819 protein-coding genes, 8 tRNA genes, 1 other RNA gene, 9 pseudogenes, 1 CRISPR repeat array and 1 riboswitch (2 of these 839 cut by a window edge) are annotated in these 922,746 nt (G+C 33.5%); of the genes and pseudogenes, 352 read left to right on the forward strand and 485 right to left on the reverse strand.

Annotated elements, in window-relative coordinates:
- From AMQ68_RS02460 to AMQ68_RS02500, 9 genes are all read right to left on the reverse strand, one after another.
- Nucleotides 1–747: the 5' portion of a bifunctional helix-turn-helix transcriptional regulator/GNAT family N-acetyltransferase gene (locus AMQ68_RS02460; RefSeq protein ID WP_054509035.1), read on the reverse strand. The gene continues 210 nt to the left of window position 1, outside the view; the window shows 747 of its 957 coding nt (coding positions 1–747); the start codon lies at nt 745–747; the stop codon falls past the left edge of the window.
- A gap of 21 nt (nt 748–768) precedes the next feature.
- Complete coding sequence (gene panB, locus AMQ68_RS02465) at nt 769–1,587, reverse strand: 3-methyl-2-oxobutanoate hydroxymethyltransferase (RefSeq protein WP_054509036.1); 819 nt, start codon at nt 1,585–1,587, stop codon at nt 769–771.
- Between the two features lie 165 nt (nt 1,588–1,752).
- The gene (locus tag AMQ68_RS02470) at nt 1,753–2,520 is read right to left on the reverse strand and encodes a hypothetical protein (protein WP_054509037.1); all 768 of its coding nucleotides are present in this window, start codon (nt 2,518–2,520) and stop codon (nt 1,753–1,755) included.
- Between the two features lie 46 nt (nt 2,521–2,566).
- A complete protein-coding gene (locus tag AMQ68_RS02475; RefSeq protein WP_054509038.1) occupies nt 2,567–3,109 on the reverse strand; it encodes a hypothetical protein in 543 nt (180 codons plus the stop codon).
- A gap of 520 nt (nt 3,110–3,629) precedes the next feature.
- Nucleotides 3,630–4,460 carry a universal stress protein gene (locus tag AMQ68_RS02480; protein ID WP_054509039.1) on the reverse strand — a complete coding sequence of 277 codons (831 nt, stop codon included), beginning with the start codon at nt 4,458–4,460 and terminating at the stop codon, nt 3,630–3,632.
- Nucleotides 4,461–4,509: 49 nt separating this feature from the next.
- Nucleotides 4,510–5,907, reverse strand: a complete 1,398-nt coding sequence (locus AMQ68_RS02485) for an inorganic phosphate transporter (protein ID WP_054509996.1) — start codon at nt 5,905–5,907, stop codon at nt 4,510–4,512.
- A gap of 353 nt (nt 5,908–6,260) precedes the next feature.
- A complete protein-coding gene (locus tag AMQ68_RS25030; protein ID WP_054509040.1) occupies nt 6,261–6,431 on the reverse strand; it encodes a lmo0937 family membrane protein in 171 nt (56 codons plus the stop codon).
- A gap of 302 nt (nt 6,432–6,733) precedes the next feature.
- On the reverse strand, nt 6,734–7,108 hold the full coding sequence (locus AMQ68_RS02495; RefSeq protein WP_054509041.1) for a hypothetical protein: 375 nt from the start codon (nt 7,106–7,108) through the stop codon (nt 6,734–6,736).
- Between the two features lie 210 nt (nt 7,109–7,318).
- Nucleotides 7,319–8,275 (reverse strand): helix-turn-helix transcriptional regulator, encoded by a 957-nt coding sequence (locus AMQ68_RS02500; protein ID WP_054509042.1) that lies wholly within the window; start codon nt 8,273–8,275, stop codon nt 7,319–7,321.
- Between the two features lie 88 nt (nt 8,276–8,363).
- On the opposite strand from AMQ68_RS02500, the gene AMQ68_RS02505 reads away from it, so the two are divergent.
- From AMQ68_RS02505 to AMQ68_RS02520, 4 genes are all read left to right on the forward strand, one after another.
- A complete protein-coding gene (locus AMQ68_RS02505) occupies nt 8,364–9,983 on the forward strand; it encodes an FAD-dependent monooxygenase (protein ID WP_054509043.1) in 1,620 nt (539 codons plus the stop codon).
- Nucleotides 9,984–10,127: 144 nt separating this feature from the next.
- Nucleotides 10,128–10,394: a hypothetical protein gene (locus AMQ68_RS02510; RefSeq protein ID WP_123905585.1), complete on the forward strand. Its 267-nt coding sequence runs from the start codon at nt 10,128–10,130 to the stop codon at nt 10,392–10,394.
- 173 nt (nt 10,395–10,567) lie between these two features.
- Nucleotides 10,568–12,904 (forward strand): TonB-dependent receptor, encoded by a 2,337-nt coding sequence (locus AMQ68_RS02515; protein WP_054509045.1) that lies wholly within the window; start codon nt 10,568–10,570, stop codon nt 12,902–12,904.
- Between the two features lie 3 nt (nt 12,905–12,907).
- Nucleotides 12,908–13,714 carry a DUF4249 domain-containing protein gene (locus AMQ68_RS02520; RefSeq protein ID WP_054509046.1) on the forward strand — a complete coding sequence of 269 codons (807 nt, stop codon included), beginning with the start codon at nt 12,908–12,910 and terminating at the stop codon, nt 13,712–13,714.
- Between the two features lie 198 nt (nt 13,715–13,912).
- Here AMQ68_RS02520 and AMQ68_RS02525 read toward each other — a convergent pair whose 3' ends face one another.
- Nucleotides 13,913–14,908 carry an SDR family oxidoreductase gene (locus AMQ68_RS02525; RefSeq protein ID WP_054509047.1) on the reverse strand — a complete coding sequence of 332 codons (996 nt, stop codon included), beginning with the start codon at nt 14,906–14,908 and terminating at the stop codon, nt 13,913–13,915.
- A gap of 246 nt (nt 14,909–15,154) precedes the next feature.
- On the opposite strand from AMQ68_RS02525, the gene AMQ68_RS02530 reads away from it, so the two are divergent.
- The 6 genes from AMQ68_RS02530 to AMQ68_RS02555 all read left to right on the forward strand — a co-directional run bounded on the left by AMQ68_RS02530 (nt 15,155) and on the right by AMQ68_RS02555 (nt 21,478).
- Nucleotides 15,155–15,976, forward strand: a complete 822-nt coding sequence (locus AMQ68_RS02530; RefSeq protein WP_054509048.1) for an AraC family transcriptional regulator — start codon at nt 15,155–15,157, stop codon at nt 15,974–15,976.
- Between the two features lie 57 nt (nt 15,977–16,033).
- On the forward strand, nt 16,034–16,459 hold the full coding sequence (locus AMQ68_RS02535; RefSeq protein ID WP_054509049.1) for a VOC family protein: 426 nt from the start codon (nt 16,034–16,036) through the stop codon (nt 16,457–16,459).
- 82 nt (nt 16,460–16,541) lie between these two features.
- Complete coding sequence (locus tag AMQ68_RS02540) at nt 16,542–17,399, forward strand: AraC family transcriptional regulator (protein ID WP_054509050.1); 858 nt, start codon at nt 16,542–16,544, stop codon at nt 17,397–17,399.
- Nucleotides 17,400–17,476: 77 nt separating this feature from the next.
- Complete coding sequence (locus AMQ68_RS02545) at nt 17,477–18,598, forward strand: FAD-dependent monooxygenase (RefSeq protein WP_054509997.1); 1,122 nt, start codon at nt 17,477–17,479, stop codon at nt 18,596–18,598.
- A 774-nt stretch (nt 18,599–19,372) separates the two neighbouring features.
- Nucleotides 19,373–20,230 (forward strand): DMT family transporter, encoded by an 858-nt coding sequence (locus tag AMQ68_RS02550; RefSeq protein ID WP_054509051.1) that lies wholly within the window; start codon nt 19,373–19,375, stop codon nt 20,228–20,230.
- Between the two features lie 114 nt (nt 20,231–20,344).
- A complete protein-coding gene (locus tag AMQ68_RS02555) occupies nt 20,345–21,478 on the forward strand; it encodes an NAD(P)/FAD-dependent oxidoreductase (RefSeq protein ID WP_071254646.1) in 1,134 nt (377 codons plus the stop codon).
- A gap of 53 nt (nt 21,479–21,531) precedes the next feature.
- On the opposite strand, the gene AMQ68_RS02560 is transcribed toward AMQ68_RS02555, so the two are convergent.
- Nucleotides 21,532–22,026, reverse strand: a complete 495-nt coding sequence (locus tag AMQ68_RS02560) for a hypothetical protein (RefSeq protein ID WP_054509053.1) — start codon at nt 22,024–22,026, stop codon at nt 21,532–21,534.
- Between the two features lie 233 nt (nt 22,027–22,259).
- Here AMQ68_RS02560 and dapB point away from each other — a divergent pair, with 233 nt between their 5' ends.
- The gene (dapB, locus tag AMQ68_RS02565; RefSeq protein ID WP_054509054.1) at nt 22,260–23,060 is read left to right on the forward strand and encodes a 4-hydroxy-tetrahydrodipicolinate reductase; all 801 of its coding nucleotides are present in this window, start codon (nt 22,260–22,262) and stop codon (nt 23,058–23,060) included.
- Between the two features lie 86 nt (nt 23,061–23,146).
- Here the strand turns inward: dapB and AMQ68_RS02570 are convergent, their stop codons facing one another.
- The gene (locus AMQ68_RS02570) at nt 23,147–23,827 is read right to left on the reverse strand and encodes a LexA family transcriptional regulator (RefSeq protein ID WP_054509055.1); all 681 of its coding nucleotides are present in this window, start codon (nt 23,825–23,827) and stop codon (nt 23,147–23,149) included.
- Nucleotides 23,828–24,163: 336 nt separating this feature from the next.
- Between AMQ68_RS02570 and AMQ68_RS02575 the strand changes: the two genes are divergently transcribed.
- From AMQ68_RS02575 to AMQ68_RS02635, 13 genes are all read left to right on the forward strand, one after another.
- Nucleotides 24,164–25,555: a PLP-dependent aminotransferase family protein gene (locus tag AMQ68_RS02575; protein ID WP_054509056.1), complete on the forward strand. Its 1,392-nt coding sequence runs from the start codon at nt 24,164–24,166 to the stop codon at nt 25,553–25,555.
- A 241-nt stretch (nt 25,556–25,796) separates the two neighbouring features.
- Nucleotides 25,797–26,549, forward strand: a complete 753-nt coding sequence (locus AMQ68_RS02580; protein WP_054509057.1) for a transporter substrate-binding domain-containing protein — start codon at nt 25,797–25,799, stop codon at nt 26,547–26,549.
- Nucleotides 26,550–26,595: 46 nt separating this feature from the next.
- Nucleotides 26,596–27,069, forward strand: a complete 474-nt coding sequence (locus AMQ68_RS02585) for a RidA family protein (RefSeq protein WP_198408873.1) — start codon at nt 26,596–26,598, stop codon at nt 27,067–27,069.
- Between the two features lie 11 nt (nt 27,070–27,080).
- Nucleotides 27,081–27,587, forward strand: a complete 507-nt coding sequence (locus tag AMQ68_RS02590) for a GNAT family N-acetyltransferase (protein ID WP_054509059.1) — start codon at nt 27,081–27,083, stop codon at nt 27,585–27,587.
- A gap of 172 nt (nt 27,588–27,759) precedes the next feature.
- A complete protein-coding gene (locus AMQ68_RS02595) occupies nt 27,760–28,374 on the forward strand; it encodes a response regulator transcription factor (RefSeq protein WP_082383948.1) in 615 nt (204 codons plus the stop codon).
- Nucleotides 28,375–28,727: 353 nt separating this feature from the next.
- The gene (locus AMQ68_RS02600) at nt 28,728–29,597 is read left to right on the forward strand and encodes a DMT family transporter (RefSeq protein WP_054509060.1); all 870 of its coding nucleotides are present in this window, start codon (nt 28,728–28,730) and stop codon (nt 29,595–29,597) included.
- A 121-nt stretch (nt 29,598–29,718) separates the two neighbouring features.
- The gene (locus tag AMQ68_RS02605) at nt 29,719–30,042 is read left to right on the forward strand and encodes a helix-turn-helix transcriptional regulator (RefSeq protein ID WP_054509061.1); all 324 of its coding nucleotides are present in this window, start codon (nt 29,719–29,721) and stop codon (nt 30,040–30,042) included.
- Nucleotides 30,043–30,047: 5 nt separating this feature from the next.
- A complete protein-coding gene (locus AMQ68_RS02610) occupies nt 30,048–30,518 on the forward strand; it encodes an SRPBCC domain-containing protein (RefSeq protein ID WP_054509062.1) in 471 nt (156 codons plus the stop codon).
- A 40-nt stretch (nt 30,519–30,558) separates the two neighbouring features.
- A complete protein-coding gene (locus AMQ68_RS02615; RefSeq protein WP_054509063.1) occupies nt 30,559–31,137 on the forward strand; it encodes a YdeI family protein in 579 nt (192 codons plus the stop codon).
- Between the two features lie 18 nt (nt 31,138–31,155).
- Nucleotides 31,156–31,545, forward strand: a complete 390-nt coding sequence (locus AMQ68_RS02620) for a DoxX family protein (RefSeq protein ID WP_054509064.1) — start codon at nt 31,156–31,158, stop codon at nt 31,543–31,545.
- Between the two features lie 50 nt (nt 31,546–31,595).
- Entirely contained in the window at nt 31,596–32,156 is a 561-nt protein-coding gene (locus tag AMQ68_RS02625; RefSeq protein ID WP_054509065.1) for a DUF4256 domain-containing protein, read from the forward strand.
- Nucleotides 32,157–32,355: 199 nt separating this feature from the next.
- On the forward strand, nt 32,356–33,393 hold the full coding sequence (locus tag AMQ68_RS02630) for an aldehyde reductase (RefSeq protein ID WP_054509066.1): 1,038 nt from the start codon (nt 32,356–32,358) through the stop codon (nt 33,391–33,393).
- On the forward strand, nt 33,390–34,169 hold the full coding sequence (locus AMQ68_RS02635; RefSeq protein ID WP_054509067.1) for an AraC family transcriptional regulator: 780 nt from the start codon (nt 33,390–33,392) through the stop codon (nt 34,167–34,169). Before AMQ68_RS02630 ends, AMQ68_RS02635 begins: the two co-directional genes overlap by 4 nt.
- A gap of 89 nt (nt 34,170–34,258) precedes the next feature.
- Here the strand turns inward: AMQ68_RS02635 and AMQ68_RS02640 are convergent, their stop codons facing one another.
- Nucleotides 34,259–35,218, reverse strand: coding sequence for a hypothetical protein (locus AMQ68_RS02640; protein WP_054509068.1), 960 nt, complete (start codon nt 35,216–35,218; stop codon nt 34,259–34,261).
- A 260-nt stretch (nt 35,219–35,478) separates the two neighbouring features.
- Here AMQ68_RS02640 and AMQ68_RS02645 point away from each other — a divergent pair, with 260 nt between their 5' ends.
- Together AMQ68_RS02645 and AMQ68_RS02650 are read left to right on the forward strand one after the other, a co-directional pair.
- On the forward strand, nt 35,479–35,976 hold the full coding sequence (locus AMQ68_RS02645; RefSeq protein ID WP_054509069.1) for a hypothetical protein: 498 nt from the start codon (nt 35,479–35,481) through the stop codon (nt 35,974–35,976).
- 95 nt (nt 35,977–36,071) lie between these two features.
- A complete protein-coding gene (locus AMQ68_RS02650; RefSeq protein WP_054509070.1) occupies nt 36,072–36,395 on the forward strand; it encodes a hypothetical protein in 324 nt (107 codons plus the stop codon).
- 45 nt (nt 36,396–36,440) lie between these two features.
- On the opposite strand, the gene AMQ68_RS02655 is transcribed toward AMQ68_RS02650, so the two are convergent.
- Entirely contained in the window at nt 36,441–37,466 is a 1,026-nt protein-coding gene (locus tag AMQ68_RS02655; protein ID WP_054509071.1) for a low specificity L-threonine aldolase, read from the reverse strand.
- An 85-nt stretch (nt 37,467–37,551) separates the two neighbouring features.
- On the opposite strand from AMQ68_RS02655, the gene AMQ68_RS02660 reads away from it, so the two are divergent.
- Nucleotides 37,552–38,205, forward strand: a complete 654-nt coding sequence (locus AMQ68_RS02660; RefSeq protein WP_054509072.1) for a metal-dependent transcriptional regulator — start codon at nt 37,552–37,554, stop codon at nt 38,203–38,205.
- An 85-nt stretch (nt 38,206–38,290) separates the two neighbouring features.
- On the opposite strand, the gene AMQ68_RS02665 is transcribed toward AMQ68_RS02660, so the two are convergent.
- The 4 genes from AMQ68_RS02665 to AMQ68_RS02680 all read right to left on the reverse strand — a co-directional run bounded on the left by AMQ68_RS02665 (nt 38,291) and on the right by AMQ68_RS02680 (nt 42,658).
- Nucleotides 38,291–39,469: an aminotransferase class V-fold PLP-dependent enzyme gene (locus AMQ68_RS02665; protein WP_054509998.1), complete on the reverse strand. Its 1,179-nt coding sequence runs from the start codon at nt 39,467–39,469 to the stop codon at nt 38,291–38,293.
- Between the two features lie 151 nt (nt 39,470–39,620).
- On the reverse strand, nt 39,621–40,760 hold the full coding sequence (locus tag AMQ68_RS02670; RefSeq protein ID WP_054509073.1) for a hypothetical protein: 1,140 nt from the start codon (nt 40,758–40,760) through the stop codon (nt 39,621–39,623).
- 24 nt (nt 40,761–40,784) lie between these two features.
- Nucleotides 40,785–41,687, reverse strand: a complete 903-nt coding sequence (locus AMQ68_RS02675; RefSeq protein WP_054509074.1) for a TssN family type VI secretion system protein — start codon at nt 41,685–41,687, stop codon at nt 40,785–40,787.
- A 53-nt stretch (nt 41,688–41,740) separates the two neighbouring features.
- Nucleotides 41,741–42,658 (reverse strand): type VI secretion system baseplate subunit TssG, encoded by a 918-nt coding sequence (locus AMQ68_RS02680; RefSeq protein ID WP_241775036.1) that lies wholly within the window; start codon nt 42,656–42,658, stop codon nt 41,741–41,743.
- A 440-nt stretch (nt 42,659–43,098) separates the two neighbouring features.
- Between AMQ68_RS02680 and AMQ68_RS02685 the strand changes: the two are divergent.
- The 4 genes and pseudogenes from AMQ68_RS02685 (at nt 43,099) to AMQ68_RS02700 (ending at nt 47,239) form a co-directional block, all read left to right on the forward strand.
- A pseudogene (locus AMQ68_RS02685) lies at nt 43,099–43,889 on the forward strand (S1/P1 nuclease).
- Between the two features lie 305 nt (nt 43,890–44,194).
- Entirely contained in the window at nt 44,195–45,061 is an 867-nt protein-coding gene (locus AMQ68_RS02690; protein WP_027385416.1) for an RNA polymerase sigma factor RpoD/SigA, read from the forward strand.
- 146 nt (nt 45,062–45,207) lie between these two features.
- The gene (locus tag AMQ68_RS02695; protein WP_054509076.1) at nt 45,208–46,431 is read left to right on the forward strand and encodes a hypothetical protein; all 1,224 of its coding nucleotides are present in this window, start codon (nt 45,208–45,210) and stop codon (nt 46,429–46,431) included.
- Nucleotides 46,432–46,447: 16 nt separating this feature from the next.
- The gene (locus AMQ68_RS02700) at nt 46,448–47,239 is read left to right on the forward strand and encodes a hypothetical protein (protein ID WP_054509999.1); all 792 of its coding nucleotides are present in this window, start codon (nt 46,448–46,450) and stop codon (nt 47,237–47,239) included.
- Nucleotides 47,240–47,348: 109 nt separating this feature from the next.
- Here AMQ68_RS02700 and AMQ68_RS02705 read toward each other — a convergent pair whose 3' ends face one another.
- Nucleotides 47,349–48,824 (reverse strand): PLP-dependent aminotransferase family protein, encoded by a 1,476-nt coding sequence (locus AMQ68_RS02705; protein WP_054509077.1) that lies wholly within the window; start codon nt 48,822–48,824, stop codon nt 47,349–47,351.
- A gap of 66 nt (nt 48,825–48,890) precedes the next feature.
- Here AMQ68_RS02705 and AMQ68_RS02710 point away from each other — a divergent pair, with 66 nt between their 5' ends.
- The 4 genes from AMQ68_RS02710 (at nt 48,891) to AMQ68_RS02725 (ending at nt 51,539) form a co-directional block, all read left to right on the forward strand.
- Nucleotides 48,891–49,343, forward strand: a complete 453-nt coding sequence (locus AMQ68_RS02710) for a GNAT family N-acetyltransferase (RefSeq protein ID WP_054509078.1) — start codon at nt 48,891–48,893, stop codon at nt 49,341–49,343.
- 85 nt (nt 49,344–49,428) lie between these two features.
- Complete coding sequence (locus AMQ68_RS02715; RefSeq protein WP_054509079.1) at nt 49,429–49,923, forward strand: GNAT family N-acetyltransferase; 495 nt, start codon at nt 49,429–49,431, stop codon at nt 49,921–49,923.
- Nucleotides 49,924–49,956: 33 nt separating this feature from the next.
- Nucleotides 49,957–51,075 carry an FAD-dependent monooxygenase gene (locus AMQ68_RS02720; protein WP_054509080.1) on the forward strand — a complete coding sequence of 373 codons (1,119 nt, stop codon included), beginning with the start codon at nt 49,957–49,959 and terminating at the stop codon, nt 51,073–51,075.
- Nucleotides 51,075–51,539, forward strand: a complete 465-nt coding sequence (locus AMQ68_RS02725; protein WP_054509081.1) for a hypothetical protein — start codon at nt 51,075–51,077, stop codon at nt 51,537–51,539. Before AMQ68_RS02720 ends, AMQ68_RS02725 begins: the two co-directional genes overlap by 1 nt.
- A 13-nt stretch (nt 51,540–51,552) precedes the next feature.
- On the opposite strand, the gene AMQ68_RS02730 is transcribed toward AMQ68_RS02725, so the two are convergent.
- The 9 genes from AMQ68_RS02730 to AMQ68_RS02770 form a co-directional block, all read right to left on the reverse strand.
- Nucleotides 51,553–54,339: a multicopper oxidase domain-containing protein gene (locus AMQ68_RS02730; RefSeq protein WP_054509082.1), complete on the reverse strand. Its 2,787-nt coding sequence runs from the start codon at nt 54,337–54,339 to the stop codon at nt 51,553–51,555.
- Nucleotides 54,340–54,427: 88 nt separating this feature from the next.
- Entirely contained in the window at nt 54,428–54,901 is a 474-nt protein-coding gene (locus AMQ68_RS02735; protein ID WP_054509083.1) for a DUF3347 domain-containing protein, read from the reverse strand.
- Nucleotides 54,902–55,006: 105 nt separating this feature from the next.
- Complete coding sequence (locus tag AMQ68_RS02740) at nt 55,007–55,384, reverse strand: hypothetical protein (RefSeq protein WP_054509084.1); 378 nt, start codon at nt 55,382–55,384, stop codon at nt 55,007–55,009.
- Nucleotides 55,385–55,592: 208 nt separating this feature from the next.
- Nucleotides 55,593–57,812 carry a TonB-dependent siderophore receptor gene (locus tag AMQ68_RS02745; RefSeq protein WP_054509085.1) on the reverse strand — a complete coding sequence of 740 codons (2,220 nt, stop codon included), beginning with the start codon at nt 57,810–57,812 and terminating at the stop codon, nt 55,593–55,595.
- A 176-nt stretch (nt 57,813–57,988) separates the two neighbouring features.
- Nucleotides 57,989–58,798 carry a 3-deoxy-8-phosphooctulonate synthase gene (gene kdsA, locus AMQ68_RS02750; protein WP_054509086.1) on the reverse strand — a complete coding sequence of 270 codons (810 nt, stop codon included), beginning with the start codon at nt 58,796–58,798 and terminating at the stop codon, nt 57,989–57,991.
- Nucleotides 58,799–58,949: 151 nt separating this feature from the next.
- Nucleotides 58,950–59,363 carry a thioesterase family protein gene (locus AMQ68_RS02755; RefSeq protein ID WP_054509087.1) on the reverse strand — a complete coding sequence of 138 codons (414 nt, stop codon included), beginning with the start codon at nt 59,361–59,363 and terminating at the stop codon, nt 58,950–58,952.
- Between the two features lie 110 nt (nt 59,364–59,473).
- Complete coding sequence (locus AMQ68_RS02760; protein ID WP_054509088.1) at nt 59,474–60,001, reverse strand: DUF1697 domain-containing protein; 528 nt, start codon at nt 59,999–60,001, stop codon at nt 59,474–59,476.
- An 11-nt stretch (nt 60,002–60,012) separates the two neighbouring features.
- The gene (locus tag AMQ68_RS02765) at nt 60,013–61,365 is read right to left on the reverse strand and encodes a hypothetical protein (RefSeq protein WP_054509089.1); all 1,353 of its coding nucleotides are present in this window, start codon (nt 61,363–61,365) and stop codon (nt 60,013–60,015) included.
- A 20-nt stretch (nt 61,366–61,385) separates the two neighbouring features.
- Nucleotides 61,386–64,871 carry a DUF2723 domain-containing protein gene (locus AMQ68_RS02770; RefSeq protein WP_054509090.1) on the reverse strand — a complete coding sequence of 1,162 codons (3,486 nt, stop codon included), beginning with the start codon at nt 64,869–64,871 and terminating at the stop codon, nt 61,386–61,388.
- 222 nt (nt 64,872–65,093) lie between these two features.
- Here AMQ68_RS02770 and AMQ68_RS02775 point away from each other — a divergent pair, with 222 nt between their 5' ends.
- From AMQ68_RS02775 to AMQ68_RS02790, 4 genes are all read left to right on the forward strand, one after another.
- On the forward strand, nt 65,094–66,131 hold the full coding sequence (locus tag AMQ68_RS02775) for a PLP-dependent cysteine synthase family protein (RefSeq protein WP_054509091.1): 1,038 nt from the start codon (nt 65,094–65,096) through the stop codon (nt 66,129–66,131).
- 74 nt (nt 66,132–66,205) lie between these two features.
- Complete coding sequence (locus tag AMQ68_RS02780) at nt 66,206–67,468, forward strand: pyridoxal phosphate-dependent aminotransferase family protein (RefSeq protein ID WP_054509092.1); 1,263 nt, start codon at nt 66,206–66,208, stop codon at nt 67,466–67,468.
- A 73-nt stretch (nt 67,469–67,541) separates the two neighbouring features.
- Nucleotides 67,542–68,429 (forward strand): DMT family transporter, encoded by an 888-nt coding sequence (locus tag AMQ68_RS02785; RefSeq protein ID WP_054509093.1) that lies wholly within the window; start codon nt 67,542–67,544, stop codon nt 68,427–68,429.
- Between the two features lie 57 nt (nt 68,430–68,486).
- The gene (locus tag AMQ68_RS02790; protein ID WP_054509094.1) at nt 68,487–70,676 is read left to right on the forward strand and encodes a radical SAM protein; all 2,190 of its coding nucleotides are present in this window, start codon (nt 68,487–68,489) and stop codon (nt 70,674–70,676) included.
- A 441-nt stretch (nt 70,677–71,117) separates the two neighbouring features.
- Here the strand turns inward: AMQ68_RS02790 and AMQ68_RS02795 are convergent, their stop codons facing one another.
- The 3 genes from AMQ68_RS02795 to atpD form a co-directional block, all read right to left on the reverse strand.
- Nucleotides 71,118–71,939 (reverse strand): hypothetical protein, encoded by an 822-nt coding sequence (locus AMQ68_RS02795; RefSeq protein ID WP_054509095.1) that lies wholly within the window; start codon nt 71,937–71,939, stop codon nt 71,118–71,120.
- 80 nt (nt 71,940–72,019) lie between these two features.
- On the reverse strand, nt 72,020–72,307 hold the full coding sequence (locus tag AMQ68_RS02800; RefSeq protein ID WP_054509096.1) for a F0F1 ATP synthase subunit epsilon: 288 nt from the start codon (nt 72,305–72,307) through the stop codon (nt 72,020–72,022).
- A gap of 56 nt (nt 72,308–72,363) precedes the next feature.
- On the reverse strand, nt 72,364–73,872 hold the full coding sequence (gene atpD / locus AMQ68_RS02805; protein ID WP_054510000.1) for a F0F1 ATP synthase subunit beta: 1,509 nt from the start codon (nt 73,870–73,872) through the stop codon (nt 72,364–72,366).
- Nucleotides 73,873–74,219: 347 nt separating this feature from the next.
- Between atpD and AMQ68_RS02810 the strand changes: the two genes are divergently transcribed.
- Entirely contained in the window at nt 74,220–75,140 is a 921-nt protein-coding gene (locus tag AMQ68_RS02810) for a bifunctional riboflavin kinase/FAD synthetase (RefSeq protein WP_054509097.1), read from the forward strand.
- A gap of 46 nt (nt 75,141–75,186) precedes the next feature.
- Here the strand turns inward: AMQ68_RS02810 and AMQ68_RS02815 are convergent, their stop codons facing one another.
- The 3 genes from AMQ68_RS02815 to AMQ68_RS02825 all read right to left on the reverse strand — a co-directional run bounded on the left by AMQ68_RS02815 (nt 75,187) and on the right by AMQ68_RS02825 (nt 76,910).
- Nucleotides 75,187–75,690, reverse strand: coding sequence for a hypothetical protein (locus AMQ68_RS02815; protein WP_054509098.1), 504 nt, complete (start codon nt 75,688–75,690; stop codon nt 75,187–75,189).
- 197 nt (nt 75,691–75,887) lie between these two features.
- Nucleotides 75,888–76,391 (reverse strand): YbaY family lipoprotein, encoded by a 504-nt coding sequence (locus AMQ68_RS02820; protein WP_241775037.1) that lies wholly within the window; start codon nt 76,389–76,391, stop codon nt 75,888–75,890.
- Between the two features lie 162 nt (nt 76,392–76,553).
- Complete coding sequence (locus AMQ68_RS02825) at nt 76,554–76,910, reverse strand: MmcQ/YjbR family DNA-binding protein (RefSeq protein WP_054509099.1); 357 nt, start codon at nt 76,908–76,910, stop codon at nt 76,554–76,556.
- Nucleotides 76,911–77,122: 212 nt separating this feature from the next.
- On the opposite strand from AMQ68_RS02825, the gene AMQ68_RS02830 reads away from it, so the two are divergent.
- Nucleotides 77,123–77,779: an NAD(P)H-binding protein gene (locus AMQ68_RS02830; RefSeq protein WP_054509100.1), complete on the forward strand. Its 657-nt coding sequence runs from the start codon at nt 77,123–77,125 to the stop codon at nt 77,777–77,779.
- A 167-nt stretch (nt 77,780–77,946) separates the two neighbouring features.
- Here the strand turns inward: AMQ68_RS02830 and AMQ68_RS02835 are convergent, their stop codons facing one another.
- The 21 genes from AMQ68_RS02835 to AMQ68_RS02935 all read right to left on the reverse strand — a co-directional run bounded on the left by AMQ68_RS02835 (nt 77,947) and on the right by AMQ68_RS02935 (nt 104,631).
- Nucleotides 77,947–78,741 (reverse strand): lipopolysaccharide assembly protein LapB, encoded by a 795-nt coding sequence (locus AMQ68_RS02835; RefSeq protein WP_123905586.1) that lies wholly within the window; start codon nt 78,739–78,741, stop codon nt 77,947–77,949.
- Between the two features lie 62 nt (nt 78,742–78,803).
- On the reverse strand, nt 78,804–79,382 hold the full coding sequence (locus tag AMQ68_RS02840) for a glutathione peroxidase (RefSeq protein ID WP_054509102.1): 579 nt from the start codon (nt 79,380–79,382) through the stop codon (nt 78,804–78,806).
- A 46-nt stretch (nt 79,383–79,428) separates the two neighbouring features.
- A complete protein-coding gene (locus AMQ68_RS02845) occupies nt 79,429–80,091 on the reverse strand; it encodes a histidine kinase (RefSeq protein WP_054509103.1) in 663 nt (220 codons plus the stop codon).
- Nucleotides 80,092–80,488: 397 nt separating this feature from the next.
- Nucleotides 80,489–81,211, reverse strand: a complete 723-nt coding sequence (kdsB, locus tag AMQ68_RS02850; RefSeq protein WP_054509104.1) for a 3-deoxy-manno-octulosonate cytidylyltransferase — start codon at nt 81,209–81,211, stop codon at nt 80,489–80,491.
- Between the two features lie 48 nt (nt 81,212–81,259).
- A complete protein-coding gene (locus AMQ68_RS02855) occupies nt 81,260–82,240 on the reverse strand; it encodes a phosphatase PAP2 family protein (RefSeq protein ID WP_369678595.1) in 981 nt (326 codons plus the stop codon).
- 133 nt (nt 82,241–82,373) lie between these two features.
- On the reverse strand, nt 82,374–83,627 hold the full coding sequence (locus AMQ68_RS02860) for a pyridoxal phosphate-dependent aminotransferase (protein WP_054510003.1): 1,254 nt from the start codon (nt 83,625–83,627) through the stop codon (nt 82,374–82,376).
- Between the two features lie 99 nt (nt 83,628–83,726).
- Nucleotides 83,727–85,442 (reverse strand): phospho-sugar mutase, encoded by a 1,716-nt coding sequence (locus AMQ68_RS02865; protein ID WP_054509105.1) that lies wholly within the window; start codon nt 85,440–85,442, stop codon nt 83,727–83,729.
- Nucleotides 85,443–85,591: 149 nt separating this feature from the next.
- On the reverse strand, nt 85,592–86,293 hold the full coding sequence (locus AMQ68_RS02870; RefSeq protein WP_054509106.1) for a DUF2807 domain-containing protein: 702 nt from the start codon (nt 86,291–86,293) through the stop codon (nt 85,592–85,594).
- Between the two features lie 583 nt (nt 86,294–86,876).
- Nucleotides 86,877–88,766 (reverse strand): family 2A encapsulin nanocompartment cargo protein cysteine desulfurase, encoded by a 1,890-nt coding sequence (locus AMQ68_RS02875; RefSeq protein ID WP_054509107.1) that lies wholly within the window; start codon nt 88,764–88,766, stop codon nt 86,877–86,879.
- Nucleotides 88,750–89,676: a family 2A encapsulin nanocompartment shell protein gene (locus AMQ68_RS02880; RefSeq protein WP_054509108.1), complete on the reverse strand. Its 927-nt coding sequence runs from the start codon at nt 89,674–89,676 to the stop codon at nt 88,750–88,752. Before AMQ68_RS02880 ends, AMQ68_RS02875 begins: the two co-directional genes overlap by 17 nt.
- A gap of 332 nt (nt 89,677–90,008) precedes the next feature.
- On the reverse strand, nt 90,009–90,989 hold the full coding sequence (locus AMQ68_RS02885) for a DUF2931 family protein (protein WP_241775038.1): 981 nt from the start codon (nt 90,987–90,989) through the stop codon (nt 90,009–90,011).
- 76 nt (nt 90,990–91,065) lie between these two features.
- Nucleotides 91,066–93,420, reverse strand: a complete 2,355-nt coding sequence (locus AMQ68_RS02890) for a DUF2235 domain-containing protein (protein WP_054509110.1) — start codon at nt 93,418–93,420, stop codon at nt 91,066–91,068.
- A gap of 104 nt (nt 93,421–93,524) precedes the next feature.
- Nucleotides 93,525–94,097 (reverse strand): hypothetical protein, encoded by a 573-nt coding sequence (locus tag AMQ68_RS02895; protein WP_054509111.1) that lies wholly within the window; start codon nt 94,095–94,097, stop codon nt 93,525–93,527.
- 6 nt (nt 94,098–94,103) lie between these two features.
- Nucleotides 94,104–95,030 carry a hypothetical protein gene (locus tag AMQ68_RS02900; RefSeq protein WP_054509112.1) on the reverse strand — a complete coding sequence of 309 codons (927 nt, stop codon included), beginning with the start codon at nt 95,028–95,030 and terminating at the stop codon, nt 94,104–94,106.
- Nucleotides 95,031–95,103: 73 nt separating this feature from the next.
- Nucleotides 95,104–95,448, reverse strand: a complete 345-nt coding sequence (locus tag AMQ68_RS02905; protein WP_123905587.1) for a hypothetical protein — start codon at nt 95,446–95,448, stop codon at nt 95,104–95,106.
- Between the two features lie 195 nt (nt 95,449–95,643).
- Nucleotides 95,644–96,438: a hypothetical protein gene (locus AMQ68_RS02910; protein ID WP_054509114.1), complete on the reverse strand. Its 795-nt coding sequence runs from the start codon at nt 96,436–96,438 to the stop codon at nt 95,644–95,646.
- A complete protein-coding gene (locus tag AMQ68_RS24785) occupies nt 96,435–97,718 on the reverse strand; it encodes a DUF4280 domain-containing protein (protein ID WP_082383950.1) in 1,284 nt (427 codons plus the stop codon). Before AMQ68_RS24785 ends, AMQ68_RS02910 begins: the two co-directional genes overlap by 4 nt.
- Before the next feature lie 326 nt (nt 97,719–98,044).
- Nucleotides 98,045–99,010 (reverse strand): hypothetical protein, encoded by a 966-nt coding sequence (locus tag AMQ68_RS02920; RefSeq protein ID WP_054509115.1) that lies wholly within the window; start codon nt 99,008–99,010, stop codon nt 98,045–98,047.
- 138 nt (nt 99,011–99,148) lie between these two features.
- Entirely contained in the window at nt 99,149–102,823 is a 3,675-nt protein-coding gene (locus AMQ68_RS02925; RefSeq protein WP_054509116.1) for a DEAD/DEAH box helicase, read from the reverse strand.
- A gap of 235 nt (nt 102,824–103,058) precedes the next feature.
- Nucleotides 103,059–104,009, reverse strand: a complete 951-nt coding sequence (locus AMQ68_RS02930; protein ID WP_054509117.1) for a glycosyltransferase family 2 protein — start codon at nt 104,007–104,009, stop codon at nt 103,059–103,061.
- A gap of 16 nt (nt 104,010–104,025) precedes the next feature.
- The gene (locus AMQ68_RS02935; protein WP_054509118.1) at nt 104,026–104,631 is read right to left on the reverse strand and encodes a DUF4199 domain-containing protein; all 606 of its coding nucleotides are present in this window, start codon (nt 104,629–104,631) and stop codon (nt 104,026–104,028) included.
- Nucleotides 104,632–104,762: 131 nt separating this feature from the next.
- Here AMQ68_RS02935 and ffs point away from each other — a divergent pair.
- An RNA gene (gene ffs, locus AMQ68_RS24680) (signal recognition particle sRNA small type) lies at nt 104,763–104,860 on the forward strand.
- A 104-nt stretch (nt 104,861–104,964) separates the two neighbouring features.
- Here the strand turns inward: ffs and AMQ68_RS02940 are convergent.
- The 5 genes from AMQ68_RS02940 to gyrA form a co-directional block, all read right to left on the reverse strand.
- Nucleotides 104,965–105,651, reverse strand: a complete 687-nt coding sequence (locus AMQ68_RS02940) for a metal-dependent hydrolase (RefSeq protein ID WP_054509119.1) — start codon at nt 105,649–105,651, stop codon at nt 104,965–104,967.
- Between the two features lie 181 nt (nt 105,652–105,832).
- On the reverse strand, nt 105,833–106,762 hold the full coding sequence (gene menA, locus AMQ68_RS02945; RefSeq protein ID WP_054509120.1) for a 1,4-dihydroxy-2-naphthoate octaprenyltransferase: 930 nt from the start codon (nt 106,760–106,762) through the stop codon (nt 105,833–105,835).
- Between the two features lie 71 nt (nt 106,763–106,833).
- Nucleotides 106,834–107,670: a 1,4-dihydroxy-2-naphthoyl-CoA synthase gene (locus AMQ68_RS02950; RefSeq protein ID WP_054509121.1), complete on the reverse strand. Its 837-nt coding sequence runs from the start codon at nt 107,668–107,670 to the stop codon at nt 106,834–106,836.
- Nucleotides 107,671–108,203: 533 nt separating this feature from the next.
- Nucleotides 108,204–109,247 carry a tetratricopeptide repeat protein gene (locus tag AMQ68_RS02955; protein ID WP_054509122.1) on the reverse strand — a complete coding sequence of 348 codons (1,044 nt, stop codon included), beginning with the start codon at nt 109,245–109,247 and terminating at the stop codon, nt 108,204–108,206.
- Nucleotides 109,248–109,275: 28 nt separating this feature from the next.
- On the reverse strand, nt 109,276–111,864 hold the full coding sequence (gene gyrA, locus AMQ68_RS02960) for a DNA gyrase subunit A (RefSeq protein ID WP_054509123.1): 2,589 nt from the start codon (nt 111,862–111,864) through the stop codon (nt 109,276–109,278).
- Between the two features lie 148 nt (nt 111,865–112,012).
- Between gyrA and AMQ68_RS02965 the strand changes: the two genes are divergently transcribed.
- A complete protein-coding gene (locus AMQ68_RS02965; protein WP_054509124.1) occupies nt 112,013–112,327 on the forward strand; it encodes a DUF4286 family protein in 315 nt (104 codons plus the stop codon).
- Between the two features lie 120 nt (nt 112,328–112,447).
- Here the strand turns inward: AMQ68_RS02965 and AMQ68_RS25035 are convergent, their stop codons facing one another.
- The 3 genes from AMQ68_RS25035 to AMQ68_RS02975 all read right to left on the reverse strand — a co-directional run bounded on the left by AMQ68_RS25035 (nt 112,448) and on the right by AMQ68_RS02975 (nt 113,876).
- Nucleotides 112,448–112,744, reverse strand: coding sequence for a hypothetical protein (locus AMQ68_RS25035; protein WP_123905589.1), 297 nt, complete (start codon nt 112,742–112,744; stop codon nt 112,448–112,450).
- A 119-nt stretch (nt 112,745–112,863) separates the two neighbouring features.
- A complete protein-coding gene (locus tag AMQ68_RS02970) occupies nt 112,864–113,358 on the reverse strand; it encodes a GNAT family N-acetyltransferase (protein ID WP_054509125.1) in 495 nt (164 codons plus the stop codon).
- A gap of 5 nt (nt 113,359–113,363) precedes the next feature.
- Nucleotides 113,364–113,876, reverse strand: coding sequence for a DUF421 domain-containing protein (locus AMQ68_RS02975; protein WP_073294145.1), 513 nt, complete (start codon nt 113,874–113,876; stop codon nt 113,364–113,366).
- Between the two features lie 354 nt (nt 113,877–114,230).
- On the opposite strand from AMQ68_RS02975, the gene AMQ68_RS02980 reads away from it, so the two are divergent.
- On the forward strand, nt 114,231–114,800 hold the full coding sequence (locus AMQ68_RS02980) for a hypothetical protein (protein ID WP_054509127.1): 570 nt from the start codon (nt 114,231–114,233) through the stop codon (nt 114,798–114,800).
- Between the two features lie 55 nt (nt 114,801–114,855).
- Here AMQ68_RS02980 and AMQ68_RS24790 read toward each other — a convergent pair whose 3' ends face one another.
- From AMQ68_RS24790 to AMQ68_RS03015, 8 genes are all read right to left on the reverse strand, one after another.
- The gene (locus AMQ68_RS24790) at nt 114,856–114,990 is read right to left on the reverse strand and encodes a bacteriocin (protein ID WP_082383951.1); all 135 of its coding nucleotides are present in this window, start codon (nt 114,988–114,990) and stop codon (nt 114,856–114,858) included.
- Between the two features lie 305 nt (nt 114,991–115,295).
- Nucleotides 115,296–115,700 carry a hypothetical protein gene (locus AMQ68_RS02985; protein WP_054509128.1) on the reverse strand — a complete coding sequence of 135 codons (405 nt, stop codon included), beginning with the start codon at nt 115,698–115,700 and terminating at the stop codon, nt 115,296–115,298.
- A gap of 185 nt (nt 115,701–115,885) precedes the next feature.
- Complete coding sequence (locus tag AMQ68_RS02990; RefSeq protein WP_054509129.1) at nt 115,886–116,812, reverse strand: HNH endonuclease; 927 nt, start codon at nt 116,810–116,812, stop codon at nt 115,886–115,888.
- A gap of 150 nt (nt 116,813–116,962) precedes the next feature.
- Entirely contained in the window at nt 116,963–118,897 is a 1,935-nt protein-coding gene (locus AMQ68_RS02995; protein WP_054509130.1) for a hypothetical protein, read from the reverse strand.
- Nucleotides 118,898–118,975: 78 nt separating this feature from the next.
- Nucleotides 118,976–121,807 carry an excinuclease ABC subunit UvrA gene (gene uvrA, locus AMQ68_RS03000; RefSeq protein WP_054509131.1) on the reverse strand — a complete coding sequence of 944 codons (2,832 nt, stop codon included), beginning with the start codon at nt 121,805–121,807 and terminating at the stop codon, nt 118,976–118,978.
- A 331-nt stretch (nt 121,808–122,138) separates the two neighbouring features.
- The gene (locus AMQ68_RS03005; protein ID WP_054509132.1) at nt 122,139–124,022 is read right to left on the reverse strand and encodes a type VI secretion system baseplate subunit TssF; all 1,884 of its coding nucleotides are present in this window, start codon (nt 124,020–124,022) and stop codon (nt 122,139–122,141) included.
- Between the two features lie 22 nt (nt 124,023–124,044).
- Complete coding sequence (locus AMQ68_RS03010; RefSeq protein ID WP_054509133.1) at nt 124,045–124,485, reverse strand: GPW/gp25 family protein; 441 nt, start codon at nt 124,483–124,485, stop codon at nt 124,045–124,047.
- A gap of 235 nt (nt 124,486–124,720) precedes the next feature.
- Nucleotides 124,721–126,217, reverse strand: a complete 1,497-nt coding sequence (locus AMQ68_RS03015) for a hypothetical protein (protein ID WP_054509134.1) — start codon at nt 126,215–126,217, stop codon at nt 124,721–124,723.
- A 513-nt stretch (nt 126,218–126,730) separates the two neighbouring features.
- Here AMQ68_RS03015 and AMQ68_RS25040 point away from each other — a divergent pair.
- The 3 genes from AMQ68_RS25040 (at nt 126,731) to AMQ68_RS03025 (ending at nt 128,850) form a co-directional block, all read left to right on the forward strand.
- The gene (locus AMQ68_RS25040; RefSeq protein ID WP_123905590.1) at nt 126,731–126,937 is read left to right on the forward strand and encodes a hypothetical protein; all 207 of its coding nucleotides are present in this window, start codon (nt 126,731–126,733) and stop codon (nt 126,935–126,937) included.
- Nucleotides 126,938–127,090: 153 nt separating this feature from the next.
- Complete coding sequence (locus AMQ68_RS03020; RefSeq protein WP_123905591.1) at nt 127,091–127,840, forward strand: hypothetical protein; 750 nt, start codon at nt 127,091–127,093, stop codon at nt 127,838–127,840.
- Nucleotides 127,841–128,034: 194 nt separating this feature from the next.
- Nucleotides 128,035–128,850 (forward strand): T9SS type A sorting domain-containing protein, encoded by an 816-nt coding sequence (locus AMQ68_RS03025; protein WP_082383952.1) that lies wholly within the window; start codon nt 128,035–128,037, stop codon nt 128,848–128,850.
- 332 nt (nt 128,851–129,182) lie between these two features.
- Here AMQ68_RS03025 and AMQ68_RS03030 read toward each other — a convergent pair whose 3' ends face one another.
- The gene (locus AMQ68_RS03030) at nt 129,183–130,592 is read right to left on the reverse strand and encodes an APC family permease (protein WP_054509137.1); all 1,410 of its coding nucleotides are present in this window, start codon (nt 130,590–130,592) and stop codon (nt 129,183–129,185) included.
- Between the two features lie 143 nt (nt 130,593–130,735).
- Here AMQ68_RS03030 and AMQ68_RS03035 point away from each other — a divergent pair, with 143 nt between their 5' ends.
- Nucleotides 130,736–131,245, forward strand: coding sequence for a DUF4920 domain-containing protein (locus AMQ68_RS03035; RefSeq protein ID WP_054510004.1), 510 nt, complete (start codon nt 130,736–130,738; stop codon nt 131,243–131,245).
- A gap of 68 nt (nt 131,246–131,313) precedes the next feature.
- Here the strand turns inward: AMQ68_RS03035 and AMQ68_RS03040 are convergent, their stop codons facing one another.
- Nucleotides 131,314–132,423 carry a M14 family zinc carboxypeptidase gene (locus AMQ68_RS03040; RefSeq protein WP_054509138.1) on the reverse strand — a complete coding sequence of 370 codons (1,110 nt, stop codon included), beginning with the start codon at nt 132,421–132,423 and terminating at the stop codon, nt 131,314–131,316.
- 824 nt (nt 132,424–133,247) lie between these two features.
- On the opposite strand from AMQ68_RS03040, the gene AMQ68_RS03045 reads away from it, so the two are divergent.
- Nucleotides 133,248–133,793, forward strand: coding sequence for a helix-turn-helix transcriptional regulator (locus AMQ68_RS03045; protein WP_054509139.1), 546 nt, complete (start codon nt 133,248–133,250; stop codon nt 133,791–133,793).
- Between the two features lie 1,405 nt (nt 133,794–135,198).
- On the opposite strand, the gene AMQ68_RS03055 is transcribed toward AMQ68_RS03045, so the two are convergent.
- From AMQ68_RS03055 to AMQ68_RS03080, 6 genes are all read right to left on the reverse strand, one after another.
- Complete coding sequence (locus AMQ68_RS03055; protein WP_054509141.1) at nt 135,199–136,368, reverse strand: proline dehydrogenase family protein; 1,170 nt, start codon at nt 136,366–136,368, stop codon at nt 135,199–135,201.
- Between the two features lie 65 nt (nt 136,369–136,433).
- Nucleotides 136,434–137,363 carry a UbiA family prenyltransferase gene (locus AMQ68_RS03060; protein ID WP_054509142.1) on the reverse strand — a complete coding sequence of 310 codons (930 nt, stop codon included), beginning with the start codon at nt 137,361–137,363 and terminating at the stop codon, nt 136,434–136,436.
- An 11-nt stretch (nt 137,364–137,374) separates the two neighbouring features.
- Complete coding sequence (locus AMQ68_RS03065) at nt 137,375–138,301, reverse strand: mevalonate kinase (RefSeq protein ID WP_054509143.1); 927 nt, start codon at nt 138,299–138,301, stop codon at nt 137,375–137,377.
- A 192-nt stretch (nt 138,302–138,493) separates the two neighbouring features.
- A complete protein-coding gene (locus AMQ68_RS03070; protein ID WP_054509144.1) occupies nt 138,494–140,653 on the reverse strand; it encodes a M12 family metallo-peptidase in 2,160 nt (719 codons plus the stop codon).
- 136 nt (nt 140,654–140,789) lie between these two features.
- Nucleotides 140,790–142,280, reverse strand: coding sequence for an MFS transporter (locus AMQ68_RS03075; RefSeq protein ID WP_054509145.1), 1,491 nt, complete (start codon nt 142,278–142,280; stop codon nt 140,790–140,792).
- A 128-nt stretch (nt 142,281–142,408) separates the two neighbouring features.
- The gene (locus AMQ68_RS03080; RefSeq protein WP_054509146.1) at nt 142,409–143,266 is read right to left on the reverse strand and encodes an SDR family oxidoreductase; all 858 of its coding nucleotides are present in this window, start codon (nt 143,264–143,266) and stop codon (nt 142,409–142,411) included.
- Nucleotides 143,267–143,452: 186 nt separating this feature from the next.
- Between AMQ68_RS03080 and tnpA (AMQ68_RS03085) the strand changes: the two genes are divergently transcribed.
- Nucleotides 143,453–143,887, forward strand: a complete 435-nt coding sequence (gene tnpA, locus AMQ68_RS03085; RefSeq protein ID WP_054509147.1) for an IS200/IS605 family transposase — start codon at nt 143,453–143,455, stop codon at nt 143,885–143,887.
- Between the two features lie 65 nt (nt 143,888–143,952).
- Here tnpA (AMQ68_RS03085) and AMQ68_RS03090 read toward each other — a convergent pair whose 3' ends face one another.
- From AMQ68_RS03090 to AMQ68_RS03115, 6 genes are all read right to left on the reverse strand, one after another.
- Complete coding sequence (locus tag AMQ68_RS03090) at nt 143,953–144,531, reverse strand: Crp/Fnr family transcriptional regulator (RefSeq protein WP_054509148.1); 579 nt, start codon at nt 144,529–144,531, stop codon at nt 143,953–143,955.
- 119 nt (nt 144,532–144,650) lie between these two features.
- Nucleotides 144,651–145,829 carry an acetyl-CoA C-acyltransferase gene (locus AMQ68_RS03095; protein WP_054509149.1) on the reverse strand — a complete coding sequence of 393 codons (1,179 nt, stop codon included), beginning with the start codon at nt 145,827–145,829 and terminating at the stop codon, nt 144,651–144,653.
- A 50-nt stretch (nt 145,830–145,879) separates the two neighbouring features.
- Complete coding sequence (locus AMQ68_RS03100) at nt 145,880–146,329, reverse strand: hypothetical protein (protein WP_054509150.1); 450 nt, start codon at nt 146,327–146,329, stop codon at nt 145,880–145,882.
- Nucleotides 146,326–146,727 carry a hypothetical protein gene (locus tag AMQ68_RS03105; protein ID WP_054509151.1) on the reverse strand — a complete coding sequence of 134 codons (402 nt, stop codon included), beginning with the start codon at nt 146,725–146,727 and terminating at the stop codon, nt 146,326–146,328. Before AMQ68_RS03105 ends, AMQ68_RS03100 begins: the two co-directional genes overlap by 4 nt.
- A gap of 353 nt (nt 146,728–147,080) precedes the next feature.
- Nucleotides 147,081–148,463: a nucleoside permease gene (locus tag AMQ68_RS03110; protein WP_054509152.1), complete on the reverse strand. Its 1,383-nt coding sequence runs from the start codon at nt 148,461–148,463 to the stop codon at nt 147,081–147,083.
- Between the two features lie 21 nt (nt 148,464–148,484).
- Entirely contained in the window at nt 148,485–149,084 is a 600-nt protein-coding gene (locus tag AMQ68_RS03115) for a bifunctional nuclease family protein (RefSeq protein WP_054509153.1), read from the reverse strand.
- Nucleotides 149,085–149,446: 362 nt separating this feature from the next.
- Between AMQ68_RS03115 and AMQ68_RS03120 the strand changes: the two genes are divergently transcribed.
- On the forward strand, nt 149,447–150,238 hold the full coding sequence (locus AMQ68_RS03120) for a hypothetical protein (protein WP_054509154.1): 792 nt from the start codon (nt 149,447–149,449) through the stop codon (nt 150,236–150,238).
- A gap of 146 nt (nt 150,239–150,384) precedes the next feature.
- Here AMQ68_RS03120 and AMQ68_RS03125 read toward each other — a convergent pair whose 3' ends face one another.
- The 19 genes from AMQ68_RS03125 to atpB form a co-directional block, all read right to left on the reverse strand.
- Nucleotides 150,385–151,332 carry an electron transfer flavoprotein subunit alpha/FixB family protein gene (locus AMQ68_RS03125; RefSeq protein WP_054509155.1) on the reverse strand — a complete coding sequence of 316 codons (948 nt, stop codon included), beginning with the start codon at nt 151,330–151,332 and terminating at the stop codon, nt 150,385–150,387.
- A gap of 42 nt (nt 151,333–151,374) precedes the next feature.
- Nucleotides 151,375–152,121 carry an electron transfer flavoprotein subunit beta/FixA family protein gene (locus tag AMQ68_RS03130; RefSeq protein WP_054509156.1) on the reverse strand — a complete coding sequence of 249 codons (747 nt, stop codon included), beginning with the start codon at nt 152,119–152,121 and terminating at the stop codon, nt 151,375–151,377.
- 151 nt (nt 152,122–152,272) lie between these two features.
- Nucleotides 152,273–152,980, reverse strand: coding sequence for an SDR family oxidoreductase (locus AMQ68_RS03135; protein WP_054509157.1), 708 nt, complete (start codon nt 152,978–152,980; stop codon nt 152,273–152,275).
- A 170-nt stretch (nt 152,981–153,150) separates the two neighbouring features.
- A complete protein-coding gene (locus AMQ68_RS03140; RefSeq protein ID WP_054509158.1) occupies nt 153,151–154,530 on the reverse strand; it encodes a dipeptidase in 1,380 nt (459 codons plus the stop codon).
- A gap of 161 nt (nt 154,531–154,691) precedes the next feature.
- Nucleotides 154,692–154,967 carry a hypothetical protein gene (locus tag AMQ68_RS03145; RefSeq protein ID WP_054509159.1) on the reverse strand — a complete coding sequence of 92 codons (276 nt, stop codon included), beginning with the start codon at nt 154,965–154,967 and terminating at the stop codon, nt 154,692–154,694.
- 55 nt (nt 154,968–155,022) lie between these two features.
- Nucleotides 155,023–156,219 carry a class I SAM-dependent methyltransferase gene (locus tag AMQ68_RS03150; RefSeq protein WP_082383953.1) on the reverse strand — a complete coding sequence of 399 codons (1,197 nt, stop codon included), beginning with the start codon at nt 156,217–156,219 and terminating at the stop codon, nt 155,023–155,025.
- Nucleotides 156,220–156,299: 80 nt separating this feature from the next.
- Nucleotides 156,300–156,740, reverse strand: coding sequence for a DinB family protein (locus AMQ68_RS03155; protein WP_054509160.1), 441 nt, complete (start codon nt 156,738–156,740; stop codon nt 156,300–156,302).
- On the reverse strand, nt 156,740–157,903 hold the full coding sequence (locus AMQ68_RS03160) for a methylmalonyl-CoA mutase family protein (protein WP_054509161.1): 1,164 nt from the start codon (nt 157,901–157,903) through the stop codon (nt 156,740–156,742). Before AMQ68_RS03160 ends, AMQ68_RS03155 begins: the two co-directional genes overlap by 1 nt.
- Nucleotides 157,904–158,003: 100 nt before the next feature.
- Nucleotides 158,004–158,360: a septum formation initiator family protein gene (locus tag AMQ68_RS03165; protein ID WP_054509162.1), complete on the reverse strand. Its 357-nt coding sequence runs from the start codon at nt 158,358–158,360 to the stop codon at nt 158,004–158,006.
- A gap of 1 nt (nt 158,361) precedes the next feature.
- Complete coding sequence (gene udk / locus AMQ68_RS03170) at nt 158,362–158,976, reverse strand: uridine kinase (protein ID WP_054509163.1); 615 nt, start codon at nt 158,974–158,976, stop codon at nt 158,362–158,364.
- Between the two features lie 132 nt (nt 158,977–159,108).
- On the reverse strand, nt 159,109–160,953 hold the full coding sequence (locus tag AMQ68_RS03175; protein ID WP_054509164.1) for a T9SS type A sorting domain-containing protein: 1,845 nt from the start codon (nt 160,951–160,953) through the stop codon (nt 159,109–159,111).
- A 131-nt stretch (nt 160,954–161,084) separates the two neighbouring features.
- Complete coding sequence (locus AMQ68_RS03180) at nt 161,085–161,390, reverse strand: ATP-dependent Clp protease adaptor ClpS (protein WP_054509165.1); 306 nt, start codon at nt 161,388–161,390, stop codon at nt 161,085–161,087.
- A 13-nt stretch (nt 161,391–161,403) separates the two neighbouring features.
- Nucleotides 161,404–162,762, reverse strand: coding sequence for a hemolysin family protein (locus tag AMQ68_RS03185; RefSeq protein WP_054509166.1), 1,359 nt, complete (start codon nt 162,760–162,762; stop codon nt 161,404–161,406).
- A gap of 104 nt (nt 162,763–162,866) precedes the next feature.
- Nucleotides 162,867–163,736 (reverse strand): ATP synthase F1 subunit gamma, encoded by an 870-nt coding sequence (gene atpG / locus AMQ68_RS03190; protein ID WP_054509167.1) that lies wholly within the window; start codon nt 163,734–163,736, stop codon nt 162,867–162,869.
- An 84-nt stretch (nt 163,737–163,820) separates the two neighbouring features.
- A complete protein-coding gene (gene atpA / locus AMQ68_RS03195) occupies nt 163,821–165,398 on the reverse strand; it encodes a F0F1 ATP synthase subunit alpha (RefSeq protein WP_054509168.1) in 1,578 nt (525 codons plus the stop codon).
- Nucleotides 165,399–165,416: 18 nt separating this feature from the next.
- A complete protein-coding gene (gene atpH / locus AMQ68_RS03200) occupies nt 165,417–165,956 on the reverse strand; it encodes an ATP synthase F1 subunit delta (protein ID WP_054509169.1) in 540 nt (179 codons plus the stop codon).
- Between the two features lie 2 nt (nt 165,957–165,958).
- Entirely contained in the window at nt 165,959–166,456 is a 498-nt protein-coding gene (locus AMQ68_RS03205) for a F0F1 ATP synthase subunit B (RefSeq protein WP_054509170.1), read from the reverse strand.
- Nucleotides 166,457–166,540: 84 nt separating this feature from the next.
- Entirely contained in the window at nt 166,541–166,735 is a 195-nt protein-coding gene (gene atpE, locus AMQ68_RS03210; protein ID WP_002979108.1) for an ATP synthase F0 subunit C, read from the reverse strand.
- A 49-nt stretch (nt 166,736–166,784) separates the two neighbouring features.
- Nucleotides 166,785–167,885, reverse strand: coding sequence for a F0F1 ATP synthase subunit A (gene atpB / locus AMQ68_RS03215; protein ID WP_054509171.1), 1,101 nt, complete (start codon nt 167,883–167,885; stop codon nt 166,785–166,787).
- Between the two features lie 626 nt (nt 167,886–168,511).
- On the opposite strand from atpB, the gene ffh reads away from it, so the two are divergent.
- Nucleotides 168,512–169,870: a signal recognition particle protein gene (gene ffh / locus AMQ68_RS03225; protein WP_054509173.1), complete on the forward strand. Its 1,359-nt coding sequence runs from the start codon at nt 168,512–168,514 to the stop codon at nt 169,868–169,870.
- Between the two features lie 82 nt (nt 169,871–169,952).
- Here the strand turns inward: ffh and AMQ68_RS03230 are convergent, their stop codons facing one another.
- The 8 genes from AMQ68_RS03230 to AMQ68_RS03260 all read right to left on the reverse strand — a co-directional run bounded on the left by AMQ68_RS03230 (nt 169,953) and on the right by AMQ68_RS03260 (nt 175,441).
- Nucleotides 169,953–170,618, reverse strand: coding sequence for an OmpW family outer membrane protein (locus tag AMQ68_RS03230; RefSeq protein ID WP_054509174.1), 666 nt, complete (start codon nt 170,616–170,618; stop codon nt 169,953–169,955).
- A 72-nt stretch (nt 170,619–170,690) separates the two neighbouring features.
- Entirely contained in the window at nt 170,691–171,209 is a 519-nt protein-coding gene (locus tag AMQ68_RS03235) for an outer membrane protein (protein ID WP_241775039.1), read from the reverse strand.
- Nucleotides 171,209–171,358, reverse strand: coding sequence for a hypothetical protein (locus AMQ68_RS25490; protein WP_241775040.1), 150 nt, complete (start codon nt 171,356–171,358; stop codon nt 171,209–171,211). The genes AMQ68_RS03235 and AMQ68_RS25490 overlap by 1 nt, the downstream gene beginning before the upstream one ends.
- A gap of 83 nt (nt 171,359–171,441) precedes the next feature.
- Entirely contained in the window at nt 171,442–172,098 is a 657-nt protein-coding gene (locus AMQ68_RS03240) for an outer membrane protein (RefSeq protein ID WP_054509175.1), read from the reverse strand.
- Between the two features lie 210 nt (nt 172,099–172,308).
- The gene (locus AMQ68_RS03245; protein WP_054509176.1) at nt 172,309–172,803 is read right to left on the reverse strand and encodes a hypothetical protein; all 495 of its coding nucleotides are present in this window, start codon (nt 172,801–172,803) and stop codon (nt 172,309–172,311) included.
- A 141-nt stretch (nt 172,804–172,944) separates the two neighbouring features.
- Nucleotides 172,945–173,607 (reverse strand): porin family protein, encoded by a 663-nt coding sequence (locus AMQ68_RS03250; RefSeq protein ID WP_054509177.1) that lies wholly within the window; start codon nt 173,605–173,607, stop codon nt 172,945–172,947.
- A gap of 133 nt (nt 173,608–173,740) precedes the next feature.
- Nucleotides 173,741–174,385, reverse strand: a complete 645-nt coding sequence (locus AMQ68_RS03255; RefSeq protein ID WP_054509178.1) for a porin family protein — start codon at nt 174,383–174,385, stop codon at nt 173,741–173,743.
- Nucleotides 174,386–174,484: 99 nt separating this feature from the next.
- A complete protein-coding gene (locus AMQ68_RS03260) occupies nt 174,485–175,441 on the reverse strand; it encodes a PhoH family protein (RefSeq protein ID WP_054509179.1) in 957 nt (318 codons plus the stop codon).
- A 211-nt stretch (nt 175,442–175,652) separates the two neighbouring features.
- On the opposite strand from AMQ68_RS03260, the gene AMQ68_RS03265 reads away from it, so the two are divergent.
- The 8 genes from AMQ68_RS03265 to rplI all read left to right on the forward strand — a co-directional run bounded on the left by AMQ68_RS03265 (nt 175,653) and on the right by rplI (nt 182,318).
- Entirely contained in the window at nt 175,653–176,153 is a 501-nt protein-coding gene (locus AMQ68_RS03265) for a DUF1440 domain-containing protein (protein WP_054509180.1), read from the forward strand.
- Nucleotides 176,154–176,353: 200 nt separating this feature from the next.
- The gene (locus AMQ68_RS03270) at nt 176,354–177,181 is read left to right on the forward strand and encodes an S-adenosyl-l-methionine hydroxide adenosyltransferase family protein (protein WP_054509181.1); all 828 of its coding nucleotides are present in this window, start codon (nt 176,354–176,356) and stop codon (nt 177,179–177,181) included.
- Nucleotides 177,182–177,244: 63 nt separating this feature from the next.
- Nucleotides 177,245–178,552, forward strand: coding sequence for a dihydrolipoamide acetyltransferase family protein (locus tag AMQ68_RS03275; protein ID WP_054509182.1), 1,308 nt, complete (start codon nt 177,245–177,247; stop codon nt 178,550–178,552).
- 139 nt (nt 178,553–178,691) lie between these two features.
- On the forward strand, nt 178,692–179,318 hold the full coding sequence (locus tag AMQ68_RS03280; RefSeq protein ID WP_054509183.1) for a hypothetical protein: 627 nt from the start codon (nt 178,692–178,694) through the stop codon (nt 179,316–179,318).
- Between the two features lie 42 nt (nt 179,319–179,360).
- Nucleotides 179,361–180,716, forward strand: coding sequence for a chloride channel protein (locus tag AMQ68_RS03285; RefSeq protein ID WP_054509184.1), 1,356 nt, complete (start codon nt 179,361–179,363; stop codon nt 180,714–180,716).
- 285 nt (nt 180,717–181,001) lie between these two features.
- Nucleotides 181,002–181,343 (forward strand): 30S ribosomal protein S6, encoded by a 342-nt coding sequence (gene rpsF / locus AMQ68_RS03290; RefSeq protein ID WP_054509185.1) that lies wholly within the window; start codon nt 181,002–181,004, stop codon nt 181,341–181,343.
- A gap of 32 nt (nt 181,344–181,375) precedes the next feature.
- The gene (gene rpsR, locus AMQ68_RS03295; RefSeq protein ID WP_027382072.1) at nt 181,376–181,678 is read left to right on the forward strand and encodes a 30S ribosomal protein S18; all 303 of its coding nucleotides are present in this window, start codon (nt 181,376–181,378) and stop codon (nt 181,676–181,678) included.
- A gap of 118 nt (nt 181,679–181,796) precedes the next feature.
- The gene (rplI, locus tag AMQ68_RS03300; protein ID WP_054509186.1) at nt 181,797–182,318 is read left to right on the forward strand and encodes a 50S ribosomal protein L9; all 522 of its coding nucleotides are present in this window, start codon (nt 181,797–181,799) and stop codon (nt 182,316–182,318) included.
- Between the two features lie 495 nt (nt 182,319–182,813).
- Here rplI and AMQ68_RS03305 read toward each other — a convergent pair whose 3' ends face one another.
- Complete coding sequence (locus tag AMQ68_RS03305; RefSeq protein WP_241775041.1) at nt 182,814–183,677, reverse strand: AraC family transcriptional regulator; 864 nt, start codon at nt 183,675–183,677, stop codon at nt 182,814–182,816.
- Nucleotides 183,678–183,751: 74 nt separating this feature from the next.
- Here AMQ68_RS03305 and AMQ68_RS03310 point away from each other — a divergent pair, with 74 nt between their 5' ends.
- The 4 genes from AMQ68_RS03310 (at nt 183,752) to AMQ68_RS03325 (ending at nt 189,345) form a co-directional block, all read left to right on the forward strand.
- Entirely contained in the window at nt 183,752–185,089 is a 1,338-nt protein-coding gene (locus AMQ68_RS03310; protein ID WP_241775042.1) for a TolC family protein, read from the forward strand.
- 6 nt (nt 185,090–185,095) lie between these two features.
- Nucleotides 185,096–186,142 (forward strand): HlyD family secretion protein, encoded by a 1,047-nt coding sequence (locus AMQ68_RS03315; protein WP_054509188.1) that lies wholly within the window; start codon nt 185,096–185,098, stop codon nt 186,140–186,142.
- Between the two features lie 236 nt (nt 186,143–186,378).
- Nucleotides 186,379–187,941: a hypothetical protein gene (locus tag AMQ68_RS03320; RefSeq protein WP_054509189.1), complete on the forward strand. Its 1,563-nt coding sequence runs from the start codon at nt 186,379–186,381 to the stop codon at nt 187,939–187,941.
- 42 nt (nt 187,942–187,983) lie between these two features.
- Nucleotides 187,984–189,345, forward strand: a complete 1,362-nt coding sequence (locus AMQ68_RS03325) for an aldehyde dehydrogenase (RefSeq protein ID WP_054509190.1) — start codon at nt 187,984–187,986, stop codon at nt 189,343–189,345.
- A gap of 39 nt (nt 189,346–189,384) precedes the next feature.
- Here the strand turns inward: AMQ68_RS03325 and AMQ68_RS03330 are convergent, their stop codons facing one another.
- Complete coding sequence (locus tag AMQ68_RS03330; protein ID WP_123905638.1) at nt 189,385–189,876, reverse strand: thioredoxin family protein; 492 nt, start codon at nt 189,874–189,876, stop codon at nt 189,385–189,387.
- Between the two features lie 133 nt (nt 189,877–190,009).
- Here AMQ68_RS03330 and AMQ68_RS03335 point away from each other — a divergent pair, with 133 nt between their 5' ends.
- The 3 genes from AMQ68_RS03335 to AMQ68_RS03345 all read left to right on the forward strand — a co-directional run bounded on the left by AMQ68_RS03335 (nt 190,010) and on the right by AMQ68_RS03345 (nt 192,529).
- Nucleotides 190,010–190,894, forward strand: a complete 885-nt coding sequence (locus AMQ68_RS03335; protein WP_054509192.1) for a lysophospholipid acyltransferase family protein — start codon at nt 190,010–190,012, stop codon at nt 190,892–190,894.
- A gap of 6 nt (nt 190,895–190,900) precedes the next feature.
- Nucleotides 190,901–191,869 carry a glycosyltransferase family 2 protein gene (locus tag AMQ68_RS03340; RefSeq protein ID WP_054509193.1) on the forward strand — a complete coding sequence of 323 codons (969 nt, stop codon included), beginning with the start codon at nt 190,901–190,903 and terminating at the stop codon, nt 191,867–191,869.
- 105 nt (nt 191,870–191,974) lie between these two features.
- On the forward strand, nt 191,975–192,529 hold the full coding sequence (locus tag AMQ68_RS03345) for a 3'-5' exonuclease (protein ID WP_054509194.1): 555 nt from the start codon (nt 191,975–191,977) through the stop codon (nt 192,527–192,529).
- 190 nt (nt 192,530–192,719) lie between these two features.
- Here the strand turns inward: AMQ68_RS03345 and apaG are convergent, their stop codons facing one another.
- The 8 genes from apaG to glgB form a co-directional block, all read right to left on the reverse strand.
- Nucleotides 192,720–193,094, reverse strand: a complete 375-nt coding sequence (gene apaG / locus AMQ68_RS03350; RefSeq protein WP_241775043.1) for a Co2+/Mg2+ efflux protein ApaG — start codon at nt 193,092–193,094, stop codon at nt 192,720–192,722.
- Between the two features lie 92 nt (nt 193,095–193,186).
- The gene (gene odhB / locus AMQ68_RS03355) at nt 193,187–194,434 is read right to left on the reverse strand and encodes a 2-oxoglutarate dehydrogenase complex dihydrolipoyllysine-residue succinyltransferase (protein ID WP_054509196.1); all 1,248 of its coding nucleotides are present in this window, start codon (nt 194,432–194,434) and stop codon (nt 193,187–193,189) included.
- A gap of 39 nt (nt 194,435–194,473) precedes the next feature.
- Nucleotides 194,474–197,290: a 2-oxoglutarate dehydrogenase E1 component gene (locus AMQ68_RS03360; protein ID WP_054509197.1), complete on the reverse strand. Its 2,817-nt coding sequence runs from the start codon at nt 197,288–197,290 to the stop codon at nt 194,474–194,476.
- Nucleotides 197,291–197,413: 123 nt separating this feature from the next.
- A complete protein-coding gene (locus tag AMQ68_RS03365; protein WP_054509198.1) occupies nt 197,414–198,454 on the reverse strand; it encodes an SRPBCC domain-containing protein in 1,041 nt (346 codons plus the stop codon).
- A gap of 69 nt (nt 198,455–198,523) precedes the next feature.
- Nucleotides 198,524–199,792, reverse strand: coding sequence for a glucose-1-phosphate adenylyltransferase (locus AMQ68_RS03370; RefSeq protein ID WP_054509199.1), 1,269 nt, complete (start codon nt 199,790–199,792; stop codon nt 198,524–198,526).
- 69 nt (nt 199,793–199,861) lie between these two features.
- Nucleotides 199,862–200,197: a hypothetical protein gene (locus AMQ68_RS03375; protein ID WP_123905592.1), complete on the reverse strand. Its 336-nt coding sequence runs from the start codon at nt 200,195–200,197 to the stop codon at nt 199,862–199,864.
- Between the two features lie 86 nt (nt 200,198–200,283).
- Nucleotides 200,284–201,690, reverse strand: coding sequence for a glycogen synthase (locus tag AMQ68_RS03380; protein ID WP_054509201.1), 1,407 nt, complete (start codon nt 201,688–201,690; stop codon nt 200,284–200,286).
- Between the two features lie 3 nt (nt 201,691–201,693).
- Nucleotides 201,694–203,643, reverse strand: a complete 1,950-nt coding sequence (gene glgB / locus AMQ68_RS03385) for a 1,4-alpha-glucan branching protein GlgB (RefSeq protein WP_054509202.1) — start codon at nt 203,641–203,643, stop codon at nt 201,694–201,696.
- Between the two features lie 211 nt (nt 203,644–203,854).
- Here glgB and AMQ68_RS03390 point away from each other — a divergent pair, with 211 nt between their 5' ends.
- From AMQ68_RS03390 to AMQ68_RS03430, 9 genes are all read left to right on the forward strand, one after another.
- Nucleotides 203,855–204,979, forward strand: coding sequence for an alpha/beta hydrolase-fold protein (locus AMQ68_RS03390; RefSeq protein ID WP_241775044.1), 1,125 nt, complete (start codon nt 203,855–203,857; stop codon nt 204,977–204,979).
- 64 nt (nt 204,980–205,043) lie between these two features.
- On the forward strand, nt 205,044–206,459 hold the full coding sequence (locus tag AMQ68_RS03395) for a M17 family metallopeptidase (protein ID WP_054509204.1): 1,416 nt from the start codon (nt 205,044–205,046) through the stop codon (nt 206,457–206,459).
- A 141-nt stretch (nt 206,460–206,600) separates the two neighbouring features.
- A complete protein-coding gene (locus AMQ68_RS03400; protein ID WP_054509205.1) occupies nt 206,601–207,812 on the forward strand; it encodes an acetyl-CoA carboxylase biotin carboxylase subunit family protein in 1,212 nt (403 codons plus the stop codon).
- Between the two features lie 230 nt (nt 207,813–208,042).
- Nucleotides 208,043–208,756: an alpha/beta hydrolase-fold protein gene (locus AMQ68_RS03405; RefSeq protein ID WP_054509206.1), complete on the forward strand. Its 714-nt coding sequence runs from the start codon at nt 208,043–208,045 to the stop codon at nt 208,754–208,756.
- A gap of 46 nt (nt 208,757–208,802) precedes the next feature.
- Nucleotides 208,803–209,756, forward strand: a complete 954-nt coding sequence (locus AMQ68_RS03410; protein WP_054509207.1) for a RimK family alpha-L-glutamate ligase — start codon at nt 208,803–208,805, stop codon at nt 209,754–209,756.
- Between the two features lie 25 nt (nt 209,757–209,781).
- Nucleotides 209,782–210,900, forward strand: coding sequence for a carboxylate-amine ligase (locus tag AMQ68_RS03415; RefSeq protein ID WP_054509208.1), 1,119 nt, complete (start codon nt 209,782–209,784; stop codon nt 210,898–210,900).
- A 35-nt stretch (nt 210,901–210,935) separates the two neighbouring features.
- Nucleotides 210,936–211,769 carry a type 1 glutamine amidotransferase gene (locus AMQ68_RS03420; protein ID WP_054509209.1) on the forward strand — a complete coding sequence of 278 codons (834 nt, stop codon included), beginning with the start codon at nt 210,936–210,938 and terminating at the stop codon, nt 211,767–211,769.
- 166 nt (nt 211,770–211,935) lie between these two features.
- Complete coding sequence (locus tag AMQ68_RS03425) at nt 211,936–213,120, forward strand: hypothetical protein (protein WP_054510007.1); 1,185 nt, start codon at nt 211,936–211,938, stop codon at nt 213,118–213,120.
- A 16-nt stretch (nt 213,121–213,136) separates the two neighbouring features.
- Nucleotides 213,137–213,583, forward strand: a complete 447-nt coding sequence (locus AMQ68_RS03430) for a hypothetical protein (protein WP_123905594.1) — start codon at nt 213,137–213,139, stop codon at nt 213,581–213,583.
- Between the two features lie 67 nt (nt 213,584–213,650).
- Here the strand turns inward: AMQ68_RS03430 and cphA are convergent, their stop codons facing one another.
- Nucleotides 213,651–216,281, reverse strand: a complete 2,631-nt coding sequence (gene cphA / locus AMQ68_RS03435; RefSeq protein WP_054509211.1) for a cyanophycin synthetase — start codon at nt 216,279–216,281, stop codon at nt 213,651–213,653.
- A 201-nt stretch (nt 216,282–216,482) separates the two neighbouring features.
- Between cphA and AMQ68_RS03440 the strand changes: the two genes are divergently transcribed.
- The 3 genes from AMQ68_RS03440 (at nt 216,483) to AMQ68_RS03450 (ending at nt 218,648) form a co-directional block, all read left to right on the forward strand.
- Nucleotides 216,483–217,370, forward strand: a complete 888-nt coding sequence (locus AMQ68_RS03440; protein ID WP_054510008.1) for a cyanophycinase — start codon at nt 216,483–216,485, stop codon at nt 217,368–217,370.
- A 93-nt stretch (nt 217,371–217,463) separates the two neighbouring features.
- On the forward strand, nt 217,464–218,306 hold the full coding sequence (locus AMQ68_RS03445; RefSeq protein ID WP_054509212.1) for an isoaspartyl peptidase/L-asparaginase: 843 nt from the start codon (nt 217,464–217,466) through the stop codon (nt 218,304–218,306).
- Between the two features lie 105 nt (nt 218,307–218,411).
- A complete protein-coding gene (locus AMQ68_RS03450; protein WP_054509213.1) occupies nt 218,412–218,648 on the forward strand; it encodes a YtxH domain-containing protein in 237 nt (78 codons plus the stop codon).
- 49 nt (nt 218,649–218,697) lie between these two features.
- Here AMQ68_RS03450 and AMQ68_RS03455 read toward each other — a convergent pair whose 3' ends face one another.
- From AMQ68_RS03455 to AMQ68_RS03470, 4 genes are all read right to left on the reverse strand, one after another.
- A complete protein-coding gene (locus tag AMQ68_RS03455; protein WP_082383954.1) occupies nt 218,698–219,495 on the reverse strand; it encodes a bifunctional 2-polyprenyl-6-hydroxyphenol methylase/3-demethylubiquinol 3-O-methyltransferase UbiG in 798 nt (265 codons plus the stop codon).
- A 153-nt stretch (nt 219,496–219,648) separates the two neighbouring features.
- Complete coding sequence (locus tag AMQ68_RS03460) at nt 219,649–220,383, reverse strand: hypothetical protein (RefSeq protein ID WP_054509215.1); 735 nt, start codon at nt 220,381–220,383, stop codon at nt 219,649–219,651.
- Nucleotides 220,380–220,919 carry a PH domain-containing protein gene (locus AMQ68_RS03465; protein ID WP_054509216.1) on the reverse strand — a complete coding sequence of 180 codons (540 nt, stop codon included), beginning with the start codon at nt 220,917–220,919 and terminating at the stop codon, nt 220,380–220,382. The genes AMQ68_RS03460 and AMQ68_RS03465 overlap by 4 nt, the downstream gene beginning before the upstream one ends.
- Nucleotides 220,920–220,989: 70 nt before the next feature.
- Nucleotides 220,990–221,646: a GNAT family N-acetyltransferase gene (locus tag AMQ68_RS03470; RefSeq protein WP_054509217.1), complete on the reverse strand. Its 657-nt coding sequence runs from the start codon at nt 221,644–221,646 to the stop codon at nt 220,990–220,992.
- A gap of 420 nt (nt 221,647–222,066) precedes the next feature.
- On the opposite strand from AMQ68_RS03470, the gene AMQ68_RS03475 reads away from it, so the two are divergent.
- The gene (locus tag AMQ68_RS03475; RefSeq protein ID WP_054509218.1) at nt 222,067–223,008 is read left to right on the forward strand and encodes a ketopantoate reductase family protein; all 942 of its coding nucleotides are present in this window, start codon (nt 222,067–222,069) and stop codon (nt 223,006–223,008) included.
- A 73-nt stretch (nt 223,009–223,081) separates the two neighbouring features.
- Here AMQ68_RS03475 and hisS read toward each other — a convergent pair whose 3' ends face one another.
- The 13 genes from hisS to AMQ68_RS03540 all read right to left on the reverse strand — a co-directional run bounded on the left by hisS (nt 223,082) and on the right by AMQ68_RS03540 (nt 235,230).
- A complete protein-coding gene (gene hisS, locus AMQ68_RS03480) occupies nt 223,082–224,431 on the reverse strand; it encodes a histidine--tRNA ligase (RefSeq protein WP_054509219.1) in 1,350 nt (449 codons plus the stop codon).
- Nucleotides 224,432–224,820: 389 nt separating this feature from the next.
- Nucleotides 224,821–225,297 (reverse strand): HRDC domain-containing protein, encoded by a 477-nt coding sequence (locus AMQ68_RS03485; protein ID WP_241775045.1) that lies wholly within the window; start codon nt 225,295–225,297, stop codon nt 224,821–224,823.
- Nucleotides 225,297–225,629, reverse strand: a complete 333-nt coding sequence (locus AMQ68_RS03490; protein WP_054509220.1) for a single-stranded DNA-binding protein — start codon at nt 225,627–225,629, stop codon at nt 225,297–225,299. The genes AMQ68_RS03485 and AMQ68_RS03490 overlap by 1 nt, the downstream gene beginning before the upstream one ends.
- Nucleotides 225,630–225,911: 282 nt before the next feature.
- Nucleotides 225,912–226,793 carry a peroxiredoxin gene (locus tag AMQ68_RS03495; protein WP_082383955.1) on the reverse strand — a complete coding sequence of 294 codons (882 nt, stop codon included), beginning with the start codon at nt 226,791–226,793 and terminating at the stop codon, nt 225,912–225,914.
- Nucleotides 226,794–226,967: 174 nt separating this feature from the next.
- Nucleotides 226,968–227,348: a hypothetical protein gene (locus AMQ68_RS03500; RefSeq protein ID WP_054509222.1), complete on the reverse strand. Its 381-nt coding sequence runs from the start codon at nt 227,346–227,348 to the stop codon at nt 226,968–226,970.
- Nucleotides 227,349–227,418: 70 nt separating this feature from the next.
- Nucleotides 227,419–227,682, reverse strand: coding sequence for a hypothetical protein (locus AMQ68_RS25045; RefSeq protein WP_123905595.1), 264 nt, complete (start codon nt 227,680–227,682; stop codon nt 227,419–227,421).
- A 201-nt stretch (nt 227,683–227,883) separates the two neighbouring features.
- The gene (locus AMQ68_RS03510; RefSeq protein WP_082383956.1) at nt 227,884–228,756 is read right to left on the reverse strand and encodes a M48 family metallopeptidase; all 873 of its coding nucleotides are present in this window, start codon (nt 228,754–228,756) and stop codon (nt 227,884–227,886) included.
- An 8-nt stretch (nt 228,757–228,764) separates the two neighbouring features.
- Nucleotides 228,765–230,033, reverse strand: coding sequence for a hypothetical protein (locus tag AMQ68_RS03515; protein WP_054509225.1), 1,269 nt, complete (start codon nt 230,031–230,033; stop codon nt 228,765–228,767).
- A gap of 254 nt (nt 230,034–230,287) precedes the next feature.
- Nucleotides 230,288–230,926: a hypothetical protein gene (locus tag AMQ68_RS03520; protein WP_123905596.1), complete on the reverse strand. Its 639-nt coding sequence runs from the start codon at nt 230,924–230,926 to the stop codon at nt 230,288–230,290.
- 9 nt (nt 230,927–230,935) lie between these two features.
- Entirely contained in the window at nt 230,936–231,211 is a 276-nt protein-coding gene (locus tag AMQ68_RS03525) for a M23 family metallopeptidase (RefSeq protein WP_054509227.1), read from the reverse strand.
- 458 nt (nt 231,212–231,669) lie between these two features.
- Nucleotides 231,670–233,622, reverse strand: a complete 1,953-nt coding sequence (locus AMQ68_RS03530; protein ID WP_054509228.1) for a hypothetical protein — start codon at nt 233,620–233,622, stop codon at nt 231,670–231,672.
- 14 nt (nt 233,623–233,636) lie between these two features.
- Nucleotides 233,637–234,140, reverse strand: coding sequence for a DUF4280 domain-containing protein (locus tag AMQ68_RS03535; RefSeq protein WP_054509229.1), 504 nt, complete (start codon nt 234,138–234,140; stop codon nt 233,637–233,639).
- A 43-nt stretch (nt 234,141–234,183) separates the two neighbouring features.
- Nucleotides 234,184–235,230 carry a hypothetical protein gene (locus AMQ68_RS03540; protein WP_054509230.1) on the reverse strand — a complete coding sequence of 349 codons (1,047 nt, stop codon included), beginning with the start codon at nt 235,228–235,230 and terminating at the stop codon, nt 234,184–234,186.
- Between the two features lie 161 nt (nt 235,231–235,391).
- On the opposite strand from AMQ68_RS03540, the gene AMQ68_RS03545 reads away from it, so the two are divergent.
- The 12 genes from AMQ68_RS03545 (at nt 235,392) to AMQ68_RS03600 (ending at nt 243,033) form a co-directional block, all read left to right on the forward strand.
- Nucleotides 235,392–236,297 (forward strand): arginase family protein, encoded by a 906-nt coding sequence (locus AMQ68_RS03545; protein ID WP_054509231.1) that lies wholly within the window; start codon nt 235,392–235,394, stop codon nt 236,295–236,297.
- Nucleotides 236,298–236,897 carry an HPP family protein gene (locus tag AMQ68_RS03550; RefSeq protein ID WP_054509232.1) on the forward strand — a complete coding sequence of 200 codons (600 nt, stop codon included), beginning with the start codon at nt 236,298–236,300 and terminating at the stop codon, nt 236,895–236,897.
- A 6-nt stretch (nt 236,898–236,903) separates the two neighbouring features.
- Nucleotides 236,904–237,248: a hypothetical protein gene (locus AMQ68_RS03555; protein ID WP_054509233.1), complete on the forward strand. Its 345-nt coding sequence runs from the start codon at nt 236,904–236,906 to the stop codon at nt 237,246–237,248.
- A gap of 24 nt (nt 237,249–237,272) precedes the next feature.
- Complete coding sequence (locus tag AMQ68_RS03560) at nt 237,273–238,184, forward strand: TIGR01777 family oxidoreductase (RefSeq protein ID WP_241775046.1); 912 nt, start codon at nt 237,273–237,275, stop codon at nt 238,182–238,184.
- 18 nt (nt 238,185–238,202) lie between these two features.
- The gene (locus tag AMQ68_RS03565) at nt 238,203–238,775 is read left to right on the forward strand and encodes a hypothetical protein (RefSeq protein ID WP_123905597.1); all 573 of its coding nucleotides are present in this window, start codon (nt 238,203–238,205) and stop codon (nt 238,773–238,775) included.
- A 58-nt stretch (nt 238,776–238,833) separates the two neighbouring features.
- The gene (nudK, locus tag AMQ68_RS03570) at nt 238,834–239,415 is read left to right on the forward strand and encodes a GDP-mannose pyrophosphatase NudK (protein WP_054509235.1); all 582 of its coding nucleotides are present in this window, start codon (nt 238,834–238,836) and stop codon (nt 239,413–239,415) included.
- An 18-nt stretch (nt 239,416–239,433) separates the two neighbouring features.
- Nucleotides 239,434–240,036, forward strand: a complete 603-nt coding sequence (locus tag AMQ68_RS03575; protein WP_054509236.1) for a hypothetical protein — start codon at nt 239,434–239,436, stop codon at nt 240,034–240,036.
- 176 nt (nt 240,037–240,212) lie between these two features.
- Nucleotides 240,213–240,593 carry a hypothetical protein gene (locus AMQ68_RS03580; protein WP_241775047.1) on the forward strand — a complete coding sequence of 127 codons (381 nt, stop codon included), beginning with the start codon at nt 240,213–240,215 and terminating at the stop codon, nt 240,591–240,593.
- Between the two features lie 13 nt (nt 240,594–240,606).
- Nucleotides 240,607–240,990: a hypothetical protein gene (locus AMQ68_RS03585; protein WP_054509238.1), complete on the forward strand. Its 384-nt coding sequence runs from the start codon at nt 240,607–240,609 to the stop codon at nt 240,988–240,990.
- A 185-nt stretch (nt 240,991–241,175) separates the two neighbouring features.
- On the forward strand, nt 241,176–241,940 hold the full coding sequence (locus AMQ68_RS03590) for a hypothetical protein (protein ID WP_054509239.1): 765 nt from the start codon (nt 241,176–241,178) through the stop codon (nt 241,938–241,940).
- Nucleotides 241,941–242,041: 101 nt separating this feature from the next.
- Nucleotides 242,042–242,425 carry a VOC family protein gene (locus tag AMQ68_RS03595; RefSeq protein WP_054509240.1) on the forward strand — a complete coding sequence of 128 codons (384 nt, stop codon included), beginning with the start codon at nt 242,042–242,044 and terminating at the stop codon, nt 242,423–242,425.
- A 77-nt stretch (nt 242,426–242,502) separates the two neighbouring features.
- The gene (locus AMQ68_RS03600; protein ID WP_071254650.1) at nt 242,503–243,033 is read left to right on the forward strand and encodes a Crp/Fnr family transcriptional regulator; all 531 of its coding nucleotides are present in this window, start codon (nt 242,503–242,505) and stop codon (nt 243,031–243,033) included.
- Nucleotides 243,034–243,493: 460 nt separating this feature from the next.
- On the opposite strand, the gene AMQ68_RS03605 is transcribed toward AMQ68_RS03600, so the two are convergent.
- Nucleotides 243,494–243,955 carry an Lrp/AsnC family transcriptional regulator gene (locus AMQ68_RS03605; protein ID WP_054509241.1) on the reverse strand — a complete coding sequence of 154 codons (462 nt, stop codon included), beginning with the start codon at nt 243,953–243,955 and terminating at the stop codon, nt 243,494–243,496.
- Nucleotides 243,956–244,108: 153 nt separating this feature from the next.
- A riboswitch (cobalamin riboswitch) is annotated at nt 244,109–244,294 on the forward strand.
- Between the two features lie 420 nt (nt 244,295–244,714).
- On the opposite strand from AMQ68_RS03605, the gene metE reads away from it, so the two are divergent.
- The 5 genes from metE (at nt 244,715) to AMQ68_RS03630 (ending at nt 249,541) form a co-directional block, all read left to right on the forward strand.
- On the forward strand, nt 244,715–247,030 hold the full coding sequence (gene metE, locus AMQ68_RS03610) for a 5-methyltetrahydropteroyltriglutamate--homocysteine S-methyltransferase (RefSeq protein WP_054509242.1): 2,316 nt from the start codon (nt 244,715–244,717) through the stop codon (nt 247,028–247,030).
- Between the two features lie 100 nt (nt 247,031–247,130).
- Nucleotides 247,131–247,778: a hypothetical protein gene (locus AMQ68_RS03615; protein WP_054509243.1), complete on the forward strand. Its 648-nt coding sequence runs from the start codon at nt 247,131–247,133 to the stop codon at nt 247,776–247,778.
- A gap of 97 nt (nt 247,779–247,875) precedes the next feature.
- Entirely contained in the window at nt 247,876–248,133 is a 258-nt protein-coding gene (locus AMQ68_RS03620; protein WP_369678599.1) for a hypothetical protein, read from the forward strand.
- Nucleotides 248,134–248,157: 24 nt separating this feature from the next.
- The gene (locus AMQ68_RS03625; RefSeq protein ID WP_054509244.1) at nt 248,158–248,937 is read left to right on the forward strand and encodes a hypothetical protein; all 780 of its coding nucleotides are present in this window, start codon (nt 248,158–248,160) and stop codon (nt 248,935–248,937) included.
- Nucleotides 248,938–249,094: 157 nt separating this feature from the next.
- A complete protein-coding gene (locus AMQ68_RS03630) occupies nt 249,095–249,541 on the forward strand; it encodes a KTSC domain-containing protein (RefSeq protein WP_054509245.1) in 447 nt (148 codons plus the stop codon).
- A gap of 1,112 nt (nt 249,542–250,653) precedes the next feature.
- Here the strand turns inward: AMQ68_RS03630 and AMQ68_RS03635 are convergent.
- From AMQ68_RS03635 to AMQ68_RS03650, 4 genes are all read right to left on the reverse strand, one after another.
- On the reverse strand, nt 250,654–253,839 hold the full coding sequence (locus tag AMQ68_RS03635) for an efflux RND transporter permease subunit (RefSeq protein ID WP_054509246.1): 3,186 nt from the start codon (nt 253,837–253,839) through the stop codon (nt 250,654–250,656).
- A 7-nt stretch (nt 253,840–253,846) separates the two neighbouring features.
- Nucleotides 253,847–254,908: an efflux RND transporter periplasmic adaptor subunit gene (locus tag AMQ68_RS03640; RefSeq protein WP_054509247.1), complete on the reverse strand. Its 1,062-nt coding sequence runs from the start codon at nt 254,906–254,908 to the stop codon at nt 253,847–253,849.
- Nucleotides 254,909–254,918: 10 nt separating this feature from the next.
- A complete protein-coding gene (locus tag AMQ68_RS03645; protein WP_054509248.1) occupies nt 254,919–256,271 on the reverse strand; it encodes a TolC family protein in 1,353 nt (450 codons plus the stop codon).
- Between the two features lie 97 nt (nt 256,272–256,368).
- A complete protein-coding gene (locus AMQ68_RS03650; protein ID WP_054509249.1) occupies nt 256,369–256,962 on the reverse strand; it encodes a TetR/AcrR family transcriptional regulator in 594 nt (197 codons plus the stop codon).
- Between the two features lie 181 nt (nt 256,963–257,143).
- Here AMQ68_RS03650 and AMQ68_RS03655 point away from each other — a divergent pair, with 181 nt between their 5' ends.
- On the forward strand, nt 257,144–260,470 hold the full coding sequence (locus tag AMQ68_RS03655; protein ID WP_054509250.1) for a T9SS type B sorting domain-containing protein: 3,327 nt from the start codon (nt 257,144–257,146) through the stop codon (nt 260,468–260,470).
- A gap of 158 nt (nt 260,471–260,628) precedes the next feature.
- On the forward strand, nt 260,629–261,612 hold the full coding sequence (locus tag AMQ68_RS03660; protein WP_054509251.1) for a lipopolysaccharide assembly protein LapB: 984 nt from the start codon (nt 260,629–260,631) through the stop codon (nt 261,610–261,612).
- A 36-nt stretch (nt 261,613–261,648) separates the two neighbouring features.
- On the opposite strand, the gene AMQ68_RS03665 is transcribed toward AMQ68_RS03660, so the two are convergent.
- The 6 genes and pseudogenes from AMQ68_RS03665 to recQ all read right to left on the reverse strand — a co-directional run bounded on the left by AMQ68_RS03665 (nt 261,649) and on the right by recQ (nt 269,003).
- Complete coding sequence (locus tag AMQ68_RS03665; RefSeq protein WP_054509252.1) at nt 261,649–262,473, reverse strand: S1 RNA-binding domain-containing protein; 825 nt, start codon at nt 262,471–262,473, stop codon at nt 261,649–261,651.
- Nucleotides 262,474–262,659: 186 nt separating this feature from the next.
- Nucleotides 262,660–263,514, reverse strand: a complete 855-nt coding sequence (locus AMQ68_RS03670) for a DUF4476 domain-containing protein (protein WP_054509253.1) — start codon at nt 263,512–263,514, stop codon at nt 262,660–262,662.
- 104 nt (nt 263,515–263,618) lie between these two features.
- Entirely contained in the window at nt 263,619–265,022 is a 1,404-nt protein-coding gene (gene lpdA / locus AMQ68_RS03675; RefSeq protein ID WP_054509254.1) for a dihydrolipoyl dehydrogenase, read from the reverse strand.
- A 220-nt stretch (nt 265,023–265,242) separates the two neighbouring features.
- Entirely contained in the window at nt 265,243–265,593 is a 351-nt protein-coding gene (locus tag AMQ68_RS03680) for a hypothetical protein (protein ID WP_054509255.1), read from the reverse strand.
- An 80-nt stretch (nt 265,594–265,673) separates the two neighbouring features.
- Nucleotides 265,674–266,759, reverse strand: coding sequence for a glycosyltransferase (locus AMQ68_RS03685; RefSeq protein ID WP_054509256.1), 1,086 nt, complete (start codon nt 266,757–266,759; stop codon nt 265,674–265,676).
- Between the two features lie 40 nt (nt 266,760–266,799).
- Nucleotides 266,800–269,003, reverse strand: a pseudogene (gene recQ, locus AMQ68_RS03690) (DNA helicase RecQ).
- Between the two features lie 161 nt (nt 269,004–269,164).
- Between recQ and AMQ68_RS03695 the strand changes: the two are divergent.
- The 6 genes from AMQ68_RS03695 to AMQ68_RS03720 all read left to right on the forward strand — a co-directional run bounded on the left by AMQ68_RS03695 (nt 269,165) and on the right by AMQ68_RS03720 (nt 276,150).
- Nucleotides 269,165–270,124: an SIS domain-containing protein gene (locus tag AMQ68_RS03695; protein WP_054509257.1), complete on the forward strand. Its 960-nt coding sequence runs from the start codon at nt 269,165–269,167 to the stop codon at nt 270,122–270,124.
- A 53-nt stretch (nt 270,125–270,177) separates the two neighbouring features.
- Nucleotides 270,178–270,675 carry a hypothetical protein gene (locus AMQ68_RS03700; RefSeq protein WP_054509258.1) on the forward strand — a complete coding sequence of 166 codons (498 nt, stop codon included), beginning with the start codon at nt 270,178–270,180 and terminating at the stop codon, nt 270,673–270,675.
- A gap of 70 nt (nt 270,676–270,745) precedes the next feature.
- The gene (tatC, locus tag AMQ68_RS03705) at nt 270,746–271,579 is read left to right on the forward strand and encodes a twin-arginine translocase subunit TatC (RefSeq protein WP_175549562.1); all 834 of its coding nucleotides are present in this window, start codon (nt 270,746–270,748) and stop codon (nt 271,577–271,579) included.
- Nucleotides 271,580–271,673: 94 nt separating this feature from the next.
- Nucleotides 271,674–272,177: a MepB family protein gene (locus AMQ68_RS03710; protein ID WP_054509259.1), complete on the forward strand. Its 504-nt coding sequence runs from the start codon at nt 271,674–271,676 to the stop codon at nt 272,175–272,177.
- 199 nt (nt 272,178–272,376) lie between these two features.
- Nucleotides 272,377–274,008, forward strand: a complete 1,632-nt coding sequence (locus tag AMQ68_RS03715) for a M1 family metallopeptidase (RefSeq protein ID WP_054509260.1) — start codon at nt 272,377–272,379, stop codon at nt 274,006–274,008.
- 285 nt (nt 274,009–274,293) lie between these two features.
- The gene (locus tag AMQ68_RS03720) at nt 274,294–276,150 is read left to right on the forward strand and encodes a peptidase M61 (RefSeq protein ID WP_054509261.1); all 1,857 of its coding nucleotides are present in this window, start codon (nt 274,294–274,296) and stop codon (nt 276,148–276,150) included.
- 161 nt (nt 276,151–276,311) lie between these two features.
- On the opposite strand, the gene AMQ68_RS03725 is transcribed toward AMQ68_RS03720, so the two are convergent.
- From AMQ68_RS03725 to pepE, 4 genes are all read right to left on the reverse strand, one after another.
- Nucleotides 276,312–277,481: a HAMP domain-containing sensor histidine kinase gene (locus tag AMQ68_RS03725; protein WP_054509262.1), complete on the reverse strand. Its 1,170-nt coding sequence runs from the start codon at nt 277,479–277,481 to the stop codon at nt 276,312–276,314.
- A 5-nt stretch (nt 277,482–277,486) separates the two neighbouring features.
- Nucleotides 277,487–278,860 carry a D-alanyl-D-alanine carboxypeptidase/D-alanyl-D-alanine-endopeptidase gene (dacB, locus tag AMQ68_RS03730; protein WP_054509263.1) on the reverse strand — a complete coding sequence of 458 codons (1,374 nt, stop codon included), beginning with the start codon at nt 278,858–278,860 and terminating at the stop codon, nt 277,487–277,489.
- Between the two features lie 199 nt (nt 278,861–279,059).
- Entirely contained in the window at nt 279,060–279,665 is a 606-nt protein-coding gene (locus AMQ68_RS03735; protein ID WP_054509264.1) for a hypothetical protein, read from the reverse strand.
- Entirely contained in the window at nt 279,637–280,329 is a 693-nt protein-coding gene (gene pepE / locus AMQ68_RS03740; RefSeq protein ID WP_054509265.1) for a dipeptidase PepE, read from the reverse strand. The genes AMQ68_RS03735 and pepE overlap by 29 nt, the downstream gene beginning before the upstream one ends.
- 197 nt (nt 280,330–280,526) lie before the next feature.
- On the opposite strand from pepE, the gene AMQ68_RS03745 reads away from it, so the two are divergent.
- Entirely contained in the window at nt 280,527–281,087 is a 561-nt protein-coding gene (locus tag AMQ68_RS03745; protein WP_054509266.1) for a hypothetical protein, read from the forward strand.
- 44 nt (nt 281,088–281,131) lie between these two features.
- Here the strand turns inward: AMQ68_RS03745 and AMQ68_RS25495 are convergent, their stop codons facing one another.
- Together AMQ68_RS25495 and AMQ68_RS25500 are read right to left on the reverse strand one after the other, a co-directional pair.
- A complete protein-coding gene (locus AMQ68_RS25495) occupies nt 281,132–281,380 on the reverse strand; it encodes a YdeI/OmpD-associated family protein (RefSeq protein ID WP_241775048.1) in 249 nt (82 codons plus the stop codon).
- Between the two features lie 31 nt (nt 281,381–281,411).
- Nucleotides 281,412–281,672: a DUF1905 domain-containing protein gene (locus tag AMQ68_RS25500; protein WP_241775049.1), complete on the reverse strand. Its 261-nt coding sequence runs from the start codon at nt 281,670–281,672 to the stop codon at nt 281,412–281,414.
- 143 nt (nt 281,673–281,815) lie between these two features.
- On the opposite strand from AMQ68_RS25500, the gene fsa reads away from it, so the two are divergent.
- The gene (gene fsa / locus AMQ68_RS03755) at nt 281,816–282,469 is read left to right on the forward strand and encodes a fructose-6-phosphate aldolase (protein ID WP_054509267.1); all 654 of its coding nucleotides are present in this window, start codon (nt 281,816–281,818) and stop codon (nt 282,467–282,469) included.
- A 55-nt stretch (nt 282,470–282,524) separates the two neighbouring features.
- Here the strand turns inward: fsa and AMQ68_RS03760 are convergent, their stop codons facing one another.
- The 6 genes from AMQ68_RS03760 to AMQ68_RS03785 form a co-directional block, all read right to left on the reverse strand.
- Entirely contained in the window at nt 282,525–283,364 is an 840-nt protein-coding gene (locus tag AMQ68_RS03760) for a GLPGLI family protein (RefSeq protein ID WP_054509268.1), read from the reverse strand.
- Nucleotides 283,365–283,385: 21 nt separating this feature from the next.
- The gene (locus tag AMQ68_RS03765) at nt 283,386–283,949 is read right to left on the reverse strand and encodes a sugar O-acetyltransferase (RefSeq protein WP_054509269.1); all 564 of its coding nucleotides are present in this window, start codon (nt 283,947–283,949) and stop codon (nt 283,386–283,388) included.
- Between the two features lie 108 nt (nt 283,950–284,057).
- Nucleotides 284,058–284,924: a GLPGLI family protein gene (locus tag AMQ68_RS03770; protein WP_071254653.1), complete on the reverse strand. Its 867-nt coding sequence runs from the start codon at nt 284,922–284,924 to the stop codon at nt 284,058–284,060.
- A 99-nt stretch (nt 284,925–285,023) separates the two neighbouring features.
- Nucleotides 285,024–285,929, reverse strand: a complete 906-nt coding sequence (locus AMQ68_RS03775; protein ID WP_054509271.1) for a GLPGLI family protein — start codon at nt 285,927–285,929, stop codon at nt 285,024–285,026.
- A gap of 59 nt (nt 285,930–285,988) precedes the next feature.
- Nucleotides 285,989–287,602 carry a M56 family metallopeptidase gene (locus tag AMQ68_RS03780; protein WP_054509272.1) on the reverse strand — a complete coding sequence of 538 codons (1,614 nt, stop codon included), beginning with the start codon at nt 287,600–287,602 and terminating at the stop codon, nt 285,989–285,991.
- 2 nt (nt 287,603–287,604) lie between these two features.
- A complete protein-coding gene (locus AMQ68_RS03785; protein WP_054510013.1) occupies nt 287,605–287,970 on the reverse strand; it encodes a BlaI/MecI/CopY family transcriptional regulator in 366 nt (121 codons plus the stop codon).
- Nucleotides 287,971–288,308: 338 nt separating this feature from the next.
- Between AMQ68_RS03785 and AMQ68_RS03790 the strand changes: the two genes are divergently transcribed.
- From AMQ68_RS03790 to AMQ68_RS03810, 5 genes are all read left to right on the forward strand, one after another.
- Nucleotides 288,309–288,890, forward strand: coding sequence for a hypothetical protein (locus AMQ68_RS03790; protein WP_054509273.1), 582 nt, complete (start codon nt 288,309–288,311; stop codon nt 288,888–288,890).
- A 548-nt stretch (nt 288,891–289,438) separates the two neighbouring features.
- Nucleotides 289,439–290,452, forward strand: coding sequence for a hypothetical protein (locus AMQ68_RS03795; RefSeq protein WP_054509274.1), 1,014 nt, complete (start codon nt 289,439–289,441; stop codon nt 290,450–290,452).
- A gap of 29 nt (nt 290,453–290,481) precedes the next feature.
- Nucleotides 290,482–291,510 carry a hypothetical protein gene (locus AMQ68_RS03800; RefSeq protein WP_054509275.1) on the forward strand — a complete coding sequence of 343 codons (1,029 nt, stop codon included), beginning with the start codon at nt 290,482–290,484 and terminating at the stop codon, nt 291,508–291,510.
- A gap of 84 nt (nt 291,511–291,594) precedes the next feature.
- Nucleotides 291,595–291,948: a hypothetical protein gene (locus tag AMQ68_RS03805; protein WP_054509276.1), complete on the forward strand. Its 354-nt coding sequence runs from the start codon at nt 291,595–291,597 to the stop codon at nt 291,946–291,948.
- Nucleotides 291,949–291,976: 28 nt separating this feature from the next.
- A complete protein-coding gene (locus AMQ68_RS03810) occupies nt 291,977–292,921 on the forward strand; it encodes a transposase (RefSeq protein WP_054509277.1) in 945 nt (314 codons plus the stop codon).
- A 145-nt stretch (nt 292,922–293,066) separates the two neighbouring features.
- Here AMQ68_RS03810 and AMQ68_RS03815 read toward each other — a convergent pair.
- The 6 genes from AMQ68_RS03815 to AMQ68_RS03840 all read right to left on the reverse strand — a co-directional run bounded on the left by AMQ68_RS03815 (nt 293,067) and on the right by AMQ68_RS03840 (nt 293,704).
- Nucleotides 293,067–293,139: transfer RNA gene (locus AMQ68_RS03815), tRNA-Met, on the reverse strand.
- Between the two features lie 41 nt (nt 293,140–293,180).
- Nucleotides 293,181–293,253, reverse strand: a tRNA-Met gene (locus AMQ68_RS03820).
- A 40-nt stretch (nt 293,254–293,293) separates the two neighbouring features.
- Nucleotides 293,294–293,366 (reverse strand) — tRNA-Met (locus AMQ68_RS03825).
- A gap of 40 nt (nt 293,367–293,406) precedes the next feature.
- Nucleotides 293,407–293,479: transfer RNA gene (locus AMQ68_RS03830), tRNA-Met, on the reverse strand.
- A 39-nt stretch (nt 293,480–293,518) separates the two neighbouring features.
- Nucleotides 293,519–293,591 (reverse strand) — tRNA-Met (locus AMQ68_RS03835).
- Nucleotides 293,592–293,631: 40 nt separating this feature from the next.
- A tRNA-Met gene (locus tag AMQ68_RS03840) sits at nt 293,632–293,704 on the reverse strand.
- Between the two features lie 101 nt (nt 293,705–293,805).
- Here AMQ68_RS03840 and AMQ68_RS03845 point away from each other — a divergent pair.
- The 5 genes from AMQ68_RS03845 to AMQ68_RS03865 are packed head-to-tail and all read left to right on the forward strand — an operon-like array spanning nt 293,806 to nt 297,122.
- Entirely contained in the window at nt 293,806–294,417 is a 612-nt protein-coding gene (locus AMQ68_RS03845) for an L-threonylcarbamoyladenylate synthase (RefSeq protein ID WP_054509278.1), read from the forward strand.
- Between the two features lie 23 nt (nt 294,418–294,440).
- Nucleotides 294,441–295,142, forward strand: a complete 702-nt coding sequence (locus tag AMQ68_RS03850; RefSeq protein WP_082383958.1) for a CPBP family intramembrane glutamic endopeptidase — start codon at nt 294,441–294,443, stop codon at nt 295,140–295,142.
- Nucleotides 295,143–295,147: 5 nt separating this feature from the next.
- Entirely contained in the window at nt 295,148–295,906 is a 759-nt protein-coding gene (gene yaaA, locus AMQ68_RS03855; RefSeq protein ID WP_054509280.1) for a peroxide stress protein YaaA, read from the forward strand.
- The gene (gene prmC, locus AMQ68_RS03860; RefSeq protein ID WP_054509281.1) at nt 295,906–296,757 is read left to right on the forward strand and encodes a peptide chain release factor N(5)-glutamine methyltransferase; all 852 of its coding nucleotides are present in this window, start codon (nt 295,906–295,908) and stop codon (nt 296,755–296,757) included. The genes yaaA and prmC overlap by 1 nt, the downstream gene beginning before the upstream one ends.
- Nucleotides 296,758–296,762: 5 nt before the next feature.
- The gene (locus tag AMQ68_RS03865) at nt 296,763–297,122 is read left to right on the forward strand and encodes a DUF4180 domain-containing protein (protein ID WP_054509282.1); all 360 of its coding nucleotides are present in this window, start codon (nt 296,763–296,765) and stop codon (nt 297,120–297,122) included.
- Between the two features lie 20 nt (nt 297,123–297,142).
- Here AMQ68_RS03865 and rhaM read toward each other — a convergent pair whose 3' ends face one another.
- From rhaM to AMQ68_RS24795, 3 genes are read right to left on the reverse strand one after another with little or no spacing between them, the layout of a single operon-like run.
- Nucleotides 297,143–297,460 carry an L-rhamnose mutarotase gene (gene rhaM, locus AMQ68_RS03870; RefSeq protein WP_054509283.1) on the reverse strand — a complete coding sequence of 106 codons (318 nt, stop codon included), beginning with the start codon at nt 297,458–297,460 and terminating at the stop codon, nt 297,143–297,145.
- 56 nt (nt 297,461–297,516) lie between these two features.
- Entirely contained in the window at nt 297,517–298,794 is a 1,278-nt protein-coding gene (locus AMQ68_RS03875; protein WP_054509284.1) for a cytosine permease, read from the reverse strand.
- Entirely contained in the window at nt 298,784–299,980 is a 1,197-nt protein-coding gene (locus tag AMQ68_RS24795) for an isochorismatase family protein (protein ID WP_082383959.1), read from the reverse strand. Before AMQ68_RS24795 ends, AMQ68_RS03875 begins: the two co-directional genes overlap by 11 nt.
- A gap of 446 nt (nt 299,981–300,426) precedes the next feature.
- Between AMQ68_RS24795 and AMQ68_RS03885 the strand changes: the two genes are divergently transcribed.
- Entirely contained in the window at nt 300,427–302,928 is a 2,502-nt protein-coding gene (locus AMQ68_RS03885; RefSeq protein ID WP_054509285.1) for a T9SS type A sorting domain-containing protein, read from the forward strand.
- Between the two features lie 56 nt (nt 302,929–302,984).
- On the opposite strand, the gene AMQ68_RS03890 is transcribed toward AMQ68_RS03885, so the two are convergent.
- The 8 genes from AMQ68_RS03890 to AMQ68_RS03925 form a co-directional block, all read right to left on the reverse strand.
- Nucleotides 302,985–303,950, reverse strand: a complete 966-nt coding sequence (locus AMQ68_RS03890) for an NAD-dependent epimerase/dehydratase family protein (protein WP_054509286.1) — start codon at nt 303,948–303,950, stop codon at nt 302,985–302,987.
- Complete coding sequence (locus AMQ68_RS03895; RefSeq protein WP_082383960.1) at nt 303,947–304,735, reverse strand: SDR family oxidoreductase; 789 nt, start codon at nt 304,733–304,735, stop codon at nt 303,947–303,949. The genes AMQ68_RS03890 and AMQ68_RS03895 overlap by 4 nt, the downstream gene beginning before the upstream one ends.
- 141 nt (nt 304,736–304,876) lie before the next feature.
- Complete coding sequence (locus AMQ68_RS03900; RefSeq protein ID WP_054509287.1) at nt 304,877–305,992, reverse strand: AraC family transcriptional regulator; 1,116 nt, start codon at nt 305,990–305,992, stop codon at nt 304,877–304,879.
- Nucleotides 305,993–306,022: 30 nt separating this feature from the next.
- Nucleotides 306,023–306,664 carry a rhomboid family intramembrane serine protease gene (locus AMQ68_RS03905; protein WP_054510015.1) on the reverse strand — a complete coding sequence of 214 codons (642 nt, stop codon included), beginning with the start codon at nt 306,662–306,664 and terminating at the stop codon, nt 306,023–306,025.
- Nucleotides 306,665–306,671: 7 nt separating this feature from the next.
- Complete coding sequence (locus AMQ68_RS03910; RefSeq protein WP_123905598.1) at nt 306,672–307,232, reverse strand: hypothetical protein; 561 nt, start codon at nt 307,230–307,232, stop codon at nt 306,672–306,674.
- 11 nt (nt 307,233–307,243) lie between these two features.
- Nucleotides 307,244–309,829 carry a DNA gyrase/topoisomerase IV subunit A gene (locus tag AMQ68_RS03915; RefSeq protein ID WP_054509289.1) on the reverse strand — a complete coding sequence of 862 codons (2,586 nt, stop codon included), beginning with the start codon at nt 309,827–309,829 and terminating at the stop codon, nt 307,244–307,246.
- Entirely contained in the window at nt 309,807–310,316 is a 510-nt protein-coding gene (locus tag AMQ68_RS03920; RefSeq protein WP_054509290.1) for a hypothetical protein, read from the reverse strand. The genes AMQ68_RS03915 and AMQ68_RS03920 overlap by 23 nt, the downstream gene beginning before the upstream one ends.
- 52 nt (nt 310,317–310,368) lie before the next feature.
- On the reverse strand, nt 310,369–312,246 hold the full coding sequence (locus tag AMQ68_RS03925; RefSeq protein ID WP_054509291.1) for a DNA topoisomerase IV subunit B: 1,878 nt from the start codon (nt 312,244–312,246) through the stop codon (nt 310,369–310,371).
- A 218-nt stretch (nt 312,247–312,464) separates the two neighbouring features.
- Between AMQ68_RS03925 and AMQ68_RS03930 the strand changes: the two genes are divergently transcribed.
- The 6 genes from AMQ68_RS03930 to AMQ68_RS03950 all read left to right on the forward strand — a co-directional run bounded on the left by AMQ68_RS03930 (nt 312,465) and on the right by AMQ68_RS03950 (nt 320,824).
- Nucleotides 312,465–315,326 carry a histidine kinase gene (locus tag AMQ68_RS03930; protein WP_123905599.1) on the forward strand — a complete coding sequence of 954 codons (2,862 nt, stop codon included), beginning with the start codon at nt 312,465–312,467 and terminating at the stop codon, nt 315,324–315,326.
- Nucleotides 315,295–316,029, forward strand: coding sequence for a LytTR family DNA-binding domain-containing protein (locus AMQ68_RS03935; protein WP_054509293.1), 735 nt, complete (start codon nt 315,295–315,297; stop codon nt 316,027–316,029). The genes AMQ68_RS03930 and AMQ68_RS03935 overlap by 32 nt, the downstream gene beginning before the upstream one ends.
- 98 nt (nt 316,030–316,127) lie before the next feature.
- Entirely contained in the window at nt 316,128–316,298 is a 171-nt protein-coding gene (locus AMQ68_RS25240) for a hypothetical protein (protein WP_160317958.1), read from the forward strand.
- A 269-nt stretch (nt 316,299–316,567) separates the two neighbouring features.
- Entirely contained in the window at nt 316,568–317,797 is a 1,230-nt protein-coding gene (locus AMQ68_RS03940; RefSeq protein ID WP_160317959.1) for a T9SS type A sorting domain-containing protein, read from the forward strand.
- A 349-nt stretch (nt 317,798–318,146) separates the two neighbouring features.
- The gene (locus tag AMQ68_RS03945; protein ID WP_054509295.1) at nt 318,147–319,490 is read left to right on the forward strand and encodes a DUF3472 domain-containing protein; all 1,344 of its coding nucleotides are present in this window, start codon (nt 318,147–318,149) and stop codon (nt 319,488–319,490) included.
- A 185-nt stretch (nt 319,491–319,675) separates the two neighbouring features.
- Nucleotides 319,676–320,824 carry a methionine aminotransferase gene (locus tag AMQ68_RS03950; protein ID WP_054509296.1) on the forward strand — a complete coding sequence of 383 codons (1,149 nt, stop codon included), beginning with the start codon at nt 319,676–319,678 and terminating at the stop codon, nt 320,822–320,824.
- Nucleotides 320,825–320,949: 125 nt separating this feature from the next.
- Here the strand turns inward: AMQ68_RS03950 and AMQ68_RS03955 are convergent, their stop codons facing one another.
- Nucleotides 320,950–321,714, reverse strand: a complete 765-nt coding sequence (locus tag AMQ68_RS03955) for an SDR family NAD(P)-dependent oxidoreductase (RefSeq protein ID WP_054510016.1) — start codon at nt 321,712–321,714, stop codon at nt 320,950–320,952.
- A gap of 87 nt (nt 321,715–321,801) precedes the next feature.
- Nucleotides 321,802–322,740, reverse strand: coding sequence for an AraC family transcriptional regulator (locus AMQ68_RS03960; protein WP_054509297.1), 939 nt, complete (start codon nt 322,738–322,740; stop codon nt 321,802–321,804).
- Between the two features lie 150 nt (nt 322,741–322,890).
- Here AMQ68_RS03960 and AMQ68_RS03965 point away from each other — a divergent pair, with 150 nt between their 5' ends.
- Nucleotides 322,891–323,073 (forward strand): hypothetical protein, encoded by a 183-nt coding sequence (locus AMQ68_RS03965; RefSeq protein ID WP_054509298.1) that lies wholly within the window; start codon nt 322,891–322,893, stop codon nt 323,071–323,073.
- A 404-nt stretch (nt 323,074–323,477) separates the two neighbouring features.
- On the opposite strand, the gene AMQ68_RS03970 is transcribed toward AMQ68_RS03965, so the two are convergent.
- The 3 genes from AMQ68_RS03970 to AMQ68_RS03980 all read right to left on the reverse strand — a co-directional run bounded on the left by AMQ68_RS03970 (nt 323,478) and on the right by AMQ68_RS03980 (nt 326,438).
- On the reverse strand, nt 323,478–324,557 hold the full coding sequence (locus tag AMQ68_RS03970; RefSeq protein ID WP_054509299.1) for a hypothetical protein: 1,080 nt from the start codon (nt 324,555–324,557) through the stop codon (nt 323,478–323,480).
- A 92-nt stretch (nt 324,558–324,649) separates the two neighbouring features.
- On the reverse strand, nt 324,650–325,741 hold the full coding sequence (gene ychF / locus AMQ68_RS03975) for a redox-regulated ATPase YchF (RefSeq protein WP_054509300.1): 1,092 nt from the start codon (nt 325,739–325,741) through the stop codon (nt 324,650–324,652).
- A 145-nt stretch (nt 325,742–325,886) separates the two neighbouring features.
- Nucleotides 325,887–326,438 (reverse strand): ferritin, encoded by a 552-nt coding sequence (locus AMQ68_RS03980; RefSeq protein WP_054509301.1) that lies wholly within the window; start codon nt 326,436–326,438, stop codon nt 325,887–325,889.
- A gap of 313 nt (nt 326,439–326,751) precedes the next feature.
- On the opposite strand from AMQ68_RS03980, the gene AMQ68_RS25245 reads away from it, so the two are divergent.
- Entirely contained in the window at nt 326,752–326,922 is a 171-nt protein-coding gene (locus AMQ68_RS25245; RefSeq protein ID WP_160317960.1) for a hypothetical protein, read from the forward strand.
- Nucleotides 326,923–327,071: 149 nt separating this feature from the next.
- Here the strand turns inward: AMQ68_RS25245 and AMQ68_RS03985 are convergent, their stop codons facing one another.
- Nucleotides 327,072–328,676: a glycoside hydrolase family 10 protein gene (locus tag AMQ68_RS03985; RefSeq protein ID WP_369678601.1), complete on the reverse strand. Its 1,605-nt coding sequence runs from the start codon at nt 328,674–328,676 to the stop codon at nt 327,072–327,074.
- Nucleotides 328,677–328,813: 137 nt separating this feature from the next.
- The gene (gene typA, locus AMQ68_RS03990; protein WP_054509303.1) at nt 328,814–330,619 is read right to left on the reverse strand and encodes a translational GTPase TypA; all 1,806 of its coding nucleotides are present in this window, start codon (nt 330,617–330,619) and stop codon (nt 328,814–328,816) included.
- Between the two features lie 289 nt (nt 330,620–330,908).
- On the opposite strand from typA, the gene AMQ68_RS03995 reads away from it, so the two are divergent.
- Nucleotides 330,909–332,423, forward strand: coding sequence for a right-handed parallel beta-helix repeat-containing protein (locus tag AMQ68_RS03995; RefSeq protein WP_054509304.1), 1,515 nt, complete (start codon nt 330,909–330,911; stop codon nt 332,421–332,423).
- Nucleotides 332,424–332,458: 35 nt separating this feature from the next.
- Here AMQ68_RS03995 and AMQ68_RS04000 read toward each other — a convergent pair whose 3' ends face one another.
- A complete protein-coding gene (locus AMQ68_RS04000; protein ID WP_054509305.1) occupies nt 332,459–332,722 on the reverse strand; it encodes a DUF1294 domain-containing protein in 264 nt (87 codons plus the stop codon).
- A 344-nt stretch (nt 332,723–333,066) separates the two neighbouring features.
- Here AMQ68_RS04000 and AMQ68_RS04005 point away from each other — a divergent pair, with 344 nt between their 5' ends.
- Nucleotides 333,067–333,423, forward strand: coding sequence for a hypothetical protein (locus tag AMQ68_RS04005; RefSeq protein ID WP_054509306.1), 357 nt, complete (start codon nt 333,067–333,069; stop codon nt 333,421–333,423).
- 121 nt (nt 333,424–333,544) lie between these two features.
- Here AMQ68_RS04005 and AMQ68_RS04010 read toward each other — a convergent pair whose 3' ends face one another.
- Nucleotides 333,545–334,222 (reverse strand): YceI family protein, encoded by a 678-nt coding sequence (locus AMQ68_RS04010; protein ID WP_054509307.1) that lies wholly within the window; start codon nt 334,220–334,222, stop codon nt 333,545–333,547.
- 236 nt (nt 334,223–334,458) lie between these two features.
- On the opposite strand from AMQ68_RS04010, the gene AMQ68_RS04015 reads away from it, so the two are divergent.
- The 3 genes from AMQ68_RS04015 (at nt 334,459) to AMQ68_RS04025 (ending at nt 338,043) form a co-directional block, all read left to right on the forward strand.
- Entirely contained in the window at nt 334,459–336,582 is a 2,124-nt protein-coding gene (locus AMQ68_RS04015; RefSeq protein ID WP_054509308.1) for a Tex family protein, read from the forward strand.
- Between the two features lie 56 nt (nt 336,583–336,638).
- Nucleotides 336,639–337,274, forward strand: coding sequence for an HAD family hydrolase (locus AMQ68_RS04020; protein WP_054509309.1), 636 nt, complete (start codon nt 336,639–336,641; stop codon nt 337,272–337,274).
- Between the two features lie 211 nt (nt 337,275–337,485).
- Nucleotides 337,486–338,043 carry an RDD family protein gene (locus AMQ68_RS04025; protein ID WP_054509310.1) on the forward strand — a complete coding sequence of 186 codons (558 nt, stop codon included), beginning with the start codon at nt 337,486–337,488 and terminating at the stop codon, nt 338,041–338,043.
- A gap of 204 nt (nt 338,044–338,247) precedes the next feature.
- Here the strand turns inward: AMQ68_RS04025 and AMQ68_RS04030 are convergent, their stop codons facing one another.
- The 7 genes from AMQ68_RS04030 to AMQ68_RS04060 all read right to left on the reverse strand — a co-directional run bounded on the left by AMQ68_RS04030 (nt 338,248) and on the right by AMQ68_RS04060 (nt 345,430).
- On the reverse strand, nt 338,248–339,819 hold the full coding sequence (locus tag AMQ68_RS04030; RefSeq protein WP_054509311.1) for a M20/M25/M40 family metallo-hydrolase: 1,572 nt from the start codon (nt 339,817–339,819) through the stop codon (nt 338,248–338,250).
- Nucleotides 339,820–339,933: 114 nt separating this feature from the next.
- On the reverse strand, nt 339,934–340,767 hold the full coding sequence (locus tag AMQ68_RS04035; protein ID WP_054509312.1) for a GLPGLI family protein: 834 nt from the start codon (nt 340,765–340,767) through the stop codon (nt 339,934–339,936).
- 6 nt (nt 340,768–340,773) lie between these two features.
- Nucleotides 340,774–341,922: a hypothetical protein gene (locus tag AMQ68_RS04040; protein ID WP_123905600.1), complete on the reverse strand. Its 1,149-nt coding sequence runs from the start codon at nt 341,920–341,922 to the stop codon at nt 340,774–340,776.
- 225 nt (nt 341,923–342,147) lie between these two features.
- Nucleotides 342,148–342,324: a histone H1 gene (locus tag AMQ68_RS04045; RefSeq protein WP_054509314.1), complete on the reverse strand. Its 177-nt coding sequence runs from the start codon at nt 342,322–342,324 to the stop codon at nt 342,148–342,150.
- A 253-nt stretch (nt 342,325–342,577) separates the two neighbouring features.
- The gene (locus AMQ68_RS04050) at nt 342,578–343,396 is read right to left on the reverse strand and encodes an SDR family oxidoreductase (protein WP_054509315.1); all 819 of its coding nucleotides are present in this window, start codon (nt 343,394–343,396) and stop codon (nt 342,578–342,580) included.
- Nucleotides 343,397–343,804: 408 nt separating this feature from the next.
- Nucleotides 343,805–344,626 (reverse strand): SDR family oxidoreductase, encoded by an 822-nt coding sequence (locus AMQ68_RS04055; protein WP_054509316.1) that lies wholly within the window; start codon nt 344,624–344,626, stop codon nt 343,805–343,807.
- Nucleotides 344,627–344,641: 15 nt separating this feature from the next.
- Nucleotides 344,642–345,430: an AraC family transcriptional regulator gene (locus AMQ68_RS04060; protein ID WP_054509317.1), complete on the reverse strand. Its 789-nt coding sequence runs from the start codon at nt 345,428–345,430 to the stop codon at nt 344,642–344,644.
- Nucleotides 345,431–345,690: 260 nt separating this feature from the next.
- Between AMQ68_RS04060 and AMQ68_RS04065 the strand changes: the two genes are divergently transcribed.
- From AMQ68_RS04065 to AMQ68_RS04075, 3 genes are all read left to right on the forward strand, one after another.
- Nucleotides 345,691–349,032, forward strand: coding sequence for a DEAD/DEAH box helicase (locus AMQ68_RS04065; protein WP_054509318.1), 3,342 nt, complete (start codon nt 345,691–345,693; stop codon nt 349,030–349,032).
- A gap of 314 nt (nt 349,033–349,346) precedes the next feature.
- Complete coding sequence (locus tag AMQ68_RS04070) at nt 349,347–350,261, forward strand: AraC family transcriptional regulator (protein WP_054509319.1); 915 nt, start codon at nt 349,347–349,349, stop codon at nt 350,259–350,261.
- 90 nt (nt 350,262–350,351) lie between these two features.
- Nucleotides 350,352–351,560, forward strand: a complete 1,209-nt coding sequence (locus AMQ68_RS04075) for an MFS transporter (protein ID WP_241775050.1) — start codon at nt 350,352–350,354, stop codon at nt 351,558–351,560.
- 12 nt (nt 351,561–351,572) lie between these two features.
- Here the strand turns inward: AMQ68_RS04075 and AMQ68_RS04080 are convergent, their stop codons facing one another.
- Nucleotides 351,573–352,454, reverse strand: a complete 882-nt coding sequence (locus AMQ68_RS04080) for a class I SAM-dependent methyltransferase (protein ID WP_054509320.1) — start codon at nt 352,452–352,454, stop codon at nt 351,573–351,575.
- Nucleotides 352,455–352,946: 492 nt separating this feature from the next.
- Between AMQ68_RS04080 and AMQ68_RS04085 the strand changes: the two genes are divergently transcribed.
- The 3 genes from AMQ68_RS04085 to AMQ68_RS25790 all read left to right on the forward strand — a co-directional run bounded on the left by AMQ68_RS04085 (nt 352,947) and on the right by AMQ68_RS25790 (nt 354,818).
- A complete protein-coding gene (locus AMQ68_RS04085) occupies nt 352,947–353,861 on the forward strand; it encodes a sensor histidine kinase (RefSeq protein WP_160317961.1) in 915 nt (304 codons plus the stop codon).
- 3 nt (nt 353,862–353,864) lie between these two features.
- Nucleotides 353,865–354,611 (forward strand): LytTR family DNA-binding domain-containing protein, encoded by a 747-nt coding sequence (locus tag AMQ68_RS04090; protein WP_054509322.1) that lies wholly within the window; start codon nt 353,865–353,867, stop codon nt 354,609–354,611.
- 72 nt (nt 354,612–354,683) lie between these two features.
- Entirely contained in the window at nt 354,684–354,818 is a 135-nt protein-coding gene (locus AMQ68_RS25790; protein ID WP_262483890.1) for a hypothetical protein, read from the forward strand.
- 109 nt (nt 354,819–354,927) lie between these two features.
- Here the strand turns inward: AMQ68_RS25790 and AMQ68_RS04095 are convergent, their stop codons facing one another.
- From AMQ68_RS04095 to AMQ68_RS04130, 8 genes are all read right to left on the reverse strand, one after another.
- Entirely contained in the window at nt 354,928–355,320 is a 393-nt protein-coding gene (locus AMQ68_RS04095) for a hypothetical protein (RefSeq protein ID WP_054509323.1), read from the reverse strand.
- A gap of 473 nt (nt 355,321–355,793) precedes the next feature.
- Nucleotides 355,794–357,638 carry a chloride channel protein gene (locus tag AMQ68_RS04100; RefSeq protein ID WP_054509324.1) on the reverse strand — a complete coding sequence of 615 codons (1,845 nt, stop codon included), beginning with the start codon at nt 357,636–357,638 and terminating at the stop codon, nt 355,794–355,796.
- A gap of 324 nt (nt 357,639–357,962) precedes the next feature.
- Nucleotides 357,963–358,703 (reverse strand): hypothetical protein, encoded by a 741-nt coding sequence (locus AMQ68_RS04105; protein ID WP_054509325.1) that lies wholly within the window; start codon nt 358,701–358,703, stop codon nt 357,963–357,965.
- Nucleotides 358,704–359,502: 799 nt separating this feature from the next.
- On the reverse strand, nt 359,503–360,009 hold the full coding sequence (locus tag AMQ68_RS04110; protein WP_241775051.1) for a RidA family protein: 507 nt from the start codon (nt 360,007–360,009) through the stop codon (nt 359,503–359,505).
- Between the two features lie 223 nt (nt 360,010–360,232).
- Nucleotides 360,233–360,943: a 6-phosphogluconolactonase gene (gene pgl, locus AMQ68_RS04115; RefSeq protein ID WP_054509327.1), complete on the reverse strand. Its 711-nt coding sequence runs from the start codon at nt 360,941–360,943 to the stop codon at nt 360,233–360,235.
- Nucleotides 360,944–360,969: 26 nt separating this feature from the next.
- Entirely contained in the window at nt 360,970–362,451 is a 1,482-nt protein-coding gene (gene zwf, locus AMQ68_RS04120) for a glucose-6-phosphate dehydrogenase (RefSeq protein WP_054510018.1), read from the reverse strand.
- 11 nt (nt 362,452–362,462) lie between these two features.
- Nucleotides 362,463–363,881, reverse strand: a complete 1,419-nt coding sequence (gene gndA, locus AMQ68_RS04125; protein WP_054509328.1) for an NADP-dependent phosphogluconate dehydrogenase — start codon at nt 363,879–363,881, stop codon at nt 362,463–362,465.
- 617 nt (nt 363,882–364,498) lie between these two features.
- A complete protein-coding gene (locus tag AMQ68_RS04130) occupies nt 364,499–366,736 on the reverse strand; it encodes a TonB-dependent receptor (protein ID WP_054509329.1) in 2,238 nt (745 codons plus the stop codon).
- A 401-nt stretch (nt 366,737–367,137) separates the two neighbouring features.
- Here AMQ68_RS04130 and AMQ68_RS04135 point away from each other — a divergent pair, with 401 nt between their 5' ends.
- The gene (locus tag AMQ68_RS04135; RefSeq protein ID WP_054509330.1) at nt 367,138–369,510 is read left to right on the forward strand and encodes a TonB-dependent receptor; all 2,373 of its coding nucleotides are present in this window, start codon (nt 367,138–367,140) and stop codon (nt 369,508–369,510) included.
- A 23-nt stretch (nt 369,511–369,533) separates the two neighbouring features.
- Nucleotides 369,534–370,247, forward strand: a complete 714-nt coding sequence (locus tag AMQ68_RS04140) for a hypothetical protein (protein ID WP_054509331.1) — start codon at nt 369,534–369,536, stop codon at nt 370,245–370,247.
- A 263-nt stretch (nt 370,248–370,510) separates the two neighbouring features.
- Here the strand turns inward: AMQ68_RS04140 and AMQ68_RS04145 are convergent, their stop codons facing one another.
- The 6 genes from AMQ68_RS04145 to AMQ68_RS04170 all read right to left on the reverse strand — a co-directional run bounded on the left by AMQ68_RS04145 (nt 370,511) and on the right by AMQ68_RS04170 (nt 376,350).
- Nucleotides 370,511–370,927 carry an EamA family transporter gene (locus tag AMQ68_RS04145; RefSeq protein WP_054509332.1) on the reverse strand — a complete coding sequence of 139 codons (417 nt, stop codon included), beginning with the start codon at nt 370,925–370,927 and terminating at the stop codon, nt 370,511–370,513.
- Between the two features lie 21 nt (nt 370,928–370,948).
- Nucleotides 370,949–371,626 carry a phosphatase PAP2 family protein gene (locus tag AMQ68_RS04150; RefSeq protein WP_054509333.1) on the reverse strand — a complete coding sequence of 226 codons (678 nt, stop codon included), beginning with the start codon at nt 371,624–371,626 and terminating at the stop codon, nt 370,949–370,951.
- A 313-nt stretch (nt 371,627–371,939) separates the two neighbouring features.
- On the reverse strand, nt 371,940–372,458 hold the full coding sequence (locus AMQ68_RS04155; RefSeq protein WP_054509334.1) for a hypothetical protein: 519 nt from the start codon (nt 372,456–372,458) through the stop codon (nt 371,940–371,942).
- Between the two features lie 151 nt (nt 372,459–372,609).
- Nucleotides 372,610–373,494, reverse strand: a complete 885-nt coding sequence (locus tag AMQ68_RS04160) for a S9 family peptidase (protein WP_054509335.1) — start codon at nt 373,492–373,494, stop codon at nt 372,610–372,612.
- A gap of 253 nt (nt 373,495–373,747) precedes the next feature.
- Nucleotides 373,748–374,773, reverse strand: coding sequence for a S41 family peptidase (locus tag AMQ68_RS04165; RefSeq protein ID WP_082383965.1), 1,026 nt, complete (start codon nt 374,771–374,773; stop codon nt 373,748–373,750).
- Nucleotides 374,774–374,880: 107 nt separating this feature from the next.
- Complete coding sequence (locus AMQ68_RS04170; protein ID WP_160317962.1) at nt 374,881–376,350, reverse strand: serine hydrolase domain-containing protein; 1,470 nt, start codon at nt 376,348–376,350, stop codon at nt 374,881–374,883.
- A 393-nt stretch (nt 376,351–376,743) separates the two neighbouring features.
- On the opposite strand from AMQ68_RS04170, the gene AMQ68_RS04175 reads away from it, so the two are divergent.
- Together AMQ68_RS04175 and AMQ68_RS04180 are read left to right on the forward strand one after the other, a co-directional pair.
- A complete protein-coding gene (locus AMQ68_RS04175; RefSeq protein WP_054510019.1) occupies nt 376,744–376,956 on the forward strand; it encodes a hypothetical protein in 213 nt (70 codons plus the stop codon).
- A 32-nt stretch (nt 376,957–376,988) separates the two neighbouring features.
- Complete coding sequence (locus tag AMQ68_RS04180; protein WP_123905601.1) at nt 376,989–377,528, forward strand: hypothetical protein; 540 nt, start codon at nt 376,989–376,991, stop codon at nt 377,526–377,528.
- A gap of 144 nt (nt 377,529–377,672) precedes the next feature.
- On the opposite strand, the gene AMQ68_RS04185 is transcribed toward AMQ68_RS04180, so the two are convergent.
- The 27 genes from AMQ68_RS04185 to AMQ68_RS04305 all read right to left on the reverse strand — a co-directional run bounded on the left by AMQ68_RS04185 (nt 377,673) and on the right by AMQ68_RS04305 (nt 402,496).
- Nucleotides 377,673–379,667: a patatin-like phospholipase family protein gene (locus AMQ68_RS04185; protein WP_054509339.1), complete on the reverse strand. Its 1,995-nt coding sequence runs from the start codon at nt 379,665–379,667 to the stop codon at nt 377,673–377,675.
- A gap of 176 nt (nt 379,668–379,843) precedes the next feature.
- Nucleotides 379,844–380,248: a hypothetical protein gene (locus AMQ68_RS04190; protein ID WP_054509340.1), complete on the reverse strand. Its 405-nt coding sequence runs from the start codon at nt 380,246–380,248 to the stop codon at nt 379,844–379,846.
- A 152-nt stretch (nt 380,249–380,400) separates the two neighbouring features.
- The gene (locus tag AMQ68_RS04195) at nt 380,401–381,531 is read right to left on the reverse strand and encodes an alpha/beta hydrolase-fold protein (RefSeq protein WP_082383966.1); all 1,131 of its coding nucleotides are present in this window, start codon (nt 381,529–381,531) and stop codon (nt 380,401–380,403) included.
- Nucleotides 381,532–381,595: 64 nt separating this feature from the next.
- Nucleotides 381,596–382,675 (reverse strand): DUF4932 domain-containing protein, encoded by a 1,080-nt coding sequence (locus AMQ68_RS04200; protein ID WP_054509342.1) that lies wholly within the window; start codon nt 382,673–382,675, stop codon nt 381,596–381,598.
- A gap of 285 nt (nt 382,676–382,960) precedes the next feature.
- On the reverse strand, nt 382,961–383,662 hold the full coding sequence (locus tag AMQ68_RS04205) for a hypothetical protein (protein ID WP_054509343.1): 702 nt from the start codon (nt 383,660–383,662) through the stop codon (nt 382,961–382,963).
- A 143-nt stretch (nt 383,663–383,805) separates the two neighbouring features.
- Nucleotides 383,806–384,444 carry a hypothetical protein gene (locus tag AMQ68_RS04210; RefSeq protein WP_054509344.1) on the reverse strand — a complete coding sequence of 213 codons (639 nt, stop codon included), beginning with the start codon at nt 384,442–384,444 and terminating at the stop codon, nt 383,806–383,808.
- An 89-nt stretch (nt 384,445–384,533) separates the two neighbouring features.
- A complete protein-coding gene (locus AMQ68_RS04215; protein WP_054509345.1) occupies nt 384,534–384,977 on the reverse strand; it encodes a hypothetical protein in 444 nt (147 codons plus the stop codon).
- An 83-nt stretch (nt 384,978–385,060) separates the two neighbouring features.
- Nucleotides 385,061–385,687, reverse strand: a complete 627-nt coding sequence (locus tag AMQ68_RS04220; RefSeq protein WP_054509346.1) for a hypothetical protein — start codon at nt 385,685–385,687, stop codon at nt 385,061–385,063.
- A gap of 128 nt (nt 385,688–385,815) precedes the next feature.
- On the reverse strand, nt 385,816–386,448 hold the full coding sequence (locus tag AMQ68_RS04225) for a hypothetical protein (protein WP_054509347.1): 633 nt from the start codon (nt 386,446–386,448) through the stop codon (nt 385,816–385,818).
- A 92-nt stretch (nt 386,449–386,540) separates the two neighbouring features.
- Nucleotides 386,541–386,975 carry an IS200/IS605 family transposase gene (tnpA, locus tag AMQ68_RS04230; protein WP_054509348.1) on the reverse strand — a complete coding sequence of 145 codons (435 nt, stop codon included), beginning with the start codon at nt 386,973–386,975 and terminating at the stop codon, nt 386,541–386,543.
- 92 nt (nt 386,976–387,067) lie between these two features.
- Nucleotides 387,068–387,790: a hypothetical protein gene (locus tag AMQ68_RS04235; RefSeq protein WP_054509349.1), complete on the reverse strand. Its 723-nt coding sequence runs from the start codon at nt 387,788–387,790 to the stop codon at nt 387,068–387,070.
- Complete coding sequence (locus tag AMQ68_RS04240) at nt 387,787–389,895, reverse strand: hypothetical protein (RefSeq protein ID WP_054509350.1); 2,109 nt, start codon at nt 389,893–389,895, stop codon at nt 387,787–387,789. The genes AMQ68_RS04235 and AMQ68_RS04240 overlap by 4 nt, the downstream gene beginning before the upstream one ends.
- 10 nt (nt 389,896–389,905) lie before the next feature.
- Nucleotides 389,906–390,397 (reverse strand): DUF4280 domain-containing protein, encoded by a 492-nt coding sequence (locus AMQ68_RS04245; protein WP_054510020.1) that lies wholly within the window; start codon nt 390,395–390,397, stop codon nt 389,906–389,908.
- Nucleotides 390,398–390,428: 31 nt separating this feature from the next.
- Nucleotides 390,429–391,472, reverse strand: coding sequence for a hypothetical protein (locus AMQ68_RS04250; protein ID WP_123905602.1), 1,044 nt, complete (start codon nt 391,470–391,472; stop codon nt 390,429–390,431).
- 109 nt (nt 391,473–391,581) lie between these two features.
- Complete coding sequence (locus AMQ68_RS04255) at nt 391,582–391,914, reverse strand: hypothetical protein (RefSeq protein ID WP_123905603.1); 333 nt, start codon at nt 391,912–391,914, stop codon at nt 391,582–391,584.
- Between the two features lie 32 nt (nt 391,915–391,946).
- Entirely contained in the window at nt 391,947–392,546 is a 600-nt protein-coding gene (locus AMQ68_RS04260) for a DUF2931 family protein (protein WP_054509353.1), read from the reverse strand.
- 144 nt (nt 392,547–392,690) lie between these two features.
- Nucleotides 392,691–393,458 (reverse strand): hypothetical protein, encoded by a 768-nt coding sequence (locus AMQ68_RS04265; protein WP_054509354.1) that lies wholly within the window; start codon nt 393,456–393,458, stop codon nt 392,691–392,693.
- A gap of 87 nt (nt 393,459–393,545) precedes the next feature.
- Nucleotides 393,546–394,151 carry a DUF2235 domain-containing protein gene (locus tag AMQ68_RS04270; RefSeq protein WP_054509355.1) on the reverse strand — a complete coding sequence of 202 codons (606 nt, stop codon included), beginning with the start codon at nt 394,149–394,151 and terminating at the stop codon, nt 393,546–393,548.
- Between the two features lie 143 nt (nt 394,152–394,294).
- Nucleotides 394,295–394,465: a hypothetical protein gene (locus AMQ68_RS25250; protein ID WP_160317963.1), complete on the reverse strand. Its 171-nt coding sequence runs from the start codon at nt 394,463–394,465 to the stop codon at nt 394,295–394,297.
- 2 nt (nt 394,466–394,467) lie between these two features.
- Nucleotides 394,468–396,441: a type VI secretion system Vgr family protein gene (locus tag AMQ68_RS04275; protein ID WP_185113386.1), complete on the reverse strand. Its 1,974-nt coding sequence runs from the start codon at nt 396,439–396,441 to the stop codon at nt 394,468–394,470.
- A gap of 136 nt (nt 396,442–396,577) precedes the next feature.
- Complete coding sequence (gene tssD / locus AMQ68_RS24805) at nt 396,578–396,976, reverse strand: type VI secretion system tube protein TssD (protein WP_082383968.1); 399 nt, start codon at nt 396,974–396,976, stop codon at nt 396,578–396,580.
- A 313-nt stretch (nt 396,977–397,289) separates the two neighbouring features.
- Nucleotides 397,290–397,742 (reverse strand): DsrE family protein, encoded by a 453-nt coding sequence (locus AMQ68_RS04280; protein WP_054509356.1) that lies wholly within the window; start codon nt 397,740–397,742, stop codon nt 397,290–397,292.
- A 2-nt stretch (nt 397,743–397,744) separates the two neighbouring features.
- Nucleotides 397,745–398,347, reverse strand: coding sequence for a TlpA disulfide reductase family protein (locus AMQ68_RS04285; RefSeq protein WP_054509357.1), 603 nt, complete (start codon nt 398,345–398,347; stop codon nt 397,745–397,747).
- 12 nt (nt 398,348–398,359) lie between these two features.
- Complete coding sequence (locus AMQ68_RS04290; RefSeq protein WP_054509358.1) at nt 398,360–398,908, reverse strand: TlpA disulfide reductase family protein; 549 nt, start codon at nt 398,906–398,908, stop codon at nt 398,360–398,362.
- Nucleotides 398,909–399,165: 257 nt separating this feature from the next.
- On the reverse strand, nt 399,166–399,564 hold the full coding sequence (locus AMQ68_RS04295; protein WP_054509359.1) for a hypothetical protein: 399 nt from the start codon (nt 399,562–399,564) through the stop codon (nt 399,166–399,168).
- A gap of 164 nt (nt 399,565–399,728) precedes the next feature.
- Nucleotides 399,729–400,859: a hypothetical protein gene (locus AMQ68_RS04300; protein ID WP_054509360.1), complete on the reverse strand. Its 1,131-nt coding sequence runs from the start codon at nt 400,857–400,859 to the stop codon at nt 399,729–399,731.
- Complete coding sequence (locus AMQ68_RS04305; protein ID WP_123905605.1) at nt 400,856–402,496, reverse strand: helix-turn-helix transcriptional regulator; 1,641 nt, start codon at nt 402,494–402,496, stop codon at nt 400,856–400,858. Before AMQ68_RS04305 ends, AMQ68_RS04300 begins: the two co-directional genes overlap by 4 nt.
- Before the next feature lie 394 nt (nt 402,497–402,890).
- Between AMQ68_RS04305 and AMQ68_RS04310 the strand changes: the two genes are divergently transcribed.
- The 10 genes and pseudogenes from AMQ68_RS04310 to AMQ68_RS04345 all read left to right on the forward strand — a co-directional run bounded on the left by AMQ68_RS04310 (nt 402,891) and on the right by AMQ68_RS04345 (nt 417,591).
- On the forward strand, nt 402,891–405,167 hold the full coding sequence (locus AMQ68_RS04310; protein ID WP_054509362.1) for a fibronectin type III domain-containing protein: 2,277 nt from the start codon (nt 402,891–402,893) through the stop codon (nt 405,165–405,167).
- Nucleotides 405,168–405,670: 503 nt separating this feature from the next.
- Complete coding sequence (locus AMQ68_RS04315; RefSeq protein WP_054509363.1) at nt 405,671–408,751, forward strand: T9SS type B sorting domain-containing protein; 3,081 nt, start codon at nt 405,671–405,673, stop codon at nt 408,749–408,751.
- A 103-nt stretch (nt 408,752–408,854) separates the two neighbouring features.
- On the forward strand, nt 408,855–411,944 hold the full coding sequence (locus AMQ68_RS04320; RefSeq protein WP_054509364.1) for a gliding motility-associated C-terminal domain-containing protein: 3,090 nt from the start codon (nt 408,855–408,857) through the stop codon (nt 411,942–411,944).
- Between the two features lie 673 nt (nt 411,945–412,617).
- On the forward strand, nt 412,618–413,277 hold the full coding sequence (locus AMQ68_RS04325) for a TetR family transcriptional regulator C-terminal domain-containing protein (protein ID WP_054509365.1): 660 nt from the start codon (nt 412,618–412,620) through the stop codon (nt 413,275–413,277).
- Nucleotides 413,278–414,600 (forward strand): AarF/ABC1/UbiB kinase family protein, encoded by a 1,323-nt coding sequence (locus tag AMQ68_RS04330; RefSeq protein WP_054509366.1) that lies wholly within the window; start codon nt 413,278–413,280, stop codon nt 414,598–414,600.
- The gene (locus AMQ68_RS24810; protein WP_082383969.1) at nt 414,601–414,756 is read left to right on the forward strand and encodes a DUF2256 domain-containing protein; all 156 of its coding nucleotides are present in this window, start codon (nt 414,601–414,603) and stop codon (nt 414,754–414,756) included.
- Nucleotides 414,757–414,927: 171 nt separating this feature from the next.
- Nucleotides 414,928–415,209, forward strand: a pseudogene (locus tag AMQ68_RS24815) (TIGR03643 family protein).
- A 49-nt stretch (nt 415,210–415,258) separates the two neighbouring features.
- Entirely contained in the window at nt 415,259–415,957 is a 699-nt protein-coding gene (locus AMQ68_RS04335; protein ID WP_054509367.1) for an SDR family NAD(P)-dependent oxidoreductase, read from the forward strand.
- 41 nt (nt 415,958–415,998) lie between these two features.
- On the forward strand, nt 415,999–416,646 hold the full coding sequence (locus AMQ68_RS04340) for a MarR family winged helix-turn-helix transcriptional regulator (protein WP_054509368.1): 648 nt from the start codon (nt 415,999–416,001) through the stop codon (nt 416,644–416,646).
- Between the two features lie 117 nt (nt 416,647–416,763).
- Nucleotides 416,764–417,591: a hypothetical protein gene (locus AMQ68_RS04345; RefSeq protein WP_054509369.1), complete on the forward strand. Its 828-nt coding sequence runs from the start codon at nt 416,764–416,766 to the stop codon at nt 417,589–417,591.
- Between the two features lie 128 nt (nt 417,592–417,719).
- Here AMQ68_RS04345 and AMQ68_RS04350 read toward each other — a convergent pair whose 3' ends face one another.
- Nucleotides 417,720–418,202 (reverse strand): GNAT family N-acetyltransferase, encoded by a 483-nt coding sequence (locus tag AMQ68_RS04350; protein WP_054509370.1) that lies wholly within the window; start codon nt 418,200–418,202, stop codon nt 417,720–417,722.
- A 100-nt stretch (nt 418,203–418,302) separates the two neighbouring features.
- A complete protein-coding gene (locus AMQ68_RS04355; RefSeq protein ID WP_054509371.1) occupies nt 418,303–418,650 on the reverse strand; it encodes an RNA polymerase sigma factor in 348 nt (115 codons plus the stop codon).
- 653 nt (nt 418,651–419,303) lie between these two features.
- On the opposite strand from AMQ68_RS04355, the gene AMQ68_RS04360 reads away from it, so the two are divergent.
- From AMQ68_RS04360 to AMQ68_RS04370, 3 genes are all read left to right on the forward strand, one after another.
- The gene (locus AMQ68_RS04360; RefSeq protein ID WP_054509372.1) at nt 419,304–419,495 is read left to right on the forward strand and encodes a cold-shock protein; all 192 of its coding nucleotides are present in this window, start codon (nt 419,304–419,306) and stop codon (nt 419,493–419,495) included.
- Between the two features lie 91 nt (nt 419,496–419,586).
- A complete protein-coding gene (locus AMQ68_RS04365) occupies nt 419,587–419,778 on the forward strand; it encodes a cold-shock protein (RefSeq protein ID WP_054509373.1) in 192 nt (63 codons plus the stop codon).
- A 368-nt stretch (nt 419,779–420,146) separates the two neighbouring features.
- On the forward strand, nt 420,147–421,163 hold the full coding sequence (locus AMQ68_RS04370; protein WP_054509374.1) for an LLM class flavin-dependent oxidoreductase: 1,017 nt from the start codon (nt 420,147–420,149) through the stop codon (nt 421,161–421,163).
- A gap of 107 nt (nt 421,164–421,270) precedes the next feature.
- Here AMQ68_RS04370 and AMQ68_RS04375 read toward each other — a convergent pair whose 3' ends face one another.
- A complete protein-coding gene (locus tag AMQ68_RS04375) occupies nt 421,271–421,543 on the reverse strand; it encodes a hypothetical protein (RefSeq protein WP_054509375.1) in 273 nt (90 codons plus the stop codon).
- A gap of 253 nt (nt 421,544–421,796) precedes the next feature.
- On the opposite strand from AMQ68_RS04375, the gene AMQ68_RS04380 reads away from it, so the two are divergent.
- Together AMQ68_RS04380 and AMQ68_RS04385 are read left to right on the forward strand one after the other, a co-directional pair.
- Nucleotides 421,797–422,705, forward strand: coding sequence for a hypothetical protein (locus AMQ68_RS04380; RefSeq protein ID WP_054509376.1), 909 nt, complete (start codon nt 421,797–421,799; stop codon nt 422,703–422,705).
- Between the two features lie 25 nt (nt 422,706–422,730).
- Nucleotides 422,731–424,191: a glycoside hydrolase family 30 beta sandwich domain-containing protein gene (locus AMQ68_RS04385; RefSeq protein ID WP_054509377.1), complete on the forward strand. Its 1,461-nt coding sequence runs from the start codon at nt 422,731–422,733 to the stop codon at nt 424,189–424,191.
- Between the two features lie 247 nt (nt 424,192–424,438).
- On the opposite strand, the gene AMQ68_RS04390 is transcribed toward AMQ68_RS04385, so the two are convergent.
- The gene (locus tag AMQ68_RS04390) at nt 424,439–425,569 is read right to left on the reverse strand and encodes a hypothetical protein (RefSeq protein ID WP_054509378.1); all 1,131 of its coding nucleotides are present in this window, start codon (nt 425,567–425,569) and stop codon (nt 424,439–424,441) included.
- Complete coding sequence (locus AMQ68_RS04395) at nt 425,566–427,218, reverse strand: helix-turn-helix domain-containing protein (RefSeq protein WP_054509379.1); 1,653 nt, start codon at nt 427,216–427,218, stop codon at nt 425,566–425,568. Before AMQ68_RS04395 ends, AMQ68_RS04390 begins: the two co-directional genes overlap by 4 nt.
- Nucleotides 427,219–427,642: 424 nt before the next feature.
- Here AMQ68_RS04395 and AMQ68_RS04400 point away from each other — a divergent pair, with 424 nt between their 5' ends.
- The 3 genes from AMQ68_RS04400 to AMQ68_RS04410 all read left to right on the forward strand — a co-directional run bounded on the left by AMQ68_RS04400 (nt 427,643) and on the right by AMQ68_RS04410 (nt 436,520).
- On the forward strand, nt 427,643–429,913 hold the full coding sequence (locus AMQ68_RS04400) for a fibronectin type III domain-containing protein (RefSeq protein ID WP_082383970.1): 2,271 nt from the start codon (nt 427,643–427,645) through the stop codon (nt 429,911–429,913).
- 264 nt (nt 429,914–430,177) lie between these two features.
- Entirely contained in the window at nt 430,178–433,327 is a 3,150-nt protein-coding gene (locus tag AMQ68_RS04405; RefSeq protein ID WP_054509381.1) for a T9SS type B sorting domain-containing protein, read from the forward strand.
- 103 nt (nt 433,328–433,430) lie between these two features.
- A complete protein-coding gene (locus tag AMQ68_RS04410; RefSeq protein ID WP_054509364.1) occupies nt 433,431–436,520 on the forward strand; it encodes a gliding motility-associated C-terminal domain-containing protein in 3,090 nt (1,029 codons plus the stop codon).
- Between the two features lie 361 nt (nt 436,521–436,881).
- Here AMQ68_RS04410 and AMQ68_RS04415 read toward each other — a convergent pair whose 3' ends face one another.
- From AMQ68_RS04415 to AMQ68_RS04425, 3 genes are all read right to left on the reverse strand, one after another.
- Nucleotides 436,882–437,205 (reverse strand): hypothetical protein, encoded by a 324-nt coding sequence (locus AMQ68_RS04415; protein ID WP_054509382.1) that lies wholly within the window; start codon nt 437,203–437,205, stop codon nt 436,882–436,884.
- A gap of 75 nt (nt 437,206–437,280) precedes the next feature.
- Nucleotides 437,281–437,958 carry a hypothetical protein gene (locus AMQ68_RS04420; RefSeq protein ID WP_054509383.1) on the reverse strand — a complete coding sequence of 226 codons (678 nt, stop codon included), beginning with the start codon at nt 437,956–437,958 and terminating at the stop codon, nt 437,281–437,283.
- 58 nt (nt 437,959–438,016) lie between these two features.
- The gene (locus AMQ68_RS04425) at nt 438,017–438,673 is read right to left on the reverse strand and encodes a hypothetical protein (RefSeq protein WP_054509384.1); all 657 of its coding nucleotides are present in this window, start codon (nt 438,671–438,673) and stop codon (nt 438,017–438,019) included.
- A gap of 202 nt (nt 438,674–438,875) precedes the next feature.
- On the opposite strand from AMQ68_RS04425, the gene AMQ68_RS04430 reads away from it, so the two are divergent.
- A complete protein-coding gene (locus AMQ68_RS04430; protein WP_082383971.1) occupies nt 438,876–439,352 on the forward strand; it encodes a pentapeptide repeat-containing protein in 477 nt (158 codons plus the stop codon).
- 3 nt (nt 439,353–439,355) lie between these two features.
- On the opposite strand, the gene AMQ68_RS04435 is transcribed toward AMQ68_RS04430, so the two are convergent.
- The 6 genes from AMQ68_RS04435 to AMQ68_RS04470 form a co-directional block, all read right to left on the reverse strand.
- On the reverse strand, nt 439,356–439,595 hold the full coding sequence (locus AMQ68_RS04435) for a hypothetical protein (protein ID WP_123905606.1): 240 nt from the start codon (nt 439,593–439,595) through the stop codon (nt 439,356–439,358).
- Nucleotides 439,561–440,001 carry a hypothetical protein gene (locus tag AMQ68_RS04440; protein ID WP_054509387.1) on the reverse strand — a complete coding sequence of 147 codons (441 nt, stop codon included), beginning with the start codon at nt 439,999–440,001 and terminating at the stop codon, nt 439,561–439,563. Before AMQ68_RS04440 ends, AMQ68_RS04435 begins: the two co-directional genes overlap by 35 nt.
- 166 nt (nt 440,002–440,167) lie before the next feature.
- On the reverse strand, nt 440,168–440,719 hold the full coding sequence (locus tag AMQ68_RS04445; protein WP_054509388.1) for a hypothetical protein: 552 nt from the start codon (nt 440,717–440,719) through the stop codon (nt 440,168–440,170).
- Nucleotides 440,720–441,365: 646 nt separating this feature from the next.
- Nucleotides 441,366–442,001, reverse strand: coding sequence for an ankyrin repeat domain-containing protein (locus AMQ68_RS04455; protein WP_054509390.1), 636 nt, complete (start codon nt 441,999–442,001; stop codon nt 441,366–441,368).
- Nucleotides 442,002–442,082: 81 nt separating this feature from the next.
- On the reverse strand, nt 442,083–442,658 hold the full coding sequence (locus tag AMQ68_RS04460; RefSeq protein WP_054509391.1) for a hypothetical protein: 576 nt from the start codon (nt 442,656–442,658) through the stop codon (nt 442,083–442,085).
- 459 nt (nt 442,659–443,117) lie between these two features.
- Nucleotides 443,118–443,642 (reverse strand): hypothetical protein, encoded by a 525-nt coding sequence (locus AMQ68_RS04470; RefSeq protein WP_054509393.1) that lies wholly within the window; start codon nt 443,640–443,642, stop codon nt 443,118–443,120.
- A 381-nt stretch (nt 443,643–444,023) separates the two neighbouring features.
- Between AMQ68_RS04470 and AMQ68_RS04475 the strand changes: the two genes are divergently transcribed.
- The 16 genes from AMQ68_RS04475 (at nt 444,024) to AMQ68_RS04555 (ending at nt 453,939) form a co-directional block, all read left to right on the forward strand.
- Nucleotides 444,024–444,326 carry a hypothetical protein gene (locus tag AMQ68_RS04475; RefSeq protein ID WP_054509394.1) on the forward strand — a complete coding sequence of 101 codons (303 nt, stop codon included), beginning with the start codon at nt 444,024–444,026 and terminating at the stop codon, nt 444,324–444,326.
- Entirely contained in the window at nt 444,326–444,808 is a 483-nt protein-coding gene (locus tag AMQ68_RS04480) for a hypothetical protein (RefSeq protein WP_054509395.1), read from the forward strand. Before AMQ68_RS04475 ends, AMQ68_RS04480 begins: the two co-directional genes overlap by 1 nt.
- Before the next feature lie 383 nt (nt 444,809–445,191).
- Entirely contained in the window at nt 445,192–445,515 is a 324-nt protein-coding gene (locus tag AMQ68_RS24820) for a hypothetical protein (RefSeq protein WP_054509397.1), read from the forward strand.
- 93 nt (nt 445,516–445,608) lie between these two features.
- Nucleotides 445,609–446,121 carry a hypothetical protein gene (locus AMQ68_RS04495; RefSeq protein ID WP_054509398.1) on the forward strand — a complete coding sequence of 171 codons (513 nt, stop codon included), beginning with the start codon at nt 445,609–445,611 and terminating at the stop codon, nt 446,119–446,121.
- Nucleotides 446,122–446,172: 51 nt separating this feature from the next.
- The gene (locus AMQ68_RS04500) at nt 446,173–446,406 is read left to right on the forward strand and encodes a hypothetical protein (protein ID WP_054509399.1); all 234 of its coding nucleotides are present in this window, start codon (nt 446,173–446,175) and stop codon (nt 446,404–446,406) included.
- A 74-nt stretch (nt 446,407–446,480) separates the two neighbouring features.
- Nucleotides 446,481–446,777, forward strand: coding sequence for a hypothetical protein (locus AMQ68_RS04505; protein ID WP_054509400.1), 297 nt, complete (start codon nt 446,481–446,483; stop codon nt 446,775–446,777).
- 269 nt (nt 446,778–447,046) lie between these two features.
- A complete protein-coding gene (locus AMQ68_RS04510; protein WP_054509401.1) occupies nt 447,047–447,448 on the forward strand; it encodes a hypothetical protein in 402 nt (133 codons plus the stop codon).
- The gene (locus AMQ68_RS04515) at nt 447,417–447,851 is read left to right on the forward strand and encodes a hypothetical protein (RefSeq protein WP_054509402.1); all 435 of its coding nucleotides are present in this window, start codon (nt 447,417–447,419) and stop codon (nt 447,849–447,851) included. Before AMQ68_RS04510 ends, AMQ68_RS04515 begins: the two co-directional genes overlap by 32 nt.
- Nucleotides 447,851–448,117, forward strand: a complete 267-nt coding sequence (locus AMQ68_RS04520) for a hypothetical protein (protein ID WP_054509403.1) — start codon at nt 447,851–447,853, stop codon at nt 448,115–448,117. The genes AMQ68_RS04515 and AMQ68_RS04520 overlap by 1 nt, the downstream gene beginning before the upstream one ends.
- Before the next feature lie 154 nt (nt 448,118–448,271).
- Nucleotides 448,272–448,805, forward strand: coding sequence for a hypothetical protein (locus AMQ68_RS04525; protein WP_054509404.1), 534 nt, complete (start codon nt 448,272–448,274; stop codon nt 448,803–448,805).
- A gap of 159 nt (nt 448,806–448,964) precedes the next feature.
- On the forward strand, nt 448,965–449,498 hold the full coding sequence (locus AMQ68_RS04530; RefSeq protein WP_054509405.1) for a DUF4303 domain-containing protein: 534 nt from the start codon (nt 448,965–448,967) through the stop codon (nt 449,496–449,498).
- 189 nt (nt 449,499–449,687) lie between these two features.
- A complete protein-coding gene (locus tag AMQ68_RS04535) occupies nt 449,688–450,425 on the forward strand; it encodes a hypothetical protein (protein WP_054509406.1) in 738 nt (245 codons plus the stop codon).
- An 80-nt stretch (nt 450,426–450,505) separates the two neighbouring features.
- The gene (locus AMQ68_RS04540) at nt 450,506–451,303 is read left to right on the forward strand and encodes a hypothetical protein (protein ID WP_054509407.1); all 798 of its coding nucleotides are present in this window, start codon (nt 450,506–450,508) and stop codon (nt 451,301–451,303) included.
- A 44-nt stretch (nt 451,304–451,347) separates the two neighbouring features.
- The gene (locus AMQ68_RS04545) at nt 451,348–451,809 is read left to right on the forward strand and encodes a hypothetical protein (protein ID WP_054509408.1); all 462 of its coding nucleotides are present in this window, start codon (nt 451,348–451,350) and stop codon (nt 451,807–451,809) included.
- Nucleotides 451,810–452,210: 401 nt separating this feature from the next.
- On the forward strand, nt 452,211–452,744 hold the full coding sequence (locus AMQ68_RS04550; RefSeq protein WP_241775053.1) for a Crp/Fnr family transcriptional regulator: 534 nt from the start codon (nt 452,211–452,213) through the stop codon (nt 452,742–452,744).
- Nucleotides 452,745–453,180: 436 nt separating this feature from the next.
- A complete protein-coding gene (locus AMQ68_RS04555) occupies nt 453,181–453,939 on the forward strand; it encodes an SDR family NAD(P)-dependent oxidoreductase (protein WP_054509410.1) in 759 nt (252 codons plus the stop codon).
- A 225-nt stretch (nt 453,940–454,164) separates the two neighbouring features.
- On the opposite strand, the gene AMQ68_RS24830 is transcribed toward AMQ68_RS04555, so the two are convergent.
- Nucleotides 454,165–454,359 carry a transposase gene (locus tag AMQ68_RS24830; RefSeq protein WP_082383973.1) on the reverse strand — a complete coding sequence of 65 codons (195 nt, stop codon included), beginning with the start codon at nt 454,357–454,359 and terminating at the stop codon, nt 454,165–454,167.
- A gap of 567 nt (nt 454,360–454,926) precedes the next feature.
- On the opposite strand from AMQ68_RS24830, the gene AMQ68_RS04565 reads away from it, so the two are divergent.
- Nucleotides 454,927–457,002, forward strand: coding sequence for a leucine-rich repeat domain-containing protein (locus AMQ68_RS04565; RefSeq protein ID WP_054509412.1), 2,076 nt, complete (start codon nt 454,927–454,929; stop codon nt 457,000–457,002).
- Nucleotides 457,003–457,145: 143 nt separating this feature from the next.
- Nucleotides 457,146–458,282: a WG repeat-containing protein gene (locus AMQ68_RS04570; RefSeq protein WP_054509413.1), complete on the forward strand. Its 1,137-nt coding sequence runs from the start codon at nt 457,146–457,148 to the stop codon at nt 458,280–458,282.
- 310 nt (nt 458,283–458,592) lie between these two features.
- Here AMQ68_RS04570 and AMQ68_RS04575 read toward each other — a convergent pair whose 3' ends face one another.
- Complete coding sequence (locus tag AMQ68_RS04575) at nt 458,593–458,949, reverse strand: hypothetical protein (protein ID WP_123905607.1); 357 nt, start codon at nt 458,947–458,949, stop codon at nt 458,593–458,595.
- Nucleotides 458,950–459,351: 402 nt separating this feature from the next.
- Here AMQ68_RS04575 and AMQ68_RS04580 point away from each other — a divergent pair, with 402 nt between their 5' ends.
- Entirely contained in the window at nt 459,352–459,771 is a 420-nt protein-coding gene (locus AMQ68_RS04580; RefSeq protein WP_054509415.1) for a hypothetical protein, read from the forward strand.
- Nucleotides 459,772–459,837: 66 nt separating this feature from the next.
- Here AMQ68_RS04580 and AMQ68_RS04585 read toward each other — a convergent pair whose 3' ends face one another.
- Nucleotides 459,838–460,329 carry a cupin domain-containing protein gene (locus tag AMQ68_RS04585; RefSeq protein WP_198408874.1) on the reverse strand — a complete coding sequence of 164 codons (492 nt, stop codon included), beginning with the start codon at nt 460,327–460,329 and terminating at the stop codon, nt 459,838–459,840.
- A 1,121-nt stretch (nt 460,330–461,450) separates the two neighbouring features.
- Between AMQ68_RS04585 and AMQ68_RS04590 the strand changes: the two genes are divergently transcribed.
- From AMQ68_RS04590 to AMQ68_RS04605, 4 genes are all read left to right on the forward strand, one after another.
- Complete coding sequence (locus AMQ68_RS04590) at nt 461,451–462,230, forward strand: Ku protein (protein ID WP_054509416.1); 780 nt, start codon at nt 461,451–461,453, stop codon at nt 462,228–462,230.
- Between the two features lie 44 nt (nt 462,231–462,274).
- Entirely contained in the window at nt 462,275–462,886 is a 612-nt protein-coding gene (locus AMQ68_RS04595) for a DNA polymerase ligase N-terminal domain-containing protein (RefSeq protein WP_054509417.1), read from the forward strand.
- A gap of 65 nt (nt 462,887–462,951) precedes the next feature.
- Complete coding sequence (gene ligD / locus AMQ68_RS04600; RefSeq protein ID WP_054509418.1) at nt 462,952–464,814, forward strand: DNA ligase D; 1,863 nt, start codon at nt 462,952–462,954, stop codon at nt 464,812–464,814.
- Between the two features lie 127 nt (nt 464,815–464,941).
- Nucleotides 464,942–465,169, forward strand: coding sequence for a hypothetical protein (locus AMQ68_RS04605; RefSeq protein ID WP_054509419.1), 228 nt, complete (start codon nt 464,942–464,944; stop codon nt 465,167–465,169).
- A gap of 37 nt (nt 465,170–465,206) precedes the next feature.
- Here the strand turns inward: AMQ68_RS04605 and AMQ68_RS04610 are convergent, their stop codons facing one another.
- From AMQ68_RS04610 to dinB, 3 genes are all read right to left on the reverse strand, one after another.
- Nucleotides 465,207–465,404, reverse strand: coding sequence for a hypothetical protein (locus AMQ68_RS04610; RefSeq protein ID WP_054509420.1), 198 nt, complete (start codon nt 465,402–465,404; stop codon nt 465,207–465,209).
- 226 nt (nt 465,405–465,630) lie between these two features.
- Nucleotides 465,631–468,684, reverse strand: coding sequence for a DNA polymerase III subunit alpha (locus AMQ68_RS04615; RefSeq protein WP_054509421.1), 3,054 nt, complete (start codon nt 468,682–468,684; stop codon nt 465,631–465,633).
- Between the two features lie 18 nt (nt 468,685–468,702).
- Entirely contained in the window at nt 468,703–469,851 is a 1,149-nt protein-coding gene (dinB, locus tag AMQ68_RS04620; protein ID WP_054509422.1) for a DNA polymerase IV, read from the reverse strand.
- Nucleotides 469,852–469,912: 61 nt separating this feature from the next.
- Here dinB and AMQ68_RS04625 point away from each other — a divergent pair, with 61 nt between their 5' ends.
- Both AMQ68_RS04625 and AMQ68_RS04630 read left to right on the forward strand, forming a co-directional pair.
- A complete protein-coding gene (locus tag AMQ68_RS04625) occupies nt 469,913–470,692 on the forward strand; it encodes a LexA family transcriptional regulator (protein ID WP_054509423.1) in 780 nt (259 codons plus the stop codon).
- Nucleotides 470,693–471,131: 439 nt separating this feature from the next.
- On the forward strand, nt 471,132–471,527 hold the full coding sequence (locus AMQ68_RS04630) for a hypothetical protein (RefSeq protein WP_054509424.1): 396 nt from the start codon (nt 471,132–471,134) through the stop codon (nt 471,525–471,527).
- A gap of 173 nt (nt 471,528–471,700) precedes the next feature.
- On the opposite strand, the gene AMQ68_RS04635 is transcribed toward AMQ68_RS04630, so the two are convergent.
- Nucleotides 471,701–472,297, reverse strand: coding sequence for a Crp/Fnr family transcriptional regulator (locus AMQ68_RS04635; protein WP_054509425.1), 597 nt, complete (start codon nt 472,295–472,297; stop codon nt 471,701–471,703).
- 312 nt (nt 472,298–472,609) lie between these two features.
- Between AMQ68_RS04635 and AMQ68_RS04640 the strand changes: the two genes are divergently transcribed.
- From AMQ68_RS04640 to AMQ68_RS04650, 3 genes are read left to right on the forward strand one after another with little or no spacing between them, the layout of a single operon-like run.
- Complete coding sequence (locus AMQ68_RS04640; protein ID WP_054509426.1) at nt 472,610–473,404, forward strand: hypothetical protein; 795 nt, start codon at nt 472,610–472,612, stop codon at nt 473,402–473,404.
- A gap of 16 nt (nt 473,405–473,420) precedes the next feature.
- On the forward strand, nt 473,421–474,203 hold the full coding sequence (locus AMQ68_RS04645) for a hypothetical protein (RefSeq protein ID WP_054509427.1): 783 nt from the start codon (nt 473,421–473,423) through the stop codon (nt 474,201–474,203).
- Nucleotides 474,204–474,206: 3 nt separating this feature from the next.
- Nucleotides 474,207–474,998 carry a hypothetical protein gene (locus AMQ68_RS04650; RefSeq protein ID WP_123905608.1) on the forward strand — a complete coding sequence of 264 codons (792 nt, stop codon included), beginning with the start codon at nt 474,207–474,209 and terminating at the stop codon, nt 474,996–474,998.
- Nucleotides 474,999–475,661: 663 nt separating this feature from the next.
- Here AMQ68_RS04650 and AMQ68_RS25255 read toward each other — a convergent pair.
- From AMQ68_RS25255 to ribA, 3 genes are all read right to left on the reverse strand, one after another.
- Complete coding sequence (locus tag AMQ68_RS25255; RefSeq protein WP_160317965.1) at nt 475,662–475,805, reverse strand: hypothetical protein; 144 nt, start codon at nt 475,803–475,805, stop codon at nt 475,662–475,664.
- A gap of 321 nt (nt 475,806–476,126) precedes the next feature.
- Nucleotides 476,127–477,566 (reverse strand): SDR family oxidoreductase, encoded by a 1,440-nt coding sequence (locus AMQ68_RS04655; protein ID WP_054509429.1) that lies wholly within the window; start codon nt 477,564–477,566, stop codon nt 476,127–476,129.
- A gap of 55 nt (nt 477,567–477,621) precedes the next feature.
- A complete protein-coding gene (gene ribA, locus AMQ68_RS04660) occupies nt 477,622–478,212 on the reverse strand; it encodes a GTP cyclohydrolase II (RefSeq protein ID WP_054509430.1) in 591 nt (196 codons plus the stop codon).
- Nucleotides 478,213–478,308: 96 nt separating this feature from the next.
- On the opposite strand from ribA, the gene AMQ68_RS04665 reads away from it, so the two are divergent.
- Genes AMQ68_RS04665 through AMQ68_RS04690 form a run of 7 tightly spaced genes read left to right on the forward strand, consistent with a single transcriptional unit; the run spans nt 478,309 to nt 483,659 of the window.
- On the forward strand, nt 478,309–478,968 hold the full coding sequence (locus tag AMQ68_RS04665) for a TetR family transcriptional regulator C-terminal domain-containing protein (protein ID WP_054509365.1): 660 nt from the start codon (nt 478,309–478,311) through the stop codon (nt 478,966–478,968).
- Complete coding sequence (locus AMQ68_RS04670; RefSeq protein WP_054509431.1) at nt 478,969–480,291, forward strand: AarF/ABC1/UbiB kinase family protein; 1,323 nt, start codon at nt 478,969–478,971, stop codon at nt 480,289–480,291. It begins immediately after the preceding gene.
- Nucleotides 480,292–480,447, forward strand: coding sequence for a DUF2256 domain-containing protein (locus tag AMQ68_RS24835; RefSeq protein ID WP_082383974.1), 156 nt, complete (start codon nt 480,292–480,294; stop codon nt 480,445–480,447).
- 15 nt (nt 480,448–480,462) lie between these two features.
- Complete coding sequence (locus AMQ68_RS04675; protein ID WP_054509432.1) at nt 480,463–481,938, forward strand: cryptochrome/photolyase family protein; 1,476 nt, start codon at nt 480,463–480,465, stop codon at nt 481,936–481,938.
- Nucleotides 481,939–481,940: 2 nt separating this feature from the next.
- A complete protein-coding gene (locus AMQ68_RS04680; protein WP_054509433.1) occupies nt 481,941–482,222 on the forward strand; it encodes a TIGR03643 family protein in 282 nt (93 codons plus the stop codon).
- Nucleotides 482,223–482,271: 49 nt separating this feature from the next.
- Complete coding sequence (locus AMQ68_RS04685; RefSeq protein WP_054509434.1) at nt 482,272–482,970, forward strand: SDR family NAD(P)-dependent oxidoreductase; 699 nt, start codon at nt 482,272–482,274, stop codon at nt 482,968–482,970.
- Between the two features lie 41 nt (nt 482,971–483,011).
- Nucleotides 483,012–483,659: a MarR family winged helix-turn-helix transcriptional regulator gene (locus tag AMQ68_RS04690; RefSeq protein ID WP_054509435.1), complete on the forward strand. Its 648-nt coding sequence runs from the start codon at nt 483,012–483,014 to the stop codon at nt 483,657–483,659.
- A gap of 409 nt (nt 483,660–484,068) precedes the next feature.
- On the opposite strand, the gene AMQ68_RS04695 is transcribed toward AMQ68_RS04690, so the two are convergent.
- The 3 genes and pseudogenes from AMQ68_RS04695 to AMQ68_RS04700 all read right to left on the reverse strand — a co-directional run bounded on the left by AMQ68_RS04695 (nt 484,069) and on the right by AMQ68_RS04700 (nt 486,964).
- Nucleotides 484,069–484,425: a two-component system response regulator gene (locus tag AMQ68_RS04695; protein WP_054509436.1), complete on the reverse strand. Its 357-nt coding sequence runs from the start codon at nt 484,423–484,425 to the stop codon at nt 484,069–484,071.
- An 823-nt stretch (nt 484,426–485,248) separates the two neighbouring features.
- A pseudogene (gene tssD / locus AMQ68_RS24840) lies at nt 485,249–485,455 on the reverse strand (type VI secretion system tube protein TssD); the annotation flags it as partial.
- A gap of 210 nt (nt 485,456–485,665) precedes the next feature.
- On the reverse strand, nt 485,666–486,964 hold the full coding sequence (locus AMQ68_RS04700) for a tail fiber domain-containing protein (RefSeq protein ID WP_054509437.1): 1,299 nt from the start codon (nt 486,962–486,964) through the stop codon (nt 485,666–485,668).
- 521 nt (nt 486,965–487,485) lie between these two features.
- Between AMQ68_RS04700 and AMQ68_RS04705 the strand changes: the two genes are divergently transcribed.
- Nucleotides 487,486–488,121 carry a TetR/AcrR family transcriptional regulator gene (locus AMQ68_RS04705; RefSeq protein ID WP_054509438.1) on the forward strand — a complete coding sequence of 212 codons (636 nt, stop codon included), beginning with the start codon at nt 487,486–487,488 and terminating at the stop codon, nt 488,119–488,121.
- A 302-nt stretch (nt 488,122–488,423) separates the two neighbouring features.
- On the opposite strand, the gene AMQ68_RS04710 is transcribed toward AMQ68_RS04705, so the two are convergent.
- The 7 genes from AMQ68_RS04710 to AMQ68_RS04740 form a co-directional block, all read right to left on the reverse strand.
- The gene (locus tag AMQ68_RS04710; protein WP_054509439.1) at nt 488,424–490,490 is read right to left on the reverse strand and encodes a type IA DNA topoisomerase; all 2,067 of its coding nucleotides are present in this window, start codon (nt 490,488–490,490) and stop codon (nt 488,424–488,426) included.
- Nucleotides 490,487–491,920 (reverse strand): DUF3945 domain-containing protein, encoded by a 1,434-nt coding sequence (locus AMQ68_RS04715; RefSeq protein WP_054509440.1) that lies wholly within the window; start codon nt 491,918–491,920, stop codon nt 490,487–490,489. The genes AMQ68_RS04710 and AMQ68_RS04715 overlap by 4 nt, the downstream gene beginning before the upstream one ends.
- 93 nt (nt 491,921–492,013) lie before the next feature.
- Nucleotides 492,014–492,310 (reverse strand): helix-turn-helix domain-containing protein, encoded by a 297-nt coding sequence (locus tag AMQ68_RS04720; RefSeq protein ID WP_054509441.1) that lies wholly within the window; start codon nt 492,308–492,310, stop codon nt 492,014–492,016.
- On the reverse strand, nt 492,307–492,888 hold the full coding sequence (locus AMQ68_RS04725) for a hypothetical protein (protein WP_054509442.1): 582 nt from the start codon (nt 492,886–492,888) through the stop codon (nt 492,307–492,309). Before AMQ68_RS04725 ends, AMQ68_RS04720 begins: the two co-directional genes overlap by 4 nt.
- On the reverse strand, nt 492,869–493,168 hold the full coding sequence (locus AMQ68_RS04730; RefSeq protein ID WP_054509443.1) for a helix-turn-helix domain-containing protein: 300 nt from the start codon (nt 493,166–493,168) through the stop codon (nt 492,869–492,871). The genes AMQ68_RS04725 and AMQ68_RS04730 overlap by 20 nt, the downstream gene beginning before the upstream one ends.
- A 169-nt stretch (nt 493,169–493,337) precedes the next feature.
- Complete coding sequence (locus tag AMQ68_RS04735) at nt 493,338–494,183, reverse strand: RteC domain-containing protein (protein ID WP_054509444.1); 846 nt, start codon at nt 494,181–494,183, stop codon at nt 493,338–493,340.
- A gap of 47 nt (nt 494,184–494,230) precedes the next feature.
- The gene (locus AMQ68_RS04740) at nt 494,231–495,940 is read right to left on the reverse strand and encodes a helix-turn-helix domain-containing protein (RefSeq protein WP_054509445.1); all 1,710 of its coding nucleotides are present in this window, start codon (nt 495,938–495,940) and stop codon (nt 494,231–494,233) included.
- Between the two features lie 276 nt (nt 495,941–496,216).
- Between AMQ68_RS04740 and AMQ68_RS04745 the strand changes: the two genes are divergently transcribed.
- The 4 genes from AMQ68_RS04745 to AMQ68_RS04755 are packed head-to-tail and all read left to right on the forward strand — an operon-like array spanning nt 496,217 to nt 498,475.
- The gene (locus tag AMQ68_RS04745; protein WP_054509446.1) at nt 496,217–496,456 is read left to right on the forward strand and encodes a hypothetical protein; all 240 of its coding nucleotides are present in this window, start codon (nt 496,217–496,219) and stop codon (nt 496,454–496,456) included.
- Nucleotides 496,453–496,644 (forward strand): hypothetical protein, encoded by a 192-nt coding sequence (locus AMQ68_RS24845; RefSeq protein ID WP_082383976.1) that lies wholly within the window; start codon nt 496,453–496,455, stop codon nt 496,642–496,644. The genes AMQ68_RS04745 and AMQ68_RS24845 overlap by 4 nt, the downstream gene beginning before the upstream one ends.
- A 21-nt stretch (nt 496,645–496,665) precedes the next feature.
- Nucleotides 496,666–498,177: a MauE/DoxX family redox-associated membrane protein gene (locus AMQ68_RS04750; RefSeq protein WP_054509447.1), complete on the forward strand. Its 1,512-nt coding sequence runs from the start codon at nt 496,666–496,668 to the stop codon at nt 498,175–498,177.
- A 34-nt stretch (nt 498,178–498,211) separates the two neighbouring features.
- Nucleotides 498,212–498,475 (forward strand): DUF6520 family protein, encoded by a 264-nt coding sequence (locus tag AMQ68_RS04755; protein WP_054509448.1) that lies wholly within the window; start codon nt 498,212–498,214, stop codon nt 498,473–498,475.
- A 101-nt stretch (nt 498,476–498,576) separates the two neighbouring features.
- Here AMQ68_RS04755 and AMQ68_RS04760 read toward each other — a convergent pair whose 3' ends face one another.
- Together AMQ68_RS04760 and AMQ68_RS04765 are read right to left on the reverse strand one after the other, a co-directional pair.
- Nucleotides 498,577–498,987, reverse strand: coding sequence for an IclR family transcriptional regulator C-terminal domain-containing protein (locus AMQ68_RS04760; protein WP_054509449.1), 411 nt, complete (start codon nt 498,985–498,987; stop codon nt 498,577–498,579).
- Between the two features lie 24 nt (nt 498,988–499,011).
- Complete coding sequence (locus AMQ68_RS04765) at nt 499,012–499,296, reverse strand: helix-turn-helix domain-containing protein (protein WP_054509450.1); 285 nt, start codon at nt 499,294–499,296, stop codon at nt 499,012–499,014.
- Between the two features lie 95 nt (nt 499,297–499,391).
- Between AMQ68_RS04765 and AMQ68_RS04770 the strand changes: the two genes are divergently transcribed.
- A complete protein-coding gene (locus AMQ68_RS04770; protein WP_054509451.1) occupies nt 499,392–500,345 on the forward strand; it encodes an aldo/keto reductase in 954 nt (317 codons plus the stop codon).
- 594 nt (nt 500,346–500,939) lie between these two features.
- Nucleotides 500,940–503,527: a CRISPR direct-repeat array (repeat unit 47 nt; unit sequence GTTGTGAATTGCTTTCAAAAATTATTATCTTCGTGATTAATCACAGC).
- A 57-nt stretch (nt 503,528–503,584) separates the two neighbouring features.
- On the opposite strand, the gene cas2 is transcribed toward AMQ68_RS04770, so the two are convergent.
- The 5 genes from cas2 to AMQ68_RS04795 all read right to left on the reverse strand — a co-directional run bounded on the left by cas2 (nt 503,585) and on the right by AMQ68_RS04795 (nt 511,925).
- Entirely contained in the window at nt 503,585–503,923 is a 339-nt protein-coding gene (gene cas2, locus AMQ68_RS04775) for a CRISPR-associated endonuclease Cas2 (protein ID WP_054509452.1), read from the reverse strand.
- Nucleotides 503,920–504,813: a type II CRISPR-associated endonuclease Cas1 gene (cas1, locus tag AMQ68_RS04780; protein WP_054509453.1), complete on the reverse strand. Its 894-nt coding sequence runs from the start codon at nt 504,811–504,813 to the stop codon at nt 503,920–503,922. The genes cas2 and cas1 overlap by 4 nt, the downstream gene beginning before the upstream one ends.
- Nucleotides 504,814–504,823: 10 nt before the next feature.
- Nucleotides 504,824–509,038 (reverse strand): type II CRISPR RNA-guided endonuclease Cas9, encoded by a 4,215-nt coding sequence (gene cas9 / locus AMQ68_RS04785; protein ID WP_054509454.1) that lies wholly within the window; start codon nt 509,036–509,038, stop codon nt 504,824–504,826.
- A 909-nt stretch (nt 509,039–509,947) separates the two neighbouring features.
- Complete coding sequence (locus tag AMQ68_RS04790; RefSeq protein WP_054509455.1) at nt 509,948–510,931, reverse strand: helix-turn-helix domain-containing protein; 984 nt, start codon at nt 510,929–510,931, stop codon at nt 509,948–509,950.
- Nucleotides 510,932–510,941: 10 nt separating this feature from the next.
- Nucleotides 510,942–511,925: a helix-turn-helix transcriptional regulator gene (locus AMQ68_RS04795; RefSeq protein WP_054509456.1), complete on the reverse strand. Its 984-nt coding sequence runs from the start codon at nt 511,923–511,925 to the stop codon at nt 510,942–510,944.
- Between the two features lie 1,153 nt (nt 511,926–513,078).
- Here AMQ68_RS04795 and AMQ68_RS04800 point away from each other — a divergent pair.
- Together AMQ68_RS04800 and AMQ68_RS04805 are read left to right on the forward strand one after the other, a co-directional pair.
- Nucleotides 513,079–513,399 (forward strand): hypothetical protein, encoded by a 321-nt coding sequence (locus AMQ68_RS04800; protein ID WP_054509457.1) that lies wholly within the window; start codon nt 513,079–513,081, stop codon nt 513,397–513,399.
- 21 nt (nt 513,400–513,420) lie between these two features.
- A complete protein-coding gene (locus AMQ68_RS04805; RefSeq protein ID WP_054509458.1) occupies nt 513,421–514,776 on the forward strand; it encodes a hypothetical protein in 1,356 nt (451 codons plus the stop codon).
- Nucleotides 514,777–515,261: 485 nt separating this feature from the next.
- On the opposite strand, the gene AMQ68_RS04815 is transcribed toward AMQ68_RS04805, so the two are convergent.
- A complete protein-coding gene (locus AMQ68_RS04815; RefSeq protein ID WP_054509460.1) occupies nt 515,262–517,913 on the reverse strand; it encodes a glycoside hydrolase family 2 TIM barrel-domain containing protein in 2,652 nt (883 codons plus the stop codon).
- 126 nt (nt 517,914–518,039) lie between these two features.
- Here AMQ68_RS04815 and AMQ68_RS04820 point away from each other — a divergent pair, with 126 nt between their 5' ends.
- Complete coding sequence (locus tag AMQ68_RS04820) at nt 518,040–518,228, forward strand: transposase (protein WP_054509461.1); 189 nt, start codon at nt 518,040–518,042, stop codon at nt 518,226–518,228.
- 758 nt (nt 518,229–518,986) lie between these two features.
- Here the strand turns inward: AMQ68_RS04820 and AMQ68_RS25050 are convergent.
- Entirely contained in the window at nt 518,987–519,169 is a 183-nt protein-coding gene (locus tag AMQ68_RS25050) for a hypothetical protein (protein WP_123905610.1), read from the reverse strand.
- Nucleotides 519,170–519,730: 561 nt separating this feature from the next.
- Complete coding sequence (locus AMQ68_RS04830) at nt 519,731–521,203, reverse strand: hypothetical protein (protein WP_054509463.1); 1,473 nt, start codon at nt 521,201–521,203, stop codon at nt 519,731–519,733.
- Nucleotides 521,204–522,254: 1,051 nt separating this feature from the next.
- On the opposite strand from AMQ68_RS04830, the gene AMQ68_RS25505 reads away from it, so the two are divergent.
- Nucleotides 522,255–522,464: a transposase family protein gene (locus AMQ68_RS25505; protein ID WP_241775054.1), complete on the forward strand. Its 210-nt coding sequence runs from the start codon at nt 522,255–522,257 to the stop codon at nt 522,462–522,464.
- A gap of 156 nt (nt 522,465–522,620) precedes the next feature.
- Entirely contained in the window at nt 522,621–522,875 is a 255-nt protein-coding gene (locus tag AMQ68_RS25510; RefSeq protein WP_241775055.1) for an ISAs1 family transposase, read from the forward strand.
- Nucleotides 522,876–523,419: 544 nt separating this feature from the next.
- On the opposite strand, the gene AMQ68_RS04840 is transcribed toward AMQ68_RS25510, so the two are convergent.
- The 4 genes and pseudogenes from AMQ68_RS04840 to AMQ68_RS04855 all read right to left on the reverse strand — a co-directional run bounded on the left by AMQ68_RS04840 (nt 523,420) and on the right by AMQ68_RS04855 (nt 526,523).
- A complete protein-coding gene (locus tag AMQ68_RS04840; RefSeq protein WP_160317967.1) occupies nt 523,420–524,793 on the reverse strand; it encodes a hypothetical protein in 1,374 nt (457 codons plus the stop codon).
- A gap of 316 nt (nt 524,794–525,109) precedes the next feature.
- Nucleotides 525,110–525,556: pseudogene (gene tnpA / locus AMQ68_RS04845) on the reverse strand (IS200/IS605 family transposase).
- A 172-nt stretch (nt 525,557–525,728) separates the two neighbouring features.
- Nucleotides 525,729–526,040, reverse strand: coding sequence for a transposase (locus tag AMQ68_RS04850; RefSeq protein WP_054509465.1), 312 nt, complete (start codon nt 526,038–526,040; stop codon nt 525,729–525,731).
- Nucleotides 526,041–526,091: 51 nt separating this feature from the next.
- Complete coding sequence (locus tag AMQ68_RS04855; RefSeq protein WP_369678604.1) at nt 526,092–526,523, reverse strand: transposase; 432 nt, start codon at nt 526,521–526,523, stop codon at nt 526,092–526,094.
- A gap of 550 nt (nt 526,524–527,073) precedes the next feature.
- Between AMQ68_RS04855 and AMQ68_RS25260 the strand changes: the two genes are divergently transcribed.
- Together AMQ68_RS25260 and AMQ68_RS25895 are read left to right on the forward strand one after the other, a co-directional pair.
- Nucleotides 527,074–527,259 (forward strand): hypothetical protein, encoded by a 186-nt coding sequence (locus AMQ68_RS25260; protein ID WP_369678619.1) that lies wholly within the window; start codon nt 527,074–527,076, stop codon nt 527,257–527,259.
- Nucleotides 527,260–527,317: 58 nt separating this feature from the next.
- Nucleotides 527,318–527,422, forward strand: a pseudogene (locus AMQ68_RS25895) (IS3 family transposase); the annotation flags it as partial.
- A gap of 124 nt (nt 527,423–527,546) precedes the next feature.
- Here the strand turns inward: AMQ68_RS25895 and AMQ68_RS04865 are convergent.
- A complete protein-coding gene (locus AMQ68_RS04865) occupies nt 527,547–529,037 on the reverse strand; it encodes a tetratricopeptide repeat protein (protein ID WP_054509467.1) in 1,491 nt (496 codons plus the stop codon).
- A gap of 1,509 nt (nt 529,038–530,546) precedes the next feature.
- Here AMQ68_RS04865 and AMQ68_RS04870 point away from each other — a divergent pair.
- On the forward strand, nt 530,547–531,110 hold the full coding sequence (locus tag AMQ68_RS04870) for a hypothetical protein (RefSeq protein ID WP_054509468.1): 564 nt from the start codon (nt 530,547–530,549) through the stop codon (nt 531,108–531,110).
- A 277-nt stretch (nt 531,111–531,387) separates the two neighbouring features.
- Here AMQ68_RS04870 and AMQ68_RS25265 read toward each other — a convergent pair whose 3' ends face one another.
- Nucleotides 531,388–531,564, reverse strand: a complete 177-nt coding sequence (locus AMQ68_RS25265) for a hypothetical protein (protein WP_160317969.1) — start codon at nt 531,562–531,564, stop codon at nt 531,388–531,390.
- A gap of 2,164 nt (nt 531,565–533,728) precedes the next feature.
- Here AMQ68_RS25265 and AMQ68_RS04875 point away from each other — a divergent pair.
- From AMQ68_RS04875 to AMQ68_RS25900, 3 genes are all read left to right on the forward strand, one after another.
- A complete protein-coding gene (locus tag AMQ68_RS04875) occupies nt 533,729–534,622 on the forward strand; it encodes an IS4 family transposase (RefSeq protein ID WP_241775079.1) in 894 nt (297 codons plus the stop codon).
- Between the two features lie 84 nt (nt 534,623–534,706).
- The gene (locus tag AMQ68_RS04880) at nt 534,707–535,030 is read left to right on the forward strand and encodes a helix-turn-helix domain-containing protein (RefSeq protein WP_123905613.1); all 324 of its coding nucleotides are present in this window, start codon (nt 534,707–534,709) and stop codon (nt 535,028–535,030) included.
- 412 nt (nt 535,031–535,442) lie between these two features.
- Nucleotides 535,443–535,667, forward strand: a complete 225-nt coding sequence (locus AMQ68_RS25900; RefSeq protein ID WP_054509471.1) for a transposase — start codon at nt 535,443–535,445, stop codon at nt 535,665–535,667.
- Between the two features lie 835 nt (nt 535,668–536,502).
- On the opposite strand, the gene AMQ68_RS04890 is transcribed toward AMQ68_RS25900, so the two are convergent.
- The 5 genes from AMQ68_RS04890 to AMQ68_RS04910 are packed head-to-tail and all read right to left on the reverse strand — an operon-like array spanning nt 536,503 to nt 538,652.
- Entirely contained in the window at nt 536,503–536,895 is a 393-nt protein-coding gene (locus AMQ68_RS04890; protein ID WP_160317971.1) for a transposase family protein, read from the reverse strand.
- 23 nt (nt 536,896–536,918) lie between these two features.
- On the reverse strand, nt 536,919–537,365 hold the full coding sequence (locus AMQ68_RS04895; protein ID WP_054509472.1) for a transposase family protein: 447 nt from the start codon (nt 537,363–537,365) through the stop codon (nt 536,919–536,921).
- A gap of 54 nt (nt 537,366–537,419) precedes the next feature.
- Entirely contained in the window at nt 537,420–537,605 is a 186-nt protein-coding gene (locus AMQ68_RS04900; protein WP_054509473.1) for a hypothetical protein, read from the reverse strand.
- 49 nt (nt 537,606–537,654) lie between these two features.
- Nucleotides 537,655–538,260, reverse strand: a complete 606-nt coding sequence (locus AMQ68_RS04905) for an IS630 family transposase (RefSeq protein ID WP_082383980.1) — start codon at nt 538,258–538,260, stop codon at nt 537,655–537,657.
- The gene (locus AMQ68_RS04910) at nt 538,257–538,652 is read right to left on the reverse strand and encodes a helix-turn-helix domain-containing protein (protein ID WP_160317972.1); all 396 of its coding nucleotides are present in this window, start codon (nt 538,650–538,652) and stop codon (nt 538,257–538,259) included. Before AMQ68_RS04910 ends, AMQ68_RS04905 begins: the two co-directional genes overlap by 4 nt.
- Nucleotides 538,653–539,055: 403 nt before the next feature.
- Here AMQ68_RS04910 and AMQ68_RS04915 point away from each other — a divergent pair, with 403 nt between their 5' ends.
- Nucleotides 539,056–540,159 carry a hypothetical protein gene (locus AMQ68_RS04915; protein WP_054509476.1) on the forward strand — a complete coding sequence of 368 codons (1,104 nt, stop codon included), beginning with the start codon at nt 539,056–539,058 and terminating at the stop codon, nt 540,157–540,159.
- Between the two features lie 388 nt (nt 540,160–540,547).
- On the opposite strand, the gene tnpA (AMQ68_RS04920) is transcribed toward AMQ68_RS04915, so the two are convergent.
- The 7 genes and pseudogenes from tnpA (AMQ68_RS04920) to AMQ68_RS25520 all read right to left on the reverse strand — a co-directional run bounded on the left by tnpA (AMQ68_RS04920) (nt 540,548) and on the right by AMQ68_RS25520 (nt 546,963).
- The gene (gene tnpA, locus AMQ68_RS04920) at nt 540,548–540,997 is read right to left on the reverse strand and encodes an IS200/IS605 family transposase (RefSeq protein WP_054508612.1); all 450 of its coding nucleotides are present in this window, start codon (nt 540,995–540,997) and stop codon (nt 540,548–540,550) included.
- A gap of 978 nt (nt 540,998–541,975) precedes the next feature.
- Nucleotides 541,976–542,614: pseudogene (locus AMQ68_RS04925) on the reverse strand (IS630 family transposase); the annotation flags it as partial.
- 54 nt (nt 542,615–542,668) lie between these two features.
- Nucleotides 542,669–542,974, reverse strand: a complete 306-nt coding sequence (locus AMQ68_RS04930) for a helix-turn-helix domain-containing protein (protein ID WP_160317973.1) — start codon at nt 542,972–542,974, stop codon at nt 542,669–542,671.
- Nucleotides 542,975–543,551: 577 nt separating this feature from the next.
- On the reverse strand, nt 543,552–543,782 hold the full coding sequence (locus tag AMQ68_RS04935; RefSeq protein WP_054509479.1) for a hypothetical protein: 231 nt from the start codon (nt 543,780–543,782) through the stop codon (nt 543,552–543,554).
- A gap of 1,715 nt (nt 543,783–545,497) precedes the next feature.
- Nucleotides 545,498–546,064, reverse strand: a complete 567-nt coding sequence (locus tag AMQ68_RS04940) for a DUF1543 domain-containing protein (RefSeq protein WP_054509480.1) — start codon at nt 546,062–546,064, stop codon at nt 545,498–545,500.
- Between the two features lie 350 nt (nt 546,065–546,414).
- On the reverse strand, nt 546,415–546,717 hold the full coding sequence (locus AMQ68_RS25515; RefSeq protein WP_241775056.1) for a hypothetical protein: 303 nt from the start codon (nt 546,715–546,717) through the stop codon (nt 546,415–546,417).
- Nucleotides 546,718–546,747: 30 nt separating this feature from the next.
- The gene (locus AMQ68_RS25520; protein ID WP_241775057.1) at nt 546,748–546,963 is read right to left on the reverse strand and encodes a DUF1543 domain-containing protein; all 216 of its coding nucleotides are present in this window, start codon (nt 546,961–546,963) and stop codon (nt 546,748–546,750) included.
- 1,316 nt (nt 546,964–548,279) lie between these two features.
- Between AMQ68_RS25520 and AMQ68_RS04950 the strand changes: the two genes are divergently transcribed.
- The 5 genes from AMQ68_RS04950 (at nt 548,280) to AMQ68_RS04970 (ending at nt 559,447) form a co-directional block, all read left to right on the forward strand.
- A complete protein-coding gene (locus tag AMQ68_RS04950; RefSeq protein ID WP_123905614.1) occupies nt 548,280–552,215 on the forward strand; it encodes a fibronectin type III domain-containing protein in 3,936 nt (1,311 codons plus the stop codon).
- A complete protein-coding gene (locus AMQ68_RS04955) occupies nt 552,212–552,784 on the forward strand; it encodes a GEVED domain-containing protein (protein WP_054509482.1) in 573 nt (190 codons plus the stop codon). The genes AMQ68_RS04950 and AMQ68_RS04955 overlap by 4 nt, the downstream gene beginning before the upstream one ends.
- 66 nt (nt 552,785–552,850) lie before the next feature.
- A complete protein-coding gene (locus tag AMQ68_RS04960) occupies nt 552,851–555,922 on the forward strand; it encodes a T9SS type B sorting domain-containing protein (protein ID WP_054509483.1) in 3,072 nt (1,023 codons plus the stop codon).
- 68 nt (nt 555,923–555,990) lie between these two features.
- The gene (locus tag AMQ68_RS25905) at nt 555,991–558,960 is read left to right on the forward strand and encodes a gliding motility-associated C-terminal domain-containing protein (protein ID WP_369678605.1); all 2,970 of its coding nucleotides are present in this window, start codon (nt 555,991–555,993) and stop codon (nt 558,958–558,960) included.
- Between the two features lie 49 nt (nt 558,961–559,009).
- Nucleotides 559,010–559,447, forward strand: a complete 438-nt coding sequence (locus tag AMQ68_RS04970; protein ID WP_071254661.1) for a hypothetical protein — start codon at nt 559,010–559,012, stop codon at nt 559,445–559,447.
- A 714-nt stretch (nt 559,448–560,161) separates the two neighbouring features.
- Here the strand turns inward: AMQ68_RS04970 and AMQ68_RS04975 are convergent.
- Together AMQ68_RS04975 and AMQ68_RS04980 are read right to left on the reverse strand one after the other, a co-directional pair.
- Nucleotides 560,162–560,587: a transposase gene (locus tag AMQ68_RS04975; protein ID WP_054509486.1), complete on the reverse strand. Its 426-nt coding sequence runs from the start codon at nt 560,585–560,587 to the stop codon at nt 560,162–560,164.
- A gap of 349 nt (nt 560,588–560,936) precedes the next feature.
- Nucleotides 560,937–561,746, reverse strand: a complete 810-nt coding sequence (locus AMQ68_RS04980; RefSeq protein ID WP_054509487.1) for a T9SS type A sorting domain-containing protein — start codon at nt 561,744–561,746, stop codon at nt 560,937–560,939.
- Between the two features lie 218 nt (nt 561,747–561,964).
- Here AMQ68_RS04980 and AMQ68_RS04985 point away from each other — a divergent pair, with 218 nt between their 5' ends.
- Nucleotides 561,965–563,413: an IS1182 family transposase gene (locus tag AMQ68_RS04985; RefSeq protein ID WP_054509488.1), complete on the forward strand. Its 1,449-nt coding sequence runs from the start codon at nt 561,965–561,967 to the stop codon at nt 563,411–563,413.
- A 162-nt stretch (nt 563,414–563,575) separates the two neighbouring features.
- Here the strand turns inward: AMQ68_RS04985 and AMQ68_RS04990 are convergent, their stop codons facing one another.
- Nucleotides 563,576–564,457 (reverse strand): IS4 family transposase, encoded by an 882-nt coding sequence (locus AMQ68_RS04990; protein WP_160317974.1) that lies wholly within the window; start codon nt 564,455–564,457, stop codon nt 563,576–563,578.
- 997 nt (nt 564,458–565,454) lie between these two features.
- Between AMQ68_RS04990 and AMQ68_RS04995 the strand changes: the two genes are divergently transcribed.
- Nucleotides 565,455–565,901, forward strand: coding sequence for a transposase family protein (locus AMQ68_RS04995; RefSeq protein WP_054509472.1), 447 nt, complete (start codon nt 565,455–565,457; stop codon nt 565,899–565,901).
- Between the two features lie 23 nt (nt 565,902–565,924).
- Complete coding sequence (locus AMQ68_RS05000) at nt 565,925–566,317, forward strand: transposase family protein (protein ID WP_160317971.1); 393 nt, start codon at nt 565,925–565,927, stop codon at nt 566,315–566,317.
- 33 nt (nt 566,318–566,350) lie between these two features.
- Here the strand turns inward: AMQ68_RS05000 and AMQ68_RS05005 are convergent, their stop codons facing one another.
- The 3 genes from AMQ68_RS05005 to AMQ68_RS05015 form a co-directional block, all read right to left on the reverse strand.
- Nucleotides 566,351–569,017: a S9 family peptidase gene (locus AMQ68_RS05005; RefSeq protein ID WP_054509490.1), complete on the reverse strand. Its 2,667-nt coding sequence runs from the start codon at nt 569,015–569,017 to the stop codon at nt 566,351–566,353.
- Nucleotides 569,004–570,374 carry a RagB/SusD family nutrient uptake outer membrane protein gene (locus AMQ68_RS05010; RefSeq protein WP_123905615.1) on the reverse strand — a complete coding sequence of 457 codons (1,371 nt, stop codon included), beginning with the start codon at nt 570,372–570,374 and terminating at the stop codon, nt 569,004–569,006. Before AMQ68_RS05010 ends, AMQ68_RS05005 begins: the two co-directional genes overlap by 14 nt.
- Before the next feature lie 61 nt (nt 570,375–570,435).
- Nucleotides 570,436–573,447, reverse strand: coding sequence for a SusC/RagA family TonB-linked outer membrane protein (locus AMQ68_RS05015; RefSeq protein ID WP_054509492.1), 3,012 nt, complete (start codon nt 573,445–573,447; stop codon nt 570,436–570,438).
- A gap of 659 nt (nt 573,448–574,106) precedes the next feature.
- Here AMQ68_RS05015 and AMQ68_RS05020 point away from each other — a divergent pair.
- The gene (locus AMQ68_RS05020; RefSeq protein ID WP_054509493.1) at nt 574,107–574,403 is read left to right on the forward strand and encodes a helix-turn-helix transcriptional regulator; all 297 of its coding nucleotides are present in this window, start codon (nt 574,107–574,109) and stop codon (nt 574,401–574,403) included.
- Between the two features lie 105 nt (nt 574,404–574,508).
- Here AMQ68_RS05020 and AMQ68_RS25910 read toward each other — a convergent pair whose 3' ends face one another.
- A complete protein-coding gene (locus AMQ68_RS25910) occupies nt 574,509–574,565 on the reverse strand; it encodes a hypothetical protein (RefSeq protein WP_369678620.1) in 57 nt (18 codons plus the stop codon).
- A gap of 720 nt (nt 574,566–575,285) precedes the next feature.
- Here AMQ68_RS25910 and AMQ68_RS05030 point away from each other — a divergent pair.
- Both AMQ68_RS05030 and AMQ68_RS25270 read left to right on the forward strand, forming a co-directional pair.
- Nucleotides 575,286–575,510 carry a hypothetical protein gene (locus tag AMQ68_RS05030; RefSeq protein WP_054509495.1) on the forward strand — a complete coding sequence of 75 codons (225 nt, stop codon included), beginning with the start codon at nt 575,286–575,288 and terminating at the stop codon, nt 575,508–575,510.
- Nucleotides 575,511–576,121: 611 nt separating this feature from the next.
- Nucleotides 576,122–576,283 (forward strand): hypothetical protein, encoded by a 162-nt coding sequence (locus AMQ68_RS25270; RefSeq protein WP_160317975.1) that lies wholly within the window; start codon nt 576,122–576,124, stop codon nt 576,281–576,283.
- 181 nt (nt 576,284–576,464) lie between these two features.
- On the opposite strand, the gene AMQ68_RS05035 is transcribed toward AMQ68_RS25270, so the two are convergent.
- The gene (locus AMQ68_RS05035) at nt 576,465–577,352 is read right to left on the reverse strand and encodes a hypothetical protein (protein WP_054509496.1); all 888 of its coding nucleotides are present in this window, start codon (nt 577,350–577,352) and stop codon (nt 576,465–576,467) included.
- Nucleotides 577,353–577,971: 619 nt separating this feature from the next.
- Complete coding sequence (locus AMQ68_RS05040) at nt 577,972–579,270, reverse strand: DUF3945 domain-containing protein (RefSeq protein ID WP_054509497.1); 1,299 nt, start codon at nt 579,268–579,270, stop codon at nt 577,972–577,974.
- 412 nt (nt 579,271–579,682) lie between these two features.
- On the opposite strand from AMQ68_RS05040, the gene AMQ68_RS05045 reads away from it, so the two are divergent.
- Nucleotides 579,683–580,042 carry a hypothetical protein gene (locus AMQ68_RS05045; RefSeq protein ID WP_054509498.1) on the forward strand — a complete coding sequence of 120 codons (360 nt, stop codon included), beginning with the start codon at nt 579,683–579,685 and terminating at the stop codon, nt 580,040–580,042.
- Between the two features lie 427 nt (nt 580,043–580,469).
- Nucleotides 580,470–581,075: a recombinase family protein gene (locus AMQ68_RS05050; RefSeq protein ID WP_054509499.1), complete on the forward strand. Its 606-nt coding sequence runs from the start codon at nt 580,470–580,472 to the stop codon at nt 581,073–581,075.
- 216 nt (nt 581,076–581,291) lie between these two features.
- On the opposite strand, the gene AMQ68_RS05055 is transcribed toward AMQ68_RS05050, so the two are convergent.
- Complete coding sequence (locus tag AMQ68_RS05055; RefSeq protein WP_054509500.1) at nt 581,292–581,492, reverse strand: bacteriocin; 201 nt, start codon at nt 581,490–581,492, stop codon at nt 581,292–581,294.
- 811 nt (nt 581,493–582,303) lie between these two features.
- The gene (locus tag AMQ68_RS05060) at nt 582,304–583,830 is read right to left on the reverse strand and encodes a hypothetical protein (protein WP_054509501.1); all 1,527 of its coding nucleotides are present in this window, start codon (nt 583,828–583,830) and stop codon (nt 582,304–582,306) included.
- Between the two features lie 497 nt (nt 583,831–584,327).
- Between AMQ68_RS05060 and AMQ68_RS05065 the strand changes: the two genes are divergently transcribed.
- The 5 genes from AMQ68_RS05065 (at nt 584,328) to AMQ68_RS05085 (ending at nt 589,761) form a co-directional block, all read left to right on the forward strand.
- Nucleotides 584,328–584,942: a hypothetical protein gene (locus AMQ68_RS05065; protein WP_054509502.1), complete on the forward strand. Its 615-nt coding sequence runs from the start codon at nt 584,328–584,330 to the stop codon at nt 584,940–584,942.
- Nucleotides 584,876–587,650: a hypothetical protein gene (locus tag AMQ68_RS05070; protein WP_054509503.1), complete on the forward strand. Its 2,775-nt coding sequence runs from the start codon at nt 584,876–584,878 to the stop codon at nt 587,648–587,650. The genes AMQ68_RS05065 and AMQ68_RS05070 overlap by 67 nt, the downstream gene beginning before the upstream one ends.
- Nucleotides 587,551–588,516 (forward strand): T9SS type B sorting domain-containing protein, encoded by a 966-nt coding sequence (locus AMQ68_RS05075; protein ID WP_082383982.1) that lies wholly within the window; start codon nt 587,551–587,553, stop codon nt 588,514–588,516. The genes AMQ68_RS05070 and AMQ68_RS05075 overlap by 100 nt, the downstream gene beginning before the upstream one ends.
- A 265-nt stretch (nt 588,517–588,781) precedes the next feature.
- The gene (locus AMQ68_RS05080) at nt 588,782–588,985 is read left to right on the forward strand and encodes a hypothetical protein (RefSeq protein ID WP_054509505.1); all 204 of its coding nucleotides are present in this window, start codon (nt 588,782–588,784) and stop codon (nt 588,983–588,985) included.
- A 356-nt stretch (nt 588,986–589,341) separates the two neighbouring features.
- Nucleotides 589,342–589,761 carry a hypothetical protein gene (locus AMQ68_RS05085; protein WP_054509506.1) on the forward strand — a complete coding sequence of 140 codons (420 nt, stop codon included), beginning with the start codon at nt 589,342–589,344 and terminating at the stop codon, nt 589,759–589,761.
- A gap of 66 nt (nt 589,762–589,827) precedes the next feature.
- Here the strand turns inward: AMQ68_RS05085 and AMQ68_RS05090 are convergent, their stop codons facing one another.
- Nucleotides 589,828–590,319 carry a cupin domain-containing protein gene (locus AMQ68_RS05090; RefSeq protein ID WP_198408875.1) on the reverse strand — a complete coding sequence of 164 codons (492 nt, stop codon included), beginning with the start codon at nt 590,317–590,319 and terminating at the stop codon, nt 589,828–589,830.
- Between the two features lie 489 nt (nt 590,320–590,808).
- On the opposite strand from AMQ68_RS05090, the gene AMQ68_RS25875 reads away from it, so the two are divergent.
- Together AMQ68_RS25875 and AMQ68_RS05095 are read left to right on the forward strand one after the other, a co-directional pair.
- Nucleotides 590,809–591,003, forward strand: coding sequence for a hypothetical protein (locus AMQ68_RS25875; protein ID WP_082383983.1), 195 nt, complete (start codon nt 590,809–590,811; stop codon nt 591,001–591,003).
- Between the two features lie 8 nt (nt 591,004–591,011).
- Nucleotides 591,012–591,809, forward strand: a complete 798-nt coding sequence (locus tag AMQ68_RS05095; protein WP_082383984.1) for an SDR family oxidoreductase — start codon at nt 591,012–591,014, stop codon at nt 591,807–591,809.
- Between the two features lie 130 nt (nt 591,810–591,939).
- Here AMQ68_RS05095 and AMQ68_RS05100 read toward each other — a convergent pair whose 3' ends face one another.
- Nucleotides 591,940–592,350, reverse strand: a complete 411-nt coding sequence (locus AMQ68_RS05100) for a hypothetical protein (RefSeq protein WP_054509507.1) — start codon at nt 592,348–592,350, stop codon at nt 591,940–591,942.
- Between the two features lie 973 nt (nt 592,351–593,323).
- On the opposite strand from AMQ68_RS05100, the gene AMQ68_RS05105 reads away from it, so the two are divergent.
- Nucleotides 593,324–593,581: a GlsB/YeaQ/YmgE family stress response membrane protein gene (locus AMQ68_RS05105; RefSeq protein WP_054509508.1), complete on the forward strand. Its 258-nt coding sequence runs from the start codon at nt 593,324–593,326 to the stop codon at nt 593,579–593,581.
- 627 nt (nt 593,582–594,208) lie between these two features.
- Nucleotides 594,209–595,663, forward strand: a complete 1,455-nt coding sequence (ccoG, locus tag AMQ68_RS05110; protein ID WP_054509509.1) for a cytochrome c oxidase accessory protein CcoG — start codon at nt 594,209–594,211, stop codon at nt 595,661–595,663.
- Between the two features lie 175 nt (nt 595,664–595,838).
- On the opposite strand, the gene AMQ68_RS05115 is transcribed toward ccoG, so the two are convergent.
- From AMQ68_RS05115 to AMQ68_RS05165, 11 genes are all read right to left on the reverse strand, one after another.
- A complete protein-coding gene (locus AMQ68_RS05115; RefSeq protein ID WP_054509510.1) occupies nt 595,839–596,354 on the reverse strand; it encodes a CinA family protein in 516 nt (171 codons plus the stop codon).
- Nucleotides 596,355–596,438: 84 nt separating this feature from the next.
- A complete protein-coding gene (locus tag AMQ68_RS05120) occupies nt 596,439–597,053 on the reverse strand; it encodes a hypothetical protein (RefSeq protein ID WP_054509511.1) in 615 nt (204 codons plus the stop codon).
- Between the two features lie 246 nt (nt 597,054–597,299).
- Nucleotides 597,300–597,800 carry a CinA family protein gene (locus AMQ68_RS05125; protein WP_054509512.1) on the reverse strand — a complete coding sequence of 167 codons (501 nt, stop codon included), beginning with the start codon at nt 597,798–597,800 and terminating at the stop codon, nt 597,300–597,302.
- A 54-nt stretch (nt 597,801–597,854) separates the two neighbouring features.
- Nucleotides 597,855–599,021 carry a zinc-dependent alcohol dehydrogenase gene (locus tag AMQ68_RS05130; protein ID WP_054509513.1) on the reverse strand — a complete coding sequence of 389 codons (1,167 nt, stop codon included), beginning with the start codon at nt 599,019–599,021 and terminating at the stop codon, nt 597,855–597,857.
- An 82-nt stretch (nt 599,022–599,103) separates the two neighbouring features.
- Complete coding sequence (locus AMQ68_RS05135) at nt 599,104–599,436, reverse strand: CCC motif membrane protein (RefSeq protein ID WP_054509514.1); 333 nt, start codon at nt 599,434–599,436, stop codon at nt 599,104–599,106.
- Nucleotides 599,437–599,718: 282 nt separating this feature from the next.
- Complete coding sequence (locus AMQ68_RS05140) at nt 599,719–600,324, reverse strand: DUF4142 domain-containing protein (protein ID WP_054509515.1); 606 nt, start codon at nt 600,322–600,324, stop codon at nt 599,719–599,721.
- 211 nt (nt 600,325–600,535) lie between these two features.
- Complete coding sequence (locus AMQ68_RS05145; protein WP_054509516.1) at nt 600,536–601,093, reverse strand: ferritin-like domain-containing protein; 558 nt, start codon at nt 601,091–601,093, stop codon at nt 600,536–600,538.
- A gap of 32 nt (nt 601,094–601,125) precedes the next feature.
- Nucleotides 601,126–603,270 (reverse strand): catalase, encoded by a 2,145-nt coding sequence (locus tag AMQ68_RS05150; protein WP_054509517.1) that lies wholly within the window; start codon nt 603,268–603,270, stop codon nt 601,126–601,128.
- Nucleotides 603,271–603,650: 380 nt separating this feature from the next.
- Nucleotides 603,651–604,829: a hypothetical protein gene (locus AMQ68_RS05155; protein WP_054509518.1), complete on the reverse strand. Its 1,179-nt coding sequence runs from the start codon at nt 604,827–604,829 to the stop codon at nt 603,651–603,653.
- Nucleotides 604,819–605,922 (reverse strand): UDP-galactopyranose mutase, encoded by a 1,104-nt coding sequence (glf, locus tag AMQ68_RS05160; protein ID WP_054509519.1) that lies wholly within the window; start codon nt 605,920–605,922, stop codon nt 604,819–604,821. Before glf ends, AMQ68_RS05155 begins: the two co-directional genes overlap by 11 nt.
- Nucleotides 605,915–607,027, reverse strand: a complete 1,113-nt coding sequence (locus tag AMQ68_RS05165) for a glycosyltransferase (RefSeq protein ID WP_054509520.1) — start codon at nt 607,025–607,027, stop codon at nt 605,915–605,917. Before AMQ68_RS05165 ends, glf begins: the two co-directional genes overlap by 8 nt.
- A gap of 562 nt (nt 607,028–607,589) precedes the next feature.
- Between AMQ68_RS05165 and AMQ68_RS05170 the strand changes: the two genes are divergently transcribed.
- Together AMQ68_RS05170 and AMQ68_RS25795 are read left to right on the forward strand one after the other, a co-directional pair.
- Nucleotides 607,590–608,186 (forward strand): Crp/Fnr family transcriptional regulator, encoded by a 597-nt coding sequence (locus AMQ68_RS05170; protein ID WP_054509521.1) that lies wholly within the window; start codon nt 607,590–607,592, stop codon nt 608,184–608,186.
- Between the two features lie 278 nt (nt 608,187–608,464).
- Nucleotides 608,465–608,596, forward strand: coding sequence for a hypothetical protein (locus AMQ68_RS25795; RefSeq protein WP_262483892.1), 132 nt, complete (start codon nt 608,465–608,467; stop codon nt 608,594–608,596).
- A 398-nt stretch (nt 608,597–608,994) separates the two neighbouring features.
- Here AMQ68_RS25795 and AMQ68_RS05175 read toward each other — a convergent pair whose 3' ends face one another.
- The 6 genes from AMQ68_RS05175 to mobA form a co-directional block, all read right to left on the reverse strand.
- Nucleotides 608,995–609,591: a Crp/Fnr family transcriptional regulator gene (locus AMQ68_RS05175; RefSeq protein ID WP_054509522.1), complete on the reverse strand. Its 597-nt coding sequence runs from the start codon at nt 609,589–609,591 to the stop codon at nt 608,995–608,997.
- A 468-nt stretch (nt 609,592–610,059) separates the two neighbouring features.
- The gene (locus AMQ68_RS25275; protein ID WP_160317976.1) at nt 610,060–610,239 is read right to left on the reverse strand and encodes a hypothetical protein; all 180 of its coding nucleotides are present in this window, start codon (nt 610,237–610,239) and stop codon (nt 610,060–610,062) included.
- 211 nt (nt 610,240–610,450) lie between these two features.
- A complete protein-coding gene (locus AMQ68_RS05180) occupies nt 610,451–611,113 on the reverse strand; it encodes a hypothetical protein (protein ID WP_123905617.1) in 663 nt (220 codons plus the stop codon).
- Between the two features lie 719 nt (nt 611,114–611,832).
- Entirely contained in the window at nt 611,833–613,833 is a 2,001-nt protein-coding gene (gene mobC, locus AMQ68_RS05185; protein ID WP_054509524.1) for a conjugal transfer protein MobC, read from the reverse strand.
- Nucleotides 613,834–613,985: 152 nt separating this feature from the next.
- Entirely contained in the window at nt 613,986–615,278 is a 1,293-nt protein-coding gene (gene mobB, locus AMQ68_RS05190; RefSeq protein ID WP_054509525.1) for a conjugal transfer protein MobB, read from the reverse strand.
- An 8-nt stretch (nt 615,279–615,286) separates the two neighbouring features.
- Nucleotides 615,287–615,718: a conjugal transfer protein MobA gene (mobA, locus tag AMQ68_RS05195; protein ID WP_054510025.1), complete on the reverse strand. Its 432-nt coding sequence runs from the start codon at nt 615,716–615,718 to the stop codon at nt 615,287–615,289.
- Nucleotides 615,719–616,395: 677 nt separating this feature from the next.
- Between mobA and AMQ68_RS05200 the strand changes: the two genes are divergently transcribed.
- The 14 genes from AMQ68_RS05200 to AMQ68_RS05265 all read left to right on the forward strand — a co-directional run bounded on the left by AMQ68_RS05200 (nt 616,396) and on the right by AMQ68_RS05265 (nt 627,382).
- Nucleotides 616,396–617,163 (forward strand): ParA family protein, encoded by a 768-nt coding sequence (locus AMQ68_RS05200; protein ID WP_054509526.1) that lies wholly within the window; start codon nt 616,396–616,398, stop codon nt 617,161–617,163.
- A gap of 4 nt (nt 617,164–617,167) precedes the next feature.
- Nucleotides 617,168–617,599, forward strand: coding sequence for a DUF3408 domain-containing protein (locus AMQ68_RS05205; protein WP_054509527.1), 432 nt, complete (start codon nt 617,168–617,170; stop codon nt 617,597–617,599).
- 2 nt (nt 617,600–617,601) lie between these two features.
- The gene (locus AMQ68_RS05210) at nt 617,602–618,222 is read left to right on the forward strand and encodes a hypothetical protein (RefSeq protein WP_054509528.1); all 621 of its coding nucleotides are present in this window, start codon (nt 617,602–617,604) and stop codon (nt 618,220–618,222) included.
- A gap of 189 nt (nt 618,223–618,411) precedes the next feature.
- Nucleotides 618,412–618,717 (forward strand): DUF4134 domain-containing protein, encoded by a 306-nt coding sequence (locus tag AMQ68_RS05215; RefSeq protein ID WP_054510026.1) that lies wholly within the window; start codon nt 618,412–618,414, stop codon nt 618,715–618,717.
- A gap of 10 nt (nt 618,718–618,727) precedes the next feature.
- A complete protein-coding gene (locus tag AMQ68_RS05220) occupies nt 618,728–619,060 on the forward strand; it encodes a DUF4133 domain-containing protein (protein WP_054509529.1) in 333 nt (110 codons plus the stop codon).
- A complete protein-coding gene (locus tag AMQ68_RS05225; protein WP_054509530.1) occupies nt 619,057–621,564 on the forward strand; it encodes a TraG family conjugative transposon ATPase in 2,508 nt (835 codons plus the stop codon). Before AMQ68_RS05220 ends, AMQ68_RS05225 begins: the two co-directional genes overlap by 4 nt.
- A 19-nt stretch (nt 621,565–621,583) precedes the next feature.
- Nucleotides 621,584–622,216, forward strand: a complete 633-nt coding sequence (locus AMQ68_RS05230) for a DUF4141 domain-containing protein (protein ID WP_054509531.1) — start codon at nt 621,584–621,586, stop codon at nt 622,214–622,216.
- Between the two features lies 1 nt (nt 622,217).
- Nucleotides 622,218–623,210, forward strand: coding sequence for a conjugative transposon protein TraJ (gene traJ, locus AMQ68_RS05235; protein ID WP_054510027.1), 993 nt, complete (start codon nt 622,218–622,220; stop codon nt 623,208–623,210).
- Nucleotides 623,211–623,226: 16 nt separating this feature from the next.
- A complete protein-coding gene (gene traK / locus AMQ68_RS05240) occupies nt 623,227–623,850 on the forward strand; it encodes a conjugative transposon protein TraK (protein WP_054509532.1) in 624 nt (207 codons plus the stop codon).
- A 10-nt stretch (nt 623,851–623,860) separates the two neighbouring features.
- A complete protein-coding gene (locus AMQ68_RS05245; protein WP_054509533.1) occupies nt 623,861–624,142 on the forward strand; it encodes a hypothetical protein in 282 nt (93 codons plus the stop codon).
- On the forward strand, nt 624,135–625,448 hold the full coding sequence (gene traM / locus AMQ68_RS05250; protein ID WP_054509534.1) for a conjugative transposon protein TraM: 1,314 nt from the start codon (nt 624,135–624,137) through the stop codon (nt 625,446–625,448). The genes AMQ68_RS05245 and traM overlap by 8 nt, the downstream gene beginning before the upstream one ends.
- A gap of 17 nt (nt 625,449–625,465) precedes the next feature.
- Nucleotides 625,466–626,365: a conjugative transposon protein TraN gene (gene traN / locus AMQ68_RS05255; RefSeq protein WP_054509535.1), complete on the forward strand. Its 900-nt coding sequence runs from the start codon at nt 625,466–625,468 to the stop codon at nt 626,363–626,365.
- 1 nt (nt 626,366) lies between these two features.
- Nucleotides 626,367–626,924: a conjugal transfer protein TraO gene (locus tag AMQ68_RS05260; RefSeq protein WP_071254664.1), complete on the forward strand. Its 558-nt coding sequence runs from the start codon at nt 626,367–626,369 to the stop codon at nt 626,922–626,924.
- An 11-nt stretch (nt 626,925–626,935) separates the two neighbouring features.
- A complete protein-coding gene (locus AMQ68_RS05265) occupies nt 626,936–627,382 on the forward strand; it encodes a DUF3872 domain-containing protein (protein ID WP_054509537.1) in 447 nt (148 codons plus the stop codon).
- Between the two features lie 253 nt (nt 627,383–627,635).
- Here the strand turns inward: AMQ68_RS05265 and AMQ68_RS05270 are convergent, their stop codons facing one another.
- Nucleotides 627,636–628,079, reverse strand: coding sequence for a JAB domain-containing protein (locus AMQ68_RS05270; protein WP_054509538.1), 444 nt, complete (start codon nt 628,077–628,079; stop codon nt 627,636–627,638).
- A 70-nt stretch (nt 628,080–628,149) separates the two neighbouring features.
- A pseudogene (locus AMQ68_RS05275) lies at nt 628,150–629,222 on the reverse strand (DUF932 domain-containing protein).
- 679 nt (nt 629,223–629,901) lie between these two features.
- Here AMQ68_RS05275 and AMQ68_RS05280 point away from each other — a divergent pair.
- From AMQ68_RS05280 to AMQ68_RS25805, 3 genes are read left to right on the forward strand one after another with little or no spacing between them, the layout of a single operon-like run.
- On the forward strand, nt 629,902–630,120 hold the full coding sequence (locus tag AMQ68_RS05280; protein WP_123905618.1) for a hypothetical protein: 219 nt from the start codon (nt 629,902–629,904) through the stop codon (nt 630,118–630,120).
- Nucleotides 630,121–630,171: 51 nt separating this feature from the next.
- Complete coding sequence (locus AMQ68_RS25800) at nt 630,172–630,381, forward strand: recombinase family protein (protein WP_054509540.1); 210 nt, start codon at nt 630,172–630,174, stop codon at nt 630,379–630,381.
- Nucleotides 630,382–630,389: 8 nt separating this feature from the next.
- Entirely contained in the window at nt 630,390–631,301 is a 912-nt protein-coding gene (locus AMQ68_RS25805) for a recombinase family protein (RefSeq protein WP_082383985.1), read from the forward strand.
- A 396-nt stretch (nt 631,302–631,697) separates the two neighbouring features.
- On the opposite strand, the gene AMQ68_RS05295 is transcribed toward AMQ68_RS25805, so the two are convergent.
- The 3 genes from AMQ68_RS05295 to AMQ68_RS05305 form a co-directional block, all read right to left on the reverse strand.
- A tRNA-Arg gene (locus AMQ68_RS05295) sits at nt 631,698–631,771 on the reverse strand.
- Nucleotides 631,772–631,832: 61 nt separating this feature from the next.
- On the reverse strand, nt 631,833–633,599 hold the full coding sequence (locus AMQ68_RS05300) for a TonB-dependent receptor (RefSeq protein WP_054509542.1): 1,767 nt from the start codon (nt 633,597–633,599) through the stop codon (nt 631,833–631,835).
- Nucleotides 633,600–633,675: 76 nt separating this feature from the next.
- On the reverse strand, nt 633,676–636,639 hold the full coding sequence (locus AMQ68_RS05305) for a tetratricopeptide repeat protein (RefSeq protein ID WP_054509543.1): 2,964 nt from the start codon (nt 636,637–636,639) through the stop codon (nt 633,676–633,678).
- A 251-nt stretch (nt 636,640–636,890) separates the two neighbouring features.
- Here AMQ68_RS05305 and AMQ68_RS05310 point away from each other — a divergent pair, with 251 nt between their 5' ends.
- The 3 genes from AMQ68_RS05310 (at nt 636,891) to AMQ68_RS05320 (ending at nt 639,517) form a co-directional block, all read left to right on the forward strand.
- Nucleotides 636,891–638,561: an APC family permease gene (locus tag AMQ68_RS05310; RefSeq protein WP_054509544.1), complete on the forward strand. Its 1,671-nt coding sequence runs from the start codon at nt 636,891–636,893 to the stop codon at nt 638,559–638,561.
- Nucleotides 638,562–638,703: 142 nt separating this feature from the next.
- Nucleotides 638,704–639,018, forward strand: a complete 315-nt coding sequence (locus tag AMQ68_RS05315; protein WP_054509545.1) for a DUF962 domain-containing protein — start codon at nt 638,704–638,706, stop codon at nt 639,016–639,018.
- Between the two features lie 151 nt (nt 639,019–639,169).
- A complete protein-coding gene (locus AMQ68_RS05320) occupies nt 639,170–639,517 on the forward strand; it encodes a DUF4377 domain-containing protein (RefSeq protein ID WP_054509546.1) in 348 nt (115 codons plus the stop codon).
- Between the two features lie 48 nt (nt 639,518–639,565).
- On the opposite strand, the gene AMQ68_RS05325 is transcribed toward AMQ68_RS05320, so the two are convergent.
- Nucleotides 639,566–640,504 (reverse strand): SPFH domain-containing protein, encoded by a 939-nt coding sequence (locus AMQ68_RS05325; protein ID WP_054509547.1) that lies wholly within the window; start codon nt 640,502–640,504, stop codon nt 639,566–639,568.
- Between the two features lie 214 nt (nt 640,505–640,718).
- Between AMQ68_RS05325 and AMQ68_RS05330 the strand changes: the two genes are divergently transcribed.
- The 6 genes from AMQ68_RS05330 (at nt 640,719) to AMQ68_RS05355 (ending at nt 644,707) form a co-directional block, all read left to right on the forward strand.
- Nucleotides 640,719–641,291, forward strand: coding sequence for a Crp/Fnr family transcriptional regulator (locus AMQ68_RS05330; RefSeq protein WP_241775058.1), 573 nt, complete (start codon nt 640,719–640,721; stop codon nt 641,289–641,291).
- Between the two features lie 96 nt (nt 641,292–641,387).
- Nucleotides 641,388–641,921 carry a YceI family protein gene (locus AMQ68_RS05335; RefSeq protein ID WP_054509548.1) on the forward strand — a complete coding sequence of 178 codons (534 nt, stop codon included), beginning with the start codon at nt 641,388–641,390 and terminating at the stop codon, nt 641,919–641,921.
- A 282-nt stretch (nt 641,922–642,203) separates the two neighbouring features.
- A complete protein-coding gene (locus tag AMQ68_RS05340) occupies nt 642,204–642,422 on the forward strand; it encodes a 4-oxalocrotonate tautomerase family protein (RefSeq protein ID WP_054509549.1) in 219 nt (72 codons plus the stop codon).
- Nucleotides 642,423–642,429: 7 nt separating this feature from the next.
- Nucleotides 642,430–643,161 carry an SDR family NAD(P)-dependent oxidoreductase gene (locus AMQ68_RS05345; RefSeq protein ID WP_054509550.1) on the forward strand — a complete coding sequence of 244 codons (732 nt, stop codon included), beginning with the start codon at nt 642,430–642,432 and terminating at the stop codon, nt 643,159–643,161.
- A gap of 1 nt (nt 643,162) precedes the next feature.
- Nucleotides 643,163–643,615: a nuclear transport factor 2 family protein gene (locus AMQ68_RS05350; protein ID WP_054509551.1), complete on the forward strand. Its 453-nt coding sequence runs from the start codon at nt 643,163–643,165 to the stop codon at nt 643,613–643,615.
- Between the two features lie 15 nt (nt 643,616–643,630).
- The gene (locus AMQ68_RS05355) at nt 643,631–644,707 is read left to right on the forward strand and encodes a nitronate monooxygenase family protein (RefSeq protein WP_054509552.1); all 1,077 of its coding nucleotides are present in this window, start codon (nt 643,631–643,633) and stop codon (nt 644,705–644,707) included.
- A 16-nt stretch (nt 644,708–644,723) separates the two neighbouring features.
- On the opposite strand, the gene AMQ68_RS05360 is transcribed toward AMQ68_RS05355, so the two are convergent.
- Nucleotides 644,724–646,079 carry a deoxyguanosinetriphosphate triphosphohydrolase gene (locus tag AMQ68_RS05360; protein ID WP_054509553.1) on the reverse strand — a complete coding sequence of 452 codons (1,356 nt, stop codon included), beginning with the start codon at nt 646,077–646,079 and terminating at the stop codon, nt 644,724–644,726.
- Nucleotides 646,080–646,149: 70 nt separating this feature from the next.
- Between AMQ68_RS05360 and AMQ68_RS05365 the strand changes: the two genes are divergently transcribed.
- From AMQ68_RS05365 to AMQ68_RS05375, 3 genes are read left to right on the forward strand one after another with little or no spacing between them, the layout of a single operon-like run.
- A complete protein-coding gene (locus AMQ68_RS05365; RefSeq protein WP_054509554.1) occupies nt 646,150–646,884 on the forward strand; it encodes a DNA-formamidopyrimidine glycosylase family protein in 735 nt (244 codons plus the stop codon).
- A 60-nt stretch (nt 646,885–646,944) separates the two neighbouring features.
- Nucleotides 646,945–647,571, forward strand: coding sequence for a bifunctional 2-polyprenyl-6-hydroxyphenol methylase/3-demethylubiquinol 3-O-methyltransferase UbiG (locus tag AMQ68_RS05370; protein WP_054509555.1), 627 nt, complete (start codon nt 646,945–646,947; stop codon nt 647,569–647,571).
- A 21-nt stretch (nt 647,572–647,592) separates the two neighbouring features.
- Nucleotides 647,593–647,991: a nuclear transport factor 2 family protein gene (locus AMQ68_RS05375; RefSeq protein ID WP_054509556.1), complete on the forward strand. Its 399-nt coding sequence runs from the start codon at nt 647,593–647,595 to the stop codon at nt 647,989–647,991.
- A gap of 528 nt (nt 647,992–648,519) precedes the next feature.
- Here the strand turns inward: AMQ68_RS05375 and AMQ68_RS05380 are convergent.
- Entirely contained in the window at nt 648,520–649,251 is a 732-nt protein-coding gene (locus AMQ68_RS05380) for a LytTR family DNA-binding domain-containing protein (RefSeq protein ID WP_054509557.1), read from the reverse strand.
- Complete coding sequence (locus AMQ68_RS05385) at nt 649,248–650,399, reverse strand: sensor histidine kinase (RefSeq protein WP_241775059.1); 1,152 nt, start codon at nt 650,397–650,399, stop codon at nt 649,248–649,250. The genes AMQ68_RS05380 and AMQ68_RS05385 overlap by 4 nt, the downstream gene beginning before the upstream one ends.
- 118 nt (nt 650,400–650,517) lie before the next feature.
- On the opposite strand from AMQ68_RS05385, the gene AMQ68_RS05390 reads away from it, so the two are divergent.
- The 4 genes from AMQ68_RS05390 (at nt 650,518) to AMQ68_RS05405 (ending at nt 653,338) form a co-directional block, all read left to right on the forward strand.
- Nucleotides 650,518–650,946, forward strand: coding sequence for a hypothetical protein (locus tag AMQ68_RS05390; RefSeq protein ID WP_054510030.1), 429 nt, complete (start codon nt 650,518–650,520; stop codon nt 650,944–650,946).
- Nucleotides 650,947–650,948: 2 nt separating this feature from the next.
- Nucleotides 650,949–651,929, forward strand: coding sequence for a DUF6268 family outer membrane beta-barrel protein (locus AMQ68_RS05395; RefSeq protein ID WP_054509558.1), 981 nt, complete (start codon nt 650,949–650,951; stop codon nt 651,927–651,929).
- Nucleotides 651,930–652,029: 100 nt separating this feature from the next.
- A complete protein-coding gene (locus AMQ68_RS05400; protein WP_054509559.1) occupies nt 652,030–652,686 on the forward strand; it encodes a glycosyltransferase family 32 protein in 657 nt (218 codons plus the stop codon).
- A 40-nt stretch (nt 652,687–652,726) separates the two neighbouring features.
- Nucleotides 652,727–653,338: a DapH/DapD/GlmU-related protein gene (locus tag AMQ68_RS05405; protein WP_054510031.1), complete on the forward strand. Its 612-nt coding sequence runs from the start codon at nt 652,727–652,729 to the stop codon at nt 653,336–653,338.
- A gap of 209 nt (nt 653,339–653,547) precedes the next feature.
- Here the strand turns inward: AMQ68_RS05405 and AMQ68_RS05410 are convergent, their stop codons facing one another.
- Nucleotides 653,548–653,883, reverse strand: a complete 336-nt coding sequence (locus AMQ68_RS05410; protein ID WP_054509560.1) for a multidrug efflux SMR transporter — start codon at nt 653,881–653,883, stop codon at nt 653,548–653,550.
- Nucleotides 653,884–654,739: 856 nt separating this feature from the next.
- Here AMQ68_RS05410 and AMQ68_RS05415 point away from each other — a divergent pair.
- The 3 genes from AMQ68_RS05415 to AMQ68_RS05425 all read left to right on the forward strand — a co-directional run bounded on the left by AMQ68_RS05415 (nt 654,740) and on the right by AMQ68_RS05425 (nt 656,209).
- Complete coding sequence (locus AMQ68_RS05415) at nt 654,740–655,462, forward strand: AAA family ATPase (protein ID WP_054509561.1); 723 nt, start codon at nt 654,740–654,742, stop codon at nt 655,460–655,462.
- A 7-nt stretch (nt 655,463–655,469) separates the two neighbouring features.
- Complete coding sequence (locus tag AMQ68_RS05420) at nt 655,470–655,838, forward strand: hypothetical protein (RefSeq protein WP_054509562.1); 369 nt, start codon at nt 655,470–655,472, stop codon at nt 655,836–655,838.
- A gap of 149 nt (nt 655,839–655,987) precedes the next feature.
- The gene (locus AMQ68_RS05425; RefSeq protein ID WP_054509563.1) at nt 655,988–656,209 is read left to right on the forward strand and encodes a hypothetical protein; all 222 of its coding nucleotides are present in this window, start codon (nt 655,988–655,990) and stop codon (nt 656,207–656,209) included.
- Nucleotides 656,210–656,211: 2 nt separating this feature from the next.
- On the opposite strand, the gene AMQ68_RS05430 is transcribed toward AMQ68_RS05425, so the two are convergent.
- The gene (locus AMQ68_RS05430) at nt 656,212–656,523 is read right to left on the reverse strand and encodes a hypothetical protein (protein WP_054509564.1); all 312 of its coding nucleotides are present in this window, start codon (nt 656,521–656,523) and stop codon (nt 656,212–656,214) included.
- A gap of 280 nt (nt 656,524–656,803) precedes the next feature.
- On the opposite strand from AMQ68_RS05430, the gene AMQ68_RS05435 reads away from it, so the two are divergent.
- The 3 genes from AMQ68_RS05435 (at nt 656,804) to AMQ68_RS05445 (ending at nt 660,225) form a co-directional block, all read left to right on the forward strand.
- Nucleotides 656,804–658,267: a S41 family peptidase gene (locus AMQ68_RS05435; RefSeq protein WP_054509565.1), complete on the forward strand. Its 1,464-nt coding sequence runs from the start codon at nt 656,804–656,806 to the stop codon at nt 658,265–658,267.
- Nucleotides 658,268–658,549: 282 nt separating this feature from the next.
- Nucleotides 658,550–659,152, forward strand: coding sequence for an ankyrin repeat domain-containing protein (locus AMQ68_RS05440; protein ID WP_082383986.1), 603 nt, complete (start codon nt 658,550–658,552; stop codon nt 659,150–659,152).
- Between the two features lie 83 nt (nt 659,153–659,235).
- Nucleotides 659,236–660,225, forward strand: a complete 990-nt coding sequence (locus tag AMQ68_RS05445) for a PD-(D/E)XK nuclease family protein (RefSeq protein ID WP_054509567.1) — start codon at nt 659,236–659,238, stop codon at nt 660,223–660,225.
- 674 nt (nt 660,226–660,899) lie between these two features.
- Here the strand turns inward: AMQ68_RS05445 and gcvP are convergent.
- Nucleotides 660,900–663,758, reverse strand: coding sequence for an aminomethyl-transferring glycine dehydrogenase (gcvP, locus tag AMQ68_RS05450; RefSeq protein ID WP_054509568.1), 2,859 nt, complete (start codon nt 663,756–663,758; stop codon nt 660,900–660,902).
- A 534-nt stretch (nt 663,759–664,292) separates the two neighbouring features.
- On the opposite strand from gcvP, the gene AMQ68_RS05455 reads away from it, so the two are divergent.
- The gene (locus AMQ68_RS05455; RefSeq protein WP_054509569.1) at nt 664,293–665,465 is read left to right on the forward strand and encodes a DcaP family trimeric outer membrane transporter; all 1,173 of its coding nucleotides are present in this window, start codon (nt 664,293–664,295) and stop codon (nt 665,463–665,465) included.
- A gap of 282 nt (nt 665,466–665,747) precedes the next feature.
- On the opposite strand, the gene AMQ68_RS05460 is transcribed toward AMQ68_RS05455, so the two are convergent.
- The 21 genes from AMQ68_RS05460 to tpx (AMQ68_RS05560) form a co-directional block, all read right to left on the reverse strand.
- Complete coding sequence (locus AMQ68_RS05460; protein ID WP_054509570.1) at nt 665,748–666,395, reverse strand: DnaJ domain-containing protein; 648 nt, start codon at nt 666,393–666,395, stop codon at nt 665,748–665,750.
- Nucleotides 666,396–667,060: 665 nt separating this feature from the next.
- A complete protein-coding gene (locus tag AMQ68_RS05465; RefSeq protein WP_054509571.1) occupies nt 667,061–667,333 on the reverse strand; it encodes a hypothetical protein in 273 nt (90 codons plus the stop codon).
- Between the two features lie 91 nt (nt 667,334–667,424).
- Nucleotides 667,425–667,772 (reverse strand): hypothetical protein, encoded by a 348-nt coding sequence (locus AMQ68_RS05470; protein ID WP_054509572.1) that lies wholly within the window; start codon nt 667,770–667,772, stop codon nt 667,425–667,427.
- 13 nt (nt 667,773–667,785) lie between these two features.
- Nucleotides 667,786–668,340 carry an RNA polymerase sigma factor gene (locus AMQ68_RS05475; RefSeq protein WP_241775060.1) on the reverse strand — a complete coding sequence of 185 codons (555 nt, stop codon included), beginning with the start codon at nt 668,338–668,340 and terminating at the stop codon, nt 667,786–667,788.
- Nucleotides 668,341–668,640: 300 nt separating this feature from the next.
- On the reverse strand, nt 668,641–670,644 hold the full coding sequence (locus AMQ68_RS05480; RefSeq protein ID WP_054509574.1) for a S9 family peptidase: 2,004 nt from the start codon (nt 670,642–670,644) through the stop codon (nt 668,641–668,643).
- A gap of 193 nt (nt 670,645–670,837) precedes the next feature.
- Entirely contained in the window at nt 670,838–671,296 is a 459-nt protein-coding gene (locus AMQ68_RS05485; RefSeq protein ID WP_054509575.1) for a DoxX family protein, read from the reverse strand.
- A gap of 125 nt (nt 671,297–671,421) precedes the next feature.
- Nucleotides 671,422–671,868, reverse strand: coding sequence for an SRPBCC domain-containing protein (locus tag AMQ68_RS05490; protein WP_054509576.1), 447 nt, complete (start codon nt 671,866–671,868; stop codon nt 671,422–671,424).
- Nucleotides 671,869–671,987: 119 nt separating this feature from the next.
- Entirely contained in the window at nt 671,988–672,416 is a 429-nt protein-coding gene (locus tag AMQ68_RS05495) for an ATPase (protein ID WP_054509577.1), read from the reverse strand.
- A 68-nt stretch (nt 672,417–672,484) separates the two neighbouring features.
- Nucleotides 672,485–673,351, reverse strand: a complete 867-nt coding sequence (locus AMQ68_RS05500) for a VOC family protein (RefSeq protein ID WP_054509578.1) — start codon at nt 673,349–673,351, stop codon at nt 672,485–672,487.
- Between the two features lie 124 nt (nt 673,352–673,475).
- Nucleotides 673,476–673,730, reverse strand: a complete 255-nt coding sequence (locus tag AMQ68_RS05505) for a hypothetical protein (RefSeq protein ID WP_054509579.1) — start codon at nt 673,728–673,730, stop codon at nt 673,476–673,478.
- Nucleotides 673,731–673,747: 17 nt separating this feature from the next.
- Entirely contained in the window at nt 673,748–674,161 is a 414-nt protein-coding gene (locus tag AMQ68_RS05510; RefSeq protein WP_054510032.1) for an SRPBCC family protein, read from the reverse strand.
- Between the two features lie 77 nt (nt 674,162–674,238).
- A complete protein-coding gene (locus AMQ68_RS05515) occupies nt 674,239–674,670 on the reverse strand; it encodes a VOC family protein (protein WP_054509580.1) in 432 nt (143 codons plus the stop codon).
- Nucleotides 674,671–674,963: 293 nt separating this feature from the next.
- On the reverse strand, nt 674,964–675,740 hold the full coding sequence (locus AMQ68_RS05520; protein WP_054509581.1) for an alpha/beta fold hydrolase: 777 nt from the start codon (nt 675,738–675,740) through the stop codon (nt 674,964–674,966).
- Nucleotides 675,741–675,743: 3 nt separating this feature from the next.
- Nucleotides 675,744–676,268: a hypothetical protein gene (locus tag AMQ68_RS05525; protein ID WP_054509582.1), complete on the reverse strand. Its 525-nt coding sequence runs from the start codon at nt 676,266–676,268 to the stop codon at nt 675,744–675,746.
- 339 nt (nt 676,269–676,607) lie between these two features.
- Entirely contained in the window at nt 676,608–677,060 is a 453-nt protein-coding gene (locus tag AMQ68_RS05530; protein WP_054509583.1) for a hypothetical protein, read from the reverse strand.
- 235 nt (nt 677,061–677,295) lie between these two features.
- Nucleotides 677,296–677,703 carry a VOC family protein gene (locus AMQ68_RS05535; RefSeq protein ID WP_054509584.1) on the reverse strand — a complete coding sequence of 136 codons (408 nt, stop codon included), beginning with the start codon at nt 677,701–677,703 and terminating at the stop codon, nt 677,296–677,298.
- 76 nt (nt 677,704–677,779) lie between these two features.
- On the reverse strand, nt 677,780–678,370 hold the full coding sequence (locus tag AMQ68_RS05540) for a Crp/Fnr family transcriptional regulator (RefSeq protein WP_054510033.1): 591 nt from the start codon (nt 678,368–678,370) through the stop codon (nt 677,780–677,782).
- A 179-nt stretch (nt 678,371–678,549) separates the two neighbouring features.
- Nucleotides 678,550–679,761, reverse strand: coding sequence for a DUF763 domain-containing protein (locus AMQ68_RS05545; RefSeq protein WP_054509585.1), 1,212 nt, complete (start codon nt 679,759–679,761; stop codon nt 678,550–678,552).
- Between the two features lie 259 nt (nt 679,762–680,020).
- The gene (locus tag AMQ68_RS05550; RefSeq protein ID WP_054509586.1) at nt 680,021–680,383 is read right to left on the reverse strand and encodes a glyoxalase superfamily protein; all 363 of its coding nucleotides are present in this window, start codon (nt 680,381–680,383) and stop codon (nt 680,021–680,023) included.
- Nucleotides 680,384–680,500: 117 nt separating this feature from the next.
- Entirely contained in the window at nt 680,501–681,892 is a 1,392-nt protein-coding gene (locus AMQ68_RS05555; RefSeq protein WP_071254668.1) for a hypothetical protein, read from the reverse strand.
- 716 nt (nt 681,893–682,608) lie between these two features.
- Nucleotides 682,609–683,106, reverse strand: a complete 498-nt coding sequence (gene tpx / locus AMQ68_RS05560; protein ID WP_054509587.1) for a thiol peroxidase — start codon at nt 683,104–683,106, stop codon at nt 682,609–682,611.
- A 167-nt stretch (nt 683,107–683,273) separates the two neighbouring features.
- Here tpx (AMQ68_RS05560) and AMQ68_RS05565 point away from each other — a divergent pair, with 167 nt between their 5' ends.
- The 6 genes from AMQ68_RS05565 (at nt 683,274) to AMQ68_RS05590 (ending at nt 690,142) form a co-directional block, all read left to right on the forward strand.
- Complete coding sequence (locus AMQ68_RS05565) at nt 683,274–685,493, forward strand: NADP-dependent isocitrate dehydrogenase (RefSeq protein ID WP_054509588.1); 2,220 nt, start codon at nt 683,274–683,276, stop codon at nt 685,491–685,493.
- Nucleotides 685,494–685,903: 410 nt separating this feature from the next.
- A complete protein-coding gene (locus tag AMQ68_RS05570) occupies nt 685,904–686,887 on the forward strand; it encodes a heme-binding domain-containing protein (protein WP_054509589.1) in 984 nt (327 codons plus the stop codon).
- Nucleotides 686,887–687,327 carry a hypothetical protein gene (locus tag AMQ68_RS05575; protein ID WP_054509590.1) on the forward strand — a complete coding sequence of 147 codons (441 nt, stop codon included), beginning with the start codon at nt 686,887–686,889 and terminating at the stop codon, nt 687,325–687,327. The genes AMQ68_RS05570 and AMQ68_RS05575 overlap by 1 nt, the downstream gene beginning before the upstream one ends.
- A 154-nt stretch (nt 687,328–687,481) precedes the next feature.
- A complete protein-coding gene (locus AMQ68_RS05580) occupies nt 687,482–688,498 on the forward strand; it encodes a sensor histidine kinase (RefSeq protein ID WP_054509591.1) in 1,017 nt (338 codons plus the stop codon).
- On the forward strand, nt 688,479–689,246 hold the full coding sequence (locus AMQ68_RS05585; RefSeq protein ID WP_054509592.1) for a LytTR family DNA-binding domain-containing protein: 768 nt from the start codon (nt 688,479–688,481) through the stop codon (nt 689,244–689,246). The genes AMQ68_RS05580 and AMQ68_RS05585 overlap by 20 nt, the downstream gene beginning before the upstream one ends.
- A 119-nt stretch (nt 689,247–689,365) precedes the next feature.
- On the forward strand, nt 689,366–690,142 hold the full coding sequence (locus AMQ68_RS05590) for a thioredoxin family protein (protein ID WP_054509593.1): 777 nt from the start codon (nt 689,366–689,368) through the stop codon (nt 690,140–690,142).
- A gap of 262 nt (nt 690,143–690,404) precedes the next feature.
- Here AMQ68_RS05590 and AMQ68_RS05595 read toward each other — a convergent pair whose 3' ends face one another.
- The 4 genes from AMQ68_RS05595 to AMQ68_RS05610 all read right to left on the reverse strand — a co-directional run bounded on the left by AMQ68_RS05595 (nt 690,405) and on the right by AMQ68_RS05610 (nt 693,961).
- A complete protein-coding gene (locus AMQ68_RS05595) occupies nt 690,405–691,397 on the reverse strand; it encodes an MBL fold metallo-hydrolase (RefSeq protein WP_054509594.1) in 993 nt (330 codons plus the stop codon).
- An 18-nt stretch (nt 691,398–691,415) separates the two neighbouring features.
- Nucleotides 691,416–692,417, reverse strand: coding sequence for an aldo/keto reductase (locus tag AMQ68_RS05600; protein ID WP_054509595.1), 1,002 nt, complete (start codon nt 692,415–692,417; stop codon nt 691,416–691,418).
- 88 nt (nt 692,418–692,505) lie between these two features.
- The gene (locus AMQ68_RS05605) at nt 692,506–693,411 is read right to left on the reverse strand and encodes an AraC family transcriptional regulator (RefSeq protein WP_054509596.1); all 906 of its coding nucleotides are present in this window, start codon (nt 693,409–693,411) and stop codon (nt 692,506–692,508) included.
- Nucleotides 693,412–693,523: 112 nt separating this feature from the next.
- Nucleotides 693,524–693,961 (reverse strand): hypothetical protein, encoded by a 438-nt coding sequence (locus AMQ68_RS05610; RefSeq protein WP_054509597.1) that lies wholly within the window; start codon nt 693,959–693,961, stop codon nt 693,524–693,526.
- Between the two features lie 274 nt (nt 693,962–694,235).
- Here AMQ68_RS05610 and AMQ68_RS05615 point away from each other — a divergent pair, with 274 nt between their 5' ends.
- Entirely contained in the window at nt 694,236–694,523 is a 288-nt protein-coding gene (locus tag AMQ68_RS05615) for a GNAT family N-acetyltransferase (protein ID WP_054509598.1), read from the forward strand.
- Between the two features lies 1 nt (nt 694,524).
- Here the strand turns inward: AMQ68_RS05615 and AMQ68_RS05620 are convergent, their stop codons facing one another.
- The gene (locus tag AMQ68_RS05620) at nt 694,525–695,904 is read right to left on the reverse strand and encodes an MBL fold metallo-hydrolase (protein WP_082383987.1); all 1,380 of its coding nucleotides are present in this window, start codon (nt 695,902–695,904) and stop codon (nt 694,525–694,527) included.
- Between the two features lie 173 nt (nt 695,905–696,077).
- Here AMQ68_RS05620 and AMQ68_RS05625 point away from each other — a divergent pair, with 173 nt between their 5' ends.
- The 3 genes from AMQ68_RS05625 to AMQ68_RS05635 are packed head-to-tail and all read left to right on the forward strand — an operon-like array spanning nt 696,078 to nt 699,093.
- Nucleotides 696,078–697,574 (forward strand): S41 family peptidase, encoded by a 1,497-nt coding sequence (locus AMQ68_RS05625; protein WP_054509599.1) that lies wholly within the window; start codon nt 696,078–696,080, stop codon nt 697,572–697,574.
- A gap of 56 nt (nt 697,575–697,630) precedes the next feature.
- Nucleotides 697,631–698,467, forward strand: coding sequence for an AraC family transcriptional regulator (locus AMQ68_RS05630; protein WP_054509600.1), 837 nt, complete (start codon nt 697,631–697,633; stop codon nt 698,465–698,467).
- A 59-nt stretch (nt 698,468–698,526) separates the two neighbouring features.
- Entirely contained in the window at nt 698,527–699,093 is a 567-nt protein-coding gene (locus AMQ68_RS05635) for a DUF417 family protein (protein ID WP_054509601.1), read from the forward strand.
- Nucleotides 699,094–699,131: 38 nt separating this feature from the next.
- Here AMQ68_RS05635 and AMQ68_RS05640 read toward each other — a convergent pair whose 3' ends face one another.
- Both AMQ68_RS05640 and AMQ68_RS05645 read right to left on the reverse strand, forming a co-directional pair.
- Nucleotides 699,132–699,725, reverse strand: coding sequence for a hypothetical protein (locus tag AMQ68_RS05640; RefSeq protein ID WP_054509602.1), 594 nt, complete (start codon nt 699,723–699,725; stop codon nt 699,132–699,134).
- Between the two features lie 10 nt (nt 699,726–699,735).
- The gene (locus AMQ68_RS05645) at nt 699,736–700,242 is read right to left on the reverse strand and encodes an RNA polymerase sigma factor (protein WP_054509603.1); all 507 of its coding nucleotides are present in this window, start codon (nt 700,240–700,242) and stop codon (nt 699,736–699,738) included.
- A gap of 231 nt (nt 700,243–700,473) precedes the next feature.
- Between AMQ68_RS05645 and AMQ68_RS05650 the strand changes: the two genes are divergently transcribed.
- Nucleotides 700,474–700,932: a methylglyoxal synthase gene (locus AMQ68_RS05650; RefSeq protein WP_054509604.1), complete on the forward strand. Its 459-nt coding sequence runs from the start codon at nt 700,474–700,476 to the stop codon at nt 700,930–700,932.
- 341 nt (nt 700,933–701,273) lie between these two features.
- Here AMQ68_RS05650 and AMQ68_RS05655 read toward each other — a convergent pair whose 3' ends face one another.
- On the reverse strand, nt 701,274–702,902 hold the full coding sequence (locus AMQ68_RS05655; RefSeq protein ID WP_054509605.1) for an NADP-dependent glyceraldehyde-3-phosphate dehydrogenase: 1,629 nt from the start codon (nt 702,900–702,902) through the stop codon (nt 701,274–701,276).
- Between the two features lie 248 nt (nt 702,903–703,150).
- On the opposite strand from AMQ68_RS05655, the gene tpx (AMQ68_RS05660) reads away from it, so the two are divergent.
- Entirely contained in the window at nt 703,151–703,723 is a 573-nt protein-coding gene (gene tpx, locus AMQ68_RS05660; RefSeq protein ID WP_241775061.1) for a thiol peroxidase, read from the forward strand.
- A gap of 710 nt (nt 703,724–704,433) precedes the next feature.
- Here tpx (AMQ68_RS05660) and AMQ68_RS05665 read toward each other — a convergent pair.
- Together AMQ68_RS05665 and AMQ68_RS05670 are read right to left on the reverse strand one after the other, a co-directional pair.
- Nucleotides 704,434–705,222 (reverse strand): porin family protein, encoded by a 789-nt coding sequence (locus AMQ68_RS05665; RefSeq protein ID WP_054509606.1) that lies wholly within the window; start codon nt 705,220–705,222, stop codon nt 704,434–704,436.
- 1 nt (nt 705,223) lies between these two features.
- Nucleotides 705,224–706,309 (reverse strand): PCMD domain-containing protein, encoded by a 1,086-nt coding sequence (locus AMQ68_RS05670; protein WP_054509607.1) that lies wholly within the window; start codon nt 706,307–706,309, stop codon nt 705,224–705,226.
- 377 nt (nt 706,310–706,686) lie between these two features.
- Here AMQ68_RS05670 and AMQ68_RS05675 point away from each other — a divergent pair, with 377 nt between their 5' ends.
- Nucleotides 706,687–707,187, forward strand: a complete 501-nt coding sequence (locus AMQ68_RS05675; RefSeq protein WP_054509608.1) for a hypothetical protein — start codon at nt 706,687–706,689, stop codon at nt 707,185–707,187.
- A 446-nt stretch (nt 707,188–707,633) separates the two neighbouring features.
- Here the strand turns inward: AMQ68_RS05675 and AMQ68_RS05680 are convergent, their stop codons facing one another.
- The 8 genes from AMQ68_RS05680 to AMQ68_RS05715 all read right to left on the reverse strand — a co-directional run bounded on the left by AMQ68_RS05680 (nt 707,634) and on the right by AMQ68_RS05715 (nt 714,738).
- Nucleotides 707,634–708,392: an NAD(P)-binding domain-containing protein gene (locus AMQ68_RS05680; protein WP_054509609.1), complete on the reverse strand. Its 759-nt coding sequence runs from the start codon at nt 708,390–708,392 to the stop codon at nt 707,634–707,636.
- Between the two features lie 196 nt (nt 708,393–708,588).
- On the reverse strand, nt 708,589–709,608 hold the full coding sequence (locus tag AMQ68_RS05685) for a cytochrome-c peroxidase (RefSeq protein ID WP_054509610.1): 1,020 nt from the start codon (nt 709,606–709,608) through the stop codon (nt 708,589–708,591).
- 21 nt (nt 709,609–709,629) lie between these two features.
- Nucleotides 709,630–709,929, reverse strand: coding sequence for a type II toxin-antitoxin system RelE/ParE family toxin (locus tag AMQ68_RS05690; RefSeq protein WP_054509611.1), 300 nt, complete (start codon nt 709,927–709,929; stop codon nt 709,630–709,632).
- Nucleotides 709,919–710,257: a hypothetical protein gene (locus AMQ68_RS05695; protein ID WP_054509612.1), complete on the reverse strand. Its 339-nt coding sequence runs from the start codon at nt 710,255–710,257 to the stop codon at nt 709,919–709,921. Before AMQ68_RS05695 ends, AMQ68_RS05690 begins: the two co-directional genes overlap by 11 nt.
- A 217-nt stretch (nt 710,258–710,474) precedes the next feature.
- Nucleotides 710,475–712,460 carry a urocanate hydratase gene (locus tag AMQ68_RS05700; RefSeq protein ID WP_054509613.1) on the reverse strand — a complete coding sequence of 662 codons (1,986 nt, stop codon included), beginning with the start codon at nt 712,458–712,460 and terminating at the stop codon, nt 710,475–710,477.
- Between the two features lie 247 nt (nt 712,461–712,707).
- Nucleotides 712,708–713,178, reverse strand: coding sequence for a hypothetical protein (locus AMQ68_RS05705; protein WP_054509614.1), 471 nt, complete (start codon nt 713,176–713,178; stop codon nt 712,708–712,710).
- 200 nt (nt 713,179–713,378) lie between these two features.
- Nucleotides 713,379–713,672, reverse strand: a complete 294-nt coding sequence (locus AMQ68_RS05710) for a hypothetical protein (protein ID WP_054509615.1) — start codon at nt 713,670–713,672, stop codon at nt 713,379–713,381.
- A gap of 91 nt (nt 713,673–713,763) precedes the next feature.
- Nucleotides 713,764–714,738 (reverse strand): D-glycerate dehydrogenase, encoded by a 975-nt coding sequence (locus AMQ68_RS05715; RefSeq protein ID WP_054509616.1) that lies wholly within the window; start codon nt 714,736–714,738, stop codon nt 713,764–713,766.
- Between the two features lie 536 nt (nt 714,739–715,274).
- Between AMQ68_RS05715 and AMQ68_RS05720 the strand changes: the two genes are divergently transcribed.
- Together AMQ68_RS05720 and AMQ68_RS05725 are read left to right on the forward strand one after the other, a co-directional pair.
- Nucleotides 715,275–716,252, forward strand: coding sequence for a 3-oxoacyl-ACP synthase III family protein (locus AMQ68_RS05720; RefSeq protein ID WP_054509617.1), 978 nt, complete (start codon nt 715,275–715,277; stop codon nt 716,250–716,252).
- A 26-nt stretch (nt 716,253–716,278) separates the two neighbouring features.
- Complete coding sequence (locus AMQ68_RS05725; protein WP_054509618.1) at nt 716,279–717,103, forward strand: SDR family oxidoreductase; 825 nt, start codon at nt 716,279–716,281, stop codon at nt 717,101–717,103.
- A 197-nt stretch (nt 717,104–717,300) separates the two neighbouring features.
- Here AMQ68_RS05725 and AMQ68_RS05730 read toward each other — a convergent pair whose 3' ends face one another.
- Nucleotides 717,301–717,954: a protein-L-isoaspartate(D-aspartate) O-methyltransferase gene (locus tag AMQ68_RS05730; protein ID WP_054510035.1), complete on the reverse strand. Its 654-nt coding sequence runs from the start codon at nt 717,952–717,954 to the stop codon at nt 717,301–717,303.
- Between the two features lie 134 nt (nt 717,955–718,088).
- On the opposite strand from AMQ68_RS05730, the gene AMQ68_RS05735 reads away from it, so the two are divergent.
- The 6 genes from AMQ68_RS05735 (at nt 718,089) to AMQ68_RS05760 (ending at nt 723,900) form a co-directional block, all read left to right on the forward strand.
- Complete coding sequence (locus tag AMQ68_RS05735; protein WP_054509619.1) at nt 718,089–719,051, forward strand: Gfo/Idh/MocA family protein; 963 nt, start codon at nt 718,089–718,091, stop codon at nt 719,049–719,051.
- Nucleotides 719,052–719,332: 281 nt separating this feature from the next.
- On the forward strand, nt 719,333–721,063 hold the full coding sequence (locus AMQ68_RS05740; protein WP_054509620.1) for a cellulase family glycosylhydrolase: 1,731 nt from the start codon (nt 719,333–719,335) through the stop codon (nt 721,061–721,063).
- 62 nt (nt 721,064–721,125) lie between these two features.
- Nucleotides 721,126–722,004, forward strand: coding sequence for a CGA/CIA family class A beta-lactamase (bla-A, locus tag AMQ68_RS05745; protein ID WP_054509621.1), 879 nt, complete (start codon nt 721,126–721,128; stop codon nt 722,002–722,004).
- A 64-nt stretch (nt 722,005–722,068) separates the two neighbouring features.
- Nucleotides 722,069–722,479, forward strand: a complete 411-nt coding sequence (locus AMQ68_RS05750; RefSeq protein ID WP_054509622.1) for a hypothetical protein — start codon at nt 722,069–722,071, stop codon at nt 722,477–722,479.
- Nucleotides 722,480–722,492: 13 nt separating this feature from the next.
- Complete coding sequence (locus AMQ68_RS05755) at nt 722,493–723,383, forward strand: 3-hydroxybutyryl-CoA dehydrogenase (protein WP_185113392.1); 891 nt, start codon at nt 722,493–722,495, stop codon at nt 723,381–723,383.
- Between the two features lie 277 nt (nt 723,384–723,660).
- Nucleotides 723,661–723,900: a hypothetical protein gene (locus AMQ68_RS05760; protein WP_002977986.1), complete on the forward strand. Its 240-nt coding sequence runs from the start codon at nt 723,661–723,663 to the stop codon at nt 723,898–723,900.
- A gap of 48 nt (nt 723,901–723,948) precedes the next feature.
- Here the strand turns inward: AMQ68_RS05760 and AMQ68_RS05765 are convergent, their stop codons facing one another.
- The 3 genes from AMQ68_RS05765 to dnaN form a co-directional block, all read right to left on the reverse strand.
- Entirely contained in the window at nt 723,949–724,359 is a 411-nt protein-coding gene (locus AMQ68_RS05765) for an META domain-containing protein (RefSeq protein ID WP_054509624.1), read from the reverse strand.
- Nucleotides 724,360–724,694: 335 nt separating this feature from the next.
- The gene (pheT, locus tag AMQ68_RS05770; RefSeq protein ID WP_054509625.1) at nt 724,695–727,097 is read right to left on the reverse strand and encodes a phenylalanine--tRNA ligase subunit beta; all 2,403 of its coding nucleotides are present in this window, start codon (nt 727,095–727,097) and stop codon (nt 724,695–724,697) included.
- 269 nt (nt 727,098–727,366) lie between these two features.
- Complete coding sequence (gene dnaN / locus AMQ68_RS05775) at nt 727,367–728,497, reverse strand: DNA polymerase III subunit beta (protein WP_054509626.1); 1,131 nt, start codon at nt 728,495–728,497, stop codon at nt 727,367–727,369.
- Between the two features lie 197 nt (nt 728,498–728,694).
- Here dnaN and AMQ68_RS05780 point away from each other — a divergent pair, with 197 nt between their 5' ends.
- From AMQ68_RS05780 to AMQ68_RS05790, 3 genes are all read left to right on the forward strand, one after another.
- The gene (locus tag AMQ68_RS05780) at nt 728,695–729,048 is read left to right on the forward strand and encodes a diacylglycerol kinase family protein (protein ID WP_054509627.1); all 354 of its coding nucleotides are present in this window, start codon (nt 728,695–728,697) and stop codon (nt 729,046–729,048) included.
- Nucleotides 729,049–729,235: 187 nt separating this feature from the next.
- The gene (locus tag AMQ68_RS05785; RefSeq protein ID WP_054509628.1) at nt 729,236–729,610 is read left to right on the forward strand and encodes a hypothetical protein; all 375 of its coding nucleotides are present in this window, start codon (nt 729,236–729,238) and stop codon (nt 729,608–729,610) included.
- A 2-nt stretch (nt 729,611–729,612) separates the two neighbouring features.
- Nucleotides 729,613–730,167, forward strand: a complete 555-nt coding sequence (locus tag AMQ68_RS05790; protein ID WP_054509629.1) for a hypothetical protein — start codon at nt 729,613–729,615, stop codon at nt 730,165–730,167.
- Between the two features lie 48 nt (nt 730,168–730,215).
- Here the strand turns inward: AMQ68_RS05790 and AMQ68_RS05795 are convergent, their stop codons facing one another.
- The 6 genes from AMQ68_RS05795 to purB all read right to left on the reverse strand — a co-directional run bounded on the left by AMQ68_RS05795 (nt 730,216) and on the right by purB (nt 738,262).
- A complete protein-coding gene (locus AMQ68_RS05795; RefSeq protein ID WP_054509630.1) occupies nt 730,216–730,548 on the reverse strand; it encodes a gamma-glutamylcyclotransferase family protein in 333 nt (110 codons plus the stop codon).
- Nucleotides 730,548–731,177, reverse strand: coding sequence for a GDSL-type esterase/lipase family protein (locus AMQ68_RS05800; protein ID WP_082383988.1), 630 nt, complete (start codon nt 731,175–731,177; stop codon nt 730,548–730,550). Before AMQ68_RS05800 ends, AMQ68_RS05795 begins: the two co-directional genes overlap by 1 nt.
- Before the next feature lie 199 nt (nt 731,178–731,376).
- On the reverse strand, nt 731,377–731,784 hold the full coding sequence (locus tag AMQ68_RS05805) for a ribonuclease inhibitor (RefSeq protein WP_054509631.1): 408 nt from the start codon (nt 731,782–731,784) through the stop codon (nt 731,377–731,379).
- A 200-nt stretch (nt 731,785–731,984) separates the two neighbouring features.
- Entirely contained in the window at nt 731,985–735,680 is a 3,696-nt protein-coding gene (locus AMQ68_RS05810; RefSeq protein ID WP_054509632.1) for a phosphoribosylformylglycinamidine synthase, read from the reverse strand.
- Nucleotides 735,681–735,826: 146 nt separating this feature from the next.
- The gene (locus AMQ68_RS05815; protein WP_054509633.1) at nt 735,827–736,789 is read right to left on the reverse strand and encodes a WG repeat-containing protein; all 963 of its coding nucleotides are present in this window, start codon (nt 736,787–736,789) and stop codon (nt 735,827–735,829) included.
- Nucleotides 736,790–736,834: 45 nt separating this feature from the next.
- On the reverse strand, nt 736,835–738,262 hold the full coding sequence (gene purB, locus AMQ68_RS05820; protein ID WP_054509634.1) for an adenylosuccinate lyase: 1,428 nt from the start codon (nt 738,260–738,262) through the stop codon (nt 736,835–736,837).
- Between the two features lie 239 nt (nt 738,263–738,501).
- Here purB and AMQ68_RS05825 point away from each other — a divergent pair, with 239 nt between their 5' ends.
- The 3 genes from AMQ68_RS05825 to AMQ68_RS05835 all read left to right on the forward strand — a co-directional run bounded on the left by AMQ68_RS05825 (nt 738,502) and on the right by AMQ68_RS05835 (nt 741,515).
- Complete coding sequence (locus AMQ68_RS05825) at nt 738,502–739,041, forward strand: OmpH family outer membrane protein (protein ID WP_054509635.1); 540 nt, start codon at nt 738,502–738,504, stop codon at nt 739,039–739,041.
- 361 nt (nt 739,042–739,402) lie between these two features.
- On the forward strand, nt 739,403–740,278 hold the full coding sequence (locus tag AMQ68_RS05830; RefSeq protein ID WP_054509636.1) for a helix-turn-helix transcriptional regulator: 876 nt from the start codon (nt 739,403–739,405) through the stop codon (nt 740,276–740,278).
- A gap of 67 nt (nt 740,279–740,345) precedes the next feature.
- Nucleotides 740,346–741,515, forward strand: a complete 1,170-nt coding sequence (locus AMQ68_RS05835) for an iron-containing alcohol dehydrogenase (RefSeq protein ID WP_054509637.1) — start codon at nt 740,346–740,348, stop codon at nt 741,513–741,515.
- A gap of 60 nt (nt 741,516–741,575) precedes the next feature.
- Here the strand turns inward: AMQ68_RS05835 and AMQ68_RS05840 are convergent, their stop codons facing one another.
- The 11 genes from AMQ68_RS05840 to AMQ68_RS05890 all read right to left on the reverse strand — a co-directional run bounded on the left by AMQ68_RS05840 (nt 741,576) and on the right by AMQ68_RS05890 (nt 754,263).
- Complete coding sequence (locus tag AMQ68_RS05840) at nt 741,576–741,977, reverse strand: hypothetical protein (protein WP_054509638.1); 402 nt, start codon at nt 741,975–741,977, stop codon at nt 741,576–741,578.
- Between the two features lie 40 nt (nt 741,978–742,017).
- A complete protein-coding gene (locus AMQ68_RS05845) occupies nt 742,018–742,413 on the reverse strand; it encodes a hypothetical protein (protein WP_054509639.1) in 396 nt (131 codons plus the stop codon).
- A 41-nt stretch (nt 742,414–742,454) separates the two neighbouring features.
- A complete protein-coding gene (locus AMQ68_RS05850; RefSeq protein ID WP_054509640.1) occupies nt 742,455–742,853 on the reverse strand; it encodes a hypothetical protein in 399 nt (132 codons plus the stop codon).
- Nucleotides 742,854–742,879: 26 nt separating this feature from the next.
- On the reverse strand, nt 742,880–743,278 hold the full coding sequence (locus AMQ68_RS05855; protein ID WP_054509641.1) for a hypothetical protein: 399 nt from the start codon (nt 743,276–743,278) through the stop codon (nt 742,880–742,882).
- A 49-nt stretch (nt 743,279–743,327) separates the two neighbouring features.
- Nucleotides 743,328–743,726, reverse strand: a complete 399-nt coding sequence (locus tag AMQ68_RS05860; RefSeq protein ID WP_054509642.1) for a hypothetical protein — start codon at nt 743,724–743,726, stop codon at nt 743,328–743,330.
- 150 nt (nt 743,727–743,876) lie between these two features.
- Nucleotides 743,877–744,278, reverse strand: coding sequence for a hypothetical protein (locus tag AMQ68_RS05865; RefSeq protein WP_054509643.1), 402 nt, complete (start codon nt 744,276–744,278; stop codon nt 743,877–743,879).
- Nucleotides 744,279–744,924: 646 nt separating this feature from the next.
- Nucleotides 744,925–747,252 (reverse strand): beta-glucosidase BglX, encoded by a 2,328-nt coding sequence (bglX, locus tag AMQ68_RS05870; RefSeq protein WP_054509644.1) that lies wholly within the window; start codon nt 747,250–747,252, stop codon nt 744,925–744,927.
- Nucleotides 747,253–747,409: 157 nt separating this feature from the next.
- The gene (locus AMQ68_RS05875) at nt 747,410–748,117 is read right to left on the reverse strand and encodes a prolyl oligopeptidase family serine peptidase (RefSeq protein ID WP_054509645.1); all 708 of its coding nucleotides are present in this window, start codon (nt 748,115–748,117) and stop codon (nt 747,410–747,412) included.
- 428 nt (nt 748,118–748,545) lie between these two features.
- Nucleotides 748,546–749,934 carry a glucoamylase family protein gene (locus tag AMQ68_RS05880; protein WP_054509646.1) on the reverse strand — a complete coding sequence of 463 codons (1,389 nt, stop codon included), beginning with the start codon at nt 749,932–749,934 and terminating at the stop codon, nt 748,546–748,548.
- Nucleotides 749,935–750,006: 72 nt separating this feature from the next.
- Nucleotides 750,007–751,425: a RagB/SusD family nutrient uptake outer membrane protein gene (locus AMQ68_RS05885; RefSeq protein ID WP_054509647.1), complete on the reverse strand. Its 1,419-nt coding sequence runs from the start codon at nt 751,423–751,425 to the stop codon at nt 750,007–750,009.
- 12 nt (nt 751,426–751,437) lie between these two features.
- Entirely contained in the window at nt 751,438–754,263 is a 2,826-nt protein-coding gene (locus tag AMQ68_RS05890; protein ID WP_082383989.1) for a SusC/RagA family TonB-linked outer membrane protein, read from the reverse strand.
- 375 nt (nt 754,264–754,638) lie between these two features.
- Between AMQ68_RS05890 and AMQ68_RS05895 the strand changes: the two genes are divergently transcribed.
- Both AMQ68_RS05895 and AMQ68_RS05900 read left to right on the forward strand, forming a co-directional pair.
- Nucleotides 754,639–755,310 carry a DUF4197 family protein gene (locus tag AMQ68_RS05895; RefSeq protein ID WP_054509649.1) on the forward strand — a complete coding sequence of 224 codons (672 nt, stop codon included), beginning with the start codon at nt 754,639–754,641 and terminating at the stop codon, nt 755,308–755,310.
- 42 nt (nt 755,311–755,352) lie between these two features.
- Nucleotides 755,353–755,658 (forward strand): DUF493 family protein, encoded by a 306-nt coding sequence (locus AMQ68_RS05900; RefSeq protein ID WP_054509650.1) that lies wholly within the window; start codon nt 755,353–755,355, stop codon nt 755,656–755,658.
- Nucleotides 755,659–755,714: 56 nt separating this feature from the next.
- Here AMQ68_RS05900 and AMQ68_RS05905 read toward each other — a convergent pair whose 3' ends face one another.
- The 23 genes from AMQ68_RS05905 to AMQ68_RS06015 form a co-directional block, all read right to left on the reverse strand.
- Nucleotides 755,715–756,065: an ArsC/Spx/MgsR family protein gene (locus AMQ68_RS05905; RefSeq protein WP_054509651.1), complete on the reverse strand. Its 351-nt coding sequence runs from the start codon at nt 756,063–756,065 to the stop codon at nt 755,715–755,717.
- An 87-nt stretch (nt 756,066–756,152) separates the two neighbouring features.
- Nucleotides 756,153–756,767, reverse strand: coding sequence for a deoxynucleoside kinase (locus AMQ68_RS05910; RefSeq protein WP_054509652.1), 615 nt, complete (start codon nt 756,765–756,767; stop codon nt 756,153–756,155).
- Between the two features lie 35 nt (nt 756,768–756,802).
- Nucleotides 756,803–757,738: a hypothetical protein gene (locus AMQ68_RS05915; protein WP_054509653.1), complete on the reverse strand. Its 936-nt coding sequence runs from the start codon at nt 757,736–757,738 to the stop codon at nt 756,803–756,805.
- Between the two features lie 78 nt (nt 757,739–757,816).
- A complete protein-coding gene (locus AMQ68_RS05920) occupies nt 757,817–758,842 on the reverse strand; it encodes a glutaminyl-peptide cyclotransferase (protein ID WP_054509654.1) in 1,026 nt (341 codons plus the stop codon).
- 147 nt (nt 758,843–758,989) lie between these two features.
- On the reverse strand, nt 758,990–760,015 hold the full coding sequence (locus AMQ68_RS05925; protein ID WP_054509655.1) for a glutaminyl-peptide cyclotransferase: 1,026 nt from the start codon (nt 760,013–760,015) through the stop codon (nt 758,990–758,992).
- Nucleotides 760,016–760,097: 82 nt separating this feature from the next.
- Nucleotides 760,098–760,523: an SRPBCC domain-containing protein gene (locus AMQ68_RS05930; RefSeq protein WP_054509656.1), complete on the reverse strand. Its 426-nt coding sequence runs from the start codon at nt 760,521–760,523 to the stop codon at nt 760,098–760,100.
- 18 nt (nt 760,524–760,541) lie between these two features.
- The gene (locus AMQ68_RS05935) at nt 760,542–762,152 is read right to left on the reverse strand and encodes a Na+/H+ antiporter (protein ID WP_054509657.1); all 1,611 of its coding nucleotides are present in this window, start codon (nt 762,150–762,152) and stop codon (nt 760,542–760,544) included.
- Between the two features lie 167 nt (nt 762,153–762,319).
- Nucleotides 762,320–762,994: a DUF2490 domain-containing protein gene (locus AMQ68_RS05940; protein ID WP_123905619.1), complete on the reverse strand. Its 675-nt coding sequence runs from the start codon at nt 762,992–762,994 to the stop codon at nt 762,320–762,322.
- Nucleotides 762,995–763,347: 353 nt separating this feature from the next.
- Nucleotides 763,348–763,797: a VOC family protein gene (locus tag AMQ68_RS05945; RefSeq protein ID WP_054510038.1), complete on the reverse strand. Its 450-nt coding sequence runs from the start codon at nt 763,795–763,797 to the stop codon at nt 763,348–763,350.
- 156 nt (nt 763,798–763,953) lie between these two features.
- The gene (locus tag AMQ68_RS05950; RefSeq protein WP_054509658.1) at nt 763,954–764,490 is read right to left on the reverse strand and encodes an SRPBCC family protein; all 537 of its coding nucleotides are present in this window, start codon (nt 764,488–764,490) and stop codon (nt 763,954–763,956) included.
- 18 nt (nt 764,491–764,508) lie between these two features.
- Complete coding sequence (locus AMQ68_RS05955) at nt 764,509–764,880, reverse strand: VOC family protein (RefSeq protein ID WP_054509659.1); 372 nt, start codon at nt 764,878–764,880, stop codon at nt 764,509–764,511.
- Nucleotides 764,881–764,889: 9 nt separating this feature from the next.
- Entirely contained in the window at nt 764,890–765,291 is a 402-nt protein-coding gene (locus AMQ68_RS05960) for a hypothetical protein (RefSeq protein WP_054509660.1), read from the reverse strand.
- 2 nt (nt 765,292–765,293) lie between these two features.
- Complete coding sequence (locus tag AMQ68_RS05965) at nt 765,294–765,764, reverse strand: hypothetical protein (RefSeq protein WP_054509661.1); 471 nt, start codon at nt 765,762–765,764, stop codon at nt 765,294–765,296.
- Between the two features lie 15 nt (nt 765,765–765,779).
- Nucleotides 765,780–766,310 carry a hypothetical protein gene (locus AMQ68_RS05970; protein ID WP_054509662.1) on the reverse strand — a complete coding sequence of 177 codons (531 nt, stop codon included), beginning with the start codon at nt 766,308–766,310 and terminating at the stop codon, nt 765,780–765,782.
- A 4-nt stretch (nt 766,311–766,314) separates the two neighbouring features.
- On the reverse strand, nt 766,315–766,770 hold the full coding sequence (locus AMQ68_RS05975) for a DUF1569 domain-containing protein (RefSeq protein ID WP_054509663.1): 456 nt from the start codon (nt 766,768–766,770) through the stop codon (nt 766,315–766,317).
- Nucleotides 766,771–766,943: 173 nt separating this feature from the next.
- A complete protein-coding gene (locus AMQ68_RS05980) occupies nt 766,944–768,152 on the reverse strand; it encodes an ABC transporter permease (protein WP_054509664.1) in 1,209 nt (402 codons plus the stop codon).
- Between the two features lie 2 nt (nt 768,153–768,154).
- A complete protein-coding gene (locus tag AMQ68_RS05985; RefSeq protein ID WP_054509665.1) occupies nt 768,155–769,111 on the reverse strand; it encodes an HlyD family secretion protein in 957 nt (318 codons plus the stop codon).
- An 18-nt stretch (nt 769,112–769,129) separates the two neighbouring features.
- Nucleotides 769,130–770,539 carry a TolC family protein gene (locus tag AMQ68_RS05990; RefSeq protein ID WP_054509666.1) on the reverse strand — a complete coding sequence of 470 codons (1,410 nt, stop codon included), beginning with the start codon at nt 770,537–770,539 and terminating at the stop codon, nt 769,130–769,132.
- Nucleotides 770,540–771,647: 1,108 nt separating this feature from the next.
- A complete protein-coding gene (eco, locus tag AMQ68_RS05995) occupies nt 771,648–772,136 on the reverse strand; it encodes a serine protease inhibitor ecotin (protein WP_054509667.1) in 489 nt (162 codons plus the stop codon).
- Nucleotides 772,137–772,635: 499 nt separating this feature from the next.
- Nucleotides 772,636–773,142 (reverse strand): ecotin family protein, encoded by a 507-nt coding sequence (locus tag AMQ68_RS06000; RefSeq protein ID WP_054510039.1) that lies wholly within the window; start codon nt 773,140–773,142, stop codon nt 772,636–772,638.
- 412 nt (nt 773,143–773,554) lie between these two features.
- Nucleotides 773,555–774,043 (reverse strand): ecotin family protein, encoded by a 489-nt coding sequence (locus AMQ68_RS06005; RefSeq protein WP_054510040.1) that lies wholly within the window; start codon nt 774,041–774,043, stop codon nt 773,555–773,557.
- Between the two features lie 317 nt (nt 774,044–774,360).
- A complete protein-coding gene (locus tag AMQ68_RS06010; protein WP_054510041.1) occupies nt 774,361–774,861 on the reverse strand; it encodes an ecotin family protein in 501 nt (166 codons plus the stop codon).
- Nucleotides 774,862–774,896: 35 nt separating this feature from the next.
- Nucleotides 774,897–780,782 (reverse strand): alpha-2-macroglobulin, encoded by a 5,886-nt coding sequence (locus tag AMQ68_RS06015; protein WP_054510042.1) that lies wholly within the window; start codon nt 780,780–780,782, stop codon nt 774,897–774,899.
- A gap of 79 nt (nt 780,783–780,861) precedes the next feature.
- On the opposite strand from AMQ68_RS06015, the gene AMQ68_RS06020 reads away from it, so the two are divergent.
- From AMQ68_RS06020 to AMQ68_RS06035, 4 genes are all read left to right on the forward strand, one after another.
- Nucleotides 780,862–781,557 (forward strand): hypothetical protein, encoded by a 696-nt coding sequence (locus tag AMQ68_RS06020; RefSeq protein WP_241775062.1) that lies wholly within the window; start codon nt 780,862–780,864, stop codon nt 781,555–781,557.
- Nucleotides 781,558–781,560: 3 nt separating this feature from the next.
- A complete protein-coding gene (locus AMQ68_RS06025) occupies nt 781,561–782,664 on the forward strand; it encodes a DNA replication/repair protein RecF (RefSeq protein ID WP_054509669.1) in 1,104 nt (367 codons plus the stop codon).
- Between the two features lie 329 nt (nt 782,665–782,993).
- Nucleotides 782,994–783,443, forward strand: a complete 450-nt coding sequence (locus AMQ68_RS06030) for a hypothetical protein (protein ID WP_054509670.1) — start codon at nt 782,994–782,996, stop codon at nt 783,441–783,443.
- Nucleotides 783,444–783,568: 125 nt separating this feature from the next.
- Complete coding sequence (locus AMQ68_RS06035) at nt 783,569–783,862, forward strand: hypothetical protein (protein WP_054509671.1); 294 nt, start codon at nt 783,569–783,571, stop codon at nt 783,860–783,862.
- Here AMQ68_RS06035 and AMQ68_RS06040 read toward each other — a convergent pair.
- Genes AMQ68_RS06040 through AMQ68_RS06050 form a run of 3 tightly spaced genes read right to left on the reverse strand, consistent with a single transcriptional unit; the run spans nt 783,840 to nt 787,617 of the window.
- Nucleotides 783,840–785,870 (reverse strand): recombinase, encoded by a 2,031-nt coding sequence (locus AMQ68_RS06040; protein WP_054509672.1) that lies wholly within the window; start codon nt 785,868–785,870, stop codon nt 783,840–783,842. The genes AMQ68_RS06035 and AMQ68_RS06040 overlap by 23 nt on opposite strands.
- Nucleotides 785,871–785,883: 13 nt before the next feature.
- The gene (gene mtgA, locus AMQ68_RS06045; RefSeq protein WP_054509673.1) at nt 785,884–786,528 is read right to left on the reverse strand and encodes a monofunctional biosynthetic peptidoglycan transglycosylase; all 645 of its coding nucleotides are present in this window, start codon (nt 786,526–786,528) and stop codon (nt 785,884–785,886) included.
- A 42-nt stretch (nt 786,529–786,570) separates the two neighbouring features.
- Entirely contained in the window at nt 786,571–787,617 is a 1,047-nt protein-coding gene (locus AMQ68_RS06050; RefSeq protein WP_054509674.1) for an ABC transporter substrate-binding protein, read from the reverse strand.
- A 59-nt stretch (nt 787,618–787,676) separates the two neighbouring features.
- Between AMQ68_RS06050 and AMQ68_RS06055 the strand changes: the two genes are divergently transcribed.
- Nucleotides 787,677–787,750 (forward strand) — tRNA-Arg (locus AMQ68_RS06055).
- 181 nt (nt 787,751–787,931) lie between these two features.
- Here AMQ68_RS06055 and AMQ68_RS06060 read toward each other — a convergent pair.
- Entirely contained in the window at nt 787,932–788,456 is a 525-nt protein-coding gene (locus AMQ68_RS06060; RefSeq protein ID WP_054509675.1) for an antirestriction protein ArdA, read from the reverse strand.
- A gap of 987 nt (nt 788,457–789,443) precedes the next feature.
- Here AMQ68_RS06060 and AMQ68_RS25420 point away from each other — a divergent pair.
- From AMQ68_RS25420 to AMQ68_RS06120, 11 genes are all read left to right on the forward strand, one after another.
- A complete protein-coding gene (locus tag AMQ68_RS25420; protein ID WP_185113387.1) occupies nt 789,444–790,103 on the forward strand; it encodes a hypothetical protein in 660 nt (219 codons plus the stop codon).
- A 228-nt stretch (nt 790,104–790,331) separates the two neighbouring features.
- Nucleotides 790,332–792,023 carry a DUF262 domain-containing protein gene (locus AMQ68_RS06075; RefSeq protein WP_054509676.1) on the forward strand — a complete coding sequence of 564 codons (1,692 nt, stop codon included), beginning with the start codon at nt 790,332–790,334 and terminating at the stop codon, nt 792,021–792,023.
- A complete protein-coding gene (locus AMQ68_RS06080) occupies nt 792,013–794,202 on the forward strand; it encodes a DUF262 domain-containing protein (RefSeq protein WP_054509677.1) in 2,190 nt (729 codons plus the stop codon). Before AMQ68_RS06075 ends, AMQ68_RS06080 begins: the two co-directional genes overlap by 11 nt.
- Before the next feature lie 643 nt (nt 794,203–794,845).
- The gene (locus AMQ68_RS06085) at nt 794,846–795,247 is read left to right on the forward strand and encodes a hypothetical protein (protein ID WP_054509678.1); all 402 of its coding nucleotides are present in this window, start codon (nt 794,846–794,848) and stop codon (nt 795,245–795,247) included.
- Between the two features lies 1 nt (nt 795,248).
- Nucleotides 795,249–795,833 carry a hypothetical protein gene (locus tag AMQ68_RS06090; RefSeq protein ID WP_071254678.1) on the forward strand — a complete coding sequence of 195 codons (585 nt, stop codon included), beginning with the start codon at nt 795,249–795,251 and terminating at the stop codon, nt 795,831–795,833.
- A 344-nt stretch (nt 795,834–796,177) separates the two neighbouring features.
- Complete coding sequence (locus AMQ68_RS06095; protein WP_054509679.1) at nt 796,178–796,543, forward strand: hypothetical protein; 366 nt, start codon at nt 796,178–796,180, stop codon at nt 796,541–796,543.
- Nucleotides 796,544–797,230: 687 nt separating this feature from the next.
- On the forward strand, nt 797,231–798,640 hold the full coding sequence (locus tag AMQ68_RS06100; RefSeq protein ID WP_241775063.1) for a T9SS type A sorting domain-containing protein: 1,410 nt from the start codon (nt 797,231–797,233) through the stop codon (nt 798,638–798,640).
- Nucleotides 798,641–798,643: 3 nt separating this feature from the next.
- A complete protein-coding gene (locus tag AMQ68_RS06105; RefSeq protein WP_054509680.1) occupies nt 798,644–801,943 on the forward strand; it encodes a hypothetical protein in 3,300 nt (1,099 codons plus the stop codon).
- 6 nt (nt 801,944–801,949) lie between these two features.
- Nucleotides 801,950–805,528, forward strand: a complete 3,579-nt coding sequence (locus tag AMQ68_RS06110) for a DUF6443 domain-containing protein (RefSeq protein ID WP_054509681.1) — start codon at nt 801,950–801,952, stop codon at nt 805,526–805,528.
- Complete coding sequence (locus tag AMQ68_RS06115; protein ID WP_054509682.1) at nt 805,525–806,016, forward strand: hypothetical protein; 492 nt, start codon at nt 805,525–805,527, stop codon at nt 806,014–806,016. The genes AMQ68_RS06110 and AMQ68_RS06115 overlap by 4 nt, the downstream gene beginning before the upstream one ends.
- Before the next feature lie 95 nt (nt 806,017–806,111).
- Nucleotides 806,112–806,597 carry a hypothetical protein gene (locus AMQ68_RS06120; RefSeq protein WP_054509683.1) on the forward strand — a complete coding sequence of 162 codons (486 nt, stop codon included), beginning with the start codon at nt 806,112–806,114 and terminating at the stop codon, nt 806,595–806,597.
- A gap of 490 nt (nt 806,598–807,087) precedes the next feature.
- Here AMQ68_RS06120 and AMQ68_RS06130 read toward each other — a convergent pair whose 3' ends face one another.
- The 4 genes from AMQ68_RS06130 to AMQ68_RS06145 form a co-directional block, all read right to left on the reverse strand.
- Entirely contained in the window at nt 807,088–808,578 is a 1,491-nt protein-coding gene (locus AMQ68_RS06130) for a hypothetical protein (RefSeq protein WP_054509684.1), read from the reverse strand.
- 167 nt (nt 808,579–808,745) lie between these two features.
- Nucleotides 808,746–809,009 (reverse strand): helix-turn-helix domain-containing protein, encoded by a 264-nt coding sequence (locus AMQ68_RS06135; RefSeq protein WP_054509685.1) that lies wholly within the window; start codon nt 809,007–809,009, stop codon nt 808,746–808,748.
- Nucleotides 809,010–809,087: 78 nt separating this feature from the next.
- Complete coding sequence (locus AMQ68_RS06140; protein ID WP_123905620.1) at nt 809,088–810,008, reverse strand: hypothetical protein; 921 nt, start codon at nt 810,006–810,008, stop codon at nt 809,088–809,090.
- A gap of 147 nt (nt 810,009–810,155) precedes the next feature.
- Nucleotides 810,156–811,415: a hypothetical protein gene (locus AMQ68_RS06145; protein ID WP_054509687.1), complete on the reverse strand. Its 1,260-nt coding sequence runs from the start codon at nt 811,413–811,415 to the stop codon at nt 810,156–810,158.
- Between the two features lie 433 nt (nt 811,416–811,848).
- Between AMQ68_RS06145 and AMQ68_RS25540 the strand changes: the two genes are divergently transcribed.
- The 5 genes from AMQ68_RS25540 (at nt 811,849) to AMQ68_RS06170 (ending at nt 818,990) form a co-directional block, all read left to right on the forward strand.
- Nucleotides 811,849–812,088: an efflux RND transporter permease subunit gene (locus tag AMQ68_RS25540; protein ID WP_054509688.1), complete on the forward strand. Its 240-nt coding sequence runs from the start codon at nt 811,849–811,851 to the stop codon at nt 812,086–812,088.
- Nucleotides 812,089–812,120: 32 nt separating this feature from the next.
- Complete coding sequence (locus AMQ68_RS06155) at nt 812,121–812,312, forward strand: hypothetical protein (RefSeq protein WP_054509689.1); 192 nt, start codon at nt 812,121–812,123, stop codon at nt 812,310–812,312.
- 733 nt (nt 812,313–813,045) lie between these two features.
- Entirely contained in the window at nt 813,046–814,584 is a 1,539-nt protein-coding gene (locus AMQ68_RS06160) for a hypothetical protein (protein ID WP_054509690.1), read from the forward strand.
- Between the two features lie 162 nt (nt 814,585–814,746).
- The gene (locus tag AMQ68_RS06165) at nt 814,747–817,866 is read left to right on the forward strand and encodes a LodA/GoxA family CTQ-dependent oxidase (RefSeq protein ID WP_054509691.1); all 3,120 of its coding nucleotides are present in this window, start codon (nt 814,747–814,749) and stop codon (nt 817,864–817,866) included.
- A gap of 2 nt (nt 817,867–817,868) precedes the next feature.
- The gene (locus AMQ68_RS06170) at nt 817,869–818,990 is read left to right on the forward strand and encodes an NAD(P)/FAD-dependent oxidoreductase (protein ID WP_054509692.1); all 1,122 of its coding nucleotides are present in this window, start codon (nt 817,869–817,871) and stop codon (nt 818,988–818,990) included.
- Nucleotides 818,991–819,550: 560 nt separating this feature from the next.
- On the opposite strand, the gene AMQ68_RS06175 is transcribed toward AMQ68_RS06170, so the two are convergent.
- The 3 genes from AMQ68_RS06175 to AMQ68_RS06185 form a co-directional block, all read right to left on the reverse strand.
- Complete coding sequence (locus tag AMQ68_RS06175; RefSeq protein WP_054509693.1) at nt 819,551–820,069, reverse strand: DUF2911 domain-containing protein; 519 nt, start codon at nt 820,067–820,069, stop codon at nt 819,551–819,553.
- Nucleotides 820,070–820,104: 35 nt separating this feature from the next.
- Entirely contained in the window at nt 820,105–821,796 is a 1,692-nt protein-coding gene (locus tag AMQ68_RS06180; RefSeq protein ID WP_054509694.1) for a sodium:solute symporter, read from the reverse strand.
- 100 nt (nt 821,797–821,896) lie between these two features.
- Entirely contained in the window at nt 821,897–824,401 is a 2,505-nt protein-coding gene (locus AMQ68_RS06185) for a PIG-L family deacetylase (RefSeq protein ID WP_054509695.1), read from the reverse strand.
- 400 nt (nt 824,402–824,801) lie between these two features.
- Between AMQ68_RS06185 and AMQ68_RS06190 the strand changes: the two genes are divergently transcribed.
- A complete protein-coding gene (locus AMQ68_RS06190) occupies nt 824,802–826,022 on the forward strand; it encodes a hypothetical protein (RefSeq protein WP_054509696.1) in 1,221 nt (406 codons plus the stop codon).
- A 59-nt stretch (nt 826,023–826,081) separates the two neighbouring features.
- Here AMQ68_RS06190 and AMQ68_RS25280 read toward each other — a convergent pair whose 3' ends face one another.
- The gene (locus AMQ68_RS25280) at nt 826,082–826,252 is read right to left on the reverse strand and encodes a hypothetical protein (RefSeq protein WP_160317977.1); all 171 of its coding nucleotides are present in this window, start codon (nt 826,250–826,252) and stop codon (nt 826,082–826,084) included.
- Nucleotides 826,253–826,516: 264 nt separating this feature from the next.
- Here AMQ68_RS25280 and AMQ68_RS06195 point away from each other — a divergent pair, with 264 nt between their 5' ends.
- The 5 genes from AMQ68_RS06195 (at nt 826,517) to AMQ68_RS06215 (ending at nt 833,517) form a co-directional block, all read left to right on the forward strand.
- A complete protein-coding gene (locus AMQ68_RS06195; protein WP_054509697.1) occupies nt 826,517–826,750 on the forward strand; it encodes a helix-turn-helix transcriptional regulator in 234 nt (77 codons plus the stop codon).
- Between the two features lie 376 nt (nt 826,751–827,126).
- A complete protein-coding gene (locus AMQ68_RS06200; RefSeq protein ID WP_054509698.1) occupies nt 827,127–830,462 on the forward strand; it encodes a reverse transcriptase domain-containing protein in 3,336 nt (1,111 codons plus the stop codon).
- Between the two features lie 520 nt (nt 830,463–830,982).
- On the forward strand, nt 830,983–832,020 hold the full coding sequence (locus AMQ68_RS06205) for a hypothetical protein (RefSeq protein ID WP_054509699.1): 1,038 nt from the start codon (nt 830,983–830,985) through the stop codon (nt 832,018–832,020).
- A gap of 19 nt (nt 832,021–832,039) precedes the next feature.
- Complete coding sequence (locus tag AMQ68_RS06210) at nt 832,040–833,143, forward strand: putative phage abortive infection protein (protein WP_054509700.1); 1,104 nt, start codon at nt 832,040–832,042, stop codon at nt 833,141–833,143.
- Between the two features lie 191 nt (nt 833,144–833,334).
- The gene (locus tag AMQ68_RS06215; RefSeq protein WP_054509701.1) at nt 833,335–833,517 is read left to right on the forward strand and encodes a hypothetical protein; all 183 of its coding nucleotides are present in this window, start codon (nt 833,335–833,337) and stop codon (nt 833,515–833,517) included.
- Nucleotides 833,518–833,580: 63 nt separating this feature from the next.
- Here AMQ68_RS06215 and AMQ68_RS06220 read toward each other — a convergent pair whose 3' ends face one another.
- The 3 genes from AMQ68_RS06220 to AMQ68_RS06230 all read right to left on the reverse strand — a co-directional run bounded on the left by AMQ68_RS06220 (nt 833,581) and on the right by AMQ68_RS06230 (nt 836,686).
- Nucleotides 833,581–834,699 carry a serine hydrolase gene (locus AMQ68_RS06220; RefSeq protein WP_054509702.1) on the reverse strand — a complete coding sequence of 373 codons (1,119 nt, stop codon included), beginning with the start codon at nt 834,697–834,699 and terminating at the stop codon, nt 833,581–833,583.
- A 142-nt stretch (nt 834,700–834,841) separates the two neighbouring features.
- Nucleotides 834,842–835,546 (reverse strand): LytTR family DNA-binding domain-containing protein, encoded by a 705-nt coding sequence (locus AMQ68_RS06225; RefSeq protein WP_054509703.1) that lies wholly within the window; start codon nt 835,544–835,546, stop codon nt 834,842–834,844.
- Between the two features lie 66 nt (nt 835,547–835,612).
- Nucleotides 835,613–836,686 (reverse strand): sensor histidine kinase, encoded by a 1,074-nt coding sequence (locus tag AMQ68_RS06230; RefSeq protein WP_054509704.1) that lies wholly within the window; start codon nt 836,684–836,686, stop codon nt 835,613–835,615.
- Between the two features lie 296 nt (nt 836,687–836,982).
- Here AMQ68_RS06230 and AMQ68_RS06235 point away from each other — a divergent pair, with 296 nt between their 5' ends.
- The 5 genes from AMQ68_RS06235 to AMQ68_RS06255 all read left to right on the forward strand — a co-directional run bounded on the left by AMQ68_RS06235 (nt 836,983) and on the right by AMQ68_RS06255 (nt 843,018).
- Nucleotides 836,983–838,071, forward strand: coding sequence for a hypothetical protein (locus tag AMQ68_RS06235; protein ID WP_054509705.1), 1,089 nt, complete (start codon nt 836,983–836,985; stop codon nt 838,069–838,071).
- 270 nt (nt 838,072–838,341) lie between these two features.
- Nucleotides 838,342–839,880 (forward strand): tyrosinase family protein, encoded by a 1,539-nt coding sequence (locus AMQ68_RS06240; protein ID WP_054509706.1) that lies wholly within the window; start codon nt 838,342–838,344, stop codon nt 839,878–839,880.
- Nucleotides 839,881–839,882: 2 nt separating this feature from the next.
- Nucleotides 839,883–840,629: a DUF2182 domain-containing protein gene (locus tag AMQ68_RS06245; protein ID WP_054509707.1), complete on the forward strand. Its 747-nt coding sequence runs from the start codon at nt 839,883–839,885 to the stop codon at nt 840,627–840,629.
- A gap of 1,129 nt (nt 840,630–841,758) precedes the next feature.
- On the forward strand, nt 841,759–842,388 hold the full coding sequence (locus AMQ68_RS25545; RefSeq protein ID WP_241775064.1) for an AraC family transcriptional regulator: 630 nt from the start codon (nt 841,759–841,761) through the stop codon (nt 842,386–842,388).
- Between the two features lie 90 nt (nt 842,389–842,478).
- Nucleotides 842,479–843,018 (forward strand): DUF3575 domain-containing protein, encoded by a 540-nt coding sequence (locus AMQ68_RS06255; RefSeq protein ID WP_054509708.1) that lies wholly within the window; start codon nt 842,479–842,481, stop codon nt 843,016–843,018.
- 231 nt (nt 843,019–843,249) lie between these two features.
- Here the strand turns inward: AMQ68_RS06255 and AMQ68_RS06260 are convergent, their stop codons facing one another.
- From AMQ68_RS06260 to AMQ68_RS25285, 22 genes and pseudogenes are all read right to left on the reverse strand, one after another.
- The gene (locus AMQ68_RS06260; protein ID WP_071254682.1) at nt 843,250–845,205 is read right to left on the reverse strand and encodes an amidohydrolase; all 1,956 of its coding nucleotides are present in this window, start codon (nt 845,203–845,205) and stop codon (nt 843,250–843,252) included.
- A 786-nt stretch (nt 845,206–845,991) separates the two neighbouring features.
- Complete coding sequence (locus AMQ68_RS06265) at nt 845,992–850,302, reverse strand: hypothetical protein (RefSeq protein ID WP_054509710.1); 4,311 nt, start codon at nt 850,300–850,302, stop codon at nt 845,992–845,994.
- Complete coding sequence (locus AMQ68_RS06270; RefSeq protein WP_054509711.1) at nt 850,302–851,321, reverse strand: hypothetical protein; 1,020 nt, start codon at nt 851,319–851,321, stop codon at nt 850,302–850,304. The genes AMQ68_RS06265 and AMQ68_RS06270 overlap by 1 nt, the downstream gene beginning before the upstream one ends.
- Before the next feature lie 13 nt (nt 851,322–851,334).
- A complete protein-coding gene (locus AMQ68_RS06275; RefSeq protein ID WP_054509712.1) occupies nt 851,335–852,177 on the reverse strand; it encodes a hypothetical protein in 843 nt (280 codons plus the stop codon).
- Nucleotides 852,178–852,217: 40 nt separating this feature from the next.
- A pseudogene (locus AMQ68_RS25550) lies at nt 852,218–852,338 on the reverse strand (IS1595 family transposase); the annotation flags it as partial.
- A gap of 587 nt (nt 852,339–852,925) precedes the next feature.
- Nucleotides 852,926–853,366, reverse strand: coding sequence for a lysozyme (locus AMQ68_RS06280; RefSeq protein WP_054509713.1), 441 nt, complete (start codon nt 853,364–853,366; stop codon nt 852,926–852,928).
- The gene (locus tag AMQ68_RS06285; protein WP_054509714.1) at nt 853,363–853,932 is read right to left on the reverse strand and encodes a hypothetical protein; all 570 of its coding nucleotides are present in this window, start codon (nt 853,930–853,932) and stop codon (nt 853,363–853,365) included. The genes AMQ68_RS06280 and AMQ68_RS06285 overlap by 4 nt, the downstream gene beginning before the upstream one ends.
- Nucleotides 853,933–854,171: 239 nt before the next feature.
- Entirely contained in the window at nt 854,172–855,488 is a 1,317-nt protein-coding gene (locus tag AMQ68_RS06290) for an ATP-binding protein (protein ID WP_054509715.1), read from the reverse strand.
- A 162-nt stretch (nt 855,489–855,650) separates the two neighbouring features.
- Nucleotides 855,651–857,162: a hypothetical protein gene (locus AMQ68_RS06295; RefSeq protein WP_123905621.1), complete on the reverse strand. Its 1,512-nt coding sequence runs from the start codon at nt 857,160–857,162 to the stop codon at nt 855,651–855,653.
- Nucleotides 857,163–857,335: 173 nt separating this feature from the next.
- Nucleotides 857,336–858,673, reverse strand: coding sequence for a hypothetical protein (locus AMQ68_RS06300; protein WP_054509717.1), 1,338 nt, complete (start codon nt 858,671–858,673; stop codon nt 857,336–857,338).
- 43 nt (nt 858,674–858,716) lie between these two features.
- Entirely contained in the window at nt 858,717–860,585 is a 1,869-nt protein-coding gene (locus tag AMQ68_RS06305; protein WP_054509718.1) for a hypothetical protein, read from the reverse strand.
- Nucleotides 860,586–860,997: 412 nt separating this feature from the next.
- Complete coding sequence (locus AMQ68_RS06310; RefSeq protein WP_054509719.1) at nt 860,998–861,849, reverse strand: hypothetical protein; 852 nt, start codon at nt 861,847–861,849, stop codon at nt 860,998–861,000.
- A 287-nt stretch (nt 861,850–862,136) separates the two neighbouring features.
- Nucleotides 862,137–862,421 (reverse strand): hypothetical protein, encoded by a 285-nt coding sequence (locus AMQ68_RS06315; RefSeq protein WP_054509720.1) that lies wholly within the window; start codon nt 862,419–862,421, stop codon nt 862,137–862,139.
- Between the two features lie 56 nt (nt 862,422–862,477).
- Nucleotides 862,478–863,005, reverse strand: a complete 528-nt coding sequence (locus AMQ68_RS06320) for a hypothetical protein (protein ID WP_054509721.1) — start codon at nt 863,003–863,005, stop codon at nt 862,478–862,480.
- A gap of 656 nt (nt 863,006–863,661) precedes the next feature.
- Nucleotides 863,662–864,072 carry a 5-fold beta-flower protein gene (locus AMQ68_RS06325; protein WP_054509722.1) on the reverse strand — a complete coding sequence of 137 codons (411 nt, stop codon included), beginning with the start codon at nt 864,070–864,072 and terminating at the stop codon, nt 863,662–863,664.
- A gap of 137 nt (nt 864,073–864,209) precedes the next feature.
- Entirely contained in the window at nt 864,210–865,262 is a 1,053-nt protein-coding gene (locus AMQ68_RS06330; RefSeq protein ID WP_054509723.1) for a leucine-rich repeat domain-containing protein, read from the reverse strand.
- 155 nt (nt 865,263–865,417) lie between these two features.
- On the reverse strand, nt 865,418–865,972 hold the full coding sequence (locus tag AMQ68_RS06335) for an alpha-ketoglutarate-dependent dioxygenase AlkB (RefSeq protein WP_054509724.1): 555 nt from the start codon (nt 865,970–865,972) through the stop codon (nt 865,418–865,420).
- Entirely contained in the window at nt 865,962–866,429 is a 468-nt protein-coding gene (locus AMQ68_RS06340) for an SMI1/KNR4 family protein (protein WP_054509725.1), read from the reverse strand. The genes AMQ68_RS06335 and AMQ68_RS06340 overlap by 11 nt, the downstream gene beginning before the upstream one ends.
- Nucleotides 866,430–866,435: 6 nt before the next feature.
- Nucleotides 866,436–870,179, reverse strand: coding sequence for a Rossmann-like fold-containing protein (locus AMQ68_RS06345; protein WP_054509726.1), 3,744 nt, complete (start codon nt 870,177–870,179; stop codon nt 866,436–866,438).
- 334 nt (nt 870,180–870,513) lie between these two features.
- On the reverse strand, nt 870,514–870,894 hold the full coding sequence (locus AMQ68_RS06350; RefSeq protein WP_054509727.1) for a hypothetical protein: 381 nt from the start codon (nt 870,892–870,894) through the stop codon (nt 870,514–870,516).
- A 48-nt stretch (nt 870,895–870,942) separates the two neighbouring features.
- On the reverse strand, nt 870,943–871,149 hold the full coding sequence (locus AMQ68_RS06355; RefSeq protein WP_054509728.1) for a hypothetical protein: 207 nt from the start codon (nt 871,147–871,149) through the stop codon (nt 870,943–870,945).
- A gap of 346 nt (nt 871,150–871,495) precedes the next feature.
- Entirely contained in the window at nt 871,496–871,654 is a 159-nt protein-coding gene (locus tag AMQ68_RS25285; RefSeq protein WP_160317978.1) for a hypothetical protein, read from the reverse strand.
- A gap of 926 nt (nt 871,655–872,580) precedes the next feature.
- Between AMQ68_RS25285 and AMQ68_RS06360 the strand changes: the two genes are divergently transcribed.
- Nucleotides 872,581–873,243, forward strand: a complete 663-nt coding sequence (locus AMQ68_RS06360) for a S24 family peptidase (RefSeq protein ID WP_054509729.1) — start codon at nt 872,581–872,583, stop codon at nt 873,241–873,243.
- 81 nt (nt 873,244–873,324) lie between these two features.
- Here AMQ68_RS06360 and AMQ68_RS06365 read toward each other — a convergent pair whose 3' ends face one another.
- The 17 genes from AMQ68_RS06365 to AMQ68_RS06440 form a co-directional block, all read right to left on the reverse strand.
- A complete protein-coding gene (locus tag AMQ68_RS06365; RefSeq protein WP_123905622.1) occupies nt 873,325–874,095 on the reverse strand; it encodes a hypothetical protein in 771 nt (256 codons plus the stop codon).
- A 259-nt stretch (nt 874,096–874,354) separates the two neighbouring features.
- The gene (locus tag AMQ68_RS06370) at nt 874,355–877,528 is read right to left on the reverse strand and encodes a hypothetical protein (RefSeq protein WP_123905623.1); all 3,174 of its coding nucleotides are present in this window, start codon (nt 877,526–877,528) and stop codon (nt 874,355–874,357) included.
- Between the two features lie 104 nt (nt 877,529–877,632).
- Nucleotides 877,633–880,596: a PKD domain-containing protein gene (locus tag AMQ68_RS06375; protein WP_054509732.1), complete on the reverse strand. Its 2,964-nt coding sequence runs from the start codon at nt 880,594–880,596 to the stop codon at nt 877,633–877,635.
- Nucleotides 880,593–883,454, reverse strand: coding sequence for a hypothetical protein (locus AMQ68_RS06380; protein WP_054509733.1), 2,862 nt, complete (start codon nt 883,452–883,454; stop codon nt 880,593–880,595). The genes AMQ68_RS06375 and AMQ68_RS06380 overlap by 4 nt, the downstream gene beginning before the upstream one ends.
- 24 nt (nt 883,455–883,478) lie before the next feature.
- Nucleotides 883,479–886,526, reverse strand: a complete 3,048-nt coding sequence (locus tag AMQ68_RS06385; RefSeq protein ID WP_054509734.1) for a baseplate J/gp47 family protein — start codon at nt 886,524–886,526, stop codon at nt 883,479–883,481.
- A gap of 88 nt (nt 886,527–886,614) precedes the next feature.
- The gene (locus tag AMQ68_RS06390) at nt 886,615–887,025 is read right to left on the reverse strand and encodes a GPW/gp25 family protein (RefSeq protein ID WP_054509735.1); all 411 of its coding nucleotides are present in this window, start codon (nt 887,023–887,025) and stop codon (nt 886,615–886,617) included.
- Nucleotides 887,026–887,176: 151 nt separating this feature from the next.
- On the reverse strand, nt 887,177–887,467 hold the full coding sequence (locus AMQ68_RS06395) for a PAAR domain-containing protein (protein WP_054509736.1): 291 nt from the start codon (nt 887,465–887,467) through the stop codon (nt 887,177–887,179).
- Between the two features lie 5 nt (nt 887,468–887,472).
- On the reverse strand, nt 887,473–889,218 hold the full coding sequence (vgrG, locus tag AMQ68_RS06400) for a type VI secretion system tip protein VgrG (RefSeq protein ID WP_054509737.1): 1,746 nt from the start codon (nt 889,216–889,218) through the stop codon (nt 887,473–887,475).
- 1 nt (nt 889,219) lies between these two features.
- Nucleotides 889,220–889,945 (reverse strand): hypothetical protein, encoded by a 726-nt coding sequence (locus AMQ68_RS06405; protein WP_054509738.1) that lies wholly within the window; start codon nt 889,943–889,945, stop codon nt 889,220–889,222.
- Nucleotides 889,945–890,106 carry a DUF5908 family protein gene (locus AMQ68_RS25425; RefSeq protein WP_185113388.1) on the reverse strand — a complete coding sequence of 54 codons (162 nt, stop codon included), beginning with the start codon at nt 890,104–890,106 and terminating at the stop codon, nt 889,945–889,947. Before AMQ68_RS25425 ends, AMQ68_RS06405 begins: the two co-directional genes overlap by 1 nt.
- A gap of 202 nt (nt 890,107–890,308) precedes the next feature.
- Nucleotides 890,309–890,776: a phage tail protein gene (locus tag AMQ68_RS06410; RefSeq protein ID WP_054509739.1), complete on the reverse strand. Its 468-nt coding sequence runs from the start codon at nt 890,774–890,776 to the stop codon at nt 890,309–890,311.
- 2 nt (nt 890,777–890,778) lie between these two features.
- Nucleotides 890,779–891,210 (reverse strand): phage tail protein, encoded by a 432-nt coding sequence (locus tag AMQ68_RS06415; protein WP_054509740.1) that lies wholly within the window; start codon nt 891,208–891,210, stop codon nt 890,779–890,781.
- A 39-nt stretch (nt 891,211–891,249) separates the two neighbouring features.
- Nucleotides 891,250–892,629, reverse strand: a complete 1,380-nt coding sequence (locus AMQ68_RS06420; protein WP_054509741.1) for a phage tail sheath C-terminal domain-containing protein — start codon at nt 892,627–892,629, stop codon at nt 891,250–891,252.
- A 25-nt stretch (nt 892,630–892,654) separates the two neighbouring features.
- Nucleotides 892,655–893,086: a phage tail protein gene (locus AMQ68_RS06425; protein WP_054509740.1), complete on the reverse strand. Its 432-nt coding sequence runs from the start codon at nt 893,084–893,086 to the stop codon at nt 892,655–892,657.
- Nucleotides 893,087–893,125: 39 nt separating this feature from the next.
- Nucleotides 893,126–894,847 carry a phage tail sheath C-terminal domain-containing protein gene (locus AMQ68_RS25555; RefSeq protein WP_054509742.1) on the reverse strand — a complete coding sequence of 574 codons (1,722 nt, stop codon included), beginning with the start codon at nt 894,845–894,847 and terminating at the stop codon, nt 893,126–893,128.
- A gap of 75 nt (nt 894,848–894,922) precedes the next feature.
- Nucleotides 894,923–896,671 (reverse strand): phage tail sheath C-terminal domain-containing protein, encoded by a 1,749-nt coding sequence (locus AMQ68_RS06435; RefSeq protein ID WP_054509743.1) that lies wholly within the window; start codon nt 896,669–896,671, stop codon nt 894,923–894,925.
- Between the two features lie 52 nt (nt 896,672–896,723).
- Nucleotides 896,724–897,281, reverse strand: a complete 558-nt coding sequence (locus AMQ68_RS06440; protein WP_054509744.1) for a DUF4255 domain-containing protein — start codon at nt 897,279–897,281, stop codon at nt 896,724–896,726.
- A 774-nt stretch (nt 897,282–898,055) separates the two neighbouring features.
- Between AMQ68_RS06440 and AMQ68_RS06445 the strand changes: the two genes are divergently transcribed.
- From AMQ68_RS06445 to AMQ68_RS06470, 6 genes are all read left to right on the forward strand, one after another.
- Nucleotides 898,056–898,292 carry a hypothetical protein gene (locus tag AMQ68_RS06445; RefSeq protein ID WP_054509745.1) on the forward strand — a complete coding sequence of 79 codons (237 nt, stop codon included), beginning with the start codon at nt 898,056–898,058 and terminating at the stop codon, nt 898,290–898,292.
- Nucleotides 898,293–898,339: 47 nt separating this feature from the next.
- The gene (locus AMQ68_RS06450; protein WP_054509746.1) at nt 898,340–899,818 is read left to right on the forward strand and encodes a contractile injection system tape measure protein; all 1,479 of its coding nucleotides are present in this window, start codon (nt 898,340–898,342) and stop codon (nt 899,816–899,818) included.
- Between the two features lie 198 nt (nt 899,819–900,016).
- The gene (locus tag AMQ68_RS06455; RefSeq protein ID WP_054509747.1) at nt 900,017–901,399 is read left to right on the forward strand and encodes an ATP-binding protein; all 1,383 of its coding nucleotides are present in this window, start codon (nt 900,017–900,019) and stop codon (nt 901,397–901,399) included.
- Nucleotides 901,400–901,444: 45 nt separating this feature from the next.
- Nucleotides 901,445–905,233 carry a glycohydrolase toxin TNT-related protein gene (locus AMQ68_RS06460; protein ID WP_054509748.1) on the forward strand — a complete coding sequence of 1,263 codons (3,789 nt, stop codon included), beginning with the start codon at nt 901,445–901,447 and terminating at the stop codon, nt 905,231–905,233.
- A 15-nt stretch (nt 905,234–905,248) separates the two neighbouring features.
- Nucleotides 905,249–905,569 (forward strand): immunity protein Tsi6 family protein, encoded by a 321-nt coding sequence (locus tag AMQ68_RS06465; protein ID WP_054509749.1) that lies wholly within the window; start codon nt 905,249–905,251, stop codon nt 905,567–905,569.
- Between the two features lie 102 nt (nt 905,570–905,671).
- Complete coding sequence (locus tag AMQ68_RS06470; RefSeq protein ID WP_054509750.1) at nt 905,672–906,013, forward strand: hypothetical protein; 342 nt, start codon at nt 905,672–905,674, stop codon at nt 906,011–906,013.
- A gap of 141 nt (nt 906,014–906,154) precedes the next feature.
- Here AMQ68_RS06470 and AMQ68_RS06475 read toward each other — a convergent pair whose 3' ends face one another.
- Complete coding sequence (locus AMQ68_RS06475) at nt 906,155–907,657, reverse strand: adenosine kinase (RefSeq protein ID WP_054509751.1); 1,503 nt, start codon at nt 907,655–907,657, stop codon at nt 906,155–906,157.
- A 460-nt stretch (nt 907,658–908,117) separates the two neighbouring features.
- On the opposite strand from AMQ68_RS06475, the gene AMQ68_RS06480 reads away from it, so the two are divergent.
- From AMQ68_RS06480 to AMQ68_RS06510, 7 genes are all read left to right on the forward strand, one after another.
- Complete coding sequence (locus AMQ68_RS06480; RefSeq protein ID WP_054509752.1) at nt 908,118–909,353, forward strand: exonuclease SbcCD subunit D C-terminal domain-containing protein; 1,236 nt, start codon at nt 908,118–908,120, stop codon at nt 909,351–909,353.
- A 1-nt stretch (nt 909,354) separates the two neighbouring features.
- Nucleotides 909,355–913,089, forward strand: a complete 3,735-nt coding sequence (locus AMQ68_RS06485) for an AAA family ATPase (protein ID WP_054509753.1) — start codon at nt 909,355–909,357, stop codon at nt 913,087–913,089.
- 571 nt (nt 913,090–913,660) lie between these two features.
- Nucleotides 913,661–914,647: a GTP 3',8-cyclase MoaA gene (gene moaA, locus AMQ68_RS06490; RefSeq protein WP_054509754.1), complete on the forward strand. Its 987-nt coding sequence runs from the start codon at nt 913,661–913,663 to the stop codon at nt 914,645–914,647.
- Nucleotides 914,648–914,651: 4 nt separating this feature from the next.
- A complete protein-coding gene (locus AMQ68_RS06495; protein ID WP_054509755.1) occupies nt 914,652–915,857 on the forward strand; it encodes a molybdopterin molybdotransferase MoeA in 1,206 nt (401 codons plus the stop codon).
- A 67-nt stretch (nt 915,858–915,924) separates the two neighbouring features.
- Nucleotides 915,925–916,401, forward strand: coding sequence for a cyclic pyranopterin monophosphate synthase MoaC (moaC, locus tag AMQ68_RS06500; protein WP_054509756.1), 477 nt, complete (start codon nt 915,925–915,927; stop codon nt 916,399–916,401).
- Complete coding sequence (locus tag AMQ68_RS06505; RefSeq protein WP_054509757.1) at nt 916,382–916,996, forward strand: NTP transferase domain-containing protein; 615 nt, start codon at nt 916,382–916,384, stop codon at nt 916,994–916,996. The genes moaC and AMQ68_RS06505 overlap by 20 nt, the downstream gene beginning before the upstream one ends.
- 2 nt (nt 916,997–916,998) lie before the next feature.
- Nucleotides 916,999–918,051 (forward strand): HesA/MoeB/ThiF family protein, encoded by a 1,053-nt coding sequence (locus AMQ68_RS06510; protein WP_054509758.1) that lies wholly within the window; start codon nt 916,999–917,001, stop codon nt 918,049–918,051.
- Between the two features lie 313 nt (nt 918,052–918,364).
- Here the strand turns inward: AMQ68_RS06510 and AMQ68_RS06515 are convergent, their stop codons facing one another.
- The 5 genes from AMQ68_RS06515 to AMQ68_RS06535 form a co-directional block, all read right to left on the reverse strand.
- Nucleotides 918,365–918,850: a molybdopterin-dependent oxidoreductase gene (locus tag AMQ68_RS06515; protein WP_241775065.1), complete on the reverse strand. Its 486-nt coding sequence runs from the start codon at nt 918,848–918,850 to the stop codon at nt 918,365–918,367.
- Between the two features lie 100 nt (nt 918,851–918,950).
- A complete protein-coding gene (locus tag AMQ68_RS06520) occupies nt 918,951–921,308 on the reverse strand; it encodes an FdhF/YdeP family oxidoreductase (RefSeq protein WP_054509760.1) in 2,358 nt (785 codons plus the stop codon).
- Nucleotides 921,309–921,341: 33 nt separating this feature from the next.
- Nucleotides 921,342–921,692, reverse strand: coding sequence for a hypothetical protein (locus AMQ68_RS06525; protein WP_054509761.1), 351 nt, complete (start codon nt 921,690–921,692; stop codon nt 921,342–921,344).
- A gap of 40 nt (nt 921,693–921,732) precedes the next feature.
- Nucleotides 921,733–922,614, reverse strand: coding sequence for a formate dehydrogenase accessory sulfurtransferase FdhD (gene fdhD / locus AMQ68_RS06530; protein ID WP_054509762.1), 882 nt, complete (start codon nt 922,612–922,614; stop codon nt 921,733–921,735).
- Nucleotides 922,615–922,651: 37 nt separating this feature from the next.
- Nucleotides 922,652–922,746, reverse strand: partial view of a molybdenum cofactor biosynthesis protein MoaE gene (locus AMQ68_RS06535; RefSeq protein ID WP_241775066.1) — the 3' end only. Its footprint extends 325 nt past the window's final position; only the last 95 of its 420 coding nucleotides appear in the window; the start codon falls outside the window, past its right edge — the gene reads right to left on this strand; the stop codon is at nt 922,652–922,654.

A 922,746-nucleotide genomic window follows, 5' to 3' on the forward strand; every position in this document is an offset into this window, starting at 1 on the left:
TTTGGGAGATACAGCCATTTTTGCCATTTCAAAATCATAATTGCCATCATTCATTTTAATAAGAGCACAAACCCCTAAAGGCTCATTATTGTATAAAGCCACAAATATTTTTCCGCCTTTATCCAGAATATATTCCTTCGGATTGTCTAAGGCTTTGTAGTCGGCTTCTTCCATTTCAAAATGAGTAGAGATCCATTCTTCATTCAAAGCTCGGAAAGCTTCCTGATACTCGGGTTGATATTCCACGATCTGTACATCTTTACTTTCTCTGCTTTTTTTCTGATCCTGTACGCGTTTAAAAAGCGATTTCTTTTCTAACAGAAATTCCCATTCAGCTATTGCTTCCCAAAGATTATGTGAAGCTTCGGCGGTCATACTTTCAATGGCATCTTCAATATCAGCACACTGAATTTCTAGTGTTTTTGAAACTTCGATTCCTTTTTTAGTCAATCCTACAATGTTTCTTCTTTTATCATCAGATTGTAATTTTGAATGAACTAAATCTGCTGCTGTCATTTCTTTAATAATCTTCGTAACAGAAGGTTGTGAGTGACCAATTTCTTCTGCAATTTCTGTGATGGTTTTGCCTCCGTTTTCTGTCAGAATAAAAAATACAGGAAACCATTTTGGAGAAAATTCTATATTGTATAATTCATAGATCTTGGCAGCATCTTCGGTTACTTTTCCTGTGAGTAATCTCAATCTGCTTCCAATCGCCATTTTTCCTGTTCTGTTATAAAAGTCCATATTTTACTTATTGTTATTTAATTAATACCATTCATTTTCATTAGGAAAATCTCCTTCTTTTATATCTGAAATAAAATTTTTAGTAGCATCGGTCATCATCGTATGAAGATCTGCATATCGTCGCAAAAACTTTGGAGAGAATTCCTTATTCATTCCCATTACATCCTGTATAACAAGTACCTGCCCATCAACACCAACGCCTGCTCCGATACCAATCACGGGTATTTTTACTTTTTGAGCAATTTCCGTAGCCAACCTTGCCGGAATTTTTTCAAGCAGCAATCCAAAAGCGCCTAATTCTTCCATTAAGAGACAATCATTGATCAGTTTTTGAGCTTCTTCTTCATTTTTTCCTCTTACCGCATAACTTCCATATTTGTTAATAGATTGCGGCATTAAACCCAGATGAATCATTACCGGTATTCCTGCATCAATTATTTTTTTTATATCGTCTTTAATCTCTTCTCCACCTTCTATTTTTATTGCGTCAGCACCTGTTTCTCTCATCATTCGGATCGCATTTTCAAGAGACTTAAAAGGGTTGCCCGAACACGTTCCAAAAGGCATATCAACAATGATCAACGCTCTTTTAGCACCATTTACAACAGATGCAGCATAATTAATCATTTGATCGAGGGTAATCGACAGGGTAGTAGGGTTTCCAATCATTGTATTAGATGCAGAATCACCAACAATAATGGCATCAATTCCTGCTTCATCAATGATTTTTGCCATCGTATAATCATAAGCCGTTAGTACACTTATCTTTTCGCCCTGTTGTTTCATTTTGTACAAAGAACGAGTGGTGACCTTTTTATTATTTTCAGTATATGTTGACATTGTAGAAAAGCTTTGGCTTGCGGTTTAATCTTATTATATAATTAATTACATAATTAGTTATGCAAATATATAAAATAATTTTGCTTTTACTATTTTTCTACAAAAAAAGATGCCCATCAGCTGATGAACATCTTTTATAATTAAATTTATACTGTAACTAATCTATTAGAATACTTTCGCCACTAATGAATAAGGCTCTGAGAGAACATTTCCATAGATACCATAACCACAAAGACCATATAGAATCATACTAAAATTGTATGGATTGGGTTCTGCTGTCCTGTTTTCACTTGTAGATACTACGATGTAAAATCCCCATTCGCCTTTCCATGATCCTGCAACACTTTGCCAAACATTCCAATTAGCCGTTGTATAATCGGCAGTGTAAGGGTTTGCCCCATGATCGCCACTTGCATCTCCTTGCCAATGCTCATTGATTCTAAGGGTAACGTTAGTGGAAGGTTGTTGCAAGAGTCTAAATTGAAAAACATGATCAACAGTAGCCCCGCTAATGGTTTCCGCAAAGCGTACTTCCATATTGAGTTCCGGAATCATTAGCGTTGGTTTCGGAAAATTCTGTAAATAAGAGTTACGTCCTCTGTATTTCGCTTTATATATTTTAGCCCCTTCATTACTACTGGAAACTTGTTCGGTTCTATTCCATATAGGAGAAGTACTGGTTCCCTGATTGACGTACATTCCCGATGTTAATGCGGTATTTCCCGTATGGTAAATAAAAAGTCCGGTAGATGGATTAGGGATTGTAGTTGCATCACCGGTACCCGTAAGTGTATTTCTCGGAAGCAAGAGACCGTTATTAGAAGATTCTAAATGTAAAATCGCCGATGGGTCAGGGGTGGATGTTCCGATTCCGACTTGACCAAAAACAAAAGAAGCTATACCCATAGCTGTTGTTAATAAATATTTTTTCATAGTAATGAGTTTTGGTGTATTGAAGTTTTTAATGTAAAACAGATCTTTAAAACACTTCTGCTGCCAATGTGTAAGGTTCTGCAGCAGAACTTCCATAAGTTCCATATCCACAAAGTCCATACATGTTCATTGTATAATTGAACGGATTAATTCCAATAAGTCTGTTTTCGTCTGTAGATATTACGTAATAATATCCCCATTCAAAATTCCACGGAATTCCACCCACATTTTGCCAAGTATTCCAATTCGTTGGTGTAAAGGTGAGAAAGGTACCATACGAGTTATGAGTATGTCCTTGCCAATGCCCTAGTAATCTTGCTGAAACATTTACGGCAGGCGCCTGTAAAAGTCTAACTTGTAAATAATTGTCTGTTGCATCTTCTCCAAATCGCATTTCTATATTCATCTCGGGAACGATTAGCGTTGGCTTAGGGTAATTCTGTAGGATAGAGTTACGCCCTCTGTACTTGGTCTTGTAGATTTTACTTCCTTCACTACTCGTAGAACTCTGCCCAGTTCTCGTCCACACAGGAATTATAGGAGTTCCCAGATTAACATAAATACCAGCAGGTAACGCAGCATTTCCCAAATGATAAACAAGAAGACCTGTAGCCGGAGTTGGAATCGTTACCGCATCGCCAGCCCCTGTAAGCGTATTTCTGGGAGGTAAGACTTCCTTTACTGGAAGATTCTAAATGCAGGATAGAAGAAGGATCAGGACTTGAAACCCCTATGCCTACCTGAGCACTAGCAGACAGAGTAGAAAAAAAAACTCCAATTAATAAATAATACTTTTTCATAGTAATTGATTTTTGGTATTTAATGAATTATAAACTATCAATAGCTAATTTACTATTATTTTATTAATTTTATGTTAAATTAAAAATAAATTTCACAAATAAGTGATTATACTATCGTGAATACAGTTGAAAGCCTTTTATTATGCAAACAAATCTATTTATTGCATACTATAACATATCTAATGAATGTTTCCCTATTTTTATGATCCAATGATTAATTATCTATAATCCTTGCTTATGATCCACAAAAAAAGATGCCCATCATCTGATGAACATCTTTATTATAATTATGCCATTTCCTTAACATATCTATTCATGCAATACCAATATAGCCTTCACTGATTTATTTAATATCTCATTTATCGTACTGCTTGCAAATAAGCGGTAAATGATATTATGATTGTGCTTTACCAAACATAAAATATCGGTTTCATTGGTCTCAATAAAATCAATAATTCCGTTGGATGTTTTCCCTTCATCATCAATATAATTGAACTTAATTTCTACATCAGGAATTTGCTCTTTTAATTTCTTTTCGCCATTCTTTATAGATTTGGCATCCATCACTTTTTCGGCAATATGAAGGACATCGAGTCTTTTAGGATCGGTAGCTTTCAATATCTGAGTCAATGCTTTAACGTCTTTAACGGATAATTTGGTTGTTTTATAATCTGTAGCAAGAGCCACTGAAGGGGATGCAGGCAAGACACTTTCCAGAGGAACAATTAAGGTAGGAATTCTCATTTTTGTAACCACCATACTGGTATTGCTCCCCACAATCCCTTTAATTCCTGTAGCGCCCGTAATCCCCATCACTAAAAATGATACCGAATTATACTCTGTATATTTGTTGATCACCTTGCGTAAAAACCCTACATCACATACCGTTTTTATGGGTACTTCTTTATAGGTCTCATTTTGCCTGAATGTTTCTGCCCATTCTTTTAAAGCAGATCTTTTTTTAGCATAATAATCTTCAATAAAAATTGCATTATAGGTGCTGTTATTAATACCTTCTGTAGGATGTATCGCATGAATAACAGCCACTTCCATCTGTAGAATTTTGGCAAGAGACAAAGCGTAGGTCATTGCATGGCTTGCGCTGTTGGAGAAATCTGAGGCAACGAGTATCTGTTTCATTTTTTTTTTCGTGTTTTAATACTGTAAATTAATCAAAAACCTTTCTTAATTAAATAAACAAATGGAAGAATAAAAATAACAATAAAGATAAGATAATAGAAACCGGAAGGGTAAGAACCCATGCCAGACCAATACTTTTTAAGGTGCTGGGATTTAAATTATTCTTACCGCCCGAAGCCACCATAGAACCCGCAATACCACTCGATAAAACGTGGGTTGTACTTACCGGTAACCCTAAAACGGTACTGATCCCAATGGTGGAAGCAGCAACAATTTCGCTGGAAGCTCCCTGTGCATAATTTAAATGTTCATTTCCTATTTTTTCACCAATCGTTACAGCAATTCTTTTCCAACCAATCATAGTACCTAAGCCCAATGAAATAGAGATGGCAATAATAACCCAAATAGGAGCAAACTCAGTGATTTTTTTAAGTTCTGAAACCTCATGATGAAGTTCGCTGGTTGTATTTTCATCAATCGTTACTGCTTTATTTTCGTCCAACGCTTTAATAGATTTTATTAAAGTTTCTACCTGTTTTCTGAAGGTATAGGTTGCTTCTTTATTTTTCTCACTTTTTAAGTTAAGATGTACTTTTACAGCCTCAATATCTTTGTTTAGTTTCGTAAATTCTACCATGCTTTGAGTATTTGTTGAAGCAATGGTTTGCAGCGTTTTCTCCGTTTGATTTAAGGTAGAAATTATTTTTTCATTGGGAATATTATGATCAATAGCAAATTTGGCAGGCAGAAATGCAATCAATATCAACATAAAAAGTCCAACTCCTTTTTGTCCGTCATTACTTCCATGAAAAAAACTAACCAGCGTACACGTAAGAATTAAAATACCTCTAATAAGCAAAGGAGGTTTATCATTTTCACCTGTTGGAATGTGAAACAGGGCTTTGTATTTCACTACATGTTTTAAAAACAACATTAACAAAACGGCCAAACCAAAACCGATAATGGGTGACAAAATTAGAGATAATCCAATTTCTTCAGCTTTATGCCAGTTGACACCACTTCCTCCATAATACCAGGTAAATCCTAAACCGGCACCTATTAAAGCCCCAATTAAGGTATGAGAGCTGGAACACGGAATTCCTAAATACCAAGTTCCTAAATTCCAAATGATGGAAGCCAATAAAACAGCGAGTACCAAACTCGCTCCAACGGCTGTTGGCAGGCTCATGAGCGCATCCATAGGAACCAGTTTTAGTATTCCCATAGCAACAGCGATTCCACCGGTAAAAACGCCTAAGAAATTCCAGAATCCCGACCAAGGAATGGCGATAACGGGTTTAAGTGCTTTGGTATAAATTACGGTTGCTACCGCATTGGCTGTATCGTGGAATCCGTTTACAAATTCAAACGCTACTACCGCAAGCAAACAGAGTACAAAAACGGTCAAAAGCCCCGTAGTTAAACCTGATTCACCTAAAAAAGACATGATTTCATCTAAAAACATAGTGTATATGTGTGTTTCTTTACATTAAATACATCTCTGTGAGCCGGCCATCATCAATTTTTAATAATCATGAGATAGATGAATCACAATCTGGATGCATTATTATTTTGCTGAAGAGAGAACAACTGAGGCCAATCTCAACATCACCAATTTTTTTTCATCTATACAAAAGTAGGTGGTCTTTATTATTTGAATATCAATGAATAGTTAACGCTATATTACATTTTATAGGCATAATGATCAATCAGAATTTCATTTAAAGTTTTTCCACAAAAAAAAGATGTTCATCAACTGACGAACATCTTTTTATGATTTGGATTTAATTATTAAAATTTTTAATCAAGCGGTTTTCTGCCCGAAATAATATTATAAAGAATAACAATTATGGCAATGACCAATAAAATATGAATTAAATAACTACTACTTATTCCCGGTACAATTCCCAACATTCCTAAAAGCCATACGATAATACAAATGACTGCTACTAACCATAATAAACTTTTCATAATAGTAAATTTTTAAGTGATTCGGTTAAATAATAGCATATACTATGCCTTTGCTAAAAAAAATGTTTTGTTTTTTAATCAATAAAATGAAACTCACTAAAAAACAAGACCATATTGTCCGAAAAAAATCAGTATCATGAGCAGCATTGCTTTTATGGATAAAGTAAAATAAGAGTAGATTGGAATAGCATCTTAAAAAAAATCAAACCACAAAAGCATTACACTTAAGTGGTTTGATTGTAAGGTTTTTATAGAAAAGCAATGTTTGCCTTTTACATCTTCGGTTATGATCAATCAAAAAATCAGTCAGTTGATTTTAAAGCCCAACCGATCAAAGGAGCCTGCATGAAAAGCCTTCCCAATCTTTGATTATCTGTATTTAGCCCAAAAGAATCTTTCCGATTGGTATACTGTGCAATATTTCCCGGAAGAACGGCAGCAAAAAATGTTGCGACCACTTTCCCCATCGTTTTTCGATATTTCTTAGGAGTTACAATGGTTGCTGTGCCTAAAAGAATCTCCGCTATTCCTGAATAAACAACGGTATCATCTTTCGGTAAAGGAACCCAATCCGGAACCTGAGCCTGAAATTCTTTTCTGGCAAAGGTAAGGTGCCCAACGCCTGCCGTGATTAAAAATACACCAAGAGCAATTCTAGATATTTCTTTAGTTTCCATATTTTATATTTTAGTGAGTGTTACTTTTTGAAAATGGTTGAAGAACTAACATCATTAATTCTGTTCTTTATTACTTTCAAGAATAAGACCAAAATACATTGACTGTTAATTATTTAAACTCAGTTTAAGTTGTAAAAGAATTATATTAAATCATTCAATCTAATAGCTTAAAAAAAATAAGACTGCACGAGGTTTGTATCACAGCCATTTTTAAGATTGCATTAACCAATATTTTTTCGGTTTAGTTCCAATATGCTCCTCAAATACTCGTGAAAAATGGCTAAGATTAGAAAACCCTAGTCTATAACCAACTTCAGAAACAGATAATTTTTCTTCCCTTAATAGATAAGCGGCCTCATTTATTCTAATTGTTTGATAATAACTATAAATACTATTTCCAAAAATTTGCTTAAATAATCTTTTCAGTTTTGATTCACTGATACATGCAAAAGCAGCTAGTTCAGAAAGATTGGGAGGAATATCAAGTCTTGTAAGAATTTTATCTTTCACTTTATAAATCATTTGTACATCTGCAATATTTAATGAACCAATAGAGGTGTCCTTACGTTTAAGTAATTCTAATAGTAAAAGAAAAATGAGCTCTTCAGTTTTTACTTTTAGATAAAACTTCTGTAATTCTTCAATGATTTCTTTTTCAACAATTTCTGCAGCGACTTCCTGTATCTGTGGTGAAATAATTTGTTCAAATAAAAAAGGCTTATTATTTGGCATAATTGCTTGTAAAAACCAATGACCTTCTTTCAAGCCCAATAAGTCTTTCAAATATGCCGCATTTATCCCAATTATTATTGAGTTCATTTTTGTTTGTGCCGGAATAAAAAATGAGGTGTCTAAACCAGCCGAAGCCATTTGCACATAAGGCAGTTCTGCTCTGCTTGCCTCTTTTTCTCTGAAAACATTATGAAAAGCGATCATTATGGTTTCTGATCTTTGTTTATCGGCTACTATTTTAAATTTCAGATTCTTGTGAACTTCATATTGCCTTATCATCATACTCATATTAGGGTTAATGATATATCCTTTAATATGCCCTTTGCCCAAATGTTCAGGAATTTTAACTAAATCTCCCTCTACCTTACTTCCAATTGATTTTGCAATAGAAGATAAAAATAAGATACCTCCAGTTGCTTTTATTTCTAATTCCATTTTGACCGTTTAAGACTATTAATAGGTCAAATGTAGTTATTTTAACCATATAAGATGTTTTAATTTTGTGCTTATAAATATTTCAAACATGAAAAACTCATTATTGGACAACAAAAGAATAGCTATAATTGGCGGAGGACCTGTGGGATTAACTATTGCTAGACTTCTCCAAATAAAAGGAGCTGATGTTAAAGTTTATGAGCGTGATATTAATTCATCATCAAGAGTTTCGGGAGGGACTCTTGATATCCATAAAAATACGGGGCAAAAAACATTTTTAGCAGCTGGATTATTACAGAAGCTATTTGAAAATTCGAAACCGACAGGAATGTGCTCTGCTGATCTGAATGGAAAATTACTTATAACAATAAGTCCGGATAAATCTAAACCAGAAATCGACAGGCCGGTACTTCGTAAAATTTTGTTAGAAAGTTTATTGGATCATTCTGTGATTTGGAATGCTAATCTAGTAACTATCTCAAAAATAGACAGTGCTTACGAATTAATATTTGAGAATGGTCTATCAGCGACAGCAGATATAGTGATAGCAACAGATGGAAGCCGTTCCAAAACAAGAAAATTTGTTACAGATGAATTACCTCAAGAAACAGGAACTTATGTTATACAAGGAGAAATAAAGAATTTGGAAAAAGACTGCCCAAAGCTTTATGAAATCATCAATAAAAATAACTTGGCATGTGTTCAGGACAAGAAAACAATATTCTTACAAAACCGTAGCGACGGGAGTACCTGTTTTTACATCTCATTTAGAAAGACGGAACAATGGATTCTTGATGTAAGATTAGACTATACAAATATTGGCTCAGTCAATCAATTTCTTTTTAAAATTTTTAAAGATTGGAATCCTTTGTATCATGAACTTTTCAATGCATCCAATGAATACAAAGGTTTTCCTCTTCGTGTTTTCAATACAAACTATAAAAAGAAAAACCAAACCGAAAAGGTTACTTTGGCTGGAGATGCGGCTCATGCAATGACACCATTTGGAGGGATGGGAGTAAATATGGGATTAAAGGATGCTTTACTGCTTACTAATAATCTAACGGGTAATCAATTTCATTCTATTGAAGCAGCTATTAGTGACTATGAAAAAAAAATGAATGCGTACACCAAGCCTATACAAACAGAAACAAGTATCGCAGATAACAGAATTCATAAAGATTTAGAACATGCATTCTACCAAATGAAAAACAATATTAAAAATTCAATATTAAAAGTAATACAATATATAGGATTATTTTTTTTACTGCTAACGGTAGGTGTTTTTTGGGGAAACTATATTTCACTCAGCAGATCTTTTGACCAATTTTCGTTAACAGAAATAATAGCTATTGCAAAAAATATTGTTCATAATCTGGCAGTCCCGATGCGTATTCTTTCTATTGCTACTATAGTAATTATAAGTAGTACTATTTATATGTATCCAGAAAAAAAACAAAAATGGTTTTATTTTAAAATATTCAGTCTCATCTTTTTCATTTTTGCTCTACTCCTCACGATCATATATGAAGTACCAATTAATAACCAAATTATGCTATGGACAAAAGACAATGCTCCTTATAATTGGCAAGCAATAATCAGCAGGTGGCAGTCTATTAATGTACTAAGAACACTTTTTGCAGTTTTAAGCTTTCTCCTATTTACAGCGGCTGTTATCAAACCGTTTCAAAAAAACAGAAATATTTAAACCGTTAAATATAAAACAACCATTAGCAATGTGTTGAATATATGTATCTTACATTTTTTTTCAAAATATGCTATTCAAAAGAAAATAAAAACAGGACTACAGTAATTCAAAAATATTCTATCTACCTCTTAAATAAAAATAATAATGAAATTTTTAAGCTTTTTAACGATTACTTCTACAGTAATAATGACCTCTTGTACAAAAGATAATGATGAGACATGCTATGAATGCAGGCAACAGACCTATGAGGTAAAAGAAAATAATACAATGTTAGGGTCAAGTTCTTCTACCACTGTATTTTGTGATAAAAGCGAATCTGATATTAAAAAATTAGAAGCACAAAATACATATACAAAAACCGAAAATGGAACAACAAAAACTTCTACCTACCAATGCAGCTTAAAAAAATAAAAGACAATAATCATTTCTTTAAAATAAGTATAGAAATTTAAAACTCGGATTTTATAAACCTAGTTTTCTCTAAAATATTCATGATTTAACTTAAATGATAGATTAAAGTTTATTCCATATCCATAAACAGAAATTATTATAAAAAAACTCTACTACATTAAACAATAAACTGAATGCAAACATCTTTTTTTAAAATCGCGGCTGCCTCAGCTGCGCTCTGTTTCAGTACTTTAGCTGTGGCGCAGCAAAAATACTCGGTAAGCGGAACGGTAAAAGACCAAAAAAATGGGGAATTACTGATCGGGGTGACAGTAAAAGTAGCTGAAGATCCTTCGATCAACGTGGTGGCTAATGAATACGGATTTTATTCTCTATCATTGCCTGAGGGAAATTATAAAATGATTATTTCATATCCCGGCTACAAAGATTTCGAACAAGATATAAAAGTAGATCAAAATATTAAGCTGGACCTTCCTTTGAATCAGGAAGATAAAAAAGAACGAACAGCGAATATTGATGAAGTGATTATTTCCGGAGTAAAAAAAGATAAAAATCTTTCGACTGCTCAAATGGGTACGGAAACATTAAGCATCAAAAACATAGAGAAACTTCCTGTTTTATTCGGCGAAAAAGATGTGATGAAAACCATCCAGTTATTACCGGGGATTAAAAGCAATGGTGAAGGAAGCAGCGGATTCAGTGTAAGAGGAGGCGCAACAGATCAAAACTTGATATTATTAGATGAAGCTCCTGTTTATAACGCTTCACATTTATTGGGATTCTTCAGTACGTTTAACAGTGATGCTTTAAAAGATGCAAGTATTATCAAAGGAAACAGTCCGGCACAGTACGGAGGACGACTTTCTTCGGTGATGGATGTTAAAATGAAAGACGGAAATAATAAAGATTATAACGTTAATGGAGGAATCGGTTTAATCAGCAGCAGGCTGAGTGTGGAAGGGCCTATTCAAAAGGAAAAATCGTCATTCATAGTTTCAGGAAGAAGAACGTATGCCGATCTATTTCTGAGAGGAACAGATGATTTCAAAGACAGCAAGTTATACTTTTATGATCTTAATTTAAAAGCCAATTATCAGATCAACGAAAACAACCGTCTTTACCTATCCGGATATTTTGGAAGAGATGTGTTGGGAATAGGAAAGACCTTTGCAACAGATTGGGGAAATACCACAGGAACGTTACGATGGAACAGCATTATCAACAGCAAATTATTCTCTAATACGTCATTGATTTACAGTGATTATGATTATAAAATCAGTCTGGAAAGCAATGACAATACATTTGGTTTAAATTCAAAAATTCAAGACTGGAACCTGAAACAGGATTTCACTTGGTTTGCAGGAAATAAACATTCGGTTCGTTTTGGTCTGCAGTCTATTTATCATACCATTACGCCAAGCAGCGCTTCGGGAACAAGCGTGAGCAGTTTTCCAAGAAATCCGAGAAAATCATGGGAAAATGCCGTGTACATCAATGATGATTTTAAAGCCACTGAAAAGCTAACCGTTAATTATGGGTTAAGACTTTCCGGTTTCAGTGTTTTAGGAGGCGATACATTTAATACCTACGAAAACGGAAATCTTACCGACAGTAGATTTTTAGAAAAAGGGAAATTTGGAAAAACGTATGTAAATCTTGAACCAAGAATTACGGCGAATTACAGAATCAACGAGGTCAGTAGTATTAAAGGAGGATATTCTAGAAATACCCAAAACTTACACCTTTTAAGCAACAGCAGCAGCGGAAACCCTACCGATCAGTGGATTGGAAGCAGCTATACCGTGAAGCCTGAAATTGCAGATCAGATCAGTGCAGGATACAGCAGAAACTTTAAGAATAACAATTACGAAGTGAATGCAGAGATTTATTATAAATCAATGCAAAATCAAATCGACTTTAAAAATGGGGCTCAGATCTCATTTGATACCGCTGCCGATGTAGAAAGTGAACTGCTTTTCGGTAAAGGAAGAGCGTATGGTTTAGAATTAATAGCGAAAAAGAAAAGCGGAAGATTAACAGGTTGGATTTCTTACACGTTATCTAAAACAGAAAGAAAAATTGATGGCATTAACGATAACGAATGGTACAATGCAAGAATGGATAAAACCCATGACCTTTCTATCGTTGCAACGTATGAACTGAATAAAAAGTGGTCGGTTTCAGGATTATTCCTTTACAGCACAGGAAATGCCGTTACTTTCCCTACCGGAAAATATGAGTTGAACGGACAAACGATATTCCAGTACAGCAACAGAAATGCAGACAGAATGCCGGCGTATCACAGAATGGATCTAAGTGCTACGTATGAACCGGACTCTAACAAACGTTTCAAAGGTTCGTGGTCATTCGGAATTTATAATGTGTATGGTCGTGAAAATGCTTACACCATTACGTTTAAAGATAATCCTGACAATCCTGGAACAACCCAAGCTATGCAGACCTCATTATTCCGTTGGGTACCAAACATCACTTACAATTTCAAATTTTAAATCATGAAGAATACATTTTTTATTATATTATCCCTGTTGGCATTAACGTCTTGTGAAAAAGAGATCGACCTCGATCTTGACGATAAAAGCGGAACCATTGTTATTGAAGGAAATATCACCGATCAGGCTGGACCTTATACCGTGAGAATCACAAAATCGGTGGCTTTTACACAAAATAATCAATATCCTGCGATTGCAGATGCTCAGGTTGTTTTAAGTGATAACACAGGACAAACCGAGGCCTTACATTATGTAGGTGACGGAAAATACCAGACGACTGCTTTTACGGCGGTAACAGGAAGAACTTACACGATGAAAGTACAGGCTGAAGGAAAGCAGTATACGGCGCAAAGCACGATGCCTGCGGTGGTAGCTTTTGAAGGACTTACGCAGGATTCTTTTGTTTTTGGAGGTGTAACAACATATACCCTTTTACCTGTTTTTACAGATCCTGTGGCATTGGGAAACCGTTATCTTTTTAATTTTACGGTTAATAATAAACCTAAAAAGACATTCAATGTATTTTCAGATAATGTAAATAACGGATTACCTAATCAGCGACCTTTATTCCTTCCTAATGATGACAGCGATAAGGCGGATGCCGTTAAAGTAGTGGTAGGAGATACCATTCATGTTGAAATGCAGAGTATTGACAACAATATCTTTACGTTCTACAGTGCGCTTCTTCAAATTACGGGAGACAATGGAGGTGGAGTTACGCCTTCCAATCCGCCAAGTAATATTAGCAATGGCGCTTTAGGATATTTCTCGGCACACACCTCAAGCACAAAAGATTTTGTGATTCAGTAGAAAATATTTCTCTTCAATTTTTCTGAATTGAAAAGCACACAATAATAAAATCCCGACGAAAGTTGGGATTTTTTGGTTTTAAATAGGAGAGGAATTGCTATGGTAGTCTTAAACTAAATGAAGAATAAAGCGTTGAGATCAGCAACAAAAAACATCCTTCGATTTGAAAGATGTTTTTGTGACTGAGTTTTTCTATACTTAATCTTTATTTGAAGATTTGTTGGTGAATAGCATATACGCTAATCCTAAACCAACACCTGCCAACACTGCCATTTTAGTTTTCTTTGATGGCACCGGAAACATCGTTTCACCATAAATTCTGTGAGGTTCTGATGATTGGTACAAGACATTTCCGTCATCAGAAGGCGCTTTTTTAATCTTCATCATCAATCGCATTCCTGCGGAGGCTATATTCATGATTGGTTTTGGAAATAGCCCATAAACGTTCTTTAAGATCATAGAAACAGCATCTGGAAATAGATCTTTTCGTGGATTTTTTGCCAATTCAACTATTTTGGTTGCGGTATCTCTGGGATCTGCTGCAAAGGGAGGAATTTTAAAATCTAAACCTGAATATTTAGCAGAATGCATATTTCCTGTAGATCGTTGAATCTGTGGATAGAGATTGCAAATATGCACATTAGGGAAATCTGAAATTTCTCCATGAAGACATTCCATCATCCCTCGAATTCCAAATTTTGTAGCGGAATATACCGCACTGTAGGGCGCAGGCATAAATCCGCCAATCGAAACGTTATTGATAAGGATTCCTTCATTTTGTTTTTTGAAAATAGGCAATGAAGAATAGGCGCCATGCATATAGCCAAACAAATTTGTTTTAATTACCTGCTCATTGAGCTTCATCGGAATATCTTCAAATTTTCCACTAGCCATTACTCCGGCATTATTCACCCAAATATCAATTCTTCCGTTGAATTGTAAAGCAGTCTGTGCCAAATTCTCAACCTGTTCTGCAATCGAAACATCTGTAGGAACAGCAAGCGCCGCAACATCCAGGTCTCTGCATAAACTTACGGTTTCATCTAATGCCTCTTTACCTCTCGCTGCAACAACAATATTACATCCTTCAAGCGCAAAAGCTTCAGCAACTGCTCTTCCAACGCCACTGCTTCCTCCTGTAATAACAACTGTTTTTCCCCTAAGGCTTTTCTGTATGATATGGTCTGATTTCATTGTGTGAATGGTTTTTAGGATTATACTTCATTAAAAACAACCTATTATTATGCCATACACCTATAAATTTTTCATTATAATTGATTAAAATCTAAATAATTAAAACTTAGGCTTTAAAATAAGAAGGTAAAATCTTTCGCTAATAAATAAATATTTCTTCTTTATCTAATTATTTATTAATTTTGATTCCATCTGCTCAAAAAATATTTTCACCAAAACCGTAGTCAAGAACTCTAATATTTCAACATGCAACACCTAGAATTTGAACCTTCTGAAGCGCTACAAAACAGCATCCAATGTTTTTGGTATGACAGAAGAGAATTCGGAGAAGTAGAATCAAGTTTTGAAGTGGTTCCTGATGGTTATGCAGAAATTATTTTTCATTTTGGAAGTGGCTGTAGCATTGCTCACAACGGAAATATAGAGCCTTTACCTTCACCATTTATGATAGGACTTCTTAATCAACCGGCTCATTTTTATGCAAAAAACAGTTTAGAGATTATAGGAATCAGATGTTATCCGTGGAGTATTTTTGATCTGCTTGAACTTCCATCCGGTAAAGACGATGTACAGATTTTTGAACACTCTATCGCTCAACTTCAGCCTATTTTGGCTCAATATATTAAGGATGGGAAAATAGAAGAAGCCATAACTCATGTACAAAAGGAGTTCTTAAGTATACCACAAATTTTTAACGACAATACACTTTCCAAAGCAGGAAATATCATGAGAGAGACAAAGGGAACCATGTCTGTAAGTCAAATAGCTACAGAGGCACACTCAACGGTGCGTACCTTGGAAAGAAAGTTTAAACAATCGTCTGGTCATACAGTAAAAGATGTATCCGGTTTGATTCGGTTTGAGCAGGTAAGAAATCAATTATGGCTAGATCCTGAATCTAATTTAGCTGCTTTAGCCATTGAATTGGGCTATACCGATCAGGCTCATTTAAGCAGAGAATTCAAGCGCTACAGCGGTACAACACCGGCAGCATTTGCTCGAAAAGCAAAGAAAGGAAAACAAATCATCAGCAGTGATTTTATCACATTCAAACAAAAGAAAATTTAATAAAAGCTTTGCTTACGATAGGAGTTGTAAGCTAATATTCAATACTTAAAAAACAATATGGAAGACCAAAAAAATCAAACTGAGAACCCAGCTTCACCTGCTGATACCACTCCAAAAGTAACAGGAATTGGTGGGATTTTCTTTTTCACAGACAATCCAAAGGAAACAAGAGAATGGTATGCGAAAAATTTAGGATTAGATACCAACGACTGGGGTTCAACTTTTAAATCCAGAAACGTGAATAATCCAGAAGAAGTAGATTCTTTGCAATGGAGCCCTTTTAAAAGTGGAAGCGAGTATTTTGCGCCTTCAAAAAAGGAATTTATGATCAATTACAGAGTTCAGAATATTGAAGGATTGGTAAATAATCTAAAAGAAAACGGTGTCACAGTGGTGGACGAAATTGTAGCCTACGAATACGGAAAATTTGTACATATTATGGATGCAGATGGCAATAAAATAGAGCTGTGGGAACCTGCATAAATTTGCTTTAAAAAATCAAACCACAAAAGGTTCTAAAGTATGTAACAAAAACTTTTGCATCTTTTGTGGTTAAAATCATATAATGAACAAAAACAGAACATCAATTCCTGTTAATTCCATGGCTGACGAACGCAGCCCGGGCATTGTTATGGAAAGAATATCTTTTGATTATCCAATGATTGAGGAAGAGGAGAAAGAATCTCATCGGCATGATCTTCATTCATTTTTCTTGCTTGAAAAAGGCACTGTTTCCATTGAAATTGATTTTCAAAAATATGATATTAAAGAATCATCTGTCATTTACATCCATCCCGATCAGGTGCATTATACCACAGCCGTTGAGAATATAACCGTCAGTACTTTTGCACTCAACAGTGAATATCTGAATCCTGAATATCTAAAATTATTGGATGAAATCAGACCTGTAAAACCTTTACTATTAGATAAAGAAACATACTCTCTTATTTCAGAGGCTCTATCACTTTCTCTAAAATTTTATGACCGGAAAAATGAAAAACTTTATCATTCTTTATTAAAAGATAGTTGCAACACCTTGGTATCATTGGTTATTTCTCAATATTTAGAACATACTCAATCTCCGGAAAAACTATCCCGATTTGAAATTATCACCAAGGCTTTTAAACAAATTTTAGAACAGAAATATATAACTGTCAAACGTCCGGCAGATTATGCCCAGGCACTTAATATTTCGACCCCATACTTGAACGAGTGTATCAAAAATACCACGGGTTATTCTGTTTCTTATCATATTCAACAGCGTATTGTTTTAGAAGCCAAGCGCTTATTTTATCATTCAGATCAATCGGTAAAAGAAATCGCTACAGCATTAGGATATGATGATTATCCTTACTTTTCACGCCTTTTTACCAAAGTTGCAGGAATCACTCCTTTGACTTTTCGAAACAAAAACCGCGATTAGTCCAATACTTACTTTGTTCTGATATTGCAGTCCCTATTTTTACGATGTTCCTTTGTATCAACAAAAAAATAAATACAATGGAATCATTAAAAGAAAAATCAGTCCTCATTTCCGGTGCGAGTATAGCCGGACTTTCAACCGCTTATTGGATGAATAGATTAGGCTATAAAGTAACCGTAGTTGAACTCGCCAGCAAACCTCGAACTGCAGGAGCAGCGATTGATATAAAAGGTTTGGCTTCAGATATTTCTAAACGCATGGGAATTTTTGAGCAATTAAAAGCAAACAGGCTGAATGTCGAAAAGATAGAATTTAAAAATGCTGATGATATTTCAGAAGGTTCAATAGTCTTGAATGAAGATCCCGAATCTACTGATGATGAGATTGAAATTGAACGTGATCAGTTTACGCATATTTTATTTGATGAACTGAAAAAAGATGTCGAATTTATTTTCAACAATAGCATCACAGCTTTAAATGAAACACAAGACAATATACAAGCGAGTTTTAAAGAAGGTTCGCAGCGCACATTTGATTTGGTATTAGGCTGCGATGGCATTCATTCGGGAGTGAGAAAAATTTGGTTTGGTGACGAAACAGAATATTCTCATTTTATGGGAGCGTATTTTTCTATCACGATTGCCGATAAACTTTTGATTAAACAAAAAACAATGCAAATGTACAATGTGCCGGACAAGGCTATTACATTGAATGCATATAACCATAAAACCGATATTATTTTTTGCTTCTTCTCAGAAAAAGAGATTAATTATGATTACCGAAATGAAGATGAACAAAGAAAAATTATTCTGGAACAATTTGAAGGACAAAGCTGGCGAACTGCAGAATTATTAGAAGAAATTAAAAACTCCGAATTTTTTTATTTCGATAAATTCTGTCAGATCAAAATGCCATCATGGACAAAAGGCAGAGTAGCGCTGATAGGCGATGCCGGATATTGTGCTTCTCCTGCTGCAGGAATGGGCGGTTCTTTATCCATGATTGGAGCTGCAACATTAGCGGATGCATTGGAAAAATATGAAGATAATTTCACACTCGCATTTCAAGAATACAACCAAAATTTGAAACCATTTATTGAAGAAGTACAAACTACCGCAGCAATAAACATTACAGATAATTTCATCCCAAGAACGGAAGAAGCCATTCGTCAAAGAAATACGCAAATACTTAGCTTTTAAGTGTTTTATCTTGAACTTGTAAACTTTCAATTTAACCGCAAAAGAGGCAAAAGATTAAAACATGAGTATTTTAAGTTGATCATTAAACTGGAAATAAGGACACATTAGTTTTTAAAAATCTTTGATTTTTAATCTTTTAAGAACTCTTGTTCTCTAAGAATTACATAATGCTTAGCTATCCATGTACCTTTTGTTGCTTTTGCGGTTAATTTTTAAATAAACAGAAAGTCTTTATCAATAGGAACGGGTTTTAACCCGTTCAAATAAAATAGAAAACCAATCGGCTTCAGCCAAAACTTAAAAAATACTGAAAAGTCTATGGTTTTTTACTGAATGAAATGCCATTACGAACTCTAAAACGATAAGTAAGAAAAGATATTTACAGATTTTGCGGTAAAATTAATTTCAGGCGATTTGCGGACAATCATAAAAATAATTAATAAACTTATAAAATTTCAAATTGACCACAAAAGAAGCAAAAGATTAATACATTAATATTTTAAGTTGATCATTAAACTGGAAATAAGGACACATTAGTTTTTAATCTTTTTGTTTTAAAACCTTGACATGGTTCTATAGAGGCTTTATCAATAGGAACGGGGTTTTAGCCTGTTCAAAATAAAAAACATTTTTTAATCACAGGAAAATTGATTCAAAAAAGGCTATAAAAGAATTATTTTTAAGAGATTTGCATTTTAATTGGGTAATGCCATCCAATCAATAAAAAAATACTAAGCCTTCTTGATTAGTGTTTTATAATCAATTGTTTTATAAATGAAAAAATCGAATAAAGCCGTTTCCGCAGCATTGTTATCTATGGTTTGTGTCCAAGGTGGGGCTTCTATAGCAAAACAGCTGTTTCCTACAATTGGAGCAGTAGGAACAAGTGTATTAAGAATTGGCTTGTCAGCATTACTTCTTACCATCATTAATCGTCCAAAATTTTCAACATTCACCAAGCAACAATGGTTATATTGCGGCCTTTATGGGATAGGAATTGCGGCCATGAATCTGATTTTTTATTTAGCAATACAAAGAATTCCATTAGGATTGGCCGTAACAGTAGAGTTTATTGGTCCTTTATTTTTAGCCTTATCTTTATCTCGTAAATGGATAGACATTCTCTGGGGATTACTCGCCTGTGCCGGTATTTTATTGATTGTTCCGTGGCAAAGTAATAATGTAGATTTATTAGGACTTTTACTGGCTTTTCTTGCGGGTGTTTTTTGGGCAGTATATATTGTAATGGGTGGCAAAGTAGCAGGAATAATGCAAGGGAAGGACGCTGTTACCACAGGAATGCTTTTCGCCATCCTGATTATTTTACCATTTGCATTATGGGATGGGGGAGTTTTTAAACTTACACCAATACTTTTCTTAAAAGGTTTGGGCGTGGCTATTTTATCAAGCGCATTGCCTTTTTCGTTAGATTTGGTAGCATTAAAAAAACTTCCGGCAAAAACCTTTAGTATTTTAACGAGTTTACAACCTGCCTTTGCCGCATTTTCTGGATTGCTATTTTTATCAGAAAAGCTTACCCTTTTGCAATGGATCTCTGTGGCGTGTGTCATCTCTGCAAGTATGGGCGCTACAATTTTTAGTGAAAGTAAAAAAAAGCAAACCGAAATATAAAATAGTCTAACTCGATTCATTTGATTTATTTGAAAAACATATTTTGTCGCATTTATACAATCCTGTTGCATCAAGATTTCAGAATTTTGTATTCAGATACAACAACACAAAATCATGTTATTAAAGAATAAGGAAATAGCTATTATTGGTGCCGGACCGGCAGGATTAACATTAGCAAAATTACTACAACAAGAAGGAGCAGACGTAAAGGTTTATGAAAGAGATCAAGATTCACAAACCAGAATTTGGGGCGGTACCTTAGATCTACACAAAGGTTCGGGACAGGATGCTATGAAAAAAGCAGGATTACTGGAAAGTTATTATGCGAAAGCAATCCCGATGGGAAGAACTATTGCTGATGAAAAAGGCAAGGTTTTATTCGTTAAAAATCAGACACCCGAAAGCTATCACGATAATCCTGAAATCAATAGAAATGATTTAAGACAGCTTTTACTCGACAGCTTAATATCCAATACAGTGATTTGGGACAGGAAATTTACAAACCTGGAAAAAACTGACGAAAAATGGATTCTACATTTTGAAAATAATATAATTGCAACCGCAGATTTTGTGATTGGGGCAAATGGAGGAATGTCCAAAGCCAGAAAATATATAACAGATGCAGAAGTAGAATATACCGGAACTTTTATTATACAAGGCGAAGTTTTTCAGCCTGAAATACAATGCCCAGGCTTTTTTCAACTGTGTGATAATAATATATTGATGGCCGCAAATCATGGAATCAATGTAATTGCAAACCCAAATAACAACGGCGCATTAACGTATAATGTAACGTTCAGAAAACCTGAGGAATGGATTCATGAAAATAAATTAAACTTTCAAGATACAGAAAGTATGGCTACATTTCTTTCTGATATGTTAGCTGATTGGGGTGAATGCTATCATCAATTATTCCGTTCAACTTCCTTTTTTGTAGGGTTACCAACCCGTAAAATTTCTGTAGAAGATCCTTGGAAAATTAATCGTCCTTTACCGATCACATTAATTGGAGATGCTGCACACGTGATGCCTCCTTTTGCTGGTCAGGGTGCCAATACCGCATTATTGGACGCGTTAATTTTATCCGAAAATCTAACCAACGGAAGGTTTGAAACAATAGAAGATGCCATCAACAATTATGAACAGCAAATGAGAGTTTATATAAGTGAAGCACAATTAGAAACGAGTAAAAATGAAATTGCCATGCACCAACCTGGTTTTTCGTTCCAGAAAAGGTTTAGCAATTAAAATCACAATAAGTACAAAGAATATGACACGTTCTTTGTACTTACTCCTATTATTTATCCTTTTTTAATTCCAATAGTCTTTAAGGCAGTAGGCGTTAAATATATTTCATCTAGAACAGTAAACGACTCAATATCAGTAAATGTTGAACATTTTAAGTCACTCTTATTAAAAGATAATTCAATAGAATTATTATAAGATGCAACAATACGAACGATGGAATAGCCGTTGTATACAATATCAAATCCTTCAAAATAACAGTTTCGTTCTGCTATTTGATATATTCTGTTTTCCTCAAACCCAACACCATCATTTTTTTCTCCGTCATTATGCTTTAATGTTTTCCAAACGCTATAATTTTTAGGTTCTTTAAGGACATTTCCATTGGCATCTACCGGAATAAACATTCCAAGAGTTAAAGGCTGTTTTAGGAAATTAGCATAATTATTCATCAAACTTAATGTCTGAAGATCTGCATATCCTTCGTTTAAATAGTATTCAATAACAAAAGTTGTCATCGGAATCAGCTTGTGAGAAGCATCAGTCGGCATAACCAGTCAATTTTTTGGGGAAATAAATATAATATTTTTATTTCACTACCACCAATTTGTTGCTTTTAATTTTTTTTCAGTAAAAAATGAAGATAATCATCCGTAAAAAATCATACATTGTAGTTGATCGTGTTGATTAAAAATCCTTCCTCAAAAAGACAAAAAAGAAATTAAAAATAACGCGATTCAGAAAATTGATAAAGACAGACATAAACCAATTTAAACAAAATAAAATGATCAAAGTTTTTATTGCCGGAGCTACCGGATGGGCAGGCTCTGAATTAAGCAAAGGAGTTTACAAAAAAGAGGATATGAAATTAGTGGGCGCTTTATCCAGAAAGAATAAGGGTAAAAACCTCGGAGAAATTTTAAGTTTAGAAAATGCTGAAATTCCCATTTATGATGATATTGATAATGCCTTATCTGAAGTAGATTTTGATGTTTTGGTAGATTATACAAAACCTGATGTTTGCAAGAAAAATACAATTTCAGCATTAAAGAAAGGGAAAAGAGTAGTGATAGGAACATCGGGGTTAACCGCCGAAGATTATTCAGAAATAGCTACCATAGCTGAAGAGAATAATTCTTCTGTGTTAGCGGTTGGTAATTTTTCCCTAACCGTAGTTCTTCTTCAAAAGTTTTCAGAAATGGCAGCACAATACATTCCAAATTTTGAAATTATTGATTATGCACATGAAGATAAAATTGACAGCCCAAGCGGAACAGCAAGAGAATTAGCCCATCGGCTTTCCCAAGTTCAGAAACCTACGGTACATATTTCAAATGATGAATTGGTTGGGGAAAAAGACAGTCGCGGCGCCAACCTTGAAGGTGTTCAGGTGCATTCCATAAGATTACCCGGCCATGTTATTTCTATTGAAACCATCTTTGGATTAAAAGATGAGAAGCTAACCATCAGACACGATTCAGGCTCAAGTGCTGAACCTTATGTAAAAGGAGCTCTTCTGGCAATAGAAAAAGTGGGAACATTTACAGGTTTACAACGTGGATTAGATACGGTAATGGATTTTTAACAAATCAACAAAATAGGATTATCTTTCTGTTTTACAAGATATTAAAAAAGGTAAAACAGAAAGATAATTTATATAAATGGGCGTAACTAGAATTCCTCCGGAAAAATTCCTGAAGCATATTTCCATACTTCTAAAATTTCTTCAAAAGGAATTTCGTAAGGCTCATAAAATGTATTATCAGAAGCAACAGTGATAGAACCTTTATTTTTTGCCTTCAATCGTTTGTAGGTAATTCCGTCATTTGAGGTTACAAAAATGTAAGAAGTCCCTGATTTTAAATCATTGATTCCTTCCATATATTTCCCAATAATAAAAGATCCATCCTTAAAAGGAGGCATAGAATCTCCACTGGCAGGGAAGGCCCTGAACTTTCCATTTTTCAGAAAAGGTAAAGAAATAGTGTCCAGACTTTCAATATAATCAGGATCGCTATATCCTCGTAAATAGCCCATAGACGCTTTCTGAGGAATGATTTCAATACTTTCGTTTCCATTCTGATCTACCACAACAGGCAATACAATCCTGTTATCGGGAAGTTTCAGCATATCATCTAAAGGATATTTTATCAGATCTACCGAAAGCAAAAGATCAATGCTTACATGAAACAATCTTGAAATCCTGATTAATATATCAACAGGAGGTTTTGATCTGGCGTTTTCATAGGAAATATATCGTGAAGTGGTTATGGTAATTTGCTCAGACAATTCGCGCTGGGTGATTCCTAATTTACCTCGCAAAAGCCTGATGTTATCTGAAAAAATTGACATTATTAAAAATTAGATTCACAAAAATACAAATTGTTTAAAGGAGAACATCAATTTTAGGGTAAAACCTTCCCTTAATATCATAAAAAGTAAGCTATTTGGCCTTATATTCTTCGTTATTTACTTCTTCCAGCCATAAAGTGGGTCCTTTTTCTCTTCCTGTTATCGCAATAGGAACATAGAATTAATGAAAAGGAGCTCCAAGATGATAAATCACAAAGACCTTTCCGCAAGCATTATACTACCAATAGCAGGTTTTGAAACAATGTTAAAGAATATAATTTTACTATCTTGGACAGATTTATTTTTTATATATTTTTCTGTAACAGATTAATTCTTATGAAAGAACCGATTTATATCACATTTGCGAATAGAATTGCCAAAATGATTGATGATGGAATATTTAAACCGGGGGAGAAGCTACCATCGTTAAGAAACTTGCACATGAAAAAGGGATTGAGTATAGGGACTATATTGCAATCCTTTAATTATTTGATGGATAAAGGCCTGATAATCTCCAAAGAAAAGTCAGGTTATTTTGTTAATGATCGGCCTTCTGAAATACTACCCTTACCAAAAGCACTACCGGTTTCATTATCGGAAAGAAGTGTTCATATCGATCAGTTATTACAAAAACTATCTTTCGATAGCCTCAATAAAACTTTTGTATCCTTTTCTAGTTCGCTTCCGGATAACAGGTTGTTTCCTTTTAATAGTATTAAACGAGTAATTCAACAAACATCGAGAGACATTAGCGGAAGTTATTTGGGGCTTGAAAGCAGAAATGGTAACAAAAATTTACGCGAAGAAATAGCTAAAAGATCATTACTTTGGAAAGGCTTAATCCATGCTGATGAACTTGTTATTACAAATGGTACAACTGAAGCAATTCTATGCTGTTTAAAGGCAGTGACTAAACCAGGAGATACAGTTTTAGTACAAGATCCATGCTATTATGGTGTAATGCAAATTCTAGAATGCCTAAACCTAAAAGTAGCCACTATACCTTCTCATCCAACAACAGGTATATCAGTAGACAATGTAAAAGAAGCTTTTGAGAAACTTTCTATAAAAGCTTGTGTCATAGTTAGTAATTTCAATAATCCCGATGGAGCAAGTATATCTAGTGAAGCCAAAAAACAGCTTGCTGAACTGGCTAAAATAAATCATATTCCTATAATTGAAGATGATATTTACGGCGAATTGTTTTTTAAAAGTAGCAGGCCAGACACTATTAAATCCTATGACACCGATGGATGGGTGATGTATTGTAGCTCTTTTACCAAAACGCTTATTCCCGGATTTCGTATCGGTTGGTGTGCAGCAGGAAAATTTGTAGATCAAGTAGCTCGCATTAAATCAATGCACAATCATTCTACTTCAACTTTCAATCAAAGAGTTGTACTACAATTAGTAAATTCGGGGGCTTTCGAAAAGCATTTGCAAAAATTCAGATTAGAATTACATAAAAACCTAAATCATACAATTTCCATTATTGAGCAATATTTTCCAGCTGGAACCAAAATAACACGACCTAATGGAGGATTAGCTATTTGGATTGAGTTACCAGAAAGTATCAATACTTCCGATTTTCAGGAAAAAGCTATTGAGAATAACGTTTCTTTTGCACCGGGTGAAATATTTTCATCAAAAGGTGATTACCAAAATTACATCCGAATAAGTTATTGTTTTTTATGGGAAAAAAAATTGAAAATGCACTTATCAAATTAGGACGATTGCTTACTGAAGAATTGAATCAGCGATTAACGTAAAATAGTTTTCCGAATTTAAATATATGATAATTAATAAATTAGATCATAATTCTTATTCTGTTACATTAAAATATTCAAAATCTGTATCTGTTATAAACGGATTTGTATTTATAATTTTGCTGAGAGATTCATTTTGATAGAACTCAGAAAATGAAAGATACAATTTTGATATTTTTTTCAGCACACTAATCTTTACAGCTATGCAAGCACAAAATTCAACATTCAAGTGGGATAATAATAAGAAATTTAGAATCGCATATGTCGATGAACCTCCTTTCTATTGGACTGAAGGTAATCTCGTTAAGGGTGCAGATATTGAACTGGCTGAAGTCGTACTTCGAGAAATTGGTATAATATCAATCGAATATTACCACACAACATTCGAAGAACTTTTATCAGGTGTTCTGGCTGGTCGTTGGGATATGAACGTGCCAATTTTCGTAACCTCTGAACGTGTAAAAGAGGTGGCTTTCAGTTTACCAGTTTGGTCTCTTGGTGATGGTTTCGTTGTACTTAGAGGGAATCCAAAAGGATTGATAAGCTATGAGGCTGTTAAAATGAGAAGTGATGCACGATTGGGGCTCATTCCTGGACAAAAGCAATTTGATGCTGCAAAATTAACAGGGGTGAATGATAGCCAAATAATGATGTTTAATAATCAGCCCGATGCAGTTGCTGCTTTACTGGCAGGAAAAATTGATGCATTTGCAGCAACTGCGATTGGAAATAATGCAATTGCTGAAGCTAATCCAGAATTGGAATCAGTACCTCACAAAAATAGTGGAGACGGGAAATCACCTGTTGGAGCATTCTCTTTCAGTAAAGACAATAATGAACTTTTACAAGCTGTTAACGAACAACTTCGTAAATATATCGGTTCGGATGACCATCGTACAAGAATGGCAAAGTATGGAATTACTGAAACCGAAATTGACGAGGTGGTAAATAAATAACTGTACGATATAAATCAATAACATTCAAGTAATTAAACTTAGTAAGATGAAGGCAGCAATTTTGACAATATTTATTAGCCTATTAATTTCTACAACAATGGAAGCACAAAACAATAACAATCAACAAAAAACCAATCCTAAATTTAATGATATTTCTCCTTTTGGATATTCCGAGTATGTTGAAATTAATTTAGGAGCTTCAAAGATGGTTATTTTATCAGGCCAATTGGCACTTGATGAGAAAGGAAATACAGTAGGGTTAGGAAATTTTGAAGTGCAGGCAGATTATATTTTTTCTAACATCAAAAAAATCTTAGAGAAAGCTGGCGGGTCAATGAATAATATTGTAAAATTGAATAACTATTTTGTTAATATTAAAAACCTTCCGGCATATAGAACAATACGAAATAAATATATTGATACTAAGCATCCACCCGCACAGACTTCTGTAGAAGTAAAGCAGCTTTTTAGTAGTGATGTTTTATTAGAAGTTGAAGTTACAGCAATAATCAATAATTAATTTCTTTTGCTATGGAAATACAAAACGCTACAAATAACGATATTGATGAAATTTTCAGACTTTACAAAATAGCTACAGATTTTCAAAAGTCAAAGTATATCGTTCATTGGCCAGAATTTGAATTAAATCTTGTACAAACAGAAATCTCTGAAAACAGGCAATGGAAGTTAGTTATTGGTAATAAAATAGCTTGTGTTTGGGCAATAGCATTCAGCGATCCTCAAATTTGGGAAGAACTTAATAATGATTCTGCAGTTTATATTCATCGAATTGCTAGTAATCCTGAATTTAAAGGGCAAAATCTTGTGGAGCACATAGTAGCATGGGCAAAACAATATGTCTTTGATAACAAAAAAAAGTTTATCCGAATGGATACTGTTGGCGAAAACCAGGGGCTGATTAATTATTATACAAAATGCGGTTTTAGTTTTTTAGGGCTTTCCAAACTAAAAAATACAGAAGGACTTCCAGCTCATTATAATAATGCAACAGTAAGCTTATTTCAAATTGCGTTATAGGGAGTTTAATGATAAAATATTACTTTATAGAAATAAAAAACTTCGTCTTCATTATCTATCTTTATGATTAAATACAACTCATTTTATTAAAAAATAATTGTATACTTCAAAAATAAGCTATTTAACATAATAATGGATGATATTGTAAATGTCAAGCGTATAAAAGAGTATAATGATTTCAATAATGTTGAAATGCTGCATCATACATGGAACATCCTTGGGCAGAAGAATAGGAGAGTACAGCTTTTTTTCCTATGCTGTAAATGAAGCGTTGCATTTATCCGAGCAGGAAAGGAAAATCATCATGGATTGTCTTGAAAAAATAGAGTATGAGCTGAAACATGCTATAGATAAGCACAGTAAGCATTTAATTGTCTCAAATATTGAAATGTTTCTGGATTACTGCACAAGGTTTTATGACCGACAATTTATGACAAGAGATTTTGTAAATCATGGTATTATAGAAAGATTTGAAGGTTTATTAACAGGCTATTTTAGTTCTGATAAACCTTTAGAATTAGGTCTGCCAAATGTTAATTACTGTGCAGAAGAACTTAGATTATCTGCTAATTATTTTGGAGATCTTATCAAAAAAGAAACAGGCAAATCTGCTCAGGAATATATTCAACTAAAACTTATAGATGTTGCTAAGCAGCAAATGTTTGATCTTAATAAATCAATTAGTGAAATTGCGTATGAGTTAGGTTTTAAATATCCACAGCATTTTACAAGATTATTTAAGCAGAAAACAGGAATGACGCCGAATGCTTTTAGGAGCTTAAATTAGTAAAAAATAAAAAAAATTAATTTGAATTGAACGCTAAAACGAGATTCTATAAATAACTTGTTTTGAAACTGTTACTATATTCTATTTAACATAATATAAATTATAGGATTTTATTTAACTGAACATTTAAAGAGAGTATACCATATACATTCTGGAATTTTCCTAAATTTGCAGCTATATAAATAAATATGAACCACGCGAGCTGTTTGCCTCCTCCAAGATTTTAATATTTCTAAAAAGTAAATGAAGTATTTATAATTTCACGCTGATAAATTTTTATTGGCTGTCTTATAATGCTTCAGATTTAGCCAAATATTAATTTAAAATCTTGTTGTACAGACAGATCATTCTCAATGAAAAAATCATATTTATTATTGCACATTGCTGTGATACTTGCCGGGTTTACCGGTGTTTTCGGAAAACTAATATCTCTTAATGAAGGCTTATTGGTTTGGTATAGACTTCTTTTTTCAACCTTAATATTATATGCGATTTTAAAACTGCTCAGAATCGATTATACCATTTCGCATCGTGAAAAATTCCGTATAGCCAAAGTTGGCTTACTCATTACTTTGCATTGGCTGTTTTTTTATGCCAGTATAAAATATTCGAACATCTCAATTGGCGTAGTTTGTTATTGTCTCACCAGTTTTTTTACCGCTTTATTTAAACCTTTAATTGATAGAGAAAAATTTAAGGCTTCAGAACTGTTGCTGAGCGCTTTGACAATTTTTGGGATCAGTTTAATTTTTCATTTTGATTCTTCCTATCAATTAGGAATTGGCCTAGGTGTGGTATCATCAGCCTTTGGAGCATTGTATACAATTTATAACAAACGGCTGGTCAATCAATACGATGCTAAGGTTATCAATTATTATCAAATGTTTGCAGGAACCCTATGCCTAGGAGCTTTTTTGCCCATTTACCTAGTGTTCTTTCCGGCAGATAGCATAATACCTGACTTAAAAGATATGGCCTATTTGGGCGTCTTATCGCTTTTTTGTACAGTAGGCCTTTATGTGGCATTTGCAGAGGTTTTGAAGAAAATTCCTGCATTTACCGTAAATCTTACCTTCAATCTTGAGCCCATCTATGCAATCATCATGGCTCTCCTATTCTTCAATGAAAGCAAAGAGATCGGTTTGCCATTCTATGCCGGCCTATCCTTCATCGTGATTTCAGTTATTTTGCAGACATTTATTTCAATTCGTAAGAAATCATAATTTTAAAAACCTCTTGTAATAAGGCATTACAAGAGGTTTCTTATTCAAAATCAACAATTTACACCAAAATATTTGCGTAGCCAAATAACTTCATATATATTTGTAGTCAAATAGCTTCATAATGAATTTAAGACGAGATGTATTTCAGGCCATAGCAGATCCTACCAGAAGATCAATCCTTATGTTGGTTGCCACACAATCAATGACTGCAGGAGCTATTGCTTCAAATTTTGAAACTGCAAGACCCACAGTTTCAAAGCATTTACAGATTCTTACCGCATGTGAACTACTCCATCAGGAACAAAATGGGCGCGAAATTATTTATCATCTCAATCCAAATAAAATGAAAGAAATAGCCGATTTTATAGAACCTTTCCGTCAAATGTGGGATGAAAGATTCAATACGTTAGAAAGTGTAATGAAAGCCTATCAACAGAAAAAATAGAAAACATGGAACTTAAAACGAAAATACACGCTGAAGATAACAAACAGGAAATACTTATCACAAGAACGTTTGATCTGCCTTTAGAGCTATTATTCAAAGCGTACACAGAAGCCGAATTGGTTGAACAATGGATGGGAACAAATGTTTTAAAACTTGAAAATCAGCAACATGGCGGTTATCAGTTTGAAACATTAAATCCCAAAGGCGATGTTGTTTTCCGTGCCAATGGAACTATCCATGAATTTATTCTTAATCAAAGAATTACACGAACTTTTCAAATGGAAAATACGCCTTTTCCTGTTCAGTTAGAATTTTTAGAATTTGAAAAACTAACTCATGAGACAAGTAAAATAACAATCCAAACCATTTATAAATCTGTTGAATACAGAGACCAACTCCTTAAACTTCCATTTGCGCAAGGTTTAAATAAAGCACATAATCGTCTGCAGGAAATTTTTTCTACTCCTGGAAATTGATCCATTATTACTCATTACCAATCACTTATTATTTATAGATATGAATCCTAAAGTAGATTTCTTCTTTGATAAAGCCAAACAATGGCAGAAAGAATTTGAAAAGTTAAGAGCAATTGCCCTGAATACAGGACTTGATGAAGAATTAAAATGGGGATGCCCCTGCTATACCTATCGTGGCAAGAATATTTTTTTGATTCACGGGTTTAAAGAATACTGCGCGCTCCTATTCTTTAAAGGTGCATTACTGAGTGACAGCCATTCTATTTTAATTCAACAATCTGAAAATGTGCAGGCTGCAAGGCAAATCAGATTTACAGAACTGAAAGAGATTGTTGATCTGGAAAAAATCATTACAACCTATCTATTTGAAGCGCTTGAAGTAGAAAAATCAGGTATAAAAGTTGAGATGAAAGAAACGAAGCAATTTGAAATGCCTGAAGAATTTCAAAATAAATTAGATGAAAATTCAGCTTTAAAAGAAGCTTTCGAAAACCTAACTCCCGGAAGACAAAGAGCTTACCTACTCTACTTTTCTTCTGCTAAACAAGCAAAAACACGTGAGTCAAGGATTGAAAAACATATTCCCGACATTCTTATTGGTAAAGGTATAAATGATTAATTTCTAAACAATTAAATAATGGAAACACAAAATAAGTCACAAAAAAGAAATAAGATTATCTACTGGATTTTTACTCTTTGGATGTCGTTGGGAATGGTTTCAACAGCCATTGTTCAATTAATGAAAAATAAAGATGAAGTAGAAAATTTCACAAAACTAGGTTTTCCCATTTACCTGATGACCATCATCGGAATCTGGAAAATAATAGGAGTTATAGTTGCTTTAATCCCTAAATGCCCACTATTAAAAGAATGGGCCTATGCAGGATTTTTCTTTACGATGTCCGGAGCTTTGGCTTCCCATATTATTGTGGGAGATCCTGTTAGCAAAATATTCCCACCTTTGTTACTTCTAACAATTACTTGTATTTCCTGGTATTTCCGACCGGCCGACAGAAAATTTATTTAATTATTTTTGAATACATTTAAACTTCAATTTCTAACACAAATATCATCCGTATGAAAAATAATAAAAAACTCTCTTCCGAGCATACAGAAGCTTTGCTTACAACGTTGAAAATTCGTTTTGAAAAAAATATGAACCGCCATAAAGACTTAGATTGGGATAAAATTCAGCCAAGGCTAAAAGCGAATCCGGATAAACTTTGGTCTTTAAATGAAATGGAAGATACTGAAGGTGAGCCAGATGTTATTGGATATGATAAAAAAACTGAGGAATATATTTTGGTTGACTGTTCTGTAGAAAGTCCAAAACGAAGAAGTCTCTGCTATGATTATCAGGCTTGGGAAGCAAGAAAAGCTAACAAACCAGAAAGTAATGTTATTGATAAAGCCTCAGAAATGGGGGTCGAATTATTAACTGAAGAGCAATATCGTCAGCTTCAAGAGCTCGGAAAATTTGATGTAAAAACGTCAAGTTGGGTAAAAACACCATCCCATATCAGAGAATTAGGGGGCGCCATTTTCTGTGACCGTCGGTATAATACGGTTTTCATGTATCACAATGGAGCCGACTCTTATTATGCTGCAAGAGGTTTCCGGGGTTTATTAAAAGTCTGATTATAAGTTCTTTTAATTACTTACCATTATACTTTCATCCATTTTCTTTTCTTTAATTTCATAGTGTATGGAACCGATACCGTTACAGATTTCCTGTCTTGTACTAATTTAGTCTTTCAAAATAATTGTTGTATTTGGACTTTTCGGGAAAGTACCGTAAAAGCTTAATCCCGACCTTTACATTATAAATAAGCAAACAATGAAAAATTCAGAAACAGTTTTAGTAACCGGTGGAACCGGATTTTTAGGTATCCAAATACTTCTTCAGTTATTACAAAAAGGATATCAGGTAAATACAACACTTCGCTCTTTAAAAAATAAGGATAAAATAATTGAAACACTCAGAACTAATGGGATAACTTCCTTGGAGCACCTCCATTTTTTTGAAACAGAATTAACAAAAGATGATAATTGGGAACAAGCCATGAAAGGGTGTACATATGTCTTGAGCGTAGCATCACCCGTTTTTTTCGACATCCCAAAAAATGAAGATGAAGCGATACGCCCAGCGGTTGAAGGCATACTTCGAATATTAAAATTTGCTAAAAAAGAAGGCGTGAAGCGTGTCGTAATGACTTCTAGCTTCGGGGCAATAGGGTTTAGTAATACCGATAAAAATAAAGAAACCACAGAAATAGACTGGACAAATCCAAACTTAAAAGGCTTATCAATCTATGAAAAATCAAAAGGAATAGCAGAACGCACCGCTTGGGATTTCATCAATAAAGAGGGAAATCAGTTAGAATTTGCAACCATAAATCCGGTAGCAATTTTAGGACCTTCCCTAAGTCCACATATTTCCGGAAGCTTTGAACTATTAACCAATTTACTGGATGGTTCTATGAAAAAAGTACCCAATATTCCCTTAAATATTGTTGATGTAAGAGATGTTGCAGACCTTCATATTCGCGCTATGATGAATCCTAATGCAAACGGACAACGTTTTATAGCATCAGCAGATGGACAAATTTCACTCCCCGAAATTGCTAAACTGCTAAAAAATAAAATGCCTGATGCTGCATCAAAAGTATCTCAAGAAACATTGCCTAATTGGCTGATTCATCTAGCTGGTTTATTTAATTCACAAGCCAGAACGGGATCTATGTTTCTGAAAATGAGCCGTAACGTAAGCAATGCAAAAGCAAAAAACATTTTGGAATGGACACCAATTGCCAACAATGAACAGACCATTCTTGCCTCATTAGACAGTATCATTACATACAATATTACAAAATGATAAATCCCGCAAAATTACCAGAAGTAGAAATCTTAGCAGAACAATTTATTCCTGATAACGTTCTTTTTTATATTAACAAAGGAACCATGCATTGCTATGATGGGAATAATACCTATACTTTTAAAGCCGGAGAATATGCCATTGCACGAAAAAATCGATTGGCCAGATATACAATAGAAAATAATGAAGATGGTTTTCAACCTTTTATATTTTGCTTTGATGAACCATTTCTTAAAAATTTCCAAGAAAAGCATAAGATAATCTCTCCTTCTTTTAAGTCAGTTTCAACCTTTATAAAAGTAAAAAAAACAGAACGGATTCCCAATTTTATCAATTCTTTACAATCTTATTCTGATCATTCGGGTAAAATTGATACGGCATTTGAAGATGTAAAATATGAAGAATTACTTATTATACTATTACAAAATGAACCAGAACTCGCCGGGATTTTCTTTGATTTTAGAATTCCAGAAAAAATTAATCTTGAAAAATTTATGAACCACCATTTTTCCTTTAATGTAAGTATCAATAGGTTTGCATTTTTAACGGGAAGAAGTTTATCTGCATTCAAAAGAGAATTTAAAACTATTTTTAATGAAACGCCTAACCGTTGGTTGGTACAAAAACGCCTGCAGGAAGCTTATTTTCTTATTGACAAAAGTAATAAGAAACCATCTGATATTTATCTTGACTTAGGATTTGAATCTTTATCACACTTTTCTTTTGCTTTTAAAAGACAATATGGAGTTCCTCCTACTCAGATTATAAAATCATAGATTGTCAAATTCGCTTCCTTATCAATTTAAAAAATAAGGTGAGTTCGTAAACCCACCTTATTTTATAGTTAGCCAATCGATCAAAAATATTAAGAATTTTTCAACCAGGGAGATTCTACGCTCCAAAATATTATGTTAACTCCTAAATAATTTTCTGCATACTCTACAAACTCTTCTTTTGTGAAAGGTTTCTTAGTCTTTGGATTTTTATAAGTTAATGTGGGTTCCTGCACCGCCATCGCTACCAAAGGTAAATTTCCTTTATATTTGTTAAAGAACGGATACGAGTTTTTCATCTGTGCATTTTTATTGGGAACAATATCTGGCCCACCCACACCTACATTATTCTCTTTGGCAAACTCAAATAACCTAGACATATATTTATGATCATTATCCCACTCACACGGAAAGAAATTCACATACTGTAAAACATAAGATTTTTTGAAGGCACTCCGGGCAAATTTCAAATTGTCAAGCTCAGCCTGAAAATATGTATCACAACTAAAACCTGTTTTATCTCTTTTCATATCAATGTCGATTGCAGTTTCCGGCAGATTGATTCCTTGAATTTTTCCATCAAACTTTTTGGCCAACTCTCCTATCAATTTTTGAAATCTTTGTTGAACCGCAGGATTCCATTGCTGAGTTACCCATCCATTTCCAACAGGTTTGTTTTCTCCTGGATTATCAAATTGGGGAACCAATCCTCCCGTAAACTCTTTTTCATTTAATATATAATCAGGAACATATCTGGCTTTAGGTTCAAAAAAACGATCCTGAAGTTGTATAAATAATTTTCTATTCAAATGAGTTAGATATTCCAGATCTTTTTCAATTCTTGAAAAATCATAAATATCTTTCGCTGTTTCTAAAGATCTCCAATTATAAACAATTTGAACACCACCAATATCTTTCCTAGTGATCAGTTTTTCAATCTTTTGCAAATCTCCAGATGAAGTATAAATATAATTTTGCGGAGTTTCTGCTTTTAATAGATGAAGTCCAAAAATAAATAGACTAATAAAAATAATTTTAAGTAAATCTCTCATAACCATGAATTTATTATAGAATAAGTATCATTTATCGTGCCTTAATTTATTTTTCGCTGTACGGGAAATTATCCAGAAATATTTTTTTTAAGCGATTCTCAGCGATTAGGAAAATCATTCTTTTGGCATGAAATATTCAAAAAATAAAAACACAAATATTTATAAAACAAAAAATATTTTTAATCTACAAATACCGCTATTAAAAATAGTATTGGTATTTTAGCAGCACGAAATTTGAATTTAACATAATAAAAAAGGATATGAAAAAATTAGTATTATTAAGCGCATTTTCTGCTTTCTTACTGAATTGTAATAAAAAAACTGAAGTTCCTGTCCCAAAAGCTGAAACGGACTCTCTTGCAATAGTAGAACCCGTAATTGATACTTTGGGTCCTAAATCTTTTTGCTACATGGAAGTCGTTGGAAAAGACACTACTTTTGTAAGTATTGATGATAATTTAGGAACTGTTACAGGGAAAATGTATCGTAAATTCTTTGAAAAAGATCAATCTAAAGGAACCTTATCTGGAATAAAATCTGGTGATACGCTGAAATTGACTTACGAATTTGCCGCGGAAGGCAAAAAAGGCAACACAAATGATATTTATTTTCTACAAAAGAAAGATGCTATCATTGAAGGCGCTGGAGAGAGAGATGCTGAAACAGGTACTAAATACGCCAATGAAAATAAAATAAAATATGAAGGAAAAGGATACAAAATAGCTGATTGTAAATTGGTTGAGAAAGCATTAAAATAAAGACACTCGTTATTCCCTAAATATTGAAATACATTGCATGGTATTTGCTATAGTACGGGCTCACTCTCATACTAACATAAATTACAAATAACACTATGCAAAGTTTAAATTTTAAACCGTTTTCAAAGGATGAATTAATAAATGGATTGAAGAAAACGTTTCCACAATATAAAATTCAGACAAGTCTTGGAGCATTACAGGTAAGAACAAGTGGTTTTACATTAACAGGAAATGTGAAAATAAATGCAAAACCTGAAATTGGTAAAGTAACCACTGAAACCGCTTCCGATTCTGCCTTACTATATTTAATCTTTTGTTTTCCGATTGGTATTTATATGTACATGAAAAAGGAAAAGATAAAAAACCTTGAAAATGAAGTCATTGAAGGGATCAAAAAAATACTTGTCGAAGATAAATAGAAAGAAAGACAGCCTACATTGGCTGTCTTTCTTTTTATGATTATTTTATTTATTTAGAATTTCAATAAAATTATTCACTGCTTCATCACTGGTATTCCAAGAAGTGATAAGTCGGATTGCCGAATAATCTTCATCTATTTTTTTCCATACATAAAATTCAAATTCTTCAGATAAAGTATTGATCATTTCATTACTAACAATCGGAAATATCTGATTGGTATAAGTATCCGACAGAAATTGAATTCCTTTTTCCTTCATTGCATTTTTGATTTTCATAGCCTGATCATTCGCATGCTTTGCAAGATTGAAATACAAATCATCCTTCATGAGTTCCAAAAACTGAATTCCCAATAGTCTTCCTTTTGCTAATAACGCTCCTTTTTGCTTGATATTAAAAGCAAAATCTTGTTGAAGTTCCTGATTATTAATAACAATCGCCTCTCCTATCAGACCTCCATTTTTGGTAGCTCCAATATAAAAAATATCGGTTAGTTCTGCTACTTTTTCTAAGCTAAGATCACTAATTTCAGAAGTTAAACCATGCCCCAGCCTGGCTCCATCCATGAATAAGTAGAGTTTATTTTCTTTACAAAAAGTAGATAATTCTTCTAATTCTTTTGTATTATAAATAGTTCCCAACTCCGTAGAATTCGAGATATAAACCAATTTGGGCATTACCTGGTGCGGAATATTTTGATGATTTTCCAACACAGGAATAATATCAGACGGTCTTAATTTTCCATCTTCGCTTTCAATATTTAAAATTTTATGCCCTGTAGCTTCAATAGCTCCGGTTTCATTATTTAAAATATGCCCTGTAGAAGCAGATATTGCACATTGATAAGGTCTTAGAATAGAAGAAATTACAATTAAATTAGCCTGTGTTCCACCAGAAACAAAGTAAATGTCTGAATTAGGATTTTTAATCTTCTCTTTAATTAATTCTTTAGCCTCTAAAGAATAATCATCCTCGCCATAACCAGCCTGCTGATCAAAATTAGTTTGTAAAAGTGCTTGTAAAATATTCGGGTGACATCCTTCCGAATAGTCGTTTTTAAATGAAAATTTCATACAGTAAAAGTAAAAAAAGTTAAAATAACAAGAGCAGAATTTTAATAATATTTTGTTAGATTTGTATTGAAAATCATCTAACATTTTGAAAACAACATTAACAGAAGAAAATTATCTGAAAGCCTTGTTTCATTTAGTTGACAATGAAGGAAAGGTTACGATTAACGAGCTTAGCAAATTTTTAAATGTAAAAATGCCGAGTGTCAATAACATGATGAAGAAATTTGCGGATAAGAATTGGGTTATCTACGAAACCTATAAACCTTTAAGAGTTACCGACAAAGGAAAACGAGAAGCCTCTTTAGTCGTGCGTAAACACCGTCTTACCGAAATGTTTTTGGTAAAAAAAATGAATTTTGGCTGGGAAAATGTACATGAAATTGCTGAGCAACTTGAGCATGTACACTCCACTATCTTCTTTGATAAGATGGATGAGATTTTAGATTATCCAAAGTTTGATCCTCATGGAGAACCTATTCCTGATAAAGACGGAAATATTATCGCTCAGGATTTACAGAAATTGAGTTCTTGTAATGTAGGTGAAACGGTAATTTTTGCCTCTGTTACACTTTCTGATGACGCTTTTCTTAACTATTTAACAGAAAGAAAATTGCTTTTAAATACTAAAATAAAAATTATTAAAATTGAAAGTTTTGATAAATCTGTAACCGTTGAAGTAGACGGAAAACAGGAAATTTTAGGAAAAAAAGCTACAGAAAAAATATTGGTAAAAAAATAAAACTGAAGGTTTCAAGAACCTTAATTATCAATTTAACCCCTTAAGATTTATTAAGTCATTTTAAATTTTAAGGGGTTATTTTATCTTATTTCAAACTATTTTTCAAAATTTCAGAAACCGTTTCAATCTCTTCCATTGTATTGAAATAATGGGGTGAAAGTCTTACGATACCCTCTACATTTTTATTGGTGAAATCTATCAACGCTGAGTTTTTATACGTTACAGAGAAAAATACTTGGTGCTCTTTTAAAGCTTTCTGAATATTTTCAAGATCACCATCAGGTCCACAAAAAGTGATGATACTACTCAAATGATTTCCTTTATCTTGTATCTTAAATCCAGCATTTTGGAGGTTTCCTCTCAGTTTTTCCGCTAATTTTTTATTATAATTTTCAATACTGTCTAAACCAATCGTATTGGCATAGCGAATCGCTTCTGTGAAACCAAGTATTGAAGCACAAGAATTCTCCCAATGCTCGAATCTTTTTGCCGTTTTAAACAATTCGTAATCATTAAATCCAGTCCAATCTGCACCTCTTGATTCTAATAATAAAGGGGCGAAATTTTGTTCTAATATTCTGTCGGCCACATATAAAAATCCGGTTCCTCTAGGCCCACGCATAAATTTTCTACCTGTAGCAGTAAGAAAATCACAATCAATTTTTTCAACATCAACACTCATTTGTCCAACAGTTTGACAGGCATCTACTAAATATAAAATATCATACTGACGGCAAATTTTTCCCACTCCTTCAATATTTTGAACTAATCCTGAATTGGTCGGAATATGAGTTACTGCAACCAATTTTGGACGGTGTTGTTTGATCAAATTTTCTAGATCTTCCAAATCTAATTCATTATCTGAAAGATTTTTCGTTCTTATGATCTTTACATTTAATTTTTTCTGTAATGAAATAAAGGTGATCTGGTTAGAAATATAATCATCAACTGTGGTAATAATACAGTCTCCTTCTTTGAAAATAATACTTGATAAAGCTTTCGTATACGCTTCTGTAGCACTTGTTGCAAAAGCAATATTTGAAGATTTTGTATTGATTAATTTTGCTGTTTCTTCATAAAACTGTTCCAATAATCCTGCATTTCGGTTCGCTACTTCATATCCTCCGAATTGTTCTTCTTGCTGAAGATAATCAATCATGGATTGCACCACAACCTTTGGCATTAATGATGAACCGGCATTGTTTAAAAATAATTTATTATCAGATAATCCTTTTGTATCTTGTCTTATTAGGTCTATGTTCATTTTCTTATTATTTTTATCTCCCACAGATGTACAGAAATAACTATGGAAACTATTAATTAAAAATCTGTGAAAATTTAATTAAACAATTTTATACAAAAAATCCCGAATTATGATGTTCGGGACTAGATATTTTTTGAAATTGATTTTAAAATTAATCAAGAACGCTCCACCCTCTCTTCGGATTGCTATTAGAAGAAACTTCTTGCTCATTAACAATGATATTTTCTTTTCTTTGACCAATATATTCCAATTCACTCAATTTAGAGAAAATAGTTTCTAAACTTCTTAGCATCAAATTGATATCACGAAGTGGCTCTCCACAACGATGGTGTTCGTAATTGGTTTCAGCTACAAGAGATAACTGATTCAGTAACGTATGAGGCGCAATTTCACTCCATTCTAAACTGTAATTCAACATTTCTTCCAATTCTGCAGGCACCAAAACCTGAGTCGCATTATATAAATGAAGCGCTAATTTTGCGAAAGATTCAACCATAAAAATAGGCGGTTGCCCAGGAGTAATATTTCTGAATTGGAAATACATATCTCCAAAAATGGTAACCATGGTACTGCACAAATACTTAACGTTCTGAGCTAATGCTGTATTTTGATTTTTATGAGATGTTTTCTGAATGATCTTAAAAGCATATTGCTGCAGGTTCCCAATAGATTTCCCAAAACTGCTGTAATACTCCACCAAAGCAGGATGGCTTTGAATAGAAGTACAAGGTGGGATAAAATTAGAATCAATTTGGGCAATATTCCCCTTCAAATCTACTTTCCCGGCAATCAAATAATTACCTCCGGAATAGCTGCTGTTTAAAGTAGCTACTGCAACGAGTTCTATAAGATGGTTGGGTTGCGTGCTTGGATGGCGAGGGGGAATTTCTTCCGGATCTACCTCTCCAAAAGGTACTTTATCAAACGGATTTACCGAAATTAAGATATAATACTCACCATCAGGCGTTTCTTCAGTTCTGGATTTCGCCAATGATTTCACATTTACTTTTCTGTCTGCCAGCTCAACTCTATATCCCGCTAAAGTTACTGCACTGCAATGCTTTATTACTAACTGAACATCATTTGTAGCGGTATTCTGAACGTCAAAAATAGTTTTATCTGTAAACTCAGCCGGAATTGGCAAAAGTCCGTAATTATAAGTAGTAATCGCCAAAGAATTTGAATCTCTGATGGTGTCTATTAGAAAATCATCCTGATCATTCAGGTGCTTCTGGGAAACTTTCATCCCATCTACCCAATTGACTGCAAAGTGTTTTAGAGGCTGTATCATATGTAATACTTTTAAAATTTGTGATTATGATTTTTTCGTAATTCCTTCTTCTTCATGCTGGATAACCCTTTTACAAATAACCACTTCATTTTCTGAAATGCCGTTTGTTGAAATATCCATATCAAAATTAATATATCTTCTGAAGCTGAAAAACGATTTTTTTGTATAAAAAATCCAATAATAGGGTTCTTTTTCCTGATCTGATAAATGAATGATAGAACCTGGGTTTTTATGGTTGTAATCATCCACTACTCTATAAAACCAATCTCCATAGGTAACTCCCGTTGGTAAAGTTTTAGCTTTAATTCTAAATCTGTTGGCATCTTCTAAATTCTTGCTAAGCTCAACATTCAATACCATTAATCTATCAAAATCCGCTCCTTCAAAATCAGGTAATTTCTGATCCGGCGAATATCTCCATGTTTTATAAATATCAAACGGAATGCTGATAAATTGGATATAGCAGTAATAAAATACCATAGGAACAAGAAAGATCAACATACTTGTAGCCGACATTACTGCATACCCTGTTTCTTTACTCATCCAGTTGAAAATAAGATAGAAAAGATATCCTCCGAATACAATACAGGTCAATGAAAGAATAGATTCAAACAGAATGCTCATTGATAGAGAATCAATATGCTTTTTGAAATATTTATGTAATAAATTAACGTGTATAATCCCTAAAATAAGATAGATTATCTGCGCAATAAGATACCAATACGGGTTAAACAAGTTTCCTGCAAACCCAAAAAAACCAGGTAAAGCAAGGCATAAACTGCACAACAAAACGTATATAATAATTACTTTAATTTTTATGGCAGGTTTGTTTCTTCTGATTATCCCCAAGATAACCATCATGATAACTGCGATTAAAGGCATTAAAATGTATCTCAAAAAGATCCCTTTTACTGAAGAAATTTCCATTTATTTTTTTCGAATTTATATTATGTTGGTAATTGTAAATATAATAAAATATTTTACAGGAAAGTAGAGTATCCAAGGCGGTTTGAATTTCGGTCATCATCTTCCAGCATAAATGAATATTCTTTCTTCTCTGTGATAAAATTCTCTTCCACATCTACCGTTACAGGAAGGAAATAATCATATAAAGCCTGAAGTACTTTTCTGAAAGGATTTCCATCAATATACTTTTTCATATGATGATAAGGAATCGGGCCAATATTTACTACCCAATTTCTCTGCCCATCCATATGTCTGCCACTCGGAATATAAGTAACGCCCAATATTGAATTTCCCAATAACATAGAATCATTATTCTGTTCAATATTTTCGATCACATTGGGTGTAAAAGTAACTTCTACCGGCACTTGTAGGAATGCAGTCATACATCTTTCAAACCACATTTTATCTCCTCGTATCTGATGAAAAAATGGCAGAATATAAATGAAAATATAAGCATTCTGCTTGTCTAACATTTTTATCAGAGGCCAAAGTTCACTCACGGTATCCAGCAAAGTATCGGTATCGCTGGTAAGGTCAAAATCGAATTCTTTAAGCAAAGCACTGATCTCTGTAAAAAATACTTCCAACTCAAACGGACGGAAAAATTTTCTAGCATCATCTTCTACCGTTTTTTGTTTACGGATTTCCCTGACAACGCTTTCTACATTTTTTCTTGTAGCTCCTAATGATGGTGGATGAAAAAGCCCTTCAGGAAGGTAATCGTAAATACCTTCTCTATAGGTTTCTATGGTAAAAACCTCTTCATCAAAGCCTAAATAATTGCTCGAAATATTTTTAATATCTTTTAAATAAGCTCTATCATTGATCCCGATTCGTTCAATGAAAATATTACTTACCGATCTGTGATACTTCAACAAATTCACTGCTACCGCTTCTGCTTTGAAGTCTGTCTGCAGTTTATTGTAATTCATATCTACAATATTATTCTCATACATAGTGTTTCCTGTGATTATTGCTTGTAAAGGTAATATATCTCTTATTATTGAAAAAGTATTTTCTCAATAAATTTCTTCTAAAAGTACTAATTTATTGACATTAGAAAGAATAATATAGTAAATTCCGTGAAAATACGGTAAATGCGTGTATTTTATTATTTTTATTAGGTTTAATGACAAAGTTAAAATTATACATTACAATTAAATCATTAAATTTTTGTCACACTATTATCAATAGTACACTCACAATGTGTTAACCATGTAGAGCATTACTACAAGGTTCAAAAATGATTTAACGAAAATCTTTTATTTAGATTAAATTTTATTAATCTAGCAACCGTAATAAATCATTCAATTTTTTATACATTTCAGAAAGCGAGCCGTATCTTTGCAGCCTGAAAAATGTTATTTAAAAAATGAAAAGTATTTATTCTAAAATTCTGATGTTAGCATTCATCACGTCTTCACTGTATTCTTATGCATGGGGATTAACGGGGCACAGAATTATTGCAGAAATCGCAGAAAACCATTTATCTGGTAAAGCGAGAAGAGAGATCAAAAAATAATGGGGAGAGAACGTCTTGCATATTGGGCAAACTGGCCGGATTTTATTAAATCTGACACTACAGGAGCTTGGAAGCAGGCTTCAGCTTGGCATTATGTGAATATTGATCCACAGACTGATTTTAAAGCATTTGAGCAAAATTTAAAAGCTCAGGCGGGGCCAAGTCTTTACACGCAAGTGAAAACATTGTCTGCTCAGATAAAAGATGAGAAAACTTCTGAAAAAGACAGAAAAATTGCGTTAATCTTCTTAATTCACATTATGGGAGATCTTGCTCAGCCTATGCACACAGGAAGATCTGAAGATTTAGGCGGGAACAAAATTAACGTCACTTATTTTGGCGAAAAAACAAATTTACACTCCGTTTGGGATGGTAAATTAGTAGACTCTCAAAAATACAGCTACACGGAGTATTCAACATTATTGGATATTAAATCTAAGGACGAAGTAAAACAAATTCAAACAGGAACATTGGAAGACTGGTTGTATGACTCTCATAAAATTGCGAATAAAATTTATGCGCAGACTCCAGAGGGTTCAAAATTATCTTATGACTATCAATATAAATTTAATGATACGTTAGAAAGACAACTTCTTTACGGAGGATTGAGATTAGCAAAATTATTGAATGACCTTTTTTAATATAAATCGTCAATATTGAATTTTTAATTCATTTACTCTATAAAAGTGAGGCTTCGGCTTCACTTTTTTCGTTGTTAAATAATAGAAATTACACCGAATAATTAAAAAATATTAAATTTTTATTATCCTAATTTTTCCCTTTAGCCCTAACGGTTAAACTCTTATTTTCAGAGTATTAATTGTTACAATGTACGCTTTATTTTTGAAATTTATTTTAATTAAATAATAAATATTGAAACCTGTGTAACCTTTTCACCTTTTCAAACGTATAATATAATGTAACTCTATATTTGAGGATAAAATAAATGAGACAATTAAAAATCACTAAGCAGGTAACCAACAGGGAAACTGCTTCATTAGACAAGTATTTGCAGGAAATTGGTAAAGTGGAACTGATCACTGCGGACGAAGAAGTAGATTTGGCACAAAGAATACGTGCGGGCGACAGAGCTGCACTAGAGAAATTAATCAAGGCCAACCTTCGTTTCGTAGTTTCCGTATCTAAGCAATACCAAAATCAAGGTCTTTCTTTACCCGATTTAATTAATGAAGGTAACTTAGGATTAATGAAAGCGGCAAAAAGGTATGATGAAACTAGAGGTTTCAAATTTATCTCTTATGCGGTTTGGTGGATTCGTCAATCTATTTTACAGGCTTTGGCAGAACAGTCAAGAATTGTAAGATTACCATTGAATAAAATTGGTTCCATCAACAAGATCAACAAAGCATACGCTCACCTTGAACAAGAAAACGAAAGACCCCCTTCTCCGGAAGAATTGGCTGAAGTTCTTGATATGAGTGAGGAAGATATTAAAGAATCTATGAAAAACTCCGGTAGACACTTGTCTATGGATGCGCCTCTAGTAGAAGGTGAAGATTCTAATCTTTATGATGTATTGCGTTCAGGAGAATCTCCAAGTCCGGATAAAGATCTAATGCTTGAATCTCTTCAAATTGAAATTGAAAGAGCATTGAATACTTTAACTCCAAGAGAAGCTGACTTGGTAAGATTGTACTTCGGATTGAACGGAAAACACCCAATGACTTTAGAAGAAATTGGTGAAACTTTCGATCTTACAAGAGAGAGAGTACGTCAGATCAAAGAAAAAGCAATTAAGAGACTAAAACATAATACCAGAAGCAAGATCCTGAAATCTTATTTAGGTAAATAATTTTAGCGCAACAATTATTAGGCGGAGTTTGATTTTTCAAGCTCCGTTTTTTTTATGACAATATTTTAAGTATGTACAACTAATGCTATATTTGTACCTATCCAAACCTGAAGAATATAAGTAACTCCAATAACTTAACCATTAAAATGAATACTCTACCCACTGAAAATAAAATTACTAAGGATAAAAATATTCTTGTTGTTTTGCAAAATGATAAAGATATCAATCCTGAACTTCAATATCTGATTAATCATTTCTGTGGATCAGTTATTAATGAAATAAGTAACAATGTAAAAGAGGGGAAAATTTATGTATGCGGTGACATTAGCACTGTTACAGAACCTTCTCAATTAATCCATATTATAAAGGAGTTATCAATTAATTATGATAATTACAATCAAGAAAATTCAACAATAATAAGTCTTGGAGAAGTTCCAATAATTGTCAGCAACGCAGGAGTTTATTATAGAAAGTTGTTTATTGATGAAAATAATTTCGATAAGATTAAATCTGAACATGATTTTCAAGAATTAACAGAATCTAACAAAGAAAGCAAGGCTCTAAGAAAAGGAATATATCTGAGTAAAGTTAATAAAGAGGTTACTGAAAATGGGAAAGAAGCCTTTCATTATAATCTTTTAAGATGTTCTAGCAATTTAACAGGATCAACTGATAATTTTCGAGATACGGATACTAAAATTATTACGCTATTGAATGAATGCGCTCAGGAAACTTTTGAATTAAACACAGATTTGAACCATGCTTTGGTACAGATTTATGAAAACAAAAAGAAAAGTATTGATTCAGAAAAAGAAGTAAAAGCTAAAATCAAAGCCCATTCGGATAAAACTAAGGATATGCCTCAGGAAGCGCTTATTGCATTTTGCACCTTCTATGATGATTCTAATATAGAACAGATAAAACCATCAGTAACTGACAGATTTGATTGGTGTTATAAACAAACAAGCGCATTAACCAGACTTCATTTTAAGTTAAAGAAAACAGTTGATGATGATTCTCTTGAAAAGGAGTTTACTGTTATTTTATATCCTAATTCTGCATTTATAATCCCGCTATCTACCAATAGATTATATACACATGAAATCAAACCATCTATTTTGGGAGTCGATCAAATCCCAATAAGAATGGGTTATGTTGTTCGTTGTTCTAATCTGGAAGCCATGCATACAGGCGATCAAACTTATATTAAAGAAAACGATAAGCACATTAAACTTGAAAAAATGACCGCTGAACTACAAGAGGAATTAAGGAATTCTTATTACGAAGAAAATGTTTCTGAAAAAATGATAGAATATGGAAAAATCAATTTCAGTATGAATTCAGGTGATTATGAAAAACCTATATTTTAAATATAAGACAAAGAAAATGATTAACTCTGAATTTTACATAATAAAACTTCCTTTAGATAAAAATCTGTTTAATGATTTATTAACTTCCGTTGAATTTGAATCTACGGGAAAAGGCAGACTTGGAAATCATCTTGTAAAGGTGGATGATCAGAATATTCCAATTGTTAGAACAACAACCAGATACAGTATTCCCGCTGTTAGATTTTCAGAAATCCATAATACACTTGTTGATACTATTAATCATACTATTGTAACTAATCATCCAGAAATACCTGTGCAAAATTTCAATAATGCGCTAATTGAAGTATATGATTCTACTTACACTAAAATGAATTTTCATTCTGATCAGGCTTTAGATTTGGTTAATCATTCTTTTATAGGACTTTTTTCATGCTACGAACAACCGGATGAATTGGAAGAATGCCATCTGAGAAAGCTCATTGTAAAAGATAAAATAACCAATGAAGAATTTGAAATTATATTAGATCATCATTCTGTAGTTTTATTTTCATGTGAAGCCAATCAAAAATTTCAACATAAAATTATCCTGAATTCACAACCCAATTCAAAGAATAATGACAATAAATGGCTAGGAATTACATTCCGACAATCGAAAACAAATATTAAGTTTAAAAACAATCTGCCCTATTTTCCTACCGGAGAATTATTTACATTAGCTGATAAAGAGCAGGAATCAGAGTTTTTTCAACTTCGAAGCCAAGAAAATAAATCATTGAATTTCATCTATCCTAATTTGACATATACCTTAAGTACTGGAGATATCTTGGTTCCTATCAACAAAAAATAGAACTTGTATTTAGTTAAAATAAACATCTCCTTTTTGCTTCATTATTAGCCATTTGGGAAAAATGTGCTTTGTAAAAAACTAGAGCTAAAGCATAAAGATATAACCCATTCTACATCAAATCTTTTAGAATACCAATTCCCTCTTTTATATCTTCAATTGAACAAGATGCGAATCCTAATCTTATCGTGTTTTCATTAAATTTGGGATATTTATGAGCGTTACCATTGGAAATATACAACCCTTTTTTGAGTGCCCGCTTTGCTAATTTTTCAAGATCTATGTAAGAGTTAAACTTTACCCAGACAGACATTCCTCCTGCCGGAATAGTAAATTCGACATTATTTCCTAATTGATTTTTTAGTGCTCTACAAAATATGTTTCTTCTTTCTTCATATACGCCTACTGTTTTTCTGAGATAACGCTGGACGGTACCATCATTCAAAATTTCAGCCATGGCATTATCAAGAATATGATCTCCCTGCCGATCAAGCAATAACCGAACTTTAGAAAGATATTCAATAATATTTTCAGAAGCAACGAGATAACCAATTCTAAAAGCAGGAGAAAAGCTTTTGCTAAAAGAGCCACAATATATTACCATCCCGTTTTCGTCTGCACTTGCTAAAGGTAATAAAGGGCGATGAGCATAGTGAAAATCGAAATCATAATCATCTTCCAATATTATAAATCCATACTCTTTTGATAGTTGTAAAAGTTCTAGCCTTCTGTCAATTCTCATCGATACGGTTGTTGGATAATGATGATGCGGAGTTACATACACCATTCTTACCGGATGTTTTTCGCATATCTTTTTCAGATCATTCATTACAAGTCCATGCTCATCCACAGGAATCATCATGTGATTTGCTCCTGCATGTTCAAAATTAGCCTCTGCTCTTCCCCATCCGGGAAAGCCTGATACAATTACATCCCCTTTTTTTATAAGACCATTACAAACCAAATTGATTCCCATTAAAGTTCCTCTCACAGAAAGTATATTCTTAAAAGTCGTTTTTAATCCTCTGGTTTCATTTACATAGTTAGAAACAGCCTCTCTGTAATATTCGGACCCCTCAGGATAGCTGTAGCTGCCAAATTTATCATACAATCCATGCCTTGTTAGCTGTCTTCTATAAGAACGATAGAGCTCATGAAGCGGTGCCAGTTTAGGATCAGGAAAACCATCATCAAAATGAATTTTTGAGGTAACTGATGTATAGGTAGTTAAATATTTTTTTTCATCTATAGAAAATCCAGCTTGTTTCTGAGGAGATAATAAAGATGGCTTCTTAAGTATATCAGGATTATTTTCCGGAATATGAGAAGATATAAAAGTCCCCTTTCCTATAAAGCTTTCAATCCATCCCTGGGTTTCTAATTCTTCATACGCCCTACAGACCGTAATTCTGTTTATATCTAAAATATCCCCTAATATTCTGGAACTTGGTAACTTCTGATGGGGTAATAATAGACCATTTCTAATTAAGAGAAGAATATAATCAGACAACTGTAAATAAATAGCCTTATCTGATGAGCGGTTGAGTTTCAATTCATTGATGAGTTGTGTAAATATCGGACTATCCATTTTCTTTGTATTGGACTATAAATATAATCCAATGTCATCATAATTTTACATCAAAATAGAAAGAAAATGAATTATTTAATCAGAACCTCTATAGAAAGTGATTTGGATAAACTTATTGATTTATGCCAGAAACATGCAGCCTATGAAAGAGCATCCTATCATCTACAGGGGAAAAAAGAGAATCTAAAAAAAGCATTATTCTCAGAAGAAAAGGTGTTAAATTGTCTTATTGTTGAAGTATCCGGAGAAATTATTGGCTATGCCACCTATACTTTTGATTTCTCAACCTGGGATGCAGAGAAATTTATATATCTCGACTGTCTTTATTTAGAAGATGATTTTCGCAGCTATGGTATTGGTCAAGCTCTTATTGAGAAAATAGAAGAAATTGGAAAATCACAAAATTGTATAAATATGCAATGGCAAACACCGGACTTTAATGTCCGAGCAATTAAATTCTATAATAGAATTGGGGCTTCAGGAAAAGAAAAAATTAGATTTACATTACCTCTTAAATAGAATTATTGAAGATACTAAAGGAAAAATTTGGCATCAATATTCAGATAGTCCTATCTTTCGATCATAAAGAAAAATACGTTCTACAATGCAATACACCACTCAATGGCTCAACGATAAAACCCGAATTAAAGAATTGGTTGACTTCTTTATCACCCACAAAACCGAATCTTATATTTCTCACAGCGAAATAATAACCGGGCGTGCAGCAAACCCAGCTGAATGGAGCGCAAATCTGGAATCAATATTAACTGCCCAATTTAGTGAAGAAGATACTTCTACATCAAATTTAAAAATCCTAATCGCAGAAAATAATGACGGGAAAATCATAGGAATGCTTGTTTTCTATGTTATTAATAGTGGATTTAAAAGTTATGCCGTCCTTGAAGATATGCTTTTGGATCAATCGGTTCGCGGGCAATCTATTGGAAGTACATTATTGGAAAAGGCCATTCAGGAATCTAAAAACTGGTCAATCGATTTTATCTTGCTAGAAAGCGGAATTAATAATAAAGGAGCCCATCATTTTTTTGAAAAATATGGGTTTAAAAAAGTATCTGAAAATTATATGTTGACTTTATAAAAGTCTATTTTCATACAATAAAACGGTATAGTAATGAATTCAATCTCAATAATCGGAGCCGGAATTGGAGGGTTAACGCTTGGTAACATTTTAAAACAGCATCATTTAGATTTCACTATTTATGAATCTGCTCCAGCAATAAAACCTGTCGGAGCCGGAATCATGATGGCTGTCAATGCGATGCAGGTGTTTGATCAGTTAGGATTAAAAGAAAAAATTGAGACAGCAGGAAATATAATTCACGGTATTTCTATCACCGATGAAAAACTGAAACCCATAACAAAAACCAATATTTCTGAATTAGAAAAGAAATACAATTCATGCAATGTAGCCATTCACAGGGCAGAATTACAAAAGATATTGGCTGAAAATATAGGTTCCGAACATATTAAGCTTGATCATTCTTTACAGCAAATAGAAAAGAAAGAACATTATCTTTTACACTTTAAAAACGGACAAAAAATAGAAAGCAACATTGTTTTCGGAGCAGATGGAATACATTCCAACATAAGAAATCAAATCTTTGAAACAGGAACGATTAGAAATGCAAAGCAAAAATGCTGGCGTGGGCTCACTGATTTTGAACTGCCTGAAAAATATCATCATGAAGCCTTTGAAATATGGGGAAATGGAAAACGCTTTGGTTTTGTGAAACTATCAGAGAAGAAAGTATATTGGTATGCATTGATCAACGAAAAAAAATTTAATGATAATTTAAATTTGCATGATTATTTCTCTGATTTTAATCCGTTAGTTTTACATATTCTTGAATCAACCCTACAAGAAAATATTATTTTGAATGATATTATAGACCTCTCTCCCATTCCGAAATGGTATTCTGAAAACCTTTGCCTGATTGGTGATGCAGCTCATGCAACCACTCCAAATATGGGGCAAGGCGCTTGCCAGGCTATTGAAGATTCTTATATTCTTGGGAAGTTACTCGGGAAGCATAAAGACTTTAATTTCATTTTCGAGCAATTTCAAAAAATCAGAAGAAAAAAGGTCGATCATATTGTGAACACCAGTTGGAGAATCGGACAAATCTCACAATGGGAACAAGGAAATTCTCTACGTAATTTCTTTATGAGGCTTATTCCGGAAACGACCAATCAAAAATTAGTTGAAAAAATTATACATTTGGAATTATAATGATCACGGTAAAAACCTTCAAATTCGAATCTAATCTTGCCTTTACCAGTTCTTATTTAAAAGAGCAACATATTCCTCATTTTGCAGATTTAAAAACGAAATCTCTTCTTTCGGATGAAAGAACAAAAGATGAAATTTTAAAAATCATAGAAGATTTAAAAATAGATGAAACCGATGTAGAACCTGATGAAGAAATGCTTGAAGGCTATAAGGAATGGAACAAAAATAGGTATAATCCGGGACATTATACCGGAGGGAAGTCTCCTTCTTTCAATTATGACAAAAGCAATTATTTATCTTTAGGGTTTGTAACTCTTTTATCTGGATTGGCTTGTTGTATTAAATTAATTAATGAAGATCATTTTAGCAAGGCTGCTTTTTGGATATTTATTTCAATAATTTCACTCATTAGCTTTTCGTTGTTCTATCAGTATTTTAAATATAAAAAAAGGAACTCAAATTGAGTTCCTTCTGTTTTTAGTAGGTTAAGGTAAGTCCGGCTCCCCAGCCCATTTCGTTATCATAATTTCCGGAGATTGAGAACCATTTTTGTACAATATATCTCAAACCGGTTGTAAATTCGCCATCAGAATTAAGACTGAAATTCCCTCTTATCCTTCTGGAAATTGGGATATCTTCTCTGCTCAGTTCCAATAAAACCTTTCCATTTTGATCTACACTGGCATCAGCGGTCACCAACATTGGCAAAACATATTGAGCTCCCATAATAAAGGTAGCTTTGTTTTTTGACGCTTTTTGCTGCCCAAACCAGGTTTTCTTCCCATGGAAATCCATTCCCATTTCTTCTGCCATTTTTCTTTCCATGATCTCATGATTTTTCTGGATCCTGAAACCTGCATAAGGCAATGCCCACTGGAACTTTCCTAGAAATCTTCCCACTTTAAAGTTTCCATCAAAATGATCCATATTCCAATTGGTGTGAAATTCATTTAAATTAGCCCATCTTGGTCCGAACATCGTCATTGTTTCTGCATGAATTTTATTGCTTGCAACATCCAGCATTGCCATAGAACTTACCATTCTGTTGTCTTTCATAAAATCTTTCCAAGCCAGTTTTCTATTCGGAAGCTGAGGATTAGGTTTTGAATCTTCGTAGCTGAAAATCCTTCCCATTCCTGCCATCATGTGGTATAAAATATGACAGTGGAAAAACCAGTCACCATCCTGATTCGCTGCAAATTCAATGACATCTGTTTCCATCGGCATGATATCAACCACATTTTTCAATGGCGAATATTCTCCTTTTGAATTGATCAATCTAAAATCATGACCATGCAAGTGCATCGGGTGACGCATCATTGAGTTATTATAGAGCGTAATTCTTAAAATCTCCCCTTTCTTCACCAAAATTTTATCTGTCTCTGTAACGGTTTTATTGTCTAATGTCCAGAGATAATGGTTCATATTTCCTTCCAGCGTAAACTTCATTTCTCTTACATTTTCTGTAGGAAGAATGGTCTTTTCAGGAGATTTTAAAATATTATAAGATAATCTTTTAATCGGTTTTTCTTCCTTCATATTCATTTCTGAATGATTCGAATGATCTTCTTCTTTCTTGGATTCCTTTTCTTTTACCCCCATCATTTCATTCATATGTTTAGCCGTCATTTTTCGCTGACTTTCAGGAAGTTCAGGATACATTACTTCATTCATATCCATCATTTGATTTCCCATCGTCATGTTCATAGGCTTCATATTCCCGCTCATTTCCATCATTCCGTTCATCATTTTCATGCCTTCAAAAAGCATTAATCTTGGTAAATTCGGAGCTTCAATTTTTTCTCCAGAGCCTAGCCAAAGCGAAGCATGACCAATTCTATCTTCTGAAGTAGCCCGAAATTCAAAACTTTTATTTTCAGGAATGGTAACTTCAATATCATAGGTTTCAGAAACACCGACAATCAAACGGTCGACTTCAACAGGAACAACATCATTTCCGTCATTACCAACCACTCTAAATTTTCCGCCACCAAAATTCAACCAAAAATAAGTGGAAGAACCTCCATTAGCTACTCTCAGCCTTACTTTATCGCCAGCTTTTAAATTTGAATAATCAGAACTCGGCTGCCCGTTGATGAGAAATTTATCATAATACACATCACTCACATCCATTGCCTCCATTCTCTTCCATTCATTCAATGCTTTTGTTCCGAAATTTCCAGATTTTATGGCTTCCCAATAACTCTGAACAGCATTTTTCTTAATGGCATACCAATCTGTATTGGCCATGTGAAGTCTTCTTGCGATTTGCATGGGATCATCATCGCTCCAATCTCCTAATAACACTGGAATTTCTTTAGTATACTGAACTTTTGGTTCACCTTCTCTTTTATTGAAAACTAAGATTCCATTCATCCCAATCTGCTCCTGCAACCCTTGGTGGGAATGATACCAATAGGTTCCATTCTGTGAAACTTTAAATTTATATAAATGCGTTTCACCAGGTTCTACAGGTTTTGTGGTAAGATAAGGAACGCCGTCATGTTCATTGGGTAAAATCACGCCATGCCAGTGAAAACCGGTGTTCTCTTTCAGCATATTGTGAAGATAAATTTCTGCTGTGTCTCCTTCTGTAAAATATAAAGTTGGAGCCTGTAATTTACCGTTTACCGCAATTGCTCTTCGGTTTTTACCTGTAAAATTGACAATCGTATCTTTTACATACAAATCATAGCGAACTGTCTTTCCTCCAAAACTTACTTTCCCGTTTTCGGAATTTCTTTTAAAGATTGAATTTTCATTCTGATGATTTTCAGTGACTTTCTCCTCTTTGCTTTCTTTTTCAACCAGATCCATTCCGCATTTCGGGCATCTTCCGGGTTTATTGGAAATGACTTCCGCATGCATCGGACAGGTGTAAGTGCTTTGAGACTGAGATTGAGGTAAAGATTTAGATACCGTTTTAACTTCTTTGATTTTATCTGATTTTTGAACCTCCTTTGTTTTGGGTTTTGTATTTATTTTAGACTCAACCTTTGCTTTAACCTTAGTTAGAGGTGTATTTTTCTTTTTTTCTACAACTTTTGTTTCTTGTTTTAGAATAGGCTTCGCTACCGGTTTTGGAGTAACCGCAGGTTTTATAACAACTGTTTTTTTTACCAATGTCATTTTACATTTGGGACAGTCTCCAGGTTTTGAGGAAACGACTTCCGGATGCATTGGGCATGTATAAAACGTTTTTGTTGTTTGCGCGAAATTGAAAACAGAGAACAAAAATATCAGAAATAGGATTAGCTTTTTCATAATATTTCGAATTATTTGAAAATGTATAGCTTAAAGTTAATTATAATTTAAGCTATACAACTTATTGTTTTAAAAATAAGTACATTACTTATTTTATCTCTGACTTCACACTTCCACAAGTAAGCATAGAACTTCCGTAGTAAGGATTTGAGATTTGTTTTTCGTTACTCAACCAACTCGCGTCTGCCATTGGACAATATTGAACGAAGACCGGTTTAGCCGAAAGTTTGAATTCTTTCGTTAACGCAATCATATTATCTGAAAGATTAGAGAATGTTTCTCTTTGTGCTGCAATACTTCTGGCATCAGAAATTACCGTTGCATCTTTTCTAAGGACATTTAAGTTCCCTTCAGAAACTACTTTATAGTCAATCGCTGAAGCTGTTTTAATGAATTCTGCAGCTGCTTTTGAAGTTTTATCGGCATCATCAGAAGCCAACGCCGTTTTTATGGTAATATAATTTTGATACAACTTAGAAACCTGAGCATCAGATTTTGATTGTGCCGAAATAGAAATAATTGAAAATAAAGAGAATACTGCTGTAATGATATATTTTTTCATTGTTTTAAAATTTAGAATTATAATTAATAAAGAATAATTTAATATCGCCTATTGCGACACGCCATGTCGTCCGTAATGGTAACAATACCAAACGACTGACAGATTCTAAATTCTAAAATTACAATGATTTATAAAGATGCGGACCGTCCTGCGTTCAGGCGGTGCATTGATCTGAATTTGCGTAAATTTTGTAGCTGAAAAAGACCTGTCTACAAAGAAAACCTGATGATTTGGAATCTCTGAAATCTGTTTTAAAAAATCAATTTTCAAAAGATCTGATTTCTGAGAATCGTCAACTTTTACAATTTTAACTTCTGTTTTGCAACAGTCTTTCTTCGTTTTGAGACCACATTTGCTGCATAGATCATCCGTTTTTTGACCTACAGAAATCATTTCCATCATGCAATAGTGTACGCTAACAACTGCCCCGGAAGAAAATCCGAAGTAGAAAATAGAAAACAATATGGCAAGAATCTTTTTCATATGCTGTAGCAAAGGTAGAAATAAGTATTGAATGACTGTTATAAAATTCTGTGATGTTGTTACAAAATTCAGGAAACAAAAAAATCTCCTGAAATTACTCAGGAGATTTCTAATTTATTTTGTTGTTGATTTTTCTTTTTCCCACAGATCTCACTGATTTTCACAGATGATTGTGTTTTATTTTTTTAACCTAAACCCTATAACCTGATTACTTAATCTTAAATTCAAGTTTTACATTGAAGAAACGACCTGTTAAACGAACAGGAACAGGATACATTAAATTGGTATTTGCATCGGTAATCCACTGGTTGGCAACCGTATTTCTGATATTAAAGGCATTGAAAACCTGAACTCCTAAGATTAGTTCTTCAAAATTCCCCCAGAAACCGTATGTTTTCTTGTTGTCTTTTCTGTCAATGAATACTTTAGAAAGTCCAAGATCTACTCTTTTATAAGAAGGTAATGTTCTTTGGTAAGTATATGGATCTGTAAGAACCGGCGCACCTGTTGGTAATCCCATTGCATAGGTTAACGTTAGATTCACACGCATAGAAGGAAATTCAGGCATATAATCCTGATAGAACATCGCAAATCTAAACCTTTGATCTGTTGGTCTAGGAATATCTCCTCTACCGTCAATATTTTCATACACTCTGGCATAACTTGCAGATAACCAAGAATCTACTCCAGGAACAAATTCTCCGAACAATCTGGTGTCAATTCCGTATGCATATCCTGTCGCATTATTCTGACCTGAATAACGAATCCTCACATTATCCATGTAATAAGGAATCAGATTATTCATTTTCTTATAGTATAATTCTGTCGTTAATTTAAACGGCCTGTCATACATCGTAAATTCGTAATCATTCGATAAAATAGCCTGAATAGAACGCTGAGACTTAATATTCTGATTAAAATTACCATCTAAATCTTTAATCTCTTTATAGAAAGGCGACTGATAATAAATTCCTCCTGAAAGTTTGAATAACATATCACTATCCCAATCCGGTTTAATGGCAAACTGAGCTCTTGGAGAGAATATCGTTTCATTATTAAAACTCCAATGAGAAACCCTTGCTCCTGCATTTACAAAAACCTTACTGGAGCCCCAGTAAAACTTTTGAGAATACTGTGCGTAAGCAGACATTCTTGTGGGCTCAATATGATTATTCCCTGAAATATTATACATCAACTTTAAATCTTGTGGATTTCTAGGGTCAATGAACTCTTCGTGAGGCATGCTATACCCTGCAGAATCTACCAATTTCCATTCGTTGGTAAGATCTTTAAGGTTTTCTTTTTCATATTTAAATCCTACTTCAATATCTGTATTTACGTTAGGAGAAAATTTAGTTCTGAACTGCGTTCCGTAGGTTCTTACAAATAAATCATTTCTTGCATGCTCTATCTGTCCACCCGCATCGTATGAAGTGGTTGGATCTCCTGTTACAGGATCAAAAGTCTGTAGAATGTATGCAGATTGTATCGTATAATATTCTTTTTCTCTATTCTGGTAAGAAAATGCATCTAAGGTAAACTTCCACTTGTCTGATGGCTTATAATTCATAGAGAAGGTCCCCATCATATTTTTATACTTATCATCTTCTTTACCTGCATACTGCACGTTAAGATTGATAGGCCTCTGTAAAGAACCAAAATCGATACTCTGTTCTTTAGGAATCATCTCATAATCATTCTTAGAGTAATACCCTATGAATGAAAGAGAGAGCTTTTCATTGATATGATAATTAAGATACGTCTGGAAATCAAAATATCTAGGGTTAAAATTGGTATCTTCTTTTAACGTATTAAGTATCAAATTTGTATTTCTATACCTTCCTGAAAATAAAGCAGTAAACTTTTTATTCCCATTACTGTCTTTCTTTCCGGAAGCAAAACCTGTTGTTAACCTTCCTCCGATTAAACTCGCTTCCCCTGAAAGTTCAAATTTCTGAGGCTCACGATAATAAATATTTAATGCAGAAGACATTTTATCTCCGTATTTTGGTTCAAAACCTCCTGCAGAGAAATTAACGGTAGAAACCATATCAGGATTAATGATACTTAACCCCTCCTGCTGAGAATTCCTGATTAGGAAAGGTCTGTAAATTTCAATATCATTAATATAAATAAGGTTTTCATCATAGTTTCCACCACGAACCATATATTGTGAAGAAAGTTCTGTATTGGAGTTTACGGAAGGTAAGGTTTTAATAATCCCTTCAATACCTCCAGAAATACTTGCTACATTTTTAGCATCTTCTGCTTTGATTTTTACAGCAGTAAGGTCATTCGTTTTTCCTTTCACTTGTTTCTGGAAAACAATTTCCTCAATATCTGTTGTTCGTGCTGTATCTTTCTTTTTTGTTTGAGAGAACACTAACATGGGAACCATAAGGCTCAGTGGTAAAACTAGTTTTTTCAAAAGAAATGTTTTAAAATTTCAAACGTGAATATATAAATTTTATTTTAACTTATTTAAACTTTCTTTAACATTTATTAAAATGAAGTTTACATAATATTTTATATTTTTTGCTTATTAATACAAAAAAATCTAAAATAACTCAGATAAGTATAAAATTATTTGTTTGTTGTAAAGAATTACAGAATTGCTTCCCTTACTCTTGTCAACTTTTGTAACAAATCTTCTAATAAATCAAGTCTTAACATATTAGCTCCGTCTGATAACGCAGTTTCCGGAGTTGGGTGAGTTTCTATAAAGATTCCATCTGCCCCTACTGCAATACCTGCTTTTGCAACGGTCTCAATAAGATCTGGTCTACCTCCTGTTACTCCTGAGCTTTGATTAGGCTGCTGTAGAGAGTGTGTAACATCCAAAATAACAGGAGCGTATGCTCTCATGGTAGGAATTCCTCTGTAATCAACAATTAGATCTGTATATCCAAAAGAATTTCCTCTTTCGATAATTGCAACTTTTTGATTATCAGAATCAGTAATTTTCTGAACCGCGAACTTCATTGATTCCGGAGAAAGAAACTGTCCTTTTTTCAAAGAAACACATTTTCCTGTTTTTGCAGCAGCAATTAATAGATCTGTCTGACGCACTAAAAATGCTGGAATCTGCAGAACATCAACATACTGAGCCGCTAAAGCTGCATGTTCGTTCTCATGAATATCTGTAGTGGTAGGAATATTAAAAGTTTCACCCACTTTTTTAAGAATTTCCAAAGATTTTTCTTCTCCAATCGTCGTAAAAGAGTCTACTCTACTTCTGTTGGCTTTTTTGAAGCTTCCTTTGAAAATGTATGGAATGTTATATTTATTGGTTAATTCAATTACTTTTTCGGCAATTCTTAATGCCATGTCTTCACCTTCAATAATACAAGGTCCGGCAATAAGGAAAAAGTTTTTGGAATCTTTGTGATGGATATTATCTAAATACTGAATCATTTTATTATAAATTAAAAGTTCAGTAAAAATACTTATAAAGTTTCAGAATCGGAAATTATTTAAAGGTTTTACCAGAATCTATCCTTAGCTGATTATAATTCAGTATTCCAAAGTAATTAAAAACAAGAAAAATTGACGAATTGAGATTCGTTTACTCTAAAACAGAAGCATTTTCAATTATCGTTTTTAATGTTTCCGGAATAAATGGTCGCCCTCCTGTTGCGGGAACACATGTGCCTGAAAAAACTGCTTTTGTTACCACTTTATTATTCAAAATGATAGATTGCTTAAAGTGCAGTTTAGGAATATTATTTTTATCGCGGTGTAACTCACATGTTACTGTAATAACATCATCTTTCTTTAATGATCTGAGAAAGTTAATTGTATATTCAGATAAAACCATATTGACCCCATTTTTTGCTTCGTTTTCAAGATTAAAGCCTAAAATCTCGTCAATAAAAGAATGTCTGCAGTACTCCATATAAAACGGATAATACAACCCATCCATAATTCCCTGTACATCAATATGCTCATCCTTAACGGTATACTCTTTTGAATATTTCATAATAAACTATAATTAACAATAAACTTCAATAAAAGAAAAAAGTATTAGGGTAGTAATCTTTTTTCTTTTATTGAAGCGAATTTAAAAATAAACTTTGTGATATAAATGATTTAGGAGATTTTTTTCAATATTTTTTCAAAAGTATTGATATTCCTACTCGTAAACTGATCTTTCAGGTTTTTCTTTCCTAAAATTTTACCGAAAGTAGAATCTAAAGTATTTCCTTTTGAAACCTGCCAATAGAATATATTATTGATGATTTCGCCTTTTTCATGCTCTGTTTTAGCAGCACTTTCAAACTCTTTCATTAAGATATTTTCAACTTCCGGACTTCCTACAAAAGTGTAAACATGCAAATTTTCATCCTTTTTAAATGGATTATTCTTCCAGAAAGATTCGGTTTCCTGCTGAGATCTAATAAATAGAAAAGCTTCGTAAGAGAAATGTTCAGACATGGCTTTTTCAAGAATTATCTTCAACTCATCCGCTTTTTTATCAGACGAAAAAATAATATTTCCTGAAGCTAAAACTGAACTAACATCTTCCATTCCGGCATCTTTAAAAACCTGGCAAACATCAACCATTTTCATGTTGGCTCCTTTTACATTAACGCCCCGAAGAAAAGCACAGTATTTCATAGTTTACGTTTTTACCAGTAATAATTTCCTATTAATTGCATTCCGAAAGTTTGTAATAAACATAGTACATATAAGATTTTAAGTGTTCTGTTGTTATTCAATCCTTTTAAAAATAACATAAAAAATGGCACAATATACAAGCAAGCTCTTGCTGTTTCTCCTGTACCATAAGCCCCTGTAAGAAACATCACTCCCAACGCAATAATTCCTGTTAATGAAAAAACAGTGATCTGTTCATCTGAAAATAGTCCTAACGTTTCATTTTTAAAGCTAAATAATAATGCGATATAAGCAAATGAAAGAAAGATTAAAATTTCACCAATATCTTCCAATCTTGTAAAGAAATAAATAACTGGTGAATGGAATAACAAAAAACCATTGGGGTTCTCAGAATGGCTGGCCGCTCTAAAAGTCTCCCAATGGTTGCTTCCAGTAAGTTCATAACTTCCGTAGAAAAAAGCAACTGTTAGAAGAATGCAAATAATAGAGCTTAAAAAAACAGAATATTGTTTTTTGTATAACGTAAATAAAACTAAAAGTCCTAAAAACGCAAACAAAAACAGCCCTGAAAACGTTATCATATTGGTTAGGATCAAACCCGCGACACTCATTAAAATACCTACAAAGCTTAATTTATTTTTAACGAAAATGGTAGAAATTCCACATAAAAACAATAATGTGAATGTGAGAACCAAAGCATCAATAGAAACCAATAGATAGATATTCACAGAAGGAATGATGGCGAATAATATCAACAAAAATTTCCTTTTTGTTTTATCAATCCTAAAGTTTTTCATTAATAAATTCAGTAACGGAAAACTACAAAGAGAAATTATCAAAAATGATAAACTTAATCCTAATATATTTCCATTAAAAAGCTCAAGAAAAGCATAATGAATTAACGTTGTATAAGGTGGATGCGTGCGTGTATGCATCTGGAAAGACTCCAGATTGTGGTTGAAATTCAATATCCATAATCTCCAGTCTGTAATGTTGATGGCATCTGCGTAATATTGTCTTCCTTTAAAGTAAAAAGGCTGTAGAAAGGCAATATCTACATTGCCCTGCCCCATGTTCCCAAATACAATGAGTAGCGTACAGATGATGTATATCACAAAGAAGTTGAGCTTCTGATGATACTGGTAAGCCCATAGCCCTGTACCTAAAAATAATAGGCAGAATAAACTGCCTATTATTAGAAATGAGGATGGATAGATTACCGAAAACGGAAATAAAAGGTTGTTTCCGGTAAATACCACATATTTATTTATTAAAAATACCGCTACTGCTAAAAAAATCCAAGTAACGATTGCTATTAAAAAAACAGTAAAGGGAAAATTTGTTTTTTTTAAAATATTCATCATTTTTCAAAAATTCGTTTTGATTATTGTGTTGCTTTGATAATTGAAGTTGTGATCTGCTCTTCTTTTTCTTTTGAATACGTAGAGTCAAAAGGCTGCATAATATCAAAAAGATATTGGTAGAAAGGTGTGATCTTTTGAACCCCTTCAGATTCTTTCATTGCTTTCTCTTTACCCATTTCTTTAAGATTTTCAACAAATCTATTAAATTTCTTATCAATTGGCTCAATAGATTTCACCAAATAATCATAGGCTTTATCTTTTTGGCCGATCTTCGTATAAGCATCTGTAACCGCTGAAACTACTAATGAATATTCCATTGGTTTTGTTCTCATTTGTCTTCTTACAAACTGCTGTTCATAAGGAGTCAGTTTTAAATAGTAATCATACTCTTCAAAAATTCCTTTCTTAAGAACTTCTGCCAATTGCAATGCTTTTTTCTCTTGTCCGGCAACGATATATCCGTAAACCATTGAACTTAAAGAACGAGGATCATTGTATTTTTCAGCCGGAATTTCTTTTGAAGCTAAATCTAACAATTCAATTGCTTTTCCTTTTTGTCCGCTTAAAGCTAACGCCGATGCTGCTCTACTTGCAGAACTTCTGTAGCTCATAATGTTAGACGTTGCCGTTTCATCAAAATGAACATTCAGGTCTTTGAAATTACCCCATCTGAAGTTTTTAACTACATTGTATAATGAGTTCGGATCTACTCTTCCCATTTCTCCATCTGCACTTGGTGGTGTATGGATAGGAACTAATCTATAAGTGAAACCATCAAACTGAAGATATTCATCAAGATAGAAAATGTTTTCGCTATCGTAAATACCTCCTGAAGAGAAGTTAATAGGTCTTTTCCAATCAAAATTAGCTAAAATATCCAGCATAATTAAGTTGTTTTTGAAAAGTGTATTTCCTTTATACGTGATCATAATCTGATTTGCCGTATTCGGAAGATCAGCCTGATTAATGATTCCAGCTTTTAAAGCGTTGTCTTTATTTACAGGTAAAATGAATTTGTTAACCGGAAGAATATTATACTTTTCATATTTATCTTCTCCGAAATACATTTTTAAAAGTTCATTCTTTGCAGCAGAATTATGCTTAATAAAGCTCATTGCATCTTTCATCGTCATAGAATCCTGAGTAAGATACTTTCTGAATTCTGCAAATTCTGTTTCGGGTGCCCCTTGTTCTTTCAACATAGAGAAAACGCCTTCCCAATCTGATTTTTTCATCAGATAGATCTGATCATTTACTCCATCTCTGTAGTCATCGTGTGTCAATTGACTAGGTATTGCTGCTGCGTTGTAGGTTCTTCTTTTTATTTGATCGATGTTCCAAGGAGTTGATGCTAACGTAAAGTTAACTACTTTTACATCATCTCTAAAGTTTTCAGTCTCCTGAATCGCCCAAACCGGATACGTATCATTATCCCCGTACACGAATAAAATCCCTTTTTCCGGCAATGATTTCAATACAGAATAAGAATAATCATAAGAAGTATATCTGCCATGTCTGTTGTGTACATTATAGTTCTGGAAGCCCATCATAAAAGGCACTCCCAAAAGAATTACCCCAAAAGCAATATTAGCAGCGTTAGATTTTATTTTACCTTGTAAGAACCATAAAATGGCTCCCGCTCCTAAACCAATCCATATAGCAAATGCGTAGAACGAACCTACCATTGCATAATCTCTTTCTCTTGGTTCGAAAGGTTTTACTCCTGTATAGAAAATAATACCTACACTCGTTACAATAAATAGAGATAGTATTGCATAGAATCTTCCAAAATCTCTGTTTAATTGGAAAAAGAACCCGATTAAACCTAATATTAATGGTAAAAAGAAGAAGGCAACCGTACTTTCATTTTTGAATTTTGCAGGCATCGCCTCTTGGTTTCCTAATCTTGCATTATCAATAGCAGGGATTCCTGAAATCCAGTTTCCTTTCGTGTCTTCATAGCTTCCTTCAAGATCATTTTGTCTTCCTACGTAGTTCCACATTAGGTATCTTACAAAGTAATATCCGTTCTGGAACGTAAAGAAATAATCCATATTCTGAGCCAATGAAGGCTTCTGAACATTAATCAAATTATAAGGTTTTACCTTTAAATAATCTGCTGCCGTAATTGTTTTATCTTCATATTTACCCCTTAATTCGTCAAAGATCTGCTTAGCCTGAGGGCTATCTGCAACATCTTCGTTGGCATAATTGAATGTAAAATCAGGAGCTCCATACATAGAAATGTAATTGGCCATCACATCTTTATCTTCATTAAACATCCTAGGCATTAAACTTACCTGAGACTTACTGAAAACATAGTTGAATCTGTCACCCGTTTTTCTATACGTTCCTGTTTTTTCGTCTTTTTCGTAGATATCTCCCGTTTTGGTTGTCTTGAAACTTCCGTCTTCATTTTTCTCAATACCATTAGCATCAAGGAAAGCCGTATAGTTTTGACCATAAATTGTTGGCCAGTCTCCGTACTGTACTCTGTTATAATAATCCAACATTCCAATTGCAGTATCAGGATCATTAAGGTTCATTGGAGTATTGGCATTCGCTCTGATAGGAATTACCATCCAACAAGAGAAACCAATCATCATGTAAACAATAGAAAGAGCAACTGTCTGAAAAATATGTTTTTTCGCTTTTCTTGCATACTTAATCATGAAATAGCAAATAGCTACCATTACAATAAATCCTACAATCGTTCCCGAGTGGAAAGGAAGCCCTAAACCATTCACAAAGAATATCTCTAGCTTACCAAACATTGACATGATTAAAGGGAAGATGATTTTGAAAACAATAATTAAAATCCCTAGTGTAATTAAATTAGCATAGATGAAATTTTTCCACGTAAACTTATAATTTCTAGCATAATATACTAAGCATACTGCCGGAATTGCCAACATACACATCATGTGCACTCCAACAGAAAGTCCTAAAATAAAGAAAATAAGAATGATCCATCTTTCATTATCTGCTGCCTTATATTCATTCTCCCATTTGGTGATCAACCAGACTAGCAATGCCATAAACATTGAAGCCATCGAATAAACTTCCCCTTCTACTGCCGAGAACCAGAATGTATCTGAAAAGGTAAAGCATAACGCTCCTACCATTCCGGCAAACAGGATAGAAATTTCCTGATGTTTCGTAATTTCTTCAAAATCTTTGTTCAGAAGCCTTCTCACGAAATGAGTGATCGTCCAGAACAAAAATAAAATAGTAAATGCGCTAAACAATGCAGACATCGCATTGATCACGATAGAATAATTTTCACCTTTCCCTAATGCAAAAATGGCTGCCACAGCACCCACGATTTGAAATAAAGCCGCTCCGGGAGCGTGCGTTACCTCTAATTTTACAGCAGAAGAAATGTACTCACCACAATCCCAAAAACTAAAATTAGGTTCAATAGTTGATAAGTACGTGAAAAACGCAATGACGAAAATCACCCAGCCTAAAACGGTGTTCCATTGCCTAAAAGTCCAATTTTTCATAGTATTAAATCAATTACGCGAAAATAAGCCTTTTATATGATTCTATGTCGATTTTAACAAAATTTAAAAATTTTGGCTCATTATTTGTGACCATAGTAGAGCTGGATTGCAAATGAAAGAATGATTATTTACCAATAGGTACTTAGAAATCAAACAAAAGTTTAGAAATTATTTATTTTTTTGTATTTTTGCGGTCAGATTTTTATTGAAAAATAACAAATAATGAGTAATGTTTACGATAATATCCTTGGCCTAATAGGGAACACGCCTATGGTAAAGCTAAATGCTGTAACGAAAGATATTCCTGCAACCGTTTATGCCAAGTTAGAATCATATAATCCTGGACATTCCACTAAAGATAGAATAGCACTTCATATTATAGACAACGCTGAGAAAAAAGGTTTATTAAAAGAAGATTCCGTAGTTGTAGAAACTACTTCCGGAAACACAGGATTTTCTATTGCAATGGTTTGCATCATCAAAGGATATAAATGTATTCTTGCTGTAAGTGATAAAACGAAGCCCGAAAAAATTGCTTACCTTAAAGCACTTGGCGCCATTGTATATATATGTCCTGCTAATGTACCAGCAGACGATCCTAGATCATATTATGAAGTTGCCAAAAGAATTGCTTCAGAAACACCAAATTCAGTGTACATCAACCAATATTTTAATGAGTTGAATATTGATGCACACTATCAGACTACAGGTCCTGAAATTTGGGAGCAAACCGAAGGTAAGATCACTCACCTTATGGCTTGCACTGGAACAGGTGGAACGTTGTCGGGTTCAGCAAAATATTTAAAGGAAAAAAATCCGAATATCAAGATAATCGGTGTAGATGCTGATGGTTCTATTTTAAAGAGTTTCCACGAAACAGGAGAAATCCACAAAGAAGATGTTCACCCTTACCAAATTGAGGGAATGGGAAAAAACTTGATCCCTTCTGCTCTGCTTTTTGATAAAGTGGATGAATTTGTAAGAGTCAATGACGAGATGTCAGCCTACAGAACCCGTGAGATTGCTTTGAAAGAAGCTATTATGGGAGGTTATACCACCGGAGCTGTAACTCAGGGATTGATACAATATGCACAATCTCACGAGTTGACAAAGGATGACTTAGTGGTTTTAATTTATCCTGACCATGGGTCAAGATATATTACCAAAGTATACAGCGACAAATGGATGGCGGAACAAGGTTTCGTTAATAACTGTGTTCACAATTACGATGAAGTTTTTAAAACAGAATTCATCAAATAATAAATAATTTTATACAAATTAAGCCTTTTTTGTACATCACAAAAGGCTTTTTTTACTTAAACATCATTAATAAAATGTTAGATATTTTTGAACGTATTAAACAAAATCCTGGTCCGCTAGGGCAATTTGCAGATTATGCAGAAGGATATTTTGTTTTCCCAAAATTGGAGGGCCCAATTGGTCCAAGAATGAAATTTCAGGGTAAAGATGTAATTTTCTGGAGTGCAAATGATTATTTAGGACTTTGCAACCACCCGGAAGTTTTAGAAGCTGATGCCAAAGCAGCTGCAGAATTCGGAATGTTTTATCCGATGGGCGCAAGAGCAATGTCTGGTGAAACACAACAACATCAACAACTGGAAAAAGAATTAGCAGAATTCACTCAAAAAGAGGCTGCTTATTTATTGAATTTCGGTTATCAAGGGATGGTTTCAGCAATTGATGCATTGGTTACAAGACATGATGTAATTGTTTATGACGCTGATTCTCACGCTTGTATTGTAGACGGAGTTCGTTTACATATGGGCAAAAGCTTTACGTTTAAGCATAATGATATTGCAAGTTTAGAAAAAAACTTGGCGAGAGCAACTAAAGTAGCAGAAGAAAACGGAGGAGGAATTTTAGTCATTACGGAAGGTGTTTTCGGAATGAGAGGAATGCAGGGGAAATTAAAAGAGATTTGTGATCTAAAATCAAAATTCAATTTCAGATTATTGGTAGACGACGCGCACGGTTTCGGAACTTTGGGTACAACCGGAGCTGGAGCAGGTGAAGAGCAAGGTTGCCAAGACCAGATTGATGTATATTTCTCAACTTTTGCTAAATCTATGGCAGGTTTCGGAGCATTTCTTTCAGGAGATGAAACGATTATCAGATTCTTAAAATATAATCTTCGTTCTCAGATTTTTGCTAAATCTTTAACAATGCCAATGGTAATCGGAGGTTTAAAAAGATTAGAGCTGTTAAGAACGCGTCCTGAAATTAAAGCTAAACTATGGGAAAACGTAGTTAAACTTCAAAACGGGTTAAAAGAAAGAGGTTTCAACCTTGGAAACACCAATACATGTGTAACGCCTGTATTCATTAAAGGAACTACTATTGAAGCGACTCTTTTAGCGAAAGATTTAAGAGAAAATTACGGAGTATTTACCTCAGTGGTAGTATATCCTGTAATTCCAAAGGGAATGATTTTATTAAGATTAATTCCTACCGCTTCTCATACAGATTCAGAAATTAATGAAACATTAGCTGCTTTTGAGGGAATCAAAGAAAAATTAGATTCAGGTGCCTACGCAGAAATGGAAAAACAAATGAATATCGAGTACAAACAGATGTAATATCGATATCGTCATATAAACAACAAAAAAACCACTGATTATTTTCAGTGGTTTTTTATAAAATAAATAGTCAATGAAATTCAAAGGGTATGCATTAGGTATTCTATCTTCTGTGTCGTACGGTTTAATTCCGATTTTTATCTTACCTATCAAGCAGTCTAATTTTTCATTAGATATTACCTTATTCTATAGATTTTTATTTGCGGCGGTAATGGTTGGAGCTTATTTATTGTATTCCAAAGAGCGCTTTGCCATCAACAAAAGAGAAGCCTTAATATTAATTTGTTTAGGAATCTGTTATGCATTTTCTTCGGAATTTTTATTTTTAGGGTATGATTTTTTGACCCCGGGAATTGCATCAACCGCTTTATTTATTTATCCCGTGATTGTCGCGTTAATCATGTTTTTCATCTATAAAGAAAAACTGAAAAAGTCATCTGCACTCTCATTATTTCTGGCTTTTGCCGGTGTTATTGTCCTTTGTTTAAAAGGAACAGGACTAGAAATTAATTTTGCAGGATTGGGAATTGTAATGCTAAGTTCTCTTTTTTACGCATTATACATGATCATTGTCAATAAATCGAATCTGAAAATTTCAGGGTTTAAACTATCTTTTTATTCTATGATCTTTACATCATCATTTTTCATGATAAAAGCACTCGTCGGAAATCAGTCTTTTATAATTCCTGATGTAAGTACTTTTTTTAATTTGGCTGTTTTCGCATTTTTCACAACCGTTATCTCCAGTGTATGTTTGGTATTTACCATTAAATATATTGGCTCTACGCCCGCTGCTATTTTAGGGGCATTTGAACCTGTGGTTGCGGTATTGATTAGTGTTTTACTTTTCCACGAACAATTTACCCGTAATTTATTCATTGGGATTATCCTTATTGTTATAGCCGTCATCCTCAATGTGATCTCAGACAGTAGAAAGCCCAAAGAACTACAAAATGCCTAAAGCATTCATTTGTTTTCATACATTAAATATTTAAAATAACTTTGCAAAAAATTTCTTTTGAAAGATCTTCTTCTTATTACTCCGCCATTTACACAACTTAATACTCCTTATCCTGCTACCGCTTATATTAAAGGTTTTTTAAATACCAAAAATATTTCAAGCTATCAGATTGATTTGGGGATTGAAGTTATTTTAGAATTATTTTCAAAAGAAGGAATTCAGAAAATTTTCGATACACCCATTGATCTTAAAAATATTTCAGAAAATTCTCAGAGAATTTTTGCGTTAAAAGATGAATATGTAAAAACCATAGATCAGGTAATTCTCTTTTTACAGGGGAAAAATCCTACGTTGGCAAGACAGATCTGCAGCATGAATTTTTTACCGGAAGCTTCCCGTTTCAATCAGTTAGATGATATGGAATTTGCTTTCGGAAATATGGGACTTCAAGATAAAGCTAAACATTTAGCCACTTTATATTTAGAAGATTTATCCGACTATATTGTTGAAAATGTAGATTCAGATTTTGGTTTCAGCAGATATGCAGAGCGCTTAGGCAAAAGTGCCAATTCTTTTGATGAGCTTTATTTAAAACTATCAGAAGATCAAACTTTTATTGATCATATTTCATTAAAAATTCTTCATGAAAAACTAGAACTTGTACAGCCCAAATTGGTTTGTTTTTCAATTCCTTTTCCGGGAAATTTGTACTCTTCTTTTAGATGTGCCAAGTTTATTAAAGAAAATTATCCTCATATAAAAATAGCCATGGGAGGTGGTTTTCCAAACACGGAATTAAGAGAAATTAAAGATCAAAGAGTTTTTGAGTTTTTTGATTTTATTACGTTGGATGATGGTGAACTTCCGATTGAATTGCTTTGTGAAAGCGTTAATAACGAAGTAGAAACATCAGAATTCAAAAGAACTTTTTTAATTGAAAATCAAGAAGTTACTTATAAAAACAATTCAAAAAGACACGATTATAAGCAAGCAGATATCGGAACTCCCGATTATACTGATTTACAGTTAGATAAATACATTTCCGTTATTGAAATTGCCAATCCGATGCACAGTTTATGGAGCGACGGAAGATGGAATAAATTAACGATGGCGCACGGTTGCTATTGGGGAAAATGTACTTTTTGTGATATTTCTTTAGATTACATTAAAATTTACGAACCTATTTCTGCCAAAATTTTGGTAGACAGAATGGAGGAATTAATTGCCACAACTGGCGAAACAGGATTCCATTTTGTAGATGAAGCAGCCCCACCCGCTTTAATGAGAGAAGTTGCTTTGGAAATTTTACGAAGAAATCTCGTTGTGACTTGGTGGACGAATGTTCGTTTTGAAAAAAGCTTTACCAGAGATCTTTGTTTTCTATTAAAAATTTCAGGTTGTGTTGCGGTGTCAGGTGGATTGGAAGTAGCAAGTGACCGATTGCTAAAATTAATCGACAAAGGAATTTCTGTAGAACAAGTGGCTCAGGTTACCCGAAATTTTACTGAAGCGGGAATTATGGTTCATGCCTACCTGATGTACGGCTACCCTACCCAAACGATTCAGGAAACGATTGACTCTTTGGAAATGGTACGCCAGTTATTTGAAATGGGAATTTTACAAAGTGGATTTTGGCATCAGTTTGCCATGACTGCCCATTCCCCTGTTGGTTTAAATCCGGAGGAGTTTGGTGTTGTTCCTATTAAGCAAGAGATTTTATTTGCCAATAACGACATTGATTTTACAGACAAAACAGGAATAGATCATGGTAAATTTAGCTTTGGTTTAAAAAAATCTCTTTTCAATTATATGCATGGAATTAATTTTGAAATTCCACTCAATGACTGGTTTGATTTTAAAATTCCTAAAACAACCATTCATCCCGATTACATTCATGATTGTCTTTTAGATGATGGTGATTTCAAATTTAAAGGCAATTCAAAAATCATATTTTTAAGTAAAAACGTAATCGCTGAGAATTACATAAAAACAAAAAAGCAGAACTCGTGGCCGTATACACGAATTACATTCCATTTAAAAACGAATGTAATAACGGTAGATTTGGAGCAGGAAAAAGCAGAATGGCTGATAAAAGTTCTTCAGGAAAATTCGACAGATAATGCTAAAAAAATTACCCTTCAACAATTGAAGATGCAGTTTGAGGAAAATTTAGAAGACTTTGAATTATTCTGGTTTTCAAAACCGATGCAGCAGTTGAAAGATAATGGTGTTGTTTTGAGTTTGTAAGTTTATTTCCATAAAAAAGCTAATTTTTATGATTGGTATAAAGATTATAGTTAAGATGGATTACTAAAGAAATTAAGTTGAAAGTTTTTTAACGCAAAGGTTTATTATTAATTCTACATATTTAAGGGAGTAAAGAATTGAATCAATATAATTGATTCGTAAGAAGCTACCTTCATCAGCGACTTTGCCGCATCTCTTTGCCTACTTAAAAATAATAAATTTTTGTATTCAAAACTTTGCGTTAAAAAAAATTAGTGTTATACCCATTGTCTTCAACATAGTTTATAGAAATATTAGAGTCTAGATTCCTATGGAATGACAAAGTAAATAGAAAATAAAACTCTTGAAAATTAATTTTCAAGAGTTTTTTGTAAGTTTTGGATAAAGCCAATTGAATTTATCCTTATATAAACGGGCTAAAGCTCGTTCTTATTGATCATTTTATTTTTGAACACCATCTTTTACAACCTCTCCTACGGTTACTTTGTCCTGAAACTTAATAAAGGTAGGATCCATTATGGCCATTCGTTCTACGATCGCTTTATAAGTAGGAAATTTTAAAATGGAAGCTCTCCCAGACATCTCTCTGTACAGCGTAAAAGTCTTTCCTCCTGCAGTTTTAATCTGTTTAGTGGTGGTAATATATTTTCCTATATACTTACTTTTAGCATCATAGATCTCAATATCCACAAAAGTCTTTTCGGAAATAGTATCCTCAGAACCGAAACTTGCGGGTAGATTGGTAAAGTAGCCTACCGGAACACCATTGCTTATAATTTCACCTACATTATTGACCTCAATTTTAAGTCGATCAATTTTACTTCTTGTGGTGTAGGCATCCTTCGTTTTGCTATCCAATTTTCGCTTGGGTGGATTATTAAAAATATCATCCAGGGTCTTTACATTGATTCCTTTATTATCAATGATTTTCAAGTCTTTTATAGAGGTAAATACAGCCGATCGTTCTTCACCTGAAAAAGCAGATGGAGAAATATAGTCCAGATCTAATATTTTTTCTCTGTTGTAAACACGATTAAGCTTAATGTAGCTGTCTCTTACAGAATCTACGATGCTTTTATCAATAAATTGGATTGTGTATATTGGAGTTTCCTTAAGATCCAGAAAAGTATATTCATTAGACTTATTGGATATCTTGGCAACATGCACTCCATCGAGACTTACAATTCCTCTCTTGGTTTTAATATTTTGAGCGTTTACTATCATACTCAAAACTGTAAACAACATGATCATATTTCCCTTCATAGAATCAGATTTTTACAAGGCATAAAAAAAGTGTAACCAAAGTTACACTTTCTTGAAAATATATTTAGCGTTTCATTTAATTATTCGCAAAGGATGATTCCTTTATTATGATTAAATTCTACAACACCGCTTTTGATAGGATAAGAAAAAACAGATCCGTTTCCTCCTTCCTGAGTAGGTGTAAAGTTTTTAGCATATGCTTCATCAATAGAATCAGCAAAAATCTTTACATTACCTCCGATTAAAGAAGAAACAATTCCTGCGTGGTTTGTCATGATGTGAAATTCACCATTCTTTCCAGGCAACAATACAGAGTTTACTTCTCCTTCAAAAACTACGTATTCTGGTGTTAAAATTTTTATATTCATTTTAAATTGCTTTTGGCTTTTGGCTAATAGCTATTGGCTATCAGCAATTAGCATTATTATGCGTTATCAGCTAACATTTTGTCTCCTGCTGCGATCGCTTCTTCGATAGTTCCTTTCAAGTTGAAAGCAGCTTCTGGTAAGTGATCTAATTCACCGTCCATAATCATTGTAAATCCTTTGATTGTATCTTTGATATCTACTAATGATCCTTTAAGACCTGTAAACTGTTCTGCTACGTGGAAAGGCTGAGATAAGAATCTCTGAACTTTTCTAGCACGGTAAACAACAGATTTATCTTCTTCAGAAAGTTCTTCCATACCAAGGATCGCGATAATATCTTGAAGCGCTTTGTATCTTTGAAGAATTTCTTTTACTCTCTGAGCACAGTTATAATGCTCTTCACCGATAATTTCCGGAGCCAAGATTCTTGACGTTGAAGCCAATGGATCTACTGCTGGATAAATACCCAATGAAGCAATTTTTCTATCTAGTACTGTTGTTGCATCTAAGTGAGCAAACGTTGTTGCCGGAGCCGGGTCAGTTAAATCATCCGCAGGTACGTAAACCGCCTGTACTGAAGTAATTGAACCATTTTTAGTTGAAGTAATTCTCTCCTGCATCGCCCCCATTTCAGATGCCAATGTTGGTTGGTAACCTACCGCAGATGGCATACGACCAAGAAGTGCAGATACCTCAGAACCAGCTTGTGTAAAACGGAAGATGTTGTCTACGAAGAAAAGTACGTCTCTACCTTGCCCGCTTTCACCTCCATCTCTGTAGTACTCAGCTAATGTAAGACCAGAAAGTGCTACTCTAGCTCTTGCTCCTGGTGGCTCGTTCATTTGTCCGAAAACGAATGCAGCTTTAGATTCTTTCATAACCTCAAGGTCTACTTTAGAAAGATCCCAACCACCGTGTTCCATAGACTCCATGAATGCGTCACCATACTTGATGATTCCAGATTCTAGCATCTCTCTCAAAAGGTCATTTCCTTCTCTCGTTCTTTCACCTACTCCAGCGAAAACAGAAAGACCACCATGTCCTTTTGCAATATTGTTAATCAACTCCTGGATCAATACTGTTTTACCTACACCTGCACCACCGAACAACCCAATTTTACCTCCCTTTGCGTAAGGCTCAACTAAGTCGATTACTTTAATACCTGTGAATAAAACTTCTGCAGAAGTTGAAAGTTGATCAAATTTTGGAGCTGGTCTGTGAATTGGCAGACCACCTTCTTTAGAAATATTTTGAAGACCGTCGATAGCATCACCAACAACGTTGAATAGTCTTCCGTTCACAGCTTCACCAATTGGCATTGTAATAGGATTACCATATCCAATTACCTCTTGCCCTCTTTGAAGACCGTCTGTAGCGTCCATTGCGATACATCTTACTGTATCTTCACCAATATGTTGTTCTACTTCTAAGACTACTTTTTCACCGTTTCCTTTTGTAATTTCCAATGCATCATAAATACTTGGAATTGACTCCACATCTTTAAATACTACGTCGATTACAGGACCAATAATTTGAGAAATTTTTCCTTTAATTTGGTTTGCCATTGCTAAATTTTTTCTTGGTGCAAATATAATGATTCTTAGCAAACCCGCAATTGGTAAAAAAAAGATTTTTATCATGCTTTTTTCGCCCTATTAAATGTAAATTTTGATGCTTATTTTTTTGAATTTTCATTTAATTTGAATATAATAATGCGTTTTTACGACGCACTTCTCTTAAAAATAAGGTGAAATCTTTTTTATTGTTTATAATTTTCCAACAAAAAGAACGTTATAAAGCATTAGAAACCATATAATAAATAGTGTAAAATAGCATTCCCTGAAAATAAACCTTAGTATATTACTATAGATAATTTAAAGGCTTTATATTTGCAGTCAAATTTTTTTCCGTTTTGAAAGTTTTCAAGAATTTTAATGATTATTCTTCTCAAAAGCCTCTAGCATTGTCTTTAGGTATGTTTGACGGAGTGCATCTAGGGCATAAAAGTATTATCGATGAATTACAAAAAGTGGGTTCAGAGAACAATTTGGAAACTGCTATCCTTACCTTTTGGCCACATCCACGTTTTATTTTTAACCCCAATGAAGATTTAAAGCTTCTGAATACACTGGAGGAAAAAAAATCATTGATGGAAAAATATGGTATCCATAATTTATTCCTAAAAGAATTTGATGAAGAGTTTAGAAACTTAACAGGTGAAGAATTTGTTCGTCAGATTTTAGTTGAAAAACTCAACGTAAAGTATTTAATTATTGGTTACGACCATTCTTTCGGAAAAAATAAGAGTGGAAACTTTGAATTGCTTCAACAATTATCTAAAGAATTAGATTTTGAGGTTGAGCAAATGGAAGCCATCAACATTCATGAGAACAATATCAGCTCTACCAAAGTAAGAAATGCGCTTTTAACAGGTGATATTAAGGAAGCTAATGAAATGTTAGGGTACTCCTACTCTGTTTCCGGAACCGTAACGCACGGTAAGAAAATCGGAAGAACAATCGGTTATCCCACTGCCAATATCGCCACAGAATCTCTTAAGCTATTGCCTAAAAAAGGAGCTTATATTGTTGAAACTTTTGTGAAAGGTCAGCAATATAAAGGAATGCTAAGCGTGGGTACGAATCCTACTGTTAATGGGGATAAACTAACGGTTGAAGTATATATCCTTGATTTTAATGAAGATATTTACGATGAAAAGATCACCGTGAGATTCAGAGATTTCCTTCATGAAGAAATAAAGTTTGAAGGATTGGAAAAATTAATCGAAAGACTTGATGAAGATAAAAGATTAACAGAAGAATTTATCTTTTAAAAAAAACTGTTTCACACGTTGGTATGAAACAGCTCTTTAACACATTTTATTTTAGTATTTTTAAATAAACCTTTTGTAATTCTCCATTTAATTTCACCTTAGGAAATGCTTTATCATGATCAATGAATACATCTCCTTTTTCATTGGCTTTCCCGTTGCCGTCAGAATCCCATTCCGTAGAAATGTAATATTCTATACGATCTGCTGATTTTGGATCAACAAGTTTTGCGGCATCCTTAGGTACAGGTAAATCAATCGTAAACGGAACCGATTTCTGCTCATATTCTTTCTCTGCAATTAAGGTAGCTGCTGCATCTGCTAAAAGCGGATCGTGACCAAATAAACTTACCTTAAGCTTAGGATTTTTAATCGTAAAATTATCGGTTCCTGTAAATTCAATTTTTAAAATATCTTGTTTATCAGCTGTATTTGAATTTTCAGTTTTCGCCTCCGTATTCTCAGAAAGCGTTTTCTTTTCATTCGCATTACAACTTAATACGGTTACCGATAATGCTCCTGCAGCCATTAATAATGAAAGATTTTTTCTCATTTGTCTCTTTATTTTTTTGTTATTATTACCTGAACTTCCTTACAAATTGTATGCCTTAAAAAGATCGCTGTAAATTCATAGATTGTTTTCAATAAGGAAATCAATTTTGAAGGTCTTATAAAATTAACCAAAAGAATTTATCTTTTAAAATAAAAACTGTTTCACACCTTGTGTATGAAACAGTTGACTTCTATATTTTATTTTAGTATTTTCAAATAGACCTTTTGTAGTTCTCCATTTAATTTCACATTAGGAAATTCCTTATCATGGTCTATATAAATATCTCTTTTTTCACCCGCTTTACCATTTCCGTCAGAATCCCATTCTATAGAAACATAATATTTCATACGGTCTGCAGTTTTTGGATCAATACGGCTTGCTGCATCTTTAGGAATAGGCATATCAATCGTAAAAGGAACTGAGGTTTGCACATACTCTTTTTCTGTAATTAAGGTAGCCGGTGCATCTGCTAAAAGCGGATCATGAGCATATAAACTGACCTTTAATTTTGGATTTTTAATGGTAAAATTATCCGTACCTGTAAATTCTAATTTTAGATTTTCCTGATTCTCAGATGGATTTGGCTTTTCAGATTTTGCCTCAGTATTCTCAGAAAGCGGTTTCTTACCGTCCTTATCACAACTGAATACAGTTACCGATAATACTCCTGCAGCCACTAGTAATGTAAGATTTTTTCTCATTTGTATTTTATTTTTTGTTAATATCATTTTACAGCAATTCATAACAAATTTAATGCCTTTAAAAATAATTTTTATTTTTTAGTACATAAAACATTACAATAAACTAATAATCACTACCTAAAACCTTAAAAAATTGATTTAATTCAACACTATCTATTGTTTTTATGTAAAATCATTAATTTCACTTTGCACTTTTTTAGTTAAAGATTTAAATACCAAATCATAAGAATGATCAATTAATTTAAAAATCAAATCTCTTTTTAATCCATCTATAGAAACCGAATTCCAATGTGTTTTGTTCATATGGAAGGCTCCTGTGATTTGTGGATGTTGCTCACGAAGCTCTGCACTCCATTCCGGATCTGTTTTTACATTGATTCCTAATGGCTGTCTTTCTAAGCCCATTAATAAAAATATTTTCGTCCCGACCTTCATTACAAGCGTTTCATTATCAAAAGGAAAAGTTTCTGTAACTCCTTTTTTCGCAAGACAATAATCTAAAATTTCGTTGGCATCCATTTGTTTATATGTAATGAGTAATTGGTAATAATTTTATATACGCTTCGACTCCGTTCCGCATGACATTGTTAAAACTAAGCAGCTTTACCTTATCATACTTCTGAATCGAAACACGGGTTTATTATTTAAATTAAATAGTAAATTTTAATTCAAATTTAGTAAATTTAAGAAAGGAAAACGAAAGTTATCCATCGTAACGAATTACATTTATTATGAAAGCTTTAGTAATCGGCGCAACAGGTGCTACAGGAAAGGATTTGGTGAGTCAATTACTTAATGATGAAAATTTCAAGGAAGTAGATATTTTTGTAAGAAAACCTATTGATCTGCAACATGACAAACTCAATGTTCATGTTGTTAATTTTGACAAACCCGAGGAATGGAAAGATTCTGTAAAGGGAGATGTTGCCTTTTCGTGCTTAGGAACCACTTTAAAAGCGGCAGGAAGTAAAGAAGCACAACGAAAAGTTGATTTTGTTTATCAGTACGAATTTGCCAAAGCTGCTAAAGAAAATGGGGTTGATGATTATATTTTAGTGTCTGCGTACGGAGCCAATCCTCAATCAAAAATTTTCTATTCTAAAATGAAAGGTGAATTGGAAGAAGCTGTAAAACAATTACATTTCAATAAAATCACCATTTTTAAACCCGGAATGTTGGAAAGAAAAAATTCCGAAAGAACCGGAGAAGTTTTAGGAAGCAGAATTATAAAATTTGCGAATAAGTTCGGGTTGTTGGAAAGTCAGAAACCACTTCCCACAGATATTTTAGCCAAAGCAATGATTAATTCTTCTAAAATAAAGAGTAATGGTTATTCGAGTATTAAACTGGGGAATATATTTTGTTTTGCAGAGAAAAGTAATGCCTGATTTTAATGTGAAAAGTGAATAAAATCAATTTTGAATTTTACTCTATTTAATTACTGCCTTTTTATGATATAAAAGCTTCGACTCCGCTCAGCTTAACATTTCTAATACTAATCGTATGATTTGAATGCACTCAGCTGAGCAGAGTCGAAGGATATATTGTATTAAATTTAGGAGAACTCTTCTTTTAATTTCTTAGAAATTTCTTCGGCAATAGGCTTATCTTTTATTTTTTCATAAATCTGTTTAGCTTTTTTCATTAGTTTTTCATCATTCTTACTTTTCCCAACTTTTATTTGAGATAAAGCATAAAGCGCTAAATAATTATCATCTTTTTTATAGGCAGAATGTACGTCTTCAAGATAAGGTAAAGCCTCGTCATAGCTACCTTTCAGGGTGTACAACATTCCATACATATACTTTCCGTCAGCTTTCATTCCACCCGTATATTTATATAGACTTTCTGCTTCCTTAAGGTTTTCTATCCCTTTATCATAATCAGCTAGCATGATAGATGTATTGGCAATCCCATAATATCCTTCAGGATTTGTTGGGAAATATTTCACCATTTCTTCATATTTTTTTCTGGCTTCATCAGCTTTTCCAAATCTCATGAATTCAATTGCAAGATTCTGTTTAAATATCGGAGCCTTATTTTGTGCTAAGCTATCGGCAACATAATAATAAGCAATAGCATCCTCATGCTTGTTTTGTAATCTTAAAAGATATCCTGCCAGGAAAAAAGCATCACAATATTTGGGATCTTTATCTGCAGTCAAAACAAGAATATTACTTGCTTTTTCGTAAAATTCAGGATATTGAAGTGCTCTTATACCTATCTCAAAATTCTTTTTTGATTCTGATTTTTCAGGGGTACAATAATTTGTTTTTCCAAAAAAATAGCCGTCTTGCGAAAACCCTTTAATAGAAAAGATTAAAATAAAAATGATTAGTAGTTTTTTCATATTCAAAAATAAAAAAAGTGGATGAAAAACACCCACTCTGCAAAAAATATATTTTTGTTATTTTACTGCAAATACTTCGTAATCGCTTTGTCTGTGGGTTTTGTTGTACTGATAAATGTATCGATCAACTTACCGTTTTCATCAATTAAAAACTTTGTGAAGTTCCAAAGGATGGTGGTATTTTTCACACCGTTTAAGTCTTTTTCTGTTAGATACTGAAAAATAGGTGCTGTATCTTTTCCTTTTACAGAAACTTTTGCGGCTAATGGAAATGTTACGCCATAGTTTTTTTGACAGAATGCTCCAATTTCAGTGTTTGTTCCCGGTTCTTGTCCGCCAAAATTATTGGCAGGAAAACCTACAATCACCAATTTGTCTTTATACTGTTCGTATACCTTCTCAAGATCAGCGTATTGTGGGGTAAATCCACATTCAGAAGCTGTGTTCACGATAAGGATTTTCTTTCCTTTAAAGTCGGCAAAATTAATTTCTTTCCCTTCTTCTAAGGCATTAACTTTGAAATCGTATATTGTCTTTCCCATAAGTTCTTTGGTTTTAGCTTTAGACGTTTCACCTTTCTTCTGCGCGCAACTATTAAAAAAAGTTACAAAAGAAAGCAGTAATAAAAAAAACTTTTTCATTCTTATCTATTTTAGTTAGCAGTTTTGCTGCTGTTGTTTTTAGTCCTTAAAATTTAAAAATATTGGCAGGAAACACTTTATTGATATCAATTTTATTGATGAGCATTACGTAATCTCCGTCTTTTTTAGCACTTGAAGATTCTATTCTGAAAGGCATTAGCAGGCTTCCCACTTTCTTATAATCAAAATAGCTTATTGTTTCTTCTTTCTTTATTTCTTTCAAAAGCATATAGGTCTGGGTATCGAAATAGTAAAAATTCTTATTTACATTTTTCGTCAGCTCTACTTTATGACAATAGATATCTCCTACTTTTTCCTTACCTAAGTATTTAGCCTCAAAACCTTTGTTCTCCCAATCTATAAAATCGTTATCAAAACTTTCAGGAATATAGCTTGTGTATTCCTGCACTTTATTGGTAGCATAGTTCATCGCATACCCTTTAGTTCCGTCATATCCTTCTATAGCTGTATCTTTATTATTAATTGTAAGGACAGTTTTCGTAAGATTTGGGCGCTGTTGATAGATTTTGATAGGATATTCATCTTTAACTCCTAAGATTACTTTTCCCTGAAGTAATACTGAATTTAACAGTTTCCAATTTGTTAATCCTCCGGATAATTCGATGTTTTTATCTATGATTTCCTTTGCCGTCTGCGCAAAAGAGAGTTGCGAATAAATCAGGACGAAAACTAAAAGTAATTTCTTCATTAATTCAATTTATAAATTCAAATATAAGGCTTTGTAATGACTTCTTCTATTAATAATATGCTAAATGGATTGGGTGTATGGTAATTTTTTTTGTGTTGGTAGCCGAGGTTCTGTACCAACTCTTACTGTGGAGGAATCGTTATTGTTCCAGCTAGTGTATTGGTTATTATGTTTTAACAATTAAAATACACACATAACAGTTTGTCATTCTGGAAGAATCTCAACAATGATATTCATCAAAACCTTCAAAAAAGGTTCTGTATTTAAGTAAAACATAATCCTATGTGAAAAAACTCAACGTTTCTTCTATCATTTAGACACAAGGAAAAATTTATATAAATGTTTAGATTCCACACTCCACTTCGTTCCGCTCTGAATGACACAATTAAGAATCCTCTTAAATCAGCTTTCTTGCTTTTTCAAGATCTTCAGGCGTGTCAATTCCTACGCCTACGAAATTGGTTTCTATCATTTTAATCTTCATTCCATATTCTAAATAACGGATGCATTCGATCTTTTCTGAGATTTCCAATGGTTTCATCTCCAGTTTTGAAAACTGAAGTAAGGCATGTTTTCTGAAAGCATACACACCGATATGTTTAAAGTAGCTGATGTCATACGAAATTTCTCTGTGAAAAGGAATCACTGAACGACTGAAATACAGGGCAAAACCACTATTATCTGTAATTACTTTTACATTATTAGGATTCTCAACTTCTTCTTTTTCAGTGAGCTTTATTTTTAATGAGGCCAAAGAAATTTCCTGATTAACATCTTCTTTGAAGACTTCAATTAATTGTCTTAAAGGTTCCAACTTAAGAAAAGGCTCGTCTCCCTGAACATTGATAACAATATCACAATCAATACTTTGAACTGCTTCTGCAATACGATCGCTCCCTGTTTCATGTTGTCCGGTCATGACTGCTTTTCCTCCGTTATTTTCTATTTCAGTAAAAATAATTTCAGAATCTGTAGCCACAAAAACTTCATCAAAAAGACCTGTATCTACCACATTTTGATAGGTTGTAGTGATGACGGTTTTTTCGCCTAACATCTGCATTAATTTTCCTGGGAAGCGGCTTGCTTCATAACGAGCGGGAATAACAGCGATGATTTTCATTGAATAATTCTAATTTTTATAATTTTATTTAAATATAAGCCTTTCTTATTAAAAAGATAGCTTTACTCCTATCGTATTGTATTCTGAAATTCTAGAAGCTGTAACATTTAGTTTATATTTTACATGTCCGGCGCTAAACCCAGAAACAGAATATCTGTTTTTGGAAATTGTTTTTCCTATAAAATATCCCATTAACAAAGCTAAAGGATAGTCTGATGCCCAATGAACCTGACTTTGCATCATTTGAAAACACAACGCTCCTGCCAACGTATATCCGACAGGTTTTATCCAGACTGAATCAGGATAATTATCTGCAATTACCGTTAAAGCAGACACAAATGTTGTTAAATGTCCCGACGGCATGGCGTCATAATGTGGTGTATTCTTTTGAAATGCCGAAAAGCTAGGAAAAGGATTCCAATCTCCTCCGGGATTACCATTTTCTGCTGCAATGAAAGGACTTTCTCTTCCTGTAATCCTTTTAATGGTTTGTGAAAATACGCCTGATAGTATTAAACTCTCCATCAAACCACTGGCTGTCGCCTGGGCTCTGTAATCATTTTTGAGTAAACCATAGGTCGCAAAACCCACCCCTAATAGTACAACGGTAGATCCGTTTCCCAGTAGGTAAAGTCCGGCCCCGATATCTTTTGGAACTTTCACAATTCCAGCTACTTTGTTGTAGTTGTTATCGGCACTCATTCCCCATTTTTCTGCAACTTCCCTAGAATTATCTATTAATTTTTGATCAAAAGGTATCAAAATCAAAGTACTGGCCACGGCACCTCCCAAATAATAGGCATGGTCCTTTGCTACAAAATCTTTATTCGTATCGATAAAATCCTTTGGAGCCTTTGTAATAAATTCAAGAAGTTTGGGCTTGGGATACGTTCTAACAGAACCATCTTTCAAGGTATAGCTTTGAGACTGTGTTCCTTTCTCAATTTTATCAACAGCTATACTATCATTTTTTTGAGACCATACCAATACCGAGATCGGTAGTAGTAACCATCTAATTTTATTCATCATTTTATGTGTTTAATAACCGCAATTAACTGCAAGCTTATTTGATTTAGAAAGTACGGATAAATACAAAATCAAAATAATTTCATAGTCCTTCCTTTATATTCATAAGCAAACCAATTAATTGCGGATGTTTTTTTTATGCAAGCTTGTTTAGAGCATTCTCTAATTTAGGCATCATCAATTCAATTTCGCTAGTAGCCAATCCTCCTACAGAAGCACGGAACCAAGGCTCAGATTTTGCTTCTCCAAAAGCAGAGAATGGAACTAATGCTACCCCCGCATCGTTAATTAAATAGAATACTAAATCAGAAGAATTTTCAATAACAGAACCGTCCGGTTTTGTTTTTCCGATATAATCTAATTTGATCGTAAGGTACAATGCACCCATTGGCTCAATACTTTCAACAGCTAATCCTTTTCCTTTTAGATCTTGAATTCCCTGGTGAAGAACTTTCAAGCTCGCTTCCAATTTTCCTTTGAAATCGTCTACAAAAGTGTTTACATCTTCTGGGTTTTCAAAGTATTTTGCTGTTGCTTCCTGTTCCGGTTTTGGTGCCCAAGCTCCAACGTGTGTTAAAAGAGCTTTCATTTTATCAATGATAAGAGCAGGTCCGAATCCCCAACCTACACGTACTCCCGTTGCTGCTAAGCACTTAGAAATACCGTCAATATAAATTGTGTATTCTCTCATTTCTGGGAAAAGAGACACAGGGTCTACATGTTTTGCTCCAAAAGTAAGGTTAGAATAAATTTGGTCATACATTAAGTACAACGGCTTTTCATCTTCACCTCTTTTTTTGTTTTCAGCAATTACTAACTCGCAGATTTCTGAAAGTTGCGCCTCTGTAAACATAGTTCCTGTTGGATTCAATGGTGAACAAAGTGCCAATAAAACAGCTCCATCCAGGTGTGGTCTTAAATCATCTGCGGTAGGAAGAAAATTATTTTCCTGTGTTGTTTTAACTTCTACAGCATCTGCTGATGTAAGATAAGCATAGTGATTATTATTCCAAGATGGTGTAGGGTAAATTACTTTGTCCCCTTCGTCAACGATTGTTTTATAAACCGCATAGATCAAAGGTCTTGACCCTGCCGTGATTAAAATATCATTCGCATTATAATCAAGATTCCATCTTGTTTTTAAGTCTTTAGATACTTCATTTCTTAAAGATAAAAGTCCATTTGCAGGAGGATAATTTGTCAGATTGTTCTGATATGCTTTCTGAATTTCTTCCTTCAACTTTGCCGGTATCGGGTAGATATTAGAATTCAGGTCACCAATGGTAAGATTGGCTATCTCCGCTCCTTTTGCCTTTAAATCATTTACTTCATTACCAATTTTTACAATTTCAGAACCAATCAGGTTGGCTGCTAATTTTGATACTTTCACTTTATTTTTATTTAATTTATTGTAATATATCAATTTAACAATGTAACAGTCTAACAATAATTGGTATATCATTACACTGCTACATTGGTACATGTAACTTTACGTTAACTGTAAGTCGTTTTTTACTTGATTAATTTTCTCATCCAATGATTTCAGTTTATCTCTGAAATCTGCTTCAGAAGTGATGCTGTCTTTTACTGAAATATAGAATTTAATCTTTGGCTCTGTACCTGAAGGTCTTACGCAAACTTTAGTTCCATCTTGTGTATAATAGATCAATACGTTAGATTTTGGAATATCGTTCATCACTAATCTTTCATTTTTAGAAACGACAAAGTTGGTCTGCTCTTTAAAATCTTTTACTTCTTCAACCAGAGAACCCGCCAACTCTTTTGGTGGATTTTCACGGAAGTTCTTCATCATATTCTGAATTTCTTCTGCTCCATCTCTTCCTTTTCTTACCAGATTTACCAATCCTTCATAATACATTCCTGTTTCCTGATAAATTTCGATCATGTATTGGTACATCGTTCTGCCATTAGCTTTACACCAAGCAGCGATTTCACAAGCCACAAGAATACTTCCACAAGAATCTTTATCTCTAACGAAATCTCCGGTCATAAAGCCAAAACTTTCTTCCCCGCCACAAATGAATTTTTCTTTTCCTTCTGCCTCACGGATCATTTTTCCGATCCATTTAAATCCTGTAAGTCCAGCTTTACACTGCACCCCGAATTTCTGAGCAATATCAAAGAAAATATCTGAAGTTACAATCGTAGAACCAATAAATTCAGAACCTGTGATTTTATCAAGCTTTCTCCATTCATTTAAAATATAGTACGTAAGAATCGTATTGGTTTGATTCCCATTCAATAACTGCATTTCACCATCAAGATTTCTTACCGCAATTCCTAATCTGTCACCATCCGGATCTGTTCCGATCACGATGTCAGCATTTGTAATTTTGGCTAAATCCATTGCCATTTCCAATGCAGCAGGCTCTTCAGGATTTGGAGATTCTACTGTGGTGAAATTTCCACTAGGAATCATCTGTTCCTTAACAAGATCTATTTTTTTAAATCCAGCCTTTTTCAACGCTTGAGGAACCGTTGTATAGGTTGTACCGTGGATGGAAGTGAAAACAATATTTAAATTTTCTTTTCCAACGTTTTGATACGTAGAGTTTTCAATACAAGCATCGATATAAACCTCATCTTGTTCTGCGCCAATCCATTCGATCAAATCATCGTTTCCATCAAATTTAATCTCATCAAATTTCACAGAATATACTTCATTAATGATTGCTTCATCGTGTGGCGGAACAATCTGCGCTCCGTCATTCCAATATACTTTGTACCCGTTATATTCCGGTGGATTATGAGAAGCCGTTAATACAATTCCTCCATTACATTTTTTATCACGAACGGTGAAAGATAATTCAGGAGTCGGTCTGTGATCTTTGAAAAGCAATACTTTAATTCCGTTTGCCGTTAAAACATCTGCAACCAATTTTCCAAATTCCTTAGAATTGTGACGCACATCATACGCGATGGCCACCTTTATTTCTTCGTTTGGAAATTGTGTTAGCATATAATTTGCCAACCCTTGTGTAGCCTGACCTAACGTGTATTTATTTAAACGATTGGTTCCTACGCCCATAATTCCACGCATACCTCCTGTTCCGAATTCCAATTCTCTGTAAAAAGAATCTTCTAAGTCTGGAGAATTGCTCTCAATTAATGACTGTACAGCCTCTCTTGTTTCTTTATCAAATGTATCGCTTAGCCAAAGCTCTGCTTTTTCTAATGTTGTCATATGTGTATTTCGTTCTTTTATAGTTTGTAAAATTTGATTTTGAACTGTCATTTCGAGGAACGAGAAATCTATTTAATTATTACTAAACAGAGATTCTTCACTTCGCTTTCGCTCTGTTCTGAATGACAACCCGAATAAGTATCTTATACTTAATCCAGCTTTTTATTTTCTACTTTCGTGGTTTTATCTATTTTAAATGCTCTGATTGGATTATTATAATAAACAAATTTTGCAGTATTCTGAATATTCCCCTTCAATGAGTCTTTTACATTTACCTCTGCATAGTTTCCGTTTTTAGAGTCTATTTTCAGATTCGTAATTTTCCAGTAAGGAGCAATTAAACTCGCGGTATCAGAAATTTTTATTACTGCATCTTTTGTTAGTCCAAGAAAATTTGCCCGGCTCCTGTTCTGCATTTCTACTTCTGCCCTTCTCGTGTTGACTGAACCCATAAAAGTAGCGTTATTTTTTAAGTTCAATCTAAAGTTATCGGTCTTAATTTCACTTGAAATATTCATTTCTACAGAGTCTGAAATAGAAACTTTCTCCAGATTATATTTTGAATAAATGGTAACATTATAAAAATCTACCCCTTTTGTCCCTCTGCTTTCTTTGATAGAGAGTGTTTTATCTTTTACATCTACATTCAGGTTTCCGGCAACATTTGGATACGTCTCAATTTCTACGAAATTCTTTGGTCCTCTTGCATAAAATACCCGAAATTTCCCCTCCAGATCAAGATTTACAAATTCTGAAACATCGACTTCTTTTTTCTCAATATTTCCTTTTGGCGAAATTTTCCCACAAGAAACTACCACAATGAGCATCAATGTGAACAATACTTTTTTCATTCTTATTTTAAATATTCTATATACAACTGTTGTAATACCATTTCATCTTATTGAAAACTCATGAAGTTTTTAACACCTCTACGGAGCTTAAAATAATTTTACCGAACAAAAATAGTATTTAAATTTCTAAAAGGCTTACTCTTCCTACCATAAAATACCTGACAAATTTCAACTTTATTCTTAAAATCTGTTATTTTATCCATTTGAATCGGAGTATGGCATTTCGAGGAATGAGAAATCTATTTAATTAGTATTAAAAAAGAGTCTTCACTCCGCTTAGCTTTGTTCAGAATGACAAGCTTGCTGTTTTCTTTTGCTGATCTAAAAGCCTTTGTAAACCTTACTTTCAAAAATTATTTATGTTCCATTTTTTCACTTTTGAATTTGAGTTAAGGTTTAATTAAATTGAGATTCCAACAGATTTGTTTTTGCTCTGCAGAATATTTAGCTATCAGAAAAGAAAAAGCGCTTACAACGATATTTTAAAATCCGTTATAAGCGCTTACATATTCTCTGAAAAAATGAAACCTATCGAAATAGATCACTTTTTTCAGTGCCTTCTGTAGTCAGATGGTCTTTTTTATTATTTTCTAAGTTTCCACAAGACAGCGATCAGCTTATCTACATCCTCACAAGTATTATAAAAAGCAAGTGACGGACGAACTGTAGTTTCTACTCCCATTCTTCTGAGAATCGGCTGGGCACAATGATGTCCTGTCCTTACTGCAATTCCTTCCTGATTTAATGCTTTTCCTACCTCATCGTTAGAAAATCCTTTCAGCGTAAAGGATAAAACACTGGCTTTATCTGCCGCTGTTCCTATTATTCTAAGTCCGGGAATCTGTTTGATATAATAAGTAGCGTATTCCAATAATGAATGTTCATATTTTCCGATGACATCCATTCCGATTGCGGAAACATAATCAATAGCTGCTCCTAGTCCTACCGCATCAGCAATATTCCCTGTTCCTGCTTCAAAACGATTGGGAGCTTGATGGTATTGTATCTCTTCAAAAGTTACATCCTGAATCATATTTCCTCCTCCCTGCCAAGGCTCTGTTTCGTTAAGAATATGTTCTTTTCCATATAAAACCCCGATTCCTGTGGGTCCGAAAACTTTATGTCCGGAGAAAATAAACCAATCAGCATCCAGTGACTGTACATTAACCGCCATATGGGAAACAGATTGCGCTCCGTCTACCAATACTTTGGCTCCTGCTGCATGTGCCATAGCGACGATCTGATGAGCAGGGGTTACTGTTCCTAACGCATTTGAAACCTGCGTAAAGGCTACTAATTTAGTTTTATCAGACAAAAGCTTTGCAAATTCTTCAAGAATAATCTGTCCATCATCATCTACAGGAATTACTTTCAAAATCAAGCCCTTTTTATCTGCCAATCTTTTCCAGGGAACAATATTCGCATGGTGTTCCAGATTACTGACCACTATTTCATCTCCAGATTTCAGATTTTGATTTCCCCAACTCTGAGCTACAAGGTTGATGGCTTCCGTAGCTCCTCTTACAAAGATGATTTCATTCACTGAACGGGCTCCTATAAAATATCTTACTTTCTCCCTTGCCGCTTCATAAGCATCTGTGGCTCTTGCAGCCAACTCATGAGCTGCTCTGTGAATATTTGAGTTTTCATATTCATAAAACCTTGTAATTCTTTCAATAACCTTTCTGGGCTTTTGTGTCGTTGCAGCATTATCCAACCATATCAGAGGCTTTCCGTTTATTTTTTCTTGAAGAATCGGAAAATCTTTTTTTATCGCATAAGCATCAAGTACTTGAAGACCAGAAGATGTTTTAAGTTGAGAAATGTTTCCTGAAGATAGGCCATAATCATTCTTTATTTTATCTTCCAAAAAATAAAATGAGGGAATATTCTCTGTTTTACTGAAAGGTTCATAAACCGATTTTTGTCTTTGATAATCAAAATTATCCGATTTTAATATTTCCGGAAGTTCTATTAAAAAAGAATCGTATTCAAAAAATCCTGTGGACTTCTTATTTCTAAGATCAGAATTATCTAAATTATTATCACTAAAGCTTGTTTCAGGATCATTTATATTAAAATGTTCTCCCTGCCCAATATATGAAGGAGTCACTCCACTTCCTGCCACTGAAACCGGAACCCTTCCTCCATTGGAACTATGATGCAAACTTGAAATGTCAGCTTTCTCATTATTTAAGTGCTTTACATTTAATGAATCAAGACTGCTCACAGATGGAGAAGCTCCAAAACCTCCTGCCGGATAAAGGGGGAAATTTCCTGTTAATTCTGGGTAAAAATCTTGAGGCTTATTAAGGTTATTCAAAATATTTTCTGCGATCGCTTTTGCTCTGGGATGTTCTTCAGGGTTCAGTGCTATTTCTTTGGGGGCTTCATTAGGTAAAGCTTTGAATAGAGAATTCGCCAGCTCTTGAATTTCATTAATATCTGGTAATGAATTAGTATTTGTATTCATAGTAGCTATTTATGTCTACATTGTCTAAAACAGCAATAGCATCATCTACCAATACTGCTAAAGAACAATATAATGAAACAAGATAAGAAGCAATCGCACGGTCATTAATCCCTGTAAATCTTACAGATAATCCGGGAGTTTGCTCTCCTTGTAATCCCGGCTGGAATAATCCTACTACTCCCTGCTTACTTTCCCCAGTTCTCAGCAAAATAATCTTGGTTTTACCTTTTACGATAGGGAATTTATCTGATGGAATTAATGGAATTCCTCTCCATGTAATAAACTGAGAGCCAAATAAAGAAACTGTTGGAGGGGGAACTCCTCTTCTCGTACATTCTCTGCCAAAAGCTGCAATAGCCAAAGGGTGAAGTAAAAAGAATCCCGGCTCTTTCCATACTTTGGTGATTAATGCATCCAAATCATCAGGTGTCGGGCCTCCTCCGTTACGGGTTTTTATAATTTGTGAGTCTGCTACACTATGTAAAAGTCCGTAATGTTTATTGTTGATCAGCTCACTTTCCTGTCTTTCTTTGATCGTTTCAATTGCCAATCTCAACTGCTCCGATATCTGATTATAAGGTTTGCTATAAAGATCCGATACTCTGGTATGAACATCCACAATAGTTTGTACTGCCGCTAAGTTGTATTCCCTTGGGTTTTCAATATAATCCACAAAAGTTCTCGGTAATACTTTTTCATCTCTTGCAGAACAGTCTACTTCAATGTGTGAAGCATTTTTCACTTTATTTAAACGAAAAACACCCGATTCTACCGGAACCCAATTGAGTAATTGGGTAAGCCATCTGGGAGTGATCGTTTCCATCTGGGGAACGGTTCTTGTTGCAATTGCAAGATGTCTTGCTGCTACATCTCCTAATGCAGTCTGGACATAATTTTTTTCTTCTGCCATAATTGTATTTTTTATTTTTCTATCACTAAAATATACATTTTAAAATAGTCTACAAAAAAAACAGGCAATTAGATAAAAATCAACAACAAAACAGATGTTAATATTAATAATTACATATAATTAATATATAAAAATAAAACTATTCATAATTACTATTCACTAAATAATATTAAATCAATAGTCAAACAGTCAAAAAAAAATATTTTTTTCAAGCTTCTCGCAATGGTTATAAAAAAAGTTGTGTCTTTTCAATTTTAAATCAAAGATTCCTCAACCCTTATTAAAAATACACATGATAATCCTGAACTTGTACCCATGTTGTATTATTCATACTACCCTCCCCAGATCTTCACAATTTTAACCTTTTCCAATTCTATCTTTTCGCCCTTACATTCTCCATAAACTTTAATTTCATTATACATAAACGTGGGTACCAATACAATGTCTATTGGTTCATCGGGGTATTTGGCTTTGAAACCTTCAAAGACTTTCATTAATTCTTTATCATTGAAGATCATCTTTGTATTGTATTTCGTAAAGGAAATACTCGCATCATAAGGAAGTGCTGCCAGTCTGTATTCATTCTTTTCTAAATCCTGAGGATAATAGATCGTGACTTCACCGTTAAAGTAGCGTACAGATTCAAACGTAATTTTATCTTTCTCATCATAAGGATAAATTTTAAAACGGTACTTATATTTCGTTCGGTATGTATCCCATAAACCAAAGGGAATCCCATTTTTACTGATTTCTCTTCTCACGCTATCTTTAACAGCTACTTCATAAAAGGTATCAAAGAATTGATCTTGAGTTTCATCAGGATCAGGATGGGGTCTAAATTGATCTTTATCCACAAAAACTTCTTTTGCTTGAAGTTTGCAAATCTCTACCCTATGATGACCTGCTGATAACCAGACAACAATAACGCCTCCCGGGGCTGCGCCCACTGTAAAGGTATCATATGTACTATGCTTCACAGCATTATAAATACTTTCTTTGTTAGGAACATCTACTACAGAAAATCCTTTTCGGAATTCTTCCAATATTTTACCTGATGGCAAATCGGCATCTACCGTATAAAATTTCTTTTCGGCATATGCAACATAAGTAAGATTGAGATGAGTAGGGATTTTATTTCCTCCCTGTCCGGCTTCAGATCCATCATATTCCCAGCTTCCTGTGGTAGCACCAGCTTTAGGCATTCCACAAATTACTTGCTTGTTTTTATCCAGTAGCCAACCTTCATGCACCTCTATAGGATATTCTTTGGGTGCGGTTATCGTAACTGCATAAGAAAATTCAGTTTTTTCCATCACATTTGTTATTTTTTTCTGCTTTTCGCAGCTCTGCAGTATGATCAAAAATACATACCCCAGCATTATTTTTAGATTAGTGTACATCTCGTTTTCTTTTTCCGTGAACCATATTAGGCTTATTTTTACCTGTAGCAAAAGTTCCTATGCTTTCTTTGGGTGAAGCATACGTAGAATTCCAATGAAGATAGTGGTATCGTAATTTCTTTAACTCAGTATTTTTCTGTTCTGCTGCTGCGTCCATTTTTGCCTGTCCTTCCTTTTGCCTTCTCTCCCATTCTGCTTTATATTGGTTAGCGTGTGGGCTTCCTGTTTCATACACGATTGCCTGCTCCTTGTATACCTCAGCTTCTATAAATTTCATAGATTCCCCTCCTTTAAAACTATAATTCCAAAGAGTTTTCTTTATATTCTCTAAAAATATAGTGTTAGATTTTGAAAAATCCTTAAACCCTTTCAATGCATCTTGGTTAATTGGTACTTCTTTTATTCTGCAAAACTCAGCCATAATATGAAGCGGAATAAAGCTGTATTGGTTGCTTACATATTTTTTATTTCCTTCTAATCGGTAATAATTTCCAAATGCCCCTGCCATTATAATCCCTGAAGTATAAAAATCGACTTTCATTTCTTCCTTTCTAAACCAGCCCTGTGAAACAATTTTTTCTTTTAGCTTTTCAAGAGGTCCTTTGCTTTTATCCACCTCAATCCGATAAGGGTGGTTCCCGTCTCCTTCCACATAGGCACCCCCCACATCACAGTGCACCCCGGGATACGTGAGTTCAATGCCTCCTTTTTTACCACTTTCAGGGGAAACTTTTGCCACTGATGAAATATCCACCAGATCAAAATTATACCGATGTTCGTCTGCCGCTACCATATGCACCACATAATTGGCTTTATTTACATCATTTAACCCTAAATCTTTAGCATCATTCTTTTGTCTTAATCCATGATGTGGAACCGTATCATAAATACCTACAAAGCGAATGTCTATCTTGGTTTGCTCTCCCAATAAACCGGCCTCTTTTAAAAGCTGTCCCAAATATCCATAGGAAGGCATTGTTTTATGGGCATAAGATTCAGACAAAGCATATCCGAATTGGTCTTCAACTTTCGTTCGTGCAGTCTTTACCAATTCACTTGTTACAGAGGTTGTTTTAGATGGATACGCAGGATACTTCACTACATGTACAAAATGTCTTGCCGCTGCGGCTCCACGGCTAAACCCAAAGACATCAAAAGTAATCGTGCTTACATAAACATTATTTTTTCCGAAAGTATTTTCTTTAATTTTTTTGATAACATCTTTTATACTTTTACGAACCTTATCCTTAATTCCCGCACTTCCCATTCCAAAGGCCGGACCTTCTGCAGCATCATCTTTTTTGTAATCACTTTCTTCGAGTATTCCACCCTGCTTTTCTGGAGCTGAATTGGTTCCTACTCCTTCCGTATAGATTTTGAAAATAGTAATTAGATCTGCTTTATAATTTTTAAACAAAATAGCCGGATTCGACAGATCGTTTTCATAGCTGCTGTCGCGGTATTTTTCATCTCCTCTGCTTTTATATATTTCCAGGGACTTATTTTTGTCGAATACCAATCCGGTGGCATTGGGAGGATTCTTACCGTCTGCTTTCTGTTTAATTTCGGTATTGTACATATTGTTCAGCGTGCCGTCAATAAAGATTCCGAAGGTGAAATCCAAACCAATTTTTGCATCTTTCGCTATAGACTCCGGTTTTCCTACCAATACAGGGTTATTTCCTACATAGGGTTTTACCATTTGTAACAGCTGATTTTTTAATCTAAGCTGTATTTTATCTTTTACCTGATCTATGGTATTGCTGTAGAGGATTCTTGCATAAAATTCATGTTCATCTTCGTTCACATAATCCATTTTATTGAGTGTTTTCTGATACACCTGTATGTTATTGAAGGTAATACGGGCATAGCCTTTTCGGTCTACCAAAGCATCATAGGTTCCCATATTCCTTGAGGTATCTTCATCATGGCCATCCGCGTATTCATCTTCATAAATGATCACTTTTATCTTGTCGTGCATCGGAATATTTCTCGTCCGAATCACTAATTTTACAGTATCTAAATAGGCTACTGCCCTGTTAACAATCTTCTCATTATTGATATCCAGCCAGTATACTTCTAAGATCATCGGCTTGGCAGGCTGAATAAACAGCTCTATAAAATAATCGTAATCTTTACCATATAGATCTACTACTGCTATTAGTTTCAGTATTTTCCCTGCCAATGTAGGGGTAAAAGTGAAGATTCCCGTGGTATTGGAGGCCAATTCTTTACCATTATCTGTGATCTTCCATTGCTTTACTTTGGGTTTTCCCGTAGCGCCCATTATGGTATAAGTATAGCTTTCATTGGCTAATGGGTGTTTTTCTCCATGAATTATCATAATTAATAAATTTTGTGTTTGTGTTTTTTGTTCACGTAAATAATATTATTTTTCGTTCATTGTCTGTAAAGAATCCATCAGTTTAACTGAATAATTTTCAAATTTTAAATTATTAAAACCATATCGCTTTTGATATTGCTTACCCCCCAAGATTCAATATTAATACTATCCACATATAATCTTTTTGATTGATATGAAACCTTAACCTTTGAAAATATCTTTGAAGAATTCCCTTTTTCTACAGAAATAGTAAAACCGTTTTTATTGGGTACTAATTCTTGAAATATATCCGGACTATCTGCATATAAAGCGTTTTTAAAAATAGCAGTATGATCATCTATACTATTATAGATTAAAAGTAAATTGCCATAAGATTCTTCAGGAAAACAATTGCCGTAAGAACTTGTATCCATATAAAAAGGTTTAGCAATTGTCATACTGTCTTTCTTATTGAAAGGCAATCCCTTTTCCACAATATAAAATCTTGAAATAAAGAGATTGTATTTTTTAACAAAGCCTATCATATCCTTTTTACAATTTTCTTCTTTAGCAGCATATCCCGAAGGAGCAAAAATTGTATCTCCTTTTCCTGGGACATCATCTGGTTGAATTTTATTACTCTTCTTACAAGAATAAAATAAAACACATAGAATCAAGCAAACAGACACATTTTTCATATCTAATTATTTCATTTCCTGATAAATTTTCATCAATTCATTCTTACTCAACTCTATTTTTGATGATACTGAATGTGTACTTTTAGAGATTAGTTTTTCATAATCAGTTTCCTTGTTTAAGCCCACTTGCAAAAATGTTCCTGTTTCAGAATACTTATTTTGTACTAAATCCATTGTTATTTTTTTATCATCCGAAAATCTTTCATCTATCTGCCGATATATCTTATAGGACAAAATATTTTTTGTAGCATTTATCAATGTCTTTGTATATCGTATTTCATCTTTTGCCTTTTGCTCAACTGAAGATAAAACTCCATTTTTATTATAGGAATAATAAATCGTCCAATTCGTAACAATAGTTTCATTTTGGGCATTCGCTGTGGTCATTTTTGCTTTTAAGATCCTAAAATTTTTGGCTATATATTTTTGTTTTGAACTAAAATACCTAAGATTTTCTAAGTTAAAAATATCTTCTAGTAAAAAATCATCCATTACATCTACTAATTCACTCATATTTCTTTTTTCAAGTAATTCTTTTTTCAAATAAGAATAATACGCATCATTTAAAAAGAACACACTTTTATCTATATCAATCGACCTATCTTTATCAAAAAAAGTGATTTCTAGCTGTCGAGATTTATCATCAGATCCTTTTATTGTAAGGATTAATTTATTTAATGTTTTTTTGCTTAATTCATAATCAGTCACTTCAAAATACCCATCTGTTCCTGATGAACTCTTAGTATAGACTAGCACTCTTTCCTTCGAATTATTATAAGAATATATATAATAAAATGTGTCTTTCTGTTTCTCATTTAATACTTCTTTAGCTTCATAATTTTCAGCAATGCCTATACTATGAAATGATTGGCCAAATAAAAACGGTTGTAATACAAATATGAAAATATAGTTTATATATTTTTGTAGATTCATAGTATTCAATTATTTAAAGTAACTTGTTAAGCATTAACTTCCAAAATATACTTTTTAAATAGTAATAGATCTTTTATTTTTCCAAATACATTTCACTAAGATATCCATTCTTAAATACCAAATCACAAAAAGCATATCTACTATCTTTTTTAACCAGCAGCCTAAAGTGTTTTTTATCCTTCATCAAACTATAAACAGAGTTCTTAAAATATTTCCCTAAGCTTTTAATCGTTGTTTTTGTATTTAATTTTAAAAAGTTATTATTCACTTTTACTCTTAAGCTCAGATTTTTATTGGGTTTGATATACGTAATGAATATATCGTCAGGAGCATTTTCATTGTAAGTAAAAATAAAATTTTCAGAAAAGACAGTGTAAAAAATATCTTGTTCTTTACAATCATAAAATGGAATATTCATTTCCTTACCTGTATATACTTTAGCACTCGTCTTTGTATCATTAACATTTTTTTTAAAAAGAGTAAATTTAGTATACAACAAATTCTTATTGATTGTAATATCTCCAAAATCTATTGTATCATATTTAGCTTGCGCATTTAAAACAATAGAAAAAATATCAATACTATTATTCGTAACTTTTTCATTTTGAGAATATCAATTCTTTTTTATCTCGACTTTTAAATATGGATAATTATATGTCTTATTTTTCGTTTTACTAACATTTGACATATTTTCCTCTTTATAGACAGCTTTCATCACACGATTATATTTATTCCTAAAATGCATGCCTCTCAATATATATTTTTCATTTGAAGCATAATAAATAAAATCATATTGCCCATCCCTGTGGTTTACGTTATTAAGTTTTTCAGCATAAAATTCAAATAGACTTCCTCCGTCATCTTTATAATAGTTAATTTTATCTATTACATTATTTTTATACCGATAAATTCCTTTTAGTATTATTTTCTGTTTTTCAAGTTGTTCAACGGATATTATTTTAAATTTTGGAGAATACATATCATGATCCCAATCTTTTATAAAAATATCATGATTAAAATATAAACAACAATCATCATAAAATCTATTGATCGGATAAAATAACAATCCTATTTTTTGTATTTCATTTTCATTTAGTATACTATTTTTGAGGTATTTATATAATTCAGAATTTGTTTTTATCTTAAAATTAAAAGGTAATATTTTTATTGTATTTTCCTTTTCAAAAAAAATAGAAAAAGAAAAATTATCATTATTTACAGCCAAAGACTCTGAACTTTCTCTTTTTAATGTATATCTCACAGTATCATTTTTATTAATGTAAACTACTTTTTCTTTAAAAATAAATAACTCATTTAGTTCTTTTCCTTCATGTAAAGAATATACTTTGCTTTGTGCATTTAAAACAATAGAAAAAAATATCAATATTATTATTTGTAACTTTTTCATTTCTTCTGTAATTTCCAAAAAATTGTTCTACCATAGGTTGTTGTAGCAACTAACCCCTCACTTTTATTTTGTTTTGTATCATAATAAAAATATCCATTTCCCCAGTTTTCTTTATTACTGAATACACTTTGAGGAATAGAATATTTTATTTTTTTTGTACCTTTCGGTGTAGAATAATGTGTATGTTCTTGATTATTCTCTGCTAATTTAATATGAGTACCTCCATCTCCGTAGGAAATATTTGCGCCATATTTGTCAATTATTTCTTTTTTATATTTTTCATATATGTCTTTCGGAATCTTAATAAACGCATACTCCCTAAATTTCGCATGAGATATTTTACCATAGGGATTGATTTCTCCAGCTCCCCAAACAAGAAAATCATCACCATCCCATAGTTCAGCTGAATAAGAATTATCACTTCCTCCATTTAAAACATCTATTAGCGCCTTACGAGTATTAGAGTCATAAGAAGTAATATTAGAATCATCTAATTGTTTTTTATCTTTTTTAGGAACAGTTGAATAAGGAATGTATTTACTATTGCCTATAGGCTCACCTTTTTCTAATAAAATTCTTAAAGTAATTTTTTTGTGCTTTGCTCTATTTGAAGCAGTATTGCTAATGCATTTTAATTCGTTATAATCATTACTCCCCGATTCTAATTTTATTATTCCAGCTACCAAACAAAAATCTTCATGAGTAATATCTAATTTCTTTGCATTCAAAAAATCTCCCTCTTCATTTCCTTTTCCATTACAAGCATATACATCATTTGCATTCCCTTTTTTCTGATTGGTAATATTTCCTTCGTATATTCCATTGTAGTTATAATAATACCCATTGAGTTTTTCTTCCACGAACGGCATCAAATGCGCCAGCACCTCCGGTCGTGCATTGTTGACATTCTGTAGATTGGGTTCGGCTGTTTGTCCGTGAAATACGATTTCTATACTCGGTGTTCCGCTTACAGCGCAAGTTGCTTTACTGTCTTCCAATAATGCTTTTCCGCCATTGTCTACCACCGTAATTTTATCATAATAGCCTTCCCATTTTGTAACAACCGGAGCACAAGGATTATTATTCATTTTGGCACAGCTTCCAAATGTATTTTTGTCGAAGGTTGAGCCAATATCTACATTCGTCGCCGTAAGCTTACTGAGACCTTCTTTATCGTTGATGTATCGTTTGCTTTGGGTTTTCACCACCAGCTTATCGGGAGTGGTGCCGAATTGGCATTTACAGATGGCTCCCTGACATACTAAATGTTTTTCTTTCATCTTATTGTGTGTTTTTAGTATATGTTGCCCGATTGTATTTAGAATAATTTTCTTATGATTATTCTCACCATTTACATCAGGCAAATTTGATGTGTTTTTATTATTTCTATAAACCCCTTTGTTGAGCTCAAGAATAATCAGCCCTACAAAGATATTTGTGCATATAACAGCCTTTGCCCGTTATTTTGTTTGTGGATGAATCAGTAAGATGATCTCGGTACTTTTCTATTGTCAACAGAAATTGAGGATCGAAAATTGAAGTGTTTATAGCACTATGCAGAATTAAAATGTATCATCATATCAATGTGTTTTATGTGTTTGGTATATCAAATATAAGATTTTTGATGATATATTTCAATATAAACCTTACATTCTTCCTTATTATAAAACGTTGACAGATTGCCTTCTACAGAAAATATACTGTTCGTTTCCTTATCCAGTTTATAAATTAAATCCAGACAACCTTTCTCCAGCCCTACCTCTGCATTGTTTTGCTCGCCTCTTATTTGGATGACTATTTTACCCTGTTCTGTATAGGTCTTTTGCAAAGAAAAAAAAGCATCAAATGAAACCATTTCATCAATTGCAGAAAAGTAAAAACTCAGTTCTTCTTTTTTCTGATAATCAGGATAAGATCCATACAATGGTAAAAAGAAAATGGAATAAAAAATATTATAATCCAATACCTCGCGGCCGTTTCCCATATTTTTATAAAAACGATCCAGTTTTTCCATAATATCCTCTGCCGTTTTTCCTTTGTAATAGGCTTGAAGCGCAGGCAGATAATTCTTATTCCAACGGCTAAGGATCTCTTTTACATTGAGGATCTTTTCTATTTTCCCTTCATTTCCCAAAGAAAGTCTCAACGGATATAATGCTTCTCCTGCGGTCTCCATTATTTTTTCAACCATAAGCTCTACTTCAATCTCATCTACATACAATTTATGTCTCTTTACAGATACTTCATTTTCCTGTTTCTTTTGAATATCAACGAGATAGTTTATTTGAATATCAGATGGATATTGCCTGATCAATACTCCATACGTAAGAATATCGAGTGTCGCAGGCATATCAATACGTGAAATCTGAACTTGCTTTTTCTCCCAATTTCTATATTTATCTGCAGGAAGATAAAGGTATTGAATGTATTTGGGAAGCGCTTCCGGAAGGATCTCATGCAAAGCACAGTGCTGGTTATGAAAGGATATTAAATCTTCATTAGCCATATCATACTCTCTGGATAGAGCGTCAATATCTACTATATTTTCAATTTTTATGGTAATAGTTTCCATTTTGTGTATTTGTTCTTGATGTATTACTAATATCGGAAATAATATGACACCAACAAAAAACCTCAAAAAGCACAGTACTTCTTGAGGTTTTCTTTTCATTTTTTTTAACCCATTCTTTTTAAACAGTTATATTTCTATTTATCCGAACAGATCTTTTACTTCTTGGGCATTGAAAGATTTACTTTCTTCATCTACAGAAATAATACTACTCGCAATTTTTTTCTTTTTTTGCTGGAGATTGATAATTTTTTCTTCTATGGTATCTTTACAAATCATTCTGTAGGCCATGACCTGCTTTTTTTGTCCGATCCTGTAGCAACGGTCTATTGCCTGGTTTTCTACCGCAGGATTCCACCAAGGATCAATGATAAATACGTAATCTGCCTCGGTAAGATTCAGTCCGGTTCCACCTGCTTTCAAACTGATTAGAAAAACACGGATATCCTCTTGGTTTTGGAAATTTTCTACCCTGTTTTGGCGGTCTTTTGTCTGCCCATCAAGATATTCATACGTAATATTATTTTCCTCGAGTCTGTTTTTTACCAATTGCAGCATTTTCACAAAACTAGAGAAAACCAATATTTTATGATTTCCTGTTTTTTCAATGATATTTTCTATTAAAATATCCAGTTTTACAGACTCCTGAGTATATTCTTCTTTGTCTGATAATATGGCGGGACTGTTGCAGATCTGTCGTAATTTGGTAAGACCTTCCAAAATATACATTTGAGATTTTCCGATGCCGTTTTCATCAATTTTATTCAAAAGAAAATCTCGATACTGATCCTTGAAAGTATCATATACTTTACGCTGCTCTTTTTCCATCTCGCAGTAAATTATACTTTCTACTTTATCGGGTAATTCTGTTGCAACCTGTTCTTTGGTTCTTCTCAAAATAAAAGGACTGATGATTTTTGAGAGTAATTCTGAGCTTTGCACATCTTTTTCCTTATCAATAGCATCAGAAAATTCTTTTTTGAAATGGGTCATATTCCCCAGTAATCCGGGATTCACAAAATTGAATTGTGCATACAGATCAAACGTATTATTTTCAATAGGGGTTCCGGTAAGAACAACTCTGTTGTACGCTTTCAAAAGCCTGACACATTTATACCTCTTAGAATTTGGGTTCTTAATCGCCTGACTTTCATCTAAAATTAAATAATTAAAATCGATATCCTTTAAAAACTCAGCATCATTTATAATAGAGCCATAAGTGGTAATGATAATATCATATTTAGTAAACTCTGTGAGTAATTCTGCACGATTCAGTCCTGTAAAAACCAGAAGCTTAAGCGTAGGACAAAATTTATTAATTTCATTCTGCCAATTAAATATAAGCGAAGTTGGCGCAATAATCAAGGACGGATTTTTTGGCTTTCTAGTAGTTTTCAAATGTTGTAGAAAAGTGATCATCTGGAGGGTTTTCCCCAATCCCATATCATCTGCCAGGCAACCTCCTAACTGATGCGTATCTAGAAAATTAAGCCAATGCAAACCATGAATCTGATACTCCCGAAGTTTAGCTTTTATTCCTTTCGGAACAGGAACTTTTTCGATGTTTTCTATGCTCTGAATCCGTTTCTTTTTTTCATAAAGATCAATCAGGAAATCGGGTTTTTCTTCTAATTCATTATACAGCTCATCAATAATACCAAACTGGAAATTAGAAATTTGCAGCCCTTCTTTTTTTATTTCGCCCACTTTAAAATAACCGGCGAATTTATCCATCCAGTCTTTGGGCATAATACCGATGCTTCCATCTCCCAACACTACAAAATTGGATTTTTTAACGAATGCTTTCTGTAAGTCTTTTAATGAAAGCTTCTGATCTCCAAAAGAAACATCAATACTTATGTCGAACCAATCGATATCCGACTTTACAGAAACACTTATGGATGCTTTATTGAGATTATATTTAAATGATTTCAGCTCTTTAGCTCCCAATAATTTAATGTTTTGATTTCTCAATTTTTCGGAAGCCTCTAAAAACCAAAAATCTTCCATTAACTGAGATGCGTTGAGATGAAATATACCTTCTTGATCCTGAAAATCCGGATGCAGTTGTAAAAACTCTTCCCGAAGCTGGTTTTCTAAAGCTATATTACGCTCCAAATAAGAAAAACCGCCTTTTTCATTGATTGAAAAACGAAGTTCTTTGCTTTCTATATCAATTAATTTTTCAGGATATTGCACGGCAAGCGTAAAACTCACCATTTCATCTGCATCTTCAATATATACTTGCTTTTCTAAACCATTTTCATCTGTCTTGCTCTTGATATTTTTGAAATTATCAGTTTTTATCTGATATTTTTGAGACAACGGAGATAAGATTTTTTCTTTAAAAGTAATTGCATTTTTCTTAATATAATTGGTCTGCGGATGATGTATATAATACTGTAAATCTGCAGAAAAGGCCGGGCTTTTTATAGGATAAATCTCATTATCTTTCTTGATGAATAACGGAGTTATTTGCAGTTTTGAAGAGTCTGTTTTATAGGTTTGATCCCCAATTTTTATTTTCGGTTCCAACTGATAGAATAAAGGATCTTCACTAAACTGAAATACCATTTCCAATTCTTTCTCAACAATAAAAAGTGCATCTAAATTTTTACGGGTATATGTATTTCTCTCCTGATGAGCAAAAAGAGAATAGTCTTTCAGTAAAGAAATCAATTCACTAAAACTATGAATGGCCTTTGAAAAATCATCTGCCCTATCAAGTCTGTATAAAATTTTTGACAGTTTGTAGCTTTTTAAAATAACTTGTATAAACTTTTCATCATAATTATTAATACTACTATCCAAAGAATAGTAAGAAATTTCTTTGAAATGAGTCGCCAGCTCTGTTCTTTCCTTGTTAAATTTACCTGTTACAGGCACAAATCCAACAAAACCGTTCCTGTCAAATTCAAAAACTAAAGCTTCCCCGTATGCCGATTGTTTTTCAGAATCCGGTATTCTATAATTGGGTTGGTTTAATATTTTAGAAAAATCACTTTCGTAAGGAGTATCTATTCTATGAAGATTGGGAAACTTACTCGTTGCAAAGAACCCTTGATCATTAAGCTTAAAATCAAAATATTTTTGATAGTCATCCTGTAGATCGAGACCATAATCTGCTAAAAAATTTGATTTTTTATTCTCTAAGTAATTCTCATTAAAATAATCATTTCCAAATATTTGCATTATTTTTTCAAAAGCAGGATAAAGATGCTGGCAATACTTTTTTTGGAATTTCTTTTTACAAGTACAGGATACTTTTAACGTACTGTTTTTTTTGTAATAAGTAAAAGTTTGCTTTTCCCGTTCCCAATTATTCGCCTGTACAACAATACTGTTTGAAACTGCATCAATTATAAAAACTTGATGATAAGAGTTTCCTCCTCCGTTGCTCTGCAATTCTTTTCTTATTTTTTCATCATCAATGATTCCATTTTCCAACGTAAAACTCAAACTGTTATCTTCTTTTTTTAAAACATCTGCACTACTTACAAACTGAGCCTTTTGGCGGGGTTTTGTATTATCCTTTTTTTCTTCTTTAAAAATCAATGCCAATTTCTCTAAAGAAGCTACGCCATGTTTACAAATCCCATCATAATCATACGGGCAAGAGCAATCTACGGTAATGATATCATCACAATAAATCTCAATGATGTAGGGCTTCTTTGCAGAGCCTTTATATTCAAAAACAAAATTGTTATTGTTTATAGATTTTAAAACAGGATAAATTTGCATAGATCTGTTAATACTTGAAGAATTTGCATTATTCAGAATAAATTTAGCAATGTTAGAAATTTTAGTTTCAGCCATTTTTTATAGTGTTTTTATCATACAAATGAAGCCATTTAAAAGTTAAATGGCTTCATTTATTATTCACAAAAGTTTTATTTTACTCCTTACGTTTTAGGATTTCAATTCCTTGATCATAATAAATTTACCTAAAAAGAATATTCTAATTCTGCTTACTATAGCAAGGTTTTCAATACAATTAACTTAATGTTAAAGATATTTCGTTTCTTTTGTGAGTTATTTTTCAGGAAGCTACCTAAATAACTTCGTCAATATTATAATTTTTGTGTTCACGATTTGTTCTGATAATCATTTCGCCTAAAAATCCTGCGATAAAAAGCAGCGTTCCCATGATCATCATCGTTAAAGCAATGAAAAACCACGGATTATTGGTGATCAGATGACCATAAATTCCTCTTGCCACATCAATGAGTTTTGAAACTCCCAACCAAAGCGCAGAAAGAAAACCAAGGATAAACATCATGGTTCCTACCGCTCCAAAGAAATGCATGGGCCTTCCTCCAAAACGACTTACAAACCAAAGGGTTACCAAATCTAAAAAGCCACGGATAAATCTTTCCGTTCCGAATTTTGATGTTCCGTAAGGTCTTGCCTGATGTTGAACTTCTTTTTCCGTAATTCTTCTGAAACCTGCATTCGCAGCCAAAACAGGAATGTAACGGTGCATATCTCCATACACATCAATCGTTTTTACCACCTGTTTTTTATACGCTTTTAGTCCACAATTGAAATCATGAAGCTCAACGCCTGAAACTTTTCGGGCGGCTGCATTGAATAATTTTGATGGCACATTTTTCGTCATCACATTATCAAAACGCTTCTTTTTCCAACCTGAAACGATGTCGTAATTTTCTTTAATTACCATGTCGTACAACTCAGGGATTTCTTCAGGAAAATCCTGTAAATCAGCATCCATTGTGATGATTACATCTCCATTTGTTCTTTCAAAAGCAGCGTGTAATGCTTGCGATTTTCCGTAATTTTTGGAAAACTTAATTCCATGAATTTGAGGATGTTGTATTTTTAAGTTTTCGATAATACTCCACGATAAATCCGTACTTCCATCATCCACAAACCAGATTTCATAAGATAAATTATTTGTGACGCAAACAGTATTAATCCTTGAAAAAAGCTCTTCCAAAGAGTCCTCTTCATTAAGTAACGGAATAACTATAGATAGATTCATTTAATTTTAATAAAAATTATTCTTGATTTTCTTGATTTATTGGTTCCTCGTGAACACTTCTTGTTCTGAAAAATGCTCCAAAAAACAATGACAAAACTACGTAAAATATAAGAATTGCTGCAAAATATCCCGAAAAATGACTTGCCGTAAGCATATCTTTTCCTTTAACAGCTGCCGGAGTAAAACTCTGAAGTCTTTCTTTATATTTTTGGTCTAGCTCATCAATATCCTTTTGATGCTTCATAATCTTCCTTGCAGAAGTGTATTCTTTATCCAATTCAGATTTCTGAGTGTGAACATATTGGTAATTCAACAGGCTTTTTGCCTGCGGATCTACAAAATTTAAAAATGCATAAATACTGAAGATCGAAAGAATCCCTCCAATAAACATTGGAATGAATGCTCTCTTAAAAGCTTGTCTAAAATTCAGTCGGTGGTTGTTCCAATAGACTTTTACCGACCAAAATGCACCCCCTGCATATAAAAGAGGCAACACGAAAGCATTGGCTTTCAACGAAATATCAAAGTAATGTATTCCCGAGAAAAAGAAGTATACTATGAAAAAAACAATCATAGTGGCTATAAAAAGTATAATTCCTATTGTTGATGGACTTTTAGTCATGTTTAATTTTTTTGAAAAATTTTGAAAAATTATAAGTCTAAATTTCAGCAATTTAGCTTCAATAAAGGATTTTTCAGTTTATTTTTCTTTGATTTTATTTTGAAGTTTATAAAAAATTCCTACCTTTGCAACGGCAAGTCCTAAACAACCAGCTCCTAAGAACCCTCCAGGGTGGGAACGCAGCAAAGGTAATTGGTCGTAGCGGTGTGATTTAGGTAGCTTGCCATTTTTTTTATTTTAAGTTGAACAGAGGTAATTTTAGAATTATCTTTTTTTGTTTCTATACTTTTCAACATTTCAATTATCATTTTCAAATTACCTTTTACTCTTTACTTAAAATTCGAACTCCTCTCCTAACTTAGGCAATACAAGTTCTACATTTTTATCTGCAAAATGCTTCAAAGCACTTTCATGATTAATTTCAATAGCAGGGAAAGTATCAAAATGACATCCAATTACTTTTGGCGTTTTCAATAATTCTGCTGCTGCAAAAGCTGCTTTTTTCGGACACATGGTATAGTGACTTCCAATGGGTAAGATTGATAGATCAAGGTTACCGTAAAGCCTTGGAAATAGCTCCATATCTGCCATTACTCCTGTATCTCCTGCCATGTAGATGTTCTTTCCTTCAGGTAATCTGAAAATATATCCTACAGGAACGCCTCCATAGCTTCCATCCGGGAAAGAACTTGTGTGATGAGCCGGTACCATGGAAATTTTAAGATCGTCGATTTTTGCCGACCCTCCTAAGTTTACATCATCTCTGTTTTTAGCTGTCTTGAAATATCCACAAACTTCAGGAACCGCAATAATGGTAGCTTCCGGGTGAAATTGTAAAACTTCTTCCACATCTGCAATATGATCGCCGTGTGCGTGAGTTAATAAGATATAATCAATCTTTTGAGCTGAAATGTCAAATCCTGATTCTGCTTTTTTATAGTTATAAAAAGGGTCGCTCAAGATCGTTTTGTCTTTATACGTGAACAAAAAACAGTTTTGTCCTAAAAATTGTATTTTCATTTTTAAAGTTATTTTTAAATTAATTTTTAAATATTTAAACACAAATAACTCAAATATTTTCCACGAATAACACTATTAAAATTTTAGTGAAAATCTGTGTAAACATTAGTGTTATTTGTGTTTTATTTAAATGCTAAGAGCATTATGATACCTAAGTTTATAAGAGTGAAAGCCTAATTATTTATTTAAAAAAATTAAGTCCAATCGCTGTAAGAATCGCCATTGTAAATGTTAAAATTCCGACTTGTTTTAAGAACGGATCTAATTCTTTAGGCTCTTTTACGGCCATTATTTTTCTTCTCAGTTTTGCAAACGGAATCAACAGGATCATTACAATGAAAACGTAATAATTTTGCGTTTGAATAAAGCCATTCATTCCTAGAAATATCATAATCAAGATCAAAGGAAGTTGCAATAAGATCATCTCGTATACCATTGCATTTCTGAATCCTATTCTTAATGCAAAGCTGTTTTTTCCTGATAATCTATCACTTTCAATATCTCTCATATTGTTCAGGTTAATCACCGCCATACTCATCATTCCTACAGCCGCTCCCGGTAATAACATATCCCAACTGAATGTTTTTGTAAACAGAAAATAACTTCCGCAAACTGAAACCAATCCAAAAAAGATAAATACGAAAAGATCTCCTAATCCCATATATCCATAAGGTTTTTTACCAACGGTATACCCTATTGCCGCTAAAATACATGCAACACCCAATCCTATGAAAATGTAAAATTCATTCATATAATTTGGAATGAAAGCCACATACAATAAAGCAATAGTCACTACAAAAGCTAGTATAGCAACCAAGATCACCGCATTTTTCATTTGCTTTGCTGTAATTCTCCCTGAAGCTACTGCTCTGGATTCTGCTTCACTAATTCTTTTGGCATCCGTTCCTTTTACTCCGTCACCATAGTCATTAGCATAGTTTGAAAGCACCTGATACAACAAAGTTACCACCAATGCCAATGCAAAAATTTTCCAGTCCCAAAGTCCACCTTCACCCCAAAGTCTCCACTTTGCAATGAAAGCTCCCATGATAATTCCGCTTAAAGAAAGCGGTAAAGTTCTTAGCCTTGCGGCTTTTATCCAATCCTTCATATGTATAAGTAATGGGCAATTGGTAATAAGTAATGCCTATATTGCTCATTTCTTATTACCAATTACTTATGTTAAGATATCCATTTATTTTCTCCGAAGTCCGGCTTTCTTTTTTCTAAGAATGCATTTCTTCCTTCTTTTGCTTCTTCCGTCATATAAGCCAAACGCGTAGCTTCACCAGCAAATACCTGCTGACCTACCATTCCATCGTCTGTTAAGTTCATTGCGAATTTCAGCATTCTGATAGACGTTGGAGATTTAGCTAAAATTTCCTGAGCCCATTCGTAAGCCGTATCTTCTAATTCGTCGTGAGGAATTACCGCATTGACCATCCCCATTTCCAACGCTTCCTGAGCAGAATAATTTCTCCCTAAAAAGAAGATTTCACGAGCTTTTTTCTGTCCAACCATTTTTGCCAAATACGCTGAACCATAACCTCCGTCAAAACTTGTAACATCAGCATCCGTCTGTTTGAAGATAGCGTGTTCTTTGCTTGCCAACGTAAGGTCACAAACTACATGCAGTGAATGCCCACCGCCAACAGCCCATCCCGGAACAACCGCGATAACAACTTTCGGCATAAAACGAATCAAACGCTGAACTTCTAATATATTTAAACGATGTCTGCCGTCTTCCCCTACATACCCCTGCTGCCCTCTTGCTTTTTGGTCTCCTCCACTACAGAATGCCCAACCACCGTCTTTAGGACTTGGCCCTTCACCCGTAAGCAAAACAACGCCTATTGAAGAGTCTTCAGAAGCGTCATAAAAAGCATCATATAATTCTGAGGTAGTTTTTGGACGAAAAGCGTTTCGAATTTCTGGTCTGTTAAAAGCAATTCTTGCTACACCATTGCATTTTTTATACGTAATATCTTCGTATTCTTTGACGGTTTTCCACTCGATCATCTTGTAAAAATTTTCTCAAAGATACGGAATTACAGAGAATTTTAACATTGATTTTTGATGATAGTCATTGGGAAATTTGTTGATTTTTTTAGTTTGATTTAGATGATTCTGATTTTTTTTGAATACTATTAATCTAACGCTAAGAATACTAAGTATCTTTACATTATTGAAGAGGTTTTCAATTACAAAGAAAGAAGACTGGATGAATAATTTATAAAAGATAGATTTCTCCTTCGTCGAAATAACAAAACTTGTGGTTCTTTTTTTTCTCTCGTAGATTTTGCATCTTTACACAAATGATTGTGTTTATTTGTCGCATTTATATTTTTTAAGTTTTGGCTAAAGCCAAATTGTATGTTCTATTTTTCTAAACGGGCTGAAGCCCGTTCCTATTGATACGTTTTAATGATTTATTTTTTAAAAAAAATGTCGGATTCTTCTTTATGTTTTTAATTCGTTTGAAATATTAAAACAAAAAAAACCGGAACACAATTGCTCCGGTTTTGATTTTTAACCTTTAAGATTAAAAAGTATTATTTTGCCTTAGCCGAAAGTTCAGCTTCTTTAGCTTTCATTTCAGCAGCTTTTGTTGGATTTTTAGTGATATTATAAATATCTTTTAACGTTGAAACCGCATCTAAACTTGTAGGATTAGCCTGGTACCATTTTTCAGCATAAGGAAGAGCTTTGTTGAATCTCTCTTTTCTAGCTTCAATTAATTTGGTAGCATCATCCGGCTTTGTTTTTCTAAGCGCATTGATTTCTTCTACTGCTTTTGTATCGTCACCAATAGCTGTATACACTAAATTTTGATGAGCGTTATTAGATAGTTTAGGATCAGCTGAACCTAATTCAAGTGCTTTCTGGAACGAAGCTATTGCATCGTTTGTAGTTGCAGGATCTTTAGATTGCAATACTCCTAAATTATACCAATTCGTAGCATCATTAGGGTTTTTAGCCAATTGCTCCTTTAAATTCTGCATGAATTTATCTGTATTTCCAGAAGCATAAAGTGCTGTTCCCTGCAATTCTTTAAGTTTAGCATTATTTGGATATTTAGCTAATCCTTTCTCGATAATCGCAATTGCTTCATCGTGCTTCTTAGTATTTAAAAGTAGCGTAGATAACGTTTCATACAAATCTGGTTCAACACTTGGAGACTCCTCAGTTTTAAAATCAGAAAAGTCTTTTGAAGAAGATTTCTTCAATAGCTCCCAAGTACTCTTGTCATAAGGAGTAACCTTTCCTGTTTTGTTTTCTTTTGCAGTATACGTTGTCTGAACTCCTGTATATCCTGAATTAATTAATTCTTTATAGATCTTAATCGCCTCTTCGTTATTATTTGCTAAAGCATAACTCAATCCTCCATAGTACATATACGTTTTGTCGTCTTGACCATTCGTTTTCAACAAGTTATAAACTTCTAAAAACTTAGGACCAGCAACCGCATAATTTTTTACACTATAAGCATCCATTGCTGCTTTATTAGCAACCTGTAACTTAGCGTTTACATCTTCTTTTTGTCCGAAAACTAAAGCTGATGCTACGATAGCCATACCTAAAATTAGTTTCTTCATAATCACTATTTTATATTAATTGTACAATTTATTCTTCAGAATCAGAACTCCCTGCTTCCTCCGTTGTTGGGTTTTCATTTTCAACCTGAGGTGCCTGATCGTTTTCTTGGTTATCAGCTACAATTTCACTTCCTTCTTCTATTTCTTCAGAATCTTCTTCAACCTCTTTATCCATTGCAACTTTTGCGATGGCAGCGATCTCGTCATTCTTCTTAAGATTGATCATTTTAACCCCTTGCGTATTTCTACCCATCACTCTCATTTCATCCATATTCATACGGATAGCAACACCGGATTTATTGATAATCATCAATCCATCTTCATCTGTTACATTCTGAATGGCAATAAGATTTCCTGTTTTTTCGGTGATGTTTAGGGTAATAACTCCTTTTCCTCCTCTGTTGGTAATTCTATAGTCTTCTACCGCAGTTCTCTTACCATATCCTTTTTCAGATACTACAAGAACCGTTTCGTTTTCTACATCATTCACAACGATCATTCCGATAACCTCATCATTTTCTTCCATCGTAATACCACGTACTCCGATAGATCCTCTTCCTACTTCTCTTACTTTCTCTTCCGGGAAACGGATACATTTACCATTTTTAGTAGCGATCATGATCTGGGAAGTCCCATTCGTTAACCATGCTCCTAATAATTGGTCATTATCTCTAATCTCAATAGCGTTGATACCATTTACTCTTGGTCTTGAATACGCCTCAAGAGAAGTTTTCTTAATAGTACCGTTTTTAGTAATCATCACTACACTCATTTGATTGATATAGTCTATATCTTTCAGGTCGTTGGTTCTGATATATGCTTTGATCTTATCATCAGGCTCAATATTGATCAGGTTTTGAACTGCTCTACCTTTAGATATTTTAGATCCTTCTGGGATTTCAAACACCCTTAGCCAGTAACATTTACCTTTTTCAGTAAAGAACAACATATACTGGTGATTGGTTGCAGAAACGATATACTCTAAGAAATCTGAATCTCTTGTTGTTGCCGCTTTATTTCCTACACCTCCTCTACTTTGAATTTTGTATTCTGAAAGCAACGTTCTCTTTACATATCCTGCATGAGAAATTGTAAGAACTACCGCTTCATTTGGAATAATATCTTCAATAGACATTTCTCCTCCAGAATAATCGATCTCCGTTCTTCTTTCGTCACCATATTTTTCTTTAACTTCAGCTAATTCATCCTTAATAATCTGAAATCTTCTAGACTCATTCGCTAAGATATCTTCTAAGTCTTGAATTTCTTTCATGATGGTATCATACTCATCACGAATCTTATCCAATTCCATACCCGTTAAACGAGCCAAACGAAGATCTAGAATTGCCTGAGCCTGAATATCAGAAAGTTCAAATTCCTGAATTAATCCTTCTTTTGCTCCTTGAGGATTGGTACTGTTACGGATAATAGCAATCGCTTTATCTAACGAAGCCTGAGATCCGATCACTTTCATGAACCCTTCTAAGATATGAGCTCTTTCTTTCGCTTTTTTAAGCTCGTATTGAGTTCTTCTTACAATGACAATATGTCTGTGCTCAACGAAGTGGTGAATGATATCTTTTAGGTTTAATTGTTCTGGTCTACCGTGTACCAAAGCAATATTATTAACACTAAAAGAAGTCTGAAGTGAAGTATATTTATATAATAAGTTCAGAACTACATTAGGAATCGCATCATTTTTCAATTCATAAACAATACGAAGACCATTTCTGTCTGACTCATCTCTAATCTCGTAAATCCCAAGAATCTTGTCGTCTTTCACCAAATCAGCTGTTCTGGCAATCATCTCAGCTTTGTTTACCTGGTAAGGAATTTCTGTTACAATGATCGCATTTCTGTTTCCAATTTCTTCAAAACTAACTTTAGCTCTCAAAACAACTCTTCCTCTTCCTGTATGAAAAGCATCTCTTACACCATCATACCCATAGATAATCCCTCCTGTAGGGAAATCCGGAGCAATGATATGCTGCATTAATTCGTCAATAGTAATATCTCTATTGTCAATATAAGCACCAATAGCATTTACCGCTTCTGATAAGTTATGAGGAGCCATGTTTGTCGCCATCCCTACTGCAATACCTGATGTTCCGTTAACCAGAAGATTAGGGATTTTTGTAGGCATAACCGTAGGCTCAGTCATACTATCATCGAAGTTATTCTGGAAATCAACAGTCTCTTTATCTAAGTCTGAAAGAATATCATCAGAGATTTTTTTCAATCTTGCTTCCGTATAACGCATTGCTGCAGGCGGGTCACCATCCATTGATCCAAAGTTACCCTGACCATCAACCTGAGGATAACGTAAACTCCATGGCTGAGCCATTCTTACCATTGCATCGTATACTGAAGAGTCTCCGTGCGGGTGATATTTACCTAAAACATCACCAACAATTCTCGCAGATTTCAAATATTTTCTATTAGAAAAAACCCCTAATCCATACATACCATACAGCACTCTTCTATGAACGGGTTTCAAGCCATCTCTTACATCAGGTAACGCTCTTGACACGATAACCGACATCGAATAATCGATATAAGATGACTTCATTTCATCAACAATGTTGATAGGAATCAGTCTTTCTCCTTCTTTTTGCATAAACAAATTTTATTATAATGATATTCAGACCATTAGCTGTGAGCCTGAAAATTATCTATTTTGATTTTTTATTAACGTGCTAATTTACGAAAAATTTGCCGATTTTTGCCCTAGAATTTATCAACAAAATCTTAAAAATTCATAAAATATGAGCGTATTAAGTATAACTTTCCACTGCACGAAAAATAATATTGAAGAATGGGAAAATTATATGGACGAAACATTGGTTTTAATGACAGAAAACCTAATGGATGTAACCAAATATATCCTTTCTGAGGTACATAGTGAGTATATCGAAGATGGAAAAAATTATAACCTTCTTTTGATGTTTGATAATGATGATCTTCGAAATGATTTTATGGAGAGCGAACTTTTAAACATCACCGAAATCGTTGAAAATAAATTTGGAGAAGAAGTGATGATCTTCAATACTTTTCTAAATCCAAAGAAATCTAGATTTTAAATTTAAAACGAACTAAAGCCCGCTCCCATTGATGCGATTATTGTATTTACATCATTTGTCTTTACAATTACATTTTACCATAAAGCAAAAGCACTGAAAATATTCAGTGCTTTTATTTTTTTATAACCTTACCACAATTACCGGTCTGCTAGAAACATGATGCCTTCTGTATTTTTTGTGATGAGAATACCTGTGAGGTCTTTCTTGTCCGTAATAATGGTTTGGTTTATAATAATGTCTTTCAGGTCTGTGATGCCTGTATGCGACAGGTCTATAATGTGGTCTCGGCCCGTGATAATAATGTTTTGAAGGTCCATGCCCACGATGATGACGGCCTTTTTGGAGAGGTGATGCTTGATAATAAGCAAAAGAAAAAATCAGTAAGAAAAACCCTACTACTTTAGTTAGCACTTTCATAAATCAACTATTTTCAAATTACATTACGAAAACTTGCAAGACTAATGCCAATATTACTTTATTATTGAGTTATGAAGAATTTTTAAGAAACTTTATAATTCCATCAACTTAAATCTAATCTAAGAAATTATTTCGCTTCTTCTTTCATACGAGATAAGATCTTTCCATTCTCCGTTTAATTTTGCGATTTTTTTATGGAGGCCAACGTTTTTGAAACCGTTTTTTTGATGAAATCTGATGGAGGCTTCATTTTCGGGGAAGATATTGGCTTGTAAAGTCCAGAATCCGTGGCTTTCGCTATCCAAAATCATCTTTTTAAGTAAAACCGACCCTAAACCTAGTCCTTGGTATTTATTATCCAAATAAATACTCACATCTGCAACGCCTTTAAAACACTCTCTTTTACTTACATGTTTTAGTGCGCACCAGCCTACCACTTCATTACTCTCGTTTTCAAGCACCCATCTGCAATCGTTAAAAAACTCTGTATTCCAGACTTCTCTGTTCGGAACTTCTGTTTCAAAAGTAGCCATTCCTCCATCTATTCCCTGTTTGTAGATCTCCAACACTTTGGGTTCGTCATCGGGAAGCATTTCTCTTATTTCGTAATTCATTGTATTTAATGATATTTTCTTTTGTTTTTTCTTTTTATTCTTGAATAATGGGTCTGCTTATCTTTTTCATCTTCCGAGATTACGCTGATGTTTCCGTCAACTTCCAAAATAGATAATTTTACATTTTTAATTCCGTCAACGCCATGTTCACGAATAGCTTCTTCCAGTTCATCAATATTTATTTTAACATCATCTAAAGCTTTTTCATCAACTTTACCATCCTTTATCAGAATTACAGGATCTGCTTCCATAAAAGTTTTAAAAGATTGATTTGAAAACATTAATCTTTTTACAATAAAATTGGCTGCAAAAAGAACCAAAGCCGCAATTAATCCTCCCTGCAAAGAAGTATCCTGCCCCACCATTGCATTCTGAACCGCATTGGAAATCAGCAATAACAAAACCACATCTCCTGCATTAAGCTGAGAAAGCTGGTTTTTGCCAAACAACCGAATGGCTACCATCATAAAAAGGTAAACACAAAGCGAGCGGACAACTACATCTAGAATGGGATTCACAAGAATTTATTTATACTATCAAATGTATTGATTTTTATGTTTTCCTTTTAGAATAATTTCAAATTCAAACAAATCCTTTTGCTTTTAAATATAAACATTACATTTACTGCCAATCAGAGTGTCAATAATTGATGTGTGAAAATTTTAAACCATCAAGGATAATTTTAGTTGTTAAGGCGATTAAGAAAAATCTGCAGATTTCCTTAAATATGCCATCTTAAAACGAAGCTCAACCCTAATATTCTAAAAACCTTACGTAATGTTAAAAATCAAGGATGAATATAACCGACAAATACCCTGATTATTGGCATATATTTTGAAAAGTTTCCTTTTGAAAAATTAAAAACACAAATTATGAAGCAATTATTTCTTGGTTTAAGTATTTTCCTCGTTTGTATCAATTGTAAGAGAAATGAGGAACATCCAAAAATACCAAGAGCTGATGTTGAAATCACTCAAAAAATAAATACATTATACAAGACGTATGGAAAGTCCAGTGACGCCATTTATAATCAGTCAATTCCAAAATTTTTATTCTCCCATGAATTGGAAGAAACTTTTCAGGAAGCAATAGACTCCTCAAAAGCAGATATTGAAAAAGTAAAAAATAGCGATCATCCTACAGATAAACCTTTATTAATGGAAGGATCGGTTTTTACAAGTTTATACGAAGGTTACACAAGCTACACTATAAAATCAATTGATGTAAAGGAAAGTACCCAGCCCTTAGGTGCTGCCGCTGATGTTATCATTGATTTTGAAAACTCACAGGTTTCTCCAAAAATTACCTGGACCGATAAAATACATCTCGTTAATCCTTATCACGCCGGATGGAGAATTGATAATATTACATTTTCTGAGAACCTAACCGGAGAAAATAATTTAAAATCAAGTTTACAGAATTTTATCTCTGGTGCTAAATAGTGAAATCCATTTTACGATAATAAAAAAGCTGCTTGGGTTAAGCAGCTTTTGTTTTTTAAGGGCATTGAGCGATGGGAACTTCGCTGCATACCGTCTGATTTAATCTTTCACAATAGACACAGTACTTTTTCGGCTGTCCGCCATATATTGCTTTTAGTTCTTCTTTGTTGAGTTTCTTTAGATTTTTCATATTGTTTTAATTTATTTGGTTAAAGGTAGAACGGAATTTAGCCTTGCTTATTACTGTTTTATGTTTAAAAATTTTCATCTTTTGTTTTTTCTTAATACAAAAGAAATTATTACACGTAAGCATCTTCTAATCAAAAGCTCACGAAACAGAAAATCAAAGATTTTCAAAACTTAAGTGTACTTTTATGAAGTAAAATAATGAACTTTAAAATACTTAAGTGTAAAAGCTTTTGTACCATTTGTGGCAATAAAAACAAAACCACACAAATTGATTGTGCGGTTTATATATAAAAGGTTGGATGAATATTATTTATTGTTGATTTCCACGGTTACAGGCATTACATACGTATAGGCCACCATATTTTCATTTAATTTTTTGCGATCTACTTTATAGTCGAGTTCGCTTAATACGGTTTCGATTTCCTTACTTACACTTTTGCATTCTCCGTTAGAATGAACATTTACTATTTTTCCGTTTTTGGCAATATCAAATTTAACGACTGAATTTACCACGCCTTGTTTATAATCAACGTTGGTAAGATCGAAGTTCTCCATCAGTCGACTTCTTATATCATTAAAAGTATCACTTTTGGTTAATTGAATTTCCTGAATCGTATTATTTGAAGTAGTCTGAGCTTTAACCGAATTCATAACAGCAACAAACCCAAAAATAAAAACTGCAGCAACAAATGTTTGAATTTTATTTTTCATAACTCTTTGGTTTTAAATATTATAATTGAATTATTTTGTATCTCTTACCAAAGATATTAAAAATAGTTTACATTAAATTCACATATCGTTAACATTGGGTTAACATTGGGTTAACATTAAAATTCAAATGATTGAATTTCAAATAGTTAACATTTAAAAAATAATTGAAAATTTAATATTGGGAGTTAAAAGGTTTTCTTAAGCTCTTCAATGATATCATGTTTAAATTTTGAGAATGGTCTTTTATGATAATCATCTTCTTTAATTTCTATACCAAAAATCATTCTATAAACTTCTTCTTTTGATATTGAAAGTTCTTTAAATGTTTCATTCAATAAAATATTTAAATAATTTTTAGAATACTTATATCTTAAATCTAATAAATTTCGAAGTTCTTTATCCGAATAAGCATTATAGATTTCTTTTAAACATAAATCCTTAAATGTATTTTCAATTCTAATTTTAGATTTTGCATTTTCTGTTATAATATTAAGCTTAACATTATTTTCAATAAAATTTTTTTTTCTAAAACTAAAAGAAAAATTTTTATCATCTGCATTCATGAGATATGGGTGTAGATGAGTATCCAACTGAAAATGTCCGTCAAGTTTTTTACTATTACAATATGAACAAACAGGTATTAAATTGTAAAAACTTAATGCTAAGAGAGGGTACTTACTCTGACTAAAAAAATGATCATAGTCTGCTCTTAGAACCTTATTTTGAGTATCCCCAATTGTTTTCACATAGTTTCTGTTGCAATACACACAGGTATGTTGATCTAATAATTTTGCTAAAAAATATTCATTTCCTACAATTTGGCTATACTTAAAGACATCTTTAATTTCTAAAATTTTTGAATGATATTTAATATCTTTCATTCTGCCTTTTTCTTTCTTTTTTAAATAAATTAAAAACTCATCAAAATCAAAGTCTGGGATTATCTGTGGCATCAGATGACTACTGAGTTTTATTAAATCTTTTGGTTTTGATAAAATAAGATTCTTAACATCTTCTTTTATCAAGCCTAAAGAATCAATTTTTTTAATTTTATGCTTTATTGAATTATAATAGTTTAAAGCATTTATGTCTGAAGATTTTAAATTAAGCATTTTAAACTGTTTTATTATTTAATATGTTTAGCTCTTTTTGCATTCTTTCAATCTCTTTTTCTAAAATTTCTTTTCTTGGAAATTCTAAAGTTGCTTCTAAATACATTTCGTTTAACTTTTGCTTTAAGAATGGTTCGTCAATAGCTTGAATTAATTTATAATATTTTTTAAAATTTTTATGTTCCTCATCAGTTTCCTCTTTAAGCTTATTTTTAATCTTTTTTTTTTTTTTTTTGCTTTTTTATACTTATTATCTTCTAATAGCACTATTTTATCTTTAATATTTAGAATTGAATTTAACCAACTTATAATTTCTTCAATTCTATCTTTAGCAAAATTTCCAATTAAACCATCTTCAATAAAAAAACTATCAGCTAACAAATCTGTAATATTAGCTCCGAAAGTATTCATTTCGTTGAAATTTTTAGTTATAGACTTATTATTTGGGAGATTTGCTTCTAAGAATAGTACATTTTGTTTTGGGATATCAGATAATATAAATGGGGAATGTGTAATGAATAAGATATTAATATTTACACCAGAGAAGTTTAAAGTTTTTATCCCATTTAAAATTCTTTTTATAAAAGATTTTTGATATTCAGGATGAAAATACAACTCAATTTCTTCTAGGATTAAATTAAAATTATAATATTTTATTTTACCTTCCTTCTGTTTTACAGAGTATAAATTATTTAAATGATATAAAATTGAATTAATTGTAGAAATCATCTGTTTTTCTCCTGAACTTAATTGACTAAACTCAATATCATTTGTTAAGTGTAACTTAATTTTAAATATTGATGGAGGTAACATATCTAGTAAACTAGTATCGTACTTTTCTTTTAATTCAAAAATTTTTTCAGAATATCTTTGAATGTTAATTTCTTTTGTATCAAGACTTAGTTCTAAATATGAATGGTATTTGATAAAATTAAATATCTGTCTTATTTTTAACGTAATATGTGTCGAATCTCTAGAAAATTCTATTAAAAAATCATCAAATTTATTTTCCTTAAAAGTTTTAGAGTCAATATTAATGAATCTTTGAAATTCTTCATATCTAGTTACTATTTTAACTGTTTTGTAAAGAAGATACTCTATAGTGCTTTCCCATTCAGGTTGATAAAAATATTTTTCATAATTTAATCCATAAAATTCAAATAAATATTTTAATAATTTTTCTTTTTGATGTTGATTTTCAATATTATCTTTGAACTCTTTAAATTCTATAATCCTAACAATCCCATTTTTATTTTCACGAAACATAGAGTATTTATCATAATTCCCTTTTCTTAGTTCTAGGGAAATTTTTATTAGTTCTAAGGTATCGGTTATTTTTGTTGCATTTTCATTTTGCTGGAAAACATTAAATAAAAGCCTATCCATTGCTAATTCTTTTTCCGATTCTGGATCTATTATACCACCTTGTCCTCTAAAAGGATTTAGGACAATAGGTACTTGATATGCATCATTTTTATGAAATAGTGCAGTTATAAAATTTCCTATTTCACGATGATTATATGACCATAAAGAATAATTAATAACATTTGTATAAAAGAAATTTTCATTTATAAACAATTTGTAATTTTCATGATCATTAATAGGCAAAATTTCAAATTTATTATCAATCAATGAATAGAAAGAATGTTTTAATTTAGATTTATCAATTTTAATTTTATAGATTAAACCTTTATTTTCAAAATAGAATTCTAAGAATAGTTGAGGGTTATATCTTAAAAAATCAACATCTTCATATCCATTATGATTTACATTAAAACCATATAAAAATGACAAGTTATTGATTATTGCTATAAATAGTTCAACTAAAGCACTTTTCCCACTTCCATTTTTTCCAACTATTGCAGAAATATTAATGTTATCACCATATAAATTCGTGGGAATTGTTGATTCAATTTTAATATCTGAAACATCAATTAATTGTGAAAAATCAATTATTTCATTTTCTTTAGAGTCTTGGAATTCATAGTCATTATAAAATTTATAAATCCTGTTTGCTTCCAAATTTTTCAAAAATTTTTTGTTGCAACTTTCTAATGGACGTATTGCAAGTAATTTAAAGCTCATGTTTAATTAGTTTTTCCCAAAAATAAATAAAAAAACCACAATTTTCATTGTGGTTTCCCGTAATATATTTATATAATTTTACTCCAATTCCCTTTTCAAAAACTTCCCAGTCAAACTCTTCTTAGATTTTACAATTTCTTCGGGAGTTCCTTTCGCAACAATTTCACCGCCGTATTTTCCTCCTTCCGGGCCAACGTCAATAATATGGTCTGCTAATTTTATTACATCCATATTATGTTCGATAATAATGAATGAATTTCCTAGTTCTACCAATTGATTGATGGCTTCCATTAGAATTTTTACGTCTTCAAAGTGAAGTCCGGTTGTGGGTTCATCAAGAATGTATAGCGTATTTCCGGTTTGTCTTTTTGCTAATTCTGTTGCTAGCTTGATACGTTGAGCTTCTCCTCCAGAAAGTGTAGTCGATTGTTGTCCTAATGTGATATATCCCAATCCAACATCCTGTAACGTTTTTACTTTCGCAAAAATCTTAGGAATTGGCTGGAAGAAATCTACGGCTTCATCAATCGTCATATCCAATACATCAGAAATAGATTTCCCTTTGTAACGAACTTCCAGCGTTTCTCTGTTGAATCGTTTTCCGTTGCAGGTTTCACAATGAACATACACATCTGGCAAGAAATTCATTTCAATCACTTTCAAACCTCCACCCTGACAAGTTTCGCATCTTCCTCCTTTTACGTTGAAAGAAAATCTTCCCGGTTTGTACCCACGGATTTTACTTTCCGGCAATTCTGCGAAAAGGTTTCTGATGTCTGTAAACATTCCTGTGTAGGTTGCAGGATTTGAACGAGGAGTTCTTCCAATCGGGGTTTGGTCTACATCTACAATTTTGTCGATGTTTTCAAGACCCTCAATTTTCTTGTAAGGTAAAGGTTCCTGAACAGCTCTGTAAAAATGTTTGTTCAGAATCGGATATAAAGTTCCGTTAATCAAAGAAGATTTTCCACTTCCTGAAATTCCTGTCACCACCACTAATTTCCCTAATGGAATATCAAGATTAACATTTTTAAGGTTATTTCCTGTAGCTCCTTTTAGTACTATATTTTTTCCGTTCCCTTCTCTTCTTTCAGTAGGAACGACAATTTTTCTTTTTCCGGTAATATAATCGGCTGTTATGGTATCGGCTTTCAATAAGTCTTCCGGTTTTCCCTGCCAAAGAATCTCACCACCAAATTTTCCGGCTCTTGGACCAATATCCAATACCTCATCGGCTTCAAGGATCATATCTTTGTCGTGTTCTACCACCAAAACAGAATTTCCAATGTCACGAAGATTTTTTAATGAAGCAATAAGCCTTTCATTATCTCTTTGGTGCAATCCGATACTTGGTTCATCTAAAATATATAAGACATTCACCAATTGAGAACCAATCTGAGTTGCCAGACGAATTCTTTGAGATTCTCCTCCTGAAAGTGTTTTTGAGCTTCTGCTTAAACTTAAATAATCCAACCCCACATCGAGTAAGAACTGAAGTCGAGTTTCAATTTCTTTTAAGATCTCGTGAGCGATGATTTTATTTTTCTCTGAAAATTTATCTTTAATATCCGCTAACCAATCTTTGAGGTCGGCAAGACTTAATCCGTTAACCTCAGCAATATTTTTTCCATCAATCTTAAAACTTAAACTTCCCGGCTGAAGACGAGCTCCACCACACGAAGGGCAAATTTCTTCCGTCGTAAAATGTCTTTCCAATAAAATAGCTTCGTAAGATTCTCTTTCATCAATCATTTCTTCCATGAAATGAATCAAACCATCAAAACTAATTTTTATCTTCTTGGCAATTCCTGCGTATTTAAGATCTTTGTTGAATTCCTTATTGCAACCATTATATATATAGTCTAATGCTTCTTCCGGAATATCTTTAAATGGAGTTGTTAAGCCTAGTCCAAAAATCTCAAGAATACTTTTAATCTGAGACAAGATCCATTTATTAGACTTGATGTCTTCCAAAGGCAACAAACCTCCTTGGTTAATTGATAATTTAGGATTTTCTACAAAATAATCGGTGTTGATCTTTTTGATTGTTCCTAATCCTTTACAATCCGGACAGCTTCCTTTCGGAGAGTTGAATGAAAAAGTATTGGGCTCAGGCAATGCCAATGAATGTCCTGTTTCGGCATCCATTAAATTTTTTGAGAAATATTCAATTTCCTTGCTTCCTAGTTTCTGAATCCCGATCAATCCTTCTCCCATGTCCATCGCTGTTCTTAGCGATTTTTCCATTCGGGTTTCAGAAGCGGTTTCTCCGATAATCCAACGGTCGATTACAATATCGATGTCGTGGGTTTTATATCGATCCAGTTTTAGATCGTATTCAATATCTGTTAATTCACCATCAATTCTCGCTTGTCCGTATCCTTTTTTCGCCATCTGAACAAAAAGCTCGTGATAATGACCTTTTCTGGAACGTACGACAGGCGCCATCAACATTAGTTTTTCTCCTTTATAATTATCTTTGATGGTATCTAGAATTTTATCTTCCGTATAGCTTACCAATCTTTTCCCTGTGGATAATGAATAGGCATCCGAAACTCTCGCATACAAAAGACGCAGGTAATCGTACAATTCTGTAACAGTTCCTACGGTTGAACGCGGGTTTTTGTTGGTTGTTTTCTGCTCAATGGCAATTACGGGTGAAAGTCCTTCAATTTTATCTACATCAGGACGTTCTAAACCTCCTAAAAACTGACGGGCGTATGCTGAAAATGTTTCAATATAACGACGCTGACCTTCTGCAAAAATCGTATCAAAAGCCAATGAAGATTTCCCGCTTCCGGAAAGTCCGGTAATTACGACCAATTCATTACGAGGAATTTTGACATTAATGTTTTTAAGATTATGCTCTCGTGCACCGTAAACTTCTATATATTCTTTTGATTTACTCATAATTTGATGTGATCTTACCTGAAAATCACGCTGTGCAAAATTACGGAATTTTATGGAATTTTTTGTGTTAAAAAGTGTTAGATTACTTAACTACAAAAGCATGAAAATTTTGTTTTTGTTACTTTTTTTAAGTGAACGTTTTAAAGGAATAAAAAGAATCAAGCTTTAAGTGTAAAATGAAGAATAGTTTTTCCATAGCCCATCTTACAAATCTTAATGCCTTGCTGACTTTCTATAATGGCTTATTGATAAAATAAACAAAGACCGATAAAAATTACCGGTCTTTGTTATGTATCGTTTATTGGATTTCAAATATTATTTTACAAATTTCCTAAGAATCTATATCTTCATTGGTAACCTTTACCACATATTCAATTCCGTCAATCGCTTTGGAAATAATTTTATTTTTTAAAATATTAGCCATATTCTCCCAGTAAGCTCTTCCGTAAAAAGAATAGTTTTGAGGAATAATTTCAATCTCAACAGTTCTTACAAAACCTTCTTTAGGTTTGTTGCTGATCATGGTTCCTCTTTTTACCCTTACTTCTTTCAATTCGTCTTTCAGAATCATTCGGCAGTAATTTTTAACATCTTCCAGAGAGATGATCTTATCTCTTGTTGTTAAAGCATAGGTATACGCCTGAATACTCTCAGTTCCTTTTTGTTCTTCGGAGCCGCCGATACTTTCGGTAAGAAGGATAATATTCTGTGATTTTAGCTGATTGGTTAATTCTGTTCCCGGACGCATATGATTCGCCAGTTTACAATGGGTTACCCAAAATGTCGCATAAGTACTGTCAGTTTTTTCTACAGGTTCCATGATAACGTAGTTCAGCTCTTGCTTAGTGCTTCTTTTCGCGTTATTCACTTTCTGCACCATCGATTTCATTTTATCTGACATTTCATTTAAGACATTTTTCACATTATCTCTGTTTAAAAGAGAAAATGCAGCGACCTCATCTCTTGTCAGTTCCAACACATTGGCAATCATATCTACTGCATTTCTGTTGGTAAAACGTTCCATACCGCCTTTTCGAACCGTGTATAAGCCTTTTTTCAAATCCTCTGCAGGCGTAAAAGGAATCTCGGTATACCTTCTTCCTTCCCCGTCCTGAACTTCATCTACATATAAAAAGTGTTCGCCATCGTCTGTTACCAAAGGAATGTTATTCCCCATGATATCCAGACTATATTCTGTTTTCTTCCAACCTCTGTTGTAAATCGGAAAAGCATTTAAGACAAATGAAAAATTATCTAATATTTCAGAAGAAAACTGTGGAGGAAACTCGAACGTTAGCCACAGGTGACGTTTTCCTTCAATATACCTTAAGACATCATTCGTCTTTTCTCCTAAATCAAGATTTTCAGGGAGCTTTCCAGGTCCGGAAAATAAACTTGCTGAAATCCCTGTGATCTCAATGAACTTATCATGATAGATCCCTTTGATATCTTCAATAGTCTTTGTTTTGATCGACTGTTCATGAAACATCTGCTCGTACCCTTCTGCCTCGCTGCTTTTAACATACGACAATCCTTCTCTTACAAACAGAGGATTTCCGTTGCTGGTAACCGTAACATAGGGCAAAAGCTTATGCACAAAATCCAAATGCTCGAAAGCAGGATTCGAACAATACAGGCTTATATATTTAGGAAAGTTTTCGTTGGTGTATTGGCTTACGTCAATTCCAATGGTAAGCTTTCTGTAATCTTCATTTTTTGCATCAATTCGGCAAATCGGAATTTTGTTTAATCTTTCATCAATACTATAGCAACTTTTCCCCACCATCATTATTGAGGTTTGTGCTTTATTAATTTTCACATTTCCAATTGGCGTAAATGCTATGCTTAACTGCTTATCTGATTCTGCTTTTACTGTGGAAACCATTTGTTTCTTGAAAAAGAACTCTGTATGATCCAACAAAACCTCAGATGATTCTGCAGATTCCGAAGGTTCTGCAAAGGCAATGGCATGCGCCGGAATTGGATGGGTGTAAACGGAAGGCGTAAGAAGTTTGGCCAGCTTTTCTAAAATGCGGGCATTAACGGTCTGTATTTCATTGTTGGCTTTAAAAACTTCAGTACTGAACGCGTCGATCAGTAATTTAACGAAAGGATCCAAAGACTGCGGACTTTTTAGTCCCCAAACTTTAGTAGCATTCTGAAGCATTCTTGCTTTTACAGATTCTTTGGAATAAATATTCTGGTCTAAATTCATAAATTTTAATTACAATACATTTTTAATCGACAGACATGGGGCTCAAAAATAATTCTGTGGAAAAGCTGAAACGTTCTCCCGTTTCGTCCATTTTTGCATTAATGGCAATTCTCACTTTTTTCTTGATCTCGGTATGCTCTTTTGTGTCGTAGTTGTGTTCTACAAATTGTATGTACGCTTCAACCTGAGGCTGAACAATTCGGGGTTCATATTGTTGTATCTGTCTTTTAAGACTTTTAATAAAAACGCTTTCCCAAACGGCACTTGTAACTCCATTATCGAATTCCAGATTCCAAACATCGTTTCCGTAATTTTCATCATATCTGTTTTCCCCTTTTTTGGTTGTTATCATCAGCATAATGTTATGGGCAATACTTTCCCCCATACCGCAGGTATCAATACTTCCTCCCTCGGTCATTAATGTTGATGGAACAAAAGGCATTCTGTAATTTGGTGTGTCCATAAATCCTTTATTTTTTATTTCATCATAACGTTTACTTGAAACGAAATACCAAATTAAACATTTTCACGAAATAATGGGTTATTTGAAAGTAAAAATGTTGATGTGCTTTCAGGCAGACAAAAATCGTGATTAACTGTATTAATAATTACTTTCTCGTATGTTGAAAAAATTAAAAAGCCCCGACTAGCCATTGAGATAGGTTGCAATGTATAAGTTAAAAAAGCCTGCCTTATGGTTATTCAATAGCTGATATTGTAATATAAAGTTCGTTTTGATTTTTAACCCCCATTTTCTTCATCACCCTATATTTTCTGCTTTCAACAGATCTAGTGCTGGATTTACAATACAGTGAAATTTCTTTTACTTCAAAATTCATTTTTATCAAAGAACAAAAGTTAAGATCCATTATGGTAAGATCAGGATATTTTTCTTTTAGTAATCGGTAAAATGAAGGGAAATATTTTTGAAAAACCAAATAATACGAATTAATATCATTTTTAGCAAGACTAACAAGTTTTTCAATATTTTCAGTGTTTGTTATATGGTGAAGATGTGCATCTTGTAATACCTCTTCATTTTCTTTAACGGGAATATTTTTCATAAAAGCTTTTTTATAAAATAACACTCCGATTAAGGCTAGAATTAATATAAATACAATGATTCCAACATTCATAGCGTTGAAAATATTTTTTTTAGGGGGATTATTAATTTGAGAATTAATTTTATTAATCAGACTTATATTATCATATTTTTTCTTTACTTGACTAATGCTATCAGAAAGATATTTGAACTTCCAAGAATAAACAGTTGCATTTTCAAAATCTTTTAACTCATTATATGAAACAGAGATCATTGGATAGGTTTCATATAACTTATAAATACTGTTGCTTTTTTTGGCTCTTACAATAGTCTCAGAAAAATATACAACGGCCTGATGGTAGTTTTTAGATAAATTCTCTATTGCTCCTTTAATGATAAGATTTTGAATAATAGAATATTCGTTCGGAAAATTAACTAAAAGTTGATCAATCTGCTGTGTATATTTCCTGGCTTCATCAAGGTTTCCGGACAGAGCAGCCGACCACGCAAGAGATTCAAGACAATAAATTAAGGTTATTTTTTTATACTTATTAGAGTCATTAAGTTCTAGGGTTTCTGAAAGTGCTTTTTTCTTCAACAATAGTACAGCGCTCATATCAGTACTTAGCCCCAGATCATCTACTAACAGATCTGCTTGTGATAAGGTAATATAAATATCATTAATCCTTTTATTTTCTTTTGAGATATTTAGATCATTATACTCATCACATTTCTTTAAAATTTGCTGAGCTTCAATAGGATAACCTAACCTCAAAAGAGAACTTTGATATATTAACAGTAATCTGCAAAGCATATCATAATCTTCCTGTGATTTTGCAAGCGCAATTCCTTCATTGATTTTTTTTAATGACAACTCAAAGTTACCATCAAAATAATATATCCTGACTTCTTCAAAAATAGAATATGTCTGGCCATGAATAAATTTCGCTTCTTTCGATAAATAATAAATATCAGCTGCAAGGTTTAACGTTTTTTTCTTATCAACATTGCCTTTAGTATAAGTTTGATCTAGGGTTTCAATTAACTTATTGATTCTTGTAGTAGAATTCTGGGAAAATGCTTTATTTGAGCAAATAGTGAATAAAAGAAGAAATGATAATGAAATTAGATTATTGAGAATATTTTTTTTCATTCCTAGTTATGATGTGTATATACAAATATACAATGTAATTTTTAGATTAAGAAAATCTGTAATTAAGATAATGCGAGGATTTCGCCAAAATAATTTACTGTAATTGTACTGCATTTTAAAATATAAAGAAATGCCTAATATATTATTGAGGTGTTTCAAATTACTAATTAGTTTCATCTCTTATTTTACGGCTTCCATGATGTCTTTTTTTTGCATTCTAATTTTAACAAATCCAACCAAGTTCTATTACTTTTATTCTTCACTGAAACTTCCCTAAACTCAAAACCCTTGTGTTGTGGAGTTGCTTTTATTGTTCCCCATTACGTCTGTTTTACTGTTAACAAAAAGATACTGCATAGCTACTGCAATTGCTGTTGCGTATAATTATGTATAATTGCTATCGACTGCGTGAAGCGGCTTTTCAGCAATGTGATAAATTTGCATCTAAGTTTTTTTATAGTGCATGCATCAAAACGATTCTAAAAATACAAAACATCCAAAAAAAATTATTCAATGAAAAGCAAACACTCTAATCACCTTAGATATCTTGGCAAAAACAGATCACAAATAATGGCAGAGATAGGAAATCAATCTAATAATTATCTATCTGATATTTGGAGCTGCCATATTAAAACCAATTGGTTTGGAATGAAGACGCTATGGATTATCTTTTTTGAAAATGGAAAAGTTTGTAAAATCAAAATAAAAAAAACATTTTAAATCCTTTTTACTTATAATTTAAAAAAAAACATTCCTCTATCACATCCCAATTATAAACTCCCTCTTCTACCTCATAATTAATACACCCACTGCCTCGGATGTACCTGTACTCTATGCTATGATTCTAAAAACAACAATTTAAATTTATTCAAAGTGAAAAAAAATCTTATTATTTTATGCCTAATGACTGTTTCGTCTTTAGCATATTCGCAAGTTGGCATTAATACTCCAAACCCTCAAGGCACTTTCCACGTTGATGGAGCTAAAGACAATGCCGAAACAGGAACTCCTACTGCTACTCAACAAGCAAATGATTTTACCGTTACCAGTATAGGAAATGTGGGCGTTGGAACTACTGCTCCTTCCGCAAAGCTAGATGTAGTGGGTAATATAAAAATTACAGATGGGACTGAAGGAATTGGAAAAGTACTTGTTTCAGATATCAATGGTATAGCTTCTTGGCAAACCTCAACAGCAACAAAATCTCTTGTTTTAGCTACTATGGGTCTTGGTGCTAATATTTCTACTGGTGGTTTAGCAGTTCAAACAGGAAGTTTCTTAACACTAGGACCAGGCAGGTGGCTTGTAATGACAACTCAACTCGTTAATCTAACTTCAATGTCTGGAGGTTGGTTCAATGTACGAAGTACATTTTCTGATTCGTCAATGAGTACGTCTATTTCTCCGGATATTGTTACGAACGGGACGCAAGGAAGATGGATTAGTGGTATAATGAATTCCGGCACACGTTGGCATGTTATGAATGGTTCTTTAATCATTAACAACACATCGGGTGCAGATAAAACCTATTACTACTATGCATTTACAGATACAACTGGTACTGTTGATACTTTTGGAGGTAGTTGGAGTGAAAACCAATTATATGCTTTACCAATAAATTAAAAACAATTTCATCCTTAAATGCTTCATAAATTATACCCTCATAATTACAACTCGATTTATCGCTAACTAGGATTTAAAATTGATCAGACTAAACAATTATAAGCTCCCTCTTTTATTTATAATTAATGTTCCCATGTCTGATTTACCTTAGTCTATATAGGATTCTAAAAACCACAATTTAAAAATTTATTCAAATGAAAAAAATATTATTTCTTGGCTTAACGCTACTCATGATGGGTAAAGCCTCTTCTCAAATTGTATACACTCCGGTTAATCCCAACTTTGAAATAGATCTTTCTCCTACAGGAGGAAGTGCAGCCAATCTCTTTCCCATTGATTTTAATAATGACGGAGCTGTAGATTTTAATTTCAGATGGGATGTTTTCAGCGCTGGAACATATTTTATGCATATCACGAGCTCTAATTCTTATAACCCAAATAATCAGGTAATGGGTTTGGGATCTTTTAACTCGTATGGAGTACCTTATGCAATGCCTCTAAATGTAGATACAATGATTGGTTCTTCATCTGCAGGATGGATTACCGAGCCACGAGGCCCTCTCATTGGAGACGGTGAGAGCTCCAACTTTTTAGGATTAGGTGATCGTTATATCGGAGTTAGATTCTTAGTGGCTGGACAATATTATTACGGTTGGGTTCTGGTCTCTTTTGCAACCAATAAGCTTACTATCAAATCGTATGCTTACCAAAACACTCCAAATGTAGCGATTGAAGCAGGAAATAAAGGAGGATCTTTAGGCGTTGAAGATCGTAATTTGACAGACAAAGTAAAGTTATATCCTAATCCCTCTACAGAATTTGTAAAGCTATCTGGTTTGAAAGGAACGTCTCAATACAAAATTTACAATACCGAAGGCAGAATAATAAAAAGAGGTACTATTGATACTACGAATAACAAGATTATTGTATCAGAATTTGTTAATGGTACTTATGTATTGTCTGTTGAAAATAAAGATCAAAAAACCGAAATGAAATTCATGAAAAAATAATTTATCCCTCATTCAAGGTCAACTACAAAACATGCTCCCTCGTGTTTGTCCGATATTTTTTTAGCTGAAAAGGGAGCTGTTTTGTAGATATTGCAGTTATAACAAAATTTGTGTTTAGTGTTTTTGTTTCTATAATCAGAGTTTCTCTCGTTTTTTCATCGCGCGAGAAACCTGTTATAGTAATCCCAGAGACCTTCGCTCATTATTGAGCGGAGGTTTTCTGCTTAATATCTTCAAACAAATACCTCCGAAGATGTCAGGAAGTCATCAACCTGTTTTAAGAATAATAAAAAAGCTGTCCGACTTAGTCAAACAGCTTTTGAAATTTATTCTTACGTTCTATTTTTTCGATTGATAAAATAATATACCGGAAGTCCGAGAAGAACCATTACAAATCCGGGCCAGGTATATTGTTGTTTGTAAATTAAAAGTAAAATACAGAAACCAGATCCTATCAACAAATACACAATTGGAGTAATTGGATATAGCCAGGTTTTATAAGGCCTTTCTAAATCCGGTTGTTTGAATCTTAAATAAATAACTCCGAAAACGGTAATCATGTAGAATAAAACAATTACAAAAGAAATCATATCCAAAAGATTTCCGTACTGTCCGCTCAAACATAAAAGGGAAGCCCAAACTCCCTGCATCCATAAAGCGTTGGCAGGAACTTCATTTTTATTATTTTTTTCGGCTTGTTTAAAAAACATTCCGTCTTTTGCCATCGTCTGGAAAACTCTTGCGCCTGCTAAGATGAGTCCGTTGTTACATCCAAATGTAGAAACCATTACCAAAATAGCAATAATTACGGTTCCTGCACTTCCAAAAATATTGTGTGAAGCGGCAACCGCTACTCTATCATTTCCCGCAAAAGCAATCGCGTCTCTGTCTAAAGCATTCAGATAAACATAATTTACGGCGATATATAAAATCATTACAGCAGAAGTTCCGTAGATCATAGATTTTACAACATTCTTTTTAGGATTCTCTATTTCCCCTGAAACAAAAGTCACACTTTCCCAAGCTACCGAACTGAAAACAGAACCTACCATGGCTGCTGCAATTCCGCCCAACAAAGTCATTCCGCCAATCGGCTGCCAACCTTCCTTAAGAAAATTACCGCTGATATCTTTTTTAAGATTGTTAAAAGAATCATATCCGAAATTGAAGTTCTCTGCTAAATGGGAAAAATCAACCAAAATAAATCCGGCCGCTATTAAACCCAACAAGGCAATAATCTTTGATCCTGTAAAAATATTTTGCAATATCTTTCCGCTTTCGACACCTCTTGTGTTGATGTAGGTAAGTAAAACAATAATGGCGATGGCTAATATCTGAATCCAGGTGATTTTAAATTCTCCACTTTGGAAGATTGGAGCCGCATCATTAAGCGAAGGAACCAAATATGCAGTGAACTTCCCGAATGCCATGGCCACTGCAGCGATGGTACCCGTCTGAATTACCGTAAATAATCCCCAGCCATACAGAAACCCCATCTTCTTACCGAAGATCTCTTTAAGGTACGTATATTGACCTCCCGCCTTTGGATATAATGCCGAAAGCTCTCCATAGCTTATGGCTGCTGCCACTGTCATGATTCCTGTGATGACCCAGACTACGATCATCCAATATCCTGATCCGAGGTTCCGCATCATGTCTGCACTTACAATGAAGATCCCACTTCCGATCATGGAACCCATTACCAGCATGATGGCATCCCAAAGTTTTAATTTTTTTTGCATAGTCAAGTATAGGCGTCAAATATAAATAAATATGTGGTTCGTTTCGGATTTTGATTAAAATTTCGATAGAAACCTGTTTTTTATCAATTTTTTAACGATTTATGATTCAATTTTTATTAGTATTTTTGGAAAAATTATTAAAAATGAAATTCAAAGCTATAGTATTTGCAGTTGCGGTAAGCGTTTCAACGCTGGCTTTTGCACAAGAAGGAAAGAAAATGGGTCCTCCTGCAGGAAATGCAATCGTTGGGGATACTTACGGGAGCACATTAGCTTCTGGGACTGAATCTAAGGCAATCTCCGTTGACAAACTAAGCAAAAAACTTAAAAAAGAGAATAAAAAAGTAGAAAACGTTGCGATAAAAGGAAAAGTAGTTGATGTTTGCGATAAAAAAGGATGTTGGCTAACGATCCAAACTGAAGATAATTCGCAGTTCTTCGTAAAGATGAAAGATTATGCGTTTTTTGTTCCAACCGCTTTGAAAGGTAAAACGGTTGTATTGGACGGAAGTGCAGAAAGAAAAGTAACTTCTATTGACGAGCAGAAACATTATGCAGAAGATGCTAAAAAACCTCAAGCTGAAATTGACGCCATCACTACTCCAAAAGAAGAGATCAGATTTGTAGCTAACGGAATTAAAGTTGTGAACTAATCATCTTTGTCATTCTGAACGAAACGATATAAAAAACAAAAGCGGAACAATTTCTTGTTCCGCTTTTTTTAGTCTTCTATTTTGAATTCTGCGACAGCATCCAATTTCGGATATTTAGTTGCAGAAATAAATTTCTTTCCAGTACAGTCGATTTCTAGCCAACCCTTTTTTTTCTTCACATCTCCCACCTCCATCACAAAAGGAACAAAAGATATTTCGTCGTTCCCTTCCTCTATGATTTCTCGATACTGAACCGCCACATCTAAAATACATTCATGATCTGTATTTAGTTTTACATTTCTGTAAATAATATCATAATGTGTTTCCTGGTTTTCGGGAATCTCTAAATACGTTTCCCAACCTGTCGTATCAGAATTTAATTCGCTTATTGCTTTTAGTGCATAGTACAATGCAATCGTATAATATTTTCTTGTTCCTTTTCTCGTATAGTCCTCTGCGAAATGTCCGCCTTCAAATAAAATCGTAGGCATTCCCGCTTTGATGAAATTATCACCCGTGGAAGTTGGATAAAATTCATCTGAATATCTACCAATTTGATTGGGGATTAATTCTTTCAGATGATGATAAACTTCAGCAATTACCGCCATGCATTTTTTTCTGTTCTCCGTTACTGTTCGTTCTACATTTTCAGAAGGCGCCAAAAATGAAAGTGTAGCGGGATGAACTCCATCTGTTGTAAAGATTGTTCTCTGCTCATGCAAGTTCAAAGCGTAATCATATTTCTTTGAAGCCACTGCATTTTTAAGAAATTTAATTTCTTTACTCGCCTCGTTATGAAAATCTCTATTAAGATCAATATCCGAAGCATTCAATCTTGTCCATCTTTCGGAACCGTCCGGATTTAGCATAAAAATAAAATCGAGTTTAATCTTACTAAAAAGTTCGTCTTTTAATTCAGGTGCTTTTTCTAATGTTGCTAATAAATCCAATAGGGCATGAGTAGCGTTCGATTCATTTCCATGCATCTGCGACCAAGCAAGAATATTAATATTTCCTGTTCCGAGGCTTAGCATATAAATAGGTTTCTCTAAATACGATTTTCCGATCTCCTGAATATAATCGGCGAGATTGGCCTGTAGGTAAGAAAATAATTTTTCAGGGGAAATATAGCGATTAGGAAAATTAGAGTTTTCTAAATAGATGTGTTCAAAATTCATTGTGCAATAATTTACAAGAGTCAAATTTAACCAATTTCAGTCAAAAAATAAAATTAACATTTGTAAATAGAATAAACAACGCTTATTGCCAAAATGTCGGTGGATAAAATTGTGGATTACATATAATTCAACAACACATGTTCAATTAATTGAAAAGCAATAAGTTATGTAGCTTATCTCAATGATAGTTTGAAGTTTACTTGAAGTGGCTAATTGTCTATTTATCAGTATTTGAGCATAATATAATTAAACATCTACAGTGTGGATAAATACTCACAAAATTACTATATACAAATGTAAACTAACCGAATTTTGAAGTTTACTGATTATTTTCTATCCTCAATTTATGATTGAATTTAGAAATGTAATTCTAATTTAAGTCCAATGGGATCCACTCATAAAAGCTAACTTAATCCAGCTAAAAACCGGTATTTAATCAGTATTTAAAGTACATATTACAATAGTAAACTCCCTATTTATGCTTATTTACACTTACTTACCTAGACTTATGGCCAGATCCTACTATTTACAAATGAAACTTAACAAAAATAGCTTTATTAGTCAATTAACCGAAATAATTACCGCTGAACTTACTAATAAGTTATTGACTTTTTTGTGAATATCTGTCGAAAAATGAAAAACAGTCCGTGGAAAACATTTTTACAAATCTAGAAACCAGAATTTACATCATTGTAACTAACTATTTAATAAGGCGTTATACTATTTACATTTGTATTGCCTAATCGTTTACATTTGTACATTATCAAGGTTTGCATTTGTAAATTTAATTATTTACATTTGTAACGTAATTGAAAGCTTATAATATGAGTTTAAACGAAAGAATTTCAAAAGTTATAGAGTATTCTAATCTTACTCCTTCCGAATTTGCAGATGAGATAGATGTTCAGCGTTCTTCTATTTCGCATATTACTTCGGGAAGAAATAAGCCTTCATTAGAATTCATCATCAAAATAAAATCGAGTTTTCCAGAAATATTATGGGATTGGTTGGTCACCGGGGAAGGCGAAATGTTGAAATCAGATCTACCCGAAACAAGTGAAGTTTTGGAAAAAGAAGACCTCTTTGAAGAAGAAAAATCGAAGCCTACTTCCCTTCCGGATCTTTTTACAATGATGAATAAAGATGAAGATTTTGGAGCCAACGAAACAGAAATTGATGACCCAAAAGAGAGCCCTCGAGAATCATTTATAGCGCCCCAAAGTACTGCTCAGGAAAAAATATCCGATTCTCCGCGATTAGAGAAATCAAAAGATCAAATCATTAGTGAAGCTATTGGAAATCAGACCAATAAGATAAAAAGAATTGTCTTGTTCTATGAAAACGGAAAATTTGAAAGTTTTGAGCCCTAAAAGGCCAAATCAAAGAAAATAAGCAGAGCAAAATATATTTAATGACAAAAAATCAAAGCCTACTTCCCTTTCGAATCATTTTATAATGACGAATAAAGATGAAGATTTGAGCATCAAAAAAGGGTTTTTGAGAACCTTTTATAGCGTACAAAGTACTGTTTCGGATAAAATATCCCATTCTCCTCGATTAGAAAAACAAACACATAAATCATTAACTAAAATACTGTAAATCAAACCAGTACAATACAACTCATTGTTTCATCCTTCGAAATAGAAATTTTAAAGTTTTAAGCCCTAAAACACCAAATTCAAGAAAATAATCATGCTAATAATATTTGGAAAAGAGAACTTAAAACCTAATTTCTCCTTTTAAATCCTTTTATTATGATGAATAAAAAGAAAAATTTGGCTACCAATAATGCGGAAATTGAAACCTTAAAAAGAGTTATCAAAAACCTTTTATAGTGTTCTAAAAACCTAATCAAAGGATAAGAATTCGACTAAAAAATATAGGAAAAAAGAAATAAATTGCTCATTTTACCTTCCATATCTTTTTATAATGATGAACAAAAATGGAGATTTTTCCACCAATAATACAGAAATTGAAGTCTCGAAAAAGGTCTTTTTTAGTGTTTAAAAACCTAATCGAAGGATAAAAATCCAGCTAAAAAACATAGGAAAAGAGAAATAAAATGCTCATTTTACCTTCCCTATCTTTTTATAATGATGAATAAAAAGGAAAATTTTAGCGAAATTGAAGTTCAAAAACTGCTCTAGAGAAGCTTTTATAATGTCCTAAAAACCTAATCAAAGGATAAAAATCTGGCTAAAAAACATTTGGAAAAGAGAAATATAATCCTCATTTTACCTTCCGTATCTTTTTGCAATGATGAAAAAAGATGGAGATTTTTCCACCAATAATTCAGAAATTGAGCACTCAAAAGAGGACTCTCAGGAACCTTTTATAGCGCACTAGATACTACTTTGAGAAAAATATCCGATTCTCAGCGATTAGAAAAATCCAGTAATTAAAATACTTTTAATGCATTGAAAAACAGTCTAATATAATAGAATTATTGTTTTAGTCTACAAAAATGGAAAACTTGAAAATTTTTAGCCTAAAAAACCTGATCAAAGAAAATGATCAGGCTAAAAAATATTTGAAGAAGAAAACTAAAGCTATTGCTTTATATTTTTCAGCTATTACGATTAAAATGATTTACTCATTTCATTGCTTTTTCAAGGTTATACAACTAAGTTACAAAAAGAATAATTAATTCACAATATAAATTAAATTTTATTAAATCTATATTATCATATTCTGAAATTTGCTGTCTATTTTCAATATAAAATCAAAAAAATACCTCCCAGCTATTGGAAGGTATTTTGTATCTAAAGTATCAACTTATTTGCTCTTTCTTCGATCTAGCTCTTTCTTAATAAGACCTAGCTCTCTTCCTGTTTGCCCAGCTACAGAAGTGTTTTCTCTAGCTCTTCTTGTAAGATAAGGCACAACATCTTTTACAGGTCCGTAAGGAAGATATTTAGCAGCATTATATCCTTTATCAGACAAATAGAACGTGATATTATCACTCATTCCGTACAACTGTCCGAAGTAAATATGCGGATTTCCATTATCAAGAGATTTCGCTTTCATTTTATCCATAATCAGCTCAGAAGAGATCTCATTATGGGTACCAAAAAATGCTGAAACTTTATCTAAATGATTCATTACAAAATCAATACCTGAGTTGTAATTTTTATCTGAAGCTTCTTTATTAGGCTGGATAGGATCCGGATATCCTTTTTCTGCAGCTCTGGCTCTTTCCTTCTCCATGTAAGCACCACGAACGATCTTATAGCCAATAAAATAATTCTTTTCTCTGGCTCTTTGAAGATTCTCTTCCATATATTCCAATCTACCGGTTCTATACATTTGGATCGTATTCCAAACGATAGGTTTTTCCTGATTGTACTTCTCCATCATCTCTTCACATAGGTGATCAGCCGCGTCCTGCATCCAAGTTTCCTCGGCATCTACCATTACTTTTTTGTCGTGTTCATAGCAAAGTTTACATACCTCATCGAATCTTTTCACTACCCTTTCCCACTCTTCTTTTTGGCTTGATGTGAGCTCTGCATTCTTTCCAACTGCTTCATATAAATCAATTCTACCAAAGGCAGTAGGTTTAAAAACAATAAAAGGAATCGCAGGATTTCCTACAGAAAATCTTATGATATCTTTAATTTCTTTGCAAACAGCGTCAAATGTTTCTTCGTCTTCTTTACCTTCAATTGAGTAATCGAAAATACTTCCTACCCCTCTTTTAAAGAGTTGTTTCACGGCTTTCATACTTTCTTCACGCGTTTCTCCACCACAAAATTGGTCAAACAAAGTGTTTTTTACAATTCCGGTAACGAAAGGGAAATCATGATGAACAGTGAAATTAAGGATAGAAGTTCCAAGACTTGTAAGAGCGGGCTGTTCAATCATTTTGAACATCCAGTACGCTTTTCTTAACTGTGCATCAGACTTGTCTGCAAATGCAACTTTAGTATCGTTAAAAATGGGCATTCCTTTATATTAAATTTAGTGTTGCAAAGGTAAGGATAACCTTAATCTTTTTCCAACATTTTCTTCTATATTTTACCTTCAATTCCGTTCAGAAGCATTGCAATGATTCCTATAAAAACCCAAAGTCTTAATATATTGATCGTCAGAAAATTACTTTTTCTTGAAGAATTTAACAGCAAGTAAATACAAAGGATGAATATAAACAATCCCCCAGAAAAATAATAGGCCATAAAACCTGAAATCCCTGTTTTAAGAATCAATTTCATAGAAACAGCCATGGTGATCACCAGCAAAGAAATAATGATTCCTTTTGTTGTTTTAGTCTTAAAATAATTAGGTATTGTGGTGTATCCAAAGGCTTTATCTACACTTTTTGTAAGGGTATCTTTTACAATATCAATGCATAAAAGGATAAGAAAAAGGAAGATCGCCATCAACAAAACCTTCTTTGAAAAGGTCTCATAATAGACCATCATTCCAAAAAAAGGATATAGCGTAAGGCTTACAAAAGTGAGGTTATTGACGATTAAAATCCGGCTTAATTTATGACTGTAGAACCACATGAAAAATTGATAAACCACAAAAAAAGCAAAGACATTATGCGAAATTGTCCACGCAACGCCCAACGAAATAATGCTTAAAAACAAGTAAGCATAGAGAAAATATTTCTGTTTTATGAAACTTTGAATCCTCGTTCGGAAGGGTTTTACGATATGGTCTTTTTCAAAATCATAGAACTGATTGATAATTCCTCCCGCCAAAATGGTTAAAACAGTACAGAAAATAATGCCGTGAACCTTAAAATCAAAGACGAATTTTCTGAAACTTTCATCCTGATTAAAGAGGAAAAAGGTAGAAACATAGAGGGCAAAAGTGAGCAAGATGGCCACAAAAAATCGTGCACCTAAAAGAAAGCCCACGAATTGTGAAAATCTGTAAAATAGAGATTTTGAGACAAAGTTTTTTTCTTGGAAATTTTCTTTTTCAGAATTCATTCCCAATACAATTAAAATCTGTAAATCACTTCTTTATGGAAGCCGTCAAGCATTTTTTCAGCTTTTTCGTAGTCTTTAGTAAACCCTAAAATATAACCACCCCCTCCGCTTCCGCAAAGTTTTAGGTAATATGCATTAGAATCCAAGCCTTTTTTCCAGACATTAAAAATGCTTTCAGGAATCATAGGACGAAAATGTTCATAGGCCCAATGAGAAAGTTTCTTTAAATTTCTAAAGAAAGGATTCATATCTTTTTTAAGGAAAGCCTCTATACAAGCGTTATTATAACGGATAAACTCTTCTTTCAATGTTTTACGGAAACCTTCAGTTTTCATTTTTTCAAAGAAAATTTGAACCATTGGCCCGGTTTCACCTGTCATTCCAGAGTCAATTAAGAAGATGGCTCCTTTACCTTCCTGGCTTCTAGGAATCGCTACTTTGTCTACACTTTCTTTGCTTTCAATAAGAATCGGAAGATTCATGTAGCAAATAAGCGGGTCAATTCCTGAGCTTTTTCCGTGGAAATAACTCTCCATTAATCCAAAAACACTTCTCAAATCTTTAAGTTCGTCTTTAGAGATGTTTTCAGGACTGTGTTTTTTAATAGAATACCGTTCGAAAATAGCAGCTACTAAAGCGCCTGAACTCCCGATTCCGTATCCTTGCGGGATATTGCTATCGAAGAATAAGCCTTCAGAAATCTCCTGTTTAAATTTTGAAACATTGATTTCAAAACCTTTTGGAAGCTCTAAATTCAGTAAATAATCTGCGTATTTTATAAGGTGTTCATTCGATTTCTTTTCAAAATCCGAATCTAATGCTGAGAACTTGAGGGTACCTTTATAGAAACTATAAGGTAATGTCAAACCTTGGGAATCTTCAATGATTCCGTATTCTCCGAACAAAAGAATTTTTGCGTAAAATAAGGGGTTTGTCATTATATAATAAATCTTTTTTGCAAAGTTAAAATTATTCCGCTCAATATAAGCAAAATCCACGCCGAATTATAACTTATTTTAACAGAAAACGGATCCTAATTCTTAAATTAAATCTTAAAAAGTAATATAACTCTCTTAAAGATAGCAAAAAAGCCTGACATCATCAGGCTTTTATTATTAATTTTTTATAAGTTATTGCTTTATCAATTTCTTGTTTATGGTCTGTTTTTCAGTTTCAATAGAAACAACGTAATTTCCTGCTTGTATTGATGATAGATTGACATCCATTTTGTTTCCTTTTAAAGATGAAGCAGACTGTATCAATCTTCCAGATTCATTATAAATTTTATATGATTTCAATCCTTCCTTAGACGAAATTGTAACCTTATTTTTAACTGGATTGGGGAAAATATTTACTGGATTATATTTTAGATTATCATCTCCTACTGCCAAAACTCCACACGAGAAATTAGCTTTCCATCCCGTATCATTATAATCCTCATCTGATACAAATCTCACCGTAATAGCACCTGAAGAATGAGTTGATGTAAACGTACCTGGCAATGTATTCCCTGTTAATGCATTGCCATTTGTAAACATCGGAGACGCTGTGGATGGACCATTATAAATATATAAAAAATCATAATCTTTTTCTAAAGCAAACTCGGTAAACATCAATGTTAGTGCTCCTGAAGTAGGATAAAATGTCTTTACAATGGTTTCATTATTTCCATAATTTCCTACCTGGCCGCCAGTATCTGTAAACAAAGCTCCACCACACCATTCAGCATCTGTTAAGAAAATCTGTGATCTTTGGTATCCAACTGAACAATCTGTTCCGACGGATAATTTATAATAAGTAGCAGGCTGAAGATTCGTGAAATTTACCGTTTGATTACTTGTATTTCCTGATGAAACTATTGCTCCATCCATCGTTGCCATCTTATATTTCCATAATGTAGACACAGCATCTGTAATAGCTGCATTTGCTCCGTTTTGAGTGACGTTGCTTATATTTAATTCTGTAATCGTGATAGCACATGGAGTAATACAATTTTGACCTAAACACGCTTTTGAATCTACCGTATTTCTAATTAAAGCTGCCGGCTGAGGACCAAACCCGTTATTAAAACTTATACCAACCCCACTTACTAAATGACAATAACTCATAATACTTCCTTTTACAGTAGATGAAGGAATCGGACCTGTACATCCCTCGGTATACCCTATCTGCGGACCACATCCGTCAATAGCCGTAGAATTTCCGTTCCAAGAACATGAGTGCGTATGAGGAGAGCCTAATGCATGTCCCATTTCATGAGTCATAGCCTGAATGGTCCAAGAATATACCGGAACATTGTTGTACGTTTGAGAAATTCCTGAATAAGCATATCTATTAGCCCCACAAAGTGAATTAAGATAAGCAACACTTGTTGTTGCAGGTGCGTTAATCAAATGCGCCAAATCTCCATTAAAAACAGGTCTATTTACTCTAAAGTTAGAAAGATTGGCACTATATCCTGCTGTATAAGGATCGGGAGTTGTCCAGATAAAAACCTCATTTAAAGCTGTTCTGATATCATCATTGCTGTAAAGAGTAGCAATATTATTATGAATCGCTGTAATCCAATTCGTCGTCGTTGTTATATTAGAACCATTATTTTGATAAGGCGTATAACAAATCTCATAATACAACCTTACACAATTTTCGGTTAAAGCCTTTTTAACAGTAGCTGGATTATGTGAAATTTTCTGAGATTTATTTTCCTTTAATTCATCAACTCCACAAATAAAAGGATTTGCTCCGGTTAATTTAGATTCTGAATAGCTTACAAAATCATTAGAATTCTTCGCTTTCCCAAGAATTATATTTCCTAATTCTGAGGTTGAAGCAACTCCAACTATATCATTATCAAAGAAACTGAATGCTACTACAGATGAATCATCTCCTTTTACAATTCCCTGATAATACACTCCAGGAGTATAATTGGTAATTTCACCTTTATTGGTATTTACTTTAAAATCATTCGTTAGAATTTGATTCTTATATAGCTCTACTGTAACATTTTTATTTCCCTGAAAAGGAAAAGAGATTTCAATAACCTGAGGCTTATCTTTAATAATCTGTTGAAGTTCGCCAACGTTAAGACTAAGAACTGTAATATCTGTAGCTGCTCTTTTGTACTCCATAGCCTTATTGGAAGTTGTATTGACTTCAAACAAAGTATACCTTTTAAAATCTTTGTTTTGAATATGATATTCTGAAATTTTTTGAGCAATTGGCCTTAAGTTTTGAGAAAAGCCCAGCATACTGCATTGAATAATGCAAAGAAATAGAATTTTTTTAATCATATAATTTACTTTTTACAAATAAACAAAAAAAATCAGATACCTCCTTAGTATTTATCACCATATATTGAATAAAATATTTTGCAAATAAAAAAGCCATTAAATTTCTTTAATGGCTTTATAAATTCTTTATAATCAATTATAATGTATCTCTGTCTTTCATCATTTTAACTTTCATAAAACGAATTAAAACAAGACCTATTGCAAAGAATATCGTCATAGAAAGAGCTGCGATACGCATATTATTAAAGTGCTCTATTAATGTTGCAAAGATGAACGTCCCTAAAATAATCGCCAACTTTTCTAATACATCATAGAAGCTGAAAAATGTTGTATTCTCCATTGAATCTTCCGGTAAAAGTTTTGAATAAGTAGATCTAGACATTGCCTGAAGACCTCCCATTACCAAACCTACCACAGCAGCAACTCCGTAGAACTGATATTCTACTGTTGGGTTTTCTTTATTTAAGAAAAATGCCCATAAACATGCTACTATCCATAAGATAATAGCAATTGAAATCACGTTTCTGTTCCCTATTTTTTTAGATAATCTTGAGAATATAACCGCTCCTATAATCGCTTCAATCTGAATAACCAAAAGAGTTCCGATCAATTTATCCTGCGCCAGGTTGATCTCACTTTTCCCAAATAATGTTGCCATCAAGAAAATAGTCTGCATTCCTACACTGTAGAAAAAGAAACTCGACAGGAAGAATTTTAGATTTCTATCTTTAAATAATAAGTTTCCTGCTTTGAAAAGTTCATGAAAACTTTCTTTCGCAATGTCTTTATAGAAGCTGATATTATCTTTAAATACTTCGAAGAAACCTCCTTGATCTTCATGTTTTTTAAAGATATTTTTATAGTTTAATAGAACAAGGTCTTTAGGCAATTTCTCTTTAACATCTCCAAATTGAGGTAAATGTTTGAAAGTATATTGAGAAAAACCAAACCACCAAGCACCTGTTAATAAGAAACTAATTCTTGTAAATAACAATTGCTGTGCAGCTCCTTTTGCAAAAACCTGGATTAATACCAAACATAAAACTACCAATACTACAGAGCCAATATATCCGTAAACATATCCTTTCGCAGACAATGCATCCTGTTTATCCCGTGTCGCAATATCCGGTAAAAAGGAATTATAAAACACTAAACTTCCCCAGAATCCTACACTCGCTGTGATGCTGAATAGGAGCCCCAGAAAGACATTATGCATTCCTGTAAACATCGCCAATCCCATACAAGAGGTAGCTCCCAAATAACAGAAAAACTGTAAAAATGATTTTTTATTACCAATGGTATCTGCCAAAGAAGATAAAAATGGAGATAATAAAACGACGATAAAGAAGGATATCGTTAATGAATATCCGTACACCGCATCCGGCTGGTATTCTTTTCCGAAGATCTTGATCATGTGTCTTACCGGAACATCAATCCATTTTTTTGTTTCCGCTATATATTCCTTTTTTTCATACGCTGTGGTAAGAATGGAGTAATAAATTGGAAAAATAGTAGATGTAATAACCAAAGAGTACACAGAATTAGCCCAGTCATAGACCGCCCAAGCTTTCATAATCTTTGGATTATTCTTTATGTTTTGAGGTTGTTTCTTCTCAATTTCAGACATTTCAAATAAATATTAGTTGCACAAAAATATAAAAACCACAGAATATTCTGCAGTTTTTTTTATTAATTAGAATATCTCGGAAGATATGAATTATTTAAACACCATTTATTAGAAATAATTCCCTAAAATTATCCTGTATACTTTGAAACCCATTTTGCTTTTAATTCAGCTCTGGCATTGATAAATTCAACATCTGTACCTTGGGCGATAGCATCAAGTGGATACCGTAGCGGACGTGTACCTTGTTCCATATTAATCAAATTTAATACACCATCTGCAATGACCTGCGGATTCATATCAAACTCAGCCATTTTTCCGAATAAGCCGGCTCCAATTGCATTAAACATATCAGTAGCAACAGGATCATATTCCTTAGCAATTTCTGGTTTATCTGCCTGCACACCTGCTTTGCTTCCTGAATTCATTTCTGTAGGATAAACTCCCGGCTGGATTGTTACATTTTCTATGTTGAATTGCGCCAACTCATCCTGAATGGACTCCGTGATTGCTTCTACCCCAAATTTAGACGCTAAATACGGTCCCATAAAGGGCAGAGAATGTCCGCTCGCACCTGAAGTAAGATTAATAATCAACCCTGATTTTGCTTTTCTCATGCTTGGTAAAACAGCCTGATACGTACGGATAACACCATAGAAATTGACCTCAAAAAACTTCTTGATCTGATCAATAGAATACGCTTCTACCAAACCAAAACCTGATAAACCTGCATTGTTAACCAAGACATCAATATTTCCGTGTTTGGCTAATGTATTTTCAAATGCTTCTTTTACTGATTGATCATCAGCCACATCAATATCTACCACCTCTACATTGGGCAATGCCGAAAGTTCTTCAGCTACTACTTTATTTTTATCTTGGGTACCACGCATTCCTGCAATAACAGTGTGTCCTTCTTTAGATAAGGTAGCTGTCATTAATTTCCCGAATCCCGTACTTGTTCCTGTGATGAAAACTATTTTGTTCATTTTATTTTAAATCTTTTGTTTAAATGTTGAGACAAAATTAGTCACAGAATTCGCTTCGAATCCTTGATATTTAACGGGAAAAACTATTGACAATTATCAATGATATTTTATTGGTCTCAGAAATAGTTAAAACTATGTACTTTAGTGCATTTTACTTTCAGTTTCTAAAAATGTTATCTTTGTTTAGTGGATTATCAACGCAGCAATGGTCATAGTGTAAGTAGATTAACGGCACATCTTGTGTGGGTTACTAAGTATCGTTTTCCAGTTCTAGAAGGCGATATCAAATTACGCTGTCGCAGTATTTTGCTTCAAATCTGTGAAGCAGAAGATATTCGAATTTTGAAAGGAGTTGTGTCAAAAGATCATGTTCACATGCATATAGAATATCGTCCGAATCAAGATATAAGTACACTTGTTAAATTGTTCAAAGGAAGAAGTTCAAGAAAACTTCAAGTTGAATTTCCTGAATTGAAGCAGCGTTATTGGGGTCGTCATTTTTGGGCTATAGGATTTGGATGTTGGAGTACAGGTAATATCACAGATGAAATGTTGAATACCTATTTGGAGCATCATCGCAATCCCACTGATCAGGACCAAAGTAATTTTATCATTGAGTAGGTTGCATACGAATCGTGGACTTTAAGTCCACAAACCAAACCTATGGACTTTAAGTCCATAGTGGTTTAGTTTTTTGCTGATTGTGCTCTAATTCGGCTCAGTGTTTCTGCAGATATTCCCAAGTAGGAAGCAATCATATGTTGGGGAATACGATTAGCTACTGACGGAAATTGCTGAATGAAATTGTGGTATTTTTCTTCGATTGATAAGCTCATATTGGCATGTATCCTTTTTTGAGAGACAAGAAAACTTTTATGAAGAATATCATTTACCATTTTATAAAACTGAGGTATTTTTTGACAGATATATTCAAAATCATCTTTTTTAATCAATATGATTTCTGAATTTTCCAAGGCAAGAATATTGAAATCCGAAGGATTTCCTGTCGTTAAACTTTCTCTGTCGCCCGTCCAATAATTTTCAGGAGAAAAATTCATAATATGCTCCTGCCCTTTTTGATCAATCGAAAAAGTCTTCAATAAACCATTCGACACAAATGCATTATACTGCCAAACATCTCCTTCCTGCGCTAAATATTGACGTTTTTGAAGCTTTTTTAAGATGCATACATCTTTTATCAGTTCTAATTCCTGATCTGAAAGAGTAATTTTGTTTTCTAAATAATTTTTAAAATTATCGAACATTGGATGATGGTAAAATGATAACCTAAAGATAAAACATTTACACTCAAATCTAGCTTTACAACAAAAAAAATGGAGCCAAAAGACTCCATTTTTATAATTTAATCCTAAGATCTAGGGTATTACATATTTTCAATAACAATTGCAGATGCACCACCGCCTCCATTACAGATCGCTGCAGCACCATATTTTGCGTTGTTTTGTTTTAAAACATTAATCAAAGTAACAATAATTCTAGAACCTGAACTTCCCAGTGGATGTCCTAGTGCTACTGCTCCTCCATTTACGTTTACTTTAGCAGCATCTAATCCTAAGATTTTGTTGTTTGCCAAACCTACTACAGAAAAAGCTTCGTTAAATTCGAAGAAATCAATATCTGCAAGTGTTAAACCCGCTTTTTTAAGAGCAATTGGTAACGCTTTTGCAGGTGCTGTAGTAAAGTTTTCAGGCTCTTGAGCAGCATCAGCATAAGAAACGATTCTTGCTAAAGGCTTAAGACCTAGTTCTTCCATTTTCTCTTTAGAAACAAGAATTAATGCAGAAGCACCATCATTTAAAGTAGATGCATTCGCTGCTGTTACTGTTCCCTCTTCTTTTTTAAATACCGTTGGAAGCGTTGGAAGTTTATCGAATTTTACTGCTTTGTATTCTTCATCTTCAGCGAATACAATTGGATCTCCTTTTCTTTGAGGAATAGAAACAGGAACTACTTCTTCAGCAAATTTCCCTTCGCTCCAAGCTTTTGCAGATCTTTTGTAAGACTCTATTGCAAAATTATCTTGTTCTTCTCTTGTAATATTATAGTCAGTTGCACATTTTTCTGCACAAACTCCCATGTGAACTTTGTTATAAACGTCTGTAAGACCGTCTAGAACCATTCCGTCCTGCATTTTAACGTCTCCTAATTTTGTAGCGTTTCTTGCATTATAATAATGAGGAACTGAAGACATGTTTTCCATACCTCCCGCAACAATTACGTCTGCATCACCTGCTTTAATAGCCTGTGCAGCCATACTTACTGCTTTCATTCCTGAAGCACAAACTTTATTGATCGTTGTAGCGATAGTTTCATTGGAAAGTCCCGCTCCTAAAGCAACCTGACGAGCCGGAGCCTGTCCTTCACCTGCCTGTAATACGTTACCCATATAGATTTCCTGAACATTTTTAGGATCTAGACCAATTTTATCTAATGCTCCTTTTACTGCAGCCGATCCCAACTTTGTAGCCGGAACAGTTGATAAACTTCCTAAGAAACTTCCCATTGGAGTTCTTACTGCAGAAACGATGAATACTTCTTTCATGTGTATATCTTTATTTTTTCTATTTTAAACTTTAATGATAAAGCTTTCGGTTATTTTGTTTTTGCTTTTATTAAAACCAAATCAAATTGCTCATTATCAACCTTACTCTGAATTTTAATATAATTATCCTGCGTTGCTGCAATTTTATTACTAAAAACATCGCCTACTTTTATACGGTTAGCTTCCTCTGTTTTTTCAAGCACAATTAATTTATAATTACAGTCATCCACAAAAACCATACTTGATTTTATATGATCTTTCCCGTCGTTATAATACTCAGTCTGCACATTATCTTTTACGGTCATATACCAAAGATTTTTGGGATAATTAGTTCGTAGAAATGTTCCTTCCTTTATATTACTACATTTGGTAGGATTATCAACAGGCTTTTGCTGTGTTGTTTCTTTTTTAGGAGTATTAGCAGTTGTTTTTTTCTGAGCGTTCATTTGAGAAACACCCAAAAACAATACTGCAACGGAGATTATTTTTATGTACTTCATATCTGTGTTGTGTTATTTACTTTATTATTTTTTGCTAATATGATTAGAAAAGCACCTAGGAATTCAATTGCCCAGCCCCACTTTAGCTTAACAACGCCTGCAAAAGTTTCTCTCCAAGATTTAAAAGGTACAAAGCTGAAATAATCTAAAGACTGAACTTTAATAGCAATCAAACTAAGGATGAATAAAAGGATGAGAAGAACAGCAAAAGTTCTTGCGATTTTCGCACTATTATTTACAATTCCGAAAAGGGCGCCTGCCGAAAGAATCCAACAGGTAATGGCCAAAGAATGGTCTAGCTTCCAGTAATTCCAATTACCTATAATTGGAACATGGACTAAGGGTAAAAAACTCCCCACAACCACCAATAACAATCCTAATAACTGAATATTTTTCATAATTCCTAAAGTGCCAAAATACAAAAAAAAACACACTTTATATCAGTGTGTTTTAAAATCAAATTATTCGCACCCAAACAGTCGTTAGCTTCAAAATTATCATTGTAAATTTAATTATTTAACAATAAAAATGCACTTTCATTAATTAATTAAAAATTAACATTCATCTATTTAACATCTATTTTAAGTCCGTATTTGGCCGCGAGATTAATATTCTTATTAAATGTCTTTATAAAAATAAATATATTAACAATACGACGGTAAAATTTATAAAAGACCACCTGTAAAAACAAAAAAAATGCACCTTTTTCTCAAAAGTGCATTTTAGTATTTTAATAATCTGTTCAAATAAATTAATGTTTAACCATTGAAACGTCTTCCGGATCATGTTTATGTCTGAATAAAACAGCAAACAAAATCGCAAGAACGAAGGCATAAGCCGCAAAAGAAAGCCATACCTGTTGCCAATCTTTTACCATTACAATGGATGATAATGTTCCATCTGGATTTACTGCCGAATTAAAACTATTTTTAAGAATTTGTAAAAAAGTAGGATTATCCGGTGTTGTTTGTAAATACGTAGAAAGCTCCGAAGCCGTTGTAAATTTATGGGTAAAGAATTTATCGATCGCCCAACCTGCAATATAACTTCCGAAAACCGCTCCAAAACCATTAGTCATCATCATAAATAACCCTTGTGCAGAAGAACGAAGCTTTTTATCCGTTGTAGTTTCTACGAAAAGAGAGCCCGAAATATTGAAGAAATCGAAAGCCATTCCGTAAACAATACAAGAAAGGATAATTAATGATAATCCATATCCGTCCGGTACTCCATAAGCGAAGAATCCGAATCTTAATACCCAAGCAAACATAGACATTAGCATTACTTTTTTAATTCCGAATTTCTTTAAAAAGAAAGGAATTGCCAAAATAAACAAGGTCTCTGAAACCTGAGAAATAGACATGATAATGGTTGATCTTTGTACAACAAAAGAATCTGCATATTTTGGAAAATGAGCAAATTCGCTTAAGAAAACATCTCCATACGCATTCGTTAACTGCAACGCAGCTCCCAATAACATGGAAAATAAAAAGAACAACGCCATTTTAAAATTTCCAAAAAGCTTAAAAGCATCTAGTCCAAACTGCTCAATTAAAGGAGCACTTTTATCAATTAGTTTTTGCGGTGGACATTTTGGTAATGTTAATGCATAAATCCCCAATACAATGGCTGCTGCACCACCAATATAAAATTGTCCTTCCGTAGCTTTGTTTCCTGTAAGATTCGTGATCCACATGGCAACAATAAACCCAACAGTTCCCCAAACACGAATGGGAGGAAAGTCTTTCACTACATCTAGATTACTGTTTTTAAGAACTGTATAAGAAATAGAATTTGCTAATGCAATTGTTGGCATATAAAAACACATCGCAACAAGCATTATAGAAAAGAAAGAATTAGGGTCTGTACTATGTGGTAAAAAGAAAAGCGTAATCCCGTATAAGATCTGCAAAGCCGAAAAAATTCTTTCCGCATTTACCCAACGGTCAGCAATAATCCCAGTGATGGTCGGCATAAAAATAGAAGCGATCCCCATTGTTCCGAAAACAGCCCCAAACTGAGCTCCTTCCCAATGTTTTGTACCGAACCAAAAGTTAGCCATCGTAATCAGCCATGCTCCCCAGACAAAAAACTGAAGAAAACTAAGGATGGTCAATCGTAGTTTTAAATTCATAGTTAGTGTAAAATATCTCTTTTAGTCAATTTTCTTTTTCCTCCTTTTGATTTCCTCCTGAATCTCTAAAGCAGTATCATAATCTTCTTCTTTTACGGCTTCATCCAATAATTTCTGAAGCTCCTCCATAGAAAGAGATATTAAATTATCCTCAGCCTGAACAGTTTCTGAAAACGGTTGATCTTCTTTGGCAACATCTTCCAGTTCTAAGAGAATTCCGGCTTCATTTAATACTTGCTGAGTCGTAAAAATGGGAGCATCAAATCTTACTGCCATTGCTACTGCATCAGAAGTTCTGGCATCAAGAATTAATTCTTCATCATTACTCTTATTTTTGAAATTAATATTCGAAAAGAAAACACCATCTACGATCTGATAAATGATCACAGAGATCAATTCATAATTCGCAGAGGTTATAAATTTTGAAAATAAGTCGTGTGTAAGTGGACGAGGTGGATGAATATCTTTTTCTAAACCAAGAGAAATAGATTGTGCCTCGAAATTTCCTATAACAACAGGTAATTTTATGTGTGATTCTTCATGTTCCAATAACAAAGCGTACGCCCCTGATTGGGTCTGGCTGTACGATATTCCGCGAATAATTAGCTGCTTATAATCCATAGCTACAAATATAATTTAATTTTTAATTGCAGGTTTCTATTTTTAGTCAAAAATAAAAGCCTGTAAAGATACTAAATAACTGGAAAATTACAGGGATGAAAATCCCCTTAAAAGAAGTATAAAAATTAAATAAATCCATGGAATTACCAATAACTCATTATTGATTCAGAAAAAATTCAACATAAACACATTGTTACCCATTAAAATAAACTTACTAATCAGTATTTTACAGAAATACACACAACAATAACTAAGTTTGATTTAAAAATGTAAATATTATCAAATTAACTTATTTTAACACAAATAAAACAATATAAACGATTTAAATTGTGTAAATTTATAATACACAAAAACCAAAATCAATGATGAAAAATCTAATTATTTCAACAATAGTGATGATGCCTGCATTTTATATCGCTCAGGTTGGTATTAATACAGCATCCCCTACAGCTACTTTAGATGTAATCTCTAAAAATACAACAGGTAATTCTACCAACGTAGATGGCTTTATTGCTCCGCGAGTAGATCGACAAAGAGCCCAGAGTATGACGAACGTACCTACCTCAACTATTATTTATGTGAATAACATTGCTACAGGTACCCAAACAGGTACTGCAATAAATATAAACTCACCTAGTTTCTACTATTTTGACGGTAGTGTATGGCAAAAACTTGTTACCCCAGCAGCAGCGACTCAGATATTTTCTGTTGCCACTAAAAATGCGACTCAAACAATCCCCGGTGGTGGTGGGAGTGATATTACATGGCAAACCATAACAGGATCAAACGCAAATGCTATTACGCTGTCTAGTGGCAATATTATTTTACCTGCCAATAAAATATTTTTATTGCAAGGCTACGTTTCCTGGTTAAAAAGTTCAGGCGTACCTGACGCTAATGCATGGATTAAATATAATTTCGTAGATACTTCTAATACGGCAGTAGGAAGTGTTAATATGGCAGGGTTTCAAGAAGCAAGTACCGAACAGTATAAAGACGGAGGAGTAAATCCTTCTACCGCAATAATTAATACAGGAACCTCTCCCCTTACTATTAAACTAAGAACTCTTGGTACAGGAGCAGGAGGATCTTTTGATCTCAGCGCAGGATCAGGTAATAACGGTACCTGTTATATTCTTATTCAAGAACTGTAAACTAAGTTTTATAATTTAAAAAAGATAAAAGCCCGGAAAACCGAGCTTTTATCTGTATTGTTGAATGCTTATTGTAAATTTTGCTTCGCAAATGAATAAGTTTAATTAAAAACGTTAACCAGCAAGGCGAATTCACAACTCACTTTTTATCCTTTAATTGCTTTAATTTTCTCAGTTAATGCAGGAATAATCTGGAAAGCATCTCCTACTACTCCATAATCAGCAGATTTGAAGAACGGAGCTTCAGGATCACTGTTGATTACAACGATAGTTTTAGAAGAGTTTACACCAGCTAAGTGCTGAATCGCTCCCGAAATACCTACTGCGATATAAAGATTTGGAGAAATTGCTTTACCTGTCTGCCCAACGTGCTCTGTGTGAGGTCTCCAACCGATATCAGAAACTGGCTTAGAACAAGCGGTAGCAGCGCCTAAAACGTTTGCTAATTCTTCGATCATTCCCCAGTTTTCAGGACCTTTCAATCCTCTACCTGCAGAAACTACTACTTCAGCTTCTTTAAGGTCTAATTTCCCTGAACTTTGCTCGTGAGAGATCACTTTAGTATCTTCGTTAGCCACTGACAAGTTTTTCACTTCTTCAGTACCTGAAACTGCATTTTCTTTAACACCGAAAGCATTTTGAGAAACGGTAAGAATTACATTATTCCCTTCTGCTTTTGCGTGCATAAAACCTTTTCCTGAGAAAGCTCTTCTTTTCACCTGAAATGGAGAAAGACTTTCCGGAGCTGCCAACGTATTTGTAATTAAGGCAAACCCATTCATTACTGCCAACATTGGAGCGATTGAAGAAGCGTCTGTCGTGTGAGGGAAAACGATGATGTTTCCGTTAGCGACTTCACTTACAGCCTGAGCATACGCTTTAGCTGAAAAGCTTTTAAGACCTTCGTCTTTAATATTGATAACATTTGATGCCCCATATTTATACAATAAATCTGAAGAATCTGTAGGGTTTACAGAGATCGCTGTAACGGTATCTCCAGCTTGGTCTGCAACAGCCTTAGCATAAGAAACTGCCTCGAAAGCTGCTTTTTTGTAAACTCCATTTATATTTTCTGCGTATACGAATACTGCCATTGTTTTAAAATTAAATGATTAAAAAATTTAATGATTAAAAGATTAGATAACTTTAGCTTCTTCGTGAAGTAATCTTACTAATTCATCTAAATTATCCGGAGAAACAAGTTTCACAGCAGCTCTTGGAGGAACGCTATCATAAGAAACTCCCTGAACTTTCACTTCTGATGAAGTAGGTTCTACAACCTGCAAAGATTTAGTTCTTGCAGACATTATCCCTCTCATGTTTGGAATGATAAGATCTTTCTCATCTACCAATCCTTTCTGACCAGCGATTACAGCAGGTAATTTCACAGAAATAGTTTCTTTACCTCCTTCAATTTCTCTTACTGCAGTAGCTTCACTTCCGTTTACTTCTAAACCTACAGATGCATTAACGAAAGGCTGATTTAATAACTGAGCCACCATTCCTGGAACAGAACCACCGTTATAATCAATAGATTCCTTACCACAAAGAATAAGGTCATATCCACCGTTTTGAGCAACAGCAGCGATTTCTTTTGCTGTAGAATAACTATCCTGAGGATCAAGATTTACTCTTACTGCATCATTAGCACCAATTGCCAAAGCTTTTCTGATTACCGGTTCCGTCGTTACATCCCCTACATTGATTACTGTTACATTAGCTCCCTGAGACTCCTGAAGTTTAACTGCTTTTGTTAACGCAAATTCGTCTAATGGATTGATCACCCACTGAATTCCGTTTTTGTCGAAAGCAGATTTGTCTGCTGTAAAGTTAATTTTGGAAGTAGTATCCGGAACACTACTAATACAAACTAATATTTTCATGTGTACTATTTTATTGTTTCCCTTTTTATGACATAAAACTTTATCGCTTTATGCAGAGATTTTGTTTTTATTAATTCCTGTAAATATAAATAAAAAATATATTATGCATGCATAATACTTATTATTTTATTATTCAATACATTAGATGTACTTACTTGCCTGGCTGGCTTGCCCTAAACTCTATCTTACTGGGCAAAACCCTAGGATTCATCCTTAAAATATCCAATATCAGATTCCCCATATCTTCGGGCTGAATCTTCCATTCATCTTTTTCGGAAGGTACATTTCCGTTGAAATTTGTAGCCACTGATCCGGGCATAATTACGGTTGATTTAATGTTATATTTTCTTAAATCAATCATCGCTGCCTGCGTGAAACCAACGACCCCAAATTTTGAGGCATTATAGCCTGTTCCCTTTTCAAAAAAATTAGCGCCTGCCAAACTTGAAACTGTAATATAATACCCTTCAGACTTCTTTAACTCTTCAACAGAAGCTTTTAACGTATAAAAAACTCCTGTAAGGTTGGTTTCTATCATGTCATTCCACTCTTCAGCAGATAATTCGTCAACTGGCTTGAAAATCCCTAATCCGGCATTCGCAATCACAAAATCAAGTCTGCCAAACTTTTCTACCGTCTTTTTTACTGCTTCTTCTTCGTTGCCTAGAATCTTCACATCAGAAACAACTCCTATAACATGCTGTGAATATTGTTTAAGATCCTTCTCTGCTTTCTCTACATCTTCCTTTTTCCTCCCCGAAAATGCCACCGAAATATCATTTTCAAGCAAAATTTTTGCAATACCAAAACCTATTCCTTTGGTCCCTCCTGTTATATATGCGACTTTATTTTCTAACATGTCTTTGTTTTTAGTTTCCTAAAATAACAAAAACGCCCCAATTGGAGCGTTTTATCAATACTAATATTTGTCAGTAATTTTATTATTTATAACATATTGCAAAATATCCGGATATGATAATAAAAAAACGCTCTATAATAAGAGCGTTTCTATAAATATACTAAGTTTAATTACTTTGAATAATTTTCAAAAAACAACGGGATACTTTCAATTCCTTTATAGAAATTAAACAATCCGTAGTGTTCGTTTGGAGAGTGAATAGCATCAGAATCCAATCCGAATCCCATTAACACAGACTTAGCGCCTAACACCTGCTCAAACATCGCGGTAATAGGAATACTACCTCCCCCTCTGAAAGGAAGAACTTCTTTGTCGAATGTTGTTTCCATTGCATGTTTTGCAGCCAAGAATTCTTTAGTATCTGTAGGTAAAACGTAAGGCATCCCTCCATGATGTGGCGTTACTTTTACTCTTACGTTATCCGGAGCAATTTTTATAAAGTGCTTCGTGAACTTTTCTGTGATCTCTTCCGGAGTCTGATAAGGAACCAAACGCATAGAAATTTTAGCAGATGCTTTAGAAGGAATAACTGTCTTAGCGCCTTCTCCTGTGTAGCCACCCCAAATTCCGTTGCAGTCTAATGTAGGACGGATAGACGTTCTTTCCAACGTTGTATATCCTTCTTCGCCTTCTAAGCCTTCTAATCCGATAGATTTTTTGAATTCCTCTGGATTGTCCTCCAATTTATTCATCGCTTCTCTATCATCTTCTGAAACGTCTTCTACGCTATCATAGAATCCGTCAATTGTAATTTGTCCGTCTTCATCAATCAAATCAGCAATCATTCTTGAAAGAACGTGAATTGGGTTTGGAACCGCTCCACCGTACAGCCCTGAATGTAAATCTCTGTTCGGACCTTCAATCTCAACTTCCACATAGCTCAACCCTCTTAAACCTGTGGTTACCGTTGGCTGCTCATTGCTGTAAATATGAGTATCTGAAATTAAAATACAGTCGCATGATAATTTCTCTTTGTTTTCGTTCACGAAATCTCCTAAGCTTACAGAACCTACTTCTTCCTCACCTTCTAATATAAATTTAACATTACAAGGAAGAGAATTAGTCTTCATCATCGCTTCAAAAGCTTTCAGGTGCATAAAGAACTGTCCTTTATCATCAGCTGAACCTCTTGCGAAGATTGCCCCTTCAGGATGAAGTTCTGTCTTCTCGATATACGGCTCAAAAGGTGGTTTTTTCCACAGTTCTAGTGGGTCCGCAGGTTGAACATCGTAGTGTCCATATACCAACACGGTAGGTAAGTTACTGTCTAAAAACTTTTCACCAAAAACGATAGGATACCCTTTTGTCTGGCATACTTCAACATTGTCGGCTCCTGCTTTTGTAAGGTATTCTGCAACAACATCTGCACACTTCAATACGTCATCTTTATAAGCAGGGTCTGCAGAAATAGAAGGAATTCTTAGTAACTCAAATAATTCATCTACGAAACGTTGTTTGTTTTCGTTAATGTAATTTAATGTCTCTTGCATTGTAAAAATTTGTTTCGATAAAATTAAAAAATATGCCCAGCAGGGGCAAATAAAAACATATGATTTTCTCTAAGTTTGCTATCTTTTGAAAGTTAAGCGTTTAACTAAATAAAAAATATCCTACATTCCTGTAGGATACTCTTTATATTTTTCTAAAATAATTAGTGTTCAGCTTTAGCTTTATCAGCCTCTGCAGGTTTTACAGCAGCTGTACTATCTGCTTTTGGAGCTTCAGCCCCGTGTTTTTCAGCGGTAGCCGCTTCTTTATGCTCTGCAGCAGCTTCGTGACCGTGAGCTTCAGTACCTCCCTGGTGATCATCAGAATATCTCTCTGCTCCTTCTTCCAATTTAATGATATTCTTATTTCCTCCAGCTTGTATCTTTTTACAGCTTACAGCTACAGTTGCAATAGCTAAACATATAATTAATTTTCTCATGCCTAAATTTTTGATTGCCCAAAATTAAGAAAACTTGCTTTTTTCGGCAACATTTTTATATTGATTTTAAAATAATTTTACCTTTTTTGGATTGTGTAAAAATAAGGTAGTGTTCACCACCATCTTTTAATCCGTATTTCTTTTTAAGTTCTTCCGGTTTTAACGGATAATTTTTAGAGATAATATTAAACTGCTCTTTCTTTTTAATCTCCTTGCTATCAATCACTTTAACTTCAAAAACTCTTCCCGGAAAATCGGTTATTTTTTCCTCAGAGGTATAAAAGTGACTATTAGGATGAAGTTTTTTCAGATTAAATTTTTCAGAAATCAAATTAAAAATTCCTGCCTTTAAAATGGAATGATTAGGAATATAAATGTATTTTTCAGGCTCAGAATATGTTGCATTGGCATTTTCTTCGTCCCCGAACTGATATTCAAAGTCAGATTCTCCGCTTTCCAAGTTGACGCATTTGCAAATAATCTTCCCGAAATTTTCATTGGATAAGAAGACAACCACTTCTTTTACGTCATTTTTCAATGCAATAATTTCAATTCTGAAAATATTAGGCAATACGGAAACTAGGTATTTTAGATCGATCAATGGAGACAGTTTGATCACCACTTCATTTGAAATAGAAAGTAATTTTTTCTGAATTTCAAGAATATTAGGTGAAAGATCTTCCAATAAGAAGACTTTGTTTTTATTATTATCTCTTCTCGCAGGATCTAAATAAACAACGTCAAAGCTTTCCTGATTTTCAGCAAGGAAATCCTCCAGTTTATGATTGATAAATTTCGCTTTCTTTTCTAAGACAGTCCAATTGTGTTCTACAATCTCCAAAAGCTCAGAATTCTGCTCAATAAGGGTAATTTCATCAAAATTTTGAGACAGATAATAGGCATCAATTCCGAAACCACTGGTCAGATCAATGAATTTCTTTCCTTTTAAAATTTCAGATTTATACAACGCTGTTTTTTCGGAAGAAGACTGCTCTAAATTAAGTTGCGGTGGAAAAATAATTCCTTCTTTCAATAAAAACGGAAATTTCCTCTGCGCGACTTGCTTTCCTTTGATTTGTTGGACAATTTCCTGCATGGAAACCTCAGGAAATGGAGATTTTTTTAATAATAGTGAATGCAAGTCTGTGTTTAGATTTGCATTGATATAGTTTTGAATGTCTTGATTTAATACTTTATTTCCCACAGATCTGTAAGATTCTTTTATATAAAATGCTTCGACTTCGCTCAGCATGACAACGCTACAAAATGACGTTTAGTATTAGAGATGTCATGCTGAGCGAAGTCGAAGCATCCTTTTATTTTATTAGAAATTTATCTTTTATAAAAAATATAATCTGTCAATATAGGAGCAATTCCGTTTTGTTTTAATAAAGAATTGATCTGCCCTCGGTGATATGTTGAATGGTTGATGGCCTGAAAAAGCATTTCAAAAATACTGTTTTCAAACTTTGTACCTTTTGAATTTTGATATTCAATTCTTTGGTCAACATCTGAACTTTCAACAATTTGAATGCTTTTCTTAAAGTTTTGATGATTAATTTCCTGCAAATTTTCAAAAGGATTCATCTGCCAAACTTCGAAAGATGCTTCCCTTAAAACTCTTGAGTTCCAGATTTGCTGGGCATTCAACGTATGATTAATCAAACTGATCATCTTTTCATCGACCTTTTCGAGGTTTTCAGAAATAACTTTTATCATTTCTTGGTTGAAATGATAGGTATATTCAAATAAATCGATTAGTTTTTCTTTCATTATTCAAACATCTCAGCCCAACGAACAGCTTTTATTTCCTTTTCGTCATACAATTCAGCAATTGATTTTTTAACGTCTAATTTTGGATATAAATTAACTCCGATGATTTTGATCTTACCTTCTTCTACCCATTGCTGCTCTTCAATAGCCTGATTGTAGATCTTTTTCTGAAGTATTCCTTGCTTTAAAAGTTCCAGATATCCTCCAGCCTCTTCAATTTCTACAAAGAAAGCCCAAGACTTTTCTGCGATCTGCTGAGTAATATCTTCAACATAATAACTTCCGTTAGCCGCATCTTCAAAGACATTGATAATACATTCGTATGCCAAAACAATCTGCTGTTTGAAAGATATTTCTTCTGAGTTTTCAGTGCTTTTTCCGACAGCATAATTCGTGCTGTATACAGCATCTGCTCCACCAATCATTGCAGAAGCAAGTTCTAATGTTGAGCGAATAAGATTATTCTCACTGTCTACAGTTGCTTTATTTCTTAATGAAGTTTCTGCAAAAATATAAGGAATCTCATCTAATCCGTATTCTTTAGAGAGTTGGTTAAAAACCAGTTTAAAAGCTCTCAGCTTCGCTGTTTCAAAGAAATAATTTCCTCCTACCGCAATTTTGAATATTAATTTATTTACAATTTCCTGTCCGTAAACTTCTATCAGTTCTTTCGCTTTTGCCAAAGCAATCCCTAATTGCTGATAAATCGAAGCTCCGGCATTTTGATGAAGGGAAATATCAACACAAATGTTTCTTTTAAAATCTTTTGCTAATAATTCTTTTGCCAGCTGATCATCAATTGTTCCATTTTTTTCATCGAATACATCAATCAAAGAAAAATACTGATCGTTATCTTCAGGACTTATATGTTCCGCCAACTCTTTATTATGAATGAAAATTGTTTTTTCATCAAGATTTTCAACATTATGATCCAATATAAAAGCGAAAACATCATCTTCTAAGCTTTCATGATACTTTGCCACCAAATGTGTACTTTCTTCAACTTTTGGAAGGTTTACTAAAGGCTTTTGAACCGAATCGTAAAAAGGTTTCACCTCAATTCCTTCTAAATTTTCTTTTTTCAGAATGGTGTAAATATCTTCTGTCTTAAGTTGCTTTTTTACTAAATTTTCCCAGTTGGGAAAAGTATCTGTATTTGACATATCAATTATAAGTAATGAGTAATAGGTAATTAGTAATCCAATAAATCTTTAAAAATCAACTAGCAAAATGAATTGACTCATCATCATTCGCTTTTTTAAATTATTTCTTAGCAACATTTGTGCTGTCAACAACCAAAATAAAGATTTCTTCATTTGGCTTTTTCATAAAATAATTTTCTCTTGCGTATTTTTCTTTTTCCGATTTATTGTTCATTAGTTTCTTATAAAACGTGTCATTTTTTGCATATTCCGTTTTATAATATTCTAATTGTTCTTCGTATTTACTGATCTCACCATTGAGTTCATTAATAACCAAGAACGAAGTTTTATCAAAGAAAACCATCCAAACCAAGAACAGACAGATCGTAAGGAGATACTTATTAAAAATATAATTCTTAATAAATATAAAAGTCTCTGACTTAGGTTTAATTTCTTTAATAAGTTTGTTCTCTTCCATTTTAGTGTTTTCTCAACGAGTTTTTAATAACGGTAGTTAAAAAATCAATCGCTACGGAATTTTGTCTCATATTTGGAATAATAAGATCGGCCTCGTTTTTAGAGGGCTCAATAAATTCCTGATGCATTGGTTTTAAAGTAGTCTGATAACGGTGTAATACTTCACTCAAATCTCTTCCCCTTTCCTGTGTATCTCTCCTGATACGCCTTATTAACCTTTCGTCAGAGTCTGCATGCACAAATACCTTCAAATCAAACTCTTTCAATAGTTCCTTATTTGTAAGTACCAAAATACCTTCTACCACCAATACATTTTTAGGTTCTACGGTAACATGATCTCCAGTTCTGGAATGGGTTACAAAGCTATAAATAGGCTGCTCTATCGCCTCATTGTTTTTCAGCGCTTTTACGTGCTTTAGCATCAGTTCAAAATCTATAGACTTTGGGTGATCATAATTCAGTGCTTCTCTTTCTGTTAGCGTTAAATTATGATTATCATGGTAATAATTATCCTGAGATAAAATATTCATTCCTTCGATATCAAGCTGTTGAATAATTTTATCCACAACCGTAGTTTTGCCGGATCCTGTACCTCCTGCAATTCCTATTACTAGCATTCTTTTTGTTTCTATATAGTTTTTACAAATATACCATTTTAGATCAATGCAAATAAAATAATGGGCACGGAATTTATCCAATAAAAAAATCCGATGCTTAAAACACCGGATTTTAATAGAAATTATATGCTCTTATTTTTTGATAAATTTAGTGGATAAACCTAATCCTTTACTACTCAAAATATAGTTTCCTGTCTGAAGATGAGAAACATTAATTGTATTTTTACCATTATTAATCGTGGTTTCTAATACTTTTCTTCCTTCCATATTGTAGATTTCTACTTTTTCCTCTTTGTTTATTTTCATTGAAATATTTAAGATATCAGAAACGGGATTCGGATAAATTGCAATAAGTTCTTTTTTAGAAATATCATCTACACTTAACTGACAATTGTAAGCCGGTAAAACATATCCTGCAGCAGTAAACTCCTCCGTCATTACTGTAATATCTCCACATGCGAATCCGAATTGCCCCAACATGTCTATAGCAGCCTGTCTCACAGCAATTGCAGCGTTTTGTTGATTAGTGCTTGAACCCGTCATTGTTAGACCTTCTAAAAAGGCTCTATCTGTTTTTGCTCTTCCAATTCTATCATATATTCTCATTAAAGCGGAAGCCCATATTTGCCCTCTTGTATGGATTGCGCCGGATCCCGGATACAAAACGGTATAATTTGTAATTCTCCCTGACCAATATTCATTATGCCCGTCCCAACTAAACATCCAGTTATAAGCTGCTGCCGACGAAGGCCATTGACCCAAACTTCTGCTGTATGATTGCGCCCAATAGTCTCCACAACCTTCACTTAGCCCCTGAACCTGAGATAAACTTCCGTTGGTTAACCAATCATGAACACCGTGCCCTAATTCATGCAAAATAACGTCTGCATCTTCAGCATCATCTACTCCTCCTTCTCCGAATACTAATCTACCACTGCTGTAGTATGAATTATCATCACCATCCACCCCATGTGGGTCATACCACAATATTCCACCATTCGTTAGTGGTTTACATACAATATTTAATGTTTCATTGATGTAACGTAAACTGTTATCAATATGCCAATACGCATTTACAGCTTCAAATCCCTGATCATTTCTATTAAATAAGAATTGATTGGTTGCTTGGGTAAAAAGCCCTGTAGCAGGCGCCTCAAGCTCTTTGATTTCTGCATAAGATCCTTTTAACTTATATACACCTCCTGTGAAATCTAATTCTGGTATGGTCACTAACGTTCTTGCTGCATCTAAACTTGCGTTGGTAGCGTCATTATTGTCTACATATTGCCCTCCATAAGCCATCTGCATTTTAGAAAGCGGATCTGGATTGAAGATATATCCGGAGCCAGAAACAAGAACTTTCTTAGCGCTTATTTCTTTCTTTTGATTTTTTTTTGAAGGTTTTGGATTCTCGTTTTTATCATGATGATAATTAGCGATATCTTTTACGCTGATTACATTGCCGTTTTGTGCGTCTACAATTGTTTCCCAACTTCCCGGATGATCATGAGAGCTTGTAAGCACTCTGTAAACAAGCTTTGTATCTCCTGATTCGGTAAGATAAACGAAAAGTTTATTTTCTTCAAAAGTTATTTCACCTTTTGTTTTGGAAGCTACATGAGCCTTCTTAAGAGCTTCTGAATCTGTAAAAGATGGATTTGTACTGATGTCTTTTACCTCTTTTTTCAAACTTTCCGAAGAAGTATATGTGATTTTCCCCTCTTTATTAAAGTGCACTACGATTTCTGATTGAAAAACAGGCACATTTTTAATCATCTGTTGAAAACGCAGAGTCTCTCCAGCACTTCCTTTCTTTACAAAGTTTAATTGGAGTTGACTAAAGTTTTGAACGCCTAAGTTTCTGGAGTTTTCATTGATCCATTTTTTTGCAGGAGCTTCCCAAGAAGATTGCTGAGCTAATAATCCTGAGCATGAAATAACACAGCCCAGTATTAAAGAATTAATTTTTAAATTCATATTTTGTTTTTTCAAGTACTCTAAATTAACAAAATATTATGAAAACACACCTCTTATTTAATATTAATTCAACAATGAATGAATTTAGATAACGAAAATAAAAAAGCTCTAACCAATGTTAGAGCTTTACTTTATACGATTTCACTTGTTAATTCCCTTGAAAGTAGTCTTTCATGCATGGGTTTTAAAACATCCATAGATCCTGTTTTTACTGTGCACTTCCCTTTGTAATGTATCAAGATCGTGCATTGCTCGGCCTGTTCAAGAGTATGTTTGCAAATTTCCATCAGACAATCAATCACATAATCAAAAGTGTGAATGTCATCGTTATGCAAGATCAATTTATAAACATCATCCGTTTCCTCCATTACGAGTACTTCTTCTTCATATTGACGTTTCGGATCTTCGTAATCTTTTATACTGTTATAAAAAATCATTATTTAATTATTTTTAAGCTTCTCCTAATTTATCCGCGAGGTCACTAACAGAATTGGGTCCATAATAAACCAATTCTACAAGCTCTACGCTCTTATTATTCATTTTCAAAATTTTGAAATGATAATTCAATAAGTCAAATTCCTGGTTCTCTTCCGGAATGTCTTGTAATTCATGAAGAATAAGACCAGCTAATGAGTTATATTCACTTTCTTCAGAAAGAGGTAGTTTCTTCGGTAAATGTTCGTTGATCTCATCTAACGGCTGTGTAGCCTGTACCCAATAGGTATTATCAGCAATCTTATCTACCAACTTTTCTTCATCATCCTCTTCATCCTGAATTTCCCCTACCAATTCTTCTAAAATATCTTCTAGTGTAATAATACCTTCGGTACCCCCAAATTCATCGATTACAATAGCTAAATGCTGTTTCTTCTGTTGGAAAATCTTTAATAGATCTGAAATTTTCTTACTTCCAACCACAAAGAAAGGGTCACGCATTAATTCCTTAAGATCATCGTGGCTCAGCACCCCTTTTCTCTTAACAAATTCTCTGATAATTTCTTTTGTATATAAAATACCAATCACATTATCAATAGAATTAAGATAAACAGGAATTCTTGAATACCCGCTATCCATTATTTTATTAATTATTTCATTGATATCTTCCTCAAAATCAATGGATGTAATATTCTGTCTGGGAACCATGATCTGTTTTGCAGAGTGATCTGTAAAATCAAACGCGTTTTTAATGATCTCATAGTTCTCTTCTTCAATTTCTCCGCTGTCTGCACTTTGTTTTACCAAAAGCTGAAGTTCCTCAGTAGAGTGAATTTCCTGTTCCGATGCCGGGTGTATTTTTACTAATCGTAAAAAAGTATTCGACATCAAATTCATTAACCAGATAAATGGTTTAAAAACCGTATAAAAAACCCTCAATGGAACTGCTGTTGCCATTGTAGTTGCTTCCGATTTTCTGATGGCAATTGATTTTGGAATAAGCTCCCCAAATACAATATGCATCACCGTAATTAAAACAAAACTGGTTACCACTGAAATTGTGGTGATTGTTGTCTGAGCCAATTCTACTTCCAACGTATGGAAAATATTGTCTACAACATGGTGGAGAGCACTTTCTCCTACCCAACCCAACGCTAGCGATGCCAATGTGATACCTAACTGAGTAGCAGAAAGATATTCATCAAGATGCTTGATAATGTGCTCTGCCTGCTTAGCCATAGAGTTACCTTCGGCTGCCTTTAATTGGATTTGTGAGTAACGAACTTTAACAATTGAAAATTCTGCGGCTACGAAAAAGCCATTAAGTAATACTAGAAACAAGGCTAACAAAAGCCTGACTATGTCCGAGTCCATTTAGAAATTATATATATTTAATTGACTACAAAGATATACAAAATAAAAATAACAAAAAAAGCATCGAGGATGTCGATGCTTTAATATTATGTAAAATTAATTCTTTATGAATTCTTCAAAGCTTCTGCTCCTGAAACGATCTCTAGGATCTCGTTTGTAATAGCAGCCTGTCTTGCTTTGTTGTAATAGATTACTAAATCATTTTTCATAGATTGAGCATTGTCTGTTGCTTTGTGCATTGCAGTCATTCTCGCTCCATGCTCAGATGCTACAGAATCTAAAACACCTTTGAAAACCTGAGTTTTAATAGACTTTGGAATCAAATTATCTAAGATCTCAGCTTTGTTTGGTTCAAAAATATAATCTGTTTCTACTTGAGGTACTGTTACATCAACTTCTGCCATATGAATAGGAAGAACTTGCTCAGTAGTAACTTCTTGAGTAGCAGCATTAACAAATTTATTATAAATTAAATAAACTTCGTCAAACTTACCTTCCTTGAAACTGCTCATTACTGCTTCAGTAAGATTAGAAACTGCTTCGAAAGTCAAATTATCAAAAACGTTACTTCCATTAGCATATACTGTACGAGTTTTTCTTACAGCATCATGAGCTTTTTTACCAATTGTAAGAACTTCAACCTCATATTGAGCATTCTTATCAAACTGAATATTAAGTTCTTTTACAATAGATGAGTTGAAAGCACCCGCCAAACCTCTGTTTGAAGTAACAGCGATGAAAAGTACTCTTTTAACCTCTCTTTTTTGAGCATAAATAGAAACCTGATCAGGATCTGAACTAGAATTTACATTCTGGATGATCTCCTGTAGTTTTTCAGAATAAGGTCTTAACATTACGATGGCATCCTGTGCTTTTTTAAGTTTCGCTGCCGAAACCATTTTCATAGCACGTGTGATTTGCATCGTAGATGAAATTGAACTGATTCTTCCTCGTATTTCTTTTAAGTTTGCCATATTGGGTTAGTTGTTGGTTGTCGGTTGTTGGTTGCTAGTTTTAGAAAATTCCGTCAACTATCAACCAACAATCATCAACTAATTTTAGTTATATTTAGAAGCTAAATCGTTAGCCGCTTGCTTAAGAACAGCTGTAATATCGTTGTCGATCTTTCCAGCTTTAAGTGCAGCCATTGTTTCAGGATGCTTAGATCTTAAGAACGCGATATACTCAATTTGGAATTCTTTTACTTTTTTGATAGGAACGTTTCTCATTAAGTTCTCTGTACCTGCATAGATCATAGCAACTTGGCTATCTACAGGAAGTGGAGAATTTACTGGCTGCTTAAGAAGCTCTACGTTTCTTTCTCCTTTAGAGATAACTGCTAAAGTAGAAGCATCAAGATCAGAACCGAATTTAGCAAACGCTTCCAATTCTTTGTATTGAGCCTGGTCTAATTTTAGCGTACCAGAAACTTTTTTCATTGATTTGATCTGAGCGTTACCTCCTACTCTCGATACTGAGATTCCTACGTTGATTGCAGGACGAACCCCTGAGTTGAACAAGTCAGACTCCAAGAAGATCTGTCCGTCAGTAATAGAGATTACGTTTGTTGGAATATACGCAGAAACGTCACCAGCCTGAGTTTCGATAATTGGAAGTGCCGTTAATGAACCACCACCTTTTACGATTGGTCTTAAAGACTCAGGTAAGTCATTCATTTGGCTAGCAATTTTATCATCAGCGATAACTTTTGCAGCTCTTTCCAATAATCTTGAGTGAAGATAGAAAACGTCTCCAGGGTAAGCCTCACGTCCCGGTGGTCTTCTCAATAGAAGAGAAAGCTCACGATACGCTACTGCTTGTTTAGATAAATCATCATAAATGATCAATGCCGGTCTACCAGTGTCTCTGAAGAACTCACCAATAGATGCACCTGCCATTGCAGAATATACCTGCATTGGAACTGGATCTGATGCGTTAGCAGCAACGATTACAGTATACGCTAAAGCTCCTTTATCAGAAAGCGTTTTAACGATTTGTGCTACTGTAGATGCTTTCTGCCCAATTGCAACATATATACAATATACTGGTTGCCCAGCTTCAAAAAATTCTTTTTGGTTGATAATTGTATCAATAGCAACAGTAGTTTTACCTGTCTGTCTGTCACCAATGATAAGCTCTCTTTGACCTCTTCCTACAGGGATCATAGAGTCAATTGCAACGATACCTGTTTGTAAAGGCTCAGTTACCGGCTGTCTGAAGATAACTCCAGGAGCCTTTCTTTCCAATGGCATTTCGTATAATTCGCCAGCGATAGGACCTTTACCATCGATAGGGTTACCAAGAGTATCAACTACTCTACCAAGCATACCTTCTCCTACTTTAATAGAAGAGATTCTGTTTGTTCTTCTTACAGTGTCTCCCTCTCTTACTAATTTACTTTCACCAAGTAGAGCAACCCCAACGTTGTCTTCTTCAAGGTTAAGTACAATACCTTCTACATCACTAGAAAATTTCACCAACTCTCCGTATTGTACGTTTTCTAACCCGTATACACGAGCAATACCATCACCGATGGTTAAAACTGTACCTACTTCCTCAACGTTTGCATGAGTGTCGAAGTTGGCCAATTGCTGTTTTAAGATCGCAGATACTTCTGCCGGATTTATTTCTGCCATTGTATGGTTGTTTTTGTCTTAATTTAACTGAAAATCTTTTTTAATGTGATTAAGCTTAGTTTTCACAGAGGCATCTACCTGCTGATCTCCTACTCTTAAAATGTAACCTCCTAAAAGATCAGGATTTACATTTAGTTTCAAATCAAAGTTTGAACCCGCTTTTACTAAGTTTGTAGAACTTAATATCTGATCGATATTTTCTTTCGAAAGTTGAGTTGCAGTCGTAAGAGTTATTCTTTGTACCCCATTAATATCTTCAACTTTGTTGATGTATTCCTGAGCAATATTTTTCAATTGGTTTTCACGACCATGTCTGATCACCAATGTGATTAAATTTTGAGAAGAAGCCGACAAACTTTTGAAAATCTCTTTTGCTACCTCTACTTTCTTTTTAGCATCAATGTAAGGTGTTAAGAAAAATTTGTTCAAATCCGTAGATTGAGACATCAATTTCGCAACATCTTTCATTTCAGAAAATACAGTAGCTGTTTGACCTGTTTCATTCGTGAACTCAAGCAAACCCTGCGCGTATCTTTTAGCTACTTTAGATGTAAGCATTCTTAGTTAAGATTAGATTTGTTTAAATAATTTTGAACCAACTCGTTCTGAGCTTCGTTGTTGTCTAATTTTTGCTTCAAAATAGATTCAGCAATGTTTACAGATAAAGTACCAATTTGAGATTTAATGTCTGCCATTGCAGCATTTTTCTCAGCATTGATAGTTTGTTTTGCAGCTTCGATCAATTTATCTCCTTCAGTTTTAGCAGCATCTTTAGCTTCACCTACGATTCTATCTTTAATCTCTCTAGCTTCTTTAAGGATAGCATCTCTTTCGATTTTAGCTTCACGAATGATTCTTTCGTTATCTTCTTTTAATGTTTCCATTTCTTTTCTAGCCAATTTAGCTTGATTTAAAGCGTCAACAATAGAAGTTTCTCTATCATTAATAGATTTTAAAATAGGTTTCCAAGCGAATTTACCTAACAGAAATAATAGTGCTAGAAAAATAACAGACTGGATAATAAATAATCCTGATGAAAACTGATGAATTAATTCCATTATATTAATGTATAAAAAATTATTACTTTTTCTTAAATAACCATTACCTGTAACCAACCGTTACGGGTAATGGTTTAATTTTAATTAGTTTACCGCGAAAAGAGCAGCAAACGCAACACCTTCAACAAGTGCAGCAGCGATAAGCATAGCTGTTTGAATTTTTCCAGATTGTTCTGGTTGTCTAGCGATAGCTTCTAGAGCAGCAGCTCCGATTTTACCAAGACCAATACCAACACCTAATACAACGATACCAGCACCTACAATTTTAGGAATTTCCATAATATATAATTTTAAAAAATTTGTTTTACTATTTTATTTAACTTTTCTATTAGTGAGCAGCGTGATGTTCGTGCTCATGCTCTTGTACAGCCATTCCGATAAACAAAGCGGATAACATTGTAAAGATATAAGCCTGTAAGAACGCTACTAATACTTCTAATAAATAAATTACTAATGTTAAGAACGGGAATGCAATTCCTGCTGCAACATTTTTAAATACATAGATCAATCCGATCAAACTCATTACTACGATGTGTCCTGCAGTCATGTTTGCAAAAAGACGAATCATCAATGCGAAAGGCTTCGTGATTGTTCCCAATAATTCAATTGGCAACATGATCAATTTCATTGGTACAGGAACTCCCGGCATCCAGAAGATGTGTTTCCAATAATCTTTATTCGCAGAGAATGTAGTAATTAGATACGTAAGGATAGCCAAGAAGAATGTCATTGTAATATTACCTGTAACATTGATTCCGAAAGGCATTAATCCTAATACGTTTAAGAAAAGTATAAAGAAGAATACTGTTAATAGGTATCCCATGAATCTTTTATACTTGTGTCCGATGTTTGGAATAGCAACTTCGTCTCTAACAAAGATGATCAACGGCTCTAAGAATCTCGCAGCACCTGTAGGAACTACTGATTTCTTGTATGATCTCGCCATTCCTCCAAATAAAACTAAAAGAAAGATTGATACTAATATAATAATAAATACACTCTTAGTAATTGAAAGATCTAATGGCTTCTCATTAGTAGGATAACCATCTTTATCTAAATCTAATTTTCCAGTTGCGTCTGTTTTGTAGATTTTTTCGTGGTGTAATACATAATGTGAACCATCAATTTCAGTAGGCTCACCGTGGATGAATCCTTCTTTACTATTACTCATGAAAGAGTGGAAACCGTTATCATAAAAAATAACAGGAAGTGGAAAACCAATGTGGTGACCGTCTTTGTCAACCATCAATGTAAAATCGTGAGCATCTAACAAGTGATGATCGATGTACTCTCTGTTTTCTTTACTTACTTTGTCTTTTTCTGACAACTCTTGAGTTGGAGCAGCTACAGCATTCGTCTCGCCATGTTGCGCAGACACTAAACTTAATACAAAAATACTGTAGAATAAAACTGCAAATTTCTTTAACATTGATAGGTTTTTTTCGTTGTGCAAAAATAGAGTTTTTTTTCTATTTTCAATAAATAATTTTACTGTTTTTTGTCATGATTAATAAGCTTGATCGCATAATACGTAAGCAGCGTTGTCAGGACAAAATATGGTATTATAAAATGGAATTTGTACCCTGGAATCACTTCAAAATCCAATTTTTTCCTAATAAGGTACATTAATCCGAATTTTAAAAGGATCAATCCTATTACTGATAAGCCTAAAAATTCCGGTGCTACTCTATTAATTAAAATAATTAATGTGATCATCATTGCAAACATTACACTCAAAAAAAGATAAAATTTTACTATAATAATCTCGTCTAAATGAAAAACAAATTTCCACAAAGAAAAATGAATTAGAAAAGTCAAAAAGATTACTAGTACAACTAGAATATTAGGATTAAGCTTCATTATAAAATTTATTTACAGTTTACGCAGATTCCGTAAACCGATATGTATTTCTATTTTGCGCAAAAATAAGATTTTTAATTATAATACAACAGCGTTTAATCACATGATTTTATCCTTATATATAATATTACGTGTTCTATACTTTAGATGTAGCAAAAATTCCTTATTTTTGCAACCTATAATTTACAAATAAATATGTTTAATAGTTTACAGGATAAATTAGACAAGGCGCTTCAAAATATTTCCGGACGTGGAAAAATTACAGAAATCAATGTTGCGGAAACCGTAAAAGAGATTCGTAGAGCATTGGTAGATGCCGATGTTAATTATAAAGTTGCAAAAGACCTTACGAAAAGAGTTCAGGATAAAGCGTTGGGACAAAACGTTCTTACGTCTCTTACTCCAGGACAATTGATGACGAAAATCGTTCATGACGAATTGGTAGAACTAATGGGAGGCTCTCAGGAAGGAATTAATCTTTCCGGAAAACCATCTGTTATTCTTATTGCCGGTCTTCAGGGTTCTGGTAAAACCACTTTCTCCGGAAAATTAGCGAGTTATTTAAAAACGAAAAAAAATAAAAAACCTTTATTGGTAGCGTGTGACGTTTATCGTCCTGCTGCTATTGAGCAGTTGAAAGTATTGGGTGGCCAGATCGGCGTTCCCGTTTTCACTGAAGAAGGTTCTACCAACCCATCTACCATTGCTGAAAATGCAATTGCTTTTGCAAAATCAAATGGTCATGATGTGGTTATTGTGGATACTGCAGGTCGTTTAGCGATTGATGAGCAGATGATGAACGAGATTAAATCTGTTCATTATTTCATTAAACCTAACGAAACACTATTTGTAGTTGACTCAATGACTGGTCAGGATGCTGTAAACACAGCTAAAGCGTTCAACGATGCTTTGAATTTTGATGGGGTTGTTTTAACGAAATTAGATGGTGATACACGAGGTGGTGCTGCATTAACAATTCGTTCTGTTGTAGAAAAGCCAATCAAATTTATCTCTACAGGAGAAAAAATGGAAGCTTTAGATCTTTTCTACCCAGAAAGGATGGCCGATAGGATCTTAGGAATGGGAGATGTTGTTTCCCTAGTAGAAAGAGCTCAGGAGCAGTTTGACGAGGAAGAAGCTAAAAAACTTCACAAAAAAATTGCTAAAAATGAGTTTGGTTTTGATGACTTCTTAAAGCAGATCAATCAAATCAAAAAAATGGGTAATATGAAAGACTTGATGGGAATGATCCCGGGAGTTGGAAAAGCCATTAAAGATGTTGAGATCAGCGATGATGCATTCAAACATATTGAAGCAATCATTCACTCTATGACTCCGGATGAAAGAAGAAGACCTTCTATCATAAACACTCAGAGAAAACAGAGAATTGCAAAAGGTGCAGGAAGAAAAATTGAAGATGTAAACCAATTGATGAAGCAATTTGATCAAATGGGTAAAATGATGAAGATGATGCAGGGACCTCAAGGAAAGCAGATGATGCAGATGATGAGTAAAATGCCAAATATGCCGGGAATGGGCGGTATGGGAAAATAAGAAAAAGTGAAAACTTTATATAAAAGTAAAATCCGGCTCAAATTGAGTCGGATTTTTTGTTTTTATCTTTGAAATAAATTGATTATTTATCAGATTTTTGAGCTTTAGATTTAAGGAAATAAGAGAAACCTACGTTTGCACCAAAAGTATTAACCTTTGTTTTCAACTGGTTTGAAGTTCCATCAATATCTTGCTTGCTTGAGAATTGGTTGTAAGAAACTCCAACATTAATAGCCAATGATTGAGTAACCATATAATTAATACCTCCTTTTACTTTCCAAGATAACCCACCTGCTGTATTATTCGTAGAATTAGCAACTCCCATCACGGTGTCAGTAGATTTCGTTTTTTCTGTAGCAAAACCAACACCAGCTCCTAAATAAGGAACAAACTTAGTCCCGTTTACAAAATAATAAGTAGCCGTAGGCATTACGGAAAAGTTTGTACTTGTAGATTTAGATTTAAAATCAATTCCAAAGCTTCCTCCTGAAACTTTTGTAGTTGTGCTTATCAAGTCAAGATCAATCCCTACAGCCAATTTATCCATCACAAAATATCCTACTGAAGGAGTGAAAGTAATAGTAGAAACTTTAGGACCATCTGTAGATTCTCCTTCTACTTTATAAGTTCTAGTACTGTTATTAAAACCTAACCCTGTGTTTCCACTAAATACCCAATCCCCTTTAGTCATTTGTGCATTAGATAAACCAAAAAGTGCAACTGCACCAGCTAGTAATAATTTTTTCATGTTTATTAATTTAAAGTTTATATTATAGTAAAGCTCTAAGAAAATCTATGAGGCCTTTTATATTTTTAACGATTATTTAGCAAAGACATATTTAACTCCAAAAGTCACGGAAGATAAGTTTATACCAAGATTAAAATCATTAGTTCCTTTTTCCTGATCCTTAATTTTTAAGTGTCTATATCCGAACTCTCCAATAGTAGCTTCGATAGACCAGTTTTTATTAACGAAATAATCTAAACCTGGTTTAATATTAACTCCAAATGCCGTATATTTCTTTTCAATAGACATTGATTGTGTATGATAAAAACCATTCGTAGGGTCCATAAACACTGCATTCACACCCCAATTTTCCTTGCCAATTTCTACCGGAATTTCTAAGTGCCCAAAAATATATAAATTCTCGGATAAAATCCAATATTTTCTTACAAAAGGTGCTACACTAAACGAAGTTGTTTCATTCGTAAATGTTGCATGATTAGAATAAGAACTGTCTTCAGAATAAAATTCGTTTTTTGCTGATTTTCCATTATGATATCCTATACCTGTCCCAACAGCTAAATTAGGAGCTACAAAAACTCCAACAGAAGGCATTATTTTAAATACTTTAGTATCATCTTCTGTATTATTATTTTTTTCTGTGTATATCCTACTTGTCCGGAAATATATACAGTTCCTGGTTTAATCTGAGCATTTGAAAGGCTGAAAAGTGCCATAGCACTTGCCAATAATAGTTTTTTCATGTTTATTAATTTATTAATTCTTATATGTGAAAAAAGTCCTAAGAAATAAATCTTAGGACTCTATTTTTTGAATGCTTCGTTAATTATTTAGCGAAAACATACTTAACTCCGAAAGTTACAGAAGATAAGTTCAATCCAAAGTTATAGTTGTTTGTTGCATCACCATCTTTTGGCTTATAGTTGCTGTAACCTAACTCACCGATTGTAGCTTCGATAGACCAGTTTTTGTTTAAGAAATAATCTAAACCTGGCTTAACAGTAACACCAATTTGAGTGTATTTAGCTTCAGTAGAAGTAGAGTTTGTAACTACTGAGTTTCCTGTAGTAGCAACTGAACTGCTTTCAACTTCTGTTTTTCCAAACTGCATTGGTACTGCTAATTGTCCGAAAATAAATAATTTATCAGATAAAGTCCAGTATTTTCTTACGAAAGGAGCAACAACAAAAGCTGGCTTTTTAGTTACGTTTTCGTTTACAACTGTTGTGTTGAATAAAGTTGTAGTAGTTGTTGAAGTCGTTTTTTCAGTCTGGTAACCAATTCCAACACCAACTGCTAAGTTTGTGTTAACGAAATATCCTACTGTAGGTAATACGTTAAAGTTTTCTACTTTAAGATCACCTCTGTTACTTTCTTCTTGAGAATAACCAACTGATCCTGATAAATATGCAGTTCCTTTTGCAATTTGAGCATTAGATAAACCGAAAAGTGCAACAGCACCCGCTAATAATAATTTTTTCATTTTATAAAAATTTTAATACTTTCTGAGGGCAAAGTTACATTGGGCACCCTAAATATTAAAATTTGTTAATGTGATTAAAATCATTCGCAAATATTGGTGATTTCAGAGATAAAATACACTAAACAACTGTTTGTATTTTTTTAACAATCTTTTTCATAAAAAAACTACAATTCTTCAAGTGCAATCCAAAAATGGTTCTTTTTAAATATATTACTTTAAGAAGAAATTGTATCCAATATTAACAGATCCTAGGTTTCCGCTTGCTTTATACCACCCAAAATCACGTGTATTACTGATGGATTGATAGCCTAAATACAACTCTCCTTTAGATATTTGGTATCCAAACTTCGGATAAGCGTAAAAACCGCCGTCTATTTCTCCTTGAACAGAGATTCCATACCCCAAATCAAGTCCTATAAAAATAGGTATCCCCGAAAATTTATATTTCCCTGAGGCCGCTACAGGAATAAATCCAAAATCATCCCAGCTATCTTTTCCAAAAAAGTGAGAATATCCTGTGGCAAGTCCTACATCAAGTCCTTTAGTAACATTCCATAAATAGGTTCCATTTATTCCCAGTGTCAATGATGAAATGCCATTTGCATCACTTACCGGAACACCAAAATGAGCACCAAGTTTAAAACCTTCTTGTGCCTGAGCTATACTTCCTAATAAAACAAAAGCTCCTAATAATAATTTTTTCATCGCAATAATTTCAAATTGTGTAGCTTCAAAATTACCAATTCTTTTCTTATCCTCTAAATAATACTAGCAATTCTTCCCTACAAAGAAAAAGGCAAAACAAGTAATCTTGTTTTGCCTTTTATATTTTTAAATCTGGAAATATTAATTACCTCCGAATTTGAAACCTACTCCTATTTGTAAGAAGCTGTTTGTAGTTTTTTCTCCATCAATAGGATCTTTAGCTAAGTTAGAGATACCCATATTATATCTAGCATCAAAGAATAATCCGTTTTCTAACATATATTCAGCACCAACGAAAGGGGCAATGTTTAATTTATTCGTTTGATCTTTGATATCACTTTCGTCACTACCTCCAACCTCTAATCCAGGTATAATTCCTCCTAAACCAAGATCAGCAACTGTTTTAGACTTTGCAGAAAGAATATATCCGAAACTTGCACCTGCAGAAACAGACAACCCTTCAGTAATAAAATATTTAGCAGATATAGGAAGCATTAAAGTTCCAAAAGTCATTTTATTTTGGATTTTGAAAAATCCATCTTCATCTTCAACACTTTCAGTAATTTTACCTCCTAGTTGAGAATATAATATTTCTCCTTGAAGACCAAATTTATCACTGATTTTGTATTCTACAAGACCTCCAACATAAAAAGTGTGTAAAGGATCTGTACTTGCAGAACCTGTATTATCTTTATATTTAAGTGTAGACATTGAATAACCCGCTTTAGGACCAAATCTAAGTTCCTGTGCGTTTGCAGAAATTCCCATAACAGCGACTGCTGCAACTAGTAATATTTTTTTCATACCTATTAGTTTTAATTTTAAGATGCCGCAAAACTAATATTTTTTTTCTAATTAACAAATTTTAACAAAAAAAAACAACCATAACAAATTATTATCAACAAGGAACACACATTACATATTCTTTATTCAATATTTATTTTTTAATTTTAAATCCTACCCCAACTTGTAAATAACTATTTTTTAATGAATCAAATCCGCTATCCTTATTGTTTTTCGCAATGTCATAAATTCCAAAAATATATCGGGCATCAAGAAATGTTTTTCTGCTAATACGGAATTCAACCCCTAAAAATGGATTTAATTCAAAAACTTTTACATCATTCTTTATATCAATTGAATCTCCTAAAAGAGTTGAAAAAAACTTTTCGTTGTTCCTGTCCTCACTCATTGTCTCCAAGATAAAACTGGGAATTATGCCCCCGTTAATACTGAACTGTTGCGTACAATAATACTTAAGCATTAAAGGAACACTCAACTTTCCTAATGTGATCGCGTTTGTATTTTTAGAACCATCATCATCATAGAAGGTGTTCCGACCTCCTGTAGTCGAAATACTTATCTCTCCTTGTAGTGCCAGATGATTTGAAAGTTTATGTTCAGCAAAAACAGCAAGATGAAAAGAAAGTTTTCCTTTGGATACAAAATCGGAATCCGAACCTGCATAGTCCGTTTTCAAAGTAGAACGTCCTATCCCGGTTCGGATTCCAAATGTATTTTCCTGTGCATTTAAATTAATTCCTACCAACAGATGCAGGATTAAAAGTAAAAGTTTTTTCATGGTTACGTTTAATGTAAGGCTAAAATAAACTCAATTTATAGAGTTCCATTCTAGCAAAATATCATTTCACTTAAACATAACTTTTACGTAACAAAAAAATTAATCTTTTTGTCTTTTATCTTCTTCGTTGTACGCTAAAATAATTTTTCTCACAACCGGATGTCTCACCACATCTTCTTCTGTAAGATGTACAAAACCAATTTCTTTCACATCTTTTAGAATTCTCATCGCTTCTTTCAAACCAGATTGTTGTTTTGGAGGCAAATCTATTTGAGTAGGATCTCCTGTGATAATAAATTTAGCATTCATCCCCATTCTCGTTAAAAACATTTTCATTTGAGAATGAGTCGTATTTTGAGCTTCATCCAAAATTACAAAAGCGTCATCTAAAGTTCGCCCTCTCATAAAAGCCAAAGGTGCTACCTCGATGATTTTTTTTTCAATAAAACCTTCCAGTTTTTCGTGTGGAATCATATCTCGAAGCGCATCATACAAAGGCTGTAAATAAGGATCTAGCTTTTCTTTAAGATCTCCAGGTAAAAAGCCCAAACTCTCCCCTGCTTCTACGGCAGGCCTTGTTAGAACAATTCTTTTAACCTCTTTATCTCTTAATGCTCTGGCTGCTAAAGCTACACTGGTATATGTTTTACCCGTTCCTGCAGGGCCAATAGCAAAGACCATATCTTTTTTCTCAGTTTCTCTTACTAATTTTTTAAGATTGGCTGTTTTAGCTTTAATTACTTTACCATTTACTCCTTTTACGATAATATCCTGATCAAAAATCAGTTGTTTTTCATTCTCATCTTTTAACTTAAGAATATTTTCAACGTCTTTTAATTCAATCGAATTATTTTTCGAAATAAATCCTACAATATCGTCCAGTTTTAGCTTAAAAATATCTAAAGTTTCCTGGTTACCCATTGCAAAAATATAATGATCTCTTCCCGTAATTTTAAGTGTCGGAAAGCTAGATTTTATTAAATTGAAATATTGGTTATTAACGCCATAGAAGATCTTTGCATCAGTACCTTCCAAATCAAATGTTAATTCAAACATGCAAATATTTTTTATTAGAATCTAAATTTAGAGTTTTTTTTCAAATACAACTTAATGTTTTTCCCTTTAATTATTATTTTAATCATTGCTTAGCAAACCTTTTCACTTAAGTAAAACATTATGAAAACATTATCTTTTTTTACCCTAAAATAAATGAAGAAAACTAAATTATTTGTAAGTTTATAAGCCTCTAAGCAAAAATCACAAGAAAATGAAAAATCCACAAGAAAAGTTACCACTCTTTAAAGCCACATTATTAGGCGGTTTTCTCTCGGCAATTGTAAAATTTGGATGGGAGGTTCCTTTTCCTCCCCGTACTCCGGAAAGAGATTCTACCAACCCTCCTCAAGCTTTATTAGAAAAATTTGGAGTCCCGGAAAAACTATCACATTTTTCTTATCTGTACAACGAAAATGCAAGGCCTATTTTTAGTTTCATCGTTCATTTTGGATTTAGCTTTTTCTTCGCCTGGCTGTATTTTTGGCTTGCAGAACGTTACAAATCGGTTACTTTAGGATCTGGCGCACTTTATGGCATTATCATTTATGTACTCTTTCACGTTATCATCATGCCGTTAATCGGAATCGTTCCATCTCCTCTGGACCAACCTTGGGAAGAACACTTTTCCGAGCTTTTTGGTCATATTGTGTGGGCTTGGTCTATTGAAATCATCAGAGTATATGTTAAAAGCAAACAAAAATTAACCCTCTAAAAACAAAAACTTTAAAATTAAAGGGTAAAAAAAATATTTCACAATACGCTTCTTTAGCCTTACACCTTTCTTTAATTCAATTTATTAAGAAATAAATTTCTTGTACATTGTCCTATTTTAGGATATTTTTAAGTATTTAAATCCTACTTAATTCCTTTATTTTAAATAAATTTGCAATACTATCATTCTACATATACAAAATGTCAATCATTACCCTTACTTCGGATTTCGGAAATTTAGACTACAGAGTTGCTGCTATGAAAGGCAAGATTCTGTCTCTAAACCCAGAGGTTAATATTGTTGATATTACCCACGACATCCAGGCATTCAACCTTATACAAACTTCATATATCTTTAGGAATGCGCACAAATATTTTCCTAAAGGCAGTATTCATATTTTATCGGTAGACAGTTTTTTTCATAAATCAAGAAAAAATATTGTGTACAAATCGGACGGATCATACTTTTTGGCCTCCGACAATGGGCTTTTAAGTCTTATTTTCTTCGATATTAAACCAGAAGCGATTTATGAAATCACGCTAAACAGCAGATTTGATGACATCGTAAGCTTTACATCAACAGACATTTTTGTTCCTGCAGCGGTGCATTTAGCCAACGGTGGTCTTCCTGAAGTTATCGGCAGAAAAATAGATTCCGTAAAAGAACTTTTATTCCCGAAACCTGTTCATAATGAGTCAGAAAGAATGATCATTGGTGAAGTGATGTATATTGATAATTTCGGAAATATAATTTCAAATATCAACAAAGAAATTTTTGAAGTTGCCAGTAAAGGAGCTCAAAATTTCACCATAAAATTCAGAAATCTAAGCCTTTCAAAAATCTTTTTAAGCCATACGGAAGTTGTTTCCGATTGGGAAAGAGAGACAGAGTACCATGGTCAGTCGGCTGCAATTTTCAATGACAGTCAGCTTTTGGAACTTACGATCTACAAAGGCAGCAAAAAAAATGGGGCAAAATCTTTGTTTGGATTAAATGTTGGGGAAAATATTTACATCGAATTTTTCTAAAATTATACATTCCATAAAAAAACCGATTTTTTTTATATATTTGTCAAAATCTAAAAATTAAAAATGGCAGAATACAAATTATTGCTTCCTTCCATGGGAGAAGGTGTTATGGAAGCGACAATTATCACTTGGTTATTCAATGAAGGTGATAGTGTAAAAGAGGATGATTCCGTAGTAGAAATTGCAACAGATAAGGTAGATTCAGACGTTCCGACACCAGTTTCGGGGAAAATTATGAAAATCTTAAAGCAAAAAGACGAAGTTGCCAAAGTAGGTGAAGCCATTGCTATTTTAGAAATTGAAGGAGAAGGCGGAACTGCATCGTCAGAAGAAGTAAAAACGGAGGCTCCAACTTCAGCTCCAGATACTGAAACTTTAAAAACAATTGAAGGCGCCCTACAACCTACCGCTACTTCACATGTAGAATTCTCAGGAGATCTTTATTTATCACCTCTTGTAAAATCTATTGCTCAACAAGAAAACATTTCTGAAACTGAACTTAAAACCATCAAAGGAAGCGGTTTAGAAGGAAGAATTACTAAAGAAGATATTTTAGCACATGTTGCTAACAGAGGAAACCAACCTCAGGCAGCTCCTGCTCAACAAGCAGTTGTAGTGGCTAAACCAGTATCAGCTCCGGCTTCTACGGTTCCGGTTGCTGCAGGTGACGAGATCATTCCTATGGACAGAATGAGAAAAATCATCGCTGAAAACATGGTGAAAGCGAAACATATTGCACCACACGTTACTTCTTTCATCGAAACAGACGTTACCAACGTTGTAAAATGGAGAAACAAACATAAAGATATTTTCGAAAAACGTGAAGGAGAGAAATTAACTTTCATGCCAATTTTTGTAAAAGCGATTGTAAAAGCAATTCAGGATTATCCGATGATCAACGTTTCTGTAAATGGTGAGAATATCATCAAAAAGAAAAACATCAATATTGGTATGGCGACTGCCCTTCCAGACGGAAACCTTATTGTTCCTGTTATTAAAAATGCAGACCAATTATCTCTTTCAGGGTTAGCAAAAGCAATCAATGACTTAGCATACAGAGCAAGAAATAAAAAATTAAGACCTGAAGATACTCAAGGCGCAACCTACACTATTTCTAACGTAGGAAGCTTTGGAAACTTAATGGGAACTCCTATTATTCCTCAGCCTCAGGTAGCTATTTTGGCAATCGGAGCGATTGTTAAAAAACCTGCAGTTCTTGAAACTAAAGATGGTGACGTAATTGCGATCCGTCAATTAATGTTTATGTCTCACTCCTATGACCACAGAGTCGTAGACGGTTCTCTTGGAGGTATGTTCTTGAAACATGTTCATGACTATCTTCAGAACTGGGATATGAATACGGAAGTATAAATCAATACATGATTGTTCATAAGTCATAAATGATATAATTATCATGTTGAGCTTATTGAAGCATTTACATATAAACCTTCGGAATTTATTTTTCGGAGGTTTTTTATTGCTTAATTTAGACTTACCTAATATTAAAAAAATGGAACTTGATTTTAGAAAATTAGACGTCATTAAACTTTTTGATTTTTCTAAAGAGGAAGAAAGGTTAATTTTTGAAATTTATGACAAGCTAATTGAAAACTATTCTATTTCTGTGATTAACATTGAAGATTCTCCCTATAATCAATTCACTTCTAAAAGTGAAAACCCTTTAATCATACCCAAAATTTGCTATTATATCACTAATAAAAACAATACAACCGGTTTTTATCTTTTTATAATCAACAAAATAGAAACAACAGTAAAAGGAGCTCGTACAAACAATAAATTTGATACTTTACAATGTTTAGGGTTTAAAAAATTAGATGAGGACTTTAATTTCATCTCAATCAATAAGAAAAAATTTACAGATAAAATCGCAGGAATTTTTAGTAGTTTCAACATCAATTTTAAAGATGATCGAGACTTTAAAGATTTTTATGTACTGGGAAGTGATAAATATAAAACAATGGCATTTTTAAATCCTGCAAGAAAAGAAATCATCAAAAGCTTTCCGGACGAAGATTTTCATCTGGAAATTAAAAACGATATTTTAAGTTTTACCATCCCGAAAAAACTTACCTTAAATAATGCTTTAATAATTTCAGATTTCCTCGAACAAATATAAAATTCGCATTTTTAACGTATTTTAGCATCTCAAATTTAACAAATGTTGAAAATTTTTACCCTCATTCGAAGAAGTCTCAAAAAATCCTTCGACAATATCCGAAACGAACAATTGAAGTACAATCTGCTTCAGGCGATTCCTTTTTGGATTGGGTCTGTGATTACAGGCTTTGTTGCTGTGATGTATGCTAAAATTTTCGCGTGGGGAGAAAAACTGTTGGAAATCATTCTTCATTGGCATGATTGGATGATCTTTATCATTGCTCCGATTGGCTTTATACTTTCGTGGTGGCTTGTGAAAGAATTCGCGCCTAATGCTAAAGGAAGCGGAATTCCTCAGGTAATGGCCGCTGTTGAACTGGCCAATCCAAAAGAACACACCAAAATAAGAAGCCTTTTAAGCCTTAAAATCATCTTTTTCAAAATTCTTTCCTCTGTTATATTGGTGATTGGCGGAGGCGCTGTGGGACGAGAAGGCCCAACGATTCAGATCGCAGGTTCGGTTTTTAGGAAAGTCAATGAATATCTTCCCCATTGGTGGCCAAAAATATCTAAGAAAAACATGATTATGACAGGCGCTGCTGCAGGTCTTGCAGCCGCTTTTAATACTCCACTTGGCGGAATTGTATTTGCCGTTGAAGAACTCTCAAAAACACACATTAATTACTTTAAAACAGCTCTTTTTACCGCAGTTATCATTGCTGGACTAACAGCTCAGACCTTTGCTGGATCTTATTTATATCTAGGCTATCCTAAAACCCATGATGTTTCTTTAATGGTGATGTTTCCCATTATTTTAGTCGCTGGAATTTCAGGAATTATGGCGAGTCAGCTTTCAGTGACCATGCTCAAAATGAATGACTGGAAAAAAAGAAAATTGAAAACCGACAGATCAAATGTCGCTTTCCTTATTGTATGCGCTCTTTTTATAGCTTCTATAGCCTATTTTATCAATAGAGAAATTTTAGGTTCAGGAAAAGAAATCATGCAACGGGTACTTTTTACACAGAATAAACATGAAGATTGGTATGTTCCTATTTTAAGAATGCTTGGCCCTGCTCTATCTTTTACTTCTGGTGGCGCAGGTGGAATTTTTGCACCGGCCTTAGCTGCAGGAGCGAGTATAGGATCTGTTGTTTCAGGAGCAATCCACCTAACTCCAAATGAAAGCAATGTGGTTATTTTAGGCGGAATGGTTGCTTTCCTTACCGGAATTACCCGAGCTCCGTTTACTTCTGCAATTATCGTATTAGAAATGACCGACAGACATTCTTTGATTTTCCATTTGATGTTGGCAGGAATGGTTTCTTCTATTGTTTCTATTTTGGTAAGCCGCCATTCATTGTATGATGTTATAAAAGCGAATTTCTTGACGGAGATTAGAAGTAAGGAGGATTAGTTTTAGTGTTTTAGTGTTTTAGTGTTTTAGTGTTTTAGTGTTTTAGTGTTTTAGTGTTTTAGTGTTTTAGTGTTTTAGTGTTTTAGTGTTTTAGTGTTTTAGTGTTTTAGTGTTTTAGTGTTTTAGTGTTTTAGTGTGAAAATTACATACAACTGGCCATTCACGATTAACAATTCACCAATTTTATTTTATATTTTTCCGCAAATATTTACGTCATACATTGTGTATTAGAAATAAAATACATATTTTTGCACCTCGAAATAATTAACAAATTCATTTAACATTATGAACAATTACGAAACTGTTTTCATTTTAACTCCCGTTCTATCTGACGCTCAGGTGGAGGAAGCAGTGAAAAAATTTGAAGATCTTTTAAAAGAAAAGAACTGTGAAATCGTTGCTAAAGAAAACTGGGGATTAAAAAAACTAGCTTATCCGATCCAATTAAAAAAGAACGGATTCTACACTTTAATCGAGTTTAAAGGCGAAGGTACTATCGTTGCTGATCTAGAATTAGCTTTCAAACGTGACGAAAGAGTGATCCGTTACCTTACAACTAAACTTGACAAGCATGCTATTGAGTACGCTGTAACAAGAAGAACTAAAGTAAAAGTAGCTAAAGCTTAATTATTAACCCAATTTTTTAAAAAAGACAAGACATGGCAATAGATGATATGGCTAAACAAGCCTCAGCTGGAGGAGAATCAGAAGTAAAATTCTTAACTCCACTTGATATCAATACAAAATCTGAAAAGAAATATTGTAGATTCAAAAAATTCGGAATTAAGCACGTTGATTACAAAGATGCTGATTTCTTATTACAGTTCGTAAACGAACAAGGTAAAATCTTACCAAGAAGATACACTGGAACTTCTTTGAAATACCAAAGAAAAGTTTCTGCTGCTATCAAAAGAGCAAGACACCTTGCTTTGATGCCTTACGTAGCTGACTTGTTGAAATAAGCCACAACAAAAAATAAATAAAAGAAGAGAGCTCGCTTTCTTCTTTTGTTGCTGAATAAATAATTTTAATTCTAACTTGATTTTAGAGTGATCTAAAATCTAAAAAAGGACAACAACAATGGACATTATCCTAAAAAAAGACGTAGAAAACTTAGGTCTTGAATTCGATACAGTAAGCGTAAAACCAGGTTATGCTAGAAACTTCTTACTTCCTCAAGGAATTGCACTTTTAGCTACACCTAAAAACAAAGCAGCTCTAGAAGCTACTTTGGAAGCTAGAAAAGAAGAAGAAGCTAAATTAATCGCTACAGCTAACGGTGTAGTAGATCAATTGAAGAAAGCTACAGTTATCATTCCTGCAAAAGTAGGTTCTGGTGATAAATTATTCGGATCTATCAACAATGCAGATCTTTCTGCTGCTCTTGCTAAAGCTGGAGTTTCTGTAGAGAAGAAATACATCAAAATCCCAGGAAACACGATTAAGAGAACTGGTAAAGTAACTGCTAACATCAGATTACACAGAAATGTTGAGTACAACTTCGAATTCGACATCGTATCTGACGCTCCAGTAGAAGCTCCTAAACCAGCTGCTCCTAAGAAAGTAGTTGCTGTAGAAGAAACTCCTTCTGAAGAAGCTTAAGATTCTAAAGAGATTTTCTCAAATATATAAACCACTTCGTTTGAAGTGGTTTTTTTGTTTTTTATTACCAATTGCTGATTAACACTATTTTTTTTAGAAGCTTAATCCCGCTATCCTCTCATACTCCTCACGCCAGCCTTTCCAACATCAAACCCTCTCACTCTCCAAGTCCATGTTGCGGGGTAACCGTTCCTATCGGGGCTAGGGCATTCGTCGCCATCATTATTTTTTGTCATTGCGAGGAGCGAAGCGACGAAGCAATCTCTTACTGCAAAAAAATTTAATTATGTGATTAAGTTTCCACGAAGTTTGTCATTCTGGAAGAATCCAGACTTTTTTTGTAGCGACAGAATAGTAAAAATTATTATTGAGATTCCTACGGAATGACAAAGTAGATGGTGAAGTTGCAGCGCGAAGTTTATTTTGAGATTCCTTCATCACTACGCTCCTCGCAATGACACTAAAACCCTCATACACACCAACCCTCCCACTTACCTATTTCCCTCTCAATTTCTGCTGATATTCACTCGGAGCCACACCAATTACCTTTTTAAAAATATTACTGAAAGAAGACAAACTGTTATAGCCAACCATCATCGCAATCTCATACATATTATACTTTCCTTCCAACATCAGCTCTAAAGAACGGGTGATTCTTAAAGCACGCAAAAAACGAACGTAATTCATCCCTAAAATCTCTTTAAACTTTCTGGACAGGGTTCGTGTACTCATTCCAAATTCTTTTGCAGTAGATTCTATCGTAAGAGGCTTTTCAAGGTTAGCATGAACGTATTTAGCAATCTTCAATAAGGTTTCATCTTTCGGAAAAGGATGCTGCACCGGAAATGCTAAATTCTTGTCTCTCTTCTCAGGAAGAATACTTTTCAGCGCTTTGAGGAAATAATATTTTGAAGTATCATTTTTTGTGATTTTCCCATCCCAGTCTTTGGTATATAAAATCATCTCCCGAAGCAAATGACTTACCGAATACACATTAATTTCATCATAAAAGCCATTTTCATTTTCTTCCTTTTTAAAATAAAAATTATATAAATCTACTTTCGGACTTGAACTAAAGATATAATGTGGAGTTCCAGCGGGAATCCACATAAAACATCTTGCAGGAAGATACCAATGTTTTAAATCTGTAAAAACATGCACAATACCGCCCTCTGCATAGACTAATTGTGCAGATCCGTGATAATGAACATCCGTTGTTATATTTCCTGCAAGTACGTTAAATACATAAAACTCGGCATCTTCTTCTTCTACGGCTCCAAAATGACTATCATTCATAGAATAAAGGTAAGAAGAAAATTTCACATTGGCGTAAATGAACAAATCTTTTTCTGTTTTCACAAATCAGGTCTGACACTCTACCTCGTAACTTTGCACTATCAAAATCAATTTATCAAAAAACATTCAATTAAATTATGAAAATGATATTTAACGCATGTAGATATCAAGGCATTGCGTTGTGCTTATTATTAATAAGCAGCTTTCTACACTCACAAATGATAGATTATCAATCTCTAAGCTTACAACAAGCCTTGGAATTGGGTCTAAAGAATAATAAAAACATTCAGATAAGCCATTTAAAACAACAAATGTCCGAAACCAAAGAGAAAGATCTCAAAATGGAAAAATTACCGGATATTGAATTTCATACAAGCTATAATCAAGTTTCCAATCTTTTTCAACATGAGAATGGCGTATTCGGAAAAGCGACTAAATATGATATCATTAATGGAATGTATGATTTCACGCTTTCAGCTTCTATTCCGGTTTACATGGGAGGAAAAATTAAAAATACCGAGAAAAAAGCATCCATTGATACCGAAATTTCAAGTTTAAAAACACATCTCGATGAGAGACAACTTACGATGGAAATCATCACTGCTTTTCTTCAGATCCATCATTTAAAAGAACAGCAAAATTTGATCGATGATAAAATGAAAGAAGATTCTGTGAATATCAAACAGGTAAAAGCCTTAAAAGCAAACGGCGTGGTAACAGTGAATGAAGTGTTGAGAACCTCTTTACAACTTTCTAATCACAAAATGAGCTGGACAGAATTAGATAACGATATTCAAATCGCAGAACATAAATTAAAAACAATTCTTTCCCTTCCAGAAAATCAGGAAATGCACATTAATACAGAAGATCTGATCTCTGATAAAGCTGAAATTCCGTATGTAGATGAATTAACAGAAACTGCTTTAACCAAGAATGAATCTGTGGAAATGACCCACAAAAACCTTTCATTAAAGCAACTGGATCAAAAAATAACAAGAGCGAATTATTTACCTAAAATAACAGCAGGCGGAGAATATTTTTTAAAATATCCGAATATGATGTTTTTCCCTCCTGAGCCTTACGCTTACCGTTTAGGAATGATTGGAGTAAACCTTACTTATCCTATTGAAAGTTTGTATAAAAATAAATACAAAATGCAGGAAGCAAAGGAAAATATAAGCCTGGCAAAACTTCAAATCGAGGAAAATGATGAAAACGTAAGACACAATGTCTATGAAGCGTACAAAAAGTTTGAAGAAACAGATCAAAAAGTGAAAATTGCTGAAGAAGCTATTGATCAGGCGAAAGAAAACTACCGTATTGTAAGAACAAAATACATCAATAAATTAAGCTTAATTACTGAACTTATTGATGCCGACAACGCCAATCTGGAAGCACAATCCAATCTTATATCTGTAAAAATAAACCGACAACTTAAATATTACCAACTCCAATATACGATTGGAAATCTTTAAAAAACTATGGCACAGAAGCAATTAACACAAAAAGAAAAAAGAATCAATAAAACGATCACTTTATTGGCTTGGATCCTTATTATCAGCGGAATCACAGGAATGCTAAGTTTCTATCTTTTTTCGAGAAAAAATGTTACTACAAACGACGCGCAGATCGAACAATATATTACGCCTGTTTCCAGTAAAGTTTCAGGTTTCATTAAAACAATAAAATTCAACGAAAACCAATTCGTTCACAAAGGAGATACTTTGATCATCATTGATAACAGAGAATTTGTAAACCAAGTAAAAATGGCAGAAGCCAATCTGCACGCCAACTCTGAAAATATTACCACCATTCAAAGTGGGGTCAATACAAAAGAAAGTGACACCAAAATCATCGATGCAAAAATCGCCTCTGCCAAAATTGATATTTGGAGAACGGAGCAGGATTTTAAAAGATATAGAAACCTGGTTTCAGAAGATGCCGCTACCGAACAACAGTTTGAAAACGTAAAAGCGTCATATGATCAGGCAAAAGCCAATCTTTTAGCGTTGGAACAGCAAAAAAATGCTGTGAAAGCAAGCGCAAACGAACAGGAAACTAAAGTTGCTCCGGCGAAAAGTCAGATTCAACAAAGTTCTGCAAGCTTGAATAATGCTCAACTTTTCCTTTCCTACACGGTAGTTACAGCGCCTTATGATGGTTGGGTTGGAAAGAAAACAATTCAGGAAGGTCAGTTAATTAAAGAGGGTCAGGCTTTGGTTCAAATTGTAAGCAAAGAAAAGTGGATCATTGCCAATTATAAAGAAACTCAATTGGGACAAATTGATCAAAAGCAAGAAATTACGATTACCGCAGATGCTTTTCCTGATGTAGAATTTAAAGGAAAAATTGTGTCAATTTCACCTGCTTCGGGTTCTCAGTTTTCTTTAGTAAAACCAGACAATGCAACGGGAAACTTCGTCAAAATAGAACAGCGGTTTCCAGTGAAAATTATTCTTGATAACAATCAAAATAACGAAAAACTACTTTCCGGAATGAATGTTTTGGTGAGTGCGAAGAAAATATAGAGTTTGAGAGTATGAGGATTTGAGAGTTTTATGTAGTGTTAGATTTTATGTAAGGATTTTAACTTTCAAATTCCTCTTTCTCAAATTTAAAATTAACCAATTAAGTTCTTTTTTCAACGAAAAGGCTGGACTGCAAAGCCGCAAAATTGCCATTTTTTTCTTACGCATTTTGCTATTTTACCTTTTACTTTTTTTACATTTTGCTTTTCGGCCTTTTCGTTTTTATTCAATAAAAAATGCAACACAATTCAGTTTATTATAAATGGGTTCCGCAATGGCTGAAGCTGCCACTTCTTATACTGGCATTGTTTCCGCACTTGATGTTACTGTCAATCCTGCACTCCAACAGCGCTTTTACGTCCTCTTTTATGGACGTAGATCCTGATGATATTCAGTATTTACTGATGATGATGTACGGAACATTCGTGGTAACCATGTTGGTTTTACAGCGGTTTATGGCTTATTTTAGTGTAAAATATTACATTCTGCTGATGTCTTCTATTTCAGTCATCATTCTGTATGTTTTATCCGTCACTAATGATTATCATGTTATTTTATTCATCAGATTCTTAGAAGGAATTTTCGGGCTGATGGAAGGTGCTATATTTCTCCCCTTAATTGTTGCTGAATTAAAAACTAAACATGCTAAAATCATCACCTATCTTTTCATGTATACCATCATGTTAACAGGTGGAACGGTTACCACATCTTTACTAAAATCAAGCATTCAGGATTATGATTTTCAGCATATGATTTTGATGATTCTTTACTTTCATATTTTTGTTTTAATTATCGGAATTGCACTTTTCAACAGAAACAGATTTTTCCCTAAAAAACCCTTATATCAATTAGATATTACAAGTTGGTTTCTCCTTTGGGTTTGTTTACAAGCTGGAGCGTATGCCATTATTTACGGGAAAAGACTCATGTGGTTTGAATCTGATACAATCATTCTATGTCTGTTTATATTCTTAATTTCAGGCGGCTTATTTATGCTAAAACAGAGAAATTCTAAACGTCCGATTTTTCACTTTGAAGTTTTCAGTTCAAAAAATGTGATCGTGGGAATGCTTTTATTCTTCATCTTTTATTTAATTCGTTCGGGATTAAATAATGTTTACAGTATCATGGCAACCGTTTGGAAATGGCCTTGGGATTATATTGTAGACATTCAATACTGGAATGTTTTAGGAACCGTTATAGGTGTATTTTTATCCGGAATCTGTTTAATGAAAGGCGTTTCTTCAAGAATTGTATTCTTCATCGGATTTCTATTGTTAGCGATAGATTGTGCATGGTTTACCTATACTTTTTATCCCGATACCACGCTGTCAACAATTTGTCCGCCACTATTTTTACAGGGAATCGCACAAGGCTTATTATTTACGCCATTGGTATTTTTCCTAATTTCGGGAATGCCCGAAGAATACGTTTCCAATGCCACAGCTTTGGGTACTTCTACCCGTTTCTGGACAACCGCAATTGGATATGCTCTAATGCAAAATCTAATGTTATTTTTAACCTTAAAACATTCGGATACCTTAAGTTCTCAGTTAACAGATACTAATCCCGTTTTCTATTCGCAATGGAATCAAATCTTTGGAGGCAACATTGCTAAACTCCCCATTAATGATTCATTGTCGATGACGGCAGGCGCTTTTAAAGCTAAAATTACAGCGCAATCTATGTTGCTTTCGAACATGGAAATATTCACAGGATTATTTTGGTTGGCATTCATCACGGCATTGCTTTTATTACTGTATCATCCCGTAAAAATTGCCATTAGAAATATAATGTAATTTTTAGGCAGAAGATTTGCAATAATTCCTGAAATTTGATTTATGGAAATTCAGGAAATCGTATCAAAACAAAAAGAGTTTTTCAATACACAGAAAACAAAGAATCTTAAATTCAGGAAAATGTATCTTGAAAAATTAAGAGATCTGATTCTTGAAAACGAAAATCTTTTAAATGAAGCCATTGATAAAGACTTTGGTAAATCTAAATTTGATACTTTCACTACAGAACTTTCTTTCATTTTAAAGGATATTAATTATTATCTTAAAAATTTAAATGCTTTAGCCAAACCTAAAAGAGTAAGAACCAATCTCTCCAACCAAATTGGAAATAGCAAAATTTATTCTGATCCTTTAGGCTGCGTTTTAGTGATCGGTGCCTGGAATTATCCTTATCAATTGTCCCTTTCACCTATTATTGCTGCTTTAGCTGCCGGAAATTGTTGTATTCTAAAGCCAAGTGAAATAGCTGAAAACACCATGAAAGCGATGTCTAAAATCATCAATGAAAACTTTCCTCCCGAATATTTATATGTTTTTGAAGGAGGAATTGAGGAAACAACGGCGATTTTAAAATTCAAATTCGATAAAATATTTTTCACCGGAAGTACTAAAGTTGGGAAAATTATTTACCAAGCGGCGGCTGAACATTTGACTCCCGTAACCTTAGAATTAGGCGGGAAATCACCTGTCATTATAACTAAAGATGCCAATCTTGAAGTTGCAGCCAGGCGAATTGTTTGGGGTAAATTTTTAAATGCCGGACAAACCTGCGTTGCTCCGGATTATTTATTGGTGGAAGAATCTATTCATGAACAGTTTATTGAAATGCTGAGAAATCAAATTAAAGCGTTTAAATATGAACCCGGTTCTGAGCAATACACCAGAATTATTAATCAAAAGAATTTTCACCGATTAATTCAATTGATCGATAAAGAAAAAATATACTTCGGCGGAAATTACAATGAAGAAAAGTTATACATCGAACCTACAATTTTAAACAATGTACATTGGGAAGATGATGTGATGCAGGAAGAAATTTTCGGACCTATTTTACCTGTGATCTCGTTTAAAAGTTTTAATCAAATAGTAAATTATTTAATTGAACTTGAAAAACCACTTTCAGCGTATTTGTTCACCAATAATTCGGAAGAGAAAGAAGCTTTCACTCAAAAACTTTCTTTTGGCGGAGGCTGTATTAATGATGTTGTGATGCATTTAGGCAATGACAATCTTCCTTTTGGAGGTGTTGGAACTTCAGGAATGGGAAATTATCATGGAAAGTTTGGTTTTGAAACTTTTTCACATCAAAAACCTATTCTGGAAAAAGCAACCTGGGGAGAACCGAATATTAAATATCCTCCTTATTCAGAAAAAAAAATCGGCTGGATTCGAAAATTTTTATAAAAAAACAAAAAAACCGAGAAATTTTCTCGGTTTTAATTTTTATGATTTTGGAGCCCATTGATTAAAAAACTCTTTTACTTTTTCTAAGCTGTATCCTTTTTCATGCTCTAAAACATCACTCTGCTGAACGTGGATCATTTTACCATTTTTATCTAAAACAATAAATACCGGGTAACCATATTTATCTCCAGGATTTCCGTATTGAGCAAAAACCTTTTCATTTTTATTATCCGGAGAAAAATTCAAATGATAATATACATAGTTCTTATCAACAATTTCCTTTAATTCAGGAGTAGTTTGAACAAACTGATTGAAACGAAGACACCAGATACACCAATTTCCTCCTGCCTGAATCATAACGTTCTTTCCTTCTTTCTTAGCTTTAGCAATTAAAGCATTAATATCTTTTTGTGCATCTGCTTTTGCATTATAAGGCTTAGGCAGTTTTGCCTTTTCTTCTGTTGCAGCCTTTTTCTTTTGTTCTAATACCGCTGCATCTTCTTTCACTTTTTCCGTCTGTGCATACGCCATCGATCCAAATGCCAGACATAAAGCTGCAAAATATTTTATTGATCTCTTTTTCATAGTATAAAAGTAAAAAATTAATACTTATTATCAGCAAAAATGAAACTATAATTTTTTTATCACTAAATTTGCATGTTTTATGAATTTCCTTATCAAAATACTATACTTAATTTCTAGACTTCCTCTGAAAATACTCTATACATTTTCAGATATAATATTCTTTCTGAATTATTACGTCGTTGGTTATAGAAAAAAAGTAATTACCCAAAATTTGAAAAATTCTTTTCCTGAAAAATCGGAAGAGGAAATTGATGCGATCAAAAAGAAATTTTATTCCAACTTTTCAGATTATTTGGCTGAAACCATAAAATCTTTCACCATGTCTGAAACTGAAACAAAAGTGAGGATGCAGCACATCAACCAAAATTTGTTTCACGAAGCTAAAGAAGAAGGAAAAAACATTATCTTATTAGCAGGTCACGTTTTCAACTGGGAATGGATGAATACGCTGGCTACCATAGTACCACAAACAAACTGTCATCCGGTTTACAGAAAAGTGAACAGTACTTTTTGGGAAGATCAAATGAAAAAGGTCAGAAGTAAGTTCGGTAATGATGCATTGGAAGCAAATGAGGTTGTCTTAAATATTTTCAGATCTAAAAATAATGGCGATTCTATCTATCTTTTTGTAGCAGATCAAACACCGCATTTTTCACATGTCAGCTACGGATTAGAATTTCTAAACCAAAGAACTCCCGCATTTATAGGATATGATAAATTAGCCACAAGAATGGATCTTATTTTCATTTATTGTGAAATGAAGAAGGTTAAGAGAGGTTTTTATCAAATTAATTATCATCGAGTAAGACCTGACGGAGAGAAATTTGTAAAAAATGAAGTCGTGAAAAAATTCCATCAATTGTTGGAGAATACGATAAAAAAACGTCCTGATAATTATTTGTGGTCACACAGAAAATGGAAATATCAAGATTCTATTAAAGATTTTGATTCCGAAAAAATATAGATCTACATGTCAAAAAAAATAGCAGTTGCTATATTAAATTGGAACGGAAAAGCTTGGCTTGAACAATTTCTTCCAAGCGTTGTTCAGTTTTCTCAAAATGCAGAGATTTACGTCATTGATAATCTTTCAACAGATGATTCTATAGACTATCTAAGGACTCATTTTCCATTGGTTCACATTATCAAAAACAATCAGAATTTCGGCTTTGCCGGAGGTTATAATGAAGGGTTAAAGCATATTGAAGCTGAATATTATTGCTTACTCAATTCTGATGTTGAAGTCAGTGAAAACTGGATAGAGCCTGTGTTGGAATTATTTGAAACAAATGCTAAAATATCGGCTGTTCAACCTAAAATATTATCTTTTAACAATAAAAATTTCTTTGAATTTGCAGGGGCTGCTGGTGGTCTTATAGACAACCTTGGTTATCCTTATTGCAGAGGAAGAGTATTTGATGATCTGGAAGAAGACAAAGGCCAATACAATGATGAAACAGAGATTTTCTGGGCTTCGGGATGTTGCTTTTTTATCCGTTCCAAAGATTTTTGGGAACAGAAAGGGTTTGACGAAAGATTTTTTGCGCATCAGGAAGAGATTGATCTTTGTTGGAGATTAATTAATTCAGGAAAAAAAATATTTTATACCGGGAAATCTAAAGTGTATCATGTTGGAGGGGGAACTTTACATAAACAAAGTCCTCAAAAGACCTATTTAAACATCAGAAATAACCTTTCGATGATGCTTAAAAACCTACCTTTCCCTACATTAATTGGGCTAATTTTCTTCAGACTTTGTCTGGATGGCCTTGCAGGAGTTTATTTTGGATTTAAACACGGATTTCCTCATCTTTGGGCCGTTGCAAGAGCACATTTTGGTTTCTATGCACAACTTCCGGGAACTTGGAAACTTCGACAAAAACATCAAAAGGATCATTTCTATCAGTCTAAATGGTTAATTTTTAAACATTTTCTTTAGAATAAACTTGAAATTCTTTTTTAACGTTCAGTTTTATTAGAAATATTAAAATAAATTCATACATTAAACTTTTAATTCAAACCCCTTAATTCACATCTTTTCTCAATGGATTTTTGCGCAATAGATTTCGAAACAGCCACTAATGACAGAAGCTCAGCTTGCGAAGTAGGAATTTGCGTTGTAGAAAATTCTAAAATTATTGAAACGAAAACATGGTTGATAAAACCTCCCAGCTTTCCTTATTTCAGCCAGTATAACGTTGCTGTTCACGGAATTTTACCCGAGGATGTTAAAGACTCTCCCACTTTTGATGAAATTTGGTATGAGATTCAAGATATGATGTACGGAACATTAATGATTGCTCATAACGCGAGTTTTGACGCCGGAGTTCTAAGAGCATGTCTGAGTCATTATGGAATATTTACTCCAAAAATAGACTATTTATGCAGCATTCAGCTGGCTAAGAAATCATGGAATTATCTTCCTAAATATGGTTTAAAGCATCTAGCGGAATACCATCAAATAAAGTTTAAACATCATAGAGCGGGTGCCGATGCAGAAGTATGTGCAAAAATATCTTTATTAGCCTTTGAAAAGTTATTTATCACCAGCAATGAAGAGGTTTCTGATTATATGAAATTGAAGATTAAAAAGCTTTAATAAATAGCTCAAATCTAGCATAGAGTTTGTCTTTCCTTGAGCATCTGCATTTGCTTTGCAGAACCACTTTCAGTAGGTCAAATTATTATTCATTTGAATTAACTATATAAATATTACACAGCGTAAAACGGATAATAATGTTTTAATTTAAGCTATTATTTTCGGCTTTGTGTCTTAAGCATCATCACAATTAATTACTTAAAACTTCAGAAAGTAAACTGAATTTTGGAATGTCAATTTCAAAACTTTCCTGAGTGTCCATATTCTTTACTAGATATTTTCCACTCATATTCCCTACTCCGGAACGTAGCATTACGTTAGAAAAGTAAGCAAAATTTTCACCTACAGGAATCTCCGGTGTCAATCCTATTACACCATCGCCTGTAATCTCTGTGTATCCAAATCCTACGTCAAAAATTAACCATTTTCTTTTAAGAATTTTTATCGGAAACTCTCCGTCGTTTTCTATCGTTATGCTGTATTTAAAAACATAACGGTTTTCGGATGGATAACTGTTTTTACTATCATATTCAGGTATTACTGAAACTTTGATATGTGAAGTCATTTTTGAGAACATCATTTTTGTATTTGCTAAATATATACAAAAATCTCGCCTTTTTTAAGGCGAGATTATAAGATATCTTAAATTATTTATAATTATAACTCTAAGCCTCTTCTTTCGTCACCTCCCATTAATATTTCAACAGGGTTGTCGATACCTTCTTTTACTGCTACCAAGAATCCTACAGATTCTTTTCCGTCAATAATTCTGTGGTCATAAGACATTGCAACATACATCATCGGACGAATTACTACTTGTCCGTCAACCGCAACCGGTCTTTGAATGATATTGTGCATTCCTAAGATTGCAGATTGAGGTGGGTTGATAATTGGGGTAGATAACATAGATCCGAAAGTACCACCATTTGTAATAGTGAATGTACCACCTGTCATTTCATCAACAGTGATTTTTCCGTCTCTTACTTTAACAGCAAGATCTTTAATGTTAGCTTCTACTCCTTTGAAAGACATGTTTTCAGCATTTCTCAATACCGGAACCATTAATCCTTTAGGGCCTGAAACAGCAATTGAAATATCGCAGAAATCATAGTTAATTTTAAAATCTCCGTCAATTGATGCATTTACATCAGGATATAATTTTAATGCTCTTGTAACCGCTTTAGTGAAGAAAGACATGAAACCAAGTCCTACTCCGTGTTTTTGAGCAAATTCTTCTTTATATTGTTTTCTTAATCTAAAGATCTCAGACATGTCTACTTCATTGAAAGTAGTTAACATTGCTGTTTCATTCTTCACAGAAACTAATCTTGAAGCGATCTTTCTTCTAAGAACAGAAAGTTTAGTTGTTGTTGAAGCTCTAGAACCTGTAGCTGTTAAAGAGTTACCTCCCATTGCAGGAACAGCAGCTAATTCAGCGTCAGTTTTAGTGATTCTTCCGTCTCTTCCTTGTCCAGCAACTTGTGATGCGTCAATACCCTTTTCATCAAGAATTTTCTTAGCAGCAGGAGATGGAGCTCCAGAAGCATACGTTTGAGGTGCAGCAACTGGTGCAGCTGGTTTTGGAGCTTCTGTTTTTGCTGGTTCAGCAGCTTTAGGAGCCTCTTCTTGTTTTGGAGCAGCCGGCGCAGCACCTTCTGGCTTAGCAGCATCCATATCAATTAAACAAACTACCTGACCTACTTGTACTACATCACCTTCTTCAGCTTTTAAAGTAATAATTCCACTTTGTTCTGCAGGTAATTCAAGCGTTGCTTTGTCTGAGTCTACTTCAGCGATAGGTTGATCTTTTTCTACATAATCACCATCGTTTACAAGCCAAGTTGCAATTTCAACTTCTGTAATTGATTCGCCCGGTGAAGGAACTTTCATTTCTAAAATTGACATATTGAGTATTTTTTATTTTTTAATTGAGTATTATTTTAATTAAGCTGTTACAGGTCTTTTAGCAGGAGCATCGTCTCTATCGAACACTCTGTTGATCACTGCATTTTGGTTTTTCTCGAACATTTTATGACTTCCCGGAGCCGGAGCACCACTAGGAACAGGAGAAATAACCTGAATTCCTGTATCTCTGAAGTTTCTTAAGATGTAAGACCAAGCCCCCATATTTTCTGGTTCTTCCTGAGCCCAAACAATTTCTTTTTTGTTCTCATATTTATTAAAGATCGCCTCGATTGCATCATTTTGTAACGGATACAATTGTTCAAATCTTACCAAAGCAATATTTTCAGCGTTTAGTTCTTCTTTTTTAGCCAATAATTCGAAGTATAATTTACCTGAACAAAGTACTAATTTTTCTACTTTTTTAGGATCAGCAGTTGGATCGTCTAAAATCGGTTGGAAACTTCCTGTTGCAAAATCTTCCAATGGAGAAACTACTTTTGGATGTCTCAATAGAGATTTTGGACTCATTACGATCAATGGCTTTCTGAACGTCCATTTTAACTGTCTTCTTAACAAGTGGAAATAGTTAGCAGGCGAAGTAATATTCGCTACCACCATATTTTCGTTTGCACAAAGCGTTAAGAATCTTTCTAATCTTGCTGAAGAGTGCTCTGCACCCTGACCTTCAGATCCGTGAGGCAATAGCATTACCAAACCATCCTGAATTTTCCATTTTTCTTCTGCAGCCGCCAAATATTGATCAACAATAATCTGTGCTCCATTTACGAAATCTCCAAACTGAGCTTCCCAAATTGTTAATGTATTAGGAGAAACCATGGCATAACCATAATCAAATCCTAAAACTCCGTATTCAGAAAGGTGAGAATTGAAAACATCAAATCTGCTTTCAGAAACATGTCTTAATGGGATAAATTCTTCTTCAGTATCCTCAGTTTTTACTACTGCGTGTCTGTGAGAGAATGTTCCTCTTTCTACATCTTCCCCAGAAAGTCTTACATTGTGACCTTCAGTAAGCAATGTAGCATATGCTAACCACTCTCCTAATGCCCAATCTAAAGAATTTCCGTCGATTGCTTTAAGACGGTTTTCGAAAAGTCTTGTAATTTTATTAATAAAATTTTTATCAGCCGGAAGTGTTGACATTTTGATTGCCAATTCTTTCAACTTCGCTAAGTCATATTTTGTATCAACAGGTAATTGAACTGCGCCTCTTTTTCCGATAGGATAGTTTACCCAATCTTCAGACATAAACAAGTCCATTACGTTTTTCTCGATCTCTTTAGAAGCATCAAAGTCTTTATCTAAAAGCGCTTTGAAATCAGTTTCCATTTTCTTAAGAACATCGTTAGAAATAATGCTGTCGTTGATTAATTTATCTTTATAAATTTCTCTTGGATTCGGGTGCTTAGAGATTAGTTTATATAAATTAGGCTGCGTAAATCTTGGCTCATCCCCTTCGTTATGACCATATTTTCTATATCCTAATAAATCAATATAAACATCTTTTCCAAACTTCGCTCTGAAATCAGCAGCAAAATGAATGGCATGTACTACTGCTTCCGCATCGTCAGCATTTACGTGCATTACAGGAGATTCTGTAACTTTAGCAATGTCTGTACAATACGTTGAAGATCTAGCATCTGCATAGTTGGTTGTAAATGAAACCTGGTTGTTTACAACGATATGAACAGTTCCTCCTGTTTTATATCCTTCCAACGTCATCATCTGAGCCACTTCGTAAGCAATACCCTGTCCTGCCAATGCACCGTCACCGTGAATTACGATCGGTAAAATTTTAGAACTGTCTCCTTTGTATTTATCATCTATTTTAGCACGACAAATCCCTTCTACCAGAGCAGATACTGTTTCTAAGTGAGATGGGTTCGGAGTAAGGTTAATTGCCACTTCTTCTCCGGAAGCTGTTTTTATTTTTTTAGATGAACCTAAGTGATATTTAACATCACCAGAGAATACATCTTCTTCAAATTCTTTTCCTTCAAATTCTGAGAAAATCTGCTTGTAAGACTTTCCGAAAATATTAGATAAAACATTTAGTCTACCTCTGTGAGCCATTCCTAGAACAACTTCATCAACTCCTAATTGAGAAGATCTTGAAATCAATTGATCCAACGCAGGAATCAATGTTTCACCTCCTTCAAGAGAGAATCTTTTTTGTCCCACAAATTTTGTGTGAAGATAGTTTTCGAAAGCTACTGCCTGATTCAACTTCAATAAAATATCAGTTTTCTCATTAGCAGAAAGACTTGGATGGTTTTCGTTTACCTGTAACCATTTTTTGATAAAGTCTTTTTCTTCAACATTGTTGATGTAGGTATACTCAACACCGATAGAATCGCAGTAGATGCTATCTAAATGTTTGATAAGTTCCTGTAAAGTTGCAGGTTCTTTCATTCCTGTTTCAACAGCACAGTTGAACTTTGTATTTAAATCAGCCTTATCAAGACCAAAATTTTCGATATCTAAAGTCGGAGTATAGTGTCTTCTTTCTCTAACTGGATTTGTTTTGGTAAACAAATGCCCTCTCGTTCTGTAAGCCTCAATAAGGTTTACTACTTTAAATTCTTTTTTGATATGCTCAGGGACTTCGCCGTTAGCTGCTGCCTGAGATATTTGCTGTACTGCCGGAGCAACACTAGCCGGAGCTTGGATATATTGAATGTTATCGCCTTCACCGTAGTTCTCCAAAGCAAAATCGAATCCTTGAAAGAAGGATTTCCATGATGGTTCTAAAGAGTCCGGGAATTTTAAATACTGTTGGTATAAATCCTCAATTAATTGAGAATGAGCTGCGTTTAGGAATGAAAATCTGTCCATTATTACAGTTTATCTATTATTAAATTTTGTTTGTAGAATTAATGGTCAAATTTAATAAAAAAAACCGAGGTGGGACAGCCTAAAACTATTAAAAAAACTATAAAACAAATAAATATAATTAATTTACTTATAAACGGATAAAGAGAGCTTCATATTTACGTTCTGATCTTCCATAGGACGTTCGATAAAAGTCTGACGAATATCACCAAAACGCATCTCGTCTTTTTTGGCTTTTTGAATCAGTTGCTGTACAGCTTTAACCCTTCCTTCGTAGGTTCCTCTATAATACATTACATAGTTTTGGGTAGGACTTACTGACCTGAAATTAAAGTTATTATCTGTAACGCCGAACTTTTTAGATAAAGGAATTCCTAGAAAATAAGAGACTTCTTTATCTTTATAATTATCCGCATCTGTGATCATAATCGGGTACCCAAATTCGTCATCTTTTTTGCCTAAATCCATCGTTACATAATTATAAACTTTGTTATAATTCATCACAATATTTTTATAAAGCGCATCTTTTTTATTTGACGTACTGACGTTAATTCCCAATAAAAGTTTGTCTTCTTCCTTCTCAACCATCAAACTATCGTACTTTATGGCCGCCATCTGGTTGTCTTTTTCTACTTTATTCCCCAAAACATTCTTCAAGGTGACCATACTTTTATTAATATTCTCTGCAAATCGGTCTTCTGTCCAGAAATTCTCCACTCTTTTGAGCACAGATAATTTTGGGGTGTGAACGTACCAAATGATTTTCGTCTTTTCAGCAGAAACAGGTTTAAATTTAACATCCACCAATGTTGGATTTTCATTCCTATCTTCAAAAAGCTGATACCTTAGTGTTTTGTTTGGATTTTCGTATCGGATAAACATTTCTCCATCCGTATCGTTTTTTTTATCTACATAACTTATAGAACTCCCCTGCCCTTCATAAGGCGTATAATAATCTATGTCAATAGACTTAGAATTTTTAAAAAAATTATTCCAACGGGTGAAGTTCTGTAGATTATTAAATTGAGAAAAGACTTTATCCACCGGATAATCTATTTCTTTTTCTATGGTAAAGCTTTTACTTTCATCCACAAAGTAATACATGGAAGCCGCATAAGCTCCTCCCAGTACTATCGCAGTTATTGCTATGATTTTAAAAAAACGCATCACACAAAAGTAAGACAAATAAAAAAAGTGACCAATATATTGATCACTCTAGTTTTATGTTTATGCAAATTATCCGATATGCGTTCCCGGAGGAATCACGGCGTCTTTTTTCACGACTACAATTCCATCCTGTATGGAGTGGGTCCCAAAATCGCCATCGGGAAGATGTTTTCCACCGATGATCCTTACATTATCACCAATATAACAGTTCTTATCTAAAATTGCTTTCTCAATAAAACAGTACTTTCCGATTCCCATATTCGGTTTACCTTTTCTATCGTTCATCACAATTTCTGTGGTATTTTGATAGAAATCTGCTCCCATCACATAGGAATTTACGATCGTACTTCCTTTATCTATTCTTGTTCTGTTTCCAATCACGGAATTTTCAATCTTATCTGCCATGATGATACAACCGTCTCCAAAAACAGCTTTACTTACATAAGAACCGTTGATTTTAGATGGTGGAAGCATTCTCGCTCTTGTATAAATAGGCGAAGATGAAAATAAATTAAACTGAGGAAAATCCTGACAGAGATCTATATTGGCTTCATAAAAAGACTCAATTGTTCCGATATCCGTCCAGTATCCTTCAAACTGATAGCTTAATGTGGTGTATTTTCCGATGGAGTTTGGAATAATATCTTTTCCGAAATCATCTCCGGCTCCATCATCAAACATTTTTTTAAGAATCGTTTTTGTGAATATATAGATTCCCATTGAGGCTAAATATTCTTTTCCGGCTTCTTTATTCACTTCAGACACTTCAGACTTCAAACCATCCAATATATCATACCCTGGTTTTTCAACGAAAGAAGTAATGTTTCCTTCATCATCAGAACTTAAAATACCAAAACCTGTAGCATCTTTAGCATTTACCGGAATGGTTGCAATGGTAACGTCGCCTCCATGCTCAATATGAAAATTCAACATTTCCTGAAAATCCATCTGATAAAGCTGATCTCCTGAAAGAATTAAAATATACTCATAATCATACTTTTCAAGATGCTTCATAGACTGGCGAACGGCATCTGCTGTGCCCTGGTACCAGCTTTCGTTTTCTACATTCTGCTCAGCCGCCAAAATATCAACAAAACCTTTGCTGAAAATATCAAAGTGATAAGAGTTTTTGATGTGCGAATTCAAAGAAGCTGAATTGAACTGTGTAAGAACCAGAATTTTATTTAATCCTGAATTTAAACAATTCGAAATAGGAATATCAACCAACCTGTATTTTCCTGCAATAGGAACAGCCGGTTTTGATCTTGTATACGTTAAAGGAAATAATCTTGTTCCTCTTCCTCCTCCTAAAACAATGGAAATAACATTGCGATTCATAATTTATCTTGCGTTTTTATTTTAATTTTTATCCTTCTTAGTTAATTGAGTTCCTCAGCTTTATTCTCACTATTTTTTTTGAGTTTTAGCAATTTGAGATTCTAACAAATCTATCCGTTTTTGCATAGTTTGTTTGTCTTTTTGAAGTCGACGTGACCTAGTCTGATTTCTTTCAATCTCTTTCTGAAGCTTTTCTTTATTTTCAGTTTTATCTAGGTCAAGCTGTTGTGATATTATTTCTTCTTCAACTTTCCTGATTCTTTCATCCATTCTACCCACCTGTTTCTTACTAACTTCAAGATCTTTTTCAATAGAAAACATTCCATTACTATTATTCATTAATGAAAGCTTCTGATTACTCCTTATCATTTGCTGATTTTGCGTCATTAATGTTTGCCTCATCATCTGTGTTGTATTTTGAGAATACATATTAATTGAAACAAATAATACTAAACTAAAGGATATATTTTTCAAACTCAATATCATTACAACTACTTCTTATATAAAGTTATGTATTTTTCCGCAGATTTCTCCCATGCAAAATCAAAACTCATATTTGCATGTATTAAATTTTCCATCACTCCTTTTTGATTGTAGATGGCTAATGCTCTATTCATCGCATGAACGATGTCGTCTACTCCGGAATAGGTGAAATTAATTCCAGCTCCACCCGTAGAAATATCTTCAACAGTATCTCGTAAACCACCTGTATATCTTACAATAGGAACGGTTCCGTATCTCATGGAGTACATTTGATTCAATCCACAAGGCTCTACTCTTGAAGGCATTAATAAAAAGTCTGCCGAAGCATAGATCTGATGCGAAAGAAATTCTTTGTACCCAACATCCAAAGCAAAATTGGAATAGGTATAATCATATTCTTTCAATTTATTTTCAATGTAAGAATTTCCGGAACCTAAAATCATGATGTTTAATGCTCCATAACTTTGTTTAATGCTTTTCCATACTACATCAGGAAGCAAATCTGCTCCTTTCTCTGTGGCAAATCTTCCGATAAAAGCAAATAAAGGAAGTTCAGGCTTTAAACCATATTCTTTACAAAGCTTTTCTTTATTCTTCTTTTTCTGTTGGATTACGTTCTTGCTGTTAAAATTAAAATTCAACATCGGGTCAGTTTCAGGATCCCAGACTTCGGTATCAATTCCGTTGATAATTCCGTATGCCTTTGAAAATTCATCACGAACCAAGCTTTCCAAACCTCTGAAACTTACAAAAAGTTCTTCCAGATATCCTTCAGAAACCGTTGTAAAAGCAGTTGAGCATTTGATCATACTTGCCAAAGGATTGATATAACCATTCCAATCCAAGAATCCCCATTTATAGCTATCAAAAGAAGGCATATAATTTACCATTTCCCAGCTCATCATTCCCTGATACTCGCCATTATGAATAGTCCCTATGGTTTTTACTCCTTTTAAAAACTCAAATTCACGGCAATTTTCTATCATAAAAGGAACCAATCCTGTATGATAATCGTGGCAATGCAAAACGTCAGGACGAATTTTCATTGAACTTAACCAATGTAACACTCCATGCTGAAAAGCCAAAAACTGAAAACTTTCATCCTGATATCCATAAGGATTCTCTCTGTCTAAAAGTCCGGGTATTTTAACCATATATAATTCAAATCCCAAAACATCAGTTTTCTCCTTCAACACCTGAACCTGAAGCATGTTTTGTCCCTGATGAATAAATCCGTCAAAAACAACCTCAAACTCATGATCGTAAACAAAAGCTTTGTTGTACCAAGGCATTACCACCTTTGCATCAACTCCTTTTATTTTATTCTGATACTTTGGCAACGCTCCTACCACATCTGCCAACCCTCCTACTTTTGCTACCGGATAACACTCGGTGCTAAGATGATAAACTATCATTTTTTATCTTTTGTGTAATTTAATTCTATGTAATTTATACTTTTTATCTTTTTTCATTTTTAAAACAACTCCTGCAAGCGGTGGAAGTTTTAAAATTATTGAATTTAAACGATTCATCCATGGTCCAGATTGCTCTTTTATAATTTCAGGCTGTACACCACTTCCATTATATCTTTCATCATCCGAATTGAAAATAACTTCCCAATGCGTTCCTTCATTGACCCCAATTTTATAATCTAAAACCTTTGGTGTGAGATTTAAAACCACCATAAATATATTGTCCCTCCTTTTTCCCTTCCTTATATAAGTGAAAACAGAATTTTCAAGATCATCAGCTTCTACCCATTCGAAACCTGTTTTATCAAACTGATTTTCATAAAACGCAGATTCGTACCGATACAAATGGTTTAGATCTTTTACCAAAGTCTGTAATCCTTTATGAACCGGATATTTTAACAAATGCCAATCTAAACTTTGTTTAAAATTCCATTCATTTGTTTGTCCGAATTCATCTCCCATAAACAGAAGCTTTGCGCCAGGATGCGTAAACATATACACATACAGCGACCGAAGATTGGCAAACTTCTGCCATTCATCACCTACCATCTTATAGATCAAACTTGCTTTTCCGTGGACTACCTCGTCGTGAGACAAAGGCATCATATAATTTTCATTATACATATACATGGAAGCAAAAGTAAGTTTATGATGATGAAATTTTCTGCCTCCATAACCTTCTTTAAAATAATCCAATGTATCGTGCATCCAACCCATCATCCATTTCATTCCGAAACCAACTCCTCCGTCGTGAACAGGCTTTGTGAGCATTGGAAAATCTGAACTTTCTTCAGCAATGGTGATGATATTATCTCCAAACTCTTTATAAACAGCAGTATTAAATTCCTGTAAAAAAGTTTTCGCTTCAAGATTCACATTTCCTCCGTAAATATTAGGTTCCCATTCGCCTTCTTTTCGTGAATAATCGAGATGAAGCATTGAGGTTACTGCATCCACACGCAATCCATCAACATGATAACGATCTAACCAAAACATGGCGTTTGAAATTAAAAAAGACTTTACTTCATTTCTTCCATAATTGAAAATATAAGACTTCCAATCGGGATGAAAACCTTTTCTAGGATCTTCATGTTCATATAAATGGGAACCGTCAAAACGGTGCAAACCATTCGCATCACCCGGAAAATGAGATGGAACCCAATCTAAAATAACGCCAATACCATTGTTATGCAATTCATTAATTAAAAACATTAAATCCTGTGGCGAACCAAAACGCGATGTCGCTGCATAAAAACCAGTGATCTGATATCCCCAGCTCGGATCATACGGATACTCCATCACAGGCATGAATTCTACATGAGTAAAACCCATTTCTTTGATATAAGGAACGAGTTTTTTGGCAATATCCCGATAATTTAAAAATCGTTCAGGATCATCCAAATCTCTTACCCAAGAGCCCAGATGCAGTTCATACACCGAAATCGGAGCATTAAGACTGTTTACTTTCCAACGATTGTTAAGCCATTCTTTATCACCCCACTCATACCAAGTAGTAGCAACCAATGAAGCGGCCTGTCTATTTTGTTCCCAACTTAAAGCATAGGGATCACTTTTTTCTAAAATTTCTCCTCGGGGCGTTTCAACAGCATATTTATATAAAGTTCCTAATGGTAATGCAGGAATAAAGCCTTCCCAAATTCCCGATTCATCCCAGCGAGGAAACAAAATATGGTCTTTATCATTCCAATTATTGAAATCTCCTATCACCGAAACTTTTTTCGCATTGGGAGCCCAAACCGAAAAATAAACTCCTTGAATTCCTTCTTTTTCTACAGAATGCGCACCAAACATATCGTATAGCTTATAATGCTTCCCTTCTTTAAAGAGATAAACATCATGTTCAGTAAAAAGCGTATACGTTTTAACAGAATTCATCAAGTCTTTGATTAATTTTTATATAATTCTTGAAGCTACAAAAAATATCAACAAACACTATTAACTATTGTTGAAATAATTATTATGTTAATTTGATTAACTCCCTTCCTGATCAAATATATAAATTTTTTAATCTTAATTATTTATTAATTTAAAATTTTACTATAAAAAGTTTTTTATAAATTTAACTATTAAAATTTATTAAACGCACATGATGAAGTTTGAAATGTACACTGAAGAAAGTGATGACAGACCGATATATATCACAGGAAATTTCAACAACTGGAATCCTAAAGACTTTAACTACCAACTTAAACAACTGGATCTTCACCGATATTCTATCGAAATTGATGATCAGGCTCTCCCGTCTGTGATTGAGTATAAATTTACAAAAGGCGGTTGGGAAAATGTAGAATTAGACAAATACGGAAGTATTACTCCTAATAGAAAAGCAAACAAATCTTTAGGGAAAACCTCTGATATTGTTGAAAAATGGAGACTCAACTGGGGACCTTTTAAAGATGAATATTTCCCTATTGCAGAAATTATTTCGGAAGAATTTTATATTCCACAGCTTGACCGTTACCGTAAAGTCTGGGCCTTATTGCCTTACGATTATTATTTCTCCAACAAAGACTATCCTGTTTTATACCTTCAGGATGCTCAAAACCTCTTCAATGAAGGAAGTGGATATGGGAATTGGGAAATCGATAAAAAACTCTCTATTCTTGCAGAATATGGGCGTGGTGATGTTATTGTAGTGGCCATAGAACATGGAAGCGAGGAAAGAATTAAAGAATATATTTTTGATAATGATCATGTAGCCCACGGTTCTGAAGGAAAGAAATACATTCGTTTTATCACGGATACCCTGAAACCTTTTGTCGATGAAAATTACCGGACCAAAAAAGACAGAGACAATACAGGAATCGGAGGAAGTTCTCTCGGAGCATTGATCAGTATTTACAGTGGTTTTCTGTATCCCGAAGTCTATTCTAAATTATTAATTTTTTCACCTTCTCTTTGGGTTGAGCCTAATAATAATTTTCCGATGATGAATTTCAGAACCCCTTTTACCACAAAAATATATTTATACGGTGGTGCGCAGGAAGGATCTAAAATGGTAAAAAGAATTCACATTTTTGAAGAATATTTAAAGAAATGGGAGGAAAAAAAACTGTTTGATTTCGAGTTTAAAACAAGTATTAATCCTGAAGGAACACACAATGAATTTTATTGGTCACAGGAATTCCCAAGAGCTATAGAATGGCTATTTTATGACAACATAGAAAACCCTGTAGAAGTAGAGCCACAACAAAAAAGCATTAAAAATTAACAGATAAGCAAACAAAAAAAATCTAATCAGCTTAAAAATATATTATTAAATTATTACAAGACCTATGGAACTAATTAATAAAAAAAACAAAACATATACGCAAGTCTTCCAATTATTCACAGAAGAAGAGTGGACAAAAAAAGAAGGAAAATTCAATAAAAACATATCACCTTTTTTCACAGGAAAGAAAAACGAAGTCTTTATAAATGCGCATGAAGAAGGCGTTACCTATTTTATTGGTCTGGGTAAATCTACACTTCAGAATTTTGAAGCACAACAGGTAGCCCAGAAATTCTCCCAAAGTCAGAAAAAGAATTTACAGCCAGTTCCCACGTTGCTTTTAGCAGATTTCATCACAGATAAACAGTTTGAAGAATTTGTGAAAGGGCTATTAATAGGAACCTACAACTACCCTTTTGATAAAACCCATCCTTTCTGGAATGCAAAATTTGAAATCCATTTTGAGAATGTAAGCCAGAAAAAATTAAATGCAATAACCGAAAGAGTTACAGCATTATGTAACGGACAAATTGCCTGTCAGGATTGGCTAAACAAACCCGCCAATCTTAAAAACCCTGATATATTTAATTTATATCTTAAAAATTTAGCCAAGAAGAATGATTTAAAATACACCGTCTTTAACAGGAAAAAATGTGAGGAGCTAGGCTTGGGAGCTTATCTTTCTGTAAATCAAGGAAGTGCTTATGATGCTGCTTTTACCATTTTAGAGTATAAGACAAGTGTTAAAAACGCTAAAACCATTGGTCTGGTCGGAAAATGTGTATTGTTTGATACCGGAGGAGTTTCATTGAAAAACCCTGATAATATGCATTATATGAAATCTGATATGGGTGGAGCAACCGCTGTTTTAGGCGCTTTAATTTATGCTTCAGAAATGCAGCTTCCTGTAAATATTGTTGCGATTTTACCGATTACAGACAATGCTATTTCTGAAAAAGCCTTCCTTCCGAGTGATGTGATTACCGCATACAATGGAAAAACAATTGAGGTCTTAAATACCGATGCGGAAGGCAGAATGATCTTGGCAGACGGACTTTCTTATATGGCTAAAAATTTCAAAACAGATATATTGATTGACCTTGCTACATTAACAGGAAGCTCAGTAAGAATGTTCGGTGATACTTGCGGAGCCTTGTTTTCCAATAATGAAGAGCTGAAAAATCTTTTAATAAAAACCGGTGATAAAACCAATCAAAGACTATGGAATTTACCGTTATGGGACATTTGGAAAGACGATATACAATCTGATGTTGCCGATTTGAAAAACATTTCAATGAAACCTATTGGAGACTGTATTATTGCTGCAAAATTCTTAGAACAGTTTATTGAAAATCATCCAAAATGGGCCCATTTAGACATTGCCGGAGTTGCCTTTGGAAGCGTTGGATATGCCAAAGAAAAAGCTGCAACAGGCTTTGGAGTGCAGTTATTGGCCGATTTAATTGAAAATTATCACTAAAAATTAGTTTATTACAAAAAATGTCTGTATAATTGATATAGTAATTCTCAAAAACACAACAATAGACTACTTTACACAATAATTAACCAACAAAGAATCTGTTTTATTTTTGAATATTCACTAAAATTAAAAAAACATTATATGGAGGAGAAAACAATAGTATGTATTTCGTGCTATTACAAGGGCTATGATTTCATGGATGAAATGAAGAAGCTCGGTAATAAAGTAATCTTAATAACATCTGAAAATCTTAAAGAAAAAAATTGGCCGTGGGAAGCCATCGATGAGGTATTTTACATGCCGGAACTCAAACCTTCTGTTTGGAATCTTGATCATCTTATTCAGGGATTTTCTTATCTTATGCAAACCAGAAAAGTAGATGCTGTGGTGGCTTTAGATGATTATGATGTTGAAAAAGCAGCCCTCATCAGAGAAACTTTCCGCATTCCGGGAATGGGCCAAACCACTCACCGTTATTTCAGAGATAAATTGGCGATGAGACAAAAAGCAAAAGATTCTGGAATCAATGTCCCTGAGTTTACAGCAGTTTTTAATATTGACGAAGTAAATACATTTATAGAAAAGGTTCCGGATCCATGGGTGCTAAAACCACGTTCGGAAGCATCTGCCTCAGGAATTAAAAAAATAACAAACAAAGACCAACTTTGGGAAGCTTTATATGAACTTGGAGAAGAGCGTCATTTATTTCTATTGGAAAGCTTTAAACCTGGAGATGTTTATCATGTGGACAGCTTAACATTTAACAAAGAAATTGTATTTACTTCAGCATCCAAATATCTTGCCCCACCTATGGAGGTTTCTCATGAAGGTGGTGTATTCAGAACGAAAACACTAGGAAGATATTCTGATGAATTTAAAGCATTGGATGAAGTGAATGCAGATGTAATTTTAAATTTCGGATTGCTAAACGGTGCTACTCATACAGAATTTATAAGAAGTAAAGAAGATGGTAAATATTATTTCCTGGAAACTTCATCAAGAGTTGGGGGCGCTCACATCCCTGATCTGGTGGAAGCTTCAAGTAATGTTAACATCTGGAGGGAATGGGCAAAAATAGAAGATGCTCTTTTGAAAGGTAAAAAATATCAGGTATCAAAACCTACAGCCTATTATTCAGGGTTAATTATTGCTTTAATTAAAGATAGAGAACCAGATTATAATCAATTTGAATGTGAAGAAGCGGTACAATTCTTACCCATAGAATACCACGTTGGTATTGTATATAAATCCAGCGATTCTACCGTTGTGCAGGAAAGACTAGATTATGCTGCAAAAAAAATACATGCAGAATTATTAAATATCATCCCGCCTAAAAGCAAACCAACTTCATAATTCAGTGATGAATAAAGACATGAATATCAAAGAAGTCATTCCTCAATTTCTAAAAATCCCAATCTGAATAAAGCATTAGAAAATGCTAAAAACAGAGCATACAAGAAAAGGAATTATCGTTCTCGATATCCTTACAGAGGATTGATTGGGCGGAATTGAATGGATAGAATTGATATAATTCTTCTTCGATAGTAATGAAATAAAATAGTAAAACTCAAATAAGAAAAAAAATGCCTCAGATAGAACATACTGATTACTATTCAAACATATTAGGAACAAGCCTTAAAGTAGAGGTAACCGGACATTATGGGCATCCCATTATCATGTTCCCTACTTCCCAAGGGCAATATACCCAAAACCATGATTTTAACCTTAATGGAAGCATCAATTGGTTTATTGAACAAGGAAAAATAAAATTATATAATATTCAAACCATTGACAGCTGGAGTTTTTACGACAACAACATATCGCCACAGCAAAGGATTAAAAACTATGAGCGATACGTACAGTTTCTCATTCAGGAATTTGTTCCTTACATCCAAAAGCTACATAAAACCCATCGTGTAGCAGTTGCAGGAGCTAGTTTTGGAGGCTATCATGCGGCTAATTTCGCGTTTAGATTCCCTGACGTAGTTTCTCATTTATTCTGCCTTTCGGGAGCCTTCAGTATCCGTAATTTTATGGATGGATACTCTGATGAATTGGTCTATTTCAATTGCCCGAGAGAGTTCGTGAAAAATGATGAAGCCTGGAAATACAAACACATGCACATCGTATTAAGTACTTCCGATCAGGATATCTGTAAAGATAAAAACTTAGAAATGGCAGGCATCTTAAGATCAAAAGGAATTGATTTCTGGTATGATGAAAGAAAATGGATCAGCCACGACTGGGTTCTTTGGCGAATGGTCTTTCCTAAATTTATAGGAACCTTTTTCTCTTAACATTTTATAGAAAATTAAATAGTATAAAACATTAAAAACAACAATTATGGCAAAAAAAGTTGGAATTCTATTTGGGATGGAAGATACATTTCCTTGGGCATTCATAGACAAGGTAAATGAATTAGGCGGCGGAGAGATTATTGCTGAAGCAGTGACCATTGACAAATTAGAGCAAGGTGCTGATTACGGATATGCAGTAATTATAGACAGAATTTCGCAAGATGTTCCTTTCTACAGAGCGTATCTTAAAAATGCAGCATTGAACGGAACGTATGTTATCAATAATCCTTTTTGGTGGAGTGCAGACGAGAAGTTTTTCAATAATGCATTGATGTCTAAGCTGGGAATCCCTCTTCCCAAGACGGTCTTATTGCCATCGCACGAAAGACCTACAGACACTTCAGAAAAATCATTCAGAAACTTAAAATTCCCTCACGATTGGGATTATATTTTTGAATATGTAGGCTTCCCTGCTTATATGAAACCTCATGATGGTGGCGGCTGGAAAAGTGTTTACCGCGTAGAAAACCCGGAAGACCTTTGGAATAAACTGGGAGAAACCGAGCAATTGGTAATGATGGTTCAGGAAGAAATTGTTTTTGAAGATTACTACAGAGTGTATTGTTTAGGCAAGAAATATGTTCACATCATGCCTTACGAACCTAGAAATGCCCATCATTTAAGATATGCAACAACGCATCAAACGGAAGGCGCAGAACTAAAAAAATTACTCAAAGTAATTCATGATTATACAATCAAAATGAATGAAGCTTTAGGTTATGATTTCAATACTGTAGAATTTGCGATTAGAGACGGAATTCCTTATGCTATTGATTTCTGTAATCCTGCTCCTGACGCAGATATCAACTCAGTAGGGGAAGAAAACTTCGCATGGATCGTAGAACATTCAGCTAAATTAGCGATTGAAAAAGCGAAAGAATATGTTCCGGGAAAACCTAATATCTCTTGGGGAACTTTTGTAAAAGATTCCGTAAAATAAAAAAACAAAAAAACACCGAAAAAAAATGCATCAATTTACGATTGGTATCGAAGAAGAATACCAAATTATAGATGTTGAAAGCAGAGATTTAATCTCTCATGTTTCAAAAATTATTGAAGGCGGAAAAGCGGTTTTAAGTGAAAACTTAAAGCATGAAATGCATGAGTCCATGATCGAGATGGAAACCGGTATTTGCCAGAATATTCAGGAAGCACAGGCCGAACTCACCACTTTAAGAAGGCATCTTATTAAGACAGCCCACGATCAGGGACTTCGGGTTTCCGGAGGAGGAACGCATCCTTTTTCAAATTGGGAACACAACACCATTACCAATGGGGAGCGTTACAACAAAATTGTAGACGATATGGGTGATGTTGCCCGTGGAAATCTTATTTTCGGACTGCATGTGCACATCGGGATCCCAAATCGTGAAGAAGGCGTTAGAATTCAGAATGTTATGCGCTATTTTCTACCTCACGTGTATGCTCTTTCTACCAATTCCCCTTTCTGGATCGGAAGAAATACAGGGTTTAAGTCTTACAGGCAGGAAGTTTTCGTAAAGTTCCCAAGGACAGGAATACCAAGTTTCTTTAATTCTCTGGCAGAATTTGACAGCTATGTGGATCTTTTGATCAAGACCGGAACCATAGACAACGCCAAGAAAATATGGTGGGATCTGCGGGTACATCCATTCTACCCTACCATTGAGTTTAGAATTTGCGACATGCCATTAAGAATTGATGAAACCGTTTGTATGGCTGCCATTATGCAAAGTTTGGTTGCTAAAATTTATAAACTTCATCAGCAGAATTTAAGCTTTAGAAGCTATAGAAGATTGCTGTTGAACGAAAACAAATGGAGGGCTTCTAAGAGTGGAATTGACGCTCATCTTATTGATTTTGGTAAAGAAGAATCTATTCCTTATCCGCAATTATTAAAAGAACTTCTTGAGTTCATTGATGATGTTGTGGATGATCTAGGATGCAGAAAAGAAGTTGAATACGCCTGGACAATTTTAGAAAACGGAACAGGGGCCGACAGGCAACTTAGAATATTTGAAGAAACCGGTGATCTTACAAAAGTAGTAGATTATATGATCTCGGAAACGGAGTATGGCATAACACATGGCGAAACCGCTTCGTAATATTTTTGGTAACTTTGTAAAAAATATGAAGTCGTATGAAAGATATTAGAATCGCTTTATTGGATATGAATAACAACCATGTTAATCAAGGCTTTAGAAATATTAAAGAAATTTCTGAAACTTTCCAACAAAGGTCTGACGAGAATGTGACCATCACTATATTTGACGTAAGATATAAGAATGAAATTCCTAATGTAGAAGATTTTGACATCTTTATTTCCTCGGGAGGTCCCGGAGATCCGCACAGAGAAGGACTTGAATGGGAAGATAAATTTGCAACATTTCTAGATACCGTTTATGATCATAATAAATACAATGATGATAAAAAGTATATGTTCCTTATCTGCCACTCATTTCAATTGGCGAGTATTCATTGGGAACTGGGAAATATCTGCAAAAGAAAATCTTATTCTTTCGGGGTAATGCCTATTCATAAAACAGATGAAGGCAAGCAAGAATTTTTATTAAAAAATCTTCCGAATCCTTTTTATGCGGTAGATTCAAGAGCATTTCAGTTTATTGAACCTAACCATGAACGTTTCGAAGAATTAGGAATGAAAATCGTTGCGATAGAAAAATTCCGTCCACATATTAATTTGGAAAGAGCGATTATGGCGATCCGTTTTTCAGAAGAAATCTTTGGAACTCAGTTCCATCCTGAGGCTAACCCAGCAGGCATGATTGAAAACCTAAAAGACGAGAAAAATAAAGAAGCTATGATCGAGAATTATGGAATGGAAAAATATCTTGAAACCGTAGACAGAATGGATGATGAAGATAAGATTGTTCTTACACAGGCTCAGATTCTTCCAAGATTTTTGCAATTTGCAAAAAAAAACATTTTGAAGGGCGCTGAAGCCATGGTTTAAATAAAGTTCAACAGATGCTTCGACTCCGCTCAGCATGACATTTCTAATATTAACTGTCATTTTGTAGCGATATCATGTAATGAACTATTTCAAAATATTCAACAAAAAATCAATACATAAATCGAGCAATATTGCTCGATTTTTTAAAATCACAAAGAAAAAGAATATGATCTCAACATACAGAAAACAATTTAATCAGGAATTTTCTCAGGAAAAATACAGTCAATTTAAAGAGATTTTAAAACAGAAAAGTGGCATAGAGCCTTCTTTTAGAATTTCTGAAAGTCCTCTTTTTCTAACCAATGAATTTAAGGATAAGCTTCTTGATGCCAGCGAAAGTATTATTGATCAGATTAAAGCTTTATCGCCTGAAACCTTACAAAAAGCCATTCCTGAAAACTGTAAAGTTCCTAATGACACGCATCAACCTCATTTTTTTACGATAGATTTTGGAATCTGTAAAAGTGAAAACGGACAAATTGAGCCTCAATTAATAGAACTTCAGGCATTTCCATCATTGTATGCTTTTCAAAAAGTTTATGAAGATACCTTTTGTGAAGTTTACCCTTTCTTACAGGAGATTAGAAACAAAATGCCTCAGGAAGAGTTTGCAACGTATGTAAAAGAATTAATTGTAGGCAATGAAAATCCCGAAAATGTAATTCTCCTCGAAATTTTTCCAGAAAAGCAGAAAACCCTCATAGACTTCATTCTTACCGAAAAGTTACTAGGAATAAAAACCGTTTGCTTAACCAAAGTAAAGAAACAAGGAAAGAAATTATATTATGAAAATGATGGAAAATTAGTTGAGATCAAAAGAATCTATAACCGTGTTATTTTCGACGAATTAGATAGAATTCCAGATCTTACCACTGAATTTGATTTCCGTGAAGAGGTAGATGTCACTTGGGTTACCCATCCCAATTGGTTTTTTAAAATTTCAAAATTCCTTCTTCCCATGCTGAAACATCAGTTTGTTCCGAAAAGCTATTTCTTACATGAGTTCCCAGAAAGTGAAACTCTTGAAAACTTTGTTTTAAAACCTTTATTTTCATTTGCAGGAAGCGGAGTTAATCTGAATCCTACTCAGGAAATTACAGATGCTATTGAAGATAAGGAAAACTATATTTTACAAAGAAAAGTAGAATACGCCCCTCTTTTTGAAGATATCAATGGGGAATTTTCAAAAGCAGAAATCCGATTACTGTACATTTGGAGAGAAAATGATGAACGCCCTATCCTATTAGAAAATTTAGGAAGAATGACTAAAGCCGCTATGGTAAACGTTGATTTCAACAAAAAAGATGCAATTTGGATTGGAAGTTCTAATGCGTTTTTTGTGGAGGAATAGATTAATACATAAAGAAATGTGTGAAATTAGTAATGAATTAAAATTCTGTACCTGTTTAGAAATTAAGGATAAAGAATTAATAAATATTCATAAAAGATTAGAAAAATTTCATAGTAAAAAACTCCCAAAATCTAAAGAACCATTCAGTTGGATTATATACGAATATATGGGTTCTGAATACAATGATGGGATTATGGGACTTTTAAATATGCCCAGTAATAAAATTGGTTTTTCTTTGACTGAGAAATTTGTACTTGAGCAACTCAACAATAAAAATTGTTTCGATTTTGAGTATCAGCCCAAAGAAGGAGATAATTTGCAAATAAATTTCCAAAGAAATAAATCCTGGATAGAATTTTTATCATTTATATTTCGTAAAAATAATTGGGAGGTAGACTCTTACGATACTTTTACTGAAATAATTGAACCTAAAAATTATGGAATATTAAAAGTTACTCAATAACTTTTCCCCTTTTTCAAAATGAATTTCGGGCGGCTTCTTTGAAGCCGCCCGAAATTCAATATATTGATTAAAAAGATTTATCTTCTTCTAATAATTCCCTAGCCTGATATTCCTGCACCAGATCGATGGCGTTAGAAATAACATCGCTTAACGCTGTAATAAAAGCTCCTTCTTCAGCCATGCCCATGGCATGTTTTAAGGCATCAATTTCTTTAGGAATAATTTCATAGCTCACATCTTTTCCAGCCTCATTAATTCCATCAATGATCAATGCATTGATATCTTCTTCTTTTCTGCCACGAAGATGTTTCTCATTTCTGATAATGATATAATCAAACATTCTTCCGGCAATTTTACCACATAATTTGATGTCTTCATCTCTTCTGTCTCCAACTCCGGAAATAATTCCTATTTTTTTGGTAGATTCAATATTTTTAAGGAAATCTTCAATCGCTTCATATCCTGACGGGTTATGAGCAAAATCAATTAAAACTTTGAAATTTTTAAATTTGAAAACATTTAACCTTCCTGGAGTAAGTTGTGCACTTGGCAGAAAAGTTCTCAGTGAATTTGAAATATCTTCTATTCCCAACCCCTGAAGGTAACATGCTAAACTTGCAGCCAACACATTCTCAATCATGAATTTTGCTTTAGCCTCCATTGTAATAGGAAAGTCTTTTGCTTTTCCTATTCTGATCTTCCAGTCTCCTTTTTTGATCGTCACAAAACCTTCTTCATACACGCAAGTGATTTTTCCTTCTTTTGCGAATTTCTTCATGTAAGGATTGTTTTCATCCATACTGAAAATTGCCACATTGCTCTGTAGATCATTCACAATTCTCATAGAATACTCGTCATCAGCATTCATTACGCTCCATCCGTTTTTCTTAACACTGTCAAGAACTACTCTTTTTACCTTGGTTAAGTCTTTCAGGTTATGAATATCATTCATTCCTAAATGATCTTCTGTAATATTGGTTAAAACACCGATATCACATTGAGAAAAACCAAGCCCAGAACGAAGAATCCCTCCTCTGGCAGTTTCCAATACTGCAAATTCTACCGTTGGATCTTTCAGGATAAATTCAGCTGATAAAGGGCCTGTAGTATCTCCTTTCGTCAGCATTGTATTTTGAATATAGATTCCATCTGAAGTGGTAAAACCTACTCTATACCCATTATTTTTAATGATATGAGAAATCAACCTTGTTGTTGTCGTTTTACCGTTTGTTCCTGTCACCGCAATGATCGGGATGGTAAAAGGTTTTCCTGTAGGATACAGCATATCAACAACCGGAGCTGCAACGTTTCTTGGAAGCCCTTCACTTGGTGCCAAGTGCATTCTGAAACCTGGAGCTGCATTCACTTCAATGATAGCTCCACCGCTTTCTTTTAAAGGCTGCGTTAGGTTTTCAGCCATAATATCAATTCCGCAGACATCAAGACCGATGATCTTAGATATTCTTTCTGCCATCGTAATATTTTCAGGGTGAACCATGTCGGTAACATCTATAGACGTTCCTCCTGTTGAAAGATTAGCTGTTGATTTTAAATAAACAATTTCTCCTTTTTGAGGAACTGTTTCAAGCGTATAATGAAGTTTTTCAAGAAGTTCTGTTGTGTCTTTATCTACTGCAATTTCAGTTAACACATTTTCGTGGCCATAGCCTCTTCTCGGGTCTTTATTTTCTTTTTCGATTAATCGCTGGATATTTAATTCTCCGTCTCCTACAATGTGAGCAGGAACTCTTCTTGCAGCAGCAACCATTTTATTATTGATTACTAATACTCTGAAATCATATCCTGTAATATATTTTTCAACAATTACTTTATTAGAATATTTCTGAGCATGCTCCAATCCTATTTTAGAAGCTTCCCAATCGTTTACATTAATAGAAGACCCTTTTCCGTGATTTCCATCCAACGGTTTTAAAACAATCGGATATCCTATTTTTTTGATTACAAAATCCAATCCTTCTTCATCTACGATTACCTCTCCAATAGGAACAGGGATTGCAGCATCATGAAGCATTCTTTTTGTTAATTCTTTATTACATGCAATATCTACTGCAATTGAGCTTGTATTTCCTGTAATGGTCGCTTGAAATCTCTGCTGATTTACCCCATATCCCAACTGAACCAGAGAATTAGTCCCTAATCTGATCCATGGAATTTTTCTGGAAACTGCTTCTTCAACAATACTTCCGGTAGACGGGCCCAAACGAACACGTTCTCTGATTTCTTTTAATTTTTGAATACAGGCATTGATATCATATTCTCTTCCTTCAATTAAAGCTTCTGCAATCTGTACGGCTTGTTCTGCCGCATAAATTCCTGCATTTTCTTCAATATAATCAAAAACAACATTATAAATCCCCGGACTTTTTGTCTCCCTTGTTCTTCCGAACCCGGTATCCATTCCTGATAAAGTCTGAATTTCGAGAGCGATATGTTCTATAACGTGACCCATCCAGGTTCCTGTTTCCACTCTGTGAAAGAAACCACCTTGCACCCCTTCCGAGCACCTGTGTGAAAGCAAAGAAGGCATGAGCTTTTCTATCCTTTCTCTGAAACCGTCGATTTTATTGGTAGGGAAATTTTCTAATTCTTCAAGATCCAACCTCATCTGTATCAGCTTTTTCCTTCTTATACTCCAAATATTCGGACCGCGTAAAGCCTGTATCTTCTCAATTTTCATAATCAGTTTGCATTTTTCTTATTAATGATAACATATTCTAAGATCAAAGATAATGCAAAACCATAAAAAAAACTATACCACACTTGTAGATTTCTCAAAATAAAATTGAAAATTATTAATATTTCTAAAATACTCAGGATCAATTAAAATATGGCATAGATTTCGTCAAATGTTAATAATTTTTTAAATTTGCACACTATGATGAAACCAGTAGGAAAATTAATCGTTATTGGAGGCGCTGTAAACAAAGGCAGTTTTGCTGAAACCGACTACGACCAGAATATAGAAAAGAACCTCAATTTCTTTGAAAGAGGTATTCTAAGAAAAATAATTAATGAGTCTAGGCTTAAAGAAGATTCTATAATAGAAGTTATTACAACTGCTTCACAAATCCCGCAGATTGTAGGGACGGAATACAAGAAGGCTTTTGAATTTCTAGGTGCTAAAAATGTAAACATTCTTGATATTCACAACCGTGAGGAAGCGAATTCTGATGCCATGGTAGCAAGAGCTAATGCTGCCGATGTTGTCATGTTTACAGGTGGAGATCAGCTAAGGCTGACTTCTATTCTTGGCGGAACAAGATTTCACGATACAATTCTATTGAAGTATCAGGAGCAGGATTTTATTTACTCCGGAACTTCTGCAGGAGCGGCGGCGGCCTCTGAAAATATGATTTATCAGGGAAGCAGTTCTGAAGCATTGTTGAAAGGTGAGATAAAAACTACCCAAGGGTTAGGATTAATTGACAACGTAATTATCGATACTCACTTTGTTCAAAGAGGAAGAATCGGACGTTTATTTCAAGCGGTGGTTAATAATCCGAGAACGTTGGGAATTGGTTTAGGGGAAGATACCGGACTTTTTATTTATAATGATACGATGACAGCCGTAGGGTCAGGTCTTGTGATTATTGTAGATGGTAGGTTCATTAAAGATACCAACCTTACCAATATAAACCTTGGAGAGCCTATTTCTATTGATAATTTAACCGTACATGTGATGTCGATGAATGATCATTATGATCTGACGACAAAAACTTTGACTATTGAAAATTCTCAATTTAACCCGATACCGCAAGACAAATAAATTGTCAATGGTGAAATGTGAATTTTTCTTACGATAATTTTACTTATTTTTAAAATTGACAATTGACTTTTCACAATTGCCCAATACAACATTATGAAATTAATCATCCACGGCGGTTTCTTCTCAGAAAGTGACCAAAGCCATGAAGTAAAAATAGCGAAACAAGATTCATTAAAAAATATTGTTCAAAAAGCTTTTGAATATTTACAGTCAAATTCCGCATTTGATACGGTAGCGTATGCCGTTTCTCTTTTGGAAGATGATGAGCTTTATAATGCAGGAATCGGTTCCCAGATCCAAAGTGATGGCGTGATCCGCATGAGTGCTGCTATTATGGATGGTGAGACCCAAAAATTAAGTGGTGTTATCAATATTCAGGATGTGAAGAATCCTATTTTTGTGGCTAAAGACTTAATGAAGGAAGACGACAGAGTGTTAGGAGGTGAAGGCGCCAAAAGATATGCTACAGAACATGGTTTTGAAAACTTCTCTACTGAAATCCCTCAACGCCGAAAAGAATATGAAGCTAAATTAGCAAATGGCGGAAAAGGAACGGTTGGCTGTGTAGCGATTGATAAAGACGGTAAATTGGCTGTTGCTACCTCAACCGGAGGAAAAGGTTTTGAGATCCCCGGAAGAATTTCAGACTCTGCAACCGTTGCAGGAAATTATGCCAATGCTTTCTGTGCGGTAAGTTGCACAGGTGTTGGAGAGGATATTGTAAGCAATGCCACTTCTACCAAAATTGTAACCAGGGTTACAGATGGGATGACATTGGAAAATGCTTTTCATAAAACTTTTGAGGAGTTAAAAACAATTGATGGCTTTGCAGGTGCGATTGCCATTGATAAAGAAGGGAATATCTATCATCAGGATTCTTATCCTACGATGGTATTCGCAAGTTTTGATGGTGAAATTTTTAAAGTATTCAATTAAATTTTAACATAAATTTATAATTGTATTTATTTTTTTGGCACGTATTTTACTTAGTTATTAATAACAAATTTTAGTAGTAATCACAACATTCAAAAAATAGAAATCATGGGAAACAAAACAAATGGCATACTTGCTTTATTAGGATTAGGAGCTTTAGCATATTGGAAGTACAAAAAATCTACTCCGGAAGAACAACAAGCAGTAAAAGATAAAATCAATACTGCGAAAGATAACCTTAATAAATGGGGGAATGATCTTAAAAGTAAAGCAAATGACGTGGCTTCCCAAGTTCAGACCAAAGTAGACGAAGCTAAAACAAAAGCTGAAGATTCTTTAAGCTAAGACTAGTTTTTTTTAACATTCATATATAAGAAAGTCATCGTAAAATATTTTACGATGACTTTTTGTGTGCCGTTAATGCATACACCATTGGTATTTTATTTCCAAACTGTTTAATCCTCCATTTTCCTTTCTCAAACTCTTCAACTTGGTTAAAACAAGGATATGGTGACCAATCAAATTCCTGAAAATTCTCAATCGATAATCCTTTTTTAATTAAATTCTGAAGAACTTCCGATAATGGATGATTCCACGTTATATTATTCAGTACAAGATCTGCGTTTTTTTCTGCATAAGTCCCTTCGTTGGTTTCCACAATTGGTTTTTCGTTGAAATAATTATATTTCACTTCATTAAAGTCATCGTCAAACATCCAAATTACAGGATGAAACTCTGCCATAATAAATTTTCCGCCAGGCTTTAGGAAATGATGAATAACATTCGCCCACTTCTCTAAATCCGGAAGCCAGCCCACCGTTCCGTAACTTGTATACACGATATCAAATTTTTCATCCAGAACATTTGGCAAATCATATACATCCGAACAAATAAATTGGGTATCTGTTTCGCATTGTTTTGTAAGATCTCTTGCTGTTTCGATTGCTTTATCAGACAAATCTACTCCTGTAACTTTTGCACCCAATCTCGACAATGAAATAGAGTCTTGCCCAAAATGGCACTGCAAATGCAAGATGCTTTTTCCTTTAACATCTCCTAAAAGATCCAACTCAATAGAATTAAGAGAATTCCTACCTTTTAAGAATTCATCTACAAAATAGAAATCAGATTTTACATGCGTATCTACTTTGGCATTCCATGAGGTTTTATTTATTTCTAAATAGTTTTCCATGACATTAATTATTTTACTTAAATGTTTAGTTTTTTAACCACAAAAGATTAGCACATACGTTATTATTAAGTTGATCTAAAAACTACAAATAAGAACACTTAAGTTTATTTGCATCTTTTGTGGTTAGATTTTCATGGTTCACAAAGAATCAAATTATGAACCTTGAATCACATAGTTTTTACTTAAAATTCTTCTTTCTGGTTTAGTATCGTCTTCAGGTTTAAACCATACTTCGACTTTACTTCCATAATAGTCTCCCCAATCTCCTTCTTCCACAATGAAATCGTCATCAAGATTAAACTCCTTCAACTCATTCGTTGAATTGAAAACTTCAATCTGAGATTTCTTTTTAACTTCTGCCGCAGAAAGAATTCTGTTGGTATTGAAATCAAATATTTTCAAGTACACTTTTCCTTTCTCTATCTTATTAAGAAAAACATCGTATTTATAAGTTCCTGGCCTTAGATTATCATATAATAATATATCTTGTCCATTAACTTCAATCAAATCTTTCTCGCCACCAGCAGAAACCTTTAAAGGCATTGCAAATCTTGCGTTCTTAGGATTTTTTATCCCTGTATACGCTTTGTAAGGACTTTTAGGCGGGAAAAAGGCAAACATAACACCCAGCATCATGAATACACAAAAACTAAGAAGGCATTGAAAAAGTCCGTTCTTAAATTCATCCTTCTTAAAAAGTCTCGAAATCCCCAACATAAAACTAACAATGCCCACAATAAATGGAAAAGCAGAGAAAAAAGTCCAGGTAAAATTACTTATCGGCAAAATTAGAATCGTCAGCCAACAAAAAACACCAACAAATAGCGTTATAAAAGAAGTAAAATACCACCTCCAATTAAACATTTTAAAAACAACTTCCTTTATCATAATTTATTTATCAATTTTTTCTTTTGTTCTGTAAATTCTTCTTCCGTTATTACTCCGTTTTCTTTCAGTCTTCCTAACTGTTCCAGTTGATCCAATACGGAAGGTTCATTTCTAGGCTGAAAATATTCTTTTGGGCGAGACATGAAATCTCTTACCTTTTCACAAAATAATTCTGCTTCATACTTTCCAACACCGTCAATTTCGAGAATATTATCTGAGATACTTATGTCTATTGATGCCAACATCAATGATTTTTCATACTGTATAGAACTCACTTTGCTGTAAGAGAAATCCTCAACTTTTAATCCGTACATGAACTCTTTATCAATAAAAATCAATCTTCTGTCGGTAGCTACTAAAATAATATGATGTTGAGTGGTTTTATTTCTTCCTTCAACGAGATAGACAATTTTTTCATCTGTTGAAAGTACATTGGGTAATTCGCGAATTTCTTTTCTCGCAAAAAAGGTAGGATTTATATTTAATTTTTCAAGCTCGGCTTTTATTTCCTCAAGTCTTGATTTTTTTTCACTCATTTGTCTTAGTTTTTTATAATAGTTTATGGGACTAAAATACTATTTCTTTATGAAAATACTTTAATTCCGTTTAATTTTTTGATGTTTCAGATGGTATAACAATCGAAGTATAAAGGCTGTAAAGCTTCCAGCCCAATGATTCGTATAAAGATCTCCCTTGTTCAGTGGCCACTAAAAAGTGATTGGAAACATTTTTGGATAAAGCGATCTTTTCAAGCTCTTTCATTAAAAAAGTAGCGAGACCTTTTCTTTTGTGGTTTTCTTCGGTTGAAATTCTATCATACACTGCCAGATCATCGACAATAATAACACGACCGACAGAAGCTAATTCTCCATCTTTAGTAACAATTCTAACAACAAAAGTTGAATCATAATGATCAAATTCTAATTGGTAATTTTCATGCAAAGTAACATTCAGAATATTCATCGGTGGAAAACATTCCATCATGTATCCTTGTGGCTGTATGATCCATCTTTCAGGCAGACTATTTTTTAATTCTGAAGGAGAAGCGCAAACTTTTAAATATATCCAAGGTTCATTTATTGATGCTGCTAATTCAAAGAAATCCTCATTAAGCGCTGTAAAAACATAACGAGATTTCTGTGTTTCATAGCCAACATCCACTTTAAAACCAGATTTATATTGAGTGGGTAAAGGCAAGTCTCGTGATAAACTCCAGGCTTTTAGCCATTTTCCTATTATATCCTGAGAAATTTCTTTTTTCATTTATCAATTTTTCATGGTCGTATTCTATAACAAATATAGATTATAAATTTCTTGAATATTAAAATAAATCCCGACCTTTAACCTTGGCAAACCCTTTGAATAGGGAATTTAGAAATGAATTTGTTTAAACTTTCTATTTTAACCACAAATCGAAGATTCGACAGAGTCAAAAGAGACAAAAGATTAATATATTATTTATTTAAGTTCATCATGAAATGCAAACAAGAACTCATAAGCTTAAAAAATTTTTGCATATTGAGCGAAGTCGAAATATTATTCTTTTGAGAGCTTTGTTTTCAAAAGAGCTAAACTTTAAATGATTCAATAATAGCTTTTGTACCTTTTGCGGTTTAATTTTTTTATTAATTTAAACAGGCTTTATATTTAAAATTTACATTCTGGAATCATTAAAATAAATTTATGAATAAAAAACATATTGTTATCATAGGCCTTGGAGGCGTTGGAGGCTATTTTGGTTTTAAAATTAACCAAACCAATGAAACGTCACAAGAACATACAATATCATTTATCGCAAGAGGTGAAACTTATAAAAAAGTAAAGGAAGATGGATTAACATTGCTTTCTCCTGAACATCCTATCCCACTGACACGCCCCAATGCAGTTTACGAAAGCATCAGCGACATTAAAAATCCCGATCTGGTATTAATTTGTGTAAAAGAATACGATCTGGAAAGAGTTTGTGATCAGTTAAAACAAGTCATTACCAAGGAAACGATTTTGTTACCGATGATGAATGGTGTTGATATTTATGACAGAATACGAAAAATAATCCCTGAGAATATTATTTTACCATCTTGTCTGTATGTTGCCTCTCACATTAAAGAAAAAGGAATTGTGGAGCATAAAGGAAAAGCCGGAAAGCTAATCATAGGAAAAGATCCTGCGCATTTTTCTGCTTCTATCGATTGGGTCATCAATATTATCAAAGAAAGTAAAATAGATTTTGATTTTAAAGATAATTCGTTGATCGATATTTGGACAAAATTTATTTTTGTAGCAAGCTTTGGCTTGGTAACGGCTAAATACAATTCTTCAATCGGAACTGTATGTACAGATTCTTCTCAAAAAGCTGAAGCAGCTGAAATAATGAAAGAAATACAACTTATTGCAACGCAAAAAGAAATTCATCTCGGAGAAAATATCATTGATAAAACCTTTGAAAAAGCATCTACATTTCCACCCGAAACTCCAACTTCTTTGCAATTAGATATTAATTCTAAAAAAGACAACAGCGAACTAGAATTGTTTGCAGGTGCTATTATAAGATACGGAGCAGAACTAGGAATTCAGGTTCCTTCCACGCAAAAGCTCTATGATGAATTAAAAGCTAAAGTAAAATAAGCTTTAATTTAGAACTGATAAAAAAAATGAGTCTCCTCAATATTGAGAAGACTCATTTTTATGTTTTATTATTTTATCCTAAAAACTCTTCCAAAGAAACTGTTTTCTGTTCTCCGGCTTCAAGGTTTTTAAAGGTAACTGTTCCGTTTTTAATTTCTTCTTCCCCTAAGAAAACAAGGTTTTTAATTCCTTTCTTTTCAGCATAGGTAAATTGTTTATTGATTTTTGCACTTTCAGGATACAACTCTGCTGAGATTCCTTTTTCTCTTAGCTGCATGATCAGTTTTAAAGCATCCAAAGTTTCTTCACCTCCAAAATTGGCAAACAGATATTCAACTTTCGATGTAGCTTCTGCAGGGAAAAGACCTAGTTCTTCTACAACAAGATAGATTCTGTCCAGACCAAAAGAAATCCCGATTCCCGGAATGTTTTTCACCCCGAAAACTTCTGTAAGATTGTCATATCTTCCACCTCCACCGATAGAACCCATTTGAACCTCATCTGCTTTTACCTCGAAAATAGCTCCGGTATAATAATCTAATCCTCTTGCCAATGTAATGTCAAAAACAAGATTCTGAATATCTACACCAAGGCTTACAGATTTCGTCAAAACAAATTCTAATTCTTCAACTCCTTTTGTTCCTACTTCATTTCCTACAAATTTCTCTTTCAATTGAAGAAGATTTTCTAGTGCATCATCAGATTGAGTAAACAAGAAATCTAACTTATCGATAGACTCCTGAGAAATCTCTCTTTCTAATAATTCTTTAACAACGCCTTCTTTCCCGATTTTATCAAGCTTATCTAAAGCAACCGTGAAATCAATTAATTTATCTGTAATTCCTGCGTATTCTGCTAAACCAGAAAGAATTTTTCTGTTATTTAAATGAATCGTTACGGGAACTTTTAAGTCTGCAAATGATTTTAAATACAACTGAACCAAATCTACTTCCTGTAAAAGGCTTTCGCTTCCTACAACATCTGCATCACACTGATAAAACTCTCTAAACCTCCCTTTTTGAGGACGGTCTGCTCTCCAAACCGGTTGAATCTGGTAACGTTTGTAAGGGAAAGTAAGTTTCCCATGGTTCATTGCAACGAATCTTGCGAAAGGTACTGTAAGGTCATAACGAAGGGCTTTATCTGAAATTTGAGAGGTCAGTTTTTGATGACTTTTATTATCCCAATCTTCCTGATTCACTTTAGAAGTATAATCTCCTGAATTTAAAATCTTAAAAATCAAACGATCTCCTTCTTCTCCGTATTTCCCCGTCAATGTCGAAAGGTTTTCAAAGCTTGGTGTTTCCAATGGCTGGAACCCAAATAATTCGAAGTTCTTTTGTAAAATATTGATGATGTATTTTCTTCTTGAAACTTCTTCTGCTGTAAAATCTCTCGTCCCTTTTGCTAAGCTTTGCTTCATTTTATAATTGATAAATGATGATTAATAATTGATAAGTATTGCAAAAATAAGGAATTGAAAGGACTTTTTAAACTCTAAACTTGTTTAAACTTTTTATTTAACCACAAAAGAAAAAAAAGTTCAGATGATATAATATAAAGCTTATCATTAAACTGAAAAAAAAGAAAACATTAGCCTTTAAAAATCTTTGCCTATTGAGCGGAGTCGAAATATTATTCTTTTGAGAACTTTTAGTCATCTATTAAAAATTGCAAAAACATCTTTTGCCTCTTTTGCGGTTAAATTTAAAATTAGTTTCAACAGACTTTCTATGAGAAAAGTCGAAGAATCGAATCTCCAACTTTTCTTTTTTATTTTCATCATTTATGTTGTATTCGGCTAGGAAAAAATCAAATACTATCAAGGATTTCCAGTATTTCTTCGCCATAATTTTCAATTTTATGTTTTCCGAAACCTTTGATATCCAGCAATTCTTCTTTTTTCATGGGTTTATATTTCGCCACCGACATCAATTCTTTATTGGTTGCAATAAAGTAAGTGGGTAAGTTTTGCTCTTTAGCCTTTTCTGATCTCCACAATTTTAAGGCATCTAAAATTTTCTCTTCATCAAAGTTGAGCGTATCATCTTCGAGAGAATATTTAGTGGTTTTCGTTTCTTTTACGCTATTTGAGGTTTGCTTAAGCCGCAGTTCCTCAAAATACAAAACAACAGACCAATAATTTTCATCATTTACAAACGCTGTTTCTACTTTAACAATTTCATGAGATTCAAGAAAACTATCTAATGCTTTTTGATCTTGGTAAAGAAATTCTTCGGGTAATCTTATTTTAAAAACTTTTACTTTCATCATTTGTATTTTTATCATTATTTACTTCCTAAAAATAAGATCTCATCTACTTTAATCTCCGTAATATATCTCTTTACGCCATCCTTATCGTCATAAGATCTGTACGTTAATTTTCCTTCTACAGCAATCTCTTTTCCTTTGGGCACATATTTTTGAAAGATCTCTGCCGTTTTTCCAAATGCTACCAGACTGTGCCATTGCGTCTCCTCTACTTTTTCTCCTTTTGCATTGGTATAATAATCGCTTGTTGCTAATGATACACTCGCTTTTACAGCACCGCTATCGAAGTTTACTATTTCTACTTCTTTTCCTGTATGACCAATCAATGTGGTCTTGTTTCTTAGTGACATAACTTTACAATTTTTAAGATTAATACTTTAGATAAGAGACGTTCACTGTTTTCTCAAATCTCTGTTGCAAAGGTTGTTGAATCGGAAAACCAAAGTCGGTTATAAACTATTTAAATCCGTTTGTAGTCGTTTGTGATCGGATAAAAAGATCAGGCTTTTATTCAAAAAAATTCCCAATAACCTTATTCTTTCAAAGGTTATTGGGAATTTTGTATTTCAGCGATCACTTCTATACTGACTAGAAGTGATATTCGAATTTATTACTTATCCGTATTCATTAGTCTAGTTGATCTTCTTTAAAACTTCATCCAAAGAGGATGTTCTCAAAATAATTTTTCCATCATGGTCTACTATAAATATCGTTGGAGTACCGATTATCCCATAATTTTGGAAATTAGTGCCTTTTATTCCTTCATAATCGCAGAATACATCTTTCCATAAGAAGGTTTTTGCTTTCTCTTTAAATACCTTTTCCTCTTGATCTGCAGACAAAGAAATGATTCTTACCCCTTTTGCTTTGATATTATCAAGATGGCTCGGCAACTTTTGAAAAAGGATTTCACAATGGGCACATCCCGATGCATAAAATATAAGCAATGTTTTGGTATAATCTCCGTTTGCCAATTCTTTACTTTTCAGAACCGTAGTTTTATTTTGGTCTTTAATAATAAGATCTGGAGCATAAGTACCCGGAGTTCCTTTGATGTAAGACGCTAAAATACCATCGTACTTATTTATTTTTCCAGAAGCTCTTACAAGAGGTGCAAAAAAATTGATGTAGTCTTTTTTATTTTGTTGGGTCAGGAAATAGGCCAGTTTCCCAACAAAATCTGCATATTGAACAGGATCTTTTATCTTACTGTCTATGCTTTTAAAATCGTTTTTAAAATAATAAAAATCCATTATAACACTGGTCTGCAAATACACCCAAGATGAAATAATATCCGACCATTGTTCTGAACCATACAGAGCCTGCCAGTCTATTTCCTCGGCAATATATTTTATGGCACCCTTAGCATATTCTTTTTCCGAAGCTGCATTTGCAGCGTTTATATTTTTGGTGGTTGCAATTATTTGTGCAATTTTTTCGGTTTGATCAGTTTTCTGTGCATTCGACATACTACATAGGAAAGCTAAAAATAGTACTGTAATTAATTTTTTCATTTTACTATATTTTTAAAAATGGAATGGCTGACCATTCCTTCTTTTTTATTCAGAAATGTTTGACAAAGTTAGTAATATTCTTGTTGGCTAATCATTATTGAGGGTTTCTTAAAAAGGATTTGCTATTTTATTTACTCCAATGTTGCAAATTTCGAGGTGCTGGGTTTCTATAATTTATTTTACATCAAACTTTAAGAAAGTATAGGGAGCTTTACTTTTTGATCTTATAGAATTAATTAAATCCTCAGACTCAGAAATATTTGGAGATATACCATAATATTTATCTCCTCTCTTATATAAAATTAAATCTGGTGCATTAGAATTTACTATTTTTTGTTGAGGGATTACTTTACTATCATTACCATCTTTTTTATATAATTTTAAAGTGTCTCCTACAATTTTATAATCACATTTATAATTAATAAAATACCCTCCAGGAGCCTCAGTTGGAAATTGTGTTTCCATTCTTTCATCACTTTCAAAATGAATTTCACCTTCTTTCACAGTAAGTTTATACCAGCCTACTTTATTAATTATTGCATCATAATCTAGCATCGTTTTCGAATCTGTATTAAGGTAAGTTCCATACCATTGTTGTAAACCTTTTTCTACATTAGGAGAATCATTAAAAAAAAGAAATATATTCTTCTTTGAAATTCAATAAATCTACAATCTTATACGTACCCGATTTATAAAATACCACATACCAAGGATTCTTATATTTTGGAATAATTTTTAGTTCTGTTCCATTCTTATAGCTCATTATAATATCTTCATGATAATTTAAAGATTTTTTTTTCAAAGAATCTAGATATTCTGTGGCGTTTGCAAAATAAAAATTGGCGTCATCTGCAATCGTATAAAAATCATCCTTGTGTTTTTTTTTCAATTTTTCAATTTCTTTTGGACTTGGAGAAATGAATATCACACTATTCTCTTTTAAGCTTAATGTATCATTATTATTTATTACACTACTATTCTGGTTATTTTCAAATTTATTACAAGAAATAAATATGAAAGAAAATAGTAAAAATGATAATCTAAATATATTCTTCATCATTTATCTTTGCTTACTTTGAATGTGAGAATTTTAGTTTTTTATTCTATCATATACTCTCTGGGGTATTTTAGATAAATCTTTTTTCTGAAATTTCATTAAAGATAGATACTTCTGGTATACATTTTTTGCTTTTTCTTGATTATTCAAATTCCAATAAATATCTGCTATATTCAACCATGCTACAACTCTTTCTGGAAATTTGTCAATAATTTTATTTAATAGAAATACAGCATCATTATTTTTTTTATTTTCTCCTAAATAGAATGCTATATTATTATATTCTTGAATATTTTCTTCAGATAATGGCTCATTATTTATGAGTTCTTCTAAATCATTAGCATCTAAATCAAGTTTATGGTTTTTCACTAATATAGGTAACTGCTTTAATAATTCATCAGTTAATTTATATACATTATTTTCAAAAATAAAATCATGATTATTTATAAAATCAGCTTTTGCATTAGTTATAGATAAATATGTTATTTTTCTATCTGTTATATTTGCATAAGTTGCATAATTTTGAGTAAAACTATCGACAGCAATATATGGCGCTTCATAATAATCATAATTATTTTGAATACTTTCATTTAAAACTTCCCTCAATAAGTAAATCCTTTTATCTGGTGATACTATTATATTACCACAGCCATCTATAAAGTATAAATGTTTTTCAGAATTTATTTGTGAAAATTCAGAGTTATTAATTTTGAACTTTGACCATAAATTCTGATTTTGATTATAAAACGTAATGTTACCACATTTCAATTCCTGTTTTTCTTCTTTATCAGAATTTGATTTATTTAAAGCTTTTTCATGATTAACAATTTCTTTTTTATTGTTTTGTCCGTCACAACAGATCATAAATAATAAAGACAATATAATTATTACATTTTTAGTTTTCATTTATATATTTATTTTAAATGAGAATTATTTTTCATTCGATTATAACGACCTGGCATATCGGTGCCATTCCTATGCATACCGTAATCATCTAATATTTGTTTTTCATATTCTGCATGTTTTAAGCCCCAATCATTAGGACTTTGAGAAACTTTTGGATTTTTTTCAAAAAAACGATTTATTGCACTTCCCAAATCAAATTTAGTTAAAGCTGGCCTATTTACACTTTGATCTAATAGTGTGGCTTTTCCTAGTTTACTTTTTAGAATATCTTTTGCTTTAAATGCAAAATTGCTATCTGCAATTTTAACTTTTTTTGTATTTAAATGAAAGGTTTTAACAACTGTTTCATTTAATGCGACATGTAATCTTTTTATAAAATCTTCAATTTGCTTTGCTTGAAAATAAGGATCTCTCGCTGCACTTACTAAAGGTTCAACGGGAATACATTGAACTTTTTTCTTATAATTTTTAGCATTAAATCCAGCTCTAATTTTATCTTTTAATTCTTTACCTGTTATATCCTGATAGTATGCTTTCCATTTAATAATTTCTTTATTGCCATTTTTTATAACTTCCTTTTTTACATCCCAACCACAATTTTGAAATAAACTTTTAAATTTATCTGGATACTCATCTTTGAATTCATGCATTTGTATTGGAAACTCTCCATATCCTTGAGGATTTACCGTTTTTTGCATAGCTCCAACTGTGACTATTTCTGAATCATACGACTGTACTGAATCTAGTTTTCCTTCATTTTCAGACATCCCAATTATAATTTCTTTTTCTTCTAAAGTTATTTTATTCTTAGACAATAGAAGATTCCATTCGTTATAATTAGCCAGTTTTAAATCACCCCAAAAGACAGGTCCATATGTATTTCCATACTTAGTGCAGCTTATTTTATCACGATACTCTATTCCACATGTATCATTAGTTTTTTCTTTCCTTTTCTCCCTCGGCTCCTTAATAATAGCCACAGACGGACTTTTCTCCACCTCCAATTTCGGAGCAGTTTTACTTATCGGAATAACCTGTGAAGTTACATGCGTATTATCGGGTTCAATTTCTATAAAGTAGACTTGAAATTTATAGTCATACTTTTCGTTCTTAAAGTCTTCGGGGGTGATGCCTAGCTCATATATCCTTTTGGTAATAGGAACTTTAATGAAATTTTCATTACCGGGAAGTACCCATTTCTTTTCGTATATTTTATCGTAAGTTTTGTAGCCTGTTTCTTCCTCCCAGATTCTTACCGTTACATTTCTACCTTTCATGTTTTGAGTGGTAATTTTTATAATAACGGTATCGCCAACCTCAGCTTTTTCTATAGGCTGCGCTCGTTCATTGAGAAATTGGGCGTTTAGAATTTTCGCATCCGGATCAGCCTGTTTCTTTCCGTTGGATGTGATCGGGAATTTTGATTAAGATTTTAGTAAGTAGTGTTTTATTATTATAGAAGATTTATTTAAAAAGCTTTGCCGTTTATTTATTCCGAAGTTGGTAACTTCGGAGAGTAGAGAATTTTTAATTATTTTTTCTTTTCAATATAAATATATTCTTTGTCATTTTTTAGATTTTTAGGTATTTGAGAATAAGGTGCAATCTTACTTTTTTTGAATTTAAAAATAAACGTATTATCAATTAGAGAAATAGTAATATAATCTTGAATTTCAGTTATTTCCGAGTTAGCCCTTGGTTCCTTGATAAAAAATTTATCTATCACATCATTACCATTTACAATTACCGCATAATACCAGTCTGTACCAATATCACCTGTTGCTTCGATTAATATTACTTCTAATTCCTTATCTTCTTTAGATTTGTAAGAGTAGATTGTAAACCCAGGACCTTCATATTCTGAATCAGATAAGTCAATATCTGTAATCACAAGGTCTTTCTTGGTTAATATGAAACTGTTATTACTTTTTTGAGTTATTTTCAAATCTCCACTTACAAAAGAGTTTTCATCCGGAACTTCTTTAAATGGCTCAACTAAATTGATTGAAATATTCTCAATTGATTGACTGTTTTTAATATTAGTATTTTGAGTCGTTTTACTTGAATCCGTTTGTATTTGCTTTTCTTTCGAAGCTGTTTGCACATCGTATTTACAACTAATTAATATTAGCCCCAAAAGAGGGAAAAAACTTAGAAATGATTTATTCATATTAACATATTATTTTTTTGTTCTTTCTTTTTTTACATCATCTTGTATTTTCTGAACAATTGGTTTTAATCTAACAAAAAATGCAGGATTATATCTATTTGTCAATCCGCTTCCATTTTTTGTTGGCTTCATCGCTATTTCGAAATGCAAATGGGGATTAGGAACTCCACTTGCATTTCCTGAATCACCTGAAAAACAAATAGTATCTCCAGCGTCAACTTCTCCGCTTATCTTAACTGCTGATTTTAAATGTGCATATCTTAAATAAAATTTATCTGCATCCATATTAAAACCTGATCCATTTTCCTTTTCTGCTGAAAATTCTAATTTATAATCTCTTTTTGCTTTTCTTAAGTCATCACCATTAACTTCTAAAACTAAAACATTACCATATCCATTTGCTCCTTCATTTGTATAGCTTACAATCTTGCCATCTAAACATGCTTTACATGGTGTATTTATATTAGCAAAAATATCTAATCCTTGGTGATTTTTCGGAATGGCGTTACCTTTTACTATTTTAGTTCTAACTGGTCCAAAAGCTCCATTCTGTTCTTTATGAGCACCACTAGAATTATAATAAGTTCTCTGAGAATAATCAATTGGATCATGCCATTCGCTTTTGGATTTTGAATTTTCTTTTTTTACAGGTGTACACTTGTTAACTAGGAAAACACTTATTCCTTTTTCAAAATAAGATTTTGCATCTTTCCATCCAGCTAAACCCGGATTTACAATCTTTCTTATTTTTTTATATTTTCATCATTAGAAACTTTTAATGTATCTGCAACTTTCCATATTTCATGTTTTTCCCAGTATGCTATAGCACTTAAGACTGCATATTTTGCAGTTTTCACTTTATCAGGATCCTCTACTAAATCAATATATTCATTTGGAAAATATTCTTTAATATACTGTGAAGCATTTTTATAATTTTCTTTACCGGTTAATTGTTTAAGGCCTCTTCCTCTATAAATATAACCATCACCGCTAGCTTCATTTCTATTTCCGTTTCCAAATCCATTTTCATGAGCATATAAATAATTCAAAAGTCTCTTTTGTGGATTATCCATACAATATTTATCTAGTAAACCTTTTGCATTTAAATTTTTTGCTCTTTCTCCGAATACTTCAAAACATCTATTTTTTGAATATCTATAAACATCAGTTTCAACCATCCAATCTGGATTCATTCCTAAAGTTTCTGCACCTACTTGAGCAAAAAAATGAGCTTTTCTGAGACATGTATTAATATGTATTTCTTTGCCAGAATCAAAAATATATTTGTTTAAGTTATCAATTATTTCCTGTCTATAGCTTCTATGTTTAGTATATGTTCCAAATAAATTTTCTATTTGTGTTATAGTAATTTTTTCTTTGCATCTTGGACACTTTCCTTTTTCTTCCTTCTTCTCCACAATTCTCGGCTTCTTAATAATAGCCACAGACGGACTGTTCTCCACCTCCAATTTCGGAGCAGTTTTACTTATCGGAATAACTTGTGAGGTGACATGCGTATTATCAGGTTCCACTTCTATGAAGTAAACTTGAAATTTATAGTCATACTTTTCGTTTGCCATGTCCTCAGGAGTGATACCTAGCTCATAGATCCTTTTGGTAATAAGAACTTTAATGAAATTTTCATTACCGGGAAGTACCCATTTCTTTTCGTATATTTTATCGTAAGTTTTGTAGCCTGTTTCTTCCTCCCAGATTCTTACCGTTACATTTCTACCTTTCATGTTTTGAGTGGTAATTTTTATAATAACGGTATCGCCAACCTCAGCTTTTTCTATAAGTTGCCCTCGCTCATTAAGAAATTCGGCGTTTAGAATTTTCGCATCCGGATCAGCCTGTTTCTTTCCGTTGGAACTGATCTTGAATTTAGGAGTATCAGCCTTGGGTTTTGGTTTTTGAGGCTTTTCTTCGGGCGTGTTGGAACTTGTTTTTGAAGGCGGTGCTGGCGGAATGTGGGTAGGATTAGCCACGTTCACATTCGGGCTTGCTTTCATGATATGCTTAGAAACCAGCTCTGCCGTTACATAATATTCATGAGTAGGGCCTTCATCTGTATCTCCGGCGGCAATATGGGCATTGGCAATCTGTACCGCCATCGTATAGAATGGTAATCGGAAGGTTACTTCTGCAATTCCTTTTTCATTCACTTCTCCACGCAAAGGGATGGGGTTGATTTTATTCATCATATTGATAACGGGATCATGCCCTTCTCCTTTGGCATCATCTTCCCACAAGGTAAAAGAGATATAATTCCAGAACATTTCTACACAATGAGCCCTAGCAATCAGCGTATCATGATAGTTTAGGATTTTCCCTTTCGGAATCGGTTGATAATTTTCGTCTAGCAGTTCTACTCTTGTTATTTTAGCTTCTTTTGACCGTTGTGGTTTTATGAGGAGTTCACCTTTATCTTCGCCTCTTTTCACTACAATTTTAATCGCCTTACGAGAAAGACTTCTTTGTGAAAATCTAAACGTGACAGCATCTCCTACTTTATGATCCCCTTTTGATTTTTTCCAGATTCCTTTCTCCAGAATTTCGATATACCATTCTGCCTTTTTGGATAAATTAGGTTGAAAAACGTTAGGCGGAGCTGAATGATCGAAAACGGAAAGTGCATACGTTTCTATGATGCCAACGGTAGGCGTTGTATTCCCTGTTATTGTTAATTTTGTCATGATGGTAAGTCTTTTTATTCGTAATCGTTGTCTGATTCTTCCAGCTCTTCCTGAAGTTCCTGCAAATCCATAAACGGATTGATCATGGCATACGTCTTCGGATCTGCATTTCTTATATTCCTTTCATTGATCACAGAACGCTGTCCGTGGTCTTTCACCGTTATTGTACCGCCTGTGCTACACATCAGCTCTGAGATTTCTGAAAGACAAGGTTTACCATCTACTTTGGTTTTCTCATAGGTTTTTTGCCATTTTCCTGCGGCGGCAAAAGCACAGGGAAGATTTCCGCCTGATGAAGGTTTGAGTTTGCATTGTCCGAAACTGGGTCCGGGAGGATTAAATTGCAGATCATCTTCTGTAACAGCCAAATAATCGGGATTATCACCCGGATCATTAAAATAATGTCTTTGCTGAGAAGTGACTTTGAATTGTGGATATTGATTGCCTTGGTTACACTCGGCTTTGCCTTTTTGGATAACGAAATGTTTCCCGTCATGCGGGGAGGTGGATTTTTTCATAATTTGTGGTTTTTGTGTGGGTGTAAAAATCAAATATACTAAATTATTTTAAAATCCGCTGCAACTCAAATTGCATTTCTATCTCTTTATCAACAACTTGACTTCTAAAATGGGCCTCTATTTTTTGAATAGAAAAATCCTTAGCATCTACAATATATTTTGCAGAATGCTCCGCTTCGAAAGATTGGGAATACAATTCAGGAGATGGATTATCTTCTTTACAATTTGAATGTATTGACTTTCCCGTTTGCAGAATCTCTATAAACATAGGATTTTCCTGCTGCAATATTTGATGTTCTACTTCCACAACAACAGGTGGAGACAGAGGCAGCCACGAAATCTCCGTCTGATAAGTTACTGAGGTATCATAAGAACGAAAATTGATCTGATGAAAAGGGCTGAAAAGAAACTGCAGTGCCATTATCTTTTTCAAACTATGCTCAATCACCTGCGGATCTGCTATCCGATATTTCATTCGATCAATATGTGAAGCCGCCACAGAACCGTAATGATATTTTTTCAACTTTTCTAATTGAGTGATAATTTCATTCTCTTCTTTGTTCGGCTGAGCAGCCACAAAATTCCCTACTTCATCTACGATTAAGGTTACAGGATACATTATTTTAGCGATATCTGAAGCCAGACTGTTTATTTTATCGTCGGGTTCTTCACCCTCTTTTTTCCAGTTGGTCACTGAAAAATGAAAGTGGTGTTGATTATTTTCCTTCTTAGTATATTGTAAATCTATTTGATAAGCATGTTCATTTTTTGAAATATCACTTTCTACTTCACTCTGTTTTACTGCATATTCTCCACTCATTAATAGAATCGTAATAGGAAATTTCCCTTTTGGAAGAAGGTATCGTAAACTCTCCCCACGTTTCCGTATCAAAGCATTGATCTCCTCTATTTCTTTAGCGCTGGGTATACAGAATCTTTGAGAAAATCTTACCGATCCATTTTCCGGAATGCGGTCTAAGATATTACAGCGTGCATTATGATATTCCCGAAGATATTTCGGATTTTCAATGTTTATCTTTTGGGCGATAGTGTCCAGCGTTTCTCCGGATTTAATAAAATAAATAATCATAAATCAAGCGTGTTTCAATCCCAATTTAATCAATAATTTTAAAGTGACAAAATATTATAAGCCGGTTTTAAATATATAACGAATAAACACTAGATCAAGATTAATGTCTTTACAGCCGTTTGAAAACGGATAATTTTGTATCTTTGGGTAAATATTACGATATGAAAAGGGACATCAATATTTTTGAGTTTCCTCTCAATTTGGGACTGATTAAAAAACAACACGAAATTGAACCCGGCGTTAAAAAGCTTCCTGACTGGCTCAGAGCATTTGACTTTCATAAAAGAATAGATCCTAAAAATATTTTCAGATTAGAATCTCCTCCTTATGCGATGGATTTTGATGAAGAAACCCAAGTTAAAAATCCACACCAAATTATTGAATATGCGAAAAAACAATCTGAAATTATTCTAAAAAATTTCGATAAAAATATATTCAATATCATCATCGGTGGTGACTGCAGTATTTTAATTGGAAATGCAATAGCGTTGAAAAAACTGGGAAATTTCGGGCTCTTTTATCTTGATGGCCATACCGATTATATTCCACCTCAATTATCTCCGAGCGGAGGCATTGCCGGAATGGATCTAGCCATTGTTTCAGGATTAGGTCATGAAAAACTGACTAATATCGACCATCTTAAACCTTATTTTTTAGAGGAAAATATATTCTGTGTCGGAAATGCAGAAATGGATGATGAAGAGTATGTGGAACAGATTATACATTCAAAGATTCATTATTTTGATCTTGAGAATCTCAGGAAAAATGGCTTTAGAAAAACGTCTGAAGATTTTCTGCAAATGATTCATCATAACAACCTGGATGGATTTTTAATTCATTTTGATGTTGATATTTTAACAGATGAGATCATGCCGGCCGTTGATAGCAGAATGGAAGAAGGAATTGATTATAGTGATCTTAAAGAAATTCTACAACCTTTACTCAACAACGAAAAATGCTGTGGAATTGAGATTACCATTTTAGATCCCGATTATGATGAAGATGGTATTTATAGCCCAGCTTTCGTAGAGAATTTAATTCAAATTATAAAAAATAAAGAAGAATAAATGAAGAAGAGGACAATAAACAGAACATTCAGGGTTTCAAAATATGTGATTTACAAAGAAACTCTTGTTGATTATAAGGAACATTTCTGGTCGTTTTTAGGTGCATTTTTTGGAATTGGACTTATTGCATTTATCCAGTCTCATCAGCTTTTGCAAACAGAAAATGTATTTCTGATCGGTTCTTTCGGAGCATCCAGTGTATTGATCTATGGAGCCATTCAAAGTCCATTAGCACAGCCCCGAAATTTAATCGGTGGGCATGTACTTTCTGCCATTGTAGGCGTTACCGTTTATAAAATTGTTCCGGATATTATTTGGTTATCTGCACCATTAGCCGTGGCATTTTCAATTATATTAATGCAGTACACCAAAACCCTGCATCCGCCAGGTGGTGCAACAGCTTTAATTGCCGTAAGTTCAACAGGAAAAATTCCTGAATTAGGATATTGGTATGTGCTCTCCCCTGTTTTATCAGGATGTATTATATTGTTGATTGTTGCTCTGTTTTTCAATAATCTCACCCCCAATAGAAGCTACCCTACTCACAGTAGATTTATAAAGCTATTAAGAAAAAAACATACTCACAGAATGAAAAAATAAAAAATTATGAATTGTCTCGAATGCGGTGAAAAAATTATTGGCAGATCAGATAAAAAATTCTGTAATGACGCCTGCCGAAATGCCTATAATAATAAGCAGAATAAAGATTCTAATAATTTCATGCGAAATGTTAATAATAAACTTCGTAAAAATTATCGGATCTTAGGTGAACTCAATATTGATGGTAAAACAAAAACGCCTAAATCTAAATTAGATGGCTTAGGTTTTGATTTTGATTATTTCACCAATTTAAAAGTCTATAAAAACGGTTCCAAATATAAATTCATCTACGATTATGGCTATAAATTGTTAGAAGATGATTTTGTTTTGATTGTAAAAAATCAAGCGTAATAACCCCAAAACTTAAATTTAATTATGATGAAAGAAGTTGTTTTGATCACCGGAGCCAATGGAATGGTTGCCCAAGAGCTCTCGAAGATGCTTGAAAAAGAATATACCGTTCGATTTTTAACCCGAAAAAAACAACGAGATAATGATTACGAATGGGATATAAAAAAAGGAACGATTGATGAGTCTGCATTTGAAAATCTTTCTCATATTATTCATTTAGCCGGAGCTAATATTTCTGAAAAACGCTGGACTGATGAGCGAAAAAAAGAATTAATTTCAAGCCGTGTAGATTCTGCAAAGCTGCTTTTGAATACATTAAGGAACAAAAACATTATCCTTAAATCTTTCATTTCTGCTTCAGGAATTAATTACTACGGAACCATAACAACAGAAAAGATTTACACCGAAGACGATGCCGCGGGAAACGATTTCCTAAGCGAAGTTGTTGTTCTGTGGGAAAAGTCTGCTGATGATTTTAAGGAGCAAAAAATGGCTGAGCGAGTGGTAAAAATTCGTACCGCAGTGGTACTTTCCGAAAAAGAAGGTGCCTTAAAAAAAATGTTGCCTACCATCAATTTAGGTATCGGTTCGCCCCTTGGAAGTGGAAAACAATATATGCCTTGGATCCATGTGAAGGATATTTGCTCTATTTATGAATTTGCATTAAAAAATTCTCAAGTTGAAGGCGCTTATAATGCGACTTCTCCACAAGATACAACGAACGAAAATTTAACAAAGAAAATTGCTGAGGTTGTCAAAAAGCCATTGTTTATGCCAAATGTTCCCAGTTTTGTTTTAAAACTGCTATTTGGAGAATTGGCAGACGCTTTGCTGGAAGGTTCTAGAGCATCATCCCAAAAAATTCAGGAGGCAGGATTTCAGTTTAAATTCCCTGATTTAAAAGCAGCTTTGGAAGATCTGCTAGACAAAAAATAAATTAAAAATACAAAATTTATGAAACATATATTTTCATTAGCCCTTTGTTTATCATTATCAATGACCGCTTTTGCGCAGAAAAAAGAGACCTCAAATGCAAAAGATAAAATGATTGTTGAGCGTTTTAAAAATGATTACAAAAAGAAAAACTATAAAAAATTTGAAGGCAAAATATTGGTAAAAGATAATTTGGTTCAGTTTGATAATAAGGTAATCAATTATGATACATCTGATACAACCACCAAGTTACTGTTGGAAGCAGGTCTTATTTACCCTCAACTTCTGACCGATTACCAAATGGAAAAATTCCTGGATGAAACAACCGACAAAACTCAGAAAAGATTTTTAAAACTTCAAAAAGATCCCCGCGCTTCTTTTGATGTTAATAATATGAAAATCAATGATTCTGATGAACTTGTTTCTTTAAGTACAGATCCAAAAATCAAAAGATTTAAATTGGTATGCAACGACAGTAAAATTCTCGGTACTCCTATTTACATCATCGAGCTTACCAATAAAGGAGCTACAAAAGATACCTCCACCGAAGAATTCATCAAAAACTCAAAACTGACTTTCCTTCAACAGTTATAGTTGAAATAAAAGCACCTGATCCTACAAGTTTAAAAATTTAATTAAGAAGACATTGATAATGCAGAATAGCAAAATAAAAATCTTAAAGACCGAAATTTTATCCGATAACTGGTATACTTTAAATAAAATCACTTTCGAAAAAACAAACAGCAACGGTTCTGTACAAACCCAAAGCAGAGAAGCCTATGACAGAGGAAATGGCGCTACCATTTTGCTATACAATAAAGATCTGAATACCGTTATTTTAACGAAACAATTTAGATTACCTACTTACATCAACGGGAACTCAGACGGAATGCTTATTGAAACATGCGCCGGATTATTAGACAACGATAACCCCGAAGAATGCATCAAAAGAGAAACGGAAGAAGAAACTGGCTACAAGATCTCCAAAGTGGAAAAGGTTTTCGAATCGTATATGTCTCCGGGTTCGGTTACTGAAATTCTTCATTTTTTCATCGCCGAATATTCTAAGGAAATGAAAATGGCAGAAGGCGGCGGCCTTGAAGAAGAAGGAGAAGATATTGAAGTGTTAGAGCTTTCTTTTGATGAAGCGCTTACAATGATTGATACAGGAGCAATAAAAGATGCTAAAACAATTATGCTGTTGCAGCATGTGAGGGTGAAAAATATTTTATAAAACCCCGAACTAACAACCATGAAAGACCTTACAAAACTAAGATCCTTACTCTCAGTAAGTTTTCTCTTATTTCTCCTACCCTTTTTACGAACGTGTTCAGACCAATCGCTGGACAAGCTCATTCCTGTTCCTACTGAAATAGTACAGGGTAGCGAAACTTCTGAGACCGTTATTACGGACACTATTAAAGTAGAAGCACTATCTAAACAAGAAAGTGAAAAGTATTTAAAAAATGCTTTAGAAGAACGAAAAGTAAATATTCAAAAAGCAAAAGAAGAGTACACTTATAATTTTTATACCCTTTTGCTAAAAGCTTTTAAGTCTAATAACAGAACATTTGATGCATCATTATTTTCCGATTTAAATTTTTATCCATATTTAGCATTAATCCTGTTTTTTATCTCTACAATAAGCATGTTGATTCTTTCATTTTTTGAAAAAATAACCTTCATTACAATACTCGGGACTTTAAATCTTTTGTTATTAGTGACTTCCATAATTCTTTATTATGCCTGTGAAGTTGTTGTAGATCTAAACCAAATTAAAATAGGGTTTTATCTTACGTTCATCAATACATTTTTGATCATTCTTTTAACCCGAAAAATTAAAAATGGATTGTAGAAAATAGATACCGCTAAAGCAAATGTTTCCTACAAATTATAAACTAAAATTAACCCATGAAAAATAATCTTCTTTTAATTATAATTTCTTTTTTATTAAGCAATTGTAATTCTTCAAATTCAAATCCCAATCAAATATCCACAAAAAATGAAAGCAAGCTAAATACTAATAATAAGATGAACAAAGAGGACTTGATTAAGAATGTTAAGTTAGCCATCAATCCAAAATTTCAAGATTGGGTTCTTTTTAAAAATGGGACGTATATAATTTTCGATAATGCTGACACTATAAAAAGTGTTAATCATGAAGCAATAAAGCAAATGAGAGAATTCGGACCTGTATTTGCAGGTGGCCCAGCAGGTGACTTCAATACCATCCACCTAACCAAAACTGAAGGTTGGATTGTTTCAGGACATGGGTATGGCATGTATACTTATGTAAGTCCATCAGAACTTGAAAATACTGACGACCTTCAAGTGGGAATGTATGGGAGGTCTAAAAGAGATCTTGACGGAAAAAACCCTGAAGTAATTTATATAAATAGTCGTAAAAAATAATATCACTTCATAAATGGCAAAAATATCAAGGGTTCAAATTATATTTATCATCTGTTTTATCATTTTGTATTTATTACAAAGCTTTATATTAGACCCTATTATAAAAGAAAAGTATTTATCTGAGGATCTAAAACATTTTAAAACTTATTCTTGGAAATATACCGTTTCAATCTTTATAGTAATTGCAGCAATCATTATTTTTAGAATACGAAAATCGTTTAAAACGCATCAGATTCCCGGAATTATTCTGGTTCTTATATTCTTGGGAATTAGCTTCTATTTCGGAGTACACAACCTTATTGACAACACCATACTTTACATCAATTCAATAACGGAAGGTCAAAAAACCATAAAAACCTATAAAGTAATTAATCATAAAGAGGATAAAACCTTTTGATTACATAATAATGGAACCGTTCAAGATGAAAAGGATCTAGAAAAAATCAATAAAAGCAGAATCAGAAAAAATTTAAAATCTATTTTTGAATATCAAAATAATGATACCGTGAAAGTGGATTTTAATAAAGGACTCATCAACATAAACTATCTCGAATAATTTTTTCTAAATACAAAAGAATAACAATGTTTAATCCAACTCGACGAAACAGAAATATAGGCACCGAAAACCAAGGTTTTGGGCAAAATAACAAGCTTAAAATTTCTACACCTTACGGAACTTTACTCTCTTTTTATGAAAGAATTGAAAAGTATACAAAGGAGATCAGGATTATTAATAATCATGAATTTTTATTTGTCATTGAAGAAACTCGTGAAAATTCAATGCATGCATGTTCTGTTAATGATTTAGCTAACATTATTGAACACATTCCATCAGAAGATTATGGAGATTTAAAATTCATTATTTTAAGACAGCCTAAAAGAAAAGAAGAGCTCATTTCTTCAGTCTGGGGGAGATTAATTTATAGTTATGAATTTGAAAATGAATACTTTCCCGCTATCATTTTAGATACTATTGATTTAAGTAAAAAAGTAATCTGGTCTCGAAAACAAAGTATTGAAGATCAAAAAGAGTTTGAAAGACTCAAACAGGACGGACATATATTCAATGAAAATAAAAGAGAATTTATCGCTGATATAAAACCTGACCCCTCAAGAAACACGCAACTTTACAGAACATTATTGCACGAATTTGGACATTATGTTCATTACTTAGAACTGGTTGAAAGACCCGGAAATGAGGAGGAAGAAGATGAGTTAAAAGAAGCCAGAAACAATTTTTATTTCCGTCTTCCAAAAGTTGAAAAAGAGAAATTTGCCCATCAATATGCAGATGCTTTGAAAGCTAAGCTTATTCAAGAAAAAATAATCCCTCTTAAATCATTGTAAAGCTCCATTTCATAATCATTTTCACCGATCAATGTCATCGAAAAAAAACGTTTTATAAATTTGAAAATTCTTCCGAAATTTGAATGACAAATAAATAAATTATGGAAATCCACCATTTAGACCATCTCGTATTAACCGTGGCTGATATTGAAAAAACAGTTGAATTCTATACCCATATCTTGGGCTTTCAGGTCGTAACCTTCGGAGATAACAGAAAAGCATTGACTTTTGGAAATCAGAAGATTAATCTTCATCAAAAAGGCCATGAATTTGAACCCAAGGCTCAGCATCCAACTTCTGGTTCTGCAGATCTTTGTTTTATTTCGGTAACCGATATTCATGACGTTTTAAAAGAATTAAAACAGAAAAATATTGAAATCATTGAAGGCATTGTCGACAGAACAGGTGCTTTAGGCAAAATAAGATCCATTTATTTCCGCGATCCTGATGAGAATCTCATTGAAGTAAGCAACTACTTAAGTTAAATCATTCTAAATAGGACACTTAATGAAAAGGAGATTAAAAAAATAACTAATTTAGTTTAGATTATTTCCTAACACCTATGAAACTTGATGAAAAAATTCTCCCTATCATCCTCAGTAATTTTACGGAAGAAAAGTTTGGAGCCAAAGAAATTGTAATCGAAGAAGGTAAAATAGCCCGTAAATTATACTATATAAAAAAGGGAGTTACCAGAGGATGGCTTAATAATGACGGAAAAGAAATTACCTTTCAGTTTATGTTTGAAGGTGCTTTTATTTCGTCTTGGGAAAGTCTGTTCTATAATTCTCCCAGCTTATACAATATAGAAACAATAGAGCCCATTGATGTTTACAGCACCTCTCTCGAAGAATTCAGACAAAAAATGGATCTTGATCCGGATATTAAGGAGTTTTATTATGCTTCTTTAGAAAAGCGCTTACTTCAGTATCAAAAATTATTTATTTCCCGAATAAAAGACACTGCTGAACAAAGATATCATGATTTATTTTCGCAATTCCCAGAAATCATCCGCCGAATCCCACAGCATTATATTGCTTCTTATCTGGGAATTACTTCTGTTTCTTTGAGTAGAATAAGGAGTAGAAAGTGATTTAAAAACAATTGATCTTTTTAGTAAATTTTAATTAAATGAAGGTTGTAGACTATTTCATTTTGAATAATCTTATTTTCATTTGTCCTTTTACCTTGAAGCAAAAGGACCAAAAGTTCAAGACTGGAATATTCCGCTAAAAATAAATTCTGTTCACTAAAAATTCTAAAACTTGCGCGAATTTACTATTTGTTCTTCGGTTCTAAATTTGTCCCGCGCTTCAAACAATAGAATTTTTTTAACGTTCTCAGAACTCATTTTATTAACGCTACATCTTCCTAGGTCGGCCAGCATCATTACTTAGTAAATTTCGTTTGTAAAAAATATTTTTTAGACTTAAAATTGAACAAAGAATCAGCTCAATCTGTTACATCAGCGAGATAAAAAAATGTTGAATTTTGCACAATATTATCTTTTGAGATGAATAGAATCAGTAATCGGTTTTTGATTCATCAATTTTCTAAATATTCACCCCATAAATATTCTTCACTTCTGCCATTACAAAAGTACTGTGCGTGCTTCCGATAGAATCTACAGAACCTAATTTATTGAATACAAAATCTTGGTAATGTTTCATATCCCTTACCTGAACTTTTAAGAGGAAATCAAAATCTCCGGAAATATTATAGCACTCAGCTACTTCACCAATCTGTAAAATATCTTTAACGAATTCATTTCCAACAGAACGGTCATGAATTTTCAGTTTTACCTGACAAAAAACGGTGAAGCCTCGGTTCAGTTTTTCGGCTTCCAAAACGGCTGCATAATGTTTAATATAACCCTCCTGTTCGAGTCTTTTCATTCGTTCAAAAACAGGCGATGCTGAAAGATTAACTTCTTTCGCCAACTCTTTGACCGTCAATTTTGCATTCTTTTGTAGGATTCTTAACAGTTGAAGATCCTTTTCATCCAGTCTTTCCACAGAATAATATTCTTTTTTTGATTATGTTTTTCAAATTTACAGAATAATTAACTTCTAAAAATAATTAAAACAAAACAATATGCTTAATATTTAAAACAAAACCAATCAATTCACTTTATTCAATACCTTTACCCAAGATTTGTTCTTTAACATACTTCATCAAACGGAAAAGGTTTTACGTAAGGTAAATGAATAGGGAATCGTGTGAAAATCACGAACTGTCGCGCAACTGTAAGTAACAAACCAAAGGTTTTTGTCCTAGAAAATCCACTGTGCAAACGGGAAGGATGACAAAAACTGTTACAAGTCAGGAGACCTGCCTATTCCGAATTGACAATGCTTTCGCGGTTTGAAGCTTTTGGGTCATACAGATGATACTTGTGAACGTATTGGGTTTGAAATTTTAATTTAAATTGAGTTTTAATTTTGATTTAATTTTAAACGCAAAGTTTTTTTGATATAGCTTCTTATTTTTAGGGAGCAAAGATTTGCGACATTGTCGATGATGAAGCTTCTGGTTTATACGCCCGCTTCATAAAATCAATTTATTGATTAGCTCTTTGCTTTCTTAGAATATAAAGCATGTTGAATTAAAACTTTGCGTCAAAAAAACATCCATCTAATTCTATTATTTAATAGAAAAACCACGGTCTCAATGTATCTACTCTATTCCTAAAATCTTTTTCTTCTGCGACATTGCGAAGCATTCTAAAAGAACTTTTAAAATAATGATTTACTAATTAAAAAGTTTAAAAGAAAATGCAAACACACGTACTTGGCTATCCGCGTATTGGTAGCAACAGAGAACTAAAAAAAGCTTGTGAAAATTATTGGTCTGACAAAATTTCACTAAACGAATTATTAGAAGTGGGTAAAACCATCTCTCACCAAAATTGGAAATTACAGCAGGAAGCAGGAATCGATCTTATTCCATGCAATGATTTTTCATATTACGATCAGGTGTTGGATATGACATTGACCGTCGGAGCCATTCCAGAGCGTTACCAGGAGATAGCTTTCAAGAAATCTGAACTCGACCTTTATTTTGCAATGGCAAGAGGTTTCCAGAAAGACGGCTTGGACATCACCGCTATGGAAATGACCAAATGGTTTGATACCAACTACCATTATATTGTCCCTGAATTTCAGAAAAATCAGGAATTCAAATTATTCTCCAATAAAATCATCCAAGAATTTATCAGTGCAAAACAGGCAGGAATCAATGCAAAACCTGTAATTATTGGGTTGTTAACTTATTTGTTGTTAGGGAAAGAAAAAGAAGAAGGCTTTGACAAATTAGATTTAGCGCAAAACTTAATTCCGGTTTATATTCAAATTCTAAAGGAACTGGAAAATCATGGTGCAGAATATATTCAGTTTGATGAACCGTTTTTAGCATTAGATTTAACTGAAAAAGCTAAAGAAACGTATCAATCTATTTACGCAGAGATCAGAAAGCAATTTCCTCATCTGAAATTCATTGTAGCCACTTATTTTGATGGATTAAAAGATAATCTTGCCTTGGCAACTTCCCTTCCCATCGATATTTTACATATTGATTTGGTTCGTTCACCAGAGCAATTGGATGAAGTGTTATCAATCATTCCAAATTCATTAAGCCTTTCTTTAGGAATTGTGGACGGAAGAAATATCTGGAAAAATGATTTCAGTCTGTCTCTTACTTTCATTAATAAAGCCGTTCAAAAAATTGGTTCTGAAAGAATTTTCATTGCTCCGTCGTGTTCATTACTTCACGCTCCTTTCGACCTTGATTCAGAGAAAAATGAAGAGATTCTATCTCCTGAAATCAAGCAATGGTTAGCATTTGCCAAACAAAAAGTCTATGAAATTGTTACGTTAAAAAAACTCGCTTCAGAAAATCCGGATTACAATGTTTTACAAGCTTTAGCTGAAAATAAAAAGGCGATTGAAAACCGTAAAACTTCAACCTTAATTCATAATCACGACGTGAAAAACCGTGTGGAGGTAACCACTGAAGATGATGCAAAACGAAATTCTCCATTTAATGTACGAAAGGAAACTCAGCAAGAAGTTCTTCAGCTTCCATTATTTCCAACGACCACAATTGGTTCGTTTCCACAAACAAAAGAAGTGAGAACCTGGAGATCAAAATTTAAGAAAGGTGAACTGAACGCTGAACAATACGATACTTTACTGAAACAGGAAACCGAAAGAACCATCCGCTGGCAGGAGGAAATCGGGATTGATGTCTTGGTTCACGGAGAATTTGAGCGAAATGATATGGTTGAATATTTCGGGGAACAATTGTCCGGATTTGCTTTTACGCAAAACGGTTGGGTTCAAAGTTACGGAAGTCGATGTGTAAAACCGCCGGTTATTTTTGGAGATGTTCACAGACCCAATCCGATGACGGTGTATTGGTCGGAATACGCTCAATCTTTAACTCAAAAATGGGTAAAAGGAATGTTGACAGGCCCTGTTACGATTCTTCAATGGTCTTTCGTTCGTGACGATCAACCTCGTTCATTAACCTGCAAACAAATTGCTTTGGCGATTCGTGATGAGGTGAATGATTTGGAAAAAGCAGGAATCAGAATTATTCAGATTGATGAACCCGCCATTCGTGAAGGGCTTCCTTTAAGAAAATCTGACTGGCAGAATTATCTGAAATGGGCCGTTGAAGCCTTTAGAATTTCGGCAAGCGGTGTGGAAGATGCGACCCAAATTCATACGCACATGTGTTATTCTGAATTCAATGACATCATCCAAAATATAGCCGATATGGATGCCGATGTCATCACCATAGAATGCTCCAGAAGCCAGATGGAACTGTTGAATGCTTTTGCAGACTTCAAATATCCAAATGAAATTGGTCCGGGAGTTTACGACATTCATTCGCCAAGAGTTCCATCCAAAGAGGAAATGGTGGAATTGCTGAAAAAAGCACAAGCCGTAATTCCTGCACAGCAACTTTGGGTGAATCCGGATTGTGGGTTGAAAACCCGTCATTGGGATGAAACGGAGAAGGCTTTGATTGCGATGGTGGAAGCTTCGAGGGAGATGAGTAAGGAGTTTGCTTTGGAGACGCTTTAAAATTATTGATATTTTTTTCAGGAGCCTTTTGGGCTCCTGTTTTTGTTTATAATTAATATAAAATAAATATTTATTTTTGTTAAAATGAATTTAAAATTACATGAATGAAATACCTATTGCATTGGATGAAAAAATACAATGGTCAATTGATTTTGCTTGGAAAATTTGCTTATCAAAAATTAATAACAATGAAATAAAGGTTAACAAAGAGGCCTCTCTACAACTTCATTATGCAAATATCTTAAATAACATCTTGCAATTAGTAAGATTCTCTCCTGATGAAAGATTTGAGATAGAACTAGAATCATCATATATTATAAATAATAGACAAGTTATTGCAGACATTATTATAGATTACAAAGATTCAAAAATCCATAAAAAACATTCCATTGAATTAAAGTTTTATAAAAAATTGGCGTACTCAGGGAAAAACAGAGGAGGAAGTGATATATTTATGTGTGAAGTTTATAAAGATTTACATTATTCTGAGTTATATCTAATAAACAATTTTGTTTCTTTCACTACATGTTTAGTTTTAACGGATTATGAACATTTTATAAATCCTAAAAATAAAGCTTCTAAGAATTGGAGCTATGACATATCTAATAACTTCTTATCAGAAGCTAAAATATATGATACAAGCATTGGTGGTAAAAAAATATTATTTGAGTTAAAAAATCAATATTTATTTTCTTGGTTTAATCATGGTAACTTGTGGGCTTGTATTTTAAGAGCGTCAAATTCTTAATGAGCAATTTTTTTTAAATTAATTAATATTCAAATGACCACCGAAGAATTCGTAAAAAACTTCCACAAAGAAAAACAGAACATTCTCAACTCAAGTTTTGATACGCAATCAGAATACAGAACTCTTGTTTCAACAAAAATTAAATCTAGATAAATTACAAACTGAGAAATTAAAAGAAATAGTTTCTCACCTATTGACAGATAGCTTTTACACTATCTTACTTGGTTTGGATGGCTCTGCAAGTATTGGAGACAATCAGGAAAGTTTTAAAATTTATGATGAAGAAGATAACTTAATCTCTGAAGGCGGAGATTTGGAAGGACTTGCCTATGAATATTTTCATGAAAATCAATAATTTTGAAAATTATATTAAATTAAAATGAAGAGAACTATTTTGCTAATTGTTTTAGCATTGAGCCAAAGTATTTATAGTCAAAACAAACTTTTAAAATCCGATAAATTAACAACTACAGATTCTGTTAAAATAATAGGAATGTATCCCAAATGGGATAAAAATAAAACCTACGAAAAATATAATTTTATAATTACAGATAAAAAAGTTATTGATTCTTTAATAGAATCAGTTGAGTATGGAGATAATACAGAAAATGAGTGGGAAAGAAATCATTTTACTATCATTTTAACAAAAGCAAACAAGGAACTTTATAGAGTTTCTATTAGTCCAGCACTAAATAATGCACACATTAATGGTAAAAGCTACAAATTTAATATTTCCGTCTTAGAAAAACTTTCAAAAAAATATCCTTTAACTTATAAATGGTATGAAAAGGAATTTAAAACTGAACAAGAATTTAATAAGTTTAATACAGAAATATTAAAACAAGAAAAAACTTTATATGTAAGTAAACCAACTTTTATTTATGAAGGTTCTTTTGAATTACAATTCCCTAAAAATGAAATATTCTCCTCTCCTAAAGCTATTAATGATTATTTAAAACCCAAAATTGAAAAAATTGTTAATGGTAAAGAACATAGCATTTCATATATAGCAAACGAATTTAATTTAAAAAATAGAGATCAATACACTATGACAATTAATGGTCCGTACAATCTTTTTAAAGAATTAAAAGATAAAAATAGTAAAAAGGGAGAATGGGCTCCTGCAAAATTCATTGCAGTTATCTACGAAAAAGAATAATAAATTAATACTGAATAAGTTATGGCTTTTTCAATTAAAAAGCTTAATTTTGCACCCCGAAATAAGGATCATACGTATTAAATCTCCAATAAAAGTATTGTACAACATACAGGAAGGGCGATTTCATAGATGACCTTAAATCAATAAATATCTACATATGAAAAGAGTTGGTGAGCACAGAAAGCTTCTTGGGGTTGATAAAACCGTTACATTGAAAGAATTAAAAACAATTTACAGGAATACGATGAAAGATACGCATCCTGATAAATTCATCAATGACGAAGCTGGCAAACTGGAAGCTGAAGAAAAAAGCAAAACAATCATTGAAGCCTACCACTTTTTGGTGAGCATCAACCCAGAAACGCAGGAAAAATATAAAGAAGAATATACGGAAACAATCACAAAATCTAATATTCAGGATTTCTATCTTGAAAAAGCGGTCTTGAAAGTTCAGCATTTAAACGGAAAAATGTATGAATACATCGGCGTTCCAAGAAATACATATATCAAAATGGTTAACGCAGATTCGCCAAGCCGTTTTGCAAGAAGACATATTTATGGAAGCTTCATCTACAGAAAGTCTGGTGAGGTGATGGTAGATTAATTCTCCATAGACAATATAAGCGAAGGCTTCTGGTTCATTCCGGAAGCCTTTTTTATTTCAATTTCAGGAAAAATACAAGACGGGTTGATTTCTTTTATCTCTCGCTGATTTGGCGGATTACGCAGATTTAATACTTTCTGAATTTTGATTGATTTAGGAAGTTATGAATGTTTGATTAGTTAGCAAATCGCAAAGGCGCAAATTATAATGAATTCACTGTTTTTAAGGCGCAAGGATTTTATCTGTGATAAAATTGAGGATGTTATCAATAAACGTGTGATTTGTCATTTCCTAAGAATCTAAACAAGGATTTAAAATACTTAGTTTCTTTTTATCTCTCGCGGATTAGGCTGATTACGCAGATTTAATACATGCTGGATTTTGATTGACCTAGGAAGTTATGAATGCTTGCTTAGTTGGTAAATCGCAAGGACGCAAATTATAATTAATTCACTGTTTTTAAGGCGCAAGGATTTTATCTGTGATAAAATTCATGATGTTATTAATAAGCGTGTGATTTGTCATTCTGAAAGAATCTCAACAAGGATTTACAAAATAATTAGTTTCTTTTTATCCCTCGCGGATTTGGTGGATTGCGCAGATTTAATACATACTGGATTTTGATTGACTTGGGAAACTATGGATGTTTGATTAGTTGGTAAATCGCAAAGACGCAAATTATAATTAATTCACTGTTTTTAAGGCGCAAGGATTTTATCTGCGATAAAATTGATGACGTTATTAATAAGCGTGTGATTTGTCATTCTGAAAGAATCTCAACAAGGATTTAAAATACTTAGTTTCTTTTGTCTCTCGCAGATTTGGCGGATTGCGCAGATTTAATACATACTGGATTTTGATTGACTTAGCAAATTCACACTCACTTTGTCATCCCGTAGGGATCTCAACACGAATCTTTCCAAATTAATCTCTAATAATTTTGCTTAGATCCTTACTGGATGAAAGAATCTCAACAAAGACTTACAAAATAATTACAGATCCAATTTATTAAGAATTACTGCTTGAGATTGCTTCTTCGTTTCACTCATCGCAATGACAAAAAAAAGCGCACCATTTCTGATGCGCTTTTTCGGTTAATTAAGGTTGTTATATTAATCTACGTGTTTCGGGGTGTAACCGTCTTCACTTAGTTCTTTATGTACATAATCCGCTTTAATTTCAGCTTCATAGTCTATTACTTCTCCTTTTTTCATACGTCTTAGGATAGAATCAAAGATTGAATATACTACCGGTACAATAATCAAAGTAAGGAATAATGATGAAGTTAAACCTCCAATGATTACCCAAGCCAATCCTTTGTTCATCTCCGCTCCTGCTCCACTTGCCAAAGCAATTGGTAACATCCCGAAGATCATCGCAATCGTTGTCATTAAGATCGGACGAAGACGTGCGTGGTTAGCCTGAACTAAGGCATCATGTGTATTTGCTCCCGCTGCTTTTCTCGCATTGGTAAAGTCGACAATCAAGATCGCGTTCTTCGCCACCAAACCAATCAACATGATCATCCCCAACATTGTAAAGATATTCAATGAATTGGCGGTTAAGGCAAGAATTACCATTACCCCAATCATCGCTAACGGAATAGAGAACAATACCACAAATGGATATACAAAACTGTCATACAGTGAAACCATTACCAGGTATACCAATACGATCGCTGCCAATAAAGCAATACCTAACGTACCGAAGCCTTCTTCCTGATTTTCCATATCACCACCCCACATATAGTTTACACCGGCCGGTTTTTTATCACTATCCATGAATTGTTTAGACCATTCGTTAGCAACGTCTCCTACAGGACGACCCACTACTTTTGACAATACTTTTACCGATGGAGATTTATCTCTACGTTGAAGTAAACTCGGTCCTGAACTCATATCTACAGCGGCAAACTGGCTCAAACGAACTTGCTCACCTGCAGGGTTTGTAAAGATTAAGTTTTTAACATCTTCAATTGATTTTCTGTTGTTGTCAGCCAAACGGATGTTGATGTCATATTCATATTCTCCTGCTCTGTATTTTCCGTCTGTATTTCCGTTAAATGCAGTCTGCATTGTTTGTCCTACACTTGAAAGATTTAAGCCTAAAGACGCCATCTTATCACGGTCAATATTTACTCTTACTTCAGGACTTCCTGTGTCTGTTGATAATTCAGCATCTACAGATCCCGGAACTTTTTTCAATAATTCTAAGATTCTTGTTGCTTCCTTCGTTGCTGTTTCGTTATCTGCAGCGGTTACTACCATTTCAATAGGTGCATTATCTGCTCCCATTAATCCGATTGGTGCTGTTTTAAACTCAACGCCTGTGAATTTTTCTTCAAGATCACGCTTCATTTTTGCCGCGATGATGTCTGTACTTTCAGCACGCATAGACTTATCTGTTAAGATTACCTGAATCTCTGACTGATAAATGGTAGCCTGCGCTCCACCAAATCCAGAAGACTGCTGACCCACTGTTGTGATCATGTCTACTACATCTTTATTATCTCTTAAATATTTTTCAACATTTAAAGTAACCTGGTTTGTTTTTTCAATCGTTGCATCTTTAGACAATTCCATTTGAACCAAGAACTGACCACGGTCCATTTTCGGGAAGAATTCTCCACCAATGAATCCGAAAGCAACTAACATGAATGAAGAGATCAAAATAATAAACGTTACAATTACCGTCATGATTCTTCTTAATGTTGATTTCAAACACCATTCAAGGATTCCTGTGATCCAGTGGGTAAATTTATCAATCATTCTTTCGAACCAAAGGATAAATTTCTGGAACCAGTTTTTACCTGTTAAGTGCTCTAGTTTACCAAATCTTGATGACAACCAAGGGATAATCGTAAATGAAGCCAACAATGAGAATAATGTTGCAATAACTACCGTGACGCAGAACTGTGCCAAGATATTAGCTACCAATCCTGAACTCATTGCAATCGGTAAGAATACCACCACAATTACCAGGGTAATCGCCGAAACAGTAAACCCGATCTCAGAAGCACCATCATACGCTGCTCTGATCTTGCTTTTACCCATTTCCATGTGACGGTAAATGTTTTCCAATACCACAATCGCATCATCCACAAGAATACCTACAACCAATGAAAGTCCTAGTAAACTCATTAAGTTCAACGTGTATCCCATTAAGTACATTCCGATAAACGTTGCAATCAACGAGATTGGAATTGAAACCATTACAATAAATGCATTTCTGATACTGTGAAGGAATAATAGCATTACAATCGCTACCAAGATTACTGCTAAGAACAAGTCAAAGATTACGTGGTTGGCAGCTTCCAACGTAAAGTCGGTACTGTCATCTACTGTTTTAATCTTAATTCCCTGTACTTTATAATCTGTCTGTACTCTTTCAATTGTTTTCTGAATACTTTCAGAAACGGCAACCGCATTGGCATCAGACTGTTTTTTAACCTGCAATAAAATCGTAGGGTTCTGATTATATCGAGCTACTTTTTCAGTATCTTTCTGTGTATCAAAAACTGCTGCAACATCTGATAAACGAACTTGTGCTCCGTTTTTTGAAGAAATAACAAGATTGCTCATTTCTTCAATAGACTTATACTTTCCTGATAATCTAATGGTAGATTTTTCAGTTCTTGTTTTCAAAGCTCCCGTTGGGAAGTCTAAGTTTGATGAAAGAACTGCCTGCTGAACTTCACTAATAGAAAGCCCGTAACCCTGCAATTTTTTCTCATCAATATTCACCTGAATCTCTCTTTCCTGCCCACCAACAAGGTCAACTTGCGCTACCCCATTTACACGAGAGAAAATAGGCTCTATTTTTTTATCTAATAGATCGTAAAGTTCTTTACTGTTCAGTTTATCACTTGAAATACTCAACGTCATGATCGGTAAATCATCCAAAGAGAATTTATTCAGTGAAGGTGCTTTTACATCCGTCGGAAGTTCCGAAAGAATGGCATTTACTTTACGCTGAGCATCATTCAAAGCATAGTTTACATCAGCTCCATCGTTCAACTGAACCATGATTACCGATAAACTTTCATAAGATGAAGATTCTACTTTCTTTACGTTTTCCAACGATCCTACCGCATCCTCAATCTTTCGGGTAACGGAAGTTTCTACCTCCGCAGGTGAAGCTCCAGGATATATGGTGGAAATCGTAACCATATTGGTTTCAAATTTCGGAATCAATTCGTATCCCATCATGGAATAACTCAAGATCCCTCCTAACGTTAGCAATGTAAATAATACAATGACTAGCGTAGGTCTTTTAATCGATATTTCTGCTAACTTCATAGATGTACTACTTTACAATATTGATTTTTGAACCATTATCAAGGTTAATCTGTCCGCTGGTAATTACTTGCTGGCCATCATTTAGACCACTTAAAATTTGTACTTTATCTCCGTAAATTTTACCGATCGTTACTTTAACCAGTTTAGCGGTTCCGTTTTCAACAATAAATAATTGTCCTGAACTTACTCCATTTACAAAAGCTTCAGCAGGAACGGTCAACATATTCTGTGTTTCAGCACCATGATTGGTTTTGAATAAAGCTGTTGCATACATACCTGCCTTTAAGTTTCCTCTGTTCTGCACTTCAATTTCAACCGGGAAATTTAAAGAAGCATCACTTTTAGGAGCAATGAAGGTAATTCTTCCGCTGAAAGAATCTTCAGGCAATACATTTACATTAATGGGAACTTCCTGACCTAACTGGATTCTTCCAATCTGGCTTTCGTCCACCAATACAGATAATTTTAAACTGTTGATATTAACAATCTCAAACATAGAAGTACCTATAGAAACCACGGTTCCAGGTTCAACCATTTTCTTGTTAATTGTTCCACTAATCCCCGCACGGATGCTTGCATCATTTACTCTTACTCCTTGTGCTTTAACAGCTGCCTGAGCATTTTTCAACTGCAATCTTGAGTTGTCAACCTGTTGTTTAGTAACCCCTCCTGTTTTAAATGCATTTTCGTAACGTTGGTTATCAATAACAGCATTCTGTAAGTTGTTTTGAGCCTGTGCTACATCCACTTCAATGGCATCTTTTTTAATCGTTGCCAAGACTTGACCTGCAGAAACTCTTGATCCTTCCTTAACCATAACGTTCACAATACGTCCAGCAATTTCAGAAGACTGATTCATTTCCTGTTTTGGAAGAAAAGTACCGTTTGCAGAATAATCTGTATTGATGTTTTCTCTTTTTACGGTTACTACATTTACGTTAATTTTATCAACCTGCTTTGCAACTTCAGCAACTTCTGTCTTTTGCTTTTCTTTATTACCGGCAATCTTGTATGCGGCTAAACCTACAAGTACGGCTGCTACGATGATATATATTAAAGTTTTTTTCATTTCTAGTTTATTATGGGTTTTGTAATGTGTTTAATTCTCCTTTAGCTTTAATTAACTTGATCTCAGCTTGCTTATAATCTAACAATGCATTAGAATAATTTTGTTTTGCCTGTGTTAAAGCATTTTCAGAATCCAGCACTTCGGTAAGGGTTGCTAAACCATATTGATAATTAGACTGTGTATTATTCTGAACTCTTTCTGCAAGATCCACATTGTCTTTCGTGCTTTGGATATTGATGATAGAATTTTCCATATTCGTAATGGCATTCTTATAATCTAAGCTTAAAGTTAACTGCGTATTTTGGATATCCATATCTAGATCCTGAATATCAATTTCTGCCTGCTGGATTTTAGCTTTGGTAGCACCACCCGTGAAAATAGGTACATTGATATTCAAACCGATCGCTGAATAATCACTCCAAAGAACCCCATTTTTCAACCCATTGGTAAGAGGGAAATTCTTTCCTGTCCCAGCCCAACCATAATTGGCCTGAAGACTTACAGTAGGATAAAGATAAGCCTCAGTAGCTTTTTTATTGAATTGAAGAAGTTCTCTGTTTTTGGTCTTTACTTTGATTTCCAAACGATCATCCAGATTCACATTACTCGCAATAAGCTCTGGTCTTGGCTCAATGCTTTTTTCTTCCAATTCAATATCAGTTCCGATTGGAACTCCCATATAAAACTTCAATGCATTTTTTGAAAGCTCCACTGAATTGATTAATGTTTGCTTGTTTGAACCAATATTCGTTAACTGAACATTCGTACGGTCTAAGTCGATTGCTTTCGCCAAACCATTATCTACTAAGCTTTTAATAACATTTCGTACCCTTTGAGTATTCGCATAACTTGCTTCTATGGTTTTAAGGTTTTCAACTTGTACAAAAACCTGATAGTAAGCCGTTGCTACATTTTCAATGATCTGTTCATTTGTCAACTGAGCATTCAAAACATAAAATTCTCTTGTAGATTTCGCAGCTTTAAGACCAATAAAAACTCTTTGATCAAAGATAGCCTGCTGAACATTTACCACTGCACTAGAGCTCCAAGGCTGTCCCAACTGGGCAGTTATTCTTTCTCCTCCAAATTCAAGCAAAGACTGCTGAATCACCGGATTATAGGTTAAACCCGCAGTAGCACTTATCTGTGGCAATGCACTGGCTTTGGCTTCATCAATTTTATATTCAGCTTTTTTAATCTGTAAAGCAGCTCTTTTGGCTTCTGCTTTATTTTGAAGTGCCTCTTTAATAGCTTCCTGTAAAGAAACCTGCTTCTGAGCAGACACCGATGAAAAGCCGAAAATCATAAATGCAGCAGCTATCCCAATTTTTAGCTTATTTGCAGTTATACGTTTTCTTTTCATAATATTATTACTTCGTTTATTTTTTTTAATCTAATGTTCTTCGTGAGCGTTTTTATTTCTAAAGGACGATTCATTTTTAAAAATACTTTAAGCTTGTTTAATTTTTAAACAACATATTTAAAATGATCTCCTTTCTTGCTGCAATAATCTTATCAAATTTTTCATCACTTATCATAAGATTTTCCATCAATAACGGTCTGATTGCACTTGGAAACACCAATAATGAGATCATATTTAAAACAAATTGGATCGGTTCCATTTTTTCAATATTTCCCAATGCCATTTCCTTCTTTAAATCTTTGTACAATTTTTTCAGTTCATCTTCCTCAATATCTTTTTTATGACAGTTTCCCTTATTGATCTGCGAAACGATATAGGTTTCCAGATAAGGATATTGAAGGCTTGTAGACAAGCTATGCTCAATAAACTGGCTCATTTTTTCTTTGAATGGTAAATCTAAATTCTGAATGATCTTAGATTTTTCCTGCTCTACCTTCTGAGCTTCATCAAAAATAATCTGAATCAAATTATCCCTCGATCGGAAATAATAGTTGATCAGCGTTCTGTTGACTCCTGCTTCATCTGCAATTTCTTGCGTTGTAGCGTCAAACTTTCCCTTCACAAAGAATAGATGCTTTGCGGTGTCCTTGATTAATTCCTGAGTTTGATCTTTTTTCGCCTGTTTTGACATTATTGTTAAACAATTTTGTGCAAATATAAATCAATCATCTGTTTTGACAAAATTGTTAAACAAAATTATTAATGGAAATATTATGATTTGCATCAGGTTTTATAGCATACAGTTAGAGATTTATTATTTAAAACTCTTTTAGATAAAGGGTTTTTATATATTTGCCGAAAATTAATAACCCATGCGAAAAATTCTATTTTTTTTCACACTCTTTGGCTATGCTTTCCTGTTTTCACAAAGTCTGCAATGGCACTTTGAAACAAGAACCACCACAAATACAACCAAACATTTTGTACATTTCAGCGCAACAGATTCTCAAGGAAATATCTTTGTAGGTGGCAATTATGGAACCCCGTTTTCAATAGGTGTTAGTAATATTTCATTTGGTTCTGTCTCTCTTAACACCAATAGTACAGAAATGGGAAGAGCCGTTGTTGCTAAACTTGATAAAAACAAAAATGTATTATGGGTTAAGGAAATTAAATCAGATTATGTTTCATATGTTACCTCTTTGGCAGTTGATAAAATGGATAATCTTATTATTTCCGGGTATGCTGATGGAAATAATTTAAAGCTAAACCCAAATACCAATGATATTTTTGCTCAAAATAATTTTGAAGGAATTGGGTTTATTACCAAATGGGATAACAATGGTATTTTTATATTTGGAAATGTTTACCGATATGCTTCTAGCTTCACGAGTACAGTAGATGAAAATAATGATATTGTAACTTTAGGCAGATACGCAAACTACAATGGATCTTTCACAGATTTTGATCCCGATCCAAATATTGTTCATCCTTTACCAGCTCCTAATGGCTCATTCCTAATGAAAAATGCATCAAATGGAGCATTGTCTTGGGCGATTCCGATTCATACTGCAGAACTCAACTGTGTAAAGATTAATAAAAACAATGAGATAGTTGTTTTAGGAAATTACAATGGAACATTGACCATCAATTCTTCCCAATATTTTCCTGCGAATATTCCTCAGGCAACGAATAGATTCTTCTTGGCAAAATTTAGTTCTACAGGAAGTACTCAATGGCTTCAGCACTTAGCCTATGGCCCTTCAATGAACGCTGTATCAAACTCAAAAATTGCAATTGATATTAATAATAATATTTATACTGCCAACACTTTTTATGAACCACAAACTTTTAACTTCACGAATGCATCGGTAAATCTGCCTGCAGGAGGAAGAAATGTAATTTATAAAGTGAATAATAACGGACAGCACGTTTGGAATTCTGTGATTAAGGCTGATGACGGTTATGATTTTCTTACAATTGGTTTAAATACGGATAATACAATCAATTTTTTTGTAAAATATTCAGATGAAATTTTTAAAGTTATTAACGGGCATGATGGTAGCGAGGAAACGGTAAAAAGATTAGACCTGCTTCAAAATTATATTGGCTACGGCTCGCACTCATCGAGGGCTTATTATTTGAAATTTAGAAATGACGGGAAATTAATATTTAATAAAAGTGATTTTTCCACTTATTCTTTAAGTCAAAATATTGATTACGAAGGAAATATTATTAATGCCGGGAATTTTGATAGTTTTCAGGATTTTAATCCTGATCCTGATGTAAAGGAAATTGTAGCATATCAAGGTTATCAGAATTCTTTTGTCCAAAAATTTGGAAAATGTTACAATGGAACTCCCGACGGAGATAAAACACAGACTTTTTGTTCATTAACAAATCCTACGATTCAAGATCTTTATCCCAAAACTTCATATACAACTTGGTATGACTCATTGATTTCTACAACTTCTTTAGCTAGTAATACTCCATTACAAAATAACGCAACTTATTATGCCTCTGTACAAGATGAATCTTGCCCTTTTAATCCAAAAAGATTAGCGGTTAATGTGGTCATTAAAACTTCTCCGTCTCCGTTAGTTGTAAATGATTTTTATTTCTGTACGAATGTAAATGCGATGACACTTAATCAACTAAATATTAATAATAATCAAAATATTCATTTTTATGATATTAACGGAAATCTATTAAGTAATTATGCCTATATCGTTCCGGGAGCAACTTATTTTATAGCTCAATATAATAATGGATGTGAAAGTGAAAAGGTACCTTTCAAAGTATTTTCAATACAGGGAACAACACCGACAGCAAATGCAACTCAAACATTCTGCGCTACTCATCAACCCAAAATATCAGATATCCAAATCACAGGACAAAACATCAAATGGTATGATGCAGCTAACACGAGTTTACCGGTAACAACACCATTGGTAAATGGACAAACATATTATGCTTCACAAACAATAAACGGTTGTGAAAGTGGTAAAATTGCTATTCAGAGTACGGTAAACAATACGCCAAGACCAATAGCAAATGCTACTCAAGACTTTTGTGCTTCTGCAAATCCTACCCTATCCAATTTAGTGATAACAGGAGGTTCCCTGACGTTTTATAATGCTACGGGAACTACTTTGCCTAATACGACCCCACTTGTTCATGGGCAAACTTATTTTGTGACCCAAACTTTAAATGCTTGTGAATCTGAAAAATTAGCTATTGCTGTTACCCTTTCCACCAATAATGTTCCTGCTATAGACTTTTCAGATACATTATGTAACACAACCATCGCCAATACAATGATTGTGAATCTTCATTCTTACGAGGATGATATCATTAATACACCTAGTAACTATGTTTTCACTTACACAGATAATACAGGAAATATCATCGCGAACCCATCAAACTATACTTTAAATATAGGAACTACTATCATTTACGTGAAGGTGGCGACACCCGATGGCTGCTTTAAAACTGTAAGATTAAATATAACTTTAAATCCTAAACCCAAAATCAGCCTCCCTGAAAATATAGAGTTCTGTAAGGGTAAAACAATAACATTAGATGCAGGAAGTGGTTTTACTTCTTATCTATGGAATACGGGTGCAACTACCCAAACGATTATTGTTTCTACTCCCGGAACATATTCTGTAAAAGTAACCAACAACTTTGGGTGTGAAAATACGGATAATGTTCAGATCAGTTATTCCGTTCTTGCGGAAATTGTCTCTGTGAATATTAGCAATAACACCGCTACCGTAATTTTATCTGCAACGGGAAATTATGAGTATTCTCTAGATAATTTTACTTGGCAGAATTCTCATGTATTTAATAATTTAAATATGGGAGAATATACGGTATATGTGAGAACTAAAGCGGGATGTATAATTGGTGAAAAGAATTTTTCTATTTTCAATATTCCCAATGCAATGAGTCCAAACGGAGACGGAAAAAATGATAAATGGAAAATAGCAGGCCTTGAAAACTATCCTAAAACAGAAGTAAATGTTTATGATAGAAGAGGATTTTTGGTATTTAATGAAATAACAATCAAAAAAGCCTTTGAATGGGATGGAAAACTGAACGGAACTCCACTAGCTACAGGAAACTATTGGTACACCATAAAAGTTTCTGACGGAAGAATTTATACCGGTTGGTTACTCATTAAAAACAGAGAATAAACAGAGAATAAACATACACGAAATTCTAATCATTAAAAATAATACTTTTATAAAAAATTAAAATGCGATCAATATTACTTATTCTAATTGTAAGTTTTTTAAACTGCTACTCCCAAGTTGATACTAACTATCTAATTAACGATTGGTATTTATATAATATGGAAATGAAAGATGGTAGCAAACCATTTCTTCTAAAAAATATACCTGATAAAAATTATAATATTATCATTGAAAAAAACAGCTACTCATTAGTAAATGATTATACTTTATTTGATACACAAAGAAGTCTAAAATTTAATACTCATTATACCCTTGTAAAAAACATACTTGTAACATCTTCTGAATCTTCCCTTACTATAGAAAAATTAGATAAAGACAGTTTAATATTATCTCAAAACATTAAAGGATTTGAAGCCAAAGATTTGCATAAATATTTTTACGTAAGAAAAGATATCCTTCTTCAAAATTTAGAAAATAATAAAAAGGATACCTTAGTAGCAACTTCAGTGTCAGGACCGAGACCTAAATTCTCCATAACCAAAAGACATCTTAAAGATCTTACTAGACAAAAGCCTCTTCCCCTAACAGAAAGAAGTATGAATTATAGATTCAACGGAAATATATACATTAATCTACAATCAAATTCTATTAGTATTGAATTAAAAGATTACGAAAAATCTTTTATAAATAATATTGAAAAAAAATATAAAGAACTTACAAAGCTTAGCAATTGGAATTTATCATCCGTAAAACGATTTAAAATAATTAAGATACCATTTGCATTTGAAAGTTATTATGAATTAAGTGATGAAGTTGAAAGCTATGGAGAAGTCTATCATTTTTATTCAACTGACTTTAATTCTTTTCTTGATAATAGTCCCAGTCGTGAGCAACTTGCAAATTCTAATTCTTTTTTTAAAAAGGGTGTGGAAGAATATCAAAAAAATAATCTTGAACTTGCAGTTGATTTATTTGAAAAAGCATATAAAGTAAATCCTCATAATCTAGATGCTTATTATAACTCTGCATCTATTAGTTTTGCAATAGGTAAAACTGAAAAAGCCTGTAAAATACTTGAATATTTAAAACTTGAGGGGCAAAAAACAGCTGAAAATGATTATAATTCAAAATGTCAAAAATAAAACAAAACGGAGCAGAAAATTCTGCTCCGTTTTGTTTTATACTAATTTGATCTTATCATCTAAGATCTCAACAATCTTATCTTTATACAGTCCGCCAAGGGCCTTTTTAAAGTTCTTTTTACTCATTTGGAGTTCATCTTGAATCTCTTCCGGAGTAGATTTATCAGAAAGATAAAGTAACCCGTAATTGTCATTTAATTTATCCAAGATCTTTTGTTTAAACTCATCGATATTCTCAAAACCTTCAGGCTGTAAAGAAACATCAATTTTTCCATCTTCACGGATTGCTTTGATATAACCCGTTTCTTCAGATAAAGGATATAGTTTTTTGAAAACATCAGAAGTATAAATAAGTCCGATGTATTTTTTGTTGATTACCACATTCCATCCCAATTCACTTTCGTTCATTAAGATCAAATCCACTTTATCTCCTTTTTGGAAAGGCAGATCTTCATATTGAGGATTTCTTTTGAACGTTGTAGTTCCTGTGATCAAATCTAATCTTTCATCAACATACAAATAAACCAAATATCTTTTTCCTTCGATAATCTTAGACTTCTGTTGTTTATAAGGGATGAAAAGATCTTTAATGATTCCCCAATCCATAAACGCACCACTTGGTAGGCTTTGTACACAGCCCATTACTGCAAACTCTCCTACTTCTGCCAATGGAGTTTCAGTAGTCGCTTTTAATTTATTATCATCCTGATATACGAAAACTTCAATTTCTTCATCGATTTCTTTTTCTTCATGAACAAAAATTTTAGGTAAAAAAGCTTTTTCACCAGATTCGTCCGTTAATATTAATCCAGAACTTGTTTTTTCTGAAATTTTTAAAGTTTGAGTTTTCCCTAATTGCATTAATGATAAAATTAAGCGACAAAGGTACGGAAAATAATTGCTAGTTTTTGGATGACTGTGTTTGAGAGTTTGAGCTTTAAAAAGCGACCATTATAATTAAAACAGTCTTATTCTTTTAATTATAACTTAATTTAGTCTGCCAAACAAAAAAAAAAGAGAAGCAATCTACTTCTCTTTTTGATCTTGTTATTTAGCTATAAATTCCCTCAACTCGCGCTTACTACTTTCATAATCAAACGCATCGCTCACAAGAAAATATCTATTTTTATCCACACATTTTTTGTACATCGATTTGGCCAGCATCAATTTGTTCTTATCAAAACTGATAGATTTTACCAGATCTCTGATTTGCTCAGCAGTAAACTGCGAATTCCGCATCTGCTGGTTGATCATTGCAATTTTACTGTCATCAAATGGCTCATTCTTAAAAATGGAAAAAAACTGACTAAAGGTATTATTATCCATCACATTCCCTGAATTATTCCAGTTCCCTGATTGATTTCCGTAGGGATTGTTCCAAACATCATTCCAGTCATTAAAACCATAAGAATCACTTTTTACAGGATAAGAATCTAATAAATACAAGCCATTATCCGTGAAAAAGTCCAGAACTAATCTGTTATTATTTCTAAGTTGTAAAGTTGTTCGGTATAATAAAAATCCATTATCATAAATCGAGATTGGAACTCTACCCGACTGTAAATCGAAAAAACGATATTTCCCTGAACCATTTGAAATCATTTGATCACCAAGTTCCACTGTAAAATATCCCATTTCAGGAATTCTTAGAAAAACTTCTGCATATCCGTAATTTTTATTCCACTGGTAATTGGGATTTCTTCCTCTGTCATTTTGATTATTCTGATTTCTAAACCCAGAATTATTTGAATTATTATTTCTGTTATCAAAACCTTTGCTCTTTGCCGACCGCATTTCTGATACAGAGGCTTCATTTCTTAAAAGCTCACCTGCTTTTCCCGCTTCCTGTGCAAATGAATAAATTCCTGCAAAAAATAGTAAGCCAATAAAAATATTTTTCATAGATCGATTTCTTACGTCAATCTCCATTTTTGTGCCAAAAAAAAGAGAAATCAGTATTGATTTCTCTTTCTATATTTAAACGATTAAAAATTAATCAATTATAATTACATATGAATTGGTCTTTTCCCTGTAGCATCCAATGCAGCTTCTTTAATAGCTTCTGCATATGTTGGGTGCGCGTGAGAACTTCTAGCAATATCTTCAGCACTAGCACGGAATTCCATTGCAATTACACCTTCTGCAATTAAGTCGGCTGCTCTTGCTCCGATGATATGCATTCCTAAAATCTCGTCTGTTTTTTCGTCAGCAATAATTTTCACTAATCCATCAACATCACCACTTGCACGGCTTCTTCCTAATGCTCTCATTGGGAAAGATCCTACTTTAATAGCAACACCTTCTTCTTTCAACTGCTCTTCAGTTTTACCAACTCCGGCAACTTCAGGCCAAGTGTAAACGACACCAGGAATTAAGTTATAGTTAACGTGAGGTTTTTGTCCAGCCAATGTTTCAGCAACAAAAACTCCTTCTTCTTCAGCTTTGTGAGCCAACATCGCTCCTTTGATAACGTCACCAATCGCGTAGATGTTTGCAACGTTAGTCTGTAAGTGATCATTTGTTTTTACTCTTCCTCTTTCATCAAGTTCAACACCTGCTTTCTCCAATCCAAGTCCGTCTGTGAAAGGTTTTCTTCCTACAGAAACTAAACAATAATCTCCTTCTACTACAACCTCTGCTCCTTTTTTGTCTTTAGCAGTGATCTTTACGGTATCTCCGTTTCTTTCTACTGCAGAAACCGCTGTAGAAAGCATAAACTTCATTCCTTGCTTCTTAAGAACCTTTGTTAATTCTTTACTTAAAGCTCCGTCCATTGTAGGAATGATCTTGTCCATAAATTCAACAACTGTAACCTGAGCTCCTAATCTTAGGTAAACAGAACCTAATTCAAGACCGATAACTCCACCCCCGATCACCACTAAGTGCTTAGGGATTTCTTTAAGGTTTAACGCTTCTGTAGAAGTAATCACTCTTTCTTTATCTAATGTAATGAAAGGCAATGAAGACGGCTTAGAACCCGTTGCAATGATTGTATATTTAGATTCGATGGTTTCAGTAGAACCGTCGTTTTTCGTTACTTTGATCTGAGTAGCAGATTCGAAGCTTCCAACACCTTCAAAAACAGTAATTTTGTTTTTGTTCATTAGATAGCTTATTCCGTCTGTATTTTGCTTGATCACCTCGTTCTTACGCTCGATCATTCTTGCGATATCAGCTTGAGGCTCATTAATAATGATTCCGTGACCTGCAAAATTATGTTTCGCATTTTCGAAATGCTCAGAACTGTCTAGAAGCGCTTTTGAAGGAATACACCCTACATTAAGACATGTTCCTCCTAAAGTTGGATATTTTTCAATAATTGCTGTTGTGAAACCTAATTGTGCAGCACGAATGGCAGCAACATAACCACCAGGACCAGAACCGATTACGGTAACATCAAATTGACTCATGTTATTTTATGAATTTGTTTATTATTATCTTTCTTATTACTCACAAATTTACAGATAAATTGCCACACCCCCAAGTGAGTTTTGTCAAGTTTTTAAGATAGGAGCTAGATGGTAGAAGTTTAAAGTATTGAAATTATTTTCTGTTGTAAATCTCCCATTTTTTTACTCAAAGTAAAATGCTTTCGCATTATCTTCAAGCTCAAGACTTCTCACCAATGTATCATCTGTCTACATTTACCTTTCCTTCTCCAAATGTTACGACATTTTCAAAAAATGAACCTCCGTACACATACCATTCTAGGTTTTCCAGATGTTCTACAGCATTTTCAGGCGTAATTCCTGAAAGATCTTTTTTAGCTACAATCCCTTTATACCATCTCCCTGAATTAGAATCATTCTCAAATTCAACAAAGTAATGAACCCATATTCTTTGGCAAAGCTTGCACTGTTGAATTGTTACTTCTGCATTTCTTCCGTTAGTATGATCTACACCTACTTCAGAACTTCTATATTCAGTGTAGTTTTGGGTAGGTTTTTCGCAGGCACATCCTATTTTCGGGATTTTTTTCATGTATGAAAAATTGATTTTTAGATAAAATTAATAACGCCAAAGGTAAGGAAATATAAGAATTGATAAAATATCTACCGTGACTATTTATTCATCAAATCTAGCAAGACCTTTTCATATTTATCTAAAATAATATCTTTTGAAAATCTTGAACTGATTGAGTTTTTAATGGAATCTTTATCATACGTTTCATGCAGAATACTCATTACTTTTTGTGAAAAATCTTCATGATTTTCTATATCAGAAACTTCCCCATTAATACGAGGCTGAATGATTTCATTAATTCCTCCCGGACAATTATTGGCTAAAGAATAGGTTCCACAAGCCCCAGCTTCCAATAAAACATTTGGAAAGCCTTCATACCTTGAGGAAAGAATAAAGAGGTCTGCAAACTTCAGGAACTGATAAGGATTTTCCTGTCTTCCATGAAAGAAAACATTTTTTAACCCTAAGAAATCTTTCATTTGGTGTAAAATCTCTCTGTCGTTTCCATCTCCTAAAATATGGAGTAAAATATTTTCATTTTTAAGCCTTGAAAAAACTTTCAACAAATTGTCGAACCCTTTTCTGGAAGATAGATTTCCAATAGCTACAACATTTTTATAATTGTATTTAAAACTCTCAGGTTTAACAGCGGTTAATAACTTTTGATCTATAAATTCAAAATCAACAGGATTATTTATTTTAATGATTTTCTTTGACTTAATATTAAAATTTTTGGTCAAATCTTTCATCATATCATCACTCTGCGCAATGATTCTCTGATAGTTATTGTAAAAATTATAGAAAAACTTTATTTCTTTTCTCGTCACATGCTCCGTTACCACATTGGTTTCTCTTGCAATGAATTTTGTTCTCGGAAAAAGCTTGATAAACAGGGCTAAATAAGCATTTACTTCTCCAAATCCTGAAAATACAATATCTGGTTTTCTTCTATAGATTTCCCCTAAAATAGGTTTTAAAGAATGTCTGATTCTCTCTGTATTAATATCAATAATTTCAACATCTTTCTTCACAAGATTAAGGTATCCACCTTTCTTACGTAAAAGCAAAATCTTAGGCTCAAACCGATCTCGGGAAAGATGATTTGCAATGGTGGTAATAATTCTTTCTGCACCTCCGGTCTCTAGATCCGGCAGAATAAACATAACAGAAATTTTTTTCGTCATAATAAAAACCTTACCCTCAACTGGGTAAGGCAGTATTTTTTTAATTAGCTACATCACTGATAAACTTGATTCTCAACATTCTTACTTCTTCATCAGAAAGTTCATCTCCAAACTCGTCTAATAAGACTTTCATGCTGTCGCTTTCAGACTCGGTCATGAATTCCATGAAACCGTCTACGATATCTTCATCAAAATTATCTTCAATATAATAATCGATATTTAATTTTGTCCCCTGATAAACCACACTTTCCATTTCCTTTAACAATTCAGTCATTGATAAATTCTTGGCTCTTGCAATGTCTTCAAGATCAATCTTTTTGTCTGTACTTTGGATAATGAAAACTTTATGGCTTGATTTATTTGCCACCTGTTTCAGTACCATATCCTGAGTACGTTCTATGTTGTTATCTTCAACGTAAGTCTTTATAAAATCTGCAAATTCTTTACCGTATTTCTTAGCCTTTCCTTCACCAACTCCATAGATTTTAGATATTTCATCTAATCTTATCGGATACTGCACCGTCATGTCTTCCAAACTTGGATCCATGAACACCGTGTAAGGCGGAATACCGTATTTCTTTGCTACTTTTTTCTTAATTCTTTTAATTGTCCGAATAAATTTTGATCGAGACTTCCACTCGCCTGCATTTGAACCTGATCGCTTTCGGCTTTTGTTTGAGATAAATCAAATTCACGGTCTTCGGCAATTAAGAATGAATGTTCTAATTCATTATTTAAAACCAACTTCGCTTTTTCGGAAATTTTTAAAACACCATACGTTTCAATATCTTTTTGTAAGAAATTTTGAACGGTTGCCTGTCTTAAAATTGTTTTCCAGTAATTATCTGTTTCCGCTTTTCCGAAACCGAAATAAGAAGTTTGTTCTAATTTATATGATTTTGTTACGGCACTTTCCTTGCCCACAATCACAGAAATCAAATCTTTAGACTTGAATTTTTCTCCCGTCATTTTGATCAGTTCCAATACCTTTTTCAGGTCTCCTGTGGCATCTTTCAATTTGGGAGGATTGGATGCGTTATCACACATACTCGCTCCTTCACCCGTAACAGGATCAAAAATTTCGCCAAAATAATACAGAATATACTGTCTTCTGCTCATAGAAGTTTCGGCATAACCAACCACTTCATTTAAAAGCTGTAATCCAATCTCTCTTTCGGAAACAGGCTTCTGAGCCAAGAATTTTTCTAATTTCTCAATGTCTTTCGGGTCATAAAATGAAAGGCAATATCCTTCCCCTCCGTCTCTTCCTGCACGTCCGGTTTCCTGATAATAACTTTCCAACGATTTTGGAAAATCATAGTGAATCACAAATCGTACATCCGGCTTGTCAATTCCCATTCCGAATGCAATTGTAGCTACAATTACATCAGCATCTTCCATCAGGAATTTATCCTGATTGGCAACCCTGACCTTCTGGTCAAGTCCGGCATGATAAGGAAGTGCGTTAACTCCATTTACCTGTAAAAGCTGTGCAAATTCTTCCACTTTTCTACGGCTTAAACAGTAAACAATCCCTGATTTTCCTTTTCTCTGATTGATAAATTTTACGATCTCTCTGTCTACATTAACTTTCGGACGTACTTCATAGTATAAATTAGCACGGTTGAAACTTTCCTTAAACACCAATGCGTCTGTCATTCCTAATGTTTTCTGGATATCATCCTGAACTTTTGGAGTGGCAGTGGCTGTTAATGCAATTACCGGAACATCGGCAATTTTATCGATAATCGATTTTAGGTTTCTGTATTCAGGTCTGAAATCATGTCCCCATTCCGAAATACAGTGTGCCTCGTCTATAGCTACGAAAGAAATTTTCACATCTTTCAGAAACTCAAGATAATCTTCTTTGATCAGTGATTCAGGAGCTACATACAGTAGTTTTGTCCTTCCACTTTTGATATCGTCAAAAACCTGTTTGGTTTGTGTTTTGTTTAGTGATGAATTTAAAACATGCGCAACCCCTTCGTCAGACGAAAGGCCATTTACGGCATCCACTTGATTCTTCATTAATGCTATTAAAGGCGAAACCACTATTGCAGTGCCTTTGGAAATAAGAGCTGGTAGTTGGTAGCATAAAGACTTACCCCCTCCTGTCGGCATCAAAACAAATATATCCTTTCCGTCTAACAGATTTTCTATGATCTCCTCTTGTTGACCTTTAAAGGTAGAAAATCCGAAATATTTTTTCAATTCGCCTGATAAATTGGCTTTTTTTGCGCTCATCTAATTTTGTATTGCTAAATTTGCATCTATCCCAAAGTTATAAAATTTTTGCTGAAAATAAAAGCGAACGAATTTATAAAAATAAAATTTATATTAAATATTCTTTTTAAAGTATAATTTTATATCAGGAGATTTTTGTATACAACATTGTAAAAGTAAAAATGGAAAGACCGAATATCATTTCAATCGCAAAAAGCACTTTAGAAATAGAAATTTCAGAACTTGAAAAGTTAAAGAACAGAATAGACGACAATTTTGTAAAAGCAGTGGAAATTATTCACTCCGCCAAAGGAAAATTAATCGTTGTAGGAATCGGAAAATCTGCCCATGTTGGAAATAAAATTGTAGCTACATTAAACTCTACAGGCACTCCATCCCAGTTTCTTCATGCTTCAGAAGCCATTCACGGAGATCTAGGAGTGATTCAAAAACAGGATGTTGTTTTATGTATTTCTCATTCGGGAAACTCTCCTGAAATTGTAACGCTTGTTCCTTATTTAAAAGATTATTCTTCTGCTTTGATCGGAATGACGGGCAATAAAAAAAGCAAATTAGCAGAATTTTCAGAAATTATTTTGGACACTCATGTGGATATGGAGGCGTGCCCAAATAAATTAGCACCAACAAGTTCTACCACTTTACAAATGGCATTGGGAGATGCTTTAGCCATCGCTTTGATGGAATTAAATGATTTTAAAGAAAATGATTTTGCGAAATTTCATCCCGGAGGAAGCTTAGGAAAGAATTTAATCTCAAAAGTTGACGATTTTCTATCTTCTCAAAAACCTCAGGTTACTGAAGATGCTACCGTAAGAGATGTTATTATTTCTATCAGCGCATCGAGACACGGAATTACTGTGGTAACAAATGAAGATCAAATCATTGGAGTTGTTACAGACGGAGATTTAAGGAGAATGCTGATGAAAGGCGAAGATGTTTCTAAAGTTTTGGCGAAAGATATCATGTCTGCCCATCCGAAAACCATTGAAAGAAATGCATTGGCCAAGGAAGCCATGAAAATATTAAAAGAAAATAATATCGGACAGCTTATCGTAACAGAAAACGGAAAGTATTTCGGGATTATTGATCTGCATAAGTTGTTGGACGAAGGAATTAATTAAGATCAGAGTTTGAAACTGAAAAAACTTTTTCAACAAATGAAATTGAAAGCATTATGGGATTTTTCTATTTAATAAAATGGTTTCTTTCATTATTTAAAAAATATTTGGATCAACAGACAGATCCACGACCTGTAAATCATTTTAGACCTGAGGAAATTATAACTCATTATGATGACGACAGATATGATAAATATTGCAATGAACAATTTGAAATTTTAATAAAATGCCTAATTTTTTGCACTTATAATTCTAATAAATTTTGGACAATTCATTATGAAGAACCATCCTTAAGAGGGCTGAAAGATGATTTAGATGATGCATTTCGTCAAAATAGCTTAAACAGTATGTTCAGAAATAATCTGATTAGTGAAATTTTACAACCTAGATTATTATATTTCAAATTCATTATCTCAAAAATCAATGAGAATGAATGGCTTTTTGAAACAATAGATTTAGATAATGATGAACGTTGGAAATTGATAAATAGAATTGCAGAGGAACTATTGACAGGAATGAAAATTAAACAAAGAATCTATCCTGTTGAATATTAAACTTCCTTCTCTAAATTTCCCACTTTACTGAAACTTTTTTCATAAATTTGGAACTTTAAAAAATTATTCTGTGAGTGAAGGTAAAGAAATGTCCTTTCTTGGGCATATTGGAGAATTAAGAGGTCATCTTGTACGATCAATGATTGCGATCATAATTGCCGCTTTCGCTGTTGGTTTTAATATCAACTGGATCATGGACCATATCTTTTTTGGACCTACCAGAAATGATTTCCCGACATTTAGAGTGGTGAATCACTTTTCAAGAATGCTATTGGGAGATGACAGTATTCACCTTCCCAAGGAATTCCCAGTGCGTGTACAAAGGCTTTATCAGCAGTTTAATGTGATGATGTCTGTTTCTATTTTTGGAGGAATTGTAGGGGCCTTCCCTTATATTGTTTGGGAATTGTGGCGTTTCATTGGCCCGGCTTTGCATCCAAGAGAAAGAAAAAACTCAATCTTTATCATCAATGCCATTTGGATTCTTTTCATGACAGGCGTTTTATGTGGATATTTTTTAATCCTCCCTTTTGCTATTAATTTTGGGGTGATCTTCAAAATTTCAGATATTATTGTTCCGTTGTATGACTTAAGCGATTACACAACATTATTTTTACAGGTTATTTTGGGTATGGGTGTTATTTTCCTTTTCCCAATCCTTATTTATTTCCTTACAACTATTGGAATTCTGACGCCAAAATTCATGAGAACATACCGTCGCCACGCGATTGTTTTAATCATGGTTGTTGCAGCAATCATTACTCCTGCGGACGTTTTGAGTATGATTATGGCCGCTCTGCCTTTACTTTTACTATATGAGTTCAGTATTCTTATGTGTGCATATACTCAAAAAAAGGTCCTGAAGCGTGAGGGTGAAAGCAATCTTCCAACTGTTCAGAAGTAATTAAAGAAAGACTTTTAACTTAAAATTAAATAACGAAAGAGATCAAAGTTTTTAAATAAAGCTTTGATCTCTTTTTTTAAATAACAACAAGAGAATGATCAAAGAATTAAGCCGACTTGAAGATGCTATTTTGAAAACGTTACAGCTAAATCTATCAAACATTGAAACAGATTTAGAATGCGAAGAGTATTTTGGTCACAACTTCTCTCTTACTACTTTAAAAATTAAATTCCGAAAAGCTAAAATTACACCTACCAAAAACGGGCAATTTGTAACGTTGTGGAGAAGAAACTCTGAAGGGAAAACAGAACCGTTCAATGCTTCCGATAATTTTGATTTTTATATCATCGCGACAGAAAAAGGTACACAATCCGGATTTTTTATTTTTCCTAAAAAAGTATTGGCCGAAAAACAAATTCTTACCATCAATCAAAAAGAAGGCAAGCGAGGTTTTAGGGTTTACCCCAATTGGGATGAACCAGAAAGCAAGCAGGCTGAGAAAACTAAAAGCTGGCAAACGAAATATTTTATCGATATAACAGATCATAACGAGAGTTATTGTAATAAATTGAAAAATATCATTGAAGAGATTCTTTAATGAAAATTAAAACATTATTTAATCATTTCTGAGGAATCTCAACTTTTATTCGTGTAAAAATAGATTCCACATTCCGACCTGAATGACAAACTTTGTAAATACTTTGGTCAACATTACGGTCATTCTGACGAAGGAAGAATCTAAATTGCTATTTAATTATTAAAATTTTCTATTTTTGGGTAGATTAATTTAATTTCAAATGAAAAAGCTTTCATACACACTTTTATTGGCGTCAGGACTTGTTTTTGGACAATTCTTCGAAAGACCTGAACATTTCACAAAACAAGACACTTTAAAAGGTTCCAATACCAAATTTCGAAACTTTTGGGATGTAAAAAAATATGAGCTTTCCGTTGAACCTAATTTTGAACAGAGAAGCATCAAAGGAACCAACAAAATCAGTTTTGAGATTATAAAAGACGTTGTAAATCCTACCTTCCAGATTGATCTTCAACAGCCGATGAAAGCTGATAAAATAGAAGGAAGTTTCCCGATCGCTTCCTATAAACAAGACGGTGATTTCATTTTTGTTACCACTAAAAAAAGCTTTAAAAAAGGAGAAAAATATACCATTGATGTAACATATTCCGGAAATCCTGTGATTGCTAAAAATGCCCCGTGGGACGGAGGTTGGGTTTTCACGAAAGACGAAAATGGAAATCCGTGGATGAGCGTTGCCGATGAGGGAATCGGAGCATCCATATGGCTTCCTACAAAAGATATCTGGAGTGACGAACCTGACAATGGAATCGTTATGAAAATCATTACTCCTAAAGATTTGGTAGGGGTTGGAAACGGAAGATTGATCGATCAAAAAACAGAAGGAGATAAAACAACCTATACTTGGGAGGTGAAAAACCCGATCAACGCCTACTCTATCATTCCTAATATTGGAAAATATGTGAATTTCAAAGATACTTACAAGGGTGAAAAAGGAACCCTGGATCTGGATTATTGGGTATTGGGATACAATTTAGATAAAGCAAAAAAACAATTCCAGCAGGTAAAGCCAATGCTTTCTGCGTTTGAATATTGGTTTGGCCCGTATCCTTTCTATGAGGATTCTTATAAATTGGTAGACTCCCCTTATTTAGGAATGGAACATCAAAGCAATGTTGCGTACGGAAACGGTTACCAAAACGGATACCGAGGAAAAGATTATTTTGGAACCGGAATTGGTTTAAACTGGGATTATATCATCGTTCACGAAAGCGGGCACGAATGGTTTGCCAACAATATTACCGCAAAAGATCAGGCCGATATGTGGATCCACGAAAGCTTTACAACCTATTCTGAGACACTTTTTACCGAAAACTATATGGATAAAAAGTCTGCGGATATTTATGCTCAAGGCTATAGAAATAAAATAGAGAATGACGTTCCTATTATTGGAAAATATGGGGTAAGAAATGAAGGAAGCGGCGATATGTATCCCAAAGGTGCAAGTATGATTCATACCATTCGTCAGGTGATTAATAATGATGAAAAATTCAGACAGCTCTTAAGAGGATTAAGTAAAGAATTCTATCATCAAACCGTAACAACGGAACAGGTTGAAAATTATATTTCTTCAAAATCAGGCATTGATTTTTCAAGTGTCTTTAATCAATATTTAAGAACGATAAAAATTCCGACGCTGGAATATTCTCAAAAAGGAAATGAACTGAAATTCCGTTATACGGATATCGTTAAAAATCTGAAACTTCCGATTATAATTGACGGAGAACAAACCATTACTCCAACAGAAAACTGGCAGACTATAAAACTGAAAAAAAGTACTCCAATAGAATTCAATAAGAATTATTACATCAACTATAAGAAAGTACAATAAATACAAACAGGGCAAAATCGTGAAATATCGGTTTTGCCTTTTTTTATTGAAGCATTAAAGGTATTAAAGGAGCTAAGTTTAATTAAGAAAATCAAATAGATTTTAAAGGTAAAGCAATGCCAAGCTTAACATTTTTAATCCTTTAATAAAAATCTTAAAGGCTAGATTACAACGTATTGACTTATTTTAATAATTTTTAGTTTGAAACTTTAAGAAAAGTTTAATACAGCCATTCGTAACAAAATGAATTTTACAACAACTATTTAACTATAAATATTAAACTCAATGAAAAAAATAGCACTCAGTCTAGGTATTTTGGCTACTGCTTTAGTCAATGCTCAGTCTATTAAAACCAATATCGACCTTGTGAATGTAAAGGACGATAAAGTGGCCGTTACGATGGAGTTTCCGAAAATGAAATCTGGTGACATCAAGTTCCACTTCCCTAAAACCGTTCCCGGTACTTATTCTGTGGATGATTATGGAAGGTTTATAGAAGGAATTAAATTTTTCGACAATAAAGGAAAAGAACTGACTTTCAACAAAGTGAACGACAATACGTATTCTCTTAAAAACGCTCAGAACTTAACTAAAGTTACGTATTTAGTGAATGATAGTTTTGATGACGAAATGGATACTTCCAAGCATAAAGCCGTATTTTCTCCGTCAGGAACTGATATTGAGCAAGGAAAAGTATACATGATTAATACCCACGGTTTCATTGGTTATATTGATAATATGCAGGATGTGCCTTATCAATTGGTGATTCAAAAACCAACCGATTTTTACGGAACGACCGCTTTAGTGGATCAGGATAAATCTGAATCTACAGACACCTATGTTTTGGCTAATTATGCTAAAGTAACCGATTCACCATTAATGTACACAAAACCAGATTACATCACGTTCAATGCAGGCGGAATGGATCTTGTTCTGGGAGTGTATTCGCCAACAGGAAAATATAAAGCAGCAGATTTCAAAGACAATTTAGAGAAAATGGTCATTGCTCAAAAGAAATTTTTGGGTGACATGAATACCAATAAAAAATATGCGATCCTACTCTATCTTTCAGGAGGTGATGGTCCGCAGATCAAAGGTTTTGGAGCGTTGGAGCACCACGAATCTACGAGTGTTGTATTGCCTGAAATGATGCCAAAAGACGCCATCGACAAAGCGATTACCGATGTAGTTTCTCACGAGTTTTTCCACACGGTAAATCCTTTGAAAACGCATTCTGAAGAGATTCATAATTTTGATTATGCTGACCCTAAAATGTCTCAGCACCTTTGGATGTATGAAGGCGGAACAGAATATTTTGCTAATTTATTCCAAATTCAGGAAGGATTAATTGATAAAAATGAATTCTTAAAAAGAATCAACGAAAAAATTACCAATTCTAAGAACTATGACGATACCATGCCGTTTACGGTAATGAGTAAAAACGTTCTTTTAGATCAATACAAAGATCAGTACAGAAATGTATATGAAAAAGGAACTTTATTGGCGATGTGTCTTGATATTGAATTGAGAAAACTATCCAACGGTGAAATGGGTTACCGCGATATGATCAGAAAATTATCTCAGAGATTTGGTGAAAACAAACCTTTCAAAGATGATAAATTAATTGACGAGTTGGTAACCGTTACGGGCTATCCTCAAATAAAGGATTTTTACAATAAATATATTGCGGGAAGCCAACCAACGCCTTACGCAGAATATCTGAGTCAGGTAGGCGTAGAAATCAGTAAGCAAGAAACGCCACCTATTTTCTGGTTAATTAAAGACCCTAACCAAACAGGTTACAACGAGAAAAACAATACGTTTGTTTTTGATGAAAGCTCGGCGTTATCTCCTTTCGCAAAAAGCATCGGATTTAAAATTACAGATGAAGTGTTGGCATTAGACGGAAAAACCATCGATATTAAAAATGTACCCGCCTTTATCAACTATTCTAAAACCATTAAAGACGGACAAAACGTTATCGTAACTGTTTTGAGAAAAAATGGCGATAAAATGGATAAAATAGACCTTAAAGGAAAAGCTATTCTTGATAAGCTAACGATGGAAACGCTTCAATATAAAGCCAACCCAACACCGGCAGAAAAGAAATTGCAAGATCAGTGGTTAACTGGGAAGAAATAATTAAAAGTTATAGTAAATAATGAAGCGGGGAAATTTTCCTCGCTTTTTTTTGTTTTTAAACACGAATAACACAAATATTTTTTCACAAATGGCACTAACAAAAATTTGTGGTTTTATAGTGGTCAAATTTGTGCTATTCGTGTTTAAAAAAAAGTATATTCTTATCCTTTTTTAATAGTTATTCTAAAAGTAGTTCCTTTTCCAACTTCGGTCTGGGAAATTTTAATATCTCCATTATGATATTCCTGAACAACTCTTTTCGCCAAAGACAAACCTAATCCCCAACCTCTTTTCTTAGTAGAATAGCCCGGTTTAAAAGCATTTCTGGCTTGCTGTTTGGTCATTCCGCTTCCGGTATCTTTTACTTCAATGAGAATATTTTTATTTCTTTCGAAGACAAACATTTGCAACGTTCCTTCTCCTCTCATTGCATCAACCGCATTTTTAACTAAGTTTTCAATCACCCAACTCATCAGAATTTTATTATGGGGAACCAGAATATCGTATTTCGGAAGGTGTAAACTAAAATCAATTTTTCTTGAAATTCTTGTCTTTAAATAATCGAAATTCTCATCAATGGTTTTATTAAAATTCATATCATTGAGCTCAGGAACAGAACCGATCTTTGAAAACCGTTCGGAAATCGTTCGCAACCTTTCAATGTCTTTTTCGATTTCATGCACCCCTTCAGAATCCGGATTATCTAATTTCATGATTTCCATCCAGCCAATCATTGAGGATAACGGAGTTCCGATCTGGTGCGCCGTTTCTTTTGCTAAACCAGCCCAAAGATACCCTTCATCTGTCTTTTTAATGGTTCTTAACAGCCAGAATGAAAACAGCAGATAGAAAAATATAAACAACCCTAAAAAATAGGGATAATAACGTAAATTATTAAGCAGTTCTGAATTATCATAGAAAACAAGTTGTTTATCTCCATTGGCTACCTCAATTTCAAATGGAGCATAATTATTCTCCATTTTAGTAATTAGCTTTCTCATTTCTTCTGGATTACCCAATATCTCTTGCGAAATGTTTCGAGAGCTTCCATCAAATATAAAAGGCTTTTTATTTTCATCCGTTAAAATAGATGGAATTTGATCATTTTCAGTAAGAATAGCAAACAATAGTTCTTGAGTCTCAGAACTTTTTTGCTGATTATCTTGTAAAATTTTTATCGCTGTAGCAAAAACCTTTATTCTTTCAGCCTCTTTTTCTCTCAAATTTTTAATAAGAATATTTGACGAAACAATCAAAGCAATTACCATTATAGTAAGTAATGTAAACACAAACCAATTGTTCAACCTTGAAAAGAATGGACGATTTTTCATTAATTTTATTTTAAAACATTCAGAATTTTCTGCAACTCTGTACTTCCGCTCCCCTGATAATTATTGATAATAATAGAGAACACATATTTTTTACCATCTTTTCCTGTATGATAGCCTGCATAGGATTTTGTATCTCTCATGGTTCCGCTTTTCATTTTCATTCCGTTATCCTGTATAGGAAAACCATCATAATAAGATTCGAACCACGGCTGTTTTTTAGCATATAACAATGCCTGCACTTCTGCTTTTGCTGAAACATAATTCTGTGGTGAAAGTCCGCTTCCATCAGCAAAATTGATCATATTCGGATTGATTCCCTTTGATTTCCAGAATTCTTTAAGAAAAGCGACTCCGCTTTTAAAACTAGGATTTCCTTTCTTCTCTTTTCCTAGCGTTTTAATGAATGTTTCACCATACATATTGATGCTCTTTCTTAAAAACCAATATACGATTTTATCCAACGTTGGAGATTCATATGTAAGAATGACATTCGTTTTTGGGGCTTCTAAAGACGGTTTCCCTTCCAATTCGAGTTGGGAATTGGTAACTACTTTTCCTGAAAACTCAATTCCGGATTCCTTTAACCAATCCTTTACTTCAATACCTAACTGCAATGGCGGATTGGGGGTAGATCCTGAAACAGTAACCGTTTTTCCTGCAGGCAACGTTCCATTGATCAAAGCAACATGAGAGCGAGGCGCCGTAAAGATTAAACTTTGGTCTGAACTTCCGCCAGTTTTTAAATCATTCAACCATTTTACGCCTTCCAACGGATAAGAAAAGTTTTTAAAATCGGCTCCATTGATATTAATATCAAACTGATTTTCTTTCCAATTGATCCCCCAAACTCCGGCTCCATAATAATTTCCCATATCATCCCAAGGCCATCCTCCGGGAACTGTTTGATGGTCAAAATAAGAATCATCAATAATTAAATCACCGGAGATTTTTGTAATTCCCGATTTTTTAATAGCATCAATAAGTTTCTTTTTAAAATTTTCCGGTTTATAAGAGTCATAACGCCAGCTTCCCAGCGTAGGATCACCATTGGATGTAATGAAAAGATTTCCATTCAAATTTCCTCCCGAAAGCGTTCCGGAATAGCTTGAAGTAGTTTTATACGTATAATTTTTGCCTAAAGTTTCCAACGCCGCTCCGGCAGTGAATATTTTCTGCGTAGACGCTGTTGAAAGGCCTTTATTCCCTTGATATTCATAAATAAAATTTCCGCTTTCATCAGACACATAAAAAGATAAATTAGTTGCAACAGCACCTGAGGAATCCATTAAGTCTTTGGTTACTTTATCTAATTTTTGGGCTATATTTTGAGCGAAAATGAGCTGACTTGAAATCGCAAGGACCGCAAATGTTTTTTTCATTGCATTTTGTTTTTATTCTCTTGTAATGCTAAGACATCACATTCAAATGCTTCGACTTCGCTCAGCATGACATTTCTAATACTAAATGACATTTTGTAGCTTTATCGTGCTGAGCGAAGTCGAAGCATTCAATATTATTTAACTATTTGTTCAAATATAATAAAGATTACAATTTAATTCAGATTTATATAAAATTAAACTAATTTATAAAACCGGATAATTTTTCTTCTATTTTCCAATTTCCATTTTCATTTTTTACTATAACTCTTTCTCCTCCTCCACAAAGGCCACCACAATAATGACCATAACTAACAATAGCTCTTTTCTTATTTATCGAAAATAGAGGTTTACTAACAAACATAAATGAAACTTTTCCATGTAATTTATTAAATTCAGTCCAAAAAGATTGGTTATTTTTTTTATAACTCAATAACTTTTCTTTATGAATTATTCTCATATTAATAATATACTTTGGATTAAGCAAAAAATTTTCCGATTCTTCATATTGTTGCTTCATGGAAATTACATCATTCTTAGTAAAAAACTTTTTTAGTATTTTAATATCTAAATAATTATAATCCCTCTCGTTATTTTTATAATTTGGATCTTCAGTAATAATCTTTATGGTTTCTACTTTATCAATTTTTGTTTTAATTGCATAATCTATTACTCCGTATATATCAATATCCGAAATATTGGAGTTTTGAGCCTTAATATATACAGATCCTAATAATAAGTAAACTACCAAACTGTTTATGATAGTCTGGCTTTGCTTATTATAATAAACTTCCAGCTTCAATTTCATAAGGTACTTTTCCTTTTTCAAAAATTCTTGTTAATTCACTTCCTTCAACAGTAATTGTATCCCCAATTCTTCTGATCCAGTTTCCTTCACGAAGTCCAACCACTTTAAGGTCATTTTGCGTTAAGAATTCCATAATTCGGGTTTCTCTTGTTTCTCCATTATGTTTCAAATCCGGATTTGGATCTAAATAATGTGGATTCAGGTTAAAAGGAACCAAGCCCATACAGTCAAAACTTGGCGGATAAACGATTGGCATATCGTTCGTGGTTTTCATATTTTGTCCCCCAATATTACTTCCTGCGCTACAGCCTAAATAAGCTTTTCCGTTTTCTACATTTGATTTTAAAACTGACATCAAACCTTCTTCATGTAACGTTTTAACCAATAAAAATGTATTTCCACCGCCTGTAAAATAACCTTTGGCGCTATTTAATGCTTCCATTGTATCTTCAAATTCATGAAGACCTTTTACCTTGATATTAATTGTTTCGAAGAACGAACGTGCTTTTGCGGTGTAGTCCTCATGGGAAATTCCACCGGGTCTTGCATAAGGAATGAAAATAATTTCATCAATTCCTTTATATAATTGTATTAATTCTTCTCTTAAATATTCTAAATATTCTCCACCAAAAATTGTGGAAGTTGAGGCTAATATGATATTCATACCGGGAAATTATATTGATTATTAAAAAAACAGTTGAGTTACAAAGATAAACTCAAACGCGTAGGAATCAAAAATTAAGCTAAAAAAAATCGTTTATCCGTTAATATTTTCTAAAAAAACTTAAAGCTTCTAAAATTTGAGACTTTCTGGAATTATTATTGAATTTTAGATTCTAGAAATTTTAAAAATGTACGATTATGAAAATGACTAAAATTAATATCAAAAATCTATTTTTAGGTTTATTCCTTGTAGGAAGTGCTGGTTTTGCGAATGCACAAACCACTCAGACAGATACTGCCAATAGTACAACAACTACGGCTGCTACAACTCAATCTGGTAATGCTACGATTGATGGCCTTAAAAAACAAATTGAAGCTAATCCTAAAGATACAGAATCACTAGCCAAATTGGCGGGCGCTTATCAAGACGCTTCGGATTGGACCAATGCAGTAGCTACATGGAAAAAGATATCTGCTTTGTTACCCGATTGGGCTCCATCTTATTACAGTCAGGCATACGCTTATCAGGCAGGTAAAGATGATGCCAATGCAAAACTTTCTTATGAAAAATACATTGCTACGGTAAAACCGGAAGAAGTAGAACAAAATAAGAAAAATTTGGCTTACGCTTATTTCTATATCGCCTTTTCAGAACAACAGTCTGATCCTGCAAAAGCAAAAGAACATATTGCTAAATCAATACAATATGATCCTACCAATCAAGATGCTTTAAAATTAAGTAAAACTTTAAATTCATAAAGAAATTAAAATCCGGGAAATTTTCTCGGATTTTTTTATTGATTTCAATTAATCCTTTTTCCAAAAAAATCTACTTCGCCTTGCAGATGCCTGATGATCTTTTCAATATTCCTTTGAATGCTCGCTTCTGTTTTTAAATTATTGATATAACGAATCAATTCCAGTTTTCTTGAAGGAATAAGGTTTTCAAAATTTTGTACCGTGACAGGATTTTCCCTGATTGCTTTATCTAATTGAGGGTGAATGGAAATTGTTCTGTCTGCATCATCAAATTCAACAACAACTTCACACAACCACTTTTCACCTGATCACTAGGTAACTGCATCATTCAACAACAACTTCAATAATTTCATCTATTCTTCTGGGAGAATCTTTTAACATGGTTAGGTTGATGTATAACCTCCATTCTCCTAAATATCTCATTAGATTTTGTTTAAATTCTTTACCATTTACTGTTCCTTTCACAGGAATTGGACTTTTGTTTCTTCCCGAAGTTTCAAAAATTTCATTTAAAATTTCCTCAGGAATAAAAACAAAGGGATTGATACCAATGATGTTGAGTTGTGCTGTGAAATGGTTTTTCATTGAAGTAAAGTTATAAAATTGTTTTTATTTGGGATACTGAGCGAAATCGAAGCATCTCAATACACTCATAACTTCTAACCAAGATTAAAAGTTTCCCACTCAAAAAGTAATGTTTATCTTTGTATAAATAAATCTTTAAACAAATGAAATTTTTTATTGACACTGCCAATTTAGAGCAAATAAAAGAAGCAAAAGATCTTGGAATTTTAGATGGTGTAACAACCAACCCATCTTTAATGGCTAAAGAAGGAATTCAGGGAGCTGAGGCTATTAAAAATCATTATAAAGCAATTTGTGATATCGTAGACGGAGATATTTCTGCAGAAGTACTTTCTACCACTTACGAAGAAATGATCAAAGAAGGTGATGAGTTGGCTGCAATCCACCCGAATATCGTTGTGAAAATCCCAATGATTAAGGATGGTATCAAAGCATTAAAATATTTTTCAGATAAAGGAGTTAAAACGAACTGTACACTTATTTTCTCTGCAGGACAAGCTCTTTTAGCAGCAAAAGCTGGTGCAACTTACGTTTCTCCTTTCTTAGGAAGACTTGATGATATTTCTACAGACGGATTAAACCTAATCAAGGAAATCAGATTAATTTTTGATAACTATATGTATGACACTGAAATTTTAGCAGCATCTATCCGTCACCAAATGCACATTATTGACTGTGCTAAAATTGGTGCTGATGTTATTACTTCTCCACTTCCTCCAATCTTGAGTTTGTTGAGACACCCATTAACAGACAGCGGATTGGCTCAATTTATTGCAGATTCAGCGAAATTAGCTTAACATTACGCTCACTATAAAGCATAAAAAACCCGAAACTGAGTTTCGGGTTTTTGTTTTATTTCAATAAATCTAATTCTAACAAATTATTATTTTTCGCATTTTCTTCTTTCCCTTCTTTCTCTCGCATTTTCATCATCATTTCAGGCTCGATCGGTTTTCCGTTTTCGCCCATCATTATAACCTTTGTCCCTGAAGCAAGCATCTGACGTAGACCCTTTGTAGGATTGTTTCTGCTTTCTATAAACTGCTTTTTATACGTTTCCATATTGACAGGAATTACTTTAGTAAATGATTTTTTTTCACTCTCAGTGATCCAATCTTCATTTCGTTTTTTCACTTCTTTTAATACAAATGAATGAGAGTTCGTTTTATCTTCAATCTTCACAATTAAACCCGGTAGCCCATGAAACTTATACGGTCCATCCTGAATAGGAATATCTGTTACAAACCAAGCCGTCCATTTTCTTCCTCCAAAATCTAAAGTTGCTTTTTGAGCTGTAAACTCTCCTATTTTTTCTTTGTCCGGTAGAATTTTCCAGTTTTGAGGCCTGTCATCTGTCACTTTATATTTATCTATATCCAAACTATTAAAGAATAGGGTTTTATAATCCGGATAAGATTTCTCTACCACAAAAGGAATATATCCGAAGTTAATTCCTGAGAAATCATGAATACCTTTCTTAATTCTGTCTTCTCTCATAGAATCTGAGATGGCTACCTCACTACTGTAAAATTTAGATCCTTTTTTCGAAACATCGAGATACATTATCTCAGTTTTGACGTCTTTTTTGGCTGTAGAATCTGCAACGAGCCGATATTCATACGCAAAACGCTGACTTTGTGCATCAATAATAAGTACTGACAATAGAAATAATACTAAAAATATTTTTTTCATAACTTAATTTTAGAATTGTGTTTAGTTTTCGTCAATAGCTTTAACAACTTTGCACGGATTTCCTACTGCCACAACATTATCAGGAATATCTTTTGTGACAACACTTCCCGCTCCTATCACCGAATTATTTCCAATAGAAACTCCCGGTAAAACCACCACATTACCACCGAACCATACGTTATCTCCAACCGTGATGGGACGTGCATATTCAAGACCTGCATTTCTTTGTTTAACATCTAAAGGATGCCCTGCGGTATAAAAACTACAGTTGGGACCTATGAAAACATTGTCTCCAAACTTTACTGTGGCGCAATCTAAAATAACAAGATTGTGATTGGCATAAAAGTTTTCACCTACCTCAATATTATATCCGTAATCACACCAAAAATTGGGTTCTATACAGAGATTTTCTTTTGTCTTTTTAATGATTTGCTTAATCAATTCCTTTCTTTTAGGAAGGTCTGAGTTTTTGATTTGATTATATTCTAAACATAAATCTTTAATAAAAATCCGTTCATTGATTAACTCAGGGTCATAATTTGCATCGTACAATAATCCTTTTTCGCATTTTTCTTTCTCTGTCATAATTTGCTTTTTGGTATTTTTAACGCCTAAAGATAATAAAAGAAAAACAGGATGAAAAGTAGTTTCCGTCCTGTTTTTTAATTTTTAAAATTATTTTACAATAATACTTTACTGTAATAGATCAAGCTCGATAATGTTATTTTCCTTTTTTATATTATCTTTCATTTTCTTTTCCTGCTCTCTTAAGCTTTTTTCAGGATCAATAATTTTTCCCGAATTGTCTCTCATCTCAAGAATAAGTCCTTGAGCAAACATTTGTCTTTCACTTTTTATAGGATCATTACAGAAATCCTTAAAAGCTTTTTTATACTTCACTTCATTAAGCGTAATCAGTGGATTATAACGTGACTTATCTTTGGTACTTTTCCATTCATATCCGTCTGGAAGTTTTTTAATTCCTTTTAATTCAAACGAATGAGTATGCGCCGAGTCTTCAAGTTTTACAATCAATCCTGGTAACCCATGAAATTTATACGGCCCATCCTGAATAGGAAGTTCTGTTGTAAACCAAGCGATCCAATTTCTGCCCGCAAAATTACAAGTGGCTTTCTGTGCCATAAAATTTCCTATTTTTTCTTTTCCCGGGAGAATTTTCCAGTTTTGCGATCTGCTGTCTTGTATCATATACTCATCCGAACCCAAAGTGGTGAAGAAATTAACTGAATAATCAGGATACGCTTTTTCAATACTGTATCTTATTTTACCTTTAGATTGAAATCCTACAAGATTGACATCTGTATTTCCACCTTTTGTCTGCTTTTCAATAGATGCTCTCATTAAAGAGTCAGACTCGAAACGATTTTTACTATAAAACTTTGAACCTTTAGGAGAAATGTCAAGAAGCATCATCTCGGTTTCTAGCTTGTCTTTAGCAGTAGAATCAATTATATATTTATATTCATAGGTAAAGCGCTGATTTTGTGTATTTATAATCAGCCCTGACAATAGAAAGAATAACAATAGTATTTTCTTCATGCTTTAATTTGATTTTTAGTATTTTTAGCGTTTAAAGATAATAAAAACAGGATAAAAATTACTTTCTATCCTGTTCTTTACTATTAAAAATTATTTTACCTACTTCACCAAATCTGGTTCTATCGGATTGTTATTTTTAGCTAATGTTTCTTTCGTTCTCTTTTCCATTTCTCTAAATACCTGATTAGGATCTGAGATTTCTTTTCCGTCTGCCGTTCTCGTTTTAAAAACTATTTTTTGGTTAGAGTCTCCTCCGTTTTTCATCATCATTTCACGCATATTTTTGGTAGGATCATTTACATAGGCTTTCCATACCTTTCTAAACTGATCTTTTGTAACTTCAATATCCTTACCTCCCATTCCGAAAATAGTCATCCCTTGAGGCATTTGCGTCTCCTTATCGTTGGCGGGCGTCTGCACTGTTTTATTTCCAACCAACGTCATACTATGAGAACCGGTAACATCTTCAATTTTAACAATCAAGCCCGGTAAACCATAAAATTTATACGGTCCGTCCTGAAAAGGAATATCTGTCGTGAACCAAGCCGTCCATTCTCTTCCTCCGAAATTGGTGGTTGCTTTTTGGGTATTGTAAGCTCCAATTTTCTCTTTATCTGGAAGAATTTTCCATTCCGGCTTTTTATCTTCCTGAATTTTATATTGATCTGTAGAAATATTTCTAAACAAATAGGTTTTAAAATCTGGATACTGCTTAGTCACTTTATAAGAAACCTGTCCGGGTTTTTCTCTTCTATTAATACTGATATTTCCGGAACCTCCTTTCAGTTGCTTTTCAAGATCTGCTTTTGCTATAGAATCTCCTACAAATTTGTCCTGACTATAATAGTTTGATCCATCCTTAGTGATATCCAAAAGCATCATTTCTTTTTTTACATCTGCTTTATCATCAGAATTTGGAATGTACTTGTATTCATAGAAAAATCTATTGGTTTGTGCTGTTGCAAAAACACTTACAAGCAAAAAGAATAAAATATTTTTTTTCATATTTAATTGATTAAATAAAAAGCTTTGCTTACCAAAAGATCAGCAAAGCTAGGTGAACTTTATTTTTTTGTTTCGATTCTAATGTCTCCTGTTGTTTTACCGTTATCAACACGCTTATTGATATTAATATTTTCAATTTTACTAGGGCTTAAACCATCCATTTCCTGTTTTGTAACTTCTTTTCCGTCGATATAGAGCTTCATATCTGAATCTCCATCATACTTGAAGTTTTTCACTCCATTAATGGTAATATTTCCTTTTCCATCTTTTTTTATGAAATCCGCATTCATGTGTATATTAGAAAGATCTTTAGAAGCTGTTTTTAAAGAAGTATTATAGACATATACATTTTTTAAGTTGTCATTTCCAGCTATTTTTGCTACTTCTAGTCTTACTTTTTCCTCTATAATTTTTGCATTTACTCTTGCCTTCTCACCCTCTATTCTGGCTTTCTCACCTTCTCTCATTGCTTTTTCGCCTTCAATTCTTGCCTTTTCTCCATTTACTCGTGCTTTGTCACCTTCAATTCTTGCCCTTTCTCCTACTATTACTGAAATTTTTCCTATCTCTGATGAAAGCTCTCCTAATTCATCAACATTTTTTTCAAACTCTTTGGTTCCTGGTTTTAATTCATTTAAAGCTTTACTTTTTTCATTAATTTTTTTGCTTAGATCATCAAGCTTTTTCTGATGATCAGATTTTGCATACCCTTTAGTAGAAACAGGAATTTCTTTAATTTTCTCCTGTTTTACTGTATCTTTTTTAATCTGAGAAACAGCTTGCGCAATTTCTTTATTTGTTTCTTTAATCTCTTTATTTTTAGCGTTTACCATGTAGGCAAAAGCCACTAAAAATAAAACCGGCAATGCAAAAATTCTTCGCGCATACCCGAATTTGGTTTTAGGTTTTTGTAACATTTTGAGTCGTTTTTTTAGATTTGAACTTAGAAACGGACTGGTGGCAGGCAACTGTGTTCCGGAAAAGTGACTTGCTAAAAGCATCTGCGCAAATGCTTTGGTGTCCGATTGTTTTACGGCCTTTTTATCGGCCAGATATTCGTGAATTAAATTGATTTCTTTTTTAATGATATGAAAAAAAGGATTGAACCAGAAAATGGAAGTAATCACTTCAATAAAGATTTTATCAAATGAATGTTTCTGCTCAATATGCACCATCTCGTGCTGTAAAATTTGTTTCCCAATATCTGAATTCAATACAATTGTATTTTTCCAGAATAGGTTTTTAAAGTATGAAAACGGAGCTTCAGAAAGGTTGGTATGGTAAAAATTAATCCCATCAAAACTTTCTTTTTGAAATTGCTGTTTAAGCTGTTGGATCCTAAAGATCCCATAAATGAATCTTCCTAAAAAATAGAGAGAACCCAATCCCAAAGCTGAAAAAATAATTCTAAAATAAGTGTGGTCATTGTCTATATTTTTGGTTGTATTAAAATTCTGTATCTTATCTAATAGTCTGTATACATCATTATTTACCTCTATCGTAAAATCATTTACCCTGATTAAAGGCAATAATAAGGATATCAATATCGCAAACAGTAAATAAAATCTGTTGTAATGATGAAACGTCTTATCTTTTAAAGACAACTGATAGTACAAAAACATTACACCAGAAGATAAAATTACTTTTCCAAAGTATAGAACGAATGTTTCCATGACTAGTCTTTCTTTTTGAGTTCGCTTAATAACATTTCAAGATCTTCCACCGTCATCTCATTCTTTTCTACAAGAAAGGAAACGGCACTTTTATAAGAACCTTTGAAATAATTTTTCACAAGACTCTTCATTGTTTTTCCAGAATACTGCTCTTTCGTAATCAGTGGAAAATACTCATGCTGTCTTCCGTACACATTATAGTCTACGAATTCTTTGTCTTTCAATACTTTTAAAATCGTAGAAACGGTATTGGTATGCGGTTTAGGCTCTGGAAATAAATCTAAAACGTCTTTTAGAAATCCTTTTTCAAGTTTCCATAAATACTGCATCACTTGTTCTTCTGCTTTTGTTAAAGTCTGAATTTTCATATCCTGTTTCATTTATCATTAAATATGATATAAAATTGTATTAAAATCTCATATCACTAAGAAATTAGTTATACAAATGTAGAAATAAATCTGAAGCTAACAACTATTTTTTTAGTGATAAAAATATAAAAAGTATAAATAACTGAAAATCAAATGAATAAATTTCATTACAATATGTTAAATTTTTAATTGATCGAAATTATTACCTCATTAATTAGCAGTAAAATGTGACATTAGAATACAAATTCTTAAAACTTGTTAAAATTTATTAAATAAAATTAAAATCTACTTGTTTAAAGTGATAAAATATATTTATTTTAGTGCTTTAAAAATTTCTCATGAAAAGATATAATTTATTAATTGTACTATTACTACTTATTTTTAATGTAACGACTGCTCAAAAGAAAAACTCTCCTGCTGCAGATTTTGGGACTTTAAAAGAGACTAAATCCAAAATTGAAAGTACAGTGCCTATTGTTATAGGACATTTACAAACCATTGCAACTAAAGAAGGGGACAATAATATCCTTACCAACGGAAAAATTGCTTTAGGAAAAGAATATAAAAAAGTTGAGGATGAATGGCGTCTGTATAGAGGAAACATGTCTAGCTGTATTCTAAACAATTCTTCAAAAAAATCTAAAAAATGCATGGAGTATCACAATAGAATGTTCAGAGATACTATGATTAACTATAAAAATTATATCACTTACCTTACTAAAAAGAATGGATATCTTGGGGTAGAAGGTGATACTAAGATAGATTTCAAACCTGCTGAAATGGCTACTAAACTAAGCGATGCCTATTTTAACGCAAGCGACGCTGCAGCAAGAATGAAAGGCAATCAAAAGAAAGAGTTTTTAGATCAAACAAATTCTGAAGACTACAAACTAAGACCTTACGCTGAAATAGCACAATAATATAGAATCCCGCTTTAAAAGCGGGATTTTTTTTGCATCCTATCTAAAGAACTATTAGACTCCGATCATTTTCAAATCCTAATTTCTATTTTTTCTCTTTGCAAGTATTCACTACTTAATTGGGAAAAAATCACCAATCTCCTTGTTTTTAAGGAGCTTTCAAAATTCCCTTACATTATCATTCTGATTTTAAAATAATTACACAAATTACTATCATTATTTCTTTGATAAAATTTCTTTATGAAATTACTTAGTATTAAAATATTTCAATAATTGATTTCAAGCTTCAATCTTTTTTATTAAGTTTCATATCCCAGAACTCTTTTTTGGAAAAAAAATAAAAATAAAACACAGAAAAATTGTGAAAAAAGTCAAAAAAAGTTCAAATTTCATCTTGTAGTTAAATATTTCCCTCTTCTCAATACCTTATTAAAACGATGTTTTTTTATTATCGTAATATAAATATCACCATATGATGAAATAAAATATACATCGTATGGTAAAACTAAATATATTAGTAATCAGAATAAACTAAAAACCATCAAATCATGAGTAATGAAAATTTTAACACGCTTGAGCTGCTCAAAAATCAGTTTAGGTACCCTTTTCCAACATTAAAAAATCCTCATGCGGAGCTATTACAGGAAATAACAGAAAATCAATGGATTGACGGAGATTACCTATGGCTTTATGAACAAAATCCTGATCTCCGTAAGAAGTATAAAAAAACTAAAACAGCACATATTGCTGCCCAATGGTTTCCTACCGCACCACCTGAACGCTTCAAGCCTATTTGCAGACTTATGCTCTGGACCCTTTATAATGATGACCTTTATGAAGAAAGTGAACCCTGTGACATAGGCTATGTTCACGCTCAATCTATTGCAATATTAAATGGTGAGATAAATGCTGTAGACTCTGGAATACCTCTAGGAAATATGCTGGCTTCATTAAGACAGGAACTGCTGGAGTTTATACCACAGGAATCAGTATCTCGTTTTACGCGAATGATCAGTAAGTATTTTAACGGTTTGGAAACCGAATTGAATTATAAGAAAAACAAAACTTTTCCCAGTATTGCAGAATGTATAGCTTTACGTGAAAACTCCATATGCCTCTATCCTTTCTTACAGCTTACAGAGCTAGAAACAGGGATTGTTCTCCCAAAGGAAATACATGATCATCCCGTGATCCTCCGTCTGCAGACTTTGGCTTGCCACTTGGTTACTTTTTTTAATGAAGTACAATCGGTTATAAAAGATGAGGCAACAGACAGTATTTATTATAATATTGTAAAAGTGATTCAACACGAACACAATATCTCTCTAAAAGACGCATGTCTAGAAGACCTACGTCTGCATAATGAAGATCTTAAAGAATTTCTAGCACTACAATCTTCTCTTCCTGATTTTGGAATTTGGCAAGACGCTGTCGTGAACTGGGTGCATTACATGAGTATGGTTTTAAGTGGTTGGAAGAACATCTCCACAAAGCTAGGACGTTACAATGCTATGGAATTTCCACAGGCTGACGAACTAAAAGCAAAGCTAAATAAAATATAATTCCTAATTACAAAATAAAAATTAAACCTATGAAAGATGAACTAATAGTCCCTAGATGTAATTATCCCTGGCCAACAATTACCAGCCCCATTGCCAATGCTTTTGATGATGAAGAGAAAGTTTGGTTTGATAATGATTATACTTTTATTTCTGAAGAAGGAATCAAAAGATGTAAAAAACAATTACAATCTCGGGTCGCAACTTATATGAATCCAACATGTGATGATATTGATTTAATGCGCCCTTGTGCTCGTCTTATGATTTACATCACAGTTTTTGACGATTATTTTGGATTAACACCTCGAAAAGAACTCAAAATTATGGCTGATCGGGTATATGAAGTGATGCTAGGTGAGGAACCGAGACCAGACGAAATAGGAATTTTACGACAAATGGCACAAGCAAGAAAAGAATGGATAGCAAATGGAATGCCTCAATTTTTTATAGAGCGGATTTCTAAAAATTTCTATGAATTTATAATGTATGGTATGGCCGAGGAAATCCCTTTCAAACAAGCAGAAATAAGAACCTATCCTTTACTCGCTCATTATTTAAATTTTCGTCAGTATTCTATAGGAATGGGACCTTTTGGAGACTTAATAGAACCTGCTACTAATTTTGCATTGCCTGTTCATATTTATAATCATCCTATTATTCAACGTTGTAAAACATTACTTAGTATGCTTATTGTCATACAAAATGATTTCGCTTCTCTGAAAAAAGAACTCGAAATAGAAACTGAAAGTCTGAATATTATTTTCATTCTAAGTCATCAATATAAACTTTCATATCAGGAAGCATGTACTGAAGCAATGAGAATTCATGATGAATATGCTAAAGAATTAAATGACTTGCATACATCATTGCCAGATTTCGGTCAATATCAAAAGGAAGCCGATAATTATGTCTATCATATTAAATTACAAGTGAGCGGTTGTGAAAACTGGTATCATAACTCAGGAACAAAACGTTATGAAACCCAAGGGTTTATTATACCACAATATGGCAGTGAAGGAGAAGATATTGTTATCCCTCACAGTATCTTTGTACAAAAATAGTGGATAATTATACTAGATGTCTTGGCATCATCAAGGATCAGTTCCAAAACTTGGGGAGAAAATAAAAAATGATATTTTTGTAGTATGTTAAATGATGCCGAACTGCTTAAATTATTTTTACCTGAACTCTTGATTGAATATTTTGAGATTGTAAAATTTGAAGAGGAAAACAAAATTCTACATATTTACTTTGAAGAAAAAAATACAGTTCCAAAAGAATTTTCTTCGCTCATATTACAGTCAAAAGGTTTTGTTCCTGAAATTATGGTAGATGATTTTCCTCTCCGCGGAAAAACAGTGAAGCTCCACATCAGACGTAGAAGGTGGACTGATACTAAAACAGGAAACATCATTCAAAGAGATTGGAATCTTATTGCCAAAGGAACCCGCATGACACAAGATTTTGCAGAGTTCTTAAAAAAAATCAGCAGATACTAAAGCGCTTCCCTGTAAAACCATTGGTGAGATGTACGGCGTAGATGGTAGAAAATTCCAAAGACAGTACAAACAAAGCATCAGTAATTTTAAAGATTGGGAACAAAAATCGCATGCAGAAGATTGGATTCTCTACCCTGAAAACCTCTCCGAGCAGCTTTCCTTGGACGAAGTTGCCCTTTCTGATGGAGAACTGTACAGTGTTCTCACTTCCAAAAAAGCAAAAGGCAAAAAAGGTTCTCTTGTAGCTGTAATCAAAGGTACAAAAAGCAATATCATAGCTGAATATATTTTAAAAATCAGCAGAAGGTCGAGAATGAGAGTGAAAGAAATAACACTCGATATGGCTGGTTCTATGAAACTCATCGCCAAAAGATGTTTCCCCAAAGCAATACAGGTTATCGACCGTTTCCATGTTCAGAAATTAGCCATAGAAGCGTTGCAGGACATCAGGGTAAGCCATCGTTGGGAAGCTATTGAACAAGAAAATAATCTTTTGTTGGAAGCAAAGCAAAAGAAAGAAAATCTCCAAATTGAAATTTTCCTAAACGGTGACACTCGAAAGCAACTTTTGGCAAGAAGTAGATATTTACTTTATAAAACCAGAGAAAAGTGGACTCCATCACAAAAACAGAGGGCGAAAATCTTGTTCTCAGAGTATCCAGATTTAGAAAAAGCGTACAATTTATCAGATGGGCTCAGGAAAATCTATAATCAAAACATTGAAAAACCAGTAGCCATGTTAAAGTTAGCCCATTGGTTTAAAGATGTGGAAGAATCCGGATTTAAATCCTTCAATACCTTAACTAGGACAATTATATTAAACTATGATGGTATTCTCAATTATTTTAATGCTCGTAGCACGAATGCTGCAGCTGAGTCTTTCAATGCCAAAATAAAAAACTTCAGATTACAACTTAGAGGTGTGCGAGATAAATCGTTTTTCCTATTTAGATTATCTAAACTTTTTGCCTAGTCCCCAACTTTTGGTATTGATCCTTGATCCATCATCAATAAGTAAAACAATCTAGAAGTAAATGATTGCAAAATTTATATTCAACACATAAAAAATACATTCCAAAAAAAAAGAGAACCACCATGTGATTCTCTTTTAACATTAGTAGCGGGAACAGGACTCGAACCTATGACCTTCGGGTTATGAGCCCGACGAGCTACCTACTGCTCCATCCCGCGGTGTATCTTTAGAGTGTTTACCGAAAACACTTATAACTTAGTAGCGGGAACAGGACTCGAACCTATGACCTTCGGGTTATGAGCCCGACGAGCTACCTACTGCTCCATCCCGCGGTGTATCTTTAGAGTGCTTACCGAAAGCACTTAAACTTAGTAGCGGGAACAGGACTCGAACCTATGACCTTCGGGTTATGAGCCCGACGAGCTACCTACTGCTCCATCCCGCGGTGTATCTTTAGAGTGTTTACCGAAAACACTTAAACTTAGTAGCGGGAACCGGACTCGAACCGATGACCTTCGGGTTATGAGCCCGACGAGCTACCTACTGCTCCATCCCGCGGTGTATCTTTAGAGTGCTTACCGAAAACACTTAACTTAGTAGCGGGAACAGGACTCGAACCTATGACCTTCGGGTTATGAGCCCGACGAGCTACCTACTGCTCCATCCCGCGGTGTATCTTTAGAGTGTTTACCGAAAACACTTAAACTTAGTAGCGGGAACAGGACTCGAACCTATGACCTTCGGGTTATGAGCCCGACGAGCTACCTACTGCTCCATCCCGCGTTATTGGATTGCAAATGTACAACAATAATTTCAAAATCCTAATTTTTCTTTTAAATAAAGGAGTTTTATGAAAACTATTTTAATATTTGTATCTTTGTACTATGGCAAAAATATTGAAAATTTACCCAGACAACCCTCAGGAAAATCTTATAAATGAGGTTATTAAAACTTTGAATAATGGTGGATTAATTATTTATCCGTCTGATACAATTTATGCCTTAGGTTGTAATATTTTTGACATAAAAGCCATGGAAAAACTGGCTCAGCTGAAAAAAATGAAACTTGAAAAGGCTCAATTCTCTATTATTTGTAACGACCTAAGCCATCTTTCAGATTTTACAAGACCTATTGATACTTCTATTTTCAGGTTTTTAAAAAGTCACCTTCCAGGTCCTTTCACCTTTATTTTGGATGCAAACAAAAATGTTCCGTTAGCTTATAAAGGTCATAAAACAATTGGTATTCGTGTTCCCGATCATCCGATTCCGCAGCTTATTGTAGAAAAATTAGGACATCCGATTGCTTCAACCTCTATTAGAGATGATGATGAAGTATTGGAATATTCTACAGATCCAGAATTAATTGCTGAAAAATATGATCATTTGGTGGATATTGTTATTGATTCAGGCTATGGAGACAATGTAGCTTCTACCATCGTAGACTTGACTTCCGGAGAACCTGAATTAATCAGACAAGGAAAAGGAATTATTTAATTACACCTCCTCGGTCATTATCTATGAGTCTTAACGGAAAATATTCTTTAGGAATTCTACTCACTTTTGCACTACTTGCTTTAGTGATGCTATATGTATTCCCTTTTCTCACCTTGATAACCGGCACAAAAACCATGACAGCGGGTCTGTTTTTGAATAGCCGAATTGTCATTTGGGCCGTTTTATTGATAATCTTCCTTTACAGTAAGTTCATCGAAAAAAGTTCTCTTACCATTTGGAACGATAAAAAGTATCCGGTCTCATTTTATATTGGCGCAGTGGTGTGCCTTTATTTTATTTGCGCGATTGGTGGAGCGCTTTTAAACGGATTAATCTCAGTGATTACTCATGAAAAAATGAGTGATAAGCTTATTCAGCTGCAATCTATTTTTAAAAACAATTATTTTTTAATTATTTTCACCTGCTTAACGGCAGGCGTTGTAGAAGAGTATCTCATGAGAGGTTATATTCAGCCAAGAATTGAAAAAATATACAACAGTCCGTTTTTAGGAATCACCATTTCTGCCATTTTATTTGGAATTCTCCACAGCACATACGGAACCATAGGCCAGGTTGTAGGACCTTTCTTTATCGGAATCGTTTTCGCTGTATTTTATAAATTATATTCGAATATTAAAATCATTATCATGTGCCATTTTCTATTTGATTTTGTGTCTTTAATGATCATGAATTTTATTGATATTAAACATTTATCCGCTTTTTAAACAGTATGAAAATAATAACATCTCCTGCGAAATTAATGAACGTAGAAAACTCAACAGACCTTTTGAGAACTACAACCCCTAAATTCATTGAAGAAGCAGCACTTTTACAATCTCATTTAAAACTTAAATCTCCAAAATATCTTTCCGAGCTCATGGAAATATCGCCAAAACTGGCCGATGAAAACTGGGAAAGAAACCAAAAATGGAACGCAAAACCTACTGCAAAAGAATCTGCACCCGCCATGTTTGCCTTTACAGGTGAAGTATACAGAGGATTGGATGCTAAAACATTGGATAAAAATGCAGTAGACTATTTGCAAAAAAACTACAGAATACTTTCCGGATTGTATGGTTTATTGAAGCCATCTGACAAAGTAATGCTTTACAGACTAGAAATGGGCCGTAATTTCGAATTTGATCATTATAAAAATCTGTATGAATTCTGGAAAGAAAAAGTGACAGAACAATTGAATTCTGAAATGAAAAAGGATGAAGTTCTTCTCCATTTATGCAGTAATGAATATGGAAAAGTAATCGACAGGAAAAAACTGAATCACCCCGTAATCGATTTTGATTTTTATGAATTAAGAGAAGGAAAACTGAAAACAATTGTTGTGTACACAAAACATGCAAGAGGTTTGGTGGTAAGATTTTGCGCAGAAACCAATGCACAAACGTTGAATGATGTAAAAGCTTTCAATTATGAAGGGTACATGATTAACGAAGAAAAATCTACTGACACTAAACTGGTTTTCACAAGGTAATGATAATTCTAGAATATAAACAACACTTTCAAAATGAACTTTCCGAACTGTATACAGAATCGGAAAGCACTTTTTTATACTCCATTTTTATAGAGCATTTTTTAGGTCTGGATGCTTTTAATCAAAGAAGATTATCTGATCAGGAATTATTGATTGATGATGAAAATAAACTTCAAAAAGTTATTTCAGAGTTAAAAACCAATAAACCTTATCAACATATTCTAGGGGAAACCGAATTTTACGGAATGAAGTTTTTCGTAGATAAAAATGTATTGATTCCTCGTCCTGAAACGGAAGAATTATTGGAGATTGCTATTAAAAAAATTCACAATTCACAGTTTACGATTCAGAAGCTGAGAATCCTTGACATCGGAACCGGAAGCGGCGTCATTCCTTTGGTTTTAAAAAAACATTTTCCTGAAGCTGAAGTTTCCTCGATTGATTTTTCAGAAAAAGCATTGGAAGTCGCTAAAAGGAATGCCGCTTTTCATCAATTGAAAATCAATTTCATTCATGGTGATTATCTTAACTCTGAATTAACTGATTATTATGATATTATCATTTCAAATCCGCCCTATATCGGAATGGAGGAAGAGATTGAAATTGAAGATTCTGTAAAAGGATTTGAGCCTACCATGGCACTCTTCTCTCCTACTTCTGATGCGTTAATCTTTTATAGAAAAATAGCAGAAGACTCTAAGAAACATTTGAAGGAAAATGGACTTTTATTTTTAGAGATCAATCAAAAATTAGGACCCGAAACATTGAACCTTTATCAAGATTCATTTTCAGAAGTTGAGCTTATTAAAGATTTATCTGAGAATGACCGATTTGTTATTGGCGTAAAGTAATATCTATGAAAATCACAACTCACGAAATCAACCAAACCAGAATAGCAGAAGTAATTTCTGATGAAATTATCATACAAAACGCTCAAGATGGTCTAGAACTTCTGGGAAATATCTATTATCAGGATTTTGATAAAATTGTGATTTACAAAAAAAATATCACCCCTGAATTCTTTGATCTTAAAACAAGAATTGCGGGTGATATTCTTCAAAAATTTTCAAATTATCGTGTCCGTTTGGCTATTGTTGGAGATTTTAGCCAATATAAAAGCAACAGTATTAAAGATTTTATCTTCGAAAGTAATACAACTCGACACATCAATTTTATATCAACCTTAGCGGAAGCTTTAGAAAGGCTTTCAAGATAAAATAAAGAGAGTTTATTGTTTTAATTTAAATGAAAAACCTCTTTTAAAGGAATGCTTATCGGGGAATGATCCGGATTGGTTTCCATAATATCTGCCATAAAACTCCACCACTTTTTTATAATTTCAGCAGTTCCTAAATCCTGAGAACCCGAACCTTCTGAAACCGTTTGGTGAGCAAACAGGATATTAGTATCTTCATCCCAATAGATGGTATAATCTGATATGCCAGCGTTTTTTAATAACGCTTGTAGTTCGGGCCAAAGCTCATTGTGTCTTTTTTCATATTCTTTTTCACAGCCTGGCTTTAGAAACATTTTGAAGGATACTCTTTTTTTCATTATTTATTCTTTTAAACAAAAGTAGTTTCATTATTCTATAGAAATCAATTTTACAATCATTCTTTCTCAGGAACCCATTGTTCTTTCGTCTTTAATGTTAATAAATAATAAGCTCCGCCCCCAAGCAACATCGTAATCACTGCAGTAGATAAAGAAGGAATATAAACCTCTGTAATAATACCCGAAACAGCCCCTATTGCCCATGCTACAAATGCTTTTGAATTATACAAAGAACTGGCTGATGCAATACTCGCTCCCTTGCGAACAATAAACTGATCTACAATAATGATAGCGCCTATGGAGGGAATGATAACCCCCAACATAATTAACCATTTATCAAAATAAGCCCAAATGCCCGAAATGGCTATTATCGTGCCTATAATCCCTAAAACAGTCGCTGTAGATCTCATTTTTCCACCCAAAATGGCAGCCCATCCCACCGCTCCATTATACAGACAATGGGCGCAAACACTTCCTAAGTTGATCACCAAAACAATCAGTGCAAATACAGACCATGCTGCACTTCCTTTATTGGTTAAAAATAAAAATACATCAGGATTTTTCATTGCGGCTCCCGCAAGTACAGCTCCGAATATCAGCGCCACAGAATTGGCAAATGGAAAAGCAGAAAAAGTAGCAAATACCGACTCTTTGCTGTTTTTGGACCATCGGTTGAAATCACTTGTCAGTGTTCCGGAATCGAGAAACGTCCCCACTACAATCGTAAGACCTGTTCCAAAAGAAAATGCATTATTTCCTTCTGAAGAACTAATAACCTCCCACCCTACTTTAGCAATCACTTCGTAAGAAACCCAAGTGCCTACTAAAAAAAATAAAGGAGCCGAGATAATACCAATATAAGTGAGTGCTTTTATGCCAAATAACGTAAGAATTAAATAAGCAATCCCCGCCAATAGGGTAATTAAGAAAATATTACTTCCAAATGCTTGGTGAACTCTGTCTCCTACCATTCCTACTTGTACGGCAAACCACCCAATTACTAAAGTAGATAGTAATGCAGAAACCACTTTAGCACCCTTTTTTCCAAATGTAACACTGGATTGCAACGTGAAATTATATCCTTTTCGGGTCCCTAAAACGCCTAAAAGTCCAACATAGGAAAACAAAATAAAATTCCCTAATAGGATTGCCATAATTCCTTTATAAAAACCAAGACTTGTAACCAATAAAGCGCCTATAGCAGAAACAGAGATAATCATTGGAAATCCCAGCCAGATCATGGTAACAGACCATAGGCTTTTACGAGCACTCAAAGGAACTGGCGAATTTTCATATTCTGCCTCTAGATGATTTTCGTTTTTATTATTGCTCATACCCTTCTACTAAATAAGATTTAAAATCAGTGTTATAAACTCCCGAATTGATGATCGGTATAAAGATGCTGACCTGCTCTGTGGCTTCAACATCATCATTGGCGACAGAATGCACCACCTCAGCCGGAACAATGAAGGTATCTCCCGCTTTATAGGAGGTCCAAACTCCATTTAATAACAACTTTACATTTCCTTTGATAATATGTATTACTTCTGCCACATCATGGTAATGCGGTAACACCTGACCGCCGACTTCTATGCGCTCACGTAAAACCGCATTTACATTTACTTTGATCTGATTAGCAACAGTTGCTGGTAAAATTTCCTGATACGTTACCTTACGATGTACCTCAAAAGGGAGCCATGGAAGAGAATCACCTTCTAAAACTTGAGTTTCTTTAAGAGGAATGACAGATTGTATGGCCTCTGCTTTTTGTTTCAGTGCTTCTAATGCTGTTAATACTTTATCAGAGGTAGCCGTAGCTCCAAAAATACCGCCCTGCATTTTAACCATATGAATCGCTGCCAAGTAGTTGCTGTATTCTGTAGCCGCTGTAGCGTCTTCTACTAATAAGCATTCATACCCTCTATCATTGGCTTCTCTAAGCGTTGTGTGGACGCAAACATCTGCAGTAATTCCGGTTAATATTAAATTTTTAATGCCTTTATTTTTCAGAATTAAATCTAAATCTGTTGCATAAAAGCAACCTTTCCCCGGTTTTTCTATAATAATCTCATGAGCTAAAGGCGTTAATTCTTCTATGATTTGCCATCCGGGTTGGTTTCTTACTAAAATTTTTCCCATTGGACCTTCTGATCCTATTTCGGCACCAATTCCTTTGCTTCTCCATCTTTTATTATCGGGCAGATCTGATAAATTATCATCATGTCCTTCCCGTGTATGAATAATGGTAAACCCTGGTATTTCTCTGCCTAATTCAAGTAAATTTTTAATAGGCTTAATGGGTGCCTGGGTAAGAGAAATATCATACCCCATGCAATCTACATAGCCTCCTTTACCACAAAAATCTATTTGCATATCTATAATGATAAGCGCTGTATTTTCAACGGTGAAATTTTTGTTATACGGGTAATCGTAAGGAGTTGCTTTAATAATAATTTCTTCTGCATTTTCTTTCTTTTTTTCAGCAATAGGATTGCCTTCTTTTTCATTGTAATGGTTCATTTGTGTTGATTTTTAATTGTTAAAAAAAGATTTACAAATACCAACTTACTAAACTCGAGTTTAAAACAAAATAAAAAAAACCTGTTTTTAACGGTATTTTTTTGATCTTACAAAATCAGTCTATCAATTTCGGTCTGTTTTCACCGTAATGACATTTAAATTTTAACAATTTCTCAAGAATACTGTTCCTAAAAATTAAAGAGTATTTAGTCTCATTTAAAAGTCTCAATAATCCTCAAAAGCCTTCTAACAAAGACACTTTAAATGCAAAATTAACACATCTGTAATTTAACCCCTAAAACAATACACAATAATCTAATTAACAACTATTAAACAATTAATTTCACAACAAAATGATTTATATTGATAATTTATATATATTTGTGCGCAATCGATTACGCAAACAAAATCAAGTTAAAAACTAAACTCAATTAATATTATTAATCATGAAAAAATTCTTTATTTATTTCGTGCTTCTCTTCAGCTCCATGTGGCTGAAAGCGCAGGTTACCATTACCCAAGCTACGGGCTGGCTGGAAACAGCTTATATAAAATGGACTCCCATAAACGGAGTTGACAGCTATAGAGTCTATTATACAGGCGGTGGACTTACGAACAAACTTATAGACCCCCAACTTATCAGAAGTTACGGCTCTTATTTTAGAGCTGATATTTTAGGACTTAGTGCAGGAAATTACACGGTAAAAGTGGTTCCCGTGACGAACAATGTGGAAGGTCCTGAAGCAGTATCAAATACTTTAACAGTGCTTCCTCATGACAGAACAGGTTTTGCCCACAGCAACGGAAGAATTCCCGGAGCCTACAACCTCAACGGTACATTAAAATCAAATGCTGTAGTTCTTTATATTACCCAAGGAACAAAAAATACGGTTTCCCTGAACGTGACAGGAGCTAATACCAATCCTTGTGTTGGGTTACAAACTATTTTGGATGGCTTTAAAAAAGGAAATGACAGTAGACCTTTAGTTGTAAGATTAATTGGAAACATTACAGATCCTAGTTATCTGCTGAATGGCGATGCTGTTATTGAAAACAAAGGAATTGCTGCCAATTCAGTTACTTTTGAAGGTGTTGGTTCTGACGCTGTCGTGAATGGCTGGGGCGTAAGAATTAAAAATGCCACCAATGTTGAAGTTAGGAATCTCGGCTTTATGCTGACAGATGCTGCAGAAGGTGATAATCTAAGTTTACAACAGGATAACAGCTATGTTTGGGCTCACAACTGCGACTTTTTCTACGGAAAACCAGGCGGAGATGCGGATCAGGCAAAAGGCGACGGCGCATTGGATGCTAAAAAATCAACCTATATTACTTTTTCCTACAATCATTTCTGGGACAACGGGAAAAGCTGTCTTTTAGGATTAAGTGAAGGAACAACAGCCGGACTTTACATTACATATCATCACAATTGGTTTGATCATTCAGATTCAAGACATCCGCGTGTTCGTTATTATTCTGCTCATGTTTACAACAATTATTATGACGGAAACTCAAAATATGGCGTGGGATCAACTTTAGGTTCATCTGTTTTTGTAGAAGGAAATTATTTCAGAAACTGTAAATACCCTATGCTGATCTCAAAACAAGGAACAGATATCGCCAATAACTCTACAGGAACTTTTTCAGGTGAAAACGGTGGAATGATCAAAGCTTTCGATAATTATATGATCAATCAAAATGCTTTTATTCCTTACAATGCAACGAGTGCATCTGCTCAGTTTGATGCCTATGTAGCGACAACCAGAAACGAGGTATTAGGTGCAAATATCAAAGCTTTCCAAGGAAATGCAACGTATAATAATTTTGATACTAATGCTTCATTATATATCAATTCATTAGTCCCGGATTCTCCGACTGCCGCGAAAGATAAAGTAACACAATATTCAGGAAGGGTTTCTGGTGGAGACATCAATTGGGCTTTCAATAATGCTGTTGATGACACTTCCGATGCGGTAAATGCAGGATTGATGGCAGTATTACAAGGTTACACGCCTGCTCTGGTATTCGTACAAGGAGAAGCTTCAACTCCTGTGAGCTCTCAAACATTGCTTATTGCATCAAACAATGACCAAAGCGTAACATCAGGAAGTGCTATCGAACCTATGGTCTTTACATGGGGAGGAACCGCAACCGATGCTACGGTAACAGGCCTTCCCGCTTCCGGAATTCTCTTTGTGAAAAATGCCACGAACAAAACAATCACCGTATCGGGTATTCCCACTGCTGATGTAGATTTCACAATAAGCACAATGGGAACATCAGGAACTTCAGTTTCGGGAACAGGAAGTATTGCTGTAACTTCAACGGGAACGAATCCGCAAGGAAATGAAATCCATAATTTTACAGCTTCTAACTTAAGCAGTTCATTCTACTCGTTTACCTCGTCCAATATCAATTCTACAGATGGATCAACGAACTATGATGGACTAACATTAACAAAGCGCCTGAAAATTGAGTCTGCAACCACTATCAATTTTACAACCGCTGCTTCCTCATCATTAACATTGGTTTTTGATCCTACATTCAGTGGAACAGTAAAAGTAGATGGAACTTCTTATACAGCTTCTTCAGGAATTGTAATCATTCCTACCGTAAGTACAGGCTCACATTCTATCACCAAAGGAAGTGTTGCCAATTTATTTTACATCAAAACACAATATGCCTCTTCAGGGGTCTTGGGAACTCTTGAAAATAGAGTAGAAAAAGTAAAATTCTATCCCAATCCTGTAGAAACAGTTCTTTATATTTCAAATTCTGAAAAAGCTCCTGTTGAAAATCTCATTTTAATGAATAGTACAGGAGAAATCATTAAAAATATCAAAGGAAACATTCAATCTATTGATATGAGCGGATTCCAAACCGGAATCTACTTCCTTCAAGTAAAAACAAAACAAGGTATTGAAAATCACAAGATCATCAAGAAATAATTTTTAACAGCTAACCTTATATTTTTTTGACCGTCTCATTTGTTGGGGCGGTTTTTTTATTTTCTCTCCTCAAAAAAACAGACCGCATCTTCAATCGCATTTTCAATAGGCTGATATTCCATACCCAATTCATCAATTGATTTTTGATTATCGTAAAAGTTGTCGATTCTAAGGGCTTTCATATTGGTTGAACTTACGTTTGTTTTAACTTTAAATCTTCGTAAAACATCTCCAATGAACCCCAAAAAGATTAATAAAAAGTCAGGAATTGGAATCATCAACGGATTTTGATTCGTTACTGCATTTACTCGATTAAAGAATCCTTTATATTTCAAATTTTCATTGGTTAACAAATACTTCTCCCCGTTTCTTCCTTTCTCAATGGCTTTCAAAATTCCGTTGGCTACATCTTCTGCGTGAACGAAACTTTTTCCACCTTTAGGGTAGAAAACAAACTTTTTTTTCCATGCCCAAAATATAATTTTACCTGAGCTTGGTTTGCGATCATATTTTCCAATCATAAAAGTGGGATTCAGAATAATCACTTCGGTTCCTTGCTTATTTTGAAGAAGATAATTTTCGGTTTCCAATTTACTTTTAGCATAAAAAGAATGCGTGAAAGGATATTTCTGCAAACAGTTTTCAGTTCCTAATTTTTCCAAACTTCCAAAACCTAATGTATTGGCCGAACTTACAAATAGAAATCGATCAACTTGAGCATCCACAGCAAGTAAAAATAAATGAATAGTAGCATCATAATTTGTCTTTATATATTCTGTATAAGAGAGAAGATTGTGGCTGGTTTCTGCAGCAATGTGAACGAAATAGCTTACCCCTTTCAAATATTTTGAAATGTCATAGAATAAACTTCCTTCAATTAATCTCAGGTTTTTATTTTCTTCACCCAAATAGCTGCTTTTCTTGCGCACCAAAGCAATAACAAAATAACCATTTTCTAATAATTTATTAACCACATTAGCTCCCAGAAGTCCCGTAATTCCGGTGACAAAAACTTTTTTCATGCTTCTATTTCTTTTTTGATTGCAATCGTCATTAAAGGCAACGTAATCCAGATAGGTAAAACTTTCATCACAAGCCAACTAAAAGGATTCACCATAATCACCGAATCTCTTTTAAAAAGTTGATCAATACAATACCTAGCCACTTTATCAGGATCTAAAAGGGTTAATCTTCCTAAAAAGCCTTGTTTTTCAATTCTTTTGCAAACGTCATTATTGGTTTTCATGGCTCCCGGATTTACAACACTTACAAAAACATTGGTATCTTTTAATTCTTCATATAAACCTCTTGAGAAAGAATGGATAAAGGTTTTTGAAGCTGGATAAACTGTTTTAAAACCAATGGGAGAAAACGCTGCCATGCTCGAAACATTTAGAATGTATGACTGAGGCTGTTTCAATAAATTGGGAAGTAATTGATGAGTGATTAAGGAAGTTGCAGCAATATTTACCTGTAAAATAGTATTGATATAATCAGGCGTGGCATCCACAAACTTCATGGTTCCTCCCAACCCTGCATTATTAATGAGAATATGAATATCGAAGGAGTTATTCAACCATTCTGTCAGTTTAAAAATGTTTTCATTCACCGAAAGATCTACTTCATAATATTCGGTTTTTACGTGATAGCTTTCTGCAATTTCCTGACTTACTTCTTTCAGGTTTTGATCGGGAAGACTTATTAAAATTACATTGATATTTTTCTTGGCCAGACTCTCGGCAAATGCTTTCCCCAACCCCTGACTGGCTCCTGTGACCACTGCGTATGACTCTCTTTTCATTTCCATAAAGCAAATTTTATGGGACAAAAGTATCTTCAAAAAGCCTCTTTAATGTTCCAACCTATCGGAGCGAACGTCTTTTCATAAAAAAAGAACACAAAACAATCAATTAATAATCAAATGGTTAAATCTGAGAAAAGTTAAAACTTATAAACCTGAACTTATTTTTTTGAATTCAGAAGGCGTCTGATGGGTGATTTTTTTAAAGGTTGTATTAAAAGAAGTTTTAGAATTGAATCCAGACTCGTAGGCTATTCCTAAAGTCGAAAGTTTGCTACCATTATCTTTCAATAGTATTTTGGCATATTCGATTCTGTATTCATTAACATATTGGAAAAAATTCTTTTGGAATCCTGTGTTGATTACATAAGAAAGTTGATGAGTAGATACAGAAAGTATTTGAGAAAGCTTAATCAGATTCAGTTCGCTATCGAGATATGGTTTTTCAACTTTCATCACGTCTTCCAATGCTGTTTTAATTTTAGAAAGCTCTTCGTCGGAAATCAGCTTGCGTTTTACCTCTTCTTTGTCATTAGAAATATCCTCTATGGAAATCAATTCATGAAGCTGTTTTTCTTCTACAGGATAGATCTCCTTTTGTCTTAAACAATAGCATCCTACAAAATAAACAACCATCAGAAAAATGAAATTCATTAAATAATTCAGCGCATTCGCGTCATAAAAGATATTGTAGATCAAGAATATAATATTCATGACAAAGATGACTACAATAATGTGTTCGAGCCAGTTTAAATTTATCCCTTCTGTATTGGAAGAAAATAATTGAATTCTTTTCTGATGTTTTCGAATGGTAATATAAGAAAGCACTGTATAGAATAATGCCTGAGACAAAATAAGTATAAGAAAAACGATCTGAAAGACCCCATCAATATAAAAAACTACAAAACGATGAAATAGTATATTGGCTAAGAAAATAACCGGTAAAATAGCATATTTCAGATCTGAAATTTTGAATGTAAAGGCAGGGTTCGTGAAAAACAGAACACTGAAATAAAATATAATAGGCGTCAAGAACTGTATAACCTGTACAAAAAGCAACGAATGCACATCAAATTCTGAACCTTTCGCCAATGACAGAATTTCATCAAGCCAAAAGGTAGACCATAAAAATAGAAATATTCCAAACCAGGCATTTGCTTTTTTATTACCCTTTAAAGGATTGGTCAGCTCCAATAAAGAAAGTAAAACCAATGAACCATAAATAAGTATAACGATAAAATTGTTTAACTCTGTAGTGTTCATTGGTTTTATTATTTTAAAAAAGATTAATTTTTAACCTATTTTTTTCTTCACAAAGATCTCATAACTTAGGTATAATAAGGGAAGTGACATTATTCCTAAATATAAAAAGTTATTGATCGCAAGATCCGGATGCATCGCAATAGAGAATACCAATCCGAAGAATGCGCCTCCCAAATGTGCTGAATGTCCCAAATTATCCCACTGCTTTGGATTTAACATCATATAAACAGAATATCCAAAATATAATGTTCCGAAAAGCCATCCCGGTAAGAAGTTAACGCTGATTTCATTGGGAGCCATTGCTATAGAAGCAAAAATAATCCCTGAAACAGCACCTGAAGCCCCAATTGCAGAATACCAAGGTTGATTTTTATAAATAAGTAAGCTAAATAAATTCCCTAGGATCATGGATCCAAAGTAGATAATTAGAAAACCTATACTTCCAAAAAAATGAATAACCACTCCTTGAAAGAAATATAAAGACAACATATTGAAAAATAAGTGCATAAAATCAGCATGAAGAAACGCTGAACTCACCAATCTTATATATTCTTTTTTTGAATTGATTGCATTAATATTAAACTTATATTTTTCAAATAATTGAATATTATTAAGCCCCATATAACTGATGATACAGGTCACGGCAATAATTACTAAAACGATGATATTCATATTTTTTTTATTTAATTTTTTGAATCGGAAGCTCTTTTGTAGCTCCACCTTCGGAAGGAATCATGTCACTTTTAATATAAAACGTATTATTTTTGTTGTATAAAAAAAAGTCCAGATCAATTCCTGTATTTTCTCCTTCAATAATGATTTCGGGTAAAAATTTAACGGCTGTATTTTCATTATTCATTTTACCGAAACTTCCATACACATGCTGCATGACCAATTTTGTGGTATCATTCGGCTTTTCACACCAAAGATAAAAATGACCATCTTCAGGACCATCCAATACTAATTTGGCTTTCAGTTTTGTCCCATCATTTTCTCCTGCGTAATCAAGATAATCCAAATGATACTCTCCTTTCCATTTTGCAAAGTCTTTTTTATTGACTGCTTCATAGTCGGTATCTTCTTTTCTAATTTCTCCTTCTGTTGCTTCTTCGGGCTCTATTGTTTGGGCTGAATCAGCAATTTTGGTTTCCACCTTGGGTGTTTCAGTTATTTTTTCTTTTTTCTCTTTGCAGGAAAAGCCCATCATAAAGATGAGCACAGGAAATACAATTTTTTTCATGGTTTTATATTCTATTCGCTTTCAGTTTCTCCTGCATCAAACAAATCACCAATCACTCCTCCATCATCATCTGTCCCTTCAGTATTATCAGGTTCTTCATATACTTCAGGCTCTTCCTCTTCAGGTTCCGGAATGGTTACGTTGATTGTTTTTACTTTAAACTTCGTAAACTGATTACCAATAGCTTTAATTCCTTTCACCGCAATAAACTCATCGATATTAATGGTTTCAGGATCACGTTCTTTTCCTTTGTCTTTTGCAAAAGCAATCTCTGCAGTACAATTATTGGCCACAATTATATTTTCAATAAATGATTTATTATGCTCTGATGGCATAAAGGCCTGTGGATTTGTATTATTCTCTAGCAAGAATCGTTTGATAAAGTAAATTTCCTTCTCGCCATCATAGTAAATACAGGTGATGGGCTGGTTAGGTCTCCATTTTTCCAAGATCAGATATTCATCATCGAAACGGTTTCCTAAATCAAAAGAAATCAATTTAGCTTCTCCATTCCCTGTGACAATTAAAATTTTATCATCTCCTTTAAAGCTTCCGAGTAAAGTTCCTCTTCCGTCTGCATTCAATCTTCTTACCGTATCATCAAACCAAATTCTTCTTGGAGCCAACGTAGAAACGCCTTCTTCTTTAAGATCGATCTTTTTAATTGAATATTTGGTCACCAAATTCCCTTTAGAATCACGCCCTTTGATGGCTAATTCTGAGAAATCGATATCCATTTTATTTTTTCTGATTCTTGGGTTTGGCTTTAAAAGTACCGATACCGTTTCAGCTTCACCATTCGGGTTTGCTGAGAAATAAAGCGTTTCAGAGAATTTTTTATCCGATGCCAATGGGTAATCTGTATTTCTGGTTACCCCAGTTACAGAAAAACGTTTCATATAATAAGGTCCTTCTCTTCCTTCACGGTAGATCATGTTGTAAACCGTTCTCTTATCACTTTTCTTGAAAATGGCAACGTGTAAAATATCTTTTCCGATAAAAGTTTTGGCTTCCACTTTTACCACTTTCATACTTCCGTCTTTTCTGAAAGTAATAATATCATCAATATCTGAACAGTCGAATAAATACTGATCTTTTTTAAGAGAAGTTCCGATGAACCCTTCTTCAAAATTAGCATAGAATTTTTCATTGGCTACGGCAACTTTACTTGCATCAATGGTATCGAAAATTCTAAGCTCTGTTTTTCTTTCTCTATCCTTACCAAATTTCTTTTGAATATTTAAATAATAATCAATCGCATAGGTAATAAGGTGAGCCAGGTTATGTTTTACCAACTCTATCTTTCCTTCAAGAGCGGCAATATTTTCTTTAAATTTATCTAAATCGAATCTTGAAATTCTTTTAATTCTGATTTCTGTTAATCGAAGAATATCTTCCTGTGTTACTGCTCTTAACAAATGTTTCGTGTGAGGTTTTAAGCCTTTGTCAATTGTTAATAGAACATCATCCCAGGTTTCAACTTCTTCAATATCGTGGTAGATTCTGTTTTCAATGAAAATTCTTTCCAATGAAGAGAAATGCCAGTTTTCCTGCAACTCGTGAAGCTCAATCTCCAATTCTTTTTTAAGCAATGAAACCGTATGATCCGTATTCATTCTTAAAATCTCAGAAACGTTCAGGAACATCGGTTTATCCCCAACAATTACACATGCATTGGGTGAAATGGTTACCTGACAGTCTGTAAATGCATATAAAGCATCAATTGTTTTATCAGGTGAAGAGTCATTAGGAAGGTGAATAAGAATTTCTACCTTATCAGATGTATTATCTTCAATTTTTTTAATCTTGATCTTCCCTTTTTCATTTGCTTTTAAGATCGAATCAATTAAGTCGCTTGTATTCTTAGAAAAAGGAAGCTCGGTAATCACTAAAGTATGCTTATCCGTCTGCGTAATTCTCGCTCTGGCTCTCACTTTTCCTCCTCTATGACCGTCGTTATATTCAGAAACATCTAAATATCCTGCGGTTAAGAAATCAGGAAATACCTCAAACTTTTTACCTTTTAAATAGGCAACAGAAGCATTAATTAGTTCATTAAAGTTATGGGGAAGAATTTTGGTTGAAAGTCCAACACCAATTCCTTCAACTCCCTGAGCAAGAAGCAATGGGAATTTTACAGGAAGGTCTATCGGTTCATTATTTCTTCCGTCATAAGATTTTGCCCAATCTGTTGTTTTAGGGTTAAAGACAACCTCTAATGCAAAAGGCGTTAATCTTGCTTCAATATATCTCGCCGCCGCCGCAGAATCTCCTGTATAAATATTTCCCCAGTTTCCCTGAGTATCTATTAAGAGTTCTTTTTGTCCAATGGCAACCATGGCATCAGTAATAGACGCATCACCATGAGGGTGATATTTCATGGTATTTCCAACGATATTGGCAACTTTGTTGTAACGACCGTCTTCCAGCTCACGCATGGAGTGCATGATTCTTCGCTGAACAGGCTTTAAACCATCATAAACAGACGGAATTGCCCTGTCTAAAATTACATATGATGCATAATCAAGAAACCAATCTTTGTAAAGACCGGAAACTTTTTTTAAGCTTTCACCTTCATGAGAGTGTTCTTCTGTCATCTTTTATTTTTAACTCTTTTTTCTCGTTATTAGCTTTTATGACTCTACTTAAAGAGAATTTTAAATCGGTAATTTCTTTTTTTGTGAGATACGAAATTTCGTATTTTAACATCGTGGACCCACTAACTTTGCTTGAAATGGTAATATAAAGTCTTTTAATAAAGAAAATATCTATTATTTCATAGCTCAGCAGTTTGTATTTTGGGAATTCATCACTTAATGGTTTGTCTAAAAAAGGAACAATATTTCTGTTTTTAAAATTCAGGGCTTCCCCATCACTATCATATTCAAAAATCTGCCTTCCTCGTAAGTAAAAAGCAATTAATAAACCGACAGGAATAATTGGTAATAAATAGCCTTCTAATCCTAATACATTGAATCTGTATTCTTCTAATAGAAAAGCTGCAATACCAACCAAAACGCCCATTATTAATAGCGTATTCACAAAGTTATATACCGAAGCTTTGTTACGGTTACTTAATCTCATATTACTAGTGTTGTGGTTGTGATTTGGTTTTTACTTTATAAATTTATTTCATCTATCCTTCAGTTGGTATTACTTTTTTATCAATATCCGGATCTTCTACAACTAAATTATCCAGAATAAATAATTGCCTGTCTGGTGTATTTTTACCCATGTAAAACTCCAGTAACTGTTCTATGGTCTGATCTCTGCCGAGCACTACAGGCTCTAAGCGAATATCTTTACCAATGAAGTGTTTGAACTCATCGGGTGAGATCTCTCCCAATCCTTTAAATCGAGTAATTTCAGGGTTTTTACCCAACTCGTTTAATGCTTTTACTCTTTCTACCTCTGTGTAACAATATCTTGTTTCCTTTTTATTTCTTACCCTAAACAAAGGGGTTTGAAGGATATAAAGGTGTCCATTCTTAATAAGATCAGGGAAAAACTGTAAAAAGAAAGTGATCATTAACAAACGAATGTGCATCCCATCCACATCGGCATCGGTTGCAATGATAACCTGATTATATCTTAAATCTTCAAGACTTTCTTCAATATTTAAAGCGGCCTGAAGTAAGTTAAATTCTTCATTTTCATACACCACTTTCTTCGTAAGACCATAACAGTTCAAAGGCTTTCCTTTCAATGAAAATACGGCCTGCGTTTCTACCTGTCTGGATTTTGTGATAGATCCTGATGCAGAATCTCCCTCGGTAATAAAGATCTGTGTATCTCCTTTTCTTTCTGCCTTCTGATCATTATAATGCTGTCTGCAATCCCGAAGTTTTTTATTGTGAAGAGACACTTTCTTTGCTCTTTCTCTTGCTAACTTCTGAATTCCTGAAAGCTCTTTTCTTTCTCTTTCTGAAATCAATATTTTTCTCTGAATGGCTTCTGAAATTTCAGGATTTTTATGTAAGAAATTATCCAGTTTACTTTTCAGGAAATCGATGATAAATGTTCTTACCGTTGGTCCATTCGGGCCAATATCATTGGATCCTAATTTCGTTTTGGTCTGAGATTCAAAAACAGGCTCTTCCACATTAATGGAAATCGCTGCAATGATTGATTTTCTGATATCAGAAGCATCAAAATTCTTATTAAAAAATTCTCTGATCGTTTTTACATACGCTTCACGGAAGGCATTTAAGTGCGTCCCTCCCTGTGTTGTATTTTGTCCGTTAACGAATGAGAAATAGGTCTCCGTTTGAGATTTATCAGAATGGGTAATCGCCAATTCAATATCATTATCCCTCAGGTGAACAATTGGATAAAGAATTTCGCTTTCCACTTCTTCCTCTAATAAGTCTTTAAGACCATTTTCAGAATAAAATGTTTCTCCGTTAAAGATAATTTTCAATCCGGGATTCAAGTACGCATAATTACGGAGCATTCTTTCGATATACTCTTTTCTGTATTTGAAATGAAGGAAAATTTCTCCATCCGGAACAAATGAAATTTCAGTTCCGTTTCTGTCTGAAGTATCTTTTTCTTCATAGTCTTCCGTGATCATTCCACGAGAAAACTCGGCCATCTTCATTTTCCCTTCACGGAAAGATCGTACACGGAAATATTCTGAAAGGGCATTCACCGCTTTCGTACCTACCCCATTCAGACCTACCGATTTTTTGAAGGCTTTACTATCATACTTACCTCCGGTATTCATTTTGGAAACAGCGTCTACCACTTTTCCCAATGGAATTCCACGGCCAAAGTCACGAATCGCAACTTTACCGTCATCCACTTTTATTTCAATTCTTTTACCCGACTTCATCCTGAACTCATCGATAGAGTTGTCCAGAATTTCTTTAAGCAAAATATAAATACCGTCATCAGCAGATGAGCCATCTCCTAACTTCCCGATATACATTCCGGGACGTAAACGAATGTGCTCCTGCCAATCGAGGGTTCTGATATTATCTTCGGAATAGATTGGATTTATTTCTTGTGACATATATTATTTCAGCAAACATACAAAAGTACGAAATTGGACAAAATTATCCGAATTTTTTCAATTCGTTTTTTAAAGATTTTCTTCTATGTATTGTAATATTATCAATCAAACTATATATTTACAGTATTATTCAATATAATGTGAAAAAACCAACTATACTTTATTTAATTTCATTTATAATTTTCTTTTCCACATTTTTTTCAGCCCAAATTCCGGGATTGGTAAATTATAGTGAAGAAAATGGGTTAAACAGTTCTTACACGTACAGGTTGAGCCAGGACAATAATGGATTTATCTGGGTAGGAAGTGATAATGGATTATTCAGATTTGACGGAAAAGAATTTAAACAGTATAATAAAAAAGACGGCCTTAAAAATATTGACGTTCTAGCCTGTTATCCTTTATCAAACGGTGAAATTTTCATCAATCCTTTTTTGAATGATTTTGCTTATCTTAAAAATGGGAAAATCATTAATTCCGACACCAATAAAGAGCTCAGAAAAATACAGTTCGGGCATAATCCGGACATTTATATCGACAAAGAATCTCTCATTATCTACACCACTTACAATCCTAAAAATTTATACCAATATAAAAACGGAAAAGTAAGTACCATCCCTTTATACTTCAAGAATAGCCCCAATATCACAAATTATGTATTTGGTTTTGACCCATCAAACCATCTCCTCTATCTTTCTGACCAAAAGACAAACATTCAGGCTTACCATATCATCAACAAAACAATGACGCCCTGTAATATTTTCTCTGGGAAAGGCACTGCCATTTTTAGAAAAGGAGATTATTTCATTTTCAGGCATAAAAGAACAATAGAGATCTATAAAAGAGAAAATAATTTTCATTTTAAAAAGCTTCAGTCGTATACCATTAATGAAAATATTCACCAAATGATTGTCGATAAAAACTACAAAATTTGGCTTTGTCTGGAGAAAGGCGGCTCCTTATACTTTAAAGAATCCTTATTAGAATTTGATACACTACAACTGTCTACGCCTACCAGAATCTTAGACGATTATATTATCAATGATATCATGATGGATAAAGATAATAACGCTTGGTTTTCTACTCGGAACAATGGTATTTTCTTTATCGGAGATCGTTTTTTTAAAAATTACATTCATTTACCCATTAAAAATAATTCGGGATATATTACGGCTATTGCTAAAAATGACAACAACATAATTTTAGGATACAATGAAGCTAAAAGCGGAATTTTCAACTCAAAAAAGATAGAAAACATCGTCCTTGAGAAAAACCGAAAAATTGAACATAAAGCAATTTATGCGAAAGGAAACACCCTCATTTTCGGATTGAGTTTAACTCTTATTCAGTATAATATCCGTACCAGGAAAAAAGAAATTTTACGGGAATGTAACATTAAAAATATCATTCCATACACTGAGAATTCTGTTCTTCTTTGTACGAGCAATGACCTGACAGCCTATCATTACCTCAATAAAACCTTCATCGAAATCCTCAAAGAAAGAGTGTATAATGCTTTACCTTATCATCAGGACAGTATTTTTGTCGGGAGCTTTAAAGACCTCTACAAACTGAATAGTAACACCAAGAAGAAAACCCTTTTCTTAGAAGGATATTATTTTACCGACCTTAAAAAACTCAAGCAAAATGTATATGTAGGAGCAACTAATCTCAACGGAATCATTTTATTTAATAATAAAGGGATTACACGAAAAATCACAGAAAAAGAGGGGCTTCCGACCAGCCAGATCAAAAAAATAGAAGTTGAAAATGATCATACCTTTTGGGCAAGTACAAATTCAGGCCTTTGCAGAATTGAAATACAAGAGAAGCATTTTAAAATCAATAATTTCACTCAGACAGACGGGCTTCCTTCTAATGTGGTGGCGGGATGCGTAATAAAAAATGATACCGTTTATGTAGGAACTTCAAAAGGATTGGGCGTTCTTCCCATTCATGATCTTTTTACCCAACAAAAATTCATAAACAAAAAAGTAATTATCAACTCGGTTACTATTGGAAACAAAGAGTTTTTTGACAGACAACAGCACCTTACAGGACAAACTCCGGATAATAATATAAGCTTTAATCTAAGTTTTCCTGATTATAGTTCACAAGGAAAAATCAATTATAGATATAAAGTGGAAGGCTTAAATGAGAATTGGCAGATCAGCAATTCACCCATTATTACCTTTAATGCGATTCCGCCCGGAAAGTATATTTTTAAAGTCTTCGGATTGGGCTATAATGGCAAACAATCTTATATTTCGTCTGATGTGGCTTTTGAAATCAGTCCTAAATTCTGGCAAACCTGGTGGTTTAAAGTTTTCTCAATCTTGGTATTTGCCGCGATTATTTTCCTTCTTATCAACCTATATTTTCAGAAAAAACGAAATAAGAAACTAGAAAACCTTTACTACGAGAAGAAAATTGCCGAGCTTGAACTTCAGGCTATAAAAGCGCAAATCAATCCTCATTTTATTTATAATTGTCTTAATTCTATTCAGTTTTTGCTGTATAAAAAAGATTACCAGGAAACGGAAAACTATCTTGATGTTTTTTCACAAATGATCAGAAAAACGCTTCATTATTCAGAGAAAACCTTTATGCCTGTCAATGAAGAGGTCGAGTATCTATCTTTATATTTAAATATGGAAAAACTTCGCTTAAAAGACCAGTTTGAATATAAGATCACCGTTTCTGAAAAAGTAGATAAAAGCTGGATCATTCCTTCTTTATTGATACAGCCTTTCGCTGAAAATGCCCTAAAACATGGGATTGCCAATCTTAAAGACAGAAAAGGAATTATTGATATTTCATTTGATCATATTGATTCTTCGCTTTGCATAACGATTGAAGATAATGGTGTAGGCATCAACAATACATCTGAATCCATGGGGAAAATAAATTCTTTTGGGGTAAAATTATCGCAAAAAAGAATCGAAACTTTCAAACAACTTTTCGACACTCATATTATTTTAGAAATCAATAATCTTCAGGACAGCCAACAAAAACCAGGAACTCAAATTAAACTATATATAACGCCCTATGAAAACCAAAACACAAGTCTGCATCATTGATGACGAAAAAGACGGGAGAGATTACATTTCTCTTTTATTAGAAAACGAGTTTCCGGACATTCAGATCTCATTTCAGGCATCGAGTGTTGAGGAGTCTTATATTTATCTGACCAAAAATACCCCCGACATTCTTTTTCTGGATATACAGCTGAAAGACGGTACCGCTTTCGATCTTTTATCGAAGTTCAGGGAGGTTGATTCTCAGATTATATTTATTACCGCATTTGAAAATTTTGCCATTCAGGCGATAAAAAACGGCGCTACAGATTATCTTTTAAAGCCTATCAAAAAAATTGATTTTATTATTGCAGTACGTAAAGCTTTAGATAACATTAAAAAAAATAAAGGTACTTCTTCTGCTCAATATCCTTCTAAAAACAAGATAAGCCTTCCTACGCTACAGGGGTTTAAACTCACCAATATCACTGATATTATCCGCTGTGAGGCCGATTCCAGCTATACTACATTTTATCTTACCGATAAAACTAAGATCATTGTATCTAAAACATTACATGACTTTGAAGAACATCTTTCGGAGCATAATTTCTTCCGGATCCATCATAAACATCTTATCAATCTTATTCATTTAAAAGAATATCTGAAAGGCAAAGGCGGACAGGTAGTGATGACAGACAATTCTATTTTGGATGTGTCCGTTCGTAAAAAAAATGACTTTTTATATAAAATAGAACATCTGGATTAGATTACACTTATTAGAAAAACAGGCACAGTTACTGATTCCTGATTGGGAATATTTACCGTTCAGAATATTTTTGAAATCTAAATTAATTCAGAATTATTATGAAAAACGTAAAGAAATTGTCCCGAGAAGAGCTGAAATCTGTAAGCGGTGGATATTCATGCTACTGCGGAAATGATTATGCAGGAGATTTTGTTTTGGCTCAAACTTGTGTAAGTGTATGCTCTATGTGGGATATTTTAAAACCTGTGAAACCGACTAATCCTCATTAAAAATCAACCCGATTAAATCCCCAACATGCCCTGTAGACAACTGCAGGGCATTTCTATTTTTAACTATTTGGGAAATCAATAAAACTTAAACTAAATCACATTTAAGAGAAATGAATCAACACTTATTAGTGAGAACACAACACTTGTTAGTCCTCCATACCGTGATATTGAATATCCATCTACTTTTATACAACTAAATCATAAAATATTAATCCCTAAAGTTTTTGTTGATTTTTGATATATAAAATCAATCTTAGATTATGGTAAGAATGTATTTTTTAACATTTTTCGTTTTATTAGGATGTCTTTTCAATGCACAGGCTCCTTGTTCAGATTTTAATGATCCCAATAATCCTCCGGGATTGTGGACTCCGGCTCCCTATCCCAACGGGCAAGTAGGTGTTTCCAGCGGTAGCCCCAACCCTTTAGATGGAACCCAGTATATTATATTGGATGATAAATCTGGCGGTTCATGGTATATCAATCCTTCAGATTTTAAAAGTTTGGGGCAACGATTTTTAGGACAATGCCTTTATTTTGATTTTTATCTTGAAAAAGACGGTGGTTATGGTGCGCCGATTCATCCTACCATCCACATTATGGCAGGAAGCCAAATTATTTCTTTTGTAGCGAATATTACCGTAACCCCAAACAGTGGCTGGGTACGAGTACGTGCACCTATCGCCAATTGTGTAGGCGGTGTTCTGCCCAGTAACTCTGAAGGAACCTGGACGATGCCTGCCGGCATGACGTGTGCAGATTTCAATAATGTTATGAATAATTCTACCGCGGTAATGGTATCTCCAGATTATACATCAAGCCCAAGCGAAAGAGTGTATTATGATAATATCTGTGTAAAATCTTGTGATGGCTGTACGGCAGATTTCAAACTTGAAACTTCATTCAATACAACATCCGGTGCATCTACTGCCAACCTTACATTGCTTAACCCTATCCTTGTTTCTACCCCTGGAAATCCTGGAAGTACATATGCGGTAAACTGGGGTGACGGAACTGCTACACAACCTTACATCATATCTACTTTATCTCACAATTATGCTAATCCGGGAACGTATACGGTATGTGTAACTGAGTCTAGAGAGAAAAAAGTAATATGCATGAAATGTTTTACTTTCTGCTACACAAAAGACCGCCTGGCTACAAAAAATGATGCTACCCTTGATCTAAAATCACCTGTTCCGCAGCTAGAAGCAATTTCCAAAACAGAATTGAGCCAAGCCGAACAAAAAGACGTTTTTCTGGTTCCTAATCCTGCTAAAAGTTTTGTAGAAATACAAACTACCCTTTCTAAAAAAGAAATCTTATCTGTAAGAGTAATGGATGTTTCCGGAAAAGTAGTGCTTGAAAAATCTGAAAACCTTGATAGCGGCCGACAAAGTATTAAGCTAAATACCGAAAACCTGATCCAAGGAAATTATATTGTTGAAATAAAATCAAACGGAAAAACCAGTTCTCAAAAACTGATTATCTCTAAATAGATCAACACAATATTACAATAATGAAGACTATCCTGATATGGATAGTCTTTTTTTATGGATGATCTACCCTGTATAATGTAAAAATTCAAATCCAAAACCAATCCCTTGCTGGTTATTATTTTTTTCTTATATTAGAGAGAAGTAAATTAAGCTCTCCTCTATTTACTTCTTTGAAAATAGTATAACCCATTGCCATTTTAGGCATTGGAGGAAAGTATTGGCCACGCCAAACCTCTTCACAGACAGATTTTTCTAATTTAATAATTAGTTCATAATACTTTTTACAACATCACAAAAAACCAATCATCATGATGATTAACATAAAAAAACAACATTTAAAATCTCAATTATGAAAAAAACATTATTTATTCTTTCAATTTTTATAACGGCTCATGTATTCGCCCAGAACTCCGCTCCTTCCTCACATCTAACTGCTAATGATACAGGATCAGGAGATATACTTGTGCGAACAGTAAGATCTACAATCACCGCAAAAGCAACGTATTATTCTACCATGCAATGGAATGCCGGTGCAGAAGGTGGTGGCTATTGCGGATTTCAAGACTCACCGGACAAAGGGAAACTTTTCATCTTCTCTATCTGGGATCCTAGCAATCATCAACCTATTACAGCAGCCTACGAAGGACCAGGCACTATTGTAGAAAACTTTGGTGGTGAAGGAACAGGATTAAAATCTTATAATGAAGACATTAAATGGGACCTCAATGAATGGAATACGGTGATTACCCGATCTTGGGATGTCAATAATCACACCTATTTTGGTTTTTGGATATACAGAGATCATAAAAATAAATGGTACCATATGGTAACGATGGATTATCCTGTTGCCAATGTCCGTTTCAATGGAAAAACAAACTCCTTTCTGGAAGACTGGCTAGACAAAGGGGCTAAAACCAGAAGATTTGAAATAAAAAATGGATTTAAAAGATTAGTTAATGGAACATGGGAACCAATGGCTCAAGCTAATTATAGACGTAATGTAGAACCTAGATCTTCAAACTATACCAATGCTGTAGATGCCGGAATAGTTAATGGAGCTTTTTTTATGCAAAGTGGTGGAAATACAACTCCTAGTTTTACGGGAAACCCTCCTCTAACCCTCAGTCTTCCTGCAAGTGAAGTACTTTCAACGCCTAACACTCTTTTTCCTGATTTAAATTTCACCATTCAATCTTTATCAAAAAACAATATATCATGGAAAGTAGCTACATCCTCAATTCCTCAGTTTAAGTACACGATAAAAATTAACAATTCAATTGTAGCTTCCGAAGTAAATCCACAAAAAACAAGTGTCTCAATTTCTGCAAACAAGCGCGACAAAGTAGAATTAATTTTAGAAGATATTCTAGGCAGAATTGTCTCTAAAACAAAAACCATAAATTCATCGTGCAAAAGTGAGGATATTCAGACATTAAAAGCTGAAACATTTACCTTAAGTCCTAATCCTACAAAGGAATATGTAGACGTACATTCCTCCAGTCTTTCCCAAAAAGAAGCTGTGACTGTAAAACTCACCAACTCCGTAGGAAGAACACTTATTGAAAAATCAGGGAACCTAGACAGCAATCAAAATATAAGAATCAATACCGAAAATCTTCTCCCGGGAGCGTATATCGTTGAACTGAAATCTAACCAAAATATAAGTTCGAAAAAATTATTAATCTCAAAATAATCCATTCAATTTTAAAACTAAACGACTATCGAAATGCTGTCGTTTAGTTTATTATTTTGTTAGAATCTGTTTTTCAATACAACAAAAAACTTTCCGCATTAAAAAAAGCCATTATAATCTTGGAACTTTTCTACTATTTTTTGAAAAAATAAAGTAAATTCGATTTTCCTTAAAAATTTCATTCAATGATACAACTTCCTCTTTCTAAACTTTCCGATGTAGGAACCACCATTTTTAGCCAGATGACCCAATTGGCCAACGAAAATGAAGCTATTAATCTATCACAAGGGTTTCCGGATTTCATGCCTGATCTTGAGTTATTGAATCATGTAGATCACTTCATTAAAAAAGGGTTTAACCAGTATGCTCCTTTGGGCGGAATGATCGGTTTAAAGGAAGAGATCGCAAGAAAAATAGAAAACAGCCATCAGGCAACTTATCATCCGGATTCAGAAATTACAGTTACAGCAGGCGGAACTCAGGCTATCTTTACCGCCATTGCAACGTTCATTAAAAAAGGTGATGAAGTCATTATCTTTGAACCTGCTTATGATTGCTATGAACCTACGGTAGAACTTTTCGGGGGAATTGTGAAACGGTTTGAAATGAAAGCACCTGATTATGAAATCGACTGGAATGCAGTGAAAGGATTGGTGAGTGAAAAAACAAAAATGATCATTCTTAACAATCCGAATAATCCGTCTGGAAAGATTTTAAAGGAAAATGATATTCGGGAACTGATCTCTATTGTAAAAGATACTTCAATATTGATTCTAAGTGATGAAGTGTATGAAAATATTGTCTTCGATGGAAAACAACATTTAAGCATCAGTAAATATCCTGAGCTAAAAGAAAGAAGTCTTTTGGTAGCCTCTTTCGGAAAACTTTTCCATGTTACAGGCTGGAAAGTTGGGTATTGTGCGGCGCCTAAGGCTTTAACTGATGAATTCAGGAAGGTGCATCAGTTCAATGTTTTCTGTGTGAACACTCCGATTCAGCTGGCTTTGGCTGAATACATGAAAAATGATGATCATTACAATCATCTGAATCAATTCTTTCAGGAAAAAAGAGATTTTATAAGACAAGGTTTAGCCAATACCTCTTTTGAGTTACTGGATTGTGAAGGAACGTATTTCCAGGCGTTGAAATATGATAAAATTTCAGATAAAAACGATTTTGATTTTGCCAGTGAACTAACTATTACTCATAAAGTAGCCAGCGTTCCTTTTTCATCTTTCTATAAAAATAAACTGAATGAAAATGTAATACGCCTTTGTTTTGCTAAAAAACAGGAAACTCTGGAAAGGGCGATTGAAAATTTGTCGAAAATATAATTCATTTTAAAATCTCTCGGAGATGTAGCGGATCAAGCAGATGATTGTATCCAAAATCTGCGTTATTTTACATCTCCGAGAGAAAAAAGAGAGCTTCAAGTGAGGCTCTCTTATTTTATTAAATGTTATAAAAACATTCCTCCAGAAGCTTCAATTCTTTGTCCATTAATCCAACGCGCATCTTCTGTACACAAGAAAGCCACTACTCCACCGATATCATCCGGCAAACCAGCTCTTCCTAATGCTGTAATGCTTGAAATAATATCATTCATCTGTTTATCATCTCTCGTTCTACCACCTCCAAAATCAGTTTCTATAGCGCCTGGAGCTACAACATTGGCTTTGATTTTTCTTGAGCCCAATTCTTTCGCCATGTATTTTGTCAACATTTCAACTCCAGCTTTTATAGATCCGTACACAGAAGATCCCGGCAATGCAAACCTTGCTAATCCCGAAGAAACATTTACAATTCCTCCTCCATCATTAATAAAAGGCAACAACTTTTGAGTCAGGAAAAACACTCCTTTGAAATGAATGTCTACCATATCATCCAACTGATCTTCTGTAACTTCTGCAATGGGTGCATATAAAGCTGTTCCCGCGTTATTGATCAAAAAATCAATGTTTCGGCTTCCTGTATTTTCTTCCAAATGATCACCAACTGTTTTTATAAAAGCATCAAAACTTTTAATATCTTTTGTATCTAATTGATAAGCAATTGCTTTTCTACCTAATGCCTGAATTTCTTCCACTACTTTATCTGCTTCCTCCTTATTGCTTCGGTACGTAATGATGACATCAAGACCTTTCTGAGCGATTTTAAGTGCTGAGTTTTTTCCTAATCCACGGCTTCCACCGGTTACTAATGCGATTTTTGTTTGAGTATCCATTTTTTTCATTATTTTAATGAGACAAAGTTGCGGTATTTTATGATCGATGTATTTGCTTGAATCAATCTGATATTTGCAAAATTCAAATCACGAACGAAATTCTAACGGCGTAACAGTCGTTTTCCTTTTAAAGAAGTTTGAAAAATGAGCGATCTCTTCAAATCCCAGTGCATAAGATATTTCTGAGACATTCCATTTTGTTTGTTTTAATAATATTTTTGCTTCCTGAATCATTCGGTCTGCAATAAATTCAGTTGTAGTTTTCCCGGTATTCTCTTTTAATTTCTTGTTTAAATAGTTCACATGCACCGCTAACCTGTCAGCATAATCTTTTGCCGTTTTAAGTTGTAATCTTTGCTCATTAGATTCTATGGGAAATTGTCTTTCAAGCAGTTCTATAAACAAAGTAACCACTCTTAATGAGGCGTCACTGGAAGTAGACAGCTTTGTAGCCGGCTGTAATTTTTGACCATAATGAATAAGCTCTACGACATAATTTCTAATGAGATCATATTTGAATAGGTAATCTGAAGCAATTTCTTTTTTAATCTTGGTGAAAAGCTGCTCAATCTCGTTGGCCAATTCATCATCGATTTCAAATAAAGGAATATTTCCGGGCTGAAAAATTGGTAAATCTTCAAGAGAGCTTCTGGAATTATTTTTAATGAAAAAATCTTCCGTAAAAACACAAAAACTACCTGACTGGTCGGGATCTTCAGGAACCCAGTGATAAGGAACTTTTGGAGTAGCAAACAGCAGAGCATTATTTTTGATCTGAATAACTTTATCTGCATATTCTGCCCTATTTCTTCCTCGGATAAGGCTGATTTTGTAATACTTTCTTCTGTTATAAGGCATCTCAGAAGTTATCTTTATTTTCTCAATAGTCTGAGCAATATCAAAGACGTTAAAGTGCCCAATATCTTTGTGAAGACCTTTAGGAAAGATACTTTCGAGGTCCTTTCCCAATTTAGCCGTCATCTCTTTATAGAAGTCTTCCAAAGAAGCATGTGCGATTTTTTCCATGATCTATGATTTGTACAATTCAAATATATGAAGTTTTATAGACTTAAGACTTGCCTATTTTTTTCTGTTTTAAATAATTTTTCTTCATTAAGTGATTTACTATGAAATATTTATTACTTTAGCTTACATCAAATTAATAACGTGTTTACTATGAAAAATCAAAATTTAATCAACGGAAAAAAATTAACCAACAGCCAATTACGCACCATAACAGGAGGATTAATTGATTGTTTAAACGGAAATTGCCCATCAATTGATGGCTGCCCTCCAAGTGAATCAGGATGTGTAATGATTTCTAAATACTGTGGACAACCCCAATGTAGACCTAAATAAATTTAGCAATGCATAATGAATATACCGCCCAAAACTGGCGGTATTTTTTATGTTTAAATATAATTCTAATTAAATTTATCTAGCAAATGTGATTTATTAATAATAATTTTTCATAACTTCGTTTTAACTAACTCACTAAAAATCAAATACTATGAAAAGTCAACATTTAATCAATGGAAAGAAATTAAATAAAAACCAATTAAGAACTATTAAAGGAGGTTTACTAAATTGCATGGAGCCTGTCTTATGTACTACTAATCCTTGCGAACCATCTCCCTATCCTAATGGCTGTACAACGATTTCAATATCTTGTGCACAAAAAATATGTCGCCCGGAAATATTACCGTAGTTAAAATATTATATTTTCAAAATGAATACCGCTTTTTTTGAGCGGTATTTTTATTTTAAGAAACTGTGCCACCAATTAATTTAAAAATCCATTTTCCATTTTTATATTCGGCAGAATAATCGTTTGTAGAACCGCTTCCCCATGTATAAATATAAAACCGTTTAGGGTCTTTTTCATGTTTTTTAATCTTTGAAATTCCATGATGAAAAACATTAGTTACTTTTATATAATTTGTTTGCTTATTTTTTTCGTCCGAAGCAAATAGAATTCTATAATCAGGATTTACTTGATGAAAATAATCGCAATCAGTTTCAAAAACTTCAAAATAATAATGCATGTTTTTGAAATCAGGGGCTCCTGCATATTCAGGCAATAACCTCTGATAAAGTTCACTAAATTTATTTTTTTCAGATCTAAACATAGGATTAGTATCATCAAAATCATTAACCCCATCTCCATCTGTATCCTTATTTTTTGGATTAAGACCAAAACTTTTTTCAAAAATATCATTAAAACCATCTTTATCAGAATCTTTCAAAAGATCTTTAAGATTTATTTTAAATAACTTCCCATCTTCAATAGCAGAATAATCATCATATCCAGGAAGTCCGGCGACTTTTACAATTTTCACAAGACTCCCTTCAATCTGAAAAAATCCATCTTTTACAATAGGCTTATCTTGAATCTTATTAAAATAATAATGACTAAAACTTAATCCTAAAAAATACGCGAAAGGTTGATTATTTTTAATTTCCAAAAGCCAATAGCCTAATCCATTTCTTCCTAAAGCATATTTTATATTTCCATCGTTTGTTTTAAATGAATATTCAAATTGTCCGAAAAAATATTGATCAAAATCAGCAAATATTACTTTCTGATCTTTCCAACGTTTTTCATTTGCTTCAAGATTGTAAACTTTAGTTCTATATTCTGAACTGTCTTGTTTGAAGTCTCTGAATTTCTTCAAATTAATAATTTCAAGATAATCAGGTTTTTCTTCAAGAATCTGTTTTACGGTATAGGGTTTTTCTTCAACATAGCTAGACTTCTCTTCACCTTTAGTGAAACATCTCTCTTCTAAGCTTTTCGTACATGAAAAAAATAATGTAAAAACAAAAAAATATAAAAACTTCATAGTTAAAAGGTTTTTCGATGGAATGCAAAAAACGCTCCCAAAATACATTGGAAGCGTTTTTCATTTATAACTAACTTTAATATTCTCTCTAATTATACGTTGAATCTGAAGTGCATAATGTCTCCGTCTTTCACAATATATTCTTTACCTTCCACAGAAAGCTTTCCTGCTTCTTTAATTTTAACTTCAGAACCATACGTCATATAATCATCATATTTGATAACTTCAGCACGGATAAATCCTTTTTCGAAGTCTGTGTGAATTACTCCGGCAGCTTGAGGAGCAGTCCATCCTTGTCCGATTGTCCAAGCTCTTACTTCTTTTACTCCCGCCGTGAAATACGTCTGAAGTTTTAATAGATCATATGCTTTTCTGATCAAACGGTTTACACCAGGCTCAGTAAGTCCAAGCTCATCAAGGAAAATCTCTCTTTCTTCAAAAGTCTCTAATTCGTTGATGTCTGCTTCAATTTGTGCTGCCAACACAACAACTTCAGCCCCTTCATTTTTAGCCATTTCCTCGATCTTAGCGATCCATTCGTTTCCGTTTTTGATAGAATTTTCATCTACATTACAAACGTACAATACAGGCTTGTTTGTTAAAAGCTGAACATCATCAATAATTGATTTTGCAAAATCATCCATAGGAAACTCTCTTGCATTTTTACCGTCTTCGATAAATTTCTCAAGCTTTTGAAGCGTTTCGTATGTTAAAATATCATCTTTCTTTCCAGACTTGATGAATTTTTTAGCTTTTTCAACTGCTTTTGCTACCACTTCAAGGTCTTTCAACTGAAGTTCGATATCAATAATTTCTTTGTCTCTTAAAGGATCTACTGAACCTTCAACGTGAATGATATTTCCATTCTCAAAACATCTCAATACATGAACAATCGCTTCACATTCGCGAATATTTGCCAAGAACTGGTTTCCTAACCCTTCTCCTTTGCTCGCTCCTTTTACAAGACCGGCAATATCTACAATCTCCACAACTGCAGGTAAAACTCTCTCAGGCTTTACTAATTTTTCCAACTCAAACAATCTGTGATCCGGTACTGAAACAGTTCCCAAATTCGGTTCAATTGTACAAAAAGGATAGTTTGCTGATTGAGCTTTTGCGTTGCTTAAACAGTTAAAAAGAGTTGATTTACCAACATTCGGTAAGCCTACGATTCCACATTTCATATATTCTTAGCTTTTAGCAAATAGCTTTTGACTTATTGCTCGTTAAAGGTGTGCAAAGATAGTGATTTTAACATGAGTTTCATAATAAAAAAATCTGCCAATTTTTTGACAGATTTGTAATGCATTTTATTTATCTAAATTGCTTTTAAGGATTCGCTCCCGTAGCTTCCTGAGCTAAAGGTACGTCGTTGGGTGTATTGAGTAATGCTTTATCTAAAGTGAATAAAGACTCATCGGTAGCCCTGTCTCCACCGGCAATTTTTAATTTATCTATTAAACTTGATGCTAAAGTTTCCTCTTCTATTTGTTCCTGTACAAACCACTGCATGAAATTCCATGTTGCCCAGTCTTTTTCTTCTAACGCCATATTTACGATATTGTAAATAGCTGTTGTATTATCAACCTCATGTTTAAAAACACCATCAAAACAAGCGGTTAAAGAATCCGGGTCTTGTGGCGGTGCAGGAATAGCATCTACTTTCGGTTTTCCGCCTCTGTTCAATACATATTCCATGAATTTAATGGAGTGGTTTCTTTCTTCCTGTGAATGTCTGTAAAGAAAGTTGGCAATTCCCTGATAGCCTTTATCATCTGCCCAAATTCCATACGATAGAAAAATGTGAGAAGCATGAATTTCTTTATTCATTTGATTGCTTAATGCTTTTTCGATATTCTCGGAAAGTCTTTTAGTATTCATAATGTATATTTTTGTGTGATATCATTACTGATGCAAAAATGAGTCCGATAAGATTATTAATTTTAATTAAAACAAATGAAATGCATTTATAATAAACTGAAATTCATTATTTTAAATTAATAATTTATAGTTATTCTAAAATATAAAAATCGATATTACATCGATGAACATCTTCAAGAATACAAACCTCTCCAATAAAGTTTATGCAACTAACCCATAGTTCATGATTTTAGATTGATTATTATTGAGGGAAATGCGATTATTAGAATTATTCATATTTTAGAATCTTATTAACCAAATAAAAATTATTATCATGAAAAATGTAAAAAAATTAGACAGAAATGAGTTAAAAAACATTTCAGGAGGAATCGGACTGCTTGATCCGGTATGCAGGCTTATTTGTACGCTGGCAGGATCAGGACTTATTAACCTCACGCAGGTTCAGATCTTGTTATGCCCAGATTTAGACTGTTCAAATTTGTAAAGTATGCTGCAAAACAAAACCAGCTCTCTCGAACTGGTTTTGTTTAGTGTTTTTTTGATAAACAGTATATGTTTACTGTGAATCCCATCAAAATGCTTTGAATTTTCATCAATCTTCCAAAGAAGGAGAATTTTGAGATTGGGAATTCTCTACTTGATCTTTTTCGCCATGTAATCACTTTCATTTCCTAATCTGTCGATTGCTTTAATAGCAATGGCATTTAATGTTTTACCATTTTTATTTTTAGGAATATCTTTTGAAAGGGTATCTAATGTTAAAATTTCAGTTTCCCACACTCCATTATACTGAGTGAAAACGACCCATTGGAAAACATCCTTTATATTTTTATTGCTCCAGCTTGTTTGGATAGAACTTCCGTTATCATTGGTAAATAAGGTCGGAGTTTGTAACGGGACCGTTTTTATCCACGGACTTTTAGGAATCAATGCCTTTTCTTTATAAGGTCCGTTTTTCAACGTTGGCAGCATGCTTGAATTCTTCGTCAAACCTGCAATACTCCAATGAACTTCCCCAGCATCTGCACCTAAAATCTGTCTTGATAATTCGATTTGATCTTTAATTTCTGTCGGGCGGTCTGAAGATTTTATTTCAACGGTATTCAATCCCGGCCATAAATGGCGGTTCATTGTATTTTCTGATTTCCACCAGTTCAATAACGAACCGAAGGGCTGACCTTTTGATTCGATAGGCCAATACAATTGTGGCGAGAAATAGTCTACCCAGCCTTTATTCAGCCATAATTTAGCATCAGCATACAATTCGTCATATTGAGAAGAACCAACGATTCCTTCAGGGTATCCGGGCTTCCAAATTCCAAACGGACTGATCCCGAATCTTACATAATTTTTTTCAGCATGAATTTCTTTGTAGATACGCTCTACAAATTTATTTACATTATCTCTTCTCCAATCTGCTCTGGACAGGTTTCCTCCACTGCTTACATAGGCATTCCAAGTCGCATTATCAGGGAAATCTGCTCCTTTATTATAAGTAGCATAAGGATAGAAATAATCATCAAAATGTACCGCGTCGATATCATATCTTTTTACAATATCTTTCACCACATTAGAAACGTGACCTTGCGTTTTCGGATTGGCAGGATCAAACCAATACATTCCATTTTTTAACCTAACAACAATGTCTGACAATTTATTTGCCATTGATAAACTGTTTGGCGAACCACCGTTTGTATGATGCGCTCTATAAGGGTTTAACCAAACGTGAAGCTCCAATCCTCTTTTGTGCGCTTCATCAATCCAAAATTGTAACGGATCATAATTAGGATAAGGAGCCGTTCCTGTCTCTCCGGTTAAGAAATACGACCAAGGTTCCAAACTACTTGTATATAAAGCATCTGCAGAAGGTCTAACCTGGAAAATTACTGCATTGAAGTTATTATCTTTCAACATATCCAGCATACTGATCGCTTCCTGTTTTTGCTGATCTACTGATAAGTTATTTCTTGAAGGCCAGTTGATATTCGCAACACTCGCGATCCAAACCCCACGGAATTCTCTATTAATAGCCGGAAGATTTACTTTGAAAATTTCTTCTGTAGGTAAAGCTGTAACAGGCTTTGTGGTTGCTACCGGTATATTGGGTTTTGATATATTATTGTCTGGCTTTGTTGTACTTTTTGTTGGTGTTGGTCTAACGCCCGTAGTACGAACGGTTTTCGCACTGCTACACGAAGCAAGAGCGCCCAAAAATATAATAAGTTTTAAATTATTCATTCTCATAGCTTGCAAAACTACATTAAATTATTTTTTTATTCCTTAAAGATTATCTTGCCAAAATAAGCATTTTAACGTTGGGTTATAGAAAAAAAGCCTCGAAAATTCGAGGCTTTGATTGATATAGAAAAAGCTGATTATGCTTTTCCTGATCTTTCCATTCTTTTTCTTTCTTCTTCAGAAAGGATTTTCTTTCTCATACGGATGAAGTTTGGAGTTACCTCGATTGCTTCATCACCTTGGATATATTCCATACATTCTTCAAGAGAGAATAGGATTTTTGGAGCAACGCCCGTATCTTTATCTTTCCCTGAAGCACGCATGTTGTTCAATTGTTTTGCTTCAACGATGTTGATTACTAAGTCACCCGGCTTGTTTTGTTCACCGATGATCATACCTGAATAGATCTCCTCACCCGGATCAACATAAAACTTACCTCTATCTTGTAATTTCGCGATAGAATATTCTGTAGCCGGACCTTGAGTCTTACTTACCAATACTCCATTACTTCTTCCAGGAATAGCACCTTTGAAAGGCTTATATTCTGTGAAACGGTGTGCCATAATAGCCTCACCAGCAGTTGCAGTTAACATTTGAGAACGCAATCCGATCAAACCTCTTGAAGGAATTTCGAATTCCATGTGTTGCATCTCCCCTTTAGTTTCCATAACGTGAAGGTCACCTTTTCTCTGTGTAGCTAAGTCGATAACTCTAGACGCATACTCGTCCGGAACGTCTACTACCAAAGATTCATAAGGCTCACATTTTTCTCCGTCAATTTCTCTCAAGATAACCTGTGGCTGACCAATTGTCATTTCATATCCTTCTCTTCTCATTGTTTCAATTAAAACTGACAAGTGAAGAATACCTCTACCGAAAACTAGGAATGTGTTTGCATCTGCAGTTTGTTCAACTCTTAATGCTAAGTTTTTCTCTAATTCTTTAGTTAATCTTTCTTTTAGGTGATTAGAAGTTACATACTTTCCATCTTTTCCAAAGAAAGGTGAATTGTTGATAGAGAACGTCATGTTCAACGTAGGCTCATCAATAGAAGTTCTTGGCAATGGTTCAGGATTTTCAAGATCTACGAAAGAATCACCGATTTGGAAAGCGTCAAAACCTACAACAGCACAGATATCTCCAGCTTTTACTTCTGTAACTTTCTTCTTACCTAATCCTTCAAAAACGTAAAGTTCTTTTACTTTTCCTTTCAATACTTTACCGTCTGCCTGAGCTAAACCGATCCACTGAGATTCTTTGATCTCTCCTCTGATTACTTTTCCGATAGCAATTCTTCCTAAGAAAGAAGAAAAGTCTAAAGAAACGATCTGCATCTGTAAGTTTCCTTCTTCAACTTTCGGTTCTGGAACATATTCTAAGATACCATCTAATAATGGGAAAATATCTTCTGTTTTTTCTAATGAAGAGTTGAACCAACCTTCTTTTGAAGAACCGTAGAACGTTGGGAAATCCAACTGCGCTTCAGTAGCTTCAAGAGCAAAGAATAGATCAAATACTTTATCATGAACTTCGTCAGGACGACAGTTTGGTTTATCAACTTTATTGATAACAACCAATGGTCTTAATCCTAATTCTAATGCTTTCTGAAGTACGAATCTTGTTTGTGGCATTGGACCTTCAAAGGCATCCACCAACAAAATAACTCCATCAGCCATTTTTAAAACTCTCTCTACTTCCCCACCAAAATCGGCGTGACCGGGAGTATCGATTACGTTAATTTTAACGTCTTTATAAGTAACAGAAATATTTTTAGATAAAATGGTAATCCCTCTTTCTCTTTCAAGATCGTTATTATCCATTATTAATTCTCCACTGTCCTGATTTTCTCGGAAAATGTTTGTAGCATGAATAATCTTGTCCACCAAAGTCGTCTTACCGTGGTCAACGTGTGCGATAATCGCAATATTTCTAATGTTTTGCATGAATGATTTTTACGGGTGCAAAAATAGTGTTTTTTAATTAAATAATTAGTAAGATTATGTATTATTTAACAATTTAATAATGAACACGTTATTGTTTAAGCCCTAAAACGTAAACAAAATAAGGACGTTATCTCAAAATGATTATTCGAATAAATAATCCTTGTAATAGGCCTCGTAGCTTTTCTTTAAATAAGTTTTAATACGTCAAGTTCTGGCGTTGTCAGCCCGTATTTTTGTTTTAATAATTCTTGCAAGGTTATTTTAATAATTAACATCAAAAACAAAATTTATGATTACAAAACATATTCAAGATCCAAAAACAGGCGAAATGATAAGTTTAATTCCCGTGACTCATTGGTATAAGGGAACTTTAATGGAAGATTCCTTCTGTGATGAAATTATTTATTTCAAAGGAAAGCCCGAAGATTCTGATAGGTATTACAAAAGATATATTGAAGATCACATTAATGTAAAATGGTTTGGGGCAATGGGCGATGGAGGCGACGCTACGGCAAATATACAGCAAGCTTTTAATTATCTAATTGATCTTAGAAATTACAGACATATTTCAAAACCTTCTTATGATCTTTGCTGCTTTATCCCTGATGGAAAATATAAAATTGAAAACACTTTATTGTTTCCAACATCTTGTACTTTAAAAGGAGAATCAACAAATGGCACCGTATTATTTACAAACAGAAATGATATTTCCATTCTTTTCCCTTCAGAAAAAGGAGATGTATTTAATAATCGTCATAATAGGCTTGAGAGTGATCCGTACACTAATATCGGTGAAGAGTTTACTACCATATCAGATTTAACGCTTGCAGGCCCTCATTATCTCATTAATCCTTATGTAGAAAAAGGAGCCCTAGGCACAAATAACAGCGGTGTATTAATTAAAGATACAACCAAAATAAATTTAAAAAATTTATTTATCGAAGGATTTGAAACAAGTGCAATATATTCACACAAAAGTTATTACATTAACATTGATTGCTGTACTTTATTTAATAACCAGATAGGATTACTGGCAGATGGAACCAGTACAACAATATATGTTTCAAACACAACCGTTAGATTAAACGCAGTGGGGTTACTCTTACAAGATTCTTTTGCCTGCAATTTTACAAACACTATTATAGAAAGTAATGATGCGAACTATTTGAGAACAATAGACTTTAACAAATCCGCATACAATTCCAGAGATATTGGTGTAATTCTGAAAAATTGCCAAAACATTAACTTTTCAGCGTGTTATTTTGAAAATAATCTTGTAACAACAATATTAGACTCCTCTCATGAAAACACCTTCACAAATTGTTATTTCTGTCCTGACAACGGCCCTCTTGAAGCAGGCAAAATACAAAGTTATTTAGTTTGGTTCTATGGCAATAATGCTTCTGATAATAAATTTATAAATAATGACTATATAAGTTCCAAAGAAGAGTTGTATCGTTCACATAAGTTCTTTACTCAATTCAGAAGCACTTCCACAGGAAATGTTTTTGAACTAACAACTAAACAACAGTTAGACCGATTTATTTCTCAAAATCAGGATGAATTTACCGAGTACACAAACAATAATTGGAAAGCCAATGCTCCAAAGTTTTTCTGTAGCGGATCTAATGAACAATTTATAGACGTAGAAAGAAGATATATTACCGATAAAACATTTGGATCATCTTCAGAACGCCCTGTAAATAATCTTTATGGCGGACAACATTATTTTGACTCTACCTTAGGAAAGCCTATTTATTGGCAAGGAGCAAAATGGGTAAAATCTGACGGAACTGATGCTTAATTAAAAAGTAATAGCCTTATCAATTGATGAGGCTATTATTGTATTATATATTTTCCAAAAAAGTAAATGATTACAATCTGAATTAGCACAACCAATCCAAACTTCAACAGAAAAGACTGCTTCGACACTTTATGCCTGAAAACCAACATTGCAAACACAGAACCAATGGTTCCGCCCAAAAATGTAGTGAACAACAACGTGTTTTCAGAAATTCTTCTTTGGTGTCTGATTGCCTTTCTTTTGTCTAATCCAAAAACAATAAAACTGAGAAGATTGATGATTAATAATAAATAAAGCATTCCAACAAATCTAACATAAAAAAGAATAATTCAACTTGTTTAAACTTTTTTTTAACCGCAAAAGTGACAAAAGATTAACACATTAGTCACTTTAAGTTGAGCATTAAGTTACAAATAAGAGCGCATAAGTTTTTAAAAATCTTTGCATATTGAGCGGAGTCGAAATATTATTCTTTTGTAGACTTTTGCTTACTCAGTAACCAATCCTTAATAAATCAACGATAGCTTTTGATTCTTTTGCGGTTAAATTTTTAATTCGTTTAAACAGGTTCATAAAAAAACATTCTTTATTCATCATCTCATCAAGACAAAGTTTTTAAATTTGTACAATAAAAACAAAATCAATGACTGTAGAGGATTTGGCAGGAAGTTATTCTATTGAAGGCAGCAATCAGGAGGAATCTGATCAACCTTCTTACCATGGTGTATTAACTTTATCCATCGATGAAAACAACCGTATTATTGCACAATGGATTATCGGTGATCACATACAAAACGGCACAGGGTTTTATAAAGATCAAATTTTAGTTCTCAACTTTAATTATGAAGGGGATGACCAAGAAATCTATAAAGGGGTTGCAGTGTACCGTTGTTTAAGCAAGGATCTACTAGATGGTTTTTGGTCTGAGAAACATGGTAATCCTTTGTATTTGGGGAGTGAGTATTGTGTAAGGATAAAGAATTCACAGTTTTTAAATTAGCATATAAAAAAGTTTCAATACATCTTTTTTCGAAGTTATGATATTCAATATTCTTACATTATAAAACAAAAAAGCTGCTTCCAAAGAAAGCAGCTCTATAGATTATTTAAAAACCTATTAATTATTTTTTAGCTTTTACATCAACAGCAATTTCGATGTCTTTGCTGATCATCCATTCTGCAGGATCTGCTTCAGAAGTTCCGAATTTAATTCCCCAATCTGATCTGTTTACGGTAAATTTAGCCTGAATAGAAGCTGAATTGTCCGTAACATCCACTTTTGCAGGGAAAGTTACATTCACTGTTTTTCCTGATAACGTAAGGTTTCCACTTACCGTTTTATTCGCTCCAGCGATAGCATCTTTAGGTGCATCTTTTAAATCTACAACACTTGTAATTTTAAAATCAGAAGTAGGATTTTTTGCTACATCAAAGAAATCAGCACTTTTTAAGTGCGTTTCTAAGTCTGCCGGTTTTTTATCTTTTTCCGTTACCGAAGCTGGATCTACTTTAATTGAAGCCATGTCAATAACAAAGCTACCTGCAGAAAGCTGTCCTCCCTCAATGTTTAACTCACCAGACTTCACATTAGTAGTCCCCCAACGTGGTGCAAAACCTCCTTTGTGGAACGCTTTCCAGTTAACCACAGAAGTTGCTACATCCACAGGTAAAACTTCACCTTTTCCTTCTGCAACAGTTTTTTCAGTTGCAGTTGCAGCCGTATCTGCTGATTTTTCTTTGTTACATGATGTTGCTAATAAACCTACAGCAACCAATGCAATGACACTAAGTTTTTTCATATTATTAAATTGTAAAAAATTATTATTCGTTTTATTAAGATCTATCAAATTATGAATAAATAGGTCAACTCATATATTTTGATGGGTCAAAAATAGAAAAAACACCTTTTCATCCTCTTACCATACATCAAGAAATGAAAAAAGAGCCTTTCTTATCATAATTAAATCAAATATAGTAAATCTCAAAATTTAAATCGAGGGCAAAAATCCCTATTTTAGCACTTTAATTTTACAGAATGACAAATATTGAATTCATCCAAAAGATTGTAAATGCCCCTGAAAAAAGTATCAGTGCAACGCTTGAGTTACTCGCCGAAGACTGTACGATTCCTTTTATATCGCGTTACAGAAAAGACAGAACAGGAAATTTGGATGAAGTACAGATAGAACAAATTTCAAAAATCAGTAAACAGTTTGAAGAAATTGTAAAGCGAAAAGAAACGATTTTAAAATCTGTTGAAGAACAAAACGCCTTAACACCAGAGTTTAAGCAAAGAATAGAAGAAAGTTTCGATATTCAGGAGCTTGAAGATCTCTATTTACCTTTCAAAAAACGTAAGAAAACAAAAGCAGATGCTGCCAAAGAAAAAGGGCTGGAACCTTTAGCTCGGATTATTATGAGCCAGAAAAGTAATGATCTTATATTTTTGGCTTCAAAGTATCTCAATGAAAACATTGCATCCGAAGAAGAAGCCCTTCAGGGAGCAAGAGATATCATGGCAGAATGGATCAACGAAAACATGTACGTTCGTAAAAATCTCCGTAGGTTATTTCAGCGTAAAGCCTTGATTACTTCTAAAGTTGTTAAAGCCAAAAAAGATGAAGAAGGTGCACAAAAGTTTTCTCAATATTTTGAATGGGATGAGCCTTTATATAAAACTCCATCTCACAGGCTGCTTGCCATGTTAAGAGCAGAATCGGAAGGCTTTGTAAAAACAAATGTTGGCGTTGATAAAGAAGAAGCAATCGATTTTATTGAAAATGCGATCATTAAGTCCAATAATGAAAGTTCAGATCAAATTGTATTAGCCATAAAAGACAGTTATAAAAGACTATTGGAACCCGCAATTTCTAACGAAACCTTACAGGAAGCCAAAGAAAAAGCAGATAAAAAAGCCATTGAAATTTTTGCTGAAAATCTAAGTCAGTTATTATTGGCGCCGCCTTTAGGCGAAAAAAGAATTCTGGCCATTGATCCGGGATATAAAAGCGGCTGTAAAATCGTGTGTATCGACGAAAAAGGAGACTTACTCCACAACGAGACCATCTATCCTCACGCTCCACAAAACGAGTCAGGAATGGCGATGAAAAAGATCCGTTCCATGGTCAATGCATATAACATTGAAGCCATCTCTATCGGAAATGGTACTGCAAGTCGTGAAACTGAGTTCTTCATCAAAAAAATAGCATTTGATAAACCTTTGCAGGTTTTTGTAGTTTCGGAGGCCGGAGCATCGGTTTATTCTGCAAGTAAAATTGCAAGAGATGAATTTCCAAGTTATGATGTAACCGTTCGTGGTGCGGTTTCTATTGGAAGAAGATTAGCAGATCCGTTGGCTGAATTGGTTAAAATTGATGCTAAATCGATCGGAGTTGGTCAATATCAGCATGATGTAGATCAAACTCAGTTAAAAAATGAATTGGATTCTACTGTTATGAGATGCGTTAACTCGGTCGGAATCAATCTCAATACAGCAAGTAAATCATTGTTAAGTTATGTTTCCGGAATCGGAGAAAAGATGGCGGAAAACATTGTGAATTACCGCGCGGAAAACGGAGCTTTTGAAGACAGAAAACAATTGAAAAAAGTTCCTCGTTTGGGTGAAAAAGCCTATCAACAGGCCGCAGCGTTTATTAGAATTACGCATGGTAAAAATCCGTTGGATAATTCTGCTGTACATCCTGAAGCCTATAAAATTGTTGAAAAAATGGCAAAAGATCTTGGTATTAAAACCGATGAATTAATTGCCAATAAAGAGAAAATAGCCTCCATACAACCTGAAAAATACACCACTGATGATATAGGAATTTTAGGCATAAAAGATATTTTAAAAGAACTTGTAAAACCAGGTTTGGATCCTAGAAAAGCTGCGAAAGTTTTTGAATTCGATCCTAGTGTAAAAAAGATGACCGATTTGAAGATCGGAATGATTCTTCCCGGGATTGTTAATAATATTACCGCTTTCGGATGTTTTGTAGATCTTGGAATTAAAGAAAGTGGACTGGTTCATATTTCTCAGTTAAAAGAAGGTTTTGTTTCTGACGTAAATGAGATCGTAAAACTACACCAACACGTTCAGGTGAGAGTCACAGAAGTGGATGAAGCAAGAAAAAGAATTCAGTTGAGTATGATTTTATAAATTGTCCTTTGAAAAGACTCTTCAATACTATACATCAAACTAAATAACAATACATTTTGAACAAAAAAAATTTAATTTTCGATTTAGACGGAACTCTCTGGGATCCCAGAGCCACAATCATCAAAATCTGGAATGAGGTTTTAGGTGAACATCAACTGATAAAAAGGGAATTGAAGCCCGAAGATATGGACCAATATATGGGGCTGTTATTTGATGATATTTTAAAGGATATCATTCCCGGAATTTCAGATCAGCAAGTGCAGGATATTCTCTTGGAAATTGTACAGAAAGAAAATAAGATATTGCATACTCATGGCGGTATTCTGTATGAAGGAGTTGCAGAAACCCTAACGAATTTGGCAAAAACGCACAACCTTTTCATTGTAAGCAACTGCCAGGATGGATATATTGAAGCATTTTTAGAATACTATCAATTTAATCATCTATTTACAGATATTGAATCTCATGGCCGCACTAAAAAACCGAAAGCTGAGAATATAAAGCTGATTATGGAAAGAAATCATGTAAGCCTTGAAAACTCAGTGTATATTGGAGATACTCAGACAGATTATGATTCTGCGAAAGCAAATGAATTATCATTTATTTTCTGTGAATATGGCTTTGGAACATTGAATATTCCAGAATACAAACCTTCTGTTTCAAAATTTTCAGATCTGGAATTTTGTATTTAATATACAAGTCATAAAACAGCTATATTAACTTTATCAATGAGATAGTAAGCCACAACAAAAACCACCTATAAAAAAGCAAGAGCAGCTATGTTCTTGCTTTTGTTTTTTTTAAAAAAATTGAAATTTATAGATACAGTCAACATTCTTTAGGTAAACTCCATTGATAGTTTCTAAAAAACATCTAATTTTGAGTATCTAAAAGAAAAGCCATTTGAAAATATCTGAACTCAAAAAGCGAAAAACAGTCCGCCGAGCGACCCGAAATTTTGATTGGGAAGGGAATCGTATCTATAATGAATTTGAATATGATTTGCCCTATCAGACCATTTACAAAGGAAGCGAAAGAGAACGATTATTTGCAAAAATTATTGATACGCTGCCTTTCTTTCTCATCTTTTTCTTTGTATTTCATAAAATAGCGATTATAAGCATTTTACTTTCTATAGCATGTGTAATTATTGTTGGTGCTGTAAGTGAATCTTTCTTTGGAACAACACTCGGAAAGAAAATATTCAACATAAAGGTTATTGATGATGAAGGAAACTATCCTGGCTTTTTGAAATCATTAGTAAGAAATATTTTATGTCTGGCTAATTTCAATCCTGAGTTTTCAGAATGTGTTTTCAATACGGTTGCAATGGGAAAACGAACAGCCACACGAGTGAATTTCAGTATGCATTTAAATAATCAAATCTGTAAAACCCATATTGTGAAAGAAAACACAATAGATGAAATTAGAAGTTTACTCAACCAAGAACAGTCTAAATGAAAAATTAAACCACAAAAGGTACAAAAGCTATTATTGAATCATTTAAAGTTGAGCTATTTGAAAACAAAGCTTACAAAAGAATAAAAATCAAAGATTTTTTTTAAACTTATGCGTTCTTGTTTGCACTTCATGATGAGCTTAAATAAATAATATACTAATCTTTTATCTCTTTTGTGGTTAAAATAAAAAGTTTAAATAAGTTCGTTATTTAAAATCCTTAGAATCTCTTTTAGGACCTTTTACTTCAGGCCATTTAGTGATTTGCCCTTTATCATCAAGAGGCATTTCTCTTTTCTCTCTATTGGTAAATTCGGGATCTTCTGATGCCATGTAAGCCAATGATGCCGTTAAGATTACATTATTCTTCACTTCATCAAAAACAATCTTATCATACGTATCTTTCGTAGTGTGCCAAGTATAACCAAAATATCCCCAATTCAACGAACTTAGAGAAAATCCGGGCACTCCTGCCGCTACAAAAGAAGCATGATCAGATCCTCCTCCACCAGGCATTCCCGGGAAATCTGTTTTAATTTGATCTTTTACTTTTTTGGGAACTCCATTCAGCCATTTTCCGATGTAATCGTAGGAATTTACAAATCCTTGTCCGCTGATGTTCACCACTCGGCCTGTTCCGTTATCTTGGTTAAATACAGCCTGAGTACCTTTTATAATTTCAGGATTATCGGCTACAAAACCACGGGAACCATTCAAACCTTGCTCTTCACTTCCCCAAAGTCCGACAACAATGGTTCTTTTGTTATTGGGATAATATTTTTTAAGAATTCTCATCGTCTCAAGCATCGTTAAAACGCCCGTTCCGTTGTCTGTGGCACCCTGAGCACCATCCCAAGAATCAAGATGAGCAGAAAGAATTACATATTCATCCGGCTTTTCTTTTCCTTTAATAATTCCTACGGTGTTAAAAGTTTTAGCATCCGGAAGTATTTTTGACTGCGCTTCTACTTTAATTTTAGGTTTACTTCCTTTTTCAGCCATTCTGTAAAGAATTCCATAGTCTTCAACATCAATGTCAATCATTGGAATTTTACTTGTTTTTGCTCCAAAAATCCTGTTGGCTCCCATAATTCCTGTCCAGTTGGAAATCGCAATTCCGGCAGCGCCTGCTTTTTCTAATGCTTCAGGAAGCGTATTGTTATCGTATCCGACATTTTTTACATAATCACGGAAGTCTTTTGAAGCCTGTTCTTTTTCCGCTTTCAGTTTTTCATATAATTCCGGTGTTGCAAACTCTTTAATCTGCTCATCAGAACGTCCTATTTTCTGATACTGCGCCATCAAAACGATCTTTCCTTTTGCAGAAGGCAACCATTGATCAAATTCTGCTTTAGAAGAAACTTTAGGAAGCACAACTACCTCAGCTTCTATCGCTTTTTTAGTAGATGGGCTCCAAGCCAATTGGGTTGCAGATAATGATTTTACGCGAGGATATGTCATGTCTACGTGTGTGATTCCTCTTTGCCAGCCTTTCCAGGTTCCGAATTGCTGTAAATTGGCATCTACTCCCCAAGAACGAAGTTTATTAGCCGTCCATTCATTGGCGGAAAGCATTTCAGGAGTTCCTACCAAACGTGGCCCTATCCCATCAAGAAGTTCATACGCCATATCTTCAAGCTGAGAATGGTTATTTACTTCATTTACAAAATTTTCAACTACAGGATTTAGCTTTTCTTGTGAGCCGATTGTTGTCTGAGCCCATGAAAATTGTACCGCCAATACCACCGCAGGCGCTACAAAAAATCGATTTATCTTCATAATTTCATTGATTGGGATAAAGATAAAGGAATTCCTACAGAATATGAAATCATAATAATCCCGAGTCCCAATAAAATCCCCACTGATCGTAAGAAAAGTGGGGAGACTGTATGTTTATAAAGGATATTGTATCGCTTTATCAAGCTCAATGGGGTTGTTATACTTTTTTATATTTTCTTTTAATCTCAAATTTACTTCTCTTGAGTTGGCTTGGCCTACTAAAGTTCCGTCATTAAGATAATATTCATCACTTGATTTTGCACCTCCACTGGCATTTCTCAGATAATTCACCGGTGAATCATAATATTTACGTTTAGCATCTACATACTTTTCTCTGTTTACCAATATACTTTTTTGGGTTGAATAGTCTATAAATTGATTCTTTACCTCTTGATTTACTTTTTGAGACTGCACCAATTCAAACTTATAATTATTTTTATCATCATACAGCTCTACAATAAGTCCCGGAAGCCCATGAAACTTATAAGGTCCCTCCTGAAATGGAATATCCGATGTAAACCAAGCAATCCAATTTCTTCCGCCCCAATGCGCTGTCGCCTTTTGAAGATTCAGACTCTTAACTTTCTTTTTTTCATTCGTAAGCTTCCAGTCTTGGCTATCTTTGGTTTGAAGTTTAAGAATAGTTCCTTCCAACATATCGTACTCTTCGTAGTCGTTAGCTCCTAATTTATGAACCACGATATTTGAAGTATTCATTTTTAGATCTTTAGGAAAAGGAATATTATTTACAATTAAAGAATCAGCGGTAAAAAAATCTCTGATATAGTATTTAGCGTCTTTACTTCCAATATCTAAGTGGTAATTTTCTTTTGTCGTAAGGCTTTGAGTTGAATCTTTTTTATATTCCACATCATAGATAAATCTGTGCGTTTGAGATTGCGCCATACCTGTAAGAAAGCAAAAAGCAGATAAAAAAACTGTTTTCATATTGTATTATTTTTGATCGATAAATTCTTGTTCTTCTTTTGAAAGCAACATGGCAGCTGCCTTATCTTCTTTCAACGGAATATTTTTCCAGATGCCTATATTGAAATCTACTTTGGGGTCTAACCCTTTTTGATTCGTTTTTTCAAAAGTATTATAAACGACTTCTCTGTTAAATTTTTTCACATGCACTTGATCTTTATAGAAAATTGTAAAATTATCTGCCTCATATTGAGTCATGGTAGGAACATACACTCCCTCTATTTTATAAAAATCGAAGATCAAAGTAGCATCACCTAATTTATAGCCGTACTCTCTACCATCAGTTGTCGTTCTTTTTTCCGTTGGATACTCACTCTGTAAATAGGATATTTTAAGATAGGTAATCACCTTATCTTTAAGATTATAATTAAACTCACCTTCTCTTCTAATCCCATTATCTGAATTTATTTTAAAACTTACAACTTCTTCATCCCCTTCTTTCGACTTTAGAATACCTGCTTTTTTTGTACTCTTATCTTTAAGACTTTCTACGATACTGTTTAATTCAAAATTCATGAAATAACTTCCAAGCGTTTGATGTAAGACTTCGGTAGATTTTCCTGTAAAAATACTGTCAGATTGTACTCTTTTCAAGTATTTCACATTATTAAGCTGTATCTGCATAATATCATCATATCTTTTATGATAACCATCTCTATAATTATACTTATTGGCCTTACTCCAAATCTTAGCTTCGCCTATCCCCATGAAGTACAGATTGTTATTATCAAAAGTTTTCTCTTTTATAACGACATCATATAAAGACGGTTGGTCATAATACCTCTGCTGATAATTTTTTAAAACATCTTCAAAAATCTTTTTAACATCTACACTCACTATTTTCACTTCTTCAATATCCTGAACAGAAGGCTTTAGCTTAATCGCTGTATTAAAATTGCTTATTTTCTCTTTTTTAAAACCTGAAGCAGAGATTTCAAAGTTTTTGGATGATGATTCTATTGGGGCAAAGCCATCTTCATTAGTATAAACTACTTTATCTTCTAATATAATTCTGGCATTTGATATTGGATGTCCGTTTTCAGCATCCACCACTTGAATTTTTTGAGCAGAAAAGAGTCCAAAAAAAAGGACACCCAAGAAGTAAGAATTTCTCATAGGCATTTGTATTATAATTTATGATTACCGCGCAAATATAAAGGCAAAGTGTATTATAATTCAAGATATGATGAATCATTTAATAGTATTTATGAGTATTTAACTCTTCCAGAAAAATTTTAATAAAAACGCTTAAAAATTGAGGAAAATTAACAGTCTACGACAGATTGGGGGCACAAAAAAACCGACTTCAATGAAGTCGGTTTATATCGATTGTGAGATCGATTATTTTTTAGATTCTTCAACAGAAACTTTTCTGAAATCTTTGAACAATTTGCTTAGTTCTAAAGCTGATTTACGAGCTCTAGTTCCAGCAGCCTTGTTTCCCTTTTCTGCTTGTTGGTTTGCTTCAGCAGTGAATGCTTCAAATTCCGCGTTGATCTTTTCAATAAGTTCTTTCATTATTTTAAAATTTAGGGTGCAAATATAGGTTTTATGGTGGATTTTGCAATAGTTAGAGTAAAAAAAACTTCATAAATTTCGATAATTATTAAAATTTTGAATGAAAATTGAAAAATTATCCTATTTATCGGCCTACAAGCCTGTCTCTATATGAAAAAACTAACATTTGTTCGACCGTTCCCATTCTCTTATTTTTTTACAAAAAATGAGGAAATTATTTTTATTTTTCAGGCTATTTTTAGGCTAAATCATATTAACCAAATATCCCTTTCAATGTGTTCATATAATTTTCATCTGTACCGCCGTTTCTAATATCAATAAGAGGCTGCAGATCGGTACCAATTATATACCTCAGCGTATCAGTTTCATCCGTAGCCGCTTTAAAAATAGTGGCCGCCACATCATCTACTGAAGCTGTAGCTCCGCTATATATTCCTTTAAACACCTCATCCATCTTTTGTAGATAGTCTTTATAATCCGTCAATGATTCGTCAGATGCAAAATTAGCTTTTGTCGTCTGCTCAAAATTGGTATTGATACTTCCCGGTTCTATAATTTTCACTTTGATATTCTGAGCGCCCAATTCAAAAGAAAGCGATTCTAAAAATCCTTCCAGCGCAAATTTAGACGCTGCATAGACAGATACCAGAGGTACCGTTACCCTTCCTACTCCTGAAGTTACGGTAATAATATTCCCGCTTTTTTGCTTACGGAAATGAGGAAGCAAAGCTCTTGTAATTTCCATGGTTCCAAAAAGATTAATAGAAAACTGCCGCTGAATCTGTTCCGCAGTAGTCGCTTCAAATAATCCATGCTGTCCGTACCCTGCATTATTGAACAGTACATCTATTTTACCAAACTTGGCAATTGCTGTATCAATAATTTCGGCAAAAGTATCCGGCTTTTCCACATCAAGTGGCAATACCAAAATCTGATCTGAATTTTTAAGAACATTCTGTTTTTCAGGCTGCCGCATGGTAGCTACTACATTCCATTCTTTTGCTGCAAAATACAGCGCCGTTGCCTGTCCTATTCCGGAAGATGCTCCGGTGATGAATATGGTTGGTTTCATTTTTTATCGATTAATGTTAAACATATTTTTCAATCTGTTAATTCATCTTGACTTTTGATATAAAGATTATTCAACGAATTATGCCTCTTTTTTATTAAATAATGCAACCGTTTTTTTGACGCAAAGTTTTATTTACAGAATGATTTTTTTAAGTGAGCAAAGAAGAATCAACCAAGTTGATTTGATGAAGCTGTATTTTCAAGCTTTGCGAAGCAAATTTCATTTGTCTTTGCCTTCTAAAAATCAAAAGTATATAATAAAATCTTTGCGTTAAAAATAAAATTCGAACAAGTGAAAAATGTATGATGAATAAAATAAAAATATTTTTACACTACTAATAAAAGTCAAGATGAGTTCCGTAAATAAAAGGTTCTGACAATCAGAATTACCTCATTATTTTCTTTTATTTTAATTGGTTTTAAACAACTTACGCATGTGGGCAGAGAAAGTAAGATCATCCATAGAAGTTCTGTTCTTTATCCATTCTTGCGCATCAGCCCCTACTGCATAGCGAAACTGGTTGCTTCCATCCGTTGCTGCATTAAAGATTTCTTCGGCAACACTTTCCGCACTCGACATTTTTTCACCCATCGTACCAAGCAGCGCAGTAGAATCTTCAATGAAACACTGATAATCTGTCAATTCCGGATCTGCTGCAAAATGTTTTGCTGAGGTTTCATGGAAAGGCGTAGCTACTCCACCCGGCTCAATAAGTTTTAAGCTGATATTCTGTGAAGCCAATTCATAAGAAAGTGATTCTGAAAAGCCCTCCAATGCAAACTTTGAAGCCACATACATAGAGATCAAAGGAATACCGATACGTCCTCCTGCAGAGCTCACGTTGATAATACTTCCCTGCTTTTTCTTTCTGAAATAAGGAAGCACTGTACGGATTACATTCATTGTTCCAAAAACGTTAACACGGAATTGCTTTTCAATCTGTTCCGGCTGGATGGCTTCAAACACACCATATTGTCCAAAAGCGGCATTATTTACAAGAAGATCAAGACTTCCAAAACGCTCCAAGGTTTCTTTAAGACTTTTTTCAATCGTTTCCGGATATTCAAGATCCAGTTTTGTCACCAGAACATTGTCTAGTTCTGTAAGTTCTTTTTCATTTTCAGGGCTTCGCATAGATGCCACCACATTCCATCCGTTTTTAGCAAAAAGGATAGCCGAAGCTCTCCCAATTCCTGTGGAAGAGCCCGTAATTAAAACGGTCTTATTCATAAATTATATGTTGATTTAAATACTTGAAGGATTTACTCCAAATTTGTTTTTAAAAGCGAAGGAAAAGTGAGATAAGGTTTCAAAACCCACCTCCACATACACATCTTTTGATTTCATTATTTTATTGTTCAGTAGATAATAGGCTTCTTCCAGTCTTTTATGCTGTCTCCATTTATTGGGTGAGGTCTGAAAGGTCTTTTCAAAATCACGCTTAAAAGTCGCCAGACTTCTACCCGTGAGAAATGCCAACTGAGATAACGGAACATTGAACCGATAATGGGTGTTCATAAAGCCCTCAAGATTGATCTTTCCGGGAATTTCAAAATGAAATAAAATATCTTTAACATTTTTGTCATGCTGCAACAGCAGATGTATTATTTCTTTTTTCTTGAGATCAACAAGCTCCGGACTTATCTCTTTACCGAACCAAGGAAGCAATGAGAAAAAATAAGAGGTAATTAAGTCATCCTGTTTCAGTTTGAATAAACTTTCGGATACAGATTTTTGAGAGGTCAACTGATTCTGATGGGCAAAATCCTGCAACAGCTTCTCATCCAATATCACAGAAACAGCTTCAAAAGCTTCCTCCGCTGCCGGATACTTTACAAAGCGTATCAGTGCATTTTTTCGGTACAGCACCACATCACCTTTCCGATAGGTATGTTTTGTATAGCCGTCATAAGCTTCCATCTCTCCAGAAACAATATAAGACAACCCATGTTCTTTAATGAACTGCTCTCCCGATTTGCTGCTTTTAAAATAACAGGTTCGCTGTATGCCGTATAAGTTTTCGTCTTTTCTCATGTACCCTGCTTTTGGTAATACAAATGTAAAGCAGATTATTGACATCAACTTTCTTAGGAAGCTCATTTTTCATTTCGTATAACGCTCACCTATAATTACGATTAACGCGATGGAAAGAATAAAAGAAAACAAACAAATCACTCTCATTCACGTTTTTTTTTAATTCTAAAAAGAAAATATTTTTTCTCATCAATACTTTATTCCTTTTTCCAGATTTACGTAAATTCGCCTACCATTAATCATTTTTTCTGTACGTCGTCATGGAGCTTCCAAAAGAATATATTTTACCGAATACCAATATCAGTACACTTTCTACATATGAACTTTTGAAGCATACCCAAACTGCAAATTTTATAGAAAATAAAGATTTCCGAGACATCTACCCTCTTGCGTTGGAATGCAATGCCGGAGTGTTTACTAAATCAACTTCTGTCATTGATTTCCCTAACGTTTCCGTAAGTCAGGTTGGAACTTCGCTGATCACTACTTGCTCATGTGATAATGAAACCCAAAAACTCTGCGAACATCAGGCAGAAATCATTTATTGCATTCTAGAACAGAAAAACTTCCGAATCTTTTTTGATCATCATGTAAGACAAAGATCATTGATGTTAGTCGCCAAAGGTTTTGGATTAGAGAATGAAACGAATCTGGATGCTTTTTTCAACATTGAATATACCGATGGTAAACTTGATATTCAACCTAAAATAAAAGAGCTCATTCAAATAGACGAACAGGTTTTCAAACAGAATCTGCTTCCTCAACGTGTCTCTATACTAGATGAATTAGCCGTACAGAATACTGACAAAAGACAAATACTGGTCATTGGGAAACACCGTTTTTACAATCAACTGAATTTTTCATTGATGGAAGCCGATATTACCCAATCAGGAAAGGTTAAAAATCCCATTACAACCATTGATCCCATGCAGTTGATCTGGAAAGCAGAACAACCGTCAGAAATCAAATTTTACACCGCCATTATCACTTTTCAAAATAAATATAGCGAAGAGAAAAGTGCGGCAGAATTACAGGCTTTAAAACTCATCGTTCAGAACCCTTTGGACGTGGATGTTTATTATCATGACCATAATGTAGCTGAAACTATTTCTTCAAAGTCGTTGGTTCCAATTCATTTAAATATATTAAAATCAGAAATACAGCTTACCGTTTTCAAGAAAGATCCTTTTTACGAAATTACGGGAGAACTGTTATTCAATGACATTTCACTTCCCTTTAAAAACGTAGTGATCCGAAACGATTATTTTGTTTATTTTCAAAATACGCTGAGCCTGGTTGACAATCCTGATATGCTTCGTGTGATTAAGTTTTTTAAATCAAACAATGAAATATTAATCCTTCATGCATCAAAATATGAGGAATTTTTACAGACAGTTTTATCTTCATTAGAACAATATATTCATATCAATTATAGCTATATTCGCCAAGCAACTCCAGTGGAATTAGCTGAGAAAGACTTCAAGACAGAGCGCATTATCTACTTGCAACAGAAAGGCAATTTTGTATCTATTACGCCTGTTATGAGATATGGCTCGGTTGAGGTGATCGTTTATTCACGAAAACAATTATTTGATACCGATCAAAACGGAAACCAGTTCACCATAGAACGAAATCATCATGAGGAAGATCGCTTGACTTCTATCATCATGCAGCAACATTCTGAATTTGAAGAACAAATGGAAGGAACCGAGTATTTCTACCTTCATAAAGATAAATTTCTGGACGAAAACTGGTTTCTGGAAGCCTTTGAAGCATGGAAAAATGAAAAGATAACCATTCTTGGATTCAATGAATTAAAGAACAATAAACTAAACCCCAATAAAGCTAAAGTAGACATCCAGATCACCAGCGGTGTCGATTGGTTTAATGCTAAACTGGCCGTAAAATTTGGCAAAAAAGAAGCTTCATTAAAACAGGTTCACAGAGCGATCCGTAACAAATCGAAATTTATTCAGCTGGATGACGGTACCCAAGGTATTTTACCTGATGAATGGATCAATAAAATCACCCGATATTTTCAGGTGGGAGATATTGATGAAGAATTGTTGAAGATCCCGAAAATTAATTTTACAGAAATATCAAATCTCTTTGAAAAAGAAATTCTTAGTGATGAGGTACATGCAGAAATTACGGCCTATTCAAAACGCTTTTCGCAAACCAAAAACATTCCTGAAATTGCTGTCCCTGCTGAATTAAAAGCAGAATTGAGAGATTATCAACGGGACGGATTAAATTGGCTAGGTTTTCTTGACACCTTTAATTTTGGAGGTTGCCTTGCTGACGATATGGGACTGGGTAAAACCATACAGATCATCGCTTTTATTCTACATCAAAGGGAAAAATATGGATCGACAACCAACCTGATTGTTGTTCCCACTTCTTTACTCTTCAATTGGCAGGAAGAGATTGAAAAATTTGCACCTTCCATCAAAGTATTGCTTCATTATGGGGCTGATAGGAAGAAAACAACCGAGTTGATGCATCAATACGAAGTGGTTTTGATAAGTTACGGAATGCTGCTGTCGGATATTCGTTTTCTGAAAACCTTCCATTTTAATTATATTTTCCTTGATGAATCGCAGGCGATTAAAAACCCCAATTCAGAAAAATACAAAGCCTCCCGTCTTTTACAGTCGCGGAATAAAATCGTATTGACCGGAACGCCAATTGAAAACAATACTTTTGATCTGTACGGGCAACTTTCCTTTGCCTGTCCGGGATTATTGGGAAGTAAACAATATTTTAAAGATACATACGCGATTCCGATTGATAAATTTGAATATACCAAACGAGGAACCGAGCTTCAGCAGAAAATAAATCCTTTTATCCTCCGAAGAACCAAAAAGCAAGTCGCCAAAGAGCTTCCCGAAAAAACGGAAATGGTGATTTACTGTGAAATGAATGCAGAACAACGTAAGGTATACGACACTTATGAGCGTGAACTTCGTGAATTCATTTCCGCATCTACTGATGATGAAACCCTCAAAAACAGCATGCATGTTTTGACAGGATTAACCAAACTCCGACAAATTTGCAATTCTCCTGCTTTGTTAAAAGAAGGTCATTCAGGAGATAATTCTGTTAAAATAGAAATCCTGACCGAGCAGATTGAAAATAAATCGAAGGAACATAAAATCCTTGTCTTTTCTCAGTTTGTAGGCATGCTTGATTTGATTAAAGCTGAATTAGAAAAGAAAAATATCCCTTTTGAATATCTGACAGGACAAACTAAAGATCGTGGAACTAAGGTTAATAATTTTCAGACTGACGAAAATATCCGTGTGTTTTTAATCAGTTTAAAAGCCGGCGGTGTAGGGCTTAACCTTACCAAAGCAGATTATGTTTATCTCGTAGATCCTTGGTGGAATCCCGCTTCGGAAAATCAGGCGATCGACAGAAGTTATAGAATCGGACAAACCAAAAATGTAATTGCTGTTCGGTTGATCTGCTCTAATACTGTTGAAGAGAAAATCTTAAATCTTCAAAAGAAAAAAAGTAAACTTGCCCAAGGCTTAATAAAAACCAGTGAATCAAAGTTACAGGGTTTAAGTAAAAGTGATCTTTTGGAAATTTTGGAATAAAAATTTAACCACAAAAGGCGCAAAAGTTTTACTATTAATATATTTTGCATAATAATTTTCCATTTAGTTTGTCATTCCGGAGGAATTTAAACTCTCTTATAAAGAGATTGAATTACTTTGCAGAGATTCCTCCGGAATGACAAAAAGGATGCTTATATCCATTGAAAAATTGTGACTTTTGGTTCCATAAAATCTTCGATTTGTGGTAAAAAAATCACCACTTTTATAGATTATAAAATTAATAAATGATTTCATTGAAAATAATTCAAAAATAAAAGCACATTTAGTATATTTGATTTTTATAATTTTGCATCATGAGCGATCAATTAGAAACTATAGCAGATTACTACAAACGGATCAGAGAAAACAAAAATAAAATGTTTGATACTGATGATTTTGAAACAGGAAAATCGCATTTCAATATTTCTATGCGAAAGTATTGCAGTTTCAAAAGTCCTTATAACCGTAGAGATTACTATAAGATCAGTTTTATTATTGGTAAAGGAACGTTTCAATATGGGCAGCAACAATTGTATATTGATCGTCCTGCTCTATTTTTCCCTTCTCCCAATATTCCTTATTCGTGGGAATGCGACGGAGATCTTCAGGAAGGCTATTTCTGTTTGTTTAATCAGGAGTTTTTTAATGGAAATTCAGAGTTTAAATTATTCAAGAAAACCTCTCTCTTTAAAGAATGGAGCATGCCGCTTGTTTTTTTAACCGAAGAACAAACTCAGCTGGTTACCGTCTATTTTGAGCAGATGTATAAGTTGAACAACTCCTCCTACCCGTTTCGATGCAACAGTATTAAAAACCATTTGGCATCCGTTTTACACCTTGCCCTGGAAAACCGTGTGGAAGACATTGACCCTAATGAACTTCCCGCCAACATTAGATTATACCGATTGTTTGATGAGCTTCTCAACAAACAGTTTCCGTTGGATTCTCCGGCTTACCCGTTAACTTTAAAAACAGCTTCAGATTTTGCGGAGCATCTTAATGTGCATGTGAATCATTTAAATTCTTCTGTAAAATCAGTCGCCAATCTTACCACCACTCAAATCATCAAAGAAAGAATGTTTGAAGAATCTAAAAATCTATTAAAATATACCAACTGGGATATTTCGGAAATTGGGTATACACTGGGATTTGATGAACCTTCTCATTTCAATAATTTCTTTAAAAAGCATGCCAACACTTCTCCGCTTAAATTTAAGAGCACTGTTTAATTCTTTGAATTTTGTAATTTTTACTTTGTCTTTTAAAATTCATATTAATGATACTTTCTCTATTTTTGTATCGTTAAAAAATGAATAAACATGTTGTTGAAAGAAGCATCTGAAAAACGCATCAGATTAGTTACGATAATGGCCTTTATCTCGATCCCTCTTTCGGGGTTTGTAACGGACATTTATTTGCCTTCATTTCCATCGATGGCCAAAGGAATGCAGGTTTCGGAAAAAGACATCCAGATTACGTTAACATCGTATTTACTGAGTTATGGGATCTGTCAGTTATTTGTAGGAAACATCTTAGATAATATCGGACGTTACCGACCTAAATTGGTAGCCTTATTCTTTTTGATCATCAGCAGTCTTTTGATCACAATGACGAATAGTATTTTGTTGATCTGCCTCCTCCGAATTCTTCAGGGTGCTGCCGTCTCTGTTCTGGTAGTGGCGACCCGCGCAATCTTTGTAGATATTTATGATGCGGAAAAAGTGAAACACTATTTAAGTTATTTCACTATTGTCTGGTCTTGTGGACCTATTTTAGCACCGTTTCTTGGCGGTTATCTTGAAAAACTGTTTAACTGGCATGCGAATTTTTATTTCTTAGCTTTCTACGCGGGGGCCATATTTCTGTTTGAATTATTCTTCAGCGGAGAAAGTTTACCCGAGAAGAAGAAAGTCAGTTTTTCAGAAAATATCAAGCTCTATCAGATGATGTTGAAGAACCGCATTTTTATGTTGGGAATCTTTATTTTGGGATTAAGTTATTCGATTGTGATGTTGTTTAATATTACCGGACCTTTTATTATTGAAAACACCTTCCATTTCACTCCGGTTGTTATTGGATATTGTACTTTGATTTTAGGATTCTCCTGGATGATTGGCGGTTTTATAGGAAAGAAAAGAATTGCATTAGATTTTAACTCCCGTATTTTACAACCTGTTATTATACAATTGGTTTTAATAGCGAGTTTAATTGCAGTAAGTTACTTCGCACAAAGCCTTTACATTACCATTCCTTTTGCATTTTTCATCCATATTTGTTCGGGGATTTTATTTACCTCCTTTTTTACGACAAGTATGTTGTATTTCCCTAAGAATGCGGGAACAGCAGGCGGATTAATGGGTGGATTGGTGTATATCATCACTTCTCTTACGAGCTTTATTATTTCGGTAAGTGGAAACGTAAGCGAACAAAAAGATTTGGGTTGGCGATATTTTATTATAGCCTTTTTACTTTTTGGTATCATCCTTATCATGAGTAAAACATTGAAAAAAGAAAAAGCAGAGAATTAATCTCTGCTTTTTTTATATTTTTAAGTGAAGAAATAGATTTACATTTTCGGGCTCCCGGCCAACGTTCATCTTAGATTCCTCATATCCTGCCTGTTTTGCAAGATGGTACAACTGTTCTTCAGTGCGATGGTTTAGATACCAATCACCAAAAAATTCCATATATGCTCTGGTGGGATTATGATCTTCATTAAAATTACCAATAATTATTTCGCCCTCCACTTTAAGCCATTCCTTCATTCTTTTCAATAACATGATGAATGCTTTATCATCAAAGTAATCAAAAAGTCCGGCAGACCAAATGATATCAAATTTATGATCCGTGTGAAAACGAAAAATATTCTTTTTGATGAATGTAATTTTATCTAAATGAGGATGGTTTAATATTTTCGCATACAGAATGGCTTTCTCATCCATTTCAACACAAGTGGTTGCAATGTCTAATTGAGGGTTTTCATTATATAATTCATATAGGTCGCGTGCCGGCCCGCTCGCCAGATTCAAAAGAGATCCTCCTTCTTTTAAACGTTGAGATACCTTTTCCTTAAAATACTCTTTTCTGTTTCTAACCGCCTTTGCCGAAGAAATTGAGACCGTATATCTGTCCCATTTTGAAAATTTAGAGGAAACCTCTTTTGTATATAACTTATCAATAATATGAAAATCTCCCGCATAACCATGAGGTTTGGCAAAAGTGTGCCCCACTATTGATTTTTGATCTTTCAGAAATTCGCAATTGTTTTTTAAATCTGTTATTTCATTAGGCGTTAATCTGTTTTCACTCACTTGATGAACCAATCCATTAATCATCATTGTAAGTTCATCAAATTCTTCAATTACGGGACCATTATTAGAAATTATTTCATTCATTCTTTCAAGAAGTATTGCTGTTTCCATATCTTATTATTTAATTGTGAATCGTTAACTAATATCTATTATAAACTAACATTTCTACACTTCATTTGAATCGCTCATTTCATCATCCATCCTTTATTATTTACTAATTTAACGAATATTTTACACCAAATGACTTTAATTAAATATAAAATATTCATTAATTATCCATTAAAACAGGTTATAAAAAATTTGATTTAAAGGAATATAAACCTCCTCTTCATTTACCCAAAACAATATCAATCCCATTGTTGATGCCTAGAATCCTAGTGTTTGCGTATTATATTTCATCATCATTCTTACATGATCTAATATTACACCGTCAATATAGAATAGTTTTATATTGATTAATTTTAATACATACAAAAAATGAGGCAATTAATGAAAAAACACTGGAAACCCATATTGTTCAGTTTACTAGCTTATATAATTTGGGCTGTAGCGATATTGGCAATCCTTGTCATATTAAAAGGGGAACATACAACTCGGAGGCTTATGGAAATAGACAACCCTATCCATATTATCCATGTCCTCCTTAAGGGTACCATTGTTTATTATGTTCTGATTTATCTCCTCATCATTCCTTTAATAAAAACCAAGAATTGGAAAAAAATAGGTATACAAAGTTTATTATTTTTCTTAATTCTTACAACGTATGAGTATTTCTGGAATTTCGATATTATCAACCAGGGTTTTGTAGAACAAGCGTATACAAACATTTTTTTTCTATTATATACAGCCTGTTTGGATGTTTCAAAAATATTTATCGCTCTTTTTATTGCGGGTATCATAACATCATATGAAATACACAGACGCAAAGAAGAACTTGAAAAACAAAAATTAAAAGCAGAAATTTCAGCGATTAAATACCAGATCAATCCGCATTTTCTATTTAACTCACTGAGTTTTATTTATACTAAAACAGTAACTACCAACCCTGAAGCTGCCCACGCTGTACTGCTACTTTCTGAAATCATGAGTTATGCGCTGGACGAGTGGGATGAGCTTGGAAAGGTCCCCTTAGCATTAGAAGTGGAACATATGAAAAAAGTGATAGAGATGAATCAGATCAGGTTTAATCATATCCTGAACATTAAATATTCTGAACATATAGAACCTAATAATGCGTATATTCCTGCTTTGGCTTTTCTAACATTGGTGGAAAACGCTTTTAAACACGGCGACCTTAACGATGAAAACAACCATGTAACCATTCATCTGGAAGCTACAAAAAATAAGATCTATTTTCTGGTAAGTAATAAAAAGAAAAAAGGTCCAAAAGAGCCTTCCAAAGGAATAGGACTAAGTAATGTGCAACAACGTTTGCAACTGATGTACGGAACCAAACATTCCTTTACCATTAAAGAAGATGAAAATTATTATGTAAATGAAATAACTATCAACCTTTAAGTTATGATTAATTGTATTGTTGTAGATGATGAAGCTCATGCTATAGAGCTGCTAACCCTTCATATTGAACAAACCCCTTTTTTGACACTCGTGGGCACGGCTACTAATCCGGCAGAAGCACTACAGGTACTGAATACCACAGAGGTAGACTTGATCTTTCTGGATATTCAAATGCCGGGAATGTCTGGGATTGAGTTGCTGCAATTGTTGAATGACAGATATAAGGTGATTCTTACCACTGCATTCAGAGAATATGCAATGGAAGGGTTTGATCACAATGTGGTAGATTATCTTCTGAAACCTATCTTCTTCCCTAGATTTCTTAAAGCTGTACAGCGTGCACAGGAAGTAATTTCATCACCTAAAAAAGAGATAGATGATTTTATATTGGTAAAGACAGAATACAAAGGTAAACTCTTAAAAATCAAAATAAATGATATCATCTACATAGAAGGAAAAGGCAAATACGTCTGTTTTCATACCCGAGACGGAGAGCAAGTGACCGCGCTCCTTAATATCGGAGGACTTGAAGAAAAACTTCCCAGCGACCAATTTTTGAGAATCCATAAATCATTCATTATTGCTGTACCATTTATTATTATGATTCATGGAAATCTTGTGCAACTGGAATTTACAAAGAACCAAATTCCCATTGGACAAACCTACAAGGATATTTTCATGAGCCACATGATAGGGAAAGTGATCACCAATAAAAATAATGAAGGCTCTAATCCTACATCATCCATCTAATCCACTTCAAAATATTTTATAACATGTATCTTGCTTAGAGTAAATACAATAACCATCTTAAATCAATTTCATATGAGCGAAGAAGAAAAGAAAGGGAAACCTCAATTACCCAAGACCGATTTAGACAATCCTACACCCCTCACTGAAAAAGGAGGTACAAAAGGAGGAAAAATGAGTACTCCCTCTGAGGAAATTCAAAAAAAATAATTTTACTCTATACAATTGAAACCATCTGACATAAGTTTTGTTCAGATGGTTTTTTATGTGAATAATGAGCGGCTTACTCTTATTTTTACATTCAACTATTCACTGATTTCTATATCCATTCTTCCAATAAATGATACCAACGAATCTTATGATCAGATTCCAGCAAAAAAACGGCAGATGCCTTTCTTGTATTCATTTCTCCATCGGCATTTTGAGTTTCTACATATTCAGCCAACGCATGTTTATCTGAAAGCTGAATTTTTATATCTGAAACTTTAATTTCCATTTCTGAAAATCTGCCAAAAGCAGTAGGCAACCAACTGGCAAAACCGTCGTAATCCAATTCATTTCCTCTACTCCCTTTCATTTTAAAATCAGGATGGAAATTTTGCAATAAACTTGAAAGCAGAGCTTCTTTATGGGTTGTATTTTGTGTAAACCAATTTTCAATATTCTCATGAAAATCTAAAATTTCTTTTTCTACCCCTTCTTTATAATCCATTTCTTTTATATTCTTCTGATTATTGATTTTATTATTTTTAATACTGATGATTTTATTGATTTAAAATCCCATAAAAGCATTCCTGCTGCAAAAAACCTACTTCATCTTTACTAAAGCGTCTAATTAAGCATTTAATTATCACCAAATTAACAATATCAGTAGATATGCAGTACCCTTTCTTTAAGGCAAACATAATACATTTGAAATATAAATAGCAACATTTATTATTACAAAGCAGGGGCTTTTTTTCTTAAGTTTTTCATCCTTGTCCCTGCTTTAACAAAGACAAAAAGTATCTGCAAAATCTATTTGTAGTTCATATTATAAAAGAATACACTCTCATATTTGTGTTCGTGTTTTTTGTGTTGCGGGGGCAATTCCAAGCCCCTGTTTTTTATACGAAAAAAGAACTGTTTGCTACAAACAATTCTTTTCAAAATATCCTAAAAATTTTCTTTCAAGCCATTATTTCATTAATCAGAATACTCTTTTAAAAGTTGTCTATAACTCATTAAGATAGACGATTTTGAAATAAAGCCTACAAATTTATTATCCTGATCTACAACAGGGAGATTCCACACCCCGGTATCATCAAATATCTGAAGAATTTTTAACGGTTTATCTTCCGGATGAATAATGGCCGGAGGGGCTTTCATAATTTTAATAATACTCGCCGAAGTATCTGTATCCGAAAATAGAAAAGGGCGTATATCATCTATTGTAAAGATTCCGCGTAATGTTTTAACATCATCAATAACTCCGAATATATTTTTGTTTCCGTCTTTTACGAGCTCAAACAAATCTGCTATAGACGCATTTTCATTCACTGTTTCTGAAAACTTATCGATAAAATCTTCTGTTTTTAATGAAAACAATAAATTCTTGTCGTGCTTATTCGTAAAGATCTTTCCTTGATCTGCTAATGATTTCAATTCAGGAGAAATCGGAGAAAACCATTTCGCGATGAGGTATGACATCACAGAAACAATCATTAGGGGAATAAAAAGGTCATATCCAAAACTAGACTCTGCAATTAGAAAAATTGCGGTGAGCGGAGCATACAATACGCCACTCATGGCTCCTGCCATGCCTACAAGAACAAGATTGGTTACCGGAACATCCGAAAACCCAAGATGCTGACAAATCAAAGCAAATAAATAGCCTACCGTACCTCCTGCAAAAAGTGAAGGGGCAAAGTTTCCGCCATTACCACCACTAAAAATGGTAAAAGACGTAGCAAAAGCCTTTAACAGACATACTAAGATTAAAAATATAATAACTGTCCACTCCTTAATTTCAAAATATCTGAAAAAGCTGTTTTCAATAATAGAATGCGTGTTTCCGTTCGTAAAAGCCTTTACGGTATCATAGCCTTCCCCAAATAAAGGAGGGAAAAGTACACAAAGAAGGGATAAGACCGCTCCACCAAACATTGCTTTTCGCAATCGTGACATCTTAAGACCCTTTATAAAATGTTCTACTTTTTGAGAGACTACCACAAAATATCTCGCATATAATCCTGTTGCAATTCCTAAAATAAGGTAATAAGGAACGTTTTTATAATTAAAAGGTTCTCTGGTATAAAACCTGAAAAGAATATCTTCCTGAAGTAAAATTCTCGATAAAAGACTTCCGCAAACCGCAGCAACCACCAAAGGAATAAAGTCTGTAAAAACTACGCCGGTCAATAAGATTTCAAAAGCAAACATAATCCCCGCAATCGGCGCATTAAAAGCCGATGCAATTCCCGCCGCTGCTCCTGCTGCCAACAATAATGTTCTTTCTTTATAACTTAAACGATACGTCTGAGCAAAATTAGACCCGATGGCAGAACCTGTAACAGCAATTGGACTTTCTAGTCCGGCAGAACCTCCAAGCCCAACGGTAATCGCACTCTGTACGATCTGAGAATACATTTTAACAGAAGAAACAATACTTGAATTCTGTGCAATTTCATATAAAATAGCACCAATTCCTTTTCTGTCCTGTCCTTTAAATATTGTTAAAACAACGCTTGTAGTGGCTACAATTCCCAAAAAAGGAAATACAATATAAAATAAGATCTGATATTCAAAGTGAACCTCATTGGTAATAAAATAATGAATATGGTGAACAAGAGTTTTTAATACAACCCCTGCCAATCCCGCGCTACATCCCACAATAATACCCGAAAGAACGAGAAACTGATTACGGCTTAACCTGTTGCTTAGCCAATGGAGAATAAGCTCATAACTCCGTACTTTTTCAAGACCATATTTTTGAAAATCTCTTTTGAATTTTAGAAAACTTAGGTATTTTCTTTTATTATCAATTTTCACTTGTTTGAATGTTTTTTAATTCCACCATTTAGTAAGCGGGATGTAAATTTAGGGAATTAAATTGTCTTTTTTTGAGAGCATCCTCTCAATCAGTGTAAAAACCAGCGATCAGCCTTTAACACTCAAAGTACTGCTTAGAAATAAAGTTCCGACAACCAAAGGATTAAACCTATAGCTGTTCAATTTATTATTTGATTTTTATTCTATATTTTAATTAAATTTATTGGTTGAGCTATGAATTTTTCAAAATTTACGGTATAATTTTCAAACTCTTCATTACAAACGAAATCATTGTTTAGATTCCCATAAGTGATTTTAGATATATCATTCAATTCCCATTCTTTTTTTAAACTCCATAGAAAAATAAGACTTCATATCATTAAAGTTTTTAAAAATTTCAAGAACGGCACATCTTTCACTATCTATCAGATCGAGTGCAGGATATAGAAAATATATTTTCTCCTTATTAAAATAAAAAGATGGTGGTTCAGGAATTTTCTCAACCGTAGTGTCTTTATTGTAATCTACTTTTATATTTACCCCTTTAAAACGCCCGGTTCTAAAAAGAGTCCTATCGGTTCCGCTTCTAATAAGTTGATTCCAATTTATAGAGGGATTTACGACATCATACAAATTAACTTTTATTTTTTTCCTTACGTCAAAAATCCTGTAGGTAATCTCAGTTACGTGATAATCACTGGCTGTTCCACGAACAGCTCCTAAACAATAGTAATGAGTGGTAGATACAATTAAATAATCATGAATAGCAGATTCAATTTTAACTTCATGTTCTGCAATCCACTCCTCTTTTTCAGAAGGGATATAATTTAAATTATTATTGATAATTTTTTGGTATGTATGAAATTCTCTTTTAGCTTTCTTTTTTAGAGCATCTTCAATATTTGCTAAATCATATTCTGCCTTAACAAAAAAATCCTCATATATAAAGTCTTTCAGCACCTCATCTTTTAGCGCTAACCAATCGGGAACGATAGAACTGTAAGCCAAAACAACAGAATCATTTAGTTTGAAAGATTCTTCATAAGTAATCATGCTTTTTTTCATAATATTAAGTTGGACTTGGTATTTTTAAATGTAGTTATTATTGAGTAGAGATCTATTAAACAAAGAAATAGTAGAGATGGAATTAACACCTATCTATTAAATATTTCCTTACACTTATTCATATTCATCTAGCTTACAACCACTTTAACACATATCATGTAGATTTCAATTTTAAAAAGTTAACAAAAAATATATCATTAACTCTGAAAAAAATTAAGAAATAACATTACAAAGATCTACCATAAAGTAAAACTTTACCGTGTTTTTCACACTAGATTTCGATAAGAAGAAGAAAACATTCCTATTTCTTCAGAAAGAAAAAAACGCGTGATGAAAAAAAGAAACTCCAACCTCTTATAGATCTAGAGTTCATTCTTGCCTTGTAAAAAAATAGTACATAGTAATTGTATTAAAAGTAAAAAGCTTTGGAATAAAGATCAGCAGTTTTTAGAAGACGATCATTAATTCATAATATTTAATTCAGCTTCTATTGATAAACACTTTCTTAAAAACAGCCTAATAGTCTTAAAATAACGTTAAAAAGGCATACTCCCAGATTATTGGCACAATTTTTCAATAGTAAAACATAACTCATGTTTAGTTTGAGTTTTCATGGTTATTAGTTTTATCCTCTACTTCTCGTAGGGGATTTTTTGTTTTTAAGCTCCACAAGATTTTGTAATTTTTAATCTAAAGAATGTAATACCCTAAGCATCATATTTGATAAAAGTATTTGAAATAAAAAAGAGCCGGATCATGATGATGAACCGCTCTTTATTACATTAATAATTTGATTGTTTTATTTCTTAATAAAAGCAGTAGCATCCACTTCTATCAACATATCATCTAATGCTAATCTTGGAACCGGAATTAAAGTACTTGCAGGAAATTGATGATTTCCCCAGCTTTTGTGCATCTCTTCTGTCCATATCTTAAGCTTTTCCTGGTCGTGATCCACAATAAGCACTGTGACTTTAAGAACATCCTGAACTCCTAATCCATAGTCTGCCAACACGGTTTCCAAATTCTTTAAGGAATACTTAACCTGCGTTCTAAAATCTTTAGAAAGGCTATGCTTTAGATCTTCTCCACCGCTTTGTCCGGATATAAATACATATTTCCCATCAACCTCGTTGGTGGTAGAGTGAGAAAAGGCAAACGGTGTTGGATCAAAAAGCGCTTTTGGATTTTTATTGATGATTATAGTGGTATTACTTTTATCCATTATTTTGTGATGATTTGTATTTTGTGAAAAGGCAAGAAATCCTGTACAGAAGACAGACAGGCTCAATAATATACGTTTCATGATATTTTTTGTATTGAATTATTGAAGCAAATTTAGATTTCATAATTTCCAAAATCATCAACATATGTTGACGTTTCCCTATTTTATTGCTAGTAAATTTGTTGAATTTATATACTCTGAATAAATCACTGAAAGCATTATATAAAAAATGGACGAACCATTATAAATGATTCGTCCATCCTAGTATCTTTAAAATGTTTAAAGATTATATGTTTATAGTATTTTACCCTTTCGCTTTTTCATCTGTAAACAAATGAAAGCTTTCTTTTTTATCAATAAGCTGTAATGGATATAATTGAGGATTGTATGCTCCGTTCAATACTTCATTCAATGCATGCTTTTTTGATTCTCCGAATGCAACAAGCAAGATATTTTCAGCTTTGTTGATGATTGGGGCAGTCAACGTAATTCTGAACATTTCCTGAGGTTTTAGATAATATGCCGCAACCCATTTTTCCTTTTCATCTAAAATGGCTTCACCCGGAAATAAAGAAGCGGTATGACCATCGTCTCCCATTCCTAAAAGAATAAAATCAAAAACACCTTCATCACCAAGAACATTTCTAATCTGCTGCTCATATTTCACAGCATATTCTTCCGGAAGTATTCCATCCTGATACATTGGGAAAATTTGATCTTTGTTCACAGGAACTTTATCAAAAAGGGCTTCAAACGTCATCTTTGCATTGCTTTTCTCATCATCTAAAGCAACCCATCTTTCATCCACCCAAAAAAAGTACAGTTTATTCCATTCAATTTTTTCTGCATATTCCTGAGTCGCTAACAATTTAAAAATTGCCTTTGGTGAAGAACCTCCACTTAATGCGACAACAAAACGGTTATTTTTCTGAATAGATTTTTGTGAAAGATCAACAAAGGTATCTGCAGCCTTTTTATATAATTTCTCCAAATCATCAAATACGGTAATATTCATTTTCGTCTTTTTAAATTAATATAATCTTAAACCCATTTATGGCCTTGTCTTTCAACCAATGCAATACTTTCTTTCGGTCCCCAACTTCCTGCTTCATAGTTTGGAAAAGAAGAATCTTTAGTACTTTCCCATGCTTCCTGTATGGTTTTTACCACATCCCAAGCTTCTTCTACCTGATCTGAACGCATAAACAAAGTAAGATCTCCTAAAAGAGCATCCAACAGTAATGTTTCATAAGCTTCGGGAGTATCTTCCTGACAAGCGAAATTATCGAAGATCATTTCAACAGGCTTTAGAATTAATGAAAGTCCCGGTTTTTTTGTCATAAACTGCAGTCTGATATCCATCAATGGTTGAATATTAATGATCAATCTGTTAGCCGACAAATGTTGTGAACTTTCTGAGAATGTAGAATGTGGAAGCGGTTTAAACTGAATCGTAATATAAGAATGCTTCTCCTTCATTTTTTTTCCTGTACGAACGTAGAAAGGAACATCTTGCCATCTTTCGTTGTCCAGATAGAATTTTACTGCCGCAAAAGTTTCTGTATTAGAATCTTCAGCAATGCCATCTTCCTGACGATAACCTTTCGCCTCTACTCCATTTACTTTTCCTTTCCCGTATTGACCTCGTACCGCATAATGATCAACCTGATCTGCTGAAATTCTGCGAATAGATTTAAGCACATCTACTTTACGGTCTCTAATCTCCCCAGATTCCAATGAAGCAGGCGGTTCCATCGCAACCATACACAGAATCTGTAATAAGTGATTTTGAATCATATCTTTCAGTGCACCTGTTTGCTCATAGAAAGCACCTCTTGTTTCAACTCCAACCTCTTCAGCTACTGTAATTTGTACCGATTCTATATGTTTATGATCCCATAAAGGTTCAAAAATAGAATTTCCAAATCTAAATGCTAATATATTCTGTACCGTTTCTTTTCCTAAATAATGATCGATGCGGTAAATCTGCTCTTCCTCAAAAGTCTCAGCCAGCAAACTGTTCAGTTCCATTGCCGATTGTTTATCATGACCAAAAGGTTTTTCAATAATAATACGGTCTTTTTTAGCATCGGAAGCTAATGACGTATTTTTGATATGATTGGAAATGGTAGAAACAAAATTGGGACCGATTGATAAATAAAATAATCTGTTCCCTCTTGTTCCATACACCTTATCAAAATCTTCTAATTTCTGATGAAGATTCTTATAAGAACTTTCCTCATCTAATTGATTTTGAAAATACGTAATATGAGCCTGGAAACCTGCCCAATCTTCTGCAGTTATCTTTTTTCTTGAAAAACTTTCAAGATTTTCTTTAATGTAATTTTTAAAATATTCGTTGGTATTATCTGCTCTTCCCAGTGCCAAAATATTGAAACCTTTGGGCATTCTACCATCAATATATAAATTATAAAATGCCGGAAAAAGTTTTCTTTTTGCCAAATCTCCTGTAGCACCAAAAATTATGATTGTTGTTGGGTGCAAGGCTTTATTTTCATTCATTTTTCCGAATTTTAATGAGTTGCTGTTTGCCATGAAGTGTGAAAAACACCTTCTCTGTCAATTCTTTGATACGTGTGTGCTCCAAAATAATCACGTTGAGCCTGGATTAAATTTACAGGAAGTGATTCTGTGGTATAGGCATCGAAATATCCTAAAGCAGTCTGAATTCCTAAACTTGAAATTCCGTTTGAAGCAGCGAAAGATGCTGTTTTTCTCAACGAACTGATTTTATCTTTAACAATAACAGAAATATCCTGGTCTAATAAAATATTAGATAAATTAGAATCTTTAGAATACGCTGTGTAGAATTTTTCCAGCAATACTGAACGAATGATACATCCTCCTCTCCAAATTTTCACCACATCTTTTAATGGAATTTCAAATTGATATTCCTCAGATGCTTTTACCAATAAGGCTAAACCTTGTGCATAGCTTATTAAGGTCGCTAAATACAAAGCATCTCCTACTTCTTTGATAAATAATTCTATATTTTCCGGAGTTGCAATTTCATTTTTAGCATACAATTGAGAAGCCTGAACTCTCTCTTCTTTGTACGCTGATAAAATTCTTGAAGTAACGGCAATATCAATAGTCGGGATAGAAACACCAATTTCCATGGCTTGCTCGGAAGTCCATTTTCCGGTTCCTTTTGCGCCTGCTTTATCTAAAATCTGATCTACAAGAGAACCGTCTGTTAATGAATCTTTCTGGTGGAAAATATCTCTCGTGATCTCGATCAAAAATGAGTTCATCTCACCATTATTCCATTCTTTAAAGACTTGGTAAAGCTGATCGTTATTCAGGTTAGCTCCTCTTTTCAGTAAATCGTAAGCTTCACTGATGAGCTGCATGATGGCATATTCAATTCCGTTGTGGACCATTTTCACATAGTTTCCGGCAGAATCTTTCCCCATATAAGCAGTACAGGCTTCATTGTCTACTTTTGCAGAAATTGCTTCCAACATAGGTTGAAGAAGGTGGAACGCTTCCAGATCTCCCCCAGGCATAATACTAGGACCTGTTCTTGCTCCTTTTTCACCTCCGGAAACTCCCATTCCCATGAAATGTAGCTCTTTTGAAGCCAGATCAGCCACACGTCTGTTGGTGTCTTTGAAATAAGAATTCCCAGCATCTATAACGATATCACCTTTGCTTAAAAGTGGCGTAATACTCTCCAAAACTGCATCTACCGGTTTTCCCGCAGGAACCATAAGAATGATTTTCCTTGGAGTTTCCAATGCCGACACAAAATCTTCTAAAGTCACTGTACCTTTTACCTTCATTTCTGAAGTGGCACCGTCTTGTAATTCTTTTACTTTTTCTTCGTCAAGATCAAATCCTGCAATCGAAAAACCGTTATCAGCAATATTATACAGAAGATTCCTCCCCATTACTCCGAGACCAACCATCCCGTAATTATATTTATCCATTTTTATTGATATTTATATGAATTCTATTTTACGGAGTATAAAATTACGGAAATGCTAATTAGTAAAAAAATAAAAGCATGAAAAAAATCACCTATCTTTTTACATGTCACTCATTTATAAGCTGATAGTGTTTTACTATTTTTTATCGTAGTTCTAAAATTTATTTTTTTGTAAACAAGATAAAAAGATAGATGAATAAGCATAGATCATTCTGAATATTGATTTTTCTAAATTTTTAACAAAAGCGAAAAACAATATCTTTTTAACTGATTATTACATAATAAAAAACAGCATTATCGAAATAATTCGTATTATAGAATAATATCAATCCAATAAAGATTATTGTGATCAACAAATCATAAAGCTATTGACTACTAATTTCTAATTTTATTTGAACAAACTCCTTTTTAGTCCACTATATTTTTATTGGAATGGAGCTGATCCAGATTTGTTCCTTATCTCTGTTTTTATCAAAATTTTGTAGCATAAATTTCTGATCGTATTTTACTTTCTTGCTGAAATACAATTTATCATTGACGTAAATTTTTATTTTTTATGAAGCTCTTCTTAAGTAAAGAATAGATTGTTAAGAGTAAAAGTATCATAGTTCTATTGTATTAATTGCCTTGTGAAGCTCCGTTTAAATAGTCATTACTAATATCTTTTTCCTTTTTAAAATCCATTTTTCCGAACTTGTAGCTGAAACTTATTCCAAACGAACGAAGTGGTAATTCACGGACTGAATATGAGCTGTAATCATTGGTATCCACTGTTGTTACTTGCTTGATGTATTTATTAAAAGGATTGGTTGCTGTAATTCCTATACTGGCTTTTTTATTCCAAAACTGTTTTCTTGCTGCAATGCTGTAGGTGATCGACTGAGGATTTTTACCCTGTATATTTTTAGCAGCAGAATTGTAATTTCCAAACATTTCCAACATAACATCTTTTGGAAACTGATAATTCATATTTATATTGAATCGATAACGAACTCCCATATCCACATTACCAAAATAATCACTCACAATATATCTGTGAAACACCATCATATTCCCACGTATATTGAGTTTATTGCTAAAGAGAGGAACAGATCCTGATACAATACCTCCGGAATTATACTCTTTCCCAATATTATCTCTGGAAGCTACCGATACATTGGTATAATCTGTACCGTTTACGTTGTAAATTGGGTAAAAAGTCGTGATTTGTTTTAAATCCTGACTATTAATTCTTTCTGTAAGCGTTAGTGAAAGATTCGCTCCATTGCTGAAATTCTTATTATAGCCTAGCTCCATATTGTCTCCTATTTCAGGTTTCAATCCAGGATTTCCAGTTGTGATGTTATGAGGATCGCTAAAATTTAAAAACGGATTAAGCTCAGAATATTCAGGTCGTTCCACTCTTCTCGTATAGGCAAGTTTTACCGTTTCTCCACTTTCAAATTTGTGTGATAAAATGAAAGAAGGCACCAAAAGGCTATAAGCAGGAATATGGGTATTCTGATAATCTATCTTTACAGTGGTGTATTCATAGCGCGCACCAGCTCTTACATCCAGCCAATTGAATAATTGTAATGAAGAAGAAAGGTACGCCGCATACACTCCCATATCATATTTCAAGTGGTAAGATTGAAACGGATCTGATTGATATTGTCCAGATAAAGGGTCTAAAACATTGACATCCGTAGCATTGGTAATATGTTGAAGGATGGCTTTTGTTCCCATTTCAAGCGTTACTTTATCATTGATCGGCTGTACATAATCGATGGATAAATTATGCGTGTAATCTGTTCCGGGATTCCTCCCCGAAATACCATTATAAGGAGATAAACCTCCTGTTAAGCTTTGCGTTTGCAAATAATTACTATTGGGTGAGCCATAGCTTACAACATAATCTGCCGTCAGCTCCTGACCTTCTTTTTGAAATGTCTTTCTGTAGCTTAGATTTCCATCGATGGAATTAACAGAAGAACGGTTTAATGAATTTCTATAGCCAATAATCGACTGCTCACTTGAATTAGAAAGATCGGTAATATATTGCTCCTGGTTGATGAAACCAATGCTTTTGTTGGCAAAATCATTATAAGAAACAGAACCGCTTAAGGTATTGGTTTTATTAATTGACCAATCAAAACCTAAGCCTGTACGGTATCCATGTCTTTGAAAATCGGTATACCCATTTTGTAACAAACGGGTTTCATTGGTCGCTGAGTGAGAAATTCTGTCCTGAGAAAAAGGTGTTCTGGATTTCAACTGTGCATTTCCGCTGAAGAAAGCATTCAGGCTGAAATTATTATTTCTGAAATTCAGATTGACAGAACCTGTTTCAAAGCGTGTTCCTGCAGAAGCGTTTACAATTCCATTGATTCCTTTTACTTTGCTTTCATTCAGAACAATATTAATAATTCCTCCGGTTCCCTGTGCGTCGTATTTTGCTCCGGGACTTGTTACCGCTTCAATACTTTTGATCTGACTTGCTGGAATAGAAGCCAATGCATCTGCCAGGCTGTTACCAAATATACTGGAAGGTTTCCCGTTGATCAAAAATCTAACATTAGGATTCCCTTGTAATTCTACATTCCCATCAGCATCTACGGTTACCTGCGGAACTTTTCTCAAAACATCAATCGCTGCTCCGCTTTGGGAGGTTACATCATTCGCTACATTATATACAATCTTGTCAATTTTATTTTCAACAATGTTTTTTTTTCCAACAATGATTATTCCTTCTATTGTCTTAGTTCGATTTCCTGATAAGGAATCAATTGCTTTTGCAGGTATTGTTCCTGAATTTGTAGTTTGAGCATTCACCAATTGGGTAAATAATAAAATAAAAATAATTGATACTTGTTTCACAGCGTTATATAATTAAGCCACAAAAATGAAACCCAATTCTGTAAAAATTTTGAATTTATCTGAAGTATAGAAATAAAATTCTAATACTCTTTAGAATTTTAGAATATTTTCAAATCTATCATTTACGGCATTACAAAACTGATTTTACTCAATTATTAAACCTCAACTTCTCTTTTTACTGATTTTTATATTTACATTTGCAAATTATTAATATTTGGTCTAAATAAATATAATGAAAGCGAATTCCGTTTAATTAACATGAGTATACAAAAATGGCAGTTATCATTCTGCATTCCGTCGCCATTTGCCACCAGAAACTACAACATTCACCCAACACCTTAATCATTCCCTAGGAAACAAATCAAATTTGATGATTAGCTAAGGAATAAATTTTTTTAATTATGCTTAAACGATTAATTTTTTTATTTTTAATTCTCTCTTATTTTTCATCTTATGCTCAAACTAAAACAGGAAGCATCTCAGGAATCATCACTTCTGTTGATGATGAACCTCTAGAGCTTGTTTCGGTTTCGCTTCTGGAACTCAATAAAAGTACAACCACTGATATTAAAGGAAACTTTAATTTCTCTCAAATAGCACCGGGAAATTATATTGTGAAAATTCAGATGCTGGGTCTTAAAGAGCAGCAAATTCCCATTGAAGTAAAAGAGGGTGAAGATTCACCGGTAAATTATAAACTGTCTAAAGAGAATATTCAGTTATTACAGGAAGTAAGAATTGCGGGAAATAATTCTAAAGTTACCAGAAAAGAAAGCCCTTATGTTGCAAAGCTTCCCATTAAATACTTAGAAAATCCTCAGGTTTATAATATCGTCCCCAAAGAATTAATCAATCAGCAAATGGCTGTGGATCTGGGAAGTGTTTCAAAAAATGTTCCCGGTGCCGGTATTCCGATGATTGCCAATCAGGGAAGAGTAACATTCCGTTCCCGCGGATTTGATACGGAACCTAATGCCAGAAACGGAGTTGCCGGTGCCGCATTCTCCTTTTTAGACAATGCCAACCTGGAAAGAATAGAAGCCATTAAAGGACCTTCAACAACTTTATTCGGTACGCAGGTTTCAAGCAGTTACGGAGGATTATACAACAGAGTCACTAAAAAACCATACAACGGTACGGGTGGAGAAGTAAGCTATACAGGCGGAAGCTGGAATTTTAACCGATTGACTTTCGATGCCAATACGCCAATAAATCCTGATAAAACAGCATTATTAAGATTAAACGGTGCCACCACTTTCGAAAAAAGCTTTCAAGATAATGGCTTCACCAACAGTTTAGCCCTTGCACCAAGTTTTTCTTATCAGATCAACGACAGACTTTCATTATTATTAGACGTGGAATTTGGGATCGCAAAAGGAACTTCTGTGGTTCGTTTTAATCCTTATACAAAAAGTAACAAGATTCAATCTATTGCCGATATGAATTTCCCTTACAATAAAACATTTTTGGGAGATGATATCACCTACTCTACTCAAATGCTGAATATTTTTGGACAGCTAAACTATAAGATATCATCTTCATGGACGTCACAAACGATATTCTCTCGCGCAAGATCAACAATTAATGGTTATATTACCGCTTTAAACGGTCGTTCTGATACAACGCTACAACCAAGCGTTATTGTAGGAAATACCAATTTTATCGCTACCAATCTACAGCAAAATTTCATCGGTGATTTCTACATCGGGAAATTCCGTAACAGAATGGTTGTAGGGTTAGATTATTACAACAATTTCAATAATTTCGACAGAGTTACTGTGAATGCTCCGGTCGTTAATTTTGTCAATACTCCAAAAGATTACCGAGTGACAAGAGATATGCTTGATACGCTTGCCAACACCGGAACTCCACGAAAAGAAAAAAGTAGTGATAATACCTACGCCGCTTATGTTTCTGATGTTTTTGATATTACAGATCGATTAAAAGTAATGGCAAGTTTAAGAGTTGATAATTTCCATTACAATGGGGTTTATAACATTTTAACGGGTGAAACGGCTGGCGGTCTTAGTGTAAGCGGATTACAGGCAGGACCTTATACGCAAACCGCATTATCTCACAAATCCGGATTAATTTATGAAGTTTTAAAAGACAAAGTATCTCTTTTTGGAAATTATCTGAATGGATTCTTTAACATCAGCGGGGTTGATAAAAACGGAAATAACTTTATTCCTCAAAAAGGAAATCAATTAGAATTCGGAGCAAAAGCAGATTTGTTTAATCATAAACTAGTCGGAACCATTAGTTATTATGACATCAAGGTAGATCATGTTTTGAGAACAGATCCTGATGATGCCAATTTTTCAATACAAGACGGATCACAATACAGCAAAGGAGTAGAAATAGATATTACGGCCAATCCTATTGCTGGTTTAACCATTATTGCCGGATATGCTTATAACGACAGTAAGTTTACAAAATCTGACGCCTCTGTATTGAACCTTCGTCCTGCCGCTTCAGGTCCACAGAATATGTATAATTTCTGGGTAAGCTATGCGTTGACAAAAGGTAAGTTCAGTGGTTTCGGAGCAGGTTTCGGAGGTAACATCGGCAGTATGTCTTATCAAACCAACACCCAAACAGCTAAAGTGATTATCCCTTCTTATAAAATGTTTGATGCCAGCATATTTTATGATCGTCCTAAATACAGACTCGGTTTAAAAATAGATAATATTACGAGCGAAAGAGCATGGTCTGTAAGACTGACTCCTCAGGCTCCTATCCGATTTTTAGCAAGCCTTGCATTAAAATTTTAAATACCCTCTAAAAGATACCCGCTGTGAATAAGATTTTTTATTTGTTATTTTTCCTCCTACTCAGCAATTTTGCCTATGCTGATGGATATTGGTTAGAACTTGATGGTTCCGGTAAGCGCAATGATACACTCACCATAAAAATTCGTTATGGTGGGGTAAACGACGAAAAAGTGCGATACATCAAAAACGGAGATGATCTTAATAAAATGAAAAACTTCACCGTTACAGTCCTTAGCCCAAGTGGTAAAAAAATCACCGTTCCTATTCAACAGAAATATGATCATTGGATAGGATATTATATCCCAAAAGAAGACGGAATATTTCAAGTTGCCGCAATTGATACCAAGCTTCCCGTAGTTGAGCGAGAAAAAAATCTGCAAAACATTAAGCCTATACAATATTTACATGCTACCTACACGGTAAATAACGGTAAAAAATATAAAGAAGAGATGCCTTATTTATATCTATCTGTTAAGATTAAAAAAGATACTGCACTCGTTTTTCCTTTTATCAATGGCGTTCCGGTAAAAGCAGGAACTTCGATAAGAATATTTTTGCCCAATAATCAGGATATAAAAGTGACGCCTGATGATCATGGTACCGCAACATTTCCTCTATCTTTAAAAGGAAATTATCTTATCCGCCTGGATCAATATGTTGACAAAAAGGGAGTTTTTGAAAACAAGACATACTATTCGGAAAGACATCGCTATGATTATAGTCTTGAAGTTAAATAATAAAAAAAACTGTTTAAACGAATCAAAAAATTAAACCACAGAAGGTACAAAAGCTATTATTGGATCATTTAACACTTAGCTATTTTGTTTTGAAAACAAAGCTTGCAAAAGAATAATATTTCGACTCCGCTCAATATGCAAATATTTTTTTTTAACTTATGTGTTCTTTGTTTACAATTCATGGTTAACTTAAATAATGGCTAATTCTTTTGACTCTTTTGTGGTTAAAAGAAAAAAATTAAACAAGTTCATCATTTATCTAATCATTTTAAAGCCAACAATATCGTTCCTCCGATAATAAGAAGCGCTCCCATTGCTGTTTTTAAGGTCAATGTTTCTTTAAAAAAAAGTACCGCAAAAATAATGGCTATTGCTACACTTAATTTATCTACTGCCGCAACTTGCGAAACCTTCCCGATTTGTAATGCTTTAAAATAAAACAACCACGACAAACCTGTTGCCACGCCCGACAGCACCAAAAATATAATATTCTGTTTTGATAATGAACCGATTTCTTTGGCTTCTCCTTTTATCAATACAATGCTCCAAACCAATATAAGAATGATGATTGTCCTAATTCCTGTTGCAAGATTAGAATTGATATTAGACACTCCTATTTTAGCAAAAACAGCCGTGAATGCAGCAAATAGCGCTGAAAGTAATGCATAATAAATCCACATAGTAAAGGTTTTAAGTTAACATCAAAAAGCTTTTTCTTTATTATTGATACCTCCTGTATTTTCAAGATAAAAATGGGCTGCGATTACCAAAAGAATGCATCCCAGCACAAAGCCTCCTAGCACATCCGTAAACCAGTGTGCTCCTAAATAAACCCTTGATACAGCGCCAACAACTATTAAGATAACACAAATGCCTGAAAGAACAATCTTTATTTTTTTACTCAATCTATTTGTATTCATTATCATAAGAATCAGCGAACCAAAGAAAACCGTGTAAAACAAGACGTGTCCGCTTGGGAAACTTTGAAATTTGGTATCTTCAAGTAAGGTTACCAACTTGGCAGACGGACGAGGCCTGTCTATAATCACTTTGAAAAACAATCCCACCACTCCTGAAAATAAGGTAGATAATAATAAAATCGCTTCTCTTTTAAATTGTAATAAAAGTAAAGCCAACGACAAGGAAATAACGACCATTACAGAGGTGGAGGTTCTTCCAAACCAACTGATCCATATCATAAAGTTATTCATTCCTGAACTTTGATTCTCCTGGATTTCCCTTGAAATATGTAGATCTAAATACTGAGGTGGTTCCGCGATGACATACCAACTTAAAAACATAAATAGTAAGATAAGCACGGCAAAAATAACATATACAAAAGGTTCTATTTTTTTGATTTGAAAAGAGGAAAATCTCATAATTAGCATTTTATATCTGCAAAATAAAAGAATGATTCTGAATAAATTTTGAATATTGCTTAGAACCTGTGATAATTTTACTCAGGAATCATTATATGTCTAGTTGTTAATTTTTATTGAAAAGACTCAATAGGTCATGTTTGAAATTATTTTTTGATGAATGAGTTTAACGAAAAGTTGATGAATAATTTTGCTTTATTTTAAGTGGGCAAAGTGATGCGACTTCGTCGCTGATGAAGGATTTAGATAAAGATTTGAACGGTATACAAAAAATCAAACTTATAGGTTATCACAGGCTCTTATTATTGATTCATTATGCAAGTTTCCATATCTTATCATACCAATCTTTTTTACTGTTGATTGCTAATTCAAAATCAGGGTCCATTTGCATTTCCTGTATTTTATTGAAGGTATAATTTCCAATTTCTGTTAATGCAGGTTGTAGCTGAGACCAACATTTTCCTCCCTTTTGATATTCCCAATTTATAGGAAAATCAGCATGAGTCACTTCCTCAAAATCTCTGAGTTCAAAATTAGCGGGATTGCAATTTCGTTGTATCCATGTCTCGGGTTTAAACAATTCGGCTCCTTCGAGATCTCCTTCTTCAATAAGGTCTTCGTATTCTTCTTTGTCAAATGCATTGGATTGCTGCACTTCATGAATTGAATTTTGTCTGCTATCAAAATTGATAGAACTGGAGCCTGCATTTGGGTCTGTCCATATACTCACCGTATAGATTACATATTCTGGCTTTTCTGCTTTCAATTTTTCTATTGCTTTATCCACCATAGATTTCATCTCGGTAAGATAGTTTTCTTTGCTAAAAGCCATATACAGTTGTTTGATGTGATTTATATTGAATTAAATGTAGCAATTTTAAAACCATATAAAAACTTTCTCCTCAAAATAAGTAATCTGAAAGAAGATCATTGAAAAGACTTCATCATCAACAAATCCATCCGTTCCTAGTGAAAGCGATTCCCTATTTCTTATGGCTCCCTAAACCCTTCATCCATTGAATAGCGAGATTAAGGGGTTCCGGGGATTTAGAAGAAGCTGTATTATGACCTAAATCTGGAAATAAGTGATATTCATAAGGCTTACCTTGTGCTTTAAATTCATTTAGTTTATCAATTGATAACCCTACAGGAATCTGCACATCTTTGCCTCCAAAAAGCCAAAGTCCACGAATTGAAAGCTGGGCTAATGCATCACTAGGATCAGTAGCTGTGAATTGATAACGATCAGCATCGTGATGGGTATGTTCTCTTGCATCAGCTTCCGTATGCGTATCCCAAAATTGAGGTTTTCCTTCTGTGTAAAACTGAAACCTCAGCTGTTCGAGTGTTGTAACAACCGGTCCGCTAAATAATATCATAAAGCTAATTTTACTATTATTTTTAGCCGCTTTAGGAATGACCCAGCCAGCCTGACTAAAACCCATTAAACCCAACGGAACATGAACATTCGGAACATGCGCTAACAGTTCTTTGGAGGCAGCGCTCGCATCCAGGGCCAACAAATCAAGATTGGAGGAATCCACATTATTGGTGCCCACTTCCGGTCCTACATATACTCCACCTGATTTTCCAACTCCGCGTTTATCATACGTCAGCACCGCAATGCCATTTTTCGCCAAAAGTGAAGCCATTTCTATCATTCTTGTTTCCTTACCCGATCCATGAACGAGGACTACCAAGGCATGGGGATGCTGAGGTTTGTAAATCGTTCCCGCCAAATTAACCCCGCTACTCTTGAAGTTAATATCTTCCGTGGTAAAGTCGGTTTGATTGGATAATGCAATGGTCTTTTGCGCTGTTAGGCTTATGCTCAAGCAGCAAAGTAAAAGAAGGATGGAGTGTTTCATGATTTTTATTGGTAAGACTTTATGCCTCGTTTGTAATTTATTTTTTCTAACTAATTTCTAAAATTTCTACCGCAATTTTGCTGGCAGATGCTATTTCATTGAATCAAGAATCAACTATTTATTTTCAGAACAATACTATCAGACACTGCTCCTGATTGCGCAAAAGTAGTGTTTGACAAAAATATGAGAAATGAGAATAATAGAGTTTTCATGGTCAGTTTTGTAACAGGAGTGATGGTAAAAATATATCGTTTTATTTCTTCTCTTTTAACCAACTTATTGCTTTTTTAATTTTTTCATCCTGACTTAAAACCTCAAAATTATCACCGTTGGAAACCATGATATTGGGTTCAATGTTTTTAGGATAGATCTTTTTATTTCTATCTGAGGCATAATCTACGGCTAGATTAAGACCAGAATATTTATTCAATTCAAAACCTAAATTAGTGGTTGTATATCCTGCAGAAGGTTCACCAATGAGAGTAGATTTAGCTCTCCCGATGAACGTTATTGCCGTCATTTCTCTAGAGCTTGCCGTATTTCCACTTATTAAAACAGTAATAGGAAGATTTTTTTTAATGGGATATCCTTCATATTTTATCGTCGATACTTTTATGGAATCTACATAAAAAGTTCCTTCTTTAATGATCCAATCTCCATCAGGCTGATGGTTGGGCGTAATAAATCCTCCTACTCTTCCCTCACCAATCAATTCTGATAAACCGGCAATCATCGGATACATATTCCCTCCGGTATTGACTCTCAGATCAATAATCCATCCTTTAATTTTACGGTCATTTACCTTGGCGATCGCATCTTTAATGTCTTTCGCAATGCTATCCATATGCTTTGCTCCAAAATCATTATTTCCGGGAATCAGAATATAGCCAATGTCTTTTCCTATCTTTTCTGAATGTACAAATGTGTATTTCTTAGTCGCTTTTTGTATGGTATTATTTACCTGAACATCAGCCTTTTTATTCCAACCAAACGTTTTGTTTTTATAGTGTAAACTTCCATGATGATCATCTATTTGTTCAAAAATATAAGGATAGATCGGCAAAATATCTTCATAACGCTTTGCTCCGGAAGCCTTCGCATAAACATCTTTACGCAATTGTTCCCAATTAACATTTTTACTGTTTAATGCGTTGGTCTCAATAATATTCAAGCTTTTATCTAAATATGTTTTAACACTGTCAACCATACTTGTTGAGTCTCGCTGCGCCATTATGATCAATGGAAATAATAAGAATGGAAATATGAAAAATTTATACATGTTGTTTTGTAAAACGCTTTTAATATTTAGCTAAAGTAATCGTTTGTATGAATATTGATGGGGAAATTTTATGATAATTTGGTTGAGTCAAGAAATAGGCTATCTTTTTATCCTAAGATTTCTTTCAACACCTTTTTACCATTGTCATTATTAGGATTGAGTTCGATGGATTTTTTATACATTTTAATGGCATCCTCTTTTTTTCCGTGCTTTAAAAGTACTTCTCCATAACTATCATACGTATTCCAGCTTAAAGGGAAGAGAACCGTATTTTGTTTGAATGCATTTTCAGCCTCCACACTTTTGTTATTGAACATCAATGCGTACCCTAATGAATTCATTTCATCTTCATTTACATAATAATTCGCAGTATCCTTTTTTATTTTACTCAATACTTTTTCACTTGCTTTTATTCCTTTTTCGGCCAAGGCAATTCCATAAGTTTTCGCCCCACTTTTCTTTGGCTTTTCAACATTTCCTCCGTTTAAAATCGTTAAAGCATTATCTGCAATCGGAACCACATTATTGGCATTATTATCAAAAAGAATGATAGCCTGATGTTTCGTTATATTTCTAAGAAGCATGGTACGTCCTCCTGGCAAACCGCCGTCATGCTTTACAATTTCTCCCATCGAAACATCTTTTCTTGTAATCCAGCCAAGAGCATATCGTTGTACATTATCATTTCCATTACTTAGCAAAACGGGAGTAAAAGCTTCTTTTAAAGTGGCTTCGCTTAGTAATTTACCATCATATAAAGCCGCATCATATTTTAGTAAATCTTCACAAGTACTTATTAAATCTCCATGTCCCTGAAAATTGAACCTTTCCGCCACTTTAAATTCTTCAATCGTCTCAGCTCTTTGCAACTCCTCCGAGTACGGATACTTTACAATATATCTCTTGGAAAGATTTTCATCAACACGACTAAAAAAATTAGATAATGAAGTATTTTTCATTCCGGCAGGTTCGAAAATATACTTTTCCAAATAGGCTCCATAAGATAATCCTGATATTTTTTCAATAATCAATGCAAGGATATTATAATTAACATTATTATAAGAAAAATCATCTCCAGAGGTAAATACTAAGGATTTTTTCTGAGAGGTAAAAGCGGGTATCAGATCTTTATTTGTAAAAACAGTATCCGGATGTTTAGCTATTAAAGGAAAAAAGAGTGAATCGTAATTCGCTAAACCAGCCGTATGAGATAAGAGTTGTTTTATGGTAACCTTTTTATAGGGAAAGTCATTCAAAAATTTTGAAACCGGATCTTTTAATTCTAATTTCCCTTTCTCTTTGAGTTGCAAAATGGCTGTTGAAGTAAAGGTTTTGGTAATAGAAGCAATGGGAAAAGAAGAATTAGCGTTATTATTTCTTTTAGTTAAAAAATCTGCATAACCAAAAGATTTCTCGTACAGAATTTTCCCATTTTCAGCAATCAAAACATTTCCATTGAATTGTTTATTTTCGGCTAAAGCAGAAAAAAACTGATCTAGTTTTTCTTGTTTATTTTGACCTGTCACGTTTAAAAAAGCAGTAATAAACAGAGTGAATAGTATTATTTTTGGTTTCATAGGTTTTAATTTTAAGAGCATGCTTTTCAATAATTTCAAGAAAAAAAACAACCCTTTTATTTATTGAATAAACATAAGGATGCTCATTAAATAAGTCTCAAATATACTGCATCACATGAGTTCCTAAAATGATTAATAATAACCATTTATTAGTTGATTTCAATTTCTACCTTTGTCCTCTGTTATTCTCTGTCACATACCACATTAGCCCTTTATAAAGGCTTGCTCAAACAAATGAGTTAAAAACACATTGAAATCCCATGATTTTTTAATGCGTAGATAACTGCATCCAACTCGTAAACAAATTTTAATATCACAATTAATTAAAAATCAGTCACATCTCCCTATTCTAAAAGTTCTCATGTGATGATAGCAGTAAAAAACAAACTCCCTATGGAAAATAAAGAACGACACTACCAAGCATTAGCGGAAAATAAAGGTCGATTAAACGAAATTGATCTCGGCGAAATGATAGGACTTGAGGAAGATGAAACAAGGCAAATAATTGTACAGCTTCTGTCTGAACATAAAATCGAAAGTCACCAATATCAACCCTGTAATTATACTGTAATAAAGACTAAAAGCAAAGTACTGTTCAAAAAGTAAAACCATATACCTCAATACCTTAAATAAAAATTATGAAAAAAGCTATTCTTCAATCGCTGTTATTTTCCTTATCTTTTGTGGCGTGTACTCTACACAATAAAAAGAATAATGATTATGACGCTTCGCAATCTTTTTTACCGATGCAAATCGGCAATTATTGGAAGGTTGATGCGCAAAACTATACTGAAATACAGGATACCCTGAGAATTGACGGGAAATTATATTTTAAATTTTATTCTCTAATTGGTGGCGATGCGGTATCTACTACTTATCTTCGAATTGATAAAGACAATCAATTACTGGAATCTTGGCCATCCGCAGCTGGTAAGGAATATCTCCGCGCTCAATTCAATGGAAAAGTGAATGACACTTTTTTTACCCTTAATGATAAAACTGTGAATGATCATAAAGTGACCATCATTGCAAAATCCGACAAGAAAATGACTTTTTCCTATGATACGGTTTACCATCCCAACCTGAAAGGACATCCCAACACGATTAGCTACCTTAAAGGACAAGGATTGGAAGACAATTGGAATACTATAAAAATAAACGGTGTCATCATTAAATAGCTATTTATATTTTGTAATTAATAAAACGGTAAAAAAACTCAACTATTTCATAAAATAAAAAAGAGAAAATGTGAATAATTACATTTTCTCTTTTGATTTAAAAGTGACTCCAAATGTACTGTTCTTTCGTACTTCTAATCGTTGTTACCTTTTCTTCAATAGTCTTTTTGAAGCAAGATCTCTTAAAATTTCTGATACTATTTTCTGTGTTATTGCTTTCGCTGCCATACGTTTTGCAAAGAATATTCCGAGCAGTAGAAATGGTCTGGTTGCCAATGATCCCAGTTTAGATAACAGGCTTGGTCCGTACTTTTTATTGATCCAAGTTTCTGCCACCAGCTGCTTCTTTTCGGCTTCAGTATCTATTTTTTCCACAGCCTTTCTTTGCCTGTCGGTTAGCTTGGCCAATTCAGCTTCCTTCGCTAGTTGCATGGCTTCCGTAAAATCCCGGCTTTGTAACAGACTGAATATTTTATTGAATCTCTTTTTTATTTTTCCTTCCAGTTTAAAAAGCTGCTCAGGATCATATATTGGCTTTTGTGGAATATCGTAATGTGTTCGCTTCTTTATTCTTTCATCAACATTCTCACTTAACAGATGAAGATCAGGGATGATAGGCAAATAAAAAATACCGCTTCCTTCTTTTTTCTCAAATTTAAAAGCATCAATCATTGCAGCTGTCCAGTTTCTGTGGATAGGATGAATGTCATCTTTACTCGGATCTGCGCTATCTTTATAATACGGAAACGAAAAAAAGTAACGCAGGAAATTACGTGCATTATTACGCCCAAGAAAGAAATCATGCTGCCGAAAACGGATATCAAGAAAACCACCAAACGCCATTGCTGAAGCACAGGCAATGGTATCGGGAGGTCCTACAATTTTATTCTTTTCATTGGTTCTCCATTTTCTGGGAAAGATGATGCTCCTGAAATATTGAGAAGGGTCTGTTTCCAGCATTTCCCTGCGTTTTATTCTAGACTGATCCATAAGCGTCCCAATAATGGTCTGCGCGACATCAATTGCATCATTGGGTTTGGAATAAGGTTTTTCCAGTTGGGCTCGGTCCGGAAAAGGATCAATCATAATGATTCCGTAACGAGGATATCCATCAGCAGGAGTATCTTTACTTTGATGACTTAAAATACTTAACACCTCTCTATAAGGTTCGTTATTAATCGCTCCCCCATCAATCGCAATAGAGGAATATTTCTTTGGAAAATATTTCAGATGAATTTTATTTTCAGAATCAGGATTATCATTCCCAAACTCTCCTGTAACAACCCGTTTAATGGCTGTTTTTAAATACTTATCGCTTAAATGCTCTGTCTTAAATTCACGAAAAGCCAATCCGATGGGAAATGCTCCTGTGGCAATCGTAGACAGTTTTAAGATATCAGCATAAGGCTTATCGTAAGGGTTTAACCACAAATATTTATCTGTATCGGGTTTAACGCCATTATTTAAATGATATTGAGTAACAATATAATGTTCAAATGTACTGTGGTTAGGAATCACACTTTTTCGACCCGATTTTGAAATGAGCGTTTCAAAATTCACATCAAGCGGAATACCGCGAAGAAAACAATGAGAATACAGCAGCTGAAGGTCTTTAGAAATATAAGAAGGAAGTTCTGCCGTCTTTAGGGCTATGTTACAATTCTCTTTTGTATGAAACGCATTGTCGGCAATGGTATCAATAAATTTAGAGTTTAGAAGTGAACCAAACTTTCCTTCATCCAGATCATCAGTATCCCATAGTTTTTCAAATAATGGTCTTGTATCCTTTTCATTATTGTCATCCATTAGAACCCAACTGTCATACAACAGATTATTCTTTATTTCATTGGGTTCTTCGGGTTGTACTACCGGATTGATAGCGCCATTCAATGCATAAATAGCAGACATTGTTGTAGTCATTCCACCTGCTGAAGCACCACCCATGGCATCAATTCTCACACAATGTTGAGGGATTTTATCAAAATATTCTTGAAGCACCTCCCCTTTCTTTGCCTTTTCCCAAAGATCGAGTATTTCAAAAAGATAGTCCATAACTCCGGCGGTATAGCAACCTGCTGAGACAGCCCCCGCCATCGTAATTCCTAAAGAAAATATTTCAGTTTTATTTTGGTCTTCCATAAAAAGGGTATTAGCCAGCGGCAAAGTAAAGATTTTTTTACTTTATATATCTTATTCTTTTGAAGGAGAATAAACTTGTGATCATTTTATTCTGTATTAATTAAATAAGGGCTAGCTATCCTAATTGCTGTTGAGTTTTCAAGCGTTTAAACAAACTCTACCTCACTATTTTACATTTATTCCGGTACCTGATCGTATTTCCCATTGGTTGCCCTCAGAATCTCCAACTTCTTTTTTTCGGCTTCATCATCTCTTCCTCTATTTAATATGATATTGAATTCAAGAGTGGAATTGGGCACCGATTCGTAATGAAAATTTTGGGTTTTATATCCTTTTGCCATATAGGCTACACTCACTGCTATAGGAACTTCCACAGCATCAAACCCCAGCATGAAATCGCCATTTTCACCTTTTATCCAGGATACATTTCGGCTCAGCACTTCCACTTTAGCCTCTTTAATCAGTTTTCCTTTGGCATTTTTAATATGTATTTTATAGAGAATAGACCCTTGAACCTGGGCAATTGACAGACCACAAAAAAAGAAAAAAAGCAGTAATAGTAATTTTTGAAAGCGAATCATGGTATTATTTTTATGTCTCCCAAAATAATCAATTTATTCATAGAACTGATGTAAACTTTTAGCCGCATTAAAAAGTTTAAATAACCTCATCATTACTATAACTTTTAGCCTTCTATTTCATTGCAATACAATTGATCTCAAAACGATTCAACCTATTTAAATATTTTCTGCGAAAACTGGTAAAGACATCTTCTCCAAGTCAGCCATTCATGGTAGGTTTGGGGAGATTCATATTGAGAATAAGGATATTTATTTTGAGTAAGATACGTAACGATCGTTTGATTAAATCCGAAAAATCGGGCTTCTTCCTTTCCTCCAATTCCTATAAAGAAAAACGGTTTTCGCTTTGATTTTAATAAATTACTGAGAGGAAGTTCTTTAAAAGGCTGACTTTCTGTCCCTTCATAAATAACAGGACTAAAAGAACCAATGGCTGAGAAAAGCTCTGGATGATTAGCTCCAATCAACATCGCCTGATAACTTCCGCGAGAAAGGCCTGCAATGGCTTTTTTACCATTCGTTTTATATTTACTTTCGATGTAAGGAATCAGCTCCTGAACAACAATTTTATCCAGATTTTTAGTAGACAAAACCGCTCTTGGATAATCATCCGGCCTTTTTTCTTCTTCGGGATTCAGTGCAATACCATAATCCATCACGACAATCATTTCTTTTGCCTTCTTTTCCGCAAAAAGATTATCAAGAATATTCCTGATATAACCTTGCTTTTCCCAACCCGTAATATCTTCACCAGTTCCGTGATAAAGGTATAAGACCGGAAATTTTTCAGTTCCGTAATTCGGAGGAAGATATACTTTGAAATTCCTTTTTCCCAGCGTAACTTTTGAATCAAAACTATCATCCATAATTTTGCCGTGTTTTACCTTTTTCTCAAAGAAGAAATCTTCCCCGGAAGGGATCTCAATTCCGCTTGTTGGCTGGCCATAGCCAAAGTAAAGTTTTGTATTGGGATCGTTGGTGCGTTTGCCATCTACAGTAAACCAGTAATAATGAAACCCTATTTCCAGCGGCGAAGTAGAAACATTCCAAAAGCCTTCTTTATCTTTATTTATCGTAGGTTTCAGATTTTGCATCCCATCTCCTCCTTCTAAAATAACAGATTTTGCGTCCGGAAAATATACTTTAAACTGAGTTTGCCTTTCGGTATCAACTTTTGGAAATTCTTTTCCTTCCAATGCGGTTATGGAAGTTGTATAATTTTGAGAAAATACCATGGCCGAACACAAGCCAAGAATGGAAGTTATTATCTTTAAATTTTGCATTGATATGGTTTTAACATCATAGTAACCTGCTTAATCACAGGTTAGAAAACATCATTATTTCTTTCTACTTATCTGAAGGCTTTGCACTTTCTGTGAGCTCATTGATTTTAGTAATAATCATTGGGTAAAACTTCTCAAAAGAAGGAAACTGAGATCGTGAAGTTTCATAGTTTCCAAAAAGCTTTACCAGTTCGGCTGTCCAGAGAAACCCTTTATCGGTTTGTTTGGATATTTCTGCCTGTACGGCATTATCACTTTCATGATGATCCATCATATATCTTACCACACACGCCCTAACTAACGATTCATTGATTACACTGTGCCAGTCATCATACCCTTCTGCATTCAACTTTTTCTCCTCTTTTTGTAGCAAGATTTTTCCGCTACGTTCCAGGCCAACTTTAAAATCTTTATGATCAAGAAGGTGATCAATAAAAGAATGGTTGAATTCATGAATAAGATAAGTAAGATAAACATCTTTTGGATATAAAGGCTTGCTTTTCTCATTAAAAGTCCATGAACCCATTATTGCATACACCATTTTCTTACCTCCTACAGGCATAACGCTTGGCCCGTAATTGGCGCCTCCATTGGCAAGACCGATTACGACCTGATAATCAACTTCATGATCACCATAATAGTTTAAATACCAGTTTTTATCGAATTCATTAACCGATTGATCAAATGCTTCTGTTGCTTCGGCATAGACTTCTTTATGCGCATCAAAAAAATCAGAGAATTTTGTGGTTTTATAAAAAGTATTGGCCAGCTTAACAAATCTGTTGGCATCTGCTTCAGTCCATTTATCATTAAGACTATTGGCGCTTTCCTTCACTCTGATCAATTCATTGTTTTTAAACTTTAGCTGAACAGCAAGAAACATCACTTTCGAAAAGCCTATATTTTTCTTCTCGGCAAGCTCTTTGGCAAATTGCACAACCGGATCATTTTTATAAGGATCAAAATAAACATGAATATCCTTTACATACGTCTTGGCAAAGTTCATATTATATTCAGGGTTGCCTGCCAGCCTGAAAATAATACTAAAGAGCTCAACCCTCGGATCTACTTTGGACTTCACATTATCCTCTGCAAGCACAGGTGAGGAGATAGACAACAGCAATAACAAGACAATCAGTTTCATAAAAAAGGGATATTAGACTGCTGGCAAATGTATATATCCTCTACCAATCATACAAGTTATTGTTTTAGCAACTTCATAAAGGTTTAAAAGAATTATCTCTATGGGATTATAACAATGTTTTATTTCAAAATTTAGGCATTAAGTTAACATTAAATAAAAAATTTAAAACGCTAAATGGATATATTAATATTGAATTCCAAATGCCTGGTAATTATAAAAAAGATGCAAAAATTCCTGTAGCAATTTCAATTGATGACAAAGTTTCGGATTAAAATTATAAATCTATTATTTGTTGTAAAGCATATCTAAACTACGGTAAGAGATCCACTCTTTATATTTTACACTTGCTTTATCTAAAACAAAGATCTTCAACCTATTTTCATTCGGATTTTTAGAAAAATTAGCCGTATAGATTGTAAAATAAACGGTTTTATTTCCTTTATCTTCCCAAACTTGGATATTTTCCTCCATATGGTCTTTTTTAAACTCACCATTCTCATCAAGGAAGATAGGCCTTTCTTTAGTATTCACTTTCTTCTCTGCAAAATCGGGTTTATACCCTACTCTTTTTTCAATCGAGCTGATTATAGTTTCTGCATTAGAATTATTAATCAATTCCATTTCATAGCCCCATATTTTTTTATTAGTCTTTAAATAAAAAACGGAAATATTATCTGTCCCCGACTGTAAGGCATTATTAAATATTGACAGATTAATATTTTTATCTTTTGGAAATTGAAACTCTTCATAATCACCTGAAATATTATACTCATCTAAGGCATTATCATTACTACTTAGCCCTATTCCCTTTAATAAATCATTTATATTAGATCCGAATTTCAATTCTTTAAAATCAAATTCTTTCTGACTGTTATTTATCGTATTATCTATTTTATGTGCTTTAGAAGTAGTTTTCTCAGCCTTTTTTTCCTGACAATTCATTAAAACAACGCTGAAAACAATTTGGCATATGATGATCTTTTTCATTCCACTATTTTTACATTTAAATTCTTATTTCAAAAAGATATGCAGAGGTAATTAAATCAAGCATATAGTATGGTTGGTGTAACAAGATAATATTTTAAATCGACGCTAAGTTTTACAAAATATTTAATAAAAACAATCGATAATTACTTGTTAAGTATTTTACCTGTTTCATCATCTATTAAAAAACTATAATTAGGCTGAGAATACCATTCTCCCTCTACAAGTTCACTTTTGAGAACATGGATTTGATAGTATTTTTTTGGAGCAGCATCCGGAGTATCATGGCGCAATGCTACAGCTTGTCTTGTATCATAAATATCCACTTTCTTTTCTTTTAATACAATCTCACGAATCTGTTCAAAGGTGTGTTTAAAGCTTTTATCAAAATTGGTATCTTTTATTAATTTACCATTTTTATCATATTCTCTTACATATACTATTGAATTATTGAAATTCATAGTTTCATGTTTTAATGAACCTGATTGATCATAAATATAATTATACTTGAGAGGACTAAATTTTTGATCTATATTTTCCATATATTCCTTTTCATGCCCTTTTGAAGTAAAAGTTGTTCCATATTGTGTAACCACATGAAAGTCTTTTGTTTCGTAGTCATACATATCCGGATGATCAGTAATTTTTCCCTTTCCTTTATTTTTTTCAAAATTTTCAATATTGAAAATCCTTGTTTTTTTTGGATTATTTTTATCATTCGTTTTGGATTGACCATCGCAACCAATTAAAAAAAACAAAATCATTATTAAAAATACTTCTCTCATCTTTTGAAAATACTCGGATTAAAATAAATCAACGCTTAATTGAAAACAACTTTCATTAAAAAATATATTACATTACAGGAATACCTATTTTATCTATAAATTTTAAATATTTTCTGCTTATTTTCGCAGTCTGCATCTCTTTGATTTAAATAGATTAAGGAATTTTTTTTCATTAAAAATTTTTCATTAAAAAATTCTATAAAAAACTTTGTTTCTATTTTTGGTCTACAATTATCTTTTGTTGTGACTATTTTCTTTTTAATTCGTTCCATCATTTCTGGGCATAATAGAGAAAAATGGCTAACATATAAACATGTTTTTGGCATCACAGAATTTAAGATTAATAAATTATTCTGGAGCGTCCAATTTCCTTCTGATAATGATTCGCTATCAGCTGTTTTTTCATAAAAACTGAATTTATTATTTGGTAAAATTGTCAAATATCCTTTATTATCTGTGTATCTTTCTACTTTCCATGTTCCGTATTTTTTTTGGCTTTGGGCAAATACGTGAAAGCAGAAAGTAAAAATCATTAAAAGTATTAGTGATTTATTATAGAACATTATTTTTTAGTATTTCGATGGTGTTAATTTAATATAGTTTTAATCTTATTGATTTATTCGTGGATAAATATTTTACCCGTTTCATCATCTATTAGAAAACTATAATTAGGCTGAGAATACCATTCTCCACCTACAAGTTCGCTTTTGAGAACATGGATTTGATAGTATTTTTTTAGAGTAGCATCCGGAGTATCGTGGCGTAATGCTACAGCTTGCCTTGTATCATAGATATCCACTTGTTTTTCTTTTAATACGATCTCACGAATCTGTTCAAAGGTGTGTTTAAAGTTTTTGTCAAAATTGGTTTCTTTTATTAATTTACCATTTTTATCATATCCTTTTGTTACTAATACAGAATTATTAAATTCATTCATTTCGGTTTCTCTATACCCAGAAAGATCATATGTATATCTATATCTGTAAGGACTAAATTCTTTTGAAACTTCTTCTGAGTAATAATCATCTTGTTCATACTTAGACTGAACTATATATAATCCATCTTGAGTTTTATAATCATAGATATGTGGATCATCATAAATTTTACCTCTACCTTTATTTTTTTCAAAATTTTCAATATCAAATGTTTCCATTTTATCTGTAGTAGTTTTATGATTAGTTTTGGTTTGACCATCGCAACCAATTAAAACCAAAAAAATAATTATTAAAAATACTTCTCTCATCTTTTGAAAATACTAGGATTAAAATAAATCAACATTAAATTTCACACAACAATCGATAATTACTTGTTAAGTATTTTACCTGTTTCATCATCTAGAAAATAAGGTAAGAACTGGTACGAAATACTCCGTTACTTTATAACATGGTAATCAGATTTAAGAACCGTTTTACCTGTAGTTCCATCGATTAATAAATACTCCATTTTTTGCTCTCCCGTTTTATATTTTAAAAATACTTCATAATAGAAAACACCATCTTTTAAAGTTCTGCCTGCTGCAGAACCTTCACTCTTATCTTCTAAATTAATTTGATATTCTTTTTTTATTTTTTCAATTAAATCATTAATAGCAAACTTATAAGGTTTTTCATAGTCTATTTCTTTGATAAGATTGCCTTTTTCATTAAACTCTTTCCATTTACCAACATTGGTCTGATAAAAGAAATCCCCTGTTTTAATAAGAATATTACTCATATCGTATTCTTTATAAACACCCAAAGATGAACCATTTAGATTTATTCTTTCAGCATAACCATGCTTGTCGCTTTTCTCAATTAGTTGTACCAAATCTCCATTTGTCATTTTATAAAATCCCATATCATCAGTTGGTAAATTTTTGTATTTGTATAGATTGAAGCGTTCCATAGTATCTTTTTTTAAAGGATTGTTTAATGTATCTATTTTATCCGATGATAAGTTTTTTTTGTTCTGACCATCACAGCTGCTCAAAACAAACAAAATCATTATTAAAAATACTTCTCTCATCTTTTGAAAATACTAGGATTAAACTAAACCACTATGGACTTAAAGTCCATAGGTTTGGTTTGTGGACTTAAAGTCCACGATTCGTATGCAACCTACTCAATGATAAAATTACTTTGGTCCTGATCAGTGGGATTGAGATGATGCTCCAAATAGGTATTCAACATTTCATCTGTGATATTACCTGTACTCCAACATCCAAATCCTATAGCCCAAAAATGACGACCCCAATAACGCTGCTTCAATTCAGGAAATTCAACTTGAAGTTTTCTTGAACTTCTTCCTTTGAACAATTTAACAAGTGTACTTATATCTTGATTCGGACGATATTCTATATGCATGTGAACATGATCTTTTGACACAACTCCTTTCAAAATTCGAATATCTTCTGCTTCACAGATTTGAAGCAAAATACTGCGACAGCGTAATTTGATATCGCCTTCTAGAACTGGAAAACGATATTTAGTAACCCACACAAGATGTGCCGTTAATCTACTTACACTATGACCATTGCTGCGTTGATAATCCACTAAACAAAGATAACATTTTTAGAAACTGAAAGTAAAATGCACTAAAGTACATAGTTTTAACTATTTCTGAGACCAATAAATAGACCCTCAATTTATTTTTTCTTTAAAGTTTCTAAATACTTGTCAAAAGGAATTTCCCCACCTCCTTTTGTATAATAAATACTTGTAAAAAGAGTTTTTCCAGTTATCCCATCCACTAAGATATATTTCAATTCTGTAACAAGAGGTACCTTCATATCTATACTAACTTCATAATAAAAACTTCCATTTTTTGCTTTTCTTCCGGCAAATGCTTTTTCTCTTTTATCTTCTAAATCTACCTTATATTCTTTTTTTATTTTTTCAACTAAATCTTTTATAGAAAATTCATACGGCTTATTATAATCTTTCTCTTCAATTAATTTCCCATTTTCATCATATTTTTGATATGATACAGGGAATGAGTAAAAATCTTTTGAAATATTTAAAAGATTTTTACTTTTAAAAGAGTAAACTTTGATAATTTTATAAGGATTTATTTTATTACTCTTATCTACTTGGATGAAAGTTTTTGTATCTGTAAATATATTTACTCTTTCATTCGCTTTCATTAAAAATTTATTATTCTCTTCACATGGAAACTGAGAGCTACAATGTTCTGGGTCCTGCTGCCAATCTATATATTCATTTTCATTAAAATATTCCATAGTATCGTTTTTTATTGAATGAGGTATTTTATTTTTAACTGTTATACTCTTGTGTATTGATTTTTCTTTATTCTGACCATCACAATTACTTAAAATTAGCAAAAATGCTATTAAAATCATTTGTTTCATTTTTCTGAAATTTTTAAGTTAATAACATTCCATTGCCAGCGCCACGTAGAACGGGTAACCGAACGGTAGGACATCATGTTATCTGTTGATGCTCTATTGTTTGCAGCAGGCTGGAAGTGAGTAGGAATAGCACATGGAAAAATATATTTATACCCCATTTTTATTGGTCTATCATCTCGGTGTGTATGATTCAATCCCAAACCATGTAAAACTTCATGATTCAACGTACAATCATCACCTGGTACTAAAGTAAACATAATTACATTATGAATTCCTATATGGTCAACCGCACCTAATGTACCAGGATCATTGGATTCTAAACCAAATTTAAACACTGTAAAATAAGTTCTGTAACGGATATTCTTATAATTTCCGGCTGCATCTTTATCATTAAAAAATAAGCTTTGTACATCAGTATACAATGCCGGATTTCTGTAATTAGGATTGATACGGTCTACATAAGCAATAAGATTACCCCCTGAAGAATCAGTTTCTACATGTTTCCCTCCTATTTGAAAATCTGAATTGGAAGATAGATCCAAAGTTGTTTTTACAATATTTGGAATAATAAGAGCTTGGTGTAATGAATAGTACAAGTTCTCTATTTCTTTCGGACCAAAAATCCCTTTTTCTTTTCTATTATCTTGATTTGAATCCGTCCAAACATTCAATAAGACAAAATCCATTTTTTTCCTAACAGAAACATCATTCTTCAGCACTCTAATTTTCCCAGCCAATATACGTGGCATATTATTTTTTGGATAACAGTAGATTTTAATGTCTTTGTCGGAGGTCAAATCCTTTTTACAGGTTATTTTTATGGAAGTATCTGCAGAAGGTACTAAACTGTTGGTTTTGGTTTTGTCTGATAATATATTTTTATCTACGGTTAGTAAATTTTTATCATATTCAAATTCTAATCTGTCAATAGGTCCGTTTATGGCCACCAATACCTTTAACTCTGCTTCGTACTTAGGCTTTACCAGTAATGTTGCGGGCAGTGTGTCTACAAAGCTTTTAGGAAACAACGTTAAATAAGGTGCAAAATATTCTGTAACGGCATATCCTGTATTGGTAACAGGTAATCTTTGATATTGGTTTTTAAGTTTTGCATATGCTGTTCCTGTAGCCCCTCCCGTTAAATCTGAAATCCCATCCAAATATCCTCCTTCAATAATATCTGCATACGCAGGATCGTTTGATGGCGCTAAACCATTGTCTTTTTCCCGAAGCCAATCAAAACCAAATTCACCATTCCAGGTATTTAAAGGTCTGAAATATACTGCTGCCAAAGACATTCTTTCACCGGATTTTTCGGTATCCCCTATTTTTACAGGCGTATTGCTGGTAGATGTCTGCTCTCTTGTATTAGAAATTTTGTTTTTAATTCTTAAATATCTCGCATGCAAATCATCCTTGCCATCGGTAATATATTTTCCATCGGTAGATTTTACTTTCACATAAAATTCTTCTACATCACTGGGCTTTTTTATATTCCCCAGCCATCCATACGTATTTCCTAACGTTATATTTATTTCACCATCGATCACTTTTGCCATTGTATACACTGCAATATGCTGATCATCATCCACACCGCCTCCTCTTCTTACCCGTCTGAAAATATCTATTGTCACAAAATCTCCATTTAATCCTTCGGTTTCCAGCCCCAAACAGATTCTGTCTCCGTAAAAAAATTGGTGACTGCTTCGCACATCTTCGCCATCATTTATTGTAGACCATTTACTCTTTACGATCCTTGGAGGGCAATATCCTTTTACAAAAATGCCTTTAGAATTTGCGCCAGGAACTCCTAATAAGCTTGCATCAATGAAATAATGATAACTTCCGCAGAGTATTTTTGGAATTTTAAAACCAAATGTCTGAGATGATGGCAAAGTATCACTGCTCACATAATCTCTTTTATCTGTGCTCCGTACAAACCAAGTGATGGGCTGCGTTTTATCTGCAGAAGTAGCACCAGCTTCCCATTCTACTTTAAAACCTATAGTTCTATCGGGTGGAACGGTAATTCTTAGATTGGGAACAGACATCTTGATAAAGATACCACCTCCTACATATTTTATTTTATCTATACCTCTTGCCATAGTGTAAATTTTATATTATACCGTGTTCAATTCCTTTATGGGTAGGCTGTTTTTCATGCATACTTTCTGCATTCACCAACGGATTGATCTGCTGCTGTACATCCTGATCTGCATTTTTAAAATTCTGCTGACTGGCTTCAGCTCTCTGCCCATGATCTATAATCTCAATGCATGGCGTTCCGGCAATCGCACAAATGGCTTTGCTATCTTCTAAAATAATGAATCCTCCATTACTGAGCTGTACTTTATCGTAAAAGTCCTGCCATTGGGTTACCATTATTCTACACGGTGGTGGTGGAGATCCCATCCTTGTACAGTTACCAAATGTATTTTTCTCAAATGTTGCCGCTCCTATTTCTTTCGTGGTTACGATAAGTTTTTTGGAAGCATCTTTATCATTCGCATATTCTTTCTGATGCGTCAGCACTTTGAGTTTGTCCGGGATTTGTCCAAACTGGCATTTGCACATAGCACCTTGTACTACAATATGTTTTTCTGCCATAATTTTTAATCTTTTTATTTGTGTTATGTTTTTATTTTTCATCGATACATGCTACAACAACCGATATTTTTTTTCTTTCCTGTAGCATGATATCGCATTCTAAATACAGCGATTCCGGAAGTGAGGTCTTTCCGTTTAAATAATATTGAATCCTAAAAGATCCTTCTTTATTCATCACTGGATCTTCCTTTACAATCGATGAAAAAGGCGCACCGTTGATAAAATCACACCTGCTTCGTTCATCATGTAAAGTTCCATTTCCTTTTATATTGATTAAATTATATTCATCTTTTAACGGATCAATCTCCAACTCCATTTTATAATTGGGCTCTACGGCATTATTCACTAGCGGAAAACTTTCTATCCCTTCTATTTTAAAAACCTGACCGAAACTCTGATAGACTCCAAAAAACAAGGTTCTCGTGAAATAATCGTTTTTTAAAAACAGACGTAAAGTATCCGGTTCATTGAGTAATTCCTCTATTGTAAGACAATATTCATCTACTGTTTCACCATCATATTCTTTATATACTTCTTCTTTTACCTCTGCCCATCTTTGTTTAAACACCGAGGTATTTTCAATATCATTGAATTTCCCTGCTTCATCTACACTCACTTGTAGCGGGTATAAAACTTTAGATGTTTTGTAGGCTAACAGATCAGCAATCTCATTTACTTCTTCTTCATTCAGAAATAACTTTGAGATTCGGTCTATTTCAAAAAAATGCAGATTGTTTTCTGTTTTTAACCAGCGTACAGAAGTTTCATATTTCAGTTCATTTTTACGAGTTCCGTTTTCAATATTGATGGTGACTCCATATTTAGAAAAAGAATTCTCAGGTTGAAAAACCAATCTATTTCCGCTACCAAAATTGACTAATTTACTTGTATCCGTTACCGAAGTTCTTGGTATAAAAAGCTCAATCTGCCGGGTAATTTCTATCAGGATCATATCTTCTACCTCACACTGATTATTATGAAAAAACTTCAAATCATCAGCGCATAATCCGTATAAAACAGCCACGCTTTTTAAGGTTTCATCTTTTTGAACAATATGTTTATTAAATGTCTGCATATCCATGATCTGGTAATGATATTCTATTTTCTGTCTGCTGTTTTTATTTAATCGTGAAAATGTAAGGGGTCAATAATCACCATGTCCTTTTTCATAGTAGATGAGTCTATTATTTTGATTTATATTTTTTATACTTCCACCTATTCTCAGGATCAATCTTTTGTATTGGAAATTCTTTATCCCCTTGTTTTAAGACTAATCTTGTATTACTGAAATCTTCATTCATTCGAAGTATAATTTCTATCGGCTGGCTTTCATCTACTTTTTTAAATAATGAGAATATCTCATCTTCATCAAAATATCTTACTTCAAAAACTGTCTGTTCCCCATTTTTATCTTCAAATAAATAAGATAAAAGACGTGGAATTGCTCTTTGTTTAAATGGATTTTCTTTAATCGTTTCATTAAATAATGTTTCCTCTTCTCCATTATACATTTCCAAGGTTACATTTTTTAATTCATGATTAGGAATTTCTATCTTAGTTCTCCAGTTGTATTTTTTACGATATGTATCCCAAATCCCAAACTGAATTCCTTTTTCCTTATATTTTTTTCTAATTCAGAGTCATCTAATTTTCCAAATTGTTCAAAAAATTCTTTTTGAGAAACTGTAGGATTTCCCGGAACATAATCTTTCATAGAAACATGAGTTTCTTTTGCCTGGTATCGCCCTATTTCTACCTGTTGATCATTACCATACATCCAAACGACAACGACACCTCCCGGTGCTAAACCTACTACAACAGAAGAATAAGTTTCTTTTTCATTGGTTCGCCAATTAACCGTGCCTTCTTTAAATAGTTTTTTTATATTATCTACCGGCAAGTCCCAACTTCCTTTATAAAATTTATTTTCTAAAAAAGAAGCCCAAGTCACCTCCAATTTAACAGGTACTGATTTTAAATCACTCCCTTGACTATGCAGAGAGCCACTATACCCCCAGCCTGTATGAGAACTACCCGAACAAGGAATATACACATTTGTACCATCTTCAAGAAAAAGGTGCCCCTGATAAATATTCATCGGGTATAAAAGAGGGGAACTTTCCGTAGGAAGCCATTTATATTTTTCCATTTTATTTTGACATGAAATTAATGTACTGATGAAAAGTAAAATATAGATTATACTCGTTTTAAAATGCATTTTGATTTCTTTTTTGAGATTTTAATTAAAATATCTTCTCTAGAATAATATAAAGTATATGCTTTACAAGAGTTTTCATGAATTAAAAGCCATTTCGCGAAATCTTTTTATTTGTAAAGTTTCTTTATCAAATATGAAATGAGGTCTATACCCAATTTCCCCAAATCTTGAGTTCCAGTGTAGATATCTGTTTCTTAAATATATTAATAAATTATGATCCTGAACAATTAAATCAAATCTCTCCTTCGTTATCGTTTTTGCAACTAATTGTCTTTCCAACTCTTCAATCTCGATCTTCGTATGATAGGTCATCTCAGGAGCTAATCCATTGACATAATCATCAAGCCTCTTTTTAACTTTAGTTAAATCAAGCGAATAATATTCATCTTCTGTTCCATTAGGAATTTTATATGCCATATTCAAATTATCCATTTTAATCGTATTCAAATAGTTTTTATTAACCTGTTCACTCATTATATGGAGAGTAACAAAGCTGTATTTATTACTTATTTTCATTCTGTTAATATAGGTCTCAAGCCAAAAGTTTGGAGCAACAACCTCATTACTTTTAAACCAACCTTGCTCAATGAGATTATTTAAATCATTATTTAAAGCGATTGTATAATCTTCATCAGATAGACCATCTCCCAAAGCATTATCAAAATCCATAATCTGTCTATTTTCCGACATATTATGAGTATAACAACCTCCAACATCAGAATGAACACCTGGTAGAAAGAAATCTGCTCCCCCTGCAAGTCTTACTCTTGTTAATATGAAATTTTCTCTATGTTCATCTGCAGCACAGAAATGAATAATTTTTTTTGCTTTTAATGTATTCAAATTCAATTCTTCTACATTATTGTGATAATCAGGATTTACTGTGATTTCACTCGCTTTGGGATCATAAGAAGATACAGTATCATATAATCATAGAAACCTAATTTGAATGGACATATACTCTACTTTATTATTATCTAAAATAAATCCCAACAGTCCATTTTTAGGATTAGTTTGATTGACTTCATAAACAAAATTTCTTGCCGCAGCAGCCCCCCTACTAAAACCAAAAACATCTAATATAATGGTATTTACTTCAAATTTATTTTTAAGCTCATCAATTTTCTCAGCCACTATTTGACATCCTTTTTGTACTTTAGCTATTATGCCTGTACTTCCCGCGCCATAAGCAAGCCCTTTATGATTTAGTGGTTTATCTATATCCCCTTGTAAATCTTCTGTTGCAATACCTTCAATATATACTTTACCTATATATTTACTTTTATCTTCAAAATAATGATATTCCTTTCTTGCCACATTTGATAAATCATTGGTATAGCTATCATCTTTTTTATTAGAATATTCATTGTAAGCTTCTTTCTCTTCAATAGTAGGATCATATCCCGGCTCATTTCCACCAGCTTTTGTATTGCTCCTATTATTTTGTGTGCCATCAAAAAAAATTCCTATCCGGATATTTATTTGTCCTTTTGGCGGTGGTGATGGAGTATAATTTCCAAATACTACATTCGACATAATTTATTTTTAAAATTCCTTATTTTATTACTAAAGCACCAGCAAAAAAATCACTTTTTGTCTCCCGTCTAAATTTACTCGCACTTTGTTCACTACTCATAAAATGAAAATACATTTTCAAATTCTATATTTCTCACCTGCCATTACTTATGCCCATGAGACATTATTTTTTTATTGCTTGCCAAAACAAGATTTCCTTGTTTTGCTTCCGCATTGATCTTTTCTGCGATTTTTTCAACTTTTTGTCCAACCCTTAAATGATAGGAATTGTTTACTTTGATCCATATATTTTTAGCAGTTTTTCTTATAGCCATAATTAAAAAAGTTTAGATTTTTCAGCACTGTTAAATTCTACGATCTTTCCACTTTGCATGGTCATATTTTCTTTTTCGCTAAACATGGAGATCTCTCCGGCTATTTCATTAGAAGTCTCGGATTGTCTATTAAATTCTTTCTCCACCATCTCCGTTCTTGTATCTGAAGATTCTCTTATATCTCCTGCTGCATTTTGAACAATATCAACTCCTGCTGTAGAACTGATATTCTGGTTAGCTGTGCTTGAAATACTTTCACCAGCGTCCACCACAATTTCTTTTCCTGCCGTAATATTAATATTTTCGCCTGCATACAAGGTGAAGTTTTTAGGTGCATTTAAGCTTATATTTCCTTTCCCATCCATAAAATAGATGTTTCCACTAGGATCAAGAATCTTAACGCTTCCCTCTTCATCATTCATCAAAATCCGGATTCCACTTCTTGTTTGTATAGATTTTAGATGATTATTTATTCCGCCTCCTAAAGCAATTCCGCCATGGAACATTCCACCCATTACAAAAGGTCGATCAGGATGTCCATGTTGAAAATTAACCATTACCTGATCGCCAACTTCCGGAATGGCTACGTACCCTCTGTTCTGGCTAATCTGATCTGTCCCTCCAGCATCAGGACTCATCATACGGATAAAATCTGTTGTAACATTGAGCTGCCAGTCGAATCTTACCTGAACCCGACCTTGGTTTAAAGGATCGGTATTTGAAATTACTGTAGCAATCTGAGGTTCCGGTCTTGGGACATGAAATTCCGGTTTGGGCATATAGCCCGTTCCTTCGGAAATAGCTTCAAAACTTCCATTGTAATAGCCTCTTGCATCTACTTCATGAGTCGTTTCTGTAATCATAAGGGTGGTAAGATGGTGGGTTTTATTAGAATCCCGTACCCTTGTTTGAATATCAGCCACACATCCGGGATGAAGAAAAGGAATAGACGTAGACCCCGAAACATTCATCACATCAACGGCTTTGCTTCCCGAGCTACTTTTTTGGGAATATTCTACATCCAAATGAGTTGCTGCTTTTATAGGAGCCACTTGCAGAGAAGGAGTTTTATATATTTTGTTGTTGTTGGCGTAGGCTGTTTGTGCCAAATCTCCTAAATGTTGTATCGGCGTGGCCCCAGAAGTTAGCTTTTGATTCTTGCTGCTGTTATACCCATAAAATTGAGGCTTGGTATGTACAGCTTTGATCTCTACATTGAGATCACTTACATTGCTACCCTCGATTAATTGAATGCGTTTACTACTAGGCGCAGGAAGTTTTCCAAAATGCAGTACATAGCCATCATAATAGAATTGTTCTCCATAAGCTTCCGCCATTCTTGCCAGATAATTGTAATGCGTTTCGTTGTACTGACTGCTGTATAAAATTTGTGAACTGTCGTTGGTATCAACATTAATATCATAAAACTGCGTATCAATCCCTTGCTTGATGACTTCGTTGGCAATGATTCCTATATTCGCAGGCTGATCTCCCCCAAAACTTTGGGTATGATTTTCTCCGTCTAAAAAAATGGTTGGGCTGTATCCCTTAAGAACAATATTACCCAAACTTGTCTTTTTCCGACTGAAGCTTACGGAAGTGATTACACCAACAAAAGATTTCTGGGGATTGTCTTTAGCATCGGAATCTTTATATTTGAAACTAACGGTGAATCTTTTTCCTAATAGCTTATTGGCGTCTTCCAGATTTTCAGATTGTCTGTTTTCCAAACTGTCATGGGCCAACACAATTTCAAACTCATGATGTCTGACGGCACTTTGTGTTAATTTAAAATGGTTGAAATGGTTAATGGGTTTTCCGTCTGCGTGAATCTCAATTCCTACGACGCAGTTAATTCCTGATAATCTGTTTTCTGAAATAGCATCAGCATTGTTATCCGGTGTAAAAGACGATTTTCTTAATTTTGAATAATCCTCGTTAGAAGGAATTTCATTTTCATTGTTTTTGTTTTTCATTTTGGTGTTTTTTTGTTATCGAAAATAATTTTTACTATTTCATAAAATAAATACAGTATTTAAATGAAATTGGATTAAAAAGGCCATCATCAATGACAGCCTATTGTAAGTGCTAATCTCTAAATAAGCATCAATCTTAAGTAGATGGCCAAAGTCCTTCGTAAGCAGAATTACCATAATTGATTTGTTCTGCACTGATCACGAAACTGATGAGCATAGAGTTCTGATCTACTGCGTCGAAATCTACTTCATGTTGGATAACATAACCGTTCTCCCAGTTCAGGGTAATTAATGTTCCTTCTTCATGAGATTTATTGAAAGTAACTTCTCCGCTTGTTGGTTTGTATTTACCATTAAGTAAACTTTCCAGAATATCAGATTTCTCTGTAGCTTCGATGGTTAACTTAATAATTGCATTCGATGGGTCTGATGCTACACGTCCTGAAACGTCTGTAGATCTTGCGACACTGTAATTCAGTTTTAATAACTTTTGACCCTCGCTTCCGTTGAATTTTTTTCCGCCATAATTTCTAATCTTTAATTGTTAATACTGTGTTTTTCAATGTATTGTTATAACAAATATAGATACCACATTTTAATTCAAAAAACTTTTTTAGCATTATTTCATATTTTGTAGTAGTTCTACGACTAACAAGTGTTAGCTAAAAAACAATGAGTTTACTAAAAATTTATCATCTTGATCCTGTTATTCTTAAGGATAATTACTCCATTGATTTACATTTATAATAAAACAAAAAACCACCTCTTAATAACAAGGTGGTTTGTGATTTCAAACATAGCGTTTTCAATTATTTTTTAAGATTTGAGGTAACGATTGGTTATAAAATTTAAGGTTTAACAACCGCCCAGCCTTCATATTCTCTAAGGATTATTTCACCGTTGGCGCTGGGGGTATAATTCACAAAATCGAAAAGCTCGCTCTTGGCAATTTTCTTTTCTTTCAGTGTATTTTCACACATTACCATCACCACTCCTTTATCTTTCAATGCAGTAAGTGCCAATTCATAGGAATTGTCTTTTTTAAACATCTCTACACCTCCTCCAAACGCCAGTAACTCCACTTCAAGTTTCCCTTTTAATCGAGGATCTTCCAAAGCATTGCCTACATTTCTGATAATTGCTTTTATTTTGTTTTCATCAGATTCATTGATGACATACAAGGCATTATAGTGTTTCTTAGTTGCTTTTGCGACAGGATGTTCTGATATAGTTTGCTGAGCCAAATGTTTTACAGCAATAAAAGCGGTCGCCAGAAATAGTATTTTCTTTAAGTTTTTCATTTTTATTCTTTTAAAAGTTGGTCAATTTCTTGGTAGAAAGAATCTTTGCTGTAATCTGCCATCCCTGAATGACGCAATCTTATTTTTCCTTTTTTATCCAATACTACCGTTGTAGGAAGTGATCCGTTGAAATATTCTGAGGGAATATTATCATTCGGAACCAAAAAAGGAACTGTAAATTTTTCTTTTTCAAGATATGCTTTTCCGTCAGCAGTTTCATTATCAAGATTTATGGTAAGAAAAACGACATCAGCATTGGATTGATATTTTGTGTAAAATTGCTGTATTGAAGGAAACTCTGCTCTACAAGGCGGACACCAAGAAGCCCAAAAATTAATAAATACAACTTTACCTTTCAATTCAGAAGTACTGATAATTCTTCCTTTTTCATCTCGTACACTCAAGCTAACAGAAGGTGAGTCTTTATTTTCACCTTGCTGTTTTCCGCTCGTTTTTTCTTCTATTTTAGCATTAAATAATCCTGTTGAAATCGCTTGCCTCATTAACCAGGCTTTAGCATTTGGACTGACTAATAATACCACAAATAGTACTCCCAAGATTGCAGTACTCCAGTTTTTCTTGAACCATTGTTTAAACTTATCCATTTTTGTGCTCAATTATTTCTCTGTTAAGTTCTTTAGAAATTCATACACTTCAGGTCGGTCGAAGTCTGTTCCTCCTTTGATATTGGCTTCCAATTCTCCATTTTTATTAAAGATCAAAGTGGTAGGAATCGCTCCCTGAAAATATTCAGAAGGAATCTTTTTTCCTGCAATATAAACAGGCAAATCATAATTTTTACCTTTCATAAATTTTTTAGATTTCGCTATATTTCCTTCCACATCCAAGAGTACAAAAACAATATTGCTATTCCCATTAAATTTATTCTTAAGATTATTAATGGTCGGCATTTCTTCTACACATGGTCCGCACCACGTTGCCCAAAGATTGACAAAAACTACTTTTCCTTTGAGTTCTTTCAACGATACCTTTTTTCCATTTTCACCCATAAAAACCAGATCCTCATTGGTCGGATTTTCTACTTTATGAGAATGATTCGGACTTTTAAAATCGTTGATTGAAGGTTGATTGGCTTTTATTCCGAAAGAGATTAAAGCAGCACACAAGATAAAAATATTTCTTTTTTGTTTTAAAAATTTGTTCATTTTATTATTTTTTTGAGATTCTGTTTTTCCTTCTTTTGAAGGTTTTTAAGAATTTGATTAGAAAGAGAAAATGCCCCGACAACTTTGGTCATCGCATAAGAAGAAACTTCTTTTATAAAAGTTCCTGATAAAATTGATAAATTTCTCTTATTATTTTTGATGTATTAATGATTACCAGACCTCTAGGGCCGATAAAGATTAAAGAAATTAAAATCAATGTAATCTACTTATTAAAGCAGATTTTTTTGATTTCAACATCAAATGATAAGTTTGCGGTATTCTAAAAATATGGGAATTTTATTTCCTATTTTGGAAGAATCGTAAACAGGATGTTTCTGAGATGTAAGAAGCAGAAAAGCGCCTCCTAAAAAGATGAATGCAAAGGCTATAAATCCCTGAAGATCTGAAACCGAAAATGGGACATCACCATTCGATATGATGTCTTTTTCTTTACAAAAATTACATTGCCATGCAGAAGTACTGCCCGTAAATTTTTCTTTAGGAATTGATGAATTATTTTTCGAATTGGTCTGTATATTCAGAAGATTTTTAATTCCAAACTTTACAGCACACGAAGAAATCAGAATGCACAAAATGAAAACTATCCCTAAAACAGATCTCATTTTACTATTTTGATATACCTTCTGAAAACTCATTCCTACAAAAGTATATTTTTAAACAGTCCTTTCAAAAATATTAACAGTTTTTATTGTTTTAACGTTTTTCATTTCGTGTCTTTGCTTGAATAACTTTGTTTATATTAAAAAAGAAATCCATTAAAACAACAGATTACCAATCATTTAAATGCAATATTAAAAACTTAAGATCTGATCAATTCCTGAATCTCCTTATGATACTTCTTATTTTTTCTTCTTATTTTTAATGTGAAATATAAAAACAATGCAAAAACAAGCGAACCAAAAACAGCTACTGCAATGCTAAAGTAACGGTAACGAGTGTCGATCTCATGACTCTTTTTCAACATTTCCATATCTTGATTATTGATAGAGCGGTTGATAGAAACCAATTCATTTTGCTCTCTTTGAAACCTCATTTCAAAATATTTTTTACAATACACCTGATATAGATTTTGATTCCCCATCGACAGGTAATTATCAGCTATTTCTTTATAAATTCCTTCTTTAAGGGTAAGATCTCCTGTTCCCTGGCATAGAATTTCAGCTTCTTTCAATAAATTCAGCGCCTTCTGATTCTGATGTTTTTGTTTATGCATTTCAGCAAGCCCCTTCAAGGTAAATGCTTCCAAGCTTTTCGCCTTAATCAACTTGGCAAAGTAAATAGATTTCATAAAGGCAGGCCGCGCTTTTTCAGTCTGATTAAGAATAAGATAACAATATCCTATATTATAATAAACGATGCTCTGGTTATAATAGGTTTCTTTTTTTTCCTTTATTTTTTCAAAATTTTTAATGGAAATTTTAAACTTTTCAAGAGCAATTTCAGGATTCGACTGGCTTTTATAAATCATTCCGCGTACCGCATAACTTCTGGCCATTTCAAAATGTTTGAACGAAGCACTTTCCGGAACTTTCATCAGAGATTCTTCAGCTTCATCCAGCGTTTCCAAACTTTTACTGAACAGCTCCATCTGCTGATATTGTATGGCAATTAACACCAAAACATTGGTTTGCGTTTTCAGGTCATTCGTTTTTTGAGCGAGCTCTTTTGCCATCAAAATATACCGCAAAGATTCATCAAAGTCTCTTTTCGCAATATTGGCAGTAGAAATAAGAAGATAAATTGTAATGGATTTATTGATATCCTTTTCTTTTTGAATTAATTTTTTTCCAATACGTATTGCATTGTCAGGATTATTATAAATCTCCTGATTTGCTTTTTTCATCAAAGAATCATCAGAAATTTCTTGTCCATACACCGAAATCTGACCAAGCAAAGCACACAATAAAGCAATATAAAAGACTATTCTCACGATTTTTTATTTTTGGTAATTTCCTGAATATAGGTATTGGGAGACATTCCTGTTAGGGATTTAAAGACATTGGTAAATGCTCCGTGGGAAGAAAAACCCGCATATTCTGCAAGGTAACTTACTTTATAATTGAGATAGGAAGGGTTGGTTTTTAACAGTCTGGCAACATGATTGATCCTTAATTCATTAATATATCCGTTAAAGTTTTTTCCCATATTGCTATTAATAACTTCTGAGAGGTATTTTGTATTAATTCCCGTTTCGGCCGAAAGGACAGAAATAGACATGTTTTTATTTAAAAAATGATCAGATTTCTCCCATTCTTTCAGTTTTTGCAAAATTTCATCTTCTTTTGCTTTTGATATTTTAGATGAATCTTTGTCAGCCGTTTTATTCTCTTTCGCCTCTTTTTCTTTGAGTGTTTCTATCGGTATCAGTTGCTCATTCTGTTTCTGTTTTTCAAAAAAACCGAATTGTTTTTTCAGATCTTTATTCCTTCGTACTTCCGTTAAGAAATAACTAACGACTCCCACTACAAGAAGTAACACAATGATAATGATAACATTAAGCTGTCTTAATTTATTTTGTTTCTGGAATTCCAGATTTTTATTTTGATAAGTATCTACAAGCTTTACGATATACTGTATTCCTTCTTTTTTGCTGGCATCATGCTTCGTTTTCAGATCCGTATACAGTTTGTTATAGTAATGATGCTTTTCGTCATTATTGAGCGCCAGATAGCTTTTAGACATCAATTCATAGATTATAATCCTCACGTTATTATAGGGTAACCTTTCTATGTATGAAAGACTCTTTTCCAGGTTTTTTATAGAAGCATTATAATCTTCTTTTAAAAAGAAATAGCGTGATAACGTTTCATAAGCATAAGCGGACAAGAAAGCATTATTCCCATGATTATCAATATCATGAATTGTACTTTCTAACATTTTCTTTGCCTCTTCCAGCTTATTCTGTTTGATTAAGTAAGAAGAACGGAAAATCTTGTTTTCCCATCTAATAATCTTATTTTGTTCATTATGACTGTCAAGATACTGATCACTACTATCAAGGCTTTTCAGCGCCGCATTATAATTCCTGATAATCCCTGAATTAATCGCCTGAAGCTGGTATAATTTCGCCAATGTTATCCTCATTTTTGGATCTGTAGTATCGAGCAATTCATGATCTGCCAAAATACCGGAAATTATCCGTTGTGACTGATTATATAATCCTAAATTCTGATACTGATCTGCTAAATTGTACTCTCCGAAAAACTGTACAAAACGGGATAAACCTTCTTGCTGACTGTCATCTTTTTGGTTGGAAATATTTACAGACTGCATATAATTTCCCTGCATCGCATAGGCTTGGGAAACGATATTCTGCAAAACAATTTTATGTTCAATATTCTTATCACTAATCAAAAAACTTTGAGAATAAGTGATACACTCATCCGGATTTTGATATAGTTTTTGAAAAGCTTTGTCTGTTAAAATACTGAAATCAGGGGCAGATTGCCCGTTCATAAATCCTGCAAGTAAGAGGGTGAAAAATAATATTAAAATATTATTTTTTAACGTATTTTTTGATCCGTAATTGATTTTCAGTTTAATTTTATTTGATATTCCTATTATCATTCTCTCTTGCAACATCGCCACGCAAACACCTTATTTACAATATTTTAAACTTTCAACCCTTGTAAATTAAAGGAATTATGCAAGCTTATTCTTTTACGAACAACAAATATAATCTTAATATTGTTTAAACCTTTATTCCTGATTCTAAATATTAGACTTATCTGAAAAATTTCAGAAAAACCATCACCTTCCTTACGCCCTATAATTACCCATTGAAAAAAACAAAAATCAATATAATCTAATGAATGTACAGCTCAGAAAAAAAACATGATTGAACACTCATTTTACGCTAGAAAGCAAATACGATAAGAGGAAATCCAGCAAACTTCTGCAGTTATTAATGAATAAAAAAATTGAAACATAATAATATCAATTACTCTAAACTAAAATAAAAATGAGAAAGCATTACCTATTATGGATGATCTTACTTCTTCCATTTTTTAACCTGAACGCCCAAACCTACTGTGTTCCTACAGCGGGTGGAACAAGCCAGACCTATTATCTGAAAAGTGCCTCACTTTCTGACCAAGGGGCCATGTATTATGATACGACCTCTTATCAGGCTTATGTAGATAATTCCAGCAAGATGGTAACGTCTTATCCTGGTAGCACGGTCAATGTACACTTCGAATCCAGTACTACGAGTCTTAAATTTTTAGTCTGGATAGACTGGAATAATGATGGCGATTTTGATGATTTTTACGAAAACCCAGTAACATCTCCTACCCAATCTGTTGTAAACGATGTATTTTTTATACCTCCATCACAGGCTACAGGAATCTACAGAATAAGAATTGAGACCGGATCTTCATTACCTGCTCCTGTTTCTCCTTGTGGGAATAACCCATATGGGAATTTTGTAGATTTTAGTTTAAAAGTAGATCCTGCTCCTGCATGCTATGTACCCACAGGGCTTACCGCTGCTAATATTACCAATTCAGCCGCTGCCCTATCTTGGGAAGCTCCGACTTCTGCATCAGCTAATGGATATGAGTATTATTACTCTTCCACCACTACACCACCGGATAATACAACGGTACCATCAGGAAGCAGTACAACAACTTCAGCTAACATCAACGGCCTAACTTCACTTACCCAATACTATTTCTATTCAAGATCGGTATGTAGTTCAACTTCCAAAAGTGCATGGTCTTTACGTGGTACATTTAAAACAAAATGTGACCCGATGACCTCTATGTTTGAAAATTTTGATACCACACAATCTGGAGCCTATAATGCTACCTGTTGGGACAGAATAGTTCTAGGCAGCGGTTACCAGACAATTTCTTCCAACGGTGTTAACGGTACAAAAGGCATGTACCAATATGCAAGTAATATTGCTAACACAGCTATTGCGGTTCTTCCAGCGTTCAGTAATGTAAATGCAGGAACGAATTGGCTGAGATTTAAAGCTAGAGTAGGCAGTGCAGCAGGTGTATTAAATGTTGGGTATGTGACCAACGATGCAGATGCGTCTACTTTCGTAAACATTCAATCGGTAAATATCAGCAATACCGTATATCCAGGATATGAGTATACCGTAATGATTCCAACCACGGTACCTGCTAATGCCAGACTTGCCATAAGACACGCAGGAACTCCTGCTGTGAATATTTATTGGGACGAGGTATATTGGGAGCCTAAACCAACGTGTCTTCCGATCACTAATTTAACGGCATCTAATCCTACCAGTACTTCAACGGATATCGCATGGACAGCATCTCCATCATCTCCTGCAGGATATGATATCTATTACAGCCTATCCAATGCATCTCCAACGGCTGCTACTCTACCTAACATAACCAATGTGACAGCTAATCCTTACACGATTCAAAATCTTGAACCGGGTAAAACGCATTACATTTGGGTAAGAGCAAGATGCAGCAGTACCGATCAAGGCCCGTGGAGCACTGTAACTTCAGTATTAACCAACTGTGCTCCTGTTTCCACTTTATCAGAAAACTTTGATTCTTATACCCCAGGTTTAATCACCAATGTCCCTTGTTGGAAAGGAATCACTGTAGGATACTCTGACTGTATTATTAACGGAGGTTCTCCGGCAGCTTCGGGCACAAAACAAGTGTTTCAAACTTGCGTAGTGGCAGGAGATATTTCTATTGCGGTATTACCTGAATTTTCTAATGTTAGTTCGGGAACACACAGACTTAAATTTAAAGCACGTTCTTCTGTAAATACAGGAAAACTTAAAGTAGGATACGTAACAGATCCTACCAATGCAGCTTCATTCGTACTGATTCAACAATTAGATATTACGAATACTGCTTACAATGCTAATTATTACACGGTAAATATTCCTAATACGGTACCCGCTAATGCAAGACTTGCTATCCGTAATGATTTTGAAACGAGTGGAGATGCCCTTTTTTATTGGGATGATCTAAGCTGGGAAGCAGGAACATTAGGAACCAATGAAGCAGAAAATATCCCAACTGTTACGGTGTATCCTAATCCGTTCACAGATACAATCAATATTTCTGATTATACAAAAGTATCTTCTCTGGTAGTTTACGATAGCACTGGCAGACAGATCACCATGATCAACAATCCATCGTCATCTGTATCGTTGAAAAATTTATCATCAGGAATGTATATGATAAAGATGGTATTTAAAAACGGAACCAACAAAACAATTAAAGCAGTTAAAAAGTAATTATATTGTCTCTGCCAACTGTAAGTAGCAGTAATTTCGCTGCTGCTTATAAGGCAGTTACAAAAGATTATTTTATTTCGAGGATATTCATTTAATTATGCTTATTGAGTTATTCTTTATTTATGAATCCGTCAGATTTATCCATAAAAATATAGAAACCTGCTCCCTTTCTCTCTCATCTATCAACAGGAAAATACTCGGTTATTTTATGCTTTGATAATTGTCTCTCAAACACAATACTTCTGTAAAAAAACTATTTTCTCTTCTGCTTACAGGAATTATCTGTCTTTATCCATTCCTCCATGGAATGATAAATTTTATAATACCAATGGTCTACAAGAATCCTTTATTCAGAAAGAATCCAATCATAATAAAACGATTAGCACAAGATTGATCTTGTTGAAAAATAACCATTAAAAACACACTTCACCATATCCACCACATCATCAAACTGAAAATTTATGAAAAGCAAAATGTCTAATTTATAATCTTCCTTATCATTTATGAAAAGAATCTTATCTATTTTTATATTAGTACTTTGGTCTTCATTTATTTGGGCACAAAGAGATACCGAGCATTGGTTTGCCCCCATGATGTCCAGACTCAACGAATCCAACAAGCAGGCTCTGTTCTTATCTACAGACTCTCTTATTCCGTTTTCGGTAACCATTTATAACAATAATGCGCAGATTGGAACGGTTACCATCAGTAAAGGAAATCCGCAGTCTTTTGATGTTTCTACAGATCAAATGATCACAGGAAATCAGTCAGAAGTTTTTAAAGCTACAGGACGCGGACTTTATGTAAAAGGGGAAAAACCTTTTTTCTGTACATTCAGATTTTCCACCAAAAACCATGGCGAAATACTGACCTCAAAAGGAAAAGCAGGTATCGGAAACAAATTTTATGCGCTTTACGCACCAATCGCCGTTTTAGAAACCAGCAATAATTTCACTTGTGGAATTTTAGCCACAGAAGATAATACAGCCGTAACCGTATCAGGTTACAACCCTTCTGTTCAGTTCTCCAACGGAACTACAGGAGCTACCAACCCCACTATGACCTTTACCTTGAATAAAGGACAATCCTATATTATAGAAGGCAAAGGCGTAGCCGGAAACCAAACCGGGTTTATGGGAGCTAAAATTGAAGCCAATAAACCGGTAACCGTTACCAACGGGAACTTTAACGGACAAATTATCAACTCCAATAACGGAAGCGATATTTTAATGGATCAGTCGATGCCCGTAGAGCGCTTGGGAAATGAATTTGTCCTTATCAAAGGTATGGCTCCTATTGCACAAAATCTTGAAGGTGCCATGGTGCTTGCTACAGAAAATAATACCCAGGTGTATGTGAATGATGAAACAACTCCAATTGCGACTCTTAATGAAGGACAATCATACCGCATTGGATCTTCCTCATTTATGAACCAGAACAGTACAGGACATTATAATATGCGCATCCGTTCAACCAAAAACATTTACGTTTATCAGTTGATGGCAGGTCTTCAAACGATGAGTGAAGTAACCATTGGAGCGAATTATATTCCACCATTAAGCTGTTTTCTTCCCAAAAAAATAGACGAGATCGGGATGATTAATATACTGCCTTATTATACCGCAATTACTTCCATCGTTAAACTGAATATCATTACCGAAGCAGGTGCAACGGTATCTCTTAACGGAGGTCCGTTAACTCCAACACAAGGTCCGTTTCCTGTAACCGGAAACGCTAACTGGGTATCGTATACAGTTCCTAACGTCACTGGAAATATTACTGTTGAATCTACAAAGGCGGTGACCGCTGGTATAGCCGGTGGAGATGGAAATGTAGGCTATGGTGGTTACTTTGCAGGATTCTCTTCAATTCCCGTTATCTCCAAAAAGAATGGAACCTGTATTCCGGGAATGATCCTTGAAGTAGACGACAGCTATGCTTCGTATCAATGGAATTTTAATGGAAATCCAATTTCGGGAGCTACTTCCAATACCTATACCCCAACCCAACCCGGAAATTATACCGCAACAGTATCCGTAAGCGGAAGCTGCCCTCCGGCAACCACTCCGGTTTATAAAGCTTTTTCTTGTGTCGTTAATACCATAAAAGCAGTAACACTCTGTTCGGTAGGAGCAAAAACAATAATTCCTGCTTTTACAAGCTCTATCCAGACTCCATCACCAGGTTCTGTACAAATTATCACGGCTCCAGCCAATGGAACACTGACGGTAAACCCAACCACTGGTGTTCTTACGTATACAGCCAATGCAGGAGCAACAACAGATACCTTTACCTATAAATTCTGTGGCAATGTCCCTGAGTTTACAGATTGTGAAGAAGTGAAAATCAATATAGCCGTACAATCAGTCACCGCAACAGATACCATCTTAAAAGCCTGCAACAGTAACGGTACTGCTCTATTTGATCTTACCTCTGCGAACGTGGGCGGACCGATAGGAAGCATCAAAAAATACTATCCAACCGTTGCAGATTTATTAGCGGGAACCAACGAAATTATTCCTGCCAATGCCTATCCTTCTGCTGTTCCCAAAGATGTTTATGTGAAGGTTTCAACTCCTGAAGGATGTTTTGCTCAGGCGAAAATCAGTCTCCAGTTTAGCCCAAGCCCTCAAATACAAAATGCTTCATTGACCGCTTGTTATATAGAAGCAACTCCGGATAAAGGAATCTTTGATCTTACCGCTGTAACAGTGACCACAGAAACATTGATTACAAAAGGATATTATAAAACCATACAGGATGCTGTTTCTGCGGTAAATCCTATTGCTACGCCGAATACCTATCTTTCTGCGAACGGAACAGCCTACATCAAAGTAACCAATGCAGCGGGTTGTTATTCAATAGCTGCCGTTACCCTTACCGTAACGCCATCTCACCCATCTCCGTTACTCGTAGATCAACTGATTTGTCTTGGTGGACTCACCACTTTAGACGCAGGCTCACAATATCAGTCTTATCAATGGAGCACAGGCGCAACAACTTCTTCTATATCTAACGTAGAAGCTGGAGATTACTGGGTCATTTTAGAATACAACAACTGCTTTACCAAGCAAAAAGTTTCTGTAAAAATAGCACCACAACCGGTCATCAAAAATATTGATCTTGAGAATAATAAAGTAACTCTTACCGTAACAGGAGGAAAACCACCTTATTTATATTCTAAAGACAATATAAACTGGCAGACTTCCAATATATTCCTGGGACTTCCAAACGGACAGAACAGACTCTATGTAAAAGATGCATTCAACTGTGAACCTGTGAGTCTAGAAATTACAATCATCAATGTCATCAATGCAATTACTCCCAACGGGGACAACATTAATGACCATATTTCTTACGCCGATTTTGCCTATAAAAAAGACTTCGCATTTTTAGTCTATGACCGATATGGAAACAATGTATTTAAAGGAACTTCTTTTAACAACTATACCTGGGATGGGATGTCAGGAAATAAAAAAATGTTTACAGGCACCTATTGGTATGAGATTTCATGGAAAGAGCCTAACCTGAAAAATGCTGTCATCAAATATACAGGATGGATTTTATTGAAAAACCTGAATTAGCATTTGATCCTTCAACACTTTTAATCATCGCATGATATCAAAACAGCAACACGTTGATGAAACGGCTGTTAGGATATATTTAATTTAATCTTCCTTATCATTTATGAAAAGAATACTATTACTATTAATACTGTCTTTTTTCTCCACTTCTATTTGGGCACAAAGAGATACAGATCATTGGTTTGCTCCCATGGTGGCGAGTTCCAGTAATGGTTCGCAGAGACAGGCCCTGTTTTTATCAACAGATTCGGTGGTTCCTTTTCCGGTAACCATTTACAATAATAATCTGGCCATAGGAACCGTAACAATCAGCAAGGGAAGTCCGCAGACTTTTGATGTTCCGCTAAACCTCATGATGGGACAGAATACATCTGATGCCATGAGCATAAAAACAAGAGGGCTCTATCTTCATGGAGATCTACCCTATTTTGCAACCTATAGATTCTCGGAACTTAACCACGGGGAGATTTTAACCTCAAAAGGAAAAGCAGGAATTGGCACAAAGTTCTACGCAGTATACAGCCCATTGATGAACAACGAGCTGTCCCAAAACTTTACCTGCGGAATTTTAGCAACAGAAAACAATACCAAGGTTAAAGTTTCAGGATATGCCATGACCACATGGTTCTACAATAACTTTAACGGACTTACCCAACCTACCATCACCATTACCCTGAATAAAGGGCAGTCTTATGTATTTGCGGGATATGCCAATAAACCAGGAAACAAAGACGGGTTCATTGGGGCTAAAATTGAAGCCGATAAACCCGTATCGGTAACCAATGGAAATTATCATGGTCAGTTTGGAATGGCTCCTCCTTATAATGGAGAAGATATTATTATGGATCAGTCTGTTCCTGTAGAACGTCTGGGCAATGAATTTGTCCTTATCAAAGGAATGGGGAATCTTATTCCGGAAATTGAAGGAGCGATTATTGTTGCCACGGAAAACAATACCGAGATCAGACTCAACAATAATCCAACCCCTGTAGCCACCCTGAACGAAGGGCAGTACTATCGCGTAAGTGCGATGAATTATATCGTAAACGGACCTTCTCATCTCAATATGTACATTAAAGCAACTAAAAATGTATATGTGTATCAGCTTCTATCCGGGATTGCAGACAATGATGCGACTCAGGGTTTTAACTATATGCCTCCTTTAAACTGTTTTCTTCCAAAAAAAATTGATGAAATTGGGAAAATAGGTGAAATGCCCTATTTTACAACCTTCAATCCGCCTCTTTTTGTCAAGCTTAATATCCTGACTCAGACCGGCGCAACAGTGACTGTGAACAATGTTAATCCCGCAGCTAGCACAGGTCCATTTCCTGTGACAGGAACAACGGACTGGGTATCGTATTCTATTCCCAATATTACAGGAAATGTGACCATAACTTCTACCAAAGCGGTTACCGCAGGGATTACCGGAGGAAGTGGAAACTTAGGATATGGTGGTTATTTTGCAGGTTTCAGCTCCATGCCCGTGATTAAAAAATCTTCAGGCGACTGTATTCCAGGAATTACTTTAGAAGTAGAAAACGGATTTACTCATTATCAGTGGAATCTTAATGGAAATCCTATTCCCGGAGCCAACTCAAATACCTATGTTCCAACACAGGGAGGAAATTATACCGTATCGATCACGGAAAGCACCTGCGTTCCGCTTGTAACCTACCCTTATAAAGTATTTACCTGTTTGGCAAACAGTGTAAAACCAATCGTTATATGCAGCACTGGTACTCCAACAACCATCACTCCTGCATTTACGACTTCAACACAAACTCCGGTACCCGGAACCGTGCAAATTATAACCCCTCCCGCGAGTGGTACCTTAACAGTAGATCCTATTACAGGACTTCTTACTTATACCGCTAATGCAGGAACTACAACCGATACTTTTACCTATAAATTTTGCGGAAATGCACCCGAATTTATAGACTGTGAACAAGTGAAAGTGAATGTAACCCTACAGCCTTTAGTTTTGAATAATGCAACCGTACTGTCATGTAACAATAACGGCCAGGGGACTTTTGACCTTACCACTGCCAATGTAGGAGGTCCAGCAACTGCAGTGAAGAATTATTATCCTACCATGGCTGATTTGCTGGCCGGGACGAATGAAATTATTCCTGCCAATGCTTATCCTTCAACTGCTCCGGCCTCTGTTTATGTAAAAGTAACAACGGTAGATGGATGTACCGATACCACAAAAATAAACCTTGCGTTTGCGCCGCCTCCTGTGGTAATGGATGCGACTATCGAAGGTTGTTTTACGGCAAACAATCCGAATCTGGGAACATTTAATTTAACAACAGCGAACGTTACCACAACCATTCCCGTAACAAAAAGATATTACCCAACTCTTAACGATGCTCAAAATGATACCAATGAGATTACGGTTCCAAACCCGTTTATCTCTCCCAATGCTGTGGTATATGTTAAGGTAATTACCGCCAACGGATGTTTTGATTTTGCGAAAATAACATTGCATGTTACTCCGCCTAAGCCGTCCCCTCTTCTGGTAGACCAATACATCTGCCCAGGTACCATGACTTCTCTGGATGCCGGACCCGGATATACAGATTACCTGTGGAGCACAGGCGCTACTACGTCCTCTATCCAGAATGTTGCGGTGGGAAACTATTGGGTACTTCTTACTTTTAACGGTTGTCAAACCAAACAATCCGTAAAAGTAATGAATACTCCAACTCCAAAGATCAAGCATGTTGAAGTGAAAAACAATACCGTAACACTAACCGTTGAAGGAGGAACACCTCCTTATCAATATTCAAGAGACGACATTGCATGGCAGGATTCAAATTTATTTACAAACCTCCCTCGTGGGAAGAATACGTTTTATGTAAAAGATGCTTTCAATTGTCAGCCTATCCAGATTCAAATAACCGTTCCTAATCTTGTGAATGCCATCACTCCCAATGATGACGGAATAAACGATACCCTGGATTACACCGAACTTGTTTACCTCAAAGATTTTACATTCATCATCTACAACCGTTACGGACAAGCCGTTTTCTCCTCAGATAAAACTAAAGAGTATAAATGGAACGGACGCATTGACGGAAGACCCGTAAGCACCGGAACCTATTGGTATCAAATACAATGGAAAGAACCAGATACTGAACAAAAAATAACCTATTCCGGATGGATTTTAGTCAAAAATAGAAATTAATAACTGATTTGTTTAATGTAACCCCCTGCTGAGTTGATCTCTGCAGGGGGTTTGGTTATTAGCAATGCTCTATCCTGAAAATATTACTTGATAACTCTTCTATTTTTAGAATTACATTATCGTTTTTGGTCTTTTATACATTGTAGTAAAGTATTAATTGCTTCCATATCATTACCATCAAGCTTGTTAGATATACTATAATATAAATCTTGAATATGTATTAATTGCCCCTGAAGATCTGCAATCTGTGACACTATAATTTCTAATTTTTTATCCACTTCTATTTAGTTTTCTCGAATATATAAAATGTCAAATTCTCTTTATTTCAGCTTCTTTTTAAACACCTAAATATTTCAGCTTTTTTTAATACATTTAACACCAATTCTCATATTAAAATGAGTTTTCGAAATTATTAGTTTTTATATCCTCGACTGCTGTTGGGGATTTTCACTTTTGAGGCCGTAAAATTTTTCCGCATCAAATAAATAAACCCTCTCATTTTTCTCAGCCAATAAATCAACTCGCTTCAGCAAGCAATATTTTTTCATCCCTAATCTTCCTTATCAGTTTCAACATAATTGATAAACTGAATAATTCAAATATTCAATTTTATACACTTTATTTTAAATAATAGTAAAATAAATTACTAAATTTGTTTTAAATAAAATTTAAAATGGAAAAGGAAAATCAGATTACAGAAGACAGACTATTTGAATTGTATGGTGATTATATTCTGAATCATGCAGAAAGGCCTAAAAACATGTATCGTTTTGCAAAAGATAATGATTTCGAAGAAAAAGACTTTTATGATTACTTTTCAAGTTTTGAGCAGATTGAAAAACAGATGCTCACTAACCTTTTTACCAAATCGGTAGAATTGGCTTCACAAGTGAATGATTCAGAGGCAGTCACTTCAAAAGAAAAACTATTGAATGTTTATTTTATCTTCTTTGAAAATTTAACAATGAACAGATCATTGGTTCTTATGATATTGGGAAATGATAAATTACATGCTGCAAAAATTTCGAATCATCTTAAAGAAACACACCGTAATTATATTAAAACATTAGACTTTAATGACTGGGAAATATTGAAAAAAGCCAAAAATGATATAAAAAACCTACACGAAAAAGCTAGAGAAGAAGCATTATGGCTGCACTTGGTTTCAGTCATTGAGTTTTGGAAAAAAGATACTTCGCCTTCCTTTGAAAAAACAGATCTATTCATTGAGAAAACAATTGATACCGGATTTGAGTTAATGGATAATGAACCTTTGCGAAAGGTACTTGATCTTGGGAAATTTTTATTCAAAGAAACATTCAAAAAAAGTTAGATGAAAACACTCAATAAAATACCAACAGGAAAGTTAGAAAGAACAAGCAGTTTGTTGAAAGCCGGAGCAAAAGTTGGGGTCAATTACATCAAGTACTACGGTAATAAAATAACAAAAGATAAAAACGAAGAGGAAGCCCTTAAAACCCTCAATGAAGAAAATGCAACAGACATCTACGATTCTCTTAAAGAGCTAAAAGGTTCTGCCTTAAAAGTAGCACAGATGTTGAGTATGGAGAAAAACATTCTGCCTCAGGCTTATGTAGAAAAATTTTCTTTGTCTCAATTTTCAGTACCTCCGCTTTCCGGAGCTTTGGTAAAGAAAACTTTTAGAAAATATTTTGGAAAAAACCCAGAAGACATATTTGATGAATTTACTACAGAATCTGTGAATGCAGCAAGTATTGGGCAGGTACACAAAGCTAAAAAAGGAGATAAAAACTTTGCTGTAAAAATTCAATATCCCGGAGTAAGAGAAAGTATTTCCAGTGATTTGAAAATGGTAAAACCTATCGCCATGAAAATGTTCAACATCAAAAAAGAAGGTTCAGAATCTTATTTTCAAGAAGTTGAAAGCAAACTGTTTGAGGAAACAGATTATAATCTGGAACTGAAAAGAAGTCAGTATATTGTTGAAAAATGCAGTCACCTGCCAAATACTCAATTTCCTCAATACTATCCTGAATTTTCTTGTGAAAAGATCATCACAATGGACTGGCTGAACGGAAAACATTTCTCAGAATTCATCAAGCAAAAAAATTCTCAGGAAGAGTTAAATACAATCGGACAAACGCTTTGGGACTTTTATATGTACCAAATGCATATCTTAAAACAAGTTCATGCAGATCCGCATCCTGGAAATTTTTTAGTGTCCGAGAATCTAAACTTACTTGTCATAGATTTTGGATGTATTAAAGAAATTCCGCAAGAATTTTATATTCCCTATTTCGAATTGGCCAAAAAAGAAAATTTAAACAATCCTGAAATTTTTAAAGAAAAATTATACCAGCTTGAAATCTTACGTGATGATGATTCTCAGCGGGAACAGGAATTTTTTACCCAACTTTTCTACGAACTGCTTGAATTATTTACAAGACCTTTTAACAGTGAAAAATTCGACTTTTCTGATGAAAAATTCTTTCAGGAAATTGCAGATCTTGGGCAACGTTATGCAAAACTCAGCGATATAAAAGGAATGAATACCAATAGAGGCTCTAAACATTTTATTTATCTGAACAGAACTTTTTTTGGCTTGTATCATATGATGCACGATTTAAGAGCAACAGATATTGTGATTAATAATTATAAAAAATTCATCGTCTAAATGCCTGCCAATTTACCTTCAAAAATTTGTGAAGTATGCGGGTTATCTTTTAACTGGCGAAAAAAGTGGAAGAAAAATTGGGATGATGTAAAATACTGCAGTGAAAAATGCCGAAAAAATAAAAAATCAATATCATCAGATCCACAAAAGAGTTAATTAAAATCCTGAATTATGCCTACAATAGAATCATGTATTGAACAATTGATATTTCCTCATCAGCAGCAATCCAAGGCTTGGAATGATGTTGAGAACACTCCACAAGATGCTTGAAGAAAAGAAATCAGCTCATTTTAAAGAAGCAATACAACTCATGAAAAATTTATAAGAATGCTGAAGCAATTTACTACAGAACAAACAGACCGTATCATTGAAATGGCATGAGAAGACCGAACCCCTTTTGAAGCCATAGAATTTCAATTTGGCATCAGCGAATCGGAAGTCATTGAAGTGATGCGTTCAGAGCTAAAATCTTCAAGTTTTAAGCTTTGGAGAAAAAGAGTCAACTCAGGAATCAGTCATAAACATGCAAAGAAAAGAAGCCTGGAAATGGACAGATTTAAATGCAGCAGACAACGAACAATAAGCCATAATAAAATTTCAAAACGATAAAATTTGATGTAGAATACATTAAACTATTTGTAAAACTAAATATAAACAAATGAAAAATATAGTGATCATTGGCTGCGGTCAGGGAATTGGATTTGCCACTGCAAAGTTATTATCAGAAAGCAATCACGTTATTGGCATTTCAAGAAGTTCTAATCCTGAAGTTCAAAATCTTAGTATTGAATTTCATCAAATGGATATTGTTAATGAAAATCTTGAGGATATTAATTTCCCGGATATTGTTGACGGCCTAGTATATGCACCAGGAAGTATCAATCTGAAACCTTTTAACCGACTTACCTCTGATGACTTTAAAAATGATTTTGAAATTAATGTTCTTGGCGCCGTTACATGTATCCAAAAATTGCTTCCGAATTTGAAAAAATCCGAAGATGCCTCTATTGTATTATTCAGTTCTGTAGCTGCTAAATTAGGAATGCCTTTTCATTCTTCTATTGCATCTAGTAAGAGCGCTGTAGAAGGTTTAACAAAAAGTCTTGCCGCGGAATTTTCTAATCAAAAGATAAGAGTGAATGCAATTGCTCCATCATTAACTGATACAGCTCTTGCCTTACAACTGCTTTCCACTCCTGAAAAACGGGAAGCTTCTGCCAAAAGACATCCATTACAGAGAATCGGAAATGCAGAAGAAATAGCAAAAATGGCTGAATTTTTATTATCCTCCAAAGCATCTTGGATCACAGGACAAATCATAGGAATTGACGGCGGCATGGGAAATATTAAACTTTGATGAACTGAAAAAAACAAATATCTTTACCTTAAATTTAAACTATGCAAACTGATTTTTTTATCAATCTTCTGCTTGAAGTAAAAGATTTTGAAAATTCTGACGCCTACAAACCCAATTGTAATGTGGAAGATTTCCGTGTTTGGATGAATGATAAAAAATATGCAGAAGAGAGCCCGACCAAGCTTTTTAAAAATGAAAATCATCAAGTATCATTTACCGAAAACGAAATCTGCAAACAAATATTGTTATTAGGAAGATATTCTAAACTTCTGATAAGAAAAGGCTTAAGTGATTTTCCAGATTTAGCCAATGAAGAATTTACTTATTTATACCGACTTAAGGATGAGCCTGATCTTACAAAAATTCAGCTGATAGAAAGAAATGGTCACGAAAAACAAACAGGAACCCAGATTATTAAAAGGTTACTCGAAGCCGAGCTTTTAGAAGAGAAAAACGATCTAGAAGATAAAAGAAGTAAACGACTTAATCTTACAGAAAAAGGGGAGAAAACATTTCATGAATCAGTAGCCAATGTCAATAAGACTTCTAAGATCTTATCCGGAAAATTAAATGAAAAAGAAAAAAATGAACTTCTGAGAATACTTAAAAAACTCAATGAATTTCACGCTCACCTATATTCCGAATATAAAAATTCTGATATTCCTAAAATTTTGGAATTTATTAATTAATGGCAAAACGCTCCTATTTATATCTATAAGTTAAACTCATTATTATCAATTTTTCCATCAAATATTTGAGAGTTAGTCAAACTAACACGTATCAAACAAAATTTCAAACGACTATCCATGGACAAAAAAGCTAAAAATATATTATTTAAAACCTATTGGAAAAACGGCTGGATTGATGCCCCACAAAGACAAACAAATCCCGCTGACTTTGAATATGCCAAATCAAAAAGCATAATGTTTGACCCTTTAACAATTTCGCACGATCAATGTTTAGAAAATATTTTTGAGATTCTTCCCACAATTTCAATGGATAAAGTGGCAACAGCATTTTTAAGCAGCCTTTCAAGCAGACGGTTAGATTGGCGTTCAAGTTTAGCTTCATATTTCATTGCTAAACGATTGGTGCCTCATCATTATACCCAAGTGGTAAGCGGACAAAGTTTTGGAGAAAATGGAGAGGAAACACACATAAGCCATACGTGTGGAATTTGCAGAGATTTAAAATATGGCATTATCGGTGAAAAAAAATATCAAAATGAAGACTTAAATGTTTTAAATTTTGAAAGAATAAAATGGGGCGGAGTCAGACACGGACAACTTATTTATACTTTGTTAGATCTTCAACAGCTTCAGATCGCAGAAATTCCGGAGCCAACGGCAGAAGATATTGAAATCTTCAAAAATATTTTGGATATTATCAGCACTTCCCAACCCACCGATTATCCAGGGACGTTAGAAAAAAATCTTTCAACAGCTATTAAATCAACAAAAGACGAAAGGAAAATATTAATTGAAATTCTAGCGTGTATTGACATTCTAAAACCAGCCTCTTACGAAAGGCCAAGCAGAGGAAAAAGCGATTGGACTTTTGTAGAATATTGGCGTGGAGAAGATAAATACAATGAAGAAGCTCTGAATACTTATTTTGGAAAATATATGAAGTAACAGACCACAGCAGGTGATCTGTTAAACTTAATTCCTAATTTATAATGGTAAAGAAATAGAGATAATAGAACCAACGAACTCTATAACCATAAAAGCAGTATTTTACTTTGAACGAATACCTGAATTTCCTAAAATTCAAGTACCATATCGTGCCAAATTTCTCCTCCATGAACAGATTTTGAAATACCCAAGTCTACAAAGCCAAATTTGTTATAATAAGAGATCAGATACTCTTTACAAGTAAGCGTGATTCCCTTTCTCTTTTGCTCTTTACACTTTTCAATTAAATGATGTATAAGTTGAGCTGCATGGCCACTGTTTCTATACTCAGGAGATACGGCCAAACTAAAAACAGATTGCCAGCTTCCATTTTCGTCATGCAATTCTACATTCGCAAACATTTCGTCATGAATGGTCTTATTATTGGTAACCATCCCATTAATATATCCAATCATCTTATTATCATTCTCCAGTATCCAAAAATGATTGGGAAAGACTTTTAATCTCTTTGACAAAGATTCAAAGGAAGCGGCTTCGTTGGGAGGAAAACATTGATTTTCTATGGCATTGATTTCTTCCAAATCTTTTATAGTGGCATTTCTAAAATTCATATGAGCAAAATTGGTAATTATTTCAAATGTAATGAAAATCTACAGCTGTTAAAGAATTTACTTGGAAGTTGGTTTTAATAGTTTCTCCTTAAAGAAGTCTCTACTCTACCCACTCAAAACTGAAATCCGGAAAATTGTCTGTTTTAAAATGATAGCCAATATTCTTTGAAGTTAAGAATTCCTGAATGGCCAGTATCAAGTTTTGTATAACCCAAATACACATTGAATTTTTTTGATTTTTAAAAAGATCTATATGATTCCAAACTTTAAAAAAAGTAAGTTTAACGATTTCCTCTGCGTATTCCTGTGAATGAACCGCTCTAATAGCTAAACCATACAAAGTACAACCATAGCAATCATACAATTGGTCTAAACCGGCTTTTTTATTATCTTTTATTAATAAAAACAAATCCGTGTCTGCTTCTATATTGGAAATCTTTTTTATCATTGGGCATGTTATAATAGATGTTATTGTGTACCCATGTGTCTTTCACACTTTAATAATTATTGATTAGGAAATTAAATAACATAAGAGTAAAACGTTATAAATGCATTGAAAAATCTCATCTACTTACATTTAATCAATTCTGATATTCACATTTATTTGAATTATTACAATTTATAAAGCAAATTTTATGCTGCTAATCTTAAAATTGACATAATGAGGTATCATTGTGGTATATTTTTAATTAATTTAATTAACTTTAAATATCAATTTTTGGTAAATTTTTCTTTAATCATCAAGAATTCGCATTTATAAAATCTATCCATTTTCAGCAACTTAAAAAATATTATTTGTTTATTTAAAAAACTTTTTCTATATTTGCAGAATAATCAGGCTCCTGCCTAATGCTTTTTCTGAAACTCTTGAGTTATATCTTTTTATCAGTCTTCGCTTTTTCAGATGCTAAATTTTGTTCTCAATATTACAGGTGCAGTACCTTTTTTCAGCTTGAAAACTTTCAAGATTCTAAAAATACCAACATCATTTTCTTGTTCACAAATAGATTACTTACTGTTTTGATTTAATCATCAATATAGTAATGGCAATAGCCAAAAAAATAATTATCAGTAAATACAACAATTTTATAATACAATACAATGCAACAAGGAACAGTAAAATTCTTTAACGAAACTAAAGGATTTGGTTTTATTTCACCTTCTAATGGAGGTCCAGATGTTTTCGTACACACTTCAGGATTAGTAGATAATATCCGCGAAAATGATGTCGTAACATTTGACGTACAAAACGGAGCAAAAGGCGTTAACGCAATTAACGTAAAAATAGCTTAAATTAAAATACTGTTTTGATTTAATCATCATTACAGGTATGGCAGTAGCCAAAAAATTATCAGTAAATACAACAATTTTATAATACAATACAATGCAACAAGGAACAGTAAAATTCTTTAACGAAACTAAAGGATTTGGTTTTATTACACCTTCTAATGGAGGTCCAGATGTTTTCGTACATTCTTCAGGTTTAGTAAATGACATTCGTGAAAATGATGTCGTAACTTATGACGTACAAAACGGAGCAAAAGGCGTTAACGCTGTTAACGTAAAAATAGCTTAAATTAAGACGAAAGCTTTCAACAGCTTTTTTCTCAATATAATAATTAGCAGAGAATCCTTAGGGCTCTCTGCTATTTTTTTGCTTAGAATCTATATCTAAAGTGTTTATATTTATATCCCCGTTTCCACCGAAGCAACAATACGACATCATAGATTGTCTATAAATTTAATTCTACAACAAAGGCTTTAGTAAATTCTAGTAAATTGAGGCTTTTATCATTAAAATCTATACTCTTTTACAAGATTTACAGCCCTTTCTTTTGAAAGAAAATGCTTTGAAATTCATTAAATTCAATAGCTGCTGTATATTGTTAAATAACATTCTCTAACTTTGTAATAGCATGGTTAATACTATAAATTCCATCTTTTATGAAAAAGAAAATATCCTACTCTATTTTAGAACTTGCCATCGTATCGCAAGGCAGCTCTTTTAAACAAACATTAAATAATTCTCTGGCATTAGCAAAAGTGGCGGAGGAAAATAACTATACACGATATTGGTTTGCAGAACATCATAATTCAGAATCTGTCGGAAGCAGTGCTACATCCATCCTTATCGGCTATGTGGCTGAAAATACAAATACAATAAGAGTGGGTTCTGGTGGGATTATGCTTCCTAATCATTCCCCCTTAATTATTGCCGAGCAGTTTGGAACCCTTGCTCATCTGTATCCTCACCGAATTGATCTGGGTCTGGGCAGAGCTCCCGGCACAGACACCCTGACAGCGCAAGCCATCCGGATAGATTTTATGAAAGCGGCGCATTCTTTTCCTGCAGAAGTTGAAAAGATTGAAAACTATTTTTCATCAGAAAACAAGACCTCCAAAGTGAGAGCTGCCATTGCAGAAGGAACAGAAGTTCCTATTTATATATTAGGATCAAGTACTGATAGTGCACATTTAGCGGCAAGTAAAGGTCTACCCTATGCTTTTGCCAGTCATTTTGCATCTACGCATCTATTGAATGCGCTACAGATTTACAGAGAAGAATTTCAACCTTCTGAATTCCTGAAAGAAGCCTACACCATTGCAGGCATAAATATAGTAATTGCAGATACCGAAGAAGAAGCCGAAAGATTATTCACCTCATTAATAAGAATGTTTTTTGGAATATTGACGGGTAATTCTGAACCCTTACAACCACCAACAGAAATGACTGATGACCTTAAAGAAGTTCTACACCATCCAAGTTTGCATCAGATGCTGAAATATTCATTTGTTGGCACGAAAGAAATCGTCAAAAGACAGGTTCAGTCTTTCCTCGATGAAACCCAAGTTGACGAACTTATTATGGTATCAACAATGTATTCTATTGAGGACAGAATAAAGTCTACTCAATTATTTGCTGAAGTAATGAGTGAAATAAATAATGAAAGATTATCATAAGATCTAGATACATTTTTAGCAAAAAAGAGAAATTGTAAGATCTTACAATCTCTCTTTTTTTATAATCAACATGTTTAGATTTTAGATCAATTAATTCTCTAGCAAAACTATTTCTTAGGCAGTTTAAATCCTACCGACTTTAATTTTCTAGTCATTTCAATAAAATGTACTGGTGCAACGAAAGGTAGACCAGACTTCCCTTCACTGACAGCATATAATGCCGCATGAAATTTATGGGTTCCTGTGGGGAATTTCCCTACACAGATAGAATATGGAGTTTCTTTATCATCAAAAAAATCATCTACTTTACGAAAAGAGCAATCACCTCCAACGCGGGAATCTTCAAAACGGACTTCTTCAATGACTGCCTCATTTCCCATTTCTACCCAGTCTACTTCTGTATTCTAAGTTTAAAATGAATCTTTTGGTCCAGAAATTTACTCAATACAATTATTACACAAGAACACATAACAATTATTCATCTTATAACATTTAACAGACTAAACCATTAAATTCAAAAGATTACACACATTAATAAATACAAAAATCAAAATAATAACAAAAAATATATTGATTATTCAAAAATATATTTATCTTTATTGTCTCAATTTGAGAATTAAACTAAACCATGATATGAATTCAAGAAAATTTAAACGTTTGAAGGTGCATAGCCTTCTTTATTTCAATCCAAGAAAAAGAAATAAATACATTGGTAAAAGGTTATTATTAGCTCCTGCCCTATTCTTTTTGGTAAATTGTTCTTCTGACAGTATTGGTGATGGAAACGGTCTTACCCAACCCCCTGTAGATGCAACATTTACGGTAACCAAAACTGCGGAAAACAAATACCATCTAAAAAGGACGTATAACAATTATATTCTTTCCAAATGGAATATAGATAACAACGGTTACAATACAGGAAAAAGTGAAGAAGATATTTCTTTCCTTGATGCAGGAAGCTATGTTATTCAGCACCAAGCAATAGGAATTGGTGGTGAGGTTGGTGGAACTTCTAGCCAGACCATTGTTGTGCCTACTTCAGATCCAGTTTCTGGAAATATAATTCAGGGAGGCAGGTTTGATACTCCCGAAGAAATCTCAAAATGGTCTAAACACATCATCAGCTCTACACAGGCAGAATGGGTTTTTGCAAATGGTGCTGTTACAATGGTTGCTAATGAAGGCAGGCAGCAAGGCATTTATCAGGCTATTAACGTAGAAGCAGGACAAAAATATGCTATAGATATGGTAGCTTCTTCAGAAACAGCTTTAGTAGATACCTGGTTTGAAGTGTATGTTTTAAACAGTATTCCTGCTTCCGGAACAGACGTAAGTGGTACGGTTTACAGAAATATTAATACTTGGGATGGCTGCGGAAAAGGTCAGTTTAAAGGAAAAGTTTCCTCTATAGGCTGTAATCCATCCAAAAACGGAGGGGTTTATACCGCCACAACAACCGGAAAGGTATATTTATTTATCAAATGCGGAGGAAAAACAGTGAATGGATTAAGCATTGATAAAGTTGAATTCCGTAAAATATAAAACTAATTAACCATAAAATTTTAATATGAAAATCAAATACTCATCCCGTTTCGTCTTGAGAAATGCTGCACTTTGTAGTGTCGCACTTCTTTCTTTTTTAAATACCAGTTGCAGCAATAGCACAGATATTTCTAATAATGACAATCAAGGAAAAGAAAATATTTCCGGAGGTGCCATAGAAGTCTGGCTGACCAAAGGAGATCAATCAGTAAAACTTCAGCAGCAAAATAATGCCACTTTTTCTACAGCTCCAAGCACGGGAACAAGCATCGAAGTTGATGCCTCAAAAATTTTCCAGACCGTAGATGGTTTTGGATATACATTAACAGGAGGAAGTGTTGACGTAATTAATCAGCTGACCCCTGCTAAAAAACAGGAATTATTAAATGATCTGTTTAGTACCTCCGGAATAGCTGTAAGTTATTTAAGAATCAGTATCGGGGCATCGGATCTTAGCAGTGAAGTTTTTACGTATAACGATATCCCTTCCGGCCAGACAGATCCTACCCTTTCTCAGTTTAGTTTAAGCAAAGACTTGCCACTTATTCAGATGTTAAAAGATATTTTGGCAATTAATCCTACTATTAAAATTTTAGCAACTCCATGGACAGCGCCTGTCTGGATGAAAACGAATGGAAGTGCTATCGGAGGAAACTTAAAAACTGAATATTATACTACTTATGCGCAATATTTCGTAAAATATATTCAGGCCATGAAAGCTCAGGGAATTAAAATTGATGCCATAACTCCTCAAAATGAGCCGCTACACCCAGGAAATAATCCAAGTATGTATATGTCTTCTACAGAACAGGCTGCATTTATTAAAAATGGACTAGGGCCTGCCTTCAGAACGGCTAATATGAATACAAAGATCATTACATATGATCATAATTGTGATAATCCGGCTTATCCTTTGGCTATACTAAATGATCCTGCTGCCAATCCGTTTGTTGACGGGTCTGCTTTCCACCTTTACGCAGGAGATATTTCGGTTTTAAGCAATGTTCATAATCTATTTCCGAATAAAAATATTTATTTCACAGAACAATGGACAAGTTCTTTAGGAGGGTTCTCCGGAGATTTAGACTGGCATATGAAAAACGTTATTATTGGATCTATGAGAAATTGGAGTAAGAACGCATTGGAATGGAATGTTGCCAATAACACCTCGTTTGGACCTCATACCCCAGGCGGCTGCACACAATGCAAAGGTGCTATTACCGTGACCAATAATGCTGCTTATGATAAAAATGTAGCCTATTATATTATCGCTCACGCTTCAAAGTTTGTCCCTGCAAATTCTCAGAGAATCGCTTCTACGCAAGCCACTAATCTTTCAACAGTTGCTTTTAAAACTCCGGCAGGAAAAGCTGTTTTAATTGTTCAGAACAGCAGTTCTACCAACCAAACATTTACGATTAAATATAATCAGCAAACAGCTCCCGTTACTATTTCAGGAAGCTCAACAGTTACTTATGTTTTCTAAAACAGTATCTTAAATTATCATCTAAAAAAATGATAAAACTCCTTCAACTTATACACTTGAAAAATTCAAGTATTAGAATAGAAAACAAAAACGGGTCTCCTTATAGATCCGTTTTTTATTTAAACTTTTAGCCAAATAATCCTTACAATGATTGATTATAAATAGTGTCCTAGCTAATTTGGAGGTAAAATGACGACAATATAAAAAAATAGAAAATCAGATTTGAATTGTCCATTTTTACATAATCTTAATATCTGATCAGTTTCTGAATCTCTGTTTGATATTTTTTATTTTCCCTTTTTATTTTTAAAATCAAGCTAATCAATAATAAACTGATTGCCAAACCGATGATAATGATAGAAATTCTGATGTATTTAAAATGAAGCTTTACATCTTGGATCTTCTTTATTATTTCTTTGTTGTAATCATCAATAGAATGATTGATAGAGCTTAATTCATTCTCTTCTCTTTTAAAACGCAATGCAAAAACTTTGTTATTGTAAGTTTGATATAATGCAGAGTTTCCCAGAGCCAGATAATTATCCGACATTTCTTTATAAATCCCTTCGCTGAGGGCAAGATCCCCTGTATTACTGCAAAGATTTTCTGCTTTATGTAAAAGATCTAATGCCGTTTGACTTTCATGGTTTAGCTTATACATTTCTGCTAAGCCTTTCAACCCAAATGCTTCCAGACTTTTAGCCTGATCTTTCTGAGCATAATCAATTGCTTTCAGAAATGCAGATTTTGCTTTTTCAGATTGATCAAGGTTAAGATAGCAGGATCCTATATTATAATACACGATACTTAAATTAACGTAGGTTCTTTTTTTTGCTTTTATTTTTTCAAAATTGGCAACCGAAACAAGGAACTTCTCAAGGGCTATTTCAGAATTTGACTGGCTTTTATAGATCATCCCACGAATAGCATAGCTTCTACCCGTTTCAAAATACTTTTCATACAAACCATCCGGAAGTTTAGACAGATAAGTATCTGCTTCATCAAGGGTTTCAAAACTTTTACTAAAAAGCTCCATTTGCTCATACTGTATAGCCAACGAGATCAAAAGACTGGTCTGGGTTTTTAAATCATTGGTTTTTTTTCCTAATTCTTTCGCTTTTATGATATATTGTAAAGACTCTTCGAAATTTCTTTTGGCAATATTCGCGGTAGAAAGAAGTGAATAAATTTTGATTAACTGATTAATATCTTTTTCTTTTTTGAGTATTTTTTTTCCAATAGATATAGCACTGTCTGGCCTATCATAGATTTCAGAATAAGCCTTCTTCAGTAAAGAATCATCAGAAGTATTCTGCCCAAAAACCAAGATTTGAGCAAGTAAAAAAGTAAATATTATAATTTTTAAAATTAATCTCATGATATTTTACCTTTAGTTATTTCTTGAACATAAGCGTTGGGAGACATCCCTGTTAAAGACTTGAATATATTTGTAAAAGCACTGTGAGAGGAAAATCCTAAATATTCAGCAAGGTAGCTCACCTTATAGTTAAGGTAGGTAGAATCTGTTTTTAATAAATGTATAATATGGTTAATCCTCAATTCATTAATATATCCATTGAAATTTTTTCCTTTGTGGTTATTGATTACTTCAGAAAGATATTTGGTATTTACTCCCATTTGGGTAGAAAGCAATGAAAGCGACATACTTTGGTTTAAATATCGATTTGCCTGCTCCCATTCTTCAAGCTTGCGCAAAATCTCATCTTCCTTTTCTTTTGAAATTTTATTGGATTCTTTATCTACATTTTTATACCCAACAACGGCCTTTTCCAAAAGAGGGTGTTGATCTCTGCCAGGAGAGGTATCTATTGTTTCATGTTTTTTAAAGAATTCAAACTGTTTTTTTAAGTCTCTATTCCGCCTTGTTTCAAAAATAAAATAAATAATCAAACCATTAATGATCACAAACGAAATCACGCCAACCAAAATCCAGGTTTTTCTTAATTCATTCTGTGTTTCAAATTCTACTTTCTTGTTTTGATAAAATTCAAAAAGTTTTACAATATACCGCACTCCTTCTTTTTTATTAGCGTCCAGCTTTGTATTGGTCGTCTTATAAAGGTTGCTGTAGTAATGGTATCTTTCATCATTATGAAGGGCAAAATAACTTTTTGTTAATGATTCATAGATCTTTTTTTTAAAACTGTTATAAGGAAGATTTTCAATTTTTGAAAGCCCCTTTTCTAAATTTTGAGCAGAAGCCCCATACGCTCCTTTCAAAAAATAATATTGTGAGAGCCTTTCATATGCAAGAGCAAGCAGAAAAGGTTTATTCTGGATATCTCTGTTATCAATAACATTTTCAAGAAGCTTTCTGGATTCCTCTAATTTATTCAGTTTCATTAAGCAAGAAGATCGGAAAATTTCATTTTCAAATCCTATGATTTTATTCTCTTCATTATCATTGCTATTATAATAATCACTTTTATCAAGATTTTTTAAAGCTGCTGTATAATCTCTTTTAATCTTAAAATTAATTGCCTGAAGCTGATAGAGCTTTACCAACGTTATTTTTATTCTGGGATCATCATCTTTAAATAATTTATTCTGGGAAAGCAGACGTAACACAACCCTTTGTGACTGATTGTACAGCCCTAAATTTTGGTACTGCTCTGCTAGGTTATAATCACTGTAAATTTGCATAAAACGAGAAAGGCTTGGTCGCTCTTCCGGCCCTTCCCTTGTATTTAAAATATTAACAGACTCAACGTAGTCTCCTTTCATTGCATATGCCTGGGAAATAATATTCTGGATAATAATTTTATGTTCAGTATTTCGATCACTTATCTGTAAACTTTGTGAATAGCTGATACAATCATCTGGATTCTGATATAATTTCTGAAAAGCTTTATCTACTAAAATAGTAAAGTCCGGACTCGATTGCCCATTTATAAAAATTGACCCTAGCAATAGAATCAAAATCAGAAAATTATTTTTCTGATTTTCTTTTGTAAATAATTGCTCCATGATAAGCTTACTCGTAGTTTTCTTAAAATCTGTCTTCAAATCAGTATTTTGTATACAACTGTATTACAGATATTTAAATTTTAGTTTTTGTAGATTTCGTGAAATCTACAAATCAAATTCTTTTCTAAGGGTAAATATAATATTAATATTGTTTCGACCAATCCAAATAAGAAAACTCACAGAAATAGGAAAAATATTTACAAAACGGCAAAATTTCAATGAAAGCATTCCCTCTGCTAGTGGTTATAAAAAATAACCTTTTTCATTGTTGCTGAAAATCAATAATCTGCTTTAATTATAAAACAGTTGTTTGCCCCGCATAAGCTAAAATTCACTTTGATATTCCATAACGGAACAATCTAAGTGAATACAATATGATAAAAACCCTTTAGAAATATTAATAATTCAAAGTCTGCATTACTCAAAATGCACAAAGGGCTTACTTAACTTAATTTTAAATATAATGAGAAAGCATTACCTATTATGGATGATCTTACTTCTTCCATTTTTTAATCTGAACGCCCAGACCTACTGTGTTCCAACAGCAGGCTCATCCAGCCAAACCAATTATCTGAAGAACGCTGTACTTTCAGATCAGGGAGCCATGTATTATAACGCAGGGGCCTATCAAGCCTATGTAGACAATACCAGTAAAATGGTCACCTCTTATCCCGGAGGAACAGTAAATGTTCATTTAGAACCAAGTACAAACGGACCTAAGTGTTATGTTTGGGTAGATTGGAACAAAGATGGAGACTTTGATGATTTTTATGAAAACCCAATAGGCCCATCCAACTATACTATTGTTGATGACATTTTTTTCATCCCTCCAAGCCAGGCTCCGGGAACCTATAGAATAAGAATTGTAACAGGTAATTCAATTGCTTCTCCGGGGAACCCATGTGGACCTGTTCCTTACGGAAACGTGGTAGATTTCAGCTTAAAGATCGATCCAACACCTAGTTGTTTTGTTCCTACAGCCCTTACTTCTGCCAATATAACCAGCAGTTCTGCTACCTTATCTTGGGATCCACCAGCGACAGCACCAAGTAATGGCTACGAATATTATTATTCATCAACCACTACACCACCGGATAATACAACTGTAGCCTCAGGAACTACTACGACGACTTCTACGCCCATCAGTGGATTGACACCATTTACTGCGTATTATTACTACATAAGATCTGCATGCAGTACTTCGGCTAAAAGCGCATGGTCGTTACGAGGTGTATTTAAAACCAAATGTACTCCAATGACTTCTATGTTTGAAGATTTTGAAACTGTTGCAGCAGGACCGAACAGCGCAGACTGCTGGGACAGAATAACCTTAGGTACTGGATATTTAAGTGTCGCCAATGGAAATGGCGTTAATAACACCAAAGGAATGTTTCAAAACGCCAATGGGGCAGCCAATACTGTAATTGCTGTGCTTCCGGCATTTAGCAATGTGAATGCAGGGACGCATTGGCTGAGATTTAAAGCCAAAACAACTACCAGTACAGGGTTATTAGATATTGGATATGTTACGAATGATACAAATGTGGCTTCTTTTGTTACTATTCAATCAGTAAGCATCAGCAATACAGTATTTGATGGGTATGAATATACTGTAGCGGTACCTAATACAGTTCCTTCCAATGCAAGATTAGCGATAAGACACGGAGGCATACCTGCTGAAAATATATATTGGGATAATGTATATTGGGAACCAAAAGCAACTTGTTCTACGCCTACAAATGTTGTTCTATCTAACACAACCAGCTCAACAGTAAATGTAGCATGGACAGCACCATCTTCTGCTCCGGCAGTAGGATATGATATCTATTACAGTACAAGCAATACCCCTCCAACAGCTGTAACAGTACCCAATCTAACTGGGATAACAGCTAATCCTTATACATTATCCGGGCTGAATTCTGCAACTACATATTACATCTGGGTAAGATCAAGATGCAGCGCAACAGACCAAAGCTCTTGGGCAAATATTGCATCGGTATTAACGCTTTGCGCACCAAAGACTACTCTTTTTGAAGATTTTGAGGCATATAATACAGGATTAATAACCAATGTACCATGCTGGAAAAAATTATCTACAGGAATCGGGAGTGTAAACATTAGTAGTACAGGAGGTTATTCTGGCAGCAAGCATATTATGCAAAGACCCATTACATCATCATCAATGGCTGTTTTACCAGAATTCAGCAATATTAATGCAGGCACACATTCATTAAAACTCAGAGCTTATTGTAGTGCCAATACAGGGATACTGCATGTTGGGTATATAACAAATTTAACAGATATTACTTCATTTGTATCTATTCAGGATCTTGCGATCACCAACACATCATATACAGGGGCAAGTGAGTATATCATAGCAGTTCCCAATACAGTTCCTTCTACTGCAAGATTGGCTATATATACGGATGGCGGAAACCTAATTTACTATTACGATGATGTGTCTTGGGCACCTACTTCTTCGTTGGGAGTAAATGAAATTTCAGCAAAACATGATGTGGTTATTTACCCCAATCCGTTTACTGATACCCTTACTATTTCAGGAGATGTAGAAGTGCAGTCTGTTGCAGTATATGATGCATCAGGGAAAATAATTAAAGAATATAAAGGTTCTGAAAAAACAATTTCATTACATACCCTTACTTCAGGAGTGTATATGGTAAAATTGATAATGAAGAACGGTACTTCTAAAACGATAAAAGCAGTTAAAAAATAATATGTTGTCTCTGCCATAATAAAGCGGCGAGTTAGTAGCGCCGCTATTATGGCAGTTTTACAATCACTTTTACCAACACTATCCATTCAAAATAAACTCTATGAAGAAAATCTATTCATTATCACATTATTGGAGATAAGACATCATGTATATCGGCTGATAACGCCTCTCCAATCATTTAATATCTCTGATCACTGTATTAAAAAATACACTCACATCATGATCAGCCCACTCTCACCTTTATTATTACAATACCATTATCTTATGATACTCAATAATTCTTACCATCAGGCAAAATATGGGTCTTCATTATTAAAGAAGATTTTGTTTAGCCTTTTGCTTATTCTCCTGATGAGCAATCATCTTTTTTCACAAAGAGATACCGAGCATTGGTTTGCTCCAATGAAGCAAAGTTATTTTATAGATTCTAATCGGCAGGCTTTGTTTTTATCCACAGATTCTACAACTCCTTTTCCTGTAAACATATACAACAATAATATACTCTTAGCAACAGTTACCATTAGTAAAGGGAGTCCTGTTTCCTATGATATTCCTAAGGATTTAATGATGACAGACGCTCAATCGGGAGTATTCACAACATCAACCAGAGGACTTTATATAAAAGGAGAAAAACCATTTTTCTGTACATTCAGATTTTCAATAGATAAGCATGGCGAAATCCTGACCTCAAAAGGAAAAGCAGGTATCGGAACCAAATTTTATGCGGCCTATGCACCATTATCAGCAACGAGTGGTGATTTTAATTTCACATGCGGCTTTTTGGCAACTGAGGATAATACAACGGTAACGGTATCAGGTTACAACCCTTCTGTTCAGTTCTCCAACGGAACTACAGGAGCTACCAACCCCACTATGACCTTTACCTTAAACAAAGGACAATCCTATACAATAGACGGAAAAGGTTCTGTTGCCGGAAATCTCAGTGGTTTTATTGGGGCAAAAATAGTGGCCAACAAACCTATTTCCGTGACCAATGGTAATTTTAACGGCCAACATACCTCTATAGGTAACGGTGCCGGAGGGAATGATATTTATATGGACCAATCCATCCCGGTAGAACGATTGGGGAATGAATATGTAGTTATAAAAGGCATGGCACCTCTTTCTTATGAACTGGAAGGGGCTGTTGTAATTGCAACAGAAAATAATACCCAAGTGTATGTAAATGATGAGGTAACTCCAATTGCGACCCTTAATGAAGGACAATTTTACCGAATCGGATCTACTTCATTTATCAGTCAGAACTTCAGTGGACATTATAATATGCGAATCAAAAGCACCAAGAACGTTTATGTTTTTCAGTTACTCTCTGGTGGTAACGCAGGGACGTATTATAATACCGGAGGCTCCAACTACATTCCACCACTCAATTGTTTTCTTCCCAAAAAAATAGATGAAATAGGAATGATTGATACATTACCTTATATCACACCTACGAATCCTATCGTTAAATTAAACATCATTACCGAAGCAGGTGCAACGGTATCAGTCAATGGAATTTTTTTATCAGGTACTCAGGGACCCTATCCTGTGACCGGAAATCCTAACTGGGTGTCATATTCTGTCTCTAATGTTACAGGTAACATTACGGTAGTATCAACAAAAGCGGTGACCGCTGGTATTGTAGCTAGCCATGAGGCTGTAGGCTATGGTGGTTATTTTGCAGGGTTCTCTTCAATTCCCGTTATCTCCAAAAAGAATGGAACCTGTATTCCGGGAATGATCCTTGAAGTAGACGACAGCTATGCTTCGTATCAATGGAATTTTAATGGAAATCCAATTTCGGGAGCTACTTCCAATACCTATACCCCAACCCAACCCGGAAATTATACCGCAACAGTATCCGTAAGCGGAAGCTGCCCTCCGGCAACCACTCCGGTTTATAAAGCTTTTTCTTGTGTCGTTAATACCATAAAAGCAGTAACACTCTGTTCGGTAGGAGCAAAAACAATAATTCCTGCTTTTACAAGCTCTATCCAGACTCCATCACCAGGTTCTGTACAAATTATCACGGCTCCAGCCAATGGAACACTGACGGTAAACCCAACCACTGGTGTTCTTACGTATACAGCCAATGCAGGAGCAACAACAGATACCTTTACCTATAAATTCTGTGGCAATGTCCCTGAGTTTACAGATTGTGAAGAAGTGAAAATCAATATAGCCGTACAATCAGTCACCGCAACAGATACCATCTTAAAAGCCTGCAACAGTAACGGTACTGCTCTATTTGATCTTACCTCTGCGAACGTGGGCGGACCGATAGGAAGCATCAAAAAATACTATCCAACCGTTGCAGATTTATTAGCGGGAACCAACGAAATTATTCCTGCCAATGCCTATCCTTCTGCTGTTCCCAAAGATGTTTATGTGAAGGTTTCAACTCCTGAAGGATGTTTTGCTCAGGCGAAAATCAGTCTCCAGTTTAGCCCAAGCCCTCAAATACAAAATGCTTCATTGACCGCTTGTTATATAGAAGCAACTCCGGATAAAGGAATCTTTGATCTTACCGCTGTAACAGTGACCACAGAAACATTGATTACAAAAGGATATTATAAAACCATACAGGATGCTGTTTCTGCGGTAAATCCTATTGCTACGCCGAATACCTATCTTTCTGCGAACGGAACAGCCTACATCAAAGTAACCAATGCAGCGGGTTGTTATTCAATAGCTGCCGTTACCCTTACCGTAACGCCATCTCACCCATCTCCGTTACTCGTAGATCAACTGATTTGTCTTGGTGGACTCACCACTTTAGACGCAGGCTCACAATATCAGTCTTATCAATGGAGCACAGGCGCAACAACTTCTTCTATATCTAACGTAGAAGCTGGAGATTACTGGGTCATTTTAGAATACAACAACTGCTTTACCAAGCAAAAAGTTTCTGTAAAAATAGCACCACAACCGGTCATCAAAAATATTGATCTTGAGAATAATAAAGTAACTCTTACCGTAACAGGAGGAAAACCACCTTATTTATATTCTAAAGACAATATAAACTGGCAGACTTCCAATATATTCCTGGGACTTCCAAACGGACAGAACAGACTCTATGTAAAAGATGCATTCAACTGTGAACCTGTGAGTCTAGAAATTACAATCATCAATGTCATCAATGCAATTACTCCCAACGGGGACAACATTAATGACCATATTTCTTACGCCGATTTTGCCTATAAAAAAGACTTCGCATTTTTAGTCTATGACCGATATGGAAACAATGTATTTAAAGGAACTTCTTTTAACAACTATACCTGGGATGGGATGTCAGGAAATAAAAAAATGTTTACAGGCACCTATTGGTATGAGATTTCATGGAAAGAGCCTAACCTGAAAAATGCTGTCATCAAATATACAGGATGGATTTTATTGAAAAACCTGAATTAGCATTTGATCCTTCAACACTTTTAATCATCGCATGATATCAAAACAGCAACACGTTGATGAAACGGCTGTTAGGATATATTTAATTTAATCTTCCTTATCATTTATGAAAAGAATACTATTACTATTAATACTGTCTTTTTTCTCCACTTCTATTTGGGCACAAAGAGATACAGATCATTGGTTTGCTCCCATGGTGGCGAGTTCCAGTAATGGTTCGCAGAGACAGGCCCTGTTTTTATCAACAGATTCGGTGGTTCCTTTTCCGGTAACCATTTACAATAATAATCTGGCCATAGGAACCGTAACAATCAGCAAGGGAAGTCCGCAGACTTTTGATGTTCCGCTAAACCTCATGATGGGACAGAATACATCTGATGCCATGAGCATAAAAACAAGAGGGCTCTATCTTCATGGAGATCTACCCTATTTTGCAACCTATAGATTCTCGGAACTTAACCACGGGGAGATTTTAACCTCAAAAGGAAAAGCAGGAATTGGCACAAAGTTCTACGCAGTATACAGCCCATTGATGAACAACGAGCTGTCCCAAAACTTTACCTGCGGAATTTTAGCAACAGAAAACAATACCAAGGTTAAAGTTTCAGGATATGCCATGACCACATGGTTCTACAATAACTTTAACGGACTTACCCAACCTACCATCACCATTACCCTGAATAAAGGGCAGTCTTATGTATTTGCGGGATATGCCAATAAACCAGGAAACAAAGACGGGTTCATTGGGGCTAAAATTGAAGCCGATAAACCCGTATCGGTAACCAATGGAAATTATCATGGTCAGTTTGGAATGGCTCCTCCTTATAATGGAGAAGATATTATTATGGATCAGTCTGTTCCTGTAGAACGTCTGGGCAATGAATTTGTCCTTATCAAAGGAATGGGGAATCTTATTCCGGAAATTGAAGGAGCGATTATTGTTGCCACGGAAAACAATACCGAGATCAGACTCAACAATAATCCAACCCCTGTAGCCACCCTGAACGAAGGGCAGTACTATCGCGTAAGTGCGATGAATTATATCGTAAACGGACCTTCTCATCTCAATATGTACATTAAAGCAACTAAAAATGTATATGTGTATCAGCTTCTATCCGGGATTGCAGACAATGATGCGACTCAGGGTTTTAACTATATGCCTCCTTTAAACTGTTTTCTTCCAAAAAAAATTGATGAAATTGGGAAAATAGGTGAAATGCCCTATTTTACAACCTTCAATCCGCCTCTTTTTGTCAAGCTTAATATCCTGACTCAGACCGGCGCAACAGTGACTGTGAACAATGTTAATCCCGCAGCTAGCACAGGTCCATTTCCTGTGACAGGAACAACGGACTGGGTATCGTATTCTATTCCCAATATTACAGGAAATGTGACCATAACTTCTACCAAAGCGGTTACCGCAGGGATTACCGGAGGAAGTGGAAACTTAGGATATGGTGGTTATTTTGCAGGTTTCAGCTCCATGCCCGTGATTAAAAAATCTTCAGGCGACTGTATTCCAGGAATTACTTTAGAAGTAGAAAACGGATTTACTCATTATCAGTGGAATCTTAATGGAAATCCTATTCCCGGAGCCAACTCAAATACCTATGTTCCAACACAGGGAGGAAATTATACCGTATCGATCACGGAAAGCACCTGCGTTCCGCTTGTAACCTACCCTTATAAAGTATTTACCTGTTTGGCAAACAGTGTAAAACCAATCGTTATATGCAGCACTGGTACTCCAACAACCATCACTCCTGCATTTACGACTTCAACACAAACTCCGGTACCCGGAACCGTGCAAATTATAACCCCTCCCGCGAGTGGTACCTTAACAGTAGATCCTATTACAGGACTTCTTACTTATACCGCTAATGCAGGAACTACAACCGATACTTTTACCTATAAATTTTGCGGAAATGCACCCGAATTTATAGACTGTGAACAAGTGAAAGTGAATGTAACCCTACAGCCTTTAGTTTTGAATAATGCAACCGTACTGTCATGTAACAATAACGGCCAGGGGACTTTTGACCTTACCACTGCCAATGTAGGAGGTCCAGCAACTGCAGTGAAGAATTATTATCCTACCATGGCTGATTTGCTGGCCGGGACGAATGAAATTATTCCTGCCAATGCTTATCCTTCAACTGCTCCGGCCTCTGTTTATGTAAAAGTAACAACGGTAGATGGATGTACCGATACCACAAAAATAAACCTTGCGTTTGCGCCGCCTCCTGTGGTAATGGATGCGACTATCGAAGGTTGTTTTACGGCAAACAATCCGAATCTGGGAACATTTAATTTAACAACAGCGAACGTTACCACAACCATTCCCGTAACAAAAAGATATTACCCAACTCTTAACGATGCTCAAAATGATACCAATGAGATTACGGTTCCAAACCCGTTTATCTCTCCCAATGCTGTGGTATATGTTAAGGTAATTACCGCCAACGGATGTTTTGATTTTGCGAAAATAACATTGCATGTTACTCCGCCTAAGCCGTCCCCTCTTCTGGTAGACCAATACATCTGCCCAGGTACCATGACTTCTCTGGATGCCGGACCCGGATATACAGATTACCTGTGGAGCACAGGCGCTACTACGTCCTCTATCCAGAATGTTGCGGTGGGAAACTATTGGGTACTTCTTACTTTTAACGGTTGTCAAACCAAACAATCCGTAAAAGTAATGAATACTCCAACTCCAAAGATCAAGCATGTTGAAGTGAAAAACAATACCGTAACACTAACCGTTGAAGGAGGAACACCTCCTTATCAATATTCAAGAGACGACATTGCATGGCAGGATTCAAATTTATTTACAAACCTCCCTCGTGGGAAGAATACGTTTTATGTAAAAGATGCTTTCAATTGTCAGCCTATCCAGATTCAAATAACCGTTCCTAATCTTGTGAATGCCATCACTCCCAATGATGACGGAATAAACGATACCCTGGATTACACCGAACTTGTTTACCTCAAAGATTTTACATTCATCATCTACAACCGTTACGGACAAGCCGTTTTCTCCTCAGATAAAACTAAAGAGTATAAATGGAACGGACGCATTGACGGAAGACCCGTAAGCACCGGAACCTATTGGTATCAAATACAATGGAAAGAACCAGATACTGAACAAAAAATAACCTATTCCGGATGGATTTTAGTCAAAAATAGAAATTAATAACTGATTTGTTTAATGTAACCCCCTGCCGAGTTGAACTCTGCAGGGGGTTTTTGGTTTATTAGAACTTTGTATAATAGTAACATCGCTTTGCCACTTACTTAAAGAAAATATTCACATTTCACATCAATGACGTTAAAGATTCTTTTTTATACCATCCCATTTTTTCTACTTTTTCCATACTCCTAAAGAAACACCTCAACTAAATGCCGCAGCCACACTTATATTACTCATTAAAAAAATACTTCTCCCATCTTGATGACCCCAAATATGCAGTTTTCGAACACTTTTTTAGAGAATTTAAATAAAGAGGTCTTATAAAATGACTTCTTTTTATTGATTTTTTTGAATGTTATTACATTCAATATTTATATTTTTCAATAATTAGAAACGGCTTGGTAGATACTAGTATATCATTATCGTTTACATAGTTTCTGAACGTCACATTATCCAGATAGAAATAATTGCAATGCTCCAATTTCAATAATTCGGAAAAACAGGAAATGGTACAGTTGGTGAGATCTAAAGTTCTCAGCTTGCTGAGATAGGGTGAAAATTTGGAAAAATCATCAATTATTACATCTTTGAGCTTTAATCTTGTAATCGAATTTGATTTTTTGTCTTCCTCCTCAGACGCTATACCTAAAATTTCTTCTATCTTTTTAATTTCTTCTTCAATTTCCAATGGCTTATTTATTTGACTATCTTCTCTCCTTTTACTCTTTATCTCATTTTTTTTGATGGTTAATCAATGTAGATATTAGCTTCTTTCATTCTTTGTAAAAAGTTTCTTTAGACATATACCTTCTAAAAATAGCATATATCTTCCCGGTTGATATTCTCCGTATGAAAAAAGGTAAATAGCCTCATTTTTTGTAAGATAATTAATTTCTAATCCATTTTCAGAAACATACTTTTCAATAAAACTATTTATTAGACTGAATTTACTTTCTTTAATTAATGTATTAAAGCCTTTAGCCCCTATTTCTTTTTTTAATCCTCTCAATGGGTTATTGTAAAAATCAATTAATTTGATCTTTTGATTTTCAATTTCAAAAACCTCTTTCAGGCATTCCTCTTCATCTCCATCAAATAATTTTTGCTTAATGAGTTCAATTTTTTCAATCATAGCAGGATATAATGATATTCCCCAGACTATATCTTGCAGCATATAGGCATACTCCGTATTTGCTTCGTCGCCAAGAAAATTCCTTACGACCATTAGGGCCATTGGATATTTTTTATACGCTTCATCTTCTGTATAGACTACATTATCATCAATTACCGTCTTTTTTATATCCAGTAATTGATGATAAAAAGAAATGTTCATGGGATTACTCGGAAATTGTTCATATTCTTCTTTTGCCTGTGCTAAAGCTTTTTCAACTATTTCTCGATAGTATTTTTTCGTTAGCCTATCTTCTAAATCTGTATACATTTGTCTGGTTCTTATTAATTGAAACTTTTTTGGGAGTATATTACTGATTTCAGTTCGGTCAAGATTCAGAACCTTGGCATAATCTCCTTTTTTCTGCTTCTTCTATATTATACCGAATTCTATCATCTTGATTTATCAAAGATTTAAAAATATCTATATACTTATTAAAAATATCTTTATCATAATGCACAAGTACCGGAAACAGTTGACTGGCCTGATAATACCTTTTATTTTGTAAAGCATTATGTATTGCCAGCTCTATTTCTTTTAAAAGCGGTCTGCAATTTTTCTTTAAAAGAAAATCTTTTAGATTGGATTCAAAAAATTGGTCACCATACATATTCAGAAAATATTTGATATAAGGATAAAGTTCCTGTTCGGATTTTCCTTTTAGGGTAGCAATATATAAGGCATCTGTAATTACATCATATACATTATCTTCATTATTTATTCTATGAGGTTCAAAATTTTCTTTTTCATCCCATTTTTCAGCAATAAACCGATCAAGGAGTTTAAAGCCTTCGGGTATAGACCATGCAAGTAAAATAAGCATTGCCTGATAAGCAATATATTGATCTTCATGATGAAGAAGCAATTTTAATTTTTCAACTCTTTCAAAATCTATTTTTTCAAGGAGTTGTACTTCATTTAAATCATATCCTTCGTATCCTTCTTCGTTATAGTAATAAAGAAGTTCATGGAGTTGGTCATTCATTGAATTAGCTTTTATGATTGGTTTGAATAGTACACGAAATATTCAGTTTTATATTTTAAAAATAAGGTTTTATCCTTAACTTTAACTTCACACTAAATTAGTATATCCAACACGAAAAATATATAAAGAAATTTGATCATACAAATTTAACTCCACAAGAATTATCCGGAATACTAGAAATAATTATGAAATTTTAAATAAAATGGAAAACAGATTTAATTTGTATAGCGCAATAATGGAAAAACTTGATTATACTTTCAGTGATTTACCTAATTTTAATGAAATAGAGATGAAAAATTTAATCATTAAGGATATTAATTTGGACAATCTTATCTCTGTAAAATCTAAATACAGCAATATTGAATTTAACTGCATATCACTTTATTCATCATACTTTGTTCAAACATCATTTGAAGAATGTATCTTTCTAAATGTTGATTTTACAAAGTCTAATTTAAATAATACATCATTTACATCTTGTTCCTTTATATCTTGCTCTTTTGCTGGTTCTGAAATAATGGGAGCAAAAATCATAACGTGCATTTTTAAGAATTGTAATTTCACTAATATTACTTTTAGTGATAATATAATAAATGATACACAATTTGAAATCACAGACAAGTCTTTTTCAGCAATAAGTGATAATATTGAAAAAAATGTTGTTTGGTTATTTGACTAAAAATTAAATCTCTGAGACAATAAAAGATGTTATATTATTGGTTTCAAAAAACTCATTTAGAAATTTATTATACTCTTCTAACTGGTTTTCATTCAAAACAGTTATGGTTTCTTTATTTTCTATGATAGAAATTGCCCAATAATAAGGTTGTTTGTCTATAAATTGTATAATATCTTCATAATTACCATTATCATATAAGGCATTTAGATTATTGAGGTATAATGAAAGATTCGTCATCTTCATCCAAAACATAAAAAATTATAATATCCTTATCTAAATGAACTAAACATGGAATATTATTTTTTAGATAATTTTCTCCTAATTCAGAATTAATAAATATATCATTTTCATAATCAAAATTTACATACATATTCTCTGAATATTGAAGAAATCGTGGTAATAGTGTATTGTTTTGTAGTTCTACAAAAGTGTTTTGAGATACGGTATTATAATTTGTTTTACACAAACTCAAATACATAAACCCTTCTTCCACATATAATATTAATTCATCATGTATGACTTTATTTATCAATCTATTGACTATATTAACATCTTGAATACCCGACAAATATTTATTTACTATTTCTTTGTTCTGAGTAATAAAATATTTTGATTTTGGATTGTTTAAATCTATGATTATTCTTCCCATAATAATATTTTTAAGATACCAGAGGCTGTTTAAATTTTAGTTAATAATTGATGTGTGAAAATTTTAAACCATTAAGGAGAGTAAGAAAGAAATTTATCTCCATATTCATCAAGAATAAAAAATGTAACATAAATAAAATATTCTAACAACAACAATCTGATCTAATTTACTCCCTAAACTTATACTCATATTTTGTATGAATGTTTCCTGACAGAATTTCTTCTATTACAATAATTTCATGATAATCGTCTGTACCATAATCGGTGTTTTGGGCTGCTGCAATTACTTTAGCACGTTTATTTATTTCTGAAAACACTTTTTTGAGTTCTTTTTCATGTGCCAGTTCAAAAACATTTTGCCTAACGTAAAAAATAACAGCTTCTATATTTTTGTAGTCAAATGATAGAAAAGCTACCAACGTACTATAACCTTCATTATACCCCCAATGCATATCATAACTATAAGAACCTCCTGTAGGATGTTTCTTAAATTCCTCTAAGGTTTTTAAAGCATCTTCTAAGGTTTCCACCATTATTGTTTTTGCATCATCAATATCACTATCAGGACTAGGATCTGTATCTTCAAAGTGAAAACTGCTATAATTATGATCAATTGTAAAATTGTTTTCAAGCATAATTTCATGTATGACATTTACAATATCCTCAATAAATGTTTTTTCTATTACCAGAATAGTATCTGTTGAATAGGAAGATCCCATATTTTTTAATTAATTCGTTAAACTGAATGCTTTATTCATAAAAATATAACCAGCCGTCTATTTCAAAAGAAATGTCTTTGTATTTTCATCATGCCAACCTACGACCACAAAATACTAGTGACTCATTAATTATGTTTTTATAAAGATAAAAATTTTGAGGAAGTGTTGCTAAATAAAACTACTATACGAAGCAATCGTTCAGCATGAGGGCGAGAATACTTAAGATTTGAACTTTAGATAAAGGATATTATGATCATTAAAAAAATCGTCCAATTCTTTAAAATTATTAAAATTGTGAACTTCATCTTTTGAATAGGAAGATTCATCATATTGTAATCCTTCAGGGCATTCCTCCCAAGTTAATATGATTTGATTATCATGTAACCATACCTGTATTAGTCCAGAATTTTCATTCCCTTCATTCACTTTATAAATATAATGGCATGTCTTACCTGACTTAATTTTATTTATAAATTTTTCCTGATTCATTGTATGTTAAATAATTCATTTAATAGCATATACCTTCCTGATTGATATTCTTTTGTATGAATAAAGATATATTGTCTCACAATTTTAAGCTTTTTTTCTGCTGTTGTTTTTATATTCATTGATGGACTTTTTAGTTAATCCAAAGATTTCTGAATATTTAATTCGCTTTATATTTTTCTATAAGATTAAAAATCTCTTTTTTAAGACCCTCATCCATATCTCTTGGGATATTTTCAATCGTTAAATAACCTTCTCCATCATTTACATAAGGATCCGCTTTGTATTGTAGCAATAATTCTATCATTTCTAAATTTCCATTATTAAATGCCAATCCCAAAGCTGTTTTCGCGTGAGAAGACCCGGATTTATTGATAAATTCTTCACTTGTATAGGGTAATAGTAATCTCATCAACTCAATATTTGGGTAGTAAGCCAAATCAATAAGCGGGGTCATTGACTCTTCACCTACAAAATTTACATTAGCTCCATTTTCTAACAGCAACTTCATTACTTTCTGGCTTTTTAAAGAGATCGCCTGAAAAACAGGAGCGTTAAATGTTGCATAAAAATAGTTTACATCAGCACCATTTTCAATTACAATTTCCAACATTTGAAGGTAAATATTCTCTCCGTCCTCATCTTCAATTTCATCTATGATATAATTTATTAGACTTTCTTTATAATCAGAATCTCCAATTAAAGTTGTCGCACCACCACCATTATTTATCCATTCTTTTAAAGCATCAATATCTTTATTTAATATGATGCTAATGATTTCATCGTTATTTATCATGGTCTTTATTTTAACTTTTTTTAACCCAAATAGAGCTCATTCTCTCCCTTTAGCGGTTCATTTAATAAATTCGAAATTCATTTAAGGTTTAATCACCATCCAAAGATCTGTTAAATTTGGAACATAAGTCGTAATGAGTGATGAATGCTGCTCCGGATGTTCCTTTGCTTCAAGACAGCCCCATTCGCCCTTTTTTCTATAGGGAATCACTTCTGCCCAATGTGCTTTCGAAGGATCAATTGCCAGTAAACCTGCTACGGTGTCGTGAAGCGCTTTTTCTTTTAATTCTACCGCATCCAGAAACAAGCTCAGTCCTTTGTTGTGACTGCGAAACGGAATAAGCAGTTCAGCATCCGCTTTGGTGAAGATGGCACCATGGCATACATTTTTACTAATCATACGTCTTTCGCTCATCGGGATTGAAAACAATGCTTCTGCAGCAAGCGGATTACCATTCAGGTTAAAAGTAGCACAAGTACGTTTTCCCTCAAATTTCTCCAGACGGTGCTCTTTTGGAACGATATTGTCTCCTGCAAAGCCTCCCTGACAAAACCAACGATCAAAGAAAATTCCGGTTTCAAATAAAGCGTGCGGATTCGTAAGTGCTGCCCCGGTTAATAAAGTACAATCGGGAAATTGCAGAAGTGTTTCCGCCATGATATTTGCCGCAGTATCGTCTGCTTCTGAATGTTCAAATTTCCCAACCCAATCTCTATAAAAACCTGAAACCCGGCTGGCAATTGATTTGGGAGTTCCTGCTCCGATGCGGATGTCTTCTCTGTCAAGAATTCGTAAAATATGGCGTACAAAACCAATCTGATCTGTTCCCCCGGATGCACGGAAACACTTACCAGGTGAACTTTCGGATGTGTTGCTAAAATAGCCAGGGTCATAGAATCATCAGGATCGGCAGTTTCCATATCGAAATGGAAAGGCAATTTAGCTTGCATGTTGTAATTGTTTTGCTTAGTGTATTAGTTTTCAGCTGCAAAGATATAGAAAATAAAAATTATGCTTTATTGAGTACGCAAGTGAAAAAGTAGATGGGCAAAGATTAATTATTGGTACTATTTAGAATTTAGTACTATACTACTGCTGGAGCTTGGGGATATTTTGTCATCTTATATCAATATCAAACTTCTTATCTTTTATATATTCCAAATTATATACTAAGTCTAAGTTTGCCCTAAAATCATCTTCGCTATTTCCCATACTTCCTACTATTAATTGAAAATTAACTCGTTCAGCGATTTTTAAAATAACATTATTCTTAATACGATCTCTATTTGTATAATTCTCTGCTGAGCCTTTGAATGAAATTTCAATACCTTGTAAATAGGTATCATCCCATGAGATATAATTTATATAAAAAGGGAATTCAATATTGATATGTTTATAGGATAAAAGCCCGAGCCCTTCCCAAGAGCATAAAGAATCAATAATCTCTTCGTCTGTCTTGAAATTCTTTAATTCAAAAGGTTCTTTTTCATCATCATTTCTTTTATCATTAAAAATAATTCTTCCCCACTCTTTTTCCAAAGAAATATCCAGTTTTAAAAGTTTTTCATGAAAATAAAATAAGAATTCTCTAGCAATTTCATTCTTTTTCAATAGTATAAATGTCGTATTAAAATTTCCCATATTTTACGGTCTTACTCTTCCTCGTTATATTAAATTAAAAGGATCTAATTTTCTTTACTGCTCAGTAATTTAACTAAAATATTTCAGTTTGATTTAGAACTTATGCTATTTTTAATTTTAATAGAATTGTCAAAAAAAGATATGATAAAGATTTTGGAAAACGTGAAAGTTAAAGGAAAATTAAAAAAACAAGTGGATAAAATGGAAATAGATTAATTTAGAGGTGTTATGAAGTTCAAAAGAAAATAGTAAAACTGCAGTATTAAAAGTCTTACTAATAAATCTTACATTGGGTATTAATTCTCAAATAATTATTTGATGGTAAAGTACCTACAACAAAAAGGGGTTATACATCCATAATCTAAAGTATCAAATAAAACTATGTATAAATTAACGAATACCGTAGATATAGAAATTAGTATTGGACAGCAATTGTCTGCAACTCCGAGATTGCTTCTCTATGATGTCACAATTTATTTAACAACATGCAATAGTACTAAGGAAATAAGCAATGAAATATTAACAACTAATGGAAGCGATAGAGGCTGGTTATTTACAGAAGACAATGATACATTTAGATTTAATGCCCAAGATAATCTACTCACCTCTATTTATTTAGATTACAGTGAATTAGACAGATACCCCGATGGTATGTATGATTTAGTAAATGAAGCAAAAAAATAGTGGGTATTCCTAAAATTGTTCAGCCTTTGTCATTCGATTTGGAGCCATTTAAGTATAGATACTGTGCATCTTCTGACAGCATCTGGTTAGGATATGGAGATGTTTTTTTAGATAGCCGAGAATTTACCGAATTGCAAATAGCTGAAAATGTATCTTTATTGTTTAATGAGAATAATTTGTATTGTGCATGGCTTATAAAAAGTCCTGAACAATTTTTGGTAAATAAAATAGCTCCCATTGAAAAATACCCGGTTACTCCTCTTTTGAAAAAAAGTTTTTGGGATGTCTTTCAATTTATAAACGAAGAGAGAATAGAGCTGGTGAAAAAAGAAGATATGTATACATTTCAGGAATTACGGGCTTTATACAAAAGCATTAGTAATAACAGTGAAAAGAATCCTGGATTGGAGATCTTAGCAGAGAAATTATTTGATTTTGCAGATAGATTTTCCTCTCAAGAGCAAATGCTAAACTTTCACTAGTTTCTCAAAATGATTTCTTAAACTGGTAAAATTAATAAAAATTAAAGCCACAAGGATCAAGAATAGTGTATGCCCCATCGGCAGTTACTCAATTTACATACAAATATTGAAAATACAGCCGAAATAATAAATGGCTCTCCTTTCGTAACAATAGACTTTAAAGAAACTCCTTTTCAATTAATTTTTGTATACACTTACGAATTGGGGCGGATCCAATGTCAGTTAGTAAAAGAAGAAGAAGAACAGCTCTTACCACTAGAATGGTATCCTTTTCCTCCTAATGAGGATGAGGAACAAGAATAGGTAACAGTATTACATTTCGAACAATTACCTTTATTCAAGAAAAATTTTGAAGAAAAGAAACATATTGAAAAAACAGGCTGATGGAATTAGTAAAAAACATGATTTCAAGTGAAATTGAAAGGATAAATGAATCGATAAAAATCAATGAAAATAAAAACGAAAGTATAAAATTAAAAAATGAACTACTTGAAGTTTTATTTTTAATAAATATGTCTGAAAAATATCATATTTCTAAGAATGAAATCAAAAATATTTTTAAAATCCCTAAAGAAAATACAGGACATTCTGAATATCGAATTATAAATGATTGCGAATCAGACAATCCATTAAACTGGAGAGAGGTTATGATTAATAATGAAAACATGCGCCTACAGGAAAATGATATCATTATAAAACTCAAGTAAGTTCAATAATTAAAATGGCTATTTTAATCACAATAAGCCAGTCTTTTTTTGTATAAAGAAACGGACTACTATAAAAAGTATTGAATAAATAATATGAAATTTGATTTAACTTATATACAATTAAATAAATTACAAAATTTCGAATACGAAATCTATGACGGAGACTATGATCATATTCCCAGTTATTTGAATATAATAGAAGACGCTTTCAATGAAAGTGCAGAAATAAAATTTACATTTAGTTCTTTAGAAGAAAATTGGAATGTATTTCTATTTTATGATTTTTCGGTATTTACTATACAGTTGCTAAATATTTACCAACTATGCAATGGCAATACAAAAGAAAAGTATTTGTTAGATTTTTACGCACAAGGAACAGAAAGAAAACTTCTACTTACTAAAACTGACGAAACAACAATAAAAATAGAAAATGGCTCTGGTGAAAAATGGAAATCTCCAATTCCATACGAATATGTAAACATTGCAGAGTTACAAAAAGACACCCTACAATTTGTACACAAGATAAAGACAATAATAGAAATCGTATATCCCGAGCTCAATACATTAGAAATGATACAAAAATGGTATCATTCTTTTGAAGAATAAAAAATTTCCGAAATAATATTGACTAAATCTATACCTAAATTGATTGAAATAATGAGTAAAAAACTATTAGAAAAAAAAGATTGGGAATATTATATTTCTGAAGAAGACAATAACATTGAATTATTGATCCCAATTCCTAAACCCAACCCGGGATTTGATATCATTTACATCTTAAATGAATCTGAAAAAGAAAATTACTTGCATATAGGCATTAAAGCTCTTGAAAACAGAATAGAAGATATAAAAACGAACTTTTTTAAGTATAAAATGAATTCATGGAGATGATAATTATATAAAGGTAACATCCAAAAAATAAATTAATTTTTTGAAAAGATATAGAATGTTAAATTAAACAAACAATGGCATTAAATAGTATTGAATTAGAAAACTTTAGAACAGAAATAAAAAAAGCTTCAGAAGATTTAAAGTTAAATGAATTAATTTTTCAAACAGAATGGATTTTTGATTTCCCTACACAATCTCTAAATATAGGAGAAGCAATGTTACAGGATAGCTATAACATTGCTGTTGGTTGGGACGGATATGGTATTGAAGATCTAAATATACTAGAGCAACAAGGTTTTTTGAAAAAAATTTTTGAAACAGAAAAAGACCCTATTACTTTAGAGCAAATCATCAAATATGTAATCATTTAGTGAAAGATAAAAAATCTAATAATCAAACAATTATATCATGTCGTTTTTATTTTCAATACTCTCTCTCAAAAAAATAACCTTCATAAAAGCATAATCGCTGAGTTTTTAATAGAAGTTTCACAATCTCGAAGAATTATATTTTATAAATAAGTTTGCGATCATTGATTATATTGGTATTTTTAAAGAGCTTTTAATATAAAATATTTATTCAATACTAAACCACACAAAAGAATTCGTGCGATACCAAGGAACTTTTAAAATTAGCAAAAATGAGTAATACAATAAATAATACAAGTGAGTATTGGGCAGAAATGGATTTTGATGTTTCTTCTTACACTATTGATTGGAATAATAAAAAGGCAAAACAATATTTGGAAGAAAATGAAGAAGATTTTATACATCGATATGTTCTATTGGCAAATAAGTATGGAATTTTATTGCCTCATCATATTAAAATGAGTGATCATATAAAGGAAGATGTATTAAGTCTTATTAGAACTGATAAATATATATATCCTGAGGGTTGGACAACTTTTAGAATTAATAACCTCTATACGTATAACAAAAAACTATTACATAATTCATATATATACTCAAAGAAATTCAATAATCAAATTAGAAGAAATTGTAAATGCAGATTTGTTAATTACCTATCAAGATGTTATTTTTAATAATGATGATAGTATTTATGCAGCACCCGTTAAAATAAGTTTTTTAAAAGACCATTTTTTTATAACATTTTGCTCTGATGCTTTTTTTGATGAACTTTCTAATGATAATTCCAATGTGATAATTGATAACTCAGAAACAGCTTATTTAAATACACCAAGATTCAATAGCTTTTTGAGGGATTTTATTATCCTGTGCTTTGAGTATGGTGCAACGGATCTCGAGTTTGATGATTTGGAATATGAAAATATTTCCGAACAAGGAATATTATTTGGTAATGAAATAGTTTACTATGAAGATATCTACGATTTATTACCAGAAGAGCATAAGTATAAACCTTTTAAGGAAATACAGGTAGAATTAGATGATACTAATTATAAGATCTATATGGAAAATAAGAAGTAATGAAAGTAAAAAAGATAATGTATGCCCCAACAGCAGTTACTCAATTTACGTACAGGTTCAATAGAGAAAATAATACAAGTATAGAAAAAGAAAGTGTTGAATACTTAGACGGTTCTCCTTTTGTAACGATTGATTTTAAAGAAACTAATCAAGATTTAGTGTTTCAATACTCTTATGAATTAGGTAGAATTCAAAACTATTTAGCAAGAAGAGGAGAAGAATTATTGCCTTTAGATGACTATCCATTCCCTCCTACACAAGAATAGGTAATTACCAAAAAGCTTTTCTATAACCAGGAAAATAACCCAGCCAAGGTAATAAGCAAAATAGGATTAGACCATGAAGAATTTATGTGGTAAAATCAAGAAAATGGCTAAATGAAAATAGTATGAATTATCAAAATAGTAGGTTATAAATAAGTTGTTATTTAATTTAACATTAAAATCAAATCCTTATAAAGAAGAGTTCAATTCAGAATATGAGATTTGGGGAGAAGTTGTGTTAGTACTTAGCGATCAATCAAAAACAGTTGAAATATTAAATCATCAATGGGATATTCTTGTAGTTTATGAATGGTTTCAAAAAAATAAAGCCATATTGTTAACAGAATCATTTCCGTTCTATTTTGAAAATGAAAGATGTATTGCAAATTGCAGAGATATTTTATATGAGAAAAACGATTTTAAAGATTTAAATGAAGAAATTGAGTATTATGATACAATTGAAAATTATTTCTCAAATCATTATTTTAAATTAAAAGGCACAGATAATCCAATACTATGTATCGGATTAAAAATAATAATGGAGAAATATCGTGGTTTGACATTCAAAAGAAAGAATATCACTTTTATTCTTTTAACATGGATTATTTCATTGAATCTACTAAAGCTGCATTTACAAAATTATTTAACAAATGGAATAAGATTGATGGAGGTAAAAACTTTAAAGTCCTAAAAAGGATTGCAGAGATTGAAAAGAGTTACAATAATTAATTTAATAAACTATTAATTAAAAAAAACAATAGATAATGAAGTCAATACTATTTATACTTCATTAGCAATACCTTATTTTAGAAACTTCAAAAACAACATCCCGAACTTAATAAATACATCCATGAATTTTGAAATTTTACAGCAAAGCATTGAAAAGGCCACAAAAAAAGCATTTTTAGAAATATTTAACGCGTACGGCTCCGACTCAATCTATGCATTTGCCCTGTACAGCGATGAGGGTGCAATGACTGTTTGCCCATCCACCAATACTTTAAAACATTTGGACAGCGCTGATCAGGAAGATTTGACTTATTACAAATTTGAACCCGCAGAATGGAAATACGAAATGCAAGGTGCTGACCAGGAATTTAATGAAATTGGCAACCAACTTCGCGCTGAGCTGGATAAAAATGAAGAGGATAACGAATGGTTTCTCCAATTTCAGAAAACATTGTATGACACCTGTATTAACGTTCTGGAAAAACTAAAAAATGAGAATTTTTTCAAACAAATTACAGGAAAAGAGATCTTCTTAACATTTACCGTTTCCGAATATGAATTTGAAAACAACGATATAAAAAATATTATTAACAGGCTCAATGACAATGAGTACAACAGTGAATATTTAGATTGGATGAAAACTTGGAGAAATTAGGAATAACCATCCAACGAAGAGCATATCAATTCATTAATATGATTCCTCTACAAAGTAACAGGATTAAATATCAGTATCTCAAACTAAGCAATCGTGTACTCTTAAAAATTATCATACACCTTAAAAATACAAAACGAGATCCGAAGAACATTTGAAAAATAAAAGTTACCAAAAAATAATATTATACATATGAAAGAAAATACGGTTTTACTTTACCCAAGGCTGGAAAATGTTTTTAAAGACCCATCATTGGGAGTCTATTTCAGACCCCTTTTAACAGCTACAATATCCATTGCTGGTAAACCTTACCAAATTCATCTGTTGGGAACAGACGGGCTTTTTTGTGAAGACAAGTTTAAATATGCCGAGCAGAACTTCTTTGGGTTCAAGTATAACAATGGATTATACGAGTTTTTAGGGGATCTTAGAGTTTTTGAAGAATATGATAAAGTCCCTGAACTCTATGAATTTCTGCAACAGGATTTTTTACTGAATCGGGACCAGTATCTTGCCAACAAAACTACAGATGCTGAATATTTAAAAAGCATTGAACTACAGTTAAAAAAAGTGTCAAAATTTCAAAACTTATCCAATGCTGAATATTACGCAGAAGCCTTCTATAGCTATGAATTCACAAAATACTATTATGAGAAGTTTGGAACCCATCACCATATCTCGGTCATAACAGAAGGCTATGGAAAAAATAAAAAACCGTTCCTGTCTGATAAAGAGGATGCCTTATCCATTCTTGAAGAATTTTTTATCAACTTAAAGTATAATGTAACATTCGACTATGAAATAAACGAAGAAATGTTTGTCGCCGCAACAGAACGCTATCGATTTATGTCAATTAATGGAGGTGGTGATATTCTGGCGATGCTGGACCCAACAAAAGACATCGTATATATTCTTGAATATTCATCATAAAAGAGACCGCCATTATAGGTAATTAGGGTGTACATTCATTTTAAAAATAGCAAAATCTTCATTTATTCAACTAAAGTTACATGAAAAATATCCTATTCTGTATGGTCGTAATCCTTACTTCCTGTAATCCTTTTCCTAAAAAGGATGCGCACCCTGAGGTACCCTTTTTAGAGGATCTCCTTAAGGATGAGACTAAGTTTAAAAAGATCATTGGCACCGAGAATATAAGCGAAATTATTTTTCTAAAAGATGATAAAATACTTCTAAAACCAAGCAACAGTGAACTTTCATTTAAAATTATTGATGCCAATAAGACTGTTTATTTTGATCAGGTAGCAGACTGGAAAAAGCCATTTTATATTGATAAAGCTGGTAATGTATACCTTAACAAACAGAAATATTTTTATCCGGATTATAAAAAACACGAAGATTTCAAAACGGTTGTTTTCAAAGATAGTTTGGATAAAAAATCAGAACAATTGGGAACAAAATATCCTGACAGCATCAAATTTAAAATGCTAGATGAATTTGAAATATCCCTCTTAAAAACATATCATTTAACCCCATGCGAATATACCGTGGTTCATCAAGAACGTTGCAATATATTTGAAATCAGAAACAATACTTTAGTGGTGAGGCAAACTGAATTATTTAAAAATGATTTTTCTAAATTACCAACTGCTATCCCTAAGTTTGATGACGATGTTTTAATACGCTGGGAAAACGGAAAAATGGTAACCCCTATTTATCTGGCCTATCATCAACTGAATACCTATCAATTTAAATGTGATGATATGATGATGCCTACCACCATTAATTTAAATGGAAAGCAGTATCTATTTACCCACCAATTTGGGTTGTACCTCATTAAAGAATAAAATACATTCAGCATTATACCCCTCACAAAAAATATAAAGAACCTATGAGATCTACATTCACAGACGTACAAAAAGAAGAATATGAAAGCTTAGTCATGAGACTGGGCAATGCAGGCGCCAAAAACCCGTCCAGTTGGGCTTCCAGTGAAGTCACAGAAGGACTCCCACAATTTGCCCGATTTCTAGTCCTTAAGTCTCTATTCGACATTGCAAAATCTACAGACGACAATATTGCTATGGCCGCTGACTTTGATGATGAGCTGGATGAAAAATACAATACCATAAAAGATGCCGTGGGAGAGGAAAAATTATTGAGTTTTCTTTCCGCCTACTCCAAAGGTATTATTTACAACGTCATTGGGCTATTGGACGAAGGAAACCAAGAATCTGACCGGGATAAAATAAGCTGGACCCTGATGAAGACCGATGAAAATTTTGAATCTACAGGACAGATAATCCAAGGTCTTCATGAAGATTTTCTAGAATTTGAAGACGAAATAAAATAAAACAAGGTAACCTATAGATCTCTAATAATGATTATCAATATAGAGATTATATAGGAAATACAAGGAATACCAATCATAACACCCCTTTTTTGATTCTTTGAGGAAAAGATTGGACATTCAAACAAACCCATCTCAAAACAACTATAACCCATTAATAATCAAATCATAAAACACATTAAATACTAATTCAATTAAGTATAAATAATAATTGATGTGAAACCGCATAAACGCTCAAAGCGATATGCGGTTTAATATCTTTAAATAGATCCACAACTTCCAATACCTGTTATCGGCATCTTTGAGATATGTTATAAATTGATTAAATTGCAGGCCTCTAAGCTACTTTTACAATGTCCAATTTTGAAATGTTTTTCGATTACATTCAAGAAATATCAAGCAAAATGCTGTCAGAAGATGATAAGCTTTTGCTGACTGCGCATTTTAAACCCAGAAAACTCCGAAAACGACAATATTTCTTACAGGAAGGTGACGTGTGCAAATTTATTGCGTTTATTGTAAAAGGATCTGCCAAGACCTATACAGTAGACGAAAAAGGGCATGAAAATATATTGAGATTGTCTGTAGAAAATTGGTGGCTTACAGATTTTGAAAGCTTTTACAGATTGATACCGAGCCGCTATCATATTGAAGCGCTGGAGGAACTGGAGATTCTACAAACAACAAACACGGAAATTGAGGAATTCCTAAAACATATCCCTGCCTTTTCTGCAATGTCCAGCATCATCAATCAAAACAACGCCATTGCAGCACAGAAAAGAATGCAGGCTATAAACTATTCGGCTGAAGAGCGCTATGAAGAACTGGTTAAGGTTTATCCTTATTTTCTACAGCGATTTCCACAAAATATGATTGCTTCTTATCTGGGATTAACATCTGAAACTTTGAGTAGAATCAAGAAAAACGCTTTAAAATAAATTCCTTTTCGTGGGGCTTCGCTATCTATTACAACTTTTAAGACGAGCCAACGAAAATCTTCATTTCATGTAACGTAAACGTCCTATTAATGAATATCTGAATCTGCAAAACTTTGTTGACCTGTTCTCCCTAATATCTCAATTCAGTTTGTTCCAACTTGCAGCTTTTAATTAATTAAAAAATATTTATTAACGGGATTTACACCTTCTCTATTCTACACCATTCTGAATTTTTGATTTTTATCTTTTCCATAAATTTCTATTTTACAATCATTTAGTTCATTTATTTGATTTATATCACCGGTTTTAATTGACATTTGTCAGCTCTCATCAATGATCAATATCAATGTTCAGATTGTTTTGATGCAGCAACTTTGCATGTACTTCAGAACGGAAAAAAATCTGAAGAATTTTAAAACAATTAATAGTAGAAATCATGAGTAAATTAGAAAACAAGGTAGCAATTGTTACCGGTGCTTCAAAAGGAATAGGTGCAGCCATTGCAAAATACTTCGCCCACGAAGGTGCAAAGGTTGTAGTAAATTATGCTTCAAGCAAAGAAGCTGCAGAGAACGTAGTAAAGGTGATTACCGATCACGGCGGTGTAGCAATCGCTGTGCAGGCTGATGTATCCAATGAAGTCGATGTGAGCAGGTTGTTTGAAGAAACCAAAAAAGCTTTCGGAACGCTGGATATTTTAGTAAACAATGCGGTATCTCAGGGATATGCAGCTATTGAACAAATTTCGGTGGAGGATTTCCACAAAAGTTTTAATGTCAATGTATTGGGAACTATATTAACCATCCAGTCAGCTATGAAACTTTTTGGCGAAAAAGGGGGAAACATCATCAATATCAGTTCGGGTGCAAGTAAATCTCCGCTTCCCAATGCATCTCTATATTCTTCAACCAAGGCTGCGATAGATGCTTTTACCATTGCATTGTCGAAAGAATTGGGTGCTAAAAATATACGCATTAATTCTATTTTGCCGGGCGCTACCGATACAGAAGGTGCAACCAGTGCAGGCGTTACTGCGGGAAGTGATTATGAAAAGATGTTTATCGAGAAAACACCGCTTGGCCGTAGAGGAAAGCCTGAAGATATTGCGAAAGCAGCAGTATTCCTAGCTTCCGATGATGCAGCTTGGATTACAGGTGAGCAGATTTCCGTTTCAGGTGGTATGTATGGTTTTTAGATCGTACTTATAATCATACATATCCACTACATATCAAAAGCACAGATACTCAAATATCTGTGCTTTTTAGCTTTTTGGCAAAACATCTAAATGTAGTACATGACACAGCGTACGCTTTGGCTGTCTATAATTTCTAAACTTGCTTCTGCATTTTGTCCTCTCTTAACTCGTACTGTCTCTCTTAAATTCGTCAGAAGTAAGTCGAATAATTCCAAATTACTCCATTTAGAGTAATAATAGTAAACCAATTGCCATTTGGGATAATTTGAAGGAAGTATTCGCCAACTGACAGCCTGTTTTTACGATATAATAAATAGCATTCCAGATAATACATAAATCATGTTTTCGCTTTCTATCATCAAAATCAAGCGTTTTTTTAATAAATTGCCACTGAGTAAGGATTAAGTCTGTTGGATACATCAATTTTTTTGTTTTGCAGCTCTAAATTGACATTTATAATCCAATTAATATCCCTTACTCTTTTTTTATTTACATTTTTAAACAGGCTCTAAGAGGGGGAATTACAGAAACTAGTTATAAATATAAATGATCAGATGAATATCACTATGCATTGTTTCTCAAGATAATAGTATCTATCTAAGTACTGTGACTTTGCATAAAAATTATAGATTGATAAAAGATGTCTTTAAAGGGATAGAATATTCAGAAGACACTGAACCCATATACAAAAACGACAGAATAAAGGAAATTAATAAAACAACCACAATGAATAATCACGGAAAAGTGAGTGTCTCCTACGATTTCCAGATAGTGCAAGAATTTGATAAGTATGAAAACCCTACTGTCATTTACGGTTATAATGATACCAGCAGAGTAGAGATTAAATTTGTTAATTTAAAGAATACAAGTATTATTAGTATAGTGTTATTGGCTGGTTATAGCACATATTACTAAATATAAATATAACAAAACAATAATTTGGAATGCTGTGCCGCGTAGAGCCAGCATTAGCTTTAATTAAAAAATATGAATGATACTGATACCATTGTAAGCAAACTGGAGAATGCTCTCAATATCAAATTAGAGAAAGAAGATACAAAAAGTGAAAACTATTTTTATATTTCCGGCAGATCGAGCTATTTATATCTTTCAAACTTAAGCTTTGAAAATTTCTCTGCTCTCGAACCTGTTTTCGAAACACTTGAAAAATTGACTTTAATAGAATGCTTGATTGCTGATGGTGAGGACTTGTATCGAATGAAGAAGCTGGAAACTCTCATTTTGAAAAAATGTTCAATTTCCATGGAAGGAACTTTTGATTCGGACGTACCCAAAGCTAAGACATCTCCCGGTAATTTTCGATGTATAGATTTGGAAGACATGATTGTTCCGCATCCCGGTTTTTTCTTACCTGTTTCTAATTATCTTTATGATATCACATTTACTAAATGTACAGTCAGTAATGTTCATGAATTAAATCTTTTCCCCAAATTACATAGCCTGACCATAGATAATACCAATTTCATTGAGTCAGCAAATGACATTAAACACCAACGAGAACCAGACAGAATATTCACTTTTTTAACATTTGGGAATATGAAATTGAAGGAATTCGATTTCTTTATTCCAATTTCGGACGGTTTAAAAACTTTAAAGTTATACGATTGTGAAGTGGAGAGTTTGAAAAGTATTTGCCTTTTTCCAGATTTAAAAAGACTTTACTTATATCATGGTATAAAAATTAATGATCTCAGTATTCCTGATAATGATATAAATCCATTTAATTTAGAGGAATGCATCATTGAATCAGGAATACCGTCTTATGATTGGGATCAAGATTCGATAATACCTGATTTTAATACAGAACTTCTCTTATCAATCGCTCCATATATCCGAAGTTTAAAAATTGAAGGATGCAGACTCACCAATACGCATTATCTGAAGCATTTTTTGAGATTAAAGAAACTCCGTTTTGATAAATGTTCCATCGATCTGGAAGATTATTCATCCATTGCCCCACAAATTAAACGGATTGATTTTGACACTGCTGAGATAAAAAATCAGGAGGCTTTAAGATATTTTACAAAACTAAACTATCTATATTTTTCAGTAGATCGTTTTGAGGATCGAAATTATATAGACGTTGAAAAGCTTTTGCCTTTGAAAAGAAATCTAAAAAAAATCATTCTTCTGGATACTGATGCTATTCGAAATATTAAACAGATAAAACATTTTACAGCATTAGAAAAGCTTACTATCAGAGCAGAATCTGTAGAATTTGCACAGGAAATCCTATCTATGAAATCCCTTAAAGATCTTGAGCTAAGTATTTATATTGAAGAACAGACGCCGGAGATTGCCAAGCCCATCATTCTGGATTTGCAACATCTGAAAAATGTGGAAAAATTACAGCTTGATACCAATGAGGATTTTTATTTTAAAGGAATCGGTCATTTAAAATCTTTAAAAATGCTTATTCTATATGATGATGGTGATCTGGAAAGTTTAGCAGCGTTGCCTTCACTTAAAAAGTTAATCATAGAGGTAAATGCAATGGATAAGCTTCCTCGTTTAGAACAGGTTAGAGTACTTAACTTATATAGCAGAGGAGAATATTGTGAAATAAATTTACACAATAAATTTCCCAATCTTAAAAAACTTGATTTAACTACCTCAGAAAAGCAGAAAATAAGAATCAACGACTTGGAAAAATTAAAAATACTTGTGCTTTCAGGAAGTGATTTTGACGGTATTATATCTTTAAAAAATCTTCCTCATCTTGAACAACTGGATCTAAGTAATTGCAGCCTTTCCACAGTATCTAAACTGGATGACCTCACCAATTTAAAAACGCTCAATCTGGAAGAGAATCAGATTGAAAACATTGAAGGTTTAGAAAATCTAAAAAAACTGGAACGTCTGAACCTCTATTACAACGAAATCTCTGATGTCAGCATATTGAATAAACTGCCCAAACTTCGTGAAGCAAATCTCGCAGGAAACAACATAGAAAAAGAAGATGCTGAAAAACACCTCGACAAACCGGAGGTAGTAACTTGGTATGGTATGCCTTATGTTCCTTTTCGAATAAGTATTGATTAGAAAAACGAAAGTTAACAATACCAAAAATAGTTTTTTAAAATTTATTAAATTGCTGAGTGCCTTAAGTACTCTGTAAACTTGTAAAATTTCAAATAATCTCAAAAAACAATGAAAAAAATAGTACAGCTCATATTGCTGAAAAAATGAAAATTTTACTCTTTTGTACAACTATCATTTGGGCTTTCGGTTATCAAAAACCAGCTACTACTAGACAAGAAAACATTGACTTCCACAACAATTCAGGTAAAAAAGACAGCTTAGAATATTATGATCACATAAGTCCTTTTAAAAACGAGTTTGCAGAAGTTACACTCAATAAAAAACGAGGTTTTATCAATAAGAAAGGGCAAAACGTTATTTCCTGTAAGTATGACTATACTAATGATTTTGAAGAAGGCTTCGCAGTTGTAGAAGTTAATAACAAATATGGATTTGTGGATGGTACCGGAAGAGAAATCACCGCATTGAAATATGATTTTGCTACAAGCTTTGTAAATGGCAGAGCAATGGTAAAACTGAATGGAAAGCGGGGCCTTATTGATGGAAAAGGGAAAGAAATTATCCCTGTTATATATGATGACATAAATGATTTTATTGAGGAATTAAGCACCGCCAAGCTAAACGGAAAGTGGTATATCATAGACAAAATGAATCACCAAAAACCACTTTCCGAAAACTTTACCAGCATCTCTTCTTTTAACGAAGGATTGGCTTTTGTTAAAATTGATGGGAAAATGGGCTATATGAATAAAGAGGGGGAAATTGTAATCAAACCTAAATACGACATGGTATTCTTCTTCCGAGAAGGTATGGCTTGCGTAGAGATAGATAACAAATACGGTTTTATCAATCATAAGGGAGAATTAGTCGTTCCAATAGTATATGATGGCTACCCTGGTTTCAATGAAGGTTTGGCAGCTGTAACGCTCAATAATAAATATGGTTTTATTGACAAGCAGGGCAAAGTAGTAATACCTATACAGTATAATGATGTTTCTGATTTTTTTAATGGACTGGCAACAGTAAATGTCAACGGTAAAAGAGGGCGTATCAATAAAAAGGGCGAAATAATCATTCCTATAATTTATGAACAAATAGTACCTGGAGAAGGGATAAATGGAGTCATTACTGATAAGAAGGGGAAATTTCTGGATGCTCAGGGCAAAGAGTCATTTCCTGAAATTTATGAAGATTTTTATGGCTTTAGTAACGGGGTAGCATTGGTCAAGCAAAAAGGGATCAGGTTTTACATCGATAAAAAAGGGAAGCGACTATTTTAAACATTAACAAATGATTTCGGGGCAGAGCCCCGAGGTATTCTCTTCTGATAAATCATAATATATATGCGTTTTCTATCATACTGCTGTAATATTAACAATATGAATGAGCCTTTCGAAAATGTTATCTTCAATTTAGTTTACTCGATTCGTAAATGATGGAAATCAGGAGACTTAGCTAGATAAAGCAAGCTAGACAATCTCCAACAATATTACTGTCATAAGTTCCCTCTTTTTCAATAGTCTGACCGTATGTACTCACAAACTAATACTCGAATAACTTTACCTTGTATAGACTAACTAAATTAAATGACTATTGTAAAATAGATCCACAATCCATTCCCATTGTTTTCATTTTCTCATTTATACCTATTTTTTCCGCCTGTTTAATCAGTTCTTTGGGAGGTGCTTGTCCAGTTTTTACATTGTTTAGCTTATAAAATAATTTAAGTTCTTCTAAGCTCAATTTTTCGCCTAATTCTTTTGTAAAGCAATCCGCAAATTTTTCAGACTTTTCTTTAGAGGTACCGTCTTCGATCATTCCTTTAGCAATTTTACTGCTCAATCCCTTTAACATAGAAGATTTGGTCTGGGTAGGTTTTGATTGTGCTATTGCAACCTGGCTGCTGCTTAGAACGATCATGCAAAATGCAAAAAATAGTTTTTTCATTGTTATTTTGTTTAAAAAGTTAAAAATAGATCATTTTTTTGATAATTTTATTATTCCTATTTGTTTTTTAGGGATAAATTAATAAAGGCATATTATAAAAAAAAAGAAGCTAAAGGTCAGTTGGTTACTCTTTCAATTTACCTATTTTCTTTATCAACATTCCTCATAAAAAAAATCTCTATCTATAAAACTACAATAATTTCAGATAGAGAATAACAGGATTTAAGATCAAACGACATATGTAAATTTTTATCAGAATGAAATTTCTTATGTAAGAAAAATGATTTTAATAAAAAATCATGATTATTTTGTAATCACTCTCCCCCGCTGATTATCCATTCGAATAGTTTTAGGGCACATGGATTTTGTATATCTTAATAAAAAATTAGACAAACGAAAAAAATGAATAAAAATGTAACGTTATTTATCGTTTGTGTGATCTTCAATCTGATCATAGGAAATTGGGTCTTATTAGCATTTCTAGCAGATACCTCCATCATTTACCGTTTTCTAATTTCACTCGGTACTACTGCGATTTATGCATTTGCTTTTCTTACAACAAACAAGCAAAAATACAAACCAACCAAAATCAAAATAGTTTTTACAGCCGTAGTTACTGGTTTCGCCTCTATGCTAGTAGCCTGTATTTTTACTTCCATCGCAATCAGGCTACCCTCTGATAACATGATAACAGCAGGGTTAAAAGGAATAATACCCACTTTTATTTTTTCGCTTATTTTCGCTTCCCTTGTCTGGATACTGATTGTAGTAGGTAATTTTCTATGTTTTAATAATATGAAATATACATCAGATAAAGAATGACAAGAACAACAATAGAACCTGTATTATCGATTATAGCAACCCCCTACTCTAACCAATTGTATACAACTATTTTGTTTTTTCACCGCTGGGATCGTCTGAAGGATTTATATAGCTAATACCTAATGGACCATACGCACTCACCTGTGTTTCATAGCCTCCTGATTTAGCCCAATGAAAATGAGGTGTATTAGCAGGAAGTACAAACACGCTTCCCGGCGGATAAGCCTTTAATTTTGTCGGATCATACTTTTCTCCAATACCAATATAAAATACGCCGCTAATAACCGTATACACTCTCGCTTCAGGATGTTTATGAGGCATTAATACGACATTGGAAGGAAGTCTCACCCTTACCACATAAGGACCTTCCTTCTTTGGATCCCCAATCAAAACAGCAAGTCGGGCTTCTGGAGGAAAAGATGGAAACGCCGACCATTTGATATCTTCTGCATAGATATCACCCACCTTGTCATTTTGTAAACTTTGTGCCTTGGTATACTGAACTCCTAGCCATACCATACTGCAAAATAGAAATTTGAAAGAATTTATCTTTTTCATAATCATTTAACTATTAATTTTCTTATTTATAACACTTTATTATTCGAAGGGTTATTATACTTGGTTCCCTACCATATAATAATGAACTCATCTTTTTCAGACTTATCACATTTCATTTTAAGTTCGAGTATACTCGTAGATATGTAAAATAAAGTCTCTATTCATCAGTTCGCCACAGGTATACTATTTATACTGCCATTCCTCGTTACTTTTTCTGTAAATAATACCACAAAGTACGGCCGTATTTAACAATCTATTATGTGACCTACATCACATTTACATTGGGCTTCGATATATATGATTAACGACACCTAGATTTAGCAATATTTACTGAGAGGGTTAAGTGGATTGTCTAGAGCAATATTTATAAAAAGTTTTTAATGCATCAAAACAAAAACATTTGCATTATTTTATATGTATTCCTCTCAATTACTTGAATAGGTATGGCTTATATTATGAATCAATAACATCTTATAACATCAAATTACAATCACATATGGACGAACAAATTACAAGAAGATAAGCAATTGACAAATTAGCAACCCTTATCAACCCAGCTATCCCATCAGATGATCAGGAAAAGGAATATGAAGAAACTTAAAAAAACGAAGGACAATGCCATTTGAATGATCCTATAACTAAACATTCGCAAGCACCAAATTCAAAAATTAACCCGTAAAAATATAGATATTAGGCTGAAACAGGGGATATTGAAACAAAAAGGCGGATTTTATGTTCGATTTTCTCTGAAAAACTTGAATTTCAAGAAACATTTTTTCACACCCATTAGGATCCTATTTATGAACAAACAGTTATGAACAAAAAAAGAGGGAAAAAGCATTAAAAAATACTTTTTCCCTCTTGTGACCACAGCGGTTCATTTTCCGAACACTTTTGTGGAAGATTTAGAAAAAATTGCGCAATTATCATCAATTAATTTCTACTAAAACATGCTTAAATATACAAGGTAAAACTTTTGTATATTTATTTGCATTACAGATGGATTAAGTAATAATATACTGAGCTAGTACCAAACTTAAACATCAATTTTATTTCATTTTATATTAGGATGGAATGTTTATTGTTGGAATGTAATCGTATGAATATCAAAATTCTAAATTATGAGAGCAATATGGAATGGTGCTATCGGTTTTGGTCTTGTTAATATTCCAATTAAACTATATTCTGCCACTGAATCTAGTACATTAGATCTAGATATGCTGGACAGCAAAGATCTTAGTAATATAAGATTTAAAAGAATCAATGAAAAGACAGGAAAAGAAGTGGTCTGGGAAAATATTGTTAAGGGCTACAAAATAGAAGATAAATATATTGTTATTGATGATAATGATTTCGCAGCTGTAAGTCCTGAAAAATCTAAAATTCTAAGTATTTCTCAATTCATTAAACAGGATGAAATAGATCCTGCTTTTTTTGAAACCCCTTATTTTTTAGAACCTCAAAAAAATGGAGAAGCCGCTTATCAATTATTATTAAAAGCTCTAGTTAAAACTAAAACAGCAGGAGTAGGATCTTTCATTTTAAGAGAAAGAGAAATTCTTTGCCTTGTTCGCCCATACGACAGTAAAATACTCATGGTCAACAGAATGCGATATCCTGAAGAATTAAGAGGCTACACAGATCTTAAGATTCCTGCAGGGATTGCTCCTAAGCCAGATGAGCTAAAAATGGCAGAAACTCTTATAAAGTCACTAACAAGTAATTTTGATCCTTTACAATACAAAGATACTTATAATGCTGATCTCCTTAAAATAATCAAACAAAAAGCCAAAGGAAAGAAAGTAAAATTAACCCTAACAAAAGAACCTGAGGGAAAAACAACAGATTTGATGACAATGTTAAAAGCCAGTCTAGAAAAAGGAAAAAAGAAAGCAGTATAAAATTATATTTTTACATCATATTTTAACGTAATATATATAGAGCCATGGCATTAGAAGATTACAATAAAAAGCGCAACTTTCAGGAGACCTCTGAGCCTAACGGAAAAGAGAAAATAAGCAGTAAAAAATTGAAATTCGTAATTCAACGGCATGCTGCATCGCGTCTGCATTATGATTTTCGTTTGGAGATGGACAATGTTCTAAAAAGTTGGGCAGTTCCCAAAGGTCCCTCACTTAATCCTTCTGACAAACGTTTAGCTATGATGGTAGAAGATCATCCTTACGCCTATCGTACATTTGAAGGTACTATTCCTGAAGGTAATTATGGAGCCGGTGAGGTAGAAATATGGGACGAGGGAACTTATGAACCCATTGAAAAAATAAAGGGTAAAACAGATGATCTCATAATGCGCACAGAATTACATAAAGAATCTTTAAAATTTATCCTTCACGGGAAAAAATTAAATGGGGAATTTGCCCTTGTTAAAATTAAAAATCAAAAAGAAGACAATGCTTGGCTTCTTATCAAACATAAAGATGATTTTTCAGTTTCTGTTAATTACAATGCAGAAGAACACACCGCTGCAAAATCAAAAGTAACCGCATATCTTGAAAAAAAGAGCAATAAAAAAAAAACATTCCTTCCGAAAGTTTAAAACATTTTAAAAATTATACTCCTGCCCTTTCATCTGAAAAAAAAATCCCTGATTTTATACATCCTATGCTTTGCAAAAGTGTCGAAAAACCTTTTGACGATAGTAGTTGGGCATTTGAAATAAAATGGGATGGCTATCGAGCCATTGCCGATTTGCGGAATGATGATATCAACTTATACTCAAGAAACGGTCTTGATTTTTCGCAGAAATTCAAAAAAATAACCAATGCACTTAAGATCCAAGAACATGAAATGATTCTTGATGGTGAAATTGTAGCCTACGATGATAAAGGTAAACCCAATTTTCAGTGGTTGCAAAGAATAGGCGAAAATCCTAATTTAGCACTTATCTATCAAGTATTTGATTTATTATGGCTAAATGGGCATTCTACAGAAAACCTCTCCTATCTTCAACGTAAGGAACTTTTGAAGCAGGCCATTATCGAAAACGAAATTATCCAGTATCATGACCATATTCTACATCATGGTAATGATTTTTATAAAGCTGCAGAAAGTATGGGGCTGGAAGGAGTTATTGCAAAAAAAACAGACAGTATTTATAGAGAAAACATCAGAAGTTCTGAATGGTTAAAAATAAAAATTCATCAAACAGATGAAGCCATTATCTGTGGATTTACAGAACCAAAAGGCTCAAGAAAGAAATTAGGATCTCTTATTTTAGGTAAATATTATAATGATAAAATCATTTTTTGTGGTCATACCGGAACTGGTTTTAGTGATATATTATTAACTGAAATTCATCAAAAAATGGAACCCCTGATTACTAAAGATTCAATTTTCACTATTACACCAAAAACAAATGCCAAAGCAACATGGGTAAAGCCTGAACTCGTGGCAGAAATAAAATTTACAGAATTAACAAAAGATAATATTTATCGTCATCCCGTTTTTATTAGACTTCGTGATGATATTGAACCCAAAAATGTAGTCTTTACTCATGAAACTGAGTTAAAAAATGAAATCATGGAAAAATCAAAATCTAAAACTAAAACTTTCCATAATAATATGAGTAAGAAAATTGGAAAACAGGAATTGAAATTAACCCATCAAAACAAAATATATTTTCCGGAAGATGACATTTCTAAAGGAGATGTGATCAACTATTACCAAAGTATTTCAAAATATATTTTACCTCATCTCAAGAATCGCCCGCAATCTATGAACCGGTTTCCTAACGGAATCAAAGGACTGAGCTTTTATCAAAAAGATGCTACAGAAACTCCTGATTGGATTCAGATTCAAAAAGTCTTCTCTGAAAACAGTGATAAATACATCAATTATATTATTTGTAATAATAAGGAAACATTAGCCTATCTTAATAATTTAGGATGTATCGAAATAAATACCTGGACAAGCAGGATTCCAAAAGCAGATTTTCCCGATTATTTGGTATTGGATCTCGATCCGTCAGAAAAAAACACTTTTGACGATGTTATAGAAACAGCACAAGCTGTAAAAGAGGTGCTGGATTCTGCAGGAATAAAAGGCATTCCAAAAACTTCAGGCAGTACAGGAGTTCATATTTATATCGCAATGGGAGGTAAATATTCTTATGACCAAGTGAAGAATTTTGGACACTTACTTATGCAGTTAGTTCAACAAAAATTACCTGAAATTACAACTTTAGAAAGAAGCCTTCAAAAAAGAGATAAAAATAAAATCTATCTGGATTATCTTCAGAATCGTCGCGGACAAACCTTAGCAAGCGTTTACAGCCTTCGTCCTAAAAGGGGGGCACCTGTTTCAATGCCATTAGAATGGAATGAGGTTACATCCGGACTAAAACCCACGGATTTTAACATTCACAATTCTTTAGATAGATTAAAAGATAAAGGTGATCTCTTCAAAACGGTGCTTGGTAAAGGAGTTGATATACTAAAAGCGATAAAAAAACTTGAATCTAGGTGAAAGTAAAAATCTCTCACATTTATTTAATTTTATTGGTCTCATAATTGTAATTATAAAAATTCATCCAGTTAATTACTGAAAGATGATACTGAGTTACTATTATATCATAAAATAAAAAACATTATCCATGACATATACTGAAGCAGTTCAACATAAAAAAGAATCTTTGGAAAATGCAGATGAATCAGTAATGAAAAACTACCACCTGATTATTGCTCCCTCTAATATAGAAGAAAGCCAGCGGTGCATTGAGACTTTCTTATCAAATCCAAAATCATTTAATGATAAAAGTTGCAAAAAATTCTGTACTAATGACGATTATCAAGTTATCAGTTTTAGAAAAGATGTAGATTAATAAGGATTTTAATTTTTGTAATTATATAATTCTTCCATCATTTTTTTTTAATTTGTATTTTACACACATTATCATTTTCAAAATAAATGATCCACTCTTTTTTTCGTCCTAACCAGCTGGTTTTAACATGGCAGTACCAGATATCAGAAAGATATGCATTCGATTGATTTCCTATTTCTGCCATCATTTGTGATCTAGTTTTATCAAGATAGTCTTTAGGATTATTTTTTTTCATTATTATTATATTTGTCGTTCATTTAAAGAAGAAAGTTAGAAACAGATAAATAGAATTTAATTCACCTATATTTGATAAATAATTACTCAAACATATGAAATTATCCTAAACCAATAAAAAAAATCATACAAATAAAATATATTACCTTAAAAATTTAACATTATGTAAATTATTAAAAACCCAAATAAATAGCATTTAGCTTTTCTAGTGATTTAATTTATCCTAATTATGTTACGCGTTTTCTCGGTAATCCAATCTCATGCTCTTGGGGATAAGGTTTTCTGGATGTCATACTCACATCTTCTTTAATTTGTCTATGAATATCATATTGCTTGTCCTTATCATAAGCATATCTCGGATCTGGAATCATCGGCATCTTAGCCATTTTATGAATATTAATCGTTGGGAAATGAAAATCAACTTCCACGGTTCCCAATAATAAATAACATCCACCACCCTGAAACGGATATTTCTCAAGACTATTTGGAAAATGAGCCGTATCAAAATAGTCACCGTTTATATCGATCCAGGTCCCAAAATACATCGTCCCCTTTTTGGTGGGAACATGTTTTCTGGAAATAAGATAGGCCAACATCTTTACCTGTCTTTTATGATGCTGGAGTAAATCTTTAACAAACACAGAACCTCTGTATTTTGTTTCTAGTAAATCAAACGGACTGCAGGAAATAGGAAAACCTATTATTTCAATTTCATCGAATGCATCTTCGAATTGTTCTCTTTTTAATTTTGGAAGCTGGAATTCCTCTACAGGTTCTTCAAAAAGCATTAATCCCCTATTTTCTGGTTTAAAATTTACGACCAGTAATCTAGCTTCTACCAAAAGTTCATTCTTTGGGTTACCGGTAAATCGAAAAGCCCCTATAAAAATCAAAATCTGTAAGGTTTCAATACCAATGGGAATTCGTCTGATAAAATCTTCCAATGACTTATAATTACCATTGTTTACTCTCTCTTCCACAATATTGATCGATACACTATTTTCAAAATTTTCTAGGTGCATAAATCCCAGGTAAATTTCATTTTCTCTTAGAATTGTCTGAAATTCGCTGGTATTGACACACGGAGTCTGAACAATTCCTCCGGACATTTTTGCCTCATGGATATACACTTCGGTTCTATAGAACCCTCCTTGATTATTAATTACCGAAACCATAAATTCCAAAGGATAATAGACTTTCAGATAAAGACTCTGATAGCTCTCGACAGCATAGGAAGCGGAATGCGCCTTACAGAAAGAATATCCTGCAAAAGATTCGATTTGCCTGTACGCTTCAGCAGTAAGCTCCATCGAATGTCCAAGGTTTTTACATGATTCAAAGAAATGCTCTTTTACTTTTTGAAGTGCAGATAAGGATCTTCCCTTACCACTCATAGCTCTTCGGAGTATATCTCCATCTGCTAAAGATAATCCTCCAAAATATTGGGCAATTTTAATAACATCTTCCTGATATACCATAATGCCATAGGTATCTCCTAAATGCTCCTTAAATATGGGATGAAAATATTCAAATTGAGTCGGGTTATTATGCCTGAAAATGTATTCACGCATCATTCCACTCTGTGCAACACCTGGCCTGATGATGGATGAAGCTGCAACTAAAGTGATATAGTCTTCGCATTGTAATCTTCTGAGAAGCCCCCGCATTGCAGGAGATTCAATATAAAAGCATCCGATCGTTTTTCCCTGAGCTAAATATTCATTGGCTTTAGCTTCATTTTTGGATAAAGTAGTATCGCGAATATCAACAGTAATGCCTCTTGATTTTTTAATGAGTTTTACTGTGTCATTGATCGTTCCAAGTCCCCGTTGGGAAAGGATATCAAACTTTTCAAGTCCTATCTCCTCTGCTACGTGCATATCGAACTGTACAATAGGAAATCCTTTGGGTGGCATTTCGAGAGCTGTATACTTTGTTATAGCTTCTTCAGTAATCAGAATCCCACAGGCATGCATACTTCTTTGATTGGGAAATCTCTCCAGTAACTTACCATATTCATGAACCTGTTTTATGACAGAATTTTGTTCATGCATATCCATAGACCTTGTCGTCAGCTCGTCCAGTTCTTCTTTAGGCAGACCAAATACTTTCCCGACTTCGCGGAATATAGACTTGTATTTAAACTCTACATTCGTTCCACAAAATGCTACATGATCTTTTCCATAGCGGTCAAAAATATATTCCAGCATCGTATCTCTATCCTGCCAACTCCAATCAAGATCAAAGTCTGGGGGAGTTTTGCGGTTAAGATTCAGGAAACGTTCGAAATAAAGATCCAGTTCCAATGGGCAGATATCGGTAATGCCTAAACAATAACTGACAATAGAATTAGCACCACTTCCCCGTCCTACATGCATAAAACCCATGCTATTGCTGTATCGTATAATATCCCAGGTAATTAAAAAATAAGAACTGAAGTTCAGATCATCAATAACCTTAAGTTCTTTCTCTACCCTTTTACAAGCCTCTTCATGACCAAGTCCATATCTTTTTTTTAATCCTGCATAAGCAAGATTTCTAAGAAGTTTCAAATCATCCGCTTTAGATCCTGTATAGTGTTTTTTGTTTTTAACCTCTTTATAATCAAATTCAAAACTACACTCATTCAAAATACGCTCTGTAGTATTCACAATCTCCGGATACCTTTCAAAGCCTTTTAGAATATTTGTGGAAGACTTAAAGTATTCCGATTTCCTGCAGGTATTATTTTCAGTAAGTTTAGACAATAAAGTATTATGATCAATGGCTCTGAGAATACAATGGACCTGATATTCTTCTTTGGTACTGAAAGTGACTGGATGAAGAACCACCATGTGGGGAATCAATTGTTGAAATTCAGGTCGAATCAGGATATTAAGCTCTTCTTCTCTAATTCCGATGAACTCATTTTTTTTTAGCTTTTCCGGAATATTATTCATCGGATAAATAACAAATACCTGATTAAACTTCGGAGCTGTTTCTGATAGTTCTTTCCCATCACAATTGTGCTGCGTGAGAACCTTATTCACTTCACCGATTCCACTGAATTCTCTCGCAACAGCAATATAAAGAAGCCTGTTTTCTTTTCTGATCTCAATTCCGGCAATAGGCTTAACCCCATACTTTTCACACTCTTTTTTAAAATCATAAATAGCAGTAACCGTATTGATATCCGTTAGCACTAGGGTTTCAATTCCTAAGTCATACGCTCTTTTTACGAGTGCTTCCACTGATAAAGTTCCATAACGAAGACTGTGAAAAGAATGACAGTTAAGATACATATTGTAAGAATTTAAAATTTATTTTCCAAAATCAAATCCTGAAGCCCTGCCCACAGCACCCGCTCCAAAACGATCTTTGATCTGATCCATCGTTTGATATAAGTTCATCTGCTCTTCCGTATCTTCAAATAAATTCATTTGATGGTTACCATGAACCAAATCAGTAAAGCGTAAACCAACCAACCGAAGGCGCATTCTTCTGGTATATACTTTATTAAAAAGTTCTAGCGCAACTCTGGATAAGGTATGATCTGCAGAGGTATAGGTCACTCTGATTTGCTTCGTCTCAGTATCGAAATTGGAATAACGGATTTTAATCACCACGGTTGAAGTCAGCCATTTGTCCTGTCTCAATTGATAGGCTAACTTTTCAGCCATTCCGGATATTAGTCTTTTTAATTCTATCATATCCATCGTATCGGTTGTAAAGGTTCTTTCTGTTGAAATTGATTTTCTTTCAGAATAAGGAATCACAGGATTTTCATCAATTCCGTTGGCCTTTTTCCAAAGTTCTTTTCCATTCAGTCCAATCATTTGTTGCAAGACCAAAACCGGCATCTCGGACAACGTATGAATGGTTCTGATTCCAATTCTCGACAGCAATTGAAAAGTCTTGTCTCCAACCATCGGAATTTTCTTTACCGATAATGGATTTAAAAAAGGTTTAATTTCAAGTTCTTTAATTTCTAATCTTCCCACAGGTTTAGATTCTCCGGTTCCGATCTTAGAAACAGTTTTATTGGTTGATAAAGCAAAACTTATCGGAAGTCCGGTTTCCTTTGTGACTGCTGAAGCAATTTCTTTTGTCCAAGTATAACAACCAAAGAATTTATCCATTCCGGAAAGGTCAAGATAGAATTCATCAATACTTGCCTTTTCCATGACCGGAACTTTTTCCTGAATAACTTCTGTGACCAAGTGGGATAAATTGGAATACAGTTCATAATCTCCTCGAATCACTTTTGCATCAGGACATAATCTGAGTGCCATTCTTATCGGCATTGCAGAACGGACCCCGAACTTTCTGGCTTCGTAGGAACATGAGGCTACCACTCCACGGTCTCCACCTCCTATGATTAAAGGGATTCCATCAAGTTTAGAGTTATTTAGCCTCTCACAGGATACAAAAAATGTATCCATATCCATATGTACAATTGCTCGGTTCACGTTACAAAATTAGATACAATTTGTTCCAAAATAACTATATTTGCTGGTACAAATTATACCAATGTCAATTTTTTCAGATAACATCAGGTTTTTAAGGGGTAAGAAAAATTTATCCCAACAAAGTTTTACAGATGATATTCTTATCATTAGCAGAGAACGATATGCTAAGTATGAAAGTGGCCGTTCTGAGCCTCCCTATGAGATTTTAATTAAGATCTCCAAATATTTTCATATTAGTATTGATCTCCTACTTACCGTAGATATTCGGAAATATCCTTTAGAACAAATGGTCAATTTACCGGACAACAGAATTATCTTACCTGTCGTAGTTGATCAATTGGGAAATAACAGTATTGAAATCATCCCTCAAAAAGCATCCATGGGATATTTATCTGGATACACTGATCCCGAATATATAGAAAGTCTTCAGCTCATTTCTTTACCATTCTTAACCAATGGAAAATACAGGGCATTTCCCGCTCAGGGAGATTCAATGCCTCCATTTAAAGACGGCTCTTATATTGTAGGGAAATATGTAGAAAGCATCAATGATTTAAAATCGAACAGAAGTTATGTTTTTGTTACATTAAATGATGGGATTACCTACAAACGGTTTAATGCTACAAACGGAAATTCTATAACGGTAAGTGCCGACAATTCATTCTATGAACCGTATGATATTCCGGTCGGAGAAATTGTAGAAATATGGCAGTATGCATCAGGAATCTTTCCTGAAGACTTTGAACACGATCAACTTGACAACTATAATCTAAGAGATATGTTTTTAGAGTTGAGAAAAGATATCAAAGAATTAGACCATAAATTTGCTGCGATTAAATAATCCTTTACAGAAAAAAGCCTCCTTTATGGGGAAGCTAAAAACACAAATGATGAAAAAAAAGTCTAAAATTAAGACAAATAAATATAATACTATTTTTAATAATATCTATGAATGAGCTCCGTTTATTTAATTCAGATGAATATTATCAATTTCCAAAGGAATTATTGGATTATATTGAACATTTTTTATCTGAAAACGAAGCTAATGAGTATGAAGAGAATTTTCTTCAAAAATTATTTTATGAAATACTATCATTTGTAATGATCCATATTTAAATTAATATAATATTTGAACATAATATTTCTATTTTACGACAAACCATTACTATTCCTTATCCAAAACCTTATTTATTTTCTAAGTTTTTTTAATTTGACTAAAAAAAAATACTACCTATGGCATAACTTGTGATATAGGATACACTCATCTTAAATCATACGATATGTCAATTAAAATTAAAGTAGCATTTTGTAAGGAATGCAGTGGTTATAATTCAGCAACACCTCTAGAAAAAAAACATTGTCAGCATCCTGAAATTATTGATCATTACTTCTATCATGGAGAACCTTATTTTACTTTAGATGATAACACCTTTAAAGATCACACACAATATGAGCGCATAGAGATAAAAATACTTACTATTTCTGAGCATATAAAAGTAGATCATCTACATTGCAGATGTATACAAAAAACCTCTGCATTAAAGACGTTTGAAATCCTTGAAAAGTATGAAATTGAAACGAATCTTTATTTTAAAGATCTTTATAAGTTTTATAATATTCATCCAATACATAATAACACTCTGAATGATTTAGAATTACTTCCTACCGCATCTTAGTAAATCTTAGTATAGAAAGTTCAATCTAGATTTAAAATTATTTACCATTTATTAAGTGAATTTTTCAAAACTATATGGTAAGAATTTGCTTATTCTTCAAAACATTTAAAGGTATTAAATGTTTTGAAGAAAAGTTTAAAATTAAACTACATTCCTTCAAATGACTTACTAACTTAATAAAGAATCTTACTGCTATTTATTTTTAGAAGTTTTTGTTTCTCCATCTTTTTAATAGTTCTTATGATTGTTTCTACTCTTACTCCTATTAAAGTAGCTAACTGTTGTCTGGTGTAGGGAACTATATATGTATATTTCTCTATAAACCCAAAGTAGGCTTTTAGATAGTCCAATAATCTTGTAAGTTTTAATAAGGGATCAGATATCGTAAGAAAAGTAGAAATAATATACCTAAAATGTAAACGATCAGCAGTATATCTATTTAACTTAAGCATGAGTTTGGGATTTTTGAGTAAAATTTCTAAAAAAGTCTTTTTCTCTATTTTAATAATTTCACACTTCGTGATAGCTACGGCATTTACAGCATATTTATTATCAGTATACAAATAGCTTTCTCCTATACAATGACCATCAAAAGGAAATCCATGAACAAATTCTTTTCCATTTTCCATAAAATTATTAATCTTCACTGTACCCGACTTGATTTGCAAATAATATTTTAAAGAAGTTCCTTCCTGAAAAATAAAATCATTAGAATTATAACCTTCCAATTTAGCTCCGTAAGAAAACAATAAATCTTCACATATGACCATTTCCAAAATTATTAAGTAAGTAAAATTAATGAAAATCTAAGCTATTAAACAACTTTATACATTCTATAAAACTATAGTTTATTTATATATTTTCTTTATTCTGATTTTAAAGTTTATTACTTCTTTAAGAACTAAAAAATAGAGTTCTGACTGTTTATTTAAATTATATTTTTTGATAACTATTTAATCAATCAATCTATTTTAATAAAATAATTCTATGTTAAAATATATATTAAAATTTTGGCTTTTAAAAAAAATTATATAGTTTTATGAAATTAAAACATCACATCATAAACCAAAAACAATTATTTAATGAAAAAAATCTATTTAAATAAAATTACATTATTCGCAATATTATCAAGTGTATTGAGTAATTACGCAGCCCAAGTAGGTGTTGGAACAAGTGCCCCTAATATAAATTCAGCATTAGAATTATCTTCCACTTCAAAAGGATTACTACTCCCTCGTATATCTTTAACAAGTACTTCATCAGCGTCACCCCTTTCTGCTCATGAAAAAGGAATGATAATATATAATATAGCTGTAGTAAATGATGTAGTAGATGGTATTTATTCTAATGATGGAACAAAATGGAACCGATTATACACCAATAAACCCAATATTGGTGATGTTTATTACAGCTTTGCGGCAGCAGATCATCAAGGATGGTATCTGTTAGATGGAAGGAATTTAACCGTATTAACAACAGGAGCTCAGACCAATGCAGCTAAAGTCGGTATAACCATCTCACTTCCTAACGCTACAGATCGTTACTTGAAAGAAAAGGGATCGTCTGCATTATTAAGTATAGGAGGTACACAAACCATTACCCTTTCACAACAGAATCTGCCAAACATTAATTATAGCGGTACAACTTCTAGTGATGGTGACCATAGTCATCAATATACCGACAGAGGTAACACAACATGGAATCATGGCAGTGGCTCAGTGCAGCTAGCAAATACAGCTCAGCTAACCAATCAAAATACCGGCTCGGCGGGCAATCACTCTCATACGGTACAGGTAACTTCTGGAGGATCAAACACAAGTATTGATACAGAGCCAAAGAATTTGGCCGCAAATGCTTTTATTTATTTAGGTTTTTAGGTTTAAAAAATATATTATGAAAAAGAAACTATTTTATATAATCCCAACCCTTATCACCATTAGTATTCAAGGACAAGTGGGTATAGGGACAAGCACTCCAAATTCCAATTCTATTTTAGAAGTTACATCTGCAAATAAAGGTATATTACTTATGAGAAACAGCCTTACCAATACTGGATCTCCTATACCGTTGTCAGCCCATGTAAAAGGAATTATCACTTATAATCTCGCCAATTCTAACAATGTTTCTGAAGGGATATATCAGAATAATGGAACCAGCTGGTCTGCTGTTTCCCATGATTATCCTTATGGTACAATTTCAAACAGTTTTGCAGCCGCAGATAACAAAGGATGGTACTTATTAGATGGAAGAGCTATTTCTTCACTTTCCACAAATGTACAGGCAAGAGCAGTAAGCCTCGGATTTACTGCTAATCTTCCAAATGCAAATGACAGATTACTTAAAACAAAAGACATATCAGAAACTTTAGGTTCTTTGACAGGAAATGCTACGATAGCTCTTGCACAGCCCAATCTTCCAAATGTTATCTTTACAGGTAGTACAACAACTGATGGTAATCATATACATACTTATACCGATAGAGGATCAGGAGCTTCTGTAAATAGTGGAAGTGGAGCCACAAATCCTGTAGCTGACGACACTTCAGGAACATACAATACAGTTGCTGCTGGAGCTCATACCCATACCTTATCGTTCAGCTCAGGGGGAACTTCCCAGCCCGTAAACATCACCCCTAGTTATCTGGTAACCAACACTTTTATTTATTTAGGAAATTAAAAAATGATGAAAAATTTTAAAATTATAATAGCCTCATTGATAATGACTTTTAATTATCATATTATAAGTGGACAAGTGGGAATAAATACTCCTGCTCCCAATCAAAATGCATTGCTGGAAATGTTTACCAGCAACAAAGGATTATTACCTCCACGGATATCTTTAGTCAACATAACCAGTGCTTCTCCACTTGCTCAACACGTTAAAGGAATAATTGTCTATAATATTGTAAATAATGCATTTGTAAATGAAGGACTTTATGTAAATAATGGATCTCAGTGGTTTCGCTTATCTACAGAGGATATCCCTTTTGGGCATGTAAAATATAGTGTTTTAACAAGTGACCATAGCGGTTGGTACTTATTGAATGGAAGAAGTATTTCTTCTTTACCAGCTCCTGCACAAACAAATGTTGCATCTCTCGGATTTGTAACTACGATTCCAGATGCTACGGATAGATATTTTAAAGCAAAAACCGGAGCTGAAGTCTTGGGAACCACAGGAGGGAACTCAACAGTTACATTAGTACAAGCAAATCTACCAACAATGACTTTTAATGGTACAGCTCTTTCGGCAGGTAGTCACGTTCACACATATACAGATAGAGGAAATACTTCAGTAAATGCAGGAGGTGCTGGCAATAATAATGCCGATGATACTTCCGGAACATATACCACAAGTACCGCAGGAAACCACACTCACACCTATACTGTAAACACTGGTGGATCAGCCACTCCCGTATCTATTGACCCCAAACACCTTAACCTTAATGTCTTTATTTATTTGGGACAGTAATCTATAGATTAAGGACTATTAAATTATTACCAATAGATGAAATTACAAAACATTTAACTTAAAAAAATATTTAAATTTTAGTAAAACAGACTGATAATAGAATAAAACAAGTCCTAACAACTGGATATACAGAAAAAACGAACTAGGACAAAAATGGGTTATGAAAATAAATTTTCACAACCCATTCATCCATAGTAATAAAATAACTTAGTTTATTTATCAGTTTTAATATAAACTTTAATCTATGCTCATTGACATCCCATGTCGACGTTTCTCTCTCGATTGCTTCAAGATATTTTTTCCTGATCTCCCGTAAGGAATTTCCGATCGACTTACTTAAATATTCGCTATTTGTCAATCTATTTCTAGTAATGAGCTCTATGGCAATTTCTTGATGGTCTTTAAAGAGATCATGGCTAGTCCAGATGCACAAACCTTCCATTACAGCACGTTTAGTATTTATACTTTCATTGTTGATCCAAGATTAAATTTTCGGCATTGCATTTTATACTCCTTTTGTCTATAATATGAATTGAAGGCTTTTGCAAGCATTTCCTACATCCACTAGCTTTCATCTTTTGGAACAATATCTTCCATAATATGTAACGCTTTTAAATTTTTATAGAAAATTTCGCCTAACACATAAACGCCTAAAATCCTTATCTAATAAACCTGAGCAGTTTCTATGAATCTTTTCGCCGTATGTAAATAATCAAGGACTTCATCTTTAAGCATAAGGTTTCCGGCTTCAATGATATGGTTAAAGCCGTGCTCTATTTTCGTAATATTTTCAAGAAGCTTTTCCATAATAACATATCATTTTTTTTATATCATTTATAAAAGTTCGATCACCAATTTATTTAGCAGTTAATTAAGGTGAGCCCTATTTACCAGAATAGTATCACCTACTCTACTACTCATAGTAAATTGAACTAATATAAGTTGAGTAAACATATTTTTCTGGAGATTCTTATCTGTTAATTTCAATGTAGTTTGACATTCGTGATGGATTAAGATACAGGTTAGAATAGAATCCTTTTATATTGTCCAAAAAGCTTCTATATACGAACACTTTTATAAAAGATGCAAATAAACTCACTACATTAAATATTTTATGAAATAAACAATCTATTTAAAATAATTATTTGTAAGTCTGTTCAGCATCCCTTTGAAAATCAATCCATGAAACGGTAATACAGAATACCAATACAATCTTCCCCATAACCCTCTGGGTCGGAAGACGGCTTTCTGCCAAAGCTTTCCTTTGTATAATTTGAACATAAGCCAAGCTTCTCCAGGTAATTTCATTTCAGCAAAAAGGATTAATTTACCTTCTTCTCTATTGGCATAAATGACACGCCAGAAATCCAAAGCGTCGCCTTCGTGAAGTTGTAACGGGTGTGTTCTTCCTCTTCTAAGACCTGGACCGCCAACCAAAACATCCATATAGCCTCTTATTTTCCAAAGACCTTGTCCATACCAACCATTGTTGCCGCCCACTCCAAAAACCCGGTCAAGACATTTTTCCCTGTCATCATATTTTGCACTCCTAACATCCTTGAAACATCCGAAATGAGGCACTTCGATATATTCTTTGAGTGAGGAATCATTTCTGCTGCTGATAAAGCTGTCTTTCCAACTAGAACGTATTTCGTTGGCCTGAATTTTAGCCATCGTTCTCTCCAAAGCCTCGCTATATGAAAAAGGGTTAACTCCAGTTATTTTTTTAATCTGAGATAAACTTTCGTCCTTACAAACAACTTCAATTTTCATACTTCCTACCAATGAACTTGCCAAATTATAAGATGTTGAAGTGATAAAATACAGCCAGTAAGATGATAATTTTGGTGTCATTACCGGTAAAATAAAAATACTTCGTTTTAAACCGCGCACATTGGCGTAGCCCATCAATATTTCTTTGTAAGTAAGAACATTATCACAACCAATATCAAAACTTTTATGGTACGTTTCCTTCTTGAACAGAGTGAAAATGAGAAAATCCAAAACATTCGCAATTCCTATCGGTTGGCATTTCGTATTAAGCCATCTAGGAGTAACCATCACAGGCAACTTTTCAACAAGATCACGGATTATCTCAAAAGAGGCACTCCCCGAACCGATAATAATTCCAGCCCGCAAAACAGTAACAGGAATTTCACATTCAATCAATAACTTTTCCACATTAAATCTTGAATTGAGATGTTTTGATAATTCTTTTTGGTTCACCAATCCTGATAAATATATAATATGCTCACACTGGGTTTTCTCAATAGCAGAAATAAAATTCTGAGCGCAAGTCTTTTCAGATTCTTCATAATCATTACTTGTACTCATAGAATGCATCAGATAATATGCACCGGAAATATCATGCGGAATATTCTTCAATGTTTCCTCTTTCAGAAAATCAACCTCAATTACTTCTATAAAATCATCTTTGATTCCTTCTGGTTTTGAAAAACGACTAACATCACGACTGCAGCAAATAACTTTATAGCCATGCTCCGCAATTACACTGATCATTCTTTTGCCGATGTAACCAGTTGCTCCTGTGAGTAATATTTTTTTCATATAAAATATTATTTTTAATAATTTACATAAACATTTTGTGATACCAATAGAAAAATTAAAGCTTATCTAAAAGATGACCGAAATAATCTTTCTTTGTAGTAAGATAAGATTCATTGATTGGATTAGATTCAATTTCCAAAGGAATTCTTTGATTAAGTAAAATCCCGCTATTATTAAATACCTTTAATTTTTCAGGATTATTGGTAAGTAAATTAACTTTAAAGACATTAAGAATTTTCAATATCTGGATTCCTACATCAAAATTTCTCCCATCTGCCGGCAGACCTAGTCTCAAATTGGCCTCTACCGTATCAAAACCTTGCTCCTGAAGAGCATACGCTTTTAGTTTGTTAATAATCCCAATATTTCTTCCTTCCTGTCTTAAATAAATTAAAATACCTCCGTTTTCTGATACAAATTTCATTGTAGCATCCAGTTGTTGTCCACATTCACACTTCCTTGAATGAAAAACTTCTCCAGTTATACACTCCGAATGGAAGCGTACATTAACAATAGTATTAAGATCTGTTTTTTCAGCGACCCATACCAAATGAGGACTCCAGTCATTTTCATTTTCAGAAAATGCATAAACGGTAAACATTCCAAAATCTGTGGGTATATTAGATTGAGCCTGTATTTTCAACATTAGTTATATTTTGAACCATTAATATAGTACAAATTTATACATTATTAATTTAAATAGTAAAATAAATTACTAAATTTGTTTTAAATAAAATTTAAAATGGAAAAGGAAAATCAGATTACAGAAGACAGACTATTTGAATTGTATGGTGATTATATTCTGAATCATGCAGAAAGGCCTAAAAACATGTATCGTTTTGCAAAAGATAATGATTTCGAAGAAAAAGACTTTTATGATTATTTTTCAAGTTTTGAGCAGATTGAAAAACAGATGCTCACTAATCTTTTTACCAAATCGGTAGAATTGGCTTCACAAGTGAATGATTCAGAAGCAGTCACTTCAAAAGAAAAACTATTGAATGTTTATTTTATCTTCTTTGAAAATTTAACAATGAACAGATCATTGGTTCTTATGATATTGGGAAATGATAAATTACATGCTGCAAAAATTTCGAATCATCTTAAAGAAACACACCGTAATTATATTAAAACATTAGACTTTAATGACTGGGAAATATTGAAAAAAGCCAAAAATGATATAAAAAACCTACACGAAAAAGCTAGAGAAGAAGCATTATGGTTGCACCTGGTTTCAGTCATTGAGTTTTGGAAAAAAGACACTTCACCTTCCTTTGAAAAAACAGATCTATTCATTGAGAAAACAATTGATACCGGATTTGAGTTAATGGATAATGAACCATTGCGAAAGGTACTTGATCTTGGGAAATTTTTATTCAAAGAAACATTCAAAAAAAGTTAAATGAAAACACTCAATAAAATACCAACAGGAAAGTTAGAAAGAACAAGCAGTTTGTTGAAAGCCGGAGCAAAAGTTGGGGTCAATTACATCAAATACTACGGTAATAAAATAACAAAAGATAAAAACGAAGAGGAAGCCCTTAAAACCCTCAATGAAGAAAATGCAACAGACATCTACGATTCTCTTAAAGAGCTCAAAGGTTCTGCCTTAAAAGTAGCACAGATGTTGAGTATGGAGAAAAATATTCTGCCTCAGGCTTATGTAGACAAATTTTCTTTGTCTCAATTTTCAGTACCTCCGCTTTCCGGAGCTTTGGTAAAGAAAACTTTTAGAAAATATTTTGGGAAAAACCCAGAAGACATATTTGATGAATTTACTACAGAATCTGTGAATGCAGCAAGTATTGGGCAGGTACACAAAGCTAAAAAAGGAGATAAAAACTTTGCTGTAAAAATTCAATATCCCGGAGTAAGAGAAAGTATTTCCAGTGATTTGAAAATGGTAAAACCTATCGCCATGAAAATGTTCAACATCAAAAAAGAAGGTTCAGAATCTTATTTTCAAGAAGTTGAAAGCAAACTGTTTGAGGAAACAGATTATAATTTGGAACTGAAAAGAAGTCTGTATATTGTTGAAAAATGCAGTCACCTGCCAAACACTCAATTTCCTCAATACTATCCTGAATTTTCTTGTGAAAAGATTATCACAATGGACTGGCTGAACGGAAAACATTTCTCAGAATTCATCAAGCAAAAAAAATCTCAGGAAGAGTTAAATACAATCGGACAAACGCTTTGGGACTTTTATATGTACCAAATGCATATCTTAAAACAAGTTCATGCAGATCCGCATCCTGGAAATTTTTTAGTATCCGAGAATCTAAACTTACTTGTCATAGATTTTGGATGTATTAAAGAAATTCCGCAAGAATTTTATATTCCTTATTTCGAATTGGCCAAAAAAGAAAATTTAAACAATCCTGAAATTTTTAAAGAAAAATTATACCAGCTTGAGATCTTACGTGATGATGATTCTCAGCAGGAACAGGAATTTTTTACCCAACTTTTCTACGAATTGCTTGAATTATTTACAAGACCTTTTAACAGTGAAAAATTTGACTTTTCTGATGAAAAATTCTTTCAGGAAATTGCAGATCTTGGGCAACGTTATGCAAAACTCAGCGATATAAAAGGAATGAATACCAATAGAGGCTCTAAACATTTTATTTATCTAAACAGAACTTTTTTTGGTTTGTATCATATGATGCACGATTTAAGAGCAAAAGATATTGTGATTAATAATTATAAAAAATTTATCGCCTAAATGCCTGCCAATTTACCTTCAAAAATTTGTGAAGTCTGTGGATTATCTTTTAACTGGCGAAAAAAGTGGAAGAAAAATTGGGATGATGTAAAATACTGCAGTGAAAAATGCCGAAAAAATAAAAAATCAATATCATCAGCTCCACAAAAGAGTTAATTAAAATCCTGAATTATGCCTACAATAAAATCATGTGTTGCACAATTGATATTTCCTCATCAGCTTTTTAAAGACACTGATTATCTGGATAAAGATCAGCCCATTTTTTTGGTGGAGGAATTTCTATTATTCAGGCAATATGCTTTTCATAAACAAAAAATTGCTCTTCATAGAGCCAGCATGAAATTTTATGAAGATTATTTGATTAAATCCGGATTCAGAGTTCATTACATAGAAAGTACATCAGAATTATCTGATGTTCAGAATCTCATTATCAATTTAGAAAAAGAGAAATACCAAAAAATCATCATCACTGATGTTTGCGACAACTGGCTGGAGAAAAGAATCAGACAAACAAAATTGGAATTGGATATTCTTGATACTCCATTATTCATTAATACAAGAGATGATCTAAAAGATTATTTTGAAGGTAAAGAATTTTATCATCAGACCGATTTTTATAAACAGCAAAGAATATCCCGGAATATTTTAATGATTGCAGGGAAACCTATGGGCGGAAAATGGACTTTCGATACAGAGAACAGAAAGAAATATCCTAAACATAAAAAAGCCCCAGCCCTACATTTCCCGGAAAATAGCAAATATTATGAAGAAGCAAAAAAATATACGAAAAAACATTACAGTGAAAATTATGGCAATCTAACTTCTTATCAACTTTATCCTGTTACTTTTGACGAAGCTGAAAACTGGTTGAATCAATTTCTGGAACAACGTTTTTCAGAATTCGGGATTTATGAAGACAGTATTGTGGAGCATGAGCATTTTCTTCATCACAGTGTACTTTCTCCTTTGCTTAACATCGGCCTCTTGACTGCTGTACATGTATTAGAAAAATCTATAAGTTATGCGAGGGAGCATAGTATTCCAATCAATTCTCTTGAGGGCTTTGTGAGACAGATTTTAGGCTGGAGAGAATTTGTGCGGGGTGTTTATCTCTATCAGGGAAGTTTCCAGAGAAATAAAAATTACTGGAAGCATGCCCTCCCTCTTCCTACATCGTTTTACACCGCCGAAACAAATATTAAACCTATTGACAGTAGTATTTTGAAGGTCTTGCAAACGGGATATGCTCACCATATCGAAAGGCTAATGATTTTCGCCAATTTTATGAATCTCTGCAAATTCAATCCTCATGAGGTTTATCAATGGTTTATGGAATTATTTATTGATTCATACGATTGGGTGATGGTTCCGAATGTATATGGGATGAGTAGTTTTTCTGATGGTGGGAAAATGAGTACTAAACCTTATATCAGCGGAAGTAACTACATCAAAAAAATGAGTGATTATTCTGATGGAAAATGGACCGAACAATGGGACGCCCTTTTTTGGAATTTCATCAATGATAACCGTACATTTTTCAAAACCAATCCAAGGCTTGGAATGATGTTGAGAACACTCGACAAGATGCCTGAAGAAAAGAAGTCAGCTCATTTTAAAGAAGCAATACAACTCATGAAAAATTTATAAGAATGCTGAAGCAATTTACTACAGAACAAACAGACCGTATCATTGAAATGGCATGGGAAGACCGAACCCCTTTTGAAGCCATAGAATTTCAATTTGGCATCAGCGAATCGGAAGTCATTGAAGTGATGCGTTCAGAGCTAAAATCTTCAAGTTTTAAGCTTTGGAGAAAAAGAGTCAACTCAGGAATCAGTCATAAACATGCAAAGAAAAGAAGCCTGGAAATGGACAGATTTAAATGCAGCAGACAACGAACAATAAGCCATAATAAAATTTCAAAACGATAAAATTTGATGTAGAATACATTAAACTATTTGTAAAACTAAATATAAACAAATGAAAAACATAGTGATCATTGGCTGCGGTCAGGGAATTGGATTTGCCACTGCAAAGTTATTATCAGAAAGCAATCACGTTATCGGGATTTCAAGAAGTTCTAATCCTGAAGTTGAAAATCTTAGTATTGAATTTCATCAAATGGATATTGTTAATGGAAATCTTGAGGACATTAATTTCCCGGATATTGTTGACGGCTTAGTGTATGCACCAGGAAGTATCAATCTGAAACCTTTTAATCGACTTACCTCTGATGACTTTAAAAATGATTTTGAAATTAATGTTCTTGGCGCCGTTATATGTATCCAAAAATTGCTTCCGAATTTGAAAAAATCCGAAGATGCCTCTATTGTACTATTCAGTTCTGTAGCTGCTAAATTAGGAATGCCTTTTCACTCTTCTATTGCATCTAGTAAGAGCGCTGTAGAAGGTTTAACAAAAAGTCTTGCCGCGGAATTTTCTAATCAAAAGATAAGAGTGAATGCAATTGCTCCATCATTAACAGATACCTCTCTTGCCTCACAACTGCTTTCCACTCCTGAAAAACGGGAAGCTTCTGCCAAAAGACATCCATTACAGAGAATCGGAAATGCAGAAGAAATAGCAAAAATGGCAGAATTTTTATTATCCTCCAAAGCATCTTGGATCACAGGACAAATCATAGGAATTGACGGAGGCATGGGAAATATTAAACTTTGATGAACTGAAAAAAACAAATATCTTTACCTTAAATTTAAACTATGCAAACTGATTTTTTTATCAATCTTCTGCTTGAAGTAAAAGATTTTGAAAATTCTGACGCCTACAAACCCAATTGTAATGTGGAAGATTTCCGTGTTTGGATGAATGATAAAAAATATGCAGAAGAGAGCCCGACCAAGCTTTTTAAAAATGAAAATCATCAAGTATCATTTACAGAAAACGAAATCTGCAAACAAATATTGTTATTAGGAAGATACTCTAAGCTTCTGATAAGAAAAGGCTTAAGTGATTTTCCGGATTTAGCCAATGAAGAATTTACTTATTTATACCGACTTAAAGATGAGCCTGATCTTACAAAAATTCAGCTGATAGAAAGAAATGGTCACGAAAAACAAACAGGAACCCAGATTATTAAAAGGTTACTCGAAGCCGGGCTTTTAGAAGAAAAAAATGACGTAGAAGACAAAAGAAGTAAACGACTTAATCTTACAGAAAAAGGGGAGAAAACATTTCATGAATCAGTAGCCAATGTCAATAAGACTTCTAAGATCTTATCCGGAAAATTAAACGAAAAAGAAAAGAATGAACTTCTGAGAATACTTAAAAAACTCAATGAATTTCACGCTCACCTATACTCCGAATATAAAAATTCTGATATTCCTAAAATTTTGGAATTTATTAATTAATGGCAAAACGCTCTTATCTACATCTATAAGTTAAAATAATTATTTTAATATGTGAAAGGATTAAAGAAAAATTTATGATTCTGCTCTTAAGTTGAAGAATGAAGAGCAGGAAATATAATATATTAGAAAAAACAACCATCACTTTCTCCAAGAATATCCAATGAAATATCGATTACTAAAAAAATTATAAATTTATTTTCAATTGAAATAATAATTTGATGACCCAAATACACTAAAATGGTTACTACCAAAATTAATCACCTAAAAATGAACTGATGATGAATTAGTATTAGAATAGACTTTATTCATTACGAGGCTGTTTAAATATAACGAAATAACTTATTAACCTCCATTCAGTGTCAATTTACTTTTGAGTGAAAAGAATCATATTATAACCATGACCTAAGAATTACGAATTTTTTTTCACCACCTCTATCATATCATCAATATCAAATGGTTTTCTTATATAGTCATCTGCTTTGCAATCACTTGCTTCCTTAGGTAAGGTATGAGAAGTGGAAGTCAGAACAGCAGATATATCTTCTGTTTCTGGCTCAGATTTCAAATCTTCAATAACCTCTGAGCCTTTCTTATTTCCTTTGATATGATCATCTACAATCACTATATCAGGCTCAATCTCTTCAATTTTTTCGATAGACTCTGTTGTTAATGATGGGATTACATCAAAACCTTCCTCCGTCAAAACCTGATCCATTATATCCAGGATATCTTCATTATCCTGAACAAGAACAACTTTTTTCTTCATAACCAACTCGTATTTCATATAAATATACAAAAAAGAAAAATGCAACCCGTAAAAGGTAAAAGTTTATTTACTTTCTAATCAAATAAGAAAACCAGATACCATTTACTATATGAAAATTACATACTTACGAACAAGTATCTAATGATATTAACAATAAAGTCTCAATTAAAAATAAATTAAGTCGATTTCTATACAATTTTTTTTTAAGATTCACTTTTTTTATATAATTTAGTCTCGATTCTCATTTAATCGTGAGTTTTCAGGTTTTATCCCCACCTACGGTTGGGGGTTTTATTTTACCCCCAAAAGATATGTTAGCTTTTCTCAACTGCTATAAAAATATATTTATTGATTTTCCATTTCAAATAATAAATCACTATCAACACATTAAAAAAAATCTCTATAAAAGAGTGTCTAGTCCTTTACATAGCTTCTCTTAAAAAAATAGAAACCTCCCAAGGGCGCTGGGAGGTTGAAATTATAAAAACACAATAATAAAAAAAAGCACCTCTCTAGAAGAGGTACGTAAATATAAAAAAAAATCACAAATATTTTAAGTAGTAAAAAATAGGATATCTAACTTTATTATATTATTCTCAGGCAGAGAATATTTGAAACTAAAATCCCCTACTGGAGCCGAGTAACTTTTAATATCAAAAAAACTCATTTTAATATGAGAATTTACATAATTATAGGAAAAACACCTTTCTATTCAACAGAAAATGAAAGTTTAAACCATCTCAATAATTTACAATTAACAAGCGAGGATAATTTTGACAAAAACATTATGTTGAATAAGTTACAAAGGTTAATCTTTTGATTTTCAACGACAAACCCAATCTATATCACTCAGTACAAAACTAATCAACATAGAATTTTCATTTATTGCATTAAAATCTGCTTTATACTGAATTACATATCCATTTTCCCAGTCTAAAGTAATGAGGATTCCTTCTTCATGTGATTTGTTGAAGATGATTTCTCCAGAGGTAGATTTATACTGACCCTGCAGTCAGATTTCCAGAATATTGATAAATACGTTTTTATAATTTACGACACAAGTGCTTAGCAAGTATATAATTTATTTTATCAGCAGGATATTTAAATCTTATTCTCAACTTTTGCAGTACTTCTATGATAGTATACGCAAAAAAGACACTATCTTGTTAGTACTTGCATTCATGGTAGTATAATAAAAAAGCTGCCCCTTTGGGCAGCTAATATCATCATCCAAAAACAATTAATCTGTAACAACCATTCGTTTTGAGTCAATCAATTTACCATCTACTAATATAGAATACATATATAGACCCGCTAACAACTGATCAGAAGTTATCATGACAGAAGATGCACCAGACTGCTTAATTGGTACAGCTTTAATCTGTTTACCTGACAAATCGTAGATAATAATAGTAGCACTTCTAAATTGTCCTACTATATTATATTTAATCTCAGTTTCACGAGAAAAAGGATTAGGTACATTTTGTTCCATGGACGAAACTAACCCGATAGATTGATTATTTGTCAGTTTTGATTCTAATTTTTTCTGAAGATCATTTATTTGCTGTTGTAAATTTTCAATCATTTTTTGCTGCTCCTGCATCCCTTTTACCAAGGGTACAACAAACTCACTGTAAGCGATGCTATAATTGTCATTTTCATTTTCAGGGGTATGAATCCCATTAAAGTTATAATTAGCTTTTTTAGCAGCTTCTGCTACTTCCTGTGCAATAAAGCCACTATGGCGGATAATATTAGCACTAGTGAAATTCTGATTCATAGATATTGCACGTGCTTCTTCGGACAGATTTTTGGACCAAAACTCTGTTATTTTCTTTGTATCTAAATTATATACTACAGGTCTTAATTGATTGATAAATGATAATCCTTTTACATCTTCTTCTTTTACATTATTCTTAAAGCGCCCGTCAGAAAATGTATAGGCAACAGGTCCTTCCACAACAGTTACTGTAGCATTCCCAATTCTTACCTTATTACTCGTATTTACTACGGCTCCGGCACCGATAGCTGTAGCATTGGTCAAAGCATTGGATGCTACATCTGCCCCACTGCCTAGCCCCGTGTTAAAAGTGCCTGTAGCATTGGTATAAAGTGCAGCGAAACCATTCGCTGAATTATCAGTACCCGTAGTGTTTAAGTACAATGATCTAAATCCTATTGCTGTATTGTTTACAGACGTAGTCCCTAATAATGCTTGATAGCCAAAGGCAGCATTATAATTTCCAGAGACGTTACGATTCAGTGAATAAGCACCTGCTGCTGTATTATAACTTCCTGAAGTATTGGCATTCATCGAAAGATAGCCATTCGCAACATTGGCCACTCCTGAAACACTTGGTAATGCACTTACACCAAAAGCTGCATTAAGTGAGCCTCCGATTGGGATACTATTGATTGAATAAGAAACGTTCTGAGCATGTAACAAATTGGAAAATGTAAGTGATAAAACAATGCCTGCAACAAGTTGCAATTTTTTGGTCTTCTCCAAGATTTTTGGAAGTGTGTTTGATGTTTTCATAAAAATTTGTTATTAGTGATTTTGCGTACTCTTTAGGATTTTCTGCATACTCCTTATCTATCAAAGTTAAGTAATTAAATTATAAATCACCAAATATTGAAAAAAAACAAAAACAGACAAATTACTTATAATCAGCCATAAAAAAACTCAGCCTAATTAGAAAGACCGTAAAACATAGTACCCACAAACATCTTCGTTCCGAATAAATAAATCTAAAAACAGTACTATTACACTCCAAAAAAAGGATGGATGATTTGGGAACAGATACAATAGTAAACCTATTGTTATAATTCCTATAAAAATTAGTGCTTATTCTTTAATAAAAGTAATTGAATAATATTCAATTTACAGAGAAGTTAACCAATCATGTTAATACCCTTCTGTTGCCAAAAAAGCCGCACGTATAAAAAAATGAGCGTAATGGCAAAACGTGAAAAAGAACATCTAGATAAAACACTGAATACGTTTGAAGATATTAACAAAAAATTGCATATTGCAAAAAAAAAAATAATACGAGTATTATGCCTAGAAAAGTAGTGCAAGGTCCTATCAGGGACAAAGAAAAAACTAAACAAAAATTACTTGCAGCAGTTGGTAAAATTTTAAAAGTAAAAGGTTACTCAGGTCTAAAAGTAACTAAGATTGCAGACGTTGCAGGTTTCGATAAAAAACTTATTTATGAATATTTTGGAAGTACTGATAAATTAATTGATGAATATATCAAATCTCAGGATTATTGGACGAAGTTTAATAAGACGGAGGAGGTAGATCTTTCCGACGGTGGTAAAGAGCTTTCTAAAACTGCAGTACTTAACCAGTTTGAAAACCTGAAAAATAATAAAGAACTTCAAAAGATTATTCTTTGGGAACTTTCAGAAAGTAAACCTATTCTTAGAAAATTAGTAGAACAGCGTGAAGAAGTAGGAGGTGTGTTGTTTCAACATATTACCGATCCTCATTTTGGTGAGAATGCTACTAGATACCGAGCAATTATGGCTTTAATTATTTCTGGAGCTTACTACTTAAATCTTTATACAGGGTACAATGCCAACAAGTTTTGCGGTATTGATATGAAAGCTGATGAAGGAAGAGCAGAGATCGAAAAAGCAATTGTTGAATTGATCGACTTTGCATACGTAGAAAAAAATAATGTATAAAAGTTTTCCATCTAAAAAATACAATTCAAAACGATAAAAACAGGTATAAAGTATTATAAAATGAAAATCCCCGACAACAGCCGAGGATAAAAACTATTAAGCGAAAACTCATTATTACGATGAGAATCGATATAAATATAGTAAAAAAAAGAATTATATAACGAAAAATATCTAAATTGATTAAAAATATTAACATAGAAATACAAAATGAAAATTGACTATTCAATGTATTGAGCGCAACTCAATTATAACAAACGATTAGTTTTAACAAATGATTGCTCATAAAATTACTTTAATTTTTTTTATTTTTCAAACATAAAAGAAGTTTCCCCTTGATCATTCATTACTATAAATGCATCGAACTTTTTCCCCATTTTACTTTTCATTCCTTTGATCAAAGAAGTCTTTTTATGATCAATGAGATCCTTAATATCCTTTACCTTCAACTGCTTACCACAAATCATTCTAAACTGCCACCAACCACAACTTTCATTGGCACATCTAACAACTTTTTCTCTTAGTAAAAGAGAATGCTTTTTACATCGGGGGCAAAGAAGTTCAGGATTCTGTTCATGGGCAATAGAACAAGCCAAAAGTTCTCTTGTTATAACCGATACGTACTCTTCTATACCCTTCTGAAAAGTAGCAACATCCGATTCTCCATTTTCAATATGTTGTAAGGCAAGTTCCCACTGAGCCGTCATCGAAGCATCGGCAATTTTCTTGTCTTTAATCAAGTCATAAACCTTAAGTCCTTTTTCAGTAGGAACCAATGATTTATTTTTACGGATCATATAATCACGTTTAAATAAGGTTTCAATAATAGCTGCCCTGGTTGCTGGAGTACCGATACCTAGAGCCTGAAGGACTTTCCGCTCCTCCTCTATTTGTATTCCTTTTCCACAATTTTCCATTGCCGATAACAACCCTGCTTCTGTAAATAAAACAGGAGGTCTGGTCTTTTTTTCCAATACTCCTGCAACTTTTATTTTAAGTTCGTCTCCAGTAATAAGGCTAGGAAGTTCCTGTATTGGATCCTCATTCTCCTCACCAAAACCTCCCTGAATATTACGCCAACCTGCTTCTCTTATTATCACACCATTACAAGAAAACTCATAATGATTGACTTCTGTCAAAATATGGATAATCTCTTTCTGACATGGAGGCGATACTGCTTCTAACAGACGCAGAGCAATCACATCATATACAGTTGATTCTTTCACCGAAAGTGCAGAAGGTATTTTATCGGTAATCAACAGCCCGTGATGATCCGTTACTTTAAGAGGATTCACAACATGCTTTGCCAATTGCCCTAACACAATCTTTGCAACAGCTTGCACTAAAGATTCTTTCTCACGCATGAATCTGATCAAATGAGGAATTTCAGGCCATACATCTTCAGGAATATAACAGCTTCCTGTACGCGGATAGGTAATAAACCTTTTTTCATAAAGGCTTTGTGCAATATTCAATGTTTCTTCAGCTGAAAAATTAAACTTTTTATTGCATTCCTTTTGCAGACCCGTCAGGTCAAATAACAAGGGGGACTGTTCTGATATACTTTTGGTTTCGGCGCTGATAACAGTGGCTATCCCCTTTCTTTGAATGGATTTCAGTACATCATCAGCCGACTTTTTATCCTTCCATTGCTGCTGAGAAACACAGGTAAAATCAATATACTCTTTTCTATGCTCTATTTGAATTTGCCAGTATGGTTGAATGGCAAAATTCCTATTCTCAAGATATCTTTTACAGATCAAAGCCAATGTTGGAGTCTGCACTCTCCCCAAAGAATAAATACCTGAACCGGCAGCGATACTTAATGCCTGAGAAGCATTGATTCCCACCAGCCAATCCGCACGGCTTCGTCCTAAACCTGCCTGATAAAGAGAGTCAAAATCACGTCCAGGTCTTACGTTCTCAAATCCTTTACGAATCGCTTTTTCTGTCAAAGAACTGATCCATAATCTTTCAAAAGGTTTATTCCCATTCAGATAGTCATAGATATACCTAAAGATCAGTTCTCCTTCTCTCCCGGCATCAGTTGCCACAATGATACTTTCACACTGCTTCATTAACCTATCAATAATTTTCAACTGTTTTACTGCTCCTTGATCCACAACATACAATTGAGATTTCCTGATTTTTTTTACTGTTAATATGAAAGGATCAGGCAGGATGGGAAGTCTTTCTCTGGTAAACCCACTCATCCCATACTCTTCAGTCATAGCCAAACTAATCAAATGCCCAAACGCCCACGTCACACTATACCCGTTCCCGTAAAAATATCCCTCTTTCTTTTCATGAGCTCCTAATAATGCAGCGATTTCTCTACCGACACTAGGTTTTTCCGCAATAACTAATTTCATCGTATTTTCTTTTGGGTTGATCTGGCTTTCACCGGTTTTTGAGTTTCAGCCTTTTGTGGAGCATCAGGATCTTTCTGTCCGGACTTCAAAGACTGTTTCGTATTATTTGTTGCTTCATTTGTTTTACCTTCCGAATTTACCGCAACCTGCGTTTTATGTTCTTCAGAAGGCTTAGGATTGGCCTTTAATGTTGCAGGGTTATTAAAAGAAAACTCAGTTTTTCCGGTATCTTTGTTAAAAGTTATATATCCTTTATACTCCTGATCTTTTTTATCAATAAGCCCATCAACATACACGGTCTCACCTGCTTTAAACTTATCATACTGCTTATCATCAAGCTCCTTCCCTCTAAATACCTTAGGAACTTTTTCATTTTGAGTCTGTTGTACTTTGTGCTGAAGATTATTATCAAATAAAAATTCCACATATCTTTTATCCGCATTAAACTGTACCTCCGCATTAAAAGGTTTCCCTTTCGTAGAGATCATTCCTTCAAGATACAGAGACTTCCCTTCCATAAGATTCTGCTGCTGCTCATCCGTCAGTTTAATCCCTTTGATCTCCTGAGGAATTTTGATTTTCTCTGCTTTAAGAGCAATTAGCTCATTGGTTAATCGGTCAATACTGATAATAGAAGGAATTTTTTCGCCACTTTTAAGATTCTCAAGTTCTACAATCCTCCCCATATTTCCTGTTTTCAGCAGATTACCTTTATCTTCCTGCGTAAATTCATGACCAAAAAAGGGATACTGCAGACTAGGCTCTTTGCGAATACCATGAATGGCAACCACTACTTGTCCTTCATCATTCTGCTGCAGAGAAAGTCGGGCATCCATTCGTGTAATAGCACTCCCCAGATTAAGGCTTATCGAAACCAGATCATTGGTTTTATAGCCTTTGAGTAGAGGTTCCAATATTTTCAGTTTCTCCAGTTTTTCCTGATTCAATCCAAGATTACTCATGGTTTTCCAATCGATATCTTCTGCTTTGTAGCGGTATTCACTGGCCTCCGGTATGTTGGGTCTATTTTCCATTTTATTCTGTTTTTGTTGTTCGTTAATTTCTTGTTCTGTGTTAATCTCATACTTTGCTAAGACTCCCTTACTTTCTTCAGAGGAATCTAAAGTTGCTTTCTGTAGTTCATCAGCTGCCTCAATGGCGATAGGAGCAGGAACTTTAAAGAATGAAAATTGGGTGGGATTTTTAAGCTGGCTTAGAAAATTGGAAAAAAAATTGGAGAAAAAATCTCCGGTTTTATCAATTTTCATAAACTGATTCTGATGGTTCTTATCTGGCGAGACAGTTTCCAGTTCTCCATTTTGCCCTATCCCTTTAACCGCTTCAATTTTCATTTTCTTCTTATTGAAAACCAATACAATATCAGAAAGCTGATCAGCAATTTCAGGTGCAGATGATTCTGGTTCATTCATAACAGATGATTTTATAATTTGATCCTAAGCTAATACCCAGAAAACCTTATCTCATCGACTCGTCTTTGCCTGGCACGATTAGTCTATTTTTGTCTATACTTTTTCCACCGATCTGGAAAACCCCTGTCTGATAAACTGATGAACATCAGATAATTTGTAATATAATTTACCACTAATCGTGTAATATGGAAGTTTACCTGAAGAGCGATAACGCTGAAGAGAACGACTGCTAATTTTCAATAGTTGCAGTACATCCTGATTATCTAAGAGTTCTTCACCATCAATCGTTTGATGCGGATCTTTAAATCCCTTGATATCCTCTCCAAGAATATCAAAACGTTTCATAATACGTTCCATCCATCCTAGAAACTCCACTCTGTCTATGTTCATAATAAGTTATTTTTAGGAGTAACCTTTACAAGAACAATCTGTTGATCCTCATCTTTTAATTTCATAATCCAACATCTGGCAGCAGCCCGCCAGCTTTTCATTTTCCCCGCATGATGATCCAATTTCCAGTCCTGAGATTGATAGTGAGTATAAAATGCTTCAGCCTCCTCCACCTTCAAATCCCTTTCTAAAAAATAGAGTGTAACCTCTGAAACTTGAGGAATCAAAAAGATATTCTCTTTGTAAACTTTAGTTTCAACAATCTCTTGCCTCGAATCGAAATGATCAGGATCTACCATGGTAACAGAACTACCTTTACAGGAATTATAGCTTGGTTCGTACATGATATACCCGTATTGATTCAACTCTTTGATGCATTTATGATACGTTGCAATAGAGCTAATTTTACTCTCCTTCATTATTTTTTTCCTTGAAATAGAAATAGGATTATCAAATCTATTCCAGGTCCAGAATTGAAACAGAGAAACATACATGCTGATATGCGCCGGATGTATCCGATCATCTTCAATAATTCTTTCAAAAAAAAGAATGATATTTTTATCTTCCATCTTTTCCATGAGTATTGATTACCGGTGAACGTTTGAAATCCGTCATTAATTTCTGGATGTCTTTATAATTATAATACAGCATCCCTCCTACTTTACTGTAGGATAAAGTTCCGTTGATCCTCATATTCTGTAAAGTTCCGGAAGAGACATGAAGCAGTTCTTTGACCTCGGAGGTCCGAAGCCATAATTTTTGTTCTGATGTGTTACCCTGAAGTAGCTTTTCCATGCTTTCCAGCAATTCAGTTTTAAACTCCTGAAGGTCTTCTTTTGTGATAATAGATATTGCCATAATTTCAAAATTGTTTGATATGACAAATTTTGATTATCCCACAAAATTTCTTTCGGTAGCTTTTCGGTACTACCGTACGATTGTCAGATACTGCCTATGGATAAAGACGTCTATAATAAATACTTATTCGTTCGTATTGCCTTTTAGGAAGAAAACAGAGCATGTCATTCTATTCATCACTGCTCAGAAACAGCTGATTGAGATGGTCATTGAGCATCGTTAGAAATTTAGTACGGTTATTTTTTCGGCTCTTAATTTCCCCTATTGTTTTATAAGGATTTCCTAAATCCAGTTCAAACAACTTTTCAGTCGCTTTAATAACCTCACTAAATTCAATATTTCCTCCGTTGAAACAGTTGGTCTGATGAAGAGCATATAACAGTTCCACCAATGAAACTTTAGATGCCGACCATGACAAAGGAAATTTCGCAATTGTATTGAGCGGAAGCTTTCCAATAGCATTGATCCTTTCTAATATATATTCTTCAAGTATTTCGTTGGCCATAATCTGGGAGATCATCCCATCATGAGAAGTGGTAAAATATTCATCAAAATTATAAAGATTAGAAGATAATTCCATGGTCAGGTCATAGGATCCACGGACAAAATATTTGTGATCCAGATAGGTGGCATTGCGATGGTAATAAATATAAAAATCCTTATGTTCTGAGTGATACCGTTTAAGTTTTAAAAGTTCATTTTCATAATACTTTCGAAGTTCTTTCCTTCCTGCAGAGGGTTGTGAGGTCTCAATACTGAGTATTTTTGAGTAATAGATAAATTTTGAAAGAAATAAAGGCTTTATACTTTTGAAAAAATAAACTTCTTCTGCTATGCTTTCAAAGATAAGATCTGTAACGACAGATTTTATTTCCCGAATTGCTTCATCAATTTTGATCAGTGCTTTTTCAGAAATATGAATCACATGTTCTGTTTCTTCTGAAATAAGAGTCAATTCTTTATTTAAATCTTCCCAAAGCTTTTCAATTTTTCTAAAAAATGTTTTTGTAACCATACCTTTTTCAGGAAAATTTACAAAAAACCATATTAATCAACTGAATTTCAGCTATTATCTACTTCTTCTTTCCTTTTACGAATAAAATCTTTAGGTCGCATTCCATTAAATTCAAAAAACAGATCAGAAAAACTTTGGCGGGTCGAGATCCCACATTCTTCAGCCAATGCTTCAATAGTATAATTTAGATATTTCTTATGAGAGTAGAGGAGTACGGTAATATAATGAATTCGCATTTCTCCAATATATCGGTTAAAATTGATGCCTTTCGTTTCATTGATAAACGTAGAAAGGTAATAGGTATTTGTTTTTAGTTTCAATGCCAGTTTTCTCTGAGTCAGTCCTTTCTGAATGAACTCATTATTTTTTTCAAAAGCATGTAATTTCTCAGTGAGATCCTTGATAACCTCAACACTTAAAATCATTTTCTTGGATACGGAAACAGGAATAATATATTTTTCCTTACCCTTTTCAGCGCTATTGGCAGCGTTAAATTTTTCCTGCAGCAATTTGTATTTGATTGTACTATTCCGCTCTTTACGATAATGCAGTATAAAAAGAAGTAAAAAAATAAAAGTTAATACGGAAAAAGTAATCGTTAACAGCGCTCTGTTATAATTCGTCTGTAATAAATATTTTTTTTCATCCAATAGAGACTGCCGATCATATTCTTTATGTATTTTAGAAGAAAGATAGGTAAAGTCTTTAGAGATCAAACTATCAGCTTTTAACAACTGATTGGTATAATAAAGCTGTTTACCAAGATCCTTTTTTTTCTTATAGTAATTGATCAAATATTCATAATTACTTCTGATTCTAGGCACTACAAAATGATGTATGTTAAAAATAGAATCTACTTTCTGAAAACTGCGGATTGATTTTTCCGTATCATATTTCAGATAACATTTCCCCAGATAAAAGTAGATAATAGATACCCATTCAAAATCACCCGTCTTAATGATCTCAGGCAATGACTGATGAAAATCTACAATAGCTCCTTCATAATTATCCTGATAAAACTTTAAAATCCCTTTCGATTTAAAAAAATAACTTTTCTCAAGCAAAAAATCTTTACTGTCACCAATATTTGAGAGGGCTACGGTAACAATACTGTCTGCCTTACTATTTTGCTGTAAGTTTCCATAGCAAATGGTAATCTGGTGTAAACTATTCAGATATCCTCTCTGATGATCATACAGTATATTAGGATGTAGCTTATCTTTTGTCTTCCGTTCAAAAAATGCAATACATTCATTAAAATGCTCTATTGCTTCTTCATAATATCCCAAGTAACTTTTCACTACCCCCAAATGGTAAATCACTTTATATTTAAGGTATTCATTCTTTGTATTTTTTGAATATCGATAAGCTTTTACATATTGGTCTAGAGCAGGTTTAAATTTTTTAAAACTGAAATAATACACAATACCCTTCCCTAAATAAGCATACGTTATTAAATCATTATCCTTAGAACGTAAAGCAGCATAAATAGTACTGTCTGCATAGGCCAATTTCATATACTCTGACGGATTGTAAAGAACAGCATCTCTGTATCCCTGTACTAGCTGTGGAAAATCCGCCTCTTTTTTTGCTTTTTTAATATACTCATTGATGTACGGAATCGCCCGAACATCATTTCTTATTAAATTCTCATAGTTTTTTCTGATATCTGCATATTCATTTTTTTCACCTGCATACAAGTAATAAGATGATAATAAAATAAAGCTAGCGATGAACATACTTTTGACGATAGTCATAATGGTATTTTTGGGAAATGGATCATTCCAAAATTAAACAAATTAGACTAAAAAACACTGAATTACAATAAGTTATTCACTAAATCAAGATATATCCCTGCGGATTCCTATTAATAAACATTTAATACTGTAAGGATCTGTCAAAATTTAAAAATCATGACGTATGAATTTTTAAACAATGCCTATAAACACTTTTTCAGGGGCTTTTAGTCCAATATCTTTGACTCAGGAATTCCAATAAAAACTCGGCCGAGATAACCTTAAAAATCAATTACCATGAAAAAGTTTATCTCAATAACAACCCTTTTATTATGCACATCATCTCTCTCTTCTTGCAGAGAGTCAGATGAAACAATTACAGCTTCTGAAACTCCAATTTTGACAATCAAACAGGAAACAAAAAACGAAGGTGAAAACTTAAAAAATGGAGACTCTTTAAAGATTCCAGACAGTAACGAAATTGATCCACCCATAAAAGACGGACAGGATTGGAAGCTTACATCAGATACCAAATGACAAGCAAAACTGAGCCACTGAACCGTTGTACAAAATCAATCATCCGTACAACAGGAACGTCCTGCCCTATCAGTGGAATTTGGGAAAGCACAGGTAATTTCAGAACCACCTGCCCTGTTGCAAAGGGTAGTCAAATGCCTAAGTACTTTGGAAAAATAATCCAATGGAAACTCATACAGATCGGCTGATAACAGTATAAAATTATTATCATGAAAAATTTAATTCTTAAGATCCCCAACATCACATCCTATTTCTTCATCCTTTTATTCTGTTATGCAGCCATAAGTAAAATAATGGATTTTGAAAACTTTCAGGTCCAGATTGCACAGTCCCCATTACTGAGTACATATGCGGGATTGATATCTTACAGCACAATTATTATAGAATTAATCATCGTTATAGCGTTGTCTTTTTCAAGAACAAGACTTCTAGGATTGTATGCTTCACTTTTTCTCATGGCAGCTTTTACCATTTATATCTATCTAATATTGAATTACAGTGATTTCATTCCCTGTTCTTGTGGTGGAATACTACAAAACATGAACTGGACACAACATTTAACTTTTAATATTATTTGTACAATAGTATTAATAGTGGCAATCACTTTATCGGAGCGTAAAAGAAGTATGAGAACCTCAAGATTGATTTCCAACATAAGTTTACTACTTATTCTAAGTTCAGGGACTGTTGTTTATTTATTTTTGACTTCAGAGCATATGATAAAAAAGGAGAATAATTTTACGCGGAGATTTATTCCTACGGCAGTAATGGAATCCAAAGCTTTGCCACTAAGTACTGATTCCTATTATCTTGCAGGCATTGAAAATGAGAAAATATATTTGGGAGATTCCAAAGCCCCTCTCATTCTTACAAGCGTAGATACAACCTTAATCAGAGCTTCAGCACGTAAGCTCACCCTTGACAATACCCATTATCAATTTAGAAATGTACAATTACAAGTTCAAAAAACCTACTATTATTTGTATGATGGCACCGTTCCCGTCATTTATCGCGGGCGTATCAAAGATTCTATAGCTAAAACAATAAGTTATAATGAGGTATATTTTAATCAATTTATACCTTTAGACTCAACCCAATTTGCTTTTAGAACCATCGCTACTAAAAATAAACAATTCATACTGGCAGGTCTGAAACTTGAAAAGAGTCATCAATCAGTCGTCAATCTGTATACCTCTATTTTAAAGAAACAGAAAGATGGTATTTTTGATTCAGATGGAAAATTGCTTTACGACCGAAAAAAATCCAATCTTATCTATATTCACAGCTACCGAAATCAAATTATAGTTATGAACAATGATTTCAAAGTACAGCACCAACTTCATACAATAGATACAACCACCATTGCTCGGGTTAAAATCCGGAAACTTACAAACGGTAGTTATAAAATGGTAGCTCCTCCATTAAAAGTAAATAAAAGTTCCACAGTGTACGGAGGTATTTTATTTAATCAATCCAATTTAATTGGCAAACATGAATCTCCACAGACATGGAAAAGAGCTTCCATTATTGACATTTATCGTACAGACAAGCAAGAATACTTGGGTAGTTTTTATATCTACAACAGAAATGACGTCAGCATTTCAAATATGATGATTAGTGGTAGCTCCTTATATGTAATTATTGGAAATGAATTAATTAAATATAAATTAAACAAAAAAATAACTGATAGCTACAGTACAGGGAAAGCCGAAAACCTGTAAAAAAGAGTAGGCACTTATTACAAATTCTTTTATTATGAAAAATCTAATTATTCCTGCTATCCTATTAATCATAGGAACAGGATCTGCTTTGGCCACTAAAACAGCAGACAACAAGAAGGCCGTATTGGTATCCGGTTATCACATCAACCAACAAACTGGTTTATGTGAAATTACTGACCAAAAATGTAACACTGTCGGAGTCGATTTATGTTTTTGGTCGGAAGATGGGACTACCCAGTTAAGGAACCAACCCATCAGTCCAACGATGTGTGGAACTCCACTATTTAAAGTAGAGTAATAAAAAGGAAGGATGCTCAATAGCATCCTTCTTTATTTGTTGCTCATCCACAACATATCTTTTTATCTTTCTGAAAATAATCATACGTATTGAATCGTATTTTACAATTTTACTTGTGTTGTATATTTCCCCTGCTCCCCTAAAAGCCTATTCATAATTTTCAGCGTCTCGATAAACTGTTCCTGTTTGAACCTGTAAGAGGGACCAGATACACAAAGTACTCCTATTACTTTATTTTTAAAGAAAATAGGCATAGCAACACAGTTTAGGTCAGGATCATATGCCTGAATATCCAGAGAATATCCAATTTGTTTAATGTTGATTAATTCTGATATTAAAGCACATTGCTCATCTTTTGAATTAGATAAATTATGTTGCAAATGTTCGGAATAAGCTAAAAAAGATTTTCCAATAGCAGTGGTCTTCATTTCATAATCTCGCCCCATATTGAGCGTAATTTTTACAGCCCTATTAGGTTCACATTTTAATTCATGTCTATAATAATATCCCATTTGTATAGCGAGATATGATGATTCTTATGTGGCAGCAGTTATTTTTTCTAAAATCGGCCGTAATTCTTGTTTCAATTCAATAAGTGAAAATGGAGGAACATATAAACATTCCAATTTAGAAGTAATCCGATATCTTGGGCTTAATTCGTCCTGCTCTAGATATCCTAATTCTTTAAGACTTTTTATAAAACCATACACCGTTGTCTTCTCCAATTCTAAGGCTTTTGCAATATCATTTACCCGAATAAAATTACCATTTGCGGCAATATATTCTAAAATTTGAAAGGTTCTTTTTACAGATTGAATCATATTTTCATCAATAATGAACAAATATACATTTAATTATTTTTTGTTAGATCAAAACTCACCTATAGTGTACTTTTGACAAACAAAACATAAGTATTATGCTACAAAATAGAAAATTAGGTGTATCAGAAATTACGATTGCACCATTGGTATTTGGAACAAACGTTTTCGGATGGCCAACCGATGAGAACATGACTTTTAAATTATTAGATTATTTTACTGAACAGGGGTTCAACGCTATTGATACTGCTGATGTCTATTCTAAATGGGTTGATGGACACGTGGGTGGTGAGTCAGAGTTAGCTATTGGAAAATGGCTGAAACAATCTGGGAAGAGAGATAAGATTGTGCTAGCAACGAAACTAGGTGCAGAATTAGCACCTGATAAAAAAGGATTGAGTAGAAAATACATTATTAGTGCAGTAGAAGCTTCTTTAAAACGGCTAAATACAGATTATATTGATCTTTATCAGTCACATTACGATGATCCAGAAACCCCTATAGAAGAAACTTTAAGCGCCTATGAGTTGCTGATCAAAGAAGGAAAGATAAGAATTATTGGTGCTTCTAATTTCACGCCAGAACGCCTTGAAAAATCTTTGCAAGTGGGTCGTGATAATAACCTTCCTGTTTATCAAACTTTTCAACCTGAATATAATCTGTACGACAGGGCTAATTTCGAAGAAAATATAAGACCAATAACAACAGCAAATAATTTAAGCGTAATCAGTTATTTTTCTCTTGCAAGTGGCTTTCTTACTGGCAAATACAAAAGTTTAGATGACGCTAAAGATAGTAAAAGAGCTGGCTTTGTAGAAAAGTATTTTACTGACCGTGGGCTTAATATACTTAAGGCTCTTGATCAGGTTGCAGAAAAGAATGAAACTACTGCTGGAAGCATTGCATTGGCGTGGGTTATACAACAACCTGGAATTACAGCGCCTATAGCAAGCGCTACAAATATTGATCAATTGGCTGATTTAATTAAGGCGACTACCATTACATTAGATCAAGAGGATATTGCGTTATTGGCAACAGCAAGTAACATATAATGCTTTAATAGATGACAGAGCTATGTTCTGAAGTGCCCCAATTAAATTTTGGGGTACTTTTTAGTAAGCAGAAATATTTTCGGATTTTTTCATATAAATAAGTTTAAATAGGTTGTATATTTAGATCAAAAGAAAAATTAATGTAGATAAATACGCTACACAACATTACTATTTCTCTTTTATTGGTAGGAGCCGCCTCTTTATTTGTTTTGTAATTCACAATATATCCTTTTTATCTTTCAGAAAAATCCAGCCATTCCAATACTCTGCAATGCAGCTCTTCTTTCTGCAGATTAGGTTCAAGGTTATGTCCTTTCTCGGTATAGAATAAAGCAATAACCTCTTTTTATTTCTTCTCAGACCACTATAAAATTCAATACCTACTTTCAGAAATTATTATCTTCGTGATTAATCACAGCAAATCATTCCTACATTTTTTTATTAAAATTATTGTAAATTGATTTCAAAATTATTATCTTCGTGATTAATCACAGCTTTAAAAACTTATAACAGTGCATGCATCGTTGTGAATTGCTTTCAAAAATTATTATCTTCATGATTAATCACAGCATAATACCATAATAACCATAACCAGTTGTGAATTGCTTTCAAAAATTATTATCTTCGTGATTAATCACAGCCGATCACACTCACCCATATTCTCAGGGATAGTTGTGAATTGCTTTCAAAAATTATTATCTTCGTGATTAATCACAGCAAAATGGGACGTAATGTAAATATTATGTCAGTTGTGAATTGCTTTCAAAAATTATTATCTTCGTGATTAATCACAGCATATGCTTCATAAAGCATCAATTTCGGATAGTTGTGAATTGCTTTCAAAAATTATTATCTTCGTGATTAATCACAGCAAAGGCTGCTATGACCTATGGATTTGAGTTGTTGTGAATTGCTTTCAAAAATTATTATCTTCGTGATTAATCACAGCCGTTGGATGTGCATGAGAATCGCAAGGACGGTTGTGAATTGCTTTCAAAAATTATTATCTTCGTGATTAATCACAGCACCACTCCCTTAATACTTGCATTAGTTACCGTTGTGAATTGCTTTCAAAAATTATTATCTTCGTGATTAATCACAGCATTTCAAATCTAAAAGAACCTATTATGATTGTTGTGAATTGCTTTCAAAAATTATTATCTTCGTGATTAATCACAGCGATTCTTAAAGTCTTGAATCCCAAAATTAAGTTGTGAATTGCTTTCAAAAATTATTATCTTCGTGATTAATCACAGCGGATTTAAAACATTCAACCAAGTGTTAGGTGTTGTGAATTGCTTTCAAAAATTATTATCTTCGTGATTAATCACAGCTAAAATCGTTCACAACATCAAAAGAATACTGTTGTGAATTGCTTTCAAAAATTATTATCTTCGTGATTAATCACAGCGTTAATGAATTAATATCATACATAAGATGCGTTGTGAATTGCTTTCAAAAATTATTATCTTCGTGATTAATCACAGCCTTTAGTAAAAGTATAACTTTTTTCGGCTCGTTGTGAATTGCTTTCAAAAATTATTATCTTCGTGATTAATCACAGCAAAGAAGGGCAAAAGGAATTAAGTGGGTGTGTTGTGAATTGCTTTCAAAAATTATTATCTTCGTGATTAATCACAGCTTATCCTATTTACGAAAATAATGCTATTGTGTTGTGAATTGCTTTCAAAAATTATTATCTTCGTGATTAATCACAGCGATTTGCATCAATATAAAGAAGCCGAATCCGTTGTGAATTGCTTTCAAAAATTATTATCTTCGTGATTAATCACAGCAGATTTGATGTGGAAGATGTAATACATATAGTTGTGAATTGCTTTCAAAAATTATTATCTTCGTGATTAATCACAGCCGGGAACTGTTACGGTAGACAGAGAGATGTGTTGTGAATTGCTTTCAAAAATTATTATCTTCGTGATTAATCACAGCAACAATGGAATTATATGAGATTCCGGCCACGTTGTGAATTGCTTTCAAAAATTATTATCTTCGTGATTAATCACAGCTCATGATTTAAAATTAATCTGCAAAGGCTCGTTGTGAATTGCTTTCAAAAATTATTATCTTCGTGATTAATCACAGCAAGAAGTCATGATGATGATTTTATTGAAGTGTTGTGAATTGCTTTCAAAAATTATTATCTTCGTGATTAATCACAGCAAACCACAAGTAAACCATATTAACGGGACTGTTGTGAATTGCTTTCAAAAATTATTATCTTCGTGATTAATCACAGCAAGAGCTTAAAGATCTTAGTCGCCTACAGGGTTGTGAATTGCTTTCAAAAATTATTATCTTCGTGATTAATCACAGCGGGCGAACCTTCGACGACCAAATCGCGACCGTTGTGAATTGCTTTCAAAAATTATTATCTTCGTGATTAATCACAGCGCTGCGTTATTCTTAGAAATGAGTTTAAGTGTTGTGAATTGCTTTCAAAAATTATTATCTTCGTGATTAATCACAGCCACCTAAGCAAAAGCTAAAGGCCCTTAACGGTTGTGAATTGCTTTCAAAAATTATTATCTTCGTGATTAATCACAGCAAGGAACGCAACGTGTTGATAAAATAGCCAGTTGTGAATTGCTTTCAAAAATTATTATCTTCGTGATTAATCACAGCTACAAACAAGATGTGTATTATCGGGATTCCGTTGTGAATTGCTTTCAAAAATTATTATCTTCGTGATTAATCACAGCGGAAAGATTCTCCGGCAATGCTGTGATCTGGTTGTGAATTGCTTTCAAAAATTATTATCTTCGTGATTAATCACAGCTGTTTTATCATTTTATAGAATATTTATTAGGTTGTGAATTGCTTTCAAAAATTATTATCTTCGTGATTAATCACAGCTTGGGATTAGAAACGTGCAATCGTATTTTGGTTGTGAATTGCTTTCAAAAATTATTATCTTCGTGATTAATCACAGCCCATTGTTAGTTTTTGCCAAAGTAGTTTCGGTTGTGAATTGCTTTCAAAAATTATTATCTTCGTGATTAATCACAGCACGGTGTTTGGAATGGTAATATGGTATCAAGTTGTGAATTGCTTTCAAAAATTATTATCTTCGTGATTAATCACAGCAAAAACTTTTGATGAAACCTTGCTTGATCAGTTGTGAATTGCTTTCAAAAATTATTATCTTCGTGATTAATCACAGCCTCAAAAAATAACCTACTGATATTTAGTAGGTTATTTCTATATTTAGAATTAAAAATTTAGAATAATTCCAACTGTTGAAAGGTTGGAGGTGGCTCTTCTTTATTTCTGGCAAAGAATATTTGAATATCACCAAATTGTTTGTCTGTGATACTCATAATGGCAACTTTTCCGGCTTTAGGAAGCATAAACTTGACCCTTTTAATATGAACTTCAGCATTTTCTCGGCTTGGGCAGTGGCGTACATACATTGAAAACTGAAACAATGTAAATCCATCATCAATCAAAGCTTTCCGAAAACGATTAGCATCCTTCATATTTGCTTTAGTTTCAGTTGGTAAGTCATATAATACTAAAACCCACATAATTCGGTAAGCGTTAAACCTTTCGGTATTCATATTAGTTTAGGATAAGAGATCAATCGTTTTTCTCCTGTATAACATTTATAGAGCGATGATGCTGTTGTTTTAACAGCAACTAACAATGGTCTTGTTTTACTATCAATATTTACGTCTTTTGTGGCTATCTGAAGAATATGGGCTTTAAACTCTTTTGTCAATTCCTCAGTTTCAGGATTTCCTTTTAGCCAATGCATCACCAATAAATCGATAAATGGACGGTAAGGCTCCATAAGGTCATCAGCCAGACAATAGGGATTGTATTTATTTTTATGGAAAATCCCAAGAACAGGTAATAAACCCGTTTCAACAATAGCTCTTGCCACAATACTTCTGAGAACCGAATAACCAAAATTGAAAAACGGATTAGGAGAATCACCAAAACGCTGTCTTAAAAAATCCAAACTGATAAGGTATTTCCAGTAGTGTTGTGCAGCAATCCCTTCCATATTCGTAATATCACCACTTTTTACATTATTTTGATAGTGAATCATCGGTTCATAATAATTACCAAGCCGTCGGAGAACCTCCTTTTGGTTTTCAATTTTGCATTCTATCGTTTGTTTCCAAAGTTGTTTTTTTAGCGGTTCACTGGCTTCCAGTTGATCTTTTACTCTATCTGAATGTTCGGTATGTCCATAAAGCGGCAACATAATCCCATGCGGCAAATGATGAGTGTCACAACTTATCACAACAACATTATTTCCCATCATTTTCTGAATAAGATTATGCGAAATCGTAATTTGAAAATGATCCAACATCAATAATCCCAAATCTTCTACAGGAATACTTCCTTTCTCTGTTTTAGTTTCAGGGCAGAGAATCTTCATCTGTTCATCTTTAAGTTTGAGATAGGCTGGATTACCGATATAGATTGATCTTGTAATCATGATTGAAATTTTAATATTCTCCTACTTGTACAATTTTCCCCAAATGATTTAATCTCACTTTTAAAATACCTCTAATACCATTTAATCCTTCACGTTTCCAGGTATCTCCTTTCAATTTAGAATTATCTTCAACATTTGTTTCGAGATGATGCCTAAAAAAATAGTCTTTAACTGTAAATTTTTGCACTCTAAACAAATTCTTAGAAATTAATCTTAAATTCTTTTCGTCATATAAATCTATTTCTTGAGGATTGAAATCTTCCGAATGAAACAAAAACATTTCATTTTGTTTCATGGTGAATAAAAATTTCCAACCTAAGCTAGAGTTATATTCTTTATCAATTACAGATAATCCTTGGTTTACTCTTTCAACAGCTTCATAAAAACTCAACACTCTTTCCTGTAGATTTCCAGCAGTATCTTCATAAATAGCAACGTGATGATTATTTCCAGTACTTACAAAATCAACAGGAATTTTATGCCCTTTCTCATCCAGAAATTCTTTTCCGAAGTGATCTTTTTTGTAATGCAGAGCTTCCACATTATTAACTCCAGTAATCGTAACAGTTTTTATCGCAATTCCTTTGGGTTTGTTTAACCAAATAGGATTTTTTTCTAAATCTGAAAATGCTTCTTTGGAATTTCCATTAAACTCTCTCAATCTATCTGTTAAAATATTGTGAACTTTTTTATCCGTAACTTTATCAATATTTTTATAATCTTTAAAATTATCAGAATTTATAGATTTTCTTATCGTGTAAATTGTCTCATACCAAGCTAAAGTTAAAACTTCAGGTAATTGTTCCGTTTTTTCTATGTTCAGAAATATTGGATTCTTCGCTAATATATTTTTACCCGTAAATGCCTTTTTAGAATCATATCCAAATACTTTTAATCTTTCTAATAAAGCATTTTTATACCTTTCATTCTGAACTTTATTAATGGTTTCTAAATCAAACTTTCCGGATAATTTTTCATCTTTGGTTTTAAGATATTTAGAACTCCCATATATGGTTTCCTTATGAAGTTGGCCTCTCGGAGTAAGCTCAATTTTAGCAATAATACTCCCTTTTTTCTTAATCTTATTTATATTTTTTGTAACAACTTTATTCTTTGCTTTATGTGAAATCAATATTTCTTCTAAATGCTTTTTAGCATCAATTCTGAAATTATGGATTGGTTCTAAAAATCGTCTCTGTTTTGATCCATTTTTCTTTTCAAATACTTTAGTAATTAAATTTTCAATATTTGATATCACTTTATGCTGTTTATGATCTTCATTTTTTCTTGCATTCAGATAATTGAGATATTGAATATGATTGTGCGTAGTGAAAGCAACCGTGAGAGCATCCATCGCATGATGACGATGATCATTTCTCTTACTCCAATCTATAATTTTTTCTTTTTCTTCTCCTTTTGAATTAATTACAGTTTCAGTTAAACCCCGCTTTCTATATTTCTCCAAATTCATTTCTTTCATTGTGTTTACGAGATTCCAATCTTCACGCAGTTTATCCGTAATTCTTCCCGAAGTAGAAACAACAGAATTGGTAATTCCAAAAAGAATTTCTTTCGCTTTCTTCGCTATATATTGTGTATCTCGTAAATCTCTTTCAATAAATCCATCCCCTATTTCAGTTCCTTTTTTCTGAAGTTTTTCATATTTAGCTTTAGTGATTATCCCTTTATCATAAAACTCTGTGATGGTATTGATGAATTTTTCCAGCGTATCTTTTCCTTCACTTTCCAGATAATCAAATGCGGTTAGATTTCCTTTCTTAAGATTAGCACCTCTTGGAACTAAAACTTTATTAGAAAAACTATCATCAAAAAAACGTGATTGTGGGATAATATGGTCTATATCGTATTTGTCTGTGAAAAGTTCTTCTCTTTTAATTTGAATATCTGTATATAAATCTTTAAAGCCATTATTTGACAATTCCAAATATAATTTATATCGGATAATATCATTTCTTGAAGGCGATTTTATTCCAAATTCTTTTTGTAATATTTCTGAATATTTCTGATGCTGTATGGTTGCTTTGCCTATCTCAGAAGTCATATTGGCTCTTTCTTCTGCATTCTTTTTAAGCTCTCTTGCTAATTCTATTCTTATTTCATCGGGTTTTCCATATTCTTTGATAACTTCATTCACAACGTTTATCATTTGATTAAGAATTTTTTCAACAACAGGATTTCGTAGAGAATTTTTAGGTAAAATTTCTAAGTGTTCCTTTAAAACTCTTTTTGTTAATTCTTCTGTAGTCAATGATTTTGAATGATTATAACCAGCCATTGCAGTTGCTGAAAGTATGGTATCATTATCTGATTTCTTAGCAAAAGGTAATCCGGTTTTTAAATGTGGTATAATCTTTCGCATCGCTTTCGTGCTCAAACTTCCATACTCTTGTGGAAAACCAATATCAGCCAGTATTATGGAATGTTCTTTTTTGAAACCAAATTTTTTCTCTAAAAGTTCATATAGTTTTTGATTCCCAGACGGAGAATCATCCCCATCATAAGAATAGAGTAAGTGCCATAATTGGTAAGATTTTTGCTTTTCAAAATTTGTTCCTTCCAATTCAGAATTAAAATCTAAAATAGACGTATTTATTCCTAATTCAGAAAACTTTTCTCTAACAAATTCTATTATTTTTCCAGCAGAACAAATTATCTTAGAAACGTTAATATCATCATCAAGATTACATTTAAATTCTTTTGGAAACTCAATTCCTTCATTAGCTATAATCTTTAAGTAAGCATTATATAAATTTTCGTTAGAATTATTTCCTTCGATATCTTTAAAATTGGTTTTCCACTCTTTACCTGAATATCCCAATACATCTAAAACCGCTTTCGCAGAAATCCTTCCTTTTATATTTACTTCATTAAAAATAGATTCTTTACAATCTAAATCAAGCGGAAATATTTCTTTAGATTCAATATTTTGAAACTGTAAATTATTAAGAACCTGCCAGATTTTGAACTCTTGAAACAGTAGTGAAGATTTCGGAGCTACTTTTAACCCAACTTCTTTCTTCTTAATTTTTCCGTTCTCTGTAATTTCAATCTCTCGGTTTTCAAACTCACAAATACTGATTAATCCTTTCTGAGACTTTAGTTTTCTTTGATAGAAAATGATAACATCACGGATTTCTTCTTTTAATTCTTTCGTTAATACTGTATGATACTTGGATTGGATTTCCCATATTTTTTCAAATTCATCCAAATAATCCTGTCGATAAAAAACCTGATTTTTAAGCTTAGTATGAGGGTTCTCTTTAAGCTGACAATGTAAATATTCTCCAACCGTTTGATTATTGAAATAAAGTTCTTTACTTCTATCACTGATAGCTCCCAAATAACCACTAGAATTATTAAGATTGCTATTTATCTCCTGAAAAACAACAGCCAAACTTTCAAAATCAAGTTGCTTTTTAACAGCTTCACTTCTCCAAAAATATTTTTCTATCTTTTTTTCTTGTGTTGTTCCAACTTGCTTTATTCCAACTAATGAAAAAGGTATTTCTAAAATCTTCCAGGTGGCATTTTTATTTTTCCCTTGTAATTCTTTGTAAAGATTATCACTAAAAATTTCCGGATAAAACTGTTTTTGGAAATTCCATACTCGATCGAACTCAGCTTGCAAATCGGAACGATAAAAATCAGATAATTGTTTTTTACCTGATTTTAAAAGTTCATAAGAATACTCTCCTGGAGTTGTATTTTCTTCATATAATTTTTTAGCAACAGACATTCCATCAACAATTTGTCCTTCATCTTCATTTTTGGCCTTACGACTGCTTTTATATCCTCTTTTTTTATTAATTAAAAGTAAAACTCTGGCCAATTCGGATAATTCCACTTTTTGTTTAGCAGACTTAGCACGTATTTCTTGAGTTTGAAATGTTGAATTCCTCCCACTTTCAGCAAGAAGGTCAGCTTGTTTCAGTATATTCCTTTTTTGTAAAATATCAATGAGATGGAGTCTTCTTAATTTAAATCTCTGTAAATTTCTTCTCGCTCCTCTTACTAAAGTTCTCCCTGCATTCGTTGTTATTGGTTTTCCTTTTTCAAAATTGATTTGCTCGTCAACAGTCAGTGGATTAACCCGAACTCCTAACTTTACAATTTTATTATTCATTACATTTTCAGCATCTTCTTCAACAATCGCCCATCCGATTGAAGAAACACCCAAATCCAAACCCAATATTTTTTTAGCCATAGCTATTAATTTTATGATATTGTATAAAAATAGAAATAAAAAAAATAATTAAATTATGGTTTTCCGTAAAACAATAAACATATTTTTGACTTATATTTGTCTCAATAATTTTGAAAAGCAATTCACAATAAGGATTATTCCGTTGTGAAAACATTTAGCGCCTCGACTATCTTCGGGGCATTTCTTTTATATAAAAGTCACCTTAATTGTTTCAAGATTATAAAAACTAAAAAGAGTTATCAATATGTGCTTTGCGACCACAACAAAATCTGATTATTTTTACCATGCCTTTAATAAGAGGAATAGAATCTGATTTGACATAAAAGGCAGAACTCTAGCTCTCTTTACAAGCTCCCTTGGTAAACATGAAAGAGGCTTATGTATCATCCTTCTTTATTTGTTTACTGATCCACGAAGTATTTTTTTATCTTTCAGAAAATAATCCCCCCATTCCAATACTCTGCGATACAGATCTCTTCTTTCCGCAGTATTGGGTTCAAGATCATATCCTTTCTGGGGATAGAATAAAGCAATGACCTCTTTTTTATTCCTTCTAAGACTAACATAAAATTCATCACGTAATCAAGCCCATATTTTCATCTTTCTTCCATGCCCACAGTAATATTGGTGCATTAACTTTCTCAACATTATAGATGGGATTGTTTATGACATACAATTCCTTATTTTCAGTAAAAGGATTGTTCATTTCGTATTGTCCGTTTTCAAACTGCCAGTAAAAAGGACTGCTGAAATTTTAATTATTGGAAAAACAGGGAAGTTTACCTAAACATTTAAATAGAAAATAGAGTGATTTTCATTATTTAGTGTTAGTTGTGTTATAAGGTAGAGATAGTAACTCTACCATATTATTTAACACCAGAATGTATTAAAAATTGTAATCCTTAAAGATTAATAATTTACAATATCATGAGGGTCTATACCAAAATATTCTTTAAACAAATACGCAAAGCTGGGAGACTTACCAAAATTAAGGTCAGATGATAACTCCTTAATATTGTCATATTTCTTCGTTTCTAATAATTCTTTGGCTAATTTTAGTTTTTCAATTTTATAAAATATTGCGGGACTTAAACCGAAAAAATCTTTAAAATGCGATTTAAATTTTGTTTGGGACATGCCTGCTTCGGAAGCCAAAAAATCAACTCCCATAAACGGTTCCCAAATATGTTCAATTATATGTTTTTTTGTATTAATAATGGCATCAAGATCCGCTTTGGCATGTTTTAAAGTAAATGAATTGTATCGCACCAAATTTTTTAAGAATACACCCAAAAGCTTATATGCACAAGCCTGAACAATAAGTTCATAATTAGCGTCGCCAAATTTTTTATTAATGATTTTATTCAAAATAATTTTTGAAGTGCTATCTACATATCCATAATAATGATGATATTCTTCTATATTCTCCTGAATTCTAGTATTAAAATTTCCTAAATCATAAGGACGTATTAATTCTTCAAAGTATGATTTCCTTATTACAATACGAAATGAATAAGTTCTTGTTCCAATATTCGGAATCACTTTTCTCTCGGCAGTTCCATCTATAAATCCAAAATTATAATTTGATTTATTACCAACTTCATAATTAGAATTATTTAGTATATGATTGTTAATACCATCACTCAAATCAAATATAAGATACCAAAAATCAGAATTAGCAGAAGCCTTAATAAATTCAATTTCTTTTTTTGCAATATAATCGATAACAGCTAAAGAAAGATTATCTGATAATAATTTGTAAAAAATTCCACCATCCCAAATATCTTCGGGGGCTAATAAATATTTATTTTCAATTATTTTAAAATTAAGCTTTTCAACAAAAGGCTTAGTCCAATTGTCTTGAATGGAATCAATATGGTTTAGCTTTATCATTTCTATGTATCTAATATTTTAAAATATAGTCTTTTGGAGTAATTCCATAATAACTTCTAAATTGACTTACAAAATGTGATGAGCTTTTATAACCTAAAGTTATTGAAACTTCATTTACTGAATTTCCTGCTATTAACATTTCTTTACCCTTATCAAGCTTTTGTATTAAAAAATAAGATTTAGGAGATGTTCCAGTAATTTTTTTAAATATATTTTTATATTTAGTAGGAGACATAGCTGCTTTTTGAGATAAGTTTTCAATACCCGGAAAATCATCTTCTAAAGCATTCTTTAAGTGCAGCTGTGATATTAAAATATTGTTTAATTCTATTGCTGTTACTTTATCAACTATCGTTTCAGAAATCAAAAGATTCTCTATGTATATATCTAACAATTCATAAACTGCACCTTTCATAAAAAGACTCCAAAACATATCTTTTTTAATGTGTTGCTCAAGTTCCGCTAAAACAAAACTACTTAAATAATTAATTCTCTCAAATCTTACAATTGTATTTTTAGAACTGTCTATTAGTTCCTCTAGTCGTTTTAGATTTCCAGATTTTTTTAATACATAATCTTTTAATAATTTTTTAGAAATAAAAATATAGAAATTAAATGCTTTGCAATCTTTTTTTATGATAACATCGCAATTCAGAGAACTATCTAATGTTGTAAGATTATTTTGATTAGAACCCACTTGGAAAATTTGCCCATCAATAAAGAGTTCAAAATTTAAAGAGGAAATATTGTAGCACAGCGCTATAAATTCAGAATTGTTATTTCTTATTTCAAAAAAAGTATCCTTCTGGTATATAACATCAATTAAAAGACATGATATATCTTGATCAACTTCAGAAAAGTAATAATTTCCTTTAAAATTATCGTTATTATTAATATTTATAGAATTATTAATAATTTCACATTTTAATGATTTAGAAATATTTTCACACAAATCAATAAAATCATTACTATATTTAAAAATAAATTTCTCCATAAGAGCCTGTTTAAAAAAGTAGTAGAAAAAAAGAATAAGGTCTAGAAGTTACATGAAAATTATCGTTTTAAAATTGCAAAACAAAAAATATCAATGTATCCAAAAGACTTACCCCAAACTCAGTGGCAATTTATAAAAAAGTATTAGATTTTGATGATATGAAAATACCATTTATGTATCATTCGAAATGCCGTTTATTATATTGTAAAAACAGACTCTAATTGTTTCAATATTATCCGAACTCGCTCAATTCAAAAAAAATGTCACTGACATTCTACCTCGCATTAATCATATATCAAATGAGTAAGACGCAATTATACGCAATATCTCTCAATCAAAAAAATGCATTTTTTTCCAATTCCTTTTGTGTTTAGTTTTGCAAACATACAAAGAAAGGAAAGCTTATGTAATATAACAAGACAACAAATAGTAAGCTCCTCTTTTTGATATATTAAAATATAAATTAAGTCAGCAATTTAAAGTATTCAATGAGATCATAAAACCTATTGTATTAACTAAAATAATATAGAAAGTTATTTTATAGTGTGGGATGATAGAAAAGCGTTTTATCAAAATTTATTTTGAATTTTATCCCGTGTTTAGTGTTTTTTGAGGTAGGAATATCCCAACCTACCTCTTTTTATTTAAACATTAAGGGAAATGTTAAATGAAACAATCTTGTCTTACCAAAGGGGTGTTTTTAAACAAAGAAATAAAAAGACATGTTATAGTAGATAAGAATGTTTTTTTAGCTGTAATGGAAAGTATACCTACTTTCATAATAGTAGAACCGCTTTATTATTGATGATAACACCCCATTTCAGCTATAAATCTTCGCTTATAGATATATAAAATTTGTCTTTATTTCATAATAAAACGACCTTATTAATCTATTCATACAAGATAATCTCCGCAATTTTGTACTGTTAAAAATAATAAATAAAAAACACAATTATTGGAAAAAAAATAATTTAATCCTTAAAAATTAGATAACAGCGACAACTCTATACTCCTTAAGTCGCTGTTTATCTAATTGCAGGCTCATAAATGAACACAAAGTATACATAGCTTTATCGAAAAAGAGACGTCGCTTTTGAGATACGATTCTAAACACACAAAACAAAAAAATTTAACAAATCAAAAAACCTAAGCAATGAAAAAAATTTTTATCACAGTGATTCTGTGTATTGGTTCGATACTATTCGGGCAAGTTGGAATGAATACTCCAAATCCCAGAGGAGCTTTGGATATAAATAAAAACACTACTCACAATATGGGGCTTATTCTTCCTACAAATTCGGATACTAATAATATAATTAATCCAATGGGAGGAAAAGTAATCCCCGGCACAATTATCTATGATAGCGCTAAAGACTGTATAAGATTTTATAAAAAAACAGACCAATGGAGTAATTGTATACAATTTTCTAAAACAGCCATAAACGCTAAAAACATAAAAACATCGAATAACTAATAAACATAAAAAGAAAATAAGATGAAAAAAATTCTAATTTTAGCCAAATTATTTATCGCGCTATTATCTTTTGCGCAGATCGGTATTGGCAGAGCCAACCCAAGAGGAGCTTTAGATATTAACAAAGATAATGATACAAATACAATGGGATTGGTACTTCCCACCAATTCTAATGTTAATAATATTATTAATCCTTTAGGAAGTAATGTAATACCCGGAACTATTATTTATGACAGTACCAATGATTGCGTAAGGTTATATAAAGGAACCAATGCATGGAGTAACTGTTTAAGTGATACTTCTTGTGAAGGTATGATACAAACTTTAGATTGTGCAGGAGCTACTCATACTGGCACCCTAACCAATGGGCAAGCTGCAACAGGTGTTTCATCTGTAATTTCTTACACTGGAGGAAATGGAAGTGCCCATAGTGGACAAACAGTAGCTTCGACAGGAGTAACAGGTTTAACAGCCACTTTATCTGCAGGAAGCTTTGCCACCGGAAACGGAACATTGACTTACACAATTTCAGGAACTCCTTCGGGTTCTGGTACAGCTAGTTTTGCCATTAATATTGGAGGGCAAACATGTACTTTAACACGAACCGTACAAAATTTAACTGCGTCTGTAGGAAGCTTAACTTGTGCATCTGCTACTTTTTCACCAGCAACCATCACAGCAGGAAATGCCTACACAGGGACAATGACAGTACCTTACACAGGAGGAAATGGCGGAAGCTATCCTCAAGGTACAGCTCAGGTAATAAATGGATTAACTTTTAGACTTCAGGCTGGTACACTTAATATAGGGAGTGGAAACTTAGTTTACACGGTAACAGGTACTCCTACGTCAGTCACAACAATGAGTATCCCGGTATCATTTAGTGGTGCGACTACTTGTAATGTTTCCAAAGCTGTTCAATTGCCAGCAACCCCCCCTGCAAAAACGGGATGTTTTAATATTATCTATAATAGTAATAGTTCCACAGGTTTTATAACTCAGGTCACAAATTCAGTTGCAGGAAATGTAAGCCAGAGAACTTCTATTCCAGACATATCATGGTGTCAAACAAATGTTGCCAGTAAATTTAATCATATGTCAATAGGTACAACTACGACATGGAAATTCAATAAACCGGTGGGTTTTCTAGGGATGACCATTGACGCTAATGGAAGTACAACGAATACCACTCCTACTTTCTGGAGAAACGGAGTACAGGTATATCCTTCACAGACTCATGTTGGTGCTTTTAAATGCGATACTAATATTTTTACTCGTAATTTTGAATATGAAGGAGTATGGTTCGATGAGATGAGATATACTGCGGATAGAATTTCTATAACCGAAATTTGTCTTGATAGAGTTTCTAAATGGTAACCATTTTAAAATTATAATAAAAGAATTTAATATTAAAAATAAATTAGAAAACCAAAGATCTTATATCTTTGGTTTTCTAATTTTGATCCTAAATAGTCATTTTTTTATACATCTAAAAGTAATTTATTAAAATCTGTATTTGCATCCAGCCCCAATTTCTTTTTAATTTTGTATTTTTTGTTTCTGTTGTTCGTACAGAAATATTTTCACACCCTTAGAGCGATATAAATGGAAACAGATGCAAATGTACCGCCCTTTGTAATACGGCTTTGGATGGCGAAGGGAAGCGACAAACCCACACTTAATAAAAAAGCATGAAAAATAACATCAGAAAAATCTATTCCATCTACATCTGCCGCACCATGTGTAATCCATTCGGGAATGTTGGATACACCCACTACATCATTAACAAAGATCATCAAAAACATGGTTAATGCACTTAATACATCATTTGATAAAATACATACAGTTGTGTCATTGTCCGTTTAGTAAACTTTTCTTAATTGTAGTGCATTTAAAACAGCCTTGCCCTCAACAGGTGTAAAATCTATGGTGATTCCCTTTCCATTTTGAACAGTTACTCTGGTCTTTTTAATGATTGCAGTGGTATAACCAAAATCTTTAGCCAGGTTAATATTGTTTAAAAAAGTTCCTCCATTTATGGCTACCGAGAAAATCCGATTCTCTTCTACTTCTTTTTTATGGGTATTATCTAAGTTGTAAACTAAAGCCTCTTTAGAAATTCCACCAACCAGCTCGGCAAAGTATAACGACAATTCATACTCGCCATCAGGTACATCCATTTTAAATTGCTGAATACCTACTTGCTGAGTTTGATAAATTGGATCATCGTTGGTATCTAAAATATTTTTGTCGCTGCCATATGTAATTCGATTATTTGTGGCCTTATATGGTTCGCCACCAATCCAACCCCAGGAACCTTTTCTGTATGACTGATCGGGCATCCACAATTGGTGCTGGTTCTCATCGATATAAAAGCGTTTAGAACCCAACAAAACACTCATATTTTTAAAGGAAACTGGCTGATTCGTAAAGCGATAAGGTTGCAATTGAAAGTTAATATCAGTCTCATCGCTTTTATTGCCAGCCACCACACGCAATTGATTTAAACCATCAACAAATGGAACCTGCCAGCTACAAATATGATCTACAGCTTCTTTTATGCATAAACTTTTGCCGTTTAAGAATAGTTCGGCCGATTTTAAATTAGTGGCCACCTGTAAAGGTTGGGTACAAAACAAGGAAGCAGAATCTGCCACTCCCGTTCGATCTTGCCATTGTGCGGAAGTAATTTTCAAATAAGGCTGATCTGCCAGATACGCCTGATATAGAAAATAGGTATCTTTTGGTTTACGTCCAATGGTTAAAAGCCCTTTATTGTTGATATGCGGCATGGTTTCTTCGCGGGTTTCCGAATTAAAATCAGCCAAATTCCAAGCCATCCCGCCACTTACAAATGGGCGTTTAAGCATTTCGTTTAAGTAAATTTGATTGAAGTAAATGCCATACTCTACACTTTTATCAAAACGCACCGGCGAAAATGAACGGATGCGTGGATCGGCATCAGCACCATACTCCGTAACCAACATCGGCTTATCAGCCAGCTCTTTATGATGTTGATCAAGGAATTTAGCAAAATCTGCCGGACTGCCTGAATACCAGCCATTATATAAATTCCAGCCAACAATCATTGGAATTTTTGTTAGGCCAACTTTATTATAAATATCCAATGCACCATGATTAACAAGCAAAGTATAACGTGATGGATCTTCTTTTCTTGTTAAATCTTCTAATTTTTGAGCCAATTCCCGAACATGATCAAAATAAATTTGCTGACGAGGTTTATCGTTCTCAAACTTTGTGCGAAGCAAAATCTCGTTCATGTATGCCCAAATAATAATGCTTGGATGGTTAAAGTTCTGCCTAATCATTTCCACCTGCATATCAAGGCAGTTTTTGGTAAACGTTTCTGATTCTGTAATGGTGTTTACCACAGGAATTTCTACTGAAGCTAAAATACCTAAACGGTCACAAGCTTCAAGTACCAATGGATCTTGCGGATAATGTGCAACTCTTAAAAAGTTACCGCCCATTTTTTTCAATACCTCTACATCTCTTATTTGCAAAGCATCTGGCGTAGCATTACCTAAATATTCATAATCCTGATGACGACTTGCTCCTATTAATTTTAAGGGTTTATCGTTTAAGAAAAAACCCTGATTTGCATCAAATTTAAACCAGCGAAAACCAAGTGGATTAGAAACCTGATCTAATACAGTTTTGGTTTTCATATCGATAATTTTAGTCACTATGCGGTATAAATAAGGGCTTTCTGGCGACCACAGTTCAGGTTCTTTAATGTTATTTAAATCCTGCACCACGGTATCATTTCCTCCGGAAAGCATATTCAGGGTGGAAATTTGGGACGATATTTCCTTTCCCTGCGCATTAAATATTGTAGTTTGTATCTGAACTTTTTTAGCTGATGATGAATTTTCGATTATACTTTTAACCTGCACTTTTGCCGTAGCAGCAGACACTTTCGGCGTTGTAATAAAAACACCAGAACTGCCATTTTCTTTTTGCGAAAAATGAACAGGATTGGTAATTAAAAGATTTACATTGCGGTATATACCACCAAAAAAGGTAAAATCGGCTGTTAAAGGTGGAATATCTTCATTAAATCTGTTAGTAACCCTAACTTCAACTACATCATCCTTATAATTTAAAAATGGCGTAATGGCTACTGTAAAACGAGTATAACTGCCAATGTGTTTACCAGCAGTTTTACCATTAATTAAAACTTCAGCTTCCTGTGCAACACCATTAAAAACCAAATAAATATCTTTTCCTTTTGCAGAATCATCCAACTTCAACTTACGCTTATAAATACCTAAACCACGGTAATAACCAGGCTCATCATCCATTACATCTTTATCATTCCAAGTGTGCGGAAGGTTTACTTTTTCTGTGACCCCGTTTTCCTTTTTAAATTCCCACTGGTCATTTAAACTGATTAATTTGCGTCCGCTATCTTGCGCAAAGCTATTGGTTACAAAAAACGTTATAAAGAATAATATTAAGAGTGATTTCGTTCGTACGGATGATTTCTTCATGTTATATTTTATAGGTAATATTTTGTCTTAGCTACAGGAAACACTGAAAAGTTTTTTTCCATTTGCTGTTTTCTAAACTTCTACGGTTAATTCAAAAACTTAAAAAATATTAATTTTAACAAATATATGAAACAAGAAAGAAAAAATTATGATCCAACTTTTCAGACCAAAGCGGTTGAATTAAGCAATGAAAGAAGTAATATATCAGAATTAGCTAGAGAATTTAGCATTAAAATTACGTTGCTTTACAAATGGCGAAAAGAATACGAAGCATTTGGAGAAGGAATTTTTCCTGGTAAAGAAAATTTGAAATAACACCATAGCATGAAAAAAGGCAATCAGTATTTTCTCCAAGAGCGTTCGATGCAATATAGGTTCATTAAAAATCATGAATCTTATTTTCGATTGAAAAAATGTCCAAAGTTTTAGACATTTGTTCGAGCAATTATTTCAAGTCGAAAAGCAAACCAATTTTACAAATAATCATAAATATACATAAAACCATTAACACATATAATTAACAATCAATATATTTTATATAAATCCATAATATTACTAAAGTATTAACTCATAAAATGATTATTATGAAAAATTTAAAAAAATCAGCGGAAACGAAATGAAAAGTATCTCAGCCGGTGTACAAACTTCATTTTTTCCTAATGCTTAAAATTGGGATTGTATGTATCAAAGTTGGAATAACATTGATTATCAACCAGTACTACATACAAATATTTCGGTACCTCTAAACATGCAAGGACATCTAGATGTTGGTCCAATAAAAACAGATTTTACATGCCAAGATTCTTAAAGTGTTGTATACAATTGTAAAATTAGAATCCGAAATTAACTATAAAAGCCGTCTAATAAATTGTGAGACGGCTTCTTTTTGTACTTTTATATACTATATTTCTATCCTTATCTAGTATGCTTATGTCTATGTTCATTTAAATTTTCTCACTGCTGCTTAACTGCGGAACGTCTCTACATGTTCCAAATAACTTCACCGTTGAGAAAACTGCTACCATTTAATTATAAACACACTAAATATTTTGAATATAATTCAATCAATAATTTTAATTGTCATTGTCTCTGTAAAATAAGAATACCAAAATTAGATGCTTATTTTCTGGTAAAATACTGAATATAAAGATGGAAATCATTCTCATAGGAAAATCAAAATCTGCCATAAACCGCTGTATTCTTCGAAAGGAACTTTCTGCTGAAGCACAACCATCGAATGCACTGGCTAAGGACATATAATTGATTTTTTTAACCTTACATAAAGCTATAATCATCATTGAAATAAATTTCAATCGGGCTTTGTTGATTTTTGTTTCAAAGCTGTGCTCTAAAACTAAACTCAGTTGGCTTGCGCACAATATTTTTTTTGTAATTTCACACCCTTGACTGGTCTTTGTGTGCTTAGTTGAATACCTCGGAAACATAACCTAACTCACTAAATACCAGTCATTTATCCAAATTAAAAATAACTTATTTTACTGATTTACAATAACTTGTGATTTTTGTCATGTACTAAACTGTTAATTAATAAAAATACTACAGTTTATTTTACCAAGCATAAAACAAAATGGCCGGAATTTCAATAATCCAGGCCATAAATCTTTAAAAAATTAGGAATGTTAATTGTGTTTTTAGAAACGTAATTCTATAGCAAATCTAACAATAAAACTCTTATTAAATATTTAGTATATCCTAATGTAAGTTGATGTGCACAATTGTGTATTTATACGTTCTGTTAATTCTACAACAAGTGATTTTTAATAGCTATTGTGTAGTAATACGAATAATATTTTTGTTTAATTAATTGTAGAAAGCACAATATAAAGTTCATCTTGATTCTTTAGATTCATTTTCTTTGTTATTCGGAACCTTCTTGCCTCAGCAGCTCTGATGCTGGAATTTGTATATTGTGAAATTTCTTTGATTTTAAAATTCATTTTTAAAAGTGAACAAAAATTTAAATCAGATATATTCATCTCAGGATAACTTTCCTTAAGCTCTTTATAAACTTTAGGATACACTTTTTGAAATTCTACATAAAAAGTATTTACATCCACTTTAGCGAGATTTACAAGCTTGCTAGTACTTTCTAGCTCAATGCTTTGATTGGAATAATCATTTGTTTTTGAAATCTCCTTCTCATTTATCTCTTTTACATTTTTTTTATTTAAATAAAATCTATAGTAAAAATAGCACATAACAATTACTGCAAGAAAAAATGATATAATAATTATAATATTGTTATTATTTTTTTTCTTTTCATGATTTAAAACCTTATTATTTATAGATGAGATTAAATTTATATCTGCTATTTTGGTCTTTAAGATATCGAGGCTATCTTCATAGAATTTATATTTTTTAGAATACGTTTCCGCATTTTCAAAATCATTTAAATGCTCATACGATGTATTAAGCAAAGCATAAATTTCAGATAATCTATATGTATTATTAATTTTATTTGCTTTTAGAGCTGCGTCATGTAAGTATGCGATCGCTTCTTTATAATTATTTGTATTATTAGCAATAATTCCTTTAATGATTAAACTTTGTGTAATAAATGATTCATCATGAAATGATATCAGTAGATGATCTGCTATACGTAGATATTTTCTTGATGCGTCAATGTCACTAAAAGAAGCGAGAGATAGGCTAATCGATTGCAATACATAGATCAAGGTGAACTTTTTCAATCTATTAGATTCATTAATTCTCAAAATATTTGAGTACGCAAGCTTTTTTTGTGCTATAATCTGTTTTCTTATATTTAAATCATCATTGGTATGCAGTAGGTCTGCCTTTGCTAAAAGAATATAAATTGTATTAATTTCCTGATCCTCTCTGGAGTTGACAAATTTATTGTATTCTTCGGCTTTATTAATTATTAATTGTGATGATTGAGGATTATTCATACGTAATAAGGCAAGTTGATATAATAATAAAAATCTGCACATCATATTATAATCCTTTCTGGAAGTCGCAAGATCTATCCCTTCATTTATTTTGAGTAATGCTGCATCAATATATCCATTAAGGTAGTTAATTCTTGATTCTTCAAATATGGAATAAATTTGACCACTGTAAAAACCAGCCTCTCGCGATATATAATAAAGGTTGGTAACATTTCTCAGAGAAGCATACGCGTTGCGATCTCCTTGTACATAATTTTTTTCTATCAAGTTTTTTATACTATCTATTTCTCTATTTTTGTTTTGTGCATAAGTGGTACTAAAAAAAACAAAGCAAATTGGAATAATTGTTTTTAATTTCATTATCATGGTTGTTTTTGGTTAATTATTTAAACAAATATATTTAAAATCAATAGAATTATTCTATCAAAACACACACTTGATTAATTTGTGTATATATTATTTATTTTGATACAAAAAAAACACAAACAGAGACCCAAATAATCATAAAAATAAAAAACAAAACCATAAACACTCAGATTCACTCAAAAATACTCATAAAAAGACAAATACCTATATATCAGATTTTTAAAAACAGAAAGCATGTGTTTACAAATGTGGTATCAAAAAAATATTTTTGGCACTTTTTATTAAACTGAAATTATAATAGACTCCAATATAGACCACAAAATTATTGATGTAGTAAATAACATAAATTCATTACTCTCAAATTATTGCTTAATTATTTATATAAAATGAATAATTTGGATTCTTTGCTTTTTTTGTGTTAAAGAATATTTTACTAGCCAAACCTTATTAAGTTAAGTAAAACATCATGTCTGAAAACAGACGAAGTAAAATAAGAGTAAATCAATAAGCTTACTTAGAGCCTGTTTAAATTTTATTCAATAATAATTTTATAGCGGATAATTTGAGCATGTTTTCAGAATTTTCCATTAGCAATTCATAATTTCGGCAAAGTCTTCTGTCGTTATCAAACCAAGAAAACGTTCTTGCAACAATCTATCTTTTGTGTACTTGCTTAAAGAGTTTTTCTTTATTGTCAGAGCGTAAAAACAACCTGAATGATGTAGCCAAACTTATCTTTTATTTCTTCAATAATATTTCCCCTATAGCCACCCGTCTGCTAAAATTACTTTAACCGAAACTAAAAGATAATGGAGTGTTCTCATCAATAATAAGGCAGCTTCACTATCGTGAAAATTGGCTACACTTATCATGACTGCTATAAAAATCCATTCTTATCTACTACAACATGCCATTTAATTCCTTTTACATTTTTATTACCATCAAATCCATTCAGGGAAAGATTGTTTCCCAACGAACGCTCTGACTGTATATAATTAGGGCAACCGCATCAAATTTTCTTTCCTAATTAGCATTATCTTTGAATATGCTATCGATAATTGATTATTTCTCCAATGTAGAAGACCCTCGGATTATTGAGCGTTGTTTCCATTTATTATCCGATATTTTATTAATTGCTATTTTCACTTATTTGACTGGCGGCTCTGATTATCAGGATATGCATATGTTTGGTAAAGAACGCGGGAGTCAGCTTAGAGGATTCTTGACACTTCCCCATGGTGGCTCCTTCGAGTGATACCTCTGAACGGATTTTTAAGAAGCTGAATGTATCTTCGCTACAAGAATGTTTAGTCACTTATGGAAAAGATATTTTGTCCTGCCTTGCAGAAAAGCAGATTGTATTAGACGGTAAAAAGCTCAAAGGAGTTTTACCAACAAAGGAAATAGCGGATTGTACAACCTCAATGCTTGGGTAAGTGAAAACAATATTTGTATTGGTCAGCAAAAAGTAGAAGATAAATCTAATGAAATTACTGCTATACCTAAAATATTGAACTATTTGGATATTGAAGATACTGTTGTGAGCATTGATGCCATAGGTACTAAGACCAAAATCGTTGAACATATCCTAGATAAAAAAGGCCATTATATTCTTTCTGTTAAAGGTAACCAACAGGAATTATTTGAAGATATTGAACATTGGTGAGAGTACATTGGAGTATCGAAAACAAACTACATTAGCATTTAGATGTTACCTTCAAAGAAGATATGTGTAGAGCACGCAAAGGAAATGCCTCTGAAAATCTATCCATAATGAGAAAAATTGCGTTACAGCTAATATCAGGCATGAACGACAAACTAAATCTTAAAAAAAGACAATATAAAGCTGGTATAGATCCAAAGTATATGAAAGATATTTTGACATTTTGATGCAGTTACCCTGAGTTTTCGCTTTATATCATCAGAATCAAGCGTTTTTTTTATAAATTACCACTGAGTAAGGGTTAAGTCTGTTGGATAAATCAATTTTTTTATTTTGTAGCTCTAAATTGAAGCTTTTAATCCAATTAATACCCCTTACTCTTTTTTTATTTACATTTTTAAACAGGCTCTTAATAAGTAAATGATATGTACTACATTCCTATGATATAAAACTGCTTCGATTAGTACTTATATTGATAAATTATTGAAGCAGGTGTTTAAAATTTTTAGATACCCGATTGAAATTGTATAAAATACTTACAATCAAATCATAGCTTGGATAGAAGTATATATAAATCACTTGTAGATTTAATTTCTATCTTTTTTAATATTCTATATCTTCTACTTTCTACGGACTTTAATGTTGTCTGAGTATATTCTGCTATTTGTTCATTGTTAAAGTTCATTTTTACAAAAGAACAATAATTAAGATCATTGATATTGAGTTTAGGGTATCTGTCTTTAAGATTTTGATAAAAATAAGGATATATTTTCTGAAATTCAACATAATATACATTAATATCATCTTTTGCAAAATTGATTAGTCTCATTACTTTTATAGTGATATCAATTTCTTCTTTTTGAAATTTATCCTCTTTATTAGTGATAAAGGGTAAAACTAACGAATTTCTTTTTATTCTTTGGTAAAAAAGCAATAATTCAATAGAAATTATAAGAACAAGAATTCCATACAACAGCATTTTGTTAACATCACTAATTACCCTTTGCTTATCTTTTGCAGAAAGGTTGATGTTTTTGATTAAAGTGATATTATTTGATTTCTTATTGGCGGAGTTTATACTGTCCAGTAAATGAGCATATTTCCACGAGTATTTTGTAGCTTCTTCAAAATCACCAATCTGACCATATGAAGCAGAAATCATAGGGGTTATTTCAAAAAAATTGTATGTATTCCTGTTTTTAGCTGACCTTTCAATAACTATCGAAAAATACTTGATAGCTTGTTGATAATCTTTGCTTATATTTTCTATTGCCCCTTTTATTACAAAACTTTGCGTGATAAATTCTTCATTCGGATACTTCATAAGAAGATCGTCAATTTTTATAACCACTTCCCTTGCTTCTGATAGTTTTTCAGCCAAAGCAAGGCTCCATGCTAGAGACTCTAATGTATTGATAACAATAAATTTTTTGTATTTATCATTATCTCTTAATAGCATTGCCTGAGAATACGCTTCTCTTTTCAGTGAAACAACAGTATCCATATCTTTACTCAATCCGTTTGCATCAACTAAAAGTTCTGCTTTTCCTAGCAGTATAAAAATATGATTGATATCTCTTTCATCATTTTCAGAAACAAGACTGTTGTAATATTCACATTTTTTTAATGCATCTTGTGACTCATGAAATTGGTCTAATTTTATCAGAATCCTCTGATAAATTAAAAATAATCTGCATAAAGCCATGGAATTTTTTTCAAGTTTTGCTATGGCAACACCCTCATTAATTTTCTTCAGGGAAGCATTGAAATATCCGTAATCATAATTGATTTTAGCAGTTTCGATTATCGACTTAAGCTGGCCTTCAACAAATCCTTCATATTTAGACAAATCATAAAGATCCGTCATATATTTAAGTAGATCTTTTTGTGAAATCTCTCCTTTAGAATATCTCTGATCCAATATTCCTGTTAATCTATTTATTTTTTTATTCTGCTGTGAAAATAAAATCGAACATGTAAAACACAATGTGCACAATATATATTTTCTCATTACATTAAGCCTCATCAATATTAAATTATAGTTAATGTGATTGTCAATTATATAGAAATCTACTATACGAGGATAAAAATATAAAAAAAATTAAAATATATTGTATTAGAGAAAAGTAGAGCCTGTTTAAATTTTACTTAACCAGGCTCATATCTATGATTGTCAATGATTTTACTATTTTACAATTATGATAAATAAACTACCTCGGGGCAGAGCCCCAGAGGTATTAGAACATTGATAATTGTTGACCATGTATCTTTTTATATTCTTGTTCTTTTCCTTGAGATTTCACATAATTTTGAATCGTATTCTCATCTCCGTGTTTACCAACTGTATTAACGTAGAATCCTTTACTCCAAAATTCACCACCCCATAATTTTTACTTAACTTCTGGGTGTCTTTTGAAAATCTCCTTTGCCGTAATACTTTTCACTGTCCGAATTATTTTAGTCGGACTTTCAACAGGAACACTTTGAATCAAAAAATGAACATGATCTTCGTCGGTCCCAATTTCAATGAAAGCTATATCATAACGTTTTGATATCTCCAAACAAATTTCTTTCAAACTAATATCAATTGCTTCACTAAAAACAACTCTTCTATATTTGGCTGGACATACAAAATGATACAACAATACTGATACATTATGCTTTTTATGAATATATTCGCTCACAAAACAAAATTACACAAAATCGAAGCAGAGCTTCGAGGAATTAAAACTAAAAGAGATTAAAACATAAATCATCCATAAATAAAAAATGAAATTTAGAAATTAAAAATGGTTCTTATATACTTACATCAATATGATTTAGTGTTTACAGGAAATAGAGATCAATTTAAATAATTTACTGATACAACTTTTTCCATTTACCAAGAGTATTTCTACTCATTTTGAAATAACTGGCAACCTGCGTGTTGTTTAGGTTATTATTCTTTTGATATTCCAGTATCTCCAAAATATCTTCCTTGGTATATGATTTAAATTTCTGACTGGCCTGATTCTCATCTTTGAAAATCATTTTATTTAATTTAAGAATATCTAGTACAGATAATTCGCTCTTATTTAAAATAAATGTATATTTTTCTTTCTGCTCAGGAAATTTATAATCTAGTATATCGGCGTAAATCTTTTTATAATTGGGTGCGTTATTTTTCATAAAAATGCTTTATTATTTCGATGATTATTATATTATTAAAAATATCCATTGTTATCTATACTTAAATATCCATTTATGTAAAGTGCTTTTGGGTATTTTATATTCATTAATAATTTCCGCTTTAGTTTTAATTTTTTTATCCAACATTTCCAAAATAAAGTTTATAATTTCAATAGTATAAACATTTTTTCGAAATTGAGGAAGCAAAGAATTATTATTGGTAACATCGCAATACTTAATACCGCTCGGTGGAGAGTACAAAATAAGATGTTGTGAATACAATCGAAAAAAATCATATTCTAATAGTTTACTCCATTTTAAAAGTAAATTGACTGGAATATCTTCTTCCAAATACATATCTGTAATCTCTTTTTCCGTACACTTCATGAAATTGCAAATACGTGTGATATCAATCTGACTATCCTCTACTCTTATTTTCAATAAGTTACCAATATGAATGTTTTTGTAGTCTATTTTTTCCATATATAAAATCATTAATCCCTCTATTATTTTCTAATTAAAACAATAAAGGTTTAGGGTTAATTATAAAATACTTATAAGGTTAGGCTGTATTCCTAAAAACATTTTAAATCAATATTAAGCTGAAGATGCCATCAAAATTTAATGGAATTCCATTATTTTGAATATAGACTTTAAGTATTCATGTACTCAATTTTAACATCCCTTTCCTTTATTATTTTAAAAATATCGCTTTTTTAGTAAAGATATTTGCTTCAATTTATTTTTCTATCATCTATAATTACTTAAAATATCACAATAATACTCACGATGGTTTGAATAATTCATTGAGATATAAGATATCACGTTTGCAAAATATATGAGGGAGCTGGGTTTGAAAAGTAAACAGAGCAGGAAGTTTAAAGTTACCACCAACTCAAAACACAATTATCTGGTGGTGGAAAATGTTTTGGATAGGAACTTTACCGTTGCTGTGTCTTCTAAAGTTTAGGTTTTTGACATAACCTATATTCAAACCAACGAAGGATTTTTATACTTGACCATAGTTATTGATTTGTATGACTGTAAAATAGTTGGATGGAGTTTAAATAATGGAATGAGTACTGAAAAAAAAAGTCTTGCAGCTTCAAAAATGGCTTTCAAAAACAGAAATTTTGAAGAAGGATTAATTTTTCACCCTACAGAGGAGTTTAATATGCAAGCAGGAAATTTGCAAAAAACATTGAATCTTACGGTGTAATTAGAAGCATGAGTAGCAAGGTAATTGTTGGGATAATGCTGTAGCGGAAAGCTTTTTTAAGTCATTGAAAACAGAGTTAATTTATGGCAACAAACTCATATCCAAAGAAAAAATAAAATTGGAAATCTTTGAATATATTGAAATCTGGTACAATAAAAAATGAAGTCACAATACTCTAAATTACAAAACAATAGACGAATTTAACAATCAAAACGAAATGTATCAAAATGTAGCTTAACTTAAGCTAGAAATTTTATTTGCATATTCAATGTGCTAAATATTCAATTTTATGTAAGTTGTGACATCATAATGTACAGTTCACTTTGGCTTTTAATATCCATTTTCTTTAATATCCTATATCTTCTGCTTTCTGCAGATCTTATTGTTGTATTGGTAAATAATGCAATCTGCTTACTTTCGAAATTCATTTTTACTAATGAACAAAAATTAAGATCATAAATGGTAAGCTCAGGGTATTGTTCTTTAAGATCCTGATGAAATGTGGGATATGCATGATGAAATTCAACATAAAATGTATTAATATCCTGTTTCGCCAACTCGACAAGATTTCTTACAATTACAGGTTTGCTGCCATCAACATCGGTTTTAGGTTTCGTTTTATCTCGACGTATTGTAAATTTATGGTACAATAGCAGCAATTTACGTTTATAAAAAAACAAAAATGAACCGAATATTACGAATAGAGAAAATACAATAATCACTACTATAGTACCCTTATCAAAGATCTTATTGTTAGCAGAAGGAATTTTAGAAGTGATGGTATTAATCAAATTGCTATTATCAGATCTTCTGTTTGACAAATGGATACTGTCGGACAGATGCTTAAAATGCCATGAATAATCAACAGCTTTTTTAAAATCTCCCAACTGTCCATACGATGCAGAAATCATAGGATATATTTCATAGAGATTGTAAGTATTTCTATTTTGTTTGGATTTGGCAATAGCCAATGAAAAATTTTCTATTGCCTGCTCATAACGGTGATCTATATTCTCTACAGCCCCTTTGATCATGTAATTTTTAAGTACAAGCTCTTCATTAGGATATACTTCTAAAAGTCTATCGATTACAATGATATTTTTCCGAGCTTCAGGTAATTTTTCAGCCAATGCCTGTGACCAGGCTAGCGACTGAAGCACACGAATAATAGTTGTTTTCTTATATTTATCGGAATTTTGTAAACTCTGCGCTTTTGAATAAGCCTGTTTTTTTAAAGATAACACAAGATTCATATGATTACTCAGGCCCTCTGTATTTACCATATGATCAGCTCTTCCCAAAAGAATATAAATATCATTGATATCCCGATCACTTTTTATAGGAATCAATTTATTATAATAATTGCACTTTTTTAATATGGATTCCGACTCATGTAAACGATCTAATCTAAGCAACACTCTTTGATACACTAATAGTAAATGACATAGGATATTATAGTCTTTATTTGTCTCGGCCAATTGAACTCCCTCACTAATTTTTTTCAAAGCCATATTAAAATCGCCATACGAGTAGCTTATTCTAGCCTCCTCAACAATGGATGATAACTGACTTTCAACATTTTTTGATTCTTTTGATAAATAGTATAAATGGGTAACATATTCACCGAAATCTTTCTGTGTAACATTTCCATTGTAATAATTCTGATCTATTAATCTATTAATGCTATCAATTTTACTATTCTTTTTTTGCGAAAAAAAAAGGGTAACTGTACAAAAAATAATACATAATAAAAATAACCTGATAAATATTGACTTCATTGTGTTGATTTAAAAAGTGTCCATTTACGTATTCATATAATCATTTTAATAACATTTCACCCTATAGCAGAAATTAAAATCTGGTAAGCAAATAAGGTATGCTAAACGATACATATTAAATAACGATTTCTAATTTTCAAGTACGTAAGAAAATTTTATACCATAAATTTATTTTAAAGAAAAAACTACATTATTAAAAATACGCAATAAAACACAATACAACACAATTCGATATAAAAAACTGATAACCAGATCATTGAAATGTACAAAAAAAAATAAAATTTTAATTTGTTAAAAATATTATTTTCACTTGACTGTATTGAAGTATGTTTTGTTTTTTACCAAGAATTTCTTTTGAATAGATAAAATACCATTGAAATAGAGACGAAAAATACTAGAAGATTTCCGGATATTACTCTACTTTTTTTCTTGCGTTTCTAACTATTCACAGCTGGAGCTTAATTAATGGAATGAGTACTGAAAAAAAACAAGATTAACGGCTTGGACAATAGAATATTTCAAAAAGAATTGATTTTTCTCTCAGATAAAGCTGTTCAATATGCCAATAAAAAATTTGCAATTACACCTGGATCTTATTGTGTAAGGAGAAGTATGCATAGAAAAGGTAATTGCTGGTATAATGCAGTCACAAAGAGTTTTTTAAAGTCATTAAAAACTGAATTATTTTATGATAATAAACTCATCTAAAAAGAGCAAAAGAAGTTGGAAATCTTTGAATACATCGAAATCTGGTACAATAAAAAAAGAAGATATGGTATATTGAATACAAAACGATCGAGGAGTTCAATAATCAAAACAGAATTTACATAATTATAACTTAACTTGGACTGGAAATTTTATTTATATATCCAATTTCTAAGTATACACAAAACTACATACCAACTAACTAATTCTCTACATTATATCATAACATAATAAACTACTATTTATTCAATTCATATAATTTGTAATATTGCTTAATATAACAATGTGGCGTAATATCTTCATCAATTTTCTTTTTAGTCTTATGCATTCCATAAATCATATCCTATGTAGGGATACAATATAATAGAAATAGCTCAGACGCGTTTAAAACTGATAAAAGAATATAATATATAGGAATCCATTCGTTCCTCACAGATAAGGAAAAAACTAATAAAAAAAGAGAATATTTTAAATGTTCTAAAAATAGTCATGCTAATCAATAAACAAATTCAAATTATAAAAAACTCTCTACAGTCAAAAGGCAATTTTTAACTTTAAAATATGTTAAGAAAGAGAACTAGGTCTTTTTCTAAATAAATTAATAATTTTATGGATGAAGAGGTAAGAAAATAACTGAAAGAGCTATCAACACTCACAATTAATATGATCATTTGTTTTTTTATTACAAAAAACCGACTAAGCAATCTTCAATTTTAACCTAAATTTAGAATTGGAATCATGATAATTAGAGGTGTATAAAAGATGAATAAAACAAATATTTGAACCGAATTAACGTTTATTAAAATGAGCAAATTTAACTCCCAATTAACAGGTAAAATAACAAAGATTCTTTTGTCAGATGATACAGAACGTATCTGGAGCAAAAAGGAACTAACCCATGAATTCTTTAAAGATTCACATTCCTATGAAGTTATAAGAAGAGAGCTTTTATGTAAAAAAATTCAGAAATTTGAAAAGACAATCTTTCAACAAAGAATTTTTAATGAAAACACGAATTCAAATCAACCCGAATGCAGCCATATATATACATTTAAAATAGCGCTAATAAATATTTTAGCAAGAAAAAACATATCAATACGTTCAAATACAGAGTGCCAATGGCTAAAAGAAATAGATGATTATAATTTTGAATTAATACCAATTCATATGCTTCTGTCAGAGAATGTAAAGATGGTTTATCTTTTGATTATGATAAGAAAAAAGTTTATAAATAATGAATTACCTTCTCCTCATATTTTTCATTTTATGTGCGAAAAATATCCAAATATAAAGGGAGAGACTGTATCCGAATTATATTTAAGTTTTGTAAAGTATGCAACAAAAATGTTAATGGCTATTCTAAAATAGAGTAAAACTTAAGGACTAGAATATAAACTTAGTGTAAACTAAAAGTTAAGCATAAATTTTAGTTTAAGCCTGTTTAAACTTTTATTTTTCTAAGGAACAAACAGAAGAGAGAAAGCTAAATAATGCAGATTTATCCAAGTGATATTTAATGTTTCAAATTTCATCACTAATGCTTTGAAACTATCTATCAAAGCATTTGCTTCTCTATTTTAAATATTCTTTTATATAGTTTTTCGTCGAAATATTGCTCAGTTTAATTATTACCATTACTAGGATTTTATTTATATTGCCTGTTATTTCCTATTTTTCTAAAAATCTCTACACTTTTACTGGCAAAGCTGGCATCAGCGTTAAGAAATAATCTTTTATGATTTATTGTGCTTTGCTCAAGAAGAGCTAAAATATCTTCCAAAATATTCTCAATAGTATAAGGATCATGATGTTCTCCACTCATGGGTTTCCAATTTAGATCATCTGTCCCTGATATCACAAAGAAAAATAATATTACTCGTTCTGATTCTGCAGTGTTTTTTGCACTGATAGCCTACAGATTCTTCTCCAATTCCATCTGATATGACTTGCCATTCAGTTGAACACTAGACATCAAGTAATCTTTTATTTTTGATAAGAAGATGAATCCAAACCCTTTTACAGCTACCATCCTTACTCCATTTATTGAAATAATAGTAGATAATTTTCCAACTTACTTTCTCCTTGAAAAATATTCTTTAAGAATTAATTCTATCTATTGACAACATGTTTTTAAACGCTTTGTAATCAATAAAAGCATAAAAAAAATTTATCATCCGCTTTTAAGACCAAACCTGTTGAATTATGCAATGAAAGAATCAACATCTCAGAATTGTCACGAGAAATAGGGATTACTTTGCTTTACAAATGGAGAAAAATCTTTAGAAGGAAGTTTTCCAGGGAAAAGAAATTAAAATTAACACCAAGGCAAGAAACGATCCCTGATTTTGAGAAAAAGTTTTAATATACTGATTTATAACGTCATATATTTTTAAAAAAATCGGCAGTTTCTCCAAGAGTATTCGATGAAATATCATTTCATAAAAAGTCATGAATCGTTATTTTCGATTGAAAAAATGGGCAAGATCATGGAAGTTGATTCAAATACATACTTAAAATGGAAATAAATAACTATAAACTTAAAGTATATATATGGATTTGTTCAAGTCCACGATTAGTCAGTAGCTATTCAATGATAATATTACTTTTATTATGATCAATATGATTTCCATGATGCTCAAAATAAGTATTCAAAATTTATCTATGATATTACCTGTACTCCAACATTCAGTTCCTATAGCTCAAATGATTTCTGCAATAAGGCTTTCTTAATTTAGTAAATTCAACTTGAGTTTTTTAAACTTCTTTCTTTAAACAGCTTAATAAGGGTACATATACATTGATTTGGTCGATATTCTATATTTACATAATCTTTTGCTACAACTTCATTCAAGATTCTAATGTCCTACACTATTAAGATTGCTGTGTTGATAATTCACTAAACAAAAATAATATTTTTAGAAACTGAAAGTAAAGTTAAATAAAGTATATAGTTTTAACCATTTGTGAGACTAATAACCCTTTTTTCAATAGGATTTTTAGAAGAAATAAAATTAAAGATAAGTATTTATTTTACATCAAAAGAACAGTATTAAAACCCGAGAATTATAGTTGAGCTCAATTCTTTATGGTACAAGATATTAGGAATCGTTGAGAAATAGATGAGAAAACTCAGTTTAAGAAGTGAATTGAGCAAAAAAAAAAGCTTTGTAGTTGATGATTCATCAAAATTCTTAGTATATAATATCACTTATATTCAAACCAAAGAGAATTTTTATACCTAACAACAATTATTGATTTATATGACCTAAAAATCATTCACGAGAGCTTAATGGAATGAGTACTGAAAAAAAAACTAGCGTCTTGAAAATGGCTTTAAAATATGGAATAGTTCAAAAAGGATTGACTTTTAATTCAGATATAGAGAAGAAGTTAATATACTCGTAAAAAGTTTGATAATACTATTCAATCTTATGGCGTAAGAAGAAGTATGAGCAAAAAAGGTAATTGCTAGAATAATACAATGGTAGAGTTTTTTCAAGTTATTAAAAACCGAGTTAATTTATAGTAAAAAATTCATTTTAAAAGATTTCATAATCTTTTAAAATGATGAAACTTAGCACAATAAAAAAGAGAGCATAATATATTGAATTATAAAACGTTTGAGGATTTTAACAAATCTAATTTTCATATGCATATATTGGAATGAAATTATAAGTTTTATAAAAAACTTAGATAAGTATATTTTTAGTACATGACAAAAATCACAAGTTATTGTAAATCAGTAAAATAAGTTATTTTCAATTTGGATAAATGACTGGTATTTAGTAAATTAGATGATGTTTCCGAGGCATTCAACTAAGCACACAAAGACCAGTCAAGGGTGTGAAATTACAAAAAAAATGTTGTGCGCAAGCCAACTAAGTTTAGTTTTAGAGCACAGCTTTGAAACAAAAATCAACAAAGCCCGATTGAAATTTATTTCGATGATGATTATAGCTTTATGTAAGGTTAAAAAAATCAATTATATGTCCTTAGCTAGTGCATTCGATAGTTGTGCATCAGCAGAAAGTTCCTTTCGAAGAATACAGCGGTTTATGGCAGATTTTGATTTTCCTATGAGAATGATTTCTATCTTTATATTCAGTATTTTACCAGAAAAGAAGCATCTAATTTTGGTACTAGATCGTACGAATTGGAAGTTTGGGAATTCGAATATTAATATTTTGATGTTAGGGATTTGTTATAAAAATATCGCCATTCCAATTATGTTTAAAATGTTGGATAAACGAGGTAATTCTGACACCAATGAAAGAATAGAATTACTCACCCAATTTATAGATTGGTTTGGGAAAGACTGCATTGATTATTTGCTTGCAGACAAAGAATTTATAGGCCATCACTGGCTTGATTTTTTAAATAAAAATAAAATACGGTATTATATTCGATTGCGGAATAATTTTAAGGTTTTCCGATTTGATAAAAATGAAGAAACACCGGTATTTTGGTTGTTTAACCGATTGAGAGTGGGTGAATTTCTTAATCATCCTAAAATTGTTAAAATTAATGGTGTAGAATGTTACGTTTCAGGCATGAAGCAGTATGATAGGACTGGGAAATTGGATTTTTTGATTTTGGTTTCCTTCAATAAACCTGAGGAATCTTTGGAATATTATAGGAAAAGATGGCAAATTGAAACACTTTTTAAGGCCTTCAAAACCAGTGGCTTTAATATTGAAGCCACTCATGTAACGGATCAAAAGAGGTTAGAAAAACTATTCATGATCGTAATGCTGGCGTTAGTTTGGTGTTATAAAATTGGAGATTATGTACATGAAAAAATTAAACCTATCAAATTCAAAAAACACCAAAGAAGAGCTTTTAGTGTTTTTAAATATGGATTAAATCAAATTAAGTATTAGGAATAAATTATTTACTACTATTTCATATCTTTCGTGCTAGTTATGGGAAGAGTCTTAAATGTATTTCTTACAAGTGTTCAACGAATGGAACTTGAACGTCTTTATAAAGAAAGTACTCATCATGTTTTACGCCAACGCTGTCAAATTATTTTATTAAAAGCATCTCATCGTAAGACTAGCAATATTTGTGCAATCGTAGGAATTAAAAGTGAAAATCAAGTTAATAAATGGGTAAAACGTTATAAAAATGAACATGCAAGTCTTGGAATTCAGTGTCTACGTAATCTAGAAGGACAAGGTCGGAAATCGATCTTTGATAGTGAAACTGAATCAGAACTCATTCAAAGAATAGTTAAAGCAGAACGTCAGAAACTAGAGAATGCAAAAATTATATTAGAAAAGAATTAAATAAAACATTCAACATCAAAACATTAAAGAATTTTTAAAAAAGAATTAAATAAAACATTCAACATCAAAACATTAAAGAATTTTTTAAAAACCTTGGCTGGCGATACAAACGAATAAGACTTAGACCAAAAGGTAAGCCTAATGCAGAACTGCTATCTATTAAGAAAGAACAACTCGCTCTTTTAGAACATCAAAGCGAATTAGGAAATATTGAACTTTTTTATGGTGATGAAACAGGAGTAAGTGAATTAGCATATGTTCCTTATGGTTGGCAAGAAAAAAATGAAAACCTAGCTATCGCTGCTAATCATGGTAAGCAGATTAATTGTTTTGGTAGTTTATCTAGAGAGAACACCTTCTTTTCAAAAATGACAATAGATCATATAAATGCAGATTTTAATCATCAATTTTTTTGAAGAATTTTCATTTTCAAATTTTAAAACAAACAGTTGTCGTTTTAGATAATGCTCGTATTCATCTTGCTAAGAAGGTCAAAGAAAGAATTCCCTATTGGGAACAAAGAGGCTTATTTTTATTTTTCTTACCTCCTTATTCTCCACATTTAAATATTATTGAGAGATTATGGAAAGAACTAAAATCCAGATGGATAAAACCTGATGATTATACATCTTTTTGATAACTTAAGATATGCAATCTTTTGTTGCCTCAAAAATGTGGGACGAAATTTAAGTATTAACTACTCGAAATATTCTTAATTAATTCTTTACAGGTACTTAACAATATGCTAATGAATACTCTAAATAAAATGAATATCAATATGTTGCAATTTTTGTCATGTACTTAGAAGTATATTATTTATTATTTTTACACGTCTCCTACTTAGTTTCAATTTTATATACCATATCTTTCTCAAAATAAATGATCCATTCTATTTTTTTTCCAAGCCAGGTAGTTTTAATATGGCAAATCCATACATCGGAAAGATAGTCATTTGATTGATTACCTATTTCAGCCATCATTTGGCTCCGAGTCTTATTAATATATTTTTTTTATTATATGTTTTCATTAATATATATTGTTCATTTAAAAATAAAAAATTAGTTCAATAAAATCCAATCTTCACTTCATGCTCTTTAACAATACATATTGAGAGCAACAGAAGTAAGATGCATTAATTTAAATTCTGAAATAAGTATCAATTTAGCGATGGAATAGTAATTTCTACACCTATGCACTATCCCCTTAATTATAGTAAAATTATTCATCACCCTCTTGCGAATATGGTAGTTATCAAAAGTATATTAACTATATAATATCTTTTCAATTGCAATAGTTTAATAAAATCACACTGTTATACTTGATAGAGCTAATTTTAAATATATTTAAAAACAAAAATACATTAAAAATAAATTTTTCAAAATTATTTAAATTATTAACTATACACAGAAACACACAAATCAACGCGATAGCAAGATAAGCAAATGTTAGCTTTTTATTATTAGATATCTTTCCTAATTAAACTCTGTCATTTTTAAATTTCTTGTTGTTCTTTTCAGGTTGACGATAGCAGTAATTAGTCTCCAATTTTTATCATAGTTTTTGTGTTTTCCACGATATTTACTGCTGCAAATTCTGAATATTTTACAATCTCTATTGATATGTTCTATCATTACCCTCTTGGAAGCCTGCTTTTTATTTTCATCCTTTTGTTGCTCGGTAAGTGGTTTATATTTCGATTTTTTGTGTGGAATAATACTGTTTCCATGAATCTTTTGAATTCCTAAAAAACCTAAATCTGCTAAGATGGTAATATCCTTAGCCATTTCAAACGATTGGTTTTTAAACATCTGAAAATCATGAACAGTGCCTACAGCAAAGCTAATCCCTTTGATTAATCCTGTCAAAATACACCCGATGATTAATACCTTTATCGTATGTCGCTTTTTTTACCCGAATAATAATCTTCTTGATTTTTTAAGGGACGTTCTATTTCTTGCTCACATACATCAATAGCTACTAAATTGGTTTCTAGGTTCGTTTTTAAACTCCCAATATCAGGACAATTCAAACACCTCAATAGAATCATTTCTGTAAACTTACATCTCTTATAAGCATAAGATTCACTAATCCCAAATCTTTTACCTAAGGTTAAATAGGTTTCATAATTTCTTATATACAATAAGTAAATTAGAATTTGATTTTCTGGAGACATACTACTTCTATTGCCTAATTTACGGGTCCAAAGCTCAGATTTATAAACATCTAATTCTTTAAGAAACTTATCTTTAAGAACTATAAAAGCACCCTTATTAACGCCAACTAAACGCTGAAATTCGGACGACTTCCTCACTTTATATTCCTCAAATACATCCATTACTGCAAAAATATTATTATTCTTGAAATACTGAAAGATAATTAAGAAAGATGTCTATTGAACTTCTTTTACAAAATTCACCATAAAAATATTTCCCATTTTCATATTTCTATTACAGACATTACTTTTAATATTCACAATAATCTCTCTTTGTTCCAGAATACCTTTGAAATTTTCACTTCCAAAACTGGAATCGAATTTGATAAATAACCTTTTATGCTCTATATCAGAACCATTCATAAAAGAAAATTTTCATTCCTATTATTAACAAGTAAGTATTCCGACAAATTTAGATTAGAGAAAACGGCGAATATTTGATGCGTATTGCTTTTCCAATATTTGCCATACATCTATTAACCGCATAAAAAAGAGAATCCTTATTAGTATAATCCAAAGGATCAATCCATTCCTTTTTTAGCTTACGCCAAAGGGTTTCGGCTATATTCAACTCTGGAGAATAAGGTGGCAGATAGAAAAAATAAAGACCTCTGTTTTGCCAATATTCAAGACGTTCTTTTACTTTTTTTGAACGATGAACAGAAGCATTATCCAAAATCACACAAGTTGGTTTATTGATTTCCAATGACAATTTTTCGAAAAAAGCAACCACAAAATCACTGTCAATATTTCCCTGAGTTACCGAAGATTTGCATTTGTTATCCCTGCTTATGATTCCTAAAACGTTGATTTTAAAACCCTTTTCAACAGGAATACATACCTCTTCATCTGGAAATTGCCAGCCGTAAGGAACATAGCCTTTGCTGCTAAAATGGCTCTCATCTCCATAATACAGATCGATATCCTGATTGTTTGAGAGCTTTTCTAATTCCAAAATCTGCTCTTTTTTAAAATCGTATAAAATAGCATTGGGACTGTTTTTGGGTCGTTTTCTTATGCGTTTGTATCTTGCGTCAAGACTTTTAAAAACCGCTGAAGCGTGATGTTTGAAAGCCGTTTTCCGCTTTCCTTTTCTATTTCTGCCTTAGCCACAGAGAGTCTTTGTCTGTTCTTTTTTACTATTTCAATGACTAAATCGGCATCGTTTTCTTTGCTCAAAATGGGCTTTCTTCCTCGTCCGGATTGTATTCGAAGACCTTCAATCCCCTTGGCGTTGAATTTTGCCGTCCAATTATTGACACTCATCGAACAGATCTTTAAAATATCGCCAACTTCCTGAGAACTTCTGCCTTCTGATTTCAACAAAATCAATTGACAACGGCTCCGAAAAGAATGATTCTTATCACTTCGATACGCTTTTTCTAAAATTCTTTTTACTTTTTCGTCCAAAAAAGGGCGATTGCTTCTTCCCATTATGCTAAAATACAAAATTCTCTAATCTATTTTAGAGGGAATACTTACGATTATATAGATGATCATTAACAAAAGCAAAATGGGACACAGCTATAAATCACTAAAAACATTTCAAATTAGCACAATCTCTTAGAACATAAACACAGTTAATTATATTAATACACAGTATTACACATATACAAATCACATACATTTTTGTTTTTTGATTGTTCCTATTTTTACGATAAATATAGACACAAATTTAAGATCAAGCTATAAATATGATAAATGTTATAGTTGGTATTATGACTAATATCTTCTTTAATTATCCAGATATTGAATTTGCTCTGATCATTTTGAGATCTTTTAAAAAACGTATAATTTATTAAAATCATAGAAAATGAAAAAATTTATTTTATTAGCAGCAACATTAAGTTCTGTTGTTGTATTTTCTCAACTTGGTGTGAATACAACTAGTCCTAATGCTACCCTCGACGTTCAGGCAAAGAATGCTACAGGAACAACATCAACTCCTGAAGGACTCTTAGTGCCCCGAGTAGACAGACAAAAAGCCCAATCTATGACCGGAGTAGGTATCTCAACACTTATTTATGTAAACAGTGTTGCTACAGGTACTCAAACTGGGACGGCAGTAAATATTGACACTGTAGGTTACTATTATTATAATGGTACCGTTTGGACCAAGTTCAACTCTAGTGGAGGAGTAAACATTTATAATGCTGACGGTACCCTTGCTGGTAATAGAATAGTCACTCAAGGAGTCAATACTTTAGCTTTTACCGGAACTGCTGCCAATGCTTTTTCGGTAGATGGAACAACTTTATCTGTGAATGCAGCTAGCCATACTTTAGGCGTTGGAACTGTCACCCCGCAAAAGACACTACACGTTAATGGATCTTTACAGCTTACCAATGAACTAAATATTGGAGGAAATGCCACAACTACAGGCTCTTCTGGAACTTCAGGCCAAGTATTGGTTTCAAAAGGAGCGGGAGCAGCTCCGAGCTGGGCAAACCTTAGCACAACTAGCGGATCAATTTCATCAGCAAATTATGTACAAGGAACTACTGCTCTTACTATAACTCAGGGGACAGTCGCTGATGTACCTGGAGCAACCATTACTTTAACCGTACCTACCGGAGCAACGCAAACGTTTCTTTTTAACATACTAGGATATGCAGTTAGATCCATAACTGCTAATAATTCTGGAACACAAGGGGTATTCACATTATTACAAAATGGAACTAAAATTTCCTCAGCGTATACTTCAACAAGTTCTACTGGGAATTTATCTAATTTACCAGCTCCCGTAACTTTTTTAAAATCGACAACCCTTAGTGCGGGAACTTACATTTTTAAAATACAGTATGCTTCTTGGTTTGGTGATCAAATCGTAAACTTTGTTCCTAGTGCATATTTAGGATATAATGGTGATACAGAGGCGATGTTAACAAAAATGCAGGTCTTAGTATATAATAATTAAAAGTTCACATGTCAACTCATATTTGTTTTACAAGATAGTAATAGTAATTGATTCTACTTGTATCTTTTAATCATAATCTAAGCCATCAGAAAGTACATTTGATGGCTTAACTATTTTATCAAATTCTAATAATTTAAACATAAAAATCACCCATAAATACCAAAATATACATTTTTTGAATATTTTGGTATTTTGTCTATATAAATATCAAATACTTACAGGTTGTATAAAATACAGTATTAGAGATAAAACCTACATTATCTACAATCAAGCTCTCCAAATTGGATCTTTTAATAGAGTCTAACAAAATATACAAGAATTGAATTTAGAAATTTAAACAGAGTTTTAAATTAAATAAACTACCCCGAGGCAAGCCTCGAGGTATTGGTTAATCCCATAGCTTGAGTTGTTCGCCGTGGATTTTTTTATATTCTACTTCTTTCCCTTGGTTTTCAATATATTTTCGAATAACATCTTTATTTCCATATTGACCAACTGTATTAGCATAGTAACCGCTTGTCCACAAATTACCTCCCCATAAAATCCTTTTTATCTCTGGATGTGCTTTAAATAATTCTCGCGCGCTCAAACTTTTTATAAGTGTTACTAATTTTGAAACCGAGATACTTGGAACACTTTGAACTAAAAAATGAACATGGTCACACTCATAACCAATTTCTACAAATTGAATCTCATAGCGTTCTGAAATGCCAACGCATATTAGCCTAAGGCTATCTCCTATTTCTTTCGTTAAAACTTCTCTCCTATATTTCATTGGAAAAACCAAATGATATAAAAGCAAACTTTTATTGTGCCTTTTGTAAATATGTTCATCCACAAATCAAATCTACACTTTTTCAAAGTGTTATGAAAAACCCTCCGTTTTTCAAACTTTTACGCTTTGACCCCGAGGCAAGCCTCGAGGTATTCTTTTAGAATCAAAAAATTTGATCTGAAGTCTCCGGATTTATGATGAGAAAAACCACTCTACTCGAAGACTTCCTTTATCCAATACTTTAAAACTTTATAACAGTTTATTTTTCCTTCGAAGAAATTACAGCAATCAAGTTTTTTCAATCTCAACTTTGAACACAATTTCCTCCTCAAAAAATACATACAACATTATCTCTCTGCCATAGCGCCCCCATCCAAATAATAAGTCCATATATCTGACGGATAATAATTGATAATCATGTCCAATTCTCTTATAAATAATAATAGTTTTTTCTTTTAAATACATATAATTCTATGATATGGTTATTGTAAAACTTAAAAACAGTATTTTTACTTAAAATAACGCTTGATGACAAACATAGAATATCTGTAGTATGATGTGTTTTTATGTACTTTAGATTAGTGTTTTTTTTATTTTATTAAGATAGCTTTGTTTAAAGCATTTACTAATGATAAAAAATAAAGCAATACGATTATGATCACCTTATAGGGAAGCATAAGAATGATGTGATAGATGAATTCATTTATAATATGGTAACACCTAGCATAAATTTGCCAAACTACCAAAATAAAATTTTCGGCAATTTTGTCCATAACATATAGTTAACGAACCAGTGGCTTTTAAATTAATAAAAACAACATCTGCCAGAATTATTGATAATAAAAAACTAAAAAAATTGATCACATTTAGAATTTTTATCAGTTTTCTTATTGTGTTCGTCTAATTTTCCATCAATCATTTATCATCACTCTTAAAACGAAAGTAAAAAAGCTAATACTATGAAAATAAAATATTTTGTAAAGTTCCAAAGAAATAATCCTGATAACCCTAAGCTAAATACTTATAAGTATTCCGACAAATTTAGATTAGAGAAAACGGCGAATATTTGATGCGTATTGCTTTTCCAATATTTGCCATACATCTATTAACCGCATAAAAAAGAGAATCCTTATTAGTATAATCCAAAGGATCAATCCATTCCTTTTTTAGCTTACGCCAAAGGGTTTCGGCTATATTCAACTCTGGAGAATAAGGTGGCAGATAGAAAAAATAAAGACCTCTGTTTTGCCAATATTCAAGACGTTCTTTTACTTTTTTTGAACGATGAACAGAAGCATTATCCAAAATCACACAAGTTGGTTTATTGATTTCCAATGACAATTTTTCGAAAAAAGCAACCACAAAATCACTGTCAATATTTCCCTGAGTTACCGAAGATTTGCATTTGTTATCCCTGCTTATGATTCCTAAAACGTTGATTTTAAAACCCTTTTCAATAGGAATACATAACTCTTCATCTGGAAATTGCCAGCCGTAAGGAACATAGCCTTCGCTGCTAAAATGGCTCTCATCTTCATAATACAGATCAATATCCTGATTGTTTGAGAGCTTTTCTAATTCCAAAATCTGCTCTTTTTTAAAATCGTATAAAATAGTATTGGGACTGCTTTTGGGACGTTTTCTTATGCGCTTGTATCTTGCGTCAAGACTTTTAAAAACCGCTGAAGCGTGATGTTTGAAAGCCGTTTTCCGCTTTCCTTTTCTATTTCAGCCTTAGCCACAGAGAGTCTTTGTCTGTTCTTCTTTACTATTTTCAATGACTAAATCGGCATCGTTTTCTTTGCTCAAAATGGGCTTTCTTCCTCGTCCGGATTGTATTCGAAGACCTTCAATCCCCTTGGCGTTGAATTTTGCCGTCCAATTATTGACACTCATCGAACAGATCTTTAAAATATCGCCCACTTCCTGAGAACTACTGCCTTCTGATTTCAACAAAATCAATTGACAACGGCTCCGAAAAGAATGATTCTTATCACTTCGATGCGCTTTTTCTAAAATTCTTTTTACTTTTTCGTCCAAAAAAGGGCGATTGCTTCTTCCCATTATGCTAAAATACAAAATTCTCTAATCTATTTTAGAGGAAATACTTAAGCGGTTTAATTATCAATTTAGTTTTCTTTAGAGGTTTAGGGTTTAGCGGTATTCTAATTGAAATCTATCCTGAAGGGAATTTAAAATTATTAAAATGCTGAAAAAATAAAAAGATCTATATTTTGAACATACTCCAAATATTTGAAATAGTGATCCGATACTCTTTCTTCAACTTTTAATATATATAGCCTTGACATCACAACGACTATTAAAAATGATTTAAAATTACGAACTAGAAGTTCTCATCGTAAAAAATCAAATCCGAAATCTTCTATCAGTAATGATACTATTTACAGTAGAATCTGGAATTTTCATTAAATTCATCGTGTATTTCTTGAATTCATTTTTTTTCGACTTCATATCATGCCCAATGCCTCTAAAATTCATGAAAAACTAAAACTGGATATTACTCTACCTTTTTTTCTTCTGTTTCTAACTATTCAGGTTACTATAGTAAAGTTTTAAAAACAAGTGAAATAACTATTTATACCATCAAAAGATAAATCTAAGTACTTAAATGATTTTTCTGCAATCTTTTAATGTGTACTTTGACAACAACATCATCTTCAAAAAATAGATAAAGCATCATCTCCCTCCCAAAGCGTCCGATCTCAAGATCATGGGTCCATATATCACACAAATAATAATTGGTGATTACATTCAATTCATCTACAATGAAATTTTTATGCTTACCAACTAAGTATTCAAAATCATATTTTTTATTTTTTTTCACCATTAGGGGGTTTAAACAAAGATAACTGGATTTTCAAAAAACAACCAAATCATTAATAGGTAAAAACACTCAATATTACTTTTTGCTTCGCCTGTTATTGAAATAAAACACACAGTATAGGATAGCTATCTTATAAATCCAATAAGGATTTATAATTCATCACTATAGAATACTAGAAAATAAAAGTGAGTAACATAAGAGACAAATAAATGACACGGAATCGTAATGCGATTTTTTAAGACACCTCTATATTTTTATACTTAATAAGCTCTAAAGAATAGGAAATATAAATAGAAGTTTAACAGTAATATCGTTATGTTTTAACCAAATTAAACAAATAATGAAAAATATTTATAATAATTCACATTTTCCTGCTCGTGTGAGCCGATTCTGGCTAGTAATAAAAAGCTCCCTTATAAAATAAAATTATAAAGGAGCTAGGACAATTAAAATTAGAATATATGTTAATTTCGTAAGATTCTATCGTTGCACTTTGTATAAGAATGCAATACACGGGACTTTGTTTGTATATTAAAAAAATCCCCCTTTCAAAACAAAGAATATATCGGGAAACTTTATCAATAAAAAGGGGAAACACAACTCTAAGGATGAAAAGAGTAACATATTTACCTGAACAAAGATAACAGCTACATGTAAAAATAAACAGTCACAGAGCACGCAATAACACTTAATAACACGTGTTGAATATCGAGCTGAATAAAACGTAATTTCGAGTACAAATACTGTTTTTTAGTAATAGTAAAGCTCAGCTTATGGAGCTACTTTTGTTGCAATTAACCGTATATGAAGAAACATTATTATTTATGGGAGTACGACTTTATAATCTGATTTTCCTTCAACATAAACGTCATAAGTAATGGATTATAAAAAGTTTTTTTTATCAATAAGTTTTTAATATCACTTGAGAAGAACGAACATTTTATTTTTCATCATCTTAAAACCTTATCAGAATATTTTTATCGAAGTTAAATCTCTTAGCACAATACTGCCTAATCCCCTACACTTTTGTAACAGGCAAATATATCGCATGGAAATCTAATATTTACTATAGAGTATCTTTTAAATTATTATACAATAAAAAATAACACATTGATTTTATTTAAAATTTTTATGGCCATGTTTATGGTCTTGGTTAACATCCTAATACTCGCACGTCATATAAACCGACGTGAAAAAAATCAACAAGTGCCTGACAGAGAGAAAAATTTTCAGCAGTTTCAGAAGAAGAACTCTGATGAAGAAATGGGATAAGCACACCGGATTCTAATGAAATCCTAATCATGTATGGTTAAAAATTTTCTTCATCCTATTTATCTTATCAAGTTGGTAGATCAACCGAATTCTACAATTATGCCATTAGTAAATTTTATAAAATACAAAAGTTTACAGTGATATAAAAATAAGAAAACCAGTAAAGATCAGGAGCTTTACTGGTTTTCTTATTTGCTTTCAAGTACGTTAATCTAATATAAACTGCCTTTATAGCAGGAACACCCAGCTTCCAATAAAAACCTTTGCTTCAATTCTTTTATAAAGACTGTGCCTAAACAGTGACTTCTTATAACACATTTATTGAAGTTGAGTATTTTATTTAAAATCAATTGATCTGGATTATAATTATAGAATTCAGAGTAGCGATTTTATATTAATCAGATTTGATTGATTTATTTAGATATGACTTCCTACTACTCTTTTCTTTATACAATTTCATTTGCCAATATATCTACATTCAGGTATCCTGATCCGCATGGGTTATCCTGATTTTCGGCATTCGTCTTTTTTAAAATAATACTGTATTTTTCCTTAATTTTTGTGGGAAGAATATCATTTACCTTAAAAAGGTTACCGGTATCAATGTATGGTTTATGATCGGAATAAACAGCGTTTCCCTCAAATCCCATAGTTTTATAAAACTCAATAGACTTCGCTTTCTCAGCAACCTCATCAAATGATTTTCCAACCATTATAAGATGCTGCTCATGAAATTCCTCAACGAAACTGTTTTTATAGCCTCCTAAATTAAGAAAGTATAATTGCTCTTCAGATTTCAAAATTTTATTTTCAATAATTTTCACTTCGTATCCGGCAACAAAATTAACTTCCTGCCAACATCCTATGTAAATGTTTCTATCAGCTTCTTTCCAGAATTCCTTAATGTCCGGAACTAAATCTTTAAGAGTTTTTCCAATTCCAAAGAATACATCATGCTGCTCGATATTTCTTCCTTTGGGCAGCGTTCCTAGCATCATATAAAATAATTTCATTTTTTTTTTGCAAAAGTATGTGAAATATAATAGTATTTCTTAACAACAGAGTCATCATACCCTTTCGAGCGTTCTTATGCGTAGTATTGCGTAAATACGATGCTGAATAGTAATTATATATTCAAGTATTAAAATAAAAAGTGAATTAGGCTTTATTAGGCCAACATTTTTCGATTGAAAAAGAATATGTAATATTTTATCACAAAATTATAGTGAGAGCAGTAGAATTAAAAAAAGAATAAACAGAAAAACCGTTTTTACAAAAGCAAAACGGTGCTAGTTAATTTCTTAATTATCTTTTAAATATCGTCTTTGAATTTTTTTACATTAATAAAATCTTCATGATGTATTTAAACTTTATTGATATTCAAATATCCTAATCCGATTTGATTTTCCTGATTTTCTATATTAGTCTTTTTTAGAACAATAGAATATTTTTCTTTCATTGCTAAGGGAAGAATATCAGTTACGTTAAAAATATCGTCTATATCTACTCCATACTTATCATCTATATGGCTAGCCACTCCCTCAAAACCCATTGTCTGATAAAATTCGGTAGATTTAGCTCTTTTAATAATTTCCCCCATCGAATTTCCAACCATGAGATGTTGCTCGTGAAATTCTTCAAAAAAACCTTTCTTATACCCTCCCATATTGAGGAAATATAATTGATCTTCTGAATTTTAATCAATTCTTTCTACAATATTCACTTCGTATCCGTCAGCAAAATTAACTTCCTGCCAACAATCAATATGGATCTTGCCCTCTGAATCTTTCCAGAACTCTTTGATATGAGGAACAAGTTCCTTAAGGTTTTCCGCAATTCCAAAAAATACATCATGTTGCTCAATATTTCTTCCGTTGGGTGTAGCCCCCAGAATCATATAAAATAGTTTCATTCTTTTTTAAATTTCTGCAAAAGTATATGAAATAGGGTCGTTTTTTAAAGAATAGATTGAAAATATCCCAGTAACCGTTTTTATACGTATTATTGCGTAAATATGACTGTATCATTGGAGGGAGCAATACTAATTTTCTTCACAATAGATTAGCAATACAAAAAGCAGCCTCATCGTTATGTCTAAATAAGAATATCAAATGGTAATACTTCTTAATGACTGTACAGTTCAAAAATACAGAGTACTATCATCATATTAGTTTTATTTTCTTTCTTTTGACCATTGCTTATAATAGAAATGCATTTTTTAGGGATAAAAACAATAGTAAATTTACGACTCTATGAAAAAAACAAGCAATAAAAGAGCAAACGACACTTCACAGATATTCAAACATATTTACATTGAACTTTAAATATTCACAAAATAAGCAAAATGTAAGCATCTTAACTGTGTTAATATTGAATCTGTTTATAATTTATAGTATGAAAAATTTAAAAAAACTTACAAGAAATGAAAACAGTCTCTGGAAATGGACTTCTTGAATATCTTTATTCCCGTTAGGAATAAGTGGCCTATTATGTTTAGATTGTGCAGAATGAGGAGGTTAAATGATCTACTTTGTAAATAATGTTAAAAAAACACTATTTACAAAGTATTTAAGAAGAAAAATTAAGGGTTAGATGTAGATCTAACCCCTTTTTTGAATAAAATTTTACACTCATTCTATAGAGTATTAAACGAAAATTTAGTGATAATAAATCAGATAATCAATTTAATGAACACTCAAAATTAAACCTTTAAAACAATAATGCAGATGAATTTAGTTTATATATGAATTTCAAAAACACATTAAATCAAGCAAAAATTAATTCCTGTAAGCTAGATCCCCCATACCAATCAGGATATCATCAAATATAGTTTGAGGATCTACACAAAAACACGCATAAACCCATAAGCAAGGCATATGGATAGTACAGAAATCAGATTAATTGTAGTATTGTACTGATTGAAATCATTTGTAATGGATTTCGTCTGACGATTAAATATTTACAAAGATTTTTTCTAAAAGATCGGTGATCCTCTCTCTAGTTATTCTCTTTCAATCCTAAAAATTATATGTATGAATGTAAAATACACCATCTCCCTCATTATACTTAAAAAAATATCATTTTGGATATGAAAATTTATTGTATGTACATCTTAAGGAGCAAACATTTTTTTAATCCATAGGTCTCCTGCAATTCATGTAAGCAATATATGAATGTAAAATGTAATGATAATTCACAATCCAATCACCATTTAAAACATATCATCACGTGAGAAAAAAATTACTTATTTTCAGCGCTTTACTGACTTTTATGTCAATGATCTCGGGACAAACATGTCCTCCGTTAACTACGCCCTTTGTAGAGTCTTTCAATACCGGAAGCATTCCTTCATGCTGGATAAGCCAGAATCCTACTTCCAGCTCTACTAATGTCAATGCAAAATGGAAATTTAATGGAGCTGCGGGAAATGGGGCAACCGGAAATGGTGGCAAACCTGCCGGAACTTTTGCTTGGGTAGATGCTTCTACACCATATGCGAATGAACATACGGTTGAACTCATCAGTCCACAAATTAATCTAGCAGGATTAACAAATCCCTATGTAACATTTGAATGGTTTAAAAACCACTTAACATCACTTACAGGAACAGTTCCTCCCTATGGAGATAACCAATTAAAACTTGAAGTGAATGATGGTACCGGATGGGTGCAAATCTGGGCAAATAGCACCAATGATCCGAAATGGAGAAAAGTAGGTATCCTTTTAGCAACATATTATGTAGGTACTACCATTCAGTTAAAATTTACCGTTGACAAAGATGTAACAGGAAATGGTTATCTGTATGATGATCTATTATTAGATGATATAAAGGTCGCTCAGGCTCCTACCTGTTTTGAGCCTACAATATTACCTGTAAGTAATATTAATCCTACTTCCGGGACCCTCAACTGGACTGCTCCATCACCCGTTCCTTCGAACGGGTATGAATATTACTATACTACAATAAATACCCCACCCGTTGCCACCACTCCTGGTATAGCCGCTGCCGGTACGAGTGCAAGCTTAACTTCACTTATTCCGGGGACGACGTATTATTGGTGGGTAAGATCTGTTTGCTCTGCTACCGATAAGTCGCCATGGGTTGAAGGTGCACCTTTTACTCCCGGACAAATTGGAGGTGGAACTACCGTTCAAACTTTTCTGCCTGTATATTCTTGTTCAGGATTTAATTATTCTCAGCAAATCTATTTAGCCTCAGAAGTTGCCGGAGCAGTTGGAAACAATATTTACATTACTTCAGTTAAATTTTATGTGTCCAGTTCTGCAGCTATTCAGGCTAATTACAATCAATGGAATATTTATATGGGAAATACCACCCAGACAGATTTTGCAACGACATCCAGTTGGGTACCTTCCTTATCACTAACACAGGTATATTCAGGTATTTTACCCGCAATGACTGCGGGAGTATGGGTAACTATTCCGCTAAGCACCCCATTCCTATGGGATGGCACAAGCAATCTCGTAATCGGTGTTGATGAAAACTCACCAGGATCATCATGTACGGCAAACTGGGGAAGCTACAATGCAGGACCAAACCGAGGAATTCTATATTACAATACATCAATAAACCCTGATCCTCTAAACCCTCCAACTGCAATCACTCGATATGCTGTACTTCCAAGAATCCAGTTAGAAGGTACCACCTTACCAACTTGTACCACTACGCCTCCTGCCAATATTACAGTTACCAATATTACCTCTGCATCAGCAACAATTTCCTGGACCCCTACAGCCAATGCGACCTATGTTTTAATGTATAGATCCCTGCCTTCCGGAGTATGGCAGACAATTAATGTTACGACTCCTTTTACAAACAACGTTACCCTTCCGGGGCTTCTAGAATCTACGCAGTATGAGGTACAGGTTGCTACAGTCTGTGGAACACAGGGAGCATTTTCTCCTGTTACTACTTTTACAACACCATCATTAACGTATTGTAATTCGGGGACGGGAACCGTTACCAATGGGTATATCAATAATATTTCAATGATAGGTTCAAATGTACCTGCAACAAATAACAATTCAGGACCCACTACTTATACAGATTATTCGTTAGATCCTACAAAGACCATTACCCTACTCAGAAATTCAACCAATAATGTATTATCAGTAGGAAGATCAATTTCTTCAGGAAGCTATACAACAAATGCATGGATTGATTTTAATGGAGACGGAATTTTTAATAATACTCCTTCTACAACTACCGGCGGTGAAAGGATTATGAATTTAGGATATTCCACTACAACACCAACTACCGCTAATTTTACCGTTCCTGCCAATGCGTATGTAGGAACAAGTAAAGTAAAAATGCGTGTTATTGTCTATTCTTCTGTACCAACTGATGCATGTACAGCCCTTCCTTCCAACGGTGAAGTGGAAGATTATCAGGTTAATTTTATTGATTTACAACCATGCACAATTACCTCTCCAACTAATATAGCAGCCAATAATATCACCCATAACACAGCTTACGTTTCGTGGATTCCTACTGCCAATGCAACGTATATAATTAGATGGAGACAGGGAACAACAGGACCATGGCTTCCGAATGCAGCCGGATTGACCCTTCCAGCCGGACAGAGTTTCAATACCATTACTGGACTTATCGAACAGACTCCTTATCAGGTTCAGATAGCCACAGTCTGCGGAGGCACTCAAGGGGTATTTTCTCCAAATCTGAACTTTACAACTCCTTCTTTGACATATTGTAATATGACCGGTACAGGGACTAACGACCATATTTCTAACGTAAAAGTTACACCGATTAACTTTCCTGTTATGGATAACACCTCTGTTCAGACTAATTATATGAACTATGTTACTCCAGCAACATTAATCAATTTAGAAATAGGTTCTATAGGAAATCAATTGTCAGTTTCAAAAGCATGGACAGGAACCACCTCTGCTGATGCAGTATATGCATGGATTGACTGGGATAGAAACGGAGTGTTTACAGATGCCGAAAGAATTATGATTTCTACCTCAAGTACAACAACTCCGGTAACAGCAGCCTTTGATGTACCAACAACCGGTATTTATACAGGACCATTAACGACAACAATGAGAGTTGCTCTGAAACGTGGAAGCGCTCCTGTAATCTGTGTAGATCCTGCTAATGGCGAAGTTGAAGATTATGCCGTAAAATTGAGACCTTGTAACAACACAACACCAGGAGCTCCTACATTTAACGCGATTACCCATAATTCTGTTGCAATCAACTGGGCTGTTGTTACTAACAATAACGCATTTATCTTAGAGTACAGAGCTATTACCATTCCCGCTTCAGGTTGGACTACTTTAAACCCGTCTGTTCTTGCAGGAAACCCTCCATTAACAATCAATGGTTTACTGCCGGCTACTACCTATGAAGTGAGAATTGCAGCAGTTTGCGGAAATACACCTGGCACGTACACCGCCATTAAAACATTCACAACGAGATGCGATCCTACGCCTCCTAATGTAACCATAAGCAATATTACTTCCACTTCTGCGGTTGTTACCTGGAACCCAATTGTTCCTAATGCAACCTATATTCTACAATGGAGAGAAGTGGGTACTATTCTTTGGAATACCCCAACTGTTCCTCAGCCACCGGCAAACTCTTATACTATTACAAATTTGAGTTCATTTAAAACGTATGAAGTACAAGTGGCTAATATATGTGTAGGAGAAACGAATCCAAATCAGTGGTCGAACCCTAAAACATTTACAACAACAAGAATTTGCGAATTACCTCCTCCGGGACTTACCATTCAAACTCTTACGCCAACAACTGCAGAAGTAGTTTGGGATGCGTTCCCGGGAGCAACCTATGTTCTAAGATATAGAAAAGTGGGAATCCCGAGTTGGACTGACATTTCAGTGAATACCAACACGTATACTCTTACAGGATTATTGGAATTAACCAAATATGAAATGCAGGTTGCCAATGTTTGTAGTGGAAATCCTCCAAATTTTACGGCGCTTTATTATTTCATAACTCCTACCGTAGTATACTGCCAGATGACATCAGCCAATTCTGCAACAGAGTATATTTCAAAAGTTACCGCAAAACCCAATGGTAAACCGGAAATGATCAATGAATCTCTAGCTTCAAATTACTCAGATTTTACAGGAAATTCTTTAAATTTATTGAATTGATTCAAGGGTCAACCGGAAATAAAATTATCATTGATAAAAACTTAAACTCAGGCGCAAAAGCAGGCGTAGCCATATGGATTGATTTCAATAGAAATGGATACTTTGATATTAATGAAAGAATCATGGCTGACGGACCGAATACCAACCTACCAACCCTAACAGCAACCACTACATTCACCGTGCCGAATGATGCATTTATAAGCCTGACAGATTATCATTATGTTGTCATGAGAGTTGCCATGGGTAAAGATGAAATTCCTGTAAACTGTGTTAGTTTCCCAAATGGTGAAGTAGAGGATTATACCGTTAGAATTTCTAAAGAAAAAATTCCTAACCCAATTGATCAAACCGAAATCCTGATCTATCCTAACCCCGTGAAAACTGTATTGTACGTGAAAAACATCAGTAGAAAAGCGAGCTATAAAATCTATAGTACTTCAGGAAGACTGGTATCAGATGGCCTGATTCTGAATAATGCCATTAACGTAAACAACCTTTTGAATGGCGTATATATCATAGAAATAGAAGACATCCAGGGATCTGTACAAAAGAAATTTATCAAAGAGTAATATCCTCTATTGTACTAACAAACCCCTATGTTACTATTCATTTTAGAAATTTTAATTCCAAAGTCAATGAAAAAAATTATATTTAGTCTATTACTTGTATGTTTAACAGTAAGCTCGTTGTTGGCACAAAGAGATACAGAACATTGGATAGCACCTTATTATGCTTCAACTAGTTATACACAGTCATTGTATCTTTCAACAGATTCTGTTACTCCTTTTGATGTGACCATATATAGCAACAACATCGCCCTGGGAACGGTAACCATCAGTAAAAACAATCCACAGACCTATGCTGTCCCTGTTGTCAATATTGCAGCAACCGTTGCTACAGATGCTTTTAAAGTAATCAATAAAGGCCTGTACCTGAATGGATCGAAACCTTTTTACTGCACCCTGAGAATGGTGAGTAATACCACTCATGCTGAAATTGTAACCAGTAAAGGTAAGGCCGGAATAGGTAAAGAATTTTATGTCGCCGCTACTCCATCAATCTTTACAGGGATTTCAAATAACTTTACTGCCGGAATTTTAGCAACAGAAAACAATACCTCTGTGACGGTAACCTGGAATGCAGGGGTGCTATTTATCGGAGCTACACCAACAGGGACAACCCATACTTTTACATTAAATAAAGGGGAATCTTTTATATTCGCCGGCAATGGAGCTGCCGCTTCAAATATGGAATCTTTCATCGGAGCTAAAATTGTTTCTGATAAACCGATTACGCTGACTAATGGAAACATAAATGGTAATTTTGGCACTGGTTCAAATTCAGGATCAGATGGAATTTTGGATCAGTCTGTACCTGTTGAAAGGCTGGGAAGTACTTTTGCCATGGTAAGAACCCGCTCCACTGCAGCAGACTTAGAAGGAGGGCTTGTGATTGCGACTGAAGACAATACCCAGATATTTTTAAATGGATCGACTACTTCTGCTGCTACCTTAAACCAGGGTCAATGGTATAGAATTTCCGGAAATGATTATATTCCGCAAGGTGCTTCAGGCCATGCTAATATGCTGATCACTACTTCAAAAAATGTATATCTGTATCAATTTGTTGCTGTAAATAACAGCAATGCCACTTGCGGTTTTAATTATATACCACCATTAAATTGTTTTCTACCCCGAAAAATTGATGAAATTGCTAAAATTAATGAAATGCCGCTTCCGAATCCCACGCCTTCCGGCATGATCATAAAATTAAATATTCTGACAGAAGCCGGTGCAGCAGTAACAGTAAACGGAGTGGCTCCAACATCAGTAGAGGGTCCTTATCCACTAACAGGAAATACAGCTTGGGTTACTTATGCTATAGAAAACATAACAGGAAATGTAACCATCATTTCTGATAAAGCAGTAACTGCCGGAATAAATGGTGGCTACAGCACTTCGGGATATGGCGGTTATTTTGCAGGATTCTCTTCAGTTCCCGTAATTGCCAAACAAACCGGTGATTGTGTTCCCGGAATTATTCTTGAAGTAGATGACAGCTATGAAACGTACCAGTGGAATTTAAATGGTACTAACATACCGGGAGCGACCTCAAATACTTATACACCTGCTATCGGAGGTAATTATACAGTAACTGTAACAATGGGAAGCTGTGCACCGGTAACAACGCCTATTTATAAAGTATTCACCTGCCTGCAGGAGACGATACAATCTATCTATATCTGCGGAACGAAACAAATTACCCCTACCTTTACAAGTTCTACGCAAACTCCGTTAGCAAGTACGGTAACAATTATTACCAATCCAACAAATGGTTCAGCTACTGTAAACCCGACAACAGGGGTTATTAGTTATATTCCAAACCCCGGATACCTTGGCCCTGATACTATTGTTTATAAATTCTGTGGTAATACTCCTGAATTTGCAGATTGTGAACAGGTTACTTTACATCTTAATCTGGTTCCATTTGTTGTAAAAGATGCAATCATTAAAACTTGTCAATATTCAGGAAAAGGATACTTTGATTTGACAACAGCTGATGTAACCGATACTACAGTACCGACCACTAAGAAATATTATCCCACTTTAGCAGATCTTACTGCCAATACCAATCTGATTACGAATTCTACCAATTATTTCTCGGGAGCAGGTTCCGTATATGTTCAAATTACCACATCAGAGGGGTGTGTTGGTATCTCCGAAATTACACTAGACTTCTTCCCTACTCCTGTCGTTCATGAAGCTACCCTTACAGAATGTTTTATTGAAAATAATGAAACGAAAGCACAGTTTGACTTAAGTACCGCCAATGTAAGTGATGAGAATCCAATCACTAAAAAGTATTATCCTACATTGGCTGATGCCAACAATAATACAAATGAAATTACAAATCCAACGGTTTATATTTCGGGTAACGGCTTTGTTTATGCAAGAGTGTTCAACACAAATGGATGTTACGCAGTCTCTAAAATAAATCTAACTGTAATTCCTCCCAAAAGATCACGATTGCTAGTAGATCAGTATATATGTATTGATGCTACAACAAGATTAGATGCAGGACCGGGATATGAATCGTACCAATGGAGCACTGGGGCAACTACGCAGACAATACAAGGGGTAACAGTTGGCGAATACTGGGTGATTCTAAAAGATAATGGATGCTCCATAAAACAGTTCGTCCATGTTAAAAAAGCTCAGGAACCTGTCATTACTTCAATTGATATCTCTAATAATACAGCGACTGTAAATACAGAAAGGGGTCAAGCACCTTACCAATATGCAGTGGATGGTACTGTAAACTGGCAAGACTCTAATGTATTTACTGGTCTTTCAAGAGGGCAACATACATTCTATGTAAAAGATGCTTATGACTGTGCCCCTATTTCAGTTGAGCTCACGGTACCCAATTTGGTGAATGCAATTACCCCCAATGGTGATCATGTAAATGATTACATAGATTACAGTGAGCTGGCATACAAAGGAAATCTAGTCTTTGTTATCTATGATCGATATGGAAATAAATTATTCACAGGTGACAAATTCAACAATTACACCTGGGATGGAAAATCTTCCGGAAAAAAAGTTCTCACAGGCACATATTGGTATCATATCACTTGGAATGAAACCAATGACAAAAAAACACCTGTTAAGTATACCGGCTGGATCTTAGTAAAAAACAGAGAATAATCTAAAAATAGATCTTATAATCACGATTCAAAAATCATGATTTTTTTAAAAATTAAAATGTCACCCTCATGATTAATATATTATTTTATAAACGTAGCCACTCTATATTGATGAAATTCCTATTAAGCTTATTTTTAATAATGATCAGTATGACCGTTTGTGCCCAAAGAGACACAGACCATTGGTTTGCACCCTATTATGATTCATCATCAAGTAACTACATCCATACTCTATACTTTTCTACCGATTCTGTTACTCCCTTTCAAGTAAAGATTTATAATAACAATACGGTAATTGGTACGGTTACTATCAGTAAAAATTTACCTCAATCATTTACATTACCTACCAATTATATCCGCACCAACAGTACCAACATGGAGTCTTCTGTTATCAATTTAGGTGTATACACAAAAGGAGATAAGCCTTATTTTGTATCTTTAAGAGCAGCTGTAAGCTCTCACGCAGAAATTATTACGTCTAAGGGAAAAGCAGGAATTGGCACAAAGTTTTATGCAGCTGCTACTCCTATTACCGTAGGTAGTAGCGCAACGAATTTTACGACCGGTATATTAGCTACTGAAGATAATACACAGGTTACAGTTTCCGGATATGATCCGAATATTCAGTTTATCAATAATCCATCACCTTCACCATCAATAACCATTAACCTCAATAAAGGGCAGTCTTACCTGTTGGCAGGTTTAGGAAATATTGCAGCAAACAGAGAAGGATTCATTGGTACAAAAATACTAGCTACAAAACCTATATCTGTTACCAACGGAAATTCAAACGGATTTTATGCCACTACAGCCACCGCTGACGGATCTGACCTCATAATGGATCAATCTGTTCCAGTGGATCGCCTAGGAAATGAATTTGCCATGGTGAAGAGTATTTCTACCAGTAATACAAATATGGAAGGGGGGATTATCATTGCTACAGAAAACGGTACCGAAGTTTTTTTGAATGATGTGTTAACCCCTGTTGCCACTCTAGGAGAAGGCGAATATTACAGAATCTTACAAAGTTCATATATTAATCAAGGTGGTGGACATTCTAATATTTATGTCAGAACGACAAAAAATGTCTACCTGTATCAATTGGTAGCAGCTTCTTCTACTAATAATACAGGTGGGTATAATTACATCCCTCCTCTTAACTGTTTTCTGCCTAGAAAAATCGATGAAATCGGTATGGTTAATGCAATGCCTGGCTCTATAGGAACGATTACTTTAAAACTAAATATTCTAACAGAAGCAGGTGCAGCCGTTACCGTAAATGGAGTTCCTCCTACTGCTGCACAAGGACCTTACCCAATTACCGGAAATAATAACTGGGTAACATATGCTATTTTGGGGGTTACTGGTAACTTAACTATTACCTCCACAAAAGCTGTGACAGCCGGTATAAACGGTGGATATAGCTCTGCAGGTTATGGTGGTTATTTCGCCGGTTTCTCTTCTATTCCTCTTATTGCAAAGCAGACCGGAGAATGTATTCCGGGTCTTATACTGGAAGTAGATGACAGCTATGATACCTATCAATGGTTTAGAAATGACATTGCAATTCCGGGAGCCAACAGCAACTCATACACCCCCACTCTATCTGGAAACTACACGGTAAGAATTACAGTAGGATCTTGTCCTCCTGCAATAACCCCGGCGTATAAAGTATATACCTGCCTCCAAGAAACGGCGTCTTCAAGAACTGTTTGTGAAGGATATCTGGATATTGTCCCGGCGTTTACAACCTCTACGCAAACCTTTGACCCCAGTACAGTACAAATCATCACTCCACCTACAAACGGTACCGCAACACTTAATGCAACAACAGGAGTTATTGGCTATATTCCTAATGCCGGATTTACAGGCACAGACACCATTACCTACAAATTCTGCGGAAATAGTCCCGATTTTATTGATTGTGAACAGATTACTTTAACACTTACCATATCTGAAAGTCCTGTCGTTAAAAATGCCGTACTAAGAACTTGTTTTCTCGAGACTAATGTAGCAACTGGATTATTTAATCTTAACAATGCTAATGTTTCAGATCAGCCCGGAGTTATTAAGCAATACTATCCATCATCAACCGATGCAGATAACCAGACTAATGAAATTAATAATCCGACAAACTATGTGGCGCCAAATGGTGTGGTATATGTAAGAGTAAGCAATACTAATGGATGTTACCGCGTTGCTGAAATTACCTTATCTGTTTTTCCACCTGTTCAATCTTCTGTATTAGTAGATAAAGAAATATGTATTGAAGACAGCACGACTCTGGATGCAGGTTCCGGATTTGACAGTTACGAATGGAGCACAGGGGCAACAACTTTTCCACCTGTTCAATCTTCTGTATTAGTAGATAAAGAAATATGTATTGAAGACAGCACGACTCTGGATGCAGGTTCCGGATTTGACAGTTACGAATGGAGCACAGGGGCAACAACTCAGGTTATTTCTAATGTAGGTGTCGGAACCTATTGGGTAAAGTTAAAGACCGGAGAATGTATCACAAAACAAACGGTAAATGTCTTCCCAACCAAACAACCTGTCATTTCTGCTATTGAAATCACAAACAACGACATTACAATATTAGTGATAGGTGGCACGCCTCCCTACAAATATTCAATAGACAATATCCAGTGGCAGGATTCTAATCAGTTTAAGGATCTTCCTAGAGGAGATTGTACAGTATATGTTAAAGATAGTTTTAATTGTCATCCAATCGAAATCAATATTACCATTCCCAATATTATTAATGTGATCACACCCAATGGAGATGGTATAAATGATATACTGGATTATTCTGCTCTGGCTCATAAACCTAATTTGATATTAACAATTTTTGATCGTTATGGGGCAAAAATGCATGAGGGAAATAAAAATAACGGATATAAATGGGATGGTAGCACCAATGGTGGACAAAAAGTTGCCACTGGAAATTACTGGTTTATTATCAGCTGGCAGGAAAATGATAAAAATAGAACACCTATCCAATTTTCAGGTTGGATCTTAGTAAAAAACAGAGAATAACTTAATAACAGACTTACAATTAAAGTTTAAGAAGATTAAATAGATTATTATGAAAAAGATAATATATTCATTATTAGTTTTTACCTCAGCAACGATGCTGGCACAAAAAAATACGAATGTTAATTTTACCATTTATAATGATGTGGTAGGAACTGATGAAATGTTTGCCCATTATAAAGAAAAAATAGAAAGCAAACATTTTTTTAAGCCCAAGGAAAAACTACCACAACACCTAGAAAAGTTCGCATATATTGCTGAAAAAGGTTTGACTGAAATAAAACTAAAGAAAAATATTGGTACTCCAGATATAATTCCACTTGAAATACTGAATGAGCAATATAGAATACCTAAAGACACCCCAATATTTATAGAAGGATATGAGTTCGATGACACCACTATTAGAATTTATAGTGAAATAATCACTAAAGTAGATGTAAAGGATGACAGTGATAAAAAATACCTTTATATATTTACAACTGATAAATAATTTTTTGTTAGCAGCAACTTTATATTGAGTTGCTGTTTTATTTCTAATCCAATACCTATTAATATATTTGACATTTGCACTTTTCAAAATATTTAAAAAAGGATGAGTAGAAAATTACACCAGTATAGATCTCATGATTTGAGGTTACCATCTCTATAAAAGTATTTTTGATCCTTATTAGCAAATTTTCAATGATGATCTAAATATTTGCTTAATATTTCACTCAGTATTATATACTCAAGCTAATACTACATCCAAAAAATGATTATACCGATGACGATGTTTGATTTCTGGAAACTTAAGATATAACTTTCTTGGTTTTTGTCAGAATAAAAACAAAAGATAATTTAGATTATTAATTAAATTTTACATGCTTAGTATTAATTTCATGATTTCAATATTGAATGAATAATTACATTTATAATCTAGTCATAAAAATGGCCTGAATTATAATAATCCAAGCCATAAATCTTTAAAAAAATGATATCTGTGTTCTCAAAGATAAGTAGTATAGGAAGAATGTATTAACAAATTTAGCGCTCCAATTTATAATGTAATATTGAAATCATTCAATAATATCATCTCCTTACCAGCCATCAAATTCGTAATGTAAATTTCTACAATCTATTTCTTTGTGTGGATATTTTAATCTAATAATATCCGTAAATATTTTTTTATAATCTGGACTTTCTGTTGTGGTTTTCATAATAGTTTTTAATACTTACTAAGCCATTTATATAATGTTGTTTTAGGAATTCTGTATTCATTTATTATCTGGCTCTTTGTTTTTTTATTAGTTCTAACAAGTTCCAAAATAAACTCAATCATCTCCCTGGTGAATATATTTTTTTTGAATTGAGGAAGTGTAGAGTGTTTAATTTTTGCAATTTGCATATATCCCATTGATTTCTGTGATGAATAAAAAACCAAATGCTGGCTATACAATCTGAAGAAATCATATTCCAACAACTTACTCCATTTTAATATAATATTACTATCTAAGGATTCACTATGATACATATTATGAATTAGTTCATCATCACAATTAAAAAAATTGCAGATACGTGAGGAATCAAGAAAAGTTTCTTCCACTCTAATTTTGATTAAGTTTCCTATATGTATATTTTTTAAATTGTCCATAATGTAAATAGTATTTTTATTTTCACAACCATCTGTTTTTAAAGCCCCTCTCTATACTATGGATTTTAATGAAAAACTATTACTAACGATATAAATTTAAAGAGGGGCATAAAATTTATATTTTTACGTTTTTTATCAATGAAAAATCCTATTATTAATTAAAGATGAAGTAACAGTGGGAATAGTAGATGTTATCTATGAACATCTAAGATTAAAAAAAGGAATTTTTATTAAAATTATTTTTCACACAATCATTATAAAGTTCATGTAATTCTAATATTTTAGTTCTGGAAGAAATAATCTTCCAGAAAAACATTCCTTAAGTATATTTAGGTATATTTTACGCTTCTTATTTCTTTATAAATTTAGTACTCCAGTTCTTATTATTAATTGAAATTACATATGTACCTTTAATAAGCTCTGATACATTGATCTCATTATCAGCGTTCACTATACCACTTCTTACTTTTTTTCCTTCCATATTATGAATAGCATAACCAATAGTTTCTTTATTTCCAACTATTTTTAAATACTCTGTAGTAGGATTAGGATATAGATTAAACACATTAATGAAATCTTTTTTCTCTACTCCTAAAGACCCTCCTTCATTTCCTGCTTCAATACCTGTATTTGATGCAGTTTGGTAAGCATATGATTTAATAATAAGCTTATTTGTAACAAAAGATACAAGAACCCATCCATAATAATATTGTCCTGCAGATAAAAATCTAATTCCTATATATTTATCGCCTAATCCTAAAAAATTACTGCTCTCACCGTCTCCAATAAGAGGGCCTCTTGCCTCAGTAATCCATCCCGTTGATGAAGGACCAATCGGTGTACTAACGTCTAATGGCATTGCATATGGCACACCATACGAATTAGACATTCCTTTTACAATCACCTGATTATTAGAATTATAAGAATATGAGTTAGAACTTGTAATATGCATAAAATAAGTTCCAGTACCATAAACATTCCATCTAAAATTAAAGTCAACTACTCCGTCGTTATTAAAATCTATGGGAAATAGATTAGCACTGCTTCCACCTGTTTGTGAAAGATTTATTTCAAAATTGGGAGTTACAGGTGTATAGATAATTTGGGAATAAGCTTTGCCTATTAAAAGAAAGACTAAAGCAGTAAACATTTTTTTCATTTGATTTTTTTTAAACTTTAATATCTAAGTACATGACAAAAATTGCAAAATATTGATATTCATTTTATTTAGAGTATTCATAAGCATATTGTTAATTTGATTTAATCCATATTTAAAAACACTAAAAGCTCTTCGAGGGCACTGAAAAGTCCTAAAAAAGCAGAAATTTTCAATTTCTGTTTTTTTTGTATTTTGAATCAGCATAAAAGCTGTATTAAATGTTAGTTTTACAATCAAAAATTCAATTCAGTGCGTACTTGGAATTATATGAATTAATCGTACCCAAAGACAATCTTCTTCGTAAGATTAATGAGCTGATAGACTTTAGTTTCATCTACGATGAACTGCTGGACAAGTATTGTTCTAATAATGGACGTATAGCAGAATGTCCTATAAAAATGTTCAAATATCTGTTATTGAAAACAATTTATGCCATTTCAGATGTTGATGTGGTTGAACGTTCTCTGTATGACATGTCCTTCAAGTATTTTCTTGAGATGTCTCCCGAGCAAGCCGTTATTGATCCCAGTTCCTTGACCAAATTCCGAAAGCTTCGCTTAAAAGACACCGATTTATTGAACCTTTTGATAAGCAAAACCGTGGCTATCGCTATTGAAAAAGGTATAATCAAGTCTAAATCCATTATTGTTGATGCTACACACTCCCTTTCCAGATCAAATCCCAATTCAGCACTTGATGTTCTCAGAGAGCGTTCAAAGCTATTGCGAAAAACGGTTTATCAATTTGATGATGAATTTAAAAATCAGATGCCTCAAAAGAATACTGAAAACGATTTGGATAAAGAATTGGCTTACTGCAAAGAACTGGAAAAGCGTATTGAAGATGAACCTTCTATAAGCGCTATCCCGGCGGTAAAAGAGAAGTTAAATCTACTCAAAGAAACGGTGGAAGACACCACGGAAAATTTAACACTCTCAAAAGATGCTGATGCCAAAATAGGTCACAAGTCCGCAGAGAGTTCTTTTTTTGGCTACAAGACCCATTTGGCAATGAGCGAAGAACGTATCATTACTGCTGCTGTAGTGACATCGGGAGAAAAAGGTGACGGTCCGGAATTGCCCAAGCTTTTAGAAATGAGTCAAGAAAACGGAATCGATGTAGATACTATTATTGGTGATGCGGCTTATTCAGGAAAAGAAAATCTTAAACTCACCACTCAGCAAAACATTAAAATCGTTGCAAGGCTCAATCCATCCATAACCCAAGGTTTTAGAAGAGATGAAGATAAGTTTGATTATAACAAAGATGCCGATAGATTTGTTTGCCCTGCAGGATATTTAGCCATCAGGAAAGCCCGTCAGAACAAAAAAAATGTAGGCAATAATCAAGTAGATACTTACTATTTTGATGTCGAAAAATGCAAATCCTGCGTATTGAAAGAGGGCTGTTACAAACAGGGAGCAAAAACAAAAACGTATTCTGTATCAATAAAATCAGAATTACATCAAGGCCAAATGGCTTTTCAAGAAACAGAGTATTACAAAGAAAAGGCGAAACACCGCTACAAGATAGAGGCCAAAAACAGTGAGTTGAAAAATGTACACGGCTATGACCGAGCGATTTCATATGGTATAGCCAATATGCAAATGCAAGGAGCCATGGCTATTTTCACAGTTAACTTAAAAAGAATACTGAAATTAATGTAAAAAAGTAATCTTCAATTGCTCTCTGCAAAAAATCTATAAGAAACTAGAATAAACTTCAGATAATCAAAATTTATAAGAAGCTAAAAAAAAGAAAAGCGCTTATTACGGGATTTTAAAATCCCGTAATAAGCGCTTAAACATTGTCTGAAAAAAACAAAGCAATCAAAATAGTACTTGTTTTTCAGTGCCCTCAGCTCTTCTTTGGTGTTTTTTGAATTTGATAGGTTTAATTTTTTCATGTACATAATCTCCAATTTTATAACACCAAACTAACGCCAGCATTACGATCATGAATAGTTTTTCTAACCTCTTTTGATCCGTTACATGAGTGGCTTCAATATTAAAGCCACTGGTTTTGAAAGCCTTAAAAAGTGTTTCAATTTGCCATCTTTTCCTATAATATTCCAAAGATTCCTCAGGTTTATTGAAGGAAACCAAAATCAAAAAATCCAATTTCCCAGTCCTGTCATACTGCTTCATGCCTGAAACGTAACATTCTACCCCATTAATTTTAACAATTTTAGGATGATGAAGAAATTCACCCACTCTCAATCGGTTAAACAACCAAAATACCGGTGTTTCTTCATTCTTATCAAATCGGAAAACCTTAAAATTATTCCGCAATCGAATATAATACCGTATTTTAGTTTTATTTAAAAAATCAAGCCAGTGATGGCCTATAAATTCTCTGTCTGCAAGCAAACAATCAATGCAGTCTTTCCCAAACCAATCTATAAATTGGGTGAGTAATTCTATTCTTTCATTGGTGTCAGAATTACCTCGTTTATCCAACATTTTAAACATAATTGGAATGGCTATATTTTTATAACAAATCCCTAACATCAAAATATTAATATTCGAATTCCCAAACTTCCAATTCGTACGATCTAGTACCAAAATTAGATGCTTCTTTTCTGGTAAAATACTGAATATAAAGATAGAAATCATTCTCATAGGAAAATCAAAATCTGCCATAAACCGCTGTATTCTTCGAAAGGAACTTTCTGCTGATGCACAACTATCGAATGCACTAGCTAAGGACATATAATTGATTTTTTTAACCTTACATAAAGCTATAATCATCATCGAAATAAATTTCAATCGGGCTTTGTTGATTTTTGTTTCAAAGCTGTGCTCTAAAACTAAACTTAGTTGGCTTGCGCACAACATTTTTTTTGTAATTTCACACCCTTGACTGGTCTTTGTGTGCTTAGTTGAATGCCTCGGAAACATCATCTAATTTACTAAACACCAGTCATTTATCCAAATTAAAAATAACTTATTTTACTGATTTACAATAACTTGTGATTTTTGTCATGTACTAAACTTTAATATACTTATATGTATAATAATAATGTCTAACTAAAAGTAATTTGTATTGTTAAAAAATTAGGTAAGACATTGCAACCCTACCTAATATAAACACAAAGATCAAAAATCAAAAACTTGATTTACATTATTTTTATTCATTTTTATTTGACGGTATTGACAATACAAAATTGAGCATTAATGATTTTAAATTAATACTGAATAGGACAATTTATTATCGTAAGAAGACATTTTTTAAATATTCCACTAAACCATTCACATAGTATTTTAATATTAAAATGAAAATAACTTATTATACACTCATTCCGTTTTTCTCTTCCAGGTAGGTTATTTACGACTTATTAGAATTTAAAGAACATAAACCTAACTTACTATTAAAACATGAACTTTAAACTAACTCTTTTCGAGAGATTAAAATATTTTGTATACCGCTTTTATCTATCCTAGCAAAGGTTGCAACTCCAAAGCACTAATCCTAACATAAAATGAACATAATTCTGATCAGCAGTTTTTCTGTAAATCAGTTTCTTTTTGTAATTATAAGAATTGATAAGATTGATTAATTTTTGATTGGTATCAAATTCATTATTTTTGGATCAAAAGAAAAAGAATGGCAAACTCTGCCATTCTTTACAATAAATGTAGATAAATACGCTAGACATCTTTCTTAATTATCTTTCAGTATTTCAAGAATAATAATATTTTTGCAGTAATGGATGTATTTGAGGAATATAAAGTGAGGAAGTCGTCCGAATTTCAGCGTTTAGTTGGCGTTAATAAGGGTGCTTTTATAGTTCTTAAAGATAAGTTTCTTAAAGAATTAGATGTTTATAAATCTGAGCTTTGGACCCGTAAATTAGGCAATAGAAGTAGTATGTCTCCAGAAAATCAAATTCTAATTTACTTATTGTATATAAGAAATTATGAAACCTATTTAACCTTAGGTAAAAGATTTGGGATTAGTGAATCTTATGCTTATAAGAGATGTAAGTTTACAGAAATGATTCTATTGAGGTGTTTGAATTGTCCTGATATTGGGAGTTTAAAAACGAACCTAGAAACCAATTTAGTAGCTATTGATGTATGTGAGCAAGAAATAGAACGTCCCTTAAAAAATCAAGAAGATTATTATTCGGGTAAAAAAAGCGACATACGATAAAGGTATTAATCATCGGGTGTATTTTGACAGGATTAATCAAAGGGATTAGCTTTGCTGTAGGCACTGTTCATGATTTTCAGATGTTTAAAAACCAATCGTTTGAAATGGCTAAGGATATTACCATCTTAGCAGATTTAGGTTTTTTAGGAATTCAAAAGATTCATGGAAACAGTATTATTCCACACAAAAAATCGAAATATAAACCACTTACCGAGCAACAAAAGGATGAAAATAAAAAGCAGGCTTCCAAGAGGGTAATGATAGAACATATCAATAGAGATTGTAAAATATTCAGAATTTGCAGCAGTAAATATCGTGGAAAACACAAAAACTATGATAAAAATTGGAGACTAATTACTGCTATCGTCAACCTGAAAAGAACAACAAGAAATTTAAAAATGACAGAGTTTAATTAGGAAAGATATCTGCTACATAACACTACTATTTTTTTATTGCTGGAATCCCTTCTTTATTTGTTTATTAATCCACGAGATTTCCTTTTTATCTTTCAAAAAATAATCCAACCATTCCAATACTCTTCGGTGCAGATCTCTTCTTTCTTCAGTGTTGGGTTCAAGGTCATGACCTTTCTCAGGATAGAATAAAGCAATGACCTCTTTTTTATTTCTTCTCAGTCCAACATAAAATTCCATCCCCTGATCCCAGGCTATATTTTCATCTTTCTTCCCTGCCCATAATAGTATCGGTGCATTAACTTTCTCAACATTATAGATGGGATTATTTCTGACATACAATTCCTTATTTTCACCAAAAGGAATATTCATTTCGTATTGTCCGTTTTCAAACTGCCAGTAAAAAGGACTGCTGAAATTATAGTTGTAAGAAAAATACGACCTTATGATATCACTGTTTCCTGCCCCCGAAATATAAGCTGCAAACCGATCGGAATGCGTGGCGATAAAGTTGGTTTCATATCCTCCGTGAGAATGTCCAATCAATGCCGTTTTATCCATATCTATATTTTGATTTTTGCTTACTTCATCGAGAGCCTCATTCACGCAGTCTAACGCGGATAAACCAGTTCCTGTTTTCGTAAAAACAATATCCGGCATAAGAACAAAATAATCTCTTTTGAGGAGTACCCGAAGATCAAAACCAATAGGGTTATTATATCCCGGGGTCAGATACTGCGTTGCTTCATCACTCTGTACCTGATAAACACGGACCACCATCGGGTATTTCTTTTGGTGGTTAAACCCTATAGGATAATATAAAATTCCTTTTAAAGGCGTTCCCTCTGTATTTTTATAATGAATCATTTCCTGCCTCATTCCTATTGACTCCTGATCTCTCCTATCTTCAAATACCGGATGTTCATTACCCTTTCTTATATTATATACTACAACCTTTGCAGGCATATTAAAAGATTCTTCTACAAAACAAAATTTCTTCCTATCTGCATCATATTTAATATTTTTAATGTTAGCAATTCTTGGGCTTACTACCGTTCTTATGGTATGACCATCCCATTGCACTACGGATACTTCATTATTGACCAGATCAGTCACTTTAACAAGGAGAAAATCTGCATTGGCAATCCTATGCTGAAAAAAATTAAGTCCATCGATCAAGCTCATTTCTTTTTTATTGAGAATCTCAGTCTTTTTGTTCTTGCCCATGTGTAAGGAGTGCAAAGATTCACTCTCAATATGATATTCCCACAGATCATTTTCACTTTCAAAGTAAATCATTTTCTCATCAAAGCTGAATACAGGAGTTTTAAGATCGAAATCCCCTATCCGCTTCTTTATTTGGGTATTCGGGTTATACAACATCCAGTGATTTTTTAAGTCCTGATAAATGAACCAGTTTCCACTTTTAGAACTATAAAGCGAAGGTTTTATGGCATCTAACTGTTGAAAAGTTCCTGTTTTAATGTCATAGAGATGCATATTTATATCGGGAATCCAACTGCCATAATTTTGCAGTTCTGCTTTATTAAAAGCCAGAAAATAACGGGTATTATTGAAACTAGCTATAGATTCAAATTGGTCAGTAGGAATTCTTCTTATCGAATGGTCTTTGGGATACCATACTACATAGTCCCGTTTAACAGTTCCATACTCCATATCCTTCAAGGCTCCGTCATTTCCATACCATATCTCTACATTATTTTTATGTTTTACATACTTTTGAGATTCAATACAATACATTTCTCCATCCTGAATTTCTGTAACTTTAAAAAAATCGGTATCCTGAGCATCCCTCCCCAATGGATACAATGGGGTTTGATTGGCCATAGCATTACTACTGATAAAAATAAGATTCCGTTTATCTGTTGTGTTTTCTTTTTCGGTGATCATCAACTTTTTATCGGAAGGACTTAGTTCAAAACGCTCTATTTTATTCTTTGTGGAAAATAAAACGGTAGGTTCTTTACTCTTTTCATTCGAGTTGTTGTTGTTGTTGTTGTTGTTGTTGTTGTTCTTTTTTCTATAATTGAAATTCTTTTCTCCTTGCTGGGGTTTTGCATTTTCAATCAATATTATTTCACTCCACTCTCCTACTCTTCTTTCTGCATAAACTTTTTGGCGTCCATCCGTGATATAATTGGTTACGTTAGGGACAGACTGTAATAAAGTTCCGTGATAGTCATACACTGTTAAACCTTTATCCTTGCTCAGCATTACAAACTGATTGACGGTCTGTAATGCATCTGTCTTACTGATATTTTCAAATATCTTTCTTTGATGGGTGATCAAATTCCATAACTCGGTCTGTGAATTTCCACGCGCTAAAAGAACATTTGCTTTCAAAAATGTAAGCTGACTCTTTTTGACCAGATAGCCTGCTGTAGCATTTGATCTGTTGGCATCCATTATCATCATCGTATCTGCGTTATAATCATACCATTTCTTTACTGCTATCCATCTTCCATCCGGGGAATAGTCGGTGATATTCAGTTTGAAGAATTTTGACTTCCAGATTTGCATCGTATCCTGATGGGTTGTTGTCTGATTCTTTTTAATCCGATTATCCTTAAAGGAAGAATCTTTTTGTCCAAAAACAGAAGCATAACAAAGCAGCCCTAACAGAAGCATCAGGTAATTTATACCAAACATCATCTTAGCCTTTTGTAGTTTAATACCCTGCATTTTGTGGATTTAAATGTTGGTTTGAAAGCAGTTCGTTTTGTGGTATGGGCCAACGTTGATAAGTATCTTTCCAGTTCTGTTTGACAGTAAGGAGTGTATGCAGTCGGCCCAGTCTTTTTAAGTCTAAAAAGCGGTGTCCCATCTCTGCAAAAAATTCTTTTCTCCGTTCCAACAGGATTTCATCTATTAGCTGTGCTTTAGACAATTGATTGGATAAAGTGCTAAGACCTGCACGTACTCTGGTAGGATTGATATAAGGCAGGGCTTCCTGTAGCTTATTCTGCTGGACTAAGGATTCTGCCAATAGAAAATAAACTTCTTCCAATCTAATAATAACGGAATACTCTGTATTATTAATGATTCTATTCTTATACTTATCCACCCGATACCAGGTATTTCCGTTTACAGTAACAGGAGTGATCCAGTTCAATTTTCTTAGGTCATTACCCGAAAAACTATTCATCAGATCTTCAGAAACAGCATAATTATTAGGAAGGGCATTGGAGAAATAATATAAGATCACTTCCTTCGTAGGATCCCCCGAGTTCTTGGGTTTCAGCTGCCATAGGATATGTTTTTCCGACTTCGTAAAAACTTTGGTGATATCGTTTTCAAACTGATACAAGGGGCTTTGTACAATCCCTTTTAGTACGATTTCTGCATCACTCCACTTTCCCTCCGTCATATATACTTTGGCAAGCAGTAACTGTCCCACTTTACGGTTAGGAAAAATACGTTCTGGATTGCGGTAATCATCAACCAACCAACTGATAGCCTGACTCAGGTCAATTTCTAACCTTGCCGATATTTCTGAAGCCGATGTTTTTGACAGTGTTCGGTTAAGCTGATAATCGGTGCTGACAACATACGGAATATCTCCAAACATCTGTTGCAGATAGAAATACAGCATACTTCTTACCAATAAAGCCTCCCTTTTAATTCTATTTTTTTCTACCGAAGGCAAAGAAGAATGTTCCGCACCCTCTATAATCGAATTGGCAGCATAGATCTTTTCGTAGGCTGAAGACCAATACGAATATATCGCGGTATTGGTATCCACCTGTTGGTTAATATAGATATCATAAGCGCCATTGGTTGCTGTAACGGCATAACAGTTCAGATCATCGGTATAGCTTCCCAATAATTTCCCTGACTGATCTCCTGACAAAGGAGAATTATCCCACAATCCGGCATATAATCCGGCTAAAGCTGCATTCGCAGTCTGTACATCTTCAAATACCTGTTTGGTGTTAATTTGATTATCAGGCATCTGAACTTCTATGAGTTTTTCACAAGAGGTACAGAAGAACTGCACCGCCATGAAAAAGAAAATATATCGTATAATGGATGTTTTCATTTTTAAAGATTTTATTTCGTTGTCGAGAACAACTGTTTTGTTTTACTTTTTTGTGATGATTTTACAGAGTAAACTGTACTCCAAGCGCATAGGTTCTTAAAGGGGGCAGATACCCCAGCGAAAGGAATTCGGGATCCATTCCAAAATAACGGGTCCATGTCATAAGGTTTTGTCCCTGAAAATAGACCTTCACATTTCGGAAAGCAGAATTCTGTAAAGGAATACGATAACTCAGCTGTACATTTTTAAGACGGATGAATGAGGCATCTGAAACAGAAGCCGTACTATTTCTAAAATAGTTTTGTGCTGTGTTTTTAGAACCGTTAGAACCTCCGCTGTACGGCATATAGAATCCACCAGGATGATCAGGGGACCATACATCCAATACCTCAAGGGGTTGATTATTCATTCCTCCGGGAGTGGGCATCAGGCTGTTGTAATTTCTGTTTCTCTGGCTGACAAACTGAAACAGTACAGAAAGATCCCAGTTTTTATAGGTCAAAGTATGACTCCAGCCTCCAAAATATTTTACCCCTATATTTTCAATGACCTTATTATCATCGGGCGAAGAGATTTTTCCGTCCCCATTAAAATCGGTAAATACATACAATCCCGTCTTCGGATCAATTCCTTCCAGCTGATATAATTTTACAATCGTGGTAGGATATCCTATCAGATATTGATTGGCATAGGTAGAACCTTCGAGATCAGGAAAAGACAAGAGTTTGTTTTTAGGAAAACTGAGATTAAAAGAGGTTTCCCATTTAAAGCGATCCGTTTTAATTGGAGAAGCGCTCAGTTCAAGCTCTATTCCTGAATTTTCTACAGTGGCAGGTAGATTGGCAAGGACAGAACCAAAACCTGTCATGGAAGGCAGCTGTACCCCTATGAGCTGATTGCTCGAACGGTTTCTGTACCATGAGCCCGTAACATTGATGCGGTTTTTAAGAAAGCCTAATTCCAATGCAGCTTCGAGTTTTGTCGTTTTCTCCCAACTGTAATCAGGATTATAGAGACGGGATGGCGTGAGTCCGGTAACAGAATTGTAGATCAAAGAAGATACCGTATAGGTATCTAAATATTGATAGTCACCAATGTTATCACTTCCTGCCGTTCCTATACTACCCCGCAGCTTTCCAAAGCTCAGCCATTTTACTTTTTCTAAGAATTTTTCTTTAGAGAATATCCACGCTGCTCCCACCGCTCCGAAATTAGCAAAACGGTTATTGGGTCCAAAACGACTGCTGCCATCTCTACGACCTGTAATGTTCAGGATATACCGATGATCAAACTGATAGTTAATTCTTCCAAAAAAAGCGGCATATCTGTATTCAGTCCGAAACTGATCAGAGATGATCTTCGTTTGCGCCGCACCAATATTCTCAATAAAAACATTGCTTTCAAAGCCAATTCCTACCATAGAACCCTGCTCATTGACCTCTCTCTGAAAGGTTCCCCCTACCAGCACATCTATTTTATGCTTATTATACGCATACTGCCAACCCAGTTGGGGCTCCAGTATTAAAGAAAAACGTTCCTGATTATTTTTTGAAGCGCTTGAATAGGCACTGGATTGCCCTGTTGCAAAAGATGGATTATAAATAGTATTAGGCTGAAGAGCCCTTTCTTCAAGTGTCTGATAATTGATTCCGCCATTGAGCTTGATAATAATATTTTTTACGATTTCGTATTGGGTATTGATATTGGTTAAAAACTGCTTGTTTTCGTTTGAATATGTGCCGTTATATGCAGCAATGGGATTCGTGAAGGTATTATGCTCCCAGTTCAAACTGCCATCCTCATGATATAATGCTGGCGCATTGGGGGATAGAAATAATGATTTCTTGGTGACATCTTCATTAATCACATTGTTTTTCTGCATTGAAAACAGGTTTGATATTTTCAACTGAAAAGCATTGTCTTTAGATCGGTGCGAAATTGTATTGGATAGTGTATTGCTGAGATACTTAAAATCTTTGGCAAAAACGGTAGACTGCTCCTGATGTCCTACACTCAGTAAGAAAGTGGTGGTTTCATTTCCTCCTGTTAAGGAAAGCTGCGTGGAAGAAGAACTGGCGGTATTTCCAATCAGTTCCTTTTGCCAATCCGTCTCTCTTTTCTGATTCCATACACCATTGACATCATAGGCCGTAGCAGGATAATTTGTTATCCCATCATTCGCATATCCCTGTCTCCGCATATCCAAATATTGAGAAGTACTCAGCATTTTCATTTTCGAGAGTACCTGACTCAGCCCATAGGTCGTATTAAAACTAAGTCCTACCTTTCCGGACTTGCCTTTTTTAGTTGTTACCAATACCACTCCATTGGCTCCTCTTGAACCATAAATCGCAGTAGCATCTGCATCTTTCAAAATTTCAATGCTTTCAATATCCTGTGGATTAATACTGTTGAGCGGGTTCATGCTGTGTCCGGGCAGGATCTGTGTCGAATACAGAGAGTTCATTTCACCCCCGATCGGCATACCGTCTACGACATACAGGGGTTGATTTCCATCAATATCACTATTGCTTTTATTTCGAAGACTATTCCTTCCCCTGATCTGAATATCATAGCCTCCTCCCGGAACGCCCGAGTTTTGCGTAATACTCACCCCTGCCATCCTTCCCTGCGCCGCAGAAAGCACATTTGTTACAGGCTGATTCTCGATATCCTTTGCGGAAACCTTCGCAATACTCCCCGTGCGTTCCTTATCCTTAACCTTATAATAGCCTGCATTCACAACCACTTCCTCAATCCCCGACATCCTCTCCAACAAAGAGACATTAATAAGCCTTCTATCATCCACCTCAACCCTTTGCTGCGGATAATCAGGATGCCGAAAAATCAAAACAGGATTTTTCCCTTTGATTTGCAACTGGTAAATACCTTGAATAGTGGTAACTGTGACCTGATCACTCCCCTCCTGTGATACACTAACTCCCGAAAGAGGCAGATCTCCTGCAGTAACTTTCCCCGTAACGGTCTTGGTCTGAGCTTTTATGTGACCGCAAACAAGGGTCAACATAAAAGCAAAGCCAATACTTCCTATAGTATTATAGGATTTTTTCATAGTTTTGTTATGTTTTTAATTAAACGATTCAATAATTACGGCTCCTTCCTAGGTCTCAAACTATATGGAAGGGGCTTTTTTTATTAAATACTTTTGATTCTATTCCATTTTTTATATTATCACTCCAGAATTCATGTATTTGAAAACAATACTTTCCTTTGGTACCCTTTGTCCTGAAAAAAGACATATAAAATCTTTAAACAGTAATCAAAAGGCACCGGAAAGCCTAATTAATATGAATGAAATTTATGTTCCCGTGAAAGCTTATTAAAGCCGCAATGGATTGTACAGGCCCATTGTATCGTGTCGTTTGATACTATATTTTGTAAAGCGGGCTTAGGAAGTAGAGATAGCGGACTGCATTGGAAATAAAACGGCGTGGGACTCTACTTACCGGATTGGGGTACTGGTATACCTGACAACGATAAGAGAGCCCACGCCTAGGTCGTGAGCATCTTGCTTATCCTCTCGTTGTCTAAAAATTACCAGTTTTCAATCCGAGATTCTAAGCGAATAGCTTCTAATATTTTGTTGAAGTATCGCAAAGTTACATTTATTGTAACCTATTTTACAAATATAAGAAAAATACCCTTATCATTTGCTTTAGCGAACGGAATTTTTCATTTTAATCTTTTCTTTTGATAAAGATTTTATTAAAAATGCAGGATAAAGAAGTTTTAAATAGAAAAAATGCGCTTGTTAATAAACATTTATGCAATTTTATTGAAAGTAAATTTCTACGTGAATATCGTAATCAACACGATGAAATTATTTCACAAAATGAATATGCTAAACTTTGTGGAATAACATCTTCTACAATTTCGAAGTTGAAACTACCAGAAGGTTATAATATACCAATGTCAACAATTTATAATATACTTAGATACGAGTGTTATTCATTAGAAAAATTCTTTAAAGAATTTGAAAATGTTAAAGGCATAAATATCCCTAATTAAAGTACCCACTGTATTTAGGTTTTTTTTACTTTCGGTTTTTTTATATTATTAATTATAGTTGTTACAGAACCTGCATTGAATGCAGAACCTTACTCTTCTACATTTTTATTTCTTTGATTCTTCAACAGAAAATTTTCTGAAGTTCTTGAAGAGCTTATTGATTTCCTGGCTCTTGTTCCTGACGCTTTGTTTCCTTTTTCAGATTGATAAGAACAAAAATTTTAATTGATGGAAGACCTATGACTCAACAATACTTGAATAATGATATTTCGGAAAAATATAATAAATCTTGGAATAGTGCAAGAGAAGAAATACTACCCAATACCATTTTAGAAAATTTGGATTTAATATCTGATTATTTTAAAATAGAGATTGATGATTTTTTTCAATTAGTAAAAAATATTACTAAAAAGAAATAGATGATACAATAAGCGGGAAAATCAGATTAAATACTCTTTATAAAGAAATATAATCTTAACTCTCTTTAAGATTATTTCTTATTTTTCAATTTCTTTATAATATCAATCAAAACATTGCTGAACAACTTGTCCTGTTTTCTTTAAATTATTTTCTGGTCTTATCACATTATTTCTTAGCTTGATAAAAATAATTGACAATACAATTATGCTAAAAATTTTTAGTGCTTTCATATATGTGTTTTTTATAATTATATACCTTACTTTTTTGACAGTTTATACTAATTTTCATATGATAGAATTTGTAAATTTGGATGTAAATATCAATTCTAGCACTCCAAAATACACCATACCATCACAGATTACAATAGAAATACACAAAATATCACAATGATAATTAAATGTGTTGAAGATAATCTAAAAGTCTATAAATTTAGCAAAGTATTAATCAATAAATACAAACGTTATGAAAAATTTTAAAAAAATTAGCAGAAACGAAATGAAAAGTATCTCAGCTGGTGTACAAACTTCATTTTTTCTTAACACTTATAATTATGATTGCATGCATCAAAGTTGGAATAACCTTGATTATCAAACAATCATTAATGGTTCGGCACCTGTAAACATTCAGGGACATGTAGATGTTGGTCCAATAAAAACAGATTTTACATGGTTTTGTCAAGATTCATAAAGTGTTTTGTACGATTCTATAATTAGAATGTGAAGGTAAATCCAAAGGCCATTTTACAAATAGTGAGATGGCTTCTTTTTATACCTTTATATACTATATTTTTATCCCTATCTAGTATGCTTATGTCTATGTCAATTTAAATTTTGTCACTACTTAACTGCGGAACTTCTCTACATGTTTCAAATAATTGCACCGTTGAGGAAAATGTTATAATTTAATTGTAAACACATTTAATATTTTGAATTCGATTTCATCAATAGTTTCAATTGTCTTGGTCTATGTAAAATAAAAATATTGACTTCTTACAAACTTATAGTAAACTAACATAGCATCTCCTCTATAAAAGCCCCATATAAATCAAATAGATTATCGTTTAATCATAACATATTTATTTAAAACTTTAACTTTCAGATATTTATACACATTCACATAAAAAGGGAATTAATATCGACAGCTGCACAAAGACCTCCTTATCACTCAGAAATCAGCTTTATTTCTGCTAAATCGAATTAGATATAAATTTAATAAGGATCATATTGTAGTTTTTGACAGCGATACACAGGCTGACGAGACTTATGTAGGTAGTGGAGCCCATAAAATGAATAATCAACATGTCCAATACACAAGATCAGTTTTTAAAGATAAAAACACCCTTGTTTGGTCTTGTTTCCAATGGAACTATTTTTACCAAAGTAATACCCAATACAAAAATAAATTCAGAAATAAATTCAACTTTACCCAATTCAAAACCTGTATTATATGATGTTATTTAATTTTTGTCAAAGTATAAGGGTGTTCTTGATGTGTATTTTTTATGATTAAAGGAATTTAGCATTATTACTATTTCACATTCTTTGGTATCAAGTTTTAACATGGTATTTTATTTCCTTCAAAAATATTACTATTAACCGAAACAAATAAAGAACCCTGGCAAATTTGCGTGGGCTCTTTGTTTTAATGTTGTGCCTGCTGTATTTTGTAAGGACTTGGTAAACCAACTGATGCTTGTGACCAATCTATTTCATCTTCCCCACTATTGTAAGATTCTGGTGATGTAAGTATATTCATCCAATCATGACCTTCTTTAAAGACAATTCCTTGTTTATCATTATCTAAGTGTACATTTTTATTTTCAACAATTACAGGGATTTCGAAGATTTCAATATTATCTTCAATTGGCTTATTATAAGGAACAAAAAATGTGCTTTTTATTGACTTATCATTAATCGTGTAAAAGGTATTTTTAAAAAATAAATCTTCACGTATATCAAGTTTCATTATATTTTTAATCTTACCATTCTTTGCTGAACCGTAATAATTACAATTTGCATTGTCATAGAAATAGAATTCACCGTCTAATCTACCATCCTTAAAATTTACAGTATACTTAGGAAATTTAAGTTTATCATCAATGCTTGTTAACCGCCCATCACTATACACTAATTTTATTTTCGTCCATTTATTATCAGCATTTAAGTATGTATAGGCTTGTACGCCATTGAAGCTACCATCATCACTATAATTAAGGACTTTTTGTATTATATCTCCATTCATAAAAGGTTGTGCCATATATACCAATTTATTATTGTGGTAATATCTAATAAGTTCAACACTTGCGTCGCTTCGATATTGGATGCTAATTCCATGCAATTGACCTTTTTCATTATATTCAGTAATGTTGTTTATCCGTTTAGTGAAATTATTTACATTTTTAACCGTTTTAGCTAGTTTAACTAAATTGGATTTGTTGAAATATGGTAGATCAGCATTGTAAAGCTTAACTTGTGCATCGGCACTTATCATTGAAAAAATAAAGGTTATTGATAAGATAATTTTTTTCATGGTTTTTGATTTTTTAGTTTGCAAAAGTACTATGTGAAATGATGATTTCCTTACGGCTTACCGTAATTCGATTGAACGTAAATTGATTTAAGTACTTCTACCCTCTATGAAGAAAATTATTATACTTATTTAAAAAAGAAAGCGTGAGGGTAACTTATCTGAGCTCTTTTAGACAGGATTTACTTCTAATTTAATTAATATTTATAAAATGAAAGTTAAAAATTTTTCAGCAGATATTGCAAAAGTTTTTATAATTACTATTTTAGAAATGTCAGAATTTATTAATAAACAAGAAAGGCTCATCTATCGATGAGCCTAGCATTTAAAAAAACATTAAAGTCTCGCACAGTGTGAACACAGAGGTTTACCACCTGTTCCACTGCGTTTGTTTACTGTTTCGATGTTATTACCCTCTGTACATTTCGTGTCGTTGTGATGTACATTTTGCTTAATACTGTAAAAAGCTGCTGTTTTTGACATAAATATTTTTTCATGTTAACCCTGTAAAAATGAACATAAAAACAACACAGTATTTACGGGAATCCTCATCTCCATTTTTTATTTATAATAAAAATACATCTAAGAAAAAACATATAAAAACCACACGGTCTATATAACATCAAAGTTTCCTTCCTTTCGAGGGAACATCACTCTTACTAATCTTTTCCTTCTCCTCATTCCTAAACGAAAAATCCAACCTCCCCTTCACCTTATCAAACCTCAAGTACCCCTGATACTTCTTCCCGTTCCCATCAACCAATCCATCAACATACGCCGTCTCCCCTGCCTTTAATCTATCCATCTGCCACAAACGAAGCCTACTCCCTCTAAATACAGTCGGAACTTCAACCTTCCCTCTAATCCCTAAATCTCCAAACCTCAGACTCTTAATATTCTTCTTAAATAAAAACTCTACATACCCTTTATCTGCATTAAACTGTACATTCGAATTAAACAAAGTTCCCTTCTTAGACAACATATTTTCAATAAACAAAACTTTCCCTTCTTTAAGGGTTTTCTTTTGTACTTCATTCAAAGTCACCCCACAAATTACCAACGGAACTTTAATAGATCCCGATCTCCAAGCCACCAGTTCATTAGTTAGCCGATCTCTGCTAATCACCGAAGGAATCACCTCATCTGTCTTAGGATTAACCAAATTAACAATCCTCCCCATATTTCCTGTTTCAAAAAGTTTCTTTTTATCTTCTACCGTAAATATATGTCCAAAGAATGCATTATTAAGATCAGGCACTTTACGGATTCCATGAATACAGGGTTCCACTTCTCCAACATCATTACATTGAAGTGAAAGCCTTGCATCCATTATAGTAACTGCTTTACCAAAATTAATCTTAACAGGAATGAGATGAGGCGTTTTATATCCTTTGAGTAAAGGCTCCAGTGCATTCAGTTTTTCAAGCTTTTCCTGATTCAGTCCAAACTTTTCCATAATCCCCCAATTAATCTGCTCAATCTGATACCGATAAGGAGGTCCGATTTTATTAGAATCAAAAGATTGAGCAACAGACTGAACAGTTCGGTCTTTTACCGCATCTATTGATACCTCATATTCTTTAAGTCCTTCCTTTTCATCGTTTGATGCATTCGTAACATAAGCCTGCAGCTCCTTAGCAGTTTCAACAGCATCATATTCCGTTACTTTAAAAAAAGAAAAATCAGATGGGTTTTTCAGCTGATTATAGAAATCCGAAAAGAATTTAGCAAACGACTCATCATTAGCTTCAATATGAAGAACTTCACCATAACCTTTATGTTGAGTCAATACTTCCTTTAACTGACCTTGAGAATCTACGCCATTAACAAGTCCAATTGTATTATTCTTATGATGTAATACGAGTAAAGTATCCCCTACTTTCTGTATAGCCTCTGTGTCATGAGTTTTGTTTTTTTCCATAGCTTCATATAATGAGGCTATAAATTATAAACCAATAGTACCTATTGAAAACAGATAGCAGGCAATGGCTTTACTTGACAGTGAATGTCACGGTTAATATAGAAAACAGTAGAACTCCCATCTTTTATTATACAAATGAATGTTATTTAATATTATATCAAGATTTTATAATGATAAGAACAGAATTAACAATTTTGTAAAGTTTCGGATAAATACAACCTTAAAAATATGAAGTTAGATCAGATCTAAAAAATAATACAAAATATCCTCCGAGTGTCCATCCTGCCATTTACAAGACTCAATATGGGTATACCTAAAGCCAAATTTTGGGGTACAAACTCATGTGATAAATCTGGGCTTTATTTATTTTGAATTCTTTTAGCTTCTTCCTAAATTTGCAAAAAATAAATTGATGAATTATACCCTTGAACTCAATACCCAGAAACAAGGCTCTAATATTGTTTTTAATACTATCATTTTTGATGCATTCAAAGTGAATATTGTTGAAAGATATACAGGGAAAATGCGATTTAATCAAAAACTTAGTCACATTTTATTTAAGGTTAGAACACTGAATAATGATATCATAACCACAAGAAATGGACATTTAAGGATAAAGATTAAAAACGATGAATTTGATACCTATCAAAAATTAATTAATGTTATCAATTCTTATGATTACAAAAACAAACTGATTAACAGAAAAACTGCTGACCAGGATTATGTTCATTTTATGTTGGGATTAGTGATTTCTAATTATCAGCTTAGTTAATATTTTTCATCTGCACCTTCTACTTTCAGAATCAGCAATTAATTTCTATACTATTAAAAAAACATCGCTTCTTTTATCATTAGATATCAAATCTCTGTAGAGGAAAAACTACCCTACCTTCAGATTAATGTAAGAGTAAATATCGACCTATGGCGTGGTAAAGATTATCTTAATTATATTTCTTAAAAAAAACATTCCATTGATCATCAGAAAACTCTTTAAGATTAAATATTTTTATAAAATCATCTTCTAAATTTTTATTTTTCACTGAACTAGATTTATAAAAGCTCATATAGAAAACGGTGGTATTTTGAGATTTTTTAAAATATGGATTTCAAATTTTTTTTTAAAATTCGCTTTCTCAAAATCTCGTATCATTAAACAAAGTTTCATAAATTTACGGAGTATGAGTTTAATGTAACAAAATATGAAAATTGGATATGCAAGGGTTTCGACCAAAGACCAAAATTTGGATTTGCAAATTGAAGCTTTAGAAAAAGTAGGTTGCGAGAAAATTTATCAAGAGAAAATTTCTGGCGAAACAAAAAATCGTCCCGAACTTGATAAAATGATTGAACAGTTCAGAGAAGGTGATGAACTTTATGTTTGGCGACTTGATCGATTAGGAAGAAGTCTAAAACACATTATTGATTTAGTTTTAAGTGTAAATGAGAAAGGTATCATTATAAAAGGTCTTGTTGATGGTGTAGATACTTCTACGATTAATGGTCGACTATTTTTAAATTTGATGGCTTCTTTAGCTGAATATGAACGAGAATTAATAAGAGAAAGAACCAATGCCGGATTACAATTTGCAAGAGCTAGAGGACGGACTGGAGGTAGACCAAAGGGGTATGCGAAGGAAACAATCTCGAAACTTTTGATTATGCGTATTATTTATAAAGATCCAACCAAAACTCCAGAAGAAATTTATAAGCCACTTGAACTAACAAGGGCAACATTTTATAGGTATGCTAAAGTTCTTGACAATCATACTGATGAAGAAATTAAAAAAATGTCGAACAAAAAATAATAATTAATAATTTTGAAAGGTCATATGCTACTAATGTGTTCTTAATATGGCCACTCCTCAAGCAAAATGAAAAAACCCATATAAATCGTCTGATTTGAAACGATATATATGGGTTATTGCCATAATTCATGTTTAGGAGATGTCTTTCCTGAATACAACAGACTGGAATCCTTCAATTAGGGCATAAAATAGTACCTTAGACAGACGGCAACTCACCTACAACTGTAATATCCCCCCATCATGTGGACGATAATCACCTATAATTGGTTTTCCTTCAAGCTCTATTCTAAATGCTTCAAAGCTAGTTATAGATACTACTGTCGTCAATCCTCCACCTACAATCTTTTTCAACTGATTATCTTTAAGTTGCTTGAAATTTTTAGTTTCGGATTTGTTTGACTTTTTTAAATTTTTCATAATAAAAATTTTATTGGGTTAATGCTATAGTAAAGATATTACTTGCTAACATTAAATCCCAATGGCTTTATTGAAAAAACAATTTTATGAATGCTGTTGTGATATATTGTAATGATTTGGTATATTATGTGATGATTTGTGAGCTATTTCAAGATTACATGATTGATATATGTTGTTTCTCATGAGTTTTTTTTCGTAAAAAAGGAGGATTTATAGAACTGTAGAAGATCGTATTTATGTAGAAAATTCGTATAATGACAAAATTGCAAGAAAAATATTATTTTTCAAGAGCCTGTTTAAATATTATTCAATAATATTTTTATAGCAGATAATGTGACCATGTTCTCGGAATTTTCCATTAGTAATTCATAACTTTAGTAAAGCCTTCTGTCATTATCAAACTAATAAAAGGTTCTTTTAATAATTTATCTAATGAGGTTCCCGTAAATAAATTTAATTTTTAAAGTATAATGTTAAAGATTAAAACCAAATTATTATACTTTTCAAATAATAAAAAAACTGATTAATGAAGGTCTTTTATTGACAGAAATAAGTCAAAAATTAAGATGTAATGAATCAGATATAATTGATGATTTCAATTAGTATAGTGCAAAAAATATTATATAATCTCAAAAAATGATGAAAGAAAAGGAACTTAGTATATATACTAAGTTAGTGTATAGTAAAATTTAGACATAAGATTTTTATTGATTTTAACAATGTAGACAAATGTGACTTTTTGTATACATTAAAGTAGTTTATTTCTATATAAAGTGAATTGTTGAATGTATGCATGACAAAATTTTAAACGCTAATTTGTCATAGACAATACAATATATAACTCATCCTGATTTTTAAGGCTAATTTTTCTATTGATTCTGTATCTTCTTGCTTCGGCAGCACGAGTACTACAATTCGTATATTGAGCAATCTCTTTAATCCTAAAATTCATTTTCAAGAGTGAACAAAAGTTTAAATCAGCTATATTAAGATCTGGATATTGATCTTTAAGGGATCTGTAAAAATCAGGATATGCTCTCTGAAATTCAATATAAAAGCTGTTAACATTTTCTTTAGCCAAAGCAACTAATTTTTTTGTAATAACAGAATCATCATATAACATACTCGCTTTAATATTGCGCATATCTAAATTTTCTTGAAGAAGTTCACAATTACTATTAATTTCTTGTATAGGTAACTCTTCTAGAATAGTTTGTAATTTATCTTCTCTTAAATACTTCTTATAATAAAATAGTAAATAGAATAAGCTACCAAAAGCAATTATACAAATAATAATAGTTAAAGGTATGTTTTGAAGTTTCACTTTTTTATTTTCCTCCATTGCATTTATATTAATAGTATTAATCAGTCGTATATTTTCTACTTTCTTCTGTTCTAGACTGATACTATCACGACAATGATTACTCTTTTTGGAAAAAATAATGGCACTTTCAAAATCTTTTAATTCCTCATACGAAGCAGAGAGAAGACCGTACATCTCATAAAGTTTATAAGGATTGCCTTTTGCTTTTATAATACCCTCATTGAGATAATAAATTGCTTCTTTATACTTTTTTGAATTAGAGGCAATGCTTGCTTTTATTATTAAACTTTGAATTATTAATGATTCATCAGGAAATGATGTAAGAAGCCTATCAATTTCAGATACATAATGACTTGCGTCTTCTAACCTTCCAAAGTAAGAAAGAGTAAAAGCGAGTGACTCTAAAGTATAAATTACTGTTATTTTTTTTAACCTATGTGTATCATTTATTTGTAATATCTTAGAATAAGCATTTTTTTTAAATGCTATAATTTCATTTAATTTATGCTCTGAATTTTCACTAGCTTCAATTAAATCAGCCTTACCTAAAAGAATGTATATATGATTAATTTCCTTATCTATCTTTGAAGTCACAGAAATATTATATTCCTCAGCTTTTTTTAAAATTTGCTCTGGAATAATAGTATTCTTTAATTGCAATAAAATACATTGATATAATAACAAAAATCTACATAACATATTCTTGTCGTTATTTGCTTTAGCCAAATTCATTCCCTCATTTACTTTAGCTAAAGACGCCTCATTATTTCCATTAAAATAATAAATTCTGGATTCTTCAAAAATTGAATTAATCTGACCTATATACGACCCGGCTTCACGAGATATATAATACAGGCGGGTAATATTTCGAAGAGAAACATCTTGATTTATAACTCCTGTTTGATAATTTAGTTGAATTAATTTACTTATACTGTCAATTTTTCTATTTTTTGCATCTATAGTATTAAAAAAGACAAAACAAATAGGAACTAATGTTATCGCAATTTTATTCATGGTTATTTGTGATAGTTTGGTTAAACAATACTTCTAATTTACATAGAGATTTTATATTATTTTACATACAAGCACAAAATATGATAATTTTAAAATAAATATTATCTATTCACTGAAGTAATTATAGAAATACTGAATTACACATAAAAAGAACATAACAATCAAATGTATCTAAATATTATGTTTTTAGGCACTGAAAACGTGATTGAATTATCTGCAATAAAATATTATTGAACAGAATTTAAACAGGCTCTTAAAGAAAATAACCAGTTCTATTTCATCATATTTTACTACACAATTATATTTATTTTTACTTAAAAACAATCAAACCACCGTTTTAGTAAAGATACATCTTTTTAATTATCAAATAGTTACACAAGCAGACAGTTCATATGTATTATATATCACAGATTTATTTTTTACAAAAATTTTACTTTTGTGTTTTTTAATATTACTCATTCTAATAGAGGGTATTATATAAAATTACACTATAAGCGATGATAAAATTTATACTTAATAGAAAAGAAGCAAAAAGTTCTTATTCTATAAAATACAACTTTCAAACTATTGCCTATCTTTGGTTCCTTCTACTAATTTTCTCTCAAGGATATAGAGCCCAAACAAATACCCGTTATAACCAAACCATACAAGGGGGAGTTTCTCTCATTGGTAATTCATGGTATTACAGTGTAGCATCAAGTCCAACCGTAAGATTGATACCGGATATCGATGGCGATGCTTCCACGACTTGGTCTACTTCAGGAGATTTGATTCTGCCAGCAGGTTCAACTATAGTGAAAGCTATTTTATCAATAGAAAAAAATTCGCCTGCCAATTTTACTTCAGTAAGGCTAAAAGTTCCTGGAGCCGCATCATACACTACTTTAACACCAGGAACAAGTATTGCGAATAGAAGTGTATCTAATTATACTCAAATGATATGGGATATCACTTCAATGATACCATCTAACGGTTATATTAGTACACCGGGGGAGGTCCGGCAGGAAGATATTTTCTTGCTAACCCAACTCCAGTTCCTTCATCAATGGGAGGATGGTCCATTATTGTTGTTTATAAAAATGCTAATTCTAAATTTAGGCAAATTGCTATAGCTGATGACTGGAAAGCTTTTCCTCCCGCAGTTGTAAATACCCAAATTTCAGGATTAAAGATTCCCGCTTCAGGTAGTGTAAAAGCGGTTGTAGGAATTACGGGGACCTATGGTGACAGAGGATATTCAGACTTATTAAAGTTTGGAAAAGTTGGAACGACTTTAACAAACCTTAAAGATCCCATGACGGGATCTACAACTGATGCATTAAACAGTTCTATTGCCTGGACTGCCAACAATAATATCTCTTCGGATGGAGGGCCTGCGATATCGGGGAATTATATCGCGCGTAATCCTATCAGTGCCGGGCATTTGTATGGTGTGGCAGAAGCGTATGATTTTGATGCAGATATCTTTGATGCAACAGGAATATTATCTCCTTCTGCAACACCGGTTGATATTGTTTTTCAACAATTAAGTACGGGTGGAGATGCGTTAGTTAGTGGATCTTACTTTATTTCGGTAGATTTGGCTACAGCACCTAAACTCACAAAAATACTATCACCCTACATCATTAATGATGGTGGGACAGCAACCTATACATGGACTATAACCAATACTGAAGCTGATGCCATTGTTCAGTCCATTACTTTTACAGATAACCTGCCAAGTAGTATAAGAGTTGGAGCAATACCGAATTCCTCTATTACAGGTGGAACAGGAGGCACTATTACTGCTGTTGCAGGTTCAGGAGCAGTAACCGTCTCAGGGCTTCAGCTTAACCCTGGACAAAGTGCTACAATATCAGTAGATGTCACCAATGTTTTAGGACATATTAACGCTTCTTGTACAGGTAATCCATCTCCATTTACCAACAGTTCTTCCAATATTACGATTCCTTCAGGAGTAAGCTTAGATGCTTCAGGTATTGTTTCTCAATGCTTAATTGTAACGGGGTGCCCCGAAGTTCAAAATACAAGTTTAAGCTTATGTTCGGATTTTACATCAGCTACTTTTGATTTTACTTCAGCCCAAGCGGATATATCAACAACGCCGGGAGTAACCTTTACCTATTATATCAATCAGGCCGATGCTATCGCAGGGAATACTAATACCATTGTAAGTACTACAGCTTATACTTCTGGAAATACTACAATATATGCAAGGGTAGCATCCGCACAAGGATGCTTTAGTATTGCTGAACTACAATTAAAAGTAAATACTAATCCTCTCGTACACAATGCAAGCTTAACCTTGTGTTCAGATTCAACAACGGCAATTTTTGATCTTACTTCGGCACAAAACAATATATCTACAACACCCGGAGTAACTTTTAAATATTATCTAACTCAAGCTGATGCCATCGCTGGAAATACAAATACTATTGCAAGTCCTGCCGCATACGATTCAGCAAGTACAACCATTTATGTAAGAGTACAATCTCAACAAGCATGTTTTAAAATTGCAGAGCTACAGCTGACTGTTAATCCTAACCCTACCGTACAAAATGCAAGCTTAAGCCTATGTTCGGATTCAAATACAGCAACTTTTAACCTGACTACAGCGCAAATTAACATCAGTACAACACCGGGAGTAAGCTTTACTTATTATATCAATCAGGCAGATGCCATCGCAGGAAATACAAATACGATTGCAAATCCTACCACACACAATTCAGCAAGTACAACCATCTATGTAAAAGTACAATCCCAACAAGCATGTTTTAAAATAGCTGAACTGAAATTAACGGTAAACCCTAATCCTGTCATACACAATACAAGCTTAAGCCTATGTTCGGATTCAACAACGGCAACTTTTGACCTGACTACAGCGCAAGTTAACATCAGCACAACATCGGGAATAAGCTTTGACTATTATATCAATCAGACAGATGCCATCGCCGGAAATACAAATACCATTGCAAATCCTGCTGCACACAATTCAGCAAGTACAAGCATCTATGTAAGAGTAGAATCTCAAGAAGGATGTTTTAAAATCGCAGAATTACAATTAACTGTTAATCTAAAACCCGTTCCGGTAATAACCCCATCAGCTACTGTTATTTGTAATAATATCCCTGTAATCTTAACTTCAAATTTTCCCACAGGAAATACGTGGTCGACTGGAGAAACCACTCAAACAATTACCGTTACCAACGGGGGAACCTATACGTTAACATATAATAACGGAATCTGTGTAAGTCAGCCTGTTTCTATTACAATTGCTCAGGATGCAAATCCTAATCTACATATTACAGGAAAATTAATATTCTGTGAAGGAGATTCAACCATCTTAACAGCAAATGCCAACGGAACAGGAAACACCTATAATTGGAATACAGGAAGTACGGCTAAAATAATTACTGTAACAACTCCCGGACTATATACGGTTACCGTAACCACACCATTGGGATGTCAGTATCAAGAATCCGTAACGGTAAATATGGATCCCACTATCATTGTAAAAATAGCTCCTCCATCACAACAAATAACTTGTATTGTACAGCAGATTACATTAGATGCAACAGCTTCTGTTTATCAGACAGGAGCTACATTCTTATGGGTAGCAACTGCGGGTGGAAATATTATTTCCGGAGCCAATACTCTAAATCCGGTCGTTGATGCAGGAGGCGTTTATAACCTAACTATTACCAGCGCCACCCAATCAGGATGTGTAAAACAAAGCTCCATAACGGTAATACAAAATACAACACCACCCCTGTTTTACTTACCACCCCAGCAACCGCAATATGCAAAGGTGAATCCATAACACTAACCGCATCAGGAGCAATAAACTATACATGGAATGGATTACTTGGAAATGGAAATACTCAGACCGTTTCGCCAACATCAACGACAACCTATACCGTGACAGGAGTAGGTGCAAATGGTTGTATTACAGAAAAATCAATTACAATTACTGTTGTTCCGGCCATTGTCTCTTCATTATCAGACATCCTAATATGTAAAGGAAACAAAGGGCTATTAGATGCAGGTGCAGGACCAAACTATACCTATAGCTGGAATACAGGAGAGACATCACAAACAATAAAACCTACACTGGAAGGGACCTATAGTGTAACAATTAGCAACGGAGTATGCTCAAAAGTATTCTCTGCAACCGTTGAATACACACAAGTACCGGATATTATCGATATTATTTATCAAAATGAGACTTTAACAATTATAGTAAAAAATAATGAGAATATTCCCATGGAGTATTCTATAGACGATGGAATAACATGGCAAGACTCAAACATATTCAACAATATTCACAGAAATACAGAATATGCAATCAGAGTAAGGAATATAAGAACATTATGTGATTTGGTCATACTCTATTATACCTTCTTTCTACCAAATGTAATAACTCCCAACGGTGACGGACATAATGACGTAATCAGCTTTGAAGGAATTACAAAATTCAAAAATTTTTCCGCAACAATATTCGACCGATACGGACAACAAATATTCAAGGCCACAAAAGAAAAACCGGTATGGGACGGAACATATTTAGCAAGAGTAATACCCACAGCAACATACTGGTATATTGCTTCATGGGAAGACAGAATAAGTGGTAAACCTATCAAAATTTCAGGTTGGATCCTCCTGAAAAACAGAAGAAATCATGAATAACAATATAGGCTACCCATTTCGGGCAGCCTATATTGTTATTCATTAAAGCATCTACATCAACTGCCGAAAAATTTTAGTTTTCTGAACTATTTTTCATTGCTGATTATACAACACTATTCCACTAAGTACGTAATTTAAAAAGTTATGGCTTGGATTAATAATCTGAGCCCTTTTTCAAAAATAAGCATAGATTGGTTAAGAAAAATATGCCGACTATTTAAGCAACGGCGAATATTTATATTGTGAAAAAAATATAGAATTAGCAATGCAGCTATATGAAAAGGCGATGAATGAAGGATCAACAACTGCAACTCATAGTCTAGGAATTGAATATCGAAATAAACAAAATTTTAAAAAAGCATTTGAACTTTATAAAAAAGCAAATCCTTCAAGTGAATTTTTCCAAGAGCTTTCAATCGGTTTGTCACTAGAGCACGCCTGGATTATTTCTATCAAACATCTGTACTAGGTTTAATTTTAGAAATTATATTGAACTTTTTAGCTAAAATTTCTTCATATCACCAAGTCGATTCTTATTGATAAGAGATATGAATAAATCTCAAAAACGATTTTACGTAAGAGCATCATTCACAGACATAAATAAGGAGAATATGAAAGTTTAATAATGAGACACTGCAAATTCAGGAGCCAAAACGCATTCAGGGCTATGTGATGGCCCAGCAAAGATTGTCTCTGAATCATGTTTCTTACAAAAAAAATTATGATTATTTTGTAGTCACGCATTCCCCATTGACTAACGATTCGAATATTTTTAGGGCACATGGATTTTGTATATCTTAATAAAAAATTAGATAACCGAAAAAAATGAATAAAAATGTAACGTTATTTATCGTTTGTGTGATGTTCAATCTGATCATAGGAAATTTGGTCTTATTAGCATTTCTAGCAGATACCTCCATCATTTACCGTTTTCTAATTTCACTCGGTACTACTGCGATTTATGCATTTGCTTTTCTTACAACAAACAAGCAAAAATACAAACCAACCAAAAGCAAAATAGTTTTTACAGCCGTAGTTACTGGTTTCGCCTCTATGCTAGTAGCCTGTATTTTTACTTCGATCGCAATCAGGCTACCCTCTGATAACATGATAACAGCAGGGTTAAAAGGAATAATACCCACTTTTATTTTTTCACTTATTTTCGCTTCCCCTGTCTGGATACTGATTGTAGTAGGTAATTTTCTATGTTTTAATAATATGAAATATACATCAGATAAAGAATGACAAGAACAACAATAGAACCTGTATTATCGATTATAGCAACCCCCTACTCTAACCAATTGTATACAACTATTTTGTTTTTTCACCGCTGGGATCGTCTGAAGGATTTATATAGCTAATACCTAATGGACCATACGCACTCACCTGTGTTTCATAGCCTCCTGATTTAGCCCAATGAAAATGAGGTGTATTAGCAGGAAGTACAAACACGCTTCCCGGCGGATAAGCCTTTAATTTTGTCGGATCATACTTTTCTCCAATACCAATATAAAATACGCCGCTAATAACCGTATACACTCTCGCTTCAGGATGTTTATGAGGCATTAATACGACATTGGAAGGAAGTCTCACCCTTACCACATAAGGACCTTCATTCTTTGGATCCCCAATCAAAACAGCAAGTCGGGCTTCTGGAGGAAAAGATGGAAACGCCGACCATTTGATATCTTCTGCATAGATATCACCCACCTTGTCATTTTGTAAACTTTGTGCCTTGGTATACTGAACTCCTAGCCATACCATACTGCAAAATAGAAATTTGAAAGAATTTATCTTTTTCATAATCATTTAACTATTAATTTTCTTATATATAACACTTTATTATTCGAAGAGTTATTATACTTGGTTCCCTACCATATAATGATGAACTCATCTTTTTCAGACTTATCATATTTCATTTTAAGTTCGAGTATACTCGTAGATATGTAAAATAAAGTCTCTATTCATCAGTTCGCCAAAGGTATACTTGCCATTCCTCGTTACTTTTTCTGTAAATAGTACCACAAAGTACGGCCGTATTTAACAATCTATTATGTGACCTACATCACATTTACATTGGGCTTCGATATATATGATTAACGACACCTGGATTTAGCAATATTTACTGAGAGGGTTAAGTGGATTGTCTAGGGCAATTTTTATAAAAAAATTTTTAATGCATCAAAACAAAAATATTTGCACTATTTTATATGTATTACTCTCAATTACTGGAATAGGTATTGCTTATATTATGAATCAATAATATCTTATAACATCAAATCACAATCACATATGGACGAACAAATTACAAGAAGAGAAGCAATTGACAAATTAGCAACTCTTATCAACCCCGCTACCTTATCAGATGATCAGGAAAAGGAACATAAAGAAACTTTAAAAAACGAAGGACAAACCCATTTGGAAGATCCCACAACTAAACATCCACAACCACCATTAACAAACAGCTCCAGCCGTTTCCCGGATTAGCCGGTAAAATGGATCCTGTTCCCGATCACGGAGAGGAAAGTTATATAGGTTCCGGGAGATTGAATGGTAGAAAAGCCCTTGTAACGGGGGGAGATTCTGGTATTGGTCGTGCTGCCGCTATTGCATTCGCCAGAGAAGGTGCAGACGTTGCTATCAATTACCTGCCAGATGAGGAATCTGACGCTATTGAAGTGATCGAATTAATAAAAAAAGAAGGCCGAAACGCCATAGCCATACCGGGAGATATAAGGGATGAAGCATTTTGTCAGAAATTAGTTTCTGAAGCGGTCAACCAGTTAGGAGGTTTGGATATATTGGTAAATAATGCAGGTCATCAAAAAACAAATGAATCCATTCTGGATATCACTACAGAGGATTTTGATAGAACAATGAAAACCAACATCTATGCGCCCTTCTGGATCACAAAAGCTGCATTGCCACATTTGAAACCAGGTTCCAGTATTATTGGACTATCTTCCGTCCAAGCTTATGATCCTTCAGCTGACTTATATGATTATGCACAGACAAAAGCAGCAACTACCAGTTACGTAAAATCTCTAGCGAAACAATTAGGACCAAAAGGCATCAGAGTAAATGGTGTAGCGCCGGGACCTGTATGGACCGCTTTAGAAGTAAGTGGTGGTCAGACTCAAGAAAACTTAGTGAAATTTGGTGAGGATACCCCCTTAGGAAGACCAGGACAACCTGCAGAATTAGCTTCTATATTTGTACAGTTTGCAGATAATGATGGAAGTTTTGCAACAGGACAGATCTATGGTTCAGCCGGTGGAAGCGGTCAACCATAATTTGATACAAAAACTTTCATTAAATAATTAACTCCAAAGTACTATTACTTTGGAGTTAATTATTTATATTTTTTATAATTTATCAAACGCTGATCGCTTTAAAAGATATAAAATAATACGAGACTAACTATTATTTTATCTTATCATAGATTAATTTTGTTACTACTGCCCCAAAAAGATAATAAACAACCGTCATGACTTTCTTTTGATTGGTTTCTGCAACTGGAGAATCATCGAGTCCCATTTTCTTAGGCAACAGGACTGCTCCTAATCCTGCCGTGACCCCCGAAGCGATACTAAATCCTGTGGTAGCAGTGGTAGCATAATATAAGCCATTCCCTATAACATCCCCTGCTAAGGTAGCAGCATACAGTTGATCATGATCTGTTATTTTCATCTCTACTTTGTTCAACGCTTTATTTAAGGCCTCTTGTCCCACTTTATGTACTTGGGGAACATTGTCAAAGTTTTTCCTAATAATTTCGTGTAATAGGTTTAGGGCAATAGCGCCTCCTAAGCCAGCAATCATTTTCTTATACATATTATCTAAATTTGGTGTTATTGATACACTACATAAATTGAGCCATTATAAAAAGCTAGGTCAATCCTTCTATTATATAAATAGTAGTACTTAGAAAATCAGGTTTCCGCAATTTACTTTATCTTTCATTCATGCTTTTTTACTTATTAAAGTTATACCCATGAAGTACAGTCATCCCCTATTGATATGCTGCTTGAGTCTTTTATTCCTACCTATTGTCTGCTTAGCGCAACAAGAGTCATTCAAAAACTATTCACTTTTCAACCCTGTTCCAACAGCTCAGATGAGAAAAATGGAGACTGGATCGTCCTGATACTACTGAATCTTCTTATCGGTAGATGTAGGACATTTTCAGTACGAAACTGACATGGTTAGGTTGATAAGAGAAACTGCAGAATTACAAAAAAACCATACTTTATTGATCATCAGGCCAACTTAAAGATAGGTCTTACAAGAGAACTACCGCTATACAGATTGGTTTCCAGACCTATGGTAGACAAAAGGAAAAAGATCAGGCTTCAGGTAACACCCTAATTAAGACTCGTTTCGGTGATGTAAATCTTAGAATTAAGCATAACATCCTAGGGAATGACAACAGTGATTTTGCAATTGCAATATTACCTTAAGTTGCCAACGTCGCATCACGATGATGAAAATCTTATGGAGGGCGGTATTACTGTACCTATGCTGTATAAACTGCCTAATGAATAGAAACTAGGTTTCCAAATAGAAGTTGACAGACTCATACAAAGATCAGCAAACAATGTATACTAAATTTTTGCAAACCGTTACGACTTAATCCACAATCTATTAACAAACTTTCAGGTTTACGAATGATAAAAATCCCCTCTATGACTGTAATCATAGTATTATAATTATTAATTTTCTGTTGATGAAATATGATAAAATTGGTACACATTTGGTTCTTTACTTGGTAGTAAAAAATAAATTATTATCATAAAAAATTAATAGTATGGGAATTTTAGCATGGATCCTTTTTGGATTAATTGTAGGGGCAATCGCCAAGTTTTTAATGCCGGGTAATCAAGGTGGAGGATGGATCATAACAATTCTTCTCGGAATCGTTGGTGCGATGGTTGGAGGTTTTATTGCGGGTGCAATCGGAATTGGAGATGATGGAAATCCCTGGGATTTAGGAACCATAGGAATCTCTGTTGTTGGAGCAATTATTGTTTTGTTCATTTATGGAGCCTTAACGAGAAAAAGATAATTACAATTACTAAAGTGCCGGACTGCTAAAAGTATTCCGGCACTTTTCTTTTATCACCAATCATTAAAATGATAGTATGAATTGAGATGGAAACGATAAAGCTTTTAGTAAAGAAAGGTCTACAAGAATGAATTACAAACCTAGATCAAGACTTCTTCAGACCCCATTACTGTAGATATCTGAATAACAGGAGCAACTTTAATAAAGAAACTATAGAATCGGGCTCATAGCTGTCTTCTGATTAAAAAGGAAAATCCCGGATTTGGAACGACAGGTGGAGCAATTGCCGATATCAATAACATTATAATGCATCATACTTTTAGACATAAGGAAGAAGGAAGAATAGTAAAGCATTAGAATATAACTTATGCCACCTACCACCACTAAAAAAATGAATTATATCTCTCGAGTCCCGTATCCCCCACACAGGTTATAATGTTACAGGGAATCGTGCAAAACATTGGTCGGACTGTCCCTGTCATGAATCCCGTTTTGATATTGAAAGTAAATTGCTAGAAGGATCTATTTTGTCATATTAAAGAAAATTTAAAGAGTAAATGATAATTAAGAGAATAATTATAAACATTTAAGTGGTATGCAATTCAGCAGCACTAATATAAAAAACATATGGAAGATAATACTACATCTGAATTCAAAGGGGGCCAAGGTCAGGTATTAGAGCCAGAAACCTATCGGGACTCTATTGGTACCATGGAGCAATCAGGTAAAAGAAAGTGGATATTTCCTAAAAAACCTAGAGGTAGATATACCAATTACCGCAATATTGTAGCCTATTCTTTACTGCTGTTTTACTTTACACTACCCTTTATAATGATAAATGGTAATCCGGCATTACAATTTAATGTTATCAACCGTCAGATTTTTATTGCAGGTCAGCCTTTTTATCCTCAGGATTTTTTCATACTCACATTAGGTGCGATTGTATCTTTGATATGTATTATTATTTTTACGATAGCATTTGGAAGAATATTTTGCGGATGGATTTGCCCACAAACAATTTTTTTGGAAAACGTTTTTAGAAAAATAGAGTATGCTATTGAAGGGGATCGAAACCGACAGATGAAACTAAACAGACAGGAATGGAATACTGAAAAAATATGGAAAAGAGCCCTTAAATGGTCAATTTACATTATACTTTCATTAATCTTTACCCATTTTATGTTTATGTATATCGTTGGATATAAAGAAGTTTTCAGAATTGTACTGGAAGGACCTTTTGAACATCCCACCAATTTTATTGTAATGATACTCTTATCAGCTGCATTTTATTTTGTTTTTGCATGGTTTAGAGAACAGGTTTGTACCTTGGTTTGTCCTTATGGAAGGTTACAAGGCGTTTTGATCGATAAAGAGACCATTAATGTATTTTATGATTTTAAACGTGGTGAAAACAGAGCGAAATGGAGAAAAGGGGAAGATAGAAAAGCAGCAGGAAAAGGAGACTGTATTGATTGTCATCAATGTGTCGTTGTATGTCCTACCGGTATTGATATTAGAGATGGCCAACAGCTTGAATGTGTTAATTGTACGGCTTGTATTGATGCCTGTGATGAAGTAATGGATAAAGTAGGTTTGCCCAAGGGGCTCATTCGATATGCTTCAGAAAAGGAAATAGAAACTGGACAACCAGTAAAATTTAATGCTCGTATGAAAGGTTTTGTTATCCTTTTAATTTCCCTACAATTATCACTTGGATACCTGCTCTATAGTCGTGCTGATATGGAGGCTAAATTTATTAAACCTGCGGGCAGCACCTTTTTTGTTAGGGATGGAAAGATTACCAACACTTATAACTATACTTTTCTGAATAAAACAAATGATAAGAAAGTCGTTACTATTCGAATATTAGAACCTCAAAATGGTGAAATTTCATTTAGTGCTTCTCATAAAATACCAGTTGACCGAGACAAAATTGTTAAAGGAACTATTAATATAAGTTTTCCTGAAAAACAGATGAAACTATCTAAACAAAACTTAAAGATTGGTGTATACGATCAGGAAGGAAATCTTGTTGATACATATAAAACCTATTTTGAGGGGCCATTTAAAATTCAGTTTTAAAATACATGCTGGCGATTAATATTTATTAATTACAACATTTTTTTAGATTTAATTAACTTACACTTAGCATCTGGCACTAAAAAAACAGTCAGATGCTGTTTTGATTTAAACAAATTGTAGTACTCATAATATATTCCACTTTACAAGATTTAAATTATTTTGATCAGTCAGAAATTTATTTGCTATTTGCAATTTGCTTAAGCTGTATCTGCTCAAGAAGTTTTTGTAAAATCTGTTCGGTATAATATAACTTGACATCAAGAGAATCCAGCTTATTATCATTATAACAAAGTTCAAGTTTATCTGAAAAAACAACCATTCCTTTGTATAAAATCGAATAATAAGTATAAATCTCAAAAACGGAATGCCTTTGCGGGATGCAGTATCTTGATGTAGCAATACACCAGTCACTTTCAAACATTTTAAATGCATAAAGTCCCATTTTATCCGAGATAAAACAAGAGACACAGTTAGAGTTCTTGATCTCAGAAATATCTAATTTCAACAGTTTCACTATTTTATCAGGAGTATGTAATGTGATACCACCTTTATAAAATAGCTTTGAATTGGTCATTTCCGAAAATGCTAACTGAATGGCACCCGAAGTAACACTTTCTGCAATGGAAATCGTCTGATCACAACTCATGAAATGTTTATTTATTTCTTCTAAAAGAACTTTATTTAATTCCATAGTATTTTTTTGTATTACTTATATCTCTCTAAAAGACTACTATTTATATATCTTATTTTCAAATCAATACAAGAATTTGTAATATTAAAATTCAACTAATGCATCGACTAAAATTTTCCACTGAATTTTTGAGATCCCCACCATACCTCCCAATGCAATTGTCAAATTTCTTGCTTTGTCTGCGATCTGAGCATCCATATTGGGTGTTTCGTTGCGGCCGTAAATACCTATTTTTATAAAATCCTTCCCTCGGGAGATGATGAATGTGGAAGTCGCATCTGAAGTATAGAAATGTGCGATGTGTGCATTTATTTTACCCGGTAGTGCTGAAGGCCTACACTCCAATAGTAGCTGTTCCAAAATCTCATCATTTTCAAATTCCTTTTCATACATATCTGTAATCTGAACCCAATCAAATCCTCTCGCTTCAAAATTTCCAGGTCCCGGAATATCAATTCTAATAAAATCTCCAATTTCAGGTAATCCTTTTTTTAAATTTCCTTCTTTATCATGTAGCTTAAAGTCTGCACCAACTCCATCTGTAAAATAATTCCAATAATTCACAGACAATAAACGATTTTTCAGGCTTTTGTACTGATTAACCGTCTCTTGATATTCTTTAGACAGTCGGTAACTTTCAGTATCGTGGAAGCTTCCTTTTTCATGGGTGGGAACACCTGTAATTAATTTAGGTTTCATATTTTATTTTTTATAAAATTTTTATCTTAGTTTTCACCATAAGAAATCTCTAATTGTTTAGATACCGAGATCCTTTTTTTCTTAACCCAATTGAAGGATAATCAGTGATAAAATTGCTGAAAACTAACTGCGCCGATTCTAAAATGATTAACCAAAATGAGAATCATATAACTTCAGTTAAACGGCGTATCATTTGTAAAAATTCACTTTTATAATTTTCAAACACTGCCTGCATACAATGAAGACTTATTTTAATATAATCATTTGATTGAGTTGACATTTAAAACAACCAAGAATAAATTCTGCGTAATAAAGCTGAGCTGTTGAAGCCTCTGTTTTATAATGCAGTTCCAATTTTTTAGATAGAACAATTTCATTTTTATAGGCAAATGAAAAATGCGCAAAAATTTTCTCATCAGACTCTTTTACAGGAGTTGCATATCCTGTTATGGATATCCTCCAGTCTGCATTGAATAATTTAGCAACATTAAGTGACATTGCCTCCGCCATTTCTTTCGAAACACAATTACACTTTCTCGCTTTCTCTTCATCTATATTAAGAAGTTTAAGTTTTTCTTCAAGAGTGTAGGCAGTAATTCCGCCTTTAAAAAATTCAGATGCTTCTTTCATCTGCGAAAATGAAAACTGGAGGCAACCTGAAGTAACACTTTCCGCTACAGATACTGATTCATCAGCATCTCTCAGTGCCTCACCGATGTAATCCAACAACGACTGCATAAATTCCATTAGAATAATTTTTAATTGTCAAAAAATATAGCTTTTGTAATAAGTTATATCACCTCATCTCCAAGGGTCCAAAACAACTTTTACACATCCATCCTGCTTCTTATCAAATATCTCATACCCTTTTGCAACATCATTAAGTGAGAGTCGGTGTGTTATTATATCATCTAGCTTTACCTGCCCGGTTTCCACATACTTCATTAATTTATCAATAATTGTATGAACTGGAGACTGCCCTGCCTTTAGTGTAATACCCTTATCAAAAAGTTGACCTACCCTGAAATTATCGTAATTCATGGGATAAACCCCTAATATTGAAACAAACCCACCACGTCGTACTCCACTCATACATGCGTCCAGTACTTTGATAGATCCTTTTTCAAAATTAACTAAAGCTTTAGCTTTATCTGTCAAATTTCTGTCAGGTTCAAAACCTACGGCATCAATACACAGATCAGCACCCCTACCGTTTGTCATGCTTCTGATTTCTTCAACAGTCTGCTTGGCATCTTTCCATAAAATTGTTTCACAGCCCGTAATGTTTTTGATCTGATCTAAGCGATATTGTAATGTATCTATAACAATAACTTTCTTTGCGTTATGAAGAATTGCACTTTTTACAGCCATTGATCCTACGGGACCTGCACCAAAAACAGCAACCGTTTCACCTCCTTGAAGATCTGCCCACATAACACCTGTATAGCCTGTAGGAAAAATATCGGTGAGAAATAAAACCTGCTCGTCCGACAATGAATCTGCAACCTTCGTAGGACCGAAATTAGCATAGGGAACCCTCACATATTGAGCCTGTCCACCATTATATCCGCCATATAAGTCAGTATATCCAAACATTCCTCCACCCTTTTCGGTAGTAAGACCTCCTTCCGGACCATAATTCTCTATATTTGAATTTTCACATGCTGATGGCAAGTCATGTTGACAAAAATAACATCCTCCACATGCAATAGGAAATGGTACCACCACCCTATCACCTGCCTGCAAATGATGAATATTTTTACCTACTTCTTCAACAATTCCCATAAACTCATGTCCCATTATCATAGGGCGGGGCTGTGGAATTCCTCCGGAATACATATGAAGATCGCTGCCACAAATCGCGGTTGAGGTCACTCGGAGAATAATATCATTTTGATCTTCTATTTTCGGATCTTCTACGGTATCGCAGGTAATATTACCTGGCGAATGAAAAACTGCTGCTTTCATATTCCTGTATTTTTGATTTGATGTATAGTATACTTACTTAAAAAACAATTTTAAGTCATATTAAAAATTTAATTTGATTGAATTATTTGCTGTATATATCCACTATCTCTTTAATAAGAAGTGTGGGATTGGAAAGTCCTGACTTACCAACTAGTAGTACAGTTAAAAATAAGTAAAGAACATACAAGGAACTCATACTAATCCCTATAATACTAAGTGTTCTTCCTGTTTTTAAATTGTCAAAATTGTTATATTTACTCTTGTCTTTTTCATAAATAAATTTATCTTTCTTATAAAGAAAAAGAGCAACAATTCCAGTAAGAATACCGGGAATCCCATAACAGCAACACAATGCTATTGAAGAAATACCCAGTACAAGAACTGCAGTAGTATATGGTAATTTGGATTTTTTCATACTTTAAATTGCAAATATTAATATAAAACAAATTCGCACAAAACACTATGATCCATGGTCTTATATTTTATTCAACACTTATACGATAGTACATTTATATTTTAGATTTGAATAAGCACCTAACCTAGTTTAATTATTAAAATAAACATTCTGCCATTACTTGGTTTTATTCTTCAGTTCAAAAATGATAATTTCCAAAAGAAAGTTTGAAAAAATAATGGTTAAGATGCAATAAGAAAAGATAATCCCACCCAACATGGGATTATCAAATATTTATATTATTTATTTAACAGCGTCCTTAGCTTTTTCAGATATCATTAAATGATGTTCTAAAGATGGCAGCGTCTTTTTAGCAAAAGCTCTTAAAGAAGTTTCAGACCCTTCAGCTATTTCTTTTTTAAAATCAGCTATAGTCTTTTGATGATCACTCATCATTAGGCTTGTGTAATTACGATCGAATTCGGCACCTTTCTTTGTTTTTAACTCATCATACGTTTTCTGTTGTGTGGCATCTAAGCTTTCAGGTAAGGTATAAGCATTAGTTGATGCCCATTGTTTCAATTCACCGTTCGCTTTGCCATGATCTGTTACCATCATTTCACCCAATGCCTTTACTGAGGGGTTTGCTCCATTTTTAGCTGCAAGTTCTCCTGTCATGACTTCCATCATTCCTCCTTTTGCTGCTGCATCAGCGAATTTTTTGTCTTGATCATTTAAAGTTGAAGTAACCTTCTGAGAAGTTGAAGCAGAATCATTTTTTACAAGTCCTGAATCTGTTGGAGAAGCCATTTCAGTAGAGTCTCCCGAGTAATTAGCCTTAGTTGTTTCTTTTTTGTTACATCCTACTACTGCAGTAGTCGCTAAAAGCATTACAATTAATTTTTTCATAATAAAAATTTATAGGTTTGATATTTTATAAGTTATTGGATTATTTGAAGTAGCAGATTTATCTTATCAGTCATACTAATCTTTTATATTGGATTTCATACATTTTCAAAGAATCATTTTTATTGCTTACAATCTGAATATTTTGTCTTTTTACTCCATATTTTATTTAAAAAATCCACAAACTACAGTTTGCAGTTTATGGACTAATTAATTATTTATCATTTTCTGCCGCTTCAAAATTGATAGCATTATAAGCAGAATCTGTCAACAATGCGTCTGCTTCTTTTTCTTCTGCAAGGGTAGCTTCGAGCAATGATGCAACTTCATCTTCACCGAGAGTTCTTGCAAAAGCAGCTAATGTTCCATAAGAGGCAATTTCATAATGTTCGATCTTCTGAGAAGCGGAAATAATTCCAGCATCACGAACGGGTCCTGCCTCAGTTTCCTCCAAAATGCTTTCACCTTCCTTGATTAAACCTTCCATTGCATCACATTTTTTACCACGGTTCGATTCACCGAGTATCTCAAAAATATCATCTAGTCTCTTTACCTGTCCTTCAGTAACTTTTACATGATCTTCGATCGCAGAAATGAGTTTGGGTTCACTTGCATTTTTAGCCATTTTAGGAAGCGCTTTTAAGAGTGCTCTTTCGGCATAGATAATATCTTTAAGCTCATCTATAAACAGTTCTCTAAGCCCAGCAGCGGCAGAAGATTTTGCAGCGACTTTTTTTCCAGATTTTGCATCGTTATTGTCTGTATTTTTCATAATAATATTTTTAAGTGAAGTAATTTAAATTTTCATACTAATCCATTTCTTTCTTTTTCAAACTCCCAAGCCCGGTGGTTGGCAATTGCTGCTATAAACCGTTGATGAGTATCTGAATCTTTATAGGTAATAATAGCTGGATCTGTATGTTTTTTTTTGGCTATATCTGATAAAGAAATAATCGGTTCACTCCCATCTCCAAAATAAATGGCTTTACAATGTCTGTACGTTTCGTTGATAAAATCTACAGTCATATTTAGATTACCCGATTTGATTAATCCATTGACTGACTCATCTCCAGGGCATACATACAATGCATCAAAGCAAACACTAGAAGTAGTAGAAAGTGAATGATCAGGAATAAATTGCTGCCCGTCTGAAGCAATAACAGGTGATGTATTTTCTGATATTATTTGTACTACTGCTCCCTTATTTTCCAATTCCTTTTTCAGTTCATCAGTAGCAGAAGCATTGACACCACCAGTCATCATAAAACCGATAACACGGCTTTCAATAGTATCTTTTACTGTATTTTTCATGCTTAAAGCTTCAGAGGAAGTTATTTTACCTTCACTTTCTTCACTTTGTAGAGCTGAAGAATCTGTATCAGCAGGAATACTTTGGTTAGGTTGCAATAATGTCTTTACTTCAACACCAATTTTATCGGCCACTGATTGAGCTAGATTTTTATCCACAAATGCTAGCTGACCTACCATTCGTTCTCTTATCTCCGGAATGGTGACTTTAGAGAGTTCAAAAATCAATGCATTTTGCAAATGAGTTTTTTCAGGCTCCGATTGGCTGTTATAGAAAAGTTTTGCCTGTGAATAATGTTCAACAAAACTCTCACTTCTAGCTCTTATTTTATGACCTGATATTCCCTCCTCTTGAGATGCAAAACCGCCTTCTTTCATCATTGCCTGATAAGGACATCCACCCCCAATCGAATTAGGTTCATAATTCACTTTTCCTTTGGTAATCTGTTGTCTCATATGGCCATCGCGCTGGTTATTATGAACCGTAGTGATAGATCTGTTAATAGGAATTTCATGAAAATTCGGTGATCCTAATCTTGAAAGTTGTGTATCAGTATAAGAAAACAACCTTCCCTGCAGCAAAGGATCATTACTAAAATCGATTCCCGGAACAAGATGTCCCGGATGAAAAGCGATTTGTTCCGTTTCAGCAAAAAAATTATCCGGATTTTTATTTAATGTTAATGTTCCGATGATTTCAACAGGAACAAGTTCCTCAGGAATAAGTTTCGTTGGATCAAGAAGATCAAAGTCAAAATCATGTTCATTTTCTTCAGGAATAATCTGTACTCCAAAATCCCATTCAGGAAATGCACCATTGTCAATAGCTTCCCAAAGATCTCTTCTGTGGAAATCTGGATCATTACCTGAAATTTTTTGTGCTTCTGGCCATGCAACAGAGTGAACCCCTAATTTTGGCTTAAAATGAAACTTCACAAAATGGACTGCACCATCACTATTGATAAATTTGAAAGAATGTACACCAAACCCTTCCATCATCCTATAACTTCGTGGAATTGCCCGATCACTCATTAGCCACATGATCATATGAGTACTCTCGGGCATTAGCGAAATAAAATCCCAAAAGGTATTGTGGGCAGAAGAAGCTTGTGGTATTTCATGATCGGGTTCAGGTTTCACCGCATGTACCAGATCCGGAAATTTCATAGCATCCTGAATAAAGAAAACCGGTATATTATTGGCCACTAAATCATAATTACCTTCTTCAGTATAAAATTTAATAGCAAAACCTCTAACATCTCTTGCCAGATCTGTACTTCCACGACTGCCTGCAACAGTTGAAAATCTTACAAAAACAGGAGTTTCCTTACCTATATCATTCAGAAACTTTGCTTTGGTATATTTTTCGAAATTTTTAGTGAGTTTAAAAACTCCGTGTGCACCTGATCCACGGGCATGGACAATCCTTTCAGGAATTCGTTCATGATCAAAATGTGTAATTTTTTCTCTCAGGATAAAATCTTCCAGCAAGGTAGGTGCGCGATCCCCAGCCTTAAGAGAGTCTTGATTATTATTAATCTTCAACCCCTGGTTGGTCGTCAGTTTTTCATTACTGTTATCTATAGTATCATTTTGAAGTTGATCAAGCTTCGCATTGGATCCGGGTTTTTCATTTTCCATAATTTCATTGATGTTAATTAGTTATCATACTATATTTACGTTTTGTGGATACATTATCTATTAGAATCTTATAATCTATATAGTTTCCCTCTGCATTTGGAATAACAGAGTCATCTAATATTTTTTGGCAATACATAATTATATGATAATTCAATTTTGGTGTATTTCAAAACTACAAATAGACATAAGCTCACCCTATGACCAAAGTCATAATGCATACTTATTAAATAAATTTAACTGCATAATAAAGAGCAACACTCAACATATAGTCCTAATGATCAAAACTTTTGCATATAATATCTAAAAGTGAAGATTATAAAAGGTTTAGTGCTTATCAATAAAGACCTCTTTACAGCTTCTGGATAGGATTCATACAAAGTTTAAATAAATAAACTAAACATATCTAAACTTTTTTTGAATTGATTGAAAGCTTTTAAACTATCTAAATTTGCTTCTCTAGCTAGAGAAATTGGATTTAAAATATCCCAAAGCCCACTGTGATGCCAGACATTTAAATCATCCCAATCAGGGCGATCAATTATTGGATAATAGCAACACCCTAAAAGCGGTATTCCTGCTCTCAAAACAGAAATACATTCTTGGGTTATAAGACGTATCCACTTTGCACGGTCTTCTCCGGGATGACTAGTTTCTGAAATAATCATCGGTCTCCCATATCTTGTGAAAACGGTTTGAATTAAAGAATACAGAGAGCGAAATAGAGGGTGCGGGGGCTCTTCTGCCCAAGGTAAAAATTCATGGGTTTCATTAATCCACTGGTTATTGTAATAATAATTGACGCCAATAATGTCTAGATATTCGGGCTTACCTCCAAGTTCGGGACACATCTTGCCAGAAAGAATATCATGAACCTGAAATTGTTCAAAATGTTTATTTTCAGCTTCAAGTAATGATTTAACATCACTTACATTGCTGGTTACAATACTAATAAGAGGTTCGGTTACCATTATTCTTATGCACGGATCAACTGCTTTCATTAGTTCGATACTTTCAATATAGGCTTTCATCAAAGCATATTTCACTTCCCACCCCTGCCCTATACAATAGGGTGAAGTTCCTCGTACGTCACCACCCAACCAGGAAATAAAACTGACTTCGTTAATTGGTGTTACAATCAAATATCCATCTGGAACCAAACTTCTATATTTAACAACAAATTCGCGGCATAAATTACTAAACCTTCTGGCAAACATAGGATGTAGTGGCGTGAGATCATCAGGATAACCAAAATGACAAATATCCCAAATCACCTGCATATTTTTCGAGTGAGAAATTTTAATAATACGTTCTACTTCTGTCCAGTCATATTGATAGGGCTTAATTTCCACGGTGCTCCACTGAATCCCTTCCCTTACTGTGTCAATTCCCAAAACTTTCAAGTTATTATAGTCTTCTTCCAAATAGTTGTCATGTCCTGAAGCCTTGTATAAGTTTACTCTGTTTCCGAATGCATTTTGCTGATCTGCACATTCAAAACCACCCATTAGAAAACTTTTGAAAGGATTGAGATTTGATGGCAGAAAATCATTACTGAACATATTCTTTCTGATTTATCAACTTACGGAAAAGTGCAAGTGACTGTGCTACTACCTGATCCATATTATAATATTTGTAGGTTCCTAAGCGACCAGTGAAAAAGATATTGGGATAATCTTCTGCCAGTTTCTTATATTTACTATAAATTTCCTGATTTTGCTTTCTCGGGATTGGATAGTAAGGATCGCCTTCAGCAGCCGGATATTCATAAACTATCGTCGTTTTATCATTTCTTTGTCCTGTTAAGAATTTAAATTCTGTAATTCTTGTATATTGATTGGAGGTCGGATAGTTAATTGTTCCAGTTGCCTGATAATTTTCCTGATTTAGTGTTTCAAACTTAAAATTAATAGAACGGTATGGTAATTTTCCATAGCAATAATCAAAATAAGAATCGATCGGACCTGTATAAATTAATGTTCTAAAGGGAATTACATCAAGAATATCTTTATAATCAGTTTGTAACATGATGCTGATATTTTTATGTGAAAGCATTTTTTTAAACATTTCAGTATATCCATTTTTAGGCATTGCCTGAAAAGTATCGGTAAAATAACGATCATCTTTATTCGTCCTTGTAGGAACTCTTGCCGTCACTGACGCATCAAGTTCTGACGGATCAAGATCCCATTGTTTTTTGGTATATCCTTTAAAAAATTTTTCATAAAGTTCTCTTCCGACAACATTTAATACAACATCTTCAGAAGTTAGTATGGGATTTCTCTTTTCAGCTTTTGTGGCTAAAAAATCTGTTACTTCATCTGAAGATAAGTTTTTACCATATAATTCATTAATCGTAGTAAGATTAATTGGAATAGGTACCAACATTCCGTCTACACTACCTAAAACACGATGTTCATAAGGTCGCCACTCTGTAAATTTTCCTAAATATGTGAAAACATCTTCAGAATTGGTGTGAAAAATGTGAGGTCCGTATTTGTGGGTGAGAATACCTTCTTCATTATAAAAATCATAGGCATTTCCTGCAATATGATTGCGTTTATCAACAATTAAAACTTTCTTTCCTTCCTGAGCTAAGCGCTCAGCTAAAACCGCTCCGGCAAAACCGCAGCCCACTATTAAAAAATCATACATGATTGATTTGTTTTTTTATATTAACAACTTTCACCTCATTAATTAATACATTCATTCTATTAAATGTCTGATCCCAAGATTCATCTTCCAGAAAATGATCTACTGTACGCAACCAATGATCCTTGTCAGGATTTGTAAATATTGCTTCTGCAGCAGTTACGAAAGATTCTGAACCATCAATAATATGAACTAAACCTGCATTTCCATAGGGTTGTACTACGTCTTTAATGGCAGTTGAGATGACAGCTTTTCCTGCCGCTAAATATTCAGGAGTTTTGGTTGGACTAATAAATTCGGTTGATTCATTTAATGCAAATAAAATTAGGGCAATATCCCAATATGCGATGTACATTGGCAATTCAGCATAACTCTTGGGGCCTAAATAATGAATATTTTCTGCCTTTGGTAAATCATCAGGATGTATTTTAACAACAGGACCAATAATGATAAACTGCCATTCCGTACGTTTTGCAGAAACTTCACGAAGGAGTTCAATATCAAACCGTTCGTCTACCACCCCAAAAAATCCTAACCTTGGAAACCCAATGGATTTTTGATCATAAGGTTCCTGCAGAATGGTCCGGGCTTTTCCAAAGTGAGCCTTATCAATGCTGCTGGGTATTGCATGAATATTGTGATGTCTATTTTTTTTTGCCTGATAAAGAGAATGGCCTCCTGTAAATACAATATCAGCCTTTTTAAAAAGCTCATCTTCAAATTGTAAAAGCTGAGGAGGGGCAAAACGGAACGCTGATAACTCATCCATGGAGTCATAAATGATCTTTTTAGGGCTAAGCTTATCCGTAAACTGGAGTGCCATGGGAGTATAATACCAACAGATGTAATCTTCAATATTATATTCTTCCAAAAGTTTGTCGATAAGATTTATGATTCTACCATTGGTAGTTTCATCCTGGGTTGTGACTAACAATTCCACAATACAAATACCATTTTGTATGTTGACCTTATATGTATCAGAATCTCCAATTTTTGGTTCCTCAATATAAAATACCTGATACTCCTTTGAAAACCTTGTTAAAAGGTGTTGAGGTCGTTGATAAACAAAGTTCCACGACAAGTGACTGAAACATAATAAGTATTTCATATTCTCATATAATTTATTATGAACAAATTAATGTGATACAATATGTATGTCCTATGATAATAATCATAGATGAAAAATGGGAGACGAATAGATGACTATATATTATTTATTGCATTATCATTTTTCCAGAAATTATGGTAACTATTACATTTTATTAAAGAAATCCAAACATTCTATACGGTGAACCTTTATCTAATTACATATTTTATAATTGATTCTATTTAACACAAATAAAAATTTAAAAATACCAAAGTATGATTCAAAACATAATAATAAAAAACGATTTGCATTATATTTGCTATATATAATTTGCTGATGAATTATAATATCTCCTAGTCCATTATGGAGCTTCAGCAATTCTTATAGGGAAGTCGTCTCATATATATTTATAAAAGAGATACTACACCATTTCCTCATGAACTTTCCAATACACCTTCACTAGATTGTTGCTTTAAAAAACATTGCAGCATACAGCTAAATTACGATCTCCGTAATACGCTGATGATCCTTTTTGCTGGGAATATAGGTCAATCCTTATCATTAACCACAAAAAATTAAAAGTATGTTTATTAAAGAAGAACTTCTGCACTCTATTGGAGCAGCAGAACAAAATTATAGACCTGGGGATTATATATTTCGCGAAGGCGGAACTCCTCAATTCTATTTTCAGTTAGTTAACGGTGATATTAAACTAAATAATTACAATAGCGCTGGTAAAGAGTTTATTCAAAGTATTTTAACTTATAAAAATGCTATAGGAGAATATATGCTGTATACAGAAAATAAATATCCTATGAATGCTGTAGCTCTTACGAATTGTACAATCATTAAATTATGCGGGAAAAGTTTACTACACTATTTAGATCAAAATCCAAGTCATTATTTAGATCTGTGCAGATCATTATCAAAGCATCTCTACCGCAAATTTGTTCTCACTCAAAAAATATCGTGTCACAGTGCAGTTGAAAGATTAAAAGAAGTGCTGGAGTTTATGAAACAGGAGCAGGAAAACAAAGCTCCATTCACCTATGAAGTTCCTATGACACGACAGCAATTAGCATCATTAACAGGTTTATGTGTTGAAACAACTATTAGGGCTATAAAAAAGATGGAGCGAGAAAATCTACTTCGAATTGCAAATAGAAAAATTCTGTATTAATATTTACGAAAAACTTTTCGATATTTTATTTGATAGTTGAATAAATCATGAAGAGTCCTAGACGTCTATGGTAAAAGTTAGCTAAAGCAGGAACTGCTTTATTTACAATCATCATCATTACCACTCAAGCTGTTTATACAAATAAGATAAATGGCAATTTTATAATAACAAGATAGTTCAGGCAGAGATAATTCAGAAAAAATTGATTATCAAAATAGCGTATATACTTCTCAAGCAGGTAAACTGCAATTATAGATTATAGTATAAAAGCAAGCAAAATGGCAATATTAATTGAAAGCTTACCTCAAAATCAATTGTATTGCCAAAAACTGCCGCTAATTTTTCAAAAGACACCGGTAGAAGAATTAAGACCAAAAAAAATTAAAATTATTGAAATTTCTTTTTTATAAATGCTGTATTCTTAGCATTAAAATATCATCCTTAATGATGAAGTTAAGTTGATGCTCTACTTCAATTCCACTATATACTATTTACGTAGCAATGCGATTTGACGCAAATATTAAGCTGTAGTCGAATCAAGGTAAATCTGAAATATCGAATCACGATATTTTGATGTCTGGGAATTTCGGCGATGATGAGATCTATTTGAAAAACATTTGATATTTAAAGCTTAGTTGACGCAATGATTATTATAGAAATTATTGGTAAATACTTTTAAAATTACTTATTAAATTAAACCTTTACTGCATATTAAATATAGAAGTTAAATCATTAATATTTTATAAAAAGAAACAACAATTAGTAATAAATATGAAGCGAATTACCTGATCTACAAACTCTCTCTTATCTAACCAAAAATTTTACCATCTACGATTTTTACAAAATTTTCCTTCTCTAATAATTTGACTGTTCGAATAACTGTCTCCGTTCTTAAACCAGTTAAAGAAGCTAATTGCTTTCTGGTGTAAGGTACCTCATAATCAAAAGGTTCAAGCAGTTCTTCAACGCTTTTGAGATAACTAATCACCGCAATAATTTTACTACGAGGATCACCATATGCCATTAAATTTATAAGCTTACGTTGATGATTTATATATAGAGAAGTAAACTGGTAAAGTTTGATTATTATTTCAGGATTTTTTTCTAACAGCTCAAAAAATTTTTCTCTACTTATTGCATATATATCCATGCTACTTAAAGCTATTGCATTAATAGTATAGAAAGTTTCCGCACATAGATAAGTTTCCCCAACGGGCTCTCCCCTGCCTAGAATCTGATGTATAAATTCATTACTGCCAATTTTGTCACTTGCAATTTTTAAACTGCCCCTTTTGATTTGATAATAATATTGGGCATATGTTTCAGGACGAAGTAAATATTCACCTTTTTCTAAGGTTATCAGATGAGCCCCATGAGTTTTCAGCAATCTTTCTTTAATGATCATAATCTGTAAATTTTAAAGATTAAGAAATTCTGATTACGTTTGAATAAAATAAACAGCTTTAAACCTCATCCTTTGAATAGAATTGTAATATAGAAACAAGTTTTAACCCGTCATATGATTTAAGTCACAATACCTACTGATGTAGAATGACAATGATTTCTTATGAACGTTTAAATGGTAAATCTTTCTCTTAGATTGTTGTATAATTTTTTTATTATCAGTTATCTTTTTCATAAATGTTTTTTCTGATTTTTAATTTTCCTTAAATGCAATCTATTATATGTTTTTGTAACCTCCTTAAAAGAGGGTTTCATATTTTCTACATCATCATTGTATCTGCAGTCTTATTATGAAAATAATTGAGGCTACTATTTAAGTAGCCTCAATATCGATTTTGTTTACGCTCATCACTATAGTTCTCAAAAATAACAGAACTTTACATACCATAAAGGATGAGCATGGAAACTCTTAATCAATGAGAATAGGACCATTGCTGCATGCTTGTCCTAATGGAATACATACTCCATTGCATTTATACGATGTATGTGGATTACAAGGACAATCTTTAGGTGGAATATTAGAACAGTTAACAATTCCTCCGTTTAAAGATCTTAATTCAAAACGAGAAAGTTTTTTTAAATTTTTCATAGTTAAATAGTTTGTTAGTGATTCACTAATTTAATAAAAAAGCAGCTAATAGTCAAAAAAAGTTCTATAAAAAACATAATGATAAGATAAATAATATTTTGTACTCAAAATCTAGCTGACAATATCAATTAGAGTAGATCCTCAATTTTTTACACATCACTAATAAGAGGTATGTAATAGAATAATAGGAATTAGGATGAAGTACTCATCCCTATTGATAAACCCCATTAATCTGTAAAACACCTTTAGCCATAAATTGATTTAAAGAACTTACTGATGGTGCAGGTCTAGCTATTGCTAAATCTGCAGATGCACTTCCTGCGGTATTTCTTCTTGTGGCATATATTTCTATTGTATGAGCTCCAACTGATAGATTTGATGATTGTCCTAAAACAGACCATTTATCAGTAGTACCTGAAAAACCATTTCCTGATATAGCAAACATTCTGGTGGCAATTAACTTTCCGTCTAAAAATATTCCTATAGCATAGGAAATAGTCATATCACCTGTCATTGCTGCAGCTGAATCATATTGAACCATCCCTTCTACTGAAATATTAATCGTATTACTTGGCTGAATAATATTCAAAGTTGATTGTAATCCCGATATCTTTATCCAACTCCCATTTCCTGGTGTAATACTACTTGCCGGAACGCTATTTTCGTTATACGTAGTTGAACCTGTTTGTCCTGTTTGTGTAAGAAGCAATCCAGTGCTGTTACTTACAGAAGGTAAGACAAAGGTAAGATTACTTCTGTCAGTTGATGATTTTATCACTCCATTTGAATCAATCAATAAATAAGCTCCAGATCCCGCCTTTACGCCTTCAACTCTCAAGGGATCATTAGTTCCATTAGCTACAATATGCAGCATATTTTTTGGATTAGCAGTATTAATACCAACTTGAGCGAAGGTAGTTGCATAAGCTGAAAAAATTAATAAAAAGAATATTTTTTTCATTTTTAGTTTATTATTGTTAGAGTATAAATTAAGATTAAAAATAGCCTCTGGTATTCTTATGTTTTTTTGGGATCTAAAGAAATTTAAGAGGCTAATAAAGTGTTCATCTATGTTCTTAGAATCCGAATAATTCTATGATTTAAATTCTACTATTTGTATTTTTTAACACCAATAATTACCTGACAGAGTATTATTGATTATTTTATTAACTAAAAACACAATTTTCGTTAAAATTTTAATGGCGCAAAGTACCGATATTTTACTATCAAATCACGTAGAATACGCATCGATATATATCGACAATAATGTAGATATTTATCGATAAAACAAGATTGAAACTTCATCGCAGTTTCTAATAAAATATTAACTGTCTAATGAGTATGTAAAGGGCGGATTAGCTTGTAAAACAATATAATTCTATCAGCTAATAAAAAATAGAAAAGAATACTACAAATTTCTGAATACCATATCAATACTTTAGTATTTTACATATTTAATTAATACAATCGTGATGTAACTTTTATGGTAATAGATGCTATGCTTTGTAGCATAGCATCTATTTGGATAGCACTTTTTATAAACATATTTTTCTGCTAAGTTTAAATTCTAGTAAGAACGCAGAATTATTTAGCTTACTTTTTAGTAATCAAATGTTGCAAATCAGGATCATTCTCAATACGCTTCAACTCCTTTTCAATAATAGCCACAACATCACTTTTTATTTTTTTATATTGGATATCAATTTGATGTTTCATAGTATCCTCACCTTCTTCATTTACAAATGAGACAACATCTGGAATCTTCTGATAGTTCATGGTTTCAGCATGCACCTTTTCATTATCTACGACAATTTCAGCATGAAACATTTTCTGTTCTATGCGTTCATTGTAATTATCAGACACCGCCCCTACGAAGATTCCCTGAGTCAATGTCGAAATCTTAGAGGCCGGAATAAGACTGTCTAATTGCGTAGAAATTGAAGTTGATTTATCATTTCTGTTGATGGTCATACTTTGGCGTTTCTGCAAAACCTTCCCAAAACGTTCGGAAAGATTTTTAGCCGTCTCTCCAACGACCTGACCACTGAAAATATTACCTACCGTATTTTGTATCACTTTACTTTCCTTGTCTCCATAATCACGGGTTAATTGCGAAAAGTCCTGAAAGCCTAAACAAACCGCTACTTTATTACTTCTTGCTGTGGCAATAAGATGATCCAGCCCTCTAAAATAAATAGTAGGCAGCTCATCGATGATCACCGAACTCTTCAATTGCCCTTTTTTATTAATAAGTTTTACAATCCTGGAATTATAAAGACCCAATGCCGCAGAATAAATATTTTGCCGGTCAGGATTATTTCCCACACAGAGTATCTTAGGTTCATTAGGGTTATTAATATCCAATGAAAAATCATCACCTGTCATCACCCAGTATAGCTGGGGTGAAATCATTCTTGACAAAGGTATTTTTGCTGAAGCAATCTGACCTTGCAATTGATCTTGCGCTCCTCCCTGCCAGGCATCCATAAAAGGAGACAGGTAATTTTCTAATTCAGGGTAGGACGTTAGGATCGTAAACACATCAGAATATTTTTTGTTAAGCAATTCTATAGCATGAGGAAAAGTACAATAGGTACCACCGTCATATATCTTTAAAAACCAAATAATAGCTGCCAACAGGATAATTGGAGATTCAACAAAGAAATCTCCCTGTTTTTGAATCCAGCTTCTGTTCAGATTCAGCATAATGGTATAGGCTGCTTCATAGGCATCAGAAATATCCGTCATAAAATCAGGATTTAAGGGATTACATCGGTGACTTTTTCTGGGGTCATCAAAATTGATGATGTAGAATGTAGGTTTTACTTTATACGCATTGTGATTTTTTAGCAAATGGTTATAGGCAATGGTAGAAAGATCATCAAATTTAAAATCATAGATATACATAGAAAAACCTTTTTCAATCTGCTGTTTGATGTAATTATTAATAATCGCATATGATTTTCCTGATCCGGGAGTTCCCAATACAATGGTTGCCCGAAATGGATTTACAATATTAATCCAGCCATTATTCCACTTTCCTTTATAATAAAACCGAGTGGGAAGGTTGACTGAATATTCATTTTCCATCAATTGGGTTTCCTGCAAAAAACTTTCATTCTCATGATTAAAAACATCATCCATCAGATTATGGGATAGCAGCCTACTCATCCATAAGCCCGCCATAAGAAGAATAATATATCCTATGCCCAACGTCAGCATATATAAGAAAGTACCGATAGATGAAGATAATTGAAATAGAGGGGTATTAAAAAAGTAAAGTATAAACCCTACGATTAAAGCAAGATTAATGTTAGACCAGATAATCTTCTCATTTTTTACCCCTTTTGTTCCCAGACAGCTCAAGGCAAGCAATACCAGTGCAAATATTTTGGTATAGAGGGGATGGGAAAATAGTTTTGCTGTTTTTTGGAAATTGTACAATATGGTATTTATAATCTCGAGCGTCCATCCTCTTTCCATAAAAAAACCATAACAATACCAGTATAGATGCATCAAAAGAATGAGTATGCTCACTGCTCTCATGAAGGCCATAATCTTTGCTAAACCTCTTAAGTCATCTTCTCCCTGCATTTCTTATTATTTAAAATCGGGAGTGAATATAAATTTTGCTATTCCTTCGAGAAGAAAACAGGAGACATTGGCTTTCAGATGGATACATTTGGCTTACAGCACAATATCTTAGCAAAAGAAAATAAACAGACTGTATCTGTTGTAATTCTTTTTTAAAGATTTCGTTTCCTTCTTTTTTTCATCCGAGACGCAAATTGCAATTCCTGATCATCTTCATTTTGATTCAGATAGAATAGCCCGCCTACTCCATCAATAATTCCACTCATATCCTGATGATTACTTTGCGGGCTGTCTAAAAAACTAAACAAAGGATGGATACTATCCAATAAAGAATCCTTATAATCTTCAACATTTAGAATTTCCGTCTTTTGATCAACGGTCTGTTTTACATCCGCCCCTATTTTTTGAGTCCATCTTTCATTAAAGGAATTGATAGAAAACTCTTTTCCCAAATGCGAACCATTCCACACTGTTTTAGAATGATGGTCAACAAATGTGATTCCGTATCGATGTCCATTATTATTTCTGCGGATTACAGTATTAATGCCTTGCTTCGTTAATATATTTTTAAAATCCTTTTCATTATTGGTAGATCTTATCGTATTTAAAATAGCTGTACTAAGACTTAGTTTTGATGCATCATTTTTTAAGGTTTCTTTGCATTTAGTAAAATAATCCTCCAAAGCCGCCAGCCCTGAGTTTTTACCAAATAAAGATGCTTTGAAAGAATGCCCCATGCGCTCTCCTTTTGAGTTGAGTGGAAAATACAACAATCCGCTTTTCATCTTTCCGCTTAATTCACCTTCTGTCTTTTCAGCAGCAATATTGAATAGAGAAAGAAGCGCATTGTATTCACCCAAAGATCGAAACTTATAATAACTGGGTAAATAACGAATAACAGAAGCAATCTGACTTTTCACATCACCAGAGGCATATTCTACGGGACGAAAAATCTTTTCATTCCGACGTTGCTCTTTTTCCGTAGCAGGGATCAAGCTATACTTTTTTTCTATCTTTCGACAAAGATTCATAGACCTTCTTTTTTCAAATGTATCCGAGATCTTTCTGCCTTCTTCGTCCACACACACAGATACGATATGGATATGAATACGATCGATATCCGTATGCTTGAAAACCACAAAAGGTTGCTCTCCATACCCCATTTCCTGCATATAATCTTCCGCCATTTCTCTGAATTGATCATCACTTACCTTATCTTTAGGATCAGGGTTAAGCGAAATATGTACGGTATGCTTCTCTGTATTTCGGTTCGCAACAAGATAAGATTCAAACGATTCTGTTAATTGAGAAACCGTATACTTCCTGTTAGGAGTTTCAATCATTCTGTTTGTAAGTAAAATCATTCCGCTCCCTCGTTCAATTTTGACATTATTATATGCCAATGCTCCATACAAATTACTTCCCCTTCCAATTTTTGCAATCATAACACACTCTATTTTTTCAGATACTGCAGTTCAAATTCTTCTGTAAGCTTTATGATTTTTTGACATAAACCAGTCATTTCTACGGTCTGTTTTGCCAGTGTATTGAGTAGTGCAGTCGCTTTCTGTTCAGAATAATTGGTGTATAATACTTTCACCACTTGATTATAATTGACTCCCACAGCCCTAAACTGAGTATATAAAGAAGTTAATCTCATGTAAAAATCCATAGAGCCTTTATCAATTTTGACTGTTCTTATCTCACGGGAAAATAATGCGGAAACAATAAACTTTGCTTTGTTTGTAAAGCCAGATGCTTCAAAAAGCTTCATCATTTTTATATTTTCCTCGTTGGTCAATCTAAAAACATGACGATAGATGCTGGGATTTATTTTAGGTTTTCGTCCCCCTCTATTTCTGTAATGATGATCTTTCTTATCCATTATATCCATTTTAAATACGTTAACAAACCTCGACTTCGGAGAGTGTTTGCCCCCCGGTAGGGCAAGTTGTTTTGAGGTACAAAAAAACAGTTATGAGGCACTCAAAACACAACTTGCCGTGTTCCTATGAACACCAAATAAAGCACTTATTGACTGAGTAAATAACGAAACAAAAACAACCAAAAGCAATTGACATTTTATTCATTAGCATTGAAAAAATTTATAAAACCTTCTTCAGTCAAAACATCTTACAAAGTAAAATCTCATGATGTTTTGATTGTAGTATAACAATCTGCCAAACACTTCCTTTCGATGACAAGATCTGCCCACATTATAAAAGTACCTATCAATCTCCATTTCTTTGTCTTTACAGGATTGTACAGGGATATAATTAGTTAGGCATGTAAATATTTACATAGACCTCCATGCAGAAGAATAGGGACAGATACCTATTGAAATGGAGATCTCTGAGCAGATAGTTCTATATGAACGAATGTATGTACATCCATCAGTACAATGGTACAATAAGTACTTACCTGCTTAAAGCTCTCCTTATATATGCAACTGTATAGAAAGCTTTGTACATATGTATACCTTTAAGATACTACCAATATACATGAGATAAAATATAACTGAAGTTATACATCAATACATACATAATTAAAAATATTGAAAATATGAATTCACAACACAGCACAAAATTTATTGCTTTTTCTTCCCAAAAAGGAGGTGTCGGAAAAAGTACATTTACAACTTTAATAGGAAGTATCTTACATTATCGCCTTGGGTATAATATTGCCGTATTCGATGTCGATTTTCCACAACATAGCTTAATAAAAATGAGGTCCCGTGATCTTGTAACGGTAATGGAAAATGAAAATTTCAAAAAGCTTGCTTATAAACAATTTACCACCATCAACAAAAAAGCATACCCCATTATTCAAGGTAAGGCTGAGAGTGTACTGGATGCCGCTCAAGAATTTATAAACAACTCCTCTATGCCTATCGATATCATTTTCTTTGATCTGCCGGGAACTGTGAATACTCCAGGCATTCTGAATACCTTAGCAGCCATGCATCATATTTTCACTCCAATCACAGCAGACCGCCTGGTCATGGAGAGTACATTGATTTTCACACAGCTGCTCCAAGATGTTATCATGAAAAAAGGAGGAACTTCTATAGAAACAATCCATCTCTTTTGGAATCAGGTTGACGGACGAGAAACAACTCCTTTGTATAAAACCTATGATCAACTTATTAAACATTTGGGCTTAAACCTGATGCAAAGCCAGGTCAAGAACAGCAGTCGTTTCCGTAAAGAAAGTGAGGTGAATAGTAAAGTGGTCTTCCGTTCTACACTACTCCCTCCAGATGAGCGTTTGATGAAAGCCAGTCAGCTGGATCTTTTTATCAATGAATTTTTAAAAATCATTCAATTATAGCGATATGGAGAAAAATACTACTAAAAAAATAACACCCGATATCGATGAAGAACTGATGATGAATCTGATGGTTGACGGCGTTAAAAAAGAAGGTTTAGAGATTCAGCCAGTACATATCGTAGAAAATGAAAAATCTAAGTTTGAAACCGTACCGCAGGGAAAACTTATTCCTAAAGAAAAGAGCAAAGTAAAAAGAACCATTGAAATAGATTACGAAAGCACTTTTTTAAGAAAAACAGATACCAATGCCCGTGATGGTAAGACCGTTTATATAAGACCCGATTTCCATGAAAAGCTATCTCGCATAGTACAGGTTATTGGTGAGGATAAGTTCACTATTTATGCTTATTTAGACAATTTACTCTCCTATCACTTTCAAGAATTTGGGGATCAGATCATCAAAAGTTTTAATGATAAATACAAACCAATTTTATAGCTATGGAAACGATCATCTTCTTATGTCTTCTGATTGTCATTGCATTGCTTTTGCATGATAAGATTTTCAAAAAAAATTCGAAACAAAAAATGCCAAAGGAAAAACTCAATCTGGATACCCACATGCTGGGTCATCCTAAATCTGTAATAAGCTTGTCAAAAGAGAAGAATTTTATCGAAACACAGATTCATAAGCCAACTATTAATTCTGACAGTACAAATGTGGAATCCGATCAAAATAACATTCAAAATATTAATGAAAAACAAGAAAATACATCCAATACCCAACTTGATTTTAATGCGGAGGAAGAAGAATTTAAAAAACAGAGAGTTTCACGTTCGGACCACAGTTTAGCACAAGGGATTACCGGTGAAGAATTTAATGCTGCGAAGATACTCCTGCAAAAAGATAAAGTATACTTACCTGAGCAAGAGACATCAACAGCTCTACTTCAAAAGATACACGGTACAGAGCTATTCAATTTATTGGAAAGCTCTATAGAGGGAGCCTCACAAAAAATAGCAGAACTGTTAGATAACAGCTTTCCTCCTGAAGCTGATATACATACTTCCTTATTCCTAAAAGATGATTTAAACAATTTTGATATCGAAGAATTTATTTAATTAATAAATCGTTGGAAAAGAAAACACTAACCGTAATACGTTGGTATTTTTTTATTCATTAATGGAAGCCAATGACTGCCAAACAACTCCTGTAAACGACTATTTATCAGAACCCATCTATTTCCATAACATCTTTGTCAGCAGACCTGTAAGGTGCAGGATCACAATAATAAATTTCATGTTTTAGTTATGGAGAAACAAAGAGAAAAACTACTGATGGTAAGTTTAAGCTTACTTGTAACGACAGCAGCTCTCGCCCAAGGCAACGGTACGGCAGGGATCAATGAGGCCACCCAAATGGTAACTTCTTATTTTGAACCCGCTACCCAACTTATCTATGCCATTGGCGCAGTAGTCGGATTGATTGGAGGAGTCAAGGTCTACAATAAATTCAGCAGTGGAGATCCTGACACCAGCAAAACAGCAGCAAGTTGGTTTGGCGCCTGTATATTCCTCATCGTAGCGGCAACTATACTCCGTTCATTCTTCCTTTAAAAAGATATTGATGAATACATATAACATCAACAACGGCATCGGAAGAACCGTAGAGTTCAAAGGATTAAAAGCACAGTACCTGTTTATTTTTGCAGGAGGATCACTCGGAATACTTATTCTTTTAATGATCATGTATATGGCAGGAGTCCGCAGTTACATCTGTCTTTTTATGGGAGGTGTAACAAGCGGCGTTTTAATAGGACAGACTTTTTCACTGAACAGGAAATATGGGGAACATGGTCTGATGAAATTACGTGCTGGGAAGAAGCATCCGCGATACATCATTAACCGAAAACCCATATTCAGAATCCTCAGAATCATTTCTAAAAAAGAGGCAGCATGAGAAATACTTCCAAAACATCAACCCTGGAGAGTAAATTTCCATTGCTGGCAGTAGAAGATAGTTGCATTATCTCAAAAGAGGCAGATATCACCATTTGTTTTAAGGTGAGGTTACCTGAACTTTTTACGGTGGCATCAGCAGAATATGAAGCCATTCATTCCACCTGGCATAAAGCCATAAAAACATTACCTGATTTCAGTATCGTTCACAAGCAGGATTGGTACATCAAAGAAAACTACCAACCTGATCTGTCACAAGACAGCCAAAGCTTTCTTTCAAGATCTTTTGAACGTCATTTTAATGAAAGACCTTTTCTCAATCATTACTGTTACTTGTTTATCACCAAAACGAGTAAAGAACGGATGAGAAGCCAAAGTAACTTTTCATCACTTTGTAAAGGAACTCTTATTCCCAAAGAACTAAGGGATAAAGAAACGATCAGCAGATTCATGGAATCAGTTGATCAATTCGAAAGGATTATGAACGACAGTGGCTACATCCATATGGAAAAAATGACAACAGATGAGATCACTGGAACTCAAAATCAATCAGGACTGTTAGATCAGTATCTTACGTTATCGAGAGAAACAGGTACTCCGCTTCAGGATTTGGCACTGGGATCTGAAGAGATGCGGATTGGTAATAATCGGATCAGTATGCATACACTCTCTGACACAGATGACCTTCCGGGGAGTGTATCCTCTCATATGAGATATGAAAAATTAAGCACAGACCGAAGTGACTGTTTATTATCCTTTGCTTCTCCCGTTGGACTTTTACTGAACTGTAATCATGTTTATAATCAATACATATTCATAGATAACAGTGATGAAAATTTAAGCAAATTTGAAAAATCTGCCAGAAATATGCATTCGTTGGCCAGATACAGCAGAGCCAATCAGATCAATAAAGAATGGATTGAAAAATATCTCAATGAGGCACATTCTTATGGTCTGCAATCCATTAGGGCGCATTTTAACGTAATGTCCTGGTCAGACAATCCTTTTGAGCTCAAACAACTTAAAAATGATACCGGAAGTGCATTAGCACTTATGGAATGTAAGCCCAGACATAACACAACAGATGTAGCAACATTGTATTGGTCAGGCATGCCTGGTAATGCAGGAGATTTTCCAAGTGAAGAAAGTTTCTATACCTTCATCGAACCTGCATTATGTTTTTTCACTGAGGAAACCAATTATCAGAATTCACCGTCCCCTTTTGGAATTAAAATGGCAGACCGTCTTACCGGTAAACCGATTCATCTGGATATCTCTGATCTTCCGATGAAGCAGGGAATTATTACGAACCGGAATAAATTTATTTTGGGCCCTTCAGGGAGTGGTAAGTCATTCTTCACCAATCACATGGTCAGACAGTATTATGAGCAGGGCGCACATGTTCTTTTGATAGACACCGGAAATTCTTATCAGGGTTTATGTGAACTTATAAAGGGAAAAACTAAAGGAGAAGATGGAGTTTACTTTACCTATACCGAAGATCATCCCATCGCCTTTAATCCTTTTTATACCGATGACGGCGTATTTGATATAGAAAAAAGAGAAAGTATTAAAACGTTGATTCTTACCCTGTGGAAAAGAGATGATGAACCGCCTACCCGCTCTGAAGAAGTTGCCTTATCGAATGCGGTAAGCGGATATATCGAGCAAATCAAAAAAAATGAGACCACTCCTTCTTTCAATGGTTTTTATGAGTATGTTAAAGACGGTTACCTGTTGATTCTGGAGCAAAAGAAAGTCCGTGAAAAAGATTTTGATATCGCCAATTTTCTCAATGTTTTAGAGCCGTATTATAAAGGTGGTGAATATGATTACCTCCTCAATTCGGACCAGCAGCTTGATCTACTATCCAAACGATTTATCGTATTTGAGATCGATGCGATAAAAGATCATAAAATTTTATTTCCGATTGTCACCATTATCATTATGGAAGGCTTTATCAACAAAATGAGAAGGCTAAAAGGAATCCGAAAAATGATACTGATTGAAGAGGCGTGGAAAGCTATTGCTAAAGAAGGAATGGCTGAATACATCAAATACCTGTTCAAAACTGTAAGAAAATTCTTTGGCGAAGCTATTGTGGTAACGCAGGAGGTCGATGATATCATTCATTCTCCGATTGTTAGAGAAAGTATCATCAACAGTTCTGACTGTAAGATCTTATTGGATCAGCGTAAGTACATGAACAAGTTTGATGATATTCAGGCTATGCTTGGTCTTACAGATAAGGAAAAAGCACAGGTTCTTTCTATTAATATGAATAATGATTCGGGCAGGTTATATAAAGAAGTTTGGATCGGATTAGGAGGAACACACTCAGCAGTATATGCAACAGAAGTCTCCACAGAAGAGTATCTCGCTTACACTACAGAAGAAACTGAAAAATTGGAAGTCATGAATCTGGCTTCAGAACTTGACGGTAATATGGAACATGCCATCAAGAGGATTTCTCTTAGAAGAATAAAATCGAACAAAGAAAATTAATCATTTACAATTTACGACAATGAAAAATATAATAATAACAATACTAATCTCAGTATTTATTGGTGCCACAACCTATGCGAAAGCACAATTTGTAGTCACCGATCCAACGAATCTTGCCTCTGGAATTCTGAATTCTGCCAATGAAATTGTGCAGACTTCCAATACCGTCTCTAATGTGGTCAAAAATTTTAATGAAGTTAAAAAAGTGTACGAACAAGGCAAAGAGTATTATGATAAGCTTAAAGCCATCAATAATTTAATAAAGGATGCCCGAAAGGTTCAGCAGACCGTCTTGCTTGTAGGTGATGTATCCGAAATGTATGTTCATAATTTTGGAAAGATGCTCAATGATCCCAATTTTAATACACAGGAACTTACCGCTATTGCCAATGGATATTCTGCCCTACTAACAGAGAGTACAGAACTTCTTAAAGAGTTGAAACAAATTGTAAGTACAACCAATCTGTCTCTTAATGACAAGGAACGTATGGATGTAATTGACAGAGTATACAAAGAGGTCAAAGAGTATCACAATCTGGTTCGCTACTACACGAACAAGAATATTTCTGTAAGCTATTTACGAGCTAAAAAACAGAACAATACCGAAAGGGTCTTACAACTGTATGGAACTTCAAATCAAAAATACTGGTAAAATGGAGACGAATAACTTACACGAAGTATTGCGCTTGGTTTACGAAGAAATGATGCCTTTATGTGCGGATATGGCAGCAGTAGCAAAAGGCGTCGCTGGATTAGGGGCATTATTCTATGTGGCTATTAAAGTTTGGCAGGCATTGAGCCGCGCTGAACCGATTGACCTGTTTCCTATGTTACGGCCTTTTGCTATTGGAATCTGTATCATGTTTTTCTCCACTATCGTGTTGGGAAGTATCAATGGTGTATTAAGTCCAATCGTTCAGGGGAGTCATTCAATGCTTGAAGGTCAGGTTTTAGATCTCAATGCGCTGCAGCAGAAAAAAGATCTGCTAGAAAGAGAGGCAACGTTACGAAATCCCGAGATGGCTTATTTGATCTCTGATGAAGAGTTTGATAAGAAGCTGGAAGAGCTGGGTTGGTCACCTTCAGACCTAATAACGATGTCGGGAATGTATATTGAAAGAAAGATGTTTTCTATTAAAAAAGATATTCGGGATGGATTTCGTGAATTTTTGGAAATTTTATTTCAGTCAGCCGCACTTGTCATTGACACGATACGAACTTTCTTTTTGATTGTATTGGCTATACTAGGACCTATTGCTTTTGCCATCTCCGTCTGGGATGGTTTTCAAAGCACATTAACGCAGTGGCTCACTCGTTATATCAGTGTTTACCTATGGCTTCCGGTTGCAGATATATTCAGTGCGATACTGGCTAAGATCCAATCTCTGATTATTGAAAAAGATATTGAAATACTGGCTGATCCCAATTTTATTCCTGATACTTCTAACACAGTTTATATCATTTATATGATTATTGGAATCATAGGATATTTTACGGTTCCGACCGTTACTGGCTGGATAATACAGGCAGGCGGAGCAGGAAATTTCACACGCAATGTAAATCAGATCGCACAAAAATCGGGAAATATTGCGGGAGCCGCGGCAGGCTCAGCTATAGGAAATATATCTGAAAGATTACTTAAATAATTAAAATCTCATCACAATGGAATTTAAAATCTTAAGAAATATTGAAAACAGTTTTAAGCAAATCAGGTTATTTACCTTTGTTTTTACCCTGCTATGCTTTGGTGTGGTTGCTTTAGTTGTTTATCAATCTTACCATTTCGCAGAAGAGCAGCGAAAGAAAATTTATGTTTTGGATAATGGTAAATCACTGATGGTAGCACTCTCTCAGGATATGTCAATCAACCGACCTGTGGAAGCTAGAGAACATGTAAGACGTTTTCATGAATTGTTCTTTACCATGTCTCCCGACAAAAATGCCATAGAAAGCAATATGAAAAGAGCATTCAATCTTGCTGACCAATCTGCTTTCAACTATTATAAAGACCTTTCTGAAAAAGGGTACTATAACAGGATCATCTCAGGAAATGTACAGCAAAGAATTGAGATTGACAGTGTTGTTGCCAATTTCAACAGCTATCCTTATGAGGTAAAAACGTTTGCTCGACAATTCATTATCAGATCAAGTAATCTTACAAAACGAAGCCTTATTACCCACTGTGAATTGGTTAATTCAGTACGATCAGACAGTAATCCTCAGGGATTTATCATTGAAAAATTTAACGTCGTTGAAAATAAGGATGTTGAAACCGTAGACCGATAAATAAATCATTATGAAAAAGTTGAATAAAGCAATTGATCAATATATAAAGAATGTAGAACAACATTGGAAAGCAATACCTGAAAAACGCCAACGGATATTAACAAAAATATTTTTTACAGGATATACACTGCTTACCATTAGTATTATCCTTCAGAATTGGTTAAAAGAAGGGAGTCGTAAAAACATTCCTCTTGGAGGACATATCAGTACTGTTCTGAGAGGATTGAACGTAAAGACAGAATCAGCGGAAGTTAAGCTTATTAACCATCAACAAAAATCAGAAAATGAATGATTCCACAAAAAACAATATAAAAATAATAGAAAATGGTTTCGGAGTTTTAGCAGAGAATGAATCACAGGAAAACAAAAAATTACAATGGGAAAATATAAAGAAGCCCATCATCTATTTTTTGATGTCTATTGCCTGTCTGGGATGTTTATATCTGATTTTTAAACCGAAGGATAAAATGAAAATGGAAAATGCAGGTATTAATTCAGCTATTCCACAGGCGGCTGATGATAAACTACAGTCGGACAAGCAGAAAGCATATGAACAACAATTACTGGATAAGAAAAATGGAGAAAAAAGAAATTCATTAACCAGCCTATCTGATTATTGGAGTGATCCTGGATCTGCGAACAACACAATGGGTAGAGGAATCAATGAAAACTCTGTTGATAATTCAAAAAACACAGGTATTACAGATCAGAATGCAGTAAGCAGTTATCACAGTGCACAGCAGACTTTAGGCTCTTTTTACAGTAGAGATGATCAGGAAATCAATACGCTGAAACAGGAAATCAACAGACTGAAGAATGAATCATCACGAAAAGACGCGGAACCGACAAAAACCGGAATCAATGAACAACTTGAACTGATGGAAAAATCATATCAGATGGCTGGAAAATATCTACCTCTTCCGGTTAATCAGGAAAAGAACGAAGAACATAAAATTACCGAACCACCACTTAACCAAAGTAAAGTTCATTTAACCACTGCAAAGCCTGAAACACAAAATCTTGTCTCCAGTTTGTATCGAGAAATGAATGACAGCATTTTTCTAACCGAATTGAATCAAAATAGATTTCATGATATAGAGCAAAATACTTCCGGTATTAAAAGTAGAAACAGCATTCGTGCTGTGATTTATGAAACTAAAATTGTAACCCAGGAAAGCTTTATATCCTTGAGACTTTTAGAAACAATGCTCCTTGGAAAAAGCAAAATCCCGGAAGGAAGTATATTAAAAGCCTCCGGAAAATTTCAGGGAGGAAGATTGCTTTTGAAGATATCAACTATTGAATATAATGGGAACGTACAAAAGGTCGAAATAGATATACATGACAACGACGGACAATTGGGACTTAACGTTCCATACTCTCCTGAACAAAATGCCATGACCGACATCTTAGCCAATATGGGTCAAACATCAGGAACGAATATTATGATGACCCAATCTGCCCAGCAGCAGATCGCAGCAGATCTTACAAAAGGGGCAGTTCAAGGCATATCAGGATATTTTCAGAAGAAGATCAAGCTTCCAAAAGTCACTGTAAAAGCAGGTCATCAAGTCTTTCTTATCTCAAAAAAGAGTTAAATAACAAATTTAAAACAATGAACATTATACTAAAAAAATGGCTGGTATTTATCTTACTCTCATTTTCAATGAGCTTATTGAGTTCTCAGGAAATGCAGGAATCTACCTCCTTGAACGATGCAAAATTAGAACCTTTCAAACTGGAAGTAACTTATAATAAAACAACTCATTTAATATTTCCATCACCGATACGATATGTTGATTTAGGAAGTGAAAATCTTATAGCCAACAAAGCGGAAGATGTGGGAAATGTTCTCCGAATAAAAGCAGGTATCAATGGTTTTGAAGAAGAAACTAACTTTTCAGTTATTACTCAGGACGGTAAATTTTACAATTTTGATGTATTATATAGTCCCCATCCTAATACGCTGAATTATGATCTTCTTAAATTACATCAAACGCAAGAAAAAGAATATTCTACGGATGTACAATTTGAAGAACTTAAAGGAAACTCATCTTCACTTAATGAAGCAATTATGAAAACGCTGTATGAAAATCCTAAAAGAACCATTACGCATATCGGTATCAAAAGTTTTGGAATCCGGTTTTTATTAAAGTCTTTGTATATATATGAAGGAAAGTTTTACTTTATTTTTCAAATGACGAATAAAAGTAATATATCGTATGATATCGACTTTATCAACTTCAAAATTATAGATAAAAAAAATCTCAAACGTACCATTATTCAAGAGAAAATATTAACTCCTCTTCGCATCTATCCTATTATTAACGCTGTAAGTAATCAAGCTTCCTCAATTGTTCTCTATCTGTTAGATCAATTCACACTGTTTGATGATCAGATACTGGAAATAGAAGTTTTTGAAAAAAATGGGGGACGTCATCAGAAGATCGAAGTTGAAAATATTGATCTGATCAATGCAAAAATAGTTAGAGATATTCACTTAAAAATGAAATAAGATGAATAAGAAACTCATTTATATGATTGTATTACTATTGCTTAGTCTTACAGTAAGAGCGCAACGTATGCTTCCGAAACAAAAAGGAATAGAAGCAAATTTCGGATTATTGTTTACATCAGATTCACAGTATTACTTTGTGAACACAGGTATAATCATTCATACCAAAAAAGGAAATTATCATAGTTACACATTAGAATACAGCAGAGATAATATACCGTACAGAAACACTGAAATTCGTATTGAAAGCTACACTGCTGAGGCAGGTTACAGTTTAAACTTAATTGCCAACCGTACCCGAAATTTGATGATCAATTCCTCATTATCTGCCACGGCAGGATATGAAGAAATCAATAAAGGAGAGCTCCTTTTATATGATGGTGCCAGATTAATAAATCAATCTTCTTTTGTGTACGGTGTAAGCGGAAAACTTAGCATGGAAATATATCTTTCCGACCGGATTGTACTGCTTACTTCTGGAAAACTACAACACTTGTGGAATACATCATTAAGTCCTTTGAGATGTTCAGTCGGTATTGGAATACGATTTAATTTATAAAGAAAATTATTATGAAAAACTCAATCAATATTGCCCACGGGTTTCTCTCCATTCTGTATAGTGTACTGATCTTATTTTTATTTGAGATCAGCCTTGCTTCATGTACCCAGGACGAGTTACAAATACAGCAGAATTTTCCTTTTGAAATTTCAGTAATGCCAACTCCGAAAAATATTTCTAAAGATGAAACAGTTGAGATCCGTTTTCAAGTTTTACCTTTGGGAGGCTATTCTGAAACCCAATATTTTTTAAGGTATTTTCAATATGACGGATCGGGAACACTACAGTATTTCAATAATACGCCTTATTTACCCAATGACTTATATCCATTATTACAAAAACAATTCAGATTATACTACACCTCTACTTCAGAAATATCACAATCATTTACAATCTGGATCATTGATAATTTTGGAAATGAGAAAGAAATTAAATTTCAATTTAACATTAAAGATTAGTTTATCCACTTTTACTCCTATTTAAGTTAATGATTACAGAATATGTATAAATACAAATAATTAGAATCCTTTTGATGTAAATCTTTTTTGAGCAAGAGCTTAGCAAGGCAAAAAAAATGATTTTATTATGTAATAAGCGAAAAGATGTTTCCGACTAAAGAGAGGAATTATCTTTTCGCTAAAAAATAGTGATAAAAAAAGCGGTAATTTAAAAAATTCCGCTCTTCTCGTTTACTTATTCTTCGTCAAAAATCTATAGTTTACCATCATCTGCAAAAGAAGTATATTCAGTGGATGTCAAAATACAATGATCTAGCAGTTGTATATTAAGTAATTTTGAAGCTTCTTTTATATTTTGAGTAACTTTAACATCTTCCACTGATGGTTTTAAATTTCCTGATGGATGATTATGAGCTATTATTATACATGAAGCATTACATAAAAGTGCAGCCTGCATAATAATTCTTACGTCTACTAATGATGAAGAAATTCCAGATTCAGAAATCTTTCTTATCCCCAGCACTTTATTTGCCTGATTTAAGTAAAGTGTGTAAAATGATTCTCTGTAATCAATTTCATCACTGTCAAAATGTTCTCTGAACACCTTAACAGCATCATTTGAATTTGTAATTAGTCTCTCTGAATTCCCTTTTCGAGAATAGCTTAATTTTATTTCGTTTACGATATTGAATTTCATCTTTCTTGCTCTGAGTACAGCAGAGACTCTTATTTCCTGTACTTAAAAATGATAAAAAATATTCTAAAAATCAATTCATAAAAATTGCATCTACACCTTGATGAGCAAACTTTTCGCAAAGATCAAAAGTCTTTTGAGATTTTAATTGTGCTGTACCTCCCAATACGATAGACTGTAATTTCGCTTCATCATTTTTATAATTTTTTACGTTTTGATAATAACCTGTCACTGCATTGTATGCTCCAAACAAAGTTCCTTTTGTAGTTTCCATTTGTTGGGTATCACTCATCATAGCGTACATAAAAGCATCATCAACTGAATTTTTAAAAACGGTTGACAGCTCATCAAAATTTCCCTTTTGTAAATGATCAAATGTTTCCTTATTAGGACATAAGGCCAACTGAATAAGTTTTTTCATTTCTTTGTCATTAACATTGATTTTAGCCCAATGATTAAATACTGCTTCTAACTCATTGCTCAGCATATTTGCTAATCCCATTACTTTGTGAGCATCATCCAAACGCTGTTTTGCTCCAGCTGTATGTCTAATTCTTACAACATTACTCATATTCCGCAACGACGCATTTAAAGTATTTTGACAAACGATACGTATGGGCGTAAAAGCAGCTGTTATGCTTCCGCTACCATCATGAGATGTGGTAAGAAATATGTATTTTTCTGTAACATCATCCCCGTTTCCTACTCGAATATAATCGGGTAATTTAGCCGTAATAAATATTCGTTCGCCATCTCCCAGTGCACCTGCAGTTTCATAGAAAATTCCATTTCCACCTCCAACAATGGAATCAAAAAATACAAAGGCTTCATGATTCTGGACAATTTGATAGTCCTTTCCAACGACTCCTAAGACCTTGTTATTATCTGTTCTTATGTTAGCGAAATAATCAGGAACTTCTAATTCGGAATCAGTTAATTCCATAACTTCGTCCATTTCTTTAATTTCAGAAATTTTGTAAAAAGCGGTGATTTTTCCACCTCATAATCAATACCGGCAAATTTTATCGCTTCTTCACTTGTAGGATATTCTTCTACCACTTGCCCTAAATTGTGCCACGCTTTTTCCTTCACACTGAAAAATGAATATTTTCCTGTTCTATTGTTGAAATTTAATTGGTGTGCCATGATATAATTGTTTTGATATTAGAAAATGATTTGATGATGGTAATAAGGGAAATAATCCTCCTCATTGTTTCCCTTATATATGGATTTAGAAATTTCTTTCTTACTCTATTTTCACTGAACAAATTGCAGGTTTTCGCATTCTTTGTCAACATTTCGATAATGTCCATAATCGTTGTTTTTTAAGATTGTACATATTGACTTGTTTTCTATCTCATCATTGTTTTATCTCTTAAAACCTATCCATCCTTCGATGAATATTTTTCAAAAGAAAAACCGAAAAAAAGAAAGCAGATAATCTTAGCGGAAAAAAGGGAAAACCAAAAGGAAACGGAATAATTGGAGGGTACCTTTAGGGAGGAAGCCGTTTATGCCGTAGTCTTTTGGTTGGCAAATGGAAAGGCTGACCGCTATACCTTAGCTGCCTTTTAATCGGTTTCTTATGAAACATATTTTACATAAAAATCAATTAAATTTACTCCCAGCTGATTATATTTTTGAACAATAAAATAGTCTTGATAAAATTGGACAGCTGTTGAGTAAGATTGTTTATGGAAAGAAGACATTTAAAGACAAATATTTCATCGAAACGTCATAACTGTATTCTTTAAAATTCAGTATTATAAATTCATCTGAATCATGAGATTATCTCAGAGATAAGAAATAAATATGACAGATGGTTATGAAAAATACTTCTTCACAAAAAAGGTCTCAAAAAAGAGAATTAGACGTTGAAAGAAATACGTGCCGTAAGTATATTTTACAAAAAATTTCTGTAGAAAAATCAAGGAAAATTCTTTCTGAGTCAGGACTTCGTTTAGCTGAAGATGAACTGAAAGAAGTTATAGAATTACTTCATCATATAGCTGAACTCATTATAAACGGATTTATTGTAAAATAAATTTCCATATATTGCACTAACAACCAACGTGTTAATAACAAACAAACACTTATGCAGATAGCAGATTTATATATAAGAGTTTCTACAGATGAACAGGCAGAAAAAGGCTATTCTCAAAGAGATCAGCTGGAAAGACTGGAAAAATATTGTAATCAAAATCAAATTACTATTGGACAAGTAATCTTTGAAGATCATTCAGCAAAAAACTTCACCAGACCTGAGTGGATCAAATATATTAATTATATAAAAAAAGAAGTGTAAAATCAAATATAGTATTATTTACAAAATGGGATAGATTTAGTAGAAACGCAGGAGATGCCTATCAGATGATCAAGTTATTGCAAAATAACAATATTTCACCACAAGCAATTGAGCAGCCTTTAGATATGTCTATTCCTGAAAATAAGATGATGCTAGCTATATATCTCGCAGCACCGGAAGTTGAAAATGACAGAAGAGCTCTAAATACATTCTATGGTATGAGAAGAGCAAAAAAGGAAGGTCGTATTATGGGTACCGCTTCTTATGGATACATCAATAAATGTACTGAAGAAGGTAGAAAATATGTTGCTCTAAAAGAACCTGAAGCTTCTAATATGCGTTGGGCATTTAATGAGCTTTCCAAAGGTATTCACGCTGCAAATCAGATCAGACTAAAAATGAATACGATGGGTGGTTCAGAAATAAGTAGCACATCCTTTTATAGATCAATAAGAAATCCAATTTATTGTGGAAAAGTTTATATCAAAGCATATAAAGATGAAAATGATTGTATTGTTGCAGGAAAACACGAAGGCATAATATCAGAAGCCATATTTAACAAGGTTCAATGTGTTCTTAACAACAAAAAAAAGAATGAACGGCCAAAAGGAAAAATAATTTCTATTGAACAGCTTCCTCTACGAGGTTTTTTGAAATGTCCAAAATGCAGTTCCAATATTTCAGGTAGCGGTTCAAAAGGAAAAAAAAACATTTATTACTATTACCATTGTAATTCTAAATGTGGATACCGATACAGTTCAGATGTTGTCAATAAGGCCTTTGAAAGTGAGCTTAAAAAATTTGAATATAACGAAGGTGCAAGCAAATTATTACGAGAAATAATCTTGGCTAATTTTAAACATATCCAGCACAGTGTAGATATAAAAAAAAGGAAATTTCAACCCAAATTGGACAGTTAAATGACCGATTAAATAGCGCAAGGGAAAAATATTTGGAAGATCGTTTAGATTATGAAGATTATGAAATAATTAAAAACGACAGTAAACAAAAAGTTGACAATCTAGAAATGGAATTACAAAATCAAAAATTAACCCGTAAAAATATAGATATTAGGCAGAAACTTGACGGTGCATTAAAATCACTTCCAAATCTCTCAAAACTCTATGAAACAGGTGATATTGAAACAAAAAGATTGATTTTGTGTTCGATTTTCTCTGAAAAACTTGAATTTCAAGAAATAGCTTTTCGAACACCTAAACTAAATTCTGCAGCAGCCATTATACTACTCATTAACAACAAGTTAAAAAATAAAAAAGAGGGAGAAAGCAATAAAAAAAATGCTTTCTCCCTCTGGGTGACCTCGGAGGGGTTCGAACCCCCAACCCTCAGAGCCGAAATCTGATATTCTATCCAGTTGAACTACGAAGCCGGTTTTATGAATAATTGGTAATAAGTACTATTTAAAATCGCTTATTACCAATTACTTATTATTAGAATGTAATCTTCACACCTCCCAAAATCTGTGCACCAAGAACTTTATATCCTTTATACATTTGGTAATTTGAGTTGAAAAGATTGTTTCCTAGTGCGAAAATACTGAAATTTTTGTGAATTTTGTACTCTGCGGAAAGATTTAAATCTGCATACCCTCCTACTTTGTCGTTGGTATTCTCTGTTGACTGGAACATCATCGGACTTCCAACTCCCTCAATAGCAAAAGAATTCGTTGTTCTGTCGCTTGCAAAAATACCTTTGAAACCTAGTAATAATTTTTTATCAAGCATGGTATATTTAGCTCCAATACTTGCATTAAGCAATGGAACGTTGTAGATATTTTCGTAATTCTTCAGGCTATATTTCGTAAATCTTACGTCTGCATCTACAATTAAGTTCTCCAATGGAAAATACTGCACACTTCCTTTAATATCACTTACATTTCCATCATCATAGGTCGCAGAGAACGTATTCGCATAGTTGTAAGCAGAACGGTTAAGCGTGTAGGTATCATCAAACAGACCATTTGCTTTAAAGAACATAATGTCTTTCATTTTTCCAAAACCTGCAGAGAAATCATATTTGAACGTTTCATCAATATCTCCTCTCAAACCAACATAGAAATGGTATTTTGTTTCGGTAGGCTTCAATGTCTGGTCAGATAAAACAAAAGGATTTTGTTGCAATAGATCAGAGTAGGTATTTAATTTTAACCCTCCGTCTACTCCACCATAAAACTTAAATTCTTTTGCTGCTGCAAACTGGAACTCAGCCTGTGGAAACCAATACGCTTTATTGTTTTTCATTTGTTCTGCCATCAACGCATTGTTGTTTTTGGCATTCAAGAATGAAAATGAAGAACCTACCATTAAGTAAGAGTCTCCTTTTCTAAACGTCACTTTCGGAGTTAAACTTGTATTCACAAAATTAGACGAGTTTTTATCTCTGATATCAAATTCTGATTTTACGGCTTCTAAACCAACGCCTAGATCTGCATTTAAAACAATTCCGGATTTACCTACATCCACACCGTGTTTAGATAAATTAGCCAAGATAGAAACCTGATTTTCCTGTGCATCGAAATGATCTTTCAAGAATGAAGATTTTACTCTTACATCATTTAAAATTTCATTAGAATAGAAGTCATAGTATCCATTTACTTTAAACTGATTAACTCTTTGATCTAAATCAATATTTGCAGCAGGCTCTAGGGCATAAATACCGTAGTAATTATTATTCGTTAAACCATATTCAGCGTTTAGATTAAACTTTCCTTTTTCTCCATAAGAATTTAAGAAAGCTCCAATTGTAGCTGCACTTTGTTTAGAATCCCAGGCATATTCTTTCTTCAGTCCCAGCGTGGAAAGGAAGTGAGCGTCTAATCCAACCTCCAACTTGTTTTGAAGCGTTTTTGAGACATTCATATCTCCTAAGATCTTTCCATAATTACCCATTCCAAACTGGATATAATTATTTTGAGCCGTTCCGTCAAATTTCGGAGTAACATCTTGCCCCTGAATCGTAGATGTTTTAAAATCTGAAACTGCAGGAACATCGGTGATGGTATATTTTACAGGGTTCTGAGATTTCTCTTCCGGTGGATAATTCTTAATGGTTTCCACAGAAGTTTTTTTCTTCTCGATCTTTTTAACTTCCGGTTCTCTTTTTTTATTAAGAATCAGTTTTTCTTCCTTGATCTGAGAAAACGCAATCTGCGAAACTCCTAAAAATAATATAGATAATATTTGAATTCTTCTGTTCATTATGTATTGTATTTATGTATTAAAGTAAAATGAAGCAATTAATATGAATACATTTTACATGAATACGACGTACATGTTACTTTTTAATCTGTTTTTTAACCTCTTTAGCTTCAGCAACGATCTCCGGGAAGTCTTTGTAATTAGAGATGATCTGATCACAAGTATAACTCGCCTGATAATTATCTTTTAAGCCTATATAGTTTTTAGCCATCAGCACCAATGCTTTTGCTCCCCAATATTCTTCTGAAGAATAATTGTTTGCCAACTTAAAGATGGTTTCATTGGAAGATTTAAACGCTTTCGCTTTGTTTTGATAGAACGCTTTTGAGTATAATGCTTCTGCCGCTACTTCTGTATTTGAAGATTTTTCAAGAGAAACATAAGCTGCCTGTGCATCTTTATCTTTTCCTGAGTTCATCAAACTTCTAGCCTTAATTACTTTTGCCGTTTCAATCACTGCGGCTGAGTTTTTATTATTAGAGATCACCGCATCTGCTAATTTTTCAGCTTGAGAGAAATTCTTTTCATCTGCATACATTTTCATTAATTCTACATTCGCGTAGTTTTTAATGTTAACATCTGATGAGTTTTTAAGATTCTCCAGGTATTTTTTAGCGTCTGCATTATTTCCTTGAGCAACATAAATCTGAGCTAAACGAGTCTGTGCATCATCCTGATAATCATTCTGAACATTCGCAACCTCTTGTAAAACAAGCAGAGCTTTTATTATATTCTTCGTTTGATAATAACTCTCTCCCAGTTCATATTTAGCCTGATAAAGTCCTTCTCCGGTTGGATTTTGCGTTAAATATTTCTCGTAGTAAGAAATTGCATTCTTGTAATCTTTCTTGGTGAAATACTGTTTTCCTGTTGATAAATTGATCTCGTCAATTTCAGAAGCATCCACATTTACACCAATATTTTTAGCAAAACTTTCATATCCTGCAACATCTCCATTTTTCGTAAAGATGGGTTTTGCAGCCTGAACGATCTTTTGAGCATAGGCTGTATTTTTATATTGTTCGCCTAAAGATTTCAGTTCAGATAGTGCTTTATCACTTTGATTCTGATCAATATAATTCTGAGCTCTATAGATGGATGCATTGGCAATCAAATCTTTATCAGAAGAAGTTTTTATTACTTTTCCGAAGAAATCATTAGAATTAGAGAAATCATCCTGAGCAGCGTAAGCCGTTCCCATTTCGTACTGAGCATCATCATAATATTCAGAACCCGGATATTTAGATAAAAGATTTTTTAGATTGGTAATTTTCGCCTGAGTATCTCCTTTAAATCCTAAAGCCATTGCTTTTTGGAATAAAGTATAATCTGTTGCGTCTTCATTTTTATCGTAGATCGCGATGGCTTCGTTCAAGTCATTATTCGCGTAATGAATATCTGCCAAACGAAGCTCTGCATCATTTTTAAACTCAGGTTTCGGATTGGTTAAATATTGCTTAAAATACGTTTCTGCCTGATCAAATTTCTTAGATTTAAAATAAGCATACCCTAAATCATAAGGCAACTGCTGTTTTTCAGGGAAAGTCTCTGTAAGCAATTTTTCATAGCGTGTAATTGCAGAAGGATAATTTCCTTTCTGATAATAGGTTTGAGCCAACCAATATAAAGCTCTGCTATTAAATTCTTTATTAATATTAAATCCTAAACTTCTTAGGAAATATTTTTCGGCTTCGTCAAAATTTCCTTTGTTGAATTCTTCCGTTCCCAACAAATAAGAAACTTCCTGATCTACTTTATCGATATCAGGAGACGAACTTTGAAGCTTGTCGATCGCATTCAGTGTTTCTTTAAAGTTTCCTGAATACAGATATGATTTCACCAAAAGTGACCTCATCTCAGATGCATTAGCACCATTCTGATTTTCGTTGATATAGCTTTGAATAACCGCTGATGGACTTTCAAACGGGTTTCCAATATCGTAACTTAACTTCGCGTATTGTTCGTGGGCTAATTTTTTAACCTTCGGATCATAATTCATCTGATAAGACGAACGAAACGCCGAAAGTGCCTCTTGCTTTTTATCAACCGCCAAATAAGCATTTCCAAGCTGATAATAGGCATTTTGAGCTAAAGCAGAATTACTGTTCACCAATTGGTTATAATAAGAAACCGCTTCATCATATTTTTTAAGCTGAGCGGCCACAAATCCCATTTCGTAAAGGTCATTTTCAGACGGGCTTTGCTGAACATTCAGATAATCTTTTAAGTGAGGATATGCAGAAGTATAATCCTTTTTCATGAAATAACTTTCACCAATGATCTTGTGAACCTCCGCTTTATAAGCAGCAGAAATATCTTCATTTAATAAAAGATTCCCTTCTGAAATGGCTTTATCATAATTCTTGTCATTATAATACATTTGCACATAATAAGGACGAACCAGTTTCGAAAATTTAGGTTGATCTTTTACCGAATCAAAATATTGAAAAGCCTTATCGTTTTGTCTGTTGGAGTAATATAAATGTCCCAACATATAAGCAATGTCTCCTTTTTGAGATTCATCAGCTGTTTTATATGCTTCTTCCAATGCATCTGTTGCCCCTTTGGAATCACCCATCATAAATTTAGCATACCCTAACTTCAGAATATACTGTGTATTTTCCTCTTTTGAAAGCTGATACTGATTCACTTTTTTCAAAGTTTCCAATGCCTTTTCAAAATCTTTTTTCGCCAGATAATAATCTGCCAGCGGCAAATTGGCCTGTGCAAAATAAGCAGAGTTCGGATATTCTTTCATAAAAGCCGTTAATCCTTCTTCAGCATGATTTTTCTGAAGAATAACACCAATTACGTTATCAAAAAACTGGGCAGCTTCTTTTTTCGATCTAGACAAATTTTGATTATAAAAATATTGTCTTGCATATTCGTATTGAGAAGCATTGTATATTTTGGTCTGATAAAGATTTTCGGCTAAATTGAACCTGTAATTATCTTGCTGGGTAAAGTATTGAGACTGCTGTCCCTCGGAAATACCGAAATAAAATACAGCAGCTGCTAAGAGTATTTTTTTTGATTTCATTTAATATCAAATTTTAAAATGGGTAAGCCATGAAATGAAGGCTAGTATTTTAAATTTTAGGTGGATTTTATCCACAATTCATCAACGAAAATATTGAAAAGATATTGCATAAACAAGCCTTTTAACATATTGTTAATACCCTGATTCTTTTTTAATATTAATTAACTTTCCCATAAGAAACATTAAGAAAACATTAATTATTTCCAGGAAATAATTACATTTGTTTTTTTCAACCCCAATATAGACATTTAATGAATCAACTTTTTAGAAGGAAAAACTACTCAGAGACAGATACATCCACTCATCTTTTGAGGGTTTTAGGTGTTTGGGACATCGTATTTTTTGGTATTGCAGCTATTATCGGAGCAGGAAGTTTCAGCAGTTTGGGCGAAGCTGTATTCAGAGGAGGCCCCGGCGTTATTCTGCTCTATTTAATTTGCGGTTTCGCCTGTGGTTTTACTGCTTTATGCTACGCAGAATTTGCCAGCAGAATCCCAACTGCCGGATCTGCTTACACTTATGCTTACGCCAGCTTTGGCGAATTAATAGCCTGGATCATTGGTTGGGCTTTAATTATGGAATATTCTTTCGGAAATATCTATGTCGCCTTTTCATGGTCTGATTATTTTACAAGCTTTCTCGAGCGACTCGGAATGCACATCCCCGATTATTTAACCTGCAGTTATACCGAAGCTAAAAAAGCTTTTATGAATGGTTCTCAAAACAAAGACCTTCTTAACGCATGGAAATCTGCTCCTCTTATCGGAAGCCTAAAATTCATCGTTGACGTTCCTGCTTTGGTTATCAACGGCTTAATCACCTGGTTATGTTATGTTGGAGTGAAAGAAAGTAAAAACTTCAATAATTCATTGGTTATTTTAAAATTAGCCGTTATCGTTTTGGTTATTTTAGTTGGTTTTGCCTACATCAATACAGAAAACTGGACGCCAGTGAATCCAGAGACCCACGTTGCTTCTTTCATGCCGAATGGTTTTGCAGGAGTCATGAGTGCCGTTTCCGGAGTTTTCTTTGCCTATATCGGTTTTGATGCCTTAAGTGTTCTTTCTGAAGAGACTAAAGATCCTCAAAAAACCTTACCAAAAGGAATGATCATTTCATTGGTTCTTTGTACGGTCATTTATATTGCATTGACTTTAGTTCTTACAGGAATGGTAGATTACAGAAAATTTGATGGGATTGGAGATCCTCTTTCATTCATATTTGAAAAATCAAATGCCAATGTTGCCTGGATGGAGCTTACCGTTTCTTTTGTTGCCATTGTTGCCATTACCACCGTATTATTGGTTTTCCAAATGGGACAGCCAAGAATCTGGTACGCAATGAGCCGTGACGGATTGATGCCTGCAAAATTCAAGACTGTACACCCCAAATATAAAACGCCATCATTCGCTACTGTTGTTACGGGGATCGCTGTAGGAGTTCCGATTTTGTTTACAGACAAAACATTCATCTTAGATTTTACGAGTATCGGAACCATTTTCGCCTTCGTTTTAGTATGTGCGGGAGTTTTAATGCTTCCTGCTAAAGAGAAGATCAAAGGCAGATTCCACCTTCCTTATATTAATGGAAAGATCATATTCCCTATTATTTTTATCGGTGGATTAGTTGGTTTTTACCTATGGCAACCAGAATTTTTTCATAGTTTAAAAGACTGGCATGATCCTAAAGAAGGCGAGTTTAGAGCTTCTATCCTTGTTTATATTATGATTAATTTAATCCTATGTGTCTTTACTTTTATAAAGAATTTCTCATTAATTCCTTTGATCGGATTGAGTTCATGCTTATATCTTCTTACCGGAATGAGCCATGAAAACTGGTTCTGGTTCGGACTTTGGTTTGCATTAGGTTTAGTGATTTACTTCTGCTACGGATATAGAAACAGTAAACTTAGAGAGGCTTAGTTTTCAAAAAGTTAACAATAAATTATAATAAAAGGGCAAAATTGTGAGATCGCAGTTTTGCCCTTTTTGCTTTTATCACCCGTTCTTAAAAATTGGCGGACTTATTGCTTTATCCCCTCCAACAATTTTAAACTAAAAACCCATGTCTGAAAGAATAAAAACCTACAGAGAATTCTATCAGTTCTATCTTACAGAACATCATAAACTAGGCACTCGAATCTTTCATTTTATCGGAACACTGCTCGTATTTTTTGTCATTGGATATGTGATCAATTCGGGCAAAGAAAGGTTCTTATGGTACGTTCCGATCTTCGGATACGGATTTGCGTGGTTCAGCCATGCAGTGATTGAAAAAAATAAGCCTGCCACCTTTAAATATCCTCTTTGGTCACTGATCTCAGACTTTAGATTATTCTTTGAATTATTGATTGGAAAGCAAAAATTTAATGGCGGATAATACGTCTTATTGACTCTTAGTCTTTTATATTATTTGTTAAAAATCATAAGCAGCTTCAAAGGACTAGAAACCAAAGAACAAGGCTAAAACAACGCTTATTTCATTGAAATTTCGGCACAGTAATTGTCAGGTAAGGATCAAAATCAGAGTTATGAAAAGTATTACAACTATTGTAAAAGGAACGTTTTCGGCGCTAGCAATATTCGCCATCACGCAATGTACAGCATCCGCAAATGCTTCTGGAGGAGATGAAAAAACATTTATTGTTGGACCACAAACTGCAGATTGCACAGGAGTTGCTCCTATGAAATGTCTTCAGGTGAAAGAAACTCAATCTGGAAGCTGGACAAACTTTTACACCAATATTGAAGGGTTCACGTATGAGCCAGGTTATGAATATGTCTTAAAAGTAAAAACTGAAAAAATTGAAAACCCACCAATGGATGGCTCTTCAATTAAATATACTTTAGTGAAGCAAGTTTCTAAAACTAAGAAATAAAAAAAATCCCTTTCAACATTTTGAAAGGGATTTTTCTATTGTAATAATCTATTCCTGATGATCTCTGTTTTTCGGAGGTTCGGGTAATTGCGCTTTATTAACTTCATCCATTTTCTGTGTTGCCGCCATAGAAACAACCAAATCATTCAGCATAGAGCTTGCTGCTTGTGGCGAATTGGGCAATAACACCAAATTGCTTCTGTTATTTGCTCCGATGGAATGTAAAGTATCATAATGCTGTGTAACTACAATTAAAGCCGAAGCTTCTTGTGCATTGATTCCTGCAGCATTCAGCATTTTTACAGACTCTTCAAGACCTTTTGCTATCTCTCTTCTTTGATCTGCAATCCCCTGTCCCTGAAGTTTTTTAGATTCTGCCTCAGCCTTGGCAACGGCAACAATTCGTATTCTTTGCGCTTCAGATTCGTATTCTGCGGCAGTTTTTTCACGTTCTGCAGCGTTGATTCTGTTCATGGCATGTTTTACCTGCTCATCCGGATCAATATCGGTTACCAACGCTTTGATAATATCATAGCCATAACTTTGCATTGCTTCCTGCAATTCACTTTTTACAGCAACCGCAATATCATCTTTTCTTACGAAAACATCATCTAATTTGGTTTTTGGAACTTCTGCTCGTACAACATCAAAAACGTAAGATGTAATTTGATTTTCAGGATTTTCTAAACGATAATAAGCATCTTTTACATTTTCTCTGATTACCTGATACTGCACAGAAACTTTCATTTTAATGAAAACATTATCCAAAGTTTTGGTATCAATGATAACATCCAGTTGTTGAATTCTCAGATTCAGGCGCTTAGAAATCTGATCTAAAAATGGAATTTTCAAATGCAAACCCGCATGGCTGACTTTTAAGAATTTACCTAATCTTTCTACGACTGCTGCAGACTCCTGCTTTACCGTAAAAAAAGAGGCGAACAACGTGATCAGTCCGAAAAAGACCAAAATACCTAAATAGATCATAGTTTTAATTTTTGTTAAATATGTCGTAATTATTTACGTTTTGTTAAATGGAACTTATCTTTCAAAGGCCCTATTTTCAAAAATAGGTAAAATAATCATATTTAATACCTTGGAAACCAAAACACTTTTTAATTGATGTAAAACTTAAATTATTTTCATCCTCTTAAAATATAATTTTAATAAAAAACTTACTTTTGAATATTAATTACCCATTATGATTGATGCAAAGCACCTATTAAAAGGACACATTTCAAAATTCGCTTCTCTTACTGACGAGCAGTTGGACTATGTTTTTTCACATTTTAATAGGATCGATTTAAAAAAAGGACAAATGCTGATTACAGAAGGAGATTTCGTAAACCATGAGTATTTCGTTCTTGATGGTTGTCTGAAAGCATTTTACTTGAATGACAGTATGAAAATGTTTATCCTTCAGTTTGCCATGCCGAGCTGGTGGGTTACAGATTTTGATGCACTCTATACTAAAGACAGAGCAACCATCAATGTTGACTGTGTTAGCAATGCCAGCATCTTATCCATCTCCAATGAAGACCGAGAGAAAATCTGCAAAGAGATTCATGAGGTTGAACATTTTTTCAGATGGCGAACGAATAAAGGGTATGTTGCCGCCCAAAAACGACTGCTTTCCTTTATGAATAACGATGCCAAATTCAGGTATGAAGAGGTTTTAGCATTGTACCCTCAATTATATAATTTAGTTCCGAAACACTTAATTGCAGCCTATTTAGGAGTTACAAGGGAGACGTTAAGCAGACTTCATCAATAAAAACTCAATATAAACTTCCCATATTTCGTGATGTAGGTCACGTAACATTTTTCTTCAATCGGCTGACATTTGTATCATCATTTAAAACCCATTAAAATGGATACAAAAAATTTCAAAATCAACAGCGAAAACAGCTTAGTTGAATGGATCGGAAGAAAAGTAACCGGAGCCCACAACGGAACAATCGAAGTAAAAGAAGGAAATTTTACTTTTGAAAATGACATTCTTTTTTCAGGAAAATTTGTAATCAACACAAGATCGATCAAAATTCTTGATATCGAAGATCCTGAAACCAATACCCAATTTGCCCATCATTTGGCTTCTGATGATTTCTTTAACTCAGATCAGTTTCCTGATGCCGTTTTCGAAATCAAGCATGCAGAACCTAGTGAAAATAATCTTTATCATGTAACCGGAGATCTTACCATTAAAGGAATTACCCACTCCATTGATACAAGTTTACAGATCGTTAAGACAGATAATATTGCAGTTTTAGACACTAAAATTGTTATCGACAGAACCAAATTCAATATCAAATTCAGATCATCCAATTTCTTCACTAATCTTGGTGACACCTTGATCTACAATAACTTTGATCTGAATATTCATTTAGTTGCAGACGCACAGTAATTTATTAACAACAAACTTGTTTCAATTCTTATTTCAACCACAAATCGAAGATTATCTCCTTTTAGTCGATGAATGATATTTCGACGGAGTCAAAAGTTACAAAAGATGAACACATAAGTTTAAAAAAAATCTTTGCATATTGAGCGGAGTCGAAATATTATTCTTTTGCAAAACTCTTTTTTCTAATAATCAAGTAAAGGTTAAACATCCAAATAGCTTTTCTCTCTCTTTTGCGGTTAAAATAATAGTTCAAATAAACTTAACCTTTAAAAATTCAACATCATGCCATTTATAAAAATAGATGTTTTACGCGAAGACCTTAGCCGCGAAAAAAAACAAGAATTAATCAAAAAAATAAGCGAGGCGGTGACCACAGTTCTGAATAAAGATCCGCATCTAACCCACATCATGATCAATGAAATAGAAGATGACAACTGGGGATATGCAGGAGAACAGGTTTCCGTATTAAAAGAACAAGGATTTTCAACCGAAAAAAAGTAAATTAAAAATGAAAAAACAAACAGTTATTGTTACAGGCGCCTCATCAGGAATCGGCTTAGAAATTGCCCGCTATTTTCTGGACAGAGGAGATTGCGTAGTGATCAATTCACTCACAGCATCAAAATTAGAACAGGTTTATAACGAGTTGGGAGCAGGTGAGAATCTTGCCATGGTTGCAGGAAGTGTCGCAGACAAAGCCGTTGGAGAAAAATTAGCAAAAACGGCGATTGAAAAATTCGGTTCGATTGATGTACTGGTTAATAATGCAGGAATTTATGACAACAAACCCTTTTTAGAAGTTACGGAAGAATATTTAGATCAATTTTTAAATACCAATTTAAAAGGAACATTTTTCACCACACAATCTGTAATTCCACAGATGCAACTGCAAAAAGATGGAGTAATCATCAATATCGGTACGCCATTGGTTTACCATGCGATCGCACAATCTCCATCTACAGCACCCATTGCAAGTAAAGGAGCAATTCATGCTTTAACATTACAACTGGCAGCAGAATTCGGGAAAGATAATATCAGAGTAAATACCGTTGCTGCAGGCCTCATAAGAACTCCAATGCACGATGAACATATTGATAACAATGCAGGTTTACATTTAATCAACCGCATTGGAGAACCGGAAGAGATTGCTCACATGGTTCATGCTATTGCTAAAAATAAATTGATTTCCGGTGCCATCATTAATGTAGATGGAGGAATGGGTGCCGGCCATAATTTATAACATGAAATACTTATCATTATGGGTATGGCTGTTTATCTTTCCGATAAGCAGCTTTGCTCAAAAAGCCAACATCATGAACACAGATACCACACAAGAAACAGAAATAAGAAATGTAATCGAGCAATATTATTCCAAAGGAATTTATGAAGGAAACACCGAGCTTTTAAAAGATATTTTTCATAAAGACGCTTTACTTTTTGGAGATGTAAAAGGAGTTCCTTATTACAAAACCGCCGCACAATATATTGAGGGTGTTGGAAGCCGACTAAGTCCGGAAAAATCAGGGAAAGCGTTTAAAGCAACAATCATTTCTATTGACGTCATAAACACGATTGCTACCGCAAAATTAAATGTAAAAATGTATGATTTTAATTATTATAATTTTATAACTTTCCATAAAATTGATGGTAAATGGCTTATCGTCAATAAAACATTAACTGATGTAGAACTTTAATTTTAAATTAAAATCATGTGGAATAAAAACAGAATAACAGATTTGTTGGGAATAGAATATCCCATTTTCCAAGGACCTTTTGGGGGCGGATTATCAACTGTCGAGTTGACCTCTACCGTCAGCAATCTTGGTGGACTGGGCGGATTCGGAGCCTATACGCTATCTCCTGACGAAATGTATGAAGTTGACAAACAAATCAAACAAAAGACTGACAAACCTTATAATCTTAACCTTTGGGTGAATGATCATGATATTATTGATAAAGAACATACAGAGAAACAATACAAAAAGACTGTTGAGATTTTTAAACCTTATTATGATCGTTTACATATTGAAATCCCTGCACTTCCACCCTCTTTTGAATCGAGATTTCAGAATCAGCTACAAGTTGTTTTTGACATAAAGCCTAAAGTCTTCAGCTTTATGTTTGGGCTGCTGGATCAGGATATTATTGAAAGATTGAAAAATCAGGGAACCATTGTAGCCGGAAATGCAACAACTTTGGACGAAGCCATCGCCTTAGAAAATATCGGGGTTGATGTGATTGTTGCTTCAGGTTTTGAAAGTGGCGGCCACCGACCTTCATTTTTGGATAAAGCCGAGCTTTCAACGACAGGAACATTTGCGTTGATTCAATTAATTAAAGATAAAGTAAACATTCCCATTGTAGCTGCAGGAGGAATTGCAAGCGGCCGTGGAATTGCTGCTGCCATGACACTGGGCGCAGAAGCTGTACAAATAGGAACTGCATTTTTGGCGACTGAAGAATCAGGAGCATTGCCTGTTCACAGAGAATTTCTTTTTTCGGATGCGGCAAAATACACCACCCTTTCCAGAGCGTATACCGGAAGATTAGGACGAGGAATTACCACCGAAATAACAAGAGAATTATTGACTGCCACAGATCAAACGTTACCTTTTCCATTGCAAACAACGTTCATTTCATCCATGAGAAAAGCTGCTTTAGAACAGCAAAAAAATGAATTGGTTTTCTTCTGGGCAGGCCAGATAGCTCCACTATTAAAACATAAAAAAGCATCAACATTAATGCAATCATTAATAGAAGATGCTTCAAAAATTCTTTTAAAATAATAAAATGGGGAATCGACTACATCGTCATTCCAATTTCGATTCCCTTTATTTTTCTGTATAGATCGGTGGCGTAATTGTCGGTCATTCCAGATACGAAATCAATCACTCCCAATACTCTTTGATAATCTGTTCCGTCTTCGTAAATAAACTGATTTGGAAGGAGCTTTAATGCCATTTTATCGTAAGATTTTCTTTCATCTTTTGATTTTAAAATGGAAGGAATAAAATGATCCAACAATTCATACATTACGTTGTAACCCGCATTTTCAATCTCTACAACCGCTTTATGATTGTAAATTTTCTCAATTGAAAAACTTTCAATATCCTGTAGCGTTTTATTTTCGGATTTATAAATATCCAGCAACGCCTTATCTAATTTTCCTTCAAGAATCGTATTAAAGTTTAATTTATAATTTTCGATAGAATTATTAATTAACGCATTGATCACTTTCGCTCTTAGATAAGATATTTTTTCATTTTCATTCGAAATCGAGTCCAGTTTTCTTTTCACTTTATTCACATCATCCGTTTCAGACTTCACCAATTCAAAAAACAGGTTTTTACAATCTGCTGTTGAAACAATCCCCAGTCTGTGGGCATCTTCCATATCAATAATGTTATAGCAAATATCATCTGCGGCTTCTACCAACCAAACAAATGGATGCCTTTTAAAAATATGAGGTTCCTCACTTTCTGAGATCAAATTGGTCGCTTTCGCAATTTCAAGAAAAGTATCTTTTTCATTTTGGAAAAAACCGAATTTCTTTCTGTGAATAATTCCTTTTTCCTTCGCAATGGCTTCGCAAGGATATTTTGCAATACTTGCCAACGTCGTCATGGTCAACTGGCTTCCTCCCGCGTCTTTTCCTTGTTGCTGATGTGCTAATACTCGTATCGCATTCGCATTTCCTTCAAAATTAACCAGATCTGCCCATTCTTTTTCATTGAATTTAGGCTTTAAATCCTTTTCATTTTTTTCAAAATAACTTGCAATGGCATCTTCCCCTGAATGTCCAAAAGCCGGGTTTCCAACGTCATGACAAAGGCAGGCTGCTGCAATTACATTTCCTAAATTGTGAAGGTAAAAACTTTTAGAATCTTCGTTTAGATCACTTTGAAAATTATCTGTGATAAACTCTCCGATAATACTTCCTAAACTTCTTCCTACAGATGAAACTTCTAAAGAATGTGTCAAACGGTTGTGTACAAAAACACTCCCAGGAAGTGGAAAAACCTGCGTCTTATTTTGCAGTCTTCTAAATGCAGAAGAAAAGATAATTCTGTCGAAATCTCTTTGGAAATCTGTTCGTGAAGCTCTGGTATGTGGATTATTTCCTGTGCGCTGATTCGTAAAAATCTGATTCAAGTTCATCATTCTCCAAAATTACTTCAAATTTTAATTTTATGGAATAGTATTTGAAATTTTATTGAAAAGTAAAGCCATGCCAGAAGGTCCCTCCATCTTATTAATGAAAGAAGATCTGCAAAAATTTGCAGGTAAAAAAGTTATGACTGCATCCGGAGATTCCAACTTCGAAAAAGCACCTTTAGAAGGTGAAATTTTAAGAGAAATAAAGACTTTTGGAAAACAGACGTATCTTGTTTTTGATGAATTTGCAATTAGAATTCATTTATTGATGTTTGGGTCTTACAGTGTGAACGGACATACAAAACCAGATAAAAACTTACGTTTAGGACTGGAATTCAAAACGGGTGGAATGTACTTTTATACCTGCAACGTAACATTAGTTGATCCTGAACTTTTATTAAAAATAGATTGGGAAGCCGACATCATGAGTGAGGAATGGAATCCTAAAAAAACTGAACAAAAACTAGGCTCAAATTCTAAAATGATGGTTTGCGACGCTTTGATGAATCAGGATATTTTCTCAGGCGTTGGCAATATTATTAAGAATGAAGTTTTGTTCAGAATTGGTATTCAACCCGAAAGTCTTATCGGAAATTTACCTCCGAAAAAAGTAAAAGAACTCATTGCCGAAGCCCAAAAGTACAGTTTCGATTTTCTAGAATGGAAAAGAGAATCTGTACTGAAAAAGCACTGGCAGGTTTACAGTAAAAAGATATGTCCCATTTGTGGTCAGAAGCTCATCAAAAAAAATACAGGCCTAGGAAAGAGAAGTAGTTTTTACTGTGATAAAGATCAAAAGCTTTATTAAAAATCATGTTTTTAAGAACAAAGAAATATCTTATTTTTATAAAAACTTAAAAACAATATAATGACCGACAACACGTGGCTTGGCCGATGGGACGACAGGTACAGCAATGATGAATTTGCATATGGTACCCAACCCAACAACTATTTAAAAGATCGATTACAAAAATTAGAACCAGCTTCTATTCTCTTTCCAGCTGAAGGAGAAGGAAGAAATGCTGTTTTCGCAGCTCAACTTGGATGGAAGGTTTCTGCTTTTGACATTAGTTCTGAAGGTAAAAACAAAGCATTACAGCTTGCGGAAAGCAACAACGTAACAATTGATTATCAAGTAGGCGAATTGCAAACATTGAATTTTCAGGAAGAACAGTTTGATGCGATTGCGCTTATTTACGCCCATTTTCCGGCTGATATTAAGTCGGCTATTCATAAAATGTTAGACCAATATCTTCGTAAAGGGGGCTATATTATTTTCGAAGCTTTCAGTAAAAATCATCTTAAATTGGTTTTGAAAAATGAAAAAGTAGGTGGCCCTAAAGACATTGGTTCTCTGTTTTCTATCGATGAAATTACCTCTGATTTTCCAAATTATGAGATTATCGAATTAATAGAAACGGAAATTGAGCTTAATGAAGGGGTGTTTCATAATGGAACAGGATCTGTGATTCGGTTTGTAGGAAAGAAAAAATAACTTTTAAAACTCATAAAAATAATGCCGGAAAATTTTGACAGAACCCAACCTCTTGATGCTGTAAAATACTTCAGAAACTGCATCTTAACAGGTGACTTAGAAGGAGCATTAAGCTGCTTTGATAAAGATGCAACATATATTGAAAGAGACGGAGAAGAAATAAAAGGATTAGAAAACATCAAAAAACCATTAGAGCACCTTTGTGGCTGGAAACCCAATATCCAAGGGATAAAACATAAAGCGACTGTCGTAGGAAATCTTGCCGTATGGGCAGATAAATGGATCCTAAAAGCCAGCGCCCCAGATGGAACTCCTATTGAAATGAATGGAGCAACCACCTGTATGATGAAAAAAAATGAAGAAGGAATTTGGTTATGGCTAGTCGACAATCCTTTTGCAGGACAAATATTTGAGGATTAAATAATCTATCTTAAAATCATATCTCTTATAAATTTTTAAGATCTTAATATTTAGAAATCTGCCTGTCCTTTTGCCTTGAAGCAAACGGACCAAAAATTCAAGACTGGAAACTGTAGCTAAAAATGAGTCCTGCTCTCTAAAAATTCTAAAACTTGCGCGAAATGTACTATTTGTTCTCCGAGTCAAAATTTGTCTCGCGCTTCAAACATAAGAGTTTTCTTGACGTTCACAGAATTCATTTTATTAACGCTACAGCTTCCTAGGTCGATTATTAATTGTCATCAAAATGTAGATTTTTAACAGAATCTCATGCTGAGCCGAGTCAAAGCACTTCATTTTATGTACAGTAAGTTTGGGATAAAGCCAATTGGAGGTATTTTAAAATGAAAACGGGCTAAGACCTGTTCCTATTTATTTATATTGTTGAAAAAATTCTCTTTTTAAGATGTCCTTTTGCCTTGAAGCAAACGGGCCAGAAGTTCAAGACTGGAAGCTGTAACGAATTAATGCTACAGCTTCCAAAGTCGTTTATGAATTACCATCCAAATTTAAAGATCCACCAGAATATCTTGTAAAAAAAGCTGATTTATACACTTCTCCCAGCGGAATCTCTGAATCTTCGATATATATATTATGATTATCAAAAGAATCAATGCAGTTGATATTCACCACGTATGATTTGCTTACCCTCAAGAAAATATCCTCAGAAATTTTCTGATGGATTGTCTTTAAATTCATAGCCGTAATCAGTTTTTGAGTCTGGGTATGGATAACCACATAATCCTTTAGCCCTTCAATAAATTTAATCTCCGAAAAATTGATTTTATAATACCTTCTATCTGCTTTAATAAACAGAAAATCTGCAGTATTAGATTCCACCGTGTTTTTTACCGTATCTCTGGATAAAAGTTCTTTATACAAAACGGCTTTTTCTATGGCTTTTTCCAACCTTTGTTTATCGATAGGTTTAAGTAAATAATCCACCGCTTCCAGTTCATAACTCTTTAAAGCATATTGAGAATAGGCTGTGGTAAAAATAACCAACGTCTCTTTGGGAAGCATTTCAGCAAACTCCAATCCCGTCACCAAAGGCATTTCTATATCCAGAAAAATAAGGTCTACTTCATTTGTTTTTAAAAACTCGATGGCAGCAGGTGCATTTGAAAATTTGCCCAATACTTCAACCTGAGACACTTCATTAATCAGCGACTGCATTTCTGCTCTTGCCAACGGTTCATCATCAATTATAATACAATTCATACAGGAATTATTAGATTTACGGTATATTCTTTATCGGTAGAAATGATCTCTAAATGGTATTGATTCTGATACAAAAGCTCGAGACGTCTTTTGATATTCGCTAATCCCAATCCTCCATACTTCTTATCAGAAATAGAATAATTAGGGTTTTGAGAATTGGTACAGATAAAAGTTAGCTTTTTGTTTTCTACTTTGATGTTGATCTTTACATAAGATTCCTGATCATCAATTTCAACACTATGCTTTACTGCATTTTCTACAAAAGTGGTAAATAAATTGGGCGGAATAAAAGTGCTGTTCAAAACTCTTTTATCATTTTCGCTATTGATCTCTACAGAAAAGCTTTCCCTTCTTATTTTTTCCAAATTAAGAAAATTGGATAGAAAATCTATTTCAGAAGTTAACAACGTCTTTTCTTCCCCGTTTTCGTACAGCTGATACCTTAAAAATTCTGAAAGCTTGATGATTACCATGGTTGCTTTTTCAGGATCGGTTCTTATCAATGCTTTTACATTATTAAGCATATTAAACAAGAAATGAGGATTGATCTGATTTCGCAGCTCATTCAATTCCATATTTAAAGTGAGGTTACTTAATTCAGTAATTCTCTTATTATCCCTTGTCCATTTCTGGAGTAATTTCACAGTGGTGGTGGTTAATATAATAGGAATACACATCATCACCCCTTCATACAATCCGCCTTTATTCGGCCTCGGAATTTCATGAAGCCTATATTCTAAAAAATAACTGTTAAAGACATACCCTATCATATTCAAACCAATGATTCCAAGCAAGACCAACAAGACGAGATATGAAATATAGTAGGCTTTAAAGAAAAATAGCGGAACCAAAATATAAATATTGATGTAGGCCATGATGAGCAGGCAAACATATACAAAAACCAGAATGTAATATTGAGAAACCCCACTGAACTCATGCCAGAACCTCGCATTATACAACAATCCAAAGAAGAAGATCATAAACACCAAGTGTCTCCAAAACCGATAACGATTTCGTACAAGAAAATCTATAACGAGCGTATCGTTAGGCGCACTGGGTTTATATTTCATATTAATTTGATCATTTTCAACAAAACAAAAATAAGTAATAACGAAAACAATCTGCATAATATTATACCAACCTGCCATTTTATTATACAAAAATTCTACGCTCCCGATTTGGTATAAAATGTAGGGGCTTTGGTATAAAAACAAAAATCTGAGGGGTTATTCTCTATTCCTTTGCTCCTGTATAATTTATATGCTTATGGAATTGACCGTTTTTCAGGAACTCACAGAACAGATTACATTAGAATGTTTTTTTATGACAGACTCTCAAAAAGAAGAAAAAGTAATTCAGCTTATTGACCTTCATCATTTTATAGAATGTTATAATTCAAAAATTAAAATGATCAATTATACCCACCACCCTATTAATATTATAGAGGAAAATGGCATTAAAAAAGGAATATTATTTTATGACCTGAAGCATTCTTCATTATTTGACCTTAACGCTTACGAATCCTTTAAAAGACAGCACCACCTTCAGGAATTATGGTTTGTTTTTGTAGAGGAAGAAATGAACACCAACACCCATCTCTACACCGATTTCAGTATTGAAAACAGTATTGAAATATTTTATGACAACATATTCTTATTCAACTTCTTTCAATCCACCATAAAAAAAATAAAATAACGATGAATACTTTTAGAAAAGCATTGGTTCCACTAGCCTTTTTTCCTTTTAAAAATATTGTCTTTGCACAAAAAAAAGACAGTATTCCCAACAAGCTAATCGCTTTTGTTACTGATAAATTCCCGCAAGCCCGAGATCTGAATATTGAATACACCCAGCTGACTCCTTATAACTACTCTTCCGCATTTCAGGGAGCAGATTTGCCTGATAATAAGGTGAAAAATTTCAGTCAGGTGAATGCCAATGCTAATATCTATTTCATTAAAAACAGAAAATGGATGCTAAGTACGGCTTTGAATTATCGTTATACTTCGATTGAAACAGAAAATGCGACTTCTTTATTCTCTAATGAAAGCAGTAATAAAGCCGATTTCCATTACCATTCAGAAGCTTTGAATTTTACTTATTTTTCAAAATTATTCAATAAAACCGCCATCTACTCCGCCACCGCTTCGGTAGACGGAAGTGATCAGCATTTTGAAAGACTTCGAGGAATGTTGACCGGAAATATCATTTTAAAAGCCACTCCAACCACCAGAATGACCTTAGGCTTAGCGGTGATGATCGACCCAAGTACGCAAGTTCCTGTGCTTCCTATCTTTACTTATGAACACAAATTTAGTAATGGCTGGGTTGCTGATGTTATTTTACCTCAAAAGCTTTTAATAAGGAAAGATGTTTTTTCGAACGGACGTATTTCTTTAGGTTCAGAAATGAACAATACCTCTTTTTACCTTTATCAGGCAGATAAAACGTATGAATTCAGACAATTAAATATTAATTCAGGGATTATTTATGAACATAATTTAGGTTCAAATTTTATAGGAACCTTAAAAACCGGCGTCAGAGCAACCCCGAATTCCAGGATATTTGATAAAGAAGAATCTTTCAAAGATTACATTTTTGAAGCCAAACCCAAACCTTCATTTTATTTCAATGTCGGAGTTTCTTACAATCCTTTTGGAAAGCTTAGAAAGAAATAATTCTAACGCTTTTTCAATTCATCATTTCTTATTTACCACTTTAAAGGCTATAACTGCCAAACAGTTTACCCCCTAGAAGCATTATTAAAATCCATTATCCATGGCTGTACCCAAACAAATATTTCAAACTTTTAAAACCAACAAACTTCCTCTGATTACGAAATTACACATCTGGAATATGAGAAGGAAAAATCCAGAATACCGTTATTTCTTTTATGATGACCACGATATCCAACATTTTTTAAAAACCGAGTTTCCACCTGAATATATTGAAAGCTATAACAAATTAACTATCGGCGCCGCAAAAGCAGATTTTTTCAGGTATGCTATTTTGTATAAAAAAGGAGGCGTTTATTTAGATATAGACAGCGCCATTACAAGACCTTTAAAAGAGTTGATAAAAGAGGAAGACGAAGCCGTAATCAGCGCAGAAAGGCATCCGGAGCTTTACGTTCAATGGGGACTTATTTTCAATAAAAAGCATCCTTTCCTAAAAAAAACCTTAGAATTAATGTTGGATAATATAAAAACACATCGTTATCCTAACAACATTCACGCGACTACAGGGCCTACCGTTTTCAGTAAAGCAATTACACAGTCTTTACGGGAAGATCCTAGTATATCTTACCGATTATTTGATGGGATTGAATTTCGTGGCTATTTAAAATTCAAATATAAACTCGGAAAGTTTTTTCTGTATGAAAAAAAAGCCGAACATTGGAAACAGAAAGAAAAAACACAAGATATTATTATGTAAGTTTGTTATTAGTATTCTATCGAAAATAACAGATTTAAAAATGATTCGCATCACTGACTTTATAAAAAACTTTTCTGATTTTTATTCTCATGAAAACTTTCAACCTTGGGAGATTATCGATCATTTGCAACCTATTTTGGAAGACCAATTCAAAACTCTTACTGATGATTATGTTATTTCAGAGGATGTTGCCATTCATAAAACGGCTGTCGTTGAGCAGAATGTAATTTTTAAAGGAAAAGTTATTATTGGTGAAAATTCTTTCATTGGTGCTAATGCTTATCTGAGAGGCCCGATTTATATTGGGAAAAATGTGAAAATTGGTCCGGGAAGTGAGATCAAGCAAAGTATAATCTTCAACGATACCGCCGTTGCCCACTTTAATTATATTGGAAACAGCATTATTGGAAACCGGATTAATTTTGAAGCCGGATCTATCTGCGCCAATCATTATAACGAAAGAAAAGATAAACAAATCTCCGTGCTTTTTAACTCAGAAATTATTCAAACAAATACTCAGAAATTCGGAGCGTTCGTTGGAGATGATTCAAGAATTGGAGCCAATGCCGTCTTATCGCCAGGTACTATTTTAATTAAAGAAAGTATTGTAAAAAGACTGGAATTGATTGAACAATTACAACAGGAAAGCTAAGCTTAGTACTTTGTTTTTAAAGCCCGAATAATCAAATATACCATTAAAATACTGACTGTTTCACTGTCATTCCTTAGAAATCCAAACTAACTGAGAAGCTCTGTCTAGATTCTTGCGGAATGAGAAACGGAATGGAAAAAGTGAACTATAAGAGAAGACATTCGATTCATCAACCTTCTATTCAAGCGAAACTATTGTGATGAATACAGTTAATGGGTTCCCATTTTTGAGAATACATTAATCACAATCACTCCAATTACGATCAATGCAAGTCCAATGATAGCAGGCAGATCAGGAACCTGCTTAAATGCTACAATTCCGATGATTGTGATACAGATAATCCCAACCCCTGACCAAATGGCATACGTGATGCCTACCGGTATCTGACGCAGTGTTAAACTTAAAAAATAAAATGCTGCTGCATACCCTATCACCGTTACGACGGAAGGAATCAATTTTGAAAATTCTTCAGATTTTTTCAGAAAAGTTGTGGCAATAATTTCAAAAACAATTGCCAACATAAGATAGATATAACTGCGTCCCATAATTCCTTATACTTTACTTACAAAAGTAGTGAAATTTGGCAGCTATTTCATTTTGCCTAATTGTCAGTGTCATCTAAGGCACAAAAACTGACATCCCAACAACGAATAAAATTCACACTAGTTGGAATAAATAATAAATTCTGTTAACATAAAAATTCGTTTACCTTACAATTTCGACGATTTCAAACATGCATCTAGCACAATAGTATGCATCCCATTTCATTTGTTTTGTATTATCAAGTCTTAAATACAAAACATAAAACGGTTAACAGATTGATAAAAATTTATGAATAAGACAATAAATGTAGTCATAAATTTTTGATAATATATTAAATTAATGTAAACAAACAAGTAGCTAAAATTAAGAATAAACCACGATAACTAACTGATAAACATCACTATTATTTGCTTTGGCATGTAATTTGAAAGTAGTAATATTGCAATTGAAAAATAGTCAGTAAAACCCCAATAAATTAAAAATTAAACAAAAATGATTACATACATCGGTATAGCAACATGTTTAGTAGTATTCGCATCTTATTTTATGACCGTAAAAAAAGAGCAGAAAAACTAATTTGAGTTTTCTAGAGAGATATAGCCTATAGAAAAACTTCAACTTATTTATATTGTTTATGTTTTTGATCTGAGCTTTCGGATCGCACGCTCTTTTACTCTTCTTGGGTAAAAGAGCAGAAAAAACATAAGAAACAATATTTCCCAACGCAACAAATTTTAATTATATTTTTTAGTCAAGCTGAACACTGCGTTCAGCTTTTCTTTTTTCCACCCTTTACAGCATAAAAAATTCGAAAACTCTATCTTTGTAAAGAATCTATAAAGAAAACCTCTCGATATTATGAACCTGTATGACCTTATTATTCAAGACAAAGAAGAAGTAACCCTTAATAATGTATTCCTTGAGCCTACCAATAAGGAAGCGTTTATACAGCTGATTAAAGAGCATACCTATATCAAAGAAATACAGGAATACGGACTTCCTGTTAATAATAAAATTCTTCTTCAGGGAAGTTCAGGATGCGGAAAAACTATGACCGCCAAAGCAATAGCGAATGCGCTGGGTAAAAATATCATGATCCTTAACCTCAGTAATATTGTATCGTCCCGAATTGGAGAAACTTCTCAGAACATCAAAATGATTTTTGATAAAGCCGGCCGTGAAAGATCCGTCCTTTTCTTAGATGAATTGGATCAGATAGGAAAAGCAAGGGGCAGCGACGATAAAGATGTAGGTGAAATGAGAAGATTGGTCAACACCTTGATTCAGTTGATTGATTATTATCCCGAAAATGCCCTTCTCTTGTGTGCCACGAATCACCCTGAAATCATTGACACCGCTATCCTCCGACGTTTTCAGTTGAAAATTAATTATGAAATGCCTTCTAAAGAATTTTTAGATTCTTTTTATGATAATTTATTGTCGAAGTTTCCTGAAGACATGCGCAATATTGAAAGGAAATACGAGATTTCTTTTGCAGAGGCGAAAGATTATGCTTTTACAGTGGTGAAAGGGAGATTGATTGAGAAGTTGGAAGGGAAGGAACAAGTTATAAAAAATTAAAAAACTCATGAAATTCGGGCTTGTTTTATTATTCTTAATACACTTAACCTCTTGTTCTGAAAAGCATGAATATACCGGCGAAGTAAGCTTTAAATCTTGTAAAGTAAACTACCCTCTTCACGATGAAGAAAAAGAAAAGAAAATTAATTATGAAGCCATTCCAAATCAATGGGAATATGAGTCTGCACTCCGAAAATTAGCACTTTGTCTTTGTGAAAAGTATAATCAAAACCCGGATGAAGAAACTAAAGAAAAAATTATAGGAATCTATAAATACGAGTTTGAATATTACGACAGGAATGATTTATTTAAAAAAGTAAATTTTGATTCTATTTTGATAAATAACAAAGACGTTTTTAATCCAGATATGTGGTAATATTTTAGGCATCTACATACTATTTGACACCAACTTTAAAATCTACTGATTAACCTATCTTATAATAATTCTTATTTACGGATTTTATATAAAGGAAAAGAGGACTATATGTCCTCTTTTTGAATAATATAACTTAAAATCAATCCAAAATGGAAAATACAGAAAACAAAAACATTGAAAAAATTACAAATGAAGAATTATTTCAAGAATTTAAAAGACGTGGATTTTATATAATACCAAATGAAATAAAACCCAATAGATCTTTAAATTATATTGTGGTAGCCGTTGAAAAACCTAATTGTGATATTTTTGTAGATTATAAACATGATATAGAAAAATACAGAACAGGTTCAGATGAAACAGATTTTTAAAATTATTTTACAATTTTAAGATTGTGCATTTTTATTGGTCCATCAACCTTTGATACTATAAGACCAAAGTCTGTCCAAACAGTTTCAACTAAATTTTTGGCTATTCTTGCTACTTCTGTTTCATCATCGATTATTTCATTTTCTTCATTAAGAAGTTTTTCATATAAATGATATTGTCCCCTAGGTAAGTGATAAGTATTTTTATCACTTTTAATCGTCTTTAAAAATTTATTTTCGATCATAATTTCATGAAGATCATCATAATCAGCATCTTCAGATCCATATAACTCTACACGCACGATAAATCTTGCCATAATATTTAATAGTTTAAAATTAGACTATAAAATTACAAAGAAAAATATCATATTTATTACGGAAAACCATAGTAAAATCTCACTTTTTTACCAGTGGGATTTTATTTAGAAACTTTTCTTAATTCTTATTAAATCCACATTTAACTGAAAATTTATTATTTTTGGAAGAACATCTTTTGAAGTGGCTGATAACCTTACTATGATTTATAAATACATAAAAAACAAGTAACCTTGTAACATTTCAAGCCTTTTAGATGTCTTCATATTATACATTGAACCCATGAAAAACTTCAAAGCAATAGCTGCCTCGTCTTTATTTACCTTATTATCAACATTCACTTACGCTCAAGATTGCAATTGCACCAAAAATTTCGAGTGGGTAAAGAAAACTTTTGAAGAAAATGATGCCGGATTTCAATACGCATTAAAGCAAAAAGGGAATCAAGCCTACGGCGACCTTAATAAAAGAATCTCAGAAAAAGTAAAATCAGCTAAAACATTCGGTGAGTGCAGTCCTATTTTGTATGAATGGCTTACTTTTTTCCGTTCAGGCCATGTGGCGATAAGAACTACTGCGAAACAACAGTCTCCAAAATCAACTCCTACCGAAAAATCAAATAATCAATTTGCGAACTGGGAAACCTTGTCGGTAGAAACCCCGGATTTCAAAAAGTATTTAGACAAAAAGAAAACGGCTGACTATGAAGGAATCTGGTACACCGAACCTTATACCATTGGAATTAAAAAGAAGGGCGATCAATACATCGGATTTATCATAGAATCGGGTGCTGAAACCTGGACGAAAGGGCAGGTAAAACTAAAATTAGATTTCTCCAACGGTAAAACAAACTCCGTTTATTATATGCGTGACCATTCTGCCGTAGAATCAAAAGAAATAGCATTAACCGGAAAAAACAATCTACAGATTGGGGATTTTAACCTTTCAAGGATCTATCCTAAACTTGAGGATGAAACAAAATATGCGCAGTATTTTAAGTCACTTAACGCCAATGAACCGTATGTTGAAAAACTAAACGAAAATACATTATATTTTAGAATCCCTTCTTTTCAGGCTTCTAAGAAACAAAAAATTGACAGCGTTATTGCCGCTAACAAAAGCAAAATCCTTTCCACAGAAAACCTCATCATCGACATTAGAAACGGAACAGGAGGAAGTGATGCCAGCTACAGCAATATCCTTCCTTTGATCTACACCAATCCTATTAGAACCGTAGGAGTAGAATATTTATCTACCAAACTGAACAATCAGAGAATGCTTGATTTCATCAACAAACCTGAATACGGATTTAGTGAAGACAATAAAAAGTGGGCCAAAACTTCATTTGACAAACTAGAAAAAGAACAAGGACAATTTATCAATCTCAATGAAAACGTGGTGACTATTACCAAATACGACACCGTTCATCAATATCCTAAAAATGTAGGAATTATCATTAATCAAAAAAATGGAAGTACAGACGAACAGTTTTTACTCGCTGCAAAACAAAGCAAGAAAGTAAAATTATTTGGAACAACAACTTTTGGAGTTTTAGATGTTTCCAACATGTATTATGTTCCTTCGCCTTGTAATGAATTTGAATTAGGGTATTCACTTTCAAGAAGCATGCGTATTCCCGATTTTACCATCGATGAAAAAGGACTACAACCCGACTTTTATCTGGACAGAAGTATACCGCTATACGAATGGACTGAGCATGTAAATATGATTTTAAACGGAAAATAAAAGAGCTAATTCTAATTACTTTTATAGAAACTTTACAATCTATTAACTCTTGCAAAAGATCTAAATCGAGAAAGCTTTCTCTTTGAGGATGGTAAGACTTGGGAGTATGATGAATATTATTTTATATTTGGATCTTTGAAATTTGAATTCTAACAAAACTAAAACCTTATGAAAACCAAAAAATTAATGATTGCTTTATCATTATTTACCTTTACTTCTGCTTATTCTCAAAAAATATTTAATGCCATTAAAGATCAGAACTTTGAAAAAGTAAATTAATTAATTGAAAAAGGAGAAGATGTCAACCAAAAATCAAAAGAGAACGGCATTACCCCCTTATATGCTGCAGCAGGAACAGGAGATGCAAAAATTGTTGAACTTCTTATCAGTAAAGGCGCAGATGTAAATACACCACTGAAAACTACCGCGACCCCGTTGAATATTGCTGCTCAAGAAGGATTTATAAAAGTTGTTGAACTTCTTTTAAAAAGCAATGTAAACCCAAATTTTAAAGATGCAAATGGCTGGTCAGCATTAAGATTTGCTACAAGAAATAATCAATTCGAAGTCGTAAAACTTTTAGTAGAAAATAAGTCTGAAATTGACACCCAAGCTAATGATAATGCAACACCATTAGCTTCAGCAATAGGAAAAGGCTATTTGAATATTGCAGAATATCTTATTAAAAATGGAGCAAACATCAATAATATAGATAAAGACCATGAAACTCCAATTATGTACTGCGCGCAAGGAGGAAACTTAGCAACAGTAAAGTTTCTTCTTCAATATAAACCTGATTTAATTATTAAAAACAAAGATGGTAAAACAGCTTTGGATATGGCAAGAGAAAAAGGTAATACAGAAATAGCAAAGCTTTTACAATAGACTCCATTTATTAAAAGTTATACAGTTTTCATGTCATTATTAGCATTAGGACAAAAAAATAACCATAACTTAAAACAAAAAGAATGTCACATTTTAATTTTTTTAAAGTATTAGAAAAGGACAATAAAGAATTGATTCACTCCGCATTTATTTCATATTTACTCGATAATAATAAAAACTTCAGGAAACAATTTATTCACGAAAATATAGAAGATTTTGACGTTTCTGAACTAGAAAAATCATATAGTTACAAAAAAACAAAAATTCGAATCGATATAGAACTTAGAAGTAAAGACCGCAAACATATAATCTTCATAGAAAATAAGTTCAAATCATTTCCAACTAATAAACAATTAAAAAATTATAATATAGTTTTCAACAACAAATTTGACAAATCACTTAAATTAAAGAAAATTTTATTTTGTTTTGATAAAAGTATCATTAGATTTGAAACAGATTGGGAAATATTTGACTACAAAGATTTATTAGAATTTTTACAACAAGATTATAAAAGTGAAAAGATAAATGACGAAAATATTTTTGTTAAACATTATATCTCATTTTTAGGAAATTACATAGAGACTTACAAAAATTTAAAATCAAATTGTAATCACCTATTCAATTCCAATTTAAATAAGGATGAAAAATTTTGGGTTCGACTTTTAAATTCCCAAATCGCTATAGAATTTGAAAAAAAATTCAATGACCAGTGTTTTGATTTTCATATTAATCCTGGGAATACATCAATACCATTATTAAATATCATTCCTAAACACTGGAAAGACAAAATAAAAGAAGAAGTTCTTATTCAACTTCAAGGAAATAATTTAAAATTCTATTTACACTCAAACAATAAAGAGGCTGCAGAAAAATTAATCAGATATTGTGAAACCAAAATTTGGAATAAAAATATTGAACTTAAAAAATTAACTAAAAGAAAACAAAATTCTTGCTTTATTTTCAAAACAAAACTAACTGAAAATCTAGATAATAATTTCACATATAAAGAATTGTACGAACTAATTATTAATTTCTACAGCAAAATCAATGAAATAATAACAAATTACAAATAGTATAAGCTAAAATACATTCTTTAATATAGTTCTTATCATATTTAATGTAATACTCAAAAGACATTCATATTGAAATATAAGAAGAAATTATACGATATGTAAACAAACTGTAATTTTCATCTAAATATTGAACAAAAAAAAGAGGCTGCCCGAAAAGGGTCAGCCTCTTTTTTATATCACAAAGCGCAATTAAAAATAAGTTTTACTAATTTTCTATAATTGAACAAAAAAAAAAAAATACTCATTTTTAATAGATCAATAAAAAATTTCGCATCAGTTCAAAATATACATATAAACTAGTCTTATTTTATATTACCCTAAGAATTTCCTACACTTCAGCACCAATCCCAACAGGAGTCAACTAGTTGTTTGTCAAATATTTAGATATTATATTTGTTATTGAATTTAATAAATATACACCTTATGAAAAAATCACTTACCTATTATTTACTCTTTGTAATACCATTCTTTTTTTCCTGTAACCTAAAAGCGGCCTCTACTTTAGTCAGTGAAAATAAATCGACCCTTATAGCAACTGTATTAGTAACATGCTTAATAATGGCTGTAACCTTTATAATATCTTTCACTTTGCGAAAAATGAATAAGAAAAAGTAAAACAAAAAACCACCCGCTTAGCATCTAAACGGGTGGTTTCATATCTGTTATTTAGTCTATTACATATAAGCTTCAATAGGCTCACAAGTACAAACTAAGTTTCTATCTCCGTAAGCTTCATCAACTCTTGAAACAGAAGCAAAGAATTTATGATCTCTTACCCACTCTAGCGGATAAGCTGCCTTTTCTCTGCTGTATGGTTTATCCCAAGAATCAGAGATCACCAACTGCTCTGTGTGAGGAGCATTTTTCAATACATTATTCGCAGCATCAGCTTCACCATTTGCAATCTCATCAATCTCATGTTTGATAGCGATTAATGCCTCTGCAAAACGATCGATCTCAGTCTTGCTTTCAGATTCTGTAGGCTCAATCATTAATGTTCCTGCAACCGGGAAAGAAACTGTTGGAGCATGGAAACCATAATCCATCAATCTTTTCGCCACATCAGCCACTTCAATTCCTAATGATTTGAACTGACGGAAATCTACGATACATTCGTGCGCTACTCTACCTTCTGTATTTGAATATAAAATAGGGAAATGTTCCGCTAAAATTTCTTTTAAATAGTTCGCATTTAAGATCGCGTGTTCAGTTGCTTTTTTCAAGCCTGAAGTTCCTAACATCTTAATGTAAGCGTAAGAAATATTCAGGATCAATCCTGAACCGTAAGGTGCAGCAGAGATTCCTTCAATAGCATCTTTAGTTCCAACCTGAATGTTGGCATTCGTAGGTAAGAATGGAACCAAGTGTTTCGCCACACAGATAGGACCAACTCCAGGACCTCCACCTCCGTGAGGAATAGCGAAAGTTTTGTGAAGGTTTAAGTGACAAACGTCTGCTCCAATGTTTCCAGGACTTGTGAATCCAACCTGAGCGTTCATGTTAGCGCCATCCATATACACTTGTCCGCCATGTTGGTGAATCAAGCTTGTAATTTCTTTAATGTTGGCATCAAAGAATCCGTATGTTGACGGATACGTGATCATTACACAAGATAGGTTTTCAGAATGAAGTTCTGTTTTAGCTTTTAAGTCTTCGAAATCAATTTCTCCGCTCTCAAGATTTTTTACGACAACAATTTTCATTCCTGCCATAGCAGCAGAAGCCGGGTTTGTTCCGTGTGCAGACTGAGGTATCAATACTACATTTCTATGGCCTTCACCTCTTGAAATGTGATATTCTCTGATCACCATTAATCCTGCATATTCTCCCTGAGCTCCAGAGTTAGGTTGAAGAGAAGTTCCTGCGAAACCAGTGATTTCGGCTAAATCTTTCTCCAATTCTCTAATCATTTCCTGATATCCTCCAGCTTGGTCAACTGGTACAAATGGGTGAATCGCTCCCCAATGGTCCCAAGAAAGTGGCAACATTTGAGTAGCAGCATTCAGTTTCATTGTACAAGAACCTAGAGAAATCATTGAATGTGTTAATGATAAATCTTTTCTTTCCAAACGTTTGATGTAACGCATCAATTCCGTTTCAGTATGGTATTTGTTGAATACGCTTTCTGTAAGAATTTCGTCTTTTCTTAAATTCTCTTCAGGAATGCTGTATCCTTCTTTTATTTCTAATTTGAAAGTCTGCTTATCTTTAAACTGAGCGAAAGAAGCCATTAGAACATTCAATTTATCTAATGTTGTACTTTCGTTGATCGCAATACTTACAACACCTTCTGTAAAGTAGTTTAAGTTCAATTTGTGATCAAGCATCATTCTTGATAATCTTCCTTTTTCCTCTTCACTCATCAAGATTTTCACGGTATCAAAGATCGGCTCTTCAACAGCTTCATATCCTAATGCTTTAAGACCTCCTTTTAAAGCGTTTGCTTTAAAGTGAATCTGATCAGCAATATAGTTTAATCCTTTTGGACCGTGATAAACCGCATACATACCAGCCATTACTGCCAAAAGAACCTGAGCTGTACAAATATTTGACGTTGCTCTTTCTCTTTTGATGTGCTGCTCTCTGGTCTGTAAAGCCATTCTCAATGCACGTTTTCCGTACATATCCTGAGAAACCCCGATAATTCTTCCCGGAATATCTCTTTTGTAATCTTCCTTACAAGAGAAAAATGCTGCGTGAGGACCTCCGTATCCTAATGGAATACCAAATCTTTGTGAAGTACCAACGGCACAATCAGCGCCCATTGAAGCTGGAGATTTTAATTTCACCAACGCCATCGGATCACAAGCTACAACAACCTGTAGATCTAGTTTTTTGTATTCAACGATATTTTCTGTGTAATCCAGAACAACACCATTTTTACCTGGGTACTGTAATAAAACTCCGTAGTAAGATTCGTCAAACGGGTGCGTTTTGTGGTCACCTTCAACGATCTCAATAGCTAACCCTTCAGCTTTTGTTTTTAAAACAGAAACTGTTTGAGGTAAAACAAGGTCAGAAACGAAGAATTTGTTTGCTCCTGCTTTTTTCTGATCTTTCGTTCTGTTGTTAAAAAACATGTGCATCGCTTCTGCAGCAGCTGTAGATTCATCTAGCAATGAAGCATTCGCCAACGCAAAACCTGTTAAATCACACACAACAGTCTGATAGTTAAGCAAAGCTTCTAATCTTCCCTGTGCGATCTCCGCCTGATAAGGGGTGTACGCTGTGTACCAGCTCGGGTTTTCAAAAATATTTCTTTGAATCGCCGATGGCAATAAGGTATTGTGATAACCAAAACCAATATAGCTTGTATAGTCAGTATTTTTCGACGCTAATTCTTTCGAATGAATAAGCATTTCATATTCTGAAAGTGGTTCTGAGATTTCAAGGTCTTTTTCTAAACGGATAGATGATGGGATTGTTTGAGAAATTAACTCTTCGATACTTGAAACGCCCACTCTTTCCAACATTGCCTGTTTATCGGCTTCATTTAGTGAAATGTGACGGCTCACAAACTGTTCTGTATTCATTTTTTATATTAGATTTTGTTTGTAAAAAAGATGCGTAAAATTACATTTTTTTAAGGGATTGTACAACAGCGAAAAATCATTCAATAATATGCGAAAATTCTATTTTAATTTTCATTACCCATCCTGTTTTTTATCATTCTTAAATCCTATTTGATCTTACATAATCTTTATTTTATTCTAATAAAACATCACATAACTTATCATTTTTCACAACACATTCAACTGTTTTGTTGTTTTATCCTACATAACAGTTTTTACGTTTAAAATTATCCGTTAAAACTCTTTGATAATAATTTCGTAGTTTCAATTTTTTTATACACAAAATACTGAAAATCAAAACGGTAAAATTTAAATCCCTCATTCAAATATTACTTATATTAATTTTCAACAATTTTAAAACAACGGAATATTTTTAATCAGAAAGCTAAAAATTCAATTAAAAAATATTTCAACAAAATCTAAAACAATAACCTAAAACAAAAATAAAAACATGAAGAAGTAGTAATTATTTAGAAAATTAAGAGCACAAATTTTATGATGAATAAAACAAAAGGGAGTTTATGGGCTTCATTTGTTATTGTATGTATATGTAATAACATTACTCAGGCACAGATTAAACTTACCGGAAAAGATGATCCTAATTCGGAATGGGATCTCTATATGAAAGGATATGTACAGATGGATGCTATGCTAGACTTTCAGGAAATACAGTCTAAAGACGGGTTTGCGGTTCCGGCTATTACCCTTCCACAACAGAATTCAATGAGCAGCAGCTTCTCCATCAAACAATCACAAATCGGATTAGGCGTCAAGCAAAAAAATTCAGATGAAAATCTTTCCGTATATTTAGAGATTGATTTTCTGGGTCCCAACGGAACAACTGCTCCCCGATTTAGAAAAGGATATATTACCTGGAGAAAATTTATGGTGGGCCAAAACTGGAGTAACTTCTCCGATGTAGATATCTTCCCTAATATTTTTGATTTTGCAGGCCCCAACGGTACGATGTTTATTCGAAGTATGCAGGTTAGATACACAACAAATCTATCTAAAAAAGAACAGCTATCATTATCGTTGGAAGATCCTAATACAGTAAGCGTCACTCTTCCCAACAGTCCGGCAGATTGGAAGCAAAAGGCAATAATCCCTGCATTTACCACTGTATACCGTTATGGAAATGAACGTGATTATTTTAAAGCAGGAGGTATTTTGGCCCCTATAAGCTATGAAATAAAAAATGATGTTCAAGACAAGTACAATACGCATACAACCCTAGGATTTGGAGGCATGGTTTCCGGAAGATTATACAGCAATACATTAAATAATTTCAGATTTCAATCTTCCTACGGAAAGGGTTATGCTACCAACAATATTGTTTTAAATGGGGGGCATTATGACGCAATTCCTAATGTAGAGAAGAATACATTAGAAACTGTAAGCCTATTGAATTTAGTAGGAATCTATGAGCATTGGTGGAGTCCAAAATGGAGCTCTGTAATTTTTTACAGCTATTCTCAAGTGGGAAATAAAAATTTTATGCCTGAAAATATGGCCAAGAATTTTCAGAATGCGGGCCTTAACTTGGTCTTCCAACCTTATAAAAAATTGAGAGTTGGAGTAGAAGGAAATTATGGAAGTTTTAAAAATTTCGCTAATAAAAAAGCAGAGGCTTTTAGACTTCAGTTTTCAACCTCATTGGCCTTTTAGGCAATACCAACTGTTAAAGCCCTATAATAAAAGGCTCCGGAAAACAATCTAAACAATTGAAGTACAAATGAGTAATCTTTTATGAAAATATATTATCTATATTTATTCTAAATTAATATATTTGCAACATGAATATGATTGTCCCGTTTAAAGTGCCGGCTTTAACTCCAGCATTTTCTTTCAATACTGAAGATATGTATTGTGAAAAAAAGTCTTGCTGTAAGAAATTTAAGAAAGGTAAAAGATGCAAAAAATGCCCTGGAAGAAAGAAAATAGCTTAGTTTAGCTACAGCTTTTTACTAAGAAAAACAGGGCAACTGCCAAGCCTATAATTCCCGCAAGTAATCTTATAATTTTGGGTTGACCATGTGGATTCATGACCGTTCTGGGCTGTGACTTAAATAAGTCTTCCGTTTTGTCTCTGAATTTTTCAGCATCATTCTCAAAAACTTCTGTGATTGTGATGGCCTGAACTACGGTTTTATGTAAAAGTGAATTGGTGACATGAAGCAACAGCTGAAATTTACCGTCTTTAAATTCAGTAATCTTAAAAATCCGTTCTCCGTAAGGCTTTTCTAGTCCAAAAGGAAGAATTTTCACAACATCGGCATTGCTTGTCTGCCAATTGATAATAATCTCCTCTCCTTTTTTCGCATGAATTTTATTCGCTGTAAAAGTTTTGATCGCTGGCGGAATATTATATCTGAAACTTTTTTGATGGCTCTCTAAATTCTGATCATACGCAGATCTCCTGCTTTTATCACTCAATGTTTCATACGCTTCCTGAATTTCACGAAAACGATCTGAAAAGAAATCGTCGTTATCATTTTTATCCGGATGGTATTTTATGGAAAGCTTTCTATACACTTTTTTGATGTCTTCCTCTGAAGCATCCTGTGAAATACCAAGAAAATAGTAGTAATCTTTCATGTGTAGCTATGCAAAAATAAGGAATTTTATTTTCTTTTTTATCCTCTATTTACACTAAATTACTCGTCGATTTTTGTCATTCTGAATGTAGCGTAGCGAAATGAAGAATCTCTTTTTTAACGCAAAAGTCGCAAAGATTTTTTTGAAATGATTGAGAATATTTTTAGTTTACAAAGGCGTTTCACTCAGCGAAGATTATAAAGTTTCAGAAATACCCATCGAGTTTATCTTTCAGAGCGAAACGAAATGGAGCGTGGAATCTACACTTATTTTGTAGGTATTGTTTCTAACTCTTTGGTGAGATTCCTGCGGAATTACAAAATTTGTGGTGATCGTGAAGATTAATAAGAACGGCAAACACCCTAGCCCCGATCGTAGCATTTGTCTGAGCTCATTTTCTGTTTTTCGGCGGTGGCAAAGCCACCGCCGAAAAACAGAAAATAGCGAGTGCGGAGAGCGGGAAATAGCTCCTAAAAAATATAAACAATAAGTAATTGGTAATGAATACTATAGATTCTTCCTTCGTCAGAATGACAATTACAAAATTTATCTTATTGAGATTACTACCTCGCTTCGCTCCTCGTGATTATATGAAAATATTTCGACTCGGGAAGCAAAGCTTCCCGAGTCGAAATTAACAATTTCAATTTAGTTTATCTACTTTTTTATGCTTCAAAAGACTCTTCTTTTCTTTCAAATCTTCTGTGGTGGCATCTTGAAGCGAATTCTTTTTTGAATTTCCCTTTCAATTCCTGATATTGATCTTCATCCATTTCTCTGATCTTGTCTGCAAGACCGAAAGGAGATCTTTCTTTGATTCCGTATTCGTTAAAAATTCCTTTTACGAATCTTTTTCTGTCTGCCATTTTTTTAGCAATTAATGCTACGCCTACAACGGCTAATGCTCCTAGAGCTCCTTTTAATACTGAATTTTTCATTTTTTCAAAATTTTAAATTTTACTACTTCTTGTTTTTTATATAGACGAATGAATTTTAATTTTACTTTACTACTTCTTTAAAAATTTTAAATTATTCGTTGGTTCTGTTGTTTCGGTTAAAGAATCCGCCTGAGCATCTGTCTTTCCAAACTTCTTTGAATTTTTCTCTCTCTTCGGGAGATAAACTCATCATTTTCTCTCTCATCATTTTTTTCTCTTTAAAATCTCTCATTCCTTTTCCAAAATGGAAACCTCCGAAAAGAATTTTACTTAAGATCAAAATTCCCATAGCCTGCCAATACGTAATGGATTTTACTCCTAAAATATCAGGAAGCAGACAATTCCAAAGAGACATGACGATCCATGTAACTCCCAGTAATATCAACGGCGGACATAAGAATAAAAAAATCCAGCCTTTTTTGTGTTTATTATGATTCATAACTTTCTTTTTACTAACTATTTAAATCTTCGTATAATCTTCTCAGTCTGTTTCTCAAATGCTTTACAGCATAGTTTTTTCTACTGATAATGGTCTTTATATTTTCGCCTTGTTCATCGGCTATTTCCTGGAGGGTTCTGTCGTTTAACTCGTTTTCAACATACACCAGCCTTTGTTTTTCTGGAAGCTCATCCAGCGCTTCAAACAATTTCTTCCAAATTTCATCCTGAAACATTTTTACCTCGGGACCCGCGCTTTCATCCAGCAAAAGAATGTCTTTTATAGAAAAACTTCCGTCTTCATCTTCGTACACGAAATCTTCAAGATTTTCAGTTTTCTTTTTACGGTATTTGTCGGTGATTTTATTGGCCGTCACTCTGTACAGCCAACCGCCAACATTCACAATCTCAGAAATATTGGTAATGCTACTGAACTGATACCAAACTTCCTGCAGAATATCTTCCGCATCTTCCGTATTTTTCACTTTGGGACGAATGTAAGACATCAGCTTTCCTCCGTACTTTGAAACGGTTTGTGAGATAATGCTTTCTTTCTCTTTTTGCGGCATTGTTATTTTTTCGACAACCTCCATATTGCTATGACGATCAGTCTTTTTGTTTTACTTTAATAAATTTAAAATATTTTTTCTGAAATTCGGGATTTCTTTTGTTTATCGGGGTTTTTAAATATTTTTATTTTTTAATCATTGAGTTTAAATAAACACTAATAACACAAATCTTTACACTAAAGTCACAAATAATTTCCATCGTGTCATTTGTGAAAATCATTAGTGATATTTGTGTTTAAAACAAAAAACGGAGCATAAAAATACGCTCCATTTCATTTCATTATAAAAAATTTGAATGTCTTATTTATTGAAGTTTTCAGCAAAGAAACCTAACATATAGGTATACAATTCAATTCTGTTTTTTTCTTTTCCAAATCCGTGGCCTTCATCATATTTTACCAGGTAAGGAACTTCAAAACCTTTACTTCTTAGCCCTTTTACAATTTGATCAGATTCATTGATATTCACTCTCGGGTCATTCGCGCCTTGCACAACAAACAAAGGCTTTTTGATCTTATCAATATTAAAAACAGGGGAAACCTCTTTTGCTATTTTCGCTTCTTCAGGATTATCCAAATCATACCAGATTTGTTTTACCATCTCTTTATATGGCTTCCAATATTCCGGGAAGGAATCAAAGAAGGTAAATATATTTGAAACCCCCACATAGTCTACTCCACAAGCATATAAATCAGGTGTTTTTATTAATCCCATTAAAGTAGCATATCCTCCGTGGCTTCCACCATAAATAGCAACCTTATTTTTATTCACCCAACCTTGTTCGATCGCATATTTCACTCCATCTTCCACATCATCCATTGCTTTTCTACCAATTTGTTTGTATCCGGAGTTCTGAAATTCTTTTCCATATCCTCCTGAAATTCTGAAATTAACCTGCAATGTGGCGTATCCTCGACTTGCAAATAATTGCGCCTCAGGATTGAATCCCCAACTATCTCTGATTCCTTGTGGCCCACCGTGAGGATTTACAATCAAAGGAACTTTTTGCCCATCCACCGCAGCTTTTGGCAAGGTAATATAACCGTGAATCGTCAAACCGTCTCTGCTTTTAAATTCTATGGGTCTCATTTCCGCCATATCCTCTTCTTTTAATTGAGGCATCAGGTCAAGAAGGAGCTTTATATTTTTTGTTTTGGTATCGTATTCGTAATATTTCCCGTATAATTTATCACTACCCACCACCACTAAAAGCTTAGAATCATTATCATCGGAAGAAACTACAGAAAACTGTTTGTCGCCAAATTCAGCTTTTAATTTAGCATCAATTTCTTTGTAAAACTGGCTTACCGGAATTGTTTCATTTTTAATTCCGTTATAACTGATGTAGTCTAATTCATAATCTCTGTTTTTTCCGGCAACGCTTACTGAACTTACATCGAAGGTAGGATTAGAATACACTTCTTTAATTACAGCATTCTTCTTTAGATCATACAGAACAATTTTCGCTTTATCGCTGTCCAAATTTGTAACAACATAAGCTTCATCTTTGTTTTTTGAATGATCGTTAAATTTGATAATATTGAAGGTATCTTTCCAATCTGTAGATTTTACCAGATTAAATTTCCCAGTCTGCAGATCTTTATAATAGGTCTTTGTAGTCAACCCATTTTCAAGAACAATATAGCCTCTTAAATTCCCTTCTCTATCAAAAAGATAATCATCAATAGGATTTTTAGGATCTTTGTTATCAAATAATTGAGTCATTTCTCCCGTCACAAAATTGATCTTAAACGGTTCAAAAATCTGTTTATTATTTTTATTCAGCGTCACCACAGCGAAATCTGTATCTTTTATAATGGTTGCAGCACCCACTTTCACCCCTTCAAAAGGCGTAAGATCTTTCAGATTTTTTCCGTCTACATCGGCACCATATAAATGAAGGTTTTCATTTCCTCCTTTATCCTGAACATAAAACAGTCGTTTTTTGTTTAACCATCCATAACTTCCAATCAAGTCGTCTTTTTCTTCAATAGCCTTGGTCACCTTCCCTGTTTTTAAGTCTTTTACATACACATGATTCTTCATGTCTTTGTCTTTTTCCTTATAAGAAAGGTATTGACCATCAGGAGAAATTTTAAATTGAGAAGCTTTTGGTCTCGCAAAATAATCTTCCACTTTATACTTAAAATTCCCTTTGTCAAAAGAGATCAGTTTATCCAAAGTCGCCTTAGAAGAGACTAATGTAGGATCACCAGGTAGCTTGGTGGTAGCGCTTTGTGCATTGATCATAATGGTAGATATTACAATGTGGGCAGTTGTCAAAATTTTAGAATTTATATTCATAAGTCATGATTTGGTTGAAATATTAGGTACGCTTTATCATTTTATTAAATTATCAAAAAAACAATATACTACTATATAAGACTACATAATAGCATAAAATGTTACAAATTAATCTCTTATTTGTGAGAAAATCTAATAACACGAAAAAAAAGGAAAGCAAAACCTTCCTTTTAATGTATAAAATGCATTATTTCTATTGTAAATGAATCCCGAAATACCAAGTCCATGCAATTAATATAATCTGCATCGGAATCCTCTCTTTATACAGATAGTTCATCCCAGGACCTGAATAATCTCCTTTAAATAGATTCACTTTTTTCTGTGAAGAATTAATATTGGCCAGAAATACAAGAACTAAGAAAATAATCAATAAAATGGCGGTCAGTTCTCGAATTGCCGGAATCATCAGTCCAATTCCTGCAGCAATCTCAATAATTCCGGTAAAATAGACCCAAAACATTTTGGCCGGCATAAAATCAGGAATCATCATTGCCATTCCTTTTTGGAATTTAAAATGGGCAAATCCTGTGAAAATAATGAAAACGGCCATTCCCAGATTTCCTGAAAACAGGAAATTCCAATCTCCCTGATAGAGTTTTGTTCCTATCAAAGCAAGAATGAATGTGACGAAAAGGATTGTTAATAATTTCATGTATTATTTCTATTTATTGTTTTCTCACAGATTGAAGTGATAATCCTTGACAAGGATTAATAAAGTATATTTTTTACTGGAAAATATAAATCTAAGCCGTATAAACCCCTTAAGAGAAATATAAATTACTTCTCGGCTAGATTTTTCACAATTTCTAAGCCTTTAATAAAACCGTTGTTTATGTGATCTTGCCATTCTTTTTCAACCTGAACTTCTGCATGAAGTTTTGTTTTCCCATCAAAATCAATGAGAATATATTTTTCGAAGCAGCCACTCCATTGTTTAACTTCCATGCTTTCTGTGTCTTCTACTCCATCCTTATCTACCATTCCCAAATGTTTGAAAACAATTTGATTAGGCTCCTCTAAACTGTCAATTGTTGAAACCATTCCTTCATTGTTCATATCCAAAAAATAGGTTTTTCCTCCTACTTTCCAATCGGACTTAATTTGAGATTGAGAATTAGGATTGAAAAATTGCGTCCACTGACCGTAAGTTTTCGGACTCCAAAGAACATCCCAAACTTTTTGCTTAGGGGCATTGATTACTGTTTCGTATGATAAGGTTTCCATATTTTTGATTTTTGTAATTTGATTTATTTAAACACTAATTACACGAATTTTTAGCACTAATTACACAAATTAATGCGTTTAATATTTGTGAAAATTTTTAATGAAATTTATGTTTAAAATTAAAGCTGATTCTCCGAAAGATTCTTTACAATCCCCAACGCTTTTGGAAATTTATCTTCAAAAAAATCTTTGAACTCAGCCGGAGTTTGAATCTCTCCTTTTAAAACTGTTCCATCTTCATTTTCTTCCAAAATATAAGCCTCCGTTGCTTCACCCCAATCTTGCGGGCTTTCTACGCCATCATAAATTTCTCCAAGGTGTAAGAATTTCATTTCTTTATGCGCAACATTCTTTTCAACACGGCTGTACATTCCGTTATTGTGCGGATCAAAAAACTTCACAATACTTCCTTCTTCTAAAGTTCCCTCATAAAATGAGCCTTCTGTGAAAGCTGTAGTCCATTGTCTGTAGGTTATTTCGCCCCAAAGTACATTCCATACTTTTTCGGGATCTGCATTGATTTGAATTTCAAATGATAATTTTTCCATTTTTCTTCTTTTAGTGTAAAGTTTAGCTGCCTACTTTACATACAATCAAACAATAAGCCGAAACAGCTTTAAGAATCATAAGCATTTTCTAAATCCTGTATGATAATTTTCTGCATTCTCATCATCGCCTGAACGACTTTCTGAGCTTTCTCCTGATCAGGATCACTCATTAACTGAATTAATTTTTTAGGAACAATTTGCCAGCTAAAACCATATTTATCTTTCAACCAACCACACATACTTTCACGTCCTCCATCAGAAGTAAGCGCATTCCAAAGATGATCGGTCTGCTCCTGATCATCAGTCATTACAACCATTGAAATTCCTTCGTTGAAATCAAATGGATGGTCATAAGAATTGTCCATACAGAACAAACTGTATCCGTTAATTTCAAAATTGGCATGTTGAATATTTTTTGCAGGTTCAGGATTCGGATGGCCTTCACTGCCTTCTCCATATCTTACAATATTTCCTATTGTAGAGTTGGGAAAAGTGTGGGTGTATAATTCCATTGCTTCCAATGCTTTTCCATTGTTTCCATGGATAAACATGAAGGTCGGAATAATCTTCTGTTCAGTTTGTTTCTCCCCTAAAAATATCTGCCAAGTAACATCATATTTATCTTTAAGCCAACCGTATTTTTTGCTCCAAGAGTAAGAATCTAAAGGCATCAACGCTATTCCGCCTTCTATCAATTGATCCCAGTATTTCTGAACCTCATCTTCCGTTTCACAGATCACCATAAACGAAACTGAAGCGTTCTTTTTAAATTGTGGACCACCATTTAAAAGCATTATTTTTTGACCAAAAAGATCAATATTCATCACAACAGGAGTATCTGCTGTAATTTTACCATCAAATACTTTACAATAAAACTCTGCGGACTGTTTAGCGTCTCCATCGTACCAAAGACATGGGAAAATATCGTTATTCATATCGTTTTAAATTAGGATTATTTTAAGGAAACACGAATAACACAAATCATTTACACAAATTTTCATCATTCAGTATGTTGTGTTATTTGTGAAAAAAAATTAGTGTTATTCGTGTTTAGAATATTCAGTTTTTAAAAGAAACCTGTTGTTCTTTCATATAATTCTTTAGCTTCATCATGGTATTCTTTCCAAAACCATGAAACTGCATGACTTCTTCTTCAGAATAATTTGATAATTTTTCCAAAGAATCTATTTTTTCTCTTTCTAATGTTCTTCTTGCGGGCATCGCAATAACGCCTTGCAGAAATTCACCTTTTACAACATGATTAACAACGCAAAAGGAGCTTAAACATTTCGCCATTATTACTAGATTGATCATGAGTACGATAAAGGTTTTTAGTTATTTTCAACGTATTTGTGAAAATTATTTAGAATAGCATACCAGCCTTCTCTTTGCATTTCCGTAGAGTTTTGTTTTTCGGGATCAAATATTTCTGTTACTTTCGTTGTATTTCCATCTATTTTATCGAAAATAATCTCCACATTTCTACCGTCTTCCAAATGGTATTTTATTCTCTCGTTGGGAATTATCTCATCATAAATCCCTTCAAAATCAAATCCGAAACTTCCATCTTTTGCTTCCATTCTCGCTTTGAGTTTCCCGCCTACTTTCAAATCATTTTCAGCACTTGGGCATTGCCAGCTTTCGTGGGCAAAATTCCATTTGGTAATGTGTTTTGGTTCGTTGAAGTAATCCCAAACCTTTTCCACAGGAGCTAAAATCGTAATGTCTATTGTTATTGGACTCATCATTCTTTTTTTTAAAGTTCATTGAAAGGGCAACTAAAAACCAGTCCCCCTTTTTTATAATGAGTTAAATATAAGAATTATTTTGTGTATTCTTCATTATAGTTCACCATCCAATGAACATTATATTTATCCTGAAAACTCCCATAATAATCTCCCCAAAATTGATCTTCTATTGGCATTTCTATATTTCCTCCTTCTGAAAGTCCTTTAAACAATCGGTCCGCTTCTTCTTTAGATTCAGGGAAAATTGAAACATAGTTATTATTTCCAACCGTTAAACGCTGTCCGAAACTTGGAACAATGTCTGATGCCATCAGCAAATCACCTCCAATTGGAAGCGCAATGTGCATTACTCTGTTTTTTTCTTCGTCTGATAAATTTTCAGTTCCAGGAGCATTACCCATTTTGTGAATTTCACCCAGGAATTCTCCTCCGAAAACAGATTTGTAAAAAGTGAAAGCTTCCTCTGCTTTCCCATCGAAATTTAAGTACGGGTTTAATTTAGCCATGATATTTTATTTTTTATAAGTTGTTTTTTGTTTTTATTTAAACACAAATTATCACTAATATTTTTCACGAATAACACTAATATTATTTGTGAAATTTGTGTAGAACATTTGTGTTGTTAGTGTTTTATTTTAACACAAAGAGCGCAAAGTTTTTTTTAATTATTGTGAATATTTTTCGTTCGCAAAGGCGTTTCACTCAGCGAAGATTGAAAGTATAATTTCCCAGCCATCTAGTTTGTCATTCTGATGAAGGAAGAATCTCAACTTACTATTCTTAAAAAGTTATATAAGTCTTAAACTTTCAAAAACTTCTTCACTTCATTTATTGTTAAATCAATTAATTTTTCATCAATATTACCTTCAAAATCGGCCATCATATAAGAACCGTGATTGGCAGGTAGAATCATTAATTGTGCACCTTCCACCAAACGCCACATTTCAACAATATGTTCGGGTTTCATTACGTCTTTATCTCCGGAAATAAATAAGGTTGGCGATTTAATTGATTTCAACATATCTTCACTCCAATCTTTGAAAGTCTGCATTCTTTTGCTGTCTTTATCAAACATATTTTCAAGTGCTGAAAAGTCTGGATTTAAGTTTAAAAAATTAATTTTCAAAGACTCCGGCATTGATTCTAATGTTGCATCCATCATAGATTCGAAAAAGCCGTCCATCATTCCATTTCTTTTGTAAAACGCTGAAGCGATAATCAACTTTCCAACTGTTTCAGGATGACGATGAGCAATTTGCATCACGGTATTTCCGCCATTACTAAATCCAAAAAATGCAGCTTTCTGAATATTTAATTCTTTTAAAAGAGCAGCAACATCATCAGCATCCTGTTCAAAAGTTTCAGGAATATCTCGATGTTCTGTCATTCCATGATTTTGCAGATCGATTCCAATTAATTGAAACTGGGTTTCTAACCTTGAGATAACTTTTTTATAATCAAATAAAATCGAAGAACCTCCGCCATGAATCAATACCAAAGGTTTTCCGGAACCGTAGATTTCATAATACATCTGAATTCCGTTAACCCGTTTATGACCTTTTTCAACTGGATTCATTGCTTAATATTTTAAATCTTTATCAAAACCATATTTCATTCCTTCGTATCCCAGAATTCGGCGCATCAATCCAATTTGTCCGCTCAGATAATCTTCACGACCTATACACATTCCAACAAAATTCAGTACCGTTTCTGGGAAGAAATCGATATTCATTCCCATCGGAAATGCTTTGTCTAATTCTTCATCACTTGCTTCTAATAATTTTTGATACACAAGAGGCGAAATTGTATGAAAGCTATCTTTCAATTGTTGTAAAGAAGGATACTTTAAGCTTTCATCCAATGCTTTTCCCTGAAAGAACAGGTCTTTAAATTCAAATTCTTCCTGAAGTCCGAGCACAAATCCTAATGCATAGCGCATATCGAGAAAGTTACCGACCATCCAAATAACATGGTTTGTTCTTCCTTCAATTCTTTTTAGAGCGTCTTCCTCAGAAATTCCATCAAGAACCATTAGGAAACTTTGGCTGTGACCACGAAATGCAGGAATGATGATGTCTAATTTTTGTGATTTTGGAGTATTCATTTTGTTTGATTTTTTATTTTGTTCCCACGGATTTCACAGATTTTCACGGATGATTGTGGTTTTATTCTGAAAATATTTACAGTTTGGTAATGTTTTTTCTCTCGCGGATTTTACAGATTACGCAGATGTTTATGTTTTATTCTGATAATATTTATGATTTAGGGAGCATTTTTTCTCTCGCAGATTTTACAGATTACGCAGATGAGTGTGGTTTTATTCTGAAAATATTTTGGTTTAGGGAGCGTTTTTTTCTCTCGCGGATTTTACAGATTATGCAGATGAGTGTGGTTTTATTCTGAAAATATTTATAGGATTTGAGTGTAACTCATTCTTGTTTCTTTATTTTATTGCTCCAGGTTTTCCGAGAATTCTTCTGAGATAACCGAATTGGCCACTATGGTAAATCTCGTGAAAAGACAATCCTGAAACATCATTAATTATTGCAGGATCAATGCTCTCAAGACTATTTAGTTTTGTCTCAAACCTATTCTGAGATTCTTTCAGATAAGATTTTAACTCATCAAAACTCACAAACTCCTCTTTTCTGTTTAAAGGAATTTCTCTTCTGTTATAGCATGAAAATTTTTCATTATCCCAAACCGACTCTTCACCCAACACATTCAGAAAGGCATTTCTTATATAAATTAAATGGCCTAGCACCCAATTCATACAATTAGCTTCACCATTAGGGAAAATCATAGATTCTTCATGCGAAATATCATTAATATTCATCGAAATCACTTTGTAATTACTGACTACCAGATATTTTACAATTTCAACATCGTTTTTCATAGTTTTTGGATTTGGGGTGTTCTATCTCCAGCAGAATTTTATGTTCTTTGTGGAAAGATTTGTATTGAGTTTTCTCTCACTGATTACACAAATGATTGTGCTTATTTGTGAAAACATTTTGGTTTAGGTACCGTTTTTTCTCTCGCAGATTTTACAGATTACGCAGATGATTGCGCATAGAAAACACGAATTAAAATCTTCCTAATCTACTAAATTTGCGAGAGGCTTGTTTATTTTATGTTGTGGGAAGTTGAGAAAGATCTGCAAACGTTACATTCCAGCCATGTCCGTTGATGTCCCAAAAAGAATTTTGATACATCCATCCATAATCCTGTGGTTCTTCATGTTGATACGCTCCGTTTTCAACAGCTGCATTTACGACCTGATCAACTTCTTCACGGCTGTTTAAACCAATAGCCACCAAAACCTGAGTGGTATCTCCTTTTGGAACTGGTCTCTCAGAAAAAGTCTGAAAATATTCTTCCGTTATAAACATTACGAAAATATTATCACTCATCACAATACAAACTGCTCGTTCATCTGAAATCTGCTCGTTGATTGAGAACCCGATATTCGTCCAGAATTCTTTCGTTTTTTGAATATCTTTAACCGGAAGATTGACATAAATTTGATTGATTTTCATTTTGTATTTTTTAATGTTAAACTTTTAACCAAAATTATAAAATCATTGCGAAAATCTACTTGCCATAAGACAAGAATTACATTTTCTTTGGATGAGAAACAATTTCCTTACGAATTCTACTTAAAGAAGTATCGGTAACTCCCAAATAGGAAGCAATTTGTTTCAACGGTGCAAATTGTACTACCTGAGGTTTTTGCTCTAAAAGATTAAGATAACGTTTTGTTGCAGAAAGGGTAAACATCTCTACTGAACGCTGTTTGTAGGTGAAAAGTTGCTGAGACATCCACGCTCTACCCCATTCTCTGAGGTTAGGAATTTTATGGAATAATTCCTGAAACGTATCAAAATCGAATTTCCAGCATTCACAATCTGTTATACAAACAATATTTTCCTGTGTTGGAATGCGTTGAAAAAGTGAAGAAACTTCAATAACGATTTCGTTTTCGGCGAAGAAATGTGTTGTGACATCGTTTCCATTAAAATCATTGACAAATGAACGAGCCAAACCTTTCTCCAAAATATAATATTCGTTAGCCGTTTTTCCTTCTTCAAGAATAACATCTCCTTTCTGAAAAGCTACTTTTTCATGAGCCTGAAAAATCTCTTCCAGCTCTTCATGCAAGAAAAATGGAAAATCATAACAGATTTCTAACGCTTTATTTGTCATCAAGTCAATGTTTTTTAAGCTTTTTAAAATTAGAATTTTTATTGGAATTGATGAAGGAATTATTAAATATATTTTCACTCTGTCCCTCTGACAAAAAAAGAATCTCTAAACATAGAAATAGATTCTTCACTCCGCTTTGTTTTGTTCTGAATGAAAAAAAAGGCGTTAGTTTGTAATTTTTAAAACAAAGAAAGTTGAATAGCTTTAGGCTTCGTTGGCTTTTCGGCATCCCCGAAAACGGTCTTTCCTCCGAATTTCCAGGAGTTCTGTCTTTCTTCTTCGATTACTTGCTGAATATCAAAATTTGGGATAAAATCTTTTTCCGTGGCTTCAACGATTTGATGAAGTTTATTAAGGGTTTTTAATTTATCAGAATTTCCGAGCTTAGATTTCTCAATTCCTGTTTTAAGAATCTGGATACTTTCATCATACACATTCGTAGGAACAGGAAACGGATGACCGTCTTTTCCACCATGCGCAAAAGAAAATCTTGCCGGATCTTTGAATCTTGAAGGTGCCCCGTGAATAACCTCGCTCACCAAAGCCAAAGACTGCATGGTGCGTGGCCCAACACCTTCCAACAGGAGAAGATCTTCGAAATTCTGAGGTTGCTGCTCGCGCGTTACATATAAAAGCGCACCAAGGCGTTTTAAATCAACATCAGAAGCCTGAACATCGTGATGATTAGGAAGAATTAACCTTGAAAAATCACTCATGATTTCCGCAGAATCGGTATGCGAAATATCTAAAATTCCTTTTCTATTTTCTGATGCTTCTGAGTCCGTTAAGTTTAAAATTGTTCCTCTCGAAATTCCATTGATTCCTGTGTGAGGCTCTTCAATAAATGATTTTATATTTTCTGAATGCCAATGATAACGTCTTGCTGTTCCGTCAGATTCATGCATTCCCTGCTGAACAACGCTCCAGTTTCCATTATCGGATACAATAAAATTATGTAAATACAATTGATACCCATCCTGAATCGCCGTGTTATCAACTTTTGCAGATAATCTACTGGCTCTTACCAATTCTGCTCCATTCAAACCTGTTTTATCTGCTATTTGAAGGAGTTCTGATGATGTTTCTCTGGAAAATTTACCTTTTCCTCCACAAATATAAATTCCGAGCGATTGTGAATTGGGATTGATTGAGCGTTTTAAAGCGCCCATCACAGAAGTGGTAATTCCTGAAGAATGCCAGTCCATTCCCATCACTGCACCAAAACTTTGAAACCAAAAGGGATCAGATAGTCTACGGATTACTTCATCTTTTCCGTAATCCATTAAAATCACCTCGATGATTGAAAGCCCAAGCATCGACATACGCTCATACAGCCATGGCGGTACTTTGCCATAGTGAAGGGGTAAATCTGCTGTTCCTGAACGTTTCATTGAAGCGGTAAAGTTAGTTTTATTATGATCATATTTTGATGAGTTGAATCAATATTTAAACTAGATTTCTCCTTTGGTTGAAATGAAATGATTTTGAGTTTTTTGCTCCCACGGATTTGCACGGATGTTTGTTATTTTTTTTTATCTCTCGCTGATTTTGCAGATTACGCAGATGTTTACGCTTTATTTGTTTGCGCTTATTTGTGTTTGTGTTTAAATCAAATGAATGGATTAAATACAGGTTTAAATTTTCTCTTTATTAAATTTTTTCATTGAAAATAATCTTATTCCCGAAAGGATCATCAACAGTGAAAGAAATGGCATCGTAAAAGGTTTTCTCCAATCCGGGACGGTTGTATTTGTATTTTTTATCAATCAATTTTTTATGATAATCTGTTATCCCTTCAGCCCAGATAAAAACTCTGCTTCCAGGAGTTCCATCGCCGTGATGTTCGCTTAAATGAAGAATAATATGATCTTTTTTCACTTCCATATAAACGGGAGTATTCTCTTCGAAATGATGTTCCCAAACGATTTCAAAACCAAGCCAGTCAATATAAAACTCTATTGTTTTTTGGTAATCGAAAATTCTGAGAATCGGGATAACTTGTTGTGCTTTCATACTAATTTTTAAAATTTATTGAGGCGAAAAATATTAGCTCCATTTTCAAATGAATCTTTTACATACAATCGATAAACTCTTAATTTTCATTGATTAATCATCATTATACAACGTAATTTATTCAGTCTCTTCATTAATTTCCTTAGCAATAAGCCCTGTACGGTCTGTTACTTTCCCATTGATGATCTGAACAGCAATTCCTTTTTTTGACAGGGCCGTAATATTTTTCAATGGTGTTTCCCCATTATTAGTAACGGCTACCGCAATTGAATTATTTCCATTAGCTGTAATATCTCCTTCTACTTCCAGTTCACGCACAATTCCTCCTTCCACATGGTAGCTCTGGACGTTGTCTCCATGAGTGGTAATCCCTCCGGCAATTTTTAAAATCTGTATATCTCCACCTGGTTTCACACTTATTGCATCTGCCGGAAGCGTCATAATCACTCCTTTTACAAGAGACTCTCCTACTGAGCCGCTTGTTTCCACGCCATTTTTCACTTCTATACTGCCTACACTTTTACTAAACTGCATTCCTATCGAACCGTTTCCATGCGTAACAATAGAATGAAAAACTGCTTTTTTAACGGTGCCATCATACTGATTAAAACCTCTGGCCCCTGAACCAAATGTTTCAATTTTATCTTTCGCTTCAAATTCATCTACCGTACCAAAATTCACAAAGCCAATACCACTTGGCCCATAAGACGTGATTGGTTTTTCCGCCACCCACTTTTTCACATATCCCCAGGTATCTAACACCATATCATTTACCCCGTAAGTAGTTACTGAACCATGATGAACTAAGCTTTCTACCTTAACACCGTTTACAATAAAAACACCCGCTGTAATCATGTCTGGCTGTCCAAAAGGCAGCATCCCATTTGAATAAATATCACCTGTTGTTATTTTATCCGCAATTACCCATCCTCCATTGTCACCAAAACCACAGATAAATAATCCTGTTCCTATAACCGGAGCTCCTTTTCTTCCTAACGTGATATTGGTAAGAGTTGCTTTGATAATACTGTCTGGATTACTATTAAAATTGTAAACCGTAAATGCACCTTGATATACATTAACCCCATATTTTTGCGGCTGTTCAGAATATTTTCGGGCATCACAAGCAACGATATCAATATTTTCGGCAATTAGTGTCGTTTTATTTGTTCCCGCTCTCGTTATTATTTGAACTTGACCGGAAACGGTTAAATCTTTCAACGTTAAAACACCTAAATCCGAATGATTGCTAAGGGTGTAAACAGCACGGTTATTAGAATTCGTCTGAATTGTAAGATTACTAATTTCATTATCAGCAGTCAATCCAATACCATCTCCATTGTTAAAGCTAATCATACAGCTTTCTTTATGAGTTCCTTTTATGGTAAAACCAATGGGTAAAACGATTGAATATGGGCAAAGAATTGAAGTTTGCACTTCTAGGTTCTGAGGAGTCTTTTGATCCAATGCAGCCATCAAATCAGCTAATGAATTGATTTTTATTTCCATTTCTTAATTATTTTGGTGAAGATTTGATTCAGTTAATATTGAGCTTTTCAAACATACTCAATACCCATTTCCTGTATTGATTCATTGAATAACTTTAGTAAAATAAAGATAATGAAAGTTTTAGAGCCTGTTTAAATTTTATTCAGGAATTTTCATGTATTTGGTTATCAGTTGTTTTTTTGTTGCCAAGACTCAATAGGTCATGTTTGAAATTATTTTTCAATGAAAAAGATTAACGCAAAGTTGATGAATAATTTTGCTTTATTTTAAGTGGGCAAAGTGATGCGACTTCGTCGCTGATGAAGCTGTATGCTTATCCATATGCTTCGACGAATCAACTTCGTAGATTCTATCCTTTGCTCCCTGAAAATAGGTATGATAAAGCTAAAGCTTTGCGTTAGAAAAACAGGTCATCAGTACATTATCTTTTTAATCAGAAAAATCCTTAAAGAATGTAATTTAGATAAAGATTTGAATGGTATACAAAAAATCAAATTTAGAAATTTAAACAGCCTCTTAAAAACATCCTTCTAAATTTATTATTTTCATCATTGCATTTAACCACTGACACGTATTAAAAATCAATATCAGTTCTCCAAGGTTTATTCAATAACAGAGTGATAATTTCATATAAAATAAATACTAGATCATTTTTTTTCACAAAAAAGCCTTACAAATAACTTTGCAAGGCTTTTTCTAAGAGTTTTATTTCTTTATTATTTTAACGCAGAAAGAGCTGCTTCATAATTGGGCTCATCGGCAATTTCAGAAACCTGCTCTGTATAAACCACTTTATTATCAGCATCAGTTACGATTACTGCACGGCTAAGAAGTCCTTTCAAAACAGAATCTGCAATTGTTAATTGATTATCATCACCAAAACTACTTCTGAAATCTGAAAGTGTTTCTACGTTATCCAATCCTTCAGCTGCACAGAATCTTCCTAATGCGAAAGGTAAATCTTTAGAAACATTGATTACCACTGTATTTTCTAAGCTTGAAGCTTCTTCGTTGAATTTTCTTGCAGAAGATGCACAAGTTGGTGTATCAATACTTGGGAAAACATTGAATACTTTTTTCTTTCCTGCAAAACTTTCCAATGTTTTTACATTTAAACCAGAATCTACCAAAGCAAAATCCTTGATTGTAGCTCCTACTGAAGGTAAAGTTCCTATTGTGCTTACTGCATTTCCTTTTAAGGTAATATTTGACATAATTTATTTTTTAAGTTTTTCAAATTTAATCAAAATGAAAACTTTTTCAATGAAACAAAGGTTAAATTAATCTTAAAGTGAAAAATCTTATTTAGTATTAATCTAAAAAAATTAATTTTTAACTAAATTTGTGGGACTTTAAAAATCAAATAATAAATAACAGTATAATGTCAGACAAATCAAAAATCTATTACACCCTTACGGATGAGGCTCCAATGTTGGCTACACACTCGTTTTTACCGATTGTAAAAGCTTTCACAAAATCAGCTAATATTGAGATCGCAGTTCCGGATATTTCTTTGGCAGGAAGAATCTTAGCAAACTTCCCAGAATTTTTGACAGATGATCAGAAGATTGGTGATGCATTGGCAGAATTAGGTCAATTGGCTACTCAACCGGATGCAAACATTATCAAATTACCCAATATTTCAGCTTCAGCACCTCAATTGGATGCAGCTATCGCTGAATTACAGTCTAAAGGTTTCGCAGTTCCAAATTATCCTGCAGAGCCTAAAAATGACGAAGAAAAAGCAATTAAAGCTAAATATGCTAAAGTATTAGGAAGTGCTGTAAACCCTGTGTTAAGAGAAGGAAACTCTGACAGACGTGCTCCTAAAGCTGTTAAAAACTACGCAAAAGCAAACCCTCACAGAATGGGAGATTGGGCTTCTGATAGTAAAACTGATGTTGCTCACATGGACAACGGAGATTTCTACGGAACTGAAACGTCTACTACTCTTGAAAATGCTACAAAATATAAAATCGTTTTCAAAGGAAATGATGGTGCTGAAACTTTATTAAAAGATTTCGCAGGTCTTCAGGCCGGAGAAGTGATCGATTCTTCTGTAATGAATTTAAATTCTTTGAAATCTTTCGTAGAGAAAGCAATTGAAGAAGCTAAAAGCAAAAACGTACTTCTTTCAGCTCACTTGAAAGCTACGATGATGAAGATTTCTGATCCAATCGTATTTGGAGCTATTGTAGAAACTTTCTTTAAAGATGTTTTTGCTAAATATGCTGAAACGTTCAAGTCTTTAGATGTTAACCCAAACAACGGTCTTGCTGACCTTTTCGACAAGATCAAAGGAAATACTCAGGAAGCTGACATTAAAGCTGATATTGAAGCTGCTTTAGCAAACGGACCAAGAGTGGCAATGGTAAATTCTGACAAAGGAATTACGAATTTCCACGTTCCTTCTGATATCATCGTTGATGCATCTATGGCTGCTTTGGTAAGAGGCGGAGGAAAAATGTGGAACAAGGAAGGTAAAGAAGAAGATACCGTTTGTATTATTCCGGACCGTTCTTACGCAGGTTTCTACCAGTCTGTAATTGACGACATGAAAGCACACGGAAAATTAGATCCTACAACAATGGGTTCTGTTCCTAACGTTGGTTTAATGGCTCAAAAAGCTGAAGAATACGGATCTCATGACAAAACTTTCCAGGCAACTGCAGACGGAACAATTGAAGTTCAGGATGAAGCTGGAAATGTTCTTCTTTCTCAGAAAGTAGAAAAAAGTGATATCTTCAGAATGTGTCAGACTAAAGATGCTCCCATCCAGGATTGGGTAAAATTAGCAGTAAACAGAGCAAGACTTTCTGAAACTCCAGCAATTTTCTGGTTAGATAAAGGAAGAGCTCACGACAGAGAAATGATCAAAAAAGTTGAAAAATATTTAGCTGATCATGATACAAACGGACTTGACATTAAAATTCTTGATGTTAAAGATGCAATGACAGAAACATTACAAAGAGCAAGAGAAGGAAAAGATACAATTTCTGTTTCAGGAAACGTATTGAGAGATTATTTAACGGATCTTTTCCCAATCCTTGAACTTGGAACTTCTGCAAAAATGCTTTCTATCGTTCCATTAATGAATGGTGGTGGTTTGTTCGAAACAGGTGCAGGAGGTTCTGCTCCAAAACACGTTGAACAATTCTTGGAAGAAGGGTATTTAAGATGGGATTCTCTAGGTGAATTCTTGGCTTTACAGGCTTCTTTAGAGCATTTAGCACAAACACAAGGGAATACAAAATCTCAGGTTTTAGCGGATGCATTAGACGAGGCAAATGCTAAATTCTTAGCTACCGACAAATCTCCTGCAAGAAAAGTTGGACAAATCGACAACAGAGGTTCTCACTTCTATTTAGCAATGTATTGGGCTGAAGCGTTAGGAAATCAAACTGCTGACGCTGAATTAGCGGCACAATTTGCTCCGGTTGCAGAAGCAATGCAGGAAAACGAAGAAGTAATTAATTCTGAATTAATTGGTGCTCAAGGTAAGCCTCAAAATATTGATGGTTACTTCAAAACGGATACCTACAAAACGTACGAAGCAATGAGACCAAGTACAGTTTTAAATGAAATTATTGACGGAATATAATTTCTGAATATACTATAAATGAAAAGCTCCTTTTTTAAGGAGCTTTTTTGTTGGTTTAATTTTTTTTAAACACAAATAATCACGAATATTTTTCACAAACAACACAATAAGCAAGCATGCCGTTTGTCATTCTGACGAAGGAAGAATCTAAGCAAAGTATTAAATAGATTCTTCACTCCACTCGTTTCGTTCTGAATGACAGAAAACGTTTAAAGAAAATTAAAGAATTCAAGCTGGGTGCCGGAAGTTAATATTAGGACGCCATAGACTTCCCTCTTCCATCATCCAGCTTCTAAACTTTTTAACTCCCAAAATTCCATTTTCACCTTTTGATTTGTCTATTTCACTTGGTTTTACATTTCAAAAATTCCTGTAAGCATCTACTTTTGAGCCATAAAAAATAACATAATATGGACTCAGTAAACAAAAAACGAAGAGTAAAACCTATAGCCTTAGCATTTTTGCTGATTGTAGGAATATGTACTGCTTTACAGTTTTTCAATCAGCCACTAAAAGGAAATCCTGTTACAAAAAAAATCAAAGCACCGCGTGAAGTTCTTGCCATCTTAGAAAACTCCTGTTTTAATTGCCATTCAAATCAACCAAATTTAAGTTGGTATGATAAAATTGCCCCAATTTCGTGGGCTGTCAATAAAGATGTAAAAAGAGCGAGAGAAGTTCTCAACTTTTCAGAATGGAATTATTCTGCAGGTGAACATCAGGGCAAAATGTACGCTATTTTAAATATGATGCAAAGCGGAAAAATGCCACTCCATGAATATACCCTACTCCATCCTTCGGCAAAAATTACGACGCAAGATATTGAAACAATTAGAAAATATACCCTTTCGCTATCAAGTATAGCTCCTCTAAAAAAAGAAGAAAAAGAGAGTAATCAAAATATTGAAATTTCAAAAAATAATACGCCATTAAAGTTTCCAACTTCTCCAAATGGCGTACAATATACAGACGACTATAAAAAATGGAAAGTCATTAGCATGAGTACTCTTTTTGACCAATCAATTCGTGTAATTTATGGAAATGACATTGCTTTAAAAGCCATTGAAACAGAAAATTTTCATCCATGGCCTAATGGAAGTATTATTGTAAAATCTGTTTGGAAACAAGAAAAATTAGATAATGGAGAAGTGAGAGCTGGAGAATTTGTGAATGCTCAATTTATGGTTAAAGATACTGAAAAATACACCGATACGGAAGGCTGGGGATTTGCGAAATTTTCGGGAAACGACTTGCATCCCACAGGAAAAACAGCATCATTCGCCAAAGAATCCTGCATTGCCTGCCACCGTCAACTCGCTGAAAAAACGGGATATCTTTTCGATGTTCCAATGAAAGTAAATACAGAAAGATTAATCAAAAACCTTCAGAAATAATGAAAAAAGTACTCTTCATCACCTTATCAATCTGCGCTTTGTTCACTGCATGTAAAATTGATGAACCCGATAAAGATTTAAAACGTATTGTTTTTGATCCGGGAAATTTAAAATTTATTTCGACATCATTAAATATAAAGAAAGAAACTTCATCTGCTTTGTATGGAAATTCAGAAGCTTTAGCCTCCTTATCAAGTGAAAATAATCAACCAAAAATTGGTTCTGTTATAAAATTAGTCACTTGGAAATACCACGAAAATCCACAATATATTGGAGGAACTATTACAGGTGAATTATTAAGTATAGAAACTGTTCAGACCGATAAAAACGGAAAAATTTCTTATCAAATACAGAACACTTCAAAAACTGAAAATATTCAATCCAATCAAAAAGAAAGAATACAATATATCATGAGTTATAAACCTGTCATAAGACCTTAATAATTTTTTAATGAATGGTGAATTTTGCTTCGCTTGTGAATAGTCAATCTATAAGACTCCAACGATTCACAAGCGAAGCAAATTCACTATTGACAATTCACAAAACTCTCAGTAAAAAATATTAATTTAACCTCTTTAAAATGAAATCCTTTTCATGCAACAACAAAAAATAAAAATATCACAGGCTGTCATTTGGGTAAGTTCTTTATTTTTAGGAATATTATCTTCTATTCCACAATTGGCATCCCATGATTTTAACCTGAAAGAAGCTATCGTTAATTCAGCGATAACATCGGCATTTTCAGTAATCATGTGGTACCTCAACATTTATATGCTGAATCGGAATTCAGGGAAAAGAAGACAGAATATTTCTTATTCAAGATTGATGATTGTCTTGGCTTTCGGGATGGTTGTGATGTTTGGTTTAGCCTGGATTCAACAATTGATATTATCTCATATTAATTTTGGCCCGACAATGTTAATGATCGAGGTTCGTGGGATTTTAATTAACCTTGTTTGCTATATGTTTTTGACCTTGCTTCAAAATAATTACGCGGGGCAACAGGTTCAACTCGAATTAGAGAAAGTAAAAAGTGACAATTTAGGCGCTCAGTATGAATTATTAAAACAACAGGTTAATCCGCATTTTCTTTTTAACAGTTTAAACACCTTGAAATCGATGGTTGAAACCCATGATTCCGAGTCTGTTGATTTCATTATGAAACTTTCTGATTTTTATCGATTTACTTTAGAAAGCAGAAAATTAGATCTTATTACAGTTCAGGAAGAAATGAACATTTTAGATTCGTATCTTTTTCTTCAAAAAGCACGTTTTGGTGAAGGAATTACATTCACCAATGAATTAAATAACGAAGTGTTGAAAACATTAATTCCGCCTTTTACCTTACAGTTATTGGTTGAAAACTGTATCAAACATAATATCGTTTCACAAAGTAAACCTTTACATATTAAGATTTATACTACTGAAGAGAAGATCATTCTTGAGAACCCGATTCAGCGTAAAATGATTCCTGAAGATTCTTTGGGAGTTGGCTTAAATAATGTCAATATGCGTTACAAACATCTGTTAGAAAAAGAAATCGACATTCTTGATGACCAGAAAATTTTTCAAATAAAACTACCTTTTATCCATGAATATAATCATTATTGAAGATGAGTTTCGAGCAGCTAAGTCACTTCAAAACTTATTATTAGAATTAAAACCGGATGCCAAAATCATTGATGTTTACGACAGCATTGAAACCAGTGTTGAAGCTTTATCCAAAGGAATTAAAGCTGATTTGATCTTTATGGACATTCAACTTTCAGACGGACTTTCGTTTGAAATTTTCAAGCAGGTGGAAATTACCTGTCCGATAATATTTTGTACTGCTTTTGATCAATATATGTTGGATGCTTTTAAAAGTAAAGGCGTAGATTATGTTTTAAAACCGTTTTCGCGAGACGATATTGCTGAAGCCTTAAAAAAAGTAGACGAATTAAAGATGTTTTTTCAAAAAAATGAATTACCGGAATTGGAAGCGCTTCTACAAAAAATCAATCAGCCACAATCGACTGGAAAAAGCAGTTTTTTAGTTTTTAAAAATCAAAAATACACAACGATTCCTACAGAAAATATTGCTTATTTCTATATTCATAATGAAATTACGCACCTTATGACTTTTGATAAACAGCAATTCCAACTGACCCAAACCTTGGGACAAGTTGCAGAACAGGTTTCTCAAAAACAATTTTTCAGGGTTAACCGACAATACATTATAAATTTTACTGCTATTAAGGAAATGGAGCATTATTTTCAACGCAAGATTCTCGTTAAACTAACCGTTGAAACTCCTGAACAGCTCTTAATTAATAAAGAAAAATCGCATAGTTTTTTCACTTGGCTGGAAGATCGTTAATAAGCTCGAAAACTTCAGTACCCTATTTTCAAGGTTCATCTTTCACTTTGTCCGGTTGAACCTTTTTTGTATTCTTTCATCTTTAAAAGGTATCTACTTTTGAATCAAATTAAAAGAAAATGATACTAAAAAACTTAATAGGAACAGCCGCTTTTGTAGCATTGATGTTCATCGTCTCCGCTTTTGTTTATAAGAATAAAACTGAAGAATCCCCTAACAGTTTATCATCCAAAAACAATGGTTTTGCTGTTCTGGAATTATTTACTTCAGAAGGCTGCTCAAGCTGTCCGCCTGCAGATGCTTTGATGGGCGAAATCGAAAAAGAGTACAAAGACAAACCCGTTTACATTTTATCTTATCATGTTGATTACTGGAATCATCTGGGCTGGAAAGATAAATTCAGCAGTGCAGAAAACTCTGAGCGTCAACAGCAATACAGCCGTACGTTACGGTCTCAGGTTTATACTCCTCAATTGGTTATTAATGGCAAAAAAGAATTTGTTGGTTCAGATCAAAATGCAGTGGAAAGTGCAATTCAAAATGCCCTTTTCAGTTCAAATAACATCAAAATAGATTTGGGAGTAAAGGTTCTTTCAAAAGAAATTACCGTCAATTATAAAACTGCAGAAACCAACTCTCAACATACATTACTGATCACTTTGGTTGAGAAGAAATCTTCCTCCAATGTAATGAAAGGTGAAAATGAAGGCCGTCATTTACAGCATTGGCAGATTGTTCATCAACAAAATCAAATTTCATTAAAAAACACTTCAGAAGGAGCAACCAGTTTTCCATTACCTGAAAATTTTAATCCTAATGACTGGGAAGTGATTGGATTAATTCAGAATACAAAATCTGGGGAAATATTAGGTTCTACTAAAGTTTTATTCCAATAAATAATTTTAATGGTTTTAAACACAAAGACACAAATTCTTCACTTTTACACTGTATTTTAAGGCACAAAGATTTTATCTGTGATTAAATTGATTATGGAAAATCAACAACTTAAAAGAAAATTGAAAAAATTTAAAGTAAAAATAAATAGTACCCGTCTTTACTATTGCACTACGATACGTAACAGTATCAACTTTTCTTATGTTAAAATAAATCCTCCCAGCAATGAGAGGATTTATTGTTTAAAAATTATGTGTAGAAAATTTAATTCATAAATGCTTCCGGAAACCATTCAAAAGTATTGCCTCTCTTTTTGGTAAAACCTAATCCCGGCCAAGGCAAATGATAGGCAAAAGCTCTGGTTTCGGTTTCTGCCAATTGCTGAAGCAGCTTTTTACGCGATGCGATTGCAATATCAAGATCGGTATCTCCGAAATATCCCCAATCCGGATGCGGAAAAAGAATGACATCAGAATGAATTAAATCTGCAATATAAAGTAGCTTTTCATTCCCTGAAGAAATCGTCATAACCGTTAAGCCTGGTGTATGCCCAGGAGCCAATTGAAAGCTAAAATGCTCATATAAATTGGTGTTGAGATCATAGAACTTCAATTTGGGTTGAATGGTTTTCAATACCCCCTGAATCCCCGGAATAATCTGATTAAGAACATTGGGTACTGTTTTCAATATACTGTTATTGAAATCTTTAATCGTCGCTTGCATCCAAAAGTCGTGTTCCACCTTTGAAATGAAAATATTGGCGTTCGGAAATATCAGTTTATTCTCTTTATCTACTACCCCACCAATATGATCAGGATGCGCATGAGAAAGGAAAACATCTGTAATATCTTTGGGTGAAAAACCCGCTTTTTGAAGGCTTTTCAATAAAAACCCTGTTCTTTCATCAGCGAAAATTCCCATTCCTGTATCCAGTAAAATCAACTTATTTTTTGTTTTTACCAACAATACATTCATGGCCATATCTACATATTCATCAGATCGGAAGTTATCTTTAAGAATTGCTTTTAATTCTGAAACATTTCCTCTCGGTGCAAAAGATTCTAAATTTTTCTCATGAATAAATCCATCCGTTAAAATGAATAGATCAAGTTCTCCTAATTTTATTTTTTTACATCCTGAAAGATCATCTTCCAGCTTTAATGGTATTTCTGTCATCGTTGCCAACGCATTGGAAAACGGAAGTACACTCAATGTTCCTGCCAATAATCCGGTTTTTAAAAGATCTCTTCTGTTCATGGTTTATATGGTGTTTTTTTAATTATTCACCAATTTCATAGAACCTTCACTGTATCTTTCTCCAATATTTGGATATTTTTTCAGGATAGCATCAATCGTTTCAAGATCAGATTGAGAAAGCTCAATATTGGTAGCAGCAATATTTTCCTCTAAATATTTGATTCGTTTTGTTCCCGGAATCGGAATAATATCTTCACCTTGATTCAGAACCCAAGCCAATGCCAATTGAGTCCCTTTTACTCCTTTAGATTCAGCAAGATCATTGAATTCTTTGGCTAAATTTTTATTATTTTCTAAACTTTCACTTTGGTAACGAGGAAGCGATTTTCTGAAATCATCATCCCCGAAGTTTTGCACTTCATTAATATTAGCAAAAAGACCTCTTGCCAAAGGGGAGTAAGGAACCAACGTAATTCCAAGTTCTCTGATGGTAGATAAAATCTCTTTCTCCACATCTCTTGTCAAAATAGAATATTCTGACTGCAAAGCCGTAATCGGATGAATTTTATGAGCTTTTCTAATCGATTCCGGAGAAGCTTCCGATAAACCGAGATATTTTACTTTACCTGCTTTCACAAGATCTGCCATGGCTCCAACTGTTTCTTCAACAGGAATATTTGGGTCAACTCTGTGCGCATAATAAAGATCTATTTCGTCAATCTTTAATCTTTGAAGACTTAAATCAACCGCTTTTTTGATCCATTCCGGAGAACCATCGAAATACGTTCCGGGAGCTCCGCTGTGGCTTGCTTTTCCATCTTTAAACCTGAATCCGAACTTTGTAGCAATGAAGATCTTATTACGATTTGGAACCAATACTTTTGAGATCAGTTTTTCATTTTCACCGTTTGCGTACATATCCGCCGTATCCCAAAAATTAACTCCAAGATCCAACGCTTTATGTAAAGTGTTGATACTTTCCTGCTCGTCTGCGGGGCCATACGCAAAACTCATTCCCATACAACCCAATCCTATTGCAGATAACTGCTCTCCTGTGTTTCCTAATTTTCTGAATTTCATAATTGATTGTGATTTTAAATTATAAGAACAAAATTAGAACAAGAACTTTTACTATTTGATATAGAATTCAAACTAAGAATTATAAAAATCAAACAAGACTGTTTCTTAGGGTATTTGGAGTAAGTCCGGTTTGTTTTTTAAAATAATTGGTAAAATAAGCTGGTTCTTCAAAGCCTAATCCATACGCGATCTCAGAGATATTCCAATCTGTGTGCTGTAATAAAGCATTGGCTTCCTGAATGATTCTTGAAGCGATCTGTTGACTTGTTGTTTTACCCGTAATCTCTTTTACAGAACGATTCAATGAATTAACATGAATGGAAAGACTTTCCGCATAATCGGTAGGCGCTTTCAACTTGAGATACGCTTCTGGACTGTCAATTGGAAACTGTCTCTCAAGCAATTCTATAAATAAAGAAGCAACTCTTTGAGACGCATTTTGATAATGTTCAAAATTTTCAGCAGGATTTATTTTCATGGTTTCATGAACCAAAAGATGAAGATAAGCACGCAGCATATCGTATTTATGGATATAATCAGACTGGATTTCAACCATCATTTTCTGAAATATATCAGAAACCGACTTCTGTTGTTCTTCATCAACAAAGAAAATGGGCGTTCCACCAATTTTAAAAAGCTGAGAATCCTGAAGGTTACCCAAACGGTTGCCATTTTGTAAAAACTGATCCGAGAAAAGACAGAACCAACCTGTTTGATCCTCATCATCAGCTTCCCAAGAGTAAGGAACTACAGGATTTGAAAACAATAATGCAGGTCTGTCCACATGAATCCACTTATCTGCATAATGAAGTTTTCCTTTTCCGATGATTAGTGAGATTTTATAATAATCGCGCCTGCTGTAAGGTGTTATCAATGAACAATCGTCTCGGCTAAAGACATTAAAATGTCCTATTCCCGGAGTTGTAATATCCTTAAATGTGATATTATTTACATTACGTTCGTAAAACTCGCTTATCGTTTCTGGTGTTTCCATGAATCAAAGTTATAAAATTCAAACAAAATAGAGTTACAATTAATTCAATAAAAAATGACCGATCTTGCGACCAGTCAAATTTAAAAAAATTGAATATATAGTTGATAATAGGTTAATGCTTGTGACCTCTTCCGTTGTCAGGTCTATCGTCTTGTCTATAATCTTGAGATTTTTTATCCATATGTTTATATCTCTTGTCGTTATTTTTATTACGATTATATACAGCGGTAGGATTTTGACCTTTGTAATATTTAGTTTTGAATTTTTGATATTTATCTCTTCCCAGAATCCTTTCTATTTCAGCATATCTATCATCTTTCCATCTGTTTGGATTGTTCACATAGGCCTTATTCCAAGAATTGTAATCGTGGTATCTATCATTAAGTGAATATAACTGATTTGCCTGTGTTTTAGACAATACCAAATCTGCAACTACACTCTGCCAATTGATATCAGTTACACTTTTTCTATAATCATTATAATAATCTGACTGAGCATAACTTAAAGTAAATGTTCCTACAAAAAATGCTGCTAATAATATCTTTTTCATTTCGTTTTATTTTAGTTATAATACTATTCTCAATTAAAATGCCAAATCAATACAACATCTTCCCAATCTTTGTTAAACATTTCCCAAATCGCGGATGGATGCTGGTTTTTAATATTTTAATTTAAACACTAATATCACTAATAAATTTTTCACAAATTACACGAATGCTTGCGCTTTTTGTATTTTAGTTTCATTTTAAATTTGTAATTTTAAAGTAGATTATTTTGAAATACTATTCAAATCAATCATTTATTCACCCCAAATCTTAATCATTATGGAAAATATAAAATTTGAAATATCTCCTTATCAAGATGAGCTGCAACTTTTAATTGATGATAAAAAAGCAGGCTATATGTCCATAAAAATTGACGGAAGACTCTTAATTGTTTATTATACTAAGCTTAATGAAGAGCACGAAGGTCATGGATATGCCAAATTACTGTTGGATAACTTGGTACATTACGCTGAAGAAAAGGATCTGTTGGTAGACCCTGAATGTGATTTTGTAAGACAGCAGTTTGAAAATCATCCTGCCAGATATAAAGATATTTGGCACGCCTAAATTAATCTTCCCACCACACTTTAAATTGATTGTCGGCTTTATTTAAGTCAACGGTCTCACCAATTATTGGGGTAAGAATATGTAAGTTTTTGTCTTTTCCGAGGCTTGTAATTTTTTGCAAAGGCTCATTCCATGCATGAAGCGCCAATGCAAATTTTGAAGAGTGAACCGGAATTACATTCTTGGCTTTTAGGTCTAAACATGCCTGTACTACATCTTCCGGTAATCCGTGAATATATTTCCAAGCTTCGTTGTACTGCCCGTTTTCAATAATAACGTAATCAAATGGCCCATATTTCTCACCAATCATTTTAAAGTGGATATCATAACCGCTATCGCCACCTAAAAATATTTTCTTCGTCGGAGTTTCCAATACATAGGAAGTCCAAAGTGTTCCGTTTCTTTTCACATTTCTTCCTGAGAAATGTCTTGCAGGCGTAAAAGTTATTTTCAGATTATTTTTCAAATCAAAAGAAGCTCCCCATTCATCTTCAATAACATCCGGTAATCCGTGAATATATTTCCAAGCTTCGTTGTACTGCCCGTTTTCAATAATAACGTAATCAAATGGCCCATATTTCTCACCAATCATTTTAAAGTGGATATCATAACCGCTATCGCCACCTAAAAATATTTTCTTCGTCGGAGTTTCCAATACATAGGAAGTCCAAAGTGTTCCGTTTCTTTTCACATTTCTTCCTGAGAAATGTCTTGCAGGCGTAAAAGTTATTTTCAGATTATTTTTCAAATCAAAAGAAGCTCCCCATTCATCTTCAATAATCTGATCTTCTTTATATCCCCATCTTTCAAGATGCGCACCTACCCCTAACGGTAGAATCACCTTTCCTACTCTATCTTTTATAGATTTTACTGTCGGATAATCCAGATGATCAAAATGGTCATGGGTAATGACCAAATAATCAATAGTCGGAATATCTTCAGGCTTAAAAATATCTGATCCCGCGAAAGCTTTATTGAAAAATTTGAAAGGTGAACCATATTTACTGAGCACAGGATCGATCAAAAAAGAGACCCCATCAACCTGAATATAATAAGACGAATGCCCCAACCAAATGTAAACATCTTCATCTTTTGGAATATTTTTAAGATCTGTATGAACAGAAGGAACTGGCTTTAACGGCTTTAATAAAGGATCTTTTTTAGCAAAAAAGAAATCATACAATACGGTTGTCATTCCATAACCTTCTGTAATAGACGGCGTATAACTGATATTTTGAAATTGGTTATTCTTGTATAGTTTAGATTGCTTCATGCGCTCCAGTCTCTTTCCTTTAGGCGCTTCCCCAAAAACTTCCTGTCCGGTTACTATAAAATAAGCTGCTACCAACAGCAGAACTATCGTAATAATTGTATAGATCATTTTTCTAAAAAATAGGTTTCAAATGTATGACTTTAATCTTATATGACGAATCAAAAGCATTTATCCTTTATTTTTAACTAAAATTATAATCTCTTCTGAATAATTTATTAGTCATTTGGCGAATGAATGATCGGAAACTATTTAATTTAGCCGATTGAAAAAACTCAGACACTTTGAAAAATTATTCGCTATTGTTATCTACTATCGTCTTGGCTTCCTGCTCTTCTTTAAGAAAAAACCAGCAGAAGGCAGATTATATTCCGCCTGAGAAGCTTAAACAAGATGTAGATTTTGCTTATTACAAGCTTAAAAAGATGCATCCGAGACTCTATCAATATATTTCAAAACAAGATCTGGATTATAAAATAGACAGTTTAAAACAAACGATTAATCAATCCCTTACCCCTACTCAATTTTATTTTAAGCTACAGCCCGTTATTACAAGCATAAGACAAGGACATCTTTCTCTTCAGTCTCCGAATCTTCTTTCAAAAGAAGATTTATCAAGAATAAAAAAACGTTTGTTTATGCGTTTTAGATACCGTATTCAGGATAATCATTTATACATTGTACAGAATAGAGATTCTTTATATCATATTAAACCGGGAACAGAAGTCATCAGCATCAATGATGTTCCGGTATCTCTTTATATTGAAAAATATAAAAAATTAATAAGCAGTGATGGTTTCAATACTACTTTTCAACCTTATTATCTTAAAGATATGTTTTTTCATTTTTATACGTTGGAAAACGGACTGCTAGATAGCGCAAAAATTGAAACATTGTATGACCATAAAAAGCAGACTTACATTGTAGAACGAGAAAAAGAACAGGTTGTATGTGTGGAAAAACCAGATAACAGTCATTCATCAGATAACAATTCGTACAACAGAAATTTCAAATTTTTAGGTGAGAATAATTCAGTTGCTTATTTGAAGATCAAAAAATTTTCACATTCTACTTCTGACCCTTTTTATAAAAAAACTTTTGCTGAAATTAAAGATGCTAAAACCTCATACCTCATCATAGATATCCGTAATAATTACGGAGGTTCTCTGGAAGAGATCAATGATCTGTATTCTTATTTGGCGACCCAACCTTTTATACTCATAAAACCTTCAGAGCTGAATTCGAGTATGACTCCGCTACAAACCAATTATTTTAAGCGAACCAGTGCTTTGGAATATGCTATAAAAGGAATGACCTATCCCACCTATATTTTCCTTAAGGCCCTAAACACTTACAAAGGAAAAGACGGTAAATCATACTATAAAATAAAAGCAGACCACGTAACCAAGCCCAATAAAAATGCTTTTCATGGGAAAATATTTGTTTTGGTGAACGGAGGAAGTTTTTCTTCCTCATCCATTTTAAGTTCTAAACTAAAATATGACAGACGAGCCACTTTAGTAGGTGAAGAAACAGGAGGCGCCAATGACGGAAGTGTTGCAGGATTTTACTCTTATCAGGTACTTCCCAATTCAAGACTTAATTTACCGATAGGCTTACTTCTCGTAAACCCAAACATTGCCCTTTCTTATTCACAAAAAGGAGTGATTCCTAATATCATCATTCCCGAAACGCTGCAGGATATTATCGATAAAAAAGATCCGCAACTGGATTGGGTGAAAAATGAAATTGCAAAAGAACAGGAGCATGTATCTAAATAATCTTTTTTGAATTTTCAATTTAATATTTGCATCTAAATTTTCCTTAGTTTTATGGAATGAAAAGTAATTTTTTCTCTGTTGAAAAAAAGAATTCCGACGATTTTAAAAATAGTTTTGGAGACTCAATGTATCATATTTTTCTATTCAATGGTAATGGAAAGATCATCATAGATTTTGCAGAATATACCTTTCATGGACGTACCGTATTTTTCTCATCGCCTTATCAGAATATTCAGATTTTAAGTTCGAGTGCCCTTGATGTTGAAGTGCTTAATTTTCATGGAGATTTTTATTGTATTGAATTTCATAAAAAAGAAGTAGCCTGCAACGGATTGCTTTTTAACAACGTCTATCTTTTCCCTCATTTTGAATTAAGTGAAGAGGTTTATCGTGAGATTTCAGATTATTTTGCGAAAATTCAACAGGTTGATCATCATGAAGATTTTTCAAGTTCTGTTTTACAATCTTACCTACAGCTTATTTTGGCTATTTCCAGCAAGGAAAAAAATAAATTATTACCCGATAAAGAATTGGTTAAAGATGATTTTAATGAACTGAAATCTTTTCAAAACTTAGTGGAAGAACATTTCATCGTGGAAAAAAACGTATCCTTTTATGCAGAGGTACTGAATATTTCGCCCAATACATTGAGTAAGAAAATAAAATCACGTTTCAATAAAACACCCTCACAAATCATTCAGGAAAGAGTGATTCTGGAGGCAAAAAAACAAATTCATCTTACCCGAAAATCCATTAAGGAAATTGCAGTTGAGCTCAACTTTAATGATGAATTTCATTTCAGTAAATATTTTAAAAAGTACACGGGCATTTCTCCTACTCATTTTCGCAAAGAAACAGGCATCTCCATTGTAGCAGATTTGTACAAGGAATAGCCCCAATCATCCATTCCATTAACTTTCTATTCATCCTAACTTTGTAAAAAAAATAAGTTATGATCGAATTCTTAGCGCACTCACAGAAAAGTTTTATTCACTTTTTAAGAATAGGTATCTTTATTGTCATGGCATGGATTGGAGGGTTAAAAGCCTTTCATTATGAAGCCGAAGGTATTGTTCCTTTTGTTGCCAACTCTCCTTTTATGAGCTTCTTGCTGAATAAAAGTGAGTCTGATACAGATAATTATAAACTCCACAAAAACAAAGAAGGCGAAATTGTTCCTCAAAATATAAAATGGCATGAGGCCAACGGAACCTATGGGTTTTCTTACGGTTTAGGAACCGCTATTTTACTTATCGGAATCACTGTCTTATTAGGAATATTTTATCCAAAAATAGGATTATGGGGAGGAATTTTAACGGCCGGAATGTCGTTTGTCACTTTATCTTTTCTTATTACCACTCCTGAAGTTTGGGTTCCCAATTTAGGCGGACCAGAGCACGGATTCCCTTATCTATCAGGAGCAGGCCGATTGGTTATAAAAGATATTATTATGCTTGGAGCCGGGCTCGTTATAGCCTCAGATTCTGCAAAAAGTATTTTACAACGTCATGAAAATTAAAATAAGAGTTTCGGCGGGCTTTCAGCCCGCCGAAACTCTTATTTTAATTCTTTTAAAAGATTCTCTATTTGCTTAATGTATCTCCCATAATACATTTGAAATCCTAATCTTATCCCGATCACCCCTGCTATAACAGTAACTGCTATTGTATTTATAAATTGTCGGATAATTTCGGCATCCGTTTTTATGACATCCTTTTCGGAAAAGCTAATCAGTAAAATCAGTTCACATAAAATAAATGGGATATAGGAAATATAAAACGAAACATAAGTTTCTTTAAAAACCTTTAGCTGATAATCCAACTCCAGCAAACTGTTATACGTATCAAAACTTTCAAACTTTATCTTTCTGTACAACTTCATAAATTTCATCACATAAAAGATGGTTACCAATAACGCAGAAATCACTAATGTTAATGAATACACCATCACAACTTTGCTTTCAACATAGAATGCAAGCCCAATAAAGATTCCAATAAAAGAAATAACAAACGACCAGAAATGTCTTACCATATTCTGCTGCATCTTTTTCAAGGGATGGTTCATCTTATTCTTTTGTTCCAGCGTAATGGTAGGCGTTTCTTCAAAATGATCATCTTCATTCCATGCATTTTTTAATTCATCTATATTCATTGCTATTTGTTTAGAGGTTTGTATTATTAGAGAGTAAAAATTCTTTTAGCTTATTTTTAGCGCGATTCATTTTCACCCTTACATTTCCTTCGGAGATACCCATTTGCTCAGCAATTTCTTTTCCTGAAAAATCTTCGAGATAATAAAAAATAAAAGCTTTATCAATGGGGTTGAGTTGATGAATTGCTTTGTACATTTTATCTAGCTTATCTTCCTTTTCATGATCATATTCATCTTGTACGATCTTGTAATTAGAAAAATCTTCATTAGCGATAAAACTTCTTTTCTTTTCAGACTTTAAAAAGACAATGGCGGTATTTAATGCAATTCTGTACAACCAGGTTGAAAATTCACTTTGTCCTCTAAAGCCCGGATAGGCTTTCCAGACCTGATAGGTGATTTCCTGAAAAAGATCGTCGCGATCATCTTTTTCATCCATATACATTTTAGAAATCTTGAAAATGATTCCCTTATGTTTTCCGATTTTAGCTAAAAATTCCTGTTCTACTGAGGTCATTGCTTTTTACTCTATCGAGTTAGTTGTATTTTAAAACTAATGTTACAATATTTCTCTAAAAAATTATACAGTCTGATTTTTTTTCACATTCAATTTTCATATGCAACCTCAGCAAAAAAACACACAAAAGCACATATCAATCACATAACTAACACATTAAAAATTAATATTATTCAATATAAAGTGATTTTATTTATTATTTATATTTAATTTTGATTAAAACTTGACACCATGAAAACACAAAAAATTCTTGGAATTACAAAATCCATTGCCCTCGTTGCCCATGATCAAAAAAAGAATGAATTAATAAAATGGACTCATCTTCATAAAGATAAACTTGCCATCCATCGGCTTATTGCAACTGAAACAACAGGAAAATTAATTGAATCACAAGTTCATATTAAAACAAAAAAAGTAATGAGCGGACCACTTGGCGGAGATCAGCAATTAGGTGCTATGATCTCTCAAGGAAAAATAGATATTATTATCTTCTTTTGGGATCCCATGGAAACACAGCCGCATGACAGTGACGTAAAAGCACTTCTTAGACTTGGTGTTGTATGGAATATTCCCATGGCTTGCGATACTGCAACAGCAGATTTTCTCATCACTTCCCCTTTCATGACAGAAGAATATACTGCTGAACATATTTGTTACAAAAACTATCGTGATCGTAATTTGATCAAGTAATATTTACACAACTCATCCTGACTTTTATGAGTTGTGTAAAAGCCTTTTATTGATGATGCAAGGTTTCATTTGTTTGAGTTTTATTTTTTAACGCAAAGATTTCATTACATACTTTTTGATTTTCTAGGAGGCAAATAAAATTTGCTTTGCAAAGCTTGAAAATACAACTTCATTAAATCAACTTGGTTGATTCTTCTTTGCTTACTTAAATAAATAATTCTGTAACATAAAACTTTGAATAATCTTTATATCAAAAGTTAAAACGGATTAAAAACAAAATCCTCTGAAAATCAAGAAGACTTACAGAGGATTTGTTCTATTTTATTGAATATAAAATTTTATTAGAAAATATAATCCGTACTTAAAAAGTTAGAATCATGGTCTCTTACAATCGTATTCAGTAACTTTTTGTTGGAGTCCGTAAGTTTTGCTGCCACTAAAGAGCGAATAGAGAACGAGCGCAAAGCATCAAATACAGAAAGCGTTCCTTCTGCACTGTCTTTTCTTCCTGTAAAAGGAAAAACATCGGGGCCACGCTGCGCCTGACAGTTGATGTTCACACGACTTACTAAGTTTACAAATGCATCAATCAGTTTTGAAACTTCCTGTGCATCTTCACTGAAAATACTTACCTGCATTCCGTGAGAAGCATTTACCTGATACTCGATCGGTTCATCAATATCTTCAAACGGAACCACCGGAATTACCGGACCAAACTGCTCTTCATGATACAACTTCATCTCACTATTTACAGGATAAACAACCGCAGGAAATACAAATGAAGCTTCATTATAGCCTCCATTTTCATTCAATACTTTTGCGCCTTTTGCAACTGCATCATCAATACATTCTTTCAGATATGGTGGTTTATTTACTTCAGGAAGTGGTGTTATTTTTACATCTTTTTCCCAAGGAAGTCCGGCTTTTAACGCAGAAACTGCTGCTGTTAATTTTTGCGTAAATTCTTCCGCAACATCTTTTTGAACGAATATCAATTTAAGCGCTGTACATCGTTGTCCGTTAAACGAAAGAGCCCCTAAAATGCATTCATTCACCGCCACGTCCAAATCAGCATTTTTAGTAACAATCGCTGCATTTTTAGCATCTAAACTTAAAATTGCTCGCAAACGATTTACTTTTGGATGTAATTTTTTCAATCCGTTGGCTACTTTACTGGAACCAATGAACGCCAATACATTCACTTTTCCGCTTTCCATGATTGGAGTGATGATATCTGATCCTTTTCCATACAACGTATTTACGGTTCCTTTCGGAAAGGCCTCTTTGAAAGCATTTAACAAAGGATAATGTGCCAAGACTCCGTGTTTAGGAAGTTTAAACAAGATGGTGTTTCCCATGATCAAAGCAGGAATCAGTGTTGTGAAAATTTCGTTTAAAGGATAATTGAATGGTCCCATACTCAACACCACTCCAAGCGGAGCACGACGAATCTGAGCAATTGTTCCTTCTGCCTGCTGGAACCTTGAAGATTCACGATCCAGATCTTTTAAAGCATCAATAGTTTGATTGATATAATCTACCGTTCTATCGAATTCTTTGGTGGAATCCGGTAACGTTTTTCCGATCTCCCACATTAATAATTTAATGATTAAATCACGTTGTTCGATCATTAAGTAAACAAACTTCTGCATGCATTTTATACGTCCCTCCACCGACATCGTCGGCCATTCTCCAAGACCGTTATCGTATGCTTTTACAGAAGCTTCCAAAACATCCATAGCCTCTTTTGGGCTGATATTCGGAATACTTCCTAAGAGTTTTCTTTCCAATCCGTTTTCTGTAGGAATGCAAATGGGAGAATAGATATTGGTAACCTCTCCGTTCCATTCTACCAGTTCACCATTTAAAAGATAGGTTCGTTGATGAATTTCGGGAACTTTATATTCTTCGGGAATTTCGTTTTCGCTTTTGAAAATTTCGTGAAATGCTGAGCTATTTACTGAATCCATAAATATTTTATTTGTTTAATAATTTGAGTGTCGACTTTTGTCAGAATAAAGGTAGCCGTAAAAATCGACTTTAAAAATAGCAGGTTAATAGATTCGCTCTATGTAATGGGTATTTGAATTAAAATTAATCTTTGGCGTTTGAAAAAAGAATAAATTTGCTTAGAAATTTCCAGTATTATTTTTAACGATCAAAGACATACAATCATTTGTAGTTAAAAAAATCAAACAGACTTAAAAAAATTAACATTATGTTTTCAAAATTAATTTTCAGCGCAGCAATATTTTTCTCAACATTGAGTTTTGCTCAAAATGCTAAAACAGCCAATACCGTTTTAATGGGAGGAAAGCCTGTACATACGTATGCTAAATTACCTGCCGTAAATAAAGCAGCCCCCAAGTTTACGCTTACCGATGTTACCATGAAAGATCAAACCCTTGATTCTTACAAAGGAAAATTTTTGATCCTTAATATTTTCCCGAGTGTAGATACCGGAGTTTGTTCGGCTTCTGTGCGTCATTTCAATGAAGATGCGGCTAATATTCCAAATACGGTTGTTCTTTGTATTTCTAAAGATTTGCCATTTGCTCAAAAGAGATTTTGTGGTGCTGAAGGCATCAAAAATGTTGTAATGCTTTCAGATTTCCGTTCTGATTTTGGAAAAACATATGGTGTAGAAATTACAGATTCTGTGATGAAAGGTCTTTTAAGCAGAGCTGTTGTGGTGATTGATCCTTCAGGAAAAATTGTTTATGAAGAGCAGGTGGCTGATATTTCACAAGAACCTAATTACGAAGCAGCGATTAAAGCAGCTAAAAATTAAGTAGCTTTTTAAAATAAATTGAAAACCCTCTAGCGATTAATATTGTTAGAGGGTTTTTGGTAATGTAGAATGGTTAAACTTTATCTTGTTGGTTGGTTTTCGCAAAGGCGCAAGTAGATTTATAAGGTGTATGCTTTTAGGCGCAAGGATTTTATCTACGATAAAATGGATTATGTTATAGATGAACTTACACTTTGTCAGAGCTAAACAAAGTTTGGTTGAGATTCTTTCAGAATGACAAAAGACATTAAATAATATTAGAACGAAAATCTGCGATTTTCTTGCGCCTTACAACAGCTTAAAGATTAGAAAACTTTGCGTCTTCGCGATTATCCAACAAAAAGAGACTCTGGTAATCAAAAATTACTGAAGGTTTTTTGGTGATATAAGAATGGTTAAACTTTATCTTGTTGGTTGGTTTTCGCAAAGGCGCAAGGAGATTTATAAGGTGTATGCTTTTAAGGCGCAAGGATTTTATCTACGATAAAATGGATTATGTTAGAGATGAACTTACATTTTGTCAGAGCTAAACAAAGTTTGGTTGAGATTCTTTCAGAATGACAAAAGAGATTAAATAATATTAGAACGAAAATCTGCGATTTTCTTGCGCCTTAAAGCTGCCTAAAGATTAAAAAACTTTGCGTCTTCGCGATTATCCAACAAAAATACATTCTTCTTTTAATCACCTCATCCAGATGAATCACCTCAACTCAAAAACTATATCCCGCTCCTACATTCAGGTAAACAGGTCTCATTTTAAAAGATATTGTTTTAAAGTCTGATTTAAATACATTATTTAATCCAACACTTAAATCACTAAAGACATTAAGATGTTTAGAGAACTTCCAATTAGCCCCTAATTGAATTCCATAAGAAAAATGGCGCAGGTCATTGGAGAAATCATAAGAAGCCGTTTTATCGCCTTCGAAAACAACTTTAGCGCCAGTAGGATCTCCCTCACGTAAGTAGCCATCAAAAACATATCCTGAGAAATTTTTATCGATGAGCAATGACCAGAAAGCACCTCCTGAAAAAGACCATCGGTTGTTCATCTTATACGCGACCAACGTCGGAATGGTGATATAAGAATTGGCTACATGGGTAGACACACCGCCTGTCCAGTTTCCAGCTACTTTCTCGCCTTCTCCACCAATAATTTCCATGCTGTAATTTTTAACTCTGGAATCGGCTTTCATTCCTTTATTTTCCAATCGGATACCTGTACTCCATCCCCAAGAACGTGGAGACTGATTCAGCCAATACACCACATTCCCCTCTATGCTCATATTCAGCATTGGATTAAAACTGTTCAGTTCACGAATTTCAGCAGGCAATGGAATCGGCGTAACGCCACCAATATTCACGCCTACTCTCAACTGATATACGAGGACCCCCGATTCCTTTGGAGCAGGCTCCAGATCTTGTGCACAAATCAATGAATTTCCTCCGAAAAGAAACATCGATAATGAGGTACAAAAAAGATATAGATTATTCTTCATTCTAATGGGTTAATTCAATTTCATCAATTAAAAGGGTACTTCCTACCGCACCTGCAAAGGTATCTCCATCAATACTTGAGGTAAAGACAAGCGAGAGACTATATTTTCCGTCTATTAATTTTTGTTGGTCTATTGTCTGATTATTGATGACATCAAAAGGAATATAAAAAGCCGTCCAATCCGAAGCTTCAATTCGCTGCGCATCTGTAACACGGGCAATAGAAAAAATATTGGGATGGGTGAACTTATTGGTTCCGTCAAGGAATTTCAAATTGGCATCTGTTTCAAAGAAAACAGCATAGATATCCCAAGTGTCTTTCTTGTTGGGTTGTACGACTCCGCCTTCTCTGTATACCGGTCCGGCGGTATATTTAAAAAAACCTTTTACCCCTTTCGGAACAAGATCTACAGGCACTCCCAGATGTAAACTTTTCAAAGGATTGGAAATGGAAGATCCCAAATCAAATTCTCCCATAAACAAGTTTCCTGCTGCCATAGGTTTTCCCATTATCGCTCCTAAGTTTCCGGTAGACTGAGTGGTTAATTTTACCCCTTGCCCTACTTTGCCATCTGCCAAACGAGCCGTTGGATACCCTTCCGGATTGGATGACGCTCCCGTTAAGCTGAAACCTGCATTGCCACTGGCCCAGTCCATGATATTCTGATTATTTTGATCTGTTTCAAAAAACACATCATATTTACCATTTTCAAGGCGTACATTTTCAAAACTGAACTTAGAACCAATGGTTGAAATAATATAAGAAACCTCATATTTCTTTTGGTATTGATGATCCTCCGAGGTTACCGTATAGATTTGAGGCTTCGTGAAATTAAGAACCGTTCCACTTTTTGGAAAGATCGTTGCACCTGGCGTTAAGGTAAAAGTTGGCGCTTGTTGAGTTAAATCTGTCGATGATTTTACTAATATCTGAATACGATCATTTTGTAAAATAGGATCTTTTCTCAGAATAAGCGGATCTACATCGCAGGATATAATATCAGCTTCAGCATTGGGAAGTTCCGGCCGAATGCACGACCAACAAAAACAGCTGACGATGAGCAATAGAATAAGGTTAAAGTTTTTCATAGATTAGGGAATAAAAACAAGACGAACTTTTGAAAAGCCCGTCTTGAAGGTATGAATATTTTTTTTAATCGGTTAAATCGGGTTTTATATTTTCTTCAGCATAAGGCATTAACTAGTATTTTTTTAACAATACATACGACAAAGTTACTGATGAAGGTAGCTTATTCAGAATCAATATAATTGATTCAATTCTTTGCTCACTCAAATTTGAAGAGTTAACCATAAATCTTTGCGTTAAAAAACTTTCAACTTGATCTTTAATATTTTCAGTAATCCATCATAAAAAAGCTAAGCTGAGTTGAATTAAGTTTACAATAGTGAGAAACCATTATTGCTATTACGTTCATTTCTTTATATTTGATAGAAAAATTCATAAAATGAAGGATGAAAATATAAATAAATTGAATTCTCTATTTTCAAATTTAAAATCAGAAGATCAAAAACTGAAAGAAAGTCTGGAAAAAAAGAAAAGTGAAGAGGATCTGTTTATTGAGAGTTTTAAAATAGTATGCAAAGATCTGATTGATCCTAAAATGTTGGAATTTAGGACAATGTTGAGAGAGAATGGATATGGTTGTAAAATTACATTTACCGAAGAAAATACCAACAAATTAGGCATTAATGGTTATCCTAATATAAAGCTTCAGATTTCCAGAAATCTTGATTCTAATTTCTATGCCAATAATAAGTTCCCCCATATCATGTTTGCTGCCGACAAAAACACCAGAAAAATTGTAATTCATCAGGATACCATTTTTCAAAATAGCACAGGAAATGCAGCTATGAAAGAACAATCATACACCGCCGATACATTAAACGAAGAAAACATAGAACAGGAAATTCTTGATTCTATTGAACAAATATTGGTGAATAAGTGAAAGCTTTTAGTGATTTATTAACTGATTTTTATTGGTTTAAATAAGGTACGAGTAAGATGCTCGCACCAGCATAGAGTATATCTAAATGATAAAAATTTCGAAATTCATTGTAGTATTGCCATCTTTTAAAATTACAACATTGAAATATTAAGCGACCACAATGGGATTTGAATATAAATTAAAAGCAAAGCTTACTGAAAGGCAAACTACTGAAATTCAATATTTGCTTGAAAACACTTCATTTTTTGAGATGAATTAAAAATCTATATGGCGGATAATCAAATTGAATATGAGGTAATTGATTATCAAGAATAAAAACAGCAAATATTACTAAGGTACGAGCAAGATGCTCGCACCAGCAGCTTAGTAAATTATTCGCTTGAAAAAGATATAATTTCTATTATTAATATGAAATTGAAAACCTGCCTCACAGCAGGTTTCATCATTTACAAATGAAAATACCTCGGATCCGGATATTCAAATTCAAAATCCAACTCTGTAATTAATTTTGCAGACGATATCGTTCTTCCTTGAGTAGTACGTTCCCCTGAATATGGTAAATCTTTCTGAGCATTGATGATCTCTTCTTTATTTGGATGAACAGGCGCCACGACATTATACACTTTAGAATGAGATTCATTGTTCAGCATTTTTTCAACAACCGAACAAATATCAGCATAATGAATATGATTCACCAACAGATCCAAATTAGAGATATTATAATTTTTCAACAATCGTTGATCTCCCATTAATCCAGCCAATCTTAAAATATTGACTTGAGGAAATTTGTTTTTTATCACACACTCGCTTGGAATATCGTCCACCGATTTGTCGTCTTCCGTAAATTCTTTTTCAGTTTGGGGATAGACTCCCGTAGAACTCATCAAATAAAGCTGACCTTTATAATCTCCAAGAAACGCCAACAAATTCTGACCTCGTTCCTGTAATGGAATTTCAGCACCTCTTACGCCTGCAAAAGGAACCGTAATAATCACAGCATCCAATTGAGGTGCTACCTCCCATTCTGTAATCGTTTCAAGATGTTCATCCGGAAAATCAACCACTGTGGTATGATATCCTTTTGACGATAAATCTTCTATTTTAGATGGGGACGTCGTGGTCGTGAAAATTTCATATTGATTCGATAATCTCTCCGCAATATGACCTCCCAGCCATCCGCATCCTATAATTCCTATTTTTTTCATTGTTTAACTCTTTTTTTTAACACTAATTACTCTAATATTTTTCACAAATAACACTAATTAAAGATTCGTGAAAACTTGTAAAATCATTTGTGATATTATCGTTTTATTTAAACACAAATGGCTCTAATATTTTTCACTAATAACACTAATTAAAGATTCGTGAAAATTTGTAAACTCATTTGTGATATTAGTGTTTTTATTTATTGTTTTTTTTGTATTCCCTATTTGAAACCATCACAGAATCGTTAAGCGTTCTCAAAAAGGCCAACAGATTTTCTTTTTCTTTTGCTGTAAAAACAATCGGATGTTGAAGTTCTTTCGCTAGGGTCGGGCTTTTTTCTATGCCTTTTTCATAATGTTCCAATACTTTATTCAGGGTTTGAAATCTACCGTCATGCATGTAAGGATAGGTATAAGAAAGGTTTCTGAGACTTGGAATTTTGAACATCAGTTTGTCTTCCGGCTCCATTGTTTTATTCCATTTTCCGTAATCTTTGAGATTAGGGTTGATGGGAAGTCCATTATTTGCAAAACCATAACTGGAAAACAAAGGCTCGGTATGACACGAACTGCATTTGTTTTTGAATACTTGATATCCATTCTCTTCTGTTTCCGTAAATCTAGCTTTTCCTTGCTTTACTTTATCATATTTAGCATTTGCTGAAACAATGGTTAGTTGAAACTGCGAAAGGGCTTTCATAACCCGTTCCGTGGTTGCCAAACTGTCTCCAAAACTTCTATAGAAAAGCGTTTTATATTCTTTTGACTTATTGAGTTTTCGAACAACCGCATTGATGTCCTCACCCATTTCTTTAGGATGATTGATCGGCGCCAACGCCTGAACATCAATATTTCCCACTGAGCCATCCCACATGAATTTCTTCTGCCACGCAAGGTTGAATATCGCAGGTGAATTTCGGTCTCCTATTCCATCTTCAATTCCTTTGCTTAAACCATTTCCTACATGGGAAAAAGCCTGATTTGAATTATGACAGGAAGAACACGAAATCGTATGATCTCTCGATAAAATTGGGTCGTAAAATAGTTTTCTGCCCAATTCTATTTTAGCACGTTTCAAAGGATTTGCTTTAAAGTCGTACATCGGTTTCGGAAAATAAGAAGGATAAACCAACGGAAGCTCCTGAAGGCTGTAAAATGCCATCAGTATAAACAATGAAAGAATTCCGAGAGGTTTTAGTTTTGCGTACACGATCATTTGAGATCTTCTGTTTTGGATTTATGTTGTCACAGATTTGTAATTTTCATCTGGGTCTTGGAAGTTTTGGAGAATACGATGGATATACAAAACATCATCTCCGTAACTATAAATAACTGTATTATGTTTTGTCAATATAAATTTATAAAAATGAGTGTCTTCATATTTCTGAAAAATCACTTTTTTAATAAGTAAAATATCTATCGCCTTTTGAAATTTGTGAAAAAAATCTATCAAAACATCTATATTCCATTCTTCAAGAAGATAAGATTCAATATTTAGAAGATCTTCTTGCGCTTTTTCAGAAACTTCATAACGCATCTTTTCTGTACTTTTCTATACGTTTTTTCATATTTTCCAAAACAATTTCTCCTGGAATTCCTTTTCCATTTCTAAAATCTTCCTCACTCTTTCTCAACGATTCCAGAATTTCTTCTTTGGTTTCATTTCTCCACTGTTTTACTTCAATAGTTTTTGAAATGATTAAAAGCTCTTCCGGGGTAAATCTTTTTTCTTTCAGTTTTTTGAAAAAAGTAGGCTTTTTAATTCCAGATTTCTCAATGATATACGACATTTTGAATGGGGAATTTTTTAAAATCTCATCGATGCTATTTTGAATTTCGATATATTTTTCTATTTCCGCTATCATTATCTTATGTTTTTTGGTATCGATTTATGATACAAATATAGGAAATATATGATTTATTTAAATTACATTTTAGATTTAAAATAGATTATTGTTTTCATAAAAAACAAAGAAACCTGCCTCACAGCAGGTTTTTATATATTCCGTCATTACGAGGAACGAAGCAATCTATTCAAAGTAGTTCTAGATTGCTTCGTCTTTCATCCTCGCAATGACGTCCTTAAAACAAATTCTCATCCACAAAATTCGGCAACGTCACTTTCAAATTCGGTTCCATTTCCATCGCTCTTTTGATTGCGAAAACGGCACCCTCATTTCTAGCCCAGCTTCTTCTTGAAATCCCGTTGTTAACATCCCAGAAAAGCATTGATTTTAATCTTCTGTCAGCATCATCGCTTCCATCTAGCAACATTCCGAAACCACCGTTGACTACTTCTCCCCAGCCAACTCCGCCTCCATTGTGAATGGAAACCCAAGTTGCACCACGGAAACTGTCACCGATCACATTTTGTATCGCCATATCTGCTGTAAACCTTGAACCGTCATAAATATTGGAAGTCTCTCTGTAAGGCGAATCTGTTCCCGAAACATCATGATGATCTCTTCCTAAAACGACAGGTCCGATTTCTCCATTTTTGATGGCTTTGTTGAAAGCTTCTGCAATTTTCATTCTTCCTTCTGCATCGGCGTATAAGATTCTCGCTTGAGAACCAACGACCAATTTATTTTCCTGTGCTCCTTTGATCCACTGAATATTATCTTTCATCTGCTGCTGAATTTCTTCAGGAGATGTTTTGATCATTTCTTCTAAAACCTGGCACGCAATTTCATCCGTTTTCTGTAAATCTTCCGGTTTTCCGCTTGAGCAAACCCAACGGAATGGTCCGAAACCATAATCAAAACACATCGGTCCCATAATATCCTGAACATAACTCGGATATTTAAATTCTTTTCCAATCGTCGGGTTATCTGACATTACATCCGCTCCGGCTCTTGAAGCTTCCAATAAAAAGGCATTTCCGTAATCGAAGAAATACGTTCCTTTTTCTGTATGTTTATTGATGGCTGCCGCATGTCTTCTTAAAGTTTCCTGAACTTTTTCTTTGAATAATTCAGGATCTTCCGCCATCATTTTGTTGGACTCTTCAAAACTTTGTCCTGCAGGATAATATCCTCCAGCCCAAGGGTTGTGAAGGGATGTTTGATCTGAACCAATATCAATTCTTAAATTTTCCTGATCAAATTTTTCCCAAACCTCAACGATGTTTCCAAGATAAGCTAGAGAAACGGTCTCTTTACTGTCTTGAGCTTTCTTGACTCTTGCTACCAATTCATCCAGATTTTCGTGAATTTCATTCACCCATTTTTGCTCATGACGAATTTTTGTGATCTTTGGATTTACCTCAGCACAAACCGTAACACAACCTGCAATATTTCCTGCTTTTGGCTGAGCTCCACTCATTCCTCCTAAACCAGACGTAATGAAAAGTCCACCTTTGGGTTCTTTATTGATTTTTCTGAAAGCATTTAGCACCGTAATCGTTGTTCCATGAACAATCCCTTGCGGACCAATGTACATATAACTTCCAGCGGTCATTTGCCCGTATTGCGTAACTCCAAGTGCATTGAATTTCTCCCAATCATCCGGCTTAGAATAATTTGGGATCATCATTCCATTGGTTACCACCACTCTCGGCGCATCTTTATGAGAAGGAAATAAACCCATCGGATGTCCTGAATACATGGTCAGCGTCTGCTCATTTGTCATTTCCGACAAATACTTCATGGTTAAAAGATATTGAGCCCAGTTGGAGAAAACAGCTCCATTTCCACCGTATGTAATTAATTCGTGAGGATGTTGAGCCACTGCATAATCCAGATTATTCTGAATCATCAACATAATCGATTTTGCCTGCTCAGATTTTCCTGGATATTCTGAAATTGGTCTTGCCTTCATTTCATAATCCGGACGGAAACGGTACATGTAAATTCTACCGTATTTTTCTAATTCTTCTTTAAATTCAGGCAATAATTCTGCATGAAACTGAGGTTCGAAATAACGCAACGCATTTTTTAAGGCTAGTTTTTTCTCTTCTTCCCCTAAAATTTCTTTACGCTTTGGCGCATGATTTATATTGGTATCGTATGGTTTTGGTTGAGGTAATTGATTAGGAATACCCTGCTGTATTTGTTCTTGGAAAGTCATATTGCTATATAAAGTTCTTAGTTTAATTTGAAAGTCTTAAAGATATTCAAATTAGAAAATACAATGCAACTAAACGATAAAAATTCCTCATCACGAAAATTCCTCTCCTATGAAGGGGTGGAAATTTTTTTTGAAAGGATAATGAATCAAATACCCCAAATGAAGCACAGTATCTTTTAAACTAAGAGGATCATGAAATTTTTAAGAATGAAATATCTTCTATAATTACTGGAAAAGTTTAAAAAAATTAGCGGAGAAGATACCAGATTAAAACACCAATTCCGGTATAAGCAGCAACAGTAATGATATCAGCTATGGGTTGTGAAAAGCGTTTTTCCGCAATTTTCTCACCATTGATCTGATTCTTATGGAATTTCAGAATTTTTTTAGGATTACTAATAGGATGTGCAACCAGACTATCGCTTTCCCATTTGTCAACTATTATTTTATAGCTCTTACCGTCAACATCAATTTTAAATTTCTTGTTAGGGGCAAGTTTCTCTTGAATATTAATCGGGATAGGCATTGGCTGAGACTTCAGGACTTGGGATTCAGCTGTTGAACTTCTCAGTTGTGTAGAAGTATCATTAGCAAGAGTTGGACTCTTTTTAGATTCTTTGTTATTGTCAGTGGGTGTATCCGCCTGTTTCTTAACTTGGTAAGTATAGCAACTGATAAGAGAAAATGACAGTATGATGAGATAAAGATTCTTTTGCATTGGCCAAATTTAAGAATTAAACGGAATATTTAGTATTTTCTTTTGAAAGATCCTGATTTTTTGTTTTTATCTTATTAATCATCCCGTCTTCTTACTTTGATCAAATCCACCTTTTCAGAGGAGAAAAATTCTACTTAAAGGTAAACGATGTGTTTCTGCTTCAAAAAAAAACCTCACTGCTATCAGTAAGGTTTATTATTCTAAGTAAGTACGTCATCGTTGGTTTCCTCGTGGTCGTCATTATTATCACTTGTACTCCAATAGTTATTTTCTTCATCTTCGGAGCCTATTTCTTCCATTTCATCGTCGTCTTCAACTCCGGGAATATCCAGTCCTTTATCAATCTTATCATCATCCAAATCTTCATTTAAAATAGGATTCCCATCGCCATCCAAAGGAATATGTTTCTCTTTGTTGAAAATATCTTCATTGGGATTATAATCCATCTCTTCCAACTTTCTGTTTTGGGCATTTGTATTATCTTCAGGTATCATAATTTGAGTATTTAATGTTGAATATTATGAAGTCAAAAATGGTTCCAAGTTCCGCATTTATAGAAATATTTAAATCTAAATTTAGTTTTCATTAAATTTTGTAAACCTCAGGATTAGCACAATTCGGCATTTTTTCCCCTTTTGAAAAAGCGATGATATTTTCTGCGGCTACTTTTGCCATTCCGTTTCTCGCTTCAATGGTTGCTGAACCAATATGCGGAAGTACACAAACACTTGAAAGCTCTAAAATTGGATCATCCTTAAAAATCGGTTCCGGATTGGTAACATCTAAACCGGCTCCCCAAATCTGTTTTGAAACCAATGCTTCATACAAGTCTTTTTGATTATGAAAACCACCTCGAGCTGTATTAATGAATATAGCATTGGGTTTCATTTTTTCAAAAACGGAAGCATTAAAAAGATCTTTTTGGTCGGGAACAAAATTAGCGTGAATACTCAATACATCAGATTGCTCAATTAATTCATCGAAAGAAACATAGGTTGCATTAAGTTCTTTTTCTGCTTCTTCATTATGATGGCGATTGTGATAAATAATATTCATATCAAACGCTTTTTTACATTTTTTGGCCATTTCAAAACCTATTCTTCCCAATCCGAAAATACCTAACGTTTTCCCGTACAATTCTTGTCCTAAAGCATGTAAAGGATCAAAATCTCCCCAATTTCCCTCTTTTACTTTTTGGAAATTAAAACTTGCCCTCCTTGCAACCGATTGCATTAATAAAAATGCAACATCTGAAGTGGCTTTGCTTAACACATCTGGTGTATTTCCGATGGGAATATTCTTTTGGGTAGCTGATGTAATATCCACATGATCAAATCCTACAGAATACAAAGCAATTGCTTTTACATTAGGGCATTGATCAAAAAAATCATGATCGAATATATTGTGTCCTACATTTAAGATAGCATCTGCATTTTCACAATACTTCAACCATTCTTCATGAGGGAAATTTTCATGTGATGGGAATGTAACTTCCAATCCTGCCTCTTCCAGCATTTTGATTCCTATTTCTGGAATTCTTTTGTTGATGAATACTTTCATTATTTATTTTGTAATTAATTATTAAAGCTTTTAAAATAGAAAGCCTCACTCCTACTACCATGAGGTATTAATGCATATATTCCCTAAGTTATTTCAATAGACATTTTTTAATTGAATGTGCAAATTGTAAGCATAAATTATATATCCTTATTGAATGATTTTTTGATTTTCAATTTTCATATCAACAAAATATGATTGACTTATTGAGAATAACCACTTGCATCTCAATCTAATTGTTTTGCATATTTTTTGAATGTTACTAAAATTATAGGATGATTTTAAATCTGTATGCATTCATAACCCTCAACATTGTAGAAATTCGACAATAAAAACGATACAATTTTCATTCCGAAACAATCCTAAACATTCATATTTATACTACAGGATTTAAGAGTTATCTTCAAAAAACAGCATATTTAAAACAAGTAAAAAAATCAACAAAAAGACAGTTGTTTAATATAATTATTACTAGATTTGTTTTGTTTTTAAATTAAAATCAAAATTTAAAACAAATTAATCAACATAACACAAATACGATGACTAAAAAAAATGCCTTTATAAAAGGTACAGGATCTTATGTACCTCCAAAAATTTTAAAAAACGATTTCTTTGAAGCTATTGGTTCTTCTGATGAATGGATCTATAAAAATTTGGGGATCAAAGAGCGCAGAATTGCAGAGGGTGAAGTAACCAGTGACTTGGCTTATAAAGCAGGATTAGAAGCTTTAAAAGAAGCCAATATAAAACCAGAAGAAATAGATTTGATAATCGTAGCAACGTCTACTCCAGATAGGCAGGCACCTTCCACAGCGTGCTTTGTTCAGGAAAAAATGGAAGCTTATCAGGCAGTAGCATTTGATATTTCAGCAGTCTGTTCGGGCGGATTATACGGAATTGCCATAGGTTGCCAGTTTATAGAAACAGGGATGTATCAAAATGTTTTAGTTATTGGTGCTGATACCTTTTCAACGATTACCGATTGGGAAAGAAAAGATTCGGTTTTTTTCGGAGATGGTGCCGGTGCCATATTACTTTCGGCTACCACGGAAGACAAAGGATTTTTTGATTTTAAACTTCACGCAGACGGTCGAGGTAAATATCATTTTAATATTCCTGCCGGAGGTTCTGAAATGCCTGCATCTGAAGAAACATTGAAACAGAAACTTCATTATTTTCAGATGAATGGCAAGGAAGTTTTTAATACGGCAACCAAAGTTCTCCCTGAAACTATTACTGAAATTCTTGAGGCTAATAAACTTTCCGCAGATGATGTAGATTGGGTAATTCCGCATCAGCCGAGTATCAGAATTCTTCAGGAAACAGCCAGAAAAGTGAACATCCCTTTTGAAAAGGTAATGACCAATATGGATAAATACGCCAATACCTCTGGAGGAACCATCCCGATTGTTCTCGACGAAACGTATAAAAGTGGAAAAATACAACCCGGAAACATCCTTCTATTTGCTGCCGTAGGTTCAGGATGGACATGGGGAACAGCGCTTTACAAGGCTTAGAAATTAATATTTAATATAGAAAAATTATGCTGAAAGATCAGACATTCCTCATTACAGGTATTGCGGATGAAAATTCCCTTGCCATGAAAACCGCTGAAAAGATCCTTGAAAATAACGGAAATGTAGTATGCGCCGGATTAGGAGTTACTCCTTTTCACAAAAATATTTCTGAAAAAGCTCAGGGGTTTCTTCATAAAAACTATACCGACTTTCAAACCGCTTGCCACAAAGTTTTAGGAGATCAGGTGTACACCGCTCCTCTAGATGTTACCCTGCCCGAAAGTTTGGATTTTCTGGCGAAAGATCTTCATCAAAAGGACATTAAACTTAATGGTTTTCTTCATGCTATCGCAATGGATAAGACCATCAGACAAAAAGCTGTAAAACCAATGCTGGAGGTTACCGTAGAAGAATTTAATGAAACCATGAATGTTTCAGCATTTTCTTTGATTTCCTTGTCGCAAGCTTTACTTTCTAATAATGTTCTTCAGAATGGAGCTTCTATTGTATCACTTAGTTATATTGCAGCCGAAAAAGTTTCGTCTTTTCCTTATATTAATATCAGTATTGCTAAAGCTGCGCTTGAACGTTTAACCTTAGAAATTGCTCATGAATTAGGCAGAAAACATGGGATTCGTGCCAATGCCATTCGTTTTTCACCTTATATGGGAAGTAAAGCCGGAAATGCTACATTGAATGCTGAAGATGTTGAGAAAGCAAATCAAAAAAGTCCGTTAGGAAATGCTTTGCCTGAAGATTTAGCCCACGAAATTGTGCATCTTTTCAGAAAAGAGACAAGAATAACCGGAGAAATCCGCCATGTTGACGGAGGTTTCCATATTATGGGATAATTTATTAAGTTATTAATGTTGGTTATCGCAAAGACGCTATTTTCTAATTCAATTATGCACAATAAGGCGCAAGGATTTTATCTTCGATAGAATTGAATACGTTAACATCACTGAAAATCTTTGATTTTCTAGCGCCTTAAAAAAAGTATTTTTTTATTAATCTTTGCGTCTTAGCGTTTTGCCAACAATTAGAGTTATTATTGATTAGTTTTACCTAGCATCGGAACAAATTTATAAGCTCCAAATTCTTCTTTTTCTATTTCGGTTAAAGAGATTTTGGTAAACCTATACAACACCTGCTCGTCTGTTGGACCTAATGGAATAACCATTTTACCTCCTACTTTTAACTGTTTCAATAATTCGGTAGGTAATACGGAAGCTCCACAAGTCACAATGATTTTATCAAAAGGGGCAAATGTCGGAAGCCCAACAAAACCATCTCCAAAACTCTGAAACTTTGGATACAGATGCATTTCTCTCAGCTTTTTCTTAGAAAAATCGAATAGATCTTTTTGTCTTTCAACTGTATATACCAAACCTTTCATTGCTATAAGCACCGCAGTCTGATAGCCACATCCGGTTCCAATCTCCAATACTTTTTCACCAGCCTTTAATTGTAATAATTCAGATTGCTCTGCAACGGTTGAAGGATGCGAAATAGTCTGATGTGCCAAAATAGGAAAGGCACGGTCTTCATAAGCAAAATCTTCAAAAATACTTTCTATAAAAAGGTGTCTCGGAACTTCATTCATTGCCGAAAGTACATTTTCATCTGAAACTCCAATTCTATATCGAAGATATTCAACCAAATTTTTTCTTTTTCCTTTATGTACAAACGAATCGTGCGTCATTAGATAGTAGTTATTAGGTTTTCGGGTAGTAGTCTGCACAAAAATAATAAAACAAATACTATTTATCAACCTAAAACCTATCATCTATTTCCTAATACCTAAAATCATTATATTTACAGAAATTTAATACAACTATGTTAAAAGCAGGTTTGGTAGGTGCCGGACATTTAGGAAAAATACATTTAAGACTTCTTAATCAGTCAGATAAGTATGAATTTGTAGGTTTCCATGATAAAGATGTAGAAAACGGTAAAAAATTAGAAGCCGAATTAGGATATAAATATTTTGAAAATTTTGATGATCTTTTGGATCAGATCGAGATGTTGGATATTGTAACTCCCACAATTTTTCATTACGATTATGCTTTAAAAGCAATTGATAAAGGACTTCATTTTTTCATCGAGAAACCTGTAACCCATACATTGGAACAAGCAGAAGAAATCCTTCAAAAATGTCGTGAAAATGGGATAAAAGCTCAGGTGGGTCATGTTGAAAGATATAATCCTGCTTTTATGGCTACTAAGGAATACATCAAAAATCCAATGTTCATAGAGATTCACCGATTGGCAGAATTCAACCCTCGAGGAACAGATGTTTCTGTGGTATTGGACTTAATGATTCATGATTTGGATATTTTATTAAGTGTTGTAAAATCTAAGGTTAAAAATATTCACGCAAGCGGTGTGTGTGTAGTAAGTAAAACTCCGGATATTTCTAACGCAAGAATAGAATTTGAAAACGGATGTGTTGCCAATCTTACGACTTCCAGAATTTCAATGAAAGCAATGAGAAAAAGCCGTTTCTTCCAGAAAGATGCTTACATCTCTGTTGATTTCTTAGAAAAGAAAGCAGAAGTTATCCGTATGAAAGATGCTCCTGAAAACCCTACTCCATTTGATATGATCATTGAAAATGCAGATGGAGAGAAAAATCAAATTTTATTTGAATATCCAAATATTCAACCTAATAATGCGATTTTAGATGAGTTGAATTCATTTGCTGATGCCATCACAGAAGATAAAAATGTAGAAGTTTCTTTGGAAGACGGAACTGAAGCGTTGAAAGTGGCTTTGGAGATTATGAGATTGATTTCTTAATTTTTTCAAACACTAATTTCACGAATATTTACACAAATATCACAACTTCAAACATCAATACAAACGGACTAATGTCCGTTTTTTTTATTCATAAATATTTGATTTACCCAAAACACTTAAAGCAATCATTTTGATTATATAACAAAGGCTAATAACCTTCATTAAGTTTTTGATTTCAATTAATATTTTGCTTTTTATTCAATAATTTTTAAATATATTTGTCTTTACTTAAAAGTAATTAATTCTAAAATCAATCTCCTAATATTTTAAAAGTCAAAACTATGAAAAGAGCCATTCTATTGTCCGCGGTTTTATTGTCTCAATTTGGGACATCACAGTTGTTAAAAACCAATGGTCAAAAAATCGTAAATGATAAAGGTGAAAATATTCAATTAAGAGGCCTGGGTCTAGGTGGATGGATGTTGCAGGAAGGATATATGTTGAAAACAGCAGATTTTGCAGGTCCGCAATATAAAATCAAAGAAAAAATTGCAGAATTGATTGGTGAAAACGGAATGAATGAATTCTATAAAGCCTATCTAAAAAATGGAATTACAAAACAGGATATAGATTTTCTAGCAAAGTCAGGTTTCAATTCCATAAGACTTCCGATGCATTATAACCTGTATACCTTACCTATCGAAAAAGAATCTGTAAAAGGTCAAAATACTTGGTTGGAAGAAGGTTTCAAAATGACAGACGATCTTTTGAAATGGTGTGCAGACAATAAAATATACCTTATTTTGGATATGCACGCACTTCCCGGTGGACAGGGAAATGATGCGAATATCTCTGATAATGATAAATCAAAACCTTCACTTTGGGAAAGCGAAGAAAATCAGAAAAAAACAATTGCCCTTTGGAAAAAACTGGCAGAAAGATATAAAGACGAACCATGGATTGGTGGTTATGACCTAATTAATGAACCTAACATCAATTTCACAGGAAAAAATCCGAACGGAACTGATGAGATGTCAAATGCTCCACTTTGGAAATTACAAAAAGACATTACAGAAGCCATTCGTCAGGTTGATAAAAAACACATCATTTTTCTTGAAGGAAACGGATGGGGAAATAATTATAACGGGTTGACCCCGATTTGGGATAATAATATGGCTTTCAGCTTCCACAAATATTGGAACAATAACGATGACGAAACATTGAAAAACGCATTAGAACTGAGAGAAAAGCATAACATGCCGATCTGGTTGGGAGAAACCGGAGAAAATTCTAATGTTTGGTTTACAGAATTGATCCAGCTTTTAGATAAGCATAACATTGGATATGCGTTCTGGCCAATGAAAAAGATCGACAATATAGCAGGAATCGCTAATGTAAAGATCACGCCAGAATATCAAAAACTGCTGGATTATTGGAAAAACGGAGGTGAGAAACCTTCTAAAGAATTCGCAACAAAAGCTTTGATGAAAATTGCTGACAACTATAAATTCAGTAACGTTGAAATTAAGAATGATGTAATTGATGCGATGTTCAGACAAACGAAAGATGATTCTACGAAACCATTTAAAAACCATACCGTTCCGGGAAGAGTATTCGCGTCAGAATATGATTTAGGAAGAATGGGTTCAGCTTATTTAGATAAAGACTTTGTTAATCTTTGGGTGAGTGATCCTACCAAAAGATCTGAATGGAATTCAGGAAATCAAATGCGAAATGACGGTGTTGACATTTATACATGTAACGACAAAATCACCAACCAATATTACGTAGGAAAAACAGAAGCTGGTGAATGGATGCAATACACCATCAACGCAAAAGCCGATAAAAGCTACAGTTTCGACATCAGATATTCAAGTAAAACGAATGGGAAAATTAGACTTGAGGATGCTTCAGGAAAACAATTAGCCACATTCACTCTGAACCCTACTGGAGGAAATGAAATCTGGAAAACTGTTTCTGCTAAAGGAATCACTTTAAAAAAAGGAGAAAATAAAATCAGACTCTATTTCGAAAATGATGGAGTCAACCTTAATTATTTTGAAGTAAAATAATAATTGTCTTAAATTGCAAATCCCTTTTATAACCTAAAAGGGATTTTTTAATACAAAATATTATGAAAAAAATAGGACTCCTTTTTCTTTTAATCTCAGCATTCGCATTTGCACAAAATACAGTGCTGGACAAGAAGATCAATTCAATTATTAAAGATAAAAAAGCAACGGTTGCCGTTTCTATTTTAGGCTTTGAAAATGCATTTAATTACAATAAAAACGGAGAGAAAAAACTCCCGATGCAAAGTGTTTTTAAATTCCATATTGCAGCTGCAGTATTGGATTTCGTGGATAAGGGAAAGTTATCTTTAGATCAGAAAATTACACTCAACAAATCTAATTTATTAGAAAATACGTGGTCTCCTCTTCGCGATAAATATAAAGATACCAACACAGAAGTTCCGTTAAGTGAGATCATTGATCAAACTGTTGCGATGAGTGATAATAACGGCTGCGATATCCTTTTACAACTCATTGGAGGCACGCAAACCGTTCAAAAATTCATGGATTCTAAAGGCGTAACAGGTTTTCAGATAAAATTCAATGAAGAAGAGATGCACAAAGATTGGAAAGTACAATATGAAAATTACAGCACAACCAATTCTGCAGTTCAGGTATTGAAAAAATTCTATGATGGAAAATTACTTTCTAAAAAATCTACAGATTATCTTATGAAAGTAATGCTAGGAACCCAAACAGGATTAAATAAAATGGTAGAGCAACTTCCAAAAAATACCCCTGTAGCTCGCAAAACGGGAGCTTCCGGAAAGAATAAAGACGGACTTACTGGTGCCGAAAACGAAATAGGAATTTTAACTTTGCCCAACGGAAAACATTATGCAATTGCCTTATTTGTAAGTAATTCTACAGAAACAGATGCCGTAAATTGCAAAGTAATTTCTGATATTTCAAAAACAGTTTGGGACCATTTTAATAAGTAAATTTTAAAGCTTATTTTTAAAGAGTTTTAAGGGCTAAAAATAACAAGCAATAAAACAAATTGATATGAAAAAAATAGTATTAATAGCAACAGTATTCGGTTTTACATTCTTTTCGGCGCAGAAAAGTGAAAACTATTTGCAGTTAAGATATGGAAGTATTTGTTGCGGGACTCCATCAACAGATCCTGTAATGAATTATATAAACAAGTTTCAGAAAAAAAATAAAATTAAAAATCTGGAAATCTACAAACAAGGCGGAATGGGAAGAGAAGGTGAATTTAATTTGTATATAGGAACCGATAATCTTTCAAAAAAACAGACTACCATGTTTGTAACAGGTTTACAATCTGCCATTGAAACACAAAATAACACAAGAAAGAAAAATCACGACGGAACAGTAGCTTTTGAAGCAACAGAAATTGTGAAAAAAGCAGACTTATCTAACGCAAGAAATTTAACTATCTATAAAAAATAATTTAAGGAAAATGATCAAAAACATTGTAGTTATCGGAGCTGGAACCATGGGAAATGGTATTGCACATACTTTCGCTCAAAGCGGTTTTAATGTAAATTTAGTAGATGTATCTCAAGATGCTTTGGATAAAGGTTTAAAAACTATTACCACCAATCTTGACAGAATTATTGCAAAAGGAAATCTTACTGAAGAGCAAAAAGCAGAAACTTTAGGGAACATAACTACTTTCACAGAACTTAAAAATGCTGCTGCAAACGCAGATTTAATTGTAGAGGCTGCAACAGAAAACCAAGATTTGAAATTGAAAATCTTTGGTCAGATGGATGAATTTGCTCCTGAAAACTGTATTTTGGCAACCAATACCTCTTCAATTTCTATTACTAAAATCGCTGCCTCTACAAAAAGAGCAGATAAAGTAATCGGAATGCACTTTATGAACCCGGTTCCCATTATGAAATTGGTGGAAATCATCAAAGGCTACTCTACTTCAAAAGAGACTTTCGATATTATTTATGAAATGAGCAAAACATTAGGAAAAGTTCCTGTAGAAGTGAACGACTATCCGGGTTTTGTAGCCAACAGAATTTTAATGCCTATGATCAACGAATCTATCGAAACACTTTACAATGGTGTTGCCGGAGTTGAGGAAATTGATACGGTAATGAAATTAGGAATGGCTCATCCAATGGGACCTCTTCAATTAGCAGACTTCATTGGTCTTGATGTTTGTTTAGCAATCTTAAATGTAATGTATGATGGCTTTAAAAACCCTAAATATGCTCCCAATCCACTATTGGTAAATATGGTAATGGCAGGGAAATTAGGCGTAAAATCTGGTGAAGGTTTCTACGACTATTCGGAAAGCAAAAAGGCAGAAAAAGTAGCTAAAATGTTTGCAAAATAAGAGAAATGAATTCTCAATTGTTAATCGTAAATTTTTAAAGTTTACATGAGAAAAGAACGATTGACTTGCATCAACATACAAATCTATTGTCCGGTACTTAATACAGTGCCGGACATTTTTTTATTTGATTTCTGATAAAAAAATGAGATGATATATGACAGATTTCAAGTCTTTATTGAAGATAAAAATCAACGTAAAGTTTTGCAAAAAATTAAAATCGACAAGAACAAATATCAATAATTTTATTATCTTTGGTCAAAGTTAAAACATTAAAAAAATGAAGTTACCAAAGTTTTTATTAGCAGATAATTCGGAATTTCCAGAAGATTTATTCGTAGTTCATACAGAATATCCAAGATTTATCTTAAACGTTGAGGAAGAAGAAGTTGAGTGGTTAGATGATTTAGAAGGTGATGATGAAGAAACTATGGCAGATGAGGCTACTAAAGTGGTAGAAGCAGCATTCAAATGGTGTGATGAAGAGTTGGCTAAATACGACGAAGAAGAGGAAGACTAAGAAACTCTTAAGCATAAAAAAAGGAACTCAAATTGAGTTCCTTTTTTATTATTCAGCTTTATTAAATTTCAATAATAAAAGATTGTCTTTATATAATTCTAATGTATTTCCGGAAATAACATATTTATTAGCTTTCCCTACCATATCCATAAAATTCTGCTCTACGCTCATATTGTCACAAGCCATTCTTGTAGAACCCATTTGTCCGGCAGAAAAACTACCTGTAGTAACATCTACTTTTGCTGTTCCAAAGTAATTATTACATCCAGCATTTCCATTGATCTTCTCCCCTTCAATATTCAGCGTAGGAACTTTTCCTTTTACATTATCTGCCAGCGTCCATTTTGTGTTTGACAATGACGGTTGAGATTTTCCTACTTTAGAAGCAGAAGGACTCGACATTGTTCCACACGATGCCAATACCGCTGCTGTACATATACTTAAAAAAATATTTTTCATTTTTCTCTTTTTAGATTTAACCAAATTTACGGAAATTATATTATTCAAACGGGTTTCAGAGGATTTTATTATTTTCTTACATCCTTCTTATTGAATTTTATTTTGAACCTTTTGATAGGAATTAATTGAAAATTAACATGATACTTTTTATAAGAATTGTTAGAATTATTATTAAAAATACTTCGACTCTTCTGAGCATAACATCGTTAAAATTCAATGTCAAAAACAAAAGAAAGTCATACTTATCGGAGTTGTAGTACCTTCTATTAAACAAAAAAAACGGACTAAAAAAAGTCCGTTTTGATACTATATATTGTAATGTTGTAATCTTTATATTAAGATCTTAATTCTGCATCAAATTCCTTTTGGAAAGATTTGATTAGAGAATCCATAACCTGGGAGATTTCTTTTTCTTCCAATGTTTTTTCTTCATTCAACAACTCGAAACTCATTGCATAAGATTTCTTACCTTCAGGAAGGTTTTTCCCTTCATACACATCAAATAAATTGATATTTTTGATGAATGGAGATTTATTCTTCTTAGCCGTCTCATACAATTCCTGATACGTGATGTTCTTATCAATCAATAAAGCTAAATCTCTTCTGATTTTATTGAATTTTGGAATATCTTTAAACTTCAATTCATTTTTAGAACGTAATTCCTGAGCAAATTCCAATTCAATTTCAGCATAGAAACAATCTTGATCAATATCAAAATCTTTCAACATCTGAGGAGCTACTTTTCCTATTCTTACGAGAACTTTTCCTTCCACTTCATACGCTAAAGCATCAGAGAATCTTCCATCAGATAAAGCAACTTCTTTATAATCAATAGCCAATCTTTCTAGTAAAACTTTAACATACGCCTTCAAGTTATAGAAGTCTGTTGCAGATTTTGGCTGTAACCAGTTTTCAGCAACATTTCTTCCAGAAATCAAAATTGCCATTTGTTTTCTTTCTTCGTATTGCGCTCTTTTGTGATAAATCTTACCAAATTCGAAGAACTTAATATCTTGATTCTTTCTGTTGATATTGTAAATAGCATTTTCTAGAAGCCCCTCTAATAAAGACTTTCTCATAAATGCTAAATCATTACTTAGCGGATTCAATAACCTTACTGCATCTGTTTCGTCTTTTACAGAAGTTAATGAATTATTCATCACTTCATTGAAACCAAGGCTCTGTAAGCTTCTTGCCCAGTTGTTTTCCAATTCGTCCTGATCTTTCGCACTAAGCTTTACAGGGGTAAAAGAAATCTTTTGTGGAGCATCTATTTTGTTATATCCATAGATTCTTAATATCTCTTCGATAACGTCGATCTCTCTTGTAACGTCTGCTCTGTAAGCAGGAACAGAGATTTCAAAACCATTTTGAATTTCATTTAGCACCTGAATTTCAAGGGCTTTTAAAATTTCCTTTACTTTTTCTCTGTGAATTTTAGTTCCTAAAATCTGCTCGATTTTAGAGAACCTGATGATCACATAGTTATCTTCAATTTTCTTTGGATACTCTTCCAACAAGTCTCCTGTCAATTTTCCACCTGCAATCTCCTGAATCATTTTGACAGCATGCGTAATCGCAGTTCTTGTGATATTTGGATCTACTCCTCTTTCAAATCTGAAAGATGCATCTGTATTTAAACCGTGAAATTTGGCTCCTTTTCTTACCGCTACCGGGTTGAAATAAGCACTTTCTAAGAAAATAGTTTTCGTTTCATTAGAAACTCCTGAATGAGCACCACCGAAAACTCCGGCAATACACATCGGGTTATCACTTCCGTCTTTGATGATGATCTCAGAACCGTTTAAAGTTCTTTCAACACCGTCTAACGTTGTAAATTTAGTCCCTTCTTTTACGGTTCCAACTTTCACTTTTTTGTCAGCAATTTTATCTGCATCAAAAGCGTGAAGAGGCTGTCCTAAACCGTGAAGAACATAGTTTGTAATATCTACAATATTATTAATCGGGCTTAATCCGATTGCCTTTAATCTGCTTTTCAACCAAGCCGGAGATTCTGCAACTTTTACATCTTCAATTACGGCTCCGATATATCTCGGACATAATTCGGCATCTTCAACTTCCAAAGTAAAACTGTGAGCACCTTCACTATTTAACGTTTCAGAACTTACTTTTTCAAATTCAGATTTCTGCTTATTGGTAGAAAGGAAAGCAAATAGATCTCTTGCAACTCCATAATGAGACATTGCATCGGTTCTGTTTGGTGTTAATCCGATCTCAAAAACTTCGTCTGTTGTCAGTTCAAAATAATCAGCGAAATTCTTTCCAACTTCATATTTTTCTTCATCCAGCACCATAATTCCTCCGTGATCGTTGCTAAGACCTAATTCGTCCTCTGCGCAAATCATTCCCTGAGAAACTTCTCCTCTGATTTTGGCTTCTTTAATTTCAAAAAAACCACCTTCTTTGTCATAAATTTTTGTTCCAACAACCGCAACAGGAACTATTTGTCCAGCCTCTACATTCGGAGCTCCGCAAACGATGTTCAACACCTTTCCGTTTCCTACTTCTACCGTTGTTTTATTTAGTTTGTCTGCATTAGGGTGTTTCTCGCAAGTTAAAACTTTACCTACGATAATACCTTCCAGACTTCCTTTGATACTTTCAAATTTATCTATCCCTTCAACCTCCAGACCAATATCCGTCAGGAATTCACCAATTCTTTCAGGTTTCAATTCCGTTTTCACATAATCCTTCAGCCAGTTGTTTGATATTTTCATTTACTAAATCTATTTTTTAATTGGTCAAATGGAACTTCACAGTTTCATCTGATAATTTCTATTTATTAGGACAGATGGAACCTTTGGGTCTCATCTATTAAATTTTGAAAATTTTATTTGAATTTTTCGAGTTACAAATGTCGTGTTTTTTTGAGAAATATCGAAATTTAGAACAAACTTAAAACAAATAGTTTTGTTAATTTTAACTTATTAAAACAAGAAGAGATCCTGAAAACTCAGAACCTCTTATATTTTTATTTACCCAAATATTATAATCCAATGACTGGCATTGATAACATTAAGATATTTTCGTTTTCTTCAAGACCATCCAATGGCTCAATAATTCCCGGTCTGTTGGGTTGAGACATTTTCATTGTGATATCGTCTGAACTTAAAATTGTTAACATTTCAGTTAAGAATTTAGAGCTAAAACCGATGTTGATATCTTCACCGTTATAATCACAAGGAATCTGCATGTCTGCTTTGTTAGCATATTCTGTATCTTCTGCATGAAGGTGAAGAATGTTTGCCGACAATTTAAATCTAACCTGATTCGTAGATTTATTAGACATAATAGAGGCTCTCTTAATTGCTCCTAATAAAAGGTTTCTGTTGATCGTTAATACGTTCGGGTTTTCTTTAGGAATTACCGCTGTATAATTAGGATATTTTCCGTCAATCAATCTACAGATCCAAATATGTTTACCAAAAGTAAACTTAGCCATATTCTCATTAAAATCGATGGTTACATCTTCATTAGAGCTTGCTAATATATTTTTGAAAATATTTAAAGGTTTTTTAGGCATGATGAATTCCATTGGCTCAGGATTCATCAAATCCATTCTTTTGTACACCACCAATCTGTGAGAATCTGTAGAAACAAAGTTTGTTTCATTTTCTCCAAACTGGAAAAGAACCCCCGTCATTACAGGACGAAGAGAGTCGTTACTTGTAGCAAAAAGAGTGTTCGTAAGAGCTTCAGACAAAACTCCCGCAGACATTGTAATACTTTGAGCAGCATCAAATTCCGGCAATTCCGGATAATCCTCAGCATTGTCCAAAGCTACTGCGAAATTATCTTTTTCATCTAAAATCTCAAGCTGACTTCCGGTTCCCTCATCATTATCTTTTACAGACAACGTCAAAGGTTGCTCGCCGTATGTCTTGATAAAATCTTGAAAAATTTTAGCAGGAACAGCAAATTTACCCGAATCATCAGACTTAACATCTAAAGAAGTCACAAGAGTAGTCTCGCCATCAGATGCTGTGATGGTAACATTATTCCCGTTTAATTCAAAAAGATAATTCTCTAAAATAGGTCTCGATTGAGAGCTTGATATTACGCCACTTACAGTTTGCAAAGCTTTCTGCAGTTCTCCACTTGAAATAATAAATTTCATAGATTTAAAAATAAATTTTTACAAATATAATAAATACAAAATAGATTAAAAAATATAATCCTGAGAGTTATTAACAACCATCAAAAGATTATCCACATCACTTCTACTTTGGTTTTTTATGATAAAACATCATAAAGGAATAAAGATAAGGATTTTCTTCAAGCAATTAATTATATTTGTAAATAATCTTTTCATTTATGCGAAAACCACCGATCCATAAAAGTTTTCTGAATGCTTTTCGAGGTGTTTTTTTAATGATAAAATCTGAAAGAAATTTTCAATTAGAGCTTCTTGCTTTCATTATTAATCTTTTATTAATTTTTTATTTACAACTTTCTACAGTTGATACTGCTTTAATTTTGATTGTGTCTTTTGCTGTTTTAACTGCCGAAATTTTCAATACTGCGATTGAAAAAATATGTGATTTTATTCAACCTAAATTTGATAAAAGAATTGGTTTTATTAAGGATATCTCTGCGGGAGCGGTAATTTTGATGGCTGTTTTGTCTGTAATTGTTGGAATTTTGGTGTATTGGAAATACATCTTTTAATAAATTTCACTATCAACATTCTTCAAATCTTTTCTCTTAAATATACGAAATTTTTAAATTTATTTTTTTCAGAATAAACCTTAAATAAATGCATATCATTAGTAATATTCACGAAAATATTAATTATCACCAAATAATGATATAATATTTTAATATATTTGCTTGAAAACCATTTTATCATATTAACATGAAAAACAAACTATTGTATGCTGTACTCATAGCAGCATGTGTTTCTTGTAGTACAGAAACCTCTATTCCAAATCCAATTGAAGTTACAAAAAGTGAAGAAGTTTTGAATTTTGAGAAATCTATCAAAAGTCTTTCAAAACCTGAAAATAGAGAAACCCCGGAAGAAGAGAGAAACCGAAAGTCTCTTGAGTTGAGCGATAGACGTAAAGATATCCTTATTCCATCAGCTTTACAATTAATAAAATCTACAGGGGTAAAAGATGCAGAAATTGCTAAAAACACTCAGGGGGAAAGAGATAAAATCCTTACATGGGCAGTAAAAATCTATAATGCAAAGCTTGACCAAATCAACCAAAACTCAAAATTTAAATAATTATGAAAAAAATATTAACCATAATTCTTGGCTTAAGTTTAAGTTCTTCTACTTTTGCTCAGATCAACCCAATAACTGGTAACGGAATTGTACACATTATTAATCATGATGATTATCATAGTTTAGATCTTTATTTTACACTTTTCACGTTGGATGTCAATAGCTGCCAAGGTTATCAGGCTATGGGACCGCAGAAACCTTTAGGGCCAGGTGTAATAACAAAATATAGAGCATATACAGATTCCGATACCGCATCCGGACATCCTTATCCGATTGACGGATGGTATAATGGAAGCTATCTTTTACCTAATCAAATTCCTCAAAATATTGCTGATAATCAACGATGGAATTATATGAAATTTGAACTTAGGGAACTTAATAACCCAGGGCAATTTATACCCGGAATGGGAGGTTCTGTAGGAATTTATCATCCTTGTACAGCTACTGGTATTCCAGACGTATTAATTGGAAATGGCACTACATCTGGCGGTACCACTTACAACTTTACTGCCAAAGCCTATACAATGGGAGAAAATTTATGGATTGATGTCTATTAAGATAAAACAATATGAAATTCTGTCATTTTTTGGCAGGATTTCATATTTCTATCTCTCAACATAAATAAATCCTTCCTTTCCAGATTTAAAGATTTTTTCAATTCGTTTGTAGTCATCAACCTCATATTCATCAGCCCGAAGAATTTCTTCATTTAAAACATCAAACAAAACTCCTTCAACCTCATCTTTATCATCTCCTGAAAACCGTAAAATTGGATGGTATTTTTGATCACTCTTTCGCAACACTTCGGGATCAGTAATCTCTACCATGTTGAGTTTATATCCTGTCAGAATATCTTTTTCTCCATGTAAAATTCTTCCGAAGGTTTCAATTTGAACTTGTTCTTTTTGTAAGGTTCCGTAAGAAAATAAATTAGGCATTATAAATATTTTTCAATGATTGGAATTGCGAGTTCAGCCATCATTCCATAGCCTTTTTCGTTAGGATGAATACCGTCTGCTGAAAGTAAAAATTCTTTATCTTCTAACAATGCAGTGTAAAAATCAATATAAGTCAATGAATTTTCAGTGGCAATATCTTTAACGATCTGATTGTAAACAAGAACTTCTTCATTGGTTCTCAACTTTCCAGAAGCTGCCACTACTCCATCTACATTTTTAGAAAATGGTAAAATACTTACCAAATAAATATCGTGGGAATATTGTTTTGCATGCTGAATTGCAGTCAAAATATTAGTTTTGAAATTCTCAGTATTTACCATCTGAATTCCCTCTTTTATCGCCAGATCATTAGCTCCATAACCGATAAAAACAACATTTCCATCAGCAGAATTTCTAGCTCTTAATTCATGTGGAATCCTCTTAACCAAACCTTCCGTTGTTTCTCCTCCAATTCCGAGATTGAAAAGAATCAGTTCATTTTTTGCTCCTTCGTTGTATTTCTGCAAAGCATATCTTTTCAGAATGTCAACCCAACCTCCAAAAACACCATCATATTCTCCGTACGTTATGCTGTCACCAAAGAATAATCCATATACTATTTTCTTCATTTATTGTATTAATTATAGATTTTGATTTTAAACCATTAAGATTTTATTTAAGAAGTTAAGAATTATTGAGATCCTTCGTGAACTACCTTCGTAAACCTTCAGTTTATGCTCAAGATGACATTGCTAATACTTATTTTGTTAGTTGTTGCAATTTAAGCTTAACTAAACTTAAAAACTTAATTCTCCTTAATAGTCCAATTTAATCCAAAATTAGCGTAATATTTTTGTGATCTTCTATAATTTCAAGTAAAATATCGAATAAAGTTTGTCCGTTTCCCTTAATCAATTCGTTCAGTTTTTCTTGAATCAATTCAATATTAAAAGGTTTTCCTTGTTTGATTTTATTTTCGTAGAACTCCTTTGTTGCTTCGAATCCTAAATCTTGTCTGGACTTTTCAGATTCTTCCCAAATGATTTTCACTTCATCATCATTTTCAAAAACTCCAAAACCACCGTATAAGATATCATTGAAGTCATCTAATGTTCCGACTTTCCAATTGATATCTTTCGTCAAAACGTTAGATACTTCTTCGTAGAAACCTACCAGACTTGAAAAATGAATGCCGTTGATAACAATCACTTTTTTATTTGAAACTATTTTTTTCATTTATTTATTCAGTACTTAAAAATTTTAATAGATTACAACAATTTGTTTTTCTGTATTGATTAGCAAAACCTAACGGGTTTTAAAAACCCGTTAGGTTTATAAGATATAAATTTATTTGCTAAACAATCATCAAAAAACCTCATAGAAATTAAAATCTATGAGGTTTATAAGCCACAAGCTAATTGCCAATAGCTGTAAATTTATTTGAAGTACTCCACTCCGTTTTTAAATATGTTGTGATAGTTCGCAGTAGGAATGTTTTTCATCAATCCTTCTGCAAAACGTTCAGGGTGTCCCATTCTACCGTAAATTTTACCGCATGGACTGGTAATTCCTTCAATTCCGAATAAAGAGTTATTTGGATTAAATGGCATTCCGTGCGCAATATTTCCATCAAAATCGATGTATTGAGTGGCTACTTGTCCGTTTTTGTATAGCTTTTCAAGTTCTTCTTGTGAAGCCATAAAACGACCTTCCCCATGAGAAATTGGAATGGTAAACACCTGATCCTTCATTCCTTTCAACCATGGACTTTCATCGTTTACCACTTTCACATTCACCATCTGAGATATATGTCTTCTGATGGCATTATGAGCCAAGGTTGGAGAGTTTTCATCAAGATCTTTGATTTGTCCGTAAGGCAACAATCCAGACTTAACCAACGCTTGGAAACCATTACAGATACCAATGATCATTCCGTCTCTTTCTAATAATTCGTGAACGGCATTTTTCATCTTTTCATTCTTCAAAACATTCACGATGAATTTCGCAGAACCGTCTGGCTCATCACCCGCAGAGAAACCTCCTGAGAATGCTAAGATCTGAGAAGTTCTGATTTCTTCTACCCAAGCATCAATACTTTCTTCAAGTAATTGGTGACTTATATTTTTCAGTGGTAGGCTGCTAACAATAGCTCCTTCTTTCTGGAATGCATTCAATGTTTCATATTCGCAGTTTGTTCCCGGGAAAACCGGAGCAAATACTTTTGGCTGAGCAATTCCATGTTTTTTAATAATGATATTTCTTGGATTGATTGAATTCAGTTTTGAATCCAATTCAACCGTCAGTTTTTCTTTTTCAATCGTTGGGAAAAGATTTTCAAACGTATTGGTGTTCGCTGCTAAAAGTTTTTCAATTGCAAATTCAGCGTTATTAATTGTAATAATTTTTGAATCTTTAACCTCACCAATTAATTGTAACGCTGTAGAACTTAATTCTTCTTTAGATTCAATAATTAAGCTTCCGATATTTTTAGCTAATAAAACGCTATCATCAATCGTAATCTCAGCTCCTAATTTGTTACCAAAACTCATTTTTGCAAGAGAAACCGCAACTCCGCCTTCCTTCACTGTTTTCACAGAAATAATTTTTCCAGCTTTGATATTTTCAAAAATAAATTCAAAAATAGCTTTTAAGCTTTCGTAATTTGGCAGTCCGTTTTCCTGAGCAATATGATTAAAGAAATATAATTTATTTCCTTCATTCTTAAATTCAGGAGAGATAATGTTTTTCTTTTCTCCATTAGCACAAGCAAAAGAAATCAACGTTGGCGGAACATTCAAATCCTGATACGTTCCACTCATTGAATCTTTACCTCCGATAGCTGCTAATCCAAGATTAATCTGCGCATCATAAGCTCCCAATAATGAAGCCAAAGGTTTCCCCCATTTCTCAGGATTCTGACCTAATTTCTCAAAATATTCCTGAAAACTTAATCTTATATTTTTATAATCGCCACCCATTGCAACGATCTTAGCCACACTTTCTACCACCGCATAAGAAGATCCTAGCAGTGAGTTCTGCTTAGAAATTCCAGCATCAAATCCCCAACTTGCTAAAGAAACTGTTTCAATATCTTTTGCGCCAAGGATGGGTAACGTCTGAACGCTTCCTTCCATCAACGTTTGCTGATATTTCCCTCCTAAAGGCATCGCAACCGTAGTTCCTCCTACAGATCCGTCGAACATTTCCAACAATCCTTTTTGAGAAGCCACATTTTTATCTGCTAAAATCTTTAAGAAATTCTCTTCGTTGAATGATTGAGTTTCTTCTTTTACTTCTTCAAGATGTGTAATTTTCACTTCCTGACTTTTAGCACACCCGTTGGTATCTAAAAACGCTCTTGAAAGATCAACAATCTTATCGCCTTTCCAGAACATCTGCATTCTTCCTGAATCTGTCACTTTTGCCACCTCAACAGCCACAATGTTTTCATCTTCACAGAATTTGATAAACTGTTCTTTATCTTTTGGATCAACAACAACTGCTACTCTTTCCTGAGATTCAGAAATAGCAAGCTCAGTTCCGTTTAATCCTTCATATTTTAAAGGTAAAACATCCAAATTAATATCCAGAGAATCTGCAATTTCACCAATCGCTACAGAAACACCTCCAGCTCCGAAATCATTTGATTTTTTAATCAATCTCGTTACTTCTGGATTTCTGAATAATCTCTGAATTTTACGTTCTTCAACAGCATTTCCTTTCTGAACTTCTGAACTCATGGTGTGGATAGAAGTTTCATCCTGTTCTTTCGAACTTCCACTTGCTCCACCAACACCATCACGGCCTGTTGCCCCACCAAAAATAATGATAGAATCACCAACCTCAGGTTTTTCACGTCTTACCCAGTCTACAGGAACGGCTCCGGTAACGAAACCAACTTCCATTCTTTTTGCTTTGTAGCCCTCGTCGTAAATTTCAGAAACCATTGTTGTTGCCAAACCGATTTGGTTACCATAAGAAGAATATCCGTTTGCGGCCTGTTTTGTGATTGTTTTTTGAGGTAACTTTCCTGGTAATGTTTGGTCAACTGCCTCTAAAACATCAGCAGCACCCGTTAACCTCATCGCTTGGAATACAAAAGATCTTCCAGACAATGGATCTCTGATCGCGCCTCCTAAACATGTTGAAGCGCCTCCAAAAGGTTCAATTTCTGTTGGGTGATTGTGTGTTTCGTTTTTGAATAATAAATACCAAGGTTCTTTTTTACCGTCGTATTCCGCTTCAATTTGGATCGTACAAGCGTTAATCTCGTCAGAAACAACAAGGTTTTCTAAGTTCCCTGTTTTATGGAAATATCTTCCGCAAACCGTTGCCAAATCCATTAAAGAAATAGGCTTTAATTCGCGTCCTAAGAATTTTCTTTTTTCAATATAATCATTGAAAATAGTTTCCAATGTATGTTTAAATTGTCCTTCAAATTCAATATTTGACAATTCTGTTTCAAAAGTTGTGTGACGACAGTGGTCACTCCAATACGTATCTAAAACTTTCAGTTCTGTTTCCGTAGGATTTCTCTCTTCAGTTTTAAAATACTCCTGAATGAATTTTAAATCATCTAAGCCTAATGCAAAACCGTGATTATTGTAGAAATCTTCTAATTGAGCATCATCAAAACTGATGAAACCTTCGTGAATTAAAACTTTTGATGGAATTTCATCTGCCGGAATATTTAATACCGCCAAATCTTTTTCCTGAGATTCTACTTTATTGATTAAAAGGTCTTTGATCTTTACTATGTCGGCATCAGAAACCCCTTCAAATTCAATTAGCTTTCCGCTTCTTACTTTAGACTTTTCATTTTCTGTAAGTAAAGCGATACACTGCTGAGCAGAATCTGCACGCTGATCGTATTGACCCGGCAAGAATTCCATTGCAAAATGAATGGTTGTTGCAGGATTTTCTTCGTGCAAAATATCCGTAACAGGGTCTACGAAAGTGCTCTTCACCACTTTTTCGAATTCACCGTCATTCAAATTAAAGATATCGTACACATTGTACACTTTTACATTTTTGATCGACGGAACAACCGCTTTTACTTCATCAAAAATTTTTGGACTTTCTACATCGAAAACTCCTTTTTTTTCTACGAAAATTCTTTTGTTATTAGACATTAGATGCCAGATATTAAATATTATTAGACTTATTTTTAAATTTATCTTTTGCTATTCAATCTAATTGTCGCATCATTGATGCGATAATTTCAAAAATAAAAGTATGTTATATTATTTTTTGAAATTTTTTAGAGTAAAAGCTTTTCTTATTTACTTAATTTGTTCGGATTATCGGGATGTTCTTTTTGAAATTCTTCGACTTCTTTCATTTCTTTTTTCAGCCATTTTTCAAAAGTAATCTTTTCAACGTCATAATCCGAAGCGTAAAAATTTTTACCGTCTTCTGAAACTATGAAATTAAACCGTGACAATCCTGAATTCATCTTTCCGTTATCATATGTATTAATATTAAAATAGGGAAAGTTCTCTTTTGGTCTTTCCACAATTTCAAAGAATAGTTTTTTATCATTTTCAGATAACTTATTATAATGATTAACATAATAGATATCGGAAAGTTGTTGATTTTGTTTTTCGAAAAACTGAAGAATACCCTTCTCTTTTTCATTGTATCTGAATGGATATGGATATCTTTCTCCGCCTACTTCTAAATCATTTTCAGATTGTTTTGATGAAGGCTGAACAGTTTCTCCCTTATCATTCATAATTCCCCAAGTTCCTCCTACAACCGCTTTGTGCTCATCATCAGTTTTCTCCCAATCGCATCCGTCACAAAAAGCTGCATATCCATAATTGAATGGGAAAACGAAATCATGCGTTGCTTCAATAACAGTTGTACCATTACGGTCTGCAAAACCCATTTTTCCATTTTTAACCAATCTTCTTACGCCTTCTTGGAAATAATCAGCTCCGTTATCATATAAAAAAGGTTGGTATAAGAAATTCCCTTTCCGATCGTAGATATATCCCCAAGCATTTTTCTCTCTTTCTTCTCCTTTTTTAGATCCATCAAAGTGAATGGTTTCTCCTTCTACTAATTCACCATTTTCAATGTTTGAGAAAACTCTGAATTGCGCAGGAACAATGATCTCTCCTTTTTGATTTTTAACTCCAACTAAAGAATCTTTCGATATAAAATACTTTAAAACATCCTTCTTCTGAGAATAGGAAATCATTGGTATCAATGAAATGATTAAAAGTACTTTCTTCATGTTTGGGTTAAAAAAAATATGCAGCCGAAAAGACTGCATATTGATTTATACTTTAAGGTCAGCCTCCAAACCTATCAGGTCTTTGTTTGCGTCCAAAATAGGTTGAACTTCATTGCTGATGAATTCTTCCGTCTGAATCGGAGCAAAACCGATAAAGTTTTTAGGATCTAACACTTCTTTTAATTTCGTTTTATCTAATTTTAATGAATCATCATTTAAGATTCTTTCAATCAGATCATTTTCTTTACCTTCTTCTTTTACCTTTTTAGAAGCTTCCATTGAATGAACTCTGATCACTTCGTGAATTTCCTGACGGTCACCACCAGCTTTCACTTCTTCCATGATGATGTATTCTGTCGCCATGAAAGGAAGTTCTTCTTCTATATGTTTGTTGATTCTATTTGGATACACAACGATTCCGTTCATGATGTTATTCCAAATCAATAGAATAGCGTCAACGGCTAAAAATGCCTGAGGAATTGTTAATCTCTTGTTAGCAGAATCGTCCAATGTTCTTTCAAACCATTGAGTTGAAGCTACCATTGCAGAACTTGTTGTCAATGACATTACATATTTCGCCAACGCTCCGATTCTTTCACTTCTCATTGGGTTACGTTTGTAAGCCATTGCCGATGAACCGATTTGGTTTTTCTCGAATGGTTCTTCAACTTCTTTAAGATTTTGAAGTAAACGTAAATCGTTTGAGAATTTGTGAGCTGACTGAGCGATATTTCCTAATAACGCCACCACTTTTGCATCAATCTTTCTATCATATGTCTGACCAGAAACACCAAATACTTTATCGAAACCGAATCTTTTTGAAAGTTCCTTATCTAAGTGCTTCACTTTAGAGTAATCTCCATTGAAAAGCTCTAAGAAACTTGCAGCCGTTCCTGTAGTTCCTTTAACTCCTCTGAAACGTAATGTTTCTAAGAAGAAATCAAGTTCTTCGATATCAAGAACCAAACTCTGTAACCAAAGAGTCGCTCTTTTCCCAACAGTCGTTAACTGAGCAGGTTGAAAATGCGTGAATCCTAATGTTGGAAGGTCTTTATATTGAATAGAAAAATCCGCAAGGTTTTTCATTACGTTTACTAATTTTTTCTTTAAAATTAATAATCCGTCACGGATTTGAATTAAGTCTGTATTATCTCCTACAAAAGCCGAAGTAGCTCCTAAATGTATAATTCCTTTTGCTGAAGGCGCCACATCACCATAGGCGTGAACGTGAGCCATAACATCGTGACGGAATTTTTTCTCATACTCTGCTGCTTTATCATAATCGATATTTTCAGCATTGGCTTTCAACTCAGCAATCTGCTCGTCAGAAATTTCAAGACCAAGGTCTTTTTCGATCTCTGCAAGAGCGATCCAAAGCTGTCTCCAAGTACGGAATTTGTTATTATGTGAGAAATTAAATAACATTTCTTCACTGGAGTATCGCTCTTCCAATGGATTTTTGTAGGAATTCATTCTTCTTTTACTTTTAGATGCACAAAAATACGGATTTTCGTTGAGAGATGAAAATTGATACCCGTCTTTTATTTCACTAAAATATTTTCATGTGTTTTGGATTAAATGGTTTAAAATTTAAACCGTAAATGTTATTATAACAAATAAACATCACATTTACAATACTTTAACAATTGTTTTTTTGGCAAGATGCAATATTATATATTATAAATTTGAAAAAAATTTTATAAAAAGAACAAATGAGAAAATTAATTATCGCTTTTTCTGCAGGACTATTCTTGATTACGAATCTTGTACATGCACAACAAAAGTTAGGTCACGTAAACTCTGATACTATTTTTGCTAATTATTCTGAAGTAAAAACGGCGGCCGCGACTGCTGAAAGTTTTGCTAAAAGCAAACAAACTGAAATTGATAAAATGGTGAATGAATTTCAAGCCAAATTGAAAACAGCTCAGGATAAGCAAAAAACACTAACTGCTGCCAACAAAGATAAATTAACAAAAGAATTAGGAGATGCAGAAACTGAATTAAAAGGTCTTGGAGGTAAAATTGAAGAGTTGAGAACAAAATCTACAAAAGATGTTTCTGATAAGCAAAATGAACTATTTGCTCCTATTCAAAAGAAAGTAGGTGATGCTATTGCTGCAGTTGCCAAAGAAAAAGGACTAGCCTATGTTTTTGACACCTCAAAATCTCAGGGTAACAGTAATATTGGATACTATGCTCCTAATGATGACATTACCGCTGCTGTAAAGACAAAATTAGGAATCAAATAATATTTCATCTTCTAGGTTGATGAAAGTTATATAAAACAGAAAGCCGTTCTTTTGAATGGCTTTTTGTTGTTAAGTAGGTCAATATCATTTCAGCTGTTGAGATCCTTCCAGGATGACTAACTTTATGGTGATGATGACTGTTGAAAAGTATGACAAATGCCCTAGCCGTGATAGTAACGGTTACCCCGCAACACGGAGCTGGAGAGAAAGAAGGGTTTAGGGTTGGCGTGAGGAGTATGAGTGGATAGCGCGATTAAGCTTCTCATCCTAGAAATTCAAGCTTTCCAATTATCAAAATATTGGGAATACAGCATGTTTTATTCTACATTTGCCTTTTTTAAAACAATAAATTATAGGAGGCATGAGGAAACTGGAGATCAAAAAAAATATTCAGAAAGAAGAAGATAAAAATCTGTCTTTTCGGGCTTTTGATTTAACAACAGAAAATCTGAAAGACTATTTAAAACCTCATAAAAAAGATCATTTTTTCATTATTGTTATCGAGAAAGGAAATTTACAGATTCAGATTGAAGATAAAATACATGGTCTGAAAGCCGGAAAAATTTCTGTGGTATTTCCTGAGCAGTTTCATTTTATAATAGAATCAAGTGATGATCTGAAAGGAAAAATTATTCTGTTTGAAGAAATACTGTTTTGTTCCGATATTTTAAAGAATGAATTGAGTACGTATAACGTTAATCTTTCTACCCAACTGAATTGCACTATTCTTTCTCCCGAAGATTTTGAACAAAGTTTACATGCCATTGAAATCATCAAAGGAATTTACCAAAAACCAAGTCTTATTAAAAAGGAACAGGCGAGATTTCATATTAAGATTTTTTTATTGGCATTGATAGAATCTATTCACGGACTTCACCCTATTTTACATAAAGAAACTGCTGATAAACCTGTTTATGTTCGTTTCAAAAAATTGCTCAATCAGCATTATAAAGAGCAGCGTACCGTTCAATATTACGCAGAAGAATTAGCCATTACGCCGAAAAAACTCAACTCAATCACGAAAAAACATTGCGGAGAAACGGCGATTCAGGCCATTCACAATCGAATTCTTATAGAAATTAAACGTCAACTCCTCTTTTCAGACCTCAGCCATAAAGAAATTGCTTTTGATCTTGGCTTTAATTCTCCATCGGCCCTTAATAAATTTGTTAAGGCTAAATTGAAGGAAACTCCCACCGAACTTCAACAAGAGTTGGCGCAAATGTATATCGGATAGTCTTATTTGTATAACATCATTGCTTCTGCCCTTTTTAATTTTGCATCATTATAATTAAAGAATAAAAATGAGCAAATTATTTATTGCAGGAGAAGTTTTCCATGGTGCGGGAAGTCTTGACGAATTAAAAAATATCAACGGTAAAAAAGCAGTAATTGTAACGGGTGGAAGCTCGATGAGAAAAAGCGGAACATTGGATAAAGCGATTGCTTATCTTACAGAAGCCGGAATCGAAACCCAAATTTTTGAAGGGGTGGAAGAAGATCCTTCATCTGCAACATGCATGAAAGGTGCTGAAATGATTCAAAATTTTCAACCAGACTGGATCATCGGTTTAGGAGGTTGTTCTGCAATTGATGCCGCAAAAATCATGTGGGTATTTTATGAATATCCTGATGCTGATTTCGAAGCAATGATCAAGCCTTTCACAGTACCTGTTTTAAGAAATAAAGCTAAATTTATTGCCATTCCTTCTACCAGCGGAACGGGAACTGAAACCACAGGTTTAGCCGTAATTACAGACCGTGAAAAAGGCGTAAAATATCCAATTGTTTCTTACGAACTAACGCCGGACATTGCGATTATTGACGGTGAAATCTGTGCTTCAATGCCCGCTCATGTTACTGCTAATACAGGTCTTGATGTTTTAACGCACTGCGTGGAAGCTTATGTTTCAAATATCGAAAATAATATCGCTGATGCCCTTTCTAAAGGAGGACTGGAGTTGGTTTTTGATAATTTGAAAGAAGTAGTAGAAAATCCAAACAACATCCAAGCTCGTCAGAATATGCATGACGCTTCTTTTATGGGAGGCTTGGCATTTAATAATGCTTGGTTAGGAATTGTTCATTCTTTATCTCACCAAGTAGGTGCATTGTATGGAATTCCTCACGGAGCTTCGAATGCGATTTTCTTACCAAATGTGATTCGTTTTAATACTCAGGCCACTGAACGTTATCCTGATTTGGCAAAAGTTATTGGAAAAGAAACGACTGAAGAATTAGCACAGGCTATTGAAACACTTCGTTCTGAAATTAACAATCAGTCAGCGATCAAAGAATTTGGAATTTCAAGAGAAGATTGGGATAAAAACCTAGATTATATCGCCAACAATGCATTGGTAGATCCTTGTACAGGATTTAACCCAAGAGTTCCTTCATTAGAAGAATTGAAAGCAATTTACAACGCTTGTTACGAAGGTGTTGTTTATGCTGAAGAAGCTGTTGTTGCAGGATAATTTTATATTTAAATTTTAGGATAAAAAAAGCAGGATTAATTTGATTTCCTGCTTTTTATTTTACTGTTGATACATCACAACATCATTCTTTTTAAGCTGATAGCCGTTCTTTTTATAAGGAACTAAAACATAGTCTCCTTTTTTCCAGGCTTTCCCTTTTCCTAATCTTTTAAGGATAATACTGTTCGATTCCGCATCATGAACAAAGACTTCTGCTTTACTCATGTCTTTACTAAAAATAACTGCAGCAATTGAACTTGAACTTCCTTCAGGTTTTACTTCTGATAATTTAATTTTCTGTTCAAATGTTCTTATGCAATCTTTTTTAAGTTGAGAATACGTATATCCTGCCGAGGTTAAACATCCGTGGGCATCTTTACCTCCGCCTATCATTGAACCGTTCTCTTGTGCAAATGCTAATGAACCTAGGAACATTGCACCCAATAAAATTGTTTTTTTCATGTGTCTATTTTTTTAATTGTCTATTATAAATTCTCAGTTACTACTTATAAATAACTACATTCTTTTTTCTAAGTTCATATCCTTTTTTAACAGGAATAAGCATGTAATCACCATTTTTCCAAGCTGTCTCTTTCCCTTTTTTAGTAAGTACCATACTCTCCTCTTTATCCATCGTATACAATTCAGCTTTTTTCATATCCTTGCTAAATACAACGGCTGTTGTCATCGTTTTCTCTGAACTTTTGGGCTTATATTCTTTAAGTTGTACTTTTTGGTCCCAAGTTCTTATACATTCGTTTCTGACTTTAGAATAGGTATATCCTGCAGAAACTGAGCATCCATGAGGATCTTTACCATCTCCAGGAGCGGGTTCTTTTGTTTGGGCTAAAGCTAAAGAACTAAGGAACATTGCACTGAATAAAATTGTTTTTTTCATCTTTGTATTTTTAATATCTGTCTGTTATAAATATTCAGTTATTACTTATAAATAACTACGTTGTTTTTTCTAAGCTCATATTTATTTTTAGCAGAAACAAGAGCGTAATCTCCTTTTTCCCAAACAGACTCTTTTCCTTTTTTAGTGAGAATCATACTATTTTCTTTACCGTCCGCAATAAAGATCTCTGCTTTTTTCATATCCTTACTAAAGACAACTCCCGTTTGAGAAGTCCAGCTATTGGTAGGATTTTGCTCTATCAGCCTTATTTTTTGAGCAAACGACTGCAAACATTTTTTCTGAATTTGAGAATAAGTTTGTCCGGCAGACGGTGAACATCCGTGGGCATCTCTACCATCTCCTGGTCGTACTTGATTTGCTTTTTGTGCAAATACTAATGAACCTAAGAACATTGCACTGAATAAAATTGTTTTTTTCATCTTTGTATTTTATAAATTCTTAATGATTATTTAAAAATAACGACATCCTTTTTTCTGATCTCATATCTTTTTTTAACAGGAATAAGCGTGTAATCACCATTTTTCCAAGCTACCTCTTTCCCTTTTTTAGTAAGTACCATGCTGCTTTCTTTTCCACTTGGAATAAAGATTTCTGCTTTCTTCATATCCTTACTGAAAATAACAGCCGTTCTTTGAATAGAAGCATACTCAGGATCTTGTCCTTCTAATTCTATTTTTTGCTCGAATGGTCTGATACAATCTTTGTTGATTTGAGAATAGATATAACCCGCAGAGGCAGCGCATCCGTGAACATCTTTATCCCCTCCAGGCATATTAGCATCTGTTTTTTGTGCAAATACTAATGAACCTAGCAATAGTGTACTGAATAAAAGTGTCTTTTTCATATATGTATTATTGATCATTAAATGTATTAAATTTTATGAATCGTACTCATTATTTATAAATAACTACATTATTTTTTCTAAGCTCATATCCTTTTTTAGCAGGAACAAGGGCGTATTCTCCATTTTTCCAGGCAGATTCTTTACCATCCTTAGAAAGAATCATACTGTTTTCCGGACTCTTTCCTATAAAAATTTCTGCTTTTTTCTTATCCTTACTGAAGATAACTCCGGTATTTCCAACCCATGTCTTGCCAGGAGTTTCAAGTTCTACTAGCTTTATTTTTTGCTCCCATGATCTTATACATTTTTCTTTAATATGAGAATACGTATAACCCGCAGAATTTAAGCAACCATGAGTGTCTCTACTACCTCCTATTTTTCTACCTGATTCCTGTGCAAAAACTAAAGAACCAAGTAATATTGTGCTGAATAAAATTGTTTTTTTCATGTGTTTATTTTTGATATTTGAATATATTAAATTCCCAGACCAGACCGAAAATGCACCTGTAAATTCGCCGGCAAGTCCTAAAAAAAGCCCAATCTATAACAGTCGGGCTTCATATTTAAATTTAACTTATTATGAATTGGTATTTAATAATTATTTGTAAATAACTACATTATTCTTTTTAAGCGCATACCCTTTTCCAGCTGATGAAAGCGCATATTCGCCGTTTTTCCAAACAGATTCCTTACCATTTTTAGAAAGGATCATGCTATTTTCTTTACCATCCGGAATAAAGATTTCTGCTTTTTTCATATCCTTACTAAAGATAACTCCCGTTTGCTTAGTATAACTTTCCGTTGGGTTTTGTTCTACTAATTTTACTTTTTGAGCAAACGACTGCAAACATTTTTTCTGAATTTGAGAATAGGTTTGTCCTGCAGAGACCAAACACCCATGAGCGTCTTTACCTCCTCCTATTCTTTTGTCTGAATCTGCTTTTTGTGCAAAAGCTAAAGTCCCAAGGAACATCGCGCTTAATAAAACTGTTTTTTTCATTTTTATATTTTAATAAATTCAATTTGGTAAAAATCATGCCAAAGTAGGGATACATAATATTTAAGTCTAAGATATAAAAAAAAGCCACTCAAAATGAGTGGCTTAGAAATATTATTTTGTCCAATTGATTTTTATCTCTTTCCATATTATTTTAATATTAAATAATTAATCTAGAGCCTGTTTAAATCTTACTCATAAACCCTTATACACCTGGTTATTAGGCGTTTTTCATTAACAAGACTCAATAGACCATATTTGAAATTATTTTTTTGATTAAAAAGATTAACACAAAGTTGATGAATAAATTTGCTTTATTGTAAGTAGGCAAAGTGATGCGACTTCATCGATGATGAAGCTGTATGCTTATCCATGCGCTTCGACGAATCAATGAAGTTAATTCTATCCTTTGCCCCCTTAAAATATTCATAATGAAACTAAAGCTTTGCGCTAGAAAAACACGTCATCAGTAGATTATCTTTTTAATCAAAAAATCCTTAAAGAATGTGATTTAGATAAAGATGTGAAGGGTATACAAAAAATCAAATTTAGAAATTATCACAGGCTCTTAATCATCAAAGAACAATAAAAAAAGCCTTGCAAAGTTATACACTTGCAAGGCTTTAAAATATGATTTTAATTCTTTAATCTATTTTGTCCAATTGATTTTTGAATGTTTTACATCCTCAGAATTGGTTCCGATCATAACATCAAATTCACCAGCTTCCCAATCGAATTTTAAATCTCCGTTGTAGAATTTCAAGGTTTCAGGAGTGATATCAAAAGTGATTTTCTTAGACTCCCCTTTTTTCAACATTACTTTTTGGAAGCCTTTCAGCTCTTTTACAGGTCTGGTAATACTTCCCACCATATCTCTGATGTATAACTGAACCACCTCAGCTCCATCATAGTTTCCAGCGTTTGTTACCGTAACCGAAGCCTGAACCGTTTGGTTTCCATTTGGATTGGCATTAGAAACCGTTACATCAGAATAATTGAATTTTGTATAACTCAATCCGTAACCAAATGGATATAACGGTGTATTACACTCATCCATATAGTTTGAACGGAATCTTTGGTATTCACATTTATCAGTTAATTCCTGACTTAATGGGCGGCCTGTATTTTTAGCGTTATAATAAATTGGAACCTGTCCTAAACTTCTTGGGAACGTCATTGGTAATTTTCCTGAAGGATTTACCTTTCCAAAAAGAACATCAGAAATCGCGTTTCCAGCTTCTGAACCTGCAAACCAAACGTTAAGAATAGCATCTGGTGTATCTTTAATATTTGTTAAAGCCAATGGACGACCCGTGAAAAGTACTACTGCGATTGGTTTTCCTGTTTTCTTTAGTTCATTTAATAAATCTACCTGAGACTGAGGAATGGTAATTTCAGTTCTTGAAGAAGATTCTCCACTCATTTCAGCAGATTCTCCGATTGCTAAAACAATAACATCAGCTTTATTGGCTGCATCTACTGCTTCTTTTACTAACACTTCTTTCGGACGGTTGTCTCTATCTGTTTTCTTACCATGTGCCGCATAGATATCTTCTAATTTAGCATCATAATCGATATTAGCTCCTTTTGCAGAAATAAACTTCACGTCTTTTCCAAAGTTCGCCTGAAGACCTTGCATTAAATTAACTGCCTTGTCATGCTTTGCAGCAACACTCCAAGTTCCAGCCATGTTTAATGAATTATTTACCAATGGTCCGATTACAGCCACCGTTCCTGATTTTTTCAAAGGCAGCACCTGGTTGTCATTTTTCATCAAAACCATTGACTGAGCTGCTGCATTTCTAGCAATATTTCTGTTTTCCATGCTGAAAACTTCTTTCGCTGCTAATTTTGCGTCTCCATGCTTGTAAGGATTATCAAACAATCCTAGGTCATATTTTGATTCAAGTACTCTTTTTGCGGCTAAATCAATTTCAGCCTGTGTTACTTTTCCTTCAGCTAATGATTTTTTAAGGGTAGTTAAAAATCCTTCCCCTACCATATCCATATCAACACCAGCTTTTAACGCTAATGCAGAAACCTGTTGAAGATCTCCCATTCCATGGTCAACCATTTCGTTGATTCCTGTATAATCTGTTACCACAAAACCTTTAAAGTTCCATTGGTTTCTCAATACTTCTGTTTGCAACCATCTGCTTCCTGTTGCAGGAACTCCGTCCACTTCATTGAAAGAAGCCATTACAGAAGCTACTCCAGCATCAACAGCTGCTTTGTAAGGTGGGAAGTATTCATTGAACATTCTTACGTGACTCATGTCAACTGTGTTATAATCTCTACCCGATTCACCAGCTCCATACAATGCAAAGTGTTTAACACAAGCTAAAATATTGGTTCCGTTGGCTAAATCTTTTCCTTGGTAACCGTATACCATATTTTTAGCGATCTCACTTCCTAAATAAGGATCTTCACCTGAACCTTCAGATACTCTACCCCATCTTGGTTCACGAGAAATATCAACCATTGGAGAGAATGTCCAGTTGATTCCATCTGCAGAAGCTTCTTTTGCTGCCACTTTTGCTGATTGTTGAACCAAACTCATATCCCAAGAAGCTGCTAAACCTAATGGAATTGGGAATGTGGTTTCGTAACCGTGAATAACATCCATTCCGAAAATCAAAGGAATTTTCAGACGGCTTTTTTCTACCGCTACTTTTTGAACTGCTTTAATTTTATCAGCTCCTTTTATATTGAATAGTCCACCCACTAAACCTTGTTCAACTTTTTTCCCAATATCAGAACTTTGGGCCAACCCTGTAGTAAAGTCACCTGAACTTGGTAAATTCAGCTGTCCTATCTTTTCATCTAAAGTCATTTTAGACAAAAGATTATCTACAAAAGCTTTTTTCTTTGCCTGATATTGAGCCGTCTGATAAGATTGAACGGGCTTGTTTACCATTTCCTGCGCCGAAAATATCGGTGCCAGGGCTAATGTTGCAATTACAATTAACTTTTTCATAAATCTATCTTCGTTATAAATTATAGTTCTATTTTTTTATTTTTGGTTGGTTAAACGCAAAGGCGCAATTTTTTATAAACATTATGTTTTTAAGGCGCAAGAACGTTCCACTCAGCAAAGTTTTTTACGCTTTGCTTTTTTAATAACTTTAAATCAATTATTTCTCTTTTTTCTTTGATAACATCCATTCATATAATGCAGGATTTGAGTAAGTCGAATCCCAAGAATTATGGTTGTCATTCGGGAAAATCGTTAATTCTGCAGATGGATTTACAGGATGAAGTTTTTGGTAAAACTTGAAAGCATTTTCGGGTAAAACAACATCATCCATTCCGCCATGAAAAATTTTCATGTTTAAATCTTTGTATTGATCGATATTTGCCGTCATTACCTGATCTGTAGGAGCACAAACCGAAACTACGGCCGCAAACATTTCAGGGTGTTCCATTGCTAATTTCAATGTTCCCCAACCTCCCATTGATAGCCCGGTAAGGTAAATTCTGGAAGCATCAATTTTATATTTTCTTTGAATCTCTTTAATTAAATTATATACTGTAACCGTATCCCACCACATATTCTCCGGGCATTGAGGCGCTAAAATTGCTACAGGCTCCTTGATCAGGTTTTTATACGTGAATGGACTGTGCGCTTTTACAATCTCCAAATTAGTTCCTCTTTCTCCTGAACCGTGAAGAAATACAATCAAAGGAACATTTCCTTTTACTTTTTGAGGGTAATCTAAAATGTAGGAAATCTTTTCCTGTCTTTTGATTTCTTTATTTAATTCTCCTTTTATTTCCTGAGCGTTAAGACTCAATGAAAATGGTAGCAATAAAAGTGGTAAATGGTTTAGTTTAATTTTCATGTTAAATATTAGGTTTTGGCTAAAGCCGTTTGATTTCTATATTTTGTCAAACGGGTTAAAACCCGTTCCTATTGATGTGATCCTTTTATTATCCTTATTTTTGTTGTTATCCTTGTCAAGGTTTAAACCTTGACAAGGATTTGTTTATTATTAACTAGCCCCGATTGAAGCATTTGTTTTATTTTTTTTTTATAATCAAAAAAAAATAGCTAAATATTTAAATAATTATTTAAATTTTAAATTATTTTTCAATAATTTTATTAAAATCTTTCATATTTTTAAACCTTGACAAGGATTTGTTTATTATTAACTAGCCCCGATTGAAGCATTTGTTTGAGCTCATTTTTGGGATTTCGGCGGCGGCTTTGCCGCCGCCGAAATCCCAAAAATAGCGAGTGCGGAAAGCGGGAAATAGCTTCTAAAAATTATTATTTAATATTATATTTTTCAGAGGTAAAGCTTAATTTCTTCAAACCTTGTTGGATCTCCGGAGCATTCATAAAGAGTTTCCATAAAAATCCTGTTCTGTAGTTTTCAATCATTGGAGCAATTGTTCCTTGATCGATGGCTAAATATCTTGGTGTTGTCCAATTGTTATAATTGATTGATGTAGCATCGTAAGGGCCCGCAGAACCGATAAATTCTGGCTTTTGAGTATAGATAAATCTCAAAAAGTCCATTGATTCTTTTGGTGAATACGGAAAACTACTCAATGCCGCTGTTGGAGTAATTACTCCGTGATCGTTTTGAGGAAAGTGAGCGTCGTAACCAACACTTCCGTCTTTATTTCTTGAATATCCTGCCGTTAATCCCCAATAATTTGGTCCGTAACCTTTCCATTGTTTTGGGTTTTCAACGCAGTATTTATAGTCGATAAGTACTTGATTTTTATTTAAATCAAAGTAATTTTTAATTAACTTATCTGATAAGTTGGTTGGATCTAATCCGATGTATGAATATTGTGTCCAGAATAAAGGTCCGCCATATTCTTCCGCTCCATTGTGCTTTACATACATTGGAAGTCCGTATTTTTCTTTGTCTGAAAGATAGGTTCCGTTTCTCGTCCATCCTTTGTCATACGTTTCTGCATCGATAGAATATGTAGGTGATGAAGCTGCTAAAATGTAGGTAATTAAACATTCATTATAGCCTTCTAACGGAAAGTTCATTTCCCATTGGTATTCGGGTGACCAATGCCAATATAATACTTTTTCGCCTCCTTTGGTGTACCAATTCCATTGGATTCCTTTCCAAAGTTCGTCACATTTTTGAGCTAAGGCTTTTTCTTCTGCATTCCCGTTTTTGAAATATTCACGAACCATTAAAATCCCTGAAGTTAAAAACGCTGTTTCTACCAAATCTCCACCATTATCTTTTTTCCCAAACGGAACTGTTTTTCCTGTTTCTCCATTGATCCAATGTGACCAAGCTCCTTTATGACGATCTGCTTTTGCCAAGAAATCCATCATGATAGTCAATCTTTTCACCGCATCTTTTCTTGGAACAAAGCCTCTTTCTACTCCGACTAAAATTGTTGCTAATCCAAATCCTGATCCACCTGTAGTCACTACATGTTTATCATTATCCGGATAGATATTGTCTTCGTGATAGCGCTCTCTCCCTAACATAGAATTGGGTTCTGCATACTCCCAGAAATATTTCAAAGCATCTTTCTGGACTTTATCCATTAATTGCTCGTCTGTGATATTGCTTTTTACCACTGATTTTTGAGCAGCTCCCTGTGATGCAATTTGAGAATTTTTGCAGGAAACTAAAAGTAATGATGTTGCTGCAATTGATACTATTATCCTTTTCATTATATCATTTTTTTAAACAGAATACTAAAAGAAGAGGAGAATTTTCATTCTCCTCTAAGTATATGATTATTTTTAATAACCAGGGTTTTGAGTAAAAGCACCATGGCTCTGATCCATTGCATCTAAAGGTATCGGGAACACTTCGTTTTTCCCTGCTTTAAATCCGTAAGGAGCTAAAACAGTAGCTGCCTGACCTGTTCTTACTAAATCAACAAATCTGTCGCCTTCTAAAGCTAATTCTACTCTTCTTTCATGCCAAATGGCAGTTCTTAAAGTAGTTTGATTTGATGCAGTAGTACCAGCTAAGCTTGCTCTTGTTCTTACTCTATTAAGGTTCGTAATTGCAGTAGAGGTATTTCCTAGTTCATTTGCTGCTTCAGCATTGATTAAAAGTATTTCTGCAAATCTTAATATTCTGATATTCTGAATAGATCCGTACCCACAAGCACTATTGTTCAATGCTTTAGGAACATAAACTTTTTGGTTGTACGTAGTAACCGATAATGGATCTCCCATCGCGATTAGATCTCCTTCAGGTGTAGTTTCTCCATTTCTAAGGATGGTAAGTTCTTTTCTAATATCACCTCCTTCAAATGCATTTTCAAGAGCATTAGATGGTGTAAAGAAGCCCCATCCGAACTGATCTCTAACCCCTTGAACTTCTGCATATTGACTTCCACCGTAAGGAGGTGCACAATCACAGTTTACTTCAAAAACTGACTCTTTTCCAAATTCACCAGCTGGTCTGAACAAATGGTTAAAATCAGGATCCAAATCATATCCCATAGCCATTACCTGGGTAGATGTATCATATGCTTTCTGCCAGTCTTTTTTATAAAGGTATACTTTAGATAGTAATCCTAATGCTGCTCCTTTTGTTACTCTTCCTAATTCTGAAGAAGGATACGTCTGAGGAAGAACATCTATTGCCGCCTTAAGATCTGAAATAATAAAATCGTAAACCTCATCAACTGAATTTCTAGGCTTCTCATAAACAGTCTCTACTTTATCATAAATTGGTACACCACCATAAATTCTCACTAAATTAAAGTAAAAATAAGCTCTTAACATTTTAGCTTCTGCAACCAATCTTGTTTTTAGCGTAGTATCCATTTCGATCCCGGGAACATTGGTAATTACCTGATTCGTTCTGTTTACTGCCTGCCACTGCCCGATCCAATATCCTCTTACTCCTGCATCACTTACTGTATACGTAAAATTATCATATACATTAATAAAAGATGAATCTCCCGGATTTGAACCTTTTACAACATCATCTGCCGGAACCCCGAAAACAAACTGATAAGGAAAAGCCGAATTTTCCCAACTTCTAAGAAAAGTATAAATAGCACTTGTTGCCTGCAAAGCATCACTTTCTGTTTTAAAGAATGATGAAGCTTCTGTTTGTCCTTCCTGTTTTATATCTAAATACTCATCTTTACAACTTACTAAAGCGGAAAATAAAGCGATTGATAAAAATATCTTTTTCATAATTCTTTCTTATTAAAATGTTAGGTTCATACCAATAGTATAAATTGCTGAAATAGGATAAATATTATTATCAATACCCATTTGCACTCTGTCTGAATTCAAAATTTCCGGAGAAAAGCCATTATATTTAAAGCTAGTCCAAGGGTTTTGAGCACTTACATACAATCTTAATTTAGTAATAGACATCGAATTCGTAAATGCTTTAGGCAAATTATATCCAACCTGAATATTTCTAATTCTGATATAACTTCCGTCTTCTACATAAAAACTATTGGGTAAAATAATAGATTGGTCATTGGTTGCCATTGGATAGTCGTTAGATGTTCCTGCACCATGCCATCTGTTATTATAGAAATCTAGATCCCAACTTTCGTTTCCGTAACGTTGCTCTCTGTTGAAATTATATATTTTGTTTCCAAAAACACCTTGGAAATCAATCGCAAAATCAAAATCATACACATTCAGGTTAACCCCAAATCCATAAGTTCCTTTTGGAATAGGACTTCCTAAGAAAGTTTTGTCTCTAGCATCTATAACTCCGTTTCCGTCGATATCTGCAAATTTAAAACCTCCAGGAGTTGCTCCATTTTGTGCCGCTGCTGCCGCTACTTCTGCTGCATTCTGGAAAACACCTTCTACCTGATATCCATAATAAGAACCAACAGCTTGTCCTTCTTGTAATCTAATGATAGAATTACCATATAAACTTGCTCCTGTTTCTAAATAAGATCCATTAAAAACCGATGTTATTTTATTCTTCAGCGTAGTAAGGTTACCATAAACTCCTAGCTTGATATGTTCATTGATCTTAGTATCATAATTTATTGCAAGCTCAAAACCTCTGTTGTTAAAAGAATAAGCATTCGTAATATAATTATTCCAGTTACCTGCACCAGAAACCGTTCCCTGAACAATACCATATACTACATCTTTCGTGTCTTTGTCAAAATAGGTAGCATCAATTTTCAGTTTATTATTAAATAACCCCATTTCCAATCCTAGATCTCTACCCGTTGTAGTCTCCCAACCAATATTGGGATCTATAATTTTATCAATGGTTTGTGCGGGTGATCCATTATTTCCAAAATATGCTCCATCAGCAAATTTTGTTGTATTAAGCGTATATGCTCTCGTTACATCAGGATTTCCTAATTTACCCCAGCTTGCTCTTAATTTCAACATATTAAAAACATTCTGCTCGCTCATAAAGCTTTCTTTTGAGATCACCCATCCCGCGCTTACAGCAGGAAATGTACGGTATCTGTCATTTGCAGAATACTTAGACGTTCCATCTCTACGAAGGGATGCATTTAATAGATACTTTCCTGCATAATCATAATTCACTCTTCCAAAAAAAGATTCTATTCTATCCTGATAAGGGATAACATTACGACCATCTTCTTCAAAACTTGTCATGAAAATATCAGTTCCATTCGCTATATCCAACGAAGAATTATTTCCGTTATACTTAACGTTTAAAGCTTCTGCATAGGCTTGAGAATAAGAGTTTCTTGTTCTTGAGTAACCTGCTAATACTTCAATATTATGGTTCCCTAAACCTTTTTTCCAACTTAATGTATTGTCCCAAATATAATTTCTTGTTCTGGAATCTCTTGTTATTAGCTTAGCCGGCTTTTGATCAGCAACAGGAACATAATCAAACGTTGGTGTAAATTCGTATTTATTAGAATTAATATTATCCGAAGAATAACTCACTCTTAAAGTAAAATCTTTTAAGAATTTATATTCCCCCCAGATATTGTTTAATAACCTTTCTTCTCTTATCTGAGATCGGTATAAATCTAATTTTGCTCTTGAATTCGGAACTTTCGCTAGTGTAAAATATTGATACCCTCCTTTAGTTGGATCCATTGTATCATAAACCGGCGGTGAAGAATAGGCATCTAGTAAAGTATTCTGTGCCTGATCCGTACGCATCTTTGAAAACGTAAAATTATTTCCAATCGTAATATTGTCAGTAACTTTATATGTAAGATTAATTCTAGTACTAAATCTGTTAAAACCACTACCAGAATTAATTCCTTGTCCTGCAGCTAAATTTCCTTCATCCTGTAGGTAGCCCACACTTCCGTAATAGTTAAGTTTACCTATATTTCCTGAAGCTGAAAAATCATTAGAATTAATGATACTTGTTCTTAAGATTTCTTTGAACCAATCTTTATCTGTAGGATAAGCAGATCTATTTAAAAATACTGGATCTTTTACCTTATCATTAATTAATTTTTCGTTATATAATTCTAGATACTGATCAGCATTAACCATTTTTGGAACGTTGGTTACCGTTTTAATTCCTAAATATGAATTGAAATTAAAAACAGGCTTCTTACCTCTCCCTGCTTTTGTTTTAATAATAACAGCACCATTTGAAGCTCTTGCTCCAAAAATAGCTAAACTCGATGGATCTTTCAAGACACTCATAGATTCAATATCCTGAGGGCTTAAAAATGAAATATCATCGGTAATCATTCCGTCAACGATAAAAACAGTTTTACCGGTTAAAGAACCAACACCTCTAATGTCAACTCTTGGTGAACCTCCTGGGGCTCCGGAATTTAAAATCTGTACTCCGGATAATTTCCCCTGAATAGAACTTAAAGGATTCGCATTTGGCTTATCAGCAAGATCTTTTGCTGTTACCAGACCAATACTCCCCGTAATATTCTCCTTCTTCTGAGATCCATATCCAATCATTACAACCTCCTCAATCTTCTGTTCTTTCGTGACAGAATCTTTTTTAGGGGTAGTCTGCGCATTGACGTTCATACCGAAGTATAAGACAGCAATGAGACATGGATACTTTAAATCACTTTGTTTCATATAGTTTCACTTTATTTGTACAATCAATTTTTTATAAAAAGGTAATCAGCCTTTTCATTTATCCTCCTTGAAATCAGTTTCAAAATCTCAAAAAAAGACATTAGCCAAAATTATAAAAAATATCCAATTCTGTTAAACTATCTTAAAAATTTAAAAATGATCTTATTACATTGCATTTAATATTAAAAAAATTCACATTTTAATATTTTCATCATAATATATTAACTAAATGTTAATCAAATTTTCAATTGATTTTTTTTGATTTTTGGTTAAAATTTCCCCAAATAACTCTAATAAATTTAATATTTTGTTAAACAGATAATACTTATTAAATTTGGCTCAGAATTTGAAAATAATAACGATTAATAAAAATCAATGAAAAAATATATTATTGCTGCGGCTTTGCTCATCGGAACCGGCGCAATCATCAATACAACCCTGCAGTCTTGCACTACGTTAGCCACTACAGACCTTGGATTATCCGTTATTAAAAAGCTTTTACTTAATGGAATTAACAAAGGGATGGGAATTTATGGTAACAAAGATGCTTTCCTACAAAATAATATGGTAGACAAAGCGTTACCAAAAGAACTGAGAGATATTAATTCTACTTTAGAAAAAATAGCTCCTTCATTGGTTGCAAAAGAAAGAGACTATATCGCGCAGGCAGCTTCTTATACTGTAAACATTTCAAGGCCCATTTTAGAAAGTGCAGTGCATAGTCTGAATGCTCAGGATGTCAACAGAATTATTCAGGGAACTACAGCTACTCAAATCCTGAAAGAAAAAACTCAACAACAGCTTGTTGCTGCTATCATGCCTAAAGTTGAAGAACAGTTGAACCAATATGGTATTGTTAAAACAATCAACACCGCTTTATCAGGAAGCAATTTATTAGGTAGTTTATTAGGCGGAAATACTACCAATGTAAATTCAGGAGGTTTAAGCCAATTAGCTTCCGAACAGATGGTGAATGGAATCTTTAATATCATTGAAGATTACGAGCATCAGAACTCTAAGGCTCTTTTGGGACCTCTTGGAAAATAGAAAAAAATTCGTTATATTTATATATAAATTTAAAATTTGCAGATGGATATATTACAAGGGAATCAACACGCAAACCCCGATGAGTTTTACAACTCTCTAAGGGAAAAACTGGAAGATCATCATGATTTTCCGGAAGATTATTTATTTAAATTCATAATCCCGACCGATCAGTCTAAACTTACTGAAATTTACAGAGTTTTTGACGGAATTAAATTTACACTAGGAAACCGCGAAAGTAAAAATGGAAAATATACAGCCTGCAATATCAATGCATTTGTTTTAGATGCCCATCAGGTGGTTAAAATTTATAAAGAAGTCGCAAAAATAGAAGGCGTTATTCTTCTTTAAAAGTAAAAAAGTCAGCGTAAAGCTGACTTTTTTTATATCTTGATGGTATTTCAATATTACTTTTCGATAAAGAACTTCACATTATCAATTGGTCTTCCCAACATCGCCACAGAACCTTTTATTAAAATTGGTCTTTGGATTAATGATGGATTTTCAGATAAAATTTTGATCCATTCATCTTCTGAAAAATTCTTATTGGCAAAATTATCCATGTATAACTTTTCAGTCTTACGGATGATATGAAAAACACTCTGATTAAGCTTTTTCAAGACCGTTTTAATTTCTAAAATGCTTAGTGGATCTTCAGTCATATTGATGATCTCAAACGGCACTCCATTCTCATCCAAATACTCTAAAACAGCATTTGATTTTGAACAACTTCCATTATGTAAAACCTTAACTAACATTTTTATTGTATTTAAAAATTAAACTTGAGTCTATCAAATGTAGTAACAAATAAAGTTACATGAGTCTTAATTATTGATAAATTAATGTTAAAACAACCCATGAAGCTCTGCCTCTATCTTTTCTAAGATAAATCCGAAATCTTCCGGTTTTTCAACAAAATCTAAATTATCTACATCAATAATTAAAAGCTTTCCTTCTGTGTAATTAGAAATCCATTTTTCGTATTTCTGATTTAATTTGGAAAGGTATTCAATACTGATTGATGCTTCATATTCTCTTCCTCTTTTGTATATTTTTTTCACCAAATTCGGAACATCAGATTTTAAGTAAATCAATATATCCGGGGCAGAAACAAAAGCTTTCATCAAATTGAAAACAGAAATATAATTATTAAAATCTCTGTCCGAAAGAAGCTTCATATCATTTAAGTTTTCTGCAAAAATGTGTGCATCTTCATAGATCGTACGATCCTGGATAATGTTTTTGCCACTCTCTCTAATTTCTTTTACCTGACGGAATCTACTTCCTAAAAAATAGATCTGTAACGCAAAACTCCATTTGCTCATATCAGCGTAAAAATCCTCCAGATAAGGATTGTGATCTACATCTTCAAATTGCGCATCCCATCCATAATGCTTTGAAAGCAATGTCGTTAATGTAGTTTTTCCAGCGCCAATGTTTCCTGTAACTGCAATATGCATATTTTCCCTTAATGTTTTACTGATTAATTGCTTCACTAAATTCCAAACTTCTGAACTTCAGAAATTTCATTGATGAGTTTCTGTAAATTCTCTCCTGCAGGTTGCTCAGAAGATCCTTCTTTAGACTTTTCCTCAATGGTATCTACGGTTTTTTCTGTAGTTTTCTGCTTCGGTTCAGGTTCTGTTTGTAGCTTAGTTTCTTTACTTTTTTCGATGTTGTAAAGATAAAGGTTGTTGGCTTTTATTTCAAAATAAGAAAGGGTATTTTTATCCACAATTTGCGCATCCGGATCTTCAAAAAGTTTTACCATTCCCTTTTCCGGAATATATTTTACGATTGAGTTATTGGTAATCACCAAAATAAATTCATTCTCACGTCTGAAACGCTTTCCGTTTTCAATAGGAGCTTCAAATATTTTTTCGAATTTTAAAGAATAGACTCTAATATTTTTTCTTGTTAAAATATACACCTTATTTTCAAAAACAATCAGGTCCATCAAGTCATCAAAACTGGCATCAAAAGGATAGGAATTGATGGTGGTTTCATTCCTGAAATTATATTGAATCAATCTTTTCATGCTATCATCCAACAACCATAATTGCTGAAGATCTTCTGCATACGCCATTCTGATAAACCCAAATTTCTGTTTAAAATCTACTTTTTGAATATCATTAAGGTTTTGATCTACAAACTTCATTTCCTGAGCGTTTTCTGAAAAGAAAGCAATACTTAAAGGATTCTGAACATTCTGAACTTTAAACGGAACCGTAAACATCATTTTACCAAGCTGCTTCCCCAAAGAATCATATTTTGTAAAACTGAAATCTTTGTTTTTATAGATGTATAGATTTCCATAATCATCGGCAAGCATATCTTTCGCTTCCTTCAACTTCAAGGTATCAAAGGGAATAGATTTCTGTGCAGAGAATGAACAGAACAAAAGGATCAATAATAGGTTTAATAATTTCAAAAGTTCTTTTTTCTAAGATAATTTTTTGTGGACACTACCAATTTACATACTTTATTGTAATCAAATTGAAATAGTTGCTTATTTAATCGCAACTTCATAAATTTTAGACCACTTCTTCCCTGTTACCAGCATATGATCACCTTTAAAAGCAATACCGTTTAAAACACTTTCGCTGTCATTTTTGGTATTCTCTTCCGTGATTTTTGTAAAGTCGAATTTCCCGACTGTTTCTCCGGTTACAGGATTTATTTTTAAGATAATCGGTTTATGCCAAACATTGGCGTAGATAAATCCATTGTGATATTCCAGTTCATTGATCTGATTGTAAATATCTTTATATCCACCAACAGGAACGGTTTTCACTACTTTCGAAGGATCATTAACATCTAAAAAATACAGATTATTTGACCCATCATCAGCAATAAGGTTTTTCCCGTCATAGGTAAGTCCCCAACCTTCTGCAAATTCACCAGGCAAAGGAAACTCTGATATTTTCTTTAAGGTATTTTTATCGTACACGAAGCCTATTTTATTCTGATAAGTCAACTGATAAATTTTATCACCAACGATAGCGCAGCCTTCTGAAAAGATATCGGCAGGCTGTTTTTCTGTAATAATGGGCGTTGTAGTTCCCAATGTATATTTTATCAACTGAGAAGCATTCGCTAGCCCATCACTTTCATAAATAGTATTGCCTTCGATAAGAAATCCTTCAACAAAATTATTAGGATCATGAGGATATTCTTTTATAATCTCGTAAGAGATATTTTGCTCGGGAGTTTTCGTAAATACATTAATGGTAGCATCTTGGTTCAATATTTTGCCATTTTTTGTTTTAATGGTAAAAGTAACCTCATTATCTCCGAATGTAAAAAATTTGGGATCAATCGTCAGGTTAGACGCTTCCTTATCACCGAAGCTGATGCTAATACTTTCCGCATTCTCGGTAACATCTTTTGGAAGCTCCAGTTTATCACCAAAATGATATCCTTTAGTTTCCATTGAGTTATTATAATCACTTAAACTCCCCAATATTTCCTTGTCTTTATTACAAGAAATTAATGACAAAATCGCTGCAAAACCAATTATTATATTTCTTTTCATCGATGCTTTAAATATGTTCCAAAAATAGGGAATTTATTGCTTAAATTAGGTTTTGGCTAAAGCTGATTTGACTGTTGTTATATAAAAAAACGGGCTAAAGCCCGTTTCTATTGATCTGTTTAAGATCTTATTTTATTTTGTATCCATTTACTTTATAGCAACTTCATAAATTTTAGGCCAGTTCTTTCCTGTCACCAACATATTTTCACCTTTAAAAGCAATTCCGTTTAATACATCATCGCTTCCTTTCGTGTTTTGTTTTGCGATATCTGAGAAATCAAATGTTCCAACGACTTCTCCATTGGCAGGATTAATCTTTAAAATAATTGGTTTTTGCCAAACGTTAGCGTAAATAAATCCGTTGTGATATTCCAGTTCATTCAATTGATCATATGCCTGAGAACTTCCTGCAACAGCAATGTATTTCACCAATTTTGTAGGATCTTTAGGGTCTAGGAAATACAACAATTTACTTCCGTCTGATGCAATAAGGCTTGTCCCGTCGTACGTTAATCCCCAACCTTCTCCTAATACATTTGGATACGCAAAACTGGATAATAGCTTTAAAGAATTTTTATCATAAATGTATCCTTTTTTGCTCTGCCAAGTCAGTTGATATACTTTATCACCCACAATCGTACTTCCTTCAGAGAAATCTTCCGGAGCCTGTTTTGTAGAAGCAAGAGGCGTGGTAGTTCCCAACGTATATTTTAAAATCTGTGAAGAACCGTTTTGTCCGTCACTTTCATAAATTGTATTTCCTTCTACCTGAAAACCCTGTACAAAGTTTTTAGGATCATGAGGATATTCTGCTACGATTTGATAGGCTATTTTTTTCTCAGGACTCTTAGCAAAAACATTGATCGTTGCATCCTGATTCAGCGTTTCACCGCCTTTTGTTTTGATATTAAAAGTTACTGCATTATCTCCTAAGGTAAAAAATTTAGGATCTATCGTCAGGTTTGAAGTTTCTTTATCTCCGAAGCTGATGCTAACACTTTCTGCATTTTCTGCAACATCTTTGGGAAGCTCTAGTTTATCACCAAAATGATACCCTTTGCTTTCCATAGAATTGTTGTAATCATTTAAAGAGTCAAGAATTTTTTTGTCATTATTACCACAAGATGCCAATAACAAAATCGCTGCAAAACCCGCAATTATATTTTTTTTCATTGAATTTTTAAATATTTCCCCAAAAATAGCAAATTTTATTCCGCTTTACTAATGGGCTCGCCAAATTATATATCCCTGAAACCTATTTCTCCAGATATTGTCTTAAACTCTGTCCGATAATTCCGTTCCAGCCTTCTGTAAAACTTTCTCGTGAAAAATTCTCGCCAAACTCTTTGAAATTATCTATATTTTCATGAATTAAGGTAACAATCGTTTCTCCATCAGCAGGTTGAATTTCCCAATTCACAGTAGTTTTCTCATTTGAAAATTCAGGATAAGACCAAGAATGTTTTAATTTCTGATGAGAAATAATTTCTAAAATTTCGCCTTGATGATGGTATTTTTTCTCATCTCCGGGTTCGTAGAAATTAAACTGTTTTCCAACTTCCAATTCAAAATCCGGTATATCAAAATACCAGTTTTTCATCTCGTTTTTATTCGTTAATGCTTTCCATACTTTTTCAATAGGAGCATTGATTTTAAACTGAACGGTGATGGGTGTATCCATTTTATTTTAATTTTTCATTTAATGGGCAAATCCTGTGATCTTTGCTTCATCAAAATCCAATTGCATTTCAATGGTTCGCATCACATGATCATCAAATATTTTTTCACGTTTCATACGGTGAAGTTCATTTCTCTGCGCCTGAATGATCTGTCTTAACACATCTTTATTTTCATTCATCGCCGTCACATAATCTCCTGTAGAAGCCATACAATTGGCTTTATCGGTCATCATCATCATTTCATTTTCCAGTTTATGTTTTTGATGACGTACCAAGCTGTTTGTTTCTGCCAATTCTGAAAAATCATTATCTAATTTATGCAAAGCCGTTTCTTTTAATTTTTTCATTAAAATAACTTCCTGTTTTTCTTCAGGCAGCTCACTTCCGGCATCGCTTATTTTTAATAATTTTAAAATGGGTGACAATAACAATCCTTGTCCGACTAACGTAATTAATATAATAACGAAAGTTACGAACAAAATGATATTTCGATGCGGAAATGCGTCTCCATTTGGTAAAAATGCAGGAATTGAAAGCGCTGCTGCCAAGGAAACTACGCCTCGCATTGCTGCAAAACTGATGATAAAAGGTTCCTTCCAATCGGGTTTGGGGACTTTTACCCTTAGCTCTTTCGAACAAATTCTTGGAAAATACATTAAGGCATAACTGTAGATAATTCTTGTTAAAACAATCGCTCCACCAATCACAACACTGTAAAAAATACCTTCTGAAATGGTATAATCTTTCATCGCTGCCACCACAACCGGTAATTCAAGTCCGATAAGAATGAAAATAATGGTATTCATCAGGAAAATCAGCACGCTCCAGACATTTCCAGACTGAATTCTTGAAGTATGACTTAAGTAACAATGCGAGTTATAAGACATCAATAAACCGCCAGTAACAACCGCCAATACACCTGAAAAATGGAAATGCTCTGCCCCAACATACATGATGTAAGGAACGATCAAGGTAATCACTGTATCAATATTAGAATTGGAAGGAATATGTTTTAGTAAAGCTCCAAAAAGGAAGCCCACTCCTACTCCTACCGCAATTCCTCCGATTGCCATGGTAAAGAAATCCTGCACCGCATCTTTGAAGATAAATTGCCCTGAAATTACTGCTGCTAAGGCAAATTTAAATACAATTAAACTTGATGCATCATTAATCAAACTTTCTCCTTCCAAGATACTTGTGATCTTTTTAGGAATTTTCATGTGCTTTAAAACAGAAGTTGCTGCCACGGCATCAGGTGGAGAATTCACTCCTCCCAATAAGAATCCCATTGCTACTGTTAACCCAGGAATTATTGATGAAGAAAGATAGGCAACCACGATTGAGGTAAGAAAAACCAATCCGAAAGCCATAGAAAAAATCTGCTTTCTCCATTTATGAAAATCCTGCCATGACGTGAACCATGCGGCTTCAAATAAAATTGGAGGCAGGAAGATCAGGAAAACCAAATCCGGCTCTATTTCAATATGCGGCATTCCCGGAATAAGGCTTATCAGTAAACCTGCAATTACTAAAAAGATGGGATAAGCCACTCTTAGTTTTTGTCCGATCATAACCAATATCATCACAGATAATAAGACTGCGATTGATATGATAACGTAGGTGTGAATCATTTATTGATGTGTTTTTTTATTGTTATTTTTTACTTTTTTATTCCCGCTAATCTTTCATTACTTTCTATGTATAAACAGCTGCTAAATTTTTCTGATCTGTAAAAAGCTTATTTTTAAATTTAAAAAATGATGTTTAAGTTCAATGATTAGGCAATATCACCGTTCTTTTAATCCTTAGTAAACGGAATATTGTTATAAAAACCAATTTGAATCTGTCCGCGGTTTTTGTTTTCCTGAATCTGATTCATATAACCTGCTTCAATTCTCATATTTTTATTGATAACATACCCTAACGCTCCATAGACTCTATTTCTATCGAAAGTGGGACTGTTTAAATTTAGGAAAATCTCATTATATACTGAACCATAAAAAGTTTTCGGCAGCATTTCTTTGTTATTGATCGGGATATTTACTCCTAACATATAACGGAATCTCATTCTAAAATCATCTGCCAAAAAGCGTTCTTCCAAACGGTAACGGTGCTGAAGGTAAAATCTTCCGAATTTCTGTTTTGTGATATACTGCTGGAAAATTCGGTGTTCTATATTTTCCTTTTTTTCTCCATTTACATAAGGCTGGCTCAAAATAAAACCATATCCCAACAAAACATTGTTATTATTTTCAGTTAAATCATATCCGATTCCGGTACGAATTAAAAGCTGTTCTAAATCTCCAATCCCATCAAAATTACGATACTGGATCTCATTATGAAAGTTTAATTTTTTACTAATTTTATTGTTTCCAAAATACATGTACCAAGCTCCCAAATCGTTTTTCTGCGCAAAGGAGAATGTTGCTGTTAATGAGAAAATGGCCAATGCCATCGACTTTAAAATCTTCATAATCTTATTCTTTTACATTTACTTTAAGAAAAAAACTTTATTATTAAAATCTATCGTTTTTTTAAAAGTTATTTCAATTATCAATAATAAGCAAAAAAATATTTTATGAAAATTTATCTTTTTAGTTTAGAAGTTTATTAAAATCACCGTGTTGAAATTTCTTCAACAAGCCAATATTTTTATGCTTGATCAAAATAGGTACAGCTCATCAGGTTTAAAGCATTAAGTTATATTGTACTAAGCCTTAAATCAAAATTTAGAATTTTTTGGGATGCACATGTATTATAAAATAAAAACCGACAGAACGATCTGCCGGTTAGTTTTATGTATGCTTCATATACAAAATATGAATATTATGGATGCTGTTGCATTTTTGCAGGATCGTCATAATTTACCATCCAGTTGATCTCAAATTTATCGGTAAACATTCCAAAATAAGCTCCCCAGAACGTATCTGCTAATGGCATGGTTACTTGTCCGCCAACAGAAAGTCCGTTGAATAATTTCTCTGCTTCCTCTTTTGAATCTGCATTGATGGAAATTGAGAAATTGTTTCCCGCTTTGTAGTGAGAAGCCCACTCGCCACCTGTATCGCTTCCCATTAAAATTGTTTCTTTAGAAATAGGAAGAGAAACGTGCATGATCTTGTTTTTATCTTCCTCAGGAGTTTCTTTACCTTCCGTGGGAGGCATTTCTCCGAAAGTTCCAATGTAAGGATATTCTCCTCCGAAAACGGATTTGTAGAAATCAAATGCTTCTTTACAATTTCCGTTAAATGTTAAATAAACGTTTACTGATGCCATACTGTGTTTGTTTTTTAAATTATAGTTTAATTTTTTTTTAAACACGAATAGCACTAATATTTTAAGCACTAATATTCACAAATAAAATTAGTATCATTTATGAAAAGAATTTGTGTTATTCGTGTTTAAATATTTTATTTTGATTTAAGCTAAAACCTATGGTTTTTCAGACATTTCTTTTAGTCGAGAAAGTCCTTTTTGATAATCCTTTCCTATTGCCTCTTCCATTTTCATAAACATTTTCATCACGGTAAAAGGATACGGAATTTTTGAAGTAAATCCCCAAGTTGCTTTGCTTCCATTTCCTTCCGGAACAACGGTTACATATGCATGAGCTTCACTTTCGTAAGGCGTTAAGAATTTAATATCCGTGTCTATCCTTTTATTTACAGCATCTATTTTTATGACTTCCTGACATCCGTTTCCTGCTTCTTTGCTTTCCCAACACACTTTTTCACCGGGTTGCCCTGTAGTCCCTATCCAATCTTTTTTCATTCCGGGATCCAAATCATTCCAAGGGCTCCATTCATCCATTCCTCTTAAAGTATTGGTATTTTGCCATACTTTTTCAACGGGAGCATTGATAGAAATTGATTTTTCGTAATTACAGTCACCTGAAATAAAAGCCGCTATGATCAGCCAAAAGATCAGGATCGAGGCCATGACTATTGCAACTCCTTTTAAAATTTTCATATCATTTGTTGTTTATGTTTATCTGTGTTGGTCTATTAAAATCATATTTCCATCGGGATCTTTAAGGAAAATATGTTCAGGACCGGAAGTTGTTTCTTCCGCTTCTTTCTCCAGCTGAACGCCATTCTCTTTTAAATGTTTCTGAATTTCACGAACATCATCAAAAGATTCCAGGTTCTGGGCATTTTGATCCCATCCCGGATTAAAAGTAAGCATATTGCCATCAAACATGGCCTGAAACAAGCCAATTAAATGGCCGTCATTTTTCATGATAAGATAATTCTGTTCAATAGCTCCTGCCATAACGCTGAAACCTAATTTTTCATAAAAATCTTTAGACTTCTGAAGATCTTTTACACTTAAACTTATTGAAAATGCACCTAATTTCATATGTAGATTTTATTGTTTTTTATTTAAAGCTAATTTATATCCTGCTAACACCAATCCCCAAACAGCTATTCCAAGGATCCAAAACCAAATTGGGGTCGGGAGAATATACATCATATAAATACCTTGAAGCAGAAAAATAATTCCACAGATCATGGCATACATTTTCTTACCGTCACCAGCAATTTTTGTAGAAGAAAATCCGGCTACAAAAGCTCCCAACGCATATCCCAGAATCACAAAAAGCAGCGCCATCAAAGGTGCCGTTTCTACGTACTGCTTCAAAGCTTCCATATCATTGTCTTTTATTCCCGCAGGCCGTGGAAATAAATAATTTCCTAATTTTTCAACAATGGTGATGGTGATAACGCCAAAGAAAAGCCCTCCAAGAACGGCTAAAATTCTTTTAATCATGTTTAATGATTTTGTAAACGGGTCTTAAAATCTAATGTTCCGTCATAACTTTTCCAATCACCAACGAATTCGATGTCCTGAGCTTCTATCTTTTCAGTTGTTTTATTCCATTTGAAAGTATACACAAATTTACCTCTGAAAACTCCGGAATGTTTCCCTTTGTTTTCTTCAGCAAACTCATATTCACCATACATCGTGCTTTTTTTCTTACCGTCTTTGTATTTGGTAATTTTTAAGCTGCCTTCAAGTTTTGCGTAGGTTTTGTCTACCAGAGAATATCCCGAAACAAAATATTCCTGATCATTTTTATTGTTCTGTTCTGAAGTATTGATCTTCAGTTTAATTTCCTGCTTCTTATTCCCAATAGTTCCCGTATAAGGTTTGCTATTATTCAACCAAACATTAGAAATATTGGGCATTTGTGCCAATGCGAAATTAGAAACCAGAATGAGGAGTAATAAAAGCTTTTTCATGTGTGTATTTGAGTTTTATTTAAATATTATTTTAGAAATATTTGTAGGAGTATAGTTTGCCCACCAAACGTCAAAATCTAAATTTCCAGTATAATTTTTCCACTTTCCTTTAAAAGTGATTGTTGAAAAATTTTCATTTAATGGTTTTAAATCTTTATTGATCTGCATTCTAAATTTACCTTTAAATATACCGGAATGCTCTCCTGATTTATTTTCAATCAAATTAAAATCTCCAAAAACAAGCATCTTGTCAGGGCTATCCCTTACATCATATTTTTCAGTGAAAATCATTTCTCCTAAAAACTTTGCCTGATTACCTTCTACTTCAGTGAGTCCGGAAACAAAGTACATGTTAGGTTTATCTGGATTTTTAACAATATTTTCAAACTTTAATTTAAAAGGACTTTCTTTTGATATTTCCCCCTCAAAATATATTTGCTTATTTAAAACAATCTGACTAAAATCTTCATTTTTTAAAGGAAATTCTTTAGCCTGTCCGAAAATAATTGTAGAAGCAAATAATAAAAACAGCAAATATTTCTTCATACGATTAAACCCCGAATTGCGACAAATGGTGATTCAAATGTTTGGCAAACATATTATTCCATTCGTCAGAATTTAATTTTCCGAAAGAGAAAGATTCTTTTCCATCAAAAGCTGAAGATCCTAATTGCTGCGTTTTTTGAATAAAGCCAATCAGTCTTTTCTTTTCCTCATCAAAGTTCTTTCTTCCTGTTACCAAAAACTGTGGAGAAGTAGGCGAATCTCTTGGATATGCCTTGTCACCAACCACCTTAGGCTTCACAAATCTTTTTAAAATAAATTTTGCAATTGATCCCGGTTTCTTATGCTTTTCAGGTTCATACACCATTTCGTATGTGATACAACAGTGCGCCAACATTTGATCTACCGTCATCTTTCCCCAAAGCCCATGAGTATCCTCAATCAACTTATTTATTCTATCAATGTAATTCTGAGCATCTTTTACGTCAAATACGTTTTCCATCTTTCTCTAATTGTTAAAAAACAAATATATCAGTTTTTTTTCTCATTTTACACGCATTTGAAAAAAGGAATTAAGCAACTGCTTAATAAGAAATAGCAGCCAAAGCATCACTAGTCATAAACTACTGATAATGAGTATTAAATCGATAAATTTTAAGTTTTTCCTACAATAAATTATTGTTCGAAATCTTCATCAGAACCCTCTTTATTTTCTACTTCGGGTTTTACATATCTGAATGTTAACCATAATTTAATTTTAAGAGCAATCCAGCCTAAAACAGCATAGACAATAAGAAGAACCAACAGATGGTTTAAATAGGGATAAGTAAGTTCCACAGAGCCTTTTTGAATGAGTAAAATTTTAAAAGCCTGTAAGAATGGGGTTAAAGGAATAATATTCGCAAGAAACTGAACAAAAGTAGGCATTGCACTCAATGGCCATGTAAATCCGCTAATGATAAATGCAGGAGATGCAATAACCATCAGGATTTGAGTTGCTTTCAACGCATCAGGAATTAAAATACTGATCAAAACTCCCAAAAATGAAGCTGAACCTACAAAAACGGCGGTCAGCATGATAAAATTGAATATTCCTTCCGGCATCGGGACCCTGAAAATCATGTGCATGAAATAATAAATACCAACAATAAGAATTGAAAACACCCAAATCGGAAGTACTTTAATCAACATTGTTGGGAACGCCCATTTTCTCATCTTAAAGTATTCTTTAACGAAAGATCCACCCTGAAACTCTGCTGCAAAACTTACCGCCATTGCCAATAAAATAACCTGCTGTAAAACCACTGCCAACATGGCCGGCCACATAAAGATCAAATAATTACTGGTGGTATTGAAAAGGGTAATATAATTGGCTTTAAAAGGTTCGTATTGTGTTGCTGCTTTTGAAGCTGGCATTCCGGCTTTTTGAAGGGCTTTCATGGCAACTCCTGCTGAGAATGTCCCAATGGTCAACTGAAGTCCTTTAGTCGCGAAATTGGCCGTTAAAACGTTTCCTGTGTTGATGTAAATATTGACTTCAGGGTATTTCTTCTGCAGCATGTTGCCTTCAAATTTTGAAGGAATGATCACTACCGCAGCGGCTTCATATTTGATGACCTCATCTTTAATACTGAACGGCTCCTGTAAATATCGGATGACTTTAATACTTTTATTGTCTTCCAACATTTCTGTTAATTGGTTTGATAATGGCGTATTATCTCTATCAATGACCAATACAGGTGTATTTTCAACTTTTCCGCTTTTGTATACGAAACCCAATAATGTGGCATAGAAAACCGGCGCCAGAAAGAAAACGGTTCTTAATGTCGAATTGCCGATAAACAGCTTGAATTCTCGTTTTAAAAGTCGGAAAAATTCTTTCATAATTATTTCAGGATAACATTAGCATTTACCAGAATATTTTTAGCTTTATTCATATCCTTTGGTTTCACTTTTATTTCATAGATCGCGTCCTGCAATTGATAATCGGGATAAGCCGTTGTAATATCTGCATATCTTGTCAGCTGCTTGATGTAAACAATGGTTCCTTCTATATTTTCTTTATTGTAAACAACCTGCATATTCACAGCCTGCCCTTTTTTATATTTTGCAATTTTACTTTCGGGAACGGTAAATCTGAAATACGTACTTTCAGGAATATACCCATTGAACAAAGCAAAACCAGCGGTCGCCAATTCTCCTGCATTCAAACTAATCGTTTCAATTTCCATATCATTGGTGGCGATGATGTATCTTTCAGAATACGCCACATTGGCTTCCTGTAAAGCCCCTTTTGCCTGTGAAGCCTGTCCGGCAGCCATTTCTACTTTTTCAAAACGGGTTCCTCTTTTTACATCATCCAATTCCGCAACTACGGCATCATATTGTGCTTTTGCACCCTGCATTTTAGCATATACCTCATCATAAGCCTGTGGAGACATCAAACTGTCACGATACATATTGGAAGCTCTTTTAAAAGATTTCTGGGCAAAATCATATTGCTCTTTTAAACCTTTATATTTAGCCTGTAACTGTTTCATCTGGTCTGCCGTAGCCCCATTTTTTGCCATTTGCTCCTGAGCTGTTGCTGCACTTACCGCGCCTTGAGCCTGAGCAATTTTAGCAGAAACTTCAGGAATATCCAGTAAAGCCAAGGTATCACCTTTTTTTACGGTTTGCCCTTCTGTAACATATATTTTCACAATTCTACCCGTCACTTTCGGAACAAAAGAAATGACATCTTTTTTGGTTTTACCTTCCGAATCATTGAGGTTTTCTTTTTTTGCATCACAGCTTCCCAATAAAAACAGAATTACAAATAAGAGAGATATATTTTTTTGCATCATTTTACTATTAAGGGGTTAATAAAGTCTGGTAATATCCAATTCCTGAGTAGACCTCATCAATTCTATTCCTGCTCTTCTCTGGTTGAAGATCGTATTTTGATATTCTAGTTCAGCAGCTTCAAGATCACTTTCAGCTTCTATGAGTTGAGATGATTTGCTGATTCCGTATCTGAATTCTTTTTCGGCCTGAACCAATGCATTTTTTGCCAATTCTTTCTGCTTACTTTTCAGAGCAATCTGTGCCGTTGCGATATCATAATTGGTTTGATTGTTGGCTAAATTCAACGTCAGTTTTTTAAGCGCATCTTCTTTTTTATTCAAGAGAACTTCTTTCCCAATTCGGGCAGTTTCTTCGGCGTGTTTTCCTTCTCTTCCATCGAAAATCTCCCATTTAAATCCAACCCCTGCCGTAAACAAAGGAAGAATATTGATATTGGTTGGTCGCCAATCTAATTTGGCTCCTTCATAACCGATTGCAGGAACGGCAGGAATTACATTTTCAGAAGTTTTAATTCTGCTTCCATACAACCCGATATAATAAGCAGAAGCCATTAACTGAACCTTTGGAATCATCCAGGTTCTTTCGGCTTTTATTTTATAATCTGCAGCAACAATTCCGTGTTCTAAGGCACGCACTTCTGCTCTTTTTTCAATTCCGTTTTCGGGGGTTAGTAACTCAACCTGAGAAAGAACAGGTTCTATCATTCTCAGGCGTTCTTTTTGAATTCCTGTTAATATGAACAATTGGGTGAGAAGCAATTCTTTTTTCCCTTCATATTCCACGACTTTTGCATCTAAAGTTGCCTGAGCCAGTTCTATTTTCTTGTGATCATAAGGAGTTATCAAACCGTAACCTAATGCTTTATCTGCTGTTTTACGATTGATATCCAATCTTTTTTTACTTTCATCCAACACTCTTTTAGACTGATGAACTAATGCCAACTGATCATACGCTTTGGAAATAGTCGCCACTACTTCATCTTTGGTTTTCTCTAATAAAATATCTTCAGACATTTTTTTCTCTTCAATCGCCTTCTTTAAATATTTCACTTTACCTCCTGAATACAAAAGCATTTTTGCCTCTGTTTTTGCAATTCCTGAGAAACCGGATATATTTAAATTATTATTAAAACTTCCTTCCGGAATACGAATAAAAGGAGCGAGATTAATTTCCGGAGAGGTAAGGCGAGCTGTAGCATTAATGTAGCCAACTTGTCCGCTAACTTCCAGTGTTGGAAGAAAGATATCTTTAAGTTTATGCTCGTCAAGATCGGTCAGTTTATTTTGAGTAATCTGCATTTTAAGATCCGAATCCCGAACCATCGCACTGTCTAAAAGTTCTTTAAACTCGGGCGCAGATTGTGCCCAACCAACAGTTGGAAGGAGAAAAAAACCGAGCGTAAAAATCAATAAATTGCTTTTCATGGTTCATGTTTACAACAAATATAATGCAAAAATATCTTATATCCCCCTAAAACACTCACTAAATGGTGAGTTTAAAAGAAGTTTAAATTCCGTTTAACACAAATCCTTTATTCATAGTTGTTTCAGAAGAATCGTTTAACTGAAATTTAATCTTTGTTTTAATTGAAAAAATTCTTTGGATTCATTTATTTTGAATATTTTTTTAACGCAAAGTCATTTCAATCAGCAATATTATTCACTGTTTTTTATCATTCAGAGCGAAATACAGTGGAGCCTGGAATCTAAATCTACTTTAATAATACGGTTGAGATTCTTCCAGAAAGACAAAGTGATGTTATGGTTTTCTTTATTATTTTATTTGAGATTGCTTCGCTCCTCGCAATGAATGGAATTGGTAATGGTGACGAATACCCTACCCAGATATTCTATGTTAATTTACATTTTTTTAGGTTAAAAATTAGATTCATTGACTTGTAATAAGTAGTTCATCTCTTGTAAAGCTAAGAAGTCTAAAAAATGAAATGTTAAAATATAATTTTCTAAGTATTAAAGCAAACCTAACAGGTTTTCGAAACCTGTTAGGTTTAGACATGATGAATGCTGTGAATAAATAGCTTACTCCTTTTATCAAACAATAAGCAGTGAATCTGTCATTCTAAATGGAATGTAATAGAGTGAAGAATCTCTATCCCATTTTTTGAATTTCGATGTTGAGATCCTTCCAGGATGACAAACTTCATAATGATCGTGACTGTTGAAAAGAAAGACAAAACCCTTAGCCCAGATTGGAGCGACATCCTTTTTTGTTGCGGCCGGAGCGAAGCGGAGGTCGTAACAAAAAAGATATAGCGGAAAGCTGGAAATAGCTCCTAAAAATAAAAAAGTGAGAGTGTTGGAGGGTTTGAGAGTTGGAGCGTGGATGGTGAGAGGAGTAAGAGTTGATAGCTGGAAATAGCTCTTGAAAAATAAGTAATGAGCAATTGGTAATGAGTAATTAAATGAAGGCATTTTTCTCTCGCAGATTATGGAGATTACGCAGATTTTTATGGTTTATAAAAACAAAACTCCCCACGAAAATGTGAGGAGTTGATATGTAAATTGTTCAAGTTTATTTTTGAACGGCTTTCTTTATTGTAGCGTCTGGACGCAAAATTCTGTAACGAACCTCCAAGTCTTTCGGAACATAAAATACCAATGGTAATTTGCTGTTGTATCTTACGATTTCCGGCTGAATGTAAACGAATTTTTTCGTCTTTTTCTGATCTGGGCAACCCATTAATGTACTCGCTACTTCTCCTTTAGATTCTACATCATAATAGTTGTAGCCCCAACCCTGAAGGTCTTGAGATTTTACATTTCCCATCAAAAACTGATTGTTACAATCCATCATTTTTTCAGTCCCTACAAAAAACTCTACTTTTAGATCGTTTTCGTTTTTAGCAATCGGAAGCTGAATGTATACCTGCTTATACCCCTCTTTTGCCTTAGGGAACATTTCAATCTGTAGTTTTTCAAATTTGTCAGCTTTCTTTTGTGCAAAAGCATTTACACCGATCAACATCACTAACCCTGTCATTACTGTTTTTGAAAATTTCATTTCGTTTTATTTTATTTTAATATTCTTCTACTTGCTTATAGCCAAAAACTATTCCAAAGCCTTATTAGTATTGATTTTTTTGTGAATATTCATCTGCGATGCATAGTGGTTTTTGTGGGTTTGGATTTTATCTGATTTGTATCGGTTTTTATTGCTCTCGCGGATTTTGCAGATTTTTTATTTGGATGTCTTGTGAAACTAAAAACTCTTCACGAATTATAAGGAGTTGATTAGGGTTGGATTTTATCTGATTTGTGTAGGTTTTTATTGCTCTCGCGGATTTTGCAGATTACGCAGATTCTTAATTAGACGTTTTGTGAAACTAAAAACTCTTCACGAATTATAAGGAGTTGATTAGGGTTGGATTTTACCTGATTTGTGTAGGTTTTTATTGCTCTCGCGGATTTTGCAGATTACGCAGATTTTTAATTGGATGTTTTATGAAACTAAAAACTCCTCACGAATTGTAAGGAGTTTAGGATATATAATTAGGTCTATTTTATTTCTGATCGGCTTTTTCCATCGGAGCATCGGAACCTGAAATTCTGTAACGTACTTCCATAGATTTTGGAACATAAAGAACCAAAGGATATTTACTGCTGTAAGTCTTTATCTCTGGCTGAAAATAAACAAATTCTTCAGTCGCTGCCTGGCCACCGCATCCTCTGTTGGTCGTAAGCATAGAACCGTCAGATGCCACTTCATAATATTTATAACGTGATCCTTCCAAATTTTTAACTTTCACATTTCCTGTTAAGGAATGGCTATTGCAATCTACCATCGCATCATAACCTACGAAAAAATCAAATTTTAAATCCTTTCCCTTTTTATCCTTAGGTATTTGAATATAAAATTGCTTGTATCCCTCTTTAGCTTTTGGAAAAGCATCTATGTTTTCTTTTCCATCTGATCTTTTCATTTTGTATTGTTCTGTCTGGTTTTGTCCAAAAACAGTTACTCCTGCCAACAGGACTAATCCTGTAAGTGCTGTATTAAAATAATTCATTTTCATCATTTTGTTTGTCTATTCCGTTACACTCAAAAAGTATTCCAAAATATCAACATTCGGCTCTTATAATTCTTTAGTCTGAATTTAAAATTAAAAGTTGATTATGTATATTATTTTTGAATAATTTAAGGTTGGATTTTATCTGAGCTGTGCAAGTTTATATTGCTCTCGCGGATTTTTGCAGATTACGCAGATTTTTTATTTGGATATTTTGTAAAACTAAAACTCCTCATAGATTGTAAAGGGTTGATTATGTTTGAATAATTGTGGGTTAGATTTTATCTGACTTTTCTAAGTTTATATTGCTCTCACAGATTTTGCAGATTACGCAGATTTTTTATTTGGATGTTTTGGGAAACTAAAAACTCCTCACAAATTGCGAGGAGTTGGTTATGTATATTAGATTTATTTATTTCTGAATAGCTTTCTTCATGCTTCCATCTGGACGTAACACTTTATAACGTACTTCCATATCTTTTGGAACATAAAATACCAAAGGAGATCTGCTATTGTAAGAAGTTATCTGAGGTTGAAAAGAAACAAATTCTTTGGTCTTTGCTGCTTTTCCACATCCCATTTTGGTCGACATCATTTTTCCATCATACGTTACTTCATAATACGAATATCCCCAGCCCTCTAAATTCTTAGAATCTACATTTCCTACTAAAGTATGACGGTTACAGTCTACCAATGTTTCAATGCCTACAAAAAACTCAACTTTTAAATCTGATTCATTTTCTTCAATCGGAACCTGAATATATACTTGCTTATATCCTGGTTTGGCTTTTGGGTACATTTCTATATCAAGTTTTTCGTATTTGCCCGTTTTGTTTTGTGCAAAAGCTGTTACTCCTACCAACAGCACTAATCCTGTAATTACCGTTTTTAAAAAATTCATTTTTCTCATTTTGTTTATTTATTCGGTTATAGCCAAAAATCGTTCCAAATTTTAACGTTTGAAACTTTTCTATGCACATTCATCCGGAACATTTCATAAAATTAATCTCTGTGCATCATTTAGCTTATTTATTGAAATCCTTTGTATTATTTGGAGCTGATTCTTATAGAACAATAATTTCGATTCTATGGTAAAATTTAATTTTTCTCTCGCTGATTTTGCAGATTACGCAGATTTTTTAATTGGATGTTTCGTAAAACTAAAACTCCTCACAGATTGTGAGGAGTTTAGTCTATAATATAAAGCCTGTTTTATTTTTAGATAGCTTTCTTCATGTCGCCATCTGGACGTAAAATTCTATACCGTACTTCCATATCTTTTGGAACGTACAATACCACCGGTAATTTACTATTGTATCTCACAATCTCCGGCTGAAAAGAAACAAATTTCTTAGTTGCTTTTTGGCTACCACATCCCTTATTGGTTGTCAGCATTCCTCCATTATATTTTACTTCATAATACGAATAGCCCCAACCTTCTAAATTTTTAGATTCTATTTTTCCTGCTAAAGATTGATGATTACAATCAAACATTCCTTCAATACCTACAAAAAATTCAATCTTTAAATCTGATTCATTTTTATCAGTCGGTACCTGAATATAAACTTGCTTATAGCCTTCTTTAGCTTTTGGAAAAGCATCTATCTGTTCTTTTCCATCTGTCCTTTTCATTTTATATTGATCTGTCTTGTCTTGCGCAAAAGCAGTTACGCCTGCTAACAGAACCAATCCTGTAATTACTTTTTTAAAATAATTCATTTTTCTCATTTTGTTTATTCGGGTACAGCCAAAAATCATTCCGAAATCGGAATGTTCGAGCCTTTTGTATGTGCATTCATCTGAGGGGCATAAAAGTTTTGCATCGTTGTGATTCCGTTGGAGAATTTACCCGAAGCATTGGCTACATAATCATATTCAAATACGAATTTCCCTTTCGGCATGTACTGAATATAGAAGTTGGTAGAAGCATCTTTTGTAGACTGATAATAGCCTAAGTTATTTTTCCACTGGTAACCAGACAATACATTTACAGGCTCAAATCCTGCAGCACGCATGTCTTTGATATGAATAAATTCCATGGCTCTGTCTGTATTCAGAATCATTCTTACGGTCACTTTATCCCCTACTTTTAAAGGTGTTTCCGGTGAGATTTTCTGTAACTCTTCTCCGTTTACTGTTTTCACTTTTTTGTACAGCTCTTTAGTAATCGAGATGTAATTTTCTGATGATTTAATTTTATCTAAATCTTCATAATACTGCCAGAATAATCCACCCTGAACAATTCCAGGTCCTGGTTTTGTTACTGTCACCGTTCCTAGGTTTTTATCTACAACATCAGTTTTCACTGTAGATTTCACATAACCTGTTGCCTGTGTTTGCGGTTGTAATTCTTTTCCACCCCAAACGATGGTTGCTTTATCGCTTTCTGCAGTCGTCCATGATTTTCCTGAATTTAAGATTGTGAAAATTACTTCTGACGTTCCTCTTGAACTTCCCCAAGAATTCACTTCTTTCTGCGTGATCAACCAGATTTTCATGTCTTCGATAAACTTCTGATCGTTCGGTTTTAAAGTATTAAAAGCTTCCAATGCACCTGCCTGATTGACCACTTTAGAACCAAACCAACCCCAATCATTTAAATTCTGCTTCCAATATATTCCCTGAGTTTTTGTGTCGGTAGACGTTTCTTTTAAGTGGTTTATTAATTTATCTGAAGTCTCTTTCAGTCCGTAGTTGCTCATCAATAAAGCAGCACGATGCAATCCGAAGAAGGTAAAATCTGTGATCTTCGCTGTTTTTGCTTTCTGTTTTACCAAAGCTTTCAATGTGGCTCCTTTTCCTTTTAAAGGATATTGTTTTTCCCAATAGTTTCTGGTATCAAGATAATCTAATGACCAATTGTTCCAAACGTTTTCTTTTTTCACCTCTGAATATTTATCAATCTCATTGTCTAGATATTGAACCAGTTTAGCAACCAATTCGTTTTGTGCTGCATTTTGATACTCTTTCACATTATCTTTCAACCAAGAATTAATCTTTCCTAAGTTTTTAAGAATGTATAGAGAAGTTCCATACGAACTTGGATATCCAGGATACCAAGAGAAACCTCCATCCGGATTTTGCAGTTTTTTGAAATCATCCCAATCCTGATTGATTGAGTTTTTCATTGTATTCGCATCAAACAACAAGGCCAGTTTCTGCATCTGCTCTCCTTCATTTTTACTTTCCAGTACCCAAGGCGTCTCTTCTAATAACAATTGTTTTAATTCCTGATTTTTTTCAAGATTTGAATTTAATAATCCTTTGCTTTGGTATTCTTCAAACACCGTTTTCATTTTCGGATTAGCCTTGAATATTTCTGAAGCCAACACATCGGCAAACCATTTATTAAAGATTACATCCGCAGAATTATTCTGATCATTTTTCAAACTTGGAAGCGCAAACATAATTTCCCAAATCGGATTGGTCGTCAATTCCAACGTATTAGACACATTTGAAATCGTTGGAGAGGTTGCGTCTTTAAGATTGTCCAACACAAAAGTTTTCGTTTCGCCTTCTTTTACGAATACAGGCACAGCATCAGTCACCAACATTCTGTTGGGAAGAATAGCCACCGCCTTTTGTTCACCATCAGAATAAGCACCCGCTTTTGCCACCACTTTTAAAATGATTGATGAAGCATTATTAGGAACTTTTACCTTCCAAGTTAAAGCTGAATTTCCGTTTTCATTTAAATCAAAATTCTGAGTGCTTGCATGTAATCCAAATTTTGAAGAAATATCTTCATTGGTAAACGCATCTAATATTTGAAGGTTTGCTGATCCGCTTAATTTTTTGCTCGTTAAGTTGGATAGTTTTGATTGAAGATTCAACTCATCTCCTTCTCTTAAAAATCTCGGATAGTTTGGCGTTACAGAAAATTCTTTCTGCGTTACCACTTGTTTTTCTAATGTTGCTGCTCTTGCATCTTTTGTGTGAGCCAAGAACATCAGCTTCCATTTTGTTAATGCTTCCGGAGAAGTGAACTCGAAGTTTACATTTCCTTGTGCATCGGTTTTTAGATCTGGATAGAAGAAAGCAGTTTCGTTTAAATTTTGACGAACTTTCACATTATCTAAATTTTCTCCGGGAGGAGGAGTCTCAACTTTAGGAGCTTTTACAGCTTCTGGAAGCACATTTTGAATTACTTCTATTTTATCTTCACTTAATTCTTTAGACTTAGATTTCATTCTTGCTCCTGCCATTGCAACTGTTGGTGCAGGTGCATAAGCTGCACTTTTCACGCCTTCTGCATTTCCTAATCTACCATAAACCCTCTTATCATAATAGATTTCTCCATCAAACCAATTAAACTGCGGTACGTCTACATTGGCTCCATCTAAATAGCCAACTCGTTTTTCATAATTTCTCTGTTCCAAATATTGTCTGATATCATAAGAAGTTACGATTGAATATGAAGTATATAATTTTTCCCAATTGAAGCTGTTTGCAGCAAACTGATCCAGAGACATATCATACATATTCGCTAAGACTTCAGCATTAATCTTTTCCTTATCATTGCCTAAAACTTTTACTGACCATTTTTCTTTCGAATTAGGCTCTATTTTATCTCTGAACGTCACCGTTTCAATTCTCAATGGCTGTTCAGTATCTTTTATTTTTAAATTGACAGATTGCGTCTGAACATCATTAAATGCCACTACCTGAAACTGAATATTCAATGTTGATACACTTTTATCTTTTGGAACTTCAACCGAAAATTCCAACATTCCGTTTTTGAATTTTTGGGTTTCAGAAACTGTTTTTCCTGAACCGTCCTGTACAAAAATATTTACTAAAGCATCAGGAATCGCAGAATAAACGAAGATCTTAGCCTTCTCCCCTCTTGAAAATTCATTCTTAGGTTCCAAAACGGTTAAGAATGTTTTCTGAGTTGATTTTAAAGAATTCTTATCCCAAACACTGAAATTCTGAGAAGATTTTATGGTGTCTTTTCCTTCTATATTGTATAATTCTAATTGATAATCTCCGGCTTCCAGTTTTCCTAAATCAAGAGATTCTTCACTTCGCGTCGCTCCATTCAGAATGACAGAAGAAATTTTCCAGTTTTTTAGTTCATCGTTTTTATCAAACAGATCGTGTGGAAATTTATTAATAAATTCCTCTTTTGAATATTTTGGAAGATCCTGAACTGCCGATTTGAAATTATCTCTGAAAATTCTATTAGGAACTTCCAATTTTGATAACTTAACCTGATATGCTTTTTTAAGATCCTGCTCATTATAATTCTTAGTTTCTACTTTCAGTTTTACATTTTCATCTGCAAAAACATTTTTAATCTCATTTGCTTTAATATAATGTGAAACCGAAGCCACTTTCAACTGCGTATCGGCAGACTGGGTTTCCCCATTGATATCGGTAACAGAAGCATTAATTTCATAATTATCAATCTGAATACCTTCTAATTTTTCATCCTTTTTAAGATCTAAACGAATAACAAATTCTCCTTTTTCATTCGTCTTCGCTTCCCCAAGAATTGAATTTTCGTTATCATCACCTTGTGGATACCACCCGAAATACCTCCATCTGATATTGTGTTTTTTAATCTCATAGTTGACTGTCGTATTACTCAACGCAACACCAGAAAACATCATCGCTTTTCCTTTTAATTCTATGGTTTGTCCATATTTATACTCTTCCTTTACAGGATCAAAATTAAGTTCAAACTTCGGTCTCTTGTATTCTTCAACACGAATGTCTTTATAGCCCTCGGTTCCATTATCAGTTCTTAAATAAAAGACCCCATTTAGCTTTCCTTTTGGAAGAATGAAACTTCCATGATAAGACCCGAATTCATTCGTTGTGAAGTTTTGAGACGTAACTTCTTGTCCATTGGTATCCTGCAACGTTATTTTTTGCTTCAAACCAGAAAAAACCGACTCAATTTCTTTATCAATTTTAGAATTAATTACTTTAAAATAAACAGTTTGTCCAGGTCGGTAAATTGCTCTGTCTGTAAAAATCTGAGCTTTTGTACGGGTTTCTTTATTCGGATTTTGGTATTCTACCCCTCTATCATCTCCATACACCTCCATGATTTGGAAATCATTGCTCTTTGGCTGTTGAATCAGGAATGTTCTGTAATAATCCTTATTTGTGGTAGATGGAAATTTAAATATTCCTTTATCATCCGTTTTTCCATCAACTTTTGTTAATGTCTTATTAGAAATAAATTCATAAAATGTAAGGTTTTCGTTACTCGCCGGCTTCCCGTTTTCACTGCTGACTAATTTAAGCTCGTTAGAAAGCTGATTTCTATCGGTTTTAGTTTGATAAACAATTCTGTTATTCGAAACTAAAAAGTAGAAATCCTGTCTGGAATCATTATCCTTTGCATTAGAACCTGCAACAGAATATTCTGCAACGTAAACTCCGGAAGGCAGAGGCTTCATCTCCAATGACGTCTTGTGAGCCTGATAATCTTTAGGATCAGACACTTGAAATACCTCTTTTCTCACCAAAGTCTTTTTGATCTTACTGTATGAATCTCCATAAGAACTTCTCACATACTGCATCACAGAAGTATAATCTCCTTTTACTTCATAGATATTGATTGAAAAATCTGAAACATTTTTATATTCTGCAGCAATGTGAATAGGCAGATTTGCCTGAGTCTGCTTTTCGTATTTAATGTTTAAAGAAGGATTGATAATCTCATTTTCTTTGTTTTTAATATTTTCAATAAAAGGTGATTTGGGATATTGGCTTTTTGCCTGAACAGCAATGGCCAGCGCTTCTTTTGATTTCTTCTTGTCATGAAGCTGCGTCATGATCTCTTCCATCACCAAGACTTTATAATCTCCTTCCGTATTAGATTTTACGAGATTTTGGAGTTGCTCCAGTTTATCTTTACACTGATTGAAATTACAATTCTCTGATAATTTCTGATGCATGAAATACAGCTTAGAATTTCCTGTATTCTGAGCAATCAATTCATCAAAAATAGTATTAATCTTCGTTCTATTTTCTGTAAGTTCATTTTTTGTAAAAAGTCCGTTATCAGACAAGAAATTCACTTTTCTCAAAGAATACCAATCCAGTAACGTGGGGAAATAAGCAATATCTTTTGTATTGGAAAAAGCCTCTTTATAACCTGCTAAAGAAACTTTTTTCATTTCAGCTTGTTCCTTATCTAACTCCTGAAAATTTTTAGTTACATAGTTTTTAAAATCCAGTTTGCTCCAAGTTTCAATCTGAGAAATATCTTGAGCGCTTACGTTGGTCATTCTATTGATCTTCCAAGAGTTTTCATTATAATAATCCATGAAAAAACTATTCAGCAAGACTTTATACACCAACTTGCCGTCGCCTTTCAAATTGGAATCAGCCTTTTGAAGTTTAGCAAAAAACTTTGAGGCAGCATCATTTTTATCATCATCTGTCGTCTGATTAACAATACTGAATTCTGCCTTTAAGGAACGGATAAGCTGAAGGGGATTGTTTTCTTTCATCGCGTGGTTTTGTATGTCTAAAATAACGGGAAGGTTTGATTTATAAGCTCCTTTTTTGCTATTCTCTTCTATTTTTTTCCATTGGTCTGTATAATATTTCTGACCGAAAATGACTGAATGACTCAGCATTAAAAGTAAAAGCACAAAAATCTTGGCTAATTTTTTCATATATGTTATTTTTGTATAAATGAATTCTTTAAAAATACTCAAAAAAACTGTTATAGACAGTCAACTTTATGTCTCCTTAATGGGAACACTTTTCGCAGTATTTTTCATGCTAGAGCAAAACACGTTCCGTTGGCCTACTGTTATCCTTATATTCATCACTTATTTCAGTGGTTATCTTTATACCAAATACCAACGCACCCAACACTTCTTTAAAATCCTTGTCCTTAATGCGGTGGCAGGCATTATTTGTGCTTTTCTTATCATCTATAATCACAATGAAATACGATTGGTAAAATGGTTTATTATCGTTGTTTTAGGGCTTCTTTACAACAGTTTTTTCCTTGATGTTTACATTCGGAAAATCCCTTTGCTAAAGGTATTCTATGTAGGGTTGGTTTGGGCTCTTGTTAATTGTTGGTTAACTTTACATGAATTTAATCTTCCTATTTTTCTAATAAGCTTCTTTTTTATTACCGCCTTGGTTCTCCCCTTCGATATTCGGGATATGAAAAGTGATACGGTGAAGACATTCCCTATATTAATTGGTGTTCAAAAGACAAAGTATATTGCTTATTCACTGGTATTTGTGAGTACTATTTTAGCTATTTTTTATTTAGACTTTAACTATTCATTGGCCTTTTTCCTGACCAGTATTATAACCTATCTTTTTATTTATTTCGCCGAAAACAATAGAAAAGACGCCTATTTTTCTTTCGGCGTTGAAACTTGTTCGGTACTTCCTTTTTTATTTCTAGTAATATTGGAGTATTTTTGACGAATGATTATTAATAAACTTTCCCTGTATAATTTCAAGAACCATTCTGAGAAAAAATTTGAGTTTTCTCCCCAGATCAATTGTTTCGTGGGAAATAATGGCGTGGGAAAAACGAATATATTGGATGCTTTGCATTATCTTTCTGTTGGGAAAAGTTTTTTGGGAAATACAGACGTTAATAACATCAAAAGAGATGAAGATTTCTTTACCATAGATGCTGAAATTCAAAACGATGACAGCGAAGACATCCTTAAAATATCGCAACCTAAAGAATCAAAAAAGATTATTAAAAAAAATGATAAAAGCTATGATAGAATGGCCGATCATATTGGTTATTTACCCAGTGTAATGATCTCTCCTTATGATTCTAACTTAATCTCTGATTCCGGAGAAAGCAGACGGAAGTTTCTGGACTCCATGATCTCGCAGACCAATTCTGAATATCTTTTTGATCTGATTCAATATCAAAAAACAATTCAGCAGAGAAATGCTTTGTTAAAATATTTCGCTAAAAACAGAGTTTTCGATAAAGATTCTCTCGATATTTATGATGATCCTATTACCAGATCCGGAACTAAAATTTTTGAAAAAAGGAAAGAATTTGTATCACAACTTAATCCTATTGTTCAGAACTTTTACAACATCATTTCTGGCGGAAAAGAAACGGTTTCCGTGATCTACGAGTCTCATTTATTTGATGGGTTCGATCCCGCTCAACCTGACAAAGTTTTCAGAGATCTGTTAAAAAACAATATGGAAAGAGACAGAATGCTCACCTACACTTCAAAGGGAATTCACAAAGATGATCTCCTTTTTGATATGGATTCTATTCTGATTAAAAAGATTGGTTCACAAGGTCAACAAAAATCTTTTCTTATTGCTTTAAAATTGGCCCAAATGAGTCTTGTAAAAGAATTGACAGGAAAGACTCCTATCCTTTTATTGGATGATATTTTTGATAAACTTGATGATCACAGAGTTTCTCAATTAATAGAGTTAGTGAATCAGGAAAATTTTGGACAGATCTTCATTACAGATACACATAGAGAACGTACAGAAAGTGTGGTGAAAAAGATTAATGAGGAAAGTATTATTTTTGAGATATGAGCGGGAATTACCCTCATGATTTCAAAAAATTAGCATCAAAAAAAGAAAATAATAGCAAAAAAACACCATAATAATCCCTCTTGAATTACCAATACTAGCAATTTATTAAAACCGAATTTAATTAGCTTTAATTCATTTTATGATGAATAAAATACTTAATTAGCTTGTATCCATGATACTTACAATATGTTCTAATGATTTACAAAATGTAAACTATTCTCACTTGAGCTTTTTACACTTAAAATAAACCAACAAATAGATATTTTTTTTTAAATATTTATACTTTTTATTATTTTTTTAGCTTAAATAATACAATAAAAAAACTCATTATGAAAACATCATTCTTTTCCCTAGGATTTCTATGCATTTCTTCGTTCTGCCTATCACAAGTAGGGATAAACACAACCGCTCCAACTACAAGTTTGGACGTTAATGGAACTCAAAGAGTAAGAGCCCTTAACAACGCAACTTCAGATGCAACTTACACTCGTAATGTAGTAGCAGACGCTAACGGTAATTTAGGCTATACTACTCGTTCTTCAGCAAAACCCACTCCAGCTACATATACTGGATCAATGGCTGTAAATGCTGCACCCGTAACTGTTGCAACCGGCGTTAGTCTTTCCGAATTTACTCCTGTAATAACACAGTATAGAGGAAGTACAAGCCTTCCTACATATCGTTTTTTTGATAATGGAGGAAACATTCAGTTGGATTTAGAAACCCCAGATAGTGCTATTGTTTACAATTTAGTAATTGCATTTATAAGAAATAATTAAAAATCTCTTATTTCGACTGTATATTGTAAATATCCATTAAATTTAAAAATCTCGATTTTAGGATAACAAAAAGTTTTTATTAATAAAAACTTTTTGTTATTTTACGCCTATAAGTCGTTCTATAAATGAAGAAGAAAAAACGTGAATATCTGTCCTCAGAATTAGTAAAATCATTTGCAAGAATTCATGGTTTTGAAGATAAGCTTGTCGCCTTTGAGATCAAAGATTTTCTTGAGGAATACCTTGATGAAAGTCTTTTTAGCGAGATTAGAAGTGTCAATATTGAAAATAAATGCATCATCATTAAGATCATCTCTCCTCTACTGAAGAATGATTTTAAAATGCGCAGAAGTTTTTATCTTAAAAAGTTTCAGGACAAATTTGGTGAAGAAAAATTTAATGATCTTCAGATTTTGTAGACATCGTATTGCTCATCAGATCATCCGCTCTTTTATCCAATCCAGAACTTATGGGAAGGAAAAACTTTAATGGATGTCTGAAAAAATACCTGAATATTTCTTTATAGATTTCACTTACCTGCCCAAAGTTCAATTTTCTTGATCTGAAGGCCAAAAACATAGACAAACTGAAGCTTACCAGGAAGTTGAAGAATCCAATTAAGAAAACGGTAATAAAGGATATCCAAAAAGTATAAGAATCTACAGAAAAATCTTTTCCGTAAAGTCCGATTGCAAAGTTTCCAGCGGCAAAAGTAATGTGACGAATATCTAAGTCTAATCCGAAGAATAATCCCACAGGAGCCGTTGCCCCAAGAAATACCCCAAACCAGAAATTAGAAACAATTCCCGGCCAGTTTTTAGCATAATACTTAGAGAGCCCTTTCGCGAATTTAGCTCCAAAAAGCCTTCTGATCGCAATGTTTTTAGCAATCCTTTCCGGTATTTGAAAAAACACGGAGTTGTTCCCGATATTCCCTGAAATAATCCCTGAAATAAAAAGGTAAAACCCGGCAATACTTGCATGTAAAATAGCTTTAGACTGAAACGGATCTAAATCTTTCAGCAATTTATCAGACCTGTCAACCGCTAGATTTTGTGAGAAAAAGACATCCAATCCGTAAATAATTGCCAATGCAATCGGGAAAGACAGCAATACATTTCCTACGAATGCAATAAACTGACTTCGAAACAACTTCGAAACAAGATGGGCAAATTCTGTTCTGTCACTTTTAGAATTACCTTCCTCCGCAAGAACTTTGGTCATGGTTGCCGCTGTCATCGCCGGCTGTTTTGTTGCCAAGGTAAATCCCATCAGATAAATCATGATGAATCCCATTGCATAATTCATCGAATATAAAAATGCATGTGAAAAATCACTTCCATGGTTGTATCCGTAAAGCATTTTCAAGATACATAATGCCCCTACAATAATCCCACCACCACTCGCTTTATAAAACATGGTCATATATTCCTTCTTAGAAGAGGTAATATAATGCGCTCCTGTTTCTGCGGTATGATTGGTAATAAGATGCGAAATCAATCTCGTACTGTCATTGATGAGCTCAGAAATATTATTCTTATGTGATTTATAACTTAATACATTAAAAACTAACTGTTTAGATTTAATATAAATATCCTCTTCAGTATCAATTACCAACAGATTTACAATTTCATATACCCTCTGCATTTGCTGACGGATCTTCAGAAGAGACTGATTGATCTTCCCTGAAATACCATACTTAGAAGAGTTTTTGAAAGCTATAGTTACGAACTCTAAACATTGTTCGGTATAAATTTTAATTTGCTTGTATCTGCTGTCTCTTGAATGTAATTGAAGGTCAGGATTTTTCTCAAGATCTTCGGCAAGATCTTCCAATTCGTTTTGTAAAGCCAGAAAAGGGTTATCGAAATTTCTGTATTGTGGAGCCATTCTTACCACTTCCACTTCCATCGCCATTCCTGTAGCACGCCAAGAAAGAATACTCATCGCGAAGATCATTTCTTTCTTCACTTTTGGCTTTGTAATAAAATCTGAAACCCCAAGAATTTTAATCAATTCATTGATCTCGTTTTCGGGAAGATTGTGTAAATATTTTAAATCTGCTTTAGGTCTTAAACTTATATTATCTACCAGATACCAAACCGTTTTTTCGTTTTCTACAGGAGGTAATATTTTATTAAGAATTCTTTTCTTAAGCTCAGGAAAGAAGGCGTTCTCAGACAGAATATTAGCTTCTGTTAAAGATAAGTTGAAAGGCCTTCCCTCAAAAATATGATGAATGTAATACTTAAAATTTTCAGTGTAATTCGGATTACTTTTGAAGAAATTAAGAACCTCCGTAAAGTCTGTCTTTTTTATACTCTCTAAAAACTCTGCAAAAGGTTCTAAAGAGAGTGTTTCATTCTTAAAAGAAAAGTACTTTTTAAGAACAGATTCAAAATTTGTGCTTGAATTGAAAAATTTCATTAGTACAAAGATACTATTTCAAACTAACATTCCTCATTTGTCTCATAATCCAGTTGTGTTTCTTTCTCAAATAAGGAGAAGGATTTTTAGGATCATATTTCTTAGGATTCGGTAAAACAGCAGCAATCCATGCAGCATCAGATGCCGAAAGATCTTTGGATGGCTTTCCAAAATAATACTGCGCAGCCGCTTCTACCCCGAAAACTCCCTGTCCCATTTCAATTGAGTTAAGGTATCTTTCCAGAATAATATCTTTACTCCAGACTTTCTCAATGATAAAAGTATAAACGGCTTCCAGCCCTTTTCTCAACCAACTTCTCCCCTGCCAAAGGAAAACATTTTTCGCTGTTTGCTGAGAAATTGTACTTCCGCCCCTTATTTTTTTTCCTTTTTCATTGTTTTTCATCGCTTTTTCAATGGCCGTGTAGTCGAAACCATCATGCATAAAGAACTTTTGATCCTCCGATGCAATGACTGCTCTCTTCACGTTATCCCCCATCTCATCATACGAGATATAATCTCTGTGCAGCTTTCCAAACTCAAATAGACCACCAATCTGCGTAATCGTAATAGGCGGATTGAAGAATCTACCCCAAATAATGAATACTACATTGAGTATAAGAACAATAAAAATAAACTGTTTGATTTTTTTCCACATAGCTATTAAAAAGGAAATACAAAAATAAACAAATACTCTGAGTTATTGCAATTCTTTCATATAAGTCAGCTGATAATCCGGAAGAAGCTCAGGATGAAAAATTTTAATGTAATCTTTAAGAATAAGATCAGACCTTACAATTCCGCTTTCAAAGAAATCATTGGCTTTTTGTTTTTCTCTTCCCATAATCCCATAAATTTTTCCTTTATTGAAAACATCCAGCTTGCTGTAAAAAGGATTAACGCTCAGTAATTCTTTCTTAGAAACATGGTTTCCGGCGTTTACCCAAAACTGTACCCCTTTTGATTTCGAAAAAACTTCTTCAAAACTCATGGTCACTGCTTTTTCATCTGTATTATTCTTTAAAATATACTCGGCATTCGCATCAGAGATAAAATTAGCCACAGAAGTCTTCCCACCCGGAAGATACCAAACATCTCCATACATTTCATTCGCTAAAACTACCGGTTTTGACTTCGCTTTTAATGCTAGCGCCTTTAATTCATTATAATTTTTCTCAACTTCACTATATTTTGCTACCGCTTCTTTATCTTTCCCTAGAAGCTTTCCAAAAAGGTTGATATACGCTGTTTTCTCCAATGGTTTCTGCTCCATGTATTCATCCAGGAAGATTACCTGAATTCCATTGTTTTTTAAAAGCTGATAGGCATTGTCGAAACTTGCAATATGATTGGTGAAAATTGCATCCGGTTTTAATGAGATGATTTTCTCAACATCATATTTCTGTTCGCTTCCTACATTCTGAATTTTTCCTTCTTTAAGTAAATTTTGAATTTTCTCAGAGTAGATATATTCCGGACTTGAAACTCCAATGATCATATTTTCTGCTCCCAATTCAGAAATATATCCTGCCATACTTGCATTCAATAAGATGATTTTCTTGAACGGAACCTGATTTTTCTTAAAATTATAAGTGAAATTTCCAGATTTCAGGTCTAAAACCTTATCCGCTTCCTTGTATTGAAGGTGATTCGAGATAGAAGTCCATTCATTAGATGAAATTTTTGGTTCTCTTTTACAGGAGATTAGCGCTATAACTGTAAATAAAAGTAAAATTTTCTGTTTCATCTTTCAAAGAAAAGAAAAAAGTGCTATATTTGCAAACCCTTAAACAACAAGGTAACAACGGCCTCGTGGCGCAACTGAATAGCGCATCTGATTACGGCTCAGAAGGTTACAGGTTTGAATCCTGTCGAGGTCACTAAATTTTAAAAGAGAATTTTGTAATATATTGAAAAACAATTAATTGCAAATTCTCTTTTTTCTTTTTGTATCCGTTTTTGTATCCGAAGTTTGAAAATATAATTTTTTAAAGCTATTTGAACTTAATTAACTCTACATTAATTAGAAGTTACAAACATCTACTCTACTTTACAAATATACTAAGATCGAAAGTAATGACCATTGCTTTCAAAATAATCATACATTATGCTCCGTGCAGTTGCGCTCCAATCAATTACAACCCAATTAGGAATATTAAAGGTATCATTTTCGTATAATTCTTGTACAAAATCTTCATCGCTCGAATATTCGCCGTAATAAAAATTGTTTACATACTCATTTAGACTTTGGAAATCCATTTTACCTAAACAATCCAAACACGCTTCGTAAACCTCTAGGTCATGACTTGAATCATTGATTTGTTCAATTATTTCGTAAATGTCTTTAGATATATGGCATTCGCTCAACAACCCCATTTTTTCAAGAAAAGAACATTCGTAGTCCTGAAACATAAATTCAGGGTCGGATTCGTCACTGTGTAAATCATACATTGCGATGAGCAGTGAGTCATAATCGGAATAATCCGAAAGGCTTAGCCATTTCCCAAATAGTGAGCCATTGTTGTACTTCGCGTACGTTCCTACATAGATACTAGCAGTATCGAGACAATTTTGTAAATTTGTCATGTTGATAAGTTTTAGATACGTTAAAATTTATTGATTCGCCTAGCAGTACGCCAATACTTCTAGGCATTTTTGTTTTTTCTGAAACCTTGTACACATAGAAACAAGGTAGTAAGTCGCTCACATAAGCAGTATAAATATACGACAAAAACCTGATAACCACAAGCTTTACAAGCACTTTTTAACCAAAATATCAACCGTTGTTAAAAACTTTTTAACCACTCGGAACGCAGGAAAACAAAAACAGCCGTCGAAAAACCTAAATACTTTGGGAGGGGTATGCCGAAAAAAACTCTCTGATGGGTATCTACTTTCTCTAAGGTAGGTTACCTGTCGATACCTATATAAAATTTTTGAGATTCGGTATAGGGGTATGTTTTTACAGCAAAAATTTGGCGTATGGCGTAAATAGCTGACCAAGTATTATACATTTTCCCAAAACTCCGCAGGTAAAACAATTGTTATATCCAGAACACAGTAAATCGCTTACCATAGTTTCCCGAAATATTGGTTAGGATAGTTTAGAAGTGGGTTAGGATAGGATAAATTATGAGATAAATTTTAGTATATATTGGTACTATTTTGCAGAAACTCTGAAAACATCTCTGTATATAATAGTTTATAGGGATTGTTTGGTAAGATTCTGTAATTTGGTTTTGGGGTAAATAGGTAGATATATATTGACAAAAATATACTTGTTTCAAATCTGATTTTTCAACGCCCAACAAAACCGCAAAGATTACTTACCTAAGTCGCTGTAGATTTGTAACAATCTACAAAATGAATCAAATTTTGTAGTTTATAGCGAATGTATAATCAAAAATATAAATATGTGTCCACAAAAAAAGTATAAAAACATTTTATCTTTTACTATTGAAAATCAAATCATTATGCACATTAATTCATAAAGGTTAAAAAAATGGCGCAATATTTATTGTTATTATTGACGCAATGCGTAATTTAGAAAGTTAGCGGTAATAATTTGAGAATATGACACAGATTGAAAGAAACAAACGAACAGAACACCAATTCAATGCTTTTATTGACTATTACCTGAGCTTTCCAAGCTATTTGGGAAGTTATAAAAAGAGCTTTGACATTTTATTAAAAGACGTATTGGTAACGAACTCTCATGTGGATTATATTGCTTACCCAATATTATTTCTTGCAAGACATTGCATGGAGCTTGGACTAAAAACAAATATTAGATACTTCGCAAAGTATTCTGACAAAGATGACTATGTTAAGGCAGGGACGCATGACCTTGAAAATTTATTTAGAGCATTCAAAATGCATATTGACAAAACATTTGAAACTTTAAAGGCGAAGTATGGAATTGAAATTGAAAAAGAAGATAAGAAATCCTTCAAAGAATTGTGTAATGAAGTTGAAAAACTAAATAGTACTTTTCATTTACTTGACAAAAACTCTGACGCATTTAGATATCCAGTTGACAAAGAACAAAATCCTTCCTTTAAAACAGGAGAGCGGATTAATGTGATAGATGTCGCTGAACTGTTAGAAAAAAGTATGACATTATTTGTTCACACCGCTGACGTTTTTGCGAAATATACTGATTATGCTGACGAAATCGAAAGCTATTATGAGGAGTTAATGAGAGAACAATATGAACAAAACATTCCTTACTGAAAATATTACTACCTCTAGCATGGTATTGCCAAAAGCGGGGCTGAAGTGCTTCGATTGAGCATTTTTCAAAGTTCAACATTAGGATTTCTATTGAATTTTTGTGCTAAAAGCCCCGCCTTCGGCAATACCCAAAACGTTATAGGCAACCCCAAAGGACAACCGTGCAAACTTGAACAGACAGACAAAAAAGACGGAAACCAATCGCACCCACCGCCCAACATATAGAAAATGGCAAATAATAACATATCGATAAAAACAATCAACGATTTACTGAAATCTAATTTCTTCATACCATCATATCAAAGAGGCTATCGTTGGACAGGGCAACAAGTGACAGATTTATTGAATGACATCAACGAATTTTCACCAAAAGAAATTCCTAATACCGATGAAAAAACTTGGTATTGTTTACAACCAATAGTGGTAAAACAAAAAGATGAAAACGAATGGAACGTAATTGACGGACAACAACGCCTTACAACAACATTTTTAATTTTGCATTACTTAAATCAAGGTTATATTGCAAATCGCCAAAAAAAATTGTTTGGTCTAAAATACGAAACAAGAGAAAATTCAGCCGACTATTTACAAAAAGAATTAAACGGAGAAACGATAAACGACACGAACATTGACTATTATTTTATTTCTTCTGCCTACAAAACAATTTGTGATTGGTTCAAAAACAAAGGAGAGCAATTTGATGTAAATACGTTTGAATCAAAATTCAACTTTTCTACAAAAGTTATTTGGTATGAAACTTTAACAAATGATAATTCTATTGATATTTTCACAAGAATCAACAGCGGTAAAATTCCGCTAACAAATGCTGAATTGATTAAGGCTTTGTTTTTAAATAGTTCAAATTTCGCAAAAGCAGACAGCGAAAAACTACGTTTGAAACAATTAGAAATTGCTTCAGAATGGGACAGAATTGAATATGCCTTACAAGACGATTCTTTTTGGTATTTCATCAACAAAAACGAAAACAACTTGGCAACGAGAATAGAGTTTATTTTCAATTTAATGTCGGAAAAGCCAAGTGATGATAAATTTTCAATTTTCCATTTCTTTAATGAAAAATTTCAAACCAAATCGGAAAATGAAATAAACGACAATTGGCAGGAAATTAAAAAGTATTTTCAAACGCTTGAAGAATGTTATAATGACAGAGAATTGTATCACAAAATTGGTTATCTAATTGCGATTGGAACTAACATCAAAAATATACTTAAAGAAAAAATAGAGAAATCCAAAACAGAGTTTTCAAATTGGATAAACCAAGAAATAGAATCCAAATTTAAAAAAATGAATTTGGAAGTAGTAGAATATAATGGAAGAAATATTCGTGAAATTTTATTGCTTCACAACATACAAACAATGCTCAACAACGAAAACGAAACTAATCGTTTCCCTTTTGACCGTTACAAAAAAGAATCTTGGGACGTTGAACATATTCACGCTATTGCAACGGAAGTTAATGTGAAAAAAGAAAATCAAATTGATTGGCTAAAAAATAACTTTATCAAAACAGAAAATCATCAAAATGAGGAGTTGAATAATCGGATTGAATTCATAAAATCGGGCAACACAATTGACGAAAATGAATTTGGCAACATTGTCGACTATGTATTGGTCGAAGAAGACAATAGCTTGCGTAACCTGTGTTTATTAGATAGTGGAACAAATCGCTCTTACAAAAACGATTCTTTTAAACAAAAACGAAAGAAAATAATTGAAAGAGAAATTGAAGGAACTTTTATTCCAATTTGCACTAAAAATATTTTTATGAAATATTATTCTGTAAACGTGAAAGACATTGAAGTTTGGAATGAAAATGATAGAACCTCATATTTTGAAAAAATACAAAAAGTAATCAATCAGTATTTACCTCAAATGACATTGGCAGAAAATGAGCAATAATCCGACATCAAAAAAATTAAATTTTCTGCAATTGCTTTCTAACGAAGAAGCTATTTATGAAAATGAAACTTGGCAACCGCTAAGTAAAATTGAAATTCCAATTATACAACGAGATTACGCTCAAGGTAGAGAAGGAAAAGAGGAACTAAGAGAGAACTTCTTAAAGTTTTTACTTGAAACAGTTAATGGTACACCAAAGGAATTGGATTTTGTTTATGGTAGCGTAAGAGATAAAATTTTGCAACCACTTGACGGACAACAACGACTGACAACATTGTTTTTATTGCATTGGTTTATTGCTGTCAAAGAGAACAAGTTAAATGATGAAGTGAAAAATGTTTTGACAAAATTCACTTATGAAACACGAACAAGTTCAAGAGAATTTTGCATTGACCTTATCAATAAAGGAATTATTTACAATACCGAACAAAAAATTTCTGAACGTATCATTGATAGTTCTTGGTTTTTTCTTTCGTGGAAAAGAGACCAGACAATAAAATCAATGTTGACAATGTTAGATGATATTCAGCAAATATTTCAAAACGAAACCGAAGTTTGGAATAAGCTAAACAACATTAGTTTTCATTACATAGAATTGCAAAACTTCGGACTTTCTGATGATTTGTATATCAAAATGAACGCAAGAGGTAAACCTCTTACTGATTTTGAAAACTTCAAAGCAAAGTTTGAGCAACATATAAACAAAGAAAGTTGGGAAAACAACATAGAATCGACCGAAACATTTTCACATCAAATTGATACACTTTGGACAGATTTGTTTTGGAATTATCGTGATAAAACCGAAAATGTATTTGATGAACAGCTTTTGAATTTTTTCAGAACAATGGCTGTAATAAATTACACAATCAAAGCAAAAAAAGACGATAAATTAAGAAGGAACTTAGATTTATTGAGGGGAAGTCAAGTAGTTTCATTCATTCAATATTTAGATTTGGGCTGTTTTGATGAGGGTTATTTTAAAACATTGAAATCTGTTTTAAATAAACTAACTGATAAAAACGGATTAAAAACATTTCTTTCCGACACAACTTATGTAAATGAGAAAGAAATTTTTAATGGTGCAATACAAAATAATTTAGGCTATGCCGAACTATTGAAATTATTTGCTTTATACCAATATTTGGCTTGTGAAAATGATAATGATGAAGTGAATCTTCAAAATTGGTTCAGAATTGTCCGAAATCTTGTTGAAGCTCATAGATTGTATTATGATAATGCAAACACATTTGCAGATTCACTATTGTTTTTATCAAAGCTCATTCCACATAGAAACAACATTGTTGGATATTTTAAAGATTCCGTAAATCCCGAAGATAAAGGCTTTCCAAAATTCATAATTGAAGAAGAAAAAATAAAAGCGAATCTTATTTTACAAAACGATGATTGGAAAAAAGCAATCTTTAAAATTGAAAATCACGGATATTTCAATGGACAAATCGGTTTTATTTTAGATTGGTGTAAAGACGAAAACGGAATACACAATATTGATAAATTTAAAGAATACGCAGAAAAAGCTAAAGCCGTATTTAGTATCGATGGATTAAATAAATTTGACAATTATCTGTTTGAAAGAGCCTTGTTGGCAACAGGAGATTATTTATTGAGTATTGGTAGAAATTATAGTTTTTTAATCAGTAGAGGGCGTAATGAACGCGATATTAGTTGGAAAAGGTTATTAAGAGATGATAATAAACAACGTAAAGTTTTGAAATCATTATTTGATAATGTCAATCCAACGACTTTGATTCAAGATTTAGAAAAAATGGTTGAAGATTTTTCTGACAAAAATGATTGGCGTTATTATTTCGTTAAACAGTTTGAAATGATTGACACTTGCGGAAGTCAAAAACTTACACGTTTTAACGACAACAATGAATTTGACATTCTTTTATTAGGTTCAACTATGACAAGCGGATTTCACAAAGAATATTATTCGTATTCTCTTTTTGTGGAATTGAAAAACAAACTTTCATTAGACGAAAGTTTATACAAAGACCAAAAGTCAATAGATTACTGGAAATACTTTGAATTAAATGGACAACAAGTCGCATTTGATTGTAAGACGGAAAAATACATTTGGACACAAAGCAACGAATGGAACAATAAACAAGAATATGACGACAGAGAAAAAGCAATTTCAGAATTTATAAAAGCATAGGATAAAACAAGAAAAGATACAGAAAATGGGGCAACCTATAACAAGGGTTTGCCAAAAGCGGGGCTTAAGCTTTTCGATTAAGCTTTTGTGCAAGGTCCAACAGTAGTATTTCTATTGAATTTTTGTGCTAAAAATCCCCACCTTCGGCCAAGCCCTGAAACGTTGAGCCTGCAAAGCTAATAATGAAACCCCTGTTCAATCCTTAAACCATCTCAGGATAAATTCAAGCTTTGTTAGCTTTCTCTACTATTAAAGGTTTATCATAGAAATATTTTAAAGAGATAGAGGCTTTTATCAAAGTCTCTTTTTTGTTTGTGATGATGCACGAACCGTTACATTTCCACTAAAAAAACAAGCTGTCATATAATTACAAAAATTCTTATATTAGCACCTCAAATTTTATCGACAACGAAAAAGCGTTAATAATTATTCTACCAATAGGAATCTGGTAAATTCAAAATAAGGAGTAGAATGATAAGTTGAACGCTCACGTCCATATATTACGGGACGTGGGTTTCGCTTATTTATTCCTTATGGCTTACCAGAGCCTCTATTGATAAATAAGAATTACGAGCCTGCGTCCTTTTTCTATTATACAACCCAAACAAAACTACACTTTAGGCTCGAGTGACACAAAATCACTATGAAAAAACTATTATTATCAGGTGCAATGGTACTATTAAGTACTTTCTGTTTTGCCCAAAACTATTATTTCAGTCACCGAAAAGAAAGTCTAAAATACACTGACAGTTACGGAAAGTCACAATACAAAACCATTGCAGATGAAACTTCTAGTTATAAGTTTTACTTTGAAGTGTCTACTGATGGAAGAGCAACTCAGCTTTTTACAGTTTATAATAACAATAATGAAGCATATTGGGCAGCTGAAATAAAAAAATCAGGATATAAAGAGATTGGAGGTGTAATTTTCAAGCAATCACTGTACTATAATACTAACTCCAAACAAAATATTTACGTATTTGTTTCTCAGGATTACAAGAAAATTATTGTTATGGATAATGATGGTTTAGCTGAATATTATTAATATGGAAAAGAAAACTATTCAGATTGACAAAAACATACCTAAATCAGTATTGATAGGTTTTGTATTGGCATTTGTGACCGTTTTTGTAGTAGAGCATTACAGCACATTCTCATATATTCCAAATTTAAACACGCCAAGTGTTGATAATGAGGGAAAACTTATTTTAAGCGGAACATACGACCCGACTACAACGTCAGTAGCTACATTACATCAAACAACACCTTTTGGAACTAAGATAAACCTTCCTACAAACGGTATGATGTGTAGTGAACTTATACTTGAAGGTTCGGATTTTAAAAGTTACTCCAATAAAGGTGTGTTGTATGCAAAATCTGTATTCAATGATTACAAATATCTTTTACTGTTTTGGTTAATATACACGCTAATCGTACTGTTTTTCAAAAGATACCGTCTAAAGATTTTGATTCTGATTCTACCAATCTCAATATTGAACTATAATAAGACCCAAAAAAAGGTAATAGAAGACTGTATAACGCACAAGAGCACGGCAAAAACCGACTCAACCAATAAATACAATAAAGGATTCCAAGAATCTGATAAAACAGCTGTAAAGCACTTATTTTAAACAACAATTTTTAAAAATTTATCAATATGAAAAAATTATTTTTTACGATATTATTAGCAACGACACCAGTATTATTTTTTTGCGCAGGAGGAAAAGCCAAAAGAAACGGCAAAAGAGTGCGATTTACCTAAAGACTTCAAAGAGCCAATCAAGAACAACCGATTAAAAAAGTTTGTAGCAATTGATAACGGAGTTGATGAAAAAGAAGTTATCATTATCAGAGCGCAAAATGGTTTTGGTAGTGGTATTTATACAGCCTGTGTAAAAGGTCAGCCAATCAAATACCAAAAGATGGGTACCGTTTTTATGAGAGAAGGAAATAACCCATTTGGAAAATAATTATTATGAAAAAGATTTTATTAACAATGGTTTTTGTGTGTGTTTCTACCTATGGTTATTCTCAATACGGACAACCTACACAGTACAGAGACCCTCAGCAATTAGACATTTCAGGCTTGGGAAATGCAATGACAACAAATCAAAACAGATATAACAATAATGTCGCAAAAGTTCAAAATACCGTAAATAAGATTGCAGGCTATTTAAGAAACTTGGAGATATCCGACGAAAGAAAACAAAATTTGTTCAATTCCTTTGATGAAAAATGTATGAAACAAATGCCAAGTATCAATTATAGTTCCGATGCACAGGCAAATTCTTTAGTAAATTTTTTGTATGACTGTATCAATTATCAACTTAAAAATAATTAAGATTTATATGAGAAGAACAATATTTCTTACATCACAATGGAGAGATAGCAGAAATGGATCTTGGATTAATTTGGTAAAATTATAATGCATAAATTTGAGCCTTGACCTACGGGTTGAGGCTTATGTTTTTTTCTATAAATACCTATTAAGACAAAGATTACAAAGAATCTGCTACATAGTACCTATATATACTAAATTTTATATCAAATATTATCCTACTCTAATCACTCTCAAACCTATCTAATCATTCCAAAAGGGAAAATTAAGGATAGCCACGCGAATTAAAAAAAACAATTATAACACGACATGATTTGTCGCTTGGTAGAAATATCTTTGCAATAGATAAAATACTAATAAGTGATAAAGTTCATGTTAAATCTCATTAATGGGATTTTATAAACTATTAATAAATGTTAAATTTGAACAATTATAATAATAAAACCTAATATTAACCTTTAAACACATATAAATAGATGAGAAAACTCTACATGAGTGCATTTTCGATATGCACAATTTTGAGCTATGCTCAAGAGGTAGTTTGGCAAAAAGGACATTAAATCCAATACTCAGGATTTTCTAAGCCAGGTTACCACAACCATCGATGGACAGTATTTAATTACGGGAAGCTCGATTCAATCTAAAAAACTTTCTACGGATAACAAACAAAACAACGGTTACGATTTCCATTTGGTTAAACTTAACCAACAAGGGGAAGAAGTCTGGGAAAAGTTCTTTGTCGGAAACAATCATGATTTCCTTTCTGCAACGGTATCAACGCAAGATGGTGGATTTCTTTTAGCAGGAACTTCTTACTCGGGAAAAGGTCTGGACAAAAAAGACGATTCTAAAGGAGGTTCAGATTTCTGGTTGATCAGATTAAATGAATTTGGAGACGAATTATTTCAAAAAACGTTAGGCAGTTCAGCAGATGAAGAAGCACGAGCTGTCATTCAAACAACTGATCTGGGATTTTTTGTAGCAGGAAATGTTCAAAATTCCGCAAAAGGACACGGAGCTAAGGATGTTTTGATCATTAAACTGGATAAGAACGGAAAAGAACTCTCGCAATCTATTTTTGGTGGAAAAGGATTAGATGAAGTAGAGAAAATGATTCCTACAAAAGATGGAGGTGTATTGCTAGGGATATATTCGCGTAGCGGAGCTACAATCATGAGTAATGAGCAATTGGTAATGGATAATGCCAATTCGGCTGCTTTAAAAATTACTGATTACTCATTACCGATTACTTATTATTCCAAAACGACTCATAATGAAGGCGAGGGAGATTATTGGATTATCAAACTCGATAAAAATGGAAAGACTGAATGGGAAAGGAACTTCGGAGGTAAAGGAGACGATCATTTAAGAACATTAGCATTGACTTCAACAGGGTTTTTAATTGGAGGAGAATCAAGATCTGAAAGATCCGGAAATAAAACAGTAGGAATTGAAGAAGGAACTGATCTTTGGTTAATTTCATCGAATGAAAGAGGCGAAGAAATCTGGCAAAAATCCTACAATGTTGGAAACCGAGATGTACTCATGGGAATGAGTGTTTTACGTGGTTCCGATGATAAAACTTCAAAAGGGATTCTACTAGGTGGATATACTCAGGCAGAAGGAAGGATCGAAAATGATGATGAAACATTCTGGATGCTTTATTTAGATCAAAATGGAAATGAGCAATGGCGTAAGCATGTCAAAGGTGAATCTCGAAAGAAAGAAGAAAGATTAGCTGATATTAAGCTCAACAGAGATGGGAGTATTGTTCTAGCAGGAACCAGTGCCGAAGAACTTGGTAAAGAAAACTGGAAGATCATTAAGCTGGGGGACAAACAAATCGATCAGTTAATCGTAAAACAAGACATCAAAATTTACCCAAATCCTGTATCAGATTATGCGTATGTGGAGATTGGGTTTGAATTTAAGGAAGCTGATATTACTTTGTATGATATGTCAGGAAGACAATTGCAAAGTTTGAAAACTAAGAATAAAGTGACAAAGATAAATACTCAGAACTTGATTCAGGGAGCTTATTTGATTACGATTAAAACGGATACTAATAAAACGGCTAATGCAAAACTTATAAAAAATTAACACATGAAGAAAAAGATACTCTTCTCATTTTTAATACTCAGTGCCTTTTACAAAGGACAATCAAATCTTGGGGAGCAGCCCAAGCAATTGGTACCTTTTCCTACAAGTGCAGAAACTTACAGTCTTTCAAAGATTGAAAAAATACCAATGGATTATTTCAGAGGGAAAGCCAATATCAGTATTCCCATTTATAACATTAGTATAGGAGGAATAAGCATCCCTATCTCTTTGTCATACAATACGGGAGGTATTAAGCTTAATGAAGTTTCAAGTAGTGTAGGATTAGGTTGGTCATTAAATATTCCTGGAAATATTTCCCATAATATGATAGGGTTAGATGATTTGTCATCACCATTTTTCTCTAAAAATATGGCTGACTATGGGGCTTATAGTGGGCTGTATGATGAGCAGGCCAGTAATAATCAGATGCGTATAAATCTGGCCAGTTTGTATGATAATCTTTATGATACGAAAAAAGATATTTTTGATTATAATCTACCTACTGCATCAGGATCTTTTCTCTTAAAGGATAATAATCAAACGTTTTTGATTCCTAATGATGATGTTATCATTACCCGAAATGGGAGTAAGTTTTATGTAAAAGATACACAAGGGACTGAATATTGGTTGTCTCCAAGAAATACAGCAGAATCAATGTATATTGGAGGCTCCTCTTCTCACGTATCTCTCTATAATTTAGACAGTGTTAAAGTCAATAATAATGTGGTTCAGTTTTCTTACTATAAAGGTAATATGTATACGGAAAGAAACATCAATCAGGTAGCAAATTTCAAAATAACGCCTAATTTAAGTGGTAATTTTGAACAACTGCCTCCTTTTCCCAAATATGAAAAAACAGAATCAACTTCAGGTTTTTCAGAATCTTTAATCAGTAAAATTCAGTTTGATGGTGGAGAAGTTACCTTCCTATATTCTAATGATGCTAATAATGCATTCTCTGATGGACTAACTTACAGAAAAGATCTCAATAATAACAATACAGGAATTGCGCTGCGAAGAATTATCGTAACGAATAGGTCAGGAAGTACAATAAAAGATATAACCCTTAATTACAGTTATTTTGAAAGTAACAGAGCCAATAAAACCTATGAAGATTACAGGCTTAAATTAATTAATGTACATGATAATCTTCAGAATTCAGATTACAGATTTGAATACAACGAGCAATTGAACCTTCCTAAAAGGAATACAAGCAATGACGACTATTGGGGATATATCAACGCTACTAATAATAATGAAGGAACTAATATACCCAATAATATTTCTGTGGAATATGGAATTCCTGCAGACGTATTAAATGCTGTTCAGAAAAGAGACAGAGAGCCAAATGAGACGTATGCTATTTTAGGCAGTTTAAAATCAATTCAATATCCTACCGGAGCAAAGAAAAATTTCGAATATGAGCTTCCTTACAATACAGAGAAACAATCTACCGGCTATACTTGGGGACATGTGGAGATTGGCAACATAGAAATGGATGAATCTGGGGATCCTATTTCTATTGCTCAAACATTCCCTATCACTGCTGCGCATATGCAGCAAATTGCCAATATTCCTGGTGCGCAACCTGAAAAATTAGAAGTCATTTTTAATAATATTTGTGATAATGCGAATAATTCGGGTCATAATAATGAAATTGAGCCGGGCGATGAAACCAGTTGTACAGGAACTGCTAGGTATAAAGATAATTTTTTTTCTCACTTTAATCCTAAGCAGGTTGATTGGAACATTACAGGACCAGCCCCTATAACATTAACATTAGACAGACTGGGAGCTTGTAGATGTAGTATGTATACCAGTATAAGATACAGGTATCCTACTTACACAGAAAATACGAAAAAATTTGGTAGTCTTCGTCTTCGAAAGATGGAAGATGTTGATGAAAATAACATTTCAAATGTATATCAATATGCATACGGAAAATACGAAAACGGAACATTTATTCCTGATTTTAGCTTGAACCAGCCTTATAATTTCTCTTCAGTTATTCAAAGATATGTAAGAGAATTCATGCAATTAGGAACTACCGGAAGCGTTCAGATAGGCTCAGCGTTAGAGAAATATTACCGTATTCATAATTCCAGTCAGGCAGGTAGTAGTTATGGAAGTTCTGATATTATGACGTATCCATCTGTAGTAGAAATAACAGGCAAAGGGAAAATCATTAGAGAATTTGATAATAATGCAGATTTAAACTATATGTACAACAAGTGGAAAAGGGGAAATCTGAAAAGAGAGATTTATCTGAATCAAAATAATGATACTTTGAGGATTGTGAATAATACTTATAAATTAAACACCTTAAAAAATAGCTTATCTGAATTTACAACCGCTATCCCTGAAGTAGTAGCTTTTTCTACAGATTTTAATATTACAAAAGGAAGTAAACAAGTACTACAAACACCAGTAGATATTTACTATGTTGACCACCTTATGTATCTCATAGAATCTGCTAAAGTTGAAAAAGACAAGACTGAAACCACAGAATACTTTAACGGTAAAAAGATCACTTCCAAAACAAAGTATGAATATTATGATACGGATATTAATAAACCTATTAATATAAAAAGTAAAAAAAGTATATCTCCAGACGAAACATTTAATGAAACTTCTTATAGCTACGCCTATGAGAAAGGCAACCAGTTAATGATTGATAAAAACATGATCGGGATTCCATTGGAAACAACTTCTAATCAAACTATTGGAACAACGACAAAAATGTTGGCAAAAACAGAAACGCTTTATCCCAAAACAACCGCTGAAATTATCAATAACAGTAATGGTTTAATACTTCCATTATCTATAAAATCGTATGATATTCCAAGTAACAGTTCTTCAACAGAGGTAACGTATAATAAATACGATAGTAAAGGAAATATTTTGCAGTATACTCCAAAAGACAGCAATTCTCCTGTAGCGATTGTCTGGGGATATAAAGAAACGATGCCTATTGCTAAAATAGAAGGAATTACCTATAATCAATTGGCGAATTTGGGAATTATCTCGGGAATTGTTTCAGCTTCCGATGCCGATGCAGCCAATCCATCTCAGGAAGGAGCACTACTAACAGCATTTACTAACTTCAAAAATAATTCAAGTCTGAATGGCTTAAAGATTACCACCTACACTTATGATCCACTAATCGGTGTAACGAATATTATTCCGCCAACAGGAATAAGACAGGTTTATATCTATGATTCAGCCAATAGATTAAAAGAAATCAGAGAGAATGATGCAGCAGGAAAAATTCTGAAAGAATTTAAGTACAATTACAAAAACTAACACACGATGAAAAAGATAATTATCCCAATCGGAGCTTTACTGATCTCGAGTTTAGCCCATGCACAGAATCTGCCTATAACAGAAAATTATGTACAGACAAGAACTTACCTTGAACCAGTAACCACAAGCATTTCAACTGCAAAACAAATCCATACCGTTCAATATTTTGATGGTCTTGGAAGACTAAAACAAGTAGTGAATGTAAAAGCATCACCTCTGGGAAGAGATGTGGTGACTAAAATCGAATATGACGGTTTTGGAAGACAGGTTAAAGATTATCTTCCTGTTCCACAAGGAGGAACAATGAATGGAGTAATTGTTCCCAATCCTTTAGATTATGCTCCCAATACACCTTTAGGAAACGAAAAGATATTTGCAGAGAAGGTTCTTGAAAACTCTCCTTTAGACCGAGTATTAGAACAAAAACAAGTTGGAACAGATTGGGCAAACAAACCTGTGAAATTTGACTATGAAGCCAATACTACAGAAGATTTGGTAAGAAATTATGTAACTACAACGACTTGGGATGCTGCCAATAAAATGTTTGCCTCTTCCGTTCAGACCTCTCAATTTTTTTCACCTGCACAATTATACAAAACTACCGTTACCGATGAAGATGGCAACAAAACCATTGAATTTAAAAACGGAAGAGGACAAACACTGCTCGTAAGAAAAGTTATTTCTGCTACCGAAAATGCAGATACTTATTATGTGTATAATGAGTACAATCAATTGGCCTATACCATTCCGCCCATAGCTGCAAAATCAGGTTTAACTGATCCTACAACTTTAGATAATCTTTGTTATCAATACCGATATGACAGTAGAAATAGGCTAGTTGAGAAGAAATTACCTGGAAAAGGGTTGGAATATATGGTCTATGACAAGCAGGATCGATTGGTTCTGATACAAGACACTGTTTTAAAAGGAAAAGGACAATGGCTTTTTACTAAATATGATCAATTCTCACGACCAATTTACACAGGGACATTAGACAGTCCTTCTGGCAGAATTCAACAGCAAAACGCAGTAGACGGACAAGGTTCTAATAATGAAACCAGAGATAGATTAAGTTGGAATAACAGCGGTATGGATGTTTTTTACACAAAATCTGGAGCTTATCCTACTTCAAATTTTAAGGTATTGACTGTCAATTATTATGACACATACCAAGCATATAACTTCAATCCGACATTTCCGACAAGTATTTTCGGAAAGCCAACATTGACAGATGATCCTTCAAATTCAGGAATGAGTACCAACAGTTTTCCTGTCATGAGTTTGGTTAAAAACATTGAAGAGGATAATTGGACTAAAAACTATAGTTATTATGATGAGAAAGGACGTGTAATTGGAACCTACTCTATCAATCATTTGGGAGGTTATACCAAAACAGAATCTGAGCTTGATTTTGTAGGTGTTCCAATTCAAATTACTAAACGACACAAAAGATTAGATACTGACACGGAAAAAATAATCACTGAAACATTTACATACGATCATCAAAATAGATTGCTCGTTCATAAACATAAAGTAGATAACAATACTGAGGAAATTTTAGCTCAAAATAAATACAATGAGCTTTCTCAGTTAGAATCTAAAAAAGTTGGAGGAACAAGTATAGCAACTCCACTTCAAACTATTGATTACAAATACAATATTAGAGGCTGGATGACAAAGGTAAATGATCCTGTTGACTTAGGAACTGATCTTTTTGGTTATAAGATAAATTACAATACAGTTGAAGGGTTGGAGACTCCAAATTCAGATTTTCCAGATCTAAAAGTAAAACCAAAGTATAACGGGAATATTGCAGAAATATCTTGGAGAACACTAACTCAGGAAAATGATCCTTTAAAAAGATACGGATATTCTTATGATAATTTAAACAGGCTTTCAGCAGGATTTTATCAAAAAGAAGGAAGCGAGTCTTCAAAAGAGTATTTTGAAAAACTAGATTATGATCTTAATGGGAATATTTTAAGATTAAAAAGATCTGAAGGGGTGTTAACAGGAACTAATATTGCGATGGTTATCGATAACCTGAAATATGATTATACAGGCAACAGACTGACCAAAGTAACAGAAGAACAAGTTGGAAACAGTAACGGTTACCCTTACCTTGCAAATCATAATACTATTACTTATGATGATAATGGGAATATGACTACCCATAAGGATAAAGGATTAGCTTCTATTACTTATAACTATCTTAACCTTCCCAATGTAATAACAGGAGTGCCTGGCAAAACCAAGAAAATAGTATCTAGTATTTATAGAGCGGATGGTGTGAAAATTTCTAAAATAATCAGTACAACACAAGATACCAATACTACAGATTATTTAGATGGTTTTCAGTATAAGTTTTATAGTGGTGACCTTACACCAATAAATCCTATGGGATTACAGTTTATGCCAACATCTGAGGGGTATTTTGATTTTATAAATAATTCCTATATTTACAACTTTACAGATCATTTAGGAAACGTGAGATTAACTTACACAGATGCCAACAAGGATGGAGTTATACAGCCTAGACAGTATCGGGTTCAGGAATGTGACGGATCTTGGGATCCTATGAATCCGCCAAACTGTATAGATTATTGGAAGCCAGGAGAAATTGTAGAAGTAAATAATTATTATCCTTTTGGGTTATTGCATAATTATACTGTAACTACTCAGAATGCTTATCAATATAAGTACAACGGTAAGGAATTGCAGGAAAATGGAATGTATGATTATGGTGCCAGATTCTATATGGCAGATATCGGGAGATGGGGTGTTGTCGATCCATTGGCAGAGAAAATGAGAAGATGGTCAACATATAACTATGCTTTTGATAATCCTATTAGATTTATTGATCCAGATGGTAAAGAGGCTTTGGATCCCATTTACGGAAGGAAAGGTGTGTTTAATAATGGACTTAAGTTGATAGGTGATGATGGAAAAAATACAGGAGCAGCATATATCGCAACAGGGAAGGTTAGAAAAGCTGTTGAAGCAGCGACAAAAAATGGTCAAAATTATACAGGTGACTTATCCGCAAGTACAAATGTTGCACATATTCCTACAGGGAATAGGCTAGGAAGTGTTGTAAGTTCGGTTGCGGATACAAAAGCTTCTGGTAGAGAAAATGGAGGGTATGCCTTTAAAGGTGATAAAAGTGTAACAAGAGCAGATCAAGGAAATGTTCCAAAACAATATTATAATGATAGTAATCAGATTGTTACAGAAGCTTCAATGCAAGTATTTACATCAAACGGTAAAGGAGGACTGCCAAAAAATGCTTCAAATTTAGAAATGTGGTGGCACGATCATCCTGATACTGTAGTAAACATAATTTCTTCTAAACAGCTTGGTGATTCTAATCCTTCACAAGCCGATTTAGATGTTCAAGGTATTTTAGAAGAAAGGGGTTATAAAGGTAATTCATTCGTAATAGGGACACATAGTAATGATGTCACCTATTTTAATGGAAGTGGTAGTATCGTAAATGTAAACTACGATGATTGGCAAAATGCAGGGGTAAGTGCTACAGTAAATTATGTAGGTTCTATAATTATAAATTTAATGTTAAATAGATGAGAAAGATATTAATTTTTATATGTATTGTATTAGTGTTTTCATGTCAAGCTCAGCGTGAAAAAAATGATATTTTAAGTAAGAATAAAAAACTCTATAGTTTACTATACAAAACAAATGGTAATATTTTTGTTTTAGGTTCATCTGAATTTGAATCTTCTTATATGTGGAGTTATACTAAGAAAAACTTAGTTATTTACAATTTAAGGAATGGAAAACTAATAAATGAGAAAACTCTTAATCTTAAAGAACAAAATAATAAGTGGCGCTTCAATCCATCGAAAGATGACAGTGGCATTGACAGATGTATAGCAACTGATGGTTTCACATTAATGTATAAAGTTAAAGATGGTGGATCTTTTATTGAAAGACGTTTTCCTGTTAGTCTAGAGTGTTTGAAAAATAGTTCATATGAAACAGATTTTTTTAAAAATTTAGTTTCTGATATTAATTTTTATAACATTGGATGGGGAAAACACCTTAATGAATAATCAATAAATGGTATACTATAAATTATAAGCCTGTTAGTTCTATAAGCAATAAAAACTGTAGATTACATGTAAAAACTAACAACTTTGTAAAGTTTATGAAAAAATTACTATTAATACTTTTTACACTAATAATTTCTTTAAGTTATGGTCAAGAAACTAAAAGTCAACGCTTTTCCACGAACAAAAGATTATTAAATAAATTACTTAAAAAAAATGGGAATGCATTTGAAATAGTTGCTTCTGGGAATGTTGTTTCTTATATATGGACTTATTCTGCCACTAGTATAGATATATACTCGTTGATTAAAGGAAAAAAAACTTCACTCAATTCATATATTCAAGATAATAAAAATATAAAGTGGCTTATTCAAAAGGATTTTAAGCAATATAAACTGAGAGATTGCCAAATACTCGATGGAAGCATATTCATTATTAATATTATTCATAAAGAAGAAAATAATAAACTGATAGAAAAAGAATATCCTGTTGATTGGGGATGCTTAAAAACAACTGAGTTTACTTCCGAATTCTATAAGAATTTATCCCTGGATATTAAAAAATATAAAATAGGTTGGGAATAAGCTTTGTTTTGTAAAGTATTGTTTATTCTAAAAATTCAGAAATATTCTTGCAAGTAATATGTTTAAAATATTGACTTACTAATAAATTTAATTTCTTTTTTAGAACAAAAAATGTTATATTTTAATGCTATCCATTATGTGCAAGAATCATTTGTAAAAAAAATATTGGGATTAAGAAGATGCATGGTTTTATTTACATTTTCAAGATGGAGAAGCAGTAAGATAAATTGAAATAAATTCTACAGGAAAGATTTTTCTAACTTTAGAAAATCCACAACAAGAAGAAAGAATCAATGCTGTACGATCAGTCACTTGCAGATCTGGATTTGGAACCATCAGATTTTATTACCAAAACAGAATTTGATCAGATCTGGAATGAAAATTTAAAGCCTCACATTTAGTGGGGCTTTATTATTGAGTGTCTGGGGACCAATCTTGTACCTTTGTGTATAAGGCTGATCTAATCTTTCACAAGCATAAATTCAGACATTTAAGCCACTTTCAGGCACTCATCACTATTACACCATAATTCCGATTTAAAACTTGGCAAAACACCCTGAGAATAGCTTAAAAACAGCTCCTGTACCATAGATTCTAATATAGGAAACCAACTCTGAGTAGTACAGAAAGAATCATGTATTGTCCAAAGTGGCATATCAGGATTCATTTCTGCAATCTGTTTTGTAATAGTATCAATTACGCAATCAGATTCAACCTGTTGCAGAAGTTTTGGAAACAGTTTAAATGAATCTTTTTCATCCGAAGTCGTTTTGAATATCTCGATACATTCACACAACAAAGGAAAATACTGTTTAAATATCAGATACTCTTTTGACGGTTTTTTGAGCGGAGTGTAAAGAATTTGTAATGTAAGTTTTTTCATCAAATCCCGTTTAGTCGGGAAATCTTTTACTTCTGCTTTCCCTGTATCTGAATTGTAAAATTTCTTTCTAAACACACCGTCATGGTCAGGTTTAATATCTGGAAAGAGCGGCATTAAAAACTCATAAAATTCGCCTGTCAATACGGCTTTTTTTAGCGGGATAAATTCCTCTTGAAAAGCTTTACTAGACGTTATTTGTTGTAATTTCTGCAACATAGTACCTATATTATCACTTCCAAATACTTTACTTATAATCTCTATAATCTTACTATTACTCAAACTTTCCAATACTAAAACCATAAAATAGGGTTGTGAGTTTTTAATATCCAAACTTTGAATGTTTTCGCCGTAATACGTCAGATATGGGCGGAATTTAGACGGCATATTAGTTAGGTTTGTGTGCAGTCTGTTATCTGAATCAGGATCACGGGAAATGCTGAAACATTGCTCTCTAAACATTAATGCAGTGTACCAATAGCTATACGCTTTTGCCATTATCGGATTTAATCTGGTGTAGCTCAAACTGTACTTATTATAACAGAAATCGGATGACAAATCATCATTAAGGCGGTCAACATCAAGGAATAAACCATTATCAAACCATTTCGAAAGATATGGACAGTCATTGCCGATGTCTTCTCTTAGTAGGTTTTTGACCAGAAACTTATCCGTCATTTCAAATATTGAAAAATCCAGACATTCAGTGCCTTCAAGTTTGACATTTGCAAAGTTGTATCGGTAACGTTTACAGAAACGACCTTTTGAATGATTTTTTTTATCCAGAATACCAATCTGTACAAAGTATTCAAAATATTTACTGTAACTAGAATCTTTCTTTTTTAATCGTTGGGAATCCATAGGTATAAATCCATCTTGATAAACTTTATCTTTTTTGTATGCAGGAATACTGATAACCAAACTCAGGAAGTAAAGGGCATTATCCATTTTGAACTCTTTGAACCGTGGTTGCTCCTGAACTTTTTCCTGAAGATAGTTAACGATAATTGTAGGTAACACTACTTTCCATTGATAATTCTCGTGATAAAAGGCTGATGCGTTGATATTGCGATTTGATTGCTTACTTTTATATTGTTTCATTTTATTGTTGTTTGTTAAAAAAAGATATAACAATAGCTCTCCATAGTATTTTTACTACAGCTAATACCTCGATTTGTTAAAATTTTTGGAGATTTAAAAATTTGATATAAAGAAGAAAAATCTAACTTTATAAATGGGATTGTCTAGAATTTCCCATGATTGAATGTTTAAGGATTTAAACGTGCTAAAACCTCGTTTTTAGAATAGTAAACTCTTTTACCAATTTTAGTATTTCTTAGAGTTCCATCATTATTCCAATGAAAAAGCGTTGTAAGACTAACATCTAACAGTTTTGCCGTTTCTACACGAGTATAAAAACATTTTTGATCTTTTGGCATTTGATCCTGTTGCATTTTTTCTAATACCTTATAAACTAATTGCTCAAACTCTTGCAGTAGTTCATCTTTTGAAATTGAAATTAACTGTATCATAATTTTTTGTTTAATTATTATGATACAAAGGTACAGGAGAGATTTTTCCGACTTTCGGAAGTTTTTTCCGATTGAGAATTACAAATTAAAAATATTGCTAAAATTATTTTCTCTTTGTTCTGAATATGATTTACTAAGACTTCTAAAACCCGCATTTTTTAAAAATTCCTCATAGTCTCTTTCCGTAATGAAATTATTTTCATTCAACCAGTCAATATATTTGAAATGTTTATGATTAAAAACAAATTCTAGTTGTTTCATCTTCTGAAAAAGATAGGAATAGTCAACAAATCCATTGACTATATGGTTTTTAGAATATTTAACAAATTGCTTATAGGTAGATTTTTCTTTAAATATATCTTTCCAGTCAATGTTATTTTCATGTTTATTATCTTTCTTCTGATTTTTATCCTTTTTTAAAATAAATTTATTTTCTTCTTTATACGTTTTATATAATGGAGACGTTATATCAATATACTTTTTATGATTTTCTATTATTCGAATCATTGATCTATTAAACAATCCCGAAATCTTTTTAATATTTTCATTATCAATATAAAAAGTAACAAGATTAGAAAAGACTAATGGAGCAAATTTATAGTAAGTAAGATTTTTCTCTATTTTTTCTTTACAATTATGAAATTGTTGCAAAAGTTCAGAATTGATAAACAGTTTTATTCCTTCTGGATCAGTTTTATAATTATCTAGTATATAATCTTCTAGATCTTTTTCAATTTGGGTAAGAATTGATGTAAAATTCTGCAATAAAATTTCAGAGTAATTATTTTTTTGTTCAATAAAATCAAAATAGTTAATGATTCTTATATTTTCAGTATTTGAAGAGTTGTTAAAGAAATCAAAAGCAAGAACATACATGAAGCCCTTATTTTTAACAGCTTCTTTCATTTCTTTATTAATAGGTATTAGATGCTCAACAATAGTGATTTTTCCGATAGTATTTTGTTTTTCATCAAAAACAGCTACATTTTTGCCAAGCATAAATTTTTCTAACGTATGCCTGTCATAAATATTGATTACTTGAAGACTATTTCTGATATTGTCTATTTTCTGCATAATACCTTAAACTATAAATTTGTTCTTGATTTAGCTTTTATTCTTCAGCTATTACTATATGTAAAAATATAATTAAAACCCAATTTTAGCAAAACTATTTGCTGTTCGCACAGCCATTTCTTTTTCCGTTTTACCAATATACATAAGGAATTGTTTTTCTGTAGTATGACCAGTGACATACATAATATCAGCCGTAGGAATTAGAGTATGAAAATTAGTTGCAAAACTCCTTCTACCTATATGGCTCGCAACAAGTTTATATTTTGGATAATCTCCTAAAACTCCTCTTTTTGTTTTGTCTTCTAAAACTTGAGATTTACTACCATAAACGAGTTCAGTTATCTTAGCATGCTTACATACAATTTTTATATCTTGATTAAGTCTAACATCTGATATTTTGTTCGGAAACTCGCCACCTCTTTTATCCAATATTTTTTGTACTTCTTTAAGTATTGGAATTTGCATTAATTTCCTTGTCTTTTCCTGTCTGAATTCTATGTATCTCATATCTTTATCTTCCACAATCATAGATTTTTCAAATCTAAGAAAATCGCTCACCCTTTGACCTGTAAAACATGCAACAATTAGCCAGTCTCTTGCAATATCCAAATCCTCTTGAATTAATTCACACTTTTTAATTCGCTCAAGTTCTTCCAAACTTAGATATATATGTTTTGGTTTATCTTTTATAAATTTTGTGACTCCAAGTTTCCATTCTTTTGTGTGCGGATGCGTTTCAATATCATAATTTTCAGCAAATTTCGATATAGCTTTTGCATCCTTTAATTTGCTGTAGATTGTATCATGCTTATAATTTATATTTAAGCAATATTTTTCAAAACTATCTTTAAAATAGTTATCCATCTCCTTAAATTGTATAACAGGAGGTCTTTTGCTGAAATTACAAAAGTCAATTAACATACTCTTCAAAACTTTAATTTTGTAATTTGTTCTTTTTGTAATTGAATTTTGTCTAAGTTCTAAATAAGTATCAATTAGATTTGATGAATAGACACTTTTTTCTTTATGATTTAAAATGTTATTTACACAAGACTTCATCCAAACCTTTAAATCCAAAATAGAGTTAAGATTATTATATTCTTGTAAAATATATCCTTCTATTTTTAATAATTTGGTGTTGATGGATTCTAAATCTGTATCAAACATTTTTTTATTAGCATTTTTACATTTCCCATTTTTCCATTCATCAACACTACATTTTAATTCTTTCATGGATAAACTAATATCAGTATCCTTGTCCTTGAATCTTATCCAAATACTACTAGGTTTATTCTTAATATTACTTCTCAGAAAAAATACTACTGATGCCATAATTAAATATTTTTTTTGTTTTCTAAAATACTGAAATGTATCCGATTTTGTATCCGATTTATTTATTTTACCTAAATTAATTTAAATTCAACTTAATTAAACGTCCCTACCATAAGCTATTGACAGATACTATGACAGTTTAAGAGAATAATATAAATTAACTTAACGTAGTCCTGTCGAGGTCACCAACAAGCAAAATGGCTCCAATTTAATCCAAATTGAGCCATTTTTTGTTTGTGATTCCAGAATAATCCAAATTAGGATTTTTATTGTTTTAGTAAATTTAGGTTCGAAATACCAAAAAAAAAATTAGTAAACAATAGGTGTGCTGGCTGGGGTCATTTTCCTTTTGATCACTGGTAATCCAATGTCTCTTGTTTCACTAATAGGATTTATCGGTTTATCACGAATCCAGTTTAAGAATTCACTCTAATTGGTAGATTTTACCAATCAACTCCGTATCGAAGGAAAAAGCATTGATGAAGCAATTCATATAGCAGGTGAAACACGTTTCCTTCCGGTTATATTAACCTCTATTACCGTAATTTGTGGATTGATTCCAATCGCAATGAATCCAAACCCTCAGATAGCACCTCTTGCCATTGTTTTGATCGGAGGGCTTATAAGTTCAACAATTCTTTCAAGAATTGTAACACCTGTATGTATAAGTTGATACCACCAAACCTAGAACAAGAATAAAATAAGATGGGAAATCTAAAAGAGTTTATGTTGATATTTAGAATTTCAAAAAGCGAATATACAATTGTAAAAGAAAATGATGCGGTATTGCATCAGGAATGGAAAAAATACATTGCAATGATAGCAGCACAAGTTAAATTAGTCAATGTTTCAAGATTAAGTGATGAAGCGGTTGTAATAAGTGAACAATCTGTATAAAACAAAATTTTCGATGAAGATGACTTATCAATTAATGGAAATTTAACCCTAAAATCCGAAACTATAGAAGAAGTTATTTTGATAGCAAAAAAATGTCCCATATTATTAATAGGTGGAACAGTCGAAGTGAGAAAAACAATAACAATAAAGTAAAGAATTACATACTATTAAAACTAGCTAAATAATTACAATAAATGCTTTGAAGATATCTTCAAAGCATTTATTTCTATTTGTCAAAACATATTTACAGAGATTCTTTTAGATGCTATAATTTCCCACAATCTAGTTGAAGTTCATGAAATTACAAGATAACAAATTCAATTAAATACCAAATAAAAATTTAGTAACCATTCCATAATACATTACTTCAAAATTCAGTAATAATACTGAATTATTTTTACAGAAATTATATTAATATTGTTTTATTGATAAAGTATAAACTAAACCTATTAACGCAGGTTGGGGATTGATGTTATTCCCTATGCTTTTACCTATGGGTCATAATTTAGCCATGATTTTAGTAACTATTATTATGCTAACAGAGCATATGGAACATCCTCGAGTTCCTAAATGGGAAATTAATTTCAGACTAAAATTTTACAATTTATATTGTATAAAATGGGATTCGTAAAACAGTGTAATAATTTTTTTAATAATCCCCCTGTTTATAACTAAAGAATGTTATTGCAATTTTAAAAATATAATCAACTAAAAACTAATAATCTAAATAACCATGAAATTAAAATTTAAAAAACTGATGCTTTTGAGCATTACAACAGCTACTTTACTGGGGCTTACATCTTGTAAAAAAGAGACTTACTCTACAACTAAAACAAGCTTAGCAAGTATTTTTGAAGATTACAATAAGAATAATGAAATTAAAAATACAGTTGATACCATAGTTCTTGACAATGATCAAATGTTTGTTGACTGGTCTTGGCAAAAATTTTTATGGTTAACGTCAAATACCGAAGATAATGTTCCTGTATTTATGAAAGAATTAAAACAGGTTAATGATTTTGGCGAAGAAATAAAAATAGATTCTTTAAAAAAGAAAGGATTACCATCTTCATACATAAAAGATGGTAAATTACCATTAATCTTAGATTTGTATCAACAAGCAGACGGAACAAAATTGAGCAGCAAGAGCAACTCTCTTGTAAGATATTCGATACATGCTAATGACGGAATATTAGAGATGTTTAATTCAGCCGATGCATCATCAATTATTAGCCAAGCAGCTGAAATACTAAAAAATGATAGCTTAAAGCGTTCTATTCGTGAGAGTAAAAATCAATATCCAGTTGGTGCTACCGAAATTAAAATAGCTTGGATAGAAACATCTCAAGTAGTAGATTCTAGTAAAACTTTTAATATAACTGCAATTGTTAATCAACCTAATAAAAATTTCTACGAAAATTATAATAACGCTGAGCTAAAAAGAATGTCTATGATTGGCTTTCATATATTTACAGTTACAGCAGAGCACCCTGAAGGAGTATGGTCAACTTTTGATCAACGAGATTTAGCACCAGATAGAACAAGTTTTCATGGAGACCCTGTAAATTCTAAATCAGATAAATACACATTATTCGATGGAGCCTCTGTTGGAAATACAGAAGATGGAATTATTCAAGATAGAACCACTCTTACTCCAAAAGTTAAAAATAAAGTATTTCAATCCTATCCTGAAGGAGTTAGATATAATCAGGAATCTCAAGGAATGGACGTTATTAAAGAAGATAAAGAGTTTGCTACAATGATTAAATCTAGTAACGAATTAGCTAAAAAAGTCCTTACGAATAATAAAGTTAAAATATGGGCGAATTATAAATTAGTTGGCTCTATATGGTCAAAAACTAATGCTCCAATTAATGAGTTGCTGGATGGAGATTTATCAAAACCATATGGTACCGGTAATGGGCAAAGTTTTGGTAGTTTAGATTTAGCAAATGTCACTATGGAAACCACATTCCAAGCAGAAGGAATGAATTGTTTTACTTGTCACTCTATGAATAATAATTTATATAGAACAAATGCATCAAAAAAAATAAATGTTAAGTCTCCTTTAATTAACTCACATTTATTTGAAAAATATACAGAATTAAAAGCAGCATTATTAGCAATTCAAGGAACAGCCAAAACTGAAATGAATAAAGGATTGAATACTAATACAATAAAATCTTATAATAATTTAGATGAAATTAATAAGTTAAAAAATAACATAAGGGAATCGTCTCGTGAAGAAGCTAGAGAATTACTTAAAAAGTAGTTATAATACCATTAAAATACTGGATTGGTATTTAATTTTAAAAAAATTTACTTTAAATAAGTCAAAAAAAAGAAAGACACAAATTCGATCCAGTATTTAAGACAAAAGTAGCTCTACAAAAACCATGATGAGTTAAATAACAAATTAATTAAAACTAAAAAAATGGAAAAAAAATACATATCCGATCTTAAAGCTCAGTTCATAGATACGTACCAAAAAGTTATGATCGAAAATGGTGCAAATCCAGCACCAAGAGCCGTATTCAGAAAACAACATGGTGTAGTACATGGTGAATTAAGCTTAACCAATAATTTACCGGTTGAAAAATTAGTAGGTGATCTTGGTTTCTTTGGTATTAAAGATAATTTCAAGTGTGTAATGCGTTTTTCAAGTGACACAGACCCTAAAAAAACAGATGTAAAGTCTACAATCGGTTTGGGTTTAAAGATTTTTGATTTACCGAATAATGCTGAAGGGTTTGATGGACCAAATACAGATTTTATATTTCAAAATATTGATGTGTTTTTTGCTCAAAATGCACAACAAATGGTAGAATTCACGCAGATTTCCTCTTCTGGTGATATCAACCAATTAAATGAATATTATAGAGAAAACAAAGAATTGAAACGTATTTTAGACCAAATGGAAAAATACGAAGACAGTTGTTTAACCACTGCATATTACCCTATCATACCATTCCGCTTAGGTGAAAAACATATGATAAAACTACGGCTTAAACCAGCGGTTAAAGAAAACTTCCCTGTCATTATGAAGCAGAAAGATTATCTTGCTAAAGATTTACAACAAAAATTATCTAATGATTCTTACCAATTTATTCTTGAAGGACAAATCAAAGAGCTTGATGAAAAAATAGCAGATAATTTACAACTAAAATGGGATGAAAGTTTTATTGAAATTGGTAGATTAAACCTTCCCAAACAAGATTTGAATCTGATTGGAGTGAAAGAACTTGGTAATCATATTAATTTTAATTGCTGGCGTATAAATTCATTAAATCAACCTCTGGGCAGTATTGCTGATGCGAGAAGACATGTTTACAAATATGGTGCAGAAACGAGATACAGTGCTAATGCTTTAGAGTTCAGAGAACCTCTAGGAGAAATTTGCCCTTTTCGTGGACAAAATAAAGATGAAGAAACAGTTGACCACGAAATTGTAAGTGCAGCAATATATCCTTCAATAGGCATTATGCGTGTAGGAAATAGTGATGAGTACTATATAGGGACACAAGTTCCGGAACCCATCATGTCAAATGATCTTTCTTTTTATCGGGATAGAGAAGGCAAAATTAAAAGACAAGCAGCAGAATTTAGAATATATGGTCTGAATATTAAGGGAGAAGTTGTAAAAGAACTCACCCATCCTAATAGTAAAGACAATGTTGAAATTAGCTGGTCGTGCCATTTAGCCAACCAAAAAGCAGCTTGGTATCAATTCAATCTTGCGTTAGATATTCCGGAAGCAAATGAAGATGAATATAAATATTCATTTAAAAGAAATTCAGACATCCAAGATCGCATGAGCCTCGTTATTGATGGAGGTATAAAAAATATAAATAGCAAATCAATCAACAATTCAGCAAAATTTAAAGGGAAATTTTTAAGAGACACAGAAGTTTATCTTGGAGAAATATTTTTCGATAAGCATTCACCAAATTCCAAAAGATTACATGTACTTGGAGGTAAAGGTATATCGAAAAGTGTTAAAAATGAAATTGCTTTAGATTTTGCAAATAATGATGGTTGGTATGATGATACTTCTGATGGACCGGTAACAGCAACTGTAAAAGTCAATAATAAAGAAATTAATGTAAAACCGGCTTGGGTAATTTGTGCACCTCCAGATTATGCTCCTATGCAACAATCGGTAAGAACAATGTGGGATCTAATGAGGGATCTATCTGTAAGTAAACTTAATTTGCCTTCTCCAATTAGTCCTTCATTCTCTTATGACATATTTCCCATTTTTAAGAGAATGACAGAACTACAGTGGGTAAACAAAGGTTTTTTAACCACTTTTGGGTTCAATGGAGCTTATAATTTCAATGAAAATACATGGATTGAAAAATTAAGAGATGGAACTATGAATAACTTAGAATTCAGAAGACAAATGTTTAATCAGTTTAGGCAGTTTGATCTTCCTGGTTCTCAATCTCCAGCTTTATGGCCTTGGTTATATGGAGATGCTACAGAAAGAATAGGAACCGGAAGCCCTAGACAGCATAGTACATTGACAGATCTACAAATCAAAATGTTGCAGCAATGGGTAGATGGTAATTTTATTGATGATTGGGATCAATATAAAACCAATTATATTAGTCCTAAACCTTTAGATGAATATCCTGTAGAAGAGCAGGCTGACTTACTTACAAGAGCTGCTTTAGATTTTTGTCTAGCAGATGCTTTCCATCCAGGCTGCGAAATGACATGGCCGGTAAGAATATCTTCTATGTATGATTCTCCTTTCAGATTTAAATTTGATCAAGATCATCTTATTAAAGACAACCTTGATTACGGTCCTTTTATAGATCAAACGTTACTTAATAAAATAGTTAATCCTTTCGAATTTCAAGTTGCAGGCGGTATTACACGCTGGATGGCTATTCCTTGGCAAACAGATACAGCCTCTTGTAAAGATGGATACGACAGTTCATATGACTCTTATATTCCAACATTTTGGCCGGCAAGAGTGCCTAATGAAATTATTACTTACAAGCAATTTAAAGCGTTACAGGAAAAACAAGGAAATCCAGAAGAGCAATTAGAAATATTTAATCAACGTTTTGAGTGGTTAGAAGATCTACCTGGTAACCCTACCATTTATTCCCCATATGAAGAAATTATTAATAAAATGATTACTCATTTTGATGCTGTAGGCACAGTGCTACCTATGAAATTAGACGAAACAATTACGAATAACGATAACACTAAAGTTCCAGATACGGTGCAAGTTGCTTTAACCAGCTCATACACTAAAATTATAAATATCATTTTAAAAGAGACCAGACAAAAGCTAATAGATAATGTCGCAAAAGATAAGGTAATTGAAATAATATCAGATAATGTATTAAATTCTTCTAAATTACAAATTGACGAAGATCTAAAAAAAGAAGCGGAGCATATATTAAATAACTCAGAAGAATTAGAAAATCTATTGTCAAAAGTTCAACAAACAAATAAAGATTTACAAATAGAATATGTTAAACCAAATCAAAAAATAGTGACTATTCATGAAAGATTTAGAAGACGTTTTAATGCTTAATAATGAATAACGATTTCGACATTATAATTATTGGAGGAGGCATAGCAGGGTGTATCGCTGCTATGCACCTCCATTCGTTTTACAAAATTTTAGTCATTGAAAAACCAGAAAACACAAATGTTTTACATGGGGAAACTTTAGTTGCATCCAGTAGACGTATTTTTAGTGAATTAGGAATTGATATTGATGCAATAATGCAAAATCCACGGGTTGGCAAACCTACAATTGGTATGCAATCATATTGGGGAACCCCTTATCCTATCATACAAGATAGCATACAGAATCCTGAAGGTCACGGCTGGTCCATCGATAAGAATAATTTTGTAAATGAATTACAAAAAATAACAAGTGAGCGAGGTATTAAAATCATTAGAGAAAATATTATTAGTGTTGTAGAAGAGTCTCAACAATGGGCTTTGATTACAAAGACAAAGGAGGGTTTTGAAAATAATCATCAAGCTAAATTTATCATAGATGCTTCAGGACGTAGAAGTTTGATGGCTCAAAAAATGAATAGTAAGCATCTCAAAAAAGATCAACTTATTGGGATTCATGGAAGTATACACATTCCAACTGTAAAAGAACTTTCTACGATCTATAGTGTTGAAAATGGATGGTGGTATATTACCAAACTACCTAATAATAAACACTTGATTAGTTTCTTTACAGATTCCGATTTATGCGATAAAAAGTTGACAAAAGATGGAGAATTTTTTAAAAATTATTTTTTAGCCGAAAAAGATTTAATTAAAATTTTAGAAATTGAAGAAGAAACATTAGATTATGAATTTTTGGGTACAAAAGCATCCCATTCGTCCTATCTTAAATTGCCAGTGCAATTGAATTGGATAGCAATTGGAGATGCATGTTTAACCTTTGATCCATTATCCTCTCAAGGAATGTTTAATGCTTTAGCAATGGCTGCTCAATACTCCAAATTGATAATTAAATCGAATGTAGTTCATACCTTATCAGGAAACATTAAAAATGCATTTATAGCAGAATACAATCGTATTGCAGAAAATATTTGGTCTCGTTATGAATATCATCATTACATCTATTACAAGATGGAAAAAAGATGGCCAAACCAATTATTTTGGAATAGACGTCACTATCTTAAATAAGCATTATTGATGAAATTAAGTTATGGGATTTACTTAAAATTAAGGCAACAGTATACTTGAATGTAGCAGGCTTCATCTTTGTATAAATCGTATTAATTACATTCCAATTAAATATTGTCCTTCAAATCTTCATAAATGAGAGAAACCAATCGAAGTAAAATAAAGCCAAACGATTCCAATTTCGATTGTTTCAAATATTTAAAATCATCTTGCAAAAAATTCACAACTATAAAAAATTAAATTCTAAATTCGGAATTGCCAACTCTTGTTTAATTTGGCTCAAACGAATCAAATCATCAATAAAAGTGTTTGAAGATACGCTCGTCGAGGTCAATTTAATAGACAACTATTTATATAGCTGTCTCTTTTTTTACCCATAAACTACTCTTTATCATATTTTTACAATCTGAAATTTTGTATTCGATATTTTAAACGTAAAATGCTTAGTCTGTTTGAAATAAACAGTCTGACATTACATCAATAATACTCTTTGATACAATATCAATATTTTAAACAAAAAAATCCCGTATTAACGGGACTTTAATTTCTTGTATTTAAATCTATTTTATATCTACAGGAACTGAGATTTTATCCCAATCCATTGTGAATCCATTATTGTTTATTTTATACACTAAAGTTTCCTGTGTTGCAGGTAAAGCTTTTGTTTTTACATCAACACGTAAAGCATCTTTAGCTTCTTCGTATTTATAAGCGCCCCATTGTTTGGGTTCTTTGTTAAAAATCGCAGTCCAGGTTCCGTTTTTTTTAGGGATCAGGAAAAAGCTATATTTACCTGCAGGCAGTGATTTACCCTGAACGGTAATATTTTTATCCGTTTCGAAAGTTGTTGCTTCATTGGCACCCGCACGCCAAACTTTATCATAAGCTTCTAACCCACCCCAGATTTCACGCCCTTTTACAGAAGGACTGCTATACGCTATGGTAATAGTGGCATCCTTAATTTTTCCAGTAGCAGTAGCCGGAGGGCTGGCAGGTTTTTTAGTTTCCTGTGCAAAAGCATTCACTGAAATCGTCATTGCTGCAAAAAGTACGGTAGCAGATTTAATCATTGTTTTCATACTATTTTTATTTATTTGTTTTTACTGTTGTTCGTTTACGAATTTACTGCTTTCGGCTTATAAAACAGTAATCCGATTGTAGAAAATATAATGACTGCCGCTGCCCCGATTACATTCAACCAAAGGAAGGAAACGATATCGAATTGATAAACGGCAATAACCGTAATTTCTGATAAAATTGCAGAAATAAATACATTCGCGCCGTTGATTTTTTTATAATAAAAGGCGACAAGAAAAATCCCCAATATCGGGCCGTAGAAAAGAGAACCTAATACATTCACCGCTTCAATAAGGGAACCCATTTGAGTAGCAAACATAGCTACACCGATTGAGAAGATTCCCCAAGCTAAAGTGTGCAGGCGACTGTATTTCAATTCGGTCGCATCATCAGGAATTTCTTTTTTGAATATCAAATGAACATCTTTTAATGAGCAGGCGGCAAGGGAATTTAACGCTGCCGAAATTGAACCCCAGCTGGCCAGAAAAATGACGGCAAACAGTAAACCAATCATCCCGACTGGCAAGGTATTTTTCACGAAATACAGGAAAATATAATTGGTATCCGTTTTCTCCGCATTATAGTTTGAATGATTGATCGCTTCTTCTACCCTGCCGTGAAGTGCTTTTACCTGAGTTTGTGTGTTTTTAAAATCCTGAATTGTTTTTTTAAGCTGGGGAGATTGAGTTTCTTTCAACTTTAAAATTTCTTTTGATTCTGCATTAAATTTTGTTTGTAAATCCTGATGTTCTTTTTCAAAAACCGCAGCCTGTTCAGGTTTTGCTTCCTTTAAATGTTGGTAAGAACGTTCGTTAAAATAAATCGGAGCCGGTTTTAGAGAAAAGAATGCGAAAAGCAAAGCACCGATCAGGAGAATAGCAAATTGCATCGGAATTTTAACCAATCCGTTCAACAGCAAGCCCATTTTTGCATTAGTGTCGTCCTTCGCAGTAATATACCTCCCGACCTGACTCTGGTCTGTACCGAAGTAAGAAAGTGCCAGAAAAAAACCACCAATTAATCCGCTCCAAATATTGTATTTATCTTTCCAATCAAATTCTGTGGTGATTACATTAAGCTTTCCGGATTTTCCCGCCAGATAAAGCGCATCCTTAAAGCCAATTCCATTCGGCATATTTTGAATAAGCAGATACCCTGCAAAAGCCATGGTTCCCAGAATAATCAGAAACTGTAGTTTTTGGGTGTGAGCGATCGCTTTTGCACCGCCAACATAGGTATAAATCATCAGAATACCACCTGTTAAAACATTGGTTATATAAATATTCCAGTTTAAAACGCTTGATAAGATGATACTCGGAGCGTAAATACTGATTCCCGTTGATAAACCTCTGGAAAAAAGAAAAAGCAGTGAAGTGAGCACCCTTGTTTTTTTATCAAAACGGTTTTCTAGATATTCATAGGCCGTGTAAACATTTAAACGCTGAAAAATCGGGATGAAAGTAATACAGATAACAATCATCGCCAAAGGCAAACCAAAATAATACTGAACGAAACGCATACCGTCCGTATACGCCTGGCCCGGTGCTGAAAGAAAAGTAATCGCACTTGCCTGCGTGGCCATAATGCCTATCAACACAATATACCAAGGCATTTTATTATCAGCTTTCAGATATGATTCATTGCTTTTTTGGCCACGACCGATAAACACGCCGTAAACAACCACTGCAACAAGTGTAACAATAAGAACTGTCCAATCTATAGTACTCATGCCCAAAATTTAGTAAACAAATAATAAAATGCGATCTGAACAACTAATGCAATTGCTAATAGTATGTACCAGGTATTCCAATTTTTAAGTGGTTTATTCATCAGTTTTTCTGTGCAGATAAAAAGTTTAAAAATAATCGTGCTGCACCCACATTTCCCGCAGGAAGCTGTCTGAAAAATGCCAACGGTGTATAAATAAAATTACCCTTCCCGTATTTGGCATATAAAGTTGATCCCTGCAAAGGCTCTTCATCGGTATCGTGCATTTCAAAAAGCGGTTCATACGCTGCATCCCATTGAGCAGGGAAATAGGCGCCACGCTCCTGCACCCAACCCTTAAAATCATCAGCCGTAATTTTGTTTGGAAAATTCAACAATTTATGATTTGGATTTAAAAATTTAACATCAGCATTTTCTTCAGTAACCCGTTTATTGGCAATACTGAAATTGTAGATACCCAATTGATCAACGGTTGTATCCTGATTGGTGTTGTATTGCATCACCAAATTACCTCCACCTTTTACATAAGACCATAAAAAAGGCATCCAGCGACCCAGCTTTTTCTCTGTGTTATTGGCACGAACACCCAATACAATGGCGTCATATTGCGAAAGCTTGTTTTGACTACCTTTTCCGCCAGATTCATCTAGGTTGCCATAAAAATCTTCGTCTTTCAAGACATCTACTTGAATACCCGCAATACGCAAGAACTCAGGAATGAAATCGCCCGCACCTTGTATATACCCCACTTTTTTAACCTTCGTCTGAATATCACCTTTCATCACTGCGACTGTTGCAGGCGTAAAATATTGTAATGAAGGTAAATGCGGATACTGAATTAATACCTGTTTTTTATTATAAGTAACTCCATCTGCAACAAAATTGGCATCCAATTGCAAGCGAGAAGTATTTATTGAGGTAAGCTTCGATTTTGGAATAACGTAATCGACGGTAAAATCTTGTCCATTCATTGATTTTAAATCACCACCGCCTAATCGTTCTCCGTTATACATCAGATTAACTTTACCATTACTGAACTTTTTGCTGGAATTAACCTTTACATTTAAATTCAAATGTAGATCTTCATTTTCTTTAACTAAATAAAGCGGTTGTGTAAATTTCAGTTCCAATGCAGGAACAATGCGCAAGGCTTCGACCACATCACCACGCACTGGGTCTAGTTTTTTGAAAGATAAAGGAAGTTTAACCTGAAAATTGTCCGAGTCGATTTTTAAACTAAGCAAAACATTCAATGGTGATTCTGCCTCAGGCAAACCGATTAAAGTATCATTCGGAACAGAGAAAGCCCCTGCGTTTGTGGGAGATTTCGCCAACCAGTAAGGTTCTGTAAGTGCTGCATCTGCAGGAATCTGAATATCATGCTGAATGGTAATTAAAGAATCTTTTGATAGTTTTCTGTTGAAGCTTTCTGATCGACTTAACCATTTTACATTTTCTAAAACGACAGGATTTGCAGCTCTTGAAATCAAATTTAACCTAAAATTGTAATGGTCTCCGGCGACAGCTTCAGCTTGATTGGTCACTACTTCGCCCATAAACCCGGCACAGCTTACAATGATATTGTCGAGTGCCGCAATTTTATCCTTTTTTAGGTCTACATCTTTTAATTCCATCACCTTTTTTCGCAAAGCAAGCAAAGCAGGCAAGCTCTGGTCCGGCTCGTTGAAATTGAAAGCCGAAATAATTTTATCTAGTGATTGATCAATATCAGCGTTTCCTTTTGCGGTCCACGTTTTAACGACTCCATCAAAAAGGGTTGCTTTTGCAGGCTCTCCAATAACGTGGGAAAAATATTCAGTTTTAATCCCTGCTACAGACTGTGTTCCCGCACCCTGGCTTTTATGTAAACTTCTGCTTAATCCTGCCAATTCGCCATAACCCATTCCCAATTGTGCATCATATTGCCCAACGGTAACTTTCAGTTGATTTTCAGCTGTTGTATTGACCGCACCAAATCGGAACGTATTCCACAATACGCGTTTTGGCTGCCATACAGTAACATATTTCAGTTGATTGGGGAAAGCCGTTTTATCGCCTGCCAGCTTAAAAGCTTTTTCCGCAACCACAGCCGAAGCCGCATGTTGTCCGTGCCCTGCCGCAGCAGTAGGAGGAAAACGACAAATGATAACATCTGGACGGAATTTACGGATTACCCAAACTACATCCGCTATAATGCTATTTTCATCCCATTGTTTAAAGGTATCGGTCGTATTTTTAGAGAACCCGAAATCAATCGCCCGGGTAAAAAACTGTTGGGCACCGTCTAATTTTCTTGCCTCTAAAAGCTCATGCGTTCTGATTAACCCCAATGCAGCCCCTTGCTCTGTGCCTAATAAATTCTGACCGCCATCACCTCTGGTTAAAGATAAATAGCCCGTTTCTACATTTTGATTGTTGATTAACCAAGAGAGTAACCCCGTATTTTCATCATCGGGATGAGCCGCAAGATATAAAACTTTAGGCAGCTGTTTAAGTGTTTTGAGTTCACGGTAAATTTCAGATGATTTGGTAGGTCGGACCTGCTGGGCCGAACAAAAAACCGTATACAATCCAAGGATCAATACAGTGCTTACTTTTTTGAACATTTAATTTTACTTTGCAGGACAAATATAAGTAAATCATCTTTCTTTCAAACTTAAAAGAATTATAGTCTGAATTTCATAAAATTAAATAAATATAATTGCGCATTATATTAAACCACAAAAGGCACAAAAGCTTTTTAAACACTTAAACTATTTTAAGTTATATACTTTGTCTGTAAAAAGTACCCTATATATTAAACAAAAATCATCTTTTAGAGAAAAATAGAATTTGATATCAATAGTTTTAATGAAACATACAATACTGAAATTACAAACCAATTCATAATTTTCATATTTTAACAAAATATTACGAATTAATTATTTTTTTTCATTTATAAATACTTTTCATTACTTTTTTTAACGAAAAAAGCTACATTTGAGTTAAACAAAATAACATCTCAACATGAAAGCCAAATTTACACAATTCAGTGCTATTCTTATTTCTGGATTCTCATTTGCCCAAGTAGGCCTCAATACATCTTTACCAAAAACAACGATGGATGTATCTGCTAAAAGAGATAATTCAGGAGTGATTACGGATAACACACAAACATTCGGATTACAGGCTCCGAGACTTACAAGAACTGAACTTACAGTAAATACCGCGACCTATAGCAGCGATCAGAGAGGCGCATTAATTTATATTACAGATGTTACTGGTGGAGATACTGCAGGACAACGTATTAATGTTACTGCTATGGGCTATTATTATTTTGATGGAGCAGTATGGCAAAGACTTACACAAGCAACAAACACCATCTTCTCTCCAGTGATTTCCGCATTACAATGTACTACAGCTTACTTAAATCCTTCTACCTATACTCCCGGTACTCCTTTCAACGGAAACCTGAGAGTTACCTATAACCAAGGAAACGGAGGTTCGTATAATTCAGGAACTCCTTTTACCGTGAACGGATTAACCTTCCAACTAAGACCCGGAACTCTAGAGTTTGGGGATGGCGAATTGGTATTCTCAGTGAATGGAACTCCTACCACTGGTAATGATATGACTCTTCCTATGAACAGCACCACTGTTCCTTTCTTAACAGCAGGACAAAACTGTAACGATACAGTAGGAAATACGAGTCGTGCAGATATTTCATCTGTCGCTGCAATGGGGTATCCTACCCTAACAACCGATCCCAACGGGAAACAAGCATATACTTTCCCTCTTACTACCTCAGATGGTAAGTATTCGATCAGGGTAATATTTGATACCACAAGTGGTACAACCCCTGCCAATCCTAATGTACAATTGTATAATAATACCGGTTCTACCGTTAATCTGTATTGGAATTATAATACCGAATATGGTGGTTATATTGGTGCAGCCGTAACAACAATCAATATTACTTCAGGAGTGTGGGGCGGTATGGGAGATGCATCAACTACTTGGTATCCTCAAGGCACAGGGGCAATGGGAAGTGCTTACTGGGGGAACATAGGGATTATCGATGGAGCAAGTGGCGGACCTGAGCATAGAAGATATACCTGGATAGACAGTAATGCTTCTTCAAAAACCGCTTATACCGCAACCATTATGGCAGGAGCCCCTACTTCAGGCAATGCCCAGCCCAACCTTACTAAAATATTCATAAAGATAGAGCAAGTAAAAGCACAATAATATAAATGCTCCTTTTTAAGGGGCATTTCTTATTCATCTATGAGGTTACGGTATATTATCTATGTAAAATCATAAGTGGTGCGAACATCATTTGCATTCATAATGTTGCTGAGCCTTTCTTTGGAAACATCCAGCTCATTGAATTGAAAGAAAATTTCCATCAGCTGCAACCCGGACCACTTCTTACCTGCCCGAAACCGGGGATCAAAATCTGTTTGTATCTTTTTCATTGTTTGTATTTTTTATTGTTGATTTTTTTCTTAACCATTAAGACCTTTTAAGTGATAAAGAATCGTTAAGGACATAGCTGAAGCTACTTATAAAGCGAAATGCTTCATCCATCTTTGATGGAGCTTAACTTTCCTTAAAACCTTCATTTTCTTAATGGTATATATTTTTCCATGAGTTTATATTTTTTTATAAATGTAAGAAAAGAAATTCAATTACGGTCGATCGACCGTAATTTTTTATTATTTAATTATTTCATTTGTTCTATGACAGATATAAACGAAAAAATTTGTTTATACATTACAAAAAAATGGTTGATACCTTGGCTTCAAGAAGGCAAGTCACAAAATTCTTTTGCCAAAAATCATGGTATAGAAGAAAGTACCATTAGAAAAATTAAAAGTGAAGAAACTTACAGAATACCAGTTGAAACACTTTTTAAAATATGTGAAGCAAGAAAAATTAGTTTATCTGATTTCTTTAAACTTATAAATGAATAAATCTTAACGAGAATTGCTATTTATTATGCTTAATTTGTTTGATGTTGATCTCAAATCTTAAAAGATTACGTATAAATATTGATTAAAAAGTTTAAACTCATATTTATTTTTGTTTTTTACGGGAAGCCGTACTCATTTTAATCATATCTTAAATACCTTTACTAAATTAGAGTTTTCAAAAGTTTAATAACAAATATATTAACGAGGAAAGAAATATTTATATCATAATTATTTTTGTTACTCAACTTGATAAATTTCTATAGCGTAAAAAATAAAATCTTAAAAATTTCAATTTCATTTTAATATCACAACTATAAATAATATTCTCACTTAGGCTACATCTTACTAAGTAGTTATCAATAAAAACTAAAACTCCATGGCATCAAGACAAATGAGAAAATTTTCAATTAAAGATATTGAAAATGCATATGACAAATTAAAAACAACCATATTTTATGATTCTGGCGATTTATTACTAAGAGAACAAATCGTTGAGTTTGAGACTAATTACTCAAAGGATGACTTTATTTTTTCTGATTTAAAATTTACAAATAGATATTCTAAGGTTGAAGATAAGGACAAATTAAATTTTCCGTCTTTTTTACAAGAAATAACCTTAAAAGACAAATTTGAAATTTTAACAGAGAAAATAAATAATTACTATAAAGATTCGACATTTTTTGATGAACTTCTAAAAGAAATATCTGTAACAGTATATCCTAAAAAATTTGTTCAAAATAATTCCATTCACTCTATTATTTCTAATAAAAGAATTAAAAAAAGATATATTCTAGATAAAGTTACAGCATTTATTCATGCACCAATTGAAATTCATATTATAGCTGTCTTATGGACAATTAACGATGGGGCTAAAAAAGATGCGGATTTAGCAGATGAGTGTGTAGGAAATAGACTGTTATTAACAAAAGACAAATCAAAAGTTGTTTTTGGTTCAGCTTTATATAAACCATATTTTTCTCAATATCAACAATGGAGAGACAATGCAGTTAATACTGCACAACAATTATTAAATAATAATAAAAACACACTTTTTTTAAATTTAGATATCAAAGACTATTACTATTCAGCAAGAATACCTGAAACATATTTTCGTTATATTGATGGAGGTAAGGAGAGATATGATAACCTTAATACCTTAATGGAAGAATTACATAGAATTTTTACTGAAAAAGTTCTACAATTAAAAATTCCATATGATTTTAAAAATGAAGTTATAGAGAATGGTGAAATTAATAAATTCATTATTCCAATTGGTCTTCAATCCTCGTTAATTATAGCAAATGAATATCTAAAAGATTTTGATAAAATTATACTTGACAAATACAAACCTGCATATTATGGAAGATATGTGGATGATATTTTGATTGTTTTATCAGAACCTAATACAACTGATGAAGAAAATAAGTTGTTTGATGATTATTACACATCTTTTAACGCTTATAAGGCACAGTCATTTGATAAAAATGTAAATTTTAATTTAGAGGATTTAACTGAAATTGAGCACTATATATTAAAAAACTTTCATCCATTAATAAAAGTTGTTGACTCTCCATTTTCTATTGAAGGAAACTTCACCAAACCAGAGAATAGAATTTTCAAAATAAACGGATATCCTGCTTTATATTGCCAAAGTGATAAAACTCTAATTTATTATTTTGATAAAAATGAATCAAGTGTTGTCATTGATAAGCTTAAGAAAGAAATTGAGGATAAATCTAGTGAATTTAGAGATATGCCAAATGATGAAGATAATTTAGTTGAATTTGAAGAAAATGCTTATCATTTATCCTATGATGGTACTGAAGGTAAAATAAGAACACTAAAAGATTACAAAGAGGATCGTTTTGGCCTATCTGTTTATCTTTCACATAAAATAAATTTGGGTCTTAGAAAAAGAGAGAAAATCTCAAACCAAGAAAAAGATAAAATTTTAAATTTTTTTAAAGGAGAAAACTGTTTGACTTTCTATAAACTTTGGGAGAAAATATTGACATTATTTGTAGTTAATGATGACCCTAACTCATTTACTGAATTTTTATTTCACTGTTTAGAGCAAATTGACAAAATCAATATCAATGATAATGACAAAATTAATGAATATGGGCTTACAAGAGAAGTTGCAATGCAGGTACATGATACATTAACACAATATTTATTTTTTGCCTTTGAAATGAGTATTTCTTTGAACTTAAAATTCTTAAAAAATTATGATGTAAATAAAAATTTTGAATTTCAATCCAATAAAACTAGTCGAGAAAATTTCGCTTTGCTATTTGCTGAATTTTCTTTTACAAATCCTTATAAATCACGAAAAAAAATAGGCTTTAGAATTAGAGAGGCAAATATGATTAGGCATCATTATGTTTCTATACCTCTATTAAACTATACAGAAGACGGAAAAAATGGTGCTTTAAATTTAATTGACAAAAATCTTCATATAAAAAATTACAAGCTTGATCGCACATTATTAAAAAATTCACCACGTCCTATAAAATTTTGGGAATGTTGTATAGCATCGGCATTTGAAGAATTCCAAAAATTTAACCCAGAAAACTTAAATCGGTCCGAAGTCATAGAAACGAATATTTTATATGATATTATGGAAGAATATGAAGAGGAAATTTATGATGAAGAAAATAATGATATGAAAAAAAGCATTGCCTATAATAAAAAAGATTATTTAGACGTTGCGTTTGATTTATATTGTCTGGGTAACTCTAAACATAGACCAAGTCACGAATTAAATCAAAATCTTAAAAATCAGTTTTATACATTACAAAGGATATATGGATCGGAAGAAGACTTTTTATTGAACAAGTTTACAATAAATAAAGACGAAAAATTACTAAATCCAAGAATTGCATTGGCAAATACCGATGTTTTAGAAGAAAATATAGAAGCAAGTATTTTAGATTCACCCGTACTATCAAATGAACGAATAAATAAACTGTCTAAAATTTTATCTAAAGCAAGAAAGTCAGATGCTGAGCTACTTCTATTTCCTGAAAACTTTATGCCAATGCGTTTAATTTCATCATTAGGTAGATTTTCTACTGATAATCAAATTATGATAGTTTCTGGAATTGAACATTTGACTCTAAAAAATACATCTTTTAATTTCGTAATCTCGATTCTCCCACAAAAAATAAATGGAATTAATGATGCTACTATTATTTTTAGATTAAAAAATAATTATTCTCCTGGAGAGGAACATTTAATTAATAAACATTACTTAGCAGTCCCTAAACCAAAACCTTCCCGTTATGAAATTATTAATTACAGAAATATTTATTTTTCAGTTTGCTATTGCTTTGAATTAGCAAATATAAGTCATAGAGAAAAATTAAAATCAAAAATAGACTTATTAATCGGAATAGAATGGAATAAAGATACACCATACTTTTCCAATATCGTTGAATCTACTTCGAGAGATTTACATTGTTTTGTTGCTCAAGTCAACACAAGTAAGTATGGTGACACCAGATTGACACAACCTAAAGAAACAGCCACTAAAGATTTATTAAAATTAAAAGGTGGTCTTAATGATACTATTCTTGTTGGTCAAATTGATATTCAAAAGCTAAGAAATTTTCAAAGAGTAAAATCATCTATAAATACAAGTAAAGAATTCAAGCCTTTGCCCCCAGATTTTTCTTTAGAAGAAACACTAAAACGTATTTCTAACCAATAATATAAATATTTATAACTTATATTCTCTCAGATCTCCAAAATCTTCCGACTCTGGAGCAAGATTAAAGAAATGATTTTATTCACCAGCTCAAAATCAGGAGACTTTGGGCAGCAGAAGAAAAATGAAATAACTTTAGTTAAAGCTATTTTTCTCATTACCAGAAGTTGAACATCTCAATAATTGGATGATAATGCTAAAAATTTAAAATTTTAGTAGATAGAAATGCTAAAGAAGAAAAAATAATGTAAGAAAAATAAGGAAGAAAAATATTTATATTTAAAAAAAAAATATTATAAGATAAAAGATTAAAGAAATGATTTTATTCACCAGCTCAAAATCAGGAGACTTTGGGCAGCAGAAGAAAAATGAAATAACTTTAGTTAAAGCTATTTTTCTCATTACCAGAAGTTGAACATCTCAATAATTGGATGATAATGCTAAAAATTTAAAATTTTAATGTTTAGTAGAGGTATTTAAGAAAAGATAATAGTTATTTTAGTTCAAATAAAAACTTTAACACATGACTACTCAAGATGAAATCGAAAAAGTACATGGCAGTGGAACGCATGTACTATTATTAGGAGCAGGTACCTCATTTGCATCAACATTAAAAAATCCTGAAAAGAATGGTAAAAATCTTCCCTTAATGTGGAATATTGTTGATATTGTCGGTCTAAACGGTATCGTTGATCAGTTACCAGCTGATTACAAAGCATTAAAGCAGGATTTTGAAAAGCTGTACAGTAAAATATCTAATGAAGGTAAGTTTCCCGAGGAAAAAGAGGTTATTGAGCTGGCTGTTTACAACTACTTTGAGCAACTTGATTTACCAGATGAACCAACGATTTATGATTACATGATATTGGCATTAAGATCTAGAAAAGATATTATAGCAACTTTTAACTGGGATCCCTTTCTTTATAAGGCATATGTTAGAAATGGTAAGTTCACAAAAAGCCCAGGAATATTGTTTTTACATGGATGTGTCTCTTTAGGGTTTGACAAATCTAACGGCACGGTTGGACCTGCTGGAATGTATTCAAAAAAAACAGAACAGCTTTTTGAACCATCTCAGTTGCTGTATCCAGTTGATAAGAAAGATTATAATACCGATCCTTACATAAAAGGTCAGTGGGATTCTCTTGCCAGTCGATTGGAAATTGCAGAAAGAGTGACAGTTTTTGGTTACTCAGCACCTGTTAGCGATGTTGAAGCAATAGATTTGTTAAGTAAAGCGTGGGGCAATGTTGAAGATAGAGCAATGGAGGAATTTGAATTAATAGATATCAGGGAGGAAAATCATGTACGGAATGCTTGGAATAGATTTATACACTCTCATCATTACCATTATTGTACAGATTATTTTAAAAGTTCTTTAGCACTACATCCTAGAAGAATGGTTGAAAGCTACCGCCATTGGGCAATGCCGCTTAGCCCAGGTGAAGTGTTTCAGGATGGAAATAAAGTGCCTGAAAATTTTCAGACACTTGAAGAGCTGTGGGAATGGCATTTACCATTGATAAAAGCTGAAGAAGAGTTTTATAATAAAGCGGAATAATTGAATTAAAGATATAGCTTTGAAAACAAAAACCATAATTATCTTTTTCGTTGCTCCAGTAGTGGGTGTTCTTGGTGCTTTATTCTTGTACTATGAAGGACCTGAATTTGTACAGTCAAGATATTTCTATGATGCAGACAGAGGAAACAGAGGTGCTATCGGTGATGCATTTGGTGGAACTGCAGGACCAGTTATAGCATGGTTTGCATCGATTCTAACATTCTTAGCATTTTATATTCAATATGAAGCAAATAAAGATCAAAGAGATCAGTTTGCTAAACAAGCAGACGATATCGTTATCGAAAGGTTCGAAAATAGATTTTTCGAACTCATAAGATTGCATAGGGAAAATGTGGACGAGCAAAATATTCAAAATAAAATCCTAGGTCGAAAGGCTTTTACAACATATTATTTTGAGCTTAGATATATATACTTTGTTTTAGAATCTAAGCATGATGAATTTCCGACGGATAAAAGGCTAGATAAGGAACAGTTAACTAATTTAGCATATTTAATTTTCTTTTACGGGATTGGTCATGTTAGTGACAGTGTGTTTTCACATATTTTACCCCAAATAAATTCACGGCAATTTTTTAAGATAACAATCGAAAAGCTGGAAAAAGAAAAAAAAATGTATTCAGATTTTACCCGAGACAAAGCTAGGTATGAATCTGAAAAAAAAGTAAGAAATACTAGATTAAAAGACTTAGAAGTAGAGCATAAAGGCAAAAAAGCAATTTTCATTCTTCACTATGAACCATTTACTGGACACGGAACCAAAATTGGTCATTATTACAGACATCTTTTTCAAACTGTAAAATATGTTGATTCTCAGGAACACAAAGTATTTCAGGATAAGGATAATAAGATTAAATATGCATATGTGAAAATATTAAGGGCTCAGCTATCAAATTTTGAACAAGTTATATTATATTACAATTCAATATGTATCCTTGGAAACACTTGGATATCAAATGGATATATTAAAAACTACCACTTATTAACCAATTTACCTCTTTCATTTGCAGACTTTGGAATACAACCCGACAAAAAGTTTAAAGCAGAGATGGTTGCTGATCCTAATTTTTTTGATTGGGAAATGCTTAAAGATTCTTTTCGTTAGACAACTGGTTTTGTTAGGAGTTTTTTTATTCGAGTTAAAGAAATATTTCTTACTTGGCTCAAGTGATAGTTTTCGAAACCTCTGCTCTTCCGAAGTCTCCCGACTTTCCACCCTAGAGCACAATATTTTAAAAATGATTATTGACAATCATTTCTCTTTATAACTTATATCCTATTTTTGTAAAAAAACTAATGGACAAATTAAGTTTCCTTAGCTCTTCGAAGTCTCCCGACTTTGGAGCAAGTTTAAAAGAAATAATCTTATTTACTAGCTCTAAATCAGGAGACTTTCCGCAGCAGACTTTCGACAGTATGAATTTTGATAAAGAAACAAGTGATAATTTCTTTACTTCCCTTTCCATTACTGCTAACTGATGGCTCATCATTAGCTAATACATTAGTAACTAAGGAACACAATGCGACGGTTTACATTAGTTTTCACTCAAGCAATATCCCTATAACTTCCTCATACAATACCCGTAACTGTTCCTCTTTTATAGCATCGGTAAGCGTTCCCACATTTGTACATAGAACGACGCTGGTATTTTTGGAAGGAAAATAAAAAGCATAGGCACCAGCTCCGACACCACTACCCTCGTGGCCGATTGCCTGCAGGCCACCATTGGTTTTATAAAAATGGAGCCCTAAGCCATATATCGGAGTACCCTGATAAATAACGGCAACCTTCATTTCTGCCAGTGATGTGGGTGACAGTATCGTTTTGTCATGGAGCAGCTTGTAGTAAAATCCAGCTATATCCTGAACGGAAGCCACAATACCGTCATCGCCAATGAAGGTAAGTACCGTACCCAGCTGCAAATCGCTCATATTGGTAAAACTGCCGTCTATTTCCAGATAGTTAGCCGTCGTCCCTACTGGAGCTATAGTGCTTGCCGAGCCCGCTATATAATAGGTGTTGGAAAGTCCAATGGCATTAATTATTTTGTCCGTAATATATTTTCGATGCCCGTTTGGAGTAACACGATCAATAATAAGAGCCAGCAAGTGATAATTTATATTGCAATACCCAAATGAGGCGCCGGGTGCAAATTTTGCAGGTTGATCGTAAATATAGCTCAATACCTGTTCGCTCGTCATAGGAAGTGACCCTGCAACAACATCGTTTAAAAACTGATCGTTATCTAAATAATCAGGAAGGCCCGATGTCATCGTAAGCAGTTGCCTTACCGTAATGATATTTCCGTTTGGAAGATGATTACAAATGTTAGGAAGATAGGTATTTACTTTGGCATCAAGATTAATTTTGCCCTCCTCTTTCAGTTTTAGGACAGCAACTGCGGTAAAGGTTTTTGAAATACTCTGCATATAGTGAAGTGCAGAAGCGGCCATCGGCCTTTCATTAATTACCGCATCTCCTGCAACCAAGGTATAACTCTCGGAAGCAGTCTTTACACTAAGGCTTAAGCCGGGGAAATTGGACAAAGCTTTATCAAGTTTTTGCTGTGCCAGCGCTTTTCTATCAGGTGAAGGGTTTGAATCGTCATGGCTACACGAGGTGATAAAAATAACAACAGCTAGTAATAAAAACTTTTTCATAACATGTAATTTGAATTATTTAAATGCAAAATTCACATAAGAAAAATTAGAATAGGTTTCAAAAGCTTAAAAGTGCATATATTGGTACTTATTTGCGGGTGTTTTTATTTACTTCTGTAATGCAAATCATTACAGTTTTTTACTATTTTGAAGTAATTGCTTCCAAATAATTCTGCCAGTTTTCTTTGTAGCTGGTTCCAATGGGAATTTCTATGGAGTTTATTTCAATTTCGTTCTTAGTATAAGCAGTCATTTTTTTGGTCTGAATAATAAAGGAACGATGAATTCGAATAAAATCAGCATTCAATAATTTTTCAAAAACCGAGATATTCTGTTTTATATGATGCGATTTTCCATTTTCCAAATGAATTGTGATGTAATCTTTCAGGCTTTCGATATACATAATCTCATCAAAAATAATTTTAATATTTCTATGGCCGCTTGTTACAAAAACATGATTTTCAGATCCCCCATTAACTTCTTTCTTTGGCGTTTGAAGCTGTTTAAATTTTTCTATTGAAACAAAAAAACGGTCAAAAGTAATGGGCTTTAAAAGATAATCAATCACATTAAGTTCATACCCTTCAATGGCGTATTCTCTGTAAGCTGTTGTAAAAATTACTTGAGGCGGATTTTTTATTTTTTTCAGGAAATCATTACCTTTCAGTAAAGGCATTTCAATATCCAAGAAGATTAAATCGACAGAATTATGCTCTAAAAAGGAATACGCTTTTAATGCATTTTCAAAAGAATCTACTAACTCAAAATTGTCAAAATTTGCCAAATGAGCAGCTATTAATTCTCTTGCCAAAGGTTCGTCATCAACGATAATACATCTGTGTTTCATGTGAGATAAGTAGTTTAGAATTCTTAAAAGCTAATGTAATGGTTTTTGAATGGTCTATCGGCAGTCTTATAAAACTTCTTTTCCGTTTTGATTTTTCAGACAAAGTTTAACGCTATAAGACGTCTTCGTTTCTTCAATTTCCAATTGATGTTTTTTGGGATATAATAAATCCAATTGTTTCCGGACATTTTCTAAGCCAATTTTAGATTTTTCTGAAATTTGGGCACATTCATTTTGAGGTTTTGTGTTCTCGATACTAAAAATAATTTGTCCATTTTTACTTTCTAAATTCAGCCTGATTGTTGCTTTTTCAGTTTCATTAATGACCCCATGCTTAAAAGCATTTTCAATAAAAGTCAACACAATTAAAGGCGAAATCTTATTGCTTTCCTGAATATCTTTTGTAAATAAAATATCCAGTCTGTTTTCGTCATAACGTAATTTTTCCAAAGCAATATAATTCTCAATCAGCGTAATTTCTTTTTCAACAGAAACATAATCTTCATTGCAGCGGTATAATACAAAGTCTAAAATTTCAGATAATTTAGCAATGACCTCAGGTGCCTTATCATCTTTTTTTAGGGTTAAAGTGTATAGATTATTTAAAGTATTGAACAGGAAATGAGGATTCAGTTGGTTTTTCAGTACCTTTAATTCTATCGATCTTTTTTCTTCTTCCAATTTTAAAAGACGTTGTTGTTTTCGATTAAAACTGATAAATCCTAAAATAATAACGGGATATGTAATAAAAGAAAATTCTCTTACTATCAATTTTCCAGAAGTAAGACGCTCACGAATCGTCATTGTATGCCCCAACCAATCATCGAAGAAAGTTGGGAATCTGGGCTCCAGATAATAAAATTTTAACGTTATTAAAAGCGCAAAAACAATATAAAGCCAGCCTAAGGCAGAAATTATGAAGAATAAATATCTTTTTTTATTTAATGTTTCCGGAATAATCCAATATATCAAACCGTAAGCAACAGCGGCCTGTGCTAAAATTTTACAGGAATAAATAACAATGAATGCATAAGAATCTTCATTGTCAGATTTATTTGAATAAAAAAACAGCAAAAATAAAATCCAGTATAAACAATGAAGCGCCGTCCTTTTTAAATCAATTCTGTTGATAAAATTCATTATATATTTTAATAGACGCAAAGTAACAAAATATAGAAATAAGGTCCGCCAATTAATCTGAATAGTCTGTTTTAGCCTATAAAAACGGCATTTCAGCATACGAATTCAATACAACTTAAAAATCGATTATTTAAATGCTTAAACACCTTCTTCAACTGTACTCAAAACAAGATATTAATGACGTGATTATATTCGCTTAAAATATCGAAAATCATCCAACTTATTATTCTACCGACAGCACTGTTAAGTAATGTAAAAAACCTTTTAACGAGAAATGATTAAACCAAATAAACGAAATGAAAAAAGTAATTAAAAATGTAATGGGTATTCTGTTTCTAATGACTACCTTAAATCTGTTTTCGCAAGAGACCAAACAAGAAATAGTATACAGTACAACTTCTAAACTCATAAAACCCACCTTGTTTGCTGATTTGGGAGAAACCAACCAAACGCCAGACGGAATGGCTTTAGATAAAAAAGGAAATCTATATTTATCGATCACCAATCCAATTACATTTGATCAACACGGGAGCAGAATTCTAACTTTTGATGAAAATGACAAACCCGTCATTTGGTTTGACAAACTTCCATTGCATCCTATTACTAAAAAAGTACATCCAATGGGAATGGAGTTTGGTCCCGATGGAAATTTATATATAATGGACAATCAGTTTTTTACAGGAAATGAAAACTTTTCAAGATTGATTCGGATTAATGTAAAAGACGGAAAACCTTTAAATGCTGAGGTTTTGGTTGAAGGATTTAATTTCGGAGAAGCCGTAAGATGGTATAAAAACCAAATTTATATAACGGATGCATTATTTAAAAACAGAAGAGAAAGCGGAATTTACAGCTTTACAATGAAACAATTAAATTCTAAAAATATCACTTTAGATACAGCTAATAAGAAAAATTATATCATTGCAACTTTTACTTTAAAACCAGAAGTTACGAAAAACACGATAGGAATTGACGGGATTGCTTTTGATAAAAAAGGAAATTTATACGCCGGAAATTTTGGAGATGGAGTTATTAATAAACTGGAATTTGACAAAAACGGAAAAGTAAAATCAAATACAATAGTTTTTGATTCAGATCTGTTAAAATGCTGTGACGGATTTTTTTATGACGAAAAAAGAAATTCTATTTTTATTGCCAATTATGAGAACAACAGCGTGCATCAACTCAACTTAGACACCAACACCATTTCGCTGATTTGGGAAAATGATGATGCAGACGGTTCTGACGGAAAGCTGGATAATCCTTGTGAAACGATTATCTATAAAGGGAAATTATTAGTCGTTAATTACGATACTTTTCCAGGGGAAAAGAATAAAGAAGCAGATGCTTTTCATACGATATCAAGCTTTGATTTGGAAAATTGAATTAAGTCATCGGCAAAAGTGTTTGTATAAACGTGCTTTAAGACCACTAAAACGGCAAGTATCTAAGATATTTGCCGTTTTTTATTGTATACATATTTCAGCTTTATGGAAGGTATATAGATAAGCTATATCTGTCTTCCTTTAATAAAATATTACGTATTACTACTGATAGACGGATATCTTAAAAATGATACTTTTACAAGGTGATGGAAGGCGAAAATCAACATTCTTCCTTCAATCAAAAACTACTCATCATAAATCTATTAATACATGAAAAAATTCTTACGAAAAAATGCGTGGAATCAAGAGGGAACGTTTGATAATAGCGATTTATTCTGGTACGCAAAAGCAGTTGCTGAAATGCAGTCCCGAAAATTGGATGACCCGACGAGTTGGTGGTTTTTTGCTGCAATTCACGGTGAAAATATTGCCGGAGATCCTGATAGCATTAATTGGAATACAATTAAAACGCCCCCAAAAGTACCTACAAGTCCCCTTCCATCTACAAACATAAAAAATCAGTATTGGAATCAATGTCAGCACCAAACTTGGTATTTCGCACCATGGCATCGTGGCTATCTTATGGCTTTGGAAATACAGATAAGAGCAATCGTGATAGAGCTTAAGGGACCTGATGATTGGGCTTTGCCCTATTGGAATTATCTTAATGGAGAAAAAGAGAATAAGATACCCCCGGCATTTACTCAACAGTTTCTAGGTGACGGTACCCCCAATCCTCTTTTTGTTACAGAAAGATACGGTCCGGATAATGACGGAAATATTTACATCAAATTATTTAAAGACGGTAAACCAAGAGTTACACAAAATTGTGAACTTAAAACGGTATATACAGGCAATCAAAATTGTTTTGGAGGGCCTGAAACAGAATTTTCACATTATGGAACGTTGTTTCCTCAAGAAAGCTTAGAGACTAATCCTCACAATTTTGTTCATAATGATGTAGGAGGAGTTTCTCAGGGAAGTGAAGGCATTATGTCTGATCCCAATACCGCAGCATTAGATCCTATTTTTTATCTTCATCATTGCAATATTGACAGAATGTGGGCATCGTGGAACGCAAAAGGAAACATTAATCCATCACAGGTAGAATGGCTGGGAGGTCCGAAAGAAATTGGTGAACGTGAGTTTGTAATGCCTTTAATTGATGGAAAAGAATGGGTATATACACCAAATGATGTAACCAATCTGGATTCTTTAGATTACAGCTATGATAATCTTGAAACAAAAACAGAACGTGATATAACCGATAATACTTCTGAAAGATTAAAAAAACTAGGAATTCCGAATCTGGATCATGTTCAACTAACTGAAGATACTATGGATAATAATGAGAAACCAACAGAATTAGTCGGTGCAAACCAAGGTTCTTTTGAAATTAAGAATGCAATAACTAAAACCACCGTTAATTTTTCCGATAAAGGATTAAAAAAAGTCTCTAAAAGCTTTTTAAAAGCCTCAGCAGAGGAAGTTCCTGACCGTGTTTATTTAGTTCTTGAGAATGTTAAAGGAAATATCAACGCAAATACACTTGAAGTTTCTGTAAACAATCAGCACGTAGGATTTATCTCGCTTTTTGGACTTCGCAATGCATCATTGGGCGATTCTCACGGAGGAGGTAGCGGTCTTAGTTTTTCTTTGGATATTACCAATATTATTGATGAGCTGCATCTTGAAAATGATCTTGAAAATGTAAGCTCTTTAGATGTTGCTGTGACTCCCGATAACGAAATTTTATCCGATACAAAAATTACAGTAGGAAGAATAAGTGTTTACAGGGAAAAACAATAGCCATGAAAACATCAAATGCCAATCGAAATCTCATAAGTGATATTATATGGGGTATAAGCATTATCTTTTGGTTTATCTTGCTTTGGAATCCCGGTAATTTGATGACTGCAGCACATTGTCAAATGACTTTGTGTGAGGGAAGCGCGACTTCATTAAAAATGTTCCTGAAAATCAATCCTTTTCCTGAAATGATGGCGGGATGGATATTGATGGTATTTGCGATGATGCTTCCTAAGTTGATTGTTCCTATCCAAATCATTATTGATCACAGTTTTAAAAATATGAGGTTTTTAATGGTTCTTCTTTTTGTAGTTGGATATGCTTTGACTTGGATTGTAGCCGGGTTTTTATTAAACATACTCATCTTGTTTCTCAATATTCAGATGCCTGGATCTTTTATTCCGGTTGTTATTTTTGGGGTAATTGCTTTAATCTGGCAATTTTCTCCAACTAAGCAAAGGTGTCTTAATAAGGGGCATTATCATCCTATTTTGGCTGCATGGGGATCAAAAGCTTATAAAGATGCTTTTTCATTTGGCCTCACTCACGGTTTTTGGTGTGTAGGTGCAGGTTGGGCATTAATGCTTTTTCCGATGTTGCTACCACAAGGACATAATTTTGCAATGTTAATAGTAACTTTTATTATGTTGAGTGAGCATATGGAACATCCGCAAGTCCCTCGTTGGCGCATAGATTTGAGGCTAAAATTATTGAGAATAATAATCTTGCAGAATCCCATCAAGCGTTGATGTATTTATCGCCTTGGTAAAAAATAACCAAATGACGCCAACTAAAGACAGTTGGCGTCATTTTTATTTAATGAGATACACCCTAATTGTTTAAAAGTTAATTAAGAGCCTTTTTAAATTTCTAAATTTGATTTTTTGTATATCATTCAAATCTTTATCTAAATCACATTCTTTAAGGATTTTTTTAATCAAAAAATAATTTCAAATATGACTTATTGAGTCTTACAAAAAAAATACCTGATAACCAAACACATAATAATTCCTGAATAAAATTTAAAAATGCTGTTATACAAATTAACAAATCTCTTTAGTGAGACTCATTTCTTAATCCACTTAAAAAAGTAATCAGCATTACGATACATTCGTTTTACCAATTCGTGTGAAAGAGCTATATTTAAAAAAATAATATCTAATATTCACAATTAGTAACAACACCAAGCAATAACCTACTAATCAAACAGTTCTTCTTTTTTTTCTGAAATATTATATTGAAAGTAAACGAAAACATCTTCAATTGTATCTAAATAAGTTCATTTTACATACTAAATCGGACCTATTTTGCAATACAATCTTCAATAGGATCCTATCCTAAAACAAATCTTTAAAACAACTTTTATAAAAAATTGATTTATACAACACTTTTAAATATTGCAATTTTCCAAGGAATAATCTTAGGCTTGGTTATTTTAAAGTCTTCCCTATTCAATAGTCATTCAAATAAATATTTAGCATATTTACTATTTACGCTTTCCTTTGTTTTACTAAATTATGTTTTTGAACTTGAAGATGCATTTACTTCGTATCCTTTTCTACATTTTATAGACGATATTGAGTGGATATTTTTATTGCCCGTTTTCATATTCCTGTTCATTATAAACCGGATTGACGATACTGTAAAGAACAGGCAGAAGCATTATTTATATTATATTCCATTTGCCTATTCATCTATTATTAGTATTACATACGATCTTAGTAATGTTGCAGGAATTTATAAAATCCCAGATTCAAGCATTTTCCTAGTCAATATACTTAGGCTAATTCAGCTTTTATTTGCCTTTATCATTATCCCGTTTCTACCTCTTTACTCTTATTTTATGATAAGGCATTTAAAAGACCCGCAAGAGAAAAAATGGGTAATTACCTTATTAACCATAATCTATTTGTTATTATTTGTCTGGCTTACTACCTATATGGCTGGTCTTTTTTTGGATTAGACATTTCCTCTACCATGAGCGTTCTGGCTTTATGTGCAACATTTGTAATGCACTGGACAGCTTATATAGGCATTTACAAATATAAATTGGCCAAAAACAAAGATGCTATCTACCATTTTTTACATCAAGATTCAGCTGTTTCTTATTCCAATCTGGAAATCATAGAAGATCATTCACCACAAGAATATAAGGAATCTATCACGGCCGATAATCTTTATTTTCAAAAACTGGAACTTCTTTGCAAAGATCAGCACATTTATACCGACAGTACATTAAACAGAGAAAAAGTTGCTGAGAAACTAGGCATAAGCGCAGGATATGTTTCACAAATTGTAAACACGATAACAGGAGACAACTTCGCTCATTATATCAATCAATATCGAGTGGAAGCCGTTAAGGAAATGATATCAAATCCGGAATATGAAAACTATACTTTGTTAACGATTGGATTAGAATCTGGGTTTACTTCAAAAACAACTTTTTATAATGCCTTTAAAAAAGTTACGGGCCAGACCCCCAATGAATATAAAAATACCATCAAATAAGTACCATTTTATCCATTTTTAAGGTTTTGAAACCTGCATTAATTTTTATTATTTGAGTTTTGCATTTAAATAATTCAAATTAATTTTTTTATGAAAAAAACCTTTTTACTAGTAATCATGTTGTTTGCTTTTTATTCTGTTAAGGCTCAAAATGAAACTGATGCCAATCCTTATCAGAAAAACAATGAAATTAGATTAAATGTAATCGCGCCATTATTCGGTGCTGTGGAAGTAAATTTTGAACGGCACCTCAACAAAAATTCATCACTGGGGATTGCTGCATTTTTTGTTTATGATGATAAAAAAAATGAAGATATGAATTACTACATCTCTCCCTATTACAGATATTATTTTGGAAAAAAATATGCTTCCGGTTTCTTTGTCGAAGGATTTGGAGCATTCACTTCCATTGATGGAAAAAAAATATACGCAGCAGATAATGTGACATTCACTGAAAATAAAGATGTTTATGATGTTGCGCTGGGTGCCGGGCTGGGTTATAAACTGGTCACCAAAAAAGGATTTGTTTTTGAAGCCAACGCAGGCTACGGAAAACTTTTGTTCAATGCAGACAAAACAGATCATGACGTGATGGCCAAATATGGATTGAGTGTTGGGTACAGATTTTAATATCAACGCTATCTAAAAACTGAAGAATGAATAAAATCCTGACGAGAGTTGGGATTTTGTTTCTGTAAATGCTTACAAATACATAGAAATTTAAGACGGAAAAAAAGCTCTAATTCTCCTTTAATCTGATCCAGAATAATGTAAAATTAAACCTAAAAAAAATCAGAATAGAAAATAATCTACTCTGATTTATATTTGGTCAACAAGCTAGGAAGCTCTTTTCAGAACCCGTTACCCATTTTCTGAAAAATTCATATCTTTTTCAGTTGCTAGCTTTCCAGCCTGATCTTTCACATATACACATACACCGCCCACCCAGGTTTCCAATACCGGAATATCCCGCATTTTCATGTATTGTGAAGATTGTGTGGTCAATGTAAGAGGATCCTGATCCAATATAACAAAATCAGCAAAGTGCCCATCATCTAATGAGCCCACCCATTTGTCTGCGTAACATTGCCAAGCAGCATCATACGTAACCGCAATCAAAGCCTGCTCAGGGGTAAGACATTCAGCGCTGTTTAAAACTTCAATGCTTGTTGTATGCTTTTCCATTATTCTGGTAATCGACTGTTCCATCATTCTCAAAGGTCCCAATGGGCTTACCTCATTGTCGCTGTGAAGGGTAATTCTCATACCAGCGGCAAGCGTTGAACCGCAAAGGTCGAGCATCTGTGCTTTTTCACCGAATATTACTTTCTTAAAAGCATATCCCCAGTAGCCTACATGACCAATAAGGAAACTTGGTGACACCCCCATTTGGAGCATATTGGTAATTTGATCTGCAGTCAGAAGTGAGCAATGTTCTATACGATTACGAAGCTCGGGACCTTTATACTGAGCAAGCGCACGTTGATATGCATTGATGGCAAATGTTACTGCCTGATCACCATTGGCATGAACCATTAGCGGCCAGCCTTTTACAGCTACTACTGTATTGATTAATGTATTATAACTTGGTGGAATCGTATGGGCAGGAATACCTGGCTGTGGAAAATTAAATATACCTGTATTATCTGCAGGACTGCATAGGTATGGAACACTCTGATAGCCCGTCAGCCCTTGGTTTGAACCGTCTGAAACCACTTTAGCATGCCCAAGATATGCAGGCTTATATTGATCGGGTTCTGTATAAGGTTTCAGTTGATCAACCTCATCCTGGCTGGTACAAAGATAGGCACCCCCCGTTCTCACCCGCTCAATATGAGTCTCGGAATATATCGTTAAAAGTATTTCTGAAATTTTATTCAGTCCGGCATCATACATAAAAGTAATGCCCCTGGAATTGGCCATTTTAAAAAGATCGGTAAGATGACTATTAATCTGCAGGCTCATTGCAATGATCTGTACCTTTACGGTCATCAATGCAGGGGTCATATGCAGACCTTCCTGTAGCTTACCACCGGTCTCACTAATATAATTCTCAACTGATTCATACTCGTTTCGCACCTCACTACTATGATTAAATACATGCTTTAATGCCGGAGTGTTTAGATAAAGCGTATGCATGGAAGCAGCTAACAGCATCATAGGGGTAACTTTATTAATACCATCAAGCACTTCATTATCAATATCCTGTAGCCCTACTTCACCATCATTTAACACAAAAGGCATTAATGACGGATCCAGTCCTTTCCCTAAGATAACATATCCCGGGATTTTAGGAATATCTTTGTTTACTATTGATTCAACAAAAGACAAATCATACACAGATCGTAAATTCTGCCCATCAAAAGGGCTCACATCCAGCCAATCATGCATTATTGCCGTAGGAATCATATGAACATGAGGCTCAATCAGGCCAGGGAGTAAAGTTTGGGTTCCTTTTAATTCTTTCTTTTCATATGCACCTGGATAGTTTGTGTCCATATAATTTTCTACGTCTTCTCCGCTGCCGGTTACAACAACCTTTCCATCAGCAATCCCAATGGAATCAACCTCATCCGTTGAACCTCCAATCATAGGCCGGATGGTTCCAGTTCTGATTGTTACTCCAGCTCCTATTCCTATCCCTATTCCTGTGCTGATCATTAGGGGTTGTCGATTTTCATGGCCCCTTTTTCCGGAACCAGGATTCATTTTCGTTAGATTTTCTGCACTGAAAATTTCTTCTTTAAGAATTTCCAAAACAGGATTGTTGCAAGAACAATGTGTGCACCCATGCGTGTGTTTGTGTGATTTTTCCATAGGAATGATTTAGTTTAATGGTATGTTTAAGTTTTAATGGTTTGTGTATTTATTTTAATGATACGCTTCCTTTATATCCATAGAAAGACAAGGCTGTCATCGGGTGAGGCCTATTATATGATTAAAATAAAGAAAGGATTATTTACAAGACATTATATTAGCGTAAATGCTTTTGTATGAATAATTTTCATTTATTTTCAGGTATTAGTTTGTTTTATAAAAATAAGAAAAAATATCATTACAATATTATTTTTATCACTAAATGATGATTAATTTTTATGACTAAGGATTTAATTTACAACACATTCTAACTTAATTCACAATTACAATATGTATTTTACAACAACTAAAGATGCATTATCTCTCAAAAATTTCTACTCTCTTACTGCTTATACAATACAAATTATAGCTGCAAGAAATGGATTCGGTTATCTAACTGTCAGGTTAAAAAAACAGGTTTGTTTTTTACTCCCCGAAGTTATACGCTGAATTTTTTCTTAAATGCAAAGGTCGGATTCAATTCATTTATTGATCAGGAAGCGGTCTTAGATCAAAACTATATAAAAGAAATTTTGATATGCTTGCCCTGATAATTTTCACAATCTTAAATAATTATTTTAAGTATATTCTTAACTCACACTATAATACAACACAAAATCCACAGTCAGAAAACTTTCGTGCTCTAAATGTGGACTTTATGTTAAATTAAATTACCGTGAGAATTTTTCAGTTTTTGGAAGATCATTTTTTAATTCCTTCCCTCTATAAAATATCTCTTATATTTTTTTACCAAATATACTCACACGGCAGTTGCTTTTCTGCAATCACTCTTAATGATTTAGTCACATACAATCTAAGGAAACAACCTGGCTCAATATTATATCTGGTCTGGCCTTGTATCAGAACTGCCATACTATAGCCTTTTGGATCAAAATTATAAATGACTATCTGTTGTTTTGGATAGATTTCTTTAAAATCAACAACCATTTTAATCTCTTCCCCAATAATATGGATAAGTCTATTTTTGTCGTTTACTACAAGGGAGCCATTTGAATTTACATAATATTCTTTTGGGTCTAATCTTATTTCTTTGTCTTCGTTAATTACTTCACACTTCAATTGAGCAATACTACCATCAGGAATAAATAAAGATTGTGGATCTTCATTTTCAGATTTGAAATTTCCTAAGGCTTTTACAGTTCCGTCTACGAATACCTTATTTTCATAATCCGCTTCTATACCAATACCGATCTTGTGGCTTCCTCTATTGAAATTAATACCTTCCCAACCATTAGCCCTGCTTGAATATTTATAATGCTTATCTTTCAGTACCGCTAAATAGAATTTATCATTTTCATTATATATACCGGATTCTCCACTACTAGAATTATCAACAATCATTAATCCGTTACCTGTATTATGAGTAAACTGCTGGTTTACTATCACACCATAGCTAGACATATAATTCCAGCTATCGATCATAGAAGGTGTAAGATTACCAGCATCCCAAATTACCTTCCCCTGAAATGTAGGCCTTGATCTTGTATAATTAACAATACCCTGGTTATCAATAGTCATGGCTATCAGAGGTCCCCCCGCAAATGAGTTCGTTGTTGCAAAAGCCATAGAGGTACCATCATAGTCATTGCTTCTTACATGTATACCAGCTTGTGCTCCATTGTTGGAGAAAAACCCTATAGATGCAGAGTATTGGTTATTGCTATCTGAACCACTTTCAGTTTCAATTAAAAAAGAATAGTCCGTTGGTGTATTAGTATTCCCCCAGCCTGTACCCGTATTTCTTGCTCTCCCTTTAATAACCTTAAGTCCAGTAATATCTTGTTGACCATCAATATTAACAAACTTACTAGTAACCCAGTTTTGTGTTGCTAAAAATACATAACCATCAGTTGCATGATATATATAAGGTGCTGCTGTTGATAAACCATTTGAAAATCCTAATGCCTGAGCATTCTCAAAAGATTTTACATAACCTGATAAATCAGAATGTTCAGCAAGCCTCTTCCAAGGTGTTTGATTTCCTCCATACCAAGTTTTATAATAAACACCTTGTTCTTTAGATGTTGGTACAAATAGAGAAAAACCTAAATCTTTTGATGTCTTAGAATGACCATTAAAACTTGCAAAAGTTCCTTCAATTATTTTATTGGCTAGCTCACCATCAAAATTAGCCCCTGAGTTACCTGTTGAAATACTTTGTAATCCATTTGTAACTAATTCAGATTGATTAGATATGCCCCCTTTATTTATATGATAATAATTATCTAAATCTGCCTGACTTGCAGGATTAAAATTTCCTTCATGGAATATCATCCATGATTGAGACCCATCTGCATTTTCTATCCTAGGATCGAGTCCATTCGTTCCTCTATTAATATAGACTCCTCCCCCAGATTTTTTATAAATCTTACCTCCTTCATAGAAGTTAACTCCAGAATTATCTAAATTAAAATTAATATTTCTATCTAAGTAAACACCATTTACATTAAGTGTATATATACTACCAGCTCCAGCATAATTAAACTGAAAATTAGTTGCAGACTGAAGTACTATATTGGGCAGTGATGGATTTCCTAGATATAAGATATTTCCTTGAGGATTGAATATCTGATTTCCAGTTAAATTATCTGAACCAACTAATCCTATATTACCATTTAAAGTTCCATTTTGAGAATATCTAAGATAAGCTTCATTATTTTTATTTCCTGGAACCCTTAATAGAATTTGATCCCCATTAATTCCATCCCATGATGTAGATAATAATCTTTTCTGAGTATATGAATCTCCAACTGTAATTAAGTCAGATACAGCTCCATTAAAATGGATAGTTTCATTCTTAGCGTAAAAAGTTTCTTTTATTCTAGAAAATACAGAACTATTTACTTCATAAATTTCAGCAAAAGCTAAACAGAATTCCATTGCAGTATCTAAACCTCCAACATAAACATGGCCTCCATTTCCAAAACTAGTTCCTGTTCCACATATAACTGCTCTAACATAAGTTTCCCATTTTCCAGTTCCAGCTCTTGATGTTAACCAACTAACTGAAGCATTATCTCCCATGTAGTTTTCAGCATTATTAAATGAATATCCTACAGGAAGTTTAGCCATAAATTTTTGGACAAATATAGCATTAGCTCTAGCATTAAATCCTAATAAAAACCCACCTAAACCTGGAGTAGCTCCATTACCATTATAATTGAATCTTAACTGCACTCCTGATTTATTTGGCAGATCAGATGCGACTTCTCTGGTCATAGTTATATTACCATTACCATGGTTATTATAAACAGATATATTATTGGTTCCATATCTAAATTCCTCATCTCCATATAAAGGATAAGCTCCTTGTAATGCAAGGTTAAGTAAAGAGAATGGACCCATCTCTGGATTAGTCATTGATGTTCTATCCCATCCAGAATATATCGTATTTTGAAAACCTATAGTTTTAGTAGAGTCTATTGTTTGAGCAGTATTGGTTGTGACATAACTTCCCAATTGAGAATTTAATGCATAATTTGCATTTACCCAGTTTTGAGTTGCAACCTCACTATTACCATAATAAAGCTCGCCACCATAAGGTTGGAGATTTAATCTATATGTCCTTTCTTGACCGTCAAACCTTTGTTGTTGTATATAACCTTGCCCATTTCCTTCTATCCAAAAGGCGGTACCGTAATTAGGTTTTGTTCCCCAAGCATCCTTACCATTACCTAGTATTAATTTATAATCAGTTCCAATAGTTCCTATATTTTGACTACCTACTGAATCTGGACTCATTACTGTTACAGCACCCCTTGTATAAACACCTCCTGACCTATGGATGTATGTTTTATAGTCTGAAGCATTTCCAAAATGAAATCCGATACCTTCTCCCATTACATCATTAAGTCCAGCGCCTTGAAAATAAGAAAGACCATCAGTATCTGAATCTCCAAAAGACCAAATTCTATTTCTTTGATTAGACTTATACCATTTATTTTGAAAACCTTCTGTTGTTTGAATTAAACCTCTTGAAAAAATACCCTCCCTTGGTATATAGGCTGAATCTGTATAGTCTGATGAAGCTAATAAGCCTCCTGATAAAATTATTTGAGAACCACTACCATTTAAACCTGCTATAGGTTTATCTGAATCTAATGCCCAATATCCACCTATATCTTTCTTCTCCCAAAATGTATTTCCAGAAATAAGATCTTCCTTTGTAAGGAGATGCTTTAAGTTAATTTGAACTCTCTTAATTCCTCCTGGGTCTGGATTATCTGATACAGAAGTAACCCTATTTCTGCCTTGCTCTAAACCTCCGTACCCCACAGTGACTTTTACATCAAACCCTTGCCAATAAGACAACGATTGAAACCAAAAACAAAGTTTACCATTTAGATTAAGAGCAATAATATAATTCCAATAATATAGAGTAGAATATCCACTTGTTGAATAGAGCGTATCAGCATAAATATAACCTTGTATATTTGCAATTAAAGGATTACCCCCACCATACATATTTCCTTTCATTTCTAAAAGGAATTGATCTCCACTGGTGGCAGAATAATCTATATCAGTTTCTATTAAAGTTCCCTGCGGAAAATTTCGTACTGAATGATACCATGAGTCTTCTTTTCTTCTTGAATCATAATCATTACCACCACCTGTCAAGAAAAAATTATCAGATGAACCATCTTTTTTAAACCCTTTTGCTGTTACATACGAATAGTCAGATATATCTGTATTTGTAAAATCAAAATTACCATTAGTATATTGAATAGTAGCCGTATTAGTACCCTGTTTATAAAATGTAATACCTGGGTTAGAACCATCATAAGACCTTACTTGTAATGCATTATTAGTATAGTTATTACCACCCTGTGTAATAAAATACTTAGTCCCTGTTACCTCTTGAATAGTGTCGGTAGTCATTAAATGTAAATCAGAAACTATTTCTGCATGTGTTCTTATGCTTATCTTTCTCGTTACAGAGTTCCAAACCAACACAGAACCAGTATCGTTTGGAACACTGTTCACAATGATCTCGCCTTCTACGGCGATGTGATTGTTAAAATATTCAGGAGCAATCATTAATCTAGTCTTGCGGTTAAAGTAATTCTATATTCACTCGGTTTAAGACGTACCAAAACATCTATTTGTACATCATTTGGAGATATAGGCACACAGCTTACATTTATTTTTCTATTATCAGCATTACGATAACAGATAAAATCCACATTCTGGGTACCCCACTGATGATTAATTATAAAACTAGTGGAATTATCATCTCCAATATTCACTGTCAGAGATTTAATCTTTGCATCTAAAACTGCTTTTGTAGATTTTGGAGTCATGGCTTTAACAGCATTGGCGCCCACAATAGCTTCAGCATCTGTAGCTATTTGAATCAACCCTTTCACAGTAGCTGTAGCATCTACGATGTCAGGAATACCTTTTTCTATAATCTGATAATTTTTAGGAGCATTGGAGGCATTATCAGTATTGGCAATAAGGTGATCACCAACAGAAACCGGTTCATTACCCACCCAACCATTGGTCGTAATAACCCATACCATACCTGTTTTAATGGTAGCTGATGTAACGGGTGACGGAGTTGTCATTGAGCCTTCAACAGTAGAAGGAATATAGCCGCCCGGCTGATAAATCAATGCGCCTGTAAGACTTTGCCCTACTAAGTTTTCAATATAATTTTTAATCTTATTAGATGACCAGGTAAACGTACCTGACTGAGTCGCATCATTCAGGAAAATAGATACAATATCTGCATTGGTAAGATTTCTACCTGCTACTTTAATAACATGCCCAGAACTATTGGTCAGAATCTGACTTAGCAATAGAAGCCCGCTTGTTTGATCTGTCTGAAATGGATTGTTGGTCAGTGGATAATCAGGATGTACGTAATTCTTGGCCAAATTAACCCATTCGGTTCCGTTCCATTGATGCAACTCACGTTTATAATCAATAATCCAGCCTGGGAGAGCTTTCTCCGTATTAGGAAATGTCTCAAAATATTGAAAACGCGTTTGTTGCAGCTCCCCAAAAAAATTATCCTGATGTCCGTTATTACTTATTACTGCGTTATTATTCATAGTTTTTATATTTTTATGGTTTAACTTTTAAAATGAGAATGTTTATTGGATTAATGATGTCGCTGAACATCTTAATCTCTATGATTTGGTTGGTTGCATAATCATCAACATTTATTTTTTTACCCGTAACACTATCACGGGCCTGAATGATCACATTTTCCGTTTCAAGGGTATTAGGAAATACCGCACTTCCGTTGATTTGTACCACTGCACTTGTAAGAGTCTGGGAGATAAGCAAAACCTTATCATAGATTTTCTTATTAAATTCCTGTTGATTTTTCGGGCTGCCTAACCCATCATAGTCAAGTAACAGCTTTACTTTATCTTCCCTTGATTCTCCTGTTGGAATAGCTTTTAAAGCTTCAATATCAGCACGATTTTTTTTTATAAAATCTACTATTTCCTGAAAGTCATTTAAAGACAGATCATTAGACAATAATATCCTTTTAATATTTTCTATCTTCAATGCTAAATCTTTATCCGCATCCTTCAACTCATCAACAAAACTATTTACTTGTATTTTAGTGTACACATTACCTAACTGATCAGAACTGTCAATCGTAGCAACATTGCTTATTCCAAGTTTACTTTTCCAGTCATTAACATGAGTTGAGGTTAGGTTACTAGCATTCAGCAAAGCCAAATATCCCGAATGGGCCTTTGGATCTCTTAAATGCTCTTGAAATGCTTCTGCACTGGCGAATAATTGAAAAATTTCTTCAAACCCTTCAATACCCTCCATAGGGATTAAGTCTTCTTTGTGATAAAAAGATAAAAATGTTTCTTTAAACTGCGTTTGTGTTGGAAAATCTCCAGTTTCAAACCAACTGAAAATTGTATGTAGTGGTGTACTCATTTGATGATTGAAAATTAGTTTTATGTATGCCCGTTTTTACTCATATTCCCGTAATACCTGCTAGTGTGAGCCTATTGAAGATTTTATTACCAAAATATGTCCGATTTAGTATGGAAAATGAACTCATATAAATACAGTTGAAGATATTTTCGTTTAATCCTAGGTAACACCGCAGAAAAACAACAGGATAAATATTTAATTAAAAGGATATTATTTAATCCTATGATCAATTACAGATATATATAATTAGTTTTGATAAGATTGATAATTGGGGAAAGGCTTATATTATTAATAAACCGGTTACTTGAAATAGAATTCTATATTTTTTTTGAGCAATTTTTGATTTCACACCTCTTTTATTACACTATTAATTAGTGAATTATTGATATTGTTATAATGTCAACCACTAAATCCGAGTTGTGGATACTTCTACCTCTTTTTGAATGGGTAACTTTTGGTACTTGGTAGTGTTTATTTCGCTCTTCAAAAGGTTCTTATGCTCCCCTTGTTATTATTTTTTTCTATAATACTTTCTGCTTACTGTCTTAAGTATAATATTTTTGAATTCAATTGCTATCTGCATTCTTTAGAACTCAAATTTCATATTTCTTTGGCTCTTATAAAAGTTTTTTGACCTCTCTATTCTGTAGTTGCAGTCACATGTATTTTTATGAAATCGGATGATATTGCTTTGTAATTTCAATATAATAAGTAACAAGGGTCTTCCCCACCTAATAGTGGGGATTGTTTATTTCAAAAAGAACAAATCAGCTTCAGCTTTTCTTCTCCTGATTAATCCATTTAACGTTTTTCCTCCGGCGGTAATATATCTCGTAGTAAACCAATCTTTAATAGTTGAGGCATCTGCTTTTTTATTGATTAAGGAAAACAGAGTGTCGGATCCCCCGGTATTGTAGGTGTGCGATACAAGAGCATCAAATTGATTCTGCGTAAGAGTTACTTTAATTTTACTATTAACTATTTTTTCGTAAGTTGGTAAAACAGATGAAAATAATTCAGTTCCTTTTTCTTTGCTAATCGCAGGATCTTTCATTGTGACTTTTTTCCCTCCTGGATAGTAAGTATTACCATAGCCAATTGTGGGAATTCCCGCTGAATCCAGGTAAGGCTTGGAGCTGAAGCCTTCAAATGATATAATAAGATTGATTCCTTTTTGTGATGTTTTCATTTTTTTAAATATTTATAGGTGAAAAAGATTAGTATTAAAGTGATTCCCAAAATAGTAATGAAAATCCAGGCTGCGACTTCAAATCCATTTACTTTAATTTTTTTTGTTTCTTCAGAGACTTCTGAAGCCGCTTCTTTGATTGTTTCTTTTGAAACCGTTCTGTGTGCTAAATCCTTAATACTATTATTAGATTTTTCTTTTGTAACCTCTGTTTTTTTATATTCAGCCTTTGCATAATGGTTACTGATGGCATATTTTGCGTTTCCTATGATAGAAATAAGTTGAATAGTATCGCCCCCAACGACATTATGAAAGACAAAGGGATTCGCTACATCAGATTCCCCTTGTATCAATAGATCTCCAGATATTTCATTATTCTTTTCATTGAGCAATACATTGGTAGATTTACTTTGACTGGTTTTCAGGTTTTGTAAGCTAAAAGAATCAACTTTTACTTTTTCGGATTCTTTTCTACTTTCTTTTTCAAGGGTTGTAATTTTATGTTTAGTACGGCAGCACAGTATGATACTACTCAGTATGAGCAATAATAGTATTTTCGCTTTCATCAGTTATATTTTTGAAATTAAATGAAATAATTAGGTTGGGAAGTAGGAGGCTTGAAAACAAGGCTATTAATAAAAAATCCTTGCGCCTTTTGAGGTTTTTAAACGATAATTTATTATGATGATGGCGGAGTAAAACCTATAATAGCTTCAAACCTCCTCTTTCAGCTCCCAACCGCTTATTTGAAACTTTTTTAGTAAAATAGATGTTGTGAGAATGAAATTAATTGAAATTTAAACTTTTATGTAAATATTTTATCTTCTTTTACATACTCTTTTTTGATACTTTCTAATAGCATCTCTACGCTTACTTTGTAACCAGGCTCTTCTAATGCAATTGTTTTTAAGCTTACATCTTGTATTATATTCATAATATTAGAACCGGTAAGTTCGTATCGTTTGGCAATTTGTTCTAAATCAATATCATCAAGCTGTAATTGTTCCGGTAAATTTTGCTGCCAGATACGCAGACGCTCTTCATGCTTTGGATTACTAAATTGTATACAACTATGAAAGCGTCGCATAAAGGCTTTATCCATATTATTTTTAAAGTTGGATGCTAGAATAATAAGCCCTGAGAACGTTTCTATTCTTTGTAATAAATAAGACACTTCCTGATTGGCATATTTATCATGAGCATCTCGTACATTGGTTCGTTTTCCGAAAATAGCATCGGCCTCGTCAAAAAATAAAATCCAATTTTTATTTTCTGCTTTGTCAAATAATTTAGATAATTGCTTTTCTGTTTCACCAATGTACTTTGAGACCAACATGGAAACATCAACTCTAAAAACAGGACGTTGAGTGTATTTCCCTAAAAGGCTGGCGGCAAGAGTTTTCCCTGTTCCCGGCTCTCCATAAAACAACACCCGGAAGCCAGGCTTAAGTTTTTTCTGCATATCCCAATCTTCCATAAGAATTCGGCTGCTATTGTACCAGGATTCAATACTTTGAAGTTCTTTTAATGTAGTTTGAGGAAGAATTAAATCGGTCCATGATCTACGGGTGTGTAGCTGCTCTGCCGGAAAATCATTACTCATTTTTGGTAATAATTCTGATCCAAAAATTATCGTATTAAAAGCCTCTTGAGGAACACTTATCTGGCTATTCATTGCTATATTCTCTTGAACTGAATTTGAAAAGACAATGAGCTCTTCTTTAATCAAAACCGAATTAGGATCGAAATAATCAAGTGCTTTCAATCGTTCTGAAATGCTATCTCCTCCTAAAATATATTGAACAGTTTGAATTGTTGAATAAAAGAGCCTCCCATTGTCATTAGTTGAACACAGGTCAAACAGAGGACTATTTGGAAATTCTAAATATATGCGCTTTAGCAATGATGGATCCAATCGTGGTAATAATGCCATTAATAGGATAATAACTTCTTGATGGGTAAACTCTTTCGCTGACATATAATCTCCCAATTGACAACCCGAATATTCATTAATACTAAATTCGGGCGCTCCTATATTAAAATATTCTGAAGAATTGTTGATACGCCATGTAATAACTTCTTCTAAATGAGTAAATAATTTTTGTAATTGTTTTGGTTCCATTGGTTTTTTTAGTCTTTTATTTTTTATGATTGTCCGTAATGTAGGTGAATTGCTTTCTGGATCTAATTACTATTTATAATTTACAGTCCAAAATTCATCCTTTTTTGCTCTTAGAAAAGTTTTTCACTTTCCCTATTCTATAATTGTAGTAGCTCTTATTTTCTAATCATAGACATAAATTTCAATAATTCCGACCTCACCTCCCATATCAATAGGAATATAAACTTCACCATGGGTAAGAATATTTAAGTTCACAAGGTCGTCATCAAATCGTACCGCCATACAATCTACCAGAGATGATTTTTTAAATGGTATGTTTATTTTACTGTTGATAAAAACTCTACCTTTAGGAAAAGCTTTTCCTAACATTCCAGTATAAAATCCAACATCATTACGCTTCCAGCTAATTTTTCCGATTGTATTTTCTAATTCTATAAATTTAGGTTCATAGGAATTTTCATCTGTTTGCAATAGAGCTCTGTAGATTTTGTAATTAGGTTTTACCCTCTCATCAACCCATCTTTTTTGAATAAATGAGTTGTCTTCATAGTTATCACCATAATATTCGGCTCCAACAACACCAGGACCATACGTAGGTGCTTTTACATCAATTCTATCTGACCCTTCCTTTAAGTTTATATATTTTTCTTTATCTTTTGTATCCTTATGCAATGATATTTGAGATGGATTTACAAGAATTTCACTTTTACTATCGCTCGATGGATCTCCTGAAGTCATGGCTGTATAGCCATTATTTACTGAAATAGAAGCTAATCCACTTTTAATTGCAACCACTTCTTTAGTAGAAAACTCAATATCTCTTGTTACAGGCTTTCCTGGTTCGGTACCTGATAAAGGAATATATCCTTGTGTGTTGCCAATACCATCAATTCTTTTCTCAACCCATCCTTTTTGTACAAATGAATTGTCTTGATAGTTGTCTCCGTAATATTCGGCTCCGAGCAAACCAGCCCCTTTTAAATCAGCTTTTATAACGATATGAGAGTTTTCATTTGAAATATCAATGAATTTTCTTTTATCATCTAAACCACTATTAAGAGAAATTCGATTTGGATTTACACTCAGATTATTATTCTCTGTTCTTAGCTCAACAACACCTTTTGAAATTGATACTTCTGCTGTTCCGCTGATAATTTTATTTTCTCTATCAATTGAAAACTCGATATCTCCTTTTACAGGCTTTCCTGGTTCGGTTCCGGACAACGGTATAGAATATTGCGTATTTCCAAGGCCCCCAATTCTTTTCTCAACCCAACTTTTTTGTACAAATGAGTTGTCTTCATAATGATCACCCCAATACCCTGTTCCCACTATACCTGGACCGTTATTATTAGAACCAACACTTATGTAGTTTTCAGAATCCGTAAAACTAATAAATTTACCATTTCCACCTACTGATTTACCCAGATACACTTTTGTTGCATCCATTCTAAAGTGAGCATTAGACAAATCAGATTCATTGGGACCAATATACATGTCAACTACCCCATTGTTTACAATAACATTAGCGTTACCACTTTTAATTCTGCTTTCAGTGGTCGTTGAAAATTCCATCACTCCCTTAAACGGAGAACCTGGTATCGTTCCATTAATCGGAATATAATTTGTAAAATCAGATAAAGGTTTATAACCTATCAAATTAGCATCGTTCATAACGGCTACTCTTTTAAAAGTATCATCAGCTAACAGAGTTCTTCTAATTTGGAGGTTTGAATCAAAACTCAAAGTTCTGTTAATGAAATCTCCACCAATAAAAGGATTAACCAGATCATGCCTTACGTAATTCGGGTAACAATCAATAACTAATTTATAATAATTATAACCTCCTAAAGGCGCGTTCCCCCAATAACAACATTACCATCACCATACGTTCCCATTGCATGAGTTGTAGTAGCTGTGCCAGCACCTATAAATGTATTATTGCCCCATAATCCAGAAGTTCCTTTTCCGTGATTGATTCCTGCTCCTGAACCTATAAATGTATTATCAGTACCTCTTGTTAGTTCTACTCCAGCATTCGAACCTATGAATGTGTTATAAGCCCCATCGGTATTTTTAAAACCTGTTTTCGTTCCCACGAAAACATTATCAGAGCCTGTTGTTGTTACTGCTCCAACTTGGTTACCCAAAAAAGCGTTTCGACTTCCCGTTGATATTTTAGAACCAGAATAGCTACCAACAACGCTATTGTAATTACCGGAAGTTAGATTATCAAGAGATTGAAAGCCAATACCAACATTCACAATTCCTGTAGCCGGATCAGTATCAGGATCTTTTTTTGTGATGTAAAGATTAAAATTCGTTTTGTTTATCCCAAAATAATAAGGATCGGTTTCTTCTCCAAACTTAATAGATTTAGGAGTATAATTCCCTCTGTTTACAACTGATTTTAACGTTTCATCGGCTAATAACTCAGTTGTTGTAACTCCCGATTGTCTTTTGATATAAAATTTCCCATCTGCAGCCGGCTTATCTACTTTCCCATTCAAAGAAGACTGTAAACCTTCTACCATTCCGATAGTAACATTTGAAATTCCTGTAGGTAAATAGTTAGATTTATCTGTTTTTTCACCTCCTTTGAACATATAAAGAGAATAATTATCTTTATTCACCGGAATAGCAATAAAGTCGTTATCTTCAAAAACATAAGCGCCTGAATGCTCTGCAAACTCTGAAATTGTAGCCTCAACAACTTCTATTAAAGTCGTTAAACCTAAAGCTTCTATTTTTTCTGCTAAGATATTTCCGTTATTGTCTGTGTAATCTCCATAGGACATAAACATATCATTGCTCTGAACTCTGGTATAAACATTTCCAAATTCAGAAATATTTCCAAACTCATCATAAGCATCTACCGTTGCAATATTGGGAGGAAGGCTTCCTACTCCAAGCTTTGTTTTCCAAGATTGTACATTTTCATTACTTAGATTAGATGCATCTTTTTTAGCTAAATAGTTAGCATGAGAGTCCGGGTTTGAAATATGGGTTTCAAAAATGTTCTTGTCTGTCTTATTCTGTAATAGATTATCTAATCCTATAATTTTATTGGTCGGAATAGATTCACCCTTGTGCCAGAATGAAGACCAGGAATCCTCAAACTGTTGCTGAGTTGGAAATTCATTAGTTTTGAAGTAACTGTATATTTTATCTAATGGTATTGACATGAGATTGTTTTTATTGGATAATTTTGATAAATTTATTTTGCATTTAAAATGTAAATGCTTGAACTATTGAGCCGTTAATAGTTTTCTGCGTAGTACCATTAGAAACAGCGAGAGATAATGAAATAGCTTCTGTTGTTGATGATATAGATTGAATTATTGTAACACTTCCAATCGTTAAAAATTGAGTATATATATTTCCTGTTCTCATAATTATAATATTAGCATTTAGTTGATTTGTATACCCTGGTTCTATTCTTGTTGCAGTTGATAATATATTATTCCATACAAGTACAGATTGATACTGACCGCTTTTAGTACTCGAATTAATTACCCTCAAAAATGAATTATCTGTTAAGGAAATTGGAATGTTACTTTGTAAAAGTCCCAAGTAACCGTAAAAATCATAAATATCATTATAACTGTTAGTTCCTACCTGAGAAAGAGACATATTAATTTCTAAATAGAAATTTGTATTACTATCGAAAATAGAATTACTTTTAGCAGCAGCAACAATTATATTAGGTTCATATGCATAAACTTTATTTGCTGTATTTGAGTTATAAGAGAATAATCCACCATTAGTCGTTAAAACATTTCCTTCCTGCCCAGCTGTAAAAGCTCTAGTTTCCCAAGTTAAAGTATTAATATCGATACTATCAATATTAGAAACTACATTAACAAAGCTAGTCGTTCTGTGAACTTGTACTGTGGGACTAGTAATTCTTACCATCAAATTATACTGAGTATTGGGCTGTAAAGAATCTCCATAAATAGAAACAATCATAGATTTACCATCAGCAAACGTTTGAAATCCTAAACAATTAATTTCTCCTATTCCAATAGCATTTCCAATAGGAATAAATTTAATAGAGGTTGTAGTAGGATTTACATTCAAATTCAGCCCCTGAAGAACAAGGTACCTTACCACATGATTATTTTTCATTACAGTTGGTGTAATACTATATACATTCAAAGAGCCATTAGAATATTGGCTATTCCAATCAATTCCGAATTGTTCCTTTTGGGTCGAAGTTAAGATAGAAGGTAATTTCAAAAATTCTGTTGACAAATCTTCAACTGTTAGAACCGTTTTTTTTGTTCCTGCACCGTCAGTAAATAACAGCTTTTTATTAAAGTATGTTATTTGATTAATCAATGTTTCCGTATTCTCATCAAGTACAATTGCTTTAGAACGAATCCTACCATTATTCAAATGAAACATTTCTGTTGGTGAAGCTGTATCTACACCAAGTTTACCCGCATTGTAATATACGTTTGATCCTTTAAAATCACTTCCGTCCCATGATAATAAATAGTTAGCAACCGGTGATATAGGTGCATAAACAGGTTCTGAACCAAGTCCTTTGATAAAAAAACTGCCATTCCCTGAAGGTTTATTCATTTTCGTATTTAGGGCAGCCTGTAATCCTTCCACCATTCCGATTGTTACGTTGGAAATACCTGTTGGAAGATAATTAGTCTTATCCGTTTTTGCTCCGCCTTTAAATAGATACAATGAAAAATTACCACTGCTGTCGGGAATTGCTATAAAGTCATTATCCTCAAATTTATATGAACCTGAATGGTCTGCAAAATTCGAAATTGTAGTTTCAACAGCTTCTATAAGTGTGGTTAAACCTAATGCTTCTATTTTCTCTGCTAAGATATTGCCGTTATTGTCCGTATAATCTCCGTAAGACATAAACATATCATTACTCTGATTTTTGGTGTATACATTTCCTAATTTAGAAATGTTTCCAGATTCATCATAATCATCCACAGTAGCGGTATTAACTGGAATAATAACCTCATCCTTGTGCCAGAATGAAGACCATGAATCCTCAAACTGTTGCTGAGTTGGAAACTTATTAGCTTTGAAGTAGCTGTATATTTTATCTAATGGTATTGACATGAGATTGTTTTTTGGAGTTATTTTAATGAATATTACAGAAAAGTATATTCATAATTGTAAATTGTCATAAGTGAGATGTTAATTAATATCGTTACGGAGAATTATTTGTAATCTTTATTGCAAATCCATCATTGCATTCTTACAAAGAGTCAAGGATAAATTCGAATTTCTAATGGAAAGATTGGAATCAAGATCCCCATGGGATATCAAGCGTTGTGGAAATTTCACCAATGACTGTCACTTTTAGATCAATTATTTTTGATAAAAGCTTTTAATAGAGTATTTTGTAATTCCTGACTCTTAAAAAGCTGAGATCAATAGGTTGCCCTTGGATAATTACGGTAGAATAATGATTATAGTATCATTATTAAAAAAAGGTATAAGCTATTTTACTTAAATAGTTTAAATTTTATTAATTCATAGGTGCATAGTCACATTCAATTCTTATATTTCGAACTCTTACTGCTTGCCCTCCCCAAGTATTTTGATTATTTTGTCCAGCATTTAAATAAGCTATCATTAAAAGACTTTCATTATCTGCGTCAAAGAGTTTACACTCTATAGATTGCCCAATTTCCCGAAGGTCTGTATTGTATAAGAAAGTTAAATCATCCCACATATTATAATGGTTGGTAACACTATCCTCAGTTCTGTACTTATCACCCCAAAAACCTCCCTGTGCTTTATACTCTATAGATACTTCAGTTTTATTTACAAACTTAATTTTTGTGTTTATAATGTTTATTTGCTGTCCAAAATCTATCTTGCTCATATTTAAGCTAAAAGAATCACCCTCTAATTTTCCAAATTCAAATCCATCAAGAATTTCAGGAAGATTATTTCCAAATAGTATACTCATCCAATATCCTTGATTTATTTGATAATTCATTGTATAGTATGCGGTTTTTCCTAATCCTTTTTTCGGAAAATCTTTTGCTTTAATAGTATAGGGGGCATCGCCAAAGAAATATCGCTTTTCTTGTTTTTGAGTATTACCTGTTGTGATCACCTGATCTTCTTCATTCTTTGAGCTTACAACTATGGAGAATTTTTGATCTTCAATGCCACTTACGAAATAGGAAAGATATCCGTTATCAATCGCTGCCAAACTATTCGCAAGAATTGCCACTTCTTTACTGGTTGGCACATCTTCTCTATGCCTTAAAGAATCTATCAAATCTGAAAATTGACTTTGTATCGGATGTTTACCCGTTTCAAAATAGGTTTTTAATTGCTCTCTTGTGGTTACTTCATTTTTTTTCATAATACTTTACAATTGTTTTCTGCTTATGTTCTTAGTATAATGCTTTTTGGATCTAGTTATTATTTATATTTTAAAGCTCAAAATTCATCTTTTTTTATTCTTATAAATTTTTTTGACCTTGCTATTCTGTAGTTGCTGCTAACCTTATTTTTTTAGTTTGAGGTATAAATTTCATTAATATGAAGTATTTTTGGATGATATATTTAGAATAAGTATATCTGGCACTATTAATTAAAAAGGTATAAAGTTTTTAAGATGTTGGTTTTATTCAACTATTTTCAGTTTCATTATTCCATGTTTTCATAATAATTACATTCGATTCTTACATTTCTGATTCCATATTCTGTACCGCCGCCAGAAACATTTATATTATTTTGTCTAGCAACTAAGTAAGCTGTCGTTAAAAGTTGGTCATTATCCTCATTATAAACCTTGCATTCTATGGACTTATCAATTTCCCTAAGGTCTGCTTTATAATTAAAAGTCAAGTAATCTCCTATATCGTAATGATTGGTAAGAATATCTTTAGCTGTATATATATGGCTCCACATACTTCCACTTCCATATGTCATATATTGAATCGGTACTTCAGTTTTATTAATAAACTTAATATTTGTATTTACAATACTTATTTTTTTCCATAATCTATCTTGTTTATTTCAATAGTAAACTGTTTCCCTTTAAGAATTCCAAATTCAAATTTGTCAGGAATCGTAGGCAGGTTATTTCCGAACAGTCTATACATCATATAGTTTAAATCAGTTTGGTAACGCAAATAATAGTATTCGGTTTCTTTTAATCCTTCCGCTGAAAATTCTTTTGTTTTAATGGTATAGGGTGCACTTCCTACGAAATATTTTTTTACTCCTTCATAGTTATTACTTTTACCCACAATGATTATTTGATCTTCTTCATCCTGTGAACTAACCACTATAGGGAATTTTTCATCCTCCGAGTTGTAATTCAAATAGGAAATGAATGCATTATCAATAGATGCCAAGTTATTAGCAAGGAGTATCATTTCTTTACTGGTCAGCACATCTTCTTTAAGTCTTAAAGAATCTAACAAATCTGAAAATTGACTTTCTGTAGGATGTTTACCTGTTTCAAAATAGGTTTTTAATTGTTCTCTTGTGGTTACTTCATTTTTTTCCATAATACTTTACTATTCTTTATCGCTTATGTTCTTTGGATGATGCTTTTTGGATCTAGTTATTATTTCCGTTTTAAAGCTCAAAATTCATTATTTTTTCATTCTTATGAAAGTTTTTTGCCCTCCCTATTCTGTAGTTGCAGTACCCTTCATTTTTTCAAAGCAAGATGATTGATTGTTTAATTTCAAAGCTCAAAATTCATTATTTTTTCATTCTTATGAAAGTTTTTTGCCCTCCGTAATCTGTAGTTGCAGTACCCTTCCTTTTTTCAAAGCAAGATGATTGATTGCTTAATTTCAAAGCTCAAAATTCATTATTTTTTCATTCTTATGAAAGTTTTTTGCCCTCCCTAATCTGTAGTTGCAGTACTCTTTATTTTTTCAGCAGCGGATGATTCGTTGCTTAGTTTCAAAGGTTAAAATTCCTCTTTTTCTCCTGTGATTTTTTTGACCTCTCTATTCTGCAATTGGAGTAATAACACTGCGAGTGAAGCTATGAACAGGCAGAACTACACCCTAGAAGATTTTTGCGTAACTGTATTGATAGAATTTTTTTTAACCAACTTCCTGTTGATTATCAAAAAAAACAAAGGCTCAGATTATAAAATCCAAGCCTTGCTTTTTTTAACTTATATCCTCAATTAGGACAATACGATCTTTTACTCTATTTTAAAGAAGAAAAAAGCCACTGCTGCCCATTCTTTTTTAATTCCACTTGCGTATCCAACAGTACTGTGACTGCCATTTTCTACCGTTCCATTATCTTTGATATAACCAATAGTTGAATGACTCCCGTTTTCTACCGTACCATCTTTTTTTACATAGCCCACAGTAGAACCACTTTTGTTTTCTATTGTTCCATCACTTTTGACGCGACCAATCGTGCCGTGACTTTTATTTTCAACTGTACCGTCGCTTTTAATATAGCCTACTGTTGCATGGCTCTTGTTTTCTATTGTACCATCGCTTTTGATATACCCTGCGGTATTGCGGCTTCCGGACTCAATAGTTTGGGCACTTACAAGGGAAAGATTAAATAAAAGGAAACAAATGACTCCTGCTTTTTTCATGGTTTAAAAGTTTTATGGTTATTATTTTTTTGATTATTAATTGGAATTATATATAATCCTATCTTTTATATTTTGCTACAATATACCAAGTTTTCATGAAATATAAAAAGCCTTGTAATAACAAGGCTCTTATTGTATTATTGAAAAAAATCCTTCGGCATATATAATGATCTAGGTACAAAATGATCAGCTTCAAATTTGATCGTAACATTTTTTGGAATATCTTTAATTTCCTTGATATGATTACCTGTGAAACATAAAGAAATAAAACATTCGGAAACTAAATTAGATAAGAAAGAAGCATCAAACTCTTTAATCTTATTAGCCTCAAAAGTCAAATATTCAAGATTAATAAGATGATCTAAATTTTCAACTTTGGTTATCTTATTTTCATTTAAATTTAATTTTTTTAAGTTTTTCAGACTATCCAATCCTCTGATTTTTGAAATTTCATTATAACTTAAGTCTAGTACTTCTAAATTTGTCAAACTTTCTAACCCTTCAATTTCTTCTACTTGAGTAGCCGAGATAAAAAGTTGTTTGAGGTTATGTAAAGTATCCAAACCTTCAATTTTTTCTATCAGGCTTCCATTTAATCTCAACTCTTCCAAATAAGGAAAACGCTCCAAATCGGTTATTCTTTTAATATTAGTTTCTCCAATATTTAAAGAACGGATATTTTCATTAACATTTATTTTTTCGATATTTTCAATTGCACTCCAGCTAATATTTAAATGCTGTAACGATTTTAATTGTTCTAAACCATTTATTTCAAGATAGGGATTCCCTCCACTAATAGATAATATTTCCAAATCAATTAAATCACCCAATAAAGAAGTATCTTTAAGATTGGCTCCCCCAAAATCCAGATTTCTTAGACTTTTTAAATCACCTAAATATCTTAATGTTTTTGCATGTAAATGGTTACCAGTTAAATCTAATGTTTCTAGCTGCGAAAACGCTTTTAATGGACGCAAAGCTTCTACATTACAGTATGTTAAGGCTAATTTAACAAGACTGCCAGCTATTGGAAATAATACATCAATATCCTTTAAATCAACCTTATCTAAATATAATGTTTTAATATTCCCCTCTTTATCCATCTCATAATAATTTTCCCAGATATGTTCATTTGAAGGAATAATTTGAGTGTCAAACTCTTTTTCTATTTTTTTTATAAAATCTATCATGGTTTTTATTTCTGTCTTTTTTTTTAATCTTTAAATCATTAATTGATATTTTGAAGTTTCCAGTTTAAAAACTTAAAGATAATCCTTTAATAAAAAAGCGAAACTTCTAATTGAAGTTTCGCTTTTTTATTAAACGTTTCAAATATCCCTATTTTTTATTTTATTTTTCTAAAAGTTATAGATATCCTTCTTTCTCGAGGAATTATAGTATTTAACCACTTATCATTTTTTACTGCTTTTATACCATGTTTCCAATTATATCTTGCATCTCCATTTAATAACAAAATGCTTCGAGGATTTAAAAGTAATTCATGCTTTTCCTGATCTTTTGAAAATTGCATGACACAAGAAGATAACAGACTCACGGAAATTATTATATCTTCAAAACAGGGTATACAATCTATATGGTTTGATATTCCTTGTCCAGGTTCATATTCATTGATAATAACCTGATCAAAAGAATTTTTAAGATTAAAATTCTTTTTAATTTTTCCCTCCAATGAAATAAGCCAATCGGGTAGCTTGCCTATTTTTAAATCTTGATCAATATTTTTTTTCTTGTAATCATAAATATATCCATAATGCTGAACTCTCCGCTTCAAATTTGTATCCCAGATCGCATTATCTATTTCTGACACAATTAAACTCTCTTCTTCAATACTTAAAAAATCATCTTGATAAGCAAGCCCAGTTATAATATTATTCTTCATCTTCAATGGTTAAAATATATCTTAAAAAGTCTATGAAATTTTTATAAATAGGTTTATATCCAGATTCCAATTCATTAGAAAACCATACCGAATCTTCATCTTTTTGCGTTGCATGATAACCATAAAAAGTAATTTCATCTTTACTATGAAACATAAGATCTGCTAATATATATATATTTGATTTATTAAGTAAGGGAGATGTAAGAAGGCTTGGATTCAGCCAATCATCAAAGCCAAAAATACCAATATCAAAGTCATTACCGTAAATATTACATCCTCCATATTCACTTAAAAAATAAAAATAGGCATCATCTTTTATAAATTCGGCATCTTTCATTATAGTGATTGTTTCATCTTTCCAAAGATGTTTTATTCTTTTTTCATTTCCAGTTTTAACATTATATTTTGTAGCTATATCTTTTATAAGGTTATCTACCTCAATGATCTTATTAATCATAATATTTTATTTTTTAAAAATTAAAGTTACACCTTTCCCGTCTTCCATTGAACCTGCAGATCTATCTTTTTGCGTCATTTTATGTTCATATCCTGGAAAATTTTTACTATCAAACAATTTTTTAGACTCTAAAACAAAGTTATTAGTCTGTTCTTCCGGTTTCCACCTACCTACATATCTATTATCTGCAAAGCTTAAAATAACCTTTCCTCCTTTTTTCACTACTCTATCCGCTTCTTTAAAAAAGCTTTTTAGTAAAATCTTATTATTTGTTGTACCTCCCCTTGTTTCTTCTTTTACCCATGGAAAGTTAAAAACAATTATTTCAAAATAATTAGGTTCATAACTCATACTTGTAGCATCTATATTATATTGTATTACAGTTCCTAGTTTGTTATGTTCCTTAATATTTTTGTCCCTATCCTTATATTTTGTATCTTCAGAATCATAAGATGTAGCAATCATTCTGTTTTGAATAGCTAAAGTCTTAGCTAAACTTAACGAAAAACTAAAGTTAGCCTCTCCAACCAAAAGTATTTTATTTCCTTCAATAGGATTAAAATCATCTGCTTTTAAAATTTCTGTAGGAGTATCTTTTTTAGGGTTTACCTCACCATGTACATGAACCTTTATTCCATTTTCAACTTTTTTATCTACTACAATTTTTAACTCCTTTAATTCATATCTGCTTTTAATATCATGTAGTTTACGTTCTATTGTAGCTTGGTCCACACCTGATTTTAATAACGTATGAGATTCTGATAATGCATCGTCTAAATCCCTTTTCTTTTCTTCAGTAGTACGAAGGTCTTCTCCCTTTTTCTCCTTCTTTTCTTTCTTGCCGCCAATACCAATCTTCCCAAGCAATCCTTTCGCTTTACCTTTCACAAAGTTCCAGAACTTGATAATTGCATTTTTGATACGTTGACGTATTTTTTGGATCACGCCAACCACCTTATCTGCCAATCCGCCAAGACCTGCTAATGAAGCTAAAAATCCAATCACTATAGGAATTGCTCTTCCTAATGCATTTTCTATAGCTTTCGCTACTGCACCTACATTTCCGCTGGCAATTGCTTTGATCCCCTCCGTAAAGGCTTTTACCAACTCCATGATCTGGGCTGCTTTCTGGATGAAGAATTTCACTACATCAATAATCATCATTGCCGCTTTTACAAACGCTCCTGCCGGAGTAAGCAAGCTCATAATAAATTTAATTCCCGCCTGTATTGCCTGCGTTTTGATGATATCGATAATGGTATCCATTACCGTGGTTTTAATATCAGCAAACTGATCTTTTACGTGTTCCCAAAGTCCGGCAAAACCATCTTTCTGAACAATCTGTACCATTTTAAAACTTCCTTCAAGTACCTTCATTGAAGGTTCTCCCACTACTTTAGACCCGATATCCCTGATGTCATTCCAGGTTAAACCAAGCATCTGCGAACTGATGGAGAAAATACCTTTTAATGAGAATATATCTTCCGGCATGGTGAAAGAAATATTTTTCATCGCTCCGGTCAGCCATCCGAAGAAGCCTGTTTTAAGATGTGTCCAAATATTAGTTCCGAAATTAGTAAATCCTTGCGAAACTCCAGCAATAAGATTGGATAAAAATGCAATTGGATCTGCAACGATTGCCATTACCGCACTTACCGCTCCGGAAAGTAATTCGGTAAGCGTTTTTCGGATCTCCTGTATCGTTTTCCAGACTCCTGCTGTTGCTTCTTCTAAAGATGATAAGAATCCACTGTTCCGTTTTTTAATATCAACAATCAGTTCATCAACTTCTTTCAAAGCGGTATTGTACTTCGCGGTCAATGAATCAATCAATGAAGATTCTTTATCACTGATAGAACTTTCAAGCTCTTTAAACTGTCCCTGAATAGCATCAATATCTCCTTTGATGGCTTTTCTGACATCGGCAGGAAGGTTTTTAATAAAGGACACTACTTTCTGACGTCCGGAAGTAATGGTGGCTTTCGCATTATTTAATCGTGTAGTTACAAGATCTGCAATAGTCACAATAACACTATCCATTGTTTTCGTGAAATTAACTCTTCCCTGCTTATAGTATACATCTACTTCATCCGGTAATTTTCTGTTCACGGCATCTTTTATACGTTTACCATAGCCACTTACATCATACCACTCCCCGTAACGTTTTGCTTTGTATGCATCTAATTTTCGGGTTACTTCTTTTTCAAAAGCATCTTTGGCTTTTTTAGCTCCATCATCAAATAACTGGGACACTTTAGTTTCCAAATCATTCAGTTCGCCATCTACAGATTTTTTTGTATCTGTATAAATCTGGTTCAGCTGACTGACAACTTCCTGATGCTTACCTGTATTTTTCTCACCTGCTTTTTGTTGTTTACCGGTTACACCAGTCAGTATTTCTTTTCTACTGTGGTGCATTCCTTCCATTGTGCTGTTGGTTTTGCTTTGCGCTGCTTGCTTAGAAGCTTCCAGCTTTTTGCTTTCGGCAGTTTTAAATTCCTTAGGCGCATTTTCCGCATTTGCTTTGGCCGCTTTTTTAGCATTAAGGGCATTGATGAAATCAGGCTCGTTTGAGTTAGCCAACTGCTCATCGGTGATATTATTTTTAGCAAATTGCTGCTCAACCGTTTTATAACTTTTAGTAATTGGTTCACTTAGCTCGGAATCTCCTCGCTTAGGCGGCATTGCATCCGCAGCTTTTATATTGACTTTTGAACCTATTTTCGGATCAGGGAGCGCTGTCGCCATACGCTGTGCAATTTTAGCTTCATTAGGTTCCTGCTTAGCAACGGCTTCAATACCACCCGTTACATTATTTTTGGATACTACCACATCTCCTTTAATGGATTTGTTGACTGCATCAATATTATTACGGTTTTCAAAATTATCAGCGTCTCTTTCGCTTACAGGTAATCTCACGCTGTTGATTCTACTCATCAATTTAGCCTTGAAATCAGAAGCTTTGAAAGGACTTGCTTTTTGCTGATCCAGCTGTTCTACCTTCTGACCTCTTGCTTTGGATTTTCTTTCTCCGGCAGGGACAGCTGCCGCTGCACTGGCATTAGATTCAGCTTTTTCCTTAGTAGTATGGGTTCGCTTTGCTGTAGCGGTACTCTTAACCAGACCAACAGTTTGGTTAAATTGGGGATCACTATTCGCACTCGCTGGTGTAGTCCTAACGGCAACATCTTCTTGCCCGGCTGGTAAAACTAATCCTTCGCTTACATCTGAACTTGCAATAGAATCTTGAACATCCATTACTTCAGACTGAGGAATAGCTTCCGTATTCTGAGAAGCTGTTGATTCAGGATTATTTTTAGCACTTTGAGCTACAGCCGTTTGTTCTTGTAATGTTTTTGGCAAAGTAACTCCCGATTTAAGATTTTGATAATCTTGTCCCTGATTGATATTCAAAGTCGACATATAGCCTTTCTCCATCTTTTGGGTGTCGGGATGATTGATATCTCCAGTTTCAGCCAAGCTTTCTTGATGCCTTTTGTACATTACTTCAGCACCTTGATCATAAATGGTTTGTGAACCATGAACCGGCGGTATAACACCGTTCAAGTTCATATTAGTATTCGGGTTTGTGAATCCGGCGTTACCGACTGACTGTTCAGATTTTTGTATTTGTATATTAGCAACTTCTACCACCGGCAGAGGTACAACCATCGGCTTTTTTGCCTTTTGCTTTTTGCTTTGGTTTTGATGGTTTTTGTTGTCTTTTTCTACAGGTTTTGCTGCTTTCATTGACTTGGTGTTTTTTAATTACATATTATTTTAAAATGTATATAAAGCACAACTTATAGTGTTGCGCTTTATACATACCTGTTGAAGTGAAAAATCAGACCGTGTATGGTTGGATTTTTTTTAAAGAATTTGAGTAATTAGAAGTGGGTATTCAACATAGTGATAAGAAACAGGTAGTGCTGATCCACTTATATTTTTTCCTTTCTTGTTTTTTTTGAGTTTTCAGGTTTCAAGTTTTCATGTTCAAAATTCACTCTTTTCAGGGAGAATTATCTGCTTTTTAAGCGATGGATTCTGTAGCTGCAGTAAAGAGCTTTTTGGATTACTTCATTTTCTATTGAGCCACATCATCTTTTTTTTCCTCTTCCTCATCAGGTTGCTTATTCCTCTTACCTCCATATTGATTTTCAATAAAAAGGTTCACTGCTTTGTCAATCCAATTAGGTAGATTGGTTGTAATCATTTTTAAGAATTTATCGTACCCATAGCCCAATACAAATAATACTCCTGTAGAATACCATTTATCATGCAATTCGGCTCTACTCATCAAATAACTCATTGTAAAGCCAACGATTACCACTATTGCCAGGGTGATAAAGTGTTCCCAGGGTTGTTTTTTCTCTTTGTTCTGTATGGAAACCAATACCCTTAATAACCCTCCCGAAAATGCAATTGCAGTTCCTATTAACAAAGCTTTAATACTATCCAGATTCATTCTTTTATCCTATATATTATTTATTAAAATTTTGATTTTTACCGGTAATTATTCTTGAGATAGTATGTACATTTCATCTAAAAACTTTTTGCTTTTTCGAATGTTTTCATTTTCATTTACATAGGCTAATTCATCGATAAGAGCACTGATATCTTTAGCAGGCTTTTTCAATTTCTCTTTATCTTTTTTCTTCTTTTTCTTTTCTTTTTTTTCATGGTTTCTAAAATTTATTAAATGAACAATTGATTTTTTCATCTTTTTGAAATTGATATTTATACTCATCCAAGGTCAAACGGTTTCTTTTTTCAGGTCTTATTTCACCTAAAACAATAGAACTAAAAAGCAAAAAACCGTTTTTCACCTTAGTACTTTATCTACAAATTGAACTTGAGAAAGAGGTCAAGAAAACCCTTTAATTCATCTGGTTGATGGGGTTAGCAGGATAGTATATAACTTTGAATCCTTTTCTACCTTTTTTTTAAATATATCATTTCAAGATCTGCTTCATGAGTGCATATTCGCTCTAAAAGATGATCTTAATGAGGTTCAATGCAGTATAAAATTCAATACAAAGATTTATCTTTGTTTCACGACTGACAAGCTAACTCTGAAGAAGAATGTTATAGATTGTTCTTTCAGACAAAAACAACATTTCTGTTAACTCGGTCACAATCACTTTCATCTGTTTACTTTGATTACGTTTTACATATTCAACAACAAAATCTTTTCTTTTCTCTACTAATTCTTTACTACGTTTCATTTTTTTATGGTTAAATGTTTTTTTAGTTTAAAAGTTTTTTTTTCTGAATTAGACAAGTTTTCGTATTTCTTACATTGCTACCGTTTGATTGATTCCATAGGAATCCCTAAAGGCAACCTTTAAGCCTTTGAATAAATGTCTAATACATTATTTATTTTTGGTTTTTTTAGAAGTCGACACCAGGTATTCTCTAATAGAAATGATACCCTTACTTCTTTGGTCTACATTTTACTTTTTGTAAATAAATCTATTAATGCTTATAAGAAACAGAGGTTCTACAAGCAATTAAATAGCTAGCATTTACTTTTCGTAATTTGTTTGTAAAAGAGCGCATTGTTCTGTTTTGGGTTTAAATGAGCTTTACAATAATTAAGCTTATCTTCCAAGTTTTGTTTACCCTTTAGGATGTACTAACAATCTTACTGACAGCTATAATTAATCGATATTTTATATGCTAAACAGTAGTGTGAGTCTACATTTTTTGGTTTGCTTTTTTATTTAAAAAAAAGCAAAAGGGCTAAACGTTTATTTTATTTTTTAGACAATCAAAAATAAACGCATTTTATTCACCTATACAATCATCCAAATACGAACAAAAAGTAATTTAAATTAATAAAAAGCGAATTTTAAACTTTTTTAAGTTGCAAAAAATTCATTTTGTTTTAATTAACGCTGGATAAAATAAAATTTAATTACAAAACGTATTAATTATAAAACTATTGTTTAACCGTTTGATTAAAAGATTTTTTACAACCCAAATAAAGCTTTTAAATATTACGGCAACATTAAATTATAAATATAATTTTGTATATTTGTGCTGTTTCATCGTTAACAACGAAACAAATATACGAACATTGTTCGTTTTTCAAAATAAAAAATGAAAATTAATCGCACTTTTTTTAACAAATAACTATAAACATATCAAAATGACCTATTTAGAATTCAAAGAAATTAGAAAGAAGCTAAAAATGAAGCAGGCTGATATAGCAAAATCTATAGGTGTTGGTACTAGAGCCGTACAATATTGGGAAAAAGGCGAACGAAAAATACCGGAAACAACAGCTTATTTTGTAAACAATTTACTACAGGAACAACAAAAGCAACTAAATGATAGTGCATCTCCTGTTGTTTTTTCAAATTTAAAAGTGATGAACGTTCCGCTTGCAAACCAATATGCACAAGCCGGCTATTTGAATAGATTTGCAGATGAAGAATATATAGACACCTTGCCAACCATTCCTTTTGCTGACGATGTAGAACACCGAGGCGAATACATGTGTTTTGAAGTGAAAGGAGACAGCATGGACAACGGATCGTATGAAAGCTATTTAGAAGGTGACATTATTTTATGCAGAAACATTAGACAAGATTACTGGATGAGTAAACTGCATTATGACAAGTGGGATTTTGTAATCGTTCATAAAGAAAAAGGAATTTTGGTAAAACGAATCATCAACCATGATGTTGAGAAAGGTATTATCACTCTTCATTCTCTTAATGAATATTACGATGATATCGAAATCCATCTTCAGGATGTTGCAAAACTGTTCAATATCATAAGTACAAGACGTAAAAATAACAGAAGATAATTTATTAAAAAAACTTGCTTGACTGAATAAAATCCTCAAAAAAATTGAGGATTTTATTGATGTCTTTTCGGATAAATAATGTTAAGATGCAGGACATTTTAAATCATCTACAACAACTCCTATCTTACCAGTTGTTGGTTCTACATTATAAATTAAAGTCGGGGTTACATTTGAAAACCTTATCCATCTGACTCCACTCTCTTGAAACTTACTCGGTATACTTATAATCTGGCCGAGATCTTTTATATTATCTATTGTTGCAGCCATACCATTAGTCAAATAAATTAAACTTCCTTCCGGATTATCGGCACTCAAAGTTACTTTAGTCTTCCAACCTGCTGCATCACAAAATTTATCCGTTAAATCATCACCCATAGCCAACCAAAAAGCATCTAAAAGTTTTCGAGTACTCCATCTTCCAGAGGTAAACTTAACAACACTCGACCAATCTGAGACTTCAGATGTAGAGCAATGTTTTCTTGCTCTGATATAATAAACAGTATCTGGCTCAATAGTACCGTCATTCATTTCAATGTATTCAGTGGGAGTGTAATCATTTTCCATAATAATTCTAAAATGAACAATATTATTGAATTGGTCATTTTTTGCTATTTGATATTCTACCGCATAAAAATTATTATCAATGTCTACTTTATAGTCCATCATAATTTGATCATTCGCTCCCAAATACACATCCTTAATAATTGGAGCGTCACAAGATGTGAGATTACACTTGTCTACCTGAAAAAAGAATGTCTTCTCATCTTTAGCTCCATTTATATTTAATTCTACTTTTAATTCATATTGATCCGCAGATTGAATGTCTGGAAGACTTACCTCATCTCCACTCAATGGAGGTGGACTTTTAGTATACTCAGTATAAGGTGCTGACGGATTTAAGGGGTCATTAACCCTATATTTAAAAAGCGCAGTTGAGTTAGGTGTAATTGGTACAGTAGGTTTATAATCATACTCCATCTTACATGCAACCTTGCATTTTGCTAGTCTCATTATATTATTTTTTATTAGTTAATTTGATGTATAAGGGATGATTCTTTAGTGCATAAATCATCCCTTTAAAAATATGTGTCACACAAAATTTTAATTAGCCTTAACGATACACATTCACTTTTAATATGTCAGATTTAGCAAATGCTCCACTATCAACATCCACAGCCGTAAGTTGGAACTCATAATCTTCAACCACTAAATTCTCAACTTGAAGAGTAAGTTTATTGACTCCAGTAAGTTTTACTACCGGACCTTTTAATTGTGCCCATGAATAGATAAGTGATGATGACCCTTGAGCCTCCCCATTTAATTTAAAACTCACCTCCTTTAACCCAACTGTTGTAGGTCCCGTTGCCTTAACTGTAATAGTAGGAATAGTATATTGGCAGCAATTTTCATCTGAGAATCTGATACTTTTTATCGTAACAGAAGGGGCATCATACCAACCTTTTATCTCTAAATCCTCCGCACATCCTTTGTTACTTACTTTCACTTTTATTACAGGAATATCTTTGGAACTCACGTTGTATAGTGTATGACTGGCATTCCCACTAGCATCAGGATGTAACGGAACCTGATTCCCATAACTTCCAAAATCGCAGATGTAATCATAATTTGTAACGTTTTGTCCGCTTGGTGAGGAAACATTAAAATGTACAATTGTTTCATTGGAACCTGTGATTGGATAATCAACCTGGTAAACCTTGACTATAACGTCTGGCTGCGTAATAACCTTAATACTGCAGTTGGTTTGTTGCCCATTTACCGTAAAATGAATAACCTGACCATGTAAACTCTTATCTACCGATTTCGGATCAAAATAGTATTGTACTCCGTCTAATTTTACACCTTCACCAATATCCGCTTTTACAATCCCCCCCACCGGAGATACATTAAAAGGTATACGATCAGCTCCGGAACAAATGACATCCTTTATATCAGCTTTAAAACTTAATGCAACTGGTGCATCATACCAATCTCTTATTGAAATATCCTGAGTACATCCGCCACCATTCACTTTTACCTTTATTGTTGGAATTCTTGTTGGAACTACATCGTATAAAGTATATTTAATAAGCCCTTTAGAATCAGGCTTTAGAGCGACCCAACTATCATTATCCCAAAAATTCCCGCTATATGTATAATCCATAATATTTTGTCCGTTATCTGCAGAAACGATAAGATTTACAATTGTTGCTGTTGAATTACCTTCAGGATAGAATACATAATCAACCACCACCTTTACTTCAGGCTCTGCAATAACCTTAATACTACAGTTGGTTGGCTTTCCATTTACCGTAAAGGCAATTGCCTTACCATGCAGACTAACATCTACTAATTTTGGATTAAAGAAATATTTCCCATTAAATATTTCCACTCCATTCAATTCTGAGTCTGCAACAGCTTTTACAACGCCACCTACAGGAATCACTGTAAAAGGAATACGATTAGATTCAGCACAAATAACGGTACTTGGTAAACTTAACGCAGCTTCAATTTTTGGAGTACAGCAGATATATGGAAGTGAAAAATCTGCAACAACACTCGTCCCTACTCCATTGTTATCATAAACCATCACAAAGGTTCCTCCTCGTTCAACTCCGCGTTTATGTTCTAATCCTGGATGCTTTTCAACATATTCATTGAAATAGGCTTTAGACATATCTTTATTAGCTTTTAGCTCTTCAAAAGATAAAACCATAATATCGAACCCGAGCTGTAGCTTATCCCTGATTTCTTTTATTTGCTCAAAAGCCTCCTCGTAAGACATCCCCTGATGCCCTTCGATGTTATAAAACGAATTTTTATCTATATTAAAATGTAAAGGTTCTTGTATGTGTCTATCTGATGACAGCCAACCTGTATAATATGCCAAGTTATTTCTAAATGATCGATTATTTGTTTTGTCAAAATTCCATGCCTTTAAAAATTCTTCTGAAGTTTGGTAGTAAAAAGGAATCGCTTTATTGCTCAGAGGAGTTAATTTTTGTGATGGAGTAATTTTAATCTGTGACTTAATTTCCGGTCCAATTTCAATAGGAATCGGATACTTAAAACTGCGTACCTGCTGACTAAAACGATTCATTAACACTTTAACTCTCTCTGTTGCTTTTTCATCATCCAAAACAGGCGAATTATAAAACTGATGCCTTGAGAAATCTAACTGAGTATCCTGCATTAATTTCCCAAGCATAATGTGTTTAGGAAAAGAGTCTAAATCCGGAAAACCTTTAGTAAACGATTGAGGAAGTAATTTTATAATTTCAGAATAGGTATTCATTACATCTTTCACAACATCATAAGCGTATTGAAAACCTGCTTGCTGAGTAAAACATTGCTGTAAAACATTTTTAAAAGCTGCATGATTAACAATACTCTGAACTCCCATTATTTCTGATATTTTATTAATTTTCTCAAAAATAAACTTCCCATAATTATTTTTTTCTAAAGCAGCAGAGTATAATCCTTTTAAATCAGAAGAAGAAAATTTCATATCAGCTCCTTTTTCTAAAATAAGGCGTTCCACAATAACCCGTTCTTGTTTTTCATCTCTCAATACATCTTCAATAAACAAAGGATGAGGCTGAACACGATCTTTTCTACTTCGTTTACCTTCACCAGTTATAGGATCAATTATAAGACGATCTTCTCCAAGAATTCTAACGATTCCTTTTGCAGTAGTAACTAATACTTTGAGGTTTCGAATTTGTTGAACTCCATGATTATCACAATCAACTCCTCTGCAAGGTTTAATATCTTTTTCATAATCCTCCAGATATAACAACACGTATTTATCTTGTAAATTTGAAAGATTACTAATGGGTTGAAAATCATTATTTGTTTCTTCAACTGTTGCCAATTCCCAAAGTTCAACCTGTTCTAATCCTTTTTCATCATAAAATGAAGGATACCCTACTTTAAAATTATCATATACTTTAAAATGCGTATAATTTTTGCTTTCTATGTTGATTGTTTTCAAATCACTCATATACAACTCCTTACTCACCTCACTTGTATTATTCAGGGTAAGCAAATCTCCATCAGTGGTAATAGCCACTCCCTGAGAAAGCTGTACACTGGTCAAAATCTTATTTGTATACATAAGATTCGGCTTGAGACCACATACAATACCTACTCCCTGGAGCATCACCTTAGACAAACGATCCTGATCTTCAAAAAAACTCAAAAACTCGTTGAACTGAGTATGCTCTATATATTGTCCTTTGCTGAATTTTCGGTATTGAGTTGATATATTACTTAATTGATTGTTCATTATTATTAATTTTTTAATGATTGATTAAGATCGTTTAATAAACTCCACAGACAGTATTGCTATCCATGGAGCTATTATTAAACAATTTCTCCTTTCTAGAATTATTATCTTGTATCACCCGTACAAGGGTTTATTTGTAAGAAGTTATCTGTTGGATAATCATCGTAAATCGGAACTAAGCTATCAGCAAGGAATATCTGAGTCCAAGCAACTCCGGTATGGCAGGTATTCAACGCACATTCAAGAGAGAAAGTTATAAATCCATCTGATGATTTTGCTGCAATCTGTTGTGCTTCATCTTGAGAAATAGTAATTTCACTAGCTCTATCAGGACCTTGATAAGTTTGCTGATTATACCCAGAAGGAAAATTATGTTTATCATTGCTTCCGTTTGTATTACTTAAGAAGATATTTCCATTTTCACTACCTCCTATAGTTAAACCATTTCCTTTTAAATTAAAAGTAGCACGATCACATGTATGACCTTTTTGTTTTGGATGTTTTCTACCATTTATATATTGAATAAGAATCCTCATACCTGTTAAACAAGCAATCGTAGATTGTCCGGTTAATGTTAATGGTCTTAATTTATAGACTGTGCTACAACCATTGATATTGGTTACTGTAAGCGTTGGATTGAAAGTATCTTCTTGCCCTGCAATCAGCTTATAGACATGAGTTTTCTTATTCGTTGGAGTTTCGTTAGGAACAATCTGGCTACCATCGTTAAAGTCCCAAGTAAACGTAAGGCCTGAAAGATCTCCAACCACATCAAATTCTACTTTTGCATCCGGGTTTGTTGTATCCGGATTTGTTGTAGGAGCTTCATACGTTACCGTACCAGATGCTACAGATACGATTTCCGGATTTTTGTGTACTATCATTTGAGTTTCCACAGAATCATCATTCACTGTAAAGGTAATTGTCTGCCCCAACTGAGTTGAAGTAACCAAACGAGGATTAAAGTAACTTTGCCCTGCAGATTGCGTAATGGCTGATATCTGAACACCATTTACAAATGCTTTCACTTCTCCATTTGCCGGAATAACTGTCATTACAATCGGGTCATCTTGCTGACACAACTTAGCACTTGGCAATATCAGGGATACCGGTTCTTTTTTAGAACAGCATAAGTAAGGCAATGAGAAATCTGCCAGAACCTGATTATTGCCTTCAGAATCATAAATTAAAACAAAAGTCCCACCAGGTTCTACACCCGCAACATGCTCTAAACCTGATTTCCTTTCTAAAAACTCACTTAAAAGTTCGCTTACAACATCGTCTTTTCTAGGATTCTGTTTTACAACATTCACACCTTCTCCCTCTTTCGAAAATTCAGCTTGGTTTAGTAATCTTAATTTTTCGTCTAATTTAGAAATATTGAGTAAAGTACTTTGCGTAGCCTCTTTCTTGTTACTGATATCACTGGAAATTGATGTCAATTGTTTTCTTAGATCCTCTATTGATACCGTTTCTTTTTTAGTGGGTTCGGTAGGCTTTCCATCTTTTTGCAAAACCAATGCAATAACATCAAACGCTAATCCGTATTTAGCTTTAAGATCATTGATGTTTTGTAAAGCTGTTTTGTAAGGCAATCCTAGATGGCCTTCAATTCTATAAAAGTCATTGTTATCAATATTATAATCCAGTGGATTCTGAACAAAATCATCCCCGGCTAAATTGGTTGTATGGTAACTTAAATTATAAGCTTCTCTATCCGTTTTTGTTTTCTCAAAGTTCCATTGAGTTAATAATGGTTTATCTACCTTATAATAATATGGAATTGCTTTTTTCCCCAATCTTACATAAAGATTAGAAGGGGTAATTTTAATAGCCCCGTTATATGATTGAAACCCGTTTATTTTCTGTACAAAACGATTGGCAAGCATCACGACTTTTTCGTAATTCTCATCATCATTTGTGGTTACAGGCGAATTGTAAAAACCGTGGCGGAAGCGGTTATGATCTCCTAATTCAAGTCTTGCACCTACAGCACCTAGCATAAGGTGTTTAGGGAATGATGCTATACTTGGGCAACACTCAACATCCAGATGCAATACCAATCCTTTTATTTCATTATAGGTATCAATTAAATCTTTGAATAAATCATATCTATATTGATAGTCGTCTAAGCCTCGTCCTGTAAAGGAGAATAAAGAATTCAGTTTTTGAATGAGCGATTGCCCCCCAAAGTTAACACCTACGTTAAAAGTACTTGCAATTGCATTAAAGCCATCACTTAATTCCGCAATAGCACTAATGGCATCTTGAAATTTTGTTTTTAAATCGAATGCTGTTTTAATATCAGCATCCAGAACAACTCTTTTGGCCTCTATGTTAGGTAAGTGATCAAAGAGTTCTTCATAAGCATCATGAGCCTTAAAAATAGAATCTTTTGCATCACCTCTGGCAATAAGATTTGAAACAGACTCTGAATCTGCTAACAGCACCTTAAGATTAGACACTTGTTCTGCTCCAGTATTATCACAATCAGCATCCTGACATGGAGTCTCATCGTTGGAGTAGCTTTCTAAATACAGAATTATGGTTTTGCCATATATATTGTCTATCTCTCTTACAGGTTTAAAATCTCCAACATTCTTACCTAAGGCTTCATATTCTTTCGGTGTAATCAGTTCCAAAAGGGGAATTTGCTGATCTCTAATCCTAAAATGTTTATATTGTACTTCATCAATATAATTTCTATAATACTTATAATTATCAGCAGCAAAGTCTATCTTCACCCCTGATGATTGAGCTCCTTTTTGACGTAATGTTATCAAGTCTCCGTCTGTGGTAACCCCAGCACCTTGTGTAATCCAAATAGTATTAAAATCAATCTCTATATCTCCAGGTATTTTTTCCTTTGATGCTTGAGGTTGTAAGATGTCATCTATGTAAGTAGATTTAAAACCACATACTACACCCACTCCACTCAGACGTGTTCTTGAAAGCCTATCCTGATCTTCGAAATAGTCTATAAATTCGTTTAATTGCCCTTCTGTTAACGCTTGATTTTCGTTGAACTTTCTATATTGGGTTGTTACATTATCTAATTTAGTATTCATTTTTTATCAATTTTATATATGTTTGATTGTCCTAATATGATTTTTCCGTCTAGGGTATTATCATCATCTATTGCACAGTCCAGAAGTCTTGCCGGTCGGTAAATATTGTTTAAATGACTAAGAGCAGTCAATAAATCCGTAATGCTGTTTCCAAGATTAACAATATTGTTTTTTGCTTTATCTGAAAGGTATTTTTTAAAAGCAACTTCAAATTCAGCCAAATCATTTTGAGCATCTTGTTTTTCGCTCAATCGGTCTCCAACCCAGCAAATTTTTGCTAAAACATGGGCCGGAATCTCCTGTCTGATGACTGTTTCTGCATAACGTCTAAAATCAGGATCCTGAAAACGATAGGCAAAACCAGGGAGAACAACACTTACACGGTAAGAGTAAGGATCAAAGACATCTATTTCGCAGTCTTCTTCACAAGAAGACATGAAGGCTTCCGAGTATTTTATTGGGGTTGTTGTAGGATTGTTTCCATCCAAGTCATACATTACTTTAAAAGTCCCTCCTATAGACATGCAACCAATACCACCCATGAGTTTATAATCTTTAGTGGTTGGCTTTAGTAACAAATGTTCAATAAGGAAAATACCTTCTTCAGTAAAATTATATTTAAAATAGCTCACCGTCTCCTTAATTCCATCTTTCAATTTGTATATATCCGGATAAGGATTTGTTCTTTTGTGAGTAGCCATTACATTTTGCTTAATGGGATCATCCACAATATCAAAATAATAATTACCTCCGGCCGAAACACGAATTTTTATATTCCCAATTAAGTCATTCTTTAATTGACCTTTTTCTAATTCTTTTAATGCATTTTCAAGATCTTCCTGGTCAATTTGAATGGTTTGATAAATCGCTTCATTTAAATTTTTAGTTGCAGCATATTCAATTTCGTATGTGTTTACAGACGATAAGATAATATTACTGCTTGTATCTTTTATTTTCCAGGTATAGCTGGGTTTATCATTACTATTTATTGTTTTAATGATTGAAACAGGCGATTGAGACACATTCCTATGGGTATAATCTTTAATTCCCAACAAACGGGCTATTCTTTTTTGTACACCAGAAACATTATTGGTATTCCAAAGATCTGAATTCGAAAACAATGTGTAATTATAGCCCAACCCTCGGTCTTTACTTAATGATGTATACTCCTTTAAGAAGGTTTCTTTATTACTTAAGACAATTTCGTCAGTAGATTTCCCATACAAGGATTTCATCAAGAAAGTATAATCACTAAAAGTTTCCGCAAAACGCGAGATCAAATGATCCAAAACTTCATTTCGACGTTCTACACTATTATCCAGCTCTTCGTACAATGCGTCTGTAAGCAGGTCATCAGGATCTGTAAGTTGATCATCTTTATCGGTAGCATAATTAGAAACCAACTCATCAAAGCCTTTAATATTTTTAAGAGTTTGTGTAAAAAATGTTCTTTTTAAATCACCATTCACACTTAATACTTCTTTTACTTTTTCAAGATGTTTAAAATAGCTGGCAAGGATTTGATCGAAAAATAATAAATAACCTTTTAATTGTTTTGCCAAAGCCTCTCTCTCCGGAGTCTGATTTCCTATAATTCCTGATATTCCTACTCCATAAGTATCTGGAAATTCATTTAAGATAGTAGCATAGTTTGCTATATCGTATGAAGTTCCTTGTGGTAAAGCCAATTCTTTATTTAGCCTTGCATCCTCTCTAAGTACATCTTCTTCTCTTTTAAGAGTTTCTAAATAATCCTGAACTTTTTTGTCATTGATATTTAATGGAAGCGAACCTTTACTGTAACTAAACGAACTTAAATCGCACAGTTCCGGTTTTTTACCTTTTTCTATACAGATCAGCCAGTCGTTTGTTTGCTTGATCACATTATCGCAACCTGCAATAGAAATTTCATGAATTTCTTTAACACCCTCAATTTTAATAATTTCGCTGATGATATCAGAAAGACGAACTTCTTTTTTTAATTGGCTATTCTGGAGCTCTTCACTATCAATAAAACCATTATCTAAGAGTGGCCCTTCAAAAATTTGATCTGTTGTCTGCCCTCTTTCGAGCAATTGTTTTAATGAATAAAAATGAACTTCCGGAGCTAGGTAATTTTTAATTGTTTTTAATACTTTAGCATGTACAAGTTCTTCATCAGCTTTGTTTACAAGTCCGATACGAGCACATACAGCAACTTTTTGGGTTTCGATTTCTTTTATTTCAGCTAAATCCTCACAAAGGCCTCTATTGGCATGGTATCGATCTAATATTTCAATATTGGTATTCGTTTTTCCGCATTTCCTACCTTTACCTTCATCTTCAGGATCAACATTCTCAGGATCAATATCTTCAGCATAATCTACATAAAGATCATAAAGCCCTTTTACGTTGAAATCTTTTGTTTTATCTCCAATAGGCTTAAAGTCTAATTTTCCGGTTTTGCAGTCAACATATAATTTTTCAGTTTTAGGAACCAACCAGCAATTGCGGATTGGCCTTGTATGACCTGCCACCATGTTGATATCTATAAATAACTTCCTATAGTCAAGTTCAGTTAAAGGTCTTGAAGGCAAAACCTCTGTAGCCTTTAGAAACTGTGTATGAATATCTTTCTTTTCATCTTTGGAAGCTAAGATATCTTCCATGTTCAGGTTCATTCTCATACCAAGATCTGTTATGGCATAACTCAACACTTCCAAAGTGGTAATACCAGGATCATGAGAGTTATAATCGGTCCAGAGTTTCCCTCCCAATCCTTCTATGTATTCAATACCTGTTTTGCGTAGAAAATGAAAATCGGTTTGATCCTCAGTTTCTATATTTTTTGCTATACTAATATGCTTATTTTCTGACATGATTATGTTTTCTTCTTATTTTTATTAAATACATACTTGATCTGCAATAGTAACATTGTGTTGTTTAGCAGATACCAGAATTGATTTTGGATCTACTTCAATTAAAGATTGTTTTTGGACAACATTATTCACCAATATCTTTACTTCATCAATATAATCTACATAATACAGCTGCTCTAAGTAATTAATGAGGTGATTAACATTCAGTTCTACATTAAAATCAATATCTTTAGCGTCTGTAAAAGCCCAAGGCGATATATATTTTTTAATATCTTCGTCTAATTGTCTGATATAAAATGTTTCGTCGTATTGTTCAAAGAATTTAACCTTTGTTTCTACTTTTGCTTCTTTATAATTTGGATTAATCACCTGAGTTTTAACATGCATTGTATTTAATTCATTTACATAATTCTCAATTTTATTAAGACTCGCTCTACTTACTCTTGGTTGGTAGACGTCAAAAGCATTTTTATTTTTAATATTCGGTACCACCATCAAGGTTACATAGCCTGGAGCCATATATGATTTTTCAGAAGTATGATTTAAACATTTTACCTTAAAAACTTCCGGAAATTCCTGTAATACCAGATGCTCGTAATCCCATTGTGTAATGGCTCTATTTTTATGTCTTAATCGTTCACTAACGCGTCTGTAAAACTCACCATCTGCTTCTTTATATTTACCGTCGAAGGAATTGTAAGGTTGGTTAACCGATTTTACCTGAGGAACTCTGGTGATAAGTTTAGTAATAGTTTTTGCTTCTAACCCGTTGTTTAAATGAGATAAGTCATTATCCTGATTCTGGAATGTTGCTAAAACAGCCTGAGTGTATATTCCCTGAATTTTACATACCGCATCATAACTTCTTTTTGATTTTGCTCTAATCCAAACCAATCCATTGGTAAACCTTGTGTGGTTTGGATTTATATCTTTAGGAATATTAAACTTCACAATGCCCGATTCCAGAAATCTTCTCGTCTCATTCTTCAACATATAATCCGACAAATCAATCCATGTATTTTTTGAAAGAATATGCCATTCTATAAACTCTTTTTCCTCGAAAGTATCAACTAAGGGGTTTTCACTTCCCTCCAGCATTTGGATCAATAATGAAACTGACATTTTCGGCATTGCCTCCAGACCAATATATAATTCGCCACCATTTTGGTGTACAGGAACAATACTCTTCATTTCAACTTCTTTTTCGTATTGCCCGAATGCATCTTCATGATACAATTGTACACCCTTACTTTTTGAAGCTTCCCCATCTGCATCTTTACTTAAATATGAGTATGCATTTTCCTTTGCCTTGTAATTCAGTTCAATATCTTCAGCAAAAGGAATATAAGGTTCGTTTGGTATAAGCTTTCCTACTTTCGGATCACTTGATAACGCCAATGTATATAATTTGGGATATACATCCTGTAGTGACGACTGGTTCAGTGTTACTCTGATTGACTCACCAGTATCTGATTCGTTATTTGTATTATTTATAGAAAACTGGGTTTTATAACCGCCATCTACTTTTTTAAATACCTCAATACTGCTGCCTTTAGTATACCAAATCTCTTTTTCTAATAGCGCCGTATCTGCTGTAAAATAAGCATCAGAACCTACAATTGGAGTTCTTAGTGCTTGAAAATCTGTTAAGCTGATGTTTTGATTAGGCTTAATGACATATCCACTGTACAAATCTGCAATAGAATCCGGCGTATTTTTCCAATTGATCGTAATGTCTGCATTTTGCCATTTTTTGGAAAACATTTCAGGGCAATTAATAAAAAAATTAGATCCTTTAATGGGCTGTGCAGTGAATGGATAATAGGGTTTTTCTGAATTTAATGTACCATTATCATTTTCTATCTGAATAGATTTTACTCCTTTTACATCAACCGCAATTTCTATGTTTTTTATTAGCTTTTCTGAAAGAGCTTCGTAAATATCGTAATATTTCTCTCCTTCGATCATAAACCTCACAACAGGAAAATTGGTTTGGAATGTTTCTAACAACACTTCCTTATTGTATTTTACAACTGAAGGAAAATCTTTAGATAATGTAAAAGAAAGCACTAATCTTTCTTCTTCGTTCTTAATACATTTTAAAACGATGCCCGATGCCCATTCTTTTTCACCACTACAAAGTACTTTGATATTATTTTCAATATCTGTGTTTAAAATATTTTGTAATTTTTGGGTTGAATTTTTAATAAAATCTATTGTAAGAGTAACTGTTCGTTCACCTTCTTTTAAATCAAATAATGATGATGCCACAGAAAAGCCCAGCTTAGCTTTTGGAAGTTCTTTGTAAATAGATTTTTCTGAAATTGTCTCCTCTGAGTTATATCCAAATGGCCACCAATAATTGCTGTCTTCCGACAGTTTATCACCTAGGCCATCAGCAGTATTTGCTTTCGGAGCCATTTTTAGCTCTCTTTTCTTAACATCGTTTAAAAAACTTTTAACCTCGACTACTTTAACCTGATTGGCAATAAGCTCTTCGCCAGTTTTGTAAACCCTTTTTTTTCCGTTAGCATCTTTATCACCATCCAGCAATGTACCGCTAGGAATTTTTTCTTGAATCGCTTTTTTAGCTAATTCAAAAAGAACATATACTTTGTCTGATTTAGCATCATTTTTCTCAATTTGAAGTATTTCATTATAATAGAAATCCAAATGCCTTTTAGTTAAATTATTGAAGGCTTTTTTTGAAAAATCTAATAATTTTAAAAAGCAAACAAATAATGTTAAATGAGGGGTCAAGTTGCTATCTTGTTCAAACTGGGACATAAGATCTGTAACCTGTTTTTTCATACCTTTATATTCAACGCTTTCTCTGCGTGGAATAGCATCGACATCATCACCCAAGAAGAAATTCCCCCAGTTTCCTTGTGGTGCTGTATTATCACCTTTGTCAAAATAATTTACACGCTTCGCAAAATTGTTTGCGAATAATAGCCAATCAAACAAATCGAAATCATGTAATTCAAGATTGCCAGGGTCTAATTCTGCTAAAAAGCGCTGCATTTGTGATTTTCCTTCACGATAATGTGAAAATGTATCTGTTTTTTTCATTTGTTTATATTTATCTTTCTATGGTCAGATGCAATACTTAATGTAATGTTGGTCGTATTCAAAATGGCTACAGACATCCCGTAATTCATTATATTTCAGTAGCTTCACCTTTATAAAAAGGAAAAACCATATTGCTTCTTGTATTCGTATTTCTTACTTCGTAGTCAATTTGTATCAAAACTTCTCCTCCAAGCTCTTCCTGAGTATCAATTTCAATACTTAAAATGTTTATTCTAGGCTCATGGTATAAAATAGCACGCTCAACGATTCCTTTCATTTGAGTGATAAGCGTTAAGTCTAGAGATTTAAAGAGCATTTCCTGCAAGTCGCATCCGTAGTTAGGGAACATTACACGTTCACCAGGACGTGTTGACAATAAAATCATAAGACTATTATTGATGTCTTCCACATCTGTGGTCATTGCCAGTTTTCCTTCAGTTTTGTTAAACTCAGGCGGAAAACTCCAGCCTATTCCTAAAAAATCTGTATTTATTTTCATACTTTATTTGTATTATATTTAATTATAACATCTTGCATCTGTAACATAGTGTTTTAGTTATCCTAACTGTTTTGTTATGAATGTTTTGTATTTTTAGTTAGACTCTATTTAAATAACAGTTTATAATTATATACAAACCATCATTTACCTATCATCCACCTATCAAAACAGTAGCCTCACCTGCGCTAATCACCCCTCCATGAGCTGTAGAATCTCCCATCCTTGCAGCTGGTTTCCCGCCTATTAAAACACTTGAAGATCCTGATGCAATAGTGTCTGGTGGGCCTGTGCATAAAGCTTTATCTCCCACTCTTGCGGCTGGTTTTCCACCAATAAGTACCGTAGGTTCTCCTGCCGGAATTATGGGGCCGCCTACATGTGGAACAGTTCCCGTAACCATGGGACAAGTGTGCATATCTGTAATTCTCGCTGCTGGTTTCATGATTATTAATTAATTTTAACTTGAGATCCTTTTACTACTGTTACCGCTCCCGATTTAAGCTCAGATCCTGAACTCCCCTCTGCTTTGAATTGTGCAGATGCTTTTACATTGATATTAGTTCCTTCCATGGTAATATCACCTTTTGCTTTGATCTTAATATCTTTTCCACTTTCCATACTAATACCATCTTTATTAAGCGTAAGAGTATTAGAATGCTCATCTTCTATTTTAATGAGGTCTGCATCTTCGTCTACAATGATTTTTTTGCCTTTTGGTGTCTCAAGCGTATATGAAATTTTGTCGTCATTAAAAATCATTTTCATTTCACTTCGGGTGACGAATCCTTTTTCGTGATTATCATCAGAAGCTACAATGGGAGCTGGTTTTGCACTGCTGTTTAACATTCCCAGTACCACTGCGTCATTGGGGTCATCATTAATGAATCCAATAATGACTTCATCTCCGATTTCCGGTCTGAAAAATGCCCCTCTATTCTCTCCTGCATCAAGGCTTGCTACTCGTGCCCAAATTCCTTCTTCTTCATTATTAATGATGGGAATTTGTACTAAAATTCTGTCTTCACCATCCGGGTCAGATTCTAATTGTGATACCACCCCGATATGTAATCCGCTTATGGAAGGAATAATTCCTGAACCCGGCATTTCGCTTACATCATAGGTTTCTGAAAACCATGTGGGAGAAAGTCCGAATTGAGCATCAACCAACCAATTTCCTTCAGCTATTTCGTGACGAACACCTGTTACGTATATTTTCCCATTAAATCGGTTTCCTACTCCTTGCAGTGTTAAAGAAACTCCAGGTTTTACAGATGGAATTCCCTGAAATTTTACTCTTCCTCTTGTTTTTGCTAACTGTTGAAAAGTTGCTTTAGCATCGCCCCATTCCTGCAGCTCGCCTTGCGTAAGATTTCCGCCGTGTTTAAGTTGAAGATCTTCAATTCCAAAAACATCTGCTAAATCGCCTGATGAAAGGTTTCCATTAAGATTAATTGCAGGATCCTGCGCTTCAACTTCAGTCAGTTCCTGATCGGTATAATTCCATGTTTTGGCTGTAATTTTATTGAATTGATCTCTGGCATCTATCTCGCCATCAAATTCATGGACAGATGATCCGTAAACAACGGTTTCCACTGTTTCACCACTAAAATCAGGTTTAGCTATTTTGATAGTTCCATCTTCGACAAAACATAATTTACCGTTTGCCTGTGCTCTGGTTAACATAAAATCCCAATCAGAAGCCTGATATTGAACCAATTCTTTATGAGAGTTTGAAGTAGTTTCAACGTCGGCAGTAAGTCCGTTATTTCCAATAAGTTCTTCAATGATATCGCTGTCTGTACTTTCGTAGAAATACTTACTTTTTCTGCCTAAAGTCATTTTTACAGCTTTATCTCTGCATTCTACGATGAGGTAAGAAGATCCGTTTCTGATTTTTATGTTATGCTTTACAACAACTCCTTTAAAAATGGTCTCTTCTTCGGAATGATATCCAGCAGTGATCTCAATTTCTTTCCCAGGAATTAATAGGTCTTCATTGCTTAATTTGAAATCCTGTTCCGGTACACTTCCGTCTAAAATAACGATGTGGGCATAAGGAATTCTGTTGACTTCTTTTTCCACGACAATGCTTTTCACCCCATACTTGCCTGGCAGTTCTGTACCTCCGGACATCACCTTAAAGGTTATTAAATCGGGGGTTTTTGCTGTTTTTATGTATCCGCTGTTATTCATCTTATGAAACTTTTTCTAATGGCGGAAAGAATAAATCTTGTCCTGGTTTTAGCTGTCTAAAATTGATAAGACCATTTACTTTAGCTACTTCCAGATAATATTTAGAATCTCCGTAAATTCTTTCAGTCATTAAGGGCAATGTATCTCCATCTTGCACTGTTCTTTTGTGCGTAAGATCAGGGGAATTTGTATTGGCCATTTTGGATTCCAGTTCAGGGCTGATAGATTCATTAAATGTGGCTTTTCCTATAGCCCTTAATGGTAGTCCCTCATTATCAAATAATTTGTATTCTATGGTTAGCTCTGAAAGGATTCCTTTAAATTCAAAATCCCCCCAATGCAATACAACATGATAAGGTTTATGTATAGGCCCTGCGAGTTCACCGGTTGCTTTATAAAAATCTTTAATCTGTTGTTTTACAGCTTGTTTAGCAAACACTTTCCCTTTAATTTTATTGATAAGTTTATTACCGGGATTGGATTCCGTGACTCCTGTACCATCAAATAGAAATTCTAATTGTAAACCGGATGCAAGGGATACTATATATCCTAAACTGGCTTTCGACTTACCTTGTGCCTGATTTGTGTTATGCTTGGTCTTATAAGTAACCGAAAAACCGGTCGGATTAATAAAGGCCTCAAAAGCTTTCGTATTAATTTTAGCATCCGGACTATAGCTGTCATCTTTATAGGTATCTATCTTCAGTTTTGTAAGTGCTCCTCTCATTATCTTTCTTTTTTACGTTGTTGAATATTTACTACTTGTTCTACACTTTCACTAACTGCCCGCATGATTTCTGCTTCATCTACTAATGCTTCTGCCGTCGCTTCTGCTGCTTTTTCGTCCACATTTATTTTAATGTGAAGCTCTTTTATTTCTATTGGCATTTCGTTTGTTTTTTAATCAATTATTAATATTCAAAACACTAATAACCAATGATTTAACATGTTTATTTTTAAAAATCTAAGCACATAAAGAGTGTGTTCAGTCTTGTTATAGACCAATCTTATGTTTTTTTATCTGAAAATTTTTTGCTGAATGTTATCCGAAAACTAACACACTTTCAGGTGCTTAGATTTGATTTAGAAATTACAAGCCTAAGCTTGCTAACGATGAAGGTATTGTGAAATATCTATATTTTAGTTCTATTGTTTCAATAGCAAGCTTGCTTTCTTCTGCGTTGAATTCTGAAACGTTCCATTTTACAGGGTACGCTCCAACTACATTCCAAACCATTAAAGGTGCTGTAGATTGTAGCCCTCCTGAAAGAGTAATGATCAGGTCTCTGGGTTCAAACTGGAAATTTTCCATCGCATTTCTGCACCAGCTTATCAATCCGGAACTTACGATTAAGCCACGCTTAAGCACTAAATTATCATATTTTGGTCTCAAAGGAAGCTGATGAAGAAATCTATTTTCGCCTCCTTCGGCATATTCTTCAGTCATAATTTCTGTTGATAAACCAGATATAGACTGAAATCTGGAGTCAATACCCTCTGTTGTTGAAATCCCGTTAACAATAAAAGAGAAACTGGTTGGAGGATATAAAAGAGCCATGATTAGTTATTTTCAATCGTTAATCCTTCGTGCGCTAATTCCAACGTTTCAATAGCAACCTCATTACCTTCAGCTTTCAAATCTGTTGACTGTAATTTAAGTGGGAATGCATTTTTCACTTTCCAGGTAACTGCAGGTTCTCCGTTTTCGTCCAAAAGTGAAATCGTAATTGATCTCCTTTCTACCGTATTCAATTGAATCGTCTGAAACCATGCAAAAAATTCGTTATCACTTTTGAAAGTTCCTCTCTTTAAAGTAATGTTATTAAAAACCTTCAAGCCCGGCATTTTAATTTTACTAAAGTCAGGACTTGCTCCATGTCTGTATTCAATTAAACCTGCTTCAACATTTAATCCGCTTACTTCCTGAAAACCGATTTTCTTCCCGCCCCAATCTACTTCAAAGGCAAACTTTACTAATGGATATGTACTCATAATTTTATTTATATTTAATTGTTATTTAGTTTAAATTATTTACGCTTCTTGCAATTTGTGTGAAAAACGCAACACAATAAATTCAGCAGGACGCACAGCAGCCATACCAACTTCAATGACCATTCTTCCTTCCAAAATATCCTGAGCAGACATTGTTTTGTTCAAACCAACACTTACGTAATAAGCTTCTTCAGGTTTGCTTCCAGCTAATGCGCCATCTTGCCATTGTTGATTAAGGAAATTCTCAATCATTGTTTGTACACGGATCCAAGTATTAGCAGTATTTGGTTCGAAAACGAAACGCTCTGTAGATTTTTTCACGGATTCTTCCACCATGTTGAAGAAACGACGTACAGAAACGTATCTCCATTCGTTGCTGTTTCCGTCCAATGTTCTTGCGCCCCAAACCAATGTTCCTTTTCCTGTAAAAGTTCTGATCGCATTGATTGATTTTCCAGCCGTTGCATCTACGTTAAGATTTTCTTGATCTTCGTGAGAGATTTTTACTGTTGGTGCTACTACATAATTAAGTCCAACATTAGCAGGTGCTTTAAATACTCCTGAAGTACTGTCTACTTTAGCATAAACTCCGGCCATTGTTGATGATGGAGCGATTACAACTTTTTTAGCCTCAATCAATTTTTTAGTTTGATTGTATAATTCTGAGCTTTTTGATTTTAATGCTGCTAAGTTTGCAACAACAGGTGTAACAGTTACAAGAACTCCTTGATCATTTGTTACTTGGTAACTAGTGATAACAACATCTTTATCCTCAAAATTATAGCTTAAAACCGTTTCTAATTTTGGATAATAAGCAGCTCCATATTTTAAATTTTCGCTACTGTCTAATTTTAGTCTGAAATCACTAACTGCTGATGCTTCGTTGTTTCCAACAACATCCATGATAACAAATCTGTCTTTCATTAATCCTGCATGATCTAAAGCCAGTCCGTATAAATCATAAGCATCGTCTGAAGTTAAGGCTTCAGCATCAGGGAAAACAATAAGAGTTGGTTCGTCTTCTTTTTCCAAAGTATCAAGACCTTTTTCCAAATCAGATTTAGTTACCAGAGCTGGATAATCTGCTGCTTGCCCTGCAGAAACGATATAGCATGGTCCGCCACCGTTTGCAAAATACATTTGAAGAGCGTAGTACATTTTAAAAGTACCTAATTTAGTGTTGTCGAAAGTTGGAGTAACAACAGTATCCTTAATCGAAATTTTGATTGCTCCACCTTCATTTTTTGCTTTTCCAAAAAGCGTTTCGTATTCCAACATAGAAGAGATTCTTGTTGGTTCATTTTTTGGCCCTTTTTCAGTATATCCGATAAAAGCAGGAATAGCCGTTTCTACTTGTGCTACAGATGGTGGGAATTTTGCGATTTCCTCTACGTAGACTCCAGGTGTTTTGTAATTCATTTTTTTTAAAATTTAATGTTAATAATTAGTTATTTTCAATAGTTAATCCTTCGTGCGCCAATTCCAACGTTTCAATAGCAACCTCATTACCTTCAGCTTTCAAATCTGTTGACTGTAATTTAAGTGGGAATGCATTTTTCACTTTCCAGGTAACTGCAGGTTCTCCGTTTTCGTCCAATAGTGAAATCGTAATTGATCTCCTTTCTACTGTATTCAATTGAATCGTCTGAAACCATGCAAAAAATTCGTTATCACTTTTGAAAGTTCCTCTCTTTAAAGTAATGTTATTAAAAACCTTCAAGCCCGGCATTTTAATTTTACTAAAGTCAGGACTTGCGCCATGTCTGTATTCAATTAAACCTGCTTCAACATTTAATCCGCTTACTTCCTGAAAACCGATTTTCTTCCCGCCCCAATCTACTTCAAAGGCAAACTTTACTAATGGATATGTACTCATAATTTTATTTATATTTAATTGTTATTTAGTTTAATTATTTTATGCTTCCTGTAATTTGTGTGAAAAACGCAATACAATAAATTCAGCAGGACGTACAGCAGCCATACCAATTTCGATGACCATTCTTCCTTCTAAAATATCCTGAGCAGACATTGTTTTGTTCAAACCAACACTTACGTAATAAGCTTCTTCAGGTTTGCTTCCAGCCAATGCACCGTCTTGCCATTGTTGATTAAGAAAATTCTCGATCATTGTTTGTACACGGATCCAAGTATTAGCAGTATTCGGTTCGAAAACGAAACGCTCTGTAGATTTTTTCACGGATTCTTCCACCATGTTGAAGAAACGACGTACAGAAACGTATCTCCATTCGTTGCTGTTTCCGTCCAATGTTCTTGCGCCCCAAACCAATGTTCCTTTTCCTGTAAAAGTTCTGATCGCATTGATTGATTTTCCAGATGTAGGATCTACATTAAGCTCATCCTGCTGTCTATCAGAGATTTTTTCTGTTGGTGCTATAACATAATTAAGTCCTAAGTTAGCTGGCGATTTCCATACACCTGAATTACTGTCTACTTTAGCATACACTCCGGCCATTGCAGATGATGGAGCTAATACTACTGATTTAGCCTCAATTGCTCTTTTAGCCTGATTATAGAAATCTGAGTTCTTTAATTTTAATTCTGCTAAATTTGTGATACCAGATGCACCAGTAACTAAAACATCAGCTTCGTCAAAATCATAACTCAACACTGTTTTTAATTTTGGATGGTAAGCAGCTCCGTATTCTAAACCTGTAGCCGTTACTTCTTTTCTAAAAATAACATCATTTCCAAGAACATCCATAATAACAAATCTGTCTTTCATCAATTCTGCCTGCTTCAAAGCGCTATTATACAAAGAGTAAACATCAGTAATAGCACCAGCCACGTTAGCATCAGAAGTCTTATTAGCATTTTGAGAAGCAAGATTAGCAATAGCTGTAGCAGTGGTAAGATCTTCTTTATAAACAGTAGCAATAACTTTAGCAGCGGCCTTAACAGTAATAATAGTAGCATTCGTAACAGCAGCAGCTACTTTAGCAGCAGCAACAACAGCTTGAGCAGCCTGAGCAGCAGCTACTTTGGCAAGATCGCTTGGATTAGTAACAGTGTAGCCATTAGCCACAGCAACTGCAGCAGCGACAGCAATCTTTACATCAGCGCCTTCAACAGCGTTTGAAACAGCTTTAGCAGCAGCTTCAGCCTCAATAGCCACATTTTCATGATCTTCTGCAACCTGAGAAGCAGCACTTGCAGCAGCAACATCAGCAGCAGAGGCTACTAAACTTTGAAGATCCGGGAAAACGATAAGTGTAGGTTCATCTTCTTTTTTCAACAATTCAAGACCTTTTAATAAAGTTTTATTTGATGTCGTAGATTCTACAAGTACAGGATCTGTGTAATTTCCTACTGATACAATATAGCAAGGACCACCACCATTAGCAAAATACATTTGCATAGCATAATGCATTTTGAAATCGCTTATTTTAGGTTGTGTTGCTGTTGCCACACCATCTTTGAAATCTACAGCAAAAGTTTCCGGGTTTGCTTTTCCAAAAAGAGATTCGTACTCCAACATTGAAGAGATTCTTGTTGGTTTGTTTTGCTGTCCTTGTGCTGTATATCCAATAAAAGCAGGAATAGCCGTTTCAACTTGCGCTACGGAAGGTGGAAATTTCTCCAATTCCTCCACATAGACTCCAGGGGTTTTGTAATTCATTTGTTAAAAAATTTTAAATTAATATTAATTATATCTCGAAATAAAAATTCGAATGTTTATTCGTGATTGATTTTTTTATGATTGTTGTAATTTGTGCGAAAACTTCAATACAATAAATTCTGCAGGACGCACTAGTGCTATTTCAACAGTTGCATTCAAAATATTATTATTAGTATTTGCATCTTTGGTTCCTTCAACTTTTACACTGTAAGCTTCTTTCGGAGTGCTTCCAGCCAATGCCCCATCTATCCATTGTTGGTTAAGAAAATTTTCCAACATTGTTTTTGCTCGTAAATAGGTGGAGGGAATAGTGGGTTCACCAATAAATGTTTTGAGCGCTACGTTTATTGATTGTTCCATCATATCACAATAGCGACGTACATGCACATACTTCCATTCATTATCTTTATTCCCTTTTTTATCTTTGCCATCGAGGGTTCTTGCCCCCCAAACTAATGTGCCTTTTCCTGTAAAAGTTCTAATAGCATTGATTGATTTTCCGGTATCATCTATGTTTAGATCTGATTGTTCCTGTTCGGAAACTTTTTCTGTTGGCGCAATTACATAATTAAGACTTACATTTGCCGGTGCTTTCCAAACACCTCTTGTACTATCTACTCTACCGTATAGTCCTGCCATTGCTGATGATGGTGGTAGGATAACTTTTAAGGATGTAATCTCTTTTTTTATCTGATTGTATAATGCTGAATTCGATGATTCTAAATCTTTAAGTTTTTTACCATCTGCATCTCCTTTTTCATCTTTTACCGCGAGAATTGCATTTATTAAGTCATCAAATTCTCCCTTAAAAATAGAAGCATTTTCATCTAAATCCTCAGGCTTCTCAAAATTGTCTATTGTTCCGTCATGTATAGCATCTAAGACAAATTTTGCTTCATTAATTGCGTCGATTAAAGTTGCTTTTGCATCAATTGTTTGACCTGTTGTATTATCGGCTGCTTCATTGACTTCTTTAGCAATCGCAATCGCCTGACCTAGTAAATCGGCAAGTACAAAAGCTTTTGCAGATCCACTTGAGATTTCGTCACTTGCTAAATTTTTCAACTCATCTAAAGCAGCAATTTCACCTGCATAAAAAGTGGCATTACTTTCTCCTGCTTGTTGTAAACCGGTATGTACAATAGCTGTTTCCGTTTCATCAAAAGAATAATTCAAAATAGTTTTTAAGTGAGGAAAATATGCTGCAGCATGGCTGGTTGGATTTATAACTTGAGTTCTAAAATGATCTATTGTATCAAGATTATCCCCTTCATATGTATCTAAAATGGCAAATCTATTTTTACCTTCTAATCCTAATTTTTCATTTATTGTATAATTGTAAAGATCATAAAAATCGGTTTCGTCTAATGAAACAGCGTCAGGGAAAACAATAAGAATGGGTTCTTCAATAGCTTTTAGGATTTCGATCTTATTCAGTCCGTTTTTCAGAGAAGATAGCTCCACTCCTGTCGAAGCGTAAGTTCCTACAGACGTAATGTAGCATGGCCCGCCGCCATTGGCAAAATACACTTGAAGCGAATAATACATTAAAAATTGTACTTCTGGTGTTACAAGGGTTACTCCTTTATCTTTGGTATTCTTCAGTTGGATACTTTCCTTTTTTGCTTTTCCAAACTTAGCTTCAAACTCCAAAAGAGAGCTGATTTTAAGCTTTTCATTTTTACTATTATTAATATCATAACCTTCGGGTATTAGCTCAGTGTACCCGATGAATACAGGCATAGCTGTATCTATTAATGCAACAGAATTTGGAAGTTTAGTAATTTCTTCAACTGAAACGCCTGGCGTTGTTGGATTTGGCATGTTTTAAAAATTTAAGTTAAAGGTTATTAGTTTTTATTTTTGTTTTTTATGATTAATCGACTTTAATACTTTTTACATTAACTTCATTAATTAATTCAATTTTGATCGGATCTGCAGTAGCCGCAATCTTTATTACACTAATTTTATATAATACGGAAGGCATTACCTTTCCGCCTAATAATCCCCAAATGTAACTTAGCTGCTCAAAAGGAATAGAGTGTAATTCAATTCTGAACTTGAAACTTTTTTCTGGTTCAGAATCATTATATGTCAACACATTATTTGTCTGAAGTATTTCAATAACTTTCGAAATATTTATTAAAGCATTACGATAACTATTTCTATTGGCAGCAATCATTACATACAAATTCAAATAAGCAGGAGCAGTTTCTAAGTCATAGCGAACTGGTGTGTTACCCACTTTTACCTGATTATATCTTGAGGCATTTTTCATGGTAGATTCTTCCTCAACACTTAGCAAAGTAATGACAACCTTATCAAGACCTGAGGTATCATCATCGTGTTTTGCAATGTTATCAACAATAACAATATCACGTAAATTTCCAATATTCAGTTGATCTTTTAAAACTGTTAGTACATTATCAATCATAATTTCTGTTCTTTATTAGTATGGTGCAAACATACAATCACAACTTGTCAAAAGACAAATATTTTGAGGCTCCAAACCTGTCTTTGCAGTAAATAGAATTTTTAAATTTATAAAAAAAGTTAAAAAAAAATAACGATAACAAATTAACAACCAAATGATTAAATAATTAAAATTTAATTCTAAAAAATACTTAATCAAACTGTCGTGATATTTACCACTGCAGATAAAGCCAGATTCTAATGGTGAAAAACATTTCACTTCAACATGAAATTCATGATTAATTATATTGTTTTTGGTGATTTTGAATTGATTTTTGAAATCAGTAAGTATTGAAGTTGTTTAAACTTTCGTTTTAGTGGTTGAATTTTTTTCTTCTTAACCTATTTCCATAAAATTTCTCAGTCCGATAGAAATCTAAACATAGTATTAGAAAGTTGTATGGAAATATTCATGCCTACATCATTGTAGGATGACAAACTTGATAGATATTTTTCAATCGGGATAAAGCTCCAAAAAAACGAAAAATTTTCAATTCTTTCTTCACTTTTTGGAGCTAAACTTTTTTTAAATCACGAACGTATATCACTAAAAAGTGATTTTATATTTTACTGCAAAGACTGAATAGACCTGTCTTATAATTCGTAAAACGACTTTTCTTCTTCTAATTTTGACCCAATAATTTTAAAACTTATCACATGAATATTAAAAAAATTTGTTGGCAAGCGCAATGAAATCATTGGCGGTCATTTTAATGAATTACGCTCAAAAATAGGTATGGCTAATCAGGATGAAGAAGTAATTTTTTCTTTAAGAGAACAAATTTGTAATGCATGTCCTTTAAAAAATGGCAACAATTGTAACGCTATGAAATGGCTAAATCCGGAGACATTAGAAGTTATAGATTCTCCCAAAGAGGGATTTATCAGAGGCTGTGGATGCAGACTAAGCGCAAAACAAAGATCAAAATTAAGTCTTTGTCCCGCAGGTTTTTGGGGAGGAGAATTCAAATAAAAATAAAACAATCTGACAACTATCAATATAATTAAAATCTATTTAAGGTGAAGCAAGATCATATCATTCAGAAAGTTTTTGTTGAAATTACAGTCAACAACAAAGTAAAAGCATTGAGTATAAAAGACGATATTAATAACTTCTTATCTCTTGATGTTTTTCCGGAAATAGAAAAGCAAATCAATGCTTTAGAGCATATGTTAGCTGGCCACACCTTACAAATTCCCAAACTAGAATTGAATCTGGATGTAAAAAATAGCTCATTAAATACTGAATTAAAAAATAAAATTGCTGAACTTTTTAAAGAAGAGCTGTCAGAAATTAGTAAACCAATCGAAATTTCAAATCAAAAAACAGAAAGCGACCCTAAAGCATATCTAATTGACAGTCAGGAAAAAGCTCTTCAATCTTTTATCTATTTCTTAGAAAACGGGTATATGCCATGGTGGAATCTGGAAAGAAAGGGAATTGCTTTATTAGAACCAAAGGTATTTGATACTTTGATTTTGGCTAACAACTTCAAAAAAAGTATTATTTCTATTTTATCAAAAACCAATGTTCAGAATCGAATTATCAATCAACTTTCAAATGAGCAGATTGCACAATTATGTGTAACCATTTTAAAAAATAGGGACTTAAAAATCAATTTAAATGTTGATATAATACAATATATCTCAAAACTGAATCAAGCGGAAAGACAAATCGTTTGGGGGTTGGTTTTGAATGTATTATCGCAGCATTTAAGTTCACCAAATGTTAATCTTCGAGAATATTTTCTACAACAAATAGTAAAAATAGAATCAGCTTCAACCATTTTTTCAAAGGCAAAAAACAAGCATCAGAATCTGAAAAAAGTAGTTAAGATATTTCCTTTTATTACAAAAGATGAAATTTTTGAAAGTATAGAAAGCATCAAAAATAATTCAGAAAACAAGTCTGAAAATTCAAAAACTTCAATGGAAACAATTCATCAAAAGAATGAAATATTCCATGAAAATTTAAGCCAGGACGACAATGATTTAAGCCAAGATAATGGCCAATATATTCAAAATGCAGGGCTTATCTTGATACATCCGTTCATCAAAACATTTTTTGAGCACTGTGATCTTCTGGATCCAAAAAACCAGCAACTCCTTAATCCTGAATTGTGCGCACACTTATTACATTATATCGCTACCGGAAAAACAAATGCTCCCGAATACGATATGGTTTTTGAAAAATTCTTATGTAATATTCCGATGAACCAAACTATTAATAAGCATATTAAACTTTCGCGCAAGCACAAAACACAAGCTAAAAATGTAATAGAAAGTGTTCAGCATAATTGGAACCCAATGAAAACATCATCTTCAGCATTATTACGAAATGAGTTTTTCCAACGGTCTGGTAAATTAGTTGTCACCGACCACGATTATACCCTTACCGTAGAGCGAAAAGCGCAAGATATTTTACTTGATAAGCTTGGTTGGGGGCTTGGTCTTGTTAAACTACCATGGAAGGAAAAATTCATATTCGTGAACTGGTAATACCATTTGTATGATGGGTTTATGCAATACAGAATCTTTTGTATGAACCGATTTTCTATTAAAAAACAACATTTCCTTCGCAGTCCTCCCGCATTACAATCTTATTTCCACACTGTCAACTCAAAATAAAATTATGAAATCTCCTATTAACCATGAAAAATCATTAATAAAACAAAAGTTAATGAAAAAACCGAAGAAATGAATCATTTATTTCAAGTCAATGATGTAAGTCACAACTCTTTAAATGAAGAAATGAAATGGTTGCAATTGCTTATTGAAATGCGATGTAAAGAATTGTTTTTAGAAGAGGAAACAGAATTGAATAGTATTGATGAAGTACCCGAAGCTCCAATATTAGATGATGAATCACCCTACTCTGTTACCACAAATACGCACCAACTTACAGCAATAGACAGAGTAATATTAGCATTGGGGATTGCTTCGGCTCATTATCCATCCATCTTAAAAACATTTATACAGATAGAAGAAAATAGCAGTGCTTTTGCTATTGAAGCAGGAGGTGAATACAACAAAGCCAATCGTAGTTTTAAGCCCACTTTTCAAACCGCCCTATTTTTGCTTTCCGGTAAAAATTTATCCCTATGGTCACACTATAGTGCCCAACTCATAAAAGGAAGTGTACTATTAAAAAATGATATTATTTACAATCGTTCTTCAACTGAATTTATTCATGGAAAAATTGAGTTGGACACCGCTTATTTAAACTATTTCTTGTCAGGTCAAAAACCACAACTAGACCACGGCTCTTACTTTCCGGGGAGGCTTTATAAATCTAATCTCACCATGGATGATATTATTTTAGAAGATAATGTAAGAGAACAAATAAAACCCATTGGGCATTATATAAAAGCATTGGAAAACGGATTTTTCAAAAGTAATGACCATAGTTTTAAAGCCGGTTTTATTGCCTTATTCTATGGTGCACCAGGAACAGGAAAAACAATGTTGGCAGGAATACTCGCCAATACCTATGCTATTGACATGTATCATGTGGATCTCTCGCAAGTGGTAAGTAAATACATTGGTGAAACTGAGAAAAATCTTGAAGTGTTATTCAACAGACTGCAAGGTAAAAATTGTATGTTGTTTTTTGACGAAGCAGATGCTTTGTTTGGAAAACGTTCTGATGTAAAAGATGCTCATGACCGGTATGCCAATCAGGAAGTATCTTATTTGTTGCAAAGAATAGAAAAATTTGATGGATTAACAGTCTTGGCCTCCAATTTCGAAAATAATATGGATGATGCTTTTAAGCGCCGTATCGATGTTTCTATTAATGTAATACGACCAACAGAAATGACCCGAGAATCGCTTTGGAAAAATTATTTACCTAAAAATATAACCTTTGAAAGTGACAATCTTTTGAAGCATTTAGCCAAAGAATATTCTTACACAGGTTCTAATATTCGCAACATTATGAAGAATGTAACAATCGCATTGTATGATCGTAATGAAACCATTATTACGCATTCATTACTAAGTATTTATTTAATGATAGAAAACGAAAAGGCTTTTGGAAAAAATCAGTCTCGTCTTAGTCCATTTGTACAAAAATCATAATAAACTTTTAGCACAACATAATGACCTCATTTAATCATCAACAATATGAGCAGACATAACAAAACATTTGCGCCAAGAACCAGCAGGTTCGATGCGCAAGCCATCGATACTATAGAAGAGCAAGAAAAATATACCTCAATTAGCAATCAAGATGCTAAAATCTCCCTCACAAAAACAGAAGTTACCCAAATAACATATGCTCCATTCCAAAACAGAGCATTTAATAAAGTAGAAAGGGGTTCATCTATTATAAAATTTTTAAATAATGGATTGCATGTTTTAGCACTCAATAAAGCACTCAATAAACTAGGTTACAAAGCACCTGAAAATGAGACTTTTTTTGGTAATAAAACGAAAATTGCGCTTATGAGTTTTCAAAGAGATCATGGCATTCAAAAATCTGGAGTTTTTGATAGGGAAACTTTATTGAAAATGGATGAGGCGCTGGGAGCATCAAAAAAACAGGAGAAAAAAGATCAGCTTTCAGTTTCTGAGCGTGCTAAAATACTATACGAAGCTTTTGAGCACAGAAATTTATGGATTTTTGGAGCTACAGATGAAGATAAAGTTTTTAAAGCTTTAGACAAACTTTCTTATGAAGACAGACAAGAACTAATTACATATTATGACAAAACATACAAACCAAAAAGGAAAGCAGGGTTAGTAGAAGATTTATATGAAGAATTAGAAAGTAATAAAGATTTATATAAAGCTATAAAATTATTATATGCAAACTTTGAAGAGCCACAACAAGAACCTCAACCAGCGTCACAGCAAGAACTGGAGCAGGCATCAAAAGGTCAGTTAATAGAAGAAGTTCTTATAATTGCTAAAAGGCCATATCCATGGATTAAATCTAAAACAAAATATACACTGGAAGGAGAACCAATAGAATTTGAATGTGCATATCAATATGAAACACCTATTATGTATGCCACGGGCAACAAACCAAAAATACCCGAAGTTGTCCGAAAAGTATTGATACAAAAAGATGGTACGGTATATAGCCTTTTAGATCGCCCTGATTTTGTAGAAAATATAAAAACTTTCAGACAAGACGGAAGTGTAATTAGTGAATTTTCAATTAATACTGAAAAATCGGGCATTTACACATTTGTGTTTATAATAGAAAATACTATCACCAATGAGTTTAGTGCGTATACCAAAAAACATCAGGTTAAAACACTTGAAGAGGCAGCATCCGATAATTTGAAAAAGAATAAGATTCAAAATTATTCAGATTTTAGGCAACAAATAGCATTTATAGACTTTAATCTTTCGAAAGGAGCAGTTAAAGAACAAAAAAGCAATCCGGATTTCTTTATTAAAACCGAATCTTCTACTAAAAATCCTGAAGAAGTTGGAACTGCATATTCGGACTATATTCCTCACTTATATTATTCAATCAAAGGAAAACCGATTCCTAAAGACCATCATTATTTTTGGTTTGCAGAAATCAACACCCCGAAAGAAATGGCGGATGGAGTTAGCACATTACTAGGCGTTGAATATGCGAGAAATGCGGTTGTACACGGCTATCAAAGAGGAACGTATTTCGGTAAAGATGGCTGGGATATGAATTCGTCGCAAACAACAGCCGCTTTTTTAGGTTCATTTACAGGTGTTTTTACAATACATTGCCTAGAATTAGACAAAAGCAACCATCTGGCAGGACAGCAAGCATCTTACCAACAAGTGATCTTGCCAAAAGAGGATTACAAAGCTCTTCAGAACATTAGAGAATACAAGAGAAATATTGATAAAAGTTTTAATACCATTCTTCCTAACACAGCATTAGCTTTAAATGCCATTGTTGTAAACGAAAAAACTACAGAAACATTATCTCTCAATTTATTTTTAGGAAAAAGCAAAACAAATTCCAAAAATTATGTATTAACAGATCTTACACCAGGTGTACTGCACAAGCGTACCTATGAAGGAAGTAATATAAAAGATTTATTTAAAGAATTTGACCGCAAAAATACCTATCCAGATGGCATATTAGCGTATGAAATTCCGGTAAATACATTGGGTTATCCTAGCATGAAAGGTAATTTCACTACCGATGGAGAATCCATGTGGGAATCACTTTCTACTAAAGCGGGTTGGGCTTCTTTAGGTTTGGCAGTAGCAGGATTGGCGGCATCGTTTACACCGGCAGCTCCTATTGCGCCTTTCTTATTTATAGCTGCAGGAGCTACAGGAGCAGTCTCCGGTACAGCAAGTATCATCGATAAAGTACAACAAGGCACGCTTACCAAAGAAACCCTTACTTTGGATGTTATCATGATAGCTTCCAGCTTTTTAGGGATGACCGGATCATTATCAAGCATCGTTAAAGCATCATCTATTTTAAAAATATCCGCAACAGGAATGCGGTATATTATTATAACCGATTTTGCCCTTAATGGCACTGCCGGAATTATGATTACATCTGATGGTTTAGAAAGTATACAAGCCATTAATGATAATAAAAACTTAACCACAGCAGAAAAAATAGATGCTACGGTTAAAATTTTGGCACAATTAACTTTAACTGCTGGTTTATTGGTATTAAGCAGTAAAAATTTAAAAGGAGCAGCAATAGAGGGTGAGCAACTGCCAAAGAAGAAAAATAAAACTTCAACACAATCAAAAAAACCTTACAACCCAGAGCAGCATTCGGAATTTATTGATACGCCTGAAAATTTGATGGGTGGAAAAGCACCTAATAACAAGATCAGCAATAAGCCATTAGAAAATCGTTACCAACAGCCCGATTTTAATAAGTTTCTAAAATCCGTTGAGAGCGGTTTTCCATCTGATGAAATAGCAAAACAGGCTTATGATCTATTTAAAAACAAAAATTGGAAGCAATTAGAACAATTATTTAAAGATAATAATCTAAATGGAAGTTGGCCTCCAAACCGAGGAGCAACAAGTACCGTAGATGTTACTTTAAAGAAAGGAAGTATTTTTGACAGATATGGTGGGTGGTTTGATGATAGTGGAGCTTTCCAAGATAAAGGAACCTTTGCAGGAAAAGGCGGCACTCCCTATACAGAGAGAGCTTTACCTAAAGGGACAGATAGTAAGCCATATAAAAGATATGAAGTATTGAAAGATATACCTCAAGTCAGTGAGGGAGAAATAATCCCTTGGTATGGAGAAAAAGGTGGAGGTATTCAATATGAACTACCAGTATCTATCAATGATTTAATAAAAGAAGGGTATATTAAACCTATCAGTAAAACATCAAAAAACACTAATTTAGCTAAAGCAAGATCTATTAAAGGAAAAAAAATAAGAAGTAATAAAAATGAGGACGAAAATATAGTAAAAGCAGATAAAACGACAATTATAAGTAAGATTGTTACTGACGAAATAAAAAGGATTACCAACGCAAGAAGGCAGCTGGCTATTGAGTTTTATCAGAAACATAATGATTGGATGACTATTGATGATATACGCTCTCATATATCTGGTATTGATTTTACTAAACCAATAGAAATTGTTAAATTGCGAGAAGGTACAGAATTAATACAATATACTAAGGTAAACACAGAAGGCACACCATTAAGAGGAGATTATTATACTGATAATCTAAAAAATACCCCTGGTGAGTTAGGAGTTTCCGACAAGTATAATGTTCAAACACCCGATAGACTACAAACACAAGAAATAAAAGAAGTAAACAGAGAAATATTAAAACTACCAAAAGACGCAGAAGGATTAAAAAGTACATCTGCTGAGATAAATGACACATGGTCGAGAATAGATAAATATGGTAATAAATTACCCGTTCATACAAAAGGAGGTGGAAACCAGATATATATTCCAAAAAGTCAGTTTTAAAAAAATTATATAAAAATGTATACTAGACTAAATAAGCATAGAACAAAAAAATATTATAGGGATATAATAAATCAAGCTATAATAGAAACAGATGAGTTACTAAAAATGTCTCCTGAAATTCAAATGTATCATTCAATACACAATCAGCTAATTGACATTAATGAAAAAATAGTAAAAAATAATATTGTTTTTTCCGAAAATGAATTATACAAAAGATATTCTTTAGGAGAAATAGCTGTTAAAAATTTTGATTTAGAACATGATGAATATGCACAAAAATTGAGTGATTCTTTTGGAGGAATGTTCGATTATCATGAAATGCCGGAATCTCTATGATTGCAGAATAAAAACTGAGATAACAAACTCAAATTTATACCGTGCAAACTACTAAAACAGAGTTTATCACTAAGGATATACTAAACTTATAACTAATTAAATATGATTAAAAAAAACGAAATAACCAGACAAAAATTATTTGACGGCGATGAAGAAAGATGCCTAAAAGAAATTTTTGAAATTGAAAACCAAAAAATCAAATTAATCGATTTTTACAATAACCCATTAAGAGATTTAAAAAAAGAAATAGATGATGAAAGTTTTGATACAATTGTCAGAGAAAGTGAATTTTCTGTAAGAAACAGTATCATTGAAAAATATGTATCTGAAGAAGGATTAGAAATTCATTATCTAAAAAATAATGATATGATCTATCTATTTTCATACGGAGAATATCAACTTGGAAGATATATGTTATTTTTAGAAGGCAGTTGGCGTTTATAAATGAAGGGTATTTTCTTCAACTTACACAGGTAATGAGCCCCTACTCTCTTCTAATAAATCAATTGAACATAATTCCACCAAATTCAAAAAAAAATAATCGCATCATTTAAAAGAATGCGATTATTTTTTATATGTCATTCATTACTTCACATTCATTTTTCGAACAAAATCATCCCATTGATTATTCAAATATGGCAGCGCCTTCTTTTTTTCACTTTCATTCAGGGAAGAATAGTTGATTGAATTAAAAACCAGTTTTTTCAGTGCTTTTAGATCAAGCTCCCAATATACAAAAGCGACCCAGAAATCATAACCAAGACCTTCATATCCGTACACACTGGGGTCATCACTGTTAATAGAACACTGTACTCCATTACTTAATAAAACTCTTGCAGGGTGGTTCCGCAGATCACTGACATATCCTAAAATCTGGTTACTGATGGGGCTTACCTCAACCAGTTTATTTTGTTTTTTAATCAATTCCATTGTCTTTGGAAAATAGATCAAATTCAGACCGTGCCCAATCCTTGGGTTGTTTAATGATGAAATATCTACGATATTTTTATTAAAGACAGAATTACTTTCGCCTGCATGAAGAAAAAGAGGCATCGTTACCCCATACTTTTTACTGAGCACATCTAATTTCATCCAATTTTCCTGGAAAGAATTGATACTGTTTCCGGCCGCCTCATCTGCTACAAGATCAAAACCCGAAATAACATTAGGGAACTCTTTTTTGATTTCAAAGGCCGTTTCAAGTTGTTGATTTATACTTTTAGGATCTAAAAATTTAAAACTTGAATAAATCAATTTCAAACTGAACTGCGGCTGTGATTTTTGGATCTCTTTAACAACATCCTGCAAATCAGTGATTGAAGTCTTTAATGGATATTTTCCATGCTGAAAATCATAAAGCTCATCAAATATAAACCTGATTTCTAAGTGCTGCACTTTATTTGCCACCAAATCCTGAAAGCCTTTCCTGTAATATTCTTTAAAAAAAGGACGGTAAGGCAATAACAGACTAATACGTTTAAAACGTTTCTCAAATTCAATCCAATAATCTGTATAACTACACAACTGATCTCGCTTCAGGATGAGAAGCTCTGTTAATTCTTTTTCAAAAGCAGGATTTACTGTAAGCTTTTGATTAAGATTGACAAATCCTTTTGGAACTTTTCCTCCTTCAAAAAAAGCCAGCTGACCGAAAATAAACTGGTCATTATCAGCTTGATCATAAACGTAACATTCTTTGTACTTTCTTGCTGCTGTAATCACCCATTTTACATCAGTAATCCCTCCGCTATGGCTATGCAGCAGGCCTCCTTTTGGCATTGATTGAAAGATATTAAATAATTCACTGCTTTCTATCAATGGCTTTATTTCATTAAAAGAACTATTAAACAATGGTATTTTCTGTTGATTTGTATCGGTAAGGAGCTTTTTCCGTAACTCAAATAATTTTTTATCCAATACGATTTCAGCATCAGATAATTTTATATCAGTATCAAAAGCCAATGCTTCATTTTGCTGTTCCAATACAGTCCAATCTTTTTGGTAAGTGGATTGTTCAGCCACTCTATTTTGGGCCCCAAACAAAGGAAATCCAAAAAGTAAAATATAAGTAAAATATCTCGTCTTCATAATATTGAGATTTGCTTTGTACGATTGATTTTACGCAACAATGTATTGAAAAAAAATAAAAATTACAATGAAATTCTATCAAAAAATATAATAATTTTTTCGAGTAAAAAGCAATAGCCATAAGACCCCCTTGAAAAGTTCTCATTATCAGGATTAAAAGGATTATTTCATTACTCTTCCATTTATTAAAAAAAAGAAAATTAGGTTTAAATAAAATCATAAAATACGGATTCCCACAAATTCATTTTTTTAATATGAATATCTTTGACATAAAAATAAGATGTATATTTCAACTAGACCGTAAATGTTAGTTTAGAAATAAAAAATGCTCAGATATGAAACCTCAACCAATATAACAATAAGGTTTTCACATCAGATATTATCATTAAAGAAAGATTTCTCTTATTCAATTAAAGGAAAGACAGGTGAAATGCAATATAATTTTTGACAGAACAGAATCATGAAAATCCTCCATACTGCAGACTGGCATATAGGTCAGCTGTTCCATGAATACGACCGTACCTACGAACACCAAAATTTCCTGAATTGGCTGGTGCACACTTTACAAGATGAAAAGATAGACGTACTTCTCATAAGCGGAGATGTTTTTGATATTTCCAATCCTGCAGCGGCCTCTATAAAAATGTTTTACAGTTTCTTAAACAGTGCCACGAAAGCAAACCCAGATTTACAGATTATTATTACTGCAGGCAATCACGATTCTGCGTCTCGATTAGAAGCGCCAAAGCCGTTATTGGAATCCTCGAATGTACATATCATTGGTTTGGTTGAAAAAGATGCAACAGGAAATATTGATTATGAAAAATTACTTGTTCCTATCTATGATCATTCAGGAAACATAAAAATATGGTGTCTGGCTATTCCGTTTTTACGTATGGGTGACTATCCAACGATTCCCGACTCTGCAAATCCTTATACCGATGGCGTAACTGCATTATATCAGGAAGCTTTCGAATATGCAGAGCAAAAAAAACAGAATGGACAAACCATTATTGCCATGGGACATCTGCATACGCACCATGCCGAAATCACCGAACTGGATAAAACCGAACGATTGATTATGGGAGGTGTAGAATGTATTCCGGCCACGGCGTTTCATCAGGATATTAAATATGTCGCATTAGGTCATATCCATAAGGCACAATGCATTGGTGGAAAAGAACATATCCGATATTCGGGAAGTCCATTACCGATGTCTTTTTCTGAGCTTAATTACAAACATCAGGTTATTGTGTTTGAACTCAACGAAGAAATCAGCAACCTTACATCAGTAGAGATCCCACTCTTTGTTCCGCTACAAAGAATTCCTCAAACCTCGCTGCCTTTACAAGAAGTGATTGCGTTATTAGAAAAATTACCTGTCATAGAAAACGATTTAGAGATAGCGCCTTATCTTGAAGTAAAAGTATTGCTTGATGGACCTGAACCTGCTTTAAGACATAAAATAGAAACTGCATTATTGGGTAAAAAAATAAGACTTGCTAAAATTGATGTTAAATACCCTAGCGCAAGCCAGCAAACACCTGAATTTATTACCCAGGAAAAACTAATCGAGCTACAACCCTTGGATGTATTCGACAAAATATACCAATCCAAATACAATAGCAATGTTCCTCCCGCTATACTGCAACTTTTTCAACAGGTAACGGAGGAAGTAAATCAAAAAGGAGAATAAGATGAAGATACTGGCCATACGCATAAAAAACCTAGCCTCCTTAGAAGGAAATACTGAGATTGACTTTACCGCCGAACCCCTTTGTTCAGCCGGAATTTTTGCCATCACCGGAGCTACCGGAGCCGGCAAATCTACCATATTGGACGCGCTCTGTTTGGCTTTATACGGTAAAACACCCCGATACCTGCAGGCAAAAGAAACAGGAATAGAAATCTATGATGTGCAAGGAAGTACCCTTAGCCAGGGAGATGTCCGAAGTATTTTACGTGACGGAACAGCCGACGGATTTGCTGAGGTTGATTTTAGAGGCGTCGATGGGCAACATTACCGTGCCACCTGGAGCGTAAGACGTGCCAGAAACAAAGCGGAAGGAAGTATGCAGTCTGATTCTGTCACTTTAAAGAATATAAGTTCTGAGGTAGCTATTCCGGGTAAAAAAGTAGAAACACTGAGAGAAATAGAAAGGCTTGTTGGCTTAAATTTCGAGCAATTTACCCGATCTGTATTATTGGCACAAGGCGATTTTACAGCCTTTATGAAAGCCAGCAAAGATGAAAAGTCATCCTTATTAGAAAAACTTACAGGAACCCATATTTACTCCGAAATTTCTAAAAAGATATTCGAAAAAAACAGAATTGAAGAGCAACAGCTTCGCGAACTTACCCTCCGAAAAGAAGGAATTGTAACCTTCAACGAAGAAGAACTTAAAACTTTATTGGAAGAGCAAAATGTTTTAACAACTCAAATTCAAGGGTTAGAAAAAGAAATAGAAAACCTAAGCAACGAAATAAGTTGGCATGAGCAACTTACTACATTTCAAATCAATCTTCTTGAAGCCAATACCGCATTACAACAAGCAACTGAGAATAAAGCAAATACCAGTACTCGCAGGCAAAAACTATTGGTGACTGAACAGGCGCAACAAACCAGAAGTTGGGCAGATGCACAAAAATATTCACAACAACAGCATGCTGAGAAAACTAGCGTTTTAGCCAAGTTAGAAGAAACAATTACATCGCTTCAGGAACAAAAAGGAAAATTAGAAACACAGTTTTTAGACGCTGGAAATCATTTAATCACACAAAATCAAGCGTTTGATAATGCTCTCCCCTTTCTTGAGCAAGCAAAAAAACTCGATACGCTCCTCGTTGAAAAAAAGGAAACATTAGAAAAAACAAAAAAAGAAGCTGAAAGTGCTTCAGAAGCAAGCAGCAAGCAGCAAAAATCATTGGTAGATAAACAAGCAGAATTGGCAATTGTATCAACTCAGATTACCACTATCACCAACTGGCAAACAGAAAACAGAGACCGCAGCCCAATCGCTGAAAATAAAAATATCATTCTCTCCAAATTACAGGATGCTCAAAAACTTTTGGAAACGGTACAGTCTTCCACCAAAGAATTGGATGTACTAAAGGATAAAATTAGTCATACTGAGACCGAAAAAACAACGATTGAAGCGAACCTAGGCAAACAGAGTCAAGAATGGGAAAATCTAAGGAAAACTTATGATTTCCAATCGAAAGAATTGCTATTAATACCAATCGAAAGTTTAAATTCAGATAAAGAATCAACAACCCGTTCTGTCGAAAATACCATCAAAGCACAAGCGCATTGGCAACTGTTATATGGCACACTTACGGAATTGGAAACTTTAAGCCAAAAGCAACTAACAGATCAATCCGACTCCCAAACAAAACAACAAAGTCTGGAAGAACTTTCCAGACAATTGCTTGTAGAAAATGCTCAAAGAGAAACTGCCGCACAGCTTTTACAGCAAGCCCGTCTGGCATCAGCCGAAAATATTGAGACGCTTAGAAATGCTTTAGTTGATGAAGAACCTTGCCCGGTATGTGGCAGCACAAACCATCCTTATACCCAACATCATCCGCAATTACAAAATGTATTGGCTACGTTGGAAGAAGTCTACAATGAAAATGATCGCATCTATCTTACCAGTTTTGGTAAGCATAAAGCTTTAGAGCAGGCTTTTCAAACACTACAACAGACCATTCAAAATCAAAGCGAGGCCATTCAGATCATTCAATCTGCCTTGGAAAGTAGAAAACAAATTTGGGAACAATTCGATATTGCCCAAGAAAGTCATTCGCTTCCTGATGTTAAAAAAGCAGACTGGATTGAAGAAAAATTACAATCCCTCCAAATAAAACAAGACGGTTTATTTACGCAAATAAAGGCTCATACTCTTCAAAAACAACAGCTAGAAGCCGATAAAATTAAAATCGATCAATTAAAAGAAACCATTGATAGCCTTACCAATCAACTGAAAGATAAGAAAGCGTCCATTGCTCTTTACCAAGAACAGCACAATGGAAAAGCTAATGAACAGAACAAAGCGACATTGGATCTTCAGGAGGTTGAAAAAATAATCTCCCCTTACTTCACCACCTCAGAATGGATGAAAAACTGGAAGGCAGATCCCAATACATTTGTAGAACGCATTGAAACCTTTGCCAAAACATGGAATGAAAACTTGGAAAATTTAGCGCAATATACTCTTCAAAAAGGTTCACTTGAGGCAACGTTAAAAGAGCTGGAAAACCAGGCAAAAAAACTGTTGTCAGAAGTTTCCAATACCTCAGCAGTATATGCACAACAAAACCAAAATTATTTGGAACTGACGAAGCAACGCCATGATATTTTCGAAGGGAGATCTGCAAAAGACATGGAGGATCAGTTAAAACAATCCATCATTAAAGCTCAAAAACAGCAGGATCAGCTTAAAGAAATACAACAGGAACTCAGCATTAACAGTACAAAAACCAGCACCCAAAAAGAGGAACTGTTAGCCACAATAAGCATTTTAACAACAGAAGTAAAAAATGCTTCAGAAAAAATAGAAATATGGCTTAATGATTATAATCAAAAAAACAATCAAAGTCTAAGTATTACTGAGCTTCATCAGCTTCTTACCTTTACGAATGATTGGATTGATGCCGAACGTATAGCATTACAAACTATTGATGATGAGGTAACCAAAGCAACTTCCATCCTCTCTGAAAGAAAACAATTGCTAGATGCTCATCAGCAAAAATCGATATCCGAACGCCCACTCGATGATCTCAATGCATTATTTACAGTGGCAAAGTCGGATGCAGAATTACAGAAACATAAAAGAAGTGAAATTGGGTTCCAATTACAACAGGATGAAGCCAATAAGAATAAAATTGGTGACTTACTGAAAAGTATCGAAACACAAGCCGGCATTACCGAAAACTGGAGTAAGCTGAATGACATTATTGGCTCTGCAGATGGTAAAAAATTCCGTCAAATTGCTCAGGAATATACTCTAGATGCTTTGCTTGGTTACGCCAATATTCACCTGCAAGCCCTCACTAATCGATATAAGATTGAACGTATTCCTTCTACGCTTGGCTTACAGGTTGTGGATCAGGATATGGGTGATGAAGTTCGCACCGTCTACTCGCTTTCTGGTGGAGAATCTTTCTTAGTTTCGCTTGCCCTTGCTTTAGGTCTGGCCTCTTTGTCATCCAGCCGCATGAAGGTAGAATCTTTGTTTATTGATGAAGGTTTTGGCTCTTTAGATCCTACGACCCTCAATATTGCGATGGATGCCTTGGAAAGACTACACAATCAGGGTCGTAAAGTGGGGGTGATTTCTCATGTACAGGAAATGACAGAAAGAATACCTGTGCAAATTAAAGTGAGTAAGCAGCAGAGCGGGAAAAGTAAAGTAGAAGTTTTGGGAATGTAAAACGTAATGAATGAAATAAAGGGGCTAAATCATTTAGACTAAAAAAAGTTTATACCCTACGGACAATCATAAAAATAATTAATGAAATTATAAACTTTCAATTTAACCACAAAAGAGGCAAAAGATTAACACATGAGTGTTTTAAGCTAAGCCTTAAACTGCAAATAAGAGCACATCAGTTTTTAAACATTTTTTGAGAACTTTTGTGTTCTAAAAATTACATAATGGTTAGCTATCCAAGTAGCTTTTGTGTTGCTTTTGAGGTTAATTTTCAAATAAACAGAGCGTCTTTATCAATAGGAACGGGTTTTAACCCGTTCAAATAAAACAAAAAATCAATCGGCTTCAGCCAAAACTAATAAAAGAAGACTGATGAATCGGGGAGAAAACTAATTATTATTAGATGTACTCACTTAAACAAAGAGTGTATCTATTAATAATATCATAAATTATGACATCATTATTAAAATTAAAATGATGGAATTCATCAATCCAATAAACAATCATTACATTTGTAATACCTCTGTTTCATCCTTCATGAACATAAGGTCTTTATAAAAAACAAAATGCAATGCTGACTGACCAACACGGACGAAAAATTAATTATTTACGGCTTGCCGTTACAGACCGATGCAATCTACGGTGTTCTTATTGTATGCCGGAAGAAGGGCTTGACTGGTTTCCACGCAATGAGCTAATGAATGATGAAGAAATGCTCCGGATCTGCTCTATTTTTACAGAACTAGGAGTTGATAAAATCAGGATAACCGGAGGAGAACCTTTTATCAGAAAGAATTTCATCCCGCTGCTTGAAAATATTTCCCGGCTCAATGGTCTTGAACACCTTACAATAACAACCAACGGACTGCTTACAGAAAAGCATATTCCTAAATTAAAAGAATTAGGAATAAAATCTGTTAATCTCAGTCTTGATACTTTAGATAAAGAACGCTTTTTTAACATCACACGCCGTAACAGTCTGGATAAAGTTCTAAAAACAATAGATACTCTCCTGCATAATGAGATCCATGTAAAGATCAATACAGTGGTTATGGAGGAAAAAAATATTGAGGACATTATTCCTCTGGTCCGGCTAGCAGAAAATAAAAATATAGACGTCCGATTTATTGAGGAAATGCCATTCAATGGAGGAAACCATGATACCTCTTTGGAATGGAATTTTGTGCGGATTTTAAATCATATTAAAGAACAATTTCCTGATATTACAAAAATTCCTGATCCTCAAAACTCCACCTCATACAACTACAGGATTCCTAAATTTAAAGGAGAAATCGGAATCATTGCCGCTTATACCCGTTCATTCTGTGGAAGCTGCAACCGAATACGAATTACACCCTCCGGAATGTTGAGAACATGTCTTTATGATGCCGGAACATTGAATTTAAAAGATGCAATGCGGGAAGGTAAAACAGATGATGAACTCAAGAACCTCATCGTATTGGCTCTCCAGAAAAAGACAAAAGACGGTTGGGAAGCCCAACAATTTAATTTAACAGAACAGCAGAGCCATCAGTCTATGGCAACAATAGGCGGTTAAAAAAATGGAAATAATCACAGTACAGGAAGCAGAACATATTATTTTTTCTCAGATCCAGGATTTTGGAACAGAAGAAATACCCTATGACCAATCCTTGGGAAAAGTATTGGCAGAAGACCTTATAGCAGACCGAGATCTCCCCCCGTTTGACAGGCCAACGGTAGACGGGATTGCCATTGATTTTGAAGCCTATCATGAAGGAATCCATACTTTTACCATAAAAGCAACCCAAGCAGCAGGCGAACTTCCGGCAGCCATTACACACAATAAAGAATGTATTGAAATAATGACAGGAGCAGCCGTGGATCATTCTGTAAATACCGTCATTCGTTATGAAGACCTCTCCATTGAAAACGGAATTGCTACCATTCAGGATATAGAAATAAAAAAAGGGCAGAATATTCATCTCAAAGGAAAGGATAAAAAGAAAGATGATCTTCTTGTCCGAGCCAATCAAATCATTACTCCTTCCATTATCGGTGTGGCAGCCTCTATTGGTAAAACAAAAGTACTGGTAAAAAAGTTACCCCGTGTAGTCCTCATTTCTACAGGAGATGAAATGGTAAGTCCAGAAACAGAACCTACCCCTTTTCAGCTGCGCCGTTCCAACAGCATTACCATAAAAACGGTATTGGCAAAATACAGCATCAACGCTGAAACCATTCATCTTAATGATGATTTTGAGATCATCAGAAACGAACTAAAGCGTTGCCTTTCTGAGTATGACATCCTCCTGATAAGCGGAGGAGTCTCTATGGGGAAATTTGATTATATCCCAAAAGTGTTGGAAGAGCTGAGGGTTGATAAATTATTTCATAAGATAAAACAACGCCCCGGTAAACCATTTTGGTTTGGGAAAAGCCTAGATCAGAAACTTATTTTTGCATTTCCCGGAAATCCTGTTTCTGTATTTATGTGTCTGCACCGTTATTTTATTCCATGGTTGGAGCAGTCTTTAGAAATTGAAGAAACCAGTCCACAATACGCAGTCTTGCAAAATGATATTCATTTTCCTTACTTACTTCAATACTTTGCCCAGGTAAAACTGAATATCAATAAAACAGGACAACTAACTGCAACATCAATTGATACAAACGGTTCAGGGGATTTCTCCCATCTTTCAGAAACCAATGCATTCATAGAATTACCTTTGGAACAAGATATATTTAAAAAAGGAGAAGTTTACAAAGTGTGGAAATATAATTTTTAAAACAGCATACATACACGATTTTTAGTACTTTTCATTTCTAGAATCGCCGTATAAAATATCAAAAATCATGTCAGAATTCACCCATCTCAATAAAAACGGACAGCCCGCCATGGTAGATGTTGGCGAGAAAAAAATATCCCTCAGAAAAGCGACGGCAAAGGCTGTTGTCCTTTTACCGGAACGTGTTTTAGAAGCTCTTCAGAAAGATAATTTCCAAACTAAAAAGGGATCTGTATTTCAAATTGCCATTATTGCCGGAATTATGGGCGCAAAACAAACAAGCGGATTAATCCCGCTCTGCCATCCGATAGGTTTGGATAATTGTGAATTGGAAATAGAACTGAATGCACTCAATGAAGTCGTTATCCAATGTACCGCAAGCATAGAAGGTAAAACCGGAGTAGAAATGGAAGCTTTAACAGGTGCTTCCGTAGCCGCATTAACCATTTATGATATGTGCAAGGCATTCAGTCAAGACATTATCATTAAGGAAATAAAACTAACAGAAAAAACAGGTGGTAAAAATGACTTCAAAAGAGCATAAGACTCCCATTATAAAAGGACTGGTTCTTGCCGGAGGAAAAAGCCAGAGAATGGGAACAGCAAAGGACCTGATGAATTGGTACGGAAAAGAACAACGTTATTTTGCAGCAGATCTTTTAAACAACTTCTGTGAAGAAGTGTATATCTCCTGCCGACAGGAACAGCTAGACCATTTCAGCAATGAATATAATGCTTTGACGGATACCTTTTTAGGAATGGGCCCTTTTGGTGGAATCTTAACAGCATTACGTTCAGACAGAGAAGCGGCATGGTTGGTGGTGGCCTGTGATCTGCCTTTATTGAATAAAGAAACTTTACAATTTTTAATTGATAACAGAGACGAATCAAAAGTAGCTACAACCTATGAAAGCCCGTTTGACGGACTACCCGAGCCCTTAATTACGATTTGGGAACCTAAAAGCTACCCTGCCCTTCTTCAGTTTTTAGGCATGGGTAAAACCTGCCCGAGGAAAGTTTTAATAAACAACGAAACCCATATTGTGAAACCTTTGAATCCTGATGCCTTAATGAATGTAAATACACCTGAAGAGGCCGCAACAGCAAAGCAGATCCTTACAAGTAAAAATAATCAATAGCAATGGAAAAAAGTATGGATCGGTACCAATGCCAGATAGCACTCCCTGAATTTGGGAGCACATCTCAAGACCTTCTTCATAATGCTAGAGTGCTGATTGTCGGGATCGGTGGTCTGGGATGTCCCGCAGCACAATATCTTGCCGCCGCCGGAATTGGTACGATAGGCATTGCTGATGATGATATAATCTCTTTAAGCAATCTTCATCGCCAGATTCTCTATACTCCAGAAGAAATAGGTTTATCAAAAGCACAAGTTTCCTGTCAGAAGCTCCAAAAGCAGAATCCAGACATCCAGATAAAAGCACATCCTGTACGAGTAACTTCTGAAAATGTAATGGATTTGATTAAAGACTATGATCTGGTCGTAGAGGGAACTGATAATTTTGAAACCAAATGCCTACTGAATGATGCCTGTGTTCTTGCAGGAAAACCCTTGGTCTACGGAGCAATTTATCAGTATGAAGGGCAAGTAAGTATATGGAATGTCTTGCGGGAAGACGGAAGCCGATCTGTTAATTACCGTGATATTTTTCCCGATGCAGAAAATTCACAGATTCCGAATTGTTCGGAAGGCGGAGTAATTCCTACATTAGCAGGAATTGTAGGCTGTATGCAGGCCAATGAGGTGATTAAATATTTTACCCTATCAAAGGATCTGTTAGCCGGAAAATTATGGTTAATGAATGTGATGAGTGGTAAAACAACTATCATCAAATTAAAAGGACAAACTTCTGTAGAAATCTATGCTCTCAATGAATCAGTCTGCAGTATTACACGAGATGAACTCCATGAAAAACTAAAGCAAAAAGGAACTGTATTGATTGATGTGAGAACTAAAGAAGAACATCAGCTATTTAATATCGGAGGTAAAAATTTTCCTTTGGACGACCTTGAAAATCATTGGAATCAAATCGCAGAATTTGAGAAGATTATCTTTTATTGTGCGTCTGGAAACCGGAGTTCCAAGGCTGTAAGAATGATAAAGAAAATATTCCCTACCCAAAAGGTTTATTCCCTAAAAAACGGCATAGAACAATACAGGCATAATGTATAGTTTAAGGAGCAACTTTCTATTTGTCAATTGGTTAACTTTAATGAGCTTGTACACTTTCAAATTAACCACAAAAAAGGTAAAAGATTAACACATTAGTAGTTTAAGTTGATCATTAATCCGAAAATATGAGCACATAAGTTTTTAAAATATTTAATTTTTAATCTTTTTGTTTGAAAACCATGTCAAGGTTTTTAACCTTAACATGGTTCTATAGAGGCATTATCAATAAGAATGGGTTTTACCCTGTTCAAATGATGGTTCTTTGCTTAGTAAAATGCCCTTATCGTAAACTCGGGGTAAATAGCTTTACAATTTAATCTTTTACAGACCCTACAATAAGCTCAACAACCTGAAAACTGCTTCGTGCAGGCTTCTTTTCACCTTCCACTATAATTCTTAAAGGTCCTTTTGCTTCTGGAAGCGGATGCCCATCTACCGAATCGGCAATGATTACTTTTTTATCCGTAAAATCCTTATCCAGCTCTGCCAATGAAAAAAGTACGCGGTAGCCATCTACAGACTTCACCAACAGATATTTTGAAAAACCTTCTCCGTGTGCTTCTTTTATGTTTCCAGCTTTCGCCAGGATATCTAAAACCAGAACCCCATTGTAAGTATGCATATCTCCTTGTTTATCTTTCAAAACAGCATTGGTATGAGGCATTTTAGACAAGTCTAACAAAGAGAGCTGTAAAGGAGCAGAGCCTTCTCGGGAAACTTTTAACTTAAAATCAGATTGTGCAGTTAGCACTCCTGCAAACATCAAAAAAAACAGGCATGGTATTATTTTACTAATCATTTTAGTCATATTATTAAAGTGGAAGATGTATTGTATACATAAGCTGTCCTCCCGACTGCTTATCGTAATCCTTATTAGTATTTCCTTCTCAAAAAACGACTTAGTACTCTTTTTTGTACAGTTCAGGGTTGTGTTTCTTTATTTTTATTTTCACATATTTAGAAGCCGGCATATTACTTTCCTTTACTACATTATTCACAGAAACTAAAACATTGGTTTCGGGAAAATAAGTAACCGTATTTTTTTCCGGGATCTGGTAAGAAACAATAACGAATAGAGGGGCTACTCTTTCAATGCCGTCATCATAATTAAAGAGATCAACTTTATCTCCGGATTTCATTCCCAGACGGTCAATATCCTTCGAGTTCATAAAAATCACACGTCTTCCATTTTTTATCCCCCGATAACGGTCATCCAACCCATAAATGGTTGTGTTAAACTGATCGTGGGTTCTTGTTGTTGCCATCAGATATTCATCTTCTTCAAGACTGTTATCCGGAATTTCAGTGAGGGTAAAGGGCGCGCGATCCCCAAACTCTTTGGTAATAAATTTCCCGTCTCTGGCAGCATTGGGCAAGTAGAATCCTCCTTTTTCTCTTACTCTGATATTGTAATCTTTAAAACCGGGAATACATTTTTCTATATCGTCTCTTACGGTATCGTAGCTGTCATGATAACGTTGCCAGTTGACAACAGACCGTTGCCCCAGTGTTGCCATTGCCATACGACATACGATTTGCGTTTCATTAATAAGCTGATCAGAGACGGCATCCAACATTCCCTTTGAAGACTGAACAACCCCCATGGAGTTTTCAGTAGTCACGATTTGTATTTCGTCATTCACGATATCTTTATCACTCCGCCCATAGGTGGGCAGAATAAGAGCTTCTTTTCCGTGCACAAGATGCCCACGGTTGAGCTTTGTAGAAACACTCACTAGCAAATTAAGCTTTCGAATTCCCTCTGCGGTATAGGTTGTATCCGGAGTGGCCGACAAAAAATTGCCGCCCATGCAAAAGAGAACCTTCACCTTTTCTTCATGAATAGCTTTGATAGCCCTCACCACATCATATCCATGCGCACGCGGCACCTTGAAACCATAAAAATTTTCAAGAATATCTAACTGCTGATCGGTTGGTTTTTCATCAATCATCATCGTTCTATTTCCCTGAACATTGCTGTGCCCGCGTACAGGACAGACCCCTGCCCCGGGTTTACCGATGCTTCCTTTCAGAAGAAGAATATTGAGGATCTCTCTGATCATATCAACTCCGTTGGGCTGTTGTGTGAGGCCCATTCCCCAACAGATAATAATCCTTTTTTTGAAGGCTATCATCTGCGCAGCTTCGTAAATATCTGCTGAAGAAACACCCGATTCTTTAGCCAACTCTTCAAAATCATAATGTTCAAACTGCTTGAGGAATTCCTCATACCCTATAGTTTTCTCTTTTATGAATTCGTGATTTAATACTTCTCCCGGAAATTTTTTTTCAAACTCAAGAAGTAATATTTCAATGGCTTTTAAAAGGGCCATATCTCCGTTTATTTTTACAGGCAGATAGAGGTCGGCAAGTTTAACACCATTTCCAAGCATACCTTTAACTTTCTGAGGATCCTGAAATCCTATTAATCCAGCCTCTGGCAATGGGTTTATTGCAATAATTTTTGCTCCGTTTTTTTTGCCTTTCGCTAATGCACTCATCATTCTTGGTGCATTGGTTCCGGGATTATGCCCAATCTCTATGATGAGGTCTGTTTCATAAAAATCTTCTAATGTTACAGTTCCTTTTCCAATTCCAATCGTAGTCCTCAATGCAGAACCGGATGTTTCGTGGCACATATTGGAACAGTCGGGCATATTATTCGTTCCAAACTCTTTCGCAAAAAGCTGATAAACAAATGATGCCTCATTGCTTGTTCTTCCAGAGGTATAAAAAGCGGCCTCATGAGGAGATTCAAGCATGTTGAGATGCTCTGCTATTTTTTCAAAAGCATGTTCCCAACTGATCGGTTGATAATGTGTAGCGTCTTTAGGCAGATACATAGGTTCTGTAAGCCTACCCATTTTTCCAATCTGATAATCATCTAATCTGGCAAGGTCAGAAACCGAATTTTCTTTGAAAAATGCTGCCGTAATTCTTTTGGTCGTTGCTTCTTCAGCCAGAGCCTTCGCACCATTTTCGCAATATTCGCCAAGAACGGAACGTTCATCATCAGGATCGGGCCAGGCACAGCTGGGACAATCAAACCCATCCGTTTGGTTCATTTTAAATAAAGCTCTGGTGCCTCTTACCAATGTTTTCTCTTCAATCAGATGACCAAAAGCCGCCATCACTGCGTGAATACCTCCGGCCGATTTTTCAACAGGAGTTAATTTGAGGTCTGAAAGACGGTACGGATTCTCGGCATCCGGCTCATTTTTCATTTGATTCTCTTTATTTTTATAATCCTCTTTCATGATTTACTATTTATAAGAAAGGTTGATGATGCTTTAGCATTTTATATTGGGATTCGGAAAATTGTCACTCTGGTCTTCAAGGGAGTTATCAATACAGACAAAATCTTTTTCCACCAAAAGTTTAACGAGACCTGCCTGACCTTCAAAACCCACTCTGTCTGTTGTAACAAATTCATTAATCATTGTTGTGGGCATTGTAAGAACAATTTTGTTTGTAATGAAATCCGCAGACAGTTCTTCCTTATCTGAAGCCTCAATTGAGTAAACAAAAGAACTATTAATAAATTCTGTACAAGCTGATACAATCCCTTTTTCGCCCAATTCAGAAACTTCGGTCTGTGTAAGGCGGAATCTTACGGAGTTATCTTTAATTCTTATCTTCATTTTACTTTTATTATTTTTTCATTTTTAACGAACTTCCTATTTATAACTCTGCATTATCAAAAGTATGCTGACTGCTTTTATTATAAATATTAAAGCTATTCTGTTTTAAAAAACCAATTAACGTCATATCAAATTCTTTTGCCAAATCTACCGCAAGACTTGAAGGTGCCCCTATGGCCGCCACAATAGAAATCCCGGCCATTGCTGCTTTCTGAATCAGTTCAAAACTTGCTCTTCCGCTTAATACCAAAACTTTATGATCCAACGGCAAGAGATCCACCGACAAAGCATATCCTATAAGTTTATCTAGAGCATTATGCCTTCCTACATCTTCTCTTAAGACCAATAGATATCCATTCATATTAAAAAGGCCGGAAGCATGAATTCCTCCTGTAGCACTGAAATTATTCTGAAATGACCTTAATCTTTCAGGTAACAGGTATAAAATATGGATGTCTAATACAACTTTTTCTTTATCAATATTCTTAAAAGGGCTCACTGTTCTGATAGATTGTATGGAACCTTTTCCACAGACTCCGCAGCTTGACGTGGTATAAAAATTACGCTCCGTTTTCATAAGCTCCGGCACAAAACCATCTGTAAGCTTTACTATAACAACATTCTCTTGATTTCGGGAGCATGATACATCTACCCCATTTGTACCTGTTATCTGCTTATAATCTGAAATAATTCCTTCTGTAAAAAGAAACCCGACAGCAAGCTCGATATCATTTCCGGGAGTGCGCATCGTAACAGAAATATTTTTACTTTCCCGTTTTTCTGCATTACCATATGAAACCCTTATTTCTAAAGGTTCTTCCACAGAGACTTCATCTGTAAAAGACAAGATCTGATTATCTTTTACCTTTAAAACAGTAATCTCCTGAACAGGATTATTTTTTAAAATATTGGTTTCGCTCACTTGAAATGGTGTATTTATTTATATTTTTTCACACTGCTTAAGGATGAGCAGATACCCACTCTTCCCCATCTTCGAAAATCTCTTTTTTCCAGATAGGTACCGTTTCTTTCAGAGTGTCAATCCCAAATCGGC

This window comes from Chryseobacterium sp. ERMR1:04, assembly GCF_001297705.1.
Taxonomy (GTDB): domain Bacteria; phylum Bacteroidota; class Bacteroidia; order Flavobacteriales; family Weeksellaceae; genus Chryseobacterium.

Bases quoted from the DNA above. Each gene is read 5' to 3' on its own strand.
- AMQ68_RS04875 (WP_241775079.1), top strand. From the start codon at position 533,729: ATGTCCTTAGCTAGTGCATTCGATAGTTGTGCATCAGCAGAAAGTTCC.
- AMQ68_RS04940 (WP_054509480.1), bottom strand. From the start codon at position 546,064: ATGAAATTATTTTATATGATGCTAGGAACGCTGCCCAAAGGAAGAAAT.
- AMQ68_RS06370 (WP_123905623.1), bottom strand. From the start codon at position 877,528: ATGAACAATCAATTAAGTAATATATCAACTCAATACCGAAAATTCAGC.
- ligD (WP_054509418.1), top strand. From the start codon at position 462,952: ATGCTTTGCAAAAGTGTCGAAAAACCTTTTGACGATAGTAGTTGGGCA.
- gyrA (WP_054509123.1), bottom strand. From the start codon at position 111,864: ATGCAAAAAGAAGGAGAAAGACTGATTCCTATCAACATTGTTGATGAA.
- AMQ68_RS03430 (WP_123905594.1), top strand. From the start codon at position 213,137: ATGTGTGAAATTAGTAATGAATTAAAATTCTGTACCTGTTTAGAAATT.
- gcvP (WP_054509568.1), bottom strand. From the start codon at position 663,758: ATGAATACAGAACAGTTTGTGAGCCGTCACATTTCACTAAATGAAGCC.
- AMQ68_RS05135 (WP_054509514.1), bottom strand. From the start codon at position 599,436: ATGAAAAAATCCAAATTACCATATACTACTGCAGTTCTTGTACTGGGT.
- AMQ68_RS05130 (WP_054509513.1), bottom strand. From the start codon at position 599,021: ATGAAAGCAGCAGTTTTTCATTCGCCAGGTAATATTACCTGCGATACC.
- AMQ68_RS04310 (WP_054509362.1), top strand. From the start codon at position 402,891: ATGAGAAAGCATTACCTATTATGGATGATCTTACTTCTTCCATTTTTT.
- AMQ68_RS04200 (WP_054509342.1), bottom strand. From the start codon at position 382,675: ATGAAACTGATTGTCTTGTTATTGCTGTTGTCTATCTCCTCACCTGTG.
- AMQ68_RS05370 (WP_054509555.1), top strand. From the start codon at position 646,945: ATGACCGACAACACGTGGCTTGGCCGATGGGACGACAGGTACAGCAAT.
- AMQ68_RS02875 (WP_054509107.1), bottom strand. From the start codon at position 88,766: ATGAATACAAATACTAATTCATTACCAGATATTAATGAAATTCAAGAG.
- AMQ68_RS03715 (WP_054509260.1), top strand. From the start codon at position 272,377: ATGAAAAAGCTTTCATACACACTTTTATTGGCGTCAGGACTTGTTTTT.
- AMQ68_RS06260 (WP_071254682.1), bottom strand. From the start codon at position 845,205: ATGGAAAAATCACACAAACACACGCATGGGTGCACACATTGTTCTTGC.
- AMQ68_RS05470 (WP_054509572.1), bottom strand. From the start codon at position 667,772: ATGAATCATAATAAACACAAAAAAGGCTGGATTTTTTTATTCTTATGT.
- AMQ68_RS03580 (WP_241775047.1), top strand. From the start codon at position 240,213: ATGAACAAAGAGGACTTGATTAAGAATGTTAAGTTAGCCATCAATCCA.
- AMQ68_RS05415 (WP_054509561.1), top strand. From the start codon at position 654,740: ATGAACCTGTATGACCTTATTATTCAAGACAAAGAAGAAGTAACCCTT.
- AMQ68_RS06160 (WP_054509690.1), top strand. From the start codon at position 813,046: ATGAAATTAAAATTTAAAAAACTGATGCTTTTGAGCATTACAACAGCT.
- AMQ68_RS02485 (WP_054509996.1), bottom strand. From the start codon at position 5,907: ATGTCTTTTTTAGGTGAATCAGGTTTAACTACGGGGCTTTTGACCGTT.
- AMQ68_RS04315 (WP_054509363.1), top strand. From the start codon at position 405,671: ATGAAAAGAATCTTATCTATTTTTATATTAGTACTTTGGTCTTCATTT.
- AMQ68_RS25265 (WP_160317969.1), bottom strand. From the start codon at position 531,564: ATGAGTGGAGAACATCATGATCCTTATACTATTGAGAATATTTTGGAA.
- AMQ68_RS02620 (WP_054509064.1), top strand. From the start codon at position 31,156: ATGGAAACACAAAATAAGTCACAAAAAAGAAATAAGATTATCTACTGG.
- AMQ68_RS04405 (WP_054509381.1), top strand. From the start codon at position 430,178: ATGATACTCAATAATTCTTACCATCAGGCAAAATATGGGTCTTCATTA.
- AMQ68_RS05395 (WP_054509558.1), top strand. From the start codon at position 650,949: ATGAATACTTTTAGAAAAGCATTGGTTCCACTAGCCTTTTTTCCTTTT.
- AMQ68_RS03670 (WP_054509253.1), bottom strand. From the start codon at position 263,514: ATGAAAAATATTTTTATTGGCTTACTATTTTTTGCAGGAATTTATTCA.
- AMQ68_RS02595 (WP_082383948.1), top strand. From the start codon at position 27,760: ATGATTTCAATAATGTTGAAATGCTGCATCATACATGGAACATCCTTG.
- AMQ68_RS05935 (WP_054509657.1), bottom strand. From the start codon at position 762,152: ATGATTCACACCTACGTTATCATATCAATCGCAGTCTTATTATCTGTG.
- AMQ68_RS02940 (WP_054509119.1), bottom strand. From the start codon at position 105,651: ATGAAAATACAATTTTTAGGACAAAACTGTTTTTTGTTCACGTATAAA.
- metE (WP_054509242.1), top strand. From the start codon at position 244,715: ATGCAAACACACGTACTTGGCTATCCGCGTATTGGTAGCAACAGAGAA.
- AMQ68_RS04575 (WP_123905607.1), bottom strand. From the start codon at position 458,949: ATGAAAAAACTATTTTTTGCATTTTGCATGATCGTTCTAAGCAGCAGC.
- AMQ68_RS02830 (WP_054509100.1), top strand. From the start codon at position 77,123: ATGAAAGCTTTAGTAATCGGCGCAACAGGTGCTACAGGAAAGGATTTG.
- AMQ68_RS05165 (WP_054509520.1), bottom strand. From the start codon at position 607,027: ATGAAATACTTATTATGTTTCAGTCACTTGTCGTGGAACTTTGTTTAT.
- AMQ68_RS05210 (WP_054509528.1), top strand. From the start codon at position 617,602: ATGGAAACGATCATCTTCTTATGTCTTCTGATTGTCATTGCATTGCTT.
- AMQ68_RS04635 (WP_054509425.1), bottom strand. From the start codon at position 472,297: ATGGTCATATGTGAAGATTTATTGTTTTCTTACGGAGCTAAATTGGAA.
- AMQ68_RS03535 (WP_054509229.1), bottom strand. From the start codon at position 234,140: ATGAAAAAATCCACCTCCCCGCATGACGGGAAACATTTCGTTATCCAA.
- AMQ68_RS02735 (WP_054509083.1), bottom strand. From the start codon at position 54,901: ATGAAAAAATATATCATTACAGCAGTATTCTCTTTATTTTCAATTATT.
- AMQ68_RS04625 (WP_054509423.1), top strand. From the start codon at position 469,913: ATGTCAATTTTTTCAGATAACATCAGGTTTTTAAGGGGTAAGAAAAAT.
- AMQ68_RS02905 (WP_123905587.1), bottom strand. From the start codon at position 95,448: ATGAATATTCCATTTTATGATTGTAAAGAACAAGATATTTTTTACACT.
- AMQ68_RS03630 (WP_054509245.1), top strand. From the start codon at position 249,095: ATGAAAAGAGTTGGTGAGCACAGAAAGCTTCTTGGGGTTGATAAAACC.
- AMQ68_RS05215 (WP_054510026.1), top strand. From the start codon at position 618,412: ATGGAGAAACAAAGAGAAAAACTACTGATGGTAAGTTTAAGCTTACTT.
- AMQ68_RS05410 (WP_054509560.1), bottom strand. From the start codon at position 653,883: ATGGGACGCAGTTATATCTATCTTATGTTGGCAATTGTTTTTGAAATT.
- AMQ68_RS05920 (WP_054509654.1), bottom strand. From the start codon at position 758,842: ATGAAAAGAAATATAATAATTGGTTTTGCAGCGATTTTGTCATTAATT.
- AMQ68_RS03035 (WP_054510004.1), top strand. From the start codon at position 130,736: ATGAAATTCAAAGCTATAGTATTTGCAGTTGCGGTAAGCGTTTCAACG.
- AMQ68_RS02545 (WP_054509997.1), top strand. From the start codon at position 17,477: ATGGAATCATTAAAAGAAAAATCAGTCCTCATTTCCGGTGCGAGTATA.
- AMQ68_RS04765 (WP_054509450.1), bottom strand. From the start codon at position 499,296: ATGATTCAATCTGTAAAAAGAACCTTTCAAATTTTAGAATATATTGCC.
- AMQ68_RS03565 (WP_123905597.1), top strand. From the start codon at position 238,203: ATGAAACATATATTTTCATTAGCCCTTTGTTTATCATTATCAATGACC.
- apaG (WP_241775043.1), bottom strand. From the start codon at position 193,094: ATGACTTCACATATCAAAGTTTCAGTAATACCTGAATATGATAGTAAA.
- AMQ68_RS04305 (WP_123905605.1), bottom strand. From the start codon at position 402,496: ATGATAATAGGAATATCAAATAAAATTAAACTGAAAATCAATTACGGA.
- AMQ68_RS02700 (WP_054509999.1), top strand. From the start codon at position 46,448: ATGATTAACTCTGAATTTTACATAATAAAACTTCCTTTAGATAAAAAT.
- AMQ68_RS05325 (WP_054509547.1), bottom strand. From the start codon at position 640,504: ATGATCTATTTAGGTATTTTGGTCTTTTTCGGACTGATCACGTTGTTC.
- vgrG (WP_054509737.1), bottom strand. From the start codon at position 889,218: ATGAATAACAGCGGATACATAAAAACAGCAAAAACCCCCGATTTAATA.
- AMQ68_RS05170 (WP_054509521.1), top strand. From the start codon at position 607,590: ATGTTTATTAAAGAAGAACTTCTGCACTCTATTGGAGCAGCAGAACAA.
- AMQ68_RS05040 (WP_054509497.1), bottom strand. From the start codon at position 579,270: ATGGAAAAAAACAAAACTCATGACACAGAGGCTATACAGAAAGTAGGG.
- AMQ68_RS06110 (WP_054509681.1), top strand. From the start codon at position 801,950: ATGAAAAAGATAATTATCCCAATCGGAGCTTTACTGATCTCGAGTTTA.
- AMQ68_RS06120 (WP_054509683.1), top strand. From the start codon at position 806,112: ATGAAAAAATTACTATTAATACTTTTTACACTAATAATTTCTTTAAGT.
- AMQ68_RS03395 (WP_054509204.1), top strand. From the start codon at position 205,044: ATGGAACTAATTAATAAAAAAAACAAAACATATACGCAAGTCTTCCAA.
- AMQ68_RS05500 (WP_054509578.1), bottom strand. From the start codon at position 673,351: ATGAATAACGATATTTTCCCATGTCTTTGGTACGATGGAGACGCTAAA.
- AMQ68_RS25490 (WP_241775040.1), bottom strand. From the start codon at position 171,358: ATGAAAAAACTATTATTGGCAAGTGCTATGGCACTTTTCAGCCTTTCA.
- AMQ68_RS03515 (WP_054509225.1), bottom strand. From the start codon at position 230,033: ATGAAAGGTAGAAATGTAACGGTAAGAATCTGGGAGGAAGAAACAGGC.
- AMQ68_RS03985 (WP_369678601.1), bottom strand. From the start codon at position 328,676: ATGAATAATTTAAAACTTATTATATTTTTGGGCGCTCTTGCTTCGTGT.
- AMQ68_RS04295 (WP_054509359.1), bottom strand. From the start codon at position 399,564: ATGAGTTTTCAGAAGGTATATCAAAATAGTAAAATGAGATCTGTTTTA.
- AMQ68_RS06155 (WP_054509689.1), top strand. From the start codon at position 812,121: ATGGGAAATCTAAAAGAGTTTATGTTGATATTTAGAATTTCAAAAAGC.
- AMQ68_RS06215 (WP_054509701.1), top strand. From the start codon at position 833,335: ATGGACAAATTAAGTTTCCTTAGCTCTTCGAAGTCTCCCGACTTTGGA.
- AMQ68_RS04530 (WP_054509405.1), top strand. From the start codon at position 448,965: ATGAATTTTGAAATTTTACAGCAAAGCATTGAAAAGGCCACAAAAAAA.
- AMQ68_RS25255 (WP_160317965.1), bottom strand. From the start codon at position 475,805: ATGGAAAAGCTTCTTGAAAATATTACGAAAATAGAGCACGGCTTTAAC.
- AMQ68_RS02890 (WP_054509110.1), bottom strand. From the start codon at position 93,420: ATGATAATTCATGGAGAAAAACACCCATTAGCCAATGAAAGCTATACT.
- AMQ68_RS04800 (WP_054509457.1), top strand. From the start codon at position 513,079: ATGAAAAAAATTTTTATCACAGTGATTCTGTGTATTGGTTCGATACTA.
- AMQ68_RS04240 (WP_054509350.1), bottom strand. From the start codon at position 389,895: ATGGCAAGAGGTATAGATAAAATAAAATATGTAGGAGGTGGTATCTTT.
- AMQ68_RS05695 (WP_054509612.1), bottom strand. From the start codon at position 710,257: ATGATAGCGGAAATAGAAAAATATATCGAAATTCAAAATAGCATCGAT.
- AMQ68_RS03165 (WP_054509162.1), bottom strand. From the start codon at position 158,360: ATGGAAGAGAACAAACTTATTAAAGAAATTAAACCTAAGTCAGAGACT.
- AMQ68_RS03475 (WP_054509218.1), top strand. From the start codon at position 222,067: ATGAATAAAAAACATATTGTTATCATAGGCCTTGGAGGCGTTGGAGGC.
- AMQ68_RS02930 (WP_054509117.1), bottom strand. From the start codon at position 104,009: ATGAATCTATCTATAGTTATTCCGTTACTTAATGAAGAGGACTCTTTG.
- AMQ68_RS05730 (WP_054510035.1), bottom strand. From the start codon at position 717,954: ATGACGCACGATTCGTTTGTACATAAAGGAAAAAGAAAAAATTTGGTT.
- AMQ68_RS05605 (WP_054509596.1), bottom strand. From the start codon at position 693,411: ATGGAAACACCAGAAACGATAAGCGAGTTTTACGAACGTAATGTAAAT.
- AMQ68_RS06380 (WP_054509733.1), bottom strand. From the start codon at position 883,454: ATGTCAGAAAATAAGCATATTAGTATAGCAAAAAATATAGAAACTGAG.
- AMQ68_RS04325 (WP_054509365.1), top strand. From the start codon at position 412,618: ATGGAAAAGGAAAATCAGATTACAGAAGACAGACTATTTGAATTGTAT.
- AMQ68_RS04735 (WP_054509444.1), bottom strand. From the start codon at position 494,183: ATGGTTACAAAAACATTTTTTAGAAAAATTGAAAAGCTTTGGGAAGAT.
- AMQ68_RS05630 (WP_054509600.1), top strand. From the start codon at position 697,631: ATGAAAAGTAATTTTTTCTCTGTTGAAAAAAAGAATTCCGACGATTTT.
- AMQ68_RS05350 (WP_054509551.1), top strand. From the start codon at position 643,163: ATGAAATACTTATCATTATGGGTATGGCTGTTTATCTTTCCGATAAGC.
- AMQ68_RS05875 (WP_054509645.1), bottom strand. From the start codon at position 748,117: ATGAAAATTAAACTAAACCATTTACCACTTTTATTGCTACCATTTTCA.
- AMQ68_RS05175 (WP_054509522.1), bottom strand. From the start codon at position 609,591: ATGATCATTAAAGAAAGATTGCTGAAAACTCATGGGGCTCATCTGATA.
- AMQ68_RS04180 (WP_123905601.1), top strand. From the start codon at position 376,989: ATGAAAAAAGCTATTCTTCAATCGCTGTTATTTTCCTTATCTTTTGTG.
- AMQ68_RS02765 (WP_054509089.1), bottom strand. From the start codon at position 61,365: ATGATGAATATTTTAAAAAAAACAAATTTTCCCTTTACTGTTTTTTTA.
- AMQ68_RS02675 (WP_054509074.1), bottom strand. From the start codon at position 41,687: ATGGAAATTTCTTCAGTAAAAGGGATCTTTTTGAGATACATTTTAATG.
- AMQ68_RS06385 (WP_054509734.1), bottom strand. From the start codon at position 886,526: ATGAAAAAAACAGATACATTTTCACATTATCGTGAAGGAAAATCACAA.
- AMQ68_RS02500 (WP_054509042.1), bottom strand. From the start codon at position 8,275: ATGGAATTAGAAATAAAAGCAACTGGAGGTATCTTATTTTTATCTTCT.
- AMQ68_RS25555 (WP_054509742.1), bottom strand. From the start codon at position 894,847: ATGAATTACAAAACCCCTGGAGTCTATGTGGAGGAATTGGAGAAATTT.
- AMQ68_RS03560 (WP_241775046.1), top strand. From the start codon at position 237,273: ATGATGAAAGAAGTTGTTTTGATCACCGGAGCCAATGGAATGGTTGCC.
- AMQ68_RS04335 (WP_054509367.1), top strand. From the start codon at position 415,259: ATGAAAAATATAGTGATCATTGGCTGCGGTCAGGGAATTGGATTTGCC.
- AMQ68_RS06440 (WP_054509744.1), bottom strand. From the start codon at position 897,281: ATGATTGATAATGTACTAACAGTTTTAAAAGATCAACTGAATATTGGA.
- AMQ68_RS03155 (WP_054509160.1), bottom strand. From the start codon at position 156,740: ATGAAAGAAAAACTAATCGATTTATTTGAATATACCTATCATTTCAAC.
- AMQ68_RS02575 (WP_054509056.1), top strand. From the start codon at position 24,164: ATGAAAGAACCGATTTATATCACATTTGCGAATAGAATTGCCAAAATG.
- AMQ68_RS04675 (WP_054509432.1), top strand. From the start codon at position 480,463: ATGCCTACAATAAAATCATGTGTTGCACAATTGATATTTCCTCATCAG.
- odhB (WP_054509196.1), bottom strand. From the start codon at position 194,434: ATGTCAATTTTAGAAATGAAAGTTCCTTCACCGGGCGAATCAATTACA.
- AMQ68_RS25035 (WP_123905589.1), bottom strand. From the start codon at position 112,744: ATGAAAGTGCTAACTAAAGTAGTAGGGTTTTTCTTACTGATTTTTTCT.
- AMQ68_RS05420 (WP_054509562.1), top strand. From the start codon at position 655,470: ATGAAATTCGGGCTTGTTTTATTATTCTTAATACACTTAACCTCTTGT.
- AMQ68_RS03105 (WP_054509151.1), bottom strand. From the start codon at position 146,727: ATGAAAAATATTCAGTTATTAGGATTGTTATTGGTGGTTGTGGGGAGT.
- cas1 (WP_054509453.1), bottom strand. From the start codon at position 504,813: ATGATTACAAGATCAATCTATATCGGTAATCCAGCCTATCTCAAACTT.
- AMQ68_RS04715 (WP_054509440.1), bottom strand. From the start codon at position 491,920: ATGAATGAACCAGAATCATCTGCACCTGAAATTGCTGATCAGCTTTCT.
- AMQ68_RS03665 (WP_054509252.1), bottom strand. From the start codon at position 262,473: ATGCAATTAGGGAAAACTCAAACTTTAAAAATTTCAGAAAAAACAAGT.
- AMQ68_RS04495 (WP_054509398.1), top strand. From the start codon at position 445,609: ATGAAATTTGATTTAACTTATATACAATTAAATAAATTACAAAATTTC.
- kdsA (WP_054509086.1), bottom strand. From the start codon at position 58,798: ATGATTCAGTATTTAGATAATATCCATCACAAAGATTCCAAAAACTTT.
- AMQ68_RS05970 (WP_054509662.1), bottom strand. From the start codon at position 766,310: ATGAAGAAATATTTGCTGTTTTTATTATTTGCTTCTACAATTATTTTC.
- AMQ68_RS03150 (WP_082383953.1), bottom strand. From the start codon at position 156,219: ATGCTGAGCGAAGTCGAAGCATTTTATATAAAAGAATCTTACAGATCT.
- AMQ68_RS03325 (WP_054509190.1), top strand. From the start codon at position 187,984: ATGGAAATTCAGGAAATCGTATCAAAACAAAAAGAGTTTTTCAATACA.
- AMQ68_RS03025 (WP_082383952.1), top strand. From the start codon at position 128,035: ATGAAAAAAATATTATTTCTTGGCTTAACGCTACTCATGATGGGTAAA.
- ychF (WP_054509300.1), bottom strand. From the start codon at position 325,741: ATGAAATGTGGAATCGTAGGCTTACCGAATGTTGGTAAATCAACTCTT.
- AMQ68_RS03785 (WP_054510013.1), bottom strand. From the start codon at position 287,970: ATGAAAATTCAGACTTTAACAAAAGCAGAAGAACAAGTGATGCAGTAT.
- AMQ68_RS05360 (WP_054509553.1), bottom strand. From the start codon at position 646,079: ATGAACTTGAATCAGATTTTTACGAATCAGCGCACAGGAAATAATCCA.
- AMQ68_RS03495 (WP_082383955.1), bottom strand. From the start codon at position 226,793: ATGAAAAAATTAATTACAGTACTATTTTTAGCTTTCCTATGTAGTATG.
- pheT (WP_054509625.1), bottom strand. From the start codon at position 727,097: ATGAAAATATCAAACAACTGGCTGAAGGATTATGTGAAAACGGAATTG.
- AMQ68_RS04975 (WP_054509486.1), bottom strand. From the start codon at position 560,587: ATGGACAATTTAAAAAATATACATATAGGAAACTTAATCAAAATTAGA.
- AMQ68_RS04165 (WP_082383965.1), bottom strand. From the start codon at position 374,773: ATGTATAAATTTTTCATATTTCCATTCTTATTATTTCCATTGATCATA.
- AMQ68_RS04550 (WP_241775053.1), top strand. From the start codon at position 452,211: ATGCTGTCAGAAGATGATAAGCTTTTGCTGACTGCGCATTTTAAACCC.
- AMQ68_RS06425 (WP_054509740.1), bottom strand. From the start codon at position 893,086: ATGAGTACATATCCATTAGTAAAGTTTGCCTTTGAAGTAGATTGGGGC.
- AMQ68_RS05960 (WP_054509660.1), bottom strand. From the start codon at position 765,291: ATGATTAAAAGAATTTTAGCCGTTCTTGGAGGGCTTTTCTTTGGCGTT.
- AMQ68_RS02645 (WP_054509069.1), top strand. From the start codon at position 35,479: ATGAAAAAATTAGTATTATTAAGCGCATTTTCTGCTTTCTTACTGAAT.
- AMQ68_RS03920 (WP_054509290.1), bottom strand. From the start codon at position 310,316: ATGAGATTAAGTAACCGTAACAAAGCTTCGGTATATAACTTTGTGAAT.
- AMQ68_RS03590 (WP_054509239.1), top strand. From the start codon at position 241,176: ATGTTTAATCCAACTCGACGAAACAGAAATATAGGCACCGAAAACCAA.
- AMQ68_RS04375 (WP_054509375.1), bottom strand. From the start codon at position 421,543: ATGGGAAATGAGGCAGTCATTGAAGAAGTCCGTTTTGAAGATTCCCGC.
- AMQ68_RS05465 (WP_054509571.1), bottom strand. From the start codon at position 667,333: ATGAAAAATTCAGTATTAAAAGGAGCTCTAGGAGCATTAGCCGTTGTA.
- AMQ68_RS03180 (WP_054509165.1), bottom strand. From the start codon at position 161,390: ATGATTTTTTATAACAGTATAAAAGATTACGAAGATCCGAAACGTCAA.
- AMQ68_RS24845 (WP_082383976.1), top strand. From the start codon at position 496,453: ATGACAAGCAAAACTGAGCCACTGAACCGTTGTACAAAATCAATCATC.
- AMQ68_RS04760 (WP_054509449.1), bottom strand. From the start codon at position 498,987: ATGGGATATTATTATAGACATGAATTAAAATGTGAACCTAATAGGGCT.
- AMQ68_RS03885 (WP_054509285.1), top strand. From the start codon at position 300,427: ATGAAAAAATTCTTTATTTATTTCGTGCTTCTCTTCAGCTCCATGTGG.
- AMQ68_RS04770 (WP_054509451.1), top strand. From the start codon at position 499,392: ATGCTACAAAATAGAAAATTAGGTGTATCAGAAATTACGATTGCACCA.
- AMQ68_RS06435 (WP_054509743.1), bottom strand. From the start codon at position 896,671: ATGCCAAATCCAACAACGCCAGGCGTTTCAGTTGAAGAAATTACTAAA.
- AMQ68_RS02570 (WP_054509055.1), bottom strand. From the start codon at position 23,827: ATGTCAATTTTTTCAGATAACATCAGGCTTTTGCGAGGTAAATTAGGA.
- AMQ68_RS06115 (WP_054509682.1), top strand. From the start codon at position 805,525: ATGAGAAAGATATTAATTTTTATATGTATTGTATTAGTGTTTTCATGT.
- AMQ68_RS04010 (WP_054509307.1), bottom strand. From the start codon at position 334,222: ATGAAAAAACTTAGTGTCATTGCATTGGTTGCTGTAGGTTTATTAGCA.
- AMQ68_RS06265 (WP_054509710.1), bottom strand. From the start codon at position 850,302: ATGATTGCTCCTGAATATTTTAACAATCACATCGCCGTAGAAGGCGAG.
- AMQ68_RS03270 (WP_054509181.1), top strand. From the start codon at position 176,354: ATGTCAATCATTACCCTTACTTCGGATTTCGGAAATTTAGACTACAGA.
- AMQ68_RS04790 (WP_054509455.1), bottom strand. From the start codon at position 510,931: ATGATAAAGCTAAACCATATTGATTCCATTCAAGACAATTGGACTAAG.
- AMQ68_RS02740 (WP_054509084.1), bottom strand. From the start codon at position 55,384: ATGAAAAAGATTCTTGCCATATTGTTTTCTATTTTCTACTTCGGATTT.
- AMQ68_RS02770 (WP_054509090.1), bottom strand. From the start codon at position 64,871: ATGAAAAATTGGACTTTTAGGCAATGGAACACCGTTTTAGGCTGGGTG.
- AMQ68_RS05685 (WP_054509610.1), bottom strand. From the start codon at position 709,608: ATGATCGTGTACGCAAAACTAAAACCTCTCGGAATTCTTTCATTGTTT.
- AMQ68_RS04170 (WP_160317962.1), bottom strand. From the start codon at position 376,350: ATGAAACCAAAAATAATACTATTCACTCTGTTTATTACTGCTTTTTTA.
- AMQ68_RS03795 (WP_054509274.1), top strand. From the start codon at position 289,439: ATGAGTAATGAAAATTTTAACACGCTTGAGCTGCTCAAAAATCAGTTT.
- AMQ68_RS06465 (WP_054509749.1), top strand. From the start codon at position 905,249: ATGTATACTAGACTAAATAAGCATAGAACAAAAAAATATTATAGGGAT.
- AMQ68_RS05270 (WP_054509538.1), bottom strand. From the start codon at position 628,079: ATGAAATTCAATATCGTAAACGAAATAAAATTAAGCTATTCTCGAAAA.
- AMQ68_RS25240 (WP_160317958.1), top strand. From the start codon at position 316,128: ATGAAAAACGTAAAGAAATTGTCCCGAGAAGAGCTGAAATCTGTAAGC.
- AMQ68_RS03445 (WP_054509212.1), top strand. From the start codon at position 217,464: ATGAAATTAATCATCCACGGCGGTTTCTTCTCAGAAAGTGACCAAAGC.
- AMQ68_RS02845 (WP_054509103.1), bottom strand. From the start codon at position 80,091: ATGAAGAAATTACTTTTAGTTTTCGTCCTGATTTATTCGCAACTCTCT.
- AMQ68_RS03370 (WP_054509199.1), bottom strand. From the start codon at position 199,792: ATGAATCGCAATGTTATTTCCATTGTTTTAGGAGGAGGAAGAGGAACA.
- AMQ68_RS02510 (WP_123905585.1), top strand. From the start codon at position 10,128: ATGAAATTTTTAAGCTTTTTAACGATTACTTCTACAGTAATAATGACC.
- AMQ68_RS05085 (WP_054509506.1), top strand. From the start codon at position 589,342: ATGAATAAAAATGTAACGTTATTTATCGTTTGTGTGATGTTCAATCTG.
- AMQ68_RS06320 (WP_054509721.1), bottom strand. From the start codon at position 863,005: ATGGAAAAAAATGAAGTAACCACAAGAGAACAATTAAAAACCTATTTT.
- AMQ68_RS04385 (WP_054509377.1), top strand. From the start codon at position 422,731: ATGAAAATCAAATACTCATCCCGTTTCGTCTTGAGAAATGCTGCACTT.
- AMQ68_RS03810 (WP_054509277.1), top strand. From the start codon at position 291,977: ATGTACGGCGTAGATGGTAGAAAATTCCAAAGACAGTACAAACAAAGC.
- AMQ68_RS04215 (WP_054509345.1), bottom strand. From the start codon at position 384,977: ATGATTTTTACTTTCTGCTTTCACGTATTTGCCCAAAGCCAAAAAAAA.
- AMQ68_RS03345 (WP_054509194.1), top strand. From the start codon at position 191,975: ATGGATTTTTGCGCAATAGATTTCGAAACAGCCACTAATGACAGAAGC.
- AMQ68_RS05400 (WP_054509559.1), top strand. From the start codon at position 652,030: ATGGCTGTACCCAAACAAATATTTCAAACTTTTAAAACCAACAAACTT.
- udk (WP_054509163.1), bottom strand. From the start codon at position 158,976: ATGCTAGTAATAGGAATTGCAGGAGGTACAGGATCCGGCAAAACTACG.
- AMQ68_RS25500 (WP_241775049.1), bottom strand. From the start codon at position 281,672: ATGAAAAACCATTTCACAGCACAACTCAACATCATTGGTATCAATCCC.
- AMQ68_RS05845 (WP_054509639.1), bottom strand. From the start codon at position 742,413: ATGAAAAAAACAATTTTATTCAGTGCAATGTTCCTTAGTTCTTTAGCT.
- prmC (WP_054509281.1), top strand. From the start codon at position 295,906: ATGATAATTCTAGAATATAAACAACACTTTCAAAATGAACTTTCCGAA.
- AMQ68_RS25285 (WP_160317978.1), bottom strand. From the start codon at position 871,654: ATGAAACGTAGTAAAGAATTAGTAGAGAAAAGAAAAGATTTTGTTGTT.
- AMQ68_RS05065 (WP_054509502.1), top strand. From the start codon at position 584,328: ATGATAAAATTTATACTTAATAGAAAAGAAGCAAAAAGTTCTTATTCT.
- AMQ68_RS06420 (WP_054509741.1), bottom strand. From the start codon at position 892,629: ATGAATTACAAAACACCTGGAGTCTACGTAGAGGAAATCGCAAAATTC.
- AMQ68_RS06255 (WP_054509708.1), top strand. From the start codon at position 842,479: ATGAAAAAAACCTTTTTACTAGTAATCATGTTGTTTGCTTTTTATTCT.
- AMQ68_RS04150 (WP_054509333.1), bottom strand. From the start codon at position 371,626: ATGAGATTTTCCTCTTTTCAAATCAAAAAAATAGAACCTTTTGTATAT.
- AMQ68_RS05245 (WP_054509533.1), top strand. From the start codon at position 623,861: ATGAAAAAGTTGAATAAAGCAATTGATCAATATATAAAGAATGTAGAA.
- AMQ68_RS02635 (WP_054509067.1), top strand. From the start codon at position 33,390: ATGATAAATCCCGCAAAATTACCAGAAGTAGAAATCTTAGCAGAACAA.
- AMQ68_RS06170 (WP_054509692.1), top strand. From the start codon at position 817,869: ATGAATAACGATTTCGACATTATAATTATTGGAGGAGGCATAGCAGGG.
- AMQ68_RS05225 (WP_054509530.1), top strand. From the start codon at position 619,057: ATGAGAAATACTTCCAAAACATCAACCCTGGAGAGTAAATTTCCATTG.
- AMQ68_RS05480 (WP_054509574.1), bottom strand. From the start codon at position 670,644: ATGAATATAAATTCTAAAATTTTGACAACTGCCCACATTGTAATATCT.
- AMQ68_RS05985 (WP_054509665.1), bottom strand. From the start codon at position 769,111: ATGCAAAAAAATATATCTCTCTTATTTGTAATTCTGTTTTTATTGGGA.
- AMQ68_RS04870 (WP_054509468.1), top strand. From the start codon at position 530,547: ATGAGCAAATTTAACTCCCAATTAACAGGTAAAATAACAAAGATTCTT.
- AMQ68_RS05825 (WP_054509635.1), top strand. From the start codon at position 738,502: ATGAGAAAATTAATTATCGCTTTTTCTGCAGGACTATTCTTGATTACG.
- AMQ68_RS03055 (WP_054509141.1), bottom strand. From the start codon at position 136,368: ATGCCCATTTTTAACGATACTAAAGTTGCATTTGCAGACAAGTCTGAT.
- AMQ68_RS05720 (WP_054509617.1), top strand. From the start codon at position 715,275: ATGACTAAAAAAAATGCCTTTATAAAAGGTACAGGATCTTATGTACCT.
- AMQ68_RS03530 (WP_054509228.1), bottom strand. From the start codon at position 233,622: ATGACAAAATTAACAATAACAGGGAATACAACGCCTACCGTTGGCATC.
- dapB (WP_054509054.1), top strand. From the start codon at position 22,260: ATGATCAAAGTTTTTATTGCCGGAGCTACCGGATGGGCAGGCTCTGAA.
- AMQ68_RS04650 (WP_123905608.1), top strand. From the start codon at position 474,207: ATGATGAAAAATTTTAAAATTATAATAGCCTCATTGATAATGACTTTT.
- AMQ68_RS04680 (WP_054509433.1), top strand. From the start codon at position 481,941: ATGCTGAAGCAATTTACTACAGAACAAACAGACCGTATCATTGAAATG.
- AMQ68_RS04350 (WP_054509370.1), bottom strand. From the start codon at position 418,202: ATGAATTTTAGAAATGCCACTATAAAAGATTTGGAAGAAATCAATGCC.
- AMQ68_RS03410 (WP_054509207.1), top strand. From the start codon at position 208,803: ATGGCAAAAAAAGTTGGAATTCTATTTGGGATGGAAGATACATTTCCT.
- AMQ68_RS06455 (WP_054509747.1), top strand. From the start codon at position 900,017: ATGAATCATTTATTTCAAGTCAATGATGTAAGTCACAACTCTTTAAAT.
- AMQ68_RS03790 (WP_054509273.1), top strand. From the start codon at position 288,309: ATGAAAAGATATAATTTATTAATTGTACTATTACTACTTATTTTTAAT.
- atpA (WP_054509168.1), bottom strand. From the start codon at position 165,398: ATGGCAGAAATAAATCCGGCAGAAGTATCTGCGATCTTAAAACAGCAA.
- AMQ68_RS04690 (WP_054509435.1), top strand. From the start codon at position 483,012: ATGCAAACTGATTTTTTTATCAATCTTCTGCTTGAAGTAAAAGATTTT.
- AMQ68_RS24790 (WP_082383951.1), bottom strand. From the start codon at position 114,990: ATGAAAAATCTAAAGAAACTCAACAAAGAAGAACTAAAAGCAATATAT.
- AMQ68_RS04065 (WP_054509318.1), top strand. From the start codon at position 345,691: ATGGAGCTTCCAAAAGAATATATTTTACCGAATACCAATATCAGTACA.
- AMQ68_RS05055 (WP_054509500.1), bottom strand. From the start codon at position 581,492: ATGAAAAATTTAAAAAAGTCAAACAAATCCGAAACTAAAAATTTCAAG.
- AMQ68_RS02885 (WP_241775038.1), bottom strand. From the start codon at position 90,989: ATGGAAAAAACTGAATTTTCTTATGCAGTTACGATAACCGCACCCAAA.
- AMQ68_RS06480 (WP_054509752.1), top strand. From the start codon at position 908,118: ATGAAAATCCTCCATACTGCAGACTGGCATATAGGTCAGCTGTTCCAT.
- AMQ68_RS05200 (WP_054509526.1), top strand. From the start codon at position 616,396: ATGAATTCACAACACAGCACAAAATTTATTGCTTTTTCTTCCCAAAAA.
- AMQ68_RS06270 (WP_054509711.1), bottom strand. From the start codon at position 851,321: ATGAATAATAACGCAGTAATAAGTAATAACGGACATCAGGATAATTTT.
- AMQ68_RS03490 (WP_054509220.1), bottom strand. From the start codon at position 225,629: ATGTCACTAAGAAACAAGACCACATTGATTGGTCATACAGGAAAAGAA.
- AMQ68_RS06290 (WP_054509715.1), bottom strand. From the start codon at position 855,488: ATGGAACCAAAACAATTACAAAAATTATTTACTCATTTAGAAGAAGTT.
- AMQ68_RS04520 (WP_054509403.1), top strand. From the start codon at position 447,851: ATGAAAGTAAAAAAGATAATGTATGCCCCAACAGCAGTTACTCAATTT.
- traN (WP_054509535.1), top strand. From the start codon at position 625,466: ATGAACATTATACTAAAAAAATGGCTGGTATTTATCTTACTCTCATTT.
- AMQ68_RS25795 (WP_262483892.1), top strand. From the start codon at position 608,465: ATGGCAATATTAATTGAAAGCTTACCTCAAAATCAATTGTATTGCCAA.
- AMQ68_RS03405 (WP_054509206.1), top strand. From the start codon at position 208,043: ATGCCTCAGATAGAACATACTGATTACTATTCAAACATATTAGGAACA.
- AMQ68_RS04865 (WP_054509467.1), bottom strand. From the start codon at position 529,037: ATGAAGTCAATATTTATCAGGTTATTTTTATTATGTATTATTTTTTGT.
- AMQ68_RS04400 (WP_082383970.1), top strand. From the start codon at position 427,643: ATGAGAAAGCATTACCTATTATGGATGATCTTACTTCTTCCATTTTTT.
- AMQ68_RS05265 (WP_054509537.1), top strand. From the start codon at position 626,936: ATGAAAAACTCAATCAATATTGCCCACGGGTTTCTCTCCATTCTGTAT.
- AMQ68_RS04195 (WP_082383966.1), bottom strand. From the start codon at position 381,531: ATGCAAAATTTAAAGATAATAACTTCCATTCTTGGCTTGTGTTCGGCC.
- AMQ68_RS05675 (WP_054509608.1), top strand. From the start codon at position 706,687: ATGAAGGATGAAAATATAAATAAATTGAATTCTCTATTTTCAAATTTA.
- AMQ68_RS02590 (WP_054509059.1), top strand. From the start codon at position 27,081: ATGGAAATACAAAACGCTACAAATAACGATATTGATGAAATTTTCAGA.
- AMQ68_RS03960 (WP_054509297.1), bottom strand. From the start codon at position 322,740: ATGGAAAAAATCGCACATGCTTCTTTGGAAGACTTCTATAAAGAGATG.
- AMQ68_RS04110 (WP_241775051.1), bottom strand. From the start codon at position 360,009: ATGAAACGTATATTATTGAGCCTGTCTGTCTTCTGTACAGGATTTCTT.
- AMQ68_RS03390 (WP_241775044.1), top strand. From the start codon at position 203,855: ATGATGAAGTTTGAAATGTACACTGAAGAAAGTGATGACAGACCGATA.
- AMQ68_RS03280 (WP_054509183.1), top strand. From the start codon at position 178,692: ATGGAACTTGATTTTAGAAAATTAGACGTCATTAAACTTTTTGATTTT.
- AMQ68_RS04630 (WP_054509424.1), top strand. From the start codon at position 471,132: ATGTCAATTAAAATTAAAGTAGCATTTTGTAAGGAATGCAGTGGTTAT.
- AMQ68_RS03655 (WP_054509250.1), top strand. From the start codon at position 257,144: ATGCGAAAAATTCTATTTTTTTTCACACTCTTTGGCTATGCTTTCCTG.
- AMQ68_RS04980 (WP_054509487.1), bottom strand. From the start codon at position 561,746: ATGAAAAAAATGTTTACTGCTTTAGTCTTTCTTTTAATAGGCAAAGCT.
- AMQ68_RS06165 (WP_054509691.1), top strand. From the start codon at position 814,747: ATGGAAAAAAAATACATATCCGATCTTAAAGCTCAGTTCATAGATACG.
- AMQ68_RS06175 (WP_054509693.1), bottom strand. From the start codon at position 820,069: ATGAAAACAATGATTAAATCTGCTACCGTACTTTTTGCAGCAATGACG.
- fsa (WP_054509267.1), top strand. From the start codon at position 281,816: ATGAAATTTTTTATTGACACTGCCAATTTAGAGCAAATAAAAGAAGCA.
- AMQ68_RS05530 (WP_054509583.1), bottom strand. From the start codon at position 677,060: ATGAAAAACGATGTTGAAATTGTAAAATATCTGGTAGTCAGTAATTAC.
- AMQ68_RS05425 (WP_054509563.1), top strand. From the start codon at position 655,988: ATGGAAAATACAGAAAACAAAAACATTGAAAAAATTACAAATGAAGAA.
- AMQ68_RS02870 (WP_054509106.1), bottom strand. From the start codon at position 86,293: ATGAAAAAAGTATTGTTCACATTGATGCTCATTGTGGTAGTTTCTTGT.
- AMQ68_RS06515 (WP_241775065.1), bottom strand. From the start codon at position 918,850: ATGATTAGTAAAATAATACCATGCCTGTTTTTTTTGATGTTTGCAGGA.
- AMQ68_RS04425 (WP_054509384.1), bottom strand. From the start codon at position 438,673: ATGAATGACCAACTCCATGAACTTCTTTATTACTATAACGAAGAAGGA.
- AMQ68_RS02855 (WP_369678595.1), bottom strand. From the start codon at position 82,240: ATGATGAATAAAATTAGATGGTTACTACTACCGATCTCGGTATTGGTA.
- AMQ68_RS05140 (WP_054509515.1), bottom strand. From the start codon at position 600,324: ATGAAAAAATTAATTGTAATGCTTTTAGCGACTACTGCAGTAGTAGGA.
- AMQ68_RS05220 (WP_054509529.1), top strand. From the start codon at position 618,728: ATGAATACATATAACATCAACAACGGCATCGGAAGAACCGTAGAGTTC.
- AMQ68_RS04050 (WP_054509315.1), bottom strand. From the start codon at position 343,396: ATGAAACCAACCATATTCATCACCGGAGCATCTTCCGGAATAGGACAG.
- AMQ68_RS04135 (WP_054509330.1), top strand. From the start codon at position 367,138: ATGCTTAAACGATTAATTTTTTTATTTTTAATTCTCTCTTATTTTTCA.
- AMQ68_RS05610 (WP_054509597.1), bottom strand. From the start codon at position 693,961: ATGAAAAAGATATTATTAGCAGCATTTTTTGTAGGAACATTTACTTTA.
- AMQ68_RS04730 (WP_054509443.1), bottom strand. From the start codon at position 493,168: ATGGCAATATCTATTATCACAAAAGAAGACCTTCAGGAGTTTAAAACT.
- AMQ68_RS04220 (WP_054509346.1), bottom strand. From the start codon at position 385,687: ATGAGAGAAGTATTTTTAATAATTATTTTTTTGGTTTTAATTGGTTGC.
- AMQ68_RS03015 (WP_054509134.1), bottom strand. From the start codon at position 126,217: ATGAAAAAAAATATTCTCAATAATCTAATTTCATTATCATTTCTTCTT.
- AMQ68_RS03845 (WP_054509278.1), top strand. From the start codon at position 293,806: ATGGCAAAAATATTGAAAATTTACCCAGACAACCCTCAGGAAAATCTT.
- AMQ68_RS03135 (WP_054509157.1), bottom strand. From the start codon at position 152,980: ATGTTAGAAAATAAAGTCGCATATATAACAGGAGGGACCAAAGGAATA.
- AMQ68_RS03070 (WP_054509144.1), bottom strand. From the start codon at position 140,653: ATGATTAAAAAAATTCTATTTCTTTGCATTATTCAATGCAGTATGCTG.
- traM (WP_054509534.1), top strand. From the start codon at position 624,135: ATGAATGATTCCACAAAAAACAATATAAAAATAATAGAAAATGGTTTC.
- AMQ68_RS03185 (WP_054509166.1), bottom strand. From the start codon at position 162,762: ATGGACTCGGACATAGTCAGGCTTTTGTTAGCCTTGTTTCTAGTATTA.
- AMQ68_RS04665 (WP_054509365.1), top strand. From the start codon at position 478,309: ATGGAAAAGGAAAATCAGATTACAGAAGACAGACTATTTGAATTGTAT.
- AMQ68_RS04670 (WP_054509431.1), top strand. From the start codon at position 478,969: ATGAAAACACTCAATAAAATACCAACAGGAAAGTTAGAAAGAACAAGC.
- AMQ68_RS03030 (WP_054509137.1), bottom strand. From the start codon at position 130,592: ATGCAAAAAAAATTAAAACTTTGGGATGCCATCATGCTGGTAATGGGT.
- AMQ68_RS24795 (WP_082383959.1), bottom strand. From the start codon at position 299,980: ATGAACCATTACAATGAAAAAGAAGGCAATCCTATTGCTGAAAAAAAG.
- AMQ68_RS04345 (WP_054509369.1), top strand. From the start codon at position 416,764: ATGGACAAAAAAGCTAAAAATATATTATTTAAAACCTATTGGAAAAAC.
- AMQ68_RS05805 (WP_054509631.1), bottom strand. From the start codon at position 731,784: ATGAAAAAAATAGTTTCAAATAAAAAAGTGATTGTTATCAACGGCATT.
- AMQ68_RS05750 (WP_054509622.1), top strand. From the start codon at position 722,069: ATGAAAAAAATAGTATTAATAGCAACAGTATTCGGTTTTACATTCTTT.
- AMQ68_RS06415 (WP_054509740.1), bottom strand. From the start codon at position 891,210: ATGAGTACATATCCATTAGTAAAGTTTGCCTTTGAAGTAGATTGGGGC.
- AMQ68_RS03455 (WP_082383954.1), bottom strand. From the start codon at position 219,495: ATGGAAAACTATTTAGAAATAAATAAAACCTCATGGAATGCCAAAGTA.
- AMQ68_RS25515 (WP_241775056.1), bottom strand. From the start codon at position 546,717: ATGGGAGGGTATAAGAAAGGTTTTTTTGAAGAATTTCACGAGCAACAT.
- AMQ68_RS03735 (WP_054509264.1), bottom strand. From the start codon at position 279,665: ATGAAATTGAAGCTGGAAGTTTATTATAATAAGCAAAGCCAGACTATC.
- AMQ68_RS03545 (WP_054509231.1), top strand. From the start codon at position 235,392: ATGAAAAGGGACATCAATATTTTTGAGTTTCCTCTCAATTTGGGACTG.
- AMQ68_RS25250 (WP_160317963.1), bottom strand. From the start codon at position 394,465: ATGGCTATAAGAAAAACTGCTAAAAATATATGGATCAAAGTAAACAAT.
- AMQ68_RS02775 (WP_054509091.1), top strand. From the start codon at position 65,094: ATGAGTAATGTTTACGATAATATCCTTGGCCTAATAGGGAACACGCCT.
- AMQ68_RS06130 (WP_054509684.1), bottom strand. From the start codon at position 808,578: ATGAAACAATATAAAAGTAAGCAATCAAATCGCAATATCAACGCATCA.
- AMQ68_RS04210 (WP_054509344.1), bottom strand. From the start codon at position 384,444: ATGAGAGAAGTATTTTTAATAATGATTTTGTTTTTTTTAATTGGTTGC.
- AMQ68_RS03130 (WP_054509156.1), bottom strand. From the start codon at position 152,121: ATGAAAATATTAGTTTGTATTAGTAGTGTTCCGGATACTACTTCCAAA.
- AMQ68_RS04580 (WP_054509415.1), top strand. From the start codon at position 459,352: ATGAATAAAAATGTAACGTTATTTATCGTTTGTGTGATCTTCAATCTG.
- AMQ68_RS04700 (WP_054509437.1), bottom strand. From the start codon at position 486,964: ATGAAAACATCAAACACACTTCCAAAAATCTTGGAGAAGACCAAAAAA.
- AMQ68_RS03255 (WP_054509178.1), bottom strand. From the start codon at position 174,385: ATGAAAAAACTTTTACTTTTAATCCTGCATCTGTTGGTAGGAATTAAT.
- AMQ68_RS05520 (WP_054509581.1), bottom strand. From the start codon at position 675,740: ATGAATCCAGTTGAAAAAGGTCATAAACGGGTTAACGGAATTCAGATG.
- AMQ68_RS02680 (WP_241775036.1), bottom strand. From the start codon at position 42,658: ATGAATTACAATAAACTGCAGACAGACTTCAAAGCAGAAGCGGTAGCA.
- AMQ68_RS06025 (WP_054509669.1), top strand. From the start codon at position 781,561: ATGATTATTAATAAACTTTCCCTGTATAATTTCAAGAACCATTCTGAG.
- AMQ68_RS25040 (WP_123905590.1), top strand. From the start codon at position 126,731: ATGAAAAGCAAACACTCTAATCACCTTAGATATCTTGGCAAAAACAGA.
- AMQ68_RS05155 (WP_054509518.1), bottom strand. From the start codon at position 604,829: ATGTTCAGTAATGATTTTCTGCCATCAAATCTCAATCCTTTCAAAAGT.
- AMQ68_RS05785 (WP_054509628.1), top strand. From the start codon at position 729,236: ATGAAAAACAAACTATTGTATGCTGTACTCATAGCAGCATGTGTTTCT.
- AMQ68_RS05965 (WP_054509661.1), bottom strand. From the start codon at position 765,764: ATGAAAAAGCTTTTATTACTCCTCATTCTGGTTTCTAATTTCGCATTG.
- AMQ68_RS06295 (WP_123905621.1), bottom strand. From the start codon at position 857,162: ATGAACGATGCTAATTTGATAGGTTATAAACCTTTATCTGATTTTACA.
- AMQ68_RS05495 (WP_054509577.1), bottom strand. From the start codon at position 672,416: ATGGAAAAATTATCATTTGAAATTCAAATCAATGCAGATCCCGAAAAA.
- AMQ68_RS02965 (WP_054509124.1), top strand. From the start codon at position 112,013: ATGAGCGTATTAAGTATAACTTTCCACTGCACGAAAAATAATATTGAA.
- AMQ68_RS06345 (WP_054509726.1), bottom strand. From the start codon at position 870,179: ATGAAAGCAGCAAAACCTGTAGAAAAAGACAACAAAAACCATCAAAAC.
- AMQ68_RS03775 (WP_054509271.1), bottom strand. From the start codon at position 285,929: ATGAAAAAAAATATTTTATTCTTTTTGCTTGTAAGTGTTTTTGCAACA.
- AMQ68_RS03875 (WP_054509284.1), bottom strand. From the start codon at position 298,794: ATGAGCAATAATAAAAACGAAAATCATCTAGAGGCAGAATATGAAAAT.
- AMQ68_RS04535 (WP_054509406.1), top strand. From the start codon at position 449,688: ATGAAAGAAAATACGGTTTTACTTTACCCAAGGCTGGAAAATGTTTTT.
- tpx (WP_241775061.1), top strand. From the start codon at position 703,151: ATGTTTTCAAAATTAATTTTCAGCGCAGCAATATTTTTCTCAACATTG.
- AMQ68_RS04855 (WP_369678604.1), bottom strand. From the start codon at position 526,523: ATGGAAAAAATAGACTACAAAAACATTCATATTGGTAACTTATTGAAA.
- dnaN (WP_054509626.1), bottom strand. From the start codon at position 728,497: ATGAAATTTATTATTTCAAGTGGAGAACTGCAGAAAGCTTTGCAAACT.
- AMQ68_RS04045 (WP_054509314.1), bottom strand. From the start codon at position 342,324: ATGAAAGAACTTATTGAAAAGATCAACGCGGAATTTGAAGCATTCACT.
- AMQ68_RS06000 (WP_054510039.1), bottom strand. From the start codon at position 773,142: ATGAATTATTTTAATACAGCACTTACAGGATTAGTCCTGTTGGCAGGA.
- yaaA (WP_054509280.1), top strand. From the start codon at position 295,148: ATGAAAATAATAACATCTCCTGCGAAATTAATGAACGTAGAAAACTCA.
- AMQ68_RS03230 (WP_054509174.1), bottom strand. From the start codon at position 170,618: ATGAAAAAATTATTACTAGCTGGTGCAGTTGCACTTTTTGGTTTATCT.
- AMQ68_RS03090 (WP_054509148.1), bottom strand. From the start codon at position 144,531: ATGTTCGATAATTTTAAAAATTATTTAGAAAACAAAATTACTCTTTCA.
- AMQ68_RS05045 (WP_054509498.1), top strand. From the start codon at position 579,683: ATGAATTATACCCTTGAACTCAATACCCAGAAACAAGGCTCTAATATT.
- AMQ68_RS04205 (WP_054509343.1), bottom strand. From the start codon at position 383,662: ATGAAAAAGATCATCATATGCCAAATTGTTTTCAGCGTTGTTTTAATG.
- gndA (WP_054509328.1), bottom strand. From the start codon at position 363,881: ATGGATAAATATAATTACGGGATGGTTGGTCTCGGAGTAATGGGGAGG.
- AMQ68_RS02835 (WP_123905586.1), bottom strand. From the start codon at position 78,741: ATGAAAAAACTACTAATCATTTTTATTTTAATCTTTTCTATTAAAGGG.
- AMQ68_RS03760 (WP_054509268.1), bottom strand. From the start codon at position 283,364: ATGAAAAAAATATTTTTAGTATTATTTCTATTGTCAGTACTTATTATT.
- AMQ68_RS05725 (WP_054509618.1), top strand. From the start codon at position 716,279: ATGCTGAAAGATCAGACATTCCTCATTACAGGTATTGCGGATGAAAAT.
- AMQ68_RS05515 (WP_054509580.1), bottom strand. From the start codon at position 674,670: ATGGCTAAATTAAACCCGTACTTAAATTTCGATGGGAAAGCAGAGGAA.
- AMQ68_RS03955 (WP_054510016.1), bottom strand. From the start codon at position 321,714: ATGGATACTCAAACAAAAATCGCATTAGTAACCGGTGGAAGCCGTGGA.
- AMQ68_RS25245 (WP_160317960.1), top strand. From the start codon at position 326,752: ATGAAAAATGTAAAAAAATTAGACAGAAATGAGTTAAAAAACATTTCA.
- AMQ68_RS04895 (WP_054509472.1), bottom strand. From the start codon at position 537,365: ATGGATGTATTTGAGGAATATAAAGTGAGGAAGTCGTCCGAATTTCAG.
- AMQ68_RS04030 (WP_054509311.1), bottom strand. From the start codon at position 339,819: ATGAAGATAAATCGATTTTTTGTAGCGCCTGCGGTGGTATTGGCGGTA.
- AMQ68_RS04160 (WP_054509335.1), bottom strand. From the start codon at position 373,494: ATGAAACACTCCATCCTTCTTTTACTTTGCTGCTTGAGCATAAGCCTA.
- AMQ68_RS02815 (WP_054509098.1), bottom strand. From the start codon at position 75,690: ATGAGAAAAAATCTTTCATTATTAATGGCTGCAGGAGCATTATCGGTA.
- AMQ68_RS05060 (WP_054509501.1), bottom strand. From the start codon at position 583,830: ATGAATAAAATTGCGATAACATTAGTTCCTATTTGTTTTGTCTTTTTT.
- AMQ68_RS03275 (WP_054509182.1), top strand. From the start codon at position 177,245: ATGGCAGAATACAAATTATTGCTTCCTTCCATGGGAGAAGGTGTTATG.
- AMQ68_RS05070 (WP_054509503.1), top strand. From the start codon at position 584,876: ATGGGAGGATGGTCCATTATTGTTGTTTATAAAAATGCTAATTCTAAA.
- AMQ68_RS04740 (WP_054509445.1), bottom strand. From the start codon at position 495,940: ATGACTATCGTCAAAAGTATGTTCATCGCTAGCTTTATTTTATTATCA.
- AMQ68_RS06235 (WP_054509705.1), top strand. From the start codon at position 836,983: ATGAAAAAAGTAATTAAAAATGTAATGGGTATTCTGTTTCTAATGACT.
- AMQ68_RS03360 (WP_054509197.1), bottom strand. From the start codon at position 197,290: ATGGACAGATTTTCATTCCTAAACGCAGCTCATTCTCAATTAATTGAG.
- cas9 (WP_054509454.1), bottom strand. From the start codon at position 509,038: ATGGCTAAAAAAATATTGGGTTTGGATTTGGGTGTTTCTTCAATCGGA.
- AMQ68_RS05050 (WP_054509499.1), top strand. From the start codon at position 580,470: ATGAAAATTGGATATGCAAGGGTTTCGACCAAAGACCAAAATTTGGAT.
- AMQ68_RS04590 (WP_054509416.1), top strand. From the start codon at position 461,451: ATGAGAGCAATATGGAATGGTGCTATCGGTTTTGGTCTTGTTAATATT.
- glf (WP_054509519.1), bottom strand. From the start codon at position 605,922: ATGTATGATTTTTTAATAGTGGGCTGCGGTTTTGCCGGAGCGGTTTTA.
- AMQ68_RS02585 (WP_198408873.1), top strand. From the start codon at position 26,596: ATGAAGGCAGCAATTTTGACAATATTTATTAGCCTATTAATTTCTACA.
- AMQ68_RS03095 (WP_054509149.1), bottom strand. From the start codon at position 145,829: ATGAAAGAAGTATTCATCGTTTCTGCAGTAAGAACTCCAATGGGAAGT.
- purB (WP_054509634.1), bottom strand. From the start codon at position 738,262: ATGAATTCCTACAAAAATCCATTGGAAGAGCGATACTCCAGTGAAGAA.
- AMQ68_RS06030 (WP_054509670.1), top strand. From the start codon at position 782,994: ATGAAAACATCATTCTTTTCCCTAGGATTTCTATGCATTTCTTCGTTC.
- AMQ68_RS06520 (WP_054509760.1), bottom strand. From the start codon at position 921,308: ATGAAAGAGGATTATAAAAATAAAGAGAATCAAATGAAAAATGAGCCG.
- AMQ68_RS05710 (WP_054509615.1), bottom strand. From the start codon at position 713,672: ATGATACCTGAAGATAATACAAATGCCCAAAACAGAAAGTTGGAAGAG.
- AMQ68_RS05655 (WP_054509605.1), bottom strand. From the start codon at position 702,902: ATGGATTCAGTAAATAGCTCAGCATTTCACGAAATTTTCAAAAGCGAA.
- AMQ68_RS05095 (WP_082383984.1), top strand. From the start codon at position 591,012: ATGGATCCTGTTCCCGATCACGGAGAGGAAAGTTATATAGGTTCCGGG.
- AMQ68_RS02985 (WP_054509128.1), bottom strand. From the start codon at position 115,700: ATGAAAAATAAAATTCAAACATTTGTTGCTGCAGTTTTTATTTTTGGG.
- AMQ68_RS05595 (WP_054509594.1), bottom strand. From the start codon at position 691,397: ATGAACAGAAGAGATCTTTTAAAAACCGGATTATTGGCAGGAACATTG.
- moaA (WP_054509754.1), top strand. From the start codon at position 913,661: ATGCTGACTGACCAACACGGACGAAAAATTAATTATTTACGGCTTGCC.
- AMQ68_RS02650 (WP_054509070.1), top strand. From the start codon at position 36,072: ATGCAAAGTTTAAATTTTAAACCGTTTTCAAAGGATGAATTAATAAAT.
- AMQ68_RS04080 (WP_054509320.1), bottom strand. From the start codon at position 352,454: ATGGAAACAGCAATACTTCTTGAAAGAATGAATGAAATAATTTCTAAT.
- AMQ68_RS05260 (WP_071254664.1), top strand. From the start codon at position 626,367: ATGAATAAGAAACTCATTTATATGATTGTATTACTATTGCTTAGTCTT.
- AMQ68_RS04370 (WP_054509374.1), top strand. From the start codon at position 420,147: ATGAAAAAGAAAATATCCTACTCTATTTTAGAACTTGCCATCGTATCG.
- AMQ68_RS04410 (WP_054509364.1), top strand. From the start codon at position 433,431: ATGAAAAGAATACTATTACTATTAATACTGTCTTTTTTCTCCACTTCT.
- AMQ68_RS02865 (WP_054509105.1), bottom strand. From the start codon at position 85,442: ATGACAACATTAGAAAAAGCAGAGCTTTGGCTAAGCGATACATTTGAT.
- AMQ68_RS03265 (WP_054509180.1), top strand. From the start codon at position 175,653: ATGAAAAATCCACAAGAAAAGTTACCACTCTTTAAAGCCACATTATTA.
- AMQ68_RS05860 (WP_054509642.1), bottom strand. From the start codon at position 743,726: ATGAAAAAAACAATTTTATTCAGCACAATATTACTTGGTTCTTTAGTT.
- AMQ68_RS05550 (WP_054509586.1), bottom strand. From the start codon at position 680,383: ATGAAAGCACAACAAGTTATCCCGATTCTCAGAATTTTCGATTACCAA.
- AMQ68_RS04250 (WP_123905602.1), bottom strand. From the start codon at position 391,472: ATGCAGACATTTAATAAACATATTGTTCAAAAAGATGAAACCTTAAAA.
- AMQ68_RS04430 (WP_082383971.1), top strand. From the start codon at position 438,876: ATGGAAAACAGATTTAATTTGTATAGCGCAATAATGGAAAAACTTGAT.
- traK (WP_054509532.1), top strand. From the start codon at position 623,227: ATGGAATTTAAAATCTTAAGAAATATTGAAAACAGTTTTAAGCAAATC.
- AMQ68_RS03100 (WP_054509150.1), bottom strand. From the start codon at position 146,329: ATGAAGTACATAAAAATAATCTCCGTTGCAGTATTGTTTTTGGGTGTT.
- AMQ68_RS04915 (WP_054509476.1), top strand. From the start codon at position 539,056: ATGAAAAAATTTATTTTATTAGCAGCAACATTAAGTTCTGTTGTTGTA.
- AMQ68_RS04935 (WP_054509479.1), bottom strand. From the start codon at position 543,782: ATGGTGAAAAAAAATAAAAAATATGATTTTGAATACTTAGTTGGTAAG.
- AMQ68_RS25800 (WP_054509540.1), top strand. From the start codon at position 630,172: ATGCAGATAGCAGATTTATATATAAGAGTTTCTACAGATGAACAGGCA.
- atpE (WP_002979108.1), bottom strand. From the start codon at position 166,735: ATGGAAATTCCTAAAATTGTAGGTGCTGGTATCGTTGTATTAGGTGTT.
- AMQ68_RS05435 (WP_054509565.1), top strand. From the start codon at position 656,804: ATGAAAAACTTCAAAGCAATAGCTGCCTCGTCTTTATTTACCTTATTA.
- AMQ68_RS06335 (WP_054509724.1), bottom strand. From the start codon at position 865,972: ATGAAGAATAATATTATAACTGGGCTTGCTTATCAAGATGATTTTTTA.
- AMQ68_RS05665 (WP_054509606.1), bottom strand. From the start codon at position 705,222: ATGAAGAATAATCTATATCTTTTTTGTACCTCATTATCGATGTTTCTT.
- AMQ68_RS02480 (WP_054509039.1), bottom strand. From the start codon at position 4,460: ATGAAACAGATACTCGTTGCCTCAGATTTCTCCAACAGCGCAAGCCAT.
- AMQ68_RS04610 (WP_054509420.1), bottom strand. From the start codon at position 465,404: ATGAAAAAAAATAATCCTAAAGACTATCTTGATAAAACTAGATCACAA.
- AMQ68_RS03695 (WP_054509257.1), top strand. From the start codon at position 269,165: ATGGAAAGACCGAATATCATTTCAATCGCAAAAAGCACTTTAGAAATA.
- AMQ68_RS02615 (WP_054509063.1), top strand. From the start codon at position 30,559: ATGAATCCTAAAGTAGATTTCTTCTTTGATAAAGCCAAACAATGGCAG.
- AMQ68_RS02995 (WP_054509130.1), bottom strand. From the start codon at position 118,897: ATGAGCTTTAAATTACTTGCAATACGTCCATTAGAAAGTTGCAACAAA.
- AMQ68_RS02840 (WP_054509102.1), bottom strand. From the start codon at position 79,382: ATGAAAAAGTTTTTTTTATTACTGCTTTCTTTTGTAACTTTTTTTAAT.
- AMQ68_RS06220 (WP_054509702.1), bottom strand. From the start codon at position 834,699: ATGAAAAAGTTTTTATTACTAGCTGTTGTTATTTTTATCACCTCGTGT.
- AMQ68_RS05580 (WP_054509591.1), top strand. From the start codon at position 687,482: ATGCAACAACAAAAAATAAAAATATCACAGGCTGTCATTTGGGTAAGT.
- AMQ68_RS03310 (WP_241775042.1), top strand. From the start codon at position 183,752: ATGAAAATGATATTTAACGCATGTAGATATCAAGGCATTGCGTTGTGC.
- AMQ68_RS04435 (WP_123905606.1), bottom strand. From the start codon at position 439,595: ATGAAGATGACGAATCTTTCATTATACCTCAATAATCTAAATGCCTTA.
- AMQ68_RS05555 (WP_071254668.1), bottom strand. From the start codon at position 681,892: ATGGAAATAAAAATCAATTCATTAGCTGATTTGATGGCTGCATTGGAT.
- AMQ68_RS04355 (WP_054509371.1), bottom strand. From the start codon at position 418,650: ATGATAAAAAAGATTTCCAATATAGAAGCAGACACGGATTTGTTTTTA.
- mtgA (WP_054509673.1), bottom strand. From the start codon at position 786,528: ATGTGGAAAAAAATCAAACAGTTTATTTTTATTGTTCTTATACTCAAT.
- AMQ68_RS02715 (WP_054509079.1), top strand. From the start codon at position 49,429: ATGCAATACACCACTCAATGGCTCAACGATAAAACCCGAATTAAAGAA.
- AMQ68_RS03600 (WP_071254650.1), top strand. From the start codon at position 242,503: ATGAAACTTGATGAAAAAATTCTCCCTATCATCCTCAGTAATTTTACG.
- mobB (WP_054509525.1), bottom strand. From the start codon at position 615,278: ATGATTGCAAAAATTGGAAGGGGAAGTAATTTGTATGGAGCATTGGCA.
- hisS (WP_054509219.1), bottom strand. From the start codon at position 224,431: ATGAAGCAAAGCTTAGCAAAAGGGACGAGAGATTTTACAGCAGAAGAA.
- AMQ68_RS05340 (WP_054509549.1), top strand. From the start codon at position 642,204: ATGCCATTTATAAAAATAGATGTTTTACGCGAAGACCTTAGCCGCGAA.
- AMQ68_RS06230 (WP_054509704.1), bottom strand. From the start codon at position 836,686: ATGAATTTTATCAACAGAATTGATTTAAAAAGGACGGCGCTTCATTGT.
- AMQ68_RS02925 (WP_054509116.1), bottom strand. From the start codon at position 102,823: ATGGCTGAAACTAAAATTTCTAACATTGCTAAATTTATTCTGAATAAT.
- AMQ68_RS05705 (WP_054509614.1), bottom strand. From the start codon at position 713,178: ATGCAAAAGAATCTTTATCTCATCATACTGTCATTTTCTCTTATCAGT.
- AMQ68_RS05205 (WP_054509527.1), top strand. From the start codon at position 617,168: ATGGAGAAAAATACTACTAAAAAAATAACACCCGATATCGATGAAGAA.
- AMQ68_RS05300 (WP_054509542.1), bottom strand. From the start codon at position 633,599: ATGAACAGAAGAATTCAAATATTATCTATATTATTTTTAGGAGTTTCG.
- cphA (WP_054509211.1), bottom strand. From the start codon at position 216,281: ATGAAAATTGAGAAGATACAGGCTTTACGCGGTCCGAATATTTGGAGT.
- AMQ68_RS04900 (WP_054509473.1), bottom strand. From the start codon at position 537,605: ATGAATGGTTCTGATATAGAGCATAAAAGGTTATTTATCAAATTCGAT.
- AMQ68_RS05760 (WP_002977986.1), top strand. From the start codon at position 723,661: ATGAAGTTACCAAAGTTTTTATTAGCAGATAATTCGGAATTTCCAGAA.
- AMQ68_RS03320 (WP_054509189.1), top strand. From the start codon at position 186,379: ATGCAACACAATTCAGTTTATTATAAATGGGTTCCGCAATGGCTGAAG.
- AMQ68_RS05120 (WP_054509511.1), bottom strand. From the start codon at position 597,053: ATGAAACCTAAATTAATTACAGGTGTTCCCACCCATGAAAAAGGAAGC.
- AMQ68_RS04175 (WP_054510019.1), top strand. From the start codon at position 376,744: ATGGAAAATAAAGAACGACACTACCAAGCATTAGCGGAAAATAAAGGT.
- atpD (WP_054510000.1), bottom strand. From the start codon at position 73,872: ATGGCAAACCAAATTAAAGGAAAAATTTCTCAAATTATTGGTCCTGTA.
- AMQ68_RS05880 (WP_054509646.1), bottom strand. From the start codon at position 749,934: ATGAAAAGGATAATAGTATCAATTGCAGCAACATCATTACTTTTAGTT.
- kdsB (WP_054509104.1), bottom strand. From the start codon at position 81,211: ATGAAAATCATCGCTGTTATTCCCGCTCGTTATGAAGCAAGCCGCTTC.
- AMQ68_RS06105 (WP_054509680.1), top strand. From the start codon at position 798,644: ATGAAGAAAAAGATACTCTTCTCATTTTTAATACTCAGTGCCTTTTAC.
- AMQ68_RS02640 (WP_054509068.1), bottom strand. From the start codon at position 35,218: ATGAGAGATTTACTTAAAATTATTTTTATTAGTCTATTTATTTTTGGA.
- bla-A (WP_054509621.1), top strand. From the start codon at position 721,126: ATGAAAAAAATAGGACTCCTTTTTCTTTTAATCTCAGCATTCGCATTT.
- AMQ68_RS06005 (WP_054510040.1), bottom strand. From the start codon at position 774,043: ATGAATTTTTTAAAAACGGTAATTACAGGATTAGTGCTGTTGGTAGGA.
- AMQ68_RS03615 (WP_054509243.1), top strand. From the start codon at position 247,131: ATGAATGAAATACCTATTGCATTGGATGAAAAAATACAATGGTCAATT.
- AMQ68_RS03965 (WP_054509298.1), top strand. From the start codon at position 322,891: ATGAAAAATCAAAATTTAATCAACGGAAAAAAATTAACCAACAGCCAA.
- uvrA (WP_054509131.1), bottom strand. From the start codon at position 121,807: ATGAGTAAATCAAAAGAATATATAGAAGTTTACGGTGCACGAGAGCAT.
- AMQ68_RS05650 (WP_054509604.1), top strand. From the start codon at position 700,474: ATGAAAACACAAAAAATTCTTGGAATTACAAAATCCATTGCCCTCGTT.
- AMQ68_RS03120 (WP_054509154.1), top strand. From the start codon at position 149,447: ATGATGAAAAATCTAATTATTTCAACAATAGTGATGATGCCTGCATTT.
- AMQ68_RS04235 (WP_054509349.1), bottom strand. From the start codon at position 387,790: ATGAAACAAATGATTTTAATAGCATTTTTGCTAATTTTAAGTAATTGT.
- AMQ68_RS02525 (WP_054509047.1), bottom strand. From the start codon at position 14,908: ATGAAATCAGACCATATCATACAGAAAAGCCTTAGGGGAAAAACAGTT.
- AMQ68_RS04570 (WP_054509413.1), top strand. From the start codon at position 457,146: ATGAAAATTTTACTCTTTTGTACAACTATCATTTGGGCTTTCGGTTAT.
- AMQ68_RS03550 (WP_054509232.1), top strand. From the start codon at position 236,298: ATGAAGAAGAGGACAATAAACAGAACATTCAGGGTTTCAAAATATGTG.
- AMQ68_RS03925 (WP_054509291.1), bottom strand. From the start codon at position 312,246: ATGTCACAAGAAATAAATCCAATCTATTCCGAAGATAATATCAGAACC.
- AMQ68_RS04260 (WP_054509353.1), bottom strand. From the start codon at position 392,546: ATGGAAAAATATAAATGGCTTCCTACGGAAAGTTCCCCTCTTTTATAC.
- AMQ68_RS03205 (WP_054509170.1), bottom strand. From the start codon at position 166,456: ATGGAATTAATTCATCAGTTTTCATCAGGATTATTTATTATCCAGTCT.
- AMQ68_RS03645 (WP_054509248.1), bottom strand. From the start codon at position 256,271: ATGAAAAGAAAACGTATAACTGCAAATAAGCTAAAAATTGGGATAGCT.
- AMQ68_RS03770 (WP_071254653.1), bottom strand. From the start codon at position 284,924: ATGAAGAAAATACTATTGTTATTCTTTCTATTGTCAGGGCTGATTATA.
- AMQ68_RS03745 (WP_054509266.1), top strand. From the start codon at position 280,527: ATGAAAATGACTAAAATTAATATCAAAAATCTATTTTTAGGTTTATTC.
- AMQ68_RS02600 (WP_054509060.1), top strand. From the start codon at position 28,728: ATGAAAAAATCATATTTATTATTGCACATTGCTGTGATACTTGCCGGG.
- AMQ68_RS06405 (WP_054509738.1), bottom strand. From the start codon at position 889,945: ATGAGAGGAGCACTTACAAAACTGAAGATAGATACCTATAAAGATGAC.
- AMQ68_RS02785 (WP_054509093.1), top strand. From the start codon at position 67,542: ATGAAATTCAAAGGGTATGCATTAGGTATTCTATCTTCTGTGTCGTAC.
- AMQ68_RS04605 (WP_054509419.1), top strand. From the start codon at position 464,942: ATGACATATACTGAAGCAGTTCAACATAAAAAAGAATCTTTGGAAAAT.
- AMQ68_RS04055 (WP_054509316.1), bottom strand. From the start codon at position 344,626: ATGAATAAGACCGTTTTAATTACGGGCTCTTCCACAGGAATTGGGAGA.
- AMQ68_RS06245 (WP_054509707.1), top strand. From the start codon at position 839,883: ATGAAAACATCAAATGCCAATCGAAATCTCATAAGTGATATTATATGG.
- AMQ68_RS02550 (WP_054509051.1), top strand. From the start codon at position 19,373: ATGAAAAAATCGAATAAAGCCGTTTCCGCAGCATTGTTATCTATGGTT.
- AMQ68_RS05320 (WP_054509546.1), top strand. From the start codon at position 639,170: ATGAAAAGTATTACAACTATTGTAAAAGGAACGTTTTCGGCGCTAGCA.
- AMQ68_RS03250 (WP_054509177.1), bottom strand. From the start codon at position 173,607: ATGAAAAAAATATTACTAGTTGCAGCAGTCGCTGTTATGGGAATTTCT.
- AMQ68_RS25275 (WP_160317976.1), bottom strand. From the start codon at position 610,239: ATGAAAAATTTAAAAAAACTTTCTCGTTTTGAATTAAGATCTTTAAAC.
- AMQ68_RS02470 (WP_054509037.1), bottom strand. From the start codon at position 2,520: ATGAAAAAATATTTATTAACAACAGCTATGGGTATAGCTTCTTTTGTT.
- AMQ68_RS03235 (WP_241775039.1), bottom strand. From the start codon at position 171,209: ATGCCTTCTGTTGGAGTTTTTGTAGCTCCTAATTTAGCTGTTGGGACA.
- AMQ68_RS03540 (WP_054509230.1), bottom strand. From the start codon at position 235,230: ATGATTATTTATTTTATTAAATCCGGAGAAACGCTGGACACTATCGCC.
- AMQ68_RS25505 (WP_241775054.1), top strand. From the start codon at position 522,255: ATGCTATCGATAATTGATTATTTCTCCAATGTAGAAGACCCTCGGATT.
- AMQ68_RS05075 (WP_082383982.1), top strand. From the start codon at position 587,551: ATGTGTAAAACAAAGCTCCATAACGGTAATACAAAATACAACACCACC.
- AMQ68_RS05430 (WP_054509564.1), bottom strand. From the start codon at position 656,523: ATGGCAAGATTTATCGTGCGTGTAGAGTTATATGGATCTGAAGATGCT.
- AMQ68_RS04830 (WP_054509463.1), bottom strand. From the start codon at position 521,203: ATGAAATTAAAAACAATTATTCCAATTTGCTTTGTTTTTTTTAGTACC.
- AMQ68_RS04815 (WP_054509460.1), bottom strand. From the start codon at position 517,913: ATGAAGAAATCATCCGTACGAACGAAATCACTCTTAATATTATTCTTT.
- AMQ68_RS04085 (WP_160317961.1), top strand. From the start codon at position 352,947: ATGGAAATAGACAACCCTATCCATATTATCCATGTCCTCCTTAAGGGT.
- AMQ68_RS02720 (WP_054509080.1), top strand. From the start codon at position 49,957: ATGAATTCAATCTCAATAATCGGAGCCGGAATTGGAGGGTTAACGCTT.
- AMQ68_RS02630 (WP_054509066.1), top strand. From the start codon at position 32,356: ATGAAAAATTCAGAAACAGTTTTAGTAACCGGTGGAACCGGATTTTTA.
- AMQ68_RS05490 (WP_054509576.1), bottom strand. From the start codon at position 671,868: ATGGAAACCTTATCATACGAAACAGTAATCAATGCCCCTAAGCAAAAA.
- AMQ68_RS06095 (WP_054509679.1), top strand. From the start codon at position 796,178: ATGAAAAAGATTTTATTAACAATGGTTTTTGTGTGTGTTTCTACCTAT.
- AMQ68_RS02695 (WP_054509076.1), top strand. From the start codon at position 45,208: ATGAATACTCTACCCACTGAAAATAAAATTACTAAGGATAAAAATATT.
- AMQ68_RS04015 (WP_054509308.1), top strand. From the start codon at position 334,459: ATGACAAATATTGAATTCATCCAAAAGATTGTAAATGCCCCTGAAAAA.
- AMQ68_RS06505 (WP_054509757.1), top strand. From the start codon at position 916,382: ATGACTTCAAAAGAGCATAAGACTCCCATTATAAAAGGACTGGTTCTT.
- atpG (WP_054509167.1), bottom strand. From the start codon at position 163,736: ATGGCAAACTTAAAAGAAATACGAGGAAGAATCAGTTCAATTTCATCT.
- AMQ68_RS03470 (WP_054509217.1), bottom strand. From the start codon at position 221,646: ATGAAAAAAGAAATTTCTCAGGATATAATAGGAAAATGGCTAAAAGCC.
- AMQ68_RS04510 (WP_054509401.1), top strand. From the start codon at position 447,047: ATGAGTAATACAATAAATAATACAAGTGAGTATTGGGCAGAAATGGAT.
- AMQ68_RS05535 (WP_054509584.1), bottom strand. From the start codon at position 677,703: ATGAAAATCAATCAAATTTATGTCAATCTTCCGGTTAAAGATATTCAA.
- bglX (WP_054509644.1), bottom strand. From the start codon at position 747,252: ATGAAAAAGTTAATTGTAATTGCAACATTAGCCCTGGCACCGATATTT.
- AMQ68_RS04960 (WP_054509483.1), top strand. From the start codon at position 552,851: ATGAAAAAAATTATATTTAGTCTATTACTTGTATGTTTAACAGTAAGC.
- AMQ68_RS04555 (WP_054509410.1), top strand. From the start codon at position 453,181: ATGAGTAAATTAGAAAACAAGGTAGCAATTGTTACCGGTGCTTCAAAA.
- AMQ68_RS02760 (WP_054509088.1), bottom strand. From the start codon at position 60,001: ATGAAATACTGTGCTTTTCTTCGGGGCGTTAATGTAAAAGGAGCCAAC.
- AMQ68_RS04290 (WP_054509358.1), bottom strand. From the start codon at position 398,908: ATGAACAAATTTTTAAAACAAAAAAGAAATATTTTTATCTTGTGTGCT.
- AMQ68_RS06475 (WP_054509751.1), bottom strand. From the start codon at position 907,657: ATGAAGACGAGATATTTTACTTATATTTTACTTTTTGGATTTCCTTTG.
- AMQ68_RS03260 (WP_054509179.1), bottom strand. From the start codon at position 175,441: ATGTTTGAATTAACATTTGATTTGGAAGGTACTGATGCAAAGATCTTC.
- AMQ68_RS05150 (WP_054509517.1), bottom strand. From the start codon at position 603,270: ATGGAAAATGAAAAACCCGGATCCAATGCGAAGCTTGATCAACTTCAA.
- AMQ68_RS03700 (WP_054509258.1), top strand. From the start codon at position 270,178: ATGGGATTTTTCTATTTAATAAAATGGTTTCTTTCATTATTTAAAAAA.
- AMQ68_RS03400 (WP_054509205.1), top strand. From the start codon at position 206,601: ATGGAGGAGAAAACAATAGTATGTATTTCGTGCTATTACAAGGGCTAT.
- rpsR (WP_027382072.1), top strand. From the start codon at position 181,376: ATGGCAATAGATGATATGGCTAAACAAGCCTCAGCTGGAGGAGAATCA.
- AMQ68_RS05020 (WP_054509493.1), top strand. From the start codon at position 574,107: ATGCAGGATAAAGAAGTTTTAAATAGAAAAAATGCGCTTGTTAATAAA.
- AMQ68_RS02540 (WP_054509050.1), top strand. From the start codon at position 16,542: ATGAACAAAAACAGAACATCAATTCCTGTTAATTCCATGGCTGACGAA.
- AMQ68_RS03800 (WP_054509275.1), top strand. From the start codon at position 290,482: ATGAAAGATGAACTAATAGTCCCTAGATGTAATTATCCCTGGCCAACA.
- AMQ68_RS03160 (WP_054509161.1), bottom strand. From the start codon at position 157,903: ATGTCAAATACAGATACTTTTCCCAACTGGGAAAATTTAGTAAAAAAG.
- AMQ68_RS04390 (WP_054509378.1), bottom strand. From the start codon at position 425,569: ATGAGATTAATTTTAAAAATTATAATATTTACTTTTTTACTTGCTCAA.
- AMQ68_RS05810 (WP_054509632.1), bottom strand. From the start codon at position 735,680: ATGTCTAATAACAAAAGAATTTTCGTAGAAAAAAAAGGAGTTTTCGAT.
- AMQ68_RS04755 (WP_054509448.1), top strand. From the start codon at position 498,212: ATGAAAAATCTAATTATTCCTGCTATCCTATTAATCATAGGAACAGGA.
- AMQ68_RS02690 (WP_027385416.1), top strand. From the start codon at position 44,195: ATGAGACAATTAAAAATCACTAAGCAGGTAACCAACAGGGAAACTGCT.
- AMQ68_RS06060 (WP_054509675.1), bottom strand. From the start codon at position 788,456: ATGACAAATTTACAAAATTGTCTCGATACTGCTAGTATCTATGTAGGA.
- eco (WP_054509667.1), bottom strand. From the start codon at position 772,136: ATGAAATTTTCAAAAACAGTAATGACAGGGTTAGTGATGTTGATCGGT.
- lpdA (WP_054509254.1), bottom strand. From the start codon at position 265,022: ATGAGTCAATTTGATGTTACCGTAATCGGTTCTGGTCCTGGTGGTTAT.
- nudK (WP_054509235.1), top strand. From the start codon at position 238,834: ATGCAGAATAGCAAAATAAAAATCTTAAAGACCGAAATTTTATCCGAT.
- AMQ68_RS04075 (WP_241775050.1), top strand. From the start codon at position 350,352: ATGTTGTTGAAAGAAGCATCTGAAAAACGCATCAGATTAGTTACGATA.
- AMQ68_RS25280 (WP_160317977.1), bottom strand. From the start codon at position 826,252: ATGAAAAAGATACAAACAGATTTTGATCCCCGGTTTCGGGCAGGTAAG.
- AMQ68_RS25420 (WP_185113387.1), top strand. From the start codon at position 789,444: ATGACACAGATTGAAAGAAACAAACGAACAGAACACCAATTCAATGCT.
- AMQ68_RS02610 (WP_054509062.1), top strand. From the start codon at position 30,048: ATGGAACTTAAAACGAAAATACACGCTGAAGATAACAAACAGGAAATA.
- AMQ68_RS06525 (WP_054509761.1), bottom strand. From the start codon at position 921,692: ATGAAGATAAGAATTAAAGATAACTCCGTAAGATTCCGCCTTACACAG.
- AMQ68_RS06075 (WP_054509676.1), top strand. From the start codon at position 790,332: ATGGCAAATAATAACATATCGATAAAAACAATCAACGATTTACTGAAA.
- AMQ68_RS05620 (WP_082383987.1), bottom strand. From the start codon at position 695,904: ATGATCTATACAATTATTACGATAGTTCTGCTGTTGGTAGCAGCTTAT.
- AMQ68_RS04455 (WP_054509390.1), bottom strand. From the start codon at position 442,001: ATGATAAATAACGATGAAATCATTAGCATCATATTAAATAAAGATATT.
- AMQ68_RS05545 (WP_054509585.1), bottom strand. From the start codon at position 679,761: ATGAAACGTTCAGGAACAGCAGATTTACCCCTTCACTATGGCAAAGTA.
- AMQ68_RS02980 (WP_054509127.1), top strand. From the start codon at position 114,231: ATGAAGCAATTATTTCTTGGTTTAAGTATTTTCCTCGTTTGTATCAAT.
- AMQ68_RS06350 (WP_054509727.1), bottom strand. From the start codon at position 870,894: ATGAATCTGGATAGTATTAAAGCTTTGTTAATAGGAACTGCAATTGCA.
- AMQ68_RS03595 (WP_054509240.1), top strand. From the start codon at position 242,042: ATGGAAATCCACCATTTAGACCATCTCGTATTAACCGTGGCTGATATT.
- AMQ68_RS06360 (WP_054509729.1), top strand. From the start codon at position 872,581: ATGACCTATTTAGAATTCAAAGAAATTAGAAAGAAGCTAAAAATGAAG.
- cas2 (WP_054509452.1), bottom strand. From the start codon at position 503,923: ATGAATACCGAAAGGTTTAACGCTTACCGAATTATGTGGGTTTTAGTA.
- AMQ68_RS06020 (WP_241775062.1), top strand. From the start codon at position 780,862: ATGGGAACACTTTTCGCAGTATTTTTCATGCTAGAGCAAAACACGTTC.
- AMQ68_RS03970 (WP_054509299.1), bottom strand. From the start codon at position 324,557: ATGAAGTTTTTATATTTTTTTGTTTTTACATTATTTTTTTCATGTACG.
- AMQ68_RS04440 (WP_054509387.1), bottom strand. From the start codon at position 440,001: ATGGGAAGAATAATCATAGATTTAAACAATCCAAAATCAAAATATTTT.
- AMQ68_RS05380 (WP_054509557.1), bottom strand. From the start codon at position 649,251: ATGAATTGTATTATAATTGATGATGAACCGTTGGCAAGAGCAGAAATG.
- atpH (WP_054509169.1), bottom strand. From the start codon at position 165,956: ATGCTTACATCTAAAGTAGCTAAAAGATACGCGCAGGGTTTGCTTGAG.
- AMQ68_RS02990 (WP_054509129.1), bottom strand. From the start codon at position 116,812: ATGCTTAATTTAAAATCTTCAGACATAAATGCTTTAAACTATTATAAT.
- AMQ68_RS06240 (WP_054509706.1), top strand. From the start codon at position 838,342: ATGAAAAAATTCTTACGAAAAAATGCGTGGAATCAAGAGGGAACGTTT.
- AMQ68_RS05510 (WP_054510032.1), bottom strand. From the start codon at position 674,161: ATGAGTCCAATAACAATAGACATTACGATTTTAGCTCCTGTGGAAAAG.
- AMQ68_RS05035 (WP_054509496.1), bottom strand. From the start codon at position 577,352: ATGAAAAAAATTATCTTATCAATAACCTTTATTTTTTCAATGATAAGT.
- AMQ68_RS03680 (WP_054509255.1), bottom strand. From the start codon at position 265,593: ATGAAAAAAATCCCGAAAATAGGATGTGCCTGCGAAAAACCTACCCAA.
- AMQ68_RS05145 (WP_054509516.1), bottom strand. From the start codon at position 601,093: ATGAAAAATACAGACAATAACGATGCAAAATCTGGAAAAAAAGTCGCT.
- AMQ68_RS05310 (WP_054509544.1), top strand. From the start codon at position 636,891: ATGAATCAACTTTTTAGAAGGAAAAACTACTCAGAGACAGATACATCC.
- AMQ68_RS06225 (WP_054509703.1), bottom strand. From the start codon at position 835,546: ATGAAACACAGATGTATTATCGTTGATGACGAACCTTTGGCAAGAGAA.
- AMQ68_RS04720 (WP_054509441.1), bottom strand. From the start codon at position 492,310: ATGAACATAGACAGAGTGGAGTTTCTAGGATGGATGGAACGTATTATG.
- AMQ68_RS05740 (WP_054509620.1), top strand. From the start codon at position 719,333: ATGAAAAGAGCCATTCTATTGTCCGCGGTTTTATTGTCTCAATTTGGG.
- AMQ68_RS02515 (WP_054509045.1), top strand. From the start codon at position 10,568: ATGCAAACATCTTTTTTTAAAATCGCGGCTGCCTCAGCTGCGCTCTGT.
- AMQ68_RS05925 (WP_054509655.1), bottom strand. From the start codon at position 760,015: ATGAAAAAAAATATAATTGCGGGTTTTGCAGCGATTTTGTTATTGGCA.
- AMQ68_RS04475 (WP_054509394.1), top strand. From the start codon at position 444,024: ATGTATAAATTAACGAATACCGTAGATATAGAAATTAGTATTGGACAG.
- AMQ68_RS05600 (WP_054509595.1), bottom strand. From the start codon at position 692,417: ATGAAATTCAGAAAATTAGGAAACACAGGAGAGCAGTTATCTGCAATA.
- AMQ68_RS05330 (WP_241775058.1), top strand. From the start codon at position 640,719: ATGATTGATGCAAAGCACCTATTAAAAGGACACATTTCAAAATTCGCT.
- AMQ68_RS03660 (WP_054509251.1), top strand. From the start codon at position 260,629: ATGGAAATGAAAGATGGTAGCAAACCATTTCTTCTAAAAAATATACCT.
- AMQ68_RS05030 (WP_054509495.1), top strand. From the start codon at position 575,286: ATGAAAAATTTTAAAAAAATTAGCAGAAACGAAATGAAAAGTATCTCA.
- AMQ68_RS05335 (WP_054509548.1), top strand. From the start codon at position 641,388: ATGGATACAAAAAATTTCAAAATCAACAGCGAAAACAGCTTAGTTGAA.
- AMQ68_RS05390 (WP_054510030.1), top strand. From the start codon at position 650,518: ATGGAATTGACCGTTTTTCAGGAACTCACAGAACAGATTACATTAGAA.
- AMQ68_RS03125 (WP_054509155.1), bottom strand. From the start codon at position 151,332: ATGGCAGTATTCGTATACGCAGAAAATATAAATGGAGTTTACAAAAAA.
- AMQ68_RS25905 (WP_369678605.1), top strand. From the start codon at position 555,991: ATGATTAATATATTATTTTATAAACGTAGCCACTCTATATTGATGAAA.
- AMQ68_RS04155 (WP_054509334.1), bottom strand. From the start codon at position 372,458: ATGGCTTTTAGCAAAGAAAACTATCTTACCGAGATGAAATCTATGGTG.
- AMQ68_RS03950 (WP_054509296.1), top strand. From the start codon at position 319,676: ATGATACAACTTCCTCTTTCTAAACTTTCCGATGTAGGAACCACCATT.
- AMQ68_RS06305 (WP_054509718.1), bottom strand. From the start codon at position 860,585: ATGTCAATACCATTAGATAAAATATACAGCTACTTCAAAGCTAATAAG.
- AMQ68_RS03285 (WP_054509184.1), top strand. From the start codon at position 179,361: ATGTTGAAAATTTTTACCCTCATTCGAAGAAGTCTCAAAAAATCCTTC.
- AMQ68_RS05005 (WP_054509490.1), bottom strand. From the start codon at position 569,017: ATGCAGGGTATTAAACTACAAAAGGCTAAGATGATGTTTGGTATAAAT.
- AMQ68_RS03635 (WP_054509246.1), bottom strand. From the start codon at position 253,839: ATGAAGTTAGCAGAAATATCGATTAAAAGACCTACGCTAGTCATTGTA.
- AMQ68_RS03805 (WP_054509276.1), top strand. From the start codon at position 291,595: ATGTTAAATGATGCCGAACTGCTTAAATTATTTTTACCTGAACTCTTG.
- AMQ68_RS05885 (WP_054509647.1), bottom strand. From the start codon at position 751,425: ATGAAAAAGATATTTTTATCAATCGCTTTATTTTCCGCTTTAGTAAGT.
- AMQ68_RS03140 (WP_054509158.1), bottom strand. From the start codon at position 154,530: ATGCAAGAGACATTAAATTACATTAACGAAAACAAACAACGTTTCGTA.
- AMQ68_RS04725 (WP_054509442.1), bottom strand. From the start codon at position 492,888: ATGGAAAAGATGGAAGATAAAAATATCATTCTTTTTTTTGAAAGAATT.
- AMQ68_RS05910 (WP_054509652.1), bottom strand. From the start codon at position 756,767: ATGCATATTGCAGTTACAGGAAACATTGGCGCTGGAAAAACTACATTA.
- AMQ68_RS02970 (WP_054509125.1), bottom strand. From the start codon at position 113,358: ATGAATTACGAAATAAGAGAAATGCTTCCCGATGACGAACCCAAAGTG.
- AMQ68_RS05895 (WP_054509649.1), top strand. From the start codon at position 754,639: ATGAAAAAATATATTATTGCTGCGGCTTTGCTCATCGGAACCGGCGCA.
- AMQ68_RS03065 (WP_054509143.1), bottom strand. From the start codon at position 138,301: ATGACAAACCCCTTATTTTACGCAAAAATTCTTTTGTTCGGAGAATAC.
- AMQ68_RS05670 (WP_054509607.1), bottom strand. From the start codon at position 706,309: ATGAAAAACTTTAACCTTATTCTATTGCTCATCGTCAGCTGTTTTTGT.
- AMQ68_RS05125 (WP_054509512.1), bottom strand. From the start codon at position 597,800: ATGGAATTTATGCAGTCGTTGTTGGATTACATCGGTGAGGCACTGAGA.
- AMQ68_RS04595 (WP_054509417.1), top strand. From the start codon at position 462,275: ATGGCATTAGAAGATTACAATAAAAAGCGCAACTTTCAGGAGACCTCT.
- AMQ68_RS03520 (WP_123905596.1), bottom strand. From the start codon at position 230,926: ATGAATAAATCATTTCTAAGTTTTTTCCCTCTTTTGGGGCTAATATTA.
- AMQ68_RS05955 (WP_054509659.1), bottom strand. From the start codon at position 764,880: ATGAAATTAGGTGCATTTTCAATAAGTTTAAGTGTAAAAGATCTTCAG.
- AMQ68_RS03460 (WP_054509215.1), bottom strand. From the start codon at position 220,383: ATGATAAAGGAAGTTGTTTTTAAAATGTTTAATTGGAGGTGGTATTTT.
- ffh (WP_054509173.1), top strand. From the start codon at position 168,512: ATGTTTAATAGTTTACAGGATAAATTAGACAAGGCGCTTCAAAATATT.
- AMQ68_RS05180 (WP_123905617.1), bottom strand. From the start codon at position 611,113: ATGCTGCATATTGTAGCTAATGGAACTAATGATCCCTTGAGAGTTGAA.
- AMQ68_RS05385 (WP_241775059.1), bottom strand. From the start codon at position 650,399: ATGGCAGGTTGGTATAATATTATGCAGATTGTTTTCGTTATTACTTAT.
- AMQ68_RS04545 (WP_054509408.1), top strand. From the start codon at position 451,348: ATGAGATCTACATTCACAGACGTACAAAAAGAAGAATATGAAAGCTTA.
- AMQ68_RS05585 (WP_054509592.1), top strand. From the start codon at position 688,479: ATGAATATAATCATTATTGAAGATGAGTTTCGAGCAGCTAAGTCACTT.
- AMQ68_RS05940 (WP_123905619.1), bottom strand. From the start codon at position 762,994: ATGAAGATTTTAAAGTCGATGGCATTGGCCATTTTCTCATTAACAGCA.
- AMQ68_RS04035 (WP_054509312.1), bottom strand. From the start codon at position 340,767: ATGAAAACAGTTTTTTTATCTGCTTTTTGCTTTCTTACAGGTATGGCG.
- AMQ68_RS02655 (WP_054509071.1), bottom strand. From the start codon at position 37,466: ATGAAATTTTCATTTAAAAACGACTATTCGGAAGGATGTCACCCGAAT.
- AMQ68_RS06285 (WP_054509714.1), bottom strand. From the start codon at position 853,932: ATGAAAGCGAAAATACTATTATTGCTCATACTGAGTAGTATCATACTG.
- AMQ68_RS06310 (WP_054509719.1), bottom strand. From the start codon at position 861,849: ATGAAAAAAAATGAAGTAACCACAAGAGAGCAATTAAAAACCTATTTT.
- AMQ68_RS06300 (WP_054509717.1), bottom strand. From the start codon at position 858,673: ATGTCAATACCATTAGATAAAATATACAGTTACTTCAAAACTAATGAA.
- AMQ68_RS02755 (WP_054509087.1), bottom strand. From the start codon at position 59,363: ATGAAATATTCAAAAGAGTATACCGTTAAGGATGAGCATATTGATGTA.
- AMQ68_RS06355 (WP_054509728.1), bottom strand. From the start codon at position 871,149: ATGAAAAAATCAATTGTTCATTTAATAAATTTTAGAAACCATGAAAAA.
- AMQ68_RS04705 (WP_054509438.1), top strand. From the start codon at position 487,486: ATGCCTAGAAAAGTAGTGCAAGGTCCTATCAGGGACAAAGAAAAAACT.
- AMQ68_RS06330 (WP_054509723.1), bottom strand. From the start codon at position 865,262: ATGATAGATTTTATAAAAAAAATAGAAAAAGAGTTTGACACTCAAATT.
- AMQ68_RS05305 (WP_054509543.1), bottom strand. From the start codon at position 636,639: ATGAAATCAAAAAAAATACTCTTAGCAGCTGCTGTATTTTATTTCGGT.
- AMQ68_RS02625 (WP_054509065.1), top strand. From the start codon at position 31,596: ATGAAAAATAATAAAAAACTCTCTTCCGAGCATACAGAAGCTTTGCTT.
- AMQ68_RS05735 (WP_054509619.1), top strand. From the start codon at position 718,089: ATGTTAAAAGCAGGTTTGGTAGGTGCCGGACATTTAGGAAAAATACAT.
- AMQ68_RS02895 (WP_054509111.1), bottom strand. From the start codon at position 94,097: ATGAAAAATGTGTCTGTTTGCTTGATTCTATGTGTTTTATTTTATTCT.
- AMQ68_RS04060 (WP_054509317.1), bottom strand. From the start codon at position 345,430: ATGAGAAAAGACGAAAACTTATACGGCATACAGCGAACCTGTTATTTT.
- AMQ68_RS05830 (WP_054509636.1), top strand. From the start codon at position 739,403: ATGAGGAAACTGGAGATCAAAAAAAATATTCAGAAAGAAGAAGATAAA.
- pgl (WP_054509327.1), bottom strand. From the start codon at position 360,943: ATGAATATTACCGTATTTGATGATTTGGAGAAATTATATAAAAAGGCT.
- AMQ68_RS06275 (WP_054509712.1), bottom strand. From the start codon at position 852,177: ATGAGTACACCACTACATACAATTTTCAGTTGGTTTGAAACTGGAGAT.
- AMQ68_RS04685 (WP_054509434.1), top strand. From the start codon at position 482,272: ATGAAAAACATAGTGATCATTGGCTGCGGTCAGGGAATTGGATTTGCC.
- AMQ68_RS03915 (WP_054509289.1), bottom strand. From the start codon at position 309,829: ATGACAGAAGAACACTCTCATGAAGGTGAAAGCTTAAAAAAAGTTTCC.
- AMQ68_RS04225 (WP_054509347.1), bottom strand. From the start codon at position 386,448: ATGAGAGAAGTATTTTTAATAATGATTTTGTTTGTTTTGAGCAGCTGT.
- AMQ68_RS03895 (WP_082383960.1), bottom strand. From the start codon at position 304,735: ATGGAAATGAAAAGAGAGTCATACGCAGTGGTCACAGGAGCCAGTCAG.
- AMQ68_RS02780 (WP_054509092.1), top strand. From the start codon at position 66,206: ATGTTAGATATTTTTGAACGTATTAAACAAAATCCTGGTCCGCTAGGG.
- AMQ68_RS05115 (WP_054509510.1), bottom strand. From the start codon at position 596,354: ATGGAATTAAATAAAGTTCTTTTAGAAGAAATAAATAAACATTTCATG.
- AMQ68_RS04655 (WP_054509429.1), bottom strand. From the start codon at position 477,566: ATGAAAAAAATATTACTCACAGGAGCAACTGGTTACATCGGCAAAAGA.
- AMQ68_RS06390 (WP_054509735.1), bottom strand. From the start codon at position 887,025: ATGAAAATAAATACAGATTTTTTAGGAATAGGCTGGAGTTTTCCGCCT.
- AMQ68_RS05840 (WP_054509638.1), bottom strand. From the start codon at position 741,977: ATGAAAAAAACAATTTTATTGGGTGCAATGTTCCTAGGTTCATTAGCA.
- AMQ68_RS06010 (WP_054510041.1), bottom strand. From the start codon at position 774,861: ATGAATTATTTTAAAAAAGTAATTACAGGATTGGTTCTGTTAGCAGGC.
- AMQ68_RS06280 (WP_054509713.1), bottom strand. From the start codon at position 853,366: ATGAAAACATCACAAAAAGGAATCAATCTTATTATATCATTTGAAGGC.
- AMQ68_RS06090 (WP_071254678.1), top strand. From the start codon at position 795,249: ATGGAAAAGAAAACTATTCAGATTGACAAAAACATACCTAAATCAGTA.
- AMQ68_RS03685 (WP_054509256.1), bottom strand. From the start codon at position 266,759: ATGACGAAAAAAATTTCTGTTATGTTTATTCTGCCGGATCTAGAGACC.
- AMQ68_RS03510 (WP_082383956.1), bottom strand. From the start codon at position 228,756: ATGAAAACTAAAAATGTAATAATTATATTGTCTTTATTATTTATGATC.
- AMQ68_RS03900 (WP_054509287.1), bottom strand. From the start codon at position 305,992: ATGAACACTACAGAGTTAAACAATTTTATCGTTATACTTATTTATGGT.
- AMQ68_RS06470 (WP_054509750.1), top strand. From the start codon at position 905,672: ATGATTAAAAAAAACGAAATAACCAGACAAAAATTATTTGACGGCGAT.
- AMQ68_RS05700 (WP_054509613.1), bottom strand. From the start codon at position 712,460: ATGACTTTCCAAGAACAAATACAGCAGGGTATTCCTAATCAATTACCT.
- AMQ68_RS24785 (WP_082383950.1), bottom strand. From the start codon at position 97,718: ATGAAAGAAAAACATTTAGTATGTCAGGGAGCCATCTGTAAATGCCAA.
- AMQ68_RS06190 (WP_054509696.1), top strand. From the start codon at position 824,802: ATGAAAGCCAAATTTACACAATTCAGTGCTATTCTTATTTCTGGATTC.
- AMQ68_RS04880 (WP_123905613.1), top strand. From the start codon at position 534,707: ATGGAACTTGAACGTCTTTATAAAGAAAGTACTCATCATGTTTTACGC.
- AMQ68_RS03330 (WP_123905638.1), bottom strand. From the start codon at position 189,876: ATGGCGTATGCACAGACGGAAAAAGTGAAAGAAGATGCAGCGGTATTA.
- AMQ68_RS05930 (WP_054509656.1), bottom strand. From the start codon at position 760,523: ATGGATACACCCATCACCGTTCAGTTTAAAATCAATGCTCCTATTGAA.
- AMQ68_RS03575 (WP_054509236.1), top strand. From the start codon at position 239,434: ATGAAAGACCTTACAAAACTAAGATCCTTACTCTCAGTAAGTTTTCTC.
- AMQ68_RS03425 (WP_054510007.1), top strand. From the start codon at position 211,936: ATGATCTCAACATACAGAAAACAATTTAATCAGGAATTTTCTCAGGAA.
- AMQ68_RS03710 (WP_054509259.1), top strand. From the start codon at position 271,674: ATGATCAAAGAATTAAGCCGACTTGAAGATGCTATTTTGAAAACGTTA.
- AMQ68_RS05455 (WP_054509569.1), top strand. From the start codon at position 664,293: ATGATGAATAAAACAAAAGGGAGTTTATGGGCTTCATTTGTTATTGTA.
- AMQ68_RS06495 (WP_054509755.1), top strand. From the start codon at position 914,652: ATGGAAATAATCACAGTACAGGAAGCAGAACATATTATTTTTTCTCAG.
- traJ (WP_054510027.1), top strand. From the start codon at position 622,218: ATGGAGACGAATAACTTACACGAAGTATTGCGCTTGGTTTACGAAGAA.
- AMQ68_RS02825 (WP_054509099.1), bottom strand. From the start codon at position 76,910: ATGGATGCCAACGAAATTTTAGATTATTGTCTTGCGAAAAAAGGAGTT.
- AMQ68_RS05590 (WP_054509593.1), top strand. From the start codon at position 689,366: ATGATACTAAAAAACTTAATAGGAACAGCCGCTTTTGTAGCATTGATG.
- AMQ68_RS06410 (WP_054509739.1), bottom strand. From the start codon at position 890,776: ATGGCTCTTTTATATCCTCCAACCAGTTTCTCTTTTATTGTTAACGGG.
- AMQ68_RS04190 (WP_054509340.1), bottom strand. From the start codon at position 380,248: ATGATTCGCTTTCAAAAATTACTATTACTGCTTTTTTTCTTTTTTTGT.
- AMQ68_RS25425 (WP_185113388.1), bottom strand. From the start codon at position 890,106: ATGCCAATAGAAATAAAAGAGCTTCACATTAAAATAAATGTGGACGAA.
- AMQ68_RS03335 (WP_054509192.1), top strand. From the start codon at position 190,010: ATGAATTTCCTTATCAAAATACTATACTTAATTTCTAGACTTCCTCTG.
- AMQ68_RS04970 (WP_071254661.1), top strand. From the start codon at position 559,010: ATGAAAAAGATAATATATTCATTATTAGTTTTTACCTCAGCAACGATG.
- AMQ68_RS04645 (WP_054509427.1), top strand. From the start codon at position 473,421: ATGAAAAAGAAACTATTTTATATAATCCCAACCCTTATCACCATTAGT.
- AMQ68_RS05635 (WP_054509601.1), top strand. From the start codon at position 698,527: ATGATCGAATTCTTAGCGCACTCACAGAAAAGTTTTATTCACTTTTTA.
- AMQ68_RS03240 (WP_054509175.1), bottom strand. From the start codon at position 172,098: ATGAAAAAATTATTATTAGCGGGTGCTGTTGCACTTTTCGGTTTATCT.
- AMQ68_RS02665 (WP_054509998.1), bottom strand. From the start codon at position 39,469: ATGAACATAGACCTAATAAGACAAGATACAAAAGGATTATCTGATAAT.
- AMQ68_RS03585 (WP_054509238.1), top strand. From the start codon at position 240,607: ATGGCAAAAATATCAAGGGTTCAAATTATATTTATCATCTGTTTTATC.
- AMQ68_RS02555 (WP_071254646.1), top strand. From the start codon at position 20,345: ATGTTATTAAAGAATAAGGAAATAGCTATTATTGGTGCCGGACCGGCA.
- AMQ68_RS05950 (WP_054509658.1), bottom strand. From the start codon at position 764,490: ATGAAAATTTTAAAAGGAGTTGCAATAGTCATGGCCTCGATCCTGATC.
- AMQ68_RS02910 (WP_054509114.1), bottom strand. From the start codon at position 96,438: ATGAAAAAGTTACAAATAATAATATTGATATTTTTTTCTATTGTTTTA.
- AMQ68_RS05570 (WP_054509589.1), top strand. From the start codon at position 685,904: ATGGACTCAGTAAACAAAAAACGAAGAGTAAAACCTATAGCCTTAGCA.
- AMQ68_RS03420 (WP_054509209.1), top strand. From the start codon at position 210,936: ATGAAAGATATTAGAATCGCTTTATTGGATATGAATAACAACCATGTT.
- AMQ68_RS05990 (WP_054509666.1), bottom strand. From the start codon at position 770,539: ATGAAAAGCAATTTATTGATTTTTACGCTCGGTTTTTTTCTCCTTCCA.
- AMQ68_RS05460 (WP_054509570.1), bottom strand. From the start codon at position 666,395: ATGAAAGATTACTACTATTTTCTTGGTATTTCACAGGATGCTTCAGAG.
- AMQ68_RS05640 (WP_054509602.1), bottom strand. From the start codon at position 699,725: ATGAATATAGATGAATTAAAAAATGCATGGAATGAAGATGATCATTTT.
- AMQ68_RS02530 (WP_054509048.1), top strand. From the start codon at position 15,155: ATGCAACACCTAGAATTTGAACCTTCTGAAGCGCTACAAAACAGCATC.
- AMQ68_RS04470 (WP_054509393.1), bottom strand. From the start codon at position 443,642: ATGGGAAATTTTAATACGACATTTATACTATTGAAAAAGAATGAAATT.
- AMQ68_RS04185 (WP_054509339.1), bottom strand. From the start codon at position 379,667: ATGGAAGACCAAAATAAAACTGAAATATTTTCTTTAGGAATTACGATG.
- AMQ68_RS05945 (WP_054510038.1), bottom strand. From the start codon at position 763,797: ATGGCATCAGTAAACGTTTATTTAACATTTAACGGAAATTGTAAAGAA.
- tpx (WP_054509587.1), bottom strand. From the start codon at position 683,106: ATGTCAAATATTACCTTAAAAGGAAATGCAGTAAGCACAATAGGAACT.
- AMQ68_RS25875 (WP_082383983.1), top strand. From the start codon at position 590,809: ATGGACGAACAAATTACAAGAAGAGAAGCAATTGACAAATTAGCAACT.
- AMQ68_RS03375 (WP_123905592.1), bottom strand. From the start codon at position 200,197: ATGATGAGGCAAACATTAATGACGCAAAATCAGCAAATGATAAGGAGT.
- AMQ68_RS02495 (WP_054509041.1), bottom strand. From the start codon at position 7,108: ATGGAAACTAAAGAAATATCTAGAATTGCTCTTGGTGTATTTTTAATC.
- AMQ68_RS02900 (WP_054509112.1), bottom strand. From the start codon at position 95,030: ATGAATCTACAAAAATATATAAACTATATTTTCATATTTGTATTACAA.
- AMQ68_RS25520 (WP_241775057.1), bottom strand. From the start codon at position 546,963: ATGAAACTATTTTATATGATTCTGGGGGCTACACCCAACGGAAGAAAT.
- AMQ68_RS06510 (WP_054509758.1), top strand. From the start codon at position 916,999: ATGGAAAAAAGTATGGATCGGTACCAATGCCAGATAGCACTCCCTGAA.
- AMQ68_RS05010 (WP_123905615.1), bottom strand. From the start codon at position 570,374: ATGAAAACATCCATTATACGATATATTTTCTTTTTCATGGCGGTGCAG.
- pepE (WP_054509265.1), bottom strand. From the start codon at position 280,329: ATGAATATCATATTAGCCTCAACTTCCACAATTTTTGGTGGAGAATAT.
- AMQ68_RS25270 (WP_160317975.1), top strand. From the start codon at position 576,122: ATGTCCAATACACAAGATCAGTTTTTAAAGATAAAAACACCCTTGTTT.
- AMQ68_RS04745 (WP_054509446.1), top strand. From the start codon at position 496,217: ATGAAAAAGTTTATCTCAATAACAACCCTTTTATTATGCACATCATCT.
- AMQ68_RS06485 (WP_054509753.1), top strand. From the start codon at position 909,355: ATGAAGATACTGGCCATACGCATAAAAAACCTAGCCTCCTTAGAAGGA.
- AMQ68_RS03415 (WP_054509208.1), top strand. From the start codon at position 209,782: ATGCATCAATTTACGATTGGTATCGAAGAAGAATACCAAATTATAGAT.
- AMQ68_RS02505 (WP_054509043.1), top strand. From the start codon at position 8,364: ATGAAAAACTCATTATTGGACAACAAAAGAATAGCTATAATTGGCGGA.
- AMQ68_RS06140 (WP_123905620.1), bottom strand. From the start codon at position 810,008: ATGCTTGGCAAAAATGTAGCTGTTTTTGATGAAAAACAAAATACTATC.
- AMQ68_RS03060 (WP_054509142.1), bottom strand. From the start codon at position 137,363: ATGAATTCTGAAAAAGAAAATTTCCAAGAAAAAAACTTTGTCTCAAAA.
- AMQ68_RS25545 (WP_241775064.1), top strand. From the start codon at position 841,759: ATGGGTAATTACCTTATTAACCATAATCTATTTGTTATTATTTGTCTG.
- AMQ68_RS03315 (WP_054509188.1), top strand. From the start codon at position 185,096: ATGGCACAGAAGCAATTAACACAAAAAGAAAAAAGAATCAATAAAACG.
- AMQ68_RS02935 (WP_054509118.1), bottom strand. From the start codon at position 104,631: ATGACTAAAAGTCCATCAACAATAGGAATTATACTTTTTATAGCCACT.
- AMQ68_RS03450 (WP_054509213.1), top strand. From the start codon at position 218,412: ATGGGAAACAAAACAAATGGCATACTTGCTTTATTAGGATTAGGAGCT.
- AMQ68_RS04090 (WP_054509322.1), top strand. From the start codon at position 353,865: ATGATTAATTGTATTGTTGTAGATGATGAAGCTCATGCTATAGAGCTG.
- AMQ68_RS05690 (WP_054509611.1), bottom strand. From the start codon at position 709,929: ATGCGTTATGAAGTTTCTGAAAAAGCGCAAGAAGATCTTCTAAATATT.
- AMQ68_RS06080 (WP_054509677.1), top strand. From the start codon at position 792,013: ATGAGCAATAATCCGACATCAAAAAAATTAAATTTTCTGCAATTGCTT.
- AMQ68_RS04270 (WP_054509355.1), bottom strand. From the start codon at position 394,151: ATGTCGAATGTAGTATTTGGAAATTATACTCCATCACCACCGCCAAAA.
- AMQ68_RS04805 (WP_054509458.1), top strand. From the start codon at position 513,421: ATGAAAAAAATTCTAATTTTAGCCAAATTATTTATCGCGCTATTATCT.
- AMQ68_RS06200 (WP_054509698.1), top strand. From the start codon at position 827,127: ATGGCATCAAGACAAATGAGAAAATTTTCAATTAAAGATATTGAAAAT.
- typA (WP_054509303.1), bottom strand. From the start codon at position 330,619: ATGCAAAACATTAGAAATATTGCGATTATCGCACACGTTGACCACGGT.
- AMQ68_RS04105 (WP_054509325.1), bottom strand. From the start codon at position 358,703: ATGAAAAAAAGCATGATTACTTATGAAGAATCTTTCAAACTAAATGAT.
- AMQ68_RS04330 (WP_054509366.1), top strand. From the start codon at position 413,278: ATGAAAACACTCAATAAAATACCAACAGGAAAGTTAGAAAGAACAAGC.
- AMQ68_RS06035 (WP_054509671.1), top strand. From the start codon at position 783,569: ATGAAGAAGAAAAAACGTGAATATCTGTCCTCAGAATTAGTAAAATCA.
- AMQ68_RS04245 (WP_054510020.1), bottom strand. From the start codon at position 390,397: ATGGCAGAAAAACATATTGTAGTACAAGGTGCTATGTGCAAATGCCAG.
- AMQ68_RS03850 (WP_082383958.1), top strand. From the start codon at position 294,441: ATGAGTCTTAACGGAAAATATTCTTTAGGAATTCTACTCACTTTTGCA.
- AMQ68_RS06315 (WP_054509720.1), bottom strand. From the start codon at position 862,421: ATGACATATGGAAGTGGAAGTATGTGGAGCCATATATATACAGCTAAA.
- AMQ68_RS04565 (WP_054509412.1), top strand. From the start codon at position 454,927: ATGAATGATACTGATACCATTGTAAGCAAACTGGAGAATGCTCTCAAT.
- AMQ68_RS05835 (WP_054509637.1), top strand. From the start codon at position 740,346: ATGAGCAAATTATTTATTGCAGGAGAAGTTTTCCATGGTGCGGGAAGT.
- AMQ68_RS06040 (WP_054509672.1), bottom strand. From the start codon at position 785,870: ATGAAATTTTTCAATTCAAGCACAAATTTTGAATCTGTTCTTAAAAAG.
- AMQ68_RS05575 (WP_054509590.1), top strand. From the start codon at position 686,887: ATGAAAAAAGTACTCTTCATCACCTTATCAATCTGCGCTTTGTTCACT.
- AMQ68_RS06015 (WP_054510042.1), bottom strand. From the start codon at position 780,782: ATGAAAAAATTAGCCAAGATTTTTGTGCTTTTACTTTTAATGCTGAGT.
- AMQ68_RS02950 (WP_054509121.1), bottom strand. From the start codon at position 107,670: ATGATCGAGTGGAAAACCGTCAAAGAATACGAAGATATTACGTATAAA.
- AMQ68_RS03485 (WP_241775045.1), bottom strand. From the start codon at position 225,297: ATGATAAAAATACAAATGATGAAAGTAAAAGTTTTTAAAATAAGATTA.
- AMQ68_RS03935 (WP_054509293.1), top strand. From the start codon at position 315,295: ATGAAAACCAAAACACAAGTCTGCATCATTGATGACGAAAAAGACGGG.
- AMQ68_RS06340 (WP_054509725.1), bottom strand. From the start codon at position 866,429: ATGATTAATAAGATCATTGAGGTAGATAACCTTATAAAAGATATAGCT.
- AMQ68_RS24810 (WP_082383969.1), top strand. From the start codon at position 414,601: ATGCCTGCCAATTTACCTTCAAAAATTTGTGAAGTATGCGGGTTATCT.
- AMQ68_RS05015 (WP_054509492.1), bottom strand. From the start codon at position 573,447: ATGAAAAAATCCTATAATACTATAGGAAGTATTGGCTTTGCTTTTATG.
- rhaM (WP_054509283.1), bottom strand. From the start codon at position 297,460: ATGAAAAAAAGAGTATCCTTCAAAATGTTTCTAAAGCCAGGCTGTGAA.
- AMQ68_RS03110 (WP_054509152.1), bottom strand. From the start codon at position 148,463: ATGAATTTAAAACTACGATTGACCATCCTTAGTTTTCTTCAGTTTTTT.
- moaC (WP_054509756.1), top strand. From the start codon at position 915,925: ATGTCAGAATTCACCCATCTCAATAAAAACGGACAGCCCGCCATGGTA.
- AMQ68_RS05765 (WP_054509624.1), bottom strand. From the start codon at position 724,359: ATGAAAAATATTTTTTTAAGTATATGTACAGCAGCGGTATTGGCATCG.
- AMQ68_RS03465 (WP_054509216.1), bottom strand. From the start codon at position 220,919: ATGAGTGAAAAAAAATCAAGACTTGAGGAAATAAAAGCCGAGCTTGAA.
- AMQ68_RS04000 (WP_054509305.1), bottom strand. From the start codon at position 332,722: ATGCTTTATTTATTATTAATCATCAATCTTCTCAGTTTTATTGTTTTT.
- AMQ68_RS03640 (WP_054509247.1), bottom strand. From the start codon at position 254,908: ATGAAAAAAACTTTAATATATATCATCGTAGCAGCCGTACTTGTAGGT.
- AMQ68_RS03865 (WP_054509282.1), top strand. From the start codon at position 296,763: ATGAAAATCACAACTCACGAAATCAACCAAACCAGAATAGCAGAAGTA.
- AMQ68_RS03380 (WP_054509201.1), bottom strand. From the start codon at position 201,690: ATGATAGTTTATCATCTTAGCACCGAGTGTTATCCGGTAGCAAAAGTA.
- AMQ68_RS05505 (WP_054509579.1), bottom strand. From the start codon at position 673,730: ATGATCAATCTAGTAATAATGGCGAAATGTTTAAGCTCCTTTTGCGTT.
- AMQ68_RS04320 (WP_054509364.1), top strand. From the start codon at position 408,855: ATGAAAAGAATACTATTACTATTAATACTGTCTTTTTTCTCCACTTCT.
- AMQ68_RS05980 (WP_054509664.1), bottom strand. From the start codon at position 768,152: ATGAAAGAATTTTTCCGACTTTTAAAACGAGAATTCAAGCTGTTTATC.
- AMQ68_RS02560 (WP_054509053.1), bottom strand. From the start codon at position 22,026: ATGCCGACTGATGCTTCTCACAAGCTGATTCCGATGACAACTTTTGTT.
- AMQ68_RS05780 (WP_054509627.1), top strand. From the start codon at position 728,695: ATGCGAAAACCACCGATCCATAAAAGTTTTCTGAATGCTTTTCGAGGT.
- AMQ68_RS05680 (WP_054509609.1), bottom strand. From the start codon at position 708,392: ATGAAAAAAATAGGAATTATAGGATGCGGATGGCTGGGAGGTCATATT.
- AMQ68_RS06195 (WP_054509697.1), top strand. From the start codon at position 826,517: ATGACAGATATAAACGAAAAAATTTGTTTATACATTACAAAAAAATGG.
- AMQ68_RS03145 (WP_054509159.1), bottom strand. From the start codon at position 154,967: ATGAGAAAATTAATTATATGTTTAGCTATTGCAACTGTAGCTGTAAGC.
- AMQ68_RS04795 (WP_054509456.1), bottom strand. From the start codon at position 511,925: ATGGAGAAATTTATTTTTAAATATAGTAATGATTTTATTGATTTGTGT.
- AMQ68_RS04275 (WP_185113386.1), bottom strand. From the start codon at position 396,441: ATGAAAAACAAAAACAATGAAAATGAAATTCCTTCTAACGAGGATTAT.
- AMQ68_RS04585 (WP_198408874.1), bottom strand. From the start codon at position 460,329: ATGAAAAAGATAAATTCTTTCAAATTTCTATTTTGCAGTATGGTATGG.
- AMQ68_RS24830 (WP_082383973.1), bottom strand. From the start codon at position 454,359: ATGTATCCAACAGACTTAATCCTTACTCAGTGGCAATTTATTAAAAAA.
- AMQ68_RS02800 (WP_054509096.1), bottom strand. From the start codon at position 72,307: ATGAATATAAAAATTTTAACACCAGAATACGTAGTTTTTGAAGGAGAA.
- AMQ68_RS04990 (WP_160317974.1), bottom strand. From the start codon at position 564,457: ATGTCCTTAGCTAGTGCATTCGATAGTTGTGCATCAGCAGAAAGTTCC.
- AMQ68_RS02535 (WP_054509049.1), top strand. From the start codon at position 16,034: ATGGAAGACCAAAAAAATCAAACTGAGAACCCAGCTTCACCTGCTGAT.
- AMQ68_RS02730 (WP_054509082.1), bottom strand. From the start codon at position 54,339: ATGAAAAAGCTAATCCTATTTCTGATATTTTTGTTCTCTGTTTTCAAT.
- AMQ68_RS03500 (WP_054509222.1), bottom strand. From the start codon at position 227,348: ATGCTAGATTATGATGCAATAATTAATAAAGTAGGCTGGTATAAACTT.
- AMQ68_RS04380 (WP_054509376.1), top strand. From the start codon at position 421,797: ATGAATTCAAGAAAATTTAAACGTTTGAAGGTGCATAGCCTTCTTTAT.
- AMQ68_RS02605 (WP_054509061.1), top strand. From the start codon at position 29,719: ATGAATTTAAGACGAGATGTATTTCAGGCCATAGCAGATCCTACCAGA.
- AMQ68_RS06375 (WP_054509732.1), bottom strand. From the start codon at position 880,596: ATGAATACTAAATTAGATAATGTAACAACCCAATATAGAAAGTTCAAC.
- AMQ68_RS04005 (WP_054509306.1), top strand. From the start codon at position 333,067: ATGACTGTAGAGGATTTGGCAGGAAGTTATTCTATTGAAGGCAGCAAT.
- AMQ68_RS05100 (WP_054509507.1), bottom strand. From the start codon at position 592,350: ATGTATAAGAAAATGATTGCTGGCTTAGGAGGCGCTATTGCCCTAAAC.
- AMQ68_RS05365 (WP_054509554.1), top strand. From the start codon at position 646,150: ATGCCAGAAGGTCCCTCCATCTTATTAATGAAAGAAGATCTGCAAAAA.
- AMQ68_RS04340 (WP_054509368.1), top strand. From the start codon at position 415,999: ATGCAAACTGATTTTTTTATCAATCTTCTGCTTGAAGTAAAAGATTTT.
- AMQ68_RS05715 (WP_054509616.1), bottom strand. From the start codon at position 714,738: ATGAAAGTATTCATCAACAAAAGAATTCCAGAAATAGGAATCAAAATG.
- AMQ68_RS05795 (WP_054509630.1), bottom strand. From the start codon at position 730,548: ATGCCTAATTTATTTTCTTACGGAACCTTACAAAAAGAACAAGTTCAA.
- AMQ68_RS03005 (WP_054509132.1), bottom strand. From the start codon at position 124,022: ATGAATTTAGACCAGAATATTTATTCCAAAGAATCTGTAAAAGCAAGA.
- AMQ68_RS02920 (WP_054509115.1), bottom strand. From the start codon at position 99,010: ATGGAAACTATTACCATAAAAATTGAAAATATAGTAGATATTGACGCT.
- AMQ68_RS05790 (WP_054509629.1), top strand. From the start codon at position 729,613: ATGAAAAAAATATTAACCATAATTCTTGGCTTAAGTTTAAGTTCTTCT.
- AMQ68_RS05850 (WP_054509640.1), bottom strand. From the start codon at position 742,853: ATGAAAAAAACAATTTTATTCAGTGCAATGTTCTTAGGTTCATTAGTA.
- AMQ68_RS05645 (WP_054509603.1), bottom strand. From the start codon at position 700,242: ATGACCTCAGTAGAACAGGAATTTTTAGCTAAAATCGGAAAACATAAG.
- AMQ68_RS05525 (WP_054509582.1), bottom strand. From the start codon at position 676,268: ATGAATACTCCAAAATCACAAAAATTAGACATCATCATTCCTGCATTT.
- AMQ68_RS04985 (WP_054509488.1), top strand. From the start codon at position 561,965: ATGTTAGTTTTACAATCAAAAATTCAATTCAGTGCGTACTTGGAATTA.
- AMQ68_RS05090 (WP_198408875.1), bottom strand. From the start codon at position 590,319: ATGAAAAAGATAAATTCTTTCAAATTTCTATTTTGCAGTATGGTATGG.
- AMQ68_RS05355 (WP_054509552.1), top strand. From the start codon at position 643,631: ATGTGGAATAAAAACAGAATAACAGATTTGTTGGGAATAGAATATCCC.
- AMQ68_RS05080 (WP_054509505.1), top strand. From the start codon at position 588,782: ATGCAGCTATATGAAAAGGCGATGAATGAAGGATCAACAACTGCAACT.
- AMQ68_RS02580 (WP_054509057.1), top strand. From the start codon at position 25,797: ATGCAAGCACAAAATTCAACATTCAAGTGGGATAATAATAAGAAATTT.
- AMQ68_RS04540 (WP_054509407.1), top strand. From the start codon at position 450,506: ATGAAAAATATCCTATTCTGTATGGTCGTAATCCTTACTTCCTGTAAT.
- AMQ68_RS05900 (WP_054509650.1), top strand. From the start codon at position 755,353: ATGGATATATTACAAGGGAATCAACACGCAAACCCCGATGAGTTTTAC.
- AMQ68_RS04145 (WP_054509332.1), bottom strand. From the start codon at position 370,927: ATGTGGATTTATTATGCATTACTTTCAGCGCTATTTGCTGCATTCACG.
- rplI (WP_054509186.1), top strand. From the start codon at position 181,797: ATGGACATTATCCTAAAAAAAGACGTAGAAAACTTAGGTCTTGAATTC.
- AMQ68_RS05345 (WP_054509550.1), top strand. From the start codon at position 642,430: ATGAAAAAACAAACAGTTATTGTTACAGGCGCCTCATCAGGAATCGGC.
- AMQ68_RS05230 (WP_054509531.1), top strand. From the start codon at position 621,584: ATGAAAAATATAATAATAACAATACTAATCTCAGTATTTATTGGTGCC.
- AMQ68_RS06185 (WP_054509695.1), bottom strand. From the start codon at position 824,401: ATGTTCAAAAAAGTAAGCACTGTATTGATCCTTGGATTGTATACGGTT.
- AMQ68_RS04750 (WP_054509447.1), top strand. From the start codon at position 496,666: ATGAAAAATTTAATTCTTAAGATCCCCAACATCACATCCTATTTCTTC.
- AMQ68_RS05800 (WP_082383988.1), bottom strand. From the start codon at position 731,177: ATGAAGAAAATAGTATATGGATTATTCTTTGGTGACAGCATAACGTAC.
- AMQ68_RS06325 (WP_054509722.1), bottom strand. From the start codon at position 864,072: ATGAAAAAAGCAGGAGTCATTTGTTTCCTTTTATTTAATCTTTCCCTT.
- AMQ68_RS03780 (WP_054509272.1), bottom strand. From the start codon at position 287,602: ATGGAAACATTCGTTCTATACTTTGGAAAAGTAATTTTATCTTCTGGT.
- AMQ68_RS02955 (WP_054509122.1), bottom strand. From the start codon at position 109,247: ATGAAGAAACTAATTTTAGGTATGGCTATCGTAGCATCAGCTTTAGTT.
- AMQ68_RS06180 (WP_054509694.1), bottom strand. From the start codon at position 821,796: ATGAGTACTATAGATTGGACAGTTCTTATTGTTACACTTGTTGCAGTG.
- AMQ68_RS05445 (WP_054509567.1), top strand. From the start codon at position 659,236: ATGTCACATTTTAATTTTTTTAAAGTATTAGAAAAGGACAATAAAGAA.
- AMQ68_RS05105 (WP_054509508.1), top strand. From the start codon at position 593,324: ATGGGAATTTTAGCATGGATCCTTTTTGGATTAATTGTAGGGGCAATC.
- AMQ68_RS03905 (WP_054510015.1), bottom strand. From the start codon at position 306,664: ATGAATATCATCGTTTTAGTAATTATTGCCGTGACCTGTATCATCAGT.
- AMQ68_RS03720 (WP_054509261.1), top strand. From the start codon at position 274,294: ATGAAAAAAATAGCACTCAGTCTAGGTATTTTGGCTACTGCTTTAGTC.
- AMQ68_RS06460 (WP_054509748.1), top strand. From the start codon at position 901,445: ATGAGCAGACATAACAAAACATTTGCGCCAAGAACCAGCAGGTTCGAT.
- menA (WP_054509120.1), bottom strand. From the start codon at position 106,762: ATGAAGGATTGGATAAAAGCCGCAAGGCTAAGAACTTTACCGCTTTCT.
- AMQ68_RS03625 (WP_054509244.1), top strand. From the start codon at position 248,158: ATGAAGAGAACTATTTTGCTAATTGTTTTAGCATTGAGCCAAAGTATT.
- AMQ68_RS04850 (WP_054509465.1), bottom strand. From the start codon at position 526,040: ATGAAAAATAACGCACCCAATTATAAAAAGATTTACGCCGATATACTA.
- AMQ68_RS06050 (WP_054509674.1), bottom strand. From the start codon at position 787,617: ATGAAACAGAAAATTTTACTTTTATTTACAGTTATAGCGCTAATCTCC.
- AMQ68_RS05280 (WP_123905618.1), top strand. From the start codon at position 629,902: ATGAAAAATACTTCTTCACAAAAAAGGTCTCAAAAAAGAGAATTAGAC.
- rpsF (WP_054509185.1), top strand. From the start codon at position 181,002: ATGAACAATTACGAAACTGTTTTCATTTTAACTCCCGTTCTATCTGAC.
- AMQ68_RS06145 (WP_054509687.1), bottom strand. From the start codon at position 811,415: ATGGCATCAGTAGTATTTTTTCTGAGAAGTAATATTAAGAATAAACCT.
- AMQ68_RS03040 (WP_054509138.1), bottom strand. From the start codon at position 132,423: ATGAATTTTGAACACATCTATTTAGAAAACTCTAATTTTCCTAATCGC.
- zwf (WP_054510018.1), bottom strand. From the start codon at position 362,451: ATGAATGAAAATAAAGCCTTGCACCCAACAACAATCATAATTTTTGGT.
- AMQ68_RS03045 (WP_054509139.1), top strand. From the start codon at position 133,248: ATGAGTTTAAACGAAAGAATTTCAAAAGTTATAGAGTATTCTAATCTT.
- AMQ68_RS03440 (WP_054510008.1), top strand. From the start codon at position 216,483: ATGAAACCAGTAGGAAAATTAATCGTTATTGGAGGCGCTGTAAACAAA.
- AMQ68_RS04995 (WP_054509472.1), top strand. From the start codon at position 565,455: ATGGATGTATTTGAGGAATATAAAGTGAGGAAGTCGTCCGAATTTCAG.
- AMQ68_RS04460 (WP_054509391.1), bottom strand. From the start codon at position 442,658: ATGGCGGAAACACTTCTGCAATTTCCCGATTGTACTTTATTAACCGGG.
- AMQ68_RS03980 (WP_054509301.1), bottom strand. From the start codon at position 326,438: ATGAATACTAAAAGACTTTCCGAGAATATCGAAAAAGCATTAAGCAAT.
- glgB (WP_054509202.1), bottom strand. From the start codon at position 203,643: ATGAATTCTGTTAAAACGTATACGCTTTTTACTGAACATGATGTTTAT.
- AMQ68_RS02795 (WP_054509095.1), bottom strand. From the start codon at position 71,939: ATGAAGGGAAATATGATCATGTTGTTTACAGTTTTGAGTATGATAGTA.
- AMQ68_RS06205 (WP_054509699.1), top strand. From the start codon at position 830,983: ATGACTACTCAAGATGAAATCGAAAAAGTACATGGCAGTGGAACGCAT.
- AMQ68_RS03175 (WP_054509164.1), bottom strand. From the start codon at position 160,953: ATGAATTTAAAAATTAATTCTTTAATACTGGGCTGTGTTATTTCATGC.
- AMQ68_RS25790 (WP_262483890.1), top strand. From the start codon at position 354,684: ATGAGCGAAGAAGAAAAGAAAGGGAAACCTCAATTACCCAAGACCGAT.
- AMQ68_RS03525 (WP_054509227.1), bottom strand. From the start codon at position 231,211: ATGGATGCAGATAAATTTTATTTAAGATATGCACATTTAAAATCAGCA.
- panB (WP_054509036.1), bottom strand. From the start codon at position 1,587: ATGTCAACATATACTGAAAATAATAAAAAGGTCACCACTCGTTCTTTG.
- AMQ68_RS02725 (WP_054509081.1), top strand. From the start codon at position 51,075: ATGATCACGGTAAAAACCTTCAAATTCGAATCTAATCTTGCCTTTACC.
- AMQ68_RS04500 (WP_054509399.1), top strand. From the start codon at position 446,173: ATGAGTAAAAAACTATTAGAAAAAAAAGATTGGGAATATTATATTTCT.
- AMQ68_RS05540 (WP_054510033.1), bottom strand. From the start codon at position 678,370: ATGACAAATAAAGCGTTAGAAATCTGTTATGATTTTCCATTTTTCTTG.
- AMQ68_RS02705 (WP_054509077.1), bottom strand. From the start codon at position 48,824: ATGGATAGTCCGATATTTACACAACTCATCAATGAATTGAAACTCAAC.
- AMQ68_RS04095 (WP_054509323.1), bottom strand. From the start codon at position 355,320: ATGGATTATAAAGAAGGGGTAGAAAAAGAAATTTTAGATTTTCATGAG.
- AMQ68_RS25030 (WP_054509040.1), bottom strand. From the start codon at position 6,431: ATGAAAAGTTTATTATGGTTAGTAGCAGTCATTTGTATTATCGTATGG.
- AMQ68_RS04615 (WP_054509421.1), bottom strand. From the start codon at position 468,684: ATGTATCTTAACTGTCATTCTTTTCACAGTCTTCGTTATGGAACTTTA.
- AMQ68_RS04505 (WP_054509400.1), top strand. From the start codon at position 446,481: ATGGCATTAAATAGTATTGAATTAGAAAACTTTAGAACAGAAATAAAA.
- AMQ68_RS03765 (WP_054509269.1), bottom strand. From the start codon at position 283,949: ATGACAGAGAAAGAAAAATGCGAAAAAGGATTATTGTACGATGCAAAT.
- AMQ68_RS03995 (WP_054509304.1), top strand. From the start codon at position 330,909: ATGATTACAAAACATATTCAAGATCCAAAAACAGGCGAAATGATAAGT.
- AMQ68_RS05565 (WP_054509588.1), top strand. From the start codon at position 683,274: ATGTCAGACAAATCAAAAATCTATTACACCCTTACGGATGAGGCTCCA.
- AMQ68_RS03080 (WP_054509146.1), bottom strand. From the start codon at position 143,266: ATGAACAAAATAGTTTTCATCACAGGAACAAGTACGGGATTCGGGAAA.
- AMQ68_RS02670 (WP_054509073.1), bottom strand. From the start codon at position 40,760: ATGATACAGCCTCTAAAACACTTTGCAGTCAATTGGGTAGATGGGATG.
- AMQ68_RS04445 (WP_054509388.1), bottom strand. From the start codon at position 440,719: ATGGGATCTTCCTATTCAACAGATACTATTCTGGTAATAGAAAAAACA.
- AMQ68_RS04695 (WP_054509436.1), bottom strand. From the start codon at position 484,425: ATGAAGAAAAAAGTTGTTCTTGTTCAGGATAATGAAGATATCCTGGAT.
- dacB (WP_054509263.1), bottom strand. From the start codon at position 278,860: ATGAAAAAAACATTTGCGGTCCTTGCGATTTCAAGTCAGCTCATTTTC.
- AMQ68_RS02710 (WP_054509078.1), top strand. From the start codon at position 48,891: ATGAATTATTTAATCAGAACCTCTATAGAAAGTGATTTGGATAAACTT.
- AMQ68_RS05975 (WP_054509663.1), bottom strand. From the start codon at position 766,770: ATGGAAAACGTATTTGACGTAAAAGATGCTCAGAATTACATTGATAGA.
- AMQ68_RS04040 (WP_123905600.1), bottom strand. From the start codon at position 341,922: ATGAGAAATTCTTACTTCTTGGGTGTCCTTTTTTTTGGACTCTTTTCT.
- AMQ68_RS03115 (WP_054509153.1), bottom strand. From the start codon at position 149,084: ATGGATTATAAGCAGCTAATTATTCGCGGAATATCGTACAGCCAGACC.
- AMQ68_RS02820 (WP_241775037.1), bottom strand. From the start codon at position 76,391: ATGAGAAAAAATCTTACATTACTAGTGGCTGCAGGAGTATTATCGGTA.
- AMQ68_RS03940 (WP_160317959.1), top strand. From the start codon at position 316,568: ATGTATTTTTTAACATTTTTCGTTTTATTAGGATGTCTTTTCAATGCA.
- AMQ68_RS02880 (WP_054509108.1), bottom strand. From the start codon at position 89,676: ATGGCAGAAGAAAAAAATTATGTCCAGACTGCATTAGGAGATGTAGCA.
- AMQ68_RS04280 (WP_054509356.1), bottom strand. From the start codon at position 397,742: ATGAAAAACTTAAAGAAAATACTATTTCTGGCGACCGCTTTTATTGCT.
- mobC (WP_054509524.1), bottom strand. From the start codon at position 613,833: ATGCAGGGAGAAGATGACTTAAGAGGTTTAGCAAAGATTATGGCCTTC.
- AMQ68_RS04820 (WP_054509461.1), top strand. From the start codon at position 518,040: ATGAAACAAGAAAGAAAAAATTATGATCCAACTTTTCAGACCAAAGCG.
- AMQ68_RS03890 (WP_054509286.1), bottom strand. From the start codon at position 303,950: ATGAAAAAAGTTTTTGTCACCGGAATTACGGGACTTCTGGGAGCTAAT.
- AMQ68_RS03365 (WP_054509198.1), bottom strand. From the start codon at position 198,454: ATGCGTTTTTTTAAAATCATAGCAATAACTGCGATAGTACTGGGAGGA.
- AMQ68_RS05475 (WP_241775060.1), bottom strand. From the start codon at position 668,340: ATGCCGCAAAAAGAGAAAGAAAGCATTATCTCACAAACCGTTTCAAAG.
- AMQ68_RS03555 (WP_054509233.1), top strand. From the start codon at position 236,904: ATGAATTGTCTCGAATGCGGTGAAAAAATTATTGGCAGATCAGATAAA.
- AMQ68_RS05615 (WP_054509598.1), top strand. From the start codon at position 694,236: ATGGAAAATATAAAATTTGAAATATCTCCTTATCAAGATGAGCTGCAA.
- AMQ68_RS03340 (WP_054509193.1), top strand. From the start codon at position 190,901: ATGTCAAAAAAAATAGCAGTTGCTATATTAAATTGGAACGGAAAAGCT.
- AMQ68_RS06085 (WP_054509678.1), top strand. From the start codon at position 794,846: ATGAAAAAACTATTATTATCAGGTGCAATGGTACTATTAAGTACTTTC.
- AMQ68_RS04070 (WP_054509319.1), top strand. From the start codon at position 349,347: ATGAGCGATCAATTAGAAACTATAGCAGATTACTACAAACGGATCAGA.
- AMQ68_RS03725 (WP_054509262.1), bottom strand. From the start codon at position 277,481: ATGAAAAATCGTCCATTCTTTTCAAGGTTGAACAATTGGTTTGTGTTT.
- AMQ68_RS05485 (WP_054509575.1), bottom strand. From the start codon at position 671,296: ATGAAATTATTAACAATCCTTTTCGTCACATTCATTCTTGCTTTGATA.
- AMQ68_RS03010 (WP_054509133.1), bottom strand. From the start codon at position 124,485: ATGGACACACCAAATTACAGAATGCCTTTTGTTCCATCAACATTAATG.
- AMQ68_RS06445 (WP_054509745.1), top strand. From the start codon at position 898,056: ATGGCTAATCAGGATGAAGAAGTAATTTTTTCTTTAAGAGAACAAATT.
- AMQ68_RS04285 (WP_054509357.1), bottom strand. From the start codon at position 398,347: ATGGATAAGTTTAAACAATGGTTCAAGAAAAACTGGAGTACTGCAATC.
- AMQ68_RS04640 (WP_054509426.1), top strand. From the start codon at position 472,610: ATGAAAAAAATCTATTTAAATAAAATTACATTATTCGCAATATTATCA.
- AMQ68_RS05855 (WP_054509641.1), bottom strand. From the start codon at position 743,278: ATGAAAAAGACACTTTTATTCAGTACACTATTGCTAGGTTCATTAGTA.
- AMQ68_RS03910 (WP_123905598.1), bottom strand. From the start codon at position 307,232: ATGAAAAAAATTGTATTTCCTGTGCTCATCTTTATGATGGGCTTTTCC.
- AMQ68_RS04420 (WP_054509383.1), bottom strand. From the start codon at position 437,958: ATGTATACAGATTTAGAAGATAGGCTAACGAAAAAATACTATCGAGAA.
- AMQ68_RS04710 (WP_054509439.1), bottom strand. From the start codon at position 490,490: ATGAAATTAGTTATTGCGGAAAAACCTAGTGTCGGTAGAGAAATCGCT.
- AMQ68_RS06395 (WP_054509736.1), bottom strand. From the start codon at position 887,467: ATGAAACCAGCAGCGAGAATTACAGATATGCACACTTGTCCCATGGTT.
- ribA (WP_054509430.1), bottom strand. From the start codon at position 478,212: ATGTTGAAAATACAGGCTCAATCTAATATACCCACAGATTTTGGAATG.
- AMQ68_RS25050 (WP_123905610.1), bottom strand. From the start codon at position 519,169: ATGTCCTTAGCCAGTGCATTCGATGGTTGTGCTTCAGCAGAAAGTTCC.
- AMQ68_RS05315 (WP_054509545.1), top strand. From the start codon at position 638,704: ATGTCTGAAAGAATAAAAACCTACAGAGAATTCTATCAGTTCTATCTT.
- AMQ68_RS05375 (WP_054509556.1), top strand. From the start codon at position 647,593: ATGCCGGAAAATTTTGACAGAACCCAACCTCTTGATGCTGTAAAATAC.
- AMQ68_RS24835 (WP_082383974.1), top strand. From the start codon at position 480,292: ATGCCTGCCAATTTACCTTCAAAAATTTGTGAAGTCTGTGGATTATCT.
- AMQ68_RS24820 (WP_054509397.1), top strand. From the start codon at position 445,192: ATGGAATTAGTAAAAAACATGATTTCAAGTGAAATTGAAAGGATAAAT.
- AMQ68_RS04360 (WP_054509372.1), top strand. From the start codon at position 419,304: ATGCAACAAGGAACAGTAAAATTCTTTAACGAAACTAAAGGATTTGGT.
- AMQ68_RS05865 (WP_054509643.1), bottom strand. From the start codon at position 744,278: ATGAAAAAAACAGTTTTATTAAGCGCGATGTTCCTTGGGACTTTAGCT.
- AMQ68_RS03945 (WP_054509295.1), top strand. From the start codon at position 318,147: ATGAAAAAAACATTATTTATTCTTTCAATTTTTATAACGGCTCATGTA.
- atpB (WP_054509171.1), bottom strand. From the start codon at position 167,885: ATGTTAAAGAAATTTGCAGTTTTATTCTACAGTATTTTTGTATTAAGT.
- AMQ68_RS05905 (WP_054509651.1), bottom strand. From the start codon at position 756,065: ATGTTAGTTAAGGTTTTACATAATGGAAGTTGTTCAAAATCAAATGCT.
- mobA (WP_054510025.1), bottom strand. From the start codon at position 615,718: ATGGATAAGAAAGATCATCATTACAGAAATAGAGGGGGACGAAAACCT.
- AMQ68_RS06135 (WP_054509685.1), bottom strand. From the start codon at position 809,009: ATGATACAGTTAATTTCAATTTCAAAAGATGAACTACTGCAAGAGTTT.
- AMQ68_RS05405 (WP_054510031.1), top strand. From the start codon at position 652,727: ATGATTCGCATCACTGACTTTATAAAAAACTTTTCTGATTTTTATTCT.
- AMQ68_RS03245 (WP_054509176.1), bottom strand. From the start codon at position 172,803: ATGAAAAAATTATTATTAGGAGCTTTTGTTTTATTAGGAAGTATAGCT.
- ccoG (WP_054509509.1), top strand. From the start codon at position 594,209: ATGGAAGATAATACTACATCTGAATTCAAAGGGGGCCAAGGTCAGGTA.
- AMQ68_RS02520 (WP_054509046.1), top strand. From the start codon at position 12,908: ATGAAGAATACATTTTTTATTATATTATCCCTGTTGGCATTAACGTCT.
- AMQ68_RS05890 (WP_082383989.1), bottom strand. From the start codon at position 754,263: ATGAAACAAAGTGATTTAAAGTATCCATGTCTCATTGCTGTCTTATAC.
- AMQ68_RS03075 (WP_054509145.1), bottom strand. From the start codon at position 142,280: ATGTCTGAAATTGAGAAGAAACAACCTCAAAACATAAAGAATAATCCA.
- AMQ68_RS05815 (WP_054509633.1), bottom strand. From the start codon at position 736,789: ATGAAGAAAGTACTTTTAATCATTTCATTGATACCAATGATTTCCTAT.
- AMQ68_RS04365 (WP_054509373.1), top strand. From the start codon at position 419,587: ATGCAACAAGGAACAGTAAAATTCTTTAACGAAACTAAAGGATTTGGT.
- AMQ68_RS03650 (WP_054509249.1), bottom strand. From the start codon at position 256,962: ATGTCAAAACAGGCGAAAAAAGATCAAACTCAGGAATTAATCAAGGAC.